Genomic DNA, 770,400 nt, shown 5'->3' with positions numbered 1-770,400 from the left:
ACGAAATCAGGGAGTCGTTTGCGAAATGGGCCGGCATTTTAACAGGCTCAGCGAATTGTGCTGCTCTCTCCGACTTGTGACGCAGCACGCTATCTATATTTGCCGGTTTTGATACTTTCACGCAGGATACGCGATGAGTTTGCGTCTAATGTCGTCATTCAAGATCCAAAGCAACGGTTGATAACCGATGTCATTTGGTCATTGGTTACCGGCGCTGCATAATGCCCGTCGCCTACATCTTTGCAGAGTCTAGGGAGCTAGCTTGTCTACGCCTGTCGAACCCTTGCGTTTGCTGCTACTGGCGGAAGAGCCAGCGTGGGCAGCGTTGTTGCGCGAGTGCCTGGCTCCGATGGGGAACTCGGCCGTGCTGATCAGCGCGCCGAGCTGGGAGTCGGTCAGCAGTCTATTCGATGACAACCGCAGCGCGGTGTTATTGACGATCCCGGCTCTCCAGCCTTTGCCCGGCCGTTGCAGCCTGCCGACGGTGTTGCTGCTCGAGCATGAGCCGCTGTCGCCGCCCGATGGTGTCAGTGACTGGCTGGTGCGCGATCTGCTCGATCCCGGCATGTTGCGCCGTTGCCTGCGCCATGTGCGAGAGCGCGGCATGCTGGAAAACACACTGCAGCGCCTGGCCGAGCAAGACCCGCTGACCGGCATCGCCAACCGCCAGGGTTTCCAGACCTTGCTGGCGGCACGCCTGGCGGAAAACGACGGCCGCGGTCTGGCCCTAGGGCACCTTGACCTCGACAACTTTCGACACGCCAACGACGCCCTCGGCCATCAGGCCGGCGATCGGTTGATCCTGCAAGTGGTCGCGCGGCTGAAAAGCCAGCTTGAGGCCGGCGATCAACTGGCGCGGCTGGGCAGCGATGAATTTGCCCTGCTGATCGACACCCGCCGCGCGCCTCAGCGTGCCGAATGGATGGCCGAACGCATTACCGAAGCGCTGGCCGAGCCTTACTGGGTTGACGGCGAAAGCCTGTTGATCGGCTCCAGCCTCGGTATTGCCCACGCCCGGGCCCAGGCCGGCGCCGACCCGCTGATGTGGCACGCGCACATCGCCATGCAACAAGCCAAAAGCACTCAGGGCTGTACCTTTCACACCTTCAACGAACGCATCAATCGCAATGCCCGCAGCATGGCCGACCTCGAAAGCGAGCTGCGCCGGGCGTTGCGTCGGGATGAATTGGAACTGCATTACCAGCCACGCCTGAACCTTGAGGACGGGCAGATCGTCGGCCTCGAAGCTTTGGTGCGCTGGCGTCATGGCGAGCGAGGCTTGCTGCCACCCAGCGAATTCGTGCCGCTGGCCGAGCAGAGCGGCTTGATCGTGCCACTCGGTTACTGGGTGATTTCCCGCGCGTTGCGCGACATGCAGGCGTTGCGCGAACGGGGTTTGCCGGCATTGCACATGGCGATCAACCTGTCGTTCCGGCAGTTTCAGGACAGCCAGTTACTGTCGACGCTGAGCCGGTTGATTGCCGAGCGCGGCGTCGAGGCGCAATGGCTGGAGTTCGAACTGACTGAAACCGCGGTGATGCGCCGCAGCGATCTGGTGAAACAGACCATGGATGCCTTGGGGCGTCTGGGTGTGCGCTTCTCCCTGGACGACTTCGGTACCGGTTTCTCTTCGTTTGTGCACCTCAACAGCTTGCCAATTACCTTGCTGAAAATCGACAAGAGCTTTGTCGGCGGCATGGAACAGCGCGAAGAGAATCGCAAACTGGTCCACGCGATGATCAATCTGGCGCACAACCTCAACCTTGAAGTGGTCGCCGAAGGCGTAGAAACGCCGGAGCAACTGGAACTTTTGCGCGGGTTTGGCTGCGATCAGGTGCAGGGATATCTGATCAGCAAGCCATTGCCGCTGGCGGATCTGGTTGAGTATTTGACGTTTGGCAGCAGTCAGCAGCCCGCACTGGAAGTCGTGAGCTAACCACAGACCCTGTAGGAGCGAGGCTTGCCCGCGATATAGGTAGTCTGACATTCAACACATGTGGTATCAGATATGGCCTCTTCGCGGGCAAGCCTCGCTCCTACAAGGGATCTTAGTCAGGCTGGGCGATTTGGAAGCTTGCCCCTGACGACGGCTCCCGCCGAATCATCCGCTTCATCTTCCACTCAAACGCCAACGTCAGGCTCACCGCCGCGCACGCCAACCCCAGTGCCAATCCCCACCAGACACCCGTTGGCCCCCAATCCAAATGGAAGGCCATCCACCAGGCGGCTGGCGCGCCAATCAGCCAATAGCAGCCCAAACCCACCAGAAACGTGGTCTTGGCATCCTTGAGCCCGCGAATGCAGCCCATGGCGATGGTTTGCGTGCCGTCGAACAGCTCGAACCACGCCGCTACCGCCAGCAGGCTCACGGCCAGGTCGATGACTGGGCGAAAGGCCGGGTCGTTATGGTCAAGGAACAACCCGATCAACTGATTCGGCAGCAGCCAGAAGACCATGGCGAAGCCCAGCATCGCCGCCGCGCCAAAGGCAATACCAACCCGTCCGGCCAGCCGTGAGTCAAGCAACTGCCCGGCGCCGTAGTGCTGACCGATACGCATGGTGATCGCATAGGAAAGCCCCGCCGGAACCATGAACGCCACCGAGACGATTTGCAGGGCGATCTGGTGTGCGCCCAGTTGCGTACTGCCCATAGTGCCCATGCACAGCGCGGCGAACGCAAACAACCCGACTTCCACCGCGTAGGTGCCACCAATCGGCAGACCCAGGCGCCACAGTTCTTTCAGGTACTGACGGTTCGGCCGCGACAGGCCCTGACGCAAGGGGTAAGCGTCGTAGGCCGGATGCCGACGGATGTGCAGCGCGAGTGCCACGGCCATCAGGTTGGCGACGATCGCGGTGACCAGGCCAATCCCCACCAGGCCCATTTTTGGCAAGCCGAACATCCCGGTGATGAACGCATAGTTGAGGACGAAGTTGGCCACGGTGCCACCCAGGCTGATCACCATCACCGGCGTCGCCCGGCCGATGGCACTGGTGAAGCCGCGCAGGGCCATGAAGCTCAGGTAGCCGGGCAGGGCGAACGGCAGGATCAGCAGGAACTGTCCTGCCGCATGGACGTTGGTTTCGGTCTGGCCAAACATCAGCAATACCGGTTTCAGGTTCCACAGCAGCAGCCCGGCCACCAGCGCCATCAACCACGCCAGCCATAGCCCGGCTTGAGTCAGCCGCGCAGCGCCCACGATATCGCCCGCACCCTGACGGATTGCCACGAGGGTGCCGACCGCAGCGATCACGCCAATGCAGAAGATCGACACGAATGAGTACGTCGCCGCGCCCAGGCCACCCCCGGCCAGCGCTTCGGGACTCAGGCGCGCCATCATCAAGGTGTCGGTGAGGACCATCAGCATGTGCGCCAACTGCGAGGCAATCAACGGCCCCGCCAGCCGCAGGATGGCCCAGAGTTCGGTACGTGCTGGATGCTGCATGGTCATCACGCTCCGCGCTTAAAGAGAAAAGGAAGGCTAAAGAGGACAGGAAAGCGTCGATTCTCGGCGCTCTGCGGGGTTTGCACAAAGGGATAAAAAGGATGGGTTGCATGATTAAAACTCATGCTGGAGAGTTTCTGCTAGGGTGACCGAATCCCGCTATAGGAGCTTTCCGAATGTCTCGTCGTCTTCCTCCCTTGTATGCCCTGCGCGCATTCGAAGCGGCGGCGCGGCACAGCTCGTTTACCCGCGCGGCCGAAGAATTATCGATCACTCAAAGTGCGGTCAGCCGGCATATTCGTACGCTCGAAGACCATTTTGCCTGTCGGCTGTTTCACCGCAGCGGGCGCAATCTGCAATTGACCGAATCGGCGCGGCTGATCCTGCCTGGCATTCGTGAAGGCTTCACCGCGCTGGAGCGGGCCTGCAATACCTTGCGCGCCGAGGATGACATTCTGCGCATGAAAGCGCCGTCGACCCTGACCATGCGTTGGCTGCTGGCAAGGCTCAGCCGCTTTCGGCACCTGCAGCCAGGCAATGAGGTGCAATTGACCAGCGCATGGATGGACGTCGACTCGGTGGACTTCAACCATGAACCGTTCGACTGCGCCGTGATCCTCAGCAACGGGCATTTTCAGCCGGACTGGGAGGCGAGTTTCCTGTTTCCGGAAGAGCTGATTCCAGTCGGCGCGCCGAATCTTCTGCAGGATCAACCGTGGGATGTCGCGCGGCTGGCCAATGCCGAACTGCTGCACCCAACGCCGGATCGTCGCGACTGGCGCAGTTGGCTGGAACGCATGGGGCTGGCGGACCAGGTGTCACTCAAGGGCGGGCAGGTGTTCGACACGCTGGAGCTGGGCATGATCGCCGCCGCCCGAGGCTATGGCGTGTCCATGGGCGATCTGCTGATGGTCGCGGAGGATGTGGCTCAGGGACGTCTGAGTTTGCCGTGGCCGACTGCCGTTGCCAGTGGTGAGAATTATTACCTGGTCTGGCCGAAAACACGCCCCGGAGGTGAGCGTTTGCGCAGGCTCAGCGATTTCCTCCAGGGCGAAGTTCGCGCGATGGAGTTACCGGACGTCGAGCACTTGAGCTGAATCGATAGAGCCGCCGCAATGGCGGCCTTGAGCCATATCCCGGTTAATTACTCAAGTATTCAGGTTTGCCGCCGAAAGTCTGCAGATGGAACCTTCGTGCAGGTTCGACGTATTCCCATTAGAAATTTTGCTGAGTGTGCGTCGTGATCAGGATGATCCGGTCACTCGGCCAGGAGCTGTCATGTCTCAACCTCGTGCCCGGATCGCCTCACAGCTTGGTCTTGCGCTTGCCGTGATACTGGCGATTGTCATCACTGGCAGTACCGTGTTCGCCCTGCGTTCGCTGGACACCGCCAACCTCGCCACCCGCGAAGAGCACCTGGCCAGTGAAGCCCGGTTGCTGGCCGATCAGTTGAGCACCTTTCACGGCACGTTGCGTGAAAGCACCCAGCGCCTGGCTGGCTTGTTCGAGAAGCGCTTCAGCGCGGGGCTGAGCGTGCATCCGGACGAACCGGTGACCGTGGCGGGCACCCAGACCCCGGGTCTGCACCTGAGCAGCGAAGTATTGAACAACAACTTCAAGGAAGTGGACGAGTTCAAGCAAATGACGGCGGGCGTTGCGACGGTGTTCGTGCGCAGCGGCGAAGACTTTATTCGGATTAGCACCTCACTTAGCAAACAGGACGGCAACCGGGCCATCGGCACGCTGCTTGATCACGCTAACCCGGCCTATGCACGGCTGATGGCCGGACAGAGTTATGTCGGTCGTGCCTTGCTGTTCGAACGCTCCTACATGACTCAGTACACCCCCGTTCGTGACAGCGGCGGTAAGGTGATTGCCGTACTGTTCGTAGGATTCGACTACACCGACGCGCAGAACGCGCAGTTCGCCAACCTCAAGCGCTTCCGTATCGGCCAGACCGGTTCCCTGGCGCTGCTGGATGAACAGAGCAAATGGCTGGTGCCGATTGCGGGTGTGCAAGCGCTGGCTCAGGCGACTCCGAGCATCGTTCGCTTGGCGAAGACACCGGGCAAGGGCGAATTCTGGAGCGACAAGTCCGAAGATTTCTACAGCATTGCCGTACCCTTTGAAGGCGGCCCATGGTCGGTCGTGGCGAGCATGCCGAAAACCGAAATCCGTGCGGTGACCTGGAGTGTCGGTATTCAATTGGCGATTGGCAGTCTGCTGGCAATGTTGATCGCTGTGGGCTCGGCAGTCTGGCTGTTGCGCAGCAAGCTCGCGCCGCTGGGTGATTTGGTGCGTCAGGCTGAAGCCTTGGGTGCCGGTGATTTGAGCGTGCGGCTGAACGTGTCGAGCAACGACGAGATCGGTCAGCTGGCCCGCGCTTTCAACCAGATGAGCCAAGCTTTGTCGACCATGGTCGAGCACATCCGCAAGGCTTCGCAAGAGGTCAACAGCCGTGCCCAGGCCTTGTCCGGTCTGTCCGGCGGTGCCTATGAAGGGATGGAGCAGCAGTCGGGCGAAATCACCAGCATGGCTGGCGCCGTGGAAGAATTCAGCGCTACGTCCCTGAACATTGCCGACAACATGGGCAGCACCCAACGTCTGGCTCAGGAAAACGCACAGCAAACCCAGATCGGTCGTACGTCGATGGACGAAGCGTCCTCGTCTCTGGAGCAAATCGCCGGCGCGCTTCAGAGCACGGCGACGGTGATCAATACCTTGGGTCAGCGCTCTCAGGAAATCGGTGGCATTGTCGGTGTGATTACCTCGATTGCCGATCAAACCAACCTGCTGGCGCTCAACGCCGCCATCGAAGCCGCCCGAGCTGGTGAGCAGGGTCGGGGTTTTGCAGTGGTGGCCGACGAGGTGCGCAACCTTGCTTCGCGCACTCGCCAGGCGACTGACGAAATCTCCGGCATGATCCAAAGCATTCAGCAGGAAACCGGCAACGCCATCAGCACCATGGAACAGGGCAACGTGTTGATGCAAGAAGGCCTGTCGCGCAACGCCAACGTCGCTTCGGCGCTGGCGCGGATTGATGAGCAGAGCCGTTCGGCGGGTGAGCAATTCGCGGCCATCACCACCGCGACCCAAGAGCAGAGCAGTACCGCAACCTTGTTGAGCAGCAACCTGCAAAGCATTGCCCTGGCGAACAGTGAGCAGCGTGAGGTGGTGTCCAATCTGGCTATCACCGCCAAAGAGCTGGAGAAGCTGGCAGCGGATTTGCGGCATGAGGTTGACCGGTTCCGCTAAGGGGCTGCCACATTCTTTCTCTGCCATGAGCTCTAGTTAAGGGTTGGCCGGTATTGCAGTGCTTCGGCCAGATGCTCGCGGGTGATGCCATCGACCTGCTCAAGGTCCGCCAGGGTGCGCGCCACTTTGAGCAGTCGATGGGCTGACCTCAGCGACAAGGTCAGTCGTTCACAGGCAGTTTCCAGCCACGTTTCGTCAGCTGTGGATAAGTTGCAGTGGCGGCGCAGGCCTGGCAGATCGAGAATGGCGTTGGCGCAGCCCTGGCGTTTGTGTTGCCGTTCTCGTGCATCGGCGACCAGAACGGCGGCAGTGGCCGTGTCGTCACCGGCCTTCAACGCTGGATTTAAAGCCGTAGCCTCCCTTGCAACAGTCAGGTGCAAATCGATGCGATCCAGCAGTGGGCCCGACAGTTTGTTGCGGTAGCGCTGGACCATGTCCGGCGTACACGAGCAGCGGCCGCTCGGCTCGCCAAGATATCCACAGGGGCAGGGATTCATCGCGGCAACCAATTGGAATCGCGCCGGAAATCGTACGCGGTCACGGGCACGGGCGATCACGATGTGCCCGGACTCCATTGGCTCCCTTAAAACCTCCAATACTTTGCGGTCAAACTCCGGCAGCTCATCCAGGAATAGAACGCCATGGTGGGCGAGGGTGATTTCGCCGGGTTGCGGTTTCGAACCGCCGCCTACCAGCGCCGCACCTGAGGCGGAGTGATGGGGCTGGCGAAACGGTCGCTGCGGCCAATGGCTCAGCGGCACGCAGCTAGCGACCGATTGAATCGCCGCAACTTCCAGCGCTTCGCTTTCCGCCAGTGGCGGTAAAAGCCCAGGTAAACGGCTCGCCAGCAGGGTTTTTCCTGTTCCCGGTGGACCGCTGAACAACAGGTTATGAGCCCCTGCCGCCGCAATCAGCAACGCACGCTTGGCCGCGAGTTGGCCCTGCACTTCATTCAAGTCGGGATAGGGCTTGCTGGCGTAGAGCAGCCCATTGGAAACATAGGGCTCAACCGGCGTGTGACCATTGAAATGCGCAACCGCTTCCAGCAGATGATCCACCGCAATCACCTTCAACCCCGATGCCAGGCACGCTTCCTCGGCATTCGCCCGGGGCACCATCAACGAGCGTCCGGCCTTGCGTGCTGCCAGCGCTGCCGGCAACACCCCCCGAACAGCCCGCACCGCGCCTGAGAGCGCCAGCTCTCCCAGACACTCCACGTCATCCAGCGTCAACGTCGGCACCTGCACGCTGGCCGCCAGAATCCCAAGGGCAATCGCCAGATCGAAGCGTCCGCCGTCTTTTGGTAAGTCGGCGGGCGCGAGATTCAAGGTGATGCGACGTGCTGGAAATTGCAGGCCTGAGTTGATGATCGCACTGCGTACTCGATCCTTGCTTTCCTTCACTGCCGCTTCAGGTAAACCGACCATGGTCAGCGATGGCAAACCGTTGGCCAGATGGACTTCGACGGTGACGGCAGGCGCCTCCACTCCAATCTGGGCGCGACTGTGAACGATGGCCAGAGACATGATCATTCCTTGAGCTGACGAGACCGCTTCCTGCGGTTTTTTGAAGGGTAGTCGGGAGGTGGTGATTTAGCGTGGCGGAGGAGGCGCCAAACCTTCGCAGGATGTTGCGAGCGTTGGTGAGCTAATTCGGATGCGAAAAAAAACCGCAGTCAGGCGGTCTCATTGGAGCTTGGTCAGGCACGTGCCTGCAAGCCAGCCACTCGGCTCGAGTTCTTTGCCGTGAGCAGCAGCGACATCCAAAAAGCGGCGTTGATTGGCCGATACGCTCCCGGCTAGCCGGAGTGCCTCAGCATGATATTTAGCGACGAGTAACGGTTTGGCTTTTTGTTTTTTAGATTTCATAGCGACCTCTTTTGGATTTGTAGATTGGTTTTTTTGGTCGGTCAGCTTAAGAATTGGACACGGTTTTGATGCAATGGGAATTGGCGCTTGTTTCTGTAGGACTCGGCTGGATTTCGAAAGCCTTCTGAAGGGCGCAGGTAGTCCTTTTCCTAAAGTTTTGAAAGGAAGGCCAAGAATCGCTACACCGCGTTTGCATTGGTGAATTCAGGTTATACACTCAAGGTTAATGCATAACGTTAAGCTTTAAATTATGATCGTTAGCTTTAATTGTCCTGAGACCGAGTACTTGTTTCGCAACGGTAGAACCCGTGTGTGGTCAGCCATTGTGAGTGTCGTGGAACGAAAGCTGACGATGCTTGATGCAGCAGCTGTGTTGATAGATCTTCGATCACCGCCGGGCAATCGTTTGGAGGGGTTGGGAGGGAATCGCAAAGGACAACACAGCATCCGTATCAATGCTCAATGGCGAATTTGCTTTATCTGGGGCCCTAACGGACCAGAAAATGTCGAAATTGTCGATTATCACTGAGGTGAGTATGACTAAGAATGGTATGCGCCCGGTTCATCCCGGCGAGATCCTCAAAGAGGAATACCTGGAGCCTCTGAGCCTAACGGCTGCGGCTTTGGCCAGAGCATTGAGTGTCTCGACACCGACGGTGAATGACATCGTCCTCCAGCGTCGGGGTGTTAGTGCAGACATGGCTCTCAGGCTTTCTATCTGCCTGGATACGACCCCTGAGTTTTGGCTGAACCTGCAATCGACATACGATTTGCGTAAAGCCGAAATTGAACGGGGTGCCGCGATTCGCGATCAGGTCGAGCGTCTTCCACACTGCGCCTGATCTTTCGTATTAATCGAACCCCACGTTAACGACGTGGGGTTCTTTTTTGGGAATCAGAATGTTTGGAGCATTTTCGATGCTCGCTTCCACCAAGGCGTATTGACCGCACCTCGCGGGCGCTCGCCACTCGGCAACATATGCGGAACATCCTGCAATCGAATCCACGGCTGGTTATTCCAGTGCAGCAAACTCAACGACATTTCCGGCCAGTTCAGCAGGCTCAGAATCGGGCGTTCGCTTGAGGGCGGTTGCTGGGCGTCTCTGAGGGCTGGGACCACGTCGTGGGTCAGCCATTCACGCAGGCTTCGGTATTCGGGGCAGTAGTGGTAGACCAGTAACGCGTAGACGCCGGATTCGCTGATCAGCAGGGTGTTTTCGATGACGCCGTGGATGAGCGTCCGTGAGGTTTGATGTTGATCGGGGTCGAGTTTGCGGACGGCGCGTTCGTCGAGGAAGAGGCGCAGGAGGCGGCCGAGGTCGCGGGCGCTGAACCAAGGTTGGTTTTCCAGAAGGAGGGCGTGGAGGTGGAGTTTGTGGCCGGTGAAGACGTTGGGGGTTAGATAAGCGTCGTCGCAATTCATTGTTACAGCTCCTCTTGCTTAAAGGGCTGCCTGCGTTCGTCGCCAAACGAATGGGTGGCAGTTGTACGCGGGTTGGCGAACCGGAGCAAAAGGAACCCGGCAGACCCGAAGGTCTCCCACGCACAACCGCCATAACTTGGGTCAATGGTCGTCGTGCGCCTTAAGCTTTCCGGGTCGCCAAACCCATAGCTGAACATTCAGCATTGGGTGAGCTTAGGAACCGGGGCTTCGCGGCGCAATCGGACGGCGGATGTGATCTTTGTAGGACTCAGCCTGTAATTAGCGCGGAATCTGGAATGGCAGGAAGGTCGTTCCGACCTTATCGCGAGCAAGCTCGCTCCCACAGGGATTGTGGTGTTATTCGGTCGGCGGATTGAGCTTCGCTTCCAACTCCGCCACCTTCGCCTCAAGACTCTCCAATCGTGCCCGCGTCCGTGCCAGCACGACCATCTGGCTATCGAATTCTTCCCGGCTCACCAGATCCAGCTTGCTGAAGCCGCTCTGCAACAGTGCCTTGAACTGGCTTTCGATTTCGCTTTTCGGCAGTGGGGTGTCGCCGCTGAAGAGGCGGGAGGCGGTGCCGCTCAGGGCATCGAGGAAATCTTTGGGTGCGAGCATGGGAAATGTCCTGTCAACAATGGCGGGCAGTGTATCACGCAGTGTCTATAGTCAATCTCTCAGTCAGGGCTGCACGCTTTTCGCGCATGCGGACGGACGGCAATGCACTGTTGTTGTGCGTATCAGTCGGGCCATTGCAGCGGAGCAGCTTGCGGCAGCGGCCAAGGGCCTGAAATCAGTAGGTTTTGGCGAGATGGCAAGCTTTCTGCTTAGTCAGTAGTGACCCATGCACTGATGCAGTCGCTGTGACGAATGCAGTGCGCCAAGCGGAACGGGGGAAAGTGTTTCGTGCGGAGTGGTTAGCAGGCGTCGGACGGGCAGGTAAGGCCGACGATGCGTTACAAAGCCAGGCACTGCGCTTAGACTTGAGTCGGGTTTGTTTTCCTGGGGCAAGTCCACCAAATTCGGGAGAGAGTTTTCATGAAGCTAGTCACTGCCATCATCAAGCCGTTCAAACTGGACGACGTACGCGAGTCGCTGTCCGAGATCGGCGTGCAGGGCATTACCGTTACTGAAGTCAAAGGCTTCGGTCGGCAGAAGGGTCACACCGAGCTGTATCGTGGCGCGGAATACGTGGTCGATTTCCTGCCAAAGGTGAAGATTGATGTCGCCATTGACGACAAGGATCTTGACCGGGTTATCGAGGCGATAACCAAGGCTGCCAACACCGGCAAGATCGGTGACGGCAAGATCTTCGTGGTCAATCTGGAACAGGCGATTCGCATCCGTACCGGCGAAACCGATACCGACGCAATCTAAGCCGCCACACCCCCAACGCCCCAGGAGAAAACAATATGACTCTGCGTAAATTCGCAGGGCTAGGAGCCCTGTTGTCCCTCGTAATGCCCAGCCTGGCTATGGCGGCAGACGAAGTGGCGGCCCCAGTCCTCAACTCCGGCGACACCGCCTGGATGTTGACCTCGACAGCCCTCGTGCTGTTCATGACCATTCCCGGCCTCGCGCTGTTCTACGGCGGCATGGTTCGCTCCAAAAACATTCTTTCCGTGATGATGCAGTGCTTCGCCATTACCGGTCTGATCAGCATTCTGTGGGTCATTTATGGCTACAGCATCGCGTTCGACACCACCGGCATGGAACAGGGCGTCGTCAACTTCAACTCATTCTTCGGCGGCATGGGCAAGGCGTTCCTCGCCGGTGTCACGCCATCGAGCCTGACCGGTCCCGCGGCGCTGTTCCCTGAGGCGGTGTTCATCACCTTCCAGATGACCTTCGCCATCATCACCCCTGCGCTGATCGTCGGTGCCTTCGCCGAGCGGATGAAGTTCTCCGCGATGCTGATCTTCATGGGCGTCTGGTTCACCCTGGTTTATGCACCGATTGCGCACATGGTCTGGTCCGGTAACGGCGGCCTGATGTGGGACTGGGGCGTGCTGGACTTCGCCGGCGGCACCGTGGTGCACATCAACGCCGGTGTGGCCGGTCTGATTGCCTGCCTGGTACTGGGCAAGCGCAAAGGCTTCCCGACCACTCCGATGGCGCCGCACAACCTTGGTTACACCCTGATGGGCGCCGCCATGCTGTGGGTCGGCTGGTTCGGCTTCAACGCCGGTTCCGCTGCTGCGGCCAACGGCACTGCCGGTATGGCGATGCTGGTGACCCAGATCGCAACCGCCGCCGCTGCATTGGGTTGGATGTTCGCCGAGTGGGTCACTCACGGCAAACCAAGTGCTCTGGGTATCGCTTCGGGTGTTGTGGCCGGTCTGGTTGCAATCACACCAGCCGCTGGCACCGTAGGCCCGATGGGTGCTCTGGTCATCGGCCTGGCAGCCGGCGTGGTGTGCTTCTTCTGCGCCACCACCCTGAAACGCAAACTCGGTTATGACGACTCCCTGGACGCCTTCGGTGTGCACGGTATCGGCGGTATCCTCGGTGCGATCCTGACCGGTGTCTTCGCTGCACCGGCCCTGGGTGGCTTCGGCACTGTCACCGACATCGGTGCACAAGTCTGGATTCAGTTGAAAGGCGTGGGCTTCACGGTGATTTACACCGCGATCGTCACCTACATCATTCTCAAGGTCCTGGACGCCGTCATGGGTCTGCGCATCACTGAGGAAGAAGAGGCGGTCGGCATCGATTTGGCGCTTCACAACGAACGCGGCTACAACTTGTAAGTACGCGCACAAAAAACTTGCCCGGCTTGCCGGGCATTTTTTTGTCTGGAGTTTGTCAGTGAAGGAACTGCTGAAAGGTTTTTTCGTACACGTTTAGTGGCGTTTACGACGAGCGTTTTTCTGCGGCCAATGGCTTACATGATTGAAGGAATATTAGGGCCTTTGTTTTTTCCCAGAGCGCGCTAGAATGCGCCCCGAACGTGCGGAGAACTGTATGTGGCAACAGACTCTGATTACCCTGCGGGCGAGGCCCCGGGGCTTTCATCTGGTAACGGACGAGTTACTCGCCGGCCTGCCTGAAATCAAGGCATGTCGGGTCGGTCTGTTGCATTTGTGGCTGCAGCATACCTCGGCGTCGTTGACCATCAACGAGAACGCCGATCCGGCGGTACGTCGCGACTTCGAACGATTTTTCAATCGTCTGATCCCACAAGGAACAGACGGCTATGAGCATAACGACGAAGGCCTGGACGACCTCCCGGCGCACTTCAAGGCCAGCGTACTTGGCTGTCAGCTCAGTTTGCCGATTTCGGCAGGCCGACTGGCGCTGGGAACCTGGCAAGGCGTTTATCTGGGCGAGCACCGTGATAATGGCGGTGCCCGTAAAGTCCTCGCCACCGTCTACGGTGAAGGGGCATAAACCGTGGTTACCAGCGGTTGTAGAATTTTTTCCGGCGGCCTTCGACAGATGGCGAAGCTGGGCTATAACTAATCTGCTTTTCGCAAGTCATGAGGTAGAACATGAGCGACGATGATCTGGAAAACGACGACCTCGAAATAGGCGACGACGAAGCCGAAGAAGGTCTGGAAACTGCAGCGGAAGACGTTGCTGACGACGATGGCGGTGAAGCGCCCGTTCCGACCGCCAAAGGCAAGGCCAAGGCAGCGGTATCGGTCGATGAGCTGCCGAGCGTTGAAGCCAAGAACAAAGAGCGTGACGCTCTGGCACGCGCCATGGAGGAGTTTCTCTCCAAAGGCGGAAAGGTGCAGGAAGTGGAGGCCAATGTGGTCGCCGATCCTCCCAAGAAGCCTGACAACAAGTATGGCAGTCGGCCTATCTAAGCGCCTGCAGCTTGCTTGCTGAAAAAGCCCGCCGTCGCTGCGGGCTTTTTCATGGGTGGAACAAAACTCTGAATTCCCACAGGGGGTTGTGTGTGTTCTCAGGTCAGTGTTGAGCGTTCCACAGGGCCAACAACGCTGGCAACTCGGTCAGACTACGAATCTCGGCATCCGGCGCCTTCTGCGCTTCCCACACCTTGCCCGCCGGGTTAAACCAGATCGCCCGCAACCCCGCCTGCTGGGCGCCGGCAATATCGTCACCCGGATGATCGCCGATATGCACGGCCGTTTCAGCCGTCGCACCACCCCGTTGCAACGCCTCATGAAACAGTCGCGCATCCGGCTTGCCGATGCCGATGTCTTCGGCGCACAAGGCAAACTTGAAGTAATCCGCCAGCCCTAATCTGCGCACATCGGCATTGCCGTTGGTGACCACGCCGAGGGCGTAGTGATTGGCCAGAGTTTCCAGGGTCGGTTGCACGTCCGGGAAAATTTCCAGTTGATGCCGGGCATGCAGAAATACCTCAAAACTCTGATCGGCCAGGTCTGCAGCCTGACCCTGGTCGTAACCGGCCTCTTCCAGTGCGTGGAACAAGACTCGGCGACGCAGGGCGCTGATGCGGTGCTTGAGGCTTGGTTCGTTGCTGAGGATCCGCTCGCGAATCGCCCACAAATGCTCCACCGGCACGGCGCCCAGATTCGGTGCATGCTCGGTCAGCCATTCACGCAATACGGCTTCGGCGCTGACGATCACCGGGGCGGTGTCCCACAGGGTGTCGTCAAGGTCGAAGGTGATCAATTGGATTCTCATGACTCATCGCCTTTGATGCGTTTGGCCCTTGGATGGGCACTGTCGTAAACCGTCGCCAGGTGCTGGAAGTCCAGGTGGGTGTAGATCTGGGTGGTTTTGATGTCCGAGTGACCGAGCAATTCCTGAACCGCCCGCAAGTCCTGGGAGGACTCCAGCAAATGGCTGGCGAAGGAGTGCCGCAGCATGTGCGGATGCAGGTTTTGTCCTAATTCGCGCTCGCCAGCGGCTTTAACCCGCACCTGAATCGCCCGTGGGCCGAGGCGCCGGCCTTGCTGGCTGACAAACACCGCGTCGTCCGCCGGGTTGGTCATGGCCCGTAGCGGCAGCCACAACTCCAGCGCTTCGCGTGCTTTCTTGCCGACCGGCAGCAGTCGGGTCTTGCTGCCCTTGCCGAGCACTTGAACCATGCCATCGGCCAGGTCCAGCTGATCCAGGTTGAGTCCGGTCAGTTCCGAAAGGCGCAAACCTGAGGAATAGAACAGCTCCAGAATCGCCTGATCCCGACGCGCCAGGAAATCATCTTCCACCGCGCCCTCAAGCAGTTGCAGCGCGCGGTCGGTGTCGAGGGTTTTTGGCAGCCGACGTTCGCCCTTCGGCGGCGCCAGGCCATTGGCCGGGTCGTGATCGCAAAGGCCTTCGCGGTTGAGGTAGTGATAGAGCCCACGCACTGCCGACAGTAAACGCGCCAAGCTGCGGGACGATTGACCCTGTGAATGCAGGCGTGCGACCAGGCTGCGCAGGCGCTGGATGTCCAGGGCGGCCCAACTGCTGATGTTCTGTTTGACGCACCAGCCCAGCACTTTGTCGAGGTCGCGGCGGTAGGCGTACAGCGTGTGGGGCGACACCTGTCGCTCACTGCGCAAGTGTTCGCAGTAAGCGTCCAGTTGCCGTTCCATGGTCAGCGTACCGAGCGCAGGGAACTGTTGACCCGCGGTAGCACGCGGCCCATCACTTCGGCGATGTAGCTGAGGAACAGCGTGCCCACCGAGCTCTTGTAGTGCTGCGGGTCGCGGCTGGCGATGGCCAGGACGCCGTGGATGCCCTGGTAGCTGATGGCGACGACGGCGGTGGAGCCAATCTGCTTGCGCTGTTCTTCGCCAAACAGGAAGTCCAGTTCATGTTCACGCAGACTGCCGCTGACGCTTTTGTCTTCCGAGAGCAAGCCGCCGATGGCCGTTTGCGCGTCGGCATGGGTCACCCAGCGGCCCACCGGCATGGGGTTGTCACCCAGCAGAATCAGGCTGACAAAGGGCACCTGGAAGTCCTGGCGCAGACTGTCTTCGACGCTGATCACCACATCTTCCAGACTGGTGGCGTCCATCAGCGCGAGAATCAGGCGGCGGGTCTTGTCGAAGAGGCGGTCGTTGTCCCGCGCCACGTCCATCAAGTGCGAGAGGCGATGACGCAACTCGATATTGCGGTCGCGCAGGATAGTCATCTGGCGTTCGACCAGCGAAATGGTGTCGCCGCGCTGGTGCGGAATGCGCAAGGTTGCGAGCAGTTCTTCATGCTCGACGAAGAAATCCGGATGAGCCTCCAGGTACGCGGCAATCGCCGCCGCCTCAAGGCTTTCGGAAGAGGATTCGTCGGGCTGTAGGGCGGGAACCTGGGGCTTATCTTTCATGGATTTAGCTCACTCAAAGACGCACTTGTCCTTCATATACGCGGACTGCCGGGCCGGTCATCATCACCGGTTGGCCAGGGCCTGCCCATTCAATGGACAAACGCCCGCCGGGCAGGTCGATCAATAGCGGCGAATCCATCCACCCCTGGCTGATCGCGGCCACTGCGGCAGCGCAAGCGCCGGTTCCGCACGCCTGGGTTTCCCCGGCCCCGCGTTCCCAAACGCGCAGCTGCGCACGGTTCCGGTCGATGACCTGGAGAAAACCGACATTGACCCGCGCCGGGAAGCGCGGATGATTTTCGATTTTCGGCCCCAGTTCATGCACCGGTGCGTTGTTGATATCGCTGACCCGCAGCACGGCATGGGGGTTGCCCATGGACACGGCGGCCAGTTCGACCGCAGTGCCGTCGACGTCAACCTGATAACTCAGGGCCTGTTCCGGCGCGTCGAACGGAATGTCGGCCGGTACCAGACGCGGTGCGCCCATGTTGACACCGATCTGCCCGTCGCTGCGGATATCCAGTTCGATGATGCCACTTTTGGTTTCGACGCGGATCAGCCGTTTCGCGGTCAGGCGCTTGTCGAGCACGAAACGCGCGAAGCAGCGCGCACCGTTGCCGCACTGTTCCACTTCGGATCCGTCGGCGTTGAAGATCCGATAGCGGAAATCCACGTCCGGGTTGCTGGGTGCTTCGACGATCAGCAACTGGTCGAAACCGATACCCGTATGCCGATCGCCCCATTGCTTGGCATGTTTGGGCAGGATGTGCGCATGCTGGCTGACCAGGTCAAGGACCATGAAGTCATTGCCCAGGCCGTGCATCTTGGTAAAACGCAGCAGCATGGTTTTACTCCGGCAGCAGGCTTTCGCCAGCAAACAACTCGGCTACCGTCTCACGGCGACGCACTTCAAATGCCTGATCACCGTCCACCAACACTTCAGCGGCACGACCGCGGGTGTTGTAGTTGGAACTCATGACAAACCCGTAGGCACCGGCCGAATGCACGGCCAGCAGATCGCCTTCTTCCAGGGCCAGCTGACGGTCCTTGGCCAGGAAGTCGCCGGTCTCGCAGATCGGCCCGACGATGTCGTAGGCGCGGGCAGCGGTATTGCGCGGGCGCACGGCGGTGACGTCCATCCAGGCCTGGTACAGCGCCGGGCGGATCAGGTCGTTCATGGCCGCGTCGACGATGGCGAAGTCTTTGTGTTCGGTGTGCTTGAGGTACTCGACCTGGGTCAGCAACACGCCGGCGTTGGCGACGATAAAGCGGCCCGGCTCGAACACCAGCGCCAGGTCACGACCGTCGAGACGCTCGCGCACGGCTTTGATGTAGTCGGCAGCCAAGGGCGGCTCTTCATCGCGATAACGCACGCCCAGGCCACCACCGAGATCGATATGGCGCAGGTAAATGCCGCAATCGCCGAGGCGGTCGACCAGGCCCAGCAGGCGGTCAAGGGCATCGATGAATGGCGCCAGGGTGGTCAGTTGCGAACCGATGTGGCAATCGACGCCAACCACTTCCAGGTTAGGCAGCTGGGCGGCACGGATGTACACGTCTTCGGCGTCGGCGATGGCGATGCCGAACTTGTTCTCTTTAAGTCCGGTGGAAATATACGGGTGGGTACCGGCGTCGACATCCGGGTTTACGCGCAGCGAGATCGGCGCGCGAACGCCCAGCTCGGCGGCGACGACTTGCAGACGTTCCAGCTCATCGGTGGATTCGACGTTGAAGCAATGCACGCCGACTTCCAGGGCACGACGCATGTCGTCACGGGTCTTGCCGACACCGGAGAACACGATCTTATCGGCGCTGCCGCCAGCGGCCAGTACACGTTCCAGCTCACCACGGGAGACGATGTCGAAACCGGCGCCAAGACGCGCCAGGACATTCAGTACACCCAGGTTGGAGTTGGCCTTGACCGCAAAGCAGACCAGGTGCGGCATGCCGGCCAGTGCATCGGCAAAAGCCAGGTACTGGGCTTCGATGTGGGCGCGGGAGTAGACGTAGGTCGGTGTGCCAAAGCGTTGAGCGATGGCGGACAGGGCAACACCTTCCGCGAACAGCTCCCCGCCACGGTAGTTAAAAGCGTCCATGGCGTTCCCTTAGTAGACGTCGTGCTTGTGCGATTTGGATGCAGGCTGTTTTTGCGACGACTTGGCCTGCTCTGCAGGGTCCTGGCTGTCATCGGGCAGGTACAGTGGGCCTTTTTGACCACAGGCCGATAATAAGCAAGTAAAAGCGACGAGCGAAGCGAGCGCAGCAAGGGAAGAGATCAGGCGCTTCATGGCGAAATCCTTGAAAATGCATTAATTGCGCCGGAGTATACCGGCCACCCGGCAGCTTGCCTATGCGACGGGGCTCCCGTCCGGCGGGGCTTGGACCGTAGCGCGGTAACTTGTCCTGCACCGTACACGGATATTTCGTAACGCTGTCGGGCCCTTGGTCGTTATCCTTTGCAATCGCCGGGGCTCGCCCGTATCTTGCGGCGCTTGAGCGTGAGTAGACACTTTTTGAGGTTCCCGCAATGAGTTTGACTGAAGCCCGTTTCCACGATCTGGTCGATGCCACCCAGCAGACGCTGGAGGATGTTTTTGACGAAAGTGACCTGGATATTGATCTGGAGAACTCGGCCGGTGTGCTCACCGTCAAGTTCGAAAATGGCAGCCAGTTGATCTTCAGCCGTCAGGAGCCACTGCGGCAGTTGTGGCTGGCGGCCGTGTCCGGTGGGTTCCACTTCGATTACGACGAAGAGAGCGAGCGCTGGATGTGCGACAAGAGCGAAGAGCAATTGGGCGAGATGCTTGAGCGCATCGTTAAGCAGCAAGCTGGCGTCGAACTCGATTTCGAAGGTCTGTGAGATCGTGACGCAGCCTGCGCCCGTTCGTCCGCCCAAGCCGCTCTACAGCAATGTCAGCCCGGCGGTCCCTTCGCCGTGCAGCGGTGTGTGTCGGCTGGATGAGCGAAAGCTCTGCCTAGGGTGTTTTCGCCATGTCGAAGACATCCGCGAATGGCGCTCGGCCGATGATGAGCGGCGGCGTGTCATCTGCGCGCAGGCCCTTCAACGTAAATCAGCTATCTGATCCCTGTATTAGCCACAGTGGTTCTCTATAAAGTCTTAAGGGCGGTGTCCGCCCCCGGCTTGTATATTTTTTGAGCTGTGATAGTGTCCGGGTACGCCTCAACCCATCGAGGCTCGTGAAAACCCCGCCTTTTTCTGGCGGGGTTTTGCTTTTTCTGTGCAGAAGAAAGGAGTCTGCCCAAATCATGACCGCACCTTCAATCACCCTTACCCGTCTGGACGTTCAACGTCTGGAACGCCTGATCGACAGCCTGGATGACACGCTGCCGGGCGTTATCGCGCTGCAAACCGAACTGGATCGCGCCGATACCCTGGTCGGTCACGAAGAGGTGCCAGCCGATGTCGTGACCATGAACTCTCGTGTGCATTGCCGTGAAGAAATCAGCGGCAAGGACTATCACCTGACGCTGGTTTACCCGAAGGATGCCAATGCCGACGAAGGCAAGATTTCCATTCTGGCGCCAGTGGGCAGTGCCTTGCTCGGCCTTAAGGTTGGCCAGCACATCGACTGGCCGGCTCCGGGCGGCAAGACCCTCAAACTGACCCTGCTGGAAGTCGAATCGCAGCCTGCCAATGGCGGCGTCTTCCCGGAATGACGTCCCCTCAGACCTGCTCGAGCGCCGCGTTCAGTGCGCGTTCGAGGTCGGCTTTGTAGCGCAAATACAGATTGCTTGAGTTCTGCCCATCACCGAGCAGGCCCGACAGGTCCAGGTCGGTGATGTAGCAGCGATAGCGTTCGGTTTCACGGCGTTGCTCGACGATTTCCCGGGCGACCACGCTGAACAGTTGGTCGCCATGCTCCAACTCTGAAAACTCCCGCTGATTGCAATACAACGTGACCTGCACCTGTCCCGGTGCGGCTTTGCCGACAATCGCCTGCACGTCGTAGAACGGTTTGTTGACCGGAGTTTGCGGCGCAGGCCGAGCTTCGACCCGACGTGCCCGTACAGGGCCGGATGGCAGCAGTTGGTAATACAAGGTGTCCAGGCTCAGCGGCTGGGCAACATCCATCGGCAGCAATGCGTCGCGCCGGTATTGGAGCGATTGCAGGAAGCGTTGCAATGGCACCAGCAGGCTTTGCTCGTCGTGATAGGGCAAACGCTGCTGCCACAGGGCATTGAATTCATCCAGTACGTACAGGTCGGCGTGGTATTCATTGATCCGGTAGAACACCTGAATGCAATCGGGCTGACCCATCGGCAGGACCAGCGCCAGGTCGTGATCTTCCAGTGCCATCGGGTCCAGGTGCAGCGGGCTGTAGCTTGCCAGCTCTTCGCCCAGATAATCGACCAGCGCCGGCAGCGTGGCGAGGGCGACATGATTGACCTGGCCGGGCACCAGTTCCAGCACGTGGTAGTGCTGCTGGACCTGAATCAGGTAGCGATGATTGAGTTTACTCAACAGCAGGTTCTGCGCCGTGTCGAGGATTTCTTCGACACGCTGGGCGATGAACTGGGCGCGGTTGTGGCAGAAGCAACGCACGCGCAACGTGGGTTGTTGTAGTCCGCTGGGCAGGTTGTTGAGGTAATCGCGCACGCAGTCGAGCAGCGCGTGAGGACCGTTGAAACGGCTGACCAGCACTTCGTTCCAACTATTGAGCGTGACCTGATCCAGCGTCAGCACCAGATTCTCCCGAACGCCGGCGTAGCTCAGCGAATCGGTGCGCTCGGTGGTCATCAGGATGTTCAGGTCGCGGTGGTGCTTGAGTGGATCGACACCGACGTTCACCAGAATCAGCACTTCGCTCGGCACACTGGCGCGCAGTAACGGTTCTTCAGCGACGGTTGTCAGCGGCAGGACGATGCTCTGTTGCAGGCTGCCGAGCAGGTTGAACAGTTCGAACTCGCTCAGGTCGCTGGTGCCGGGATGCAAGGCCAGGCGAGTGCTGCTGTCGATCACGCCATTGCGGTGACACCAGGTCAGCAGCTCCAGCAATTGGCGGCCGCGCTTGATTGGTGCGAAATGCTCCCACTCGAGGGCCGTCAGGCTGCCGTTGTACAAACCCCACTGAGATTGCCCCGGTTCTTTTTTGTTCGGCGCTTGCACCAGTGTGAGGGTGTCTTCGGCCAGATCCGGGGCGATACCAGGGTTGATGAACTCGACCTTGTCGGCCTTGCGCTCGAACGCCGCGTACAGCCGCCGACCCAGCACGTTAAGGTCGCGTTTGTTGATCAGGCTGACGGTCTGTTCGGTGCGGACGAACTGGGTCAGGAAGCGGTAGCTGTAATTGAGCTCGTTGACTAAGGCCCTGCGCTCAGAGCTGACCTGGCGGACTTTCCACTGGCTGCGGCTATCGAGCAGGGCCAGTTGACGATGATCCCAGTGCCATTCGTGGGCCAGGCGTTTGAGCAACGAACGTTGCCAGCTCTGGGTGCGACTGCTGCTGCCGGTGAGTTTGCGATTGACCTTCAGGTACAACGCCCGGCGTACCAGCTCCAGCCGTTCCGGCTCGCCACGGGCGGTGAGGTATTCCTCAATACGCCGGTAGACCACGACATACGGGTCCAGCTCATCAAGGTCGAGCCGATTGGCAAACACCGCTTGCTTGAAGCGCAGGCTCAGGCAATGGACCTTGGGGTGCTCGCTGGCATAGACCTCGGTCAGCAGCAGTTTGAGCACCGATTTGTACGGCGATTCGATGCCCTTGAACAACTGCCAGAGCCCGGCGCCGATGAACTCGCCGGGTGGGATATAGGCCAGATGCCCCAGGTCCAGTGTTTCGTCGGCACGGATGAAGCGCTTGGACATCAGCGTGTGGGTGTACCGGTCGTAGCTTGCCTCTTCGTAGACTGGCACCAGCCACCAGATGGGTGTGCGGCCGGCCAGCCAGATCGCGGTGCGATAAAACTCGTCCAACAGCAGATAGTGCTGGGTGGTGCCGCAGTCTTCCGAGCTCAGTTGCGTATCACGTTCGCCGCGTACGAAACGGGTCGGGTCGATCAGGAAGAAATGCGCCTCGGCGCCCTGGCTGGCAGCCCAGATTTCGAGGAGCTGGCATTTTTTGCGCAGCTCAGTGAGCTCGTTTTCGCTCAAGTCCGGCCCGTGACAGACCCACACGTCCATGTCGCTCTGATCGGCCTGGGCCAGGGTGCCGAGACTGCCCATCAGGAACAGGCCGTGAATCGGTCGCGGCGGATTGCTGCCGTGGCGGGGCTTATAGGAAAACGAGCGAGTCAGGCGTTGGGCTTCGGCGAGGGCGCTGGCGTCGGGTTCGTAATTCGACAGCCCGGCTGGCGTACCGCCCGAAACGTATCCCGGCAACAGCGGATGATTGACGTGGAAAAACAGCGGCAACAGGATTAGCACTGCTTGCTGACGGGTTGACAACCCTTCCATGGCGCGAGCCATGCGGCCTTCGTTGAGCTTCAGAAAACGTGCGCGCAGTTGGCTGAGAACCTTGCGGTCGATTCCCTCGTCCAGATCGGGGCGGATTTCATGGGTGCGGGTCATGTCAGCTCAAACCGGCTTGCGGGGCTCGGACGTGGGGGGTCTCAGGATGAGGGGCAGTTTAGCGCTTCGGCCCTGGGACTTTTAAGCTGATTTTGTTTTTCTGGCGTCAGATTTTTATTGCGGGGCGACGGTAGGTACCGGAGTGAGCCCGCGGAAATCCCGTAGCAGGGGTTTCCGTGGGCGATGCGGTAATACTCAGGCTGTTTCTTCTACGGTCAAAATGGTCAGAACGGTTTGCACATTTTGCGCGGCGTCACGACCCAGACTGGTCAGATAACCACCATCTGGCTGGGTGATCAGTTCTTTGTCGAACAGTCTTTGGGCGGCGGCAATGGCTTTCGGGGCAGCGGTCTGATGAATTTTCAAACCTTCCTGGGAACTGTCCAGGTTGAAGAGTGCGAGGATTTCCAGTTCGGCAACCAACTCAGGGGTAAGCGACATAAGGACTCCAGACTTTCTAGGAATTGGACGACAGCGCCCCTAAGGTGATCTCACTCGGGCGGCATGTCCAGTGCTCGCGACAGGGTTTTTTCGCCTTGGGATGCATTCCCCGGCGGGTGGTGCGGCAGCGGGGTGGTTACCAGTGTAGACAGGGTCTGAGAAACGGTTGTCTGAAATGAAAAAGATCGCAACCTTCGACAGGTGCGATCTTTGATTTTATTTCTTTTCCGGCGGCAACTCTGGCAATGCACGCAACGCAGCTTCGTACCATTCGGTGTTGAACGCGCGGTCTTCTTCGAGGATTGCGTCGATTTCCACCGCCAGAACGTGGGCCATCAGATTGAGGATTTCTTCACGCTCGTAACCCACCAACGTCAGCTTGTTGAAGGTCGCCTTGGCGGCCGGTGGGTTGTCGCTTTCGATCTGGTTTTCGATGGCTTCGATCAGGGTGTTTTCGGCGAACTCTTCTTCGTCGAGTTCGATATCGGTTGGCTCGCTCATGGCAGGCTCCTCAAGGAAAGGCGGCCAGTTTACCTGCATTCAGCGCTGTGATGCTGCTGGCAAGAAACGCCTGGGCGTTCTATAAACAGACACTGCCAACCCCCGCACGGCCTGGAGGCTAAGTGATGCTCAAGCTTTATGGATTTTCCGTCAGCAACTACTACAACATGGTCAAGCTGGCGCTGCTGGAGAAGGGATTACCCTTTGAAGAAGTATTGTTTTACCCAGGACCGAGCGCCGAAGCGTTAGCCATCAGCCCGCGCGGGAAGGTGCCGGTGCTGGGCGTCGAACAGGGTTTCGTCAACGAAACCAGCGTGATTCTCGAATACCTCGAACAAAGCCAGAAAGGCACGCCGCTGTTGCCGAGCGATCCCTTTGAGCGGTCCCAGGTATTGGCACTTGCCAAGGAAATCGAGCTGTACATTGAACTGCCGGGGCGCGCCTGCTATGGCGAAGCATTTTTCGGCATGACCGTGCCGGAGGCGATCAAAGACAAGACCAAAGCCGAGTTGTTGCTGGGGTTTGCCTCATTGAGCAGGCACGGCAAATTTGCCCCTTACGTGGCAGGTGACAGCCTGAGCATTGCCGATTTGTATTTCCTTTACAGCGTGCCGCTGGCCTGTGCGGTAGCGCAGAAGCTGTTTGACCTGGATTTGCTGGCTGAGATGCCGGCGGCCAAAGCGTTGCTGGAGCGTCTGGAACAGAACCCGCATGTGCAGCGGATTGCAAAGGACAAGGAAGCGGCGATGCCAGCGTTTATGGCGATGGTCGCTTCCAAGAAGTAGGTTTTTTAGCGTCTTCAAGACCGCATTCGCGGGCAAGCCTCGCTCCTACAGGATTTGTGTGATCTGTAGGAGCGAGGCTTGCCCGCGAAGCTTTTAGCGGCTAGCCAGCAATGCCTGACCGCGCACTACAGCCTTCTTGACCTGCGCCGGCGCGGTCCCGCCGATATGGTCACGGGCATTCACCGAGCCTTCCAGCGTCAACACGGCGAACACATCCTGGTCGATCTGGTCGCTGAACTTGCGCAGCTCTTCCAGGCTCATTTCCGCGAGGTCTTTGCCGCTTTCCACGCCGTACTTCACGGCATGGCCAACGATTTCGTGGCAGTCACGGAACGGCAGGCCACGACGTACCAGGTAGTCGGCCAGGTCGGTGGCGGTGGAGAAACCGCGCAGTGCCGCTTCGCGCATCATCGCGTGCTTGGGTTTGATCGCCGGGATCATGTCAGCAAAGGCCCGCAGCGAGTCACGCAACGTGTCGGCGGCGTCGAACAGCGGCTCCTTGTCTTCCTGGTTGTCCTTGTTGTAGGCCAGTGGCTGGCCTTTCATCAGGGTCAGCAGGCCCATCAGTGCACCGAAAACGCGGCCGGTCTTGCCACGCACCAGCTCCGGCACGTCCGGATTTTTCTTTTGCGGCATGATCGAGCTGCCGGTGCAGAAGCGGTCTGGCAGATCGATGAACTGGAACTGGGCGCTGGTCCACAGCACCAGCTCTTCGGAGAAGCGCGACAAGTGCATCATCGCGATGCTCGCGGCCGAGCAGAATTCGATGGCGAAATCGCGATCGGAAACGTTGTCCAGCGAGTTACCGCCAACAGCGTCGAAGCCCAACAGTTGGGCGGTGAATTCGCGGTCGATCGGGTAGGTGGTGCCTGCCAGTGCGGCGCTGCCCAGCGGCATGCGATTGGTACGTTTGCGGCAATCGACCAGGCGCTCGTAATCGCGGCTGAGCATTTCGAACCACGCCAGCATGTGGTGCCCGAAGGTCACCGGCTGCGCGGTTTGCAGGTGAGTGAAGCCCGGCATGATGCTGCCGGCTTCGCGCTCGGCCTGCTCCAGCAAGCCTTTTTGCAGACGGGTGATTTCGCTCAGGATCAGGTCGATCTCGTCACGCAGCCACAGGCGGATGTCGGTGGCGACCTGGTCGTTGCGGCTGCGGCCGGTGTGCAGCTTCTTGCCGGTCACGCCGATGCGGTCGGTCAAACGCGCCTCGATGTTCATGTGCACGTCTTCGAGGTCGATGCGCCAGTCGAACTGGCCGGCCTCGATTTCACCCTGGATGGTCTTCAGCCCATCGGTGATGCTGTCGCGCTCGGCATCGGTCAGCACGCCGACTTTGGCCAGCATCGTGGCGTGGGCGATCGAGCCCATGATGTCGTGGCGATACAGGCGCTGGTCGAAAGTGACGGAGGCGGTGAAGCGGGCGACGAAGGCGTCGACGGGTTCACTGAAGCGGCCGCCCCAGGACTGATTGGTCTTGTCAGTGCTCATGAATTCGCTCGTATCGGCTGAAGAAAGATGGCGTTGAAAGCTGTCGCGGATAATAACAGGGTTGCCAATACTGTCGCTGACACTGGTCGACACGTTTTTCCCCATGCTGCGGACCCTACTCGAGTCAACGCCGCGGGGAATTGCGCAACGATATTTTTCAAATGAGCAATATCGTGCCGGCAACCGTCTACAGTTGGACAGTAGGACAGGTGGATCAGCGCACTTTCAGGCGCTGCAACTGGCTATAAGAAGAGGGGGTGTTCATATTGTGTATCAACAAACCCTACAGCGATGCTTCGCCAACGCGGGACTGTGCCGCCAATCGCCAGGCAGATGAAAATTTAGCCGTCGGTCGCGCGGCACTTTTTGGCCTTCGCGCTAGTCTTAGCGTGGATCGCGGTGACGGACGTCACTTCACCTGTCTACGCTATCCTTGTGCGAGACTCACGCAGGAATCCAGCGCAATATGAATGTCCTGATCGTTGATGACGAACCCCTGGCCCGCGAGCGCCTGAGCCGAATGGTTGGCGAACTCGAGGGATACAGTGTCCTGGAGCCTAGCGCCACGAACGGCGAAGAGGCGTTGGCACTGATCGACAGCCACAAACCGGATATCGTGCTGCTCGATATCCGCATGCCGGGCCTCGATGGCCTGCAAGTGGCTGCACGATTGTGCGAACGCGAAACCCCACCCGCCGTGGTGTTCTGCGCAGGGCCCGATGAATTTGCCGTGGAAGCCTTGCAGGCTAGCGCCGTAGGCTATCTGGTGAAACCCGTGCGTACAGAACAATTGCATGAAGCGTTAAAGCAAGCCGAGCGGCCCAATCGCGTCCAGCTGGCGGCCCTGACCCGTCCCGCCGCCGAAAGTGGCAGCGGCCCACGCAGTCACATCAGCGCCCGTACCCGTAAAGGTATCGAACTGATTCCGTTGGGTCAGGTGGTCTACTTCATTGCGGATCACAAATACGTGACCTTGCGCCATGAAGGCGGCGAAGTGCTGCTGGATGAGCCGCTCAAGGCACTTGAAGATGAATTTGGCGACCGCTTCGTGCGCATCCACCGCAACGCGCTGGTCGCCCGCGAACGCATCGAACGCCTGCAACGCACGCCTCTTGGGCATTTTCAGCTGTTCCTCAAAGGCTTGAACGGCGATGCCCTGATCGTCAGCCGACGCCATGTGGCCGGCGTGCGCAAGATGATGCAGCAGCTTTAATCCGCCATTTACGGGCGGGTTTCATCCCGATTGCTGGGTGTCTGAGGCCAGGGAGGCCACGCGGTTTCTGATACAAGTCAAAGTGGATTTGGCTGAGCTGTTATTATCCGCCGTATCTATTCAGTACGGATTGATCCATGTCCTCTCGCGAAATCCGCATCGCCACCCGTAAAAGTGCTCTCGCCCTGTGGCAGGCCGAATACGTCAAAGCTCGTCTGGAAGAGGCCCATCCGGGTCTGCTCGTGACGTTGGTGCCCATGGTCAGTCGCGGTGACAAGTTGCTCGACTCGCCACTGTCGAAAATCGGCGGCAAGGGCCTCTTCGTCAAAGAGCTTGAAACCGCGCTGCTGGAAAACGAAGCCGACATCGCTGTGCACTCCATGAAAGACGTGCCGATGGACTTCCCTGAAGGTCTCGGTCTGTTCTGCATCTGCGAACGCGAAGACCCGCGCGATGCGTTCGTCTCCAACACCTACGCCAGCCTGGATGAGTTGCCGCAAGGCAGCATCGTCGGCACCTCCAGTCTGCGCCGCCAGGCCCAGTTGCTGACCCGGCGTCCGGACCTGGAGATCCGCTTCCTGCGCGGTAACGTCAACACGCGCCTGGCCAAGCTTGATGCCGGCGAATACAACGCCATTATCCTTGCTGCTGCCGGCCTGATTCGTCTCGGCTTTGAAGATCGCATCACCTCGGCCATCAGCGTCGACGACAGTCTGCCGGCCGGTGGCCAAGGCGCGGTGGGTATCGAATGCCGTAGCGTCGACAGTGAAATTCACGCGCTGTTGGCGCCGCTGCACCATCAGGACACCGCCATCCGCGTGACCGCCGAACGTGCTCTCAACAAACATTTGAATGGCGGCTGCCAAGTGCCAATCGCCTGCTACGCCGTGCTTGAAGGTGAGCAGATCTGGTTGCGTGGCCTTGTCGGTGATCCGAGCGGTGGTCTGCTGCTCAGTGCCGAGGCTCGTGCACCACGCAGCGACGCCGAAGCCCTGGGCGTGCAAGTGGCTGAAGACCTGCTGAGTCAAGGCGCCAACGACATTCTGGAAGCAGTCTACGGCGAGGCAGGTCACGAGTGACGGGCTGGCGCCTGCTGCTGACGCGTCCCGCGGATGAGTCGGCGGCGCTGAGCAGTCTTTTGGCCGAAAAGGGGATTTTCAGCAGCAGTTTGCCGCTTTTGGAGATCGAGTCGATTCCTGTCTCTGACACAATGCGCGAGGTGATTCAGGGTCTGGATCGCTTTTGCGCGGTGATCGTAGTCAGCAAGCCGGCCGCCAGAATTGCAGTGGATCTGCTCGACCGGTATCGGCCGCGACCACCTCGTCTGAAGTGGTTCAGTGTGGGCGCAGCCACCGCGCAGATCCTCGAGGATCGCGGGCTGGACATCAGCTTCCCGGTGGATGGCGATGACAGCGAAGCGCTGCTTGAACTTCCCTCGTTGCGCGAGGCGATCGCACGGCCCGGTCCACGCGTGTTGATCATGCGCGGGAAGGGCGGACGCGAGTTGCTGGCTGAGCGTTTGCGCGAGCTAGGTGCTAGTGTCGAGTATCTGGAGTTGTACAGTCGCGGCCTGCCGAAGTACCCGTCAGCGGCCCTGCCTGAGCGGATCCGCGCGGAACGCTTGAACGGGCTGGTGGTCAGCAGTGGACAGGGTTTTGAGCACCTGCATCAATTGGCCGGCGATGCCTGGCCGCAATTGGCGCAGTTGCCGTTGTTTGTTCCAAGCCTCAGGGTCGCCGAGCTGGCACGTGCCGCCGGGGCCCAAACAGTTGTGGATTGTCGCGGCGCCAGTGCCGCGGCTTTGCTGACGGCGTTACGGGAGCATCCCGGACCCGTTCTCTAATGCAAAGGATGGATACGTGAGCGAAGCAGCCTTGCCTAAAGATGACGTCCAGCCAGTGCTCGATGCACCGGTTGAAGCACCGGTTGAAACCGGACCACCTGCGGCAGTGCAGCGCCGAGGCAATGGGCTGGCAATCGTCGCGCTGTTGTTGGGCGCTGCCGGTGTCGCCGTGGGCGGTTGGGGAGTCTGGCAGGTGCGTCACCTGCAAGCCAATAATCAACAGCAGTTGAGTCAGGTTCAGGCATTGAACGATCAGGCGCAGGACCTGAAGCTCAATGAACAACGCCTGACGGCTCGCCTGGAACAAATGCCTGCCGCCGACGAGCTCGACGCGCGCAGTCGTTTGGTCACTCAACTTCAAGGCGATCAGCAACGCTTGAATCAACGTCTGGAAACGGTTCTCGGCGCCAGCCGCAAGGACTGGCGTCTGGCCGAGGCCGAGCACCTGCTGCGTCTGGCCAGCCTGCGTCTGTCCGCATTGCAGGACATCAGCAGTGCCCAGGCCCTGGTGCAGGGCGCCGATGAAATTCTGCGCGAACAGAACGACCCGGGTTCCTTTGCCGCTCGCGAGCAAGTGGCCAAAACGCTGGTGGCATTGCGTAGCACCGAGCAGCCGGATCGCACCGGGCTGTTCCTGCGATTGGGGGCGCTGCGCGATCAGGTGATCAGCCTCACCGAGCTGGCACCCGAGTACAAGGATCGCGGTGAATCCCTGTTGGGTCTCACCGCCGATGGCGACGGCGCGAGTCGCTGGGCGCAATGGTGGGATCAGGTCTCGCGCTACATCCGCATCGACTTCAACGCCGACAAGAATGTGCGTCCATTGCTGGCTGGGCAGAGCCTGAGCCAGGTTCGTCTGGCCCTGAGCCTGGCACTGGAGCAGGCGCAATGGGCCGCGCTCAATGGCCAGGCAGCCGTTTACACCCAGGCGCTGGCGGAGGCGCGGGACGTGCTCAAAGGCAACTTCAATCCGGACAACCCTCAGAGCAAAGTGATGCTTGAGCAGGTTGGCGAGTTGAGCAAGCAGCCGGTCACCGTCGTCACGCCAGATCTGACCGGTACGCTGAGCGCGGTTCAGGGGTATCTGGAGCGGCGTAACGTCAACGCCGAGGACTCGATCAAGCCGCTGGCCAAACCTGCCGCGGACACCGCGCAGGAGGCGACGCCATGAAACGCTTCTATGTGATCGTGTTCCTGGTGATCGCCGCTGCCGCTGCGCTGGGGTTGGCGATTGCCGAGCATTCGGGTTACGTGCTGATCGCCTACAAAAGCTTCCGCTACGAATCGAGCCTGTGGGCAACCCTGGCGTTGGTCGCCGTGCTGTGGCTGGTGTTCTGGGGCATCAAAGCGCTAATCGATCTGGTGACAACCTCCAGCGGTGTGGTCAATCCCTGGTCGCGGCGCAACCGTAGTCGCCGGGTGCAGGTGGCGATTGAACACGGTCAGCTGGATCTGGCCGAAGGTCGCTGGGCCAGTGCACAGCGTCATCTTCATCGGGCCGCGGAAGCCGAGCGCCAGCCGTTGCTTTACTACCTCGGCGCTGCCCGGGCCGCGAACGAACAAGGTCATTACGAGGAAAGCGACAACTTGCTGGAGCGCGCTCTTGAGCGACAGCCTCAGGCGGAGTTGGCGATTGCCCTCAGCCACGCCCAAATGCAGACCGACCGCGGCGATACCGAAGGCGCCCTGGTGACTCTGCAAGCCATGCACGAGCGTCATCCTCGTAACGTCCAGACCTTGCGTCAGTTGCAGCGCTTGCATCAACAGCGAGGCGACTGGTCAGCCGTGATTCGCTTGCTGCCCGAACTACGCAAGGACAAGGTTCTGCCACCGGCCGAGCTGGTCGAACTGGAGCGCCGGGCCTGGGGTGAGAACCTGTCACTGGCGGCGCATCAGGAAGAAGACGGGACGGTCGGCTTGCAGTCGCTCAATCGCGCCTGGCAGCAGTTGACTTCAGCTCAGCGTCAGGAGCCGCAACTGGTGCTCGCTTATGCCGAGCAGCTTCGGCAGCTGGGTGCTCAGGTCGAGGCCGAAGAGATTCTGCGAGCGGCGCTCAAGCGCACCTACGACAGTCATCTTGCACGCCTCTATGGCCTCGTTCGCGGCAGTGATCCGGCACGTCAACTGCACACCGCCGAGGGCTGGCTCAAAGACCATGCGGCCGACCCGAGCCTGCTGCTGACACTGGGGCGCTTGTGTCTGCAAAGCAGCCTTTGGGGCAAGGCACGAGACTATCTGGAAAGCAGTTTGCGCATGCAGCGCAATCCGGAAGCCTGCGCGGAACTGGCGCGGCTGCTGGCGCAGCTGGGTGACACCGAGCGCAGCAATCAGTTGTTCCAGGAGGGCTTGGGCTTGTTGGATAAGCGCTTGCTGGCGGCACCGTTGCCAGTTCCTGTTCACGCTTGATGAGTGAATGACGGGTCGCTCGAACGGGCGATCCAGTCGGCTGCAATCTGCCGGGATTTTACCTTTGTAGTCCGTCATCGGCAGAGTCCTACAGAGGACTACACCTAATCCTCTCGCTTCTGTCGGGAATTCCCTACACTTCTGTTGAAGTGTCCCTGCTGGCCTGCCTTGAAAGGCTGGCGTGCTTTCCTCTACCGTAACCGTCTGTCTCTACTGTTACGGAAATGCCATGTCTTTGGCCTGCTCACGCTCCTTGTTTTTCATGGCTTTCATTGCAGGTGCCCTGGCCCTGGGCGTGTCCTATTACCTGGAATATGCAGTCGGCCTCAAGCCTTGCGGGTTGTGCCTGTTACAGCGGTTTTCCCTCGCGTTACTCACGGGTACCTGCCTGATGGCTTCGGTGCATGGGCCGGGCCGCTTCGGGTCTTTTCTGTATTGGATGCTCGGTCTGTTTTGCAGTCTGGCGGGTACGGTCATGGCGTGGCGGCAGGTATTGCTGCAGAGCGATCCAATGCATCAGCTGTTGACGTGCTCACCCAGTCTGGCTGTTCAGTACGAGGACCTGCCCTGGTTGTGTCAGGTCACGCAGATGTTTAAAGGGGAGGCAGAGTGCGCGGAGATTTTCTGGACACTGTTCGATCTGAGCATTCCTGAGTGGAGTCTGCTGCTCTTCATGGCGATGACGGTTTTAGGTATTTATCAGGTGTTGCGTCTTGTCTGGAAAGCCTGTCAGCGACCGCTCAGCGGCGAGTTGTCACACCGCTCGCTGGCGGTTGATTAAACACTTGTATGAACTTTATCTCCTGCGTACCTTGAAGCCATTGTCGCGCGGGCATAATCTGGCCCGCACGTGTCATTGGAATTATGTTGCTCGAATGACGCTCTGCCTGGCCGATACTTGACCTTCAAGTGTGCGACGGGTGTAGGGCAGCATGACCCACAAGGGAAGAGAGATCACCATGCTCGAAAGTTGTCAGAATGCTCAAGAACGCTGGGGTGGAGTGCATCTGCTGATCGATCGCTGGTTGCAGGAGCGTCACGAACTGGTTCGGGCCTATGATGCGCTCGGCGCCAAGCCTGAGACTCTGAGCGAGAACCGCAAGCCGTTGCAGGAGTTCTGCGGCGTGCTGGTCGATTACGTGTCTGCGGGGCACTTCGAGATCTACGAGCAGTTGACGGGGGAGGCCAAGGCCTTCAACGACAAGCGTGGTCTGGAGTTGGCCGAGACGATTTACCCTCGCATCGACGTCATCACCGAGAAGCTGCTCGCGTTCAACGACCTGTGTGATGCAGGTCAATGCGTGGCAGAGAAATTCAAAGAGCTGGGTGGCCTGTTGCACGAACGCTTCGAACTGGAAGACTGCCTGATCGAAGTGCTGCACACCGCTCACAAGGAAGAGGACCCGGTTCAGGCCTGAACCCCTTCCTGCAAGACCTCAAAAAACGGTGCGCTATGCGCGCCGTTTTTCGTTCCCGGTATTCAGCTTGTGGCACCGCGCAATTCGACTTCGAATACCAGCGGTGTAAACGGCGCAATCAGGTCGCCGGCACCCTCGGCGCCATAGGCTTCGGCCGATGGAATCACCAGACGCCATTTCGCGCCGACCGGCATTTGCTGCAACGCGCTGTGCCATCCGCTGATCACGCTGTCGAGACTGAACCACTGCGGCTGACTGTTCTGATCGAACACTGTGCCATCGGGAAGGCGACCGATATACAGCACTTGGACTTTGCCGTTGGGGCCGGCTTTGGCACCAGTGCCCGGCGCCAACTCCGTTAGCAATACTCCATCTGCCAGCTCACGAACGCCCGGTTTGGCTTTTTCCTCGTCGAGAAACGCCCGCTCTTTTTGGAGCGCGATTTCGCTTTGCGGCAGGGTTGGTTGCAAGGCGACCTGGGCTTCGTGCTCGGCAAGGATCTGTTCGATCTGCTCATCTTTCAACGCCAGGGGTTTGCCTTGATAGGCTTGTTGCAAACCTTCGATCAGCGCCTGAAGTTGCAGATCGGGAACCTCCTGGCGCAGGCGTTCGCCGAGGCTCGCGCCCAGGCTGTAAGAGAGATCGTGAGTGTCATTTCCTTTGGTTTTTTCGGCGGCCTGGGCCACGGAAAAAAACACGCACAGTGATAAAAAAAGGTAGCGCGACATGGGCACTCTCCGACCTGAGATGCGCAGGATTATGCCAGTGTGAATGCGCTCAACGGTGAACTGGTTTTGTGCAGGCGAAGAAGAATTTCAATCCGTTGCAACGCAGCGCTTTGGATACTGTCAACATGCCCTAGCGGCGGTAGCAGCAGAGGTCTAGTATGAGCCGCACCCACGTCAGCCAGGAGGTAAACCATGTCGGCCACCAAGAAGCCAGTAAATACTCCGTTGCACTTACTCCAACAACTCTCGGGCAGCTTGCTCGAGCATCTGGAAAACGCTTGTTCCCAAGCCATGGCTGATGCTGAAAAACTGCTCGCCAAACTGGAAAAGCAGCGCGGAAAAGCGCAGGAAAAATTGCACAAGTCCCGTACCAAATTGCAGGACGCTGCGGCGGCCGGCAAGGCCAAGGCACAAACCAAAGCCAAGGGCGCGGTGAAGGAGCTTGAGGACCTGCTCGATGCCCTCAAGGATCGTCAATCGGAAACTCGCAGCTACATTCTGCAACTCAAGCGCGATGCTCAAGAAAGCCTGAAATTGGCCCAGGGCGTCGGTCGTGTTCAAGAGGCTGTCGGCAAGGCGTTGTCCCTGCGTTCGGCCAAGCCTGCTGCGGCTCCTGCCAAGAAAGCCGCTGCCAAACCGGCTGCTGCAAAAGCACCGGTGAAAGCGGCAGCAAAACCAGCAGCAAGAAAAGCAGTCGCTGCCAGCGCTGCGAAACCAGCTGCTAAAACGACGGCTGCCAAGCCTGCCGCAACCAAATCTGGTGCTGCAAGAACGGCCGCTGCCAAACCCGCCGTGGCGAAAACTGCCGCTGCTAAACCAGCTGCAAAAACGGCTGCTAAACCCGCAGCAAGACCAGCAGCCAAAACTGCAGCGGCGAAACCTGCTGCCAAGCCAGCCGCCAAATCTGTCGCGGCTAAAACCGCTGCAAAACCTGCTGCGAGAACCGCGGCCAAACCCGCTGTAAAAGCAGCGGCCAAGCCGGCCGCTAAACCCGCTGCCAAACCGGCCACCGCCAAACCCGCTGCCAAGCCAGCGGCGGCGAAGCCAGCTGCAAAACCAGCAGTGAAAAAAGCGGTTGCGGCCAAGCCGGCCACCGCGCCAGTTGCCAAGCCAGCCACCCCGGCTCCGGCTGCAACGCCTGCTTCAGCAGCAACCACCTCGACAGCCACACCAGCGTCAACGCCGGCAACCGCTTCGAGTGCAGCAACCACCCCAACCAGCGCTTCCTAAGTGCCGGATACCGCGACGCGCAGCTGATGCAGCGCGTCACGGTCCAGGTGGACGGCGCCTGCCGTCACACCTTCCAGCCAGGCCGATAGATCGGTCGCCTCACCTTGCGGCCAACTCTGTGCCAATCGCTCCAGCCGCAACAACAGATGTCGTTCGGCCTCGAGCTCCAATGTCTTCATTTGTTCGCGCAACGTAGTCAGCTCGGCATCCTCAGACGCGGCGGCTTTCCATTGCATGCGCAATGCTCGCAGCGGTTGAACGACATCGGTATCCCAGGGCTCGGCCACATTGCGAAGTAGCTGCAATCGCTGCTCGTTACAGGCAACACCCCGCTGTGCCAGCCACAATCCACCGAGCAGCAGGCACACATTCACGCCCGCCGACTGTAATTGCAGGCAGGCGTGTTCAACGCCGGGACGGGCGTAAGTGCCAAGGGAAAAGCTCCACAGGTCAGAGGACATAGTGCTACTCGCGCCAGTTGCGAGCGAAGCTGGTAGACTCCGCCGCCATTATGATTCGACTTCAGAACCTGACTTTACAACGTGGCCCGCAACGTCTGCTAGAAGACGCCGAGCTGACCCTGCACGCCGGCCACAAAGCTGGCCTCATCGGTGCCAACGGCGCCGGCAAATCGAGCTTGTTCGCCTTGCTTCTGGGTGACCTGCACCCGGACTCGGGTGATTGCTTCTTGCCGGCGGACTGGCGCATCGCCCACATGCGCCAGGAGATCGACACCCTCGATCGCGTGGCGGTCGACTATGTGCTCGATGGCGACCTGCGACTGCGCGAGGTGCAACGCGACCTCGCCGCAGCCGAAGCGGCCCATGACGGTGCCGCTCAGGCCCGCCTGCACTCCGAGCTCGACAGCGCCGACGGTTACACCGCCGACGCCCGAGCGCGCAAGTTGCTGGCGGGGCTTGGGTTCACCAACGAGCAAATGGATCGCCAGGTAGGAGATTTCTCTGGTGGTTGGCGGATGCGTCTGAACTTGGCGCAGGCTTTGATGTGCCCCTCGGACCTTCTGCTACTCGACGAACCGACCAACCACTTGGACCTCGACGCCATCATCTGGCTCGAAGAATGGCTCAAAAGCTATCCCGGCACCTTGATGCTGATTTCCCACGACCGGGACTTCCTCGATGCCGTGGTCGATCACGTGGCTCACGTCGATCAGCGCAAGATCACCCTGTATCGCGGTGGTTACAGCGCCTTCGAACGCGCCCGTGCCGAACGTCTGGCCCAGCAACAGCAGGCCTACGAGAAGCAACAGGTGCAACGTGCGCACATGGAAAGCTACATTGCCCGCTTCAAGGCCCAGGCCACCAAGGCCCGTCAGGCCCAGAGCCGGATCAAGGCCCTGGAGCGGATGGAAGAACTGTCCGCCGCCCACGTCGATTCGCCGTTCGATTTCGTTTTCCGCGAATCGGTGAAGATCTCCAGCCCGCTGATTGACCTGTCTGATGCTCGGCTGGGTTATGGCGATAAAGCTGTGCTGGAAAAGGTCAAGCTGCAACTGACCCCCGGTGCACGGATCGGTTTGCTCGGCCCGAACGGCGCCGGTAAATCGACCCTGATCAAAAACCTCGCCGGTGAACTCGAGCCGTTGTCCGGTCGATTGACCCGTGGCGAGAACACCGTCGTCGGTTACTTCGCCCAGCATCAGCTGGATTCGCTCGACTCCAAGGCCAGCCCGCTGCTGCATATGCAGCGCCTGGCGCCGACCGAGCGCGAGCAGACCCTGCGCGATTTTCTCGGCGGGTTCGACTTCCGTGGCGCGCGGATCGATGAGCCGGTGCTGAATTTCTCCGGTGGCGAGAAGGCTCGTCTGGCGCTGGCGTTAATCGCCTGGGGCCGGCCGAACTTGCTGCTGCTCGACGAACCGACCAACCACCTGGACCTGGAAATGCGCCTGGCGCTGACCATGGCGCTTCAGGAATTCAGCGGCGCGGTGCTGGTGGTCTCCCACGATCGCCATTTGCTAAAAAGCACCACCGACAATTTCTACCTGGTAGCGGACGGCAAGGTCGAAGAATTCGACGGCGATCTGGAAGACTACACCCGTTGGCTGGTGGACTACCGTCAGCGCAATGCGCCCGTCAGCACCACCCCGGTAAACCCGGACAAGACCGATAAGAAGGCCCAGCGCCAGGCCGCCGCTGCGTTGCGTCAGCAACTGGCGCCGCACAAGCGTGAAGCCGACAAGCTCGAAGCCGAGCTGGGCAAGCTGCACGAGAAACTGGCGAAGATCGATACCAGCCTCGGCGACAGCGACATTTACGAACCGGCGCGCAAAAACGAATTGCGTGATCTGTTGGCCGAACAGGCCAAGCTGAAGGTACGTGAAGCCGAACTGGAAGAAGCCTGGATGGAAGCGCTGGAATTGCTCGAAAGCATGCAGGCGGAGCTGGAGGCGCTGTCCTGATGGAAGCCTTCAAGCTGCCATTGCCTGCCGTGTGGATTGAGCCGATCTGGCTCTTTGTGCAAATCCTGCTGATTCTGTTGGCGGGATATGTCGCCCAGCGCTGCGTCGCCAAGTGCCTGACTCGCCTGGGTGAGCGGTATCCGTTTCCACCGCAATTGCTGATGCCGCTGCGCGGTGGTCTGCGCTGGCTGATCATGGGCAGTGCGCTGATCTTCGTACTGGAACGCCTGGGGGTGTCGGCGACGGTGCTCTGGACCGCGTTGTCCGGGTTTGTCGCGGTAGCGGCGGTGGCGTTCTTCGCGATATGGAGCGTGCTCTCCAATCTGCTGTGCGCGATCCTGATCTTCACCGTCGGCCCATTCCGCCTCGGCGACGTGGTCGAGTTGGTGGACACCACCGACAAGCCTGGCGTCAAAGGCCGGGTAGTGGCGATCAATCTGCTCTACACCACGCTGATCGAAGCCGAAGAACTCGGCACCGGCAGCGCGATGGTGCAAGTGCCCAACAGCCTGTTCTTCCAGCGCTCGGTTCGACGCTGGCGCGGCAACGATGTATTCCCTTCCAGCAGTTTCGAAAAGTAGCCGAAATGCCGACCACGCTGGTCGGCAGCTGTACTGTCCTGCAAAAAATCGGTAGTCATCGGCCCAAAGCCGCATTAGCTTAGACGTCTGTCACGAGTCTGGGTCGAGGTGTGCAATGGTGCTTCAAACATGGCTGGCGTTTTTTGCCGCCTGCTGGGTGATCAGTCTGTCTCCCGGTGCCGGCGCCATTGCGTCGATGTCCAGCGGTCTGCGATACGGTTTCTGGCGCGGTTATTGGAACGCCCTGGGCCTGCAACTGGGTCTGGCGTTACAGATTGCGATTGTCGCCGCCGGTGTCGGTGCAATCCTCGCGGCGTCGGCCAGCGCTTTCTACGCGATCAAATGGTTTGGCGTGGCCTATCTGGTTTACCTGGCGGTCAAGCAATGGCGCGCGCTGCCCAATGACATGAGCGACGACGCGGCAGTCCGGCAAATCGGCAAGCCGATGGCGCTGGTGTTCCGGGGTTTTCTGGTGAACATCAGCAACCCCAAGGCGTTGGTGTTCATGCTCGCGGTGCTGCCGCAATTCATTGATCCGCACGCACCGCTGGTGGCGCAGTACCTGATCCTCGGTGTGACCATGATCTGCGTCGACCTGATCGTCATGGCCGGTTACACCGGGCTGGCTTCCAGGGTGTTGCGCCTGTTGCGCACGCCCAAGCAGCAAAAACGCATGAACCGCACCTTTGCCGGGCTGTTCATTGGTGCGGCGGCGTTCATGGCGACCCTTCGCAAAGCGGCGGTGTAAAACCGTCAGACACAAAAAAGGCGACCCAAGGGTCGCCTTTTTAGTTTCAGAGATCAGCGCAGAATGACCGGCGCTGTGTCCGCTGGCAGGTGATTGCGCAGCGGAGCTTGCCCCGGCTGTTCGTAACCGCCGCCACCGAGCTGTTGGCTCAGTTGCCCCGCCACGTCTTCCCCTAAGGACTTGGACACGTCACGCACCACCCGCGGGCGGTTCAGCGAAACACGGATGTCCCGATGGTTCATCAGTTTGGTGTCCTGACCTTCGCCCATCGCCGTGAAGGCCGAGGTGATTTCGAAGGTCTTGGTGTTGATCAGGCTGAAATCCGCCACCAGGGTCAACGCCAGCACCGCCGAGTAGCTGTCGGTGTTAGCGAGTTCGTTGATGTCGTTGTTGAAGTCGATGTCCGACACGGTGCCGAACAACACGTAGTCGGCACCTTTAAAATTGCCGGCCTTGATCCGCTTGATCACGTCATAAACGTCACCCTTGGACGCCGATGTATAAGGCGTGCCCTGGACCAGCTGGAACATGCCGGTACGAAGAATCTCGCCCTTGATGTCGCCGGTGAATTTGCGCAATTCACCTTGTTCGATGTAGCTAGTGGTGGCTTCGATTTCGTTGTAACTCGAAGACCCGCTGGCGCCGTAGTAACTCTGGCTGTGGTTGCTCTGCGCCGAAACAATGTGGATGTACTGCTCCACGCGCTCCTGGTACGCCAGGTCCGTCACCGCGACTTTCGGGGCTGCTTGCACGCTAAACGCGCAAGCCAGGGCCATCATGCCAATCCATGGGCGCATTGATTAACGCTCCGTGGTCTTGCGGATTTCTTTCTCGTCCATCCACTCGGCCAGACCGCTTTCAACGTCAATCAGTTGCAGGCTGAATTTGTAGAAGACGTCCTTGTAGTCGCTGCTGCGCTTGACGATCGAGCTGATCGAACCTTCGATACGGTATTTGGCGGCGATCATGTTGCCGGTCTTGGCCACCGTGTTCTTCTTGTACAGACCGCTCTGGTTTTGCAGCTTGAGCTGGTCGACCTGGCTCTGCATGGCGGTGTTGTCGCTGGCGAAACGGGCGGTGCCGGTCTTCATTAGCTGAGTCTTGATGCTGGTGGTGATTTCACGCGTGTCGATGTACTCGCTGGTCTTGTTCTTCACGTCGTAGACCTGAACCACCGGGCGGCCTTGCAGAATGCCGGACTGGGCCAGGGAGCGGGTCATGGATTCAGCGATCATCTGCAGGTCGGTGGAGCCGAACTCGTTGGTCACGGTTTCCACAGCCTTGGTGTCGCCGTAGCTGATGCTTTTGCTGCCCAGCGTTGGCGAAGTGTTGGCGCAACCGCTGGCCAGAAGGGCGATAACGGCAATGAACGAAAAGCGTGCAAACATGGGAGTGCTCTCTAGAACTGAACGAATAGGGTGTCGGGCTTAAGGCGTTTTAATTTCCAGACGGAAATCCACGGCTTTGGCGGTTGGCGCGATCGCCTGAATGAAGCTGGTCTGCTCGCCGTACATCATCTGGCTTTTCCAGGTTTCTTCTTCGGCGACGGGGAAGCCTTCAGGGCCGAGCCAGGCAAAGCGGTAGTAGAAGGTCTTGTTGTTGAAGCTGGTGTTGCTCAGCTGCGCATTGACCGTCATGAAACCGTTTTCCCGGGCGACGCGCATGGCGCCGACCACGATGTTTTTGAGTTTGCCCATGGCCACGACCTTGCTGGCGGCGCTGCCAGGTTCCGGCGGTGGCGGGGTGGCGCACCCGGCCAACAAGGCCAGGGCGACGACAGTGATGAGTATGAAACGCATGCAAAGACTCCGTTCTTAAGGTTTGAGGCTGGCCACGGCGGTCGGGTTGGCGCTCGGGATCACGTGCGCGGCCAAGCCGCTGGCGAACACCTGATTGCCCACGGCGCGCAGGCTAATGACCTGGTAACGCTGATCGACGGTGACCTTGACCACCGAACCGCCCACGGCGCTCGGCAGGGTGACTTGGTGCTCACCTTTCTTCAAGCGCAGACGCACCACTTGGGTGTTGTCCGGCAGGGTGCGCCACGTACGGGTATCGGCACCTTCGAGCACGGCTGAAGTGATGCCGACTGCCAGGCCCGCCAGCGGGTTGGTTTCGTTGATCTGCTTCTGCGCTACGCCTTTGGTCACCGCACGCACGGTGGTGCGCAGAATGATGCCCGGCATATCGTCACGCAGTGCGCGACGGGACATGGCAGTGGTGCTGTTGAGTTGCGTCAAGTTCAGTTGCTGGCCGTCCACGCCAATCTGGGTGAGCGTGGCGGTGGAGGTGTCCGCCTTGATGATCGGGAACGACAGTGGCGTGATCACCAGCTGGTTGCTGATCGGCAAGGGCAATGGAATGCGGATGGAATCGCGCGACGGCGCCAGACCGCTTTGCACGACGATCAGGATGTCGCTTTCCTCGTTCTTGCTACTGGGCTTGTCGAGATTTACCAGAGCCTGTTCCAGCAGTGGCGTGTTCGGGCGCAGTTCGGCGGCTTTGCGATAGCCCGGTGCGGCCAAGTCTTTTTCACCCAGGGCTTCGTAGACGAAGCCGGCCAGGTAGTGGCTGAACGCGCTCTGGTAGCTGTTTTTCAAGCTGACCACTTCCGGTGCGTCGAGGCTGGCGACCGGGTAACCCTGCAAATCCTTGTACTGGGTTTTGACGCCTTCTTTCTCGGCTTGCTCTTCGCTCTTGAGGTATTCCTTGTCGCGCAGATCGGCGATCACGGCCTCCCGTTCGTGGGTCTTCTTGATCGACAGGCGCGCGCCGTCGAAGTCGTTGACCGCCAACAGGTTGAGGGCCATCTGCGTGGTCAGCATGACTTTTTCGTAATCGTAGCCTTCGTAGCGACGAACCTTGTCGTTCACCACGAAACTGCCGAACTGGGCGAGGTATTTGCCGGTATCAAGCTTGACCGAGTCTTCCCATTTGCCAACCACTTGATCGGCGCTGGTCCAGGCGTTCTGGCTGCCGGACAAATCGCCCTTGGCGCGCAGCAGTTCACCCTTCTCGAAGAAATAGAGCAGGTCTTTGTCCGGGCTGGTGTTGTTCTTTTCCAGCAGGGTCAACGCGGCATCGACATTGCCGGCCGCCAGTTGCTGGTTGGTTTGGGCCAGTTCGGAGTCGTAGTTTCGAAACGCCGAGCAACCGGAGAGCAAGGTGACTGCGCTGAGCGCGATCGAGGTAAGGGCGCGGGATGCCATTGGGGTACTTCTTCCCTGAATGTAAGCAGCCGCAAATGCTGGTCGGGCTGATGGGACCTACTGGCGGGGATGTTGGCCTCCTGCCAATTCCTCATAACACAAGAGGAGCTTAAATGCCGTTCGCGATAACGAGGGCGCGGCATTATAAGCAGTGACGCTGGCTATGTAATGGCTTTTTAATTTCGAATTTTCACGAAGTGCCACTATGCTTCGGAAGCGCGAACCTAAGCAGCTGATCACAAGCCGTGCCGATCACCGCACAACAAAGCTTGAGTGAAAGTCATTGGAAGTGAACAATGTGTTACTTCGTATTTCCAATCGAGATTCATTCATGACTGCCCCGTCCCGTTGCCTGGCCTGGCTGGTGTTGCCGCTGTTTGCCTTGTGCAGTTTCAATCTGTTGGCTGACACCATGGAAGGCGCACCACAAGCGCTGCATTTGCTCGATTACATCGGCGCGGATTACCCGGAAACGGTGCACGCGGGCAAGGTCATTGATGAGTCCGAATACCAAGAGCAGCTCGAATTTATCAAGGTACTGCAAGGCTTGATCGCCGCGATGCCGGCCAAACCGGAAAAAGCCGGGTTGGAGCAGGGTGTCAGCACGCTGCGCAGCGCGATCGCTGCGCGTCAGGACGGCGCGGACGTCGGTCGCCAGGCACGGCAACTCGGCGCCAGGCTGGCCGTGGCCTATGAGGTCAGCCAGACACCGATCATTACGCCGGATCCTTCCCGTGGTGCGCCGTTGTACGCTCAGCATTGTTCGGTTTGCCACGGTGACGCGGGTGCCGGGGATGGTCCGGCGGGTGTCGGTCTGACGCCGCCGCCGTCCAATCTGCGTGATGCGACGCGGCTGGATCACCTGAGCCTCTACGGGATCTACAGCACCTTGGGCCTCGGAGTCGAAGGCACCGATATGCCGGCCTTCGCCGATCAGCTGGACGATCGTCAGCGTTGGGATCTGGCGACCTACATCGCCAGCTTCAGCGCCGATCCGGCTGCTGCAAAATCCGAAAAGACCTACAACATCGCCGACCTGGCCCGTCAGACTCCCGCAGAAGTGCAGGTCGCCGAGGGGCCGCAAGCGGCGGCGACCTTCCGTGCGCAGCGGGCGCAACCGCCGCAGGTCAAGCGTGGCCCGGCGCAATTGCTCGACTACACCGCCGCGACCCTGGACAAAAGCATGGCGGCCTACCGTGCCGGCGATCACGATCAGGCCTATGACCTGTCGGTGGCGGCTTATCTGGAGGGTTTCGAACTGGTCGAAAGCTCGCTGGATAACGTCGACGCCAACGTGCGCAAAGACACTGAAAAATCGCTGATGGCATACCGTCAGTCGTTGCAGGATGGTTTGCCGGTGGCCCAGGCCCAGCAGCGTCTGGACGCGGCCAAGGCCAAGTTGAAGGAATCCGCCGGCCTGCTGGGCAGCGATGGCTTAAGTGGGTCCCTGAGCTACATTTCCGGTTTGCTGATTCTGCTGCGCGAAGGCCTGGAAGCGATTCTGGTGCTGGCAGCGATCCTCGCGTTCCTGCGCAATACCGGCCAGCAATCGGCGGTACGCAGCGTTAACGTCGGTTGGGGGCTGGCGCTGCTGGCGGGTCTGGCGACCTGGGCGCTGGCCGCGTACGTGATCGATGTCAGCGGTTCGCAGCGCGAATTGCTGGAAGGTGCAACGGCGTTGTTTGCCGCCGTCATGGTGCTCTGGCTCGGCGTGTGGATGCACGATCGTCGTCACGCAGCGGCCTGGCAGGATTACATCAAGAGCAGCCTGGTGGGTGGCGGTGGGCGTTTCGGGTTTGCGACGCTGGCGTTCTTCTCGGTGTATCGCGAGCTGTTTGAAGTGATTCTGTTCTACGAGACCCTGTGGCTGCAGGCCGGTCCGGCGGGTCATAACGCGGTGTTGGCGGGTGGTGCGACGGCGTTGGTGTTGCTGGTCGGTCTGGCGTGGGTGATTCTGCGTGGCTCGGCGAAGCTGCCGCTGTCGCTGTTTTTCAGCATCAACGCCGGCTTGCTGTGCGCGCTGTCGGTGGTGTTTGCCGGGCACGGCGTGAAGGCGTTGCAGGAAGCCGGGATTTTCGGCACCCGACCGGTGCCGTTCTTTGACTTCGACTGGCTGGGCATCCACGCTGATGCATATTCGCTGGGTGCTCAGGTCGTGGCGATCATGGCGATCATCGTGCTGTACAGTCGCGGCCGGATGGCCGAGAAGCGGCGGTGCCGGCTTCCTGACCAAGTGATCCGTTAAAAGGAAAAACACAATGCGTGTCTGGATCGATGCCGACGCCTGCCCTCGGGCGGCCAAGGATCTGGTAGTGAAGTTCGCTCTCAAGCGCCAGTTCGAAGTGGTGCTGGTGGCTGGACAGCCGCAGATCAAGCCGGGTTTGGCCCTGGTGAAATTGATCGTGGTGCCGAGTGGCCCGGATGCCGCCGACGACTACCTGGTGGAATACGCGGTACCCGGCGAATTGGTGATCTGCAGCGATGTGCCGCTGGCCGACCGTCTGGTTAAAAAGGGCGTTGCAGCGCTGGATCCACGGGGCAAAGAGTTCGATGCGCAGAACATGGGCGATCGGTTGGCGGTGCGTAACCTGTTCACCGATCTACGTGAACAGGGGCAGATGAGCGGCGGGCCAGCGCCGTTTGGCGAGCGTGAAAAGCAAGCGTTTGCCAATGCACTGGACCGGATCCTCACGCGGTTATCCCGTTCACAATGATCGTTCCCACGCTCTGCGTGGGAATGCCTCACTGGACGCTGTGCGTCCGCTTTGGGACGCGGAGCGTCCCGGGCTGCATTCCCACGCGGAGCGTGGGAACGATCAGGTCTCAGGCGTCGTTTTCGTGGGTCAATTCCAGAACACGGTCGACCAGTTTGTTGATACCCGAAGCCGCTTCACTGATGCTCTGCGCCAGCATGTACGCCGGGGTGCTGACCAGTTTGCGTGCTTTGTCTTCAACGATGTCAGTGACCGCGCAGTCTGTGTGTGTAGCGCCCATTTTGTTCATGGCGGCGGCGGTATCGGCGTCGTTGCCGATGGTGCAGGTCACGCCCGGTCCATAGATTTTCGCCGCCAGTGCAGGCGAAATGCAGATCAAACCGACCGGTTTGCCCGCTTCGGCGAACGCTTCGGTCAACGCCAGGACGTCCGGTTGAACCGTGCAGCCGGCGCCTTCGATGGCAAAGTTCGACAGGTTTTTGGCCGCCCCGAAACCACCGGGCACGATCAGCGCGTCGAAGTCTTCGACGTCGGCCTCACGAATGTCTTTGATGTTGCCCCGGGCGATCCGCGCCGACTCCACCAGCACATTGCGCGACTCGGGCATTTCTTCGCCGGTCAGATGGTTGATCACATTTAACTGCGCGATGTTCGGTGCGAAACACTGCACCAGAGCACCCCGCTGGTCCAGACGCAGCAGGGTGATCACGCTTTCATGGATCTCGGCGCCGTCGTACACGCCACAGCCGGATAGGATCACTGCAATTTTTTTGCTCATGGGCTTTTCTCCAGATTCATGGCGTTAAATGTCCACTAATTTGTCACTCGTTGCCATAGGGTTAATTCGCGGCTACACCTAGCATCTGTCCTCAAGATTCCGATCGGGGCGCGTCATGGACTTCATACTGTATGCGGTGCCGTTTTTCTTTGTGCTGATTGCCGTCGAACTGCTGGCCGACCGTTGGCGCGGGGTGAGCAATTATCGCGTGGCCGACGCGATCAACAGCATCAGCACCGGTGTGTTGTCGACCACCACTGGCCTGTTGACCAAAGGTGTCGGGCTAGTGACCTATGGCTTTGCCCTTGAGCATCTGGCGCTTTTAGAACTCTCGGCCGACAGCGTTTGGGTCTGGGTGTTTGCCTTCGTCCTCTACGACTTCTGCTACTACTGGCTGCATCGCATGGGCCACGAACGCAACATCCTTTGGGCGGCGCATTCGGTGCATCACCAGAGCGAGGACTACAACCTTTCCACGGCGCTGCGCCAGACCAGTACTGGCTTCCTGTTGAGCTGGATCTTCTACCTGCCGATGGCCGTGCTCGGCGTGCCGTTGCTGGTGTTCGTCAGCGTCGCCGCGCTGAACTTGCTGTACCAATTCTGGGTGCATACCAAACACATTCCCAAGCTCGGCTGGTTCGAGTGGTTCTTCGTCACGCCGTCCAATCATCGGGCTCACCATGCACAGAACGCTCTCTACATGGATCGCAACTACGGCGGGGTGTTCATTATTTGGGACCGTCTATTTGGCTCGTTCCAGGAAGAGGACGACAACGAACCGGTGATTTTCGGCGTGACCACGCCGCTTGCGAGCTGGAATCCGTTGTGGGCGAACGTGCAGTTCTACGCGCAGCTGTGGGATGACGCGCGGCGTGCGCATAGCAAATGGGACACGCTGCGCATCTGGTTCATGCGCACCGGTTGGCGTCCGGCGGATGTGGCGGCCAAGTACCCGATGAACAAGCCAGACCTGAGTCAGTTCCGTAAATTCGAGGTGCCGCTGGACGGACGTCAGCAGCTTTACGTCGTGTTTCAGTTCTGCGCCTACATCGCGCTTGGCAGCTATTTGATGAACCTGGAGCTGAGTTTGCCAACCGCCGCGCTGGTGCTCGGCTGGAGTGCTGTTGCGCTGGGTTTGTTTACGTTGGGCGTGGCCCTGGAGAATCGCCCGTGGGCGCTGAAGCTGGAGCTGCTGCGCCTGGCGTCGAATGTGCCGCTGGTGTGGCTGGCGCCGGTCGTTGGGCTGTGGCCGGCCAGCGCGGTGGGCTGGGTCGGCTTGCTCAGTTACAGCCTGCTCAGCGGGATCGGTCTCTACTGTTGCAGAAACCGTTTCACTCGGTTGGCGTCTTAGTCTCGTTAGACTTGGCCAACTCGGCCTGCTCGTCGGCGTAGATCTTCTTCGCCAGACGGGCATTCTTGAAGCGCCGGCGCAGCCATAGGCACAGGCCCAGTACCAGCAGGGCACCGAGCACCCACAACTCGTACTTCTTGACGCTGCCGAGCATGCCTTCGAGCACCGCGCCGAAGTGATAAGCGGCAGCAGCCAGTGCGGCGGCCCAGATCGCGGCACCAATCCCGTTGAGCAGCAGATAACGTCCCGGCGGATAGCCCGACAGGCCGATCGCCACCGGCATCACCGTGCGCAGGCCATAGACAAAGCGGAAGCTCAGCACCCAGATGTCCGGGTGCCTGCGGATATGTTCCAGCGCCCGGTCGCCCATCAATTGCCAGCGCGGTTTGCGCGCCAGCAACTTGCGGCCGTGCTTGCGCCCCAGGAAATACCACAGCTGATCACCGGCATAACTGCCGAGGAACGCCACGATCATGACCAATTTGAGGTCCATGTATCCGCGGAACGCGAGGAAGCCTGCGAGCACCAGAATGGTTTCGCCTTCGAAAAACGTGCCGAGAAAGAGGGCGAAGTAGCCGAATTCCTGAAGAAATTGTTGGAGCATTGTCTGGATGCTGGCGAAATGAACGCGCAGCCTAACCCTTCGGGCACATTCATGAAAGTGTCCAAATGTGTCTCGACGTGAACATATCCTACAAGGACAATGGAATGCGCCTACCTGTTACAGGGGTGCACATAACTGTCATCTGTTCGTCATAATGGCCGCTTATAACTGTCACGCTCGCCCGCCAGCGCGGGCTCAGGAGTCTGCCGTGAGCTTCACCCCCGCCAACCGTTTGTTTCCAGCAACTCGCCTGCGTCGCAACCGTCGTGATGATTTTTCGCGTCGACTGGTTCGTGAAAATGTTCTGAGTGTCGACGACCTCATCCTGCCGGTGTTCGTGCTGGACGGTGAAAACCGTCGCGAAGCGGTGGCGTCGATGCCAGGCGTCGAGCGCCTGACCATCGATCTGTTGCTTGAAGAAGCGGCCAAATGGGTCGAGCTGGGGATTCCTGCCTTGGCGTTGTTCCCGGTGACGCCGCCGGAGCTCAAATCCCTGGACGCCGCCGAAGCCTGGAACCCCAACGGGATTGCCCAGCGCGCGACCCGTGCGTTGCGTGCGCAGTTCCCGGAACTGGGTGTGATCACCGACGTCGCCCTGGACCCGTTCACCACCCACGGTCAGGACGGTATCCTCGACGAAGAAGGCTACGTGCAGAACGACATCACCGTCGATGCACTGGTCAAGCAGGCGCTGTCCCACGCCGCAGCCGGCGCTCAGGTGGTGGCCCCGTCGGACATGATGGACGGTCGCATCCAGGCGATCCGCGAAGCGCTTGAACTGGCCGATCACGTCAACGTGCGGATCATGGCCTACTCGGCGAAGTACGCCAGCGCCTATTACGGCCCGTTCCGCGATGCGGTCGGTTCGGCGCTGAACCTGGGCAAGGCCAACAAGGCCTCCTATCAGATGGACCCGGCCAACAGCAACGAAGCCCTGCATGAAGTGGCGGCGGACTTGTCAGAAGGCGCGGACATGGTCATGGTCAAGCCAGGCATGCCGTATCTGGACATCCTCTACCGGGTCAAAGAAGAATTTAAAGTGCCGACCTTTGTTTATCAGGTCAGCGGTGAATACGCCATGCACATGGCGGCAATCCAGAATGGCTGGTTGAGCGAAGGGGTTATCCTCGAATCCCTGACCGCTTTTAAACGTGCAGGCGCCGATGGCATCCTGACTTACTTTGCCGTCCGTGCTGCTCAATTGTTACGAGAGCAAAAATAGCCCTCCCAGGAACATTGATGAATACCGAAGTCCTCACTGAAGTTGCCGTAAAAGACGCTCAACCTGTGGTGGAGCAAATCGCCGAAACCCCGCCGGAACTGGAGCCTGCTCCACCCGCGGTGGTGGTCGAACCCGCACATGCGGCGCCGGCGATTGCCATTCCCGGCCTGGATGACAGCAGCCTGTACATCCATCGCGAGCTCTCGCAACTGCAGTTCAACATCCGCGTGCTGGAACAGGCGCTGGACGAGTCCTACCCGTTGCTGGAGCGGCTGAAGTTTCTGCTGATCTTCTCCAGCAACCTGGACGAGTTCTTCGAAATTCGTGTGGCCGGTCTGAAGAAGCAGATCACCTTCGCCCGTGAACAGGCTGGCGCCGATGGCCTGCAACCGCATCAGGCCCTGGCCCGCATCAGTGAGCTGGTACACGGTCACGTTGACCGCCAGTACGCGATCCTCAACGACATTCTGTTGCCGGAACTGGAAAAGCATCAGGTGCGCTTCATCCGCCGGCGTCACTGGACCACCAAGATCAAAACCTGGGTGCGCCGCTATTTCCGAGACGAGATTGCGCCGATCATTACCCCGATTGGCCTTGACCCAACGCACCCATTCCCGTTGCTGGTCAACAAGAGCCTGAACTTCATCGTCGAGCTTGAAGGTATCGACGCCTTCGGCCGCGATTCCGGTCTGGCGATCATCCCGGCGCCACGTCTGCTGCCGCGCGTCATCAAGTTGCCGGAAGAGGTGGGCGGCTCTGGCGACAACTACGTGTTCCTGTCGTCGATGATTCACGCTCACGCCGATGACCTGTTTCAGGGCATGAAGGTGAAGGGCTGCTACCAGTTCCGTCTGACCCGTAACGCCGACCTTTCCGTCGACACCGAAGATGTAGAAGACCTGGCCCGCGCCCTGCGCGGCGAGTTGTTCTCCCGTCGCTACGGCGACGCGGTGCGTCTTGAAGTTGCCGACACCTGCCCGAAACAGTTGTCCGACTATTTGCTCAAGCAGTTCAACCTGCACGAAACCGAGCTGTACCAGGTCAACGGTCCGGTCAACCTGACCCGCCTGTTCAGCATCACCGGTCTGGACAGTCAGCGTGAGCTGCAATACATGCCGTTCACCCCGCAGATCCCGAAACTGCTGCAGAACAGCGAGAACATTTTCAGTGTGATCAGCAAGCAGGACATCCTGCTGCTGCACCCGTTCGAGTCGTTCACGCCGGTGGTCGACCTGCTGCGCCAGGCGGCCAAGGACCCGCATGTATTGGCGGTCCGTCAGACCCTGTACCGCTCCGGCGCCAACTCGGAAATCGTCGATGCGCTGGTCGATGCGGCGCGTAACGGCAAGGAAGTCACCGCGGTGATCGAATTGCGGGCACGGTTCGACGAAGAGTCCAACCTGCAACTGGCCAGCCGTCTGCAAGCGGCCGGTGCGGTGGTGATCTACGGCGTGGTGGGCTTCAAGACCCACGCCAAGATGATGCTGATTTTGCGTCGCGAAGCCGGTGAGATTGTCCGTTACGCCCACTTGGGTACCGGCAACTACCACGCGGCGAACGCCCGTCTGTACACCGACTACAGCCTGCTGACGTCCGACGACGCCTTGTGCGAAGACGTCGGCAAACTGTTCAGCCAGTTGATCGGCATGGGTAAAACCCTGCGCATGAAGAAGCTGCTGCACGCGCCGTTCACGCTGAAGAAGGGCATGCTCGACATGATTGCCCGCGAGACCCAGTTCGCTCTCGACGGCAAACCGGCGCACATCATCGCCAAGTTCAACTCGCTGACCGATCCGAAGATTATCCGCGCGCTGTACAAGGCCAGTCAGTCCGGGGTGCGTATCGATCTGGTGGTGCGTGGCATGTGCTGTCTGCGTCCGGGCATCGCCGGGGTTTCGCATAACATCCACGTACGCTCGATCATCGGGCGCTTCCTGGAGCACACCCGGGTCTTCTACTTCCTCAATGGCGGCGAAGAGCAGATGTTCCTGTCCAGTGCCGACTGGATGGAGCGCAACCTCGACAAGCGCGTCGAGACTTGCTTCCCGGTCGAGGGCAAGAAGCTGATCATGCGGGTCAAGAAAGAGCTGGAGCTTTATCTCACCGATAACACTCACAGCTGGAGCTTGCAGGCGGACGGCCGTTACATCCGCAACACGCCGACCGGCAACCAGAACCCGCGCAGCGCCCAGGCAACACTGCTGGAGCGTTTGGGTAGCCCGATTCTGACCGTTCGTTAACGCGGATTATTTTGGGCGAAAAAAAGGGCGATCCAAGTGGATCGCCCTTTTTTGCTTTCAGAAGCTTTCAGCGAACGTTGAGCATGAAGCCGACGCGGGTCAGCCATTCTGCTTCCAGACCGAAGTCAGCCTGGGTCAGCTGGTTTTCGTCCAGCCAGTTGTCCGGGAACAGCACATCCAGGCTGTCGCCATTGGCGTGCAGCACGACCTGAGGCATTTCCTGGGTGCCGCGGATGTGATGGAACAGGATCGCAAAGCGCAGCAGCACGCACAGGCGAATCAGCTTGATGCCTTCATCGCCGAACTCGGCAAACTTGTCCCGGGGAATATTGCGTCGGTGGCCACGCACCAATAGCGCGAGCATTTGCTGGTCTTCGCGGGAGAACCCGGCCAGGTCCGAGTGCTCGATCAGGTAGGCGCCGTGCTTGTGGTAGTGATAGTGAGCGATGTCCAGGCCCACTTCATGAACCTTGGCCGCCCAGCCGAGCAATTCGCGCCAGACGCCGTCATCCAGATCCCAATCCTCAGCCACTTGATCGAAGGCATGCAACGCCTTGTGCTCAACGCGCACCGCTTGTTCCAGATCGACGTGATAACGCTCCATCAACGAGCTGAGCGTGCGCTCACGGACGTCTTCGTGATGATGACGGCCCAGCAGGTCATAGAGCACACCTTCGCGCAGGGCGCCTTCACAGTGGTCCATGCGTTGCAGTTCGAGCGCGTCGAAGATCGCTTCGAGAATTGCCAGGCCCGCCGGGAAGATCGCCCGACGGTCGGGCTTGATGCCTTCGAAGTCGATCTTCTCGGCGTCGCCGAGTTTGAACAGCTTGCGCTTGAGCCAGGCCAGGCCTTCGGCATTGACCTCGCCAGTGCCATGCCCCCCGGCCTTCAACGCCAGACCGATGGCGCGAATGGTGCCCGAGGAGCCGATGGCTTCGTCCCAGGTCAGGCGGTGCAGAGCGTGTTCGATGCTCATGATTTCCAGCCGCGCTGCCGTGTACGCCTGGGCGTAGCGGGCCGGGGTGATCTTGCCGTCCTTGAAATAGCGCTGGGTGAAACTCACGCAGCCCATTTGCAGGCTTTCGCGCAGCAGCGGTTCGAAGCGCTGGCCGATGATGAATTCGGTGCTGCCGCCGCCGATGTCAGCCACCAGGCGCTTGCCCGGGGTGTCGGCGAGGGTGTGGGAAACGCCGAGGTAGATCAGCCGCGCTTCTTCACGGCCGGAGATGACTTCCACCGGGTGGCCAAGAATTTCTTCGGCGCGGCGGATGAATTCGCCACGGTTACGGGCTTCACGCAGGGCGTTGGTGCCGACGATCCGCACGGCACCGGGCGGCATACCGTTGATCAGTTGGGCGAAACGCTTCAGGCAATCGAGCCCGCGTTGCATGGATTCTTCGCTGAGCTGGCGCTCATCGTCGATGCCGGCGGCCAGCTGAACCTTCTCCCCGAGACGTTCGAGAATACGGATTTCGCCATTTTGGGCCTTGGCCACGACCATGTGAAAGCTGTTGGAGCCCAGGTCAATTGCGGCGATCAGGGACAGATTCTTGGCTTGAGATTGCGGCATGGTCAGGGGGGTCTCGGTCGTTAACCTCGACATCGTGCCACGATCAAACGCTGCCGCCAACGCGTACGGTTTATTGCCGATCGTTCCCAGGCGCAGCAAAGGAATGCAGCCCGGGACGCTCCGCGTCCCAAAAGCGGACGCAGAGCGTCCGTTGAGACATTCCCGCGCAGAGTGGTCTGCACCCCAAAAGTTGGACACACTGATGGGGTGTTTCATGGGTAAGTACACTGTTCAAGCAAAGTTATCAGCGGTACAGGATTACTGTTCCGGCAAAGCGGGGTTTAGAGAGGTCGCGCATCGTCACGGGGTGGATTTTTCCTCGTTGCGCCAATGGGTAGCGGCCTTCCAAGTGCACGGTGCGGCGTGCCCTGGAACAGCTCGATGGAGGTGCGGGCGAAGCAGCGGGGCAGGGAGTTTTGGCACGGGAGCAGTCAATGACCTTCTCGCGCTCGGGGTTCTTGCCGAGGCTGGAGATCAAAGCTACCGTTCATCCGGCCCGAGCGCGCCATGGCACCTGGCAGGAACACCGAAAAATCCTCCGCGCGCTGGCCCGGCGGGCGTCTGGCGCGGCGCAGTAGGCCATGCACGAACATGGTGCGCAACGCCGCCTTGCGCACCACAATTGCCTTCGTCGCTCCCGCCACCACCTGACTTGAGCTATACCCAAACTCATGCGGCACCATAGCGAGACTCAATCATCTGCACCTTCCTGAACGAGGGAAGGGCGGCTATGATGGGCCACGTTTTTTTGCTTACAACCTGGAGACTTCCATGAGCAGCGATCTTATTAAACACGTCACCGACGCTAGCTTCGACGTCGACGTCCTCAAGGCCGAAGGCGCTGTACTGGTCGACTACTGGGCTGAATGGTGCGGCCCTTGCAAAATGATCGCTCCTGTTCTGGACGAAATTGCTGAAACCTACAAAGGCAAGCTGACCGTTGCCAAACTGAACATCGACGAAAACCAGGAAACTCCGGCCAAGCATGGCGTGCGTGGTATCCCGACGCTGATGTTGTTCAAGAACGGCAACGTCGAAGCGACCAAGGTCGGCGCACTGTCGAAGTCGCAGCTGGCTGCTTTCCTCGACGCCAACATCTAAGCGTCGTTTAAAGCGTCATCAAAAAGGCCCCGCATATTGCGGGGCCTTTTCGTTATTGAGGGCTAGACGCTCCGAAACTCAGGTGGTACATTCGGCCCCGCACTGGTTTCTCCACTGCCCCCTACTAGCCGTCGCCGACGCACTCCTTTTCGAATAAGTACGCGATCCTGTCGCCTTCTCTGCGGCGCGGCCTCATTAAGCCAAAAGCTTAATTTCCCCCCCTCCATAAATGATTACGTCATTCCTATATGAATCTGACTGAACTCAAGCAAAAGCCGATTACCGAACTGCTCGAATTGGCCGAACAGATGGGCATAGAAAATATGGCCCGTTCGCGCAAGCAGGACGTGATTTTCTCCCTGCTCAAAAAGCACGCTAAAAGCGGCGAGGAAATCTCCGGTGATGGCGTGCTGGAGATTCTCCAGGACGGCTTCGGCTTCCTTCGCTCCGCTGACGCTTCCTATCTTGCAGGCCCAGACGATATTTACGTCTCGCCGAGCCAGATCCGTCGCTTCAACTTGCGCACCGGTGACACCATCGTTGGCAAGATCCGCCCTCCAAAGGAAGGCGAGCGTTATTTCGCGCTGCTCAAGGTCGACACGATCAACTACGACCGTCCCGAGAACGCGAAAAACAAGATTCTCTTCGAGAACCTGACCCCGCTGTTCCCGACCGTGCGCATGAAGATGGAAGCCGGCAACGGTTCCACCGAAGACTTGACCGGTCGTGTCATCGACCTGTGCGCCCCGATCGGCAAAGGCCAGCGCGGTTTGATCGTTGCACCGCCGAAAGCCGGTAAAACCATCATGCTGCAGAACATCGCAGCGAACATCGCTCGTAACAATCCTGAAGTTCATCTGATCGTATTGTTGATCGACGAACGTCCGGAAGAAGTCACCGAAATGCAGCGCACCGTGCGCGGCGAAGTGGTTGCCTCGACGTTCGACGAGCCGCCAACCCGCCACGTGCAGGTTGCCGAAATGGTGATCGAGAAGGCCAAGCGCCTGGTCGAACACAAGAAGGACGTGGTGATTCTGCTCGACTCCATCACCCGTCTGGCTCGCGCCTACAACACCGTGATCCCGAGCTCCGGCAAAGTACTCACCGGTGGTGTCGATGCCCACGCCCTGGAGAAACCGAAACGTTTCTTCGGCGCCGCGCGGAACATCGAAGAAGGCGGTTCGCTGACCATCATCGCTACCGCGCTGGTTGAAACCGGCTCGAAGATGGATGAAGTGATCTACGAAGAATTCAAAGGCACGGGCAACATGGAACTGCCTCTGGATCGCCGCATCGCCGAAAAACGCGTCTTCCCGGCCATCAACATCAACCGTTCCGGCACCCGCCGCGAAGAGTTGCTGACGGCCGACGACGAGTTGCAACGCATGTGGATCCTTCGCAAGCTGCTGCACCCGATGGACGAAATCGCTGCCATTGAGTTCTTGGTCGACAAGCTGAAAACGACCAAGACCAACGATGAGTTCTTCCTGTCGATGAAACGCAAGTAAATCGATCAGGTCAGCAAAAGCCGGGGAAACCCGGCTTTTTGCTATCTGATTTTTGATGAACCGGCAGTTCGTGGTTCTGAATAGAGGGGTTCGGCGCTAAACTGCCTCCCCCCGAACGCCACGGCCAACACGAGGCTCACGCATGCAGTATCGCGACTTGCGCGACTTTATCAGCGGCCTGGAAAAGCGCGGCGAACTCAAGCGCATCCAGGTTCCGGTGTCCCCAGTACTCGAAATGACCGAGGTCTGCGACCGCACCTTGCGTGCCAAAGGTCCGGCCCTGCTTTTCGAAAAGCCCACGGGTTATGACATCCCAGTGCTCGGCAATTTGTTCGGCACCCCTGAGCGCGTAGCGCTGGGCATGGGTGCAGAGGCGGTCAGCGAATTGCGCGAGATCGGCAAGCTGCTGGCGTTCCTCAAGGAACCCGAGCCGCCGAAAGGCCTGAAAGATGCCTGGTCCAAGCTGCCGATCTTCCGCAAGATCATCGCCATGGCACCGAAGGTGGTCAAAGACGCAGTCTGTCAGGAAGTGGTCATCGAAGGGGACGATGTCGACCTCGCGATGCTGCCGGTGCAGACCTGCTGGCCGGGCGATGTCGGCCCGTTGATCACCTGGGGCCTGACCGTCACCAAAGGTCCGAACAAGGATCGCCAGAACCTCGGCATCTACCGTCAGCAAGTGATCGGCCGCAACAAGGTCATCATGCGCTGGCTGAGCCACCGTGGCGGCGCGCTGGATTACCGCGAGTGGTGCGAGAAGCATCCTGGCCAACCGTTCCCGGTGTCCGTGGCGCTGGGCGCCGACCCTGCGACCATTCTTGGCGCTGTAACGCCGGTACCGGACAGTCTTTCCGAATATGCTTTCGCTGGCTTGTTGCGCGGCAACCGCACCGAACTGGTGAAATGCCGCGGTAACGACCTACAAGTCCCGGCGACTGCCGAGATCATCCTTGAAGGCGTGATCCATCCGGGCGAAATGGCCGATGAAGGCCCGTACGGCGACCACACCGGCTACTACAACGAAGTCGACAGCTTTCCGGTGTTCACCGTCGAACGCATCACCCATCGGATCAAACCGATTTATCACAGCACCTACACCGGCCGTCCGCCGGATGAGCCGGCGATTCTCGGCGTGGCGCTGAACGAAGTGTTCGTGCCGATCCTGCAGAAGCAGTTCCCGGAGATCACCGACTTCTACCTGCCGCCCGAAGGCTGCTCGTACCGCATGGCCATCGTGACCATGAAGAAGTCGTATCCCGGCCATGCCAAGCGGGTAATGCTCGGTGTCTGGTCGTTTTTGCGACAGTTCATGTACACCAAGTTCGTTATCGTCACTGACGACGATATCAACGCACGCGACTGGAACGACGTGATCTGGGCCATCACCACGCGCATGGACCCCAAGCGCGACACGGTGATGATCGACAACACGCCTATCGACTACCTGGACTTCGCCTCGCCGGTCTCCGGCCTGGGTTCGAAGATGGGGCTCGATGCCACGCATAAATGGCCGGGCGAAACCACTCGCGAGTGGGGCCGGGTGATCGTCAAGGATGAAGCTGTGACCCAACGGATCGATGCCATATGGAATCAGTTAGGAATAGATTGATGCGTGTAACCTTGCAGCCCTCCGGAGCAGTGCTACAGATTCTGCCCGGCGAGCGGATTCTCGATGGCGCGCGGCGTCTGGGCTATGAATGCCCGCAAAGCTGCCGGAACGGTAATTGTCACGTGTGCGCCGCGTTGCTGGTGGAAGGGCGGGTCGAACAGGAAGGCGGTGTGCGCGACCATGGCGAGTTCTACACTTGCATAGCAGAGCCGCTGGAAGACTGCATCGTGCTGTGGGATGGCGTGCTCGCGCGGGGAGAATTGCCGGTGCGCAGCTTGTCGTGTCAGGTCATTGAATGCAGGGACGTCGGCGGCGATACCTGGCGTGTGCGTCTGCGAGCGCCGGCCGGCAAGTCGCCGCGCTATCACGCCGGTCAGTACCTGATGATCGAGCGCGAGAACGGCGAGAAATCCGCGTTCTCCCTGGCCTCGGCGCCACATGGCGGGCGCGATCTGGAGATCCATGTGCTGGCGCGCGAAAGCAGTGCGCTGAGCCTGATCGAGCAGCTGCAACGCAACGCCATGGTGCGCATCGAAATGCCGTTCGGCGACACCCATCTGGCGGAGTTGCCGGACGGTCCGCTGGTGCTGATTGCCGCTGGCACCGGCATGGGCCAGATCCATAGCCTGATCGAACATTGCCGTGCCGCGGGCTTCAAACATCCGGTGCATTTGTATTGGGGCGTGCGTCGTCCTGAAGATTTTTATGAGATCGAACATTGGGATGAATGGCTAAAGCTGCCCAATCTGTTCCTGCATAAAGTCGTCAGCGATCAATGTGGCTGGGAAGGTCGTTGCGGCATGCTGCACGAGGCGGTGTGTGAGGATTTTGCCGATCTAAAGGCGCTGCATGTCTACGCCAGCGGCTCTCCCGCGATGGTCTACGGCACCCTTGATGCGTTGGTTGAAGCGGGGATGGATGCTCATCAGATGCGTGCCGACGTATTTGCATACGCCCCTCGATCTTGATCCTCGATCTTGATCCAAGGTCCTATCGTTATAACTCCCTATATAGCCGATCGGTATTTACAGATTTATTTAAATGCCGGTTGGTTATATGTCATGTAGGCAATAAGTTAAGAACTGTGCCATGGCACTTAAATTGCCTTAAAACATATGTGCCTTATTGTTACAGCGGTGCGTTCTATTAAGTAATTCTTTACCCGCGGGGAGCTGATCGCTATTCGCCATGAACGCCATTGAATCTGCTTTTTTGAATCTGGCTTACCCTCCGCGACTCGATCTTGGGCCGCAGCATACGCATGAACAATTGCTCAGCTCGATGCAGTCGACCATGGCGCGCCACAAGGGCGGGCCGGTGTGGCTGTTTGCTTACGGCTCGCTGATCTGGCGGCCTGAATGCCCGGCGGTGGAACGTGTGCGGGGTCGGGTGCATGGCTACCATCGCGGTTTGTACCTGTGGTCCCACGAACATCGCGGCACGCCGGAAGTGCCTGGCCTGGTGTTTGGTCTGGATCGCGGCGGCTCTTGCAGCGGTTTCGCTTACCGCTTACCCGAAGAACAACTCGACGCTTCGCTCTACGCCTTGTGGCAGCGCGAAATGCCATTCCCGTCATATCGTCCACACTGGCTCAACTGCCGCCTCGAAGACGGAAGCCAGGTTCAGGCATTGGGATTTGTATTGGAGCGACACCTGCCCAGCTATGCCGGCAACTTGCCGGATCACGTGCTGAGCCATGTGTTCGAAAACGCTTGCGGGCGTTACGGCACCACTCGCGATTATGTCGAGCAGACCGCCAACGCCCTGCGTAGCCACGCCATGCCAGACCGGAATCTGGAGGCGCGGCTCAAGCGCTGCAAATCAAACGCCGATCAGGCGATTGCTTCGCGGCTCTGACTGGCGACTTGCTTGTGCCTCAGCGTCGGCGCGAGGAAGGCCATCGCTAGCAGGCATGCACCGATCAGCAGTACAAAGCCGCCGTCCCAGCCAAAATGGTCCACGGTGTAGCCCATCGCTGCACTGGCCGCGACCGAGCCACCCAGATACCCGAACAGACCCGTGAAGCCCGCTGCCGTACCGGCGGCTTTCTTCGGCGCCAGTTCCAGCGCTTGCAGGCCGATCAGCATCACCGGGCCGTAAATCAGGAAGCCGATCGAGACGAGCGCGATCATGTCCACGGTCGGGTTACCGGCCGGGTTGAGCCAGTACACCAGGGTCGCCACAGTCACCAACGCCATGAACACCATGCCGGTCAGGCCACGGTTGCCACGGAAGATCTTGTCCGACATCCAGCCGCACAGCAGCGTGCCCGGAATACCTGCCCACTCGTAGAGGAAGTACGCCCACGACGTCTTATCCACGGTGAAGCCTTTGGCTTCCTTCAGGTAAGTCGGAGCCCAGTCCAATACGCCGTAGCGCAGCAGGTAGACGAAGACGTTGGCCATGGCGATGTACCAGAGCATTTTGTTGTGCAGCACGTATTTGACGAAGATTTCCTTGGCGCTGAATTCGTCTTCGTGGCTGGCGTCGTAGCCTTCCGGATAATCGTTTTTGTACTTCTCGATCGGCGGCAGGCCAACCGATTGCGGGGTGTCGCGCATGGTCATGAAGGCGAACACTGCCACCGCCAGAGCCACCGCCGCCGGTACGTAGAATGCCGCGCGCCAATCATTGAACAAGCCCATGCCGAGCAGGAACAGCGGGCCGATCAGGCCACCGCCGACGTTGTGCGCCACGTTCCACACGGACACCACGCCACCGCGTTCCTTCTGCGACCACCAGTGCACCATGGTCCGGCCACTCGGCGGCCAACCCATGCCCTGGGCCCAGCCGTTGATGAAGAGCAGGATGAACATCATGGTGACGCTGGACGTAGCCCACGGTGCGAAACCGAAAATGAACATCACCCCGGCCGATACCAGCAGGCCGAAGGGCAGGAAGTAACGCGGGTTGGAGCGATCGGACACCAGGCCCATGAGGAACTTCGACAGGCCGTAGGCAATCGCGATCGCCGACATCGCCAACCCCAACTGACCACGGGTGTAACCCTCGTCGATCAGGTATGGCATGGCCAGGGAGAAGTTCTTGCGCAGCAAGTAATAACCCGCATAGCCAAAGAAAATCCCGGCGAAGATCTGCCAGCGAAGGCGTCGGTAGGTGCTGTCTATTTTTTCTTCAGGCAATGGAGCCTGATGTGCGGCAGGACGAAAGAAAGCAAACATTCAAGAGCTCCAGATTTCTTGTTTTGACTGCGGATGCGAATGTTACAGTTTCGTTACCGAAAATAGCACCGGTTCGCATCGACCAAATAGCGGAAATGCTGGAGATTTGTTGTTCCTTTATGAACATGTCGCTCAGGTATAAATGAAGGACGCTGTGGGAAACGTTACTTGCAGGTCTTCATGCCGCATTTCGGTCCAGGGTAGGACGAGGCTTTGGGAAATGTCCTTCGTTTGAATGGGAAGTAAGCAGTCTGAACACTTTCATTTGAAGTCCAGACCGCTTCATTGGGCTCAGCGAACCTGCACCACCACTTTCCCGACTGCCTTACGCTGGCCCAGATCATTAATCGCCTGCGCCGCGTTGCTCAGCGGATACACCTGCGACACCAGTGGCTTCAACTTGCCCTCGGCAAACCAGCCAAACAATTGCTGGAAGTTCGCTGCGTTGTCTTGAGGCTGGCGCTGGGCGAAAGAGCCCCAGAACACGCCGATCACCGCTGCACCTTTGAGCAGCGCCAGATTGACCGGCAATTCCGGAATGCGACCGCTGGCAAAGCCCACCACCAGCAAGCGTCCATTCCAGGCAATGGCGCGGATGGCCTGGTCGAACAGGTCGCCACCCACCGGGTCGTAGATCACGTCGGCGCCCTGGCCATCGGTCAGGCGTTTGATTTCGTCCTTGAGGCTGGTTTCGCTGTAGTTGATCAGTTCATCGGCGCCGGCAGCCTTGGCCACCGCGAGTTTTTCGGCGCTGCTGGCGGCGGCGATCACGCGGGCGCCCATGGCTTTGCCGATTTCCACCGCAGCCAGGCCGACGCCACCGGAAGCGCCGAGCACCAGCAGGGTTTCACCGGGTTGCAGATTGCCTCGTTGCTTGAGCGCGTGCATCGAAGTGCCGTAGGTCATGCTAAAAGCGGCGGCGGTGTTGAAGTCCATTGATGGCGGGATTGGCAGCACGTTGTAGCCTGGCACCGCGACCTGTTCGGCGAAACTGCCCCAACCGGTCAGGGCCATGACCCGGTCACCGACCTTGAGGTGACTGACCTTTTCACCCACCGCGCTGACCACGCCGGCGGCTTCGCCACCCGGGGAAAACGGGAAGGGCGGTTTGAACTGGTATTTGCCCTCGATGATCAACGTGTCCGGGAAATTCACCCCGGCGGCGTGCACGTCCAGCAGGATTTCATTCTTCTTCGCAACAGGACTGGCGACGTCTTCCAGCACCAGCGATTCGGCAGGGCCGAAGGCTTTGCACAGCACGGCTTTCATCAGGGCTATTCCTTTGGGAGTGATGGCCGATAAGTGTAGGTGTGTGAGTCGACGGGTCAACGAGCATGCCCGGCCCTGATAGTCAGCCATAAGCTTGTGCTTGTGCGACGGGTCGTTATGCTAGGCCGCAAACCGGATAAGGAGCGAATTGTGAAAGCGTGGATCATGTTGTTGCTGGCCCTGTCTCTGCCCGTGGCAGCGACGGCCGAAGAAGCCAAAGAAGGTGAAGCCCCGAAAGTCAGCTACCTAACCCTGAGCCCGCCGTTCGTGGGTAACTATGGCCTGGATGGCACGCCGAAGTTGAAGGTCTTCAAGGCTGACGTGGCGTTGCGGGTGACCGGTGAAGAATCGACCAAACTGGTCAAGGCCAATGAACCGTTGATTCGCAATCAACTGGTCGCGTTGTTCACCCAGCAGACCACCGAGGCGATGAACAGCATCGAAGGCAAGGAAAAGCTGCGTCAGGAAGCCCTGAAACAGACCCAGCAAATTATGAACGACGAAACCGGTAAGCCGGTGGTTGAGGATCTGTTGTTCAACAACCTGATTATTCAGTAAGTCTCTCGCTGTCCGGGCCGGCCTCTTCGCGAGCAAGCCCGCTCCCACAGGGACTGCGCGTATCCTGTGGGAGCGAGCTTGCTCGCGATGGCACTCTTTCAGGCAATAAATCAGTCAAGGCCTTAAAGCAATCACCGCCGCCCACTGCTCCGCAGTCACCGGCATCACCGACAGTCGCGAGCCTTTCTGCACCAGCGGCATCTCGGCCAGCGCCGTCTGCTGTTTTAGATAATCCAGCTTAAGCACCTTGGGAAACGTCTCGACGTGAGCGACATCTATCGCGCTCCAGGCGTTTTTCTCGGGTGAAGATTTCGGATCGAAGTAAACGCTCTCTGGCTCCAGCGCCGTCGGGTCCGGATACGCGGCTTCGACAATCTTTCCGATCCCGGCAATTCCCGGTTCGGGGCAGCTGGAGTGATAGAAGAAAAACTCGTCGCCGACGGCCATGGCCCGCAGAAAATTACGCGCCTGATAGTTGCGAACCCCGTCCCAGCGCGCTTTGCCAAGCGTTTCCAGGCCCTTGATCGAGAGCTCGTCGGGCTCGGATTTCATCAGCCAATAGGCCATGGTTTTTGCTCCTTGCGAGGTGAGTGGGCAAGTTGTCGGCAATTTTATGACAAACCGACGGTCGGTTGACGCCAGCGTTTGCGTGTCGGTTCACGTTGTCGCAGAATGCCGGCCTTCTAAGCTTGACGCTGCTGCACGGCCTACACCTACAACGGAAACCGCTGCTGTCATCGTGTTGATGTGCCTTTGGGGGGCAATCGATGAAACGCAAACCGGATTTACTATGGATTTTGGTTATTTTGTTCGGCCTCGGCGTCGTGACCACTGGCTATGCCCAGAGCCTGTGGAACAACAAGACCGACGCTCCGATCGAAATCGCGCAGCAACAGCAACAGCAGCCGTCGGCGTTCAAACGCTGAACCTGTCTTGGGACGCCGCTGATTCCTGCGGCGTCTAGCCTGCGAAATACCACGCTTTGTCTGTCACCGTTCCCTGTAACGGCACATCCCAGCTTGCTTGAGCCAATCGTTCGACCTTCTGACATTCATGGGCCAGTCCCAATAACGTCGGCTTGCGCCAGTTTTTACGTCGTGCCAGGTACGCCAGGCTTCGATCATAGAAACCACCGCCCATGCCCAGGCGTCCGCCGACATCGTCAAATCCCACCAAAGGCAACAGCACCAGATCGAGCGCCCAGACTTTGCGTTGCCGGGCAAGGTTGTGCCGGGGTTCGAGAATACGGAAACGGTTGGATTTCAGTTTTTCACCGGGGCGAATTCGCTGGAACACCATTTTAGTTCGTGGCCAAGCACTGAGCACCGGCAGATAAGTTGCCTTGCCCCGACGTTGAGCGGCACGCAGCACAACACGCGGATCGATTTCACCGTCAGTGGGCAGATACAGAGAGATATGTTTTGCGCGGCGGAACAGCGGCTGCTGGGCCAATTGCTTGTACAGTCCGCGTGCAGCCTGGCGTTGCTGACTGGGCGTCAGTGCGCGGCGGGCCTTGCGCAGCATGCGTCGAAGTTGCGGGCGGGGCAGCAGCGCAGGTTCGGTCATGGATTTCGGGCTTCAGAAGGGCGAGTACATAAAGCGTACCCGTAAAAAAGCCGATGCCGGTATTTAAACCGGCATCGGACTGGAATCAGGCTCCCCGGATGTACCGCTGTCGACTTAGCCCTTGAACCCGAAAGTTCAAGGTGGAAGATGCAGTAGGCTTTAAGGCTTTCCGTCTAGCGGACATGCACACCAGCCCAACGTGCAACCTCCAGGGTATAGCAAATCGGCTCAGGGACATCGCCAACTGGCAAGCACCCCAGGGAGTGTTGCGAGTATACCCCAAGCGGTTTCGCGTTTCAGCCCTTGGTGACGTCCGGATCGGTTGCGAGCACCAGATCGACGCGGTCCAGCAGGTCGCGAACCTGCTCACGGGTCGAGCCGCTGGCCTGTGCATCCGGGCGTTCTTCCTTGTGCAGAAGATCATGGGTGATGTTCAGCGCGGCCATCACGGCGATGCGATCGGCGCCAATGACTTTGCCGCTGCTGCGGATTTCGCGCATCTTGCCGTCCAGGTAACGGGCGGCGCTCACCAGGTTGCTGCGCTCTTCCTGGGGGCAGATGATCGAATACTCTTTATCGAGGATCTGCACGGTAACGCTATTGCTTGAACTCATGAGTCTTGCTCCAGGGCCTTGAGGCGCGAAATCATTGATTCGACCTTACGCCGAGCGATTTCGTTCTTTTCAATGAGGTGAGCGCGTTCCTCGCGCCAGGTCTTTTCCTGAGCTAATAAGAGTCCGTTTTGACTCTTTAGTTGCTCGACGCGGGTAATTAGCAGTTCGAGTCTGGCCATTAGCGCTTGCAGGTCGGTGTCTTCCATTGGGTCCACTGAAATGTCAGATGGGTGATAGCTGGCGGACAGCCTTTAATAGTCTTGGCGAGTCTGTCGATGTAGGATACAAGGCCTTCATTCTAGACATAGCGCCGTCTGGCGCCTAGCTGCCCATGCCCATTCAGAATTCCCCGTACCAAGCCTTCGCCACGCTGCTGACTTCCAGCGGTCATAACGTCTCGCCTGCCGAACTGCATGGCTTGCTGCTCGGTCGCAGTTGCGCCGGTGCCGGCTTCGATGCCGAAGGTTGGCTGGTTGATGCCGCCGAACTGCTCGAAGGCGAGCCGCAAGACAACGTCCGCAACGCCTTGATCGGCTTGCAAGAGATGGTCAAGGGCGAGCTCACCGGCGACGACGTGACCGTCGTTCTGCTGCTTCCGACCGATGACGAGCCACTGGCTGACCGCGCTGCCGCACTGGGCCAATGGTGCCAGGGCTTCCTCAGCGGTTTCGGCCTGAACTGCCGTGACAGCAGCATGCTGAGCACCGAGGCCACTGAAGTTCTGCAGGATGTGGCGGCTATTTCGCAGGTGCAAGACGCTCTGGAAGAGTCCGACGACGGCGAAAGCGATTACATGGAAGTGATGGAGTACCTGCGCGTTGCGCCGCTGCTGCTGTTCACCGAAACCAAGAAGCCGGACGCGCCGGCTGCTGCCAAACCGTCGTTGCATTAATCGCGAGCCAGGGAAAGCCATCTGCCCATGATTCATATCCCGAAATCGGAATACAGCCGTCGCCGCAAGGCCCTGATGGCGCAGATGGTACCCAACAGCATCGCCATTCTGCCCGCCGCCGCCATTGCCATCCGCAACCGCGACGTCGAGCACATCTACCGTCAGGACAGCGATTTCCAGTACCTCAGCGGTTTTCCCGAGCCTTCGGCGGTCATCGTTTTGATGCCTGGGCGTTTACATGGCGAATACATACTGTTCTGCCGTGAACGCAACGCCGAGCGAGAGTTGTGGGACGGCCTGCGCGCCGGGCAGGAAGGCGCGATTCGCGACTTCGGCGCCGACGACGCCTTCCCCATCACCGACATCGACGACATCCTGCCGGGCCTGATCGAAGGCCGCGACCGGGTGTATTCGGCCATGGGCAGCAACCCGGAATTCGACCGGCACCTGATGGACTGGATCAACGTGATCCGCTCTAAAGCGCACCTTGGCGCCCAGCCGCCGAACGAATTCGTTGCCCTGGATCATCTGCTTCACGACATGCGCCTGTATAAATCGGCGGCAGAAGTGAAGGTGATGCGCGAAGCCGCACGGATTTCCGCCCAGGCGCATATCCGCGCGATGCAGGCCAGCCGGGCCGGGCTGCATGAATTCAGCCTCGAAGCCGAGCTCGATTACGAGTTCCGCAAGGGCGGTGCGAAAATGCCGGCCTACGGTTCGATCGTCGCCGCTGGGCGCAACAGCTGCATCCTGCATTACCAGCAGAATGACGCTGTGCTCAAGGACGGCGATCTGGTGTTGATCGATGCCGGTTGCGAGATCGATTGCTACGCCAGTGACATCACCCGCACCTGGCCGGTCAACGGCAAGTATTCAGCGGAACAGAAGGCGATCTACGAGTTGGTGCTGGCGTCGCAAGAAGCCGCGTTTGCCGAAATCGCCCCGAACAAACATTGGAATCAGGCCCACGAAGCCACCGTCCGGGTCATTACCACCGGGCTGGTGAAGTTGGGCTTGTTGCAAGGCGACGTCGACGAGTTGATTGCCTGCGAAGCCTATAAAGCGTTTTACATGCACCGCGCCGGCCACTGGCTGGGCATGGATGTGCATGACGTTGGCGAATACAAAGTCGGCGGCGAATGGCGCGTGCTGGAAGTCGGCATGGCGCTGACCGTGGAACCGGGTATCTACATTTCCCCGGACAACCAGAATGTGGCGAAGAAATGGCGCGGCATTGGCGTGCGCATCGAGGACGACGTAGTGGTCACCAAAACCGGCTGTGAAATCCTGACCGTAGGCGTGCCGAAAACGGTCGCCGAGATCGAGGGCTTGATGGCCGCCGCGCGGGCACAAGCGGCATGAGTCGAGTCAATCTGGCAATCATCGGTGGTGGTCTGGTCGGCGCTAGCCTGGCGTTGGCGTTGCAAGCAGGGGCCAAGGCGCGTGGCTGGAAGATCGTGTTGATCGAACCCTTTGCCCCCGGCCACACCTATCAACCGAGCTACGACGCCCGTTCTTCGGCGTTGTCCTACGGCGCCAAGCAGATTTATCAACGGTTGGGCGTGTGGCAGGAAATCTCCCGCCGCGCCGAGCCGATCAAACAGATTCATGTCTCCGACCGTGGACGCTTCTCCACCGCGCGATTGTCGGCGATGGAAGAGGGCGTTCCGGCGCTGGGTTACGTGGTGGAAAACGCCTGGCTCGGCCAATGCCTCTGGCAAGGTCTGGATAAGGACGTGATCACATGGCGTTGCCCGGCGGAAGTCACGCGCATGGAGCCAATGACCGGCGGCTATCGCCTGACCCTCAACGATGAAACTACCCTGGAATGCGACCTTGCGGTGCTCGCGGATGGCGGCCGTTCCGGCCTGCGCGAACAACTGGGGATCGGCATCAAAAAGCGCCCGTACAACCAGAGCGCGCTGATTGCCAACATCACCCCGAGCGAAGCGCACAACGGCATGGCCTTCGAGCGTTTCACCGATGACGGCCCGATGGCGTTGTTGCCGCTGCCGGAAAACCGCTGCGCACTGGTGTGGACTCGATTGGGCATGGACGCGCAACGGCTGGCCGCGCTTGATGAACGCAGCTTCCTCAGCGAGTTGCAGGGCGTGTTCGGTTATCGCCTCGGCACCTTGAAGCAGGTGGGGGCGCGGCATCTTTACCCGCTGACGCTGATCGAAGCCGAAGAGCAGGTGCGTCCGCATCTGGCAATTCTCGGCAACGCCGCTCACAGCCTGCACCCGATTGCCGGCCAGGGTTTCAACCTGTCCCTGCGTGATGCTCAAGCGCTGGCTGATGCGCTGCTGGCGAGCGAAACATCTCCCGGCGATTTTGCGACCTTGCAGGCTTACCGCGAACGTCAGCGTCTGGATCAGAACCTGACCGTGGGTTTCTCCGATCAGGTCACCCGTTTGTTCGGCAGCACCCAACCGCTGGTTTCCCTGGGCCGCAACATCGGCCTGCTCGGTCTCGATCTGCTGCCGCCGGCCAAACGCTGGTTCGCCCGGCAAGCGATGGGCTTGGGTACTCGACCCGATGCTTAAGTGGCTGACTGCAAGACTCGACTCGATGGTCGATCCGTTTTTCATGCTGATGCTGCTGGAGAACCTCGGTCACCGGTACCTTTACGTGCGGCTCAAGCCGCAAGCGAGACAGGCTTAAAGCATGGAAATGCGCGCAGATCTGCTGATTGTCGGGGCCGGAATGGTCGGTAGCACCCTGGCGCTGGCGTTGCAGGACAGCGGACTGGAAGTCCTGCTGCTGGACGGCAGCCCGATGAGCGTCAAACCCTTCGACGAACAATCGCCGTTCGAGCCGCGAGTGAGCGCCCTGTCGACGGCCAGCCATAGGATTCTCGAACGCCTCGGTGTCTGGGATGGTATCGCCAACCGGCGCAGCAGCCCGTATACCGACATGCACGTCTGGGACGGCAGCGGCACCGGGCAAATCCATTTTTCGGCGACCAGTGTGCATGCTGAAGTGCTGGGGCATATCGTCGAGAACCGCGTGGTTCAGGATGCCTTGCTCGACCGTTTGCATGACTGTGATCTGGGAATGCTGGCCAACGCGCGCCTGGAGCAAATGCGTCGCTCCGGCGACGATTGGCTGCTGACCCTGGCCGATGGGCGCACGCTGCGCGCACCGCTGGTGATTGCGGCGGATGGCGCTAACTCCGCGGTGCGGCGACTGACCGGTGTGGCGACTCGCGAGTGGGATTATCTGCACCATGCGATCGTCACCAGCGTGCGCAGCTCCAAACCTCATCAACTGACCGCCTGGCAGCGTTTCACCGACAACGGTCCATTGGCGTTTCTGCCGCTGGAGCGTGATGGTCAGCAGGATTGGTGTTCGATCGTCTGGTCGACCACCCCGAGCGAAGCCGAACGCCTGATGGCGCTGGACGACGAAGGTTTCTGCAAAGCGCTGGAGCGAGCCTTCGAAGGCCGACTTGGCACGGTGCTCAGCGCCGACCCGCGTCTGTGCGTGCCCCTGCGTCAGCGCCACGCCAAGCGTTACGTGGCTGAAGGCCTGGCGTTAATTGGCGACGCGGCCCACACCATTCACCCATTGGCCGGGCAGGGCGTGAACCTCGGGTTCCTCGATGCCGCCGTGCTGGCCGAAGTGCTGATGCAAGCGGCCGCGCGTGGCGAGCGTTTGGCGGATGTGAAGGTGCTCAGCCGTTACGAGCGTCGGCGCATGCCCCACAACCTGGCATTGATGGCGGCGATGGAGGGTTTCGAGCGCCTGTTTCAGGCTGACCCGTTGCCAATTCGCTGGTTGCGCAATGCCGGGTTAAAGATGGTCGACCAGATGCCTGAAGCCAAGGCACTGTTCGTGCGCGAAGCGCTGGGGTTGATCGGGGATCTGCCGGCGCTGGCCAAGGCCTGACTCAACCTTGTAGGGCTGCGTGCAACATCTGGTAACGCCTCCGCGAACTGTTCGATTGAGAAGGTAAATGTGAGTCCATATCATTTGGCTTCACTTTTTCAACCGAGAGATTGCTCCCATGTTGATACCGAAGCGTCTACTGACCGCACTCGCCCTGACCCTGATTAGCAGCACCGCTGCCCAGGCCGCCGATGAAGTGGTGGTTTACTCCTCGCGGATCGACGAGCTGATCAAACCGGTCTTCGACGCTTACACCGCGAAAACCGGTGTGCAGGTGAAGTTCATCACCGACAAGGAAGCGCCGCTGATGCAGCGGATCAAGGCCGAGGGCGAGAACGCCACCGCCGACCTGCTGCTCACTGTCGATGCCGGCAACCTCTGGCAGGCCGAGCAAATGGGCATCCTGCAACCGTTCACCTCCAAGGTGATCGACGCCAATATCCCGCTGCAATATCGCTCTACCGCCCATGCCTGGACTGGCCTGAGCCTGCGGGCGCGGACCATCGCCTACTCCACTGAGCGGGTGAAGCCGGGCGAGTTGACCACTTACGAAGGTCTGGCCGACAAAAATTGGGAAGGCCGCCTGTGCCTGCGCACGGCGAAGAAGGTCTACAACCAGTCCCTGACCGCCACCATGATCGAAGTCCACGGCGCCGACAAAACCGAGAAGATTCTCAAGGGCTGGGTGAGTAACCTGTCCACCGATGTGTTCTCGGATGACATCGCGGTGCTGGAGGCCATCAACGCGGGTCAATGCGACGTTGGCATCGTCAACACTTATTATTACGGCCGCCTGCACAAGCAGAAGCCTGATCTGGCGGTGAAGCTGTTTTGGCCGAACCAGGGTGATCGTGGCGTACACGTCAACCTGTCGGGCATCGGCTTGACCAAACACGCCCCGCACCCGGAAGCGGCCAAGGCCTTGGTTGAATGGATGACTACGCCTGAAGCGCAGAAGATCTTTGCTGACGTGAACCAGGAATTCCCGGCCAACCCTTCGGTTCAGCCCTCCGCAGAAGTGGCGAGTTGGGGCAAGTTTGTGGCTGATACCTTGCCTGTGGAAATTGCCGGCAAGCGTCAGGCTGAAGCGATTCGGATGATGGATCGCGCTGGCTGGAACTGAGTCTCTATCTTTAAAGATCAAAAGATCGCAGCCTCGTTTCACTCGACAGCTCCTACATTGGGATGGCGTACCCATGTAGGAGCTGTCGAGTGAAACGAGGCTGCGATCTTTTTGCGTTTTCCCTAAACTTCACGATTTATCCGCGAGAGACCTTTCTTGGCCCACCCCGCCCAACGCCGCTGGTACCCCCTGGTCTTCGCCATCGCTGCGCTGGTCCTGCTGCCACTTAGCGTTTTGCTGTTGTCATGGCAAACCATCGATCATCAAATCTGGTCCCACCTCTGGGACACCCAGATGCCGCGCCTGCTGGGCAACACATTGACGTTGGTGCTCGGCGTCGGTATCGGCGTGACGGTCCTGGGCGTGAGCCTCGCCTGGCTGACCAGTCTCTGTGAATTCCCCGGTCGGCGTTGGCTGGACTGGGCGCTCATGCTGCCATTCGCCATTCCCGCCTACGTGCTGGCATTCGTCTTCGTCGGCCTCCTGGATTTCGCCGGCCCCGTGCAAACCCTGTTGCGCGAATGGTTCGGCACGGGCTTGAGGTTGCCGCGGGTGCGATCCACCGGCGGCGTGATTCTGGTCCTGGTGCTGGTCTTCTATCCCTACGTTTACCTGTTGGCGCGAACCGCGTTCCTGGCTCAAGGCAAAGGCTTGATGGAAGCGGCGCGAGTCTTGGGGCAATCCCCGTGGCAGGCGTTCTGGCGAGTCGCGTTGCCCATGGCGCGCCCGGCCATCGGTGCTGGCGTGGCGCTTGCGCTGATGGAAACCCTGGCGGATTTCGGCGCGGTGTCGGTGTTCAACTTCGACACGTTCACGACCGCCATCTACAAGACCTGGTACGGATTCTTCAGCCTCTCCACTGCCGCGCAACTGGCCAGCCTTTTGCTGCTGGTGGTGATGGTCGTGCTGTACGGCGAGCGCCGTGCTCGCGGGGCCAATCGGGCGAGCAACGAACGACCGCGGGTCAAGGCGCTGTATCACCTGCGCGGTTTCAAAGCGCTGGCGGCCATGAGTTGGTGCGCTCTGGTGTTCGCGTGTGCCTTCGTCATTCCGATGCTGCAACTGATGGTGTGGTTCTGGCAGCGCGGGCGCTTCGATTTGGATGAGCGCTACGCGGGCCTGATCGTTCATACCTTGTACCTGGGCGGCATGGCCGCGCTGATCACCGTCAGTGTTGCTTTGGTGCTGGCGTTTGCCCGACGCCTGGCGCCGACCCGAGCAATCCGCTCCGGCGTCAGCCTGGCCAATCTCGGCTACGCCTTGCCGGGTTCGGTGCTCGCGGTATCGATCATGCTGGCGTTCAGTTACCTGGACCGCGAACTGGTGATTCCGTTATCGGTTTGGCTGGGGGGCGCCGGCAAGCCATTGCTGCTGGGCAGTCTGTCGGCGTTATTGCTGGCCTATCTGGTGCGTTTCATCGCGGTGGCGTATGGGCCGCTGGAAAGCAGTCTGGCGCGAATACGGCCATCTTTGCCCGAAGCAGCACGTAGCCTTGGCGTCAGTGGGCCACGACTGTTTTTCAAAGTGTATCTGCCGTTGTTGCTGCCAGGAACGTTGAGCGCTGGGTTGCTGGTGTTCGTCGATGTGCTCAAGGAAATGCCCGCGACCCTGCTGATGCGCCCGTTTGGCTGGGATACGCTGGCGGTGCGGATCTTCGAAATGACCAGCGAAGGCGAGTGGGCGAGGGCCTCGTTGCCGGCCCTGACCCTGGTTTTGGTCGGGCTGTTACCGGTCATCGGATTGATTCGACGTTCGGCGCATCGAAACACCTAGGTGCCAGTCCTACACCTTGAGGCTACAATGCGCGGCATTCGGTGCGGTCTGTCCTACAGATCAGGTAGCTGAAATCGGCTGAAAGCCATATATTTCAAGGCTTTCACCCCGTGCAGCACCTGCCCGCACCTTCGCCACGCCCGGAAGGAGAAACCCATGGGACAGCGTACGCCTCTGTATGACCTTCATCTCGCCCTCGGCGCGAAGATGGTCGATTTTGGCGGTTGGGATATGCCTTTGCATTACGGCTCGCAGGTCGAGGAACACCATCAGGTGCGTCGCGATTGCGGGGTTTTCGATGTATCCCACATGACCGTGATCGATGTCAGCGGCCCTCAGGCCAAGGCCTGGCTCCAGCATTTGCTGGCCAATGACGTCGAACGTCTGCACAGCCCTGGCCGTGCCTTGTACAGCACCATGCTCAACGAGCGCGGCGGCATCGTCGACGACATGATCGTCTACCGTCTCGAGGACGGTTATCGGCTGGTGGTCAACGCCTCCACCCGTAATCAGGACCTCGCCTGGATGCAGGCTCACCTCAATGGTTTCAAGGTGCGGCTCAACGAGCGCTCCGAGCTGGCGATGCTGGCCATTCAAGGGCCTCAGGCCCGGCACAAAATATCCGAACTGGTGACCCAGTCCCGGGGCAACCTGATTCAGATGCTCAAGCCCTTCGAAGGCCAGCCCGATGGTGACTGGTTCATCGCGCGCACGGGTTACACCGGCGAAGATGGCCTGGAAATCGTTCTGCCGGCCAATCAAGCGCCGGGATTCTTCAACGATTTGGTGGGCGCGGGCATCTCGCCGATCGGCCTCGGGGCGCGCGATACTTTGCGGGTCGAAGCCGGTATGAACCTCTACGGTCAGGACATTCATCAAGACGTTTCACCACTGGCCTCCAACATGGCCTGGAGCATTGCGTGGGAACCGGCCACTCGCCAGTTCATCGGTCGCAGCGCTCTTGAAGCCGAACGGGCGGGTGGCGTGCAGCACAAACTGGTCGGGCTGGTCCTTGAGGAGCGTGGGGTTTTGCGCGCTCATCAAGTGGTCCGCATCGCCAATGTTGGCGAAGGGGAGATCACCAGTGGTAGTTTCTCTCCTACGCTCAGCAAGTCGATAGCACTGGCGCGCGTGCCAATGGCGACAGCCGACCGCGCAGAAGTGGAAATCCGTGGCAAGTGGTACCCGGTCCGAGTGGTCAAACCGACCTTCGTACGCCATGGCAAAACCTTGATCTAATCTTTTCTGGCGGGCAACGACCGCTGACAATTCTCTTGAGGACACAGAACATGAGCGATATTCCTGCCGACCTGCGTTTTGCCAAAAGTCACGAATGGGCCCGTCTCGAAGCCGATGGCACCGTCACCGTGGGCATCAGCGATCACGCTCAGGAAGCCTTGGGCGATGTGGTGTTCGTTGAGTTGACCGAAGTCGGCAAAGTGTTTGCTGCCGAAGATCAAGCTGGCGTGGTGGAGTCGGTTAAAGCGGCTTCGGACATCTACTCCCCGGTTGCCGGTGAAGTGATTGCCATCAACGAAGAACTGAGCGCTAACCCGGAACTGCTCAACTCCGACCCGTACGGTGCCTGGATCTTCAAGCTCAAACCAGGCAACACAGCCGATCTGGACAAGCTGCTCGATGCAGCTGGCTACAAAGCCGCCATCGGCGAGTAATGCTCGCCCCGTAGGAGCTGCCGAAGGCTGCGATCTTTTGATTCTTACAAGCAAGATCAAAAGATCGCAGCCTTCGGCAGCTCCTACATCGTTCGTGTATGACGCCTTCTTCAAGGGCTCTGTGGCATCGACTGCTATGCTGGTTTGACCGTGTTGCATCGACGTTGAGCGCCAGTCAAGAGAGAGCCCGTCATGTCCCAGTTGCCGTCCTTGAGCCAGTTACGCGACCCCAATGCCTTCCTTCGCCGCCACCTCGGGCCCGATGCCGCCGAGCAACAGGCGATGCTCGACAGCCTCGGCCTCGGCAGCCGTGTCGAGTTGATCGAGCAGACGGTGCCGCCGGGAATCCGCCTGAACAGGCCGCTCGACCTGCCACCCGCCCTCGACGAAGAAGCCGCGCTGGCCAAACTGCGTGGGTACGCCGAGCAAAACCAGGCCTGGACCAGCCTGATCGGCATGGGCTACCACGGCACCCTCACGCCGACCGTCATTGTGCGCAACGTGCTGGAAAATCCCGGTTGGTACACCGCGTACACGCCGTATCAACCAGAGATCGCCCAGGGCCGGCTCGAAGCGCTGCTGAATTTTCAGCAATTGACCATCGACCTCACCGGCCTGGAGCTGGCCAACGCCTCGCTGCTGGATGAAGCCACGGCGGCGGCGGAGGCCATGGCACTGGCCAAGCGTGTCGCCAAGTCCAGAAGCAATCTGTTCTTCGTCGACGAAAACTGTCATCCGCAGACCATTTCCGTGGTGCAGACCCGAGCAGAAGGGTTCGGCTTCGAGCTGATCATCGACGCTGTGGATAACTTGAAACAGCACCAGGTGTTCGGTGCGCTCCTGCAATATCCCGATACCCACGGCGAGATCCGCGATCTTCGTCCGTTGATCGACCATCTGCATGCTCAGCAAGCCTTGGCGTGCGTCGCAACCGACCTGCTGAGTTTGCTGTTACTGACGCCACCGGGGGAGTTGGGCGCCGACGTGGTGTTCGGTTCATCGCAGCGTTTCGGCGTGCCCATGGGGTACGGCGGGCCTCACGCAGCGTTTTTTGCCAGTCGCGATGAGTACAAACGGGCGATTCCCGGGCGGATCATCGGCGTGTCGAAAGATGCTCGCGGCAATGTTGCCTTGCGCATGGCCTTGCAAACCCGCGAGCAACATATCCGCCGGGAGAAGGCTAACTCGAACATTTGCACCGCTCAGGTGCTGCTGGCCAACATCGCCAGTTTCTATGCGGTCTACCACGGTCCGGAAGGGCTCAAACGCATTGCCCAGCGCGTCCATCGGCTGACCAGCATCCTCGCCGCCGGCCTTGAGCGCCACGGCATCACCCGCCTCAACAAACACTTTTTCGACACGCTGACGCTTGAGGTCGGTGGTACTCAAACGGCAATTATCGAAAGCGCTCAGGCCGCACAGATCAACTTGCGCATTCTTGGGCGTGGGCAGTTGGGTCTGAGCCTCGACGAAACCTCTGACGAATCCACCGTCGCGAAGTTGTTTGATGTGTTCCTCGGTTCCGATCATGGGCTTAACGTCGAGGAACTGGACGCTGAAGTACTCGATTCCGGCATTCCCGCAGGTCTGCTGCGTACCTCGCCTTATCTGCGTCACCCGGTGTTCAGCGCACATCACAGCGAAACCGAGATGCTGCGCTACCTCAAGCAACTGGAGAACAAGGACCTGGCGCTCAATCAATCGATGATCCCGCTGGGCTCCTGCACCATGAAGCTCAACGCCACCAGCGAGATGATTCCCATCACCTGGCCGCAGTTCGCCAACCTGCACCCGTTTGCGCCGAAAGAGCAGGCGGTCGGTTATTCACTGATGATCGAAGAACTGGAGCGCTGGCTCTGCGCGATTACCGGTTTCGACGCGATCTGTATGCAACCCAACTCCGGCGCCCAAGGCGAGTACGCCGGGTTGCTGGCGATCCGCAAGTATCACGAGAGCCGTCATGAGGGCGCGCGGGATATTTGCCTGATTCCGTCTTCGGCCCACGGCACTAACCCGGCGTCGGCGCAGATGGCCGGGATGCGCGTGGTGATCGTTGAGTGCGACGAGGCGGGCAACGTCGATCTGGATGACCTCAAAGGCAAAGCCGCCGAGGCGGGAGACAAACTTGCCTGCCTGATGGCGACGTATCCTTCTACCCACGGGGTATACGAGGAAGGTATCAGCGAAATCTGCGAAGTTATCCACAGTCACGGCGGCCAGGTGTACATGGATGGCGCCAACCTCAACGCTCAGGTCGGGTTGGCGCGCCCGGCGGACATTGGCGCCGACGTGTCCCACATGAACTTGCACAAGACCTTCTGCATTCCACATGGCGGGGGCGGGCCTGGCATGGGGCCGATTGGGGTGCGGGCGCATCTGGCGCCGTTCGTGGCCAATCACCCTGTGGTGCCGATCGACGGGCCACTGGCGCAAAACGGCGCAGTCAGTGCGGCGCCCTGGGGCAGCGCGAGCATTTTGCCGATCAGCTGGATGTACATCGCGATGATGGGGCCGCAATTGGCGGATGCCAGCGAGGTGGCGATTCTTGCCGCGAATTACCTGGCGCAGCATCTGTCCGGTGCGTTTCCGGTGCTCTATACCGGGCGCAACGCGCGTGTGGCCCACGAATGCATTCTTGATCTGCGACCGCTCAAGGCGCTGACCGGGATCAGCGAGGAAGACGTCGCCAAGCGGTTGATGGACTATGGCTTTCATGCGCCGACCATGTCATTTCCGGTGCCGGGGACGTTGATGGTTGAACCGACCGAAAGTGAGTCGAAGGCAGAGCTGGACCGGTTTATCGGCGCGATGCTGAGTATCCGCGCGGAAATCACCGAGGTGCAGAACGGCAACTGGCCGGCCGATGACAACCCGCTGAAACGTTCGCCGCATACCCTGGCGGACATCACCGGGGTTTGGGAGCGGCCCTACACCATTGAGCAGGCGGTAACGCCGGATGCTCATACCAAGGCGCATAAATATTGGCCGGTGGTGAACCGTGTCGATAACGTTTACGGCGACCGCAATCTGTTTTGCGCTTGCGTACCAGTGGATGATTATCGCTGACCTCACGGGCAAAAAAATGCCGCTCATGGGTTATTGGCAGCACTAAAAAGCGTACTAAAACTAGAAAAAACCCTCTGATTGAGGGTTTTTTTTGATCTCTTTATTTGAGTATTGACCGCTCCAAATGTACTTAACATCCTAAAAGGGCTAACGGAGTACGTCTAATGGCTGTGGTGGATACCTACGCTAAGGTGGCTGTCGATGATTCTGGCATTCACAGCGAAGTTTTAGTACTGCTGACTGAGCGGGGGTGGTCAGACCATTGTTGGATTATTTGCTGAATCGATATTCAGAAGCGCAACGAAGCTGCTGATCGAGTACATGGGCATGCAGGACATTCACCAGCCAATTAGCATCATCGAAACCAGTTCGGAAATGCCGCAATTTGCACAAATCTGTGAAGATGCGGAAATCTACCCCGATCTACTCGACGATTTGCGCAAGACCCCAGTCATAGAGAAACGCTCACGAGCGCTCAATCGTCTTTTGGATGAATAAAGGTTACAGCCCAGTGTTCTTGGAAATGGATGAGCGGATGCAGTTGATCGCGGGCAACGCAATGTGCGTGCGATGGCTGCTCAAGCGTCTCCCTATGATCAGATTGAGGGATTTAGACACGTCGCGGGGGTGATTGAGGCTGGCCAGCATTTGCACTTGTTGGCGTTGGGGATTGACGCCCTGGAAAAGACCTATCAAGGCCCAATCGTCAAATTGTCTGAGGTAATAGGTACTTCATCAATCCGCACGCAGGAGTTGCATCATGGTTGATGCGCAGCTGATCTTCGAAGACCTGAAGGCGCAGGCGAGTACTCGACAGGCCAAGTCGCTGACTATCCTCAACGAAGTACTGAAAGCGCAATGCGAAGCTGGTGGACGAAACTTCTCCATAGCAGAAGTTGGCAAAAACAGTTGTCGATAACGAGTATTGTTATCATTTTAATGGGTGTATTAGAGGTGTTTGCTATTGAAGCGGTGGATGAGCGGGAGGGCGCCTTTGGGCGTGGCAAAAACGCTCGTATTTCATTTTGAAAAGGCGGGCCAAGTTTACAGCTATCTACGGTTCCCCCACCCTCACAGGACAGCCAAAGAAAAATCTCGTTAATCCAGGGCTTTGTCTTGAATGTTAAGCGAAATTTCTCACGCCAAAATTCTTTAAGAAAAATGGCTTAATATGTCGAGAGAAGTGCTAAGAGTCAAATACTTAGTATATATAACGTTATTTATTGGTGGAATTCACATGATCTTCAGAATGTCTAATTTCGCAACACCTGAGAGGATGGAAAAATGCGCAACATCCCACTGAAGATACTCAATAGTATTCTTGCAATATTTTTTCTGTTTACGCTGTCAGCGTCTGGCTGGGCCGTGCCCTATCTAGATAAACCTAGGGTGGCACAAGATAAATGGAATACCATCGCCTACGCAAAAGTGGTATGGCCTTACGAAGATAGTGAGCAGAGAATTGGCTGCGACACACTTTTCAATGTACCCTGCTTAGTAAAGATGTGCATACGTGAAATTAATGGAACTAACTGTGCGAGAGATATGGATAGTTCTAGCGTGTCATATCCTAAAAACTCTACGATGAAAGAAATACAAAAACTGTGGGTTAACCAATATGGAACTGTAAGTAGAGAGTTTAGATTCAAAAATGCTACCACCTCGAAGTGCATAATCATGACCGGAGACTTGTACGATCCATTGCCGGGTATGGTTTGTACGCCTCTGATTGCACCAGCGGTTTCCTGCGACATCTCCGACAGTTTAAATTTCGAGTACGGCACACTGTCTTCTGACCAAGTTGATAAGGCCGAAGCTTATGCCACCTTAACCATTACATGCAACAGCAAGGCTACAGTCGAATTGAATCTGGCGGGGGCAAGAAGAATTGATTTGGGGCGAAGTGGCGCATTAAGCGCGAGTTTGCATGCAACCTCTCGCGACTTGGCCGACGGTTATTCTTTTGAAGGCAATGGAACGACAACCAAACTTAAAATTACATCTATTTTACACTCTAGCGTACAAGAGGCTGAAGCCGGCACCTTTAAAGGTCAAGGTATCATTGTAATGAATATTTATTAGCAAGATCACAAGCTAACTAATTCAGCCAGAGTGCATGGTTTAAATCGCTGTGCGAGCTTAGGGGAACTCTGAAAAAGACTTCCCGATCTGGTGAAATACCACCTCGCACAAACTGAACGGTTGAGTCCCATGGAGTTAGCCTGATAAAACTATTTGCCGTACTGATAGCCGCTGCCCTTTCGATAACGTCCGTGGCGGCTTTCGCGCATAGCGGTGGCACTGATGCAAAAGGTTGCCATCGCAACCATAAAACGAATGACTACCACTGCCACTGATGAAGAAAGCCCTGCTCTAGTCTGGGCTTGAACATCTCCTGTTCAAGATCCGGCACACCGGCACTTACTGGTATCTCCACGAATGCGACGTGGCCATAGAAAAGGTCCCAGCCAGCCTTCGCCAGCTGAGAGTGGTACATGAAATAGTACACAACCTAAAAAGTGAGATGCCCAAAAGCCCCGTCACTTCGAGCCTTACTAAGTTCTAGTACTTTTCTTGCCATCAATAACAACTGAGCGGCATTTTTGTTCAGCCAAAAAGCTTATTCCGAAGCGACGGCATTCTTCGCCAGGATCGCGTTCGCCAATTCCATGTCCGTGGCCTGCAGGCCAGGGTTGTCGGCGCGGACTTTCTGCATCGCGGCTTCCAGGTATGGCCCACGAATGCCGCCATCACTGGCAACAAAGCTGCCGGCGTCGTCCTGGGCGGCAACGATCAGCTTGTGATCCTTGAAGGTCAGGTAGGTCGAGCCGGTGGTCGCACCGGACGAGATGACGTTACGCCAAAAGCTATCGGCCATCGCCGAACCGACGGGAAGGGACAACAGGGCGATGGTAGCGACAGCAAGTTTGAGACGCATGAGGGGTGACTCCACTGGGTTATCTACGGCCTTGGATTGCCAATCACCCAGTCGAGTTCCGTAACGGCTCATTCAGCTGGTTCAACCAGCAAAATAGCCCCTTGCTGCCCGATCACCCGAACGCGGCAGCCCGCTGCGGCGTCAGGCCCTCGGGCCATCCACACGCCGTCGGCGACCTTGATCTTGCCGCGACCGTCGACAATCGCTTCATGTACCACAAAGGTTTTGCCGATCAATTCCTGACCGCGCAGATTGAGGTTCGGCTGATCACTCATCCGCACCGCGTTACGCTGGCGTCTCCACCAGTACAAGGCTGTGGCGATCGAGAGCAGGCCGAACAGCAGAAACTGCAATTCCCAGGTGATCTCCGGCGCTGCATAAGTCAGTACGCCAACGGCGGCGGCTGCCATGCCGATCCACAGCAAGTAGCCACCGGCGCCAAACACTTCGAGAATCAGCAGCACGGTGCCTAATGCCAGCCAGTCCCAGAACGATAAATGCTGCAGGAATGCCCACATATCGTGCCTCAGGCTTTCTTGTTATCGAACGTGGCCTTGACGATTTCGCCGATGCCGCCGACTGCGCCGATCATCGAACTGGCCTCGAGCGGCATCAGAATCACTTTGCTGTTGTTGGCGGAGGCCAGTTTGCCCAGCGCATCGATGTACTTCTGCGCGACGAAGTAATTAACTGCCTGCACGTTGCCGCCAGCGATGGCTTCGGACACCACTTTGGTGGCCTGGGCTTCGGCTTCGGCCTGGCGTTCACGGGCTTCGGCCTCAAGGAACGCTGCCTGACGGCCACCTTCGGCCTCCAGGATTTGTGCCTGCTTCTTGCCTTCGGCAGTCAGAATCGCCGCGGCACGCAGGCCTTCGGCTTCAAGAATTTGCGCGCGCTTGATCCGCTCGGCTTTCATCTGCCCCGACATTGCAGCCATCAAGTCCGCCGGCGGGCTGATGTCCTTGATCTCGATCCGGGTGATCTTGATGCCCCACGGCGCCGTGGCTTCATCGACGGTGCGCAGCAGTTTTTCGTTGATCCCGTCACGCTGGCTGAGCATCGCGTCCAGCTCCATGGAACCGAGCACGGTACGGATGTTGGTTTGCAGCAGGTTGCGGATCGCGTGTTCGAGGTTGTTGACCTCGTAGGCGGCCTGGGCAGTGTTGACCACCTGGAAGAAGCACACGGCATCGATCTGCACCGTGGCGTTGTCGGCAGTGATGACTTCCTGAGGCGGAATATCCAGCACGCTTTCCATGACGTTGATCTTGCGACCGATGCGGTCCATCACCGGAATGATGATGTTCAGGCCGGGCTTGAGCGTGTTGGTGTAACGGCCGAAACGTTCGACCGTCCATTGGTACCCCTGAGGCACGACCTTGAAACCCATGAACAGAATGGCGACCACCAGGCCGACAAAAAGTAAAAGCACGCTACCGATCTGCATAACGATTCCCTGTTGATCAATGAAGTTGCGATCGCAGGAGTGTAGCGGCGCCGGTTGGGGATAAGAACCGTTAGTCGGCCCTCGCATCATCAGGAGACATAAAAGGCTTCATTTCTGCTCACTCTGCGGCGTCACCCGCAAGACTTCCTCAATCGTCGTTAAACCCGCCGCCACTTTTTGCGCCCCCGACAACCGCAAACTGCGCATGCCTTCCTTGAACGCCTGACGCCGCACCGCCAGCAAATCGGTGTCGGGGTTGATCAGCGCTTTGACGCCGTCCGTCAGCTGCATGATTTCGTAGACCCCGGCGCGGCCGCGGTAACCGGTATCGCGACATTCCAGGCAACCAATGGCGCGATGTGCGTTGTTTGGCAACGGTGCCTGCCAAGGCCGGGTCAAGGATTGCCAGTCTTCTTCACCCAGCGTCAGCGGCGCCTTGCAATGCGGGCACAAGGTGCGCACCAGGCGCTGGGCCATGACGCCGAGCACTGTGGCTTTGATCAAGTAATGCGGCACGCCCAGTTCCAGCAAGCGGCTGATCGCGCTCGGTGCATCGTTGGTGTGCAGCGTCGACAGCACCAAGTGACCAGTGAGCGCGGCCTGGATCGCCATTTCTGCGGTTTCGAGGTCACGGATCTCACCGATCATGATGATGTCCGGATCCTGTCGCATCAGCGCGCGCACACCGGCGGCGAAAGTCAGGTCGATGTTGTGTTGGACCTGCATCTGATTGAACGCCGGCTCGACCATTTCGATCGGGTCTTCGATGGTGCAGAGGTTGACCTCTGACGTCGCCAGTTTCTTTAGCGTGGTGTAAAGCGTGGTGGTTTTACCGGAGCCGGTCGGCCCGGTGACCAAAATAATGCCGTTGGGCTGGCTAGTCATGTCCTTCCAACGGTGCAAGTCATCGGCGGAGAAGCCCAGTTGGTCAAAGTCCTTGAGCAGTACCTCAGGGTCGAAGATCCGCATGACCATTTTTTCGCCGAATGCTGTTGGCAATGTCGATAGCCGCAGCTCGACTTCGCCACCGACCGGGGTTTTGGTCTTGACCCGTCCGTCCTGGGGTTTGCGTTTTTCCGCGACGTTCATCCGCCCGAGGCTTTTCAGGCGGCTGACAATGGCCATGGTCACTTGTGGCGGAAATTGATAGACGTTGTGCAGCACGCCGTCGATGCGAAAACGCACCGTGCCTTGCTCGCGCCGGGGTTCGATGTGGATGTCGCTGGCGCGTTGCTGGAACGCGTACTGGAATAACCAATCGACGATGTTGACGATATGGGCGTCGTTGGCGTCTGGTTCCTGGTCGCTGGCACCGAGGTTCAGTAGCTGCTCGAAGTTGCCCAGGGTGTTCATCTGCTGATCGGCGTTGGTCGCGCCGCTGACGGATTTGGCCAGGCGGAAGAACTCCACGCTGAAGCGCTGGATGTCGACCGGGTTGGCCACCACACGCTTGATCGGCAGTTTCAGCACGTGGGTCAGGTCGGCCTCCCAGCCGGTAACGTAGGGCTGGGCGCTGGCCACGGTCACCGCGTCGCGGTCGATGGAGACCGCAAGAATCTTGTGGCGCTGGGCGAAGGCGTAGGACATCAGCGGCGTAATCGCCGCAACGTTGATTTTCAGCGGATCGATCCGCAGATAAGGCTGGCCGGCCTGCTGCGACAGCCAAAGCGTCAGGCTTTCCAGATCGAGTTGTTTACCGGGACGGCTGAGGTCGTCCAGGTGTTGGCTGGCGATGAATTCCAGTGGGTGCATCTGGCCATTGGCGGCGTGGCGGCGTCGGGCATTGAGCGCGTGTTCGGCCGAGTCCTGGCTGATAAAGCCTTGGGCGACCAGTTCACGCAGCAAATCATTGAGATCCAGCCAGCGGTCCTGAATGGCAAGGTGAACGGACATGCGGGCTCCTCATGAACAACAGTTCGCAAAGGATAGTCGCGGACCCGCAGACCGTTGGGCCACTACCCGACGAAGCCGTGTCGAGTTTTTTCAGCCTGCCGCTTGAACCGGTTCATCCCAAGCGCAATCAGCCGCTTGCAGGTCAACCGAACAGACGCTGATCAGGTTACGTAATTTTTTCCGCGATCACTTGGGCGCGGTGCCAGCTCAGACCGTCCATCGACGATGTCGATCGACAGCAGGTCGTCCATACGCTGCATATTGACCTGCACAGGTGTCAGGCACTGCAAGGCGAACAGGTTGAGTACCCGGCACAGCAGATACGGTTCGGCCTCGGCCCATTCGCGGGCAGGTAACGTTGCTTGATCGCAAGAAGATCGGGCTTAACACGCAGATCTTCGCTGAAATAAAACTCAACGCTCACGGGCGTTCGAACTTCACCGAGTTCACCGAGGCGATTCGCGGCTTTCCCGAAGTACTGGAGTGTTATGTGCTGATGGGGTCGGTGGATTTCTTGCTGCGCATCGTCACGGCGGACATCGAAGCGTATGCGCGCTTCTTCTTCGAGAAGCTGTCGATGGTGCCGGGGATTCAGGAGGTTAACTCGATCGTGGCTTTATCCGAGATAAAGTCCACGACGAGTTTGCCGGTGTTGCGCTTATTCGGATTCGCGGCTGATCGTTCCCACGCGGGAGCGTGGAAACGATCATCACAGGATTACATGCGCAACAGCATCTTCCAGGCACGATTCTGATACACCGCAATCGCCTGCTGCTTGCGCGCATCCAGCGATTCATCGGTGATCGGCCCGTTAGCGAGCAGAGCAAGCTGTTTCAGCTCACCATACAGGCGATCCATTTCCGGGATGTCCAGCACGCTGCGGGCGTGGTGCAGCCAGGCCTGGATGCGCTCGATGCGCGGCAGTTGTTCGGCCAGGTCTTCCGGCTGTTGCTGATAACGCTGCAACTGCAGCGAAGTCGCTTCTTCACCCAGCAGGCGCGGCAGCCAGCTGCCCAGTTGCGCAGCGCCTTGGCGATTGCCGCGGACGTTGCGAGCGGCCGCCCAGGTGCGGGCCAGCAACCAGCGCGACGTGTTCAGCGAGAACAGACCCCAACGCGGGTCTTCGAGTTCTTCGAGGAACTGCTCCGGCGCGGCTTTGCGCACGTCTTCGTCATCGACACCGGCTTGAACCAGCGGACGCCAGTCTTCGAGCAAGGCATCCAGCGCGACGCGCATATCGTGCGTCGACTGACGCGGTGCGGCTTGACCCAGGCTGCTGAGCAGCGCGCGCAATTCAGCCAGGTTTTCGACCCAGTCCTGCAGCAGGCGCCAGTGGCCGTTGAAGCGATACTGCTCGGCCAGACGCTGGCTGCTGCTCAGCAAGTGCCAGCTCAGCGCTGCGAAAGCGTCGTCCAGCGGCGTTTCGGCGGTGATCTGCGGCGCCGGCAGGCTCAATGAATAGCTGTTGGCGTCGTACAAGCGATAACCGCGTTCGGCCTTGCTGATGTCACATGGCATCAGGGCCAGGGTCGCGGCCAGTTCGGCGGCCAGTTCCAGCAAAGCGGCCGGCTCGCCTTCGCGCAGTTCCAGCTCCAGTTCGCAGATTTCTTCTTTCTGCTTGCCGACCACCACGTGGCCGAGGTCCAGCGCGGCTTCGATGACCACTTTGGTCTTGCCACGGCCCCAAGCGATTTCAGCGCGTTCGCGGACGAAATCGGTGGTGAAGATCGCCTTCAGGGTTTTCTTGTCCAGCTCGGCGAGTTCTTCGGGCCAGCATTCGCCGTCGAGTTTCTTCACGTCGAGCTTGGCTTTGGGCAGGTTCCAGTCGTATTCGTTACGCACCGACAGACCGGCGACGCTCTGGCCACGGGTCTTGAGGGTTTGAATCACTTCTTCGCCATCGCGGCGCAGGCGCAGGGCAACCTTGGCGCGGGCCAGGTCGCGCTCAGGCGTGTCGAAGTACTGGTTCATCAACTCACGGCGTTCCCAGCCACTTTTGTTGCGTTTTTTCAGGAGCGGGTGCTCGCGCAGGGCCGCGAGGGTTTCGCGGCTGACGCGGAGTTTGATTTCGGTTTCTTTCTGCATGGCCGGAAAATCCAGGATCGGGAGCGCAGCCGGGGGGAATGTGTGGCTGCCAAGGTCGTGCAGTGTACAGGACTCATCAGTCCTACGTGCCGCGGCGGTTTATTCCTGTCACTGGATGGCTCTATGATGGACTTCACATCGGGAGTTGGGAGTCAGCGATGCCTTTGCCGTCCATGAAAGATCAGTTCGCTGCGCTGATCGCTACGCCGTCCGTCAGTTGCACCCAACCCAGCCTCGATCAATCCAACCGTCCAGTGATTGATCTGCTGGCGACGTGGCTCGGCGATCTGGGTTTTACCTGCGACATCCAGCAGGTCAGCCCCGGCAAATTCAACCTGCTGGCCAGTTTCGGTTCTGGCCCCGGGGGCCTGGTGCTGGCCGGTCACAGTGACACTGTGCCGTTCGATGGCGCGCTGTGGCAGACCGATCCACTGAAGCTGACCGAAGTCGATGGCCGCTGGATCGGGCTGGGCAGTTGCGACATGAAGGGTTTTTTCGCCCTGGCCATCGAAGCCGTCATTCCTCTGCTCGACCAACCGTTCAAACAACCGCTGCTGATCCTCGCTACCTGTGATGAAGAAAGCTCGATGTCCGGCGCTCGCGCACTGGCCGAAGCCGGGAGGCCACTGGGTCGTGCCGCTGTCATCGGCGAGCCGACCGGGCTAAAGCCGATTCGCATGCACAAAGGCATCATGATGGAGCGCATCGACATCCTCGGTCAGAGCGGCCATTCCTCGGATCCGCGCCTTGGCCACAGCGCACTCGAAGCCATGCACGATGCCATCGGTGAACTGCGCGGTTTGCGCCTGCTGTGGCAGCGCGAATTTCGCAATCCGCAGTTCGGTGTGCCGACGCCGACCCTGAATTTCGGCTGCATCCATGGTGGCGATAACCCCAACCGCATTTGCGGCCAGTGTTCGCTGGAGTTTGATCTGCGCCCGTTGCCAGGCATGGACCCCAATGTTCTGCGCGCGCAGATTCTGCAGAAGCTCAAACCCATTGCCGAGTGGCATCAGGTGAAGATCGATTACGCGCCGCTGTTCCCCGCAGTGCCGCCGTTCGAGCAAGCCGAGGACGCCGAATTGGTCCGGGTCGCGGAAAAGCTCACTGGTCATCGCGCCGAAGCAGTGGCGTTCGGCACCGAAGCGCCTTATCTTCAGCGTCTTGGCTGCGAAACACTGGTGCTGGGGCCTGGTGATATCGCCTGCGCGCACCAACCGGGGGAATACCTCGAAATGTCACGTTTGCAGCCTACCGTGCATCTATTACGACAACTGATTGAACATTACTGCCTCACACCGGCCCAAGCCGTATAAATTGCCAGCATCCCAACCCGTATTCATGAGGAGAGCGCGCGTGTCGCCAAGCCTGTTCCGACGATAACCATCAGCCCGCTGTGCGTTTTCAGTTTCGCCCATTTTTTGGCTGCTATTTATTACAGGCCCAGGTTCATGCCCGAATACGTTAATTGGCTTCGTCATGCTTCGCCTTACATCAACGCCCACCGTGATTGCACCTTCGTCGTCATGCTGCCCGGCGACGGCGTGGAGCACCCGAACTTCGGCAATATCGTCCATGACCTGGTGCTGTTGCACAGCCTGGGCGTGCGACTGGTGCTGGTTCACGGTTCCCGTCCGCAAATTGAAACCCGCCTCACTGCGCGCGGCCTGACCCCGCATTACCACCATGGGATGCGCATCACCGATGCCGCGACCCTTGAGTGCGTGATCGATGCGGTCGGCCAGCTGCGTATCGCCATCGAAGCGCGACTGTCCATGGACATGGCTTCATCGCCGATGCAGGGCTCGCGTCTGCGGGTGGCCGGCGGCAATCTGGTGACGGCGCGGCCGATCGGCGTGCTCGAAGGCGTCGACTATCACCACACCGGCGAAGTGCGTCGGGTCGACCGCAAGGGCATCAATCGTCTGCTGGATGAACGCTCCATCGTGCTGTTGTCGCCACTGGGTTACTCGCCGACCGGTGAGATTTTCAACCTCGCCTGCGAAGACGTCGCCACTCGCGCGGCCATCGATCTGGGGGCGGACAAGTTGCTGTTGTTCGGCGCGGACCTGGGGCTGATCGATGAAAACGGTCGGCTGGTTCGTGAGTTGCGTCCGCAACAAGTGCCGGCGCATCTGCAGCGCCTGGGCAGCAACTATCAGGCTGAGCTTTTGGATGCGGCCGCTGAGGCCTGCCGCGGTGGTGTGGCGCGCAGTCATATCGTCAGCTACGCCGAAGACGGCGCGCTGCTGACTGAACTGTTCACCCGTGACGGTGGCGGTACGCTGGTGGCCCAGGAGCAATTCGAGATTGTGCGCGAAGCGGCCATCGAAGACGTCGGCGGCTTGCTGGATTTGATCAGCCCGCTGGAAGAGCAAGGCATTCTGGTGCGGCGTTCCCGTGAGGTGCTGGAGCGTGAGATCGAACAGTTCAGTGTGGTCGAACGCGAAGGCATGATCATCGCCTGTGCAGCGCTGTATCAAATTGCTGATTCGGATGCGGGGGAGTTGGCATGTCTGGCGGTGAACCCGGAATACCGCCATGGCGGTCGTGGTGATGAGCTGCTGGAACGCATCGAAACCCGCGCCCGGGCGCAAGGGTTGAAAACCTTGTTCGTACTGACTACCCGGACTGCTCACTGGTTTCGCGAGCGTGGTTTCGTGCCCAGCAGCGTCGAACGCCTGCCGTCGGCGCGGGCATCGTTATACAACTTTCAGCGTAATTCGAAGATCTTCGAAAAGACCTTGTAACTCTGTGGCGATGCGGCGGTCCGACAAGCCCCCTCGCCACAGATGTTCAGCCTGTTATTCAGTGACGGACCTCACGCTGACATACGGCGAATAATCCGGCAGCACCGTCCGACCTCCCCTTGTTCCTTCAAGAACTTCGTCGTTTCACCAATGGCCTTGGCCGTGCCGCCGTCCAGCAGCGCGGTGGTCTGTTGAGCCTTGGCATCCGGGAAGGGCTGAGCCGCGGTTGCCGATCTGCACATCGCCGGAAGCAATGGCTAACCACTTCCGGGCCGCCATTGAAACGACGCTAGTCAATTTTCTGGCCGATGGTTTTCTCGTAGAGTCCATCTGCCTGGGGGACTTTGCTGGGGTCGATATCGGTTTGAGAACCGACGGTGAGGTTCGCTGCATGGGCGGTAAAAGAAAATGCGAGCGATACACAAACTGTAACAAATTGACTAGATAGTGCGCGTTTGGCCATCATCGTGTCGCTTTTTCGATAGGGATTGAGGTTTAGGGGCTGCGTCAAAGCTAATCGATCTAAAAAAAGGCTAGCAAATACCATTTAGGAATTAGCTTATGTGCCGATACGTTGTGTCCGGCTCAGAAGCTTAGCGCGGGGCTATATTCCATAATGGTATTAAAAAGAATAAAATAGTTCTTTTTTGCTTTATGAAGAAGCCATTACCCTTGCAGGGACCAAATAACTGCGGTTAGACCTTGGTCGTAGACACACATAGTTACGTTGACTTGTCAGTCACGGTCTGGCGCTAATCGCGCATCTTAGGATCCGGGGCACTCGACCCAGGACCAGGAACACAAGAATTAGAAACGATAGGAGCGAAACAAATGAACAAGTCCACTTTGGCCCTGGCTGTGGCCGTAGGGGTTTTGGCGCAGCAGGCAGGCGCCGCCGGTTTCATCGAAGACAGCAAGGCTACTTTGGGGCTGCGTAACTTCTACATCAACACCGATAACCGTAATGGCCATCCATCGGCAACGTCTAACACCAGGAGCAAGAACGCGGAATGGGGTCAAGGCTTCGATCTGCGCTTTATCTCGGGTTACACCCAAGGTACTGTCCAATTCGGTGTTGACGCCATTGGCCTGTATGGCGTGCGACTGGATTCCAGCCGCGAAGACCATGGCAACTATACCGGTACGGCTTCAGGCGGTACTGTGTTCCCAAGTGACGGCAACAAGGCTGTCCATGATTACGCCAGTTTGGGTGTGACCGGTAAGGTTAAGGTCTCTCAGACAGAGTTGAAGTTGGGTACTCTGCAACCAAAATTGCCGGTTATCGTGACTAACGACGGTCGTTTGCTGCCGCAAACTTTCCAGGGCGGTCAAATCACTACCAACGACATTAAAGACCTGACGTTGGTTGCCGGTCAGATTGAGAAGGCCAAGGGCCGTAACTCCACCGATAACGAAAGCCTGTCGCTGGCTGGTGCGAACACCCGCGGTGTGAACTTTCGCGACAGCAACAAGTTCTACTATGCCGGTGGTGACTACAAGATCACCAAAGACCTGACTGCCCAGTACTACTACGGCAACCTGGAAGATTTCTACAAACAACACTTCCTCGGTCTGACCCATAACTGGTCGATCGGTCCGGGCGTTTTGAAGTCTGACCTGCGTTACTTCAACAGCTCCGATGACGGTGCCAACGGTCACGATACCGCTTACTACACATCGGGTAATTACGACGGTTTCCGCGCCGGTCGTGGCAAGGTCGACAACAACCTGTATAGCGGCTTGTTCCTGTACTCGGTTGCCGGTCACACCTTCGGAGGCGGCTATCAGGTCAGCAACGGCAGCAGCGACTTCCCTTGGCTGAATCAGGGTGACGGTTCGTCGGCTTATCTGACTACCGACATGCAGATCCAGAAATTCGCCCGTGCCGGCGAGCGTACCTGGCAAGCTCGTTACGCTTACGACTTCGCCAAGATGGGCGTTCCTGGTTTGACCGCCGGTGTTGTCTACCTGAAGGGTAGCGACATCGATACCGTGGCCAACACTGCTGCTCGCGCCAAGACTACCGGGCAATCCGAGTGGGAACGTGACATCTCTGTTGCTTACGTCATTCAGGAAGGCCCGCTGAAAAACCTTGGCATTGCTTGGAGAAACGCTATGTGGCGCACCGACATGGTGGGCGTGCGTGATCAGGACGAAAACCGTCTGATCGTCAGCTACTCGATCCCGCTGTTGTAATAGCACTCGCGTAACTGAAGTAAAAAAAGCCCCGCCCGGCATCACGCCGGGCGGGGCTTTTGCGTTTTCAAGTCAGGCTCACCCCCGTAAACCCTCCTCGAAATTTCCCTCTTTGTGCAGCAACTCAAGGCCTTCTCGAACCTTGTGGGCGATAGTCGTCCTGATCGTCGCCAAGGTCCAATGAACACATTTTTAATATTCATTTACGATCTAAACAAATCGATATTTATTCTTTTTAATGAATAAGAAATGCAGGCACAGTTGACCTCAACAAGCACTCACCAGGAGCAGCACCATGAGCCTCAGACTGGGCGATATCGCCCCCGACTTCGAACAGGATTCCAGCGCCGGTACCCTCCGTTTCCACGAATGGCTGGGCGATAGCTGGGGCGTGCTGTTTTCCCACCCGGCGGACTTTACCCCGGTGTGCACCACCGAGTTGGGCTTCACTGCCAAGCTCAAGGACGAATTTGCCCAGCGCGGTGTGAAAGCCATTGCTCTTTCCGTGGACCCGGTGGACTCGCACCACCAGTGGATCGAGGACATCAACGAAACCCAGAACACCTTCGTCAATTTCCCGATCCTCGCCGACGCCGACCGCAAGGTGTCGGACCTTTACGACCTGATCCACCCGAACGCCAGCGACACCCTGACTGTGCGCTCGCTGTTCGTGATCGACCCGAACAAAAAGGTTCGGCTGACCATCACCTACCCGGCGAGCACCGGCCGTAACTTCCATGAAATTCTGCGGGTGATCGACTCGCTGCAACTCACCGACAACTACAAGGTGGCCACGCCGGCCAACTGGCAGGACGGTGATGAAGTGGTGATCGTGCCGTCGCTCAAGGATGAAGACGAAATCCAGAAACGTTTTCCCAAGGGCTATCGCGCGGTGAAGCCGTACCTGCGTCTGACGCCACAGCCGAATCGTTGAACGAATTCCACAAAGCAGGGGATTTCAGGCCGTTTTTACGGCCTTTTTTTTGTCCTTGGAAATGATGTTTTGCATAGACCTACAAAGAATAACCAAATGAATAAATATGATTTATGGATATAACAATCACCTGTTAAGGTCACTCCATCACAGCGAGATCGCAAGCCGCGAATCGCCAACACCGTTCAAGGAATCGCCTGAATGCTGGTCGTCTCACTCGGTGGCAGTCCCAGCCTACGCTCCCGTTCCGGGGTGCTGCTGGAGCGCTCCCAACGTTGGTTGCAAGCGCAAGGTGTGGAAGTGGTGAGTTACCAGGTACGGGACTTCCCGGCTGAAGACTTGCTGCATGCACGCTTCGACAGCCCGAAGGTCATCGACCTGCTGCAGCAAATTGAAAACGCCGATGGCCTGCTGATCGCTACACCTGTGTACAAGGCGTCGTTCTCCGGTGCATTGAAAACCGTGCTGGACCTGCTGCCCGAGCGCGCCTTGGCCCACAAGGTGGTTTTGCCAATGGCCACCGGTGGCAGCATCGCCCACATGCTGGCGGTCGATTACGCGCTCAAGCCGGTGCTGTCGGCGTTGAAAGCCCAGGAAATGCTCCACGGGATTTTCGCCGTGGACAGCCAGATCGCTTACGGCGAAGGCAGCGCCCAGGCGCAGTTGGTACCCGAGCTGGAACAGCGACTGAATGAATCGCTGGAGCTGTTTTTCAGCGCCATGGCCCGACGGCCCAAGCCGATCGATCCGAACCTGTTGAATGAACGTTTGTTGAGTGCTCGCTGGAGCATTTAAGCCAGCACTTAAGCCTCACCCGAAATTGATGTACTGGCCTTACTCGCCCGCTAACGGGCAAGCAGGTGCAGCCAAAACCTAACTGCAAAAAGGAGAGCGCCATGCGCACTGTCATTTTGCGTCGTGGTCTGGTCGCTCTGTTTGCTGCGGCTGTAACCTTCGGCGCCATTACTCAAGCTCAAGCGCTTTCTACCCATGAAGGCGTGCTAAGAATCGGTTATCAAAAGTACGGCACTTTGGTGCTGCTCAAAGCCAAAGGCACTCTGGAAAAACGCCTCGCCACCCAAGGCGTGGACGTGCAATGGACTGAATTCCCCGGCGGCCCGCAGCTGCTCGAAGGCCTGAACGTCGGCTCCATCGACTTCGGCGTTACGGGTGAAACGCCACCCGTATTCGCTCAAGCCGCCGGCGCCGATCTGCTCTACGTCGCGTACGAACCGCCTGCTCCTCACAGCGAAGCGATCCTGGTGCCGAAGGACTCACCGATCAAATCGGTGCAGGACCTCAAGGGCAAGAAAGTCGTCCTGAACAAAGGTTCCAACGTTCACTACTTGCTGGTCCGCGCACTGGAAGACGCCGGCCTCAAATACACCGACATCCAGACCGTATTCCTCCCGCCGGCCGATGCCCGCGCCGCGTTCGAGCGTGGCAGCGTCGATGCCTGGGTGATCTGGGACCCGTACCAGGCTGCCGCCGAACAGCAACTGCAAGCACGCACCTTGCGTGATGGCCAAGGCATCGTCGACAACCATCAGTTCTACCTCGCGACCAAGCCTTATGCGCAGAAAAATCCAGAGGTGATCAAGACCTTGGTGGAAGAAGTGCGTGCGGTCGGCGAATGGTCCAGGGCCAATCCCATCGAGGTGACTAAACAAGTCTCACCGCTGCTCGGCCTGCCAGCGGACATCACCCTGACTTCGGTGAAACGCCAAGGCTACGGCGCGCTGTTCCTCACGCCTGAAGTGGTCGCCGCGCAACAGAAAATCGCCGACAGCTTCTACCAGCTCAAGCTGATTCCAAAGCCGCTGAGCATCAAAGACGTGATCTGGACGCCACCGGCGGCCGTTGCCAAAGCTCAGTAATTCGATTCCCTAAGGAGACCACTCCATGAGCCTCAATATCTTCTGGTTCCTGCCTACTCACGGCGACGGCCATTACCTTGGCACCTCCGAAGGTGCTCGCGCCGTCGACCACGGTTATCTGCAACAAGTTGCGCAAGCGGCGGATCGCCTGGGCTTCGGTGGGGTGCTTATTCCTACCGGTCGCTCGTGCGAAGACTCGTGGCTGGTAGCGGCGTCACTGATTCCGGTGACCCAGCGTTTGAAATTCCTCGTCGCCCTGCGCCCCGGGATCATTTCCCCGACGGTGGCAGCGCGTCAAGCCGCGACGCTGGATCGCCTGTCCGGCGGTCGTGCGTTGTTCAATTTGGTCACCGGTGGTGATCCGGAAGAATTGGCCGGCGACGGTTTGTTCCTGACTCACGAAGAACGCTATCAAGCCTCGGTGGAATTCACCCGTATCTGGCGCCGCGTGCTGGAAGGCGAAACCGTCGATTACGACGGTCAGCACATCAGCGTGAAGGGAGCGAAGTTGCTCTATCCGCCAATACAGCAACCGCGTCCACCGCTGTACTTCGGTGGATCTTCGGAAGCGGCGCAAGACCTCGCGGCAGAGCAGGTCGAAATGGTCCTGACCTGGGGCGAACCTCCGGCAGCCGTTGCCGAGAAGATCGAACAAGTACGCGCTAAAGCCGCGAAGCTCGGGCGCACCGTGCGCTTCGGCATTCGTCTGCATGTGATCGTTCGTGAAACCAATGCCGAAGCCTGGCAAGCGGCGGATCGGCTGATCTCTCATCTGGATGACGAAACCATCGCGCGTGCCCAGGCCTCTCTGGCGCGATTCGACTCGGTCGGTCAGCAACGCATGGCCGCATTGCACGGTGGCAGCCGCGACAATCTGGAAGTCAGCCCCAACCTGTGGGCCGGTGTCGGCCTGGTGCGCGGCGGTGCTGGCACGGCGCTGGTGGGCGACGGTCCAACCGTGGCCGCCCGCGTGAAGGAATACGCGGACTTGGGCATCGACACGTTCATCTTCTCCGGTTATCCACACCTGGAAGAGTCTTACCGCGTTGCTGAGTTGCTGTTCCCGCACCTGGACATCGAGCGTCCCGAGGCGCCAAAAGGCGCCGGTTACGTCAGCCCGTTTGGTGAGATGGTTGCCAACGACATCCTCCCCAAAGCCGCGTCGCAGAGCTGAGGCGCGCCATGAAGAAACTTATCCACAGCCTTGCGCCTTGGGCGTTACCTGTTTTGCTGCTGGCGGTGTGGCAGTTGTCGGTGTCGGCGGGCTGGTTATCGACACGGATCTTGCCGGCGCCAATCGCCGTCATCGAAGCCGGCGTGGGTCTGGTGCACAGCGGTGAAATCTGGACTCACCTGGCGATCAGCGGCTGGCGCGCAGCGTCGGGCTTCGCCATCGGCGGCAGCATCGGTCTGACGCTGGGTTTCATCACCGGCCTGTCGAAATGGGGCGAACGGCTGCTCGACAGTTCGGTGCAGATGATCCGTAACGTGCCGCACCTGGCGCTGATTCCGCTGGTGATCCTGTGGTTCGGCATTGATGAGTCGGCGAAGATTTTTCTGGTGGCATTGGGCACGTTGTTCCCGATCTATCTCAACACCTATCACGGCATCCGCAACGTCGATCCGGCGCTGGTGGAAATGTCCCGCAGTTATGGCTTGTCCGGTTTCAGCCTGTTCCGTCAGGTGATTCTGCCGGGCGCGCTGCCTTCGATTCTGGTCGGTGTGCGCTTCGCCCTCGGTTTCATGTGGTTGACCCTGATCGTGGCGGAAACCATTTCTGCGAGCTCCGGCATTGGCTACCTGGCGATGAATGCCCGAGAGTTCTTGCAGACCGACGTGGTGGTACTGGCGATTCTCTTGTACGCCGTGCTCGGCAAACTCGCCGACCTCGCGGCCCGTGGACTTGAACGCGTGTGGTTGCGCTGGCACCCGGCCTATCAGGTTACCAAGGGAGGTGCGGCATGACGGCTCAACAACCTCCACGCCTGCTGCGCGGCATTCCCCTGGTAGTGCGCAAACTGCAAAAAACTTTTGGATCGCGGCAGGTGCTGCGTGAGATCGATCTGCACATCCCGGCCGGCCAGTTTGTCGCCGTGGTCGGTCGTAGCGGTTGCGGCAAAAGTACCTTGCTGCGCTTGCTCGCCGGTCTCGACAAACCCACGGGCGGTGAATTGCTCGCTGGTTCCGCGCCGTTGAGTGAGGCGCGGGAAGACACCCGACTGATGTTCCAGGAAGCGCGTTTGCTGCCATGGAAAAAGGTCATCGACAACGTCGGCCTCGGGCTCAAGGGCAACTGGCGGCCACAAGCGCTGGAAGCCTTGGAGTCGGTAGGTCTGGCAGACCGCGCCAATGAATGGCCGGCCGCCTTGTCCGGCGGGCAAAAGCAACGTGTGGCCTTGGCCCGCGCGCTGATCCATCAACCGCGTTTGCTGTTGCTGGACGAACCGCTGGGCGCGCTGGATGCGCTGACCCGAATTGAAATGCAGCAGCTGATCGAGCGGCTCTGGCAGAAACACGGTTTCACCGTGTTGCTGGTCACCCACGACGTCAGTGAAGCGGTGGCGATTGCCGATCGGGTGATCCTGATCGAGGAGGGCGAAGTCGGCCTCGACCTGCACGTCGAGTTGCCGCGCCCTCGGGTTCGCGGCTCCCATCGGCTGGCGGCGCTGGAAACCGAAGTCCTCAATCGCGTGCTGGCATTGCCCGGCGAGCCGCCAGCACCGGAACCTGTTTCACCATTGCCCACGCAATTGCGTTGGGCTCAATAACCAGCCTTATCCAACGACAGGAATCAACCTCATGACGATCAAAACCATCAACGTTCGCAACCAGTTCAAAGGCGCAATCAAGGAAATCGTACTCGGTGACGTGTTGTCGGAAATCGACGTACAGACCGCTTCCGGCATCGTCACCTCGGTGATCACCACTCGCTCGGTGAAAGAGCTGGAACTGGTGGTCGGCAGCGAAGTGATCGCGTTCGTGAAATCCACCGAGGTGTCGATCGCCAAGTTGTAAGCGTGTGCGAGCTCTGATCGTTCCCACCAAAGCGTGGGAACGATCAGAGCGCGGGGCGCTTCGGCAGGTAGGGCGGCAAATACAGGCCCAGATAGGCGTCGAATACCCGCATGCCTTCTTCGGCCATGCGCGGGGTGATCTGCCCGTGTTGTTGCACCGAGCGCGCGTAGACGCGGTCGCCGAGCTCCATGGCCAGGGCAAACACATCGATGTCGGCCGGTAGCGTCGGCAGCTCGAAGTGATGGTCAAAGAGTTTGTGCATCAGGTCGCCGAGTTCGATGTCGTGCTGACGGTCGGCCTGGGTGACCTCGGTCAACCCGTGTTGGGCAAGAATGAGCTGGCGGGCGGCGGCGTCCTCGCTGTAGATCGCGAGCATGCGTTGCTCCACCAGTCGCGACAGATCGCGCCAGCCGTTCAGGGCGGTGTGGTCGATGGGCGCTTGCAGGCAGGCACGGAACGCCGCGTGGACGTCAGCCGTCAGGGCTTCGAGCAGCGCCGGGACGCTGGCAAAGAAGTGGTAGACGGAGGAGGGCGGGATCTCCGCGCGTTCGGCGACGCTGTAGATCGACAGGCTGGCCACGCCCTCGGCAGCCAGCAGCGTGCGGGCGGCATCGAGTATCGAATCGATCCGGGCCTGGCTGCGTGCGCGGGGTTTGCGTGGGGTGGCGAGTCGGGTCATTGGTGTCTCCTGCAGGGCAGCGGGCATTGTACGCAGAGCTTGGGGATGATCCATAAAGGTTGGGTGATTGACCATAAAAAAACGCCGCAAGCTGTGAGGCCTGCGGCGTTTTTTTTACTGCAACCGCTTACACGGTATGCAGGTACCAGTTGTACTCGAGGTCGGAGATGGAGTGTTCGAACTCCTCCAGCTCGCTCTCTTTACACGCGACGAAGATATCGATGTATTTCGGATCGATGTACTTGGCCATGACTTCGCTGTCGTCCAACTCACGCAATGCATCGCGCAGGTTGTTCGGCAGGCTTTGCTCGTTCTGCTCGTAGGAGTTGCCTTCCACGGGTGCGCCTGGCTCGATCTTGTTGGTCAGGCCGTGGTGCACGCCTGCCAGGACCGAAGCCATCAGCAGGTACGGGTTGGCATCGGCGCCGGCAACGCGGTGTTCCAGACGGACCGCGTCGGCGGAACCGGTCGGCACGCGCACCGCAACAGTACGGTTGTCCAAACCCCAGCACGGTGCATTCGGCACGTAGAACTGTGCGCCGAAACGACGGTAGGAGTTGACGTTCGGGCAGAGGAAAGCCATCTGCGCCGGTAGGGTCTCGAGCACACCGCCGATCGCGTGACGCAGTGCGGCGTTCTGCTCGGGATCCTCGCTGGCAAAAATGTTTTTGCCATCTTTATCAAGAATCGAAATGTGTACGTGCAGACCGTTGCCCGCCTGGCCGGGGTAAGGCTTGGCCATGAAGGTGGTGTCCATTTCATGGTCGTAGGCGATGTTTTTGATCAGACGCTTGAGCAGAACCGCGTAGTCGCAGGCCTTGATCGGGTCGGCCACGTGGTGCAGGTTCACTTCGAACTGCGCCGGGGCACTTTCCTTGACGATCGCGTCGGCCGGGATGCCTTGCTCTTTCGCCCCTTCCAGAATGTCCTGGAGGCAGTCGACGTATTCGTCGAGGTCGTCGATCAGGTAGACCTGTGTCGAGTGCGGGCGTTTGCCAGACACTGGCGAGCGTGGCGGTTGCGGACGACCGTTCACGTTCTCCTGGTCGATCAGGTAGAACTCCAGTTCGAAGGCGGCGCAAATGGTCAGGCCCATCTCGTCGAACTTGCGCACGACATTGGCCAGCACTTCTCGCGGGTCGGCAAAGAACGGCTGGCCTTCCAGTTCGTGCATGGTCATCAACAGTTGCGCGGTAGGGCGCTTCTGCCAAGGCTCATTACACAGGGTGTCAGGGATTGGATAGCAGATTCGGTCAGCATCGCCGATGTCCAGACCCAGACCGGTGCTTTCCACCGTCGAGCCATTGATATCCAGAGCAAATAGAGAGGCCGGCAGGTTGATGCCTTTCTCGTAAACCTTGTGGAGACTGGTGCGTTCAATGCGCTTGCCGCGCACCACACCATTCATATCCGCAATCAGAAGGTCAACGTACAGAACCTCAGGATGTTCCTTAAGGAACGCGTTCGCTTCATTAAGCTGAACGGCACGCGGGGGTACCGACATGATGCAACACCTTTGTTGTTAAAAATATCAATCATTGATCTCTTCGGGTTTCAGTCAACCTGAACGGCATGCCGAAGTCAAGCGAGGCCTTTTTTGCCCTAAAAAAGCGCTCGTAGGGCTTTTTTGAGGCGGTTTGGGGCGTTTTTATGCCTTTGAGCGCTTTGGCGCCCGCAGGCTTGAGCGGACCGTGTTGTATTTTTTACGGGGGTGTTGTGTAAAAAAATGAACAAGGCTAAGCTCGATTCAAACCCATAACAGCAATAATACCGGGGTGCTTCATGTCTCGCCTGCCGTTAATCGGCATCACCATCTGCTCTAAGCAGATCGGTCTGCATGCTTATCACATCAGTGGCGATCGTTACGCTTACGCCAAGGCCCGTGTTGCCAAAGGCGTGCCGTCGACTCTTCCTTCCCTGGCGAACCCGCTGGCTCCGTCCGATATTCTGGACGGACTACGCGACATTCTCTTTACCGGTTGTCCTTCCAATATAGAACCGTTTTACCGGGCCGGCCCGACCAACGTGTCGAGCATTGCTCATGATTCTGCACGGCCTGATCTTATCTCGCTCACCCGCGCCATTAGCCGTGCGGGTGTTGGTGCGCGGCAATTGCAGTGGCAATCTGTATCACGCGACGCCGATGCGTCAAACAACGCCTGACTTATAAGAGTCAGGAAACCAAGCCTAAGAGGCATTTATGAGTAACAACCTCGACCAGCTCACCGATTGGTTGAAAGACCACAAGATCACAGAAGTCGAATGCATGATCGCCGACTTGACCGGGATCACCCGGGGCAAGATTTCGCCGACCAACAAGTTCATTGCCGAAAAAGGCATGCGCCTGCCCGAGAGCGTTCTGTTGCAGACCGTGACCGGCGACTATGTCGAAGACGACATCTATTACGAACTGCTCGACCCGGCCGACATCGACATGATCTGCCGTCCCGACCAGAACGCGGTGTTCCTGGTGCCTTGGGCTATCGAGCCCACTGCCCAGGTGATCCACGACACCTACGACAAACAAGGCAACCCGATCGAGCTGTCGCCGCGCAACGTGCTGAAAAAGGTTCTGAAACTCTATTCCGACAGGGGCTGGCAGCCGATCGTGGCGCCAGAAATGGAGTTCTACCTGACCAAGCGTTGCGAGGACCCGGACTTCCCGCTGCAACCACCGGTTGGCCGCTCAGGTCGCCCGGAAACGGGTCGCCAGTCCTTCTCGATTGAAGCGGCGAACGAATTCGATCCGTTGTTCGAAGACGTCTACGACTGGTGCGAATTGCAGGAGCTGGACCTCGACACGCTGATCCACGAGGACGGCACGGCGCAGATGGAAATCAACTTCCGTCACGGCGATGCCCTGTCTCTGGCCGACCAGATCCTGGTGTTCAAGCGCACCATGCGCGAAGCCGCGCTCAAGCACAACGTGGCAGCCACCTTCATGGCCAAGCCCATGACCGGCGAGCCGGGCAGTGCGATGCACTTGCACCAGAGCATCATCGATATCGAGACCGGCAAGAACGTCTTCTCCAATGAAGACGGGAGCATGAGCCAGTTGTTCCTGAACCACATCGGTGGTTTGCAGAAACTGATCCCCGAGCTGTTGCCGCTGTTCGCGCCTAACGTCAACTCGTTCCGCCGCTTCCTGCCGGACACCTCTGCACCGGTGAACGTGGAGTGGGGCGAAGAGAACCGTACCGTGGGCCTGCGGGTTCCGGATGCCGGGCCGCAAAACCGTCGGGTGGAAAACCGCCTGCCGGGCGCCGACGCCAACCCGTACCTGGCGATTGCCGCGAGCCTGCTCTGCGGTTACATCGGCATGGTCGAAGGCTTGAACCCGAGTGCTCCGGTGGTGGGGCGTGGCTATGAACGCCGCAACCTGCGTTTGCCACTGACCATCGAAGACGCGCTGGAACGCATGGAACACAGCGCGACTATCGAGAAGTACCTGGGCAAGAAATTCATCACTGGCTACGTCGCGGTCAAGCGGGCCGAGCATGAAAACTTCAAGCGCGTGATCAGTTCGTGGGAGCGGGAATTCCTGCTTTTCGCCGTCTGATGCGCCGGGCGCCGCTGATATTGGCGGCGCTTTCACTGAAATCTTAGGAGAATTCGCATGACCAGCAACAACCCGCAAACCCGTGAATGGCAAACCCTGAGCAACGATCACCACCTGGCCCCGTTCAGCGACTTCAAGCAGCTGAAAGAGAAAGGCCCGCGGATCATCACCAGCGCCAAGGGCGTTTACCTCTGGGACAGCGAAGGCAACAAGATTCTCGACGGCATGGCCGGCCTGTGGTGCGTAGCAATCGGCTACGGTCGCGATGAACTGGCCGATGCCGCCAGCAAACAAATGCGCGAACTGCCTTACTACAACCTGTTCTTCCAGACGGCTCACCCGCCAGTGCTGGAATTGGCCAAGGCCATCGCCGACATCGCACCGCAAGGCATGAACCACGTGTTCTTCACCGGTTCCGGCTCTGAAGGCAACGACACCATGCTGCGGATGGTTCGTCACTACTGGGCGATCAAGGGCCAGCCGAAGAAGAAAGTCATCATCAGCCGTAAGAACGGTTATCACGGTTCCACCGTGGCCGGCGCGAGCCTGGGTGGCATGACGTACATGCACGAACAAGGCGATTTGCCGATCCCGGGCATCGTCCACATCGCGCAGCCGTACTGGTTCGCTGAAGGCGGCGACATGACGCCGGAAGAGTTCGGTATCTGGGCGGCCAATCAGCTGGAAGAGAAGATTTTGGAAGTCGGCGTGGACAACGTCGGTGCCTTTATCGCCGAGCCGATCCAGGGCGCCGGCGGCGTGATCATTCCGCCAGACACCTACTGGCCGCGCATCAAAGAAATCCTCGCCAAGTACGACATCCTGTTCGTGGCTGACGAAGTGATCTGTGGTTTCGGCCGTACCGGTGAGTGGTTCGGTAGCGATTTCTTCGACCTCAGACCCGATATGATGACCATCGCCAAGGGCTTGACGTCCGGCTACATCCCTATGGGTGGCCTGATCGTGCGTGACGAAGTGGTTGCGGTGCTCAACGAAGGTGGCGATTTCAACCACGGTTTCACCTATTCCGGGCACCCGGTGGCCGCCGCGGTGGCACTGGAAAACATCCGTATCCTGCGCGAAGAAAAAATTATCGAGCGCGTTCGTGCAGAAACGGCACCCTATTTGCAAAAGCGTCTACGGGAACTGAGCGATCACCCATTGGTGGGGGAAGTCCGCGGGGTGGGGCTGCTGGGGGCGATCGAACTGGTGCAGGACAAGGGCACGCGCAAGCGTTACGAAGGCAAGGGCGCCGGCATGATTTGCCGCACGTTCTGTTTCGAAAATGGCCTGATCATGCGCGCCGTCGGCGACACCATGATCATTGCTCCACCACTGGTGATTACACCGGCAGAAATCGATGAGTTGATGACCAAGGCACGCAAGTGTCTGGACCTGACCCTGAGTGCATTGCAGGGCTAAGTGCTAGGCTCTGAGCGGGGTGCGAAGTTCGCATTTCGCTCAGCGCAAACAAAGGATGGGTCTTTCCTTGAAAGCCTGCCTCGGATCTTGCCAGACTACCGGTTGTTTTAGTTGCCCAGGAATAGGCCGCTGGCTCTTGGTTAACAAGAACGTGGTTAAAAAGAAAAATTGGAGCATTACCCATGAAGGCATTAGGTAAGAAGATAGCTGGCAAGACCCTCCTCGCCATGTCCCTGATGGGCGTGATGGCGGGCGCAGTTCAGGCGGACGACAAGGTTCTTCACGTGTACAACTGGTCCGATTACATCGCACCGGACACCGTCGAGAAGTTCGAAGCCGAGTCGGGGATCAAGGTTGTTTACGACGTATTCGACAGTAACGAAACCCTGGAAGCCAAGTTGCTGGCAGGCAAGTCCGGCTACGACATCGTCGTACCGTCGAACAACTTCCTGGCCAAGCAGATCAAGGCCGGTGTTTACCAGAAGCTGGACAAGTCCAAGCTGCCTAACTGGAAGAATCTGAACACTGACCTGCTTAAAGCAGTGTCCGTGAGCGACCCGGGCAACGAACACGCGTTCCCGTACATGTGGGGTTCGATCGGTATCGGCTTCAACGCCGAGAAGGTCAAGGCTGCACTGGGTGCCGATGCGCCAACCAATTCCTGGGACCTGATCTTCAAACCTGAAAACGCCGCGAAGTTGAAGTCGTGCGGTATCAGTTTCCTTGATTCGCCAACCGAGATGATTCCGGTGGCGTTGCACTACCTGGGCTATCCAACCGACAGCCAGGACAAAAAACAACTGGCCGAAGCCGAAGCACTGTTCCTGAAGATTCGTCCTTCGGTGGGCTACTTCCACTCGTCCAAGTACATCTCTGACCTGGCCAACGGCAACATCTGTGTCGCTGTGGGTTATTCGGGTGACATCTACCAGGCCAAGTCCCGCGCGGCTGAGGCTGGTGACAAGGTGAAAGTCAGCTACAACATTCCGAAAGAAGGTGCGGGCAGTTTCTACGACATGGTCGCCATCCCTAAAGATGCCGAAAACGTCGAAGGCGCCTACAAGTTCATGACCTTCCTGCAGAAGCCGGAAATCATGGCCGAAATCACCAACGCCGTACGCTTCCCGAACGGTAACGCGGCCGCCACCGCATTGGTCGATAAAGACATCACCGGCGACCCAGGCATCTACCCACCAGCGGACGTGCTGGCCAAGCTGTATGCGATTGCCGACTTGCCGGCCGCGACCCAGCGGATCATGACTCGCAGTTGGACCAAGATTAAATCCGGTAAATAAGCCGGTTTGAGGCAACAAACTGTTGTCGTCGCCTACGCGGTGACGGCGACAGGTGTAATTAAATGACAGAAAGTTTTGCTGGAACGGTTTTTCGAGGGTAAGTTGCGCGCCGGTTTTGTTGCCAGGCAGCCATGGCTGTCATGTAACGCGGGGCAACTTGGGCCCAACTCATTTTAGAGGACCTCCACGTGCCTATTTTTTCTTTGTTGCGCAGTGCACTGCTGGTCGGCGCCGGGCTGACGCTTGCCGTTAGTGTCCAGGCGGCTGGCACTGTGCATATTTATAACTGGTCTGACTACATCGGTCAGACCACCCTGGCTGACTTCCAGAAAGAGGCCGGCATCAAGCCGGTGTATGACGTTTTCGATTCCAACGAAACCCTGGAAGGCAAGTTGCTGGCCGGGCGTACCGGTTATGACGTGGTCGTGCCGTCCAACCACTTCCTTGGCAAGCAGATCAAGGCGGGCGCTTTCCAGAAGCTCGACAAGTCCAAGTTGACCCACTATTCCAACCTCGACCCGGTGCTGCTCAAGCGTCTGGAGCAAAACGATCCGGGTAACCTGTACGCCGTGCCGTATTTGTGGGGCACCAACGGCATCGGATACAACGTCGACAAAGTGAAGGCAGTACTTGGCCTCGACAAGATCGATTCCTGGGATGTGGTGTTCGAGCCGCAGAACATCAAGAAGCTGCACAGCTGCGGCGTGGCGTTCCTCGACTCCGCCGATGAAATGATGCCCACGGTCCTCAACTACATGGGCCTGAACGCCAACAGCACCAACCCCGAAGACTACAAAAAGGCCGAAGCCAAGTTGCTGGCAGTGCGGCCTTACGTGACCTACTTCCACTCTTCCAAATACATCGCGGACCTGGCCAACGGCGATATCTGCGTGGCGATCGGTTTTTCCGGCGACATGTTCCAGGCCAAGGCCCGCGCGGCTGAGGCCGGCAAAGGCATGAACATCGCCTACTCGATTCCGAAAGAGGGCGGCGCGCTCTGGTTCGACATGCTGGCGATCCCCAAGGATGCGGCCAACGTCAAGGAAGCCCATGCCTTCATCAACTATTTGCTAAAGCCTGAGGTGATCGCTCAGGTCAGTGATTACGTGGGTTACGCCAACCCTAACCCAGGGTCGGACAAATTGATGGAGCAGTCCATTCGCACCGACGAATCGGTTTATCCACCGCAAGCAGTCCTCGACAAGACTTACGTGTCTATCGAGTTACCACCAAACATTCAACGTTTGATGACCCGCAGCTGGACCAAGGTCAAGTCGGGTAAATAGCTGCAAGGCTCAAACTATCCAAGGTTCGCTCGCCTCGGGCGAACTGAAAATTTTGTTGGGAGTTTCGTAAATGGCAGTTGCCTCCGGCGCCTATAAGAAAGCCCTCGAGGGCGACCAATCACCTAAACAGGTGTTGGTCAAAATCGACCGGGTCACGAAGAAGTTCGACGAGACGATTGCCGTGGACGATGTGTCCCTGGAAATCAGGAAAGGTGAGATTTTCGCCCTGCTCGGCGGCTCGGGATCGGGCAAGTCCACGTTGCTGCGCATGCTCGCAGGCTTCGAACGGCCCACGGAGGGGCGCATTTTCCTCGATGGCGTAGACATCACCGACATGCCGCCGTACGAGCGGCCGATCAACATGATGTTCCAGTCCTACGCCTTGTTCCCGCACATGACCGTGGCGCAGAACATCGCCTTTGGGCTCAAGCAGGACAAAATCCCCGCCGCTGAAGTCGATGCCCGTGTCGCGGACATGCTCAAGCTGGTTCAGATGACGCAGTACGCCAAGCGCAAGCCGCATCAGTTGTCCGGTGGTCAGCGTCAGCGTGTGGCGTTGGCGCGTTCCTTGGCCAAGCGGCCGAAGCTGTTGCTGCTCGACGAACCGATGGGTGCGCTCGACAAGAAGCTGCGTTCGCAAATGCAGCTGGAGCTGGTCGAGATCATCGAGCGGGTCGGCGTAACCTGCGTCATGGTGACCCACGACCAGGAAGAAGCCATGACCATGGCCGAGCGCATCGCGATCATGCACCTGGGCTGGATCGCCCAGATCGGCAGCCCGATCGACATCTACGAAACCCCGACCAGCCGTCTGGTCTGCGAGTTCATCGGCAACGTCAACATCTTCGACGGTGAAGTGATCGACGACGCCGAAGGCCACGCGACCATCACCTGCAAGGACCTGGACCGTCAGATTTATGTGGGCCACGGCATCAGCACCTCGGTGCAGGACAAATCCGTGACCTACGCGATTCGTCCGGAAAAATTGCTGGTGACGCCAGACATGCCGACCTGCGAATACAACTGGTCCAGCGGCAAGGTGCATGACATCGCCTACCTCGGCGGGCACTCGGTATTCTACGTCGAGCTGCCAAGCGGCAAGATCGTCCAGTCCTTCGTTGCCAACGCCGAGCGCCGTGGCGCGCGTCCGACCTGGGGTGACCAGGTTTACGTGTATTGGGAAGACGACAGCGGCGTGGTACTTCGCTCATGAACATGCGCAAATTCAAACGCCGTCTTAACCGAATAATTCCCGGTGGCCGCCAACTGGTCATCGGGGTTCCGTTCATCTGGCTGTTCCTGTTCTTCATGCTGCCGTTCTTCATTGTCCTGAAGATCAGCTTCGCCGAAGCCGACGTGGCCATTCCGCCGTACACCGAGATCTATACCTTCGCCGAACAGAAACTGCAGTTGCTGCTTAACCTCGGCAACTACGCGATGCTGGCCGGCGACGAACTGTACATTGCCGCTTACCTCGGCTCGTTGAAGATGGCGCTGATCAGCACCATCCTTTGTCTCGCAATCGGCTACCCGATGGCCTACGCCATCGCCAGTGCCCGCAAAGAGATGCAAACGGTGCTGGTGCTGCTGATCATGATGCCGACCTGGACCGCGATCCTGATCCGCGTTTATGCGTGGATGGGCATCCTCAGCAACAACGGTCTGCTCAACGGTTTCTTGATGACCATGGGCTGGATCGATGAACCGCTGCAGATCCTCAACACCAACCTCGCGGTCTATATTGGCGTGGTTTACTCATACCTGCCGTTCATGATCCTGCCGCTCTACGCCAACCTGGTGAAGCACGACAACAGTCTGCTGGAAGCGGCGTCCGACCTCGGCTCAAGCACCTTCAACAGCTTCTGGAAGATCACCATTCCGCTGTCCAAGAACGGCATCATCGCCGGCTGCATGCTGGTGTTCATCCCGGTCGTGGGCGAGTTCGTGATCCCGGAACTGCTAGGCGGTCCGGAAACCCTGATGATCGGTAAAGTGCTCTGGCAAGAGTTCTTCAACAACCGCGACTGGCCGGTGGCATCTGCCCTGGCAGTGGTTATGTTGCTGATCCTGATTGTGCCAATCATCCTGTTCAACCGTAGTCAGGCCAAAGAAATGGAGGGCAAGGAATGAAGCGCTTCCGTTTCTCAAGTTTCATGCTGGTAGCGGGTTTGCTGTTCATCTACGCGCCGATGCTGATCCTGGTGATCTACTCGTTCAACGCCTCCAAACTGGTGACGGTGTGGGGTGGCTGGTCGATCAAGTGGTACGTCGGTTTGATGGACAACACGCAATTGATGGGCTCGGTGGTGCGCTCGCTGGAAATTGCCTGCTACACGGCGGTGGCGGCGGTAGCGCTGGGTACATTGGCCGCGTTCGTCCTGACCCGTATCACCCATTTCAAGGGACGCACGCTGTTCGGTGGCTTGGTTACCGCGCCGCTGGTGATGCCCGAGGTGATCACCGGTCTGTCGCTGTTGCTGCTGTTCGTGGCCATGGCGCAGATGATCGGTTGGCCACAGGAGCGGGGGATCCTCACCATCTGGATCGCCCACACCACGTTCTGTGCGGCGTATGTGGCGGTGGTGGTGTCGGCGCGTTTGCGTGAGCTGGACCTGTCCATCGAAGAAGCGGCCATGGACCTCGGTGCGCGGCCATGGAAGGTGTTCTTCCTGATCACCATCCCGATGATCGCGCCATCCTTGGGGGCCGGCGGCATGATGTCCTTCGCCCTGTCCCTGGATGACCTGGTGTTGGCGAGCTTCGTGTCCGGCCCAGGTTCCACGACCCTGCCGATGGAAGTGTTCTCGGCGGTGCGTCTGGGCGTGAAACCCGAGATCAATGCCGTGGCCAGCCTGATTCTGCTGGCGGTATCGCTGATGACGTTCCTGGTCTGGTTCTTCAGCCGCCGTGCCGAAGAAGCGCGCAAACGGGCAATTCAGCAGGCGATCGAGGAAGGTGCTGCTGACTCCTGGAAACAACCGGACGCTCGTCGCGCCCCGGCGCCGGAAGCGGCTTAAAATCGGTCGTATAAAAAACCTCACTCCCTGAAAAGGCAGTGAGGTTTTTTTATGTGTGCTTCAGGACATCCAAGGCGACTTGCGGATGATCTCGACGAAGTTCATCGGCTTGAAGCCTGGCTTGATGCCCAAGCAGGCACATCGCGCCAAACTCGCTTGTTGCGCGAGGATTGGCTAGGGTTGAACTGGATAACCTGCACGCACGCCCTGTAGCAGCTGCCGAGCCTGCGAGGCTGCTGCTACAGGTCGCGCGATGACTCATATTCAGTCCAGTGCCATAGAAGGCGATTCATGCCATGAGTAAAACCGTTGCCATTGTGGTGTTCGCAGGCGTTCAGTCCCTGGACGTCACCGGTCCCATGGATGTGTTTTCAGAAGCCAATCGTTTCCTCGAGCCGCAAGATCACTATCGACTGGAGGTGATCGGCGTTGAGCGCGGGGTGATGCCGTGTTCCAACGGTTTGTCACTCAATGCCCATCGGCATTTCAGCGAAGCGCTGGCGGCCTATGACTTGCTGTTGGTGGCCGGTGGGCCGCAGTTGCCGTTCATGGATTTCGGTGCGGCATTCGATGCCTGGCTTCGCGATGCCTGCGCGCTGGCGCGACGCTTTGGCTCGATCTGCAACGGCGCGTTCATGCTCGCCCGGGCCGGATTGTTGGAAGGGCGAACGGTGACCACCCATTGGGGCGACGCCGCGGCGCTGGCGCAGTTGTGCCCGTTGACTCAGGTCGAAGCTGATCGCCTTTACGTGGAGGACGGCGACCTCTACACCTCGGCGGGTGTCACGGCGGGGATTGACCTGTCGCTGTACTTGCTGGCCAGGGATCACGGGCCGGAAGTTGCATTGAGTGTGGCAAAACGATTGGTGGTGTTCACTCAGCGCTCCGGCGGGCAGTCACAGTTCAGCCCATTCCTCACGCCACACGCCGAACCCACTTCTGCCGTGGCACTGGTGCAGCTCTACGTGTTGGCCAACCTGACGGGCGATTTGACGATTGCCGACCTGGCCAACGCCGCCAACATGAGTGCCCGCAACTTTTCCAGGGTGTTTACCAAAGAGGCGAAAATCACCCCGGCCGAATTCGTCGAACGGGCCAGGGTGGATGCGGCGCGGGTGCTGCTTGAAAGCACAAATTCGCCGCTTAAAACCGTGGCTTATCAGTGCGGGTTTCGCGATGCCCAGCACATGCGCAGTGTGTTCAACCGCAGGCTGGGGGTGACGCCGCAGCAGTTCAGGCTGAACTTTGCGGCGATGGTTTGATTTTTAGGGTGCAGCCCGCGCCGGCAACAGCTTCAACGTGCTCCGCGTATTGGCCGCAACCTCTTCATCATTGAGATGCGCCTGGTAGTAGACCCCTTCGATAAACGCCTCAGCCTGGTCGTCATAGTGGCTGTTGAACGGCACGCCGCTCTGGCCGACCGGGTTGATGGTCAGGCTGTGGGCGGGGTCGGCGAAGTCGATCAGGCGGCGGGTCGACGGACCATACGTCACTGGCCATGGCGCCGGACCGATTTTCGCCGAAAGGTTGTTCGGCACTTCGTGAGTGCCTGGCGCCGCGAACGGGCCGACATTGAAGAGACGGTCCAGCGGCTTTTGCTGCCCCAGCGGATGGCCATGCGTCAGCGTGTGCGCCTTGCCCCACTGCCATTGTGCGAAATCGGCGCCGAGGGTGGTCTTGAGGTGAGCGATGCTCGCTTGCCACGCAACCTTGACCGTATCGGCGCGGGTTTCCTTGCCGAGGGTGTTGCGGTTGTCCCACCACGGCGAATCGGGGGTCGCGGCCAGTCGCGGTAATGCCGCATCAATCACCCGGGTCGACAGCAATGTTTCGAAGAAGTCATTGCCCAGCTCATCGTGCATGGTCGCGTCAGCCAGGTTGAACAGCAACTGGTTGAACAGCGTGGCGCTGGTGGAATCGAGCGGGTAGTCGCCTTTCCACTGGGCCAGTTGCTCAACCAGTTTGAGCTCGGCGGGATCGCTCACCCCTTCACGCAATACCGGCAGCAGTGGCGCCAGCAAGCGCGGGCCGTAGGCAGTGGTGGTGCCCAGTTGCAGTTTCTGGCTGGCGTCCAGATCCCACTTGATGGTTTTGTCGCTGAGCTGGCGGTTAAGCTGCTGACCTCGATCGGCCAGGTTGTAGTAACCGGGAATCTCCATGCCGGTTGGCGACACCGGCTGGAAGTTGGCCGAAACGATGTAACCGCGTGCCGGGTTCTCTTCCTGTGGGTTGGCGCTGAACGGGTAGAAACCTTCCTTGTCCGCTTCGGCGGTGCTGCCGTCGAGGATGAACCCCGGGCGCACACCCGCCGGACGTTTTGGCAATTGCGCTGCTGCCCACCAGCCGATGTCGCCCTTGGCGTTGGCCCAGACGATGTTCAGACCCGGCGCTTGAACCTTCGCCGCGGCACTGCGCGCCTTGGCCAGGGTGTCGGCGCGGTTGAGCTGGTAGAAGCCTTCAAGGATCGGATTCTGACTTTCTAGAAACCCCCACCACATGGCGATTGGTGTTTTGCCGACGCTGCTGCCCAGCACATCGTTGACGATCGGACCGTGGGGCGACTGGCGCAGCACCAGTGTCACCGGCGCCTGGCCCTTGACCGCGATCTGCTGTTCGCTGGTCACCATGTCCACCCACTTGCCGCGATACCAGACCTGATTGGGGTTGTCCGGGTTGACCTTCTCGGCGATCAGATCGAGGTCGTCGTTCTGGAACATGGTGATGCTCCAGCCGAAATCGCGGTTCAGCCCGAGGGAGGCGAACGGCATCAACGCCTGATAGTGACCGTAGAGCTCAAAGCTCGGCGCCGAGAGGTGCGCTTCATACCACACCGACGGCGCGGAAAAGCGGATATGCGGGTCGCCGGCCAACAGCGGTTTGCCGCTTTTGGTTTGGCCTCCAGAGACGACCCAGGCGTTGCTGCCCTCGAACTGCGGCAAGCCGTTGTCGGCGAGTGCCTGTTCGCTAAGGCGGGCGAGGGTGTTGAGATCTTTCCAGTCGATACTGGCGAGGGGCGGCGTGCTGCCGTTGAGTACACCTTTGGGCTGCCAGTCGAGATCGAAGATGTTCAGGTAGTTGGCGCCCAACTGATCGCGCACGAAGGTCAGCAACGGTTCGGTGCGAAACGCCGCGGCAAAACTGTAGGCCATGTAGCCGGCGATGCTGATGGTGTCCTGAGCAGTGAACGGGCGTTTGGGGATGCCCAGAACGTCAAACTCTGCGGGTTTTGGATGGCTGTCCTGATACTGGTTAATGCCGTCCAGATAGGCTTGCATGGCGATAAAGGTCGGCGACTGTTTGTCCATATTCGCCAGGTAGGTTTCGGCGCGTTCGCGAATGCGCAGGCTGCGCATCAGCTTGTCAGTGTCGAGCAGTTTCGGGCCCAGCACCTCGGCCAGCTCTCCGCGGGCGAGGCGGCGCAGGACTTCCATCTGAAATAGCCGGTCCTGGGCGTGCACGTACCCGAGGGCGCGGTACAGGTCGGTTTCGTTCTCAGCGCGGATGTGCGGGATGCCGCGCTCGTCGTAGCGCACGGTGACCGAACCTTGCAGGTGTTGCAGCTCCACCATGCCCTGGCGTGTCGGCTGCTTGCTGTAGACGTACCAACCTGCACCTGCGGCGAGCGCGACAATCAGCAGGGCGAGAACGGTCAAGCTACGTTTCATGTTGATTCCTTGTTGTTATGAGTGGCAGCAGATCCCTGGCGGCACTGTTTTAACACGGCTTGGCGATAAGGCCATCGCACTTAGGAGGTATTCGCGTCTCCTGTCAGCCTCACTTCGTTGTATCGACCGGCCACGGGCAGTAACAACCCACCGCCAGCGTGTGCGTGGCATTCACCGCGCGCCCTTCGTTCAACGCTTGCAAAATCGGCTCGATAAAGCTGTTGTTCGAATTGCAGGTCAGGCCTTCGCTGTATGGGCCGAAATACGCCAGTTTGCCGCTGCGATCCCAGATCGCCACGGCCGGGCTGGCGGGGATCTGTTCGGAACCTGGGAGGACGGCGATGCTTTTCAGGCTGCTTAAAGTGCTCGGCAACTGACCGTGGCTGCCAGGCTTTTGTACCGCATAAAACTCCACGCCTTGCGGTACGTAGTGCTCTACCAGTTCGCTCAGGTGCTGTTGGTTACCGACATTGCACGGGCAGGCCGGGTCCCAGAAGTGCACGAGGCGGATGGCACCGGGGCCGGCGAGATGATCGGGCAGGCGCAGCGGGTCACCGGAGAACACCGCAGTATGCTCGCTGAACGCTCGCAGGTAGCGGGCCTGAAACCAGTCGTAAGCAACCCACAGCACGCCGGCGCACACGAGGGCGAGCAGGCTGGCAAGCAGTGTGGCGCGGTAGGGCGAACGCATGGGTTTCAATCCTCGAAGGTCGGCTAGCTTGCCATGCTTGCCGCGACAGATGAATATCGCAGGCCCATAAAGTCCGTTTCACGTTCTGGAATTGCTCATGTCTGCCACTTTCGATCCCGATCATCTGCGTGCCAGCCTGCGGCCACTGGCCGACAGGCAGCCGCTGTCGGTGGAAGCGCTGGCTTACCAGCGGTTCTACGGGCTGGATTTTGCGGGGCGTAATGTGCGCAGTAGCCTTGGGCGGTTCGAGGTCGATGGTTATGAAGTGGTCAGCCAGGTCTGGTGGCCCGAGCGGGCGAAGGCGACGCTGTTTTTGTTCCACGGCTTTTACGATCACACCGGACTTTACCGGCATGTGATCGAGTGGGCGCTGGATCAGGATTTTGCGGTGATTGCCTGCGACCTGCCGGGGCACGGACTGTCCAGTGGTGAACGGGCGAGTATCAAGGATTTCGCCGAGTATCAGGGCACGCTGCAAGGATTGTTCGCCGAGGCGTTGTCCCTTGATCTGCCGCAGCCGTGGCACCTGTGCGGGCAAAGCACTGGCGGCGCGATCGTGATCGATCATGTGCTCAATCAGGGCGCCAGCAGTCCGGCCCAGGGACAGGTAATCCTGTTGTCACCGCTGGTGAGGCCGCGGGCCTGGGGTTGGTCGCTGCTCAGCTATTACCTGCTCAAGCCTTTCGTCAAAGCCATCGCCCGGCGCTTCAGCGAAAACTCCAACGACCCGGGATTTTTGCCCTTCCTGCAAGCCGATCCATTGCAGCCGCTACGTTTGCCGACCGCCTGGGTCGGTGCGTTGGCGTGCTGGATCAAACGCATCGAAGCCGCACCGAGCAGTCCCCGGCGACCGTTGATTGTTCAGGGGCAGGCGGACATGACCGTGGATTGGGAGCATAACCTTGAAGTGTTGCGGGGCAAGTTCGATCGGCCGCAGGTACTGATGTTGCCGCAGGCTCGACATCATTTGGCGAATGAGACGTTGGCGATGCGGCGGGAGTATTTCGGGTTTTTGAGCAAGCGGATCAAGGGGCGAAATCTTTAGCGGCAGTGATGGCCTCTTCGCGGGCAAGCCTCGCTCCTACAATTGGAATGCATTTCCCTGTAGGAGCGAGCGGTGCGGCGGTCCGACTTGCCCGCGAAGGCAATCTCAAACGCGCTGCAGATTATTGGGTGAGGCTCGGCGTACTCTGCCCCACCGCCAGCCCCGCGCGAATCGCCGCCAATGCTGCCTGGTAATAAGCTTTGCCTTCGTCAGACTCGGCAAACGTGGCGAACTCTTCCAGTTCGTTATCCGACAGGTCGCGATAGACATACAACAGCGTGTTGTTCAGATCGCTGCCTATCTGGTCCATCAAGCGCTGACGCTGACCGTTCAACATGCCTTGAGCCTGACCACCGCCGAGCAGGCCGGGGATCATCGAACTGAGGCTGTCGGCCGCGACACCGGCAATCGCCAGGCTGACTTCAGCGCCAGCCTCGCGAGCGGGCAGGGCCTGAGCCAGATGGCCGATGATCAACAGGCGGCTGTCGCTGGCCTGGATCTTGGGTAAACCCTTGGCGTTTTTTGCCAGTTGATCGCGACGGGTCGCGAGCAGTTCGGCGGCGACGATTTTCTTGCCCAAGGGCGATTGAAAGAACGCCAGCGCGGGTTTCGGATCGGCAAGGGTCTTGCGCAATTGCGCTTCGGCGCGCTGGTCCACGGCCTGGGGGGCAAAGCGCTGATTGCTGTTATTCACCAACGCCTGGAAAACGGCCGGTGGCAGGCTGTTCTGATACCGCTGCTGAGCGGCCGAGAGAGCGTCGTTGAAATGCGCGCGTTGTTCTGGCCAGCCGGCGACCTTGTACAACTGGTCGTGGCCGTCTGCCCAAGCGGGCATAACGCAGAACATCAGCATTGAGAAAAGCAAACGGCGCATAGGGACTCCTGTCAGCAGGTGACTATTCTCCGTGCGGCATACGGACTTGTCGAGAATTCGTATCAAGCCGCTGCGCGGCTCTGTCGGATTTTCGGGCACAGGAATACTATGCGCGCCATGCCAATACCCTCTGATCACCCGCTGCTGTTACGTATCGTCGACGACTTGGCTGAACACGGCTGGTCGCAGCAGAATATTTTCCTGCCCAAGGCTCTGACCCTGGAACTGGCGGCTGAGTGCCGTAAACGTGCTGCCGAGGGCGAATTGACCCCGGCCGCCGTGGGGCGCGGGCCGACATCCGAGATTCGCGAGGGGATTCGCGGCGACCATATCCAGTGGATCGAGCCCGGCCAGGCCGATGCTTGCGACAGCTATCTGGAATTGATGGACAGCCTGCGCGAGGCGATGAATCGCGGTTTGTTTCTGGGCCTGGAAGATTTCGAAAGCCATTTCGCCCTGTACCCGCCCGGCGCTTTCTACCTCAAGCATGTCGACCGTTTTCGTGATGACGACCGGCGCATGGTGTCGGCGGTGGTTTACCTCAATGACGCCTGGCTACCCGAGCACGGCGGCCAGTTGCGCATGTACCTCGATGAAAGTGTCGAATACGATGTAGTCCCTGCCGGCGGATGCCTGGTGGTGTTCCTGTCGGGCGAGGTGCCCCACGAAGTCCTACCCGCGACCCGAGATCGCCTGTCGTTGACCGGCTGGTTCCGGCGTCGTGGCAACGAGCCGTTCTGATCATGCAGAAAATTCTGGTTAGCCGCTGCCTGCTGGGCCACCGCGTACGTTACGACGGCGGGGCCAGCGGTCCTTTCGATCAACTTCAGCAGTGGCTTGATGAAGGTCGGGTGGTGCCGTTGTGTCCGGAGGTTGCCGGTGGCTTGCCGACGCCGAGGGCAGCGGCGGAGATTCCGGGCGGGCAGGGTGGTGAAGTGCTTGATGGCCACGCCTCAGTGATCACCACCGAGGGCGAGGACGTCAGCGCCGAGTTTCTCTCGGGGGCTTATCAGGCGTTGGAACTGGTGCAAAAGCACGGCATCAGGATCGCCGTGCTCAAGGCCAACAGCCCGTCTTGCGGGAATTTGTTGACCTATGACGGGACGTTTAGTGGTGTGAAGGTGAGTGGTGAAGGTGTTACTGCGGCGTTGCTCAAGCGTCACGGTGTCCAGGTTTTCAGCGAGCTGGAGTTGCCGCAAGCTGCACAGGCCCTGACCAACCTGATGTAACGTCTTACACAAAACCCCTGTGGGATCTTCAGTGTCTTACGGTTTGGGCGGCACACTCGTATCCGACCCAAACCACTTCTGCGACAACGCTTCCAGTCGCCCATCCGCCTTGATCCGCTGCAACGCGTTCTCCAGGCTGGCATGAAACGCCGGGTTACCCTTTTGAAACGGAATCGCCAGGCTCACGGTCGGGCCGACTTTCGGCTTCTCTTCCGTCAAGGCTTGCACCAGCAGCATCGAGCGCGGTTGCTCTTCCTTCTGCGCGATCAATTGTGCATTGGTGTAGCTGTAAGGTTCGCTGAAGTCGAAACGATCCTTGAGGTCCGGGGTCACTGCTATGTGATTGATGGCGACGTCGTACTTACCGGTTTCAACACCTTGCAGCAGATCGCTGGAATCGGTAATGACGAAGTCGGCCCGTACATCCAGTTCGTTGGCCAGCAGTTGGCCCAATTCGACCTCGAAACCCGTTAGATTGCCATCGTCCTTGAAATTGAACGGCGGTGTATTAGCCTCAAGAGCGATGCGCAATTCGCCACGGTCGTTTACATCGTCAATCAGTTCGGCATGAGCCAAAGGGCTCAAGAGGGGTAGCAGGCAGATCAGGCCAGGCAAAAAACGCATGGTCACTCCTTTGAATTCATTATCGCGATGCTCTGATTCAGGCTCGCTTTGCTATGGTTGTCGAGAGCTTTCGACAACGAATGGCCGTGAAGTTGTCATGGCCACGCGGATTTTACGAAAAAACTGGAGAAGAGAATGAAAACCTTTATGTCACGAGCAGCATTGGCTGGCCTGTTGCTGGGTGCTTCGATGCTGGCAACGGCTGCCACTCCGGCTCCCAAGGGAGCAGAAGCGTTCATCGTTTCCCCGGAAGACGGTGCCACGGTGCCACAGGAATTCAAGGTCAAGTTCGGCGTCAAGGACATCTCTCTGGCCCCGGCGGGCGATGTCACCAAGCACACCGGTCACCACCACCTGCTGATCGACGTCAAAGAGCTCCCCGCCGCTGGCCAGCCGATTCCGACCGACGCCAACCACATGCATTTCGGCAAGGCGCAGACCGAAGCCACCATCAAGCTGCCGCCAGGCAAGCACACCTTGCAGCTTGAGCTGGGCGACAGTGGTCACATTCCGTTCGATCCGCCAATCGTGTCGAAGAAAATCACCGTGACTGTGAAGTAAGTTTCCCCAGGCATGAAAAAGGGAGGCCCGAGGGTCTCCCTTTTTTGTCGCTCAAGTCGCTATCAGAACAACACGCGGCAACGAATGGTGCCGTTGATGTGCTGCAGCTTCTCTTGCGCCATCTCCGAGTATTCGGCGTCGACGTCGATCACGACGTAGCCGACTTTCTCGTTGGTCTGCAGGAACTGACCGGAAATGTTGATGCCGTTTTCGGCGAAGACCTTGTTGATCTCGCTCATCACACCCGGAATGTTCTCGTGGATGTGCAGCAGACGGTGCTTGCCAGGGTGAGCCGGCAGCGCTACTTCCGGGAAGTTCACCGACGATACCGACGTACCGTTGTCGCTGTACTTGACCAGCTTCTCTGCCACTTCCAGACCGATATTGGCTTGCGCTTCAGCGGTGGAACCGCCGATGTGCGGGGTCAGGATCACGTTGTCCAGGCCACGCAGCGGGCTTTCGAACTCTTCGTCGTTGGAGCGTGGCTCCACCGGGAATACGTCGATGGCCGCGCCGATCAGGTGCTTGTCCTTGATCGCGTCCGCCAGGGCGTCCAGCTCGACCACGGTGCCGCGAGCCGCGTTGATCAGGATGCCGCCCTTCTTGATTGCGCGGATTTCTTTCTCGCCGATCATCCACTGGGTCGCAGCGGTTTCCGGAACGTGCAGGGTGACGATGTCGGACATGCCCAGCAGCTCGGTCAGGCTGGCAACTTGTGTTGCGTTACCCAATGGCAGCTTGGTCACGGTGTCGTAGAAGTACACCTGCATGCCCAGGCCTTCAGCCAGGACCGACAACTGAGTGCCGATCGAGCCGTAACCGACGATACCCAACTTCTTGCCGCGGATTTCGAAGGAATTGGCCGCGCTCTTGATCCAGCCGCCACGGTGGCAGGAAGCGTTCTTCTCAGGAATGCCGCGCAACAACAGGATCGCTTCGGCTAGCACCAGCTCCGCTACGGAACGAGTGTTGGAGTACGGTGCGTTAAACACCGCGATGCCGCGTTCGCGAGCCGCGTTGAGGTCGACCTGGTTGGTGCCGATGCAGAAACAGCCGACAGCGACCAGTTTCTTCGCCTGATCGAAGATCTCTTCGGTCAGTTGAGTGCGCGAGCGAATGCCGATGAAGTGCGCATCAGCGATCTTTTCCTTCAGCTGGGCTTCCGGCAGAGAACCTGTGAGGTACTCGATGCTGGTGTAGCCCGCCGACTTGAGGACGTCGACAGCCGATTGGTGGACGCCTTCGAGAAGAAGGAACTTGATCTTGCTCTTATCGAGAGAAGTCTTGCTCATCTGCGTAAACCTGTATCCCGGAGAAAAATGGCAGGAAATAGCCAGCAGACGCTGACCCGGACGACAAGAATGCCGTCGCCGCAGAACAGCCGTTGGGCACTATGCTGCGGGGTCGGTATGCTAGCATATGCACCCCGCTAAACACTCATTCCTGCGACGTGAAGCGTTCTCAGGATGACCATGAATTGTTCGAGAGTTCTGTCGATGACCAATCCTGCCCTGATTGAAGAGCTGAAGACCCTGGTTGAGCCTGGCAAGGTGCTGACCGATGCCGACTCCCTGAATGCTTACGGTAAGGATTGGACCAAGCATTTCGCCCCGGCCCCAACCGCCATCGTGTTCCCCAAGACCACCGAGCAGGTTCAGGCCATTGTTCGTTGGGCCAATGAGCACAACGTTGCATTGGTGCCGTCCGGCGGTCGCACCGGTCTGTCCGCTGCTGCCGTGGCCGCCAATGGCGAAGTCGTCGTGTCCTTTGACTACATGAACCAGATCCTCGACGTGAACCTGACCGACCGCACAGCGGTCTGCCAGCCAGGCGTGGTCACCGAACACCTGCAGAACGTCGCTGAAGAAAAAGGCCTGTACTACCCGGTGGACTTCGCTTCGGCAGGTTCCAGCCAGATTGGCGGCAATATCGGCACCAATGCCGGCGGGATCAAGGTCATTCGCTACGGCATGACCCGCAACTGGGTCGCGGGCATGAAAGTCGTCACCGGCAAAGGCGATCTGCTGGAACTGAACAAAGACCTGATCAAGAACGCCACGGGTTACGACCTGCGTCAGTTGTTCATCGGCGCAGAAGGCACCCTCGGTTTTGTGGTCGAAGCCACCATGCGTCTGGACCGCGCGCCGAAGAACCTTACCGCGATGGTCCTCGGCACTGCCGATTTCGACTCGATCATGCCGGTGCTGCACGCGTTCCAGAGCAAACTCGACCTGACTGCTTTCGAATTTTTCTCCGACAAAGCCCTGGCCAAGGTGATGGCTCGCGGCGACGTGCCGGCGCCTTTCGAAACCGATTGCCCGTTCTACGCGCTGCTGGAATTCGAAGCGACCACCGAAGAAGTGGCTAACCACGCCCTGGAAACCTTCGAGCACTGTGTCGAGCAGGGCTGGGTACTGGACGGCGTGATGAGCCAGAGCGAAACCCAGCTGCAGAACCTCTGGAAGCTGCGCGAATACATCTCCGAGACCATCTCGCACTGGACGCCGTACAAGAACGACATTTCGGTCACTGTGTCGAAAGTCCCGGCGTTCCTGAAGGAAATCGACGCGATCGTCGGCGAACACTACCCGGATTTCGAAATTGTCTGGTTCGGCCACATCGGCGACGGCAACTTGCACTTGAACATCCTCAAGCCGGAGAACCTGAGCAAGGACGAGTTCTTTGCCAAGTGCGCGACCGTCAACAAGTGGGTGTTCGAAACCGTCGAGAAGTACAACGGCTCGATTTCCGCCGAACATGGCGTGGGCATGACCAAGCGTGACTACTTGACCTATAGCCGATCAAAGGTTGAGATCGAGTACATGAAAGCCGTCAAAGCGGTGTTCGACCCGAACGGCATCATGAACCCGGGCAAGATTTTCGCTGTTTGACTTTTGAATTTGAGAGCTACGAAACAGGAGTCGGTAATGAGCTATCAGCACCAGTATGTCGACGGTACGCGTATTCATTTTCCGCTCGGGAAGGTGGTGTGCATCGGCCGCAACTACGCCGAACACGCCAAGGAACTGGACAACCCGGTGCCTACAGAACCGCTGCTGTTCATTAAGCCGGGCAGTTGCGTAGTACCGCTGGAAGGCGGTTTCAGCATTCCGACCGAACGGGGCTCGGTGCATTACGAAGCGGAAATCGCGGTGTTGATCGGCAAGCCATTGTCGACCAAGCCAAACCGTGAAGAAGTACTCGATGCTATCTCCGGCTTCGCTCCGGCCTTGGACCTGACGCTGCGCGACAAGCAGGCCGAGCTGAAATCCAAGGGCCTGCCGTGGGAAATCGCCAAGTCCTTCGACGGTGCGGCGGTGATTGCGCCCTTCGTGTCCGGCAGCACGTTCGCTGACCTGACCGACATCGGCATCCGCCTGACCATCAATGGTGAAGTCCGCCAGGACGGCAACAGCAGCGCGATGCTTAACCCGATCGTGCCGATGATCCAGCACATGGCCGGCTGCTTCTCGCTGCAGGCCGGTGACGTGATCCTGACGGGTACGCCGGTTGGCGTCGGTCCGCTGAATGTCGGTGATGAACTGGTGCTGGAATTGCCAGGCGCCAGCAGCTTCACCATCAGCGTCCGCTAAAAAAGCAAAAGATCGCAGCCTTCGGCAGCTCCTACACCGACCTCTGTAGGAGCTGCCGAAGGCTGCGATCTTTTGAACTTGGCTGCCCGCACAGGGCTTTCCCGCCATTTCCCGTTTTTTTCACATCTCGTCCGGATAATTCCGGGACTTGCGGCGTCTGAGCCGATCCCAATTATGCTATTACCCTTAGCCTGAATTTCTGGAACGCATCCCTCGATGGTCACCCAACCGCTGCCCACGCTTAAAACTGCCCGCCGCTCGCGCTTTGTCATGCGTTGGTATTCCTGGCTTTTGCTGGGGGCCGCCGCCGTGTATGGCCTCGCGTTTGCGATGCATTGGGATGACCGTGGTGTGCTCTGGGTGCTGGAGCGTTTCGAAAGCACCGCCGAACGTCAGGAGAGCATCTGGCTGCCGGATTACCGGGCCGTGATCGACGCCAAAATGCTGCCGGGCATGGAGAAGGACGAAGCGTCGGACCTGGCCTACGATCCGCAGTCCAAAACCCTGTTTTCGGTCATGGGAAAAAATCCGTTTCTGGTCGAACTGACTTTGCAGGGTGACGTGCTGCGCAAGATGCCGCTGGTGGGCTGGAGCAACCCGGAAGGCGTGACCGTGATGGGTAACGGTCTGCTGGCCATCGTCGATGAACGCCAACACATGCTTTCCATCGTCAAAGTTGACGCTGACACCCGCGAGCTGAATATCGCCCACTTCCCGAAATACGACCTCGGCCCTTCGAAAGACCAAAACAAGGCCTTCGAAGCCATTGTCTGGGACTCGCGCAATCAGCAAATGTTGCTGGGTGAAGAGCGTCCACCGGCGTTGTTCACCTGGAAAAGCAACGATGGCCAGACACTCACCGGCGACAAGCAGCAATTTGCCAATGATGACCTGGACATCCGCAACCTCTCGGCCCTGGCCATCGACCCGCGCACCGGTCATACCCTGGTGTTGTCCGCCGACTCCCACTTGCTGCTGGAGCTGGACGAGAAGGGCGAGCAGGTCAGCTTCATGACCTTGCTGGGCGGCTTCAATGGTCTGAAGAAAACCATCCCTCGCGCCGAAGGCGTAACCATGGACGATGTGGGTACGCTGTACATCGTGAGCGAACCGAACCTGTTCTACCGTTTCGAAAAACAACGGTAGGAGCTGCCGAAGGCTGCGATTTTTTGGCGTAGGCAAAATTGTTAAAGATCAAAAGATCGCAGCCTTCGGCAGCTCCTACGCCATTAAGCTTCAATTCAGGCTGGCGTGGTATTTCATCCGCCTGTTCTGTTCTCGAGCTTGCCCGAATGCGCCGACTTGCCCGCCCCAAACCCCTGATGTTAATCCTGTCAGTGATTGCCTTGATCGCGCTGATTGCGGTCGGCCAGTACCTGCGCCTGTTTGAGCGCGGCTGGTTCAATCTGCACACGCTCTGGCAGCCGACGAACGATCAGTCCATCGCTCTGGACCACTATCAGGTGACGGTCGAGGCGCGAGTCATTGAAGGGCTGGATGACGATGTTTCGGCGTTGACCTTCGATCCGGTGCGCAAAAGCCTGTTCACCGTCACCAACAAAAACTCTGAGCTGATCGAGCTGTCTCTGGACGGCCAGATTCTTCGACGCATTGCGCTGGTCGGGTTTGGCGATCCGGAAGCCGTAGAGTTCATCAGCGCCGACACGTACGTGATCACTGACGAGCGTGAGCAGCGGCTGATCAAGATCCATCTGGAGAAGGACACAGCGTTCCTCGACGCAGCGGATGCCGAGCAGATGACCCTTGGCGTGCACATGAGCAGCAATAAGGGCTTCGAAGGTCTGGCGTACGACTCGGTGGGCAAGCGGTTGTTTGTCGCCAAGGAACGCGACCCGATGCTGATCTATGAAGTGCAGGGCTTTCCGCATTACAACCCGGAAAAATCCTACGCGGTGCACGTCGTTAACAACCCCAAGCGCGATGCCGGGATGTTCGTGACGGACCTGTCGAGCCTGCAATACGACGAGCGCAGCGGCCATCTGCTGGCGTTGTCGGATGAGTCGCGACTGATTCTGGAACTGGATGTGAACGGGCGACCGCTGAGCACCCTGTCACTGAGCAAGGGCCGCCAGGGGTTGCAGAAGACGGTGCCGCAAGCGGAAGGGATCGCCATGGATGACGACGGTACGATGTACCTGGTGAGCGAGCCGAACCTGTTCTACGTCTTCAAAAAACCACCACAACCCTGAGGGTTGTGGTGGTTTACGTGTTTAAGCGCGCAGGGTTTTAACGCCTTCGCTGGTGCCCAGCAGCAACAGATCCGCAGGACGTGCCGCGAACAAACCGTTAGTGACCACGCCGACGATGGCGTTGATCTGCGTCTCCAGCTCCACCGGGTTGGTGATCTGCATGTTGAAAACGTCGAGGATGATGTTGCCGTTGTCGGTCAGCACGCCTTCACGGTAGACCGGGTCGCCGCCGAGCTTCACCAGCTCGCGGGCCACGTGGCTGCGGGCCATCGGGATGACTTCGACCGGCAGCGGGAACGCACCGAGCACCGGCACCAGTTTGCTGGCGTCGGCGATGCAGATGAAGGTCTTGGCCACGGCCGCCACAATCTTCTCGCGGGTCAGGGCTGCGCCGCCGCCCTTGATCAGGTTCAGGTGCTCGTCGCTTTCATCGGCGCCGTCGACGTAAAACTCCAGGTCGCTGACGGTGTTCAGCTCATACACCGGGATGCCGTGGCCCTTGAGGCGGGCGGCGGTGGCTTCGGAACTGGCTACCGCGCCGTCGAATGCGCCCTTGTGCCGGGCCAGTGCGTCGATGAAGCAGTTGGCGGTGGAGCCGGTGCCGACCCCGACAATGCTCTTGTCGTCGAGTTTCGGAAGGATGAAGTCGACGGCGGCCTGAGCCACTGCCTGTTTGAGTTGATCCTGGGTCATGCGGGCTCCGAAGCGGGCAAGGGGAGAACGGAAAGGCCGGCATTATAGCTCCATGCCGGGCTAAAACCTCTTGATTCGTGTGGTCGCTTAGGCAAAAGCCGGGTTAGACTCGTTGGCCCTGCCCAACCCGCTCAGTGATGCTTTCCGATGCTCGAACAGTACGTCAAAAAGATCCTCACCTCGCGCGTTTATGACGTTGCCGTAGAAACCCCATTGCAGACTGCCCGCCAGCTCTCCGAGCGGCTGGGCAATAATATTTTGCTCAAGCGCGAAGACTTGCAGCCCGTGTTCTCGTTCAAGATTCGCGGCGCCTACAACAAGCTGACCCAGCTGAGCGATGAAGAGCGCGCTCGCGGTGTCGTGACCGCGTCGGCGGGCAACCACGCGCAAGGCCTGGCCCTGGCGGCGAAGGTGTTGGGCGTGAAAGCGACCATCGTCATGCCCAAGACCACCCCGGAAATCAAAGTCGAAGGCGTGCGCTCGCGCGGCGGCAAAGTGGTGCTGCACGGGGATTCGTTCCCGGAAGCCCTGGCCTACTCGCTGAAACTGGTCGACGAAAAAGGCTACGTCTACATCCATCCGTACGACGATCCCCACACCATTGCGGGGCAGGGCACGGTGGCGATGGAGATTCTGCGTCAGCACCCTGGGCGTCTGGATGCGATTTTCGTTCCGGTAGGCGGCGGCGGGCTGATCGCCGGGATCACGGCGTACGTGAAGTACTTGCGGCCTGAAATCAAAATCATCGGCGTCGAGCCGGATGATTCCAACTGTCTGCAAGCCGCCATGGCCGCTGGCGAGCGCGTGATCCTGTCGACCGTGGGCCTCTTCGCCGACGGCGTCGCGGTGGCGCAGATTGGTCAGCACACCTTTGATATCTGCAAAGACTATGTCGATGAAGTGATCACCGTCAGTACCGATGAAATCTGTGCGGCGATCAAGGACATCTACGACGATACCCGCTCGATCACCGAACCTGCCGGCGCCTTGGGTGTAGCCGGGATCAAGAAATATGTCGAGCGACGCGGCGTCACCGGGCACACCTTTGTGGCCATCGACTCCGGTGCCAACGTCAACTTCGACCGCCTGCGCCACGTCGCTGAACGCGCCGAGCTGGGCGAAGGTCGCGAGGCCATCATCGCCGTGACCATCCCCGAGCAACCGGGCAGCTTCAAGGCGTTCTGTGAAGCCATCGGCAAGCGCCAGATCACCGAATTCAACTACCGCTACAACACCGGCAGCGAGGCGCACATCTTTGTTGGCGTGCAGACGCACCCGGAAAACGATCCGCGCAGCGCGCTGATTGCCAGCCTGACCGAGCAGGGTTTTCCGGTGCTCGATCTGACCGACAACGAACTTGCCAAGTTGCACATCCGCCACATGGTCGGCGGGCGTGCGGCTCATGTGGTCGATGAAGTGGTGCTGCGCTTTGAGTTCCCGGAGCGTCCGGGCGCGCTGTTCAACTTCCTCAACAAGCTCGGCGGGCGCTGGAACATCTCGATGTTCCACTACCGCAACCATGGCGCGGCGGATGGCCGTGTGGTCGCGGGCCTGCAAGTGCCTCACGATGAACGCCATCTGGTGCCCGCTGCGCTGGAAGAAATCGGCTACCCATACTGGGACGAAAGCGACAACCCGGCCTATCAGTTGTTTCTCGGCTGAGCGGCTACGCTGATGGGCAAACCATAAGGAAATCGAACAATGGAAACGTTAATCGCCCTTAAAGTGGCTCACATCGTGGCGACAGTGCTGCTGTTGATCAGCGCGTTGGGTCTGGCGATCTGGGTCTGGCGTACGCGTCGTAACGGTGATGCGACGGCTCACACGCGCACGTTGCAGCGACCGCGCGTGTTTATCTGGCTGGTGATGGGGCTGGCACTGCTGAGCATGCCGTTTACCGGCTGGTGGATGGTGCATCTGGTGGGCTGGCCGCTGGGGCAGACCTGGTTGCTGGCGTCCAGTGTGCTTTACACCGTCGCGGCGTTGGGCTGGTTCTGGTTGCTGGTGCGGCTGAATAAGCTGCGCAAGACGCCTGGTGGAAACGGCAAATTCACTTTTGCCCTCGCACTGTTCAGCTTCGTCTGTTTCATCGCGATTGCGGGGTTGATGGGCGCGAAGCCGGTTTAAGGCGTTGGACCTCGTTGGCCCCATCGCGAGCGAGCTTGCTCGCGATGGCGGTATCAGCCGCGCAGAGTGATTACCGGCCAGCCACGCTTCTCGGCTTCGGCGCGCAAATTCGGATCAGGATCAACCACAACCGGATTCGCCACCTGCTCAAGAAGCGGCAAATCATTCATCGAGTCGCTATAGAAGTAGCTGTCCTCCAACGAATACCCAGTCTCTTCCAGCCAACGATTCAACCGCGTCACCTTGCCTTCACGAAAGCACGGCACGTCGGTACTGCGCCCGGTGTAGCGGCCATCAACCATTTCACATTCGGTGGCGATCAGGGTTTCGACAGCCAAGCGCTCGGCAATCGGTCCGGTGACGAAGCGGTTGGTGGCGGTGATGATCACCAGTTTGTCGCCGGCCTCACGGTGCTTGGCCAGCAGTTCGATAGCCTTGGGCAACACAATCGGTTCGATGCAGTCGCGCATGTAGTCGCGGTGCCATTGATCCAGCGTGGCCATTTCGGTACGGCCGAGGACTTCCAGGCAGAAGTTCAGGTAGGCATCGTTATCCAGCTTGCCGGCCAGGTAGTCCTGATAGAACTCGTCGTTGCGCGCCTTGTAGGCGACGGCGTCGAGGAAGCCGCGTTCGCACAGGTAATCGCCCCAAGCGTGGTCACTGTCACCGCCCAAGAGCGTGTTGTCCAAGTCGAATAAAGCCAGCCGCATTGCAGTTACTCGCTGAAAAGTCTGTAGAAAGGCGTCCAGAATACGGACTTTTCACAAGAGTGCACATAAGGTAAGCCGGCTCGTTGCTGCTATCACAACCTTTGTGGAACAATGCGCCGACATGCGTTTGCGAGGTTGTTGCCGTGATCGACCCCGATGGTTTCCGCCCCAATGTCGGGATCATTCTCACGAATGATGCCGGACAGGTGCTATGGGCTCGCCGTATCAATCAAGATGCCTGGCAGTTTCCACAGGGCGGGATCAACCCCCAGGAGACGCCGGAAGACGCCTTGTACCGCGAGTTGAACGAAGAAGTGGGTCTTGAGCGCGAAGATGTTGAAATTCTCGCCTGCACCCGGGGCTGGTTGCGCTATCGTTTGCCGCAACGTCTGGTCAGGACACACAGCCAACCGCTGTGCATTGGCCAGAAACAGAAATGGTTTCTCCTGCGCCTGGTCTCCAACGAGCAGCGGGTGCGGATGGATTTGACCGGTAAACCGGAATTCGATGGCTGGCGCTGGGTCAGCTATTGGTATCCGTTGGGTCAGGTGGTGACATTCAAGCGCGAGGTGTATCGACGCGCTCTCAAAGAGCTTGCCCCGCGCCTTTTAACGCGCGACTGACGACGGAGTTCGACCCCGAGCCATGCTCAATACGCTGCGCAAGATCGTCCAGGAAGTTAACTCCGCCAAGGATCTCAAGGCGGCGTTGGGGATTATTGTGTTGCGCGTCAAAGAGGCCATGGGCAGCCAGGTCTGCTCGGTCTACCTGCTTGACCCTGAGACCAACCGCTTCGTGCTGATGGCCACCGAGGGCTTGAACAAGCGCTCGATCGGCAAAGTCAGCATGGCACCCAACGAAGGTCTGGTCGGCCTGGTCGGCACGCGTGAAGAACCCCTGAACCTCGAAAACGCCGCGGATCACCCGCGCTACCGCTACTTCGCCGAGACCGGTGAAGAACGCTACGCCTCGTTCCTCGGGGCGCCGATCATTCACCACCGCCGCGTCGTCGGCGTGTTGGTCATTCAGCAAAAAGAACGTCGCCAGTTCGATGAAGGTGAAGAAGCCTTCCTCGTGACCATGAGCGCACAGCTCGCCGGCGTTATCGCTCACGCCGAAGCCACCGGTTCGATCCGGGGGCTGGGCCGTCAGGGCAAGGGCATCCAGGAAGCCAAGTTCGTTGGCGTACCGGGTTCGCCGGGTGCGGCAGTCGGTACCGCGGTGGTCATGTTGCCGCCGGCCGATCTGGATGTGGTGCCCGACAAAACCATCACCGACATCACCGCAGAACTCGGGCTGTTCAAGACCGCGATCGAAGGCGTGCGCGCCGACATGCGCGCCTTGTCCGCCAAGCTGGCGAACCAGTTGCGTCCCGAAGAGCGCGCGCTGTTCGACGTCTATCTGATGATGCTCGACGATGCCTCGCTCGGCAGCGAGATCACCACCGTGATCAAGACCGGCCAGTGGGCCCAGGGCGCATTGCGTCAGGTGGTCACCGAACACGTCAACCGTTTCGAATTGATGGACGACGCCTACCTGCGTGAGCGCGCGTCCGACGTCAAGGACCTCGGTCGGCGCTTGCTGGCTTACTTGCAGGAAGAGCGCCAGCAGACCCTGGTCTACCCCGACAATACCATTCTGATCAGCGAAGAACTGACGCCGGCGATGCTCGGCGAGGTGCCGGAAGGCAAGCTGGTGGGTCTGGTGTCGGTACTCGGTTCCGGCAACTCCCACGTCGCGATCCTGGCCCGCGCCATGGGTATCCCGACGGTCATGGGCCTGGTCGACCTGCCGTATTCCAAGGTCGACGGCATTCAGATGATCGTCGACGGCTACCACGGCGAGGTCTACACCAACCCCAGCGAAGTGCTGCGCAAGCAGTTCGCCGAGGTCGTCGAGGAAGAGAAACAACTGTCCCTCGGACTGGATAAGCTGCGGGACTTGCCGTGCGTGACCCTCGATGGTCACCGCATGCCGCTGTGGGTCAACACCGGTCTGCTGGCGGATGTGGCACGGGCGCAGAAGCGTGGCGCTGAAGGCGTCGGTCTGTACCGCACCGAAGTGCCGTTCATGATCAACCAGCGCTTCCCGAGCGAAAAAGAGCAGCTGGCGATCTATCGCGAACAACTCGCCGCGTTCCACCCGCAACCCGTGACCATGCGCAGCCTGGACATCGGCGGTGACAAGTCGCTATCGTATTTCCCGATCAAGGAAGACAACCCGTTCCTCGGCTGGCGCGGTATTCGCGTCACGCTCGACCACCCGGAAATCTTTCTGGTCCAGACTCGCGCCATGCTCAAGGCTAGCGAAGGCCTGAATAACCTGCGGATTCTGCTGCCGATGATCTCCGGCACCCACGAACTGGAAGAAGCCCTGCACCTGATTCACCGGGCCTGGGGTGAAGTCCGCGACGAAGGCTGCGACGTGCCTATGCCGCCGATCGGCGTGATGATCGAAATTCCGGCGGCGGTTTATCAGACCAAGGAACTGGCGCGGCAAGTGGACTTCCTGTCGGTCGGCTCCAACGACCTGACCCAGTACCTGTTGGCGGTGGACCGAAACAACCCGCGTGTAGCCGACCTCTACGACTGCCTGCACCCAGCGGTGCTGCAAGCCCTTCAGAGCGTGGTGCGTGACGCTCATGCCGAAGGCAAGCCAGTGAGTATCTGCGGTGAGATGGCCGGCGATCCGGCGGCGGCGGTGCTGTTGATGGCGATGGGTTTCGACAGCCTGTCGATGAACGCCACCAACTTGCCGAAAGTGAAGTGGATGCTGCGTCAGATCAACCTGAGCAAGGCCAAGGAATTGCTGGCCGAGCTGATGACCATCGACAACCCGCAAGTTATCCACAGCTCGCTGCAATTGGCGCTGAAGAACCTTGGGTTGGCGCGGATGATTAATCCGGCTTCGGCTAAAACTCTCTAAGCCTGCATTGGCCTCTTCGCGGGCAAGCCTCGCTCCTACAGGGATTAGGTGATCCTTGTAGGAGCGAGGCTTGCCCGCGAAGGCGTCCTCGAATACGCCACAAATCTAAACCCTGACCTCAACTTCCCCCAAATGCCCCCCATACGGCCCGAAACTCCGTTCAACCATCCACCGCGTCCCATCTGCCTGAACAATCAACGCCGTACTCGCCCGAGTCCCATAACTCGGGCTGGCAATAAACACACTCGACAGCAACGTCTCGGTGGCCAACCCGACCCCGGTATCCGGCAGTTCGGCAAACGTCGCCGTCTGCGGATCATTCAGCAACGCCAGTAGCGCCTGGGGCTGCGGATCTTCCAGCACTTCCTCCAGCGCTGCCCGTGCCTTGAGCAGTTTCGGCCACGGCGTATCCAGCCCCGCGTTCGACAACCCATAAACCCCCGGTGGCAGCATCACCGCCTCAGTCTTCCGGGCATTGAAGTGCCACAGTTCGTTGGCATTACCGATCAGCAGATTAAATCCGGCATATTCCAGCGAACGTGCGACAACGTCGCTCAAATAGTCATCAATCGGCAAATCCCCGCTAAGAAATTGCGCCACCAGCTCTCCTCGCGACTTGCGCGCAGGTGGCTGATGCGGATCGCGGATATTGGTCAGTGCGGCAAAGCGTCCATTGGCGCCAACACCGAGCCAGGTGCCCCCAGCCTCCAGATCGCGACCGGCATGAACGTGCGGCGCTTCGGGCCATTGCGCCAGAGGCAGGCTGGGCCGGGCGTAGAACTCGTCGCGGTTGGCCGCCACGATCAGCGGCTGGTCGTGACCCGGTCGCCAAGCGAAAACAATCAGGCACATAAGGTGGTCCTTTTGTGTTTTCTGCCCACTCTACTCAGTCATCGTGCGGGTATCCATCGCCATCCAGTGGAGCTTGAGGCCATGCATCCGTTACCATGCCGCTCTCATTTGGGGATGCGCATGGAATTTCTTCTCTATCTGGCGCTCGGCGCCTGTGCAGGTGTGCTGGCCGGGCTGTTCGGGGTCGGCGGCGGGATCATTATCGTTCCGGTGCTGGTATACAGTTTCACCTTGCAGGGTTTCGATGCGTCGATCCTCACGCACCTGGCGGTCGGCACGTCCCTGGCGACAATCATATTTACCTCGATCAATGCGATCCGCGAACATCACCGTCGCGGTGCCGTGCGTTGGCCGGTTTTTGCCTGGATGACCCTTGGTATTCTCATCGGTGCCGGTTTCGGCGCGTTGACGGCGGAGGCGATCTCCGGGCCAAACTTGCAGAAAATCATCGGCATATTTGCACTGATCATCGCCGTTCAGCTCGCCTTGGACTTCAAACCAAAGGCCAGCCGAACGGTGCCCGGTAAAGTCGGTCTGACCGTGGCCGGCAGTGTGATTGGCTGGGCCTCGGCGATTTTCGGGATTGGCGGCGGTTCGCTGACGGTGCCGTTCCTGACCTGGCGCAGCGTGCCGATGCAGCAAGCGGTGGCGACTTCATCCGCCTGCGGTCTGCCGATCGCCTTGTCCAGTGCATTATTTTTCATGATTCTGGGTTGGCACGATCCATTGCTGCCGGCCCATAGTCTCGGTTTTATTTATTTACCGGCGCTGCTGGGGATCGCCCTGACCAGCATGGTCTTCGCCCGCCTCGGCGCGCGACTGGCCCACAGCCTGTCGCCGAAGTTGCTGAAAAGACTGTTTGCCGCTTTGCTGTTCTGCGTGGGCGTGAGCTTTTTGCTCTGACGCGTACCGCAATCCTGGCTTAATCCTGGCGTGGCAGCGTCGCCCGGGAATTTTGGTTTCAACTCTAACAAGGAGTCGCAATGCTGCCTTACCCGCAGATCGACCCGGTGGCATTGGCCATCGGTCCGCTGAAAATCCACTGGTACGGCTTGATGTACCTGATCGGCATCGGCGGCGCCTGGCTGCTGGCGTCCCGCCGGTTGAATCGCTTCGACCCGACCTGGACCAAGGAGAAACTCTCCGACATGGTCTTCTGGATGTCGATGGGCGTTATCGTCGGCGGGCGTCTGGGCTACGTGCTGTTCTACGATCTGAATGCTTATCTGGCCAACCCGACGTTGATTTTCGAGGTCTGGAAGGGCGGCATGTCGTTCCACGGCGGCTTTATTGGCGTGATGCTGGCAGCATTGTGGTTCGGTAAAAAGAACGGCAAGTCGTTCTTCCAACTGATGGATTTCGTCGCACCGATGGTGCCGATCGGCCTGGGTGCCGGGCGCATCGGCAACTTCATCAACGCCGAGTTGTGGGGCAAGGCGACCGACGTGCCGTGGGCGATGATCTTCCCGACCGATCCGGCGCAACTGGCGCGTCACCCGTCGCAGCTGTATCAGTTCGCGCTCGAAGGCGTGGCGCTCTTCGCCATTCTCTGGTTGTTCTCGCGCAAGCCGCGGCCGACCATGGCGGTGTCCGGGATGTTCGCGCTGTTCTATGGCATTTTCCGTTTCATCGTTGAATTCGTCCGGGTGCCGGACGCGCAACTGGGCTATCTGGCCTGGAACTGGCTGACCATGGGCCAGGTACTGTGCGTACCGATGGTCGTTGGCGGGCTGTTCCTGATCTGGCTTGCATACCACCGCGCTCCGGCTACCCCGGCGAACGCTGCGCTTTAAATTCGAACACCGGGGCGACGGCCCCGGGTTCAAGGACACAGGTAACTCATGAAGCAATATCTCGAACTGGTCGCCCACGTCATCAAAAACGGCACCAAGCAGGCCAACCGCACCGGCGTGAACACCATCAGTTTCCCTGGCGCGATGCTGCGTTATGACCTGAAGGAAGGTTTTCCGGCGATCACCACGCGCAAAATGGCCTTCAAATCGGCCATCGGCGAGATGTGTGGTTTTCTGCGCGGGGTGAACAACGCAGCCGAATTCCGTGCGCTGGGCTGCAAGGTCTGGGATCAGAACGCTAACGAAAACGCTCAGTGGCTGGCCAACCCGTTCCGTCAGGGCGAAGACGACCTCGGCGAGATCTACGGCGTGCAATGGCGCAAATGGCCGGCGTACAAGCAGATCCCGGTCAGCAACAAGGCCGCCATCGAGCAGACCCTGAGCCAGGGTTATCGTCAGATTGCCGAAGGCGAAGAGGACGGTCAGGCTTACGTGGTGCTGTATAAGGCGATCGACCAGATCCGCCAGTGCGTCGACACCATCATCAAAGACCCGGGCAGCCGCCGCATCCTGTTCCACGGCTGGAACGTCGCCCAGCTCGATGAAATGGCCCTGCCGCCGTGCCACTTGCTGTATCAGTTCCACCCGAATGTCGAGACCAAAGAGATTTCTTTGACCCTTTACATCCGCTCCAACGATCTGGGCCTGGGCACGCCGTTCAACCTCACCGAAGGCGCCGCGCTGCTGAGCCTGATCGGTCGCCTGACCGGCTACACGCCGCGCTGGTTCACCTATTTCATCGGTGACGCCCACGTTTACGAAAACCACCTGGACATGCTCAACGAACAGCTCAAGCGCGAGCCGTTCCCGATGCCGAAACTGGTGATTTCCGAGCGTGTGCCGGAGTTTGCCAAAACCGGTGTGTACCAGCCGGAGTGGCTGGAGCTGATCGAGCCGGGCGATTTCTCGCTTGAGGGCTACGAGCACCACGCCCCAATGACCGCGCCGATGGCGGTCTAAAGCCCCACAGCGATCCCAATGTAGGAGCTGCCGAAGGCTGCGATCTTTTAATCTTGATCTTTGGCTGCTTTGGGATCGCCAAGATCAAAAGATCGCAGCCTTCGGCAGCTCCTACAGGGGTAAGCGGTGTTCTTAGTGGCCGTGGCTTCGGCCCACATGAGTATGCTCAACCTCCGTCGCCACAACCCCGCCGCTCACTTCAAGCCGCTGCAAAATCCCGCACTGATCAATTTCCCGCCCCTCGCCACAGCGTTGGCGCAGGTCGAGCAGTTGTACCTGTAACGCCAGCAACCCATCAATCCGCGCCTTCACGTGATAAATGTGTTCGTCGATCAGCGCGTTGACGCTTTCACACTGATCCTGCGGACTGTCGCGCAGGGCCAGCAGGCTGCGGATCTCCTCCAAGGTCATGTCGAGGGTGCGGCAGTTGCGGATGAAAGTCAGGCGTTCGGCTTGGGCCTGGGTGTAGACGCGGTAGTTGCCGTCGCTGCGGGCCGGTTCCGGCAGCAGGTTTTCGCGCTCGTAGTAGCGGATAGTTTCCACGGCGCAGTCGGTGAGTTTGGCCAGTTCTCCGATCTTCATGACGGCAATCTCCAAAAGGGTGCTTGACCCTATAGTGGCTATAGGGTCTTTACTTGGCAACAGGCACCTTTCTGGACGCGACCCAATGAGCGATTCCCTTCACACGCACAAACCCGAGGCTGAGCACGATCACAGCCACACGCTGCAGCCTGTGCCCCAGCATGACCATGGCGGTCACGGGGATTCCTGCTGTTCCTCGAAAGCAGCGGCACCGTTGCTGATCAAGTTGAGTGAATCGCCGACCGCCGGCACGCGGTTGAGCAGTTTCCGCATCGACGCCATGGATTGCCCGACCGAACAAACGCTGATCCAGAACAAACTTGGCAAACTCGTGGGCGTGCAGCAACTGGAATTCAACCTGATCAATCGCGTATTGGGCGTCACCCATGACCTGCCGAGCACTGCGCCGATCATCGACGCGATCAAATCCCTGGGCATGCAGGCTGAGCCGCTGGAGCAGGGCGTTGAAGCGCCAGCCCCAGCCCCCGAGAAAAAGTCTTGGTGGCCCTTGGCGCTGGCCGGTGTTGGCGCACTGGCCGCCGAAGTTATCCACTTCACTAACGCCGCACCGAATTGGGTGGTGGCGATCATCGCGCTGATTTCGATCCTCAGTGGCGGCCTCACCACTTATAAGAAAGGCTGGATCGCGCTCAAGAACCTCAACCTGAACATCAACGCGTTGATGAGCATCGCGGTGACGGGTGCAATCCTGATCGGCCAGTGGCCGGAAGCGGCGATGGTGATGTTCCTGTTCACCGTGGCCGAGTTGATCGAAGCCAAGTCCCTGGACCGTGCGCGCAACGCCATCGGCGGGTTGATGCAGATGACCCCGGAGCGGGCCACGGTGCAGCAAGCCGATGGAAGTTGGATCGAGCGGGACGTCAAAACCATCGTACTGGGCGCGCGAGTGCGGGTGCGTCCCGGTGAGCGGATTGGTCTGGACGGTGAAGTGGTTTCGGGCAGTTCGACCATCGATCAGGCACCGATCACCGGTGAAAGCCTGCCGGTTGAGAAAACAGTCGGCGACAAGGTCTTCGCCGGCACCATCAACCAGGCCGGCTCCTTGGAATATGCCGTGACCGCGGCGGCCAATAATTCGACTCTGGCGCGAATCATCCACGCCGTGGAACAGGCTCAGGGCGCGCGGGCGCCGACCCAGCGTTTCGTTGACAGCTTCTCGAAAATCTACACACCGGCGGTGTTCATCCTGGCCCTCGCCGTTGCAGTGATTCCGCCACTGTTCATGGGCGCTGTATGGTTCGACTGGATCTACCGGGCGTTGGTGTTACTGGTGGTCGCCTGCCCATGCGCTTTAGTGATTTCCACCCCGGTGACCATCGTCAGCGGCCTTGCGGCGGCGGCGCGCAAAGGCATTCTGGTGAAGGGCGGCGTTTATCTGGAGGGTGGTTACAAACTCGATTACCTGGCGTTGGACAAGACCGGCACCCTCACTCACGGCAAACCGGTGCAGACCGATTACTTGTCCCTCGATCCGACCGTCGAAGAAATGGCTCCCGCGATTGCGGCGGCGTTGGCTGGTCGCTCGGATCACCCAGTGTCATTGGCCATCGCCAATGCGGCTGTGGATAAACAATTCCCGCCGCTCGTTGTGGATAACTTCGAGGCGCTGGCCGGTCGCGGTGTGCGCGGTGACATCAACGGTCAGACATACCACTTGGGTAATCACCGTTTGGTGGAAGAACTGAACCTGTGCTCGCCAGCGCTGGAAGAGAAGCTGTTTGCCCTGGAGAAACAGGGCAAGTCCGTGGTGCTGCTGCTCGACAAATCCGGCCCGCTGGCACTGTTCGCCGTGGCCGATACGGTCAAAGAGTCCAGCCGCGAGGCGATCCAGCAACTGCACGATCTGGGCATCAAAACCCTGATGCTCACCGGCGACAACGTCCACACCGCTCAGGCGATTGCCGCGCAAGTTGGCATCGACGAGGCCAAGGGCGATCTGTTGCCGACCGACAAGCTGCAAGCCATCGAAGCCCTTTATGCACAGGGCCATAACGTTGGCATGGTCGGCGATGGCATCAACGACGCACCGGCGCTGGCGCGGGCCGAAATCGGTTTTGCCATGGCGGCTGCGGGTACGGATACCGCCATCGAGACCGCCGATGTCGCCCTGATGGACGACGATCTGCGCAAAATCCCGACCTTTATCCGGCTGTCACGGCAGACTTCCCGCATCCTCAAACAAAACATTGCCTTGGCATTGGTCATCAAAGCGATCTTTCTTGGGGTAACCTTCGCTGGGATCGCCACCATGTGGATGGCGGTGTTCGCCGACATGGGCGTGAGCCTGTTGGTGGTGTTTAACGGTTTGCGCCTGTTGCGCAAATAGACGATGAGGGACGGGTGTGCTGAGTGCCGAGCTGAAGGCGTTTTACATGGTGGCCCGCTTGGGCAGTATTACCCTGGCGGCGAAAAAACTCGGCCTGAGCCAACCCACGGTGACGACCCAGATTCGGCATCTGGAGAGTCAGTACTCGGTTGAGTTGTTCTACCGTGGCGGCCGTCGCCTCAGCGTCAGCGATGAAGGCGCGCGGTTGCTGCCGATGGTCAAGGCGCTGTTGCAGCAGGAAGCCGACATCGAGTTTTTCCTGCGTAACAGCGGTCAGGTCCAGGGCACGTTGCGCATTGCGGCCACGGCGCCTTATTACATCCTCGATCTGGTGAAGACTTTTCGCGAGCGCTTGCCGCACGTAGAGGTGTCGGTAGAAATCGGCAACTCACAGCAAGTGCTGGAGGCGCTTGAAGAGTACCGTGTGGACATCGCGGCGTCGTCGCAGTTGCTCGACGATGCGCGGCTGATCCGCCGCGTGCTCGGCAGTGATCCGCTGGTGCTGGCGGTGCATCGCAATCATCCGTTGGCGGTCCACGACCCTGTACCGCTCAGTGCGTTGGCCGGGCATACCTTGCTGATGCGTGAGTCGGGCTCGACCACTCGGCGTTTGACCGAAGAATTGTTGGCCAGCGCCGGGGTAAGTTTCGGGCCGCTGCTGGAGATTGGCAGCCGTGAGTCGATCCGTGAGGCGGTGCTGCGCAACATCGGCATCAGCATCATTGCCCGGCAGGAAGTGCCGCACGATCCGCAATTGCGCGTGCTGACCATCGAGAATGCGCCGCAGATTCCGGAGTATTTGTACTGCCTCAAGGAACGAAAAGGCGCGCGGCTGCCGGCGGCGTTTCTGGGGTTGGCGCAGGAAATGGCCCCGGCATAGATCCCTGTGGCGAGGGAGCTTGCTCCCGTTGGACTGCGCAGCAGTCCTTTTTTTTGGGGCCGCTTCGCAACCCAGCGGGAGCAAGCTCCCTCGCCACGGGTTATTCATTGCTCGTTCTATCCAACCAAAATCCTTGAATACCACTATCAGCCGTTTTTGCCTCACTGCCACATGACGGACGCATTACAAATCTAGGATGGCCTTCATCTGCTTGATGAGGCCTGTCCATGAACCACTCGATCGCAACTGCCCTGACCAACCCCGGCGCCCCGATGAAAGTGCGCGGCGTGCAGAAACGCTTCGGCGCGTTCACCGCGCTGGATAACGTTTCCCTCGACGTGGCGGCCGGTGAACTGGTGTGTTTGCTCGGACCGTCGGGCTGCGGCAAAACCACCTTATTGCGCTGCATCGCCGGTCTGGAGAAGCAAGACAGCGGCGAGTTGTACCTCGGTGATCGCGACGTTTCCCACCTGGCGCCCCAGGCTCGGGACTACGGCATTCTGTTTCAGTCCTACGCGCTGTTCCCCAATCTCACTGTCGAAGCGAACATCGCCTACGGCCTCGCTGGCAGTGGTCGCGAAGAAGTGCGCCAGCGCGTCGGTCAGATGCTGGAACTGGTCGGCCTGATCGGCAGTGAGAAAAAATACCCTGGCCAATTGTCTGGCGGCCAACAGCAGCGTGTCGCGCTGGCTCGGGCATTGGCGCCGGCACCTTCGTTGCTGCTGCTCGACGAGCCGATGTCGGCCCTCGACGCCCGGGTCCGCGAGCATCTGTGCACCGAACTGCGCCAACTGCAGCGCAACCTTGGCGTCACCACCCTGATGGTCACGCACAATCAGGACGAAGCCATGCTGATGGCCGACCGCATCGCCGTGATGAACAATGGCAAGGTTGAGCAGTACGCCACGCCGCAGGAAATCTACGACCGTCCGGCGACACCGTTTGTGGCGGAGTTCGTCGGCCAAGGCAATTGGCTGCCGTTCCGCCGCAGCAGCGACAGCCACGCTCAGGTCGGCGGGATGAGCATGCGACTGGCGGATGGCAGCGCTAAAACGACGTCGGGCCGCCTGTTCTGTCGCCCCGAAGCGATCAACGTCAACCCGCCCGTGCACGAAGAAAATCTGTTCCCGGCCAAGGTTCGCGAGATCACCTTCCTCGGCAACCGCTGCCGCATGAGCTTCGAACTCGATCAACTGCCAGGCCATGCATTGCTGGCGGAACTCGCGCCGGAAGCCATGCCGCGTCTCGGCGCGCAGCAGATCATGGTCGCCTTGCCACCGCGCAGCCTGCAGGTGTTTGCCTGATGAGCGCGAACATCGCGCTGCCGATACCGCACAAGCAGGTTCGGCAGACCTCCCGTGCCGAGATCGGCGACCGGGTGTTCGTGGTCGGTGGCAAAGTCCTGTTGCTGGTGCTGCTCGGCGTCGCGGTGTTGATGCCGTTGCTGGCGATCTTCTGGCGGGGTTTCAGTTCCGAAGCCGGGCAGGGTGGTGGCCTGGTCGCTGCACGAGAACTGATCACCAGTGCGAACTTCCACTGGCTGCTCGGCAATAGCCTGAAAGTTTCCCTCAGCGTTGCGGCCATTGTCGTTCCGCTGGCTTACCTGTTTGCCTACGCGCTGCAACGCACCTTGATTCCGGGCAAAGGCATCTGGCGTGGGATGTCACTGTTGCCACTGATGGCGCCGTCGATGTTGCCGGGTATAGCGCTGGTTTATCTGTTCGGCAATCAGGGCATGTTGCGCGGTTTGCTCTCGGACAATATCTACGGCTTCTGGGGCATTGTTCTGGGCGAGGTCATCTACACCTTCCCACACGCTTTGATGATTCTGCTGTCGGCGTTGTCCCTGGCGGATGCGCGACTCTTCGATGCGGCCTCCAGCATGGGCGCCAGTCCGGCGAAAGCTTTCCGTAGCATCACCTGGCCGGCGACGCGTCAGGCGGTGTTCGCGGCGTTCTGTCTGGTATTCACCCTGACCATCACCGACTTCGGCGTACCCGTGGTGGTCGGTGGCGATTATCAGGTACTGGCGCTGGAAGCCTACAAAGCCGTGGTCGGCCAACAACAATTCGGTCGCGGCGCGTTGATCGGAATGGTCCTGCTGCTGCCGGCGCTGTTCAGCTTCGGGGTCGACGCCTGGTTGCGTCGGCGTCATGGCGATTCCATGAGCGGCCGGGCGCAGGTGTTTCAACCTGCGCCGTCAAAACTGCGGGACGGTTGCTACCTGGCCATCGTGTTGCTGATCTGCGCGGTGTTGCTGCTGGTGTTCGGCATGGCGGTGTACTCGTCGCTGGTGAAATTCTGGCCGTACAACCTGTCGCTGTCGCTCAACCATTATCAGTTCAATGACACGGCGGGCGGTGGCTGGCTGGCCTACGGCAACAGCGTGAAGATGGCCCTGTGCACGGCGTTGATCGGCAGCGTGCTGATCTTCACCGGCGCCTACCTGATGGAAAAAACCAAGGGTCAGCGCGGGCTGAATCTGACACTGCGCATGCTCAGTTTCGTACCGATGGCGGTGCCGGGTCTGGTGCTGGGCCTGGGTTACGTCTTCTTCTTCAACCTCACCGGCAACCCGCTGCATGTGCTCTACGGCACCATGACCCTGCTGGTGGTCTGCACCATTGCGCACTATTTGACCACCGCGCAAATGACCGCCACCACCGCGCTGCGCCAACTCGATGCCGAGTTCGAAGCCGCCGCGCTATCGCTCAAGGCACCGCTGTATCGGCACTACCTGCGCGTCACCGTACCGATCTGCCTGCCGGCATTGCTGGACATCGTGCGCTACCTGTTCGTCTCGGCCATGACCACCGTCTCGGCGGCGATCTTCCTCTACAGCCCCGACACCATCCTCGCGGCAGTGGCGGTGCTGAACATGGACGACGCCGGCAACGTTGGCGGCGCGGCGGCGATGTCGACCTTGATTCTGTTCACCTCGGCGGGTGTGTCCATGCTGCTGGCCTGGGCCTCGCGCGGATTGTTGCGCCGCTCCCAGGCCTGGCGGCAGACCGCGCCTGGCAATTGATTCGCTGCTCCTAAAACCGAAAGCCCCTCAACTCAAAACAGGAAAAGATCATGTTCAAGCCCCTGGCCCTGGCCGCTGCTGTCCTCACCGCTTTCAGCCTGAACGCCTTCGCGGCGAAAACCGAGTTGACGGTGTACACCGCCCTCGAAGCCGAACAACTGAAGACCTACAAAGAAGCCTTCGAAAAGGCCAACCCGGACGTCGAGATCAAGTGGGTGCGCGATTCCACCGGCATCATCACCGCCAAGCTGCTGGCCGAAAAAGCCCGCCCGCAGGCTGACGCAGTCTGGGGCCTGGCGGCGTCGAGCCTGGCGATTCTCGATCAGCAAGGCATGCTGCAAAGCTATGCGCCGAAGGACCTGGGCAAGATCGGCGGCAACTACCGCGACGCCGCTAACCCGCCAGCCTGGGTCGGCATGGACGTCTGGGCCGCGACCATTTGCTTCAACACGGTTGAGGCCGAGAAACAGGGTTTGAGCAAACCCGTGAGCTGGCAGGACCTGACCAAGCCTGAGTACAAAGGCAAGATCGTGATGCCCAACCCGGCCTCGTCCGGCACCGGTTTCCTCGACGTCAGCGCCTGGCTGCAAACCTTCGGCGAGAAGCAGGGCTGGCAGTACATGGACGACCTGCACCAGAACATTGGCCAGTACGTTCACTCCGGTTCCAAGCCGTGCAAGCTGGCGGCGGCGGGTGAGTTTCCGATCGGCATTTCCTTTGAGTACCCGGCCGTTCAGCTGAAACGCCAAGGCGCGCCGCTGGACATCATCCTGCCGAAAGAAGGCCTGGGTTGGGAGATCGAAGCCACCGCCGTGATCAAAGGCACACCGCACGAAGAGGCGGCGAAGAAACTGGCTGACTTCTCCGCCAGCCCGGCGGCGATGGAGCTTTATAAGGAGAACTTCGCCGTGCTCGCTCAGCCAGGTATTGCCAAGCCGCAGACCGAATTGCCGGCGGATTATGAGCAGCGTTTGATCAAGAACGACTTCGCCTGGGCGTCGAAGAACCGCGATGAAATCCTCACCGAATGGCGCAAGCGCTATGACGGCAAGTCCGAGAAAGTGGCTGCCAAGTAAGATTTTCATCGGCTGACAGGGCCCCTTCGCGGGCAAGCCTCGCTCCTACAGGGATACCATTCCCCTGTAGGAGCGAGGCTTGCCCGCGAAGGCGGTTTCGAATTCAGGACATCACTTAATGACACAACACAACGACATGCTGATCGTAGGCGCTGGCATTTTAGGCCTGTCCCACGCCTACGCCGCCGCCAAACGCGGTCTCAAAGTCACGGTTTTCGAGCGCAGCGAAACGCCTTTGGGCGCCTCGGTACGCAACTTCGGCCAGGCACTGGTCACTGGCCAGCCACCGGGTCCGATGCTCGAACTGGCCAAGGCCAGCCGCGAGATCTGGGGCCAATGGGCGCAGCTCGCCGGTCTGCAACTCAAGCGCAACGGCTCGTACCTGTTTGCCCGCACCGAAGCGGAAGAACACCTGCTGGAAGCCTTCTGCGCCGGTCGCGCCGTGGAACACGGTTACCGCGTCGACCTGCTGCGCAGTGCTGCGTTACGCGACGTCTACGGCGGTCAGTTCAGCCATCATCGCGCGGCGTTGCACGGCATGGACGATCAGCAGTTGTATTCGCGCGAAGCGATTCCGGCGCTGATCGACTACCTGCGCCGCGAGCTTGGCGTCGCGTTTCACTTCTCCACGCTGGTGCGCGATATCGAGCCGGGCCGCCTGCACAGCACCGCCGGAACCTTCAGCGCCGAACAGATCATTGTCTGTTCCGGTCACGATTATCAGACGCTGCTGGCCGAGCCGATCGCCGAACTCAACCCGCAAATCTGTCGCCTGCAAATGCTTCGCGCCCGACCGCAAATCAACCTGAACCTGCAACACGCTTTGCTCACCGGTTTGAGCTGTGTGCACTACGGCGCCTTCGCCGATCTGCCGGAAGCGGCGGCGGTGCACGCGCAAATCCTGCGAGAGGAACCGCATCTGCATGAAAACGGCATTCACCTGCTGATCAGCCCGACGCCTCACGGTGAATTGATCATCGGCGACTCCCACCATTACGGCAGCGACCCGTCGCCGTTCAATGCCGAGCAGGTGGACCATTGGATGATTGAACTCGCGGAACACACCCTGGGTTGCAAGGTGCAAGTGGTGGAACGCTGGCAGGGTGTCTATGGTTCTCGGGGGCCGGGGCCGTTCTCGTTCCTGCGTCCCATGCCGGGTGTGAGCGTGGCACTGATGCACACGGGTGTCGGCATGAGCGTCGGGCCGGCGATGGCTGAATGTAACGTCGCGACGGTGTTGGGAGAGCGTTGATGGACCGCAATGAGCAAGTGATCGCCGAGGTGTTCGCGCTGTACGAGCGCTTTGGCGAGAGCGATTACATCGGCGAGCCGGTGTCGCAGATCGAGCATATGTCCCAGACGGCCGAACTGGCCATGGCTGAGGGCTTTGATGATGAAGTGGTGCTGGCGGCGTTCTTCCATGACATCGGGCATATCTGTGCAGAGAGTGCCGAGAACATGGGCGGCTTTGGCGTGGTCAGTCACGAGCGGTTGGGCGCTGATTATTTGCGCCGCGCAGGTTTCAGCGAGCGCATGGCGCGGCTGGTGGAATACCACGTTCAGGCCAAGCGTTACCTGACGCTCAAAGAGACTGGGTATTACGAGAGATTGAGCGAAGCCAGTCGCCGGACCCTGGAATATCAGGGTGGGGAGATGACCGAACCCGAGGCTGAAGCCTTCGAGCAGGATCCGTTGTGTGCGATCAGTTTGCGGATGAGGCAGTGGGATGAGTTGGCGAAGGAGATGGGGGTGCCGGTGATGGATCTTGAGGTGTTGAAGCGCAAGGCGTTTGGGCTTTTGTCCGGTGAGGTGCGGGGTGGTTCTAAAGCTCAATCACTTTCTCAGCCAACACCTCAACCTGCTCCTGCCTTTGCGCCTGATTCAACTTAGGATGAGGATTAAGCGACGACCACTGCGGATACGCCCGCGCCTTGTTCAGTGGCTCGGGCAGTTTGCCTTCGCGCCAGGTTTTGTCCTGGGGCGTGGCCACCTGAATGCTGTCCATCGCCGCATGCCCACGCGCATTGAGCGCTTGCAGCAGTTGCCGCTGACGCAATGCCAATAGCCGCAGCACGCTGTCATCGACGGTCAGCTCCCGCTGGCCTTTGATCTTGCCCAGCAAGCGGCTGCCATAACTGCGGGCGGTTTGCAGGGCACCGCCAGCGATCGCCCCGGCCAGTGCCGCTGCGCCAAGGGTCAGCCCGCCCACCAACAGGTCGACGCCGGCCCCGGCTACCGCGCCGGCAGCGATACCGCCACCGACTCGCACGCCCAGCAGTTTCAGGGTTTGCGGGTTGAACAGGTCGTCACCCCAGCGGCCATCAAGCAGCGGCAGATCACTGGCCGCCGCGTCCTGTGGGCGGAAGGCGTAGAGCTTGAGCAGCGCTTCGACGCAGCGTTGTTCCCGTTGTCGAACGGCTTTGCGCAGTTCGTTGATGGCCTGCTGTTCTTGCTCGGCTTCACTGACCACGCTGCGTCGGTAGGCGGCACAGTCGATCAATAATTCGGCAATCAGCCGCGCCGCACTCTGTTGCCGGGCCTGGCGTTGGGCTTGCTGATCGGCGATCAGGCGTTCCAGTTGTGGGCGGGCGTTTTCCAATAGCAGCGCGAGGCTTTCATAGAGCCGACGCTCGCCGTCCTCCGGCGGTGCGACACTGTCGAAACGCACCAGCGCATGCAAACCGAGGCGTGCCAACGCTTCGCGCCAATCCGGTTCGCGGTGGTTGGTGCTGCTGACGAAATTCAGTACCGGCAGCAGCGGTTTGCCGCAGCTGGCCAACACTTCCAGTTCGTCGCGGTACTTGGCCAGCACCGGTTCCCGGGCGTCGATCACGTAAAGACCAGCGTCGCAGGTCAGCAGTTGTCGCAGCACCTTGGCTTCCTGTTCGAAACGCTGCCGGGCTTCGCTGCCCTCAAGAAATCGCGCCAGACGCGCCGGGCCGTCGAGGCGTTCACCCGGCCGCTCCAGACGCTCGAGGTAATCGAGCAAAGCGATGGCGTCTTCCAGACCGGGGGTGTCGTAGAGGTCGAGCAAGGGCTCGCCGTCCACCGACAACCGCGCGCCTTCGACGTGTCGTGTGGTGCTGGGGCGATGAGACACCTCCCCGAAACCGACATCGCGGGTCAGGGTGCGCAGCAACGAGGTTTTGCCGACGTTGGTGTGGCCAACCACGGCGAGTTTCAAGGGCGGCTTCCACGGATTAGTCATGACCGGTCTCCAGCCAGTTCAACGGCGCGCAATCGGCAAACGGCAGGCCCAGCTGCTGCAGCGCCACGTGCCAGTCACCCAGCCTTTCGGCATCCAGCGCTTCGCCCGGCGGTGCTTGCAGCAACCAGACGCGGGTGGCGCTGGCGCTGCGAGCCAGTTCGGCGATCAATGCCAGACTGCCGCGGTCCGGCGAACGTCGCGGATCACAGGCGATGGCCAGACGGGCAGCAGGGAAGCGGCTCAACTGTTCGAGGAGTTTGTGCCGCGATTCGCGACTGTCGAGAATGCCGGCGTTACTCACGGTTTTCGGCAGTGGCGGCGGCCAGGAGCGTTGATCGTCCAGCTCGATGGCCACCAGCAACGCGCCATCGCTTGGCAGGTCGCTGACACCGTTTTCAACACGATGCAGTTGCTCTGGCGCAGCGTCGCTGATGCCCAGGCGTTCACTGGTAGGCATCAGCCGTTCGCGCAACTGGGCGTAACCGGGCAGGTTCAAATCCAGGTGCAATGCCGCTTGGCCGGTTTTCCAGCGCCACAGGCAAAACAGCGCCAGCAACAGCCGTGGCAAAACACCGTAGACCACCAATACGCCGACCAGCCAGGTGGCCCAGGCTTGCCGGGCGCTTTCAATGTTCAATGCGGCGTCGCCACTGGTGCGGATCATTTCCACGGTCGGAACATTGAAACCCAGCAAGGCCGGCAGGGCACCGAGGGCTTGGGTCATGATGACGAAGGTGTCGCCGCTGAGGAGGGTGGTTTCCCAGACGAAGCCGTAACGCCGGGTCGCCATCAGCATCAACAGGATCACCAGGGCGCTGAGCATCGCCAGCAGCCACAAACCGTTGACCAGTACACCGATCGCCCAGCGATTGAGTTTTTTTCGTTGCAGCAATAGCAGCAGGGCTGGGGCGAGTTGCGCGGCTTTGGCATCGCGAGCGAGTTTGTCGCTGAGCCATAACCACAAGCGTCCGAGGGTGGCGCCGTGTTCACCAGCGAAGACCAGGCCCAATGCCCAGCTCAGCAATAGAATCAGGTTCAGTCCGAGCAAACTGCCCAAGGCCCAGAACACATTGACCGGGGTTTGTCCGTCGCCCAGCGCGGCAAACGCCAGGCCGGCGCCGCTGGCGACGGCGAGAACGGCCAGCACCAACAGTGCCAGCCGCGCACCTTGCAGCCAATGTTTGAGGGCGCTGGTCAGCCCATCGCGCTCGGACAGCCACAGGGCGCGGCGTTGAATGCGTGTCGGCAGATCGCCGCCCGCGCTGCGGGCCAGTCGGTTGGCTTCCAGATCATCCAGAGGGCCGGCGTGTTCTTCACGCAGGCGCACCGTCTCGGTCAGCCAGAGGTTTTGCAGTGGAGTCAGTTCCGTCACGCGGCATCCCGTCGCTCAATTGAACGGTGAGCATAACCGCTGTGACGCTTATCGGGGTACGGGAGGCTCTGGTATCCTCGCCGGCATGACTAAATCACTCCCCCTCAGCCTGATTGCAGCCCTCGGTGAAAACCGTGTGATCGGCGTCGACAACAGCATGCCCTGGCACCTGCCGGGGGACTTCAAATACTTCAAGGCCACCACCCTCGGCAAGCCGATCATCATGGGTCGCAAGACCTGGGATTCCCTTGGTCGCCCGTTGCCGGGCCGATTGAACATCGTGGTCAGCCGTCAGGCGGATCTGCAACTGGACGGCGCGCAGGTTTATCCGTCGCTTGAAGCTGCGGTGGTTCGGGCGCAGGAATGGGCGAACGAGCAGGGCGTCGATGAGGTGATGCTGATTGGCGGGGCGCAGTTGTATGCGCAGGGGTTGGCTCAAGCTGATCGGTTGTATTTGACGCGCGTGGCGTTGAGTCCGGACGGGGATGCGTGGTTTCCGGAATTTGATTTGAAGGCGTGGAAGTTGGTGTCCAATGTTCCGAATGCGGCGGAAGGCGACAAGCCAGCGTACAACTTTGAGGTTTGGGAAAAGGCCTAAAAGCTTCGCGGGCAAGCCTCGCTCCTACAGGATTTGTGTTGATCGCAAATATTGCGTACGACACAACCCCTGTAGGAGCGAGGCTTGCCCGCGAAGAGGCCCGCTCAGACGATGACAGTCTTAGGCCTGCACCAACGCCCCATGCTCATCCGCATCCAGCAGTTCTTTATCCGTCTGCTGCATGATCTGGCTGGCGATTGCACCGGCGGTAATCGAACCACTCACGTTCAGCGCCGTACGGCCCATGTCGATCAGCGGCTCAACCGAAATCAGCAACGCCACCAGTGACACCGGCAACCCCATCGCCGGCAGCACGATCAACGCGGCAAACGTCGCGCCACCACCGACGCCGGCCACACCAGCCGAACTCAGCGTCACAATCGCCACCAACGTCGCGATCCACAGCGGGTCTAGCGGATTGATGCCCACCGTCGGCGCAACCATCACCGCCAACATCGCCGGGTACAGACCGGCACAGCCATTTTGGCCAATGGTCGCGCCGAACGACGCGGCGAAACTGGCGATGGACTGTGGAATACCCAAACGGCTGGTCTGGGCTTCGATGCTCAGCGGAATCGTCGCGGCGCTGGAGCGGCTGGTGAAGGCAAACGTCAGCACCGGCCAGATCTTGCGGAAGAAGCGCAGCGGGTTGATCCCGGCGGCCGACACCAGCAGCCCATGGACCACAAACATCAGGCCCAGCCCGATGTAGGACACCACCACGAAACTGCCGAGTTTGATGATGTCCTGCAGGTTGGAGCCGGCGACCACTTTGGTCATCAGCGCCAATACACCGTACGGGGTCAGCTTCATCACCAGACGCACCAGACGCATCACCCAGGCTTGCAGGGTGTCGATAGCGTTGATCACTTTCTGACCTTTTTCGACATCATCCTTCAGCAGTTGCAGCGCCGCGACCCCCAGGAACGCAGCAAAAATCACTACGCTGATGATCGAGGTCGGCTTGGCCCGAGCGAGGTCGGCGAAAGGGTTTTGCGGAATGAACGACAGCAGCAACTGCGGCACATTCAGGTCAGCGACCTTGCCCGCGTAGTCAGTCTGGATGGTTTGCAGGCGGGCCATTTCCTGAGTGCCTGCGACCAGACCTTCAGCGGTCAGACCAAACAGGTTGGTCAAGCCGATACCGATCAGCGCCGCAATGGCCGTGGTAAACAGCAGCGTGCCGATGGTCAGGAAGCTGATCTTGCCCAACGACGAGGCGTTGTGCAGACGGGCCACGGCACTGAGGATCGAGGCGAATACCAGCGGGATCACGATCATTTGCAGCAACTGCACGTAACCGTTGCCCACCAGATCGAACCAGCCGATCGAGGTTTTCAGTACCGGGTTGCCGGCACCGTAAACGGTGTGCAGAGCAACACCGAACACCACGCCCAGCACCAACGCGAGCAGGACTTTTTTGGCCAGGCTCCACGTGGTGTGACGGGTTTGCGCCAGGCCAAAGAGCAGGGCGAGGAACACCAGCAGATTGAGGATCAGCGGTAGATTCATTGGAACTCCGATAATGACTTGTGCCAGCAACCTTCCGGGGCAGCCGCGAACCGGCGAGCGTAACAGTTTGATATCTAATGAATTAATATCAAAAACATCTGATTACTGTCGTTTTTGGAATAAGTAGCTGTCGCTGTCAGGGATGCAGCTGACGCAATAGGGACGTGAGCGGTCGCAGGCAGACGGGCACCGTCACATTAATTTGTTAGCGTCGATATCTTTGAACCAGGGTCTTTTAATAAGGAAAGCATGCCGATGAAGCTCGTACCGAAATTTCTGGTTGCTGCACTGGGATTGAGTTTGGGCCTGAGCCTCGCCGGCCAGGTATTCGCTACGGATTTGAAACACTGGCCAGCCGATCAGGCCAAGGCGCTGGACGCGATGATTGCGGCCAACGCCAACAAAGGTAACTACGCGGTGTTCGACATGGACAACACCAGTTACCGCTACGACCTCGAAGAGTCGTTGCTGCCGTTCATGGAAAACAAGGGTCTGATCACCCGCGAGAAGCTCGACCCCTCCCTGAAACTGATGCCGTTCAAAGACACTGCCGACCACAAGGAAAGCCTGTTCAGCTACTACTATCGCCTCTGCGAACTCGACGACATGGTTTGCTACCCATGGGTCGCCCAAGTGTTTTCCGGCTTCACCCTCCAGGCACTCAAAGGCTACGTCGATGAGTTGATGGCGTCCGGTAAACCGGTGCCGGCGACTTACTACGAGGGCGACGTGGTCAAGAACCTCGACGTCAACCCGCCGAAAATTTTCACCGGCCAGAAAGAGCTCTACAACAAGTTGATGGAGAACGGCATCGAGGTCTACGTGATGACCGCCGCCTCCGAAGAATTGGTGCGGATGGTCGCCGCCGATCCGAAGTACGGCTACAACGTGAAACCGCAGAACGTGATCGGCGTGAGCTTGCTGCTCAAGGATCCCAAGTCTGGCGAACTGACCACGGCGCGCAAGCAAATCACCGCTGGCAAGTATGACGAGAAGGCTAACCTGGGCCTCGAACTGACGCCGTACCTGTGGACTCCGGCGACCTGGATGGCCGGCAAGCATGCGGCGATCCTGACCTATATCGATGAGTGGAAAAAACCGGTTCTGGTCGGCGGCGATACACCGACCAGCGATGGTTTCATGCTGTTCCACGGCGTCGACGTGGCCAAGGGTGGCATCCACTTGTGGGTCAACCGCAAAGACAAATACATGACCCAGATTAACGGAATGATGGCCAAACACGCTGCGGCCCAGGCCAAGGAAGGGTTGCCGGTGACGGCGGACAAGAACTGGGTGATCGTCAAGCCTGAAGAGATTCAGTAACCCCTTCGATGATCGTTCCCACGCTCTGCGTGGGAATGCAGCCCGTGACGCTCCGCGTCACTGGACGCGGAGCGTCCCTTGAGGCATTCCCACGCAGGAGCGTGGGAACGATCAGCCCCGCACTTGGCGGGGCATTTTTGTTACTGCGACTGACGCTTACAGCCCGTCGAGCATTGCCTTGTTACGCACAGCACCCTTGTCGGCGCTGGTCGCCAGCAGGGCGTAGGCTTTCAGTGCAGTGGTCACTTTACGTGGACGTTTTTCCACCGGCTTCCAGCCTTTCTGATCTTGCTCGGCACGGCGCCCAGCCATTTCTTCATCGCTGATCAACAGGTTGATCGAGCGGTTTGGAATGTCGATCAGCACTTTGTCGCCATCCTGCACCAGACCAATTGCGCCGCCCGCCGCCGCTTCTGGCGAAGCGTGGCCGATGGACAGGCCCGAAGTGCCGCCGGAGAAACGGCCGTCGGTGAGCAGGGCGCAATCTTTGCCCAGGCCTTTGGATTTCAGGTACGACGTCGGGTACAGCATTTCCTGCATGCCCGGGCCGCCTTTCGGGCCTTCGTAACGGATGATCACGATGTCGCCGGCCTTCACTTCGTCAGCGAGGATGCCGCGTACGGCGCTGTCCTGGCTTTCGAAGATCTTTGCGTTGCCTTCGAAGACATGGATCGACTCGTCGACGCCGGCGGTTTTCACCACGCAGCCGTCTAGCGCGATGTTGCCGTACAGAACGGCCAGGCCGCCTTCTTTCGAGTAGGCGTGTTCGACACTGCGGATGCAGCCGTTTTCACGGTCGTCGTCCAGGGTCTCCCATCGGGTCGACTGGCTGAACGCGGTTTGCGTCGGGATGCCCCCAGGGCCGGCCTTGAAGAAGTGATGCACCGCTTCGTCGCTGGTCTGGGTGATGTCCCACTTGGCGATGCCTTCGGCCAGGGTTTTGCTGTGCACGGTCGGCAGGTCAGTGTGCAGGAGGCCGCCACGGGCCAGCGAGCCAAGGATGCTGAAGATCCCGCCGGCACGGTGCACGTCTTCCATGTGGTACTTCTGGATGTTCGGCGCAACTTTGCACAGTTGCGGCACGAGACGGGAGAGACGGTCGATGTCGCGCAGGTCGAACTCGATCTCGGCTTCCTGGGCCGCGGCCAGCAAGTGCAGGATGGTGTTAGTGGAACCGCCCATGGCGATGTCCAGGGTCATAGCGTTTTCGAACGCCTTGAAGTTGGCGATGTTGCGCGGCAACACCGACTCGTCGTTCTCGCCGTAGTAGCGCTTGCACAGCTCGACGATGGTGCGGCCGGCCTGCAGGAACAGTTGTTCGCGGTCGCTGTGGGTGGCCAGGGTCGAACCGTTGCCCGGCAATGCCAGACCGAGGGCTTCGACCAGGCAGTTCATCGAGTTGGCGGTGAACATGCCGGAGCAAGAACCGCAGGTCGGGCAGGCGTTGCGCTCGTAGTCAGCGACTTTCTCGTCAGAAGCGCTGGAGTCGGCGGCGATCACCATGGCGTCGACGAGGTCGAGGCCGTGGCTGGCCAGTTTGGTCTTGCCGGCTTCCATCGGGCCACCGGAGACAAAGATCACCGGGATGTTCAGGCGCAGGGACGCCATCAACATGCCAGGGGTGATCTTGTCGCAGTTGGAGATGCAGACGATCGCATCGGCGCAATGGGCGTTGACCATGTATTCGACGGAGTCGGCGATTATCTCGCGGCTCGGCAGCGAATAGAGCATGCCGTCGTGACCCATGGCGATGCCGTCATCCACGGCAATGGTGTTGAATTCTTTCGCTACACCGCCGGCGCGCTCGATTTCGCGGGCGACCAGTTGGCCCAGGTCCTTGAGGTGGACGTGGCCCGGTACGAACTGGGTGAAGGAGTTGGCAATGGCGATGATCGGCTTTTTGAAGTCGTCATCTTTCATCCCCGTGGCACGCCACAGTGCGCGGGCGCCGGCCATGTTGCGGCCATGGGTGGATGTTTTCGAGCGGTAATCAGGCATGAAGCACTCCGGGCGGCTAATCAGGTATCAAAAGGGAAGTGAGCTTCTATTGACGTCTGGAACACTCAGAAATGGCCGTGTGTCCGGAAGTTGCCGATAACTTTGCGGGATCGCCGCGCGCTTCAGCTTGAGCTCATAAACCCGCCGGGGGATGACTGGCGATGAATGTCGCGATTCTACACGGCTGGCGTCAGGAGGGAATGCCGGGAAGTGTTGATCCAGTACTGACATAAGGTACGGGATGACGATCGGCAGCTATCAGCCCACCTTCAGCGCCAGATGCCGCCGTGTGATCAGTACATTCAAGCCAAGACCCGCGGCACTCAAGGTCAGGAAACACAAGGCAAGCGCCGTGGTCAGGTCGTCGTACGCAAGATTGATCACCACGCTGATCACGCCACCGAACATGAAAATCAGCACGCCGCCCACCGAGGTAGACGTTCCGGCGTTCTGTGGGTAGAGACTCATGGCTTTGGAATTGGCGATAGGTCTGGCAATGGTGGTGCCTGCTGTACAAATCAGCATGGGTATCAGTATCGCGGCAGCAGAGAGGCCGAACTGATCCGCCAACCACAGCATGATCAACCCTGACAACGCGATCAGAATCAGACCGATAGCTATCTGCGTGTTGGCTTGCAGGTGCCGATGCAGGGCGCTGGCGACAATCCCGCCGAACACATAGGCCACGCCATACAGCAATAACGCCCAGGAAAATTCGTACGATGAAAGCGCCAGACGTTCCATGAAAATGATCGGTGAAATGACGATGAACGAAAAATGGCAGGCAAAGGCCAGCGCTGAAATTAGCCAGTAACCCATGAAGCGTAGATCCGAGCACACCCGCCAATAGGCACTGAAAAATCGTCCGTGCGACGCCGTATGACGGTGCGGGTTTTCCTTGAGCAGAAAGCAGGCGTTGAGCCAGACAATGACGGCCAGCGTGATAAACACATAAAAGCTGCCCTGCCAGCCTAGCTGCGATTGCAACCAGGCCCCCAGCAGGGGGGAAATCGATATGAACACCCCGCCGCCCGTCACCATCCAGATTCTGATTCGCTCCTGTTCCTTGCCGACGAACAAATCCTGAACCAGTGCCTGTGACAGCACGAACGATCCGCAACCAACCGCTTGGATCACGCGAAAGAACAGAAACCAGCTGTACTCGCTGGAAGCCAGGCAACCCGTCGCACCGACCACCGCGATTGCGATACCTGCCAGCAGCAGCTTCTTGCGCCCCCACAAATCTGACAACGGTCCGACCAGCACCACGGACAACGCCAGACCCATGGCGAACACGCTGACGGACAGGGCAATCTCGGATGAAGAGGTCTGAAAGTAGTCAGAAAGACCGGGAAAGGACGGGAGCACCACATCAAGGGGGAAGACGCCGAGCAGCGTCATGGTCATCAACAGAATGACCGTGGCTCGGCGGTTTTTGTCACTGACTGCGGATTTTCCTTCATCCATCGACAAGTCCTGCCTTTACGAAGAGCTGCTGGTTACAAGGCAAGTCGAAGAACCCTGCCTTTTCCATTGCCTGAAACGTCGCGCCTGCACCCGATCGGGAGCGCTGAAGGCAGGCTTGCGGGCCGGTCAGGGCACTGAGGATTTCTGCGACGCAATTATCGCCGAGGCCCACGCTGTTCAGGCTTTCCTTCAGCCATCGCTCATCGACCTCAAAGAACATCGGGATGACGTCTACCAGCAACTTCGCGGCGAAAGTGCGTTGGCTGCTGTTCAGGGTCAGCCACAGATAATGAAACACTTCGGAAAAGTAGCGACTGTGTCGGGCCTCGTCGGTGAGGTGGTCCCTGAGCATTTCCTGGACGCTGGACACCAGCCCGTTGCGGCAAACCTCAAGCAGTTCACTGGCGATGATTGTCTCGGATACGAAGCCGACGAGAAACCAGGCGAGCGCCTTATGCCTGTCGGGGGTGTGGTCGATGAGGGCGTTCAGTCGGGTAATGCGGTGCGGCATCACTGGGCGTTGGGTCATGCCGTAGAGGTCGGCTATCTGTTCGGCGAGGCTATTGGAAAACAGGGCGTGATAACCCTCATCGGTATAGAGCTGGAGGGCGGCCGTTTTCATTCGTCGGGGGATGGACGCACCGAGCTCATCGTGGACGATGGTTTCCACGGAGCGGTTGACGATACGATGTTCGAGTCGGGTGGTGTAGTCGAGGAAATACACCAGATGATTGGCCGATAATCGATGGACGATCGCGCTGCCTGCTGCTTCGATTGCCGGGTGGCTCAGGTAGGGCAGGAAGGCCGGCGGGAACCAGTGTCGTGTTTCCAGTTGCCGTTCCAGGTCTGATGGCAATTGATAGCAGTGCTCGCTGGTTCGTACCGAGGCTCGAGTGTTCCAGTCGCCGAGGGTGAAGCGCTGGGCCCAGGCGTCGGGAAGGGAAAGGTCGTCTGTGCGGGGCTCGGTCATTGGTGTGAGCCTCGGCTGCTCAGCAGCGCTTTCAATTCCTTGCACATTGCTTGTCCGTCACTCTGGCCGCAGCCTACAAAAAACAACGGTTGTTCGGCGCTGTCCTCGATCCCCAGCAACGTTTCGACCTGATCGTCGGCCAACGCACCGGTCAGCCAGGTGCTTAATCCAAGTGCGGTGGCCACCAGTTGAAAGGTCTGGGAAATATGACCTGCTTCCACGTAGGCCATTCGGTACGCCCGCGAGTGTTCATATTTCCACCACAGTTTGTCGAAGCGAGCGGTGATGAACAGGCCGACTGGCAGATTGTTGATGAAATGCTGGCCACACAACAACTGCCCCAAGGGCGAGTCAGGCACCGGATTGACGAAGCTCAATGCATGCTCTGTGGGGTGGTAGGCGTAGAGTCCGGGATTCAAGCCGCTGACGTTCTGAACATGAACAAAACCTTCACAGGCATTCAGCCCGCCACCGGATGGACTGCTACGCCGGGCGCCATGACCTTCTGCGATGGTTTCGTCGATATCGTTTTCGCGCTCACGCAGATAGCCAAGGGACAAATACAGAAGAGTGCTCAAATCATCGAGGGAAACCCTTTCACCCGTGAAGGTGCGACAGGTCTTTCGCTCGATCAACGTCTTTACAAGAGCGTTTACCGGGAAGCAGGAAGGTTGAGGCAGGGAAATCCGCTCGCTTGTCGGTCGCTTATTCAGGCTGCTCTCTGGAGCAGGGGTGGCCAAAACTTCGGCGCAATGGTCCAGATAGTGTCTTGACCATTCATTAATATCTTGGGGGACATATTCACAAGGGATGTTCTTGGTGCCGATATGAAATATCTTCGATAGTTCATCCCAGCCCCATTCAATAGGGTCTTGTATTGAAGGTGTTAGTATTTCTGCACTTGCAAATTGATTGTCTATTGTATTGTTTTGGTCAAACCTTCCGGGATTGTCGATAAGGTGTGCGAGACGGGTTGAGTATTCCAGGTTTAATTCGAATTGTTTGTGGTTCTTGTAATCCCAGACTATTTGGCCGGGCGAACGAGGCAGTATGAATATGTAAGGGTTAATCTGCATGTTTGGCAACTCACTCTGGTCCGTACTATAGAAAACGCTGGGTAGCCGGCACTCCCCAGCGTCTCATTTACTTAGCGGGCTTTTGGAGCAACCAGAAAAGACAGGTTGGCGATTTTGTTTGCTTCCAGAGTAATTGCTTTCATGTTTTGAACTCCTTGTAAGTGATAGTGAGTGTCACTCCTTTGTGACAACTTAATCATAGTTTGTAATGAGTTCTTATCAAGGGGATATTTGGTAGGAATGTTCCAGTAATTTTGTCGGATCAATCGTGGGGCTGGATGAATCTTGTAAGTTTTGTCCGCCAAGATAAAAGACAGCGCGAAACGTCCTGCAAGTCAGTAAGGCTGCGGGAGTAGGAAGTTGGAGAAATCAATAACAGATAATAGAACGGGGAGCCGGTTGGCCCCCCGTCAAACCGGCGTAATCAGCTGTTTGGCAGCAGACGGCAGGTGATGCTCTTGATGTAGCGGGTTTCGGCGATGGCTGGGTGAACCGGGTGATCCGGGCCCTGACCGCCGCGCTCCAGGATCTGGATGTTGCGGTCCAAGTGACGGGCGCTGGTCAGCAGGATGTTTTGCAGATCGTCTTCGGGCAGGTGCATCGAGCACGAAGCGCTGACCAGGATGCCGTCCTTGCTGAGCAGGCGCATGGCTTGCTCGTTCAGGCGGCGGTAGGCGCCTTCACCGTTCTTCATGTCTTTCTTGCGTTTGATGAATGCCGGCGGGTCGGCAACGATCACGTCAAAGCGTTCTTCGCTGGCTTTCAGCTCTTTCAGGGCTTCGAACACGTCGCCTTCGATGCAGGTCATTTTGTCGGCAAAACCGTTCAGCGCGGCGTTGCGCTCCACGCCGTCGAGGGCGAAGGCCGACGCGTCGACGCAGAACACTTCACTGGCGCCGAAAGCAGCCGCTTGCACGCCCCAGCCACCGATGTAGCTGTACAGGTCCAGCACGCGTTTGCCTTTGGCATAAGGTGCCAGACGCGCGCGATTCATGCGGTGGTCGTAGAACCAGCCGGTTTTCTGTCCCTGGATGACTGGCGCTTCGAATTTCACGCCGTTTTCTTCCAGCGCGACCCACTCCGGCACCAGGCCGAACACGGTCTCGACGTAGCGATTGAGGCCTTCGGCATCACGTGCAGCAGAGTCGTTCTTGAACAGGATGCCGCTTGGCTTGATCACTTGGGTCAGCGCTGCGATCACGTCTTCTTTATGGGCTTCCATGGTTGCCGAGGCGATCTGTACCACCAGAATGTCGCCAAAACGGTCAACCACCAGGCCTGGCAACAGGTCGGAGTCACCGTAGACCAGGCGATAGAACGGCTTGTCGAACAGACGATCGCGCAGGGACAGGGCAACGTTCAGGCGATGCACCAGCAGCGACTTGTCCAGCGGCAACTTGACGTCGCGCGACAGCAGACGGGCGCAAATCAGGTTGTTCGGGCTCATGGCAACGATGCCCAGCGGCTTGCCGCCGGCAGCTTCGAGGATCGCCTGGTCGCCGGCCTTGAAACCGTGCAAAGGAGTAGCGGCTACATCGATTTCGTTGCTATAGACCCACAAATGGCCATTTCGCAGGCGACGGTCGGCGTTGGCTTTGAGGCGCAGGCTAGGCAGGGACATGACGTCGCTCCGGAAAAAAGAGCGGGAGTATAGCGTGTTGCGCAAGGCCACGGTTTGGCGGATGGACATGCGGTGAGGAACGCCCGGACTTTGATGAAACTTCAGGCGATGTACCGGCCAAGGTGTCGGATCCAACTTTATAAGGGTTAGAATCGCTGCCTGTCCCAGAGTGTGTACTTATGTCCCAAGAGTTGACTTCCGAACAGATTCAACAGTCCCTGCAAGGCATCAGCGTGCCGGCCCAGCCGCAGATCATGGTGGATTTGCAGATGGAGCAGTACATGCCCGATCCGGATCTGGAGGTGATCGCGAAGCTGATCTCCCAGGACCCGGGCCTCTCTGGCGCCTTGTTGAAAATCGTCAATTCGCCGTATTACGGCTTGAGCAACAAGATCGCCTCGATTCAGCGTGCGGTGAATCTGCTGGGCAGCCGTTCGATCATCAACCTGATCAACGCGCAGTCGATCAAGGGCGAGATGAACGACGACACCATCGTCACCTTGAATCGTTTCTGGGACACCGCTCAGGACGTGGCGATGACCTGCCTGACCCTGGCCAAGCGCATCGGCGCCCAGGCCGGCGATGAAGCGTACGCTCTGGGTCTGTTCCATGACTGCGGCGTGCCGCTGATGCTCCAGCGTTTTCCCAACTACATGACCGTTCTCGAAGAGGCCTATGCCAGCGCCAGCGCTGAATGCCGGGTGGTGGACACGGAGAATCGGGTGTTCAATACCAATCACGCGGTGGTGGGTTATTACACCGCCAAATCCTGGCGCCTGCCGGAGCATGTAACCGCCGCCATCGCCAATCACCACAATGCGTTGGCGATCTTCAGCGATGAGTCATTGCGCAACAGCCAGCTGAAAAATCTGCTGGCGATCCTGAAGATGGCCGAGCACATTTGTGCGTCCTACCGGGTGCTGGGCAACCAGACCGAGGACCACGAGTGGAACAGCATCGCGCCTTTGGTTCTCGATTATGTCGGCCTCTCGGACTACGACTTCGAGACCCTCAAACAAACGATTCGCGACCTTGGCACGCACCGCTGAGCGTTGCACAGCCTGATTCGAGAGCACCATGCCGGAACTGCCTGAAGTCGAAACCACTCGCCGCGGAATTGCGCCGCACCTTGAAGGCCAGCGCGTCAGCCGGGTGATCGTGCGTGACCGCCGCTTGCGCTGGCCGATTCCCGAAGACCTCGATGTGCGGCTGTCTGGCCAGCGCATCGTGCTGGTGGAAAGACGCGCGAAGTATCTGCTGATCAATGCCGAAGTCGGCACGCTGATCAGCCATTTAGGCATGTCGGGAAATCTGCGTCTGGTGGAAGTCGGCACGCCAGTGGCCAAGCATGAGCATGTGGACATCGAGCTGGAATCCGGCCTGGCCTTGCGTTACACCGACCCGCGACGGTTTGGTGCGATGCTCTGGAGCCTCGACCCGCTGAACCACGAATTGTTGATTCGCCTGGGGCCGGAGCCGTTGACCGACCTGTTCGACGGTGAGCGCTTGTTCCAGCAGTCCCGCGGTCGATCCATGGCGGTTAAACCGTTCATCATGGACAATGCGGTGGTGGTCGGCGTGGGTAATATCTACGCAACCGAAGCGTTGTTCGCGGCAGGTATCGACCCGCGTCGTGAGGCGAAGAGCATCTCTCGGGCGCGTTATCTGAAATTGGCGATCGAGATCAAACGCATCCTGTCTGCCGCTATTGAACGCGGCGGCACCACGCTGCGCGACTTTATCGGCGGTGATGGTCAGCCGGGTTATTTCCAGCAGGAGCTGTTCGTGTATGGCCGCGGCAGTGAGCCGTGCAAGGTCTGCGGGACGGAGCTGCGGGACGTGAAGCTTGGGCAGCGCGCCAGCGTCTTTTGCCCGCGCTGTCAGAGCTGATACCTTATACGGTCTATAGTCAGTGCTCGCTGCCTAGCCTAAGACGCCCTCACGGGCGCCAAATGAATCAAGCCTTACCGGTAATCACCAGATACTTCGCCATCAACTGCTCTTCAGTCTCTGGATGCGCCTCGTCCAGCGGGATGCAATCCACCGGGCAAACTTGTTGGCACTGAGGTTCGTCGTAGTGACCCACACACTGAGTGCACAGGTTCGGGTCGATCACGTAGATCTCTTCGCCTTGAGAAATGGCGGCGTTCGGGCACTCGGGTTCGCAGACGTCGCAGTTGATGCAATCGTCGGTGATGATCAGGGACATGCTAACTCCAGCCAAGGCGGAAGGCCCGGGCGCAATAAACCAATGCGCACAATTGTGCCGCATTGGCGCCCGCAGTGCACGCGGGCGCGATCAAGGGAAAAGATCGCAGCCTGCGGCAGCTCCTACTTTTTAAAGCGTTCGTTCAGGGCATCCGCCACCGCAGGGTGGACGAACTTGGTGATATCGCCGCCCAGGGCTGCGATTTCACGAACCAGCGTCGAGGAAATGTACGAATAACGCTCGGACGGGGTAAGAAACAGACTTTCCACATCCGGCGCCAGCTGACGGTTCATGTTGGCCAGCTGGAATTCGTATTCGAAGTCCGACACCGCACGCAAACCACGCAGGAACACGTTGGCGTTCTTCTCTTTGGCGAAGTGCGCCAGCAACGTGGAAAAGCCGACGACTTCAACGTTGGGCAGATGTTTAGTGACCTCGCGGGCCAGCGCCACACGCTGTTCCAGGGGAAACAACGGGTTTTTCTTCGGGCTGGCGGCGACAGCGATGATCACATGATCGAACAGGCGCGCGGCGCGTTCGACCAGATCGCCATGGCCCTTGGTAATAGGGTCGAAGGTACCTGGGTACAACACTCGGTTCATCGCGTCGTCCTGGCGGGAGTCCGTTGGGGAGTCGGATGGTATCGCAGCCTTCCCGGTCGGCCAAGTCGCCTTTTGGGTAAGAAAGCACTATAGACGATTGGAATATTCTCCATTTTCATGGGTTTTTCAAACGTTCGGCCAAAGAAGTCGCCAGCTGCGCCGTCAGCCCGTAGACCGACAATTGCGGATTGGCGCCAATGCTGGTGGGGAACAGCGAGCCGTCATGAATCGACAAGTTGCTTATCTGATGATGGCGGCCGAGGCTGTCGGTCACGGCGTTTTTCGGATCTTCACCCATGGCACAACCGCCCATCACATGGGCACTGCCAAGGCGTGTGCGATACAGCTCAAGGCTCAGACCGTCGATCAGCGTGCGCGCTTCGGCCAGGTTTTTTACGTAACGAGCGTCGGCGTGCATGGGCATCACCGCCTTGGCACCACCAGCGAACTGGATCTCGGCCATGCTGTGGAACGCCCGGCGCAACCCGTCCCAGGCATAGGGAGAAACCTGATAGTCGAGCACCGGCGTGCCGTCACCGCGCAACTCGACGCTACCGCCCGGGCTGTCCGGGTGGAAACCGTCCCGCAGCAACGCCAACATAGCGTGGGTATGGGGCAGGTTTTCCATGTGCCGGGCGTTTTCCTTACCGAAGCCACCGAGCAGCGTGGTCGCCAGCGCCGGGTGCAGCGGCGGCACTTCCAGTTTGTAAGACATTTTTCCGGTGGTGCCGTCCTGCCATTGGAAATGGTCGGAATAGATCGACTGTGGCGCGCCATAGAACGGGTTGATCACCTCGTCGAACAGCCCGGCCGACATGTTCACCAGGTGTAGAAAAGTCCTTTTCCCCAGCCGTTTGTGCGGATCGGGCGCCTCGGAGCGCATGAGCAGCGCCGGGCTGTTGATCCCGCCGCCAGCCAGCACGTAATGCCGGGCCTTGACCGTGATTGTCTTGCCCATGGGAGCGACGCAACGGTCATCCATCGCTACGCATTGCAGGCCCATGACCTTGTCGCCGCTGATCAAGAGCTTTTCGGCGCGAGCCAGATAAAGCAGCTCACCGCCTTTTTCCAGGGTCGCCGGGATAGTCGTCACCAGCATCGATTGCTTGGCGTTGGTCGGGCAACCCATGCCGCAGTAGCCGAGGTTCCAGCAGCCACGCACGTTGCGCGGGATCACATGCCAGGCGTAACCAAGTTTTTCGCAGCCTTTGCGGATCACGTCGTTGTTGGCGTTGGGTGGGATCATCCAGGGAGCGACGCCCAGGCGTTGTTCCATCTTCTCGAACCACGGCGCCATCTCGGCCGGCGTGTGGCCTTTGACGTCGTGTTCTTTGGCCCAGTGGTCGAGGGTCGGGTCCGGCGTGCGAAAGCTTGAGGTCCAGTTGATCAGCGTGGTGCCGCCCACCGCCCGACCCTGGAGGATGGTGATCGCGCCGTCCTTGCTCATGCGGCCGATGCCTTCCTGGTAGAGGCTGGTGTAGGCCAGGTCTTCGAGCAGCTTGAAGTCGCTGCTGGTCTTGAGTGGCCCTTCCTCGATTAGCAACACCTTGTAGCCCGCGGCGCTAAGAATTTCGGCGGTGGTCCCGCCGCCAGCGCCGCTGCCGATAATCACCACGTCCGCTTCGAGGGTCAGGTCCTGGGTCAGTTGCGAACCGTTATAGGTTTTCCAGCCACGGGCCAGGCCTTCGCGGAACGGATCGGGTACGGGCATGTTCAGGTTCTCTTCTTATTTTTGATTCTGTGGGAGCCGAGCTTGCTCGCGATAGGGTCAACTCGGTCTTATACCGTAGGCGGTCCGGGATACCCGCAATGCGCCCACGACTCCGCCCGGCTGTACCACGCCATCATCACCAGCTGCTGCAGCGAGCTGTGGCCCATGCGCAGCAAACTTAACGCGCTGTTTTCCCAGCGATCCAGAAAGTGCCGAATCTCGTCAGCACTGGCGTTTTCCCAGCTGCCCCAGATCCCAGTCAGTGGTCCTCGAGTCACGGCCATTCCCAGTACATCGAATAACTGCTGGGTCAGCTTGAGCATTTCCGGCGACAGGTGATTCAGACTGTAATCCAGACAGTGCAGGGTGCCATCGACGGCCGTCGGCATTTTCTCGACGGCCACGGCGCCGTCGAGCATCACCGGAATCAGTGCCCGCAGAAACAGCAAGTCACCGCTGCGCAGAATCGCGAAACCACTGGCCGGAATGCTCGACGAGCAGCCGCTGAGGCTCGCTCCCAAACCGGCGGTGGCGAGAAAGGCGCTGGCACCCAGGCTGAATTTAAGCAAGCCGCGCCGTGACAGCGCGGGTGTATCGGACAGACTTGGGCTCATTATTGTTATTACCCGGTGGTGGCGATCGTTAGCGGATAAATAGCTTCTGAATCAGCTTCTGAATGGATTTGCCGTACGGCGGGTAGATCAATTTCGCCGCATTGAACCGCTGTTTGATCAGCACACCTTTGGCTTTGCTGAAGGTCAGGAAACCTTCGTGGCCGTGGTAGTGGCCCATGCCCGAGGCGCCGATACCGCCGAATGGCATGTCGTCCTGAGCGACGTGCAGCAGGGTGTCGTTCAGGCACACGCCGCCGGAATGGGTTTCGTGAAGTACGCGGTTTTGCTCACGCTTGTCGTAGCCGAAGTAATACAGGGCCAGCGGACGAGGTCGTTGGTTGATGTAGGCAAAGGCTTGATCCAGGTCCTTGTACGGAACGATCGGCAACAGCGGGCCGAATATTTCGTCCTGCATCACCATCATGTCGTTGCTGACATTGAGCAGCAGGCTGTGGCTCATGCGGCGCCCCTGTCCCTGGTCGAACAGAGGAATCAGCAGCGCCCCCTTGCTGGTGGCGTCGCTGATGTAGCCGTTGAGGCGCGCCAATTGTCGGTCATTGATGATCGCTGTGTAGTCCGGGTTGTCGGTCAGGGTCGGATAAAAACCGCGAACCGCCTGACGATAGGCCTCGATGAACGCACCGACGCGATCTTCCGGCACCAGGACATAGTCCGGGGCCACGCAGGTCTGCCCGGCGTTGAGCGTCTTGCCGAAGGCGATGCGTTCGGCAGCGTCCTTGAGCGGCACGTCGCGAGACACGATGGCCGGGGATTTGCCGCCGAGTTCGAGGGTCACAGGAGTCAGGTTCTCGGCCGCCGCACGCATTACGTGTTTGCCAACGCTGGTGGCGCCGGTGAACAGCAGGTGATCGAAGCGCAGTTTTGAGAACGCTACACCGATATCGGCTTCGCCCAGCACCACGCAGACCAGGTCTTGCGGGAAGATTCGGCCCAGCAATTCTTTGAGCAACAAACCGAAGACCGGGGTCGACTCACTGAGTTTGAGCATCACCCGATTGCCTGCCGACAACGCGCCTACCAATGGCCCAATGGCCAGATACAGTGGATAGTTCCACGGCACGATCACCCCGACCACACCCAAAGGTTGATAAACGACTTTGGCTGCCGCGGGTTGAAAAGCAATCCCGACCTTGCGCTTCGACGCCTTCATCCAGCCTTTGAGGTGCTGGTTGGCGTAGTGAATGCCATGCAGGCTGGGCATCAGTTCGGCGAGCAGGGTTTCATCGGCGCTGCGATGACTGAAATCCTGGCTGATGGCATCGATCAGTACCTGACGCTCATTGCTCAACAGATCTCGCAGGGCTTTTAGCCATTGCTGGCGCTGGGCAGCGGGCGGCATCGGGTTGGCTGCATACGCCGTGCGTTGGGCGTCGAACAGGGTCTGGAGCTCTTCCAGAGGCTGCTGGAGGTTCTGCAGGTAGGCGATGTCAGCAGTCATGGTCGGCTCCGGTTTTATTGTAATAAGGGACTTTTTAGAGTCCATGCTCTAGAAAGTCAAATGACATCCTGGTGCAGCGTTGTTTTATCCACTCCCCGTTAGGTCGTAAGATGCCCGTCAACGCACTCTGAATTAAAGCCCAAGCTATGGCACCTCGGATCAAAACCAGCGAGCGCATCGTGCAGAACAGCCTGGAGCTGTTCAATCAGCAGGGTGAGCGAAGCATCAGCACCAACCACATTGCTGCCCACATGGAAATTTCCCCGGGGAACCTGTACTACCACTTCCCCAACAAGCAGGCGATCATCGCCGTGCTGTTCAGTGAGTACGAAAGCCTGGTGGACAGCTTCCTGCGCCCGCCCCAGGGTCGCGCCGCCACGGTTGACGACAAGCGCGTCTACCTTCAGGAGTTGCTGGCCGCCATGTGGCGCTACCGGTTTTTGCACCGCGATCTGGAGCATCTGCTCGACAGCGATCCGGAGCTGGCTGCCCGATATCGGCGTTTTTCCCAACGCTGTCTGATCCATGGCACGCACATCTACGCGGGCTTCGTCGAGGCCGGCATCCTGCAAATGGACAAGGTTCAGATTGAATCCCTGACGCTCAATGCCTGGATCATCCTGACGTCCTGGGTGCGTTTTCTGTGCACCACGCGTGAAAACTCCAATCACCTGAGCGAACAGGCGATTAAACGAGGCGTGTATCAGGTGCTGGTGCTTGAGGCGGGGTTTGTCACGGATCAGTCTCGCGCCGCGGTGAATGCGCTGTTCGATGAGTTTTACGTGCCGCTGGCCCAAGCGTTGGAAGAAGTGAAGTAGGATCAAACATCGCCAAAATCACAGGAGTCCGTTATGCCCATTGCGCAACTGATCAGCCCACAAGCGTTGGACCTGAAAAAGGATCAGCCGGGGTTGGTGATTCTGGATTGTCGTTTTGCCCTCGAAGACCCGGATTACGGTCAGCGCAGTTATGCCGAAGGGCATATCGCCGGGTCGCGCTTTACCGATCTTGAGCGTGATTTGAGCGGGACCGTGGTCAAGGGTGTGACCGGGCGCCATCCGTTGCCAGAACCTGAAGACGTGATCGAACGTCTGCAAGCCTGGGGCATCAACGCCGACAGCGATGTGATTTTGTACGACGACGGTCCCGGTGCCTACGCGGCGCGGGCCTGGTGGTTGCTGGCCTGGCTGGGTAAACGTGACGGCGTGTTCATTCTCGATGGCGGGCTCAAGGCCTGGCACGCGGCCGGTTTGCCCCTGAGTCTTGATGCGCCGGAGATTGAACGTGGCACCTTCACTGGAACGCCGGACAATGCGCTGATCTTGAGCGCCGAACAGCTCCAGCAACGTCTCGGCCAGCCCGCGCTGACCTTGCTCGATGCTCGCGCCTTGCCGCGCTTCAAAGGCGAAGTCGAGCCGATCGATCCGATTGCCGGGCACATCCCCGGCGCGCAATGTGCGGCGTTCACTGACAACCTGGGCAGCGACGGGCGTTTTCTGCCGGCGGATCAGCTCAAGCAGCGTTTTGCAGCGAAACTCGGTCATCGTTCGCCGACCGATCTGGTCGCGTACTGCGGTTCTGGCGTGACGGCGTGTCACAACCTGTTTGCGTTGTGTCTGGCCGGGTATCCGTTGGGATCTTTGTATGCCGGTTCATGGAGCGAGTGGATCAATGATCCCGCGCATGGCATCGCCATCGGCGAGTAATCCCCCATCTAAATGTGGAAGCGGGCTTGCTCGCAACCCATTACTCGCGACCTGCGGCGGTCAGCCACTGCGGGATGCGTCGTTCCAGGTAGTAACCCGGTTGCCTGAACGAGCCATCGACGAAGCCGACATGCCCACCCTTGGGCTGTAGTTCGAATTGAGTGCAGGCGGACAATTCCTCGGCTTGCGGCAGGCTATGAGGAAAGACAAACGGGTCATCGGCCGCTTGAATGATCAGGGTTGGCGTACGAATCTCGCCTAGGAAATAACGACTCGAGGCGCGGCGATAGTAATCCTCGGCATCGGCAAAACCATTCAGCGGCGCCGTGACCCGGCCATCGAAATCCCAGAACGTGCGCATGTTCTCTAGCGAGCCCAGCGCAGCCAATGTCGCCAGTCCATCCTCGCGCCCGTCATGCTGGAACTGTCGCTGCTTGTTCTTGATGTAGGCCAGCATCTCGCGCATGAAATGCGCCTGATAGACCTTGGAGAAACCCTGGCCGATCCGGTCGGCGCATTGATCGAGACGAAACGGCACCGACACCGCCACCGCACCGACCACGCCGCTGTCACTGCCGGATTCGCCCAAGTGCTTGAGCAAGACATTGCCGCCCAGGGAATAGCCGATCGCATACAGTGGCGCCAGAGGGCGTTTGGCCCGCAGGTGTTTGATGGTTTCGGCCAGGTCTTCGCTGGCGCCGGAGTGGTAGCTGCGCGGCAACAGATTCGGCTCGCCTGAGCAGCCGCGCCAGTTCAGCGCGACGCTGGCCCAGCCTTGGGCACCCAATGCTTTCTGCACCCCGGCCACGTAAGGCGAATTTGAAGAGCCGGTCAGGCCGTGCAACACCAGCACCAGTGGCGCATCGGCGCTGTGCGGGCCGTGCCAGTCGAGATCGAGAAAGTCACCGTCCTCAAGCCACAGGCGTTCGCGTTGGCGCTCGATATGCGTGGTTTTGCGCCACAGCGGTCCCCACAAGGTTTGCAAGTGCGGATTGCCGAGGCCGAAGGCGGGGGTGAAGCGTTCTGGAGGATGGGACACGTTTATTCTCGATGCAGCGGTGCGAGCCTCGCTCGAGGCGCGCACCTTTTTCAGGCCGGTCGATTAACCGGCGATCTCTGCCATACGTTGCCACAACGCGTAGTAAACCCGCCCGGATTTCTGCTCCCGGTGCAGGCGCCAGTTGCCTGGCAGGCCGAGTATCGAGGGTGCGTTCTCGCTTTCAGTGTAGATCCAGGCCTCGTTGGCCAGCCATTGACGCTCTTCAAGCAGCGTGCAGACGGTCGGCAACAGGTTCTGGTTGAACGGCGGGTCGAGGAACACTACGTCGTACGCGGTCGCTGTCTGGGTTTCCAGGTAGCGCAAAGCATCGGCGGTCTGAATCTGGCCGGTGGTGCAGCGCAGCGTGCCCAGATGCTCCTTGATGCTGGCGACTGCGATGTTGCTAGCGTCCAGCGCCTGACCCATGGCCGCGCCACGGGACAACGCCTCGAGGAACAACGCGCCGCTGCCGGCGAACGGATCAAACACTTTGGCCCCGGCAACGTACGGCGCGAGCCAGTTGAACAGGGTTTCACGCACCCGGTCCGGGGTCGGGCGCAAGCCTGGTGCATCAGGGAAGCTCAGCTTTCGGCTGCCCCATTCACCGCCGATGATGCGCAGTTGGTTCACACCGTTGTGCACGTTGTGAACGGGTTTTTTAGGACGAGTGGCCATTAATGCTCCGGAACCCCGAGCGGTTGCTCGGCAGGTTTATCAGTTGGGGCCGGTAACGGCTTTTGCGGCACGGTCGGGCCAGCGCTGACGATGACCATTTTGTCCGTGCTCAAGTGTTTGTTCAGTGCGGTTTTGACCTGTTCGACCGTCAGGCTCTGGGACTCACGCATAAAGTCATCCAGATAATTCAGCGGCAGATTGTAGAAACCCATGGCGCCGAGCTGACCAACGATATCGGCGTTGCTGGCAGTGGACAGCGGGAAGCTGCCGGCCAATTCACGCTTGGCGTCATCGAGCTCTTTCACGGTCGGGCCGGTTTTCAGGTAGTCGGCGAGCACGTCTTGCACCAGTTTCAGCGTGCCTTCGCTCATCTCGGCGCGAGTTTGCAGGTTGATCATGAACGGGCCGCGCGCCTGCATCGGGCTGAAACCCGAATACACGCCGTAAGCCAGGCCACGCTTCTCGCGCACTTCGCTCATCAGCCGGGTGCCAAAGCCACCGCCGCCGAGTATCTGGTTGCCCATGGACAGTGCCGCGTAGTCCGGGTCGTCACGATCGATACCCAGTTGCGCGAGCATCAGGTTGGTCTGCTTGGATGGGAACTCGATGTGGCCGATGCTGGCTTTCGGTTCCTCCGGTTGCGCGATTTTCGCCAGCTCAGGACCTTTTGGCAGCGTGCTGGAGACTTGTGCAGCAATCGCTTCGGCCTCGGCGCGAGACAGGTCGCCCACCAGCGCAATCACCACGTTGCCCGCCGCATAGGCCTTCTCATGAAACGCGCGCAGTTGCGCCACGGTTATTGCCGGAACGGTTTTCGCCGTGCCATCGCTGGAATGCGCGTACGGGTGATCGCCGTACAGACGGTTCATCAGCTCCAGGCTCGCCAGTTTGCCCGGGTTCTGCTTCTGGTATTCGAAACCGGCGAGCATCTGGTTCTTGATGCGCGCAAAGGAATCGGCAGGGAAGGTCGGTTTGCCGACGACTTCAGAGAACAACTTCAGGGCCGGTTCGCGTTTGTCCGCGGCGCTGAGGCTGCGCAGGGAAGCCAGTGCCATGTCTTTAAACGCGCCGTTGCCAAAGTCTGCGCCCAGGCCTTCGAAGCCCTGAGCGATGGCACCAACATCTTTGCCGGCTACACCTTCGTTGAGCATGGCATTGGTCAGCACGGAGAGACCGGGTGCGTTGCCGTCCTGGCTGCTGCCGGCGGCGAAGATCAGGCGCATGTCGAACATCGGCAGCTCCCGGGCTTCAACGAACAGCACCTTGGCGCCTTCGGCGGTTTTCCAGGTCTGCACGTCCAGGGTGCGGTGGCTTGGTGCCTTGCCGTCGAGTTCTGCCAGCGATTGCAGCTTCTGGCTGGCCTTGGCCTTGTCGAGGGCTTCGCTGGCCTTGGATTCGTCGGTCTTCGAGAAGTAAAAAGCTGCAGACCCGATCACTGCGACAGCGATCAGGCCAATCAGGGCCAAGCGCGGTTTTTTACGCTCACTCATGAGTCGTCTCCTCTGGCAATACATGGGCGACGCTGAGACGTTCGCGGGTGAAATACAGCTTGGCGGCGTTCTGGATGTCTTGCGGGGTCACGCTTTCCAGGTCGGAGAGTTCGGTGTCCATCAGCTTCCACGACAGGCCAACCGTTTCCAATTGGCCAATGGCGGTGGCCTGGCTGGTGATCGAGTCACGCTCGTAGACCAGGCCTGCGATGACCTGTGCGCGGACGCGTTCCAGCTCTTCAGCGGACGGCGCGGTGGTTTTCAGCTGTTCAAGCAGCGTCCACAAACCCGCTTCGGCCTGGGCCATGGTTTTCTTTTTCTGGGTATTGGGCGTTGCCGACAAGGTAAACAGGCTGTCGCCACGGGTATAGGCGTCGTAGCTCGACGAACCGCCGGACACCAGCTCTTCGCCGCGCTCCAGTTGCGTTGGGATGCGTCCGCTGTAGCCACCGTCGAGCAGGGCCGAGATCAGGCGCAAGGCGTTGACCGAGCGTTTGTCTTCGGCGGTGGCGATGCTTGGCACGTTGAATCCCAGCATCAGGCTTGGCAGTTGGGTCTTCACGTGCAGGGTGATCTGCCGCTCGCCGGGTTCGGCCAGTTCCAGCGGGATTTTCGCCGGTGGCACATCACGTTTGGCGATCGGGCCGAAGTAGCGCTGGGCCAGGGTTTTGACCTCGTCCGGAGTCACGTCGCCGACCACCACCAGCGTGGCGTTGTTCGGCACGTACCAGGATTGGTACCAGTGGCGCAGCTCCTCGACTTTCATGCGATCGAGGTCAGCCATCCAGCCGATGGTCGGCGTGTGGTAACCGCTGGCCGGGTAGGCCATAGCCTTGAAGCGTTCGTAGGCCTTGGACATTGGCTTGTCGTCGGTGCGCAGGCGACGTTCTTCTTTAATGACTTCGATCTCGCGGGCAAACTCGTCGGCCGGCAGACGCAGGCTGGCCATGCGGTCGGCTTCCAGCTCGAAGGCCACGCCCAGACGGTCACGGGCCAGCACCTGGTAATAAGCGGTGAAGTCGTCGCTGGTGAACGCGTTCTCTTCGGCGCCGAGGTCGCGCAGGATCAGCGAGGCTTCGCCGGGGCCGACTTTCTCGCTGCCCTTGAACATCATGTGTTCCAGGGCGTGGGACAAACCGGTCTGCCCCGGGGTCTCGTAGCTTGAGCCGACCTTATACCAGACTTGGGAAACCACCACCGGTGCTCGGTGGTCTTCGCGCACAACGACCTTCAGGCCGTTATCGAGGGTGAATTCGTGAGTGGGTTGTGGATCGGCAGCCAGGGCCGAGAGGGGCAGACAAACTGTGCTGAGCAGAAGGCCTGCAGCGCGGCGGGCTAAAGCATTCATTCGTTTTTTAACCTGTTGAGCTACCCGCTTGGTCTTAGCGTCGGCGGGCGAGAGGGTGCTAGGATACTGGTCCGTTTTACTGGCGGCCACGCCTATCAGGCCTTTGATCGGTCAGCAGGTTGTTTGGGTTTACGGCTAAAGATTTGAGTTTGTCAGCTAAACTCTGCGTTTTCGCCGACGATGCCGTTCCAGTCCTTCGTATTAGTCAACCTTTGAGGTGCTGTTTGCACCTCGACAAAATGTTGCGCGTGAACAAGCTGGGTCAATCGCAGTCTGTTCTGCATCGAATATTTATTTGCCGAGGCGCCCTTTGGCGCGTCGCTACCGTGAGATAGCCGTCCTCCATGTTTGGTTCCAACGACGACAAGAAAGCCCCAGCTGAGGCTGGTGAGAAGAAAAGCCTGTTCGGATGGCTGCGCAAAAAGCCGCAGGAACCCGTCGTCGAACAGCCACAGCCACTTCCTGAGCCAACGCCTGCGCCGGTCATAGAAGAAGAGCCCGCGCCGGTTGTCTTGCCGATCGCTGAGCCGGTGCTGCAACCGATAGTCGAGGCTGAGCCTGAAACTGAACTGGTGGTTGAGCTGCCGCTGGCGCCAACCGCAGAGCCGTGGCTGACCTTGCCTGTGGCGGAAGAGCCGGTGGCATTGGTCGAAGATGAGCTGGTGCCGCACGTTGCGCCGCCGATTCCAGCGCCGAGCGCATTTGCTCCGGAGCCCGTTCAGGCGCCAGTGGTTGAGCCGGTTGTCGCGCCAGTTGTCATGGCCGAGCCTGCGTTCGTGGTCCCGGAGCCTGTCGTTCCTGCATTTGTTGCTCCGGTTGCTCCAGCACCCGCACCGGTTGTCGCTCCCGTTGCCGCCGCACCTGTCGCTCTCGTCGAAGCGCCTGCCGAGCCTGCGCGTACCGAAGAAACCAAAGCCGGTTTCTTCGCCCGCCTGAAACAAGGCTTGTCCAAGACCAGCGCCAGCATCGGCGAAGGCATGGCCAGCCTGTTTCTGGGCAGGAAGATCATCGATGACGAGTTGCTCGAAGACATCGAAACCCGCCTGCTGACCGCCGACGTTGGCGTCGAGGCGACGTCGGTGATCATTCAGCATCTGACCCAGAAAGTTGCCCGTAAAGAACTGGCCGATGCCGATGCGCTGTACAAATCCCTGCAAGCGGAACTGGCGGCGATGCTCAAGCCGGTCGAGCAACCGCTGAAAATCACTTCGCAGAGCAAGCCGTTCGTGATTCTGGTCGTCGGCGTCAACGGCGCCGGCAAGACCACCACCATCGGCAAACTGGCGAAAAAGCTCCAACTTGAAGGCAAGAAAGTCATGCTCGCGGCCGGCGATACCTTCCGCGCCGCCGCCGTCGAGCAATTGCAGGTCTGGGGCGAACGCAACAAGATCCCGGTCATCGCCCAGCACACCGGCGCTGACTCGGCTTCGGTTATCTTCGACGCCGTGCAAGCGGCCAAGGCCCGTGGCATCGACGTGCTGATCGCCGACACCGCCGGTCGTCTGCACACCAAAGACAATTTGATGGAAGAGCTGAAGAAGGTTCGCCGGGTGATCAGCAAGCTTGACGCCGACGCGCCTCACGAGGTGCTGTTGGTGCTCGATGCCGGTACGGGGCAGAACGCGATCAGTCAGGCCAAGCAATTCAACCAGACCGTCGAACTGACCGGCCTGGCGCTGACCAAGCTCGACGGCACCGCAAAAGGTGGGGTGATTTTCGCCCTCGCCAAGCAGTTTGGCTTGCCTATTCGATACATCGGCGTCGGTGAAGGCATCGATGATTTGCGTACTTTTGAAGCAGAACCCTTTGTCCAGGCACTGTTTGCCGAGCGGGAGCGTTCATGATTCGTTTCGAGCAGGTCGGTAAGCGCTACCCGAACGGTCACGTCGGCTTGCATGAGTTGAGCTTTCGAGTCCGTCGGGGCGAGTTTTTGTTTGTGACCGGCCACTCCGGCGCCGGTAAAAGCACCTTGTTGCGCCTGCTGCTGGCGATGGAGCGTCCAACCACCGGCAAATTGCTGTTGGCCGGTCAAGACCTGAGCACCATCAGCAATGCGCAGATTCCTTACCTGCGGCGGCAGATCGGCGTGGTGTTCCAGAACCACCAGTTACTGTTCGATCGCACGGTGTTCAACAATATCGCGCTGCCCTTGCAGATCCTTGGACTGTCCAAGGCCGAAATCGCCAAGCGCGTGGATTCGGCCCTGGAGCGCGTAGCGCTCTCGGACAAGACCGATCTTTACCCCGGCGACCTGTCCACCGGTCAGCAACAGCGCGTCGGCATCGCCCGCGCCATCGTGCACCGCCCGGCCTTGCTGCTGGCAGATGAGCCGACTGGTAACCTCGATCCGCGGCTGGCGGCAGAAATCATGGGCGTGTTCGAAGACATCAACCGTCTGGGTACCAGCGTGCTGATTGCCAGTCACGACCTGGCGCTGATCGCCCGTATGCGTCACCGCATGCTGACCCTGCAGCGGGGCCGATTGATTGGCGACGGGGAGGCTGGCGTATGAGTGCGACACGCAGCCCCAAGGTTTCCGAGCGCGTGGCCCCAAAGGCCGCCGACCCGCAGCCGCAGAAGAAAAAACGCGACGATGATGACGGTCCGGACTTCGCCACGCTGTTTCGTGCCTGGGTTGAGAGTCATCGGGCCAGCCTGATCGATAGCTTGCGTCGTTTGGGCAAGCAGCCAATCGGTAGCTTCTTTACCTGCATGGTGATGGCGGTGGCTCTGAGCTTGCCTATGGGCCTGTCACTTTTGCTAAGTAACGTCGAGCGCCTCGGCGGTTCCTGGCAGCGTGCGGCGCAGATTTCCCTGTACCTGCAAATCGAGGCCAGCCCCGCTGAGGGTGAGTCGCTGCGCGAGCAGATCAAGGGGATGCCCGGCGTCGCCGATGCTGAATATGTCGGCCGCGATCAAGCGCTGGAAGAGTTTCAGCAGCAGTCCGGTCTGGGCGAGGCGCTTAAGGAACTGCCGGAGAACCCGCTGCCGGGCGTGGTTCTGGTGACGCCGAATGAAGTCGACAAACCCGCCCTTGAAGCATTACGACAAAAACTTTCCGAGTTGCCCAAGGTACAACAGGCACAACTTGATCTAGTCTGGGTCGAGCGTCTGGCAGCGATCCTCAAGCTGGGCGACCGTTTTGTCTTCGGTCTGACCGTGCTTTTGGTTTCTGCATTACTTTTGGTGATAGGCAATACCATTCGTCTTCATATTGAAAACCGCCGCACAGAGATAGAAGTGATTAAACTCGTCGGCGGCACTGACAGCTATGTGCGTAGGCCCTTTCTATATATGGGTGCGCTTTATGGCTTCGGTGCGGGGGTTTTTTCCTGGGGCGTATTGGCGTTTGGCCTTGATTGGCTGAACGATGCGGTAGTGGGGCTGGCCGGCTTGTACGGCAGTGATTTCGCGCTGGCCGGAGTGCCAGTTGCCGATGGTCTGTCGCTCTTGCTTGGCGCGGTGCTGTTGGGGTATATCGGTGCATGGATTGCAGTCGCACGCCACCTGAGGGAGCTTGCGCCTAAGTAGTATCATTTTGCTCGTATTGACCCTTTCAGCGTTTATGGGAACTTGTCTTTCGGTTTCCGGTCAATTTTCGCAGTGCTGAACTGCACGAGTTATGTAAGTCGGAGGTTTTTTCGTATGACCAATTCTTTGCAACCTGCATATGCTCTGGTCCCGGGTGCGAACCTGGAGGCCTATGTGCACACGGTGAACAGCATTCCATTGCTGACGCCGGAGCAGGAGCGTGAACTGGCCGAGAGTCTCTATTATGAGCAGGATTTGGGGGCGGCTCGGCAGATGGTGCTCGCCCACCTGCGTTTTGTTGTACATATCGCCCGTAGCTATTCCGGTTACGGTCTGGCTCAGGCCGACCTGATCCAGGAAGGCAACGTCGGCCTGATGAAGGCCGTGAAGCGCTTCAACCCGGAAATGGGTGTACGCCTGGTGTCCTTTGCCGTGCACTGGATCAAGGCGGAAATCCACGAGTTCATTCTGCGCAACTGGCGCATTGTGAAAGTCGCGACCACCAAGGCTCAACGCAAGTTGTTTTTCAACCTGCGCAGCCAGAAGAAACGTCTGGCGTGGCTGAACAACGAGGAAGTCCACCGTGTGGCGGAAAGCCTCGGTGTAGAGCCTCGGGAAGTGCGCGAGATGGAAAGTCGCCTGACCGGCCATGACATGGCCTTCGACCCGGCCGCGGAAGCGGACGATGACAGCGCTTTCCAATCGCCGGCCAACTATCTGGAAGACCACCGGTACGACCCGGCCCGTCAACTGGAAGATGCTGACTGGAGCGACAACTCGAACCACAACCTGCACGTAGCGCTTGAAGTGCTGGACGACCGTAGCCGTGACATCCTCTACCAGCGCTGGCTGGCAGAAGAAAAAGCCACGCTGCACGACCTGGCGCAGAAGTACAACGTGTCGGCCGAGCGTATTCGTCAGCTCGAGAAGAGCGCGATGAACAAGCTCAAGTTGTCGATCGCCGCTTAACCTGCGCGCCCGGCAACAAAAAACGCCCCGATCATTGATCGGGGCGTTGTTGTTTGTGCATCAAAAAGTCACTGTGCCCAAGGTGCGCGGCGCGATTCATTAAGCCCAGCAAGGTAGCTGTCACCACCGAGCTGACTCATCTGCCGCCGAATCCATCCCGCTCGCCGTGCGACATAGTTGGTTGGATGACCGGCACTCCAAACGCGCGGGTTAGGCAGCACCGCAGCCAGCGAACTGGCCTGCTGCCGGGACAGCGAGCGAGCGCCGACGCCAAAGTGATGCCTGGCCGCTGCTTCGGCGCCAAACACACCGTCATCCCATTCAACGCTGTTGAGGTACACCTCGAGAATTCGCTGTTTGGGCCAAAGCACTTCGATCAGCCCGGTAAACCAGGCTTCCAGGCCTTTGCGTAACCAGCTGCGGCCGGACCACAGAAACAGATTCTTCGAGACCTGCTGACTCAGGGTGCTGGCGCCGCGAATCGATCCGCCGAGTTCGTTGTGGGCCAGAGCGGCCTGGATCGCGCCAAAGTCAAAACCCCAATGCTCCGGGAATTTCTGATCCTCGCCGGCAATCACCGCGACTTTCAGGTCGTCGGAGATTTCATCCCAGGGTTTCCAGGTGCGTTGCAGGTCGATGGGTTCGCCGTCGAACCAGGATTCGACCTTGCGCTCGACCATCAAGGCCGTTCCAGGTGGTGGTACCACGCGAAAAATCAGAACCAGCAATACGCTGCCCCCCGCGAACCAGAGCAGGGCCTTCGTGAATCGTCGCAAAAATAAACGCAGCATAGAGATGGCTTGGCCGAACCCGTTGAGCGGGCCATTATACAGACCCTGTTGATCGAGTCTGACTGGAGTTCTTCATGCTGCGTGGCTTTCTGATGCTGGCCGCTTTTTTCGGCTTCACCGGCGTTGCCCTTGGCGCGTTCGCCGCCCACGGCCTGAAAAACCGTCTGACGCCCGAATACCTGGCGATCTTCCACACTGGCGTTACCTATCAACTGGTGCACACGTTGGCATTGTTGGGCGTAGCGTTGCTGGCGACGCAGATTCCGGGACGACTGGTGACCTGGGCCGGGACGTCCTTTGCCATCGGCATCCTGTTGTTCTCCGGTAGCCTCTACGTGCTCACGCTGACCGGCGTCAGCAAGCTCGGGATCGTCACGCCGTTCGGTGGACTCGCGTTCCTTGCGGGCTGGATTTGCCTGGGGCTTGCCGCCTGGCGCTTGAGATGACGGCGCGCAGTCGTGATCATGAAGCCGAGTGAGTTTCTGGCTGCATCAGCCCGCGTTTTTCAGGGCGTTCAGCAGTGCCTGTGTGAAAGTCGGTTCAAGGACGCGGTTGCCATATCCGCTGAGGTGATCGGCGTCGCGGAAAAGTGGTTTATCGTCGTCAAAGGCTGAACAGGTTCGGCCTGGGCACAAAAGCGGCAGCGGATCCCAGACCTGAAGCATCGGATACTGGCGGGTTAACCGCTCGATCAGCGCCATTTGCGGGGCACGTAGCTGCTCAAGCTGGTCGCGCTCCATGGTGAACCCGGGTGCGCAGATCGGGTTCATCCGGTTGAACCAGTCCGAGCAGCGATAGGGTGGGGCCTTGAATAGAGGCTTGGGAGCATCAATCAGCACCTGCACCCTGGCGGTCATCAAGCGCGTCAGGACCGTTTCAGCGGAGGCTTGGGCACCTTCAATCTGCTCGGGTGTGAATTCAGAAAGCACGTCGTTGAGCACTTCTTCTTCTCCACGTGCCCACTCGCGCCCTGCCATCTCTGGCATTCGCAACGAGGCGAGGAAGACGATATCTCCCGGGTTTGCCCGCGCTTCAATGTTCCGTAGGGCTCTTTCCCGGGCTTGAGTGCACGCACCTTGCGGGTCTGGTGCGATGAGACTGACCACCGCGCAGCCGCCGCGCTCATATTCCACGACCTTGATACCCAGTTGCTGCGATGCGAGGCTCAACATCGTGCGATAGGCCGCTGCATGCGAATCGCCGATAACAAACAGCTGACGGCCCTGCCATTGCAAGTCCTTGATCGGTTCGCTGGCCGAGCGTTGCGGCAACCGTCTGGAGAACCAAGTGTAGGTATCGCTGGTCTTGCTCAGCGACAGCGCCTCGGGATTCTCGGACACCCACCGCGCACCTGACCAAGACAGGCCGATCGCCGCAAGGCACGAGGCGATCGTGATCCAGGCCTGGCGTTGAAGAAGCGAATTGCCGGTGCGCAAGGGTGTCTCAACCGCGTGATAGGAGACCGCAGCGAGTGCCGTGACGATGACCGGGTAGGCCAATTGCACGGCGAGCTGCTCCAGGCCGGTGGTCCAGCGCAGGAACACCAGGACTGGCCAATGCCAAAGATACAACGAGTAGGACAGCCGGCCAATATAGGTCGCGGGTGACGATTGCAGCAGGCGCAGGGGTAGGGATGGGGTGTCAGTTTTCTGTACCAGGGCGGTAATGACCAGCAAGGTGCCGGAAACGGTGACGAGTGCCCAAGGGAAAGGGAATTGGTTTTCGTCGGCAAGGAACAGTCCGCCGATGACCAGTGCGAGTCCGCCGAGAAGCATGGTTCGGGTTGCGGCAGCCGAATACAGTGTGAAGCGGCCTGTTCCGATCCACTGGTAAAGGATCGCCCCTGCGGCCAGCTCCCAGAATCGGCTGGGCAGCAGGTAGAACGCTTCGAGCGGATTGTCCCGTGTCTGAATGGCGCTAAGCGCCAGTGATATCAGCGCCAGCAGGGGCAGGAGCGCCCAGACGAACCTGTTCCGTTGCTTGTAGCGCAACCAGGCGAAGTAGATCAGCGGGAATATCAGGTAGAACTGCTCTTCTACGGCCAGGGTCCAGGTGTGGGTATAGGGGTTGAGCAGGGCGGAAGGCGAGAAATAGGTGTCGGTGTTCCAGGCCAGCACGAAGTTGCTCATACCAAAGAAAGCGGCCAGGCCGGTACGGTCATTCTGCATGCTGAGCCAGGCTTGCGGCACGAACATCGCTGAGAACAGGCCGCTTGCCAGTAGAACCACCAGCAGTGCGGGCACGATGCGCAGAAATCGCCGGCGATAGAAGTCTGCCAGATAGGCTGCAAAGCCCATGTCGGAGCGAGCGGATAGCGACTGGCTGATGACGTAGCCCGAGATCACGAAGAAGATGTCGACGCCGGTAAAACCGCCGGGCAGAACGTTCAGGAAATCGGCGTGAAAGATGATCACGCTTAGGACAGCGACAGCGCGCAGGCCGTCGATAGCGGGGATATTCGGTGTCGATTGGACGCTGGACACAGGTCCTCCTTGCGTGTGTGATCACTTTTGGTGCGGCTTCGACGCGAGACGAGGAATATAAAAGGTTCGGGCACAGCTTGAACTATAAAGGTGTTGCAGGGTTAGTCCGTGCCCTTGGAGTGCGCCCCTGGTCCGTGCTGCGAGCGCCGCCTGGCGGTTGAGTTGACTGGCCGGTCCATTTCATGACGAATGGCTTGGGTCACCAAGACTGATCGGGCTAGAATGCCAGCCCCTAAAAATGATGGCGGCATTCGGTATGCGCATTCAGTTGAACGGCGAATCCCTTGAACTGCCCGACGGCGAAACCGTTGCGGCCCTGCTGACCCGTCTGGATCTGACCGGACGCCGGGTGGCGGTCGAACTCAATCTGGATATCGTCCCGCGCAGCCAGCATGCCGACACCACGCTGAACGACGGCGACAATGTCGAAGTGGTACACGCCATCGGCGGCGGCTAGTCGCCCGGCCCGCAAGGGCACAGAATTCTGCAAGAACCTCACCCCTACAGAGGATTTCCCATGAGCATCGTTCGTAGCGACAAGCCCTTCGTCCTGGCCGGTCGTACTTACCAGTCGCGTTTGCTGGTAGGTACCGGCAAGTACCGCGACATGGAAGAAACCCGCCTGGCCATCGAAGCCTCGGGTGCCGAGATCGTCACATTCGCCGTGCGCCGCACCAACCTCGGCCAGAACCCGGGCGAACCGAACCTGCTCGAAGTCCTGTCGCCGGATCGCTACACCTTCCTGCCTAACACCGCCGGTTGCTTCGACGCTACCGAGGCTGTGCGCACCTGTCGCTTGGCCCGTGAGCTGCTCGGCGGCCACAATCTGGTGAAGCTGGAAGTGCTGGCGGACCAGAAAACCCTGTTCCCTAACGTGATCGAGACCCTCAAAGCCGCCGAAGTGCTGGTCAAGGAAGGTTTCGACGTTATGGTTTACACCAGCGATGACCCAATCATCGCCCGTCAACTGGCGGAAATCGGCTGCATCGCGGTGATGCCGCTGGCCGGTCTGATCGGTACAGGCCTTGGGATCTGCAACCCGTACAACCTGCAGATCATCCTCGAAGAAGCCAAGATTCCGGTGCTGGTGGATGCCGGTGTCGGTACCGCTTCCGACGCCACCATCGCCATGGAACTGGGTTGCGAAGCGGTGCTGATGAACTCGGCCATCGCCCATGCCCAGCAGCCGATCATGATGGCTGAAGCCATGAAACACGCCATCGTCGCGGGCCGCCTGGCCTACCTCGCCGGCCGCATGCCGAAAAAACTTTATGCCAGCGCCTCCTCGCCGCTGGATGGTCTGATCAAGTAAGAGCCATTGATGACTGAATCAAACGACACGCCAATCCAGACGGAAGAAGGCGAAGAGCGCCAACACCGCCGCATCAAGAGTTTCGTGATGCGCGCCGGACGCATGACCGAAGGCCAGCAAAAAGGCCTGGAGCAGGGCACGCCGCTGTTCGTCCTGCCGTTGGCAGATGCGCCGGTAGACTTCGACCAGGTGTTCGGCCGTTCGGCGCCGCGCTTCCTGGAAATCGGCTTCGGCATGGGTCATTCGCTGCTGGAAATGGCCGCGGCCTCGCCGGAACAGGATTTTATCGGCGTGGAAGTGCACCGTCCGGGTGTTGGTGCGTTGCTCAATGGCGTGCTGACTCAAGGCCTGACCAACCTGCGGGTCTACGATTGCGATGCGATCGAAGTGCTCAACCGCTGCGTGGCCGACAACAGCCTCGATCGCCTGATGCTGTTTTTCCCGGACCCGTGGCACAAGAGCCGTCACCACAAGCGCCGTATCGTTCAGGCGTCGTTCGCTGAACTGGTGCGCAGCAAGTTGAAGGTCGGCGGTGTGCTGCACATGGCCACCGACTGGGAACCGTACGCCGAGTACATGCTGGAAGTGATGAACGTTGCGCCGGGTTACCGCAACCTGGCCGAAGACGGCAAATGCGTCCCGCGCCCGACCGAGCGCCCGATCACCAAGTTCGAACGCCGCGGCGAACGACTTGGGCATGGCGTGTGGGATCTGAAGTTCGAAAAACAGTCCTGAGCCCTAACGCAATAAAAACTGTGGGAGCGAGCTTGCTCCCACAGTTGTTTGTGGTGTGTCCGAGAGTCAGCGGCGGTCTGCTACGACGCCAATCAACACCAGCACCACCAACAACACCGGCGCCAGGCTGTAGTTGTTGAACTGGCTCAGGCCTTTGATGATCCACGGCGTGGCGTAGATCAGCGCCATGCCGCTGCCGACCATGCACAGCAGGGCCATTAGCGGGACGCGCAAGGCGCCGGCGATGCTGCCCAGGCGTTGTTCGACCCAGCCTTTGATATCGGCGCCAAACAACACCAGCAGGCAGCCCACCAGTGCCAGAGCGATTTCCGACAGGTTGCTACGGCTCCAGCGGGACGCGGTGGCGAGCAGGTCGAGTATCAAATCCATTCGTTTTCCCTTAAGGCTGAAATCAGCTCAGAAATGTCTGCAGCAAGTCATTGAGAAAGAGTTGTCCGCGCTCGGTGGCCGCCAGACGTGACGGTTCGACCTGCAACAAGCCACTTTGTTCGGCGACGCGGCGGCCTTCGGCGAGGCTTTCCAATGCAAGCCCGGTGCGCTCCGGATACAGCCGCGATTCAACACCTGCCGTCAGGCGCAAGGCGTTCATCAGGAACTCGAACGGCAGCTCTTCGTTGGTCAGGGCTTTCTCCCCGGCCTTGAAGCTTTTGGCCGGGTTGAGGTAGTCCTTCGGCAGACGGGTTTTCCAGGTGCGGACAATGCGCCCGTCCGGATGGCTGAGCTTGCCGTGAGCCCCGGCACCGATGCCAATGAAGTCGCCGAAACTCCAGTAATTGAGGTTATGCCGCGCCGGGCGACCTGGCTGGGCATAAGCCGAGACTTCGTATTGCGCGTAACCGTGCTCGGCTAACAGTGCCTGGCCTGCTTCCTGAATGTCCCACAGGGTGTCGTCTTCCGGCAGCGTCGGCGGCTGGTTCCAGAACACCGTGTTCGGTTCCAGGGTCAGCTGATACCAGGACAAGTGGGTCGGCTTCAGGGCGATGGCCTGGCGCAGGTCGCTCAGGGCGTCGTCCAGGGACTGATCGGGTAAACCGTGCATCAGGTCCAGATTGAAGTTGTCGAACCCGGCCTGACGAGCCATGCCAGCGGCACGTACCGCTTCGTCACCGTTGTGGATCCGCCCCAGGGCCTTGAGTTTCTCTTCCTGAAAGCTCTGGATGCCGATCGACAGGCGATTGATGCCCAACGCCCGGTAGGCGACGAACTTCTCTTGCTCGAACGTTCCCGGATTGGCTTCCAGAGTGATCTCGATGTCGCGGGCAAACGGAATGCGTTGCTCGACGCCATTGAGCAAGCGGCCCAAGGCTTCGGCGCTGAACAGGCTCGGCGTGCCGCCTCCAAAGAAGATCGAACTCAGCTCACGGCCATAGACCGCAGGCAGGTCCTGATCGAGGTCGGCGAGCAGCGCGTCCACATAGTCTTCTTCCGGCAGTACCGGGCTGGCGGTGTGGGAATTGAAGTCGCAATAAGGGCATTTGCGCACACACCACGGGATGTGGATGTACAGCGCCAAGGGCGGCAGCGTTGGCAACGCGGCCCGTGGCGATTGTGCGTCGCCGCCGAAGATCAGCGGCGATGCGGATGAGTCGTGGATCATTTCAGGCCCAGACGCTGGCGCAGCAGATCCATTGCACGGGCGCGGTGGCTGATGAGGTTCTTGTCGCTGGGGCTCAGCTCGGCACTCGAGCAATCGCGCTCCGGCACCCAGAACAGCGGATCGTAACCAAAACCGTGTTCGCCGCTCGCCGCTGGCAGGATTCGTCCGTGCCACAGGCCTTCGCAGAGGATCGGTAACGGATCGTCGGCATGCCGCACCAGCGCCAGCACACAGACGAACTGAGCACCGCGTTCGTCTTGCGGCACGTCTTTCAACACATCGAGCAGTTTGGCGTTGTTCGCCGCATCGCCCTGGCCGTCGGCGTAACGGGCCGAGTAGATACCCGGCGCACCGCCGAGGAAATCCACGGCCAGCCCGGAATCGTCGGCCAGCGCCGGCAGGCCGGAGATGCGCGCGGCATTGCGGGCCTTGAGGATGGCGTTCTCGACGAACGACAAGCCGGTTTCTTCAGGCTCGACGCTGCTGAACTCGCCGATCGAGCGCAGTTGCACCGATTCGCCGAGCATGGCCTGAAGTTCCTTGAGTTTGCCGGCGTTATGGCTGGCCAGTACGAGTTGCGTGAAATTGATCATTGGCCGGGGAAAAGCTCTTGGTTGAAATTGATGGTGTTGGTTTTATCGCCGGTTTTAACATCGATCTTGAAGGTGCGGGTTTCCTGCTGATCCACCGGGAATTGCGCGATGTAGTAGATCGCGCCTTGTTCGGTGATCTGTTTGAATTTCAGCGGGACGGTTTGGCTGGTCAGGTCTTTCACTGACCCGCTGACTTGAGCGGTCAGCGGCTTGCCGTCCTTGATCACCGAAACGTTGATCACACCCTGGTTCTTGCTGCGCACCAGCTCCGTCGATTTGGCGATGTCCGGCGTCAGGAAGGTGGAGTTGAAGGTGTTGTAGTGCACCGTCACGTCGCCAAAGGTTTCCTGGCGCTCACCCTTGATGATGTCGGCGGCCATGGCGGTGATGCTCAGGCAGGCAGTAAGTACAAACAGCGCTAGACGACCCATTATCGTTCTCCTCGAAGTGTCGTGACTCAGACCGCGACCTTGTGGTCTTGCAGCCCGGGGCTGCTGACGCGGTAAATTCCGATTTCACCTAATAGATTAGGCCATAGCTTACTGGCCCACCCGTGGCGGTGCTGTTGATCCACGGCAAGCCGATCAATGACCTTCGCTTCACGTTCGCGACACAACGCTTCAAAGTCTTCGAAGGTGCAAAAGTGGATGTTCGGCGTGTTGTACCAGGTGTACGGGAGAAAATCGGACACCGGCATCCGGCCCTTGCTCGCCAGGTACCAGCGGCAGCGCCAGTGACCGAAGTTGGGAAAGGTGATGATGCACTGGCGACCGACGCGCAGCATTTCGTCGAGGATCTTGTCCGGGTAGTGCACGGCTTGCAGTGCCTGGGTCATGACCACGACGTCGAAGCTGTTGCTGGCAAAGTTGCCCAGGCCCTTGTCCAGGTCCTGCTCGATGACGTTGATGCCCTTGGCCACGCACTCGGCGATGTTGTCCGGGTCGTTTTCCAGGCCATAGCCGGTGACTTGCTTGTTATCACGCAGCCAGGTCAGCAATTCGCCGTCGCCGCAACCGAGGTCGAGCACGCGGCTGCCGGCGGGGATCCATTCCTGGATGATTTCCAGATCGGCTCTCATGTCTTCCTCAAAGCAAAATACGGTTCATGTAGTTGCTGAACGCCTGCAGGTAGCGCGGGATCGGAATCAGAAAGGCGTCGTGGCCTTGCGGAGCATCGATCTCCAGGTAGCAGACGTCTTTCCTGGCCGCCATCAGCGCGTCCACCAGTTCCCGCGAGCGGGCAGGGGAGAAACGCCAATCGGTGGTAAAGGACATCACGCAGAACTTGGCCTGGACGTTGGCGAAGGTTTTCGCCAGGTCATCGTCGAAGTTCGCCGCCGGGTCGAAGTAATCCAGCGCCTTGGTCATCAGCAGGTACGTGTTGGCGTCGAAACGCCCGGAGAACTCTTCGCCCTGATAACGCAGGTAGCTTTCGACTTGGAACTCGACGCTGTGGAAGTCGTAGTTGAGCTTTTCGCTCTTCAGGCCCCGGCCGAATTTCTCGCCCATGGAGTCGTCGGACAGGTACGTGATGTGTCCGACCATCCGCGCCAGCATCAAACCGCGCTTGGGGATCACGCCCGCTTCCTGGAACGAACCGCCGTGGAATTCGGGGTCGGTGAGGATCGCCTGGCGCGCCACTTCGTTGAAGGCAATGTTCTGCGCCGACAGCTTGGGTGCCGAGGCGATGGCCAGGCAGTGTCGAATGCGATCAGGGTAAGTGATGCTCCACTGCATGGCCTGCATACCACCAAGACTGCCGCCGATCACGGCAGCCCATTGACTGATTCCGATCCGGTCGGCGAGGCGCGCCTGACTGTGAACCCAGTCTTCTACGGTCAGTACCGGGAAGTCGGCGCCAAACGGCTTGCCGGTGTCCGGATTGACGCTGCTCGGGCCGGTGGAGCCATTGCAACCACCGAGGTTGTTCAGGCTGACCACGAAGAACTTGTGGGTGTCGATCGGCTTGCCGGGGCCGATGCAGCTGTCCCACCAACCGGGCTTGCGGTCGTCGGGGCTGTGGAAACCGGCAGCGTGATGGTGACCGGACAAGGCGTGGCAGATCAGCACGGCATTGCTCGCCGTGGCGTTCAGCGTGCCGTAGGTTTCATAGATCAGGTCATAAGCTGGGAGCGAACGGCCGCAGGCCAAGGCCAGGGGTTCGCTGAAGTGCGCCACTTGCGGCGTCACCAGACCAACAGAATCGGGGGGAAAGGCAGTTGGCATCGACCCTGCTCTCGTTGAAATGAGGCGTAAGTCTAAAGACCGCTGCCTTTAGCAGCAAGCTAACGCCGGGCCTGATTTCATTCAGTTAGACCGAGGTGCGGCCATCGCGGGCAAGCCACGCTCCCACATTGGAAATGAATACCCTGTGGGAGCGTGGCTTGCCCGCGAAGAACGATGAAGCGGTGAGCCTGCCGGTCAGATCAGCAAACGGAGGATTTCCGGCATCATCGTCATGGCGGCGAGGTTGTTGATCACCAGCATGTCGATCAGCTTGAGCACCATGAACGCCAGGATTGGCGAGATATCCAGGCCGCCAAGGTTCGGCACGATCTTGCGGAACGGCGCCAGGGCCGGTTCGCAGATCTGGTTCACCAGCTCGGCGCCAGGGTTATGGCTGCCCGGTGCGACCCACGACAGGATCACGCTGATGATCAGAGCAAAGAAGAAAATCTTCAGGAACAGCGCGGTCACGCCGATCAACGACCAGATCAGCAATTGCAGCGGGTTGCCGATAGTGCCGTAAGTCAGCAGCAGAGTCAGGGCCATCAGCGCCAGTTGCACGAGGATTGCCAGCACCAGCGAGGACATGTCCAGGCCGAACATGCTCGGGATAATCCGGCGCAGTGGCTTGAGCAGCGGTTGAGTGGCTTTTACAGCGAACTGGCAGAGCGGGTTGTAGAAGTTCGCGCGTACCAGTTGCAGCACGAAGCGCAGCAGCACGATCAGCAGGTACAGGCTGCCGAGGGTTTGCAGCACGTAGACCGCTGCAGTATTCAATCCAATCATGTAAGGCTCCTTATTGACCCAATTGTTCGGCCATCTCGGCCGAGCGGTGCGCAGCGGCGCCGAGTGCTTTTTCTACCAGGGCTTCGAAGCCTCCGGCCTGGAACGACTTGATCGCCGCTTCCGTCGTGCCCGCAGGCGACGTCACGCGGCGACGCAGTTCAGCAGCGTCGACGTCACTGGCTACCGCCATGTGAGCAGCGCCCAAAGCGGTTTGCAGGGTCAGTTGTGCAGCGGTTTCCGGCGGCAGGCCAAGTTTCACGCCCGCGGCGGTCATGGCTTCGATCAGCAGGAAGAAGTACGCCGGGCCCGAGCCGGAAACGGCGGTGACTGCGTCCAGTTGTTGCTCTTCGTTCAGCCACAGAGCAATGCCGACGGCCGACAGCAGCTCTTCGGCTTGCTGGCGTTGTTCGGCGTTCACTTCGGCGGTGGCGAACAAACCGCTCACGCCCTGACGCACCAGCGCCGGGGTATTGGGCATGCAGCGCACGATCGGCTGGGCGCCGAGCCAGTTGTTCATGCTGGCGCAGGTGATGCCGGCAGCAATCGAGACCACCAGTTGATTCGGCTTGAGGCTTGGGCGAATCGCTTCGCAGACGGCTTTCATCGCTTGGGGTTTTACCGCCAGTACGATGACTTCGGCGCCCTGGATGGCTTCGGCGTTGTCGGCGAATACTTCAACGCCGTGTTCAGCGTTCACTTTGGCGCGGGTTTCAGCGCCCGGATCACTGGCGCGGATCTGCGCGGCGTCCAGACCTTTGGCGCGCAGGCCACCGATCAGGCTGGCGGCCATGTTGCCGGCACCGATAAAGGCAATACGAGTCTTGCTCATGTCAGGTCCTTATAAAGAGAGGAGTCAGCCACGTTATGGCTGGCCATGCATTTGTTGAGAGCCGCGAGCACCAAACAGGGCCGTGCCGATGCGGACCCAAGTGGCGCCCATGGCGATGGCCGACTCGAGGTCGTGGCTCATGCCCATGGAAAGTGTGTCGAGCGGCAGGTTCAGGCTGGCTTGCAGGCGCTGCACGGCAGCAAAAGCGGCATCCTGGGCGGCGCGATCGTCAGTCGGCTCGGGGATTGCCATCAAACCGCGCAGCTTGATGCGTGGCAGTTCGCTGATGGCATTGGCCAAGGCTGGCAGGTCGGCCGGGGTGCAGCCGGACTTGCTGGCTTCACCGCTGACGTTGACCTGGATACAGATGTTCAGTGGTGGCAAATCGCCAGGACGTTGTTCGGACAGGCGTTGTGCGATTTTCAAACGATCCACGGAATGCACCCAGGCGAAATGCTCGGCGATAGCGCGAGTCTTATTCGATTGAATGGGGCCGATGAAGTGCCAGATCAAGGGCAGGTCGGCCAATTCGAGCTGTTTGCTCAGGGCTTCCTGCAGGTAGTTCTCGCCAAAGTCACGGATCCCGGCGGCATGCGCTTCACGCACGGCCTCGGCTGGCTTGGTCTTGCTCACAGCCAGCAACTGGATGCTGTCTTCGTCGCGCTTTGCGGCGACGCCAGCGGCGTGGATGCGTGTACTAACCTGAAGAATGTTGTCTGCTATCGTGGACATCAAGAGGCGCCAGCGGTCTGAAGGTTGGCGGCATTCTACTGGAATTGAGGAGCGCTATGGATATCACTGAGCTGCTGGCCTTCAGCGCTAAACAAGGAGCGTCCGACCTGCACCTGTCCGCCGGCCTGCCGCCGATGATCCGTGTCGATGGCGATGTGCGGCGCATCAATTTGCCGGCTCTGGACCACAAGCAGGTTCAGGCGCTGATCTACGACATCATGAACGACACTCAGCGGGTGGACTTCGAAAAGCACCTGGAAACCGACTTCTCCTTTGAGGTGCCCGGCGTGGCACGCTTTCGGGTTAACGCGTTCAACCAGAATCGTGGTGCCGGCGCAGTGTTCCGGACCATTCCGTCCAAGGTCCTGAGCATGGACGATCTCGGAATGGGAGAAGTGTTTCGCAAGATTACCGAAGCACCGCGGGGGCTGGTGCTGGTGACCGGCCCGACCGGTTCCGGCAAGTCCACTACCCTGGCGGCGATGATCGATCACCTCAACACCCACCGTCATCAGCACATCCTCACTATCGAAGACCCGATCGAGTTCGTCCATGAGTCGCGCAAATGCTTGATCAACCAGCGTGAAGTCCATCGTGATACTCGCAGTTTCGCCACGGCTCTACGCTCGGCCCTGCGGGAGGACCCGGACGTGATTCTGGTCGGTGAGATGCGCGATCTCGAGACCATTCGACTGGCGTTGACCGCCGCCGAAACCGGTCACCTGGTGTTTGGCACGCTGCACACGACATCGGCGGCAAAAACCATCGACCGGGTGGTGGACGTGTTTCCGGGGGGCGAGAAGTCGATGGTCCGTTCGATGCTTTCCGAGTCGTTACTGGCGGTGGTGTCGCAGACGCTGATCAAGAAGATCGGCGGCGGGCGGATTGCAGCCCACGAAATCATGCTCGGTACGTCAGCGATCCGTAACCTGATCCGCGAAGACAAGGTGGCGCAGATGTACTCATCAATTCAGACCGGGGGAAACCTGGGAATGCAGACGCTGGATATGTGCTTGAAGGAGCTGGTGACCAAGGGGTTGATCAGCCGCGAGCAAGCGCGGGAGAAGGCGCGTTCGCCGGATAATTTCTGAGGGGGAGTAGATCGTTCCCACGCAGACGGTTCGACGCCTCGACGTGGGAACGATTAGGTTAGCGCTGAACAACCTGAATGGCGTTCTTCTCTTTCGGCATAACCCGCTTGGCAACCACGTAGTGTTTTTGCCAGTACGGTTTTTTCAGGGTGTCGATGCTCACCGACTTGCCACGACGCGGTGCGTGGATGAAGCGGTCGTTGCCCAGGTAGATGGCAACGTGATTGACCCGACGACTCTTGATATTGAAGAAAATCAGGTCGCCCGGTTTCAGGTCGTTGCGATCGACTTTCTCCCCATGGCCGCTGGCCATGGCGTTGGAGGTGCGCGGCAGGTCAAACGTAGCGTCGTTGAACGCGTATTTCACCAGGCCACTGCAATCAAACCCTTTGCTTGGGCTGCTGCCACCCCAACGGTACGGAGTACCGAGGACGTTAACTGCGCGGCTCAGCACGTTGCTGCTTTCCTTGGTCGCCATCGGCGGAACCAGGCTGCTTTTGCTGCTCAGTTGGGGAGAGCGTTTTACGGTCTGTTTGTTTTTGCTCGAAGGAGCAGAAACATGTGATTTTTGGGTATAACCATTAACGTTAGGAAGACGTTGCTCACGATTGGTGGCGTGGGCGGCCAGTGGCATCAAAAGGCAAATGGTTAGCCATGTCTTGAAAAATGGACGCATTAGGCAAGGCTCATATAAGTTAGCGCGCAACTTTATAACAGCTTTTTTGCCCCTTCCGAGGCCGTTGGTCGATTCAACCTGAGGGCAACGGAACCAAATAAGCTGTAAATGGACGCAATTGTCGGACACAAGTGAGGTCTCACAAGGCTTCGACGGGAGACAAGGTAACAGCTGCCATACGTCGGCCACCTGTAAAAAAGTCACAAAGAATTTAAGAATATTTATCTATCGTGTGAATCGAGGTCCTTCATGAACACCTATCAACAGCCCGTTCCGCAGCAAGACACACACAGCAAAGTGATTGGTTATCTGCTGTGGATTTTGGGTTTTACCGGCGCTCACCGCTTCTATTACGGCAAGCCGGTGACCGGGACGATCTGGTTCTTCACCTTCGGTTTGTTGGGTATCGGTTGGCTGATTGATTTGTTTCTGATCCCGGCCATGGATCGCGAAGCAGACCTGCGTTTTACCGCCGGACCTATTGAGTACAACGTGGCGTGGATTCTGCTGACGTTTCTTGGGATATTTGGGGTACACCGGATGTATCAGGGGAAGTGGATCAGCGGACTGCTGTACCTGGTCACGGGCGGGTTGTTCTTTCTGGGGGTGCTGTATGACTTCTGGACGCTGAATGACCAGGTGTCGATTCGTAATGCGCAGCGTCGATAACAGCAAAGATCAAAAGATCGCAGGCTTCGCCAGCTCCTACAGGGAAATGCATATTCCCGTGTAGGAGCTGCCGCAGGCTGCGATCTTTTCGTTTTACGCCTGGTGGCTAATCCGCCCATCCACCAGGGTGTAACGCACCACACCCGGCAGGCTATGGCCAATGAACGGGCAGTTTTCGCCCTTGGACAGCCAGGTTTCACCGGCCACGGTCGAAGCCGCCGGATCGAACAGCACGATGTCCGCCGGTCCACCCACCGCCAGTTTGCCCGCGGGCAGGCGCAACGCCTCGGCAGGTCCGGTGCTCAAGCGCGTCAACAGCGTTGGCAGGTCCAGCAAACCGTCTTCCACCAGCGTCATCGCCAACGGCAGCAGCAGTTCAACGCTGCTGATGCCCGGCTCGGTGGCACCGAACGGCGCCAGTTTGGCGTCCCGCTCGTGGGGTTGGTGATGACTGGAGATCGCCGACACCACACCTGATTTCACAGCTTCACGCAGGCCGTCGCGGTCGGCGCGGGTGCGCAGCGGCGGCTGGACGTGATAGAGGCTGCTGAAATCGATCAGCGCTTCGTCAGTCAGAATCAGCTGATACAAGGCCACATCGGCGGTCACCGGCAGCCCGCGAGCCTGGGCCTGAGCGATCAGGGCCACGCCACGAGCGCTGGTGAGCTGACTGAAGTGCGCGCGCACGCCACTTTGCTCGACCAGCAGCAGATCCCGGGCCAGAGCCACGGTTTCAGCGGTTTCCGGAATGCCCGGCAAACCGAGGAAGCTGGCGGTCGGGCCTTCGTGGGCCAGGCCACCTTCGGCCAGGTCATGGTCCTGAGAGTTGAAAATCACCGTCAGGTCGAATGTGGCGGCGTATTCCAGCGCCCGGCACAGCGTGCGGGTGTTGCGAAAGCTCTCCAGGCCGTTGCCGAAGGCCACGCAGCCGGCATCGCGCAAGGCAACGAGCTCTGCAAGCTGTTCGCCGTCCAGGCCTTTGCTCAGGGCGCCAATCGGGAAGACTTTGGTGTTGCCGGCCTCTCGGGCGCGGTCGAGGATCAGTTCGGCCACGGCCGAGGTGTCCAGCACCGGTTTAGTTTTCGGCGGGCAGCATAGGCTAGTGACACCACCGGCCGCAGCGGCGCGGGTTTCGCTGGCAATCGAGCCTTTGCGGCTGTAACCCGGCTCGCGCAGGGCGACGTTCAGGTCAACCAAGCCAGGCGCGGCCACCAGACCTTTGGCGTCGATGGTCTCGACTGGGACAAAACCGGTCGGTGCCGCGCCAAGGGCGACGATCTTGCAGGCTTCAACATGAATATCGGTAACTTGATCCAGGCCACTGCTTGGATCGATGACGCGGGCGCCGAGAATGCTGAGCTTCACTGGGCGTTCTCCTGCTCGAATTGGCGCTGGGCAGTCTGCCCGCTCATGGCCATGGACAACACGGCCATACGAATCGCGATGCCGTAGGTGACCTGGTTGAGAATCACCGAGTGCGGGCCGTCGGCCACCGCCGACTCAATCTCCACACCGCGGTTGATCGGCCCCGGGTGCATGACGATGCAATCCGGCTTGGCCCCGGCCAGGCGCGCGGTGGTCAGGCCGAACAGGCGGTAGAACTCGCCTTCGCTCGGCAGCAGGCCGCCGGTCATGCGTTCGCGCTGCAGGCGCAGCATGATCACCACGTCGACGTCTTTCAGGCCTTCGGTCATGTCGGTGTAGACCTTCACACCGTATTGCTCGACGCCAATCGGCAGCAAAGTTTTCGGCGCGATCACGCGGATGTCCGGGCAACCGAGGGTTTTCAAGGCCAGCATGTTCGAGCGCGCGACCCGCGAATGCAGGATGTCGCCGACGATGGCCACCGAGAGATTTTCGAAGCCGCCCTTGTGCCGACGGATGGTGAGCATGTCGAGCATGCCCTGGGTTGGGTGAGCGTGACGGCCGTCGCCGCCGTTGATGATCGCCACTTGCGGGCAGACATGTTCGGCAATGAAGTGCGCCGCGCCGGAATCACCGTGACGAACGACGAACATGTCAGCGGCCATGGCTTCAAGGTTGCGCAGGGTGTCGAGCAGGGTTTCACCCTTGCTTGCCGACGAGGTGGACACGTTTAGCGTGATCACGTCTGCCGACAACCGCTGGGCCGCCAGTTCAAAAGTAGTACGAGTGCGGGTGGAGTTCTCGAAGAACACGTTGCACACGGTCTTGCCGCGCAGCAACGGGACCTTCTTCACCGCCCGGGCGCCGACTTCGAGGAACGAGTCGGCGGTGTCGAGGATTTCCGTCAGCAGCTCGCGGCGCAAACCGTCGAGCGAGAGGAAGTGGCGCAGCTGGCCCTGATCATTGAGCTGCAGCGGGCGCTTGGTATCTAGAGGCGTCATCGCGAGGGGGACTCTCAATAGGGCGAATTAAAGGGCGAGGTCTTGCAGTTCGAGCTTCAGTTCCGGGCCGGACAGTTTCACCCGCTCGTGGGCCGACAGCGACAAGGTCGCGCCGACCACATTCGGGCGGATCGGCAGCTCGCCGGCGTCCAGGTCCAGCAGGCACACCAGCGTCACGCTGGCCGGGCGACCGTAGTCGAACAGTTCATTCATCGCGGCCCGGATGGTCCGGCCGCTCATCAGCACGTCATCGATCAGCACCAGGTGCTGGCCCTCGATCTCGAACGGCAGCGCGGACGGGCGCACTTGCGGGTGCAGGCCGTTCTGGCTGAAGTCGTCGCGGTAGAAGGAAACGTCGAGGGTACCAAGGGGCGAGTCGCTGCCCAGTTCATCGAGCAACGCCTGGGCGACCCAGACGCCGCCGGTACGAATACCGATGTAACGCGGTTCGCTGATGCCACGGTGTTCCAAGTGTGCCTTGAGACGGATCGCCATCTGGCTGATCAGTTCGGCGGGATTGGGCAGGCTCATGGTTGCTCCTTCTTGGGCCCGAGCCGGGGTCTGCTTTAGTAGTGGCTCAGGTTGTAGCTATAGAGAGTCGCTTGCGCGGCTCTTCAGGATTCGAACAGTGAACTGTTTTCGTCGAGCCAGCCTTGCAGCAGCAGGGCGGCGGCGATGGCGTCCACCGGGTTGTCGCGGTAACTGCCCTTTTGTCCGCCACGATCACGCCGTTCACCCTTGGCTTCGAACGTGGTCAGACGCTCATCGTGGGTATAGAAGGGCAGGTTGTAGCGGCCGTTCAGGCGGCGGGCGAATTTCTCGGCGCGCAAGCACATGTCGCTCGGTGTGCCGTCCATGTTCAGCGGCAGGCCGACGACCACAGCGTCGGGCTTCCACTCTGTAATCAGGGCTTCGACCTGATTCCAGTCGGGAATACCATTTTGTGCCTTCAACGTGCACAACTCGCGGGCCTGGCCGGTAATCACCTGGCCCACCGCAACGCCGATCTGTTTAGTGCCGTAGTCGAAACCCAAAATCAGGCGCAGGGCCATCAGGCGTGCCCCGCCTGGCTGGTCAGCAGGCTGAGATTGACGCCCAGGTGCTTGGCCGCTGCTTCCAGGCGCAGTTCGCTGCTGGTGTTGAACAAAATATCGGCTTCGAACGGGCAGGTCAGCCAGGCGTTCTGGGCCAGTTCGGCTTCAAGCTGCCCGGCTTCCCAGCCCGCATAGCCAAGGGTGATTACACTTTTGGCCGGGCCGACGCCGTCGGCGATGGCGAACAGCACATCCTGGGAGGTGGACAAGGACAGGTCGCCTTCCAGATCAACGGTCGCCTGAAACTTCTTGCCGGACGGGTGGAGGACAAAACCGCGATCGGTCTGCACCGGGCCGCCGATGAAGATCGGCACATGCTGGCAGAGCATCGGCGGTTCGATGTCGGGGCGCAGTTGCTCGAGGATATCGGCCAGATTGAGGTCTTGCGGACGATTGACCACCAGCCCCATGGCACCATTGGCCGTGTGCTCGACGATGTAGGTCAAGGTGTGCGCAAAGTTCGGGTCGACCATGTGAGGCATGGCGATCAGGAAATGATGCTTGAGGTAGCTGGGGCTGACGTTCTTCATGAGCGCTAGTGTGGCGTTGGAGGGGCGAACTGACAAGCTGGGGATGCGTTGGAAATGCCGCAAATCCCGGCAACGACATAGATTAAATGTGGGAGATTCTATGTTGCAGGGGAACCCTGCGGTGTTCAATTGCTGGAGAGCTTGTCCCCGCGAGCAAATTTCCACGTCCGAATAATTTCCAGACGATCGATATCCGACAAATCCCCGGTAAACGGCGAAAACGGTGCGGCCAGCCGCACGATGCGCTGGGCGGCCTGATCCAGCAGCGGTTGCCCGGAAGACTCCAGCACCAGTACCTCAAAGAGCGAGCCGTCGCGGTTGATCGAAACCAACAGGCGCAGATTGCCGTAAATCTGTTTGCGTCGGGCTTCATCGGGGTAATTCAGGTTACCGATGCGCTCGACCTTCTTGCGCCACTCGTCCTTATACCAGGCGCCCTTGTCGCGCATGGTCGATGCGGCGCTCAGGCGGTGAATGCGCGGGCGCTTGGCGTACAGCTGCTGTTCATTGGCCAGTTCCGCTTCGAGGCTGGCGATGTCGGTAGACAGCTGTTCACTGTCGAACGTCGGCGCGGCCACTGCGGGTTTGGTGACGGGCTTGGGTTCTTCGGTTTTGGCTGCGGCTTTTTTCGGCTTCGGCGCGACGGTCGTCACAGCTGCCTTGGGCGCCGCTTCCCGCACTTCGGGCTTGGCCGCCGGCGGTGGGGTGACTTTCTGCACCTTATTGTCCTGGAACGGCGCGACCTCGGTGGTCTTGGGGATCGCCTTTTTATCCAGGGTGCCGCTGCCTTGCTGATTCTCCTGGGCGAGGAAATCGGCTTTTTCCGGCTTCTTTTCGCTCTTGAAGGTGGCGAGGGTGATTTCCAGGGTTTTGCTGATTTGCTTGGGTTCGACCATGGTGAACCCGACGCCCAACAGCAAGGCCAGGTGAATCAGCGCCGCGAGAAACAGGGTAAAACCGAGGCGATCGGCCGGGCGCACGCCACGGTGGGCGAGTTCAGCGGGCAGATCGGACGGGAGTGTCATGACAAAAAAACCAACATCGCGTTTTTCACAGGCCGCGGATGATAACGCAATGTTGGTCGTTTCTTGGCTGTTCTATATCAACGGGCCTTGAGCTTCTGATCGATGGCATCCATCAACAGGCCACCGATGTCGGTGCCAAATGCATTATCAATCTCGCGAATGCAGGTCGGGCTGGTGACGTTGATTTCCGTCAGATGCTCGCCAATCACGTCAAGGCCGACGAACAGCAGACCCTTTTCACGCAGGGTCGGGCCGACTTGTGCGGCGATCCAGCGATCTTTCTCGGTCAGCGGTCGGGCTTCGCCACGGCCGCCGGCGGCGAGGTTGCCACGGGTTTCACCGGCGGCAGGAATTCGCGCCAGGCAGTAATCCACCGGTTCGCCGTCGATCATCAGGATGCGCTTGTCGCCATCAACGATCGCCGGCAGGTAACCCTGAATCATGATCTGCTGTTTGCCATGCAGGGTCAGGGTTTCGAGGATCACCGACAGGTTCGGATGGCCAGCGGTGTGACGGAAAATCGATGAGCCACCCATGCCGTCCAGCGGCTTGAGGATCACGTCGCCGTGGTGATCGGCGAATTCACGCAGCACGTCCGGGCGACGGCTGACGATGGTTGGCGGTGTGCACTGCGGGAACAGCGTGGCGAACAGTTTTTCGTTGCAGTCACGCAAACTTTGCGGCTTGTTGACCACCAGCACGCCATCGCGTTCGGCTTGCTCCAGCAGGTACGTGGAGTAAACGAACTCCATGTCGAACGGCGGATCCTTGCGCATCAGGATCACGTCCAGGTCGCTCAACAGCGCGTCGGTCTCGGCGTCGAGTTCGAACCATTTTTGCGGGTTGGCGAAGACTTTCAGCGGACGCATTCGCCCACGCGCTTCACCTTCGGCCTGGTACAAATCACTCTGTTCCATATAGAACAGTTCCCAGCCGCGCTTCTGTGCGGCCAGCAGCATGGCCAGCGAGCTATCCTTTTTATAGGAAATGCTGGCAATAGGATCCATGACAATCCCGACACGAACGCTCATGGGTTATTCCTCGAAATTTGGCTGCCCGAATGGACATGAAAAAGTGGCGTCAGAGTGGCGCTGAGTGTGTTCCCGGTCAAGGAAAAACCACCGCGCCAGTCGCCCGATAGATTGGATTTGGAGACTGTGCTAAAAAGGCTGCCATATCGTGCTGGCCCTTGAACATCAAGGGTTTCGAGCCTCCGGTTATCGGAAATGGACAATTTGATTCGCAAAGGCGACGGCAGAGCAACTATGGAACAGCATTCCAGCGCCTTGAAGGTCATGGTGATCGACGATTCGAAGACGATTCGCCGCACCGCCGAAACGTTGTTGAAGAACGTGGGGTGTGAAGTGATCACGGCCATCGATGGTTTCGATGCCCTGGCCAAGATTGCCGACAATCACCCCGGCATCATCTTTGTCGACATCATGATGCCGCGTCTGGACGGCTATCAGACCTGCGCTTTAATCAAGAACAACAGTGCGTTCAAGTCCACGCCAGTGATTATGCTGTCGTCCAAGGACGGGCTGTTCGACAAGGCCAAGGGGCGCATCGTCGGCTCCGACCAGTTTTTGACCAAGCCTTTCAGCAAGGAAGAACTGCTGAACGCGATCCAGGCCCATGTACCGGGCTTCGCCGCCGTTTTGCCGCACTAGGACACGCACAGTGACGCTCGGCCAGCGGGCCCGGCGTCGACAAGAATGGGGAAGACCATGGCACGTATTCTGATCGTCGATGATTCGCCGACTGAAATGTACAAACTGACCGGCATGCTGGAAAAGCACGGTCATGAAGTGTTGAAAGCCGAAAACGGTGCCGACGGTGTGGCGCTGGCCCGTCTGGAAAAACCCGACGCGGTGCTGATGGACATCGTCATGCCCGGCCTCAATGGTTTCCAGGCGACCCGCCAGTTGACCAAAGACCCGGAAACCGGGCACATCCCGGTGATCATCATCACCACCAAGGATCAGGAAACCGACAAAGTCTGGGGCACGCGCCAGGGCGCGAAGGATTACCTGACCAAACCGGTCGACGAAGACACCCTGATCAAGACCCTGAACAACGTGCTGGCCGGTTGACCGTCCGGCCATGACCGAGTCGCTGACTGCCTTCGAACTGCTGCTGCAGATCGACCAGCGTTGCCGTGTGCTGGCGGCGAACTTGCCGTCCCAGCCGACCCGGCAAGACAGTTGGAGCGGCATCGGCTTTCGGCTGGGCGAGCACTGGTACGTCGCGCCCATGGGCGAAGTCAGCGAAGTCTTGCATGAGCCGCGGTTCACCCAGCTGCCAGGGGTCAGAACCTGGGTCAAGGGCGTGGCCAACTTGCGCGGGCGTCTGTTACCGATCATCGATCTGTGTGGCTTCTTTTCTGGTAATGAGCTTGGCCATGAACTGTCGGCGGTGCGTAGGCAGCGGCGGGTGTTGGTGGTGGAGCACAACGACGTGTTTGCCGGGTTGATGGTCGATGAGGTTTTCGGCTTGCAGCACTTTGCCCAGGACAGTCTGGAACCGGTAGATACCTTGAGCGGCCCGATTGCACCGTTCATCAAAGGCCGGTTTCAGCGCGAGCAGAACTGGCAGGTGTTCAGCCCGTTTGCATTGGCACAGTCACAAAGCTTTATGCACGTAGCGCTGTAACCACGGTGGCGCCGCAATCCTGTAGGAGCGAGCGGTGCGGCGTCCGACTTGCCCGCGAAGAACGATAATGCGGTGTCCCTGTAAGACCGCAGCGCTTGCTTCGCGGGCAAGTCGGATCGCCGCACCGCTCGCTCCTACAGGGGCGTGGGTTGAATTGGGCAGTACAGGTGAGGACCGATGATAAAAGCAAAAACAGGCAAGCCAGAAGGGTCGCGCAGTCGCTCACAGATCATCGCGCTGTTCATCGCGCTGATCGTCTTCATCATGCTGCTGTTCGCCAACTTCGCTTATCTCAACACCCAGGCCACGTACGATAAACAGTACATCGGCCACGCCGGTGAGCTGCGCGTGCTGTCCCAGCGCATTGCCAAGAACGCCACCGAAGCCGCTGCCGGCAAGGCAGCGGCGTTCAAACTGCTGAGCGATGCGCGCAATGACTTTGCCCAACGCTGGGGCTATTTGAAGAAAGGCGATCCCTCCACCGGCCTGCCACCGGCACCTTCCACCGTGCGCCCGGAAATGCGCGCCGTGCAACTGGACTGGGAACGCCTGCTGAAAAACACTGACGCGATCCTCTCCAGCGAACAGACCGTGCTGTCGCTGCATCAAGTCGCCGCGACCCTGGCCGAAACTGTGCCGCAGTTGCAGGTCGAGTACGAAAAGGTCGTTGAAATTCTCCTCCAGCGCGGTGCCCCGGCCGCACAGGTCGCCGTGGCCCAACGACAATCGCTTTTGGCTGAGCGGATTCTCGGTGCGGTGAACACCGTGTTGTCCGGCGATGAAAATTCGCAGCAGGCCGCTGACGCCTTCGGTCGCGATGCTGCGCGATTCGGCCTGGTGCTCAACGGCATGCTCCAGGGCAATCCGTCTCTAAAGGTCAGCCAAGTCGAAGACCGTGACGCACGCGCGCGGTTGATCGAGATTTCCGAGCTGTTTGAATTCGTTTCGGGCTCGGTGGATGAAATCCTCGAAACCTCGCCGGAGCTGTTCAAAGTCCGCGAATCGGCGACCAATATTTTCACCCTGTCGCAGACCCTGCTCGACGAAGCCTCGCACCTGGCCAGCGGTTTCGAAAACCTGGCCGGCGGGCGCGACACCGACACCATTGGCGGGTATGTGCTGGGCCTGCTGGCACTGATGTCGATCATCCTCATTGGCCTGGTGATGGTTCGCGAAACCAATCGTCAGTTGCGCGAAACCGCCGAGAAAAATGAACGCAACCAGAACGCGATCATGCGCCTGCTCGACGAGATCGAAGACCTGGCGGACGGCGACCTGACCGTGACCGCTTCGGTGACTGAAGACTTCACCGGGACCATCGCCGACTCGATCAACTATTCCGTGGACCAATTGCGCGATCTGGTGGCAACCATCAACCTCACCGCTGGCCAGGTCGCTGCCGCGGTGCAGGAAACCCAGGCCACCGCCATGCACCTGGCGCAGGCTTCGGAGCATCAGGCGCAGCAGATTGCCGAAGCTTCCACCGCGATCAACGACATGGCCCAGTCTATCGACCAGGTCTCGGCGAACGCCGCCGAGTCCTCAGCGGTGGCCGAGCGTTCGGTGGAAATCGCCAACAAGGGCAATGAGGTGGTGCACAACACCATCCACGGCATGGACAATATTCGCGAGCAGATTCAGGACACCGCCAAGCGCATCAAGCGTCTCGGCGAGTCCTCTCAGGAAATCGGCGATATTGTCAGCTTGATCGATGACATTGCCGACCAGACCAACATCCTCGCGCTCAACGCGGCGATCCAGGCCTCCATGGCCGGTGATGCCGGGCGTGGTTTTGCGGTGGTCGCCGATGAAGTCCAGCGGCTGGCCGAGCGCTCGTCTGCTGCCACCCGGCAGATCGAAACCCTGGTGCGAGCGATTCAGACAGACACTAACGAAGCCGTGATTTCCATGGAACAGACCACCACCGAAGTGGTGCGCGGCGCGCGTCTGGCGCAGGATGCCGGAGTGGCCCTGGAAGAAATCGAAGGCGTGTCGAAGACCCTTGCCGCGTTGATCCAGAGTATTTCGAACGCAGCGCAGCAACAGACGTCTTCGGCCGGTCAGATTTCCCTGACGATGAACGTGATCCAGCAGATCACCACGCAGACGTCGTCCGGCTCCACCGCCACCGCCGAGAGCATTGGTAACCTGGCGAAAATGGCCAGCCAGCTGCGGCGTTCGGTGTCCGGTTTCACCTTGCCGGCCGCCAAGGCGCAGGCCGCGGATAAAGTGTGAAACGCCCGCGGGCGTTTGCTTTTTTTGAGTAGAGCAGTGAGCGGAGTGGTTATGGGTGATCGGCACGACTATGTGGCCCTCGAGTGGGTCAAAGGCGAAATTGCCGAAACGCTGAAAGTGGCTCATCAGGCCATCGAAACCCTGCTTGATGACCCGCAGGCGACGTACGCCCTCAGTGAATGCCTGGCCTGCGTCCATCAGGTTCACGGCAGTTTGCAAATGGTCGAGTTCTACGGCGCGGCGCTGCTCGCCGAAGAGATGGAACAGCTGACCATCGCCTTGCAGCAGAACCGCGTCAGTCATCGCGATGAGTCGATCCATCTGTTGCTGCAGGCGCTTGGGCGGCTGCCGATTTACCTCGACCGGGTGCAAAGCGCCCGTCGCGATCTGCCGTTGGTGGTGCTGCCGCTGATCAACGATCTGCGCAGCGCCCGTGGCGAAAGTTTGTTGTCGGAAACCAGCCTGTTCAGCCCGCAATTGCCGGACCTGCCGCCACTGGACGAAGCGTCGCTGGCGCTGCTCGAGCCGGCAGATTTACCGAATGTGCTGCGCAAGTTGCGTCAGATGTTGCAGATGGCCCTGGTCGGATTGCTGCGTGAGCAGGATGGCGAAACCAACTTCGATTGCCTGACCAAGGTCTTTGCGCGCCTCGAAGGACTGTGCGGCAACGCACCCCTGAGCCCGTTGTGGCAAGTCGCCTCGGCGCTGGTCGAAGGCCTGCGCAGCGGCTCGATCGCCAACAGTCCGGCGTTGCGCAGTCTGTTCAAAGACGCCGACAAAGAGCTCAAGCGCCTGCTCGAGCAGGGCATGCCCGGAATCAATCAACCGGCGCCGTTGGAGTTGTTCAAGAGTTTGCTGTTCTACATTGCCAAGGCCGAACATCCCACCGGGCAGATGCTGACCATGAAAGATCGCTACGGACTGGACGACGCGCTGCCTGACAGCGCAATGGTCGACGAAGAACGGGCTCGGCTGGCCGGTCCCGACCGCGATGCCATGCGCTCGGTGCTGGCCGCGTTGTGCGAAGAGCTGGTGCGGGTCAAGGAGCGCCTGGACCTGTTCGTGCGCAGTGACCGCCAACATACCTCGGACCTCGAAAGCCTGCTGGCGCCACTGCGGCAAATCGCCGACACCCTGGCAGTGCTCGGTTTCGGCCAGCCACGCAAGGTCATCATTGATCAACTGGCGGTGGTGCTGAGCCTCGTCCAGGGCCAGCGTGAGCCCAATGACGCGATCCTCATGGACGTCGCCGGTGCTTTGCTCTACGTCGAGGCGAACCTCGCCGGCATGGTCGGCACCGTCGAACCGGAAAGCCAGGAAGAAAGCCGCCTGCCGACCATCGACCTGACTCAGATCCATCAGATCGTGATCAAGGAAACGCGCATCTGCCTGCAACAGGCCAAGGACATGATCGTCGACTACATCGACGCCGACTGGGACCGCCAACACTTGCAGCCACTGCCGGCCTTGCTGACCCAGGTGCGCGGTGCGCTGGCGATGATTCCGTTGAGCCGAGCGGCGAGCCTGATCGAAACGTGCAACCACTTCATCCGCGAGCATTTGCTGCTGGATCCGGATCACCCCGGCTGGCAGGAACTGGACAACCTGGCCGACGTCGTCACCAGCATCGAGTATTACCTGGAGCGCCTCAGCGACGACCCCGAAGCGCCCGGTGAACAGTTGCTCGATGTCGCGGAAAAAAGCCTGGCATCACTCGGTTTTTTCCCCAGCGAGCAGCAGGTGCCGGTGCTTGAAGATGTGCTCAGCCCGAGTGAAGCGCAGGTCATGCAAGATCTGCAGGAACTGGACGACCCTGACACCGTCCAGACACTGGCCGATGTCTTGGCCAGCCCCGTGTCTTGCGTCAACCCACCCGCCCTGACCATCCCCGCGAGCCTGTTGCCGCCACCCGCCGGTGAAGAGCCGGTGGACGATGAGTTGCGGGAAGTCTTCCTCGAAGAAACCGATGAAGTCCTGGAAATTCTCCGGGAATACCTGCCGCGCTGGTCGGCCAATCCCGACAGTCAATCGGCCTTGACCGAACTGCGCCGGGCCTTCCATACGTTGAAAGGCAGTGGCCGGATGGTCCGCGCTTTGGTGCTGGGCGAACTGGCTTGGGCGATGGAAAACCTGCTCAACCGCGTACTGGAACACAGCGTTCCACCGGGGGCGGCGGTGCAGCAACTGCTGGGCGACGCGCTGAATCTGCTACCGGAACTGGTGGCCGAGTTTGCGGCCAATGCCCAGCGCCAGCGCAACGATGTCGACCAATTGGCCGCACGCGCCCATGCCTTGGCCAAGGGTGATGAATCGATAGTCGATGAAGACGCTCAGGACGTCGCAGCCCTCGATCCGCTGCTGCTTGAGATCTTCCGCAATGAAGCCGAAACCCACTTGGGCAGCCTCAACCGCTTCCTCGATCAAGCCGCCGAGCACGTGCCGTTGCAGGCCAGCGACGAGTTGCAGCGGGCACTGCATACCCTCAAGGGCAGCGCCTCGATGGCCGGTGTATTGCCGATTGCCGAACTGGCGACGCCGCTGGATCATCTGGCCCGGGAGTACAAGGCGCACCTGATCGCTCTGGACCTGGATGAAGTCGAACTGTTGCTCGAAGCCGAAGGACTGTTCCGTCTCGGGCTACGCCAGCTCAAGACTGATCCACTGGCGGAGATTCCCGGCGCCCGCTCGTTGATCGAGCGAACCCAGGCATTGCTGGCCGAGCGTCTGGAATCCCTTCTGAGTGCACCGAATACCGGGTTGCGCATCAAGCGTGATCCGCAACTGATCAATAACTTCCTCGCGCAAGGCATGGACATCCTGCTCGACGCCGAAAGCCTGTTGCAGCGCTGGCAGCAACATCCCGGCGAGCGTCAGGAACTCAGCGCGCTGCTGGATGAATTGACCACCCTGGGCGAGGGCGCCCACCTGGCTGACCTGCATCCGGTGGATGAGCTTTGCGAAGCGTTGCTCGATCTCTACGGTGCCGTGGAAGAAAGCAGCCTGGCGGTCAGCGAGGCGTTTTTCCACGAGGCGCAAAGTGCCCACGAAGCGCTGATCAACATGCTCGACGAACTGGCCGCGGGCCAGGAAGTCAGCCCGCAACCGGAGCGGGTCCGGGCCTTGCGTGGTTTATTGGATGCGAGCCTCGATCCGTCGGCGATGGGGCTGATTCGCAGTGACGGCAGCCGTACCCTGAGCATTCGAGAACTGGGCAGCGCCACGGCCGAATTGGAACAGACCGCGACCCAGGTCGAGCTGGACGATGAGATCGTTTCGATCTTCCTCGAAGAGGCGGTGGATATCCTCGAAGGTGCTGGCCAGGCTTTGCAGCGCTGGCTGAGCGACCCGGACAACGCCGCACCATTGTTGTCGTTACAGCGTGATCTACACACCCTCAAGGGTGGCGCGCGGATGGCCGAGGTCGAGCCGGTCGGTGATCTGGCGGATGAACTGGAAAGCCTTTACGAAGGTCTGGTGGACCGCCGCTACGCCTACAGCGAAGCGTTGGCGCAACTGCTGCAACAAAGCCATGAACGGCTCGCACAGCTGCTCGATCAGTTGCAGAACCAGCAGCCATTGGGCGATCCAGACAAGCTGATCGTGGCCATTCGCGCGTTTCGCCAGGGCAATGTCAGCGCGGTTGAAACGGTCGAACCTGCCCCGGCCGAGGATTCACCGGGCCATGATCCGGAGCTTCTGGATATCTTCCTCGAGGAAGGTTTCGACATCATCGAAAACTCCGGCGCGGCGCTGGTGCGCTGGCAGGCCGAGCCTTCGAATCGTCAGGAGGTGGAAACCCTGCTGCGTGACCTGCACACCCTCAAGGGTGGTGCGCGGATGGTGGAGATCGCACCGATTGGCGACCTCGCCCATGAGCTGGAATTCCTTTACGAAGGCCTCTCGGCTGGCGTACTGCAACCCACCGCCGCGTTGTTCGACTTGTTGCAAAGCAGCCACGATCGACTGGCGCAGATGCTCGATGCGGCCCGTGCCGGTCATCCTTTGCCGCCGGCCGATCGACTGATCGACGCGATCAAGAATTTCAGTCATCCGGCAGTGCCCGAAACACCGGCAGCGGTCGTGGTATCTGCAACGCCGAAAGTCGAGACGCCCGCACCGCAACCCGATGCCGGCGCGGACATGGTCAAGGTATCGGCAGAGCTGCTCGACGATCTGGTGAACCTCGCCGGCGAAACGTCGATCTTCCGTGGCCGGATCGAACAACAGGTCAATGATGCGCGCGTGACCCTGAGCGAGATGGAAACCACCATCGAGCGCATGCGCGACCAGTTGCGTCGTCTCGACACTGAAACCCAGGGGCGGATTCTCAGCCGCCAGCAAGTCGACGCCGAACGCCTGGGCTACGAAGAATTCGATCCGCTGGAAATGGACCGCCACTCACAGTTGCAGCAACTGTCGCGCGCGCTGTTCGAATCGGCCTCCGACTTGCTCGACCTCAAGGAAACCCTTGACCGACGCAATCAGGACGCGGAAAACCTGCTGCAACAGCAGGGCCGCATCAACACCGAATTGCAAGAAGGGCTGATGCGTACGCGCATGGTGCCGTTCGAGCGGATGCTGCCGCGTTTGAAGCGCATCGTCCGTCAGGTCTCCAGCGAACTGGGCAAGGACGTGGAGTTCATCGTCGGCAATGCCGAAGGCGAGATGGACCGCAACGTCCTGGAACGCATGGCCGCGCCATTGGAACACATGCTGCGCAACGCGGTGGATCATGGGCTGGAATCGGCCGAGGTGCGTATCGCCGCGGGTAAACCGACTCAGGGTCGAATCACCCTGGACCTGTCGCGAGAGGGCGGTGACATCATTTTCGACATCCGCGATGACGGTGCCGGCGTGCCGCTGGACGCGGTGCGGCGCAAGGCGATCAAACGCGGGTTATTGGCCCCGGACAGCGACATCAGCGACCGCGATGTGCTGCAATTCATCCTGCAACCGGGGTTCTCCACCGCCGAGAAAATCACCCAGATTTCCGGGCGCGGCGTCGGCATGGACGTGGTTCACGAAGAGGTCCGGCAACTCGGCGGCAGCATGAGCATCGACTCTGTGCCGGGGCAGGGTGTGCACTTCCGGATTCGCCTGCCGTTCACCGTGTCGGTCAACCGGGCGCTGATGGTGCAATGCTTTGATGATCAGTACGCGATCCCGCTGAACACCATCGACGGCATCGTTCGCGTGCTGCCCAACGAACTTGAAGGGCATTACCGGCTCGATCCGCCGACCTACAAATACGGCGGGCAACACTATGAACTGTGCTACCTCGGCGAACTGCTGAAAACCAGCCATCGCCCGAAACTGTTGGGCCAGAGCCTGCCGCTGCCGGTATTGCTGGTGCAGTGCAACGAGCGGCACATCGCTGTGCAAGTCGACTCCATGGCCGGCACTCGCGAGATCGTGGTCAAAAGCCTCGGCCCGCAATTTGCGGCGGTGCAGGGTTTGGCCGGAGCAACGATTCTCGGTGATGGGCGGGTGGTGCTGATTCTCGATTTGCTGGCGCCGATCCGCGCCATGCAGGCCCGGGTGCCGCAACAGTCAGTGACTCAGGAGGCGGAGGTCGAGCCGCATAAACCGCTGCTGGTGCTGGTGGTCGACGATTCGGTGACCGTGCGCAAGGTCACCAGCCGTCTGCTGGAACGCCACGGCATGAACGTGCTGACCGCCAAGGACGGTGTCGACGCCATGCTGCTGCTTGAAGAACACAGGCCTGATCTGATGTTGCTGGACATCGAAATGCCGCGCATGGACGGCTTCGAGGTGGCGACCCAGGTACGCGCCGACGAACGTCTGCAACACCTGCCGATCATCATGATCACCTCCCGCACCGGGCAGAAACACCGCGACCGTGCCATGGCCATCGGCGTCAACGACTACCTCGGCAAGCCGTACCAGGAATCGGTGCTGCTCGAAAGCATCGCCCTGTGGAGCAAAACCCATGCGTGAGCACCGCACCAGCAACCTCACTGGCCTGCTGCTGCCTTTGGCCGACCGCAACCTGATCTTGCCCAACGTTGCTGTTGCGGAGCTCATTGATTACCAACCCAGCGCCTTCGACCTCGACACCCCGCCGTGGTACCTCGGGCGGGTAACGTGGCGGAACCGGCAGATTCCGTTGCTGAGTTTTGAGTCGGCGTGTGGGCAGAAAATCGTCATCGGTGAGCGGGCGCGGATTGTCATCCTCAACGCGCTTGGTGGGCGGTCTGAACTGAAGTTTATTGCGTTGTTGGTTCAGGGGATTCCGCGGTCGTACAAGCTTGATAGCCAGTTGAGCTATGTGGATGTTCCGTTGTGTTCGCTGGAACAGGCGGCGGTGCAGGTGGGGGAGCAAGTGGCCAAAGTCCCTGACTTGCTGGCGTTGGAGGAGTTGCTGGTGAATGCCGGGCTAGTCTGACGGGCCCCTTCACGCCCTGAGCTTTTCCGTCAACACGGTTTTGCTGTGTCCGGCTCGCTGATCAAAGGCGAGCCGTGCCGAAGCAAGGTCTGTAAATAAACGTTTTCGTCGTACACGGTGCTGGTCTTCCAGCACCGATAAACGATCCGGATCCACTTGAACGCCAGAGCCCTGAGGGCTGCTTGGTAAGAGCTGCCTTTGGCCCTTTGCTGGCGATAATACGCCTCTGCCCACACCGATTGATTGATGCTGTGGGCAGCCCACTCAACAAAGGTCTGGCGCAAAAAAGTTGCGCATTGATAGCGCCAGTGGACGACTTTTTTCTTGCCACTGCGTTCGGTGACCGGGGCAATCCCGGCATATCGCTGCACCGCACTGGCATCCTTGAAGCGATCACGCTGCTCACCAAAGGCGACCATCAACCGTGGTGCAAGCTGCTGTCCCGCGCCGGGCAAGGCCTTGAAGAGTCGGTAGTCGGCCAGGGTGTTGGCAGTTTTTTCGATCTCCCGATCAAAGTCTTTGATCGCCGTGATGATCCCTTTCAGTTGCGAGACCAGGGCCAGCACATACAGCGCTGAAGGACTGACCACGCCTGGATCTTCAGTCAACGGCATGGCTTTGGCGATCAACGCCAAACGCTGCTGATTGAGCTCGGCATGGCGAACATTATGCGCGTGAAGGAACTTCAAAACGCTGGCCGGCCGAGCGCGCTTAAGCGTTTCAAAGGTCGACCAGCGCGCCAGAAATTCACAAAAAACCAGCGTGTCATGGTCATGAAACAGCTCCAGGGCCAACGGGTAGTACTGTTTGAGCATGCACACCAGACGGTTGCTGATCTTGACCCGGTCATCGACCAATCCGCGGCGATGTTCGGTCAGGCTGGCGAGCGAACGCATGGCGGAGCTTTGCTGGACCAGTTGAGGAAACCGTTCGGGGTGATTCAGCAACAGCTCAAGCGCCCATTGAGCATCCGTTGGATCATCCTTGGCGCCACTGGGGACGAAGGTTTTACGGTGCCGGGCCAAGGTGCTCGGATTGATCGGAAAGATACAAAAAAACTCATATTTTTGCAGAGCCGCTATCAGTGGGCCTTTGTTCAACTCCACGGCGATCGCGATCGGGCCACCGTAACGTTGATGCAGCGACCTGGCCCAGCGATCAATCGACTCCGGGTTATGGTCAATGACTTCGAAACTGCGCTGAGCCTCTCCAGCTATCTGCAAACAGGTGTCGTGCTTGGCGTCTGCCCAATCAATTCCGATATAAGCAGTGAAACTCTGAGACAGGAGCGTTTGCATGGAACACCTCAACAGGCGCTAAAGTACATGCAGGGACATGCATGCTTGCGTCCAGCGAAGGCGATATAGAGAGCCGTGTCGGGCTTTCCCTGAGAATTCGTTAGAGGGCGCAAGCGCACCTGTGGACTCGAAGGTGAAGGCGTAATCATCGAGTGCTGCGCGAGCATATTCGTAGCCCGCAGGTGCATGTTCCTTCCTCGCCGACAACTGACTTCCAGCGAATATCAGTATGGAAGAGAAAGGAACGGACTACCTATATCGCGAGCAAGCTCTGCTCCTACAGGGCTCGCATTACTCGCTGATGCCATCATCCTTGAACTGGTCTTTGACGTAGAAGATCTCGGTCCGGCCGTGCGGTGCAGGCAAGCCGTCTTCACCCAGATTGACGAAGACAATCTTCTCCACCGTCAGGATGCTTTTGCGGGTGATCTTGTTACGCACTTCACACTTGAGGGTGATTGAGGTGCGACCGAACTCGGTGGCGGTGATGCCCAGTTCGATGATGTCGCCCTGGCGCGAGGCGCTGACGAAGTTGATCTCTGAAATGTACTTGGTCACCACACGCTGATTGCCCAACTGGACGATGGCATAGATCGCCGCTTCTTCGTCGAGCCAACGCAGGAGGCTGCCGCCGAACAGCGTACCGTTGGGGTTGAGGTCTTCGGGTTTTACCCATTTGCGGGTGTGGAAATTCATATTCACTCCTGACCGTCTTGCCAATTGATGCCGGCCATCATGGCAGAGCCCGACGTAGAGCTCTATCAAGCATCGACTATGGCCTCGATTACCGTTCAGACATTGACCAACAGAAACGCTTTGGAACTATCGCTCACACGGCTATAATCGCCACCGTTTCAAAACGGTAACGTTCCATTGCTACCGTTTTCCCGCCACCTGTCCGAGGGGCGCTGCAGCAGGTTCGACCTGTCAGGCTCGGATGGGGCGTTGCTTGACCGTTATCGGTCAGACACTAAACGCACAACGGCGCCCATTCGCATACATTACGAATGGAGGCTCATCATGAGCGCTGTTATCACGCCTGCAGATTTTACCGATTACAAAGTGGCCGACATGTCCCTGGCTGCCTGGGGTCGTCGCGAAACCATCATCGCCGAATCCGAAATGCCGGCCCTGATGGGTCTGCGCCGCAAGTACGCCGGTGAGCTGCCGCTCAAAGGCGCCAAGATTCTCGGCTGCATCCACATGACCATTCAGACTGCCGTGCTGATCGAAACCTTGGTTGCCCTGGGTGCCGAAGTGCGTTGGTCGTCCTGCAACATTTTCTCGACTCAAGACCAGGCCGCTGCTGCTATCGCTGCTGCCGGCATCGCGGTTTACGCCTGGAAAGGCGAAACCGAACAAGAGTACGAGTGGTGCCTTGAGCAAACCATCCTGAAAGATGGTGCGCCATGGGATGCCAACATGATCCTCGACGACGGCGGCGACCTGACCGAGCTGCTGCACAAGAAATACCCGGCGATCCTGGACCGCGTCCACGGCGTCACCGAAGAAACCACCACGGGCGTTCACCGCCTACTGGACATGCTGGCCAAGGGCGAGCTGAAAATCCCGGCCATCAACGTCAACGACTCGGTGACCAAGAGCAAGAACGACAACAAATACGGCTGCCGTCACAGCCTGAACGATGCGATCAAGCGCGGTACCGACCACCTGCTGTCCGGCAAGCAAGCGCTGGTCATCGGTTACGGTGACGTGGGCAAGGGTTCGGCCCAGTCCCTGCGTCAGGAAGGCATGATTGTTAAAGTCTCCGAAGTCGACCCGATCTGCGCCATGCAAGCCTGCATGGACGGTTACGAGCTGGTTTCGCCGTTCATCGACGGTATCAACAACGGTACTGAAGCAAGCATCGACAAAGCGCTGCTGGGCAAGATCGACCTGATCGTAACCACCACCGGCAACGTCAATGTTTGCGACGCGAACATGCTCAAAGCTTTGAAGAAGCGCGCTGTTGTCTGCAACATCGGCCACTTCGACAACGAAATCGACACCGCTTTCATGCGCAAAAACTGGGCATGGGAAGAAGTGAAGCCACAGGTTCACAAGATTCACCGTACCGGTCCTGGCGCATTTGACGCTCAGAACGACGACTACCTGATCCTGCTGGCCGAAGGCCGTCTGGTTAACTTGGGCAACGCCACCGGCCACCCAAGCCGCATCATGGACGGTTCGTTCGCCAACCAGGTTCTGGCGCAAATCTTCCTGTTCGGCCAGAAGTACGCCGACCTGTCGCCAGCCCAGAAAGCCGAGCGTCTGACCGTTGAAGTACTGCCGAAGAAACTCGACGAAGAAGTGGCCCTGGAAATGGTCCGCGGTTTCGGCGGTGTAGTGACTCAACTGACCAAGACTCAGGCCGACTACATCGGCGTGACCGTCGAAGGTCCGTTCAAGCCACACGCTTACCGCTACTGATTGGACCCGGCGGGCTTTGCGCCCGCCGATCCTGACCAGGCGGACCGACCATCACCGGTTCGCCTTTTGCGATTGCAAAGGGTATTCCCATGTCCCAAGACCGTCGCTACAGCTTTGAGTTCTTCCCTACGAAGACCGACGCTGGGCATGAAAAACTGCTCGCCACTGCCCGTCAGCTGGCCACGTACAACCCCGATTTCTTCTCCTGCACTTATGGCGCTGGCGGTTCGACTCGTGATCGCACCCTCAACACCGTGTTGCAGCTCGAAAGCGAAGTAAAAGTCGCTGCTGCACCGCATTTGTCCTGCGTTGGCGACAGCAAGGACGATTTGCGCGGCCTGCTGACCCAATACAAGGCAGCCGGCATCACGCGTATCGTTGCCCTGCGCGGTGACCTGCCTTCAGGCATGGGCATGGCCAGTGGAGAAATGCGCCATGCCAATGACCTGGTTGAATTCATTCGTGAAGAAACCGGCGATCATTTCCACATCGAAGTCGCCGCTTACCCGGAAATGCACCCGCAAGCGCGCAATTTCGAAGATGATCTGCTCAACTTCGTGCGCAAGGCAAACGCTGGCGCCGACAGTGCGATCACCCAGTACTTCTTCAACGCCGACAGCTACTTCTACTTCGTCGAGCGTGTACGGGCGATGGGCGTGAACATTCCGATCGTTCCGGGGATCATGCCGATCACTAACTACAGCAAGCTGGCGCGCTTCTCCGATGCGTGCGGTGCGGAAATCCCGCGCTGGATCCGCAAGCAGCTGGAAGCCTACGGCGACGACACCCAGAGCATTCAAGGCTTTGGTGAGCAAGTCATCACCCAGATGTGCGAACGCTTGCTGCAAGGTGGCGCTCCAGGCCTGCACTTCTACACGCTGAACCAGGCCGAACCGAGCCTGGCGGTGTGGAACAATCTGAAGTTGCCGCGTTAAGAAACAAGCAAAAGCAAAGGCAAGATCAAAAGATCGCAGCCTTCGGCAGCTCCTACGCGCCCGTGGGCGCTGCCGAAGCCTGCGATTTTTTGCTTTTTACACCCGAACCAGAGCTTCTGGATCCCGTTTCTGGCTCTTTCCGGTTTCTCGTCGTAATCTCAAGCCATGCCTTTGATCACGCAGTTACTGACCCTGTTTCTTTTTACTTGCCTGAGCTTCGCCGCTCGGGGCGAGAAGCTGCGCATTGTCACCGAGCCGTGGGCGCCTTACGTGTATGAGGAAAACGGCAAATCCCTGGGACTGGACTACGAAACTACGGCAATTGTCTTCAAGCGCCTGGAGATCGAAGTCGAATGGCAGTTCCTGCCGTGGAAGCGCTGCCTGTCGATGCTCGAAACGGGCCAGGCCGATGGCGCGCTGGATATTTTTCACAGCGCCGAACGCGACGCTACCCTGCTCTACCCGAGCGAACCGCTCTCTGAAGTCGAATTCGTGATGTTTTACGCCAATGAGCGCCCGCATCCGTTTCAGACTCTGGACGATCTGAAAGGCCTGACCATCGGCACCTCCCCGGGCTATCTGTACAGCCCGGATTTTCGCGAATCGACTCTGTTCACCCGTGAACCGGCGCCGACCCATGAAGCCAACTTCGGCAAACTGGTGCGCGGGCGGATCGATCTGCTGATCACCGACCGCCGGGTGGGTCAGCACTTGCTCGACGAATTGGGCATCCGCGACAAGATTACCGAGAACCCGGCCGTCATCAGCCACCAGAGCCAGTTCCTGGCGGTGCGCCGCAACGCGGGCATGGACTTGTTGGTGCAGCGCTTTGGCGCCGAGCTCAAACGCTTCAAGCGCGAGCCTGCGTACGCAGAATTGAGCGCCCGTTATGGTGCCAATCGGGCAGCCGAGGTAAAAACCACCCGAGCCACCGCCGCCAGCGGAAAAACCGTTGAGCAGCAGGAAAGCGGCGCGCAGTGATTGCTCTGTTATACTCCGGCCTTCCCGCCAGGCTCACGCCCGGACGCTCGGACTTGTTCAAGGCATCTCGACACCGCTACAGCGCAGCTTTTCAGCCCGCGCGAGCACTCCAGACGAGCTTTCAAGGCCCAGCAGGACCGGACGGGATTGCGTTCTTCTTAAACGCCATTCGCGCCAGGCAAGACTCCCATTGGGCCAAGCCCTAACTAAAACAGGATTACTCATGTCCTTTGCTTCCCTCGGTCTCTCCGAGGCTTTAGTCCGCGCCATCGAGGCAGCGGGCTATACCGAGCCTACTCCGGTGCAACAGCGGGCCATTCCCGCCGTGTTGCAAGGTCGCGACCTGATGGTCGCGGCTCAGACAGGTACTGGTAAAACCGGCGGCTTCGCCCTTCCGATTCTGGAGCGGTTGTTCCCCAACGGTCACCCGGACAAATCCCAGCGTCACGGCCCGCGCCAACCGCGCGTACTGGTCCTGACCCCTACTCGCGAACTCGCGGCTCAAGTACACGAGAGCTTCAAGGTTTATGCCCGTGACCTGAAGTTTGTCAGCGCCTGCATCTTCGGCGGCGTCGGCATGAATCCACAGGTTCAGGCCATGTCCCGTGGTGTTGACGTGCTGGTGGCCTGCCCTGGTCGCCTGCTTGACCTCGCCGGCCAAGGCAGCGTCGATTTGTCCCACGTGGAAATCCTCGTGCTGGACGAAGCCGACCGCATGCTCGACATGGGCTTCGTCCATGACGTGAAAAAGGTCCTCGCCCGTCTGCCGAGCAAACGCCAGAACCTGCTGTTCTCGGCGACTTTCTCCAAAGACATCACCGACCTCGCCGGCAAGCTGCTGCATAACCCGGAACGCATCGAAGTCACGCCGCCGAACACCACGGTCGAGCGTATCGAACAGCGCGTATTCCGCCTGGCCGCCAGCCACAAGCGTTCGTTGCTGGCGCACTTGATCACCGCTGGCGCCTGGGAACAGGTTCTGGTGTTCACCCGCACCAAGCACGGCGCCAACCGTCTGGCCGAGTACCTGGACAAACACGGCCTGAGCGCCGTCGCGATCCACGGTAACAAGAGCCAGAACGCTCGCACCAAAGCCCTGGCCGACTTCAAGGCCGGTGAAGTACGCATCTTGGTTGCGACCGACATCGCCGCTCGCGGCCTGGACATCGATCAGTTGCCACACGTGGTTAACTTCGAACTGCCAAACGTCGACGAAGATTACGTTCACCGTATCGGCCGTACTGGCCGTGCCGGTCGTTCGGGTGAAGCAATCTCGCTGGTGGCTCCGGACGAAGAGAAGCTGCTGAAAAGCATCGAGCGCATGACCAAGCAGAAAATTGCCGACGGCAATCTGATGGGCTTCGATTCCAGCGCTGTAGAAGCCGAGAAACCAGAAGTTCGCGAGCGTCCGGATGTGCGTAACCCGCGCAACCCACGTGGCCCGCGAGGCGACGGTCCGAACGGCACTGGTGGTGGTGGCGGTCGTAAAGACAAAGGCAAGGACAAGGGCGGCAAGGAAAAACCTGCAGCCACTGGCCGTGGTGATCGCCCGGCGCGTGAACACAAGCCACGCGAAGGCACCCCGGCTCGCGAGCAACAGCGCCCGGCACCTCGCGCCGCCGCTGATCGTGCACCGGACGAGTTCCTCGACGACGATGTCGATAACTTCGGTAACCGCGCCGACTACGTGCCGCAGGCCAAGCCTGCTCAAGGCCGTGGTCGCCGTCCGAGTGCCCCGGCACAAGGCTCGGCCGCAGGCGCAGGCGCAGGTGTCCCGCGCACCGGTGGCAAGCCTCAGGGTCGCCAAAGCGGCCCGCGCAGTAGCGATGGCGCCACCACTGGCACGCCGCCGGCCAAGCGCAGCGGTCCACGCAACGGCGCTCCACGTGACGGCCAGGCCCGTCGCGAAGAGTCCCGCGACCGCCGACCGGCTCGCACCGACGATCAGCCACGTTCGGAACCGGCCGTGCAAAACCCGCGCGGTCCGACACCGAAGATCATCCATAAAGAGTCGAAAACCGATCGGTTCCCGACTCCTGAGCAACTGGATCAACTGCCAGGCCGTCCTCGCGGTGAGAAACCAGCATTGCTGACCCGCAATCGCTGATTTAACGCCGCCATAAAAAATGCCCCTGATCGCGAGATCAGGGGCATTTTTGTTTTAGCGGCGAAAATTACTTCGCTTTGACACCTTCAAACGAAACATACAACTCTACCGCGTCTGACTGTGGGCCCAGGTCTTTCTGCTTGCCGAAATCAGAGCGCTTGATGCTGGTAGTGCCTTCGAAGCCGGCACGGTAGCCGCCCCATGGATCCTTGCCTTCACCCAGGAAAGTGGCTTTGACCACGATTGGCTTGGTCACGCCCAACAGGGTCAGGTCGCCGGTTACGTCGGCAGTGTCTTTGCCAGCGGCGTTTTTGCCGGTGGATTTGACGCTGGTGGAGACGAACTTGGCGTCCGCGAATTTGCCCACGTTCAGGAAGTCACCGCTGGCGATGTGCTTGTCACGTTCAGCGTGGTTGGTGAACACGCTGGCGGTTTTGACATTGAACTCGAGCTTGCTGTCTTCTGGCTTGGCAGCGTCGAAGCTGAACTTGCCGTCGATGTCCTTGAAGGTACCGGTGATGAAGCTGTAGCCCAGGTGGCTGATCTTGAAGTCAACGAAGGCATGTTGGCCTTCTTTGTCGACGACGTAGTCGGCCGCCATTACGTTGGCGGACAGCAGGGCCGAACCGATGGCCAGAGCAGCGAGGGTCTTTTTCAACATGCTTTCTATTCCTATGGAGTCGAGGTTGAACTTCATGCTTTGCGGCCCAGCATTCGCGCCAAGGTCGCATCACGATCGATAAAGTGGTGTTTCAGTGCTGCCAACGCATGGAGGCCGGAAAAAATTACCAGCACCCACGCCAGATACAGATGAATCACACCAGCGGTGTCTGCCTGGTCCGGTACTCCGGAAACCAATGCAGGGACTTCAAACAGGCCAAACACCGGAACCCCGACACCTTCTGCGGTGGAAATCAGGTAACCGGCAATCATCACAGCGAACAGACTGAGATACAGGAACGAGTGGCCGAACTTGGCGCCAAGGCGCGTCATGTGGCTATAGCTTTGCAGTGCCGGTGGCGGTGGGCTGATAAAGCGCCACAAACCCCGTAGAACCATGACAGCTAACAGCACCAGACCAATACTTTTGTGCAAGTCCGGCGCGTCTTTGCGCCAGACGCTGTAGTAGTCGAGACCGACCATCCACAAGCCCAACGCAAACAGACCGAAGACCGCCAGTGCCACACCCCAGTGCATGAAAATGCTAACCCAACCGTAGTGCGAAGAAGAATTACGTAGCTGCATTGCCCAAATCCTGTGAGAGCTGCGATCAAGACTATCGAGTTATCTATCGAATTAAAGCGGAAAATTTTGCTTTGAAATATCGAGAAATACGATAAAGAGTCTGAAATGGGTGAGTTAAGGAAAGATTAAAGACCCCTGTATAAAAAAAAGAAATCCAACTAAAGAACACCTCCGCCATAAGATTTACTCGATTCTTAGTATTGGTTTTCTTCGGGCATAAAAAAACGCGACATTTCTGCCGCGTTTGTTTTAATCCCAAAGCTTACTGCGCTTTGGTATCAGTAGCCGTAGTCGCAGTCGCAGTCGCAGCGGGTTTGGCCGCAGGCTTCTTAGCCGGCTCAGCTTTTTTCGTCGGCGCTTTTGCCGGAGCCTTTTTGGCCTCGGTTTTGGCAGCAGGCTTTTTCGCCGGGGCTTTTTTTGCCGGCTCTGCTTTCACCGGTACCGCTGGCTTCGGCGCTTCGACCGGCGCTGGGGTCGGGGCTGGCGTTGGAGCCGGTGCAGGAGCAACCGGGGCCACTGGCGCTGGCGCCTTGACCGGTTCCGGTTTGTCGTCAGAACCACCAAACAGGCTGGTGAAGAAGTTACCTTTCTTTGCCGCCGCTGCGCCGGCCACCGCAGCGGTCGCCGCCGGTACAACCTTCACAGGTTCAAACGACTTGCCGGCCGCCAGGTCTTCTACCTGACTGGCTGCACGCTGACCGGTGCGAAGTGCGCCTTCCAGAGTGCCTGGGTACAACGTGTCAGTGTGTTCGCCGGCAAAGGCCACACGCTGAATCGGACGCTCCCACAGGCGCCAGTACTTGCTGATCTGGCCAGGGCCGAACGCCAGGTAAGCGCCGCCCATTGATGGGTCGGTGCTGTAGCGGCGGATTTCATAACCGGTGAACGAACCGCGTGCCTGTGGATAAAAGGCGTGCAGACGGATCAGCACCTGATCGACCATCTGCTTGTCGCCGAAGGCCTGCATCACGCGCGCGTTGTCGCCGGACAGGTTGATCACCACGTTGGCGCCGCCCTTCAAAGCCGGCTCAACCCACAACATGCCCAGACCGGTGTTGCTGTAAATCTCACCGGTCATGCGCGCCTTGCTTTCCCATACCGGAGTCTTGAACTTCAGCATGATCTGGTCGCGCCAACCGTAGTTGGTGCCCTTGATCGCGCCCATGTGCTGGGTATCCAGCGACGGGGTCATCTGGATCTTGTTCAGTGCGCGCAATGGCACGGCCACGACGACGTAGTCAGCCTGATAGCCAACGCTGCCGACTTTGACGGTGACGCCGTCCTTGTCCTGCGTAATAGCCGAGACCGGAGAGCTGGTCTTGATGGTTTTCAGCTGTTTGACGAAAGCCTGGGCCAACACCGGGCTACCGCCGAGCAGACGCGAAGCGCGCAGGTCACGGTCGGCAACGCCACGATAAACGCGACTCTGCTGTGCGAAGTACAGCAGCGACAGGCGCGATGGTTCGTCATAACGGGTACGAATCTGCTGATTCACCAGCTGACGTGCCGTGGCCGGCAGATTCAAACGGTCGAGCCAGTTGGCCACGTTGATCTGGTCCAGGGCGAACAGTGTGCTGTTGGCCGCCGGGTTCTGCGGGTCTTCGATCGAGCGCGCCAGATCGTCCAGGGTCTTTTCGTAGCGCTTGAGCGCCTCGCTGGTGGCCGGTTGCTTGGTTGCCAGATCGGCGGCAGTGAAATACTCACCGTCAATCAGATAGCCGGGGGTCCGCACGAACTCAGGGGCCGGCGTGGTGCTCAGCTTGAAGGTCGAAACGTACTTGTTTAGAACCGGTTGGGTCTTATCGTTGCCGATCCACTCACTGGTGGCCATGCCGGAGCGACCGCCCATACTCGGTTTGGCTTCGAGCAGGGTCACCTGCCAGCCTTTGTTTTGCAGTTCGTAAGCAGCGGTGAGGCCAGACAGCCCTCCCCCGATCACGATCGCCGTTTTATCCTTGGCCAGCGCAGACACGCTGAACAGCCCTAACATCACCAGCGCACAGGCGCGCAGCCAACCAGCAGACATTCAGCGAACTCCGGAAATACACGTAGGGAAAAGCGGTTTTGCGAGTCAGACGACTCAAAGAACCGCGAAGAATACGTCAGCCATCAAAAGGCCGCCAGCGACGTCTACCGACCTATACAAAGTAGCTCAATCCACGCAATGGGTTGTCCCCACGCCGCGCATTGCATAGGCTTGCGCGATTGTTTGCCCGCGCACCAAGCGAGCCACCTCGAGGAGACTGAAAATGGGCCTGAATAATCAGTGGATGCAACGCGATCTCGCGGTGTTGTGGCATCCCTGCACCCAGATGAAAGACCACGAACAGCTGCCGCTGATCCCGATCAAACGCGGTGAAGGCGTCTGGCTGGAAGACTTCGAAGGCAAACGCTACCTCGACGCCGTCAGTTCCTGGTGGGTCAATGTGTTCGGCCACGCCAACCCGCGGATCAACCAGCGCATCAAGGACCAGGTCGATCAACTGGAACACGTGATTCTTGCCGGTTTCAGCCATCAGCCAGTAATCGAGTTGTCCGAGCGCCTGGTGAAAATGACGCCGGAAGGCCTGACCCGGTGCTTCTACGCCGATAACGGCTCGTCCTGCATCGAAGTCGCACTGAAAATGAGCTTTCACTACTGGCTCAACCGCGGCCAGCCGAACAAGAAACGCTTTGTCACCCTGACCAACAGCTACCACGGCGAGACCATGGCAGCGATGTCGGTGGGCGACGTGCCGCTGTTCACCGAAACCTACAAGGCCCTGCTGCTGGACACCATCAAGGTGCCGAGCCCCGATTGCTATCTGCGCCCGCAAGGCATGAGCTGGGAAGAACACTCGCGCAACCTGTTTGCCGCCATGGAACAGACCCTGGCCGAGCACCACGACACCGTGGCCGCGGTGATCGTCGAGCCATTGATCCAGGGCGCCGGCGGCATGCGCATGTACCACCCGGTGTATCTCAAACTGTTGCGCGAAGCCTGCGACCGTTATGGCGTGCACCTGATCCACGACGAAATCGCCGTCGGCTTCGGCCGCACCGGGACGATGTTCGCCTGCGAACAGGCCGGCATCCGCCCGGACTTCCTCTGCCTGTCCAAGGCCCTGACCGGCGGTTACTTGCCGCTGGCGGCCTGCGTGACGACCGAAGATGTCTACAGCGCGTTCTACGACGACTACCCGACCCTGCGCGCCTTCCTGCATTCCCACAGCTACACCGGCAATCCTCTGGCGTGCGCGGCAGCCCTGGCGACGTTGGATATCTTCGAAGAAGACAACGTCATCGAGAACAACAAGGCCCTGGCCCAGCGCATGGCCAGCGCCACCGCACACCTGGCCGATCACCCGAACGTTTCGGAAGTGCGTCAGACCGGCATGGTGCTCGCCATCGAGATGGTCAAGGACAAGGCCAGCAAAGAAGCTTATCCGTGGCAGGAACGTCGCGGCTTGAAAGTGTTCCAGCATGCGTTGGAGCGTGGTGCTTTACTTCGACCGCTGGGCAGCGTGGTGTACTTCCTGCCGCCGTACGTGATCACGCCTGAGCAGATCGACTTTCTGGCCGAAGTGGCCAGCGAAGGCATCGACATCGCGACCCGTGACAGCGTCAGCGTGTCGGTGCCAAAAGACTTTCATCCGGGCTTCCGCGATCCGGGCTAAAGCTTGTGGTGAGGGGGATTTACCCCTCACCACACATAGTCAGCAGCCACAAAAGCAACTCCGATCAGATTTTTTTAGAGACCCAGCATGAGACTGTCCCGCTTCTTTATCGACGCCCCCTTGAGCACTGGCGAACACGAGTTGCCCGAGGCCCAGGCCCATTACATCAGCCGCGTGCTGCGCATGGCCGAGGGCGATGCGCTGCAACTCTTCGACGGTTCGGGCCATGAGTTTCGCGCCACGCTGGTGGAGGTCGGCAAGAAACGCGTGGTCGTGCAGATCGATGAAAGCTTCGCCGGGCAGGTCGAGTCGCCCTTGCAGATCCATCTCGGCCAAGGCTTGTCCCGTGGCGAGCGGATGGATTGGGCGATTCAGAAAGCCACCGAACTGGGCGTCACAGAAATCACCCCGATCTTCAGCGACCGCTGCGAAGTCCGGCTGAAGGACGAGCGCGCCGACAAACGCCTGATGCACTGGCGCCAAGTGGCGATCAGCGCTTGCGAGCAATGCGGGCGTTCACGGGTGCCGGTGATTCATCCACCGCTGCTGCTGGCGGACTGGTTGAAGCAGACTCAAGCAGAATTGAAGTTGGTGCTGCACCCGGTGGCCGAGCCACTGGTGAGCCATGCGAAACCGGCGACGCTGGCGTTTTTGATCGGCCCGGAAGGCGGGTTGTCCGACGCTGAAGTCGAGCAGGCCAAGGCTGGCGGTTTTCACGCTGCCCGGCTCGGTCCTCGCGTGCTGCGCACCGAAACCGCGCCGGTGGTTGCATTAGCGGTTGCCCAACAGCTGTGGGGTGACTTCTAGGGCCCTATCGCGAGCAAGCTCGCTCGCGATGGCCGCGCCTCGGTCTACAGCACATAAAACAGAATCGCCACAAAGTGCAGCAAACTCCCCGCAATCACGAACAGGTGCCAGATCCCGTGGGCATGGCGCAAACGACTATCCAGCGCAAAAAAGACAATCCCCACGGTGTACAACACGCCGCCCGACGCCAGCCAGGCGAAACCTGTACTGCCCAACGCCGCCAGTAACGGTTTGACCGCCACCAGCACGATCCAGCCCATCACTGCGTAGATCACGATCGACAAAATCCGCGCTTCCGAACGCGGTTTGATCTCTTGCAGGATGCCGACCAGCGCCAATCCCCAGACAATCCCGAACAACGTCCAGCCCCACGGCCCGCGGAGCGTCACGAGACAGAATGGCGTGTAGCTGCCGGCAATCAGCAGGTAAATCGAAAAGTGATCGACCTTCTGCATGATCGATTTTTTGCGGCCACGCACGCTGTGGTAAACGGTCGAGGCGCTGTAAAGCACCAGCAAGGTAAACCCGTAAATCGCCACGCTGACGATCTTCCACGGGCTGCCGTCCATGCTGGCAATCACCAGCATCCACACCACCCCGACAACCGCTGCCACCGCTCCGACCAAATGCGTCCAGGCGTTCAATCTTTCCCCGTGATACATGTGTTGCTCACCTCGAAATCCAAAACAACAATGCGCAAGGCTCAGGCTTGAAGGTTAAAAGTGCAATGCTCCCTAGGCAATCACCGGGCAAAAAGGTTGCTTAGCGGTTCAACAGCCACGTTGGGGGAAATGGATGAGCCCGGTATAACTCGCACATCTTGTGCCGGTCGCGGTTGAACCACTCATTCACCCACTGCTGGTATTGCTGCTGGATGCTGAGTTCATGCCAAGGCGTACTCCGCGCTTGAATCACCGCATGCGCGGCCATCATTCCTGACATCAACGCCTTCAACACGCCCTGTGACGCCGCCGGGTCCAGCACAAAAGCCGCATCCCCCGCGATAAAGAAGCCATCGCCGGCCGCCTGCTGACCTACACGCCAGGTCACATCGGCCCCGCGTACCGGGCCGGATGCCGCCAGGTGTTTGAACGTGGCAGGTGGAATGTCCTGCGCTTGGTTTTCAGGGGAAAAGCTCAGACGGGTCCAGTGGTAACGGCGTTCGCCGATCTTCGCAGTCCAATACCAGCCAAGCGGGTCAGCCTCAATCCCGCAAAAAACATTATCTTCAAGGCACACCCCGGCGGCATAACCATAGTGAGCGATCAGACGCGGCGAAAATTTTCGCCAGCGAAGTTGCAGCTGACGTGACAACCAGCTGCAGGCGCCACTGGCGTCGATCAAATGAGGGGCCGTGAAATCACCTTGTCGGGTTTGTACTCCGCATACCCGCTGCCGGTCCCTGATCACCCTAAGTACACGACAAGGTTGCAACACCTGCACACCCGACTCGGCGGCCCGACACAGCAGCAAGTTATCCAGCACATCGCGAGGAATTTGAAAGCCCCGGCCCGGCCCCGTCGCACCCTGACCGAAGGCACTGAATTGGCGTGCGCCCCCCCATTGCACCCAATGGCCTGTATGACGTAAAAAACCTGCCGTTTGCACCGCGTCGGCCACGCCCAGTTGTTGCAGCAAAAGCTCAACAGCAGGCTGCAGAGTCTCACCAGGACGCTCGCGCGGGAAAACCGCCTGCTCCAACAGCGCCACCCGCAATCCCCGTTGAGCACACAAAATGGCCGCTGCGGTGCCCGCAGGCCCGGCTCCGATGATGACCACATCGTGGTCAGTCACGAGGGCAGGCCTGCCAGCCCATCTTGTCTCTGTTGATCAAAAGGTGTTTAACCCCGATAAAAAGCTCGACCATTTCGAGTATTTCAACGTGACGCCGAGTGAAATCAGCGGGTGTCGATAGGGCGCCGTATCGGTAAATCCTGAAGAAGTGCACATCGCCCTCCAGCTGCACCTTTGCCTCAGACTCTGCTTGATCCAAGACCAGATCAGGACGTAAGACATCAACAAATGACAGCACTGACCACTCCCCTTGCAGCGAGCGAGTGGTCGCACCTACGGCGATGTAAGCCGAATGCATGGCGAGAATCCGTTGCTGATATTCCTCGCGTGAAGTCTGCCCGGTGACCGACAGCGACAACTGCCCGGCCAGTGCTCTATTCGTGTAATCGCTGTACGTATAAGCGGTGCATTCGACCACTTGGCGCCCATCTGCCATAACCAGACGTGGCCCGGTTTCGCCATCCCAGGATGCCCCGCCGGTCTGACCATTTTCAGAATCCGTCAGCGGTATAACTGTCGGTTTTGTAGGCCATGGCTCAAATGTCCTCGCACTGTCAGGTGTCACGGCGGGCCAATAGCCGCCCGCGGCCGAACAGATTCTCACGTCTTCTGTAAACGGGCTGCCCAAGTTGTAGCCGCAGAGAAATGTCGGCCTAAATCCCCCATTTGTGGAAATTTCCCATCCCGGGCTAAAGGTGCCCGCAGCCTGATCGGGCAGCCAGGACGGACGCTTGGTACTTGCAGAAGGCCCCGCCGTTGCGGCGCCCATACCCGGCAATCGCTGCGAGACCAGCGCGGTGATACCTTTGTCCTGTTCTACGAAATGCCCCCCTGCCAATTCCGGGTTACCTGCCAGCCTCTGTGCAGACAAAGCATTCAAAGTGACGTACCAGATGGGCTCGGGAAACGCCTGTTGTTCTGCCCACTCAATCAACTCCGCTTGTCCACAGCCCGGGTAAAAATCAGGTGCGGATAGAATTGAGTAGGCGGCTACATTCAAGGGAATGTGTGCACTCAGCGCCGGACAATTGGCCTTGACCCAGCCTTCAGCAGTGAAGTCTATAAAGTGCAATGCCCGGTAGTTCCCGGCGCTGACAATCGCGTCCATGTCTCGATCTTTGTTCAAGTCACAGATCAAGCCACTGTCCAGTAGCTTGTGACGTTTATTGATGATGTAACCATCAAAATTTGCGCCGGGCGGGACCCTGAAAGAGACTAATTGATTGTTAAACAAGGCAGGCTCAACCAGCCTCGCCCTGGTTACCGGTACATTCAAACCGGCCCCGAATACCGGACTGGCACCCCATTCGGCAAGGCCATCAGTAAGCACGAATGGCGCTTTTGAAATGTCGGGTTCAGTCCAGTCCGCATCAGCCCCTCTCCTGATGTGGAACTGCCGCAACTTGTCATTGACGTGATATGCCTCGAGATCCAGCTCCACATCAAGCCCGGCAATGCATTCGGGGCCATTGAACACCTTGTGCAGCGGAAACCAGAAATCCAATTCTTCATCACCTGCTGCCCCCGTATCGCTTACCCCGCCTTTTTGCTGCACGGCTATGTATGCACTGAAGCGAGCCGGCACGACCCGCATGGCATGAGGATTATTCTGCACAAAAGGGCTGAAGCCACGCAGGCGAGCGTCGTACAGCACGGAATCGGTGCCGACCCGTGCGATACCGGTGCGGGAGAAACAAAGGTCGGCATGCTTGCGATGCGTCGTGCCTGGTCCAAGCCGGTATTCAAGCGCAAACACCACCAGCCCCAAGGTCGCATCTGCACCCGCCAGTGCCTGAAGTTGCGCCAGTGTCGGAGGGGAAACGCCGTACACGTAGTTGAGCAGTGTCTCTAACTCTGCCCCAGTCGCGAAATCAGCGAGCGGGGTTGCCCCTGCGCCTTCTGTCACACTGGGCGATGCCAAGGCGTGGTACAGCAGACTGCGCGCCGGATGGCCGGCCTCAACCCCGCGTGTGCCTTGCAACGAAAAGTCTTCAAAGCCCTTGATTGTGCGGTCAATCGACAGCGCTTTATTCAACTCGTCGGCCAGCGGCCTGGCCTGGATATCCAGCCCATGAAGCATCAGCAGGTCACGCCAGCCAGCGGACGCCAATCGCTCGCAGACGCTTTGAACCTCATCAATCAGGGGCATACAGACTCCTGGAACAGAACCCAAAGTGTCAGTCAGAATGCAACAGTTACGAGGCAGCCGCACCTGACAGAACTACCAGTTTTCTGTCTCGAGACTAACGCTGGCTGTGGGGAGGGGTGATCGCAGATTATTTCTGGTGCTGACTTCCGTCAGGCGTGATCTTTGAGAATTGGCGCCTGACCCGCGAAGCCGCCGGTTTCTCCGCCGAGCGCTTCAAGCTGGGCTCGCTGTATTCGCTGGCGGTGAAGACAATGAAGACGGTGCCGCAGCTGATCATGGGCCTGAAGATCCGCCGCAGCGAGCTCAATATCGGAACCACCCCTCACCCCAGCCCTCTCCCCATAGGGGAGAGGGGGAGAGGGAGCCGATCTTTATGGTTTCAAGACCTGAGTTCGACACAGGATTTTCAGGTCGATGCAGCTCCAAGAACACCTCGGTCAGTCCCCTCGCCCCTTTGGGGAGAGGGTGAGGGGTGGTTTTTGAGACCTAACCGACAATCCCACGAACAATGAAGTACAACAACGAAGGCCCAAGCAAGCACCCAAGCCCGGTATGAAACGTCGCCGTTAACGCGCTATAAGGCACCAACTGCCGATCCGTCGCCGCCAACCCCGCCGTCACACCGCTGACAGTCTCAGCCAACCCGCCAAACACCATCGCCGAGCGCGGGTTACCCAGCCCCATCCAGCGCGCCGCCATCGGTGTGCCGACCATCACCAGAATCGCCTTGATCAACCCGGTGGCAATCGACAACGCGACCACATCCGAACTGGCGTCGCCAATCGCCGCACCCGTCACCGGGACCGACTATGTACGTCAAAGCCTGAGTTTTCGAGAAGCTTCTAGCCAGGTACGACTCGTAAAACGGTTTCCATCTGGGTGAGCGACACGCTGCCATCGCAGAGTTGTGAGCCAGTTGGCCTAAATTCGCCCCCCTTTTGGGAGTCTTCAACATTTGGACAGCTTCGCCAGTCCGTTGAGGTTTTGTGTTTAAAAACTTGTCCGAAGAAGTGGTGAGAGGCTACGCAGTCTGGCGTCGCGGCCTACAGCAATGCCAGAACCCGCTGACTGGTGCGGTTTTGCGTTGATCTTTATCGTTTCCGGGTCGCTGCCAATTCAGCGATCGGGTCTGGAAAACCCGAAGAACAGGATCAATGCACATGACATAATGCGGCGGTTTTTTTGCTCCGTAGTTCTAAGTTATGGCGGCTGTGCGTGGGAGACCTTCGGGTCTGCCGGGTTGGATCCTTTCTCGGTTTTTCCAGTCCGCGTACAGCTGCCACCCTTTTCGTCTGGAAAACGAAAAACGGCAGCTCCATCACTACAAGGATCTTTGCCATGTTCAAACCAACTCCCAACCCGCCGGAAACCGACACCGGTTCCGAAGCATCCCTCGAAGCCGAAAAACTCAAGGAAGCCGCCGACCGCGCCTTCCCCCATTACTTCCCGCCACTCCACGAAAAACCGGGCAAGCGCCGCAAACATCACCTCTTCAGCGTCTCCCCCGATATCGACACCGAAGCCCTTCTTGCCAACGCCTCCGAAGACCTGCTGTCCATCAGCGCCATCGCGGCCGATCTGGCGGACGATGTGGAAGGCTCGCGCCGCTCGGTAGCCCTGGCGCTCAGCCGAATGGCCGATGGTGTGCAGTTGTTGGTGGAACGGGCGCTGGATCATCACGAGTCGGCGCAGATGAAGGCTCAGCCCAGGATTTAGCAGTGAGGTCTTCGGTAAATTGAAGACCGCCTATCGCGGGCAAGCCTCGCTCCTACAAGGACTGCACAAAACCTGTAGGAGCGAGGCTTGCCCGCGATATAGGTAGTCCGTTCCTTTCTCTTCCATACTGATATTCGCTGGAAGTCGGTTGTCGGCGAGGAAGGAACATGCACCTGTGGGCTACGAATATGCCCGCGCAGCACTCGATGATTACGCCATCACCTTCGAGTCCACAGGTGCGCTTGCGCCCTCTAACGAATTCTCAGGGAAAGCCCGACACGGCTCTCTATATCGCCTTCGCTGGACGCAAGCATGCATGTCCCTGCATGTACTTTAGCGCCTGTTGAGGTGTTCCATGCAAACGCTCCTGTCTCAGAGTTTCACTGCTTATATCGGAATTGATTGGGCAGACACCAAGCACGACACCTGTTTGCAGATAGCTGGAGAGGCTCAGCGCAGTTTCGAGGTCATTGACCATAAGCCCGAGTCGATTGATCGCTGGGCCAGGTCGCTGCATCAACGTTACGGTGGCCCGATCGCGATCGCCGTGGAGTTGAACAAAGGCCCACTGATAGCGGCTCTGCAAAAATATGAGTTTTTTTGTATCTTTCCGATCAATCCGAGCACCTTGGCCCGGCACCGTAAAACCTTCGTCCCCAGTGGCGCCAAGGATGATCCAACGGATGCTCAATGGGCGCTTGAGCTGTTGCTGAATCACCCCGAACGGTTTCCTCAACTGGTCCAGCAAAGCTCCGCCATGCGTTCGCTCGCCAGCCTGACCGAACATCGCCGCGGATTGGTCGATGACCGGGTCAAGATCAGCAACCGTCTGGTGTGCATGCTCAAACAGTACTACCCGTTGGCCCTGGAGCTGTTTCATGACCATGACACGCTGGTTTTTTGTGAATTTCTGGCGCGCTGGTCGACCTTTGAAACGCTTAAGCGCGCTCGGCCGGCCAGCGTTTTGAAGTTCCTTCACGCGCATAATGTTCGCCATGCCGAGCTCAATCAGCAGCGTTTGGCGTTGATCGCCAAAGCCATGCCGTTGACTGAAGATCCAGGCGTGGTCAGTCCTTCAGCGCTGTATGTGCTGGCCCTGGTCTCGCAACTGAAAGGGATCATCACGGCGATCAAAGACTTTGATCGGGAGATCGAAAAAACTGCCAACACCCTGGCCGACTACCGACTCTTCAAGGCCTTGCCCGGCGCGGGACAGCAGCTTGCACCACGGTTGATGGTCGCCTTTGGTGAGCAGCGTGATCGCTTCAAGGATGCCAGTGCGGTGCAGCGATATGCCGGGATTGCCCCGGTCACCGAACGCAGTGGCAAGAAAAAAGTCGTCCACTGGCGCTATCAATGCGCAACTTTTTTGCGCCAGACCTTTGTTGAGTGGGCTGCCCACAGCATCAATCAATCGGTGTGGGCAGAGGCGTATTATCGCCAGCAAAGGGCCAAAGGCAGCTCTTACCAAGCAGCCCTCAGGGCTCTGGCGTTCAAGTGGATCCGGATCGTTTATCGGTGCTGGAAGACCAGCACCGTGTACGACGAAAACGTTTATTTACAGACCTTGCTACGGCACGGCTCGCCTTTGATCAGCGAGCCGGACACAGCAACATCGTGTTGACGGAAAGGCTCAGGGCGTGAAGGCGTCATTTGCGTCACCGCCAAAACCGAGGCGAACCCTTCGCGGGCAAGTCGGAACGCCGCACCGCTCGCTCCTACAGAACCGGTTTCGTTTCGGTGGTCAGTGAACAGCTTCGAACCGCGCGTGTCGTACCTACATGACACGCCACAGGTTCCGGAGCTATATGGACACGCAAAAAGACGGCAAAACCCCGAACCTCTCGGCGCAAGAGAAGCACGACGTCGATAAGAGCCAGCCCCCGCGCGCTGCTGTTCTGCATGAAATCATCCGCACTCAGGGCGATCAGGAGCTTGAACGCAGCGTCGCCGCGCTATGGTGGTCGGCGCTCGCTGCCGGCCTGACTATGGGCCTGTCGCTGATGGCCATGGGACTGCTCAATTCCCGTCTACCAGACGGCGAAGGCTTCAAGGTGATCGCCAGTTTCGGTTACTGCGCAGGCTTTCTTGCGGTCATTCTCGCCCGTCAGCAATTGTTCACCGAAAACACGTTGACGGCTGTGCTGCCGGTCATGACCAAGCCCACGCTGAACAATTTCGGACGGTTGCTGCGCCTGTGGTCGGTGGTGCTGGTGGGCAACCTCTGCGGCACTTTGCTGGTGGCGTATGTGATGCTGCATCTGCCGATTTTCGACAGCAAGACCGACCTGGCCTTCCTCGATATCGGGCGCAAGATCATGGAGAACAGTGCCAGCCAGATGTTCGCCAAAGGCATTGTGTCGGGCTGGATGATCGCCACCATGGTCTGGATGATTCCGTCCATGGAGAGCGCCAAGATGTGGATCATCATCCTCATCACGTACCTCATGGCACTGGGGGATTTCACCCACATCGTGGTTGGCTCCGCCGAGGTCTCGTATCTGGTGTTCGCCGGCGAGTTGCCGTGGAGGGATTTCTGGCTGGTGTTCGCCGGGCCGACGCTGGCGGGGAACATCATCGGCGGCAGCTTCATCTTCGCCCTGATCAGCCATGCACAGATTCGTAGCGAGAGCGGGCCGCCGAAGCAGACCAGGGATCAGGAGTCCGTTAATCCACAGGTCAAAAAATAATCGGCGGTGCTTAACCTGTGCAGCCGGCGCAGGTTGTTTCAGCCAAGATGCAAACTAGCCTGGCAGCTGCGGATTAATGACTCATCGCATTAACGGTTGCCAGCATCAACTAAACAACGGGAACTCTAGACCGTTCGCGTACCGGCAAGCGGAGCAAACCGTTAGCAATCGATATGCCCATAATTATTATGGCACCACCCAAACAGGTGGAAAATCCTGGCAGTTCACGTAGAAAGACAAGTGCCATAAGCGCTGCGAAAATGGGTTCACTCAGCTCGATAATCTGGACTTTTGATGGCGTAAGGTACTGAATGGCTTTGGTCGTGCAATAAAACCCCAGGATCGTCGGAAGAACCGCAAGCCCCAATAAACAGCCGATCACGGTGTAGCTCAAATCAAAAGAAGCAGGTTGTTCGATGGCAACGGGAATAAACAAAAATACACTGCCATAGATCAGCATTTGCCGAGTAAGAATCAGTCCTCCCTCCAGTCCGGTTTTTTTCATGATAATTGAGAAGAGGCCGTATCCCGCACCTGCGCCTATCGCCAGAAGCGTACCGGTAGCGTTGAATCCCAAACTAAACTTGGTACCTAAAATAACTGACAGTCCCGAGATGGCGAGCAGTGCGCCGATAACGGTAGCAACACGAATTTCTTCGCCCAAGAAAATTCTGCCCAAGACGATGGTGGTAATGCAGGCTGACGCCATCAGCGCCACGACCACGTTAGCGGCGGAGTCGAATCCATACGCTTTGGTTTCAAACATATACATGACGAATATTCCGAAGAAGGCACAGACTGCAACCTGATACCACTTAGAGCTTGTTGATTTCGTCTTAAGTAATGGCATGAGTACGATCAGAATCAAAGCCCCGATCAGTGTTTTGCAAAATGCAATCGTGCTCGGCGATAGCCCGTGATACATAAGTACTTTACTAAAAGTGCCTATCGTAGCGTTTAGTGCAGCAGCACTTAAGGCAAAGAGTGCGCCATACAAAGGGGTTCTGAGCTTGGGGTTCATGTTGCATTCTCTATAAATTCGTAATTTGGTTTTCTCAGCAGTGTCGACGACATCGAGTACGCCGGGGCTTTTAGCCCCGCCGCGAGAATGGTCTGCTTCATCACCACTTTATCGCGAAATTTGGCTACTTGATCCGGGAAGTTAACTTGGATATTAATGTGTTCCCGTAATTGGGCAGCACTGATCAGATCAAACTCTGCAACGCAATGAGTCGATCAACGTTGCCCAAGGTGCTGATGGATTCCTTGACTGCTTCGATCAGACCCGCAAAATCGGTAATGTCATCAGCTAGGACGATTCTTTTTGCTGACGAAGTTTCAAGATGCATCAGGTTGTTACGAGTGCTGATATAGACAATGTTATGAACAGAGTGATCAATATAGTTGCTGTAGCAAGAAAACTGGTCGTTCCATCTGTTGATAATTACTATGCTCATGAATTCGCTCTGGAGCGTGTAGGCTAGGCACGACTATTGGCTGGTGATAAATGGATAGCTTGGGCTATCAGGCTTAGCGCTTCACTCATGTTCGCATTTAGCTCTTATCGAGTTGGCGCGCTCAGCAATATATGACCCAGTCTACCCCGGAAGTCAGTCAGTGGCGGCAATAGCTCACCAGGCTGAAAATAGATTTAAACTAATCGCAGTTAGAGGTGCATCCAGGTCCGTGCTCGGTAAGTCGGTCTAGTCCAGTGCCGGTGCTTCCATCCTTTGCTCTTACTGAAGCAGAGCGAACAATACTCGCGTCCCTTGTGATAATTCGATCAAGTAATTCTTATCAAAGTATTAGCAATATTTATGAGGCGAATCGGGGCGCGCATCACGCGTTCGGCGGGCGGCCCAGCGGGCTCGTGATTCGTGTATGCTCGCGGGCAGGAGCAATGCAATCCAGGGGCGGAAGTATGAAGCTTGATGTGAGTAATGATCTTCTTCGTACGTTCGTGACGATTCTAGAAGCGGGCAATTTCAGTAAAGCGGCGATCACCCTCCACAGGACCCAGGCTGCTTTGAGTCTGCAGCTCAAACGGCTTGAAGACGATATGGGTGTAAAGCTGCTGGAGCGATCACCCAAAGGCATCGTAACCACTGCGGCGGGTAGTGCGCTTCTGCCTTATGCCATCAAAATGCTGAGCCTTAGCGAAGAAGTTAAGCGTTTGATGGAGTCCATGAGCCAAGTGGAAACCATCCGGATCGGGATGTTGGAGGACATAGCGGTAGGGGCGTTACCCAAGGTCCTGGAGCGCTTCACCAAGTCTCATCCAAGCGTTCGACTGGAAATCATCGTCTACGACAGCAAAACGTTATCCAAACTGCTCAATGAGTCAAAACTGGAAATCGTCATTGCCGACCCCACCTCTATTGATGCCCTCCCGAAGATTGTATGGGATGAGGATCTGGTTTGGGTCGCGGCCAATGGATTTGAACTGCCCAGAGGGCAGGAAATACCGATTATCGCTTTTGGAAGTAGTTGTCCCTGGCAAGATCAGGCTCTCAAAAAACTCGATGATCATGGCATCCCTTGGCGAGTGGTATTGAGCAGCGTTAACCTGAATGCAATTAGTTCTGCGGTTTCAGCGGGTATCGGAATATCGTTCATGCTGAAGTACAGCGTTAATATGACGTCGGTTCGTATCTTGGGTGCGCAAGAGGGCTTGCCGTCTACTGATCCTGTCAAAATCGGTATCTATCTACGCGGTGGTTGCTCCCACTCCGAACAATTAACCGCTTTATTCAAAATCATTTCCTCGGAGCTCGCGGCAGATCGAGGTTCTCAATATCTCGTTGACCGCATCCGGTCATCGTCGCATCTGGACTGGCCAGAAATGCCAATCCTCCCAATCCTGCAATAGATTTTATGACCGATGCTACGCAGACCAGAGAGGCGTGTGCTTGATGTTGAGGGCTGAACATCTTGCGGTTGACAGTGAGGCAGCAATTTAGCTGGAAACATTGACCGTCGCTGTAGTTCGGCGTTGCAGGTAGATGTAAAAAATCGCCGTCAGTACGGTCAAACCACTGACCAGCGCGCCAGTCCACGCAAGTCCGCGAAGTCGGCGCCACTGGCGACTACCAGCCCGCCAATCCACGCCCCGGCGGCCAGCGCCATGCCGACCAGTGAAGGCAACAACGGCTGTCCGCCAGTCGACCACCGAGCATGCTGCCCGCGGTCAACCCCACACCCAATAACAACAACATGATGGTCACGCCATGCGGGCTGACGCCGGTGATGTCTTGCAGGATGGGGGCAATGTAAGTGAAGACGCTGAACAGGCTGGTTGACGCCAGCACGCTCATGCCCAACGCCGACCGCGAGGATCGGCGCACCGAACACCACGCCCAGTGCGTAGCCGGTGATCAGCAGGCCAGCGTGGGGAATGCTCACGGCGAGGTCGCGGGCGACATCGGGCAGCAAACCCATGATGACGAATTCAGTGGTGTCGATGCCGAACGCGGCAACAGCGAGGGCAAGCAAGGCGACGCCCGTTCTCGACGAGAGTGGGCGGGGGCAGAAATTATTGGAATTAGTCTGTGCGCAACTGAGTGCGGCGTGGTCGCTTGCAGTATAAACAGCTGCTGACATATGGCGAATCAATTATCTGGGCGCTTCCCGTAGGGAACAAAAATATATAAAGGAGTGTGACGTGCTTGCCACAGCACTGGTGTTAGTAGCGGCGCTGTTGCACGCGGCGTGGAATACCCTGATCAAATTCAGTGCGGAACGATTGTTGGTGGTGGCCTGCATGGACAGCGTGGCGATGTTGTTTGTCGCGGTGATGCTGCCGTTCGTGAACGTGCCGCCCATGGAGATCTGGCCGTGGATTTTGGCGTCGGCGGCGTTCGAGTTGCTCTATCGCTATCTGCTGATTCAGGCGTACCGGGTCGGCGACCTCGGGTTGGTCTACCCGTTGATGCGTGGCTTGTCGCCACTGGTGGTGCTGGCGCTGACGCTAATTTTTGCCGGGGAAGTGCTGACGAGCCAGCAGATCTTCGGGATTCTGCTGATCCCGTTCGGCATGCTGTGCCTGCTCTGGCAGGGCGGCGGCGGTGCGCGTTTACCGTGGTCGATGCTGCCGGTGGTGGCGTTGATCGGTTTGTGCATCGGCTGCTACACCTTCATCGACGGCCAGGCGTTGCGACGCTGGTCGCATCCGCTGGATTACCTGGTGTGGGTCACGTTGCTCAGCGCCTGGCCGTTCCCGTTGCTGGCTCTGGTGCGCAAGCGACCGGCTTTCATGTTGTTCTGGCGCGAGCAGTGGCGACTGGGGTTGGCGGTCGGGTTTTGCGTGTTGTTCAGCTACGCTCTGGTGCTGTGGGCCATGCAGCTGGGCTCGATTGCTGAAGCGGCGGCATTGCGCGAGATCAGCGTGATTCTGGTGGTGCTGTTCGGCATGCGTTACTTGAAAGAACCTTTCGGCAGGCCGCGGCTCTTAGCCTGTGGGCTGGTGCTGATCGGCATGCTGGTGATGAAGTTTTGACTGGAGCTCGACTCTTGAAACTTGAAGAAGGGATTGCGTTATGACGGTTGCTCTGTGGTGCATTTTGATCGCGATTTTCCTGCCCTATATTTGCACGGGCATCGCCAGGGTCAGTGGCGGGTTCAGGCCGAAAGACAACCATGACCCCCGTGACTTTCTCGAGTCACTGAATGGTTTTGGCCGACGCGCGTATGCGGCGCATCTGAACAGTCTTGAAGTGATTCCCGCGTTCGCGGCGGCGGTGATCGTTGCGCACCTGGCCGGCAATGCCGAACTGGTGACGATCAATGTGCTGTCGGTGTTGTTTATCACCAGCCGGCTGCTGTACATCATTTGCTACTTGGCGGACTGGGCGATTTTGCGGTCGCTGGTGTGGTTGGTGGGGATGGGGTTGATCGTCAGTTTCTTTGTGGTTTCTGTTTAAGAGCAAGCTCAAAAGATCGCTGGCGAAGCCAGCGATCTTTTGACTTTAAAGCTTGTCGGTCACCTGAGGCACTTGAGGCAGGGCTGCGCCTTTAGGCCAGAGCATCCAGATCTGCCCCTGCTGTTTCATGTCGCCGGCCAATTGCCCGGCCGCATCGCCCGTGCCCCAGAACAGGTCCGCACGGACTTCGCCGGCAATCGCGCCGCCAGTGTCTTGAGCGGCTACCGGGCGTACCAGTGCGGTACCGTCCGGTTTAGTAGTCGATAACCATAACAAGCTGCCCAGCGGAATCACTTTGCGATCCACCGCCGCGCTATAGCCTGCGGTCAGCGGTACGTTCAGCGAGCCACGAGGCCCTTCGTTGCTGTCCGGGTTACGGGTGAAGAACACGTAGCTGGGGTTGCTGCCCAACAGTTCCGGAATGCGCGTCGGATTGGCCTTGGCCCAATGGCTGATTGCGCCCATGGTCACTTCTTCTTTTTTCAGCTCGCCCTGCTCGACCAACCAGCGGCCGATGGGTCGATAGGGGTGACCGTTCTGGTCGGCATACGCAATGCGCAATTGACGGCCGTCGTCGAGTCGAATGCGGCCCGAGCCCTGAATTTGCAGAAATTGAAGATTCATCGGGTCGGTCAGCCAGGCAATAACCGGTGCCTTGACCCCTTTGGTTTCAATCGTTGCCGCATCGTCGTAAGGCTTGAGCACGCGACCTTCGAGTCGTCCACGCAGGCGTTTGCCTTTGAGTTCCGGGTAAATGCTGTCCAGGGAGACGATGATCATGTCTTCGGGTACGCCGTACACCGGGATGTTCGCCACTTCAGTCTGGGTCAGGCTGCCGGGGTAGACCGGCTCGTAATAACCGGTGATCAAGCCGTTGGGATTGTCATTGGCGGCGCGCAGGCCGTAGACGTCGAGGTTCTGCTTGAGGAAGCCACGAATGTCGTTGGCGGTTTGCGGCACGTTGGCGGCAGCCGCACACGTCGAGCCCCAGACCGGGTCGGCTTTGAGTCGGGTGCAAGCGCTGCGCCACGAGCCGAAGCCGGCCACCAGGTCGTTGTCGGACACTGTCGGAAGGGCTTCCCACGTGGCGCTGGAGTAGGTGGCCAGTGCGTGGGTTTTTGGTTTGTTGTTGTCGCCACCGGTGCAGCCCGCGAGCACGGCCACCATCGGAAGGGTCCAGGCGAGGTTGTGACGCCATGCCTTGAAACGGCTGTTCATGGAGTAATTCCTTTGCTGGTTGCCTGAGTGCTCCATGCGCTCAAACAACCCGTATTGATAATAGGGCTATTGGTCTTTGCCGATGACGCGAGGATACTGGCCGCCGTTTCCCGTGACCTGAAGCCACCATGACTCTCAAAAGACTTTCTGTTGTATTGCTGGCCTGCCTGACGCTGTCCGCCTGCGGTGGTGTCGACCCCAACTCGCCGCTGGGTCAGCGCAAGGCAATCTTCAAGCAAATGCTCAAGACCGGCGAAGACCTGGGTGGCATGTTGCGTGGTCGCATTCCATTTGACGGTCCGAAATTCGCTGATGGCGCCGTTAAACTCGACGCGTTGTCCCATGAACCCTGGAAACATTTTCCGCAGGTGCGCGAAGAAGATCACACCAGCGCCAAGGACAATGTGTGGCAGCAGCAGGCACGCTTTCAGGAAATGGTCCGCACCCTTGAAGCCGCCACCGGTGAATTGGTGATTGCCAGCAAGGTTCAGCCTTACAAGGCCAGTAACCTGGGCCCGGCAGTGCAGAAAGTCGAAGATGCCTGTAGTGCGTGCCATAAAGAGTTTCGGGATCATTGATCTCAGCTCAGAGGTGGACGCGGAGCGTCCATGGCTGCATTCCCACGCAGAGCGTGAGAACGATCACTTATCCAACTCGTCGAGTGCGTCCTGCAATTCCTTGCGGGACTCGGCGAGTTTGTCTTTGCGCTTGTTGATCTTCTCGGCGTCGCCTTTCTTCATTGCCTTGTCGAGATCAGCCTGACGCGAGCTGACTTCGTGCTTGGCGTCCAGCACTTTGTTCTCCCGTTCTTTCTTCAGGGAAGCGTCGGTGCAATGAGCAGTGACTTCGCTCAGGGCTCTTTCAAGTCCTGCCTGCTGATCAGCATTACCGTGAGACTTGGCCAGTTCAATCTGGTTGATGATGCCCTGCTTCTTCGCGGCGCAGCCGGTCAGCCCTGGAGCTTCTTCGGCGGCCATCAGTGGAGTGGCCATCACGCTGCAAAGGGTCAACAGGGCGAACGGTGAAAGAAGTTTCATAAAGGCTCCATGTGAAAAGACAATCGGGTCGATGTGGCGATGGGGTGTTTGAGCCCGGTGGCGCCATTGGGTTCCGGGTTGGTGGGCATCACCCGTTGTTAAAAACCGTCAATCCCGGCAACACGTAATGTTTCACTCAAGGCCAGGACCTGCGGGTCGCGGAAAAATGCGCTCAACTGCGCTGCGCGTCCCGGGCCGATGCCAGGTTCTGCCTGCCATTTTTCGGTGCTTCGTTGCGCCAGCTCCTGCCATGAGTTGGCGAGGCGTGCTTGGCCCGTCGGTGGCAAACCCAAGGCCTTGAGCCAGCGAGCGAATGGGCGTTGCCGGGCACTGTTGAAGCTGTTCAAAAGACGAGCACTGCTGCGTTCGCCGAAGCCGTTGATGTTAGCAAGCTCTTGAGCATCGAGGGTCAACCAATCCAGCAGGCCATTCAGGTGGCCTGTTTCGAAAAGTTTCTCCCAGGTGCCAGGGCCAACATGTGGCAAAGCCAGTCCCTGCTTGCCGCTGAGCCAGGTCAGTCGGGCGAGGAATTGGCTTTCGCACCCCGGTGTCGGCTGCCAGCAACTCAAATGATGAAAGTCCTCAGCCAGCGGCACGCTCAATTCAGCGCGTTCGGTACTGCGCAGCATGACACCGTCGAGCCTTGGAATGGTCAGGCCTGCCAGGCTGATGGCGACCTGGTCTCCAGGCCGGATATCCAGCATTTCCCAGCGTTGCAGTGAGCTCACACTGACTCGCTTGATCTGCCGGTCATCAAGCATTACCGGCGTCAGTTCCAGGACCGGCGTGATCCGTCCGGTCCGTCCAATGTTGAAGTGGACCTTGCGCACCTCGGCCAGCGCCTGAGCAAAAGGGTATTTCCAGGCGACGCTCCAATAAGGTGGTTTGGCCTGCCAGCGCTCGGCGAGTGGACGCTGACCCTGGCGCAGGACAATCCCATCACTGGCGAAGGGCAGGGGCGAGCGATACCAGTGATCTCGCCAGCGTTCGGCATCGGCGAATACCTTGATCGAGTGACTGTAAGGTGCGGAGCTCGGGAAACCCAACTCATCCAGGGTCGCGACGCGGGCGGGCAAACTGGCCGGGCCTTGCGGCCAGTCCCAAACAAACAGGCCGATCCCGGCGGCTTGCTCAGTGCTCAATTTCTTACGGGCCATCAAGCCGGCCATTGTAGCGCGTGCATTGAGGCTGCCGGCCTGGGCCTGTATGTGGTCGGTCAGGCGCAAATAGAGTTCACCTTGCAGCAGTAGGTCCAGCGGTTGTGGCAATTGTTGGGGGATGGCGGCGATCTGGCGCGCCGAAGCCGTCCAGTCCTGGCCATTTATCCCGTCACCCCGACTGATTGCCTGAGTCAGTAGGCCCTTGCGGTAGATCAGCGTCACCGCTACGCCGTCGATTTTTGGCTGAATCCAGACATCACTCCGACCTGTTAGCCAGTCTTCGACGGCGCGACCATCGTGGAGTTTTTCCAGGCCGGTGTGGGCGATGGGGTGAGCAATCGTGCCGCCCGCGGTGCGTAACGGTTCCGCGGATTGGCCCAGGTCGAAACAGCTGCGCCATTCGGTCAGTCGCACACGGGACTGATCGTAGAGTTCGTCGGCGACCAATGAGCGGCCTTCCCGGTGATAGCTGTCGTCCCAAAGGTCGATTTGTTTTTGCAGTGACGAGACTTCGTCCAGGGCGCGTGAGGGTGGCCAGTCGGGGCACTCGGCAGCGTGGGTGGTCAGGCAGAAAGCTATCAGTAGAAAACCGAAAAACACGCGCAGGTTGAGCAGCATCGTGAGCGTCCTTGCTCAAGTGGAATGCTTGAAGGCTAGGACGGATTTTTCGGATGAGCAGGCCGGCTGTTTTTCAGCGTGTGTCGGCACTCGGACTGCGGGCAATAAAAAGCCCCGCACGGCGAACCGTGCGGGGCTTTTGGTACCGCTGGGGAAGTCTTACAGGCCGGCAGCAGCGCGCAAGGAATCGGCGCGGTCGGTCTTTTCCCAGGTGAAGGTGGTGAACGTGTCTTCGCCCACAGTCTTGGTGGCCGGGGTACGACCGAAGTGGCCGTACGCAGCGGTTTCCTGGTACATCGGGTGCAGCAGGTCGAGCATGGTGGTGATTGCGTATGGACGCAGGTCGAACACTTCGCGAACCAGTTTGACGATTTTGTCGTCGCTGATTTTGCCGGTGCCGAAGGTGTTCAACGAGATCGACGTCGGCTGAGCAACACCGATCGCGTAGGAAACCTGGATTTCGCAACGCTCGGCCAGGCCGGCTGCCACGATGTTCTTGGCCACGTAACGACCGGCGTAGGCGGCCGAACGGTCAACCTTCGATGGATCTTTGCCGGAGAACGCGCCGCCGCCGTGACGGGCCATGCCGCCGTAGCTGTCGACGATGATCTTGCGACCGGTCAGGCCGCAGTCGCCCACCGGGCCGCCGATGATGAACTGGCCGGTCGGGTTGATGTGGAATTGGGTGTCTTTGCTCAGCAGTTCGGCAGGCAGTACGTGCTTGACGATCAGTTCCATCACGCCTTCGCGCAGGTCTTTGTAGGACACGTCAGGGTTGTGCTGGGTTGACAGTACAACGGCGTCGATACCGACAACCTTGCCGCCTTCGTAACGGCAAGTCACTTGCGACTTGGCGTCCGGGCGCAGCCAAGGCAGCAGGCCGGATTTACGGGCTTCGGCCTGACGCTGAACCAACTGGTGCGAGAAAGTGATCGGTGCTGGCATCAGCACGTCGGTTTCGTTGCTGGCGTAGCCGAACATCAGGCCCTGGTCGCCGGCGCCTTGATCTTCAGGCTTGGCACGGTCGACACCTTGGTTGATGTCTGGGGACTGCTTGCCGATGATGTTCATCACCCCGCAAGTGGCGCCGTCGAAGCCGACATCGGAGCTGTCGTAGCCGATGTCCAGAATGACGTTACGCACGATCTCTTCCAGATCGACCCAGGCCGACGTGGTGACTTCACCCGCGATGATTGCCACGCCGGTTTTAACCAGCGTCTCGACCGCTACACGGGCGAATTTGTCTTCAGCAATGATGGCGTCCAGCACCGCATCGGAAATCTGGTCGGCGATTTTGTCCGGATGCCCTTCAGACACGGACTCGGAGGTGAAGAGGGAGTATTCGCTCATCTCGATTTTTTCCTGAATTTACCGATGGTGAGTGTCGCCAGTCGGTCGCTGAAAGTGGCGAACCTGGATCTGGAAACCATTACGTAAGCCTACATAGAGGCTTTCCCCGGGAGCGAGTCCCGCAGCGGTGGCCCAACGGGCCAAATCGTCCTGTTCAAACCCCAACCAGAGATCACCGCAGGCCTCCCTGGCCCAACTCTGGTTGTGGCTACATAACTCTGTCACGAGCAGGCTACCGCCTGGTTGCAGCAAGTCGGCCATGCGCTTGAGCGCTTCGGCCGGCGCGGCAAAATGGTGCAGCACCATGTTCAGTACAACGCAATCGGCTTGAAGGCTCACACCGTTCAATGCATCGGCCAATTGCAGGCTGACGTTAGCCAGCGTTTCACGTTCGCAGACCTGGCGCGCCAGTTCGAGCATCGCCGGGCTGTTGTCCAGCGCCGTGACCTGGGTGAAGCGGCGCGCCAATTCCGGAAGAAATGCACCGTCTCCGGGGCCGACTTCGATGGCCGTGGCGCCTTCGCTGAAGCTCAGCTTGTCGAGCAGCGCCAGCACGCTTTCGCGGTATTGCGGCAGGCCGGCGATCAAGTCTTGCTGGGCGCGAAACTTCTCCGCGACCCGTGAGAAAAAGTCCTGGCTGGCCGCCGCTCGTTGCCCATGGACCTGACCGATTCGCGACTGCACCTCGGCAGGCAGGGTCAGGTTGTCCACTTCTTCCAGTAGCGCAGCGTGCAGCTTGCCGCCCAGCAGGTCGGTGTGGGGCAGGGCGCGGCGGTAGAAAATCGCGTTGCCTTCACGGCGAGTCGCCACCAGATCGGCCTGGGACAATACCTTTAGGTGGTGACTCATGCCGGACTGACCGATACCGAAGATCTGCGCCAGTTCCAGCACGCCGAACGAATCGTTGGCCAGCGCGCGCAATACATTCAGACGAAGAGGATCGCCGCCGGCCTTGCACAGGGCCGCCAGCTCATCGCAATCGTCATGTCGAATGGAAGGTGCGTTTAAATTCATAGGCCAGCAGTCTAGTGACGGTCAGAAATCACCGCAAGAGCAATATCAAAAAGTTTTGATATTGCTCGATAGATGGCACTTCTCGGGGAAAGGGTCCTCTACAAATCGTCAGCGGAAAGGTTTCATCAGGCGAATGCGACTTTATCCACCGGAAAAACGCCTTCAGATGACTATCTGTCATTGCCCCGAGGCGGCCCGGTGAGGGAAAATGCTCGCCTTTTTTCCGTTTCGTTTTATTCACTCTCGATTCAGAACCCGCAGGAGAACAGCGATGCCCAGCCGTCGTGAGCGTGCCAACGCCATTCGTGCCCTCAGCATGGATGCCGTGCAAAAAGCCAACAGCGGCCATCCCGGTGCCCCTATGGGTATGGCGGATATCGCCGAAGTACTTTGGCGTGACTACCTGAAGCACAACCCGAGCAATCCATCGTTCGCCGACCGTGACCGCTTCGTGCTGTCCAACGGTCACGGCTCGATGTTGATCTACTCGCTGCTGCACCTGACCGGCTACGACCTGTCGATCGATGACCTGAAGAACTTCCGCCAGCTGCACAGCCGCACCCCGGGCCACCCGGAACTCGGCTACACCCCGGGCGTTGAAACTACCACCGGTCCACTGGGCCAAGGCCTGGCCAACGCCGTTGGTTTTGCCCTGGCAGAAAAAGTCCTGGCGGCGCAGTTCAACCGTCCGGGCCACAACGTCGTCGACCACCACACCTACGTGTTCCTGGGTGATGGCTGCATGATGGAAGGCATTTCCCACGAAGTCGGCTCCCTGGCCGGTACGTTGGGCCTGGGCAAACTGATCGCCTTCTACGATGACAACGGCATCTCCATCGACGGCGAAGTCGAAGGCTGGTTCACCGACGACACGCCTAAGCGTTTCGAAGCCTACAACTGGCAGGTCATCCGCAACGTCGACGGTCACGATCCTGAAGAGATCAAGATCGCGATCGAAACCGCGCGTAAAAGCGAGCAACCGACGCTGATCTGCTGCAAGACCACCATCGGTTTCGGTTCGCCGAACAAGCAAGGCAAAGAAGACTGCCACGGCGCCCCACTGGGTGACGCGGAAATCGCTCTGACCCGCGCTGCGCTGAAATGGAATCACGGCCCGTTCGAAATACCGGCCGACATCTACGCCGAGTGGGACGCCAAGGAAACCGGTCGCGCGGCCGAAGCCGAGTGGGATCAGCGTTTCGCGGCCTACTCTGCAGCTTTCCCTGAGTTGGCCGACGAATTGGTCCGTCGCTTGAGCGGCGACCTGCCGGAAGACTTCGCTGAAAAAGCCTCTGCTTATATTGCTGAAGTCGCCGCCAAGGGCGAAACCATCGCCAGCCGTAAAGCCAGCCAGAATGCACTGAATGCCTACGGCCCGCTGTTGCCTGAACTGCTGGGCGGCTCCGCTGACCTGGCCGGTTCCAACCTGACCCTGTGGAAAGGTTGCAAAGGTGTTTCAGCTGAAGACGCCAGCGGCAACTACATGTACTACGGCGTTCGCGAGTTCGGCATGAGCGCGATCATGAACGGCGTGGCTCTGCACGGCGGTCTGGTGCCTTACGGCGCGACCTTCCTGATGTTCATGGAATACGCCCGCAACGCAGTGCGCATGGCCTCGCTGATGAAGAAGCGTGTTGTGTTTGTCTACACCCACGACTCCATCGGTCTGGGCGAAGACGGCCCGACTCACCAGCCGATCGAGCAACTGACCAGCTTGCGCAGCACGCCGAACCTCGACACCTGGCGCCCAGCCGATGCCGTTGAATCGGCTGTGTGCTGGAAACTGGCTCTGGAACGCAAAGACGGCCCTTCGGCGCTGATCTTCTCGCGTCAGAACCTGCAGCACCAAACCCGCAATGCGATTCAGATCGCCGACATCGCCCGTGGCGGTTATGTGTTGAAGGACTGCGAAGGCGAGCCTGAGTTGATCCTGATCTCCACCGGTTCCGAGGTGGGTCTGGCGGTTCAGGCCTACGACAAGCTGACCGAACAAGGTCGCAAGGTGCGCGTGGTTTCGATGCCTTGCACCAGCGTGTTCGATGCTCAGGATGCCGGCTACAAGCAAGCGGTTCTGCCGTTGCAGGTCAGCGCCCGTATCGCCATCGAAGCCGCCCACGCGGACTACTGGTACAAGTACGTGGGCCTGGAAGGCCGCGTCATCGGCATGACCACCTACGGCGAATCGGCGCCTGCGCCAGCCTTGTTCGAAGAGTTCGGCTTCACCTTGGAAAACATCCTGGGTCAGGCTGAAGAGCTGCTGGAAGACTGATCCAGACGTTGCGTTATCGGGGCTGACGTCTTCGCGGGCAAGCCTCGCTCCTACAAGGGGTTGCGTTGTTTTGCGGGATTGGGATAACCCCAATTCCCAAATCAGCCGAAGACCTGTAGGAGCGAGGCTCGCCCGCGAAGGCGGCAGACCTGGCGACCACATTCCCAAGCTTCATCGAGAACCCCATGCCTCAACCGCGTCCTTACAAAGTTGCACTCAACGGCTACGGCCGGATTGGTCGTTGCGTCTTGCGTGCGTTGTTCGAGCGAGGGGCGGCGGCCGGGTTTGAAATTGTTGCGATCAACGATCTGGCTGACATGGCCAGCATCGAATACCTGACACGCTTCGACTCCACTCACGGGCGCTTTCCCGGCGAAGTGAAGGTCGACGGCGATTGTCTGCATATTAATGGCGACTGCGTGAAGGTCCTGCGCAGTCCCACCCCCGAAGGCATCGATTGGGCGTCGCTGGGTGTCGATCTGGTGCTGGAGTGCTCCGGCGCCTACCACACTCGGGTCGACGGCCAGCGTTTTTTGGATGCCGGCGCACCGCGAGTGCTGTTTTCTCAGCCGATGGCCAGCGAGGCGGATGTCGACGCCACCATCGTCTACGGCGTGAATCAGGATTGCCTGACGGGTGATGAGTTGCTGGTGTCCAACGCGTCCTGTACCACAAACTGCGGCGTGCCGCTGTTGCGCCTGCTGAATCAGGCCATTGGCCTGGAATACGTGTCGATCACTACCATTCACTCGGCGATGAACGATCAGCCGGTGATCGACGCCTATCACCACGAAGACTTGCGCCGCACCCGTTCGGCGTTTCAGTCGGTGATTCCGGTGTCCACTGGTCTGGCGCGTGGCATCGAACGGCTGTTGCCGGAACTTGCCGGGAGAATTCAGGCCAAAGCCGTGCGGGTGCCAACGGTAAACGTGTCTTGCCTCGACATTACGATGCAGACCGTGAGCGATACCGACGCCACCGAGGTCAACCGGATTTTGCGCGAGGCCGCCACCACTGGCCCGCTCAAAGGCCTTCTGGCCTACACCGAGTTGCCTCACGCCAGTTGTGATTTCAACCATGACCCACATTCGGCCATCGTCGATGCCAGTCAGACCCGAGTTTCCGGCCCACGGCTGGTGAACATCCTGGCCTGGTTCGACAACGAATGGGGTTTTGCCAACCGAATGCTGGATGTTGCGGAACACTATCTGCAAGCAGCTGGCTCTCCAAAACACTGCTCTCCAAAACAGTAGGAAATGCGACCCATGACCGTGTTGAAGATGACCGACCTCGATCTGCAAGGTAAGCGCGTACTAATCCGCGAAGACCTCAACGTCCCAGTCAAGGACGGTGTTGTCACGAGCGATGCGCGAATCCTGGCCTCGCTGCCGACCATCAAGCTGGCCCTGGAAAAAGGCGCGGCCGTGATGGTCTGCTCGCACCTTGGCCGTCCGACCGAAGGCGAGTTCTCGGCCGAGAATAGCCTCAAGCCAGTCGCTGATTACTTGAGCAAGGCCCTTGGCCGCGAAGTGCCGCTGGTGGCCGATTACCTCGGCGGCGTCGACGTGAAGGCCGGCGACATCGTGCTGTTCGAAAACGTGCGCTTCAACAAGGGCGAGAAAAAGAACGCTGACGAACTGGCACAGCAATACGCCGCCCTGTGCGACGTGTTCGTGATGGACGCCTTCGGCACCGCTCACCGCGCCGAGGGTTCGACCCATGGCGTGGCCAAGTTCGCCAAAGTCGCGGCGGCTGGTCCGTTGCTGGCCGCCGAACTGGACGCACTGGGCAAAGCCCTCGGCGCCCCGGCTCAACCCATGGCGGCCATCGTTGCCGGCTCCAAGGTCTCGACCAAACTTGATGTACTCAACAGCCTGAGCCAGATCTGCAACCAGCTGATCGTCGGCGGCGGCATTGCCAACACCTTCCTGGCCGCTGCCGGTCACCCGGTCGGCAAGTCCCTGTACGAGCCGGATCTGCTGGACACCGCTCGCGCCATCGCCGCCAAGGTCAGCGTACCGCTGCCGGTCGACGTCGTCGTGGCCAAGGAATTCGCTGAAAGCGCCACCGCTACCGTCAAGCTGATCGCTGATGTGGCCGCAGACGACATGATTCTGGACATCGGCCCACAGACCGCGGCGAATTTCGCGGAGCTGCTGAAGTCGTCCAAGACCATCCTGTGGAACGGCCCGGTGGGCGTGTTCGAATTCGACCAGTTCGGTAACGGCACCAAAGTCCTGGCCCAGGCCATCGCACAAAGCTCGGCGTTCTCCATCGCTGGCGGCGGCGACACCCTGGCAGCGATCGATAAATATGGCGTTGCTGATCAGATCTCCTACATTTCTACCGGCGGTGGCGCGTTCCTCGAATTCGTCGAAGGCAAGGTTCTGCCGGCCGTTGAAGTCCTGGAAAGCCGGGCCAAGGCCTGAGGCCGCCCATTTGACCAGGCAAAGGAGTGTTCAGATGGTCAAGACGTTAGCACTGTTGATTATCGCGGGTTCGCTGGCGGCTTGCGGGAGTAACCCGAAAGCCCCGAAGGTACCCGAGACGCCTGAACAGGACAAAGGCTGCTACCAGGCCGACTGGCAGGCGGAAACCAACCCGGTGATCAACAAGCGTTCCGGGCCTGATGGCCTGGACAAATACGAGACGCAGACCCCGGCCAAGGAACATGGTTGCCCTTGACGGGTCTGACACTTTACTCAGGGCTGGCGGCGTGCGTCGTCAGTCGAGGAACATGGATGAAAGGTTTTATCGCCGTTACGGCGCTGGCTCTGCTGGCAGGTTGCGCCAATTTGAACCTGTTCAAGCCTGCCGAATCGACGGACAGCTGGACCACCTGGACCTGCGACAGTCAGGCCAATGTGCTCTGGCGCTACACCGACGAAAGCCGCAAGGAAGTCGACGTTCGCTTGGGCGGTGCCGATCAGGTTTACCGCTTGAAGCATGAGCCGGGCGCCGAAGGTTCGCTGTACAGCAACGACATGCTGGCGTTTCACATAAAAGGTGAGGAAGGCCTGGTGTACTGGGTCGCCACCAATGATTTGATCGGCCGCGGTTGTAAAGCGCAGTAACGCCGCAAGACTTAGGCAACACCGAATTGGCAGGTCGGACTAACCCCCGATCTGCAATAACTTGAATAGCCGCCGCCGCTACGGCAGGCTGGCACGATTAACGACCCTCAACCGGGAGATACACACACAATGGCACTTATCAGCATGCGCCAGATGCTGGACCACGCAGCCGAGTTCGGCTACGGCGTTCCAGCCTTCAACGTCAACAACCTTGAGCAGATGCGCGCCATCATGGAAGCCGCTGACAAGACTGACTCCCCGGTGATCGTCCAGGCTTCGGCCGGTGCTCGCAAATACGCCGGCGCACCGTTCCTGCGTCACCTGATCCTGGCGGCGATCGAAGAATTCCCGCACATCCCGGTGTGCATGCACCAGGACCACGGCACCAGCCCTGACGTCTGCCAGCGCTCCATTCAACTGGGCTTCAGCTCGGTGATGATGGACGGTTCCCTGGGCGAAGACGGCAAGACCCCGACCGACTACGACTACAACATCCGCGTTACCCAACAAACTGTTGCCCTGGCTCACGCCTGCGGCGTATCGGTAGAAGGCGAGCTGGGCTGCCTGGGTTCGCTGGAAACCGGCATGGCCGGTGAAGAAGACGGCATCGGCGCCGAAGGTGTTCTGGATCACAGCCAAATGCTGACCGACCCGGAAGAAGCCGCTGACTTCGTCAAACGCACCCAAGTCGACGCCCTGGCCATCGCCATTGGTACCAGCCACGGCGCGTACAAGTTCACCAAGCCGCCTACCGGCGACGTGCTGGCCATCGACCGCATCAAAGAGATCCACAAACGCATCCCGAACACCCACTTGGTGATGCACGGTTCGTCTTCGGTTCCGCAAGACTGGCTGGCGATCATCAACCAGTACGGCGGCGACATCAAAGAAACCTACGGCGTGCCGGTTGAAGAAATCGTCGAAGGCATCAAGCACGGCGTGCGCAAGGTCAACATCGACACCGACCTGCGCCTGGCCTCCACCGGTGCGATGCGTCGCCTGATGGCAACCAACCCGAGTGAGTTTGATCCGCGTAAGTTCTTTGGCGCGACTGTGACGGCGATGCGTGATGTGTGTATCGCTCGCTACGAAGCTTTCGGCACTGCCGGTAATGCTTCGAAGATCAAGCCGATCTCGTTGGAAGCGATGTATCAGCGTTATTTGAAGGGTGAGTTGAACGCTAAGGTTAACTGAGCCTTAAGCGTTTGAGTCGCATAAAAACCCGCCGCGAGGCGGGTTTTTTGTGGTCGGAGATTTTTACGCGGTGCAGCTAACGCTCGGCGAATCAAATGTCACCTATAGCGGACATTTTTAAGGCTTGAGGGCAGAAAAGTCGGATATAGGTAACATTTTATCGGTTCGATTTCTCGTCAAACCCACGCTGCTCAATCCCCCGAAACTCATCGCTTACATCCTGGACCAGGATCCGCGCACAGATCTAGGGACAGATCTATTTAATCGTCACCTTGTTCTCACAGATCTTCGAGGTAGCGCTTGTAGTCACCCGGCTCGGCGAACACAACCTTCCTGTTGGGGCCGCGTTGCACGACATGATGCGGATAGTTGGATAACACAACACGTCCCATTCTGGGCATATATAGCCCTTACGTCCTTGTAGTATGGGGGAGCGTAGCAGCAAATAGTTGTGCTCCTACCGATCAAGTCATTTCCAGTACTTCTTCTTTTTAAGTTATATCGTTTATCGCAAAAAGGTATTAAAACCTGTCATTTATTACAGGTGACTTAATGCTGGTCGATGCCTATTGTTTAATGCGTAACCGAGAAAAAATAATGAGGTGGATTAAATATATCTGTTAAATTTATTTGAAAGAAGCAGAGGTCTAGTATGCAAATTTCTATAAAAACACTCACAGGTAAGACAATTAAGCTCGAAGTTGAGCCAAGTGATTCAATTGAAAATGTGAAGGCGAAAATTCAAGATAAAGAGGGGGTTCCGCCTGACCAGCAGCGACTGATATATGCTAATAAACAACTTGAAGATAGTTCTACATTGTCTGGTTGTAAAATTGAAAGTGGCAGTGCTGTACATTTGGTTTTACGTTTGCGGGGTGGTTAATATAACTAAAGGTTGAACAGATCTAGTTAATTATCCCCTAGGCTCCTATTCGAGTTGTTTCGCAGGCCTGTCGCGCGCTCAATGCGATATTCGCAATCCGGTGATCTGCTCATCTCGTCTGTAAATCGAGGATTGCCCGTCAGTTGGCCGCGCTGGAGGGCGTCTCTGATTAATTGCAATTCTGAGGAAGGACTAAAAGGGGACCGATTTATTTAATCGTCCCCTTTTCCTTAAAAAGCCAAATATTTAGCTATTAACTGGCTGATCAAACCCTCGCTGCTCAATCACCCTGAGCACGTCAGCAATATCCTGAACCATAATCCGAGCGATGTTGGTGACGGTGTTGATATCGTTCTCGGCATAGTCCGGCAGGCTGGTGCAGGCCATCAGATGCAAGTATTTGAGGACGGCGTTGAGGCGTTCGCTGACGCAGTTGTGGCGTTCGCGTAGCGGGGCGTCGCTGTCGATGAGCAGGACGGGGTAGTCGGTGGCGAATTGGGACATGGGGGTGAAGCGGCGGGGCGGTAGCTGATTTGACATGAAAAATCCTTAACTCAAGAAAAGAATTAGCCACCGCTTGCTGCGAAACAAATTGGGTGGCAACTGTGCGCGGGTTCGCAGACCGAGGAGTTAAGACCCGGCAGACCCGAAGGTCTCCCACGCACAGCCGCCATAAAAAACGAGTACGGGCAAGCGCTGCCCGTGTCGTATTTTGACGGTTGTGGTTCTAACTCGGTAGGGCTGCGAAACCCTATCGCCGACTGTTGCCGGCGACGGGGCGAACTATAAGCCGCGACTTTGGCGGCTGCAACCGGGGTGTAGGACCGCGCACTGTTGGCGAAGGGGCTTGTCGGAACGCCGCATCGCCCCGTTCGGCGGCGCAGCCGTCGTAAAACCGGGCACTGCGGTGTGTCTGAGGAAATAGGGTGGCAGGGTTTGGGGCTGCTTCGCCGCCCAGCGGGAGCAAGCTCCCTCGCCACAGTGGGAGCAGTCCTACGAGTTTTGCGGACGCCAGGATTTTGTAGCAGCTGTCGAGCCTGCGAGGCTGCGTTCGATCGCGAAGCGGTCGCAATCTGGAAAACACTGGATTCCTGAAAAAACGCAGTCGCCGGTTTTACGACTGCTTCGCAGCCGGACGCAGCCTCGCGGGCTCGGCAGCTGCTACAGGGATTGAGTCGCGCTTAAGGGCTTACTTATCGTGATCAATATCCAGCTTGGTGAACGTCACTTTCCCGCCTTCACTGGTGTACCCCGTGTAATCCTGCACATAAACCCCGGCCTTGAAGTACAGCGGCTTGTCGCGCCAGGACGCGCTGATGTCGGTGTCCCACTGGTAGCCTGCCGCACTGATACCCAGCGCGCCGCCCGGGCTCAGGTGGATGAGGTAGTTGAATTCCTTATCCAGTTTCACCCCGGTAGCAAGGGTGATCACCCGCCCTTCACCGTCATCAGGGCGCATACGAACCTTGGCGACGATGTTGCCCGACTGCGTGCTGGTCTTGTACTGATACTCGAGCTTCACCATGGGGTTCTGGCTTTTATAGGCATGGATCTGGCCGATGACGATCTTGCCCGAACTCGGAACCTGGTTCACCGCCAGGGTGGCACGCAGGGAGTTGTCGGCGTCAGGGTAGAGCCAGTTACGCAGGGTGCCGTTGCTGTAGGTTTCGCGAAGTTCGGTGCGGGGATACTTTGCATTTTCAGTTTTAGAGCCGGTGACCGGGGACCAGAAAAACAACGTGCCGGAGTCGGAATGGAAGTATTGACCCTTGAAGCCGTCCACCAGTTTGCTTGTTTCAACGGTGTACGGCGGATTGCCGACAGGAACGCTGAGGTTCCATGTTGCGAGATCGATCATAGACAAAGCTTCCACAGATTTTAAAGCACGGACGTACCAGAAGCTCTGGCACGCGCCTCGGGGCCAATCTTTATAATCGCAGAAGTTCAATTTGTTAATGCGTAAATGACAAGCGGTTGACGTCAAACTCCTGTCAAAAGGCCATCTTTCCCGGTTTTAGGGGCCTGTAGCGCCGACCGTTAGTCGATAATGAACGCTTTAGTTAAATGATGGCGCACTGACACCTTCTGCTTTCGCGGATCCCGGTCTAGAGTGAAGACTTAGTATTTGTCCGGTTTTCACGAGAAACCGGCCTGACGTCCCGCAAAAGAGAAGCAGCATGGAATGCGCGCAACCCCCGCCAGCTGAAGGCAGCTCAATCCTTTTAATCGTCGATGATTACCCTGAAAATCTGATCAGCATGCGAGCGCTGTTGCAGCGCCAGGATTGGCAGGTCATGACCGCCGCCTCTGGCTTCGAGGCACTCAGTCTGTTACTCGAACACGATGTCGACCTGGTGCTGCTGGATGTGCAGATGCCGGGCATGGACGGTTTTGAAGTGGCGCGCCTGATGCGCGGCAGTCAGCGAACCTGTCTTACGCCAATCATTTTCCTCACCGCCAACGAACAGTCCCAGGACGCCGTGATCAAGGGCTATGCCAGCGGGGCGGTGGATTACCTGTTTAAACCGTTCGACCCACAAATTCTCAAGCCCAAAGTCCAGGCGCTGCTCGAGCATCAGCGCAATCGCCGTGCACTACAACGCCTGAGCCACGATCTGGAGGTCGCACGCGCGTTCAATGCCTCGGTGCTGGACAACGCCGCCGAAGGCATCCTGGTGGTCGGTGAGGACGGTCTGATCCGCTTTGCCAATCCGGCGATGTCGCGGCTGCTCAATGCCACGGTGCAAGACCTGCAAGGCAAAGAGTTTCTGGATTTCCTGCAAAATCCGCACATCCCGATCTGGGCCGACTCTGAGCTGTTCGCCGGTTACAAACGCGGCGAAACCTTGCGCCTGCATGATGCATTGCTGCGTACGGCGCCCGGCCAGCAGGTGCCGGTGGCGCTGTCCTGCGCGCCATTGCCCAGCGAACAACAGGCGATGGTGGTGACGGTGCTGGACATGTCGGTGGTGCGCCATCTGCATCAGCAACTGGAGTTCCAAGCGGTCACTGACCCATTGACCGGGCTGCTCAATCGTCGCGGCTTTTACCAGACGGCGGAAAACCTGCTGCTGCGTGGCGAACGTTCCGACAGCGCCTGGGTGCTGCTGTATCTGGACCTCGACGGCTTCAAGCGGGTCAATGATTCCCTCGGTCACGATGCCGGCGACCGTGTGCTGCGTTGGGTGTCCGAGCAGTTGAAGGCCTGTCTGCGGCCCTTCGACATTCTGGCGCGCATGGGCGGTGATGAGTTCACTGCTTTGCTGGATCTGGAATTCCCCGAGCAAGCGGCAAAGATTGCCGAGAAACTCATTGAGCGGATGTCGATCTGTCAGCAGATTGATGGCCTGGATATCGCGTTGGGCGCCAGCATCGGCATTGCGACGTACCCAGATTGCGGTGCCAACCTCGACGGCCTGCTGCGCGCATCGGACATCGCCATGTACGAAGCCAAGCGCGCCGGCCGTCAGCAATATCGTTTCTACGATCACGAGATGAACGGCCGCGCACGCTCGCGGCTGATGCTCGAAGAAAGTGTACGCGCGGCGATCGAGAACCGTGATTTCAATTTGGTGTATCAACCTCAGGTGGCCATTGTCAGTGGGCAGATTCGCGGGTTCGAAGCGCTGCTGCGCTGGCAACACCCGAGCGTCGGCGATGTACCACCGGGGCTGTTTTTACCGTTACTGGAAGAGGCGCGGTTAATCAGTCACCTGGGCAGCTGGATCTATCAACAAGTGGCGAGCCAGCGAAAAGCCTGGGAAACCTCGTTTGCTGAGGATCTGGTGCTGGGCGTCAGTTTGAGCGGTACGCAGTTTGGCATGCCCAATCTCGTCACCGAGTTGCGCCAGGTACTGGAGTGCCATGGTTTGCAGGCGCGCCATCTTGAAGTCGAGGTCACTGAAGAGGGCTTGATGCAAAACCCTGAGGACACTCGTAAACAGCTGCGCCTGCTGCGTAACCTGGGCGTGCGAGTGGCTTTGGATGACTTCGGTTCCGGGCCGTGTTCATTGTCTCAACTGCGTGATTTGGAGTTGGATACGCTCAAGCTCGACCGGGATTTGATTGCCCGGCTACCGGAGTCCTCACGCGATGCGGCGCTGGTGCGCAATGTGATCGACCTGTGCAAGCAGTACGGGATGCTGGTGGTCGCAGAAGGGGTGGAAACCGTTGCGCAATATCAGTGGCTGCAAGCCAATGGTTGCGAGTACGTACAAGGGTTTCTGGTCGCGCAGCCGATGATGGCCGAGGACGTCGGCGAGTTTGTGCAGCCATTCGACTGGAACACGCTGACCGGCTGAATTCGCTACACTGGCGACCTTTTCGTGATGTGTGTTGCCGCCCCAATGACCGCGTTGAAATACCTCCAGGCCTATCCCGCAGCGTTGCAGGACCAGGTGCGCCAACTGATCGCCGACGGTCGGCTAGGCGACTACCTGAGCCAGCGTTACCCGGAAAAACACCGGGTACAGAGCGACAAGGCGTTGTACACCTATACGCTGGACCTCAAGCAGGAATACCTGCGCAACGCCCCAGCCATCGACAAAGTGTTGTTCGATAACCGCCTGGATCTGACCCACCGCGCCCTCGGCCTGCACACCGCGATATCCCGGGTGCAGGGCGGCAAGCTCAAGGCCAAGAAAGAAATTCGTGTCGCTTCGTTGTTCAAGGAGGCGCCTGCCGAGTTTCTGAAAATGATCGTGGTGCATGAACTGGCGCACTTCAAGGAGTCGGATCACAACAAGGCGTTCTACAAACTGTGCGAACACATGTTGCCGGGGTATCACCAGGTGGAGTTCGATGTGCGGGTGTACCTGACGTGGCGGGATATGCAATAGAGATCAAAATATCGCAGCCGGGAGTGTTGAGATGGATGTGAGCAAAACCAAGAGCAGCTTCTATCGCCGGTTGTACGTGGCGTACCTGATTGACAGCGGGCTGGCCAGCAGCGTTCCGGCGCTGACCGAGGTGACCGGCATGCCCCGGCGCACAGCCCAGGACACCCTCTTGGCGTTGGCGGATCTGGATATTGTTTGCGAGTTCGAGCAGGAAGAAGGCGCGCGAAATCATGCCGGGCGCTATCGGATTCGCGAATGGGGGGCGATTGATCGGGGGTGGATCGAGCGTAATTTGCGGCAGATTAAAGCGGTGCTTGAGTACCCCTGAATTACCGACCCCGATCGTTCCCACGCAGAGTGGGAACGATCATTGCGGACGCCGCATTCCGATATGAGGAATGCCATCCTCGAGATATTCCTCACCCGCCACTACAAATCCGTATTTAGCGTAATACCCCTGCAAATGCGCCTGGGCCGAGAGATAAATCGGCATTTCAGGCCAGTATTTCTTAGCTTGCTTCAACGCCTGCTCCATCAGCTCATGCCCAAGCCCGGTGCCGCGCGCTTGAGGGGCAATGATCACCCGCCCGATCACCACGTCACCGCCTTGTAACTCCGGGTCGAGCAACCGCAGGTACGCCACCAGCCGATCCCCGTCCCAGGCCATTAAATGGCAGGTGTCACCTTCCAGGTCCTGGCCGTCGACGTCTTGATAAACGCATTTCTGCTCAACGACAAACACTTCTGCACGCAGCTGCAAAATGGCGTACAGCTGCTCTTTGCCAAGATCGCTGTGGTGTTTGCAGACCCAATTGATTGTCATCTTCACATTCCTTGAATAATGTCGTTCCGATACTAAGCGCCCAGACGAAAGATGTCTTTATGGCAGAGGAATCTGTGACAAAGGCCAAAAAGCCATCATTCATTTCGCGTGGCGTTGTCTTCTTTGTGTAATCTGAGATGAAGCGCTGTGCGGTGGCTTCGATGAGTTAATGTTAGTTCTTGGGTTTGGCAGTACAGGGAGCCTTGGAGTTTTGGCTGAAAACATGTCGGGCGTCCCGCCCTCTAAGGATTTTCTAGCATGCCGCGATTGCATCGAGCCTTTGCTTTGATTGGGTTGCTGTTGCTGACTCAAGGCGCGGCAGCGGAAAAGCTGCGATTGGTGGCTGATGCCTGGCCGCCCTTTACCGACACCACGCTGGTCAACGGTGGGTTGGCCACGGACATCGTCAGCACCGCGCTGGCCCGGGCCGGCTATGCCAGTGAGTTCGAACAAGTGCCTTGGGCGCGGGCGTTACTGGGGGTGGGCGAGGGTCGATACGACGTGTTGGTCAACGCCTGGTACACCGACGAGCGCACGAAAATTGGCCAGTTTTCCGGCGAATACCTGCTCAACCGTGTGCGGTTTCTCAAGCGCAAAGACACACCGATCGAATACAACAACCTGCAACAACTGCATACCTACCCGATAGCGGTGGTGCGCGGTTATGCCTATTCGCCGGAGTTTGATGGCGACGTGTCGCTGCAGAAGGTCCCGGTGCACAGCTTCTCCATGGCTGTGCGCATGGTCGCCGCGGACCGGGTCAAATTGACGCTGGAAGACGAATACGTCGCACGTTACTACCTGGCCCAGGAATCTTCCAAGGTGCGCAATGCCGTGGAGTTTTTGCCCAAGCCGCTGAGCGAGAACAGCCTGCACATCCTGGTCAGCCTGAAGAACCCCAGGCATGCACAGATCGTCGCCGGTTTCGACCGCGAGATCGCGGCGATGAAAGTGGATGGGAGTTACGAGAGGTTGATGAAACGCCATGGAATGTGATGATCGTTCCCACCACTCTGCGTGGGAACGATCTCAGGTTTCGCGGGTGTCTTTAATGAGATGCGTTGCCAACGTGCGCAATGGCCCAAGCTGTCGGCAGATCAATGCCAACTGCGTCTGCACCAATCGTTGCCCTTCATCGATTTCGTCCGGCATCTGCTCAAGCGTATTGGCCAGTGCCTCTTCCTCATCGCTTTGAATCGCAATCGGCAGTTTGCTCGCCAGGCCTTGGGCAATTTCATCGAGGCTGGCGGCCAGTTTCACGCCGGCACCGTCGATCAAATGCTCGTGTACGTCCGGCGGTAGCTGGGTGTCTCGGTGTGCGCCCAGTCCGGATAAATAACTGAGCAAGGTGTGCGACAGCACCAGGAAGCGAAAACCGACATCCGCTTCCTTACGGAAATGCCCCGGTTCCATCAGCATGTTGGCGAGCGTCGTCGATAGCGCCGCATCAGCGTTGTGCGCGTTGCGGCGGGCCAGGCGATAAGCCAGGTCGTCGCTTTTGCCGGCGGCGTATTGCTGCATGATCTGATGCAGGTAAATGCTGTTGCAGGTCAGCGTGTTGGCCAGCACTTTATTCAGGCGTCGGCCCTGCCAGTCCGGCAGGAACAGGAATACCGCCAGCCCGGCGATCAGGCTGCCGAGCAAGGTATCGAACAGCCGCGGCAGGAGCAACCCGTAACCATCCCCGACCTGGTTGAAGCAGAACAGCACCATCAAGGTGATCGCGGCTGTGGCCAAGGTGTAGCGGGTGGTGCGGTTGATAAAGAACACCACCCCGGCGGCGATCGCAAAGCACGACTGGACCAACGGATTCGGAAACAGATCGAACAGCGCCCAGGCCACCGTCAGGCCGATGGCGGTGCCGATGATCCGCTGGCCGAGTTTGCGGCGGGTGGCGCCGTAGTTTGGCTGGCAGACAAACAGCGTGGTGAGGATGATCCAGTAACCCTGGGACGGGTGGATCAAATGCACCATCGCGTAGCCGATGCTCAAGGCCAGGGGCAAACGCAGGGCGTGACGGAACAGTAACGAGGTCGGTGTCAGCTGGGTGCGCAAGCGTATCCAGACATCTTTGAGGCTGCGTGGCGAACGGTCGAGTAGGCTGCTGTCGGTGGCGTCGGCCAGGGCATCGGGGTTGCTGGCGTCGCTGAGCAAACGGTCGAGCGTGCCGAGGTTGGCCGCCAGTGCCCGCAACGAGCGCAACAACCCGCGCCAGGCCGGGTTGCTCTGAATGCGCAGGTGTTCGAGGGAGGCGTGCAGATCGCTCAGGGCTTCGGCGAAGCTGGCGTCATAGATGAACGGCTGGCGCATCTGGATCGACTCGGCCAGCGCCCGGCAGGCCTGGCCTTGCTGGCGCAGCAGGCGCTGACAACGGAACATCACGTCGCTGTGAAAGAAGGCATCGGCCAGGGCGTTGTAAGGGTAGTGCGAGGAGCTGGCGCGCTCGTGGATGTCCTGGGCGAGGAAGTACAACTTCAGGTATCGGCTGAGTTTCGAGCCCGGTCGACCGTTGCCCACCCGATGCAAGATGATCTCTTTGGCGGCGTTCAGTGCTGCCACGACACGACCGTTTTGCTGCGCCAGCTCCAGTCGACGCGCTTCCACGTCCAACTGGCGGATCGGCTCGAACAGCGACGATTTCAGCTTCAGGTAAAAACCCAGTTCACGGAACAATCGCGCCAGGCTTTGCTGCACCGGCTGATTGGAAAACAGCGCCTGCCACAGCACCGAGAGCAAACCGTACCAGGCCGCACCGGCCACCAGTAGCACCGGCTCGTGCCAGAAATCGGTGACGGCGCCGCCGCGCTGGTCCACGCCGATCATGGTGTAGACCGACAGAATCAACGTCGCCGAAGCAATCGCGCCATAGCGTTCGCCGAGGGCACCGAGCATGGTCAGGCCGAAACTGGCCAGCGCCAGGGCGATGATAAAAATGATGGGGTAGGGGAAGAGCAGTTCGACGGAGAAGGCGGCGACGCTGAAACACACCAGCGTCACGGCCAGTGCGTTGAGGCGGCCCTGCCAACTGTCGTCGGTCTCGGCCAGGGCGCTGGCGATGATCCCGAGGAACAGCGGGATCAGCAGCCCCATTTCATCCATATACCAACACAGCGCCATGCTGCCGGTCAGGGCGATGAACACCCGCACGCTGTAGCTGAATTTATCCAACGCCCAGAGGCGACGCAGAGACTGATTAAACGGGGTCGATGGCATGAAGTGCGGAGGCCTTCCGAGGCAATGACGCTAAATTGAGCCAGTAATGACGTCGACGCAATGGCGCCGATCACATCTGACAGCAAAATCTGTTCCTTGATATCAACCACAGTTGTTTTGTGTGGGTCAGACGAATTGCGCGGCGGCGTAACCCGAGGCCCAGGCCCACTGGAAGTTGAAGCCGCCCAGGTGACCGGTGACGTCGAGTACTTCACCAATGAAATACAGGCCGGGGCTTTTCAGCGATTCCATGGTCTTGGACGAGACTTCTCGCGTATCGACGCCGCCCAGGGTCACTTCGGCGGTGCGGTAGCCTTCGGTGCCGGCCGGCACGACTTTCCAGCTCGCCAGTTTTTCCGCGATGTCGGCAATTTCCGCGTGGGTGTACTGCTTCATCGGTTTGGACACGAACCAGTTGTCCGCCAGCAGGTTGGCCATCTTCTTGGTGAAGATTTCACCGAGCAGGGTTTTAAGCTCGCTGTTCGGACGCTCGGCCTGCTGCTGTTGCAACCAGGTCGGTACGTCGTAATCCGGCAGCAGGTTGATCTCCACCGTATCGCCGGACTCCCAGAACGACGAGATCTGCAAAATCGCCGGACCACTGAGGCCGCGGTGAGTGAACAGGATGTTCTCGCGGAAACTCTGGTCATTGCAGCTCACCAGGCAATCCACCGATGTACCGGACAGCTCGGTGCAAAGCTCCTTGAGCTGATCGGTGATGGTGAACGGCACCAAACCTGCGCGGGTCGGCAGCAAGTCGTGGCCGAACTGCTTGGCCACTTGATAACCGAAACCGGTCGCACCCAGCGTCGGGATCGACAAGCCGCCCGTGGCGATCACTAACGATTCGCAGGTGATCTGGTCGAGAGTGGTTTGCAGCAGGTAGCCGCTTTCCATTTTCTCGATGTGCTGGATAGAGGTGTCCAGGTGCAGGCTGACGCCGACCTGATCGCACTCGTTGAGCAGCATCTCGAGGATGTCGCTGGATTTGTTATCGCAGAACAATTGGCCGAGTTTTTTCTCGTGGTAGGGCACGCCGTGTTTGGCGACCATCCCGATGAAATCCCACTGGGTGTAGCGGGCCAGGGCCGATTTGCAGAAGTGTTCGTTCTGCGAGAGGAAATTGTTCGGTTCGGTGTACATGTTGGTGAAATTGCAGCGGCCACCGCCCGACATCAGGATTTTCTTGCCGGCCTTGTTCGCATGGTCGAGCAACATCACCTTGCGCCCGCGCCCGGCGGCGGTCAGCGCACACATCAAACCTGCGGCGCCAGCGCCAATGATCACGACTTCGGTAGAGCGCAAAACGGTGTCCTCTTAATGTGTCACCACAAAACAAACTGTGGGATGTGCGCTGTTCTTACAGGATGCGCACGCGCAGCGAACGGCCTTTGATCTTGCCGTCGTTCAGACGCTGCAGGGCTTGCTTGGCGATCCCGCGTTCAACAGCCACATACGCCTGGAAGTCGAAGATCGCGATCTTGCCTACCTGAGCGCCTGGAATACCGGCATCGCCCGTCAGTGCACCGAGAATGTCGCCCGGACGAACCTTGTCTTTACGGCCAGCGCCGATGACCAGCGTGCTCATTACCGGCAGCAGCGGTGCGCCGCCTTGGGACTTGAGGTTGTCCAGTTGATCCCAGCTCAACGGCGACTTCTGAAGTTGCTCGATGGCCTGGGCGCGGTGCGCTTCGGACGGCGCGACCAGGCTGATCGCGATGCCTTTCTCACCCGCACGACCGGTACGGCCCACACGGTGGATGTGGATTTCCGAATCACGGGCCAGCTCGACGTTGATCACCATATCCAGCGCATCGATGTCCAGACCGCGAGCGGCGACGTCGGTGGCGACCAGCACCGAAGTACTGCGGTTGGCAAACATCGCCAGCACCTGGTCGCGGTCACGCTGTTCCAGATCACCCTGCAGACCGACGGCGGAAATGCCTTTGGAGGTCAGGTGATCAACGGTTTCCTGAACCTGCTGCTTGGTGAAGCAGAACGCTACGCAGGAAGCTGGACGGAAATGCGCGAGGACTTTGACCACCGCGTCCATGCGCTCTTCCGGAGAGATCTCGTAGAAGCGCTGCTCGATCTGCGTATCGTCGTGGAACGCCTCGGCCTTCACGATCTGAGGGGTGCGCATGAATTTCGACGCCAGTTGCTTGATGCCCACCGGATACGTGGCGGAGAACAGCAGGGTCTGGCGGCGCTCCGGGGTCTGCGCAATGATTTCTTCGATGGAGTCGTAGAAACCCATGTCGAGCATGCGGTCGGCTTCATCGAGGATCAGCGTGTTCAGGCCGTGGAGCACCAGCGAACCCTTGCGCAGGTGCTGTTGAATGCGCCCGGGAGTGCCGACGATGATGTGCGCGCCGTGCTCCAGTGAACCGATCTGCGGGCCGAACGACACGCCGCCGCACAGGGTCAGGACCTTGATGTTGTCTTCGGCGCGGGCCAGACGACGGATTTCCTTGGCGACCTGGTCAGCCAACTCGCGAGTCGGGCAAATGACCAGCGCCTGGCAACCGAAGAAGCGCGGATTGATCGGGTTCAACAGGCCGATACCGAAGGCGGCGGTCTTGCCGCTGCCGGTCTTGGCCTGGGCGATCAGGTCCATCCCCTTGAGGATCACCGGCAAGCTTTGCGCCTGGATCGGCGTCATCTGGGCATAACCGAGGGAGTCGAGGTTAGCCAGCATGGCGGCGGACAGCGGCAAAGTATTAAAAGCGGTGGCGATGGTGGTCACGGGACTGGCCTGCAAAACAAAATGTCGCGCAGTGTACCAGCCCGGTGGCCATTCGCCCTAAGGCTCTATGTGCTCTTCCGGACGCTTGACGCGCCGTCCGTCTTCCTTTGAGAGCTGTGAGAAGATCGTCGCGGCCAGCATCGCCATGATTCCGACCGTCACAAACGTCAATTGGAACGCGCCCAAAACCGTGTCCACGCCATCGTTTCTGACTTCGGCAGTGAAACCACCGAGTAGCGCACCGGCACAGGCAACGCCGAGGCTCAGGGACAATTGCGCGACCACCGACAGCAGGCTGTTGCCGCTGCTGGCGCTGGCGTCGTCGAGGTCGATCAAGGTTACGGTGTTCATCGCGGTGAACTGCAAGGAGTTGATCGCGCCGAGGATCGACAGCATCACCAACAGCAACCAGTACGGTGTTTGCTCGCTGACCAGACCCATGCTTGCCAGCATCAGCCCCAGCGCCAACGTGTTGCCGGTGAGCACCATGCGATAGCCCAAACGTTCGATCAGCGGCCGGGCCACCGACTTGGCGACCATCGCCGCCGCCGCCAGCGGTAGCATGCTCATCCCGGCCTGAGACGGCGAATAACCTAGCGCCACTTGCAGCAGCAACGGCACGAGGAACGGCAGGGCGCCGCTGCCCAGTCGGGCGAACAGGTTGCCGAGGATGCCGACGGCAAACGTCCGGGTCTTGAACAGCGACGGCGCGAACAGTGGATTTTCAATGTGCCCGGCCCGTAACCAGTAGGCCGCCAGACAGGCCATGCCGCCGAACAGCAGCAACATCACGCGCAAGTGCGGCAGGTGCAATTCGCCGAGACCTTCCATGGCGATGGTGATCAGCACCATCGCTGCGCCAAACAGCAAAAAGCCCAGGCTGTCGAAACGCGTACGTTCGCTGCCACGCAGATCGGGGATGAATTTCCACACCGCGTAACACCCGACGGCGCCCACGGGCAGGTTGATCAGGAAGATCCAATGCCAGGTCAGGTATTCCACCATCCAGCCGCCCATGGTCGGGCCGATCAGCGGGCCGAGCAGGCCGGGAATGGTGATGAAACCCATGATCCGCACCAGCTCCGAGCGCGGGTAGGCGCGCAGCACCACCAATCGTCCGACCGGCAGCATCAGCGCACCGCCCAGGCCCTGGATCACCCGCGCGCCAATCAGCATGCTCAGGGTGCTCGATAACGCGCAGAGCAACGAGCCGAGGCTGAACAGCAGAATCGCGCCGAAGAAGATTTTCTTGGTGCCGAAACGGTCGGCGATCCAGCCTGAGGCGGGGATCAGTAAGGCGACGGTGAGCATGTAGGCGATGATCACGCCCTGCATGCGCAGCGGGTCTTCGGCCAAGTCCCGGGCCATGGCGGGCAGGGCGGTGTTGAGGATGGTGCCGTCGAGGGATTGCATGAAGAAAGCGATCGCGACAACCCACGGAACCCAGCGGGCGGTGACAGCGTCGAGAGGCGGGCGGTTGGGCATGGGACCTCTTGTTGTCGGAGATGATCGTTCCCAGGCTCCGCGTGGGAATGCCTCAATGGACGCTCCGCGTCCGCTTCGGCAGGGACGCGGAGCGTCCCAGGCTGCATTCCCACGCGGAGCGTGGGAACGATCTGTGTCAGAGGGTCAAGGTCAGTTTGCTGATCAGCGCACCTGGCAACAACGCCGAGGCCGTGGCCCGCTGGCTATAGGTACTGGCCGACAACATCAGCTCGCGCTCTTCGGTCAATGCTTCCAGCTGCGATCCCAGCAAACTGTAGGCACTGTCATCAAACCGCATCGTACTCACCGGCGCCTGAATCTCGCCGTTCTCGACCCAGAAGGTCGCAAACCGCGTCATGCCGGTCAGGCGTGCCGCCGGCTGGTCCGAGTAGTTCAAGTACCACAGGTTGCTGATGTACAAGCCAGTGCCCAATTGCTTGAGAATCTCTGCGTCAGGCAACGTACCGGCCGCCATGTTCACTGCGCTCGGCATCTCACCACCGCTGGCACCGTTGGCGGTCAGACCGTACTCGGCCGCACTGCGTGAACTGACCATCTGCGCGCCGGCCTTGCCGTTGACGATCAACCCAAGATCGCTGCGCGGATAACCTTCGCCGGAGAATGCCGGGCTCATCGAACCGCTGACCTTTTCATCGACGGACACCAACGGGCTGAACGCACTGTCGCCCGCGTAAAGCTTCTGCAGCGGACTGTTTTTGCTGGCAATCGACTGCGCCGAGAAACCACCCCAGCCCAGCATGTCCATGATTTCCCCTAGGGCTGCCGGCGCCAGATAGGCGCGGTACTGACCCGGCGCCAAGGTGTGTTGCGGTCTGCCGAGAAACGCCAACTGCTCGCGTGCCTGTGCAAAGCGCTTGGCAAACCCTTCGCTGTTCCAGTCGTTCCCGGCGTAACTGGCTTTCACCGCCTGGCCGTTGTCATGGAACAGGCTGAAGTCGAAGTTGAAGCTGTTGGCCTGGTGCCAACCGAACGCACCCGAAGAACTGGCGAAACCGCGGCTGATCGGGCCGGCAGCATAGAAGCCCACCAGGTCCAGCCCTTCGGCGGCCTGGGTGATTTCAGCGACCACTTGCTCGGTGTCAGGCAGTTGATGCTCCTGCACGTTCTTGCTCTGCCAGCCATTGTGGTTGAGCAGCAGGTACGGATCCTGCGGCAACAACGGCAATGTTTCGCGCAACTGTTGCAGACCTTCGGCGAGGCGCTGAACATCGACTTCGGCATCACCGGAAAGGGTGATGTTGAGGTCGGCATGCCGGCCATCGTTGATCAGTTTGAAACCGACACTCGCCTGCTGCACCTGACCGGCCTGACGAACCTTGGCGTGGTTGAAGCGCACGAAGGCCGACGATTCGGCGGCGTAGCTGAGGGTGAATTGTTCCGGCTCGCGAATCGCATCGCGCAGCCAGTTGACCAAAGCCTTGAACGACTCGGCCTGATTTTTTGAAGTGCTCATCAGGCATCTCCCCCAAATACATCTACGTTGCTGAACACACAGGCCGGCGACGCATGCCCGACGCGAATGACCTGATTCGGTTCGCCCTTGCCGCAGTTCGGCGTGCCCAGGACCTTGACGGTGTTCGCATCGCCGACGGCGCTGAGGCTTTTCCAGAACTGTGCGGAAATCGCCCGGTAGTTGGGGTTCTTCACCACGCCTTTGAGTTCGCCGTTTTCGATCAACTGAGCCCATTCGCAGCCGAACTGGAATTTGTTGCGCGCATCGTCGATGGACCACGAACGATTGGTCGACATCATGATGCCGTGTTCGATGTTGCCGATCAGTTGCTCCAGCGGTTGATCGCCGGGCTCGATGTTCAGGTTGGCCATGCGGTCGATTGGCGGGCGGTTCCAGCCGCAGGCGCGGCTGTTGGCGACGCCGTCCATGCCGGCACGGAATTGCGACAGCGCACCACCTAATGGGCGCAGCAGCAAACCTTCGCGGATCAGAAACTGTTTGCTCGCGGCAGTGCCGTCGTCGTCATGGCCGTAGCTGGCAAGCTGTTCAGGGATATCCGGGTCGAAGGTCACGTTGAGCAGTTTGGAGCCGTATTGCAGATGGCCGAAGTCTTCTGCCTTGACGAAACTGGTGCCGGCGTAATTGCGTTCATCGCCCAGGATTCGGTCCAGCTCTAGCGGGTGGCCGATGGATTCGTGGATCTGCAGCATCATTTGGTCCGGCATCAACAGCAGGTCGCGCGGGCCTTGCGGGGTGTTCGGTGCCAGCAGCAATTGCAGCGCTTGATCAGCGACTAGCGGGCCGGCGCCGACCAGACCGCAACGGCTGATGACATCGAAGCCACCCTGTTGGCCGAAGTTCTCGCGGCCCAGGGTGCGGGTCTGGCTGTCGCTGCCGTCGTAGGCGGTGACTTCGAGGCTCGGGTAGACGAAACGCTGGGCCTGGCGCAACTCAGCGCCGGCGCTGTTGAGGTAGATCTGCTCGACGTGGGTGATGCCGATGCTCACCTGCCAGTTCACCAGTCGCTCGTCCTTGGGCACGGCGGCGGATTCGGCGCCGAGCAGTTGGTAGCAATCGCTCAGGGACGGGAAGGGCTGGTCCAGGTTCGGTGAAAAGTAGTCGGCGCGGTCGCTGGAGACGGCTTGCTCGCGCAGGTCGAGCAAGGCGTGGGGCTTGAGTCGACGGGCTTGTTGCTCGGCACGCTCCAGGGCGGCTTGCAGGCCTGATTGGGACAGGTCGTTGGTCGCGGCGTAGGCTTCGACGCCGTTGACTCGAACGGTCAGCATCGCGCCTTCGTCACGGCTCAGGCTCGGAGGTTCGGCGACATTCTTGCGCACCGACAGGTATTGACCGGACTCGCGCACATAACGCAGCGAAAAGAATTCAGCGCCCGTGCGCAAGGCAGCGAAGCGCTGCTTGAGCTGGGGGTGGAAATCGAACATTCGGGAACCTCCTTGGTATGGAGTGGCGGTGTATCGATGTTGCGAGGGGGTGAAACGTTTGCGTGGCGCTAGATTAGGCCTGCGTGGGGGTAGGATCAAGGGCGGAGCGGTGTGGGAAGGGATTACCAGGGTGTGTCAGATGGAGATGTGTCGTTTGGTCGGGCCTCTTCGCGGGCAAGCCTCGCTCCTACACGGAAACACGATCCCATGTAGGAGCGAGCGGTGCGACGATTCGACTTGCCCGCGAAGGCCGCACCTCGGTGTAACGGTCTTACTGCGCGGTAAGGCTCACATCCCGCATCGGCTTGCCACGCACCGGTGCATCACCGGCCACGAAGTAGTTGGCGGTGCTGCGCGGCAATGACTGGCGACCACGGATCTTGTCGGCGATTTTCTCGGCGATCATGATCGTTGGTGCGTTCAGGTTGCCAGTGGTGATGATCGGCATGATCGAGGCGTCGACCACGCGCAGGGCTTGCATGCCATGCACACGACCTTCGGCATCAACCACCGCCATTTCGTCGGTGCCCATCTTGCACGAGCAGGACGGGTGGAACGCGGTTTCGGCGTGTTCGCGGATGAACTTGTCCAGCTGCTCATCGGTTTGCACGTCGATGCCGGGGCTGATTTCGCGGCCACGGAAAGCGTCCAGCGCAGGCTGTTGCATGATTTCACGGGTCAGGCGGATGCCGTCACGGAATTCCTGCCAGTCCTGCTCGGTGGCCATGTAGTTGAACAGGATGCTCGGGTACTCGCGCGGATCCTTGGACTTGGCCTGAATGCGACCACGGCTCGGCGAACGCATGGAACCCATGTGCGCCTGGAAACCGTGCTCTTTCACACCGTTGCTGCCGTTGTAGTTAATCGCGACCGGCAGGAAGTGGTACTGAATGTTCGGCCAATCGAATTCTTCGCGTGTACGGATGAAACCGCCGGCTTCGAACTGGTTGCTGGCGCCGATGCCGGTGCCGTTGAACAGCCACTCGGCACCGATGGCTGGCTGGTTGTACCAGAGCAGCGACGGGTACAGCGAAACCGGTTGGGTGCACGCGTATTGCAGGTACAACTCGAGGTGATCCTGCAGGTTTTCGCCGACGCCTGGCAGGTCGTGAACCACCGGGATGTCGAGCGTGTTCAGCAGTTCGGCCGGGCCGACGCCGGAACGTTGCAGAATCTGCGGCGACGCGATGGCGCCGGAGCACAGCAGCACTTCTTTGCGGGCGCGGGCTTCAACGCGCTCTTCTGCGGCGCCGATCAAATAACGCACGCCGACTGCACGCTTGCCTTCGAACAGAATCTTGTCGGTCAGGGCGTGGGTGACGATGGTCAGGGTCGAGCGCTTCTTGGCGATGTCCAGGTAACCGCGAGCGGTGCTGGCGCGACGACCGTTCGGCGTCACGGTGCGGTCCATCGGGCCGAAACCTTCTTGCTGATAACCGTTGAGGTCTTCGGTACGCGGATAACCGGCTTGCACGCCGGCTTCAACCATCGCGTGGAACAGCGGGTTGTTGCCGGCTTTCGGCGTGGTCACGCTGACCGGGCCGTCGCTACCGTGGTAGTCGTTCGCGCCGATGTCCCGAGTTTCAGCCTTGCGGAAGTACGGCAGGCAGTTCAGGTAGTCCCAGTCTTCCAGACCTGGCAGTTTCGACCAGTTGTCGTAATCCATCGCGTTGCCGCGGATGTAGCACATGCCGTTGATCAGCGAAGAACCACCCAGGCCCTTGCCGCGACCGCATTCCATCCGGCGACCGTCCATGTGTGGCTCTGGATCGGTTTCGTAGCCCCAGTTGTAGCGACGACCTTGCAAAGGGAACGCCAGGGCGGCCGGCATTTGCGTGCGGAAGTCCAAGCGGTAGTCCGGGCCGCCTGCTTCGAGCAGCAGGACGGTGACGCCTTCGTCTTCAGTCAGACGGGTCGCCAAGGTGTTACCGGCCGAGCCGGCACCGATGATGATGTAATCGAATTCTTGGGACATTAAATGCACCCTCTTTGAAGTTGGTCAGGTCATGGCCATGGCGAGTGCTGCGCACTCGTTCGCGGGCAAGCCTCGCTCCTACAGGTTTTGCGTCGTGCACAAAACCGCGGCAAACCCCGATCCTGTAGGAGCGAGGCTTGCCCGCGAAGGCGGCCTCGCAGGCGAAGCAGATGCCTGCTTAGAAAACCGAGGCGTAATCGCCCAGTTCGACCTGTACCGATTTGATGCGTGTGAAGTTGTTCAGCGAGCTGATGCCGTTCTCACGGCCCACGCCCGACTGCTTGTAGCCGCCGACCGGCATCTTGGCGTCGGACTCGCCCCAGGCGTTGATCCAGCAGATACCGGCTTCCAGTTGGTGAATCACGCGGTGAGCGCGGTTCAGGTCTTTGGTGACGATGCCCGCCGCCAGGCCGAAGTCGGTGTCGTTGGCACGACGGATCACTTCTTCTTCGGTGTCGTAGGTCAGGATGGCCATGACCGGGCCGAAGATTTCTTCGCGAACGATGGTCATCTCGTCGGTGCAGTCGGTGAACACGGTCGGTGCCACGAATGCGCCTTTGGCGAAGTCGCCGTCGGTCAGGCGAGTACCGCCGCACAAGACGCGAGCGCCTTCTTCCTTACCTTTGGCGATGTAGCCCAGCACGCTTTCCATGTGGGCGAAGCTGACCAGCGGACCGAAGTTGGTGTTTTCGTCTTCCGGGTTGCCGATACGGATGCGCGCAACGCGCTCAGCGATCTTGGCTTCGAAAGCCGCTTTCAGGTGAGTCGGTACGAACACGCGAGTGCCGTTGGTGCAGACCTGACCGGAGCTGTAGAAGTTGGCCATCATTGCGGTGTCGGCGGCGCGATCGAGGTCGGCGTCGTCGAAAATGATCAGCGGAGATTTGCCACCCAGTTCCATGGTCACGTCTTTCAGCGAAGACGCGGAAGCGCTGGCCATGACCTTCTTGCCGGTGTCAGTGCCGCCGGTGAAGGAGATTTTTTCGATGCGTGGGTGCTCGGTCAACCAGGTGCCGACTTCACGGCCGCTGCCGGTCAGCACGTTGAACACGCCAGCCGGAACGCCGGCTTCGGTGTAGATCTCGGCCAGTTTCAAGGTGGTCAGGGAGGTGACTTCGCTTGGCTTGAAGATCATCGCGTTACCGGCTGCCAGGGCAGGGGCGGATTTCCACAGGGCGATCTGGATCGGGTAGTTCCACGCGCCGATACCGGCCACGACGCCCAGCGGCTCGCGACGGGTGTAAACGAAAGACGTAGTGCGCAACGGAATCTGCTCGCCTTCGATGGCCGGCACCAGACCTGCGTAGTACTCCAGCACGTCAGCGCCGGTAACGATGTCGACGTAACGGGTTTCGGAGTACGACTTACCGGTGTCCAGGGTTTCCAGGGCGGCCAGTTCATCGTTGCGCTCGCGCAGGATGTCCACGGCACGGCGCAGGATGCGCGAACGCTCCATGGCGGTCATCGCGGCCCAGATTTTCTGGCCCTTTTCAGCGCTGACGACAGCGCGCTCAACGTCTTCCTTGGTCGCACGCTGTACTGTTGCGAGGACTTCACCGTTAGCCGGGTTGATGGCTTCGAAGGTGGCGTCGCTGCTGGCGTCGGAGTAACCGCCATCGATGTAGAGTTTTTGCAATTCGAAACGGGCCATAGTGTCCTCGCAAGTGCATAAGTGGTTGGCGTAGGCCGCTGGAGTGATGCCATAAGGTTGTGGCAACACCGATCAGCAGCAGTTCAGGGGCTGAGCGTTTTATGTGTGCTCTAACTCACCTGCTTGGCCAATTGGAAATCCATGTATTCGTAAGCGATCTGGTGCGCCTGCCCGGTGTCGAAAGCATCTCCCGACAGCGCGCCGCGCAACCACAAGCCGTCAATGAGGGCTGCCAGGCCGCGGGCGGCGATGCGCGCTTGATCAAGCGGCAACACACGGCGGAACTGGCAGCACAGGTTGGAATACAGGCGGTGATCGTTGATCCGCTGCAACCTGTGCAATGACGGGTGGTGCATGCTGGTAGCCCAGAAGGCCAGCCAGGTTTTCATTGCCGGGCCATTGACCTGGCTGGCGTCGAAGTTGCCTTCGATGATCACCTGCAGATGTGCCCGTGGGCTGTCATCTGCCAGCGCCTGACGGCGCGCGGTGACGTTCTCGCTGAGGACACTCATCAGATACTGCGCCGTGGCAGCGATCAGGCCGTTCTTGTCCTGAAAATAGTGACTGATGATGCCATTCGAGACACCGGCCAAACGGGCGATCAGCGCAATGCTGGCGTCCCCCATTCCGACCTGATCAACCGCCTGCAATGTGGCTTCGATCAACTGCTGGCGGCGGATGGGTTGCATACCGACCTTGGGCATCTTGCACATCTCCTTAGGCCTTCCGGTGGACGTAAAACGTCTATCGGATTAAGGGCCAGTCTATTTTGTTTTGATTGAACGTTCAATCAACAAAGAATAAGATCTGCGACAATTCGTCGCTGCCTACAGGTTTTTCCTACGCGTAGCCGGCGGAAAAACGACATCTGAAAACGCTCGAACCCCCCAGCGCACTGGCGCTTCAAGGCTTCGGGCTTTTTTCGGGGTGTCTTTATATCACCCGCCGGTCTGCTGCCAACTAGCCGATTAGTCGGGTACTGCGTTGCCTTGTGTTCTTCTCTCGCACTGCCTGGAGCATCTGTGCCATGAGTTCTGCCTCTCTTATAAAGACCCCACCCGAGAAGGTGACGGTCAACGGTTGGGTGTTTTACACCTCTACCGCGTTGATCCTGCTGTTGACCGCCATTCTGATCATCGCCCCGCAAGAGGCCGGCAGATTGCTTGGTATTGCCCAGGCCTGGTTGTCCCGCAGCTTCGGCTGGTACTACATGGTGGTGATCGCCGCTTACCTGGTCTTCGTGCTCGGCCTGGCGTTTTCGTCCTACGGCAAACTCAAGCTGGGCAGTAAGGACGACACCCCGGACTTCAGCTATGGCGCCTGGGCGGGGATGCTGTTCTCGTCGGGTATTGGCATCTCGCTGTTGTACTTCGGTGCTTCCGAGCCGCTGGACCACTACTTCAATCCGCCGGAAGGCGTGGCCGGCAGCAACCTCGCGGCACGTCAGGCGGTTCAGCTGACGTTCCTGCACTGGGGCCTGCATGGCTGGGCGATCTACGCATTGGTCGGCTTGGCCGTGGCGTACTTTGCATACCGTCATAACCAGCCGCTGGCGTTGCGTTCGGCACTGTATCCGCTGGTCGGCGAGCGTTGGGTCAAAGGCGCGGCCGGTCATGCGGTGGACGGCTTCGGCATGTTCGTGACCCTGCTGGGTCTGGTGACGAACTTGGGGATTGGTTCGCTGCAAGTGTCGTCGGGCCTTGAAAACCTGTTCGGCATGGAGCACAACAACACCAACCTGCTGATCGTGATCATCGTGATGAGCACCGTGGCGACCATCGCTGCCGTGTCTGGCGTGGAAAACGGTATCCGTCGTCTGTCCAACCTGAACATTGTGCTGTTCAGCGGTCTGCTGATTTTCGTGCTGCTGTTCGGCCCGACCCTGCACCTGCTCAACGGCTTCGTGCAAAACGTCGGCGACTACCTGAACAGCGTTGTGCTGAAGACCTTCGACCTCTATGTGTACGAAGGCGACAGTGATAAATCCGACCGCTGGTTGGGCCTGTGGACCCTGTTCTACTGGGCCTGGTGGATTTCCTGGGCGCCATTTGTAGGCATGTTCATTGCGCGTATTTCCCGTGGTCGCACGGTGCGTGAACTGGTGGCCGGTGTGCTGCTGATCCCGCTGGGTTTCACCTTGGCGTGGCTGTCGATCTTCGGTAACTCGGCCCTGGACCTGGTGATGAACCACGGGGCGGTGGAACTCGGGAAGACGGCGCTGGAACAACCGTCCATGGCGATTTACCAATTGCTGGAGCATTACCCTGCGTCGAAAATCGTCATCGGCGTGTCGATCTTCGTCGGTTTCGTGTTGTTCCTGACCCCGGCGGATTCCGGCGCGGTAATGATGGCCAACCTTTCGTGCAAGGGTGGCAACGTTGACGAAGATGCGCCGCACTGGCTGCGGATCTTCTGGTCGGTGATGATCACGCTGGTGACGATCGGCCTGTTGTTCGCCGGTAACTTCGAAGCCATGCAAACCATGGTGGTGCTGGCCGGTCTGCCGTTCTCGGTGGTGCTGGTGTTCTTCATGTTCGGCTTGCACAAGGCGATGCGCCAGGACGTTCAGATCGAACAGGAGCAAGCGGAACTCGCAGCGCGCGGTCGTCGTGGTTTCAGCGAGCGTTTGACTCAGCTGGACTTGCAGCCGAATCAGTCGATCGTTCAACGTTTCATGGACAAGCAAGTCAGCCCGGCGCTGGAAGAGGCTGCGGTGCAACTGCGTACTCAAGGCCTGGACGTGCAAACGTTGCTGGGCAAGGCCAAGCGTTGCATGGGCCTGCGGATCGAGATGGAAGAGGGCAACCCTTTTGTCTACGAAGTGAGCCTGGACGGCTATTTGGCAGCGGCGAGCGACACGGTTTCGGCTGAGAGTGCTGATGAACCGCGCGCACGTTACTACCGCGCCGAGGTGTATTTGCACAATGGCAGCCAGGATTACGACTTGATGGGCTTCACTCAGGATCAGATCACCCGTGACGTGCTCGATCAGTTTGAAAGCCATCGGCAGCTCCTTGGCCGGGTTTATAGCTAATGTTGAAGGGCGCGGTGCATCAGATGCACCGCGTCGCATCCTTCGCGGGCGAGCCTCGCTCCTACAGGATTTCCGTGAACTTGTAGGAGCGATGCTTGCTCGCGATGAGGCCATCAGCCGCAAAGGTGCTTTACCCGATATCCCGTAAACAAAAACGCCGCGATCCTCTCGCGGCGTTTTTGTGTCTGCTGCCTTACCCCAGATTCTTGCCAAGCAGCGCGTGATACAGCTCGCTGTCACCCAGAATCCCGACCACCTTGTTGTTGTCGTGCAGCACCAGCTTATTACCCGTCTGATATCGAATCTGCAGCGCGTCGCGCATGCCGATGTTCGAATCCACCAGCGTTGGTCGACGACCCAAGCCTTCAACCGCTTGCCCGGGAATCCAGTTCTGCAGGTCCAGGCTCGCGCCGTTCTGGCGTGCGCCTTTGATGGTGTTGCCTTCGGCCAGGTCCAGCCAGGAGTCGCCACCCGGATCGAGGCATACCGAACCGTTGATGCGTTTGCAGTTGTCCAGGGTGCGCATCAGGCTGCGACCGCACAACACGTTCAGCGGGTTGGTATGGGCGACGAAGGTCCGCACATAGTCGTCCGCAGGGTTCAATACGATCTCTTCCGGCTTGCTGTACTGGACGATGCGACCGTCTTTCATGATCGCGATACGGCTGCCCAGCTTCAGTGCTTCATCGAGGTCATGGCTCACGAACACGATGGTTTTGTTCAGCTTGCTTTGCAGCTCCAGCAGTTCGTCTTGCAGGCCCTGGCGGATCAGCGGGTCGAGGGCCGAGAACGGTTCGTCCATCAGCAGAATGTCGGCATCCATCGCGAGCGCGCGGGCCAGGCCCACACGTTGCTGCATACCACCGGAGAGCTCGTCCGGCTTCTTGTTACGCCACTGGGTCAGGCCCACCAGCTCAAGTTTTTCATCGACCAGTTTTTTCCGTTCCTTCTCAGGTCGTCCCTGCATTTCCAGACCGAAGCTGATGTTCTCGCGAACGGTCAGCCAAGGCATCAGGGCGAACTTCTGGAACACCATCGCAATGCGCTGGGTGCGCATCATTTTCAGTTCCGCCGGGGTGCAGGAAGCGATGTCGATCTGCTTGCCTTCGTGCTCGACGAACAATTTGCCGCGACTGACGGTGTTGAGGCCGTTGATGCAGCGCAGCAAGCTGGACTTGCCGGAGCCGGACAGGCCCATCAGTACGCAGATTTCACCCTTTTCGACGTCCAGGCTGGCCTTTTCGACGCCGACAATCTGCCCGGTCTTTTTCAGGATCTGGTCGCGGGTCATGCCTTGATCGAGGAGTTTCAAGGCCTCGCGCGGGTCTTTGGAGAAGATTACGTCGACGTCTTCGAAGCGAATAATGCTCATGCGTCACCCCCTACTTTGGCTTCGGGTTGTTTGCAGATACGGTCGAGCATGATCGCCAGCAGTACGATCGCCAGGCCCGCTTCGAAGCCCAGGGCGATATCAGCAGTGTTCAGTGCGTTGACCACGGGTTTGCCCAGGCCGTCGGCGCCCACCAGTGCCGCGATCACCACCATCGACAACGACAGCATGATGCACTGGGTGATACCGGCCGCGATGCTTGGCATGGCGTGGGGCAGTTCAATCCGTGAAAGCAGTTGACGGCGCGAGCAGCCGAAGGCTTTGCCGGCGTCCATCAGTTCCTGCGGAACATCGCGAATACCCAGGTAAGTCAGGCGGATAGGTGCGGCAATCGCGAACACCACCGTAGAAATCAGGCCCGGGACCACACCCAGACCGAAGAGGGTCAGGGTAGGAATGAGGTACACGAAGGTCGGCACGGTCTGCATCAGATCGAGCACCGGACGCATCAGTGTGTAGAACATCGGTTTGTGCGCGGCGACGATGCCCAACGGCACGCCGATGACCACGCAGACCAGGGTGGCGAACAACACCTGGGCAAGGGTTTCCATGGTTTCCTGCCAGTACCCCAGATTGAGGATCAGCAGGAAGGAGGCGATGACAAAAACGGTCAGTCCCCACTTTCGTTGAATGAAGTGTGCCAGTAGCGCGATGAGGCCAATCAATGCCAGCGGGTTGAACCAGGTCAGCGCAAAAGTCACGCCGTGGATCATCGTTTCCAGTGACACGGCGATTGCGTCGAAGGTGTTGGCGCCGTGTTGCGTCAACCATTCAACGAAGCCCGCGATGTACTGGCCTAAAGGTATTTTCTGATCAATCAGCATGGTAGTGAACGTCCGCATGCAAGGAAATTAACAGCCCGGGCGACCTGGATCGCCCGGCGTAAGCGATTACTGCGCGAGCTTGGCTTTCACGGCCTCCAGGCCTGGTTTACCGTCAATGGTGGTCACGCCAGCGAGCCAGGTATCGAGGACCTGTGGATTCTTTTTCAGCCAGGCCTTGGCGGCCGCGTCAGGCTTCATTTTGTCGTCCAGGACGTTGCCCATCAGGGTGCTTTCCATGTCGAGGGTGAACGCCAGGTTTTTCAGCAACTGGCCCACGTTGCTGCATTCCTGCGCATAGCCCTTGCGGGTGTTGGTGTAGATGGTTGCCTGGCCGAAGTTGGGGCCGAAATACTCGTCGCCGCCGGTCAGGTACTTCATCTTGAAACGCGTGTTCATCGGGTGTGGTTCCCAGCCCAGGAACACCACGGCGGTGTTGCGGCGCTGGGCGCGATCGACTTGCGAGAGCATGCCTGCCTCGCTGGACTCGACCACCTTGAAGCCGGCGGCTTTCAAGCCGAAGGCGTCCTTGTCGATCATGCTCTGGATCAGACGGTTGCCGTCGTTACCCGGTTCGATGCCGTAGATCTTGCCGTCGAGTTCTTTCTTGAACTTGGCGATGTCGGCGAAATCTTTAAGACCTTTGTTATACAACTCTTCCGGGACGGCGAGTGTGTATTTTGCGTTTTCCAGGTTGGCACGCAGGGTGTCCACGGTGCCGGCATCGCGGTAGGCCTTGATGTCGTTTTCCATGGTCGGCATCCAGTTACCCAGGAACACGTCCATGTTCTTGCCGTCGGCCAGGGACTTGTAGGTCACCGGTACGGAAATCATCGTGGTTTTGGTCTTGTAGCCGAGGGCATCGAGGACGACGCTGGTGGTGGCGGTGGTGACGGTAATGTCAGTCCAGCCGACATCGGAGAAGTTTACGGTGCTGCATTGAGCCGGTTCGGCGGCTTGAGCCAGAAACGGCAGACTCAGCATGGCGGCCAACAACAACGACGGGGAACCTTTCATGGATGGACTCCTTGGTGTTTTTTTTTGGCGGTGTTCCGACTGGACCACCGCACTTATAGGTTGCGGTTGGATGGCGTTTTGGAGACAGCTCTACCACGGCGCCTTGCAATCGAGTCGATACGATCATGTACCAGTGAAAATCTGACGCCTACAGGGGGCGTCGTAACCAGTACAGGGATGGTCGCATCCAGTGTCGGTGAAGTCGTTTACAGCTATTTTCAGCCCTTTCTGCTCGTTTGAACCGTAAAGAAACCGTGAAAACGTAGCGCTGATGGCCTGCGACGTTGGTGGGCATGAGTGGGTCGGTGTCAGACGTCGAACGACATGGTAAAAGCCCGATGATGCGGCCATCCCGACGGATTGCAGCTTGAGCGTAGCAGCTCCGTCACTGGGCGCTTTTGCGTCCGGAGTTGGCACACCCAGGAGTTCGGCAGTCATGGCAATCAGCGTTTTCGACCTGTTCAAAATCGGCATTGGACCTTCCAGTTCGCACACCGTGGGACCTATGCGGGCCGCCGCGTTGTTCGTGCAAGGTTTGCGTGAGCAGGGTCTTTTGGAACGAGTGCGTCGCGTCGACGTTCAGCTTTATGGTTCGTTGTCGGCCACCGGCATCGGTCACGGCAGCGACAACGCGGTGATCATGGGCCTGATGGGCGAGTGGCCGGATGCGATCGATCCGTCGCAAATCGGCATCCGCATCGAAACCCTGCGCGAAACTCACACGCTGTTGCTCGACGGTCGCTTGTCGGTCCCGTTCATTTGGGACCGGGACATGCGCCTGATTGACGAAAACCTGCCATTCCATCCCAACGCCATGACCCTGATTGTCGAAGGCGATCACGGCGAACTGCATCGCGACACCTACTATTCCATCGGCGGCGGTTTTGTCGTCGATGAGGCGCAGGCCTCCAGCGGCGTGGTCGATCTGGATCGTACGGTGCTGCCGTACGATTTCTCCAGCGCCGACGAACTGCTGAGCCTGTGCCAGAAGCACAACTTGCGCGTTGCCGAATTGATGATGGCCAACGAGAAGGTCTGGCGCAGCGAAGAGGAAATTCGCGCCGGCCTGATGAAGCTCTGGCGCGCCATGCAGGATTGCGTGGAACAAGGCCTCAAGCACGAAGGCATCCTGCCCGGTGGCCTGAATGTGCGCCGTCGCGCAGCCAAGTTGCATCGCAGCCTGCAAGAATTGGGTAAACCCAATGTCATCGGTTCAACATTAAGTGCCATGGAGTGGGTCAACCTGTTCGCCCTGGCGGTCAACGAAGAAAACGCCGCTGGCGGGCGCATGGTCACGGCGCCGACCAATGGCGCGGCGGGAATCATTCCGGCGGTGTTGCACTACTTTATGAAGTTCAGTGAGGTGGTGACCGACGCCAACGTGGTCGACTATTTCCTCAGTGCGGCGGCGGTAGGGATTCTGTGCAAGAAGAACGCTTCGATTTCCGGTGCCGAAGTCGGTTGTCAGGGTGAAGTCGGTTCGGCCTGCGCCATGGCGGCGGCCGGGTTGGCGGAGATCCTCGGCGCCACACCGGAGCAGCTGTGCAACGCGGCGGAAATCGGTCTGGAACACAACCTCGGTCTTACCTGCGACCCGGTGGGTGGGCTGGTGCAGGTGCCGTGTATCGAGCGCAATGCGATTGCGGCGGTAAAAGCCATCAACGCGGCGCAGATGGCGCTGCGTGGCGATGGTCAGCACTTTATCTCGCTGGATCGGGTGATCCGCACGATGCGTGATACTGGCGCCGATATGCATGACAAATATAAAGAGACATCGCGCGGTGGGTTAGCGGTTAGCGCGGTTGAGTGCTGAGACCGCGATGGCGTCTGACCAGTCAAAACTGCGCTCAAAGTGAACACCCGAATCGAAACGCGCCACGTGTTGGCGCGTCGCTTACAGATAAGCGACTTCACCCAGGTCAGGGATCCAAGTTGGCCACTACCGCCTGTCACCTGTGCTTGCGGTGACACTCTCCATCCGGTCGCCGTAGCCCTGTTCCCACAAGTGCTACCGATTTGCTCACGCCCAATGGGACAGAGCGTCTCCCGCCGATAATGGCACTTATAACCCCCACTCGCCGCGCGGCTTATATAGACACGCTGCGACGTCGTTTTCAGGAGTTATTGAATGACCATTCAACTTTAGGCATGGCAATTGCTCTGTCATTACAAAGCCCGTCTCCCACGCGAGAACGATGGCAATAACAAGAGCCTCCGCCTGAGGCCATCACCCGCTTTGTGTGAGGAGATACCGCGATGACGACGTTCAACTCCGGGGCCCAACCCCAGAACCGTGCGCCTCAATCCATCGGCTTTCTGCTGCTGGACAATTTCACGCTTATTTCTCTGGCCTCCGCAGTAGAACCCCTGCGTATGGCCAACCAATTGTCCGGCCGCGAGCTGTATCGCTGGACCACACTCACCGTGGACGGCGGTCAGGTCTGGGCCAGTGACGGTCTGCAGATCACACCCGACTGCTCCATGCACAAAGCGCCCGCCCTGGACACTATCATTGTCTGCGGCGGTATTGGCATTCAGCGCACGGTTACCCGTGAACACGTTTCGTGGTTGCAAAGTCAGGCGCGTCAGTCCCGCCGTCTGGGTGCGGTCTGCACCGGCAGCTGGGCCCTGGCGTGCGCCGGCCTGCTGGATGGTTTCGATTGCAGCGTGCACTGGGAATGTCTGGCCTCAATGCAGGAAGCTTTCCCGCGTGTGGCCATGAGTACGCGTCTGTTCACCCTCGACCGTAACCGTTTCACCAGTTCTGGCGGCACCGCGCCGCTGGACATGATGCTGCACCTGATCAGCCGCGATCACGGTCGTGAACTGTCGGCCGCGATCTCGGAAATGTTCGTCTACGAGCGCATCCGCAACGAGCAGGATCACCAGCGTGTGCCGCTCAAGCACATGCTCGGCACCAACCAGCCGAAGTTGCAGGAAATCGTCGCGCTGATGGAGGCCAACCTGGAAGAGCCGATCGACCTCGACGAGCTGGCGGTGTATGTCGCTGTTTCGCGTCGTCAGCTGGAGCGGCTGTTCCAGAAATACCTGCACTGCTCACCGTCGCGTTACTACCTGAAACTGCGCTTGATCCGTGCTCGGCAACTGCTCAAGCAAACGCCGATGTCGATCATCGAAGTGGCGTCGGTGTGTGGCTTCGTTTCCACACCACACTTCTCCAAGTGCTACCGCGAATACTTCGGCATTCCACCGCGTGACGAGCGCGTAGGTTCCAACACCACGCAACAAGTGGCGATGATGCCGCTGCCACAAGCGTTGGTGCTGTCGCCGTTGTCCGGGCCGTTGTCGGCGCTGAGTCAGGCGCGCAACGAGTCGACGTTCGCCAGCGTAAGGCTCTAAACCGGGTTGGCTTCATCGCGAGCAAGCTCGCTCCCACATTGACCGAGTTCTCTCAGGGGAATGCGGTCAACTGTGGGAGCGAGCTTGCTCGCGATTGGATCTATCAGGCGCTACGACTTTGCTGATACTGCGCCAATGCCGGCAGCAATTGCTTATCAATGGCCTGGCGCACAGCCGGCAGGATGGTCGCGCTACTGGTGTACATCTGCTTGACCATGGTCCGCAGCGTCATCGCCCGTTCATCGTTCAAACCTCGCACTGCACACTCACAAGCCTGCTCGGCTGTTGAGCCATTCGGTACTTGAAAACCCAATGACTTTAGCTGGCCCAACAGGTCTTCCTGGTCTATCAAATCGGCGTGCATCATGACGCAATCCTTCTTCAGGGAACGGTGTCGTGGCTCGATTCTCGTAGGGGTCGTGGGCGTCGGCAAGGACGATTTGTCGCAATGGCCGCAATACCTATGAACAGGTCGTTTTCGGCTAACTAGCTGCGGGTGGGAGTGGGCACACTGGCGTCAGCTGGCTTCACGAAGGTTTGGTCACCCTCGCGCAACGGCTCCTCAACAGTACCCACCTCTGCCCCGATCCTGTCACGGCTTGATCGGGGCTTTTTTTGGCTGGGGTTTAACGCTGCAGGACGAGGATGCGCGACAGCAATTCATCACGGTCGACATAGCAACCCTGGAAATGCCGGACGCCGGTGGCGGGGTCGAAGGCGTTGCGGGCGTGGAGGGTGCGGCGGTTGTCGAAACACCACATTTCACCGGGGTTGAGCCGCGTCATCACCCGGAATCGAGTTTCGCGGGTCATCGCAATAAAGCGTCGATAAGCGCGGTATAGCTTGGGGATGTCCTCGATCGATGCATCAAACGGCCCACGCAGAAAGTTCGCCATGCGGATCTCCGATACCTGCCCCAACGCATCCAGGGCGATGATCGGCGCCAGGCAGCGGTAGTCGCTATGACGGTCCTTGTTGCGAAACTCCACGGGGATTTCACACAGGGCTTTGAACGACTCGGAATCCTCTTCGCGCAACGCTTGGGCAATGGCAAAACCGTCGACGAAAATACTCTCGCCACCGTCCGCGTCATTGACCAGGCAAAGCAGAAACTGCAGTCCCGGTTGCAACTCCCGGGTCGGCAAATCGCTATGCAGCGGCAGGTTGAAAGCGGTGTAGGCATTGCTGTCGGCATCGGCCTTGGATTGCACGTTGAACAGCACGCCAAAATTGCTCTCGCGGATGAAGGAAATCCGCTGGGCGATCAGCTTCAACGAGCCTGGCTCGGTGGGCACGCCGCGGACCTGAGTCAGGCCGATATCGCGCACAGCCAGCAGCCATTGCAGCAAGACATCGTTGTCGTTCATCAACGCCTGGTATTCGAACACCGGCAGCTTCAGGTTGCTGTTCCAGAGCTGGCTTTTGGGCTTGGCACCCCGGCGTTCGGCGCGGGACTCATCATCGTAGGCGTGGGCTCGTAACCAGCCAGGATCGTAGCGGCTGAGATGGCCGTCCTGCCAATCGACACGCAGGCAGCCTTCGGCATCAATGCTGGCGTGCGAGGGCTTCAGGGTTTCGGCGACGTCGACGATTTCCAGCACTTGCTCGCGGGTCACGGTGTAGACGCACAGCGGGCACGGACAGTTGTCCCGCAACCACTGATGATGAAACGGGCTGACACGGTCATCGGCCCACTTCACTTGAACTCGGTCCGCCAGGGTTTGTACGGCGGTCAATGCGCTGATCAACGGGTAGGTACGGAAGTCGGCAAAAGCTGCGGCGGTGTTCATGGCGATCTCCTTGTCATTTTTTCGGCGGTAACGCGATCACTCGGCCGATGTAGGCGGGGGCGGGCAGGGCGGCTTGCTCGGCGACGATGGCTTGCAGCTTGCTCAGGGTTTCTTCGCTGAAGGGTGCGGATCGCGGGCCGTCGAGGTCGACGTGCAGCAGCATTTGCTCGTTGCCCGCCAGCGCCTTGTCGTCGCCCACCAGATGCAGGCTGTGATAGAGGTGCAGGCGTTTGCTGTCGTGGCCGATGATTTGGGTGTGCACTTCGACGTCGGCGTCGAGCTTCACTTCGAGCAGGTAATTGAGGTGCAGTTCGAGGGTGAACAGCGAGTTACCGCTGACTTCGCGGTTGTTGCTGTCCATTCCCAGGCGATCCATCAGCGCGTCGGTGGCGTAGCTGAAAATCAGCAGGTAGAAGGCGTCGCGCAGGTGGCCGTTGTAGTCGACCCAGTCGGGGATGATTTTGGTTTGATAGGTGGTGAGGGTGGGCATGTCGTCGCATCCGAAAATGGTTGAAATCTGTAGGAGCGAGGCTTGCCCGCGAAGAGGCCGGTACATCCGACGGGTCTCTACGGCAGGACTACCTATATCGCGGGCAAGTCGGATCGCCGCACCGCTCGCTCCTACAGGGGTTAGCGGCGTTTAGTCGGCAAACGCCATCCCATGCTTTTCCTTGGTAGTCTTCACCGCCTCCAGCACCGCCAGCAAGCAATCATCACGATAGCGCTCCAGCGCCGAAATGCTGTGCGTGCCCAACTGATCACGGGTGCCGTCCACCACATCATCGATCAACTTGTCGGTCAATTCCGGCGCCGGCAGATACGTCCACGGCAACTGCAACGCTGGCCCGAATTGCGCCATGAAGTGCCGCATTCCCGCATCGCCACCCGCCAGGGTGTACGTCAAAAACGTGCCCATGAACGACCAGCGCAGGCCCGCACCAAAACGAATGGCATCGTCGATCTCACCGGTGGTCGCCACACCGTCGTTAACCAGGTGCAGCGCCTCACGCCAGAGCGCTTCGAGCAAGCGGTCGGCGATAAAACCAGGTACTTCCTTGCGCACATGCAGCGGACGCATGCCCAGGGATTCATACACTTTCATTGCCGCTTGAACGGCTTCGGGCGCGGTGTTTTTGCCACCCACCACTTCCACCAGCGGCAGCAGATAAACCGGGTTGAACGGGTGGCCGACAACGCAGCGTTCCGGATGCGTCGAACTCTCGTAGAACTCGCTCGGTAACAGGCCGGAAGTACTGGAGCCAATCAGTGCATTCGGCTTGGCCGCCGCGCTGATTTTGCTGTGCAGTTCCAGTTTCAGATCCAGGCGTTCCGGAGCGCTTTCCTGAATGAAATCCGCGTCGCCAACACACTCTTCAATGGTGGCGACAAAGCGCAGCCGGTCCTGCGATGCGCCCGGCGCCAGGCCTTGTTTCTCCAGCGCTCCCCAGGCATTGGCGACGCGTTTGCGCAGGGCTGCTTCGGCACCGGGTGCCGGGTCCCAGGCCACCACGTCGAGGCCGTGGGCGAGGGCGCGGGACACCCAGCCGCTGCCGATGACACCGCTGCCCAGGGCGGCGAAGGTTTTGATTTCGGTGATAAAAGTCATGGCAATTCCTGAAGTTGAAAAGGTCAATTAACCGCGCTTGGTCAGGCCCATTTTTGCCCGACCTTCAGCCGGCGTCAGAACGCGGGCGCCGAGGCGGCTGAGGATCTCCGAGGCGCGTTCGACCAGTTGGCCGTTGGTCGCCAGTACGCCCTTGTCCAACCAGATGTTGTCTTCCAGACCGACCCGCACATTGCCGCCGAGCAGCACGGCTTGTGCCGCCATAGGCATTTGCATGCGACCGATGCCGAAGCCGGCCCAGACCGCATTGGCAGGCAGGTTGTCGACCATGGCTTTCATGGTGGTGGTGTCGGCCGGCGCGCCCCACGGGATGCCCAGGCACAGTTGGAACAGCGGGTCGTCGAGCAACCCTTCCTTGATCATCTGCTTGGCGAACCACAGGTGACCGGTGTCGAAAATTTCCAGCTCGGCCTTCACGCCCAGCTCTTGAATGCGTTTGGCGCCAGCGCGTAGCTGGGCCGGGGTGGACACGTAAATGGTGTCGCCGTCGCCGAAGTTCAGGGTGCCGCAATCGAGGGTGCAGATTTCCGGCAGCAGTTCTTCAACGTGGGCCAGACGGGTCAGCGGGCCGACCAGGTCGGTGTTCGGGCCGAACTCCATCGGGTTCTCGCCCGCGCCGATTTCCAGGTCGCCGCCCATGCCGGCGGTGAGGTTGACGATGATGTCGACGTCGGCTTCGCGGATGCGCTCCATCACTTCGCGGTACAGCGCCACGTCACGGCTGAATTTGCCGGTTTCGGGGTTGCGCACGTGGCAGTGGACCACGGTGGCGCCAGCCTTGGCGGCTTCCACGGCGGCCGTGGCGATTTGTTTCGGGGTGACCGGCACGTGTGGGCTTCTGGCGGTCGTGTCGCCAGCACCGGTGAGTGCGCAGGTGATGATGACGTCGTGGTTCATGAGGCGGGTTCCTTGCAGGCGTGATGATTCCGATCACAGCCCGGTCGGGCTGCGAGTCGGTGGTTCAATCGGGATTATTTGGTCGTCAGTTGAAGGTTTTCAGCCGCCGGTTTGCCATCGAAGGTGGTCACGCCTTCGAGCCAGCGTTGCTTGTCTTGCGGGTGATCTTTCAGCCATTGCTTGGCCGATTCGAAAGCGTCTTTGTGATCCAGCAGCGGCTGCATCATCCGGCTCTCGTCTTCAGCGGTGTACGTCAGGTTGCTCAGCAAACGACCGATGTTCGGGCATTGTTCGGCGTATTTCGGTGCGGTGACGGTCCAGACCGTGGCCATGCCTTCGTTCGGCCCCAGGGCGTCTTCGCTACCGGTGAGGTAAGTCATCTTCACGATGACGTTCATCGGGTGCGGCGCCCAGCCGAAGAACACCACGGCCTCTTTGCGCCGCACGGCGCGATCCACCGCCGCGAGCATGCCGGCCTCGCTGGACTCGACCAACTGGAACTTGCCGAGGCCGAACTGGTTCTTGGCGATCATTGCCTTGATCTGGGTGTTGGCGCCTGAACCTGGCTCGATGCCGTAAATCTTGCCGCCCAATTCCTTTTCAAACTTGGCGATGTCGGCGAAGGTTTTCAGACCCTTGTCGGCGAGATACGTCGGTACGGCGAGGGTGGCGCGGGCGTCTTTAAGGCTCGGTGTTTCAAGCACTTTGACCTGCTTTCCATCGACGAACGGGGTAATGGTCTGGGTCATCAGCGGGTTCCAGTAGCCCAGGAACAGATCCAGGCGCTGGTCGCGGATCCCGGCGAAGATGATTTGCTGGGAAGCGCTGGTTTGTTTGGTGTTGTAGCCGAGGCCGTCGAGCAGGACCTGGGTCATGGCGCTGGTGGCGATCACATCGGTCCAGTTCACGACGCCCATGCGCACGTTCTGGCATGAAGCAGGTTCGGCCGCCATGACGCTGGCGCTCAAGAAAGCGGTACCGCTGAGTGCAAGAACACAGCTGCTGATCAGTCGTTTCATGTCGGGTTCCTCGGCAGGTCGTTATTGTGGGTCCGGGCGTCTTCGTGCGCCGGTGATGCCAAGTTACGCAGCTTAAGCCCCGTCAAAGCGCACTACGGCGACCAGCTCTTGCACTGCAGCGACCTGTCCTCTTGAATGCCATCGACAACTGGCGTATCAACGTCCACACGCTACCCGTCAACCGAGTGCGCTCCATGTCCCAGGATTTCTACTTTTTGTTGATGCCGGGTTTTTCGGCCATCGGTTTCATCTCGGCGATCGAGCCGCTGCGGGTCGCCAATCGCTTTCGCGGCGAGCTGTACCGCTGGCATGTGCTGAGCGCTGACGGCGGGGCGGTGCTGGCCAGCAATGGCATGTCGGTCAACGCCGATGCGGCGCTGGAACCGTTGAAGAAAGGCGCGACCCTTTTGGTGGTCGCCGGTTTCGAACCCCTCAAGTTCGCCACTCCGGCGCTGGAGCATTGGCTGCGCCGACTCGACAACGAAGGCGTGACCCTCGGCGCCATCGACACCGGCAGCTTCGTCCTCGCCGAAGCCGGCTTGCTCGATGGCCATCGCCTGACCCTGCACTGGGAAGCCATCGACGCCTTCAAGGAATCTTATCCACAGCTCAGCGTTACTCAGGAGCTGTTCGAGATCGACCGCCGGCGCATTACCTCCGCCGGCGGCACCGCGTCCATCGACCTGATGCTCGACCTCATCAGCCAGGCCCACGGCCCGGAACTGGCGATCCAGGTCAGCGAACAATTCGTACTCGGCCGCATCCGCCCCCGCAAAGACCACCAGCGAATGGAAGTCGCCAGCCGCTACGGCATCAGCAACAAGAAACTGGTGCAAGTGATCGGGGAGATGGAACAACACAGCGAACCGCCGCTGAGCACATTGACGTTAGCCGAATCGATCAAGGTAACGCGGCGGCAGCTCGAACGCCTGTTTCGCCTGCACCTGAACGACACACCGAGCAATTTCTACCTGCGCTTACGGCTGGAGAAGGCCCGACAGCTGTTGCGGCAGACGGACATGAGCGTGCTGGAGGTGAGTATTGCCTGCGGGTTTGAATCACCGTCGTATTTCACCCGTAGTTATCGGGCGCGTTTTGCGCGCTGCCCGCGGGAAGATCGCCGCACCGCCCAAGCATGAACGAGTTATTTTTTCATCAACGCCGAGCACGCTGCTTTGTAAGCCTCATGCTGATACTTGTTCAGCGTGCCCGGCAGTTCAAAGTCGAACTTCTTGTTCTGCGCGTTGATGGTCTGCGGCGACAGTAGCGTCACCTCGCAATTTTCCAGCAACTGGAAAACACCCTCGATCTTGAACGTGGTCGGCCCACCGGCGAACTCACCTTTCTTGCTGCGCTTCTTGATCGCGATCCGGTCGATGGAGTTCTCGCGCACAAACGACGCCACCTGAGCGGCAAAGACTTTGACGTTCGACGCTTCGTCGTCATCGTCGAGGGCGATTTTCTTGGTGGCTAGAGCGACGTGGCTCAGCGCCTGACCGTCGAGGGAGGCCACGGCAATGATTGCTTCGCTGCCTTTGATTTCAATGCCGCAGATTTTCATTTGAGTTCCTTTCCCGGATGGTGGCGTGCAGCTTACAGCTCAAGTTGATCGGCGTTGATGCCAAAAGCCGCGGCAATTTTTTCACGGGTCGCCTTGCGTGGCTTGGAGACCGTCTCCTGTTGGGCGAAGGCCGGTTGAGAGATGCCCATGCGTTTGGCAACTTCATCCTGGGTAAGGTTCAGGTGTTCGCGCCAGGCCCGAATAGGTGTCGCGCCATCAACGAGAAGGCTGACTACTTCGTGTGGGATCAAATGATTTCTCCAAGCTTATGTTTTTTACTCCTGCCCAATCGACTCCAAAAACTCCGACCGCTCATCACTCATTCGCGCCACGCAATCATTCTGCGCAATGGTGAACGCCTTACTGCCGGCCGTCGTCGGAAACGCGTCAACCGCGCAATCCGCATCCCGAGTCTTCAACCACTGCTGCTGAGCGGCCTTGAGCTTGGCGGTGATGTCGGTCAGTTGCGCCGGGTTCTTGCCGTAGGCCGTTTGCATGCGTTCGGTCAGGCTTTGAAAGTTGTCTTTGAGCAGGTCTTCGGCGGTGGTTCGGCTGTAGACCGAGCATTCCAGGGTCTGGACTTCGTTTTCGACGGCATCGCAGGGGTTGTCGTCGGACTCTTCAGCCGCGTGTACGCCGGTCACTATCAGTGCTAACGCCAGGAAGATCGATTTCATTGCGTCGCCGCCCCTTATCAGTGAAGCATCCAGTAATGCCGCGAATTCTGGCCCATGCGAAGGCCCTTGAACAGGTGGCTCATGACGCTCGACCATGACCCTTTGTCGCAGATTGACGCTTTCGGCAAACCCCCTGTCGTTTTTGCACCCGGCTACCCCGTCCCTCAGGCATATGCTGGCCCCAAAGCGCCGGCACACGATTCGGCGCACGAATCGCTAATAGGGGACAGCCTGATGAGCCCAGCCGAATTGCACGCCGACAGCATCGTTATCGACGGGCTGATTATTGCCAAGTGGAACCGTGAGCTGTTCGAAGACATGCGCAAGGGCGGTCTGACCGCGGCCAACTGCACCGTGTCGGTGTGGGAGGGTTTCCAGGCCACCGTCAACAATATCGCCGCCAGCCAGAAGCTGATCCGCGAAAACAGCGACCTGGTGATTCCAGTGCGCACCACCGCCGATATTCGCAAGGCCAAGGAGCAGGGCAAAACCGGGATCCTGTTCGGCTTCCAGAATGCTCACGCCTTCGAAGACCAGATCGGCTACGTCGAGGTGTTCAAGCAGCTCGGCGTCGGTATCGTGCAGATGTGCTACAACACCCAAAACCTGGTCGGTACCGGCTGCTACGAGCGCGATGGCGGCCTGTCGGGTTTCGGTCGTGAAATCGTCGCAGAGATGAACCGCGTCGGCGTCATGTGCGACCTGTCCCACGTGGGTTCGAAAACCTCCGAAGAAGTCATCCTTGAGTCCAAGAAACCGGTCTGCTACTCCCACTGCCTGCCGTCGGGTCTGAAAATTCACCCGCGCAACAAATCCGATGAAGAACTGAAGTTCATCGCCGATCACGGCGGTTTCGTCGGTGTGACCATGTTCGCGCCGTTCCTGGCCAAGGGCATCGATTCGACCATCGACGATTACGCCGAAGCCATCGAATACACCATGAACATCGTCGGCGAAGACGCCATCGGCATCGGCACGGACTTCACCCAGGGCCATGGCCAGGACTTCTTCGAATACCTGACCCATGACAAGGGCTACGCCCGCCGTCTGACCAGTTTCGGCAAGGTCATCAACCCGCTGGGCATCCGCACCGTCGGCGAGTTCCCGAACCTGACCGAAACCCTGCTCAAGCGCGGCCATTCCGAGCGCGTGGTCCGCAAGATCATGGGCGAGAACTGGGTCAACGTCTTGAAGGACGTCTGGGGCGAGTAAGCCACTGCATCTGAAGAATCCTTTCCCCCGGCCGTCCGCGCCGGGGGCAACACCCAAAATTTTCTGGAGTTAAGTTTCCATGGCCAAGATCGCCCCGCAATTGCCAATTGAAGTCGACAGCGAAACCGGTATCTGGACCTCCGACGCCCTGCCGATGCTGTACGTACCGCGTCACTTCTTCGTCAACAACCACATGGGCATCGAGGAAGTGCTGGGCGCCGACGCCTACGCCGAAATCCTCTACAAGGCCGGCTACAAATCCGCCTGGCACTGGTGTGAAAAAGAAGCTGAATGCCACGGCCTGGAAGGCGTTGCGGTGTTCGAGCACTACATGAAGCGCCTGTCGCAGCGTGGCTGGGGTCTGTTCAAGATCCAGGACATCGACCTCGACAAAGGCACTGCCAGCGTCAAGCTCGAACACTCGGCGTTTGTCTACGTGTACGGCAAGGTCGGGCGCAAGGTCGACTACATGTTCACCGGTTGGTTTGCCGGTGCCATGGACCAGATTCTGCAAGCCCGCGGCAGCAACATTCGCACGGTTGCCGAACAAGTCTACGGTGGCTCCGAAGAAGGCCACGACGACGGTTTGTTCACCGTCAAGCCGTTGTAAGTCGAGGACCCCGCCATGGCTTTCGAAGCAATGTTCCAGCCGATCCAGATCGGCAAACTGACCATCCGTAACCGCGTGCTCAGCACCGCGCACGCCGAGGTCTATGCCACCGACGGCGGCATGACCACCGACCGGTACGTCAAGTATTACGAAGAGAAAGCCAAGGGCGGGATCGGCCTGGCGATCTGCGGGGGTTCCTCCAGCGTGGCCATCGACAGCCCGCAAGGCTGGTGGAAGTCGGTCAACCTGGCTGACGACCGGATCATTCCGCACTTCCAGAACCTCGCCGATGCCATGCACAAGCATGGCGCCAAGATCATGATCCAGATTACCCACATGGGCCGTCGTTCCCGTTGGGACGGCGAGCATTGGCCAACCCTGCTGTCGCCGTCGGGCATCCGTGAGCCGGTGCACCGTGCGACCTGCAAAACCATCGAGCCGGAAGAAATCTGGCGGGTAATCGGCAACTACGCCACCGCGGCTGGCCGCGCCAAGGCCGGTGGCCTGGACGGCGTCGAATTGTCCGCCGTGCACCAACACATGATCGACCAGTTCTGGAGTCCGCGGGTCAACAAACGCACCGACGAGTGGGGCGGCAGCTTCGAGAACCGCATGCGTTTCGGCCTGGAAGTGATCAAGGCTGTGCGGGCTGAAGTCGGCCCGGATTTCTGTGTCGGCATCCGTCTGTGCGGTGACGAATTCCACCCGGACGGCTTGTCCCACGAGGACATGAAGCAGATCGCCAAGTACTACGATGACACCGGCATGATCGACTTCATCGGCGTGGTGGGTTCGGGTTGCGACACCCATAACACCCTGGCCAACGTTATCCCGAACATGAGTTATCCACCGGAGCCGTTCCTGCACCTGGCTGCCGGTATCAAAGAAGTGGTCAAGGCCCCTGTTTTGCACGCGCAGAACATCAAGGACCCGAACCAGGCGACCCGTATTCTGGAAGGCGGCTACGTGGACATGGTCGGCATGACCCGCGCCCACATCGCCGACCCGCACCTGATCGCCAAGATCAAAATGGGTCAGGTCGACCAGATCAGACAATGCGTCGGCGCCAACTACTGCATCGACCGTCAGTACCAGGGCCTGGACGTCCTGTGCATCCAGAACGCCGCGACCTCCCGTGAATACATGGGGGTGCCGCACATCATCGAGAAGTCGACCGGTGTGAAGCGCAAGGTTGTGGTGGTCGGTGCCGGTCCTGCCGGGATGGAAGCCGCTCGCGTGTCGGCCGAACGCGGCCACGACGTGACCCTGTTCGAGAAAAAAGAATTCATCGGCGGGCAGATCACCACTGCCTCGAAAGCGCCACAGCGTGACCAGATTGCCGGCATCACTCGCTGGTTCCAGCTTGAGCTGGCCCGTTTGAAAGTCGACCTGCGCCTGGGCGTGGCGGCCGATGCAGCAACTATTCTGGACTTGCGTCCGGACGTGGTGGTGCTCGCCGTCGGCGGTCATCCATTCCTGGAGCAGAACGAACATTGGGGCGCGGCTGAAGGCCTGGTGGTCAGTAGCTGGGACATCCTCGATGGCAAGGTTGCACCGGGCAAAAATGTGCTGGTCTACGACACCATTTGCGAATTCACCGGGATGTCGACCGCCGACTTCCTCGCTGACAAGGGCAGCCAGGTCGAGATCGTCACCGACGACATCAAACCGGGCGTGGCGATTGGCGGCACATCGTTCCCGACGTACTACCGCAGCATGTACCCGAAAGAAGTGATCATGACCGGGGACATGATGCTGGAGAAGGTCTACCGCGAAGGCGACAAGCTGGTGGCGGTGCTGGAGAACGAATACACCGGCGCCAAAGAGGAGCGGGTGGTGGACCAGGTCGTCGTCGAAAACGGCGTGCGCCCGGACGAAGAAATCTACTACGCCCTGAAGGAAGGCTCGCGCAACAAAGGCCAGATGGACATCGAAGCCCTGTTCGCGATCAAGCCGCAACCTTCGCTGAGCCAGGCGGGTGACGGTTACTTGCTGTTCCGCATCGGCGACTGCGTGGCGCAGCGCAACACCCACGCGGCGATCTACGACGCGCTGCGGTTGTGCAAGGATTTCTAAGCCACGAACTGATCGTTCCCACGCTCTGCGTGGGAATGCCTCAATGGACGCTCCGCGTCCGCTTTTGATGTGACGCGGAGCGTCACGGGCTGCATTCCCACGCGGAGCGTGGGAACGATCATAGACCCCGAGGTCTTTGGGAGCTCCACCATGTTGAACACCCTTCTTCCAATCCTGTTGTTCGCAGCCACCGGACTTGCTGTCCTGGGCGCGTTGCGGCGGGTGGCTATGTGGCGCCGAGGTCGAGCTTCGAAAGTCGACCTGATCGGCGGCCTGTTCGCCATGCCCAAGCGCTACATGGTCGACTTGCACCATGTCGTCGCGCGGGACAAATACATCGCCAACACTCACGTCGCTACGGCGGGTGGTGCGGTGGCGTCGATGGTGCTGGCGATACTGGTCCACGGTTTCGGCCTGCACAGTCGCACTCTCGGTGTTGCCCTGCTGATTGCTTCGGCGGTGATGTTCGTCGGTGCGATTTTCATGTTTCTGCGTCGTCGCAACCCACCGGCTCGCCTGTCCAAAGGGCCATGGATGCGCCTGCCGAAAAGCCTGTTGGCGTTCTCTGCGAGCTTCTTCCTGTTGACCCTGCCGGTGGCAGGCATCCTTCCGGAAAACTTCGGTGGCTGGGTGCTGGCTGCGATCCTCGGCGTCGGTGTGCTGTGGGGCGTTAGCGAACTGTTCTTCGGCATGACCTGGGGCGGGCCGATGAAGCACGCCTTCGCCGGTGCCCTGCACCTGGCCTGGCACCGTCGCGCCGAGCGTTTTGGCGGCGGTCGTTCCACCGGTTTGAAACCGCTGGACCTGAACGATCCGACCGCGCCACTGGGCGTGGAGAAACCCAAGGATTTCACCTGGAACCAACTGCTCGGCTTCGACGCCTGCGTGCAGTGCGGTAAATGCGAAGCCGCGTGCCCGGCGTTCGCCGCCGGCCAGCCGCTGAACCCGAAAAAACTGATTCAGGACATGGTGGTCGGCCTCGCCGGAGGCACTGATGCCAAGTTCGCTGGCAGCCCCTATCCTGGGAAGCCAATCGGCGAGCACGCCGGCAACCCGCATCAACCGATCGTCAACGGTCTGGTGGATGCTGAAACCTTGTGGTCCTGCACCACCTGTCGCGCCTGCGTCGAGGAGTGCCCGATGATGATCGAGCACGTCGATGCCATCGTCGACATGCGCCGTCACCTGACCCTGGAAAAAGGCGCCACCCCGAACAAAGGCGCCGAAGTCCTCGAAAACCTGATTGCCACCGACAACCCTGGCGGTTTCGCCCCGGGCGGGCGGATGAACTGGGCGGCGGATTTGAACCTGAACCTGCTCAGCGAGAAGAAATCTGTCGACGTGCTGTTCTGGGTCGGCGACGGCGCCTTCGACATGCGCAACCAGCGCACCTTGCGTGCCTTCGTCAAAGTGCTGAAAGCGGCCAAGGTCGACTTCGCCGTGCTGGGCCTCGAAGAACGCGACAGCGGTGACGTGGCCCGACGCCTGGGCGATGAAGCGACGTTCCAGTTGTTGGCCAAACGCAACATCCAGACCCTGGCCAAGTACAGCTTCAACCGTATCGTCACCTGCGACCCGCACAGCTTCCACGTGTTGAAAAACGAGTACGGCGACTTCGACGGCAACTACCTCGTGCAGCACCACAGCACCTACATGGCCGAAATCATCGGCGCTGGCGCCCTGAATCTCGGCCAGCACAAAGGCAGCAGCGTGACCTATCACGACCCGTGCTACCTCGGCCGTTACAACGGCGAATACGAGGCACCGCGTGAGGTACTGCGCGCTCTCGGGATCGAGATCAAGGAAATGCAACGCTCCGGTTTCCGCTCGCGCTGCTGCGGCGGTGGCGGCGGTGCGCCGATTACCGACATTCCGGGCAAGCAACGGATCCCCGACATGCGCATGGAAGACATCCGCGAAACCGGCGTCGAACTGGTGGCCGTGGGTTGTCCACAATGCACTGCGATGCTCGAAGGCGTGGTCGAACCGCGACCGCTGATCAAGGACATCGCCGAACTGGTGGCGGACGCGTTGCTTGAAGACGCTGCGCCTAAGCCGACCACACCGGCCCAACGTGAACCTGCGGAGGCCCACTGATGAGCGACATTATCCGCCGCGACCCACGCGCCGAATGGATCGCCCGCAACCGTCTGCACCCGCTGCACGCGGCCATGCAACCGGCGCAGCACAGCTGGATGGGGCCTAATGGCGTCATCCGCAAGAATCCCCATGGCATCGGTTTTATCGGCCCCAACGGCATCAAACGGATCGACCGCAGCGGCGCTCAACAGGGCGGTGCGAGCAAACGTTCGGCCGCGGTTGAAGTGCAATTGCCGCTGCATCAAGTGCCTGCACCTGCGTTTTACATCAGCGTGGTGCCGGACATGGTCGGCGGCCGCTTGAGCAGTCACGACCGCGACTTGCTCGGTCTGGCTCATCAGTTGGCCGGCAAGGACGGCGCGGTGTTGGCCGTGGTCTTCGGCGAACACAAAGAGAATGCCTTCGCCACCGCGGGCGTCGATCGCTTGCTGGTGCTGGATGGCGATGAATTCAGCGGTTATGCACCGGAACAAAGAGTCCAGGGCCTGCGGGCTGTGGATAACCAGTTCAGCCCACGTCACTGGTTGCTGCCGGACAGCCGCAGTGGCGGTGGCGAACTCGGTCGACGCTTTGCCGCTGCACTGGGCGAACGCCCGGCCACGCGGGTCTGGCAGGTCAAGGATCAGGAATGCATCGGCCGCGCCGGCGCTGGGTTGCAGGACCTTGCACGCCCGGTTGCCCGCTTGATTCTGGCCGCCGTCGAATGCGCCGAACCGGTCAGCGAAACCCGTCACGAAGCCTTGCCGGTGGAGTTATCCACAACGGTGGCGCGCAGTCTCTCGCGCATCGAGGATTTGGGCGCAGTGGCAGTGGACCCGGCGGCGATTCCGATGGCCGAAGCCGAATTCATCTTCTCCGGCGGCAACGGTGTCAAGGACTGGGGACTTTTCCACAGGACCGCCGAAGCATTGGGCGCTACCGAAGGCGCGTCCCGGGTGGCAGTGGACGACGGCTTCATGGCGCGCGACCGTCAGGTCGGTGCGTCCGGCACCTGGGTTACCGCAAGGGTCTACGTGGCGGTGGGGATTTCCGGGGCGATCCAGCACCTGCAAGGCATCGGTGCCTGCGACAAGGTGGTGGCGATCAACCTCGATCCTGGCTGCGACATGATCAAACGGGCCGACCTGTCGGTGATCGGCGAGAGCGCCGAGATTCTTCAAGCCTTGATCGATGCGGTAGAGGCTTACCGCAATGAAGCCAAGCGCGATGCGGCTTAAGGAAAGGAAAGGGTCATGAGCACAAAAATCATCAGCCTGGTGTCCATCGGCGCCCACCCGACTTCCGGCCGGCCACGTCGCGCTGAGCAGGATGCGCGAGCCGTGGAGCTGGGCCTGCAGCTGGTTGGGGATAACTTGCAAGTGCTGCATGCCGGCGACGTCGCAGAACCTGCATTGCGCGCGTATCTGGGCATGGGCCTGGAACAGTTGCATGTGCTTGAACAACCTTCAGGCGCCGATGCACTGCCGGCATTGTCCGCGTATTTACGCGATGCCGGGGCTCAGGTCGTGCTGACCGGCAGCCAGGCGGAAACCGGCGAAGGCTCGGGCATGTTGCCGTTTTTACTGGCGGAAAATCTGGGCTGGCCGCTGGTCGTAGGGCTGGCTCAAGTTGAATCCATCGATGGCGGTTCGGCGCTGGTGCTGCAAGCCTTGCCACGTGGTCAACGCCGTCGTCTGAAAGTGCGGCTACCGTTTCTCGCCACTGTGGATAACGCTGCGCCGAAACCTCGGCAGAGTGCTTACGGCCCGGCCCGACGCGGGGTGTTGCAGGCGGATGAAGTCGAAGTGATCGACGATGAACTGCTGGCGGTCGCCACCCTGCAACCGGCCAAGCCACGACCTAAACGCTTGAAGGTGATCAAGGCCAAGAGTGGCGCGGACCGGATGAAAGCCGCGACGGCCAAGGCCAGCGGCGGGGGTGGGCAGGTGCTGAAAGGGTTGAGTGCGGAGGCTGGGGCTGAAGCGATTCTCAAGTTGTTGATTGAGGAAGGCGTAGTTCGCTAACGGTCCTGTGGAGTCAGCTAAATGGCAGTTGAATTTCGTTCGGCCCTGCGCGCGGATGCGCGGGAGATTGCTCGTTTGTTTCAGATTTCATCAGAAGGCGCTGCGGATTACATCTGGAGCCAGCTAGCGCAGCCCGGCCAGGACTTGCTGGATGTGGGCGCCAGTCGGTACGCCCGTGAAGACGTGGATTTTTCCTGGCAGAACTGCCTCATTGCCGAGGCAGGGGGAAATGTCATTGGCATGATGCACTGCTACGTGATGCGTCACGATCCGCTGGCGGCCCCCGTGACCGATCCGGTCCTGGCGCCGTATGCCAGGATGGAAATTCCCGACACCCTCTATATCTCCAGTCTGGCGCTTCATGAAGGCTGGCGAAATCAGGGCCTGGGCAAGCAGTTCCTCGCCTACGCCTATGACCGAGCCAGCCAGCTTGGGCTCAATGGCTTGAGCTTGATCGACTACGCCGTGAACACCGGCGCCCGCCGGTTCTACGAGCGACATGGCTTCCGTGTCGTCGATACCTGCCAGATCACACCGCACCCGATGATTCGGGTCACGGGTGAGGCCTATCTGATGTATCGGCCTTAAGGCACGAACCCAATCCCTGTGGGAGCTTCTGTGGATAACATGCTCGCCCTTCGCTAGACCCCATACAAATCAAGCCCTGCAATCCTTCGTACAAAAAACAACCAGCCTAACCTGCGGTTTTTTCACGCTTTTTCCAGAGGATAACTTTTCACGCGAGCCAATACTTGCCCCCATTCTCTGTTAGCGTATCTGTGGATAAGATGTTCGCTGTCCGCTACAGGCCATATAAAACGGGCTTATCAGGCGAGTGATCAGAAAACGATCAAATCATCGTTTTAGATCGATAAACCGCGCGAAAACCCCGGTTTATCGCGGCCTTCAACGGTTTTCCACAGATCCATCGAAGTTGCCCCCAAAGTCTGTTGGCGCTTCTGTGGATAAGGTGTTCGCCATCCTCTGCAGGCCACGTAATTCGTGCCTTACAGGCTTTCGATCAAAAAACAACCAATCGCAGTTCAAAACCCTGCTTCTGGATAAGTCACGGATTTTCTTCGGTTTCTGTGTAGAAATTTTTCGCTGTAAACCGAGTTGTCCCCATTTGCTGTGGGTGAAGGTGTGGATAACTTGTTCGCGAACCGCTACAGCCCCACACCCGTGGCAGCTCTAAAGCAATTGATCGAAATTTGAACAATAAAAAACCGCGAAACATGTTCGCGGTTTTTGTCTCAGCGGGATCGGTCAGCCTTGAACCGGCACGCCTTTGAGGTAAGGCGCAGGTTCAGCCCCAAGGTTGTTCAGCAAACGCTCGCTGTACCAATCCACAAAGTTCACCACGCCAAACTCATAGGTCTTGGAATAAGGCCCTGGCTGGTAAGCGGTGGAGTTGATGCCGCGCTGGTTCTCTTCAGCCAGGCGACGGTCCTGGTCGTTGGTCGCATCCCACACCTTGCGCATGTGTTCCACGTCGTAATCCACACCTTCGACCGCATCCTTGTGCACGATCCACTTGGTGGTGACCATGGTTTCCTGCGCGCTGATCGGCCACACGGTGAAGACGATGATGTGATCGCCCATGCAGTGGTTCCAGGAGTGCGGCAGGTGCAGGATGCGCATTGAGCCCAAGTCCGGGTTCTTGATCCGGCCCATCAGTTTGGCGCAGCCCTGTTTGCCGTCCAGGGTCATCGACACGGTGCCTTTGAGCAGCGGCATGCGCACGATGCGGTTACGCAGGCCGAAACTGGCGTGGGCGTAAGGAATCTTCTCGGCTTCCCAGGCAGCGGCGGAGGCGGCGACGTGGTCCTTGAAGGCTTGGTCAGCGCGCGGGTCGGTAACGTCGTCCCATTCCAGCAAGGTTTTCAGCAGTTCCGGGTGCGATGCGTTGCAGTGGTAGCACTCGCGGTTGTTTTCCAGCACCAGTTTCCAGTTGGCTTTTTCGAACAAGGTGGTCTGGATCGCCACCTTGGTGTTCTCCATGTCGTACGGTTCCATGTAATGGTTCAGCGTCGACAGGAAGTCATCAATGGCCGGCGGATTCTCCGACAGGCTGATGAAGATGTAACCGCCGGCAGTCTTCACGTTCACCGGTTTGAGGCCGTACTGCTTCATGTCGAAGTCGGCGCCCATCTCGGTGCCGGCGAACAGCAGGCGACCGTCCAGTTCGTAGGTCCACTGGTGGTAGTGGCAAACCAGTTTGGCGACCTTGCCTTTTTCGCTGGTGCACAACCGCGAACCGCGGTGACGGCAGACGTTGTGGAACGCATGCACGACACCTTCGGCGCCGCGAATCACGATGATCGGGTTCTTGCCGACTTGCAGGGTCAGGTAATTGCCCTTGGTCGGGATCTCGCAGGTCATGCCGGCGATCAACCACTCTTTCGAGAAGATTTCCTGCATGTCGATTTCGAACAGCCGCTCGTCAGAGTAAAACGGCTGCGGCAGCGAGAAAGTGCGTTCGCGCTCTTGCAGCATTTGTGCGGTGGCCTTGCGTGCGGGTTCCAGCGGATCGCCCAGACTGATTTTTGCGGTGACGTCCATCGATTTGATCCTCAAGGCCATTCTGTGTGGCCGGCGAAATAGTGGCTGATACGGTTTGCTACGCAAGGGTGTAAAGAAAACGTCTTTGTGTGGGGCCGAGTGTGGGGCCGGCGCACGCCAGAACCTTATCCATGGGCGACATGGCCCAATCTGTTCCCGACGCGCAACCCCCGGTAGTTATGGGCTGGTCGCGATAAGTATGTGAATGTCGCAGATAGGTAAATGGGTGGTTCGCGCGTTACGCAGAATTGCCAACATAAGGCCGAGCATCGGCGGTGGAGAACAGCATGTCCAACAGCTTCCTGAATCCGGTAACCACCCAGACCTGGGCCAATGGTCGGCACATCGTCCGTTGCGTCAAAGTCATCCAGGAAACCTGGGATGTGCGCACCTTCTGCTTTATGGCTGACCAGCCGATTTTGTTCTTCTTTAAACCGGGGCAGTTTGTCACCCTGGAGCTGGAGATCGAAGGCGTGCCGATCATGCGCTCCTACACCATTTCCAGCTCGCCGTCGGTGCCGTACAGCTTTTCGGTGACGATCAAGCGCGTACCGGGCGGCAAGGTTTCGAACTGGCTGCACGATACCCTGCATGAAGGCCAGGAGCTGGCCGTGCACGGGCCGGTCGGGCTGTTCAACGCCATGGACTTCACTGCGCCGAAGGTGCTGTACCTCAGCGGGGGCGTCGGTATCACGCCCGTCATGTCGATGGCTCGCTGGTTCTATGACACCAACGGCAACGTCGACATGGTGTTTATCCACAGCGCCCGTTCGCCGAAAGACATCATTTACCACCGCGAACTGGAACACATGGCGTCGCGGATCGATAACTTCAGCCTGCACCTGATCTGCGAGAAGCATGGTCTGGGCGAGCCGTGGGCCGGGTATCGCGGTTACCTGAACCACAAGATGCTCGAATTGATGGCGCCGGACTTCCTTGAGCGCGAAGTTTTCTGCTGCGGCCCGACGCCGTACATGACCGCGGTCAAGCGCATGCTGGAATCGGTCGGCTTCGACATGTCGCGTTATCACGAGGAATCCTTCGGTGCTACACCACCGGAAGCCCGTGCCGATGCGGTGGAGCAAGCAGAAATAGCAGCAGACGCACCGGACATCGACGTGGCGGACCTGCATCAAGTGGAATTCACCGCGTCCGGCAAGAGCATTCGCGTTGCACCGGGTGAAACCGTGCATGCGGCGGCGGCCAAGCTGGGTCTGTTGATTCCGAAGGCCTGTGGGATGGGGATCTGCGGGACGTGCAAGGTGATGAAGCTGGGTGGGGATGTCGAAATGGATCACAACGGCGGGATCACCGAGGAAGATGAAGCTGAAGGGTTCATTCTTTCGTGCTGCAGCGTGCCGAAGGGTGATGTGCGGATCGAGTTTTAAGCCTTTGTTGTCCCATCCCGATATCGGGATGGGATCGCTTTCGTTTAGTCGACAAACAGATCCGGCATCAGTGTGTCGGTTGTATCCGGTGCAAATCGATACTGTTCAAAATCCGTCACTCCGTGTTCACCCAGAATTTCCTCATCGATCATTAAGCGACCGGTAATGCTGCGAGCGCTGCTGTCCAGAATGAGATGAGCTGCATCCGCCATGATCGCAGGCGTGCGCGCATGCTTGAAGGACTCGCGTGACCCGAGTTGAAACTCGATGGCGGCGGTCGCAATCATCGTCTGCGGCCACAATGAATTGACGCTGATGCCGTAGTTCTTGAATTCCTCGCTCATGCCCAAGGTCAGCATGCTCATGCCGTACTTGGTCACGGTGTACGGGCTGTACTGGGCGAACCACTTGGTGGCCAGGTTCAGCGGCGGAGACAGGTTAAGGATGTGGCCGCTGGTTTTTTTCAAGTAGGGCAGGGCGGCCTGACTGCACAGCAGCACGGCGCGGGTGTTGATTTGGTGCATCAGGTCGAAGCGCTTGAGTTCGATGTGCTGGACTCCGGTCAACTTGATTGCCCCGGCGTTGTTGATCAGTGCATCAATGGCGCCGAAATGTTCATGGGCCTGGGCCAGGGCCTCACGCACCGCGACTTCATCACGCACATCCACCTGCAAGGCCAGCGCTTGGCCGCCGGCCGCTTCAACTTCCTTCGCCACGCTGAAAATCGTACCCGGCAGTTTGGGATGAGGCTCGGCGCTTTTGGCAGCAATCACAATGTTGGCCCCATCCCGCGCGGCCCGCAGTGCGATCTCGCGACCAATTCCGCGACTGGCGCCGGTAATGAACAGGGTTTTACCTTTCAATGACATGCGTGCGCTCCTGATTATTGTTATCTGAGCGGATCGAAGCAGCTCGCAGTCAATGTAGACTAACTCCCCGAAACTGATCGTTCCCACGCTCTGCGTGGGAATGCCTCTCGGGACGCTCCGCGTTCCTGCTTCACCGCCTGCGTGGAGCCGAGCACCGTTGTGACGCAGAGCGTCACGGGCTGCATTCCCACGCGGAGCGTGGGAACGATCAGTTGGGAGAGGCGCCTCAATACCAGCGCTGAATCTCGATCAGTCCTTCCATGCCCGCGTAATTTCGGGCGCTTGAATACCTCCAGTGCTCCGGCAAATCCACATAACCGCGTTTTACGGGGTTGTAGTGGATGTAATCCAGCTTCTGGCGCATCACCGCTTCGCTGTACACCATTTCCGCATGCGAACCTTCCTGCCATAGCTGATACACCCGGTCCTGCTTGTGCGCGCGTTTGCTGAAACGCAGACGCTGCAACGCGCGTTCGGCGCCTTTGCTTTGCAGGTCGTCGAGGATTTGTCGGGCGGTGAAGGATTTGAATTGGCTGAGGCATTTGCTTAGGTCTGGAGCCTCGGCAACGAAGTGGAGATGGTTCTCCAGGACCACATAGCCATACAGCTTTAGATCTCGATGGGATTGCTGATAGCGCCAGCAATTGAGCAGGTGGTCGACGATGTAGGGGCGGATGAATAGCGGAAGCCATTCCATGAGGGTGCAGGTCAGGAAGTGGGGTTTGTCGGGTTCGGTGATGGTGTAGCGGCTTCGGCCCATGGGTGCATTCCTTTGCGCGGGAATGACTAGGGTGGGCGCCGTAGTGTGATGGGGCTAGCAGACAGCGACGCGGAGCGAGTGGGAAATTGCGACACGCCCGTAATGATCGTTCCCACGCTCTGCGTGGGAATGCAGCCCGTGACGCTCTGCGTCACAACAGTGTCCGACTCTACATCGGCGGTGAAGCAGGAACGCGGAGCGTCCCGAGAGGCATTCCCACGCGGAGCGTGGGAACGATCATGTGGGAGATTAGCGGGACATGACTTCGCGAATATCCGCCGCCAATTCCCGTACGCGTTCTTCTTCGGTGTCCCACGAGCACATGAAGCGTGCGCCGCCGTTGCCGATGAAGGTGTAGAAGCGCCAGCCCTTGGCCGTCAGTGCGGCGATCGCCGGTTCCGACAGTTGCAGGAACACGCCGTTGGCCTGCACCGGGAACATCAGTTCCACGCCTGGAATATCGCTCACCAGTTCCGCCAGCAACTGCGCGCAGTGGTTGGCGTGTTTGGCGTATTTGAGCCAGGCGTCGTTTTCCAGAATCCCGACCCAAGGCGCGGAGAGGAAACGCATCTTCGAGGCCAGTTGCCCGGCCTGTTTGCAGCGGTAGTCGAAGTCTTCGGCGAGTGTGTGGTTGAAGAACAGAATCGCTTCCCCGACGGCCATGCCGTTTTTCGTGCCGCCGAAGCACAACACGTCGACGCCGGCCTTCCACGTCAGATCTGCCGGTGAGCAGCCGAGGAATGCACAGGCATTGGAGAACCGCGCGCCGTCCATGTGCAGGTTCAGGCCCAGCTCTTTGCACGTGGCGCTGATGGCGCGGATTTCTTCCGGGGTGTAGACGCTGCCGACTTCGGTGGCCTGGGTCAGGGTGACTACGCGCGGTTTCGGGTAGTGGATGTCCTGGCGCTTGAGCGCGATTTCGCGGATCGATTCCGGGGTCAGCTTGCCGTTTTCAGTGCGGGCGACGAGCAGCTTGGAACCGTTGGAAAAGAATTCCGGTGCGCCGCATTCGTCGGTTTCGACGTGGGCGGTTTCCGAGCAGATCACGCTGTGGTAACTCTGGCACAGCGACGACAGGGCCAAGGAGTTGGCGGCGGTGCCGTTGAAGGCGAAGAATACTTCGCAGTCGGTTTCGAACAGTTTGCGGAAATCGTCGGACGCGCGTGCGGTCCACTCGTCGTCGCCATAGGCGCGTTGGTGGCCGTGGTTGGCCTGTTCCATGGCAGCCCAGGCTTCAGGGCAGATACCGGAATAGTTGTCGCTGGCGAATTGTTGGCTCTTATCGGTCATGGCCGGCTTCCGTGGTCGAAACTCTTATGGTGAAGAGCATTCGTGGTCAATGATGGTGCGCACTTTACCCAAGATCGTCAGGAGAGCACACGCGATGATGCTGTCAGAAAAATACAAAGACGCCGGGCAATTATGCACATGACGCAAAGGGATGGGGCACTGGACCTGCTCAAGTGGCTGGCGCTGTTGAGTATGGTGCTTGATCACCTGCGATATGTCGGTTATTCCGTCGATATTCTGTATGTTCCGGGCAGGCTGGCCTTTCCGTGGTTCTGTCTGGCGATGGCCGCAAACCTGGCGCGGCCCCGCGCGGTGACGACCGACGGCCAGTGGCGTTATCTGGGCTGGTTGCTGCTGTTTAGCGCTATCAGCGAAATTCCCTACCGGATGTACATTCCTAATCCCGACACCTTGAACGTGCTGCCCACGTTGGCGCTGGGTTTGTTGGTGGCGCGTGGCTGGCAGTACAAGACGCTGCAGTCGCGACTGCTCGCGGTCGGCGCTCTGACGCTGGCGGCGCTGTTCCCGGAGCGACTGATGTTCGGTTTCTTCGGCGTCCTGCTGCCGCTTGCATTGTTGCTGGTGATGAAACGGCCTTGGTACTTTAGCCTGCTGCCGGGGCTGGTCTGCCTGGCGGCCAATCAATGGGAAGTGCAGTTTTACTCCGCCAGATTCGGCAACAGTGCAGCCATCCTCGGCATCGCCACTTGTCTGATCGCGCCACTGGCCGGCTTGTTTTTGTTGCGCCATGCCGGTCGGCTCAACCCTCCGCCGCCGATGCGTCGCTGGGCGTACGCGCTCTATCCCGTGCATTTCCTGCTGTTGCTGGCCCTGCGCGAAGGGTTGGCGCGGTTGTCTGGTTGAGCTCATTTACCCCTGTGCACCAGCCCATGTCGTAAACGCACCTTTGCGTGGCGTCCATAGGCATTTGACCTGTCTGCGCCGGTCATACCATCGCATCCAAAGGGCACTGCCGAAAGGTACGTGCCTCACCGAGACGAATGGCGCACCGCCGCCGCTGGGAGAGACGCGATGTTCAGCAAGCAAGACCAGATCCAGGGTTACGACGATGCACTGCTGGCGGCGATGAATGCCGAGGAGCAACGCCAGGAAGATCACATCGAGCTGATCGCGTCCGAAAACTACACCAGCAAACGCGTCATGGAAGCGCAAGGCAGCGGCCTGACCAACAAATACGCCGAAGGCTATCCGGGCAAGCGCTACTACGGCGGCTGCGAGCACGTCGACAAGGTTGAAGCGCTGGCCATCGAACGCGCCAAGCAGCTGTTCGGCGCCGATTACGCCAACGTGCAGCCGCACTCCGGCAGCCAGGCCAACGCCGCGGTATTCCTTGCGCTGCTGCAGGCGGGCGACACCGTGTTGGGCATGAGCCTGGCCCACGGCGGTCACTTGACCCACGGCGCCAAGGTCAGCTTCTCCGGCAAGCTCTATAACGCTGTGCAGTACGGCATCGACACCGCCACCGGCCTGATCGATTACGACGAAGTCGAGCGCATGGCGGTCGAGCACAAGCCGAAAATGATCATCGCCGGGTTCTCCGCTTACTCCAAGACCCTGGACTTCCCGCGCTTTCGTCAGATCGCTGACAAAGTGGGTGCTTACCTGTTTGTCGACATGGCTCACGTTGCCGGTCTGGTCGCTGCCGGGCTGTACCCGAACCCGCTGCCGTACGCTGATGTGGTCACCACCACTACTCACAAAACCCTTCGCGGTCCTCGTGGCGGTCTGATCCTGGCCAAGGCCAACGAAGAGCTGGAAAAGAAATTCAACGCTGCCGTGTTCCCCGGTGGTCAGGGCGGCCCGCTGATGCACGTGATCGCCGGTAAGGCGGTGTGCTTCAAGGAAGCGTTGGAGCCTGGTTTCAAGGCCTATCAGCAACAAGTGATCGACAACGCCCAGGCCATGGCCAGCATCTTTATAAAACGCGGCTACGATGTAGTGTCCGGCGGGACTGACAACCACCTGTTCCTGGTCAGCCTGATCCGTCAGGGCCTCACCGGTAAAGAGGCGGATGCAGCACTGGGTCGCGCCCACATCACCGTGAACAAGAACGCTGTGCCGAACGATCCACAGTCGCCGTTCGTGACCTCCGGCCTGCGCATCGGCACCCCGGCAGTGACCACTCGCGGCTTCAAGGTGACCCAGTGCGTCACGCTGGCCGGCTGGATCTGCGACATCCTCGACAACCTCGGCGACGCCGATGTTGAAGCGAACGTCGCCCAGCAAGTGTCGGCCCTGTGCGCGGACTTCCCGGTTTATCGCTGAGCGCGGTTTTGGAGTAAATGACTATGCAACGCTACTCGGGCTTCGGCCTCTTCAAACACTCCCTCAGCCATCACGAAAACTGGCAGAAAATGTGGCGCACGCCGACCCCTAAAAAGGTCTATGACGTGGTCATCGTCGGCGGTGGCGGGCATGGTCTGGCGACCGCCTATTACCTGGCCAAGGAACACGGCATCACCAACGTGGCCGTGGTCGAGAAAGGCTGGCTGGGCGGCGGTAACACCGCGCGCAACACCACCATCGTTCGCTCCAACTACCTGTGGGATGAGTCGGCGCACCTGTACGAACACGCGATGAAATTGTGGGAAGGCCTGTCCCAGGACCTGAACTACAACGTGATGTTCTCCCAGCGCGGCGTTTACAACCTGTGCCACACCCTGCAGGACATTCGTGATTCCGAGCGTCGGGTCAGCGCCAACCGCCTCAACGGCGTGGACGGTGAACTGCTCGATGCCAAACAAGTGGCCGATGAGATTCCGTACCTCGACTGCTCGAAGAACACGCGCTACCCGGTGATGGGCGCCACCGTCCAGCGTCGCGGCGGCGTGGCCCGTCACGATGCCGTGGCGTGGGGCTTTGCCCGTGCTGCCGACGCACTGGGCGTGGATTTGATTCAACAGACCGAAGTGATCGGTTTCCGCAAGGAAAACGGCGTGTGCATCGGCGTTGAAACCAACAAAGGCTTCATCGGCGCCAAGCGCGTCGGTGTAGTGACGGCCGGTAACTCTGGGCACATGGCCAAACTTGCCGGTTTCCGTCTGCCGATCGAATCCCATCCGCTGCAAGCGCTGGTGTCCGAGCCGATCAAACCGATTATCGACAGCGTGATCATGTCCAACGCCGTACACGGTTACATCAGCCAGTCCGACAAGGGCGACCTGGTGATCGGCGCCGGCATCGACGGCTACAACGGCTACGGCCAGCGTGGTTCGTACCCGGTGATCGAGCACACTGTTCAGGCCATCGTCGAGATGTTCCCGGTCTTGTCCCGCGTACGCATGAACCGTCAGTGGGGCGGCATCGTCGATACCACGCCGGATGCGTGCCCGATCATTTCGAAAACACCTGTACCGAACATGTTCTTCAACTGCGGTTGGGGCACCGGTGGCTTCAAGGCAACACCTGGCTCGGGCAACGTCTTTGCCGCGAGCCTTGCCAAGGGTGAAATGCACCCATTGGCCGCACCTTTCTCCATCGACCGTTTCCACAACGGTGCGTTGATCGATGAACACGGCGCTGCTGCGGTTGCCCACTAACAGGAGAAATCCCCATGTTGCATATCTTCTGTCCTCACTGCGGCGAACTGCGCTCCGAAGAGGAATTCCATGCATCCGGCCAGGCGCACATCCCGCGCCCACTGGACCCAACTACCTGCACCGACGAGGAGTGGGGCGACTACATGTTCTTCCGCGATAACCCTCGCGGTCTGCACCACGAACTGTGGGATCACGTCGCCGGTTGCCGTCAGTACTTCAACGCCACCCGTGACACCGTGACCTACGAGATTCTCGAGACCTACAAGATCGGCGCCAAGCCGCAGTTCACCGACAAAACCGATAGCCCGAAAGCGGCCACGACGGCTCTGGGAGAGAAGGTATGAGCCAGATCAATCGCCTGTCCAACGGCGGACGGATCGACCGCAACAAAGTGCTGAGCTTCACCTTCAACGGCCAGACCTACAAAGGCTTTGAAGGTGATTCCCTGGCCGCTGCACTGCTGGCCAACGGCGTCGACATCATCGGCCGCAGCTTCAAGTATTCGCGTCCGCGCGGCATCTTTGCCGCCGGTGCTGAAGAGCCGAACGCCGTGCTGCAGATCGGCGCGACCGAAGCCACGCAGATCCCTAACGTACGCGCCACACAACAAGCGCTCTATCAAGGTCTGGTCGCCACCAGCACCAACGGCTGGCCGAGCGTGAACAACGACATGATGGGGATTCTCGGCAAGGTCGGCGGCAAGCTGATGCCGCCGGGCTTCTACTACAAAACCTTCATGTACCCGCAATCGTTCTGGATGACTTACGAGAAGTACATTCGTAAGGCAGCCGGTCTTGGCCGTTCGCCGACCGAGAACGATCCGGACACCTACGACTACATGAACCAGCACTGCGACGTGCTGATCGTCGGCGGTGGCCCCGCAGGCCTGGCCGCCGCACTGGCAGCAGCGCGCAGCGGTGCCCGCGTAATCCTCGCGGATGAACAGGAAGAGTTCGGCGGCAGCCTGCTCGATTCCCGCGAAAGCCTCGACGGCAAACCGGCTACCGAGTGGGTCGCCAGCGTCATCGCCGAACTCAAAGACACCCCGGACGTGCTGCTGTTGCCGCGCGCCACGGTCAACGGCTACCACGACCATAACTTCCTGACCATTCACGAGCGCCTCACCGATCACCTCGGCGACCGCGCACCGATTGGCCAGGTGCGTCAGCGCATCCACCGTGTTCGCGCCAAGCGTGTGGTGCTGGCGACCGGCGCTCACGAGCGTCCACTGGTTTACGGCAACAACGACGTGCCGGGCAACATGCTCGCTGGCGCTGTCTCGACTTACGTGCGTCGTTATGGCGTGGCACCGGGCAAGAAGCTTGTCCTGAGCACCAACAACGATCACGCCTACCGCGTTGCTCTGGACTGGCTCGACGCCAGTCTGCAAGTCGTGGCCATCGCCGATGCCCGCAGCAATCCGCGCGGTGCGCTGGTGGAAGAAGCACGCGCCAAAGGCATCCGCATCCTGACCGGCAGCGCCGTGATCGAGGCGCGTGGCAGCAAGCACGTGACCGCCGCTCGCGTTGCCGCGATTGACGTAAAAGCGCACGCCGTGACCAGTCCTGGTGAGTGGCTCGAATGCGACCTGGTTGCCAGTTCCGGCGGTTACAGCCCGGTGGTTCACTTGGCTTCGCACCTGGGCGGCAAGCCGATCTGGCGTGAAGACATCCTCGGTTTCGTACCGGGCGAAGCACCGCAGAAACGCGTGTGCGTGGGTGGCATCAACGGCGTCTACGGCCTCGGTGATTCCCTGGCCGATGGCTTTGAAGGCGGCGCTCGCGCAGCCAGCGAAGCCGGTTTCAGCGTGGTCGAAGGCACCTTGCCGAAAGCCCTGAGCCGTCTGGAAGAACCGACTCTGGCGTTGTTCCAGGTGCCGCACGAAAAAGGCACGACACGCGGACCGAAGCAATTCGTCGATCTGCAGAACGACGTCACTGCGGCCGGCATCGAATTGGCGACCCGCGAAGGCTTCGAGTCGGTCGAACACGTCAAACGCTACACCGCACTGGGCTTTGGTACTGACCAGGGCAAGCTCGGCAACGTCAACGGTCTGGCCATCGCCGCCCGTTCGCTGAACGTGACCATCCCGCAGATGGGCACCACCATGTTCCGTCCGAACTACACGCCGGTGACCTTCGGCGCCGTGGCCGGCCGTCACTGTGGGCACATCTTCGAGCCGGTTCGTTTCACCGCGCTGCATCATTGGCACGTGAAGAACGGCGCCGAGTTCGAAGACGTCGGTCAGTGGAAACGTCCTTGGTACTTCCCGAAAAACGGTGAAGACCTGCATACCGCCGTGAAACGCGAATGCAAAGCCGTGCGCGACAGCGTCGGCCTGCTGGACGCTTCGACCCTGGGTAAGATCGACATTCAGGGCCCGGATGCGCGTGAGTTCCTCAACCGCATCTACACCAACGCCTGGACCAAGCTCGACGTGGGCAAGGCGCGTTATGGCCTGATGTGCAAAGAAGATGGCATGGTCTTCGACGACGGCGTCACCGCTTGCCTCGCCGACAACCATTTCGTCATGACCACCACCACAGGCGGCGCGGCACGCGTGCTGCAATGGCTGGAAATCTACTCCCAGACCGAATGGCCAGACCTGAAGGTGTACTTCACTTCCGTGACTGACCACTGGGCAACCATGACCTTGTCCGGGCCGAACAGCCGCAAGCTGCTCAGCGCAGTCACCGACATCGATCTGACCAACGAAGCGTTCCCGTTCATGACCTGGAAAGAAGGTCTGGTTGGCGGTGTGCCGGCGCGGGTGTTCCGTATTTCGTTTACCGGTGAGTTGTCGTACGAAGTCAACGTGCAAGCCGACTATGCGATGGGCGTGCTGGAAAAAATTGTTGATGCTGGCAAGCAGTACAACCTGACGCCATATGGCACTGAAACCATGCACGTTCTGCGGGCCGAGAAGGGCTTCATCATCGTCGGTCAGGACACTGACAGCTCGATGACTCCAGACGACCTGAACATGGGCTGGTGCGTCGGTCGCACTAAACCTTTCTCATGGATCGGCCAGCGTGGCATGAACCGTGAAGACTGCGTGCGTGATCAGCGCAAACAGTTGGTCGGCCTGAAGCCGATCGATCCGACCAAATGGCTGCCGGAAGGCGCGCAACTGGTGTTCAACACCAAGCAAGCGATTCCGATGACGATGGTCGGCCACGTGACGTCCAGCTACCTGCACAACTCCCTCGGCTATTCGTTTGCCATGGGTGTGGTGAAGGGCGGCTTGAAGCGGATCGGTGAGCGCGTGTTCGCACCGCTGGCGGATGGCAGCGTGATCGAGGCGGAAATCGTTTCTTCGGTGTTCTTCGATCCGAAAGGCGATCGCCAGAACATTTAAGTCGATCGCTCCCGCGCCTGGCGCGGGAGCGACACAGAATTCAGGACAGGTGCTTTATGACCACAGCCAATGTTTACCAACAACGCCCAACCACTGGGGCCAAGGCCGAGTCGTCGCTGCATCATGCCGACCTCGCCAGCCTGGTGGGCAAGGGCCGAAAAAGCGCCGGCGTGATCGTGCGTGAGAAAAAACTCCTCGGCCACCTGACCATTCGTGGCGATGGCCACGATGCCGCCTTCGCTGCTGGCGTGCACAAGGCCCTCGGTATCGAATTACCGGGTGCGCTGACCGTCGTCGTCAAAGGTGAAACCAGCCTGCAATGGATGGGGCCGGATGAGTGGCTGCTGATCGTGCCGACCGGCGAAGAATTCGTCGCCGAGCAAAAGCTGCGCGAAGCGCTGGGCGATCTGCATATCGCGATCACCAACGTCAGCGGCGGCCAGCAGCTCCTCGAACTGAGCGGCCCGAACGTGCGCCAGGTGCTGATGAAGTCCACCAGCTACGACGTGCACCCCAACAGCTTCCCGGTGGGCAAGGCTGTGGGCACTGTGTTTGCCAAGTCGCAACTGATGATCCGCCATACCGCCGAAGACACCTGGGAACTGCTGATTCGTCGCAGCTTCTCGGATTACTGGTGGTTGTGGTTGCAGGATGCGGCTGCCGAATACGGCCTAAGCGTTCAGGCCTGACATGATCGTTTCGCTACAGGAGTCACCGCACTATGAGCCGCGCCCCAGACACATGGATTCTGACCGCCGACTGCCCAAGCGTTCTCGGCACCGTGGACGCGGTGACCCGCTTTTTGTTCGAGCAGGGCTGCTACGTCACCGAGCACCATTCCTTCGACGACCGGCTCTCCGGCCGTTTCTTCATTCGTGTGGAATTCCGTCAGCCTGATGGCTTTGACGAACAAGCCTTCCGCGCAGGCCTGGGAGAGCGTGGCCAAGCCTTCGGCATGATCTTCGAACTGACCCCGCCGAATTACCGGCCAAAAGTGGTGATCATGGTTTCCAAGGCCGATCACTGCCTCAACGATTTGCTCTACCGCCAGCGCATTGGCCAGTTGTCCATGGATGTGGCCGCCGTGGTTTCCAACCACCCGGACCTCAAGCCGTTGGCGGATTGGCACCAGATCCCGTACTACCACTTCCCGCTGGACCCGAACGACAAACCGTCGCAGGAGCGTCAGGTCTGGCAGGTGATTGAAGAGTCCGGCGCCGAACTGGTGATCCTTGCCCGTTACATGCAAGTCCTGTCGCCAGAGCTGTGCCGCAAACTCGACGGCAAGGCGATCAACATCCATCACTCCCTGCTGCCCGGTTTCAAGGGCGCCAAGCCTTATCACCAAGCCTACAACAAAGGCGTGAAGCTGGTCGGCGCGACAGCGCATTACATCAACAACGACCTGGACGAAGGCCCGATCATCGCCCAAGGCGTAGAGGCCGTGGATCACAGTCATTACCCCGAAGACCTGATCGCCAAGGGGCGGGACATCGAAGGGCTGACCTTGGCCCGGGCTGTTGGTTATCACATCGAAAGACGAGTGTTCCTCAACGCCAATCGCACCGTCGTTCTGTAGGAGCGAGGCTTGCCCGCGAAGAGGCCCTCACAAACAACACAAGACACAGGCAATAACCCGAGCAATCAACGCGCCGCCGATCCATGGCGACGCGACCGCTACATAAAAACAACAGCGAGGTGAAAGCATGTCTGGTAATCGTGGTGTCGTGTATCTCGGCAATGGCCAGGTCGAAGTACAGAAAATCGACTATCCCAAAATGCAGGACCCGCGCGGCAGGAAGATCGAACACGCTGTCATCCTGCGCGTAGTGTCTACCAACATCTGTGGTTCGGATCAGCACATGGTGCGCGGTCGTACCACCGCTCAAACCGGCCTGGTACTGGGCCATGAGATCACCGGCGAAGTGATCGAGAAGGGTCGCGACGTCGAAAACCTACAGATCGGCGACCTGGTTTCAGTACCGTTCAACGTGGCTTGCGGGCGCTGCCGTTCCTGCAAGGAAATGCACACCGGTGTTTGCCTGAGTGTTAACCCGGCGCGTCCGGGCGGTGCTTACGGTTATGTCGACATGGGTGACTGGACCGGTGGCCAGGCTGAATACGCCTTGGTGCCATATGCCGACTTCAACCTGTTGAAACTCCCAGACCGTGATAAGGCCATGGAAAAAATCCGTGACCTGACCTGCCTCTCCGACATCCTGCCGACCGGTTACCACGGCGCAGTGACGGCCGGCGTTGGTCCAGGCAGCACCGTGTACATCGCCGGTGCCGGCCCGGTCGGTCTGGCGGCTGCCGCTTCCGCTCGCCTGCTGGGCGCTGCGGTGGTGATCATCGGTGACGTCAACCCGATCCGCCTGGCTCACGCCAAGGCTCAGGGTTTCGAAATCGCCGACCTGTCGACAGACACCCCTCTGCACGAACAAATCGCTGCGCTGTTGGGCGAGCCAGAAGTGGATTGCGCCGTCGATGCGGTGGGTTTCGAAGCCCGCGGTCACGGCCATGACGGTGTGAAACACGAAGCTCCGGCAACCGTACTCAACTCGCTGATGGGCGTGGTTCGCGTGGCCGGCAAAATCGGCATTCCTGGCCTGTACGTGACCGAAGATCCAGGTGCAGTCGATGCCGCCGCAAAAATGGGCAGCCTGAGCATCCGCTTCGGTCTGGGCTGGGCCAAATCCCACAGCTTCCACACCGGCCAGACGCCAGTGATGAAATACAACCGCCAGCTGATGCAGGCGATCATGTGGGACCGCATTCACATTGCCGACATCGTCGGTGTGGAAGTCATCAGCCTGGATGATGCGCCACGTGGTTATGGCGAGTTTGATGCGGGTGTCCCGAAGAAGTTTGTGATTGATCCGCACAAGTTGTTTAGTGCTGCGTAAATAAAAACGGGCGACTCTTGAGTCGCCCGTTTTTCAATTGAATCAAACCACTTCTCGTCAGCTTGCCTTGAGCTTCAAGTAAGGCACTGCCGTCTCGCCGTTCTCTACTACCTTCGTGCCGCCGTAGCTGCAGATGGAGCCATCATAGCTTTCGGCTTTCAGGTTGTATTTCTTGTCTAGATAGTCGTCGTTGGTAGCCATTGTGACGCCTGTCCATGTTTTGCCATTGGCGGTCGCCGTGTACTTGTAACCCTCATTGAAAGGGGCGGGAATATTCTTGTCGTCGCTTGTAAAAGCCGATGATTTGATTTCGCTTACTTTCGGACAACCCTCCGTGCCAGCAGCATAAGCATTGCCTGTTAAGGCACCCATAATCAAAAAAGCCATCCCGATAGCGTTGCGCATGAATCACACTCCATTGCGTTGTTTGAGCGCTCAGAATGAGGATTTTCAAAGGAATCGCCTACTGTCAAATCTGACAGGTATTCAAATCGTTTTGACATAGATTTGGAGTTTTTAATGCCTGTTATCTTACGGGCGATGGCGCATGTATAAGTTTATTCCCTTGAGTGAACCTCGTTATAGCGCCGCCAACGCCCCTTGATACAACACCGGCCCAGTCGGTTGCCCAGTCGGCGACCCCCCCTTCGGCTCAAGACTCACCGCCAACGCAATCGGCTTACCGATCAGCTCCTTCTGCACATCACTCAGCTCTACGCGACCCTTACCGCCCGCCGGAATCACCCCAAGTGAAATCGGCTTGCCATCCGCCGGAATCGCCCACAACTCCAGACTGCGCCCCGGATCGACCGCTGCCAGCGTCAACGGCTCGACTTTCAAGTAATCCTCATGCGCTTCAACCTTCAGCGCAGGCTGCGCGTCGGCAGTCAGCAGCGTGGCGCTGTAACGCGCACTGTCGCGGTTGTAGAGCATGCCCAAGGTTATGGCGATCACCATCGAGCAAACCGCCGCCGTCACCCGCATCCAGCTCCAGAACGGACGTTTTTCTGGCATATGCAGCACTTGCGGCTCAATCCGCGCCGTAATTCCCTGCCACACCCGATCCGGCACCGGCTGCTCCGGCAGGGCTTCGGTCAGGCTCGCGAGGCTTTCCTGCCACTGCGCCAGTTCCGCGCGAAGCGCTGCGTCTTCCAGCAGCAACTGTTCAAAACGCCGACGAGCGGCAGACGGCATCAGGCCAATGGCGTAATCGGCGGCGAGGGCGCGGCGCAGGGTCGGGGTTTGATAGTTCATGATTCAAGGCACCTGCGCAGGCGCTCCATACCGCGGCGGATCCAGGATTTCACCGAGCCCAGTGGCGCGGCCAAATGTTCGGCCAGTTCGGAACACGACAACCCCTGAAAGTAAGCCACGGTGATCGATTGACGCTGCATGCCTTCAAGGCTTTTCAGGCACAGGTTCAAGGCGCTGGCCTCACGGGCACTGCTGAGCTGTTCGTGGGCCGAAGGACTTTCATCCTCCAGCGCCTGTTCTTCAAGGTCGGTCAACGGACGGTCGCGGTGTTTGCGCAACTGATCGATGGCCTGATAACGGGTGATGTTGATCATCCAGGTCAGCGGCGCCGACAGATGTGCCTCATAGCGCGAAGCATTGTTCCAGATGCGCACGAAGCTTTCCTGCAGCACTTCTTCAGCCAGGTCCGGCCGCCCCATGAACCGCAGCGCTACGCCATGCAGCCGAGGGCCGACGCTGCGGTAAAGCGTCTCGAAAGCGCGGCGGTCGCCCAGAGAACACTGGGCCAGAAGCTGCCTGAGCTGATCGGCATCGACGGTGGGAATAGCAGTTCTCCAGGCAATCGAGGTGGGCAGCAGGTGCCGGTTGCAAGCAGAGGTTAGTTCACGGTGCGCGGTTGTTCCATTCACGGGTGGCCACCTCGCAAAACCGCCGACCCCGATGGACAGGGTCGGCGGCAGCCCTCAGCTTTTCGGCATCAGCACTTTGTCGATGACCTGAATCACGCCGTTGGACTGGTACACGTCATAGGTCGTGATGTCGGCGACGTCACCTTTTTCATCCTTGATCGTGATGTTGTGCGGACCGTTCATCATCACCCACAGCTTGCCGCCCGCGACGGTGGTCAGTTCGGCCTTGCCGCCACCGGCCTTGATCTTCTCGGCCAGGGTCAGCATGTCGAGTTTCCCGGCGACGACGTGGTAGGTGAGGATGTGAGTCAGGGTCGCCTTGTTGGCGGGTTTGAGCAGGTTGTCGACGGTGCCGGCGGGCAGGGCGGCGAAGGCCGAATTGACCGGGGCGAATACGGTGAACGGTCCTTTGCCCTTGAGGGTATCCACCAGGCCTGCGGCTTTCACAGCGGCGACCAGGGTGGTGTGGTCGGCGGAGTTCACCGCGTTATCGATGATGTCTTTGCTCGGCATCATGCTCTGGCCGCCGACGATGACAGCCTGATTCGTGTCTGCCGCTTGCACGGTGTTCAGGGCGAACCCGCCGCCCAAGGCCAGGGTCAGCAGGCTGGCAATCAATGGCGCTTTGATCGAAGTGCGTTTCATGGTGATGATCCTCGTGCGGGGAATCGGCCAGGAATGTCTGTCCGTGCTTGATATACGCGGTCGGGACCCGACTGGATGCAGCGCCGGGATAATCTTTTTTCGACGATTGTGATCCCACAGGGCCTGGGAACAATCCCCTGAGATGCCAGTCCAACGGACAGTTTTTCGCCGCCCATTGCCGGGCGATTTTCATGGCTCAAGAGGATGTCTGGATGAAGATTTCACGCGGTTTTGCACTGGCTTCGCTGATGAGTCTGGCGGCCAGCCCGGTCTTTGCTCAGTTCAGCCTGAACGATGCGGCCAATGCCATCTCCGGCATGCAGGGCGATAACGCCGCCGCAGACGCCGCGCCGACCTCGCAGACGGCCGGCCTGCTGAGTGCGCTCAGCCAATTGAACGTGACGCCACAACAAGCCGTTGGCGGCACCGGGGCGATGCTCGGGCTGGCGAAGAACCAATTGAGTTCGACCGACTACTCAGCGTTGGCCAAAAGCGTACCGGGGATCGACAAATTGTCCGGCGGTGGTGAGCTTGGCGCCCTCAGCAGCTTGCTCGGCTCGTCCGGTCAAGCGGCAGGTCTGGACAACGCCTTGGGCAACGTGAAGAACACCAACGACCTGAACAATGCTTTCAGCGCATTGGGCATGGACAGCGGCATGATCGGCCAGTTTGCCCCGGTGCTTCTGCAATACCTCGGTCAACAGGGCGTCGGCGGTTCGTTGCTGGAAAACCTGGGCGGGATCTGGGGCGCAGGCACCGGTAGTTGATTCAGCGGTGACGACGAATGTTTCACCTTGGGATCGTTAGCCTTGTGGGAACGATCAACTCAACAACGGTCTAAAATCCCGCTGTCCACTTCTTAAGGAAGCCCAATAAGTGAAATCCCTACTTGCACTGCTTTCCCTCGTGGCCCTGCCGGTCCTGGCCGCTGAGCCGACCCTGTACGGGCGCTACGAATACATCGCGCTGCCGGAAATCGGCGGCGAAGTGCTCAAGGCCAAAATGGACACCGGTGCCCTGACGGCGTCGCTGTCGGCCAAAGACATCGAAACTTTCACCCGCGATGGCGACGAGTGGGTGCGCTTCCGTCTCGGCACCAAAGACGCGAGCAACAAGGTCTACGAACACAAGGTCGCGCGGATCAGCAAGATCAAGACCCGCTCCGAAGAAGACGAGGATGAGAAGGACGACAGCGCACCCACCAAACGTCCGGTAGTCGATCTGGAGTTGTGCCTGGGCAACGTTAAACGCACGGTAGAGGTCAACCTCACCGACCGCAGCAGCTTTAACTACCCTTTGTTGATCGGTGCCAAAGCCTTGCGTGAGTTCGGCGCGGCAGTGAACCCGGCACGGCGCTTTACAGCGGACAAACCCGACTGCTGATTGACGGCGAATCAGCCTTGGGGCACCGTTCGCCCACTTAACTGCCGGGCTCGGACGCCATGCCTCATATCCTGATTGTCGAAGACGAAGTGGCGATTGCCGACACCCTGACGTTCGCGTTGCAGGGCGAGGGCTTCACCACCACCTGGTTGAGCCTTGGCGCGGCGGCGCTGGAGCATCAGCGCCAGACTCCGGCCGACCTGATCATTCTCGATATCGGCCTGCCGGACATCAGCGGCTTCGAGACCTGCAAGCAATTGCGGCGTTTCAGCGAAGTGCCGGTGATCTTCCTCAGCGCCCGTGATGCTGAAATTGATCGCGTTGTGGGCCTGGAAATCGGTGCCGACGATTATGTGGTCAAGCCGTTCAGCCCGCGGGAAGTGGCGGCGCGGGTCCGGGCGATTCTCAAACGCATGGCGCCGCGAGCGGCGGCCGAGGTGTCATCGGCACTGTTTCGCATCGACAGCGAACGGGTGCAGATCAGCTATCGCGGTCAGCCTCTAACCCTGACGCGCCATGAATTCCGCCTGCTGCACTGCCTGCTGGACCAACCCGAACGCGTCTTCAGCCGCGAGCAATTGCTCGATGCGCTGGGCGTCGCCGCTGATGCCGGTTACGAACGCAGTATCGACAGCCACATCAAGAGCGTGCGCGCCAAACTGCGCCGGGTGAAGGCCGGCGCAGAACCCATCCAGACCCATCGCGGCCTCGGTTACAGCTACAGCCCGGGGCGTAGCTGATGCCTCTAGGGATCCGGATTTTTCTGGTCTACGTACTGTTTATCGGCCTGACCGGCTACTTTGTGCTGAACACTGTGATGGAAGAAATCCGTCCCGGCGTGCGCCAGTCCACCGAAGAAACGCTGGTCGACACTGCCAACTTGATGGCCGAAATCCTGCGCGACGACTTCAAGGCCGGCACGCTGAATCAGAACCGCTGGCCCGAACTGCTCAAGGCTTATGGCGAACGGCAACCGAAGGCGAGCATCTGGGGGTTGCCGAAGAACCAGGTCAACCACCGCATCTACGTCACCGATGCCAAGGGTGTCGTGGTGCTGGACTCCAGCGGCGTTGCAGTGGGTCAGGATTACTCGCGCTGGAACGACGTTTACCTGACCCTGCGTGGCGAATATGGCGCTCGTTCCAGCCGCAGCGATCCGAACGATCCGAACTCCTCGGTGATGCACGTCGGCGCCCCGATTCGCGACAACGCCCAGATCATCGGCGTGGTCACCGTCGCCAAACCCAACAGCTCGTTACAGCCTTACGTTGATCGTACCGAACGGCGCTTGCTTGCCTGGGGTGCGGGCCTGATCGGCCTCGGTCTGCTGTTCGGCGCGTTGTTGTCCTGGTGGTTGAGCGCTGCATTACGGCGGTTGACGGTGTACGCCCAAGCGGTGAGTGAGGGCCGCAGGGTCGAGGTTCCGCACTATCGTGGTGGAGAACTGGAACAACTGGCGACGGCGGTTGAGCAGATGCGTACGCAACTCGAAGGCAAAGCCTACGTCGAGCGTTACGTACATACATTGACCCACGAACTGAAAAGCCCGCTGGCGGCGATTCGCGGCGCGGCGGAGTTGCTGCAAGGCGAGATGCCGCTGGCCCAACGGCAGCGTTTTGTCGGCAATATCGACAGCGAAAGTGTGCGGATGCAGCATTTGATCGAGCGTTTGTTGAATCTGGCTCAAGTTGAACAGCGCCAAGGATTGGAGGAGCGGGTGGCGGTGCCGCTGGCGAAGTTGGTAGAGGAATTGCTGAGCGCTCAGGCGGCGCGCATTGAAGGCAAAAAGTTGCGCGTGGAACAACGAATTGCGGCGGATTTGAACCTGCTAGGCGAACCGTTTCTGTTGCGTCAGGCTCTGGGAAATCTGCTGGAGAATGCTTTGGATTTCACTCCGGCTCAGGGCTTGCTGCAATTCAGCGCCAAGCGCAGTGGGGAACAGATCGAGTTCAGGCTGTTCAACCAGGCCGAGGCGATTCCCGACTATGCGCTGCCGAGGCTGAGCGAGCGGTTTTACTCGCTGCCGCGACCGGACAGCGGGCGCAAGAGCACGGGGTTGGGGCTTAACTTTGTTGAGGAAGTGGTGAAGCTGCATGGTGGCGTGATGAGCATCGGTAACATCGATGGTGGTGTAGAGGTCATGTTGCACCTGCCTTAGCGCCAGTCTCCACACACTCTCCACAGTTCTCCCATAAATTCCCCACACACCCATCCCAGACTTTCCCCATCCAAACAGGGAGAGTCCCATGAACCGCAGCCTGACCCTAAAACTCGGGGCAATCGCCCTTCTGATTCTGTTGTTGCTGATCCCGCTCCTGATGATCAACGGCATCATCCAGGACCGTCAGCAACTGCGCGACGGTGTCCTCGAAGACATCGCCCGCAGCTCCAGCTACAGCCAGCAACTGAGCGGGCCGTTGATGGTGGTGCCGTATCGCAAAGTGGTGCGCACCTGGAAGCTCAACGAGAAAACCAACCAGCGTTACCAGGAAGTGGGTGAAGAACGCGGTCGTTTGTATTTCCTCCCGGAGCGCTTCGAACTCGACGGCCAGGTCCAGACCGAACTGCGTGCTAGGGGCATTTATGAGGCGCGTCTGTTTCATGCGGACAACCGCATCAGCGGGCATTTTTCGGTCCCGGCTCAACTGGGAATCAAGGAAGATTTCGTCGATTACCAGTTCGACCAGCCGTTTTTGGCGGTCGGGATCAGCGACATTCGCGGCATCGAAAATGCCCTGAAACTCGAGCTCAATGGCCAGAAACTCGACTTCGTCCCCGGTAGCCAGGTGGGCTGGTTGGGGGAGGGCGTGCATGTCACCCTGCCGGCGCTCAACGCGAAACAAACCACGGAACTGGCCTTCGGTTTCGACCTGCGTCTGCAAGGCACTGGTCAGTTACAGATCCTGCCGGTGGGCAAGACCAGCAAGGTTTCGCTGGCCGCCAATTGGCCGCATCCGAGCTTCATTGGCAATTACCTGCCGGCCCAACGTGAAGTCAGCGATCAGGGCTTCACTGCCCATTGGCAGACCTCGTTTTTCTCGACCAACCTGCAAGAGGCCTTGAGCAGTTGCGTGTCCGGCGGCGGTTGCGAAGCCTACACCGGCCGTAGTTTCGGGGTGAGCTTCATCGACCCGGTGGATCAGTACCTGAAAAGCGATCGGGCCATCAAATATGCGCTGCTGTTTATCGTCCTGACCTTCGCTGGTTTCTTCCTCTTCGAAGTGCTGAAAAGCCTGGCGGTACACCCGGTGCAATACGCTCTGGTGGGCGTGGCCCTGGCGTTTTTCTATCTGCTGTTGCTGTCGCTGTCCGAGCACATCGGCTTTGCCCTGGCGTACCTATTGTCGGCAAGCGGCTGTGTGTTGTTGATCGGTTTTTATGTCTGCCATGTGTTGCGCAGCGTGCGTCACGGCTTGAGTTTTTCGGCGGGATTGGCAGCGTTGTACGGCTTGCTCTACGGCTTACTGAGTGCAGAGGATTACGCGTTGTTGATGGGTTCGCTGCTGTTGTTCGGTTTGCTGGGCGTGTTCATGGTGCTGACCCGCAAGCTGGACTGGTATGGGATTGGGCAGAAGTCGGGCAAACCGCTGGCGTTTGATATTGGAGCGGTGGAATGAGCCGGTCGTTGGGGTTGCGCGAGGATCAGCGGGAGGGCGAATTACTGGCGATGCGGATAGCTAATTTGTTTTCTCCGGATTGGAGCGATCCCTTCGCGGGCAAGCCTCGCTCCTACAGATCACCTAGACCTGTAGGAGCGAGGCTTGCCCGCGATATAGGTAGTCCGTCACCGCAAAAAATTAAACCTTCGGCATCGTCGCCAGCATCGAAGCCCGCTGGCTCACCTCGAAAAACCACTCGGCCAGCTTCGGATTCGCCGTGCGCCATTCCAGGTCTGGATGGCGCAAATCCAAATAGCCCAAAGCACACGCCACACTGATTGCCGCCACATCGAAGTGGCTGGTCAGCTCGGCAATCGCGTCGGCTTCCAGCACTGCCAGGCCGCGACGAATCTTGTCGCGTTGGCCATCAAGCCACTCGTCCCAGTGTTTTTCCGGGGCACGCAGGGCGACTTCATAACGAATCAGCACCGCAGCGTCCATGATCCCGTCGGCCAGGGAGGCCAGGGTCAGGCGCCGCCAGCGGGCCGAGCCGTCGCGCGGTATCAGCGGATTGCCGACGTGCTGGTGGTCGAGGTAATCGAGGATCACCCGGCTGTCATGGATGACGTTGCCATCGGCCAGGCGCAGGGCCGGGATCTTGCCCAGCGGGTTGTCTTCGTTGAGGCTAAGGTCCGGGGTAACCGGCGTCAGCACGCAGTCTTGCAGCGCCACGCGGTCCTGTTGACCGGTTTCGTGCAACAGCACCATGACTTTGCGAACGAAGGGCGACAAAGGGTTGTGGAACAGGGTCATGCTGGGGGCGGACATGGCAGCGTCTCGATCAGTGGCAGTGTCGGCAGCATAGCGCGTTGATCCGCTGCTCAGTCAGCGGCGTTGCAGCAGGCCGCGCAGGGCGAGGATTGCGGGAACACCCAGGCCAAGCCAGCTCAAGGCGTCCCACACGCCATCGCCCAGCAAGGCGGCGAACAGCCCCGCGGTGCTGAGCAGGGCGATAACCGTGGGGGTGGAGAAGACCTTCCAGAAACTCGACTGGCGTGGCCTCATGCTGGACGCTCCGCGTTCTCGAGCACAGGTTTCGCAGCCTTGCGCCGCACCACCCACAAGTAAACCCCGCTACCGAGCACGATGATGGTCAGCCCATCCAGGCTCGCCCAGAGGATTTTCATCGGCATGCCGCCGTAATCGCCGAAGTGCAGCGGTTGTGACATGCCCATGGCGTCCATGTACCACGGTCGTTCGGCCACGGCGGTGACTTGCAGGGTGCTGGCGTCGATCAGCACCGGTGTCAGCAGGTGCGAGGTCAGGTGGGTGCTGCCTTTCATGAACACCGCGTAATGGTGTTCGCTGGAGAATCGTGTGCCGGGGAAGGCGATAAAGTCCGGCTGCATGCCCGGTGCGACTTCCTTGGCGATGTCGAGCAAACGGGTCGCGGGCGCCAGTTGTGTCAGGGGCGGTGCGTCGCGGTACGGCGCGATCATCGCGCTCAGACTGTCGTTGCGCCACGCCGCAATCAACAGGTCGGCGCAGGCACTGATGACACCGGTGACGCCGACCACCAAGGCCCAGCTCAAGGTCACCACGCCGATCAAGTTGTGCAGGTCGAGCCAGCGCAGGCGAGTGGATTTGTTCTGGCGCACGGTGGCGAATTTCAAACGGCGCATGAACGGCAGGTACAGCACCGTCCCGGACACAATCGCCACCACGAACAGAATGCCCATGAACGCCAGCAGCAATTTGCCCGGCAGGCCCGCGAACATGTCCACGTGCAGGCGTAGCATGAACATCATGAAACCGCCGTTGGCCGACGGCATCTCCAGCGCCTCACCGGTGCGGGCGTCGAGCATGAAGGTGTGAGACGAGTTTGGTTCAGTGCCGGCGGTGGCCGCCATGATCGTGATCGTGGCGTTGGGCTCATCTTCGTTAAAGCCGAAATACTGCATGACCTCGCCGGGCCGGTGTTCTTCAGCCGCCTGCACCAACTGCTGCAAATTCAGCTGCGGGGTGTTCGCCGGCATTGCCGTCAATTCAGCGGCATCGCCCAGCAGATGGTCGATTTCGTGGTGAAAGATCAACGGCAAGCCGGTCAGCGCCAGCAACAGCAGAAAGACCGTGCAGATCAGGCTGGTCCAGGTGTGGACGAAGGACCAGCGGCGAATTGTTTTACTTTTCATTTCTTGGCCTTCAGAAAGACCAAAGCCGTCCTCAAAGGACGGCTTGGTCATTGGCGTGTCAGGTCAGGCAATTACCACGTGTAAGTTGCACTGGCGACGACGCTGCGTTGGTCACCGTAGTAGCAATAGAAGCTGTCACAGGTAGAGATGTAATCCTTGTCGAACAGGTTGGTGGCGTTCAGTGCCAGGGAGGCGCCTTTCAGGCTGTTGTCCAGACGGCCCAGGTCGTAATGAACAGCGGCGTCGAACACGGTGTAGGCGTCAGCCTTGCCGAGCGAGGTGTTGCCCTGGTCGCCGTAGGTGTTGCCGGTGTAACGAGCGCCGGCGCCGATGCCGAAACCATCCAGCACGCCGTTGTGCCAGGTGTAATCGGCCCACAGCGAAGCCTGTTGGTTGGGCATCAGTTGCAGGCGATTGCCTTTGAAGTCGCCTTTCTGCACTTCGGATTTGGCCAGGGTGTAAGCGGCGATGACCTTGAGGTTCTCGGTCACGTCGGAGACGGCTTCCAGCTCCAGACCTTTGACTTTCACTTCACCGGTCTGGCTGGTGATCGAAACGTTGTTCGAGTTGGTCGTGGTGACGGAGACGTTTTTCTGGGTCAGGTCGTAGACCGCAGCGGTCAGCAGGGTGCTGCTGCCAGGCGGTTGGTACTTGATGCCCAGTTCCCATTGCTTGCCTTCAGTCGGCTTGAACGAATCGGTCGGTGATGCCGTGGCTTTGCTGGTCGGCTGGAACGACTCGGCGTAGGACAAGTAGGGCACGAAGCCTGAGTCGAACACATAGCTGATCGCCGCGTTGCCGCTGAAGTGCTTGTCCCGTTCGGTGTTGGTGGCGTCGCCCTTGTTGAAGAACTGGGTGCTGGTGTGAACCCAGTCTTCACGACCCCCCAACGTCAGGCGCCATTGGTCGAGGGCCATCTGGTCCTGCACGTACAGACCGGTCTGGTAGGTCTTCTGGTCGTAATCGTAGAACGCCGCCGAGCGTGGCGGACGAGCGATTGGCTGGCCATAGATCGGGTTGTTGACGTTGGTGGTCAGACCGTCGCCGAAGATCGAGGTGTAGTGGGTGTTGGTGCGCTGGTGATCGAGGCCGATCAACAGGGTGTGACGGAGGTCGCCGGTCGCGAAGTCGCCCTGGAAGTTGTTGTCCACGGCGAATTGGCTGATGTCCTCGTCAACGCTGGTGCTCGAACGACCCACGTTGCCCTCGGCATCGACTTGGGTGAACGGATAAGCGCCGGGGGTGAGGACCTGGAAGGACAGGTCCGTTTTTGTGTAACGCAGGTTCTGCTTGAACTGCCAGACATCGTTCAAGCGATGTTCAAAGGCGTAGCCCAGTGCGTAGTAGGTGCGGTCGTAGAATTCCCAGTCCGGGTCGCCCAGATTCTTGTGATGGGAGATCTTGCCGAGGGGCGAATGGATCTTGGTGCCCTGCACCGGCAAGAACTGGCTGGTGATGCCGGTATCGTCGCGGGTGAACTGGGTGAGCAGGGTGAACCGGGTGTCTTCGTCGATGTTCCAGGTCAGGCTTGGCGCAATGTTGTAGCGCTTGTTGTCGACGTGGTCGATCTGCGTGCCGCTGTCGCGCACCACACCGCTCAGACCGTAGAGGAACTGGCCTTCATCGTCGATCTTGCCGGTGCTGGCAAAGTTGATCTGGCGATGGTTGTCACTGCCGTATTGCACTTGGATTTCATTGTTCGACTCGGCGCTGGGGCGACGGCTGACCATGTCGAGCAAGCCGCCTGGCGGGGTCTGGCCGTAAACCGACGAGGCCGGGCCGCGCAGCAGGGCGAGGCGGTCCAGGTTCCAGGTTTCCTGTTTCGGGTTGGCGTACACGCCTTTTGGTAGCGGCAGGCCATCGAGGAATTGAGTCGGTTCGAAACCGCGCACGCGCAACCAGTCGGAGCGGGTGTCGCTGCCGTAGCTACTGGCGACGATGCCGGGCATATAGCGCACCGCGTCATCGAGGCTATGCACGCTGCGGTCGTCCATTTGCTCGCGGGTGGCGACCGAAATCGAGCGCGGCGCTTCGACCAGCGCGGTATCGGTCTTGGTACCGGCGGCGGTGCGGGTCGCCAGGTAACCTTCCGCCGGGCCCCAGGCACTTTCAGTGTTTTCAACGCCAATGACGGCGGTTTCCGGCAGGGCCATCACGCCTTCGGGCACGGCCACCAGGCTGTAGGTGCCAGCGCTGCTCTGTTCCAGTTGCAGACCGGTACCGCGCAAGGCTTCGCGCAGGGCGCCGGCTGCGTCGAACTGGCCTTTGACCGGTGCCGAGGTCTTGCCCGCCGCCAGTGAAGGACTCAACGACAGCGCCAGGCCCGCCTGGCTGGCGACCTGGTTCAGGGTGCTGGCCAATGGCGCGGCCGGCAGGTTGTAGGCGCGAACGCTGGACGCCTGTTCAGCGGCGATCAGCGGACTGCTGGCCAGAGGGGCGCAAAGGGCAATGGCGATTGCCAGCAAACTGGGGCGCAACAAGGTGTCTAGCGAACGGGACATACGGCGGCTCCTGAATGAAAATATTTCTCAATTGCCTAGGTGCCGAACGAGAATTCAAAAGTGATAGGGCTGATTGAAAATAATTTCGATTCAGTAAGTGAATCGTTTCCACGCAGAGTGGGAACGATCATTTAGTCTCAGTCTTCGCCACGACCGTCACCCACCACGGCGTGTGCTGTTCGATCTGCACCGGCAGAGTCGGCAACAGCGCGCTCAGCGCCTTGTCGGTGTCATGCAGCGGGAAGCTGCCGGTGATTCGCAAGTCAGCAATCTCGGGTGCAACACCCAAATGCCCGCGGCGATAGCGACCGAGTTCATGGACCAGGTCTTCCAGCCGCGTGTTGTCCACCACCAGCATGCCGCGGGTCCAGGCATCGGCGCCGAGGTTGAGCGCGACGATCGGCTCAAGGCCATTGCTGCGCATCAGGACTTGTTGGCCTTCACGCAGAATCTGTTCTTCAGGACTCGACTCGGGATGGGCCGCCACCGCCGATTTCAGCACGCTCAGGCGCGTACCTTGTTCTTCGCGCTTGACCAGGAACCTTGTCCCCAGTGCGCGCAGGCTGCCTTCGCGGGTTTCGACGATAAACGGCCGGGCATCGCCGTGGCCGGTTTCGACGAGGATTTCCCCTTCCTGGAGGATGATCAGTCGCTGCGTTTCATCGAAACGCACATCAACGGCACTGTGGGTATTGAGGTTGATCAGCGTGCCGTCGGTCAGGCGCAGGGTGCGTTGCTCACCGGTGGCGGTGCGCTGGTCGGCCAGCCAGTAGTCGATCTGCAGATAACGATCACCGGCGAACAGCGCCAACCCGATCACCGCGACGATGCTGGCCACGCCGCTGCCGAGTTTGCGCACTCGACGGCGGATACTCTCCCGCGATTGCAGTAACGCGGTGCGTGCCGGGCCGCTGGCAACGCTGAAGCGCTGGTCGAGCATGCCCAGTTGGCGCCAGGCCCGCGCATGTTCTTCGTGGGCGGCGTGCCATTTGGCGAACTCTTCGCGCTCCACCGGGTTGCCGGCGTCCAGGGACAATTGCCAGGCAATCGCGGCATCCAGCACCTGCGCCGAGACGGGTTTGGAGCTGGCCGGACTCATACCGGCTCACCGTACAAAGCGATGTAGCACTGACGAATGCCCTGGGCCAGGTACTGACGAACTCGCGGCACTGACACACCCAGACGCTCGGCGATTTCTGAGTGACCGAGGCCGTCGAGACGGTTATAGAGAAACGCCGCCCGGGCCTTGCTTGAGAGCTTGCCGAGCAGACGGTCGATGGCTTTGAGGTCTTCGAGGATCAGCTGCTGTTCCTCCACCGACGGTTGTTCACCTTCAGGGATCAGCATCAGTTCCGTGAGGTAGGCCTGCTCCAGCGCGGCGCGGCGGAAATAGTCGAACAGCAGACCCTTGGCAATCGCCACCAGAAACGCGCGTGGCTCGCGCGGCGCCTTCAGCTCTTCACGCCCCAGCAAGCGCACAAAAGTATCCTGACTCAGGTCTTCGGCTCGTTGCGGACAGGCCACGTTGCGTCGCAGCCAAGCCAATAGCCAACCGCGATGGTCGCGATACAACGCACCAACGAGCTCACTTTGAGGGCTTTGGACTGACGACACGCAGCATCACCGATTGGGAAGTGTTAAGTAACGAGAATTGTTCGCGATTGTGGCAGAGGCGGGGGAGGTAAGCAATTGGCGCTGGTCGGGTGACCGCTAACGTCGGTGTATTGGCGCAAAACCCCTGTAGGAGCTGCCGAAGGCTGCGATCTTTTGACTTTGACTTTGGATTTTAAGATCAAAAGATCGCAGCCTTCGGCAGCTCCTACAAAGAATTGCGGTGTCTTTTAGAAAGAAGGTGCTCGCTGTCGCCGCTTCCACTGATTCATCCGCTGCTGCAGATTCAACGGGCTATGGATCTGCAACTGCCGCGCCCGGCTGAACAAAATCAACGCCAGCTCAGCGGTGGCCAACGCATCGGCACTGGCATTGTGGCGCTCGAACACTTCCAGTTTGAACCAGTTGATCCACTCATCCAGCCCGGCATCGCGAATGTGCGCCTGAGGGCAAAGCAGCGGCGCGATGTCCGCTACATCCAGAAACGGATGCTGCAACTTGTAGCCCAGATGGTCTTTTAGCGCGCGGCCGAGCATGTGCTGATCGAACGGCGCATGAAACGCCAGCACCGGGCTGTTGCCGACGAACTCCATGAATTCGACCAGGGCTTGAGCCGGATCGCTGCCAGCAGCAATCGCACTCGGCCCCAGGCCATGGATCAACACGCTGGGTGCCAGCTTCATGTCGGCGCATTGCAACGTGCGTTCGAACTGCTGGCTGAAATCGATCGCGCCGTCCTCGATCACCACCGCGCCGATGGACAACACCCGATCCTTGTTCAGGTTCAGCCCGGTGGTTTCCAGGTCGAGTACTACCCAGCGCTGTTCGCGCAGGCTGCAGTCGCCGAGCTCTGCCGCCAAGGGCAAGCGTTGCAGACGTTGTTGAAGTTCGCCGGGAAGGCTCGGACCTACCGGGCGCAGCCATGAAAACAGGCTCATAGCTGATACCGCAGGGCCAGGCTGCTTTGCAGGCGTTGTGCCTGGCGCAGGGATTCACGCAGGATCCGTCGATCCAGATGATTGAGGCTATCCGGATCGACCCGGTTGGAGTAGGGCAAGTTCTCCCGAGTCTGTAGCTGATGTTGCTGCATGCGGGCTTGCTGGATGAAGTGATAAGCCTCTTCGTAAGCCGCACCGTCCAGCCGTTCGATGACTTCTTTTTCCACCAGTTGGCGAAAGCGCTCCAGCGTATTGTTTGCCTCGATCCCATGGGCCAACGCGAGCAGTCGGGCACCGTCGACAAAAGGCGTCAACCCTTGGACTTTCAAGTCCAGGGTGGCTTTCTCGCCATTCTTGCGAGCCAGTACGAACTCACGGAAACGTCCTACGGGCGGGCGATTGCGCAGGGCGTTCTCGGCCATCATCCGTTGGAACAGCCGATTGTCATTCACCTGATCGAGAATTCCCTGACGCAGCTGCTCGCAGCCTTGCTCGTCCCCCCAGACCACGCGCAAATCGAAATAAATGCTCGAACCCAGCAGGTTCTCCGGCGTTGCCTCGCGGATAAACGCCGCAAAACGCCGCGCCCATTCGGCCCGAGACAAACACAGTTCGGGGTTGCCGGCCATGATGTTGCCCTTGCACAGGGTGAAACCGCAGAGCGCCAGGCTCTGGTTGATCTGCTGGGCAATGGGCAGCAGTTTTCCGCGAATTTCGGCGGCATGGGCCGCGTCCCGGGCTTCGAACAGAATGCCGTTGTCCTGATCGGTGTGCAGTGTCTGTTCGCGGCGACCTTCGCTACCGAAGCACAGCCAACTGAACGGAATGCCGGGGTCACCTTTTTCGGCGAGTGTCAGCTCGATCACCCGGCACACGGTGTGGTCGTTGAGCAGGGTGATGATGTGGGTGATCTGGGTCGACGACGCGCCATGGGCCAGCATGCGCTCCACCAGTTGGCCGATTTCGCCGCGCATCGCCACCAGGTTTTCTACGCGCTGGGCGCTGCGGATGGTCCGCGCCAGATGCACCAGATCGACCCGTTGCAGGGAAAACAAATCACGTTCCGAGACCACGCCGCACAGGCGATGATCCTTCACCAGGCACACGTGGGCGATGTGCCGCTCGGTCATGGCAATCGCCGCATCGAAGGCGCTGTGGTCCGGCGACAGGAAAAACGGCGCCTGGGTCATGTGCCGTTCGATGGTTTCGTTGAAGTCGTTAGTGCCGTCGGCCACCACATGGCGCAGGTCGCGCAGGGTGAAAATCCCCAGCGGCGCTTTCTGCTCGTCCACGACCACGATGCTGCCGACCTGCTGCTCGTGCATCAGGGTCACGGCTTCACGCAGCGGCGTGGCCGGGCTGCAGGTCACCGGGTGACGCATGGCTAATTCGCCCAGTCGGGTATTGAGCGAGTACTGGGTGCCGAGGGTTTCCACGGCTTTTTGCTGGACTTGCTGGTTAACCTGATCCAGCAGGCTGCTCACGCCGCGTAGGGAAAAGTCGCGAAACGTGTTGGAAAGTGCGAACAATTTGATGAACGCCAGCTTGTTCAGCTGTAGGCAAAAGGTGTCATCGGCCGCGAGGTGTTCGGTGCGGGTTGCACGCTCCCCCAGCAGCGCGGCGAGGGGGAAACACTCGCCGGTGGTGATTTCGAAGGTGGTTTCGGTCCCGCCCTTGGCCGTGTGGGGACGTTCACCCACGACCCGGCCTTGTTTGACGATGTAGAAATGTTCAACCGGGCCGTCGGCGGGCTTGATGATGCTCTCGCCAGGGGCATAAAAACGCAGCTGACATTGCTCGACCAGGTACGCCAGGTGGGCGTGTTCCATTTGATTGAAGGGCGGGAAGCGCTGAAGGAATTGCAAAGTGCCCTGGATGTTCTGCAACACCGCGGTTTTCCCTGCCTGTGTGAAGGCGTCCGCTTTACTCATAACTAACACCGCAGTCTTTTTTGAATTGTTGTTGTCGGATGACTACTCATGGTCGCCCCCTGCGTGCAGGGTGCCCATTGGACGTAAGTCTAGGTAGGTAGGTAGGCAGGGAGGCTGTCGGTATTTGGGAAATGTCTGACGCAACTGTGGGAAAAACCTCCTGCATTGGCTATAGGAAAAATTTCCGACGAAGTGCACCCTGAAGGTCTGCTGGGTGATGTCACACGGAAGTGATAGGCAATTGAATTGAAAACGCAGAGAAAGCCATGTCCGACCACGATATTTTGAGTGACGCCGAGCGCGAGGCGCTGATTGCGGTCATGCAGGAACCTGACCTGCCGCCGCAGCGGGTGCTGATCGTCGATGACGATAAAGACTCGCGTGAGCTGCTGTCGGAGATTCTTGCGTTGGACGGTATTCGTTGCATGACCGCCGCCAGTGGTGAAACTGCACTCAAGATGTTGGACGAGAAGCCATCGATTGGCTTGGTGATTACCGATCTGCGGATGGGAACTGTCGATGGTCTGGAGCTGATCCGCCAGGTGCGTGAGTCGGTTCGGGCGGCAATGCCGATCATCATTGTTTCCGGTGACGCCGACGTGAAAGATGCGATCGCTGCGATGCATTTGAGCGTGGTCGACTTCCTGCTCAAGCCTGTCGATACCGGCAAGCTGTTGGCGCTGGTCAAGCATGAGTTGGGAATGGATGTGCAGTAATCGAATTGAAACAAAAAAGCCCTGATCTCTCGATCAGGGCTTTTTTTTATCCGGCGTCAGCGCTCAGTTACAGGCCATTGGCAGCCTTGAACTCGCGACGACGACGGTGCAGAACCGGCTCGGTGTAGCCGTTCGGCTGCTTCGTTCCTTCGACCACCAGTTCGACCGCCGCCTGAAAGGCGATGTTGCTGTCGAAGTTGGGAGCCAGTGGACGGTACAGCGCGTCGTTGGCGTTCTGACGGTCAACCACCGGCGCCATGCGCTTGAGGCTTTCCATGACCTGATCTTCGGTGACGATGCCGTGGCGCAGCCAGTTGGCGATGTGCTGGCTGGAAATCCGCAGCGTCGCACGGTCTTCCATCAGGCCGATGTCATTGATGTCCGGCACTTTCGAGCAACCGACGCCTTGGTCGATCCAGCGCACCACGTAACCGAGAATGCCCTGGGCGTTATTGTCCAGTTCGTTCTTGATCTGCTCGGCAGTCCAGTCTGGATTGACGGCCAACGGAATGGTCAGGATGTCATCCACCGAAGCGCGCGCACGTTTGGCCAGTTCGGCCTGACGGGTGAACACGTCGACCTTGTGGTAGTGCAGCGCGTGCAGCGCAGCAGCGGTCGGCGACGGAACCCAAGCGGTGTTGGCGCCGGCCGTCGGGTGAGCGATTTTCTGTTCGAGCATCGCTGCCATCAGGTCCGGCATGGCCCACATGCCTTTACCGATCTGGGCACGACCTTGCAGGCCGGTACTCAAACCGATATCGACGTTCCAGTTCTCGTAGGCGCCGATCCATTTCTCAGCCTTCATGTCGGCCTTGCGTACCATCGGGCCGGCTTCCATGGAGGTGTGGATTTCATCGCCGGTACGGTCGAGGAAACCGGTGTTGATGAACACTACACGCTCGCTGGCGGCCTTGATGCAGGCCTTGAGGTTGATCGTGGTACGACGCTCCTCGTCCATGATCCCGACTTTGAGGGTGTTGCGCGCCAGGCCCAACACGTCTTCGATGCGACCGAACAGCTCGTTGGTGAACGCCGCTTCTTCCGGTCCGTGCATCTTTGGCTTCACGATATAGACCGAGCCAGTACGGCTGTTCTTACGCGAGTTGTTGCCGTTGAGGCTGTGGATCGCCGCAAGGCTGGTGACCAGACCGTCGAGGATGCCTTCCGGCACTTCATTGCCATCCTTGTCGAGGATTGCGTCGATGGTCATCAGGTGACCGACGTTGCGCACGAACAACAGCGAACGACCGTGCAGGCTCAGTTCTTTACCATCGACACCGGTGTAAGTGCGGTCGGCGTTCATGGTGCGGGTAAAGGTCTGACCGCCCTTGGAGACTTCTTCCGACAGATCGCCCTTCATCAGGCCAAGCCAGTTGCGGTAGATCACCACTTTGTCATCGGCATCGACGGCGGCGACGGAGTCTTCGCAGTCCATGATGGTGGTCAGCGCGGCTTCCATCAGGATGTCTTTGACACCGGCAGCGTCGGTCTGGCCGACCGGGGTGCTGGCGTCGACCTGGATTTCGAAGTGCAGGCCGTTGTTCTTCAGCAGGATCGCGGTCGGTGCAGCTGCATCGCCGTGGAAACCGATCAGTTGGGCATCATCGCGCAAGCCGGTGTTGCTGCCGCCTTTAAGGGCGACCACCAGTTTGCCGTCAACGATCTTGTAGGCGGTGGAATCGACGTGAGTGCCGGCAGCCAACGGCGCCGCTTCATCGAGGAAGGCGCGGGCGAAGGCGATGACCTTGTCACCGCGAACCTTGTTGTAGCCTTTGCCTTTTTCCGCGCCGTCAGCCTCGCTGATGGCGTCGGTGCCGTAGAGCGCGTCATACAGCGAACCCCAGCGGGCGTTCGAGGCATTGAGCGCGAAGCGGGCGTTCATCACCGGAACCACAAGCTGCGGACCGGCCATGCGGGCGATTTCGTCATCGACGTTTTGCGTCGTTGCCTGGAAATCAGCCGCTTCTGGCAGCAGATAACCGATGTCTTGCAAGAAGGCTTTATAGGCCACGGCGTCGTGTGGTTGACCGGCACGGGATTGGTGCCAGCCATCGATACGAGCCTGGATATCATCGCGTTTGGCGAGTAGGGCTTTGTTCTTCGGCGCCAGGTCATGAATGACCTTGTCGGCACCGGCCCAGAACTTATCGGCGGTGAGGCCGGTACCGGGAATGGCTTCGTTGTTCACGAAGTCGAACAGGACTTTGGCGACCTGCAGGCCCCCGACTTGAACGTGTTCAGTCATTGCTTGCCTCACTCTGCTCAGCTATTTTGCTTTTCAGCTCTTCAATTTTGACAATGAAGCCTCTGGCCATTTAAACCACAAACCCGTCTGCCAGTACATGCCCGTTCGGGCGGCTGGGTTCGGTCCAATCAACGGCTTGGATGCCTTGCTGACGGGGCTTTCAGGGTTGCGACTGTGCCTGTGGCAGACATCGATTCAACGTTATGTAGTGCGCGCTGCGGCATACTACATGATGAAATGCGGTTGTGAAAATTAGACCAATTACGTCGTACTGCGACCCCATGACGCATTGCGGTCACGTCGGGGAGCGGGATGTTCTCAAAAAACCATTAGATTGTTCCAGTTAAATATAAAAACTTGTACACATAATCTTCGGTTCACTGCTATGGCGCTTTGGTTTTCCGAGGCTCCGAGCCGATTCCCGCCCCTTGCCTATACTTGGTCTTCTATAACAAAAGTCATGACAAGAGGGCTGCGCCATGGACCACCTCGTACTCACTGTATTCGCTCCAGACAAGCCAGGGCAGGTCGAGCGCATCGCCCAGTGCATCGCCGAGCACGGCGGTAACTGGCTGGAAAGTCGGATGTCACGCATGGCCGGGCAGTTCGCCGGGATTCTTCGCGTGGGCGTCCCGGCCGAGGCCTACGATGAACTGGTGGATGCCCTACAGGCGTTGTCCGCTCATGGCATTCGCGTGCTGATTGCCGAAAGCGGCATCGAGCAATCGTGCACCTGGAAACCGATTGCCATGGAATTGGTGGGCAATGACCGCCCTGGGATCGTACGCGACATCACGCGTCTGCTGAGTGAGCAGGGGGTGAACCTGGAGCGTCTGGTGACCGAAGTACGTCCGGCGCCGATGAGCAGCGAGCCTTTGTTTCACGCTGAAGCGATTCTCGCCGTGCCGCTGACGCTGTCTCTGGACGTGCTGCAATCGCGACTGGAAACCCTGGCGGACGATTTGATGGTCGAATTGGTACTGCGCAGTGAACCCTGAAGAGGTTATCCAAGTTATACGTGCACCTGCCTGTGGATAACCTGTAGAGACAGCCCGCCAGGCCCCGTCGGCCGGGGCTCTTCAGATTCTGATCAAAAAACCAGCAGTTTCAACAAGTTGCGCACAAACGCCGGGGATCAGGCTGTGGATAACCTTGGGAAGGATCGATACAGGCCACATAGAACGTGGCCCGTGGAGATTTGTACGTTTTTTGATCAGCGGCGGCGACGCATACTTATCACCGCATCGACGCTGTAAACCGCCAGACCAGCCCAGATAAAGATGAACGCCACGAGGGTGCTGGATGACAAGTGTTCATCAAACAGCAGAACGGCTTGCAGCAATACCAACGTCGGCGCTAAGTACTGGAGAAATCCCAGCGTCGTGTAAGGCAAATGCCGTGCAGCGGCGTTGAAACACACCAGCGGCACCAACGTCACCGGACCGGCGGCCACCAGCCACCAGGCTTCGGACGTGGTCCAGAATTCGGCTTGAGCGCTGCTCGCGGTGGGGTTGAACAGCAACCACGCGACGGCAATCGGCACCAGCATCCAGGTTTCCACCACTAGCCCCGGCAACGCTTTGACCGGTGCCTGCTTGCGGATCAGTCCGTAAAAACCGAAGGTCAGCGCCAGCACCAGGGACACCCACGGCAGGCTGCCGACTTGCCAGACCTGTTGCGCAACGCCGATCGCCGCGAGTCCAACCGCCAGCCATTGCATGCGCCGCAGTCGTTCGCCGAGGATCAACATGCCCAAGAGCACGTTCACCAGCGGGTTGATGTAGTAACCAAGACTGGCTTCAAGCATGCGCCCGTTGTTCACCGACCAGACGTAGGTCAGCCAGTTGGCCGCAATCAGCGTGCCGCTCAGGGCCAGGATCGCCAGGCGTTTCGGGTTGTCACGCAACTCGCGCCACCAGCCCGGATGTTTCCACACCATCAGCAGCAAGGCGCCGAACAGCGCGGACCAGAGCACGCGGTGGATGATGATCTCCACGGCGGGCACGTTGGCGATGGCTTTGAAGTAGAGCGGGAAAAGTCCCCAGATGATGTAGGCACTCAGGCCCAGGATGTACCCGCGACGCGGGTTGGCGGCTTGCATGCAGAATCCTTGCTTAGGCAGCTAACAAAGAGGGAATTGTAAGGCGGTTGTATAGACGTGTCGCTTCTGAATGCAAAAGATCGCAGCCTTCGGCAGCTCCTACAGAGTGATTGCGTACACCGTGTAGGAGCTGCCGAAGGCTGCGATCTTTTGATCTTGACATTAAAAAAGCTTCAATGGCTCTTCGTTGAGCGCAGCCAATTGCTCGCGCAACGCCAACACTTGATCACCCCAATATCGCTCCGTGCCGAACCACGGAAAACTGTGCGGGAATGCCGGGTCGTCCCAGCGGCGGGCGAGCCAGGCGCTGTAGTGCATCAGGCGCAAGGCGCGCAGCGGTTCGATCAACGCCAGTTCCCGCGGATCGAAGTCGTGGAACTCACTGTAGCCGTCCATCAATTCCGACAACTGACCGAGACATTCCTGACGATCACCCGCCAGCATCATCCAGATGTCCTGCACCGCCGGGCCCATGCGACAGTCGTCCAGGTCGACGATGTGGAACATCTCGTCGCGGCACATCATGTTGCCGGGGTGGCAGTCGCCGTGCATGCGGATGTTCTTGTGCGGCGTAACGTTGTAGACCTCTTCCACACGCTTGAGCAGGTCGCGGGCCACTGACTCGTAGGCTGGCAGCAAACTGCGCGGTATGAAATTGCCTTCGAGCAATGTCGTCAGCGAGTTATGACCGAAGTTCTTCACGCCCAGCGCTTCGCGGTGTTCGAACGGCTTTGTAGCGCCGACGGCGTGCAGGCGACCGAGCAGTTGCCCCAGGCGATACAGCTGATCGAGATTGCCAGGCTCTGGCGCACGGCCACCACGGCGGGGGAACAGGGTGAATCGGAAACCGGCGTGTTCATGCAGGCTGGCACCGTTGTGAATCATCGGCGCGACCACCGGCACGTCGCACTCGGCGAGTTCGAAGGTGAATTGGTGCTCTTCGAGAATCGCTTCGTTGGTCCAGCGCTGCGGACGGTAGAACTTGGCGATCAGCGGCTCGGAGTCTTCGATGCCGACCTGATAGACACGGTTCTCATAGCTGTTGAGCGCCAGAATGCGCGCGTCGCTGAGAAAGCCGATGCTTTCGACGGCATCGAGCACGAGGTCTGGGGTGAGGGTTGCAAACGGGTGGGCCATGCTGACTCCTGCGCGCGGCAGGCTGCCGCGTCCGGCCAAGCATGGTAGCGCAGACGGGGCTTCTTTAGTGGGATCGTTCCCACAGAGCGTGGGAACGATCATCAAGAGGTCCGATCAGGCGCCGACGATCCCGCCATCTTCCCGGGAAATCGCCATCACCGAAGACCGCGGCTTGCCATTCGGCAGATGCTCAGGGAACGTCGACCCGCCGTTCTCCCCCGGATGCTGAATCCCGACAAACAAGGTCTTCTGGTCGGGCGAGAAACTGATCCCCGTCACCTCACAGCCCACCGGCCCGACCATGAAGCGCCGAATCTCCCCGGTTACCGGGTCAGCGCAGAGCATCTGATTGTTGCCCATGCCCGCGAAATCACCGGCATTGCTCGAGTCGCCATCGGTTTGAATCCACAACCGTCCGGCATCATCGAAAGCCAACCCATCCGGGCTGTTGAACATGTTCTGTGGCGTGATGTTCGATGAACCGCCCTTCGGCGTGCCGGCGTGGATGCCCGGGTTACCGGCGACCACGAACAGATCCCAGGCAAAGCTTTTGGCACCGTGATCGTCACGGTCGGTGCGCCAGCGCAGAATCTGCCCATAGACGTTTTTCTCGCGCGGGTTGGGTCCGCCCACCGGCTGGCCATCCTCGCCACGCTTGGCGTTGTTGGTCAGCGTGCAATACACCTGGCCATCCTTGGGGCTGACGACGATCCACTCCGGACGGTCCATGCGCGTGGCTTTCACCACCGTGGCCGCGAGGCGCGCGTGAATAAGCACTTCGGCCTGACTGGCAAAGCCGCTGCCGGCGTCGAGGCCGTTTTTGCCGTGGGTCAGCTCGATCCACTCGCCTTGGCCTTTCGGGTGATCGGCATTGCCGTCACCCGCGTCGAAACGCGCCACGTACAAGGTACCGTGGTCCAGCAGGTCGCGGTTGGCCTTGGGGTTTTTGTGGTTGATCTTGTCGCGGCTGACGAATTTGTAGATGAACTCGCCGCGCTCGTCGTCGCCCATGTACACCACGGCGTGACCGTCATTGGTTTCGGCAAGGGCGGCGTTTTCATGTTTGAAACGACCCAGCGCGGTGCGTTTGACCGGCGTCGATTGCGGGTCGAACGGATCGATTTCCACCACCCAGCCGTGCCGGTTGAGTTCGTTGGGGTTTTTCGCCAGGTCGAAGCGCTCGTCGTGCGGGTGCCAGTTGATCTCTTTGCTGGCCGCCACCGTGCCGTAGCGTTTCTGCGCGGCGTCGAACTTTTGCTCGGCATTGCTGCTGCCGAAGCAGTCGGTGAAGTTTTCTTCGCAGGTCAGATATGTGCCCCACGGCGTCTTGCCGTTGGCGCAGTTCTGGAAGGTGCCAAGGACGTTCTTGCCGTGTGGGTCGGCACTGGTTTTCAACAGCTCGTGGCCGGCGGCCGGGCCGCTCAGGCTGATCGGCGCGTTGCCGTGAATGCGCCGGTTGTAGCGCGAGCCCTCGACGAAATGCCACTGGCCGTTCTTGCGCTGCACTTCGATCACTGACACGCCTTCACAGGCCAACGCCTTGCGCACGTCTGCAGCCGACTGCGGCATGCCGCCGTGAGCGTAGAGGTAGCGATAGTTGGTGTATTCGTTGTTGATCGCCATCAGCGCCCGGTTGTTGTCATCGGGGAATTCGAACAGGCTCATGCCGTCGTTGTTATCGCCGAACTGGATTTCCTGATGCTCGGCCGTGCCGTTGCCACTTGGGTCGAACGCCGGGCCGTTCTTCTGCAGAGGCTGCCCCCAGCTGATCAACACCGAAGATTTGTAGCCTGGCGGCAGGCTGATGGCGTCGCTGGTGGCGGCGGAAATACTGTCAAAACCCAACAGTTTGCTGGAGCCGGCGCTGACGCTGGCGGCCAGCACGCTGCGGCTCAGCAGGTTGCCACCCAGGAACATCGCTGCACCGCAAAGGGCACCGGCGCTGATGAAGCCTCGACGGCTGAGGCCGACCATTTTCTCGAGGTCGGTGGATTGGTTGTCTTCTAATAGGCTCACATCAGGCTCCCTGCGGGTTTTTGCAGTCACCTTAAAGCGCGTTAATGACGCTAATGTTTCAGAGCGGTGTACCGAGCAAGATGTTGGAAGGCGCGAACTGCACCCGCACCGGTTTATCGGCGGTGAGGCCGAGGGTTTTCAAGTGCAGCGGTTCGGCCAGCGCGCAGAGTGTCTGGCCATTGGGCAGGCCGATGCGTACTTCGCTGGGGCCGTCCTCGGCGTCGAGAATTTCTTCGATGATGCCCACCAGGCAATTGTGTCCCGGCGTTGCGTCGTCCTCGATACCCAGCAGGTCGAGCCAGCCAGCCTTGATCAGGGCGACCACTTCGGTGCCGGTTTCCAATTCCAGCCGCAGAGTGCTGTCGTGGGTAATCTGCGCATCGATGGTCAAGCCTTCAGGCAGTTCAAGTCGAATGCAGTCGTTGCGTCCCTGGGCTTCGATCGCCACAACCTTGCCGTGCAATTGATTGCGCGCGCTGGTTCTGAGCATCAGCCGACCGAGCAGGTCCAGATCGCTGGCATCTTCTGCGGCTTCCAGCACCTGAGCCTGCAAGGCTTGCAGCTTTTGATACAGGCGCAATACGCGCTCGCCTTCGCAGGAGAGTTTGGCGCCGCCACCGCCCTTACCGCCGACACTGCGCTCCACCAACGGCTTTTGCGCGAGGTTGTTCAACTCATCGATGGCGTCCCAGGCCGCTTTGTAACTCAGTCCCGCGCTTTTGGCGGCGCGGGTGATCGAGCCCTGTTCGGCGATGTGCTGCAGTAACGCGATGCGCTGTGGACGACGGGCGATGTGCTGGGATAACAACGTAGGCAAGGACATGGCAAGACGCTTTGGGCTGTGGCGATGGGAAGGACGTTGGCGGCTTGGGGCCCGGGAGTCAAGTCAGGGCGCATCGCCGGGTTTGGGTGTGCGGGCCAGGCAATAGACGTCCACCCGCGCGGCGCCGGCGTCCATCAACAGCCGAGCGAGGGCCTGGGCTGTGGCGCCGGTGGTGAGCACGTCGTCGACCACTGCCAAATGTCGACCCTTGATGGACGTACCGGGCGCCAAAGTGAAGGCATTGCGCAGGTTTTTTTTGCGGGCGTCGGCATTCAGGTCCTGTTGCGCGCGGGTGTCCTGAATCCTCAACAGCAGCGTTTCATCACAAGGAATGTCGAGGCTGGCGCTAAGCCAGCGGGCCAGCATCGCGGCCTGATTGAAACCCCGTTGACGCAGGCGCCTGGCGGCCAGCGGCACCGGGACCAGAGCGTCGGGCCGTTCTAGATCCTCATCGAAGCGATTTTGCAGGAATTGCGCGAGAAGTTCGGCGAGCAGGCGGCCAAACGGCCACTTCGCAGAATGTTTGAAGCGCATGATCAACGTGTCCACCGGAAAGCTGTACGTCCATGGCGCGGCCACTCGCTCGAAGGCGGGCGGTTGTTTCAGGCATTGGCCGCAGGTCAGGCCAGCGGCGGGCAACGGCAGAGCGCAGGTTTGGCAATGATCGCCAAGCCAGGGCAACTCCATTTCACAGGCCATGCAGATCGGCGTGCTTTCATCGGCCGCTTCTGCGCAGAGCAGGCAAGATTGTTTGTTTTTTAACCAGATGTAAACCGGTCCATCGTATCGTGGTTGACAGCGCATCGCTCTTCCTTAAATATGCCGAACATCCGTGTCGCGTCTGTGGGTATTCCATTCCCCAGCCGCAAGCCATGCATAAAACAAGGAAACGCCCATGAGCGCCAGCACCACTGCAACCCTGCGTCATGACTGGTCTTTGGCCGAAGTCAAAGCACTCTTCGTTCAGCCATTCAACGACCTGTTGTTTCAGGCGCAGACGGTGCACCGCGCACATTTCGACGCGAACCGGGTCCAGGTGTCGACACTGTTGTCGATCAAAACCGGCGCCTGCCCGGAAGATTGCAAATATTGCCCGCAGTCCGGTCACTACAACACCGGCCTGGAAAAAGAAAAACTGATGGAAGTGCAGAAGGTCCTCGAAGAGGCCGCTCGCGCCAAGGCCATCGGATCTACCCGTTTCTGCATGGGCGCGGCGTGGAAACATCCGTCGGCCAAAGACATGCCGTACGTACTGGAAATGGTCAAAGGCGTAAAAGCCATGGGCCTGGAAACCTGCATGACCCTCGGTCGTCTCGACCAGGACCAGACCGTCGCCCTGGCTCAGGCGGGTCTCGACTACTACAACCACAACCTCGATACCTCGCCTGAGTTCTACGGCAGCATCATCACCACCCGTACTTACAGCGAGCGCCTGCAAACCCTGGCCTATGTGCGTGATTCGGGAATGAAGATCTGCTCCGGTGGCATTCTCGGCATGGGCGAGTCGCTTGATGACCGCGCCAATCTGCTGATCCAACTCGCCAACCTGCCAGAGCATCCTGAGTCGGTGCCAATCAACATGCTGGTGAAAGTCGCCGGTACGCCGCTGGAAAACGCCGACGATATCGACCCGTTCGACTTCATCCGCATGCTTGCTGTCGCCCGCATCCTGATGCCGCAATCCCACGTGCGCCTGTCCGCCGGCCGCGAAGCGATGAACGAGCAGATGCAGGCCCTGGCGTTCTTCGCCGGTGCCAACTCGATTTTCTACGGCGATAAATTGCTGACCACCGCCAACCCGCAGGCCGACAAGGACATGCAACTGTTCTCGCGACTGGGCATCCTGCCGGAAGCGCGCGAAGAGCACGCTGACGAAGTCCATCAGGCCGCGATCGAACAAGCGCTGGTTGAGCAGAAGAGCAGCGAGCAGTTTTATAACGCTGCTGTTTGATCCCACATTGGATTGTGCCCAACCTTGGATTATGTAATCTGACTGCCCGAGCCGAGGCCTGCATGTCTTTCGATCTCGCCGCACGCCTTGCTGCCCGTCGTGCCGAAAATCTTTATCGACATCGCCCATTGCTCCAAAGCCCTCAAGGGCCGGAAGTGGTGGTTGATGGTCAGCCGTTGCTGGCGTTTTGTAACAACGACTATCTGGGCCTGGCCAATCACCCGCAAGTGATCGAAGCCTGGCGCGCCGGGGCAACCCGTTGGGGCGTCGGCGGCGGGGCGTCGCATTTGGTCATCGGCCACAGCAGTCCGCATCACGCGCTGGAAGAAGCCTTGGCTGATCTGACCGGCCGTCCGCGTGCGTTGCTTTTCACCACGGGTTACATGGCCAACCTCGGCGCAGTCACTGCGTTGGTGGGGCAGGGTGACACGGTGCTGGAAGACCGGCTCAATCACGCGTCGTTGCTGGATGCGGGGCTGTTGTCCGGTGCGCGCTTCAATCGATACCTGCACAACGACGCAACGAGTCTGGCCAAGCGTCTCGAAAAGGCGACCGGCAACACCCTGGTCGTCACCGACGGCGTGTTCAGCATGGACGGCGACATCGCTGACTTGCCGGCGCTGGCTCGGGAGGCAAAAGCCAAAGGTGCATGGTTGATGGTCGATGACGCTCACGGGTTTGGTCCACTGGGTGCCCATGGCGGCGGGATCGTCGAGCATTTCGGCCTGAGTCAGGAAGACGTGCCGGTATTGGTCGGCACCCTGGGCAAGGCGTTCGGTACGGCCGGGGCGTTTGTGGCGGGCAGCGAGGAACTGATCGAGAGCCTGATCCAGTTCGCCCGTCCCTACATTTACACCACCAGTCAGCCGCCGGCGCTGGCCTGCGCAACGCTGAAAAGCCTTGAGCTGCTGCGTAGCGAACACTGGCGACGTGAACATCTGAAAACGCTGATTCGCCAATTCCGCCACGGTGCCGAGCAGATCGGCCTGGAGTTGATGGACAGCTTCACGCCGATCCAACCGATCATGATCGGCGATGCCGGGCGTGCGGTTCGACTGTCGCAGATGTTGCGCGAGCGCGGTCTGATGGTGACGGCGATCCGTCCACCGACCGTGCCTGCGGGCAGCGCCCGACTGCGTGTGACCCTGACCGCTGCGCACAGCGAGGCGCAGGTGCAGCTATTGTTAAATGGACTGGCCGATTGTTTTCAACAACTGGGACCGGAGCCAAGCCATGCGTAATCGTTTGATTCTGCTGCCCGGCTGGGGCCTCGGTATTTCGCCGCTGGAACCTTTGGCCGCCGCATTACAGGGGCTGGATGAACACCTGCAGGTCGAGATCGAACCGTTGCCAGAGTTGGTGTCGAGCACGCTTGAAGAATGGCTCGATGAACTCGATTCGACGGTGCCACAGGATGCCTGGCTCGGCGGCTGGTCCCTGGGCGGCATGCTCGCTTCCGAGTTGGCGGCGCGACGTGGTGATCGTTGCTGCGGCTTGCTGACCCTGGCGAGCAATCCTTCGTTTGTCGCCCATGAGCAATGGCCGAGCGCGATGCCCGGTGAGACCTTCGATGCGTTTCTGGCGGGTTGTCACACCGATCCGCGCGTGACGTTGAAACGCTTTTCGCTGCTCTGTGCCCAAGGCGCTGAAGACCCACGCGGGTTGTCGCGGCTGTTGCTCGGTGGCGCGCCACACACGTCGCCTGATGTGCTGATGAGCGGCCTGGAGTTGCTCGCACAACTGGATACCCGCGAGGCATTACAAGCATTCCGCGGCCCGCAACTGCATTTGTTCGCCGGCCTCGACGGACTGGTTCCGGCCGAAGCGGCAGGGGACCTGCTGGCGTTGTTGCCGGATGTCGAAATCGGTCTGATTGAGCAGGCCAGTCACGCGTTTCTTCTGGAAGACCCCCACGGTGTGGCGGGGGCGATTCAGGCCTTTTTGCATGAGTTCGGTGATGACTGATTTATCCCTTCCTAACCTGCCTGGCGGTTTGCCCGACAAACGCCAGGTGGCGGCGTCCTTTTCCCGCGCGGCGGCGAGCTACGACAGCGTGGCCGAATTGCAGCGTGATGTTGGCAGTGAATTGTCGAGTCGTTTGCCAGCGGACTTTGTGCCGGGTGTCTGGCTGGATCTGGGCTGCGGCACCGGGCATTTCAGTCGTGCATTGGGTGAGCTATTTCCTGGCAGTAACGGACTGGCATTGGATATCGCCGAAGGCATGGTTAATCACGCCCGGCCTTTGGGTGGTGCGACGCATTTCATCGCAGGCGATGCCGAGCGGTTGCCGTTGCAGGATTCAACCTGCGATTTGATCTTCTCCAGCCTGGCGGTGCAGTGGTGTGCAGACTTCGCCTCGGTGCTCAGTGAGGCGCATCGGGTGCTGAAACCGGGCGGAATTTTCGCGTTTGCTAGTCTGTGCGTGGGCACGTTGTTTGAGCTGCGTGACAGCTGGCGTCAGGTGGACGGCATGGTGCACGTCAACCGCTTCCGCGAGTTCGGGGTTTATCAACAGCTGTGCGCGGCCAGCGGTTTGAGCGTCGCGAGCCTGGAAACCCGGCCGCACGTGTTGCATTACCCGGATGTGCGCAGCCTGACCCATGAACTCAAGGCACTGGGCGCGCACAACCTGAACCCCGGTCGACCGGGTGGTTTGACCGGCAGGGCGCGGATCCTCGGCTTGGTCGAGGCTTATGAGCAATTTCGTCAGGCCGAAGGTCTGCCGGCGACTTATCAAGTGGTGTACGCCGTTTTGGAGAAACCCTAATGAGCGCAGCGTATTTCATCACCGGCACGGACACTGATGTCGGCAAGACCACCATTGCCGCAGGCTTGCTGCATGCCGCGCGGTCGGCGGGATTGAGTACGGCGGCGGGCAAGCCGGTCGCCTCCGGTTGCGATGTGACGCCCAAGGGCTTGCGCAACGCCGATGCATTGGCGTTGCTGGCGGAGTGCTCGGTGCCTTTGACTTATGCACAGGTCAACCCTGTGGCGCTCGAACCCGCCATCGCTCCGCATCTGGCGGCACGGGAGGCCGGTGTGGCATTGACGGTGCAATCATTGTTGGCGCCAATGCGGGAGATCCTCGATATGCAGGCGGATTTCACCTTGATCGAAGGTGCTGGAGGCTGGCGGGTGCCTTTGGCAGATCAGGACAATCTGTCGGACTTGGCGATGGCGCTGGATCTGCCGGTGATTCTGGTGGTGGGTGTGCGTCTGGGTTGCATCAACCATGCGCTGCTGACGGCCGAGGCAATTGCTTTGGACGGTTTGCAGTTGGCGGGGTGGGTGGCCAATATCATCGATCCGAAGACTGCGCGTCTGGAGGAAAACCTTGCGACCCTCGCTGAGCGGATCCCGGCACCGTGCCTGGGGCGGGTGCCGAAACTCAAGTTGGTGACCGCCGAGGCGGTGGCCGAGCATCTTCAACTGGATTTGCTGGACTGAAGTTTTTTGGCTGGGGTTTTAACTATGACAAGGCATTGTGCCATTAGTGTTTTTGTCGGGCCTTTTGCCGGTGGGTCTGGTTCAATGGCCGCTGTTGATCCTTTGCAAGGACGAGCTCTCCCATGGAAATCTCAGGAAACACCGCTTTTTATGCCGGTCTGAGCACTATTCAGACAGGGCAAAACCGTGTCGATCAAGCCTCTGGCCAGATCGCCAACACTACGATCGAGCGCTCTGTGACCAGCCAGTCTTCCGAGGCTCAGGTTGATCGTCTGCGTTCAGTCGATCGCAGTCAGCAGTCGGACTTGGCCAGTAACATGGTCGAGATGTCCCAAGGCAAATTTCAGGTTGAGCTGGGTGTCATAGTCGCCAAAGCATCCGACGAAGTGCTCGGTACGTTGATCGATACGTTCGCCTGATCCCTCGCTCAATTCGCTTCTTTGACGCCGCGACTTTTCGCGGCGTTTTTCCGCGTAAGTCTTTCTCGCTCAACTAATCTTTCCTGCACAGCGTGTTGCTCAGTCGACGGTGTTGCCCTGCGCTGTGCCCGGTATTCCCATGGCGTGATGACGAATGGCAAAAGATCGGCGCTTGACAAGCTTTAGGCGCAAACGTATGTTTCAAACAACTGTTTGACCGCCACAATAAATCAACGCGGTCGTTCATTCCCGGTTACATCAGCAGAGGTTTATCGCTATGCCTGACTACAAGGCCCCCTTGCGTGATATTCGCTTCGTTCGTGACGAGCTGCTCGGCTACGAAGCGCACTATCAGAGCCTTCCGGCTTGCCAGGACGCAACTCCAGACATGGTTGACGCCATTCTCGAAGAAGGCGCCAAGTTTTGTGAGCAGGTGCTGGCTCCGCTGAACCGCGTGGGTGACACCGAAGGTTGCACCTGGAGCGAGTCCGGCGTTAAAACCCCGACCGGCTTCAAAGAAGCCTACAAGCAATTCGTCGAAGGCGGCTGGCCTAGCCTGGCCCACGACGTAGAGCACGGCGGCCAGGGCTTGCCGGAGTCTCTGGGTCTGGCGGTCAGTGAAATGGTTGGCGAAGCCAACTGGTCGTGGGGCATGTACCCAGGCCTGTCCCATGGCGCGATGAACACCATTTCCGAGCACGGCACGCCTGAGCAGCAAGAGGCTTACCTGACCAAACTGGTTTCCGGCGAGTGGACCGGCACCATGTGCCTGACCGAACCGCACTGCGGCACCGACCTGGGCATGCTGCGCACCAAGGCCGAACCTCAGGCCGACGGTTCCTACAAAGTATCCGGCACCAAGATCTTCATCTCGGCCGGCGAACACGACATGGCCGACAACATCGTTCATATCGTGCTGGCACGCCTGCCGGATGCACCGGCTGGCACCAAAGGCATTTCGCTGTTCATCGTTCCAAAGTTCATGCCGAACGAAGACGGTTCGATCGGCGCTCGCAACGCCGTGACCTGCGGTTCCCTGGAACACAAGATGGGCATCCACGGTAACGCCACCTGCGTGATGAACTTCGACGCGGCCACCGGTTTCCTGATCGGCCCGGCGAACAAAGGCCTGAACTGCATGTTCACCTTCATGAACACCGCACGTCTGGGTACGGCGCTACAAGGTCTGGCTCACGCCGAGATCGGCTTCCAGGGCGGCCTGAAATACGCTCGCGATCGTCTGCAAATGCGCTCCCTGACCGGCCCGAAAGCGCCAGAAAAAGCCGCCGACCCGATCATCGTTCACCCTGATGTACGTCGCATGCTGTTGACCATGAAGGCCTTCGCCGAAGGTAACCGTGCGATGGTTTACTTCACCGCCAAGCAAGTCGACATCGTTAAATACGGCGTAGACGAAGAAGAGAAGAAGAAAGCCGACGCATTACTGGCGTTCATGACGCCAATTGCCAAAGCCTTCATGACTGAAGTCGGCTTCGAGTCCGCCAACCACGGCGTACAAATCTATGGCGGCCACGGCTTCATCGCCGAGTGGGGCATGGAGCAGAACGTTCGCGACAGCCGCATTTCGATGCTGTACGAAGGCACCACCGGTATCCAGGCACTCGACCTGCTGGGCCGTAAAGTGCTGATGACTCAAGGCGAGGCTCTGAAAGGCTTTACCAAGATCGTTCACAAGTTCTGCCAGACCAACGAAGGCAACGAAGCGGTCAAAGAGTTCGTCGAGCCATTGGCTGCGCTGAACAAAGAGTGGGGCGAGCTGACCATGAAGGTCGGTATGGCGGCCATGAAAGACCGCGAAGAAGTCGGCGCGGCGTCGGTGGACTACCTGATGTACTCCGGTTACGCCTGCCTGGCTTATTTCTGGGCTGACATGGCGCGTCTGGCTGCCGAGAAACTGGCTGCCGGTACCACCGAAGAGGCGTTCTACACCGCCAAGCTGCAGACTGCGCGCTTCTACTTCCAGCGCATCCTGCCGCGTACTCGCACTCATGTTGTCACCATGCTGTCGGGCGCCAACAACCTGATGGACATGAAAGAAGAGAACTTCGCGCTGGGCTACTAAGCCTTAACGCAGTTCTTAAAAAAGCCGCTGCTTCCTCGGGAGCAGCGGCTTTTTTGTGCGCGATATCAACGCGTAAATATTCCTGACTAAAACGCTAAGAAGAACGCCTTCGCTGCCGTTAAAGAGGATGGCGATGTGACATGCTGCTCAAGGAGCAGGCACAATGCCATCTTTGTTTGCCGGGTCGGAGCTTTACCCTTGCCGCGTTCTTCCGCTGTACGTTTCAGCCATTTCCTACCGTCATTAGTGCTTTTGCTTGCGGGGCTTGCGGCTGCGTACGTGAAGGATCTGAACGTCTTTTTCACCTCGCTGTTCAACGTACTGCCAACGCTGGTGTTGTTGCTCGGCGGTGCTTACTGCGCGGTTTACCGACGTCAGCGTGAGCTGTTTCTGATGGTCACGGTGTACATTGCCTACTTCCTGCTCGACACCCAAACTGATTACTACCGCGACAATGGCAAAGTCCGTGAAGACGCCGCGGTGGTCTTCCATCTGTGCTGCCTGTTGCTGCCGCTGCTCTTTGGCTTGTTCGCCGCCTGGCAGGAGCGCACCCACTTGTTCCAGGACATGGTGGCGCGCTTCGCGGTGTTGCTGGCCTTCGGTAGCGTGGCGTTGGGGCTGGAACAAAGTTACCCACAGGCGCTGTTGATGTGGCTGTCGGAGATCCGTTGGCCAGCCTTGCATGGCGCCTGGATGAGCTTGATCCAGTTGTCTTATCCAGTGTTCATCGCCTCGTTTGCGTTACTGGCCTGGCAATACTGGCGCAACCCGAGACCCTTGCATGCTGCCCAATTGGTGGGCTTGCTCGGGTTGTTCTGGATGTTGCCGAAAACGTTCATCCTGCCGTTCACTCTGAACATCATGTGCAGTCAGGTGATGTTGATGATTGCCGCAGCGGTCGCCCATGAGGCCTATCAAATGGCCTTCCGTGACGAGCTTACCGGTCTGCCGGGCCGCCGCGCCTTGAACGAGCGGATGCAGCGGTTGGGGCGCAATTACGTGCTGGCAATGAGCGACGTCGACCACTTCAAGAAATTCAACGACACCCACGGCCACGATGTCGGCGACCAGGTGCTGCGACTTGTCGCCAGCAAACTGTCGAAAATCGGCGGAGGCGGTAGGGCATATCGCTACGGCGGTGAGGAATTCGCCCTGGTGTTCGCGGGCAAGACCCTTGAAGAGTGCATGCCGCACCTGGAAGTCATCCGCGAGTCCATCGCCACCTACAACATTCAGCTGCGCAATCCGGACAGCCGCCCCCAGGACGACCAGCAAGGTCGACAGCGCCGGGCGGGTTCGGGCGCCTCAAGTGTGTCGGTCACCGTCAGTATTGGTGTCGCCGAACGACTGGACCAGCGTACCCCCGAAAAAGTGCTCAAGTCCGCTGACGAGGCGCTCTACAGCGCCAAGGGTGCGGGGCGAAACTGCGTGGTGGCGTTCGGTCAGAACCGCCGTGGCGCGGTGCGCATGGACGCCGCTGATGATTGAGTGATGATGACGCATTCAGCGTCTGGACTGTGATTGTGAGGGCGGGTGTGCGGCAGTAGGTTTGGGGAATCTGCTGCCGGAGAAATGACCATGCCTGAGTACAAAGCTCCCCTGCGCGACATGCGCTTTTTGATCGACCACGTCTTCGATTTTCACAGCAACTACGCCGCGCTGGGCGCCACCGATGCCAGCCCGGACATGGTTAATGCGATCCTCGAAGAAGGTGCCAAATTCTGTGAGAACATTCTCGCACCGCTGAACCGCAGCGGCGACGAAGAAGGCTGCCATTTCGACAATGGCGTGGTCACGACGCCTACAGGCTTCAAGCAGGCATTCGCACAATACGTTGAAGGCGGCTGGCATGGCCTGGCGGCTGATCCGGTTTACGGTGGCCAGGGTTTGCCGAGTTCATTGGGGCTGGTCATCAGCGAAATGGTCGGCTCCAGCAACACCTCCTGGGGCATGTACCCCGGCCTGACCCACGGTGCGATGTCGGCAATCCACGCCCATGGCACTGAAGAACAAAAACAGACGTACTTGAGCAAACTCACCGCCGGCCAATGGACCGGCACCATGTGCCTGACCGAAGCCCATTGCGGCACCGACCTAGGCATCATCAAAACCCGCGCGGTGCCTGCGGCCGATGGCAGTTACGCGATCTCCGGCAGCAAGATTTTCATCTCCGCCGGCGAGCACGACTTGAGCGACAACATTATTCACCTGGTGCTGGCGAAACTGCTGGATGCTCCGGCCGGTACCAAGGGCATTTCGCTGTTTATCGTTCCTAAATTCCTACCCAATGACGAGGGGGAGGCGGGAGAGCGCAACGGCGTTTCTTGCGGCTCGATCGAACACAAAATGGGCATCAAGGCTTCAGCCACCTGCGTACTGAACTTCGACGACGCCAAGGGCTTCTTGATCGGTGAGCCGAACAAGGGTCTGAACTGCATGTTCACCATGATGAACCATGCTCGGCTGGGCACCGGCATGCAGGGTTTGTGTCTGGGGGAGGCAAGCTTTCAGGGCGCGATCAAGTACGCCAACGACCGCCTGCAGATGCGCTCGCTGACCGGCCCGAAAGCGCCGGAAAAAGCCGCCGATCCAATCATTGTTCATCCTGACGTGCGCAGGATGTTGCTGACCATGAAGGCCTTCAACGAAGGCAACCGGGCGCTGACTTATTTCACCGCGCAGTTGCTGGACGTGGCGCATCTGAGCCCGGATGAAACGGCGCGTCAGGAAGCCGAAGACCTGCTGGCGTTCCTCACGCCGATCTGCAAAGCCTTCATGACCGATACCGGGCTGGAAGTGACCAACCACGGCATGCAGGTGTTTGGTGGTCACGGATTCATCCGCGAGTGGGGCATGGAGCAACTGGTTCGTGACTGCCGGATCGCACCCATCTATGAAGGCACCAACGGCATTCAGGCGCTGGACTTGCTTGGAAGAAAAGTCCTCGGCAGCCAAGGGAAATTGCTGCGCGGCTTCACTAAAATCGTCCACAAGTTCTGTGCGGAAAACGCCGGACATCCACAACTCGCCAGCTACGTTGCGCAGCTCAACGACCTGAATCAGCAGTGGGGAGAGGTGACCACCAAGGTCGGTATGGCCGCGATGAAAAATCCGGATGAAGTGGGCGCGGCTTCGGTGGATTACCTGATGTACAGCGGTTACATCATCCTCGGCTATCTGTGGCTGCGCATGGCGTTGGTCGCTCAGGCACAGCTCGATTCGGGCAGTGGCGATGCCGATTACTGCCAGGCAAAACTGGCGACCAGCGAGTTTTACTTCAAACGTTTGCTGCCACGCACGGCTGCTCATCGCGCGGCCATCGAGGCGGGCAGCGATTGCCTGATGAAGTTGCCTGCGAAATTGTTCGCGCTATAGTTTTTCAAACCGTCGGAAAAGAGCCCGCCTAGCTGCGGGCTTCTTTAATGGCCAGATTTTCAGTGACTAAAAATAACAAAATGGTCATGTGCTGACCCTATGTGTCGTAAAAGTTGTTGGGTTACACTCGAACCCAACGAAAGCATCACTCCTACGAATCACCTGTTTAGATCTTGCGAGGTTTGCCATGGCTGACTACAAAGCGCCCCTGCGCGATATGCGCTTCGTCCTCAATGAGGTTTTCGAGGTCGCCAAACTCTGGGCCGAACTGCCTGCGCTGGCCGAGACTGTCGATGCAGAAACCGTTGAAGCCATTCTTGAAGAAGCCGGCAAGGTCACCAGCAAAAGCATCGCGCCCCTGAGCCGTGCGGCTGACGAAGAAGGTTGCCATTGGGCGGACGGTGCCGTCACCACGCCGGCCGGTTTCCCACAGGCTTATCAGACTTACGCTGAAGGCGGTTGGGTCGGTGTCGGTGGCGATCCGACCTACGGCGGCATGGGCATGCCCAAGGCTGTTTCGGCTCAGGTCGAAGAAATGGTCAACTCCGCCAGCCTGTCGTTCGGCCTGTATCCGATGCTGACCGCGGGTGCGTGCCTGTCGATCAATGCCCACGCCAGCGAAGCGCTGAAAGCCGCGTACCTGCCGAACATGTACGCCGGTGTCTGGGCCGGTTCGATGTGCCTGACCGAATCGCACGCCGGTACTGATCTGGGCATCATCCGCACCAAGGCCGAACCTCAGGCCGACGGTTCCTACAAAGTCAGTGGCACCAAGATCTTCATCACCGGTGGTGAGCACGATCTGACCGAAAACATCATCCATCTGGTGCTGGCCAAACTGCCGGATGCGCCGGCGGGTCCGAAAGGCATTTCGCTGTTCCTGGTGCCGAAGTTCATGGTCAACGCCGATGGCACTCTCGGTGCGCGTAACCCTGCCAACTGCGGTTCGATCGAACACAAGATGGGCATTCAGGCGTCCGCGACCTGCGTGATGAATTTCGACGAGGCCGTGGGTTACCTGGTCGGCGAGCCGAACAAAGGCCTGGCGGCGATGTTCACCATGATGAACTACGAACGTCTGGGCGTTGGTATCCAGGGCCTGGCCACCGGCGAGCGCTCCTACCAGAACGCCGTCGAATACGCTCGCGACCGTCTGCAAAGCCGTTCGCCGACCGGCGCGCAGAACAAGGACAAGGTCGCTGACCCGATCATCGTCCACCCAGACGTGCGTCGTATGCTGCTGACCATGAAAGCCTCGAACGAAGGCGGTCGTGCCTTCTCGACCTACGTGGCCATGCAACTGGACACCGCCAAATTCAGTGAAGACGCCACGACCCGCAAACGCGCGGAAGACCTGGTGGCCTTGCTGACCCCGGTGGCCAAGGCATTCCTGACCGACCTCGGTCTGGAAACCACGGTTCATGGCCAGCAGATTTTCGGCGGCCACGGTTACATCCGTGAGTGGGGCCAAGAGCAACTGGTTCGCGACGTGCGCATCACTCAGATCTACGAAGGCACCAACGGCATTCAGGCGCTGGACCTGGTAGGACGCAAGATCGTCGGCACCGGCGGGGCGTTTTACAACCTGTTTGCTGACGAGATCCGTCATTTCACCGCGACCGCCAGCGCTGACCTGGTGGAGTTCACCAAACCGCTGAACGATGCGGTGACCACCCTCGACGAACTGACCGCCTGGTTGCTCGACCGGGCGAAAAACAACCCGAACGAAATCGGTGCGGCCTCGGTCGAGTACCTGCAAGCCTTCGGTTATGTGGCGTACGCCTACATGTGGGCACTGATGGCCAAGGCTGCCTTGGGCAAAGAAGCGCAGGACGATTTCTACGCAAGCAAGCTGGGCACGGCGCGGTTCTATTTCGCACGCCTGCTGCCGCGTATTCACTCATTGAGCGCGTCGGTGAAGGCCGGCAGCGAGTCGTTGTTCCTGCTGGACGCAGGACAGTTCTGACAATGTAACGTCGTGTAAGCATTTTCTTACATGACGTGCTGCTCTTCTCCCATAGATGAAGATTGGATCCACGGCTAATCTACTTCACATGGACGTCGCGCAGGAAGCGCAAAGCAACAACACGGACACGTAGGATTCTGCCAGGACGGTGGAGTGAAATGGATGTCAGGGAAACAGTCTGCAAAGCCCCGCTTCGGCGGGGTTTTCTTTTACCTGCAGAAAAGTGTTCAGCCCATATCATCCAGTGTTGCCGAGCTGCTCAAACGCCCCTCCGAACTCTTCATCACTTCTTCCAGCAACGTACGCCATAAGGCCAGCGAGGCTTGTTGTCGCTGCACATCTCGACACACCAATCCGACTTTCAGCGGTCCCGCGGCTCGGCAGTGCCGCAAAGGGATTGCCGTCTGATCAGACCCGCCCTACACGAATTCCCGAACCGTCTCGCGGTACAACGCATCGCCCCATGCCTATTCTTTTGGCGTGGGGCGTTTTTTTGTCTCTGCGTTTTGCCAAACGCATTTCAGTGCTTGAGCGGTAGCGGGATCAATGGTTTTTTAAAAGGACCGGCAAGGAATGCCGGTGCCGGTGAAACAACATTGTTGTGGAACTGGCTTTGAGTTCTATACCACTGAGTGGTATGTTTCTGGAAGGGATGCCGATGCCACCAAGGTTATTCAAGACAAAGCGTTTTGCGATGCAGGCCGGAAAGGCCTGGGTCGGTGATGATGAGCTTCGGGAGGCATTCACCGAAATGCTCAATGGCCAGGCGGACAATCTCGGCGGCGGGGTTTGGAAGAAGTGCTTGAATGCCAATCGCCATCGATCGATTGTTCTGGCAAGGGGTGGGCATTACTGGATTTATCAGTTGCTGTTTGCAAAGAAGGATCGGAGCAATATCAATTTTGCGGAGCCTACAGAATTGCGCGGTTTAGCCAAGGTCTATGGCGCATTGACCGAGATGCAAGTCCAGCACTTGCTGGACGCTAAGGAGTTTGTGGAGATATCCCATGAGTAAAAAATTCAAAAGTGAAGTATTTGAATCGATACACGAATCGGCCAGTGCCTTGTTTGCCATCGGTGCAATCAGCAAGGCAACCATGCGTGAATTCGATGATTCGTGCCTTGCAACGGTTCCAGACGCGATCCCCGCTGAGCAGATCAAAGCGCTACGTGAGCGCAACAATGTCAGCCAACCGGTGTTCGCGCGTTATCTGAACACCAGCGCCTCGACGATTAAACAATGGGAAGCGGGAGACAAGCACCCCAGTGGCATGGCGCTGAAGTTGCTGAGCATCGTTCAGAAACACGGTCTTGAGATACTGGCCTGAAGAGCCGCACTGAACCCTGACGAACGGTACAGGTCGATTAGCTGTAGGCTCACACGAGCCAACTTTAAATCAGGAGCTACCCCATGGACTTTATTCGCATCATCATCGCCATTCTATTGCCGCCACTGGGTGTGTTTCTGCAAGTCGGTTTCGCCGGTGCGTTCTGGCTGAATATTCTGCTGACGTTGTGCGGTTACATCCCCGGGATCGTGCATGCGGTGTACATCATCGCCAAGCGCTGAGTTCGCGGCGTCAGATAGATTCCATTCGCGAGCAAGGCTTGCCCGCGAATGGAACGCTGCGATCTCAGTCCACCAGCGCCATCACTCTTCGATAAAACAACCACTCCTGCTCCAGCGCATGGGCCTGATTGCCGGCCTTGCGAAAGCCATGGCGTTCGTCAGCGTAATAATGCGCTTCAACCAGAATGCCGTTGTCCTGCAACGCCGTGACCATGTCGCGGGTCTGTTGAGGAACCACCACGGCGTCCAGCTCACCCTGAAAGAAAATCACCGGCACACTGATATTGCCCGCATGCAATAGCGGTGTTCGTGCAGCGTAGCGTTCGGCATCCTGCACCGGGTCGCCGATCAGCCAATCCAGATAATCGCCTTCGAACTTGTGGGTCGTCCGGCCCAGTGCCACCGGATCACTAACGCCATACAGGCTCGTGCCGGCGCGGAAGACTGTGTGAAAGGCCAGCGCACACAGTGTGGTGTAGCCGCCGGCACTGCCACCGCGAATAAACGCCTTGTTGCCGTCGATCAGTCCGCGTTCCGCAAGATGAGCGACGACTGCGCAGGCATCCTCCACATCCACTTCGCCCCAACTCAAGTGCAGCGCTTGTCGATAAGCCCGGCCGTAGCCACTGCTGCCGCGGTAGTTGAGGTCGGCCACGGCGAAGCCGCGTTGAGCCCAATACTGGATGCGCGGATCGAGCATGGGGTAGCAGGCTGAAGTCGGGCCACCGTGGATAAACACCACCAGAGGCGGTTTTGCTTCACCGGTTATCGCTGGATAGAAAAAACCGTGTGCCTCGCCCGAACCGCTCGGGTAGCGCAGGGTTTGCGGGACGCTGATCTGTTCGGCGGGCAACGGTGCAATACCGCCAGCCAATGTTTTGACCTGCTGGGTTTGGCGGTCGATGGCAATGACTGCCGACGAACTGACTGGCGAAGCGGCGATGCAGTAAATGAACCGCTCATCCAGCGCGAGATGGCGGAACCGGCTGTAATCGCCAGTGAAATCTTCACGGGAGTCACCACAAAGACCCAGTCTGCCAAACCCGTTTTCGGTCCAGCTTGCCAGATAGCTGCTTTCGCTCAGCGGCAACCAGGTGCTGCCACCCAGCTGCCATGGCGCTGGCGCATGATCGGCAGCGGCACTCGGCAGCGGTCTCAGACCGTCTGTCGATTCCACCCAAGGCTGCCAGTAGCCGCCGCGATCAGTCAGGCAAAACAAATGGCTACTTGCGTCAAACCTCGGTTGTTGCAGCGATTCCTCAGCGTCTTCGCCAGCCACGCAACGCGGCAGAGCAAAGCTGCCATCGTTCTGGCGTTCGGCAACCATCAGGCGAGTCGCGGTCCATGGTTGATCCGGACGACTCCACTCGATCCACGCCAGTCGTTGCGCGTCGGGGCTCAACGTCGGTGCGGCATAGAAGTCGGCGCCTTCGGCCAGCAGATGGCGTACGCCGTCGGCCACATCGATAGCCACCAGACGATGCCGATCGCGGTTTTCTTCAACCGCCAATACCTGCCCATTGGCGAACTGCAGATCGCCGTATCGGCATTCGCTTAAGCTCAGCAACTCCGGTGTTTCGCCTGCCAGCGACTGCCGATACAGCTGTTGGTCCGCCTCGTTGACGAACACGATCCCGTCATCGGTCAGACAAAACGCTCCACCGCCATATTCGTACACCCGACTGCGTGCACTGAAGCCCGCAGGCGTCAGGCAATGCGCCTGGCCATCACGCCAATGCCAGATCCGGCAGGCGGCATCCTCGGGTCGGTACTCGTTCCAGAACAAGCCATTTTGGCCGACCTGCAACTCGGCGAAGTCGATGCCGGCCGCGACGGCCCTGGCAGCACTGAAGGGTTCAGCTTTTAGCGATGAGTCGTGAATTTCGTTCATTGCGAAACGCCAGTTGTTCGATGGTCTGGGTCGCGTGCTCGGCTTCTTCGCGTGCCTTGAGGATCACGCCGTGATGTTCCGACTTGCTGCACACCGGGTCGGCATTGCTCGCGTCCCCCGTGAGCATGAATGCCTGGCAGCGACAGCCGCCGAAGTCTTTTTCTTTCTCGTCGCAGGAACGGCACGGCTCGGGCATCCAGTCGTAACCGCGGAAGCGGTTGAAGCCGAACGAGTCGTACCAGATGTGCTGCATGCTGTGGTCGCGCACGTTGGGAAACTGCACCGGCATCTGTCGGGCGCCGTGACAGGGCAGGGCGGTTCCGTCCGGTGTGACGGTAAGAAAGATGCTGCCCCAACCGTTCATGCAGGCTTTCGGGCGTTCTTCGTAATAGTCCGGGGTGACGAAAATCAGCTTGCACGGATGCCCTTCGGCTTCCAGTTTGGCGCGGTATTCGTTGGTGATGCGTTCGGCGCGGACCAGCTGTTCCTTGGTCGGCAACAGACCGACCCGATTGAGCTGCGCCCAACCGTAAAACTGGCAAGTGGCGAGTTCCACAAAGTCCGCCTCAAGGGCGATGCACAACTCGATTATCCGGTCGATCTTGTCGATGTTGTGCCGATGGGTCACGAAGTTCAGCACCATCGGATAGCCGTGGGCTTTCACCGCGCGAGCCATTTCCAGCTTCTGCGCGAAGGCCTTTTTCGAGCCGGCCAGCAAGTTGTTCACGTGCTCGTCGCTGGCCTGAAAGCTGATCTGAATATGGTCCAGGCCGGCCTTCTTGAAGTCGCTGATTTTCTGCTCGGTCAGGCCGATGCCCGAGGTGATCAGGTTGGTGTAGAAACCCAGTTTGCGCGCCTCGGCAATCAGCTCGGCGAGGTCCTGGCGCACCAGCGGTTCGCCGCCGGAAAAGCCCAACTGCGCCGCGCCCATCTCCCGCGCTTCGCGAAATACCTTGATCCACTGCTCGGTGCTCAGTTCTTTACCTTGCTCGGCGAAGTCCAGCGGATTGGAACAGTACGGGCATTGCAGTGGGCAGCGATACGTCAGCTCGGCGAGCAGCCACAAGGGCAGACCGATTTCGGGCTTGGGCGGTAACTTGTCTGACGCGGAATCAGGCAAGTTCGATCCAGTGCTGAGCACGGGCAACCTCCATGAATTGCTCGATGTCTTCACCGAGCTCAGGCACGCCGGGGAACTGCGCGTCCAGTTCGGCGATGATCGCCGCGACATCACGCTCGCCATCGATCAAGCCTCCGATCATTGCGGCGCTTTCATTGAGTTTGATCATGCCTTCCGGGTAGAGCAGCACATGACCTTTCTGCGCCGGTTCGTACTGGTAGCGGTAGCCCTGACGCCAGGTTGGGGTCTTGCTGCGATCGAAACTCATAAGGTGATTCCTTTGTGCCAAACCCGTTGTTCGGTCACGCTGTGGTACGGCGGGCGATTCAATTCGTAGGCCATGCTCATGGCATCGAGCATGCTCCAAAGAATGTCCAGTTTGAACTGGAGAATTTCCAGCATGCGCTCTTGGCCGACCCGCGTCGTGTAGTGCTGCAAAGTGATCGCCAAACCGTGTTCCACGTCGCGGCGCGCCTGACCCAGGCGGGTGCGGAAATACTCGTAACCGGCCGGATCGATCCACGGGTAATGCTGCGGCCAGCTGTCCAGGCGCGACTGGTGGATCTGCGGCGCGAACAGTTCGGTGAGTGAGCTGCTGGCGGCTTCTTGCCAACTGGCCCGGCGGGCGAAGTTGACGTAGGCGTCCACGGCAAATCGCACGCCGGGCAGTACCAATTCCTGAGAGCGCAGCTGATCCGGGTCGAGGCCTACGGCCTGGCCCAGACGCAGCCAGGCTTCGATGCCGCCGTCTTCGCCGGGGGCACCGTCATGGTCGAGCAAGCGCTGAATCCACTCGCGACGGATTTCTCGATCAGGGCAGTTCGCTAGAATCGCGGCGTCTTTCAGGGGAATGTTCACCTGATAATAGAAACGGTTGGCGACCCAGCCCTGGATCTGTTCGCGCGTCGCCCGGCCTTCATACATCGCCACGTGATACGGGTGATGGATATGGTAGTAGGCGCCCTTGGCGCGCAGGGCGGCTTCGAATTCGGCGGGGGACATTGCTGTGTCAGTCATTTCGGTTCTCCGGGAACTGTGGGAACAAATCCCTACAGCACAATACTCATGCCGTCGTAGGCCACTTCAACATTGCGCCGAGTCAGTTCTGCACGCTCAGGCGAATCCTCATCGAGAATCGGGTTGGTGTTGTTGATGTGGATAAGTACTTTGCGCTGCTTGGGCAGTTGTTCCAGCACTTCCAGCATGCCGCCGGGGCCGTTCTGCGCCAGGTGGCCCATTTCCCGACCGGTACGAGTGCCGACGCCACGGCGCTGCATTTCGTCGTCGTCCCACATCGTGCCGTCCACCAGCAGGCAATCGCTGCCGGCCATGATCTCCAGCAGCGGTGCGTCGACCTTGCCCAGGCCCGGTGCGTAGAACAGTTTGCCACCGGTGTTGAGGTCTTCGACGATCAGGCCGATGTTGTCGCCCGGGTGTGGGTCGAAGCGGTGCGGCGAGTACGGCGGCGCGGCGCTGCGTAGCGGCAAGGGGGTGAAGCGCAGGCTCGGGCAGGCCGGGATGGTGAAGCTTTGGTCAAGTTCGATGCGGTTCCAGGTCAGCCCGCCGTTCCAGTGGGTCAGCATGCTAAACAGGGGGAAACCGGTGCTCAGGTCTTCGTGAACCATGTCAGTGCACCAGACCTGGTGCGGGCAACCTTCGCGCAGGCTGAGCAGGCCGGTGGTGTGGTCGATCTGGCTGTCCATCAGGATGATCGCGTCGATACCGGTATCGCGCAGGGCGCGGCCCGGTTGCATCGGGGCGTAGCTCTGGAGCTGGGCGCGGATGTCCGGCGATGCGTTACACAGCACCCAGTTCGCGCCGTTATCGGAAATCGCAATGGACGACTGGGTTCGCGCCTTGGCGTTCAGGCTGCCGTCGCGAAAGCCTGCGCAGTTCACGCAATTGCAATTCCACTGCGGGAAACCACCGCCGGCGGCGGAACCTAGAATCTGGACGAACATGGGTGCTCCATCATTTCAACGCTGAAAACAAAAACGCCTCGGCGAACCGAGGCGCTGAACCAAGCGCTCTACCTAAACGGCAGAACTTAGCGGCTTGCGAAGTACATGGTGACTTCAAAGCCGATACGCAGGTCGGTGTAAGCAGGTTTGGACCAGGACATAGGAGCGCTCCTTCAGGTGATGGGACAGTTGAGATCTATACATATAGTCCACCTCCAGCCGGAGATGTTCAGATAGTTAGGTGGCTATGTTACTCAAAATTACAGGGCGATTGGCCGGGAATCTTTGAGAAAGCTAATTGCAGCACCGGTAATGATCATTTTGCCGCTTGCCAAGGCGAGCTCGGGCACGGTCCGTTGGCCAGACAGCGCCAACCATCTTCTGCCTGATTCAGTCGATGTGCTGCGGCCAGTAACATTTCACGGTCGATCCTCAGAATCGTCTGAGGCAGAAGCTCCAGATAATCCGACGAGTGGCCAGCCAGTTTGCTTTGCCAGAGCAGTTCGGCGGCCTGCGCATCGGGTAGCGCCGCGGGATCGAATTGCTCGGCCAGTGCCTGGCGCTGGTCGATGAAGGCCACGTCATCGATGTCGCCGATCATCCCGGCCAAATCGCTCAGGAAATGTTCAATGTGTTCCAGCAGATCCAGAGGCGCGACACTTGGAGATTGCACGCCGAACAGTAGCCCGGCCTGTCCATGGATCTGCCGCAGGGCGCTGAACACCGCATAACCGAGCTGCAGCTCCACCCGCAGGCGTTGGTAAAACGGCGTCTGGCAGAGGTGAGCCAGCAAGCGCCAGGCGGCTTCGTCAGCGATGTCCCGGGTTGCGGTCGGACAGAAGAGCAACAGCGCGTGTTCGCTGGACCCGGTATCGACAGCGCTCCAGAGACGCTGCGTGCTGATCGGGGAGGGCGGCGTCAGTTGATTGTCCGCAGCGCCTGGCACACGACTCAAGGCAAGGCCTATCGCCGCTTGTGTCTGGGCGGACAGGCCGGTCGCCAGACCATCCCAGCGTGCGCTTGACCAAAGCTGCATCAAGTCGTCCGAGTCAGCGGTGCGCTCAAGGCAGTGATCAGGCAGCGCTTTAAGCAACTGTCGAATCGGCATCAACGCAACGCTCGGCAGCTCTTCTTGCGAGAAACTGGCATCAGGTGTCGTCAGTTCTTTCAGCGCATGTTCGAGGACGGTCGGCATCGGCTCCTGTAGCCCGGTCATTTTCAGCAGCCATTCATTGCCTGATGCGCTGAAGGAAAAATCGACACCTGCCTGACGAGCGTCTTCACGCAACGGCTGAAGGCGGTTTTCCAGGCTTGCCTGAAGGTTGCTGCGAGGTGCCAAGTCCAGACGCCAGCGCAGGTAAACGGCACCTTCGACAGTGTTATCCGGCAACGCCTGACTGAATTGCATGGGCGAACGTTCGCGACGGCCTCGCGAACGATCCTGGGCAAAGGTCCGCAGGCCTCGGTGTTTGCTGGTCTGGCCGCGGATCAGTCCGGCACTTGAGGCCGGAGTCTCGGCGCGCAAAAACGGATTGGGTGTTGGCAGTTGCCATTGGCCGGTGAAGTTATCCACAGCGCCGATTTGTTTCAGTATCTCCTTGAGCGCTGTAACGCCCAATTCAGATAACCCGGCTTCGCGCTGTTCGCTGTCCAGCCCGGCCAGTTGCAGGGCGCCGCTGACTTGCTGCTGGCGTTGCAGCAGGGCGGCGTATTCTTCGCGCAATCCGGTCCAGGGTTGCTGCGAGGCAAAGAATCCAAGCCAATCCAGTAGCCGCTCGCGGATTCCGGTGGGAGTCGCTTTGGTAGGCAGCGTGAATTCGATGTGCAACAAGGCCTGGCTGGCGAACTGATACAACGGCGCAGCTTTCAGGCTGTCAGCCAGCCCGCGCTCGCGCAGTTGTGCCAGCAGACCACCGGGTTTCGCGGCGTTCAGCCAATGACACAGAAACGCCAGCGCTTCGGACGATGAATCCGGCAACGCTTCGAAGGCAAACAGCTGATCCAGTCGGCGCGCTCCAGCTTGTTGATAACTTTTGTCCGAAAAATCCATCAGCGATGGAGGTGCTTGTTGCGGGACCTTTTCCCCTATGGGAATAGCAGCGCTAAAGCTCTCAGCCATCGCCCTCAACTCATCGAAACTCTGCGGCCCGGCCAGGCTCAAGGTCATCTGCCCGGTCTGATAAAACCGCTGATAGACATCCTGCAAGGCTTGCTGGAACTCAGGTTGCGGGACCGGCAGGCTGTAGCGGTTTCCGGCATGAAACGCCCGCAGTGGGTGTGCCGCTGAAAGACCGTCGAACAGCGAGAATTGCTGCTGAGCTGCCGTATCCCGAGACCATGCGACAAATTCTGCGTGCAGCACTTCCCGTTCCCGCAATTGATCGTCCGAAGTCATACGCGCATGAGCGAGCATATCCGACAGACGCTCCAGTCCGCCGGAAAACGCCTGAGGCGGCAATTCGAAAAAGTAGTCCGTGGTGCGTTCGCTGGTCTTGGCATTCACCTGACCGCCATGACCCTGGACGTAGGCCATCAGCCCAAGGCCAGCGGGAAAGCGCTCTGTACCGAGAAACAGCAGGTGTTCGAGAAAGTGCGCCAGCCCGGGCCAGGCCAGCGACACATCATGGCTGCCAGCAGCGACTCGCAACGCAGCAGCACTACGCTTCAAATCGGGCACATGATGCAGCGTCACCCGCAGACCGTTGGCCAGGGTTTCAGTGAGAAGGTGGGGGTGATTCAGCGCAGGCATGAGCACTTCCAGAGCAGAGAAGCGCTAATGCTAGCGGATAACTCAGCGCTTGTTCAGCTCGCTGTAAAGCTCGGGACGACGATCAAGCAGATAGCGATTGGCAGCGCGCGAATTAACCATCAACTGCCGATCCAGCTCGCCCACAATCAACGCTTCATCCAGCCCGGCCTGGGCGATACGGCTACCATCCGGCGCGGCGATGCTGCTTTGGCCGCAGTAATGGATGTCGCCTTCGTGGCCGCAGTAGTTGGCGTAAGCCACATAACATTGGTTTTCGAAGGCCCGGGCACGGACGGTGACATCGGCAACAAAATCGAAGGGAATCATGTTCGCCGTCGGCACCAAAATCAGCTCGGCACCGGCCAGGGCCAGGCGCCGAGCGTTTTCCGGGAACTCCATGTCGTAACAGATCAGGAAGCCGAGCTTCCAGCCATTGAGCTCGACCAGCGGGAAATCATCCCCTCCGGCGCTGAACATCGAGTGATCGAGGTCGCCGAACAGGTGAGTCTTGCGGTAGTTGCACAACCGCTCGCCATGAGCGTCGATCAACTGTACGGCGTTGTAGATCTGGCCGTCCTCCGTACGCTCGGGGTAGCCATAAAGAATGGCAATCCCGGCAGTCTTGGCAATGCGCGCGATCTGTTGCGCCGATTCACCGTTATGCACCTCCGCGAGGATGCTGACCGCATCGACGCCGATGTTGTAGCCAGTCAGGAACATCTCCGGCAGGACCAGCAAGTCTGCACCCTTGGCTTCCAGCGCCAATTGATGCAGGCGTTGCAGGTTGCCTGCGACATCCAGGGGCAGCGGTGGACATTGGTAAAGGGCTACGCGCATTTCGGATTCCTCTTACTCGGGCAAGGCGATCGGACCGATTTCGTTGAACACATCTCCTGGGCCCGGATTCTCGGCGTGAGTTTCACCGCCGAAGTGTTTCATGATGCCCCACACCGCATTGAGCGAGGTCTGCACCGCGCCTTCGACCCAGGCCGGCGTCCACGAAACGTCGTCGCCGGCGATGAAGATGCCGCGCTGCTCGGCCGGCATGTCGGCCTGCATGAAGTGCGCGTACATGCGTTGGTTGTAGCGGTAATGGCCGGGCAGGGCGCCTTTGAAAGCACCGAGAAAATGCGGGTCGGCTTCCCAGGACACGGTGATCGGATCGCCGATGATCCGCGCGGCGATGTCGACTTTCGGGTAGATCTTTTTCAACGCATCCAGTGCCAGCTTCACGCGCTTTTCCACCGGGTGCGGGAGCATTTTCAGCGCGTCGCTCATCCACGAGTACGACAGGCAAATCACCCCAGGCTTGTCGTCGCCGTTGTCGAAGAGGTAGGTGCCGCGGGTCAGGCGATCGGTGAGGGTCATGCTCATCAGGTCGCGGCCGGTTTCCGGATCCTTGTCCTTCCAGAACGGCCGGTCGACCATCACGAAGGTTTTCGACGATTGCATGTAGCGGGTGCGGTCGAGGGCCATCCACATCTTTTGCGAGAACAGGGTTTCGTCGCATTCGATCTGGGTGGTCAGCAGCCAGCTCTGGCAGGTGGTCAGTACCGCCGCGTATTCGCGTGTGTCGCCGTAGTTGTCAGTGACCGTGAAACGGCCGTTCGGTGCGTGGGCGATTTTTTTCACACCGGAACGCGGTGCGCCGCTGTGCAGCGAGCTGAGACTGGTGCCTTCAGGCCAATGCACGCAACGCTCCGGCACATGACGCCAGATGCCCAGCGGCACTTGTTCCACGCCACCGACCACCAAGTGCTGGTGATCGTCACAGTTGGTCATGACCACACGGAAGATTTCCAGCATCGAGTTCGGGAAGTCCGAGTCCCAGCCGCCGGTACCGAAACCGACCTGGCCGAACACTTCGCGATGATGGAAAGAGAGCTTGGCGAAGGCTTTGGAAGTGGCAACGAAGTCATAGAACGTGCGGTCGTCCCACAGCGGAACGAGGGTGTTCCACAGCTCTTTGAGGCGCGGTACATCGCGGTCGCGGATTGCTTGCTGGATGTCAGAGAACTGCGAACCGGCTTCCAGTGCATCGGCCCAGGCATCGGCGACTTCCTGGAACAGTGCAGGAAGATCCGCCAGCTTCTGTGCGTAATGGGTCTGGCCTTCGAGGTCGATCACCGTGCTGCCCGAGGCAGGTGTCAGTGGGTTCGGGAAAGGTTTTGTTTGCAGGCCCAGCTTGTCGACGTAGTGATAAAACGCGGTGGACGACACCGGGAAGCGCATGCCGCCGAGCTCGGCGACGATGCCTTCAGCGCCGTTGAATGCCTGGGAGCGCAGACGGCCGCCCATTTTCGAGGCTTCGTAGACGACGGGTTTGAGGCCCAGTTTCATCAATTCGTACGCCGCCACCAGGCCGGCGATGCCGGCACCAACAATCGCTACCTCGGCGCCGTGATTGTGTGCAGGAATGCTGCCCAGGCCGGCCGGGTGTTCGATCCAGTCGTCGAAGGCGAAAGGAAAGTCCGGGCCGAAAATGGTGACTGGTTTTTTACCGTCTGCAGGATGGCGATTGTTCTTGTTCATGGCTGACCTTGCTGGCGACCCGAAGCGGAATGCGCGTCTGAGTATAGGAAAAGATGGCAGCCATTCTAGAGAGCATAGAACACGTTAATAAGACGCAATGTGTCGTCGTTTTGCTTGTAAATACTGCAATTTGACGAGCGCAACGAGCAAATTGGATTAAACCGGCTGGCCGCGATCAATCTTGCTGCTGAGAATGATTGAGGTCGTGGTCTTTTCCACGCCATCCACGCTGCCAATTTGATCGAGCAACTGATCCAGCTGCTCAGGTGAATCGGTGCGCAACCACGCCACATAATCAAATTCGCCACTCACCGCACACAACTGCTGCACCTGAGCCATCGCACTGAGACGTCGCAGCACTTCCTTGCCCGAGCGCGGTTGCACCGTGATCCCGACGTACGCCTGCAAGCCGCCATCCACGACACGTTGACCCAAACGCACGCCGTAACCGGTGATTACTTTGGCCTTTTCCAGCCGAGCCAATCGCGAAGTGACGGTGGTGCGAGCGATGCCCAATTGTCGCGCGAGCATGGCCACGCTCTCACGGGCATTGATTTGCAGGGCTGCGATCAACTGGCGGTCGATTTCGTCAAGAACGGGTGGGCGAGTGTCAGGCAAAGGTTGTCTCCAGCGGTACAGATCAATGGGTTGGCATGTTACAGGCACATCTCGCACAGCGCTCGTAGGGTCGAAGAGCTCCCGGTGCCTCAGGGCAACGTGCCCGGCGAACGCTAATCGCCGAACCTGCCGTCAATCGGTAATAAGACACTGACCGAGTCCGACATGCGATAGCTAAGCGCTACGCCGTCAACAGGACGATAGGATGGACAGCAACAGTTACTCGTAGTCGAATGCGAAATCGAGGGATGCGAGGTGATTGAAATGACGAACAAGATGCCTCCCGCTATACGGGACTATGCATTGCAGATTGCCCATCACGAAATGGGGCACTACGTCATGGCCCGAGCCCTGGAGTTTGCAACGGGCGGCGTGACCCTGACAGTGACCATGGATTTAAGGCATCAAGGAGGCGCTTCGATCACCTTGGTGCGATCCATTTCGTCGATAGATGCGATGAAGGAGCATTTGGAAGCCCGGATGATGGTCCTCCTTGCTGGCGCTATGGGCCAGACATTACCTTCAAAACATTCGGCCCAAAAACGCATCGATAAGTCGAAAGCGATAGCCATCCTCAAAGGAGAGCTTGGGGCGGAACAGGATTACGCAAAAATAAGGGAGTTGCGGCACTTGCTGCGCAATATCGCCTACCCCGATACGGCCCCCGCGTCGTCTGACCGCATAACGGCCGAGCTGAAAGAGATAACTGATCGCGTGTGGCGCCGGACTCAAACGATCGTAGAGGCATTGGCCGTCACGATTACCGGATTGGCAGGAGCGCTGGTGGACGGCATGGTCATCGTGGAGCAGTGGGGTAGGGCGGCGGATACGTATGAGGTAGTTCTGACGGGGGAAATGCTTGAACGGATGCGGCTCGTGCAGGCTATTCCTTCGTTAAGTGTTGCTTCTTAAGCTGCCGAAATCATCGTTAACAATTGTCACAGGAATCAGGGTAGTCGGACGGCCACTGGAGCTCATACATTTATTCCTTTGAGGTTATATTCCTTTGGTGGCATATTTGTATGAAGTGGGACGTTGAATATACCGATGAATTTGAGGACTGGTGGGATCGCCTCAATGATGCTGAGCAGGACTCGGTCCAGGCCACGGTGATGTTGCTAGGCGATGACGGACCGCATTTGGGTTTTCCGCACACCAGCGATATCAAGGGGGCGCGGCATGGCAACGTCCGTGAGTTGCGAGTGCAACACGCTGGCAGGCCTTACCGTGTGCTGTATGCCTTTGATCCACGACGCTGCGCGATCCTGCTGATCGGCGGTGACAAAACCGGTCAGGGTCGTTGGTATCTGGAGTATGTACCGCTGGCCGAATGTCTGTACGACGAGCACTTGGAAACGTTGAAGAAGGAGGGCAATGACAATGGCTAAAAAATTTGCTGATTTGGTAGCGCGGCGCTCTCCTGCGTCTCAAGCGCGTGTCGACGCCCTGCATCGGAAACTGCGAGCGGAAATGCCGTTACACGAGTTGCGCCAGGCTCAGGCATTGAGCCAAGACACCCTGGCGAAGGCACTACATGTCAATCAGGCGGCAATTTCCAAGATGGAGCGACGTACCGACATGTACATCAGCACGTTGCGCAACTATATCCGCGCCATGGGGGGCGAGCTGGAAATCATCGCAACCTTTCCCGAGGGGCAGGTTAAAATCGAGAACTTTGCCAACTGAGCGATGGAACAAGTATCTGCAAAACCAATCGCCATACACGAAAAAAGCCGCGCATTGCGCGGCTTTCTTGTTTGGTGGGCCCAGTAGGACTCGAACCTACGACCAAGGGATTATGAGTCCCCTGCTCTAACCAACTGAGCTATAGGCCCTCAGTAGGCCGCGGATTATAGCGACGGTTTCTCCGCTGTGCTATCCGAAAAGTCTGAAATGGCTATACGAAGAAACGTCGCGGCAAATTCGTCCGGTGGCAACGGCAGGCTGACGATGTAGCCCTGGATCTGTTCACAGCCTTCGGCAGCGAGAAATTGCTGCTGCGCGAGGGTTTCGACGCCCTCGGCAATGATGGTGAATTGCATGCTGCGGCCCAGGGCTATGATGGCGCGAACGATGGCTGCGTCGTGGGGATCATCCGGCAGGCCGCGGACGAAAGACTGGTCGATCTTGAGAATGTCCAACGGCAGACGTTTGAGGTAACTCAAGGACGAGTACCCGGTGCCAAAGTCGTCGATCGCCAGTTGCACGCCCAGGTGTTTGAGTTGGTGCAGCACTGCCAGCGCCTCTTCAGCCTGGCTCATGATGAAGTTTTCGGTAATTTCCAGTTGCAGGAAACCGGGCTTGAGGCGGTTGTCCTTGAGCAATTGTTCGATTCGGCCGAGCAGATTCGGCTGACGCAACTGAGCTCCCGCGAGGTTGACCGACAGCGGTCCGACGGGTTCGTACACCTGATTCCATTCGAACATCTGCCGGCAGGCGGTTTCGAGAACCCAATCGCCGATTTGCAGGATCATGCCGTTTTCTTCGGCCAGCGGGATGAAGTGTTCCGGCGGCACATCACCGAAGGTCGGGTGGCGCCAGCGAATGAGCGCTTCTGCGCCGACCAGGCGATGGTCGACCAGGCTGATCTTCGGTTGATAGTGGAGGTGCAGCTCATTGCGCTCGATAGCGCGTCGCAGTTCATGTTCCAGTGCCACTCGCTCGCTCGCTTGAGCGGTGAGGTCGCGGGTGTAGCTTTCGACCCGGTTGCGACCCTTCGCCTTGGAGCGATACATCGCCGCATCGGCGTTCTTGACCAGCGTGGCGACGTCGCAGCCATCTTTGGGATACAAGCTGGTGCCGATACTGGCGCTAATAAAAAACTCATGTTCGCCGGCCTGGAACGGTGCGCCGAAGCAATTGAGCAACTTGGTCGCGATGTTGTCGGCGTCACTGGCTTGCTGCAGACCGGGCAGCAGGATGATGAATTCGTCGCCGCCCAGGCGCGCTACGGTGTCGATGTCGCGCAACTGTTCCTTGAGGCGCACGGCAATGCCCTTGAGCAGCAGGTCGCCGACCGGGTGACCCAAGCTGTCGTTGATGTGTTTGAAACGGTCCAGGTCCAGAAACAGCACCGCGCCCTGGCCGCCGTTTTCCTGTTGGTTGTTGAGCGCAGTCAGCAATCGGCTCTCGAACAGCGTGCGATTTGGCAGGCCGGTCAGCGGGTCGTGGTGTGCCTGATAATCGAGTTTGGCCTGGGCGTGTTTGAGGCTGGAAATGTCCGCGAACACCGCGACAAAGTGGGTGACAAATTTGTCCCGGTTGCGCACCGCACTGATGGTCAGCCAGCTCGGGTAGAGCTCGCCATTCTTGCGCCGGTTGGAAATCTCGCCCTGCCAATGACCTTCGGCAGTCAGTTGATGCCACATGGCGGCATAGAACGCGCTGTCGTGCAGGCCCGAGGCGAGCAGGCGAGGGGTGTGACCCAATGCTTCGCTCTCGCTGTAACCGGTGATTTCAGTAAACGCACGATTGACCGCGCTGATGTGCTGTTGAGTGTCGGTGATCAATACACCCTCGGCGGTGCTCTCGAAGACCGTGGCGGCCTGCTGCAGTTTCTCCTGCATCAGGTGTCGCTCGGTGATGTCCCGGGCGATGGTCAACATGCAGTCTTCATCGCCGATCGGCAGCGGACGGCTGGACACCTCGCAGAGGCGGATCTGCCCGTCGCTGCGGCGTATATGGCAACTGAAGTCGCGGACGAAACCGTCCCGGTGCAGCAGATCGAGCATCTGTTTGCGTTCGTTGAGATTGACCCAGATCCCCAGCTCGAGGACGGAGCGATCCACGGACATCGCGCTATTGAAACCGGTAATGCGACTGAAACCCTCATTGACCTCAAGCAGTAAACCGTCGCTCTGCCGGGACAATAGCAAGCCGTCGGGGGAGGCATGGAAGGCCTTGGCGAATTTCTCTTCGGAGGTCTGCAGCTGTTGCTGGGTTTCCTTGAGCTGGCTGATATCCCGCACCACCACCACCAGCGCCGGGGTGGTATCGAGGTCGAATGGTTCTGCGGAGATCAGGCCGGTAAACACTTGCCCATTGTTGCGGCGAAAGGGCATCTCCAGGTTACGGATGCTGCCGGCCTGCAACCGCTGCAACAAACCCGGCCCGACGCCGGGTATGCCCCAGATGTTCAGGTCGGTGGAGGTCTGGCCGATGACGTCTTCGGCCATGAGGCCGATCTGTTCTTCGAACGCTTCGTTGACCTCCAGCAGACAGCCGTCGGAGAGTCGCGCGATGACCAGAATGTCCGGGCATTGCTGGAACACCGAGGCGAACTTCTGCTCCGACAGGCGCAACGCCTCTTCAGTGCGCTTGGCTTCGCTGATGTCGATCATCAATCCGCGCATCACCGGTTCATGACCGTGCTCAATCAGGCTGACGATATCGCGCACCCAAATGCAGCGGCCGTCGGCGGTGATCACTCGGTAATCGAGACTGTGATCGCGCCCGGCCAGTACTTCGTGATTGCAGAAGGTCTGGGCGCGGGTCAGGTCGGCCGGGTGAATAATGTTGCGCCAGAAGCCCGGAATCAGCCAATGAGACAGGGGGTAGCCGAGTAGATCCTCGGCATGGGGCGACACATAGCTGTAAGTGAAATCGCTGATCCGCGCTTCCCAGGCGATGGCCGAAAGGCTCTCCACCAGCCCGCGGTAGTGGTATTCGCTGCTGCGCAGTTCTTGTTCCAGATCGACCCGACGGGCAATTTCTGAACTCAGTCGGCGGTTGATCCGGAGAACTACCGCCAGCACGATGATCAACACCAGCAACCCCGGTAGACCGTAAACCAGCAGATCGGTCCAGAAGGTTCGATGATCGAGAACGTTGCCGACCCAATGCTCCTGAATGGCATTGATTTCGTCCGGGGTCATGTCGGCCAGGACTTTATCCAGAATGCCGACCAGCATTTTGTTGTCCCGAGGCACGCCCATAGCCAGTTGATAGCGATAGGGGGTTTCGCCGCTGACGTAGAGCCCGTCGAGCTTGAGCTGACGCAGGCTCCAGACGCTGGAGGCGAGATCGCCTACCACTGCGTCCACCTCATCGGTTGCCAGCGCTTGCAGCGCTGAGCTGACATTGGGCATCGCCACCAGATTCAGGTCGGGATTGTGGGTGCGCAACAGCTCGTGGGGGGCGTAGTTTTCCACCACGGCGACTTTCAGCCCATACAGGTCTTCGAGTTTGCGTGGTTGGGGGCCTCCGACATGGGCAAGGATGACAATCGGAAAGTCCAGGTAGGGGCGGGTGAAAGACAGGTAAGTCTGGCGCTCCGGAGTCGACATGATGCCCGGCAACAAGTCCAGCTTGGCTTTTTTGGCCTGTTCCAGGACAACTGTCCAGCTAACGGGCTCGATGGGCGTCAGCTTGATGGCCAGGCGTTGGCGAATCAGGTCGATATAGTCTGCCGCAAGGCCCTGATAGCGGCCCTGATCGTCGCGAAACTCGAAGGGAGGCCATGAGGCATCGACACCCAGGCGTAAATCCGGGTGTGCCGCCAGCCAGCTACGTTCTTCGTCGGTCAGAGTCAGCGCGCCAGCCGTTGCGGTCCAGGTCAATAGCGACAGCAAAAAAAGCACGGTCGGCAGTCTGGGCATAACGGTCTCGTTATGGCTCGGGGGAATGTTTCGAGTGTAGACGGGCAATTCGGCGGGAGCGAAGTGCGGGGGATTTTATCTGCATAAAGCAAAACCCCCGGCCTGGGCCGGGGGTTTAGTTGTTACTCGTCGAGGAAGGAGCGCAAATGCTCGCTTCTCGTCGGGTGGCGCAGCTTGCGCAACGCCTTGGCTTCGATCTGACGAATCCGTTCACGGGTCACGTCGAACTGCTTACCAACCTCCTCGAGGGTGTGGTCGGTATTCATGTCGATACCGAAGCGCATGCGCAGAACCTTGGCTTCACGGGCAGTGAGGCCGGACAGAACTTCGCGAGTCGCTTCTTTAAGGCTCTCAACGGTAGCGACATCGATTGGCGACTGCATGGTCGAGTCTTCGATGAAGTCACCCAGGTGGGAGTCTTCGTCATCACCGATCGGGGTTTCCATGGAGATCGGCTCTTTAGCGATCTTCAATACCTTGCGGATTTTGTCCTCAGGCATTTCCATGCGTTCGCCCAACTCTTCCGGGGTCGGTTCGCGACCCATTTCCTGCAGCATCTGGCGGGAAATGCGGTTGAGCTTGTTGATCGTCTCGATCATGTGCACCGGAATACGGATGGTGCGGGCCTGGTCGGCGATCGAGCGAGTGATCGCCTGACGGATCCACCAAGTGGCATAAGTCGAGAATTTGTAGCCGCGGCGGTATTCGAACTTGTCTACCGCTTTCATCAAGCCGATGTTGCCTTCCTGGATCAGATCGAGGAATTGCAGACCACGGTTGGTGTACTTCTTGGCGATGGAGATCACCAGACGCAAGTTCGCTTCTACCATCTCTTTCTTCGCGCGGCGGGCCTTGGCCTCACCGATCGACATGCGACGGTTGATGTCCTTGATCTCGGCGATCGTCAAACCGGTTTCGGTTTGCAGCGCGGTCAGCTTCTGCTGGCAACGAATGATGTCCGGTTGCAGGCGACCAATGGCTTCAGCGTATTTGCTTTTGCCTTTGGCCAGTGCGTCGGTCCAGCTTTCGTCTACTTCATGGCCCGGGAACTGGCGCAGGAAGTCGGCACGCGGCATACGAGCATCACGAACGCACAGTTGCATGATCGCGCGCTCTTGCTGACGCAGACGATCCAGGGCACTGCGAACACGCTCGACCAGGCCTTCGAATTGCTTCGGAACCAGTTTGATCGGCATGAACAGCTCAGCCAGGAGCACCAGCTCGGCAATTGCCAGCTTGTTGCCACGACCGTGCTTTTTCAGCGCCTTGCGGGTGACTTCCATCTGATCGGAGACAGCACCAAAGCGCTGTGCAGCGATGACCGGATCTGGACCGCTTTCGACTTCTTCTTCGTCATCAGTCGTCGCTTCGGCGTCATCGTCTTCGGTGTCGTCGTCCGCTTTCACGGCTTTCGGATCGACAGGCGGTGGCACCTCCGCTGCAGGCGGCGCAATACCGTCGTCCGGGTCGATATAACCGCTCAGGACGTCGGACAGGCGGCCACCTTCGGTGGTGACGCGAGTGTACTCGGAGAGAATATGGTCAACCGTGCCAGGGAAGTGCGCGATTGCGCCCATCACTTCACGGATGCCCTCTTCAATACGTTTGGCGATTTCGATTTCGCCTTCACGTGTGAGGAGCTCTACCGTACCCATTTCACGCATGTACATGCGCACTGGGTCGGTGGTGCGACCAATGTCGGTCTCGACCGCTGCCAACGCTGCTGCTGCCTCTTCGGCCGCGGCTTCGTCGGTATCGGCGTCGGCCAGCATAAGGGAATCCTTATCTGGCGCAACCTCGAATACGTTGATCCCCATGTCATTGATCATGCGGATGATGTCTTCCACCTGTTCCGGATCTGAAATATCCTCCGGCAGGTGGTCGTTGACCTCCGCGTAAGTCAGGTAGCCCTGCTCACGACCAAGTGTGATCAACTCTTTGATACGAGACTGCTGTTGCGCTTTTCCGGACATAACACCCTATCCACTGAAGGTCTTGGCGGGCAAAAAACAAGCCGAGGATTATACCTGAGCTATGACCTCACGCGCCAGTTGAGGTCGGGTCTGATACAGCCAAATTGCGTTTTAATAGGTCGCGCATCTGATTTGCGATCTGAATTGCTTCCTCCGCGGTCAATCCTGGCTGCCTTGCTTTCCTGATAAGTACTTCCAGACTATCCGTGTGTTGACTTGCCGATAACCTAGTAATGGTGTCTAAAAACTGTTGTTCAAGGTTGTCGCCGTCAATCAGCCACTCCTTTTCCGCTAAAGCCTTAAGCAGGCGCCCCTGTTCAGTGCCATGCCAGCGCGCCATTAGCTGGATAGAGTTTAGCTTAGGATTTTTCTGCACGGCCCCGATGAGGGCTACCAGCAGTTGCGCGTACGTGTTGCTCTCATTCGCGAAGTGATCGGCGGTTTCTACCTTGCCCGCCAGCTCTGGATGATGAATAAGGGTGCGCAGCGCTATCAGCGTCGGTGCTTCGACTGCAATCGGTGTGCGTGGGGCGCTATGTTGGCCGCGATCACCGCCGCGTTTACCGTTCTTGTCCCACGGTTTCTTGTCCCACTTCTTGCCGCCCGCACCGGGTTTCTTCGGCGTCCATTCCTGCTGCGGCACGTACATCTCTTGTGCCTGCGGCTGATGGTAGTCGCTGTAATCCGGCATGGCGTCGTAATCGATGCCCGGATCGTAAGCCGGTGGTGCTTCCTGAGGCGCGCTGTGCACCAGCTGGCTCACGGCTTCGCCGCTAAGGCCGGTAATTTCGGTCAGTCGCTGACGCATCAGAATCCGCAGGTTTGCGCCCGGGACTTTGTCGATCAGTGGCGCGGCAAGAGTGGCCATGTGGGCCTTGCCTTCGAGCGAGCGTGGGTCCGATTCCTCGGTCAGCTGCTGAAAAAAATAATCCGCTAATGGTTGGGCGTGCTGGTTGATCCGTGCGCGGAAGGCGTCAGTGCCTTCGGAGCGGACCAGCGTGTCCGGGTCTTCGCCTTCGGGCAGGAACAGAAAGCGTGCGCGTCGCCCGTCCTGCAGGCTCGGCAGCGCCGCTTCCAATGCCCGCCAGGCGGCATTTCGACCTGCCTGATCTCCGTCGAAACAGAACAGTACGTTGGGCACGACGCGAAACAGCCGCTTCAAGTGCTCTTCGCTGGTGGCGGTGCCCAAGGTTGCGACAGCATTGCGCAGGCCTTGCTGTGCGAGGGCGATAACATCCATGTAGCCTTCGACGACGATGATTTCGTCGAGGTTGCGGTTGTTCTTGCGTGCTTCATAAAGGCCGTAGAGTTCCTGGCCCTTATGGAATACCGGCGTTTCCGGTGAGTTCAGGTATTTGGGCTTGTCGTCGCCCAAAACCCGGCCGCCGAAAGCGATGATGCGTCCGCGGCTGTCGCGAATCGGGAACATCACGCGATCGCGGAAGCGGTCGTAGCGTTTGCCGGTTTCGGCGTTCTCGATCAGCAGGCCAGCATCGATCATGGCTTTTTGTTGCAGGGTATCGCTGCTCAAGTGCTTGAACAGGTTGTCCCAGCCGGGCGGGGCAAAGCCGAGGCCGAAGTCCCGGGCGATCTCGCCGGTCAGCCCGCGACCTTTCAAGTAATCCACAGCCGCTTTGCGCGACGGATGGCTTTTCAGGGCCTGGCGGTAAAAGTCGGCGGCGGCGGTGAGCAGCGGGTAGAGCGGCGAATCGGTCGGCTGCCGCGGTTTGTGCGGCCGTCCGCTTTCTTCGCGGGGGATTTCCATGCCGGCGGCTTTGGCCAGTTCTTCGACAGCCTGGACGAAATCCAGGTTGTCGTGGTCCATCATGAAGCCGAGGGCATTACCGCCAGCGCCGCAGCCAAAGCAATAATAGAACTGCTTGTCGGGGCTGACGCTGAAGGAGGGGGTTTTCTCTTTGTGAAACGGGCAGCAGGCGGTGTAATTCTTGCCAGCCTTTTTCATCTGCAGGCGCGAGCTGACCACATCGACGATGTCGGTGCGGTTCAGAAGGTCGTCAATGAAGCTCTGGGGAATTAGCCCGGCCATGGCGTTCTCGTCATCTGCGCTGAAATGGACCCAAAACGATGAGCGGCCGAACGCGGGTCGTTGTTTGAGGCGCGCAAAATGTGCGGCTCGACCGGTGTCGTCTGCATAATCGCTGTCGGGAAGTGTATCTGCCGAAAATCCACTGACGTTAGTACCAATCAGTATTCGACTATTTGAAAGTGTTGCGCTGAATCCGGCTGCGGCCTGTCGATGGCCTCGGATAGCTCATAAGCTGGCACGCAAGAAGGTGCCTTGGGCTGATCGTCGTGAGAGGAATCAGTGGGTGTGCTCGTCAGTAGCCTTGGAAGGCTCGTCAGAAAAGACGTGCACTGCTGGCAAAAGAGCCAGGTCTGACGCTGTGAAGCAGATGTGTCGCGGTCGCGTGTGCGGCGTTGACGGTGAAGCATCAAGCGTTATCCGCAAATGCCATTAGCCCGGCTGAGGGCCGGGCTTGGCAGAAGCTTGCTACGAACGTCTGTGTATTAGTACAGACGAACGGCGCGGCGCTGTTCGCGCTGAACTTTCTTGGCGTGACGCTTAACAGCGGCTGCTGCTTTGCGCTTACGCTCAGAAGTAGGCTTCTCGTAGAATTCGCGGCTACGAACTTCAGCCAGTACACCGGCTTTTTCGCAGGAGCGCTTGAAACGACGCAGAGCTACGTCGAAGGGTTCGTTCTCTTTTACTTTGACGGCTGGCATCCAGAGCTACCTTCATTCATTACCGGGGTCAACATCCTCGTGGCAAAAGAGCACTTGAAGACGTCGGTTTTTAAGGGTTGCGGATGTTAACCCCTCATCGCTCGGAATGCAAAGCCTCTGATCGAAAACCGCTAGTCGGGGCATCCCATGGCGACTATTATGCGCGCCTTCGAATTCAGCCTAAACAAGGCGCAAACCCATGCTAGTACTGGGATTAGAAACTTCCTGCGACGAAACCGGTGTCGCATTATATGACAGTGAACGGGGCCTGCTGGCCGACGCGCTGTTCAGCCAGATCGACCTGCACCGCGCCTATGGCGGGGTAGTGCCGGAGCTGGCCTCGCGTGACCACGTCAAACGTATGCTGCCCTTGATTCGTCAGGTGTTGGCCGAAGCTGACTGTGTGCCGACCGAGATCGACGCCATCGCTTATACCGCGGGTCCTGGCCTAGTCGGTGCCTTGCTGGTGGGCGCATCCTGCGCTCAGGCACTGGCCTTCGCCTGGGGCATTCCGGCGCTGGGTGTGCACCACATGGAAGGTCACTTGCTGGCGCCCATGCTGGAGTCGCAACCACCGCAATTCCCGTTCGTCGCTTTGTTGGTGTCGGGCGGTCATACGCAGCTGGTTCAGGTCGACGGGATCGGTCAATACACGCTCTTGGGCGAGACCCTCGACGATGCCGCCGGTGAAGCTTTTGACAAGACCGCGAAGATGATGGGCCTCAATTATCCGGGTGGGCCGGAAATCGCGCGCCTGGCGGAACAAGGGGTTGCAGGGCGTTTCACTTTCCCGCGTCCGATGTGCGACCGTCCGGGCCTGGCCTTCAGCTTCAGCGGCTTGAAAACCTTCGCCCTGAACACTTGGCAGAAGAGCGTCAGTGCCGGGGACGACAGCGAGCAAGCCCGTTGCGACATCTCGCTGGCGTTCCAGCAGGCCGTGGTGGAGACTTTGACCATCAAGTGCAAGCGAGCCCTCAAACAGGCGGGCATGAAGCGTCTGGTGATCGCTGGCGGCGTCAGTGCCAACAAGGCACTGCGCACTTCACTGGAAAAAATGCTCGGCGACATGAAGGGCGATGTGTTTTATGCCCGTCCAGAGTTCTGCACCGACAACGGCGCGATGATCGCGTTTGCCGGCTGCCAGCGCTTGCAGGCAGGCCAGCACGAAAGCCTGGCGATCAGCGTGCAGGCGCGTTGGCCAATGGAGCAATTGTCGGCGCTGTGAGGGCGTGCGGGATGAGCGGCGCTCATGCCCGGTATTTAAAAATGCCGTTCGCGCCCGGCAAACAGGTCGCGTAGATTGCCGCGATGGCGCCAGACGATCAGTCCCGTGAGTGCGCTCATGGGCAGCAGTGCCGCCGGTTCTTGCCAGGCAAGCAGCGGCAGGGTCAGCGGTGTGGCGATCAATGCGGCCAGTGAGCTGGTGCGGGTCAGGTAGAACGTCAGCAGCCAGGCGCAGACTGCCAGCAGTGCAGCAGGCGGGTAGAGGCCCAGCAGCATTCCGGCAGCGGTTGAGACACCTTTGCCACCGTGAAAGCGAAAGTACAGCGGGAAGAGGTGGCCGATGACGGCGCAGACGCCGATCCAGGCCTGTTCTTGCAGCGAAAGGCCCGCAAGCCCTGCGATCAGCACCGGCAGCAGGCCTTTGCAGAGGTCGCCGAGCAAAGTCAGGACGGCTAGTTTCTTGCCGGCCAGGCGCAACATGTTGGTGGCGCCGGCATTGCCCGAGCCACTCATTCGCGGATCGGGGTTACCGGTCAGGCGGCTGAGCAAAATGGCGAAGGACAGAGAGCCAAGCAGGTAGGCGAGGATCGCCAATAACCAAAACATGCTAACTATTCCGGGCGAGGACGCCCTGATTCTAACGGCGCATTGCGCCCTTGTCGTGCAGCGGAGAAAAGTGCTTGGACAGAGTGTTTATCGAGGGCCTGGAAGTCGACACCGTAATTGGTGCCTATGACTGGGAGCGAGGCATCCGACAGTGCTTGCGTCTTGATCTGAGTTTCGCTTGGGACAATCGCCCAGCCGCAGCCGGTGATGACCTGACGCTGGCGCTCGATTACGCGAGCGTTTCGTCGCGCATCCAGGCTTTTGCCGAGCAGGCGCAGTTCCAGCTGGTCGAGACCTTCGCCGAGCGTCTGGCTGAAGTGCTGATGAGCGAATTCAACATCACCTGGATGCGCCTCAAGCTAACCAAGCCAGGTGCCATCCCGGCTGCCACGGGTGGTGTGGGCGTGGAGATCGAGCGCGGATGTCGCTGACTCAGGTGTATCTCGGGTTCGGTAGCAATATCGAGCGTGAATCCCATTTGCAGGCTGGCCTGGAAGCCTTGGCAGGTTTCATGGTGGATATACGCTGCTCGGCGGTGTTCGAAAGCCAGCCGGTGGGGATCAAGAGCGGGCCGTTCTTCAATTTTGTGGTGTCGGCGTTTACCGATTTACCGCTGATGGAACTGGATCGCCGGTTGAAATTCATCGAGGCGGACAACGGCCGTTATGCACCGGACCGCAAGGGTTTACCGCTGGATATCGACGTGCTGCTTTTCGGCGATCTGGTGGGCAACTTTGATGGCTTGATTTTGCCGCGGGCAGAAATTCTGAAAAATGCCTTCGTGCTGTGGCCGTTGTCGCTGATTGCACCGGATCGCGTGCATCCTGGGGTAGGTAAAAGCTTCGCTATGTTGTGGCGCGAGGCGCAGATTGATCAGGTGTTGGCGCCGGTGGCTTTTGAGTGGCGCGGTGAGCGGCTTACACCTTCGAGCTTGTTGTGAAGCAGATGACGATGCTTTTCAGGCAGACGCCGCGTCTTTGTACGTCTTCAACGCCTTGAGCCGTTCACGCTTGATCGCCTCACCCAGCTCCGGCCCTTTGAATCCTTTCTCCAGCAACGGCTGAACCGCCACGGTCCGAGCGGCATTCGCCGCCCCGCGCAAGTAATCCGCCTGTGGATAACTTCGCTGTTCCAGCCCTTTGCGTCCACGCGCGTCCATCTCGCACGCCGCGATAAAATCCTCGAACCGCTGCGGTCGACGGTAAACGTCAAAACGTTGCAGCAACTCCAGCAAGGTCGACGGCTTCAGCTCCAGGGCGCGATGGCCGTGGGTGTGATATTCGCAGACCAGCAAAGCCAGCTCCTGACAGTCCCTCGGCGCCTTGAAGCGTTCGTTGACCGTCTTGATCAGCTTCAGGCCTTTGTGCTCGTGGGCTATGTGCCGGGGCCATTCCTCCTCGGGTGTCAGTCCCTTGCCCAAGTCATGCAGCAGGCAGGCCCAGCGCACGGTGAGTGGTTGTTTGTGCAGCGCCGCTTGCTCCAGCACGCTCAGGGTGTGCACGCCCGTGTCGATTTCCGGGTGATGGGCTTCCGGTTGCGGTACGCCGAACAGCGCGTCGAGTTCCGGCATCAGCACCTTAAGCGCACCACACTCGCGAAGCACCTCAACGAACACCTGGGGTTGGTCTTCCAACAGGGCGCGAGAGATTTCTTTCCAGCTTCGTTCCGCGGTCAAGGCTTCCAGTTCACCTGACTCGCTGAGTTGACGCATAAGTTCCAATGTCTCAGGTGCGACGGTGAAACCCAGCCCCGCATAACGAGCGGCGAAGCGGGCAACGCGCAGAACTCTGAGAGGATCTTCGGCGAATGCGGGGGAAACGTGGCGCAGGAGGCGATCCTTGAGATCCCCTTGGCCATGGTAAGGATCGGTCAGGTTCTGCTGATCGTCTTCTGCCATGGCATTGATTGTCAGGTCACGACGGATCAGGTCTTCTTCGAGGGTGACTTCGGGGCTGGCGTGAAAGGTAAAGCCGCCGTAACCGCGTCCGCTTTTGCGTTCGGTCCGGGCGAGGGCGTATTCCTCACCGCTTTTGGGATGAAGAAAAACCGGGAAGTCCGCACCCACCGGGCGAAAGCCCTTGGCGAGCATTTCTTCAGTGGTGGCACCAACCACGACCCAATCGATGTCGGTGACAGGCTTGCCCAGCAGGCGATCGCGTACCGCACCGCCGACTTTATAAATCTGCATAAAAACCCTCCGTTAGCTCGACAGAATAACCTTTGCGTCGAACTTCCGGAGGTAGAATCAGGATCAAAGATGGATGACAGCCAGGTCCAGCCGGCCGTAATCCCCCTCGCTGTGTTCACCTCTGGGCGGAACATGCTGGGTTTTCATTACCTGATCCCCTTGCAGGGTTTCCAGGTGAATGTCGAAGCCCCAGAGGCGGTGCAGGTGTTTGAGCACTTCCTCGGTGGACTCGCCCAGCGGTTTGCGGTCATGTTGCTGGTGACGCAGGGTTAGAGAGCGGTCGCCGCGCCGGTCGATGCTGTAGATCTGCACGTTGGGTTCACGATTACCCAGGTTGTACTGCGCCGCGAGGGTTTCACGGATAAACCGGTAGCCGGGTTCATCGTGAATGGCGGGAACCAGCAAATCGTCCTTCTGGTCGTCATCGAGAATGCTGAACAATTTCAGGTCGCGGATCACCTGGGGTGACAAATACTGCAGGATGAAGCTTTCATCCTTGAAGCTGCTCATGGCGAACTTGATGCTCGACAGCCAGTCGGTGCCGGCAATCTCAGGGAACCAGCGGTAGTCCTCTTCGGTAGGCTTTTCACACATGCGCCGGATGTCCCGGTACATGGCAAAACCCAGGGTGTAGGGGTTGATGCCGTTGTAGTAGGGGCTGTCGAAGCCGGGTTGATAGACCACGCTGGTGTGGGACGTCAAAAACTCCATCATGAAGCCGTCGGTTACCAGGCCTTCGTCGTACAAATCGTTCATCAGGGTGTAGTGCCAGAACGTGGCCCACCCTTCGTTCATCACTTGGGTCTGACGCTGTGGATAAAAATACTGGGCGATCTTGCGCACGATCCGCACAATTTCCCGCTGCCATGGCTCTAGCAGCGGTGCGTGTTTTTCGATGAAATAAAGGATATTTTCCTGAGGTTCGGCGGGGAAGCGCGCATTGTCCTTGTCGCTGTACTTGTCGGCACCTTTTGGAATGGTCCGCCACAGATCGTTGATCTGTTTCTGCAAATGCTCTTCCCGATCCTTTTGCCGACGGCGTTCTTCTTCGGCGGAAATCGGATACGGGCGTTTGTAGCGATCAACCCCGTAGTTCATCAGGGCGTGGCAGGAATCCAGCAGGTCCTCGACCGCGTCGATGCCGTGGCGCTCTTCGCACTGCATGATGTACTGCTTGGCGAAGACCAGGTAATCGATGATCGAACTGGCGTCAGTCCAGGTGCGGAACAGGTAGTTGCCTTTGAAAAAGCTGTTATGCCCGTAGCAGGCATGGGCAACGACCAATGCCTGCATGCAGATGGTGTTTTCTTCCATCAGATAGGCAATGCACGGGTCCGAGTTGATCACGATCTCGTAGGCCAGCCCCATCTGCCCACGGCTGTAGGATTTCTCGGTGCTGAGGAAGTGTTTGCCGTAGGACCAATGGTGATAGCCCAGCGGCATGCCGACGGAGGCATAAGCGTCCATCATCTGCTCGGCAGTGATAACTTCGATCTGGTTGGGGTAGGTATCCAGGGCATAACGAGCCGCCAGGCGACTGATTTCTTTGTCGTACGCCTGAATCAGCTCGAACGTCCATTCGGAGCCGGTGGAAATGGGTTGGCGCTTCTGCTCTTTGGCGGTCATGTCACTAACCTGCGCTGGAAGAGTTCACGGAAGACCGGATAGATATCCCCGGCCGAGACCAGTTGTTGCTGGGCGAAATTGTCAGAGAAGGCTTCGGCGATGCGTTCGTACTCGAACCACAGGGCCTGGTGCTCGCGCGGGGTGATCTCAACGTAAGTGTAGTACTGCACGAAAGGCATGATCTGGTTGATCAGAATGTCGCGGCAGATCGGCGAGTCGTCGTTCCAGTTATCGCCATCGGAGGCCTGGGCGGCATAGATGTTCCACTCGTTTGTCGGATAGCGTTCGGCCATGATCTCCTGCATCAGTTTCAAGGCGCTGGAAACGATGGTGCCGCCGGTTTCGCGCGAGTAGAAAAACTCCTCCTCATCCACTTCCCGGGCACTGGTGTGGTGGCGGATGAATACGACGTCGATCTTGTCGTAGTTACGCTTGAGAAACAGGTACAACAGGATAAAGAAGCGCTTGGCGATATCCTTGGTCGCCTGAGTCATGGAACCGGACACGTCCATCAGGCAGAACATGACTGCCTTGGAACTGGGGTTGGGTTGCTTGATGAGCAGGTTGTACTTGAGGTCGAAGGTATCGAGGAATGGTACGCGATGAATGCGCGCACTGAGTTTTTCGATTTCTGCTTCGATTTCCTGAATATCGCCGAAGTTGTCAGGCTCATCCCGCTTGAGTCGCAGCAGTTCGTCTTTGGCTTCACGTAATTTTGCCCGGCTGCTGCCAGACAGGGCGATTCGCCGTGCATGGGCCGAGCGCAAGGTGCGGATGATGTTGATCCGTGACGGATTGCCCTCGTTACTGATCCCGGCACGAACGGTCTTGAAGGTGTCGGTGCCGGTCAGGTTGCGCTTGACCAGATTCGGCAGCTCAAGGTCCTCGAACATGAATTCGAGGAATTCCTCTTGGGTGATCTGGAAGACGAATTCGTCCATCCCTTCGCCCGAGTTGCCGGCCTTGCCGGGGCCTCTGCCACCGCCACCTCCAGGCGGGCGGGCAATGTGCTCGCCGCTGGTGAATTCCTTGTTGCCCGGATGCACGACGGTTTGCTTGCCACCCCGACCGTGATGAAGCACCGGCTCGTCAATGTCGCGGCCGGGGATGCTGATCTGTTCGCCGTGTTCCATATCGGTAATGGAGCGCCGGCTGACCGCCTCTTCGACAGCCTTTTTGATGTGATCACGGTAACGCCGCAGAAACCGCTGACGGTTCACCGTGCTCTTGTTCTTGCCATTGAGACGTCGGTCGATCACATAGCTCATGACTGCTCCTTAGAAGCTGTCCTGAAAGGGGCGAGCGGTTATGCAGCATCGACCGTGCCAAGGGATGTTCACGCTCCCCCAAGCGCTTTTGGACGCTGACTGAACCTCGCTACCGACTTTCGAACACCTTCCAGAGGTCTGTGTAACAGAAAATGCGCACACAGGCCTCTGACTGACGACAACCGGTCTGACCGGCAGCGGGTTATTGTGATTTTCTGACCCGCAGGTACCACTCGGACAGCAGTCGTACCTGTTTGTCGGTGTAGCCCCGCTCGACCATCCGTGTGACGAAGTCGTTGTGCTTCTGCTGGTCCTCTTTGCTGGCCTTGGCATTGAAGCTGATGACTGGCAGGAGGTCCTCGGTGTTGGAGAACATTTTCTTCTCGATGACCACCCGCAGTTTTTCGTAACTGAGCCAGGTCGGGTTCTTGCCGTTGTTATTGGCCCGGGCGCGCAGTACGAAGTTGACAATTTCGTTGCGGAAATCCTTCGGATTGCTGATGCCGGCCGGTTTTTCGATTTTCTCCAGTTCTTCGTTCAGCGCTACGCGGTTGAGGATTTCGCCGGTTTCCGGGTCGCGGTATTCCTGGTCCTGGATCCAGAAGTCGGCGTACAGCACATAGCGATCGAAGATGTTCTGGCCATACTCGCTGTAAGACTCGAGATAGGCAGTCTGGATCTCCTTGCCGATGAATTCGATATAACGCGGTGCCAGGTACTCTTTGAGGAAGCGCAGATAGCGTTCGCGGGTTTCGGCCTGGAATTGTTCCTGCTCGATCTGTTGTTCCAGCACGTAGAGCAAATGCACCGGGTTGGCGGCGATTTCGTGCGGATCGAAGTTGAACACTTTCGACAGAATCTTGAACGCGAAGCGGGTCGACAGGCCGTTCATGCCTTCGTCGACACCGGCGTTGTCGCGATATTCCTGGATCGACTTGGCCTTCGGATCGGTGTCCTTGAGGTTTTCGCCGTCATACACACGCATCTTGGAGTAGATGTTAGAGTTTTCCGGCTCTTTGAGGCGCGAGAGTACGGTGAACTGGGCGAGCATTTTCAGGGTGTCAGGCGCGCAGTGAGCCTTGGCCAGGGAGCTGTTGAACAGGAGCTTGTCGTAGATCTTCACTTCGTCGCTGACCCGCAGGCAGTACGGCACTTTGACGATGTAGATCCGGTCGATGAAGGCTTCGTTGTTCTTGTTGTTGCGGAAGGTGTGCCATTCCGATTCGTTGGAGTGGGCCAGCAGGATCCCGGTAAACGGAATCGCCCCCAGACCTTCGGTACTGTTGTAGTTGCCTTCCTGGGTGGCGGTCAGCAGTGGGTGCAGCACCTTGATCGGTGCCTTGAACATTTCGACGAACTCCATCAGGCCCTGGTTGGCCCGGCACAGTGCACCCGAGTAGCTGTAGGCATCGGCGTCGTTCTGCGGAAATTCTTCGAGTTTGCGGATATCGACCTTGCCCACCAGTGCCGAGATGTCCTGGTTGTTTTCATCTCCAGGCTCGGTTTTGGCCACGGCGATCTGGTTGAGGATCGACGGATAGAGTTTCACCACGCGGAACTGGCTGATGTCGCCGCCGAATTCGGCCAGGCGCTTGGTAGCCCAAGGCGACATGATGGTATTGAGGTACCGCCGTGGAATGCCGAAGTCTTCCTCGAGGATCGCGCCATCTTCAGTGGCGTTGAACAGACCCAGAGGCGATTCGAATACCGGCGAGCCTTTGATCGCGTAGAAAGGCACCTTCTCGATAAGCTGTTTCAGCTTTTCGGCCAGGGACGATTTACCGCCACCCACAGGGCCGAGCAAATAGAGAATCTGTTTCTTCTCTTCCAGGCCCTGAGCAGCATGGCGAAAATACGACACGATCTGGTCAATGCATTCTTCCATCCCGTGGAAGTCTTCAAAGGCCGGATAGCGGCGGATTACCTTGTTGGAAAAGATTCGCGACAGTCTCGAGTTGGCCGAGGTGTCGAGAAGCTCCGGTTCACCGATGGCCAGCAACAGACGCTCGGCGGCGGAGGCGTAGGCGCTGCGGTCGCTTTTGCACAGCTCAAGATACTCTTGCAGCGAGAGTTCTTCCTGGCGTGTGGACTCGAAGCGTTGTTGGAAGTGGCTAAAGATACTCATGACGTCACCTCGCTCGATACGTGGAGCCGACGCCGGATCATTCAGTCGATGCTGGCAGCGTCCGAATATGCAGTCGCTGTTTACCCCCCAGAACTCTTCCGGAGCTGACTACCCCGAAAGCTACTCCCGATGACCCGCGCGCCGGTGTACCGGCTCTCCCCTGTTTTGGATGGCCTGCGCTTAAGGATAGTTGGGAATTCGGCAGGTAAAGGCGAGATACGTAATTAGTTGTGGCAGACCGTTCGTCTGCCACCGCGCGAGCCCGCAGGGGCCGGGGCTTGCGCGTTACAAAAAAATTATTCGGAAGTGCCTTGCGCCGTTTCCGAAGGATAAGTCGTACGCCACAGCTCAAAACCGCCATCCATGCTGTAGACGTCGGAGAAGCCCTGGCTGATCAGGTACGCAGCGGCGCTCTGGCTGGAATTGCCGTGGTAGCAGACGACCACGGTTGGCGCGTCGAGGTCGGCGGCACGGATGAAATCCGAGAAGGAAACATTGTCCAGGTGCTTGGAGCCGGCGATGTGCAGCGCGGCAAAGGTCGCAGGATCGCGGACATCGACCACCACTGCGCCTTGTTCGCGCAGGGCTTGGGCCTGTTCCGGGGGGATACGTTTGAATTCGCTCATGGCGGGCTCCTGTGGCTCGGCTGAAAGCGCAGTCTAGCGCGGGGCGCTGGCTGGCGATGGTTCGGGGATAAGTGCGGCGACTGGCGGCAGGGCAAGGCCATGCTCGTCGCATTTACAGGACAGGCGCTCACCGCTGTCGACATTCATCAGGGTCAGGGCGCCACCCCAGACACAGCCGGTATCGAGGGCCGAGATGCCCGGTTCGTTGCACTGGCCTTCTAGCGCGGCCCAGTGGCCGAAGATGATCTTCAGGCCCTTGGTCTTGCGTTCCTTGTGCTGGAACCAGGGTTTGTAACCCAGTGGCGCATTGTCGAGACCTTCCTTGCTTTTGAGGTCAAGCTTGCCCTCGGCGGTACAAAACCGCATGCGGGTGAAATAGTTGGTGATCACCCGCAGGCGTGTCACGCCTTTGAGGTCGTTGTCCCATTTCGCCGGATCGTTGCCGTACATGCCATCGAGGTAGGGCGGCAACAGGTTGTCATCGCGCAATGCCGTCTCGACTTCGGCGGCATACTTTAAGGCCTTGCGCAGTGACCACTGGGGCGGAATGCCAGCATGTACCAGGGCGACATCGCGCTGTTCGTCGTAATGCATGAGCTTTTGCTGACGCAGCCACTCCAGCAGTTCCGCGGAATCGGGCGCTGCGAGAATCTCGAGCAGGGTGTCGGACTTCTTCAAGCGTTCGATGTTTTTCCCGGCAGCCAGCAAGTGCAGGTCATGGTTGCCGAGCACGCACACCAGCGATTCGCGGATGCTATAGAGGAAGCGCAAGGTGTCCAGGGACTGCGGGCCACGGTTGACCAGATCGCCTACCAGCCACAGACGATCCTGTGTCGGGTCGAAGGCGACTTGCTTGAGCAGGCATTGCAGTGCTTGAAGGCAGCCTTGCAGATCGCCGACGGCGTACGTTGCCATCAGTGCAGTGCTCCGGGCACCGCCAGACGGAATGGGGCGATGATGGCGTCGAAGTGTTTGCCGTCGTCGGCAACCATCTCATAAGTGCCCTGCATCGTGCCGACCTTGGAGGTCATGACGGTGCCGCTGCTGTAGGTGTGGCTTTCGCCCGCGTCGATCAACGGCTGCTGGCCAACAACGCCCGCACCGCGAACTTCTTCGACATGCCCGTCACCGTCGGTGATCACCCAGTGCCGCGACAACAGTTTGGCCGGTAGCTCGCCATTGTTGTGCACGGTGATGGTGTAGGCGAAGGCAAAACGGTTTTGCTCGGGTTGCGATTGTTCTGCCAGATAGCGAGTGACGACGCTGACGTCGACCTGATAACGAGGATCGGACATGCAAGAGGCCTTAAAATCGAAGCGGAACGCGGGGCGTAGCTGATGGAACTCAGTCTAGGCCAAGTATCGGGTAGTAAACCAGACATGAGGGCCGGTGTCCTACCCGATAACGCTTCAGGCCTGTCAGATATCAGAAGGCTTTTGTAGGACTTGTTCGCTGAGCTTGTCAGCCAGACGCACGAAAGCGGCCAGATCAAGTTGCTCGGGGCGCAGGCTGCCATCGACGCCGGCGGCTTCGATCTCATCGTTGCTCAACAGCAATTTAAGGGTGTTGCGCAGGGTCTTGCGGCGCTGGTTGAAGGCTTCGCGCACGACGCGCTCCAGCAACTTGTGATCCTTGGCCGGGTGCGGCAGTACCGCGTGGGGTACCAGGCGCACGATGGCCGAGTCGACTTTCGGCGGCGGATTGAACGCGCCCGGGCCGACGTTGAACAGATGTTCAACTCGGCAGTGATACTGAACCATGATCGACAAGCGACCCCAGTCACCACCACCGGGGCCTGCCGCCAGACGCTCGACCACTTCCTTTTGCAGCATGAAGTGCATGTCGCGAATGATGCCGGCGTTGTTCAGCAGGTGGAAAATCAGTGGCGTGGAGATGTTGTACGGCAGGTTGCCGACCACACGCAGGCTGTTCGGCGCGGCATTCAGGCTGTTGAAGTCGAACTTCAGCGCGTCGCCCTGGTGCAGGTTGAAGTTGTCCTTGCCGGCGAACTGCTGGTTGAGGATCGGGATCAGGTCCTTGTCCAGCTCCACCACGTCCAACTGCGCGCCGCTGTTGAGCAGGCCTTGAGTCAGCGCGCCCTGGCCCGGGCCGATTTCCAGCAGGCGGTCTTCGGGTTTGGCGCGGATGGCGCGCAGGATGCGGTCGATAACGCCGGCATCGTGCAGGAAGTTCTGGCCAAAGCGTTTGCGCGCCTTGTGTTGGTAATGCTCGGTCATAAACGGGTCTCGGCCATCTGGTAAGCGGTTTCCAGGGCGACTTGCAGGCTGCCGGTGTCGATTTTGCCGCTGCCGGCCAGGTCCAGGGCAGTGCCGTGGTCCACCGATGTGCGGATGATCGGCAAGCCGAGGGTCACGTTGACTGCCGCGCCGAAGCCTTTGTACTTCAGCACCGGCAGGCCCTGGTCGTGGTACATCGCCAGCACCGCGTCGCAGTGCTCCAGATATTTGGGGGTAAACAGAGTGTCGGCGGGCAGGGGGCCGCGAAGGTCCATTCCTTCGCCGCGCAGGCGCTCTAATGTAGGTTCGATAATGTCGATTTCTTCATGGCCCAGGTGTCCGCCTTCGCCGGCATGGGGGTTGAGCCCACACACCAGGATGCGCGGCTGGGCGATGCCGAATTTTTCTTGTAGATCGGTGTGCAGAATTCGCGTGACCCGTTCCAGTCGCTCCGGCGTGATCGCATCGGCAATCTCGCGAAGAGGCAGGTGAGTGGTGACCAACGCCACGCGCAATCCGCGAGTGGCGAGCATCATCACCACTTGTGCGGTATGGGTCAGGTCGGCAAGAAATTCCGTGTGCCCGGAAAAGGCGATCCCAGAGTCATTGATCACGCCCTTGTGAACGGGGGCGGTGATCATGCCGGCAAAATGCCCGTCCAGGCAGCCTTGGCCAGCTCGGGTCAGGGTTTCCAGTACGAAAGCCGCGTTGGCCTTGTCCAGTTGCCCGGCGGTGACCTTGGCGTTGAGCGGTGTATCCCAGACATACAGACTGTTGGCCGGCGCAGGTACATCCGGCCAGCTGTCCGGGGTTACCGGCAGCAAATCGACAACTACGCCCAGTTGCGCGGCCCTCTCTAGGAGCAGGTCGCGGCTGGTAATGGCAATCAGGGGGTGTGGCTGGGCTTGCGAGGCGAGCAGCAGGCACAGGTCAGGACCTATGCCGGCCGGCTCGCCGGGTGTCAGCGCGAAACGTTTGGGTTTCACTGCGTTGCCTGGTCTGCACCAGGGAGCTTGATCTCTACGTACGCTTCGTCACGGATCTGACGCAGCCAGGTTTGCAACTCTTCGTCGTATTTGCGGTTACGCAATACGGTCATCGCTTGCTGCTCACGGGCCTGGGTGGTGCTGTCAGTGGCGCGACGGCCAAGGACTTCCAGAACGTGCCAGCCGTATTGGGTCTGGAACGGCTTGGACAGCTGACCTTGCGGGGTCTTGGCCATCACTTCGCGGAATTCAGGCACCAATGCATTCGGGTCGATCCAGTTCAGGTCGCCACCGTTGAGGGCGGAACCCGGATCTTCCGAGAAGCTTTTCGCCAGTTCGCCGAAATCTTCACCCGCCTCGATTCGGGTATAGAGCGACTCAGACAACGCCTTGGTTTTAGCCTCGTCGCGGATCGGGCTAGGTTTGACCAGGATATGACGCACGCGCACTTCGTCACGCACCTGGGTCTCGCCGCCACGCTTGTCGAGGATCTTCAGGATGATGAAGCCGCCCGGCGTACGCATCGGTTGAGTGATGTCGCCGACAGTCATGGTGCTCAGCATGCGATCGAACGGAGGTGGCAGCTGACCGGCTTTACGCCAGCCCATGTCGCCACCTTCCAGTGCGGTTTCGCTGGCGGATTTGGCGATTGCCAACTGACCGAAGTCAGCGCCTTGCTTGAGCTGCTGGTAAACCGCGTCGGCTTGTTTGGCGGCATTCTGAATGGCGTCGGAGTTAGCGCTTTCCGGCGTAGGAATCAGGATGTTGGCCAGACGAAACTCTTCGGACAGCTGCATTTTTCCAAGGTCGGAAGCGAGGAAGTTCTTCACTTCCTGTTCGGACACCTGGATACGCTCGGCCACACGGCGCTGACGCACACGGCTGATGACCATCTCGCGGCGAATCTGGTCGCGGGCGTCTTCATAAGACAGACCATCGCGAGTCAGAGCGGCGCGGAATTGATCCACGGACATGTTGTTTCGTTGAGCAATGGTGCCAACAGCCTGGTTCAGTTCTTCATCGGTAATGCGGATGCCGGAACGTTCGCCGATCTGCAGCTGCAGGTTTTCGACGATCAGGCGCTCAAGCACCTGCTGGTCCAGCACGCCGGCCGGCGGCACGGCTGAACCGCGCTTGGCGATGGTTTGCTGAACTTCATGGACGCGTTGGTCCAGTTGGCTCTGCATGACCACGTCGTTGTCGACAATGGCCACCACTTTATCGATGGACTGCACCGCGGCGTTCGCCGCGGTACCCAGGAACAGCGCGCCCAGCATCAGCGGGCGCAGACAATCAGAAAGCTTGGTCTTCACGTTCACGATAACCTTGGATGCCTTTGTCGAGGAAGCTCTCTACTTTGGCGCCGGTGAGGCCGCCGAGTCCCTTCAGAACAATTTGTAGGAAGATGCCGTGGTCGCCTTTTTCGTTTTCCGGGGCGTTCTGACTGAACTCGTCATACGAAACCCAGTAACGGTTGATCAGGCGCAGTTTCCAGCAGCAGTTGTCGTACTCGAAACCACCGAAAGCTTCCAGGGTACGGTTACGGTTGTAGTCATACTGCCAGCGGCTGATGGCGTTCCATTGCGGCACGATTGGCCAGATCACCGAGAAATCGTGCTGCTGAATCTTGTAGTAGTCCTTCACGTAGCCAGGTTGGCCTGGGGTGCCGTAGTCACCACCGCCCACTTGCCACTTACCAGTGTTCTGGTCGTAACGGACCTGGTCATTGCGATAGCGATAGCCAGCGTTGATGACCTTGTTCGGGTTGTCTTCAGGCTGGTAGTGGAACATCGCGCTGCCCGAGCGCGGGCTGCGGCTGTCCGGATCCCAGTTGTAATCGGCCGTGGTGCGCCAATCGCGGTTCCAGCGATATTCGTATTCCAGCGCATAGGGCGAGACATTAGCCTGCGCATCCTGGCGGGTTTTTGCATCAATACCCGGCAACTGAACTTCACGATCCTTGAAGTACACGGCCTGGCCGACGCTGATGCGTTGGCGTTCGAAGCCATTGTCTTCGATCCAGCGGTTGGTGACGCCCAGCGACAGTTTGTTCTCGTCGCCGACGCGGTCGGAGCCGGAGAAACGGTTGTCACGGAACAGCGACGCGTAGTTGAAGGTGTATTCGCTGGTGTCGAATACCGGAATGTCTTTCTGGTCTTCCTCAGGTACATAGAGGTAGAACAGGCGCGGTTCCAAGGTCTGGCGATAGTTTTTGCCGAACCACGTGGTGTTACGGTCGAAATACAGGCCGCTGTCGATGCTTGCGATTGGAACGCCACGGTTCTGGTTGCTGCTGAAGGTGCCGTTGAGCTTTTGCTGTTCCGCAGTCTGCGCGGCAATCTGACTTTTGCCGGTACCGTCCAGATCCAGTTGGTACTGGGTGTATTGGTACTTGAGCGATGGCTTCAGGTAGCCATAAGTCCAGTCCAGCGGCAGGCTGACACCCGGTTTGAGATTCAAACGGTCGCCGTTGGCCCGTGCCAGTCCCGTCACGTTGTTATCAAGACGCGGCTCGACGGTGTCGTCTTCGTTTACGAAGTTACCGTTCTTCAAATCACGATCAAACCGTACGACTTCTGTCTCGTAGTCGAAGTCCAGGCCACCAGGGTGAGTCGGCAACTGACCATTGAAAGTGATCTGCGGCAAGCGGTCATACGGCGTAATGTTCGAAATGGTTGCGAGCTGATAAGCCTGGGCGTTCACGCGAGCGGTGTAGCTGTCGCCACGATAGGTGACAGAACCCTGCTGGTTCACATAATCAGAGCTTTTAACCCCGATCTGGTCGGTTTGCAGATCCTGGAAGTAATACGGATCGCTGATCTTGGTGTAATCGACTTGAGTCAGAACGCGCGAGTCGAGACCACCCTTGTGCTGCCAGTTGTACATGTAGCGATTTTTTTGGTAATCGGTCTGACCACTGCGATCGGTGTCTTCGTCGTTGAGGTACGCGGCGCCGAGCTGACCTTCGCTGGACGGGGTCAGGTAACGGAATTCGCCTTCCATCAACAAGCCGTGCTTGCTCATGTAGCGCGGGTACAACGTGGCGTCGTAGTTCGGTGCCAGGTTGAAGTAATACGGTGTGACCAGCAGGAAGCCGGTATCGGTTCCGGTGCCGATGGTCGGCGGCAGGAAGCCGGACTGGCGACGGTCATCGATCGGGAAATAGATGTACGGCGTGTACAGAACCGGAATGTCCTTGACCCGCAGCGTCACGTTGGTCGCGGTGCCGAAACCGGTGGCCGGGTTCAAGGTGATGTTGTTGCCCTTGAGCTGCCAGGCGTTGCTGTTCGGTTCGCACGTGGTGTACGTACCATCCTTGAGACGGATGATCGCGTTCTCGGCACGCTTGGCGTACAGCGCGCTGCCGCGGATACGGGATTTGTGCAGGACGTATTCGGCGTTGTCGACCTTGGCTTCACCGGTGTCGAGCTGCACGTCGGCGTGGTCGCCCACGATCAGTGCGCCGTTGTCGCGAACACGGACGTTGCCGCTCAGTTCGCCACGGCTCTCGGCCTGGTAGAGATTCGCTTCGTCGGCTTCGACCTGCATGCTGCCCTGACGCATGACCACGTCACCGGCCAGGGTCGCGACCTGCTCATCCTGCTTATAGCGAGAGGCTTTGGCGCCGAGAAAGGTCGGAGCGTCACTTTTATTCGTCTTGTCATTCATGCCAGGACGAATCGGTTCGATATAGGAACCAGAGCAGTAAGGACCGGTTTCGGCCAATTGCGCTGCAGTGAGCTTCTCGCGCGGAACCCAGTCGAGGTGGCTGTAGTCTTCGCTACGCGACTTCAAGCCGCGGCCCTTGGATTCGGTCACCAGCACGGGCTTGACGCCGGTGTCTTGACTGGAACCGCTGTCGGCCGGAGTCTCGCCGCTGGTGCTTACCGCCGCACTGCCGTCATGGACGGGACGCGGAGGCAGCGCAGCTGCTGGAGATTTTGGCGCACAGTTCCAGGCACCCGAAGCAGAGACTGAGCAGTCATACTGTTCCGCGGCGACCACGAACGAAGTGGCTAGAGGTTGCAGGACCAGCAGACTGCCGGTAACCAACAACGGAAATTTTTTACGAAACGCGGGGGATTTCAATGCCATCTTATTAGTCCGGGCTTCCTGCGTGCCATCTGCCCGCGGTGTGGGCCGCACGCCTCTCGATGGTCTGAAAAAGATGCTGGATAATAAAGCATGCCCCGCTTGACGGCTAGCGCCGTCGGAGACCCTTGCAATGCCTGACCAAGATGTACGTTTGCAACACCTGAAAGTTTGGCTCGATGAACAATTGGCTGCCCTCTTTGCAGAGCAGGGTTGGGGCGTCGTACCCCCGGCCACGTTGACCGCAGCCAGTAGCGATGCGAGTTTTCGACGTTATTTCCGCTGGGAAGGCGAGGGCAGAAGCTTCGTCGTGATGGACGCGCCACCCCCCCAGGAAAACTGCAAACCCTTCGTGGATATCGCTTTTTTGCTGGCGAAATCCGGAATAAATGTTCCGAAAATTTATGCCGAAGACCTCGAACGTGGTTTTCTTTTGCTCAATGACCTGGGCAATAAGACTTACCTGGACGTAATCGACAGCGGAAACGCCGACAATTTGTTCAAGGATGCCCTGCAAGCACTGCTGGCTTTTCAGCAATTGCCGATGGTTGCACCGCTGCCAAGTTATGACGTAGCGCTGCTGCGCCGCGAACTGGAATTGTTCCCTGAGTGGTACGTGAAGCGTGAGTTGGGTATCGAGTTCGACTCGGCTCAGCAAATGCTCTGGCAGAACGTGACTGATCTATTGATCGACAGCGCCCTGGCCCAGCCTAAAGTGCTGGTGCACCGCGACTACATGCCGCGCAATCTGATGCTCAGCGAACCGAATCCCGGTGTGCTGGATTTCCAGGATGCAGTCTATGGCCCTGTGACCTACGACGTGACCTGCCTGTTCAAGGATGCGTTCCTCAGTTGGCCCGAAGAGCGCGTGTGCGCTTGGCTGCAAGATTACTGGCAACAAGCAGGCGCCTTGGGCATTCCGGTTCAGTCTGACTTCGAAGATTTCCTGCGTGCCAGCGACCTGATGGGCGTGCAGCGTCACCTGAAAGTGATCGGCATCTTCGCCCGCATCTGCCACCGTGATGGCAAGCCGCGCTATCTCGGCGATGTGCCGCGCTTCTTTGCTTATATAGACGCAGTGATCGCCCGTCGTCCTGAGTTGGCTGAACTGGATGTGTTGCTGGCCAGTTTGCGCGCTGGAGCGAATGCATGAAGGCGATGATTCTGGCGGCAGGCAAGGGCGAGCGCATGCGCCCGCTGACTCTGACCACCCCGAAACCGCTGGTACGCGCTGGCGGTATACCGTTGATCGAGTATCACTTGAAGGCCTTGGCGGTGGCGGGGTTTACCGAAGTGGTGATCAACCACGCCTGGCTTGGTCAGCAGATCGAAAGCTACCTCGGTGATGGCTCTCAATACGGCGTACGTATTCAGTACTCGCCGGAAGGTGAGCCACTGGAAACCGGAGGCGGGATTTTTCGCGCGTTGCCGTTGTTGGGTGATGAGGCCTTTTTGGTGGTCAACGGTGACATCTGGACCGATTACGACTTCAGCGTATTGCATCAGCCCATTGGCGGGCTGGCGCATTTGGTGCTGGCGGACAACCCGGCCCATCACCTGGCCGGGGATTTCAGTCTGATCGATGGGCAAGTACGCGACGGTCAGCCTGACACCGCAAATCTGACCTACAGCGGCATCGCGGTGCTGCACCCGCAGCTGTTCGACGGTTGCTCAGCCGGCGCGTTCAAGCTTGCACCGCTGTTGCGCAAGGCCATGGCCGATGGACAGGTAACCGGCGAACACTTGAAAGGGCATTGGGTGGATGTCGGCACTCACGAGCGTCTGGCTGAAGTCGAAACTTTGATAGAAGCGAGACGCTGACATGCTGTGGCCAGCGACTCTGATTGGAGCCGGAGTGGGCTTTGTCATCGCCAGCATTCCGGGGGCCATGCTTGGCGCTTTATTGGGGCAGGCGCTGGATCGGCGCTTGAACTTGCAGAGCTGGGCGCACTTGCGAGAAAAGCTCGGTGGTCGCTCGGTGCTGCGCAACGACGAACTGCTGTTTGTGTTGTTGGGACGGCTGGCCAAATGCGATGGACGGGTGGTGGAGGGCCACATCCAGCAGGCCCGTCAGGAAATGCGTTCGCTGGAAATGAACGAGTCGGCCCAGCGCCGGGCAATTGCCGCGTTCAATCGCGGCAAGGCGGGAGATGACCGGTTGCGCGCTTACCTGCGCCGCTTGAGTGCTCAACCCCACGCGGCCGAAGGCGTCTTGCGCGCCTGTTGGCGGATGATCTGGGCTGATGGCCGCGCCGGTAGTGCTGAGCGAGCGCTGATTACGCAGTGGGGCAAATGGCTGGGCTGGACACGGCATCAAGTGCAGGCGCTGGCGGCCGATTATGAACAGCACAAGCTTGCGCCGGTCAGCAACGCTGTCACCTACCAAGATGCGTTGCGGCTTTTGGGCGTGTCGGCGACCAGCGAGCCGGCGCAGATCAAACGCGCTTATCGACGCCTGCTGAGTCGCCATCACCCGGACAAGATTGCCGGCAGCGGTGCGACGGCGTCGCAGGTTCGCGAAGCCACTGACAAGACTCGCGAACTGCATAGCGCCTACACATTGATCCGTGAGCGGCGGGATTTTCGGTAGTAGGGCATGGGTGTAATACCGGCAAGGCGGCAAGGCGGCAAGGCGGCAAGGGTCAATCGGCTAGCGGATTCAACCAGCCGCGCACCCGTCGGAATAGCTGCTCTTGCTCAGCCTTGGTATTACCGGGCAAAGCCTTGAGCGACACCTGGCTGAATGCCGAAGCTTTCAAACGTTTGCTGGCTTGCATACGTTCCAGCGCCGCGTTGCGATCCAGCGGCTTATCCATATAGAAGATGTCTGCGGTGGGCAGCTTCAGGGTCGGTGTAAGCTCGGCCAGCTCTGGTTTGGCTTTCAGCGGCATCTTAGCGGCGACCATCACAAACTTCTCCACTTGCGAGGGCTGCTTCTCGCTCAGATAACGTGCCGCCCAGTAAGCGCCGGTACCATGACCCAATATGACAATGCGGCGAGCGCTTTGCTGTTCGGCATAGGCAATGGCGGCGTCGATGCGGGCGAAGATTCGTTCGGCGTCGGCGTTGGCCTGTTCCTCGGCGGTTTCGGCGATCGCCTTGTCCGCCACCTCTGCTTCACCGCCCGCGGCTTGTTCGATGGGCGCTGCGGTGGTCGAGTCTTTGCTGCCAGTGTCGGGGGCTTTTGGCGTGGGTGCCACTTCTACGATACGGGGTGCAATGGCATCGCTTTGCACGTCCGGCAAGGTGATACTCAGGCTGCTCCACTCGGCGTCTGGCAATTTACGTCGCAATGGACCTATTGCTTGCGGCCAGTCAACGCTTTCGCCGGCACCCGGGATGATAATCACCGCGCCTTTGGGTTCGCCGGTATTGGCCGGTTTCCACAAGGCCAGAAACGTGTCGCTGCCCGCTTGCAGTTGCTGCTGTTCCTGAGCAGGGATTTGTCGCTCAAGTGCGTTCGCTTCTTCCTGACTACGCTCAAGCAGCGGCTGGCGCTCGACCGGTTTTGTTTCGGCGGGTGTTTGCGTCGCGGCAGGTGCCGTGTCGGCGGCCTCGACGGAAAAGGCACAAGGCAGGATCAGCGACAGGCACAATGCTGGCAGTGCCAGGCGGGAAACAGGGGGCATCGGATATTCCAGGCCAGAAGTTATTCCGGCAGCCTAATGGGTTGGTCAGTATTTGTCAGTGTGTGAGATTTCGATGATGCGTTTTCGCTGCCTGTGGGTTATCGGCTGTTTGTGGTTTCCCTTAATGGGCTGGGCGGCTCCCGCGCCACCGGTGCACGTCGCGCCATTGTCCGCGGACCAGCAGCAATGGCTGGCGCAGCATGGCGAGTTGCGTGTCGGGCTGGTGTTGCAAGTGCCCTACGCCCAATACGATCGCCGCTTGCAGCGCCTGTCCGGGGTTAACGTCGAGCTGATGAAATGGCTCGCCAAGTCACTCAAGGTCGAGCTGAGCTGGCGTAACTTTCCCGACTTGGCGCAACTGGAAACTGCCGCGCGCGAAGGTGAAATCGACGTCGCTCCGGGGTTGAGCCAAACCCCCGCTGGCCTGCGGCTCTGGCAGTTCTCCGACCCATATATGCGGGTGCCGCAACTGGTGGTCAGCGACCAGAAAAGCACTGGCGTGGTCGAGCTGGAAAACCTCGACAGCCAGACACGCATCGCCGTGCGCATGCCCGGTGCTACCGCTGACTATCTTCGCAGTAATTACCCGCACTTGAACCTTCAAGGCGTACCGATCGAACGTCAGGCACTGCAACTGTTATTGAGTCAGCAGGCCAGTTACGCCGTGGTCGACGAAGCGCAGCTGGGACGTCTGTCCGCCGAACCGGAGTTCGCCGGGCTGGTGGTGGTGGGTGACATCGGCCTGCCGCAACTGTTGCGGGTGGCCACGCGCCGGGACTGGCCGGAACTGGCTGGCATCGTCGAAAGCGCGTTGCGGGCGATCCCGGCCAAGGACCTGGAGCAACTGCACAACCAATGGCTGCAACCCAAGTACCCGCGGCTGACCGAGTCCCCGGGTTTCTGGCAAAACCTCTGTCTGTTGTTGGCGGTGTTGATGTTGAGCAGCATGGCCATCGTGTTCTGGCAGCGGCGGCAGCAGCACAGTCTTGAGCATCGTTTGCTGGCAGCGCGCGAAGACATTGCCCTGCGTGCCGCCAGTGAAGAAGCCTTGCGTCTCACCCAGTTTTCCATTGACCAGAGCACCGTCGGTATCCTTTGGGTCAATTGGGATAGCCATGTGCGCTACGCCAATCGCGCGGCCGACACCATGCTGGGTTATCCGGCGGGAGGGATCATTGATCGGCCGCTGATCGACTTCGAGCCCGGCTTGCATATGGATCGCTGGCTGAACCTGTGGAAGCGCGCCCGGGCCAGCGAGGAAGGCCCGCAGAGTTTCGAAACCAACTGCGTGCGGGCGGATGGCAGCAATCTGCCGGTGGATGTTTCGCTGAGTTTTTTGCGGTTTCGCGACGGCGAATACCTGGTGGTCTACCTCAACGACGTCACCGAGCGCCGTCGCGCCCTGGCCGCGTTGCAGGAGAGCGAGGCCCGGTTGCAAGGGATCGCCGCCAACGTTCCAGGACTGGTCTTTCGTCTGGAGCGGGCCCCGGTGACGGGGCAGATCGATTTTGCCTACATCAGTGAAGGCAGCGAGAGCCTGGTGGGTTACTCACCGGCCACCCTGGCCCATCGCGACAAAGGTCTGCGCAGCCTGGTGCACCCGGACGACAAGGCCAGTTATCACCAAACCCAGGACCATGCGCTGGATACCGACAGTGACTGGTCGTGGCAGGGGCGGATTCTCACCCGTTCCGGCGAGCAGCGCTGGGCCGAGATCAAGGCCATCACCCGTCGACTCAAAGACGGCGCCTATGTCTGGGACGGGATCGTCTGGGACATCAGCGAAAGCAAACGTATCGAACTGGAACTGGCCTCTTCTCGCGAGCAATTGCGCGAGTTGTCCGCGCACCTGGAGAGCGTGCGGGAAGAGGAAAAGGCCCGCATCGCCCGGGAAGTTCACGACGAACTGGGTCAGATGCTCACCGTGCTGAAGCTGGAAACATCCATGTGCGAACTGGCCTACGCCCAGCTCGACCCCGGTCTGAACGAACGTTTGAACAGCATGAAGCGCTTGATCGCTCAGTTGTTTCAACTGGTACGGGATGTGGCGACGGCGCTGCGGCCACCGATTCTCGACGCCGGGATCGCCTCGGCCATCGAGTGGCAGGCCCGCCGATTCGAGGCGCGCACGCAGATTCCGTGTCTGGTGCAGGTGCCGGAGAATCTGCCGGTGCTCAGTGATGCCAAGGCGATTGGCCTGTTCCGGATCCTTCAGGAAGCGCTGACCAATGTCATGCGCCATGCCCAGGCGCATACTGTCGAACTGACATTGGCGCTGGAAGGCGACGAGTTGTGTCTGACCATCAGTGATGATGGCGTAGGATTTGTCCCTGCCACCGGTAGGTCAACATCCTTCGGGGTGGTCGGCATGCGCGAACGAGTGTTGATCATGGGCGGGCAGTTGTCGCTTGAGAGTGAACCGGGTGAAGGCACGACCTTGAGTGTGCGAGTGCCATTGGATGAGGAGAAGTAAGTGATCCGTGTACTGGTAGCTGAAGACCACACCATCGTCCGTGAAGGCATCAAGCAATTGATCGGCCTGGCCAAGGATTTGCTGGTGGTAGGGGAGGCGAGCAATGGCGAGCAGTTGCTCGAGACCTTGCGCCATGTTCCCTGCGAAGTGGTCTTGCTGGACATCTCGATGCCCGGGGTCAACGGCCTGGAGGCGATTCCGCGGATTCGCGCGCTGAACAATCCGCCGGCGATTCTGGTGTTGTCGATGCACGACGAAGCGCAAATGGCCGCCCGTGCGTTGAAGATCGGCGCCGCCGGCTACGCGACCAAGGACAGTGATCCGGCGCTGCTACTGACGGCGATCCGCAAGGTCGCAGCGGGCGGGCGCTACATCGACCCGGACCTGGCCGACCGCATGGTCTTCGAAGTCGGCCTGACCGATTCGCGTCCGCTGCACTCGTTGCTGTCTGAGCGCGAGTTTTCGGTGTTCGAACGCCTGGCCCAGGGCGCCAACGTCAACGACATCGCCCAGCAACTGGCCTTGAGCAGCAAAACCATCAGCACCCACAAGGCGCGGCTGATGCAGAAACTCAACATCACCTCCCTGGCGGAACTGGTGAAGTACGCCATGGAGCACAAACTCCTCTAAGGACACCGCTCCCCCTGTAGGAGCACAGCTTGCTGGCGATGGCGTCCGTGAGATCGCCATCGCCAGCAAGCTGTGCTCCTGCAGGGATGAAGCGTCGCCATATCCATTTGCGACATGCCTTCGACCCCGCTTTTGCCCGTTCTTGCGGCTTGCAGCTTCAAGATTGCCGCTGCCCCTATCCATCCCCGCCATCCTTGTAGGGCAATCCCTACCCCCAACCTTCCATCCGGCTGAGGCCATTCTCTCCTGCGCCCCGATTTGCGTGGTCGGCAGTGTCCACTAGGCTTAGTCCACAGCAGTCATCACAACAAAGGTGTGGGTATGAGCCAGGTCGATTCAAACGCAGGGGCCAGCGATATTCTGGTCAGCTTTCGTGGAGTGCAAAAAAGCTACGACGGCGAGAACCTGATCGTCAAAGACCTCAACCTGGACATTCGCAAAGGCGAATTCCTCACCTTGCTCGGGCCATCCGGCTCCGGCAAGACCACCAGTCTGATGATGCTTGCCGGTTTCGAAACACCGACCGCAGGCGAAATCCTGCTGGCCGGGCGGTCAATCAACAACGTGCCGCCGCACAAGCGCGACATTGGCATGGTGTTCCAGAATTACGCGCTGTTCCCGCACATGACCGTTGCCGAGAACCTCGCGTTCCCGTTGACCGTGCGCGGCTTGAACAAGAGCGACGTCAGTGACCGGGTCAAGCGCGTCCTGAGCATGGTTCAGCTCGACACCTTCGCCCAGCGCTATCCGGCGCAACTGTCCGGTGGTCAGCAACAGCGTGTGGCCCTGGCCCGCGCATTGGTATTCGAACCGCAACTGGTGCTGATGGACGAACCCCTCGGCGCACTGGACAAACAACTGCGCGAACACATGCAGATGGAGATCAAGCATCTGCATCAGCGCCTCGGCGTGACCGTGGTCTACGTGACCCACGACCAGGGTGAAGCCTTGACCATGTCCGACCGCGTGGCGGTGTTCCACCAAGGCGAGATCCAGCAGATCGCTCCACCGCGCAGCCTCTACGAAGAACCGAAAAATACCTTCGTCGCCAACTTCATCGGCGAGAACAATCGTCTCAACGGCCGCTTGCACAGCCACACCGGCGACCGCTGCGTGGTCGAGCTCGGTCGCGGTGAAAAGGTTGAAGCCCTGGCCGTGAACGTCGGCAAGACCGGCGAACCGGTCACGCTGTCGATTCGTCCGGAACGCGTGAGCCTCAATGGTTCGAGCGAGTCCTGCGTCAATCGCTTCTCGGGGAGGGTGGCGGAATTCATCTATCTGGGCGATCACGTCCGGGTTCGCCTGGAAGTCTGCGGCAAGACCGATTTCTTTGTGAAACAACCGATTGCCGAGCTCGATCCCGCGCTGGCCGTCGGCGACGTGGTACCGATTGGCTGGCAGGTCGAACACGTTCGCGCGCTCGACCCACTTCTAGAGGCGCATTGATCGCCCCCTGCTTCAACAACACCAACCCTGCACGTGGAGAGAACAATAAATGTTGAGATCCCTGAAATTCACCGCTTTGGTCATGGGCATGATCGGCGCGGCACACGCAATGGCGGCGGGCCCGGACCTGACCGTGGTGTCCTTTGGCGGGGCGAATAAGGCAGCGCAGGTCAAAGCCTTCTACGCACCGTGGGAAGCGGCAGGCAACGGCAAGATCGTGGCAGGCGAGTACAACGGCGAAATGGCCAAGGTCAAAGCCATGGTCGATACCAAGAGCGTGTCCTGGGACCTGGTGGAAGTTGAATCGCCAGAACTGTCCCGTGGTTGCGACGAAGACATGTTCGAGCAACTCGACCCGGCGTTGTTCGGCAAATCCGAAGACTACGTCAAAGGCGCTATCCAGCCGTGCGGCGTGGGCTTCTTCGTGTGGTCGACCGTGTTGGCCTACAACGCCGACAAGCTGGCATCCGCACCGACCAGCTGGGTGGATTTCTGGGACACCAAGAAATTCCCGGGCAAACGTGGCCTGCGTAAAGGCGCCAAGTACACCCTCGAATTTGCGCTGATGGCCGATGGCGTTGCGCCGAAAGACGTCTACAAGGTGCTGGCCGGCAAGGATGGTCAGGATCGCGCGTTCAAAAAACTCGATGAACTCAAGCCAAGCATCCAGTGGTGGGAAGCCGGCGCGCAACCGCCGCAGTACCTCGCTTCCGGTGACGTGGTCATGAGCTCGGCCTATAACGGCCGGATCGCTGCCGTGCAGAAAGAAAGCAACCTGAAAGTCGTGTGGAACGGCGGCATCTACGACTTCGACGCATGGGCCATTCCAAAAGGTCTGGACAAGGCACGGGCTGAAGCGGCGAAGAAATTCATCGCGTTCTCGGTGCAGCCACAACAGCAGAAGACTTACTCGGAAAACATCGCCTACGGCCCGGCCAACATCCAAGCCGTACCGTTGCTGGCCAAGGATGTCCTGAAAGACATGCCGACCACCCCGGAAAACATCGCTAACCAGGTGCAGATCGACGTCAGCTTCTGGGCTGACAACGGCGAGCAACTGGAACAGCGCTTCAATTCCTGGGCTGCAAAATAAGACCACCCCGTGGGCTTATCCACTCCTGTAGGAGCGAGGCTTGCCCGCGAAAGCGTCGGTACATTCAACATTGATGTTGACTGACACACCGTCTTCGCGGGCAAGCCTCGCTCCTACAGGGGTGATGTGTAGCTATCAAGAACAGAGGTGGCCTCCCGGATAGGGAGTGCCTTCCTCTGTAACGATCAAAGATTTCCGGAGTACGCCATGGCCACCGCCATTCCCCTGAACGCGGGCACTGACCCCACCTTGAAGCAGCGGCTCAAGCACGCCGAGCGGATCAACCGCTGGAAAGCACAAGCCTTGATCGCGCCATTGGTGTTGTTTCTGTTGCTGGTGTTTCTGGTGCCCATCGTGGCGCTGCTCTACAAAAGCGTCGGTAACCCGGAAGTAGTCGGCGGCATGCCGCGCACCGTGGCGGCCATCGCCAGTTGGGATGGCCGAGGCCTGCCCGCTGAACCGGTTTACAAGGCGGCCAGCGAAGACCTCGCTGAGGCCCGCAAGAATCAGACCTTGGGCGACCTGTCCAAGCGCTTGAACATGGAGTTGGCCGGCTACCGCAGCCTGCTGACCAAAACCGCCCGCGCCTTGCCGTTCGCCACCGAACCGGCCTCCTATAAAGAAGCGCTGGAAGGTCTCGACGAGCGCTGGGGCGACCCGGCCTACTGGCAAGCCGTGCGCCGCAACACCAGTAACATTACGCCGTATTACTTGCTGGCGGCGGTCGATCACCGGATCGACGACCTCGGCGAAATCGCCCCGGCCACGCCTGATCAGGCGATCTACCTCGACATCTTCGCCCGGACCTTCTGGATGGGGCTGATCATCACCGTGATCTGCCTGGTGCTGGCGTATCCGTTGGCCTACCTGCTGGCGAACCTGCCATCGCGGCAAAGCAACTTGTTGATGATTCTGGTGCTGCTGCCGTTCTGGACCTCGATCCTGGTGCGGGTCGCGGCGTGGATCGTGCTGCTGCAATCGGGCGGACTGATCAACAGCGGTCTGATGGCCATGGGCATCATCGATAAACCGCTGGAACTGGTGTTCAACCGCACCGGGGTTTACATCTCCATGGTGCACATCCTGCTGCCGTTCATGATTTTGCCGATCTACAGCGTGATGAAAGGCATTTCGCCAACCTACATGCGCGCCGCGATTTCCCTCGGCTGCCACCCGTTCGCCAGTTTCTGGCGGGTGTACTTCCCGCAGACCTATGCCGGTGTCGGCGCCGGTTGCCTGTTGGTGTTCATCCTCGCCATCGGCTACTACATCACCCCGGCCTTGCTGGGCAGCCCGAACGATCAGATGGTCAGTTACTTCGTTGCCTTCTACACCAACACCAGCATCAACTGGGGCATGGCGACCGCACTCGGTGGGCTGCTGCTGTTGGCGACCGTGGTGCTTTATCTGATTTACAGCTGGCTGGTGGGCGCCAGTCGCCTGCGCCTGAGCTAAGGGGAGAACGAAATGCTGAATCCTTATATGTCGCCCATCGAGCGGGTGTGGTTCTACAGCTTGCGGATTCTCTGCGGCTTGATTTTGTTGTTCCTGATTCTGCCGGTGCTGGTAATCATCCCGCTGTCGTTCAACTCGGGCAGTTTCCTGGTGTACCCGCTGCAGGGCTTCTCGTTGCAGTGGTACCACGACTTTTTCGCCTCGGCGGAATGGATGCGCGCGCTGAGGAACAGCGTCATCGTCGCCCCGGCGGCGACCGTGCTGGCGATGATCTTCGGCACGCTGGCGGCGATTGGCCTGACCCGTGGCGACTTCCCGGGCAAGGCGCTGGTGATGGCGCTGGTGATTTCGCCGATGGTGGTGCCAGTGGTGATCATTGGTGTGGCGAGTTATCTGTTCTTCGCCCCGCTGGGATTGGGCAACAGTTTCTTCTCGCTGATCGTGGTGCATGCGGTGTTGGGTGTGCCGTTTGTGATCATCACGGTGTCGGCGACGTTGCAGGGGTTTAACCAAAACCTGGTGCGGGCCGCAGCAAGTCTGGGTGCTTCGCCGCTGACGGCGTTCCGTCGGGTGACGTTGCCGCTGATTGCGCCCGGTGTGATTTCCGGTGCGTTGTTCGCGTTCGCCACTTCGTTCGATGAAGTGGTGGTGACACTGTTCCTCGCCGGTCCTGAACAAGCGACCTTGCCACGGCAGATGTTCAGCGGCATCCGCGAAAACCTCAGCCCGACCATTGCAGCTGCCGCAACGCTGCTGATCGCCTTCTCGGTGATCCTGCTGCTGACCCTGGAATGGCTGCGTGGGCGCAGCGAGAAACTGCGTACCGCTCAGGTCTGACCTGTACGCAATGATCGTTCCCACGCTCTGCGTGGGAATGCAGCCCGGGACGCTCCGCGTCCCATTTAAAAGCCGAACGCAGAGCGTCCGTTGAGGCATTCCCACGCAGAGCGTGGGAACGATCCGAGTGCAGGCTCAGCCATTCACCACCCGAATAGCAGACAATCCCAAATCCCCAGCTACTCTTGTGCCCAGCTCCCCTATCTATAAGAGGCTGCGCACATGAGTCTTTCTTCTTTCAAAATCGCTCACAAACTGATCACCGGCGCCGGTGCCATCGAGCAACTGGCGGCTGAACTGACACGCCTGGACATCGACAACCCGCTGATCGTCACCGATGCCGCACTGGTCAAGTCCGGCACGGTTGAGCTGGCGCTGGCGCAGCTGGGCGACCGACCTTACGAAATTTTCGACCGGGTGCTGCCAGACCCGGAAATCGCCATCGTCGAAGACTGCATGCGGGTCTACCGCGAGGGCGGGCACGACGGATTGATTGGCCTGGGTGGCGGCAGTGCCATCGACATCGCCAAAAGTGTCGCGGCCTACGCCGGTTATCACGGGGCGCTGGAGGATCTGTTCGGCATCGATCAGGTGCCGCGCAAAGGCCCGCCGCTGATCGCCATCCCGACCACCGCGGGCACCGGCTCGGAAGTCACCAACGTGGCGATCCTCTCCGACAAGGTTGCGCAGCTGAAGAAAGGCATCGTCAGCGACTATCTATTACCGGACGTGGCGCTGGTCAGTCCACAAATGACCCTGACCTGCCCGCGCAGTGTCACTGCCGCCAGTGGCGTCGATGCACTGGTGCACGCCATCGAATCCTATCTGTCGCTGAACGCTTCACCGATTACCGACGCGCTGGCCATCGGCGCCATCAAGCTCATCGCCAAGGCGCTGCCCAAGGCCTACGCCAATTCGTCCAACCTCCAGGCCCGCGAAGACATGGCCACCGCCAGCCTGATGGCCGGTATGGCGTTCGGTAATGCCGGGGTCGGCGCGGTGCATGCGCTGGCGTATCCGCTGGGCGGGCGGTTCAACATCGCCCATGGGGTCAGCAATGCCTTGCTGCTGCCGTATGTCATGACCTGGAACAAAATGGCCTGCGTGGAGCGCATGCAGGATATTGCCGAGGCCATGGGGGTGAAGACCGCTCATCTGAGCGTCAACGACGCGGCCGACAAAGCCGTGGAGGCGATGACCGAGCTGTGCGCCGCGGTGGAAATCCCGGCGGGCCTGCACAGCTTCGGCGTTCCCGAAGACGCGATCCCGGCCATGGCGGTGGAGGCAGCGGGAATTGAGCGTTTGATGCGCAACAATCCGCGCAAATTGAGTGCCGTCGATATCGAGAAGATCTACCGCGCGGCCTACTGATTATCGCGTCACGGTGCGCGCGCCAGAGCATGCGGTATACAATGCGCGCCATCGTGATTCTGCTCAAAAAAGGTGCGTCATGCAGCCCTTCGTCATTGCTCCGTCGATTCTCTCCGCCGACTTCGCCCGCCTGGGTGAAGAAGTGGACAACGTCCTGGCCGCCGGTGCCGACTTCGTGCACTTCGATGTCATGGACAACCACTACGTGCCGAACCTGACCATCGGCCCGATGGTCTGTGCCGCACTGCGCAAATACGGCGTGACCGCGCCGATCGACGCGCACCTGATGGTCAGCCCGGTGGACCGCATCGTCGGTGACTTCATCGAGGCCGGCGCGACGTATATCACCTTCCACCCGGAAGCCACGCAGCACGTGGACCGTTCCCTGCAACTGATCCGCGAAGGTGGTTGCAAGTCGGGCCTGGTGTTCAACCCGGCGACCCCGCTGGACGTGCTCAAGTACGTGATGGACAAGGTCGACATGATCTTGCTGATGAGCGTCAACCCGGGCTTCGGCGGGCAGAAGTTCATCCCCGGCACCCTCGACAAGCTGCGTGAAGCGCGGGCGCTGATCGACGCTTCCGGCCGTGACATTCGCCTGGAAATCGACGGCGGCGTGAACGTCAACAACATTCGTGAAATCGCCGCTGCTGGCGCCGACACCTTCGTCGCCGGCTCGGCGATCTTCAATGCACCGAACTACCAAGACGTGATTGAAAAGATGCGTTCCGAACTGGCGCTGGCTCGCCCATGAGTGGCTTTGAGCAGCTGTTCCCGGGGTCTCTGCCGCGGTTGGTGATGTTCGATCTGGATGGCACGCTGGTCGATTCGGTCCCCGACCTCGCAGCGGCTGTGGATAACATGCTGCTCAAACTCGGGCGTCAACCTGCAGGCATCGAATCGGTGCGTGAGTGGGTGGGCAACGGCGTGCACGTGCTGGTGCGCCGGGCCTTGGCCAACCACATCGACGCCGAGGGTGTCGATGAGGTCGAAGCCGAGCATGCCCTGGCGTTGTTCAACGGCTTTTATGAGGACGGTCACGCGCTGACGGTGGTTTACCCCGGCGTGCGCGACACCCTGAAATGGCTGCACAAGCAGGGTGTAGAGATGGCGCTGATCACCAACAAGCCGGAGCGTTTTGTCGCGCCGCTGCTGGATCAGATGAAAATCGGTCGTTACTTCAAATGGATCATCGGCGGCGACACACTGCCGCAGAAGAAGCCCGACCCTGCGGCGCTGTTTTTTGTGATGAAAATGGCCAACATTCCCGCGTCTCAATCGTTATTTGTCGGCGATTCGCGCAGCGATGTGCTGGCGGCGAAAGCGGCGGGGGTCAAATGCGTGGCGCTCAGTTACGGCTATAACCACGGCCGACCAATTGCCGAAGAGTCGCCGGCGCTGGTGATCGACGATCTGCGCAAGTTAATTCGCGGTTGCCTGGATCCGGCCGCTGAGATAACGTTGCCCGACGCTGTTCAACCCCCTTCTGGAAACGCCATCGTGGTGGTCACTCGCAAACTCTGGATGAAAGTCATCAAGGCCCTGGCCCGCTGGCGTTGGCGCGCCTGACTTGTTCCTGGCCGGCCTACCGGCGCGTTTGCATACCTGACTGTTAGACCCTCAAGCCACGAGGCTACCCCATGATCCGCGAAGAATTCCTGCGTTTGGCCGCTGCCGGCTACAACCGCATCCCGCTTGCCTGCGAAACCCTGGCCGACTTCGACACGCCGCTGTCGATCTACCTGAAACTGGCCGACGAGCCTAACTCCTACCTGCTGGAATCGGTGCAGGGCGGGGAGAAGTGGGGCCGTTACTCGATCATCGGCCTGCCGTGCCGCACCGTGCTGCGGGTTCACGACCATCACGTCAGCGTGACCCACGATGGCGTCGAGATCGAAAGTCACGAGGCTGAAGATCCGCTGGCCTTCGTCGAAGAATTCAAAGCTCGCTACAACGTGCCGACCATCCCTGGCCTGCCGCGCTTCAATGGCGGTCTGGTGGGTTACTTCGGTTACGACTGCGTGCGGTATGTAGAAAAGCGTCTAGGCAAATGCCCGAACCCGGATCCATTGGGCGTGCCGGACATTCTGCTGATGGTTTCCGACGCGGTGGTGGTGTTCGACAACCTCGCCGGCAAGATGCACGCGATTGTTCTGGCCGATCCGTCGCAAGCAGATGCCTTCGAGCAAGGTCAGGCACGGCTGGAAGAGCTGCTGGAAAAACTCCGTCAACCGATCACCCCGCGCCGAGGCCTGGATTTCAGCAAGCAACAGTCTGCTGATCCGGTTTTTCGTTCGAGCTTCACCCAGGACGATTACGAAAAAGCCGTCGATACCATCAAGGAATACATCCTGGCCGGTGACTGCATGCAAGTCGTGCCGTCCCAGCGCATGTCGATTGACTTCAAGGCCGCGCCGATCGATCTGTACCGGGCGCTGCGTTGCTTCAACCCGACGCCTTATATGTACTTCTTCAACTTCGGCGACTTCCACGTCGTCGGCAGTTCGCCTGAAGTGCTGGTGCGGGTCGAAGACAACCTGATCACCGTGCGCCCGATTGCCGGCACCCGCCCACGCGGGGCCAACGAAGAGGCTGACCTGGCGCTGGAAAAAGACCTGCTGTCCGACGACAAGGAAATTGCCGAGCACTTGATGCTGATCGACCTGGGCCGTAACGACACGGGTCGGGTCTCGGAAATCGGTTCGGTGAAACTCACCGAGAAGATGGTCATCGAGCGTTATTCCAACGTGATGCACATCGTTTCCAACGTCACCGGTCAACTGAAGGCCGGGCTGACGGCGATGGACGCACTGCGGGCGATTCTGCCGGCGGGCACCTTGTCCGGCGCGCCGAAAATCCGCGCGATGGAAATCATCGACGAACTGGAGCCGGTCAAGCGTGGCGTCTATGGCGGCGCGGTCGGTTACTTCGCCTGGAACGGCAACATGGACACTGCGATCGCGATCCGCACCGCTGTGATCAAGAACGGCGAACTGCACGTGCAGGCCGGTGGCGGCATCGTTGCCGACTCGGTGCCGGCGCTGGAATGGGAAGAAACCCTGAACAAGCGCCGCGCGATGTTCCGTGCCGTGGCTCTCGCCGAGCAAACCCCGGTAAGCTGAGTTCCCACAAAGACCTCACCACCATAAAAAACGCGGCACCTGTGAGGGCGCCGCGTTTTTTGTGCCTGCTGTTTACCGGATCAGAAGTCCAGCGCAACCCCAACGGTAAGCCCTTGCTGGGTAAAGTCATCATCCTTGCGGAACGTGTATCCGCCACGCAGCGCCAGATCGGCCGTCAACTTGTGGCTGACCCCCAGGCTCACGCGATTCAGGTGGCTTTGCGGTGTATAGCCGTCCAGTTTGAAGTCCAGGGATGGCAGGCTGTTGAGCGCGATGTTTACTTTCTGAGTGTCATCCTCGTATTCACGCTCATACGCGTATTCGCCGAACACTTGAGTCTGCGTGGTGATCTGATGCTTACCCTGCAGACCGGCGCCCAGACGTTTTGAATCGCGAGTCTGATCATCAAAGGTCAGCGCTGTGGAACGAGTGCTGTTTTCCGAGTAGCCATCGACTTCCACTTTTGCGTAATCGGCGCTGATGAACGGCGACAGGTGCCACTCGCTGCCCGGTTGCGCAATGTCGTAGCCAAGGCGAGTGCTGAAGGCCCAGAGATCGCCATCGGTATCGCCTTTCTCCGCACCTTCGCTGGCACCCAGGTCGAATTTGCGTTTGAGGTTGTCGTAATCCAGCTTGCCGCCGGTCAACGCGGCATCGGCCCACCAGCGGTTCTGTTGGAACTGGGCGAAGGCGGTGGCCAGGTAGCTGTTGAGTTTGTAGTCTGAATCGTTATTGCCTGCTTCCAGGTTCTGACGATAGAAACCCGCCGCCACACCGACGCGCCAGGCGTCATTTAGACGATAGCTGCCGCCGATGTTCAGGTTGTAACCGTCGCCGTCGGCGCTGGCGCCGCTGCTTTGGCTATCGACATCCAGATGCTGACCGCCACCGGCGACAATGGCGCGCCATTGGCCGACCGCCTGCCAGTTCTCCCAGTCCGATTGCCATTGGCTGCGCAATTCGTCCTGGTGAGCACGTAAGGTTGCGTGGGCCATTTCCGGCAACAGCGTCAGTTCCCAAGGCGCTGCCAGTAAGGAATAGGCGTAGTCGGAAATCAGTTTTTGCCCGGCTTCGGTCGGATGAACCCCATCGTTATAAATCAGCTTGCTGGGGTCCGGCGTGGCACTGTTGATGCCATACGTAGGGTTTTCGGTGCAGCTGTTACCGCTGAAACAGGTCGCCGTCAGGTTCTGGCCTGTAGCAAAACCGAATCGAGCCGGATCGGCGAAGGTTTCCTGCAACAGCAACGGAATGTTCAGCGGGATGATTTCGGCATCGATCCCCGCCAGTCGAGTGACCAGTTGCCGGTTGAAGGCAGAGCTCAGTAGTGAGGTGGGTGTCTGCTGGGCTGTGCCATTGATGGCGGGCGTCAAACCCAGGTCGGGCAGCAGCCATACCACGATGTACCGGGCGCCGGCGGTCTGCAAAACCTGGACGCTGTTGGCCAGTCGATCCGCAGCGGCATTCGCCTGAGCGCCACTTTGTACACGTCCCTGAAGAAAATCGTTACCACCCCCGGAAATGTAATACAGCGCATTCGGATCGGCGCTGAAGTTGTTTGCCGGCAGATAGCCCAAACGGGCGCGTTCACCGGTGGCGGAGGCAGTGGTGATCGAGTTGAGGATCTGGTCGGTGCGGTAGCCGCCAACCGCCCAGTTATTGCCGTCCGGCAGTCCCTGATTGGCGCGCGCTGCCGAGGTCGAAGCGGCCGTCTGGTCTGGAGAAAACCCAAGCCTTGCGCCCAGCAGTTGTGTCGAGTTGGCGGAATAAACTTCGCCACTGCCATCCCGATAGATCGGCCCGGTCCGGTTAGTGAAGCGCAGGGTGGCACCGGCGGGGCCGCCCGTGTCGGTAAACTGCCCGGCATCGTTGAGGCTGTCGCCGAAGACGATGAAATTCGAATAAGGGTTGGGCGCCGCGATCGCCTGGGTGCAGGCCATAGCGAGCAAGCAGCCGGCAAGCGGTACAGCCAACGTCTGTCTGATCATGAGCAAGTCCGTTTGTTATTGTTGTAGTGAGCAAAACGATAGTGCCAAAAAACTATAGAGCCTGTTGCCGTTCGGCGCGAACCCGTCGATTGTTTTACGCGCTTCGATCGCCCCATATTGCACGCTCTGCCCAGCTAAGTTACTGTGCCGAGACGTATAAATGAGACCTTCCCCGTGTTGATCGTCAGCAAACTTCTGGATCAAGTCATCAAGGCACACGCCCGTTGGCGTTGGCGCGCCTGAATCCTTCTGCCGGCCCGGCCGGATCTTTACCGCTTTGCCTTCTTTACCCGTAAGACAAACCGCTTTGCTGCGCGATTCCAGCGACTGACAAAGCGCAGGACGCTGCGGGTAACTCATTCGAAGGCTGTATTAAAGTCAGTGAATTCAAGAGGTTCATAACGCCATGTTGCTGATGATCGATAACTACGACTCTTTTACCTACAACGTTGTGCAGTACCTTGGTGAGCTCGGCTCCCAGGTCAAAGTCGTGCGCAACGATGAGCTCACCATCGCCGAAATCGAAGCCCTCAACCCTGAGCGGATCGTCGTCTCGCCCGGTCCGTGCACTCCGACTGAAGCCGGCATCTCGATTGAAGCGATCAAACATTTCGCCGGCAAACTGCCGATTCTGGGCGTCTGCCTGGGCCATCAGTCCATCGGCCAGGCGTTTGGCGGCGATGTGGTTCGCGCCCGCCAAGTGATGCACGGCAAGACCAGCCCGGTGTTTCACGAGGACAAGGGCGTTTTCGAAGGCCTGAATCATCCACTCACGGTTACTCGCTATCACTCATTGATCGTCAAGCGCGAAACTCTGCCTGAATGTCTGGAGCTGACCGCGTGGACCCAGCTCGAAGACGGCTCGGTTGACGAGATCATGGGCCTGCGCCACAAGACACTGAACATCGAAGGCGTGCAGTTTCACCCAGAGTCGATCCTCACCGAACAGGGCCACGAGCTGTTCGCTAACTTCCTCAAACAAACCGGCGGCACGCGCTAAGGACTTTTCATGAATATCAAGACAGCCCTGAGCCGTATCGTCGAACAGCTCGACCTCAGCACCGATGAGATGCGCGATGTGATGCGCGAAATCATGACCGGTCAATGCACGGATGCGCAGATCGGCGCGTTCATGATGGCCATGCGTATGAAGAGCGAAAGCATCGACGAGATCGTCGGCGCCGTGTCGGTCATGCGCGAGCTGGCCGACAAGGTCGAACTCAAGACCCTCGACGGCGTCGTCGATGTGGTCGGTACCGGAGGTGACGGAGCCAATATCTTCAACGTCTCGACCGCTTCCTCGTTCGTGGTCGCCGCGGCGGGTTGCACCGTGGCCAAACACGGTAACCGTGCGGTCTCGGGCAAAAGCGGCAGCGCCGACCTGCTGGAGGCGGCCGGTATCTACTTGAACCTGACGTCGGTTCAGGTAGCACGCTGCATCGAAAACGTCGGCATCGGTTTCATGTTCGCCCAGACCCACCACAGTGCCATGAAGCACGCCGCCGGCCCGCGCCGGGAGCTGGGCCTGCGTACCATGTTCAACATGCTCGGCCCGCTTACGAATCCGGCCGGCGTGAAGCATCAGGTGGTGGGCGTGTTCAATCAGGCGTTGTGCCGGCCGTTGGCCGAAGTCTTGCAGCGTCTGGGCAGCAAACACGTGTTGGTGGTGCACTCGAAGGATGGCCTGGACGAATTCAGTCTGGCGGCGCCAACCTTTGTAGCGGAATTGAAGGATGACCAGATCACCGAGTATTGGGTCGAGCCAGAAGACTTGGGCATGAAGAGCCAGAGCCTGCACGGTCTGGCAGTGGATAGCCCAGCGGCCTCCCTGGAGCTGATTCGCGATGCCCTGGGCAAGCGCAAGACCGAGAACGGTCAGAAAGCCGCGGAAATGATTATGCTCAATGCCGGTGCCGCGCTGTACGCCGCCGACCATGCCAGCAGTTTGAAAGAAGGCGTTGCCTTGGCGCACGATGCGCTGCACACGGGCCTCGCTCGGGAAAAACTGGAGGAGTTGGGTGCATTTACCGCGGTATTCAGAGTGGAGAATGAGGGATGAGTGTACCGACGGTTCTGGAAAACATTCTGGCCCGCAAAGTCCAGGAGGTCGCCGAGCGTAGCGCTCGCGTAAGCCTGGCGGAGCTGGAAAGTCTGGCCAAGGCGGCCGATGCACCCCGTGGTTTTGCCAAGGCACTGATCGCTCAGGCCAAGCTCAAGCAGCCGGCGGTGATTGCAGAAATCAAGAAAGCTTCACCCAGCAAAGGCGTAATCCGCGAGAACTTCGTTCCCGCCGACATTGCCAAGAGTTACGAGAAGGGCGGTGCGACCTGTCTGTCGGTGCTCACCGATATCGATTACTTCCAAGGCGCCGATGCGTATCTGCAACAGGCTCGTGCGGCGTGCAGTTTGCCGGTGATCCGCAAGGATTTCATGATCGATCCGTACCAGATCATTGAAGCCCGAGCGTTGGGCGCCGACTGCGTGCTGCTGATCGTCTCCGCACTGGACGACGTGAAAATGGCTGAGCTGGCGGCCGTGGCCAAAAGCGTCGGCCTCGATGTGTTGGTAGAAGTCCACGACGGCGACGAGCTGGAGCGGGCCTTGAAAACCCTCGACACTCCGCTGGTGGGCGTCAACAACCGCAACCTGCATACCTTCGACGTCAGTCTGGAAACCACACTCGACCTGTTGCCACGTATCCCGCGTGATCGCTTGGTGATCACCGAAAGTGGCATTCTCAACCGGGCCGATGTTGAGCTGATGGAAATCAGTGATGTGTACGCGTTCCTGGTTGGCGAAGCGTTCATGCGCGCCGAAAGCCCGGGCACCGAACTGCAGCGTCTGTTCTTTCCAGAGCGTGGCGGTCCGGTCAGCGGCTCGACCCTCGACTGAAAACATCTTCGCAGGCAACCCGATCCCCTGTGGGAGCGGGCTTGCCCGCGAAGAGGCCATCAAGTGCCCCAAAGACTTCATGTCTTACGGAGTTATCCATGCCTCAGCCAATCTCTCTGACCGTCGAAGCCGGCTTGCTCGCCGAACAGGATCTGTTGGCCCATGTGTGCACCGCCGATTCGGAGTTTGGTCTTCTGTTCTGGCAACCCAGTGATCGGGCGCTGGTCATGCCGCGACGGTTGAATCGCCTGCCTGGGTTCGAGGCCGCGTGCGAGGTATCGGCTGCGGCGGGTTGGCCGGTGTTATTGCGTGAAACCGGCGGTGAACCAGTGCCGCAATCGGCCTCAACCATCAATATCGCGCTGGTCTACGCGCCACCGCGTAACGAGGGTGACCAGAACCGGATCGAAACCGCTTATCGCCGACTCTGCGACCCGATTTGTCAGCTGCTTGATGAGATGGGCGGCGTTTCGTCCTTGGGCGAAGTTGATGGCGCGTTTTGCGATGGCCGATTCAACGTCAATCTCGATGGGCGCAAGATGGTTGGCACCGCGCAGCGCTGGCGTCAGAGCAAGGGCGGTACGCGTCCGGTAGGGTTGGTGCACGGTGCTTTGTTGCTCGAAAACGAGCGCGAATCGATGGTCGCGGCGGTCAACCGTTTCAATGAAGCCTGTGGCCTGGAGCAGCGAGTTCGCGCCGAGAGCCACATCGCCCTGCATGAAAAATATGCAGCGCCTGATGCGTTGGAGCGACTCGACACGTTGTACCGCCAGTTGCTGGCAGACATGTTCAGGATTTAGCGCGTACCGAAGACCACCATGGTCTTGCCTTTGACGTCCACCAGGTTGCGCTCTTCCAGATCCTTGAGTACGCGACCGACCATCTCACGCGAACAACCGACAATCCGCCCGATCTCCTGACGGGTCACCTTGATCTGCATGCCGTCCGGGTGGGTCATCGCATCCGGCTGTTTGCAGAGTTCCAGCAGGCAGCGCGCAACGCGACCGGTGACGTCGAAGAACGCCAGGTCACCGACTTTGCGCGTGGTGTTGCGCAGACGCTGTGCGATTTGTCCGCTGAGCACGTAAAGAATGTCTGGATCCTGCTGGGACAACTCGCGAAATTTCGCGTAGCTGATCTCCGCGACTTCGCATTCGATCTTGGCACGCACCCAGGCGCTGCGTTCCTGTTCCAGGCCGGCCTGTTCGAACAGGCCCAACTCGCCGAAAAAGTCCCCGGAGTTCAGGTAAGCGATGATCATTTCGCGGCCGTCGTCATCCTCGATCAGGATGGTGACCGACCCGTTGATGATGAAGAACAGCGTGTCCGAGCGGTCGCCGGCACAAATGATGTTGCTTTTGGCCGCATAACGACGGCGCTGGCAATGCATCAACAGCTTGTCGAGGTTCTTCATTTTGGGTGTTGGGGTAATAGCAACCATGGTTGTATCCCGAAAAGACTGCGCGGTATGTTTGGTTTTTTTATGAATAGCTGAGGTTGCTACAAAGCTGGCTATGCGCCAGCGAATTGGCGCCAGCTTAACAGACACTTCCTGCAATATTCGAGCATTTACCTACGACGCAGATGGTTATGTCCCAGGAAGGCGAACGCTGTCAATCAAGGGCCCTGTGCTAAGCTGGCGACCCTTTTTTATACAGTGGAGTCTTGGCGATGAAGGCACGCATCCAATGGGCTGGCGAAGCCATGTTCCTCGGTGAATCCGGCAGCGGTCATGTCGTGGTCATGGACGGTCCGCCTGATGCCGGCGGTCGCAACCTGGGTGTCCGGCCGATGGAAATGCTCCTGCTGGGCGTTGGCGGTTGCAGCAATTTCGATGTGGTCAGCATCCTCAAGAAGTCCCGTCAGGCCGTTGAAAGCTGCGAAGCCTTCCTCGAAGCCGAGCGCGCCACCGAGGATCCTAAGGTTTTTACCAAGATCCACATGCACTTCGTGGTCAAGGGCCGCGGGCTGAAAGAAGCCCAAGTCAAACGCGCCATCGAGCTGTCTGCCGAGAAGTATTGCTCGGCGTCGATCATGCTCGGCACGGCAGGTGTGGCGATTACCCACGACTACGAGATCATCGAACTCGGTTGAATTGACATTCAACAGTCAAACGTCCTACGAAATGCTGGAAATCTTCTACGCGCGCAACATGCCGAGCTGATTCCTGAGAGCAAAAAGAAAGGGCGCTGAAAAGCGCCCTTTTTTTGTGCCCGGGTTTTGGGGATCAGATCCGGTAAGTACTCTTGGTCATGACCTTGGCCATCAGGCTCATGCCGAACTTCACCGGTGCCGGGAAGCGGAAACCCCCTGCCTCCAGCGCGCTTTCGGCGTGGTGTTCTTCATCAATGCGCATCTGCTCGAGGATCGCCCGGGATTTTTCGTCCTCGGCCGGCAGTTGCTCAAGGTGTTCGTTCAGGTGTTTGCAGACCTGATGCTCGGTGGCAGCAACGAAACCCAGGCTGACTTTATCGCTGATCAACCCTGCTACCGCGCCGATCCCGAACGACATGCCATAGAACAGCGGATTGAGAATGCTGGTGTGGCTGCCTAACTGTTTTATGCGTTGTTCACACCAGACCAGGTGGTCGATTTCTTCTTCGGCGGCATGTTCCATGGCGGCACGCACTTTCGGCAGCTTGGCGGTCAGGGCCTGACCCTGATACAGCGCCTGGGCACAGACTTCGCCGGTATGGTTGATGCGCATCAGGCCGGCGACGTGTCGGGTGTCTTCGTCGCTCATTTGCGCATCCGGCTGCACGATAGCGGGCGAAGGACGGTACGGCTGGCCACTGAAGGGCAGCAATGTACGCATCGCGGCATCGGCTTGCAGCAGAAGACGGTCAATCGGCGAGTAGTGACGTTGGGTAGTCATGCTGACCTCCGGGAAGAATCTCGGCGGCCAGTTTAACCCAATCGGCCGGCGAAGGTTTGCGTTGGGTCATTTGCGGGAGCGAGCAAGTCGAATCGTCGCACCGCCACTCCCACAGGTTTTACTGCAATCAGCCCGGCGGCCAGTGCATCTGGCGCTGACCCAGTACATGCATATGGATGTGATAGACAGTCTGCCCACCCAGTGGATTGCAGTTCATGACCACGCGGAAACCCTCTTCACAGCCCAGTTCCAGGGCCAGACGCTGGGCGGTGAACAGAATGTGCCCAGCCAGTGCCTTGTCGTCCTCGGTCAGGTCGTTAAGCGTGCGCAGCGCTTTTTTCGGGATCACCAAAAAATGCACCGGTGCCTGTGGGGCGATGTCGTGGAAGGCCAGTACCTGGTCGTCCTCGTAGATGATCTTCGCCGGGATTTCCCGGTTGATGATCTTGCTGAACAGAGTATCCACTGCTGTTTCTCCGTTGTTTGGGCTGGCCTGAGTGTAACCATGGGTTATGTCAGAGCCCAGTCTTTTACCTTGAGGGGCGATCAGCGCGGGCAGTAAGCCTTGTTGACCATGCCTGCGATTGTCCGGGTCAGCCAGCGTGAGCCGAGCCGCGGCAGGAAGGCGCGCCAGCGGTTGCGTCGACCCGGAATAATGATGGCGCGATTTTTCTCCAGAGCCCGCACGGTATAGAGCGCGACTTCCTCGGGGCTCATCAGCATTTTGCTGTCGACCAGTTTGGCGGTGTCCAATTGCGCGGTGCGAAAAAACGCCGTGCGGGTAGGGCCGGGGCAGAGCACCGACACCTTGACCGCACATTTTTTCAGTTCGACGCGTAACCCTTCGGAAAAGTGCAGCACATAAGCCTTGCTGGCGTAGTAAGTACTCATCCATGGGCCGGGATGGAACGCCGCAACCGAGGCGACATTCAAAATCTGCCCGCCGCCCTGCAGCGCCATACTGTTGCCGATCGCGTGACACAGGCGAGTGAGCGCGAGGATGTTCACTTCGATCAGGTCCTGCTCGGTCATCCAGTCCTGAGCCAGGAAAGGGCCGCAAGTACCGATGCCGGCGCAGTTGACCAGCAAATCGATCTGTCGGTCACCTTCCTCCAGCTCCAGCAGAAATCCGGACAGCCGCAGCGGCTCACCGAGGTCACAGGCTCGGAACAACACTTCCACGCCAAAACGTTGAGTCAGTTCAATCGCAATACTTTCCAGCTGATCACGCTGACGGGCCACCAGAATCAGGCTGCGGCCGCGCCGGGCCAGCGCTTCGGCCATCGCCAGGCCGATGCCGCTGGAAGCGCCAGTGATCAGAGCGTAACGGGTCATGCATTTCTCCATCGCAACAGCTCCGCGCCGGCGACGCAGGTGTCACGGGCGGGGAGCGCTGTTCATTCTTTCGCAGAGTCTACAGGGGGCTGGGCTGCTTCGGCTGCATCGTCGGCTGAATTTGGCGCCGGCTCTGCTTCCACAGCGGTCTGATCTTCGATCTCTTCGGTGATCACCGAGTCACTTTCATAGCTGCTCTGGGTGGCGCTTTCATATTCATTTTGAATGGTAGAGAGGCCACCGGTCAGTCCGCCGATGAACAGAATCGCGATAAACACCAGCCACAGTGAAGACAGGACCTTGACCGCGGCGCTGTTGGGCGGTGGTGGCGCACCGTATTGATTGGCGGTGTTATTACCCGGCGCAATCATCATCACGAACGGAAAGATGCTGCCCACGAACGGCACGAGAGTCAGCAGCCAAAGCCAGCCAGACCAGCCGATATCATGCAGCCGCTGGACACTGAACTGAATGCTGACGAACGCAAGCGCCACGAAGAGAACAAAGGCCAGCAAGCCACCGAGAATCAGGCCGGCGGTCGAGTCCGTGCTGATGAGGGCCAGGCCGAAAACAGCAAGCACAGCGCCAACGGCAAGGGTTACGAGTGTCAGGGCCATTGTCCATGCCAGGTAACGCAAGCGGCCGATGCGGCCCTCGAAACTGAACGCCTTGAGTGGGGCGAATTCAGGCAAGGCTTCGCCGACGGTCGCCCGGGGTGGTGCATAAGGGGATTCGGGATCTGCTGCAACGGCAGGGGGGTGTTCATGAACGTCAGACAGGTTCAGCTCGATCGAAGGTTCGGATTCGATCCGGGCATCGATACCGGTTTTGGTCAGCGCCTGGAGATAAGTCTGAGCATCGGTCTGTGACAGGTCGCGTTTGAGTGCAACAGGCTTGCCACTGAACAGCCGCTCAATGGCAGTCACATCGCTTTTGAACAGATCGGCGAGATTGAGCTTGGCAGTGGTGACGTCAACACCTGGCAGCAGAGCGCCGTCGAATACGATCTTGAAACGGTTTTCGCTCATTGCGAGGCATCCTTGTCGCGAATGGTTTAGGGAGAATTGCGCGTGGAGTGTAAGGCCAGCCGGAATGGACTGGCCAAGTTTTCCTGTCAGCGTGGCCAGCGTTTGGGCAGCGCTGCCGCCAGCTCCAGTGCTTTGCGGTACTCGGCATCAAGGCGAGCGATCAATTGATCAACACTTGGCAGGTCATCGATTTCGCCGACCCCCTGGCCTGCGGACCAAACGGTTTTCCAGGCTTTGGCTTCATCGCTTATAGGCTTGAGTTTGGAGCCGAAGTTCACCTCACCCTTGCCTTGCAGCGCTGCCATGTCGAAACCCGCAGCCTCAAGGCTTTGACGCATAAAGCTCGCCGGTACTCCCGACACCGCTGGAGTATGGACGATGTCCGCCGCTCTGGACGTCAGCAGCATCTCTTTATAGGCGTCAGACGCATGACTTTCGGTGGTGCCGATAAATCGCGTACCGAAGTAGGCCAAATCCGCACCGAGTAATTGTGCAGCGAGAATCTCGTGGCCGTGGTTCAGGCAACCGGCCAGCAGCAGGGTCTTGTCGAAGAATTGGCGTATCTCGGCAATCAGCGAGAACGGGCTCCAGGTCCCGGCGTGTCCACCGGCGCCTGCTGCCACGGCGATCAAACCGTCGACCCCGGCCTCGGCGGCTTTCTCTGCATGGCGACGAGTCGTCACGTCATGAAACACCAGACCGCCATAGCTGTGCACGGCATCGACCAGTTCTTTCACGGCGCCGAGGCTGGTGATCACGATCGGCACTTTGTGCTCGATACAGATCTCCAGATCCGCTTGCAGTCGCGGGTTGCTGTTGTGGACGATCAGGTTCACCGCATAAGGCGCCGGATTCTCCAGTGTTGCCAACCCTGCTTCGATCTCTTCCAGCCAGGCCTTGAAGCCACTGCTTTCGCGTTGGTTCAGCGCGGGGAAGCTGCCCACCACGCCATTACGGCAGCAGGCCAGCACCAGTTGAGGGTTGGAGATCAGGAACATCGGCGCTGCCACCACAGGCAGGCGCAAACGTTGTTCGAGCAGAGCGGGCAGCGACATTGGAAGTACCCCGTTGAGTTGTGCTTATTGGAGTTAGAACGGCCGAACGATGACCAGAATTACAATAGCCAGCAATATCAGAACCGGCACTTCATTGAACCAGCGATAAAAGACATGGCTGCGGGTGTTCTCGCCACGGGCAAAACGTTTCACTTGGGCGCCGCACATGTGGTGGTAGCCGATCAGGATCACCACCAGGGTCAACTTGGCGTGCATCCACGCACCCTGACTAAATATGCTGGGGTTCAAGGCGATCAGTGCAATGCCGAAAATCAGAGTGGCGATCATCGCCGGCCCCATGATGCCGCGGTACAGCTTGCGCTCCATGATGCTGAAGCGTTCTTTGCTGACGGTGTCTTCGCTTTGGGCGTGATAGACGAACAGGCGCGGCAGGTAGAACAGGCCGGCAAACCAGCAGACCATGCTGACGATGTGAAGCGCTTTGAGCCACAGATAAAGCATTTTTAGTTATTCCCAGGTTTACGGTAGCGAAGATAGTAGAGGGTAGAGCGCCCGCACGTCACCTTGACGGTTGTCGCAGAGCCGTGCGGCCCCTATTATCGACGGCTTTCCAGTGGGTTCGTTGAGGACAGGTTTATGGTCAAGGTCGGTATCGTCGGCGGCACGGGTTACACCGGTGTCGAACTGCTGCGTCTGTTGGCGCAGCACCCGCAAGCTGAAGTGGCAGTCATCACTTCCCGATCCGAGGCCGGTCTGGCCGTGGCTGATATGTATCCGAACCTGCGCGGTCATTACGATGGCCTGGCGTTCAGCGTTCCGGACATCAAGACGCTGGGCGCTTGTGACGTTGTGTTCTTCGCTACGCCTCACGGTGTTGCCCATGCCCTGGCCGGTGAGCTGTTGGCAGCGGGAACCAAGGTCATCGACCTGTCGGCGGACTTCCGTCTGCAAGACGCCGAAGAGTGGGCCAAGTGGTACGGTCAGCCTCACGGCGCACCGGAACTGCTGGAAGAGGCGGTCTATGGTTTGCCGGAAGTCAATCGCGAGCAAATCAAGCAGGCTCGCCTGATCGCCGTCCCGGGTTGTTACCCGACTGCTACGCAATTGGGTTTCCTGCCACTGCTTGAAGCAGGTCTGGCCGATACCACCCGCTTGATCGCTGACTGCAAATCCGGCGTCAGCGGCGCCGGTCGTGGGGCTTCCGTAGGTTCGCTGTACGCCGAGACGTCGGAAAGCATGAAGGCCTACGCCGTCAAAGGGCACCGTCACTTGCCGGAAATTCGCCAGGGGCTGCGTCGCGCAGCGGGCAAGGACGTCGGTCTGACCTTCGTTCCGCACCTGACGCCCATGATTCGAGGTATCCACTCGACGCTCTACGCGACGGTTGTGGATCGCTCGGTGGATCTGCAGGCGTTGTTTGAAAAGCGCTATGCCAACGAACCGTTCGTCGATGTCATGCCGGCCGGCAGTCATCCGGAAACCCGCAGCGTGCGCGGTGCCAACGTTTGCCGTATTGCCGTGCATCGTCCACAGGATGGTGATCTGGTGGTGGTGCTGTCGGTGATCGACAACCTGGTCAAAGGCGCGTCGGGTCAGGCGGTACAGAACCTGAATATTCTGTTCGGTCTGGATGAGCGCTTGGGTCTGTCCCACGCAGGTATGCTGCCGTAAGGTTTATCCCGCTCAGCAAAAAGGCCCGTCTAACGGGCTTTTTTGCATTTCGGGCGGGCAAATGTGTTGATTGATATACCGTAACAATAGTTGACCGATTTTCTAGGAGAAGCGGATAATGCGCGTCATCACGCATTATGGCGGCGTAACGCCGGGAGATAGTTAGCATGAGCGTCGAATCCTTCACCCCCACGGCTTTGCAATTCACCCACGGTGCCGCGCACAAGGTGAAGAGCCTGGTCGATGAAGAGGGGAATGATCGCTTGAAGCTGCGCGTATTCGTTACGGGCGGCGGTTGTTCAGGTTTTCAGTACGGCTTCACCTTCGATGAAGAAGTGGCCGATGACGACACCATCGTCGAACGCGAAGGTGTGAGTCTGGTGGTCGACCCGATGAGTTTCCAATACCTGGCAGGTGCCGAGGTGGATTATCAGGAAGGTCTGGAAGGTTCGCGCTTCGTGATCAAGAACCCGAACGCCAGCACCACGTGTGGCTGCGGCTCTTCGTTCTCGATCTGATCGCAATTCATCGCATCACCAAGCGCCGCATGGCCTCAGGCTCTGCGGCGTTTTGCTGTCCGGGATTCGGTATGGATAGTCAGGCAGGGTAGATGGCGCCAAGTACGCGCAGGCCACGGGCGCCGGTGACGCTCGGGCGATTGGCGGCGATGCCTTCAAGGCAGCAATGGGCCAGCCAGGCGAAGGCCATGGCTTCGACCCAGTCCGGGTCTACACCGTAAGCCGCGGTGCTGCTGACCTTGGCGTTCGGCAGCAAGCTGGCCAAGCGGTTCATCAGCGTGGTGTTGTGCGCGCCGCCGCCGCAGACAAGCAGTCCCAGGGTGTCTGATTGGGCGCTTTGCAGTGATTCGACGATGGTCAGGGCGGTCAGTTCGAGCAGGGTTGCCTGCACGTCTTCGGTGGCGAAGGTCGGCAGCTGTGCCAGATGCTGTGTCAGCCATGACAGGTTGAATACTTCGCGACCGGTACTTTTCGGGCCTTTGGTCACGAAGAACGGATCACTGAGCAATTCTTTCAAAAGAATCGGTTCGACCTTACCGGTGGCAGCCCATTGGCCGTCGCGATCAAAGTTGTCGCCGCGTTGCTGGTGAATCCACGCATCCTGCAGAACATTGCCCGGGCCACAGTCGAAACCCGCAACAGTCTTGCCAGGTTCAATCAGGCTTAGGTTGCTGAAACCGCCGACGTTCAATACCGCACGATTGCCAGGCTGTTCTTCGAACAACGCTTCGTGGAAGGCTGGAACCAGTGGCGCGCCTTGCCCTCCGGCGGCCACATCACGGCTGCGGAAGTCGCTGACCACGGTGATTTCGGTCAACTCCGTCAGTAGGGCAGGGTTGCCTATTTGCACCGTGAAGCCGCGCGCGGGTTCGTGGCGAATGGTCTGACCGTGGCTGCCGATTGCACGAATGTCTTCGGGCTTCAGGTTTTGTTGATCAAGGAGGGTGTGAATGCCCTGTGCTGCCAGCTTCACCCAGTTCTGCTGGGCAATGGCGGAGCGGGCAATCTCGTCCGGGCCACTACTGCACAAGCCAAGCAGCTCGGTGCGTAGGGAATCAGGCATGGGAATGTAGTGCGTGGCGACCAGCTTGATCGCCGGGGTTAGCTCAACCAGCGCAATATCCAGGCCGTCGAGGCTGGTCCCGGACATCACACCTATATAGAGCGTCATGGCTTATCGCTTGCTCGAAGCCAGCTGAGTGGACTTCTCTTGATCCATGCGCGCCATCAGCGGTTGGCTCTGCGTGAGGAAACGTGCACGTTCAGCTTTGGAGATCGGATCGGCCATCGCCACCTTCTGGCCTAATGGATCGACGTGTACGCCATTGACCTGGAACTCGTAGTGCAAGTGCGGGCCGGTGGAGAGTCCGGTGGTGCCGATGTAGCCAATCACCTGGCCTTGCTTGACGCTGCCGCCAGTCTTGATGCCTTGGGCGAAGCCTTGCATGTGGCCGTATAGCGTGCGGTAGGTATTGCCGTGCTGGATGATTACGGTGTTGCCGTAGCCACCGCGGCGTCCGGCCAGCAACACTTTGCCGTCACCGGCTGCCTTGATTGGGGTGCCACGCGGCGCTGCATAGTCGACGCCTTTGTGGGCGCGGATCTTGTTCAGGATTGGGTGCTTGCGGCCCATGGAGAATTTCGAACTGATGCGGGCGAAGTCCACCGGCGTACGGATAAACGCCTTGCGCATGCTGTTGCCGTCAGCGGTGTAGTAGCTGCTGTTGCCTTGTTTATTGATGTAACGCACGGCGGTGTAGGTCTTACCGCGGTTGGTGAAGCGCGCGGAAAGGATCGGACCATTGCCGACGGCCTTGCCGTTGACGACTTTCTGTTCGTAGATGACATCGAACTCGTCACCCTGGCGAATATCCTGGGCGAAGTCGACGTCATAGCCAAACACGCTGGCCATGTCCATGGTCAGGCTGTGGGACAGGCCTGCACGTGCAGCGGATTGCGACAGCGAACTGTTGATCACGCCATGAACGTAGGCGGAGCGCACGGTAGGCTTGGCGGTAATGCGGTTGAATGCATAACCTTTGTCATTCTTGGTCAGGGTGATGCTTTCGATGTCGCTGACCTTGCTGTGCAAGTTGGTCAGCTGGCCATCGGGGCTCAGTTCGAATTCAAGTTTCTGGCCATGTTTGAGTTGGCTGAACTGCTTGGCCTGTTTGTCGCTGGCCAGCACTTCATGCACCGAGGTTGCTGGAAGGCCGACTTTCTCGAACAGTGTGGAGAGCGTATCGCCTTTAGAAACGATCACTTCCCTATGGTTTGGAGATTTTTTTTCTTCGATCACAGGGGCGGGCGTGGATGCCGGCACCGGTGCGGCCTGAGCGGTTTCCTGGGGTTCTTCCGTGCTGTTTTCGATCTGTGCGAAAGGGGAAGCTGCTGGCTCATTTGTGGCCTGGACGGCCTCGGCGGCGTCTTGATCTTGTGTCAGTTGTTCAGCAGGGCTTTCCAGTTCAAGACTCAGGGTCGTCTTTTTGGCTTCAACATCACTGGAAGGGAATACCAGAAGCGCCAGGCTCAGAAGGGCGGCGATGCCACTTGCTGCGAGCAGGTGGGTCTTCGGGTAAAGCGGCGGCGCTTTAGACGATTCTTTGGTCATAGGTAATTTTTGACTTTGTAAAAGATGAATTGGAAAAGATGAATGACATGATGAAGATGAAATAACTGTATAAAATATAACCAAATCATCTCTTAAGCAAGTCCGCGAACGCTCTGTTCGTGGATTGGCGTCCGTGCGCCGGGCAGAACTTGTATTTGACGCGCGATCTTGTATGGTTGGTTCCCTTTGAATTCGAGCCTTGCGGGTCTGTTATGAAGTCGGTTGAAGAGCAGCTAGCGCTGATCAAACGTGGTGCGGAAGAACTGTTGGTCGAGTCCGAGCTGATCGAAAAGCTTAAGCGTGGCCAGCCGCTACGTATTAAGGCTGGCTTCGATCCGACCGCGCCGGATTTGCACCTGGGTCATACCGTGCTTATTAATAAGCTGCGTCAGTTCCAGGAGCTGGGTCACCAAGTCATCTTCCTTATAGGTGACTTCACCGGGATGATCGGTGATCCGAGCGGCAAGAGTGCAACACGTCCTCCACTTACCCGTGAGCAGGTTCTCGAGAATGCCGAGACCTACAAGACCCAGGTCTTCAAGATTCTTGATCCGGCGAAAACTGAAGTTGCGTTCAACTCCACCTGGATGGATCAGATGGGGCCAGCTGACTTCATTCGTCTGACCTCTCAGTACACTGTGGCTCGCATGCTCGAGCGCGACGACTTCGACAAGCGCTACACCACCAATCAGCCAATTGCCATTCACGAGTTTCTCTATCCGCTGGTTCAGGGTTATGACTCGGTCGCTTTGCGTGCGGATGTCGAGCTGGGTGGTACCGATCAGAAGTTCAACCTGTTGATGGGGCGCGAACTGCAGCGTGGATATGGTCAAGAGGCTCAGTGCATTCTGACCATGCCACTGCTCGAAGGTCTGGATGGCGTGAAGAAGATGTCCAAGTCCTTGGGCAACTACGTGGGTATTCAGGAAGCGCCCGGTGTGATGTACAGCAAACTGGTTTCCATTCCGGATGCGCTGATGTGGCGCTACTTCGAATTGCTCAGCTTCCGCTCCATGGAAGAGATCAATGCGTTCCGTGCGGATGTTGAGGCGGGTGCAAATCCGCGCGACATCAAGATCAAGTTGGCTGAAGAGATCGTCGCGCGTTTCCATGGTGATGAGGCTGCGGCCAATGCTCACCGTGCGGCGGGTAACCGTATGAAGGAAGGTGAGCTGCCGGATGATCTGCCCGAGATCGAATTGACTGCCGCCGAAGATATGCCGATCGCAGCCGTCCTTAATAAAGCTGGTCTGGTGAAGAACTCGGCGGTTGCGCGTGATCTTCTGGGTTCGGGTGGCGTGCGTGTAGATGGTGAGGTTGTCGATCGCACCTTTATATACGCGTTGGGCGCGACCCATGTTTGCCAGGCTGGGAAGAAGGCATTTGCACGTATTACGCTCAAATCTGAATAAAGCTGAAATCAGGGGTTGACGGCAGATTCTGGAAGTCTATAATTCGCCCCACTTCCGGCGCAGTCGAAACGGAAAACTCCTTGGTAAACAATGAGTTACGTAGTTTTCGACAGCGAGTTGCTTCAGGTCATCGAAGCGCGAAAGGGGGTTGAAAAAGAGGTGTTGACAGCAGCGAGTAACGCTGTAGAATTCGCCTCCCGCTGACGAGAGATCGAAAGCGCAAGTGGTTGAAGTTACAAAGGAAACTTTGAAAACTTCTGAAAATAACCGCTTGACAGCAACAGAGGCTGCTGTAGAATGCGCGCCTCGGTTGAGACGAAAGATCTTAACCAACCGCTCTTTAACAACTGAATCAAGCAATTCGTGTGGGTGCTTGTGGAGTCAGACTGATAGTCAACAAGATTATCAGCATCACAAGTTACTCCGCGAGAAATCAAAGATGTAACCAACGATTGCTGAGCCAAGTTTAGGGTTTCTTAAAAACCCAAAGATGTTTGAACTGAAGAGTTTGATCATGGCTCAGATTGAACGCTGGCGGCAGGCCTAACACATGCAAGTCGAGCGGCAGCACGGGTACTTGTACCTGGTGGCGAGCGGCGGACGGGTGAGTAATGCCTAGGAATCTGCCTGGTAGTGGGGGATAACGCTCGGAAACGGACGCTAATACCGCATACGTCCTACGGGAGAAAGCAGGGGACCTTCGGGCCTTGCGCTATCAGATGAGCCTAGGTCGGATTAGCTAGTTGGTGAGGTAATGGCTCACCAAGGCGACGATCCGTAACTGGTCTGAGAGGATGATCAGTCACACTGGAACTGAGACACGGTCCAGACTCCTACGGGAGGCAGCAGTGGGGAATATTGGACAATGGGCGAAAGCCTGATCCAGCCATGCCGCGTGTGTGAAGAAGGTCTTCGGATTGTAAAGCACTTTAAGTTGGGAGGAAGGGCATTTACCTAATACGTAAGTGTTTTGACGTTACCGACAGAATAAGCACCGGCTAACTCTGTGCCAGCAGCCGCGGTAATACAGAGGGTGCAAGCGTTAATCGGAATTACTGGGCGTAAAGCGCGCGTAGGTGGTTCGTTAAGTTGGATGTGAAATCCCCGGGCTCAACCTGGGAACTGCATTCAAAACTGTCGAGCTAGAGTATGGTAGAGGGTGGTGGAATTTCCTGTGTAGCGGTGAAATGCGTAGATATAGGAAGGAACACCAGTGGCGAAGGCGACCACCTGGACTGATACTGACACTGAGGTGCGAAAGCGTGGGGAGCAAACAGGATTAGATACCCTGGTAGTCCACGCCGTAAACGATGTCAACTAGCCGTTGGGAGCCTTGAGCTCTTAGTGGCGCAGCTAACGCATTAAGTTGACCGCCTGGGGAGTACGGCCGCAAGGTTAAAACTCAAATGAATTGACGGGGGCCCGCACAAGCGGTGGAGCATGTGGTTTAATTCGAAGCAACGCGAAGAACCTTACCAGGCCTTGACATCCAATGAATCTGCTAGAGATAGCGGAGTGCCTTCGGGAACATTGAGACAGGTGCTGCATGGCTGTCGTCAGCTCGTGTCGTGAGATGTTGGGTTAAGTCCCGTAACGAGCGCAACCCTTGTCCTTAGTTACCAGCACGTCATGGTGGGCACTCTAAGGAGACTGCCGGTGACAAACCGGAGGAAGGTGGGGATGACGTCAAGTCATCATGGCCCTTACGGCCTGGGCTACACACGTGCTACAATGGTCGGTACAGAGGGTTGCCAAGCCGCGAGGTGGAGCTAATCCCAGAAAACCGATCGTAGTCCGGATCGCAGTCTGCAACTCGACTGCGTGAAGTCGGAATCGCTAGTAATCGCGAATCAGAATGTCGCGGTGAATACGTTCCCGGGCCTTGTACACACCGCCCGTCACACCATGGGAGTGGGTTGCACCAGAAGTAGCTAGTCTAACCTTCGGGAGGACGGTTACCACGGTGTGATTCATGACTGGGGTGAAGTCGTAACAAGGTAGCCGTAGGGGAACCTGCGGCTGGATCACCTCCTTAATCGACGACATCAGCTGCTCCATAAGCTCCCACACGAATTGCTTGATTCATTGAAGAAGACGATAAGAAGCAGCCCGAAATTGGGTCTGTAGCTCAGTTGGTTAGAGCGCACCCCTGATAAGGGTGAGGTCGGCAGTTCGAATCTGCCCAGACCCACCAATTTTGTGTGGGAAACGCCTGTAGAAATACGGGGCCATAGCTCAGCTGGGAGAGCGCCTGCCTTGCACGCAGGAGGTCAACGGTTCGATCCCGTTTGGCTCCACCACTAACTGCTTCTGTTTGTTGAAAGCTTAGAAATGAGCATTCCACCAAGACGGTGATGAATGTTGATTTCTAGTCTTTGATTAGATCGTTCTTTAAAAATTTGGGTATGTGATAGAAAGATAGACTGGGCGTTACTTTCACTGGTAACGGATCAGGCTAAGGTAAAATTTGTGAGTTGCTCTTTATGAGCAAGAATCGAATTTTCGGCGAATGTCGTCTTCACAGTATAACCAGATTGCTTGGGGTTATATGGTCAAGTGAAGAAGCGCATACGGTGGATGCCTTGGCAGTCAGAGGCGATGAAAGACGTGGTAGCCTGCGAAAAGCTTCGGGGAGTCGGCAAACAGACTTTGATCCGGAGATGTCTGAATGGGGGAACCCAGCCATCATAAGATGGTTATCTTAAGCTGAATACATAGGCTTAAGAGGCGAACCAGGGGAACTGAAACATCTAAGTACCCTGAGGAAAAGAAATCAACCGAGATTCCCTTAGTAGTGGCGAGCGAACGGGGACTAGCCCTTAAGTGGCTTTGAGATTAGCGGAACGTTCTGGAAAGTACGGCCATAGTGGGTGATAGCCCTGTACGCGAAAATCTCTTAGTCATGAAATCGAGTAGGACGGAGCACGAGAAACTTTGTCTGAATATGGGGGGACCATCCTCCAAGGCTAAATACTACTGACTGACCGATAGTGAACTAGTACCGTGAGGGAAAGGCGAAAAGAACCCCGGAGAGGGGAGTGAAATAGATCCTGAAACCGTATGCGTACAAGCAGTGGGAGCCCACTTTGTTGGGTGACTGCGTACCTTTTGTATAATGGGTCAGCGACTTATTTTCAGTGGCGAGCTTAACCGAATAGGGGAGGCGTAGCGAAAGCGAGTCTTAATAGGGCGTCTAGTCGCTGGGAATAGACCCGAAACCGGGCGATCTATCCATGGGCAGGTTGAAGGTTGGGTAACACTAACTGGAGGACCGAACCGACTACCGTTGAAAAGTTAGCGGATGACCTGTGGATCGGAGTGAAAGGCTAATCAAGCTCGGAGATAGCTGGTTCTCCTCGAAAGCTATTTAGGTAGCGCCTCATGTATCACTGTAGGGGGTAGAGCACTGTTTCGGCTAGGGGGTCATCCCGACTTACCAAACCGATGCAAACTCCGAATACCTACAAGTGCCGAGCATGGGAGACACACGGCGGGTGCTAACGTCCGTCGTGAAAAGGGAAACAACCCAGACCGTCAGCTAAGGTCCCAAAGTTATGGTTAAGTGGGAAACGATGTGGGAAGGCTTAGACAGCTAGGAGGTTGGCTTAGAAGCAGCCACCCTTTAAAGAAAGCGTAATAGCTCACTAGTCGAGTCGGCCTGCGCGGAAGATGTAACGGGGCTCAAACCATACACCGAAGCTACGGGTATCACTTAGGTGATGCGGTAGAGGAGCGTTCTGTAAGCCTGTGAAGGTGAGTTGAGAAGCTTGCTGGAGGTATCAGAAGTGCGAATGCTGACATGAGTAACGACAATGGGTGTGAAAAACACCCACGCCGAAAGACCAAGGTTTCCTGCGCAACGTTAATCGACGCAGGGTTAGTCGGTCCCTAAGGCGAGGCTGAAAAGCGTAGTCGATGGAAAACAGGTTAATATTCCTGTACTTCTGGTTATTGCGATGGAGGGACGGAGAAGGCTAGGCCAGCTTGGCGTTGGTTGTCCAAGTTTAAGGTGGTAGGCTGGACTCTTAGGTAAATCCGGGAGTCTAAGGCCGAGAGCTGATGACGAGTTACCCTTTGGGTGACGAAGTGGTTGATGCCATGCTTCCAAGAAAAGCTTCTAAGCTTCAGGTAACCAGGAACCGTACCCCAAACCGACACAGGTGGTTGGGTAGAGAATACCAAGGCGCTTGAGAGAACTCGGGTGAAGGAACTAGGCAAAATGGCACCGTAACTTCGGGAGAAGGTGCGCCGGTGAGGGTGAAGCATTTACTGCGTAAGCCCATGCCGGTCGAAGATACCAGGCCGCTGCGACTGTTTATTAAAAACACAGCACTCTGCAAACACGAAAGTGGACGTATAGGGTGTGACGCCTGCCCGGTGCCGGAAGGTTAATTGATGGGGTTAGCTAACGCGAAGCTCTTGATCGAAGCCCCGGTAAACGGCGGCCGTAACTATAACGGTCCTAAGGTAGCGAAATTCCTTGTCGGGTAAGTTCCGACCTGCACGAATGGCGTAACGATGGCGGCGCTGTCTCCACCCGAGACTCAGTGAAATTGAAATCGCTGTGAAGATGCAGTGTATCCGCGGCTAGACGGAAAGACCCCGTGAACCTTTACTATAGCTTTGCACTGGACTTTGAATTTGCTTGTGTAGGATAGGTGGGAGGCTTTGAAGCGTGGACGCCAGTTCGCGTGGAGCCAACCTTGAAATACCACCCTGGCAACTTTGAGGTTCTAACTCAGGTCCGTTATCCGGATCGAGGACAGTGTATGGTGGGTAGTTTGACTGGGGCGGTCTCCTCCTAAAGAGTAACGGAGGAGTACGAAGGTGCGCTCAGACCGGTCGGAAATCGGTCGTAGAGTATAAAGGCAAAAGCGCGCTTGACTGCGAGACAGACACGTCGAGCAGGTACGAAAGTAGGTCTTAGTGATCCGGTGGTTCTGTATGGAAGGGCCATCGCTCAACGGATAAAAGGTACTCCGGGGATAACAGGCTGATACCGCCCAAGAGTTCATATCGACGGCGGTGTTTGGCACCTCGATGTCGGCTCATCACATCCTGGGGCTGAAGCCGGTCCCAAGGGTATGGCTGTTCGCCATTTAAAGTGGTACGCGAGCTGGGTTTAGAACGTCGTGAGACAGTTCGGTCCCTATCTGCCGTGGACGTTTGAGATTTGAGAGGGGCTGCTCCTAGTACGAGAGGACCGGAGTGGACGAACCTCTGGTGTTCCGGTTGTCACGCCAGTGGCATTGCCGGGTAGCTATGTTCGGAATAGATAACCGCTGAAAGCATCTAAGCGGGAAACTAGCCTCAAGATGAGATCTCACTGGGACCTTGAGTCCCCTGAAGGGCCGTCGAAGACTACGACGTTGATAGGTTGGGTGTGTAAGCGCTGTGAGGCGTTGAGCTAACCAATACTAATTGCCCGTGAGGCTTGACCATATAACACCCAAGCAATTTGCGTCGAAAGGCCAGATTGCGGTGTGTGAAGACGAAACGAACCGAAAGTTCGAGATACTCACAAAACACCAAACTATCGCATACCCATTCGCTGGAGCGTGAACCTGCAAAGGCCCACGACCTGGCTACCGAATTTCTTGACGACCATAGAGCATTGGAACCACCTGATCCCATCCCGAACTCAGCAGTGAAACGATGCATCGCCGATGGTAGTGTGGGGTTTCCCCATGTGAGAGTAGGTCATCGTCAAGATTAAATTCCGAAACCCCTATCTGCGTATGCAGGTAGGGGTTTTGTTTTGTCCGCAGGAAAACCGGCCTGTTGAGTTTCTATGCAATGGCGCGGGGCATGGCTATCATGCTGGCCTCATTGTGAGGCGAGACTTGCATGCTGACGTTGTTAAAGCTTCTTAAAGATGGCCGATTCCATTCGGGTCAGACTCTGGGCGTTGCCTTGGGTGTCAGTCGTAGTGCCGTTTGGAAGCAGCTTCAGCATTTAGAGGCTGATCTGGGACTATCTATCCATAAGGTGCGGGGTCGCGGCTATCAGCTGGCTGCGCCGTTGACGCTGCTTGATCCTGTCGAGATAAGAGGGCAAGCACCTTCTTGTGATTGGCCCATCCTGGTTTTCGATTCAATCGACTCCACTAATGCCGAGGCTCTGCGTGCCATAGAGCGAGGTCAGGCTGCACCATTTCTGGTGCTTGCTGAGCGGCAAACAGCAGGTCGCGGGCGGCGTGGGCGAAAGTGGGCGAGCCCATTTGCGGAAAACATCTATTACAGCCTTGTGCTGCGTATTGAAGGTGGAATGCGTCAACTGGAAGGCTTGAGTCTTGTTGTTGGGCTCGCCGTGATGCAGGCATTGCGAAAACTCGGTGTTTCGGGGGCTGGATTGAAGTGGCCCAACGATGTTCTGGTCGGTCAGAAAAAGATTGCCGGGATACTGCTTGAGCTGGTGGGGGATCCTGCCGATGTGTGTCACGTTGTGCTGGGTGTGGGAATTAATGTGAACATGCAGATTACCGATGAGGTAGATCAGCAGTGGACGTCCATGCGGCTCGAGTCGGGTAAGGTGTTTGACCGAAATCACTTGGTGGGCGAGTTAGGCGCGATGCTCCAGGAGTATCTGTGTCGTCATCAAGTCGACGGATTTTCAGCTATCCAGGCAGAGTGGGAGCAAAATCATCTCTGGCAGGGGCGGGCCGTGTCGTTGATTGCCGGTGTTAACCAAATAGATGGCGAAGTGCTGGGTATTGATAGTCAGGGTGCTCTGCGCTTGAAGGTGGGTGGTGTGGAAAAAGTCTTTAGTGGTGGTGAGCTCAGTCTGAGGTTGCGTGATGATTCTTGAGCTCGACTGCGGAAACAGTTTCATCAAGTGGCGTGTGCTCGATGCGGATGTTCGGCGGGTGGTTGGCGAGGGCGTCGTTGATTCAGATCTCGCTTTGCTGGAGAGCTTGAACGCGCTCAAGGGGCTCGCTCTCAAGTTTTGTCGGCTGGTCAGTGTCAGGACCGCCGAAGAAACCAATGCACTGATTTCGCTACTGACAGAAGCTTTTGGAGTGTCTGTGGTATGTGCTGCACCGTCCCGCGAAATGTCGGGGGTGCGTAATGGCTATGACGAGTTCGAGAGGCTAGGGCTCGACCGTTGGCTGGCGATGCTTGGGGGATTTCATCTGGCCTCGGGCTCGTGCCTTGTGCTTGATTTTGGTACGGCTGTTACTGCGGACTTCATCGCGAGAGATGGCGAGCATCTCGGAGGATTTATATGTCCGGGTATGCCGCTGATGCGAAACCAGTTGCGTACCCATACCCGTAGAATTCGTTATGGGGATCTAGCCGCCGAGCGCGCTCTGGAAAGTCTTATTCCTGGTCGTACAACTGTCGAGGCAGTCGAGCGGGGATGCTCGTTGATGCTGAGAGGTTTTGTCCTGACACAGCTAGAGTTGGCGCGTAGCTATTGGGGGGATGATTTTGCTGTATTCCTTACTGGAGGAGATGCAGACCTGGTTTCCGAAATCGTGCCTGAGGCCAGGATGGTCCCCGATCTGGTGTTTGTAGGCTTGGCTATGGCATGCCCCTTGTCCTGAGGTTTCTATGCGTTGGTTGTTTTTGTTGCTGCTTGTTCTCAATGTGTTCTATTACATCTGGCACCAACAAGAGGCTCCTCTGCGTGCAAAGGATGTAACCCCTTTAAGTTTGTATCGGGGTTCGCAGCAGGATATTCGCTTGTTAAGTGAGACGACTGACGCGGCTCGTGATAAAGGAAAGCCTGCTCAGGCAGATGATGGTTGCCTCTATCTGGGTGGTTTTGCTCGTCAGGAAGCGGCTCAGGCGGTCGAGCGGCGATTGAGCGGTATGGAAATCAAGTTCGAGTCCTTGCTGAAGGCTCCCGCCGAGTCTGGTTACTGGGTGCGGGTGGCACCAGAAAGCCGACGTTGGTTGGATGACTCGCAGCTGAAAAACCTTTCTAGAGAATTCAATGAGTTAAAACATAAAATAATGCCGTGCGAGGGGGTTGCACCCGCCGATTAGTTTGCATAGAATGGCGCCCGCTTCGCAGTGAAGACCTTTAAGGGTTAACGGTGCGAAGCGATGTCAACGCAGCTAACCTCAGGTTTTTAATGAGAAAATGCTTGACAGAAGGCTGGCATGATATAGAATGCCGGCTCGCTTAGGAGGGGTTCCCGAGCGGCCAAAGGGATCAGACTGTAAATCTGACGTCTACGACTTCGAAGGTTCGAATCCTTCCCCCTCCACCATTTTTAGCGAGAGCTGCAAGCTCCGCGGGTATAGTTTAGTGGTAGAACCTCAGCCTTCCAAGCTGATGATGCGGGTTCGATTCCCGCTACCCGCTCCAAGTTTGCAGATCCTGCAAAGTGTTACGCTCTTGTAGCTCAGTTGGTAGAGCACACCCTTGGTAAGGGTGAGGTCAGCGGTTCAAATCCGCTCAAGAGCTCCATATGACAAGGCAGATATGAAAATATCTGCCTTTGTTTTAATGGCTTGTTTGGCCTGCTTAGTTCTTCTGCTAGGGGTGATTTCGATGGCTAAAGAAAAGTTCGAGCGTAATAAGCCGCATGTCAACGTTGGTACCATTGGTCACGTCGATCACGGTAAAACCACTTTGACTGCTGCTTTGACCCGTGTCTGCTCCGAGGTTTTCGGATCGGCAAAGGTCGACTTCGACAAGATCGATAGCGCCCCTGAAGAAAAAGCTCGTGGCATTACCATCAACACCGCTCACGTTGAGTACGATTCGGCCGTGCGTCACTACGCACACGTTGACTGTCCTGGCCACGCCGACTACGTAAAAAACATGATTACCGGTGCAGCGCAGATGGATGGTGCGATTCTGGTTTGCTCGGCCGCTGATGGTCCGATGCCGCAAACCCGTGAGCATATCCTGCTGTCCCGTCAGGTTGGCGTTCCGTACATTGTTGTCTTTCTGAATAAGGCTGACATGGTTGACGACGCTGAGTTGCTGGAACTGGTTGAGATGGAAGTGCGCGACCTGCTGAGCGCATACGATTTCCCAGGTGATGACACTCCGATCATCATTGGTTCGGCGCTGATGGCGCTGAACGGTCAAGACGATAACCAGATGGGCACCACTGCCGTCAAGAAGTTAGTCGAGACTCTGGATAGCTACATTCCGCAGCCTGAGCGCGCTATTGATAAGCCGTTCCTGATGCCGATCGAGGACGTGTTCTCGATCTCCGGTCGCGGTACTGTTGTGACTGGTCGTGTTGAGCGTGGCATTGTCCGCATTCAGGAAGAAGTTGAGATTGTGGGTCTTCGTGACACTGTCAAAACTACTTGCACTGGTGTTGAGATGTTCCGCAAGCTGCTAGACGAAGGTCGTGCCGGTGAGAACTGCGGCGTTTTGCTGCGCGGTACCAAGCGTGACGATGTTGAGCGTGGCCAAGTTTTGGTCAAGCCAGGCACCGTCAAGCCTCATACCAAGTTCACTGCTGAGGTTTACGTTCTGAGCAAGGAAGAGGGTGGTCGTCATACACCATTCTTCAAGGGCTACCGTCCACAGTTCTACTTCCGTACTACTGATGTGACTGGTAACTGCGAGCTGCCAGAAGGTGTTGAAATGGTGATGCCAGGTGACAACGTCCAAATGACCGTCACTCTGATCAAAACCATCGCAATGGAAGATGGTCTGCGTTTCGCTATCCGTGAAGGCGGTCGTACCGTCGGCGCTGGTGTCGTGGCTAAGGTTATCGAGTAAGTTGTTGTAATGTCTTTTTCGGGCCGGCATAATGGTCGGCCTGATTTTGTTTTAGGTCAGTAGCTCAATTGGCAGAGCGACGGTCTCCAAAACCGTAGGTTGGGGGTTCGATTCCCTCCTGACCTGCCAGATTCACTTGGTGTGTCTGGCTTTCTTTTCACAGGATCTTCATAGATGACTCCTAAAGTTGAAGCTCAAGGCTTTCGCTTCGATATGCTCAAGTGGCTAGTAGTAGTCGCTTTGGTGGTTGTTGGCGTTGTTGGCAATCAGTATTACTCTGCTTCGCCGATCCTGTACCGTGTACTTGCTTTGCTTGTCATCGCTGCTGTAGCTGCCTTTGTAGGCCTGCAGACAGTCAAGGGCAAGTCTTTCTTTGTACTGGTTAAGGAAGCTCGCACCGAGATTCGTAAAGTCGTATGGCCAACTCGCCAAGAAACCACGCAGACCACGTTGATTGTTGTGGCTGTTGTTCTGGTTATGGCGTTGCTGTTGTGGGGGCTTGATTCCCTGCTCGGCTGGCTTGTTTCCTTGATTGTCGGCTAAGGGTGTCCCGTGGCTAAGCGTTGGTACGTTGTGCATGCTTACTCCGGTTACGAGAAGCATGTCATGCGCTCGTTGGTAGAGCGCGTAAAGCTGGCTGGCATGGAAGATGGCTTTGGCGAAATTCTGGTTCCCACTGAAGAAGTGGTTGAAATGCGTAATGGCCAGAAACGCAAAAGCGAGCGCAAGTTCTTCCCAGGTTATGTGCTGGTTCAGATGGACATGAATGAGGGTACTTGGCACTTGGTCAAGGATACTCCTCGGGTGATGGGTTTTATCGGCGGTACCGCTGATAAGCCTGCGGCAATCACAGATAAAGAGGCGGAAGCGATTCTGCGTCGCGTTGCTGATGGTAGCGACAAACCGAAGCCGAAGACGTTGTTCGAGCCAGGTGAGTCGGTGCGTGTCAATGACGGGCCGTTTGCCGATTTTACTGGCACGGTCGAAGAGGTTAACTACGAAAAGAGCCGGATCCAAGTGGCGGTGCTCATTTTCGGTCGCTCTACTCCGGTAGAGTTAGAGTTCAGCCAGGTCGAAAAGGTCTAGCTGAGCAAGCATCCCAACCCCGCAGCCCTAGGCTGTGGGGTTTTGTCGTCACTGGGATAAACGCGCAAGTAACCGGGGAGCCTTTCGAGGCGTTTGAACCCGTAATTGGAGTGCCTCATGGCCAAGAAGATTACCGCTTACATCAAGCTGCAAGTGAAAGCCGCTCAGGCTAACCCAAGCCCACCTGTTGGTCCTGCACTGGGTCAGCACGGCGTGAATATCATGGAATTCTGCAAGGCTTTCAACGCCCGTACTCAGGGTATTGAGCCAGGTCTGCCGACTCCGGTGATCATCACTGTCTATAGCGACCGTAGCTTCACTTTCGAAACCAAGTCTACCCCTGCTTCGGTTCTGCTGAAGAAGGCTGCTGGTCTGGCTAGCGGTTCCGCTCGTCCGAACACCGTTAAGGTTGGCACTGTGACCCGTGCTCAGCTGGAAGAAATCGCGAAAACCAAAAACGCGGATCTGACTGCAGCTGATATGGACGCAGCCGTGCGTACTATCGCCGGTTCTGCTCGTAGCATGGGCCTTAACGTGGAGGGTGTGTAATGGCTAAGTTGACCAAGCGTCAAAAGGCTATCGCCGGCAAAATCGAAGCAGGCAAGTCTTACAACTTTGTAGACGCTGCTGCTCTGCTGGCTGAGCTGTCGACGGTCAAGTTCAGCGAGTCGTTCGACGTTGCTGTAAACCTGGGTGTTGACCCGCGTAAATCCGACCAGGTCGTTCGTAGCGCTACTGTGCTGCCACACGGCACTGGCAAGACTGTTCGCGTTGCTGTGTTCACCCAGGGTCCAGCTGCCGAGGCCGCTCTGGCTGCCGGCGCTGACCGTGTAGGTATGGACGACCTGGCTGCCGAAATGAAAGCCGGCAACCTGAACTTCGACGTAGTTATCGCATCCCCGGATGCAATGCGCGTTGTGGGTCAGTTGGGTCAGATCCTCGGCCCGCGCGGCCTGATGCCTAACCCTAAAGTCGGCACCGTAACCCCAGACGTAGCTACCGCGGTTAAAAACGCCAAGGCTGGTCAGGTTCGTTATCGCACCGACAAAAACGGCATCATCCACACCTCCGTTGGCAAGGTCGGCTTTGATGCCGTCAAGCTGAAGGAAAACGTTGAAGCCCTGATCTCTGATCTGAAGCGTATCAAGCCGGCTTCCTCGAAAGGCATTTATGTCAAGCGCATCACCCTGAGCACCACCATGGGCCCGGGCCTGGTCATCGACCAAGGTTCGCTGGAAGCGTAAGACAAAAATTGGTGCAAGCGATTGCGCCAATTGAAAGATTGGGGTCCCTGCCTGGCGGGGGCTATCCAAGACCGTAGGCGACGCAAGTCTTAAACCTCAAGCCTACGCAGATGGTGCTCCCGGTTCCTTACCGAATCAGACACCAAAACGACATCTGACCTCGGTTGGATGAAACGGTAACAAGCAGGAGTTTTTCCCGTGGCAATTAAACTTGAAGACAAGAAGGCCATCGTCGCTGAAGTCAACAAGGCTGCCCAAGTTGCTCTGTCCGCTGTCGTGGCTGATGCCCGTGGCGTAACAGTAGGCGCTATGACCGGACTCCGTAAAGAGGCTCGTGAAGCTGGCGTATACGTACGTGTTGTACGTAACACCCTGCTCAAGCGCGCCGTTGCTGGCACTCAATATGACGTGCTCAACGACGTGTTCACCGGCCCGACCTTGATTGCATTCTCCAAAGAACATCCGGGCGCTGCTGCCCGTATCTTCAAAGAGTTCGCAAAAGGTCAGGATAAGTTCGAGATCAAGGCAGCTGCGTTCGAGGGCAAGTTCCTCGCAGCTAATCAGATCGACGTACTGGCAAGCCTGCCGACCCGTGACGAAGCAATTTCCCAGCTGATGAGCGTGATTCAAGGCGCAACCAGCAAATTGGCTCGTACTCTGGCGGCTCTTCGCGACCAGAAAGAAGCTGCCGCAGCCTAAGGCTGAGCGACTCCTTTCAGCGTTTATTGTTTATTTCGATGGCCGCGTAGGCTGTCACCCCAATACAGGAATTTATAGTCATGTCTCTGACTAACGACCAAATCATCGAAGCAATCGGCGAAAAATCCGTTCTGGAAATCGTTGAGCTGATCAAGGCCATGGAAGAGAAGTTCGGCGTTTCCGCTGCCGCTGCTTCCGCTGGTCCAGCTGCTGTTGCTGCTGTTGCTGAAGAGCAAACTGAATTCAACGTCAATCTGGTTGAGACTGGCGAGAAGAAAGTTAACGTGATCAAGGCTGTACGTGAGCTGACCGGTCTGGGCTTGAAAGAAGCCAAGGCTGTAGTTGACGGCTGCCCAGGCATGGTTCTGGAAGCTGTTTCTAAAGACGCAGCTGACAAAGCCAAGGCTGTCTTGGAAGAAGCAGGCGCTAAAGTCGAGCTGAAGTAAGCATCGACTTTGCGTCTCCAGCCCAAGCGTTAAGCAAAAGGCTGATGGCTGGTGGCTCTTGCCACCGGCCTTTTTCCGTTATTGGCAGCCGACTGGGTTGGTGCTGATAACGAGCTGTAACCACCCGATGTGGTGGCGCAAACCATGGGGTTTGCACGATTTTCTGGCTGCTCCCGTCGGGAGGGGCCAAACAAGCAGGTGACCAAGCTGGGGAACGCTGATGGCTTACTCATATACTGAGAAAAAACGTATCCGCAAGGACTTTAGCAAGTTGCCGGACGTCATGGATGTGCCGTACCTCCTGGCCATCCAGCTGGATTCGTATCGTGAATTCTTGCAAGCGGGAGCGACTAAAGATCAGTTCCGCGACGTGGGCCTGCATGCGGCCTTCAAATCCGTTTTCCCGATCATCAGCTACTCCGGCAATGCTGCGCTGGAGTACGTCGGTTATCGCCTGGGCGAACCGGCATTTGATGTCAAAGAATGCGTATTGCGCGGTGTAACTTACGCCGTACCTTTGCGGGTAAAAGTGCGCCTGATCATTTTCGACAAAGAATCGTCGAACAAAGCGATCAAGGACATCAAAGAACAAGAAGTCTACATGGGTGAGATCCCCCTGATGACTGAGAACGGTACCTTCGTAATCAACGGTACCGAGCGTGTAATCGTTTCCCAGCTGCACCGTTCCCCGGGCGTGTTCTTCGACCACGACCGTGGCAAGACGCACAGCTCCGGCAAACTGCTGTACTCCGCGCGCATCATTCCTTATCGCGGTTCGTGGCTGGACTTCGAGTTCGACCCGAAAGACTGCGTATTCGTGCGTATCGACCGTCGTCGCAAGCTGCCTGCATCGGTACTGCTGCGCGCGCTCGGCTATACCACTGAAGAAGTGCTCGACGCGTTCTACACCACCAACGTCTTCCATGTGCAGGGTGAAAACCTCAACCTGGAACTGGTGCCTCAGCGCCTGCGTGGTGAAATCGCTGCCATCGATATCCTCGATGACAAAGGCAAGGTTATTGTCGAGCAGGGTCGTCGTATCACTGCTCGCCATATCAACCAACTGGAAAAAGCCGGGATCAAAGAGCTGCAAGTGCCTCTGGACTACGTCCTGGGTCGCACTACCGCCAAGGTCATTGTGCATCCGGCAACCGGCGAAATCCTGGCAGAGTGCAACACCGAGCTGAACACCGAGATCCTGGCGAAAATCGCCAAGTCCCAGGTTGTTCGCATCGAAACTCTGTACACCAACGATATCGACTGCGGTCCGTTCGTCTCCGACACTCTGAAGATCGACTCCACCAGCAACCAATTGGAAGCGCTGGTCGAGATCTATCGCATGATGCGTCCGGGCGAGCCACCAACCAAAGACGCTGCCGAGACTCTGTTCAACAACCTGTTCTTCAGCCCTGAGCGCTATGATCTGTCTGCGGTCGGCCGGATGAAGTTCAACCGTCGTATCGGTCGTACCGAGATCGAAGGTTCGGGCGTGTTGTGCAAAGAAGACATCGTCGCGGTTTTGAAGACTCTGGTCGACATCCGTAACGGTAAAGGCATCGTCGATGACATCGACCACCTGGGTAACCGTCGTGTTCGCTGCGTAGGCGAAATGGCCGAGAACCAGTTCCGCGTTGGCCTGGTACGTGTTGAGCGTGCGGTCAAAGAGCGTCTGTCGATGGCTGAAAGCGAAGGCCTGATGCCGCAAGACTTGATCAACGCCAAGCCAGTGGCTGCGGCGGTGAAAGAGTTCTTCGGTTCCAGCCAGCTTTCCCAGTTCATGGACCAGAACAACCCGCTGTCCGAGATCACCCACAAGCGTCGTGTATCTGCACTCGGCCCTGGCGGTTTGACTCGTGAGCGTGCCGGCTTTGAAGTTCGTGACGTACACCCGACTCACTACGGTCGTGTATGCCCGATTGAAACGCCGGAAGGTCCGAACATTGGCCTGATCAACTCCTTGGCCGCCTATGCGCGCACCAACCAGTACGGCTTCCTCGAAAGCCCGTACCGAGTGGTGAAAGACGCTCTGGTCACCGACGAGATCGTGTTCCTGTCCGCCATCGAAGAAGCTGATCACGTGATCGCTCAGGCTTCGGCCACGATGAACGACAAGAAAATGCTGATCGACGAGCTGGTAGCTGTTCGTCACTTGAACGAGTTCACCGTCAAGGCGCCGGAAGACGTCACCCTGATGGACGTTTCTCCGAAGCAGGTAGTTTCGGTTGCAGCGTCGCTGATCCCGTTCCTCGAGCACGATGACGCCAACCGTGCGTTGATGGGTTCGAACATGCAGCGTCAAGCTGTACCAACCTTGCGCGCTGACAAGCCGCTGGTCGGTACCGGCATGGAGCGTAACGTAGCTCGTGACTCCGGCGTTTGCGTCGTGGCTCGTCGTGGCGGCGTGATCGACTCCGTTGATGCCAGCCGTATCGTGGTTCGTGTTGCTGATGACGAAGTTGAAACCGGCGAAGCTGGTGTCGACATCTACAACCTGACCAAATACACCCGCTCCAACCAGAACACTTGCATCAACCAGCGTCCGCTGGTGCGTAAAGGTGATCGGGTTCAGCGTAGCGACATCATGGCTGACGGCCCGTCCACCGACATGGGTGAACTGGCACTGGGTCAGAACATGCGCATCGCGTTCATGGCCTGGAACGGTTACAACTTCGAAGACTCCATCTGCCTGTCGGAACGAGTTGTTCAAGAAGATCGCTTTACCACGATCCACATTCAGGAACTGACCTGTGTGGCGCGTGACACCAAGCTTGGGCCAGAGGAAATCACTGCAGACATCCCGAACGTGGGTGAAGCTGCGCTGAACAAACTGGACGAAGCCGGTATCGTTTATGTAGGTGCCGAAGTTGGCGCAGGCGACATTCTGGTAGGTAAAGTCACTCCGAAAGGCGAGACCCAGCTGACTCCGGAAGAGAAGCTGTTGCGTGCCATCTTCGGTGAAAAAGCCAGCGACGTTAAAGACACCTCCCTGCGCGTGCCTACCGGCACCAAGGGCACTGTCATCGACGTACAGGTCTTCACCCGTGACGGCGTCGAGCGTGATGCTCGTGCTCTGTCCATCGAGAAGACTCAACTCGACGAGATCCGCAAGGATCTGAACGAAGAGTTCCGTATCGTTGAAGGCGCCACTTTCGAACGTCTCCGCTCCGCTCTGGTCGGCCGCAAAGCCGAAGGTGGCGCCGGTCTGAAGAAAGGTCAGGAAATCACCGACGAAGTTCTCGACGGTCTTGAGCATGGTCAGTGGTTCAAACTGCGCATGGCTGAAGATGCTCTGAATGAGCAGCTCGAGAAGGCTCAGGCCTACATCGTTGATCGCCGCCGTCTGCTGGACGACAAGTTCGAAGACAAGAAGCGCAAACTGCAGCAGGGCGATGACCTGGCTCCAGGCGTGCTGAAAATCGTCAAGGTTTACCTGGCAATCCGTCGCCGCATCCAGCCGGGCGACAAGATGGCCGGTCGTCACGGTAACAAAGGTGTGGTCTCTGTGATCATGCCGGTTGAAGACATGCCGCACGATGCCAATGGCACCCCGGTCGACGTCGTCCTCAACCCGTTGGGCGTACCTTCGCGTATGAACGTTGGTCAGATCCTTGAAACCCACCTGGGCCTCGCGGCTAAAGGCTTGGGCGAGAAGATCAACCGGATGATCGAAGAGCAGCGCAAAGTCGCTGAGCTTCGTAAATTCCTCGACGAGATCTACAACCAGATCGGCGGTCGTAACGAAGATCTGGATAGCTTCTCCGACCAGGAAATCCTGGATCTGGCGAAGAACCTGCGTGGCGGCGTTCCAATGGCCACTCCAGTGTTCGACGGCGCCAAGGAAAGCGAAATCAAGGCCATGCTGAAACTGGCAGATCTGCCAGAAAGCGGCCAGATGCAGCTGACTGACGGCCGTACCGGCAACAAGTTCGAGCGCCCGGTTACTGTTGGCTACATGTACATGCTGAAGCTGAACCACTTGGTAGACGACAAGATGCACGCTCGTTCTACCGGTTCGTACAGCCTGGTTACCCAGCAGCCGCTGGGTGGTAAGGCACAGTTCGGTGGTCAGCGTTTCGGGGAGATGGAGGTCTGGGCACTGGAAGCATACGGTGCTGCTTACACTCTGCAAGAAATGCTCACAGTGAAGTCGGACGATGTGAACGGCCGTACCAAGATGTACAAAAACATCGTGGATGGCGATCACCGTATGGAGCCGGGCATGCCCGAGTCCTTCAACGTGTTGATCAAGGAAATTCGTTCCCTCGGCATCGATATCGATCTGGAAACCGAATAACACGTGACGCGAATCGAGAGCGGGGCAGGATTGCCCGCTCTCTGCTCCGCCAGGAGGAAAGGCCTTGAAAGACCTACTGAATTTGCTGAAAAACCAGGGTCAAGTCGAAGAGTTCGACGCCATCCGTATTGGATTGGCATCGCCTGAGATGATCCGTTCGTGGTCGTTCGGTGAAGTTAAAAAACCGGAAACCATCAACTACCGTACGTTCAAACCTGAGCGTGACGGCCTGTTCTGCGCCAAGATCTTTGGCCCGGTAAAGGATTACGAGTGCCTGTGCGGTAAGTACAAGCGCTTGAAGCACCGTGGTGTGATCTGCGAGAAGTGCGGCGTTGAAGTCGCGCTGGCCAAAGTTCGTCGTGAGCGCATGGCGCACATCGAACTGGCCTCGCCAGTTGCCCACATCTGGTTCCTGAAATCGCTGCCGTCGCGTATCGGCTTGCTGATGGACATGACCTTGCGTGATATCGAACGCGTTCTCTACTTCGAGAGCTATGTCGTTATCGATCCAGGCATGACCACCCTTGAAAAAGGTCAGCTGCTCAACGACGAGCAGTACTTCGAAGCGCTGGAAGAGTTCGGCGACGATTTCGATGCCCGCATGGGTGCCGAAGCTGTCCGCGAACTGCTGCACGCTATCGATCTGGAACACGAGATTGGCCGCCTGCGCGAAGAAATTCCGCAAACCAACTCCGAAACCAAAATCAAGAAGCTGTCCAAGCGTCTGAAGTTGATGGAAGCCTTCCAGGGTTCCGGCAACCTTCCAGAATGGATGGTGCTGACCGTTCTGCCGGTGCTGCCGCCAGATCTGCGTCCACTGGTCCCGCTGGATGGCGGTCGCTTCGCGACTTCCGACCTCAACGATCTGTATCGTCGAGTGATCAACCGTAACAACCGCTTGAAGCGCCTGCTTGATCTGTCCGCTCCGGACATCATCGTGCGTAACGAAAAGCGTATGTTGCAGGAAGCCGTCGACGCACTGCTCGACAACGGTCGTCGTGGCCGCGCTATCACCGGTTCCAACAAGCGTCCTCTGAAATCCTTGGCTGACATGATCAAGGGTAAGCAAGGTCGTTTCCGTCAGAACTTGCTCGGTAAGCGTGTTGACTACTCCGGCCGTTCGGTAATTACCGTAGGTCCGACCCTGCGTCTGCACCAGTGCGGTCTGCCGAAGAAAATGGCTCTCGAGCTGTTCAAACCGTTCATTTTCGGCAAGCTGGAAATGCGTGGTCTCGCTACCACCATCAAAGCTGCCAAAAAGATGGTCGAGCGCGAGCTGCCAGAAGTTTGGGACGTTCTCGCTGAAGTCATCCGCGAACACCCGGTTCTCCTTAACCGTGCACCGACCCTTCACCGTCTGGGTATCCAGGCGTTTGAACCGGTACTGATCGAAGGTAAGGCTATCCAGCTGCACCCTCTGGTCTGTGCTGCGTACAACGCCGACTTCGACGGCGACCAAATGGCCGTGCACGTACCGCTGACACTGGAAGCCCAGTTGGAAGCGCGTGCGTTGATGATGTCGACCAACAACATTCTGTCGCCAGCCAACGGTGAGCCAATCATCGTTCCGTCGCAGGACGTTGTATTGGGTCTGTACTACATGACTCGTGAAGCGATCAACGCCAAGGGCGAAGGTCGTGTGTTCGCGGATCTGCAGGAAGTTGACCGTGTGTTCCGTGCTGGCGAAGCCGCACTGCACGCCAAGGTCAAAGTGCGGATCAACGAAACCGTTAACGATCGTGATGGTGGCAGCGTCAAGAACACCCGTATCGTCGACACCACTGTCGGCCGTGCGCTGTTGTTCCAGGTTGTTCCACCTGGCCTGTCGTACGACGTCGTCAACCAGCCGATGAAGAAAAAGGCGATCTCCAAGCTGATCAACCAGTGCTACCGCGTGGTTGGTTTGAAAGAGACCGTGATCTTCGCTGACCAGTTGATGTACACCGGTTTTGCCTATTCGACCATTTCCGGCGTTTCCATCGGTGTTAACGACTTCGTTATTCCTGATGAAAAAGCCCGCATCATCAGTGCTGCCACTGATGAAGTGAAAGAGATCGAAAGTCAGTACGCCTCCGGCCTGGTAACACAGGGCGAGAAGTACAACAAAGTGATCGACCTTTGGTCCAAGGCGAACGACGAAGTTTCCAAGGCGATGATGGCCAACCTCTCGAAAGAGAAAGTCATCGATCGTCATGGCGTCGAAGTCGACCAAGAGTCCTTCAACTCGATGTACATGATGGCCGACTCGGGCGCACGGGGTTCTGCTGCGCAGATCCGTCAGCTCGCCGGTATGCGTGGCCTGATGGCCAAGCCGGACGGTTCCATCATTGAAACGCCGATTACTGCGAACTTCCGTGAAGGTTTGAGCGTACTTCAGTACTTCATCTCCACTCACGGTGCTCGTAAAGGTTTGGCGGATACCGCGTTGAAAACTGCGAACTCCGGTTACCTGACTCGTCGTCTGGTGGACGTGGCGCAGGATCTGGTTGTGACCGAGATCGATTGCGGCACCGAACATGGCCTGGTAATGACTCCGCACATTGAAGGCGGTGACGTTGTTGAGCCGTTGGGTGAGCGCGTATTGGGTCGTGTTATTGCCCGTGACGTGTACAAGCCAGGGACCGAAGAAATCATCGTTCCTGCCGGCACGCTGGTAGACGAGAAGTGGGTTGAGTTCATCGAGCTGAACAGCATCGATGAAGTGATCGTGCGTTCGCCGATCAGCTGTGAAACGCGCTACGGTATTTGCGCCAAGTGCTACGGCCGCGACTTGGCTCGTGGTCACCAGGTGAACATCGGTGAAGCGGTCGGCGTTATCGCTGCCCAGTCCATCGGTGAGCCGGGTACCCAGCTGACCATGCGTACGTTCCACATCGGTGGTGCGGCAAGCCGGACCTCTGCTGCAGACAGCGTTCAGGTGAAGAATGGCGGTACCGTCCGTCTGCATAACCTGAAGCACGTTGAGCGAGTGGATGGTTGCCTGGTTGCTGTGTCCCGTTCCGGTGAGCTGGCAATCGCTGATGACTTCGGTCGTGAGCGTGAGCGTTACAAGCTGCCGTACGGTGCTGTGATTTCGGTTAAAGAAGGTGACAAGGTCGACGCTGGCGCAATCGTGGCCAAGTGGGATCCGCACACTCACCCAATCGTTACCGAAATGAAAGGTACCGTGACCTACGTGGGCATGGAAGAAGGCATCACGATCAAGCGTCAGACTGACGAATTGACCGGTATGACCAACATTGAAGTACTCGACGCCAAAGACCGTCCAGCTGCCGGTAAAGATATCCGTCCTGCTGTGAAGATGGTTGATGACAACGGCAAGGATCTCTTGCTGCCGGGTACCGACGTAATTGCTCAGTATTTCCTGCCTGCCAACGCCTTGGTCGGCGTGGCAGACGGTGCGAAAATCGCGATCGGTGATGTTATCGCTCGTATTCCGCAAGAAACTTCGAAAACTCGCGACATCACCGGTGGTCTGCCGCGTGTTGCCGACTTGTTCGAAGCCCGTCGTCCGAAAGAAGCCTCGATTCTGGCTGAAGTCAGCGGCACCATCGCGTTCGGCAAAGAGACCAAAGGCAAGCGCCGTCTGGTCATTACCCCGAACGACGGTAGCGATCCGTACGAAGAACTGATTCCGAAGTGGCGTCACCTGAACGTCTTCGAAGGCGAACAGGTAAACCGCGGCGAAGTTATCTCCGACGGCCCGAGCGATCCACACGACATCCTGCGTCTGCTGGGTGTGAGTGCGCTGGCCAAGTACATCGTGAACGAGATCCAGGACGTTTATCGTCTGCAAGGCGTGAAGATCAACGACAAGCACATCGAGACCATCCTGCGTCAGATGCTGCGTAAAGTTGAAATCGCTGAATCCGGCGATTCCACTTTCATCAAGGGCGACCAGATGGAATTGACTCACGTTCTGGTAGAGAACGAGCGTCTGGCGGGCGACGAGAAATTCGTTTCCAAGTTCACTCGCGTGCTGTTGGGTATCACCAAGGCGTCGTTGTCCACCGAATCGTTCATCTCGGCGGCTTCCTTCCAGGAAACCACTCGCGTACTGACCGAAGCGGCGGTAACCGGCAAGCGCGATTACCTGCGCGGCCTGAAAGAAAACGTGGTCGTGGGTCGTCTGATCCCGGCCGGTACCGGTCTGGCTTATCACAGCGAGCGCAAGCGTCGCCGTGAAGCGGACAAACCGTTGCGCGTGAGCGCCAGTGAAGTGGAAGCTGCACTGACCGAAGCACTGAACTCGAGCGGTAACTGAGTTCTGCAGTAAATAAGCGTAAGGCCCCGGCCTCTCCGTTAATCGAATCGAGACAATTTGTCGGGATTGGATAAGCGCGGAGGTTGGGGCCTTGCCTTGACTGGGGGCAAGATCCTCTTTAGACTCTTGTACCCCTAAATTTGGCGGGAATTCGTTCCTGCCATTTTGCTTTTCTTGCAAGACAATAGCGTCGCAAGACAACAGTGGAGCTAGTAGATGGCAACTATCAACCAGCTGGTACGTCAGCCGCGTAAGCGTATCGTCGAGAAATCCGACGTGCCTGCGCTGCAGAACTGCCCGCAACGTCGTGGCGTATGCACCCGTGTGTATACCACCACGCCGAAAAAACCTAACTCGGCACTGCGTAAAGTATGCCGTGTGCGTCTGACCAACGGTTTCGAGGTTTCCTCGTACATCGGCGGTGAAGGCCACAACCTGCAAGAGCACAGCGTGGTACTGATCCGCGGCGGTCGTGTAAAAGACTTGCCAGGTGTTCGTTACCACACCGTGCGCGGTTCTTTGGATACTTCCGGCGTTAAAGGTCGTAACCAGGGTCGTTCGAAGTACGGTACCAAGAAGCCTAAGTAGTAGTGGCTTTTTGTAAAAACTGATTTTCTATTTTTCTGAGTCGATAAGAGTAAGGTCGGAGGCGTCCCGAAAGGGGGCCGATTCCGAGCGAACCTGAAGACCGTTTGAGGGCTTATCCATGCCAAGAAGACGCGTAGCAGCCAAGCGCGAAGTGCTTGACGATCCAAAATACGGAAGCCAAATCCTGGCCAAGTTCATGAACCACGTTATGGAAAGCGGCAAGAAAGCCGTTGCCGAGCGTATCGTTTATGGCGCGCTGGACAAGGTTAAAGAACGCAAGAACAGCGATCCCCTGGAAATCTTCGAGAAAGCTCTCGACGCCATCGCTCCGCTGGTCGAAGTAAAGTCGCGCCGTGTAGGCGGTGCTACTTACCAGGTTCCGGTCGAAGTTCGTCCGTCCCGTCGTAACGCTCTGGCAATGCGCTGGTTGGTAGACTTCGCCCGTAAGCGCGGCGAGAAGTCTATGGCCCTGCGTTTGGCTGGCGAATTGTTGGACGCTGCTGAAGGTAAAGGTGCTGCAGTTAAGAAGCGTGAAGACGTGCACCGTATGGCTGAAGCTAACAAAGCTTTCTCGCACTACCGCTTCTAATTTTAGCGTCACTAATTTTGCGAGGGCTTTATGGCTCGTACAACACCGATTAATCGCTACCGTAACATTGGTATCGTTGCTCACGTGGATGCTGGTAAAACCACCACCACCGAGCGCGTCCTTTTTTACACTGGCAAAAGTCACAAGATGGGCGAGGTGCATGACGGCGCCGCGACCACAGACTGGATGGTTCAGGAGCAGGAGCGTGGTATTACCATTACTTCTGCTGCTATTACCGCCTTCTGGCAGGGTTCCGAGAAGCAGCACAAAGACCAATACCGCTTCAACGTCATTGACACCCCGGGCCACGTTGACTTCACCATTGAAGTTGAGCGTTCCCTGCGTGTTCTCGACGGCGCGGTTGTTGTGTTTTGTGGTACCTCGGGCGTTGAGCCTCAGTCGGAAACCGTATGGCGTCAGGCCAACAAGTACGGCGTTCCGCGTCTTGTTTACGTAAACAAGATGGACCGTGCTGGTGCGAACTTCCTGCGCGTGATCGGTCAGATCAAGCAGCGTCTGGGTCATACCCCGGTGCCAATCCAGTTGGCTATCGGTTCCGAAGACAACTTCCAGGGTCAGATCGATCTGATGGCCATGGAAGCTGTTTACTGGAATGACGCTGACAAAGGCATGGTTCCCGTTCGCAAGCCTATCCCTGCTGAACTGCAGGAATTGGCTGACGAGTGGCGTGGCAACATGGTTGAAGCTGCGGCCGAAGCCAGCGAAGAGCTGATGAACAAGTACCTCGAAGGTGAAGAGCTCACCAACGAGGAAATCAAGGCCGCTCTGCGTCAGCGTACTATCGCTGGTGAGATCGTTCTGGCTGTTTGCGGTTCTTCCTTCAAGAACAAGGGTGTTCCCCTGGTTCTCGACGCCGTTATCGATTACCTGCCTGCACCTGTTGATATTCCTGCCATCAAGGGTACTGACCCGGATGACGAGACTATCGAGCTGGAGCGTCATGCAGATGACAGCGAACCGTTCTCCGCTCTGGCATTCAAAATTGCCACCGACCCATTCGTGGGTACCTTGACCTTCGTCCGTGTTTACTCGGGCGTGTTGAACTCCGGTGACGGCGTGATCAACTCGGTCAAAGGCAAGAAAGAGCGCGTGGGTCGTATGGTGCAAATGCACGCAAACGCCCGTGAAGAAATCAAGGAAGTACGCGCTGGTGACATCGCGGCCTTGATCGGCATGAAGGACGTCACCACTGGTGAAACTTTGTGCAACGGTGACAAGCCAATCATCCTGGTTCGTATGGACTTCCCGGAGCCGGTTATTTCGGTTGCCGTAGAGCCTAAGACCAAGGACGACCAGGAAAAAATGGGTGTCGCTCTGGGCAAACTCGCTCAGGAAGATCCATCTTTCCGCGTCAAGACTGATGAAGAGACTGGTCAAACGATCATCTCCGGCATGGGCGAGTTGCACCTGGACATCCTGGTTGATCGGATGCGCCGTGAGTTCAACGTCGAAGCCAACATCGGTAAGCCTCAGGTTTCCTATCGTGAGCGCATCACGAAGAACTGTGAAATCGAAGGTAAGTTCGTTCGTCAATCCGGCGGTCGTGGCCAGTTTGGTCACTGCTGGATTCGTTTTGCGCCTGCTGACGAAGGTCAGGAAGGTCTGCAATTCGTGAACGAAGTAGTGGGTGGTGTGGTTCCTAAGGAATACATCCCGGCTATCCAGAAGGGTATCGAAGAGCAGATGAAGAACGGCGTTGTCGCCGGGTATCCGCTGATCGGCCTGAAGGCTACCGTGTTTGACGGTTCTTACCACGACGTCGACTCCAACGAGATGGCGTTTAAGGTGGCCGCTTCCATGGCGACCAAGCAACTGGCCCAGAAGGGCGGTGGTGAGTTGCTTGAGCCGATCATGGCGGTAGAGGTTGTTACGCCTGAAGACTATATGGGTGACGTGATGGGCGACCTTAACCGTCGTCGCGGCATGATCCTGGGTATGGAAGACACGGTTTCCGGCAAAGTGATTCGTGCCGAGGTTCCGTTGGGTGAGATGTTTGGTTACGCAACCGACGTTCGCTCCATGTCCCAAGGTCGTGCAAGCTACTCTATGGAATTCAAAAAATACAATACAGCTCCGTCGCATATCGTCGAAACTGTTACCAAAAAACAAGGCTGATTCAGCCCCTTTAGGCTAGGAGTTAATTGTCGTGGCTAAAGAAAAATTTGTACGTGACCTCCCGCACGTTAACGTTGGCACCATCGGTCACGTTGACCACGGTAAAACCACGCTGACTGCTGCTCTGACTCGTGTCTGCTCCGAAGTTTTCGGTTCGGCCGCTGTTGCTTTCGACAAAATCGACAGCGCTCCGGAAGAAAAGGCTCGTGGTATCACCATCAACACTTCGCACGTTGAATACAACTCGTTGATCCGTCACTACGCTCACGTTGACTGCCCAGGTCACGCTGACTATGTGAAGAACATGATCACCGGTGCTGCTCAGATGGACGGCGCTATTCTGGTTTGCTCGGCCGCTGATGGTCCGATGCCACAAACCCGTGAGCACATCCTGTTGTCCCGTCAGGTTGGCGTTCCGTACATCGTTGTCTTCCTGAACAAGGCTGACATGGTTGACGACGCTGAGCTGCTGGAACTGGTAGAGATGGAAGTGCGCGATCTGCTGAGCACTTACGACTTCCCGGGCGACGACACTCCGATCATCATCGGTTCGGCTCTGATGGCTCTGAACGGCCAAGACGACAACGAAATGGGCACCACTGCCGTTCGTAAACTGGTTGAGACTCTGGACAGCTACATTCCAGATCCGGTTCGGGTTATCGACAAGCCGTTCCTGATGCCAATCGAAGACGTATTCTCGATCTCTGGTCGCGGTACTGTTGTAACTGGCCGTATCGAGCGCGGTATCGTCAAGATTCAGGACTCGCTGGAAATCGTTGGTCTGCGTGACACTGTTGTCACCACCTGCACTGGCGTTGAAATGTTCCGTAAGCTGCTCGACGAAGGTCGTGCTGGCGAGAACTGCGGCGTGCTGCTGCGCGGTACCAAGCGTGACGACGTTGAGCGTGGCCAGGTTCTGGTCAAGCCAGGTTCGGTCAAGCCGCACACTACCTTCGAAGCTGAAGTGTACGTGTTGAGCAAAGAAGAAGGCGGTCGCCACACTCCGTTCTTCAAAGGCTACCGTCCACAGTTCTACTTCCGGACCACTGACGTGACCGGTAACTGCGAGCTGCCGGAAGGCGTTGAAATGGTAATGCCGGGCGACAACATCAAAATGGTTGTCACCCTGATCAAAACCATCGCAATGGAAGATGGTCTGCGTTTCGCTATTCGTGAAGGCGGTCGTACCGTCGGCGCTGGCGTCGTAGCCAAAATCATCGCCTAAGCGTTGATTGATGAAAAAGCCCCCGCTTGCGGGGGCTTTTTTATTGGGTTGACACTCGGTTGGCCCGTCTATAGAATTGCGCCTCCTTTTAACGGGCGTATTGCGCTCGGTGGGAATAGCAGCCGGAGTCTGAAATCCAATGCAAAATCAGCAAATCCGTATCAGGTTGAAGGCTTTTGACCATCGCCTGATCGACCAATCCACCCAGGAAATCGTGGAAACCGCGAAACGTACTGGTGCTCAAGTGCGTGGTCCAATTCCACTGCCTACCCGTAAAGAGCGGTTCACCGTTCTGGTCTCCCCGCACGTCAACAAAGACGCGCGTGACCAGTACGAGATCCGTACTCATAAGCGCGTTCTGGACATCGTCCAGCCAACGGATAAAACCGTTGATGCGCTTATGAAGCTTGATCTTGCGGCCGGTGTGGAAGTGCAGATCAGCCTCGGCTAAGACTCGGTCTTAGTCGTGTAACGCTCTGAAATGGGCGGCCATAGCGGGTGAAAGCCCCGTACACTCATGAGGTTTACAACATGACTATTGGTGTAGTCGGTCGTAAATGCGGTATGACCCGTATTTTCACCGAAGAAGGTGTCTCCATTCCGGTCACGGTCATTGAGATCGAGCCGAATCGCGTCACCCAGTTTAAAACTGAAGAGACCGATGGCTATCGTGCAGTGCAAGTCACTGTAGGCGAGCGTCGTGCTTCGCGTGTTACAGCTGCTCAAGCTGGCCACTTCGCTAAAGCGAACGTTGCCGCTGGTCGTACCGTAATGGAATTCCGTCTTGAAGAAGGCGAGTACCAGGCCGGCGATCTGATCAACGCTGAAATCTTCGCCGCTGGTCAACTGGTTGATGTAACCGGTCAGTCCAAAGGTAAAGGCTTCCAGGGTACGATCAAGCGTTGGAACTTCCGCGGGCAAGATAATACCCACGGTAACTCCGTGTCCCACCGCGTTCCAGGCTCTATCGGCCAGTGCCAGACTCCTGGTCGTGTATTCAAGGGCAAAAAAATGTCCGGTCATATGGGCGCTGAGCGCGTGACCGTGCAGTCCCTCGAAGTAGTGCGCGTGGACGCTGAACGCAATCTGTTGTTGGTCAAGGGCGCTGTTCCTGGCGCTACTGGCGGCAACTTGGTTGTACGTCCAGCAGCCAAGGCTCGCGGTTAAGGGGAAGCTGACATGCAATTAAATGTAAATGACGCTCAAGCGATCGAAGTTTCCGAACTGACATTTGGCGGCGAATTCAACGAGACGCTGGTTCACCAAGCAGTCGTGGCCTACATGGCCGGCGGCCGTCAGGGTAGCAAGCAGCAAAAGACCCGTTCCGACGTTCGTGGTGGCGGTAAGCGCCCGTGGCGTCAGAAAGGTACTGGCCGTGCTCGTGCCGGTACTATCCGTAGCCCAATCTGGCGTGGCGGCGGTACCACTTTCGCAGCTCGTCCTCAGGATCACACCCAGAAGCTGAACAAGAAGATGTATCGCGCAGCAATGCGTTCCATCCTTGCTGAGCTGGTGCGTACTGATCGTCTGGTTGTGGTTCAGGACTTCGCTGTTGATGCACCGAAGACCAAAGATCTGCTGAACAAACTGACCGGCATGGGCCTGACTGACGTCTTGATCGTGTCTGAAGTGGTTGATCAGAACCTGTACCTGGCTGCTCGCAACCTGCCACACGTTGATGTACGTGACGTGCAAGGTTCCGATCCAGTTAGTCTGATCGCATACGACAAGGTGTTGATCACCGTGTCGGCCGTGAAGAAATTCGAGGAGCTGCTGGGATGAACCAGGAACGCGTATTTAAAGTTCTGCTTGGCCCGCACGTTTCCGAGAAGGCTACGGTTCTGGCTGACAAGAAAGGCCAGTTCGTTTTCAAGGTTGCAACTGACGCAACCAAGCTGGAAATCAAGAAGGCCGTCGAAAGCCTGTTCAGCGTGAAAGTAGAGCGTGTTACTACCCTGAATGTTCTGGGTAAGAGCAAGCGCACTGCTCGCGGTCTGGGCAAGCGTAATGACTGGAAGAAGGCAGTTATCTCCCTTCAACCAGGCCAAGATCTCGATTTCAGCAGCAGTGCTGAGTAAGGAAGGGGTGCATCATGGCAATCGTTAAATGCAAACCGACTTCCCCTGGCCGCCGTTTTGTGGTCAAGGTGGTCAACCAGGAGCTCCATAAAGGCGCTCCTCACGCACCGCTGCTCGAGAAAAAATCGAAGACTGGTGGTCGTAACAACAATGGTCGCATTACCACTCGTCACATTGGTGGTGGCCATAAGCAGCATTATCGTCTGGTCGATTTCCGTCGCAACGACAAAGATGGCATCTCTGCCACTGTCGAGCGTATTGAATACGATCCAAACCGTACTGCTCACATCGCTCTGCTGCTGTACGCAGATGGCGAGCGTCGCTACATCATCGCCCCTAAAGGCGTGAGTGCTGGCGACCAGCTGATCGCAGGTGCTCTGGCACCGATCAAGCCGGGCAACGCTCTGCAACTGCGTAACATTCCAGTTGGTAGCACCGTACACGGCATCGAATTGAAGCCAGGTAAAGGCGCGCAAATCGCTCGTTCCGCTGGTGCTTCGGCTCAGCTGATCGCTCGTGAAGGTGTCTACGTGACCCTGCGTCTGCGTTCTGGTGAGATGCGTAAAGTGCTGGCTGAATGCCGCGCGACCCTGGGTGAAGTCTCGAACTCCGAGCACAGCCTGCGTTCGCTGGGTAAAGCTGGTGCCAAACGCTGGCGTGGCGTTCGCCCAACCGTTCGTGGTGTTGCCATGAACCCGGTTGACCACCCACATGGTGGTGGTGAAGGTCGTACCTCTGGTGGTCGTCATCCGGTATCGCCATGGGGCTTCCCGACTAAGGGCGCGAAGACTCGTGGTAATAAGCGTACCGACAAAATGATCGTCCGTCGTCGCAAGTAAATAGAGGGATACGACAGTGCCACGTTCTCTGAAAAAAGGTCCTTTTATTGATCTTCACCTACTGAAGAAGATCGAAGTGGCGGCGGAAAAGAACGATCGCAAACCAGTTAAAACCTGGTCGCGCCGTTCCATGATCCTGCCACAAATGGTCGGTCTGACCATTGCAGTGCATAACGGTCGTCAACATGTTCCAGTTCTCGTGAACGAAGACATGGTCGGCCACAAACTAGGCGAGTTTGCCGGTACCCGCACATATCGTGGGCACGTGGCAGACAAGAAAGCCAAGCGTTAAGGGGTAAGGAACGATGGAAGTAGCCGCTAAGTTGTCGGGCGCTCGAATCTCCGCCCAGAAAGCCCGCTTGGTCGCCGACCAGATCCGCGGGAAGAAGGTGGGCGAAGCGCTCAACCTGTTGGCTTTCAGCAGTAAGAAAGCCGCCGAGATCATTAAGAAAGTGCTGGAGTCGGCCGTAGCCAACGCCGAGCATAACGAAGGCGCAGACGTTGATGACCTTAAAGTCAGCACCGTTTTCGTCAACGAAGGGCGTTCGCTGAAGCGAATCATGCCACGTGCCAAAGGCCGTGCTGATCGCATCGTCAAGCGGTCTTGCCATATCACTGTCAAGGTTGCTGACAAGTAACGGAGTCGAAGAGATGGGTCAGAAAGTACATCCCATTGGCATTCGCCTGGGAATCGTCAAGGAGCACACCTCCGTCTGGTACGCAGACGGTCGGACTTATGCGGACTATTTGTTCGCTGATCTGAAGGTGCGCGAGTATCTCCAAGACAAACTAAAAAGCGCGTCCGTAAGCCGTATCGATATCCATCGTCCGGCTCAGACTGCACGTATCACCATCCACACCGCTCGTCCAGGTATCGTTATCGGGAAGAAAGGTGAAGATGTTGAGAAACTGCGTCAGGACCTGACCAAGCAAATGGGTGTGCCTGTGCACATCAATATCGAAGAGATCCGTAAGCCGGAGCTCGACGGTATGCTGGTTGCGCAGAGCGTAGCTCAGCAGCTGGAGCGTCGCGTAATGTTCCGTCGCGCTATGAAGCGCGCTGTTCAGAACGCCATGCGCATTGGTGCCAAAGGCATCAAAATCCAAGTGAGCGGTCGTCTCGGCGGTGCTGAAATCGCACGTACTGAATGGTATCGCGAAGGTCGTGTGCCACTGCACACCCTGCGTGCCGACATCGACTATGCCAACTACGAAGCTCACACCACTTATGGTGTGATCGGTGTAAAGGTTTGGATCTTCAAAGGCGAAGTAATTGGTGGTCGCCAAGAAGAACTGAAACCACAAGCACCAGCGCCTCGTAAAAAAGCTGCTAAGTAAGGGGTACGCCAAATGTTGCAACCAAAGCGTACGAAGTTCCGCAAGCAGATGACTGGCCACAACCGTGGCTTGGCTCAGCGCGGTAGCAAAGTCAGCTTCGGCGAATATGCGCTGAAGTCTGTAGCTCGTGGTCGTCTCACCGCTCGTCAGATCGAGTCAGCGCGTCGTGCACTGACCCGTCACGTTAAACGTGGCGGCAAGATCTGGATCCGTGTATTCCCGGACAAGCCTGTAACCAAAAAGCCACTCGAAGTTCGGATGGGTAAAGGTAAGGGTAACGTCGAATACTGGGTTGCCCAGATTCAGCCAGGCAAAGTCCTGTATGAAATCGAGGGTGTTACTGAAGAGCTGGCGCGTGAGGCTTTTGCCCTGGCTGCTGCAAAGCTGCCGCTCGCCACCGCCTTTGTTAAACGGACGGTGATGTGATGAAAGCGAATGAACTTCGTGAAAAATCCGCACAGCAGCTGAACGAGCAACTGCTCGGCCTGCTGCGCGACCAGTTCAATCTGCGTATGCAGAAAGCAACTGGCCAGTTGGGGCAGTCTCATCTGCTCTCGCAAGTTAAACGTGACATCGCTCGCGTGAAGACTGTGCTTAACCAGCAGGCAGGTAAGTAATCATGGCTGAAGCCGAAAAAACTGTCCGTACGCTGACTGGCCGTGTTGTCAGCGACAAGATGGACAAAACCATCACCGTTCTGATCGAGCGTCGCGTTAAGCACCCGATCTACGGTAAATACGTTAAGCGTTCGACTAAGCTGCACGCGCACGACGAAACCAATCAGTGCCACATCGGCGACAAAGTCACTATTCGTGAAACTCGTCCTTTGGCCAAGACCAAGTCTTGGGCGCTGGTTGATGTTCTCGAACGCGCTGTGGAAGTCTAAGGACTAGGGGTCGGAGAAATTATATGATTCAGACTCAATCCATGCTCGATGTGGCCGATAACAGCGGCGCTCGCCGTGTTATGTGCATCAAGGTGCTGGGTGGCTCCCATCGTCGTTACGCTGGTATCGGTGACATCATCAAAGTTACCGTGAAGGAAGCAATTCCTCGCGGTAAAGTGAAAAAAGGCCAAGTGATGACTGCTGTTGTAGTCCGCACTCGCCACGGCGTTCGCCGTGCTGATGGCTCCATTATCCGCTTTGATGGCAACGCTGCTGTTCTTCTGAACAACAAGCAAGAGCCGATCGGCACCCGTATCTTTGGGCCAGTGACCCGTGAACTTCGTACTGAGAAGTTCATGAAGATCGTCTCGCTCGCCCCAGAAGTGCTGTAAGGAGATCCGACATGCAAAAGATTCGTCGTGACGACGAGATCATCGTGATCGCCGGCAAAGACAAAGGTAAGCGCGGTAAGGTGCTTAAGGTTCTCGCTGACGACCGTCTGGTCGTTGGTGGTCTGAACCTGGTTAAGCGTCATACCAAGCCAAACCCTGCGTCGGGCGTACAAGGCGGTATCGTCGAAAAAGAAGCGCCACTGCACGCTTCCAACGTTGCCATTTTCAACGGCGAAACCAACAAGGCTGATCGCGTTGGTTTCAAAGTAGAAGACGGTAAGAAAATTCGTGTCTTCAAGTCGACCCAAAAAGCGGTTGATGCTTGAACACTGCTAGGTAGAAGACCATGGCACGACTAAAAGAGATTTACTGGAAGGAAATCGCACCGAAACTTAAGGAAGAACTTAAGCTTTCGAACGTGATGGAAGTTCCACGCGTTACCAAAATCACCCTGAACATGGGTCTGGGCGAAGCGGTCGGCGACAAAAAAGTCATCGAGCACGCTGTTGCTGACCTGGAAAAGATCACCGGCCAGAAAGTCGTTGTGACCTACGCTCGGAAATCCATCGCTGGCTTTAAAGTCCGTGAAGGTTGGCCGATCGGCGTCAAAGTGACCCTGCGCCGTGAGCGTATGTACGAATTCCTGGATCGTCTGCTGTCGATCTCCCTGCCTCGGGTCCGCGACTTTCGCGGCCTGAATGCCAAGTCCTTCGATGGTCGTGGTAACTACAGCATGGGCGTTAAAGAGCAGATCATCTTCCCGGAAATCGACTACGACAAGATCGATGCTCTCCGCGGTCTGGACATTACCCTGACCACCACTGCCAAGAACGATGATGAAGGTCGCGCGCTGCTGCGTGCTTTCAAATTCCCGTTCCGCAACTGATTGGAGTAGGAAAATGGCCAAGATGAGCATGAAAAACCGCGAGCTGAAGCGTCAGCTCACGGTTGCCAAGTACGCCAAAAAGCGTGCAGCACTGAAAGCTATCATCGTTGATCTGAACGCAAGTCCAGAAGCGCGTTGGGAAGCTACAGTAGCTCTGCAGAAGCAGCCACGTGACGCAAGCGCTTCGCGCATGCGTAACCGCTGCCGCCTGACCGGTCGTCCACACGGCGTTTACCGCAAGTTCGGCCTCGGCCGTAACAAACTGCGTGAAGCTGCAATGCGTGGTGACGTACCTGGTCTGGTTAAAGCCAGCTGGTAAGCACTATCAAAGTCTCGGTGGTCCGAATCGCAAGATCCTGACCACCGGTGACCTTGAACTTGAATCAAGCCCCTATTGGGGCTTGATTCATTTGTGGGGTGTGTCTAGAATACCCGGCTCGCCTGAGCCCGTGCTTTTTTCGCACGGATGCACTCGGCGACAAGTAGTAGCCGCAAGGCTAATTTTTTTGTATTAGGAGCGTCTAGCCCATGAGTATGCAGGACCCGTTAGCGGACATGCTAACTCGAATCCGTAATGCCCAGATGGCTGAAAAGTCCGTCGTAAGCATGCCATCTTCTACGTTGAAGGTAGCTGTTGCCAAAGTCCTGAAGGACGAAGGTTACATTGCGGGTTATCAGATCAGCAGCGAAATCAAACCACTGCTGTCCATCGAGCTGAAGTACTTCGAAGGTCGTCCGGTCATCGAAGAAGTGAAGCGCGTTAGCCGTCCAGGCCTGCGTCAGTACAAGTCCGTCGATGATCTGCCAAAAGTTCGTGGCGGTCTCGGTGTGTCTATCGTCTCCACCAACAAAGGTGTGATGACGGATCGTGCTGCGCGCGCTGCCGGTGTCGGCGGCGAAGTTCTTTGCACTGTGTTCTAAGGGGGGATAAGCATGTCACGCGTCGCTAAGAACCCCGTTAAGCTGCCAGCCGGTGTCGAAGTAAAATTCGCAGGCCAACAGCTTTCGGTGAAGGGTGCCAAGGGCACTCTCGAACTGAACATCCATTCGTCCGTTGAGATTGTTGAAGAAGCTGGTGAGCTGCGTTTCGCTGCTCGCAATGGCGATCAACAAACTCGCGCAATGGCTGGTACCACTCGTGCGTTGGTAAACAACATGGTCCAAGGCGTAAGCCAAGGCTTCGAGCGCAAGCTCCAGCTGGTCGGTGTTGGTTACAAAGCGCAAGCAAAAGGCACAGTGCTGAACCTGGCTCTTGGCTTCTCGCACCCAGTGGATTATGAACTGCCGGAAGGCATCACCGCTGAGACTCCTAGCCAGACCGATATCCTGATCAAGGGCATCGATAAGCAGCTGGTAGGTCAAGTGGCCGCCGAGATCCGCGACTTCCGTCCACCAGAGCCGTACAAAGGCAAAGGTGTGCGCTACGCGGACGAAGTCGTCCGTCGTAAAGAAGCCAAGAAGAAGTAGGGCATAGCAAATGACCGACAAAAAAGTTACTCGACTGCGTCGCGCTCGCAAAGCACGCCTGAAAATGCACGAACTCGAAGTCGTGCGTCTCTGCGTGTTCCGCTCGTCGCAGCACATCTACGCCCAGGTCATTTCGGCCGACGGCAACAAAGTCCTGGCAAGTGCCTCGACTTTGGATAAAGAACTGCGTGATGGCGCCACTGGCAACATCGACGCGGCCACTAAGGTTGGCCAGCTGGTCGCTACGCGTGCAAAAGCCGCTGGCGTCTCGCAGGTGGCTTTCGACCGCTCTGGCTTCAAGTACCACGGTCGCGTCAAGGCGCTGGCTGATGCTGCTCGTGAAGCTGGGCTGGAGTTCTAAGTTATGTCAAATAACGACCAAAAGCGCGACGAAGGCTACATTGAGAAGCTGGTTCAAGTTAACCGCGTAGCCAAAACCGTTAAAGGCGGCCGTATCTTCACTTTCACTGCGTTGACCGTGGTTGGTGATGGTAAAGGGCGTGTTGGCTTCGGCCGTGGCAAGTCGCGTGAAGTGCCTGCTGCGATCCAGAAGGCAATGGAAGCTGCTCGCCGCAACATGATCCAAGTTGACCTGAACGGCACCACTCTGCAGTACGCAATGAAGTCCGCCCATGGCGCTTCGAAGGTGTACATGCAGCCTGCTTCTGAAGGTACCGGTATCATCGCTGGCGGCGCTATGCGTGCTGTCCTCGAAGTTGCTGGTGTTCAGAACGTTCTGGCCAAGTGCTACGGCTCGACTAACCCGGTAAACGTGGTTCACGCCACTTTCAAAGGTTTGAAAGCTATGCAGTCTCCTGAATCCATTGCCGCCAAGCGTGGCAAAAGCGTCAAGGAGATCTTCTGATCATGGCTACCGTTAAAGTTACGCTGATCAAAAGCATGACCGGCCGCATCCCTAACCACAAACTGTGCGTTAAGGGTCTGGGTCTGCGTCGCATCGGTCACACTGTAGAAGTACTTGATACTCCCGAGAATCGCGGGATGATCAACAAGGCTTACTACATGCTGCGTGTCGAGGGTTAATCGATGAAACTCAATGATCTGAGTCCAGCGCCGGGTTCCCGTCGCGAAAAGCATCGTCCGGGCCGTGGTATCGGTAGTGGTTTGGGCAAGACCGGTGGCCGTGGCCACAAAGGTCAGTCCTCCCGCTCCGGTGGCACCATTGCTCCAGGCTTTGAAGGCGGTCAACAGCCGCTGCATCGTCGCCTGCCGAAGTTCGGTTTCGTTTCCTTGAAGGCCATGGACCGCGCAGAAGTGCGTCTGTCCGAGCTGGCTAAAGTGGAAGGCGACATCGTCACCGTGCAGTCCCTGAAAGATGCCAACGTGATCAACGTCAACGTACAGCGTGTGAAAATCATGCTGTCCGGCGAAGTTACTCGCGCTGTTACCATCGGAAAGGGAATCGGCGCCACCAAAGGTGCGCGTGCGGCTATCGAAGCAGCTGGCGGCAAGTTCGAGGAATAAATGGCTAAGCAAGGTGCTCTCTCTGCGCTCGGCAAAGGCGGTATGTCTGAACTCTGGGCTCGTCTGCGTTTTCTGTTCCTGGCGATTATCGTCTACCGAATAGGCGCACACATCCCGGTTCCAGGTATCAACCCGGACCGACTCGCGGACCTGTTTCGACAGAATGAGGGGACCATTCTTAGCTTGTTCAACATGTTTTCCGGCGGCGCGCTGGAGCGGATGAGCATCTTTGCACTGGGGATCATGCCGTACATTTCGGCATCGATCATCATGCAGCTGATGACCGCCGTGAGCCCGCAGCTGGAGCAGTTGAAGAAGGAAGGTGAGGCTGGGCGTCGCAAGATTGCCCAGTACACCCGCTACGGCACTGTCGTTCTCGCTCTCGTTCAGGCAATTGGCATGTCCATTGGTCTGGCAGGGCAGGGCGTTTCGTTCACTGGTGACTTTGGCTTCCATTTCGTCGCGGTATCCACTTTTGTGGCTGGTGCGATGTTCATGATGTGGCTGGGTGAGCAGATTACTGAGCGTGGTGTTGGCAACGGTATCTCGATGTTGATTTTCGCAGGTATCGTCGCCGGTCTTCCGAGGGCAATTGGGCAGTCTTTCGAGTCTGCGCGTCAGGGTGATATCAATATTTTCGCCTTGGTTGCCATCGGTTTGTTGGCAGTAGCGATTATCGGTTTCGTGGTGTTCATTGAGCGTGGTCAGCGTCGTATTGCTGTTCATTACGCCAAGCGCCAGCAGGGCCGCAAGGTCTTCGCTGCGCAGACCAGCCACTTGCCGTTGAAAGTGAACATGGCTGGTGTTATTCCAGCCATTTTCGCGAGCAGCATTTTGCTGTTCCCGGCTTCGTTGGGGACCTGGTTTGGTCAGTCTGAAGGTATGGGCTGGCTGCAGGACATCTCGCAGTCGATCGCTCCTGGTCAGCCGTTGAATATTCTGCTGTTTAGTGCAGGGATTATTTTCTTCTGCTTCTTCTATACGGCGTTGATGTTCAATCCGAAAGACGTAGCGGAAAACCTGAAGAAGTCCGGTGCCTTTATTCCGGGTATCCGTCCAGGTGAGCAGTCTGCGCGCTATATTGATGGCGTGCTGACTCGTTTGACCTTGTTCGGTGCTCTATATATGACGGCCGTGTGCCTGTTGCCCCAGTTCTTGGTGGTTGCAGCAAACGTTCCGTTCTACCTTGGCGGGACCTCGTTGCTGATCGTCGTCGTGGTTGTGATGGACTTCATGTCCCAAGTACAATCGCACCTCGTTTCGCACCAGTACGAATCCCTGATGAAGAAAGCCAACCTGAAGGGTTACGGCAGCGGCATGTTGCGCTGAGTACCCATAAGGTTCGAGGAGTTGGTGATGAAAGTTCGTGCATCGGTGAAAAAGCTGTGCCGTAACTGCAAGATTATTCGCCGCGAAGGTGTTGTTCGAGTAATTTGCAGCGCGGAACCGCGTCACAAACAGCGCCAAGGCTGAGTGTGATTGTGCTTCAAGCCCGGCAGCTAGTGCGCTGCCGGGTTGATTATTTGTTATTACAGCGATATTATCTCGCGCCCTATTTCTTGGCTTCCGGGGCGTAGGTAGCTGTCAATTGGAGTCCCACTGAATGGCCCGTATTGCAGGCGTTAACATTCCAGATAACAAGCATACTGTTATCTCGCTGACCTACATCTATGGTGTTGGTCGCACTACTGCGCAGAAGATTTGTGCAGTGACTGGGGTAAACCCAGCCGCAAAGATCAAAGATCTGAGCGACGAGCAGATTGAACAGCTGCGTGGCGAAGTGGCGAAGTTCACCACTGAAGGTGACCTGCGTCGCGAAATCAACATGAAAATCAAGCGTTTGATGGACCTCGGTTGCTATCGCGGTCTGCGTCATCGTCGTGGTCTTCCAGTGCGCGGTCAGCGTACCAAGACCAACGCGCGTACCCGTAAAGGTCCGCGTAAGCCGATCCGCAAGTAATCGCCCCAGCGAATCGACAGGAAATTAATCATGGCTAAACCTGCTGCTCGTCCTCGTAAAAAAGTTAAAAAGACAGTGGTTGATGGCATTGCCCACATCCATGCTTCTTTTAACAACACAATCGTGACCATCACCGACCGTCAAGGCAACGCTCTTTCCTGGGCTACCTCCGGTGGTTCGGGTTTCCGCGGTTCCCGCAAGTCCACCCCGTTCGCTGCTCAAGTAGCTGCTGAACGTGCTGGTCAAGCTGCGCTGGAATACGGTCTGAAAAACCTCGACGTCAACGTCAAAGGTCCAGGCCCAGGTCGTGAATCTGCAGTCCGCGCTTTGAACGGCTGTGGCTACAAGATCGCCAGCATCACCGACGTGACGCCAATCCCGCACAACGGGTGCCGTCCGCCGAAGAAGCGCCGCGTGTAATCCAGGAGATTGTAAAGAATGGCTCGTTACATTGGTCCAAAATGCAAACTCGCTCGTCGCGAAGGCACCGATCTCTTTCTGAAGAGCGGCGTGCGCGCGATCGAATCGAAGTGCAACATTGAAGCAGCACCTGGTATCCACGGCCAACGCCGCGGTCGCCAGTCCGATTACGGCACCCAACTGCGTGAAAAGCAGAAGGTCCGTCGTATCTACGGCGTTCTCGAGCGTCAATTCAGCGGCTACTACAAAGAAGCAGCTGGCAAGAAAGGTGCAACCGGTGAAAACCTGCTGCAACTGCTCGAATGCCGTCTGGACAACGTTGTATACCGTATGGGTTTTGGCTCTACTCGTGCCGAATCCCGTCAGCTGGTATCGCACAAATCCGTAAGCGTTAACGGTCAAACCGTAAACGTGCCGTCGTACCAGGTTCGTGCTGGTGACGTGGTCGCGATTCGCGAGAAAGCAAAGAACCAACTTCGCATTGTCCAAGCTCTCGATCTGTGTGCCCAACGTGGCCGCGTAGAATGGGTAGAAGTAGACACTGAGAAGAAGTCGGGCGTTTTCAAGAACGTTCCAGCTCGCAGTGATCTGTCCGCCGACATCAACGAAAGCCTGATTGTCGAGCTCTACTCCAAGTAAGGGCTAGAAAATAGGTGCATCCATGCAGATTTCGGTAAATGAGTTCCTGACACCCCGCCATATTGATGTGCAGGTTGTCAGTCCAACCCGCGCCAAGATCACTCTCGAGCCTCTCGAGCGTGGTTTCGGCCACACCCTGGGCAACGCGCTGCGCCGCATCCTGTTGTCCTCAATGCCCGGCTGTGCAGTAGTCGAGGCCGAGATTGACGGTGTACTCCATGAGTACAGCGCCATCGAAGGCGTACAGGAAGACGTAATTGAAATCCTGTTGAACCTTAAAGGTCTGGCTATCAAGCTGCACGGTCGTGACGAAGTTACGCTGACCTTGTCGAAGAAGGGTTCGGGGGTGGTTACCGCTGCCGATATTCAGCTGGATCATGATGTCGAGATCGTTAACCCCGATCACGTAATCGCTAACCTGGCGTCTAACGGCGCCCTGAACATGAAGCTCACCGTAGCTCGTGGTCGTGGTTATGAACCGGCAGACTCGCGTCAGAGCGATGAAGACGAAAGCCGCAGCATCGGTCGCTTGCAGCTTGACTCTTCGTTCAGCCCGGTTCGCCGTATCGCATACGTGGTGGAAAACGCCCGTGTCGAGCAGCGTACTAACCTGGACAAGCTGGTTATTGATCTGGAAACCAACGGTACCCTGGATCCTGAAGAGGCTATTCGCCGTGCTGCAACCATTCTGCAACAGCAGTTGGCTGCGTTCGTCGACCTCAAAGGTGACAGTGAGCCAGTGGTTGTCGAACAGGAAGACGAGATCGATCCGATCCTGCTTCGCCCGGTTGACGATCTGGAACTGACTGTACGTTCGGCTAACTGCCTTAAGGCGGAAAACATCTACTACATCGGTGACCTGATTCAGCGTACCGAAGTAGAGCTGTTGAAGACTCCGAACCTTGGCAAGAAATCCTTGACTGAAATCAAGGACGTTCTGGCCTCCCGCGGTCTGTCCCTCGGCATGCGCCTCGACAACTGGCCGCCTGCAAGTCTTAAGAAGGACGACAAGGCGACTGCCTGATCGTCGTAATCACCGAACGTCGTGTTTGGTAAGGAATGAACCATGCGTCATCGTAAAAGTGGTCGTCACCTGAGCCGCACTAGCTCGCACCGCAAGGCCATGTTTCAAAACATGGCAGTGTCGCTGTTCGAGCACGAGCTGATCAAAACTACACTGCCGAAAGCTAAAGAACTGCGTCGCGTTGCTGAGCCGCTGATCACTTTGGCCAAGACAGACAGCCTGGCTAACCGCCGTCTGGCTTTCGACCGTACTCGTTCGAAAGCTATCGTTGGTAAGCTCTTCAACGACCTGGGCAAGCGTTACGCTACCCGTGAGGGTGGCTACCTGCGCATCCTCAAGTGCGGCTTCCGCACTGGCGACAACGCGCCTATGGCGTACGTCGAGTTGGTTGATCGTCCTGCCGGTGGTGAAGCTGTATCCGCTGAGTAAGACGTCAGTCTGAAACGAAGAACCGGGCCTAGTGCCCGGTTTTTTGTGCGCGCTCGAAAAGCATCGTTGCCTGCGCAAATGATCGTCATTAGTATTTTTCTATCGGTTCGTAAAGGTTAATGAATTTGTAGGTGTAACGTTCGTGATCAATACTCCCTCTCAGCCGATTAGCCGGCAGTTAAGACTGACAGAGGAAGAGATCGCATGAGCCAAAATAAAACGCTTACCACCGCCAGTGGCGCTCCCGTCCCCGACAACCAGAATTCGCGCTCCGCCGGCCCTCGTGGCCCACTGCTGCTTGACGACTTCCACCTGATCGAGAAGCTTGCCCACTTCAACCGTGAAAACATCCCTGAGCGTCGTGTACACGCCAAAGGCTCAGGTGCTTACGGTACGTTCACCGTGACTCGTGACATCACCGAGTACACCAGCGCCAAACTGTTTGAATCCGTCGCTAAGCAAACGCCAACGTTCCTGCGGTTTTCCACCGTCGGCGGCGAACGCGGTTCGGCTGACACCGAGCGCGATCCACGTGGCTTTGCCCTGAAGTTCTACACCGAAGAAGGTAATTGGGACATCGTCGGCAACAACACGCCAGTATTCTTCATCCGCGATCCTTTGAAATTCCCGGACTTTATTCACACTCAAAAACGTCTGCCGCAAAGCAATCTGAAAAGCGCACAAATGATGTGGGACTTCTGGTCGCATTCGCCTGAGGCGTTGCACCAGGTCACCATTCTGTTCTCGGATCGCGGCATTCCTGATGGCTACCGCCACATGCACGGCTTCGGCAGCCATACGTACAGCCTGATCAACGCCAATGGCGAGCGTCACTGGGTGAAGTGGCACTACAAGACCAAGCAAGGGATCAAAAACCTGGCACCGGCAGAAGCGGCACGCCTGGCCGGGACCGACCCGGATTATGCGCAGCGTGATCTGTTCGGCGCGATCGAGCGCGGTGATTTCCCGAAATGGCGCGTGTGCATCCAGATCATGACCGAGGATCAGGCCGCGGCGCACTACGAGAACCCGTTTGACGTGACCAAGACCTGGTCGCAGAAAGAGTTTCCACTGATCGAAGTGGGCGAGTTGGAGCTTAATCGCAACCCCCAGAATTACTTTGCTGAAGTCGAGCAAGCGGCGTTCGGTCCGAGCAACATGGTCCCGGGTGTCGGTTTGTCGCCTGACCGCATGCTGCAGGGTCGAGTGTTCGCTTACGCCGATGCTCACCGCTACCGTATTGGCACCAACCACCAGCAATTGCCGGTGAACGCACCTCGCAGCTCGGTAAACAGCTATCAGCGCGATGGTTCGATGGCGTTTGGCAGCAATGGTGGTGCGACACCAAACTATGAGCCGAACAGCTACGTTGAGTCGCCGAAACAAGCGCCTCGTTATGCAGAGCCAGCGCTGGCCCTTAGCGGCGCGGCGGATCGTTACGATCATCGCGAAGATACCGATTATTACAGCCACGCCGGTGCGCTGTTCCGTCTGATGAGTGACGAGCAGAAAGCTCTGCTGGTCAGCAACATTGTCGGCGCCATGGGCGGCGTTTCCGGCGACGTGATTGATCGTCAATTACAGCATTTCTTCAGGGCCGACCCGGCGTATGGAGAAGCAATCGCAACGGCGTTGGGCGTACAGCTTAACGAAGTCTAAACGAGAAGTAGAACCGCCCTCATTTGGGCGGTTTTTACGTTATTTAAACCACTTTTCTCAGAATATCTTCGCTTTTATCCCGCAGGCAGAGTGACCAAACAGTCTGCTTGGTTCAAACTACAGACTTTCAAGCAGGGAGATGTAGGGCGATGCAAGGCCACCCAGACGTAATCGATTACCTCAACACGTTGCTGACCGGCGAGCTGGCGGCGCGTGATCAATATTTCATCCATTCGCGGATGTACGAGGACTGGGGTTTCACCGAGCTCTACGAACGTATCAACCACGAGATGGAAGAAGAGGCGCAGCACGCTGACGCCCTGATGCGCCGAATTCTCATGCTCGAAGGCACTCCGCGCATGCGGCCGGACGACCTGGATGTCGGCACCACAGTGCCTGATATGCTCGCTGCCGACCTGCGACTGGAATACAAAGTCCGCGCCGCACTCTGCAAGGGCATCGAGCTCTGCGAGCTTCACAAAGACTATGTCAGCCGCGAGATGCTGCGTATTCAGCTGAACGACACTGAAGAAGATCACACCTACTGGCTCGAGAAGCAGCTGGGTCTGATCAAGTTGATCGGGCTGGAGAATTACCTGCAATCGCAGTTCTGATTCCGCCGTCTACAAAAAAGCCCCTGTCACCGATGAAGTGACAGGGGCTTTTTCGTGGGCCTGATTCAGGCTTTGTCGCGAGCCAGCAGCGGCTTGAGGTAGAAGCCGGTGTGAGACTGCTTCATCTCCGACACTTCTTCCGGCGTACCGACAGCAATGATCTGGCCGCCCTTGGAACCGCCCTCCGGTCCAAGATCCACCAACCAGTCGGCAGTCTTGATAACGTCCAGGTTGTGCTCGATCACCACCACGGTATTGCCGTGATCCCGCAGGCGGTGCAGCACGTCGAGCAATTGCTGGATATCTGCGAAGTGCAGGCCGGTTGTCGGCTCGTCGAGGATATACAGCGTCTTGCCGGTATCGCGTTTGGACAGTTCGCGGGACAGCTTCACCCGCTGGGCTTCACCACCCGACAGCGTGGTCGCTGACTGCCCGAGCTTGATGTACGAAAGGCCGACATCCATCAACGTCTGAAGCTTGCGCGCCAGGGCCGGAACCGCATCGAAGAACACTCGCGCCTCCTCGATCGTCATCTCGAGGGTTTCGTGGATGTTCTTGCCCTTGTACTTGATCTCCAGAGTCTCGCGGTTGTAGCGCTTGCTCTTGCAGACGTCGCACGGGACATAGATGTCCGGCAGGAAGTGCATTTCCACCTTGATCAGGCCATCGCCCTGACAAGCTTCGCAACGCCCGCCCTTCACGTTGAAGGAGAAGCGTCCAGGACCATAACCGCGTGAGCGGGACTCCGGAACACCGGCAAACAGTTCGCGAATCGGTGTGAACAGCCCGGTGTACGTCGCCGGGTTTGAGCGTGGCGTGCGTCCGATCGGACTTTGATCGATGTCGACAACCTTATCCAGATGCTCCAGACCTTTAATGCTGTCGTGAGCAGCCGCTTCAAGCGTCGTTGCACCGTTGAGTGCCGTGGCGCTCAAAGGAAACAGCGTGTTGTTAATCAGCGTCGATTTGCCCGAGCCGGATACGCCGGTGACGCAAGTCAGCAGACCAATTGGAATGTCCAGATCGACATTGCGCAAGTTGTTGCCGCGAGCGCCCTTGAGGGAAAGCGACAACTTCTTGTTACGGGGCGTTCGTTTGGCCGGAACGGCAATCTTCACCCGCCCCGACAGATATTTGCCGGTCAGCGAATCGGGATGAGCCATAACCTCGGCCGGCGTACCTTCGGCGACGATATGTCCGCCGTGTACACCTGCGCCGGGCCCGATATCCACCACGTAGTCGGCCAGACGAATTGCATCTTCGTCGTGCTCGACCACGATCACCGTGTTGCCGATGTCACGCAGGTGCTTGAGCGTGCCGAGCAGGCGATCGTTGTCCCGTTGGTGCAGGCCAATCGATGGTTCGTCGAGGATGTACAGAACGCCAACCAGGCCCGCGCCAATCTGACTGGCCAGACGAATACGCTGAGCCTCACCGCCGGACAAGGTGTCGGCACTGCGATCCAGCGACAGATAATCGAGGCCTACGTTGACGAGGAACTGCAGACGCTCACGGATTTCCTTGAGAATCTTGTCGGCAATTTCGCCGCGACGGCCAGTCAGCTTCAGCACGCCAAAATATTCGCAGGCGTCGCCAATCGGCAGATTGGTCACTGCCGGCAGCGTCTTCTCGCCTACCCAAACGTGCCGCGCCTCTCGACGCAGGCGCGTGCCACGACAATCCGGGCAATGCTGTGTGCTGAGGAACTTGGCCAGCTCTTCGCGCACCGAGGCTGACTCGGTTTCGCGGTAGCGACGTTCCAGGTTCGGCACGATGCCTTCGAACGGGTGCGAGCGTTTGACGATGTCGCCACGGTCGTTCAGGTACTTGAAGTCGACGTTCTGCGAACCGCTGCCGTGCAGGATGTACTTCTGCTGATCGGCCGGCAGATCGTTGAACGGTACTTCAAGACTGAATTTGTAGTGTGAGGCCAGCGACCCGAGCATCTGGAAGTAATAGACGTTGCGCCGGTCCCAGCCGCGAATCGCGCCTTCCGCCAGCGTCAGTTCGCCATTCACCAATCGCTTGATGTCGAAGAATTGCTTAACGCCCAGGCCATCGCAGGTCGGGCAAGCGCCGGCCGGGTTGTTGAAAGAGAACAGCTTGGGTTCCAGCTCGCTGATGGCGTGGCCGCAAATCGGGCAGGCGAAGCGCGCGGAGAAGATGATCTCTTCGCCGGGCTCGTCGTCCATTGGCGCTACCAAAGCGATGCCGTCCGCCAGCTTCAAGGCGGTCTCGAACGACTCGGCCAGGCGCTGTTGCAGGTCGGCGCGGACCTTGAAGCGGTCGACCACCACATCGATCGAATGTTTCTTTTGTTTATCCAGCTTCGGCAACTCGTCCAGCTCGCAAAGCCTGCCGTTGACCCGGGCCCGCACAAAACCCTGTGCACGCAATTCTTCAAAAACCGACAGGTGCTCGCCTTTACGCTCGCGGATCACCGGGGCCAGCAGCATCAGTTTGCTACCCTCCGGTTGAGCCAGGACCAGGTCGACCATCTGGCTGACGGTCTGGGCTTCCAGCGGAATATCGTGATCCGGGCAGCGCGGAATACCCACGCGAGCGTAAAGCAGGCGCAGATAATCGTAGATTTCGGTGATGGTGCCGACCGTCGAACGCGGGTTGTGTGAGGTCGACTTCTGTTCGATGGAAATGGCTGGCGACAAACCTTCGATGGTGTCGACGTCAGGTTTTTCCATCATCGACAGGAACTGCCGGGCGTAGGCCGACAGCGATTCGACGTAACGGCGCTGGCCTTCGGCATACAGCGTGTCGAATGCCAGGGACGATTTGCCGGATCCGGACAGGCCGGTGATGACGATCAGTTTGTCCCGTGGCAGGGTCAGGTCGATGTTCTTCAGGTTGTGGGTTCGGGCCCCACGAATCAGGATCTTGTCCAAAGTGGCCTCGCTCGGCGGGCGTCGAAAACGTAGGAGTATACGGCCAAATACTGGATGGATGCACACTATCAAATGAGCGGGTTGCAGTCTTACGTGAAGACTCTGTCAGCAGAGCGCGTCAAAGCGTCGCGATATACCCCGTCAATCGATGGGACTGGTAGAATCGCCGCCGGTTCACATGAGGTTTTTCCATGCACGATCCCCACAGCGAACGCATGAGTGGCAGCGAGACCCGCGCAGCAAGCGGTCTGGCCCTGGTGTTCGCCTTCCGTATGCTTGGCATGTTCATGGTGTTGCCGGTACTGGCGACCTATGGGATGGATCTGGCAGGAGCGACCCCGGCCCTCATCGGGCTGGCGATTGGCGCTTACGGCCTGACCCAGGCGATCTTTCAGATTCCTTTCGGCTTTATTTCCGACCGCATCGGCCGTCGTCCGGTGATTTACCTGGGGTTGATCATCTTCGCTCTCGGTAGCGTGCTGGCGGCCAATGCCGACTCGATCTGGGGCGTGATCGCCGGACGGATCCTGCAAGGTGCCGGGGCGATTTCCGCGGCGGTGATGGCGTTGCTGTCAGACCTGACCCGCGAACAGCATCGGACCAAAGCCATGGCCATGATCGGCATGACGATTGGTCTGTCATTCGCTGTCGCCATGGTTGTAGGCCCGTTGCTGACCCGCGCTTTCGGCCTGTCCGGGTTGTTCCTCGCCACGGGCGGCATGGCGCTGTTCGGCATCGTGATCGTGATGTTCATGGTGCCGCGAGCCAACGGCCCGTTGCAGCATCGCGAATCCGGCGTCGCGCGCCAGGCGCTGATACCGACACTCAAGCATCCGGACCTGCTGCGTCTGGACTTGGGCATTTTTGTGTTGCACGCGATGTTGATGTCGAGCTTCGTTGCGTTGCCATTGGCGCTGGTCGAAAAAGCCGGGCTGCCCAAAGAGCAGCACTGGTGGGTGTACCTGACCGCGCTGCTGATTTCCTTCTTCGCCATGATCCCGTTCATTATCTATGGCGAGAAGAAACGCAAAATGAAACGAGTTTTACTCGGCGCCGTCGTGACGCTGATGCTCACTGAGCTATTCTTCTGGCAGTTCGGCGATAGCTTGCGGGCTCTGGTGATGGGTACGGTGGTGTTTTTCACCGCGTTCAATCTGCTGGAAGCTTCGTTGCCATCGCTGATCAGCAAGGTTTCACCGGCAGGCGGCAAGGGCACGGCGATGGGGGTTTATTCCACCAGCCAGTTCCTCGGTTCGGCACTGGGCGGCATCCTCGGCGGCTGGTTGTTCCAGCATGGCGGTTTGTCGGTTGTGTTCCTGGGATGCGCCGGTCTGGCTGCCCTCTGGCTGGCCTTTGCTGTTACCATGCGCGAACCTCCCTACGTGACGAGCCTGCGCTTGCCGTTGTCGCCCGAGGCGATCCGCGAAGCGGGTCTGGTCGAGCGCCTGAAGGCCGTCGTAGGGGTAACAGATGCAGTGATCGTCGAAGATGAAGCGGCGATTTACATCAAATTGGACACCGAACTATTGGATCGCACCACCCTTGAACGCCTGGTGAACAACCCGGCCGGGGCAGCGTGCGTAGCCTAGGAGAACGTTATGGCCCGTGGGGTTAACAAAGTCATATTGGTCGGCACTTGCGGCCAGGATCCCGAAGTTCGCTACTTGCCTAACGGTAACGCCGTGACCAACCTGAGTCTGGCGACCAGCGAACAGTGGACCGACAAGCAAACCGGTCAGAAGGTCGAGAAGACCGAATGGCACCGTGTGTCGATGTTCGGCAAGGTTGCCGAAATCGCCGGCGAGTACCTGCGTAAAGGTTCGCAGGTCTACATCGAAGGCAAGCTGCAGACCCGCGAGTGGGAAAAAGACGGTATCAAGCGTTACACCACCGAAATCGTGGTCGACATGCAAGGCACCATGCAACTGCTGGGCGGCCGTCCACAGCAGGGCGACCAACAAGGCGGGGGCAATAACTACCAGCAGTCCGCCCCGGCTCCACGCCAACAGGCTCCGCGTCCGCAGCAGTCGGCACCGCAGCAGTCGCGCCAGGCTCCAGCTCCACAGCAGGCAGCTCCGCAACCGGCTCCGGATTTCGACAGCTTTGATGACGATATTCCGTTCTAGGGTACGACCGATCTAAACAAAAAGGCCCGTCGCTAACAGCGCCGGGCCTTTTTTGTGGGCGAAGGATTTGTCAGTCGAGGATCAGATGCGGCAGAAACCGGCTCGAATCCTTGGTGATCAAACTGTTGTCTTCCCGCACGCCAATGCCGGCCGCTTGGTCGCCAATCACCCACGAGCCAACCAGCGTGAAGCTGTCGCCAAACTGCGGCAACGGGGCGAATTCCTGAAGGATAAACGGCGCGTCGGTGTAGGGGCCGTCCTCTTTTACGATCAGGCCCTCAGCGGTTTGCAACTCGATGTTGGCGCCTTCCCGCGAGAAGAACGGTTTGCGCACCCAGCCCTTGGGCACCGCTGTGTTCGGATTGGTATCCAGGTGGGCGGCGAGCAGGTTCGGGTGTCCTTTGTTGGACTCCCATAGCAGCGGCAGGATGCCTTTGTTGGAAATGATGGATTTCCACGCGGGCTCGAAAAACTGCGTATCACTCTGGGCAATCGCTGCGCCGAACGGTTCGTGGAAGATGAACTCCCACGCATGCAGTTTGAACAGGTGAGGAATCCAGCGATCTTCCAGATCGACGAAGCGTCCGTCACTGGTGAGGCCAATGTCTTCAAGATCGATGTGGCGTGATTCTATTCCGACTTTTTCGGCGATCAGGCGCAGGTAATCGGTGGTGCCCTTGTCCTCGACCGACTCCTTCATCGAGGCGAAATAGAAAGGCTGTTTAAGCTGTAGCTGGGCGAAGGCCTGATGCAGTTTGGTGTCAATGCTGTTGAACTGGTCGGCATGCTTGGGCAACAAGCCGCGTCCGATGCACTGCTCCAGCCAGCCCCACTGAAACGCTGCCGCTTCATAGAGGCTGGTCGGCGTGTCGTAGTTGAGTTCCAGCAATTTTGCCGGTCCGGTGCCGTTATACGAGAAGTCCATGCGCCCATAGAGGTGCGGGTGGCCTTCGAGCCATGAAGTCCGAATCATGTCGAAGAACGGCGCAGGAATGCTCAGGCGCTCCAGCAACTCTTCGCTCTGAACCACCCGGGCTACCAGGTCCATGCACATCTCATGAATTTCGGTGGTCGGGTCTTCGAGATCGTTTTCGATCTGCTTAAGCGTGAACTGGTAATACGCGCTCTCGTCCCAATAGGGTTCATCGTCGATGGTGTGGAACAGAAATCCGAGACTGTCGGCGGTCTGTTTCCAGTCATGACGTTCTGCGCAGAGAATCTTTTTCATGGCCCGGTTTCCTTAACTGCTCGAACCGCCGCCGCCCCAGCCACTGCGTGCGCTGGCCTTGCTGCCGAAACCGCCACGGGAGGTGGACGAGGCAACCGACACCGGCTTGCTGGCGGAACGAATCGAATCGGCGTAGTTGCTGCTGCCGTACCTCGCCTGATTGGACTTGGTAAAGGTCGAGCCCTTGGCAATCCGCTGGCTGAGCGTGGAAGACGAGTAACCGCCGCGGTCATCGCGGTAGCGATACACCGGTTGCGAGTAAAAGCTGTTGCGGTTGTTGCTCAGCATGTTGCCGATCAGCAAACCGGTCAGCAGGCTGGTGCCGGAGAATCCGGAGCCACCACTGTTCGCTTCCGAGGCGGGCAGTTGGGCCTTGGCCGCGTCCACTTGGGACTGCGTCACTTCGCCATCAGCGGTCAGTTCGAAACCGCCCAGTTTCGGGATGAACTTGCCGGTGGAATCTTGCTGGCACCAGTCTGCGACAAAGTCCGCGTCGCAATCGGCCTGATTGTCGTAGACCGGCGCAATGCGCCGATGCTCCGTCATGGCAGCCATGTAGGCGTCAGAGCAGACGTCTACCGGGAGTTTTTCATCGGCACATTGCTGGACGGACTGGAAGTTGTACTTCTTCTGCACCGGGTAGGTTTTTTCCGTCGGCCCGCAGCCGGATATTGCCATGGCGACCGAGGCGGCCAGCGACAGTTGAACGTACTTGCTTCGTTTCATCGGGAGCTCCCTGCGCGATCAGTTCGGGGTAGGGGTCATGCAGGCGGCGTTCAACATGCCGACGCTGATGGCCACGGCTGCGACATAGACACCCGCCGCGATTTCACCTTTCTTGATGCGTTCCGACGTGCCTTTCAAGACCAGGCTAGTCACCAGGAACGCCAGCAGTTGCACGACGGCGGCGATCAGCGACCAGACGACAAAGTCGAGCAGGCTGATCGAGTAGGCAATCACATTGCTGGCCGGTATCGCGAAACCGATGAGCGCACCGCCCAAAGCGATTGCGGCCGCGACGTTGCCCGAACGGATCAGTTCAAACTCCTTGTGCGGAGTGATTCGGGTGTAGATGAACTGGAACAGCGCGAACAGCACGGCGGCGCCGAGGATGTACGCAACAAACCCGAACACGGCGGCTTTGTTCAGGGAGATGGAGAGCGCTTCTAGCATGGACTTCTTCCTTATTTAAAAAGTGTTCAGGTCGGTGGTGTACAGCGAAATGCCCAGCGACGTGCTCAGGCTGATGGCGCCTTCGGCATCTTCTTCGACGGAAAACAGCAGGAATTCACGGCGATCGGTCAGGCCGGTTTCGCGCGCGTACAGCATCGAACGGTGTTCAATGCTGTAGGACTCATCCGGGTTTTTCAGGTATTCGCTCAACGCTACCAGTTCTGTCTGGCCATCCTCGGTGCCCCACTCGCGGGTGTATTCGACGCCGTTGTGGGTGTAGGTCGGCAGACCGATAAGGCTTTGCGAGCCGGCCAACCGACTCAACTCCGCCTCGCTGCTGATGGTCACGTAACTGAGGTAGTTGAACAGGATCACCGACTCGACCTGCCCGGCGATGGCGCCGGTGGTGTGCACTTGCAGCCAGTAATCTTCGTCATTCATGTAATAACGCGACAGCCAGGTTGATTGCCCGAGGTCAACGGTGCCGTTGCTCCAGATCTGCTGGGAGCCGGGAATGATCACGCTGGTTTTTTCGTCGAGCAGCAATTTCAGGGTGGTGTCGAACATCACCTCTTTGCCCAATGCCAGGCCCAACGGACCGATGGCGGGCGGGGTTTCGTTGGCAGTCCATTTTGAGTCCGGATCCGCATTCGGGGCCTCAAGCCCCATCAACTGTTTAAACCATCCCATTGGAGATTTCCTTGAGGCGTGTGGAGGCGATGTAGAAGAGCTCACCGCCCTCAACGCGAGTGGCGCCGGGCGGGTTGATCGAAGGGTGTCGGGCGCCTTTGGCGCGGTAGCCGATAAGGGTCGCGTTGTGATGCTCTTTCATCTGTGCATACAGATCGCCGAATGTTGCTTCAAAAGCCTCGGGCAGTTTCATCAGGTACTGGGTGGCGCCTTGACCCACGCACAGCAATTCACTGATGACTACTGACGAGCCCGGATCCTGAGAGGCGCGCACCAACATCTCGATGGCCATGCTTGAGGTGCATTCCAGGCTCGGTGCGTAGGAGCTGGCCAGCGCGGCGATTTCACTTTCATTGAAGTGGGCGACCACATGCCCGACCGGTTTGAGCTGATTGACCGCCAGCACGGTGGCCAGGGTCAGGTCGTCGGAGTGGGTTCGCACTAGCACGCGCTCGGCACCGGGAACGCCGGCGCGTACCAGCAGCGCGCCGGAGGACAGGCTTTCACCTTTGATAAAGGCCGCTTTGCCCTGCATCGGGTTTTCTTCAAGGTCGCAATCGCAAATGACGATCAGGTTGTCATTGGAGGTTTCATCCTGAAGCAACAACTCGATGACCCGCTCGCTGGACGATCCCGCCCAGCCGATGAGCACCGTGTGGCCGGTCTTGCCGGTGAAATCACCTTTGCCCTTCATGCCTTTTCTCCATACATCAATGACGCTGCTGGTGGTTTTGCCGATGGCTGCCGTGAGCAGCGCAATGCCCCCGAGCATGACCCAGGTGGCCACGAAAACCCGTCCCGCCGAGGTTTGGGGCGCAAGATCGCCGTAACCGACCGTCAGCGTGGTGGTGAGGTAGAAATAGGTAAATGTGGCGGGGGCGGTGAGGTGTTGTTCGCCCAGAAACACCAGGCCGAGCCAGGCCGTGCTCAGGTGGATGCCCAAGGCAATCGCCAGTCCCGCCCAGCCGAAACGGTGGAAGAAGGACGAGGCATACACGCGTAATAAAAGAAAAATAGACATGACGTCCCTGACTCCGTGGGATGACTCGTTCCTGGCAATGCGCAGGCCCGAACCCCTGAACGTTCTATTGCCTTTACCGGGCGGCATTAAACCTGTTGCCGGGCGTCGAGAGAAGTACCTTGGCTGCAATAAATCCGGCGAATGCCCCGGCAATATGGCCTTCGAAGGAAACCCCCTGGCGTGGAAGGAAGCCAAACACCAGGCCGCCATACAGCAGAGCGACGACCGTGGCCGTGATCAGGTTACCCCAACTGTGCTGGAACCAGGCGCGCGACAGAATGTACGCCCACAGCCCGAACACCCATCCGCTGGCACCGATGTGCATCCCGGAAAACCCGAACAGCCAGACCAGCAAGCCGCCCAGGCCAATGATGATCGCGCTCACGGCGATGAAGCGATTGAGCCCATCGACAATGACCAACGTGCCGAGGATCAAAAAGGGAATCAGGTTGGCGCTCAGGTGCGCAAAGGACGCGTGCAGAAAAGGCGAGGTAATGATGCCGAGCAGACCGTGCAATGTCCTCGGGACCAGGCCAAATGCAACAAGGCTGTAGCCGGTCGCGGTGTTGAGTACTTGCAGCGCGACCATGAGGATTGCCAGGCCGGCAATTGTCTTGAAACCCTTCAGGGCATCCATCCTTGACCTCTACTCGACAAAAAAAGGAAGGGCAATGAATGCCCTTCCTGTTCAGCTTGCGCCCGGCCCGGTTACTCGGCTGATTTTTTCTTCAGGCGATCCAGGATTGCGTTGGCGCTGCCCGAATCCGGGGTAATGCCGGCTTCGCGCAGCTTGCGCTCCAGATCGGTGCCAGTCGATGCATCGGCCAGTTGATCCTGGGCTTCCAGTTCAGCGGCGCGTTGCTGCTGCTTGGCCTGCAGGCGGTTCAGTGTACCGACGGCGGTTTCCAGCTTGCCGTTGGCGCCGCCACTGGCGATCGAAGCGCTGACCTGGGCTTTCTGTACGCTATCGCGGGCCTTGGCCATGTCCACTTGCTGGCGCAGGCTTTTGATGCGGCTTTCGGCCTTGGTGATGTCTTTGCGCATGTTGTCCGCGTAACCGCCGAATTCGGTGGCCTGCTTTTGCTCGACATCAAGCTCATTGGTCAGGGTCGAAATGGCTTCGGCCACTTCCAGGGCCAGGTCTTCGCGGTTGGCTTGGATCGCGGCCATGGCCTTGGATTCGAGGTCCTTGATCTTGGCGTTGTGCTCGGCCACACGATCAGCCGACAGCTTGTGCTTGGCCATGATGGTGACCAACTCACGCTTGGCATTGGCCAGGGCGCTGTCAGCATCGCGGATTTCCTGGTCGAGGATGCGCAGGGCCTGTTGGTCAACGATGGACTCGCCGACTTCGTTGGCACCGCCGCGCAGCGCGGTGAACAATTTGCTCCAGATAGACTGAGTCATTGGATATTTCCTGTTCCCGAATAATTAATTGAAGAAACGTTCGAAGGCTTCGCTGGCGCGCTGGACGTTGTCGACGAGGGTTTTCACCTCGGTCACGATGTTCGTCAGGCTGGAATCGGAGCTCAGTGCGCCGAACATGTTGTAGACAACCTGTCCGTTGGGCATCGACTCGATACCGATCGAGGACAGCGGGAACAACTCACGGCTGCGCAGGACGGCATCGTTGAACGCCGGTACGTCCTTGATCGACTCGACGTCCACCAGCACGGTGTCGACGATGATCTGCTCGCCCACGACTGCGATGTAAATCGGCAGGCCACCGAAGTCGTTCATTTCCAGCTTGATGCTCGACTCGGAACCCTGGACGAGGGAGAGAGTGATGTCGTTCGAAACCACTTCATCAAGGGCCTGAAGGGCGCTGAAGAGGCGATCGATGTTCCAGTTAGTACCTGCGCTCATGTAATTCTCCGACATGAATGAGCCAGCCAGGATCGGTTGGCGTAGCTGTTTCTCCATCTGCTTGAGCAGGCTTCGGTTTTCGGGAAGCACCCAAGTCTCGTGTTTCACATAACCGGCGGCACCCAGGCCCGCGCGCATCTGCTTCATGTAGAAACTCGACGGTTTTTTCGCGGACGGTCTCGAGCGCTCTCCCTTGCTGCTCGCTGTATCGGTATCAGGCTCGGCAGGCGGACCTGATGGAGAGCGGCTTTTCATGCTGGTGACTCCGTTGTGATATCTCACGCGTGAGAAACACTACAGTGATTTTTTGCGCCTCTCAATAGCTCACGCGTGAGATTTTTTAGCGACCGGAAACGCAAAGGCCCGCAATGCGAAAGCGCGGCGGGCCTTTTGTTTATCGAGTTGTTTCAGGGTGAGGTTAGCGGCTGGCCGCGAGGAATTCGTCGGCGGACACCACACTGGCATAGGCAAAACCCAGGGCCGACATGAACGCCGCGTGGACATGGGCCGCTGGAACTGTGACACCGTTGAATTCCAGGTCGCGAGTGGCACAGGCGTCATGGATCACCGTGACGGTGTAGCCAAGATCGGCGGCGGCGCGGGTGATGCCGTCGACACACATGTGGCTCATGCTGCCGATGACCACCAGGTTTTCGATGCCTTGCTCATCGAGGATGGCTTCCAGTTCGGTTTCGCGGAACGAGTTCACAAAATGCTTGAGCACGACCGGTTCATCAGCGCGGTTGAGGACTTTGGGGTGCAGCCTCGCGCCCTCGGAGCCTGGAGTGAAGAAGGGCGCTTCGTCGGAGGAAAATTCGTGGCGGATGTGCACCACCGAATCACCCGCATCGCGGAAGGCTTTGATCAACCGTACGGCGTTGTCCGCGGCGGCGTCGGCACCGACCAGCGGCCACTTGCCTTGGGGGAAGTAGTCGTTTTGGATATCGACTACGATGAGTGCTTGCTTGGCCATGACTATTTCCTCGAAGTGCTTGTTGGGTGTGGAATGAAGTATTGGGTTTAGCAGGCCGTCCGAGGATTGGCCGCACTGACAATAGAAGGGGGAAAACTGACAATGGACGCAGAAAGGGCAATCGCCGAGCTGGGCGTTTTGATCTATCCCGGCGCGCAGATGGCGGCGGTGCATGGGTTGACGGACTTGTTCGGGGTGGCGAACCGGATTGCCAGCGAGCATCAGGCCGCGCAGTTGCCATTGCTGCGGGTCAGCCATTGGCAGGCCGATGGCGATCAGATGCCCGAGCGGGTCTACGACAGTCATCCCGCTCCTGACGGCGCGTTGGTGGCGGTGTTGATCCCGCCATCGATTGCCGGTTTTTCCGAAGGCCAGGCACCGCCGGGGTTGATCCGTTGGATGCGTCAGCAGCACGCGAATGGCGCGACACTCGGCGGGGTGTGCGTGGGGTCGATTTTGTTGGCCGAAAGCGGTCTGCTCGACGGTCGTAGCGCCACCACCCACTGGACCTCGGCCAACGCTTTCGCCGAGCGTTATCCTGCGATCAAGCTCAAAGCCGATACCCCCATTGTTGACGACGGCGACCTGATCACCACCGCCGGGCTGATGGCCTGGTCCGAACTGGGCTTGCGTCTGGTTAACCGTCTATTGGGGCCGAGCATCGCCACCAGCACCGCGCGGTTTCTGGTGGTGGAACACAGCGACAGCGCGAGCGAGTGCGGCAGCAACTTTTCACCGATACTCAGTCATGGCGATGCCTCGATTCTCAAGGTCCAGCATTGGCTGCAAAGCACTGGAGCGACCGATGTGTCGCTGACGTTGATGGCCGAGCGGGCAGGGCTGGAAGAGCGCACGTTTCTGCGTCGATTTCGCGCGGCAACCGGGCTCAAACCCACCGAGTATTGTCAGCACCTGCGGGTCGGCAAGGCTCGGGAAATGCTCGAGTTTACCAACGGCACCATCGATCACATTGCCTGGACGGTGGGTTATCAGGATCCGAGTGCCTTTCGGGCGACGTTCAAGAAAATTACCGGGTTGGCGCCGAGTGATTACCGGACACGGTTCGGGGTGGGAGCGAGTCAGGGGTGAGCGCAAGTCGTGCAAAATGCCGGAGTTGAAACCCTTGTCGTGCAGAATAGAACAGGCACGATGCCATCATGTTTTTCGCAACTGGCTGATTTGAAAACCGTTTGTCTTCGTCCCTCCTTGGCCTGATCTCTGCACCCCTTCAACTACATTCATCAAGCGCAGATTGAAGGGGGACGCATGACCCCAGCAAATCGCAAGAAACTAGTGGTCGCTCACTCCGTGCGCCCCGAGGCTCCGTTGCACGAAGTGGAAACCAATCGAGCGTTGGCGCGTTGGCTGGCGCAGATTCTCGGGCTTAAATACGGCGGCAGTTACGACCCCGAACTTCACAAAGGTCGAGACCTTTATCTGTTGCCGACCCAGACGGTTGTTGGCGTAGCTGCCGCCCGGCAATTGGGGGTCAAAGGGCCGGAGGATTTGTGGGGCGGTTACGTCGACCATGACTTCATCTGCACCAAAGCCATCAGTCACGGGTTATGCAACAAAAATGCTCACGCTCCGGAAGGCTGGTCGCCGTTGTTTTCCGAACGTGTGCGCAACGTTGTACTCGACGGCCTCAGCGTGTTTTCCCTGGAGGATGCGCGTCCTGCGGCAGAGCATCTGCTCTACAGCGGCCCGATCCGCATCAAGCCTATTCATGCCTGCGCCGGACGCGGTCAGGAAGTGATCAAAAGCCTCGACCAGTTCGATGCCATCCTCGCCAGATCCGATGCCGAAACGCTGTTCACCGAAGGCGTGGTGCTGGAACAGGACCTGGACCGAGTGATCACCCACAGCGTCGGTCAGACCTTCATCGGCGACAAGGTGCTGAGTTATTGCGGTGATCAGTACTTGACCAAAGACGGTCAGGGCGAGCAGGTTTATGGAGGCTCCAACCTGCTGGTGGTGCAGGGGTATTACGACGATTTGCTCGAACTGGACCTGCCGGACGATGTGCGGCTGGCGATCCGGCAGGCACAAGTGTTCGACAGCGCCGCGGATGAGGCTTATCCCGGTTTCTATGCCTCGCGGCGCAACTACGACATCGCCCAAGGTGTGGACAGTAACGGCAAACAGCGCAGTGGCGTGCTCGAGCAGTCCTGGCGGATGGGCGGTGCCAGCAGTGCCGAAGTCGCCGCCTTGCAGAGCTTCGTCAACGACCCCGGGATGCGCGCGATTCGCGTGTCTTCGGTCGAGACCTACATCGACCAGCCGCTGCCGACGGACGCCATCGAGGTATATCGCGGACCGGCGCAAAACAGTGACTTTCTTCTCAAGTACGTAACGGTTAAATCCTATGACGGCTAGAAGCGAAACCATTCAAATCGACATCGACGATGAACAGATGATCGGGACTTTTCTCAGCCCCAAATCAAAAGTCCCCGGCGTGCTCTTTGTGCACGGTTGGGGCGGTAGTCAGGAACGGGACCTGCTACGGGCCAAAGGCATCGCGGGTTTGGGTTGCGTGTGCCTGACGTTCGACTTGCGCGGGCACACCGGCGGGACGGGAATTGCGCTGAGTCGAGTGACGCGCGAAGACAACCTGCGCGACCTGCTGGCGGCGTATGACCGCTTGCTCGCGCACCCAGCGCTCGATACATCGGCGATTGCCGTTGTCGGCACCAGCTATGGCGGTTATCTGGCCTCGATCCTGACGTCATTGCGTCCGGTGCGCTGGCTGGCGCTGCGGGTGCCGGCGCTGTATCGCGATGATCAATGGCACACGCCCAAGCGTGACCTGGATAAGCTCGATTTACGTGATTACCGCCGCACGTTAGTCCGCGCCGACAGCAATCGTGCGCTGCATGCCTGTTCGCAGTTCACCGGGGATGTGCTGCTGGTCGAATCAGAGACTGACGACTACGTGCCCCACGCCACCATCATGAGTTACCGCGCGGCCTGCCAGCAGACTCACTCTTTGACCCACCGGATTATCGACGGAGCCGACCACGCCTTGAGCGAACCTGTTTCGCAACAGGCGTACACCTCGATCCTGGTGGGTTGGATCACCGAGATGGTGGTGGGTGAGCGGTTGAGCATCATCCAGTCATTGTAAAATTTCGGCTGTTAATGCCTCGGTTTCTTCTCGATCCGCAACGACTTGGCCTTGGCCTCCACGATCAAATACATCACCAACGTAATCAGTAGCGGCAAGATGAAATAGATCGCCCGATAAGCCAGCAATCCGCCCACCAGGCTCCCTCGGGACGCTTCATGTTGCAGCAGCGCCACGAACACCGCTTCCAATACGCCGAGCCCGGCGGGAATGTGCGTGATGACCCCGGCAATCGCGCTGATCAACAACACCCCAAGCACCAGCGGATAATCCAGCTTGCTCGGCAACAAGGTGAAAATCACCGCCGCCATCAGCGACCAATTCAGCGCCCCGAGGGCCAGTTGCAGCACCGCCATGCGCAGGGACGGCAGATTGATTTCCACCCCGCGTATCGCCCATTCCCGACGCTTGGAAAACTGACACGCCACCAGATACCCTGCGCTCACCAGCAGCAACAACACGCCCACCGCTTGCAATGCGCCGCTGCTCAGCTTCCAGCCTGGCGGCATTCGCACCAGACCACTGCTGAACACCGCGCCGGCAATCACCATGTAACCGAACCAGTTGGTCGCCAGGCTCAACCCGAGAATTTTCGCGATGTTGCCCTTGCTCACCCCAAGCCGCGAATACAGTCGATAACGCATGGCAATGCCGCCGACCCAGGCGCTCAGGTTGAGGTTGAAGGCATAGCTGATAATCCCCACTGGCAGGATCTGCTTCCACGTCAGGTCCTGGCGAATGTAAGTACGACCAATCAGATCGAAACAGGCGTAGACCAGAAAACTCACCAAGGTCAGGCCGAATGCGATGATCAGCGTGCGCACCTTGAAATCAGCCAGAGTGTCGAACACTTCGTTCCATTCGATGCGCTGGGCGAGCATCGTAATCAGCACGATCAGCGCCAGGAAAAACAGCATTGTCAGCGGCCGTTTCCAGCGGCTCCAGCGAGATTTGCTCGGGCTGTCGGCGTGCGCCGTCGGGTGTGCGTCAGCGCGGTTCATGGTGGTCGCTCCCGGCCGGATGGATGAACCGCTTCAGGCGCGGTTTATGCGCCGGTAGCCAACCGGCCCAGGCTGGGAAGTGCCGCAAAAAGTGAAACACCAGAAAGCCGACGGTCATGTGCCAGATCCGTCCGCGCGGGGTTTTGTCGGCGGACATGGCCTTGCAATGGTTGTTACTCAGGTCTTCGAGGCGTTTGAACAGGTCGCGGTTGAAGGCGCGATCGCGGATCAACACATTGGCTTCCAGGTTCATCGACAGACTCAATGGGTCGAGGTTGCTCGAACCGACCGTGCTCCAATCCTCATCCACCAGTGCGACTTTGCCGTGCAAGGGACGGTCGCAATATTCGTAAATCTGCACGCCGGATTTGAGCAGGTAGTCATAAGTCATGCGCGCGGCGAGTCTGGCCACCAGCATATCGGGCTGACCTTGCAGGATCAGCCGCACATCAACGCCACGGCGCGCCGCGTCGCGGATCTCGCGCAGCAGGCGATAGCCCGGAAAGAAGTAGGCGTTGGCGATCACGACTCGGCGCTGGGCACTGCGCAGCACCTGGCGGTAAACCTCTTCGATGTCGGTCGGATGCTCGCCGTTGTCGCGGTACACCAGGCGAACCTGGCCGTCATGATCGCTGAACGCCAGTTCCGAGCGCCGTTGCCTGCGCCGTTGCCACCAGTATTTGGCGCGAGCCGGGCGACCGCTTTGCAGCAGGGCGAAGTGATGAATGTCGGCCACCGCCGGACCTTGCACTTCAACGGAATAATCCTGCTTGGCCTCAGGGCCGAAGTCAGCCAAATGGTCGGCGGAAAAGTTGATGCCGCCGATGAATGCAATCGTGCCGTCGACCACCACTATCTTGCGGTGCAGGCGGCGGAACCAGTTGGTGCGGATGCCCAGATGTTTCGGTGCCGGGTCGAAAATCTGGATGCGTGCGCCGGCCTCGCTCAGGGCGGCGAGGAACCCGGTGCTCAGCTCGCCACAGCCAAAGCCGTCGAGGCTGACGGAAATCCGCACGCCGCGTCGAGCCGCCTCGATCAGGATTTGCTGCAGTTCATTGCCCACCTTGTCTTCAAACAGGATGAAGGTTTCCAGCAGGATTTCAGTTTTCGCCTGACGCAAGGCCTCGAATACCCGGGGGAAGTACGCTTCGCCGTTTTCCAGCAGCTCTACGCGGTTGTTGCCTTGCCAGCCATATTCGACGTCGACCACGCCCGGTTCACGGATCGGTGGAGTTGTGGATAAGTGCTCCACGTTGGTTTTATCCATCGATGGGCTGCTCATAGCTCGATCTCCACCGATAGCGGTGCATGGTCGGAAAGGTGTGACCAGGGCCGCGCGGCCAGCACTTGTGGATGACTGGCCTTGAGGTTGCGCACGTAGATGCGGTCAAGACGCAGCGCTGGCAATCGCGCTGGAAAACTGCGCGCCGGTTTGCCGTGGAGTTCGGCGAAAACTTCCCGTAAACCGCAGGGTGTGAGCAGTGCGTCGGCACGCTGGCGCCAGTCGTTGAAGTCACCGGCAACAATCACCGGGGCATCGCGCGGCAGTTCTTCGAGGCGCTGGGCCAGCAACTGGAGTTGTTCGGTCCGGTGGGTTTCGCGAAGACCCAGATGCACACAAATGGCATGCACTTCCTGGCCATCACCGGGCAGGCGCAGCACACAATGCAGGATGCCGCGGTTCTCGTGACCGCTGATGGAAACGTCGAGGTTGTCGTGGCGAATGATCTGGAATTTCGACAGCAGCGCATTGCCGTGATCGCCGGCCGGGTAGACCGCGTTGCGTCCATAGGCGAACTGCGGCCACAGGGTGTCGGCGAGGAATTCGTATTGCGGTATCGGCGGCCAATTGTTGTAGCGCTGAGGATGATGCTCGTGGGTGCCGTGGACTTCCTGCAAAAACACCACGTCGGCGGACACGCTGCGCACCGCTTCGCGCAATTCGGGGAGGATGAAGCGCCGGTTGAGGGCGGTGAAACCCTTGTGCGTGTTGACCGTCAGCACGGTGAAGCGGCGCACGGCGGTGATGATAGATTGCTGTTCGTCGGTGGTGCCGACCGGTTCGGGAATGCTCATGACAGCACTCCTTCGGCGGCCAGTTCACCGGGACGGGTGGCGAGGTCTTTATCCAGATGAAAGCGCTCCAACAAGCGGCGGGCATCGAAGGGCGCACGGACTTTGATGTCGTTGTCGAAATAGCAGAACACCTCACGGGACTTGCGCGCCTTGGGCTTCTGCCGGGGCGCGATCAGCTGCGGGTCGCTCGGTTGCTGGCCGCGATGCCAGGCCTCGATCCGGTCTCCCCAGCGTTTCAGCGCCTCGGGGGTGTAACCGCTGGCATAGAGTTCTTCGGCACCGTGCAGGCGCAGGTAGACGAAGTCGCTGGTGAGGTCTTCGCGGTACGGCCATTTTCCGGCGGTGTCGGCGATGACGAGCGCAGCGTTGTAGCGTTTGAGCAGGCGGATGAATGCCGGATCGACGAAGCTCTCGTTTCTGATTTCTACGGCATGGCGCAAAGGCTTTTTCCCGTAGGCCTTCATGCTGGCGCGACCGTTCAGGCGCGATTCGTGTTGATGGGCGAGGGTGGCGGCCTCTTCGGTGTTGTGGGGCAACTGCTCGAGAAAGGTTTCGAACAGCTCGGCATCGAATTTGAAATTGGGCGGAAATTGCCAGAGGATCGGGCCGAGTTTGTCCTTGAGTTCCAGCACGCCGGAGGCGAAGAAATTCGCCAAAGGTTTGTGGATGTCACGCAGGCGTCTGATATGGGTGATAAAACGCGGGGCTTTGACGCTGAAGACGAAACCCGCCGGGGTTTCTGTGTACCACTGGGCGTAGCGTTCAGGCCGTTGCAGGGCGTAAAACGATCCATTGATTTCAATGCTGTTGACCGCCCGTGAGGCGAATTGCAATTCGCGCTTGTGAGTCAGCCCCTTCGGGTAGAAATCCCCCCGCCAGGGCGTGTAGCGCCAGCCTGAAATACCGATGTGAATCGCCGCCATATCGCCTCCCGTCTAATGGTCCTCGGACTGCCCCTGTCTTTTGATGACTGCGGGGCGTGCGAGAAAGTTTCGACGGGAGTACGGATGGTTAAAGTCTCTGTTAGTGTCCGGCGATCACTCGGGCCGTGCCTAACGTGGGAACGATCGGAACTTGCCTACAATCTCCCGATCAGTTCCTTACAGACCCTTTTGCAGGAGCGCCGCGTTTGTTCAAGTTCAAGACCGCGATACTACTGGGGGCGTTGTCGATTCTGGGCAGCAACGAGCTGGAGGCTGCCGCACTACCGGGTGTGCCGGCGGCCACCGCTGCGACACCACTGGCACACCCCGAACCGCTGGTACAGGGTGGTTTGCTGGGTGCCATCAGTTCGAGCATTGATGAAGTCCAGGGAAAGCTCGATCTCAACGAGGACCTGCTCGACGCCTGGCGCCTGCGTGCAGACCGGGCGGCGGTTGAGGTGGATCAACTGGTCAATCATCCATCGGCCCGTTCAAGCTGGAGCGTGGCGGGGGATTTCCTGCTGTTGTCCTGTGTGTGGATTGGCGTCTTTGCGCTGCTCTGGCTGCTGGGAGGGCTGCTCGCCAAACGTCTGTGCCAGAATCGCCTGCTGCTCAGTCGCGAGCGCGGTCAGGCTTTACTCGGTTATGTGTTGCCCTACACGGTTCCGGCGCTGGTCAGCCTGCCGCTGACACTCTATGTCAGCCACTTCTTGCAAGTGTCCGCCGGCCGGGCGCTGGCATTGTGTTTCGCTTATGCCACCAGCAGCGGCATTTTCGCCGCGTCGTTGCTGTTGTCGCTGGTGGTGCTGTTCAACGCCGGCCACAAACGCCGGGCGGTGCAGTTTATTCGTCAGCTCAGCCCACGACCGCTCTTTTTGATTGGCTTCCTTGTGGCCCTGAGCGACGCCTTGACCAGTCCGCAGATCGCCCGCCTGCTCGGCCGCAATCTCACCAGCAGTGTTGCGGTGTTCACCGGGCTGGCAGCCTCGATAGCCTTCGGCCTTCTGGTGTTCAAGATGCGCCGTCCGGTGGCCCATCTGATCCGCATTTTGCCGTTGGCCCAGCGCCTCAAGCAGCCGGCCTTGCGTGAAATGCTGCGGATCTTTTCCGGGCTCTGGTACTGGCCGATTCTGTTGATGGTGCTGGTGTCAGTGATCAACCTGATCGGCATTGGCGACGACAACCAGAAAGTGCTGCGCTGTGCGCTGTTTACTACTGTGTTGCTGATTGCGACGGTGTTTCTCAGCACGTCGCTGCATCACCTGTTCAAGTCGCGCAGTGAAGTGGCCGCGCGCCGCAGCAGTGCCTACAAAGAGCGCTTTCTGAGCCTTTCGCACGCGTTGCTGCGGATCGCCCTGGCGATTGTGTTCATTGATGTCCTGGGGCGCATCTGGGGCGTGTCGCTGTTCGAGTTTGCGGTGAGCAACTCGGTCGGTCGGGCGATCAGCGATTCCCTGAGTCGTATCGGTTTGATTTTCCTGGTGACCTGGATGGGCTGGGTGGTGTTGGACACGGCGATTCAGGAAGCCCTGAAACCACCGGTTAACAAACGATCGACGCGCCAACCCAGTACCCGAACCAAAACCATCCTGCCGCTGCTGCGCAACGCGATCAAAATCATCCTGGTGGTGATCTGCGCCATCACCACCATGGCTAACCTGGGAATCAACGTTGCACCCTTTTTGGCCGGTGCCGGTGTCGTGGGGCTGGCCATCGGTTTCGGTTCCCAGCAACTGGTGCAGGACGTGATCACCGGGTTGTTCATCATCATCGAAGACACGTTGTCGATTGGCGATTGGGTGGTGCTCGATTCTGGCCACGCCGGCACCGTCGAAGGCCTGACCATTCGCACCTTGCGACTGCGCGACGGCAAGGGGTTTGTGCACTCGGTGCCATTCGGTCAGATCAAGGCTGTGACCAATCAGTCGCGGCAATTCGCCTATGCGTTTTTCTCGGTGCAGTTCACCTACGACACTGATGTCGACAAGGCTATCGAGTTGATCCGCGAGGCCGGGGATTCCATCCGCGACGATGCGTTCCTCAAGTACAACCTGCAAGGGCCGCTGGATGTATTTGGTGTCGACAAGATGGACCTTAACGGCGTGGTGCTGACGGCACAGTTCCGCACGGTGTCGGGCGGGCAATACGCAGTGAGTCGGGCGTTCAACCAACGTTTGAAAAAACTTGTGGATAACAGCCCGTGGGTGCATTTCGCGCAGACTTATCCACAGCAGGTTTTGATGTCCAGGCAGGCTGTTGATCTGCCGCAAAGCGATGGGCTTGCGTCGGAGCATTCATCGGTGTTGCTGCCGGATCAGCCGAGAACCCAATAACTCCGCGGATCCCTGTGGTGTTTGGTTATCGGTGTTGGATCAGTTTGTTGCGAACTTCAGCACTGGCCTGCTGATCCAACTCCAACCAAAAAAGCTGCTTGCCGGCAATCTCGGCAGCGGCGGGCAATCCATCGCGATACACCAATCGATTACTCGCCAATGCCGGCACTTTTGTTCCCGGCAGAAGCGTCCCGGCGAGGTTCAGCGGATCAACCCCGCACACGGCAATCAAACTCCCGTCATGCGGCCGTCGCCGCACCTCGCGCAGTAAAGGAATGGCCTCGGGCAACGCAAATTGTTCACCGGCCAAGCCACTGACAAACCGCCCGCCGCGAATCTCGCCTCGAGCTTCCAGCCGATGGAAAGTGCGTAGCAATTCCCGCCAGCTCGGCAACCAATCCGCTTCACGTTCCAGCAAACGCCAGAACACCACCCCGTAGCGCCGGAGCAAGGTCATGGCGATATGTTCAAGGGTGTCGGTCGGCGTGGGCGCCGGGCGCTGGTTATCCACAACCGGCGCAGGCGCTCCGCGCCGCAACAGCGCCCAGCGCCCGGCATCGTCCATCCCGCCGACAAACGCTCCGCGCCCGCGTCGGCTGCTGCGATTCTGTCGCTTGCTGGCCGGGGTGATCAGCGCTCGCAGGCCGGCGAAGCTGTCAGCATTCACCAACCCGGCGCCGACCAATTCCTGCAAGGCGATTTCCAGTTCCGAGCGCAGCAGATGAGCCTCGTGAATCAGCTCATCGAAAAACAGCGCGCCGTGTTGGCTGAGTGCTTCATACACTTTCTGTGTCTTGGGCGACAGCTCGCTGGCCGGCGTCTGCTCGGTCAACCCGCTCCACAACCCGACCTGACTACGGGGCAACAGCAGAATCGGCGTGCTGCGCAACGCCGTGCTGGTGCTCTTGTTGCGTGCGGTCAGGCGCGTCCACACCCATTTGCCGCTACGGCACAGGTCATCCAGCCAACTCGCCGAATAGCCTTTGATCCGCGCTGGCAGGAGGTCGCTGTCCCAGGCTGAAGCGGCGGCGGGATAGCCTTCGAACTGACCGACTATCGCGGGCAACACTGTGCTGCCCTGGCCTTGGGTCGCGGAGGACAGATGCTGCCAGTCGAACAGGAAACGCATGAAGTCTTGCAACGCCACGGGCTCGATTTCCCGCCGCAGACGCTTGACGGTGTAGCGGTGAATCCGCGCCAGCAGATGCCGTTCGCACCATTCTTCCTCACCCGTGCCGGGCGTGAATTGGCCGCGCAGCACATAGCCTTCGCGTTCCAGTTGCGCCAATGCCTGGGTGACTTGAGTCGCCGGTAATCCGAGCGGCTCGGCAATTGCCTTCAGCGGTAACGGGCCAAAGGCACTGAGCCGCGCACGGATCACTTCGAGCACCGCTTCGTCCGGCGTCCAGACTTCATCGAACCCGGGCAACGCCTCCAACGGTGGCTGCAAAATCGCCTGAGGATAAATCGCCCGCAGGCAGGTCAGCCGCTCCAGTGCCAACCATAGCGCTTGCCCGGCATTGATTGGCAGGCGGCTGGCGCGCCCGCTGTCAGCCAGGGCGTTCAGCCAATCGAGCCAGTCTGGATTGGCCTGGGCCTCGACGTCGCTGATGCACGCGAGGCTCATCAACGCCTCATGCATTTCATCGACGCCGGTCGGCGTTGGCCAGGCTTCCTCGCGCACCGCTTCAATGCCTTGCGCATCCAGCGCACCGAGGTCGTCGGTGGACTGCGGATCGCTCCAGCGGCGGTTGAGTACCGCTTGAGTGCGGCGCTCTTCCAGCGGCGCATCGTCGAGAAAGGTGTAGGGCCGGGCGCTGAGGATTTCCGCTGCCAGCGGCGAGGGGGCTGGTAAATCGCGGCTGATCAGGCGGATGTCGCCACGTTCCATGCGCCGCAACAACGCCAGCCAGCCTTCGCTGTCCATGGCCTCGTGCAGGCAATCGTCGAGGGTTTGTTCCACCAGTGGATGGTCGGGAATTTCCCGTTCGCCCGCGAGGTTTTCCACGCAAGCAATCTGGTCGGGAAATACGCTGGCGATCAGGTCTTCGCTTTTCATCCGCTGGATCTGCGGCGCGACTTTGCGCCCGCCGGTGTAACGCGGCAGCGCCAACGCCACCCCGGCATTCCAGCGCCAGCGCACACCGAACAGCGGCGCATCGAGCACGGCTTGAATCAGGGTGCGCTCGGCGCTGTTGCTGTGCAGGTAGCGCCAGACATCATCGAGCTCAAAACTGTGGCTGGTCGACAGCGAAAAAACGATAGCGTCTTCGCTGGCTGCAGCCTGCAATTCGAAGTTGAAGGTGCGGCAGAAACGCTTGCGCAGGGCCAACCCCCAGGCGCGGTTGATACGGCTGCCGAACGGCGTGTGGATGATCAGTTGCGTGCCGCCGGACTCGTCGAAAAACCGCTCCATCAGCAGCGTGTCTTGTGATGGCAGGGCGCCGAGGGTCAGGCGCGCACGGGCCAGGTAATCGACCAATTGTTCGGCACTGGCCAGGTTCAGACCGAGGGTGTCGGTCAGCCAGTCGATCGCGGGCTGCAAGTGACCGGGTGTAGCGCCGAGCAGCTCATCGAGTTGCGCTTGCAGGCGTGCCACGGCGAACGATAGTTCAGCACTGCGGCCCGGTGCTTCACCGAGCCAGAATGGAATGGTCGGCGGTTGTCCCTGAGCGTCTTCGACCCGGACCTTGCCGGTTTCGACCCGCAGGATTCGGTAGGAGGTGTTGCCCAATTGGAAGACATCGCTGGCGATGCTTTCCACCGCAAAGTCCTCGTTGACGCTGCCGATGTTCAGCCCTTGGGGTTCCAGCACCACGCTGTAGTCGGCGTTGTCCGGGATCGTCCCGCCGCTGGTCACCGCGGTCAGTTTGGCCCCCCGGCGACCGCGCAGGGTGCGGGTCACGGCGTCGCGGTGCAGGTAAGCGCTGCGGATGCCCAGGCGACCGTTGTAACCCTCGGCGAGCATCTGCAGCAGTGCCTGATAATGTTTTTCGTCAAGTTGGGCATACGGCGAGGCCTTGCGAAACATCTCCAGCAACGCTTGTTCTTGCCATTCCTGGCAGCTCACCTCGGCGATGATTTGCTGGGCGAGTACGTCCAGTGGCGCCTTCGGAATCTGCAAGGTGTCGAGTTCGCCGCGACGCACGCAGTCGAGCAGGGCGGCGCATTCGATCAGGTCGTCGCGGGTGGTGGCGAACAAGCGGCCCTTGGGCGTGCCGCCAACCTGGTGCCCGGAGCGGCCGACGCGTTGCAGGAACCCGGCAATCGAGCGCGGCGAGGCAATCTGGCAGACCAGGTCGACCTCGCCGATATCGATCCCCAGTTCCAGGGACGCCGTGGCGATCAGCACTTGCAGTTCGCCACGCTTGAGCCGTTGCTCGGCGTCGAGACGAAATTCCTTGGCCAGACTGCCGTGGTGGGCGGCCACCGCGTCCTTGCCGAGACGCTCGCTCAAGTGTCGACTCAGGCGTTCGGCCAGGCGTCGGGTGTTGACGAAAATCAGGGTGGTGCGGTGTTCGCGGGCGAGGGCGACGAGGCGGTCGTAGACCAGTTCCCAGACGTCGTTGGCCATGACTGCCGACAACGGCACGGGCGGCACTTCGATGCCCAGATCGCGTGGGCGGGCATGGCCGATATCGATGATTTCGCAGGGGCGGTCGCGGCCAACCAGAAAATGCGACACGGCTTCGATGGGTTTTTGCGTGGCAGACAGGCCAATCCGCATCAGCGGTTGCGCGCACAACGCTTGCAGTCGCTCGAGGCTCAGGGCCAGGTGGCTGCCGCGCTTGCTGGCGGCGATCGCGTGAATTTCGTCGACGATCACCGTGCGGGCGGTACTGAGCATTTGTCGGCCGGAGTCGGAACCGAGCAGCACGTAAAGGGATTCCGGGGTGGTCACCAGAATGTGCGGGGCGTTCTTGCGCATCGCCGTGCGGTCTTTTTGCGGCGTATCGCCGGTGCGCACGGCGGTGTTGATCTGCAATTGCGGCAAGCCCATCGCGCGTAACTGCTCGGTGATGCCGGCCAGCGGGTTTTGCAGGTTGATCTGGATGTCGTTGGACAGGGCCTTGAGCGGTGAAACGTAAACCACCAGGGTTTCGTCTGGCAGATGGCCGCCGTTGGCCAATCCGCGGTGGACCAGGTCGTCGATGACCGCGAGGAACGCGGTGAGGGTTTTGCCAGAGCCCGTGGGTGCGGCGATCAGGGTCGAACGGTGCTGGCGGATCAATGGCCACGCCCGGGCCTGGGCGGCGGTGACCGTCGGGAAGGTGCTGCTGAACCAGGCGCTGACGGCGGGGTGGAAGCCTGCCAGGGCGCTGTCCGTCGGTATTGGCAGATTCATGGAGCAATTTATGCGGGCGGGGGGCTGAAGATGCAAGTACCGCTCAAGACCTTCGCTGTTGCTGAGGGCCTCTTCGCGGGCAAGCCTCGCTCCTACAGGTGATCGCATTCCCTTGTAGGAGCGAGGCTTGCCCGCGAAGGGGTCATTAGCCGCACCGCAAAATCCGGCGATCTACACTTTACGGATGACGGTTGCGCAGTAAACCCGCAAAATGCAACGATTCCGGCAACTATCGACGGCATTGCCCGCGAGCGGTGTCGATAAAGCCATTGTTTCAATCAGACTGGGCCTGCTGACTCTATGCGAATGCGCCTTATGTTACTGGGCGGCGGAAATGCCCTTGGGCAGGCGCTGATTCGCCTCGGTGCGGAGGAAGACATCGGCTTCCTCGCCCCCCGCCCACCGCAAGACGGCTGGGATGCCGCGACCCTGACGCAACTGCTCGACGACACCCGTCCGGACGCGTTGATCAACCTCGCCTATTACTTCGACTGGTTTCAGGCGGAGACGGTCAGCGAGCAACGTCTGGCCGGGCAGGAGCGGGCGATCGAGCGTCTGGCCGAACTGTGCCAGCATCACAACATCGTTCTGCTGCAACCGTCGAGTTATCGAGTATTCGACGGCTCCCGGGCGACGGCCTACAGCGAAAAAGACGAACCGGTGCCCCTGGGCCTGCGCGGTCAGGCCTTGTGGCGAATCGAACAAAGCGTACGCGCCACTTGCCCGCAACACGTGCTGCTGCGATTCGGCTGGCTACTGGATGACAGCCCCGATGGCACCCTTGGGCGTTTCCTCGGCCGCGCCGAACTACCTGAAGAACTGTTGATGGCCGACGACCGTCGGGGCAATCCGACGCCGGTGGATGACGCCGCCCGGGTGATCATCTCGGTGCTCAAGCAACTTGATTGCTCGGCGCCGTTGTGGGGCACCTACCATTACGCCGGGCATGAGGCGACCACGCCGCTGGCCCTGGGTCAGGCGATCCTCACCGAAGCACGCGCCTTGCATCCGCTGGCCATCGAAGCGCCAACCGCCCAGGCTCACGCCGCGCGACCGGACGCCGCCGAAGAGCCGCAACACGCGGTGCTGGCCTGCAAGAAAATTCTGCACACTTTCGGGATCAAGCCCCGCGCCTGGCGTGCGGCACTCCCGGGCTTACTGGATAGGTTTTATCGCCATGGCTGACGGCCCTGTTTTAATCACCGGCGGTGCCGGTTTCATCGGCTCGCACCTCACCGATGCCTTGCTCGCCAAGGGCCATTCGGTGCGCATTCTTGATGACCTCTCGACTGGCAAACGCAGCAACTTGCCGCTGGACAATCCCGGCGTCGAACTGATCGTCGGCGATGTCGCCGATGCCGCGTTGGTCGCGCGGGCGATGGTCGGTTGCAGCGCTGTGGCGCACCTGGCTGCGGTGGCGTCGGTGCAGGCGTCGGTGGATGATCCGGTGAAGACTCACCAGAGCAACTTCATTGGCTCGTTGAATGTCTGCGAAGCCATGCGCCAGACCGGCGTCAAACGGGTGCTGTTCGCGTCCAGCGCAGCGGTCTACGGCAACAATGGCGAAGGCGAGTCGATTGACGAAGACACGCCCAAGGCACCGTTGACGCCTTACGCTTCGGACAAGCTGGCGAGTGAGCATTACTTCGATTTTTACCGTCGCCAGCATGGTCTGGAACCAGTGGTGTTCCGCTTTTTCAACATCTTCGGCCCGCGCCAGGATCCGTCCTCGCCGTACTCCGGGGTGATCAGCATTTTCAGCGAGCGCGCGCAGAAGGGCCTGCCGATCACTGTGTTCGGTGACGGTGAGCAGACTCGCGATTTCGTCTACGTCGAAGACCTGGTCGACTTGCTGGTGCAAGCCATTGAGAAACCGCAGGTCGAAGTCGGCGCGGTCAACGTCGGCTGGAACCAGGCCACGACCCTCAAGCAAATGCTTGAAGCCCTTGAAACGGTGGTCGGTCAATTGCCGCCGGTGAGCTATGGCCTGGCGCGCGCCGGTGACATCCGTCACTCGCGAGCGAACAATCAGCGTTTGCTGGAGCGCTTTACCTACCCAGAGCAGACACCGATGCGTGTCGGCCTGGCGCGGTTGCTGGGGCGCTGATGATTGTTGGGACGCGGAGCGTCCCGGGCTGCATTCCCACGCGGAGCGTGGGAACGATCAAAAAAGGCGCCGTTCGAGGCGCCTTTTTTGTGCGGTATTTTTAGAACTTGTAACCCAGGCCAACCATGTAGATGAATGGGTCTACGTCCACATCGACCTTGGCGCGAGTGCCCTGTGCCACTGCGTTGTTTTCCACCGTCGCGGTGGTGTCGATGTCGATGTAGCGCACCTGGGCGTTGATCATGATGTTGTCGGTAATCATGTAGTCGGCGCCGACCTGGAACGCCATGCCCCAGGAGTTATCCGCCTTGAAGTTACTGAAGCCGTTGGCGCTGGCTTCGCTGCCAACGTGCTCGTCGTAGATCCAGGTGTAGTTGATACCGGCGCCGACATAAGGCTGGAATGCGGACTTCGCGTCCAGTGGGTAGTACACAACGCTCAGCGTCGGTGGCAAGTGTTTCAGGCTGCCGAGTTTGCCGTTGGCCGCGCCCAGGGCGGTGCCTTTGATCTTCACGTCATGCTCGAACGGCGAGGCCGCCAGCAGCTCGATCCCCCAGTTGTTGGTGACCATGTAAGCGAAGTTCAAACCCAGTTGCGTGTCGCTGCTCATGGTGGCCTTGCCACCCAGATCGGCACCCTTCAACGGGCCTTGATCAACCTTGACGCTGGAACTGTCGGCTTTCGGGTTGACGGTGATCGCACCGGCGCGAACGAGGATGTCGCCAGCTTCGTGGGCGTAGGCTAGCGGTGCTGCGAGCGCGAGGGCAAACAGCGAAGCGCAGAGCTTGGACTTGTGCATTGAGGGCTCCAAAGGACGTTAAAAATATTTGATGTCCAATGGTACGGAGCCGTCTGGTACGGTCTTTTGATTCAGCTCAATGAATCAGTGATAGGGGCGTCATTTACTCTGGCAGCTCATACACATAAATCTTGTCCGCCTCCATCTGATACCCCGCGTCGGCCAATTCACTGCTGGATGCCTTGACCTGCAGCGCACCCTCGATCCAGTACGGCTGATACAACTCATCGAGCTTCACACCCACCTCGCTTTTGACGTGCACGATCTGGTTCGATGGCGGTGGCGGCACGTGGATGCAGGCGCCGAAATACGGCACCAGCAGAAACTCCGTGGTGCGACCTTCTTCACTCACTTCCAGCGGCACGATGTAGCCCGGCAATCGAATGTTCTGGCCGTTGAGACTGTTCACCACCGGTGCATTCGGCATGTCTTGCTTGGCCGCAGGTGCCGACTCGGCGGCCAACGCGTTGCCCATCTGCGACAGGTCGTGCAGCGGCGTCATGTTCGGTACTTCCGGCGCGGCGTCCGGCGGGATCATTTCCGACCAGGTCAGGTCTTTCGGCTCGGCCGCCCACAGAGGCAGGGCAACCAGCATCAACAGCGCAAGCACAGCGCGGGGCATGTTCAACGTCCTCATAAACGGATCGACAGGCCATCGGCCAAGGATTGGCGATACGCGCGCCAGGCCGGCACGCTGCCCATCAGCAACGCGGCGATCAGGATGCCACCGAGCAGCGTCCATTCATATTCGCTCGGCCAGGCCAGCGGCAAGTACAAGCCGTAATTCGCCTGTACGTAGCCCTGAGCCGCACCAATGCATACGTAAAGCAGCGCCACACCGGCGATCACCCCGGACAGCGCCAAGGCAAACGCCTCCAGCACCAGCAAAGTCGCAATATGCCACGGCCGGGCGCCCACCGAGCGCAGAATCGCCATCTCCCGACGTCGTTCGTTGAGGCTGGTGAGGATCGCCGTGAGCATGCCGATCAACCCGGTCAACACCACAAACAGCGAGACCACGAACAAGGCTTTTTCCGCGGTGCTCATCAAGCTCCACAGTTCTTGCAGCGCCACGCCCGGCAGGATCGCCAGCATCGGCTCTCCAAGGAATTCATTGATCTCACGCTGTAGCGCGAAGGTCGAAATCTTGCTGTTGAGGCCGAGCATAAACGCGGTGATCGCCTGCGGCGTCAGGTCCATGTTACGCGCCTGATCGGCACTGATCCGACCGTTGCCGCGCGCTGGCACACCGTTGTGCCAATCGACGTGGATCGCTTCCATGCCGCCGAGGCTGATGTGCAACGTGCGGTCCACCGGGGTACCGGTGCGTTTGAGAATACCGACCACGGTGAACGGCTTGTCGTCGTGCTTGACCAGGCTGATCACCGCCACGCCGTGGGCCAGTACCAGTTTGTCACCGAGTTTGTAGTGCAGCGCATCGGCCACTTCGGCACCGAGCACCACTTCAAACGGGTCGGTGGCGAAGGCCCGGCCGTCGGCCAGTTCCAAGTGCTTTTGATGGCCGTATTGATAATGCTCGAAGTACGTCTCGGTGGTTCCCATCACGCGAAAACCGCGATGGGAGTCGCCGAGGGACATCGGGATTGCCCACTTCACTTTCGGGTTGTTGGCAAAGTGTTCGAAGCTGTCCCAGCGAATGTTGTTGGTGGCATTGCCGATGCGAAACACCGAGTACAGCAGCAGGTTCACCGAGCCGGAGCGGGCGCCGACGATCAGGTCGGTGCCGCTGATGGTGCTGGCGAAACTGGCCTTGGCTTCGGTGCGCACGCGTTCCACGGCCAACAGCAGACAAACCGACAGGGCGATGGCAAACGCGGTGAGGATCGCGGTGAAGCGACGGTTAGCCAGACTGGCCATGGCTAGACGAAACAAATACATCTCAAACCTCCAGCGGCGTGGCGGCGCGATTGAGATCGGCCAGCGACAGGTGGCGATCGAACAGCGGTGCCAGGCTCTGATCATGGCTGACGAACAGCAGGCTCGACCCGGCTTCGCGGCATTCGGCGAACAGCAAGCGAATGAAATTCTCGCGAGCGTCGTAATCCAGGGCCGACGTCGGTTCGTCGGCGATGACCAATTCCGGCTGACCGATCAACGCACGCGCAGCGGCCACCCGTTGCTGCTGGCCGATGGAAAGCGAATCGGCGCGGCGGCCGAGCAGGTTTTGATCCTTCAAACCCAAGTGGGCGAGGAGGGTGGCGGCCGCCTGATCGACGCTGCCGTGGCGCTGGATTGCCCGTTCAGCGCGCAGTTTGGAAAAGTGGCAGGGCAACTCAACGTTCTCGCGTACTGAGAGAAACGGCAGCAAGTTGAACTGCTGAAAGATGTAGCCGGTGTGATCGACGCGGAAACGGTCGCGAGCGCCGGCCGAGAGTTCGGTCAGTTCCTGGCCGAGCAGCCGAATGCTGCCGCGATCGGGCTTCTGCACGCCACCGAGCAGACCGAGAAGGGTGGTCTTGCCACTGCCGCTGGGGCCCTTGAGGAACAGGGTTTCGCCGGGCATAAGGCGAAACGCCGGGATATCCAGCAGCGGCGGATGACCGGGCCAGCTGAAGCTCAGGTCGGACAGTTCGATGAGTGCTTGGGTCATGTGAAACCGGTCAGGTGATAGGTGAACCCTGTGGGATGAATTTAGAATTTCAGGGCGGCAGCCTTGGCCGTCACTTCTACGCCTTGCTGGCCGCTCGGGCTGATCAGTTGTAGCTGAATCTTCTGGGTCGCCGGGAAGGTGTTGAAGATGTTCGCCAGGTCCAGCGTCTTCAGCGCGCCGGGTGCCGAGCAGCTGAATTGATAATGGGCGTGGATTTCGCTGTGGTCCTGGTGGTGACCGTCCTTGGCGTCTTCGTCGTGATCATCATCGGCATCCGGCTTGTCGCCGAACAATGGGCTTTCCAGTTCTTGAGTCGCAACCACGCAACCGGCGGCTTTCGGCAGGTTGAACAGCACCAGCGGTTTCTCCAGCTGCGCACGAACGGCGGCAACCTTAGCTTTGTCAGCGTCGGTGGTGGCGGCGTGTTCGAAACCCACCAGGTTCATTGCCGGGCTTTCCAGTTCCAGCTCCAGGGTCTGACCGTCCAGCGCTGCGTTCAGGCGACCGACGCCATGTTCGTGGGCGGCGAGGCTGCCGTGCTCATGATCATGTTCATCAGCGGCGTGGGCGACGGCCAGCGGCAACAGGGCAAACGGCAGAGCGAGAAGCAGACGGCGCATGGCGGGTCTCCGAAAAGTAGAATGAATAGTTTGTTATGTAATCTTATAACGTAAGTGCCGAGAGTTTGACCGTCTGCTTGGCGTTGCACAAGTCCCATGGGAGCATGCACGTCGGAAATGTGCAGGAGCAGACTTATGTTGCGAATTCGCGGAAGCATCGGCGACTGGCCGGTGGATTTGACGCTGGAGATGGATGACGGCGACTGGGCACGGCTCGGCGCGCAGTTGCAGGTGGTCAAGCCCGAGGCCAGTGCAGCGCCGGCGAAACCTATCAATCAGGATGATGCGCTGTGGCAGATCGCGAAGGATTTGCTGCGCAAGGCGGGGCAATTGAGCGGACCGGATTTGCTCGATCAGTTGGAAGGACTGACCGGCAGCGCGGCGTCGGGCAAACGCTTGCTGGTGCGTTTGCGCCACTGCTCTGATGTGAAGGTGACGAGCGGCGGGGATACGCCGCTCTACAGCTGGATCGATGCTGGTTAGCTCTTGTTAAAAGTCAGTACAGCGCAGCAAACAACTTGCGACGATAAGTGGTCACCAGCGGGTGATCGTTGCCCAGCAGTTCGAACACTTGCAGCAAGGTCTTGTGCGGCAAGCCTTCGCTGTAGCTGCGATTGCGCACGAACAGCTTGAGCAACGCATCCAGCGCCGCATCGTACTGCTGACGCGCCAATTGCTGGATCGCCAATTGATAAACCGCCTCATCGTCCAGCGGATTTTTCGCCAAGCGCGCTTTCAGGTCTGCCGCATCCGGCAAATCCTTGGCCTGGCCGAGAAACTGGATCTGCGCCTTGGCGCCGGCGAGGGCGGCTTTGTGCTCATCACTCTTGACCGCGTCGAGCACGGTTTGCGCTTCGCCCAGCTCGCCGCGTTCGGTGAGGCAGCGGGCGTAGAGAATCAGTGCTTTTGCGTTGGTATTGTCTTCGCCCAGCAGTACTTTCAGTGTGGCTTCGGCGTCGGCAAAACGGTTGTCATCGAACAACGCCTGAGCTTGCTCAAACGGGTCGGCAGCGGCCGGCGGCGGCATTTGCACGTGAGGCTCAAGCATTGCGCGCACTGCGGATTCTGGCTGTGCACCGGCGAAACCATCCACCGGCTGACCATCCTTGAACAGTACCACGGTCGGCAGGCTGCGAATGCCGAAGCGCGAAACGATGTCCGGCTCGACGTCGCAGTTGACCTTGGCCAGCAGCAACTCGCCCTGATAGCTCTCGGCGATGGTTTGCAGCATCGGCATCAACGCCTTGCACGGCGCACACCATTCGGCCCAGAAATCCACCAGCACCGGTTTGTGGAAAGAGTTCTCGATCACCGACTGCTCGAAATCGGCAGTCGTGGCGTCGAAGATGTACGGCGTTTCCTGACTCATGGGGCATCTCGTAAAAGCGTGAATGGGGCAACTATAAGGCTAGCCACGTCGCGCGTGGTAGAGGCTCACATGCCGAAACTCTTCGGGTTCGGCCAGATTGGGCAAGGTCATCGCTTCGAGCATTTCAATGCGCTGATACAGCGGATGGCGAAAATCCCTCACGCGCGAATCGGCCACCAGCGCTTCCTGGCCGCGACTCAAGAATTCATCGAGCAACGGTAGATTCGCCCGGTCATACAGCGTCTAGCGGTGCAATCATGGCGCTTTGACGAATTGCAGCTGACCCAGCACTTGCGTCGTTGGCTGGCTGATGACTTGCGACGGCAGATGCAAAATCAGTTGGCCGGACTGGCTGGCGCGGCCACGCAGTTCAACGCGGGCACCAACCGGAAAGGATTCCGGGTTGAAACGCAGGTGAAACGGCAGAATCTGGTTGGTGCCGATCAAGCTGGAACTGGCGAGCAATTGCTGCGGGCGGTCCTTGTCGTCGATCACCAGCAGCGCCAGTTCGACTTCGGCCCCGGCCGGCACGCCTTGCAGGGTGCCGCTCAATTCACGCTGATAAGCGGGCAGCGGGCCGAGGTTGGCTGACTCCTTGGCTTTCTTCTGCGCCTGTTGCGGCGCGGGGCCTGGCGTCGGTGGCTGGGGCTTGGGCGCATCGCTGCTGCAGGCCACCAGCAGGCTGAAAAGACTGAGCAAAACCAGCGGTCTTAGGGACATTTGCGGCTCCAGCAAAGTGAAATCCATGGATCTAGCTTTATAACCCGTCTGTATACCGCAAACCCTATGGCTTGTCTTGCCACCGGGATGCGCTACCATGGCCCTCCCTTTTTTTGTTGCCTGCCACCATGCACTGTCCCTTCTGCGGTGCCAACGACACCAAGGTCATCGACTCGCGTCTGGTCGCCGAGGGCGAACAGGTACGCCGCCGGCGTGAATGCCTGGCCTGCGGCGAGCGTTTCACGACGTTCGAGACTGCCGAATTGGTGTTGCCGCGCCTGATCAAAACCGACGGCAGCCGTCAGCCGTTCGACGAAGAAAAACTCCGCGCCGGCATGCAGCGTGCGCTGGAGAAGCGCCCGGTGAGTGTCGAGCGCCTGGAATTGTCGTTGGTGCACATCAAACACAAACTGCGCGCCACCGGTGAGCGAGAGGTTAAATCCCTTGTCGTCGGTGAACTGGTGATGGCCGAGCTGCAAAAGCTCGACGAAGTCGCCTACATTCGCTTTGCTTCGGTGTATCGCCGCTTTCAGGACCTCAATGAGTTCCGCGAAGAGATCGATCGCCTGGCCCGTGAGCCGGTGAAAGAATGACCACCTCCGTAGAACAAGCCATCCTCGACGCCCATTACATGGCTCGCGCCCTGGAACTGGCGCGCAAAGGTCACTACACGACGCACCCTAACCCTCGGGTAGGCTGCGTGATCGTGCGGGACGGGCAGATTGTCGGCGAAGGCTGGCACGTGCGCACCGGCGAACCCCACGCCGAAGTCCACGCCCTGCGCGCCGCCGGCGATAAGGCGCGAGGCGCCACCGCTTACGTGACCCTCGAACCTTGCAGCCACCACGGGCGTACACCGCCCTGCGCCGATGCGCTGGTACATGCGGGTGTGGCTCGGGTAGTCGCGGCGATGCAAGACCCGAACCCGTCGGTTGCCGGTCGTGGCATGCAGCGTCTGGCCCAGGCCGGCATCGCTACCGAAAGCGGTGTGCTGGAAGGCGAAGCGCGCAAGCTCAATGAAGGCTTCCTGAAACGCATGGAACACGGCTTGCCGTTCGTGCGGGTCAAATTGGCCATGAGCCTCGACGGTCGCACGGCGATGGAAAGCGGCGAGAGCCAATGGATCACCGGTCCGGCGGCGCGTTCAGCGGTACAACGCCTGCGTGCTCAGGCCAGCGTAGTGCTGACCGGCGCCGACACGGTGCTGGCGGACAACGCCCGTCTCACCGTGCGTGCCGATGAGCTAGGCCTGGACCCTGAACAAACGGCCCTGGCCATGAGCCGCCTGCCGCTGCGTGTGCTGATCGACGGCCGACTGCGAGTGCCGCTGGACGCGCCGTTCTTCAAGGCCGGCCCGGCGCTGGTCGCCACGTGCATGGCGATCGAAGAGCAATACGCCAATGGCCCGGAGTGCTTGATCGTGGCGGGCGAGGATGGTTTGGTCGACCTGCGCAAACTGCTGGTCGAACTTGCCAATCGTGGGGTCAACGAAGTGTTGGTCGAGGCTGGCCCGCGTCTGGCTGGGGCTTTTGCTCAGCAAGGGCTGGTGGACGAGTTCCAGATTTTCATCGCCGGCAAGTTTCTCGGGTCCTCGGCACGGCCGCTGCTGGACTGGCCGCTGGCGCAAATGAAAGACGCGCCCGAGCTCAAAATCACTGAAATCCGCGCGGTTGGCGATGACTGGCGAGTCATCGCCATTCCTTCGCCAGCGGCGAGCGTATAATTCTGGGCCTGCGCCACGCGACAGCCCTGTTCTCGAGGAGGACTCCATGTTTACCGGCATCATCGAATCCATCGGCAGTATTCGTGCATTGACCCCAAAAGGCGGAGATGTGCGGGTACACGTAGAAACCGGCAAGCTCGACCTGAGCGACGTCAAGCTGGGCGATAGCATCGCGGTGAACGGCGTGTGCCTGACCGCGGTTGAGCTGCCAGGCAACGGCTTTGCGGCGGACGTCAGTCGCGAAACCCTCGACTGCACCGCCATGAATGACCTGAAAAGTGGCAGCCCGGTCAACCTGGAAAAAGCCCTGACCCCGACCACTCGCCTCGGCGGGCATCTGGTCAGCGGGCACGTCGATGGCGTGGGCGAAGTGGTTGCCCGTACTGAAAATGCGCGTGCCGTGGAATTCCGCATCCGTGCACCGAAGGACCTGGCCAAGTACATCGCCCATAAAGGCTCGATCACCGTCGACGGCACCAGCCTGACCGTGAACGCGGTCGATGGCGCCGAGTTCTTGCTGACGATCATTCCGCACACCCTGAGCGAAACCATCATGGCGTCGTACCAGCCAGGTCGCCGGGTGAACCTCGAAGTTGACTTGCTGGCACGTTATCTGGAGCGCCTGTTGTTGGGCGATAAGGCCGCAGAGCCAGCTTCCAGTAACATCACCGAAAGCTTTCTGGCCGCCAACGGCTACCTCAAATCCTGACCCAAGGGGGTGCCTTGTGGCGCTCAATAGCATCGAAGAACTGGTTGAAGACATCCGCCAAGGCAAGATGGTCATCCTCATGGATGACGAAGACCGCGAGAACGAAGGCGACCTGATCATGGCCGCCGAGTGCTGCCAGCCAGAACACATCAATTTCATGGCCAAGCACGCCCGTGGCCTGATCTGCATGCCGATGAGTCGCGAGCGCTGCGAACTGCTGAAGCTGCCATTGATGGCACCGCGCAACGGTTCCGGTTTCGGCACCAAGTTCACCGTGTCCATCGAAGCGGCCACCGGCGTGACCACCGGCATTTCCGCTGCCGACCGTGCGCGCACCGTGCAAGCCGCTGCCGCGAAAGACGCCAAGGCTGAAGACATCGCTAGCCCCGGCCACATCTTCCCGCTGATGGCCCAGGCTGGCGGTACGCTGGCTCGCGCCGGCCACACCGAAGCGGCGTGCGACCTCGCGCGCATGGCCGGTTTCGAGCCAAGCGGCGTGATCTGCGAAGTGATGAACGATGACGGCACCATGTCCCGCCGCACGGAACTGGAAGCTTTCGCGGCCGAACACAACATCAAGATTGGCACCATCGCCGACCTTATTCACTACCGGATGATCCACGAACGTACCGTTCAGCGGATTGCCGAGCAGCCGCTGGACAGCGAACTGGGCCAATTCAACCTGGTGACCTATCGTGATTCCGTGGAAGGCGACGTGCACATGGCCCTGACCCTGGGCACCGTGTGCGCCGACGAGCCGACCCTGGTTCGGGTGCATAACATGGACCCGCTGCGCGACCTGTTGATGGTCAAGCAGCCTGGCCGCTGGAGCCTGCGCGCCGCGATGGCTGCGGTGGCCGAGGCTGGCAGCGGCGTCGTGCTGTTGCTCGGTCACCCGCTCGATGGCGACGTATTGCTGGCACACATCCGTGAAACCGCGGAGCACGTACCGGCGAAAAAACCGACCACCTACAGCATCGTCGGTGCCGGTTCGCAGATCCTCCGGGACCTGGGCGTGCGCAAAATGCGCCTGATGAGTGCGCCAATGAAATTTAATGCGATATCCGGTTTCGATCTGGAAGTTGTAGAATACGTGCCCTCCGAATAATGACCGGTTGTTTCCAGTCCTTGATTCGCGGTTAACACATCACTGAGGGACGCGTAGAAAACGCGTCCCGGCTCTTTAAGAGATCTAACGAATGACCCTGAAGACCATCGAAGGTACCTTCATCGCCCCTAAAGGCCGCTACGCTTTGGTAGTAGGCCGTTTCAACAGCTTCGTCGTTGAAAGCCTGGTCAGCGGTGCAGTTGATGCCCTGGTTCGCCACGGCGTGAGCGAAAGCGACATCACCATCATCCGCGCGCCTGGCGCCTTCGAAATCCCGCTGGTTGCGCAGAAAGTCGCTCAGAAGGGCGAATACGCAGCAATCATCGCCTTGGGCGCGGTCATTCGTGGCGGTACTCCGCACTTCGAATACGTGGCTGGCGAATGCACCAAGGGCCTGTCCCAGGTGTCCATGGAGTTCGGCGTACCGGTCGCTTTCGGCGTGCTGACCGTTGATTCCATCGAGCAAGCCATCGAACGTTCCGGCACCAAGGCCGGCAACAAAGGTGCTGAAGCTGCCCTGTCCGCTCTGGAAATGGTCAGCCTGCTGGCGCAGTTGGAGGCCAAGTGATTAGCGACGAAAGTGATCGTTTCAACCCGCGCGATCCAAAGCCTGCGGATGCCGGCAAGCCATCGAAAAGCGTCAAGCGTCGCGAAGCCCGTCAGCTCGCGACTCAGGCGCTGTATCAATGGCACATGGCCAAAACTTCGCTGAACGAAATCGAAGCGCAGTTCCGGGTCGATAACGATTTCAGCGATGTCGATGCCGCCTACTTCCACGATATCCTGCACGGCGTGCCGGCGCACAAGACCGAGATTGATTCTGCCCTCGGCCCGTGCCTGGATATCACCATCGACGAGCTCGATCCGGTTGAACTGGCGGTTTTGCGCCTGTCCACCTGGGAACTGCTCAAGCGCGTCGACGTTCCATACCGCGTGGTGATCAACGAAGGTATTGAACTGGCCAAGGTCTACGGCTCCACCGACGGCCACAAGTTCGTCAACGGTGTGCTCGACAAGCTGGCCCCGCGTCTGCGTGAAGCTGAAGTGAAGGCGTTCAAGCGCTGAAACGCGCTTGATACCCAATGGGCGAGTTTGAGCTGATCCGCAACTTCTTTGCCGCCGCGCCTTGTGCGCAGGGCGGCGAGGGCGTTGCCCTCGGGATCGGCGATGACTGCGCCTTGCTGGCTGTTCCTCCCGGGGAGCAGTTGGCGATTTCCACCGACACACTCGTGGCCGGTGTGCATTTTGCAGATCCTTGCGACCCGTTTCTGCTCGGTCAGCGCTCGCTGGCTGTGGCCGTCAGCGATCTGGCGGCCATGGGCGCCACCCCCGTTGCTTTTACCCTTGCCCTGACGTTGCCGACGGTGACTGCCGATTGGCTGGATGCTTACGCGCGTGGTTTGAACGTCATGGCACAGAGCTGCGGTGTGGCGCTGGTGGGCGGTGATACCAGCCGTGGGCCGTTGAGCCTGACCATGACCGTGTTCGGTCGTGTGCCGGCGGGCCAGGCGTTGATCCGCAGCGGCGCGCAGCCAGGCGACTTGCTGTGCGTTGGCGGTGACCTGGGCAACGCCGCTGGCGCCTTGCCGTTGGTGCTCGGCCAGCGAACGGCTGAAGCTGCCATCGCCGATCCGCTGCTGGCGCATTACTGGTCGCCGCAGCCGCAGCTTGGGCTGGGAATGGCGCTTCGCGGTAAAGCCACCTCGGCGCTGGACATCTCCGACGGCCTGCTCGCTGACTGCGGGCATATTGCCCTCGCGTCGAAGGTCGGCATTCAGATTGAACGGGACACGCTGCCATTGTCGAAAGCTTTAGTCGCTTTTCTCGGTCAATCGGTTGCAGAAGTAGCGGCCCTGAGCGGCGGTGATGATTACGTACTGGCCTTTACCTTGCCTCCCGTCGAGTTAGCGCAATTGTTGAGCGACGGCTGGCCGATCCATGTGGTCGGGCGTGTTGTGACGGGGCAGGGCGTGGTGCTGCTGGACGCCGTTGGGCAAGACATCACCCCGCAAGCCCGGGGCTATCAACATTTTCGGGAGACACCGTGACAGATCATCCCAAACAGGTCCCGGCGGAATTCGTACCGCCGTCGGTCTGGCGCAATCCGTGGCATTTCCTGGCGTTCGGCTTCGGCTCGGGCACCCTGCCAAAAGCACCGGGCACCTGGGGTTCGTTAGTTGCGCTACCCTTTATCCCGTTGTGGCAGATGTTGCCCGACTGGGGTTACTGGCTGATGCTGGGTATCACCATGCTGTTCGGCTTCTGGCTGTGCGGCAAAGTGGCCGACGATTTGCGAGTGCACGACCACGAAGGCATCGTCTGGGACGAAATGGTCGGGATGTGGATCACCCTGTGGCTGGTGCCGGAAGGTTGGTATTGGTTGCTGGCTGGGTTTTTGATGTTCCGCTTCTTCGACATACTCAAGCCGTGGCCGATCCGCTGGATCGACCGGCATGTGCATGGCGGCGTCGGGATCATGCTCGATGACGTATTGGCCGGGGTGTTTGCGTGGCTGGCGATGCAGGGGCTGGTATGGATTTTCGCCTGAAGGGCGAAACAGGGGACTAAGGATGGCTCGACGCTGGTTGGCTGTGATGGTTTTCACGATGATTTGCTCGCTCGCCCAGGCGGGTGACGGGGCGACGACGCCGTCGGTGATTCATCTGGCCAGCGAAGACTGGGAAGACTACACCGCCGCCGATGGCCGCGGTCTGGGTTGGGACGTGTTGCGGGAAGTCTTCGAGCCAGCGGGGGTCAAACTGGATATCCGCAGCGAACCCTACATCCGCTCCATGGGCCTGGCCCAGCGCGGCGAAGTCGACGCCTGTGTCGGCTCCTATCATGATGAGTCCAGCGATCTGCTCTATCCGCGCTGGAATTTCGATACCGATCACATCTATGCCCTAGGGCTGGCCAGCAAACCCGCACCGACCCCGCAAACCCTGGGCAACTATCGACTGGCCTGGGTCCGCGGCTATGACTATCAGGATTACCTGCCCAACATCCGCCGCTATAACGAAATCATGCGGCGTACCGGGATTTTGTCGATGCTGACCCACAATCGCGCCGACTTTTACATCGACGCGTTGACCGAGGTCGACTATGTCATCAAGCGGGCCAAGGATCCGTCGCAGTTCCGTCGCACCCACATCGCGGAATTGCCGCTGTATCTGTGCTTTGCCAAGACGCCCAAGGCCCGAACATTGATGGCGTTGTTCGACCAGCGCATGGAGCACCTGGTGAAAAACGGCCAGCTGAAACCGATCTTCGAGCGCTGGAAACAACCCTATCCGTTCGACGACAGCGGTGAGCCCGCAGGCCAGTGATCTAACTTTTTGATTGTTATGCCCCATAATTCAGCCTAAGCGTCTGTAGGAACGTGCTGTTACAATGCCGCGTCTGCGAATCTCCAGTACTTATTGATCAGGAGCACACCGGTGCCTGTCGTTTTTGTCGCCGCTTCCAAGCTGCCAACGCCTTTTGCGCAATTCACCATGCACGGCTTTCTCGATGAAGAAAACGGGCGCGAGCACGTTGTGCTGAGCCTGGGTGAGTTCGACGACGGTGCCCCGGTACTCGGCCGGTTGCACTCCGAATGCCTGACCGGCGATGCCTTGTTCAGCCAGCGCTGCGACTGCGGTTCGCAACTCGAGGCCGCGTTGCAGGCCATCGCCCGTGAGGGCCGTGGCGTGTTGCTCTACTTGCGTCAGGAAGGCCGGGGCATTGGTTTGCTGAACAAGATCCGCGCCTATGAATTGCAGGATGGCGGTGCCGATACCGTTGAAGCCAACGAGCGTCTGGGCTTTGCCGCCGACCAGCGCGACTACGCCATGTGCCTGCCGATGCTGGAGCACTTGGGCGTGAAGTCCCTGCGTTTGATGACCAACAACCCACGCAAGGTCAAAGCGTTGACCGACATGGGCATCGTGGTCGCCGAGCGCGTGCCGCTGCACACCGGCCACAACCCGCACAACAAACTCTACCTGGCCACCAAGGCCAGCAAGCTCGACCACATGATGGGCAACGAGCATCAGGGTGAGGCTGACCGCGCGTGACCCGAGGTCAGGTGCGGCGGCGACTGTCCGTCAACTGGTGGCAATACCTGGCGTTGGCCTTATTGCCGCTGTTCGTGATCAACGGCGTGTTTGGCCAGAGCGAGGCGATCCTGCCGGTGCTGGCAATGCCGTTGTTCATCGCGGGTGTGGCTTCGATGTTTGTCAGCCTGAAATTCTTTGGCGGCTACAAGCACGCGTTGATCGCCACTCAAAAAGCCCTCGACACCCCTGAAGAACCTGCTACCTGGATCGCCCTGGCGGCCAAGCGTCGCACAGCGTTCCTGGCTGCCGGCCTGCCGGCCTGGATCGGCGCGCTGGCGGTATTCGTCGGCCTCGAAGCGGTGCCGTTGATGTTGTTGGCGCTGTCGACCCTGGTGCTGTTCTACCTTTACCGTATTCCGCGTCAACTCGGCTGATGCGACCGATCTGGCTAGCGGTTTTGCTGCTGGCCATCAGTGGCCCGGCGGCTGCAGTCGAGCGCGTTGTCAGCCTCGCGCCGTCCCTCTCTGAAATCGTCGTTGAACTGGATTCAGCCGACCTGTTGGTGGGTGTGCTGGATGCGGGAGAGCGTCCTGCCGAACTCAAAGACCTTCCTTCCGTTGGCCGGTACGGCCAACTGGACATGGAACAGCTGCTCAGTCTCAAACCCGATCTGTTGTTGCTCTGGCCCGGCAGCGTTGGCCCGGCCCAGCGTGAGCAGCTCAAGCGGTTGAACATCCCGACCTACGTTGCCGAACCCCACAACCTCGAACAACTCACGTCGCAGATTGAGGTAATTGCCTCACAGCTCGGCCGTCCGGAGCGTGGCGTTTCATTGGCTGAAAAGTTGCGTCAACGACTGGATTCGCTGCGCCAGCGTTATCGTCGGGATGAGCCATTGCGGGTGTTTTATCAGGTCTGGGATCGACCGCTGTACACCGTTGGCGGCAGGCAGATCATCAGCGATGCGCTTGAAGTGTGCGGGGCGCGCAATGTGTTTGCCGACCTGACACTGCCGGCGCCGCAGGTCAGTATTGAGGCGGTATTGCAGCGTAATCCAGAAGTGATTCTGGCCAGCGATCAGGCGCAACTCGATGCGTGGAAAACTTGGCCGCAAGTGGCGGCAGTGGCGCAGGGGCAATTGCTGTTGGTGACGGATAAAGGCCTGGAGCGGCCGAGTGGGCAGATGATCGAAGCGACGGCCAAGTTGTGCCAGCTGATCGCACCCGATCGCTGAGACCGCGATGGGGCCAGCCCAAACGCCGCTAATCTCAGGTCAGAGCTTCGGCGTCCAGGTCACCCCAAACATCCACGCCCGACCTTCCTCACGATACCCATACTGACTGCCATCATGGCTGTACAGCGCTCGGCTATAACCCTTGTCCAGCACGTTATCGACCTTAAGCTCAAGCTTGATCTCACGATTCAACGCCCAGCTGCTGCGCAACCCCAGCAGCGCATGCCCGCCCAACGGCTGCTGATTGTTTTCATCGTCATAACTGCTGCTCACGGCCTGCCAACTGGCGCCAAGTCCCAGGCGATCGAACTGCCGATCCAGATCCAGGCTCAAGGTCCGCCGTGCACGGCGAGCCAGGGTGTGACCGCTGTCGCGATCCCGCGGGTCGATGACCGCCACGCCGAGGTTGCTCTGCCAGCCGAACAGTTCCTGTTTCAAAGCCGCTTCGAACCCGTTGATCCGTGCCGAAGCCACGTTCTGCGGCCGTGAGTTGCTGCCGAAAATAATCGCGTCTTCCAGGTCCGTACGGTAAAGCGAAGCTTCCAGGCGAGCGGTGTCGGTCAGCTGACTGCGCCATTGCAGCTCGTAGCTTTTCGAGGTCTCGGGTTTCAGATCCGGATTACTGAAATCGGGGTAATACAGATCATTGAACGTCGGCGCGCGGAAACCTTCGCTGTAGGTCAGCAGCACATCGTTGTCCGGATTCAGCGGCAGGGTGAAGGTGCCGCTCCAGCTGTTCTGGCCGCCGAACTGCTGGTTCTGATCGCGCCGCAGACCCAGTTCGGTGGAGAAGCTATCCGACTGGTAGTGATGCTGAATGAACGCCGCACGGTTCCAGCGGCTGTCTTCGTCGAATGGCGTGCTGCTGTTGATTCGGTCCTCATACCAGTCGCCGCCGAGGATCAGGCTGTTGCGCTCGTCGAGGGTCAGGTCGTTCTGCCAGTTCACCGAGTCGCGGTACGTGTTGAACACGCTGCGTTCGTCACTGAGCTTGTCTGAAGTTTTCTCGCGGTTTTCGCTGTGGCCGAACTCGACGCGGGTTTTCCACAGGTCGTTGATACGCGCATCGACGTAACTGCTGATGCTGCTGACCGCGAAGTCGCTGTAGGGCTGCTGCTGGACTGACTCGAACGTGTCCATGTCGAAGCGGCCGAACGGATTGTCGAACTCACTTTTGCCACGGTTATCCAGCAGGTTGGCGCCGATTTCGATGTCATCGGTGAGGGCGTGACTCAGGCTCAAGCTCACCGATTTGTTGCGGTAGTCGTCATGATCGCCGTCGCTGGGATACGACTCGCGAGTGCGATTGATTCCGGCGGTTTCATCGAGGCTGGCGCCTAGATTGAATCGGGTCTGATCGTCACCGCCGGACAACCCGAGGCTGCGTTCCCAGGTCTGATTGCTGCCGAAACCTGCGTGCATTCGCGGTTGCAAACCGGGTTCGCCGCCACGGCGGGTGAAGATCTGAATCACCCCACCTATCGCGTCGCTGCCATAAATCACCGAGCGTGAGCCGCGCAGCACTTCCACGCGCTCAACCTGTTCGATGTTGATGTGCTGCAGGTTGCTGTCACCGGAGGTGGAATTGCCGATGCGCTGGCCGTCGACCAGCACCAGGCTCTGGGCCGACTTGGTACCGCGAATGTAAATCCCCGGCAGACTGCCGCGCCCGCCGGTTTGCCCGACTTGCACCCCCGGCACACGACGCAGCAAGTCAGTGACGCTGCTCGGTTGCAGGCGGTCGATGTCTTCGCGGGTGAACACGGTGTTGGCGGCGCTGCTCTCATTGCGCGCTTCGACCTGGCGGTTGGCGCTGATCAACACGTCGGGAAGCTTCAGGGCCTGATCGCGTTCGAAGGTGTCGGCCAGGAGCGGGCCAGACGGCAGAAGGGTCAGCGTCAGGGCTAGGGGGGAGAGTTTCATCGGTAATCCGTGGCGGGGTGATGCACGGCGCACGGGCGTGCGCCGTTTTCTTCAGGTATTGAGCAGTTGCAGGCGCTGACGAATCGAAGCTTCGATCCCAGCCTCATCCAGCCCACACTCAGCCAGCATTTGCGCAGGCTTGGCGTGCTCGACATAACTGTCCGGCAAGCCCAGGTGCAGCATCGACTTGAGGATGTTTTCGCGGGCGAGAAACTCGCTGACGGCGCCACCGGCACCGCCCATGATCGCGTTCTCTTCGATCGTCACCAGCAGCTCATGGCTACCGGCGATTTCGCGAACCAGTGCTTCATCGAGCGGTTTGACGAAACGCATGTCGATCACGGTTGCATCCAGCGTCTCGGCGACTTTCAGCGCCTCGGCCAGTTGCACGCCAAACACCAGCAGGGCGACTTTGCTGCCCTGGCGACGAACCACGCCTTTGCCGATTTCGATCGGTTCGAGGTTTTTTTCGATGGTCGCATTCGGACCATTGCCGCGCGGATAGCGCACGGCCGCCGGGCCGTTGAACAGGTGGCCGGTGGTGAGCATTTTGCGCAATTCGTTTTCGTCACTCGGGGTCATCACCAGCATGCCGGGGATGCAGCGCAGGAACGACAGGTCGAAGCTGCCCGCGTGCGTCGGGCCGTCTTCGCCCACCAGACCTGCGCGGTCGATGGCGAACAGCACGTCGAGGTTTTGCACCGCCACATCATGCACAAGCTGGTCGTAGCCACGTTGCAGGAACGTCGAGTAGATCGCCACCACCGGTTTCGCGCCTTCGCACGCCATGCCGGCGGCGAAGGTCACGGCGTGTTGCTCGGCAATCGCCACGTCGAAGTAGCGCAGCGGGAAGCGCTCGCTGAAAGCCACCAGATCGGAGCCTTCTTTCATCGCTGGAGTGATCCCGACAAGACGCGGATCGGACGCGGCCATGTCACACAGCCATTCGCCGAACACGCCGGAATACTTTGGCCCGCCGGCCTTTTTCGGCGCAGCGGCCGGCGCGTCCAGGGGTTCGAGCTTGGTGATGGCGTGGTAACCGATCGGGTCGAGTTCCGCCGGAGCGAAGCCTTTGCCTTTCTTGGTGACAACGTGCAGGAACTGCGGGCCTTTCAAATCGCGCATGTTTCGCAGCGTGGCGATCAAGGTCGGCAGGTCGTGGCCATCGATCGGGCCGATGTAGTTCCAGCCCAGCTCTTCGAACAGCGTGCCAGGAACCAGCATGCCTTTTGCATATTCTTCGGTGCGACGGGCGATTTCCCAGGCGCCGGGCAGGCGCGACAGGACCTTTTTGCTGCCTTCACGCATGCTCGCGTAAGTGCGGCTGGAAAGGATTTTCGCCAGATAATTCGACAGCCCGCCAACGTTGCGCGAGATCGACATGTCGTTGTCGTTGAGGATCACCAGCATGTTGGCGTTCACTTCCGGCGCATGGTTCAGCGCCTCGAAGGCCATGCCGGCGGTCAAAGCACCGTCACCGATCACGGCGATCGCCTTGCGATCACTGTTCTGCAGGCGCGCGGCAATGGCCATGCCCAGCGCTGCGCTGATCGAGGTGCTGGAGTGGCCGACACCAAAGGTGTCGTACTCGCTCTCGGAACGACGCGGGAACGCCGCGACACCGTCCTTCTGGCGCAGGGTGCCCATGCGCTCGCGACGGCCGGTGAGGATTTTGTGCGGATAGGCCTGATGACCCACGTCCCACACCAGCCGGTCGTCCGGGGTGTCGAAGACGTAATGCAACGCGATGGTCAGCTCGATGACGCCCAGGCCGGCACCGAAATGCCCGCCGGTCTGACCGACCGTGTAGAGCAATTCCAGGCGCAACTCATCGGCCAGGGTTTCCAGCTCGGCTTCGCCTAACCGGCGCAGGCCGTCCGGCGTGTTGGCACGGTCGAGCAGGGGCGTGGTCGGGCGCTTGCGGGGAATCTCATGAAACGTCGTGGGCATCAGGCGAATCGTTATAGGTATAAAAGATGCGGCAGTTTACCTGATGCATCGCCCCCTGCCCACGCGTTGGTTTTAACTTGGCGTATACGCCGTCAGCTGCGCCGGTCGACGATATAACGGGCCAGATGGCGCAAAGGCTCGGCTGCCGCGTCAAACGGTCGCAGCGCGTGCAGGGCCTGATCGCGCAGTTCCAGGGCGTAAGCCTTGGCGGCGTCGAGGCCGAGCAGGGCCGGGTAGGTCGGCTTGTCGCGTGCGATGTCGGCGCCCTGGCGTTTGCCGAGGGTTGCGGTATCGCTTTCGACGTCGAGAATGTCGTCCTGGACCTGGAATGCCAGACCGATGGCCTGAGCATAAGTCTGCAAAGACTTCAGTTCGTCTTTCTCGGCACGGCCACTGGCCAGAGCGCCAAGCTTGACGCTGACCTCGATGAGCGCGCCGGTCTTGTGCCGATGCATGTATTCGAGGGCTTTTTGATCGAGTTTCAGACCGACTGAACCGAGGTCAATGGCTTGACCGCCAACCATACCGGCCGGGCCTGCCGCTAACGCCAGCGCGCTGACCATCTGCAAGCGAGTTTGCGCGTCCGAGGTGCTCAGGCACGGATCGAGCAGGGCGCTGAAGGCCAGGCTCTGCAAACCGTCACCGGCCAAAATCGCGCAAGCTTCATCGAATTTCTTGTGGGTGGTCGGCTGGCCGCGACGCAGATCGTCGTCGTCCATGGCCGGCAAATCGTCATGCACCAGGGAATAAGCGTGAATCAGCTCTACCGCGCAAGCAGCCCCGTTGGCTTGCTCAGCCTTACCGCCCAGCGCTTCGCAGGCGGCGTAGGCCAGCAGCGGGCGGACACGTTTGCCGCCATTCATCACGCTGTAGCGCATGGCTTCGTACAGACGTGCCAGCTCAGGGCTCGGCGCGTTGAACAAGGTTTCCAGTGCAGCGTTGACGCGGGCCTGGCTGGTCGCCGAATACGCTGCAATCATTCTGGCTGATCCGCGTCGAAGGGTTCCTCGGCCAGCTCACCGTCACGCTCGAGCAGCACTTGAACCTTTTGCTCGGCCTGGGCCAGCGCTGCCTGGCAATCGCGTGTCAGACCGATGCCTTGCTCGAAAGCCGTCAGCGAATCTTCCAGCGATAATTCGCCGTTCTCCAGACGCTCTACCAGCGTTTGCAGGTCAGCGAGCGATTGTTCGAAATCCAGTGCAGCTTTTTTGCGGGCCATGGCGGCTATTTCCGGTTGACGTTAAACCGGCGCGACACTAGCAGACATGGGGGTTATGGGCAAATGAGCGGGGCGTTTTGGCCAGTGGGTTTCGGGAGCCCCCGTCCCTTATGTTGATGTGTCGGGATAACTGACCTGGTATCGAGTATTGCGCCCACCCCCGGGCAATCGCCTCAGATAGCCCTTTTCCAACAGTTCAGCCAGATGACGAGTCGCAGTCGCTTTGGACACTTTGGCCACTGCCTGATACTGCGCCGCACTGATGCCCCCTTCGAAACCGCGTTCCCCGCCATCGAGCAAGCGATTCAGCACTTTGGTCTGTTCCGCTGTTAACGAGGACTCCCGTTGCGCCTGCCAGAAACGCGCTTTGCCCAGAACCGCTTCGATCCGCGCCATGGCCTGCTGCAAGCTGCGTAACAGGGTTTTCAGGAACCACTCCAGCCACTCGGTAATATCCGCCGTCGCCTTCTGGCTGGATTCCAGCACCCGATAGTAGCCGGCGCGGTCCTCGAGAATGCTCGCTGACATCGCGTAGAAACGAATGGCTTGGGCCTCACCCTGTGCCAGTGCCAGATCGGTGAGGGTGCGCGTCAGGCGACCGTTGCCGTCGTCGAAGGGGTGCAGGGTGACGAACCAGAAATGCGCAATACCGGCCCGCAGCAATGGATCGAGCCCTGCCTGGCGATGGCTGGTTTCAAACCAGGCGAGGAACGTATCGAGTTGTCGCTCAAGGCCAAGACGGGGTGGTGCTTCAAAATGAACGGTTGGCCTGTCGAGCCGCCCTGAAACCACCTGCATCGGTTCATCGCGGCGCAATGCGCCGACATGGATCAAGCGGGCGGCAAAGTCCGGGTCCTGGCCCGGAAACAGCCATTTATGCCATTCCAGCAATCGCTCTAGCGTCAGTGGTTGGGCAAAGTACTGAGTGGCGTCGAGCATCAATTGCGCCAGCCCTTCGCTACGTTGGCTGACGTGATCGCCATCGACCGCTTCCAACCCCAAACGCCGCGCCAGCGATGAGCGAACCGAACCGACGTTCAGCTGTTCACCTTCAATAGCCGAAGACGTCACGATGTTCTGCAATAACGCATCCAGTTCGTTTTGCGCGCTGAGTGAGTTACTCACTGAACTGGCCATGCCCATCAACTGACCTTGCGCCTGCACACACTCGCGCAATAGCGGGGTCAAACGCTCGGCCTGCCAGTTGAAATTCGGCCAGTCAGGCTGTTGCCAGATCCAGTGAGGTTCCATGAATTCGGGTGCTCTAGGGTCAATGAGCCGAATAATAGTCCTATTCGGCTCATTCTGTGAGCCGAATAACCGCTTTATTCGGCTCACGCCCAATAACCACCTTGATTCCCGCCGCAAATATAGAGGTATCCGATTGTTAAAAAACCGCCGAATGGCTAATCTTCGCGCCTTCTACGACCCGATAGTCATGGGTCTTCCTGACGAAACGCAGTGTTTGGATCTATAACGCGCCGAGGATCGGGCGCCAGGTTTCGTTATGCATGGCAGGAGGCGTTACATGCGTTGTGTTCTTACGTTGCTGATCACGCTCGTCTGCGCGACCGCTGCCTGTGCCGAGCCTTCGGCCGAGCTGTCGGAGCCGGTGGGCGGCTGGCGTTATTCCGGCCTGCTGGACCGCAGTGAAAGTCCTCAAGTCGCCTATCCCACGCCACCCATTGATCGAGGTGTACAGCGCAATCGCACAATGATCCAGGGCCAGCTCAAGGCCATCGGCACTCAGCGTGGCCCGCACAGCCTGGCGGTTAACGGCAATCCTCTTAATCTGTACACCGACGACCAAGGGCGTTTCGCCCGGCCGTATGCGTTCGGCGCCGGTTCCAACAGCGTCGAAGTTCGCAGCGCTGAGGGCAAATCGCTCAAGCGCGTCCAATTTTATGAAGCCAACAACCTGCGCACCCCGGCGCGGATTCGCGTGGTGTTGGGTTGGGACGACCCGAAAGCCGAACTCGATCTGCACATCATCACGCCCGACGGCCAGCATGCATTCTGGGCTCGCCCGGCGATGAACAACGGCGGCGGCCTGGACCCGGACGGTGTCGATGGCCCCGGCCCGGAAATGTTCGCCATGACCGCGCCGATGCATGGCACGTATCTGGTTTATGTGAACTATTGGGGCAACTTCGGCAGTGGCGGCTATAACTTCGATGAGACCAGCAACCAGAACGAGGTGATCACCTCGCAGATCAACCTGGTGCTCAACGAAAACACCGTCGACGAAAAACGCGAGACCTTCATCGTGCCCCTGCGCGCGATCGGTGACCTGCTGCTGGTCAAGACTTTCAACTATTGAACATCCCTGCACCACGGATGAATTGCTGAGCTTTGGGAACATGAGCGTGAACATGAGCGATAACACTGTATCCCCCGCCGCTGACGCACCTGCAGCTAAACCTTCTCGCCGTTGGCCGGCGCTGCTGATCGGGCTGTGCCTGGTGGCTGGCGTGGCCGGTGGGTTGGGCTGGTTCATGCACAAACCCAAGGCGCCGCCGGCGCAGTTGGCCAGCGACAAACTGGGCATGAGCCGGCCGGACGGTCTGCTCGAAACCCACTCCTTGAGCCAGTTGCCCAAGGACTTGTTGGCGGTGCCGTTCCTCAAGGAAACCCTGACCGAAGATTTCGTCTTCTATTACGAAACGCATGCGGATCGTCTCGGTTTGATCGGCAGTCTCCGGCGGATCATTTACGAGCATGATCTGAAACTGCAGGACAGCCTGATCGAGCAACTTTTCGACCAGCCGGCCGATGTTGCACTGTGGCGTGGGGCGGATGGTCGTTTGAAAGACTTTTTGTTGGTGATGGATCGCGGTGGTCTGGCCAAGGTGCTGGAGCCGCTGGCCAAAGTGGCGCTGGATGATTCGCAGCTGAGCAAAATCGGTGATGTGAAAGTCGGCGCCGACGACGTTGCACTCTATCAACTGAGCTACAACGCCAGCAAAGCGCTGCTGTTCGCTTCCCATGGCGACAAACTGGTGGTGCTGTCCAACCCGACCAAACTCTACGATCCGCAAAGCGGCTCACCGGAAGAACCGGGCAGCGTCTCGACCAAGGCCATCGCGGCGTTGCTCAATGGCGACAAACTGTTCCCTGAAGCCTTCGGCCTGCAACCCCGCGCGCCCGAAGTGAAACAACGCCTCTCGGTCAATTCCAGCGTCCTGGCCATGGGTTATCAGCGCTTTATCCCGAACTTCGCCGGCCTGCGCTTCGACATGGACGACAAGGGCTGGCACAGCTTCCTCGCCATGGATGAACTGGACAACCAGCCGGACTTCGATTTCAAGCCGATCTGGCAAGCCATGCCGATGGGCGCCAGCGCCTGTGTAGCCTTGCCGCTCGCCGCAGAACAACAGAAACCGCTGCTGGTGAAACTTGGTGCCGAAGAGTCGGTGGCCCAGGCTCTGACCGAACACATGGCCGGTGCCGCCGGCCTGTGCTGGTACGCCGATTCGCGGTTGTACACGCCGTTGCTGGTGGCCAGCCTGAACGATGATGACAGCGCAAAACTCGACGGTGATCTGGGCAATTTGTTCGGCTCGATGGTCGGCGCCTTCGAAGGCAACGTCGAAGAGCACGCGTTCCCGGTCATCGAGAAACAGGAAGGCTCAACCCACCAATGGCAGCGTCAGGTCAGCTCCAACTTTGGTCCTTACAAAGCCAAGGATGCCGAGCAACCGGACGCGATCACCGGCAAAGCCTTCATGCGCGTGAGCCTGGCGCGCCACGGCTCGACGCTGCTGTTCTCCCTCGACGACAAGCTGGTGGACAAAGCCCTCGGGACCCTCGACAAACGCTTCCCGCCGATGGCTGATGTGCTGCCAAAAGACCTGTTGATGCCGGTCTACTTCGGGCCTGATTCCATGGCGCAACTGATGCAACAGGAAACCCTCGACAGCCTGCCGCAGGACATGGAGCCGGTGTTCTACAACGCGGCGCAAACCTACCTGATCCCCAAACTGCGCAAGCTCGGCGGTTACGGCAAGTACGCACTGACGCTTCCGGAAGGCAGCGAGCCCGACGGCCACTGGCAATGGCTGCCGCTGGAATGGAAGGCCCTGTGACAGCACTTATCCGAGGCCTTGGTCTGCTGGCGATGTTGCTGGGCACCCGGGCATTTGCCGCTGAGGCGCCGCCACTGGACGTGCAGCAATCCCAGGTGTTCCGTGCCTGGTTCGTGCGCATCGCTCAGGAACAACTGACCCAAGGCCCGAGCCCGCGCTGGTATCAGCAGGACTGCGCCGGCCTGGTCCGTTTTGCCGCCAACGAAGCGCTGAAAGTCCATGACGATAAATGGCTGCGCAGCAATGGCTTGTCCAATCGCTACTTGCCGCCGGAGCTGCAATTGAGCGAGGCCCAACGCGCCCTCGCTCAGCAATGGCAGCAGGGCGGCGGCAAGGTCGGGCCGTACGTCAACGCAATCAAACTGATTCAGTTCAACAGCCATTTGGTCGGCCGCGATTTAGCGCAAGCCCGGCCCGGCGACCTGATGTTTTTCGATCAGGGCGACGACCAGCACCTGATGATCTGGATGGGCCGCTACATCGCCTATCACACCGGCACCACCACCCCGACTGACAACGGCATGCGCTCCGCAAGCCTGCAGCAACTCATGACATGGAAGGACACCCGATGGATACCCGACGCAGCCAACCCCAACTTCATCGGCGTCTATCGACTGAACTTTCTCTCCCAATGATCGGTGCCCGCATGCTGCGTTTTCTGCCTCTGCTGTTGGTATTAGTGCTGCCTTTTTCGGCGGTCAACGCCGAAGACACCGTCGAGCCGAGCGGCTACACGCCGGTGGCCGGCGAAAGCTTTTTCCTGCTGGCGGATAGCAGCTTCGCTGCCGACGAACAGGCGATGGTTCGCCTCGAAGCGCCGGGTCGCGACTACCGCCGGTTCCGCATGGAGCCTTACGGCGGCGCCGACATTCGCGTATACCGCATCGACAAGCCGCTGGATTTTCTCAAGCGCCAGAAGAACCTGCACCGGGTCGTCAGCGACGGCCAGTTCAAAGGCGAAGGCCTGTCGAACACCCTCGCGTACCTGTGGGACAACTGGTACCGAAAATCCCGTCGCGTGATGCAACGGGCGTTCTCCTACGAATCGCGCAAACAAGTCACCGAGGAAGTGCCGGAACTGAAGATGGGCACCGCCATCGCCGCGCCAACGCCCTACGACGCCCAGCCGCAATTCGCGCTGATTCCAGGCTTGCCGGTAGTTAGTCAATTCCGTTATCCGCTGTGGCAAGCCAAACCGATCCAGCCGCCTGAGGGCGTTAACCTGGCCGGTTCTTCCAGCGAGTTCGTCAGCGTTGCACCGGGCAACGTGTATATCCCGTTGGGCAATCTGAAGCCGGGTCTGTATCTGGTGGAAGCGCTGATTGGTAAATACCGTGCGACCACCATGGTCTTCGTTTCCAACACCGTGGCCGTGAGCAAGATTGCCGGTGATGAAATGCTGGTGTGGGCGGCGCATAAACACGAAGGCAGTTCGGTGCCGAAGGTCAATGTTCTATGGACCGATGGGCTGGGCGTGATGAGCAGTGGTGCCACCGATGCCGATGGTTTACTGCGTCTGAAGCACGTCAGCCCGGAGCGTTCGTTCGTGATTGGCGAGGACGAAGAGGGCGGAGTGTTTGTCTCCGAGAACTTCTATTACGACAGCGAAATCTACGACACCAAACTCTATGCCTTCACCGACCGGCCGCTGTATCGGCCGGGGGATTGGGTGTCGCTGAAGATCGTCGGTCGCGAGTTCAAGAATGCCCGCGACTCGGTGCTGCCGACGGCAGCTGACGTCAACGTCACCGTGCTCGATGCCACCGGCACTGCGCTGCAATCGCTGGCGCTGAAACTCGATTCCAAGGCTGGCACTCAAGGCCGGTTCCAGTTGCCGGACAACGCTGTGGCGGGCGGTTATGAGCTGCGTTTCAGCTACAAGGATCAGGCCTACAGCAGCGCCTTCCGTGTCGCCGAATACATCAAGCCGCACTTCGAAATTTCCCTGAACCTGGCCAAGCAGGATTACCGCACCGGCGAGCCGGTGAAAGGCAACCTGGTGCTGCTGTACCCGGACGGCAAACCGGTGGCCAACGCCAAGTTGAGCTTGAGCTTGCGCGCCCAACAACTGTCGATGGTCGACAACGAACTGCAATACCTCGGGCAATTCCCGGTTGAGTTGACCAGCACCGAACTGACCACCGATTCCAAGGGCTACGCGACGCTCGATCTGCCGGCTGCCGAGAAACCGAGTCGCTACATGCTCACTGTGTTCGCCAGCGATGGTGCGGCGTATCGGGTCAAGACCACGAAGGAAATCCTCATCGACCGTGGCGCCGCGAGTTTCAGCCTGCGCGCGGCGCAGCGTTTTAGTGCGGTGGGCGACAAGGTTGCGTTCAGTTATTTGAATGAAGGCGGCAGCGAGCAAAGCAAAGCGGTCACTCCGAGCAGCTACAGCTGGGTAAGACTGGAAGATCAGTCTGCTGGCGAGGGCAAACTCGCCGCGAGCGATAAAGGCTTCACCGTGGCCTTCGACCGTCCGGGCACCTACAACCTGACGTTGAAGGATGACCATGGCCGCGTGGTGGGTGCCACCGGTCATTCGGTCACTGGTGATGGCGTCAAAGCCGTGCCCGGCACTGTGGAAATCGTCCTCGACAAACCCGAGTACAAGGCCGGTGACGAAGCCCTCGCATTGATCACCTTCCCTGAGCCGATCAGCGATGCATTGCTGTCGCTCGAACGCGACAAGGTCGAGGCCACAGCGCTGCTGTCCAAGGGCGGCGACTGGCTGAAGATGGAAAAACTCAGCGAGACCCAATACCGCGCGCGGATCCCGGTGAAAGATAATTTCGCGCCGAACCTGACCTTCTCGGTGCTTTACACCAAGGGTGGTCAATACAGCTTCCAGAACGCCGGCATCAAGGTGATCGCGCCGCAGATCGACGTGGCCATCGCCACCGATAAAGAGTCGTATCAGCCGGGCGATACCGTGTCGGTTGACTTGACCACCGAGTTCGCTGGCAAGCCGATCCCGGCACACCTGACGGTCAGCGTGGTGGACGAAATGGTCTACGCGCTGCAACCGGAAGTCGCACCGACCATCGACCAGTTCTTTTATCACCCGCGCCGCAACAACGTGCGCACCAGCGTCAGTCTGTCGTTCATCAGCTACGACGTGGCATTGCCGGGCAGCCCGGGTGCGCCGGGCAAAGCCAACCGCAGCGAGCGGGGCGTGAAAGTACTGGAGCGGCCGCGTCGTGAAGACGTCGATACCGCTGCGTGGCAGCCGGAACTGGTGACCGACGCCAACGGCAAAACCCGTTTCACCTTCAAGATGCCGGACTCGCTGACCCGCTGGCGCATCACCGCCCGGGCCATTGCCGATGACGGTCAGGTCGGGCAGAAGAAGCAGTTCGTACGCTCGGAAAAACCGCTGTACCTGAAGTGGAGCGGGCCAACCAAATTCCGCAACGGCGACAAACCCGATCTCGGCGTGTTCGCTTTCAGTCAGGCCGAAAAACCGGTCAAGGCTGAGCTGGTGATTCATTACGCTGGCGCCGAACAGCGTGTGCCGGTGACGTTGAACAACGGCATCAACTACATCGCGCTGCCGGCGTTCGCGTTGGCCAGTGGCGAATGGACGGCTGAGCTGGTGCAAGACGGCCAAACCGCCGATGCGCTGGCCGTGCGCCTGACCGCCACCGGTGAAGGCTGGCAGGTCACGCAAAGCCAAAGCCTGGACGTGGTCAGTGGTGACACGCCGCTGACCCTGCCGACGGACGCCAGCGATATTCGTCTGCGTCTGGATGACAGTCCGCAAGCGCTGTTCCGTTCCGCCCTCGATGATTTGCTGAGTTATCCGTACGGCGGTGTTGAACAAACCGCTAGCCGCTTGCTGCCGTTAAGCATCGCTTATCCGACCTTGGCGTCGAATCCGCAGATTCGCGACCGCTTGCGCCTGATCATGCAAAACAGCCGTCTGCGCCTGGTGCAAATGGCCGGGCCTTCGGCGAGTTTCACTTGGTGGGGCATGGAAGGTGAGCCGGATGCATTCCTCACTGCTTACGCTTACTTCGCCGACTGGCACGCCAGCAAAGCGTTGGAGTTGAGTCTGCCGCCGGGGCATTGGCAACGGGTGCTGGAGGTTTATTCGAAACAGGCCAATAACACGCCGCTGCTGCAGAGAGCGCTGATTCTATCGTTCGCCAAACAGATGCAATTGCCGGTGAACACCTTGCTCAGCGGGTTGATGGATGACCTGTCGAAAGCGGGTGAGGGTAATGCGGCGAACCTGATGGACGATGGCGAAGACAGCATCGTCATGAGCGATCCGGATTCGGCGTTGGGTCTGGCGGCGGCGCGTGTGTTGACGGCCTCTTTGGCGAAGCAATCGAAGGTGATTCTGCCGGACGCATTCAATCGTCAACTGGCGGATGCGCAACAACGTTTGGCCGTCAGCTCTCAGCCGTTTGCCGAAGCGTTAAACCTGTCGTTGCAAGCCTTCGATCAGGCACACGCGCAAGCGTTGTTGCAACGTCTGCTGCCACAGCAATCGACCCTGGAACGTGCGTTGGCGCTGACCTGGTTGCAACGCAGTATCGAGCAGGCTTCGCCCACCATCGCATTGACACCGGGTGAAGGCTGGAAAAAAGAACACGGTGATACTGGCGAGATGTATTGGACTTGGCAGGGTTCTTCGGCCGTGCCAGCAGTGCTGTCGCTGACCGGTGCGCAAGAGCGTCCGTTGCGAGCGGCATTGAGCTTCCATACCCGGCAATCACCGGTAGATCCGATGGCCGTGACCATCACCCGTCGCCTGTCGCGTCTGGTACCGGGTGACGAAGCCTTCAACTTCAAGCTGGAAGCGGTCGGCAACAAACCGTTGTCCAGCGACAGCCTGTATCTGGATGAAGTGATCATCACCAGCAAAGCCGCGAAACCGCTGCGCTACGGCATGCTTGAAGTGCCGCTGCCCCCGGGTGCCGATGTCGAGCGCACCACGTGGGGCATCAAGCTGATGGGCAAGGCTGGCACTGAGCCGTCCGCGTTGGAGAAAGCGCGTTTCGAGCCGGGGCAAATGGCTTACGCGATTCCGGTGGATGCCTTGAGCGGCGAATTGCGTCTGCGTCATCTGGTGCGCTTCTCGCAGAAGGGCCAGTTCAACTTGCCGCCCGTGCGTTTCACTCAGGTCTACGCGTCACAGCATCAGGCTCAGGAACAGAAAGCGGCCCTCGGCCAGATCACGGTCAACTGACATGACCCGACCTCTGGTCTGGTGGCTGCTGTGTTTGATCCCTGCGCTGGCAACCGCCCAGGACGAGCCGCTGCGGCTGGCCTTTAAAGGTGAGTTGCTTTCTTTGAGTCGAACTCAGGTGATCGCGCGCGAGCGGTTGCCTGCTGATTTGCAGACGCCTTTGGGCAGTGTGTGGAAGTTGTTTGTGTACGGCTGGCTGGTGGATACCGACGCTCATGAATCGCCTTACGAATGTCGCGGTCAGTCGAAAGACGAAGTTTATTGCTGCACCGCAGGCGGCAAGATTGGTCGCGATCAGGCGTTGGTGAAGTCGTGCGGTTTGTACTTTGAGCCTGCGCGATTGGGTATTTCCAATGCTGGATGGCGGGAGTATTGGCAGGCGCGACAGGCACCGGAGTGGTTGCTGGATTTGCCGTCGTTGCAGCCTGCTACCCGGGTTTCGGTGACTGAGTTGCTGCGAATGTTGGCCGTGATGCCGGCGCAGGATCAGGCGCGGCGGGTGTTGCTGGATGTGGTGTTGAATGCGGCTGACGGCAATGTTGTGGGCGAGCTCGGTGGCCGGTTGCGGGTGAAAACCTGGAGTTGGTTGGGGGATCAGGATCCGTTATCGCGTCAGGGAGGTTTTGCTGGTTGGTTGGCGGATAGCACGCCGGTTTGGGCCAGTGGGCGTGGGACCAGTCAAATGGTTCTGCGCAACTACAGTGAGGCGTTGTCTTCTGTGCTGCCTGTTGAATGGCCAGCAGACGTGGGACGTTGCGTCGAAGTCGGTCTGTTTTCCCGTTATCCGATCTGGCGTGTTCTGGCAGGGGACCGTGTTGTTGAGTCGGGGCCGTTGCAGGGCGACTACCGCGTCGAATTCACCAACGGCAATCAACTCGATATCCACAGCGACGGCGAACTCTTTCTGCTCAAAGACAAGCTCGTCGCCCGCCTGGACCGCGAAGAATACGTCGCTCGGGTCCTCCAGCGCGAAGCCAAACCCGAACCCGCCGAAGCCGCAAAAGCCCTGGCCGTCGCCATCCGCACTTACCTGCTGCAAAACGCAACGCGCCATGGTGATTGCCTGAGTATCGACGACAGCAGCAACCGCCAGCGCGTCGCCCCACGCCCGGCCACGGCCGAATCGCGCAATATCGCCGCTTGGACCAGCGACCTGGTCCTCGCCGGAAGCACCGTCACCTACCACTCCGACCAACCCGGCCCGGACAAACTCTCCTGGCAGCAAGCCGTCGAACAAGCCAACGCCGGCCAACGCTACGACGCCATCCTGCTCCACGCCTATCCCCGCGCCAGCCTCAGCCGTTGGGACAACCCCGTCGCCTCCTGCGAAGCACTCCCCGCCGCGCAAGACTGGCTACTGAACCAACGCCGCGGCTGGCGTCCGCGATTGGAAAGTGAGGTTGGCTACAACGAAGTCAGCACGTTCGCTGTCTGCCGCCTCGCCTTCGGTCGCCCCTATGTCGACCGCGAGCGCAAACGCATCTACGTGCGCGGCGTGTTGACGCTGCAAGACCGCCTCGACCTGACCCACGAATACCTGCACCTGGCCTTCGAAGCACACCCCAACGGCCAGGATGAAACCTACATCGAAGGGCTCGCCCGCCACCTCTTGCTGGAATAGGCCATGAAACTCCGTTATCCACAGGTCTTCCTGTTCCTTTGTTCTTTTTGCGTACTGCCGACAGTTCTTGCGGCTGAGAGCGCCGTCAAACTCGACACCCCCGTTGGCGGCTGGCGCACCGGCGCACCTGAGGGTGACGGCGAAAGCTTCCGTCAAACCGTTAACTACCCGGCCTCCTCGGTGAACACACCGGTGGGCCAAGCCAATACCGCTCGCATCACTGGGCAGATCAAAGCCACGCCCAAGTCCGGTGAGCCGGGCCGGTTGATCGTCAACGGCGTCAGCATGCCGCTGAAGATCGATCCTGCCGGCCGCTTTGATCGGCCATTCTCGTTTCCCAATGGCAGCAACAGCGTTGAAGTCCGTAGCCCCGATGGTCAACAACGGCATCGCACGCAGTTCCTTAACGCCAGCGGCGGCGCGACACCCGCCAAATTGCGAGTGCTACTGGCCTGGGACAGCGACGGTACGGACCTGGATCTGCACCTCATCACCCCCGACGGCGCCCACATCTGGTACGGCGATCGTGTTGCGCCCAATGGTGCGGCGCTCGATGTCGACGTGACGACGGGATACGGCCCGGAAATCTTCGCCATGCCGGCGCCGATCAAAGGCCAATACCTCGTCTATGTGAACTACTTTGGGGGCGGGTATCGCAGTGATGATGAGGGGCAGGAGGAGGCGGTTCAGCCGCTGACCACAGCGCAGGTGACGGTGATTACGGAGGAAGGGACGCCGAACGAGAAGATGGAGACTTTTCTGGTGCCGATGCGGGCGGTGGGGGAGTTGACGTTGGTTAAGGGGTTTAGTTATCCATGAGGCAGTAATGGTGACAGCGGTGCTGTCACTATTCGGATTTGTCGCAGCAGTGCTGCGACAAATCAAATTAGTCAGCAGGCTGCTGACTAATTCGATCCTGTGCATCTTGGTAAGCGGCTTCGCGCTCGCGCTTTCCGATGGCAACCACAAAAACCACCACTTCCTGATCGAGGACCTGATAGATCAGTCGATAGCCGGCGCTGCGCAATTTGAGGTTGTAGCAGTCAGGTAGTTGGCGAAGCCGATTGGCTTCAATACGAGGATTATCGAGTACTTAAGCAAGTTTTTTCTTGAACTGTTGGCGCAACGTGTCACCCAGTTTGTTCCACTCTTTCAACGCGCGACGATCAAATTCGAGGCTATAGGTCATCCAGGCTTACCTTGACTCGCTGAGGGGCGGCAAGACGCTCGGTAACGACGGCGATGAGTGCTTCATCCTCCTCGCTGAGTAATGCAGCTTTGAAAGGCAACTTGCCTCGCTCAGCGACGTATTGAAGGGTTTGACGCAGAAGCTCGGAGGGCGTTACCCCGAGTTTTTCCAACTCTGCAAATGAACGCTGCTTCAAGTCATCGTCAATGCGGATGTTGATGGATGCCATGGTGAGATTCCTGTAATGACGTTTGTCGTTACGTTAGCAACTGCATCCCTCGCCCGGCAACCCCTCATTCAGGTTTTCAGATGATAGGTACGCTTTCTTCCAGACATTAAAAAGCCGGCTTGTGGCCGGCATTTCTTTAGTCCGCAGCTTTTCGCGGATTTCCTCAAAGCCTAGATTTTACAAGGCTTTAAGCCTACTAACAGTTCATAAGTGTCCGCCGTTGATCGCTGGAAACCGCGATTAGGGTGTGGGTCAAAGTGTGGGTCGGACTGAGGAGGCTTTATGGGCAAGCTGACGATCAAGGCAATCGAATCACTTGCCCGGTCTGGAGACGCAGGCAAAACCAACGACGGTGATGGTCTGTATTTCCAGATAAGCAAAGCTGGGGTGTCCAGTTGGATTTTTCGCTACAAGATTGAGGGCAAGGGCCGTGAAATGGGCCTGGGTCCTTATCCAACCATCACTCTTGCGAAGGCCCGCGAACTGGCCGCAGATCAGCGCAAGGTCTTGGCTGCTGGCAGTGACCCTCTGGCCGCCCGTGATCTCGAGCGAGAAGTGAAGCGCGAAGCCGAGCGACAAGCGCAATCGCGTCGTGTGACTTTTGAGTCGCTTGCGACCGAATACCGAAATGCTCACGGCTCTGCTTGGTCGGAAAAATGGCGTAAAGGCTGGCTACGAAAGCTGGAGCTGTACGCCTTTCCCATCATTGGCAAGCTGCCTGCTGCTGAGGTTCAGACCGAGCAGGTCCTGAAGGTACTTCGCCCAATCTGGGTAACCAAGACCCGCACCGCCGACGAGGTGCGTGGACAAATCGAGCAGATCCTAGATGCCGCCAAAGCGCACAAGCTGCGCGATGGCGACAACCCGGCACGCTGGCGCGGGCATCTGGACAGCCTGCTGAGCAAAGTGGAAAAGAAGAAAGCCCGCCAGCGCCAGCATTTCCCCGCGATGAAGTGGAAGGATGTGCCGACGCTTATGGTCAAGCTGGCGATGGATGAATCTCGCGCCTCTGTGGCGGCCCGCCTGCTGATCCTCACAGGCGCGCGCGCGCTCATGGTTCGCTTTGCTAAATGGTCGGAGTTCGACTTGAAGGCCGGTATCTGGTCGCTGCCTGCCGAGCGAATGAAAATGCGCCAGGCCTTCAATATTCCCCTGGCTCCCGAGGTTGTCGAGCTGCTGGAAGACCTGCCGCGCGACGAGGACAGCTCGCACCTATTCCCTGGTCAAGGCAAGACTGGCGTTATGCATGCCAACGCCATCCGCAACCTGTTGCACGGCCTCGGGCATGATGACGTGACCCGTCATGGTTTTCGGTCGAGCTTCCGTGACTGGGCAAGCGAGCGCACTCAATATCCGCGTGAAGTCTGCGAGTTGGCGTTGGCCCACGACGAGCGCGACCAGACTGAAGCCGCCTACTCCCGATCCGACTTCATCGAGAAGCGCCGCGCCTTGATGGCCGATTGGGCGAAATTCATAACCACGCCGCCAACGGCAAATGTCATTCAAGGCGACTTCCAACGCGCTTGAAAACTGAGGATCAGAAAATGAAGAAGCACGGTCGCAAGGTGACGATGGACGTCACTCTCGCTGATTCGAAGATGAAGTGGCCGGACTGCACACGCGAAGATTTAGACGCGGCACTGGCTTCAATCAAGAATCGCCATGACCCGGAAGCGGCTCGAAATATCATCGAGTACTACCACGAGCGTATGAGCAAAGGTTTTTCCTACGATGAAGGCTTCTTGCATACGCTGATGGCGTACGTTTTTGCAGGAATCGTGGAAGGCAATAAAAACGCAGACCAAGCTTTTGGTTTGAGTTTAGAAAGGGGCAAGTACGATCGTGAGGATACGACAGACCGTGATGTGATAGCGACAGCTTGCATCCTTCTGCTGATGCGAAAAGGCGCTGATTGGCTGGAGGCAAAAGGTCATACAGCAAATCTTTTGTTTCCTGAAGGCACAGGAGACAGGGCGGTCGACGCTGCTTACTCGCAGTATCGAGATGAGCTTCGGCACTGCTCTGACGACTCCCTTTTAGAAATACTTGGGCCGTTTGCCGGCACTGCAGTCATAAAGCGCTTTATGACCGCTTAGAGCCTGCGTCACCTCCAGATGAAATGCCATCGTCCGCCCTGAGTCGGACCAATCCTTAGAGGAAGTGTCGATGGCAGCAACCAACCAAGAATACGCCCAACAGAAAGCCACCCAGCGTCAGCAGCGCCGCATCTTGCGGCTCCCCGCTGTGAAGTCTGCAACGGGTTTGGGGCGTACCAAAATCTATGACTTGATGAAAGAGGGCCGGTTTCCGAAAGCCCGCCGCATCGGTGGCGCGCATGTTGTTGGCTGGGACTCGCTGGAGATCGAAGCCTGGGTTTCCGAGCAGTTGGAGTGCCTGTAATGAAAAACGCCCACTCCCTGTTGTTTCTTGATGAACTGCAATCCGCTTATGGCTCGCTTGATTTTCTCCCGGTGCCAGACGGCAATATCAATCGCTTCCACGTCCCCGGTGACAAGCCTGGCAGTCTGAACGGCTGGTATCTGCTGTTTGCCGACCCCGTCGCTGAGGGCTGCTTCGGTAGCCTGAAGGCTGGTGGTGTGTACATTGGCGAGGTGCTCTAAATGAAAAAGAGCCGCCCCCCATACCAGCAGAGCAGCCCGTCGCGTGGTCAGCTTATCACCCTCATCGGCGTCTTGTCGGTCCTTGAATACGCCCTCCGCCTGCCTGTGCTGCTGACGTTTGTAGCACTTCTGTATCGGCTGATCATGGAGGCAGCATGAACAAAATCGCCATTCGCAACCACGGTGAACCACTCAGCGCGCTGATTTCGCGTTTGAAAGGTATCAAGCAACACGGTGACCGCGTCATGGCCGTATGCCCCGCTCATCAAGACAAGTCCCCATCCTTGAGTCTGTCGCAGGCCGAGGATGGCCGCGCACTAGTTTACTGCTTTGCCGGTTGCAAGACCCGTGACGTACTGGGCGCTGTAGGCATGGAAATGCGAGACCTGTTCCCGGAGAGTTTGAGCCAAGAGCAGCGCAGGCAATTTCGGCGCATCAAGCTGCGAGCAGTGCGCGGTTCGGAGTTTTTGATTATCGAGGCGGCAAAAGCGGAGGCTAAGGGCGGCGCCTTGAGTGAAGAGAGCACCGCAAGGCTGGCACTGGCACAGGAACGAGTCGACCATTTGAATCGCCAGTTGGAAGAGCTGGGGAGCGCCGAAACTCCGCCGTACCGCGCATTGCGGGAGGTGAAGTTGGACGACGTTATGAACGCCAGTTTGGAAATCGTTCGTTATGCCGTGAATCCATTGATGCCTCGTCGGCACGTGACCCTGCTCGGGGGGCATGGTGGTATCGGTAAGTCGAGCCTTGCCTTGGCCATCAGCGCGCATGTTGTATGCGGTCTTCCCTTCGCCGGTTTGGCAGTCGAGCAATCCGTCGTTCTGTTCGTGAGCTTGGAAGATGAAGCCAGCATCGTGCGTCTGCGCCTGCGCAATATCATTGAAGCATACGGACTGCCCGCGGAACGTGTGCTTGCCTCCCTTCGCCTGTTGGACGGTACGCAGACCATCGCCGCTCTGATGACGGAGGGCGACGGCTTCAGCGCACAACCTGTTTTCACCCAGGCATACCGGGAACTGGAGGATGCTGCTCACGGTGCTGGGTTGATCGTGATCGATAACGCTTCTGATGCGTTCGACGCGAACGAAAACAGCCGCCGCATGGTACGTGCTTTTGTGCGTGGTCTGGCCGACATTGCCCGCAAACACAATGCTGCCGTGGTCCTGCTGGCGCATATCGATAAGAGCGCTGCCAGGGATGGTGCACGCGGTAACAACTACAGCGGTTCGACTGCCTGGCACAACAGCGCTCGCTCGCGTTTGGCGCTGATGGAGCAGGATGGGCGCATTCTGCTCGTACAGGAGAAGTCCAACCTTAGTGCGCGGGCTGAACCTTTGGCCTTCATGTTCGTGGATGGGGTCCCAGTGCCCGAGGCTGGTACTCAAGGCGAAGGCCTGACCACTGAGAACTTCGACCACACAGAAATTATTTGCGCGTTTAAGGCAGCCCATGACGCGGGTATCAACGTGCCGGCCAGTTTGGCCCCTAGCGCGTATTCGGCCATGAAGGCGCTGGAGTCTCTCCCAGAATATAGCCAGACCTTCCGGGGCAAGGCGGGTGGTCAGCGCGCCGCACGCGCCATTACTGCGCTGATCCGCGCCGGTCACATTCGGCGCATTCAGTACAGGACGCCCCAGCGTAAAATCCGAGAGTTCCTGGAGTTGGTCGAGCTGCCAAAGAGTTCCGCTGGTGCGCCCGAGAATGTGCCAATTCCGCGTGTTTAAGATGCGCCGCGCCACCCCCTATAACCCCCAGCGCATCGGCGCAGCGCATGAAGATGCTTGCGCCAGTGCGCCAAACATGACCGGCGCAGCGCCGAACACCATCGGCGCAATCGGCGCAAAGAAGAGCCAACCCCAAGATATCGCCCAATTTTCGGTTTATGCGGCTGTGGGGCGATATGAAAAGTTAGGGCAGGGGAGTAAGCGATGAGCAAGAACCGTCTGCTCAGGAATCAGTCCGAAACCCGCCTGATTGTGTACGTAACCCGTCACGCACTGAAGGGTCGTTACTGTGCGACAGGGCCAGCGCTGCGCCAGCGTTATGACAACACCCCGATGGAGTCGACCTCATGAGCGAATCACTCAGTATTCCTACGCACGACGACGAAACACAGTCTCAATTTCAGGCCCGCATAGCGCTCACTCCGGAGTGCCTGAGCGCCGCCGTGCTGGTCACGTGCAAGCACTTTGATGAGCCGGTTACAGAGGTCGTGGAGGAGCTCAAGCGCCAAACCGCCGCAATGAACAGCGGCGACATGACCCGTGCGGAGAACATGCTTTTGGCTCAGGCACATACCCTGGATGGGCTGTTTGCCAATCTGGCGGGTAAAGCAATGGTGGCAAATGATTTGGACCGAATGGATAAGCTTTTGCGGCTGGCGCTCAAGGCACAGAGCCAAAGCCGCGCCACCTTGCAGACTCTGGCCGAACTGAAGGCGCCAAAACAGATTGCCTTTGTGAAGCAGGCCAATATCGGCAATCAGGTTCAGGTGAACAACGGCACTCAAGCGTCTACTACGCGCACGCGGAAAACCAAAAAAGTACAGAACGAACTATTGGAGGTTGAGCATGGCGAACGGCTGGACACCCGAGCGACGAGCACGGCAGGCGGAGTTGATCCGGCAATGGCGACCTTGGGAGCAAAGCACCGGACCACGCAGCACCGAGGGTAAGGCGGCTTCATCGCACAATGCTTGGACGGGCGGGATGAGGCAGCTGCTGCGAGAACTGTCCGAAGAGCTGCGAGAACAGGACATGATTCGTCGCGAGATTCTGGACTGAGGGAAACACCACTTCCGAGTGCCTGAGCGCCGCCGTAGTACGCACGTGAACCATTGATGAAACTCCAGTTGAGGAAAAACTGGGGCATGACGTGGTTTGAATTAAGAACCGTTGAACTGTTTTCAGCAGTAGTCACAAAGAGATTGATGATTCCTGGAGCCCTACAGGGCGAGAAAACTTTCTTAAACAATACGCGCGTGGATCATCACCAGACTGCCCGTCTACGGCATAGCCAATGGGGGGCCTATTACCAAATATTCGGATAGGTGCTGACCACTGTTTGCACGCGGGTTGATCAATGCATGCCGAAGAGGTGACAGGAAGAGATCGGCCAGAACCGGACGCTCCCGAGTATCTACTTAATCAGGGGCGATTCAATCGGGTTACCAGGGCGTTTGTTGCAACTCCAGCCCTTCCAAGGGTAAGCCTACCTTCTCACCGCCTACGAGTTCGCCGGCGACCAAGTCAAAGGGTAATACCCATAATCGCAAATCTTTAGTGAAGGCGAAGGGCTCCAAGGCCCTGGCAAAGCGATCGTGCTTCGGGTAAATCAGCACCATGTCACCTTTGCCCTCCAAGTAGCGTTGGCCGTAGGCGAACATCTGGTAGAAGTCGCTTTGTTTCAGGCCATACTTATCGTCTGGGTCTGCACCGTCGAGCAGCTTCCACTTTGCATCCAGAATCCAAGTGCTGGCTGCATGCCTGATCAAGAAATCCGGTCTGAGTTGAAACAAAGGTTTCCCTTGGTGTGAGCATAGTGAATGTCTGGATGGTTGAGCCGATAACGTGGCCGCTGAGGGTAAATCTCGGCGCATCATCACCTCGACGTAGCGTTCGAATAGCTTCTCCATGGGGAACAGCAGACTGATACCGTGCCAGTCTCCACTCACAGCCAGTGGCGACTGTTCACCTAGGATCAGTTCGCACCAAGGTTTTATCGGCTGGTAGTGCGCCATCAGCCGGTCGGTGCGCCATCGTTTGAGGTCCTGGCTGATACTGCGGCTGGGAGTCACTTCATACAGTAGGTGACGCAACTCATGGGCCAGCCGCCAATTGTCAGGATCTCGTGTGAATTCGCACACCTGTTCCAGAGCTTTACGCAACAGGCGGTTCTCCGGGCCGTCAGGTTGGAATACGTCGTAGCGAATTTGGAACAGGTGCTCGCGCCCCGGCGGTTGGCGCATCTGCGCCACCACATTGAGTTGCCCACGCAGGAACTGCTGCTGCTCTTTGATGTTGCGATAGTCGAAGCGCATGCCGCGTTTGACAAGATGGTCCAGCGCCTGAAGGAAATGACGCATTAACCATTCAGGTAGAGGTGTGTCGAATAGTTCAAGACTCGCCGTGCTTGCCTGGCGTATAGGCAAGTCCAACGCAACCTGAATCATTTTCTGCAAAAGCGCCCGGCTTTCTTTCACGCAATCGCTGTGGTGCCTGTGTTTGGGAAGGATTTCCAGTCTTGTGCCGCAAGGCGTTTCAACAATGCCGACGTAATTGTCCAGCTTCAGCGACCGCTGGCCGTTGCGTTGGACCAGTGGCGCACCACTTTTCTTAAAGGAGGCGCTCAGTTCGCATAGCCAGCCGAATGCACTGACGGATACCTGCGCGCGGTCCAGTGTAGCCTTTACAGGTTCGGTGGTAAGTAGCGCGTGCTCACGGACCGTTACGCTGCTCACAGGGTTACCGCATCCGGCTCGGACGCCGGTATGGTCGGTTGGTGCCCAGCAGCGATCAGGCTCCGATACGCAGACGCTCGAGTGAACGCCTGCTGATTGATTCGCCAAGGCATGTTATGGGTGGAAGCGGGTACTTTGTCGCCGAACAATACACTGAGATCTGCCTTTGACTGGTAAACGAACTGGTCTGCAGGGTCCACTTTACGGTGATCATTGAGGACCCATTGAATACGCTGCCAATCCTCAAAGAAATACTCCTGCAACAGGGGCAGAACCTGATTGCGGAAAATCGAGGCCAGACGCTCCATGGTCGGTTCTTGTTTCAAGGGGATGAAGTAGGCGTGACCCAGGCAGTGGTCACGATCGAGAAGCACCTCAATGCGCTCATTCATCACAGAAAGCAGGTCTGCGATATTGATACCGCTTACCGTTAAGCTGCGCAGTAGATCAGGTTGGGGAGGCATCTCTTTAAAACTGAACCGTCGCCGCAGTGCGATATCCAGCCCGGCCAACGAACGGTCGGCGGTGTTCATGGTGCCGATCAGGTACACATTGGATGGCACGCTGAATTGAGCCTTGGAGTAGGGTAGCTGCACATGCAGAGCCTCCTCGGCGCCGGCACGCTTCGAGGGTTCCAGCAGGGTGATCAGTTCACCAAAGATCCGGGAAATATTGCCACGGTTGATTTCATCGATGATCAGCACGTGAGGTTGTTGTGCCGTCGCCGCCGTTGCTGTCAAAGGCGCTTCTTCCAGGGCAATACCAGCTTCCTGTAGTGCCTGTTGCAACGCAGGCCATTTGATACGAGCCAAGGGATAGACCGTTTTTTGGGTCAGGCTGGTATCACCATTGAGGGCGAGAATATCGAAGTTGATATGCTTGGCCAGCCAGCGCACCGGTAATACGTGGACGAAGTCCTCGCGCAGATGAGGTTCCTGGTGTTCATCGAGGCGGTACTCACCGGATACCACACCCACGCCGCAGATGGACGTCTTGCTCTTGAGGCACAGCAGAATGTCGCCCGGCAGGATTTCATTGCCGAACATATTCAAGGAACTTTGATCGTTGGTGCCGAGTTTGTGAGCGGGGTCGGCCAGGTTGGCGTTACGGATATCGCCGACCTTATTCCAGCCGATTCGTGCTTCACCGTGTTTGAAGCAGTGATTTCGCGTCTCGCTTGGTCCCGCGTCATCAATGGATATTTTCCACACCCGTGCATGTTCGCGGACACCCACCTTGTGTTCATAGGCTTTGTCGCGGACGGCATCCTCACACAGCTTGCGGAAAATGCCGGGCTCAACGTCATAGCGAATGCCACCGGCCGTTTGATCGTCACCTTCGGCTGGCAACGCGCGTATACCCTCCACAAAGTCTTCGTAGCTGAAGCTTTGGTGAAAGGTCACAAAGCGAACTCTCTCTTCATTGGCGAACTCATCGAAGCGCGCCTTCAGTTGAGCTCGATCACCTACTGCACCACGAAGGAAGTCCGGGTCGAGAATTTCCAGGGTTGCTTCGATAGTGGCGTAGGTTTTGCCAGTACCTGGTGGGCCGAACAAGATCTGGTTCAGAGGTGCGGACATGGTTACATTGAGCTCTTTTGTGAAGGGGAGCCGGGGTTCTGTAGCAGCGTCGTCCAATTCATAGGCTTCGCAGAACGCGTCAAGGTCGCGAAGATTCTTGAGCGTAACCAAAAGTGCTTCAGATCCTTGCACAAGGTGTGGTGCGCAGGTGGCCAAGCCGGAGTGACGGGTACGTTCGCTGGGATAAGGTTCTGTAGAAAAGGGCGTAACTACTTGCTGCCAACGCCCTGGAGAGACGAAGGCGGAAAGTTCTTTCTTCTCCCGCACCAACGCTAACTGCCTGCCATTCACCAAGGTAAAGCCCGCCATTTTTTGAGTCGTGTTTATCGCTTCAAACCGATCAGGCTGGCTGTTGAAAAAGCCCAACGCTTGTTCAGGCAGGCTTTGCTCATATAGCCAGCGCTGCGCCTTATCCCAGAGGCGATCGGAATAGGCAAACAGGCTCTCATCGTTACGATTGGCTATCAGCTGCTGGTGTAGAGCTGCAAGATTTTCCTTGTAGCTGGCCTTCTCACCAAGAGCGGCACGCAGGTCTCTTGCGGCGAAGATGCCAAGGATCTGGGGGCGTTCTCGGTCTTGGTAGAGGAAGGCGATTTTCCATTTGAACACCGGTCCGAGATCGACCGTCTCGATTACATCCAGATCGCCCTCGCGGGCGGCATTTGCGATGGTGACAATCAACCCGCGCACGAGAGCAAAAGCTTCGTCCGCACTGTCACCGTATTTGTTCAGCCAAGCATGGTCTGTGGTAAAGCTATGGTGCGGGCTGCGCTTTTCCTCTTTGTCCAAGCGTGAGAACACACCAAACTTGAAAGATGAACCACCCCAGATCGAGCCCAAAGGTTCGGTGTGCTTTTCCAGCCAGCGGCAGAAATAGTCATCTGTGCCCGCCTGGCTGTATTGCTTCAGCGTCATGGTTGGCAAGGATTCGAGCGGCCAGCGCTCAAGGAATGCGGTCCAGAGCTTTTCGCGCTCTGTAATGGGTTCATGCATTCAACCATTTCCTTTTGGTGAGAGAGTATTCATTAGAACTGAGATTTTTGGCGGAAGGTTAGCTGCCACTGTGCCGCGTTGCGCCGGACTTGGGGATTCAAGACATAACTTGAACCCGCTGAAAAAACAACAACTTCGTTGGCCGTTCTCATCGTCCAGCAATTTGAAGTGGTTAATAGTCGCTTCCGTGGTAATAGGGAGGTGCCGCTTGGGGGGTAGCTACCCTTCGTGAAAAGCAGTTATCAGCCAAAAGTAGACGGTTAGCCTTGGTGGCAGGTGTCGAAAATGGAGTTACGATTTACCTACGAAACGAGGGGCGATTCAGAGCCTCTACTTTTTGGGATAAATTGGCTTCAATACACGAATGGCGGGAGCTGGAGCGATTATGAAGGACTCGTATAAACAGATCGTAGCCCTGAGTAAAGGCACTGTCCGAACACTTCTCGACGAAAAGAAGGTTCTCATGTCCTACCTGTATAGCCAGGCGCTTACGTACTGTATAGAGCATTCGGAGAAGCATGGTGATTACTCCCTTCTTGGTGCGTTAGTGAACGTATTTGACGGTCGTGACTTCAAGTTGTTCGTTTCAGCATGGATCTGCGAACGTCTTGGGCTGACAAGCAAAATGGGGCCAGTGGGTGCCGTCTTCGCAAGGAGCGGGAAACCTCCCAATACGCATATGAGCTTTAAGGTAAGTGTGGAAGAGTTCGCCGGAGCGAAATTTAAGGCAAAAGCGCCGGTGAAGGCTGCTGCAGCTAAGGAGAAGAAGGCTCCAAAGCGTGTTGATATGCTCGACTCATGGGCACGTCTGCCGGGTAGCTTCGGGCATGGGAAGCGGTGACCTAGTAAATCATTGAACTACGTCGCAAGTGGTTAAGACGACTTCATACATTCGTTTTGCTCGATCACGCCATCCATCATGCTTTATTTTTCGAATTTGGTTTGTAGGAACGCATAAATGAACCCTATTGCCACTTTGCAGATTGCTGCAACAGACAGCAATCGGCTGAGGCTGAGTAAAAACGTTTTAGCGCAGGGGTGAGGTATAGAACCAGAACGAAAATTGCGTTCCTACGCAAATTTCAGGTCTGCGGATTACCGAAGGACTGGTAGGTTTTATGTAGCAACGCAGACGTTGAAACGGTGTCTGCGTTTTTACACGGTCTGGGCTATAAGCTGTCGGTCGAGCGTATGGTAAATAAATCTGTCCCCTTTGCCTGCCCCCTACTTAGATAGCGGGTGGTCGCCTGCAGGTGCGGGGGTTATTTCTACGTTGAAGGCCGACTCATTACCGCTGCTACCTCACTGGGCAATCCAGCTCAAAGCCACCCTGAATGATGAAGGTACGTAGCAAGTCAGCCGCCTTGATATTCACTTTAAAGGCTGGAATGCTTTGTCCTTCGAGTGCTTCGAAATAGACCTTTGCTTTTTGTTTGTCTATGGTTGCTTTCAGCTCATCAAAGCGACCATATTCATTCAGGTTGGCCTCGGTAATCCTGGTATTCATGAGAGCGATGAGCTTGCCCGCTTCAATTCCTAGATATTTGACGATGGCTTCAGTCTCCGCATGCTTTGTCTGTGCCTGATAATCATTCAGATAGTCGCGGAAGCTACGGGCAGGATCGATAACTACATCACCACGCTGAATATCGCGCAGGAAAATTTCGGCGATTTTCTGTTCGTCCTGCGAGAGAGAAGCAAACGAGCGCTGCAGCTCGCTCAATGTGGCTTCACAAGCCTGCGCATCGCCACTTTGCAAAACCTTCAGGTATTTCGCAAAACGCGAGTTCATGTAATCCGCGTCAATCCTGCCGGTATCGATTTCCGAAATGTGGCTTTCGATCTCAAACGGAATCGCCTCGCTATTGCCGCCGCCACTGTTGCTGCCAAGCTCTTTGTAACGCTGCAGCAGCGTGAAATACTGCTGCTGAGAGACATCCAGCGTCACAACCGACGTTCCGGCTTCGGACTTGTACTCAGTTTGCTCCCAGGTGAAGCCCTGGATTCTGGCCGCCTCAAGAATGCCGCTGAAGGTTTGAAAATGTTTAGCAAACGCGGCGCGTTCGGTTAAATCGTTCGGCAGATTTTTTAAGTCTGCGATTCCCGCAGAGGTAAAAATGGTGCTGATCTCGGTAAAGCTGGCATTCAGCCGCGCAACGTTGGTGGCCAGCTTATCGGCAAACAGGCCAATCGGTTTATCACCGGAGTACAATTTTACCGCATTGGCCACATTCCGCTGCATGGTGTGCGGCTTGCGGTAGTAGCGAATGGTGCCAAACGGTTTATCTGGCCCAAACAGACGGTTGGTGCGGGAGAAAGCCTGAATAATGTTTTCGTACTGCAACACTTTATCCAGGTACAGCGTGTTCACCCATTTGGAGTCATAACCTGTGAGCATCTGGTCCACTACAATCAGCAGGTCCAGCTGTTTATCGGGGGTTGTCTCGATGCGGGTATAAGGTTTTTTGTGTGCCAGTCTGGCGGCGATGTCTTTCTTGAATCGCGCATGGCTGGCAAGGTCAAAGCTTTGCCCATAGGCTGCGTTGTAATCCTTCAAAATCTCCACCAATCCGTCGGACTTAAAGGCTTGATCATTCGCACCGTCATCATCGTTATCGATATTCGGGTCAAACAGCGCTGTGATTTTCAGCTGTGGGTATTGTGCTTTGCACAGCCGGTAATAGGTGATCGCCTCGCGGATACTGTGGGTGGAAAAGATGGCGTGGAATTTTCCGCTCTGGCTCAGGGTAAGCCAGTTGTCCGCAATATCCTGCACCACCGCGTGCAGGTGTTCACTGCGGTTGTACTGGCTATTGGGCAAATAATCTTCAATCCCTTTTTGGTAAATCCCTGCACTATCCCGAAAGCCGGCCATAGGCACATCATGTATATAACGGGTGAAAACGGCTTTTTTTCTTAGGTTGGCCAAGGCCTCGGCTACAGTGGTAGCTTTGGCTTTTTCTAGCGCCACAGCTTGGCGTAGATCGCGATCGCGGTAAGTTTTGACCTGATAAGGGTCAAAACCCAGCACGTTCTTATCGCGTATACCATCGGCGATGCTGTAGCGGTGCAATTCGTCGCCAAACACATCGGCGGTGGTATTGTCCTTACGAGTGTTTTCTTTGTGGATGGGTGTGCCGCTAAAGCCAAACAGCACTGCGCCTTTAAAGCTGCGTTTGATGTCGATCAGCATGTCGCCAAAGGTCGAGCGGTGGCATTCGTCAATGATGAAAACAGTACGCTTGGCACGTATTTTTTCCAGATCGTGCGTCTTCAGGCCATCTTCTTCATCTGTCAGGCGGCTCATTTTTTGGATAGAGGTCACAATCAGCGTATCGGCCGGGTCGCTGCTTTTCAGCTTTGCAACCAGCACGCCGGTATCTTCAGTGGCCTGCACCGCAGTCCCATCGCCGGCAAAATCTCGATACGCCAACAAAGTCTGGGTGCCCAGCTCAACACGGTCCAGCAAAAACACCACCTTGTCCGCATCTTTCGCATTTGCAATCAGCTGGGCGGTTTTGAAGCTGGTCATGGTTTTGCCTGCGCCGGTGGTATGCCAGATAAAGCCGCCTAGGCGGTTGGGGTTTTTCCAGTCGGTTTTGGCTACCTTGTCGGAAACGGCATGGGCGGCGTAGTACTGGTAGCTGCGCATCACTTTCAGCACGCCGTCAGACTCGTCGGCCACGGTGTAAAAGCCGATCAGCTGGTGCGCCATGGGAATGGACAGCAAGGCCGAGGTGAACGCCTTCCAGTTGTTGATGGGCTCGTTGTTAAAGTCCGCCCAGTGAAAAGCGTAGTCTTTGTTGAAGGTGCCATCCGGCCCCGGGTTGGCAAAGTACAGCGCCTCTTCCGGCTCCATGGCCACAAACACCTGCACGAGCGATAACAGCCCGGTAAACAGGCCTTCGCGGGCATATTTCTGGATCTGGCCATAGGCCTGGCTCACCGGAACGCCACTGCGCTTCAGTTCCACATGAATCACTGGCATGCCGTTAATCAGCAGCAGGACATCGCCCCGCCGATCGTTCAGCAGTGGCGAGCTGCGCGAAAAAGGGGGCTGCTGCACAATCTGGTATCGGCTTTGCCCAGCGGCAATTTCGTGGCGGTCGTAAATCTTTAGGCTGACTTCCTTGCCAAAGTGCAGCTCATCGTCTGGATTGTCGCGCACGATGGCCACGGTTTTGCCGTTGATCAAGCCGTTCAATTTTAGCGGAGTGCGTAGCGCTGTGATCTGCTCCATGATCTGCTGCATTTCGCCTTCAGTCAGGGGCACACTGTTCAGCCGGTCAATGCCGCGATTGTTTTCGAACAAAATCCGCGCCCAGTTGGCGAGCAAATCCTGCTCGCTCGGGTTCTTGATCACCTCTTGCTCCCAGCCGCGCTGGGTTAACTCGTGGATCACGGCCTTTTCAAAGTCGGCTTCTTTGGCAAAGGTGTTCATGCGGATGGTCCTTGTGTTGTTTTTCTGATCGTGGGCTTACTGGCACTTAAATAAACATCTTCTGAAGGCAGGCGCCTTTGACCTGCTTGAGTTTTTCCAGCTGGGTGGCGTGGCGGGAGATCAGCTCATCAAGCTGGCGGAAGTAGGTGCCGATTTTTTGTTGCTCAGCTTGAAGCGGAATTGCAATAGGGGTCTTTTTCGCTTGCTCGATAGTGTAGTGCCCAATGGTGCCGATATGCGAAATGCTCCCCAAGTATTCCCTAAAACGGGTGGAGGAGAAAAAAGTATATAAATAGATACTGTCGATACCTTCGGGCACTTTAAGCCAAAGTAAGTCTGCGTCTTTAAAATAAAGCGGATCATCAGATTTTGCCAGGAACGGAATTCCGATCGAACCACCACCGGTGATCAAAATATCTCCACGTTTGATCCGTCCGATTTTGTCGGATAGTTTTTCGTATAAGTCTAAAGAGATGAAGGCCTTCGCATTTTCTTCTCCTTTGTAAAGCGATACGACATCGCTCGTCCGGAAGAAAGGAACTCCCGAACGTGTCCATTCGTGTTTATGAACCCGTGCGGCGGAGGTAATTGGCATTAGTTCCCCCAGTTTCTTCTCCACCCACTCCCCCTTGAACTCCTTAAAACGGATTTCCGGCATAGTGGTGCCGGGTTGCGGGAACATCTTTTGTAACATCGCCTGCTTCAGTGTCACCAGCTTGTCGTGCTTGTGCTGATGCTGCTGAATCAGCTGATCCAGTTCTTGGAAATACGAGCCGATTTGGGTTTGTTCTTTTGGTGATGGTATGGAAAATTCCTTGACCTCCATCCCGCCCTTTGTGATATGAATCATCGTAGATCCATTACTATTATTAAGGATCTTCTCTTTATCTTTCTCTAGAAGCTGGAGAGCAAACTCCTTAACAAGCGTTTCGGAGAGATCAATTTTCCAAATATGGTAATGAAAAATTACCTTTTCGCCTTCCCAAATGTGCGGGCCAAAGCTCGCTGACCATGTATAAAGAAGATCCCCGTTATTTGCATAATATTTTTCAGCCAATTGCATGTCTGAAAAATACCAAGAAGAGTTGGTGTAAAAATTACCAACACGGAGCACTTTGTAAAAACCACTTTTAAGCAGCTCGTCTTGGCTGTATGCGCGTCCATTTATTAGATTGGCAACTTCGCCTAGCTTGACCTCTTTCCATTGATCTTCAAATCCGAAAAACCGAATTTGCGGCACCATACTGGCTTCAGACTGGCTCATGGTCATTACCCACCAACAAGGTCTTCAGTTCGGCCAAACCTTTGAGGTCAAATTCGTTGCCCCCCAGCTTATCCAGCATGCCCGCCAGCTCGCGCTCGCTTTGCCGAATGGCATGCGCGTTGTCGGCATAGGTGACGCGGTACTTTTCTACCAAGGCTTGCAGCTTGTTGCTTAGGGCATCCATCTGCTGGGCGGGTAAACGCAGCAGCGCTTCTTGCAGTGGGGTAATCCATTTGCATTCCAGCAGGTGGTGCACTTGCGCATCGCTCAAGCTTTCGATGGCGGTTTTGCTCAGCAGGTGCAATTCTTCTCCTTGTTTTTTTGCTGTGGCCTTGAGCGCTTTTTCTTGCGCTAGCAAATCAGCCGCCTGGATGATTTTGGCTTCGTAGCTATCTGCGGCGAAAGCGCCGTTTTGCTTTTGGTCGGCCTTGAGCTCCTTGGCTTCTCTAGCAACGACGGCGGGCACGAATTTGTCTCCAGATTCGTTAACGGCTTCGCCGTTTTTTTCTTCTTCGCTGAGGCCGTCGAGAATCTCGTCAATCGCACTGCCAATTTCGGCTAGACGTTTTTCCTCTTGGCGCAGGTCGGCCAGTTGTGAGGTGAGGTATGAGGCTTGCACCAGCTCGAAGGGCATGATCCGGCCTTTCCAGCCGTCTTGAACTTCCACTTCTTTGCCGTTTTTTTTCTTGATGACAAAGTTAGGGTCTACCACGCGGGTAGAGGCAAAGCCTTCGGTCTGGATGATTTCCAGATCCACCGCAATCTGCTGCCATTGCTCGGCCAGCAGTTGGTAGGCTTGGTATTTGTCTATCAGAGGTAGTGTGGCCAGGCGTTTGAAAATCTCTTCGCCCATTTGCGTTTTCTGTTGGGGCACCAACAGGGTGTCAATTTGGTCGATCAGGCGCTGTTTAAGATGGGCAGGAAAATCGGCAAAGGCGCTGATAAAGCGGTCGGAAAATTGTTGCACCTCGGTATGAGTGCGGATGGCTTGGGCTAGATCGGCTACTTTGGGCGCGGCGTAGGGCGTGCCATCGTCGACAAATAGCGCAGCACGCAGGTTAGGCAGTGCTTGCCAGTAGCTGGCGAGTGCATCAAGTTCGCGATTTGGCACACCGCCCAACATGGCTGCATACAGATCCCAGCTTTCGGTGGGATTTGAAGAATCGACATAGCGCGGGACATTGAGATTGTAGTCGTTTTTGCGGATTTCCTGCTTGCTGACCACGTGGCTGAAGCCCGGCACTGTAAGTCGGCCGATCACGGTATCGCAGATTTTCTTGATGTCGCAGGCACGCAGCTTGTTGTTTTTGCCTTCTTTTGCGAAGCCTTTGGAGGCATCCACGATCAGCACATCGCTCTTAGTGCGCTTTTGCTTGAGCACAAGGATGCTGGTGGGGATGCCGGTGCCAAAAAAGATGTTGGCAGGTAGGCCTATGATGGTGTCGAGGTGGTCGTTTTCGATGAGATTCTTGCGTATGACGCCTTCTTCGCCACCGCGGAAGAGCACGCCGTGCGGCAGAACAATCGCCATGATGCCGTCGGGCTTTAGGTGATAGAGGTCGTGCAGCAAAAAGGCGTAATCGGCTTTGGATTTTGGGGCCAAGCCAAAGCGGGCGTAGCGGGGGTCGCTGTCTTTGTGCTGCGGGTCCCATTTTTGCGAGTATGGTGGATTGGAAACCACGGCATCCAGATACAGCGGATTGTAGGAGTTGATCGGGTCGTTGTCGTCAAAAAAAGGCCAGTCGTCTTCCAACGTATCGCCATTGCGGGTAACGATGTTAGACGGGAGTATGCCGCGCATGATGAGGTTCATACGGGTGAGGTTATAGGTGTTTTCTTTCAGCTCTTGGGCGAAGTATTTGATATTGGTCTTGTTGCCCATGTGTTTGGCAATCGACTTGCCAATGTTGAGCAGCAAGGAGCCGGAGCCACTGGTCGAGTCGTAAATGTCGATTTTATCCTTGCCCTTCCCCCCGGTGTCAGGATAGTTGTCGCCTCTCCGAATTTTCCTGAAAAAGCATATCGGGGGCGGAAAGAGACTGGTCGTGCCGTACTATTCACCTGAACGCAAAGCCGCATTACTCAAGATGCTGCTTCCCCCGCTGAACCTGACAATGGCCGAGGTTTCCCGGCGTGAAGGGGTTAGCGAAATGTCTTTGTCCAACTGGCGCAAGAAGGTCAGTTCTGAAGGAAGCGCCGTGCCTGAAGACAAGCCACTCCCCGAGAACTGGTCTGCTGAAGCCCGGTTCGCTGTCGTCCTTGAAACCGCCGGTCTGTCGCAGCTCGAACTGGGTGAGTACTGCCGACGAAAAGGTCTGTACCCCGAACACGTCAGCGCCTGGCGCCAAGCCTGTATCACGGGGCAGCAGAGTGTTCAGAACCAACAAAAGGTCGACCGCGAACAATCTCGCAAGGACAAGAAACGTATTCAGCAACTAGAGCGCGAACTGCTGCGTAAAGACAAGGCGCTGGCCGAGACCGCCGCGTTGTTGGTGCTGCGAAAAAAGCTCAACGATTACTGGGGGATCGACAACGAGGACACCTGACCTCTTTGCCGGAACGGCAGTTGTTGGTGGCTTGGTTGATCGAAGCCATCGTGGCCGGTGCTCGAAAAATCAGAGCGTGCCAGGAGGTGGGGCTGTCGCTCAGAACCTTGCAGCGATGGACTCAGAGTGAGGATGTTCAAGCCGATGCCCGCACAACCACCGTGCGGCCCACGCCGCGTAATGCGTTGAGCGAGATCGAACGACAAGCGATCGTGACCCTGTGTAACAGCCCTGCGTATGCCCATTTGCCGCCGAGTCAGATCGTGCCGAGGCTGGCTGACGAGGGGCGTTATCTGGCGTCGGAAGCGACGTTTTATCGCATCCTGCGTGCAGCCGGTCAGCAACATCATCGGGGCCGTAGCCAGCGACCCAGACGGCATGCGGCACCGACGACGCATGTCGCCAAAGCGCCCAATCAGGTGTGGTCGTGGGACATCACGTATTTGCCGTCGCCGATACGCGGCAAGTACTACTACCTGTATTTGATCGAAGATATTTACAGCCGCAAGGCCGTGGGCTGGGAAGTTTACGAAGAAGAAAGCGGCGAAAAAGCCGCTGCGCTGCTGCAACGCAGCGTGATCGGCGAGCAGTGTTTACGCGAGCCGCTGGTGCTGCACTCGGACAATGGTGCGCCGATGAAATCGCTGACGCTGTTGAGCAAGATGTACGACCTGGGCATCACGCCGTCCCGTGGCCGACCGCGAGTGAGCAACGACAATCCGTACTCGGAGTCGCTGTTTAGAACGCTGAAATATTGCCCGCAATGGCCGCAGGAGGGTTTTGCCAGCTTGGACGCCGCACGCGCTTGGGTGAGGGATTTTATGCGTTGGTACAACAACGAGCACCGGCATAGCCGGATCCGCTTCGTGACACCGACGGAGCGGCATCGAGGGCTGGACCACCAGATCCTGGCGCGGCGACATGAGTTGTACGAACGAGCCAAAGAGAAAAAGCCGGAACGGTGGTCGGGTCGAACACGTAACTGGGAGCCGGTCGGTACCGTGCTGTTGAACCCGGATCGAGAGCAACAGGTTGAGAAAAGAGCGGCATAGTTAGACGGTTGACGCGACAACTACCTTGAAAAACGCCGCTTCACATGGTCGGCAATAATCTCGGATATCAAGACCGACACTTCATGCGGGGTGTAAAACTCGCCTGCTTTCTTACCTGCGTTGGCGGCAAACATGCTGATCAGGTATTCATAGATGAAGCCGAGTACGTCGTAACTCTGGCGGCCATCCATCGGGATGTCCTTGATCAGCTGAATCAGCTCGCTGATGGCTTTGGTCTGCTTCGCGGCCGTGTCGCCCAGTTTGCTCAGGCCAGTTTCTAGTGTTTTGAAAATGCCGTCGAAAAGTCGCTTGTGATCAGTATGGATTAGGCGGCTAAAGGCGGATAGCGCATCGCGCACGTTCGAAACCTGAAAATCGCCACCTAATTCCAGCCAGGTGGAGAATAAATGCTCGTGTGCAATGAAATAGCCAAGATTACCCTTGAAAAATTCGACCGTTTGCTCGTCTTCCTCAGAAAGGTTTTGGATATCACCTTTACTGAAGTCCTGGCTAATGGCAAAGCGTTCAAGCTTATCCGAAAGGTATTTGTAGAAAATAAAGCCAAGGATGTAGTCCTTGTATTCATTGGCTTCGATTTTCGAACGCATCTGGTTGGCGGATTCCCAGATTTTTGCTGCGAGTTTTTGCTTATTCACTGTGAGTCCAATTCAGGGAAAGTTGAGTTTTCGATTGTAAGTTTGCTGAGCGGGGAATCGTCTACACCTGCCGCCTCGAGTCAAGCTGCAGGTCAGATTGTTGGCCTTCCGGCTTGGCCATCCACGGGTGGTAACCATTGGGACGCACTTGGAGGGACTGGCAGAAACGCGTGCCGGGTCACGCTACTACTCCGACGGCGACAGAGGACTCGATTCTAACGGACTCGACAGCTTTCAGTGCAATGCATCACAAATTAGCGCAGCTTAGCGATGTGAGAGAGGCCTGCGGACAGATTCAGCTTTGATCCATTGCGTGCAGCCTTCGCAGGACCTCTTCGCGGCTGTGGTCGTGATCAAATCTAGTCCTTCCCTAAAAGGGAACTAATGATGCAACTCTCTATGGCTGTTTCTGGCTGTTATCTACCTATGGCCTTCGGCAACGGCTGGTCGAGCGCAGACAGTCAATGCCAAAGAAATCGAGTCAGCAATGGCTAACTCATCGTTTGGGTGTGGGTCAAAGTGTGGGTCAAAGATCGGGTCTTATTTCAAACCCTTATGCTGCGCGGCTTTCAGACATTAAAAAGCCGGCTTGTGGCCGGCTTCTCGGGGACTGGCTTGGTTCATTTTTGGTAAACCGCGCCAGCCTTCAAAACGTACACCCGGATCTTGCGTCCGGCTGTGGGACTTGGCGAGAAAGTCATCTGCCTTGTCGGTGCGATTCTCCGCCGCGGGGCGGGTCGATGCGCAAATGTGGGGCGCAGCATACTGATTTTTTTGGGGAATTCCCAGCGTGGTGTGCGGGGTAGAGCTATCCCGAGCCGAACGCAGGCTTCGTCAGTTGCTACAAGGTTATGGTTTACAGAAAAGGTACGGGTGGCCTGCGTTTATTCAGGGTCGACCACCAGAACACCCATCCCAGGACCCTTATGTTTTGTTCTTCGATTTGCGGAGGTCTGAAGACTTCATCCGGGTATTCGGAGCTGTTGTGGCTGCGCATGCGTATTGCGTTGCCTGGTACCCGGCTCAGGTATTTGATGCGCAACATGCCGTCGTGCTCGATTGCGTAAATCTCTCCGTCGACAATTTGCGTGAGCCCGCGGTCGATGGCGACGATGGAGCCGTCTTCAATTTTTTCGGCCATGCTATTGCCAACCATGCGGGCACAGATGGCATCGGCGTGGTTGATTTCCAGGGAGTCAAGATCGCGGCGCGGCAGGCGGATCGATTCGCTGGGGTCTTTGATGACATGGGTTTTGTCGGAGCCGGGGGCAGTGGCCGCTTCTTTGTAAAAGGGTAGTTCGATATCGACTGGCTCGATGACCCGATAGGCGCCCCGGATTGACTGGGCGTCGAAGGTGTTGCCGGATGCGTCGATCAGATGCAATTCCCTGGCGTCTTGCGGTCCTTCGCCGGATTTCAGCCATTCAGTGTTCACGGACAGTCTTCTGGCGACGTCCTCCATACGGTAGTCAGGAACTCCGCGGGTATACCAGTTATGGACAGTTTGAGGGTCGGAAATGCCCAGGAATTCGGCAAATCTCGTTGTCGTGATTTGGAGCTCTTTCAGGAGCATTCTGAATCGTGGACCGCAGGTTTTGTTCTTTTTCATAAACACGAGTCTAGCCGTGCGGCATAAGGCTTTGATTCAACAAAACGTTCAAATCTAGCGTCAAATTTAAGTCCTGATGTAAGACGTCTTTTGTAAAAATTAAACAAGAAAAAACCGGTTTGCCCGCCAGTTAAATGTGCTGTTGAATATGATATTCAAACGCCCACAAAAAACCCCGGATCAACCGGGGTTCTTCGTAGAAGCTGATCGTCAGCCGCGGCAATCAGCCTTTATAGGCAGCAACCGACTTCATGATCTCGGTACGAGCGGCTTCTGCGTCGCCCCAACCTTCGATCTTCACCCATTTGCCCTTTTCGAGGTCTTTGTAGTTCTCGAAGAAGTGCTTGATCTGTTCCAGCAGCAGAGGTGGCAGATCGGTGTATTCCTTCACGTCGACGTACAGCTGGGACAGCTTGTCGTGCGGGACTGCGATGACTTTGGCATCGCCGCCGCCGTCGTCGGTCATGTGCAGGATGCCGACCGGACGGGCGCGGATGACCGAACCTGGAGTAACCGGGTAAGGGGTCACGACCAGCACGTCGAGGGGGTCACCATCGTCAGCCAGGGTGTTCGGGATGAAACCGTAGTTGGCCGGGTAGAACATCGGGGTGGCCATGAAACGGTCAACGAACAGGCAATCGCTGTCTTTGTCGATTTCGTATTTGATCGGCGCGTGGTTGGCCGGAATCTCGATCGCGACGTAGATGTCGTTCGGCAGGTCTTTGCCAGCCGGAATCTTGCTGTAGCTCATTGGGCGGTGCCCCCGTTAGTTGACCAAAAACACTTGGCCGGATTGACCAAAAAGTGGCGGCGATTATAGGCATATTCCGCCGCCGATGCCACGATCCAAGGGTCGTAGAGACCCGGGTGTCCTGTCTCACCGACACTGTCGCTTTTTGACGGCGTCCGTTGCGACCATGCTGCGTTGCCGCTCCTCGCCATAGCCAGCTATGACTCGTCGCGGCGCCTTGCCTGGCCACAACGGCCACTCGCCAAAAGAGCAACGTATCGGTGAGACAGGACACTAGTCGCGTGCCTGATAGACAGGGTCTTCGGCCAGAAGTTGCCGCAGCCGGGCCAGTGGGTCCTGACGGTAAAACAGTTTCAGCTGCTCATAGACCCGAGGATACGCCTCGTGCAGCAAATCCGGGGCGCTGAAGAAGTATTCGCTGGTGACCGCGAAGAACTCGGCGGGGTTTTCCGCCGCGTACGGGTCGATGGCGGTTTCGGCGTCTGGATTGCGATCCAGTTGCCGATCGAGGTCGTCGTAGGCCGCTTGCATGATCTTGGCCCAGTCGCTGACCCGCATGTCGGTGTGCAGCGGTGGCAGGCCGTTGGCGTCGCCGTTGAGCATGTCGAGTTTGTGCGCGAGTTCGTGGATCACCAGGTTGTAGCCTTCCCAGCCACCGCTGGCCATCACGCCAGGCCACGCGAGGATGATCGGGCCTTGCTGCCAGGCTTCGCCGCTGTGTTCGCCGTCCCATTCGTGTTCGACACCACTGGCATCGCGATGGCGCTGGGGGCTGAGGAAGTCGTCGGGATAGAGGACTATTTCGTGGAAACCCTGATACCAGTTCAGATCGCCCAGATGGAGCAATGGCAATTGCGCCTGGGCGGCCAGCAGCAGGCGTTGCTCTTGGTGGAGTTCGACGCCGGGCAAGGCGCTCAGGTGCTTGTCTTCGAGGAACAGCACGCTGGCTTCGCGCAACCACTGGTCTTCGGCGGCGCTGATGCCATCGAGAAAACTCAAGTGATGGCGCACCCGCTGCCACATGTCGTCGGCAATTGGATGCTTGGCCAGAATGCGCCGGCGACGCCAGGCGCTAAGGGACCACATGGGGAATCAGCGCGATTGGGGTTTGGACGCGGTGTTGCCAAAGCGGCTGCGGACGATGCCGATGATCATCGGAACCAGCGACAGCAAGATGATGCCCACGACCAGCAGCGACAGGTTTTGCTTGATGAACGGTACGTTGCCGAAGAAATAACCGAGGGTCACCAGGCCACCGACCCACAGGAGGGTGCCCAGGACGCTGAAAGCGAAGAAACGCAGGTAAGGCATTTTGGCCACGCCGGCGACGAACGGTGCAAAGGTGCGAATGATTGGCAGGAAGCGCGCCAGGGTCACGGTTTTGCCGCCGTGCTTGTCGTAGAAATCGTGGGTTTGCTGCAGATAGTCGCGGCGGAAGATTTTTGAGTTTGGATTGCTGAAAAGCTTTTCGCCGGCCGTACGTCCGATGACGTAGTTGGTGCTGTCGCCGAGAATCGCCGCCAGCATCAGCAGGCCGCCCAGTAACACCGGGTCCATGCCACCACCAGCCGCTACTGCGCCAGCGATGAACAACAGGGAATCGCCCGGCAGGAACGGCATCACCACCAGACCGGTTTCGCAGAAGATCACCAGGAACAGAATGGCGTAAATCCATGGCCCGTAGTTGTTTACCAGCAAATCGAGGTAAACATCGAGATGCAGGATAAGGTCGAGCGGGTTGAAATCCATGGAGAGCACCTGTGGTGACGGCCCGACTCGGCAGGCTTGTGCGGATGACTTCGCGAAAGGCTACAGACGGGTGTAGTTTTTCTTACAAGCCGGAAAGGTCCGCATTATACGGGCTGAGAGGTGAAAAGCGCGTTGAGTTTGTAGCGGGGGATTTCGGAGCGCAGTGAGGAGAAAATCGCAGCCTCAGGCCATACCCATGAGGGCTGCGATCTTTTCGGCTTACAGCTCGTCGCTGATTGGCAACACGTAGTTCTTGAACTCGGTGTCTTCCTTGAACCCGATGGATTCGTAGGTTTTCTGCGCGACTTCGTTATTGCTGCTGGTGGAAACACGCATGCGCACGGCATTGGTTTCCTTGGCCATTTTCTTCGCGGTGCGGATGAGGTTATCTGCCACCAACTGGCGGCGGGCCTCTTCGGCGACGTAGATGTCGTTGAGGATCCAAACGCGCTTAAGCGAAAGAGACGAAAAGCTTGGATACAACTGACAGAAACCCATCAGTTTGTTGCTGTCGTCATCGGCCAGCGCCAGATAGATCACCGACTCCTTGCGACGCAGGCGTTTCTCGAGGAACGCCCGGGACGAGTCCGGATAAGCCAGGGAGCCATAAAACTCGCGATATTTAACGAACAACGGGGTCAGCAGGTCCAGGTGTTCGAGGGTCGCTTGAATAATCCGCATGGTAGGTCTCGTCTTCAAGTGGCTGTCTTCACGTACTCTGACGGCGAACGGTTCTCACTCGGGCAGCCGTGCGTCGATCCTGCCTGAAACTTGATCAGAAACGCAATGCGGAAACGGTTCAGGCTTAGGGCGGACTCAGTAGGAAATTACCTTTCGTGTCCGCTCCTGCGTCTGACTCCAGTGTCTGAATCTGGGCTTCGTCCTTAAGATTGACCCCTGACAACTGCCGCCGGCAGGCCTCGCGCATCAAATACAGCAACCGGTGTGCCGCCATGCCATAACTCAGACCTTCGAGCCGGACATTGGAGATGCAGTTGCGATAAGCATCCGTCAGCCCGATCCTGGGATTGTAAGTGAAATACAACCCCAGGCTGTCCGGGGAACTGAGGCCAGGGCGTTCGCCGATCAGGATCACCACCATTTTTGCACCCAGCAATTCGCCGATCTCGTCGGCCACCGCGACCCGGCCCTGTTCCACCAGAATCACCGGAGACACAGACCAACCCTCGGCTGAAACCTGTTCTTCCATCCGCGCCAGAAACGGCAGGGTATGGCGATGAACGGCCAGTGCCGACAAGCCGTCGGCTACGACGATCGCCAGATCCACCCCGTCAGGATGGGCCAACGCATAATCGCGCAGAGTTTGCGCCGACTCATCACTCAACTTGCGCCCCAAATCAGGGCGCTGCAAGTAACTGTTTCGATCCGCGGCCGCGCTATGCAGCAGCAAACTCTCGCGCCCGCACTCGGCCAGTTGCGAGCTCAGCGCCGCATGGTCGAACGGTAAGTGCACTGCATCCCGCGCTTGAGCGTGGGCGTACTGGAAATCCAGCTGTGCGCTGGTCGGCATGCTGGTGCCGGATCTTCCCAAGGCGATCCGCGCCGGGGTCAGGCGACGCAGTTCCAGCAAGGGGTTCTGTGGATCAACGGTTGGTTTATCCATTTCAACACTCATACCAGTTGCGCCATCGCTTGGCGGAAAGCCGGCGGCAGGCTGTCGCCGAAGTGAATCTTGCCATTCGCCTGGGTGAAGATGCCCATTTTTGCCAGCCATTGTTCGAATTCCGGCGCCGGTTTCAGGCCCAGTGTCTGGCGGGCGTAGAGGGCGTCGTGGAACGATGTGGTCTGGTAGTTGAGCATGATGTCATCGGAGCCGGGGATGCCCATGATGAAATTGATCCCGGCTACGCCCAGCAGGGTCAGCAGGGTGTCCATGTCGTCCTGGTCGGCTTCGGCGTGGTTGGTGTAACAGATATCGCAACCCATCGGTACGCCCAGGAGCTTGCCGCAGAAGTGGTCTTCGAGGCCTGCACGGATGATCTGTTTACCGTTGTAGAGGTATTCCGGGCCGATGAATCCTACGACGGTGTTCACCAGGAACGGTTTGAAATGTCGTGCCACGGCGTAGGCGCGGGTTTCGCAGGTCTGTTGATCGATGCCGTGGTGGGCGTTGGCTGACAGGGCGCTGCCCTGACCCGTCTCGAAATACATCAGATTCTGGCCCAGCGTGCCGCGATTCAGGCTCAAACCGGCGTCGTAGCCTTCCTGCAGCACGTTCAGGTTGATACCGAAACTGGCGTTGGCCGCTTCGGTGCCGGCGATCGATTGAAACACCAGGTCCAGCGGGACACCGCGATTCACCGCTTCAATAGACGTGGTGACGTGGGTCAAAACGCAGGCCTGTGTAGGAATTTCGTAGCGCTGAATGATTGCGTCGAGCATTTCCAGCATGGCGCAGATCGAAGCGATGCTGTCGGTGGCCGGGTTGATGCCGATCATCGCGTCGCCATTGCCATACAGCAGGCCGTCCAAAACGCTCGCGGCGATGCCGGCCGGTTCGTCAGTGGGGTGGTTGGGTTGCAGGCGTGTGGATAACCGGCCGCGCAAACCCATCGTGCCGCGAAACTGTGTGACCACGCGAATTTTCTGCGCCACCAGCACCAGATCCTGCACGCGCATGATTTTTGACACGGCGGCGGCCATTTCCGGGGTCAGGCCGGGGGCGAGGGTGCGCAGGCTCTGTTCATCGGCGGCGTCGCTGAGCAGCCAGTCGCGGAACCCACCGACGGTGAGGTGGCTGACCGTAGCGAAGGCGTGTTTGTCGTGAGTGTCGATGATCAGCCGGGTGACTTCATCGGCCTCATAAGGAATCAGCACTTCCTGTAGGAAATGAGTGAGCGGGATGTCAGCCAAGGCCATCTGCGCGGCAACGCGCTCGCCATCGTTAAGTGCCGCGACGCCAGCCAGGAAATCCCCTGAGCGTGCCGGACTGGCCTTGGCCATCACCTCCTTGAGGCTTTCGAAGCGATAAGTCCGGCCACCGACAGTGTGAGCAAAACTAGCCATACAGATTCTCCGTGACGGCGCAGATGGGGTCTGCGCCGTAATTTTCGGCCCTTAGTGCAGGGCTTCTTCAGCTTTCTGAATAGCCGCGAATTCTTCTTCGGGCGTGCCTGCTACGAGGTGATGCCGACTGTAGAAGGCAAAGTAAGCAATTAACACTCCATAGATGATCGCAGCGCCAATCACTACACGCGGGTCCACCAGAAAACCCGCCACCACGGCGATGCAAGCCAGCACCAGCGCGACACCCGAAGTGAAGATACCGCCCGGTGTGCGATATGGCCGGTCCATTTTGGGGCGCCGAATACGCAGTGTGATGTGCGCCGCCATCATCAAGACGTAGGAAATGGTCGCGCCGAACACTGCCACCAGAATCAGCAAGTCACCCTGACCGGTCAGCGACAAGCCGAATCCGATGATGCCGGGAATAATCAGTGCCAATACGGGAGCCTTGTTTTTGTTGGTTTCTGACAGTTTGCGCGGCAGGTAGCCGGCGCGGGACAGCGCAAAGATCTGCCGCGAGTAGGCGTAGATGATCGAGAAGAAACTGGCGATCAGACCCGCGAGGCCCACCAGATTGACGAAGTGGCCCATCCAGGTCGAGCCGCCATAGGCTTTGCTTAGCGCTTCGACCAACGGGTTACCCGAGGTCATCAACGCATTGGCGCCCGCACCGCCAGGGCCGATTACCAGAATCAGCAGGGCAAAGGTCACCAGCACCAGCATTGCGCCAATCAACCCGCGTGGCAGGTCGCGTTTCGGGTTTTTGGTTTCCTCTGCCGCCAGTGGCACACCTTCGACAGCCAGGAAAAACCAGATCGCGTAGGGAATGGCCGCCCACACGCCGACGTAGCCGAACGGCAGGAAGCTGCTGGCGCCCTTGGCCTCGGTCACCGGGATGTCGAGCAGGTTGGCGACGCTGAAGTGCGGCACCATCGCCACCAAAAATACACCCAGTGCCAGGGCGGCGACGGCGGTGATGACGAACATCAGTTTCAGGGCTTCGCCGACCCCGAAAATGTGAATGGCGATAAAAATGATGTAGAACGCCAGGTAAATGATCCAGCCACCGATGCCGAACAGTGACTCGCAATAGGCGCCGATAAATACCGCGATCGCTGCTGGTGCGATGGCATATTCGATCAGGATTGCGGTTCCGGTCAGGAACCCGCCCCACGGCCCGAATGCGCTACGGGCAAAACCGTAGCCGCCACCGGCGGTAGGAATCATGGACGACAGTTCCGCTAAGGAAAAGCACATACACAGGTACATGGTCGCCATCAGCAACGTGGCGATAAACATGCCGCCCCAGCCACCCTGGGCCAGTCCGAAGTTCCATCCTGCGTAATCGCCCGAGATGACGTAGGCCACGCCCAGGCCCACTAGCAGGACCCAGCCTGCCGCACCTTTTTTCAGTTCCCGTTGCTGGAAATAGTCGGAGTCGACTTTTTCGAAGTCGACCGAGGAGGTAGCCGGCTGCACGCTGGCTTGATCGCTACGCATAGGAGTTCACCTGTTCTTATTGTTTTTGGCCGGCGTGGTGCCGGGTTGGCACGAAGGCCCGAGGTGCAAGCAAGCTCACTCCCACAAGGAGAGTGGCTTGCTTGCGGCAGACGCTTTTAGAAGAAGCCCAGTGGATTGATGTCGTAGCTCACCAACAGGTTTTTGGTCTGCTGATAGTGGTCGAGCATCATTTTGTGGGTTTCACGACCGACGCCGGATTTTTTGTAACCGCCGAACGCGGCGTGCGCCGGGTACAGGTGGTAGCAGTTGGTCCACACACGACCGGCCTTGATGGCGCGGCCCATGCGATAGGCGCGGTTGATGTCGCGGGTCCAGAGACCGGCACCTAGACCGAACTCGGTGTCGTTGGCGATGGCCAGGGCTTCGGCTTCGTCCTTGAAGGTGGTGATGCTCACCACAGGGCCAAAGATTTCTTCCTGGAACACACGCATTTTGTTGGTGCCCTTGAGCAGGGTCGGCTGGATGTAGTACCCGGTCGCCAGATTGCCCTCAAGTTTTTCCACCTTGCCGCCGGTCAGCAGCTCGGCGCCTTCGCCCTTGGCGATTTCCAGGTACGAAAGGATTTTGTCGAATTGCTGCTCGGACGCCTGGGCGCCGACCATGGTGTCGGTGTCCAGCGGGTCACCACGTTTGATCGACAGCACTTTCTTCATCACGACTTTCATGAAGTCGTCGTAGATCGACTCTTGCACCAATGCACGGGATGGGCAGGTGCAGACTTCGCCTTGGTTGAAGAACGCCAGCACCAAGCCTTCGGCGGCTTTTTCGATGAAGGTTTCTTCGGCTTGCATGATGTCGGCGAAGAAGATGTTCGGCGACTTGCCTCCCAGCTCCACGGTGGACGGAATGATGTTTTCGGCGGCGCATTTCATGATGTGCGAGCCCACCGGGGTCGAGCCGGTGAAGGCGATCTTGGCAATGCGTTTGCTGGTGGCCAGCGCTTCGCCGGCTTCTTTGCCGAAGCCTTGCACCACGTTCAGCACGCCCGGCGGCAGCAGGTCGCCGATCAGCTCCATCAGCACGGTAATGCCCAGTGGCGTTTGTTCGGCAGGCTTGAGCACCACGCAGTTACCGGCCGCCAGCGCCGGGGCGAGTTTCCAGGCGGCCATCAGGATCGGGAAGTTCCACGGGATGATCTGCCCGACCACGCCCAATGGTTCATGGATGTGATAGGCCACAGTGTTGCCATCGATCTCGGCGGCGCTGCCTTCCTGGGCGCGGATGCAACCGGCGTAGTAGCGGAAGTGGTCGGCTGCCAGCGGGATGTCGGCGTTGAGGGTTTCACGCACCGCTTTGCCGTTGTCCCAAGACTCGGTGATTGCCAGGACTTCCAGGTTCTGTTCGATGCGGTCGGCGATTTTCAGCAGCACCAGCGAGCGAGCCTGGACGGACGTGGCGCCCCAGGCATCGGCGGCTGCGTGGGCAGCGTCCAGGGCTTTGTCGATGTCTTCGGCCGTGGAGCGCGGGAATTCGGCAATCGGTTGGCCATTCACTGGCGAGGTATTGGTGAAGTACTGACCTTTAACAGGCGCGACGAACTCGCCGCCGATGTAGTTACCGTATTTGCTCTTGAACGAAACGATAGCGCCTTCAGTACCGGGGTGAGCGTAACGCATGGTGAATTCTCCTTGGCTTTTGTGCTTATAAGGGAGAGCGCATGTGCGCTTGCTATAAGCGTAGAGCAAAGGTCGGGCCACTGCCTTGCAGGTCAGGCAAATCAAGGCCTTACACAGTTTTTGTCGGACCGGTGGACGTTGCCTGTGACGCTTTCGGTACAGCCTTGATGACACTTTGTACCGCTTCTGGCACAACGTGTGACGGGGCGGTCTCGCCAGCATTGCAATGCTCCGTTGGCTGGAGGATGCTGGGCGTCACCTCACGCACGGGTCGCCGAGCCCCGGGGAGAACAATAAGAAATGCACGACAATCATTTGAGTCGCCATGCCCAGCAGGTGCTGACCGTCACGCAGGGGAAAACCCACCTGCACGGTCCCGGCAGCGATCCGTCGATTGCCCGTTCCTGGCTGCGTTGTCTTGAGGATTATCACCTCGACCCGGCCCTGACCATGGCACCCACGGTGCTGGAACATGGCCGCGTACTGGAAAGCCGCGAGCGCTTGCAGCAAGTGCTGCACATCGCCGGCAGCGAAATGACCAGCCTTCATCAGCAACTCTCCGGTGCCGGCCATGCGGTCTTGCTGACCGACGCCCGCGGCGTGATCCTCAATTGCGTCACCGCACCTGCCGAACGGAAGATTTTCGAACGCGCCGGCCTCTGGCTCGGCGCTGACTGGAGCGAAGCGTGCGAAGGCACGAACGGCATCGGCACCTGTCTGGTGGAGCGTCAGTCCCTGACCATCCATCAGGACGAGCACTTTCGCGGCCGTCACACCGGGCTGACCTGCTCGGCGAGCCCGGTGTTCGACCCTCACGGCGAACTGCTGGCCGTGCTCGACGTGTCCTCGGCGCGCCACGAGGTCTCTCGTCAAAGTCAGTTCCACACCATGGCCCTGGTCAATCTTTCGGCGAAGATGATCGAGAGCTGTTATTTCCTGCGTTATTTCGACAATCAATGGCTGCTGCGTTTTCACCTTCAGGCCGAATCCGTCGGGTTGTTCAGCGAAGGGTTGCTGGCGTTTGACGGGGAAGGGCGGATCAGCGCGGTCAACCAAAGTGCGTTGAACCTGTTGGGGCATATTCGCGGTGGGTTGCTGGGCAAACCGGTGGAGGCGTTTTTCGACTGCTCGCTGGATGAATTGCTCGGCCGCGCCAGCGTCAATGCCAGCGCCAGTTGGCCGTTGCGCACGCGCGACGGGCGGAGTCTGTTTGCCGTGTTGCGTGGGCAGCCGCGCAGCATTCCTGTGCCAGTGGTGCAAAGCCCCGTGATCGTCGAACCTTCGCGCTTGGCGGGCATTTGTCTGGGCGACACCGGGTTGCAGGAAGACTTCCGCAAATCCTTGCGTGTGTTCGAACGGGACGTACCGCTACTGATCAACGGCGAAACCGGATCCGGCAAAGAAGCGTTTGCCAAAGCCGTCCACCAGGCCAGCCGGCGGGCAGATAAAGCCTTCGTCGCACTCAACTGCGCCGCCATCCCCGAAAGCCTGATCGAGAGCGAACTGTTTGGCTATCGCGGCGGCAGCTTTACTGGCGCGCGCAAGGAAGGCATGCGCGGCAAGTTGCAGCAGGCCGATGGCGGGACCTTGTTCCTCGATGAAATCGGCGACATGCCCCTGGCTTTGCAGACCCGGCTGTTAAGGGTGCTGGAAGATCGTCAGGTGGTGCCGATCGGTGGCGAGCCGGAATCGGTCAACGTACGAATTATCAGCGCCACTCACCGTAATTTGCTGGAGCGGGTGCAGGACGGCAGCTTCCGCGAAGATTTGTATTACCGGCTCAATGGGCTGGAGGTTGCTTTACCGGCGTTGCGTGATCGCAGTGATAAGTCCCAGTTGCTCGACTTTTTGCTGGCCGAAGAGGCGGGCGGGGAAACCGTACTGATCGACAGTCCGGCACGCCAGGCGTTGCTGGCCTTCTCCTGGCCGGGGAACGTGCGGCAATTGCGCAATGTGCTGCGCACGTTGGCGGCGCTGTGTGACGGCGGGCGGATCGGGCTGGAGGATTTGCCGGCGATGATTCGCCTGGCTCGGCCGGTGGTTGCAGCGGCGGTTGAGGAAGCGTCCGAGCATCCGCTAGACGATGCCGAGCGCTTGGCGTTGCTGAATGCGCTGGAACAGACGCGTTGGCATATGACTCACACGGCTGAACAACTTGGAGTCAGCCGTAACACCCTCTATCGAAAACTGCGTAAACACGGTATCGCCCGGTAAACCGCGTCGCGGCTAATCGCGGGCACGCCCGCTCCCACAGGGTCTGCGCTGTCCTTGTGGGAGCGGCCTTGCCCGTGATGGCCTCCGTGAGACCGAAACACAAGGTGCGATTTTCCCCACCCTACGCTAACCTGCGGCCATGTTTTACGAGGTCGACTAATGCACATTCATATTCTTGGTATCTGCGGCACTTTCATGGGTTCGATGGCGGTTCTGGCCAAAGAGCTGGGCCATCACGTGACGGGCTCCGATGCCAACGTCTATCCGCCGATGAGCACTCAGCTTGAGGCTCAGGGCATTGAGTTGACCCAAGGCTACGACCCGGCGCAGCTCGATCCGGCACCGGATCTGGTGGTGATTGGCAATGCCATGTCCCGCGGCAACCCGGCTGTCGAATACGTGCTGAACAAAGGCCTGCCGTACGTCTCCGGCCCGCAATGGCTGTCAGATCACGTGCTGCAAGGTCGCTGGGTGCTGGCCGTCGCCGGTACTCATGGCAAAACCACCACCAGCAGCATGCTCGCCTGGGTGCTGGAGCACGCGGGCATGAGCCCGGGTTTCCTGATCGGCGGCGTGCCGCAAAACTTTTCGGTGTCCGCTCGCTTGGGTGGCACACCGTTCTTCGTGATCGAAGCCGACGAGTACGACAGCGCGTTCTTCGATAAGCGCTCCAAGTTCGTTCACTACCGCCCGCGCACGGCGATCCTGAACAACCTGGAATACGATCACGCCGACATCTTCCCCGATCTGCCAGCCATTGAGCGCCAATTCCACCATTTGGTGCGGACCATCCCGAGCGAAGGGCTGGTGATCCATCCGACCACCGAGCCTGCATTGCAGCGAGTGATCGAGATGGGCTGCTGGACCCCGGTGCAAACCACCGGTGCCGGCGGTCAATGGCAGGTCAAACTGCACAGCGAAGACGGTTCGAAGTTCGAAGTGATGTTCGAAGGTGTTGCCCAAGGTGTGGTCGAGTGGGACATGACCGGTCAGCACAACGTCGCCAACGCCTTGGCCACATTGGCTGCCGCCCGCCATGTCGGCGTGGTGCCGTCCATGGGCATCGCTGCTCTGAGCGCATTCAAAAGCGTTAAGCGCCGGATGGAGAAAGTCGCGGAGGTCCGAGGCATTACCATTTACGACGACTTCGCTCACCACCCGACCGCCATCGCCACCACCCTCGACGGTCTGCGCAAGCGCATCGGCGATGCTCCGTTGATTGCGATCATCGAGCCTCGCTCCAACTCCATGAAACTCGGTGCTCACCGCGACGGCTTGCCGGAAAGCGTTATCGATGCCGATCAGGTGATCTGGTACGCGCCGGCCAACCTCGGTTGGGATCTGGGGGCTACCGCCGCGTTGTGCACGGTACCGTCGATCGTCAGCGATTCGCTGGAAGGCATCATCGAGCGCGTGAAGAGCCAGGCCCAGCCCGGCACTCACGTGGTGATCATGAGCAATGGCGGCTTTGGCGGCCTGCACGGCAAACTGGCTGAGGCGCTGCAATGAACAACGGCCCGGAACGCATCACGCTGGCGATGACCGGCGCTTCGGGCGCCCAGTACGGTTTGCGCCTGCTTGACTGTCTGGTACGCGAAGACCGCGAGGTGCATTTCCTGATCTCCAAGGCTGCGCAACTGGTGATGGCCACCGAGACGGATGTTTCGTTGCCGCCAAAAACCCAGATGATGCAGGCCTTCCTCATCGAGTACACCGGCGCTGCCGCCGGGCAGATTCGCGTGTACGGCAAGGAAGACTGGATGTCACCGGTAGCCTCGGGCTCCGGCTCGCCGGCGGCGATGGTGGTGGTGCCGTGTTCCACGGGGACCTTGTCGGCCATCGCGACGGGAGCCTGCAACAACCTGATCGAGCGTGCCGCCGACGTCACCTTGAAGGAACGCCGTCAGCTGATTTTGGTGCCGCGGGAGGCGCCGTATTCGAGCATCCATCTGGAGAACATGCTCAAGTTGTCGAACATGGGCGTGACGATTTTGCCGGCGTCGCCAGGCTTTTATCATCAGCCGCAAACCATCGACGACCTGATCGATTTCGTCGTGGCGCGAATTCTCAATCTGCTGAACATTCCCCAGGACATGCTGCCGCGTTGGGGCGAACACCATCTGACCAGCGATGAATAAGCTGCTGACGATTGTGCTGGCGTTGCAATTGGCTGGCTGCGCCACGGCGCGCACGCTGGATGCCGCCAAACCGGGGGCGCCAGTGGTGTATTCGGGGACGCGTCTGGATTTGTATGCCATGAACGGCGGCTGCTGTGCCATGGACCGCTTCGGTGCCGAAGCCCCGAGCTATCCGGGAATCGACCTGCCGGCCAGTGCGTTGCTCGACACGCTGGTATTGCCGCTGTCGGTACTGACGGTGATCGGGGTGAGTTTTCAAGCAACGGGCGGGTTGTAGCATTCGGTTTTGAATCGGTGTCGCGCCCTTCGCGGGCAAGCCTCGCTCCTACACAGGCAACGGTGAACCTGTAGGAGCGAGGCTTGCCCGCGAAGGCGTCTTCGCAGACACCACAAAGTTATTTACCGAGCTTGCGCAACTCATCCGACTCGACAATCCGCACCCCATCCTGCTCTTCCAGTGCCAGTCGCCACATCGCCCGCGCCAGTTGGCAGGCTTCTATGCCACGGTATTTTCCGGGAATCAAGCGGGATAACGGCCCGGCGAATTGCTCGGCCATACGCGGTTCCATACGCTCGCCCAGTAGCAACGAAGGTCGGCAAATGGTCAGTTGCGGCCAGTCCTGTGCGCGCAATGCATATTCCATCTCGCCTTTGACCCGGTTGTAGAAAATCGAGGACCTCCGATCGGCCCCCAAGGCACTGATCACGATCAGGTGCCGTGCACCCATTTCCCGCGCACGTTTGGCGAACGCCACCACCATGTCCAGGTCTACCGCGCGAAACGCCTGTTCCGAACCGGCCTGCTTGAAGGTGGTGCCGAGGCAGCAGTAGGCGATGTCGACGCGGCCGTTCAATTGCGGCAGGAACACCGCCGGATCGCCGACAGGGTTCTCAAGATGGGGGTGTTCGGCCAATGGCCGGCGTGAGGGGGCCAATACCCTTGAAATCGTTGGCTCATTGAGCAGACGATCAAGCAAATGTTCACCGGTTAACCCGGTAGCACCGGCAAGCAATACGTGCTGTGGCGTCAAGTACATAGTGTTTCCCCCCTGATACTGTTCAGCTTAGTTGCTCTTCGCATCCTTGCTGCTGATAGAGACACTTTGTAGTGCTTTTCGTGCCTGCTGTTTGCGTAACAGCTGCCAGTGGGAGAGGACGGTTTTCGGTGCCCAGATCTGCGGCTCGGAGGCTTCGAAGCTGTCTGCCAGTTCGCGCTCGGCGACGGTGGCCCTGGCCAGTTTGAAGGCTTGCTCCAAATCGTCGGTCTGGTTCAGTGCCTGGGCGAACAGCGCGTCACCGAAGTAGGTGAAGTTGGCTTCTTCCGAGCAGCCGAAGGACACGCGGTCAGCGCGCGAGGCGGTCATGATCAGCGTGCGTTCATCCTTGAGAGCGGGGATGAAGCCACCGGAGTAGCAGGACGAAATAACGATGATCTTGTCGCGGTTTTTCAGCGGAGCGAGCACCGTGGCGAGTTCGTCGGCCGGCAGGTCGGACAGTTCCATGCGCGGCTGGTCGAGCACCAGTTCGTGTTCGCTGGTGCCGTGGCTGGTCATGTAGATGAAGATCAAGTCTTCCGGGCCGCTGCGTTCGGCCAGGGTGGCGGCGGCGCGGCGCAAGCTTTCCCGGGTGGCCATCGGCCGGTCGACGAGGTGGTCGCGATGGTTCACCAGACGGAGCTGGCCAAACGCACCAAAGCGGCTGCTGAGCATGTTGCTGACATAATCGGATTCGCGCAGGAACACGCTTTGCTTGCCGTCACCGCCGACGGTCAGGGTGTACAACTCGACTGCCTGGGTCGAAGCCGGCACGTTGAACAGTGCATCGTCGAGCAAACGGCCCTGGGCCAGCAAACCGAGTTCCAGGCTATCGGGCAGCAGCTTGCCATCGGCATCGCGAACACGCTGACCATTGATCCACGAACCGCTTTGCACCGTGCCGTCAGTCAGCACCAGGGTGCCGCGCCCCGAGTAGCTGTCACCGTCGAATTGGCCGATGTAGAAGCTGCCGTCGGACAGGTTCAATCGACCTTGGCCGGTAAAGCGCCAGTCACTGAACTGGCCGATGTAATGGCTGCCATCGGCGCCGATCAACTCGCCCTTGCCGTTCAGCGATCCTTCCTTGAACTGACCGAGCCAGACATCGCCGTCGGCGTTCTCGTAGCGGCCCTTGCCGTGCAGTTGGTTGTTCTTGAAACCGCCGACATAAACATCGCCATCGGCGCTGTTGAACGTCCCATTGCCTTCGAGCTGACCGTCGACGAAATGCCCGGTGAACTGATTGCCGCTGGCGTCGCCGCGCTGGCCTTCGCCATTGGGTTTGCCGTGGGCGAACTGGCCCTGATATGAGCTGCCGTCTTCGAGTTCGAGACGACCGAGCCCTGAATATTGATCGGCCTTGAATTCACCGCGGTAGGTCATACCGTTTTCTTTGAGGGTGCCTTCGCCGTCCCGTCGACCGGCTTTGAAACCGCCGGTAAAGCTGCTGCCGCTGGTGGTCAGTGCGCCCTTGCCGTCGAACAGCCCTTGATTGAATTCCCCGCGATAGACTTCGCCGTTGCTGCCGTGCCACTCACCCTGGCCATGCCATTGGCCCTTGTCGAAGTTGCCGGCGTACCAGCTGCCGTTTGGGTAATCGATACGGCCCTGGCCTTGCAGCCACCCGTTGACCAGTTCACCGCGATAGCGTCCGCCGTCCGGCAATCGGGCGTCGGGGGGCAATAGCGATTCGCCGTCGCCGCAAGCGGTGAGCGATAGGGTCAGAGCGAGGAGTGCAAGTGAGCGCATAGCGGGATCCGGGCAATTAAGCGAGCGAGTATGCCGCAGCTCTATAACCTTATATAGCCGGGAAAACAGGAGAGGGCGCGAAACAGCGAGAGCTGCTTCGCATCCGGGATGGTTTACACGAAGCAGAGGGACAGTGGCTCGGCGATGTAGGCCGGTTTGTCCGAGCCTTCGATCTCAAGCGTGGCGGTGGCCTTGAGTAGCCATTGGCCGGGTTTCTTCTCGATGACTTCGTTCATGTCGACCTTGAGTCGCACCCTGGAGTTGACCTTCACTGGCTGGATGAAACGTACGCTGTCCAAGCCATAGTTGACCACCATCTTCGCCCCTTCAGGGAGGATGAGGATGTCTTCCATCAGTTTGGGGATCAGCGACAGCGACAGGAAACCGTGTGCAATGGTGCTGCCAAATGGCGTTTGCGCGGCTTTGACCGGGTCGACGTGGATGAACTGATAATCCCCTGTGGCTTCGGCGAACAGGTTGATGCGCTCCTGATCGATGGTGAGCCATTCGGAACGTCCGAGTTCCTTACCGACATAATCTTTGAGCTCTGCAACGGGAACATAGGGCATTGAGCATCTCCTTGGGTTCATCGGTTTTATAGTTTTGAGGTGGGGGGATTTGACCTCCCGGATTACTACTTTAGATCAACATGGCAAATGGCTCCGGTCAACTGTCCATGCTTTTTGCGAATGCCGGTCTATAGCGTTGGCGTGCTTATAATGGTCGGCCCGCTTGGGCGGGATGATATTGGCGGGAGATAACGGATGTTGTTACGTGGCCTGACCTGGCTGGTGCTGTTCCAATTGCTGGGCACAGCCATCAATCATTTGTTTTTACCGGTGCTGCCGGGGCCGATTGTCGGCCTGCTGTTACTGCTGGTGTTCCTGATCAGCCGTGGCGAGGTCGGCGAACCGCTGAACCTCGCGGCCAGCAGCCTGCTGCGTTACCTGCCATTGCTGCTGGTGCCGCCCGCCGTGGGTGTGATGGTTTACGCCAAAGATATTGCCGCGGATTTCTGGGCCATCGTCGGCGCGCTGGTGTTGTCACTGTTGCTGTCCCTGGCCTTCGCCGGCGTGCTGATGCAGCGCATGGTCAAGCGTCACGCTCATCGTGAGGACGGCAAATGATCTTCGACTGGCACGGCGCCTGGGCGTCGGTGATTCATCATCCGTTGTTCGGCATCGGCATTACGCTGGGTGCTTATCAGCTGGTGCTGGCGGCGTTCGAGAAAACCCGCTGGATCTTTCTGCAACCGGTGCTGGTCTCGATGCTGCTGGTGATCGGCGTACTGGTGGGCTGCGGCCTGACCTATGTCGAGTACCGCAAGAGCACCGAGATCCTCAGCATCTTGCTCGGGCCTGCGACAGTGGCGCTGGCAGTGCCGCTGTACCTCAATCTGCGACGCATTCGGCAGTTGTTCTGGCCGATATTTACTACGCTGGTGATAGGTGGCGTCGTCGCCACCGGCATGGGCGTATTGCTGGGCTGGTCGTTTGGTGCCGAACACATGATCTTGATGACCATGGCGCCGAAGTCGGTGACGTCGCCGATTGCCATGCTGGTGGCAGAGCAGATCGGTGGCGTCGCGGCGCTGGCGGCTGTATTCGTATTGATCACCGGGGTGATCGGGGCGATCTTCGGGCCGAGTCTTTTGACACGGCTTGGTGTTCACAGCCCCGAGGCACGCGGTATGGCGCTGGGCATGACCGCCCACGCGGTCGGCACGGCGGTGGCGATGCAGGAAAGTGAAGAATGCGGCGCCTTCGCGGCGCTGGCGATGAGTCTGATGGGCGTGGCCACGGCAGTTTTCCTGCCGTTGGCGGTGTCGATGGTGGTGTAAGGAAATGTCTATGAGCTTGCCGCTTTTTCCGCTGAATACGGTGCTGTTTCCGGGCTGCATCCTCGATTTGCAGATTTTCGAGGCGCGCTACCTCGACATGATCAGTCGCTGCATGAAACAGGGCGGCGGCTTCGGCGTGGTGTGCATCCTCGACGGCGAAGAAGTCGGCATTGCTCCGGCGGGCTATGCGCTGGTCGGGTGCGAGGCGCTGATCACTGATTTCAAACAGCAGGACAATGGTTTGCTGGGCATCCGGGTGGAGGGCGGGCGGCGTTTCCATGTGTTGCGCACCGAGACTCAGCGCAATCATCTGACCGTCGCCGAGGTCGAGTGGCTCGAAGACGAACCTGAGCAGCCGCTGCAGGATGAGGACGCTGACCTGGTTGCGCTGCTTAAAGCCTTGGCCGAACACCCGATGGTCGAAGCGTTGAACATGGGCACCGAAGCGACCGGGCAACAGTCACTGGCCAATCAGTTGGCGTATCTGTTGCCGTTTGCCGAAGTGGACAAGATCGACCTGCTGCAACTCGATGATCCGCAGCAACGACTGGATGCGATTCAGGCGTTGCTGGATGAGTTGCAGGGTGAGTTGTTTGCCTGATCAGTAGGCATACCGCAGCATCGCAAGCGGTAAATGCCGCAAAGCAAAGAATCCGAACAACGCCACCAGCGCCGGCAACACCAGCCACCAGACCTTCGGTGGCATGGCATTGAGCGGTGCCTGACGCTGGTTTAGCCACAAGCTCGCCGCACATACGCACGCCGCCAGCATGGCGCCGGCCACCACATCCGTAGGCCAGTGCGCGCCCAGGTACACCCGCGACAGGGCAATCGCCAGCGCCGGCAAGCAACCCAGCAGCAGCCAGGTCAGACGCATCCGCGGTGGTTGTCCGCGGCCGGCCAGCACGGCTAGCGTCAGAAACAGCGCAAAGGAGCCTGAGGCGTGGCCGCTGGGCATGCTGTAGGTGGTCAAAGGATCACTCAGCACTTCCGGGCGCACGCGGGCGAAAAAATGTTTGGTGACAGTGTTGCCCAGCGCGGTGCAAAGCAGGGTGCTACCGGCGAAGACGGCTTGTCGCCATTGTCGGGTGAGCAACAATAAGGCGGTCAACAGGGCGCTGAAGATCAGCATGTTGCGGAACTCGCCGATCAGCGTGAACGTCACCGCCACCTCATCGAGCAACGGGCTGCGGTGTTCCTGCACCAGGGTCATCACGCCCTGATCGAGAGCGGTCAGGTGCGGATAGCCGATAAACAGTCCCGCCAGAATCAGAAAGCTCATTCCTGCGATAAACATCGTGGCCTTACGATGCCGGCGCAGACTGCTCGTTGCACTCAGCCCCACCATCAGCGCAATGCTGCCCGCGACGATCCCGGCCTCAGGCCAGAAACCCTCTGGCAACGGCAAGCGAATCGCCGCCCCCGTGGCCCAGCCGGGCAGCAGATACGCGACGCTCCAACCCGCGGCAGCCAGCAGGCTGACGCCAGCGAAGCGCGGGAAGGGCATGTCGAACATTCCGGCGACCATCGGCAACATCGGCCGCAGCGGGCCGATGAAACGCCCGACCAACAGGCTGGCGATGCCGTAACGCTGGAAATAGGTTTCGGCCCCGGCGATCCATTCCGGATGATGGCGCAACCCTGGCAGGCGCCGGATGTTTTGATGGAAATGTCGCCCGAGGAAGTACGAAATGATGTCGCCCAGCACGCCACCGAGGAAGCCCAGTAATAGCGTTTCGCCCAGCGAAAGCGCACCGCTGCCGGCCAGTACCGCCACGGCAAACAGCAGAATCGTACCGGGCACGATCAGCCCGGCAATCGCCAGGCATTCCACGCAGGCCACTATGAACACCGCCACGGCCAGCCATTGCGGGTTGACCGTCAACCAACCGGTCACGCTATCGAGCCATGGGCCCATAAAAACAACTCCATCTGATGTTCATTAGTCCCATGGGACGAGCGCAATCTGTAAAACACAACAGAACCCTGGTGGGAGCGAACAGGCTCGCTCCCACCAGGGGGATTTTCATTGCTCAGGTCAGCAAAAAATAATCGCGACCTTCGACCTGCCCCCGTCGCAGCGGGTTCCGCGTGCAATACGGCGCGTAAGCCGAATCGACGAAACGGTACATCAAATGCTCATCGCGTCCGTGGGGAATGCCCAGGCGCGTGGTTTGTATGATGTGACCAGGCGCCGGGCCGACATCTTCCACCAGCAGCACTTCATGGTCGAAGCGCCTGGCGTCCCAGACCGGTACCTTCAGGCCCAGCGCCTTGCAGAGCAAAGTCTGTCCCGCGCAAAGTTTTTGCGATGGGCGAGGGCGGCCCTGAGCATCGGGATTGTTCATCAGCATCTGCGCCAGGCTCGCCGGCCCGCTCAGCTCATCAACCCATGGATAGCCGGATTTGATCAGCACCGCATTGCCGGGGCCTTTGGCGCTGAAGTTCAGGGAGTCGCCGCCCCGGGCGTAGTACATATAGATATGGCCGCCATCCAGAAACAAAGCCTTACGTTTTTCTGTATAGCCGAGAGAGGCGTGGCTGCCTTTTTCTTCGAAGTAATAGGCCTCAGTCTCGATAATCCGTGCGCTGAGCCACAGATCATCGACCCGGTGACGGATGACTTTGCCGAGTAAATCACGGGCCAGCGTTTGGGCATCTCTGTCGAAAAAAGCATCCGCGAGCCCCTTGGGCAGGCTCGTAGCGGACGTGCTAACAGTCAGGTTGGACATGATGAACGGCGTTAATCAGGGCTGATCGAGTCGTGATGATAACAATTTGCAGCTTAATCACGGCTGAACGTCGGCAAATTGCCCTCCATTTCGACCATCCGCCCGTCACCGCTGTTAGTCGGGGGACGCGCCAGCTATAATCTGCCGCTTTACTCTTTACTCTTTACCAAGACCTTAGCAAAGACCACCACAGACAATGACTGAGTCCGTTCTTGACTACATGACCCGTTTGGGTCGCGCTGCCCGCGAAGCTTCTCGCGTCATCGGCCGTGCCAGCACCGCGCAGAAAAACCGCGCCTTGCAGGCTGCTGCCAATGCGTTGGACGCTGCACGCGCCGAGCTGACGGCTGCCAATGAGCTGGATTTGGCTGCTGGCCGTGCCAATGGCCTTGAACCCGTATTGCTTGAGCGCCTGGCGCTGACCCCGGAACGCATCGACGGCATGATCGTGGGTCTGCGTCAGGTGGCGGCTCTGCCGGACCCGGTCGGTGCGATCCGCGACATGAGCTATCGGCCTTCGGGCATTCAGGTCGGCAAGATGCGCGTGCCGTTGGGCGTGATCGGAATCATCTACGAATCTCGGCCGAACGTGACCATCGATGCCGCCAGTCTGTGCCTGAAGTCCGGCAACGCGACCATCCTGCGTGGCGGCTCCGAGGCGATTCATTCCAATCGTGCCATCGCTGCCTGCATCCAGCGCGGTCTGGCCGAGGCCGATTTGCCCGCCGCCGTGGTGCAAGTGGTCGAAACGACCGATCGTGCCGCCGTTGGTGCGCTGATCACCATGCCTGAATACATCGACGTCATCGTGCCCCGTGGCGGCCGTGGCCTGATCGAACGGGTCAGTCGCGATGCACGCGTACCGGTGATCAAACACCTGGACGGCATCTGTCACGTATACGTGAGTGCCCACGCCGACCTGCCGAAAGCCCAGCGCATCGCGTTCAATGCCAAGACCTACCGCTATGGTATTTGCGGCGCCATGGAAACCCTGCTGGTGGACCAGGCGGTCGCCAAGGATCTCCTGCCGTCGATGGCTGCACAGTTCCGCGAAAAAGGCGTCGAACTGCGCGGTTGCGAGCGCACGCGGGCGATCATCGATGCTGTTACGGCCACAGAAGAAGACTGGAACACCGAATACTTGGCACCGATTCTGTCGATCCGCGTGGTCGACGGGCTGGACCAAGCCATCGAGCACATTAATACGTACGGCTCCCACCACACCGATTCGATCGTCAGCGAAAACCTTGCAGACACCCGGCGTTTTGTCGCGGAAGTCGATTCCTCGTCAGTGATGATCAACACCCCGACGTGCTTCGCCGATGGTTTCGAATACGGATTGGGTGCCGAGATTGGCATTTCTACTGATAAGCTGCACGCCCGCGGCCCGGTGGGCCTCGAAGGGCTGACCTGCGAGAAGTACATCGTGGTCGGAGATGGCCAGTTGCGCGGCCAGGCGTCGGTCTGACTTGGGCGACCTCAAAGCGTCAGCCCCGGAAACCGCCAGCGAGCCTGCGCCTCGACGCATTGGCGTGTTGGGCGGGACCTTCGACCCAGTGCACATCGGCCATTTGCGCGGTGCGCTGGAAGTCGCCGAAACGCTGGCGCTCGACGAGTTGCGTCTGACACCCAGTGCCAGACCACCGCATCGCGGTACGCCGCAGGTGTCGGCAAAAGATCGTCTGGCGATGGTCGAGTGCGCGGTGGCCGGCGTGGCACCGTTGGTGGTGGACGCCCGCGAATTGCAGCGGGACAAACCGTCCTACACTATCGACACCCTGGAGCTGATGCGCGCTGAATTGGCCGCTGAAGACCAGGTGTTTCTACTTTTGGGCTGGGACGCATTTTGCGGCCTGCCCACTTGGCACCGCTGGGAAGAGTTGCTCCAGCATTGCCACATCCTGGTGCTGCAACGCCCGGATGCCGACAGCGAACCGCCGGATGCCTTGCGCAATCTGCTGGCAGCGCGCTCGGTAAGCGACCCGCTGGCCCTCAAGGGGCCGAGCGGACAGATTGCATTCGTCTGGCAGACACCGCTCGCGGTATCCGCCACCCAGATCCGTCAACTGCTGGCCAGCGGTAAGTCGGTACGTTTCCTGGTGCCCGACGCGGTCCTGGCCTACATCGATGCGCACGGACTTTACCGTGCGTCGAACTGAAAAGGGCGCGCTTCAAGGCACGTGATCACGTGTAACGAAGCGCCCGAACATACGAGCAAAACGAGTTTTATATGACGAACAAAGACGTAACTAAAGTAAAGCGCAAAGGCACGTTCAAGAGCGCCCCGCTGCCTGAGCCGGTTCTCAGCACCGAGCCCCTGAAGGGTGATGAGCTGGTCAAGGTTGCCGTAGCAGCCCTGGAAGACGTGAAAGGCCAGGACATCCAGGTCATCGACGTTCGTGAAAAGCAGAGCATCACTGACTTCATGATCATCGCCACCGGTACCTCCAACCGCCAGATCGGCGCGATGCTGGATAAGGTCCGCGAAGCGGTCAAAGCCCTGGGCGTCAAGCCGCTGGGTGAAGAAGGCAAGGGCGACAGCGACTGGGTGCTGCTGGATATGGATGACGTCATCGTGCACATGATGACCGCCTCGGCTCGTCAGTTTTACGACCTGGAGCGTCTGTGGTCCGGTGCAGAACAGAGCCGTGCTCTGAACGCGGCTCACCACAGCCCGGAAAACACCCATGAGCACTTCGTCAAGCTCAACAAAGACCAGCAATAAGGGACCGCTGTGCGACTGCGACTGATCGCCGTCGGTTCACGCATGCCCAAGTGGGTGGAAGAAGGCTGGCATGAATATGCCAAGCGTCTTCCGTCCGAGCTGGCGCTGGAACTGGTGGAAATACCGCTCAACACCCGTGGCAAGAACGCCGACGTGGCACGCTTCATCCGTCAGGAAGGCGAAGCCATGCTGGCCAAGGTCGGGCCGAACGAGCGCGTTGTGACCCTCGAAGTCCACGGCAAGCCCTGGAGCACCGAGCAACTGGCGGTCGAGCTCGATCGCTGGCGGCTGGACTCGCGCACGGTGAACTTCATGGTCGGCGGCCCCGAAGGGCTGGCGCCGGAAGTCTGTGCCCGGGCCGATCAGCGCTGGTCGCTCTCGCCATTGACGTTGCCGCACCCGCTGGTGCGAATTCTGATCGGCGAACAGCTGTATCGTGCCTGGACAGTCCTGTCCGGCCACCCTTACCACAAGTAGTTCTGCCCTCATGCCCCAGCCGATCCGCATCAAGGACCACGAAAAAGACGCCCGTCTGGTGCGTGGCCGCGTCGTGTTCGGGGCAATTGCGGTGGTGTCGCTGATCTGTGTGCTGATCGCGCGGCTGTATTTCCTCCAGGTGATTCAGTACGAGTACCACTCGACCCTGTCGGAAAACAACCGTGTCCATGTGCAGCCGATTCCGCCCACTCGCGGGTTGATCTTCGATCGCAATGGTGTGGTGGTGGCCGATAACCGGCCCAGCTTCAGCCTGAGCATGACCCGCGAGCGCTCGGGCGACTGGCAGCAAGTGCTCGACGTGATCGTCGAAGTGCTGGAGCTGACGCCCGAGGATCGGGTGATCTTCGAGAAGCGCATGCGCCAGGGGCGCCGGCCGTTCGAGCCGGTGCCGATCCTGTTCGAGCTGACCGAAGAGCAGATCGCCCGCATCGCGGTGAATCAGTTCCGTCTGCCGGGTGTGGAAGTGGTCGCGCAGCTGGTGCGTCACTATCCGCAGGGCGCGCATTTTGCGCACTCGGTGGGTTACATGGGGCGGATCAACGAAAAAGAGTTGAAGTCGCTCGATCCGGTCAATTACAGCGGCACCCACCACATCGGCAAGACCGGTATCGAGCGCTTTTATGAGCCCGAGCTGCACGGTCAGGTGGGTTACGAAGAAGTCGAGACCAACGCTCGGGGCCGCGTATTACGTGTGCTCAAGCGTACCGATCCGATTCCCGGCAAGGACATCGTCTTGAGCCTGGACATCAAATTGCAGGAAGCGGCCGAAGCTGCACTCGGCGGTCGTCGTGGCGCGGTGGTGGCGCTGGACCCGAAAACCGGCGAAGTCCTGGCGATGGTCAGTCAGCCGAGTTTCGACCCGAACCTGTTCGTCACCGGCATCGGCTTCAAAGCCTATGCTGAGCTGCGCGATTCCATCGACCGGCCACTGTTCAACCGCGTGCTGCGCGGCCTCTACCCGCCGGGCTCGACCATCAAGCCGGCGGTGGCGATTGCCGGGCTGGATGCTGGTGTCGTGACTGCGTCGAGTCGGGTCTACGATCCCGGCTATTACCAGTTGCCCAATTACGACCACAAATACCGTAACTGGAACCGTACCGGCGACGGCTACGTCGATCTGGACACGGCGATCATGCGTTCCAACGACACCTACTTCTACGACCTGGCCCACAAGCTGGGGATCGATCGGTTGTCGGCTTACATGGGCAAGTTCGGCATCGGCCAGAAGGTCTCGCTGGACATGTTCGAAGAGTCACCGGGGCTGATGCCGACACGGGAATGGAAGCGTGCAACCCGACGTCAGGCCTGGTACCCGGGAGAAACACTGATTCTTGGGATTGGGCAGGGCTACATGCAGTCCACGCCGTTGCAGCTGGCCCAGGCCACCGCGCTGGTCGCCAACAAAGGTGTCTGGATCCGTCCGCACCTGGCCAAGACCGTCGAAGGCGAGAAGCCGAAGGACGAAAATCCGATGCCGAACATCGTCCTGCGTGACCCCTCCGACTGGACCAAGGTCAATCACGGGATGCAGCAGGTCATGCACGGTGCGCGTGGTACGGCACGCAAAGCAGCGATCGGTTCGCAATACCGCATCGCGGGTAAAAGTGGTACGGCCCAGGTGGTCGCGATCAAGCAGGGCGAGAAGTACGACCGCTCCAAGGTTCAGGAACGCCATCGCGACCACGCCTTGTTCGTCGGCTTCGCGCCGGCCGATAGCCCGCAAATCGTGGTGTCGGTGATGGTCGAGAACGGTGAGTCCGGCTCCGGCGTCGCCGCGCCGGTGGTGCGTCAGATCATGGACGCCTGGCTTCTGGACCAGGACGGTCGGTTGAAGGCCGAATACGCCAGCCCTATCAGTGCGGAGGCTACGGCCCGTGAAGAGTAATTTCGATCGCATCCTCTCCAGCGAGGATGTGATGCGTCGCCGTGCGACGCTGTTGCAACGCATGCACATCGACGGCCCGTTGTTGATCCTTCTGCTGACCCTCGCTGCCGGCAGCCTGTTCGTGCTGTATTCGGCCAGCGGCAAGAGCTGGGATCTGCTCGCCAAGCAAGCCACTTCGTTCGGTATCGGCCTGGTGTCGATGATCGTCATTGCTCAGTTCGAGCCACGCTTCATGGCCCGTTGGGTGCCCGTCGGTTATGTGCTTGGTGTGCTGTTGCTGGTGGTGGTGGACGTCATGGGCCATAACGCCATGGGTGCCACACGCTGGATCAACATTCCCGGGGTGATCCGCTTCCAGCCCTCGGAATTCATGAAGATCCTGATGCCCGCGACCATCGCCTGGTACTTGTCCAAGCGCACCTTGCCGCCGCAGCTCAAGCATGTGGGCGTCAGTCTATTTCTGATCGGGTTGCCGTTCATCCTGATCGTGCGCCAGCCCGACCTCGGCACTTCGTTGCTGATCCTCGCCGGTGGCGCATTCGTGTTGTTCATGGGCGGCCTGCGCTGGCGCTGGATCCTCAGCGTGCTCGCCGCGGCTGTGCCGGTGGCAGTGGCCATGTGGTACTTCGTCATGCACGAGTACCAGAAGCAGCGAGTCCTGACCTTCCTCGACCCGGAGAGCGATCCGCTGGGCACCGGCTGGAACATCATTCAATCGAAAGCCGCCATCGGTTCCGGCGGCGTGTTCGGCAAGGGCTGGCTGCTCGGTACTCAGTCGCACCTGGACTTCCTGCCGGAAAGCCACACCGACTTCATTATTGCGGTCTTGGGCGAAGAATTCGGCTTGGTGGGTATCTGCGCGTTGCTACTGATTTACCTGTTGTTGATCGGTCGGGGACTGGTGATTACTGCCCAGGCCCAGACATTGTTCGGCAAATTGCTCGCGGGCAGCCTGACCATGACGTTTTTTGTTTACGTTTTCGTCAACATCGGTATGGTCAGTGGCCTGTTGCCGGTTGTGGGGGTGCCGTTGCCGTTCATTAGCTACGGAGGAACTTCGCTGGTGACGCTGCTGTCAGCGTTTGGGGTTTTGATGTCGATCCATACCCATCGTAAGTGGATCGCTCAGGTTTGAATAAGGTGAAGATTTCAATGCAAGTAATGCGTGGCTGGGCGACTCGATATGCGCCATGGGTCGGCCTGGTAAGCATCCTTGGCACGGCGCAGGATGCGTTGGCCGGCGATTACGAAGGCTCACCCCAGGTGGCCGAATTCGTCGGTGAAATGACCCGCGACTACGGTTTTGCCGGTGAACAACTGATGGGCGTGTTCCGCGAAGCAGAGCGCAAGCAGTCGATTCTGGACGCTATCTCGAAACCTGCCGAGCGGGTCAAGCAGTGGAACGAATATCGCCCGATGTTCATCACCGACGCGCGCATCGCCCGTGGTGTCGACTTCTGGCGTCAGCACGAGGCGGTATTGGCTCGTGCCGAGCAGGAATACGGCGTGCCGGCGCAGGTTATTGTTTCGATCATTGGTGTTGAGACCTTTTTCGGCCGAAATACCGGTAATTTCCGGGTGGTCGATGCCTTGTCGACCCTGGGTTTCGACTATCCTCCCCGTGCCGAATTCTTCCGCAAGGAATTGCGTGAGTTCCTGTTGCTGGCCCGGGAAGAGCAGGTCGATCCGCTGACCCTTAAAGGCTCTTACGCCGGCGCAATGGGCTTGCCGCAGTTCATGCCGAGCAGTTTTCGCGCCTATGCGGTGGACTTCGACGGTGATGGCCACATCAATATCTGGACCAACCCGGACGATGCCATTGGCAGCGTCGCCAGTTATTTCAAGCGTCACGGCTGGGTCGCTGGCGAACCGGTGGTCAGCCGCGCCGATGTTCGAGGCGATCAGGTGGACAAAGGTTTGACCACCGGCATCGAACCCACTAAAACCGTCGGGGAGTTGCGGGCGCTAGGGTGGTCAAGTCATGATGCGCTGCGCGATGATATGCCGGTCACGGCTTTCCGCCTGGAAGGTGACAATGGCCCCGAATACTGGATGGGCCTGACGAATTTTTACGCAATAACGCGTTATAACCGCAGCGTGATGTACGCCATGGCCGTGCATCAACTGTCTGAACAGCTGGTCCAAGCACGGGGCGTCAAGTAATGCGGGCATTGCCTATGAATAAACCCCTGAAGCTGATGGCATTCGCCGCGTTGGCGGTGTTGGTAGCCAGTTGCTCGACCAGCCGTGCGCCGACCCAAAAGTCTTCTCCCACCGCCGTGCGCGCAACGCCAGGCCTGGACATCAACCGCGCCCACAAGGATGGCGCGCCATGGTGGGATGTCGACGTCTCGCGCATCCCGGATGCCACGCCGACCCTGCACAGCGGTCCTTATAAAGCCAATCCGTACACCGTGCTGGGCAAGACTTACTTCCCGCAGCAGGAATCCAAGTCCTACGTCGCCTCCGGCACGGCTTCCTGGTATGGCACCAAGTTCCACGGTCAGAACACCGCCAATGGCGAGGTGTACGACCTGTACGGCATGAGTGCCGCTCACAAGACCTTGCCGCTGCCAAGTTACGTTCGGGTGACCAACCTGGACAACAACAAGAGCGTGATCTTGCGTGTCAACGACCGCGGGCCGTTCTACTCGGACCGAATCATTGACTTGTCCTACGCGGCCGCCAAGAAGCTCGGTTATGCCGAAACCGGTACCGCGCGAGTCAAGGTCGAAGGCATTGACCCGCAGCAATGGTGGGCAGCCAAAGGCCGTCCGGCGCCTTTGATGCTTAACGAGCCGCAAATCTCGCAAAATAGCGCCCCGACGATTACGGCTTCGGCCGGCACCGTCGAACAATGGACACCACCGCCGCAGCAGCACGCCGCGGCCGTTGTGCCCGTGCCGATCGATGCAAAAAAAAACGCTTCTGTACCAGCCTCTGGCCAGTATCTGCAGGTGGGCGCGTTCGCCAACCCGGACGCTGCAGAACTCCTGAGATCGAAGCTCAGTGGGATGGTGAGCGCTCCGGTGTTCATCAGCTCGATCGTGCGCAATCAACAGACGCTGCATCGGGTGCGCCTGGGGCCAATCGGTTCGCCGGGTGAAATCCAGCAAGTGCAGAACAGCGTACGAATGGCCAATCTCGGTTCGCCGAGCCTGGTCACTGCCGAGTAATACGTAGTACTTGATTGACGGTTCGCTTGCGGTCTGGGGGGCGAACCGGGTTGTTGGCTCGTTGAAAAACAAAAGCCCGGCAAGGGTTAAAGAGTGAGCAACTGAACACGCGATGACTCGTTAGAAGGTCATCTGATTAGTTTTGCCTTTAGGCAGTTTCCATTAGCGATTTCGAGAGACGGATGAACATCACCACCTTTGCCAAACGCCTGTGCCTGCTAGTCCCGCTGCTCCTCTCGCCTGCCGCTTTCGCGGTCGAGATGATGCCGTCGCCACCGCAACTGGCCGCCAAAGCCTACGTACTCATGGATGCCAGCAGCGGCAACGTGCTGGTAGAGAACAACGGTGACCAGCGTCTGCCGCCGGCCAGCCTGACCAAGCTGATGACCGCGTACATCGCGACCCTGGAAATCCGTCGTGGCCAGATCGGGGAAAACGATCCGGTGACCGTCAGCGAAAACGCCTGGCGTACCGGCGGTTCGCGGATGTTCATTAAAGTCGGCTCGCAGGTGACTGTCAGCGACCTGCTGCACGGCATCATCATTCAGTCGGGTAACGACGCCAGTGTTGCGCTCTCCGAGCACATCGCCGGCAGCGAAGACGCCTTCGCTGACATGATGAACAAAACCGTGGCCGACCTGGGCATGACCAATAGCCACTTCATGAACCCGACCGGCCTGCCGAACCCTGAGCACTACTCGTCGGCTCACGACATGGCCGTGCTGGCTCGCGCGATCATCCACGAAGACCCGGCTCACTATGCGATCTACTCGCAGAAAGAGTTCTTCTGGAACGGCATCAAGCAGCCTAACCGTAACCTGCTGCTGTGGCGCGACAAGACTGTCGACGGTCTGAAAACCGGTCACACCGACGAAGCCGGCTACTGCATGGTGTCTTCGGCCGTGCGTGACGGCATGCGCCTGATCGCCGTGGTGTTCGGCACCAACAGCGAAGTGGCTCGTGCGTCTGAAACCCAGAAGCTGCTGACTTACGGTTTCCGTTTCTTCGAAACCCAGACCTTCTATCAGAAAGGCGCCGAGCTGGCTCAGGCTCCTGTCTGGAAAGGCACCACCAATCAAGTCAAGGCAGGCCTGGCCCAAGACCTGACCATGACCCTGCCGAAAGGCCAGCTGAAAAAGCTCGCCGCCAGCATGACCATGAACCCGCAACTGATTGCGCCAATCGCCAAGGGCGACGTGATCGGTAAAGTCGAAGTGAAACTGGACGACAAGGTCGTGCACAGCGCTGATCTGATCGCTCTGGACGCGGTTGACGAGGGTGGTATCTTCCGCCGCATGTGGGATAGCATCCGTCTATTCTTCTACGGCTTGTTCAACTGAATTAGTGTGGACTTGCATGGCCCTGTTCCAATCCGGAACGGGGCCATGTCCGTTGCCACGGCTTACGAGGCCGTTACGCCATGACAGACACCGAAGTAAAGGCGCCAAAGATCGAATTCCCTGCCAATGATTACCCGATCAAAGTGATCGGCGACACCATTGTCGACATCAAGCAAAAGGTCATCGATATCGTCAAGAAACACGCGACGATCAACGATGAGAAAGTGGACGAACGCCAAAGCAGTAACGGCAAGTACACCACCATCCAGTTGCACATCATCGCCACCGGTCAAGATCAGCTGTACGACATCAACAGTGAGTTGCGGGCCACCGGTTTCGTGCACATGGTGCTGTGATGTCTGGCACGCTGGGCTTTCGTGAGCTCGGCCAGCTGGCTTACGAGCCGGTCTGGCATGCCATGCAACGCTTCACCAACGAACGCGGCAGCGATGCCGCCGACGAGATCTGGCTGGTCGAGCACCCACCGGTGTTCACTCAGGGGCAGGCCGGTAAGGCCGAGCACGTGTTGCTGCCGGGGGATATTCCGGTGGTGAAGGTGGATCGCGGTGGTCAGGTGACTTATCACGGTCCCGGTCAATTGGTGGTCTACCTGTTGCTCGACGTTCGCAAGCTGGGTTTTGGCGTGCGTGACCTGGTCAACCGCATGGAACAATGCCTGATTGAGTTGCTGGCCAGCTACGGCGTCACTGCCGTGGCCAAGCCGGATGCTCCGGGTGTCTACGTCAATGGGGCGAAAATCGCTTCTCTCGGTCTGCGGATCCGCCATGGTTGCTCCTTTCATGGCCTGGCCCTGAACGTGGACATGGACCTGGAACCGTTTCGACGGATTAATCCCTGCGGCTACGCCGGGCTGGCGATGACCCAGTTGCGCGATCACGCAGGATCGATTGAATTTGCCGAGGTAAGTGCCCGGCTGCGCGCGCAGCTCGTCAAACACCTCGACTATGCTGAGCAGACGACCCTAACGGGCGGAATCGACTGATATGACTACTGATGCAGTGCAAACCATGATCCCGACGCTCGATGTCACCGAACGTCCGGCCCCGCGTGCCAAGGTTGAAGCCGGCGTCAAGCTGCGCGGCGCCGAGAAGGTTGCACGTATCCCGGTTAAGATCATTCCGACCACCGAACTGCCGAAGAAACCTGACTGGATCCGCGTGCGCATCCCGGTTTCCCCGGAAGTCGACCGCATCAAGGCCCTGCTGCGCAAACACAAGCTGCACAGTGTGTGCGAAGAGGCGTCCTGCCCTAACCTGGGCGAATGCTTCTCCGGTGGCACCGCGACCTTCATGATCATGGGTGACATCTGCACCCGTCGCTGCCCGTTCTGCGATGTGGGTCACGGTCGTCCGAAGCCACTGGACGTTAACGAGCCGGAAAGCCTGGCCATTGCCATTGCTGACCTGAAACTCAAGTACGTGGTGATCACCTCGGTAGACCGCGACGACCTGCGTGACGGCGGTGCCCAGCACTTTGCCGACTGCATCCGCGAGATCCGCAAACTGTCGCCGAACGTACAGCTCGAAACCCTGGTCCCGGACTACCGCGGCCGTATGGACGTAGCGCTGGAAATCACCGCTGCCGAGCCGCCGGATGTGTTCAACCACAACCTGGAAACCGTGCCACGCCTGTACAAGGCTGCGCGTCCGGGTTCGGATTACCAGTGGTCGCTGACCCTGCTGCAGCGCTTTAAGCAGATGATGCCGCACATTCCGACCAAGTCCGGCCTGATGCTGGGCTTGGGCGAGACCGACGAAGAAGTCATCGAAGTCATGAAGCGCATGCGCGAACACGACATCGACATGTTGACTCTGGGCCAGTACCTGCAACCGTCCCGTAGCCACTTGCCGGTGCAGCGTTTTGTGCATCCGGACATCTTCGCTTGGTTCGCCGAGGAAGGTTACAAGATGGGCTTCAAGAACGTCGCTTCCGGCCCGCTGGTACGTTCCTCGTACCACGCCGACGAGCAGGCGAAGCTGGTTAAAGCTGAATTGATGTCGTCCTTATAACAAAGCGCCCGCAAGGCTTTTCAGCCTTGCGGGCGTTTTTGTTGGCCGTGCCTACGGCCGCTACAGTCTTTTCCTGCAACCTGCGGGGCGACTGACCCTCTTCTGTTTGTCCCCGTTCCTGACTACTGTGTGCTTGATGCTTTCACGCAGGGAGATTCATGGATGACCGTTCGACCGACCCACACGCTTTGCCCTCACACACCCGTTCCGGCCTTGCCGTCGCAAGGGCTGATTGGCGTCATCGCGCCTGCCGGTCCCGCACCGCTGGACACCGATAAAGCGATCGACTGGATGCGCGCTCACGGATATTCGCTGCGGGTTTTCCCCGGCGTGTACGAGAAAGATGACTATCTGGCCGGCAGTGATGATGTACGGCTCAATGATCTGCACGGGGCGTTCGCTGACAGTGAGGTCGACGCAATCATCTGTCTGCGCGGTGGTTACGGTACGCCGCGATTGCTTGACCGTATTGATTTCGAATTGCTGCGCAACAATGCCAAGCCGTTCATCGGCTACAGTGACGTCACCGCGCTGCACTTGGCGATCAGCCGTTATGCGGGTTTCGTGACCTTTCATGGCCCGATGCTCAACGCCGACCTGCTGGGTGACAAGCAAAAACCTACCGAGTCTTCGTTCTTCAATATGCTGAGAGGACAGGTGAAGGCCGGCAGCGTGCTGACGCACCCGGTAGCCTACCCGCTGACCACGATTGGGCCTGGCATCGCTCACGGGCGTTTGCTTGGGGGTAATTTGTCGATGATCGCTGCGACCATAGGTACGCCTTACGAAATGGATGCCGAGGGCGTCATTCTGTTCATCGAGGACATCAACGAGCCGTTGTATCGAATCGACCGGCTGCTGACCCATCTGCGCCTGGCGGGCACGTTAAACAAACTGCGCGGGGTTCTGGTGGGGGATGTGGCGGGGGTTGATACGGTTGCGTTGGAGCGCTTGCTCAAGCAGACCTTTGCGCCTTTGCGGATACCGGTATTGGCAGGGTGGCGCAGCGGGCATTGCGATCCGAACCTGACGTTGCCGATGGGCGCGCTGGTGAGGCTGGATGCGGGAAACAAGGAATTGGTGTTGGAGCAGGATGTGGTGGTTAAACGTTAGATATTGGTCTTCTGACATTCAGTCTTCGCGGGCAAGCCTTGCTCCTACAGGTTCAGTGGTGTTCACAAAATGGGTGAACGACGCCAAACTTGTAGGAGCGAGGCTTGCCCGCGAAGCTTTTTAGCGGTTACGCAAGCCTTCCAGCAACTTTTGCGTCGGATACCCATCCGCCGGCCACCCAAAGGACTGCTGGGCGCTGCGGATCGCCTTGCGGGTGTTGGCGCCGATAATGCCATCGGCGTTGCCCACGTCATAATTCTGCGCGCCCAGCAAGCTTTGCAGTTCAATCCGCTCGGTACGGCTCAGCGGCAAATCATCTTTCGGCCATGTGCCGTTGATCAGACCCGCACCATTGAAACGCTCGGACAACAGACTCACGGCCAATGCGTAGGACGACGAGTTGTTGTACTTGAGGATCGCGCGGAAGTTGTCGAGGACCAGGAACGCCGGGCCACGGTAACCGGCCGGCAGCAGCAGGGCGGCTGACAGGTGCTCGGAACCTGCTGGAACCTGACCGCCATTGGGCAGGGTGACGCCCAGTTGCAGCCATTCAGCGACGCTCTTGCGAGTCGTGCCATCGGCCAGGACGTAGTTGAAGCCACTCGCCAGTTGCACTTCGAAGCCCCACGGCTGGCCTTTCTGCCAGCCGGAGCTTTGCAGGTAGTGCGCAGTCGAGGCCAACGCGTCGGCGGGGCTGCCCCAGATGTCGCGGCGACCATCGCCATCGAAGTCCACGGCGTGGGTGTTGTAGGTGGTCGGGATGAATTGGGTCTGGCCCATGGCGCCAGCCCACGAACCGAGCATTTTCTCAGGATCGATATCGCCTTGTTGCAGGATCTGCAGGGCGGCGATCAGTTGTGCGTGGGCAAATCCGGGACGCCGGCCTTCATAGGCCAGGGTCGCCAGGGAATTGATCACCGACTTGTTGCCCTGGAACTGCCCGAAGTTACTTTCCATGCCCCACACCGAGACCAGTGCCTGACGGTCGACGCCGTAGCGCTGTTCGATGCTTTGCAGGATGTCGGCGTACTGGCCGACCAGCGCCTGACCATTGCGTACCCGCAGCGGCGAAAGGGCGCCGTCGAGGTATTCCCAGACCGGGCGGGAGAATTCGGGCTGGCTGCGGTCGGCACGGATCACGCTGGTGTCCAGGCTGACATTGGCGAAGGCGCGATCGAACAGGTCGGCGCGGATGCCGGCGGCCAGCGCATCCTTGCGGAAACCCGCCTGCCATTCGGCGAAGGTCTGGGTTGGCTGGATGTCGAGGTTTTCACCGGTCGGAACCACGGGCGGAATGACCGCAGGGGCTGTCGCGACGGGAAGGGTCTGAAGCGGCTTGGCGTCGGCTGCGGTGGGTTTTTCCGCGCAGGCAACAAGCAAAATGAGGCTGGAGGCAGCTATCAGTTGGCGCAGGGGCCAACGACGGGAAATACAAAAGGGCATGCACGGGTCCAGGGAGTACGAATCAGGTGCAGACCTTAACATGTTGAGCGAACCCTTGCCTTTCAGGCCGCCAGAAAGTAAGAAGCCTCCCAGCTATTAGACTGGAAGGCTTCGCGGTGGTAGCTGCCTTTGCCCTTACCGGCGGGTTCCTGACGGCTGCGGAACAAAGGCTGGGCGATGATGGATTTGGCCTTGTTGGGGCCATGCTTCGATGGCTTTTTGCTCATGATGATTTCTCGCAAGTGAGTGAGTTTTGCGGTGCAAATCATCGGACAGAGTGGGGCTTGTGTCTATAGGGAAAATGCAGGTGTGTTGTGTAGGACGGACGATCTTATTCGGCAGGCAACGTCAGCCGTTGGCCGGCCATCAACAACGACAACCGACTCAAACTCATCCACGGTGAGCCGGCGGCCTGGCCTTTGATCTGTGCGTCGATGCGCTGCGCTTCCAGCAATAACTGCGCCCAGCGTTGCGCCGAGTAGCGTTGCAGGGCTTTGCTCATCAGCGGTTTGCGTTTGTCCCAGACCGGCGGTCGGGCAGAGCTGAAGGCTTTATCCAGCGGCACACCCTGGCTGTATTGCAGCGACAAGTTGGCCAGAAGACGCAGCTCACGGGCCAGCGCCCAGAGAATCACGGGTGGTTCGACGCCTTCACCGCGCAACCCTTCGAGCATGCGCAGGGCATGGGCCGCTTCACCGTTGAGGATAGCGTCGGTCAGGCCGAAGACATCGAAGCGCGCACTGTCGGCCACTGCCGCTTGCACGGTTTCAACGGTGATCTGACCGCCTTCGGCCATCAGTTTGAGCTTTTCTATTTCCTGGGCGGCAGCCAGCAAATTGCCCTCGACCCGTGCGGCGATTAATTCGACGGCGTCCTGGCTGGCGGAAAGCCCGGCCTGGGACAGCCGTTGACGGATCCAGCTCGGCAACTGGTTGGCCTCTACCGGCCAGATTTGCACGAACTGGGTCTGCTGACCTTCGATCAGCGCCTTGCCCCACTTGGTTTTCTGCGCACTGCCATCAAGCTTGGGCAGGCTGATCAGCAACACCGTGTCTTCGGCCGGTCGCGAGCAGTATTCGATGAACGCGGCGGCACCTTTGTCACCAGGTTTGCCGGACGGCAGACGCAGTTCCAGCAGACGCTTTTCGGCGAACAGCGACATGCTCGCGCCGGCCTGCAGCAGCGTACCCCAATCGAAACTGGCGTCGGCGGCGAAGACCTGGCGCTCGTCGAACCCCTGTTGGCGGGCGGCGGCACGAATGGCGTCGGCGGCTTCCTGACACAACAGTGGGTCATCGCCACTGATGATGTAGACCGGCGCGAGGGCACCTTGCAGGTGTTTGGCGAGTTGGGCGGGGGCGAGTTTCATAGGAGAGGGCGAACGGGGCGCCTGAGCGCCCCGTAAGTCTTACTGCTGCGGCAGTTCGATAGGCGACTGGCGCGGGGTTGCCGCTTCAGCCTTCTGCGCCGCTTCCAGTGCATCGGCTTCAGCCTTGGCTTTGGCGTTAGCGGTCTGTTGCAGCTGATCCAACTGAACCGGGGTGAACTGTTGCAGACGCAGCATCATCCGTTGAACCAGTTCACGACGGGTTTCCTTACGGGCGTCGTTGGCTTCCTGGTCGGAACCCACCAAGTTGCTGCCATCGTGGATAAAGATTTTTTGCACTTCGAGCTTATCGCTCAGCAGCGTCAGATTGCTCTCACCACGGATGTCGTAGTTCAGCACTGTGCTCACCTGATACTCGCCAGTACGACCGGCACCGGCATAGCTCAAGATGCGCTGGCTTTCCTGCTCATCGGTCAGCACCAGCTTGTAAGGTGCGCCGCTGTAGACCTTGACGCCGCTGCTTTGCAGTACCTGACGCAGTTGCGTCACGATTTCGCCGTAGGCATTGCGGGCACTCAGGTCGAGTTCCTTGATCGCCAGTTCAGTGGTGCCGGTGCCGCGTAGCTGGAAACCGCAGGCGCTCAACAGGACCGCAAGGCCCATCACCAGCAAATTGCGTTTGATCATCTTGTTGCTCCCCTTGAAACCAGGTGGGCCGATCATGCGGCCCGAAAGGTTTTACGCGGCGCCAGGCTCACCTGGCGCCTGATCCAATTAGCTGGCGACGATATTGACCAGTTTCCCGGGCACTACGATCACTTTACGAATAGTCAGGCCGTCGACAAAGCGCAGTACGTTCTCGTTGGCCCGTGCAGCGGCTTCGACTTCTTCGCGACTGGCACTGGCTGGCATTTCAATGTGGCCGCGCAGTTTGCCATTCACTTGAATGACAAGCTGCAGACTGTCTTGCACCAGAGCGCTCTCGTCCAGTACCGGCCAACCTGCATCGATCACTGGTTCGACGTGACCCAGCTGATGCCACAGTTCATGGCTGATGTGCGGAGTGATCGGTGCCAGCAGCAGTGCTACGGTTTCCAGACCTTCGTGAATCAATGCGCGATCCTGCGCGGTGCCTTGCGGGGCTTTTTCCAGCACGTTCATCAGCGTCATCACCTGGGCAATGGCGGTGTTGAATTTGTGATGCTGGCCGACGTCCTGGCTGGCTTGCCTGATGGCCAGATGGATCGAGCGACGAATGGTTTTCTGTTCGTCGTTCAGCGAGGCGATGTCCAGTTTGCCCGGCAAGCCTTGGCCGACGTGGGCTTGCGCCAGACGCCAGACGCGCTTGAGGAAGCGGTGCGACCCTTCGACGCCGGAGTCGGACCATTCCAGGCTCATGTCAGGCGGCGAGGCGAACATCATGAACAGGCGGCAGGTGTCTGCACCGTACTGGTCGATCATCGACTGCGGGTCAACGCCGTTGTTCTTGGACTTGGCCATTTTCTCGATGCCACCGATTTCCACCGGCAGGCCGTCGGAAATCAGTTTGGCGCCAATGATCTTGGCCTTGCTGTCGCGCTCGAGTTCGACGTCCGCCGGGTTGAACCAGGTGTAACTGCCGTTGGCTTCGCGACGGTAGTAAGTCTCGGCGATCACCATGCCTTGGGTCAGCAGGTTCTTGAATGGCTCGTTGGAACTCACCAGGCCTTCGTCGCGCATCAGCTTGTGGAAGAAGCGCGCGTAGAGCAGGTGGAGAATGGCGTGTTCGATACCGCCGATGTACTGATCCACCGGCAACCAGTGGTCGGCCGCGGCTTTTTCCACCAGGCCGCCTTCATAGTGCGGCGAGGCGTAACGGGCGTAGTACCACGAGGACTCGACGAAGGTGTCCATGGTGTCGGTTTCACGCTTGGCAGGCTGACCGCATTTCGGGCAGGTGCACTCGTAGAACTCAGGCATGCGCGCCAGCGGCGAACCGGCGCCGTCCGGTACGACGTCTTCGGGCAGTATGACGGGCAGTTGATCTTCCGGGACCGGCACATCACCGCAGGTGTCGCAGTGGATGATCGGGATCGGGCAGCCCCAGTAGCGCTGGCGGCTGATGCCCCAGTCGCGCAGGCGGAACTGAGTGCGCGAGGCGCCGAGGTTCTTCTTGATCAGCGCGACTTCGATGGCGTCGAAGGCACCTTCGAAGTCGAGGCCGTCGAACTCGCTGGAATTGATCAGCGTGCCGTGCTCGCCGTAGGCGTCCTGCCATGGCGACGGGTTAGTGCCGCCGGAGCTGGTACGCACCACCGATTTGATCGGCAGGTTGTACTGGGTGGCGAACTCGAAATCACGTTCGTCGTGCGCCGGGACGGCCATTACCGCGCCATCGCCGTAGTGCATCAGCACATAGTTGGCGACCCACACCGGGAGTTTCTCACCGGTCAGCGGGTGCTCGACGAACAGCGAGGTCGGCAGGCCTTTTTTCTCTTGAGTGGCGACGTCGGCTTCGGCGACGCTGCCGCCCTTGCATTCAGCGATGAACGCTTGCAGCTCAGGGTTGTTCTGCGCGGCCAGGGTCGCCAAATGGTGCTCGGCGGCTACTGCGACGTAGGTCGCGCCCATCAGGGTGTCCGGGCGGGTCGTGAAGACTTTCAGTACGCCGGCTTCGCCGATGGAATCGACGTTGTACGGGAACTGCACTTCCATGCCACGGGACTTGCCGATCCAGTTGCGCTGCATGGTCTTGACCTGTTCAGGCCAGCCCGTCAGTTCGTCGAGGCTCGACAGCAACTCATCCGCGTAGGCGGTGATCTTGAAGTAGTACATCGGAATTTCGCGTTTTTCGATCAGCGCGCCGGAACGCCAGCCGCGCCCGTCGATCACCTGTTCGTTGGCCAGAACGGTCTGATCGACCGGGTCCCAGTTCACGGTGCCGTTTTTACGGTAGATCACACCTTTTTCGAACAGGCGAGTGAACAGCCATTGTTCCCAGCGGTAGTAATCAGGCTTGCAGGTGGTGACTTCGCGGGACCAGTCCACCGCCAGGCCCAGGCTGCGCAACTGGGTTTTCATGTAGGCGATGTTTTCGTAGGTCCACTTGGCGGGCGCTACGTTGTTCTTCATCGCGGCGTTTTCCGCCGGCATACCGAAGGCGTCCCAACCCATGGGCTGCAGGACGTTCTTGCCTTGCATGCGCTGGTAGCGGGAGATCACGTCGCCGATGGTGTAGTTGCGCACGTGCCCCATGTGTAGCTTGCCGCTGGGGTAAGGGAACATCGACAGGCAGTAGAAAGTCTCCTTGCCTGGCTGTTCACTGACTTCAAAGGACTTTTGCTCGTCCCAGAACGATTGGGCGGCGGCTTCGATTTCACGGGGCTGATATTGTTCGTGCATGGCTACTTTTGAACTGAATAAGGGTGGCCTAATCCTCTTCAATGCAACGCCGGACGGTGATCACGCCAAATCGGCGTTTCGGTGTCCAGGCGAGCTGGAAGTGGAGTTACAGGAAGCGCCGTAGCATACATGACCGCGCTCTACCGAGGGAAACCCTGATTACTGCTGCAAGCCTCCCAAAACCCGCTGCGAGGGCCGTTGGTCGCAGCGCTCAGCCGGTTTGATCATGGAAGCTAAGCTCTAATTGGGGAGTGAGTCTTATCTTCAATGAGGTGAAGGATGGTTGAGTCACGGCAAAAAGTTACAAAACCGGAGCTGTACGAAAGATTGATCGATCGTCTGGGAATGGCCCTGGACGCGGCAAAAACCGCTGACCGGTTACGCGATGAGCGTCCGCTGGAGCTGGAATTGCGAGGCTTGAGCCCCGCAGAGTTTGCACTGGTCAAGGCGTATCTCGATCGCAGTGAACGTGAGACACACGGATGCCTGTCTGAAGCAGTGAAGCAACTCGACGCACCACGTTCGGCCAAGATCATCTGGCTCAAGGACAAAACACCCGGCAGGGACGCGGTAAAGGTCAGGTCTCTGCAATCAAGTAAGGGCACTTGAAGCCATGACGTATGGTTTTTTGAAGCATAGTCCTTCCGCATTAGTTGTCGCATTGCGTCAACCCACTTAGGCTTCGGGCATCTTTTGGAGATGCTCGATGCCTTTTCGATATTTCGTTAAACAACTTCTGTTGCCTCCCGGCATTCTTTTGCTGCTGTTGGTGCTTGCCTGGTGGTTCCGCCGCTCAAGACCGCGCCTTGCCGGATTGTGCTTTGCGCTGGGCGTGGGCGGCTTCTGGCTGATGAGCCTGCCGGTGGTGGTGCAGTGGGGCGCTAAGGCGCTGGAGCGTGAAGCGCCGTTGGCTCGCGACGAATGGGCAACATTGGCGCAGCATGCCGACGCGATTGTGGTGCTGGGTGCGGGGCGTGAACGTGGCGATCTGGCCTGGGGTGACGACCAGCCGACGGGTGTGGCGCTGCAGCGCGAGCGTTATACGGCGCGGCTGGCCAAGGCATCGGGCCTGCCGGTCTTGACCAGTGGCGGCCTGCATTACGGCACGCCGCCAACTGAAGCCAGGTTGATGGCCGACTCGTTGCAAGATGATTTCGGCGTGACCGTGCGTTGGCAGGAAGGGCGCAGCCGCACCACTTGGGAGAACGCGCAGTTCAGCGCCGAGGTGCTGTTGCCGGAAGGCATCAAGCGCGTGGTCGTCGTGACTCATGCCTCGCACATGCCGAGAGCGGTCTGGAGCTTCAAAAAGGCAGGATTTGAAGTGGTGCCTGCGCCGATGGGGTTTTTAGGCGTGGACAACGCTCGGCCACTGGGCGGCTGGATGCCGGAATTCAAGGCGATCTGGCAGAGCGGGCAGTTGATGAATGAGGCGGTGGGGCAGATCGGGTATTCACTTTTCTATCGCTGATTCACTGTGGCGAGGGGCAAGCCCCTTCGCCACAAAAGCCCGCCAGTCTCAGACAGTCTTGGCCATCCGGCTCGCGATCAGCGCCCAGCCAAACAACAGCACGCAAGCAATGATCAGCGGCCACGAACGCCATTCCAGATAAGGCGTCAGGTTGTGCATGGGCACCACTTCACCGTACAGAATGCCGCGTTCGAATTGCGGGATCTGCACGGTGATCTGGCCGAACGGGTTGATCAAACCAGTTACGCCGTTGTTGGTGGCGCGGATCATCCAACGACCGGCCTCAAGCGCGCGCATCTGCGCCATCTGCAAGTGTTGCAGCGGGCCGATGGAGGTGCCGAACCAGGTGTCATTGCTGATGGTCAGCAGCAAATCGCTACGCGCCGCGAGGCTGGCGGCGAATTCCGGGTAAACCACTTCGTAGCAGATGAACGGCGCAATCTGATAGCCCTTGGCTTGCAGCATCGGCTGATCGGCAGGGCCGCGGGCAAAGTCCGACATCGGCAGGTCGAAGAAAGCGATCAGCCCCCGTAACACTTCCTGCAACGGAACGTATTCGCCAAACGGCACCAGTTTCTGCTTGAGGTAAGTGCCATCGCCTTCACCCGCCACGGTAATACCGTTGAAGAAGCGCTTCTCGTGATGGAGTTCCTGGCGGATCGGTACGCCGGTGATCAGCGCGGACTTACGCTCTGTGGCGAAGTTTCCCATCATGTTCAGGTAGCCCTCGGCGGACTCCTTGAGCACCGGGATGGCCGTTTCCGGCCAGATCAGCAGGTCGACCGGTTTCGAGCTGAAGCTCATGTCGCGGTACAACGCCAGCTGTGCGTTGAGCTGCGCCGGGTCCCACTTCATGCTCTGTTCGATGTTGCCCTGAATCGCCGCGACACTCAGCGGTGCGCCCGCCGGGCTGGTCCAGGCATGCTCCTTGAGCGCCACGCCGGCCACCCAAGGGCCGACCAGCAGCAAAACGCCTGCGGCGATGAAACCTTTGCGGCCCGTGCGGACCAGGCGCAAGGCGTTATAGATCAGCGCGGCCGTCAGGGCCAGGGTGAAGGAAATCAGCCACATTCCGCCGACTGGCGCGAGCCCGGCCAGCGGGCCATCGAGCTGGCTGTAACCGGAATAGAGCCAAGGGAACCCGGTCAGGAACCAGCCGCGAAAGGCTTCCTGACCGACCCATAACGCCGCGAACGCCAAGGCATCGGCCAACGGTGCTTCGTTACGGCGCAGCCAGCGCGTCCAGATCCACGCGGGCAGGGCGAAGAACCAGGCAATCGCCGCCGTGAAGATCATCATCAGGAAACCGGCCAGCAGCACTGAGGCGCCGCCGAAGTGGTGAATGCTGTAGTAGATCCAGCTGGTACCGGCGCCAAACAGACCGAAACCGAAGCACCAACCCCGGCCCAGAGCCTGGCGAGGGTTCAGTTCACGTAAGCCGGCATAGAAGAAGCCGACCGCCAGCAACGCCAACGGCCAGATATCGAACGGCGCCAGGGCCAGGGTGGTGATTGCACCGGCCGCCACGGCCAGCAGATTACCGGGCCAGCCGGGTCGGGTTACGCGGAGCAAGGGGTGTGTCATCAGCTATTTCCTGTATCGCGCCGGGCCTGCTGTTACGCAGGGCAAGGCGCGAGGAGCGTGGTTTGGTTTTTCAAATGAGCGACGAGTAACGCAGCCCTGCGTAACAGCAGACCCGGCCCTCCGGGTTGCGCCTGAAAGCGGGCCATGCTGCGTTGCAGTCCTTGGAAAGGGAATGCCATTCCCTGCGGACTGCGCCTTGCCTGGCCCGCTTTCAGGCGCAACGCGATGCAGGAAATAGCTGATGACACACCCCTAATCCTTAACGGGCAATTGGAGTCAGGCGCAGCAAATGGATTCGACGGCTATCCGCATTGAGGATACGGAAGCGATAAGGGCCGACTTCAGTGATTTCGTTGCGTTTTGGCAGGTGTCCGAACGCGCTCATCACCAGACCGCCGACGGTGTCGAATTCGTCGTCGGAGAATTGGCTGTCGAAGAACTCGTTGAAGTTCTCGATCGGCGTCAGGGCCTTGATCAGGAAGTCACCGCTGGGCAGCGGCTTGATGTAGCTGTCTTCTTCGACGTCATGCTCGTCTTCGATATCGCCGACGATTTGTTCCAGCACGTCTTCGATGGTCACCAGGCCTGCCACGCCGCCGTATTCGTCAATGACGATGGCCATGTGGTTGTGGTTGGCGCGGAACTCGCGCAGCAGCACATTCAGACGCTTGGATTCGGGCACGAAAGTGGCCGGGCGCAGCAGGTCCTTGATGTTGAAGCTGTCACCGTTCTCCTTGAGGATCAACGGCAGCAAGTCCTTGGCCAGCAACACGCCCATCACGTCATCGTGGCTTTCGCCGATCACCGGGTAGCGGGAGTGGGCCGAGTCGACCACGGCGGGCAAAAACTCGCGGGGTGTCTGGGTCGCCTTGATGCTGATCATCTGCGAGCGCGGGACCATGATGTCCCGTACTTGCAGGTCAGCGACCTGGATGGCGCCTTCGACGATGGCCAGCGCTTCGCTGTCCAGCAACTTGTTTTGGTGTGCGTCGCGCAGCAGCTCCAGCAGCTCCTGGCGGTTCTTCGGCTCGTGGGCAAAAGCTTGGGTGAGCTTACCCAACCATGACTTTTGCCCGTTGCTCGATCGATCTTCGCTCATAGCGATTACTCTGAATCCTTTGTTGTAACGATGGGGGATGCGTCTGTTTCGTCGTCCGCATAAGGGTCGGGATGGCCCAACTCAGCAAGCAACGTTCGTTCCAGTGCTTCCATTTCTTCGGCTTCGTCGTCATCTATGTGGTCGTAACCCAGCAGATGCAAGCAGCCGTGAATCACCAGATGCGCCCAATGGGCCTTGAGTTCCTTGCCTTGTTCGGCGGCTTCACGCTCGACCACCGCCACGCAGATCACCAGATCGCCCAGCAGCGGGATATCCAGAAATTCGTCCGGGACGTCGGCGGGGAACGAAAGAACGTTAGTGGCGTAATCCTTTTGCCGCCATGCGTCATTCAGCTGACGACCTTCTTCTTCGTCGACCAGGCGAATGGTCATTTCGGAGTCGGCTGTGCGCTGGCGCAGGGCCAACTCACACCATTGGCGGAACTCGGCTTCGCTTGGGGCAGACGCTTCGGTAGCCAGTTGCAGATCAAGCTCAAGCATCGCGGCGGCTATCCTTCGGGGCTTCATCGGCCGCGCGATTTTCGAAGCGCTCATAGGCTTCGACGATGCGTTGCACCAGTGGATGGCGCACAACGTCCTTGGGCTTGAAATGGGTGAAGCTGATGCCCGGCACGTCTTTAAGTACCTCGATTACATGGTGCAGCCCGGATTTGGTGCCTTTCGGCAGGTCGACCTGGGTGATGTCACCGGTGATGACCGCCGTGGAGCCGAAACCGATCCGGGTCAGGAACATCTTCATTTGCTCGACGGTGGTGTTCTGGCTTTCGTCGAGGATGATGAAACTGTTGTTCAAGGTGCGACCGCGCATGTAGGCCAGCGGCGCAACTTCGATCACTTGACGCTCGATCAACTTGGCGACGTGTTCGAAGCCGAGCATTTCGTAGAGGGCGTCGTAGAGCGGGCGCAGGTATGGGTCGATCTTCTGCGACAGGTCGCCGGGCAGGAAGCCGAGCTTTTCGCCCGCTTCAACCGCCGGACGCACCAGCAGGATGCGGCGAATCTGCTCGCGTTCCAGCGCGTCTACCGCGCAGGCAACGGCCAGATAGGTCTTGCCGGTACCGGCCGGGCCGATGCCGAAGTTGATGTCGTTGCCGAGGATTTCCTTCACGTAGCGCAACTGATTCAAGCCGCGAGGGCGAATCATGCCTTTTTTGGTGCGCAGGGCCACGGAGGGTTCGCTGGGGGAGACGTTGTCCATCTCTTCGACGGCCGATTCCTGCAGGAACAGGTGAACGATGTCCGGCGACAGCTCAGTCCCCTTGGTTTCCCGGTACAGGCGGCGCAGGAGGTTTTCCGCGGAGGTGGTGTGTTTGGGTTCACCGATCAGTTCGAACTGGTTTCCGCGGTTGCGGATCTCGATGGTCAGGCGCTGTTCGATCAAGCGCAGATGCTCGTCGAATTGCCCGCACAGATTGGCGAAGCGGCGAGCCTCAAAGGGCTCGAGGATAAAACGATGTGGTTCTATGGGTGCGTTCAAGGTCGTATTTAGCCGCCCTGGGGCAATTAAGATGAAATCAAGGATAACGCCAGTGGCCTGGGTGCGAAAGCTCTTAAATATCGCAAGGCCAAACACCGTCCTTGTAGGAGCGAAGCTTGCTCGCGAAGAACGATAACGCGATCCGTCAGACAGATAGCGGCGTGGCCTTCGCGAGCAAGCATCGCTCCTACAGCAGCGAGCCCCGCAGCGAGTGCGGCTGGGCGGCGTCGATGTGCACGTCGGCAAACTGGCCAATCAGCGTGGGATTGTCGCAGCGGAAGTTGACGATACGGTTATTCTCGGTCCGGCCTTGCAGTTCGCCGGGGTCTTTTTTCGAATAATCGGTCACCAGGATCCGCTGGATCGAACCGACCATTTGTCGGCTGATCTCGAAACCTTGCTGGTTCAGGCGATGTTGCAGCGCATTCAGACGCTCTTTCTTCAACGCTTCCGGCGTTTCGTCGACCAGATCGGCAGCCGGAGTGCCCGGGCGCTGGCTGTAGACGAACGAGTAGGAGAAGTCGAAACCGACGTCTTCGATCAGCTTCATGGTCTGTTCGAAGTCTTTTTCGGTCTCGCCCGGGAAGCCGACGATGAAGTCCGAACTGATGCAGATCCCCGGCACGGCGGCACGCAGCTTGCGCAGTTTGGATTTGTATTCCAGCGCGGTGTGGTTGCGCTTCATCGCCGCCAGGATTCGGTCCGAGCCCGACTGCACCGGCAAGTGCAGATGCTTGACCAGTTCCGGCACGTCGGCGTGGGCCTGGATCAGGCTATCGGAGAATTCCAATGGGTGTGAGGTGGTGTAGCGGATGCGGTCAATGCCATCGACGGCGGCCACCACGCGGATCAGCTCGGCCAGGTCCGCCAGACGACCATCGTGAGTGGTCCCGCGATAGCCATTGACGTTCTGCCCCAGCAGGGTCACTTCGCGCACGCCGTTTTCGGCCAGGTGGATGACCTCGGCGATCACGTCATCGAACGGTCGGCTGACTTCTTCACCACGTGTGTAAGGCACCACGCAGAAAGTACAGTACTTGCTGCAGCCTTCCATGACCGATACGTAGGCGCTTGGACCATCGATGCGCGGCTCGGGCAAGTGATCGAATTTTTCGATTTCCGGGAACGAGACATCGACTTGCGGCAGTTTGGTCGCGCGCGCGGCGTCGATCATTTCCGGCAGGCGGTGCAGGGTTTGCGGGCCGAAAACGACGTCGACATACGGAGCACGGTCGCGGATGGCCGCGCCTTCCTGACTGGCCACGCAACCGCCAACGGCGATGACCATGTCCGGGTTTGCCAGTTTCAATTCGCGCCAGCGGCCGAGTTGGGAGTACACACGGTCCTGGGCGCGTTCGCGGATCGAACAGGTATTGAGCAGGATCACGTCGGCATCTTCAGCGCGAGCGGTGACTTCCAGGGCCTGATGTTCACCCAGCAGATCGACCATGCGCGAGCTGTCGTACTCGTTCATCTGGCAACCGTGGGTTTCGATGTAAAGCTTCTTGGCCATGGAAAGAGTCGTCACGTGATTCAAAGAACCGCGCATTATAGGGAACATGTCCCAAGGTTCCTACCGCTGTGCGTCCGGTGGCTATGCTATAGTTCGCGCCCTCATTTTTATCCCCGATGTGTTGCTCGCCTGCCATGACCAAACGTGAAGCTCCAATCTACAAGGTGATTTTCCTCAACCAGGGCCAGGTGTACGAAATGTATGCCAAGCAGATCTATCAAAGTGATCTGTGGGGCTTCCTGGAAGTGGAAGAGTTCGTCTTTGGCGAGCGCACGCAAGTGGTCGTCGATCCGAGCGAAGAGAAGCTCAAGGCTCAGTTCGAAGGTGTTGTGCGCAGTTTTGTGCCAATGCATTCGATCGTGCGGATCGACGAGGTCGAGCGCCTCGGCACGCCGAAAATCAGCGAAGCCCGCGGTGCGGTCGGCAATGTCATGCCGTTTCCGATGCCGATGCCTGAGAAGTAAGCCTCAGGACCGAGTCGCCCCTTCGCGGGCAAGCCTCGCTCCTACAGGACTGGCGCTGCCCTTGTAGGAGCGAGGCTTGCCCGCGAAGGGGCCAGAAAGTTCGACGCAGAAATTAGGGAAGGGGCGAGAACGGCGTACGCCCATCGGCGCTTTGCAGTTCCATCAGGTACTTGCGGAAGATTTGCCCGAGCACCTGGGTAGCCACCTCAAGTTCTTCGCGGGGCATTTTCTCGGCGACTTCGTCGGCGGTGTCCAACGCATCTTCAGCGCCATTGACCGCAGCCATTTTCAGCACGATATAAGCCTGGATGTTATTGGCTGGAACGCCTTCGCCGTGGAAAAACATGGTGCCGAGTTTGAACTGCGCCTGAGCGTGGCCTTGCAGCGAGGCCTTTTCGAAGTAGCCCAAGGCTTTTTTGAGGTCGCGCGGCGCGTTTTTGCCGTCGTAGTAGAACTCACCCAACTCGTATTGCGCTTGCGCATCCCCTTCATCCGACGCTTTCTGGCAGGCGGCGAGAGCCTGCGCCAGGTCTTGCGGCTGAGTATTGAGGGTGCAACGACCCATCGCTGGGATTAACAACGAGTTGCCGCCTGCTTGTGCGAGCGCGAGCAGGGGCTGAAGGAGCAACAGGCAGCCCAATGCAAGGGCGCGGCCGGTGCGGTTCATGGGAATCGACTTACCTCTGAAGGGCGCGCGGACCCATCGAGGGATCCAATAAGCGCGCATTATGAAATAAGCAGGGCCAACCTTACAAAGTCTTTACTCGTTTTTCTGCTGCGCGGGGAATATATCGCTCACTTTGCTGGGGGATATTGAGCAGAAACGTAGGAATAAGGTCGTAAAGTTAGGTGAAAGCTGACGCTGGCAATCGCCAGCGTCAGCGGCACAGCGTTATTTCAATCCGGCAAATGCACGCTCGGCGGCATCGAGCGTCAGTTTCAGCTCGGTTTCGCCATGGGCGATCGAGGTGAAGCCGGCTTCGAAGGCGCTCGGCGCCAGGTACACGCCGCCCTCGAGCATCAGGTGGAAGAAGCGCCCAAACAGGGCCGCGTCGCTGGCCATCACGTCATCAAAAGTGACGATGTCGTCGGCGCCGCTGAAGTACAGACCGAACATGCCACCGGCCTGTGTGGTCACGAATGGAATGCCCGCCGCATCGGCGCGCTGTTGCAGGCCTTCGAGCAGGCGGCTGGTGTAGTCGCTCAACTCGGCGTGGAAACCTGGACGGCTGATCAAACGCAATGTTGTCAGACCGGCAGCCATGGCCAGCGGGTTACCCGACAAGGTGCCCGCCTGATAGACCGGGCCCAATGGCGCGATGTGCGACATGATTTCGCGCTTGCCACCGAAGCAGCCAACCGGCATGCCGCCACCAATGATCTTGCCGAAGGTGGTCAGGTCAGGCGTCACGCCGTAGTGGGCTTGGGCGCCGCCGAGGGCGACACGGAAACCAGTCATCACTTCGTCGAAAATCAGCACCACGCCATGCTTGTCGCACAGGGTCCGCAGTCCCTCGAGGAAACCTGGTGTCGGCGGTACGCAGTTCATGTTGCCGGCTACTGGCTCGACGATGATGCACGCCACTTCCTGGCCGACTTCGGCGAGCAGGGTGTCTACGGCATCGATATCGTTGAACGGCAGGGTCAGGGTGTGTTTGGCGAAGGCCGCCGGCACACCGGCAGAGCTCGGCACGCCTTGGGTCAGGGCGCCGGAACCGGCCTTGACCAGCAGGCTGTCGGAGTGACCGTGGTAGCAGCCTTCGAACTTGATGATGCTGTCGCGGCCGGTGAAACCACGGGCCAGGCGGATCGCGCTCATGGTCGCTTCGGTGCCGGAGCTGACCATGCGCACCATTTCCATCGACGGCACGATCGAGCAGACCAGATCAGCCATCTGGGTTTCCATTTCGGTCGGTGCACCGTAGGACAATCCGTGCTCAAGCTGTTTGCGCACGGCGTCCAGCACGTCCGGATGACTGTGACCGAGAATCATCGGCCCCCAGGAACCGACGTAATCCACATAACGCTTGTCGTCTTCGTCAGTGACGTAGGCGCCTTCAGCGTGTTTGAAGAATAACGGAGTGCCGCCGACGCTTTTGAACGCGCGAACAGGCGAGTTCACGCCACCGGGAATGTGTTTCTGGGCATTGGCAAACAGCGTTTCGGAACGAGACATGATCGGGCTCTCAAAAATCAGGATTTGAACAATTCGTTAAAGGCGCGGGCACGGCGCGTTACTTCAGCCGTGCTCTCAGCGCCAAACAGGCCATGGACTACCGCCAGCAGATCGACCCCATGGGCCACCAGCGGGGCGGCGTTGTCGAGGGTGATACCGCCGATCGCGCAGATCGGCAGGTGCAGTTTGCTGCGGGCCTGGTCCAGCAGTTCGAGACTGCAAGTCGGTGCGCCGGGTTTGGTGTTGGAGTTGAAGAAGCGGCCGAACGCGACATAGCTGGCGCCTTCTTTCGCCGCTTGCTCGGCGAGTTCGAGCTGTGCGTGGCAGGTCGAGCCGATGATCGCTTGGCGACCGAGCAACGCGCGGGCCGGGGTCAACGGGCCATCAGTCTGGCCAAGGTGCACGCCGACGTTCAGGCGCGCGGCCAGTTCGGCATCGTCGTTAATGATCAGCTGGGTCTTGTAGCGATCGCACAGATCGCGCAGCGTTTCGGCCTCGCGCAGGCGGCGAGCTTCGTCGCTGCTCTTGTCGCGGTACTGCAGCAGGGTGACGCCGCCTTCCAGCGCCGCCTCCACGTACGAAAGAAATTTACCGGCCAGCAGCTGGCTGTCGGTAATGGCGTACAGGCCACGTAGTTTCATCGGACAAGCCTCACCGCATTGCTAATAGAAAGTTACGAACAGAAATCCAGCGGCAGACGGCGCGGCACGAACTGGCCTTTGCCTAGCTGCTCCGCGTCACGCAGGGTGCGCCAAGTGTAGTCAAGCGCGGTCTGCACGGCGCTGGCGAGGTTTTCACCCAGGGCCAGACGCCCCGCCAGGGCGCTGGCCAACGTGCAACCGGAACCGTGATAACTGCCGGGCAGACGTTGGCAGGTGAAGGTTTCGCGGTGACCGTCGCGGCTGTACAGGCGATTGTGGATTTCGTGTTCATCGCCGTGGCCGCCAGTGATCAGCAGGTGTTTGACGAACGGCAGGAGTTTTTCAGCGCACTCGTCCGCTGTGCCTTCGGGCAGTTCGGCGAGGATGCGGGCTTCGGGGAGATTAGGGGTGGCGATGATCGATAGGGGCAGCAGGCGTTCGCGCATGGCGTAGCCGACTTCGTCCTTGCCCAGGCGTCCGCCGCCGCCAGCGCGCAGCACCGGGTCGCAGACCACCGGCAAATGCGGGTGCGCCGACAGCAGTTCGACCACGGTGTCGACCATTTCCAGGGAACCGAGCATGCCCAGTTTGACCGCTGCTACCGTCGAGTCGTTGAGCACGGCATTGGCCTGGGCCAACACCCACTCACGGTCGAGGACGCGGAAGTCAGTGACGTTGACCGTGTCTTGCACGGTCAGGGCGGTGACGGCCGGGGCCGCATGACAACCCTGAGCGAGCAGGGCTTCGATATCTGCCTGCAAGCCGGCGCCACCACTTGGGTCGTGGCCGGAGAGACAGAGGACAACGGGGCGAGAGCTGTAGATATTCATGGTGCGCGAGCTTACCACCAAACATCTTTTTTCGGGTGTCGACCAATAAGCCGTGGAACGAGAAAAGGCGTGCGCCCTCAGGCGATTGTCACGCGCTGACCGGTCAAACAGCTCTATCTCAACGCATGGAGCTGGAACGCCCGTGTTAGAGCCTTTGCGGGAAAAATTTTAATAGTGCTCAATGGCCACCAATGGCTATGCTAGAGTGGATCCAAACCAATACAGGTAATACCGGTTTTACGTCTACTCAAAAGGAATGAGGGGCTTCCTGAGATAACCGGACAGGCCACGCTGGGGCTTAAATGCGCTATTTGCTGATGTTGCTGTTGTGCTTGCCCCTCATGGCGAGTGCCGTCGAGTTCGATGAATTCACTCAAAGCCTTCCTTTGGGCCAAACCCTCCAGGTGTTCGAAGACGCGGGCGGTCAGGCGACCATCGCCGACGTCCGTGCGCAAGCCGCGGCCGGAAACTTCAAACCCCACGACAAAGCCACCCTCAACGCCGGTTACTCGCGTTCAGCGTTCTGGTTGAAAATCGACCTGCATTACCGGCCGACCACTCCCGCGGTGCAACGCACCTGGCTGCTGGAACTGGCCTATCCGCCCCTTGATCACCTTGATCTGTACTTGCCCGATGCTTCCGGTGGCTATCAGTTGGCCCGACAGACCGGTGATGCCTTGCCGTTCGCCACTCGCGAGATCCGCCAGAACAACTACCTGTTCAATTTGAACTTCACCGCTGATCAAGCGCAAACCGTGTACCTGCGCCTGCAGAGTGAAGGGTCGATCCAGGCGCCGGTCACGTTGTGGTCAAGCACTGCTTTGCTCGAAGAACAACCGGTCCGCCTCTATGTGTTGGGCCTGATCTACGGCGTGTTGTTGGGCATGCTGGTCTACAACCTGTTCATCTACCTCAGCGTGCGCGATACCAGTTACCTCTATTACATCTTCTACATTGCCTCGTTCGGCCTGTATCAGCTGTCGGTAAACGGCGCAGCCGTGGAATATTTCTGGCCAGACAGCCCGTGGTGGGCCAACGCCGCCACGCCGTTTTTCATCGGTTGCTCGGGGCTCTTCGGCAGCCAGTTCGCCCGTAGTTTCTTGCAGATCACAACCTACAGCCGTTGGCTCGACCGCTTGCTGTTGGCATTGATTGCGTTCAGCGCGGTGGTGGTCGGGTTGTCATTGATGGCCAGTTACGCCTTGGCCTTGCGTCTGGCGACAGCGCTGGCACTGACCTTCACCCTAGTGATTTTTGCCGCAGGGATTTTCGCCTGGCTGCGTGGCCTGCGAGTGGCGCGGTATTTCATCATCGCCTGGTCGGCCTTCCTGCTCGGCGGCATCGTCAACACGCTGATGGTGCTGGGTTACCTGCCGAACGTGTTCCTAACCATGTATTCCAGCCAGATCGGCTCCGCGATTGAAGTGGCGCTGCTGTCCCTGGCACTGGCCGATCGCATCAATGCCATGCGCGAGCAACAGGCGCAGACCCTGTTCGATGCCGGTCAAAAGCTCGAAGTGCTGAACCAGCAATTGGCTCACAGTAACAAGCTCAAGGACGAATTCCTCGCCACCCTGACCCACGAACTGCGCACGCCTATGAATGGCGTGATTGGTTCGCTGGAGCTGATGCAGACCGTCGAGATGGGCCCGGAGTTGGAGCAATACCAGCAAACGGCTGCAGGTTCGGCGCGAGACATGATGCGCATGGTCAACGGCATCCTGACCCTGACCGAGTTGCAGGCCGGCAAACTCAAGGCGTATCCGGCCACCTTCAGTTTGCGCGGCGTGGTTGAGGCTTTGCGCCTGCAGTTCGAGGGCAACGCTCTGAGCAAGTCGCTGGACTTCAAAGTCGACGTGACGGTGGGGCTGCCGGATCGCTTGCACGGCGACAGCGCCAAGTTGGCGCAGTGCCTGGAATGCCTGCTGGATAACGCGATCAAGTTCACTCGGACTGGCGGGTTAGCGCTGCGGGTGACGGGTAAACCGGTGGAGCCCAACCGACTGGCACTGTCCTTTGCGGTGATCGACACCGGCATTGGCTTCACCGATTTGGGGGAGGCGACCCTTTATCAGCGGTTCTTCCAGCTCGACGGCTCAATGACCCGAGAATACGGCGGTCTGGGCGTCGGCCTAGCGATCTGTCGGCAACTGGTCGAATTGCTCGGCGGGCGCCTTACTCACCGCTCCGAGCCTGGCCGGGGCAGCCGCTTTCAGCTCGACGTCGAGTTCGAACTGCCCATGGTGGAACGGCCGTCAGTGCCCTTGATGACGCGGGAATTTCCTCGCCTGCGACTGCCTCAGGACTGCACGGTGCTGCTGGTCGATGACAACAGTATCAATCAGTTGGTGATGCGCGGGATGTTGCTCAAGCTGGGGTTCCGGGTGCGCACCGCCGACAATGGGGCTACCGCGCTCGATCACTTGCAGCGTGAAACCTTTGATGCGGTATTGCTCGATTGTCAATTGCCACCCATGGACGGCGCGTCCCTCTGTTGCCAGATCCACGCGTTGCCGGGCTGCAGCGAATTGCCGGTATTCGTAATTGCCTTGAGCATTGATCGGGAACGCTACCCGACCGGTGCCTTGATCGATTACCTGAACAAGCCGGTGAAGTTCGAAGACCTGCAGGCAGCGCTCTATCGTCGCGTGCTGTGTCCGAAACAAGGCGAAAGCGCCGACAGTTAGGCAGATATGACACTTTGTTCAGCTATGAGGCGGTGCTTAACTGAAGTCCCTTGGCTGACCAAAGGAGCCCCGTCATGAACCTGCATCAGTTCGCCGAAACCCACGAAGTCACCAACCAGCCACCGTCGCTGGACGGCACCAACCTGTATCGCATCGACCTGCCGTTGCAGGAGTGGTCGCGGCGTTTCGGGGCCGGGTGGGCCGAGTCGCGGATCGACGCTTACGGTGCCCTGGCCGGCGGCCCGCTGATGGAAGCGGGATTCCTGGCCAATCAGAACAAGCCGGTTTTCAGCAGTCATGACCGTTACGGCCATCGCATCGACCTGGTGGAATTTCACCCGGCCTATCACGAACTGATGCGCACGGCGGTCGAGCACGGTTTGACCTCGTTGCCCTGGGCGCATCCGCAATCCGGCGCCCACGTCGCCCGCGCCGCCATGACCTACCTGCACAGCCAGGCCGAAGCCGGTAGTGGTTGCCCGCTGACCATGACCTTCGCCAGCGTCCCGGCGATGCGTTTGCAAGCGGATCTGGCCAAGCAATGGCTGCCGAAAATCCTCTCCACCGAATACGACCCGCGCAACGTCGGCATGGCCCACAAGGCCGGGGTCACGATCGGTATGGCGATGACCGAGAAACAGGGCGGCACCGACGTGCGGGCCAACACCACCAAGGCTTATCCGGTGGGCGCCAGTGGTCCGGGCCAGCCGTATGAGCTGGTGGGCCATAAGTGGTTCTGTTCGGCGCCGATGTGCGATGCCTTCCTGACCCTGGCCCAGACTGACAAGGGGCTGACTTGTTTCTTGTTGCCGCGCCATCGCCCAGACGACACACGCAATCAGTTCTACATACAGCGTCTGAAGAACAAACTTGGCAATTGCTCCAACGCGTCCAGTGAAGTGGAGTTCCGTGGTGCGCTGGCATGGATGGTCGGCGAGGAGGGGCGGGGTGTTCCGACCATCATCGAAATGGTCGCCATGACCCGCTTCGATTGCATGGTCGGTTCCAGCTCATTGATGCGTCAGGCCCTGACCCAGGCCAGCCATCACTGCGCTCACCGTAGGGTTGGTGGCAAGTTGCTCAGCGAACAACCCTTGATGCAGAACGTACTGGCCGACCTGGCCCTGGAAAGCGAAGCCGCCCTGGCGTTGAGCCTGCGCATGGGCCAGGCGCTGGATCATCTGGATGACGACCATGCAGCCAAATTCGCTCGGCTGGTCACGGCGGTAGGCAAGTACTGGATCTGCAAACGCGCACCCGGAATGATCAATGAAGCCGCCGAATGCATGGGCGGTGCCGGTTATGTCGAAGACAGCATCTTGCCGCGGTTGTACCGTGAGGCACCGGTCAATTCGACGTGGGAAGGTTCCGGCAACGTGCAATGCCTCGACGTTTTGCGAGCGTTGTCGAAGGAGCCGGGTGTGCTCGATGTACTGTTCAGCGAGTTGGGCGATGGTCATGGCGACAAACGTCTGGCCTCACACATCAGTCAATTACAGGCCGCCTTCAAGGACACCAGCGACATTCAATACCGCGCCCGCCAGCTCACCGAAGACATCGCCTTGGGCCTTCAAGCCAAGCTGTTGCTGGAGGCTGGCAACTGCGCCGTCAGTGATGCGTTCATTGCGAGCCGCTTGGGTTCCGCCGGTCGGGTGTATGGCGCGTTGCCACGTGGGCTGGATGTGGAAGCGATTGTTGCCCGCTCGACACCACAGGGCTTCTGATCGCGCTGACTTGCAGGCAAGATGAAGCTCTGCAAGTCAGAACACAGGATGCTGATCGTGACCGAAGCTTTTATTGTCGTTCAAACCGCCGAGCAAGCCGTGGATCGGCTTGCGCTCTTGCACAATCGTGCAACCACCGCGCTGAACCAGGCGCTCAAGCGTTACCTCAAGGATCGTGTCGAACCGGACGCCGAACAGCGTGCGATGTTTCGTTATCCCGAACTGCGCCTGACCTACCTCTGCCAGGGCGAAGTCCCACAGACCACGCGCGCCTATGCCAAGGTTCAATTGCCGGGCACCTACAGCGTCACCGTCACCCATCCAGCGGCGTTCCGTAAGTACCTGCTGGAACAGCTGGTGCCGTTGATGCACGACTTCACCGTGACGGTGGAAGTCGGTATCAGCCAGCAAAACATTCCTTATCCGTACGTGGTTGAGCAGGGCGATGAACTGGCCGGCTCCGGCGTCACCGCAGCGACGCTGGCGCGGGTGTTCCCGAGTACCGACCTGTCCGCCGCCACCGACGGCATCGCCGATGGTTTGTACGATTGGGAAAACACCGATCCGCTGCCGTTGGCCTTGTTCGACGCCGCGCGGGTGGATTTTTCCCTGCGCCGCCTGGTGCATTACACCGGCAGCGACTGGCGCCATGTGCAACCGTGGATTCTGCTGACCAACTACCACCGCTACGTCGACCAGTTCATCGTTCATGGTCTGGAACAGTTGCGCAGCGATCCGCGTTTCGTGCGCATGGTTTTGCCGGGCAACGTGATCATCGAAAAGAGCATGGACCACGGCGAAGCCTCGGCGATTGCCGCGGGTGTGGTTTGGCACCGTTATCAGATGCCGGCCTATCACCTGATCGCCACCGACGGCCATGGCGTGACCTTGGTCAACATCGGCGTCGGCCCGTCCAACGCCAAGAACATCACTGACCACCTGGCGGTGCTGCGTCCGCATTGCTGGCTGATGATCGGTCACTGTGGCGGCTTGCGTCAGTCGCAGACCATTGGCGATTACGTGCTGGCGCACGCGTATATGCGTCGCGACGGGATTCTCGATCGGGTCGTGCCGCCGAATATTCCGATTCCGGCCCTGGCCGAAGTGCAGATGGCGTTGCAACAAGCGGCGGCCAACATCACCGGTGAGAAGGGCGACGAGCTGAAAAAACGCCTGCGCACCGGCACCGTACTGACCTACGACGACCGTAACTGGGAATTGCGCTGGGCTCAGGAACGTCCGCTGATCAACCTATCTCGCGCCGTGGCGGTGGACATGGAAAGCGGCACTATCGCCGCGCAAGGTTATCGCTTGCGGGTCCCGTACGGCACGTTGCTCTGTGTCTCGGACAAACCGTTGCACAGCGAAATCAAGCTACCGGGCTCGGCCAACGCCTTCTATGAGCGCGCGGTCAGCCAGCACTTGAAGATCGGGATCGAGGCGGTGGACCTGTTGCGCACCGAACTCAACTCGCTGCACTCACGCAAACTGCGCAGCTTCGACGAGCCGCCGTTCCGCTAACGGTTTGTCGTGGTCATTTGGCGGTCGGGGCACTAGCATTAGCAGCCCTGACCGTTAGATGTTGTTTTTGCCATGTCCCGTCCCCCGCGTCCCCCTTCCCGCCATCCAGGTGCGAAGCCAGCTCCTTCAGCCCCGCGTCGTGTCGCCAAAGCGCCGCCGGCCGAGCCGAAGCTGATTTTGTTCAACAAACCGTTCGATGTGCTGACGCAATTCAGCGACGGCGAAGGGCGGGCGACGCTCAAGGATTTCATCGAGATTCCCGGGATTTACCCGGCAGGACGGCTTGACCGTGACAGCGAAGGTTTGCTGTTGCTGACCAACGACGGCCAGCTTCAGGCGCGGATCGCCGACCCGAAACACAAACTGGCCAAGACCTATTGGGTGCAAGTGGAAGGCGAGCCGAACGCCGAGCAATTGCAGCGCTTGCGCGATGGCGTCGAGCTGAATGACGGCATGACCTTGCCCGCCGAGGCGCGACCGTTGGAAGAGCCCGAGCTGTGGCCACGCAATCCGCCGGTGCGGTTTCGCAAAAACGTGCCGACCAGCTGGCTGGAGCTGGTGATTCGCGAAGGTCGTAACCGTCAGGTGCGGCGCATGACCGCGGCGGTGGGGTTGCCGACGTTGCGTCTGGTGCGGGTCAGAATCGGCGACTGGTCGATCGAAGGACTTGATCAGGGCCAGTGGAAGGAAGTGCCAGCGCGTTTATAACGAGCCGGATTCGATCAGGCCGATCACCACGCTTTTGATCACGAACGCGGCCACGCCCAGGCCGAGTACGGAAAACAGAATGAACGAGCCAAAGCGCCCGGCCTTGGACTTCTTCGCCAGGTCCCAAACGATGAAACCCATGAAAATGATCAGGATGCTGACCAGGCTGGTCATCATCCACTCTTCGAATACTGCAGGATCCATCGAACATCTCCAGCGCTGGCGGGGCTAAAAGGCGCTGGAGTATACGTCATGGGGGATTGGCCGGGCATTGACCTGCGGCAGTGTGTCGCAGCTATTCGTCGCCCTGATAGCGATCGTTCAGCCGCGCAGATGAGTCAACGGCAACTCGGTACTATTGAGCACCTGGTTCAACACAAAACTCGACCGCACACTCGTCACCCCTTCAATCCGTGTGAGATGCCCCAGCAGCAGTTTCTGATAATGGTCCATGTCCGGCACCACCACCTTGAGCTGATAGTCGGCATCCATCCCGGTCACCAAACTGCACTCCAGCACCTGCGGCAACGTACGAATGGCCGCTTCGAAGTTTTCGAAACGCTCCGGTGTGTGTCGGTCCATGCCGATCAACACGTAAGCCGTCAGGCTCAGGCCGAGCATCTTGCGGTCCAGCAGGGCCACCTGACGGGAGATGTAACCGTCGTCTTCCAGCTGCTTGACCCGTCGTGAGCATGGCGAAGGAGAAAGGCCGATGCGTTCGGCCAGTTCCTGGTTGGAGATGCGCGCGTCACGCTGCAATTCCGCCAAAATGCTCAGGTCGTATCGGTCGAGTTTGCTCATCAATCAGGCCTTTGTCATAACTATTGCGGCGGATTATCTATCCAGGGTTAAAAATTGCGCAAGTGATGTTTATTTGAGCAATCTTCGCAATCCTCTGCTGGCGCCGCGAGCCTATTCTTATCACCAGAATCACTGCTCGGACAAACAGTCCACAGCGGCTCGCCCAATCAGGCCAGCTGCGGTCGCCACCCCCACAGGGGTTGAGTCGGCCCCCGAGCTACACACTGTCCAGAAGACGGCGTGAGGTGAGCCGACGTCAAAAGCGTTGAGCACGGACGAAGTTCTCAAAGGGAGGCCGACGGGTCTCCCTTTTCTTTTGCCCGGAATTTGGTGACGACGATCAATAAATAAGTTGCGCGACTGATAACCTGTTGCAGAACCGGCCGGTGCTTTCCCAGTCTTACGTACAGGCCCTAACCCGCAGTGAGGAAAAGCATGAAGTCGCGCATCTGGCGTTTGGCCGGTGTTGGTTTGCTGTGTGTCAGTGTCACTGCGCAATCGCTGGCCGATGAGCCGCAAAACCGGGGTCCCGATGGTGGACAACGTGGCTCGGACGGCCATCAGGGCAACAATCAGGGCCATGGCGGCGATAATCAGCAGCGTCCGCAAAATAATCAGCAGCAGAATCAACCGCGTCCGCAGAACAACGACATCATTCGTGGCGACAACAGCCGCCAGTTCGAGCACAACGGCCAGAATCAGCAGAACCGTCAGCCGCACGACTACAACAGTCCGGTTCGACCACCACCTCCACCGCCGCAGCTACCGGCCAATGACCTGCCGATCCAGGGTCGGCCCGACACCGTACGCCAGACCCAGCAACCGCGGCGTGGTTACTACCAGGACGTGCCGCGGCGCATCGATAACAATCAGCATTGGCAGAACAGCGGTCCGCGTCCCGATGACCATCGCTGGTCGGGTCGTCCGGATGGGCACGGTAATGGCTGGGGCTCCGGCCCGCAGTATCGCCCCGGTCATGTGATCGATCGCTTCCCGGACCGGGATTACCGCGTGCCGTATCGTGGTCAGGATTACTTCTACTCCGGCGGCTACTGGTATCGCCCGCTCGGCCCGCGTTATGTAGTGGTGCAGCCTCCACGCGGGATTCGCACCAGCTACTTGCCCGATTACGCGCGTGAAGTGTGGATCGGCGGTGCGCTGTTGTTCCTGGCGGCCGGCTCGTATTACGCCTATCAGGAAAGCACTCAGGATTACGTCGTGGTCGAGCCGCCCGTGCAACCGCAGCCGCAACCGGTCCGCAATAGTTATGACGTGGTGGCGTATCCGGCTAACGGTCAGTCGCCGGAGCAGGTCAACCAGGACGGTTACGAGTGCTATCAATACGCGGTGCAGCAGAGTGGCTTCGATCCGCGAACGGCCACTTACCAGCCGGACCCGACAGTGGTGCAAGCCTACCGTCAGGCACAGGGCAACTGCCTGAGCAGTCGCGGCTATCAGGTGAGTTACTGAGCCCTGCTGGCCTGCACCACTTCCTGCGGGTCGGCGTGCACCAGCACTTCGGCTCGCGGGTAGGCGGCGTGAATGGCATCGGCGGCTTGATCGCTGATGCCGTGAGCGACTGACAGGGTCAAGTCCCCCGGCAATTCCAGGTGCAACTGCACGAACCACTGGCTGCCGGAAATCCGTGTACGCAAGTCGTGCGCCCCCAATACTCCCGGTACGCTGCAGGCCAGTTCGAGCATGTGCTGGCTGACGTCCGACGGCAGTTCCTCATCCATCAGCACGGTAAAACTTTCGCGGGCGATTTGAATCGCGCTCCAGAGAATGTAGACGGCGATCGCCAATCCAAACCAAGGGTCGACCTGATGCCAGCCAAACCCGGCGAGCACCAGCGCCAGCAGAATGCTGCCGTTGAGCAACATGTCTGAGCGGTAATGCAGAGAGTCGGCGCGCACTGCGTTGGAGCCGGTTGCCTTGACGACCCGATGTTGCAACATCAGCAGGGCCAGCGTCAGCACCAGGGAAAACACGATCACGCCGATACTGATCCATGGCGCCCCCACCGGTTCCGGGTGTTTGAGTCGATCGATCGCCTGCCAGGCAATCAGCACCGCACTGCCACCAATGAACAATGCCTGAGCCATGCCCGCCAGCGACTCGGCCTTGCCGTGCCCGTACCGATGATCATCGTCGGCCGGGCGCAAGGCGTAATGCACCGCGAGCAGGTTGAGCAGCGACGTGACGCCGTCGAGGGCTGAGTCGGTCAGCCCGGCGAGCATGCTCACCGAACCGCTCAACCACCAGGCGATGGCTTTGGCGACGATCAGCGTACACGCCACCGCCACCGAGGCACGGGTCGCCAGCCGCAACAGGCGGGCGTGTTCGGAGCTTGCAATCATAGAGGCGGCGCTTCCTTTGAGTGATCCTTCACAGGCACGGACTATGCGGCAGGTTACAGGCCAAGCATAGCCAGTTGCTGGGTGCTGCCCTTGTGCTGAATCAGACGCGGGTCGTCCAGCGGGAAGCTGCGTCCCAGTTCGGTTTCGAGAATAGTCTGCAACTTGTGGTTATCGACCTTGCCGTCGGCGCCGATGGCTTCCTTGAGTTTTTCCGGGGCCACTTGGGTGGTCTTGCCGGGCTCGAAGTAAATCGCGCCAGTGGCGAAGTCCACGGCAAACGCGATCAGGCCGGGAATGATGTAGAACAGCAGGCCCACGGCATCGAGCGCGGCGATGGCCGGGTCGATCTTACCGTCGATCTGACCACGACGGTCAGGGTAGAAAATCGATCCGCAAGCAGTCACTTGCGTCAGCAACGTCGCGACCAATACACCGCCAATCAAGCGAAAGGGAACACGCATATGAAATCTCCTGAGTCATCTGGAAAACGAAGCGTCGTCGATATGAATTAGGACAGCAACGAGCGACAAGCAGTTCGCCGTTATACTCGCCGCGGCAGGGCGTGCCCACAGTAAATTGCGGCCGCGTCTCACCCCCACTGGAATAGTTGAGGATTGATGTTGTTTTTTCCAGATCGACAACGAGTAACGGCTGATGGACGATGTTAGAGGTTTGTAACACGATTATTGCACAGTAACATTGCTCCTGTTACTGTGCGGAAATTGTGTTATTGGACGCCGAAGTGAAAACCAGCAGGCAAGAAATCAAAGATTACTTCGAATCGATTTTTGGGATTAAGCCCGAGATCAGGCGCTGGGCGAAGACTAAAGGATTGCCCTTCTACCTCTTGGACGAATACGCCTTCGACGTCGTGACGCTCTTTGATCGCCAATGCCTCGTACTGCTTGCTCACGAACCCTTCGAAAACGCCGCGAAGGTCCGTAAACACATCGACGCTCTGAAAAAAATGCTGGATCAGCCGATCCTCTATGCAACCGGCGCACTCAAATCATACGAGCGCAAACGCCTCATCGAGTCCGGGGTTCAGTTTGTTGTGCCTGGCAATCAACTCTTCGCCCCACAGCTTGGAATGGATCTGCGTGAGTTTTATCGCAGCAGGCAAGCCGATAAAGAAGCCATGAGCCCAGCAAGCCAGGCATTGCTGATCGCAGCCATCATCCGGGGATGGGATGAGGATTATATCTTTCGAGGTGCAGACCTGGTTGATGGAGACCCGTACTCCAAAATGACGACGTCCAGGGCGATGAAAGAATTTCAGTCGTTCGGACTAATAGAGCCGGCCTCTAATGAAAAGTCACCTCGCTGGCACTTTATCGCAGCGCCTAAAACCATCTGGGAAAAAGCCCTGCCGGTGATGCAGAACCCGGTGAAGCGTGTGGTTTATTCTGATTGGCACCCTCAGCTACAGCGAGCTGCTGGTCTGTCTGCGCTCAGTAAAGTTTCCATGCTTGGGGAGCCGTCGATACCCGTTATCGCGTTCACCAAAGAAGGGTGGGACGCGGAGGTCCAGCGCTCGGGCCGCACAGAAGTCGGCCAATTCAATGACCCGGTCTTTGAAGTCGAAATCTGGAGTTACTCTCCTGATCACATTATTGGCAAAACCTGTGTTCCAGTGTCGAGAGAAAGTGTGGACCCCCTGTCTCTCTATCTCAGCTTAAGAGACGACGTTGACGACAGAGTCCAGATTAGCCTTGATGAAATGATGGAGAAGATCGAATGGTAAAAGGATTGGATACCTTTCGTGGAGCCTTTGCCGGCCATGCGGATCGATATGTGCTGATCGGCGGCGTTGCAGCCAGCCTGGCCCTTGAAGAAGCAGGCATCGAATTCCGGGCGACCCGTGATCTGGATATCGTTCTCATCATCGAAGCTTTGGATGACGTGTTCGGTGCCGAATTCTGGGAGTTCGTAAGGCGTGGAGGTTACACGGAACGTCAGGCACTTGATGGGCCGACACGGCGCTACAGATTCGGCAATCCCACCGATGACAGCTACCCCGTACTTTTGGAGTTATTCTCAAGGGCACCTGAAGGCTTATCACTGCCAGAAGGTGCTCATCTGACTCCTGTGCCTGTAGACGGAGAAATCTCCGATCTGTCTGCAATTCTGCTCGACGAGGCTTACTACGCGTTCATCGTAACGGGTCGCAACGACACTGAGGATCTTTCCTATATTGGTGTAGACCGACTGATCCCGCTTAAAGCACAGGCTTGGACTAACCTCAGCCGCCCGGAGTGCGAAGAACCGAACGCTGGCCGCAAGAGCAATAAGCACCTGAAGGACATTGTTGTTCTGTCTCGCCTTCTTTCAGTTGATCCCGAATTTGATCTGCCCGAAAGCATCGCTCAGGATCTGCGGCAATTTCTGGACGTCATGCCCGCGCTGGAAGTCGACATGAGAGCCATCGGGCTACGTGGAGTTACTATGAGTGAAGTGGCGGGGCGCATACGGAGCGCATTCAAAATCTAGTTTCTGAATACCTGGCTGCATTGGGCCGGGTGCTTCGCCGTTATACTTCCCGGCTTGTCTGGGAGCCAGCATGATTTCTTTGCCGATTGATGAAGTTTTACCCGCCCTGCGTGAAGCCTTGGCTACACGCCACGAAGCCGTGCTCGAAGCACCGCCCGGCGCCGGTAAAACCACCCGCGTGCCGTTGGCCTTGCTCAACGAACCCTGGCTGGCCGGGCAGACCATTCTGATGCTCGAACCGCGCCGGTTGGCGGCGCGGGCGGCGGCGGAGCGCTTGGCCAGTGAGCTGGGCGAGAAGGTCGGCGAAACCGTTGGTTATCGCATTCGGCTCGACAGCAAAGTCGGCCCCAACACCCGTATCGAAGTGGTCACCGAAGGAATCCTCACCCGGCGTTTGCAGGACGATCCGGCGCTCGAAGGCGTTGGCCTGCTGATCTTCGATGAATTCCATGAGCGCAGCCTCGACGCCGACCTGGCGTTGGCCTTGAGCCTGAATGGCCGTGAGCTGTTTCGTGACGATCAACCGCTGAAAATCCTCCTGATGTCGGCAACCCTTGAAGGCGAACGCCTGGCCGGGTTGCTGGATGACGCGCCGATCCTGCGCAGCGAAGGCCGCATGTACCCGGTGGCGATGCGCTGGGGCCGACCGTTCCAGCCCGGTGAATTCATCGAGCCACGTCTGGTACAGACCATCCTTGAAGCCTTGAATGATGAAACTGGCAGCGTGCTGGTGTTTCTGCCGGGGCAGGCGGAAATCCGTCGGGTGCATCAGCAACTCGCCGATGCGCTGGGCGCGAGCACGCAGGTGTTGCTCTGCCCATTGCACGGTGAACTGGACCTGGCCGCGCAACGCGCCGCGATCGACCCGGCGCCGGCAGGCTTTCGCAAAGTGGTGCTGGCCACCAACATCGCCGAGACCAGTCTGACCATCGACGGCGTGCGCGTGGTGATCGATGCCGGGTTGGCGCGAGTGCCGCGGTTCGATCCCGGTAGCGGCATGACCCGCCTCGACACCCAACGTATTTCTCGCGCCAGCGCCACTCAGCGTGCGGGTCGGGCAGGGCGCTTGGAGCCGGGCGTGTGTTATCGGTTGTGGTCGCAGGATCAGCACGAACAATTGGCGGCCTACGCCAGCGCGGAAATCCTTTCGGCTGACCTCGCCGGCCTGGCATTGCAGCTCGGTCGCTGGGGCGTTACGCCGGGACAGTTGGTTTGGCTCGACGTACCGCCCGCGGCGGCTTATGCACAGGCTCAAGATCTGCTGGAGCGCTTGGGTGCATTGGACGGTGAAGCATTGACCCGGCACGGTCAGGCCATGGCCGAACTGCCGGCTCATCCGCGCATCGCGCATTTGTTGTTGCGCGGTCAGGCGCTCGGCTTGGCAGAGATGGCGTGCGATGTTGCAGCATTGCTCGGTGAACGGGATATTTTGCGTGGCGCCGGAGCGGATCTGCACAGCCGATTGGTGTTGTTGTCCGGCGAAGAGCGGGCCGCACGCGGCGCTCAGGGTGGCGTGCAAAGGGCTCGGCAATTGGCGCGGCAGTACCGCGGTTACCTGCGGGGTAAAGCGTCGGAGCCGGTCAGCGATCCGGATCATCCGCGTTGGCTCGGTGCGTTGTTGGCACTGGCCTATCCGGATCGCGTCGCTCAACAGCGAAGGGCCGGTGGTGCGGAATATCGCTTGGCCAACGGTCGTGCAGCGCTGTTCGCCGAAGCCGACAGTTTGATGAAGCAGCCGTGGCTGGTGATCGCCGACCTCGGCAGTCGTCAGGGCCAGCGTGAAGAACGCATTTATCTGGCGGCGGATTTCGATCCGGCGTTGTTCGATTCGGTGCTGGCCGAACAGGTGCGCTGCGTCGATCAACTGGATTGGGATGAGCGCGAAGGCGTGTTGCGGGCCGAGCGTCAGCGCAAGGTTGGTGAATTGATCCTCAGCCGCGAACCGCTGACCGGCCTCGATGAAACGGCCCGCAGTCAGGCGCTGGTCAATCTGGTGCGACGCAAAGGTCTGGAGCTGTTGCCGTGGACGCCAGAACTGCGTCAATGGCAGGCGCGGGTGGCGTTGTTGCGGCAGCTGGACCTCGGCAGTAAGGAGCAGAGTGAATGGCCGGATGTCAGCGATGCTGCGTTGCTCAAAAGCCTCGAACAGTGGCTGATGCCGTATCTGGGGAGAGTTTCGCGGCTCAGCCATTTCGCCAATCTGGACCTGTCGAGCATTGTTCATAACCTGTTGCCATGGCCGCTGCCGCAACGGCTCGATAAGCTGGCGCCGCATCATTTGAGCGTGCCGTCGGGATCGTCGATTCGTCTGGATTACAGCGAGCAGCCGCCGATTCTGGCGGTGCGGTTGCAGGAGCTGTTCGGTCTGGCCGAGACCCCGCGGATTGCCGGTGGCCGGCAGGTGGTCAAACTGCATTTGCTGTCCCCGGCGCGACGGCCGGTGCAGGTGACCCAGGACCTGGCAAACTTCTGGCGCAGCACGTATGCCGAGGTGAAGAAGGATTTGAAGGGTCGGTATCCGAAGCATTACTGGCCGGATGATCCGCTGGTGGCCGAGGCAACCGCGCGGATCAAACCCCGCAAAAGCTGAAGACCAAAAGATCGCAGCCTCGTTTCACTCGACAGCTCCTACAAGGGATATGCGGTACATGTAGGAGCTGTCGAGTGAAACGAGGCTGCGATCTTCTGACGTTGATGTTCAAGAGGCGGCCTTGGCGGTCAGTTGCTCCCGGCAATAATCCGCAAACAACTGCGCCGGTTTGGTCAGTTGCCCGCGCTTGAGCCACGCCGCCACCAGCCCTGAGCCGGTGACGTCTTCGACGATGTCCACGCACACCACTTTCTGGCCGTCATAGGTGCATTCCGAATGCGGCCGGGTGACCAGGATCGAGAAACCGAACCCTTGCCCGACCATCCCCCGCACCATCTCGATCGACGGTGAGCTGAAGGCAATGTTCGGCGTCAGACCCAACTCTTCGAACAAGCTGACGAAGTAGGTCCGGCTCGGTTGCACGTCCAGCAGAATCATCGGCTCCAGGCACAGATCGCGCAGCGACACTTGCTTGAGCTGAGCAAAGCGATGATCCGCCGGCAACAACGCATAAGGGCGCTGCGCCGGCATCAGCGGTTCGGTCTGGATGGTGGCGTCGAGGTCGTGTTCGTACAGGATCGCCAGGTCGAAGGTGCCCGACGTCAGGCCTTGCACCAGCTCTTGCTGCTCGCCGTCGCGGATGCGGATTTTCACCCCCGGGTACAGCGCCGAGAACCCGGCAATCAACTGCGGCAGGTACAGCGGAGCGACCGTTTCGAAGCAACCAATATCGATTTGCCCGGCCACCACGTCGTTGTCGGCGAGGGCGTTCTGTTCGAACTCCTTGGCCATGCGCAACAGGTCTTGGGCCTTGCGATAAAAGCGCGCGCCGCTGGGGGTCAAGGACACGCCTTGGGCGTGATGACGGATCAGCAGTTGCACGCCGAAGCTGTCCTCCAGGCCTTTGATCGCCGTGGAGATCGCCGGCTGGGCGATGTACAGCTTGCGCGAAGCCTCGGCGACACTGCCGCAATCAACGGTGGTGATGAAGTATTTCAATTGACGCAGGTTGTAGGCAGCCACGGCGAACCTCGGGGTGGATGGACTCGACATCCAGGCAATTTTTGCGCCGACTGCATCCGTTCTGACGACGGTGTTGTTATGCCTGAACAATAACCACATACCGCGCCACCGGGGAGATAGGCTGCCCAGTTTTTTCATGGTCTTCGAAGATATTTTTACTATTTTTACTGGACACGGGCCTGGGCCACCATCCAGACACAAGAAAAGTCCATGGAGCATCTGAACGTGTTCGAGCTTGCATATTGGCAAAACAAAGCTGCCGCGCTGCGGTTACCCGACCAGGCCGTCATCGACGGCAAACCCCGCTCGGCACAGTCGGGCCAGACTTTCGCAGCGATCAATCCGGCCACCGGCCAGTGTCTGGCAAATGTGACTGCGTGCGGCGATGAAGAGGTGAACGCCGCGGTAAGCAATGCGCGGCAAGTGTTCGAGGCCGGTACCTGGTCGGCGCGATCACCGGGCGAGCGCAAGCAAGTGCTGCTGCGCCTCGCCGACCTGATCATGGCCCACCGCGAAGAACTGGCGCTGCTCGACTCGCTGAACATGGGCAAACCGGTGATGGACGCCTACAACATCGACGTCCCGGGCGCCGCTGGGGTGTTTCGCTGGTACGCCGAAAGCCTCGACAAACTCTACGACCAGATCGCCCCCAGTGCGCAAAACGTGCTGGCAACCATCACCCGAGAAGCGCTGGGCGTGGTCGCTGCAGTGGTGCCGTGGAATTTCCCGTTGGACATGGCCGCCTGGAAACTCGCACCCGCGCTGGCGGCGGGCAATTCGGTGATCCTCAAACCCGCCGAGCAATCACCGTTTTCCGCGTTGCGTCTGGCCGAGCTGGCGCTGGAAGCCGGCCTGCCAGCTGGCGTGCTGAACGTGCTGCCGGGGCTCGGCGAGCAGACCGGCAAAGCCCTCGGTTTGCACCCGGATGTCGATTGCCTGGTGTTCACCGGCTCCACCGAAGTGGGCAAGTATTTCATGCAGTACTCCGCGCAATCGAACCTGAAACAGGTGTGGCTGGAGTGCGGCGGCAAGAGCGCCAATCTGGTGTTCGCCGATTGCCAGGACCTCGATCTGGCGGCGCAGAAAGCCGCGTTCGGGATCTTCTTCAATCAGGGGGAAGTGTGCTCGGCCAACTCGCGGTTGCTGGTGGAGCGTTCGATCCATGATGAGTTCGTCGAGCGCCTCAAGGCGCAGGCCGAATGCTGGCAGCCGGGTGATCCGCTGGACCCGTCGAGCCGCGCCGGGGCGATTGTCGACAGCCGTCAGACCGCGCGCATCATGAAGTTCATTCAGCAGGCCGAACGCCAGGGCGCGACGAAAGTGTGCGGTGGTCTGCAGTCGATTTCCAACGGTTCCGACAACTTCATTCAGCCGACCATTTTCACCAACGTGAGCCCGGACATGCCGCTGTTTCGCGATGAAGTGTTCGGCCCGGTGCTGGCTGTCACGGCGTTCGATGACGAGGCTCACGCCTTGCAACTGGCCAACGACAGCGTCTACGGATTGGCGGCCTCGCTGTGGACCGATGATCTCAATCGCGCCCACCGCGTGGCGCGGCAGTTGCGAGCAGGCACGGTGTCGGTCAACAGCGTCGATGCGCTGGACGTGACCGTGCCTTTTGGCGGCGGTAAACAATCCGGTTTCGGCCGCGACCTGTCGCTGCATTCATTCGATAAATACACGCAGTTGAAAACCACCTGGTTTCAGCTGCGCTCATAACAGCCGCTAATTACAAAACGGAGAACTGGCGATGACCACACCACGTGAAACCCGCGACTACCAGGCCGCCGACGCTGCGCACCACATCCACGCGTTCGTCGATCAAAAGGCACTCAACGACGAAGGGCCCCGGGTGATGGTCCGTGGTGAGCGCCTGCACCTGTGGGACAACGATGGTCGGCGTTACCTCGACGGCATGTCCGGGCTGTGGTGCACCAACCTCGGTTACGGCCGCAAGGACCTGGCGGCTGCAGCGACCCGACAGCTTGAGCAATTGCCGTACTACAACATGTTTTTCCACACCACCCACCCGCAGGTGATCGAGCTCTCAGAGCTGCTGTTCAGCCTGTTGCCGGGGCACTACAGCCACGCGATCTACACCAACTCCGGCTCCGAAGCCAACGAGGTGCTGATCCGCACCGTGCGCCGTTACTGGACGATCCTCGGCAAGCCCGAGAAGAAAATCATGATCGGTCGCTGGAACGGATACCACGGCTCGACCCTGGCGGCGACGGCGCTCGGTGGCATGAAGTTCATGCACGAAATGGGCGGCATGCTCCCCGACATCGAACACATCGATGAACCGTACTTCTTCGCCCACGAGGGCAACCTGACCCCGGCTGAATTTGGCCTGCGGGCGGCGCAGCAGCTGGAAGCGAAGATTCTCGAACTGGGTGCGGACAAGGTCGCCGGGTTTATCGCCGAACCGTTCCAGGGCGCTGGCGGGATGATCTTTCCGCCAGAGAGTTACTGGCCGGAGATTCAACGAATCTGCCGTAAGTACGACGTGCTGTTGTGCGCCGATGAAGTGATCGGTGGCTTTGGTCGTACCGGTGAATGGTTCGCCCACGAGCACTTCGGTTTCGAGCCGGACACCTTGTCCATCGCCAAGGGTTTGACCTCGGGTTACATCCCCATGGGCGGATTGATTCTGTCCAAGAAAATGGCTCAGGTATTGGTGGAGCAGGGCGGGGTGTTTGCTCACGGCTTGACCTATTCCGGGCACCCGGTGGCAGCGGCGGTGGCCATCGCCAACCTCAAGGCCTTGCGTGATGAAGGGGTGGTGGCGCGGGTCAAGGATGACATCGGTCCCTACCTGCAACAGTGCTTGCGCGAGGTGTTCGGCAATCACCCGTTGGTGGGCGATATTCAGGGTGTCGGCATGGTTGCGGCGCTGCAGTTGGCGGAGGGCAAAACCAGTCGCAAGCGTTTTGCCAATGAGAACGACATTGCCTGGCGTTGCCGCACGATCGGCTTCGAAGAAGGGGTGATTATTCGCTCGACGCTGGGGCGGATGATCATGGCGCCGGCGTTGATTGCCAGTCGCGAAGAGGTTGATGAGTTGGTCGGCAAGACCCTCAAGGCAGTCGATCGCACGGCGCAGGAATACGGCCGACTCTGACACCATCTGATCGTTCCCACGCTCTGCGTGGGAATGCCTCAATGGACGCTCTGCGTCCGCTTTGGGACGCGGAGCGTCCCGGGCTGCATTCCCACACGGAGCGTGGGAACGATCATCGTCGCACCTTTTGCACCCACCCCGGGCATCCCTGCCCACGGCGCCCTTTCGCAGTGCACGCTACCCAGTTTTTTCATCACTCCCATCGACATATTTCCTAATTTTCCTAATCCCCGTCTTGGGCCAACATCGACCTCGCCAGTCAGCCAAACGCTGACCACCGAAAGGTCCATCAGAGACCTCAGGTTGCTTCTGCTCCAAGGCCACTGGCCGTACTGCCCATGACAAAACTAAATCAACAGCTTTGGGAGTGCTCCATGATCAAGTCCTTGCTTACCCGCTTCGCTCATCCACTGGCGGTCACCGCCATCGCCGCCACGGTCGCCACCAGCGCCCAGGCCGGCACTCTGTCCATCGGCCACACCACGTGGGTCGGATATGGCACGCTCTACCTGGCCCGGGATCTGGGCTACTTCAAGGAAAACGGTTTGACCGTCGAATTGCCCGTCGTCGAAGAGGCTTCGATGTACATGGCTGCGCAAGCCTCGGGAGAGTTGTCGGGCTCGGCGTCGACCATCGACGAAGTGCTCAAGTACCGCCCGCAATTCTGTTTCAAGGCGGTGGCCGCCCTCGACGACAGCCACGGTGGCGACGGCGTGCTGGTGGGCAAGGAGGTCAAAAGCCTGCAAGAACTGAAGGGCAAAGCCGTGGCGGTGAACGAAGGTTCGACCTCGCAGTTCTGGCTGTCGTACTTGCTGAAAAAACACGGCATGAAAATGAGCGACATCACCGTGCAGAACATGACCGCCGACGATGCCGCCACCGCGTTCATCGCCGGTCGCGTGCCGGCCGCCGTGACCTGGGAGCCGCATCTGTCGATGGTCCGCAACAAGCAACAAGGCAAGGTGCTGATCGACAGCAGCAGCACGCCGGGAGTGATTGTCGATGTGGTCGCGCTCAATTGCACCGTCATCGAGAAACAACCGGAGGACGTCAAGGCATTGGTGGCCGGTCTGTACAAAGCGGTCCAGTACACCAAGGACCATCCAGAAGAAGCCTACAAAATCATGGCCAAAGGTGTCGGCGGTTACCTGGCCGATCCGAAGGAACTGGCCGCTGCCGCGCAAGGCGTGCGCTTCTACGATCAGGCCATGAGCGAAAAACTCTTTGGTTCGCCGGGCAAACCGGGTGACAGCGAGCCGCTGATCAAACTGGCCAACGAGACCGCCAGTGAATTGCAGGGCAAACCCTACAACGTCAGCAATGACGACTTGATCGACAACCGCTTCGTCAGCCCGCTCTAGGAGGTTTGCATGTTCAAGCGCAATTCATGGCTGAGCCGCTGCATCACGCCAAAGACCGGTCTGCCGGTTTCGGTGATTTGGAGCGCGAGCGGTCTGGCCTGGGTGTTGTTGATCGGCCTGTGGGCCGGATTGTCTTACGGCGGCGTGGTGCCGGGCATGTTCTTACCGACACCGGGCGCGGTGGTCGAGGCCGCCGTGCGCCTGAGCCGCGACGGCACCCTCGGCCTGCATGTATGGGCCAGCCTCGAAGTGGTGATGGTCGGTTTCATCGTCTCGTCGCTGGTGGCGGTGCCGCTGGGGTTGCTGATGGGCAGCTTTCGCATCGTCCAGGCGTTCCTTGAGCCAATGGTGAATTTCATTCGCTACCTGCCGGTAACTTCGTTCGTGCCGTTGTTCATTCTGTGGATCGGCATCGGTCTGGAGCAGCGGGTCTCGGTGATCATCTTCGGCGTGTTTTTCCAGCAACTGGTGATGATCGCGGACGTGTCCAAAGGTATCTCCAAGGACCTGATCAACGCGTCTTACACCTTGGGTTCGAACCGCCGCGATGCGGTGCTGCATGTGATCGCCCCGGCGTCGTTGCCGGGTGTGCTCGACACCTTGCGCGTGACGATGGGCTGGGCCTGGACTTACCTGGTGGTCGCCGAGTTGGTCGCGGCGTCCAGCGGCCTGGGTTACCTGAGCCTTAAAGCCATGCGCGGCTTTCAAGTGGATGTGATCTTTCTGGCCATCGCGATCATCGGCCTGTTGGGCCTGGTCACCGATCAACTGTTCCGTTTCCTACGTCTGAGGATCACCGCATGGGCTCAGTAAGCGCCGTCAACCCGCGTTTCATCACGCCACAGGCGGCCCCGGTGCACGCCGCGCCACGGCTGCAAGTGGACAAGGTCAGCCTGCGTTATCAGAAACCTGACGGCGGCATGTTCACAGCGCTGGAGCAGGTGTCATTCGAAGTGCCGGATCAACAATTCGCCGTGCTGGTCGGGCCTTCGGGCTGCGGCAAGTCGAGTTTGCTGTATCTCACGGCTGGTCTGAATGAGCCCACGGAAGGCGAAATCTACGTCGGCGGCCAGCAAGTGCTGGGCCCGGGCGCGGATCGCGGCATGGTGTTCCAGAGCTATACGCTGTTCCCCTGGCTGACCGTGCGCCAGAACGTCGAGTTCGGCCTCAAGCGTCGCGGCATGGCAGCCGCCCAGCGCAAGGACATCGTCGACTACTACGTCAACGAAGTGGGTCTGACCGGGTTCGCCGATAACTACGCCAAGCAGCTTTCCGGCGGCATGATGCAGCGCGTCGCCATTGCCCGGGCGCTGGCCAACGATCCACAAATCCTGCTGATGGACGAGCCCTTCGGCGCACTCGACAGCCAGACGCGCCTGCAAATGCAGCAGCTGTTGTTGCGGGTCTGGGGCAACAGCAAGAAGACTGTGTTGTTCGTGACCCACGATATCGACGAGGCGATTCTGCTGGGTGACCGGGTCTACATGATGGGGGCCAGGCCTGGGCGCATCAAGCAGATTCTGGACGTGCCGATCGAGCGCCCACGCACCCTGGACATGGTCATGGAGCGTTCGTTCATCGACATGAAGCGCAAGATCTTCGGGTTGTTGCACGATGAGCTGGAGGAGGAGCATTGATTCAGCCCTAGGGCGCCGCAGGCAAGAGGAACCTTGCGATCACTGGCAAGTGATCGGAAATGCGCAAGGTGTCGTCCTGCCTCACCATCGCCTCGACCCGTTTGATCCGCGGACTGTAGAACAGGTAGTCGACCGTCCGGTCCGGGCCGTTCAAGCCCGGATCGTTCGGGTAGTGGGTCAGCCACCGCGCCCGATCGATGCCGCTGGCTTCGTTGTTGGTCGGGATCATCGGGTATTTGTCCCACAGCACATGCAGCGCGCTGTCGGCGGAGTAGGGCGTGCGTTGCTCATTGGGCAGGCGTTGATATTGCCCCAGCGGCAACAGGTTGAAGTCCCCGCCGATCAACCACGGCGTGCCGCGGCTTTCGAACTTGTCGAGGACTTTGGCCACGGCCGTCACCTGGGCTTGCAGCGTTTCGTCGGGCTGGGTAACGCGGTCCAGATGGGTGTTGAGCACCGCTACCTGACCGCCGTCACTCAGCGGCAGATAGGTGACCAACAAGGCGTTTTTCGGTTTGAACTGGCGGGTGACGAAGTTGGCCGGCGCGACCGGTAATTGAAGGCGTTCGGCGTGCTTGATCTGATAGCGGCTGAGGGTGGCCAGTTGCCGGCCGACGCTGCCGAAAATGTGCGACTCAGGCACGAAATCGGCTTTCCAGTCGAAGGCGTGAGCGCCGCACGGATAAAGGTCCGCGACCCGCTCCTGAAGCAGCTTGAACTGGCTTTGATAATCACTGGCCTTGGCGCCGTCATCCAGCTCCTGCAACAGCACGACATCCGGTTGCTCGTCACGGATCACCCGCGCCACTTCATCGAGGCTGAAGGCCATGTCATCGGGCGTAGGTTTTTCGTCATTGCCGGCCGCCAGGTCATTCCAGAATACGTAGCGTTTTCCCGCCAGGTACTGGACGTTCCAGGTCATCACCTTCAGCGCCTGACCGGGCACCAGCGTCGGTGCCTGGGCGTTGCAACTGACCGGTAATGCTTCCTTGGCTTCGGGACGCCAGGTCAGGTTGTAGATCAGCAAGGCCATCAGGCCGGTCATAATCAACAGGCCCAGCAGGGTGTAGCGCAGTAGACGGGTCATGGCTCGGCTTATAGCGTTACAAAAGTTGACCCCGAGCATAACCGACAGTCGGGGTTAAGCCCACGGGTCGAGCGGTCAGAGCGGCCCGTCAATTTTCTCGGGCACATCGCTGATCAGCATGAACAAGCGGAACAGCACCACGCTGGTGAACAGTTGCAGGAAGCTGTGAGCACTGTCGATCAGCAGGGAAAACACCGGGTTCTGCGGCTCCGGGTAAACCGCCAAGGTTGCGCCCTTGAGTAGCCACAACGGGGCCATTACGCACAAAATGCACACCAGAATGCGCAGGAAGTGGCCGCGGGTCAGGCGCAGGCTTTCCTTCATCGCCGCCAGCGGGGCCAGGCCGCGCAGCACCAGCAGGTACTCGCCGAACGCCAGGGTCACCATCAGCCAGATGCCCGGCAGGAAATACAGCGACAGGCCGATCAGGATCAGCAGGGTATTGAGGGCGGTGAGCAGGGCGAAGCGTGGCCACAGGGTCGCGGACATTGCCAGCAGGTCGCGATTGCGCGGCGATTCGCCACGGCTGCGGGCATCGAGAAACAGGATCAGCGCGCCGGTGTACAGCGGATAAACCAGCAAGCCGACCATCACGCTGATACCAGGAAAACTGTCCGGCTCGGTGGAGTGGTCGACCACCAGTTGCAACAGCGCCTCGAAGATCACCAGCGGCAGGCACAGCCGAACGATCTGGCCCAGATTGCGTTTGAAGAAATACAGAGAGTCACGCAGTACATCGAACGAATTCATCAGTCGGTATCGCAGGTTGGAAGCAGTGGCACACTTTAACCGATGAAGCGCTTTGGGGCGCAAACGTAAACGTTCGGTAAAGACCATTGAAACATCCTGCATCAACCTCCATTAGAGGGGTGTCCCTTATTTACAGTGGATAGGGCAGATATTCCCGGCAATCTACGAGGTCGCCATGAACAGCGAAGAACAAACCCTGATCGATGGACTGTTTTCCCGGCTGCAACAGGCCGAAACGGACTCAGCCCCGCGCGACGCCCAGGCCGAGGCGCGGATCAAGGAACACCTGACTCGCCAGCCAGCGGCAGGCTATTTCATGACCCAGGCGATTCTGGTGCAAGAGGCTGCCATCAAGAGCCTCGACGAACAGAACAAGCAGCTCGCCCAGCAAGTCCAGCAATTGCAGGCCGAACTGCAGCAGGCCAAAGTTCAGCCGGCTGCTCCGGCAACCAGCGGCGGCGGTTTTCTATCGAGCATATTCGGTGGCGGCTCCCGTGATTCGCAGCCTGCGCCAACCCAAAACCCACCCGCATCGAGCGGTGGCGGTTGGCGTGAACCGGCGCGACCGTCGTTCAACTCGCAGCCGCCACAACAGAACTTCGGCTCAGCGCCTCCTCAGCAGAATTATGGCCAGCAACAGCCTGCCGGCAGCAGTTTCCTCGGTGGTGCGCTGAAAACCGCAGCCGGTGTGGCCGGTGGCGTGATGCTGGCGCAAGGCATCAGCAGCCTGTTCCATCACAATCAGCAGCCGGAAGTGGCTGAAGTCACGAAGGAAGAACCGGCTCAGGTCAACGATCAGAGCGACAGCGGCAATGGCGGAGGCGATGATCAGCGCGTGGCTGACAACAACGCCAACGATCAGGGCGGCTTTACCGACGCCGACTATAGCGATGACAGCTCATCGTTCTTCGGCGGCGACGACGATTCCTTCATCTGACACGCCATTCGTCCGGAGCGCTACGGCGCTTCGGGCCGATTATTCGCGGAACAATCCTTCGGGCTGGCATACTGGACGACTTTTCGGGCCTGGTGCCTGATCCTGCCTGCCCGCCAAGAGAGGATGCACGGTGAAAAAAATCGCAGTGTTCGCCGATGTCCAGAACCTCTACTACACCGTGCGTCAGGCTTATGGTTGCCACTTCAACTATGCCGCCCTGTGGGCTGACATCAGCAAACAGGGGCAGATCGTCGAGGCCTATGCCTACGCGATCGATCGCGGCGACAGCAAACAGCAGCAATTCCAGCAGATCCTGCGCAACCTCGGTTTCATTGTGAAGCTCAAACCTTACATCCAGCGCAGCGATGGCTCGGCCAAAGGCGACTGGGACGTGGGCATCACCCTCGATATCATGGACGCCGCCGATCATGTCGACGAAGTGGTGCTGGCCTCCGGTGACGGTGATTTCGACATGCTGCTGGAGCGCATCATCACTAAACACGGGGTGCAAGCTGTGGCCTACGGCGTGCCGGGCCTGACGGCCAACTCGCTGATCCGCGCCGCCAGCCGCTACGTGCCGATCGAAGGCGCGTTGCTGCTCAAGAATTGATTTTTACGGAGTTGAAACAGGTTTGGAACGCATAGCAGTCATCGACTTTGAAACCACCGGGATCTCCCCGAGCAGCAGCTGCCGGGCCACGGAAATTGCCGTGGTGATCCTTGAACAGGGGCGCATCGTCGAGCGTTACCAGAGCCTGATGAATGCCGGCGTGCGCGTCCCGGCCTTTATCGAACAACTCACCGGCATCAGCAACGCCATGCTGCGCACCGCGCCGTCGGCCGAGCAGGTGATGAACGAAGTCAACGAGTTCGTCGGCATCACACCGCTGCTGGCGCACAACGCCGCGTTCGACCAGAAGTTCTGGGACTTTGAGCTCGGCCGCATCAAGCGCACACGCTTGCAGAACTTTGCCTGCTCGCTGCTACTCGCCCGCCGTTTGATGCCCGCCGCGCCGAACCACAAACTTGGCACCCTCACCACGTACGCCAGCCTGCCCAACACAGGTAAAGCTCACCGGGCCATGGCCGATGCCGAGATGGCGGCCAACCTGACGGCGCACCTCGCGCAGGAACTGCGGCACAAGCATGGGTTGCGCGAGTTGTCGCATGATCTGCTGGTCAGCTTGCAGAAAGTGCCGGCGGCGAAGATCAATGAGCATCTCAAGCGGCATCGCGGGTTCTGACTGAAACACCGCAAATCCCCTGACCCCCTGTAGGAGCTGTCGAGTGAAACGAGGCTGCGATCTTTTGATCTTGATCCTTAAAGTCAGAGTCAAAAGATCGCAGCCTCGTTTCACTCGACAGCTCCTACAGGAGAGTTATTTGCCATTCCCTTCCAGTTGCCCCAACGGCACGCGCTTCTCGATGGCGCTCGACAACACGATCGACGTCTTGCTGAACCCGAACTTGGCAATCTGGTTGATCAATTCTTCCAGCTCCGGCATCGATCCCACCGCAGCCTGCATGATCACGCACGGATCACCCGTCACCCGGTGGCATTCGGTCAGTTGTGGGATTTTGACCAGATCATCGTAGGCCTTCTGGTTGCCATGCTGGTTCAGGCGCAGTTCGATGACGCACTGGATCGGCAATCCAAGCTTGGCCATGTCGACTTTCGCCTGGTACCCGGTAATGACCCCACAGGCTTCGAGTTTGGCCACGCGCTCGGCCACGGCCGGGGCGGACAGGTTCACTTTGCGCGCCAGGTCGGCGTAGGACGCACGACCGTTTTCCAGCAGGGCGCTGAGGAGCATGCGGTCGTATTTATCCATTGTGGTATTCCTGAAAAATGACTGACTTTCGAAAGCACGGTTTATAACGGCAATCTCCGTGTTTTGAAAAGTGTACCGGCGCTATAAACAGGTTTTGTAACTTATTTTACGCCGCTGGCCTTTCTAGAATAGCTGTTCACTTGTCTTGCCTACGAGCTGCCTCATGCCTGGCCTACGCCGTTTTCCCTTGCCGTTGATCGCTGCTTTTTTCGCGTTGTACGTGATTTGGGGCTCGACCTACCTGGTGATTCGCATCGGTGTGGAGTACTGGCCGCCGTTGCTGCTCGCCGGTACTCGTTTCGTGATCGCCGGGACGTTGATGTACGCCTTTCTGCGTTGGCGCGGGGCGCCGGCACCGACCTGGGCGCAGTGGAAAGCCGCCGGGATTATCGGGATCTTGCTGCTGACGTGCGGCAACGGTGCGGTCAGTGTCGCCGAGCACACGGGTGTCGCTTCCGGCGTTGCCGCGCTGGCGGTGGCGACAGTGCCGCTGTTTACCTTGCTCTGCGGATATTTCTGGGGCGCGCGTAATACCCGTCTCGAATGGGCCGGGATTATGCTCGGGCTGATCGGCATTGCCATGCTCAACCTCGGCTCCAACTTGCAATCGAGCCCGCTGGGCGCCGCCTTGCTGATATTCGCGGCAGCGTCCTGGGCCTTCGGTTCAGTCTGGAGCAAACATTTGCCGCTGCCACAAGGCGCGATGGCCAGTGCCGTGCAAATGCTGGTGGGCGGCGTGGCGTTGTTGATCGGCAGTGCGCTGAGCGGTGAACATCTGGAAAGCATGCCGCCGATTGAAGGCTGGGCAGCCTTGGCCTACCTGACGGTCTTCGGTTCGATCATCGCTTTCAACGCCTACATGTACCTGTTGAAAAACGTGCGTCCGGCGGCGGCCACCAGTTATGCCTACGTCAACCCGGCGGTGGCGGTGTTGCTGGGGATCGTGTTTGTTGGCGAGACCATTGGTATTGAAGAAGGGCTGGCGATGCTGGTGATCATCAGTGCCGTAGTGTTGATCGGGTTGCCGCAGTGGCGTCGAGCTCCTCTTCAACCTGCCGTAGCAGTGCCGACAGAATCCCGTGTGAATTAGGGTAAACTGCGCGCCATTGCATCTCGTTTTGCACACTTGTTTTGAAAAACCCGCGCTGAATTTTCCTACGGTAATCCCATGACTTTCGCCTCCCTTGGCCTGATCGAACCCTTGCTGCGCTCTCTCGAGACGCTCGGCTACCAGACTCCTACGCCGGTTCAGGCGCAAGCCATTCCGGCGGTGCTGGCTGGTCGCGACCTGATGGCCGCCGCGCAGACCGGCACCGGCAAGACCGCCGGTTTCGCGCTGCCGCTGCTGCAGTTGCTGGCCATGGAAGGGCCGAAAGTTGCCTCCAACTCGGTGCGCGCGCTGATCCTGGTGCCGACCCGCGAACTGGCAGAACAGGTTCACGAAGCCGTGCGTCAGTACGCCGAGAATCTGCCGTTGAGCACTTACGCGGTGTACGGCGGCGTCAGCATCAACCCGCAAATGATGAAGCTGCGCAAAGGTGTCGACGTGCTGGTGGCGACCCCGGGTCGTTTGCTCGACCTGTATCGCCAGAAGGCCCTCAAGTTCAATCAGCTGCAAACCCTGATTCTTGACGAAGCCGACCGCATGCTCGATCTGGGTTTTTCCGAGGAGCTGGGGAACATTTACCGTGTGCTGCCGAAGCAACGTCAGACGCTGTTGTTTTCCGCGACCTTCTCCGACGCGATCCGTTTGCTGGCCGGACAAATGCTCAACGATCCGTTGAGTATCGAAGTCAGCCCGCGCAACGTCGCTGCCAACACCGTCAAACAATGGGTTGTGGTGGTGGACAAGAAGCGCAAGCCGGAGCTGTTCATCCATTTGCTGCGCAAGGGCAAGTGGAAGCAGGTGCTGGTGTTCGCCAAGACCCGCAATGGCGTGGACGCGCTGGTGGAAAAACTCCAGGGCCTGGGTATCAACGCCGACGGCATCCACGGCGACAAACCGCAGGCCACCCGTCAGCGTGCGCTGGACCGGTTCAAGGCCAGTGAAGTGCAGATTCTTGTGGCCACCGACGTCGCGGCCCGTGGTCTGGATATCGAAGATTTGCCATTGGTGGTCAACTTCGACCTGCCGATCGTGGCTGAGGACTACATCCATCGGATCGGCCGTACCGGTCGCGCGGGTGCAACCGGGCAGGCTATATCGCTGGTTTGCGCCGATGAAGTGAATCTGCTGTCGGCCATCGAGACGTTGACCCGTCAGACATTGCCTCGCCAGATGGAGCATGACTTCGAGCCTGAGCACCGGGTGCCGGATACCGATGCCAGCGGTCAGGTGGTCAAGAAGCCGAAAAAACCGAAGAAGCCAAAGACGTCCGGTGGCGGCAAACGCAATCTGGGCAAGTGGGTTGAGAGTGGTGATGCTTCGGCGCCGGAACCTTCGATCAAGCCTGTGCGCAAGGTGCCAGTGTTTAATACTGGGCCGCGTAAGAAGAAGCCTTGATTCTCTGCGGCGTCTGTTAAGCCCTCATCGTCGGAATGCCGCCCGGAGCTTGCTCGCGATGGGCGCGCCTCGGTCTTCAGTCCTTGTGCTTCAACCACTCCACCATCCCCAACCCCGCCGCTCTACCACTGGCGAAACACGCCGTCAGCAAATACCCCCCCGTCGGCGCTTCCCAGTCCAGCATTTCCCCCGCGCAGAACACGCCAGGCAGTTGCTTGAGCATCAATCGTTCATCCATCGATTCGAACATCACGCCACCGGCGCTGCTGATGGCTTCGTCCAGCGGACGGGCTTTCACCAACGTCAGTGGCAACGCCTTGATCGCTTTGGCCAGCAGCGCCGGATCAGCGAAGCATTCGGCCGGAGTGAGTTCGCGCAGCAACGCCGCTTTCACACCCTCGATCCCGAGCTGGCTGTGCAAATGTTTCGACATGGAACGAGACCCACGCGGTTTGCTCAGCGCAACCTGCACTTTATCCACAGGCCTGCCCGGTAACAGGTCGAGGTGAAGGGTCGCCGAGCTGTGCTGATTGATGGCTTCGCGGATCGGCGCCGACAAGGCGTAGATCAAACTGCCTTCAATCCCGGTCGCCGTGATCACACATTCGCCGAGCCGTGGGACGTCGTCATTGAGGCCAATGGCGATGTTTTTCAGTGGTGCGCCGGCGAATTTGCTGACCATCAACTCGCTCCAGGCCTGCACCTCGAAGCCGCAATTACTCGGTTGCAGCGGCGCAAGTCCTACGCCGCGTTGTTCCAGTGGCAGCATCCAGGCGCCGTCCGAACCGAGGCGCGACCAGCTGCCGCCGCCGAGGGCCAGCAAGGTTGCGTCGGGTCGAACGGTTTTTTCGCCCTCGGGGCTGTCGATGCGCAATTCTCCGCTGTCATTCCAACCAAGCCAGCGGTGGCGGGTGTGGATAACTACGCCGCTGTCACGCAGACGTTTGAGCCATGCACGCAACAGGGGAGCGGCTTTCATGTCTGTAGGAAAAACTCGGCCGGAGCTGCCGACAAAGGTTTCAATGCCCAGGTCATGAATCCATTGGCATAGCGCATCGGCGCCGAAGGACCTTAGCAGCGGCGCAATCTGCGGCGCGCGTTCGGCGTAGCGCGAGAGAAACGCCGGATAAGCTTCGGAATGGGTGATGTTCATGCCGCCGACACCGGCCAGCAGGAATTTTCGCCCAACTGAAGGCATGCCGTCGTACAGGTCGACCTTGATCCCGGCCTGGCTCAGCACTTCAGCCGCCATCAAACCGGCGGGGCCGCCGCCGATGATTGCGACGTGAGAAGTGGAGGAAGGCGAGGGCTGGGTCATGGCTAGAGCTGCGGCGTGGCGGAATAAGCCGCGCATTCTACCAGCACGAATCATTGTGGGAGTTGTTGAAGAAGCTGATCAAAAAACAATCACCCCTTTGCAGGCTATAGGCAGCATGGCCTGTAGGACCTTTCACTCAGGTTATCCACAGGCAGTTCCACAGGCATTGTGGGTAAACACCCACACCTCAATGACAACCTGATGACTGCCAGACCCGCTGCGCACTGTGATGGAGGATTCCATGACGGCGCGCCAACGCCTTGCGGTCCTTGCTGTAGCCGCCGCCGATCACGCCGACCACCGGAATATCGCGGCCCAGACAATGACGCATCACACTTTCATCGCGAGCGGCGACGCCTTCGTCTGTCAGCTTCAGGTAGCCGAGCGCGTCATCTTTATGCACATCGACGCCGGCGTCATACAGCACCAGGTCAGGTTGGTAGAGCGGCAGCAAATAATTGAGCGCATCGTCCACCACCTTCAGGTAGTCGGCATCGCCCATCCCCATGGGCAGTGGAATGTCCCAGTCACTTTCGGCCTTGCGTGCAGGAAAATTCTTTTCGCAGTGCAGGGAAACGGTCACCGCGTCCGGGGTGTTGTGCAGAATCCGTGCAGTCCCGTCGCCCTGATGCACATCGCAGTCGAAGATCAACACCCGATTCACACGGCCGCTTTCCAGCAAGAAATGGCTGATCACTGCCAGGTCATTGAAGATGCAAAACCCGGCAGGATGGTCGTAGTGAGCGTGATGGGTGCCACCCGCCAAGTGACAGGCCAAGCCATGTTCCAGCGCCTGCTCGGCGGCCAGAAGCGAGCCGCCAACTGCCCGCACCGTGCGCCGGGCCAAGGCTTCGCTCCACGGCAGACCGAGGCGCCGCTGGTCTTCGCGGGACAATTCGCCGCTCATATAGCGTTCGATATACGCAGAGTCATGAGCGAGGGCGAGAATCTCTGGCGGGCAGAGGTCGGGGCGCAGCAGGTCGGCGTCCCGGGTCAGGCCACTGTCCACCAGGTGATCGCGCAGCAGGCGAAACTTGTCCATGGGGAAGCGGTGATCCGCCGGGAACTCGGGACTGTAGTCTTCGTGGTAGATCAGGGGCAGTGGCATGACGAATTCAGTTCGGAATGAAGGAAGGATCCTACCAGCGATGTAGACTTGCGGCATGGATACGGGGGGCACGATGGAGCCGATACTGGAACTCGAGAGCGCGCGACTGCTGTTACGGCAGTGGCGCGATGAGGATTTGCCGGAGTTTGCGGCGATGTGCGCCGATCCACAGGTGATGCGATATTTTCCGGTGCCCTTGAGTCGACTGGAAAGTGCTTCGCTGATCGGACGGATTCGTGGCCATTTTGCCGAGCATGGCTTCGGACTCTGGGCGCTGGAGCGCAAGGATACCGGGGCATTTATCGGGTTTACCGGGCTCGGAGTGGTCGCTTTCGACGCGCCTTTCACCCCGGCCACCGAAATCGGCTGGCGTCTGGCCCGCGAGCACTGGGGCCTTGGCTACGCCAGTGAAGCGGCGTGGACCGCTCTGCGCTGCGGGTTTGACCGGTTGCCGCTGAAAGAAGTCGTGTCCTTCACCAGCGAAACCAACCTGCCGTCGCAGAAAGTCATGCAGGCGATCGGCATGCACCATGATTCAGCCGATGACTTCGAACATCCGAAGCTCGCGGTCGATCATCCCCTGCGTCACCATGTGCTGTACCGCATCACTCGTGAACAATGGCTGCAAACCTTGCATGGATAAGCCGGCACGGACGTTTACAATGGCTCCCATGGGCCCTGGCCAGAAATTGAATCGACCGTCGCAGCCAAGACTGCGCGGCATGCGTTGTGTGAGGAGAGTCTGAATGAGCCAAGTGTTGGATGATCTGGTTGACCTGTTGACGCTGGAACCGATCGAAGAAAACCTGTTCCGTGGCCGCAGCCAGGACCTGGGTTTTCGTCAGCTGTTCGGCGGTCAGGTAATCGGTCAGTCCCTGTCGGCGGCCAGTCAGACGGTCGAAGAAGCGCGCCATGTGCATTCGATGCACGGTTATTTCCTGCGTCCGGGCGATTCCGCGTTGCCAGTGGTTTATCAGGTTGATCGGGTACGCGACGGCGGCAGCTTCAGCACGCGTAGGGTGACGGCGATTCAGAAAGGCAACCCAATCTTCACCTGCAGCGCCTCCTTTCAGTACGACGAAGAAGGCTTCGAGCATCAGGCCGAGATGCCGATTGTGGTCGGCCCGGAAAACCTGCCGTCGGAACTGGAACTCACCCAGCAGCGTGCGCACCTGATTCCCGAGCACATGCGCGAAAAATTTCTGTGCCCCAAACCGATCGAGTTCCGACCGATCACCGAGAAAGATCCCTACAACCCGCAGCCGTCCGACCCGGTCAAATACGTCTGGTTTCGCGCCGACGGTACGTTGGCTGACTCTCCGGCGCTGCACAAATACTTGCTGGCGTACGCCTCGGACTTCGGTTTGCTGACCACCTCAATGCAGCCCCATGGCAAGTCGGTCTGGCAGAAAGACATGCAGGTCGCCAGCCTCGATCACGCGCTGTGGTTCCACGCGGACCTGCGTGCCGATGACTGGTTGCTGTATGCGATGGACAGTCCGTGGGCCGGCAATTCCCGTGGCTTCTCCCGCGGCAGCGTGTTCAACCGCGCTGGGCAACTGGTGGCCTCGGTCACGCAGGAAGGCCTGATTCGCCACCGCAAGGATTGGGCATGAGCCTGGCCGAGGTGCGGCACTGGGTGTTCGACATGGACGGCACCCTGACGGTGGCTGTGCATGATTTCGCGGCAATTCGCGTGGCGCTGGCGATCCCGGCCGAAGACGACATCCTGACCCACCTCGCCGCGCTCCCGGCCGATGAAGCTGCGGCCAAACATGCGTGGTTGCTGGAACACGAACGAGACCTGGCGTTGGGTTCGACAGCGGCACCGGGCGCGGTGGAACTGGTGCGTGAGTTGGCCGGACGCGGTTATCGCCTGGGCATTCTCACCCGCAATGCTCGCGAACTGGCGCATGTGACGCTGGAGGCAATCGGTCTGGCCGACTGCTTCGCGGTGGAAGATGTGCTGGGTCGTGATGAAGCGCCGCCGAAACCACATCCAGGTGGTTTGTTAAAGTTGGCACAGGCCTGGAATGTACCGGCCAGTGAGATGGTGATGGTCGGTGATTACCGCTTTGATCTGGATTGCGGTCGGGCGGCGGGGACGCGGACGGTGTTGGTGAACCTGTCCGATAATCCGTGGCCTGAGTTAACGGATTGGCATGCCGCCGATTGCGTGGCGTTGCGGCAGATGTTGTCGGTTTGAGGCGTCATCACTGACCGAACAACGCCTTCTGCCCCTCAGGCGAGTTGAACATTCCATCACCATCATGCCCGACCCCAGGCACTTCGATCAGTTGCTGACTCAGTCCTTGAGGATGCAGCCGTTTCAGATAAGCAAAATAATTGCGCCCGCGAATCAATCGATTGGCTCCCTGAGCTTGGGCCTCACAGCTTTTATCCAGCGCCGGTTGCTTCGGGTCGCTGTCCTGCTGCCCGAGTAGATATACGACATCGCGTTTGACGTAGTTTTCCTTCAGCTGCGCGGGTGTTTGCCCATCAGCGTAGGCAGGGAGATCCGCCAGCCCGTACTTCCAGCGATTGAAATTCGGGCAGCCGGCATGGCTGAACGCCACCGGCCGTCGTTCATCGAAGTACGCATAAGAAGACGGGTTGGCAATGACGTAACGCACCTGTATGTCGGCCGCCTTGAGCGCTGGCTGATCGTGACCCAGCAATGCATATCGCTGCACCACCTGAGCGCCACCGGAGTGACCGGCGATGACGATTTGCTTCACGTCCGGAAACTGTCGGCGATCGCCGATTCGGGCGATGATTTCGTCGAGCGCAGCGTAGGAACTCAGGGAAAACGGAGCGGTGGATAAACCGCCAACCATCCAGTCATTGCCCTGCCAGCGCAATACGCTGTCAGCCACGGGATGAAGCGCGACGTCGGTTTCATTGAGAAATTGCGGGGCGATCACCAAGGTGGTCGCGCTTTGCCCGGCCTGCTCGGCCGCGTGCTCGGCGCTCTGGCGATAGGTTTGGGCATTGCGCAATCGACCATGGATGATGATCAGCACGCGTTCGATTTTCGTCGGCGCCGGGCCGATGCCCACCGCAATTTCACCTGAAGTCAACAGCAGGCGTCCGGGGCTGACCTCCTTGACCGCGTGCTCGGCAGCCTGGGCGCTTGCGCAGGTGATCAGTAGAGCTAACAGCCACTTATTCATTTATAGGTTTTTCGCTGCAAAGGTATCGCACTGGCCGACCTGGCCTTGCGCAAATCCGGTTTTGAACCAGCGCACCCTTTGCGCCGACGTACCATGAGTAAACGAGTCCGGGACCACGCGCCCTTGACCTTGCTCCTGCAAACGGTCATCGCCGATGGCGTTGGCGGCGTTCAAGGCTTCTTCGATGTCACCGGGTTCCAGCCAGTTCAGACGCTTCTGCGCATTGTTGGCCCAGACCCCGGCCAGGCAATCGGCTTGAAGTTCCTGGCGCACCAGCAAACCGCCGTCGCCTTCCATCTGCTGGCCCTGTTGGCGGGCCGTCTGAATCTTCGCCGAAACACCGAGCAAGGTCTGCACATGGTGTCCGATTTCGTGAGCGATCACGTAGGCCTGAGCGAAGTCGCCAGCAGCTGAAAAGCGTTGGGACATTTCCTGGAAGAAACTCATGTCCAGGTAGACCTTCTGATCCGCCGGGCAATAGAACGGGCCGGTCGCCGATGTTGCCAGGCCACAAGCCGAATTGACGCGGCTACTGAACAGCACCAGGGTCGGTTCCTTATATTGACGACCCGCCTGCTGGAAAATCTGATTCCAGGTGTCTTCAGTATCGCCGAGGATCGAGCGCACGAACTCGGCCCCTTGATCATTGGCCGGCGGGGCCTTTTGGGTTTGCGAGGTGGTCGGCGCCGATTGCTCGCTCATCTGCCCGGTCAGTTGCCCGAGGATTTGCATCGGGTCCTGGCCGGTGATCCAGCCGATCCCGACGATCAAAATAATCGCCGTCAGGCTCAGGCCCTTGCCGCCACCGAAGCGCATCCCGCCACCACCTCCACGGGCATCGACCACGTTGTCGCTGCGTCGGCCTTTTTTCCATAGCATGTGGGAATCCTCTGATTGTCCGTGGGGATGAGTGTTGCTGCTGAGTGGGAGCGGCGCCAGTCCGGTCGTCCATCTTTTGTTGCGCGCAGGAGCCCTCCCGGCAACCTGTGGTGGATTGCCGGGAATACTCCAGACTCGTATTGAACACGGACAACCCATCTAATTCCTTCAGGCGATGAGTTTTTATCGGGCAGGCGACCGCCTGCGTCGGCGAGATTACTGGTCGAACGCATCCTTGAACGACACCAGGGTCTGATCGTGCGCGACAGGTCCCAGTCGGTGGTCGGCTTCGAGGAGAGCCTCGATCATGGCCGGCTCACCGAGCCGTTTGAAGGGCGGTTTTTCTTTGAAATTATCCAGCGCAAGAACGGCTATGCGGGATACGGTGCGGCCAACGTGGCGGTGCGACTGGCGGCCATGGCCAAATCCCGCAGTGGTGCCGTACGTCAGGCAAAGTTGTAGGGAAATCGTAAACACGGGTACAAACCGCCGCCGCGCGGCTTCCTTCACTGTGCGGCGCGGCCCATAATCGCCAGCCGTGCAGTGATGGCCGTGAGCCCGCAATGACAATAATTTCAGAACTCTTCCCAGCGCCCGACGAACCCATGGCCGAGCCCCGCAAGAGTCGCAAGAACAACCCGGAAAAGACCCGCGAGAACATCCTTCAAGAAGCCATTGTCGAGTTCGTGCAGCAGGGGCTTTCCGGCGCTCGCGTCGATGCGATCGCCGAACGTATTCACACCTCCAAACGCATGATCTATTACTACTTCGGCAGTAAGGAACAGCTCTACGTCGAGGCGCTGGAGAAGCTCTACGGCGATATCCGCAGCACCGAAAACCGCCTGCACCTGACCGAACTGGCGCCGGTGGAAGCGATTCGTCGGCTGGTTGAATTCACCTTCGACCACCATGATCGCAACGTCGACTTTGTGCGGATTGTCAGCATCGAAAACATTCACAACGCTGAATACGTGAAACGTTCCGATGCGATTAAGGCGATGAACAACACCATTCTCGATTCACTGGGCGAGATTTTGCGTCGGGGTGCTGAGAAAGGCGTGTTTCGCGCGGGACTTGAGCCGCTGGATGTGCACCTGCTGATCAGCTCGTTCTGCTTCTATCGCGTGTCGAACCGCCATACATTCGGTGAGATTTTTCAGATTGACTTGCCGGACGAAAGCATCAAGCAGCGTCATCGCGAGATGATCTGCGAGTCGGTTTTGCGGTATCTGCGGGCCTGATGTGCACGGAAAGGTGATGTTCAGGCCGGTGAAGTTCATGCGTTCGGCGGCTATCAACAGGTCGGGCAGGGCGCCGCTGTCGAGTTTCAACTGATCCAGATCGATCAGGCGATAGAGGTAACGCAAACCCTGTGGATCGCCTTCATGCTCGTGCAGCGCAGGGGTGCGGGAAGCCTGGATGCCGGCGCCGATCAGTCCGGCCAATACCGCGTTGTACTAAGCTTCGGGTTTTTAGCGAGGCAGATGTTCAACCAGAAAATCGATAAACGCCCTCAACCGCAGCGGCATATGGCGACTTTGCGGGTAGAGCAGGGTGAACGGCCGCGAGCGCCCGCCATAAGGCTTGAGTACCTCCACCAGCGAGCCATCGGCCAGGTCTTTTTCGACAATGAAGCGATAAGTCTGAAACAACCCTGCTCCATGTTTTGCCAGGGTCACGCCCCCCAGCACATCGTCGGAACAACTGAGGTTGCCCTCGGCCAGAATCTCTCGCGGCGCGCCATTATCGTTGAACAACCAGGCAATGCGTCGGCCGCTGCTGGGCAGTTCGTACTGAATGCATTCGTGCTGCTGAAGGTCATCCAGGGAGTGTGGGACGCCGGCATGTTTCAGATAATCGGGACTGGCAATCATCACCAATGCCGCATCCTCCAAGTGCCGGGCGATCAGGCCGGAATCCGGAATCGCCCGCACGCGGATCGCCATGTCATAGCCTTCGCCGACAAAATCAATATTGCGATTGCTGATGTGCGACTCGACCTTCACCGCGGGAAAGCGTGCCCGAAAAGCCGGCAGCAATGGCAGGATTCGGTGATGGGCATAGGTAGTGGGAATGCTGATGCGCAAAGTGCCGGAAGGCTGTTGCTGCTGGCCCATGACCTCGCGCTGAGCCTCGACCAGTTGCGCCAGCGCCTGGCGGCATTCCTCGTGATACCGCCGACCACTGTCGGTCAGTTTGACGCTGCGGGTGGTGCGGGCGAACAACCGCACGCCCAGGCGCTCTTCCATGCGCGATACCGAGCGGCTCACGGCTGCCGGCGTCACGCCAGCCACCAGCGCGGCGGCAGTAAAGCTGCCCGCCTCGGCGGCCAGACAAAACAGTTCGATGCTGCCCAACTGAAGATCGTCGAATTGTCGCTGCATGATTGATGACACCGGGGATCAAATGAAGTGCTTGATTTCGCCACTGTAGATGAAATCACCGAAGCGGTGCTTTACTTGACCAGCGCCGACTTCACCGCCGGCAAGTGGTCGGTCTTTTTTAATCACCGGACAGGAGAAACGTCATGCCTTTCGTCAGCGTACGTATTACCCGTGATGGCGTGACCCGGGAGCAGAAAGCCCAGGTCATCGCCGAAATCACCGACACCTTGAAGCGCGTCCTCGGCAAGCCTCCGGAGCTGACCCACATCGTGATCGAGGAGGTCGACACGGATAACTGGGGTTATGCCGGAATGACCACGACCGAGTATCGAAAAAATCAGCCTGGGTGATTGTGTGGCCAGCCAGGAAAGCCGTCTTCGTGACGGCTTTTTTGTGTATGCGGTGAAAGAATTGCTTACTTTTTTTCGCAGTAATCGGCAGGTTCGGCGCGACCTCGAAGGCTAGGCTTAGAAATCGAGCGATCTGCGCCAGTAGTCGGATTCTTCAAGGAAGGTCGAGTCTCAGTGCTCATTAACCTAACGGATGGGTTAGCATGAAAAGTATGCAGCTACAAAGGGTTTTGGATGGTGGTCATGTTGCGCGGCGAGCATTGTCCGCCTCACGTCCATGTAGACGCAGGTACATGGAGTGCGCGCTTCAAGTTCAGTTTCTGGCACAGCGGCGTTGAGCTCTGGGATGTCGTCCCGCTCTCGCGTCGACCACCTCTGGCGGTGCTGGAAGGTTTGCGTCAGACACTCAGGCAATCTACGTATTTGCGACGAGCCCGTGGCATTTGGTGGTGCAAATTGAAAACGGCCTGCCTCGATAATCAGTTATGGGACTGGCAGGCCAACGAAGTGGTGGTTTTGAAGAGGATGGCCAGCACGACTTACGTCATCGGCTCGGCTTACTACGAGCCAGAAGGGAACAAGACCCTGCTGACCCTGATGGGGGCACCGGAGGGCGTGGAGATCGAACTATGAAATCGATTAAGGCAAAAGTACAAGTGGATTGGCCAGTGACCGAAGAAGCACTGGACGAAGCGATCGAGCAGGGTGAACAGCGCCGCAACAGTGGTCTCAATGCGACGGCAGTGAGCTTTTTGGAACCGTGTCTGGCGGTCAGCTTCGAGGATGGCAGCGGTGTATTGCTGCCAGTGAAAAACTATCCGGAATTCGATGGTTTTGAGACCAAGGATTTCACCAACCTGATAGTCGGTTATGCGGGGACCGCCCTCTGTCATGACGATAAGGATTTGCACATCTCAATCGCCGGAATGATTTCGGCGAGTAAGCCGCTGATGGACATGGCTGCCTCAGTGATCGCCTCGCGCAATGGTCGCCAGAGCAGCGCTGCGAAATCTGCGGCCGCGCGGGCCAACGGCCGGAAGGGCGGGCGTCCGCGTAAAGCCGATATCGCCCTTTGAATACCCACAAAAAAGCCGTCGTTATGACGGCTGATTTGTTTCTGGCACCGGCAATCAACGCCGAGTCAACAACACCCCGGATTCCATGTGATGGGTCCATGGGAACTGGTCGAACATTGCGCATCGGGTGATGCGGTGAGTGTCGTGCAGTTGGGCGATGTTGGCCGCCAGGGTTTCCGGGTTGCAGGAAATATAGAGGATGTTGTCGAAGCGGCGGGTCAACTCGCAGGTGTCCGGGTCCATACCGGCGCGAGGCGGATCGACGAAGACACTACCGAACTCGTAGCTCTTCAGATCGATGCCGTGCAGACGACGGAACGGACGAACTTCGTTCAGGGCTTCTGTCAGTTCCTCGGCGGACAAACGCACCAACGTGACGTTATCCACAGCGTTTTCGCTCAGATTGCTCAACGCTGCGTTAACCGAGGCCTTGCTGATTTCGGTGGCCAGTACTTTGCGCACGCGCGTCGCAAGGGGCAGGGTGAAGTTGCCGTTGCCGCAATACAGCTCCAGCAAATCGTCGGAGCGATCACCGAGTGAGTCGTAAGCCCAGTTGAGCATGTTCTGGTTCACGGTGCCGTTGGGCTGGGTGAACGCGCCTTCCGGCTGGCGGTAGCTGAAGGTGCGACCGCCGACGTCCATCTGTTCGACCACGTAATCGTGACCGATCACTTCGCGTTTGCCCTTGGAACGGCCGATGATGCTGACGTTCAGATCGGCGGCCAGTTTCGAGGCCGCCGCGTGCCAGTGCTCGTCCAGAGGGCGGTGATAGCACAGCGTGATCATCGCATCGCCGGCCAACGTGGTCAGGAACTCCACCTGAAACAGCTTGTGGCTCAAGGCCGCGCTCGCTTGCCACGCCGCCTTCAGCTGCGGCATCAACTGATTGATACGCAGGCTTGCGATCGGGAACGCTTCGATCAGGATCGGTGTGCGTTTATCTTCCTGGGAAAACATCGCGTAGTGACGCTCGCCGGCTTCGCGCCACAAGCGGAATTCGGCGCGCAGGCGGAAATTTTGCAGCGGTGAGTCAAACACTGCAGGTTCTGGCGCACCGAACGGGGCCAGCAGGTCACGCAGGCGCGTGACCTTATCTTCGAGCTGAACAGCGTAAGCCTGGGAATCAAAAGTCATGCGTTGAACCAACCCAGCTTGATCACGAACAGAATCGACAGAATCACCAGCGCCGAGTTGAGCTCACGGGCGCGGCCGGACAGCAATTTGATCGCGGTCCAGGAGATGAAACCGAAGGCGATGCCGTTGGCGATGGAATAAGTGAACGGCATGGCCAGGGTGGTGACCACGACCGGTGCGGCGACGGTGATGTCGTCCCAGTCTATTTCGGCCAGACCGGATGTCATCAATACTGCGACGAACAGCAGTGCAGGCGCGGTAGCAAAGGCTGGAACGCTGGCCGCCAATGGCGAGAAAAACAGCGCCAACAGGAACAGAATCGCCACGACAACGGCGGTCAGGCCGGTGCGGCCACCGGCACTCACGCCGGCGGCGGATTCGATGTAACTGGTGGTGGTCGAGGTGCCCAGCAGCGAACCGGCCATGGCCGCTGTACTATCTGCGATCAGGGCGCGACCCATTTTCGGCATATGACCGTCCTTGCCCATCAGGCCGGCGCGCTTGGCGACGCCGATCAGGGTGCCGGAGTTGTCGAACAGATCGACGAACAGGAAGGCGAAAATCACGCTGACCAGCCCGATGTCCAAGGCACCTTTGATGTCCAGTTGCAGGAACGTCGGGGCCAACGACGGCGGCATCGACATTACGCCGCCGAACGGGGTGAAGCCCATCACGATCGAGGCGATGGTCACCGCCAGAATGCCGATCAGTACCGCGCCGCGCACTTTAAGCGCTTCAAGTGCCACGATCAGGGCAAAGCCGAGGGTCGCGAGGATCGGGGCCGGTTGTTTCAGATCGCCGAGGCCGACCATGGTTGCCGGGTTGCTCACCACGATGCCCGCGTTATGCAGGGCGATCAGCGCCAGGAACAGGCCGATCCCGGCGGCAATCGCCGAACGCAGCGGCAACGGGATGCTGTTGATGATCCATTCGCGGATGCGGAAGATCGACAGCAGGAAAAACAGCACCGCCGAGATGAACACCGCCCCAAGCGCCACTTGCCAGGTATGGCCCATGTGCAGGACCACGGTGTAGGTAAAGAAGGCGTTCAGGCCCATGCCCGGCGCGAGGGCGATCGGGTAGTTGGCGATCAGGCCCATCACCGTGGAGCCGATGGCGGCGGCCAGACACGTGGCGACGAACACCGCGCCCTTGTCCATGCCGGTCTCGCCGAGAATGCTCGGGTTGACGAACAGAATGTAGGCCATGGCCAAAAAGGTCGTGACGCCCGCCAGAATCTCGGTTCGCACGTTGGTGTTGTGTGCCTTGAGTTGAAACAGCCTTTCCAGCATGTCTGCTCCCCGTGGCGCGCCCGGCGCCGTGAATGTATCGACCTCAACAGCAAAGCACAGACCGCTGCAGGCGCCTGGTCATTTTCTGTGAGTCGGAAAAAGCCGCGCATCATACCAGCAGCGTGGGGCTATGGCTGCTTATGGCTGCGATCGTCGTCGATGTTTTGCGCTAAAGCGAAGTGAGCCATACTGCGCGCTGGTTTTGGGGGTACTTATGTATTGCATGAATAGACGTCTGATTGCCGTATTCGCAGTGTCGATCGCCTTGTTCCTGGGGGCACACACCGCCTCGGCTGCATCGGCGGCGCCGTTGAGTCAGGTGAAGGTACTCAAGGTCGAGTCGCCGGTCTGCGGTTTTGAAGACATCGCGCCGGGGCAGGAGAAAACACGCTGCGATCACAGTGGACCGAACATCAGAATCTACGTGCTGGAAGTCGGCTACGGCCGCGGGGCACATGTCGGGCTGGATGGTTTTGAGGTGAACGGCACCCGAACCCCGGTCTGTGCTTTTGATAATGGCAACCTGACTGAGTGCACCGTCGGGAGAAAAACCGTCGGCTATTTGTATGTCTTCGATCTGGCCGGTAAGCAAGAAGGTACTTTTACCTTCAGCAACACGTCGATCAACGCGCCAGGCAACACGATGTCCACGCAGCTTTACATCAAGTAAATGGCAGGCTTGAACCACGGGCTGGAAAGCTGACTACGCTTTAAAGATCATCCTGTGGATTGCGCCCATGACCTTTAGAGCTCTGATTACCCTCGCCGAGGGCATCGATGACCTGCAATCAGTGACCCTGATTGATGTGTTGCGCCGCGCCAAGGTTGAACTGGTGGTGGCCAGCATCGAGCGACGGCGCATGCTCACCTGCGCACGCGGCACCCGAGTGACGTCCGATGCGATGCTGGTGGACGTGCTGGCCCAGACGTTCGACCTGATTGTCCTGCCCGGCGGTGCCGTGGGGGCACAACATCTGGCGGCCCATCAACCCCTGCAACAATTGCTCAAGGATCAGGCCGCGGCCGGGCGTCTGTTCGCCGGCATCGCCGAGGCCCCGGCGCTGGCGCTGCAAGCCTTTGGCGTACTGCGTCAGCGGCGCATGACCTGCCTGCCATCGGCCAGCCATCAATTGTTGGGCTGCAACTTCGTCGATCAACCGGTGGTGGTCGATGGCAACTGCATCACCGCGCAGGGTTCAGGGGCAGTGTTGCAATTTGCCCTGACGCTGGTGGAACAACTCTGCGGTAAGGCCACGCGAGCGGCGGTGGCGGGGGAGTTGGTGGTGTAGCGCCGCGCCACAAATCAATTCCCTTGAACGCTCACTACACCCCGAAGTCGTACCCTTATGACGGCGGTTTGCCAAAACGCCGCGAACGTACGATCAACCGTGAGGTGTTTATGAGCGCTACGACTCCCGATGCTGCGCAGCCGTCATTCGTCCGCCATCCGCTAGGCCTGAACCTCAACGGTCAGGCGTGTCAGCTTGAGGTTTTGCCCTGGACCACGTTGCTGGACTTGCTGCGTGAGCAACTGGACCTGATCGGTACGAAAAAAGGTTGCGATCACGGCCAGTGTGGCGCCTGCACGGTATTGCTCAACGGCAAACGAGTGAATGCCTGCCTGACGCTGGCGGTGATGTGCGACGGTGCTCAATTGACCACGATCGAAGGCTTGGCCAATGGTGACGAGCTGCACCCGATGCAGCAGGCCTTTATCAAGCACGATGCCTTTCAATGCGGGTACTGCACGCCCGGTCAGATCTGCTCGGCGGTCGGGCTTGTCAACGAAGGACGGGCGCAAACCACCGAGCAGATTCAGGAGTTGATGAGCGGCAATCTTTGCCGCTGCGGTGCCTACAGCAATATCCGCGATGCCATCGAAGAGGCCCTGCCTGCCTGCCGTCAACGTACCGGGCAAGGAGGTGGCCAATGAACCCTTTTCATTACAGCAAGCCCGATTCGGTGCAGGATGCGGTTCATCTCGCCGGCCCGGCGTCGCGGTTCATTGCCGGCGGTACGAATCTGCTGGATTTGATGAAGGAAAATGTCACCCGCCCCGAGCATTTGATCGACATCACTGGCCTGCCGTTGCGTGAGGTCACTGAAACAACCAAGGGTGGGCTGATGATCGGCGCTCTGGTCAGCAACGCGGACCTGGCCTGGCACCCGCTGATCGAACAGCGCTATCCGCTGTTGTCCCAGGCAATCCTGGCCGGCGCCTCGCCGCAACTGCGCAATATGGCCAGCACTGGCGGCAACTTGCTGCAACGCACTCGTTGCTACTACTTCTATGACGCCAATGTGCCGTGCAACAAACGCGAACCTGGGAGCGGTTGTCCGGCGCGGGACGGCCTGAACCGAATCCACGCCATCTTCGGCGCCAGTGCGCAGTGCGTCGCCACGCACCCCTCCGACATGTGTGTGGCCTTGGCTGCTCTGGAGGCCCTGGTCCATGTGCAAAGTCGCGGTGGAGCGCGGGTTATCGAGTTCGCCGATTTCCACCGTTTGCCTGGCGATGCTCCAGAGCGCGACAACCAACTGGCCGACGATGAACTGATCACCGCCATCGAGTTGCCCGCCACGGGTTTCGCCGCGCACAGCCATTACCTGAAGATCCGTGATCGCGCGTCTTATGCTTTTGCATTGGTCTCGGTGGCTGCGGCGCTCGACATGACCGGGCCGATCATTCGCGAGGCGCGGCTGGTCCTCGGCGGCGTGGCACACAAACCCTGGCGCGACAAGGCGGTGGAGAGCTGGCTGGCCGGTAAGGCGGTCAGCCACGAAACCTTCAGCGCCGCCGCCGATGCCCTGCTGCAAAACGCCGAACCTCTCGAACACAACGCTTTTAAAGTCAAACTGGCGCGCCGGGCCATCATCCGCGCGCTGAGCGATGCCGCGCTGGGAGGGCAAGCGTCATGAATACTGACACTAAGCCAATGGGGCAGCCGCTGGATCGCGTCGACGGTCAGCTCAAAGTGACCGGTCGGGCTCGTTATGCCGCAGAGTTTCCCGAGGAAGGGCTGCTTCACGGTAGCGTGGTTTCCAGTCGTATCGCCTGCGGTCGGGTGATTCGCATAGATGCCTCCCAGGCCTTGGCGCTGCCTGGCGTGGTCGCGGTGATCGATCACACGAGCCGGCCGAAAGTCGCCAGTTATGACAAAGACTATGAAGACGCCGACTCGGCCGAAGGCTCGCCGTTTCGCCCGTTGTACAACGACCGGGTCCTGTTCAACGGTCAGCCATTGGCCTTGATCGTTGCCGACAATCTTGAGTTGGCGCGGTATGCCGGCTCGCTGGTCGTGATCGAATATGAAGCCGAATCTCATCAGACCGATTTGCTGGCCCTGCAAGGCGAAGCCCATCCGGCACCCGCCGAACTCCCCAAACCCCGTGGGAATTTTCAAGCTGAATTTGTCGGCGCGGCCATCAGCCTGGATCTGAACTACAGCACGCCGATCGAACACCACAACCCGATGGAACCTCACGCCAGTACGGTGCTGTATCAGGCCGATGGCTGTTTGCATATCCACGACAAGACTCAAGGCACGCAGAACTGTCAGTCGTACGTGCAAAAGGTCTTCGGTCTGGATAAAGAGCGCGTGCGGATTTTTGCCGCTTATGTCGGCGGCGCATTCGGCTCTGGCCTGCGCCCGCAGTATCAATTGCCCCTGGCGGTGATGGCGGCACTGGCGCTCAAGCGCTCGGTGCGCGTGACCCTGACACGTCAGCAGATGTTCACGTTCGGCTATCGGCCACGCACCTTGCAGCGTCTGCAATTGGGCGCGGCCGCCGGCGGCCGCTTGCTGGCGGTCGCTCATACCGCCATCGGCCAGACCTCGCGTTTCGAAGATTTCACCGAGCATGTCGTCGAGTGGAGCGGCATGCTCTATCACTGCGACAACGTACAGCTGAACTACAAATTATTACCCTTGGACGTTTTCACGCCATTGGACATGCGTGCCCCCGGCGCAGCGCTGGGGTTGATCGGCCTCGAATGTGCGATGGACGAACTGGCCTGCGCGTTGGCGATCGACCCGGTGCAACTGCGCTTGATCAACTATGCCGAGCTCAATCAGAACGAAGACAAACCGTATTCCAGCAAGGCGCTGCGCGAGTGTTATGCCCAAGGCGCGAAACGCTTCGGCTGGGAAAAACGCACTGCCGAGCCCCGCAGCATGCGCCAGGGCCGGCAGTTGGTCGGTTGGGGCATGGCCGGCGGTGTCTGGGAGGCGATGCAACAGAAGGCCAGCGCCAAGGCCAGTCTCGATCACAACGGCAAACTGACAGTCAGCAGCGCGACGACAGACATCGGCACTGGAACCTACACGGTGATGACGCAAATCGCCGCCCAGGCGTCGGGCGTTTCGATGAAGGATGTCACCTTTGTTCTCGGCGATTCTTCATTACCGACCGCGCCGTTGCAGGGCGGTTCGTTCACTGTTTCGTCGGTAGGCACCGCAGTCCAGCAGGCCTGCGAGGCATTAAAGGAAAAGTTGCTCGCCGTAGCGCGGCAGACGCAACCGGCATTCAGTGGCGTGACCTCGGAGCAGGCGGTTTTCGAAAACGGCCAACTGTCCTGCGGCGAAGCGCGGGTATCGCTGGCTGACCTGGCCCGGGACAGCAACGAAGAAACGCTCGATGTTCAGGTGGACGCCGAGCCCGACAAAAAACGCGAAGCCTACGCCACTGCGACTCATTCGGCGGTGTTCGTCGAGGTATTAGTGGACGAGGATTTGGGGACGGTGAAGGTCCGTCGGGTGGTCAGCGCTATCGCCGCGGGGCGAGTGGTCAACCCGAAAATGGCTCGTAGCCAGATCCTTGGCGGTGTGGTCTGGGGCATCGGCATGGCGTTACACGAAGAAACACAAACTGACCATGCGCTGGGTCGTCATATGAACCACAGCCTGGCCGAGTATCACATTCCGGTCAACGCCGACATTGGCGACATTGATGTGCTGTTTGTCGAAGAACACGATGAGATCGTCAACGCCCTGGGTTCCAAGGGCGTGGGTGAAATCGGTATCGTCGGGGTCGCGGCGGCGGTGGCCAATGCCATTTATCACGCCACCGGAAAGCGGGTGCGGGACTTCCCCATCACCCTGGACAAACTCCTTTAGACCCTGGCTTCTTCCACTGGCACATGCATTCGATCGCGGTTGGCCAGGGTCGGGAACAGTTTGATCCAGGCCTCAGTCATCACCAATATGCCGATACCGCACACCGGCAGCAACGCCGTGGCGCCACCGAGCAGGACGGCAAACAGGTCCAGCGAAATCGCCCCAAGAATGTCCGGGCGACTGCGAATGAAACGAATGCCCGCCAGCAACGAGTCCAAGGTGGCCTTGCCCTTGTTCAACGGTGTCTGCCGTGCAGGCAGGTTGAAAAGTTGTAGGGTCGGGAAATTTCGTTAGCTAGACACCGATATGCCTGGCCCAGTGAGGCAACCTGTCACGCGGCAAAAGACCACACCGTCCATCGTCAAAAATGGGACTACTCTTTTAACGTTGCTTGATCCAGATCAAGACCGTTCGTGGAAATGATCCGCAGGCCAGTTGGCCAGACTCCCTACGTTGTGATGTTTGTAAAAAAAGAACGAATTCAAATTCGCCACACTCCATATCCGTGGGGGCAGTGGGTGTAGGCCACAAGCCTTCAGCCGGTATTACCTGACAGAGGAAGACTTATGTTCGGTTTGGAGGCACTTGATCTTGCCCGGATTCAGTTCGCGTTCACCATTTCGTTTCACATTCTATTTCCCGCCATCACCATTGGCCTGGCGAGTTACCTGGCGGTGCTCGAAGGCCTGTGGCTGAAAACCCATAACGACACGTACCGCGATCTGTACCACTTCTGGTCGAAGATCTTTGCCGTCAACTTCGGCATGGGCGTGGTCTCCGGGCTCGTCATGGCCTATCAGTTCGGCACCAACTGGAGCCGCTTCTCGGACTTCGCCGGCTCCGTGACCGGGCCGTTGCTGACGTACGAAGTACTCACGGCGTTCTTCCTCGAAGCCGGTTTCCTCGGCGTCATGCTGTTCGGTTGGAACAAGGTCGGGCGCAATCTGCACTTCTTCGCCACGGTCATGGTGGCCATCGGCACGCTGATCTCGACCTTCTGGATTCTCGCCTCCAACAGCTGGATGCAGACCCCTCAGGGCTACGAAATCGTCAATGGCCAGGTCATTCCGGTGGACTGGCTGGCGGTGATCTTCAACCCGTCGTTTCCTTACCGTCTGTTGCACATGTCGACGGCGGCGTTCGTCGCGACCGCCTTCTTCGTCGGTTCCTCGGCGGCTTGGCATTTGCTGCGCGGCAAGGACAACCCGGCGATCCGCACCATGCTCTCGATGGCCATGTGGATGGCGTTGATCGTGGCGCCAATTCAGGCCGTCATCGGTGACTTCCACGGGCTGAATACGCTTGAGCATCAGCCAGCGAAAATCGCCGCGATTGAAGGCCACTGGGAAAACGTCGGTGATGAACCGACTCCGCTGATTCTGTTCGGCTGGCCGGACATGAAAGCCGAGAAGACTAGATTCGCCGTCGAAATTCCGTACCTGGGCAGCCTGATCCTCACGCACTCGCTGGACAAACAGGTGCCGGCGCTCAAGGACTTCCCGCCTGAAGACCGGCCGAATTCGACCATCGTGTTCTGGTCGTTCCGGATCATGGTCGGCCTGGGTTTGCTGATGATTTTCACCGGTTTGTGGAGCCTGTGGCTGCGCAAGAGCGACAAGCTCTATACCTCGCGGCCGTTCCTGTACCTGGCGTTGTGGATGGGCCCTTCCGGCCTGATCGCGATACTTGCCGGTTGGTTCACCACTGAAATCGGCCGTCAGCCCTGGGTAGTTTACGGTCTGATGCGTACGGCGGATGCGTCGTCCAATCACAGCTTCATGCAGATGAGCATCACGCTGATTCTGTTCGTGGTGGTGTATTTCGCGCTGTTCGGTGCCGGTCTGGGCTACATGATGCGCCTGGTGCGCAAAGGGCCGAAGATCGACGAAGGCAAGGAAACGCCCGAGGGCGGTCCAGGCAAGAAACGCACACCGGCCCGGCCGCTGTCCGCCGCCGATGACAACGGTGACGGCGACCACAGCCCCAGCCTGAACAAGGAGATTTGAATCATGGGTATTGATCTTCCGCTGATCTGGGCCGTGATCATCATCTTCGGCATCATGATGTACGTGGTCATGGACGGTTTCGATCTGGGGATCGGGATTCTCTTCCCGTTCATTCCGGGAAAAACCGATCGTGACGTCATGATGAACACCGTCGCGCCGGTCTGGGACGGTAACGAAACCTGGCTGGTACTGGGCGGTGCAGCGTTGTTCGGTGCCTTCCCGCTGGCGTATTCGGTGGTGCTCTCGGCGTTGTACCTGCCGCTGATCTTTATGCTGATCGGGCTGATCTTCCGCGGCGTGGCCTTCGAGTTCCGCTTCAAGGCCAAGGACGACAAGCGCCATCTCTGGGACAAGGCGTTTATCGGTGGCTCAATCGCCGCCACCTTCTTCCAGGGTGTGGCATTGGGTGCGTTCATTGATGGGTTGCCGGTGGTTAACCGTCAATTTGCCGGTGGCTCACTGGATTGGCTGACGCCGTTCACGATGTTCTGCGGCGCGGCGCTGGTGGTGGCTTATGCGCTGCTCGGATGTACCTGGCTGATCATGAAAACCGAAGGCAAGTTGCAGGAGCAGATGCATGACCTGGCTCGGCCACTGGCTTTCGTGGTGCTGGCCGTGATCGGTATCGTCAGCATCTGGACCCCGCTGACCCACGCCGAGATTGCCGCTCGCTGGTTCACCCTGCCGAACCTGTACTGGTTCCTGCCGGTACCGATTCTGGTGCTGGTGACCATGTACGGTCTGATCCGCGCGGTGGCTCGCAATGCGCACTACACGCCATTCCTGCTGACCCTGGTGCTGATCTTCCTCGGCTACAGTGGTCTGGGTATCAGCCTGTGGCCAAACATCGTGCCGCCGTCGATCTCGATCTGGGACGCTGCCGCACCGCCGCAAAGTCAGGGTTTCATGCTGGTGGGCACGTTGTTCATCATCCCGTTCATCCTGGGTTACACCTTCTGGAGTTACTACGTGTTCCGCGGCAAGGTCACCCACGAAGATGGTTACCACTAAACACGCGACAGCGGCGCAGTGCTGATGCCTGCGCCCTTTCAGAGGAGATTGCGATGATGGCGGGTAAACATTCCTTGCAGGAAATCGAAGCAGCAGAGAAAAAGCCGCTCTGGCAGCGACTTGGCTGGCTGGCGATGATCTGGACCGGCAGCGTTGTGGCGCTGTTCATCGTAGCCAGCCTGATGCGCATGTTCATGAATGCCGCGGGCCTGACGACCCATTGATTTTTTGACACGTGGTCCCATCCCGTTGCCTTGCGGCACGGATTTACAACCCTCCCGATGGAGGGTTTTTTTTAACCGTCATTTGCGGGCTTTAAGGATCACGAACTTGGGTGTGGCCGCCACTTGCTCGACGCCGCGGAACAACCGCGCGAGCTTGCTGTGATAACCCAGATGACGGTTGCCGACGATGTACAGCGCGCCGCCTACCACCAGAGCATCTCGGGCTTGCTGGAACATGCGCCAGGCAAGGAAGTCGCCGACGACTTGTTGTTGGTGAAACGGTGGATTGCACAGCACCACGTCCAGGGACTGAGGCTCCTGACCCGCCAATCCATCGTCGGCACGTACAACCACTTCCCGGTCACCCAGCGCCGCGCGCCAGTTTTCGGCGGCCGATTGCACGGCCATGAACGACTCGTCCACCATCGTGTAATGGGCCTCAGGGTTTTGCAAAGCGCTGGCGATGGCCAAAACCCCGTTACCGCAACCGAGGTCGGCGACCCGCGCCGAGCCGAGGTTCTTTGGCAGGTGCGGTAAAAACGCTCGCGTGCCGATATCCAGCCCTTCGCGGCAGAACACATTGGCGTGATTGAGCAGTTCGATCTCAGGCGAGTCGAGTCGATAACGAGTCGGGTAGGGGGACACGACGGGCGCTTTGGCCTCAGCGGTCGCGATCAATAGCCGAGCCTTCTTCACCGCCAACGAGGCTTGCACCGGGCCTATGTAGCGTTCCAGCAGATCGCCCGCGGCTCGGGGTAAATGCTTGATCATCGCGGCAGCAATCACCTGAGCACCCGGCGCGAGTTGGCCCTGTAGGCGAATCAATTGCTCTTCCAGCAAGGCGAGGGTTTTCGGGACCCGGATCAGTACCCGGTCAAAGGGGCCTGAAATGGCTTCGCTGGCCGGTACGCTCGGCACCGCATCAAACGCCTGGCCGTTACGGACCAGATTCTTTTCCAGCCCCTGAAAGGCCAGGAAGGAGTCGCCGCTGCTGGTCACTTGAACCTTGCCCACCAGGCTGGCGGCCAATGCGCCAAAACTGTCGTTGAGTACCAGAATCCGAGTGTCGGCCGAGGGCTGTTGGTCAGCCAGATGGTTGAGCAGGTATTCGTCTGCGGCATCAAACGCCTGCAGCGGTTCGTTCTGCTGGTCGGGCTGGCGGATCAGGTCAAGTCGGGCGAAGGGTGTTTCGAGCAAGGGCATGAGGCGGGCTCTGGGTAATCAACAGGGGGCATCAACGGGTGTCCCGCGCCCTGGGGGCGTTGTAGCGGGCGAGACCGACCGAGTGTACTGCGTCGTGAAGGTTCACACGTCATCACTCAAGAAGGACCGCAAATGGTACGTTTTTTTCTTTTGGATTACTTGCAGGTTTTTTGGGTCAACGTATCGCGCTGGTGTTGAGGAAACCTTCCTTGGTGGCGGCGAGCACTGCCGAAATCTTGTTAAAGACCCCCAATTTCAGAATCGCGCTTTGCACATGAAAATTGACCGTGCGTGCACTGAGGTTGAGGATTATCGCACTCTCATACGCAGTCTTACCCACAGCCGCCAGTTTCAATACATCGATTTCGCGGGGGGTCAAATGCGTTGCACAGGGCTTCGCAGCTTTCTTGGGCAGTGTCTGCGCGATCAACGCATGAAGATGGCGCCCGATGAACACTGAAAAACCGAGATTTTCGTACAGCTCAAACGCAGTGATCGGGCAATGGCTTCTGGCCAGGCTCAGAATGCTGCAATGATCGCTTTCCTCGTCATGGATGGATTGTGACCAGCCGTGCTGCAATCCTTGTGTTTCGAGCGCGTCCCATAACCACGGGGTTTTGGAAAACAGTTCTTCACTCCAAAGAACAGGCAATCTGGAGTGATTGCAGTGAGCCACTACTGGATCTATCGCGCTGAATTTTTTTTGTTCATATTCAATGTTCCAGTCTGTAGGGTAGTTATTGAGCTGAACAGTATTAAACTGGTCAGCTTTTGTTTGGTATGTTGTTGAAAAGGCGAAAAATTTAAAACCTATATTTTTCGCGAATCCAAGTGAAATCCGGTAGGCAGCATCAATCTCCGTTGCACGCGCTAATTGGTTGAGCTGTGACTCCTTCCACCTCTCCATCTGGTCTCTCCGTTTGTGAAATTGCCTGGGGGCTGTTGGATCCAATCCGGCACGAGGCGAGTGTAGGATGATTCCTACATAAGTGTTGAGAATTTTTCGCGTTGCTTGCGTTTGTTAAACAAGTTTCTGGTTCTAACGTTTAGCGGCACGGCATGGATAGCAGGATGTCGGTGCTTAATTTCATTGGCTTTGTAATTGTGAGTTAACTGAAGGGTTAGTATTAAATCGTTTATATGAAGTTATTAAGAATATGGGTGCTTGGTTAAAGCCACTACAAATCATCGGTGTTTAAGCCCGCCGCTTTGCGGGACACTGTGGCTATCTGTTGAATGGAGCGCCCCATGACCGCCAGTGCAGAAAAGTTCACTCGTCAGACGTTGCTCGACGTCCAGCCGCTGACCCCCAGCCTGTTCACCCTGCGCACCACCCGGGATCCGGGTTTTCGTTTTCGTGCCGGGCAATTCGCCCGGTTGGGCGTTACCAAGGCTGACGGCAGCACCGTATGGCGCGCCTATTCCATGGTGTCGTCGCCCTATGACGAATTCCTCGAGTTTTTTTCCATTGTGGTGCCGGGGGGGGAGTTCACCAGCGAGCTAAGTCGGCTGGGAGTCGGCGATACGCTGCTGGTCGAACGTCAGGCCTTTGGTTACCTGACGCTCGATCGCTTTGTCGACGGCCGTGACCTTTGGTTGTTATCCACAGGTACCGGCCTGGCGCCGTTTCTATCAATCCTGCAGGACTTCGAGGTTTGGGAGAAATTCGAACGAATTATCCTAGTCTACAGTGTGCGTGAACCCCGGGAGCTGGCGTATCAGGAGCTCATCAGCGGGTTGGCGCAGCGCGACTATTTAGCGAAGTTTGCCCACAAGCTGCGGTTCATCACTACCGTCACTCGCGAGCAGCATCCTGGGGCCATGAGTGACCGGATCACGACGCTGATCGAAAGTGGCGAGCTGGAACGGGCGGCAGGCTTGGCGCTGACGGCCGAGCATTCGAGGGTCATGCTCTGCGGCAATCCGCAGATGATCGATGACACGCGTAAATTGCTCAAACAGCGCGACATGCACTTGAGCCTCAGCCGACGCCCCGGGCAAGTGGCGGTGGAAAACTATTGGTAAATAAAACGGCGCCTCGAGGGCGCCGATTCTTGTTTCACGAAAGCGTTCAGGGCCGAGTGTTCTGGGCCTTGAGCAGATCGCGGATCTCTTCCAACAGCACCTCTTCTTTGGTCGGAACCGGCGGCAGCGTTGGCGCAACGGCCTCTTCGCGTTTCAGACGGTTGATGGCTTTTACACCCATGAAGATCGCGAAGGCGACGATGATGAAGTCAATCATGCTCTGGATGAATTTACCGTACGCCACCATTACCGCCGGGATATCGCCGTTGGCTGCCTTGAGCGTGATGGCCAGGTCGCTGAAATCCACCCCTCCGATCAGCAGGCCGATGGGTGGCATCACCACATCGCCGACAAACGATGAAACGATCTTGCCGAAGGCGGCGCCGATGATGATACCGACGGCCATGTCGACCACGTTACCTTTGACCGCGAAGGCCTTGAACTCAGTTATCACGCCCATAGGTTATTTCCTTGTTACAGATGAGGTTGGTGAGCGCAGTGTAAATCAGCAAGATGCATCCTGCTCGAAACGACTGCCTACAGAGCTTGCCTGAACCGACCGTCTCAACGGTAAAAAGTTTTAAAATGCCATCACACTTGCTCGGGATAGCCGCTTTGGACGGGGGGCTCCAGCGCGCCCGAAGAACATTTATCCGTCGATCACTCGCCTCTGCTGAGTAGAGTCACGCGCAGGATAAAACCATAGGAAGTAGGCGCGGTAGCATCACTGGGTTGATGCAAGGGCAATATGCGGTATATGACGTTTTATGTGAATGGTTTGCAGGGTGTAAAGACTCGCACCTCATACAAATTCCCTGTTTTTTATATTAAAAACGCCATTATGTTGCCATTAACTTGGCTGTTCTTATTATAAAGTTGGCTTAATAGTTGAATTGTACGTTCAGGTTTTAAATGGCAAGGATTTGTACAGGTTTTGAATGTTGTTTCATAGAGCGAGACTAGTATTCTATTGAATATGTTAGGACGGGAGGTTGTACAGGGTTTATGGTTAGTCATACGGTGAATGTATTCCAAGGGCTGAACAAGTGACTACCGAGATCCGCTGGGTAACTTCGCCGCACTGATCCACTCCAGCTGAGCTATCATCGCGTTTTTTTGTCGGGAGTTCAGATGGCCAAGGCCAAGCGCATGTACGGCTGCACCGAGTGCGGCTCAACCTTCCCCAAGTGGGCTGGCCAGTGCGGCGAGTGCGGGGCCTGGAACACGCTGACCGAAACCATGGTGGAGAGTGGTGGCGCCGCAGCACCCAGCGGTCGCACCGGCTGGACCGGACAACAGGCACAGATCAGGACGCTGGCCGAAGTCAGCGTCGAAGAAATCCCGCGTTTTTCCACCGCCTCCAGCGAGCTTGATCGGGTACTGGGCGGTGGTCTGGTAGACGGTTCGGTGGTGCTGATCGGCGGTGATCCGGGCATCGGCAAATCGACCATTCTGCTGCAAACCTTGTGCAATCTCGCCAAAGTCATGCCGGCGCTGTACGTCACCGGCGAAGAGTCCCAACAGCAAGTGGCCATGCGCGCCCGCCGTCTCGGCTTGCCTCAGGATCAACTGCGGGTGATGACCGAAACCTGCATCGAAACCATCATCGCCACGGCCAGACAGGAAAAACCCAAGGTGATGGTGATCGACTCGATTCAGACGATCTTCACCGAGCAGCTGCAATCGGCACCGGGCGGCGTGTCGCAGGTTCGGGAAAGTGCGGCGTTACTGGTGCGCTATGCCAAGCAGAGCGGCACAGCGATTTTCCTGGTCGGCCACGTGACCAAAGAAGGCGCATTGGCGGGGCCGCGAGTGCTGGAGCACATGGTTGATACCGTGCTGTATTTCGAAGGCGAGTCCGATGGGCGTTTGCGTCTGCTGCGGGCGGTGAAAAACCGTTTCGGCGCGGTGAACGAGCTGGGCGTGTTCGGCATGACGGACAAGGGGCTGAAAGAAGTCTCCAACCCTTCGGCGATTTTTCTCACCCGTGCGCAGGAAGAAGTGCCGGGCAGTGTGGTCATGGCGACGTGGGAAGGCACGCGGCCGATGTTGGTCGAGGTGCAGGCATTGGTCGATGACAGTCATCTGGCCAACCCGCGTCGGGTCACCCTGGGGCTGGATCAGAACCGCTTGGCCATGTTGCTGGCGGTATTGCACCGTCACGGCGGCATTCCGACCCACGATCAGGACGTGTTTCTCAATGTGGTTGGCGGGGTGAAGGTGCTGGAAACAGCATCCGACCTGGCGCTGATGGCGGCGGTCATGTCCAGTTTGCGCAACCGGCCACTGCCCCATGATTTGCTGGTGTTCGGCGAAGTAGGGTTGTCCGGTGAAGTGCGTCCAGTGCCGAGCGGTCAGGAACGCTTGAAAGAAGCGGCCAAGCACGGCTTCAAGCGCGCCATCGTGCCCAAGGGCAACGCACCGAAAGAAGCGCCGCCGGGGTTGCAGATTATTGCCGTGACACGTTTGGAACAGGCGTTGGACGCGTTGTTCGAATAAGCCCGGTGGGAGATTCTATGTTGCAGGGTTGTCCTGCACCATAGAATCTCCCACATTTGGCATGGCGCCGGTCTTCAGATTTCGATCAGGGCGCCCAGTTCGCGTTCCAGTTCCTCGGGATCCCCCAGGTTGAGCTCAATCAACCGCCGCAGGCGTTCGATGGATTCCAGGCTGATGTGTTTGCAGACAAATCCGAGCTGGCCATGGTCATCGTGGGTCAACATCACATCCATCTTGATCTCGACGTCTTCGTTGAGATGAATATCGACCAGGAAATGCCACTCCCGATTACCCAGCCAAGGCTCGGGCTTCTCGATCAACAGTCCCTTCAGGGATAGATCAATCAGCTTCACCGGCCAGATGAACTCCCCCTGGCTCAGCTCGGTTCGGGCATCGAACGCAATACGTTTGAAGCGGCGGCGATCGGCGGGGTGCTCGCTCATGGCGTAATCCTCGAAAAGGTTCGCTGACTATAGACCCGCATTGTCAAAACCTGCCAGCCAAGACAAGTGTCTGGATCAATGTCGTGGGTATGGCCTTTGCTGTCAGGCGAGCTAAACTCGGGATGGCTTTCTTTCTTGTCCACCCTGGCTGGAATCATAAAATGAAAAACAATAATCGCCTGCTACGCCACTTACCCTGGCTGCTGCTGGCAATCGTTGGGGCGAGCGCCCTTGGTGTCGTGGCATTGCGCCGAGGTGAGGCGATCAACGCCTTGTGGATTGTGGTCGCTGCCGTGGCCATTTATCTGGTTGCCTATCGTTACTACAGTCTGTTCATCGCTAACAATGTGATGCAACTCGACCCGCGACGGGCCACCCCCGCCGTGCTCAACAATGATGGTCTGGACTACGTCCCCACCAACAAACACGTCCTCTTCGGTCACCACTTCGCGGCCATCGCTGGCGCGGGGCCGCTGGTCGGTCCGGTCCTGGCGGCGCAGATGGGCTATTTGCCCGGTACGCTGTGGCTGATTGCCGGCGTGGTGCTGGCCGGTGCCGTTCAGGACTTCATGGTCTTGTTCATGTCCACCCGCCGCAACGGTCGTTCCCTCGGCGACATGGTTCGTGAAGAAATGGGCCGCATCCCCGGCACCATCGCGCTGTTTGGCTGCTTCCTGATCATGATCATCATCCTCGCGGTGCTGGCGCTGATCGTGGTCAAGGCCCTGGCCGAAAGCCCGTGGGGTATTTTCACGGTGATGGCGACCATCCCGATCGCGATGTTCATGGGCATCTACATGCGCTACATCCGCCCGGGCCGCATCGGCGAAATCTCCGTGGTCGGCGTGTTGCTGCTGCTCGGTTCGATCTGGCTGGGCGGACAAATTGCCGCCGATCCAGTGTGGGCCAAGGCATTCACATTCACCGGCATCCAGATCACCTGGATGCTGGTCGGTTACGGTTTCGTGGCCGCCTCGTTACCGGTCTGGCTGATTCTGGCGCCGCGCGATTACCTGTCGACGTTCCTGAAAATCGGCACCATCGTGGCCTTGGCGATCGGCATCCTGATCACCATGCCCGACCTGAAAATGCCAGCACTGACCCAGTTCATCGATGGCACCGGACCGGTGTGGAAGGGCGGGCTGTTCCCGTTCCTGTTTATTACCATTGCCTGTGGCGCGGTCTCCGGTTTTCACTCGCTGATTGCTTCGGGCACCACGCCGAAACTGTTGGCTAACGAAGGTGATGCCCGTTACATCGGTTACGGCGGCATGCTGATGGAATCCTTCGTCGCCATCATGGCCATGGTTGCCGCGTCGGTAATCGAGCCAGGCGTGTATTTCGCCATGAACAGTCCGGCGGCGATCGTCGGCGGTGACGTGGTGACTGTGGCGCAAACCGTCAGCAGCTGGGGTTTTGCAATTACCCCGGAAGCGCTGCAAGCGGTGGCCAAGGACATCGGGGAAACCACGATCCTGGCCCGTGCCGGCGGTGCGCCGACCCTGGCGGTCGGCATCGCGCAGATCCTGCACAGTGTCCTGCCGGGTGAAAACACCATGGCGTTCTGGTACCACTTCGCGATCCTGTTCGAAGCGCTGTTCATCCTCACCGCCGTCGACGCGGGGACCCGTGCCGGGCGGTTCATGCTCCAGGACTTGCTTGGTTCCTTCGTGCCGGCGCTAAAACGCACCGAATCCTGGACCGCCAACCTGATCGCAACCGCCGGCTGCGTGGCGATGTGGGGCTGGTTGCTGTACCAAGGCGTGATCGATCCGCTGGGTGGCATCAACACCTTGTGGCCGCTGTTCGGTATCTCCAACCAGATGCTGGCGGGTATCGCGCTGATGTTGGCAACCGTCGTGCTGATCAAAATGAAGCGCCAGCGTTACGTCTGGGTCACCATGCTGCCAGCGGTGTGGTTGCTGATCTGCACCACCACCGCCGGTTTCATCAAGCTGTTCGATGCCAATCCGGCGATCGGTTTCCTGGCCTTGGCCAAGAAATACAGCGATGCCCTGGCCAACGGTCAGATCCTCGCGCCAGCCAAGGACATCACCCAGATGCAGCACGTGATCTTCAACGCCTACACCAACGCAACGCTGACGGCGCTGTTCCTGTTCGTGGTATTCAGTATCCTGTTCTTTGCACTGAAGGTCGGTATCGCCGCCTGGGGCAGCAAAGAACGTACGGATAAAGAAGCGCCATTCCAGGCGCTGCCGGATGCGTAATCGAGGATTGCAGCATGTTCAATGACCTGAGTCGCCTCGGTAAATACCTCGGTCAGGCCGCGCGCCTGATGGTCGGGATGCCCGACTACGACAATTACGTCGAGCATATGCAAACCAAACACCCGGACAAACCGGTGATGAGCTACGAGATGTTCTTCCGGGAACGCCAAGAGGCTCGTTACGGTGGCAAGGGTGGGCCGAAGTGCTGTTGATCCGCTAACGGATCGCAGTTTGAACACAACGCGTCACGCCAGTCGTGGCGCGTTTTCTTTTTTACGATCAGCTACGTCCGGGAGCCTTATGACCGAGTTGCAACCCATTCCCGTCACGATCCTCAGTGGCTTCCTTGGCGCGGGAAAAACCACGCTGCTGCGCCACCTGCTCAAAGCCGAACACGGCCTGAAAATCGCCGTGATCGAGAACGAATTCAGCGACGCCGGAATCGATACCCAACTGCTGGGCGACGATCCGGTTCAAGTGATGACGCTGTCCAACGGTTGCGTCTGCTGCACGATCCACACTGACCTGACCAAGGCTCTGTACTTGCTGCTCGAGCGCCTGGACAGCGGCGAAATCGCCTTCGACCGTCTGGTGATCGAATGCACCGGCCTGGCCGACCCGGCACCGGTGGCGCAGACGTTCTTCATCGATGAAGAGCTGCGCGAGCGTTACATCCTCGACGGCATCATCACCTTGGTGGACGCCGCTCATGCCGACACTCACCTGACCCAAACCATCGCCCAGGCGCAGATCGGTTTCGCCGACCGCTTACTGGTGAGCAAGCGCGATCTGGTGGACGAGGCGACGTTCAACGCCCTCAGCGAGCGGCTGACCCGGATCAACCGTCGCGCACCGATTCGCGTGGTTGAGCACGGCAAGATTGACCTGGCCGAATTGCTCGACGTGCGCGGTTTCAATCTCAATGCCGACCTTGGTGGCGGCGTCAGCCTGCGCCCGGTGAGCAAAGCGCCGTCCATCGACCGTATTTCCAGCCTGGTGCTGCGCACCGACAAGCCACTGGATATCGACAAACTCAGCGAGTTCATGAACGAGCTGCTGGAAGACCATGGCAAGCAACTGCTGCGCTATAAAGGCGTTTTGAACATCCTTGGTGAGCCGCGGCGCATGGTGTTTCAGGGCGTGTTGAAGTTATACGGATTCGATTGGGACACCGAATGGGCGGACGATGAACCGCGCGAAAGCGTGATCGTGTTCATCGCCGATGATTTGCCGGAAGAGAAAATCCGTGAGGGGTTTGCGCGGGTAGCGGCTGGCTAAAACACCGTTGGCGTCAGGGATGACGCCATCGCGGGCAAGCCCGCTCCCACAGGGTCCGTGGTGGACACAGGAGCCGGTAACTCCAAAGATCACTGTGTGAAAATCGATAAATTGGCATGACCGGCCTGGCGATCGCACCAATCAGGAATTCAATGCCACACCTTTTTTTAGAATACTCAAAGCAAAAGTTACCTTTGATTGTTCTTCGGTTTCGGCGAGGTATATATAGCGCGAACCTCTTATTCTGGATCCTCCGACATATTTTTTTTCCCCTGACTTGATTGAGATTGGTAGATGGGGCGCGGAAATGTCGTCAAGCGTAATGACGTTGTTGCGATGGTCGGTGAGCGTAAAAGTTGTCGGGTCGGTCGTGTCGGGCTTTTTCGCGTCAAGAAGATCCAATGCCCCTGTGCATATTATCTTGTTGTGATAGTTGCCTTTATTTTTGATGGAAATAATATAGCCGTCATCCGTATGCCCAAAATGCAGCGTTAAGGATTCGATGGTTTTGCCTTGGCCTTTCGGGCGCATGCCGAGCAGGCTAGAGTGATCGCTGGGCTGGGGTGCCCCGGTGAAAAATCCTCCGCTGAACAGAGTCAATGTAACCATGATGGGTTCGCCGTACAGCACTTCAAGAAGGTTTACATCGTGGTCAATCATTCTGAGTTTGGCGGTAAACGATTTTTCAATGTTGATGTTCATAAACAATCCCTTGTTTTTTTGGGGCTAATTAAATATCGCGGGATTGAGGTTAGGTGTTTTTTAGTTGCCTTGTAGTGCTGCATTTGTTGCAAGGTTTGAAAGAAGAAAGTGTGATTGGAGCGCAGGGGAAGTTTTAGCTGTTATTGTGTTGTGGCAAAAATCAGCGCAAAAAAATGCCCACATCGTTTGATGTAGGCATTTTTTATCGCAGTCTTTAGCGGGGCTGATTAAGCGCCGTACACTGGCATTTTCTTGCAGATGGCTTTGACTTTCTCGCGAACGGCGTCGATCACCGCTTCGTTGGAAAGGTCAGCCAGGATGTCGCAGATCCAGCCGGCCAGTTCTTTGCACTCTGCTTCCTTGAAGCCACGAGTGGTCACGGCCGGAGTACCGAAGCGCAGACCGGAGGTGACGAACGGGGAGCGTGGATCGTTCGGTACCGAGTTCTTGTTCACGGTGATGAAAGCCTTGCCCAGAGCGGCGTCGGCGTCTTTACCGGAGATTTCCTGCTTGATCAGCGACAGCAGGAACAGGTGGTTTTCAGTACCGCCCGATACCACGTCGAAACCGCGCTCGATGAACACGCCGGCCATGGCCTTGGCGTTCTTCACCACTTGTTGCTGGTAGGTCTTGAACTCAGGCTGCAGCGCTTCCTTGAAGCAGATCGCTTTGGCGGCGATCACGTGCTCCAGCGGGCCACCCTGGGCGCCCGGGAATACCGCGGAGTTCAGCTTCTTCTCGATGTCGGCGTTGGCGCGAGCCAGGATCAAACCGCCACGTGGACCGCGCAGGGTCTTGTGCGTGGTGGTGGTCACGACGTCAGCGAAAGGCACCGGGTTCGGGTAGACGCCAGCGGCGACCAGACCGGCCACGTGGGCCATGTCGACGAACAGGTAGGCACCCACCTTGTCGGCAATTTCGCGGAAACGTGGGAAGTCCAGGATCTGCGAGTAAGCAGAGAAACCGGCCACGATCATTTTCGGCTTGTGCTCAACGGCCAAACGCTCGACTTCGTCGTAGTCGATCAGGCCATTGGCATCGATGCCGTACTGAACGGCGTTGTACAGCTTGCCGGAAGAGGAAACGCTGGCACCGTGGGTCAGGTGACCACCGTGAGCCAGGCTCATGCCCAGGAGGGTGTCGCCCGCTTGCAGCAGAGCCAGGTAAACGGCGCTGTTGGCTTGCGAACCTGCGTGCGGCTGAACGTTGGCGTAATCGGCGCCAAACAGTTCTTTTGCACGATCGATGGCCAGTTGCTCGACCACGTCGACGAACTCGCAACCACCGTAGTAGCGCTTGCCTGGGTAGCCTTCGGCGTACTTGTTGGTCAGTACCGAGCCTTGAGCTTCCATCACCGCAGGGCTGGTGTAGTTTTCCGAAGCGATCAGCTCAATGTGCTCTTCCTGGCGCTGAGCTTCTTGCTCCATGGCGGCAAAGAGATCGGCGTCGTACTTGGCAATAGTCAAATCACGGCTGAACATGGCGGTCCTCAAGGATCGGGGCAGAAAAGGGGGGCATTCTAACCCAATGGGTTTTAGATGGCATATGAAAGGACATCATGTCGCAGACAAGTGGGCTTCATGACGGGATCAAAGGTCTCAGTCAAACATGAAGAGCGCTTCATTGCTGAACTGCGCTTCAAACCGGCTCGCCGGCATCGGCCGCCCGAACAGATACCCCTGAACCTCATCGCAACCATGCTCACGCAGGAAGTCGAGCTGCTCGTGGGTTTCCACGCCCTCGGCGATCACCGCCAGATTGAGGCTGTGGGCCATGGCGATGATCGCGCGGGCAATCTGCGCATCCTGCTCACCCGACGGCAGGCCATCAACGAAGGTGCGGTCGATTTTCAGCACATCGATCGGGAACTGCTTGAGGTAGTTGAGCGATGAGTAACCGGTGCCGAAGTCGTCGACCGCAATGCTCAGGCCGAGATTTTTCAGCCCGGCGAGTATCTGCATCGCTTCGCTGACTTCGCGCATCAGGATACTTTCGGTCAGTTCCAGCTCCAGGCACGCCGGGGGCAGGCCGATTTCCATGAGGATGGTGGCGATCCGAGTCCCGAGTTGGCCGTCTGAGAATTGCCGGGCCGAAATGTTCACCGACACCTTGGGCACCCGGACCTTTGCCTGATGCCAGGTCTTGAGCTGACGGCAGGCCTCGCTGATCACCCAGTCGCCGACATCCACCACCAGGCCGAGCTCTTCGAGCACCGGGATGAAGTCTCCCGGCGGCACCAGACCGCGTCGCGGATGGCGCCAGCGCAGCAAGGCTTCGGCGCCGGTCAGGCGTTTGCCATCGCCGCTGAACTGCGGTTGGTAGTAGAGGACGAATTCGTTCTGCTCCAGGGCGTGACGCAAGTCGCTTTCCAGCTCCAGACGCTCCAGGGCGCTGGCGTTCATGTCGGCCTGATAGAACTGGAAGTTGTTCTTGCCACGCTCCTTGGCGTGATACATCGCGGTGTCGGCGTTTTTCATCAGTTGGCTGAGTTCGTTGCCGTCCTGAGGGCTCAGGGCGATCCCGATACTGGCGGTGACGAAGAACTCGCGGCCTTCAAGCACGAACGGTTTCACCAGGCTGGCGAGAATCTGTTCGGCCACATGAATCGCCCGGTTCAAGGCGAGTTCCCGGGTGGGCCGCGGTTGCAGTAGCAAGGTGAATTCATCGCCGCCCATGCGCGCCACGGTGTCGTCATCGTCGACACAACCGAGCAGGCGCGTGGCCATTTCCTTGAGCATGCGATCGCCGGCGGCGTGGCCCAGGGAGTCGTTGATCGGTTTGAAACGATCCAGGTCGAGGAACATCAGCACCACCCAGGACTTCTGCCGTTCGGCTGATTGCAGCGCCGTGTGCAGGCGATCCTGGAACAGCGTGCGGTTCGGAAGGTGGGTGAGGGCGTCGTAATAGGCCAGGCGGTGAATCCGCTGCTCACTGGCCTTGCGCTCACTGATGTCGCTGAAGAAGCACACGTAGCTGGCCAGATCGCCTTCGTCATCCAGCACCGCCGTAATCCCGACCCAGGCCGGGTAATGTTCGCCATTGCGCCGTTTGAGCCAGACTTCACCTTCCCACGTGCTGTGCTGATGCAGCTGCTTGAGCACGTAATGCAGATGGGCCTCCTGCTGCTCATCGACCGTCAGCATGTTTGGCAACTGGTCGAGCACCTGCTCCACCGCATAACCGCTGACACGGCTGAAGGCTTCGTTGGCCTGAACAATGTAGCCGGCCGGGTCGGTGATCAGGATCGCCGAGGTCGAGTGTTCAAACACTGTCGCGGCCATGCGCAGGTCTTTTTCGGCCCGGCGCTGCTGACTGATGTCGCGACCGACGCCCAGCACGCCTTCGAATGCACCGTGTTCGTCCCAGACCAGTACCAGCCGCAGCTCGATGGGAATCTTGCGCCCGTCGGCCCGCAGGCAGTCGAACAAAAACAGTTGCGTTTGCACCTGACTGCGCAGCAGCGCCAGTTGGTCGGGTTTATTCAGCGCTTTGCTGACCCGGTCCATCAGGGTGTAAATGCCGGTCAGTTGTTGCGGGTTGGCGATGGTCGATTGCCAGCCGTTCTGGAAAATCCAGTCGGCGTCGTAGCCCAGCACGGCTTGCACCGACGGGCTGACGTAGTTGAGCGCCATCTTGCTGTCGGTTGAGAAAATCACGTCGCTGATGCTTTCGGCGAGCATCCGGTAACGCTGCTCGCTGTCGCGCAGGGACTCACTGGCTTCGATCTGTTCGGTGATGTCCTTGGCCACGCCGATGATCCGCGTGACCTGATCGTGCTTGTCCCGCGCCAGCGCCTGTTCGCGGATATCGAAACGCCGCCATTTACCGTCTCGGTGGCGGAAGCGCAGTTGGCACTGCAGCAATTGTCTGTAGCCGGCCTGCCGCTGGGTTTGGCGCGAGCGGTGGTAGAAGTCGGCATCTTCGGGATGCAGGAGGATTTCCCAAAAATACTCGCCCATCTGGTGCAGTTCGGTACGGTTGTATCCGAGCGTCTGCCCCAAGTGGTGGTTGCTAAAAATCATTCGCTGGCTGATCACGTCTTGCACGTACAGATGATCCGGCACGGTGCGCACCACGTCGGACCAGAATCCTTCACGCTCCAGCAGCGACAGTTCGACGAGCTTGCGGCTGGTGATGTCCGTGATGCTCAGGATCACCGCTTTATAGTCGTCCAGGTCTTCCGGCAACCGCAGAACCAGCCACAAGTGCTGGTCGCGGCCATTGGCGTCCTGCAATTTGATTTCCAGTTCAAGCTGTTTCTGCTGGTTGAGCACCGCTTCGAGCACTTGATTGCCGATGGCGGTGCCGTCCTGCGGATTGCCGTCGATCAGCAGTTTCCAGGCTTGATCGCAAGCGTTGACGTTGAGCAGTTGCAGGGCGACCAGGTTGACCTCGGTGATGCGCAGTTCCTGCAGCAGGTGCTGGCGTTGTTGCGGCGTTTCGAGCCAGGCCTTCAGTTGTTCGCTGCTGTGCAGCTGAGCCTTGTCGAAGATGCTTTTAAGCCCGGACACGTCGAGCACACACAGGGCGACGCCGGTGCCTTCGAAAATATCCTGGTAGCGTCGACGGCCTTCGTGCACCTGGCGCTGGCGGCGGCGCATGTTCAGCAGGGCGATGAACGGCAGCAGAGAAAAGGCCAGGCCCAGAAGGCATTTGCCGATGAACGCCGGCAACAGGTGTTCGATCATCCGTTGCCGGTCGAACAGCCCGCGCAGTTGCCAGTCGCTGCTGCTCAGGGGCACTGTCAGCACGCTGTTGGCCAACTCATCCGGTGTCATCACCGCCGGTGTGGCCGAGGGTTGCGCATCGTCGCGGCTGATGATCTGGTGATTGACGCGGTTTTCCACTAGCCACAGCGGGCGAATACCGGCTTCGTTTGGTTTGGTCAGCGACGAGAAAAATGTCGGCCTCAGGCGCAGGGCCCAGTAGCCGCGGGTGCTACCGCTGGCTTGATGCAGCAGCAAATGCACCACCGAACCGTCATTGGCGTTGCTGAAATAATGGGCCTGGGCGTGACTGCGCCGGACCAGTTCGCTCAGGTAGTCGGCGTCGTTGCTGTCGTCGGCACTGTCGCCGAGAACTTTCCCGGAAGGGCTGAGCAACGCAAGGCTGCGCAGGTCGGGCAATGTTTTTTGCAGCTTGCGCAGCAGCATCTGCAGTTCGTCGGCGCTTTTTGGTTGTTCGACGATCGGTAGCAGATTGAGGGCGATCTGGGCGTTAAGCGCCATGTTCAGACTGACTTGCGAGGCCAGGTCGGCGGTGTAGTCGATGGTGTACTGACGCTGGTTTTTCTGGGTTTCGCGAAGCTGATCCAGCAACTGCCAAAACAGCAGCGCGAGCAGCAACAGGACGAGCGTCGCCAGCGCGCCCATCAGGGATCCGCGCAGGGGTGAGCCGGTCGCAGGATTGAGTGCGCTCACGGAAGACGGGGGAGGGACATTAGACAAACTGTAATCCTGCGGTTTGGCTGGACTGGCGCGACGTGCACTATAAGCCGGACGCCCGGAGGGCGGCTAGCATGCCTTGAGTTGTGGCAAAGTGCCAGTCCCGCTCGGCTGGACTGCCTCTCGTCATTAAGGTAGCTTTGCCGGTTACGCGGGAGCGTTCCAGCTCCTAGGGCTTTTTTAGCGCGCACGCATTGATACCCCATCAATCGGCCGACGCGCACAGCCTGGCCAGGCATCGCCTGCGCTCCACTCATTCATCAGTCACTGACCCTAGGTTCTCCATGGCTCAATACGTATTCACCATGCATCGGCTGGGTAAAGTTGTTCCGCCGAAGCGGGAAATCCTCAAAAACATTTCGCTGTCGTTCTTCCCGGGCGCCAAGATTGGCGTACTCGGCCTTAACGGTTCGGGTAAATCCACGCTGTTGAAAATCATGGCGGGCGTCGACACCGAGTTCGACGGCGAAGCTCGTCCGATGCCGGACCTGAACATCGGCTACCTGCCGCAAGAACCGATCCTGGACCCGACCAAGACTGTGCGTGAAGTGGTCGAGGAAGCGGTCAGCGTGATCAAGAACGCCCAGGCGCGCCTGGACGAGGTCTACGCGGCTTACGCTGACGAGGATGCCGACTTCGACAAACTGGCCGCTGAACAAGCCAAACTCGAAGCCATCCTGCAGGCCAGCGACGGTCACAACCTGGATCGCCAACTGGAAGTCGCCGCCGATGCGCTGCGTCTGCCAGCGTGGGATGCCAAGGTCGAATTCCTGTCCGGTGGTGAAAAGCGTCGTGTGGCCCTGTGCCGTCTGCTGCTGTCCGCCCCTGACATGCTGCTGCTCGACGAACCGACCAACCACCTGGACGCCGATTCCGTCGCCTGGCTGGAGCATTTCCTCCACGATTTCCCGGGTACCGTGGTAGCGATCACGCACGACCGTTACTTCCTGGACAACGTCGCCGGCTGGATCCTCGAGCTCGACCGCGGCGCCGGTATCCCGTACGAGGGCAACTATTCGGGCTGGCTTGAAGCCAAGTCCAATCGTCTGGCTGCCGAATCCAAGCAGCAGTCGGCCCATGAAAAAGCCATGAAGGAAGAACTGGAGTGGGTGCGCCAAGGCGCCAAGGCCCGCCAGTCCAAATCCAAGGCTCGTCTGCAACGCTTCGAAGAAATGCAATCGCAGGAATTCCAGAAGCGCAGCGAAACCAACGAGATCTACATCCCGGCCGGTCCGCGCCTGGGCGACAAGGTCATCGAGTTCAAGAACGTCTCCAAGGGCTATGGCGATCGCGTGTTGATCGACAACCTGTCGTTCTCCATGCCTAAAGGCGCCATCGTTGGCGTGATCGGCGGTAACGGTGCCGGTAAATCGACCCTGTTCCGCATGCTGATGGGCAAGGAAACTCCGGATTCTGGCAGCATCGAAGTCGGCGAAACCGTGCAACTGGCATGCGTCGATCAGAGCCGCGACGACCTGGACGGCAGCAAGACTGTCTTCCAGCAAATCTCCGACGGTTCCGACCAGATCCGCATTGGCAGCTACGAGATCCCGTCGCGCACCTACGTCGGCCGCTTCAACTTCAAGGGCGGCGATCAACAGAAGTTCGTCAAGGACCTGTCCGGTGGTGAGCGCGGTCGCTTGCACCTGGCCCTGACCCTGAAAGAGGGCGGCAACGTCCTGCTGCTTGACGAACCGTCCAACGACCTCGACGTTGAAACCCTGCGTTCCCTGGAAGAAGCCCTGCTGGACTTCCCGGGCGCTGCCATTGTGATCTCTCACGATCGGTGGTTCCTTGACCGCGTCGCGACTCACATCCTGGCGTACGAAGACGACTCGCAAGCGGTGTTCTTCGAAGGCAACTACACCGAGTACGAAGCCGATCGCCGCAAACGTCTGGGCGAAGCCGCTGCCCAGCCGCATCGTGTACGGCACAAGAAACTGGCCTGATTTCAGGTTGGTGCATGAAAAAACGGAGCCTCGGGCTCCGTTTTTTTTTGGGTGTTTTTCAGGTAGACCGCGTCGCGAAGGCGGCCTAAAGGTCACCCGATTTCTATGCCCAACACCTCAATCGACAAATCCCCCGCCGGCCGCTTCCACAGCACTTCATCCCCGACCTGCGCGCCCAGCAACGCCCGCCCCAGCGGCGAGCCCCAGTTGATCAACCCGCTCGCGGCATCTGCCTGATCCACGCCCACCAACTGCACGCGTTGTTCGTTGCCCTGTTCATCGGCAAAGGTCACCCAGGCGCCCATCTGCACTTTGTTGGTCGAGGAAGCCGGTACGACTAACTGAGCGCTTTGCAGGCGTTGATTGAAATACCGCCAGTCACGCTCAAGGTCGGCCTGGCGCTGTTTGTCCGCCAGTTCACCCCTCGAACTCTGTTCATTGAGCAGGTTTTGCACCTCGGCGACTTTCGCCTGAAGCTGCGTAAGCCCCGTGGGCGTGACGTAATTGGGCTGCGCGCTGACCTGCCGTTCGACTGGCTGATCGGCTTGCGCGGCGGCGTTATCTTCATTGACGAAAGCGCGACTCATGGTTTTCTCCCGTTATAGGGTTTGGGCCATGGTCGCAGGCTTTTAGTTTCGACGGATGTCTGTCAGCGACTCATTGCGAGCGATAGGCACGGGCGGCGTCTTGATCCTTCTGCTGCTGCCAGGCTTTGTCCCGGTCGTCCCAATGGTGGCTGCGATAATCGTCGCGATCCTCGCTTTCGCGCATGGCTTGGCACTGGCGGAAGCCATCGCTCCAGCCCTCGGCGTACTGCTTGTCCTTGAGATAACGCGGGACGTTTTTTCGAAACTCACCAGTGATTGCACCAGCGGCTTGCCGGCCACTGCTGCAACCGTCATCGAAGCCATCGGCGAACGCCGGTGGATAGCCCTTGGCGATCAGATCCTCGTGGGTCGTCTGGCAACCCGCGATCAACATCAGCAAACCCACCACACCCACGCAACGCCACATCTCAGACTCCCGGGCCGTCAACGGCCTATAGGAGAAGTCTAGGAGTGGATTCGTGAGCGGGATGTGAAAGAAAGATCAAAAGATCAGTAGTGATACCACTTCACCTCAAGCATCACTTCGTTCTCGGGCGAAGCCAGGTGGCTGAATTCGCGCTGAGCACTCAGGCGCACACCCAGGTTGCGCGACAATTCCCACTGCTGATTCAGACTCATGCTACGGCGCACTTCGCCATTGGTGAAGTAATCACCTTTGGCCTCCAGGCTGAAGTTGCCCAGCGGGTTTTTCCACAGCAGGCCCGTATTGAAACCCGCCGCCGGAGCGATAAAAGCGGCGAAGTCGTTGTTGTGCTCCACGCGCACGGTGCCCAGGGCAAAGCCGAGCATGTCGTCGCCCAGTTGCCAAGTACCGCCGCCACCGCCATTGACGTGGCTGACCAGGGTTTCGTCATCACGTTTACCGGGCACTCGCTCCAGGCCGCCGGTGACCTGCCACGAGAGCGGTTGCAGCAACTCATTGCGCGGGGTCAGGGAACGGATGGTCGCCAGGTCCAATTGCTGCAACTGCCAGTGATTGCCTTCGTACTGGCGAAGTTTCATTTGCAGGATTTCGATCTGTGCACCGAGGGGGAAGCTCTCGGCGTTGTCGTTGAGATCGTGATACGCCATGCGCAGGCCATACTCGCCAAAGGCCTTGTCGCCCCGGGTGCCGACGCCGGCCTGCCAGGTTCGCGATTCATGGCCATCCTCGGGCAGGCCGGGTTGCGGGATGTCCAGTTCCGGTGCCGGGTTCTGGTTGATCGCCCGCAGCAGTTCGAAACTGCGCTGCGCCCGTTGCGGGTCACGTTCCTGACCGTTGGCGCGGTAGCGCTCCAGGCGATAGGCCGCGTCGATGATCAGCGCCTGACGCTCGCGCGGTTGAGCCTTGAACGCCGGCGCCTGCAACTGCTTCTGGTCGGCGCTGACATTCAGCACCCAATCCTGTTCTTCATCGGTCAACGGCTCGGCGCGGCTCAGCAGTTCACGTTCGCGAGACGGTCGATACTGAATGGATTCCACCAGCCCGGCTTCTTTCACCGCTTTCACGGTGTCCGTAGGAATCGCGGTCAGCGGGAATTGTTCGGTCAAGCGCAGGCTCGGGCGGGCCACTTGCAGCAGTTCCAGCAGGCGATAGGAGCAGTTTTCGTCGAAGAAGAAATAGTCGAACTGGATCTGTTTCAGTTCCCAGACGTGCTCCACCATGCGCTCGGTTTCTGCCGGGGTCAGGTTCAGGCGATATTCCCACAGATCGCGGTTCTCGAGACTGCGGTATTCCGAGAGTTTTTCCTGATAAGGCACCAGCGCAAACAAACCAGGATAGCCGCCCATCAAGCCTTTCCAGGCATACAGGATGCTGTTGTCGGAACCTTCAATGTACGCGCCGAAGTTGATCGCATAACTGAGCAGGGCGGTTTGATCGCTCTGCACATTGGCCTGGTCGATGCGCAGCAGCGTGTGGCCGAACATCGAAGACGGGCTGTTCAGATACGCCGCCGGGAAAATCATCACCGCACTGTGGGGCGAAACATCCTTGAACCATTGCTTGAATTCAGTGCAGGGAAGCTTCGGCAGATCGCTCAGGTTGAGCTGTGCCTTCAGCCAGCGGGTGCGCGCGGGGTAGACGCATTGCGCATGTTGTTCGCCGGCAGTGGCCGGGGCGTACAGCGCTTGCACGGTCGCCGCCAACTCACGGTCAGGGTGTTCATTGCCGTCGGCGGCGAGGAAGAATTTCTTGTCGCTGACATAGCTGCGCCAGCCGCCGAGTTTGGCGGTTTCGTAGTGGCCTAGGGAAATCCAGAAGGGGTCGTTGGCCAGTTGCTGCAAACGTTGATTGTCTATGTGAGGCGCGGCGGACAGCGGGGCGCAGACACAGAGCGCCAGCCAGGCAAGGCGTTTGAGCATAGTGGGCTACTTAAACTCGAAGAATACAAAGACCAAAAAGGGTCAGGTCCAAAAAATAAAACCCGTTCCCCGAAAGGAACGGGCGGGTCGAGCTTAAGCTTGAGTAACGTACTTAGCCAGACGAGGATCGTTCTTCAGAACGGCCAGGGTGTTGGTATGCACGTCGTCAGCGGTCACGTCAGCCTTGCTGAAGATCTGCTGGAAGTGCTCATGAGTGACGGCGGCGAAGTGCGCACGGTCTTCCGGCGCCACGCCCATTACCACGGCGTAAGTGGTCAGCGCTTCGCCCTGACCCTTAGCCATGTCTTCGGACAGCTCGTTCATCATGCCATTCATGGCAATCCAGGATTTGCCGCCATAGGTCAGCGACGCATTTGTCGAGCAACCGTTGGTACCAGAGGTCATACCAAATGTTGCGTTGCCGGAAGTGCCGTTGGTGGTGGATGCCAGGAAGTGAGCCGGGGTGCCACGCTGACCTTCGAACAGCATGTTGCCCCAACCGCAATCCGGGCCGCCTGGCGCCTGAGCCATGGCATTGAGGGATACAGCGGTGAAGAGAGTACCGAGAAGAATCCGTTTCATAGCTTTGTTCTCTTTATGTGCATACCAATGGACAAGGGGTCTGGCCCGATCTGGCGCCAGTGGGCCGGTTATTGTTCCAGCCGCGCAGTTTGGAGTTTAGGCACGTTCCTGAGGTTCCGTTATTTTTTGCATAACATTCGTTGAAAACATTGATTTAGACCCGGCCCGCTTAGCGATGCCGCTTTGTCTATGCTTTGGCTAGAGGCGCGCCTTGCAAGTGAGGTATGGGCAGCGCCAGAATGCCGCTATCTGCCCCGCCTGATGTAAGGAAGCCCGATGCCTGATCCTGTAGCTGCCAGCTTGCGTTTAGCGCCCGACGCGCTGACCCGTCCGTTTTCCGCTGAACAGTTCAGCTTCTCTACCACCAATGATTTGGAGCCCTTCCGCGGTGTGCTTGGCCAGGAACGTGCGGTCGAAGCCTTGCAGTTCGGTGTGGCCATGCCACGCCCCGGTTACAACGTCTTCGTCATGGGTGAGCCCGGCACTGGCCGGTTCTCGTTCGTCAAACGCTACCTGAAAGCCGAAGGCAAACGCCTGCAGACTCCGGCGGACTGGGTCTATGTCAACAATTTCGATGATCCTCGCGAACCGCGCACCCTGGAATTGCCCTCGGGCACTGCCGGTGCCTTTATCGATGACATCAACGGCTTGATCGACAACCTGCTGGCGACTTTTCCGGCAGTGTTCGAGCACCCGTCCTACCAGCAGAAGAAAAGCGCCATCGACCGCGCCTTCAATCAACGCTATGACCGCGCGCTGGATGTGATCGAGCGTCTGGCGCTGGAAAAGGAAGTTGCGCTGTACCGCGACAGCACCAATATCGCCTTCACCCCGATGAGCGAAGGCAAGGCCGTGGACGAAGCCGAATTTGCCCAGTTGCCGGAAGCCGATCGCGAGCGTTTTCACGACGACATTGCGTGGCTGGAAGAGCGGCTGAACGAAGAGCTCGCCAGCCTGCCGCAGTGGAAGCGTGAGTCGAGCAATCAACTGCGCCAGCTCAACGAAGAAACCATCACCCTGGCCTTGCAGCCATTGCTAGCACCGCTGTCGGAAAAGTACGCGGAAAACGCCGGTGTCTGCGGTTACCTGCAAGCGATGCAGGTGTACCTGCTCAAGACGGTGGTCGAGCAACTGGTGGACGACAGCAAAACAGACGCCATCGCCCGCAAGCTGCTGGAAGAGCAATACGCGCCGAGCCTGGTGGTCGGTCATCCGTTCAGCGGTGGTGCGCCAGTGGTCTTCGAGCCACACCCGACTTACGAAAACCTGTTCGGTCGTATCGAGTACACCACCGATCAGGGTGCGCTCTACACCACGTATCGCCAGTTGCGTCCGGGAGCGCTGCACCGCGCCAATGGCGGTTTCCTGATCCTCGAAGCAGAGAAAATGCTCAGCGAACCGTTCGTATGGGATGCGCTCAAGCGCGCCTTGCAATCGCGCAAGCTGAAAATGGAATCGCCGCTGGGCGAGATGGGCCGTTTCGCCACCGTGACCCTGGCTCCGCAACATATCCCGTTGCAGGTCAAAGTCGTCATCATCGGTGCCCGCCAGATCTATTACACGCTGCAAGACCTCGATCCGGACTTCCAGGAGATGTTCCGCGTCCTGGTGGACTTCGACGAAGACATCCCGATGGTTGACGAAAGCCTGGAGCAGTTCGCCCAGTTGCTCAAAACCCGCACCTCCGAAGAAGGCATGGCGCCGCTGACCGCTGATGCGGTGGCGCGTCTGGCGACTTACAGTGCTCGCCTGGCTGAGCACCAGGGGCGCTTGTCGGCGCGAATCGGTGATCTGTTCCAACTGGTCAGCGAGGCGGATTTCATTCGCCAACTGGCCGGTGATGAAATGACCGACGCCGGGCACATCGAACGTGCGCTCAAGGCCAAGGCCACGCGCACCGGGCGCGTCTCGGCGCGGATTCTTGATGACATGCTGGCGGGAATCATCCTGATCGACACGGATGGCGCGGCGGTGGGCAAATGTAACGGGCTGACAGTGCTGGAGGTCGGCGACTCGGCATTTGGTGTGCCGGCGCGGATTTCCGCCACGGTGTATCCGGGCGGTAGCGGCATCGTCGACATCGAACGCGAGGTCAACCTCGGCCAGCCCATTCACTCCAAAGGCGTGATGATCCTCACCGGGTATCTGGGCAGCCGTTACGCCCAGGAATTCCCGCTGGCGATTTCCGCGAGTATCGCCCTGGAGCAGTCCTACGGTTACGTCGATGGCGACAGTGCGTCGCTGGGCGAGGCTTGCACCTTGATTTCGGCCTTGTCGAAAACCCCGCTCAAGCAGTGTTTTGCGATCACCGGCTCGATCAACCAGTTCGGTGAAGTGCAGGCGGTGGGTGGGGTCAACGAGAAGATCGAAGGCTTCTTCCGACTCTGCGAAGCGCGCGGGTTGACCGGCGAGCAAGGGGCGATCATTCCTCAGGCCAACGTTGCCACGCTGATGCTCGACGAAAAAGTGCTGGCGGCGGTGCGCGCGGGGCAGTTCCACGTCTACGCCGTGCGCCAGGCCGATGAGGCGCTTAGCCTGTTGGTTGGCGAGCCGGCCGGTGCGCCAGACGCCGATGGCCAGTTCCCTGAAGGCAGCGTTAACGCGCGAGTGGTAGAACGCCTGCGGGTCATCGCAGAAATGATCAGCGAAGAAGACCTCAAGGAAGCCGAAAAAGAAGCTGCGCAGGAAGCGTTAGTGGAAGCCAAACCCGCCTGACATAGAGCCCCCTGTAGGAGCGAGGCTTGCCCGCGAAGAGCGATAACGCGGTTATTCCGGTAAAACCGCGTCACGGCTTTCGCGGGCAAGCCTCGCTCCTACAAGTGCCGTCGGTCTGGCGTCAATATTCACACAATGACCATTCGGCGCCTTTCGGTCTCACCTGACGTACAAGTCAAACTTTTCTTCTATTCTCAGCTCAAGGATATCGACAGTAATCACTGGATCGAGACAGCCCTCCCGTGGGGGCTGAATACCGGATCTACCGAGGGTCGCCGCCATGTCGCGCAACCTCTGCCTCACCCGTCAATGCCTGGGCCTTGTGACCCGTATCGAGTGTGCCATCCGCCCATTGGCGGGAGATACGGGCATGTGGACCTTACTCTTTGCCGCCGGAATGGCCGGCGAACAACCTTCTGCCATCAAAGCCCAGGGCCCGTTTCATGGCCCCTTTGTGGCTGAGTCGATCCTCGACACCATCGTTGAAAGTCTCACCCTGCACGGCTATGAGCTGGCCGATGATCCGCAAATCTGGTGCCTGCACCTGCAAGCTCAGCTGCGGGAAATCAATGGTGGTCGTTGCCGCAATCCTGGAGGTTTCGAGTTTCACCCCGAACACTGAACAGGCTATTGGGCAAGGTGGGACGTGTCCGCCTTGTCGAGTTTGACCTCGAAACCATACTGCACGGTGGCGAGGTCGGTTCGTTGATAGGTTTCCAGTCGGGCAGGCTGCCCGTAGAAGTAATGCACACCCAATAATGCCGGGCCTTCTGCGCTCGCATCGTGGATGACCGAAAGAATCTCCTTCAGATAATTGCCGCTGTCGTCCTTGGCGAAGAAACGCCAGTCCTGGGCGGGAAACAGCTTCAGATCAACCACCAGCGCATTGCCTTTGAGCACCAGGCCTTGGGGCAACTGGTGGGCGTCGATGGTTTTCTTTTCGACGGTGGCGAGGAACAGCGGCATGGAGCCCACCGCGTAAGCCGGGGTTTGCGGGAACAAGTTCAAGTCGTAGGTAATGGTGCCGCGCAGGGGATCAACCTGGTAAGCCTCTGGCGGCAATTCAATCGGTTCATCGCGTTTGCCGTTACCGTCCTCGGTGAAGAAGCTGACCGGACTCTCACCAGGGTTGAAGGAGGTGCCGAGCAACTCGTCATTGAAGCTTTTGGAGTGATAGAACTCGATACGCGCGGCGCTGGGGTCTTCGACCGACTGACTGATACTGACATTCTTTTTCAGTTGTTCCTCGCCAAGCGTTGCGCCCTTGAGCCAGATCGGGGCCTGGTCGTCGTACACCACCACCGGCAAAGTCAGTGGCTGGATGGTCTTTTCCGTGGTGTGTGAGTCGAAGCGGCGGACTGACAGGTCCAGGTCCTTGCGGGTCACTGTGGCGGTTGAAAAGTCCAGTACGCTGACCTCGAGGGCCTCGATCGGCCCGTTGAAGTACACCTTGGAATAATGGTGGCTCTGTTGCTTCTCAAACGCGCGCTGCTCTTCATCGATCTGTTTTTCGAAGCTCTCACTCCAGGCCTTTTGCTGCTGCATTTTCGCCAGTTGCTGTTGATAGAAAGCAATTAGTGCGGCGGTTTCGTTGATCGAACCTGAGCGCGAGAGAAATTGCCCGGTGCTGTCCTTGGCCTGAACGATCAGCGGATTCAACGGTGTTTCGCTGACCTCGGGGGCCAGTGGTGCGCTGTTGTTGAATTCGATTTCGGCGTAGTTGTTGGCAAGGTTCAGCAGGGTGACGCTGAGGTTGTCGTTGGTGCGAGTCTGGCCAACGTCTTTTTTCGTCAGGTCGAAGCTGTAGAGCCGGCGCGGTGCGATCACTTCCACCTTGCCTTGCAGGCTCACCGGTTGTGGCTGGTTCTTATTGTCGACGTCCAGGCCATCGATGAAGGGGTAGGTCACCGTCAGGTCGTCGGGGTTGGTCAGGTTTGAGCTCGATGGGCTCAACTGTATACCGGGATCGGTTTCCGACCATTCCGGCTGAAACGGGATGACGCGTTTGTTGCTCAGGGTCACCGATTGCCATTCCAGGCCATGGGGAAAGAGAAACGCAGCCGGCATGTTGAAGTTAAGAGGGAACACCGGTTGCAGATCGGTCAGGTAGTCGGAACTGGAGTCTTTGTGCAGCACGAACAGGCCGTTGATGTACGTGTCGACCAAGGCTTGTGGCGTGGGGTAGTGCTTGAGCACGGCGAGGGCGTCTTCGCCGTATTCTGTTTCCACCGGTTTGCTGTCGAGCTTGAGTTGCGCGCGCTCGAACAACAACAGTGAGCCGCCGAGTTCAGCCACGGCATCCTTGAGTTTCGGATCCTGTATCGCATCCAGAGATTTCTCGAACTGCGCAGTCTTTTCCTCGAGGCTGACCTGGCGTTTCTCATCGCTGGGAGAACAGGCGCTCATCAGCAAAGCCAGGCAAATTCCGGCGCTCGTTAGAGGCAATCGCACATCCATTTCCCGTCTTCCTGTCCGATGTCGCTGAGCTGTCAATGCTTTGGACACTAGCAGAAAAACCTTGTCACACACGCGCAGGTTGCGGATTTCCCGACGGTTTCTGGGTGTAACGGGTGGCTGATATACTCGCGGCCATTTCCAGCCCACATGTGAGATTTAATGGAACGCTTTATCGAAAATGCAATGTACGCCTCCCGCTGGCTGCTGGCGCCGATCTACTTCGGTCTGTCCCTCGGGCTGCTGGCGCTGGCGCTGAAATTCTTCCAGGAAGTGTTTCACGTCATCCCCAACGTGTTCTCGATGGCTGAGTCGGATCTGATTTTGGTGCTGCTGTCGCTGATCGACATGGCGCTGGTGGGCGGCCTGCTGGTGATGGTGATGATCTCCGGGTACGAGAACTTCGTTTCCCAACTGGATATCGACGAAGGCAAGGAGAAGCTCAACTGGTTGGGCACCATGGACTCCTCTTCATTGAAGATGAAGGTGGCCGCTTCCATCGTGGCGATTTCGTCCATCCACCTGCTGCGGGTTTTCATGGACGCCAAGAACATCGATCCCGAGCATTTGAAGTGGTACGTGATCATCCACATGACCTTCGTGATTTCGGCGTTTGCCATGGGTTATCTGGATAAGCTGACCAAGCACTGATTGGCTAGACAGAGTCGCGAAACAGACGGGCGGTGTTGTTTGTGGCTTGTGCTTTGATGCGCCGAGGCTTATGCCTGTAAGGATCTTGGCTCGCCACTGTGTGAGGTGTGTTCATGGACCTGCAAGAGTTGAATGCCTATGCCATCGCCGGGAAGATCGATGAGCTCAACCTGATCTCGATGGAAGGTGGGATCTACCTGTTGGAAGCGCGGATGCACGGCGCGGCGTATCCATTGAGTGATGCCCGCGGCCAGATGTTTCATCTGCGCTCGGTCGAGCATGCGCGTGAAGTGCTTCACGCCTTTCCCAGCTTGCCATTCAACCTTGTACATGTTTCGGTTCATGACGAGATGTGTGGACTCGGCATCGAGGAAAGCCTGAAGGTACCGATCGCGTGGCAGCACTGACACCCCTCATCAACGCGATGGCATCTGTGCTAGTCTGCTGGCCCTTTTGGTTCCGGGCGCTTCGGAATGCGCTGTGCACGCACGGCAAGTTCCAGAGCCGTCCGCACAGCGGAGCAGTGTCATGTCCGAAGTAAATCTGTCCACCGACGAAACCCGCGTCAGCTACGGTATTGGCCGTCAGCTGGGCGACCAACTGCGCGACAACCCGCCACCGGGCGTTAACCTGGACGCGATCCTGGCGGGTCTGACCGACGCATTCGCCGGCAAGGAAAGCCGTGTGGGTCAGGAAGAAATGTCCGCAAGCTTCAAGGTGATCCGCGAAATCATGCAAGCTGAAGCAGCCGCCAAAGCTGAAGCAGCTGCTGGCGAAGGCCTGGCATTCCTGGCTGAAAACGCCAAGCGTGACGGCATCACCACCCTGGCTTCCGGCCTGCAATTCGAAGTGCTGACCGCCGGTGAAGGCGCCAAGCCAACCCGTGAAGATCAAGTGCGTACTCACTACCACGGCACCCTGATCGACGGCACTGTGTTCGACAGTTCCTACGATCGTGGTCAGCCTGCAGAATTCCCGGTCGGCGGCGTGATCGCTGGCTGGACCGAAGCCCTGCAACTGATGAACGCCGGTAGCAAATGGCGTCTGTACGTGCCGAGCGAACTGGCTTACGGCGCTCAAGGCGTTGGCAGCATTCCACCGCACAGCGTACTGGTATTCGACGTCGAGCTGCTCGACGTTCTGTAAGACCTTGATCTTGTAGGAGCGAAGCTTGCTCGCGAAGGCGGTGTGTCAGTCAACGATGATGTTGAATGTTATGGCCTCTTCGCGGGCAAGTCGGAACGCCGCACCGCTCGCTCCTACAGGGTTTTGCGCCATCTTCATAGTTCGATCTTGTGGTGCAGTTCGTTTGTCGGGCGCAATGCCCGGGCATAGCAGAACAGAAACAGATTGCGCACCAGTTCCTTGAGCACCACCGGCTCGCTGGAACTCAAGCCGTTGACGTCCAGATCACCCTGATCCTGCAGCTCGTTCAAGGCTTCTTCTTCAAGTACCGCACAGACTTCCCCGGTTTCCCGATGGAGGATCCTGAGGTAAGGGTGTGGCCGGTCCAGCCAGGCATCGATCAAATAAGTCATGGGTATCATCTCCATTGATGGGTTTCAATGAGAATAATTCTTATTCATTAAATAGCAAGGACCTATTGGCGGTTTGTGTTTTTTTCCGGGTAAAGATTGCGTAAGGCCAAAACGGCTGGCGTTTGGCTATTGCGAAGGACTGTTGGGTCAAGCGGGGAGGGTGAAACACCATCCCACGCAGGGCGCAGGATGGAATACAACAGGCTCAGACTTTTCTGACGAACTCGGATTTGAGCTTCATCGGGCCGATGCCGTCGATCTTGCAATCGATGTCGTGATCGCCATCGCACAGGCGGATGTTCTTGACCTTGGTGCCGACCTTGACCACCAGCGACGTGCCTTTGACCTTGAGGTCTTTGATCACGGTGATGGTGTCGCCGTCCTGCAGGACATTGCCCACCGAATCCTTTTTCACGGTGTCATCGGACACTGCTTCGGCTTCGCCGATGGCGGACCACTCGTGGGCGCACTCAGGGCAGATCAGCTGGGCGCCGTCTTCGTAGGTGTATTCGGAATTGCATTTTGGGCAGGGTGGCAACGTGCTCACTAAAGCTCCTTGGAGTCAGGGTCGCTAAAAGTCGCACATTGTATAGGGTTTTTAGGCGGAGGAGGGTGAGGGAGCAAACCTGTGGGAGAGGGCCCCCACAGGTTGAGGTCTGTCAGTGCGTGCGCGCGACCGCAAACTCGCTCAACTCGACCAGCGCATCGCGATACTCGCTGGCTGGCAGCACATCGAGGCATTTGATCGCGCGGGCCACGTAGTCGCGAGCCAGTTGGGCGGTGTAATCCAGCGAGCCTGACGCTTCCACGGCTTCGCGGATGCTTTCCAGGTCTTCGATACCGCCTTTCTGGATCGCCTTGCGAACCAGTGCAGCCTGCTCCGGCGTACCTTCACGCATAGTATAGATCAGCGGCAGGGTCGGCTTGCCTTCAGCCAGGTCGTCACCGACGTTCTTGCCTAGGGTTTGCGCGTCGCCACGGTAGTCCAGCAGGTCGTCGACCAGTTGGAAGGCTACGCCCAGGTGATCGCCGAAGGTACGCAGCGCTTCGCTCTGTTCCGGTGTGGCTTCGCACAAAGCTGCGGCGCTGTGGGTCGACGCTTCGAAGAGCATCGCGGTCTTGCCGCGGATGACTTCCATATAGGTTTCTTCAGTGGTGCTGGCGTCGCGAACCTTGGACAGCTGCAACACTTCGCCTTCGGCGATGATGCGCGTGGCTTGCGAAAGGATCTTCATTACCGGCATGGAGCCCAGTTCGACCATCATTTCGAAGGACCGCGAATACAGGAAGTCGCCCACCAGCACGCTCGGAGCGTTGCCCCACATGGCGTTGGCAGTCGAGCGGCCACGGCGCATGCCGGACATGTCGACCACGTCGTCATGCAGCAGGGTCGCGGTGTGCAGGAACTCGATGGTCGCGGCCAGCAGGCGCAGGTCATCGCCTTCGCGGCCCAGGGCCTTGCCACACAGCAACACTAATAATGGACGCAGGCGTTTACCGCCAGCCGAGGTAATGTAGTCGCCGATTTTCGATACCAGCGGCACTCGGGAAGTCAGCTGCTTCTTGATGATGCCGTCGACGGCGCTAAAATCGTCCGCCACCGTGCGGTAGAAAGCTTGGGGTTGCATCAGCGACAGTTGCTCCAGAAGGGTTGCGCGGCATGCTAGGACCCACGTCGGCGGGTGTCAAGGTACGATGGACGGCCTCTTGCAACGTCCCGGCAGCTTGCGTACAATCGCGCACCCTGAACTTCCTGGGCAGCACCTGCCTTACGCAATTGCAAACAGGCCTTCCAGCCTTATGCAGCCATGCCAGCCAATACCTCTTCTTATAAAGAGCTGGGTGAGCAGGATTATCGGAGAAATACCATGTCTTATGCAGTAATCGTTACTGGTGGCAAGCAGTACAAAGTTGCTCCAGGTGAATACCTGAAGATCGAAAAACTGGAAATCGCTACCGGCGAATCCGTTACTTTTGATCGCGTTCTGTTGGTTGCCAATGGCGACGACGTGAATATCGGCGCTCCAGTTGTTCCTGGCGCTACCGTTGTGGCTGAAGTGATCTCCCAAGGTCGTCACGATAAAGTCCGCATCATCAAGTTCCGTCGTCGTAAGCACCACATGAAGCGTATGGGCCACCGCCAGTGGTACACCGAGATCAAAATCACCGGTATTCAGGCTTAATTTCAGCCTAATTCCTCACTAGGAGAATTGACTCATGGCACACAAAAAAGCTGGTGGTAGTACCCGTAACGGTCGCGACTCAGAAGCCAAACGCCTTGGCGTGAAGATGTATGGCGGCCAGGTTATCATTCCGGGCAACATCATCGTGCGTCAGCGCGGCACCCAATTCCACGCTGGCTACGGCGTTGGCATGGGCAAAGATCACACTCTGTTCGCTAAAATCGACGGCGTGATCAAGTTCGAAGTAAAAGGCGCTTTCAATCGCCGTTACGTAAGCATTGTCCCGAAGACTGAAGTCGTCGCGGCATAATTACGTAGATGCTGGAAAAGCCCTGTCTTGCGACGGGGCTTTTTCGTTTGTGGGGTGAGTCTCTTGCAAAGCTGTTTGTGATGGGCTCCAGCGCTGGATTTGCGGTCGTTGATTGAGGTCGCTGCGCTCATTTTTGCAAGAGTCTTATGTCTAGGTTTTTTCGGCTCGTCCGTATGGCGAGAGGCGTTGTGTTATGAAGTTTGTTGATGAAGTATCGATTCGAGTAAAGGCCGGTGACGGCGGCAACGGTTGCATGAGCTTCCGTCGCGAGAAATTCATTGAAAACGGCGGCCCGAACGGCGGTGACGGTGGTGATGGCGGCTCGGTCTATATGATCGCCGACGAAAACCTCAACACCCTGGTGGACTACCGTTACACCCGGCACTTCGATGCCGAGCGCGGTTCCAACGGCGGCAGCACTGACTGCACCGGCAAGAAAGGTGAAGAGCTGGTGCTGCGTGTTCCGGTGGGCACCACGGTCATCGACTCTGCCACCCAGGAAATAATCGGCGACTTGACCAAGGCCGGTCAAAAGCTTTTGGTCGCGCACGGCGGCTGGCACGGTCTGGGTAACACCCGATTCAAGTCCAGTACCAACCGTGCTCCGCGTCAGACCACTCCGGGCAAACCGGGTGAGGCGCGTGATCTGAAGCTGGAAATGAAGGTGTTGGCTGACGTCGGTCTGCTGGGCTTGCCGAATGCTGGCAAGAGTACCTTCATTCGTTCGGTGTCGGCCGCCAAGCCGAAAGTCGCCGACTACCCGTTCACCACGTTGGTGCCGAACCTGGGCGTGGTCAGTGTCGATCGCTGGAAAAGCTTCGTGGTCGCGGACATTCCGGGTCTGATCGAAGGCGCTTCCGACGGCGCGGGCCTGGGGATTCGTTTCCTCAAGCACTTGTCGCGTACGCGTCTGCTGCTGCACCTCGTGGACATGGCACCGCTCGATGATGCCAGCGCGCCGGATGCTGCTGAAGTGATTGTCAGCGAACTGACCAAGTTCAGCCCGTCCCTGGCTGAGCGTGATCGTTGGCTGGTGCTGAACAAGTGCGACCAGATCCTTGAAGAAGAGCACGATGAGCGCGTCAAGGAGATCGTTGATCGCCTGGAATGGACCGGTCCGGTCTACGTGATCTCGGCCATCTCCAAGCTGGGTACTGAGCGTCTTTGCCACGACATCATGCGTTACATGGAAGATCGTGCCGATCGCCTGGCTAACGACCCGGTCTACAAAGAAGAGTTGGCCGAGCTCGATCAGCACATCGAAGACGAAGCCCGTGCTCAGCTGCAGGCGCTGGATGACCAGCGTGCCCTGCGCCGTAGCGGCGTGAAGTCGGTCCACGACATCGGCGACGATGATTGGGATGAAGAAGATGTGGATGACGAAGACGGTCCGGAAATCATTTACGTGCGTGACTGATTCGTTGCAGTAAACTTAAACGCCGCTCAATCGAGCGGCGTTTTAGTATCTGGAAATCGGTAGTCACGAATAACGTCACGGGCAGCGCTGGGTCGCGCTGTCCTCAAGCTAAGGTTGAAGATGATGCGGAGCAAGGTGACAGGTGCGCAGCGTTGGGTCGTGAAGATCGGCAGCGCTTTGCTGACAGCGGACGGCAAGGGCCTGGATCGCGCGGCAATGGGTGTTTGGGTCGAGCAGATGGTGGCTTTGCATGAGGCTGGCGTCGAGCTGGTGCTGGTGTCCTCCGGGGCGGTGGCGGCCGGCATGAGCCGCTTGGGCTGGACCGTACGACCCAGTGCGATGCACGAGTTGCAGGCCGCTGCCGCCATCGGTCAGATGGGCCTGGTGCAGGCCTGGGAGTCGAGCTTTGCCGAATATGGCCGGCATACCGCGCAGATTCTCCTGACTCACGACGACTTGTCCGACCGCAAGCGCTACCTGAACGCCCGCAGCACCTTGCGAGCGTTGGTTGAGTTGAAAGTTATTCCGGTGATCAACGAAAACGACACTGTGGTCACCGACGAAATTCGTTTCGGTGACAACGACACCCTGGCGGCGCTGGTAGCCAACCTGGTCGAAGCTGACTTGCTGGTGATTCTCACCGATCGCGATGGCATGTTCGACGCCGATCCGCGCAACAACCCTAACGCCAATCTGATTTACGAAGCGCGCGCCGATGATCCGGCGCTGGATGCGGTGGCGGGCGGCACAGGTGGTGCGCTGGGGCGGGGCGGCATGCAGACCAAATTGCGTGCTGCGCGGCTGGCGGCTCGTTCCGGTGCGCATACCATCATCGTCGGCGGGCGTATTGAGCGCGTGCTGGATCGCCTCAAGGCGGGCGAGCGCATCGGCACCTTGCTTTCACCTGAGCGCGGCATGCTGGCGGCGCGCAAGCAATGGCTGGCTGGGCACCTGCAAACCCGCGGCACGCTCGTGCTGGATGCTGGTGCTGTGACGGCGCTGTCCCAAGGCAATAAAAGTTTGCTTCCCGTAGGTGTCAAGCTGGTCCAGGGTAGCTTCCGTCGTGGCGAGATGGTGGTTTGCGTGGCGCCGGACGGTCGTGAAATCGCCCGAGGACTGGCCAACTACAGCGCGTTGGAAGCACAAAAAATCATCGGTCAGTCGTCTGAGGCGATTGTCGGTCTGTTGGGTTACATGGCGGAGCCGGAACTGGTTCACCGCGATAACCTGATCCTGGTCTGAAGGAATACTCGAATGCGCGTTGCAAAAGGATTGTTGGGCCTGCTGTTGGCGATGCCGCTGCTGGCCTCGGCCGAGGAGATTGGACAGGTGTCGACGGTGTTCAAGTTCGTCGGCCCGAACGACCGTATCGTCGTTGAAGCGTTTGATGATCCAAAGGTCGAGGGCGTGACCTGCTACCTGTCACGAGCCAAGACGGGCGGCGTGAAGGGCAGTTTGGGGTTGGCTGAAGATCGCGCTGAAGCCTCTATCGCTTGCCGTCAGGTCGGGCCGATCAGCTTCAAAGGCGAGTTGAAGGATGGCGATGAGGTGTTCAAGGAGCGCACGTCGCTAGTGTTCAAGACCATGCAGGTGGTGCGATTCCTGGACAAGAAGCGCAATACGCTGGTGTACCTGGTCTACAGCGATCGAGTGATCGAAGGCAGTCCGCAGAATGCGGTGACGGCGATTCCAATTTTGCCGTGGGCGAACGCTCGGTAATTTGAGGAAGATCAAAATGGGAGGGGCCTGGCCCTTCCCATTTTTTTGCGCTGCGTTTACTCAAATCGCAGGCAATAAAAAACCGACCTCAGGGTCGGTTTTTTAACAAGCTTATCGCTTATGCGGCAACAGCAAGGTTCAGAGCCTTGACGTGACCGTTCAGGCGGCTCTTATGACGAGCAGCCTTGTTCTTGTGGATGATGCCTTTATCGGCCATACGGTCGATAACTGGCACGGCCAGAACATAAGCAGCTTGAGCTTTTTCAGCGTCTTTTGCGTCAATGGCTTTAACTACATTCTTGATGTAGGTACGAACCATGGAACGCAGGCTGGCGTTGTGGCTGCGACGCTTCTCAGCCTGTTTTGCACGTTTTTTGGCGGAAGGTGTGTTGGCCACCGTCGAGCTCCTCGAAAGACTTTTTAGGAAATAGCAAACAAAATAGGCCGCGAATCATGCCGATGAGTTGATGTCTTGTCAAGGGCGGTTGAGACGTTCCGCTAAGTGGTAGGTATAAAGAGGCGGGATATTTATTTCCGGCGCTTGACCTGTAAACTCGCGAGCTTTGGCTCTGTGCTGCTGCGGCGCGGAGTATCGCATAAGTAGGCGCTTTGTTCGCCTGCTGTTTATCGACAGGCACAAACTCTTTCAATGAATCTGCTCAAATCGTTGGCCGCCGTCAGCTCTATCACGATGCTTTCCCGGGTTCTGGGGTTCGTACGTGACACCCTTATCGCGCGTACATTTGGCGCGGGGATGGCGACCGACGCCTTCTTTATCGCCTTCAAACTGCCCAATCTGCTGCGGCGGATCTTCGCCGAGGGGGCCTTTTCCCAGGCGTTCGTGCCGATTCTTGCTGAATACAAAAGCCAGAAGGGCGAGGAGGCGACGCGAACCTTCATTGCTTACATATCGGGCCTGCTGACGCTGGTGCTGGCGCTGGTCACCGCTTTGGGCATGATCGCCGCGCCGTGGGTCATCTGGGCGACCGCGCCGGGTTTCACCGATACGCCGGAAAAATTCGAGCTGACGTCCGATCTGCTGCGGGTGACCTTTCCTTATATATTGCTGATCTCCCTGTCTTCATTGGCCGGGGCGATCCTCAATACGTATAACCGCTTCTCGGTGCCGGCCTTCGTGCCGACCCTGCTCAACGTCAGCATGATCATCTTTTCGTTGTTTCTGACGCCGTATTTCGATCCGCCGGTCATGGCGTTGGGCTGGGCAGTACTGGTGGGCGGCCTGGCGCAATTGCTCTATCAGTTGCCGCACCTGAAGAAGATTGGCCTGCTGGTGTTGCCACGTCTGAACCTGCGTGACAGCGGCGTCTGGCGGGTCATGAAACAAATGCTTCCGGCGATTCTCGGCGTGTCCGTGAGCCAGATTTCGCTGATCATCAACACCATTTTCGCCTCGTTCCTGGTCGCCGGTTCCGTGTCCTGGATGTACTACGCCGACCGTTTGATGGAGTTGCCTTCCGGCGTTCTGGGTGTGGCGCTGGGTACGATTCTCCTGCCGACCCTGGCCAAGACCTACGCCAGCAAGGATCGCCAGGAATATTCGCGGATCCTCGATTGGGGTCTGCGTTTGTGTTTCGTGTTGGTGTTGCCGTGCTCACTGGCGCTGGGGATTCTCGCCGAGCCGTTGACCGTTTCGCTGTTTCAGTACGGCCAGTTCAGCGCGTTTGACGCCTCCATGACTCAGCGGGCGCTGATCGCTTATTCGGTCGGTTTGCTCGGGATTATCGTGATCAAAGTGCTGGCGCCGGGCTTTTATGCGCAACAAAACATCCGCACGCCGGTAAAAATCGCGATTTTCACCCTGATCGTTACCCAATTGTTCAACCTGGTATTGATCGGCCCGCTGGCCCATGCCGGTCTGGCTTTGGCCATCAGCATCGGTGCGTGCATTAACGCCAGCCTGCTGTTCTATCAACTCCGCAAGCAGCAGATGTATCAGCCGCAACCGGGTTGGGCAAAGTTCGCTGCCAAACTAGTGATCGCGGTGCTGGTGATGTCTGTTGTGCTACTGGTCGGGATGCACTTCATGCCGACGTGGGATCAGGGCCATATGCTTGAACGGTTCCTGCGTCTGGGCGCACTGGTTGTTGCTGGTGTGGTCGCTTATTTCGGCATGTTGCTGTTGATGGGCTTCCGTTTGCGCGACTTCAATCGCAAGGCCTTGAGCTAAGGTCCTTGCTTTAATAAACACGGGCGAATCGACGGTTTTGTCGGTTCGATTACTTTGGGTTACGGTGTTGCCTGTCGTCGGCCGCCGGGTGTGGTTATAATCGACCACTTTATGAGCAAGAAGCGCGTTATGCAGCTGGTTCGAGGCCTCCACAATCTGCGCCCCCAGCATCGGGGCTGTGTCGCCACTATTGGCAACTTTGACGGTGTTCACCGTGGCCACCAGGCGATCCTGGCGAGGCTACGTGAGCGAGCGCTCGAGTTGGGCGTGCCCAGCTGCGTGGTGATTTTCGAGCCGCAGCCGCGAGAATTCTTCGCCCCTGACACGGCTCCGGCCCGTCTGGCCCGGCTACGGGACAAGCTGCAGCTGCTGGCTGAAGAAGGTGTCGACCGGGTCCTGTGCCTGGCCTTCAATCAGCGCTTGAGCAAGCTCAGCGCCAGCGAATTCGTCGACACCATTCTGGTGGACGGTCTCGGGGTCCAGCATCTGGAGGTCGGTGACGACTTTCGTTTCGGCTGCGACCGGGTTGGGGATTTCGATTTCCTGCAACAGGCCGGCGTGATACAGGGCTTCACCGTCGAAGCGGCGCAAACCGTCGAACTGGACGGCATTCGCGTCAGCAGCACTCAGGTGCGAAATGCCTTGGCCGCCGCCGATTTCGCCTTGGCCGAACGGCTGCTCGGTCGTCCTTTCCAGATCACCGGGCGGGTCCTGCATGGCCAGAAGCTGGCACGGCAACTGGGCACGCCGACCGCCAACATACAACTTAAGCGTCGTCGCGTGCCGCTGACCGGGGTTTACCTGGTCAACGTCGATATCGACGGCAAGACCTGGCCAGGCGTCGCCAACATTGGCGTGCGGCCCACGGTACAAGGGGATGGCAAAGCCCACCTCGAAGTGCACCTTTTAGATTTTGCCGGCGATCTGTATGACCGGCGTTTGACGGTGGTTTTCCACCACAAGCTGCGTGAAGAGCAGCGTTTCGCCTCTCTGGAGGCGCTTAAGACGGCGATCAATGCGGATGTTGCCGCCGCCCGTGCCCTGTCGCACCTAGCGCCAATCGCTAATGAAGAGCCTTAAATGACCGACTATAAAGCCACGCTAAACCTTCCGGACACCGCCTTCCCAATGAAGGCCGGCCTGCCTCAGCGCGAACCGCAGATTCTGCAGCGCTGGGACAGCATTGGCCTGTACGGTAAGTTGCGCGAGATTGGCAAGGATCGTCCGAAGTTCGTACTTCACGACGGTCCTCCGTACGCCAACGGCACGATTCACATCGGTCATGCGCTGAACAAGATTCTCAAGGACATGATTCTCCGCTCGAAAACCCTGTCGGGTTTCGATGCGCCTTATGTTCCTGGCTGGGACTGCCACGGTCTGCCGATCGAGCACAAAGTCGAAGTGACCCACGGCAAGAACCTGGGCGCGGACAAGACCCGCGAACTGTGCCGTGCGTATGCCACCGAGCAGATCGAAGGTCAGAAATCCGAATTCATCCGTCTGGGCGTGTTGGGCGACTTTGCCAACCCGTACAAGACCATGGACTTCAAAAACGAGGCCGGTGAAATCCGTGCCCTGGCTGAAATCGTCAAGGGCGGTTTTGTGTTCAAGGGCCTGAAGCCTGTGAACTGGTGCTTCGACTGCGGTTCGGCCCTGGCTGAAGCGGAAGTCGAGTACGAGAACAAAAAGTCCTCGACCATCGACGTGGCCTTCCCGATTGCCGACGAAGCCAAGCTGGCTGCCGCTTTCGGTCTGCCGTCGCTGGGCAAACCTGCTTCGATCGTGATCTGGACCACCACCCCGTGGACCATTCCGGCCAACCAGGCGCTGAACGTTCACCCGGAATTCAACTACGCCCTGGTCGACGTCGGCGACAAACTGCTGGTGCTGGCTGAAGAGCTGGTCGAGTCGTGCCTGGCCCGTTACAGCCTGGAAGGCTCGGTCATCGCGACCACCACCGGTTCGGAACTGGAACTGATCAACTTCCGTCACCCGTTCTACGACCGTCTGTCGCCGGTTTACTTGGCCGAGTATGTCGAACTGGGCGCCGGCACCGGCGTGGTTCACTCCGCACCGGCTTACGGCGTGGACGACTTCGTGACTTGCAAGAAGTACGGCATGGTCAACGACGACATCCTCAATCCGGTACAGAGCAACGGCGTCTACGCGACGTCGCTGGAGTTCTTCGGCGGCCAGTTCATCTGGAAGGCCAACCCGGCCATCGTCGACAAGCTGACCGAAGTCGGCGCGCTGCTGCACACCACCATCATCGAACACAGTTACATGCACTGCTGGCGTCACAAGACTCCACTGATCTACCGCGCCACCGCGCAGTGGTTCATCGGCATGGACAAAGAGCCTGTCAGCGGCGACACCCTGCGCAAGCGCGCGATCAAAGCCATCGAAGAGACCAAGTTCGTTCCGGCCTGGGGCCAGGCGCGCCTGCACTCGATGATCGCCAACCGTCCGGACTGGTGCATCTCCCGTCAGCGTAACTGGGGCGTGCCGATCCCGTTCTTCCTGAACAAGGAAAGCGGCGAGCTGCACCCACGAACCGCCGAGCTGATGGAAGAAGTCGCCAAGCGCGTCGAAGTCGAAGGCATCGAAGCCTGGTTCAAGATGGACGCCGCCGAGTTGCTCGGTGACGAAGCGCCGCAGTACGACAAGATCAGCGACACCCTGGACGTCTGGTTCGATTCGGGCACCACGCACTGGCATGTCCTGCGCGGTTCGCACCCGATGGGCCACGAGACCGGCCCGCGTGCCGACTTGTACCTGGAAGGCTCGGACCAACACCGTGGCTGGTTCCACTCGTCGCTGCTGACCGGTTGCGCCATCGACAATCACGCGCCGTACCGCGAGCTGCTGACTCACGGCTTCACCGTCGACGAGTCCGGTCGCAAGATGTCCAAGTCCTTGGGCAACGTGATCGCGCCACAAAAGGTCAACGACACCCTGGGCGCCGATATCATGCGTCTGTGGGTCGCTTCCACCGATTACTCGGGTGAAATGGCGGTTTCCGAACAGATCCTGCAACGCAGTGCGGACGCCTACCGGCGTATCCGTAACACCGCGCGCTTCCTGCTCTCCAACCTGACCGGTTTCAACCCGGCAACCGACATCCTCCCAGCCGAAGAAATGCTGGCGCTGGACCGTTGGGCCGTTGACCGCACCCTGCTGCTGCAACGCGAGTTGCAAGAGCACTACGGCGAATACCGTTTCTGGAACGTCTACTCCAAGATCCACAATTTCTGCGTGCAGGAGTTGGGCGGTTTTTACCTGGACATCATCAAGGACCGTCAGTACACCACTGGCGCCAACAGCAAGGCCCGCCGTTCGGCGCAAACCGCGCTGTACCACATCTCCGAAGCGCTGGTGCGCTGGATCGCGCCGATCCTCGCGTTCACCGCGGACGAACTGTGGGAATACCTGCCGGGCGAGCGTAATGAGTCGGTGATGCTCAACACTTGGTACGAAGGCCTGACCGAACTGCCGGAAAACGTCGAGCTGGGCCGCGCCTACTGGGAGCGGATCATGGCGGTGAAGGTCGCGGTCAACAAGGAAATGGAAATCCAGCGCGCGGCCAAGGCTGTCGGCGGCAATCTGCAAGCCGAAGTGACGCTGTTCGCCGAAGAGGCGCTGAGCGCCGATCTGGCCAAGCTGAGCAACGAACTGCGTTTCGTTCTGATCACCTCGACCGCCAGCGTTGCGCCTTTTGTTCAGTCACCAGAGGACGCGGTAGTCACCGAAGTCAGCGGCCTGAAGTTGAAAATCGTCAAGTCGGCCTTCGCCAAGTGCGCCCGTTGCTGGCACTGCCGTGAAGACGTCGGCGTAAACCCGGAGCATCCGGAAATCTGTGGCCGTTGCGTCGACAACATCAGCGGCGCTGGCGAGGTTCGTCACTATGCCTAATGCTGCTGGCCGTTTCGGACGGCTGAGCTGGCTCTGGTTGAGTTTGCTTGTCCTGGTCATCGACCAGGCCAGCAAGTTCTACTTCGAAGGCAAGCTCGAGATGTACCAGCAAATCGTGGTGATCCCCGATCTGTTCAGCTGGACACTGGCCTACAACACAGGCGCGGCGTTCAGTTTCCTGGCCGACAGCTCTGGCTGGCAGCGCTGGTTGTTTGCGCTGATCGCTGTGGTGGTCAGTGCCGTGCTGGTGGTCTGGCTCAAGCGTCTGGGGCGCAACGAAACCTGGCTGGCCGTCGCTTTGGCGCTGGTGCTGGGTGGCGCGCTGGGCAATTTGTATGACCGCATTGCCTATGGCCATGTGATCGATTTCATCCTAGTGCATTGGCAAAATCGCTGGTACTTCCCGGCGTTCAACTTTGCCGACAGTGCAATTACTGTCGGTGCCGTGATGCTTGCGCTGGATATGTTCAAAAGTAAAAAGACTGGAGAAGCCGTTCATGACTGAACAGGTATTGGCTGAGCAACGCATCCGCCAGAACACGGAAGTCACCTTGCACTTTGCACTGCGCCTGGAGAACGGCGACACCGTCGACAGCACCTTCGACAAAGCCCCGGCGACCTTCAAGGTCGGTGACGGTAACCTGTTGCCAGGTTTCGAAGCAGCGCTGTTCGGCTTCAAGGCTGGCGACAAGCGTACGCTGACAATTGCGCCGGAAAACGCTTTTGGCCAACCCAACCCGCAGAACGTGCAGATCATCCCGCGCTCGCAGTTCAAGGACATGGACCTGTCGCCTGGCTTGCTGGTGATCTTTAACGATGCGGCCAATACTGAGTTGCCCGGCGTAGTGAAGGAATTCGATGACGAGCAAGTGACCATCGACTTCAACCACCCGTTGGCCGGCAAGACATTGACCTTTGACGTCGAGATCATCAACGTCAAGTCGCTGTAACTGACCGAACACGGTCACCTGTAGGAGCAGAGCTTGCTCCGGGCGGCGTTCCGACGAAGGCGTCATCACATTCAGCATCAATGTTGACTGACACACCGCTTTCGCGAGCAAGCTCTGCTCCTACAATGTTCTAACTTCTTGCGCGCAAGACACGAGGCACAGCATGCAAATCAAACTCGCCAACCCCCGTGGCTTCTGCGCCGGAGTGGACCGTGCGATCGAAATCGTCAACCGAGCCCTGGAAGTCTTTGGGCCGCCGATCTACGTGCGCCACGAAGTGGTCCACAACAAATTCGTCGTCGAAGACCTGCGTGCTCGTGGAGCGATCTTCGTCGAAGAGCTGGATCAGGTGCCGGACGACGTCATCGTGATCTTCAGTGCCCACGGTGTTTCCCAGGCTGTACGTACCGAAGCTGCCGGCCGTGGTCTTAAGGTGTTCGACGCTACCTGTCCGCTGGTGACCAAGGTGCACATCGAAGTGGCGCGCTACAGCCGCGACGGTCGTGAGTGCATCCTCATCGGCCACGCCGGTCACCCGGAAGTCGAAGGCACCATGGGCCAGTACGATGGCAGCAACGGTGGCGCGATCTATCTGGTTGAAGACGAGAAAGACGTCGCCGCATTGCAGGTGAACAACCCTGAAAAACTGGCGTTCGTGACCCAGACCACCCTGTCCATGGACGATACCAGTCGCGTCATCGACGCACTGCGTACGCGCTTCCCGGCGATCGGTGGCCCGCGCAAGGACGACATCTGCTACGCCACGCAAAACCGTCAGGACGCGGTCAAGCAACTGGCCGACGAATGCGACGTGGTGTTGGTGGTCGGCAGCCCGAACAGCTCCAACTCCAACCGCTTGCGTGAACTGGCCGAACGCATGGCCACTCCGGCCTACCTGATCGACGGTGCCGAAGACCTGCAAAAGAGCTGGTTCGAGGGTGTCGAGCGAATCGGCATCACCGCTGGCGCCTCCGCACCAGAAGTCCTGGTGCGTGGTGTGATCCAGCAGTTACAGGCGTGGGGCGCTACCGGCGCCGACGAACTGGCCGGTCGCGAGGAGAACATCACCTTCTCCATGCCTAAAGAGTTGCGCGTCCGTTCGCTGCTTTAACGCTTTTGCCCCCCGGGCACAGCGCCTGCTCAGTCTTATGGCTGCGTAGGCTGACGCGGCCGGTCGCGGCCAGCACCACCTGGAGCTGAGTGACCGGTTCGCGGGCTGCGCAAATGTGCAATGTCCCCGCTTGAAAGGCCCGTCCAGGCATCTGTGGCTCGCCAATACTGTTGAAACGTATGTATCGCCTGACCGGCCAATTGCCGACAATCGGCACCCGAGTGCCACTCGCGCGCTCAACCAGCAGCGGATTGCTGTTGTCCTCCGCCCCTTTGCCACTGATATCCAGAATGATCCGCCAGCCCTGACTCCAGTCGCCGTTGATGGCGTGAATCACGACACTCTGGTTGCGTGTGATGGCAACGGTTCTGGCGTTGCGTATACCGCTGATAAGCGACTCTGCCACCTGCTCGCGATGATTCGATTCAGTCAGCGCTGCAAACGCCGGACTGACCAATAGTAGAACAATCCCGACAATTGTCAGTCCCATGAGCAGTTCGATCAGGCTGAAACCTCGCTGATGCATGTCATCTCCCTCCCTGGAGTGCTGCGGCCCGCGCGATCCCTGCGCGAGTAATGGCAAAACAACCGAACCCCTGCCGGTCGAATGTTCTAGCGTGTAGAAGCAGGTATAGCCGACGGCAACCGAGGGCACCGATGGATCATCGTACAAAAGGTTTCACGCTGATCGAGTTGCTGGTCGCGCTCGCGGTATTTCTGGTCCTGATCACTCTGGCCGTGCCAGCGTTTACCCGTTCGGTGCAAATCACCAAGGCCGACACCGAAATCGGCGATCTGCAACGTGGTCTGAATTTCGCCCGACTTGAGGCGATCGATCGGGGTGTCACCACCCGGGTTCGCCCAACGGCGGAAGGCGGTGCCTGGACCGGGGATCTGTCGGTCTATGACGGTACTGGCAAATTGGCCAAAGTATTGCGGGTTGTTCCAGCGATGAGCAGCGGGGCGACTCTGACGCTAACCTCAGGAGTGACCCCCATCGATTTCAACAATCTGGGCGGGTTGTCGGCACCGTCCACGGCGGTAGTGATCAGCTATGTACTGGGGGCGCAAAGCAGGACGCTGAATGTGTGTTTGAACGGACGAATTCTATTGGGTGGAAGCTGCGGATGAGGGGATGGAGCAAGCGTGCACAGGAGGGCATGACGCTGATCGAAGTCTTGGTTGCGTTGTTGATTCTGAGCGTGGGGCTGTTAGGGGCTGCGGCGATTCAGCTCAATGCGCTGAAGTACACAGACAGTTCGCGGATGACCAGCCAGGCCAGTTTTATCGCCTACGACATGATGGACCGCATTCGCGCCAACTCCGGCGCCGACTACACTGTCACGCCACCGACCTCGGGCAATCTGAGCGTCGCCCGGGACCAGGACCTCTACGACTTCACCACCAACATTGTCGATTTCGGCGGCGCCACTACCACCGGAAGCGTTACGCTCAATCAGCGGGTGTACACCATCACCATCACCTGGGATGACTCGCGGGCTGCGAACATCGCCAATTCGCGGCGCAGTTTCGTCCTGACCAGTCGTGCCACCGTCGACCCGGTGCCGACGCCATGAACCGGTCCAATAGAGGTTTCGGCCTGATCGAGTTACTGATCGCCCTGGCATTGAGTTTGGTCGTGGTCCTGGGCGTGGCGCAGATTTTCATCGCGGCCAAGAACACCTATGTCAGCCAGAACGCCGCTGCCGCCATGCAGGAAGATGCGCGGTTCGTGCTGAGCAAGATGATTCAGGAAATCCGCATGGTCGGCATGTTCGGATGTCTGGGGGCGGTCACCGATTCAAGCTCGGCGGGTGACTTCAATGCCAGCCAGACAACGCCCATCAGTTGGGACAACGCCAACCTCAAGCTGACCCTGGTGACTGCGGATGTCGGCGGCAGTGGCGGGGTACCGACCTGGACGGTGGTTTCCGATTGTCGGAACAGTGCAACGGCCTACACGGGTGCCCGAGTTCCGGCGTCGGGCGAGCTGGTGTTTCCGATCCGGCGCTTGATCTACAGCTTCAGCAACAATCAACTGCTGATGGGTGTCGGTACCGGCACGCCGACTCAGGCGGTGCTGGTGAACAACGTCAGCGAATTCAACGTGAGCTTCGGCCTCGCCAGTTCGGCCACTGACGTTGCCGCCTCCAGTTACAGCCGCAACCCCTCCGATCCGGCGCGCATTCGTAGTGTTCGCCTGACGTTGACTCTCACGGACCCGAACAACCGGGTACGCAATCAAACCTTCAACGTGGTTGCCGCTCTGCGCAACCGCTTGCCATGAGGGGAGGGCCGATGAGTATTTCTCCCGAGACCCCTCACTCCCAGCGCGGCATGGCGCTGCTGGTTAGCCTGGTGTTTCTTCTGTTGCTGACACTGATCGGTCTTTCATCGATGCAAAACGCCACCCTGCAGGAAAAAATGGCGGCCAGCGTGACTTTGCGCAATCAGTCGTTCCAGGGCGCCGAGTCGGCGTTGCGCGTGGGTGAAAGTGCGGTGCAACTGGATACCTTTTCGTTGCCGGTCTGTAGCGGCACCACCCAATGCGCGCCACCAGCCGAGTCGTCGACAATCACCGGCGCCGGCTTCAATTCCACCTCGGGGGTGACCTGGATCGCCTCCGGCAGCGGTTTGTACGGGGTGCAGAACATCGGCACCACCCTGACCGCCGTGAATGTGCCGAGCAACACCTCGACAACGCTGTACCGCGTGACCGCAGTCGGCATCGCGGGCAACTCGCGCAGTGTGGTGGAGAGTATCTATGCGAAGTACTAAACGGCTGTGGCGCCTGGTTTGCGGCGTGCTATTGGGGTTTTATCTCTCAGCGCCAGCGTATGCCTTCACGCCGTCGGATTCTCCGCTGTTGAGCGCCGCTGCTGTCGCGCCTAACCTGATGTTGTTGATCGACGATTCGGGGAGCATGAACAACATCATCTGGGCGGCGGGGTTCGATCCGGCCGTGAACCGAACCCCGGCCCGGCAATGCAATGCATTGCTGGGGCTGTGTTTGGGTTTCTCCAACATCACCGGTGACACGATCTTCCTCTCCAGCTTGCCGACGTCCGGTTGTCCCAACGGTTACTACGCGTTTTACAACAACAGTCTCGCGCCCCAGTGCCTCAAGCTGCCTGACCCGGTAGGCAGTGAAAATACCCGATATTCCGCTGATTACATTTCGTACCTTGTGGGGTTGGCCAACGGCGACTCCCGGGATTTCACCACTGGATCAATCCCCACCGATTACCGAATGAACGTTGCGCGCAAGGTGTCCACTGATCTGGTGACCAATAACCGCGGGGTGCGTATAGGCCTGGCGACGTTCAACCCGGCCACCAGCAACAATGCCGGAAATGGTGGCTACATCGCCCGCTCCATTAGCGATCTGTCGGTGGAGAGCAACTTTAACGATCTGATCACGTCGATCAAAGGCTTGGGCGCTGTCGCCAATACCCCACTGGCGGAAACCTATTACGAGGTCACCCGCTACATGCGCGGCATGGCGCCGTTCTACAACTCGACGCCCACCACCTACACCAGCCCGATCCAGTACCGCTGCCAGAAGAACTATGGTGTGGTGATTACCGACGGCTTGCCCACCTATGACCGGACTTTCCCGACCACCGATCCCTTGGGCGGTACCCGACTACCCAATTGGGACGGTGTAAACAACGACGGCCCCGGTGGCGACAATGAGGGCGATACCCTTTATCTGGATGACATCGCCAAGTTCGCCTTCGACATCGACATGCGCACGACCGGCACCGATTCTGCGAGCAAAAGCTGGGACGCTGCGGATTTTCCAAAGCAGAACATGAATACCTACACCGTGGGTTTCGCCACTGCGAACCAGATGTTGTCGGACGCGGCGAGTTACGGGCAGGGCAAGTATTACCAGGCGACCGACAATGCGGGGCTCGGCAGTGCACTTTCGTCCGCGCTGAGCGATATCACCTCCAAGGCCGGTTCCGGCGGCAGTGGCGTCGCCAGCGGGACCACTCTGGCCAGCGGTTCGAGTTTCTTCCAGACCAGTTACGACCCCAAGGACTGGCGCGGCACGATCAAGTCCTACGGATTTACCTCCGGTGGCGCGGTCGACACCGCCTCGGTGTTATGGACCACCGATACCGCCATCGTGCCCGGTGCCACGGCGCCGACCTATCAATCCTGGAACACCCTGACTAATGCGGCTGTGACGTTGACCTACGCCAACTTTTCCCCTGCCCAGCAAACATCCCTCAGCCAGAGTTTGCCCACCGGCATCACCGGCAGAGATCTGGTGGAGTGGAGCAAGGGCACCAACAAGGCCGGCCTGAAAGTGCGCAGTGTGCTGCTTGGCGACATCATCAATTCGCCGTTGGCCTTGGCGTCACCCACGGATAAAACCGCGTCCGATCTGTCAGGCGACACCACTTACAGCACGTATCTGGCAACCAAAGCGGCAAGCATGAACGCCAGCCTCGTGGTGAACGCCAACGACGGCTTTGTAAACGTCATCAACACGTCCAATGGCGCACGGCGTTACGCTTTTATGCCGTCCAGTGTGTTGCCGTCACTGCGCTATATCGCCGACCCGACTTATATAAACGGGGTGAGCCACAAGTTTTTGGTGGACGGCCAAGTGGGGGTGTTCGATGCCCAACTCAACAGCGCCTGGAAAACCCTGGCATTGGGTGGAACAGGGGCGGGGGGCAGGACCTTCTACGCGTTGCAGCTGTTCGACGCCTCGGCCGGTAACGTGACCAAGGCGTTGTGGGAAATCAGCGCACCGGCCACAGCAAACTCGGCGAACGTTTTCAATGATCTGGGTTATGCCTATGCACGACCGGAAGTGGCACGCTTGGCCGACGGTCGATGGGCCGCATTCATCTCCAACGGTTATGGCAGCAACTCCGGGGTGGCAGCGTTGTACGTGGTGGACATTCGCGACGGCACGCTGATCAAGAAAATAGTGGTCGACGGCGCCGAGACTACCAACGGCCTGTCGTCGGTAAAACTTCGGGTCAACTCGCAAAATGTGGTGCAGGCCGCTTATGGCGGCGACTTGAAGGGGCGGCTGTGGAAGTTTGATTTGAGCGCCACCGCCCCGGAATCGTGGGATCTGGCGTTTTCCCGCAAACCGCTGTTTACCACCGCGGGTGGCGTCACCCAGCCGATTACCGCGCAACCATTGCTGGCGGATAACTCGTTGGGAGGGAAGGAAGTATTTTTCGGCACCGGTAAGTTCAACGAGACGGCCGACAAGACCAACAAAGACCTCCAGGCGTTCTATGCAGTGTGGGATGCGGAAGGTGGCTCCGGGCAAATCACAACGTCCACTTTGCAGGCCCAGGCGGTGACCGGTGTGTTCTCCGGTAGCAGTGGGCAATTCATCACCACCAGCCAGAACGACGTGACCTATCCGGCGAAAAAAGGCTGGTACCTGCCGTTGGTGTACAACAACGTGCTGACTGGTGAGCGGGTGATCAATCAGGCCAGTCTGGTGGCCGGCCGGATCGTGTTCACCACGGCCAGCGTGGACACCACCGACCCTTGCGCCAGTTTCGGTACCGGCAAACTGGTCGAACTCGATGCATTCAGCGGTAAGATGCTCAACTACGCGGTGCTCGACACCAATGGCGACGGTCTGGTCGACATCAAGGATTCGATTTCCAGCGGGGTGATTTTCACCGGTGGTATTCCGACGCTGAACGCGATCGTCAACAATGCGTCCCGCAAGATTGTGAACGACTCCAGCGGTGGCATCAGCTCCCTGGTGGAAAAGCCCGGCGGTGGTGTCAACCGTCGCATCATGTGGCGACAAATACAGTAAGTGAGAGTTGAGGCATGCGCAGATCCAATCGAGGTTTTACCCTGATCGAAATCATGATCGTGATTGCGATCATCGGGATCGTCATCACCATTGGCTACCCGAGCCTCACCGAGTACGTGAAAAAGGGCCGCCGCACTGAAGTCGCCGGCTTGCTCTCGGAACAAGCGCAGGTCCTTGAACGCTACTATTCGAAGAATAATGTCTACACCAATGCCACCGGCCTGAGCGCCGGTAACGACTTTTACACCATCACCCCAACCCTGACCGATCAGACCTTCCTGCTGACGGCAGTTCGCAAGGCTGGCAAAGCCATGGCGACGGACAAGTGTGGGGATTTCACCATCACCAACACTGGCGTCAGAAGCATGGTCAATGGGACGGCCGCGACCAAGGATTGCTGGGGTCGCTGAGTTCCTTTTTCGGGCGCCTTTTGCGTCCTCTGTCTATTTAACGGTTGGATCAGAACATGACCAGGCAACAGCAAGTGGTGATTGTCGGAGGCGGAGTGATTGGCCTGCTGACAGCGTTCAACCTCGCGTCCGAAGTGCAAAGCGTTGTGCTGCTGGATCGCTCGAACGTTGGTCAGGAATCGTCCTGGGCCGGCGGCGGTATTGTTTCGCCGCTCTACCCGTGGCGCTACAGCCCGGCGGTCACCGCGTTGGCGCATTGGTCCCAGGATTTTTATCCACAGCTGGGCGAGCGTTTGTTTGCAGCCACCGGTGTCGATCCTGAAGTGCATACCACCGGGTTGTACTGGCTGGATCTGGATGATGAGGCCGAGGCGCTGGCCTGGGCCGAGCGGGAAAATCGTCCGTTGCGGGCTGTGGATATCTCGGCAGCACACGACGCGGTGCCGGTGCTGGGGAGCGGTTTTTCCCGGGCGATCTACATGGCTGATGTGGCCAATGTGCGTAATCCACGGCTGGTGAAGTCCCTCAAGGCGGCGTTGCTTGCACTGCCGAACGTGACGATTCATGAGCAGTGTGAGGTCAGCGGGTTTATCCATGAAGGCGCTTCGGTGGTTGGCGTGCAGACCACAGCGGGTGCTATTCATGGCGATCAGGTGGTTCTGACCGCGGGTGCCTGGAGCGGTGATTTACTTAAAAGCCTGGGCCTGGACTTGCCGGTCGAGCCGGTGAAAGGGCAGATGATTCTCTACAAATGCGCCGCGGATTTCCTGCCGAGCATGGTTCTGGCCAAGGGGCGTTATGCAATTCCTCGGCGCGATGGGCACATTCTGATTGGCAGTACGCTGGAGCATGAAGGCTTCGACAAGACACCGACCGAAGCTGCCCTAGAGAGCCTGAAGGCATCGGCGGAGGAGTTGATTCCTGCACTGGCGGATGCCGAGGTCGTGGGGCACTGGGCCGGGTTGCGACCTGGCTCGCCGGAAGGCATTCCCTACATCGGTCGGGTGCCAGGGTTCGAAGGGCTCTGGCTCAATTGCGGGCATTACCGTAACGGCTTGGTGCTGGCGCCGGCGTCGTGTCAGTTGTTTGCGGATGTGATGCTGGGGCGTGAGCCGATCATTGATCCGGCACCGTATGCGCCGGTAGGACGAATCTGAGACTCAATCGAGTCCCAGTTTTTTGAGCCTGTAGCGCATCGACCTGAATGAAAGACTCAACCGCTGAGCCGCCGCCGTGCGGTTCCAGCGGGTTTCTTCCAGGGCCTGGAGGATCAGTTTGCGTTCGACGTTTTCCAGGTAGTCTTCCAGGTTGTCGATCTGCGTCAGGTCCGGCACACCGCCTTCCGGGTTGCAGTTGCCTTCGGCCAGTCGCAGGTCGCTGGCTTCGATCTGCTTGTTTTCGCACAAGGTGTGAGCCCGTTCGAGCACGTTCTCCAGTTCCCGCACGTTGCCGGGGAAGCGATAACTTTTCAGCGCGTCGAGGGCATCCGGGTGGAGTTTCACGGCGGGTTGGCCGGTGCTGATGGCCAAACGGTTGAGCACGTGGCTGGCGAGCAATTCGATGTCGTCACGGCGTTCGCGCAAGGGCGGCACCCGTAGTTCGATCACGTTCAACCGGTAGTACAAATCCTGGCGAAAGCGTTCGGCGGCGACTTCGGCGTCGAGGTCTTTGTGGGTGGCGCAAAGGATACGAACATCGACCACGGTTTCCTGCTGCTCGCCGACACCGCGAACGGCTTTTTCCTGTATTGCCCGTAGCAGCTTGACCTGCATCGCCAGCGGCAAATCAGCCACTTCGTCGAGGAACAAAGTGCCACCATGGGCGGCCTGAAACAGTCCGGGTTTGTCTTCGATGGCACCGCTGAAGCTGCCTTTGCGATGGCCGAAAAATTCGCTCTCCATTAATTCCGACGGAATAGCCCCGCAGTTGATCGGAATAAACGGCTGGCTGGCGCGCGATCCTTGCTCGTGGATCAGTCGCGCGACCAATTCCTTGCCGCTGCCGGATTCGCCGCTGATGTACACCGGCGCTTGGCTGCGGGCCAGTTTGTCGATGTGTTTGCGCAGGGCACGCATGGGCAGTGAGTCACCCAGCAGCCGGCGATCGATGGCCGTGCCAGTGCCGCCCGACGCAGGCAAACGCAGCGCGCTGCTGACCAGCTCCCGAAGGCGGGTGAGGTCCACCGGTTTGGTCAGGAAGTCAAAGGCGCCGGCCTTGAGGGCGTTGATCGCGGTTTCCAGGCTGCCATAAGCAGTAATCATTGCCACCGGTACTTGTGGGTGGCGTTGCTGGATGTATTGCACCAGCTCAAGGCCGGTGCCATCTGGCAGGCGCATGTCGGTCAGGCACAGGTCAAACGTCTCCCGCGTCAGCAGGGCCTGGGCTTCGCCCAGGTTGCGGGCACTGAAGGTGTCGAGTTTCATCCGTCCCAGGGTGATTTCCAGGAGTTCGCGGATATCCGGTTCGTCGTCGACGATCAGGACTTTTTGCTGGGGGCTCATGTTCAACCTTGTTTCCGTCCGTGAGCAAAGGTGATGCGAAAGCAGCCGCCGCCTTGGCGTGGTTTGAAGTCTAGGCGGGCCTGGTTGCTTTCGCACAGCTCACGGGACAGATAAAGCCCCAGGCCAGTGCCATGGGTACTCGTGGTGAAGAACGGTTCGAACAAGTGCACTTGATGCTCCGGTGTCACGCCGGGGCCATTGTCCAGGACCTCGAGGATCGGCAGCTGACTATCCGGGTCGACAAACAACTCGAGCCAGGCCTGTGCCGGGTCGTGATTCAAGGCGCTATGGCGCCAGGCGTTGCGCAACAAATTGTCGAGAATCTGGGTCAGCTGGTTTGGGTCCATCAGGGTTTTGAAGTCTCCTGAGCCGATGCGCAGATGAATCTGCTGATGCTCGGTCGCCCCCTCGCAGGTGTCGTTGACGAACTGTTCCAGCCACGGCTTCAGATCGAGCCGTTGCGCCACGGTTTGCTGGCGGCGGGACAGTTGCAGGACGTTTTCGATTACCCGATTCATTCGCTGAGAGTGGTCTTGAATAATCTGTGTCAGACGTCGATCCGCGCTGTTCAGTTCCTCTGATTCTTGCAATAGCTGCGCGGCATGACTGATGGCACCCAGTGGATTGCGGATCTCATGGGCAATACCGGCGGTCAGGTGACCGAGGGCGGCCAGCTTCAGTTGTTGGGCCTGTTGGGCAATTTGCGCAAGGTCTTCGAGAAAGACCAAGGTCTGGTGGTGTGGGCTTTGGTCCAGGGCAATGAAACTCGGTTGCAACTCCAGGCCACTGCTGGCGACTTTCAGACTCTGGGGGCGCAGCGTCGGGTTGTTGAGCCACAGTTGCAAGCGTTCAACCAGGGTGGGTAAGTAGTCGTCGATCAGCTGGCTTTCAAGACTTTCCCTGCCTAACAGGTTCAAGGCGCTGTGGTTGGCCAGTTGAACCCGCCGCTGGTCGTCGAGTACCAGGATGCCGGTACGCATGCGTTGCAGGATCAGTGCGTTGAGGGCTTCGAGACCGACGACTTCGCTGGCCCGTTGTTCGGCCAGGATTTCGCTGACTTCCAAGCGTCGGATCAGCCCCTGCACCAGCAATGCCGCAGCAAAACACAGGGCGCCGAGCGTGCCGGCTTGCAAGTAATCATTGGGGGTGGCGGGATGGCTGAAACTCAGGAGGAAGCTCAGCCCCACGATGCCGAGCGCGCCGACGGCGGCAATCAACAGGCCTATGCGCCCTCGCAACAAGGTGTTGCTGATGGCTACCGATACGATCAGCAGGTTGCCGATGGCACTGGCCACACCACCGGCGGCGTAGAACAGACCGCACAGCAGCAGGACGTCGGTCAGCGCCAGGCTGAACAGTTGCGCCGGGCGTCGGGTGTTCTCGAGGAACACCACCAGCAGGATATTCAGCACCAGGTATACCCAGCTGCCACTGCGCAGCAGGTCGTCATTGGTGAACGTCAGCAGCTGGTTGTCCATGTCGCTGGAGATCAACAGCACCAAGGTGATGCCGACGCTCAAACGGTAAAGATGATAGAGGCGCAGCAGTCGCTGGGCCTGTTTGTTGCCGGGACTGGACGTCTCAGCGATCACTTGAACCCGGGCCTTGCTCAAGATGAGCCTGGCTGCAATACCACTGTTGTTGAAGGCTCAGCGCGCGGTCGCGTGGCAGGTGTACGCCGCAATGGGCGCAGCGGACCATCGGGGCCGCTTCCAGCTCGGCAGGGGACTTGGGATTTGTAGACGATCCCTTGAACTTGCGCCAGAACCATACTGCAGCGGCAATCAGGGCGATCCAGAACAGTAAACGAAGCATGATGAGCTGCTATTTGACGAGTGATGAGCCAGTTTAGCCAAGGACATGACCAGCGCACAGCGTAATAATCGAGCTCATAAAAAAGGAGCCTCGAAAGGCTCCTTCTTGGACCACCCGACGTATCAGTCGAATACGCCGAAGGTCATGTAGCTGAACCACGAGCGGTCGCTGTTGTTGCCTTCCGCTTCGTGTTCCTCTTCCTCGATCACATCGCCATCTGCATCTTTAGGCTTGAGATCGCTTGGAATCGCGTCCTTGGCGTCCTGGAACTGCTTCTGCACGTCCTGGTTGGCGCGTGTTTCGCCCGGCGGCAGCGGTGGACGGGATTCGATCAGGCCTAGCGTCGCTTTGCTCAACCACGAGCGGTTGTCCGCTTCGTCTACCGAAGGCTTGAACTGACCGTCGACCAATGTTGGATGGTTCGGGTAGTTGAGCTTCAGGGTTTCGAGGCTTGTGTTGGCCAGATCGTCCAGATGCAGACGCTGGTAAGCCTCTGTCATCACCGCCAGGCCGTCACCGACCGAAGGGGTTTCCTGGAAGTTTTCCACCACGTAACGACCACGGTTCGCGGCGGCGACATAGGCCTGACGGGTCAGGTAGTAGTCGGCAACGTGAATCTCGTAGGCCGCCAGCAGGTTGCGCAAATAAATCATGCGCTGCTTGGCGTCCGGCGAGTAGCGGCTATTAGGGAAGCGGCTGGTCAGCTGGGCGAACTCGTTGTAGGAGTCGCGAGCAGCACCCGGGTCACGCTTGGTCATGTCCAACGGCAGGAAGCGCGACAGCAGGCCGACGTCCTGGTCGAAAGAAGTCAGGCCCTTGAGGTAATACGCGTAATCCACGTTCGGGTGCTGCGGGTGCAGGCGAATGAAGCGCTCGGCGGCGGACTTTGCAGCTTCAGGCTCGGCGTTCTTGTAGTTGGCGTAAATGAGCTCGAGTTGAGCCTGATCGGCGTAGCGCCCGAACGGATAACGCGACTCCAGGGCCTTCAGCTTGGCTGTGGCGCTGGTGTAGCTGTTGTTGTCCAGGTCGGTCTGAGCCTGCTGGTACAGCTCGACTTCGCTCAGGTTTTCGTCTACGACTTCCTTCGATGAGCAAGCAGCGGTCAATGCGAGGATGGCGATCAGCAGCAGGTGTTTCACTTGCATGGCGGCTTGCGTCCCTATGACGGCCGCTGTCTTGGGCGGGGCCGTCCTGTTATGATGAGCGCCCCGTTGAATAGCCTCGGGGCAAAAGACGCCGTATTTAACCACAAGCGCGCAGCCGAAACCAAAGGCTGTGCCGACGCCTAGTCCGAGCATGTCCGATAAAATTGAACTTCGCGCAGAGGTGCCGTCCGAATTGGGCGGCCAACGCCTCGATCAAGTCGCCGCACAATTATTCGCTGAGCACTCGCGCTCGCGCCTTTCCGCCTGGATCAAAGACGGCCGCCTGACTGTGGATGGGACGGTTATCCGCCCGCGAGACATCGTTCATGGTGGCGCCATTCTTGAGCTCACTGCCGAGCAGGAAGCTCAGGGCGAATGGATCGCTCAAGACATCGAACTGGACATCGTCTATGAAGACGACGACATCCTGGTGATCAACAAACCCGCGGGTCTGGTGGTGCATCCTGCCGCCGGTCACGCCGATGGCACCTTGCTCAATGCCTTGCTGCACCACGTGCCGGACATCATCAATGTGCCCCGCGCCGGTATCGTGCACCGCCTGGACAAGGACACCACCGGTCTGATGGTGGTGGCCAAGACCATTCAGGCGCAGACACAGCTTGTCACGCAATTGCAGAGCCGTAGCGTAAGCCGGATCTACGAGTGCATCGTGATCGGTGTGGTGACGGCCGGCGGCAAGATCAACGCGCCGATCGGTCGTCACGGTCAGCAACGCCAGCGCATGGCCGTGATGGAAGGTGGCAAGCAAGCCGTCAGCCATTACCGCGTGCTCGAGCGTTTCCGCTCCCACACTCACGTGCGGGTGAAGCTGGAAACCGGTCGAACGCACCAGATTCGTGTGCATATGGCTCACATCAACTTCCCGTTGGTCGGAGATCCTGCCTATGGCGGTCGTTTCCGCATTCCGCCGGCAGCCAGTGTGACCATGATCGAATCGTTGAAGGCGTTCCCGCGTCAGGCGCTGCATGCGCGGTTCCTGGAGCTGGATCACCCGACGACCGGTAAGCGGATGAGCTGGGAATCGCCGCTTCCGGACGATTTCGTCTGGTTGCTGACGCTGCTCAAGCAAGACCGCGAGGCGTTCATCGGATGAGTGACTGGCTGATTCCTGACTGGCCAGCGCCGGCCAGGGTGAAAGCCTGCGTGACCACCCGTGCGGGCGGCGTCAGCCTGACGCCGTTCGACAGCCTCAACCTCGGCGATCATGTCGACGACTGCCCCAAAGCCGTTGTCGAAAACCGCCGTCGCCTCACCGATCTTTTCTCTATTCAACCGGCCTGGTTAAAGCAGGTTCACGGCATTGTCGTGGCCCACGCAGACCCAAGCCAGGTGGCCACTGCTGATGCCAGTTGGACGGCAACGCCCGGTATCGCCTGCACGGCGATGACCGCTGATTGCCTGCCGGCGCTGTTTTGTGACCGTGCAGGCACTCGCGTAGCGGCGGCCCATGCCGGTTGGCGCGGGTTGGCGGCGGGTGTGCTGGAAGCGACTCTGGACACGCTGGCCGTGCCGCCTGCCGAGGTGCTGGTCTGGCTTGGTCCGGCCATTGGCCCGCAAGCCTTTGAAGTCGGCCCGGAAGTGCGCGAAGTCTTCATCCAGCAACTGCCTGAAGCCGCTAAAGCCTTCGTCCCTAGCCAAAATGCCGGCAAGTTCATGGCCGACATCTATGAGCTGGCGCGTTTGCGTCTGGCTGCTCGCGGTGTCACCGCTGTTTATGGTGGCGGCTTCTGCACCGTGACCGATCCACGCTTCTTTTCTTACCGCCGCAGTCCTCAAACGGGTCGGTTCGCCTCCCTTATCTGGCTCGAACGCTAGACTTGCCTGACCTGCATCAACGTCATGACGCTTGAAACTCCCAGAATCGGCCACATCTAGTGAGGTATCTGGCAGGTTTCTTCATTCAGGATGTTTTATCGGTCCGGCCTGCTCAAAAGGAAGGTGACCCATGCGTATAGATCGTTTAACCAGCAAATTGCAGTTAGCTCTATCCGACGCCCAATCGCTGGCCGTCGGCCTTGACCATCCTGGTATTGAGCCGGCGCACTTGATGCAGGCCATGCTTGAACAACAGGGTGGTTCGATCAAACCCCTGCTGATGCAGGTAGGTTTTGACGTCAACAGCTTGCGTAAAGAGCTGACCAAAGAGCTCGACCAGCTACCAAAAATCCAGAACCCGACCGGCGACGTCAACATGTCGCAGGATTTGGCGCGCCTACTCAACCAGGCCGATCGCCTGGCCCAGCAGAAGGGCGACCAGTTTATCTCCAGCGAACTGGTGCTGCTCGCCGCGATGGACGAGAACAGTAAGCTCGGCAAATTGTTGCTCGGCCAGGGCGTCAGCAAAAAAGCCCTGGAAAATGCAATCAATAACCTGCGCGGTGGTGAGGCCGTCAATGACGCCAACCACGAAGAGTCGCGCCAGGCACTGGATAAATACACCGTCGACCTGACCAAGCGTGCCGAAGAAGGCAAGCTCGATCCGGTGATCGGCCGTGACGACGAAATTCGCCGGACAATCCAGGTCCTGCAACGCCGGACCAAGAACAACCCGGTGCTGATCGGGGAGCCTGGCGTGGGCAAAACCGCCATCGCCGAAGGCCTGGCTCAGCGCATCATCAACGGTGAAGTGCCGGATGGACTGAAAGGCAAACGCCTGTTGTCCCTGGACATGGGATCGCTGATTGCCGGTGCCAAATACCGTGGAGAGTTCGAAGAGCGCCTCAAATCCCTGCTCAACGAACTGTCGAAGCAGGAAGGGCAGATCATTCTGTTCATCGACGAACTGCACACCATGGTCGGCGCCGGTAAGGGCGAAGGCTCAATGGATGCTGGCAACATGCTCAAACCGGCGTTGGCTCGCGGTGAGCTGCACTGCGTTGGTGCAACCACGCTCAACGAGTACCGCCAATATATTGAGAAGGACGCCGCCCTCGAACGGCGCTTCCAGAAAGTCTTGGTGGACGAGCCAAGCGAAGAAGACACCATCGCTATCCTGCGTGGCCTGAAAGAGCGTTACGAGGTTCACCACAAGGTGGCGATCACCGACGGCGCGATCATCGCCGCGGCCAAGCTCAGTCACCGCTACATTACCGATCGTCAGTTGCCGGACAAGGCCATCGACCTGATCGACGAAGCGGCCAGCCGTATCCGCATGGAGATTGACTCCAAACCGGAAGTTTTGGATCGTCTTGAGCGCCGTCTGATTCAGTTGAAAGTCGAATCCCAGGCGCTGAAAAAAGAAAGCGACGAAGCGGCCATAAAACGCCTGGAAAAACTCCAGGAAGAAATCGTCCGTCTCGAGCGTGAGTATTCGGACTTGGAAGAAATCTGGAACGCGGAAAAAGCCGAAGTTCAGGGTTCTGCGCAGATCCAGCAGAAAATCGAACAGTCCCGTCAGGAACTGGAAGCGGCCCGCCGCAAAGGCGATTTGAACCGCATGGCCGAGCTGCAGTACGGGATCATCCCGGACCTGGAGCGCAGCCTGCAAATGGTCGACCAGCACGGCAAAACTGAAAACCAGTTACTGCGCAGCAAGGTGACCGAAGAAGAGATCGCCGAAGTGGTGTCCAAGTGGACCGGCATTCCGGTGTCGAAAATGCTCGAAGGCGAGCGCGACAAACTGATGAAGATGGAAAGCTTGTTGCACCAGCGTGTGATCGGCCAGGACGAAGCGGTCATTGCCGTTTCCAACGCAGTGCGGCGCTCTCGTGCCGGGTTGTCCGATCCGAATCGCCCGAGCGGTTCGTTCATGTTCCTCGGCCCTACCGGTGTCGGTAAAACCGAGCTGTGCAAGGCACTGGCCGAGTTCCTCTTTGATACTGAAGAGGCGATGGTACGGATCGACATGTCCGAGTTCATGGAGAAACATTCCGTGGCTCGACTGATCGGTGCGCCACCAGGCTACGTGGGCTATGAAGAGGGCGGTTACCTGACCGAGGCGGTGCGTCGCAAGCCTTATTCGGTCATCCTCCTGGACGAGGTCGAGAAGGCCCACCCGGACGTCTTCAATATCTTGCTGCAAGTGCTGGAAGATGGCCGACTGACCGACAGTCATGGCCGCACGGTGGATTTTAAAAATACCGTGATCGTCATGACCTCCAACCTGGGCTCGGTACAGATCCAGGAACTGGTCGGTGACCGTGAGGCTCAGCGTGCGGCGGTGATGGATGCGATTTCCATGCACTTCCGGCCGGAGTTCATCAATCGGGTCGACGAAGTGGTGATCTTCGAACCGTTGGCTCGGGATCAGATCGCGGGCATTACCGAGATCCAGTTGGGTCGACTGCGCAGTCGCCTGACCGAGCGCGAGCTGAAGCTTGATCTCAGCCCTGAGGCGATGGATAAGCTGATCGCGGTGGGTTACGACCCGGTTTACGGCGCACGGCCGCTCAAACGAGCGATCCAGCGCTGGATCGAGAACCCGCTGGCGCAGCTGATTCTGTCGGGCCGTTTCATGCCCGGCGACACCGCAAAAGGTGTCGTGGAAAACGACGAAATCGTATTCGTTTGATCCAGGGCGGCAGCAGAACTGACGAGGCCTCGCATTGCGAGGCCTTTTTTTCGTTAGGCTGTTGAACTGAAAGGAAAAGGCTTGTAAAGTGCGCCCCGCAGTAAGTCGCCCTGAAGGGTTTCTGCTCCCCAAGCAGGAATCTGAAATAAGTTGCAAATCATTAACTTGAAAGCAATTTAAGGGGTTGACAGAGGTGCTTAAGATTGTAGAATAGCGCGCCTCAGACACACGAACGCAGCGATGCGAACGGGTCGAAGAGGTGAAGCAAGCTTCACAGTTGTAATTGAAATATGTAGTTCCGTGATAGCTCAGTCGGTAGAGCAAATGACTGTTAATCATTGGGTCCCAGGTTCGAGTCCTGGTCACGGAGCCAATTTCAAACCGGGGTATAGCGCAGTCCGGTAGCGCGCCTGCTTTGGGAGCAGGATGTCAGGAGTTCGAATCCCCTTACCCCGACCATTTTTGGGTCGTTAGCTCAGTTGGTAGAGCAGTTGGCTTTTAACCAATTGGTCGTAGGTTCGAATCCCACACGACCCACCATTTTTGAAACCAGTTAACGCTGGAATCAGATCTTAAGATCAGAGGCCAAAAGCACTGATCGAAGAAGGCGACTTGTAAAGGTCGCCTTTTTTTTACCGGGGTATAGCGCAGTCCGGTAGCGCGCCTGCTTTGGGAGCAGGATGTCAGGAGTTCGAATCCCCTTACCCCGACCATATTAAAAATCCTCGTGTCGAAAGATACGGGGATTTTTTTTGTCTGCCGAAAACGTGATTTTCTTCAAGTCATTAGATTTTCCAGACGCAAAAAAGCCGCGCTTTCTGAATGGAGAAGCGCGGCAAGTTCTCGGGTGCTTAGGCGCCGTCTTGGTCTTTCAAGTGCTCGAACAGGCCTTTTGGCATTTTTTTGCCATTGGCTTCGAAGTTGGCTTTCACGTTATCGAAAGCCTCTTGTTCGTCGATGAAGCCGTCATGGTTGGTGTCGATCTTGTCGAAATTGGACTTCGGCGCGACTTTCAGGAATTCGGCACGGGATACCTTGCCGTCGCCATCAGAGTCGGTTTTTGCCATCGACGCATCGCCACACTTGCCTTCGCCACATTTGCCTTCAGGGGTCTTCACCACCTGTTCGGCCGAGGCCAGCAGGTAGCCCTGAGTCAGAGGCTGTGAGGCGAACACGGAGCCGGACAACATCATGCCACCGGCCAAAACAGCGCCGAGCAGACCGATAGTGTTTTTGGTATTACGGGACATTTCAAATCTCCTGGGTTGCACGACACAACCGTTCGATAAAGGACGCCACGTAAGTGCGGCGACAAACCTGTGCAGGCTGGGTGCCTTGCTCGGGTGTGGCCATTTAGCGGGCGTGGTGTATCGCAACTGTGTCGCGCAAAGGGGAGTTTGTAAGCGAAGGGGCGCAATCGCGGAGGTAGATACAGTGAGACACAGATCGGAGGTGCGATGAGCAGAAGTGGGAGCAGGCAAGCCCACTCCCACCCTCAATGTCTATCAGTGCAGCTTCAGCCGCGGCTCAGTTCCTCGCCCGATCTTGCTGCCTAGCATCAGCATTGCCGTGCGGAAGGCGCCATACAGCGCCATCTGGTGCATGCGATACAGCGACACGTAAAACATCCGTGCCAGCCAGCCTTCGAGCATCACGCTGCCGGTCAGGTTGCCCATCAAGTTACCCACAGCCGAAAAACGCGACAGCGAGATCAGCGAGCCATAGTCGGTGTATTTGTACACAGGCAGAGGCTTGCCTTCGATCCGCAGCTTCAGCGATTTGGCCAACAGCGAAGCTTGCTGATGCGCAGCCTGGGCGCGCGGCGGTACATTGCGATCAGTGCCCGGCTGCGGGCAGGCCGCGCAGTCACCGAAGGCGAAGATGTTCTCGTCGCGGGTGGTTTGCAGGGTAGGCAGCACTTGCAGCTGATTGATCCGGTTGGTCTCCAGACCATCGATGTCCTTGAGGAACCCCGGTGCACGAATCCCGGCCGCCCAGACTTTCAGGCTGGCGTTGATGACTTTGCCATCGGCGGTAATCAGGCTGTCGGCCGTCACTTCACTCACGGCGGCATTGGTCATGACGTTAACCCCAAGCTTCTCCAGGGTTTTATGCACAGGGCCGCCGATACGTTCCGGCAGCGCTGGCAGCACCCGTGGCCCGGCTTCGATCAAGGTAATGTGCATGTTTTCCGGTTTGATTCGGTCCAGGCCGTAAGCCGCCAGTTCATGGGCAGCGTTGTGCAGTTCGGCGGCCAGTTCGACCCCGGTGGCACCGGCACCCACGATGGCCACGCTGATCTGCTCGACCTTGTCGGTCTGCCCGGCGTGCGCGCGCAGGTAGTGGTTGAGCAATTGCTGATGGAAGCGCTCGGCCTGTTTGCGAGTGTCGAGGAACAGGCAGTGTTGCGCCGCGCCCTGAGTGCCGAAATCGTTGGTGGTACTGCCGACCGCGATCACCAGCGAGTCGTAACCCAGCTCACGGGCCGGAACCAGCTCCACGCCGGCTTCGTCGTAGGTGGCAGCCAACTGGATTTTCTTCTGTGCGCGATCAAGCCCGCTCATGCGCCCCAGCTGGAACTCGAAGTGGTTCCATTTCGCTTGGGCAACATAGTTGAGTTCGTCTTCGGAAGAGTTCAGAGACCCGGCCGCCACTTCATGCAACAGCGGTTTCCAGATGTGGGTCAGGTTCGCGTCGACCAGCATCACACTGGCCGTGCCGCGCTTGCCCAGAGTCTTACCCAGACGGGTAGCCAACTCCAGACCGCCGGCGCCGCCGCCAACGATGACAATACGATGAGTCATGGGGATATCTCGCAAGGCTAAAAGAAATCGGTGCAGTCAACCGAGCGAGCGCGAGGCAGCTCATAGCGTCAGGTAACTGATAAGTCGGCTCAACAGGCCTAAACCAATGGTCACTGCCAACACCACCACCAGGAGCATCCACGGCCGGAAAGGCCGGCGCTCGACTCGGTGCTGGGACAGGTGCAGGTACTCTTCGACATGCTTTTGGTCGTCGGGGTTCAGGCGGCTGGTCATATTGTGCCTCGTCAGGTGTAGACGTTGCTAAATGTGTAGAAGCTACAAGCGAGGTTATCCCGCATTGAACGGAGCATAGCCGCTGGCCGGAATGGGCTCGACGCTCACTGTATCGTCCAGGCGAATGATTCCACTTTGTAACACCCGGGCCGTGATTCCGCCATGTCCGCGAACGGCCTGAAAGGTCCCGGGGCCGAGGTTGTTTTGCAGACGCGCGCAAGGCTGACACCAACCCGTGGTTTCGAAAATTGCCTGTCCAATCCTGAAACATCGGCCTTTGAGGCTGAACAAATTAATTCCGCTGACAACGATATTGCGCCGCAACTCCTCAGGTAACACGGGCTGGTCATCCGAGCGTCCCATCAGCGAACTGATTACAGCGAGATGTTCCCATTGAATCAGCGTTACCTGGCGCGCATTGCGTACGCCAGGGCGGGCGCGATCACCGGTCAAGCCAGCCTCAAGGCGCGCTTCCACGGCTTCGAGTTCGATCATCGGCGTGTGTCGCTCCGGGCGTACGCCGATCCAGCGGACGCGTCCTGTTTGCGGCACTACGGCAATCAACTCCTGCAATGGACTCACAGGCTGATCCCGACGTCGAAAACAATGCTGCGGCCCAGGTTGCTGCGCAGGAAATCCGGTGCATCCGGGTGCGCGAACAGCACACGGGCGAAGGTCGGACCGACCAGCGACAATGAGCGCCAGCCCTGGCGCAAATATTCGGTCGGCGGTGGGAAATGGCTGTTGAGGTCCAGCACTTCGCGCTTGAGGCTGGCGAAGGCGATGATGTCCAGTTCCCCCAGGTCCATGCCGCGCTCTTTGTAGTTGTGGGCTTTTTTGCGCAAGGTCGGCGCGAGTCTCAACAAAAATTCATTGGCCGGAATGCGTCGGGGCTTCGCCTCGCGGCGCACCAGCGAACTCAGGGAAAACGCGCTGCGCCGACGTTGCAGCTCATCGCGCCATTCATCGTTGAGGCGCCGACCTTCATCGAGTACGAAAAACACTTCGAAACTGGCGTCACGAAATAGCACGTCCGGTGGCTCCCCGGCCGGGGCGAATTCGTCGGCGCGATAGGGAATGTTCAGGCCTTGCAGCAGGCGCTGACAGACCCAACGCTCACGCTCCCATTTGCGGGCATTGGACAGGAACGCGTTGGCTTGCTCGGCCGCGATGGTCAGCAGGCGTAAATAATCTGAGTCATCCATAGGCCCAAGCTTAGCGTTCAAATGTGATCCTTAATAATAAAGTCGGTCGCAAAATAAAAAAGTCTGGCGCGATTTCGAGTCGTACTGCGAGACGTGGGTAAGGTAGGAGCTGGCTGAATGCTTCCTTCCTTGGCAGCAGTTTATTGGTGGCGGGTGCTCGTTCGCCTGGATGAGATCATTTTCACACCATCCCCTTTCTGCGGGGGGGAGGCTGGATGTGTATGGAGGTTGAGAGTCTTCGACCACGCCATCTTCAGATGGCCGCGTGGAGGTTGATGTAAAAATGGCGATGGTAATTGGAGTTAACTCGACGTTAGATAGACTTTGGGTATTTGTTATTGTATTTTTTTGTGCCTTGGTTTTGATGTGAGGCAATGCTGTGGTTGATGCCGTTAAATTTCTATTGTCTTCGTTTTCTGATGAAAGCTTAGCGTCTCTTCTCTCTCGTTATCACGTTGTTTCGGGTGGGTATTCAGTCACTGAAACAATTTTGGACTTGTTTGGGAAGAAAGCATTTAACCTGTCGTCATTAAGTGTTGATGATGTTAGGGGTGTGTTGAGTCGATTTGGCGATAAAAGTATAGAAGTTGCTCAAGGCTTGATATACAAAAATAGCATGCTCCCATTATATGCAGCCTTTGTTGCTCGTAATGTCAGATTTTTGGACGGTTTAGTGGGCGGTGAAGAGTTGTACTCGTCGAAGTCTATCTCAGGTGAGGAAAATAAAGTTTGGGTTTGTCCTGAATGTTTGGAGGAGGATCGTAATAAATATGGAGTTTATTTGCATCGTTCTCACCAAATCCCCGGTGTGTATTCATGTTGGAGGCACGGTATAAGAGTTTTTAGTGCGTGCCCCGACTGCTCTAGTGGTTTTTTGAAAAGAGCTGAGGTGTTAAGTGTACATATCGCCGGATGCGATTGTGGATGGCGTGGCTCAACTTTAGTCGAAGAGCGAGATATCACTGGCCAGTTATTCTCAGTTTTTTCAAGAGAATTCATGTTTGCTAATCTAGCGCCTATACCTAATGAGGTTCTAGTTAGAGCTTTTAACAAAGCTATAGGAGAGCGAGTTTCAGGGCGTGGGTGTGGATTGGATGATATAAATGATTATATTTATTCGAATTTTGATGGCGGCTTTTTGAGTAAGGTTCTTGGTGGATGGCGAAATCCTTCAGCAAGAATAATTTTCCCTAAAAATAATGTAGCAGCAGCTCCGCTATCCAGAAAGCTTTTAACTGGATTCTGTTTATTTGATACCTTCGAAACATTCTTGGCGGCCATTCAATTTGAATATGAACGCTTAAGTGCTCATGAGTCGAATCACGGGTTGAGAGTTGGCGGGCGTCAAAGACTCTATGAAGAACTGGGTTTGTGAGATGAGAGGTATAAATAGGCAGAAGATGGTTACAGTGTTAAAGGTTTGCTAATGATGTTATTAGCAGTTAAAGCCTCGTGGGTTTTTGGTAGCTTTGCCAGATTTCTAATGTATTTTTTAAGTCTGGGTACTCGATTGAATACATTCGATAGGGATAGAGATTTGTTCTCTTGCAGCGATTGTATAGCAGGAAGCAGCAGGGCCAATAGCGCGTCGTCCCTGGTTTTCCAGAGTGAAACCCTGTTATTGGTTGTGTGTTTTGTTCTCGTTTTGTTGATATTTTTAAGCCATTTTTGATCATGCCTATAGAGCCATGTGTAAGTCTGGCTGTCGAGCTTTCGGAGCCCCCTGATGGTTTCGTTTTTGTGCAGCCGAATGTTAAGGGTCCAACGCTGACGATATGACTCAATAAGGGCTTTATATTTTTCTCTCCTATGTGTCAGATAAATTTGAGGGTTAGCCCTTAGCAAAGTTTTTAAGGTCTTTATGGATACTTGATATAGATCTGAGATTTTTTGTAGATCGATGCATTTGCCTAATTCATTTAGGATGGAGGCACGTATCAGAGGCGTAAGTTTCTTCGGTCTTTTGGGGTACGGTACTCCGCAACGCTCTGCATGGATGATGAGTGTTTCAATGTTAACCCCTAATATTTTTGCTGCTTCTTTGCTACTGCATTTTACGGTGTTTTTTAATACTAATATTTTTTCACTTAGGTCCGATGTGGGCTTAGAGGTGAAAACTGCTCCTGCTGAAGCGCGGAGCGCAAAAGTGGGATGATTGTTTATAATGTTTCTGTTGTAGGCTTTCCAAAAGGTTTCCCATGAACCATATAAAAAAAAGACAAAACAAAGATGACGAAGTGGGTGTGTGTTTGAGGCTCTTTTTTTGAATAATGTTGCTAGTTGTGATTTTGCTTCTTGTGCTGTCAAGGGCAGCACGGAAAGCTCTGGTATATTGATTAGGTCGCGTATTGCAAGGTAGTAGCTATGCGAGAGTTCTGTTAGCAGCAGCTTTGAGTTGGCTCTGAGTGTTAAGGATTCCAGCGCTTCATAATGTGTTTTTAACACTGTTTCTTGGTTGAGTGATATTTCTAGAGGGAGCCTACCGTAGGCTTCGCATATTGAACTCAGTCTTGAGATGCCGGTGAGTGCTTCGGTGTTTATTAAGGTATGTCCTTCCGTGTTTAGAGGTGGCAGGGTGTTAAGGGATGGTAACTGCCACATTTTTATTCGAAATAGTTCAGGGTCGATTGGGTGTTCTTGTAATAGTAGCTTGTGCACCTTGCAGTACCAGACTCCCGGATATTGATGCGATAGATGCCAATAAGGGGTTGAGTATTTCTCTAAGTCTACCTTTATACAAGCTGAGCACGCTTTAAGAGGCAGTCTTGAGGGAAAGCTACTGCTCATTAAGCCTAATCTATATTTCGTAGATACTACGGCTTTTGTACTTGAAACTAATGCCGCATGTAGTATCTGTGATTTGAATTGCTCTGATTGCTGTCAACACCGGTTGAAAACTGACCCACCCTACCGAAGTAAAACTGACCCACCCCGGCGGTGTTTGAGGTCTGTTTATTTCTGTGGCGAGGCCGTTTCTCTCGGCACCACCTGACCTGATTTCAGCTTGTCCTTGAGTCGATAACTCTGTCCGCTGACCTGGACGATATGCGCATGGTGCAGAAGCCGATCCAGCAGCGCAGCGGTCAGTGTCGAGTCGTCCGCGAAGGTCGTTGCCCACTGGCTGAACGGCAAGTTGCTGGTCAGCACCAAGCTGCCATGTTCGTACCGTTTGGCGATCACGTTGAAGAACAAGTTGGCTTCGTCACGGCCGAACGGCAAATAGCCGATCTCATCAATCACCAGCAGTTTCGAGCGTTGAACAACGCGACTGAAATACTGAGCCAGGCGCCCTTGATGGTGCGCGGCGACGAGTTGCAAAGTCAGGTCGGCGGCGGAGATGAATCGGGTCGAAATGCCTGCCATGATCGCCCGATAAGCCAGAGCGCTGGCCAAGTGTGTTTTGCCAACGCCCGAAGGCCCCAGCAGCACGACGTTTTCCTTACGCTCGATGAAGGCCAGCCCGGCCAGTTCCAGGATCTGGCTTTGCGGCGCGCCGCTGGCGAATTTGAAGTCGTATTGTTCAACCGTTTTTACCGCCGGCAGCCCGGACTGTTGCAGCAGCGCTTGCCGCCGCCGCTCGTTTCGAGCGCGATCCTCGCTCAGCAGAAGCTGTTCCAGGAAGTCGGCATAGCTCGTTTCTTTTTCGGCCGCTTGCTGGGCCAGTGCCGGCCAGTCCGTCGCAAAAGTGTCCAGCTTGAACTGTTGGCAAAGAGACTCGATGCGCAGATGTTGAAGGTTCATGGACGTACCTCAAGCAGTGCCTGATAGACCGAAAGCGGATGCTGCAAGCTTTCCACCGGCATGGGTTGGACGACCGAAATCATGCTGCTCGCAACCCCTTGGATCTCTGGCAGGGGCAACAAGTGGTGCACTTCGGTATCCAGTCGGTGTTGCGGTATTTCGCCCGTCGTCGCATGTGTTCGGGCGTTGGCGACCTCCATCAACCAAGGGCCGATCTTGCTGTTCGCGACCTCAACGTCCAACAGCAAGTTGACCTGGTTAAGTGACGCGGCCAGTGGCACTACGAAGCTGTTTTTCAGGTAGTGGTTGAAGCGCTCGACCTTGCCCTTGGTCTGCGCCCGATAAGGCCGGCAGACTTTCGGTGTGAAGCCGTAGCGCTCTGCCAAATTCAATAGCGCAGGATTCCAGCGGTGCTGGCCGGGGCCATAAACATCGCGTTCCTGGATGATGGTTTTGGCGTTGTCGAAGAGTAGCTTTCGCGGCGTACCGCCGAAGAAACGCAGCGCCTTTTCGATACCGGAACACCAGGCTGCGGAGTCTTCGCGACGGGAGAAAACGACGTAGGTCGCACGGCTCCAGCCCAACGTTGCAACGAATGCCAACAACGGATCGCGGCCACGCCGAATGACGGTGAAGTCCACCTGCATCTGCTCACCGGGCTCGGTTTCAAAGCGAACGACGGCTTCGTTTGCCTTGGATTTCAAGGTCAACAGAAAGCTGGTGAGGATTGAGTACCCGCCTTCGTAACCCTGTTCGCGGATCTCCCTCAACAGCACGATGGCGGGAATCCAATGGGGTCGAGCGGCTTCTACGCGCTGGCGCAGATAGGCCTCGAAAGGCACAAGCTTGCCCACGCGCTGCGCGCGCGGGCCATAGACGACGGGCTGGCGCTGGGCCTGTAATTTGAGGTGGCGTCGAATGGTATTGCGAGAGCAGCCCATCTGCCGGGCGATGGCCCGAATAGACAAACCCTGACGAATAAGAACACTGATTTCCACGTGTTGCTCCTGGGACAGCATGGGCAGCTCGCAAAAGCTGCATTTTGCCCAAGTGGGTCAGTTTTCAACCGGTAGGGTGGGTCAGTTTTGCATCGGTACTGACACCTAGGGAGCGAAAGCGTCCCTTTCTACGTACCTGGCCCCGGCTTGCGGCCGAGGCTTGGGATACAGCTGAGCGACTTTTCCTTTAACGCGGAGCAACCCCAGCGCCTGCCAAAAAGCGCTGCAACTTCGCCAGTGCGTCAGTCATCAGATAAGCCTCATCATCGCTAACCGCATTGGCACGGCAGTCGTTGAAGCCGAGGCGCTTTACAAGCTGAGCCAGGGCCCAAATTTCAGCGCGCTCAAATTCGGCAAAAACAGTCTCTTCGGTGCGCGGATTTTCTGTAGTCAGTATCAGGTGAGGACTGTCGCTCATTTCGCTCATTCCCTTGGTTGTGAGCGCGAAAGCCGCGCCTTGTTACCGCGAAAGCCCCGATCAAGGGGCGTTGGTGAATCGGGAATTTCCGTCAACAGTTCAGCTTGCTCACATGTAGATCGCTTGCATCAGTCCAGCTTGCCGTGCTTCCGGTGCCATTCCCTAAGCGCCTCATCCAACCCCGTATCCAACGGGTCAAAAAGCGCATGCTCGATCAGATTGCTGTAACGCAGTGCCGAGATATATCCCTTAGCGTGCGCAGCCGCCTTTTCAGCCTCCAACTCGGTTTTGGCCTCGCTAATCTCAGCGATGGTTCCCTCTACTTGGTGCTGTACTTCTTCAGGTGTATTGAGATTCGTCATCGTTGATTCCCTATCTATTGCGGACGCGAAATGGGCGTCCTCTACTGGCTCGGCCCCTGTTTTTTAGGCCGGGGCTTGGGGGTACCTGGTGCGATTTTCCGGGATCAGTTCGTTACCTGAGCAGCTTCACGTATTGCAGTGCTGGCTGACCCGATTCTTTGTCCTTCGTTTGTTTAGGCTTGTCACTGAGAGTCCGTGCAGCGACTGCCTGCGAAGCTAAGTTGTCAGCGCCAATGATCGCCTCGACGTAGAAGCCTGGGGATCGTAGTTTTGATGCCATATTCTTTTGCAAGTCGGCCATACTCACCCGAACGACCTCTGTCGCAAGACCTTGGCCCCGATACTCGACATCAGTCGCGTAGCCGACCCCAAAGCAGGGTTTTCCTTTGAGCGGCTCAGCCAAAACGTAAACGGCGTAGGCTTTCGCCAATGCTTCGGTTACAAGCGCATAAGTCAGTCGTTGAACGCCCGGTTCTGGCGTGTCATGAAACATATAAAGGTCGGGATGACTGGCGCATTTTGCGAGTTGGATTGTTCCGTCGCGTACCGCTTCCTGGAAGCTTACGAAGCCAATATGAGGATCGACTATAACTGGCATTACGTGACTCTCCCTGTTCCATTTTTTGATTTCGTGAACGCACGAAATGAGCGTCCCTCTACGTCCTCGGCCCAGCGTTTGAAGGCTGGACTTGGGTGTCCTGGTGCGATTTTCCTTCTTACTTCCCCGTGTAGGGATAATGCTTTTTCCCCTGCTCTCTCGCAGCCTTGATCAAATCAGCCGTTGCCGTCTTCTGAGCTTCAATATTGTTTTCTTTCGCAAAAATTGCCGAGTAATGCAACGTGTAGGTTGGCATTCTTGCCTTCTCAATCTCACCCCGCTTGTATTGAGCCAGTAGCTTTGCGGCAAGGTCAGTTCCCTCGTTGTCTGCGCATTGCTGGATTTTCGCCAGAGAGGCAGCGTCATAATGTCCAGATGCCGTGGCGGTAATGTTCAATTTGCCCATGCACCCCAAAGCAATCAGCTCCTGCGATGCAATCAGGTCTTCATGAATGCCCTGATTGTCGTGAAGGTTCGTCACCAGCTTGGGTTCGGGCTGTGCCACTTCGGCCGCAAGCGCGCTGTGTGCAATAGCTGATAATGCCAACGCTATTGTAAAAATCCGGTTCATCGCAAATTCCTAGATCAGTTCGTATCTTCGGTCGGGCTTTCAGCAGCCGCTGGGCGTGATGCTTTGTAGCGCGCCTGTTCTGCGTGTTGGTCTGCTCGCTCGCGGTTGAACTGACGTACTTCGCCTTCGTCTACAGCTTCCCAAAATTCGTCTGTAGCAACGGGTTGGCCAGCTTTGAACAGCATCGACGTTTTGACGTTTGCCGCGTCAACGGTGGGCTTTGGCGCTTGCTCCAGGTCGGCTGTATCGGTGGTGACGATCACTTATTCGGATGTCATCGTGATTCCTTGTCTTCTGCGCGGACGCGAAAACCGCATCCTTCTACTGCCTCGGCCCAGCATGGCTGGGCTGGGCTTGGGCGTTCCTGGGAATTCCCTATCTGTTTTCTCAGGCGCGAAAATCGGCGGCCTTCAACGTCCTCAGCCCCGCGATATAGGTAGTCCGTTCCTTTCTCTTCCATACTGATATCGCTGGAAGTCAGTTGTCGGCGAGGAAGGAACATGCACCTGTGGGCTACGAATATGCCCGCGCAGCACTCGATGATTACGCCATCACCTTCGAGTCCACAGGTGCGCTTGCGCCCTCTAACGAATTCTCAGGGAAAGCCCGACACGGCTCTCTATATCGCCTTCGCTGGACGCAAGCATGCATGTCCCTGCATGTACTTTAGCGCCTGTTGAGGTGTTCCATGCAAACGCTCCTGTCTCAGAGTTTCACTGCTTATATCGGAATTGATTGGGCAGACACCAAGCACGACACCTGTTTGCAGATAGCTGGAGAGGCTCAGCGCAGTTTCGAGGTCATTGACCATAAGCCCGAGTCGATTGATCGCTGGGCCAGGTCGCTGCATCAACGTTACGGTGGCCCGATCGCGATCGCCGTGGAGTTGAACAAAGGCCCACTGATAGCGGCTCTGCAAAAATATGAGTTTTTTTGTATCTTTCCGATCAATCCGAGCACCTTGGCCCGGCACCGTAAAACCTTCGTCCCCAGTGGCGCCAAGGATGATCCAACGGATGCTCAATGGGCGCTTGAGCTGTTGCTGAATCACCCCGAACGGTTTCCTCAACTGGTCCAGCAAAGCTCCGCCATGCGTTCGCTCGCCAGCCTGACCGAACATCGCCGCGGATTGGTCGATGACCGGGTCAAGATCAGCAACCGTCTGGTGTGCATGCTCAAACAGTACTACCCGTTGGCCCTGGAGCTGTTTCATGACCATGACACGCTGGTTTTTTGTGAATTTCTGGCGCGCTGGTCGACCTTTGAAACGCTTAAGCGCGCTCGGCCGGCCAGCGTTTTGAAGTTCCTTCACGCGCATAATGTTCGCCATGCCGAGCTCAATCAGCAGCGTTTGGCGTTGATCGCCAAAGCCATGCCGTTGACTGAAGATCCAGGCGTGGTCAGTCCTTCAGCGCTGTATGTGCTGGCCCTGGTCTCGCAACTGAAAGGGATCATCACGGCGATCAAAGACTTTGATCGGGAGATCGAAAAAACTGCCAACACCCTGGCCGACTACCGACTCTTCAAGGCCTTGCCCGGCGCGGGACAGCAGCTTGCACCACGGTTGATGGTCGCCTTTGGTGAGCAGCGTGATCGCTTCAAGGATGCCAGTGCGGTGCAGCGATATGCCGGGATTGCCCCGGTCACCGAACGCAGTGGCAAGAAAAAAGTCGTCCACTGGCGCTATCAATGCGCAACTTTTTTGCGCCAGACCTTTGTTGAGTGGGCTGCCCACAGCATCAATCAATCGGTGTGGGCAGAGGCGTATTATCGCCAGCAAAGGGCCAAAGGCAGCTCTTACCAAGCAGCCCTCAGGGCTCTGGCGTTCAAGTGGATCCGGATCGTTTATCGGTGCTGGAAGACCAGCACCGTGTACGACGAAAACGTTTATTTACAGACCTTGCTACGGCACGGCTCGCCTTTGATCAGCGAGCCGGACACAGCAACATCGTGTTGACGGAAAGGCTCAGGGCGTGATGGTGGGGCTTGGCTGAAATATGCGGATGGGGTCTGGTGAAAGAAAGCTATGCTGACGAAGGGCCGCAGGCACCCCTATTGAGAGGTGAAGACCATGTCCGACGATAAAGGCAAAACGTATACAGAAGATGAGATTCGGCAAATGAACAAAGACGCGCAAAAAACAACGGGTCCAGACTTGCGGAAGGTTCATCCGCCAGCCGAGCCCAAGACTGTCAAAGAAACGCCTACTCCTACTCCAGCTGGTTCGACTAAATCTTAGAGTAAAGTGTGAACTCAAGCCTTCTACTGACTTATGGCCCATTCAGTAGCAAGGCTTGTCAGTCCCCCGGCGTTTTTCCCCGTTACTCAAAGAGTGCTTGGACACGGGCCAGCACATCGTCAATCACAACCTCGGGAACCGACTCAATACGCTTTGCGCCACGGGCCTCAAGGTCAACGGTGCGAACCTGGTTACACAGAACAACACCTTGAGTCTCAGTACCTGAACCACTTAACGGCACCGCAAAACCGGCGTATCGGGCAAAGTCGCCGCCCTGCGTGATCGGTGCAATGATTGCGAGGCCAGATGCGTTATAAGCCGCAGGTGTGAGAATTAATGCCGGACGGAAATCGCCCTGCTGCTCACGGCCAGCGGTTGGATTCAGGTTCAGGCGCACAATGTCAGCCCGGTTAAATTTGGCTCGCTTCAAACTTCACGTCCTACTGGCTGCATGTCGTTCCACTCAGCCAGTTCCGCAGGCTCAGGCGCATTCAAATCACACTTGGCCATCAGATCAGCCAGCCGATAGTGCAGCTTGGCTTTTGCCGGTTTGAGCGTCATCACTTCTGCGGACGCATCGAGCATCAGCACATCGCCGCTGACCAGGCTCATTTGCTTGAGCACGGTCGCGGGCAGGCGAATCGCCGCGCTATTGCCCCACTGCTGAATTTTCACTTCCATAAAACACCTCATAAAGTAGAAACATTGTAGATACTATTCGCAAACAGGGCAAGCCATTTGTATAAACATAGTATCTACAATACTAGCTCAGAACAGGATATGAAGTTAACGTCTCGGCCAAGGCCGATCAGGCTCAAGATGTCGTTTTCCGTGGTCGGTATCCGGCCTAGGTTGATCCTGAGGCCGTGGACGAGGCGGGTCCTGCGGAGGTTGTCTTGGTGGTTGTCTATCGTTACTCATTAAAAAGCGCTCCGGGAACGTAAAATTGATGATTCGGAAGCTCGGATAAAACTTGCTGTTCGCATAATTTTTTTAATCCGGCCACCTCTACTCTCTCAGGGGATTTGTCGACAAAATTTCGAAGTCTTTCTTTGATGGACTTGAAGCGGTTTTGATGCACCTTTTCGTAGCCACGCGCCTGACTGATATCGAGACGTAAATCCCTCAAGTCATATGCAATCAACCTGTAAGCTATGAGGAGTTCTTCATAGCTCTTGATCTTTTTCGCGTAGCTCAGAAACGGTTTCGCGATTGCTACTAGCGCCGCAACTGCAAGAAAACCCTGCCAATACGGCTGACCAGCAGTCGTCTTCCAAAAAGCAAATCCAGCAATCGCAGATGTCGAGGAAGTACAAGCGATTGTAATTTCAGCCCAGAAATTTCGGCGCTCGAACGTCAGAAGGCGACGTCCGTAATACAGTTGATTCAATCGAGCCGTGCGCAAAAGGTCATAAACATCCCAAACCGGGTGATCCTGATTCGACATCAAATAATTCTCCGCACAATGTCACCCAACCGCGCAGGATCGCCAGCGCAGAGCTTCTTTACTGCTTCAAGGCTCTCGATGCCCAGAATCTCGCTTATGTGCCGCAGATCGATGCCACGGCGCTTGAGCTTGACCGCGAGCGTTCGCCGCCCTGACTGCGCACTGGCTCCCTCGATCCCGGCAAGGCCAAACAGGCGCGTGTACAACCGGCTGAGCTGGTTCGCGCTGTAATAGGTCTTGCCGTCCCGGCGTTGAGCACTAATCTTTAACCCTTCGCCTGTTCGACCGGAGACGAACAAGGGCGAGTCGGGATCAAGGCCACGGAAAGCCATCACCCTGGTTGAAACGCCGTGACCGCGCACAAGTCGTTCTGCAAGGTGCGCATCTATCGCATTGGTCAGTTTCTTACTGGTCCAGCACAACGGCCTTGAACGATGGTTATAGGCAATCTCTGCACGTACCTGGGAGTCGATCAGCACAGCGCCGGATTCAGTCAGATAATCGCTCACACGTAGGCGGCAAATCTCCGTCACGGTCATGCCAGTGCCAAAGCAGGTCAACAACAACGCCGCATCACGGCCCCCATTCTCGGGGCTGCTCATTTTGGCGACTTTCACCGCATGCTCAAGCTGTTCATCTTCGATAACGATAGCCTTTGGCATGGATCACTCTAAATGCTTAATTACCATCAATCCTGACATAGTACGTCAACAAAAAGGCCGGAGATAGCCCCCAATGCTGTTCACTTAAGCGGAGCAGCTTTGCGGTTAACCGGATACCGGGTTTTTGACATCTTCACCGCCCTGGGCCTCGCCGGTCTGGGGCGTTTTGTTATGAAAAGCACACCGACGCTACCGCGAAGCTCCTCCAGGCGTCTGGGTGTGTGTGACGGCGACACTGCTCCAGCCATGACGACGAGATGGCTGGCGATGTGCCGACAGGCAAACTTGAAACTCACTTCGCTCGGCGCTCGCTTGTGAGCAACCGCCGCCTGACTGGCTTCCCGACGTACCACGTTGTAAGCCAGTAAGAGTCCCCACAACTCTTGATACACCAGATCCACGGTCTTGCTGCGCAGGGTCAAGGCATTGTCTTGCATCGAGCTTTTGATATCCCTGAAGCCCAGCTCTATTTCCCATCGCTCGTGATAAAGGCTGGCGATCTGTTCGGCGCTGAAGTGTGAGGCCGGCAGCGAGGTGAAGACGGTTTTTTCTTTCCCTTCGACTTCATAGGTGACGGCCCGTACTTGCCAGTACTCAGGCAAAAGTGGGTTCTTCTTGCGTGCCTGCGGCGAGACTTTCATCTGTACCAGGTAATCACCATCGCCGTAGTGTTCAATCTCTGTACGAACCGTACCTTTGCGCTCCGGGATCATCCAATGCCGGTTTCTCTCAGTACTTTGGATGCTCAACAACAAGTCTGCACTGAAAAAACCTTTGTCCAGCAGTGTCACCGAATGATTGGGTATGGTCTCGACGAAGTCCTTGGCCAGCGGGATTTCGCCCTTGCGGTAAGGGCTGATAGCCGCATTGGCGATGATGTGAGAGCGGGCGTTCATCAGCGCAACAAGGCGCAGCACCGGATAGGGAGTTTGACGCTCGGAGGAGGTATTGCCGGAGCCAAAATGTTCGCGCAATGATGACGTTTCCGGGGTTCGAAACAAGGCACCGTCGACGGCAAAAACCTGAAGGCCGTGCCAGTCGTCTTGCGGGTAGCGCTCGTATCCCCAGGTATTGGCGCACTGCTGAAACAGCCAGGCCACGGGCTGGTTACCCAGGCGCTGGCGCGCCTGAGACAGGCCGCTTTTGGCCAAAAGCACTTCATTGGCAAGGCCGTCGGCACAGATATTGAGTCGGCGAGCGACCTCAACTATTGGCTCTCCTCTGAAAAGCGCCATCCCCACTACCAGCCAAAGGACCATGTCCGAAGGCAGGCGTCGACGTCGGATAGTCGCTTTGTCCGCCAGAGCGGCCGCAGCGGTGATCCAATCCTGAGGAATGTGATCGGTGAACACCTCAAGGCGTGAGAGTGGCTGTTCAGCGAAGTCCAGAACAGCGCTTAAATCCTGAGCAACAGACATAAAAAATCCGGAATCTTTATCAGATTCCGGATTTTCCTGCTGTCTGAGAATTAGTCAACAATCCTTAAGTGAACAGCATTGCGGAGATAGCCCCAGCCTGTTGGTGTTACTCACGTTCACGGAAAGTGAGAGAGGGGGCATATGGGGATATACGGTATTGGCAATAAGCCAGAATTGCTTTTAGGTATGCAGTCGCATGCTGCAAGCATTCACTATCGGGCGAAACCAGAACCGAGTCGACTGTCTGCTTCTGCCTGAGGAAATGTGGTGGGCTGGACGTCGCTTCTGGCCGTTTTCTGCCTCATGCGATGGGCCGCTTTGGGTCGTTGTCTGCCCGTCGCGAGAGGCATAAAACGACCCTAAGCATTCATTCGGTTAATGGCCTTTTGAACAAAATGCACCAAAGTTGATCCAGCCCGCCACAACTACTCCCACTGTCTCTTTCACCGTTTCCCAATTCTCTGGATTTCCCCCATCGGCGCAGGCTCTTCATCGCTGTGCTGCTGGCAAAGGAATTCACGTATCGCTTCGGCAGTGCGCCTGGCACTCGTCACCACGAAAAAATGCCCTTCGCCCTTTAGGACGTGCACTTCGGAACGGCGGATGGTGCGGCGCAGGATATGCGCGTTGTACATCTGCACCAGGGTGTCGCGGTCACCGGTGAGGATCAGCGTGCGTTGGCGCAGACGGAACAGCCGCAGCAGGCTTGTCCAGCCGACCAAGGCAGCGAGCTGGTGGTAATAGGTTCGCGGGTTGACGGTGAGCATGCCGTTTCTCACACCGAAGTGAAGCAGCGTCTGTGTATCGAATTCCGGGGGCCTTCTTGCTTGCGCAGTGTGGCGCTTTTGCTCCTGCCAAAAAAATCCACGATGTCGGCGGGCTTCACCAGCACCACCGGGCCTGCCGAAGTCGCCGCGAGGATCAGCCGGCGCACCATGCTCGGGTAACGCAGGGCAAATTCTTGCGCCAGTGCACCGCCCCAACTCACGCCGAACACATCGACTTTGTCGATTCCCAATTGCTTGAGCATCTCGGCAATCAAGTCGGCATGGCGCGGCAGACGCATCGGCCAGCGGGGCATTTGCGATTTGCCGACACCGGGCACGTCAAACGTTATGGTCGTGTAGTCCACCAATTCTTTGCGCAGGGGATCGAACGCACGGATCAAACCACCCAAGCCGTTGAGCAAGAGAAGCGGTGAGCCTTGACCGCAGATTGAAATATTCAATTCCAACTCTTTGATGGTTAGTCGGTGCGTTGTCATGGGATTTCCCCTTGGCCTAACTGCTGTTAAGACAGCGTCTTGCGTTTGCTTCGCAAAAAAGGGTGCGATTTTTATTTGGCATGCCTCTGCGGGCTCTGGCAAACACCTTGATGTGCGGCGACCAATGATGATACTCATCGAAACTGCCGAGAGGCCAGAATGGAGTCTCGCCCTGAGGACACACGGACATGAGTGCGCGAAAAATTTTGATCACAGGTGCTGCTGGCAAGATCGGCAGCGCTTTTTGGACTGCGTATGGCGATAAACTGAGTTTGCGTTTAGCCGATATCGACGTAAATAGTTTTCCGGACTCAGTAGAACGCTTCGCTCTCGACATCCGGGATCAGGCCAGCTGCCTTGCGGCCTGCGAAGGAATTGACACCGTTATTCATTTAGCGGCTGATCCTAATCCAGATGCTGACTTCATGACCTCTGTCCTGCCGGTGAATATTGTTGGCACCTACAACATGCTGTTCACCGCGAACGCGCAAGGCTGCAAGCGCTTCATCTTTGCCAGTAGCGCCCAAGCCATCGAAGGTTATCCAAAGGATGTGCAAGTCCACGAATGCATGGCGCCCAGACCCGGCAATTTTTACGGGGTCGGCAAAGCGTTCGGGGAAGCACTGGCGTCGTTGTATGCAAACGAAGGTGAGATGACGACCATCGCCGTGCGCATTGCCAACGTCGCCCAATTTCAACCGGGGGAAATTCACAGTCCCAGGGACGTCGCTGCGTTTATTAGTGTGAGGGACGTCGTCGCGTTACTGCGAAATTGCGTTGAAGCCGAGCTGAACGGATTCCACGTTATCCATGGTGTCTCAGACAACAGATACAAACGCCTTGCTATTGATAAGACTAGAGAGGTCGTTGGGTACGCGCCCCTAGACGATGCATTTAAAATTCTAGAAGGGCACGCTCAGCCTGATTGAGTATGAAAGTTTTCCAGCTCACTTCGCGCTCTTCAAAAAGACAGCGAATCAGTCTTCCCGGGCAATGATGGATATCTTGCCGTTGCGCTCAATAATAACGAATTTGATTTACTCCCGCTTTCCGTGCTTGATGAGGGTAAGCGTCCGGCGAAGTCACCTACCCGATCCCCGCAATAAGGGCAATGTTCTCCACTTAAAAATACGTGGACACCATCGCCCTTACCGTCAGGATTGCCATGCGCCAACGAACCTCTTATCCCAAACCTTTTAAAGCCCAGATCGTCCAGGAATGCCTGCAACCCGGCGTGTCGATGGCCAGCGTAGCCCTGCGCCATGGCATCAACGCCAAAGCGGCCGTCTGGGGCGTCAGCGGTCTGTCATAAGCGACCGCTATTGGCCGGTTTCTGCCCCTCACGGAGGGTCGCTATGGGTCGTTCTCTGCCGGTAATGGTCACGAAGCGTGATGGTCAAATCCGATGCAAATGACTGGTCAGGTCGAATGCAAATGGGAGGGCAAGTCAGTGCTATTACCCACTCAGAAAGGGATACCCAACGTATCTACTGAAACTGGCGACCTTCACTTCCTTGTAAACCCAATTTTTGCACTGTTAATCACGGTAGTTAACAAGGCATAAAAGTGATTTACACGAAGCAATTGCTTCGTTTCCCATTAGAGCCTGGCTCAGGCTTTCATTCCCGACATGTCTCAGACCATTTCATGCGTCAATCCAGCGACGGCCTGCAAGAGCAGGCCGTCGTAGTCCCTTTCTAAGGCTTTCGTGCTGTCAGTCAGTTGAGCAAATGCAACGGCTCGTTGATTAAAACGCCGCTACACCAACCCACCTGCGTACTTAGCCGACCGCGTGACAGACTTTATTCGCAGAGGAACACAGAAAATATTGCCGTTTAGCAGCGGCGACAGACTTTCCGAAGAGATTCTTGGTTTGGAGATCTCAGGAATATCAATGCCTCCAGCGGGTTGGTCGCGACAGACTTTATTCTTCAATATCAAATGTGATCTTAATAAAGGCAGTGAGCGAAAACGACCTGACAGTCATAGTTTTACCGCGCCGCCGCTGTTTTCAATTCCCACGGTTTAAAACTCAGCCACAGCAACACCCCCGGTACTTGCAATGCAATCATCACTCCCAGCGACCACTGATAAGCCTCCACCGGGTGCCCTTGCCCAGTTGCCGGCCACAGGTTCAGTATTTCCCCCATTAGCCATTGCAAGACGAACGCCAGCACGAACACCACCAGGTTGAACGACGAGCTGACCCGCCCGGCCAGTTCAGGCGATACCGACTGAGCTACGATCGCGTAGTTCATGGTGGTGGAGGTACCGAAGAAGCTGAAACCCATAGCAATCAGCACCGGCGATACAGGCAGTCCGCTGATCATCAGCGATTGAAATACGATGAAGATCGAAACCCCTGCGCCGCACACCATGATCGGTTGCACGCCAAAGCGCCGCAGGTAGTCGGTGATCGAGCCGAAAGCCAACGAGCCTGCAACCATCGCCACGGTACCCCAGAGCAGGGTATTGGCCATGCTGGACTCGCTCAACTGGGCGACATCGCGTAGCCACGGTCCCATCCACAGCGACAGCACCGACATATAGATCGCATGGGCAAATACCGAGTACAACGCCAGTCGCCAGAATACCCACGAGGAGTAAAGCGTCCCCACGGCCTTGGACATTTCGGCGAGAGTGGTGTGTTTGGGTTTGTAGGTGCGCGGCACGCTGAGATGGATGACCACGCAGACGAACAAAGTCAGTAGCGCCAGAATCAAGAATGCTTCACGCCATGAGATCCACTTGAGCAGTTCGTGCAACGGCGTGGTGGACGCCATGGCGCCTAGGCCGCCTACCGATAACAGGCAAGCCGTACTCAGCGGCAGGCGTTCGACCGGCAGCCAGATGGCGCACGCCTTGATCGCACTCATCAGGGAACCAGCAACACCCAGCCCGATCAGACCGCGACCAATGATCAGACCCAGTTCGGTATGGGAGAAGCTGAAAATCAGCGAGCCCAATACAGCGAACAGCAGCATGGGCGCCTGCACGCTGCGCGGACCGTAGCGGTCGAGCATGACGCCGAGCGGAATCTGCGCCGCGGCGAAGGTCAGAAAGTACACGCCGGTCAGGAGGCCCAGGCTGCTGGCGGGCATGTGCAGTTCCCGTTCCAGGTCCACATAGATCAAGGCATTGACCGTGCGAAACAGATACGACACGAAATGCCCGAGGCCAAAGGGGATGAATATGGTCAAAAACAGGTACAAAAACGTGTGTTTGACTTCCTGCTCGGCCTTGATGCAAGAGCCTGTATTTTCGTTGCTCATGTCGCAAGAGCCTCGCCAGTGGAAAAAAAGGTCGTGCGTATTTCACAGCAGAAGCAACCCCGCTTTTCTTCGAGCCAAAGCTCATCGGGGCACGGTCGCATTTCCGAGAATTTTACGTGACCGGCGTTCTTCAACGAGTTGGTGATGCCGTCGAAGGACAAGGGGTTATCGAAGTCGAGGAACAACGGTTTGGGTTCGGTATCGATCTTGACGAAGTCATAACGGGGGCAAGCGTCGGGGTCATTGCCTCTGACAGTCCAGCCCCGTTTGGCGAAAAGAATCATCAAGCCGCCGGCGGAACAACCGACATCAAGCAATTTGCCTTGGGCGGGCACATCGTGCAAGTACCGACACAGGTATGCCGGCCCGAAGCCGAAGCGAATTCAAAGGGCGGTGTAGACTGAGGGCCTGTTCTCTTTCGGCAAGACAAAGGAGTGCGCCTCACCATGATCGGTGCCGAATTACTGTCACCTGAATCCCTCACGGCGGGGTGGTTGATCTATGTTCCGGTGCTGATCTGGGCCGTTGCGCGAGCACCGTGGGTCGAACTGTTCAGCGACAGCCGCCGCCAGCATCTGTTGTTCGGCACGGTGTTCGCGCTGTTCATGCTCTGGCTGGTGCGACAAGACTTCGACACCGGCGTGTCCTACCACTTTATCGGCATGACCGCCGTGACCCTGTTGCTCGACTGGCCGCTGGCAATTGTCGGCGGATTGGTCGCGCAAGCGGGATTAGTGCTGCTCGGGCGACAAGATCTGGCGGCGATGGGGGTCAACGGCGCGCTGCTGATTCTGCTGCCGGTGCTGGTCACCGAGTGCTGCGCGATCCTGGTGGAGCGTGCACAACCGCGTAATCCCTTTGTATATATCTTCGTGTCCGGTTTTTTTTCGGCGGCGCTGTCGGCGTTGCTGTGCCTGCTGTTGGCGCTGTGGTTGCTGTGGTTCAACGAACGTTTCGCCATGCCGTACTGGCTGGAAGATTTTGTCGGTTATCTGTGGCTGCTGATTTTCCCGGAAGCATTTATCAACGGCATGGTGGTCAGCGCGCTGGTGGTGTTTTGCCCCGAGTGGTTGGAAACGTTCAATCGCACGCGCTACCTTTCGGCGCCCTGGAAAGACGACGATCCCAAATCTTGATCCACATCAAATGCAAAAACCGCTCACGAATCCATGCTGGGGGAAACCTTCAGGAGCATCGAAATGAGTGTCTACGAATGGGCAAGGCAGGAGTTGCGCCAGAGTTTGGATGGGGCGCAGGAAGTGGGGTTTGATCCGGGTTTGAGCCTGCGCGCCTTGCTCAGCGCAGTGGTGCAACAGAGCAAGGCAGTGCGCAGCGCCGAAGACCTGGCCGATGAGTTGCGTTTTCTTGCGGAAAACCTCGATGACAACCAGGACTACGGTTTTATGCGGCCTTGAAGATCAGTGACGCGGGTCGAAGTCTTCGCTGAACAGTTCGTCTTCGGCATCCGGGCTGACTGGAATCTTGTGTTCTTCCGACGCCCAAGCGCCCAGGTCAATCAGCTTGCAACGGTCCGAACAGAAAGGCCGGAATTTGCTCTCGGGGCTCCATTCGACAGGGGCGCCGCAGGTTGGGCAATCGACGGTTGGGGTTTGGCTCATGACTGGCCTCCAGGCAAAGTAAGGTAAAAGTGATGCAGGCGGTCCACCTCGCTGTGCAGCCAGGCGAGGTCGCGGTCGTTGACCACAACATCGTCGGCATGGCTCACGCGGTCCTGGCGGCTGGACTGAGCCTTGAGGATCGCCTGGACCTGTTGCTCGCTGGTCTGGTCACGCTGCAGGGTGCGCTCGATCTGTAGCTGTTCCGGGGCATCGATCACCAGGACCCTTTGGGTCATGGCGTATTGCCCGGACTCGATCAGCAGCGGCGAAACCAGAATCGCGTAAGGTGATTGTGCCTTGGCCAGATGATCGGCGATTTCCTTGGCGATCAGCGGATGAAGCAGCGCTTCGAGCCAGCGGCGTTCGTCTGGCACTTCGAAGATCAGTTTGCGCAGCGCAGCGCGATCCAGTTGCCCGTCGGCTTGCAAGACGCCGGGGCCGAAGTGTTCGGCGATCGTTGCCAGCGCCTGGCGCCCCGGTTCCACCACCCAGCGCGCCGCATGATCAGCGTCCACTACGTGCACGCCCAGGTCGATGAAGTGTTGGGCCGCCGCGCTTTTGCCGCTGCCGATGCCGCCCGTCAGGCCGAGAATCCAGGGTTTTTCCACAGGGGTATTCATTTCAAACCGACAAACTGCCAATAGAAGTCGGTTATTTGACCACCCCAGAGCAAGGCAATCCAGCCGGAAATGGCCAGAAAGGGTCCGAAGGGGATCGGTGTCGACGTTTTCTCGTTGCGCAGGCGCAGTAAAATCACCCCGATGATCGCCCCCCCGAGCGATGACAGCAGGATAGTCATGGGCAAAATCTGCCAGCCACCCCAGGCCCCGAGCATTGCCAATAACTTGAAATCGCCGTGGCCGATGCCGTCCTTGCCGGTGATCAACTTGAACAGCCAGAACACTGACCACAACGCCATGTAACCGGCCACCGCGCCCCACAATGCGTCATGCAGGGACACGAAGAGCTCGAAGCTGTTGACGATCAGTCCCAGCCACATCAGTGGCAGCACCAGCACATCCGGCAGCAGTTGGTGCTCGGCATCGATCAGGCTCATCGTCAGCAACCCCCAGCTCAGGACCAGCGCCATGCAGGCCTGCCAGCCGAAACCGAAATGCCACGCGATGAGCGCCGAGAGCAAACCGCACGCCAGTTCGGTCAGCGGATAGCGTTTGCTGATCGCTGCCGCGCAGTTCGAGCACCGCCCCCGTAAAAACAGGTAACTGAGCAACGGAATGTTTTCCCAGGCACGGATGCGATGGCCGCAATGAGGGCACTTGGAATGGGGCAGCATCAGGTTGAAGGTCGGCAGCGGTGTCTCGCTTGGCAAGCCCAATACGTCACGAGCCTCCTGGCGCCATTCGCGTTCAAGCATTTTTGGCAGGCGCCAGACCACTACGTTGAGAAAGCTGCCAATCAGCAGGCCAACCAACATGGCTGCGATCACGAAGACCAGCGGGTAGAGGGTCAGAATGTCGTTCAAGGGCATGTCAGATCGCTGAGCCAAGTTGGAAGATGGGCAGGTACATCGCAACCACCAGGCCGCCGACGATAACACCCAGTACCACCATGATGAACGGCTCCATCAGGCTGGTGAGGTTATCAACCATGTTGTCCACTTCGTCCTCGTAGAAGCTCGCGACTTTGTCGAGCATGTCGTCCAGCGCGCCGGACTCTTCGCCAATGGCGGTCATCTGAATCGCCATGTTGGGAAAGATGCCGGAGGTGCGCATGGAAAAATTCAGCTGCATACCGGTGGATACGTCCTGCTTGATACGCAGCACCGCACGCTTGAATACGATGTTGCCCGTCGCGCCGGCCACCGAATCCAGGGCTTCCACCAGCGGCACTCCGGCGGCGAAGGTGGTCGACAGTGTGCGGGCGTAACGGGCCACGGCAGACTTGTACATCAGCGTGCCAATCAACGGCAGTTTCAGTAACCAGGTGTCCATCCGGTCCCGAAAGCCCTGCGAGGTTTTAAAGGCGTGGCGCACGCCGAAGATCACCGCGATCAGCACGCCAAGCATCATCCACCACCACGCCTGCATGAACTCCGACAAGCCAATGACCATCACCGTGAAAGCCGGCAATTCGGCGCCAAACCCTTTGAATACCGATTCGAACTGCGGCACCACTTTGACTAGCAAAATCCCGGTCACAATGATCGCAACGAACACCACCGCCAGCGGGTAGGTCATGGCCTTTTTGATCTTGGCCTTGAGGCTTTCGCTCTTTTCCTTATAGGTCGCCACTCTCTCCAACAGGGTATCGAGAGCACCCGCCTGCTCGCCGGCATCGACCAGGTTGCAGTAGAGCTCATCGAAGTATTGGGGCTTTTTGCGCAGGGAAGCGGCGAAGCTGTTACCCGCCGCGACTTCCTGTTTTACCTCATCTACCAGTGTGCGCATGGCCGGGTTATCAAAGCCTTCACCGATGATGTCGAAGGACTGCAACAGCGGTACACCGGCTTTCATCATGGTCGCCATCTGCCGGGTGAACAGGGCAATGTCCTGGGCCTTGATGCGCTTGCCCATGTTGAAAATCGAGGCCGACTTCTTGCGTACCTTGCCGGGATTGATGCCCTGCTTGCGCAACTGGGCCTTGATCAACGCCGGGTTCTGACCGCTCAACTCGCCCGTCATTTTGGTGCCTTTGCGGTCTGTACCTTCCCAGGTGTAGACGCCGATTTTTGCTGCTTTGACCGCCATATTCAGTCCTTGGTGACCCGGTTGATTTCTTCAAGGCTGGTAATGCCTTGCATGGCTTTGAGCAGGCCCGACGTACGCAGGTCGTTGAAGCCGTCCTTACGCATCTGGATGTCGATTTCCAGTGAATTGCCTTCGGCCATGATCAGCCGTTGCAGGTCAGGGGTGTTCTTCACCACTTCATAAATCCCGACTCGGCCTTTGTAACCGTTGTTGCAGTGATCGCAACCGACTGGCTCATAGATCGTGAATGAGCCGATGCGTTCCTCGGGGAAGCCTTCCTTGAGCAGCGCCTCCCGGGGGATTTCGATGGGTTTCTTGCAATGGCTGCACAATTTGCGCGCCAGGCGCTGGGCAATGATCAGGCTGATCGAGGTGGCAATGTTGAAACCCGGGATGCCCATGTTGTGCAGGCGGGTCAGGGTTTCGGCGGCGCTGTTGGTGTGCAGGGTCGACAGCACCAGGTGTCCGGTCTGGGCCGCCTTGATGGCGATTTCCGCGGTTTCGAGGTCGCGGATCTCGCCGACCATAATCACGTCCGGGTCCTGGCGCAGGAACGAGCGCAGCGCCTGGGCAAAGCCCAGTCCCTGCTTGGGATTGACGTTGACCTGGTTGATGCCTTCCATGTTGATCTCCACCGGGTCTTCGGCGGTGGAGATGTTGATGTCCACGGTATTGAGAATGTTCAGCCCGGTGTAGAGCGACACGGTTTTGCCCGAACCGGTGGGCCCGGTCACCAGAATCATCCCCTGTGGCTGCTTGAGGGCGGCCATGTACAGGTCTTTCTGATCGGGCTCATAGCCGAGGGCGTCGATGCCCATTTGAGTGCTGGACGGGTCGAGGATCCGAATCACCACTTTCTCGCCCCACAGGGTCGGCAAGGTGTTGACCCGAAAGTCGATGGACTTACTCTTGGACAGGCGCATCTTGATCCGCCCGTCCTGGGGTTTGCGTCGTTCCGAGATGTCGAGGCTGGCCATGACTTTCAGCCGCGCGGCGATGCGATTGGCCAGTTGAATCGGTGGTTTGGCGACTTCACGCAAAATACCGTCGGTACGCATCCGCACGCGGTAGGTTTTTTCATAAGGTTCGAAATGCAGGTCGGAAGAGCCGCTTTTGATCGCGTCCAGCAACATTTTGTGGACGAAGCGCACCACGGGCGCGTCGTCGGCATCCTGGCCGGCGATGGCGTCCTGTCTGTTGTCATCGATCGACTCGATATCCACGCCATCAAGGTCGACATCGGCCATGTCTTCCAGACCGGTACTTGGGCTGTCGAAGAATTTTTCGATGGCATCAGTGAGTTTGTCGTCCTCCACCAGGATGGCTTCGGTATTCAAGCCGGTGCTGAACTGGATGTCATTGATGGCTTGCTGATTGGTCGGGTCGGAAACGCCCACGAACAACTTGTTGCCGCGCCGCCAGAGGGGCAGGGTGTGGTGCTGGCGGATCAGTTTCTCGCTGACCAGACCCTTGGGTTGGGTTTCCTTGTCCAGACAGTTGAGGTCGAGCAAGGTCATGCCGAAGTGTTCCGACGCGATCTCGGCGACCTGGCGGCTTTTCACCAGCTTGTTCTGCACCAAGTAACTGACCAGGGAGATGTGATTGCGTTGGGCTTGCTGATACGCCTGTTGCGCGCTTTTGTCAGTGAGCAGCTCGGCCAGGACCAATTGCTTGGCCAGACCGCTAAGGGCGATGTCATTCATTGGGATACCGGACGCAGACAGTTCATGACTTATAGCCTAGTCAAGCGGGGGAACCAAACCAGCGACGTTCAGGTGACAAAAAGTGTCAGATAGTGCGGATTCTGGGGGTATGAAAGGGGTTTGTATCGATCGCACGCCCCGCCAACACGGGGCGAAGGGGTTGGCATGGGCTGTGCTGCGGCTAGTTCAGATCATGAGATGTCGACTCATGCATGGAGCTTGTCTATGAATACTCAAAAAGGTTTTACCCTGATCGAGCTGTTGATCGTGGTGGCGATCATCGGGATTCTCGCGACGTTTGCGTTGCCGCAATATTCCAAGTACCAGGCGCGGGCCAAAGTCACGGCCGGTCTGGCGGAGATTTCCGCATTGAAGGTGCCATTTGAAGACCTTATGAATCAAGGTACCAATCCGGATCTGACCAAGGTCGGTGGTACGGCAACCACTTCCAATTGCACCACTACTGCTGCTGGAGTTGCCGCGGATGGAACGGGCACGATCGGTTGCACCATTCTTAATGCCCCAGGGCCGGTACTGAGTAAAACAATTACCCTCACACGCGCGCTGACTGGCTGGACATGCGCCACCACGGTAGCGCCTGATTACGCGCCGAAAGGTTGTAACGCCACCGGGACATAGTTTCTTCATGCTAATGAATGCCCTGTCTGTAGAGACGGGGCATTTTTTTGCTTGCTCGTTACGAAAATGACTTAAGGACAGAAAACCCCCGACAATTCATGGCCTTAGGCCTACTCTAAAACCCGCAACTTGCATGTCGATAATTTAGAAGTCATGCAATTTGCATGATTCCAAAAATCAGGTGATTTTCTATCTTGTTGTTTTATAACGATTTGTTGCCTGTCTCAAAGTTGGCACAGCGTTCGCAATATCCTAAGTAACCCTGCTGACAAGATACGCAGCAGACTTTATGGAAAAACAGGAGTTACTCGTATGAAGAAGTTCGCTATCGCTGCCGCTACTGCTACCGCGCTGACCCTGACAATGGCCAACACTGCATTTGCTCAGACCCAGGCTACCCAGGCACCCATGGTTCTGGCCGCCGGTGAAGTGACCGAAGCTAAAGAAGCTACTTCCGATACCTGGATCACTACCAAAGTCAAAGCAGACCTGGTGACTGAAAAAGGCATTCCTGGTACTGACATCAAGGTTGAAACTAACAAAGGTGTTGTTTCCCTGTCTTCGACCACTGCAGTGACTGATTCTCAGAAAGACGTCGCAGTGGCCATCGCCAAGAAAATCAAAGGCGTCAAAGCGGTGTCCGCTGACGGCCTGAAAGCCGAGTAAGGCAAGACTTCTCGCCTGGGCTGGGAGAAGGCGCGACAGGCGGGCCGAGCAATACGTCTGCCGCCTCTGGAGAGTTCATGCGAAAGGCCACAAGGATGTGGCCATTACAGGCCTCGGCATTCGTGTCGGGGCCTGTTCTATTGTGGATGGGTAAAAATCTCTACAAGAGCATGCTGGAAGGTGATGGTTAATTCTCAGTTACCGCGCTTGCTGGTGATCTGCTTCAAACGATTACCTTCAAAACGCAGATATTGGTACATCCCGCCGCTGGGCCCGTAGGTCCATTCCTCGACTTGAAACTCTTCCCGCCGATTAGCGCTGCGCTTGTAGCCCAACAGATCACGGCTGACCGGTTCACCGCATTTGTGCAGCACTTCACTGGACCGGTCCCCGACACTGACCAATTGACTGCCGCAGCGCAGGGTATCGGCTGCCGAGGCCTGACTGGCGGCTATTGCCAGTGCCAGGCTCATCAGCCATTTCGCGCCCATCACTCGGCATCCAGATGCAACGGCGTAACCACCCGGCCGTCACTTTCCGCTACGCCAAGGTTAGCGTCGATGAAGTACACGCGGTCATCGGCCAACTGACCCTTCTCGACCAGATAGTCCTTGATGCTGCTGGCACGTTCCTGACCCAGCTGGCGTAAGAGAACGTCGCTGGAACTCCAGAACTTGATCACGCCTTCGCGCATTTTCGCGGCGCGTTCTTCCTTGCCCAGGTCCTTCCATTCGGCTGGAGGCTGAGTTTTCAGACGCGTGCGGTAGATGCCTTCCAGCAGCGGACCTTTCTCGCTGTCCGGCACTTGCAGCAGCGAGGCCTGAGCCGGCACTTTGTCACCGCGGCGCTGGAGCATTTTGTAGTAGTTGTACTGGTATTCCCGTTCCAGACGTTGCTCGGCGATCAGCGGGCCATCGCTGCTCGCGGCAGCCGTGCCTTCGATTTCCAGGCGCAAGGCCGGACGCTCCTTGAGGGCCTGGGACAGTTTGACCAATGAACTCTCGGTCTCCTGGCTCAGGTCGCTTGACCCTGGCGCAAACGAGACAGTGCCCAAATCTTGCGAACCACCGCCACTGACCAGCCCGCCAATCATTTTGAACGGCGCCGCGGCGGCTTTGACAATCAGATTGCGCAGGGTCTGCCAGACAATCGGCATGATGCTGAACTGCGGGTTGTTCAGGTCGCCGGTCACCGGTAGCTCAATGGAGATTTTGCCGTCGACGTCCTTGAGCAACGCGATCGCCAGTTTCAGCGGCAGGCTCAAGGCGTCTGGACTGTCGACTTTCTCACCCAGTTGCAATTGCTCGACCACCACTTTGTTTTCGGCCTTGAGCTGGCCCTTGGTGATCAGGTAATGCAGGTCGAGATTGAGCCGGCCCTTGCGGATGCGGTAGCCGGCGAACTTGCCGGAGTAGGGCGTCAGCGTGGTCAGTTCCACCCGTTTGAAGCTGGTGGTGATGTCGAGGCTGGCCATCGGGTCGAACGGATTGACCGAGCCCTTGATGGTCACCGGCGCATAGCGGTCGACCTTGCCTTTGATGTCCACGGTCGCAGGTTTCGCCTGACGGTTGTCGATGGTGCCGATCTGCCCGTTGAGCTGTTGAACAGCAGTGGCGAAGTTCGGGGTCAGGCTGAAGTCGGCGAAGTTGGCCGAGCCGTCATTGATGGCAATACCGCCAATGTGGATGCCCAGTGGTTTTTCCTTGCTGGCAGGTTTGGCTGTCGCGGTCTTGGCACCGGAGTCGGCCGGTTGCGGGATCAGCAAGTCATCGACGTTAGTGGTGCGGTCATCATTGATCATGAAGCGCGCATAAGGCTGGAACAGGGTGACCTTGTTGATCGACAGGCTGTCGCCGTGTTGATAATTCAGGCCTTCGAGCACCAACTGCTGCCACTTGAGGAAGTCGCGGGTTTTGAGGGTGTCGAGGGTATGCAGTTGATCGACCTGGGCGCGGCCTGTGACGCTGAACGCCAGTGGCTCGGTGCTTTTCAGATCGACCGCCAGATCACTGCCGAGCATGCCGCTGCGCAGTTCCAGGCGAATGAACGGGTTGATGTAGGACTGGGCGACGCGCAGGTCGATGTCCTTGGTCTGCACGTTTAACCTGGCGCTGACGGGGGCGAGATTGACGACGCCGTCTGCCATGATCTTGCCTTGCTTGCCCAGGCCCGTATCAAGCTTGAGGTTAAAAGGCGAGCCATTGAGGCTGTCGAAATTCTGCAGGTCCAGGTTCAGCGGGCCGACGTCCAGCGCCACGGCGGGTTGCGCCTTGCGGTCGGCCAGATGCACCTGGTAATCACGCAGTTGCACGTCTTTGAGCAGTACCTGCCAAGGTTTGCTTGGCGGCGCCGGCTCAGGCTTTGGTGAGTCGGCGGCTGCCGGGGTGCTGGCCGGTTCGGCGTTGGCTTTGGCGGCCGGTTTGGACGGTTGGCTGGCGAACAGTTTCTGCCAATCAAGTTGCCCGTCGGCTTCGAGGGCGGCCCAGGTTTCCAGTTTTTGGCTGCGGATCTTGCCGACGACCACTTGCTGCTTGGCCAGGTCTACGGTCGTTTCACTGATGTCCAGCCGCTTAAGCTTCGCCAGCGGCCGACCATCTGGAGCCTTGATGTTGAAAGGGGCGATGCTGACGGCGACATTGCTCAGCAGCAGTTCGGTTTTTTTGGACAGGTTCAGCTTGTAATCGGTGCTCAGGTTCAGGGTGCCGTTTTCCAGATCCAGCGGAACCGAGTCGCGCACGTAAGGCCACCAGACTTTCATGTTGGCATCGGTGACTTTCAATTTACCTTCGGAGGCGATCGGGATCAGGCTGAAATTACCGGTCCAGTCGATCTGCCCACCGGAAGGGCCGACGGCCACCAGGGTCATGTCGGCGTTATCTTCGGGCAGTGTACTGAGGTTCTTCAGCTCGAAATCGAGCTTGTCGTAGAGGAACTCGATGGGCTCGCGAGGACGCGCATCCTGGAAGTGCACATAGCCGTCGGCCAGTTTGATGCGCTCCACGCGTAGTGGGAACGGTTTGGCGTTCGGGTCGACCGGGGTCGGCTCGCTGGCAGGTATTTTGAACAGGCCGAGCAGATTGAGTTTGCCGTCCTTGCCGAAGAGGATTTCGGTCTTGGGTTTGTCTATTTCGATATCGGACAGGTGCAGCGCCTTGGTCCAGAGGCTGTCGATCTGGAGATTGGCATACAGCCGCTCGAAGCCGACCTGCTCCTTGCCCGGATCGCCGATGATCAAGCCCCACAGGGTCACTTCTAGGCTGAACGGGTTGAGTTCGATCCGCGAAATCGTGGCGGGCGTCGTCGCGTAACTGGCCAATTGTTGGTTGGCTACCCGCAACGCGATGCCCGGTAAAATCAGAAACCCCAGCAGGCTGTAGAGGACTAGAGCGGTCAACAGAGCGCCAATAGCGCGAATCAATCCTTTGGGCATGTGCGGCTTCATCTGTCTGAATCGGAGAGCATTGGAGTATGGCACGCGTTTCCGGTTCAGAAGTGATCATGCTTTACAGGATTTATCTGATTTTGCGGACGAATCTCAGAGCTGCAGAATCAGCGTTTTCAGCGGCGGTTGTTGGTCCATCGACGGAAAATCACCGCCCGGTTTCATTACGGTCCATTCACGCACCGGCCGCCCGGCTTTCTCGGCACAGCGCAAAACTTGCTCGCGCCAGTCGTCCATGCTGACCTTTGCCAGGTTGTTGCAGCAGATCAGCACGCCATTGTCGGCGGTGGTCAGCAGCGCCGGCTTCAACAGGCTCTGATAGTCGCGCAGCAAGTCAACGGTGCCGAAAGCGCTCTTGGCCCAGGCTGGCGGATCCAGCAGCACCAGGTCGTACTGACGCTGTTCCAGCCGTTGATAGCTTGGCAGTTTCTGCCCGCGGCGCAGGCTGATCGGCAGGCCGGCCAATTGGCGGATGGCCGGGAAATAGTCGGACTGGATGAAGTCCATGGTCGGCAACTGGGGATTGAGCAGACCGTTCTCGCAGCCGACGGCCAGGTTGCCCTCAGCGAAATCAAGGTTGCAGACTTCGCTCGCGCCACCGGCCGCCGCACTGAGGCCGACGCCACAGGTGTAGGCGAACAGGTTCAGCACACTTTTGTTTTTGCTGTGCTGCTTGACCCAGCCGCGCGTATTGCGCAGGTCGAGGAACAACAGCGGATCCTGGCCGGCATGGCGACCGCGAACCCGGTAATTGAGCCCCCATTCGTGGCCGATCAGGTCTTGCAGGGCGGCCTCGTCGGCGCGGTAGACGGTGTCTTCGCGGTCGATGCGCGAGTTGCCACGGGAGCGATCGTTGTAGACCAGTAGCGTTTCGAGGCCTAGGTGCTGATTGATGGTTTCGTGCAAATGCAGCAACGCATCACGTTCCAGCGACTGGTGAAAGCTTTGCACCAGCAATTGCGGGCCGTAGCGGTCGATCGTCAGGCCGCCGGCGTCTTCCTGGCTGCCATGGAACAGGCGATAGCAATCGGTGCCTTGCTGATGCAGTTCGGCCAGCAGGTCCTGGCGACGATCGAGGGCGGCGCGCAGCGCCTGATTCAAGGAAGACATGCTGGGCGCCTGGCAGGAGGGAATTTGGCGCGGGAGTTTAACAGCTTGGGACAATAAGAACCTGTAGGAGCGAGCGGTGCGGCGATCCGACTTGCCCGCGAAGAACGATAACGCGGTATATCAGCTAGACCGCGTTATCGTTCTTCGCGGGCAAGCCTCGCTCCTACAACAACCCCATCCGACGCCTGGCCCGGTGCACCGAGCCGTTACGCACCGCCCAACGCAGCATCGGCGTGCTGCGGTTGACGCCGGCGCGGATCAGCTTGCGTTGCAGTGGGCTCTGTTGGACACCCAGCATGTCACTGGCCCAGTCCGGCAGCAGCTCGATCCCGGCCTGCATCATCAAACCGCCGAAAGGCCTGGCCAAACGACTGGGGGAGGGGGCGTTCAGCAACAGCCGCAACACTTCGCGACTGCGCTCGTCGCACAGCAGTTGTGGGCGCATTCGTTCAAGGTAATCGGCCATTTCCTGCCGTGAACGCGGCACGTCACGGGCGCCCAGCCGTTCGGCGACCAACGCGATTTCCGCGTAGTAACGGTCCTGGTCGGCCAGGGACAGGTTCGGATTGCGGTAACGCAGGTGCGCGGCGAGGAAGTTGCTCACCTCGGCCACGTGCACCCAGGTCAGTAGATCAGGATCGCTGGCGGCATATGGCCGGCCATCCGGTGCAGTGCCGGTCACTTGCAGGTGGATGGTGCGGACTTTCTCGATCAGCCAGTCGGCGTCCTTTCGCGAACCGAACGTGGTGCCGGAAATGAACTGCCCGGTGCGGCGCAGTCGGCCAAGCATGTCCTCGCGAAAATTCGAATGGTCCCAGACCCCGGCCAGGGCCAGTGGATGCAGGGCTTGCAGCATCAGGGCGCTGATGCCGCCGATCAGCATGCTGCTGAAGTCGCCGTGAACTTGCCAGCTCACCGAATCCGGCCCGAACAGGCCGGGATCGCCCTTGGGGTTTTCCAGGTCGAGCTTGCCCAGAGACAGACCGGTCAGGCTCATGATCTGGGTTTCGATGCGGGTTCGAATGAATTCCATGGCGACTCAGTGGCGAAAAAAAGGCGCGGCTGTTATGGGCCGCGCGGGGAAGTTTAAAGCATGAACTTATTGGTTCAGGCGTTTATCGACCAACTCCTGGACCACGCTCGGATCGGCCAGTGTCGACGTATCGCCCAGGCTGTCCAGTTCGTTGCAGGCGATCTTGCGCAGAATGCGCCGCATGATCTTGCCCGAACGGGTTTTCGGCAAGGCCGGCGCCCACTGGATCAGGTCCGGTTTGGCGAAACTGCCGATTTCCTCGCTGACGTGAGCCAGCAGTTCTTTCTTCAATTCGTCATTGGGCTCGGTGCCGTTCATGGGGGTGACGAAAGCGTAGATGCCCTGGCCCTTGACGTCGTGGGGGTAACCGACCACGGCGGCTTCGGCAATGCTGTCGTGCAGCACCAAGGCACTTTCCACTTCGGCGGTGCCGATGCGGTGCCCGGAAACGTTGATCACGTCGTCGATACGTCCGGTGATCCAGTAGTCGCCGTCCTCGTCGCGCCTGGCGCCGTCGCCGGTGAAGTAATAACCGGGGTAGGGCTTGAAGTAGGTGTCGACCATTCGTTGCGGGTCGCCGTAGACGCTGCGGATCTGCGCCGGCCAGCTGGATTTGATCGCCAGTACGCCGCTGCCGGCGCCTTTTATCTCCTTGCCCGTTTCATCCAGCAACACCGGTTGCACGCCGAACATCGGTTGCGTGGCGCAACCGGGTTTGATCCGTTGAGCGCTAACCAGCGGGCTGAGCATGATGCCGCCGGTTTCGGTCTGCCACCAGGTATCGACGATCGGGCAACGCTGCTCACCGACGACGTTGAAGTACCAATCCCACGCTTCCGGGTTGATCGGCTCACCGACGCTGCCAAGTAGTCTGAGGCTCTCACGAGAAGTTTCCTTCAACGGTTCGGGGCCTTCACGCATCAGCGAACGCAAGGCGGTCGGGGCGGTATAGAAAATGTTCACATGGTGCTTGTCGATCACCTGCCAGAAGCGCGAACTGCTCGGGTAGCTCGGTACGCCTTCGAAGATCAGCGTGGTCGCGCCGTTGGCCAACGGACCGTAGACGATGTAGCTGTGGCCGGTGACCCAGCCGACATCGGCGGTGCACCAGAAGACTTCGCCATCGCGGTAGTCGAGCACGTACTTGAAGGTCATCGCCGCTTGCAGCAGGTAGCCGCCGGTGGTGTGCAGCACGCCTTTGGGTTTGCCGGTGCTGCCGGAGGTGTAGAGGATAAACAGCGGGTCTTCGGCGTCCATCGGCTCAGGCGGGCAATCGTCGCTGACGTCGCGCAGCGCCTGGTGATACCAGATGTCCCGGCCCTCGACCCAGTCCACTTCGCCCTGAGTGCGCTCGACCACAATGACAGTGCTGACGTTCGGACAACTTTGCAGCGCCTTGTCGACTTTCTGCTTGAGCGGCACGAATTTACCGCCGCGCACGCCTTCATCGGCGGTGATCACAGTGCGGCAGTCGGCATCGAGAATCCGGTCACGCACGGAGTCCGGAGAGAAACCACCGAACACCACCGAATGCACCGCACCAATGCGCGTGCAGGCGAGCATGGCGTAGGCGGCTTCGGGGATCATCGGCATGTAGATGCACACGCGATCGCCTTTCTTCACGCCACGGCTTTTGAGCACGTTGGCCAGGCGACAGACGTTGTGATGAAGTTTTTTGTAGGTGATCTGCGCGGATTCGGCAGGGTCGTCGCCTTCCCAGATGATCGCTATTTGATCGCCGCGCTTTTCCAGGTGACGGTCGATGCAGTTGTAACTGACATTCAACTTTCCGCCGGCGAACCAGCTCGCCTCACCGGTTTTCAGGTTATAGCGCTGGACGGTATCCCACGGCGTACTCCAATCGAGAAAGCGTGTGGCCTGTTCAGCCCAGAAAGTACTGGGGTGGTCGATGGATTGGCGGTACAGGCGCTTGTAGTCGTCTTGACTTAATTGTGCAGCCCGGCGGACGGCATCGGCTTGGGGGAACGTGCTGATATCGAACATGACGGTTCCTTATTCTTGTTTTGCGACAAGATCTAAAGATGCGCCGAGTGGGGAGAGGGTTCAAGACTTGAAAACAAACACCCCCTCAGAGCGAGGGGGTGTTTTCAGTGCTGGATCACCCGCGGTGACGACCGCGGAAGTAGTTGATCAGGCCTTGGGTTGAAGCATCGTCAGCCGGGGTTTCTTCGCTGCCGACCAGGCGGTTGTAAACGCCTTTGCCCAGCTCTTTGCCCAACTCCACGCCCCACTGGTCGAAGGCATTGATGCCCCAGACCACGCTTTGCACGAAGACTTTGTGTTCGTACATCGCCACCAATGCGCCGAGACGGCGCGGGCTGATGCGTTCGACCACCAACGTATTGCTCGGACGGTTGCCCGGGATCACCTTGTGTGACGCGAGTTTCTGCACGTCTTCTTCGCTCATGCCTTTATCGCGTAACTCGGCTTCGGCCTCGGCAAGGGTCTTGCCCAGCATTAGCGCTTGGCTTTGCGACAGGCAGTTGGCGTACAGCCACTGATGGTGGTCGGACACCGGGTTGAAGCTGACGATCGGCACGATAAAGTCGGCCGGGATCAATTGGGTGCCCTGATGCAGCAACTGGTGATACGCATGCTGACCGTTGCAGCCAACGCCACCCCAGATCACAGGACCCGTGTCGGTGGACACCGGAGTGCCGTCCTGGCGCACGCTTTTGCCGTTGGATTCCATGTCCAGCTGTTGCAAATGCTTGGTGATATTGCGCAGGTAATGGTCGTACGGCAGGATCGCGTGGCTCTGCGCGCCCCAGAAGTTGCCATACCAGATGCCCAGCAAGGCCAGCAGCACCGGCATGTTCTGATCGAAAGGCGTGCTTTGGAAGTGCTGGTCCATGGTGTAGGCACCGGACAGCAGTTCCTTGAAGTTCGACATGCCGATGGCCAGGGCAATCGGCAAACCGATGGCCGACCACAGCGAGTAACGGCCGCCAACCCAGTCCCACATCGGGAAGATGTTTTCTTCGCGGATCCCGAATGCCACAGCTGCCGCGTTGTTGCTGGAGACGGCGATGAAGTGACGATACAGCTCGGCTTCCGACCCCCCCTGAGCCAGGTACCAGGCGCGTGCGGCTTGGGCATTCTTCAGGGTTTCGAGGGTGTTGAAGGATTTCGACGAAACGATGAACAGCGTGGTTTCGGCACGCAGTTTCAGGGTCAGTTCGTGGAACTCACTGCCGTCGATGTTCGCCAGGTAATGGCAGCGCACGCCCTTCTGGGCGTAGGACAACAGTGCTTCAGAGACCAGCTCCGGGCCGAGGAACGAGCCACCGATGCCGATGTTCACCACGTCAGTGATCGGTTTCTCGGTGTAACCGCGCCACAGACCGTCGTGGATACGGCCCACGAGGTCAGTGATCTGGTTCAGGACCTTGTGCACTTCCGGCATCACGTTGACGCCATTGACCGACAGCTTGTCGCCAACCGGACGGCGTAGCGCGGTATGCAAGGCGGGGCGGCCTTCGGAGGCGTTGACGATTTCACCTTCAAACAGCGCTTTGATCGCGCCCTGGAGATCGACTTCGTTGGCCAGGCCCACCAGCAGATCGCGTGTCTCGGCGTTGATCAGGTTTTTCGAATAATCGAGAAACAGGCCGCAGCTGCTGAGGGTGAATTGGGTAAAGCGCTGCGGATCGGCATTAAAGGCTTCGCGCATGCTGAAATCTTGCATGGCTTGGCGGTGATCATTCAACGCTTGCCAGGCGGGCAGAGCGGTAACGTCGTGAGGGGTGCGGTAATACGCCATCGCTGCGGGTTTCCTTTTTACTTGAACGGCCTTTTGAACACAAAAAATCCCGGAGCGCTGTGGATGGTGCGTCCGGTCAACTGCGTCGACACGATTTCATGACACAGGGCGAATACAGTAAACCTCGCGCTGCGATCTGTCTTGACTTTGTCTGACCCGTTCCCGGTACTTTTTTATACATCGGCAGGGAACGGTCCGACAAACGGAAGGGGAATGGACTAAGACGGGATCAGGCGACCTGAACCGGAATGGCATTGCTGGTGTGGCTCAGTTCATTACCCGGCGCCATGTAGAGCATGCGTGGCTTAAAGTTGAGCAGTTCGGCTTCGCTGTAGTGGGCGTAGGCGCAGATGATCACGCGGTCGCCAACCTTGGCCTTGTGTGCGGCTGCACCGTTGACCGAGATCATGCGCGAACCTTCTTCGCCCCGGATCGCGTAGGTGGTGAAGCGTTCGCCATTGTCGACGTTGTAGATCTGGATCTGCTCGTATTCACGGATGCCGGACAGGTCCAGCCATTCGCCGTCGATGGCGCAAGAACCCTCGTAATCGAGAACAGCGTGGGTGACTTCGGCGCGATGCAGCTTGGCCTTGAGCATGATGGCGTGCATGAGTGTTTTCCCAGGTCGGAATCGAACGGTGGGCATTGAGCCCAAAGCCAATGTGGGCAGCAATACAGAGTGCGAGGCAACGCAACTCCCTGTAGGAGCGAAGCTTGCTCGCGAAGGCGTCATGTCGGTCGATGCAGATGTCGAATGACGCGACGCCTTCGCGAGCAAGCTTCGCTCCTACAGGGGATTTGTGGTGTTTAGGCGGGGGCGTCGAGGTTCAGATGGAGGTTATCGATCAACCGCGTAGTACCCAGGAACGCCGCCACCAGAATCACCAGGTCCCGATCCTCCGGGGTGGCCGGACGCAACGTCAGGGCATGACGAATTTCCAGATAGTCAGGACGCAAACCAGCCGCTTCAAGCTGCTTGATCTGCGCGCCGATCAAGGCCGGGAAATCTCGCTCGCCCTGTTTGATCGCGTCAGCAATCTGGTTTAAACCGCGATACAGAACCGGCGCAACGGCCCGCTGTTCTTCGCTGAGGAAGCCATTGCGCGACGACAGCGCCAGGCCATCGGCTGCACGTACTGTCGGTTCGCCGATGATCTGGATCGGCATGTTCAGGTCATGCACCAGGGCGCGGATCACCGCCAGTTGCTGGAAGTCTTTCTGGCCAAAGATTGCCAGGTCCGGCTGGACCATGTTGAACAGCTTCGTGACCACCGTCGCCACACCTTCGAAATGCCCGGGACGGCTGGCGCCGCAGAGGCCCTCGGAGAGTTGTGGAACACTGACGCGGGTCTGCCCGGCGATGCCGTCGGGGTACATTTCTTCAGCAGTTGGCGCGAACAGCAAGTGGCAACCGGCCTGGAGCAGTTTCTCCTGATCGGCCGCGAGGGTACGCGGGTACTTGTCGAGGTCTTCGCCGGCGCCGAACTGCAGCGGATTGACGAAAATGCTCGCGACCACGAAATCCACCCGTTGGGTGGCTTTGGTAACAAGTGCAACATGACCGCTGTGCAGGTTGCCCATGGTCGGCACGAAGCCGATTCGCTTGCCTTCGCCACGGGCACGGGCCACGGCGGCCCGCAATTCGCGTACGGTTTTTACGGTGTTCATGCAGAGAATCCGTGTTCGATACCTGGGAAAGTCGCCGCTTTGACTTCAGTGACGTAAGCGCCAATCGCCGCTTGAATGTTTTGTTGCCCGGCCATGAAGTTCTTCACGAACTTCGGCACACGGCCAGTGATCGACAGGCCGAGCATGTCGTGCAGAACCAATACCTGGCCGTCGGTGCCGCTGCCGGCGCCGATGCCGATTACCGGAATGCCCACAGCCTGGGTGATTTCCTGAGCCAGTTCGCTCGGTACGCACTCGAGCAGCAACATGGATGCACCGGCCTGCTCCAGTGCGATGGCGTCGGCACGCATTTGCCGCGCCTGGTTCTCGCTGCGACCCTGGACTTTGTAACCGCCCAGAATGTTCACCGATTGCGGTGTCAGCCCCATGTGCGCGCACACCGGGATACCGCGTTCGGCCAGCAGACGGATCGAGTCCGCCAGCCACAGTGCACCTTCAACTTTGACCATGTGCGCACCGGCCTGCATCAACAGGGAGCTGTTGGTCATGGCTTGTTCGGTGGTGGCGTAGGCCATGAAGGGCAGGTCGGCGAGGATCAAAGCGTCGGTGTTACCGCGTTTGACGGCCGCCACGTGGTAAGCCATTTCCGCGGTGGTGACCGGCAGGGTGCTGTCGTGACCTTGCAAAACCATGCCAAGGGAGTCGCCCACCAGCAACACTTCGACGCCTGCTTCATTGCAGGCGTGGGCGAAGGTCGCGTCATAGCAGGTCAGCATGGTGATTTTTTCACCTTTTAGCTTGAGACCTTGCAGAGTGGTCAGGGTGATGGCTGGCATGAAAAGTTCCTCATTCAGGCGCTGTGGAAACTACTGCGAGTAACGCGCGTGATTCTTCGTTAAATACAGGCGCACGGTCTGTTGTCGTGCTTTTAAGGCCTGGATTGCGCCCTTCAACGCCGTGTTGGCGGCAGCGGGACGCCTATAGTCGTGAGGAGAACTCGGGAAGTCAATTGCGTGTGTTACCGCGTTGTTACGCCAGGGGTGTTACCGGGGAACCTGATGCGATTCAGCAGGATTTGTGACGGCGCCCACTCAGCAGGCCGGAAGGCGCTCCAACCCGACGAACGGGCAGGCGGCGAGCAAATCCCTCAGGCTGCGACCATCGGCCAGACGCAAACCCGCAGGCGCCAGCTCGGCCAGTGGATAGAGGACGAAAGCTCGTTCCTGCATATGGTAGTGAGGCACTTTGAGGCGAGGTTCGTCGATCAGCCGATTACCGAACAGCACGATGTCGAGATCCAGCGTACGCGGCCCCCAGCGTTCAACACGCTCGCGGCCCTGTTCGTTCTCGATTACTTGCAGCGCATCAAGCAGGTCCAATGGCGCAAGCGTGCTGTCAAGGGCGGCAACCGCGTTGGTGTAACGCGGTTGGCCGGGCAGCAGCGAGTCGCTCTGATAAAACCCGGAAACCCCGATCAGTTCGGTCTGCGGCAACTGCGCCAGCGCCTCGACGGCGCAGCGCAATTGTTCGGCGGGGTGAGCCAGATTGCTGCCCATGCCGATGTAGATGCGTTCCATGGATTACTCGTCCGTGGTGCTCGGTGCGCCTGCGGTGCGTTTGCGCTTTGCGCCACCGCTGCGGCGACGTTTGCGTGGAGCGCCGGTGCCGTCATCCTTGCCGCTGAGGTCGCGGATCATGTCGCGACGTTCGCTGTCGTTGGCATCCTGATAGTCCGTCCACCATTCGCCCAGGCCATCGGTCTGCTCACCGGCGCTTTCACGCAGCAGCAGGAAGTCGTAACCGGCACGGAACCGCGGGTTGTCCAGCAACAGGTCGGCGCGCTTGCCGCTGCGGCGTGGCAGACGCTCTTGCATGTCCCAGATCTCGCGGATCGGCATGGTGAAGCGTTTCGGAATCGCGATGCGCTGGCACTGTTCGGCGATCAGCTCATGAGCGGCTTCCTGCATGGCCGGAATCGGCGGCATGCCACGTTCTTGCAGGCGCAGTACGCGGGCCGGCAGGGCAGGCCAGAGCAGGGCAGCAAACAGGAACGCCGGGGTCACCGGTTTGTTCTGTTTGATCCGCAGGTCGGTGTTGATCAACGCTTCGCTGATCAGCGTGTGGGTGTACGTCGGGTTGTATTCCAGCGCCTCGGCACTGGCCGGGAACAGCGGATCGAACAGCTGCAGGTCGACCAGCATCTCAAAGGTGTCCGCGGCATGGCCGGAGAGGAACAGCTTGAGCACTTCTTCGAACAGGCGGGCCGACGGAATCTCGCGCAGCATCGACGCCAGCTCGCGGATTGGCGCGGCGCTGTGCTTTTCGATGCCGAAATTCAGCTTGGCGGCGAAGCGCACGGCTCGCAGCATCCGTACCGGGTCTTCCTGGTAGCGTTGCTTTGGATCGCCGATCAGGCGGATCAGGTGATTGCGGATGTCGTGTACGCCGTTGGCGTAGTCGAGGATGCGCTCGCTGACCGGATCGTAATACAAAGCGTTGATGGTGAAGTCGCGGCGTTGCGCGTCTTCTTCCAGCGTGCCGTAGACGTTATCGCGCAGGATGCGCCCGCTCTCGTTGCGCGAGGACTGGTTGCTGTCTTCCTCTTCATCGTTTTGCGGGTGATTGGCGCGGAAGGTCGCGACTTCAATGATTTCGCGACCAAAGTGGATGTGCACCAGCTTGAAGCGTCGACCGATGATCCGCGCGTTGCGGAATTCGGCCCGAACCTGTTCAGGCGTGGCACTGGTGGCGACGTCGAAATCTTTTGGCGTGATGCCGAGCAGCATGTCACGCACGCAGCCGCCGACCAGGTATGCCTGGTAACCGGCGTTCTGCAGGCGTTCGACGATGTTCACCGCGTAGCGACTGAATTGGGCCTTTTGCAGCGAATGTTGGCCGCTGTTGAGCACTTCAGGCGTACTGCGAATGTGTTGCGTATGACGCTTGGGAGAACGGAATGACTGGAACAGCTTCTTCAGCATGGGATGCACTGTTTGAAGGAATGTTCGGCCAAAACGAAGAATGACCGCATGATGGGCGGGGATTCTAGCATTTAGTCGGGGGATGGTGTAGGAAGCTGCGCAAGCGCTTTAAGGGGATGCCGATTGGCGTGTCTAAACGCCAGAAACTACAAGGGGAGCCGAAGCTCCCCAAGAAAGTAGTTGCATGCTCTATTTTTATTTTTGATTCGGGCTTCTTGTTTTTGTTGAGTGCCCTCGCCATGAAGTTTTTCCTTCATGGCCCTCCCAATCGGGAGCCAAGAGCAAACGGATTGCTTTGGTCGCTGTGTTGCAGTGATCTTGCGATCCAACCAGTGCAGGCTCTGTCTTGTGACAGTTTTTATTGTTCTCGGCCTGGTCGTGGGGCAAGCCCCAAATACAACGCCTCTCCAAAAGAATCAGTTAGCTGCGCCTCTCGCCGTCTTGTTTTTATTGTGCGTGAGTCGATTCGTCTTATTTTTATTGTCTTGTGCATTGCTTGTTATTGTTCTTGTACCAAACATATAGCAGGGTGCGTGCCAACTTTTGTTAGGCCCAGCAAAACAAAGGGTTAGACCGGCTGATGAGGTTTTCAGAGGCCAAAAAAAACCGGGGCTTCGTTACCGTAAGCCCCGGCTTCTGTTACGTGAAAAAGCTGAGGTAACAGTTTTTTCACAATTTCACGTGTTACCCACGCATCAGACAGGCGAGGTTCAGCTCTCGCTGGCCACCCCGGTCTTGCGTCGTGGAATGCCCAGGCGCTGACGGCGTTCCCACAGGCATTTGCGACTGACACCGAGTTTGCGTGCCAACTCGGTTTCGGTCATGTGGTCCTGATGCTCGAGAACGAAGTGCTGGAAGTAGTCTTCCAGTGACAGGTCTTCGGTCGGCTCGTGGCTGGAGCTGCTGGAGTTGTTGCCCTGTTGGGGCGCCAGGCCGATGAAATCATCGTCTTCCAGATCGCTCAGCTCAATGTCGATACCCAGCAGCTCGGCGGAGATTTCCGGGCTCTCGCACAGGATGACCGCACGTTCTACTGCGTTTTCCAGCTCTCGAACGTTACCCGGCCAGGCGTAATGACGAATTGCCTGCTCGGCATCCGGGGCGAACTTCAGGTCGGTGCGGTTGACCCGCGCGCTCTGGCGCGCCAGGAACGCGGTGGCAATTTCGTTGACGTCCGCGCCGCGCTCGCGCAGGGCCGGCAGCTTCAGGGCGATCACGTGAAGGCGGTAATACAAGTCTTCACGGAACTGGCCGATCTTCGCCAGGCTCTTGAGGTCGCGGTGAGTCGCGGCGATCAGGCGCACATCGACTTTCTGGGACTGCACCGAACCCACACGACGAATTTCACCTTCCTGCAGCACGCGCAGCAGGCGGGCCTGGGCTTCCAGTGGCAGTTCGCCGATTTCGTCGAGGAACAAGGTGCCGCCGTCGGCCGCTTCCACCAGACCGGCACGCCCGGCGCTGGCGCCAGTGAACGCGCCTTTTTCGTGGCCGAACAGTTCGGACTCGATCAGGCTCTCCGGGATGGCTGCACAGTTCACCGAAATCATCGGCGCCTTGGCACGTTTGGATAAGTTGTGCAGGGCGCGCGCGACCAGTTCTTTACCGGTGCCGGATTCGCCCTGGATCAGGACATTGGAGTCGGTTGGCGCGACTTTGCGGATCTTGCTGTACAGATCCTGCATAGGTGGGCAGGAGCCGATGATGCCGATTTCGCCGTTGCTGTTATTGGCACCCTGTTTCGCGGCGCCATTGCCGGCTTTGCCGGCGACCGGTTCACCGCTGGCTTGCACTGACTGCCGGTCGCGCAGGATTCGCGCGACGGCCTGGAGCATCTCGTCGTGATCAAAAGGCTTGGCGATGTAATCGACCGCGCCCATCTTCATCGAGTCGACGGCCGAACGCAGGCTGGCGTAGCTGGTCATGATCAGCACCGGAGTGCCCTGGCCGAGTTTGATCAACTCGGTGCCAGGCGCGCCAGGCAGGCGCAGGTCGCTGACGATCAGGTCGAACGTGGGAATGGTGAAGCGTTCTTGTGCTTCCTGCACTGAACCGGCTTCGCTGACCTGGTACTGGTTACGTTCCAGCAGGCGGCGCAAGGCGGAGCGGATAATTGTTTCGTCTTCGACGATCAAAATGTGCGGCATTGATTCGATACTCTCGACGGTCTCAGTTCACAGCGGACGTCGCTTCGACATGACGCGGCAAGGTCACCCGGATACGGGTGCCGCGTTGGCTTTGAACATCAGCCGGGCTGTCGATGGTGATTTGTCCATAATGCTCTTCAACGATGGAATAGACCAGTGCAAGGCCCAGACCGGTGCCTTCGCCAGGATCCTTGGTGGTGAAGAAAGGTTCGAACAATCTATCCATGATGTTCTTCGGAATACCGCTGCCTTCGTCTTCCACGATCAAGTCGACCGTGTGCTCGCCGGCTTCGCTTTTGACGCGCACCGCACTGCCGGGAGGCGAGGCATCGCGGGCGTTTGAGAGCAGGTTGATCAGTACTTGCGCGAGGCGCTGCGGGTCGCCTTCGACCCAGTGATCGGGGTCGCACAGGTTGTAGAACTGCACCTCGAAATTACGTCGATTCAGAGCCAGTAGGCCTATCGCATCCTGGGCCACTTCCGCCAGACAGACGGGCTCGTCGCTGTGCTGATGACTGCCGGCGTGAGCGAAACTCATCAGCGACTGAACGATGCGCGACACGCGTTTGGTCTGCTCCAGGATCTGCCCGCTGATTTCCTTCAGTTCGCTGTCTTCTTCGCGCTCTTCGCGCAGGTTTTGCGCCAGACAGGCGATACCGGTAATCGGGTTGCCGATTTCATGGGCCACGCCGGCGGCCAGTCGACCGATGCTGGCCAAACGCTCGGAGTGCACCAGTTTGTCTTCGAGCATCTGGGTTTCGGTCAGGTCTTCTACCAGCAACACCAAGCCGCTGTTACCCGGTGCGAGCGGTTCATCGATCGCCGCTTTGTGCAGGTTCAACCAGCGGGTCTGGCCGTCGAGGGCCAGGTGCTGTTTGTGCAAATGTTCGTCCGGCAGATTGATGAAGCCTTGCAGCAGCTCTTTCCACGGATCGGCGATGGTGCTCAGGCGCGAACCGACCACACGCTGCGCGGCAATCCCGGTCAGCTCCTCCATGGCTTTGTTCCACATGAGGATCTCCTGGTCCTTGGCCAGCGAGCAAACGCCCATCGGCAATTCCTGCAAGGTCTGGCGGTGATAGCGGCGCAGGGCATCGAGTTCGGCGGCAAGCCCGGTCAGGCGCGAGTGGTAGTCCTCGAGGCGACTTTCGATGAAGTGGATGTCTTCGGTGACGTAGTTTTCGCCACCGGCCTTATAAGGCAGGAAGGTCTCGACCATGTCCTGAGCCACGCTCGGCCCCATCAGGCCGGATAGGTTGGCTTCGATGCGGTCGCGCAATCGGCGCAAGGCGTAAGGTCGGCGCTCATCGAACGGCAGATAGAGGTCGCGCAGTGCCTGTTCGACTTCTTTCTGTGCAGCCTTGGCGCCCAATGGTTTTGCAAGCTGCGTAGCGAACTCCTGGGGTGAGGCGGCGTGCAGTTCGCGGCGTTGCGGCCGGCGCACGTTGTCCACGGCGCAGGCTTCCGCCGCGCTGGCCTCTTCGCTGCTGGCGTTGGTGAACAGCGAAATCAGGGTGAACATCAGCACGTTGGCCGCCAGCGACGCGATCGCCGCCATGTGCCAACTGGTGTCGTCCAGCACATAGATCATGTTCAGCAGCGGAATGTAGAAACCCTGCAGGTTGCCCACCAGCGGCAGCAACATGGTCACCAGCCATACCAGAATCCCCGCGAGCAAACCGGCGATAAAGCCACGGCGGTTGGCGGTCGGCCAATACAGAACCGAGAGTACGCCCGGCAGGAATTGCAGGGTGGCGACGAAGGCGACAATGCCCAGATTTGCCAGATCCTGTTCCGCACCCAGCAATAGATAAAAACCGTAACCGGCCATGATGATCGCAACGATCAGCGCCCGACGGGTCCACTTCAACCAGCGATAGATGTTGCCTTCGGCCGGCGGCTGATAGAGCGGCAACACCAGATGGTTCAGCGCCATCCCAGACAGCGCCAGGGTGGTGACGATGATCAGCCCGCTGGCCGCCGACAATCCGCCGATATAGGCCAATAGCGCCAGGGCCTTGCTGTTGGCCGCGATGCCGATGCCCAGCGTGAAGTATTCAGGGTTGGTGGTGGCGCCAAGTTTCAGCCCGGCCCAGAGAATCAGCGGTACCGCCAGGCTCATCAACAGCAGAAACAGCGGCAAGCCCCAGCTCGCACTGACCAGCGCGCGCGGGTTGAGGTTTTCGGTAAACGTCATGTGGTACATGTGCGGCATCACGATCGCCGAGGCGAAGAACACCAGCAGCAACGTACGCCACGGACCTTCCTGCAACGGTGTGTGCAGGGCGGCGAGGGCGGTCTGGTTTTGCAGCAGCCACAGTTCCAGCTGTTGCGGGCCGTCGAACACGCCATAAAGGGCATACAGGCCGACGCCGCCAATGGCGATCAATTTGATCACCGACTCGAAAGCAATCGCGAACACCAGGCCTTCGTGTTTCTCGCGGGTGGCAATGTGGCGCGAGCCGAAGAAAATCGTGAACAGCGTAATCAGTGCGCAGAAGCTCAGCGCCACGCGATGCTGCACCGGCTCACGGGTGAGGATGCCGATGGAGTCGGCGACCGCCTGAATTTGCAAGGCGAGCAGCGGCAGCACGCCGATTAGCATGAAGATCGTGGTCAGCGCACCGGCCCAGGTGCTGCGAAAGCGGAAGGCGAACAGATCGGCCAGCGACGACAGCTGATACGTGCGGGTGATTTTCAGGATCGGATACAAAAGCACCGGCGCCAGCAGGAACGCGCCGGACACCCCGAGGTAACTGGACAGAAAACCGTAGCCGTATTGATAGGCCAGTCCCACCGTACCGTAAAACGCCCAGGCACTGGCGTAAACGCCCAGCGATAGGGTGTACGTCAGCGGGTGGCGAATGATCGCCCGGGGGATCATGCCCCGTTCGCTGACCCAGGCTACGCCGAACAGCACCGCCAGGTACGCGGCGCTGATCAGGATCATCTGGGTCAGGCTAAAGCTCATCGGCATCTTTTTGGCTCTGCAGGATGAAGGTCACGACGATCAGAATCAGCCAGAGCAGATAAGGGCGATACCAGGCGCCAGTGGCGTCGATCCACCAATCCATGATGGCCGGGGAGAACAGATAAATCCCCACTACCAGGAGCAGGACCAAGCGATAGATGTACATCCCGGCCTCTCTTTTTTATGCGCGTGCCCGAAAACGTGCGGGGATGGTAACGGATGGGCGCGCCACTGCAAGTGTGATCACTGTAATTGCGCTTCGGGCAGGTTGAGCGTGCGCGGAATCAATAATGCATCCCAGTGGGCAATACCCCAGTTCAGCACTTCCCGTGGTGTGGCGTAAGCCAGCTCGGCACTGGGGTTCTGCCCCAATGCACGCAATGCACGCAGCAACAAGGGGGTCGCCTGATCTTCGGTCAACGGCGGCGAACGGTAGGACTTGCCGAGTTTGTTGCCATCGGGCTGGGTAATCAGCGGGATATGCAGGTAGCGCGGTTGCGGCAGGCCGAGCAGTTCCTGCAAGTAGAGCTGGCGCGGCGTGGAGTCGAGCAGGTCTGCGCCACGAACAATGTCGGTGATACCTTGCCAGGCATCGTCCAGCACCACGGCCAGCTGATAGGCGTAGAGCCCGTCGCGGCGGCGGATCACGAAATCGCCGACGTCCCGGCCCAGGTGTTGGCGGTATTCTCCTTGCACCCGGTCGATGAAGTGGTATTCCAGCTCGGGGACGCGCAGGCGAATCGCGGCATCTTCAATGCCGTGGCCGGCATTGCGGCACAGTCCCGGATAAATCCCGTGATAGGGCGCAAGTGTTTTGCGCGAACAGGTGCACGCGTAGGCCAGACCGTGATTGAACAGGCGATTGAGGACTTCGGCGTAGGCAGCGTGCCGGTCGCTCTGTCGGACCATTTCGCCATCCCACTCGAAACCGTAGCTTTCCAGGGCTTTAAGGATCGCTGCTTGAGCGCCGGGTTCTTCCCGTGGTGGATCGAGGTCTTCCATGCGCATCAGCCAGCGGCCCCCCACCGAGCGCGCGTCGAGGTACGAGGCCAGCGCTGCGACCAGCGAGCCGAAATGCAGATGTCCACTGGGCGTGGGGGCGAAGCGCCCGATGTAGGAGGGGGGAGCGATGGCGGTCATGGCGGCTATTTAAAGTCAAAAGCTTAAAGTCAAAAAACATCAGAAACAAAAACGGAGCGTTCGCACGCTCCGTTTTTCGTTCAAGTCGACATTACTTACCGACTTGCTTTTCCTTGATTTCCGCCAGGGTCTTGCAGTCAACGCACATGTCGGCGGTAGGGCGGGCTTCCAGTCGCTTGACGCCAATTTCGACGCCGCAGGACTCGCACCAGCCATATTCTTCGTCTTCGATCAGTTGCAGCGTCTTGTCGATCTTCTTGATCAACTTGCGCTCGCGATCGCGGGCACGCAGCTCGAGGCTGAATTCTTCTTCCTGGCTGGCACGGTCTGCCGGGTCCGGGAAGTTGGCCGCTTCGTCTTTCATGTGATCAACCGTACGGTCGACTTCCTGCATCAAGTCCTGTTTCCACTTATTCAGGATCTTGGTGAAGTGAGCGCGCATGGGTTTGCCCATGTACTCCTCGCCCTTTACAGCCTGGTAGGGTTCGAAGCCGCTGATCGACTGGTTTTGCTGCTTTGCTTGGGTGGGCATGAAATGGACCGCCTCTACTCTTGTAATCCATTGCGCAGGATTGCTCCATCACCGACACCTGCCGGCCCTGCGGCTGCAAGCGGGCGAACTTACCAGATCAAATCGGACCGCGCTACTCCCGGATGTCGAGGTAGTGGCCCACTGTGCTTGCAAATGATTGCAAAGCCTTGTCTGGTGGTGCTGAAGACCTGATCAAATATTGATTTTAGTCAAACCTGGGGCACACGCTCGAGTCGTTTGTGGCCAGGGTTATAACGCGTCTGACCGCTTTAGGTTCTCGCTCGTTCCTGCGCTTGGGTAGAATCAATTTTTTCCCCCGTTGAAGGAAGGCTAATGGCTCAGCCCTACAGTGCCCGCAGTCGCGCGATCGAACCTTTCCATGTCATGGCGCTGCTGGCGCGGGCCAATGAACTGCAAGCGGCTGGCCACGACGTGATCCACCTGGAAATCGGCGAGCCGGACTTCACCACCGCCGAGCCGATCATTCAGGCCGGCCAGGCCGCATTGACGGCGGGGAAGACCCGTTACACTGCCGCGCGGGGTATCCCTGAGTTGCGTCAGGCCATTTCGGGCTTTTATCAGCAGCGTTATGGTTTGAACATCGATCCGCAGCGAATCCTTATCACCCCTGGCGGTTCTGGCGCGTTGCTGCTGGCCAGCGCCTTGCTGGTGGATCCGGGCAAACACTGGCTGCTGGCGGACCCTGGCTATCCCTGCAACCGGCATTTCCTGCGATTGGTGGAAGGCGCGGCACAGCTTGTCCCTGTAGGCCCGGACGTGCGTTATCAGTTGACGCCGGATCTGGTGGCACGCCATTGGGATCACGACAGCGTCGGTGCGTTGGTGGCATCGCCGGCGAACCCGACCGGGACGATCCTGACCCGCGATGAATTGGCAGGCCTGTCTGCCGCGATCAAGGCACGCCACGGTCATCTGGTGGTGGACGAGATCTATCACGGTCTGACTTATGGCACTGATGCGGCCAGCGTGCTGGAAGTCGATGACAGTGCCTTTGTGCTGAATAGTTTTTCAAAGTATTTCGGCATGACCGGCTGGCGCCTTGGCTGGCTGGTGGCGCCGGAAGCGGCGGTCGGTGAGCTGGAAAAACTCGCCCAGAACCTCTACATCAGCGCCCCGAGCATGGCCCAGCACGCCGCGTTGGCGTGCTTCGAACCCGCGACCATTGCCATACTCGAAGAGCGTCGCGCCGAATTTGGTCGTCGTCGTGATTTCCTCCTGCCAGCTCTACGGGCGATGGGCTTCGGTATCGCCGTGGAACCCGAAGGGGCGTTCTATTTGTACGCCGATATCAGCAAGTTCGGCGGCGATGCCTTCGCGTTCTGTCGACATTTCCTCGAAACCGAACATGTGGCGATCACCCCCGGCCTGGACTTCGGGCGCTATCAAGCCGGGCATCACGTGCGGTTTGCCTACACCCAAAGTCTTCCGCGCCTACAGGAGGCGGTCGAGAGGATTGCTCGCGGCTTGAAGAGCTGGCAAGGCTGATGCGTTTCCATCCTCCCCTCGAAGAAGGCCGTTTGATTCGTCGCTACAAGCGTTTTCTCGCCGATATCGAAACCGTTAGCGGCGAGTTGCTGACCATTCACTGCCCGAACACCGGCTCGATGCTCAATTGCCAGGTGGAAGGCGGGCAGGTCTGGTTCAGCCGTTCCAACGACCCCAAGCGCAAGTTGCCTGGCACCTGGGAAATCGGCGAAACGCCGCAGGGACGCTTGTTTTGCGTGAACACCGGGCGGGCCAACGGTTTAATCGAAGAAGCGCTGCGAGCTGGCGTCATCACCGAACTGAACGGCTTTACCGAGCTGAAGCGCGAAGTAGCCTACGGGCAGGAAAGCAGCCGCATCGATTTTCGTCTCGATTACCCGACTGGGCCGGCTTATGTGGAAGTCAAAAGCGTCACTCTGGGCTTTGATGGTTCATCAGTGGCGGCGTTTCCCGATGCTGTGACCCAGCGTGGGGCCAAGCATTTGCGCGAATTGGCGCATTTGGCTCGAGACGGAATTCGTGCGGTGCAGTTGTATTGCGTCAATCTCAGCGGCATCGACGCGGTGCGTCCTGCAGAAGAAATCGATTCGGCCTATGCCGCAGCCTTGCGTGAGGCGGTGTCGTGTGGGGTCGAGGTGCTGGCCTATGGCGTGCACTTGACCCACGAAGAGATGGTGGTCGATCGGCGTCTGGAGGTGTTGCTGAACGGCTAAAGACTGACCCAGATCCCTTGTTCGTCTTCGCGGCAAGCGACGGTGGTCAGGGACTGCCCGGCGCAAGGGCCGGCGACGCATTCTCCGTCTTCGATCAGAAACAGTGCGCCGTGGGTCGCGCACTGGATCAGGCTGTTGCTGGGGTCGAGAAACTGGTCGGGTTTCCATTCCAGTCCGACGCCACGGTGTGGGCAGCGATTGATGTAGACGTACGCCTGACCGCCACGGCGCACGGCAAAGAGTTTCTGGCCGTCGATGTCGAAACCGCGACTGCTGGCATCGGCCAGTTCAACGCCTGTACAAAGAAACTTCATGTCTATCCTCAAGTCCGGCGGCTCGTGACTGGATATGTCCGAGCTTGACGTTCAAATGCAAACAATTATCAAATGGCCGCCTTGCCTGTCGGGTTCAGGTGCCAGAGGCCGAGGATACTTGGCCTGTCATCTCGATGCCCGGGAAAACCCTTAAAGGAAGCTGTTTATGCGCCTGAGTACCCGCGTTGCTGCGCTCTGTGTCGGACTCCTCGTCGGTCACCATGTTGTAGCGGCCGAGTTGCCACAACGCTGGGTCAGTGCCGGTGGTGCTTTGTCGGAGTGGATCAGCGCATTGGGCGGTGAATCGAAACTGGTCGGTGTCGATACCACCAGTCAGCACCCGGAATCGCTCAAGGCATTGCCGAGCATTGGGTATCAGCGGCAGTTGTCGGCGGAAGGCATCTTGAGCTTACGCCCGCAGATTCTGGTCGGCACCGAGGAAATGGGGCCGCCACCGGTGCTTTCGCAGATTCGCAGTGCGGGTGTGCAGATCGAACTGTTCTCGGCGCAGCCGGATCTGCCGACCTTGCAGGGCAATTTGCAGCACCTGGGCACGTTGCTCGGCGCTGAAGATCAGGCCTCACAGTTGTTTCAGACGTATCAACAGCAACTTGATCAGCAACAGGTCCGGGTCACGCGGGCACAGTTGAAGCAGAAGTCGCCGGGTGTGCTGTTGTTGCTTGGCAACGCGGGTGGCAAACCGCTCATCGCCGGCAAGGACACCGCCGCGGATTGGTTGCTGCAACAGGCCGGTGGGCACAATCTGGCCACGCATACCGGCTACAAACCTTTTTCTGTCGAATCCCTGGTCAGTCTGGATCCCGAGATGCTGGTGTTTGCCGACCGTGCACTGACCGGCGATGCGGCACTGTTCAAGGAGAACCCGATGCTGTCCTCGACCCGCGCAGCCAAGGACGGGCGAGTCATGGAGCTTGATCCGACGTTGTTGGTCGGGGGCTTGGGGCCGCGGCTACCCGATGCGCTGAAAAAACTGTCTGACGCTTTTTACCCCGGTACTGCCGGCCAATGACCATTCTGGTTAAACCCCGCGCTTTATTCATTGGTCTGATCCTGCTGTGTGTGTTGGCCATCTGGCTGTCGTTGGCGCTTGGGCCAGTGAGCTTGCCGTTACTCGACACCATGCGTGCAGCCCTGCGGCTGGTGGGTGTACCGATCGCGCCCGACGGACTGGAACAGGCTGAGCTGATCCTCGGGCAGATTCGCTTGCCGCGAACCTTGTTGGGCTTGGCCGTGGGGGGTGTGTTGGCACTGTCCGGCGTGGCGATGCAGGGGCTGTTTCGTAATCCTCTGGCCGATCCGGGGCTGGTCGGCGTCTCCAGCGGTGCGGCATTGGGCGCGGCCATTGCGATCGTCGGTGGTTCTGTGTTCGGCGGTCTGCCTGAAGCCTTCGGGCCTTACCTGTTATCGCTGTGCGCGTTTCTCGGCGGGCTCGGCGTGACGGCGCTGGTCTATCGACTGGGCCGGCGCAACGGGCAGACCAACGTCGCGACCATGTTGCTGGCCGGTATTGCGTTGACTGCGCTGGCCGGCTCCGCCGTGGGGCTGTTCACCTATCTGGCGGATGACGCGACGTTGCGCACCCTGACGTTCTGGAACCTGGGCAGCCTCAATGGCGCCAGCTATTCGCGGCTCTGGCCGTTGCTGCTGATCAGTGCCGGCGTGGCGTTGTGGCTGCCGCGCCGGGCCAAAGCCTTGAATGCGTTGTTGCTGGGTGAGTCGGAGGCCGGTCACTTGGGCATCGACGTCGAAAGGCTCAAGCGTGAACTGGTGTTCTGTACGGCGCTGGGTGTGGGTGCAGCGGTGGCAGCCGCGGGGATGATCGGGTTTGTGGGGCTGGTGGTGCCGCATCTGGTGCGACTATTGGCCGGTCCCGATCATCGGGTGTTGTTGCCAGCGTCAGTCTTGGCGGGTGCCAGTCTGCTGTTGTTTGCCGATCTGGTGGCGCGACTGGCCCTGGCACCGGCCGAATTGCCGATCGGGATCGTCACGGCTTTTATCGGTGCGCCGTTCTTTCTGTATTTGTTGCTCAGAGGACGTGCCTGATGTTGCGAACGCAAAATCTGCAAATCCGTCGGGGTCGAAAGATTGTCCTGACGGACATCACGCTTGAGCTCAAACCGGGCGAAGTCCTCGGTGTGCTGGGACCTAACGGTGCCGGTAAAAGCACCTTGCTTGGCGCCTTGTGCGGTGAATTGAAGGCTGATCACGGCAGCGTCTGGCTGGACGAGCGCGAGTTGAGCGATTGGACCGGGACGGCGCGAGCGCAGCGTTTGGCGGTATTGCCGCAGGTGTCGACCCTGGATTTCGCCTTTCGTGTCGAAGAAGTGGTCGGCATGGGCCGCTTGCCCCATCAAAGCGGCCGGGTCCGCGATGACGAGATCGTCGCCGCCGCATTGCAGGCTGCCGATGCCGGGCATTTGAGTGGCCGTAGCTATCTGGCCTTGTCCGGTGGCGAACGACAGCGGGTGCATCTGGCTCGGGTTCTGGCGCAGCTCTGGCCGGGCGAAGCAGGGCAAACGTTGTTACTCGATGAGCCCACATCGATGCTCGATCCGCTTCATCAGCACACCACTTTGCAAGCCGTACGCGAGTTCGCCAATCGCGGCGCGGCGGTGCTGGTGATCCTGCATGATCTGAACCTGGCGGCGCGCTATTGTGATCGCCTGTTACTGCTCGAAAGTGGACGCCCGGTGGCGCTCGATGTCCCGGAGCAGGTGTTGCGCCCGGAACCACTCAAGGCCGTGTTCGGGATGGAAGTGCTGGTGCAGCAGCACCCGGAGCGTGGGCATCCGCTGATCATCGCCCGCTGAGCGTTTTATGGGGGTGAACACATGCGTGGATTTTTGATGCTGGCTTTGCTGATGCTGAGTGCCTGCCAGCATGTTTCGACTCCGCCGCCGGTTGTCGGCGAGATTCGGGATTTGCGCAGCGGCCAGGCCTTGACGGCTCAGGAGCTGGTTGCGCGGTTGAAGAAGCCATCACGGCTGATCGTGGGTGAGCAGCATGACAATCGCGATCACCATCAACTGCAATTGTGGTTATTGCAGTCGCTGGGTGAGCGGCGAGCTCAAGGCAGTCTGTTGCTGGAAATGCTCACGCCGGATCAACAGCTGCGCGTCGACGACGTTCGCCACGCCTCGCCGCCACCGGCGGATCTGCCCGGTGCATTGGCCTGGCAGCCTGGCTGGGACTGGAGTGTGTACGGGCCGGTCGTTCGTTTCGCGCTGGCCCAGTCATACCCGCTGCTGGCAGCCAATCTGGACACGCTTGAAGTCCGTACCTTTTATGCCAATCCCCCGACATTGAGCGGAACGCGCTCCAACGCTGCTTCAGTCAAGGGCGAGTTGCTGGAGCAAATCAGCGACTCCCACTGTGGCCTGCTGCCTGAATCGCAAATGCCGGCGATGCTGGCGGTCCAACAGCAACGTGATCGACGGATGGCCGAGCGCCTACTGGCGGCGCCTACGCCTTCACTGTTGTTTGCCGGCGCTTACCATGCGCGCAAGGATGTCGGCGTGCCGATTCATGTGCTTGATCTGGGAGAACCCCAGGCGCCTGCAGTGTTGATCCTGGCGCAGCAGGGGCGCAAGGTCACCCCGGCCATGGCTGATTACGTCTGGTACACGCCTGCCACACCGCCCCAGGATTACTGCGCGCAAATGCGTAAGCAATTTGGCAAGTGATCGAACGACTTTTCTCCAGGCAAAAAAAGACCCGGCAAGAGCCGGGTCAAATAACCGTGATTAGCCTGATGAGGAGATATCTGAGAGTCCGAACCAAGGGCTGTTCAAATATCGACCAGTCTCGCGACCAGTTGTGGTAATCATAGCGATTCTCATTACCAAGTCAACCGCTGATTTCTCATTCATTTGAATTACGCTGTCCACTGGCGGGGAACGCCCGTAATCATTGGGTTTCAGCCTGTTCGGTTGAGTGAACTCAGCTGAGTGATCTGCTTGTTCAGCAGGTCGATGCGTCGGGCCATGCTCTCGATCAGGCTGTGGGCGATCTTCGGGTTGCTTTGAGTCAGACTGAGAAACTGGTCCTTGGGGATCAGCATGATGGTGCTGGGTTCGCTGGTGATCACGCTGGCATTACGCTTCTCGCCGGTGAACACCGCCATGGCGCCGAAAATCTCGTCCTTGGGTACATCGCCGACTTTATGCCCGTCAACAAAGGCTTCGGCGTGACCATCAATGATGACGAATACCTGATCCGCTTCATCGCCCTGACGGATCAACACTTCGCCACTGGCCACACGCTGAAAGCCATTGGTGCTTCGAAACTCGGGTTGTTTCAGGCGGGCGACGGCGTCGGACAGCAGGGCAGACTGACCGGCCATGTATTGAAGGAACAGCTCCGAACGCTCCGGGTCAGCATAGATATGCTGAAAAACCTCGGATCGCAGGTAAGGCGTCAATGCCAGTGGGCTGTCGCTGCGAAAGTGGCAGCGCGGCAGTTCCGAGCCCCGGCGCAAGCCGATCAGATCTCCCTCTTGTAAGTAAAACAGGGCCCGCTCGTCGATGCATCCATGCAGCAGGCCGTTATCCAGCACAAACAGTTGATCGCCGGGTAATAGGGCCGCCAGATCGTCGACGGCTGAAAACGCCAGGGGCGGTCCGCAAGGCATCAAACCTTCCAGCACCCGGACGGGAATATGTTGCAGTCGATTAATCAACGCGTCGGTGTAAGCCGGTTGTTCCCCAAGTAGGTACATGGTTGCTGCGCCCGTTCAGTTCTTGTGACGTGACGAGATAGCCTCAAGCTGTTTGTTCAAGGCATCCTTGCGCTCGGCGGGAATGTCGTTCCAGTGCACATCCATCAGGGCACCTTCGATGGCATACAACAACACCTTGGACGCCCGAAACCCGCGCGTGCGCACGGCCCGATAAGCATCCACCGCCCCCAGGCGACGCAAGTCCGAGGCGCTGTGGATGCCCACGGCATGCAGCCACTGCGCCGACGTCTTGCCAAGATTCTTCAGGTGCTGCAGTTCATCATTCATCAAGCCTCCTTGCGACGGCCGAGCGGAGCGTGGGCGAGCTTCTGAGGAGTGTAGCCATCAGTAGGAAAAGCGTGATTGTTTGGTCGGTTTCGACGCAAAAGCGTCTAAGCGGCGAAGTCCCCAAGCGGCGTGAACGTCCGCGAGCGCGGTAAGAAGAGAGGGCGGTGGAATCAGGTCTCCAGGCAAAATATGCCCAGCGTTCAGCGCAAAGCGGGGGCGCCGAACGTGGTAGTTAAAGGTCGCTTTTAGCGGGTGCGATAACGCAGGCGTGTACCGAAATTCATCGACATCAGGATCTCGTCAGCACTCAGCTCTGGCGGGAAGTAGGCGCCGGAGATCTGTGCGTGAGCAAGGCTCGCGCCTTCCAGGGAGGCGTTGCGAAAGTCGATGCCGCGCAAGTCGGCGGAGCGGAAATAGGCATCGGTAAAGTCGACACCGTCGGCGTTGAGCTCACGCAGGTCCAAACCCCGGAAATCGCCACCGACCATGTCGATAGGTCCGTCTTTGGGGCGCTCGTTGTTGAAACCTGTGATGTCGTCTTTGTGCAACAAAGCAAAAAGCGGGGTGTCGAGTAGTTTCGGCTGGCTCATGTCACATCACCTGATGGTTTTATGACGCCAGTATAGTGCCACTATTTGGCAGCCGTGAAGCCGGCAAAGGCTTCACGGCTGAAATAGTTTCTTACAGGCCCGGCAGGCGCTGGCGAATCTGTGCAACGACTGTGTCGAGGGTTCCGCTTTCATTGGTCTGAACGCGTTTGCTGCAGAGAATCTCTGCTGGCGTCAGGGCCTCTCGAGTGGCTTGCTGGGCTTCGATAACGGTCAGGTTGGCGTCGGACGGGTCCTTTTTGTCTGCCTGGCGCAGGGCCAGCCAGCTCTCGATAACCGCTTGCGGCGCATTGCAATCGAGGATCAGGAATGGCGCGCCGGTGGCTTCGGCGATTTTCGCTGCGCCGTCACGCTGGTCGCGCTTGAGGTAAGTCGCATCGATCACCACCGGGAAACCAGCATGCAGGATCACCGCGGCAATTTCATGCAGACGGGTGTAAGTGGCGGCGCTGGCGTCGGCACTATAGATGCCGGCCAGGGGGTCATTGGGTAAGGTTTGCTCGCCGAACAGACGTTTGCGCTCTACATCGGAACGTAAGCGAATAGCGCCCAACGCTTCCACCAGACGCATGGCCACGTGGCTTTTACCGACGGCAGAAACACCGTGGGTGATGGCCATGAAACGCGAAGGAATGGTGCTGTAGCTTTCCGCCAGGTTGGCGTAATTACGGTATTGGCGCAGGGTGGTGGCTCGCTGCACCGGGTCGGCCTCGGCCGGCATACTGAACAGGCTGACCTTGGCGCGAACCAGTGCGCGGTAGGCTTTATAGAAGTTCAGCAACTCAAGGCCCTGGTAATCACCGGTCAGTTCCAGGTACTGGCTAATGAAGCGACGCGCCAGACTCTTCAGTCCACGGTCTTCCAGGTCCATCGCCAGGAAACCGGTGTCGGCGTAAACGTCGGTGAAGCGGAACGGTTCGTTGAACTCGATGCAGTCGAAGATCACGACCTTACCGTCGATCACGGTGGTGTTGCCCAAGTGGATGTCACCGTGGCATTCGCGGATAAAACCTTCGGCCTTGCGCTGGGCGAACAGTGGCTTGAGGCGTTCGAAGCTGCTTTCGGCCCAGGCTTGCAGGGCGTCGAGTTGCAGCAGATCAGCTTTGTCGCTGAGGAACGGACGGATCTGTTCGAAGTTCTGGCGTACCGGCGCCATCACGCTGTCCGGGGTGCCGGCTTCGTGTTCGGCAGGCACCTTCGGTGCGGTGAGGTGGAACTGGGCGATCTGCGCGGCCATCTCGTCGATGTGCGCAGTGGTCAATTCGCCGTTGGCTTGCAGCGTGCTGAGCAGCTGGCTCTGCGGGAATTGACGCATTTTCAGTGCGTAATCGACGGTCGGACCTTCACCGCCGAGTTGTGGCGCTTCGGCGCTGCCGGTGATTGGCAACACTTCGAGATACAAATCGTTGGTCAGGCGCTGGTTAAGACGCAGCTCTTCCCCGCAAAAATGCTTGCGAGCATCGAGACTGGTGAAATCCAGGAAGCCGAAATTCACTGGCTTCTTCAATTTATAAGCAAAGGGGCCGGTGAGGATTACCCAGGAGATATGGGTTTCGATGACCTGGAACCCGTCTACGGGATGCGGGTAGAGGGCCGGGTTTTGCAGGGCAGCGATCAGGGACTGGCTCACAAGCGATCCTTCAGAGTCTGGGGGAAATTCACGGCCGCCATTATGGCCGTAAGTCCGTCTGACGCAAACCTCGGAGGGCTCCTGTTGAGTATGAATAAAGTGCGTATAATCCGCCGCCATGACTCGTACTCGATCCTCCCGCACCCCAAAAAAACCACCTTCCAAGGGCTTGCGCCCCTGGCTGGGCTGGGCCCTTAAACTCAGTCTGGTCGGCCTTGTGGTGCTCGCCGGGTTCGCGGTTTACCTCGACGCCATCGTCCAGGAGAAGTTCTCCGGCAAGCGCTGGACCATCCCGGCGAAGGTGTATGCGCGCCCGCTCGAGCTGTTCGTCGGACAAAAGCTCAGTAAGGACGACTTTCTAACCGAGCTCGATGCCTTGGGCTATCGACGCGAAAGCGCGGCCAACGGCCCCGGCGCCGCCTCGGTCAACGGCAATACCGTCGATCTGAATACCCGTGGCTTTCAGTTCTATGAAGGCATGGAGCAAGCGCAGCCGGTACGGGTGCGTTTCTCTGGCGACTACGTGGCTGAACTTTCGGCGACCAACGGTTCGAAGCTTTCGGTCGTTCGCCTTGAGCCACTGCTGATCGGTGGCCTGTACCCGAAAAACCTTGAAGACCGGATCCTGATCAAGATCGATCAAGTGCCGCCGTACTTGCTCGAGACTCTGGTGGCTGTTGAAGACCGCGACTTCTATCACCACTTTGGCGTTTCACCGAAGTCGATCGCTCGGGCGATCTGGGTCAACGGTTCGTCCGGCCGGATGCGCCAGGGCGGTAGTACCCTGACTCAACAGTTGGTCAAAAACTTCTACCTGACCAATGAACGCAGCCTGAGCCGCAAACTCACCGAAGCGATGATGGCCCTGCTGCTTGAGCTGCATTACGACAAACCCGAAATCCTTGAGGCTTACCTCAATGAAGTGTTTGTCGGTCAGGACGGTCAGCGCGCGGTGCACGGTTTTGGTCTGGCCAGTCAGTTCTTCTTCAGCCAGCCGTTGGCCGAACTGAAGCTGCATCAAGTGGCGTTGCTGGTGGGCATGGTCAAAGGGCCGTCTTCCTACAACCCACGTCGTTATCCGGAACGTGCCCTTGAGCGGCGCAATCTGGTACTCGACGTGTTGCAGGAGCAAGGCGTCGCCACTGCCGAACAAGTCGAAGCCGCGAAGAAGATGCCGTTGGGCGTGACCAAACGCGGCAGCCTGGCGGACAGCTCGTTCCCGGGATTCCTCGACCTGGTTAAACGTCAGCTGCGCGAAGACTATCGCGACGAAGACTTGACCGAAGAAGGCCTGCGGATCTTTACCAGTTTCGACCCGATCCTGCAGATGAAAGCCGAAGCGTCGGTCAACGACACCTTCAAACGTCTGTCCGGGCGCAAGGGCTCCGATGAGGTTGAAGCGGCCATGGTCGTGACCAACCCGGAAACCGGTGAAGTCCAGGCCATGATTGGCAGTCGTCAGGCAGGTTTTGCCGGCTTCAACCGTGCGCTGGATGCTGTACGACCGATCGGCTCCTTGATCAAACCGGCGGTTTATCTGACAGCCCTGGAGAAACCGAGCCAGTACACCTTGACCAGTTGGCTGTCGGACGACTCCTTCTCTGTCAAAGGCGCGGACGGTCAAGTCTGGAAGCCGCAGAATTACGATCGCCGATCCCATGGCACCGTATTTCTGTATCAGGGCCTGGCGCATTCCTACAACCTGTCGACCGCGCGTCTCGGCTTGGCGGTGGGCGTACCGAATGTCTTGAAGACCCTGGCGCGTCTCGGTGTGAGTCGCGAATTCCCGGCGTTCCCGTCGATGTTGCTGGGCGCTGGCGGTCTGACCCCGATCGAAGTGGCGGCCATGTACCAGACATTGGCCAACGGTGGTTTCAATACGCCGATGCGCGGGATCCGTAGCGTATTGACCGCTGAAGGTGAACCGCTCAAGCGTTATCCGTTCCAGATTCAGCAGCGCTTCGATCCGGCCTCCATTTACTTGATCCAGAGCGCCATGCAGCGGGTCATGCGTGAAGGCACCGGCAGTTCGGTTTACAACGTGTTACCAAAAACCCTGACGCTGGCCGGCAAGACCGGCACCAGTAACGATTCGCGGGACAGCTGGTTCGCCGGTTTCAGTCAGGACCTGCTGGCAGTGGTCTGGCTGGGTCGCGATGACAACGGCAAGACACCGTTCACCGGTGCTACCGGTGCATTGCAAGTCTGGACCAGTTTCATGCGCAAGGCCGATCCGTTGCCGCTGGACATGCCGCAGCCAGATAACATTGTTCAGGCCTGGGTTGATTCGCGCACAGGACAAGGCTCTGATGCCAACTGCCCAGGTGCCGTGCAGATGCCGTATATTCGCGGCAGCGAACCGCCTCCCGGTGCCGCTTGCGGTGGCGAAAGCCCTGTTTCCGGCGAAACGGTGATGGATTGGGTCAAAGGCTGGATGAATTAAGCAAAGAGGGTTTCAAGTGAACAAGTGGTTGATTCCAGCGGTTACCGCCGTGGCTTTGCTCAGCGGTTGCTCATCCGTACAACGCGGTTCGATTCCAGTTGTGGATTCCGGCAGCGCTGTCTCCAACAGTGAGCGAGTGTCCGCGAATGGCGGTTTCCGTCAGACGACGACAAAACGTCCTGCGCAAGCCCAGACTCAGGCAATTCCACAAGGTGATACCGGCGTCGTCGTGATGGTGCCAGGTGGCGGCGCAGTGGCGTCCGCACCGATCAGCTCTTCGCCGATCACGCCAGGCCCAATTACCCCGGGGCCGATCAATACCGCGCCGGTCCAGTCGGCACCGGTCAATCAGGGCAGCTACAGCATGCCGTCGACGCCGAGCGGGATTCCTTCGGCGAACTCCGGTGGCTTGTCTGCCGACGAGCAATTGGACGGCCCGGTTCTGGCCTTGCTGACTACCGCTCAGCAGCAACAGGCGAGCGGTGATCTCAACGGTGCGTCCTCCAGTCTTGAGCGCGCCCAGCGTGTCGCACCGCGTGAGCCACAAGTGCTTTATCGTCTGGCTCAGGTGCGCATGGCTCAAGGCGATGCGCCACAAGCCGAACAGTTTGCTCGGCGTGGCCTGACCTTCGCCAATGGTCGTCCGGCGCTTCAGGCCAGCCTGTGGGAGTTGATCGCTCAGGCGCGTGAGAAACAGGGTGATTCCGCTGGCGCAGCATTGGCCCGTCAGAAGGCCAAGGTTTCGCTGTGATGGATGCACGCTTTCCGAAAATTGCCGAGCAGTTGCTGTTGATCGAGCGTGAGCTGCGGGTTCAGGGTTGGTGGGACGAAGTCTCGCCATCCGCTGAAGCGCTTTCCAGCGTCGAGCCATTCTCGGTCGACACGCTGGATTTCGAGCAGTGGCTGCAATGGATCTTCCTTCCGCGGATGAAGGTGATCCTCGAGCAGGATCTGCCCTTGCCAAACGCTTCGGGAATTCAGGAGATGGCCGAAATGGTCTTCGCCGCCCGTAATGTCCAGGGCAAGGATCGTCAGCTGCAGGTGCTGCTCAAAGAGTTTGATCTACTGATTACCGCCGCCCGTTGAGCCGGAAGCTGCCAGTGTCTACTGGCAGTTACCCGCAATCTGTTTCTGTGCTTCGGTGATGCGCTCCTGACGTTGCTGGTCGGTCAGGCGGCGCATCTCACCTTCGACATCTTCCCGTATTCGCGGATTGTTCTGCAGTTGAGCCAGGTTCGTTCGCGCCTGTTCGCAGAATACCTTCAGCTGGGCTTGCTGCTCGGTGACCTGCTTTTTCACTTTTTTGTCGATGGCCTGTTGATCGCCAATGGCACCGCTGCGTGGCGGTGGGGCCTGGTTGCTGGCAGGCGCGGAGGGCGTGACCACAGTGGTGGCTTCCCGGCCTTGGGGCGGCTGGGCGTCGAAGTGGGTAACGCCCTGGGCGTCGACCCATTTGTAGATCTGGCCTGCCATGCATAAAGGGCTGATCAGCAGTGTGACCATGAAGAAGATCGTTCGCATGCCTTTTCCTTGTCATGGGTTGCGCAATTGAAGCTAACACAGTCGCTGTTTAGCGGTTTTTTCTTGCTTTCTCATGTGCTTAGTTCAATAAAGCACATAGACGACTTGACTTGGAGAGGACGAAACAGAAGAATCCAAAGTCCGCTGTAGAGGGACTGCCAGAAGCAGGCCCGCTCAGCAGATCATGAGGCGCACATCCGCGCCGACCTGTTACACCCGCAACGCGTTACCTCGCGCTGGGTGGGAAAGGCCCGCAACACTTGGGACGATCCCAATACTTGCTCAGTCAGTGCTGACGTAGTCGGCGACCACCGTCGCTCATGCTCTGCTGAGAAGTAAACCTATTAAGACCCGTCCTTTTTTATGTGGGCGGTATTCTGGCGTTTTAGAGGTGAACAACGTGGAGCTTTTATCTGGCGGTGAGATGCTCGTCCGCTTTTTGCGTGACGAAGGCGTCAAATATATCTACGGGTACCCGGGTGGTGCTCTACTTCATGTTTACGATGCCCTGTTCAAAGAACCGGAAGTGACCCACATCCTGGTTCGTCACGAACAGGCTGCGACCCACATGGCTGACGGTTATGCCCGTGCCACCGGTAAAGCCGGTGTGGTACTGGTCACTTCCGGCCCGGGCGCAACCAATGCCATCACCGGTATTGCCACGGCCTACATGGACTCCATTCCGATGGTGATCATTTCCGGCCAGGTGCCTAGCAACATGGTAGGCACTGACGCGTTTCAGGAAACCGACATGATCGGTATCTCCCGGCCGATCGTGAAGCACAGCTTCATGATCAAGCACGCCTCGGAAATCCCGGAAGTCATGAAGAAAGCGTTCTACCTGGCGCAATCCGGTCGTCCTGGTCCGGTCGTGGTCGATATCCCGAAAGACATGACCAACCCGGCCGAGAAGTTCGAATACATCTTCCCGAAAAAAGCCAAGCTGCGTTCCTACAGCCCGGCCGTTCGCGGTCACTCCGGGCAAATCCGCAAGGCGGCAGAAATGCTTCTGGCGGCCAAGCGTCCTGTGATGTACGCAGGCGGCGGTGTGATCCTCGGTGGTGGCTCCGCGCCGCTGACCGAATTGGCGAAGATGCTCAACCTGCCAGTGACCAATACCCTGATGGGCCTGGGTGCCTACCCTGGCACCGACCGTCAGTTCATCGGCATGCTCGGCATGCACGGCAGCTACACCGCCAACCTGGCGATGCACCATGCTGACGTGATCCTCGCAGTCGGTGCGCGTTTCGATGACCGCGTGATCAACGGCCCGGCGAAGTTCTGCCCGAACGCCAAGATCATTCACATCGACATCGACCCGGCTTCGATCTCCAAGACCATCAAGGCCGACGTTCCTATTGTCGGCCCGGTGGAAAGTGTCCTGACCGAAATGGTCGCGATCCTCAAGGAAATTGGCGAGACCCCGAACAAGGAGTCCGTTGCCAGTTGGTGGAAGCAGGTTGATGAGTGGCGCGGTGATCGCGGCCTGTTCCCTTACGACAAGGGCGACGGCAGCGTCATCAAGCCGCAGACCGTGATCGAAACCCTGTGCGAAGTGACCAAGGGTGATGCCTTTGTCGCCTCCGACGTGGGTCAGCATCAAATGTTCGCGGCGCAGTACTACAAATTCAACAAGCCTAATCGCTGGATCAACTCCGGTGGCCTGGGCACCATGGGCTTCGGTTTCCCGGCAGCCATGGGCATCAAGTTGAGCTTTCCGGATGCCGACGTCGCCTGCGTCACGGGCGAGGGCAGCATCCAGATGAACATTCAGGAACTGTCGACCTGTCTGCAATACGGTTTGCCGGTAAAAATCGTGATCCTGAACAACGGCGTGCTGGGTATGGTTCGTCAGTGGCAAGACATGAGTTACGGCAGCCGTCACTCGCACTCCTACATGGAATCGTTGCCTGACTTCGTCAAACTGGCAGAGGCCTATGGCCACGTTGGCATGCGCATCACCGACTCGAAAGACTTGAAGTCGAAGATGGAAGAAGCGTTCGCCATGAAAGATCGTCTGGTGATCATCGATGTTTCGGTTGATACCAGCGAGCACGTCTACCCGATGCAGATCAAAGACGGCTCCATGCGCGATATGTGGCTGAGCAAGACGGAGCGTACTTAATCATGCGGCACATTATTTCCTTGCTTCTGGAAAACGAACCGGGCGCTCTGTCTCGTGTAGTCGGCCTGTTCTCGCAGCGCAACTACAACATCGAAAGCCTGACCGTGGCACCTACCGAGGACCCGACCCTGTCGCGTCTGACGTTGACCACGGTCGGTCATGATGAAGTGATTGAGCAGATCACCAAGAACCTTAACAAGCTGATCGAAGTGGTCAAACTGGTCGACCTGTCGGAGAGTGCTCACATCGAGCGTGAACTGATGCTGGTCAAGGTCAAGGCCACCGGTGCCCAGCGCGCCGAGATCAAGCGCACCACCGATATTTACCGTGGGCAGATCGTTGATGTCAGCGCTAGCGTGTATACCGTTCAATTGACCGGTACCAGCGACAAGCTCGACAGCTTCATTCAGTCCATCGGCACCGCCTCGATTCTGGAAACCGTCCGTAGCGGCGTAACCGGTATTGCCCGCGGCGACAAAGTACTCAGCATCTAAACCAAATTAGCGAATGGCCTGAACGGCCTGGATATATAGGGGAATTTCATGAAAGTTTATTACGAAAAAGACTGCGACCTGTCGATCATCCAGGGCAAGAAAGTTGCCATCATCGGTTACGGCTCCCAAGGCCACGCTCAAGCGTGCAACCTGAAAGACTCCGGCGTTGACGTTACTGTTGGCCTGCGTAAAGGCTCGGCGACTGTTGCCAAAGCCGAAGCTCACGGCCTGAAAGTGACTGACGTTGCTTCCGCTGTTGCGGCTGCCGACCTGGTCATGATCCTGACCCCGGACGAGTTCCAGTCCGCTCTGTACAAAAACGAAATCGAGCCGAACATCAAGAAAGGCGCCACCCTGGCCTTCTCCCACGGTTTCGCGATCCACTACAACCAGGTTGTGCCGCGCGCTGACCTCGACGTGATCATGATCGCGCCGAAAGCTCCGGGACACACCGTGCGTTCCGAATTCGTGAAGGGCGGCGGTATTCCTGATCTGATCGCTATCTATCAGGACGCCTCGGGCAACGCCAAGAACGTTGCACTGTCCTACGCCGCTGGCGTTGGTGGCGGTCGTACCGGCATCATCGAAACCACCTTCAAGGACGAGACCGAAACCGACTTGTTCGGCGAACAAGCCGTTCTGTGCGGCGGTACCGTTGAACTGGTCAAAGCTGGTTTTGAAACCCTGGTTGAAGCTGGCTACGCGCCAGAAATGGCCTACTTCGAGTGCCTGCACGAACTGAAGCTGATCGTTGACCTCATGTACGAAGGCGGTATCGCCAACATGAACTACTCGATCTCCAACAACGCTGAATACGGCGAGTACGTGACCGGCCCGGAAGTGATCAACGCCGAATCCCGTCAGGCCATGCGCAACGCCCTGAAACGTATTCAGGACGGCGAATACGCCAAGATGTTCATCAGCGAAGGCGCTACCGGCTATCCTTCGATGACCGCCAAGCGTCGTAACAACGCCGCTCACGGTATTGAAATCATCGGTGAGCAATTGCGCTCCATGATGCCGTGGATCGGTGCCAACAAGATCGTCGACAAAGCTAAAAACTAAGTCGCGCACTTGTACGGAAAACGCGGCTTAGGCCGCGTTTTTTCGTTTGGGTGACCGGTTCTGGTATAAAGCAGCATCGTTTGCGGCCGAACCGTCGTCCCAGACACCTGTCCAAACTTTCCACCCGTTGCAAGGTAATGTCCATGAGCGAACGTCCCGAAGAGCCAAACCAGGCTTCTGACGCCGAAAGTCTGCTGCCCATCGATGAACACATCGAGGAAGGGCATGACGCTGAAGGTCGTAAAGTCCGGCATCGTGGTATCTATCTTCTGCCGAATCTGTTCACCACTGCGAATCTGTTCGCAGGGTTTTATTCCATCATCAACTCGATGAGTGCCCAGAGCGCCCTGAGTGCCGGTGATTCGATTGGTGCGAGCAAGTATTTTGCTTTTGCAGCGATTGCGATTTTTGTTGCGATGGTGCTCGACGGCCTCGATGGTCGCGTTGCCCGTATGACCAATACCCAGAGCGCCTTCGGTGCCGAGTACGACTCGCTGTCGGACATGGTTGCCTTTGGTGTTGCGCCAGCATTGTTGGCGTTCGGTTGGGCATTGGGCGACATGGGTAAGGTCGGCTGGATGGTCGCCTTCATTTATGTCGCCGGCGCGGCGTTGCGCCTGGCGCGTTTCAATACCCAGGTCGGCACCGCGGACAAACGCTACTTCATCGGCCTGGCCAGTCCGGCTGCTGCTGGTGTGGTCGCAGGCATTGTCTGGGCATTCAGTGATTACGGCATCCAGGGTTCCAAGATGTCCTTCCTGGTTGCGCTGATGGTCGCAGCTGCCGGCATGCTGATGGTCAGCAACATCAAGTACAACAGCTTCAAAGAGCTGGATTTGAAAGGGCGCGTACCTTTCGTGGCGATTCTCGCCGTGGTGTTGGTGTTTGCCGTGGTTTTCAGTGATCCGCCGCGCATTCTGCTGCTGGTTTTCCTTGCCTATGCGGCTTCTGGTCCGGTGCAGTACCTGTTGCGTCTTCGTCGGCGCAAAAGCGCCGAGTGATGTAATTTCCCTCATACTCCGCAGTCTATTGGTACATCTGTCCTCCAATGCTGCGGAGTTGCCATGCTAATCAAAGTCTCCAAAGCGTCTGACTGCCATGAGTCGGACGTCACGCCTGAGTCCTTCTATCTATCTCGTCGTAATGTTCTTGGCGGCGTCGTTGCCGGTCTGGCCGTGAGCAGCCTGCCGCGTTGGGCCTCTGCTGGTGATGCTGCGCGTTATGCGGATGTTGAGCCTGGCAAGGCACCGTCCTGGTTTGCCGAAAAACTTCCTTCTACCAAGTGGGGCGCGGTCAACGTCAAGGATGAGGCGATCACGCCATTCAAGGACGCTACCCATTACAACAACTTCTATGAGTTCGGCACCGATAAAGGTGATCCCGCTGCCAACGCTGGCGCGCTGAAAACCGAGCCTTGGAGCGTGGTGGTGGACGGGGAGGTAGGCAAGCCGGGACGGTACGCACTGGAAGACTTCATGAAGCCTTATCAGTTGGAGGAGCGCATCTACCGTCTTCGCTGTGTAGAGGCTTGGTCGATGGTCATTCCATGGATCGGTTTTCCCATCTCGGCGTTACTCAAGGAAGTCGAGCCGACGTCCAAAGCCAAATTCATTCGCTTCGAAACCCTGGAGGATCCCAAGAGCATGCCCGGGCAGCGTTCCGGTTTTGCCTTGATTGACTGGCCTTATGTAGAAGGGCTGCGTCTGGATGAGGCGATGAATCCGTTGGCTATTCTTGCTGTGGGTATGTATGGGCGGGAGTTGCCTAATCAGAACGGCGCGCCTCTGCGTTTGGTGGTGCCTTGGAAATATGGTTTCAAGAGCGTCAAATCCATCGTGCGGATCAGTCTGGTGAGTGAGCAGCCGAAAACCACTTGGCAGAGCATTGCCTCGGATGAGTATGGTTTTTATGCGAACGTGAATCCTACGGTTGACCATCCTCGTTGGACTCAGGCGCGTGAGCGGCGGTTGCCGAGCGGGCTGTTCAAGCCCAATGTTCGGGACACGCAGATGTTCAATGGCTACTCGGATGAAGTCGCCTCTCTATACACAGGGCTCGATTTGCGGAAGAACTATTGATGCGATTTCCGTTTTGGCGAATTAGCGTCTTTATAGCGGCAGGGGTGTGGCCACTGCTTTGGCTGTACCAGGCCTGGGAGGATGTGCTTGGGCCTGACCCGGGCAAGGTGCTGGTTGACCGGCTGGGGCTGGGGACGCTTGTCCTGCTGCTCATTACTTTAAGCATTACACCTCTGCAGAAGCTTACCGGTTGGGCGGGGTGGATTGCTGTCCGGCGGCAACTGGGGTTGTGGTGCTTCGCTTATGTGGTTTTGCATTTGAGTGGGTATACGGCATTCATCCTTGGCTTTGATTGGTCGCAGTTGGGCGTCGAGTTACGTAAGCGGCCGTACATTATTGTCGGGACGCTGGGGTTTCTCTGTTTATTGGCATTGGCGGTGACCTCAAATCGTTACAGTCAGCGGCGCTTGGGTTCTCGCTGGAAGAAATTGCATCGGCTTTCCTACGTGGTTCTCGGGCTTGGTTTGCTGCACATGTTGTGGATTGTTCGCGCCGATCTGAAGGAGTGGGTGGTTTATGCCTCTATAGGTGCATTGCTATTAGTGTTGCGGTTACCGCCTGTAACCCGCCGAATCCCCCGTTTAATTGCTAAAAAGGCACCTTCTGCGAGAAAAGCGTAATTAGGTGTTGACGGCAGATTCTGGAAGTCTATAATTCGCCCCACTTCCGGCGCAGTCGAAACGGAAAACTCCTTGGTAAACAATGAGTTACGTAGTTTTCGACAGCGAGTTGCTTCAGGTCATCGAAGCGCGAAAGGGGGTTGAAAAAGAGGTGTTGACAGCAGCGAGTAACGCTGTAGAATTCGCCTCCCGCTGACGAGAGATCGAAAGCGCAAGTGGTTGAAGTTACAAAGGAAACTTTGAAAACTTCTGAAAATAACCGCTTGACAGCAACAGAGGCTGCTGTAGAATGCGCGCCTCGGTTGAGACGAAAGATCTTAACCAACCGCTCTTTAACAACTGAATCAAGCAATTCGTGTGGGTGCTTGTGGAGTCAGACTGATAGTCAACAAGATTATCAGCATCACAAGTTACTCCGCGAGAAATCAAAGATGTAACCAACGATTGCTGAGCCAAGTTTAGGGTTTCTTAAAAACCCAAAGATGTTTGAACTGAAGAGTTTGATCATGGCTCAGATTGAACGCTGGCGGCAGGCCTAACACATGCAAGTCGAGCGGCAGCACGGGTACTTGTACCTGGTGGCGAGCGGCGGACGGGTGAGTAATGCCTAGGAATCTGCCTGGTAGTGGGGGATAACGCTCGGAAACGGACGCTAATACCGCATACGTCCTACGGGAGAAAGCAGGGGACCTTCGGGCCTTGCGCTATCAGATGAGCCTAGGTCGGATTAGCTAGTTGGTGAGGTAATGGCTCACCAAGGCGACGATCCGTAACTGGTCTGAGAGGATGATCAGTCACACTGGAACTGAGACACGGTCCAGACTCCTACGGGAGGCAGCAGTGGGGAATATTGGACAATGGGCGAAAGCCTGATCCAGCCATGCCGCGTGTGTGAAGAAGGTCTTCGGATTGTAAAGCACTTTAAGTTGGGAGGAAGGGCATTTACCTAATACGTAAGTGTTTTGACGTTACCGACAGAATAAGCACCGGCTAACTCTGTGCCAGCAGCCGCGGTAATACAGAGGGTGCAAGCGTTAATCGGAATTACTGGGCGTAAAGCGCGCGTAGGTGGTTCGTTAAGTTGGATGTGAAATCCCCGGGCTCAACCTGGGAACTGCATTCAAAACTGTCGAG

The 770,400-nt window shown here is 58.7% G+C and carries 724 protein-coding genes, 11 tRNA genes, 4 rRNA genes, 1 other RNA gene, 18 pseudogenes and 1 riboswitch (1 of these 759 running past the window's edge); of the genes and pseudogenes, 418 read left to right on the top strand and 340 right to left on the bottom strand.

Annotated features, from left to right (window positions below; genetic code table 11):
* Nucleotides 1-262: 262 nt before the first annotated feature.
* Nucleotides 263-1,936 (top strand): putative bifunctional diguanylate cyclase/phosphodiesterase, encoded by a 1,674-nt coding sequence (locus ACYZTU_RS28235; protein WP_461967131.1) that lies wholly within the window; start codon nucleotides 263-265, stop codon nucleotides 1,934-1,936.
* A gap of 112 nt (nucleotides 1,937-2,048) precedes the next feature.
* On the opposite strand, the gene ACYZTU_RS28230 is transcribed toward ACYZTU_RS28235, so the two are convergent.
* Nucleotides 2,049-3,446, bottom strand: coding sequence for a NorM family multidrug efflux MATE transporter (locus tag ACYZTU_RS28230; RefSeq protein ID WP_461967129.1), 1,398 nt, complete (start codon nucleotides 3,444-3,446; stop codon nucleotides 2,049-2,051).
* A gap of 176 nt (nucleotides 3,447-3,622) precedes the next feature.
* Here ACYZTU_RS28230 and ACYZTU_RS28225 point away from each other — a divergent pair, with 176 nt between their 5' ends.
* Nucleotides 3,623-4,543: a LysR substrate-binding domain-containing protein gene (locus tag ACYZTU_RS28225; protein WP_461967127.1), complete on the top strand. Its 921-nt coding sequence runs from the start codon at nucleotides 3,623-3,625 to the stop codon at nucleotides 4,541-4,543.
* A 181-nt stretch (nucleotides 4,544-4,724) separates the two neighbouring features.
* The gene (locus tag ACYZTU_RS28220; RefSeq protein WP_461967125.1) at nucleotides 4,725-6,701 is read left to right on the top strand and encodes a methyl-accepting chemotaxis protein; all 1,977 of its coding nucleotides are present in this window, start codon (nucleotides 4,725-4,727) and stop codon (nucleotides 6,699-6,701) included.
* Between the two features lie 32 nt (nucleotides 6,702-6,733).
* Here ACYZTU_RS28220 and ACYZTU_RS28215 read toward each other — a convergent pair whose 3' ends face one another.
* Both ACYZTU_RS28215 and ACYZTU_RS28210 read right to left on the bottom strand, forming a co-directional pair.
* On the bottom strand, nucleotides 6,734-8,227 hold the full coding sequence (locus ACYZTU_RS28215; RefSeq protein WP_461967123.1) for a YifB family Mg chelatase-like AAA ATPase: 1,494 nt from the start codon (nucleotides 8,225-8,227) through the stop codon (nucleotides 6,734-6,736).
* Between the two features lie 159 nt (nucleotides 8,228-8,386).
* Entirely contained in the window at nucleotides 8,387-8,569 is a 183-nt protein-coding gene (locus ACYZTU_RS28210) for a hypothetical protein (RefSeq protein ID WP_461967121.1), read from the bottom strand.
* Between the two features lie 250 nt (nucleotides 8,570-8,819).
* Between ACYZTU_RS28210 and ACYZTU_RS28205 the strand changes: the two genes are divergently transcribed.
* A complete protein-coding gene (locus ACYZTU_RS28205) occupies nucleotides 8,820-9,098 on the top strand; it encodes a type II toxin-antitoxin system RelE/ParE family toxin (protein ID WP_461967119.1) in 279 nt (92 codons plus the stop codon).
* A gap of 7 nt (nucleotides 9,099-9,105) precedes the next feature.
* A complete protein-coding gene (locus ACYZTU_RS28200) occupies nucleotides 9,106-9,411 on the top strand; it encodes a HigA family addiction module antitoxin (protein WP_030129123.1) in 306 nt (101 codons plus the stop codon).
* 53 nt (nucleotides 9,412-9,464) lie between these two features.
* Here ACYZTU_RS28200 and ACYZTU_RS28195 read toward each other — a convergent pair whose 3' ends face one another.
* Nucleotides 9,465-9,992 carry a BRO-N domain-containing protein gene (locus ACYZTU_RS28195; RefSeq protein WP_461967117.1) on the bottom strand — a complete coding sequence of 176 codons (528 nt, stop codon included), beginning with the start codon at nucleotides 9,990-9,992 and terminating at the stop codon, nucleotides 9,465-9,467.
* A 357-nt stretch (nucleotides 9,993-10,349) separates the two neighbouring features.
* On the bottom strand, nucleotides 10,350-10,610 hold the full coding sequence (locus ACYZTU_RS28190) for an accessory factor UbiK family protein (RefSeq protein WP_008007559.1): 261 nt from the start codon (nucleotides 10,608-10,610) through the stop codon (nucleotides 10,350-10,352).
* Nucleotides 10,611-11,030: 420 nt separating this feature from the next.
* On the opposite strand from ACYZTU_RS28190, the gene glnK reads away from it, so the two are divergent.
* The 4 genes from glnK (at nucleotide 11,031) to sutA (ending at nucleotide 13,804) form a co-directional block, all read left to right on the top strand.
* A complete protein-coding gene (glnK, locus tag ACYZTU_RS28185) occupies nucleotides 11,031-11,369 on the top strand; it encodes a P-II family nitrogen regulator (RefSeq protein WP_002555808.1) in 339 nt (112 codons plus the stop codon).
* A 35-nt stretch (nucleotides 11,370-11,404) separates the two neighbouring features.
* Nucleotides 11,405-12,742 carry an ammonium transporter gene (locus ACYZTU_RS28180; protein ID WP_449645371.1) on the top strand — a complete coding sequence of 446 codons (1,338 nt, stop codon included), beginning with the start codon at nucleotides 11,405-11,407 and terminating at the stop codon, nucleotides 12,740-12,742.
* A 214-nt stretch (nucleotides 12,743-12,956) separates the two neighbouring features.
* Complete coding sequence (locus tag ACYZTU_RS28175) at nucleotides 12,957-13,382, top strand: secondary thiamine-phosphate synthase enzyme YjbQ (RefSeq protein WP_461967115.1); 426 nt, start codon at nucleotides 12,957-12,959, stop codon at nucleotides 13,380-13,382.
* Nucleotides 13,383-13,483: 101 nt separating this feature from the next.
* The gene (gene sutA, locus ACYZTU_RS28170) at nucleotides 13,484-13,804 is read left to right on the top strand and encodes a transcriptional regulator SutA (protein WP_461967113.1); all 321 of its coding nucleotides are present in this window, start codon (nucleotides 13,484-13,486) and stop codon (nucleotides 13,802-13,804) included.
* A gap of 103 nt (nucleotides 13,805-13,907) precedes the next feature.
* On the opposite strand, the gene ACYZTU_RS28165 is transcribed toward sutA, so the two are convergent.
* The 6 genes from ACYZTU_RS28165 to lptM are packed head-to-tail and all read right to left on the bottom strand — an operon-like array spanning nucleotide 13,908 to nucleotide 18,524.
* Complete coding sequence (locus ACYZTU_RS28165; RefSeq protein WP_461967111.1) at nucleotides 13,908-14,612, bottom strand: HAD family hydrolase; 705 nt, start codon at nucleotides 14,610-14,612, stop codon at nucleotides 13,908-13,910.
* Nucleotides 14,609-15,508, bottom strand: a complete 900-nt coding sequence (gene xerC, locus ACYZTU_RS28160; protein ID WP_461967109.1) for a tyrosine recombinase XerC — start codon at nucleotides 15,506-15,508, stop codon at nucleotides 14,609-14,611. Before xerC ends, ACYZTU_RS28165 begins: the two co-directional genes overlap by 4 nt.
* Nucleotides 15,509-15,510: 2 nt before the next feature.
* A complete protein-coding gene (locus tag ACYZTU_RS28155; protein WP_461967107.1) occupies nucleotides 15,511-16,236 on the bottom strand; it encodes a DUF484 family protein in 726 nt (241 codons plus the stop codon).
* Nucleotides 16,237-16,249: 13 nt separating this feature from the next.
* The gene (dapF, locus tag ACYZTU_RS28150; protein ID WP_102614570.1) at nucleotides 16,250-17,080 is read right to left on the bottom strand and encodes a diaminopimelate epimerase; all 831 of its coding nucleotides are present in this window, start codon (nucleotides 17,078-17,080) and stop codon (nucleotides 16,250-16,252) included.
* Nucleotides 17,081-17,084: 4 nt separating this feature from the next.
* Nucleotides 17,085-18,332, bottom strand: a complete 1,248-nt coding sequence (gene lysA / locus ACYZTU_RS28145; RefSeq protein ID WP_449645365.1) for a diaminopimelate decarboxylase — start codon at nucleotides 18,330-18,332, stop codon at nucleotides 17,085-17,087.
* 9 nt (nucleotides 18,333-18,341) lie between these two features.
* On the bottom strand, nucleotides 18,342-18,524 hold the full coding sequence (gene lptM / locus ACYZTU_RS28140) for an LPS translocon maturation chaperone LptM (RefSeq protein ID WP_449645364.1): 183 nt from the start codon (nucleotides 18,522-18,524) through the stop codon (nucleotides 18,342-18,344).
* 239 nt (nucleotides 18,525-18,763) lie between these two features.
* Between lptM and cyaY the strand changes: the two genes are divergently transcribed.
* The 3 genes from cyaY to rnk all read left to right on the top strand — a co-directional run bounded on the left by cyaY (nucleotide 18,764) and on the right by rnk (nucleotide 19,914).
* Nucleotides 18,764-19,096 carry an iron donor protein CyaY gene (cyaY, locus tag ACYZTU_RS28135; RefSeq protein WP_461967105.1) on the top strand — a complete coding sequence of 111 codons (333 nt, stop codon included), beginning with the start codon at nucleotides 18,764-18,766 and terminating at the stop codon, nucleotides 19,094-19,096.
* A 4-nt stretch (nucleotides 19,097-19,100) separates the two neighbouring features.
* The gene (locus tag ACYZTU_RS28130; RefSeq protein ID WP_461967103.1) at nucleotides 19,101-19,319 is read left to right on the top strand and encodes a DUF1289 domain-containing protein; all 219 of its coding nucleotides are present in this window, start codon (nucleotides 19,101-19,103) and stop codon (nucleotides 19,317-19,319) included.
* A gap of 184 nt (nucleotides 19,320-19,503) precedes the next feature.
* The gene (rnk, locus tag ACYZTU_RS28125) at nucleotides 19,504-19,914 is read left to right on the top strand and encodes a nucleoside diphosphate kinase regulator (protein ID WP_461967101.1); all 411 of its coding nucleotides are present in this window, start codon (nucleotides 19,504-19,506) and stop codon (nucleotides 19,912-19,914) included.
* Between the two features lie 7 nt (nucleotides 19,915-19,921).
* On the opposite strand, the gene ACYZTU_RS28120 is transcribed toward rnk, so the two are convergent.
* The 3 genes from ACYZTU_RS28120 to ACYZTU_RS28110 all read right to left on the bottom strand — a co-directional run bounded on the left by ACYZTU_RS28120 (nucleotide 19,922) and on the right by ACYZTU_RS28110 (nucleotide 23,710).
* Complete coding sequence (locus ACYZTU_RS28120) at nucleotides 19,922-22,768, bottom strand: class I adenylate cyclase (RefSeq protein WP_461967099.1); 2,847 nt, start codon at nucleotides 22,766-22,768, stop codon at nucleotides 19,922-19,924.
* A gap of 195 nt (nucleotides 22,769-22,963) precedes the next feature.
* A complete protein-coding gene (locus ACYZTU_RS28115) occupies nucleotides 22,964-23,209 on the bottom strand; it encodes a TIGR02647 family protein (protein ID WP_149631213.1) in 246 nt (81 codons plus the stop codon).
* Nucleotides 23,210-23,425: 216 nt separating this feature from the next.
* Nucleotides 23,426-23,710 carry a hypothetical protein gene (locus tag ACYZTU_RS28110; RefSeq protein WP_461967098.1) on the bottom strand — a complete coding sequence of 95 codons (285 nt, stop codon included), beginning with the start codon at nucleotides 23,708-23,710 and terminating at the stop codon, nucleotides 23,426-23,428.
* A 125-nt stretch (nucleotides 23,711-23,835) separates the two neighbouring features.
* On the opposite strand from ACYZTU_RS28110, the gene ACYZTU_RS28105 reads away from it, so the two are divergent.
* Entirely contained in the window at nucleotides 23,836-24,495 is a 660-nt protein-coding gene (locus tag ACYZTU_RS28105; protein WP_461967096.1) for a glutathione S-transferase family protein, read from the top strand.
* A 93-nt stretch (nucleotides 24,496-24,588) separates the two neighbouring features.
* Here the strand turns inward: ACYZTU_RS28105 and argH are convergent, their stop codons facing one another.
* Nucleotides 24,589-25,983, bottom strand: coding sequence for an argininosuccinate lyase (gene argH / locus ACYZTU_RS28100; RefSeq protein ID WP_282479539.1), 1,395 nt, complete (start codon nucleotides 25,981-25,983; stop codon nucleotides 24,589-24,591).
* 356 nt (nucleotides 25,984-26,339) lie between these two features.
* Here argH and ACYZTU_RS28095 point away from each other — a divergent pair.
* The 8 genes and pseudogenes from ACYZTU_RS28095 to rsd all read left to right on the top strand — a co-directional run.
* Nucleotides 26,340-26,453, top strand: a pseudogene (locus ACYZTU_RS28095) (sensor histidine kinase); the annotation flags it as partial.
* Nucleotides 26,450-27,196, top strand: coding sequence for a LytR/AlgR family response regulator transcription factor (locus ACYZTU_RS28090; RefSeq protein WP_461967094.1), 747 nt, complete (start codon nucleotides 26,450-26,452; stop codon nucleotides 27,194-27,196). The pseudogene ACYZTU_RS28095 and the gene ACYZTU_RS28090, both read left to right, overlap by 4 nt.
* Nucleotides 27,197-27,333: 137 nt before the next feature.
* On the top strand, nucleotides 27,334-28,275 hold the full coding sequence (gene hemC / locus ACYZTU_RS28085; protein WP_461967091.1) for a hydroxymethylbilane synthase: 942 nt from the start codon (nucleotides 27,334-27,336) through the stop codon (nucleotides 28,273-28,275).
* Nucleotides 28,272-29,039: a uroporphyrinogen-III synthase gene (locus ACYZTU_RS28080; RefSeq protein ID WP_461967090.1), complete on the top strand. Its 768-nt coding sequence runs from the start codon at nucleotides 28,272-28,274 to the stop codon at nucleotides 29,037-29,039. Before hemC ends, ACYZTU_RS28080 begins: the two co-directional genes overlap by 4 nt.
* 16 nt (nucleotides 29,040-29,055) lie before the next feature.
* On the top strand, nucleotides 29,056-30,210 hold the full coding sequence (locus tag ACYZTU_RS28075) for a uroporphyrinogen-III C-methyltransferase (RefSeq protein WP_461967088.1): 1,155 nt from the start codon (nucleotides 29,056-29,058) through the stop codon (nucleotides 30,208-30,210).
* Nucleotides 30,207-31,445, top strand: coding sequence for a heme biosynthesis HemY N-terminal domain-containing protein (locus ACYZTU_RS28070; protein ID WP_461967086.1), 1,239 nt, complete (start codon nucleotides 30,207-30,209; stop codon nucleotides 31,443-31,445). The genes ACYZTU_RS28075 and ACYZTU_RS28070 overlap by 4 nt, the downstream gene beginning before the upstream one ends.
* Before the next feature lie 229 nt (nucleotides 31,446-31,674).
* Nucleotides 31,675-32,226 carry a disulfide bond formation protein B gene (locus ACYZTU_RS28065; RefSeq protein WP_461967085.1) on the top strand — a complete coding sequence of 184 codons (552 nt, stop codon included), beginning with the start codon at nucleotides 31,675-31,677 and terminating at the stop codon, nucleotides 32,224-32,226.
* 178 nt (nucleotides 32,227-32,404) lie between these two features.
* Nucleotides 32,405-32,863 (top strand): sigma D regulator, encoded by a 459-nt coding sequence (rsd, locus tag ACYZTU_RS28060; RefSeq protein ID WP_449645393.1) that lies wholly within the window; start codon nucleotides 32,405-32,407, stop codon nucleotides 32,861-32,863.
* Nucleotides 32,864-32,925: 62 nt separating this feature from the next.
* On the opposite strand, the gene ACYZTU_RS28055 is transcribed toward rsd, so the two are convergent.
* Complete coding sequence (locus tag ACYZTU_RS28055; RefSeq protein ID WP_461967084.1) at nucleotides 32,926-33,591, bottom strand: FKBP-type peptidyl-prolyl cis-trans isomerase; 666 nt, start codon at nucleotides 33,589-33,591, stop codon at nucleotides 32,926-32,928.
* Nucleotides 33,592-33,783: 192 nt separating this feature from the next.
* Here ACYZTU_RS28055 and ACYZTU_RS28050 point away from each other — a divergent pair, with 192 nt between their 5' ends.
* On the top strand, nucleotides 33,784-34,821 hold the full coding sequence (locus tag ACYZTU_RS28050; RefSeq protein ID WP_461967083.1) for an AlgP family protein: 1,038 nt from the start codon (nucleotides 33,784-33,786) through the stop codon (nucleotides 34,819-34,821).
* Here the strand turns inward: ACYZTU_RS28050 and ACYZTU_RS28045 are convergent.
* A complete protein-coding gene (locus ACYZTU_RS28045) occupies nucleotides 34,818-35,282 on the bottom strand; it encodes a TIGR02444 family protein (RefSeq protein WP_461967082.1) in 465 nt (154 codons plus the stop codon). The two genes, ACYZTU_RS28050 and ACYZTU_RS28045, sit on opposite strands and share 4 nt — an antisense overlap.
* 50 nt (nucleotides 35,283-35,332) lie before the next feature.
* Here ACYZTU_RS28045 and ACYZTU_RS28040 point away from each other — a divergent pair, with 50 nt between their 5' ends.
* From ACYZTU_RS28040 to ACYZTU_RS28030, 3 genes are all read left to right on the top strand, one after another.
* Complete coding sequence (locus ACYZTU_RS28040; RefSeq protein ID WP_461967080.1) at nucleotides 35,333-37,243, top strand: ATP-binding cassette domain-containing protein; 1,911 nt, start codon at nucleotides 35,333-35,335, stop codon at nucleotides 37,241-37,243.
* Nucleotides 37,243-37,824, top strand: a complete 582-nt coding sequence (locus ACYZTU_RS28035; protein ID WP_461967078.1) for a mechanosensitive ion channel domain-containing protein — start codon at nucleotides 37,243-37,245, stop codon at nucleotides 37,822-37,824. Before ACYZTU_RS28040 ends, ACYZTU_RS28035 begins: the two co-directional genes overlap by 1 nt.
* A gap of 115 nt (nucleotides 37,825-37,939) precedes the next feature.
* Nucleotides 37,940-38,572 (top strand): LysE family transporter, encoded by a 633-nt coding sequence (locus tag ACYZTU_RS28030; RefSeq protein ID WP_461967076.1) that lies wholly within the window; start codon nucleotides 37,940-37,942, stop codon nucleotides 38,570-38,572.
* 53 nt (nucleotides 38,573-38,625) lie between these two features.
* Here the strand turns inward: ACYZTU_RS28030 and ACYZTU_RS28025 are convergent, their stop codons facing one another.
* The 4 genes from ACYZTU_RS28025 to ACYZTU_RS28010 are packed head-to-tail and all read right to left on the bottom strand — an operon-like array spanning nucleotide 38,626 to nucleotide 41,781.
* Nucleotides 38,626-39,369 (bottom strand): penicillin-binding protein activator LpoB, encoded by a 744-nt coding sequence (locus ACYZTU_RS28025; protein WP_461967074.1) that lies wholly within the window; start codon nucleotides 39,367-39,369, stop codon nucleotides 38,626-38,628.
* Between the two features lie 3 nt (nucleotides 39,370-39,372).
* On the bottom strand, nucleotides 39,373-39,960 hold the full coding sequence (lpoB, locus tag ACYZTU_RS28020) for a penicillin-binding protein activator LpoB (protein WP_282376149.1): 588 nt from the start codon (nucleotides 39,958-39,960) through the stop codon (nucleotides 39,373-39,375).
* Between the two features lie 39 nt (nucleotides 39,961-39,999).
* Entirely contained in the window at nucleotides 40,000-40,371 is a 372-nt protein-coding gene (locus ACYZTU_RS28015; RefSeq protein WP_461967072.1) for a YcfL family protein, read from the bottom strand.
* Between the two features lie 15 nt (nucleotides 40,372-40,386).
* Nucleotides 40,387-41,781: a COG3014 family protein gene (locus ACYZTU_RS28010; protein WP_461967070.1), complete on the bottom strand. Its 1,395-nt coding sequence runs from the start codon at nucleotides 41,779-41,781 to the stop codon at nucleotides 40,387-40,389.
* Between the two features lie 331 nt (nucleotides 41,782-42,112).
* Here ACYZTU_RS28010 and ACYZTU_RS28005 point away from each other — a divergent pair, with 331 nt between their 5' ends.
* Nucleotides 42,113-44,026: an FTR1 family protein gene (locus ACYZTU_RS28005; RefSeq protein WP_461967068.1), complete on the top strand. Its 1,914-nt coding sequence runs from the start codon at nucleotides 42,113-42,115 to the stop codon at nucleotides 44,024-44,026.
* Between the two features lie 13 nt (nucleotides 44,027-44,039).
* Nucleotides 44,040-44,495: a YaiI/YqxD family protein gene (locus ACYZTU_RS28000; RefSeq protein ID WP_282376144.1), complete on the top strand. Its 456-nt coding sequence runs from the start codon at nucleotides 44,040-44,042 to the stop codon at nucleotides 44,493-44,495.
* A gap of 109 nt (nucleotides 44,496-44,604) precedes the next feature.
* On the opposite strand, the gene elbB is transcribed toward ACYZTU_RS28000, so the two are convergent.
* Nucleotides 44,605-45,273 carry an isoprenoid biosynthesis glyoxalase ElbB gene (gene elbB / locus ACYZTU_RS27995; RefSeq protein ID WP_461967066.1) on the bottom strand — a complete coding sequence of 223 codons (669 nt, stop codon included), beginning with the start codon at nucleotides 45,271-45,273 and terminating at the stop codon, nucleotides 44,605-44,607.
* Nucleotides 45,274-45,388: 115 nt separating this feature from the next.
* Between elbB and ACYZTU_RS27990 the strand changes: the two genes are divergently transcribed.
* Nucleotides 45,389-46,624, top strand: a complete 1,236-nt coding sequence (locus ACYZTU_RS27990) for a sterol desaturase family protein (protein ID WP_461967064.1) — start codon at nucleotides 45,389-45,391, stop codon at nucleotides 46,622-46,624.
* On the opposite strand, the gene ACYZTU_RS27985 is transcribed toward ACYZTU_RS27990, so the two are convergent.
* Nucleotides 46,605-47,228: a DedA family protein gene (locus tag ACYZTU_RS27985; protein ID WP_461967062.1), complete on the bottom strand. Its 624-nt coding sequence runs from the start codon at nucleotides 47,226-47,228 to the stop codon at nucleotides 46,605-46,607. The genes ACYZTU_RS27990 and ACYZTU_RS27985 overlap by 20 nt on opposite strands.
* 208 nt (nucleotides 47,229-47,436) lie before the next feature.
* On the opposite strand from ACYZTU_RS27985, the gene hemB reads away from it, so the two are divergent.
* Together hemB and ppk1 are read left to right on the top strand one after the other, a co-directional pair.
* Nucleotides 47,437-48,450, top strand: a complete 1,014-nt coding sequence (gene hemB, locus ACYZTU_RS27980; protein ID WP_449645340.1) for a porphobilinogen synthase — start codon at nucleotides 47,437-47,439, stop codon at nucleotides 48,448-48,450.
* A gap of 17 nt (nucleotides 48,451-48,467) precedes the next feature.
* The gene (ppk1, locus tag ACYZTU_RS27975) at nucleotides 48,468-50,690 is read left to right on the top strand and encodes a polyphosphate kinase 1 (protein ID WP_461967060.1); all 2,223 of its coding nucleotides are present in this window, start codon (nucleotides 48,468-48,470) and stop codon (nucleotides 50,688-50,690) included.
* Nucleotides 50,691-50,757: 67 nt separating this feature from the next.
* On the opposite strand, the gene ppx is transcribed toward ppk1, so the two are convergent.
* Complete coding sequence (ppx, locus tag ACYZTU_RS27970; RefSeq protein ID WP_461971186.1) at nucleotides 50,758-52,260, bottom strand: exopolyphosphatase; 1,503 nt, start codon at nucleotides 52,258-52,260, stop codon at nucleotides 50,758-50,760.
* A 214-nt stretch (nucleotides 52,261-52,474) separates the two neighbouring features.
* Here ppx and ACYZTU_RS27965 point away from each other — a divergent pair.
* From ACYZTU_RS27965 to ACYZTU_RS27935, 7 genes and pseudogenes are all read left to right on the top strand, one after another.
* Nucleotides 52,475-52,624 (top strand): annotated as a pseudogene (locus ACYZTU_RS27965) (transposase); the annotation flags it as partial.
* 113 nt (nucleotides 52,625-52,737) lie between these two features.
* Nucleotides 52,738-52,911 (top strand): annotated as a pseudogene (locus tag ACYZTU_RS27960) (FCD domain-containing protein); the annotation flags it as partial.
* Between the two features lie 120 nt (nucleotides 52,912-53,031).
* Nucleotides 53,032-53,361 carry a thioredoxin TrxA gene (trxA, locus tag ACYZTU_RS27955; protein WP_008150340.1) on the top strand — a complete coding sequence of 110 codons (330 nt, stop codon included), beginning with the start codon at nucleotides 53,032-53,034 and terminating at the stop codon, nucleotides 53,359-53,361.
* 248 nt (nucleotides 53,362-53,609) lie between these two features.
* The gene (gene rho / locus ACYZTU_RS27950) at nucleotides 53,610-54,869 is read left to right on the top strand and encodes a transcription termination factor Rho (protein ID WP_007942421.1); all 1,260 of its coding nucleotides are present in this window, start codon (nucleotides 53,610-53,612) and stop codon (nucleotides 54,867-54,869) included.
* Between the two features lie 142 nt (nucleotides 54,870-55,011).
* Nucleotides 55,012-56,478 (top strand): 4-hydroxy-3-polyprenylbenzoate decarboxylase, encoded by a 1,467-nt coding sequence (gene ubiD, locus ACYZTU_RS27945; protein WP_056738783.1) that lies wholly within the window; start codon nucleotides 55,012-55,014, stop codon nucleotides 56,476-56,478.
* The gene (locus tag ACYZTU_RS27940; protein WP_461967058.1) at nucleotides 56,478-57,446 is read left to right on the top strand and encodes a CDP-6-deoxy-delta-3,4-glucoseen reductase; all 969 of its coding nucleotides are present in this window, start codon (nucleotides 56,478-56,480) and stop codon (nucleotides 57,444-57,446) included. The genes ubiD and ACYZTU_RS27940 overlap by 1 nt, the downstream gene beginning before the upstream one ends.
* 220 nt (nucleotides 57,447-57,666) lie before the next feature.
* Nucleotides 57,667-58,335 (top strand): gamma-glutamylcyclotransferase, encoded by a 669-nt coding sequence (locus ACYZTU_RS27935; protein ID WP_461967056.1) that lies wholly within the window; start codon nucleotides 57,667-57,669, stop codon nucleotides 58,333-58,335.
* Here the strand turns inward: ACYZTU_RS27935 and glpT are convergent.
* Together glpT and ACYZTU_RS27925 are read right to left on the bottom strand one after the other, a co-directional pair.
* Entirely contained in the window at nucleotides 58,311-59,660 is a 1,350-nt protein-coding gene (glpT, locus tag ACYZTU_RS27930) for a glycerol-3-phosphate transporter (protein WP_461967055.1), read from the bottom strand. The two genes, ACYZTU_RS27935 and glpT, sit on opposite strands and share 25 nt — an antisense overlap.
* Before the next feature lie 291 nt (nucleotides 59,661-59,951).
* Nucleotides 59,952-60,929, bottom strand: a complete 978-nt coding sequence (locus ACYZTU_RS27925; protein ID WP_205890492.1) for an NADPH:quinone oxidoreductase family protein — start codon at nucleotides 60,927-60,929, stop codon at nucleotides 59,952-59,954.
* A gap of 150 nt (nucleotides 60,930-61,079) precedes the next feature.
* Between ACYZTU_RS27925 and ACYZTU_RS27920 the strand changes: the two genes are divergently transcribed.
* A complete protein-coding gene (locus ACYZTU_RS27920) occupies nucleotides 61,080-61,487 on the top strand; it encodes a flagellar basal body-associated protein FliL (RefSeq protein WP_461967053.1) in 408 nt (135 codons plus the stop codon).
* Between the two features lie 114 nt (nucleotides 61,488-61,601).
* On the opposite strand, the gene ACYZTU_RS27915 is transcribed toward ACYZTU_RS27920, so the two are convergent.
* Complete coding sequence (locus ACYZTU_RS27915; RefSeq protein ID WP_461967051.1) at nucleotides 61,602-62,054, bottom strand: EVE domain-containing protein; 453 nt, start codon at nucleotides 62,052-62,054, stop codon at nucleotides 61,602-61,604.
* A 200-nt stretch (nucleotides 62,055-62,254) separates the two neighbouring features.
* On the opposite strand from ACYZTU_RS27915, the gene ACYZTU_RS27910 reads away from it, so the two are divergent.
* Nucleotides 62,255-62,413: a hypothetical protein gene (locus ACYZTU_RS27910; RefSeq protein ID WP_449645331.1), complete on the top strand. Its 159-nt coding sequence runs from the start codon at nucleotides 62,255-62,257 to the stop codon at nucleotides 62,411-62,413.
* 34 nt (nucleotides 62,414-62,447) lie between these two features.
* Here the strand turns inward: ACYZTU_RS27910 and ACYZTU_RS27905 are convergent, their stop codons facing one another.
* The 4 genes from ACYZTU_RS27905 to ACYZTU_RS27890 all read right to left on the bottom strand — a co-directional run bounded on the left by ACYZTU_RS27905 (nucleotide 62,448) and on the right by ACYZTU_RS27890 (nucleotide 63,873).
* Nucleotides 62,448-63,053 (bottom strand): 5-formyltetrahydrofolate cyclo-ligase, encoded by a 606-nt coding sequence (locus ACYZTU_RS27905; RefSeq protein ID WP_461967050.1) that lies wholly within the window; start codon nucleotides 63,051-63,053, stop codon nucleotides 62,448-62,450.
* An 87-nt stretch (nucleotides 63,054-63,140) separates the two neighbouring features.
* Nucleotides 63,141-63,319: non-coding RNA, 6S RNA (gene ssrS / locus ACYZTU_RS27900), on the bottom strand.
* Between the two features lie 30 nt (nucleotides 63,320-63,349).
* Entirely contained in the window at nucleotides 63,350-63,667 is a 318-nt protein-coding gene (locus ACYZTU_RS27895; protein WP_053163708.1) for a cell division protein ZapA, read from the bottom strand.
* Nucleotides 63,664-63,873: a TIGR02449 family protein gene (locus tag ACYZTU_RS27890; protein WP_007982902.1), complete on the bottom strand. Its 210-nt coding sequence runs from the start codon at nucleotides 63,871-63,873 to the stop codon at nucleotides 63,664-63,666. The genes ACYZTU_RS27895 and ACYZTU_RS27890 overlap by 4 nt, the downstream gene beginning before the upstream one ends.
* A 125-nt stretch (nucleotides 63,874-63,998) precedes the next feature.
* Between ACYZTU_RS27890 and ACYZTU_RS27885 the strand changes: the two genes are divergently transcribed.
* The 13 genes from ACYZTU_RS27885 to ACYZTU_RS27825 all read left to right on the top strand — a co-directional run bounded on the left by ACYZTU_RS27885 (nucleotide 63,999) and on the right by ACYZTU_RS27825 (nucleotide 78,442).
* The gene (locus tag ACYZTU_RS27885; RefSeq protein ID WP_461967048.1) at nucleotides 63,999-64,559 is read left to right on the top strand and encodes a YecA/YgfB family protein; all 561 of its coding nucleotides are present in this window, start codon (nucleotides 63,999-64,001) and stop codon (nucleotides 64,557-64,559) included.
* Nucleotides 64,560-64,586: 27 nt separating this feature from the next.
* The gene (gene pepP, locus ACYZTU_RS27880) at nucleotides 64,587-65,921 is read left to right on the top strand and encodes a Xaa-Pro aminopeptidase (RefSeq protein ID WP_461967046.1); all 1,335 of its coding nucleotides are present in this window, start codon (nucleotides 64,587-64,589) and stop codon (nucleotides 65,919-65,921) included.
* Entirely contained in the window at nucleotides 65,918-67,105 is a 1,188-nt protein-coding gene (gene ubiH, locus ACYZTU_RS27875) for a 2-octaprenyl-6-methoxyphenyl hydroxylase (RefSeq protein ID WP_449645327.1), read from the top strand. Before pepP ends, ubiH begins: the two co-directional genes overlap by 4 nt.
* A gap of 127 nt (nucleotides 67,106-67,232) precedes the next feature.
* The gene (locus ACYZTU_RS27870) at nucleotides 67,233-68,450 is read left to right on the top strand and encodes a 2-octaprenyl-3-methyl-6-methoxy-1,4-benzoquinol hydroxylase (RefSeq protein ID WP_461971184.1); all 1,218 of its coding nucleotides are present in this window, start codon (nucleotides 67,233-67,235) and stop codon (nucleotides 68,448-68,450) included.
* A 118-nt stretch (nucleotides 68,451-68,568) separates the two neighbouring features.
* The gene (locus ACYZTU_RS27865; protein WP_461967045.1) at nucleotides 68,569-69,573 is read left to right on the top strand and encodes an extracellular solute-binding protein; all 1,005 of its coding nucleotides are present in this window, start codon (nucleotides 68,569-68,571) and stop codon (nucleotides 69,571-69,573) included.
* Between the two features lie 156 nt (nucleotides 69,574-69,729).
* On the top strand, nucleotides 69,730-71,346 hold the full coding sequence (locus ACYZTU_RS27860) for an ABC transporter permease (protein ID WP_461967043.1): 1,617 nt from the start codon (nucleotides 69,730-69,732) through the stop codon (nucleotides 71,344-71,346).
* A 156-nt stretch (nucleotides 71,347-71,502) separates the two neighbouring features.
* Nucleotides 71,503-72,585: a glycine cleavage system aminomethyltransferase GcvT gene (gcvT, locus tag ACYZTU_RS27855; RefSeq protein ID WP_461967041.1), complete on the top strand. Its 1,083-nt coding sequence runs from the start codon at nucleotides 71,503-71,505 to the stop codon at nucleotides 72,583-72,585.
* A gap of 50 nt (nucleotides 72,586-72,635) precedes the next feature.
* Nucleotides 72,636-73,019 (top strand): glycine cleavage system protein GcvH, encoded by a 384-nt coding sequence (gcvH, locus tag ACYZTU_RS27850; protein WP_461967039.1) that lies wholly within the window; start codon nucleotides 72,636-72,638, stop codon nucleotides 73,017-73,019.
* A 192-nt stretch (nucleotides 73,020-73,211) separates the two neighbouring features.
* Nucleotides 73,212-76,085: an aminomethyl-transferring glycine dehydrogenase gene (gene gcvP, locus ACYZTU_RS27845; protein ID WP_461967037.1), complete on the top strand. Its 2,874-nt coding sequence runs from the start codon at nucleotides 73,212-73,214 to the stop codon at nucleotides 76,083-76,085.
* Between the two features lie 327 nt (nucleotides 76,086-76,412).
* Nucleotides 76,413-76,583: a hypothetical protein gene (locus ACYZTU_RS27840; RefSeq protein ID WP_461967035.1), complete on the top strand. Its 171-nt coding sequence runs from the start codon at nucleotides 76,413-76,415 to the stop codon at nucleotides 76,581-76,583.
* A gap of 262 nt (nucleotides 76,584-76,845) precedes the next feature.
* Nucleotides 76,846-77,004, top strand: coding sequence for a hypothetical protein (locus ACYZTU_RS27835; RefSeq protein ID WP_461967033.1), 159 nt, complete (start codon nucleotides 76,846-76,848; stop codon nucleotides 77,002-77,004).
* A 365-nt stretch (nucleotides 77,005-77,369) separates the two neighbouring features.
* Complete coding sequence (locus ACYZTU_RS27830) at nucleotides 77,370-78,167, top strand: MrpH family fimbial adhesin (protein ID WP_461967031.1); 798 nt, start codon at nucleotides 77,370-77,372, stop codon at nucleotides 78,165-78,167.
* Nucleotides 78,168-78,358: 191 nt separating this feature from the next.
* The gene (locus tag ACYZTU_RS27825; protein WP_461971182.1) at nucleotides 78,359-78,442 is read left to right on the top strand and encodes a YHYH domain-containing protein; all 84 of its coding nucleotides are present in this window, start codon (nucleotides 78,359-78,361) and stop codon (nucleotides 78,440-78,442) included.
* 263 nt (nucleotides 78,443-78,705) lie between these two features.
* Here the strand turns inward: ACYZTU_RS27825 and ACYZTU_RS27820 are convergent, their stop codons facing one another.
* The 5 genes and pseudogenes from ACYZTU_RS27820 to ACYZTU_RS27800 all read right to left on the bottom strand — a co-directional run.
* Nucleotides 78,706-79,023 (bottom strand): DUF2388 domain-containing protein, encoded by a 318-nt coding sequence (locus tag ACYZTU_RS27820; RefSeq protein WP_010466645.1) that lies wholly within the window; start codon nucleotides 79,021-79,023, stop codon nucleotides 78,706-78,708.
* Nucleotides 79,024-79,091: 68 nt separating this feature from the next.
* Nucleotides 79,092-79,541, bottom strand: coding sequence for an NfeD family protein (locus ACYZTU_RS27815; RefSeq protein WP_461967029.1), 450 nt, complete (start codon nucleotides 79,539-79,541; stop codon nucleotides 79,092-79,094).
* A gap of 8 nt (nucleotides 79,542-79,549) precedes the next feature.
* The gene (locus ACYZTU_RS27810; protein WP_008150402.1) at nucleotides 79,550-80,470 is read right to left on the bottom strand and encodes an SPFH domain-containing protein; all 921 of its coding nucleotides are present in this window, start codon (nucleotides 80,468-80,470) and stop codon (nucleotides 79,550-79,552) included.
* Between the two features lie 108 nt (nucleotides 80,471-80,578).
* Nucleotides 80,579-82,363 carry a GspE/PulE family protein gene (locus ACYZTU_RS27805; RefSeq protein WP_461967027.1) on the bottom strand — a complete coding sequence of 595 codons (1,785 nt, stop codon included), beginning with the start codon at nucleotides 82,361-82,363 and terminating at the stop codon, nucleotides 80,579-80,581.
* A gap of 90 nt (nucleotides 82,364-82,453) precedes the next feature.
* Nucleotides 82,454-82,701: pseudogene (locus ACYZTU_RS27800) on the bottom strand (hypothetical protein); the annotation flags it as partial.
* A 2-nt stretch (nucleotides 82,702-82,703) separates the two neighbouring features.
* On the opposite strand from ACYZTU_RS27800, the pseudogene ACYZTU_RS27795 reads away from it, so the two are divergent.
* Nucleotides 82,704-83,018: pseudogene (locus ACYZTU_RS27795) on the top strand (Lrp/AsnC family transcriptional regulator); the annotation flags it as partial.
* Between the two features lie 62 nt (nucleotides 83,019-83,080).
* Here ACYZTU_RS27795 and ACYZTU_RS27790 read toward each other — a convergent pair.
* On the bottom strand, nucleotides 83,081-84,448 hold the full coding sequence (locus tag ACYZTU_RS27790; protein WP_461967025.1) for a CYTH domain-containing protein: 1,368 nt from the start codon (nucleotides 84,446-84,448) through the stop codon (nucleotides 83,081-83,083).
* Nucleotides 84,449-84,606: 158 nt separating this feature from the next.
* Here ACYZTU_RS27790 and argE point away from each other — a divergent pair, with 158 nt between their 5' ends.
* Entirely contained in the window at nucleotides 84,607-85,764 is a 1,158-nt protein-coding gene (gene argE, locus ACYZTU_RS27785) for an acetylornithine deacetylase (RefSeq protein WP_461967023.1), read from the top strand.
* A 135-nt stretch (nucleotides 85,765-85,899) separates the two neighbouring features.
* Nucleotides 85,900-87,198, top strand: a complete 1,299-nt coding sequence (gene argA / locus ACYZTU_RS27780; protein ID WP_461967021.1) for an amino-acid N-acetyltransferase — start codon at nucleotides 85,900-85,902, stop codon at nucleotides 87,196-87,198.
* Nucleotides 87,199-87,269: 71 nt separating this feature from the next.
* Here argA and ACYZTU_RS27775 read toward each other — a convergent pair whose 3' ends face one another.
* Together ACYZTU_RS27775 and tauA are read right to left on the bottom strand one after the other, a co-directional pair.
* Entirely contained in the window at nucleotides 87,270-87,440 is a 171-nt protein-coding gene (locus ACYZTU_RS27775) for a hypothetical protein (protein ID WP_461971209.1), read from the bottom strand.
* Nucleotides 87,412-87,664: pseudogene (gene tauA, locus ACYZTU_RS27770) on the bottom strand (taurine ABC transporter substrate-binding protein); the annotation flags it as partial. The pseudogene tauA and the gene ACYZTU_RS27775, both read right to left, overlap by 29 nt.
* A 365-nt stretch (nucleotides 87,665-88,029) precedes the next feature.
* Between tauA and ACYZTU_RS27765 the strand changes: the two are divergent.
* From ACYZTU_RS27765 to ACYZTU_RS27730, 8 genes are all read left to right on the top strand, one after another.
* Nucleotides 88,030-89,394 carry an OprD family porin gene (locus tag ACYZTU_RS27765; RefSeq protein WP_461967019.1) on the top strand — a complete coding sequence of 455 codons (1,365 nt, stop codon included), beginning with the start codon at nucleotides 88,030-88,032 and terminating at the stop codon, nucleotides 89,392-89,394.
* 295 nt (nucleotides 89,395-89,689) lie between these two features.
* Nucleotides 89,690-90,328: a peroxiredoxin gene (locus ACYZTU_RS27760; RefSeq protein WP_461967017.1), complete on the top strand. Its 639-nt coding sequence runs from the start codon at nucleotides 89,690-89,692 to the stop codon at nucleotides 90,326-90,328.
* A gap of 201 nt (nucleotides 90,329-90,529) precedes the next feature.
* Nucleotides 90,530-91,123, top strand: coding sequence for an NADPH-dependent FMN reductase (ssuE, locus tag ACYZTU_RS27755; protein ID WP_461967015.1), 594 nt, complete (start codon nucleotides 90,530-90,532; stop codon nucleotides 91,121-91,123).
* 101 nt (nucleotides 91,124-91,224) lie between these two features.
* Nucleotides 91,225-92,205 carry a sulfonate ABC transporter substrate-binding protein gene (locus tag ACYZTU_RS27750; RefSeq protein ID WP_461967013.1) on the top strand — a complete coding sequence of 327 codons (981 nt, stop codon included), beginning with the start codon at nucleotides 91,225-91,227 and terminating at the stop codon, nucleotides 92,203-92,205.
* Between the two features lie 25 nt (nucleotides 92,206-92,230).
* Nucleotides 92,231-93,379 (top strand): FMNH2-dependent alkanesulfonate monooxygenase, encoded by a 1,149-nt coding sequence (gene ssuD / locus ACYZTU_RS27745; protein WP_461967011.1) that lies wholly within the window; start codon nucleotides 92,231-92,233, stop codon nucleotides 93,377-93,379.
* 8 nt (nucleotides 93,380-93,387) lie between these two features.
* Entirely contained in the window at nucleotides 93,388-94,170 is a 783-nt protein-coding gene (gene ssuC / locus ACYZTU_RS27740; RefSeq protein WP_461967009.1) for an aliphatic sulfonate ABC transporter permease SsuC, read from the top strand.
* Nucleotides 94,167-94,973 (top strand): aliphatic sulfonates ABC transporter ATP-binding protein, encoded by an 807-nt coding sequence (ssuB, locus tag ACYZTU_RS27735; RefSeq protein WP_129440195.1) that lies wholly within the window; start codon nucleotides 94,167-94,169, stop codon nucleotides 94,971-94,973. The genes ssuC and ssuB overlap by 4 nt, the downstream gene beginning before the upstream one ends.
* A 31-nt stretch (nucleotides 94,974-95,004) precedes the next feature.
* On the top strand, nucleotides 95,005-95,220 hold the full coding sequence (locus ACYZTU_RS27730; protein ID WP_461967007.1) for a TOBE domain-containing protein: 216 nt from the start codon (nucleotides 95,005-95,007) through the stop codon (nucleotides 95,218-95,220).
* Nucleotides 95,221-95,263: 43 nt separating this feature from the next.
* On the opposite strand, the gene ACYZTU_RS27725 is transcribed toward ACYZTU_RS27730, so the two are convergent.
* Together ACYZTU_RS27725 and ACYZTU_RS27720 are read right to left on the bottom strand one after the other, a co-directional pair.
* Entirely contained in the window at nucleotides 95,264-95,899 is a 636-nt protein-coding gene (locus ACYZTU_RS27725) for a TetR/AcrR family transcriptional regulator (protein ID WP_461971181.1), read from the bottom strand.
* Between the two features lie 127 nt (nucleotides 95,900-96,026).
* The gene (locus ACYZTU_RS27720; protein WP_282376101.1) at nucleotides 96,027-97,403 is read right to left on the bottom strand and encodes a glutamine synthetase family protein; all 1,377 of its coding nucleotides are present in this window, start codon (nucleotides 97,401-97,403) and stop codon (nucleotides 96,027-96,029) included.
* A gap of 278 nt (nucleotides 97,404-97,681) precedes the next feature.
* Between ACYZTU_RS27720 and ACYZTU_RS27715 the strand changes: the two are divergent.
* The 9 genes and pseudogenes from ACYZTU_RS27715 to ACYZTU_RS27675 form a co-directional block, all read left to right on the top strand.
* Nucleotides 97,682-97,999, top strand: a pseudogene (locus tag ACYZTU_RS27715) (gamma-glutamyl-gamma-aminobutyrate hydrolase family protein); the annotation flags it as partial.
* Nucleotides 98,000-98,099: 100 nt separating this feature from the next.
* Nucleotides 98,100-99,458 (top strand): glutamine synthetase family protein, encoded by a 1,359-nt coding sequence (locus tag ACYZTU_RS27710; RefSeq protein ID WP_347802449.1) that lies wholly within the window; start codon nucleotides 98,100-98,102, stop codon nucleotides 99,456-99,458.
* Between the two features lie 57 nt (nucleotides 99,459-99,515).
* Entirely contained in the window at nucleotides 99,516-100,880 is a 1,365-nt protein-coding gene (locus ACYZTU_RS27705; protein WP_461967003.1) for an aspartate aminotransferase family protein, read from the top strand.
* 182 nt (nucleotides 100,881-101,062) lie between these two features.
* Entirely contained in the window at nucleotides 101,063-102,175 is a 1,113-nt protein-coding gene (locus tag ACYZTU_RS27700) for a polyamine ABC transporter substrate-binding protein (protein WP_461967001.1), read from the top strand.
* A gap of 188 nt (nucleotides 102,176-102,363) precedes the next feature.
* Nucleotides 102,364-103,461: a polyamine ABC transporter substrate-binding protein gene (locus ACYZTU_RS27695; RefSeq protein WP_461967000.1), complete on the top strand. Its 1,098-nt coding sequence runs from the start codon at nucleotides 102,364-102,366 to the stop codon at nucleotides 103,459-103,461.
* Nucleotides 103,462-103,531: 70 nt separating this feature from the next.
* Complete coding sequence (locus ACYZTU_RS27690) at nucleotides 103,532-104,674, top strand: ABC transporter ATP-binding protein (RefSeq protein WP_461966998.1); 1,143 nt, start codon at nucleotides 103,532-103,534, stop codon at nucleotides 104,672-104,674.
* Nucleotides 104,675-104,709: 35 nt separating this feature from the next.
* Nucleotides 104,710-105,591 (top strand): ABC transporter permease subunit, encoded by an 882-nt coding sequence (locus ACYZTU_RS27685; protein WP_461971029.1) that lies wholly within the window; start codon nucleotides 104,710-104,712, stop codon nucleotides 105,589-105,591.
* Nucleotides 105,588-106,478: an ABC transporter permease subunit gene (locus ACYZTU_RS27680; protein WP_461966996.1), complete on the top strand. Its 891-nt coding sequence runs from the start codon at nucleotides 105,588-105,590 to the stop codon at nucleotides 106,476-106,478. The genes ACYZTU_RS27685 and ACYZTU_RS27680 overlap by 4 nt, the downstream gene beginning before the upstream one ends.
* Before the next feature lie 296 nt (nucleotides 106,479-106,774).
* Nucleotides 106,775-107,740 carry a GlxA family transcriptional regulator gene (locus ACYZTU_RS27675; protein ID WP_461966994.1) on the top strand — a complete coding sequence of 322 codons (966 nt, stop codon included), beginning with the start codon at nucleotides 106,775-106,777 and terminating at the stop codon, nucleotides 107,738-107,740.
* A gap of 3 nt (nucleotides 107,741-107,743) precedes the next feature.
* Here ACYZTU_RS27675 and ACYZTU_RS27670 read toward each other — a convergent pair whose 3' ends face one another.
* Both ACYZTU_RS27670 and ACYZTU_RS27665 read right to left on the bottom strand, forming a co-directional pair.
* Complete coding sequence (locus ACYZTU_RS27670) at nucleotides 107,744-110,143, bottom strand: penicillin acylase family protein (RefSeq protein ID WP_461966993.1); 2,400 nt, start codon at nucleotides 110,141-110,143, stop codon at nucleotides 107,744-107,746.
* A 109-nt stretch (nucleotides 110,144-110,252) separates the two neighbouring features.
* Nucleotides 110,253-110,834, bottom strand: a complete 582-nt coding sequence (locus ACYZTU_RS27665) for a DUF6436 domain-containing protein (RefSeq protein ID WP_461966991.1) — start codon at nucleotides 110,832-110,834, stop codon at nucleotides 110,253-110,255.
* A gap of 97 nt (nucleotides 110,835-110,931) precedes the next feature.
* On the opposite strand from ACYZTU_RS27665, the gene bipL reads away from it, so the two are divergent.
* Nucleotides 110,932-111,879, top strand: a complete 948-nt coding sequence (bipL, locus tag ACYZTU_RS27660; RefSeq protein WP_461966989.1) for a phospholipase BipL — start codon at nucleotides 110,932-110,934, stop codon at nucleotides 111,877-111,879.
* A gap of 121 nt (nucleotides 111,880-112,000) precedes the next feature.
* On the opposite strand, the gene ACYZTU_RS27655 is transcribed toward bipL, so the two are convergent.
* Nucleotides 112,001-112,753: a DUF2059 domain-containing protein gene (locus ACYZTU_RS27655; RefSeq protein ID WP_449646073.1), complete on the bottom strand. Its 753-nt coding sequence runs from the start codon at nucleotides 112,751-112,753 to the stop codon at nucleotides 112,001-112,003.
* Between the two features lie 108 nt (nucleotides 112,754-112,861).
* Between ACYZTU_RS27655 and ACYZTU_RS27650 the strand changes: the two genes are divergently transcribed.
* Entirely contained in the window at nucleotides 112,862-113,494 is a 633-nt protein-coding gene (locus ACYZTU_RS27650) for a 2OG-Fe(II) oxygenase (protein ID WP_461966987.1), read from the top strand.
* Between the two features lie 2 nt (nucleotides 113,495-113,496).
* Nucleotides 113,497-113,982 carry a 2-thiouracil desulfurase family protein gene (locus ACYZTU_RS27645; protein ID WP_461966985.1) on the top strand — a complete coding sequence of 162 codons (486 nt, stop codon included), beginning with the start codon at nucleotides 113,497-113,499 and terminating at the stop codon, nucleotides 113,980-113,982.
* Nucleotides 113,983-114,018: 36 nt separating this feature from the next.
* On the opposite strand, the gene ACYZTU_RS27640 is transcribed toward ACYZTU_RS27645, so the two are convergent.
* Nucleotides 114,019-114,606 carry a transporter substrate-binding domain-containing protein gene (locus ACYZTU_RS27640; protein WP_461966983.1) on the bottom strand — a complete coding sequence of 196 codons (588 nt, stop codon included), beginning with the start codon at nucleotides 114,604-114,606 and terminating at the stop codon, nucleotides 114,019-114,021.
* A gap of 135 nt (nucleotides 114,607-114,741) precedes the next feature.
* Here ACYZTU_RS27640 and ACYZTU_RS27635 point away from each other — a divergent pair, with 135 nt between their 5' ends.
* Nucleotides 114,742-115,167 (top strand): DUF4399 domain-containing protein, encoded by a 426-nt coding sequence (locus ACYZTU_RS27635; protein WP_461966982.1) that lies wholly within the window; start codon nucleotides 114,742-114,744, stop codon nucleotides 115,165-115,167.
* 62 nt (nucleotides 115,168-115,229) lie between these two features.
* Here the strand turns inward: ACYZTU_RS27635 and serA are convergent, their stop codons facing one another.
* Nucleotides 115,230-116,459, bottom strand: coding sequence for a phosphoglycerate dehydrogenase (gene serA / locus ACYZTU_RS27630; protein ID WP_449646078.1), 1,230 nt, complete (start codon nucleotides 116,457-116,459; stop codon nucleotides 115,230-115,232).
* Nucleotides 116,460-116,663: 204 nt separating this feature from the next.
* Between serA and ACYZTU_RS27625 the strand changes: the two genes are divergently transcribed.
* The 4 genes from ACYZTU_RS27625 to ACYZTU_RS27610 all read left to right on the top strand — a co-directional run bounded on the left by ACYZTU_RS27625 (nucleotide 116,664) and on the right by ACYZTU_RS27610 (nucleotide 120,970).
* The gene (locus tag ACYZTU_RS27625) at nucleotides 116,664-118,058 is read left to right on the top strand and encodes an FAD-binding oxidoreductase (protein ID WP_461966980.1); all 1,395 of its coding nucleotides are present in this window, start codon (nucleotides 116,664-116,666) and stop codon (nucleotides 118,056-118,058) included.
* A gap of 36 nt (nucleotides 118,059-118,094) precedes the next feature.
* On the top strand, nucleotides 118,095-118,760 hold the full coding sequence (locus ACYZTU_RS27620) for a fumarylacetoacetate hydrolase family protein (protein WP_461966978.1): 666 nt from the start codon (nucleotides 118,095-118,097) through the stop codon (nucleotides 118,758-118,760).
* 216 nt (nucleotides 118,761-118,976) lie between these two features.
* Nucleotides 118,977-119,906, top strand: coding sequence for an SdiA-regulated domain-containing protein (locus ACYZTU_RS27615; RefSeq protein ID WP_461966976.1), 930 nt, complete (start codon nucleotides 118,977-118,979; stop codon nucleotides 119,904-119,906).
* Nucleotides 119,907-120,052: 146 nt separating this feature from the next.
* The gene (locus ACYZTU_RS27610; protein ID WP_461966974.1) at nucleotides 120,053-120,970 is read left to right on the top strand and encodes an SdiA-regulated domain-containing protein; all 918 of its coding nucleotides are present in this window, start codon (nucleotides 120,053-120,055) and stop codon (nucleotides 120,968-120,970) included.
* A 21-nt stretch (nucleotides 120,971-120,991) separates the two neighbouring features.
* On the opposite strand, the gene rpiA is transcribed toward ACYZTU_RS27610, so the two are convergent.
* Complete coding sequence (gene rpiA / locus ACYZTU_RS27605; protein ID WP_461966972.1) at nucleotides 120,992-121,663, bottom strand: ribose-5-phosphate isomerase RpiA; 672 nt, start codon at nucleotides 121,661-121,663, stop codon at nucleotides 120,992-120,994.
* Between the two features lie 147 nt (nucleotides 121,664-121,810).
* Between rpiA and ilvA the strand changes: the two genes are divergently transcribed.
* Together ilvA and ACYZTU_RS27595 are read left to right on the top strand one after the other, a co-directional pair.
* Nucleotides 121,811-123,325, top strand: coding sequence for a threonine ammonia-lyase, biosynthetic (gene ilvA / locus ACYZTU_RS27600; protein ID WP_461966970.1), 1,515 nt, complete (start codon nucleotides 121,811-121,813; stop codon nucleotides 123,323-123,325).
* 39 nt (nucleotides 123,326-123,364) lie between these two features.
* The gene (locus tag ACYZTU_RS27595) at nucleotides 123,365-123,790 is read left to right on the top strand and encodes a DUF2269 domain-containing protein (RefSeq protein ID WP_461966968.1); all 426 of its coding nucleotides are present in this window, start codon (nucleotides 123,365-123,367) and stop codon (nucleotides 123,788-123,790) included.
* 53 nt (nucleotides 123,791-123,843) lie between these two features.
* Here the strand turns inward: ACYZTU_RS27595 and ACYZTU_RS27590 are convergent, their stop codons facing one another.
* Nucleotides 123,844-124,500 (bottom strand): histidinol-phosphatase, encoded by a 657-nt coding sequence (locus tag ACYZTU_RS27590; protein WP_461966966.1) that lies wholly within the window; start codon nucleotides 124,498-124,500, stop codon nucleotides 123,844-123,846.
* A gap of 143 nt (nucleotides 124,501-124,643) precedes the next feature.
* On the opposite strand from ACYZTU_RS27590, the gene ACYZTU_RS27585 reads away from it, so the two are divergent.
* A complete protein-coding gene (locus ACYZTU_RS27585) occupies nucleotides 124,644-125,123 on the top strand; it encodes an RNA pyrophosphohydrolase (RefSeq protein WP_095083604.1) in 480 nt (159 codons plus the stop codon).
* Between the two features lie 22 nt (nucleotides 125,124-125,145).
* A complete protein-coding gene (gene ptsP / locus ACYZTU_RS27580) occupies nucleotides 125,146-127,425 on the top strand; it encodes a phosphoenolpyruvate--protein phosphotransferase (RefSeq protein WP_461966964.1) in 2,280 nt (759 codons plus the stop codon).
* A gap of 105 nt (nucleotides 127,426-127,530) precedes the next feature.
* Here ptsP and ACYZTU_RS27575 read toward each other — a convergent pair whose 3' ends face one another.
* Nucleotides 127,531-128,277, bottom strand: a complete 747-nt coding sequence (locus ACYZTU_RS27575; RefSeq protein WP_461966962.1) for an NRDE family protein — start codon at nucleotides 128,275-128,277, stop codon at nucleotides 127,531-127,533.
* A 120-nt stretch (nucleotides 128,278-128,397) separates the two neighbouring features.
* Here ACYZTU_RS27575 and ACYZTU_RS27570 point away from each other — a divergent pair, with 120 nt between their 5' ends.
* From ACYZTU_RS27570 to ACYZTU_RS27560, 3 genes are all read left to right on the top strand, one after another.
* Nucleotides 128,398-129,180, top strand: coding sequence for a sulfite exporter TauE/SafE family protein (locus tag ACYZTU_RS27570; protein WP_461966960.1), 783 nt, complete (start codon nucleotides 128,398-128,400; stop codon nucleotides 129,178-129,180).
* Between the two features lie 80 nt (nucleotides 129,181-129,260).
* Nucleotides 129,261-130,070, top strand: a complete 810-nt coding sequence (lgt, locus tag ACYZTU_RS27565) for a prolipoprotein diacylglyceryl transferase (protein WP_461966958.1) — start codon at nucleotides 129,261-129,263, stop codon at nucleotides 130,068-130,070.
* A gap of 48 nt (nucleotides 130,071-130,118) precedes the next feature.
* Nucleotides 130,119-131,090 carry a thymidylate synthase gene (locus ACYZTU_RS27560; RefSeq protein WP_282381610.1) on the top strand — a complete coding sequence of 324 codons (972 nt, stop codon included), beginning with the start codon at nucleotides 130,119-130,121 and terminating at the stop codon, nucleotides 131,088-131,090.
* A 132-nt stretch (nucleotides 131,091-131,222) separates the two neighbouring features.
* Here the strand turns inward: ACYZTU_RS27560 and cadR are convergent, their stop codons facing one another.
* A complete protein-coding gene (cadR, locus tag ACYZTU_RS27555) occupies nucleotides 131,223-131,672 on the bottom strand; it encodes a Cd(II)/Pb(II)-responsive transcriptional regulator (protein ID WP_461966956.1) in 450 nt (149 codons plus the stop codon).
* A gap of 85 nt (nucleotides 131,673-131,757) precedes the next feature.
* On the opposite strand from cadR, the gene ACYZTU_RS27550 reads away from it, so the two are divergent.
* The 7 genes from ACYZTU_RS27550 (at nucleotide 131,758) to ACYZTU_RS27520 (ending at nucleotide 140,893) form a co-directional block, all read left to right on the top strand.
* A complete protein-coding gene (locus ACYZTU_RS27550; RefSeq protein WP_461966954.1) occupies nucleotides 131,758-134,019 on the top strand; it encodes a heavy metal translocating P-type ATPase in 2,262 nt (753 codons plus the stop codon).
* A 16-nt stretch (nucleotides 134,020-134,035) separates the two neighbouring features.
* Entirely contained in the window at nucleotides 134,036-134,899 is an 864-nt protein-coding gene (locus tag ACYZTU_RS27545) for a LysR family transcriptional regulator (RefSeq protein WP_461966952.1), read from the top strand.
* A 227-nt stretch (nucleotides 134,900-135,126) separates the two neighbouring features.
* Nucleotides 135,127-136,203: a putative 2-aminoethylphosphonate ABC transporter ATP-binding protein gene (locus tag ACYZTU_RS27540; protein ID WP_131061080.1), complete on the top strand. Its 1,077-nt coding sequence runs from the start codon at nucleotides 135,127-135,129 to the stop codon at nucleotides 136,201-136,203.
* Nucleotides 136,203-137,927: a putative 2-aminoethylphosphonate ABC transporter permease subunit gene (locus tag ACYZTU_RS27535; protein ID WP_461966950.1), complete on the top strand. Its 1,725-nt coding sequence runs from the start codon at nucleotides 136,203-136,205 to the stop codon at nucleotides 137,925-137,927. Before ACYZTU_RS27540 ends, ACYZTU_RS27535 begins: the two co-directional genes overlap by 1 nt.
* A 50-nt stretch (nucleotides 137,928-137,977) precedes the next feature.
* Nucleotides 137,978-139,003, top strand: a complete 1,026-nt coding sequence (locus tag ACYZTU_RS27530; RefSeq protein ID WP_150659029.1) for a putative 2-aminoethylphosphonate ABC transporter substrate-binding protein — start codon at nucleotides 137,978-137,980, stop codon at nucleotides 139,001-139,003.
* A 118-nt stretch (nucleotides 139,004-139,121) separates the two neighbouring features.
* Nucleotides 139,122-140,255 carry a TIGR03364 family FAD-dependent oxidoreductase gene (locus ACYZTU_RS27525; protein WP_461966948.1) on the top strand — a complete coding sequence of 378 codons (1,134 nt, stop codon included), beginning with the start codon at nucleotides 139,122-139,124 and terminating at the stop codon, nucleotides 140,253-140,255.
* Nucleotides 140,255-140,893: a phosphonate degradation HD-domain oxygenase gene (locus ACYZTU_RS27520; RefSeq protein ID WP_461966947.1), complete on the top strand. Its 639-nt coding sequence runs from the start codon at nucleotides 140,255-140,257 to the stop codon at nucleotides 140,891-140,893. The genes ACYZTU_RS27525 and ACYZTU_RS27520 overlap by 1 nt, the downstream gene beginning before the upstream one ends.
* Here ACYZTU_RS27520 and ACYZTU_RS27515 read toward each other — a convergent pair.
* Both ACYZTU_RS27515 and ACYZTU_RS27510 read right to left on the bottom strand, forming a co-directional pair.
* Nucleotides 140,826-142,211, bottom strand: a complete 1,386-nt coding sequence (locus ACYZTU_RS27515) for a GTPase/DUF3482 domain-containing protein (protein ID WP_461966945.1) — start codon at nucleotides 142,209-142,211, stop codon at nucleotides 140,826-140,828. The two genes, ACYZTU_RS27520 and ACYZTU_RS27515, sit on opposite strands and share 68 nt — an antisense overlap.
* Nucleotides 142,204-143,583 carry a DUF2868 domain-containing protein gene (locus ACYZTU_RS27510; RefSeq protein ID WP_461966943.1) on the bottom strand — a complete coding sequence of 460 codons (1,380 nt, stop codon included), beginning with the start codon at nucleotides 143,581-143,583 and terminating at the stop codon, nucleotides 142,204-142,206. The genes ACYZTU_RS27515 and ACYZTU_RS27510 overlap by 8 nt, the downstream gene beginning before the upstream one ends.
* 85 nt (nucleotides 143,584-143,668) lie before the next feature.
* Here ACYZTU_RS27510 and ACYZTU_RS27505 point away from each other — a divergent pair, with 85 nt between their 5' ends.
* On the top strand, nucleotides 143,669-144,181 hold the full coding sequence (locus tag ACYZTU_RS27505) for a dihydrofolate reductase (protein WP_461966941.1): 513 nt from the start codon (nucleotides 143,669-143,671) through the stop codon (nucleotides 144,179-144,181).
* A gap of 120 nt (nucleotides 144,182-144,301) precedes the next feature.
* On the opposite strand, the gene ACYZTU_RS27500 is transcribed toward ACYZTU_RS27505, so the two are convergent.
* Entirely contained in the window at nucleotides 144,302-145,693 is a 1,392-nt protein-coding gene (locus ACYZTU_RS27500; RefSeq protein WP_461966939.1) for an L-cystine transporter, read from the bottom strand.
* 255 nt (nucleotides 145,694-145,948) lie between these two features.
* Between ACYZTU_RS27500 and ACYZTU_RS27495 the strand changes: the two genes are divergently transcribed.
* Nucleotides 145,949-147,016, top strand: a complete 1,068-nt coding sequence (locus tag ACYZTU_RS27495; RefSeq protein ID WP_461966937.1) for an HAD family hydrolase — start codon at nucleotides 145,949-145,951, stop codon at nucleotides 147,014-147,016.
* 156 nt (nucleotides 147,017-147,172) lie between these two features.
* On the opposite strand, the gene ilvD is transcribed toward ACYZTU_RS27495, so the two are convergent.
* The 5 genes from ilvD to ACYZTU_RS27470 all read right to left on the bottom strand — a co-directional run bounded on the left by ilvD (nucleotide 147,173) and on the right by ACYZTU_RS27470 (nucleotide 154,148).
* Nucleotides 147,173-149,014: a dihydroxy-acid dehydratase gene (ilvD, locus tag ACYZTU_RS27490; RefSeq protein WP_282381584.1), complete on the bottom strand. Its 1,842-nt coding sequence runs from the start codon at nucleotides 149,012-149,014 to the stop codon at nucleotides 147,173-147,175.
* A gap of 258 nt (nucleotides 149,015-149,272) precedes the next feature.
* Nucleotides 149,273-150,481, bottom strand: coding sequence for an MFS transporter (locus tag ACYZTU_RS27485; protein ID WP_461966935.1), 1,209 nt, complete (start codon nucleotides 150,479-150,481; stop codon nucleotides 149,273-149,275).
* Nucleotides 150,474-151,451, bottom strand: coding sequence for a diiron oxygenase (locus ACYZTU_RS27480; protein ID WP_461966933.1), 978 nt, complete (start codon nucleotides 151,449-151,451; stop codon nucleotides 150,474-150,476). The genes ACYZTU_RS27485 and ACYZTU_RS27480 overlap by 8 nt, the downstream gene beginning before the upstream one ends.
* Nucleotides 151,448-152,527 (bottom strand): SagB family peptide dehydrogenase, encoded by a 1,080-nt coding sequence (locus ACYZTU_RS27475; RefSeq protein WP_461966932.1) that lies wholly within the window; start codon nucleotides 152,525-152,527, stop codon nucleotides 151,448-151,450. Before ACYZTU_RS27475 ends, ACYZTU_RS27480 begins: the two co-directional genes overlap by 4 nt.
* A gap of 424 nt (nucleotides 152,528-152,951) precedes the next feature.
* Nucleotides 152,952-154,148, bottom strand: coding sequence for a class I SAM-dependent rRNA methyltransferase (locus ACYZTU_RS27470; protein ID WP_461966931.1), 1,197 nt, complete (start codon nucleotides 154,146-154,148; stop codon nucleotides 152,952-152,954).
* A gap of 233 nt (nucleotides 154,149-154,381) precedes the next feature.
* Here ACYZTU_RS27470 and ACYZTU_RS27465 point away from each other — a divergent pair, with 233 nt between their 5' ends.
* Nucleotides 154,382-155,197, top strand: a complete 816-nt coding sequence (locus tag ACYZTU_RS27465; RefSeq protein ID WP_449645803.1) for an HDOD domain-containing protein — start codon at nucleotides 154,382-154,384, stop codon at nucleotides 155,195-155,197.
* 28 nt (nucleotides 155,198-155,225) lie between these two features.
* Complete coding sequence (gene mutM, locus ACYZTU_RS27460; RefSeq protein WP_461966929.1) at nucleotides 155,226-156,038, top strand: bifunctional DNA-formamidopyrimidine glycosylase/DNA-(apurinic or apyrimidinic site) lyase; 813 nt, start codon at nucleotides 155,226-155,228, stop codon at nucleotides 156,036-156,038.
* A gap of 67 nt (nucleotides 156,039-156,105) precedes the next feature.
* On the opposite strand, the gene ACYZTU_RS27455 is transcribed toward mutM, so the two are convergent.
* The 5 genes from ACYZTU_RS27455 to ACYZTU_RS27435 all read right to left on the bottom strand — a co-directional run bounded on the left by ACYZTU_RS27455 (nucleotide 156,106) and on the right by ACYZTU_RS27435 (nucleotide 160,743).
* Nucleotides 156,106-156,357, bottom strand: coding sequence for a YfhL family 4Fe-4S dicluster ferredoxin (locus ACYZTU_RS27455; protein WP_449645762.1), 252 nt, complete (start codon nucleotides 156,355-156,357; stop codon nucleotides 156,106-156,108).
* Between the two features lie 122 nt (nucleotides 156,358-156,479).
* Entirely contained in the window at nucleotides 156,480-156,959 is a 480-nt protein-coding gene (gene coaD, locus ACYZTU_RS27450) for a pantetheine-phosphate adenylyltransferase (RefSeq protein ID WP_008150570.1), read from the bottom strand.
* Between the two features lie 115 nt (nucleotides 156,960-157,074).
* Nucleotides 157,075-158,670 (bottom strand): GMC family oxidoreductase, encoded by a 1,596-nt coding sequence (locus tag ACYZTU_RS27445; protein WP_461966927.1) that lies wholly within the window; start codon nucleotides 158,668-158,670, stop codon nucleotides 157,075-157,077.
* Nucleotides 158,671-158,738: 68 nt separating this feature from the next.
* A complete protein-coding gene (locus ACYZTU_RS27440) occupies nucleotides 158,739-159,284 on the bottom strand; it encodes a twin-arginine translocation pathway signal protein (RefSeq protein ID WP_461966925.1) in 546 nt (181 codons plus the stop codon).
* A gap of 28 nt (nucleotides 159,285-159,312) precedes the next feature.
* Nucleotides 159,313-160,743, bottom strand: coding sequence for a coniferyl aldehyde dehydrogenase (locus ACYZTU_RS27435; RefSeq protein WP_461966923.1), 1,431 nt, complete (start codon nucleotides 160,741-160,743; stop codon nucleotides 159,313-159,315).
* A gap of 146 nt (nucleotides 160,744-160,889) precedes the next feature.
* On the opposite strand from ACYZTU_RS27435, the gene ACYZTU_RS27430 reads away from it, so the two are divergent.
* Both ACYZTU_RS27430 and ACYZTU_RS27425 read left to right on the top strand, forming a co-directional pair.
* Nucleotides 160,890-161,561, top strand: coding sequence for a TetR/AcrR family transcriptional regulator (locus tag ACYZTU_RS27430; protein ID WP_283189338.1), 672 nt, complete (start codon nucleotides 160,890-160,892; stop codon nucleotides 161,559-161,561).
* A 33-nt stretch (nucleotides 161,562-161,594) separates the two neighbouring features.
* Complete coding sequence (locus ACYZTU_RS27425) at nucleotides 161,595-162,449, top strand: sulfurtransferase (protein ID WP_461966921.1); 855 nt, start codon at nucleotides 161,595-161,597, stop codon at nucleotides 162,447-162,449.
* Nucleotides 162,450-162,489: 40 nt separating this feature from the next.
* Here the strand turns inward: ACYZTU_RS27425 and ACYZTU_RS27420 are convergent, their stop codons facing one another.
* The 4 genes from ACYZTU_RS27420 to ACYZTU_RS27405 all read right to left on the bottom strand — a co-directional run bounded on the left by ACYZTU_RS27420 (nucleotide 162,490) and on the right by ACYZTU_RS27405 (nucleotide 167,001).
* Nucleotides 162,490-163,488 carry a hydrolase gene (locus ACYZTU_RS27420; protein ID WP_461966919.1) on the bottom strand — a complete coding sequence of 333 codons (999 nt, stop codon included), beginning with the start codon at nucleotides 163,486-163,488 and terminating at the stop codon, nucleotides 162,490-162,492.
* A 63-nt stretch (nucleotides 163,489-163,551) separates the two neighbouring features.
* Nucleotides 163,552-164,163: a 16S rRNA (guanine(966)-N(2))-methyltransferase RsmD gene (rsmD, locus tag ACYZTU_RS27415; protein ID WP_282383173.1), complete on the bottom strand. Its 612-nt coding sequence runs from the start codon at nucleotides 164,161-164,163 to the stop codon at nucleotides 163,552-163,554.
* Nucleotides 164,163-165,653 carry a M16 family metallopeptidase gene (locus ACYZTU_RS27410; RefSeq protein ID WP_461966917.1) on the bottom strand — a complete coding sequence of 497 codons (1,491 nt, stop codon included), beginning with the start codon at nucleotides 165,651-165,653 and terminating at the stop codon, nucleotides 164,163-164,165. Before ACYZTU_RS27410 ends, rsmD begins: the two co-directional genes overlap by 1 nt.
* Nucleotides 165,646-167,001: a M16 family metallopeptidase gene (locus ACYZTU_RS27405; protein WP_461966915.1), complete on the bottom strand. Its 1,356-nt coding sequence runs from the start codon at nucleotides 166,999-167,001 to the stop codon at nucleotides 165,646-165,648. The genes ACYZTU_RS27410 and ACYZTU_RS27405 overlap by 8 nt, the downstream gene beginning before the upstream one ends.
* Before the next feature lie 344 nt (nucleotides 167,002-167,345).
* Here ACYZTU_RS27405 and ftsY point away from each other — a divergent pair, with 344 nt between their 5' ends.
* The 4 genes from ftsY to rpoH all read left to right on the top strand — a co-directional run bounded on the left by ftsY (nucleotide 167,346) and on the right by rpoH (nucleotide 171,501).
* Complete coding sequence (gene ftsY / locus ACYZTU_RS27400; RefSeq protein WP_461966914.1) at nucleotides 167,346-168,845, top strand: signal recognition particle-docking protein FtsY; 1,500 nt, start codon at nucleotides 167,346-167,348, stop codon at nucleotides 168,843-168,845.
* Entirely contained in the window at nucleotides 168,842-169,513 is a 672-nt protein-coding gene (gene ftsE / locus ACYZTU_RS27395; RefSeq protein WP_008152655.1) for a cell division ATP-binding protein FtsE, read from the top strand. The genes ftsY and ftsE overlap by 4 nt, the downstream gene beginning before the upstream one ends.
* Nucleotides 169,510-170,532, top strand: a complete 1,023-nt coding sequence (ftsX, locus tag ACYZTU_RS27390) for a permease-like cell division protein FtsX (protein ID WP_461966912.1) — start codon at nucleotides 169,510-169,512, stop codon at nucleotides 170,530-170,532. Before ftsE ends, ftsX begins: the two co-directional genes overlap by 4 nt.
* Before the next feature lie 114 nt (nucleotides 170,533-170,646).
* On the top strand, nucleotides 170,647-171,501 hold the full coding sequence (gene rpoH / locus ACYZTU_RS27385) for an RNA polymerase sigma factor RpoH (protein ID WP_461966910.1): 855 nt from the start codon (nucleotides 170,647-170,649) through the stop codon (nucleotides 171,499-171,501).
* Between the two features lie 68 nt (nucleotides 171,502-171,569).
* Here rpoH and mtgA read toward each other — a convergent pair whose 3' ends face one another.
* The gene (mtgA, locus tag ACYZTU_RS27380) at nucleotides 171,570-172,292 is read right to left on the bottom strand and encodes a monofunctional biosynthetic peptidoglycan transglycosylase (RefSeq protein WP_282383187.1); all 723 of its coding nucleotides are present in this window, start codon (nucleotides 172,290-172,292) and stop codon (nucleotides 171,570-171,572) included.
* Nucleotides 172,293-172,366: 74 nt separating this feature from the next.
* Here mtgA and ACYZTU_RS27375 point away from each other — a divergent pair, with 74 nt between their 5' ends.
* On the top strand, nucleotides 172,367-172,738 hold the full coding sequence (locus ACYZTU_RS27375; RefSeq protein ID WP_461966908.1) for a DUF423 domain-containing protein: 372 nt from the start codon (nucleotides 172,367-172,369) through the stop codon (nucleotides 172,736-172,738).
* A 45-nt stretch (nucleotides 172,739-172,783) separates the two neighbouring features.
* Here the strand turns inward: ACYZTU_RS27375 and ACYZTU_RS27370 are convergent, their stop codons facing one another.
* On the bottom strand, nucleotides 172,784-174,775 hold the full coding sequence (locus ACYZTU_RS27370; RefSeq protein ID WP_461966906.1) for an acyltransferase family protein: 1,992 nt from the start codon (nucleotides 174,773-174,775) through the stop codon (nucleotides 172,784-172,786).
* A 256-nt stretch (nucleotides 174,776-175,031) separates the two neighbouring features.
* Here ACYZTU_RS27370 and thiS point away from each other — a divergent pair, with 256 nt between their 5' ends.
* Genes thiS through trmB form a run of 3 tightly spaced genes read left to right on the top strand, consistent with a single transcriptional unit; the run spans nucleotide 175,032 to nucleotide 176,822 of the window.
* Complete coding sequence (thiS, locus tag ACYZTU_RS27365) at nucleotides 175,032-175,232, top strand: sulfur carrier protein ThiS (RefSeq protein WP_167394879.1); 201 nt, start codon at nucleotides 175,032-175,034, stop codon at nucleotides 175,230-175,232.
* 60 nt (nucleotides 175,233-175,292) lie between these two features.
* Entirely contained in the window at nucleotides 175,293-176,087 is a 795-nt protein-coding gene (locus ACYZTU_RS27360; RefSeq protein WP_007897902.1) for a thiazole synthase, read from the top strand.
* Between the two features lie 9 nt (nucleotides 176,088-176,096).
* Entirely contained in the window at nucleotides 176,097-176,822 is a 726-nt protein-coding gene (gene trmB / locus ACYZTU_RS27355; RefSeq protein WP_461966904.1) for a tRNA (guanosine(46)-N7)-methyltransferase TrmB, read from the top strand.
* Between the two features lie 66 nt (nucleotides 176,823-176,888).
* On the opposite strand, the gene ACYZTU_RS27350 is transcribed toward trmB, so the two are convergent.
* The 9 genes from ACYZTU_RS27350 to ACYZTU_RS27310 form a co-directional block, all read right to left on the bottom strand.
* The gene (locus ACYZTU_RS27350; RefSeq protein WP_461966902.1) at nucleotides 176,889-177,212 is read right to left on the bottom strand and encodes a DUF3392 domain-containing protein; all 324 of its coding nucleotides are present in this window, start codon (nucleotides 177,210-177,212) and stop codon (nucleotides 176,889-176,891) included.
* Between the two features lie 22 nt (nucleotides 177,213-177,234).
* Nucleotides 177,235-178,440 carry a radical SAM family heme chaperone HemW gene (hemW, locus tag ACYZTU_RS27345; RefSeq protein ID WP_461966900.1) on the bottom strand — a complete coding sequence of 402 codons (1,206 nt, stop codon included), beginning with the start codon at nucleotides 178,438-178,440 and terminating at the stop codon, nucleotides 177,235-177,237.
* Nucleotides 178,437-179,033 (bottom strand): RdgB/HAM1 family non-canonical purine NTP pyrophosphatase, encoded by a 597-nt coding sequence (rdgB, locus tag ACYZTU_RS27340; RefSeq protein WP_461966898.1) that lies wholly within the window; start codon nucleotides 179,031-179,033, stop codon nucleotides 178,437-178,439. The genes hemW and rdgB overlap by 4 nt, the downstream gene beginning before the upstream one ends.
* The gene (locus ACYZTU_RS27335) at nucleotides 179,030-179,464 is read right to left on the bottom strand and encodes a DUF4426 domain-containing protein (RefSeq protein ID WP_461966896.1); all 435 of its coding nucleotides are present in this window, start codon (nucleotides 179,462-179,464) and stop codon (nucleotides 179,030-179,032) included. Before ACYZTU_RS27335 ends, rdgB begins: the two co-directional genes overlap by 4 nt.
* A gap of 26 nt (nucleotides 179,465-179,490) precedes the next feature.
* Entirely contained in the window at nucleotides 179,491-180,111 is a 621-nt protein-coding gene (metW, locus tag ACYZTU_RS27330) for a methionine biosynthesis protein MetW (protein ID WP_149628312.1), read from the bottom strand.
* A 7-nt stretch (nucleotides 180,112-180,118) separates the two neighbouring features.
* Complete coding sequence (metX, locus tag ACYZTU_RS27325) at nucleotides 180,119-181,258, bottom strand: homoserine O-succinyltransferase MetX (protein ID WP_461966894.1); 1,140 nt, start codon at nucleotides 181,256-181,258, stop codon at nucleotides 180,119-180,121.
* Between the two features lie 195 nt (nucleotides 181,259-181,453).
* The gene (locus ACYZTU_RS27320) at nucleotides 181,454-182,044 is read right to left on the bottom strand and encodes a YggT family protein (protein ID WP_461966892.1); all 591 of its coding nucleotides are present in this window, start codon (nucleotides 182,042-182,044) and stop codon (nucleotides 181,454-181,456) included.
* A 10-nt stretch (nucleotides 182,045-182,054) separates the two neighbouring features.
* A complete protein-coding gene (proC, locus tag ACYZTU_RS27315) occupies nucleotides 182,055-182,873 on the bottom strand; it encodes a pyrroline-5-carboxylate reductase (RefSeq protein WP_461966890.1) in 819 nt (272 codons plus the stop codon).
* 33 nt (nucleotides 182,874-182,906) lie between these two features.
* Complete coding sequence (locus ACYZTU_RS27310) at nucleotides 182,907-183,605, bottom strand: YggS family pyridoxal phosphate-dependent enzyme (protein ID WP_461966888.1); 699 nt, start codon at nucleotides 183,603-183,605, stop codon at nucleotides 182,907-182,909.
* A 56-nt stretch (nucleotides 183,606-183,661) separates the two neighbouring features.
* On the opposite strand from ACYZTU_RS27310, the gene ACYZTU_RS27305 reads away from it, so the two are divergent.
* Nucleotides 183,662-184,696 (top strand): type IV pilus twitching motility protein PilT, encoded by a 1,035-nt coding sequence (locus ACYZTU_RS27305; RefSeq protein ID WP_461966886.1) that lies wholly within the window; start codon nucleotides 183,662-183,664, stop codon nucleotides 184,694-184,696.
* Between the two features lie 58 nt (nucleotides 184,697-184,754).
* Here ACYZTU_RS27305 and ACYZTU_RS27300 read toward each other — a convergent pair whose 3' ends face one another.
* Nucleotides 184,755-185,372: a C40 family peptidase gene (locus ACYZTU_RS27300; RefSeq protein ID WP_461966884.1), complete on the bottom strand. Its 618-nt coding sequence runs from the start codon at nucleotides 185,370-185,372 to the stop codon at nucleotides 184,755-184,757.
* Nucleotides 185,373-185,621: 249 nt separating this feature from the next.
* On the opposite strand from ACYZTU_RS27300, the gene ACYZTU_RS27295 reads away from it, so the two are divergent.
* Nucleotides 185,622-186,041 (top strand): NINE protein, encoded by a 420-nt coding sequence (locus ACYZTU_RS27295; RefSeq protein WP_461966882.1) that lies wholly within the window; start codon nucleotides 185,622-185,624, stop codon nucleotides 186,039-186,041.
* Between the two features lie 93 nt (nucleotides 186,042-186,134).
* On the opposite strand, the gene ACYZTU_RS27290 is transcribed toward ACYZTU_RS27295, so the two are convergent.
* The 7 genes from ACYZTU_RS27290 to gshB all read right to left on the bottom strand — a co-directional run bounded on the left by ACYZTU_RS27290 (nucleotide 186,135) and on the right by gshB (nucleotide 192,087).
* A complete protein-coding gene (locus ACYZTU_RS27290) occupies nucleotides 186,135-187,406 on the bottom strand; it encodes a dihydroorotase (RefSeq protein ID WP_461966880.1) in 1,272 nt (423 codons plus the stop codon).
* Nucleotides 187,403-188,407 (bottom strand): aspartate carbamoyltransferase catalytic subunit, encoded by a 1,005-nt coding sequence (locus ACYZTU_RS27285; RefSeq protein WP_150711287.1) that lies wholly within the window; start codon nucleotides 188,405-188,407, stop codon nucleotides 187,403-187,405. The genes ACYZTU_RS27290 and ACYZTU_RS27285 overlap by 4 nt, the downstream gene beginning before the upstream one ends.
* Before the next feature lie 27 nt (nucleotides 188,408-188,434).
* A complete protein-coding gene (pyrR, locus tag ACYZTU_RS27280) occupies nucleotides 188,435-188,938 on the bottom strand; it encodes a bifunctional pyr operon transcriptional regulator/uracil phosphoribosyltransferase PyrR (RefSeq protein WP_461966878.1) in 504 nt (167 codons plus the stop codon).
* Nucleotides 188,939-189,021: 83 nt separating this feature from the next.
* Complete coding sequence (gene ruvX, locus ACYZTU_RS27275; protein ID WP_461966876.1) at nucleotides 189,022-189,459, bottom strand: Holliday junction resolvase RuvX; 438 nt, start codon at nucleotides 189,457-189,459, stop codon at nucleotides 189,022-189,024.
* The gene (locus tag ACYZTU_RS27270) at nucleotides 189,459-190,031 is read right to left on the bottom strand and encodes a YqgE/AlgH family protein (protein WP_461966874.1); all 573 of its coding nucleotides are present in this window, start codon (nucleotides 190,029-190,031) and stop codon (nucleotides 189,459-189,461) included. The genes ruvX and ACYZTU_RS27270 overlap by 1 nt, the downstream gene beginning before the upstream one ends.
* Nucleotides 190,032-190,156: 125 nt before the next feature.
* Nucleotides 190,157-191,056, bottom strand: coding sequence for an energy transducer TonB (locus ACYZTU_RS27265; protein ID WP_461966872.1), 900 nt, complete (start codon nucleotides 191,054-191,056; stop codon nucleotides 190,157-190,159).
* Nucleotides 191,057-191,133: 77 nt separating this feature from the next.
* Nucleotides 191,134-192,087, bottom strand: coding sequence for a glutathione synthase (gshB, locus tag ACYZTU_RS27260; protein WP_461966870.1), 954 nt, complete (start codon nucleotides 192,085-192,087; stop codon nucleotides 191,134-191,136).
* 234 nt (nucleotides 192,088-192,321) lie between these two features.
* On the opposite strand from gshB, the gene pilG reads away from it, so the two are divergent.
* From pilG to ACYZTU_RS27230, 6 genes are all read left to right on the top strand, one after another.
* Nucleotides 192,322-192,726 (top strand): twitching motility response regulator PilG, encoded by a 405-nt coding sequence (pilG, locus tag ACYZTU_RS27255; protein ID WP_282382370.1) that lies wholly within the window; start codon nucleotides 192,322-192,324, stop codon nucleotides 192,724-192,726.
* Nucleotides 192,727-192,783: 57 nt separating this feature from the next.
* Nucleotides 192,784-193,149, top strand: a complete 366-nt coding sequence (pilH, locus tag ACYZTU_RS27250) for a twitching motility response regulator PilH (protein WP_150632782.1) — start codon at nucleotides 192,784-192,786, stop codon at nucleotides 193,147-193,149.
* A gap of 10 nt (nucleotides 193,150-193,159) precedes the next feature.
* Nucleotides 193,160-193,708, top strand: coding sequence for a chemotaxis protein CheW (locus tag ACYZTU_RS27245; RefSeq protein ID WP_461966868.1), 549 nt, complete (start codon nucleotides 193,160-193,162; stop codon nucleotides 193,706-193,708).
* A gap of 177 nt (nucleotides 193,709-193,885) precedes the next feature.
* Nucleotides 193,886-195,943, top strand: coding sequence for a methyl-accepting chemotaxis protein (locus ACYZTU_RS27240; protein ID WP_461966866.1), 2,058 nt, complete (start codon nucleotides 193,886-193,888; stop codon nucleotides 195,941-195,943).
* A gap of 51 nt (nucleotides 195,944-195,994) precedes the next feature.
* Nucleotides 195,995-201,901: an Hpt domain-containing protein gene (locus ACYZTU_RS27235; protein ID WP_461966864.1), complete on the top strand. Its 5,907-nt coding sequence runs from the start codon at nucleotides 195,995-195,997 to the stop codon at nucleotides 201,899-201,901.
* Complete coding sequence (locus ACYZTU_RS27230) at nucleotides 201,894-202,349, top strand: chemotaxis protein CheW (protein ID WP_461966862.1); 456 nt, start codon at nucleotides 201,894-201,896, stop codon at nucleotides 202,347-202,349. The genes ACYZTU_RS27235 and ACYZTU_RS27230 overlap by 8 nt, the downstream gene beginning before the upstream one ends.
* Before the next feature lie 29 nt (nucleotides 202,350-202,378).
* Here ACYZTU_RS27230 and ACYZTU_RS27225 read toward each other — a convergent pair whose 3' ends face one another.
* Together ACYZTU_RS27225 and ACYZTU_RS27220 are read right to left on the bottom strand one after the other, a co-directional pair.
* On the bottom strand, nucleotides 202,379-203,647 hold the full coding sequence (locus ACYZTU_RS27225) for an IS110 family RNA-guided transposase (RefSeq protein ID WP_461966860.1): 1,269 nt from the start codon (nucleotides 203,645-203,647) through the stop codon (nucleotides 202,379-202,381).
* Nucleotides 203,648-203,938: 291 nt separating this feature from the next.
* Complete coding sequence (locus ACYZTU_RS27220; protein WP_461966858.1) at nucleotides 203,939-204,343, bottom strand: acyl-CoA thioesterase; 405 nt, start codon at nucleotides 204,341-204,343, stop codon at nucleotides 203,939-203,941.
* A 198-nt stretch (nucleotides 204,344-204,541) separates the two neighbouring features.
* A riboswitch (S-adenosyl-L-homocysteine riboswitch) is annotated at nucleotides 204,542-204,644 on the top strand.
* Between the two features lie 23 nt (nucleotides 204,645-204,667).
* Here ACYZTU_RS27220 and ACYZTU_RS27215 point away from each other — a divergent pair.
* From ACYZTU_RS27215 to ACYZTU_RS27200, 4 genes are all read left to right on the top strand, one after another.
* Entirely contained in the window at nucleotides 204,668-206,077 is a 1,410-nt protein-coding gene (locus ACYZTU_RS27215; RefSeq protein WP_461966856.1) for an adenosylhomocysteinase, read from the top strand.
* A gap of 89 nt (nucleotides 206,078-206,166) precedes the next feature.
* Complete coding sequence (gene metF, locus ACYZTU_RS27210) at nucleotides 206,167-207,012, top strand: methylenetetrahydrofolate reductase [NAD(P)H] (RefSeq protein ID WP_461966854.1); 846 nt, start codon at nucleotides 206,167-206,169, stop codon at nucleotides 207,010-207,012.
* A 165-nt stretch (nucleotides 207,013-207,177) separates the two neighbouring features.
* Nucleotides 207,178-207,993, top strand: coding sequence for a substrate-binding periplasmic protein (locus tag ACYZTU_RS27205; RefSeq protein ID WP_461966852.1), 816 nt, complete (start codon nucleotides 207,178-207,180; stop codon nucleotides 207,991-207,993).
* Between the two features lie 223 nt (nucleotides 207,994-208,216).
* Entirely contained in the window at nucleotides 208,217-210,100 is a 1,884-nt protein-coding gene (locus ACYZTU_RS27200; protein WP_461966850.1) for a DEAD/DEAH box helicase, read from the top strand.
* Between the two features lie 67 nt (nucleotides 210,101-210,167).
* Here the strand turns inward: ACYZTU_RS27200 and ACYZTU_RS27195 are convergent, their stop codons facing one another.
* The 3 genes from ACYZTU_RS27195 to ACYZTU_RS27185 all read right to left on the bottom strand — a co-directional run bounded on the left by ACYZTU_RS27195 (nucleotide 210,168) and on the right by ACYZTU_RS27185 (nucleotide 213,371).
* Nucleotides 210,168-210,761: a YceI family protein gene (locus ACYZTU_RS27195; RefSeq protein WP_449645600.1), complete on the bottom strand. Its 594-nt coding sequence runs from the start codon at nucleotides 210,759-210,761 to the stop codon at nucleotides 210,168-210,170.
* 32 nt (nucleotides 210,762-210,793) lie between these two features.
* A complete protein-coding gene (locus ACYZTU_RS27190) occupies nucleotides 210,794-211,345 on the bottom strand; it encodes a cytochrome b (protein WP_461966848.1) in 552 nt (183 codons plus the stop codon).
* A gap of 262 nt (nucleotides 211,346-211,607) precedes the next feature.
* The gene (locus ACYZTU_RS27185) at nucleotides 211,608-213,371 is read right to left on the bottom strand and encodes a flavin monoamine oxidase family protein (protein ID WP_461966846.1); all 1,764 of its coding nucleotides are present in this window, start codon (nucleotides 213,369-213,371) and stop codon (nucleotides 211,608-211,610) included.
* Nucleotides 213,372-213,594: 223 nt separating this feature from the next.
* Between ACYZTU_RS27185 and ACYZTU_RS27180 the strand changes: the two genes are divergently transcribed.
* Complete coding sequence (locus ACYZTU_RS27180) at nucleotides 213,595-215,001, top strand: adenosylmethionine--8-amino-7-oxononanoate transaminase (protein WP_282382349.1); 1,407 nt, start codon at nucleotides 213,595-213,597, stop codon at nucleotides 214,999-215,001.
* 87 nt (nucleotides 215,002-215,088) lie between these two features.
* Complete coding sequence (locus ACYZTU_RS27175) at nucleotides 215,089-215,808, top strand: 16S rRNA (uracil(1498)-N(3))-methyltransferase (protein ID WP_123369139.1); 720 nt, start codon at nucleotides 215,089-215,091, stop codon at nucleotides 215,806-215,808.
* A gap of 44 nt (nucleotides 215,809-215,852) precedes the next feature.
* Here ACYZTU_RS27175 and trhA read toward each other — a convergent pair whose 3' ends face one another.
* The 3 genes from trhA to ACYZTU_RS27160 all read right to left on the bottom strand — a co-directional run bounded on the left by trhA (nucleotide 215,853) and on the right by ACYZTU_RS27160 (nucleotide 219,751).
* A complete protein-coding gene (gene trhA, locus ACYZTU_RS27170; protein WP_461966844.1) occupies nucleotides 215,853-216,470 on the bottom strand; it encodes a PAQR family membrane homeostasis protein TrhA in 618 nt (205 codons plus the stop codon).
* A gap of 100 nt (nucleotides 216,471-216,570) precedes the next feature.
* On the bottom strand, nucleotides 216,571-217,587 hold the full coding sequence (locus tag ACYZTU_RS27165) for an NAD(P)/FAD-dependent oxidoreductase (RefSeq protein ID WP_461971179.1): 1,017 nt from the start codon (nucleotides 217,585-217,587) through the stop codon (nucleotides 216,571-216,573).
* A 7-nt stretch (nucleotides 217,588-217,594) separates the two neighbouring features.
* Nucleotides 217,595-219,751, bottom strand: a complete 2,157-nt coding sequence (locus tag ACYZTU_RS27160) for a hypothetical protein (RefSeq protein ID WP_461966842.1) — start codon at nucleotides 219,749-219,751, stop codon at nucleotides 217,595-217,597.
* Between the two features lie 170 nt (nucleotides 219,752-219,921).
* Here ACYZTU_RS27160 and ACYZTU_RS27155 point away from each other — a divergent pair.
* Nucleotides 219,922-220,062, top strand: a pseudogene (locus tag ACYZTU_RS27155) (LysR family transcriptional regulator); the annotation flags it as partial.
* Between the two features lie 175 nt (nucleotides 220,063-220,237).
* Here the strand turns inward: ACYZTU_RS27155 and ACYZTU_RS27150 are convergent.
* Both ACYZTU_RS27150 and ACYZTU_RS27145 read right to left on the bottom strand, forming a co-directional pair.
* A pseudogene (locus ACYZTU_RS27150) lies at nucleotides 220,238-220,574 on the bottom strand (malonate transporter subunit MadM); the annotation flags it as partial.
* Nucleotides 220,560-220,670, bottom strand: a pseudogene (locus ACYZTU_RS27145) (IS110 family transposase); the annotation flags it as partial. The pseudogenes ACYZTU_RS27150 and ACYZTU_RS27145, both read right to left, overlap by 15 nt.
* 419 nt (nucleotides 220,671-221,089) lie before the next feature.
* Here ACYZTU_RS27145 and ACYZTU_RS27140 point away from each other — a divergent pair.
* The 3 genes from ACYZTU_RS27140 to ACYZTU_RS27130 all read left to right on the top strand — a co-directional run bounded on the left by ACYZTU_RS27140 (nucleotide 221,090) and on the right by ACYZTU_RS27130 (nucleotide 224,157).
* Nucleotides 221,090-221,467, top strand: a complete 378-nt coding sequence (locus ACYZTU_RS27140) for a DUF6124 family protein (protein ID WP_461966840.1) — start codon at nucleotides 221,090-221,092, stop codon at nucleotides 221,465-221,467.
* Between the two features lie 355 nt (nucleotides 221,468-221,822).
* Nucleotides 221,823-223,091: an IS110 family RNA-guided transposase gene (locus tag ACYZTU_RS27135; protein ID WP_461966247.1), complete on the top strand. Its 1,269-nt coding sequence runs from the start codon at nucleotides 221,823-221,825 to the stop codon at nucleotides 223,089-223,091.
* Between the two features lie 184 nt (nucleotides 223,092-223,275).
* Nucleotides 223,276-224,157, top strand: a complete 882-nt coding sequence (locus tag ACYZTU_RS27130) for a formate/nitrite transporter family protein (protein ID WP_461966838.1) — start codon at nucleotides 223,276-223,278, stop codon at nucleotides 224,155-224,157.
* Between the two features lie 109 nt (nucleotides 224,158-224,266).
* Here the strand turns inward: ACYZTU_RS27130 and ACYZTU_RS27125 are convergent, their stop codons facing one another.
* The gene (locus ACYZTU_RS27125; RefSeq protein ID WP_461966836.1) at nucleotides 224,267-225,178 is read right to left on the bottom strand and encodes a DMT family transporter; all 912 of its coding nucleotides are present in this window, start codon (nucleotides 225,176-225,178) and stop codon (nucleotides 224,267-224,269) included.
* Between the two features lie 184 nt (nucleotides 225,179-225,362).
* Complete coding sequence (locus tag ACYZTU_RS27120) at nucleotides 225,363-225,614, bottom strand: hypothetical protein (protein ID WP_461966834.1); 252 nt, start codon at nucleotides 225,612-225,614, stop codon at nucleotides 225,363-225,365.
* Nucleotides 225,615-226,078: 464 nt separating this feature from the next.
* Between ACYZTU_RS27120 and ACYZTU_RS27115 the strand changes: the two genes are divergently transcribed.
* Nucleotides 226,079-227,026 carry a LysR family transcriptional regulator gene (locus ACYZTU_RS27115; protein ID WP_461966832.1) on the top strand — a complete coding sequence of 316 codons (948 nt, stop codon included), beginning with the start codon at nucleotides 226,079-226,081 and terminating at the stop codon, nucleotides 227,024-227,026.
* An 87-nt stretch (nucleotides 227,027-227,113) separates the two neighbouring features.
* On the opposite strand, the pseudogene ACYZTU_RS27110 reads toward ACYZTU_RS27115, so the two are convergent.
* Nucleotides 227,114-227,480: pseudogene (locus ACYZTU_RS27110) on the bottom strand (MFS transporter); the annotation flags it as partial.
* A gap of 338 nt (nucleotides 227,481-227,818) precedes the next feature.
* On the opposite strand from ACYZTU_RS27110, the gene ACYZTU_RS27105 reads away from it, so the two are divergent.
* Nucleotides 227,819-228,652: an EamA family transporter gene (locus ACYZTU_RS27105; protein ID WP_449645607.1), complete on the top strand. Its 834-nt coding sequence runs from the start codon at nucleotides 227,819-227,821 to the stop codon at nucleotides 228,650-228,652.
* A gap of 40 nt (nucleotides 228,653-228,692) precedes the next feature.
* A complete protein-coding gene (locus ACYZTU_RS27100) occupies nucleotides 228,693-229,076 on the top strand; it encodes an MAPEG family protein (protein ID WP_449645608.1) in 384 nt (127 codons plus the stop codon).
* Between the two features lie 45 nt (nucleotides 229,077-229,121).
* Here the strand turns inward: ACYZTU_RS27100 and mltA are convergent, their stop codons facing one another.
* Nucleotides 229,122-230,294 carry a murein transglycosylase A gene (gene mltA, locus ACYZTU_RS27095; RefSeq protein WP_461966830.1) on the bottom strand — a complete coding sequence of 391 codons (1,173 nt, stop codon included), beginning with the start codon at nucleotides 230,292-230,294 and terminating at the stop codon, nucleotides 229,122-229,124.
* A 128-nt stretch (nucleotides 230,295-230,422) separates the two neighbouring features.
* Here mltA and ACYZTU_RS27090 point away from each other — a divergent pair, with 128 nt between their 5' ends.
* Nucleotides 230,423-230,872, top strand: a complete 450-nt coding sequence (locus ACYZTU_RS27090; protein WP_282380646.1) for a c-type cytochrome — start codon at nucleotides 230,423-230,425, stop codon at nucleotides 230,870-230,872.
* A 63-nt stretch (nucleotides 230,873-230,935) separates the two neighbouring features.
* On the opposite strand, the gene ACYZTU_RS27085 is transcribed toward ACYZTU_RS27090, so the two are convergent.
* The 4 genes from ACYZTU_RS27085 to ACYZTU_RS27070 all read right to left on the bottom strand — a co-directional run bounded on the left by ACYZTU_RS27085 (nucleotide 230,936) and on the right by ACYZTU_RS27070 (nucleotide 235,473).
* Entirely contained in the window at nucleotides 230,936-231,331 is a 396-nt protein-coding gene (locus tag ACYZTU_RS27085; RefSeq protein ID WP_461966828.1) for a DUF1090 domain-containing protein, read from the bottom strand.
* Between the two features lie 98 nt (nucleotides 231,332-231,429).
* The gene (gene ligB / locus ACYZTU_RS27080) at nucleotides 231,430-233,109 is read right to left on the bottom strand and encodes an NAD-dependent DNA ligase LigB (RefSeq protein WP_461966827.1); all 1,680 of its coding nucleotides are present in this window, start codon (nucleotides 233,107-233,109) and stop codon (nucleotides 231,430-231,432) included.
* A gap of 159 nt (nucleotides 233,110-233,268) precedes the next feature.
* Entirely contained in the window at nucleotides 233,269-234,459 is a 1,191-nt protein-coding gene (gene metK, locus ACYZTU_RS27075; protein ID WP_461966826.1) for a methionine adenosyltransferase, read from the bottom strand.
* Between the two features lie 18 nt (nucleotides 234,460-234,477).
* Nucleotides 234,478-235,473 carry an ArsR/SmtB family transcription factor gene (locus ACYZTU_RS27070; protein WP_461966825.1) on the bottom strand — a complete coding sequence of 332 codons (996 nt, stop codon included), beginning with the start codon at nucleotides 235,471-235,473 and terminating at the stop codon, nucleotides 234,478-234,480.
* A 271-nt stretch (nucleotides 235,474-235,744) separates the two neighbouring features.
* Here ACYZTU_RS27070 and tkt point away from each other — a divergent pair, with 271 nt between their 5' ends.
* The 7 genes from tkt to ACYZTU_RS27035 all read left to right on the top strand — a co-directional run bounded on the left by tkt (nucleotide 235,745) and on the right by ACYZTU_RS27035 (nucleotide 242,893).
* The gene (gene tkt / locus ACYZTU_RS27065) at nucleotides 235,745-237,742 is read left to right on the top strand and encodes a transketolase (protein WP_461966824.1); all 1,998 of its coding nucleotides are present in this window, start codon (nucleotides 235,745-235,747) and stop codon (nucleotides 237,740-237,742) included.
* Nucleotides 237,743-237,927: 185 nt separating this feature from the next.
* Nucleotides 237,928-238,995 carry an erythrose-4-phosphate dehydrogenase gene (gene epd, locus ACYZTU_RS27060; protein ID WP_461966823.1) on the top strand — a complete coding sequence of 356 codons (1,068 nt, stop codon included), beginning with the start codon at nucleotides 237,928-237,930 and terminating at the stop codon, nucleotides 238,993-238,995.
* A gap of 12 nt (nucleotides 238,996-239,007) precedes the next feature.
* On the top strand, nucleotides 239,008-240,171 hold the full coding sequence (locus tag ACYZTU_RS27055) for a phosphoglycerate kinase (RefSeq protein WP_282380632.1): 1,164 nt from the start codon (nucleotides 239,008-239,010) through the stop codon (nucleotides 240,169-240,171).
* A gap of 34 nt (nucleotides 240,172-240,205) precedes the next feature.
* On the top strand, nucleotides 240,206-240,427 hold the full coding sequence (locus ACYZTU_RS27050; RefSeq protein ID WP_046045274.1) for a hypothetical protein: 222 nt from the start codon (nucleotides 240,206-240,208) through the stop codon (nucleotides 240,425-240,427).
* A 56-nt stretch (nucleotides 240,428-240,483) separates the two neighbouring features.
* A complete protein-coding gene (locus ACYZTU_RS27045) occupies nucleotides 240,484-240,816 on the top strand; it encodes an MliC family protein (protein WP_461966822.1) in 333 nt (110 codons plus the stop codon).
* A gap of 129 nt (nucleotides 240,817-240,945) precedes the next feature.
* Nucleotides 240,946-242,010 carry a class II fructose-bisphosphate aldolase gene (gene fba, locus ACYZTU_RS27040; RefSeq protein ID WP_046045276.1) on the top strand — a complete coding sequence of 355 codons (1,065 nt, stop codon included), beginning with the start codon at nucleotides 240,946-240,948 and terminating at the stop codon, nucleotides 242,008-242,010.
* A 652-nt stretch (nucleotides 242,011-242,662) separates the two neighbouring features.
* Nucleotides 242,663-242,893, top strand: a complete 231-nt coding sequence (locus tag ACYZTU_RS27035) for a ubiquitin-like protein (protein ID WP_461966821.1) — start codon at nucleotides 242,663-242,665, stop codon at nucleotides 242,891-242,893.
* Between the two features lie 246 nt (nucleotides 242,894-243,139).
* Here the strand turns inward: ACYZTU_RS27035 and ACYZTU_RS27030 are convergent, their stop codons facing one another.
* Together ACYZTU_RS27030 and ACYZTU_RS27025 are read right to left on the bottom strand one after the other, a co-directional pair.
* A complete protein-coding gene (locus tag ACYZTU_RS27030) occupies nucleotides 243,140-243,433 on the bottom strand; it encodes a fructose-bisphosphate aldolase (protein WP_461966820.1) in 294 nt (97 codons plus the stop codon).
* A gap of 649 nt (nucleotides 243,434-244,082) precedes the next feature.
* Nucleotides 244,083-244,751, bottom strand: coding sequence for a polysaccharide lyase family 7 protein (locus tag ACYZTU_RS27025; protein ID WP_461966819.1), 669 nt, complete (start codon nucleotides 244,749-244,751; stop codon nucleotides 244,083-244,085).
* 319 nt (nucleotides 244,752-245,070) lie between these two features.
* On the opposite strand from ACYZTU_RS27025, the gene ACYZTU_RS27020 reads away from it, so the two are divergent.
* The 3 genes from ACYZTU_RS27020 to ACYZTU_RS27010 are packed head-to-tail and all read left to right on the top strand — an operon-like array spanning nucleotide 245,071 to nucleotide 248,059.
* Nucleotides 245,071-247,194, top strand: coding sequence for a putative bifunctional diguanylate cyclase/phosphodiesterase (locus ACYZTU_RS27020; protein WP_461966818.1), 2,124 nt, complete (start codon nucleotides 245,071-245,073; stop codon nucleotides 247,192-247,194).
* Between the two features lie 45 nt (nucleotides 247,195-247,239).
* Entirely contained in the window at nucleotides 247,240-247,731 is a 492-nt protein-coding gene (locus ACYZTU_RS27015) for a M48 metallopeptidase family protein (RefSeq protein ID WP_033060381.1), read from the top strand.
* A gap of 31 nt (nucleotides 247,732-247,762) precedes the next feature.
* Nucleotides 247,763-248,059, top strand: a complete 297-nt coding sequence (locus tag ACYZTU_RS27010) for a winged helix-turn-helix domain-containing protein (RefSeq protein WP_461966817.1) — start codon at nucleotides 247,763-247,765, stop codon at nucleotides 248,057-248,059.
* Between the two features lie 39 nt (nucleotides 248,060-248,098).
* Here the strand turns inward: ACYZTU_RS27010 and ACYZTU_RS27005 are convergent, their stop codons facing one another.
* On the bottom strand, nucleotides 248,099-248,554 hold the full coding sequence (locus ACYZTU_RS27005; RefSeq protein WP_461966816.1) for a GNAT family N-acetyltransferase: 456 nt from the start codon (nucleotides 248,552-248,554) through the stop codon (nucleotides 248,099-248,101).
* Between the two features lie 258 nt (nucleotides 248,555-248,812).
* Here ACYZTU_RS27005 and ACYZTU_RS27000 point away from each other — a divergent pair, with 258 nt between their 5' ends.
* Nucleotides 248,813-249,550 (top strand): substrate-binding periplasmic protein, encoded by a 738-nt coding sequence (locus tag ACYZTU_RS27000; protein ID WP_461966815.1) that lies wholly within the window; start codon nucleotides 248,813-248,815, stop codon nucleotides 249,548-249,550.
* A gap of 33 nt (nucleotides 249,551-249,583) precedes the next feature.
* On the opposite strand, the gene yccS is transcribed toward ACYZTU_RS27000, so the two are convergent.
* From yccS to betI, 9 genes are all read right to left on the bottom strand, one after another.
* Complete coding sequence (yccS, locus tag ACYZTU_RS26995) at nucleotides 249,584-251,767, bottom strand: YccS family putative transporter (protein WP_461966814.1); 2,184 nt, start codon at nucleotides 251,765-251,767, stop codon at nucleotides 249,584-249,586.
* Between the two features lie 126 nt (nucleotides 251,768-251,893).
* Entirely contained in the window at nucleotides 251,894-253,072 is a 1,179-nt protein-coding gene (locus ACYZTU_RS26990; RefSeq protein ID WP_449645628.1) for a BaiN/RdsA family NAD(P)/FAD-dependent oxidoreductase, read from the bottom strand.
* 55 nt (nucleotides 253,073-253,127) lie between these two features.
* Nucleotides 253,128-254,465 (bottom strand): ATP-dependent RNA helicase DbpA, encoded by a 1,338-nt coding sequence (gene dbpA / locus ACYZTU_RS26985; protein ID WP_461971177.1) that lies wholly within the window; start codon nucleotides 254,463-254,465, stop codon nucleotides 253,128-253,130.
* Nucleotides 254,466-254,570: 105 nt separating this feature from the next.
* Entirely contained in the window at nucleotides 254,571-255,998 is a 1,428-nt protein-coding gene (gene mdtD / locus ACYZTU_RS26980) for a multidrug transporter subunit MdtD (protein WP_449645629.1), read from the bottom strand.
* Between the two features lie 136 nt (nucleotides 255,999-256,134).
* Complete coding sequence (locus tag ACYZTU_RS26975) at nucleotides 256,135-257,472, bottom strand: TldD/PmbA family protein (RefSeq protein WP_461966813.1); 1,338 nt, start codon at nucleotides 257,470-257,472, stop codon at nucleotides 256,135-256,137.
* Entirely contained in the window at nucleotides 257,472-258,914 is a 1,443-nt protein-coding gene (locus ACYZTU_RS26970; RefSeq protein WP_461966812.1) for a TldD/PmbA family protein, read from the bottom strand. The genes ACYZTU_RS26975 and ACYZTU_RS26970 overlap by 1 nt, the downstream gene beginning before the upstream one ends.
* Before the next feature lie 271 nt (nucleotides 258,915-259,185).
* On the bottom strand, nucleotides 259,186-260,889 hold the full coding sequence (gene betA, locus ACYZTU_RS26965) for a choline dehydrogenase (protein WP_461966811.1): 1,704 nt from the start codon (nucleotides 260,887-260,889) through the stop codon (nucleotides 259,186-259,188).
* A 178-nt stretch (nucleotides 260,890-261,067) separates the two neighbouring features.
* Complete coding sequence (gene betB, locus ACYZTU_RS26960; protein ID WP_461966809.1) at nucleotides 261,068-262,540, bottom strand: betaine-aldehyde dehydrogenase; 1,473 nt, start codon at nucleotides 262,538-262,540, stop codon at nucleotides 261,068-261,070.
* A gap of 110 nt (nucleotides 262,541-262,650) precedes the next feature.
* Nucleotides 262,651-263,244 carry a transcriptional regulator BetI gene (gene betI / locus ACYZTU_RS26955; RefSeq protein WP_449645634.1) on the bottom strand — a complete coding sequence of 198 codons (594 nt, stop codon included), beginning with the start codon at nucleotides 263,242-263,244 and terminating at the stop codon, nucleotides 262,651-262,653.
* A gap of 380 nt (nucleotides 263,245-263,624) precedes the next feature.
* On the opposite strand from betI, the gene ACYZTU_RS26950 reads away from it, so the two are divergent.
* The gene (locus ACYZTU_RS26950) at nucleotides 263,625-265,574 is read left to right on the top strand and encodes a BCCT family transporter (protein ID WP_461971175.1); all 1,950 of its coding nucleotides are present in this window, start codon (nucleotides 263,625-263,627) and stop codon (nucleotides 265,572-265,574) included.
* Nucleotides 265,575-265,767: 193 nt separating this feature from the next.
* Here the strand turns inward: ACYZTU_RS26950 and choV are convergent, their stop codons facing one another.
* From choV to ACYZTU_RS26935, 3 genes are all read right to left on the bottom strand, one after another.
* The gene (gene choV, locus ACYZTU_RS26945) at nucleotides 265,768-266,946 is read right to left on the bottom strand and encodes a choline ABC transporter ATP-binding protein (protein WP_309677858.1); all 1,179 of its coding nucleotides are present in this window, start codon (nucleotides 266,944-266,946) and stop codon (nucleotides 265,768-265,770) included.
* The gene (gene choW, locus ACYZTU_RS26940) at nucleotides 266,943-267,788 is read right to left on the bottom strand and encodes a choline ABC transporter permease subunit (protein ID WP_449645635.1); all 846 of its coding nucleotides are present in this window, start codon (nucleotides 267,786-267,788) and stop codon (nucleotides 266,943-266,945) included. The genes choV and choW overlap by 4 nt, the downstream gene beginning before the upstream one ends.
* Nucleotides 267,789-267,854: 66 nt before the next feature.
* Entirely contained in the window at nucleotides 267,855-268,802 is a 948-nt protein-coding gene (locus ACYZTU_RS26935; RefSeq protein ID WP_461966807.1) for a choline ABC transporter substrate-binding protein, read from the bottom strand.
* A 436-nt stretch (nucleotides 268,803-269,238) separates the two neighbouring features.
* Here ACYZTU_RS26935 and ACYZTU_RS26930 point away from each other — a divergent pair, with 436 nt between their 5' ends.
* Complete coding sequence (locus ACYZTU_RS26930) at nucleotides 269,239-270,615, top strand: L-serine ammonia-lyase (RefSeq protein WP_461966805.1); 1,377 nt, start codon at nucleotides 269,239-269,241, stop codon at nucleotides 270,613-270,615.
* A gap of 443 nt (nucleotides 270,616-271,058) precedes the next feature.
* On the top strand, nucleotides 271,059-272,162 hold the full coding sequence (gene gbdR / locus ACYZTU_RS26925) for a choline metabolism transcriptional regulator GbdR (protein ID WP_201198415.1): 1,104 nt from the start codon (nucleotides 271,059-271,061) through the stop codon (nucleotides 272,160-272,162).
* 103 nt (nucleotides 272,163-272,265) lie between these two features.
* Here the strand turns inward: gbdR and ACYZTU_RS26920 are convergent, their stop codons facing one another.
* From ACYZTU_RS26920 to choX, 6 genes are all read right to left on the bottom strand, one after another.
* Nucleotides 272,266-272,529: a hypothetical protein gene (locus tag ACYZTU_RS26920; protein WP_095052586.1), complete on the bottom strand. Its 264-nt coding sequence runs from the start codon at nucleotides 272,527-272,529 to the stop codon at nucleotides 272,266-272,268.
* 259 nt (nucleotides 272,530-272,788) lie between these two features.
* Nucleotides 272,789-273,952 (bottom strand): gamma-butyrobetaine dioxygenase, encoded by a 1,164-nt coding sequence (locus ACYZTU_RS26915; protein WP_461966804.1) that lies wholly within the window; start codon nucleotides 273,950-273,952, stop codon nucleotides 272,789-272,791.
* Between the two features lie 13 nt (nucleotides 273,953-273,965).
* Complete coding sequence (locus tag ACYZTU_RS26910) at nucleotides 273,966-274,442, bottom strand: thioesterase family protein (protein WP_461966802.1); 477 nt, start codon at nucleotides 274,440-274,442, stop codon at nucleotides 273,966-273,968.
* Between the two features lie 150 nt (nucleotides 274,443-274,592).
* A complete protein-coding gene (locus ACYZTU_RS26905; protein WP_461966801.1) occupies nucleotides 274,593-275,558 on the bottom strand; it encodes an L-carnitine dehydrogenase in 966 nt (321 codons plus the stop codon).
* 27 nt (nucleotides 275,559-275,585) lie between these two features.
* Nucleotides 275,586-276,473 (bottom strand): beta-keto acid cleavage family enzyme, encoded by an 888-nt coding sequence (locus ACYZTU_RS26900; protein ID WP_461966800.1) that lies wholly within the window; start codon nucleotides 276,471-276,473, stop codon nucleotides 275,586-275,588.
* Between the two features lie 74 nt (nucleotides 276,474-276,547).
* Nucleotides 276,548-277,492: a choline ABC transporter substrate-binding protein gene (choX, locus tag ACYZTU_RS26895; RefSeq protein ID WP_461966799.1), complete on the bottom strand. Its 945-nt coding sequence runs from the start codon at nucleotides 277,490-277,492 to the stop codon at nucleotides 276,548-276,550.
* Between the two features lie 194 nt (nucleotides 277,493-277,686).
* Between choX and ACYZTU_RS26890 the strand changes: the two genes are divergently transcribed.
* A complete protein-coding gene (locus ACYZTU_RS26890) occupies nucleotides 277,687-278,631 on the top strand; it encodes a GlxA family transcriptional regulator (RefSeq protein WP_461971173.1) in 945 nt (314 codons plus the stop codon).
* 5 nt (nucleotides 278,632-278,636) lie between these two features.
* On the opposite strand, the gene ACYZTU_RS26885 is transcribed toward ACYZTU_RS26890, so the two are convergent.
* From ACYZTU_RS26885 to ACYZTU_RS26875, 3 genes and pseudogenes are all read right to left on the bottom strand, one after another.
* A complete protein-coding gene (locus ACYZTU_RS26885; protein WP_461966797.1) occupies nucleotides 278,637-279,053 on the bottom strand; it encodes a DUF3010 family protein in 417 nt (138 codons plus the stop codon).
* A 32-nt stretch (nucleotides 279,054-279,085) separates the two neighbouring features.
* Nucleotides 279,086-279,304, bottom strand: a pseudogene (locus ACYZTU_RS26880) (helix-turn-helix domain-containing protein); the annotation flags it as partial.
* Between the two features lie 24 nt (nucleotides 279,305-279,328).
* Nucleotides 279,329-279,730 carry a lysozyme inhibitor LprI family protein gene (locus tag ACYZTU_RS26875; RefSeq protein WP_461966795.1) on the bottom strand — a complete coding sequence of 134 codons (402 nt, stop codon included), beginning with the start codon at nucleotides 279,728-279,730 and terminating at the stop codon, nucleotides 279,329-279,331.
* Nucleotides 279,731-279,964: 234 nt separating this feature from the next.
* Between ACYZTU_RS26875 and ACYZTU_RS26870 the strand changes: the two genes are divergently transcribed.
* The 7 genes from ACYZTU_RS26870 (at nucleotide 279,965) to ACYZTU_RS26840 (ending at nucleotide 288,319) form a co-directional block, all read left to right on the top strand.
* Nucleotides 279,965-280,942 (top strand): dipeptidase, encoded by a 978-nt coding sequence (locus ACYZTU_RS26870; protein WP_461966794.1) that lies wholly within the window; start codon nucleotides 279,965-279,967, stop codon nucleotides 280,940-280,942.
* 79 nt (nucleotides 280,943-281,021) lie between these two features.
* Complete coding sequence (locus ACYZTU_RS26865) at nucleotides 281,022-281,552, top strand: DUF5943 domain-containing protein (RefSeq protein WP_461966792.1); 531 nt, start codon at nucleotides 281,022-281,024, stop codon at nucleotides 281,550-281,552.
* A 15-nt stretch (nucleotides 281,553-281,567) separates the two neighbouring features.
* On the top strand, nucleotides 281,568-283,628 hold the full coding sequence (gene dgcA, locus ACYZTU_RS26860) for a dimethylglycine demethylation protein DgcA (RefSeq protein ID WP_461966791.1): 2,061 nt from the start codon (nucleotides 281,568-281,570) through the stop codon (nucleotides 283,626-283,628).
* Between the two features lie 150 nt (nucleotides 283,629-283,778).
* Complete coding sequence (dgcB, locus tag ACYZTU_RS26855) at nucleotides 283,779-285,725, top strand: dimethylglycine demethylation protein DgcB (protein WP_461966789.1); 1,947 nt, start codon at nucleotides 283,779-283,781, stop codon at nucleotides 285,723-285,725.
* The gene (gene etfA, locus ACYZTU_RS26850) at nucleotides 285,725-286,945 is read left to right on the top strand and encodes an electron transfer flavoprotein subunit alpha (RefSeq protein WP_461966787.1); all 1,221 of its coding nucleotides are present in this window, start codon (nucleotides 285,725-285,727) and stop codon (nucleotides 286,943-286,945) included. The genes dgcB and etfA overlap by 1 nt, the downstream gene beginning before the upstream one ends.
* Nucleotides 286,946-286,960: 15 nt before the next feature.
* Nucleotides 286,961-287,731, top strand: coding sequence for an electron transfer flavoprotein subunit beta (gene etfB, locus ACYZTU_RS26845; protein WP_461966785.1), 771 nt, complete (start codon nucleotides 286,961-286,963; stop codon nucleotides 287,729-287,731).
* Nucleotides 287,732-287,752: 21 nt separating this feature from the next.
* Nucleotides 287,753-288,319 (top strand): GNAT family N-acetyltransferase, encoded by a 567-nt coding sequence (locus ACYZTU_RS26840; protein WP_461966783.1) that lies wholly within the window; start codon nucleotides 287,753-287,755, stop codon nucleotides 288,317-288,319.
* Nucleotides 288,320-288,997: 678 nt separating this feature from the next.
* On the opposite strand, the gene gbcA is transcribed toward ACYZTU_RS26840, so the two are convergent.
* Nucleotides 288,998-290,293, bottom strand: coding sequence for a glycine-betaine demethylase subunit GbcA (gbcA, locus tag ACYZTU_RS26835; protein ID WP_461966781.1), 1,296 nt, complete (start codon nucleotides 290,291-290,293; stop codon nucleotides 288,998-289,000).
* Between the two features lie 287 nt (nucleotides 290,294-290,580).
* Between gbcA and gbcB the strand changes: the two genes are divergently transcribed.
* Nucleotides 290,581-291,681: a glycine-betaine demethylase subunit GbcB gene (gbcB, locus tag ACYZTU_RS26830; protein ID WP_461966779.1), complete on the top strand. Its 1,101-nt coding sequence runs from the start codon at nucleotides 290,581-290,583 to the stop codon at nucleotides 291,679-291,681.
* A 44-nt stretch (nucleotides 291,682-291,725) separates the two neighbouring features.
* Here gbcB and ACYZTU_RS26825 read toward each other — a convergent pair whose 3' ends face one another.
* The 3 genes from ACYZTU_RS26825 to ACYZTU_RS26815 form a co-directional block, all read right to left on the bottom strand.
* The gene (locus ACYZTU_RS26825; protein WP_461966777.1) at nucleotides 291,726-292,550 is read right to left on the bottom strand and encodes an SDR family oxidoreductase; all 825 of its coding nucleotides are present in this window, start codon (nucleotides 292,548-292,550) and stop codon (nucleotides 291,726-291,728) included.
* Nucleotides 292,551-292,776: 226 nt separating this feature from the next.
* Complete coding sequence (locus tag ACYZTU_RS26820; RefSeq protein WP_449646446.1) at nucleotides 292,777-293,310, bottom strand: REP-associated tyrosine transposase; 534 nt, start codon at nucleotides 293,308-293,310, stop codon at nucleotides 292,777-292,779.
* A gap of 249 nt (nucleotides 293,311-293,559) precedes the next feature.
* Nucleotides 293,560-294,600 (bottom strand): threonine aldolase family protein, encoded by a 1,041-nt coding sequence (locus ACYZTU_RS26815; RefSeq protein WP_461966776.1) that lies wholly within the window; start codon nucleotides 294,598-294,600, stop codon nucleotides 293,560-293,562.
* Between the two features lie 132 nt (nucleotides 294,601-294,732).
* Here ACYZTU_RS26815 and ACYZTU_RS26810 point away from each other — a divergent pair, with 132 nt between their 5' ends.
* The 8 genes from ACYZTU_RS26810 to fdhA all read left to right on the top strand — a co-directional run bounded on the left by ACYZTU_RS26810 (nucleotide 294,733) and on the right by fdhA (nucleotide 304,424).
* Complete coding sequence (locus ACYZTU_RS26810; RefSeq protein WP_461966774.1) at nucleotides 294,733-295,464, top strand: TraX family protein; 732 nt, start codon at nucleotides 294,733-294,735, stop codon at nucleotides 295,462-295,464.
* A gap of 168 nt (nucleotides 295,465-295,632) precedes the next feature.
* Nucleotides 295,633-296,886: a serine hydroxymethyltransferase gene (gene glyA, locus ACYZTU_RS26805; RefSeq protein ID WP_461966772.1), complete on the top strand. Its 1,254-nt coding sequence runs from the start codon at nucleotides 295,633-295,635 to the stop codon at nucleotides 296,884-296,886.
* Nucleotides 296,887-296,909: 23 nt separating this feature from the next.
* Complete coding sequence (locus tag ACYZTU_RS26800; RefSeq protein WP_038981138.1) at nucleotides 296,910-298,160, top strand: sarcosine oxidase subunit beta; 1,251 nt, start codon at nucleotides 296,910-296,912, stop codon at nucleotides 298,158-298,160.
* A 14-nt stretch (nucleotides 298,161-298,174) separates the two neighbouring features.
* On the top strand, nucleotides 298,175-298,504 hold the full coding sequence (locus ACYZTU_RS26795; protein ID WP_131060659.1) for a sarcosine oxidase subunit delta: 330 nt from the start codon (nucleotides 298,175-298,177) through the stop codon (nucleotides 298,502-298,504).
* Nucleotides 298,501-301,518: a sarcosine oxidase subunit alpha gene (locus ACYZTU_RS26790; protein ID WP_461966770.1), complete on the top strand. Its 3,018-nt coding sequence runs from the start codon at nucleotides 298,501-298,503 to the stop codon at nucleotides 301,516-301,518. The genes ACYZTU_RS26795 and ACYZTU_RS26790 overlap by 4 nt, the downstream gene beginning before the upstream one ends.
* Nucleotides 301,519-301,574: 56 nt before the next feature.
* Nucleotides 301,575-302,207, top strand: coding sequence for a sarcosine oxidase subunit gamma (locus ACYZTU_RS26785; RefSeq protein ID WP_461966769.1), 633 nt, complete (start codon nucleotides 301,575-301,577; stop codon nucleotides 302,205-302,207).
* A gap of 32 nt (nucleotides 302,208-302,239) precedes the next feature.
* Nucleotides 302,240-303,097: a formyltetrahydrofolate deformylase gene (gene purU / locus ACYZTU_RS26780; protein ID WP_449645317.1), complete on the top strand. Its 858-nt coding sequence runs from the start codon at nucleotides 302,240-302,242 to the stop codon at nucleotides 303,095-303,097.
* 127 nt (nucleotides 303,098-303,224) lie between these two features.
* A complete protein-coding gene (gene fdhA, locus ACYZTU_RS26775; protein WP_461966767.1) occupies nucleotides 303,225-304,424 on the top strand; it encodes a formaldehyde dehydrogenase, glutathione-independent in 1,200 nt (399 codons plus the stop codon).
* A 57-nt stretch (nucleotides 304,425-304,481) separates the two neighbouring features.
* Here fdhA and ACYZTU_RS26770 read toward each other — a convergent pair whose 3' ends face one another.
* The 4 genes from ACYZTU_RS26770 to ACYZTU_RS26755 all read right to left on the bottom strand — a co-directional run bounded on the left by ACYZTU_RS26770 (nucleotide 304,482) and on the right by ACYZTU_RS26755 (nucleotide 306,952).
* Nucleotides 304,482-304,829 carry a hypothetical protein gene (locus ACYZTU_RS26770; RefSeq protein ID WP_461966765.1) on the bottom strand — a complete coding sequence of 116 codons (348 nt, stop codon included), beginning with the start codon at nucleotides 304,827-304,829 and terminating at the stop codon, nucleotides 304,482-304,484.
* A 174-nt stretch (nucleotides 304,830-305,003) separates the two neighbouring features.
* Complete coding sequence (locus ACYZTU_RS26765; RefSeq protein ID WP_461966763.1) at nucleotides 305,004-305,678, bottom strand: anti-sigma factor; 675 nt, start codon at nucleotides 305,676-305,678, stop codon at nucleotides 305,004-305,006.
* Nucleotides 305,675-306,307: a sigma-70 family RNA polymerase sigma factor gene (locus tag ACYZTU_RS26760; RefSeq protein WP_461966761.1), complete on the bottom strand. Its 633-nt coding sequence runs from the start codon at nucleotides 306,305-306,307 to the stop codon at nucleotides 305,675-305,677. Before ACYZTU_RS26760 ends, ACYZTU_RS26765 begins: the two co-directional genes overlap by 4 nt.
* Before the next feature lie 54 nt (nucleotides 306,308-306,361).
* Nucleotides 306,362-306,952: a fasciclin domain-containing protein gene (locus tag ACYZTU_RS26755; protein WP_461966759.1), complete on the bottom strand. Its 591-nt coding sequence runs from the start codon at nucleotides 306,950-306,952 to the stop codon at nucleotides 306,362-306,364.
* Nucleotides 306,953-307,164: 212 nt separating this feature from the next.
* Here ACYZTU_RS26755 and ACYZTU_RS26750 point away from each other — a divergent pair, with 212 nt between their 5' ends.
* The 5 genes from ACYZTU_RS26750 to creD all read left to right on the top strand — a co-directional run bounded on the left by ACYZTU_RS26750 (nucleotide 307,165) and on the right by creD (nucleotide 311,952).
* Nucleotides 307,165-307,719, top strand: a complete 555-nt coding sequence (locus ACYZTU_RS26750) for a DUF2780 domain-containing protein (RefSeq protein WP_461966757.1) — start codon at nucleotides 307,165-307,167, stop codon at nucleotides 307,717-307,719.
* A gap of 109 nt (nucleotides 307,720-307,828) precedes the next feature.
* Nucleotides 307,829-308,335 (top strand): retropepsin-like aspartic peptidase RloA2, encoded by a 507-nt coding sequence (gene rloA2, locus ACYZTU_RS26745; protein ID WP_282380515.1) that lies wholly within the window; start codon nucleotides 307,829-307,831, stop codon nucleotides 308,333-308,335.
* A gap of 59 nt (nucleotides 308,336-308,394) precedes the next feature.
* Entirely contained in the window at nucleotides 308,395-309,075 is a 681-nt protein-coding gene (creB, locus tag ACYZTU_RS26740) for a two-component system response regulator CreB (protein ID WP_461966756.1), read from the top strand.
* On the top strand, nucleotides 309,075-310,493 hold the full coding sequence (creC, locus tag ACYZTU_RS26735; protein ID WP_461966754.1) for a two-component system sensor histidine kinase CreC: 1,419 nt from the start codon (nucleotides 309,075-309,077) through the stop codon (nucleotides 310,491-310,493). The genes creB and creC overlap by 1 nt, the downstream gene beginning before the upstream one ends.
* A gap of 88 nt (nucleotides 310,494-310,581) precedes the next feature.
* On the top strand, nucleotides 310,582-311,952 hold the full coding sequence (gene creD / locus ACYZTU_RS26730) for a cell envelope integrity protein CreD (protein ID WP_461966752.1): 1,371 nt from the start codon (nucleotides 310,582-310,584) through the stop codon (nucleotides 311,950-311,952).
* A gap of 180 nt (nucleotides 311,953-312,132) precedes the next feature.
* Here the strand turns inward: creD and ACYZTU_RS26725 are convergent, their stop codons facing one another.
* The 8 genes from ACYZTU_RS26725 to ACYZTU_RS26690 form a co-directional block, all read right to left on the bottom strand.
* Complete coding sequence (locus tag ACYZTU_RS26725) at nucleotides 312,133-312,762, bottom strand: glutathione S-transferase (RefSeq protein ID WP_461966750.1); 630 nt, start codon at nucleotides 312,760-312,762, stop codon at nucleotides 312,133-312,135.
* A gap of 57 nt (nucleotides 312,763-312,819) precedes the next feature.
* Entirely contained in the window at nucleotides 312,820-312,999 is a 180-nt protein-coding gene (locus ACYZTU_RS26720; protein ID WP_461966749.1) for a hypothetical protein, read from the bottom strand.
* Nucleotides 312,996-314,126 (bottom strand): PepSY-associated TM helix domain-containing protein, encoded by a 1,131-nt coding sequence (locus tag ACYZTU_RS26715; protein ID WP_461966747.1) that lies wholly within the window; start codon nucleotides 314,124-314,126, stop codon nucleotides 312,996-312,998. The genes ACYZTU_RS26720 and ACYZTU_RS26715 overlap by 4 nt, the downstream gene beginning before the upstream one ends.
* A 71-nt stretch (nucleotides 314,127-314,197) precedes the next feature.
* Nucleotides 314,198-316,627 (bottom strand): TonB-dependent siderophore receptor, encoded by a 2,430-nt coding sequence (locus ACYZTU_RS26710; protein WP_461966745.1) that lies wholly within the window; start codon nucleotides 316,625-316,627, stop codon nucleotides 314,198-314,200.
* A 127-nt stretch (nucleotides 316,628-316,754) separates the two neighbouring features.
* Entirely contained in the window at nucleotides 316,755-317,726 is a 972-nt protein-coding gene (locus ACYZTU_RS26705; RefSeq protein WP_461966744.1) for a FecR domain-containing protein, read from the bottom strand.
* On the bottom strand, nucleotides 317,723-318,241 hold the full coding sequence (locus ACYZTU_RS26700) for an RNA polymerase sigma factor (RefSeq protein WP_461966742.1): 519 nt from the start codon (nucleotides 318,239-318,241) through the stop codon (nucleotides 317,723-317,725). Before ACYZTU_RS26700 ends, ACYZTU_RS26705 begins: the two co-directional genes overlap by 4 nt.
* Nucleotides 318,242-318,468: 227 nt before the next feature.
* The gene (locus ACYZTU_RS26695; protein WP_461966740.1) at nucleotides 318,469-319,176 is read right to left on the bottom strand and encodes a 3'-5' exonuclease; all 708 of its coding nucleotides are present in this window, start codon (nucleotides 319,174-319,176) and stop codon (nucleotides 318,469-318,471) included.
* Nucleotides 319,173-321,107 carry a putative nucleotidyltransferase substrate binding domain-containing protein gene (locus ACYZTU_RS26690; protein WP_461966738.1) on the bottom strand — a complete coding sequence of 645 codons (1,935 nt, stop codon included), beginning with the start codon at nucleotides 321,105-321,107 and terminating at the stop codon, nucleotides 319,173-319,175. Before ACYZTU_RS26690 ends, ACYZTU_RS26695 begins: the two co-directional genes overlap by 4 nt.
* A gap of 266 nt (nucleotides 321,108-321,373) precedes the next feature.
* Between ACYZTU_RS26690 and ACYZTU_RS26685 the strand changes: the two genes are divergently transcribed.
* Nucleotides 321,374-321,823, top strand: coding sequence for a response regulator (locus ACYZTU_RS26685; RefSeq protein ID WP_461966736.1), 450 nt, complete (start codon nucleotides 321,374-321,376; stop codon nucleotides 321,821-321,823).
* 67 nt (nucleotides 321,824-321,890) lie between these two features.
* Here ACYZTU_RS26685 and ACYZTU_RS26680 read toward each other — a convergent pair whose 3' ends face one another.
* Nucleotides 321,891-324,068 (bottom strand): malate synthase G, encoded by a 2,178-nt coding sequence (locus tag ACYZTU_RS26680; protein ID WP_461966734.1) that lies wholly within the window; start codon nucleotides 324,066-324,068, stop codon nucleotides 321,891-321,893.
* Between the two features lie 479 nt (nucleotides 324,069-324,547).
* On the opposite strand from ACYZTU_RS26680, the gene ACYZTU_RS26675 reads away from it, so the two are divergent.
* On the top strand, nucleotides 324,548-325,066 hold the full coding sequence (locus tag ACYZTU_RS26675; RefSeq protein ID WP_007947710.1) for a glycine cleavage system transcriptional repressor: 519 nt from the start codon (nucleotides 324,548-324,550) through the stop codon (nucleotides 325,064-325,066).
* A 215-nt stretch (nucleotides 325,067-325,281) separates the two neighbouring features.
* Here the strand turns inward: ACYZTU_RS26675 and rarD are convergent, their stop codons facing one another.
* The 5 genes from rarD to ACYZTU_RS26650 all read right to left on the bottom strand — a co-directional run bounded on the left by rarD (nucleotide 325,282) and on the right by ACYZTU_RS26650 (nucleotide 330,949).
* Nucleotides 325,282-326,169, bottom strand: a complete 888-nt coding sequence (gene rarD, locus ACYZTU_RS26670; RefSeq protein WP_461966732.1) for an EamA family transporter RarD — start codon at nucleotides 326,167-326,169, stop codon at nucleotides 325,282-325,284.
* Nucleotides 326,170-326,331: 162 nt separating this feature from the next.
* Complete coding sequence (locus tag ACYZTU_RS26665; RefSeq protein WP_461966730.1) at nucleotides 326,332-327,306, bottom strand: serine/threonine protein kinase; 975 nt, start codon at nucleotides 327,304-327,306, stop codon at nucleotides 326,332-326,334.
* A 114-nt stretch (nucleotides 327,307-327,420) separates the two neighbouring features.
* A complete protein-coding gene (locus ACYZTU_RS26660; protein WP_461966728.1) occupies nucleotides 327,421-329,322 on the bottom strand; it encodes a PhoX family protein in 1,902 nt (633 codons plus the stop codon).
* A 58-nt stretch (nucleotides 329,323-329,380) separates the two neighbouring features.
* The gene (locus ACYZTU_RS26655) at nucleotides 329,381-330,145 is read right to left on the bottom strand and encodes a TOBE domain-containing protein (RefSeq protein ID WP_461966726.1); all 765 of its coding nucleotides are present in this window, start codon (nucleotides 330,143-330,145) and stop codon (nucleotides 329,381-329,383) included.
* A gap of 63 nt (nucleotides 330,146-330,208) precedes the next feature.
* Complete coding sequence (locus ACYZTU_RS26650; protein WP_461966724.1) at nucleotides 330,209-330,949, bottom strand: ComF family protein; 741 nt, start codon at nucleotides 330,947-330,949, stop codon at nucleotides 330,209-330,211.
* Nucleotides 330,950-331,040: 91 nt separating this feature from the next.
* Between ACYZTU_RS26650 and bioB the strand changes: the two genes are divergently transcribed.
* The 10 genes from bioB (at nucleotide 331,041) to ACYZTU_RS26600 (ending at nucleotide 343,386) form a co-directional block, all read left to right on the top strand.
* A complete protein-coding gene (gene bioB, locus ACYZTU_RS26645) occupies nucleotides 331,041-332,096 on the top strand; it encodes a biotin synthase BioB (RefSeq protein WP_461966722.1) in 1,056 nt (351 codons plus the stop codon).
* Between the two features lie 62 nt (nucleotides 332,097-332,158).
* Complete coding sequence (gene bioF / locus ACYZTU_RS26640) at nucleotides 332,159-333,337, top strand: 8-amino-7-oxononanoate synthase (protein ID WP_461966720.1); 1,179 nt, start codon at nucleotides 332,159-332,161, stop codon at nucleotides 333,335-333,337.
* Nucleotides 333,330-334,061, top strand: coding sequence for an alpha/beta fold hydrolase (locus ACYZTU_RS26635; protein ID WP_461966718.1), 732 nt, complete (start codon nucleotides 333,330-333,332; stop codon nucleotides 334,059-334,061). The genes bioF and ACYZTU_RS26635 overlap by 8 nt, the downstream gene beginning before the upstream one ends.
* Nucleotides 334,054-334,863, top strand: coding sequence for a malonyl-ACP O-methyltransferase BioC (bioC, locus tag ACYZTU_RS26630; protein WP_461966716.1), 810 nt, complete (start codon nucleotides 334,054-334,056; stop codon nucleotides 334,861-334,863). The genes ACYZTU_RS26635 and bioC overlap by 8 nt, the downstream gene beginning before the upstream one ends.
* Nucleotides 334,863-335,543 carry a dethiobiotin synthase gene (gene bioD, locus ACYZTU_RS26625; protein WP_461966714.1) on the top strand — a complete coding sequence of 227 codons (681 nt, stop codon included), beginning with the start codon at nucleotides 334,863-334,865 and terminating at the stop codon, nucleotides 335,541-335,543. The genes bioC and bioD overlap by 1 nt, the downstream gene beginning before the upstream one ends.
* A gap of 122 nt (nucleotides 335,544-335,665) precedes the next feature.
* On the top strand, nucleotides 335,666-335,962 hold the full coding sequence (locus tag ACYZTU_RS26620) for a pyrroloquinoline quinone biosynthesis protein PqqE (RefSeq protein ID WP_449645292.1): 297 nt from the start codon (nucleotides 335,666-335,668) through the stop codon (nucleotides 335,960-335,962).
* A gap of 277 nt (nucleotides 335,963-336,239) precedes the next feature.
* Nucleotides 336,240-338,045 carry a phenylacyl-CoA dehydrogenase gene (locus ACYZTU_RS26615; protein ID WP_282381406.1) on the top strand — a complete coding sequence of 602 codons (1,806 nt, stop codon included), beginning with the start codon at nucleotides 336,240-336,242 and terminating at the stop codon, nucleotides 338,043-338,045.
* Nucleotides 338,046-338,243: 198 nt separating this feature from the next.
* A complete protein-coding gene (locus ACYZTU_RS26610; RefSeq protein WP_461966712.1) occupies nucleotides 338,244-339,533 on the top strand; it encodes a GGDEF domain-containing protein in 1,290 nt (429 codons plus the stop codon).
* Nucleotides 339,534-339,623: 90 nt separating this feature from the next.
* Nucleotides 339,624-341,420 (top strand): acyl-CoA dehydrogenase C-terminal domain-containing protein, encoded by a 1,797-nt coding sequence (locus ACYZTU_RS26605; protein WP_461966710.1) that lies wholly within the window; start codon nucleotides 339,624-339,626, stop codon nucleotides 341,418-341,420.
* 187 nt (nucleotides 341,421-341,607) lie between these two features.
* Nucleotides 341,608-343,386 (top strand): acyl-CoA dehydrogenase C-terminal domain-containing protein, encoded by a 1,779-nt coding sequence (locus tag ACYZTU_RS26600; protein ID WP_461966708.1) that lies wholly within the window; start codon nucleotides 341,608-341,610, stop codon nucleotides 343,384-343,386.
* A gap of 227 nt (nucleotides 343,387-343,613) precedes the next feature.
* Here ACYZTU_RS26600 and ACYZTU_RS26595 read toward each other — a convergent pair.
* A pseudogene (locus ACYZTU_RS26595) lies at nucleotides 343,614-343,754 on the bottom strand (LysR family transcriptional regulator); the annotation flags it as partial.
* A gap of 290 nt (nucleotides 343,755-344,044) precedes the next feature.
* On the opposite strand from ACYZTU_RS26595, the gene ACYZTU_RS26590 reads away from it, so the two are divergent.
* The 3 genes from ACYZTU_RS26590 to ACYZTU_RS26580 all read left to right on the top strand — a co-directional run bounded on the left by ACYZTU_RS26590 (nucleotide 344,045) and on the right by ACYZTU_RS26580 (nucleotide 344,956).
* The gene (locus ACYZTU_RS26590) at nucleotides 344,045-344,401 is read left to right on the top strand and encodes a type II toxin-antitoxin system RelE/ParE family toxin (RefSeq protein WP_461971171.1); all 357 of its coding nucleotides are present in this window, start codon (nucleotides 344,045-344,047) and stop codon (nucleotides 344,399-344,401) included.
* The gene (locus ACYZTU_RS26585; RefSeq protein ID WP_461966706.1) at nucleotides 344,394-344,714 is read left to right on the top strand and encodes a helix-turn-helix domain-containing protein; all 321 of its coding nucleotides are present in this window, start codon (nucleotides 344,394-344,396) and stop codon (nucleotides 344,712-344,714) included. The genes ACYZTU_RS26590 and ACYZTU_RS26585 overlap by 8 nt, the downstream gene beginning before the upstream one ends.
* 83 nt (nucleotides 344,715-344,797) lie before the next feature.
* Nucleotides 344,798-344,956: a YqaE/Pmp3 family membrane protein gene (locus ACYZTU_RS26580; protein WP_007904205.1), complete on the top strand. Its 159-nt coding sequence runs from the start codon at nucleotides 344,798-344,800 to the stop codon at nucleotides 344,954-344,956.
* 64 nt (nucleotides 344,957-345,020) lie between these two features.
* Here the strand turns inward: ACYZTU_RS26580 and ACYZTU_RS26575 are convergent, their stop codons facing one another.
* The 10 genes from ACYZTU_RS26575 to ACYZTU_RS26530 form a co-directional block, all read right to left on the bottom strand.
* On the bottom strand, nucleotides 345,021-346,847 hold the full coding sequence (locus tag ACYZTU_RS26575; RefSeq protein WP_461966705.1) for a S9 family peptidase: 1,827 nt from the start codon (nucleotides 346,845-346,847) through the stop codon (nucleotides 345,021-345,023).
* On the bottom strand, nucleotides 346,813-347,967 hold the full coding sequence (gene pqqE, locus ACYZTU_RS26570; protein ID WP_461966703.1) for a pyrroloquinoline quinone biosynthesis protein PqqE: 1,155 nt from the start codon (nucleotides 347,965-347,967) through the stop codon (nucleotides 346,813-346,815). The genes ACYZTU_RS26575 and pqqE overlap by 35 nt, the downstream gene beginning before the upstream one ends.
* The gene (gene pqqD, locus ACYZTU_RS26565; protein WP_461966701.1) at nucleotides 347,960-348,235 is read right to left on the bottom strand and encodes a pyrroloquinoline quinone biosynthesis peptide chaperone PqqD; all 276 of its coding nucleotides are present in this window, start codon (nucleotides 348,233-348,235) and stop codon (nucleotides 347,960-347,962) included. The genes pqqE and pqqD overlap by 8 nt, the downstream gene beginning before the upstream one ends.
* Nucleotides 348,232-348,984 carry a pyrroloquinoline-quinone synthase PqqC gene (gene pqqC, locus ACYZTU_RS26560; RefSeq protein ID WP_449645284.1) on the bottom strand — a complete coding sequence of 251 codons (753 nt, stop codon included), beginning with the start codon at nucleotides 348,982-348,984 and terminating at the stop codon, nucleotides 348,232-348,234. Before pqqC ends, pqqD begins: the two co-directional genes overlap by 4 nt.
* Nucleotides 348,985-349,016: 32 nt before the next feature.
* Nucleotides 349,017-349,928, bottom strand: a complete 912-nt coding sequence (pqqB, locus tag ACYZTU_RS26555; RefSeq protein ID WP_461966699.1) for a pyrroloquinoline quinone biosynthesis protein PqqB — start codon at nucleotides 349,926-349,928, stop codon at nucleotides 349,017-349,019.
* Between the two features lie 86 nt (nucleotides 349,929-350,014).
* Nucleotides 350,015-350,089: a pyrroloquinoline quinone precursor peptide PqqA gene (gene pqqA, locus ACYZTU_RS26550; RefSeq protein WP_009045898.1), complete on the bottom strand. Its 75-nt coding sequence runs from the start codon at nucleotides 350,087-350,089 to the stop codon at nucleotides 350,015-350,017.
* Nucleotides 350,090-350,244: 155 nt separating this feature from the next.
* Complete coding sequence (gene pqqF, locus ACYZTU_RS26545) at nucleotides 350,245-352,677, bottom strand: pyrroloquinoline quinone biosynthesis protein PqqF (protein ID WP_461966697.1); 2,433 nt, start codon at nucleotides 352,675-352,677, stop codon at nucleotides 350,245-350,247.
* Nucleotides 352,678-352,719: 42 nt separating this feature from the next.
* Complete coding sequence (locus ACYZTU_RS26540) at nucleotides 352,720-353,514, bottom strand: carbon-nitrogen hydrolase family protein (RefSeq protein ID WP_461966695.1); 795 nt, start codon at nucleotides 353,512-353,514, stop codon at nucleotides 352,720-352,722.
* A gap of 12 nt (nucleotides 353,515-353,526) precedes the next feature.
* Entirely contained in the window at nucleotides 353,527-355,209 is a 1,683-nt protein-coding gene (locus ACYZTU_RS26535) for a flavin monoamine oxidase family protein (protein WP_461966693.1), read from the bottom strand.
* 156 nt (nucleotides 355,210-355,365) lie between these two features.
* Nucleotides 355,366-355,827, bottom strand: a complete 462-nt coding sequence (locus ACYZTU_RS26530; RefSeq protein ID WP_007980298.1) for an Lrp/AsnC family transcriptional regulator — start codon at nucleotides 355,825-355,827, stop codon at nucleotides 355,366-355,368.
* Nucleotides 355,828-356,091: 264 nt separating this feature from the next.
* On the opposite strand from ACYZTU_RS26530, the gene ACYZTU_RS26525 reads away from it, so the two are divergent.
* The 3 genes from ACYZTU_RS26525 to ACYZTU_RS26515 all read left to right on the top strand — a co-directional run bounded on the left by ACYZTU_RS26525 (nucleotide 356,092) and on the right by ACYZTU_RS26515 (nucleotide 357,513).
* The gene (locus ACYZTU_RS26525; RefSeq protein WP_461966692.1) at nucleotides 356,092-356,739 is read left to right on the top strand and encodes a peptidase M41; all 648 of its coding nucleotides are present in this window, start codon (nucleotides 356,092-356,094) and stop codon (nucleotides 356,737-356,739) included.
* 110 nt (nucleotides 356,740-356,849) lie between these two features.
* A complete protein-coding gene (locus ACYZTU_RS26520) occupies nucleotides 356,850-357,215 on the top strand; it encodes a type II toxin-antitoxin system RelE/ParE family toxin (protein ID WP_461966690.1) in 366 nt (121 codons plus the stop codon).
* Nucleotides 357,208-357,513, top strand: a complete 306-nt coding sequence (locus ACYZTU_RS26515) for an XRE family transcriptional regulator (protein ID WP_461966688.1) — start codon at nucleotides 357,208-357,210, stop codon at nucleotides 357,511-357,513. The genes ACYZTU_RS26520 and ACYZTU_RS26515 overlap by 8 nt, the downstream gene beginning before the upstream one ends.
* Before the next feature lie 72 nt (nucleotides 357,514-357,585).
* Here the strand turns inward: ACYZTU_RS26515 and ACYZTU_RS26510 are convergent.
* The 5 genes from ACYZTU_RS26510 to rpsU all read right to left on the bottom strand — a co-directional run bounded on the left by ACYZTU_RS26510 (nucleotide 357,586) and on the right by rpsU (nucleotide 366,142).
* A tRNA-Ile gene (locus tag ACYZTU_RS26510) sits at nucleotides 357,586-357,662 on the bottom strand.
* Between the two features lie 15 nt (nucleotides 357,663-357,677).
* Nucleotides 357,678-361,424, bottom strand: a complete 3,747-nt coding sequence (locus tag ACYZTU_RS26505; protein WP_461966686.1) for an EAL domain-containing protein — start codon at nucleotides 361,422-361,424, stop codon at nucleotides 357,678-357,680.
* A 122-nt stretch (nucleotides 361,425-361,546) separates the two neighbouring features.
* Nucleotides 361,547-363,397, bottom strand: coding sequence for an RNA polymerase sigma factor RpoD (gene rpoD, locus ACYZTU_RS26500; protein WP_461966684.1), 1,851 nt, complete (start codon nucleotides 363,395-363,397; stop codon nucleotides 361,547-361,549).
* 67 nt (nucleotides 363,398-363,464) lie between these two features.
* Complete coding sequence (dnaG, locus tag ACYZTU_RS26495) at nucleotides 363,465-365,444, bottom strand: DNA primase (protein WP_461966682.1); 1,980 nt, start codon at nucleotides 365,442-365,444, stop codon at nucleotides 363,465-363,467.
* Nucleotides 365,445-365,926: 482 nt separating this feature from the next.
* Nucleotides 365,927-366,142 carry a 30S ribosomal protein S21 gene (gene rpsU / locus ACYZTU_RS26490; protein WP_002551877.1) on the bottom strand — a complete coding sequence of 72 codons (216 nt, stop codon included), beginning with the start codon at nucleotides 366,140-366,142 and terminating at the stop codon, nucleotides 365,927-365,929.
* Between the two features lie 199 nt (nucleotides 366,143-366,341).
* Here rpsU and tsaD point away from each other — a divergent pair, with 199 nt between their 5' ends.
* Nucleotides 366,342-367,367, top strand: a complete 1,026-nt coding sequence (tsaD, locus tag ACYZTU_RS26485) for a tRNA (adenosine(37)-N6)-threonylcarbamoyltransferase complex transferase subunit TsaD (RefSeq protein WP_449645261.1) — start codon at nucleotides 366,342-366,344, stop codon at nucleotides 367,365-367,367.
* 35 nt (nucleotides 367,368-367,402) lie between these two features.
* Here tsaD and plsY read toward each other — a convergent pair whose 3' ends face one another.
* Complete coding sequence (gene plsY, locus ACYZTU_RS26480) at nucleotides 367,403-367,972, bottom strand: glycerol-3-phosphate 1-O-acyltransferase PlsY (protein ID WP_461966680.1); 570 nt, start codon at nucleotides 367,970-367,972, stop codon at nucleotides 367,403-367,405.
* Nucleotides 367,973-368,046: 74 nt separating this feature from the next.
* Between plsY and folB the strand changes: the two genes are divergently transcribed.
* Both folB and folK (ACYZTU_RS26470) read left to right on the top strand, forming a co-directional pair.
* Nucleotides 368,047-368,403 (top strand): dihydroneopterin aldolase, encoded by a 357-nt coding sequence (folB, locus tag ACYZTU_RS26475; protein ID WP_008008297.1) that lies wholly within the window; start codon nucleotides 368,047-368,049, stop codon nucleotides 368,401-368,403.
* The gene (folK, locus tag ACYZTU_RS26470; RefSeq protein ID WP_461966678.1) at nucleotides 368,394-368,912 is read left to right on the top strand and encodes a 2-amino-4-hydroxy-6-hydroxymethyldihydropteridine diphosphokinase; all 519 of its coding nucleotides are present in this window, start codon (nucleotides 368,394-368,396) and stop codon (nucleotides 368,910-368,912) included. Before folB ends, folK (ACYZTU_RS26470) begins: the two co-directional genes overlap by 10 nt.
* 18 nt (nucleotides 368,913-368,930) lie before the next feature.
* Here the strand turns inward: folK (ACYZTU_RS26470) and ACYZTU_RS26465 are convergent, their stop codons facing one another.
* The 11 genes from ACYZTU_RS26465 to ACYZTU_RS26415 all read right to left on the bottom strand — a co-directional run bounded on the left by ACYZTU_RS26465 (nucleotide 368,931) and on the right by ACYZTU_RS26415 (nucleotide 383,123).
* Nucleotides 368,931-370,160 carry a multifunctional CCA addition/repair protein gene (locus ACYZTU_RS26465; protein ID WP_461966676.1) on the bottom strand — a complete coding sequence of 410 codons (1,230 nt, stop codon included), beginning with the start codon at nucleotides 370,158-370,160 and terminating at the stop codon, nucleotides 368,931-368,933.
* A 63-nt stretch (nucleotides 370,161-370,223) separates the two neighbouring features.
* Nucleotides 370,224-371,786 carry a SpoVR family protein gene (locus ACYZTU_RS26460; protein WP_449645257.1) on the bottom strand — a complete coding sequence of 521 codons (1,563 nt, stop codon included), beginning with the start codon at nucleotides 371,784-371,786 and terminating at the stop codon, nucleotides 370,224-370,226.
* Nucleotides 371,783-373,054, bottom strand: a complete 1,272-nt coding sequence (locus ACYZTU_RS26455; RefSeq protein WP_461966674.1) for a YeaH/YhbH family protein — start codon at nucleotides 373,052-373,054, stop codon at nucleotides 371,783-371,785. Before ACYZTU_RS26455 ends, ACYZTU_RS26460 begins: the two co-directional genes overlap by 4 nt.
* Nucleotides 373,055-373,256: 202 nt before the next feature.
* Nucleotides 373,257-375,179, bottom strand: a complete 1,923-nt coding sequence (locus tag ACYZTU_RS26450; RefSeq protein WP_033056218.1) for a PrkA family serine protein kinase — start codon at nucleotides 375,177-375,179, stop codon at nucleotides 373,257-373,259.
* A 296-nt stretch (nucleotides 375,180-375,475) separates the two neighbouring features.
* Entirely contained in the window at nucleotides 375,476-375,805 is a 330-nt protein-coding gene (gene glpE, locus ACYZTU_RS26445) for a thiosulfate sulfurtransferase GlpE (protein WP_461966672.1), read from the bottom strand.
* 33 nt (nucleotides 375,806-375,838) lie between these two features.
* Nucleotides 375,839-376,720: a symmetrical bis(5'-nucleosyl)-tetraphosphatase gene (locus tag ACYZTU_RS26440; RefSeq protein ID WP_461966670.1), complete on the bottom strand. Its 882-nt coding sequence runs from the start codon at nucleotides 376,718-376,720 to the stop codon at nucleotides 375,839-375,841.
* Nucleotides 376,720-377,100: a Co2+/Mg2+ efflux protein ApaG gene (apaG, locus tag ACYZTU_RS26435; RefSeq protein ID WP_123368659.1), complete on the bottom strand. Its 381-nt coding sequence runs from the start codon at nucleotides 377,098-377,100 to the stop codon at nucleotides 376,720-376,722. The genes ACYZTU_RS26440 and apaG overlap by 1 nt, the downstream gene beginning before the upstream one ends.
* A 123-nt stretch (nucleotides 377,101-377,223) precedes the next feature.
* The gene (gene rsmA / locus ACYZTU_RS26430; RefSeq protein WP_461966668.1) at nucleotides 377,224-378,042 is read right to left on the bottom strand and encodes a 16S rRNA (adenine(1518)-N(6)/adenine(1519)-N(6))-dimethyltransferase RsmA; all 819 of its coding nucleotides are present in this window, start codon (nucleotides 378,040-378,042) and stop codon (nucleotides 377,224-377,226) included.
* A complete protein-coding gene (pdxA, locus tag ACYZTU_RS26425; protein ID WP_461966667.1) occupies nucleotides 378,039-379,028 on the bottom strand; it encodes a 4-hydroxythreonine-4-phosphate dehydrogenase PdxA in 990 nt (329 codons plus the stop codon). The genes rsmA and pdxA overlap by 4 nt, the downstream gene beginning before the upstream one ends.
* Nucleotides 379,025-380,347, bottom strand: coding sequence for a peptidylprolyl isomerase SurA (gene surA / locus ACYZTU_RS26420; RefSeq protein WP_461966665.1), 1,323 nt, complete (start codon nucleotides 380,345-380,347; stop codon nucleotides 379,025-379,027). The genes pdxA and surA overlap by 4 nt, the downstream gene beginning before the upstream one ends.
* Complete coding sequence (locus tag ACYZTU_RS26415) at nucleotides 380,322-383,123, bottom strand: LPS-assembly protein LptD (RefSeq protein WP_461966663.1); 2,802 nt, start codon at nucleotides 383,121-383,123, stop codon at nucleotides 380,322-380,324. The genes surA and ACYZTU_RS26415 overlap by 26 nt, the downstream gene beginning before the upstream one ends.
* Before the next feature lie 130 nt (nucleotides 383,124-383,253).
* Between ACYZTU_RS26415 and ACYZTU_RS26410 the strand changes: the two genes are divergently transcribed.
* The 3 genes from ACYZTU_RS26410 to ACYZTU_RS26400 are packed head-to-tail and all read left to right on the top strand — an operon-like array spanning nucleotide 383,254 to nucleotide 385,710.
* Complete coding sequence (locus ACYZTU_RS26410; protein WP_461966661.1) at nucleotides 383,254-384,273, top strand: aminoglycoside phosphotransferase family protein; 1,020 nt, start codon at nucleotides 383,254-383,256, stop codon at nucleotides 384,271-384,273.
* Nucleotides 384,270-384,941, top strand: coding sequence for an N-acetylmuramate alpha-1-phosphate uridylyltransferase MurU (gene murU, locus ACYZTU_RS26405; RefSeq protein WP_461966659.1), 672 nt, complete (start codon nucleotides 384,270-384,272; stop codon nucleotides 384,939-384,941). Before ACYZTU_RS26410 ends, murU begins: the two co-directional genes overlap by 4 nt.
* A gap of 1 nt (nucleotide 384,942) precedes the next feature.
* On the top strand, nucleotides 384,943-385,710 hold the full coding sequence (locus ACYZTU_RS26400; RefSeq protein ID WP_461966657.1) for a TerB family tellurite resistance protein: 768 nt from the start codon (nucleotides 384,943-384,945) through the stop codon (nucleotides 385,708-385,710).
* Nucleotides 385,711-385,762: 52 nt separating this feature from the next.
* Here the strand turns inward: ACYZTU_RS26400 and ACYZTU_RS26395 are convergent, their stop codons facing one another.
* Nucleotides 385,763-386,749, bottom strand: a complete 987-nt coding sequence (locus tag ACYZTU_RS26395) for an alpha/beta hydrolase family protein (protein ID WP_461966655.1) — start codon at nucleotides 386,747-386,749, stop codon at nucleotides 385,763-385,765.
* Nucleotides 386,750-386,822: 73 nt separating this feature from the next.
* Here ACYZTU_RS26395 and ACYZTU_RS26390 point away from each other — a divergent pair, with 73 nt between their 5' ends.
* The 10 genes from ACYZTU_RS26390 to trpE all read left to right on the top strand — a co-directional run bounded on the left by ACYZTU_RS26390 (nucleotide 386,823) and on the right by trpE (nucleotide 399,176).
* Entirely contained in the window at nucleotides 386,823-389,222 is a 2,400-nt protein-coding gene (locus tag ACYZTU_RS26390; protein WP_461966653.1) for a PAS domain-containing sensor histidine kinase, read from the top strand.
* Nucleotides 389,223-389,852, top strand: a complete 630-nt coding sequence (locus ACYZTU_RS26385) for a response regulator (RefSeq protein WP_008147212.1) — start codon at nucleotides 389,223-389,225, stop codon at nucleotides 389,850-389,852.
* Nucleotides 389,853-390,173: 321 nt separating this feature from the next.
* Entirely contained in the window at nucleotides 390,174-391,298 is a 1,125-nt protein-coding gene (locus ACYZTU_RS26380; RefSeq protein ID WP_461966651.1) for an ABC transporter ATP-binding protein, read from the top strand.
* A 49-nt stretch (nucleotides 391,299-391,347) separates the two neighbouring features.
* Entirely contained in the window at nucleotides 391,348-392,391 is a 1,044-nt protein-coding gene (locus ACYZTU_RS26375) for an ABC transporter substrate-binding protein (RefSeq protein ID WP_461966649.1), read from the top strand.
* Between the two features lie 207 nt (nucleotides 392,392-392,598).
* Nucleotides 392,599-393,846: an ABC transporter permease gene (locus ACYZTU_RS26370; protein WP_131061006.1), complete on the top strand. Its 1,248-nt coding sequence runs from the start codon at nucleotides 392,599-392,601 to the stop codon at nucleotides 393,844-393,846.
* A gap of 12 nt (nucleotides 393,847-393,858) precedes the next feature.
* A complete protein-coding gene (locus tag ACYZTU_RS26365) occupies nucleotides 393,859-394,683 on the top strand; it encodes an ABC transporter permease (RefSeq protein WP_449646331.1) in 825 nt (274 codons plus the stop codon).
* 222 nt (nucleotides 394,684-394,905) lie between these two features.
* Nucleotides 394,906-396,054: an iron-containing alcohol dehydrogenase gene (locus ACYZTU_RS26360; protein WP_461966647.1), complete on the top strand. Its 1,149-nt coding sequence runs from the start codon at nucleotides 394,906-394,908 to the stop codon at nucleotides 396,052-396,054.
* A gap of 79 nt (nucleotides 396,055-396,133) precedes the next feature.
* A complete protein-coding gene (rpe, locus tag ACYZTU_RS26355; protein WP_461966645.1) occupies nucleotides 396,134-396,808 on the top strand; it encodes a ribulose-phosphate 3-epimerase in 675 nt (224 codons plus the stop codon).
* Nucleotides 396,805-397,623 (top strand): phosphoglycolate phosphatase, encoded by an 819-nt coding sequence (locus tag ACYZTU_RS26350; protein WP_461966643.1) that lies wholly within the window; start codon nucleotides 396,805-396,807, stop codon nucleotides 397,621-397,623. Before rpe ends, ACYZTU_RS26350 begins: the two co-directional genes overlap by 4 nt.
* 71 nt (nucleotides 397,624-397,694) lie before the next feature.
* Entirely contained in the window at nucleotides 397,695-399,176 is a 1,482-nt protein-coding gene (gene trpE, locus ACYZTU_RS26345; RefSeq protein WP_461966641.1) for an anthranilate synthase component I, read from the top strand.
* Between the two features lie 80 nt (nucleotides 399,177-399,256).
* Here the strand turns inward: trpE and estP are convergent, their stop codons facing one another.
* The gene (gene estP / locus ACYZTU_RS26340) at nucleotides 399,257-401,164 is read right to left on the bottom strand and encodes an esterase EstP (protein WP_461966639.1); all 1,908 of its coding nucleotides are present in this window, start codon (nucleotides 401,162-401,164) and stop codon (nucleotides 399,257-399,259) included.
* 15 nt (nucleotides 401,165-401,179) lie between these two features.
* Complete coding sequence (locus ACYZTU_RS26335) at nucleotides 401,180-401,524, bottom strand: hypothetical protein (protein ID WP_449646325.1); 345 nt, start codon at nucleotides 401,522-401,524, stop codon at nucleotides 401,180-401,182.
* Between the two features lie 46 nt (nucleotides 401,525-401,570).
* On the opposite strand from ACYZTU_RS26335, the gene ACYZTU_RS26330 reads away from it, so the two are divergent.
* The 4 genes from ACYZTU_RS26330 to ACYZTU_RS26315 all read left to right on the top strand — a co-directional run bounded on the left by ACYZTU_RS26330 (nucleotide 401,571) and on the right by ACYZTU_RS26315 (nucleotide 404,856).
* A complete protein-coding gene (locus ACYZTU_RS26330) occupies nucleotides 401,571-402,164 on the top strand; it encodes an aminodeoxychorismate/anthranilate synthase component II (RefSeq protein WP_461966637.1) in 594 nt (197 codons plus the stop codon).
* A 9-nt stretch (nucleotides 402,165-402,173) separates the two neighbouring features.
* Nucleotides 402,174-403,223, top strand: a complete 1,050-nt coding sequence (gene trpD, locus ACYZTU_RS26325; protein WP_461966635.1) for an anthranilate phosphoribosyltransferase — start codon at nucleotides 402,174-402,176, stop codon at nucleotides 403,221-403,223.
* The gene (gene trpC, locus ACYZTU_RS26320; RefSeq protein WP_461966634.1) at nucleotides 403,220-404,056 is read left to right on the top strand and encodes an indole-3-glycerol phosphate synthase TrpC; all 837 of its coding nucleotides are present in this window, start codon (nucleotides 403,220-403,222) and stop codon (nucleotides 404,054-404,056) included. Before trpD ends, trpC begins: the two co-directional genes overlap by 4 nt.
* A 98-nt stretch (nucleotides 404,057-404,154) precedes the next feature.
* Nucleotides 404,155-404,856, top strand: a complete 702-nt coding sequence (locus ACYZTU_RS26315; protein WP_461966632.1) for a lipoate--protein ligase family protein — start codon at nucleotides 404,155-404,157, stop codon at nucleotides 404,854-404,856.
* Here the strand turns inward: ACYZTU_RS26315 and crp are convergent.
* Nucleotides 404,853-405,497: a cAMP-activated global transcriptional regulator CRP gene (gene crp, locus ACYZTU_RS26310; protein WP_461966630.1), complete on the bottom strand. Its 645-nt coding sequence runs from the start codon at nucleotides 405,495-405,497 to the stop codon at nucleotides 404,853-404,855. The genes ACYZTU_RS26315 and crp overlap by 4 nt on opposite strands.
* Nucleotides 405,498-405,727: 230 nt before the next feature.
* Between crp and ACYZTU_RS26305 the strand changes: the two genes are divergently transcribed.
* On the top strand, nucleotides 405,728-406,150 hold the full coding sequence (locus ACYZTU_RS26305; RefSeq protein ID WP_461966628.1) for an OsmC family protein: 423 nt from the start codon (nucleotides 405,728-405,730) through the stop codon (nucleotides 406,148-406,150).
* Nucleotides 406,151-406,283: 133 nt separating this feature from the next.
* On the opposite strand, the gene coq7 is transcribed toward ACYZTU_RS26305, so the two are convergent.
* From coq7 to hemJ, 6 genes are all read right to left on the bottom strand, one after another.
* Nucleotides 406,284-406,931 (bottom strand): 2-polyprenyl-3-methyl-6-methoxy-1,4-benzoquinone monooxygenase, encoded by a 648-nt coding sequence (gene coq7, locus ACYZTU_RS26300; protein WP_282381973.1) that lies wholly within the window; start codon nucleotides 406,929-406,931, stop codon nucleotides 406,284-406,286.
* A 127-nt stretch (nucleotides 406,932-407,058) separates the two neighbouring features.
* Nucleotides 407,059-407,397, bottom strand: coding sequence for a histidine triad nucleotide-binding protein (locus ACYZTU_RS26295; RefSeq protein ID WP_461966626.1), 339 nt, complete (start codon nucleotides 407,395-407,397; stop codon nucleotides 407,059-407,061).
* An 80-nt stretch (nucleotides 407,398-407,477) separates the two neighbouring features.
* Entirely contained in the window at nucleotides 407,478-408,266 is a 789-nt protein-coding gene (locus ACYZTU_RS26290; protein WP_282381977.1) for an SDR family NAD(P)-dependent oxidoreductase, read from the bottom strand.
* Between the two features lie 62 nt (nucleotides 408,267-408,328).
* Nucleotides 408,329-409,294, bottom strand: a complete 966-nt coding sequence (locus ACYZTU_RS26285) for a DUF805 domain-containing protein (RefSeq protein WP_461966624.1) — start codon at nucleotides 409,292-409,294, stop codon at nucleotides 408,329-408,331.
* Nucleotides 409,295-409,380: 86 nt separating this feature from the next.
* A complete protein-coding gene (locus tag ACYZTU_RS26280; protein WP_461966622.1) occupies nucleotides 409,381-410,349 on the bottom strand; it encodes an NAD(P)H-dependent flavin oxidoreductase in 969 nt (322 codons plus the stop codon).
* A gap of 33 nt (nucleotides 410,350-410,382) precedes the next feature.
* The gene (gene hemJ, locus ACYZTU_RS26275; protein ID WP_461966620.1) at nucleotides 410,383-410,811 is read right to left on the bottom strand and encodes a protoporphyrinogen oxidase HemJ; all 429 of its coding nucleotides are present in this window, start codon (nucleotides 410,809-410,811) and stop codon (nucleotides 410,383-410,385) included.
* A 135-nt stretch (nucleotides 410,812-410,946) separates the two neighbouring features.
* Here hemJ and argC point away from each other — a divergent pair, with 135 nt between their 5' ends.
* Both argC and erpA read left to right on the top strand, forming a co-directional pair.
* Nucleotides 410,947-411,981: an N-acetyl-gamma-glutamyl-phosphate reductase gene (gene argC, locus ACYZTU_RS26270; protein ID WP_461966618.1), complete on the top strand. Its 1,035-nt coding sequence runs from the start codon at nucleotides 410,947-410,949 to the stop codon at nucleotides 411,979-411,981.
* A gap of 167 nt (nucleotides 411,982-412,148) precedes the next feature.
* The gene (erpA, locus tag ACYZTU_RS26265; RefSeq protein WP_007947969.1) at nucleotides 412,149-412,499 is read left to right on the top strand and encodes an iron-sulfur cluster insertion protein ErpA; all 351 of its coding nucleotides are present in this window, start codon (nucleotides 412,149-412,151) and stop codon (nucleotides 412,497-412,499) included.
* A 79-nt stretch (nucleotides 412,500-412,578) separates the two neighbouring features.
* Here erpA and ACYZTU_RS26260 read toward each other — a convergent pair whose 3' ends face one another.
* Nucleotides 412,579-413,670 carry an anhydro-N-acetylmuramic acid kinase gene (locus ACYZTU_RS26260; RefSeq protein WP_461966616.1) on the bottom strand — a complete coding sequence of 364 codons (1,092 nt, stop codon included), beginning with the start codon at nucleotides 413,668-413,670 and terminating at the stop codon, nucleotides 412,579-412,581.
* A gap of 3 nt (nucleotides 413,671-413,673) precedes the next feature.
* Nucleotides 413,674-415,110: a peptidoglycan DD-metalloendopeptidase family protein gene (locus tag ACYZTU_RS26255; RefSeq protein ID WP_461966614.1), complete on the bottom strand. Its 1,437-nt coding sequence runs from the start codon at nucleotides 415,108-415,110 to the stop codon at nucleotides 413,674-413,676.
* A gap of 212 nt (nucleotides 415,111-415,322) precedes the next feature.
* On the opposite strand from ACYZTU_RS26255, the gene tyrS reads away from it, so the two are divergent.
* The 56 genes from tyrS to bfr all read left to right on the top strand — a co-directional run bounded on the left by tyrS (nucleotide 415,323) and on the right by bfr (nucleotide 458,905).
* A complete protein-coding gene (gene tyrS / locus ACYZTU_RS26250; protein WP_461971169.1) occupies nucleotides 415,323-416,522 on the top strand; it encodes a tyrosine--tRNA ligase in 1,200 nt (399 codons plus the stop codon).
* A gap of 496 nt (nucleotides 416,523-417,018) precedes the next feature.
* A 16S ribosomal RNA gene (locus ACYZTU_RS26245) occupies nucleotides 417,019-418,557 on the top strand.
* Nucleotides 418,558-418,639: 82 nt separating this feature from the next.
* A tRNA-Ile gene (locus tag ACYZTU_RS26240) sits at nucleotides 418,640-418,716 on the top strand.
* Between the two features lie 30 nt (nucleotides 418,717-418,746).
* Nucleotides 418,747-418,822: transfer RNA gene (locus tag ACYZTU_RS26235), tRNA-Ala, on the top strand.
* Between the two features lie 250 nt (nucleotides 418,823-419,072).
* A 23S ribosomal RNA gene (locus ACYZTU_RS26230) occupies nucleotides 419,073-421,964 on the top strand.
* A 154-nt stretch (nucleotides 421,965-422,118) separates the two neighbouring features.
* A 5S ribosomal RNA gene (gene rrf / locus ACYZTU_RS26225) occupies nucleotides 422,119-422,234 on the top strand.
* Together the 16S, 23S and 5S rRNA genes with 2 tRNA genes alongside form the textbook arrangement of a ribosomal RNA operon.
* A 135-nt stretch (nucleotides 422,235-422,369) precedes the next feature.
* A complete protein-coding gene (gene birA / locus ACYZTU_RS26220; protein ID WP_461966612.1) occupies nucleotides 422,370-423,329 on the top strand; it encodes a bifunctional biotin--[acetyl-CoA-carboxylase] ligase/biotin operon repressor BirA in 960 nt (319 codons plus the stop codon).
* On the top strand, nucleotides 423,319-424,068 hold the full coding sequence (locus tag ACYZTU_RS26215; RefSeq protein ID WP_461966610.1) for a pantothenate kinase: 750 nt from the start codon (nucleotides 423,319-423,321) through the stop codon (nucleotides 424,066-424,068). The genes birA and ACYZTU_RS26215 overlap by 11 nt, the downstream gene beginning before the upstream one ends.
* Before the next feature lie 7 nt (nucleotides 424,069-424,075).
* Nucleotides 424,076-424,513, top strand: coding sequence for a hypothetical protein (locus ACYZTU_RS26210; protein ID WP_461966608.1), 438 nt, complete (start codon nucleotides 424,076-424,078; stop codon nucleotides 424,511-424,513).
* Between the two features lie 142 nt (nucleotides 424,514-424,655).
* Nucleotides 424,656-424,740, top strand: a tRNA-Tyr gene (locus tag ACYZTU_RS26205).
* A 24-nt stretch (nucleotides 424,741-424,764) separates the two neighbouring features.
* Nucleotides 424,765-424,838 (top strand) — tRNA-Gly (locus ACYZTU_RS26200).
* A 26-nt stretch (nucleotides 424,839-424,864) separates the two neighbouring features.
* Nucleotides 424,865-424,940 (top strand) — tRNA-Thr (locus ACYZTU_RS26195).
* Nucleotides 424,941-425,024: 84 nt separating this feature from the next.
* Nucleotides 425,025-426,218, top strand: a complete 1,194-nt coding sequence (gene tuf, locus ACYZTU_RS26190; RefSeq protein WP_461966606.1) for an elongation factor Tu — start codon at nucleotides 425,025-425,027, stop codon at nucleotides 426,216-426,218.
* A gap of 53 nt (nucleotides 426,219-426,271) precedes the next feature.
* A tRNA-Trp gene (locus tag ACYZTU_RS26185) sits at nucleotides 426,272-426,347 on the top strand.
* A gap of 45 nt (nucleotides 426,348-426,392) precedes the next feature.
* Complete coding sequence (gene secE / locus ACYZTU_RS26180; protein WP_461966604.1) at nucleotides 426,393-426,761, top strand: preprotein translocase subunit SecE; 369 nt, start codon at nucleotides 426,393-426,395, stop codon at nucleotides 426,759-426,761.
* Between the two features lie 9 nt (nucleotides 426,762-426,770).
* Nucleotides 426,771-427,304, top strand: a complete 534-nt coding sequence (gene nusG / locus ACYZTU_RS26175; RefSeq protein ID WP_282379324.1) for a transcription termination/antitermination protein NusG — start codon at nucleotides 426,771-426,773, stop codon at nucleotides 427,302-427,304.
* 117 nt (nucleotides 427,305-427,421) lie between these two features.
* Nucleotides 427,422-427,853: a 50S ribosomal protein L11 gene (gene rplK, locus ACYZTU_RS26170; protein WP_282379322.1), complete on the top strand. Its 432-nt coding sequence runs from the start codon at nucleotides 427,422-427,424 to the stop codon at nucleotides 427,851-427,853.
* Nucleotides 427,853-428,548 carry a 50S ribosomal protein L1 gene (gene rplA, locus ACYZTU_RS26165; RefSeq protein WP_201190738.1) on the top strand — a complete coding sequence of 232 codons (696 nt, stop codon included), beginning with the start codon at nucleotides 427,853-427,855 and terminating at the stop codon, nucleotides 428,546-428,548. The genes rplK and rplA overlap by 1 nt, the downstream gene beginning before the upstream one ends.
* A gap of 198 nt (nucleotides 428,549-428,746) precedes the next feature.
* A complete protein-coding gene (rplJ, locus tag ACYZTU_RS26160) occupies nucleotides 428,747-429,247 on the top strand; it encodes a 50S ribosomal protein L10 (RefSeq protein ID WP_010467255.1) in 501 nt (166 codons plus the stop codon).
* 80 nt (nucleotides 429,248-429,327) lie between these two features.
* Nucleotides 429,328-429,693 carry a 50S ribosomal protein L7/L12 gene (gene rplL / locus ACYZTU_RS26155; protein ID WP_461966602.1) on the top strand — a complete coding sequence of 122 codons (366 nt, stop codon included), beginning with the start codon at nucleotides 429,328-429,330 and terminating at the stop codon, nucleotides 429,691-429,693.
* A 220-nt stretch (nucleotides 429,694-429,913) separates the two neighbouring features.
* Complete coding sequence (gene rpoB, locus ACYZTU_RS26150; protein ID WP_461966600.1) at nucleotides 429,914-433,987, top strand: DNA-directed RNA polymerase subunit beta; 4,074 nt, start codon at nucleotides 429,914-429,916, stop codon at nucleotides 433,985-433,987.
* Nucleotides 433,988-434,051: 64 nt separating this feature from the next.
* Complete coding sequence (rpoC, locus tag ACYZTU_RS26145) at nucleotides 434,052-438,251, top strand: DNA-directed RNA polymerase subunit beta' (RefSeq protein ID WP_282379310.1); 4,200 nt, start codon at nucleotides 434,052-434,054, stop codon at nucleotides 438,249-438,251.
* A 216-nt stretch (nucleotides 438,252-438,467) separates the two neighbouring features.
* Nucleotides 438,468-438,839 (top strand): 30S ribosomal protein S12, encoded by a 372-nt coding sequence (gene rpsL, locus ACYZTU_RS26140; RefSeq protein ID WP_002555494.1) that lies wholly within the window; start codon nucleotides 438,468-438,470, stop codon nucleotides 438,837-438,839.
* A gap of 118 nt (nucleotides 438,840-438,957) precedes the next feature.
* Nucleotides 438,958-439,428, top strand: a complete 471-nt coding sequence (gene rpsG / locus ACYZTU_RS26135) for a 30S ribosomal protein S7 (RefSeq protein ID WP_010490886.1) — start codon at nucleotides 438,958-438,960, stop codon at nucleotides 439,426-439,428.
* 30 nt (nucleotides 439,429-439,458) lie between these two features.
* Nucleotides 439,459-441,564 (top strand): elongation factor G, encoded by a 2,106-nt coding sequence (fusA, locus tag ACYZTU_RS26130; RefSeq protein ID WP_461966598.1) that lies wholly within the window; start codon nucleotides 439,459-439,461, stop codon nucleotides 441,562-441,564.
* Between the two features lie 31 nt (nucleotides 441,565-441,595).
* Nucleotides 441,596-442,789: an elongation factor Tu gene (gene tuf / locus ACYZTU_RS26125; RefSeq protein ID WP_461966596.1), complete on the top strand. Its 1,194-nt coding sequence runs from the start codon at nucleotides 441,596-441,598 to the stop codon at nucleotides 442,787-442,789.
* Nucleotides 442,790-442,928: 139 nt separating this feature from the next.
* Nucleotides 442,929-443,240, top strand: a complete 312-nt coding sequence (gene rpsJ / locus ACYZTU_RS26120; protein ID WP_003186070.1) for a 30S ribosomal protein S10 — start codon at nucleotides 442,929-442,931, stop codon at nucleotides 443,238-443,240.
* Between the two features lie 80 nt (nucleotides 443,241-443,320).
* Entirely contained in the window at nucleotides 443,321-443,956 is a 636-nt protein-coding gene (gene rplC, locus ACYZTU_RS26115) for a 50S ribosomal protein L3 (RefSeq protein WP_003186059.1), read from the top strand.
* Nucleotides 443,957-443,968: 12 nt separating this feature from the next.
* Nucleotides 443,969-444,571, top strand: a complete 603-nt coding sequence (gene rplD / locus ACYZTU_RS26110) for a 50S ribosomal protein L4 (protein ID WP_007896707.1) — start codon at nucleotides 443,969-443,971, stop codon at nucleotides 444,569-444,571.
* Entirely contained in the window at nucleotides 444,568-444,867 is a 300-nt protein-coding gene (gene rplW, locus ACYZTU_RS26105; protein ID WP_002555488.1) for a 50S ribosomal protein L23, read from the top strand. The genes rplD and rplW overlap by 4 nt, the downstream gene beginning before the upstream one ends.
* A 14-nt stretch (nucleotides 444,868-444,881) precedes the next feature.
* Nucleotides 444,882-445,706, top strand: coding sequence for a 50S ribosomal protein L2 (gene rplB / locus ACYZTU_RS26100; protein WP_003176423.1), 825 nt, complete (start codon nucleotides 444,882-444,884; stop codon nucleotides 445,704-445,706).
* Nucleotides 445,707-445,722: 16 nt separating this feature from the next.
* The gene (gene rpsS / locus ACYZTU_RS26095; RefSeq protein WP_002555486.1) at nucleotides 445,723-445,998 is read left to right on the top strand and encodes a 30S ribosomal protein S19; all 276 of its coding nucleotides are present in this window, start codon (nucleotides 445,723-445,725) and stop codon (nucleotides 445,996-445,998) included.
* A gap of 13 nt (nucleotides 445,999-446,011) precedes the next feature.
* Nucleotides 446,012-446,344 (top strand): 50S ribosomal protein L22, encoded by a 333-nt coding sequence (gene rplV, locus ACYZTU_RS26090; protein ID WP_003210077.1) that lies wholly within the window; start codon nucleotides 446,012-446,014, stop codon nucleotides 446,342-446,344.
* Between the two features lie 13 nt (nucleotides 446,345-446,357).
* Nucleotides 446,358-447,044, top strand: a complete 687-nt coding sequence (gene rpsC, locus ACYZTU_RS26085; protein ID WP_003176422.1) for a 30S ribosomal protein S3 — start codon at nucleotides 446,358-446,360, stop codon at nucleotides 447,042-447,044.
* 12 nt (nucleotides 447,045-447,056) lie between these two features.
* Nucleotides 447,057-447,470 (top strand): 50S ribosomal protein L16, encoded by a 414-nt coding sequence (rplP, locus tag ACYZTU_RS26080; protein ID WP_461966594.1) that lies wholly within the window; start codon nucleotides 447,057-447,059, stop codon nucleotides 447,468-447,470.
* A complete protein-coding gene (rpmC, locus tag ACYZTU_RS26075; RefSeq protein WP_002555481.1) occupies nucleotides 447,470-447,661 on the top strand; it encodes a 50S ribosomal protein L29 in 192 nt (63 codons plus the stop codon). The genes rplP and rpmC overlap by 1 nt, the downstream gene beginning before the upstream one ends.
* A 2-nt stretch (nucleotides 447,662-447,663) precedes the next feature.
* Nucleotides 447,664-447,930: a 30S ribosomal protein S17 gene (rpsQ, locus tag ACYZTU_RS26070; protein WP_003176419.1), complete on the top strand. Its 267-nt coding sequence runs from the start codon at nucleotides 447,664-447,666 to the stop codon at nucleotides 447,928-447,930.
* A gap of 23 nt (nucleotides 447,931-447,953) precedes the next feature.
* Nucleotides 447,954-448,322, top strand: a complete 369-nt coding sequence (rplN, locus tag ACYZTU_RS26065) for a 50S ribosomal protein L14 (protein WP_002555479.1) — start codon at nucleotides 447,954-447,956, stop codon at nucleotides 448,320-448,322.
* A gap of 11 nt (nucleotides 448,323-448,333) precedes the next feature.
* Nucleotides 448,334-448,648 (top strand): 50S ribosomal protein L24, encoded by a 315-nt coding sequence (rplX, locus tag ACYZTU_RS26060; protein WP_033059465.1) that lies wholly within the window; start codon nucleotides 448,334-448,336, stop codon nucleotides 448,646-448,648.
* A gap of 20 nt (nucleotides 448,649-448,668) precedes the next feature.
* Nucleotides 448,669-449,208, top strand: a complete 540-nt coding sequence (rplE, locus tag ACYZTU_RS26055) for a 50S ribosomal protein L5 (protein ID WP_003176415.1) — start codon at nucleotides 448,669-448,671, stop codon at nucleotides 449,206-449,208.
* A gap of 13 nt (nucleotides 449,209-449,221) precedes the next feature.
* A complete protein-coding gene (gene rpsN, locus ACYZTU_RS26050) occupies nucleotides 449,222-449,527 on the top strand; it encodes a 30S ribosomal protein S14 (protein WP_003176414.1) in 306 nt (101 codons plus the stop codon).
* Nucleotides 449,528-449,736: 209 nt separating this feature from the next.
* Entirely contained in the window at nucleotides 449,737-450,129 is a 393-nt protein-coding gene (gene rpsH / locus ACYZTU_RS26045; RefSeq protein WP_003186040.1) for a 30S ribosomal protein S8, read from the top strand.
* 12 nt (nucleotides 450,130-450,141) lie between these two features.
* Complete coding sequence (gene rplF / locus ACYZTU_RS26040; protein WP_003176412.1) at nucleotides 450,142-450,675, top strand: 50S ribosomal protein L6; 534 nt, start codon at nucleotides 450,142-450,144, stop codon at nucleotides 450,673-450,675.
* Between the two features lie 10 nt (nucleotides 450,676-450,685).
* Entirely contained in the window at nucleotides 450,686-451,036 is a 351-nt protein-coding gene (gene rplR / locus ACYZTU_RS26035) for a 50S ribosomal protein L18 (protein WP_003186037.1), read from the top strand.
* A 3-nt stretch (nucleotides 451,037-451,039) separates the two neighbouring features.
* Nucleotides 451,040-451,540 (top strand): 30S ribosomal protein S5, encoded by a 501-nt coding sequence (gene rpsE, locus ACYZTU_RS26030; RefSeq protein ID WP_003186035.1) that lies wholly within the window; start codon nucleotides 451,040-451,042, stop codon nucleotides 451,538-451,540.
* Between the two features lie 2 nt (nucleotides 451,541-451,542).
* Entirely contained in the window at nucleotides 451,543-451,719 is a 177-nt protein-coding gene (gene rpmD, locus ACYZTU_RS26025) for a 50S ribosomal protein L30 (protein WP_003186033.1), read from the top strand.
* Between the two features lie 3 nt (nucleotides 451,720-451,722).
* Nucleotides 451,723-452,160, top strand: coding sequence for a 50S ribosomal protein L15 (gene rplO / locus ACYZTU_RS26020; protein WP_007896782.1), 438 nt, complete (start codon nucleotides 451,723-451,725; stop codon nucleotides 452,158-452,160).
* Entirely contained in the window at nucleotides 452,161-453,489 is a 1,329-nt protein-coding gene (gene secY, locus ACYZTU_RS26015; protein WP_008073883.1) for a preprotein translocase subunit SecY, read from the top strand. It abuts the gene before it with no gap.
* A gap of 27 nt (nucleotides 453,490-453,516) precedes the next feature.
* On the top strand, nucleotides 453,517-453,633 hold the full coding sequence (gene rpmJ / locus ACYZTU_RS26010) for a 50S ribosomal protein L36 (protein ID WP_002555468.1): 117 nt from the start codon (nucleotides 453,517-453,519) through the stop codon (nucleotides 453,631-453,633).
* Nucleotides 453,634-453,763: 130 nt separating this feature from the next.
* The gene (gene rpsM / locus ACYZTU_RS26005) at nucleotides 453,764-454,120 is read left to right on the top strand and encodes a 30S ribosomal protein S13 (protein ID WP_003186020.1); all 357 of its coding nucleotides are present in this window, start codon (nucleotides 453,764-453,766) and stop codon (nucleotides 454,118-454,120) included.
* Nucleotides 454,121-454,150: 30 nt separating this feature from the next.
* Nucleotides 454,151-454,540, top strand: coding sequence for a 30S ribosomal protein S11 (rpsK, locus tag ACYZTU_RS26000; RefSeq protein WP_002555466.1), 390 nt, complete (start codon nucleotides 454,151-454,153; stop codon nucleotides 454,538-454,540).
* 18 nt (nucleotides 454,541-454,558) lie between these two features.
* A complete protein-coding gene (rpsD, locus tag ACYZTU_RS25995; protein WP_003210056.1) occupies nucleotides 454,559-455,179 on the top strand; it encodes a 30S ribosomal protein S4 in 621 nt (206 codons plus the stop codon).
* 22 nt (nucleotides 455,180-455,201) lie between these two features.
* A complete protein-coding gene (locus tag ACYZTU_RS25990) occupies nucleotides 455,202-456,203 on the top strand; it encodes a DNA-directed RNA polymerase subunit alpha (RefSeq protein ID WP_003186012.1) in 1,002 nt (333 codons plus the stop codon).
* A 42-nt stretch (nucleotides 456,204-456,245) separates the two neighbouring features.
* Nucleotides 456,246-456,632 carry a 50S ribosomal protein L17 gene (rplQ, locus tag ACYZTU_RS25985; RefSeq protein WP_008145500.1) on the top strand — a complete coding sequence of 129 codons (387 nt, stop codon included), beginning with the start codon at nucleotides 456,246-456,248 and terminating at the stop codon, nucleotides 456,630-456,632.
* 204 nt (nucleotides 456,633-456,836) lie between these two features.
* The gene (locus ACYZTU_RS25980; RefSeq protein ID WP_461966592.1) at nucleotides 456,837-458,291 is read left to right on the top strand and encodes a catalase; all 1,455 of its coding nucleotides are present in this window, start codon (nucleotides 456,837-456,839) and stop codon (nucleotides 458,289-458,291) included.
* Nucleotides 458,292-458,440: 149 nt separating this feature from the next.
* Nucleotides 458,441-458,905: a bacterioferritin gene (bfr, locus tag ACYZTU_RS25975; protein ID WP_123365585.1), complete on the top strand. Its 465-nt coding sequence runs from the start codon at nucleotides 458,441-458,443 to the stop codon at nucleotides 458,903-458,905.
* A 65-nt stretch (nucleotides 458,906-458,970) separates the two neighbouring features.
* On the opposite strand, the gene uvrA is transcribed toward bfr, so the two are convergent.
* Entirely contained in the window at nucleotides 458,971-461,805 is a 2,835-nt protein-coding gene (uvrA, locus tag ACYZTU_RS25970) for an excinuclease ABC subunit UvrA (RefSeq protein WP_461966590.1), read from the bottom strand.
* 191 nt (nucleotides 461,806-461,996) lie between these two features.
* Between uvrA and ACYZTU_RS25965 the strand changes: the two genes are divergently transcribed.
* On the top strand, nucleotides 461,997-463,394 hold the full coding sequence (locus tag ACYZTU_RS25965; RefSeq protein ID WP_461966588.1) for an MFS transporter: 1,398 nt from the start codon (nucleotides 461,997-461,999) through the stop codon (nucleotides 463,392-463,394).
* A 9-nt stretch (nucleotides 463,395-463,403) separates the two neighbouring features.
* Entirely contained in the window at nucleotides 463,404-463,931 is a 528-nt protein-coding gene (locus ACYZTU_RS25960; RefSeq protein WP_016969466.1) for a single-stranded DNA-binding protein, read from the top strand.
* 70 nt (nucleotides 463,932-464,001) lie between these two features.
* Here the strand turns inward: ACYZTU_RS25960 and ACYZTU_RS25955 are convergent, their stop codons facing one another.
* The 9 genes from ACYZTU_RS25955 to ACYZTU_RS25915 all read right to left on the bottom strand — a co-directional run bounded on the left by ACYZTU_RS25955 (nucleotide 464,002) and on the right by ACYZTU_RS25915 (nucleotide 470,882).
* Nucleotides 464,002-465,159, bottom strand: a complete 1,158-nt coding sequence (locus ACYZTU_RS25955; RefSeq protein ID WP_461966586.1) for a glutathionylspermidine synthase family protein — start codon at nucleotides 465,157-465,159, stop codon at nucleotides 464,002-464,004.
* A 12-nt stretch (nucleotides 465,160-465,171) separates the two neighbouring features.
* Nucleotides 465,172-465,885 (bottom strand): DUF1190 domain-containing protein, encoded by a 714-nt coding sequence (locus ACYZTU_RS25950; protein ID WP_309676303.1) that lies wholly within the window; start codon nucleotides 465,883-465,885, stop codon nucleotides 465,172-465,174.
* 18 nt (nucleotides 465,886-465,903) lie between these two features.
* A complete protein-coding gene (locus ACYZTU_RS25945) occupies nucleotides 465,904-466,332 on the bottom strand; it encodes a DUF350 domain-containing protein (RefSeq protein ID WP_131062034.1) in 429 nt (142 codons plus the stop codon).
* A 15-nt stretch (nucleotides 466,333-466,347) separates the two neighbouring features.
* Nucleotides 466,348-467,022, bottom strand: coding sequence for a DUF2491 family protein (locus ACYZTU_RS25940; protein ID WP_461966584.1), 675 nt, complete (start codon nucleotides 467,020-467,022; stop codon nucleotides 466,348-466,350).
* Entirely contained in the window at nucleotides 467,009-468,043 is a 1,035-nt protein-coding gene (locus tag ACYZTU_RS25935) for an ion channel (protein WP_461966582.1), read from the bottom strand. The genes ACYZTU_RS25940 and ACYZTU_RS25935 overlap by 14 nt, the downstream gene beginning before the upstream one ends.
* A 73-nt stretch (nucleotides 468,044-468,116) precedes the next feature.
* Nucleotides 468,117-468,680 (bottom strand): rhomboid family intramembrane serine protease, encoded by a 564-nt coding sequence (locus ACYZTU_RS25930; RefSeq protein WP_461966580.1) that lies wholly within the window; start codon nucleotides 468,678-468,680, stop codon nucleotides 468,117-468,119.
* Between the two features lie 71 nt (nucleotides 468,681-468,751).
* Nucleotides 468,752-469,450 (bottom strand): PspA/IM30 family protein, encoded by a 699-nt coding sequence (locus ACYZTU_RS25925; RefSeq protein ID WP_282379256.1) that lies wholly within the window; start codon nucleotides 469,448-469,450, stop codon nucleotides 468,752-468,754.
* A gap of 24 nt (nucleotides 469,451-469,474) precedes the next feature.
* On the bottom strand, nucleotides 469,475-470,056 hold the full coding sequence (locus ACYZTU_RS25920; RefSeq protein WP_282379254.1) for a YjfI family protein: 582 nt from the start codon (nucleotides 470,054-470,056) through the stop codon (nucleotides 469,475-469,477).
* A gap of 271 nt (nucleotides 470,057-470,327) precedes the next feature.
* Nucleotides 470,328-470,882 (bottom strand): cysteine hydrolase family protein, encoded by a 555-nt coding sequence (locus ACYZTU_RS25915; RefSeq protein ID WP_461966578.1) that lies wholly within the window; start codon nucleotides 470,880-470,882, stop codon nucleotides 470,328-470,330.
* A 102-nt stretch (nucleotides 470,883-470,984) separates the two neighbouring features.
* On the opposite strand from ACYZTU_RS25915, the gene ACYZTU_RS25910 reads away from it, so the two are divergent.
* From ACYZTU_RS25910 to ACYZTU_RS25900, 3 genes are all read left to right on the top strand, one after another.
* Nucleotides 470,985-471,971, top strand: a complete 987-nt coding sequence (locus ACYZTU_RS25910; protein ID WP_461966576.1) for a GlxA family transcriptional regulator — start codon at nucleotides 470,985-470,987, stop codon at nucleotides 471,969-471,971.
* A gap of 177 nt (nucleotides 471,972-472,148) precedes the next feature.
* Complete coding sequence (locus ACYZTU_RS25905; protein ID WP_461966574.1) at nucleotides 472,149-473,258, top strand: DUF3182 family protein; 1,110 nt, start codon at nucleotides 472,149-472,151, stop codon at nucleotides 473,256-473,258.
* Entirely contained in the window at nucleotides 473,248-474,006 is a 759-nt protein-coding gene (locus ACYZTU_RS25900; protein ID WP_461966572.1) for an alpha/beta hydrolase family protein, read from the top strand. Before ACYZTU_RS25905 ends, ACYZTU_RS25900 begins: the two co-directional genes overlap by 11 nt.
* Nucleotides 474,007-474,017: 11 nt before the next feature.
* Here the strand turns inward: ACYZTU_RS25900 and ACYZTU_RS25895 are convergent, their stop codons facing one another.
* Genes ACYZTU_RS25895 through ACYZTU_RS25880 form a run of 4 tightly spaced genes read right to left on the bottom strand, consistent with a single transcriptional unit; the run spans nucleotide 474,018 to nucleotide 478,006 of the window.
* Entirely contained in the window at nucleotides 474,018-475,007 is a 990-nt protein-coding gene (locus ACYZTU_RS25895; RefSeq protein ID WP_461966570.1) for a lysylphosphatidylglycerol synthase domain-containing protein, read from the bottom strand.
* Nucleotides 474,994-476,289 (bottom strand): cardiolipin synthase ClsB, encoded by a 1,296-nt coding sequence (clsB, locus tag ACYZTU_RS25890; RefSeq protein WP_461966568.1) that lies wholly within the window; start codon nucleotides 476,287-476,289, stop codon nucleotides 474,994-474,996. The genes ACYZTU_RS25895 and clsB overlap by 14 nt, the downstream gene beginning before the upstream one ends.
* The gene (locus ACYZTU_RS25885) at nucleotides 476,286-477,083 is read right to left on the bottom strand and encodes an endonuclease/exonuclease/phosphatase family protein (RefSeq protein WP_461966566.1); all 798 of its coding nucleotides are present in this window, start codon (nucleotides 477,081-477,083) and stop codon (nucleotides 476,286-476,288) included. The genes clsB and ACYZTU_RS25885 overlap by 4 nt, the downstream gene beginning before the upstream one ends.
* Nucleotides 477,080-478,006, bottom strand: coding sequence for a DUF72 domain-containing protein (locus ACYZTU_RS25880; protein WP_461966564.1), 927 nt, complete (start codon nucleotides 478,004-478,006; stop codon nucleotides 477,080-477,082). Before ACYZTU_RS25880 ends, ACYZTU_RS25885 begins: the two co-directional genes overlap by 4 nt.
* A gap of 206 nt (nucleotides 478,007-478,212) precedes the next feature.
* On the opposite strand from ACYZTU_RS25880, the gene ACYZTU_RS25875 reads away from it, so the two are divergent.
* Nucleotides 478,213-480,339 (top strand): mechanosensitive ion channel family protein, encoded by a 2,127-nt coding sequence (locus tag ACYZTU_RS25875; RefSeq protein ID WP_461966562.1) that lies wholly within the window; start codon nucleotides 478,213-478,215, stop codon nucleotides 480,337-480,339.
* A gap of 25 nt (nucleotides 480,340-480,364) precedes the next feature.
* Here the strand turns inward: ACYZTU_RS25875 and ACYZTU_RS25870 are convergent, their stop codons facing one another.
* On the bottom strand, nucleotides 480,365-484,684 hold the full coding sequence (locus tag ACYZTU_RS25870) for an Lhr family helicase (RefSeq protein ID WP_461966560.1): 4,320 nt from the start codon (nucleotides 484,682-484,684) through the stop codon (nucleotides 480,365-480,367).
* A 300-nt stretch (nucleotides 484,685-484,984) separates the two neighbouring features.
* Between ACYZTU_RS25870 and ACYZTU_RS25865 the strand changes: the two genes are divergently transcribed.
* Nucleotides 484,985-485,869: a sugar nucleotide-binding protein gene (locus ACYZTU_RS25865; RefSeq protein ID WP_046053235.1), complete on the top strand. Its 885-nt coding sequence runs from the start codon at nucleotides 484,985-484,987 to the stop codon at nucleotides 485,867-485,869.
* The gene (locus tag ACYZTU_RS25860) at nucleotides 485,862-486,791 is read left to right on the top strand and encodes an NAD-dependent epimerase/dehydratase family protein (RefSeq protein ID WP_461966558.1); all 930 of its coding nucleotides are present in this window, start codon (nucleotides 485,862-485,864) and stop codon (nucleotides 486,789-486,791) included. The genes ACYZTU_RS25865 and ACYZTU_RS25860 overlap by 8 nt, the downstream gene beginning before the upstream one ends.
* A gap of 100 nt (nucleotides 486,792-486,891) precedes the next feature.
* Here the strand turns inward: ACYZTU_RS25860 and ACYZTU_RS25855 are convergent, their stop codons facing one another.
* The 5 genes from ACYZTU_RS25855 to ACYZTU_RS25835 all read right to left on the bottom strand — a co-directional run bounded on the left by ACYZTU_RS25855 (nucleotide 486,892) and on the right by ACYZTU_RS25835 (nucleotide 490,821).
* Entirely contained in the window at nucleotides 486,892-487,590 is a 699-nt protein-coding gene (locus ACYZTU_RS25855) for an OmpW/AlkL family protein (protein WP_461966556.1), read from the bottom strand.
* A gap of 103 nt (nucleotides 487,591-487,693) precedes the next feature.
* A complete protein-coding gene (locus ACYZTU_RS25850; RefSeq protein WP_461966554.1) occupies nucleotides 487,694-488,212 on the bottom strand; it encodes a DUF3299 domain-containing protein in 519 nt (172 codons plus the stop codon).
* Between the two features lie 11 nt (nucleotides 488,213-488,223).
* Nucleotides 488,224-489,489 (bottom strand): ABC transporter permease, encoded by a 1,266-nt coding sequence (locus tag ACYZTU_RS25845; RefSeq protein ID WP_461966552.1) that lies wholly within the window; start codon nucleotides 489,487-489,489, stop codon nucleotides 488,224-488,226.
* Between the two features lies 1 nt (nucleotide 489,490).
* Nucleotides 489,491-490,201 (bottom strand): ABC transporter ATP-binding protein, encoded by a 711-nt coding sequence (locus tag ACYZTU_RS25840; protein WP_461966550.1) that lies wholly within the window; start codon nucleotides 490,199-490,201, stop codon nucleotides 489,491-489,493.
* A 41-nt stretch (nucleotides 490,202-490,242) separates the two neighbouring features.
* Nucleotides 490,243-490,821 (bottom strand): DUF2796 domain-containing protein, encoded by a 579-nt coding sequence (locus ACYZTU_RS25835; protein WP_461966548.1) that lies wholly within the window; start codon nucleotides 490,819-490,821, stop codon nucleotides 490,243-490,245.
* Nucleotides 490,822-490,956: 135 nt separating this feature from the next.
* Here ACYZTU_RS25835 and ACYZTU_RS25830 point away from each other — a divergent pair, with 135 nt between their 5' ends.
* The gene (locus ACYZTU_RS25830) at nucleotides 490,957-491,304 is read left to right on the top strand and encodes a hypothetical protein (protein WP_461966546.1); all 348 of its coding nucleotides are present in this window, start codon (nucleotides 490,957-490,959) and stop codon (nucleotides 491,302-491,304) included.
* Nucleotides 491,305-491,317: 13 nt separating this feature from the next.
* Here ACYZTU_RS25830 and trxA (ACYZTU_RS25825) read toward each other — a convergent pair whose 3' ends face one another.
* The 3 genes and pseudogenes from trxA (ACYZTU_RS25825) to ACYZTU_RS25815 form a co-directional block, all read right to left on the bottom strand.
* On the bottom strand, nucleotides 491,318-492,190 hold the full coding sequence (gene trxA / locus ACYZTU_RS25825; protein ID WP_461966544.1) for a thioredoxin: 873 nt from the start codon (nucleotides 492,188-492,190) through the stop codon (nucleotides 491,318-491,320).
* A 39-nt stretch (nucleotides 492,191-492,229) separates the two neighbouring features.
* A pseudogene (locus ACYZTU_RS25820) lies at nucleotides 492,230-492,430 on the bottom strand (protein methyltransferase); the annotation flags it as partial.
* Nucleotides 492,431-492,445: 15 nt separating this feature from the next.
* Nucleotides 492,446-492,910, bottom strand: coding sequence for a YbaY family lipoprotein (locus ACYZTU_RS25815; protein WP_309676402.1), 465 nt, complete (start codon nucleotides 492,908-492,910; stop codon nucleotides 492,446-492,448).
* 128 nt (nucleotides 492,911-493,038) lie between these two features.
* Here ACYZTU_RS25815 and nrdR point away from each other — a divergent pair, with 128 nt between their 5' ends.
* The 12 genes from nrdR (at nucleotide 493,039) to ACYZTU_RS25755 (ending at nucleotide 501,721) form a co-directional block, all read left to right on the top strand.
* The gene (gene nrdR, locus ACYZTU_RS25810; protein ID WP_461966542.1) at nucleotides 493,039-493,503 is read left to right on the top strand and encodes a transcriptional regulator NrdR; all 465 of its coding nucleotides are present in this window, start codon (nucleotides 493,039-493,041) and stop codon (nucleotides 493,501-493,503) included.
* The gene (gene ribD / locus ACYZTU_RS25805) at nucleotides 493,500-494,633 is read left to right on the top strand and encodes a bifunctional diaminohydroxyphosphoribosylaminopyrimidine deaminase/5-amino-6-(5-phosphoribosylamino)uracil reductase RibD (protein ID WP_449645130.1); all 1,134 of its coding nucleotides are present in this window, start codon (nucleotides 493,500-493,502) and stop codon (nucleotides 494,631-494,633) included. Before nrdR ends, ribD begins: the two co-directional genes overlap by 4 nt.
* 46 nt (nucleotides 494,634-494,679) lie before the next feature.
* A complete protein-coding gene (locus ACYZTU_RS25800) occupies nucleotides 494,680-495,342 on the top strand; it encodes a riboflavin synthase (RefSeq protein ID WP_461966540.1) in 663 nt (220 codons plus the stop codon).
* 16 nt (nucleotides 495,343-495,358) lie between these two features.
* Complete coding sequence (gene ribBA, locus ACYZTU_RS25795) at nucleotides 495,359-496,450, top strand: bifunctional 3,4-dihydroxy-2-butanone-4-phosphate synthase/GTP cyclohydrolase II (RefSeq protein WP_461966538.1); 1,092 nt, start codon at nucleotides 495,359-495,361, stop codon at nucleotides 496,448-496,450.
* A 91-nt stretch (nucleotides 496,451-496,541) separates the two neighbouring features.
* Nucleotides 496,542-497,018 carry a 6,7-dimethyl-8-ribityllumazine synthase gene (gene ribH / locus ACYZTU_RS25790; RefSeq protein WP_074871273.1) on the top strand — a complete coding sequence of 159 codons (477 nt, stop codon included), beginning with the start codon at nucleotides 496,542-496,544 and terminating at the stop codon, nucleotides 497,016-497,018.
* Nucleotides 497,015-497,515 carry a transcription antitermination factor NusB gene (nusB, locus tag ACYZTU_RS25785; protein ID WP_131062003.1) on the top strand — a complete coding sequence of 167 codons (501 nt, stop codon included), beginning with the start codon at nucleotides 497,015-497,017 and terminating at the stop codon, nucleotides 497,513-497,515. Before ribH ends, nusB begins: the two co-directional genes overlap by 4 nt.
* Nucleotides 497,516-497,532: 17 nt before the next feature.
* The gene (thiL, locus tag ACYZTU_RS25780; RefSeq protein ID WP_461966536.1) at nucleotides 497,533-498,498 is read left to right on the top strand and encodes a thiamine-phosphate kinase; all 966 of its coding nucleotides are present in this window, start codon (nucleotides 497,533-497,535) and stop codon (nucleotides 498,496-498,498) included.
* On the top strand, nucleotides 498,495-498,998 hold the full coding sequence (locus ACYZTU_RS25775) for a phosphatidylglycerophosphatase A family protein (RefSeq protein WP_003228639.1): 504 nt from the start codon (nucleotides 498,495-498,497) through the stop codon (nucleotides 498,996-498,998). Before thiL ends, ACYZTU_RS25775 begins: the two co-directional genes overlap by 4 nt.
* Nucleotides 498,999-499,020: 22 nt before the next feature.
* Nucleotides 499,021-499,776 (top strand): substrate-binding periplasmic protein, encoded by a 756-nt coding sequence (locus ACYZTU_RS25770; protein ID WP_461966534.1) that lies wholly within the window; start codon nucleotides 499,021-499,023, stop codon nucleotides 499,774-499,776.
* A 111-nt stretch (nucleotides 499,777-499,887) separates the two neighbouring features.
* Complete coding sequence (ribA, locus tag ACYZTU_RS25765) at nucleotides 499,888-500,505, top strand: GTP cyclohydrolase II (protein ID WP_045057501.1); 618 nt, start codon at nucleotides 499,888-499,890, stop codon at nucleotides 500,503-500,505.
* Nucleotides 500,502-500,921, top strand: a complete 420-nt coding sequence (locus tag ACYZTU_RS25760; RefSeq protein WP_461966533.1) for an MFS transporter — start codon at nucleotides 500,502-500,504, stop codon at nucleotides 500,919-500,921. The genes ribA and ACYZTU_RS25760 overlap by 4 nt, the downstream gene beginning before the upstream one ends.
* Entirely contained in the window at nucleotides 500,921-501,721 is an 801-nt protein-coding gene (locus tag ACYZTU_RS25755; protein ID WP_461966531.1) for a cobalamin-binding protein, read from the top strand. The genes ACYZTU_RS25760 and ACYZTU_RS25755 overlap by 1 nt, the downstream gene beginning before the upstream one ends.
* 39 nt (nucleotides 501,722-501,760) lie before the next feature.
* Here the strand turns inward: ACYZTU_RS25755 and ACYZTU_RS25750 are convergent, their stop codons facing one another.
* From ACYZTU_RS25750 to ACYZTU_RS25730, 5 genes are all read right to left on the bottom strand, one after another.
* Nucleotides 501,761-503,644 (bottom strand): TonB-dependent receptor domain-containing protein, encoded by a 1,884-nt coding sequence (locus ACYZTU_RS25750; protein WP_461966529.1) that lies wholly within the window; start codon nucleotides 503,642-503,644, stop codon nucleotides 501,761-501,763.
* Between the two features lie 51 nt (nucleotides 503,645-503,695).
* Nucleotides 503,696-505,594 carry a 1-deoxy-D-xylulose-5-phosphate synthase gene (gene dxs, locus ACYZTU_RS25745; protein ID WP_461966527.1) on the bottom strand — a complete coding sequence of 633 codons (1,899 nt, stop codon included), beginning with the start codon at nucleotides 505,592-505,594 and terminating at the stop codon, nucleotides 503,696-503,698.
* 92 nt (nucleotides 505,595-505,686) lie between these two features.
* Nucleotides 505,687-506,574, bottom strand: a complete 888-nt coding sequence (gene ispA / locus ACYZTU_RS25740; protein WP_461966525.1) for a (2E,6E)-farnesyl diphosphate synthase — start codon at nucleotides 506,572-506,574, stop codon at nucleotides 505,687-505,689.
* Nucleotides 506,571-506,813, bottom strand: a complete 243-nt coding sequence (locus ACYZTU_RS25735) for an exodeoxyribonuclease VII small subunit (protein WP_007894317.1) — start codon at nucleotides 506,811-506,813, stop codon at nucleotides 506,571-506,573. Before ACYZTU_RS25735 ends, ispA begins: the two co-directional genes overlap by 4 nt.
* Nucleotides 506,814-506,921: 108 nt before the next feature.
* Entirely contained in the window at nucleotides 506,922-508,064 is a 1,143-nt protein-coding gene (locus ACYZTU_RS25730) for a Fic family protein (protein WP_461966523.1), read from the bottom strand.
* Between the two features lie 277 nt (nucleotides 508,065-508,341).
* Between ACYZTU_RS25730 and ACYZTU_RS25725 the strand changes: the two genes are divergently transcribed.
* From ACYZTU_RS25725 to ACYZTU_RS25700, 6 genes are read left to right on the top strand one after another with little or no spacing between them, the layout of a single operon-like run.
* Nucleotides 508,342-509,133: a YfaP family protein gene (locus ACYZTU_RS25725; RefSeq protein WP_461966521.1), complete on the top strand. Its 792-nt coding sequence runs from the start codon at nucleotides 508,342-508,344 to the stop codon at nucleotides 509,131-509,133.
* Nucleotides 509,134-509,185: 52 nt separating this feature from the next.
* A complete protein-coding gene (locus ACYZTU_RS25720) occupies nucleotides 509,186-510,898 on the top strand; it encodes a DUF2138 domain-containing protein (protein WP_461966519.1) in 1,713 nt (570 codons plus the stop codon).
* A gap of 32 nt (nucleotides 510,899-510,930) precedes the next feature.
* Nucleotides 510,931-511,533, top strand: coding sequence for a DUF1175 domain-containing protein (locus ACYZTU_RS25715; RefSeq protein ID WP_461971167.1), 603 nt, complete (start codon nucleotides 510,931-510,933; stop codon nucleotides 511,531-511,533).
* On the top strand, nucleotides 511,530-516,095 hold the full coding sequence (locus ACYZTU_RS25710) for an alpha-2-macroglobulin family protein (RefSeq protein ID WP_461971165.1): 4,566 nt from the start codon (nucleotides 511,530-511,532) through the stop codon (nucleotides 516,093-516,095). The genes ACYZTU_RS25715 and ACYZTU_RS25710 overlap by 4 nt, the downstream gene beginning before the upstream one ends.
* Before the next feature lies 1 nt (nucleotide 516,096).
* Nucleotides 516,097-517,716, top strand: coding sequence for a DUF2300 domain-containing protein (locus tag ACYZTU_RS25705; RefSeq protein ID WP_461966517.1), 1,620 nt, complete (start codon nucleotides 516,097-516,099; stop codon nucleotides 517,714-517,716).
* A 3-nt stretch (nucleotides 517,717-517,719) separates the two neighbouring features.
* On the top strand, nucleotides 517,720-518,535 hold the full coding sequence (locus tag ACYZTU_RS25700; protein WP_461966515.1) for a YfaP family protein: 816 nt from the start codon (nucleotides 517,720-517,722) through the stop codon (nucleotides 518,533-518,535).
* 67 nt (nucleotides 518,536-518,602) lie between these two features.
* On the opposite strand, the pseudogene ACYZTU_RS25695 reads toward ACYZTU_RS25700, so the two are convergent.
* Together ACYZTU_RS25695 and ACYZTU_RS25690 are read right to left on the bottom strand one after the other, a co-directional pair.
* Nucleotides 518,603-518,905: pseudogene (locus tag ACYZTU_RS25695) on the bottom strand (type II toxin-antitoxin system RelE family toxin).
* Nucleotides 518,895-519,134 carry a type II toxin-antitoxin system RelB/DinJ family antitoxin gene (locus ACYZTU_RS25690; RefSeq protein WP_054616768.1) on the bottom strand — a complete coding sequence of 80 codons (240 nt, stop codon included), beginning with the start codon at nucleotides 519,132-519,134 and terminating at the stop codon, nucleotides 518,895-518,897. The pseudogene ACYZTU_RS25695 and the gene ACYZTU_RS25690 overlap by 11 nt, the downstream one beginning before the upstream one ends.
* A gap of 282 nt (nucleotides 519,135-519,416) precedes the next feature.
* Between ACYZTU_RS25690 and ACYZTU_RS25685 the strand changes: the two genes are divergently transcribed.
* The 8 genes from ACYZTU_RS25685 (at nucleotide 519,417) to ACYZTU_RS25650 (ending at nucleotide 524,429) form a co-directional block, all read left to right on the top strand.
* Nucleotides 519,417-520,661: a tyrosine-type recombinase/integrase gene (locus ACYZTU_RS25685; RefSeq protein ID WP_461966513.1), complete on the top strand. Its 1,245-nt coding sequence runs from the start codon at nucleotides 519,417-519,419 to the stop codon at nucleotides 520,659-520,661.
* Between the two features lie 17 nt (nucleotides 520,662-520,678).
* A complete protein-coding gene (locus tag ACYZTU_RS25680; protein WP_461966511.1) occupies nucleotides 520,679-521,230 on the top strand; it encodes a hypothetical protein in 552 nt (183 codons plus the stop codon).
* Nucleotides 521,231-521,300: 70 nt separating this feature from the next.
* Nucleotides 521,301-521,534 (top strand): AlpA family phage regulatory protein, encoded by a 234-nt coding sequence (locus tag ACYZTU_RS25675; RefSeq protein WP_461966509.1) that lies wholly within the window; start codon nucleotides 521,301-521,303, stop codon nucleotides 521,532-521,534.
* Nucleotides 521,534-521,755 (top strand): hypothetical protein, encoded by a 222-nt coding sequence (locus ACYZTU_RS25670; RefSeq protein ID WP_461966507.1) that lies wholly within the window; start codon nucleotides 521,534-521,536, stop codon nucleotides 521,753-521,755. The genes ACYZTU_RS25675 and ACYZTU_RS25670 overlap by 1 nt, the downstream gene beginning before the upstream one ends.
* The gene (locus ACYZTU_RS25665) at nucleotides 521,756-521,914 is read left to right on the top strand and encodes a hypothetical protein (RefSeq protein WP_223542031.1); all 159 of its coding nucleotides are present in this window, start codon (nucleotides 521,756-521,758) and stop codon (nucleotides 521,912-521,914) included.
* A complete protein-coding gene (locus tag ACYZTU_RS25660; RefSeq protein ID WP_461966505.1) occupies nucleotides 521,911-523,479 on the top strand; it encodes an AAA family ATPase in 1,569 nt (522 codons plus the stop codon). Before ACYZTU_RS25665 ends, ACYZTU_RS25660 begins: the two co-directional genes overlap by 4 nt.
* A gap of 204 nt (nucleotides 523,480-523,683) precedes the next feature.
* Nucleotides 523,684-523,830: a hypothetical protein gene (locus ACYZTU_RS25655; RefSeq protein ID WP_461966503.1), complete on the top strand. Its 147-nt coding sequence runs from the start codon at nucleotides 523,684-523,686 to the stop codon at nucleotides 523,828-523,830.
* The gene (locus ACYZTU_RS25650; protein ID WP_461966501.1) at nucleotides 523,827-524,429 is read left to right on the top strand and encodes a hypothetical protein; all 603 of its coding nucleotides are present in this window, start codon (nucleotides 523,827-523,829) and stop codon (nucleotides 524,427-524,429) included. The genes ACYZTU_RS25655 and ACYZTU_RS25650 overlap by 4 nt, the downstream gene beginning before the upstream one ends.
* Before the next feature lie 492 nt (nucleotides 524,430-524,921).
* Here ACYZTU_RS25650 and ACYZTU_RS25645 read toward each other — a convergent pair whose 3' ends face one another.
* Together ACYZTU_RS25645 and ACYZTU_RS25640 are read right to left on the bottom strand one after the other, a co-directional pair.
* Complete coding sequence (locus ACYZTU_RS25645; protein ID WP_461966499.1) at nucleotides 524,922-526,214, bottom strand: McrC family protein; 1,293 nt, start codon at nucleotides 526,212-526,214, stop codon at nucleotides 524,922-524,924.
* The gene (locus tag ACYZTU_RS25640) at nucleotides 526,211-528,787 is read right to left on the bottom strand and encodes an AAA family ATPase (RefSeq protein ID WP_461966497.1); all 2,577 of its coding nucleotides are present in this window, start codon (nucleotides 528,785-528,787) and stop codon (nucleotides 526,211-526,213) included. The genes ACYZTU_RS25645 and ACYZTU_RS25640 overlap by 4 nt, the downstream gene beginning before the upstream one ends.
* A 385-nt stretch (nucleotides 528,788-529,172) precedes the next feature.
* Between ACYZTU_RS25640 and ACYZTU_RS25635 the strand changes: the two genes are divergently transcribed.
* Nucleotides 529,173-529,628: a hypothetical protein gene (locus tag ACYZTU_RS25635; RefSeq protein WP_461966495.1), complete on the top strand. Its 456-nt coding sequence runs from the start codon at nucleotides 529,173-529,175 to the stop codon at nucleotides 529,626-529,628.
* 456 nt (nucleotides 529,629-530,084) lie between these two features.
* Here ACYZTU_RS25635 and ACYZTU_RS25630 read toward each other — a convergent pair whose 3' ends face one another.
* Genes ACYZTU_RS25630 through ACYZTU_RS25620 form a run of 3 tightly spaced genes read right to left on the bottom strand, consistent with a single transcriptional unit; the run spans nucleotide 530,085 to nucleotide 536,446 of the window.
* A complete protein-coding gene (locus tag ACYZTU_RS25630) occupies nucleotides 530,085-533,228 on the bottom strand; it encodes a type I restriction endonuclease subunit R (protein ID WP_461966493.1) in 3,144 nt (1,047 codons plus the stop codon).
* A gap of 46 nt (nucleotides 533,229-533,274) precedes the next feature.
* Nucleotides 533,275-534,492 carry a restriction endonuclease subunit S gene (locus tag ACYZTU_RS25625; protein ID WP_461966491.1) on the bottom strand — a complete coding sequence of 406 codons (1,218 nt, stop codon included), beginning with the start codon at nucleotides 534,490-534,492 and terminating at the stop codon, nucleotides 533,275-533,277.
* Nucleotides 534,479-536,446 carry an N-6 DNA methylase gene (locus ACYZTU_RS25620; RefSeq protein ID WP_461971163.1) on the bottom strand — a complete coding sequence of 656 codons (1,968 nt, stop codon included), beginning with the start codon at nucleotides 536,444-536,446 and terminating at the stop codon, nucleotides 534,479-534,481. Before ACYZTU_RS25620 ends, ACYZTU_RS25625 begins: the two co-directional genes overlap by 14 nt.
* Nucleotides 536,447-536,537: 91 nt before the next feature.
* On the opposite strand from ACYZTU_RS25620, the gene ACYZTU_RS25615 reads away from it, so the two are divergent.
* A protein-coding gene (locus ACYZTU_RS25615) for an IS3 family transposase (protein ID WP_461964900.1) occupies nucleotides 536,538-538,090 on the top strand; the annotation gives its coding sequence in 2 pieces (ribosomal slippage) (nucleotides 536,538-537,000 and nucleotides 537,000-538,090; 1,554 coding nt in all).
* 20 nt (nucleotides 538,091-538,110) lie between these two features.
* Here the strand turns inward: ACYZTU_RS25615 and ACYZTU_RS25610 are convergent.
* The 10 genes from ACYZTU_RS25610 to exaC all read right to left on the bottom strand — a co-directional run bounded on the left by ACYZTU_RS25610 (nucleotide 538,111) and on the right by exaC (nucleotide 549,019).
* Nucleotides 538,111-538,746, bottom strand: coding sequence for a type I restriction-modification system subunit M N-terminal domain-containing protein (locus tag ACYZTU_RS25610; protein WP_461966489.1), 636 nt, complete (start codon nucleotides 538,744-538,746; stop codon nucleotides 538,111-538,113).
* Nucleotides 538,747-539,602: 856 nt separating this feature from the next.
* Nucleotides 539,603-540,355, bottom strand: a complete 753-nt coding sequence (locus ACYZTU_RS25605) for a S24 family peptidase (protein WP_449645160.1) — start codon at nucleotides 540,353-540,355, stop codon at nucleotides 539,603-539,605.
* 223 nt (nucleotides 540,356-540,578) lie between these two features.
* Nucleotides 540,579-541,106 carry an inorganic diphosphatase gene (gene ppa / locus ACYZTU_RS25600; RefSeq protein ID WP_282379152.1) on the bottom strand — a complete coding sequence of 176 codons (528 nt, stop codon included), beginning with the start codon at nucleotides 541,104-541,106 and terminating at the stop codon, nucleotides 540,579-540,581.
* A gap of 273 nt (nucleotides 541,107-541,379) precedes the next feature.
* Complete coding sequence (locus ACYZTU_RS25595; RefSeq protein ID WP_461966487.1) at nucleotides 541,380-542,192, bottom strand: M90 family metallopeptidase; 813 nt, start codon at nucleotides 542,190-542,192, stop codon at nucleotides 541,380-541,382.
* Between the two features lie 6 nt (nucleotides 542,193-542,198).
* On the bottom strand, nucleotides 542,199-542,855 hold the full coding sequence (locus tag ACYZTU_RS25590) for a DedA family protein (RefSeq protein ID WP_461966485.1): 657 nt from the start codon (nucleotides 542,853-542,855) through the stop codon (nucleotides 542,199-542,201).
* A gap of 219 nt (nucleotides 542,856-543,074) precedes the next feature.
* Nucleotides 543,075-543,536 (bottom strand): GNAT family N-acetyltransferase, encoded by a 462-nt coding sequence (locus ACYZTU_RS25585; RefSeq protein ID WP_095130795.1) that lies wholly within the window; start codon nucleotides 543,534-543,536, stop codon nucleotides 543,075-543,077.
* 124 nt (nucleotides 543,537-543,660) lie between these two features.
* The gene (gene eutC, locus ACYZTU_RS25580) at nucleotides 543,661-544,479 is read right to left on the bottom strand and encodes an ethanolamine ammonia-lyase subunit EutC (protein WP_461966483.1); all 819 of its coding nucleotides are present in this window, start codon (nucleotides 544,477-544,479) and stop codon (nucleotides 543,661-543,663) included.
* 8 nt (nucleotides 544,480-544,487) lie between these two features.
* A complete protein-coding gene (locus ACYZTU_RS25575; protein WP_461966481.1) occupies nucleotides 544,488-545,882 on the bottom strand; it encodes an ethanolamine ammonia-lyase subunit EutB in 1,395 nt (464 codons plus the stop codon).
* Between the two features lie 51 nt (nucleotides 545,883-545,933).
* Nucleotides 545,934-547,382: an ethanolamine permease gene (eat, locus tag ACYZTU_RS25570; protein WP_461966479.1), complete on the bottom strand. Its 1,449-nt coding sequence runs from the start codon at nucleotides 547,380-547,382 to the stop codon at nucleotides 545,934-545,936.
* Nucleotides 547,383-547,498: 116 nt separating this feature from the next.
* Nucleotides 547,499-549,019: an acetaldehyde dehydrogenase ExaC gene (exaC, locus tag ACYZTU_RS25565; protein WP_282379132.1), complete on the bottom strand. Its 1,521-nt coding sequence runs from the start codon at nucleotides 549,017-549,019 to the stop codon at nucleotides 547,499-547,501.
* Nucleotides 549,020-549,319: 300 nt separating this feature from the next.
* On the opposite strand from exaC, the gene ACYZTU_RS25560 reads away from it, so the two are divergent.
* The 4 genes from ACYZTU_RS25560 (at nucleotide 549,320) to ACYZTU_RS25545 (ending at nucleotide 553,648) form a co-directional block, all read left to right on the top strand.
* Nucleotides 549,320-551,233 carry a sigma-54-dependent Fis family transcriptional regulator gene (locus ACYZTU_RS25560; RefSeq protein WP_461966477.1) on the top strand — a complete coding sequence of 638 codons (1,914 nt, stop codon included), beginning with the start codon at nucleotides 549,320-549,322 and terminating at the stop codon, nucleotides 551,231-551,233.
* A 159-nt stretch (nucleotides 551,234-551,392) separates the two neighbouring features.
* A complete protein-coding gene (gene mpl / locus ACYZTU_RS25555; RefSeq protein ID WP_461966475.1) occupies nucleotides 551,393-552,742 on the top strand; it encodes a UDP-N-acetylmuramate:L-alanyl-gamma-D-glutamyl-meso-diaminopimelate ligase in 1,350 nt (449 codons plus the stop codon).
* The gene (ubiX, locus tag ACYZTU_RS25550) at nucleotides 552,739-553,371 is read left to right on the top strand and encodes a flavin prenyltransferase UbiX (RefSeq protein ID WP_461966473.1); all 633 of its coding nucleotides are present in this window, start codon (nucleotides 552,739-552,741) and stop codon (nucleotides 553,369-553,371) included. Before mpl ends, ubiX begins: the two co-directional genes overlap by 4 nt.
* Nucleotides 553,364-553,648, top strand: a complete 285-nt coding sequence (locus tag ACYZTU_RS25545) for a YceK/YidQ family lipoprotein (protein WP_461966471.1) — start codon at nucleotides 553,364-553,366, stop codon at nucleotides 553,646-553,648. Before ubiX ends, ACYZTU_RS25545 begins: the two co-directional genes overlap by 8 nt.
* Before the next feature lie 118 nt (nucleotides 553,649-553,766).
* Here ACYZTU_RS25545 and ACYZTU_RS25540 read toward each other — a convergent pair whose 3' ends face one another.
* The 3 genes from ACYZTU_RS25540 to ACYZTU_RS25530 all read right to left on the bottom strand — a co-directional run bounded on the left by ACYZTU_RS25540 (nucleotide 553,767) and on the right by ACYZTU_RS25530 (nucleotide 556,723).
* The gene (locus tag ACYZTU_RS25540) at nucleotides 553,767-554,408 is read right to left on the bottom strand and encodes an oxidoreductase (protein ID WP_449645709.1); all 642 of its coding nucleotides are present in this window, start codon (nucleotides 554,406-554,408) and stop codon (nucleotides 553,767-553,769) included.
* A gap of 27 nt (nucleotides 554,409-554,435) precedes the next feature.
* On the bottom strand, nucleotides 554,436-556,154 hold the full coding sequence (locus ACYZTU_RS25535; RefSeq protein WP_461966469.1) for a C13 family peptidase: 1,719 nt from the start codon (nucleotides 556,152-556,154) through the stop codon (nucleotides 554,436-554,438).
* A 113-nt stretch (nucleotides 556,155-556,267) separates the two neighbouring features.
* On the bottom strand, nucleotides 556,268-556,723 hold the full coding sequence (locus ACYZTU_RS25530) for a MaoC family dehydratase (protein WP_008009033.1): 456 nt from the start codon (nucleotides 556,721-556,723) through the stop codon (nucleotides 556,268-556,270).
* A gap of 195 nt (nucleotides 556,724-556,918) precedes the next feature.
* On the opposite strand from ACYZTU_RS25530, the gene ACYZTU_RS25525 reads away from it, so the two are divergent.
* Genes ACYZTU_RS25525 through ACYZTU_RS25515 form a run of 3 tightly spaced genes read left to right on the top strand, consistent with a single transcriptional unit; the run spans nucleotide 556,919 to nucleotide 558,595 of the window.
* Nucleotides 556,919-557,281 carry a CidA/LrgA family protein gene (locus tag ACYZTU_RS25525; RefSeq protein ID WP_461966467.1) on the top strand — a complete coding sequence of 121 codons (363 nt, stop codon included), beginning with the start codon at nucleotides 556,919-556,921 and terminating at the stop codon, nucleotides 557,279-557,281.
* Complete coding sequence (locus tag ACYZTU_RS25520) at nucleotides 557,278-557,994, top strand: LrgB family protein (protein WP_461966465.1); 717 nt, start codon at nucleotides 557,278-557,280, stop codon at nucleotides 557,992-557,994. Before ACYZTU_RS25525 ends, ACYZTU_RS25520 begins: the two co-directional genes overlap by 4 nt.
* 10 nt (nucleotides 557,995-558,004) lie before the next feature.
* On the top strand, nucleotides 558,005-558,595 hold the full coding sequence (locus tag ACYZTU_RS25515; protein ID WP_461966463.1) for an LON peptidase substrate-binding domain-containing protein: 591 nt from the start codon (nucleotides 558,005-558,007) through the stop codon (nucleotides 558,593-558,595).
* Here the strand turns inward: ACYZTU_RS25515 and ACYZTU_RS25510 are convergent, their stop codons facing one another.
* Both ACYZTU_RS25510 and ACYZTU_RS25505 read right to left on the bottom strand, forming a co-directional pair.
* A complete protein-coding gene (locus ACYZTU_RS25510; protein WP_461966461.1) occupies nucleotides 558,596-559,912 on the bottom strand; it encodes a bifunctional DedA family/phosphatase PAP2 family protein in 1,317 nt (438 codons plus the stop codon).
* Between the two features lie 115 nt (nucleotides 559,913-560,027).
* Complete coding sequence (locus tag ACYZTU_RS25505) at nucleotides 560,028-560,726, bottom strand: DNA-3-methyladenine glycosylase (RefSeq protein ID WP_461966459.1); 699 nt, start codon at nucleotides 560,724-560,726, stop codon at nucleotides 560,028-560,030.
* 196 nt (nucleotides 560,727-560,922) lie between these two features.
* Here ACYZTU_RS25505 and ACYZTU_RS25500 point away from each other — a divergent pair, with 196 nt between their 5' ends.
* From ACYZTU_RS25500 to ACYZTU_RS25440, 13 genes are all read left to right on the top strand, one after another.
* A complete protein-coding gene (locus ACYZTU_RS25500; RefSeq protein ID WP_461966458.1) occupies nucleotides 560,923-562,194 on the top strand; it encodes a glutamate-5-semialdehyde dehydrogenase in 1,272 nt (423 codons plus the stop codon).
* A gap of 1 nt (nucleotide 562,195) precedes the next feature.
* Complete coding sequence (gene nadD, locus ACYZTU_RS25495) at nucleotides 562,196-562,885, top strand: nicotinate-nucleotide adenylyltransferase (protein ID WP_449645716.1); 690 nt, start codon at nucleotides 562,196-562,198, stop codon at nucleotides 562,883-562,885.
* Between the two features lie 71 nt (nucleotides 562,886-562,956).
* Nucleotides 562,957-563,451 carry a ribosome silencing factor gene (rsfS, locus tag ACYZTU_RS25490; RefSeq protein WP_461966456.1) on the top strand — a complete coding sequence of 165 codons (495 nt, stop codon included), beginning with the start codon at nucleotides 562,957-562,959 and terminating at the stop codon, nucleotides 563,449-563,451.
* Nucleotides 563,452-563,460: 9 nt separating this feature from the next.
* On the top strand, nucleotides 563,461-563,928 hold the full coding sequence (gene rlmH, locus ACYZTU_RS25485; RefSeq protein WP_007937439.1) for a 23S rRNA (pseudouridine(1915)-N(3))-methyltransferase RlmH: 468 nt from the start codon (nucleotides 563,461-563,463) through the stop codon (nucleotides 563,926-563,928).
* A gap of 10 nt (nucleotides 563,929-563,938) precedes the next feature.
* Entirely contained in the window at nucleotides 563,939-565,834 is a 1,896-nt protein-coding gene (gene mrdA / locus ACYZTU_RS25480; protein WP_461966454.1) for a penicillin-binding protein 2, read from the top strand.
* A gap of 31 nt (nucleotides 565,835-565,865) precedes the next feature.
* Nucleotides 565,866-566,969, top strand: coding sequence for a rod shape-determining protein RodA (gene rodA / locus ACYZTU_RS25475; protein WP_461971161.1), 1,104 nt, complete (start codon nucleotides 565,866-565,868; stop codon nucleotides 566,967-566,969).
* Nucleotides 566,970-566,986: 17 nt separating this feature from the next.
* Nucleotides 566,987-567,997, top strand: coding sequence for a lytic murein transglycosylase B (gene mltB / locus ACYZTU_RS25470; RefSeq protein WP_449645720.1), 1,011 nt, complete (start codon nucleotides 566,987-566,989; stop codon nucleotides 567,995-567,997).
* Nucleotides 567,997-569,010, top strand: a complete 1,014-nt coding sequence (locus ACYZTU_RS25465; protein ID WP_461966452.1) for a septal ring lytic transglycosylase RlpA family protein — start codon at nucleotides 567,997-567,999, stop codon at nucleotides 569,008-569,010. The genes mltB and ACYZTU_RS25465 overlap by 1 nt, the downstream gene beginning before the upstream one ends.
* Before the next feature lie 182 nt (nucleotides 569,011-569,192).
* Complete coding sequence (locus tag ACYZTU_RS25460) at nucleotides 569,193-570,350, top strand: D-alanyl-D-alanine carboxypeptidase family protein (protein ID WP_283181799.1); 1,158 nt, start codon at nucleotides 569,193-569,195, stop codon at nucleotides 570,348-570,350.
* Nucleotides 570,351-570,430: 80 nt separating this feature from the next.
* Nucleotides 570,431-570,706, top strand: a complete 276-nt coding sequence (locus ACYZTU_RS25455) for a DUF493 domain-containing protein (RefSeq protein ID WP_461966450.1) — start codon at nucleotides 570,431-570,433, stop codon at nucleotides 570,704-570,706.
* Nucleotides 570,706-571,353, top strand: coding sequence for a lipoyl(octanoyl) transferase LipB (gene lipB / locus ACYZTU_RS25450; RefSeq protein WP_461966448.1), 648 nt, complete (start codon nucleotides 570,706-570,708; stop codon nucleotides 571,351-571,353). Before ACYZTU_RS25455 ends, lipB begins: the two co-directional genes overlap by 1 nt.
* Before the next feature lies 1 nt (nucleotide 571,354).
* Complete coding sequence (gene lipA / locus ACYZTU_RS25445) at nucleotides 571,355-572,380, top strand: lipoyl synthase (RefSeq protein ID WP_449645723.1); 1,026 nt, start codon at nucleotides 571,355-571,357, stop codon at nucleotides 572,378-572,380.
* Between the two features lie 162 nt (nucleotides 572,381-572,542).
* Nucleotides 572,543-573,493 carry a S66 peptidase family protein gene (locus ACYZTU_RS25440; protein ID WP_461966446.1) on the top strand — a complete coding sequence of 317 codons (951 nt, stop codon included), beginning with the start codon at nucleotides 572,543-572,545 and terminating at the stop codon, nucleotides 573,491-573,493.
* Nucleotides 573,494-573,613: 120 nt separating this feature from the next.
* On the opposite strand, the gene ACYZTU_RS25435 is transcribed toward ACYZTU_RS25440, so the two are convergent.
* The 5 genes from ACYZTU_RS25435 to leuS form a co-directional block, all read right to left on the bottom strand.
* Nucleotides 573,614-574,936 carry a lytic murein transglycosylase gene (locus tag ACYZTU_RS25435; RefSeq protein ID WP_461966444.1) on the bottom strand — a complete coding sequence of 441 codons (1,323 nt, stop codon included), beginning with the start codon at nucleotides 574,934-574,936 and terminating at the stop codon, nucleotides 573,614-573,616.
* A gap of 62 nt (nucleotides 574,937-574,998) precedes the next feature.
* Nucleotides 574,999-575,163, bottom strand: coding sequence for an alternative ribosome rescue factor ArfA (gene arfA, locus ACYZTU_RS25430; protein ID WP_461966442.1), 165 nt, complete (start codon nucleotides 575,161-575,163; stop codon nucleotides 574,999-575,001).
* 104 nt (nucleotides 575,164-575,267) lie between these two features.
* Nucleotides 575,268-576,305 carry a DNA polymerase III subunit delta gene (gene holA / locus ACYZTU_RS25425; protein ID WP_461966440.1) on the bottom strand — a complete coding sequence of 346 codons (1,038 nt, stop codon included), beginning with the start codon at nucleotides 576,303-576,305 and terminating at the stop codon, nucleotides 575,268-575,270.
* 39 nt (nucleotides 576,306-576,344) lie between these two features.
* On the bottom strand, nucleotides 576,345-576,950 hold the full coding sequence (locus ACYZTU_RS25420; protein WP_461966438.1) for an LPS-assembly lipoprotein LptE: 606 nt from the start codon (nucleotides 576,948-576,950) through the stop codon (nucleotides 576,345-576,347).
* Between the two features lie 87 nt (nucleotides 576,951-577,037).
* The gene (leuS, locus tag ACYZTU_RS25415; RefSeq protein ID WP_461966436.1) at nucleotides 577,038-579,644 is read right to left on the bottom strand and encodes a leucine--tRNA ligase; all 2,607 of its coding nucleotides are present in this window, start codon (nucleotides 579,642-579,644) and stop codon (nucleotides 577,038-577,040) included.
* Nucleotides 579,645-579,923: 279 nt separating this feature from the next.
* Here leuS and ACYZTU_RS25410 point away from each other — a divergent pair, with 279 nt between their 5' ends.
* Complete coding sequence (locus ACYZTU_RS25410) at nucleotides 579,924-580,253, top strand: hypothetical protein (RefSeq protein ID WP_461966434.1); 330 nt, start codon at nucleotides 579,924-579,926, stop codon at nucleotides 580,251-580,253.
* A 97-nt stretch (nucleotides 580,254-580,350) separates the two neighbouring features.
* On the top strand, nucleotides 580,351-581,112 hold the full coding sequence (locus tag ACYZTU_RS25405; protein WP_461966433.1) for a YdcF family protein: 762 nt from the start codon (nucleotides 580,351-580,353) through the stop codon (nucleotides 581,110-581,112).
* A 48-nt stretch (nucleotides 581,113-581,160) separates the two neighbouring features.
* Here ACYZTU_RS25405 and lnt read toward each other — a convergent pair whose 3' ends face one another.
* The 5 genes from lnt to miaB form a co-directional block, all read right to left on the bottom strand.
* Nucleotides 581,161-582,696: an apolipoprotein N-acyltransferase gene (gene lnt / locus ACYZTU_RS25400; protein WP_461966431.1), complete on the bottom strand. Its 1,536-nt coding sequence runs from the start codon at nucleotides 582,694-582,696 to the stop codon at nucleotides 581,161-581,163.
* Between the two features lie 259 nt (nucleotides 582,697-582,955).
* Nucleotides 582,956-583,795 (bottom strand): HlyC/CorC family transporter, encoded by an 840-nt coding sequence (locus ACYZTU_RS25395; protein ID WP_461966429.1) that lies wholly within the window; start codon nucleotides 583,793-583,795, stop codon nucleotides 582,956-582,958.
* 5 nt (nucleotides 583,796-583,800) lie between these two features.
* Nucleotides 583,801-584,295 (bottom strand): rRNA maturation RNase YbeY, encoded by a 495-nt coding sequence (gene ybeY, locus ACYZTU_RS25390; protein WP_461966427.1) that lies wholly within the window; start codon nucleotides 584,293-584,295, stop codon nucleotides 583,801-583,803.
* A complete protein-coding gene (locus ACYZTU_RS25385; RefSeq protein ID WP_461966426.1) occupies nucleotides 584,288-585,292 on the bottom strand; it encodes a PhoH family protein in 1,005 nt (334 codons plus the stop codon). The genes ybeY and ACYZTU_RS25385 overlap by 8 nt, the downstream gene beginning before the upstream one ends.
* 187 nt (nucleotides 585,293-585,479) lie before the next feature.
* A complete protein-coding gene (gene miaB, locus ACYZTU_RS25380; protein WP_461966425.1) occupies nucleotides 585,480-586,805 on the bottom strand; it encodes a tRNA (N6-isopentenyl adenosine(37)-C2)-methylthiotransferase MiaB in 1,326 nt (441 codons plus the stop codon).
* A 134-nt stretch (nucleotides 586,806-586,939) separates the two neighbouring features.
* On the opposite strand from miaB, the gene ACYZTU_RS25375 reads away from it, so the two are divergent.
* The gene (locus ACYZTU_RS25375; protein WP_007894425.1) at nucleotides 586,940-587,269 is read left to right on the top strand and encodes a DUF1820 family protein; all 330 of its coding nucleotides are present in this window, start codon (nucleotides 586,940-586,942) and stop codon (nucleotides 587,267-587,269) included.
* A 112-nt stretch (nucleotides 587,270-587,381) separates the two neighbouring features.
* On the opposite strand, the gene ACYZTU_RS25370 is transcribed toward ACYZTU_RS25375, so the two are convergent.
* From ACYZTU_RS25370 to ACYZTU_RS25355, 4 genes are all read right to left on the bottom strand, one after another.
* On the bottom strand, nucleotides 587,382-587,936 hold the full coding sequence (locus ACYZTU_RS25370; protein ID WP_461966423.1) for a tetratricopeptide repeat protein: 555 nt from the start codon (nucleotides 587,934-587,936) through the stop codon (nucleotides 587,382-587,384).
* 225 nt (nucleotides 587,937-588,161) lie between these two features.
* Complete coding sequence (gene hemL, locus ACYZTU_RS25365; RefSeq protein ID WP_461966421.1) at nucleotides 588,162-589,445, bottom strand: glutamate-1-semialdehyde 2,1-aminomutase; 1,284 nt, start codon at nucleotides 589,443-589,445, stop codon at nucleotides 588,162-588,164.
* A gap of 17 nt (nucleotides 589,446-589,462) precedes the next feature.
* Nucleotides 589,463-590,086, bottom strand: coding sequence for a thiamine phosphate synthase (thiE, locus tag ACYZTU_RS25360; RefSeq protein ID WP_461966419.1), 624 nt, complete (start codon nucleotides 590,084-590,086; stop codon nucleotides 589,463-589,465).
* Nucleotides 590,087-590,118: 32 nt separating this feature from the next.
* A complete protein-coding gene (locus tag ACYZTU_RS25355; RefSeq protein ID WP_461966417.1) occupies nucleotides 590,119-590,916 on the bottom strand; it encodes a hydroxymethylpyrimidine/phosphomethylpyrimidine kinase in 798 nt (265 codons plus the stop codon).
* A 302-nt stretch (nucleotides 590,917-591,218) separates the two neighbouring features.
* On the opposite strand from ACYZTU_RS25355, the gene ACYZTU_RS25350 reads away from it, so the two are divergent.
* The 4 genes from ACYZTU_RS25350 to ACYZTU_RS25335 all read left to right on the top strand — a co-directional run bounded on the left by ACYZTU_RS25350 (nucleotide 591,219) and on the right by ACYZTU_RS25335 (nucleotide 597,556).
* Complete coding sequence (locus tag ACYZTU_RS25350) at nucleotides 591,219-593,603, top strand: 7TM diverse intracellular signaling domain-containing protein (protein WP_461966415.1); 2,385 nt, start codon at nucleotides 591,219-591,221, stop codon at nucleotides 593,601-593,603.
* Between the two features lie 74 nt (nucleotides 593,604-593,677).
* Nucleotides 593,678-595,327 (top strand): acyl-CoA dehydrogenase family protein, encoded by a 1,650-nt coding sequence (locus ACYZTU_RS25345; protein ID WP_461966413.1) that lies wholly within the window; start codon nucleotides 593,678-593,680, stop codon nucleotides 595,325-595,327.
* A 21-nt stretch (nucleotides 595,328-595,348) separates the two neighbouring features.
* Nucleotides 595,349-596,848: an AMP nucleosidase gene (gene amn / locus ACYZTU_RS25340; RefSeq protein ID WP_178083855.1), complete on the top strand. Its 1,500-nt coding sequence runs from the start codon at nucleotides 595,349-595,351 to the stop codon at nucleotides 596,846-596,848.
* 72 nt (nucleotides 596,849-596,920) lie between these two features.
* On the top strand, nucleotides 596,921-597,556 hold the full coding sequence (locus tag ACYZTU_RS25335; RefSeq protein ID WP_461966411.1) for a pseudouridine synthase: 636 nt from the start codon (nucleotides 596,921-596,923) through the stop codon (nucleotides 597,554-597,556).
* On the opposite strand, the gene ACYZTU_RS25330 is transcribed toward ACYZTU_RS25335, so the two are convergent.
* Nucleotides 597,551-597,760 carry a DUF2788 domain-containing protein gene (locus ACYZTU_RS25330; protein ID WP_282381329.1) on the bottom strand — a complete coding sequence of 70 codons (210 nt, stop codon included), beginning with the start codon at nucleotides 597,758-597,760 and terminating at the stop codon, nucleotides 597,551-597,553. The genes ACYZTU_RS25335 and ACYZTU_RS25330 overlap by 6 nt on opposite strands.
* A gap of 117 nt (nucleotides 597,761-597,877) precedes the next feature.
* The gene (locus tag ACYZTU_RS25325) at nucleotides 597,878-598,357 is read right to left on the bottom strand and encodes an Lrp/AsnC family transcriptional regulator (RefSeq protein WP_054052470.1); all 480 of its coding nucleotides are present in this window, start codon (nucleotides 598,355-598,357) and stop codon (nucleotides 597,878-597,880) included.
* 435 nt (nucleotides 598,358-598,792) lie between these two features.
* On the opposite strand from ACYZTU_RS25325, the gene ACYZTU_RS25320 reads away from it, so the two are divergent.
* The gene (locus tag ACYZTU_RS25320; RefSeq protein ID WP_461966409.1) at nucleotides 598,793-599,827 is read left to right on the top strand and encodes a DUF6515 family protein; all 1,035 of its coding nucleotides are present in this window, start codon (nucleotides 598,793-598,795) and stop codon (nucleotides 599,825-599,827) included.
* On the opposite strand, the gene ACYZTU_RS25315 is transcribed toward ACYZTU_RS25320, so the two are convergent.
* Both ACYZTU_RS25315 and ACYZTU_RS25310 read right to left on the bottom strand, forming a co-directional pair.
* The gene (locus tag ACYZTU_RS25315; RefSeq protein WP_461966407.1) at nucleotides 599,821-600,717 is read right to left on the bottom strand and encodes a cation diffusion facilitator family transporter; all 897 of its coding nucleotides are present in this window, start codon (nucleotides 600,715-600,717) and stop codon (nucleotides 599,821-599,823) included. The two genes, ACYZTU_RS25320 and ACYZTU_RS25315, sit on opposite strands and share 7 nt — an antisense overlap.
* Before the next feature lie 53 nt (nucleotides 600,718-600,770).
* Nucleotides 600,771-601,178, bottom strand: coding sequence for a polyribonucleotide nucleotidyltransferase (locus ACYZTU_RS25310; protein ID WP_461966405.1), 408 nt, complete (start codon nucleotides 601,176-601,178; stop codon nucleotides 600,771-600,773).
* A gap of 269 nt (nucleotides 601,179-601,447) precedes the next feature.
* Here ACYZTU_RS25310 and ACYZTU_RS25305 point away from each other — a divergent pair, with 269 nt between their 5' ends.
* The 3 genes from ACYZTU_RS25305 to hrpB all read left to right on the top strand — a co-directional run bounded on the left by ACYZTU_RS25305 (nucleotide 601,448) and on the right by hrpB (nucleotide 605,797).
* Nucleotides 601,448-602,461, top strand: coding sequence for a hypothetical protein (locus ACYZTU_RS25305; RefSeq protein ID WP_461966403.1), 1,014 nt, complete (start codon nucleotides 601,448-601,450; stop codon nucleotides 602,459-602,461).
* On the top strand, nucleotides 602,455-603,207 hold the full coding sequence (locus ACYZTU_RS25300; protein WP_461966401.1) for a nucleotidyl transferase AbiEii/AbiGii toxin family protein: 753 nt from the start codon (nucleotides 602,455-602,457) through the stop codon (nucleotides 603,205-603,207). The genes ACYZTU_RS25305 and ACYZTU_RS25300 overlap by 7 nt, the downstream gene beginning before the upstream one ends.
* 70 nt (nucleotides 603,208-603,277) lie before the next feature.
* Nucleotides 603,278-605,797: an ATP-dependent helicase HrpB gene (gene hrpB / locus ACYZTU_RS25295; RefSeq protein ID WP_461966399.1), complete on the top strand. Its 2,520-nt coding sequence runs from the start codon at nucleotides 603,278-603,280 to the stop codon at nucleotides 605,795-605,797.
* Nucleotides 605,798-605,905: 108 nt separating this feature from the next.
* Here the strand turns inward: hrpB and ACYZTU_RS25290 are convergent, their stop codons facing one another.
* The gene (locus ACYZTU_RS25290; protein ID WP_461966397.1) at nucleotides 605,906-606,820 is read right to left on the bottom strand and encodes a LysR substrate-binding domain-containing protein; all 915 of its coding nucleotides are present in this window, start codon (nucleotides 606,818-606,820) and stop codon (nucleotides 605,906-605,908) included.
* Between the two features lie 225 nt (nucleotides 606,821-607,045).
* Between ACYZTU_RS25290 and ACYZTU_RS25285 the strand changes: the two genes are divergently transcribed.
* From ACYZTU_RS25285 to ACYZTU_RS25265, 5 genes are all read left to right on the top strand, one after another.
* Nucleotides 607,046-608,539 carry an aldehyde dehydrogenase gene (locus ACYZTU_RS25285; RefSeq protein WP_461966395.1) on the top strand — a complete coding sequence of 498 codons (1,494 nt, stop codon included), beginning with the start codon at nucleotides 607,046-607,048 and terminating at the stop codon, nucleotides 608,537-608,539.
* Nucleotides 608,540-608,570: 31 nt separating this feature from the next.
* Nucleotides 608,571-609,941: an aspartate aminotransferase family protein gene (locus tag ACYZTU_RS25280; protein WP_461966393.1), complete on the top strand. Its 1,371-nt coding sequence runs from the start codon at nucleotides 608,571-608,573 to the stop codon at nucleotides 609,939-609,941.
* A gap of 374 nt (nucleotides 609,942-610,315) precedes the next feature.
* Entirely contained in the window at nucleotides 610,316-611,302 is a 987-nt protein-coding gene (locus ACYZTU_RS25275) for an ABC transporter substrate-binding protein (protein WP_461966391.1), read from the top strand.
* A 9-nt stretch (nucleotides 611,303-611,311) separates the two neighbouring features.
* Entirely contained in the window at nucleotides 611,312-612,115 is an 804-nt protein-coding gene (locus ACYZTU_RS25270) for an ABC transporter permease (protein ID WP_461966389.1), read from the top strand.
* On the top strand, nucleotides 612,103-612,939 hold the full coding sequence (locus ACYZTU_RS25265) for an ABC transporter ATP-binding protein (protein ID WP_461966387.1): 837 nt from the start codon (nucleotides 612,103-612,105) through the stop codon (nucleotides 612,937-612,939). The genes ACYZTU_RS25270 and ACYZTU_RS25265 overlap by 13 nt, the downstream gene beginning before the upstream one ends.
* A 7-nt stretch (nucleotides 612,940-612,946) precedes the next feature.
* On the opposite strand, the gene ACYZTU_RS25260 is transcribed toward ACYZTU_RS25265, so the two are convergent.
* Nucleotides 612,947-614,026 (bottom strand): endonuclease/exonuclease/phosphatase family protein, encoded by a 1,080-nt coding sequence (locus ACYZTU_RS25260; protein WP_461966385.1) that lies wholly within the window; start codon nucleotides 614,024-614,026, stop codon nucleotides 612,947-612,949.
* Between the two features lie 75 nt (nucleotides 614,027-614,101).
* On the bottom strand, nucleotides 614,102-614,776 hold the full coding sequence (locus ACYZTU_RS25255) for a YciC family protein (RefSeq protein ID WP_449645750.1): 675 nt from the start codon (nucleotides 614,774-614,776) through the stop codon (nucleotides 614,102-614,104).
* Between the two features lie 175 nt (nucleotides 614,777-614,951).
* On the opposite strand from ACYZTU_RS25255, the gene ACYZTU_RS25250 reads away from it, so the two are divergent.
* The 3 genes from ACYZTU_RS25250 to ACYZTU_RS25240 all read left to right on the top strand — a co-directional run bounded on the left by ACYZTU_RS25250 (nucleotide 614,952) and on the right by ACYZTU_RS25240 (nucleotide 616,957).
* The gene (locus tag ACYZTU_RS25250; RefSeq protein WP_461966383.1) at nucleotides 614,952-615,713 is read left to right on the top strand and encodes a DUF2076 domain-containing protein; all 762 of its coding nucleotides are present in this window, start codon (nucleotides 614,952-614,954) and stop codon (nucleotides 615,711-615,713) included.
* A 130-nt stretch (nucleotides 615,714-615,843) separates the two neighbouring features.
* Nucleotides 615,844-616,323 carry a LabA-like NYN domain-containing protein gene (locus tag ACYZTU_RS25245; protein ID WP_461966381.1) on the top strand — a complete coding sequence of 160 codons (480 nt, stop codon included), beginning with the start codon at nucleotides 615,844-615,846 and terminating at the stop codon, nucleotides 616,321-616,323.
* A 22-nt stretch (nucleotides 616,324-616,345) separates the two neighbouring features.
* On the top strand, nucleotides 616,346-616,957 hold the full coding sequence (locus ACYZTU_RS25240; protein ID WP_461966379.1) for a 3'-5' exonuclease: 612 nt from the start codon (nucleotides 616,346-616,348) through the stop codon (nucleotides 616,955-616,957).
* A gap of 135 nt (nucleotides 616,958-617,092) precedes the next feature.
* On the opposite strand, the gene ACYZTU_RS25235 is transcribed toward ACYZTU_RS25240, so the two are convergent.
* Nucleotides 617,093-617,545: an Lrp/AsnC family transcriptional regulator gene (locus ACYZTU_RS25235; protein WP_461966377.1), complete on the bottom strand. Its 453-nt coding sequence runs from the start codon at nucleotides 617,543-617,545 to the stop codon at nucleotides 617,093-617,095.
* 163 nt (nucleotides 617,546-617,708) lie between these two features.
* Between ACYZTU_RS25235 and yedA the strand changes: the two genes are divergently transcribed.
* Both yedA and ACYZTU_RS25225 read left to right on the top strand, forming a co-directional pair.
* Nucleotides 617,709-618,635, top strand: a complete 927-nt coding sequence (gene yedA, locus ACYZTU_RS25230; RefSeq protein WP_461966375.1) for a drug/metabolite exporter YedA — start codon at nucleotides 617,709-617,711, stop codon at nucleotides 618,633-618,635.
* A gap of 78 nt (nucleotides 618,636-618,713) precedes the next feature.
* Entirely contained in the window at nucleotides 618,714-620,048 is a 1,335-nt protein-coding gene (locus tag ACYZTU_RS25225; protein WP_461966373.1) for a DEAD/DEAH box helicase, read from the top strand.
* 76 nt (nucleotides 620,049-620,124) lie between these two features.
* Here the strand turns inward: ACYZTU_RS25225 and ACYZTU_RS25220 are convergent, their stop codons facing one another.
* Both ACYZTU_RS25220 and ACYZTU_RS25215 read right to left on the bottom strand, forming a co-directional pair.
* Nucleotides 620,125-621,366 (bottom strand): TIGR03862 family flavoprotein, encoded by a 1,242-nt coding sequence (locus tag ACYZTU_RS25220; protein WP_461966371.1) that lies wholly within the window; start codon nucleotides 621,364-621,366, stop codon nucleotides 620,125-620,127.
* Nucleotides 621,367-621,553: 187 nt separating this feature from the next.
* Nucleotides 621,554-622,474 (bottom strand): histone deacetylase family protein, encoded by a 921-nt coding sequence (locus tag ACYZTU_RS25215; protein ID WP_461966369.1) that lies wholly within the window; start codon nucleotides 622,472-622,474, stop codon nucleotides 621,554-621,556.
* Nucleotides 622,475-622,547: 73 nt separating this feature from the next.
* On the opposite strand from ACYZTU_RS25215, the gene ACYZTU_RS25210 reads away from it, so the two are divergent.
* The 3 genes from ACYZTU_RS25210 (at nucleotide 622,548) to ACYZTU_RS25200 (ending at nucleotide 624,680) form a co-directional block, all read left to right on the top strand.
* Nucleotides 622,548-623,117, top strand: coding sequence for a GNAT family N-acetyltransferase (locus ACYZTU_RS25210; RefSeq protein WP_461966367.1), 570 nt, complete (start codon nucleotides 622,548-622,550; stop codon nucleotides 623,115-623,117).
* A 103-nt stretch (nucleotides 623,118-623,220) separates the two neighbouring features.
* Nucleotides 623,221-624,090: an acyl-CoA thioesterase II gene (gene tesB, locus ACYZTU_RS25205; RefSeq protein WP_461966365.1), complete on the top strand. Its 870-nt coding sequence runs from the start codon at nucleotides 623,221-623,223 to the stop codon at nucleotides 624,088-624,090.
* Nucleotides 624,087-624,680 (top strand): HAD family hydrolase, encoded by a 594-nt coding sequence (locus ACYZTU_RS25200; protein ID WP_461966363.1) that lies wholly within the window; start codon nucleotides 624,087-624,089, stop codon nucleotides 624,678-624,680. The genes tesB and ACYZTU_RS25200 overlap by 4 nt, the downstream gene beginning before the upstream one ends.
* Before the next feature lie 7 nt (nucleotides 624,681-624,687).
* On the opposite strand, the gene ACYZTU_RS25195 is transcribed toward ACYZTU_RS25200, so the two are convergent.
* Both ACYZTU_RS25195 and ypfJ read right to left on the bottom strand, forming a co-directional pair.
* Nucleotides 624,688-625,647 (bottom strand): alpha/beta hydrolase, encoded by a 960-nt coding sequence (locus ACYZTU_RS25195; protein WP_461966361.1) that lies wholly within the window; start codon nucleotides 625,645-625,647, stop codon nucleotides 624,688-624,690.
* The gene (ypfJ, locus tag ACYZTU_RS25190) at nucleotides 625,648-626,526 is read right to left on the bottom strand and encodes a KPN_02809 family neutral zinc metallopeptidase (protein WP_461966359.1); all 879 of its coding nucleotides are present in this window, start codon (nucleotides 626,524-626,526) and stop codon (nucleotides 625,648-625,650) included. It lies immediately after the preceding gene.
* A 318-nt stretch (nucleotides 626,527-626,844) separates the two neighbouring features.
* Between ypfJ and ACYZTU_RS25185 the strand changes: the two are divergent.
* Together ACYZTU_RS25185 and ACYZTU_RS25180 are read left to right on the top strand one after the other, a co-directional pair.
* Nucleotides 626,845-626,988: pseudogene (locus ACYZTU_RS25185) on the top strand (hypothetical protein); the annotation flags it as partial.
* Between the two features lie 101 nt (nucleotides 626,989-627,089).
* Entirely contained in the window at nucleotides 627,090-627,767 is a 678-nt protein-coding gene (locus tag ACYZTU_RS25180) for a TetR/AcrR family transcriptional regulator (protein WP_461966357.1), read from the top strand.
* A 3-nt stretch (nucleotides 627,768-627,770) separates the two neighbouring features.
* Here ACYZTU_RS25180 and ACYZTU_RS25175 read toward each other — a convergent pair.
* Nucleotides 627,771-627,971 (bottom strand): annotated as a pseudogene (locus ACYZTU_RS25175) (shikimate dehydrogenase); the annotation flags it as partial.
* A gap of 27 nt (nucleotides 627,972-627,998) precedes the next feature.
* A complete protein-coding gene (locus ACYZTU_RS25170) occupies nucleotides 627,999-628,910 on the bottom strand; it encodes a LysR family transcriptional regulator (RefSeq protein ID WP_461966355.1) in 912 nt (303 codons plus the stop codon).
* A gap of 143 nt (nucleotides 628,911-629,053) precedes the next feature.
* On the opposite strand from ACYZTU_RS25170, the gene ACYZTU_RS25165 reads away from it, so the two are divergent.
* From ACYZTU_RS25165 to ACYZTU_RS25155, 3 genes are all read left to right on the top strand, one after another.
* Nucleotides 629,054-629,260 (top strand): tautomerase family protein, encoded by a 207-nt coding sequence (locus tag ACYZTU_RS25165; protein ID WP_461966353.1) that lies wholly within the window; start codon nucleotides 629,054-629,056, stop codon nucleotides 629,258-629,260.
* A 243-nt stretch (nucleotides 629,261-629,503) separates the two neighbouring features.
* A complete protein-coding gene (locus ACYZTU_RS25160; protein WP_461966351.1) occupies nucleotides 629,504-629,893 on the top strand; it encodes a DUF4160 domain-containing protein in 390 nt (129 codons plus the stop codon).
* Nucleotides 629,890-630,336, top strand: a complete 447-nt coding sequence (locus tag ACYZTU_RS25155; protein WP_461966349.1) for a DUF2442 domain-containing protein — start codon at nucleotides 629,890-629,892, stop codon at nucleotides 630,334-630,336. Before ACYZTU_RS25160 ends, ACYZTU_RS25155 begins: the two co-directional genes overlap by 4 nt.
* A 54-nt stretch (nucleotides 630,337-630,390) precedes the next feature.
* Here the strand turns inward: ACYZTU_RS25155 and trmA are convergent, their stop codons facing one another.
* Together trmA and ACYZTU_RS25145 are read right to left on the bottom strand one after the other, a co-directional pair.
* Complete coding sequence (trmA, locus tag ACYZTU_RS25150) at nucleotides 630,391-631,470, bottom strand: tRNA (uridine(54)-C5)-methyltransferase TrmA (RefSeq protein ID WP_461966347.1); 1,080 nt, start codon at nucleotides 631,468-631,470, stop codon at nucleotides 630,391-630,393.
* Complete coding sequence (locus tag ACYZTU_RS25145) at nucleotides 631,467-632,762, bottom strand: NCS2 family permease (RefSeq protein WP_461966345.1); 1,296 nt, start codon at nucleotides 632,760-632,762, stop codon at nucleotides 631,467-631,469. The genes trmA and ACYZTU_RS25145 overlap by 4 nt, the downstream gene beginning before the upstream one ends.
* A gap of 214 nt (nucleotides 632,763-632,976) precedes the next feature.
* Here ACYZTU_RS25145 and ACYZTU_RS25140 point away from each other — a divergent pair, with 214 nt between their 5' ends.
* The 5 genes from ACYZTU_RS25140 (at nucleotide 632,977) to ACYZTU_RS25120 (ending at nucleotide 637,879) form a co-directional block, all read left to right on the top strand.
* Nucleotides 632,977-633,432 (top strand): DUF4879 domain-containing protein, encoded by a 456-nt coding sequence (locus ACYZTU_RS25140; protein WP_461966343.1) that lies wholly within the window; start codon nucleotides 632,977-632,979, stop codon nucleotides 633,430-633,432.
* Nucleotides 633,433-633,499: 67 nt separating this feature from the next.
* Complete coding sequence (locus tag ACYZTU_RS25135; RefSeq protein ID WP_449645980.1) at nucleotides 633,500-634,051, top strand: DJ-1 family glyoxalase III; 552 nt, start codon at nucleotides 633,500-633,502, stop codon at nucleotides 634,049-634,051.
* A gap of 110 nt (nucleotides 634,052-634,161) precedes the next feature.
* Nucleotides 634,162-634,695 carry a (2Fe-2S)-binding protein gene (locus tag ACYZTU_RS25130; protein WP_461966341.1) on the top strand — a complete coding sequence of 178 codons (534 nt, stop codon included), beginning with the start codon at nucleotides 634,162-634,164 and terminating at the stop codon, nucleotides 634,693-634,695.
* Entirely contained in the window at nucleotides 634,692-635,681 is a 990-nt protein-coding gene (locus tag ACYZTU_RS25125; protein ID WP_461966339.1) for an FAD binding domain-containing protein, read from the top strand. The genes ACYZTU_RS25130 and ACYZTU_RS25125 overlap by 4 nt, the downstream gene beginning before the upstream one ends.
* Nucleotides 635,678-637,879 carry a xanthine dehydrogenase family protein molybdopterin-binding subunit gene (locus ACYZTU_RS25120; protein ID WP_461966337.1) on the top strand — a complete coding sequence of 734 codons (2,202 nt, stop codon included), beginning with the start codon at nucleotides 635,678-635,680 and terminating at the stop codon, nucleotides 637,877-637,879. Before ACYZTU_RS25125 ends, ACYZTU_RS25120 begins: the two co-directional genes overlap by 4 nt.
* A gap of 65 nt (nucleotides 637,880-637,944) precedes the next feature.
* On the opposite strand, the pseudogene ACYZTU_RS25115 reads toward ACYZTU_RS25120, so the two are convergent.
* A pseudogene (locus ACYZTU_RS25115) lies at nucleotides 637,945-638,142 on the bottom strand (MFS transporter); the annotation flags it as partial.
* 303 nt (nucleotides 638,143-638,445) lie between these two features.
* On the opposite strand from ACYZTU_RS25115, the gene ACYZTU_RS25110 reads away from it, so the two are divergent.
* Genes ACYZTU_RS25110 through ACYZTU_RS25100 form a run of 3 tightly spaced genes read left to right on the top strand, consistent with a single transcriptional unit; the run spans nucleotide 638,446 to nucleotide 641,120 of the window.
* Nucleotides 638,446-639,885 (top strand): cytochrome ubiquinol oxidase subunit I, encoded by a 1,440-nt coding sequence (locus ACYZTU_RS25110; RefSeq protein WP_461966335.1) that lies wholly within the window; start codon nucleotides 638,446-638,448, stop codon nucleotides 639,883-639,885.
* A 3-nt stretch (nucleotides 639,886-639,888) separates the two neighbouring features.
* Entirely contained in the window at nucleotides 639,889-640,896 is a 1,008-nt protein-coding gene (gene cydB / locus ACYZTU_RS25105) for a cytochrome d ubiquinol oxidase subunit II (protein ID WP_461966333.1), read from the top strand.
* 56 nt (nucleotides 640,897-640,952) lie between these two features.
* Nucleotides 640,953-641,120 (top strand): DUF2474 domain-containing protein, encoded by a 168-nt coding sequence (locus ACYZTU_RS25100; protein ID WP_074880353.1) that lies wholly within the window; start codon nucleotides 640,953-640,955, stop codon nucleotides 641,118-641,120.
* 78 nt (nucleotides 641,121-641,198) lie between these two features.
* Here ACYZTU_RS25100 and ACYZTU_RS25095 read toward each other — a convergent pair whose 3' ends face one another.
* Both ACYZTU_RS25095 and ACYZTU_RS25090 read right to left on the bottom strand, forming a co-directional pair.
* Complete coding sequence (locus tag ACYZTU_RS25095; RefSeq protein WP_461966331.1) at nucleotides 641,199-642,323, bottom strand: methyltransferase; 1,125 nt, start codon at nucleotides 642,321-642,323, stop codon at nucleotides 641,199-641,201.
* A gap of 175 nt (nucleotides 642,324-642,498) precedes the next feature.
* Nucleotides 642,499-643,230, bottom strand: coding sequence for a helix-turn-helix transcriptional regulator (locus ACYZTU_RS25090; RefSeq protein ID WP_461966329.1), 732 nt, complete (start codon nucleotides 643,228-643,230; stop codon nucleotides 642,499-642,501).
* Nucleotides 643,231-643,571: 341 nt separating this feature from the next.
* On the opposite strand from ACYZTU_RS25090, the gene ACYZTU_RS25085 reads away from it, so the two are divergent.
* Nucleotides 643,572-644,348: a ferredoxin--NADP reductase gene (locus ACYZTU_RS25085; RefSeq protein WP_461966327.1), complete on the top strand. Its 777-nt coding sequence runs from the start codon at nucleotides 643,572-643,574 to the stop codon at nucleotides 644,346-644,348.
* 46 nt (nucleotides 644,349-644,394) lie between these two features.
* Here the strand turns inward: ACYZTU_RS25085 and mscL are convergent, their stop codons facing one another.
* Entirely contained in the window at nucleotides 644,395-644,808 is a 414-nt protein-coding gene (gene mscL / locus ACYZTU_RS25080; protein ID WP_461966325.1) for a large-conductance mechanosensitive channel protein MscL, read from the bottom strand.
* A 671-nt stretch (nucleotides 644,809-645,479) separates the two neighbouring features.
* On the opposite strand from mscL, the gene radA reads away from it, so the two are divergent.
* A complete protein-coding gene (gene radA / locus ACYZTU_RS25075) occupies nucleotides 645,480-646,847 on the top strand; it encodes a DNA repair protein RadA (protein WP_033054257.1) in 1,368 nt (455 codons plus the stop codon).
* A gap of 74 nt (nucleotides 646,848-646,921) precedes the next feature.
* Here the strand turns inward: radA and ACYZTU_RS25070 are convergent, their stop codons facing one another.
* The gene (locus ACYZTU_RS25070) at nucleotides 646,922-647,290 is read right to left on the bottom strand and encodes a PilZ domain-containing protein (protein WP_461966323.1); all 369 of its coding nucleotides are present in this window, start codon (nucleotides 647,288-647,290) and stop codon (nucleotides 646,922-646,924) included.
* 161 nt (nucleotides 647,291-647,451) lie between these two features.
* Between ACYZTU_RS25070 and ACYZTU_RS25065 the strand changes: the two genes are divergently transcribed.
* The 3 genes from ACYZTU_RS25065 (at nucleotide 647,452) to yjiA (ending at nucleotide 650,796) form a co-directional block, all read left to right on the top strand.
* Entirely contained in the window at nucleotides 647,452-649,518 is a 2,067-nt protein-coding gene (locus ACYZTU_RS25065; RefSeq protein WP_461966321.1) for a carbon starvation CstA family protein, read from the top strand.
* A 14-nt stretch (nucleotides 649,519-649,532) separates the two neighbouring features.
* A complete protein-coding gene (locus tag ACYZTU_RS25060) occupies nucleotides 649,533-649,730 on the top strand; it encodes a YbdD/YjiX family protein (RefSeq protein WP_007895266.1) in 198 nt (65 codons plus the stop codon).
* An 88-nt stretch (nucleotides 649,731-649,818) separates the two neighbouring features.
* Entirely contained in the window at nucleotides 649,819-650,796 is a 978-nt protein-coding gene (yjiA, locus tag ACYZTU_RS25055) for a GTPase (protein WP_461966319.1), read from the top strand.
* A gap of 141 nt (nucleotides 650,797-650,937) precedes the next feature.
* Here the strand turns inward: yjiA and ACYZTU_RS25050 are convergent, their stop codons facing one another.
* The 3 genes from ACYZTU_RS25050 to ACYZTU_RS25040 all read right to left on the bottom strand — a co-directional run bounded on the left by ACYZTU_RS25050 (nucleotide 650,938) and on the right by ACYZTU_RS25040 (nucleotide 656,945).
* Entirely contained in the window at nucleotides 650,938-651,498 is a 561-nt protein-coding gene (locus ACYZTU_RS25050; RefSeq protein ID WP_461966317.1) for a hypothetical protein, read from the bottom strand.
* A 227-nt stretch (nucleotides 651,499-651,725) separates the two neighbouring features.
* Entirely contained in the window at nucleotides 651,726-652,979 is a 1,254-nt protein-coding gene (gene glyA / locus ACYZTU_RS25045) for a serine hydroxymethyltransferase (RefSeq protein WP_461966315.1), read from the bottom strand.
* 117 nt (nucleotides 652,980-653,096) lie between these two features.
* On the bottom strand, nucleotides 653,097-656,945 hold the full coding sequence (locus ACYZTU_RS25040; RefSeq protein ID WP_461966313.1) for a sensor domain-containing protein: 3,849 nt from the start codon (nucleotides 656,943-656,945) through the stop codon (nucleotides 653,097-653,099).
* A 281-nt stretch (nucleotides 656,946-657,226) separates the two neighbouring features.
* Between ACYZTU_RS25040 and ettA the strand changes: the two genes are divergently transcribed.
* A complete protein-coding gene (gene ettA, locus ACYZTU_RS25035) occupies nucleotides 657,227-658,891 on the top strand; it encodes an energy-dependent translational throttle protein EttA (RefSeq protein WP_461966311.1) in 1,665 nt (554 codons plus the stop codon).
* Between the two features lie 92 nt (nucleotides 658,892-658,983).
* Here the strand turns inward: ettA and ACYZTU_RS25030 are convergent, their stop codons facing one another.
* From ACYZTU_RS25030 to ACYZTU_RS25015, 4 genes are all read right to left on the bottom strand, one after another.
* Nucleotides 658,984-659,478 carry a GreA/GreB family elongation factor gene (locus ACYZTU_RS25030; RefSeq protein ID WP_461966309.1) on the bottom strand — a complete coding sequence of 165 codons (495 nt, stop codon included), beginning with the start codon at nucleotides 659,476-659,478 and terminating at the stop codon, nucleotides 658,984-658,986.
* A gap of 70 nt (nucleotides 659,479-659,548) precedes the next feature.
* The gene (locus tag ACYZTU_RS25025) at nucleotides 659,549-659,905 is read right to left on the bottom strand and encodes a hypothetical protein (RefSeq protein ID WP_449645962.1); all 357 of its coding nucleotides are present in this window, start codon (nucleotides 659,903-659,905) and stop codon (nucleotides 659,549-659,551) included.
* 83 nt (nucleotides 659,906-659,988) lie between these two features.
* Nucleotides 659,989-661,842 (bottom strand): Lnb N-terminal periplasmic domain-containing protein, encoded by a 1,854-nt coding sequence (locus ACYZTU_RS25020; RefSeq protein WP_461966307.1) that lies wholly within the window; start codon nucleotides 661,840-661,842, stop codon nucleotides 659,989-659,991.
* A gap of 93 nt (nucleotides 661,843-661,935) precedes the next feature.
* A complete protein-coding gene (locus tag ACYZTU_RS25015) occupies nucleotides 661,936-662,424 on the bottom strand; it encodes a DUF3015 domain-containing protein (protein ID WP_449645960.1) in 489 nt (162 codons plus the stop codon).
* A 276-nt stretch (nucleotides 662,425-662,700) separates the two neighbouring features.
* Here ACYZTU_RS25015 and ACYZTU_RS25010 point away from each other — a divergent pair, with 276 nt between their 5' ends.
* Nucleotides 662,701-665,139 carry a Lon protease family protein gene (locus tag ACYZTU_RS25010; protein WP_461966305.1) on the top strand — a complete coding sequence of 813 codons (2,439 nt, stop codon included), beginning with the start codon at nucleotides 662,701-662,703 and terminating at the stop codon, nucleotides 665,137-665,139.
* 280 nt (nucleotides 665,140-665,419) lie between these two features.
* Nucleotides 665,420-665,761: a PA4575 family protein gene (locus ACYZTU_RS25005; RefSeq protein WP_449645958.1), complete on the top strand. Its 342-nt coding sequence runs from the start codon at nucleotides 665,420-665,422 to the stop codon at nucleotides 665,759-665,761.
* A gap of 5 nt (nucleotides 665,762-665,766) precedes the next feature.
* Here ACYZTU_RS25005 and ACYZTU_RS25000 read toward each other — a convergent pair whose 3' ends face one another.
* Entirely contained in the window at nucleotides 665,767-667,596 is a 1,830-nt protein-coding gene (locus ACYZTU_RS25000; protein ID WP_461966303.1) for a hypothetical protein, read from the bottom strand.
* A gap of 159 nt (nucleotides 667,597-667,755) precedes the next feature.
* Between ACYZTU_RS25000 and ACYZTU_RS24995 the strand changes: the two genes are divergently transcribed.
* The 3 genes from ACYZTU_RS24995 to ACYZTU_RS24985 all read left to right on the top strand — a co-directional run bounded on the left by ACYZTU_RS24995 (nucleotide 667,756) and on the right by ACYZTU_RS24985 (nucleotide 669,390).
* Nucleotides 667,756-668,244, top strand: coding sequence for a TIGR00645 family protein (locus tag ACYZTU_RS24995; RefSeq protein WP_282381060.1), 489 nt, complete (start codon nucleotides 667,756-667,758; stop codon nucleotides 668,242-668,244).
* A 113-nt stretch (nucleotides 668,245-668,357) separates the two neighbouring features.
* Complete coding sequence (locus ACYZTU_RS24990; RefSeq protein WP_282381062.1) at nucleotides 668,358-668,651, top strand: DUF6482 family protein; 294 nt, start codon at nucleotides 668,358-668,360, stop codon at nucleotides 668,649-668,651.
* A gap of 121 nt (nucleotides 668,652-668,772) precedes the next feature.
* Complete coding sequence (locus ACYZTU_RS24985; protein WP_282381064.1) at nucleotides 668,773-669,390, top strand: FKBP-type peptidyl-prolyl cis-trans isomerase; 618 nt, start codon at nucleotides 668,773-668,775, stop codon at nucleotides 669,388-669,390.
* A gap of 134 nt (nucleotides 669,391-669,524) precedes the next feature.
* On the opposite strand, the gene ACYZTU_RS24980 is transcribed toward ACYZTU_RS24985, so the two are convergent.
* From ACYZTU_RS24980 to ACYZTU_RS24970, 3 genes are all read right to left on the bottom strand, one after another.
* Nucleotides 669,525-669,782: a PA4570 family protein gene (locus ACYZTU_RS24980; RefSeq protein ID WP_030129462.1), complete on the bottom strand. Its 258-nt coding sequence runs from the start codon at nucleotides 669,780-669,782 to the stop codon at nucleotides 669,525-669,527.
* 205 nt (nucleotides 669,783-669,987) lie between these two features.
* Nucleotides 669,988-670,329, bottom strand: a complete 342-nt coding sequence (locus ACYZTU_RS24975) for a zinc ribbon domain-containing protein YjdM (protein ID WP_461966301.1) — start codon at nucleotides 670,327-670,329, stop codon at nucleotides 669,988-669,990.
* A gap of 112 nt (nucleotides 670,330-670,441) precedes the next feature.
* Nucleotides 670,442-671,410: a polyprenyl synthetase family protein gene (locus ACYZTU_RS24970; RefSeq protein ID WP_461966299.1), complete on the bottom strand. Its 969-nt coding sequence runs from the start codon at nucleotides 671,408-671,410 to the stop codon at nucleotides 670,442-670,444.
* Between the two features lie 240 nt (nucleotides 671,411-671,650).
* Here ACYZTU_RS24970 and rplU point away from each other — a divergent pair, with 240 nt between their 5' ends.
* From rplU to ACYZTU_RS24945, 5 genes are all read left to right on the top strand, one after another.
* On the top strand, nucleotides 671,651-671,965 hold the full coding sequence (gene rplU, locus ACYZTU_RS24965; RefSeq protein ID WP_007901869.1) for a 50S ribosomal protein L21: 315 nt from the start codon (nucleotides 671,651-671,653) through the stop codon (nucleotides 671,963-671,965).
* A gap of 34 nt (nucleotides 671,966-671,999) precedes the next feature.
* Complete coding sequence (gene rpmA, locus ACYZTU_RS24960) at nucleotides 672,000-672,275, top strand: 50S ribosomal protein L27 (RefSeq protein ID WP_003215862.1); 276 nt, start codon at nucleotides 672,000-672,002, stop codon at nucleotides 672,273-672,275.
* Between the two features lie 193 nt (nucleotides 672,276-672,468).
* Entirely contained in the window at nucleotides 672,469-673,692 is a 1,224-nt protein-coding gene (gene cgtA, locus ACYZTU_RS24955) for an Obg family GTPase CgtA (protein ID WP_461966297.1), read from the top strand.
* 123 nt (nucleotides 673,693-673,815) lie between these two features.
* Nucleotides 673,816-674,934, top strand: coding sequence for a glutamate 5-kinase (gene proB, locus ACYZTU_RS24950; protein WP_461971159.1), 1,119 nt, complete (start codon nucleotides 673,816-673,818; stop codon nucleotides 674,932-674,934).
* Between the two features lie 12 nt (nucleotides 674,935-674,946).
* Nucleotides 674,947-675,411 carry a CreA family protein gene (locus tag ACYZTU_RS24945; protein ID WP_461966295.1) on the top strand — a complete coding sequence of 155 codons (465 nt, stop codon included), beginning with the start codon at nucleotides 674,947-674,949 and terminating at the stop codon, nucleotides 675,409-675,411.
* A gap of 118 nt (nucleotides 675,412-675,529) precedes the next feature.
* Here ACYZTU_RS24945 and rpsT read toward each other — a convergent pair whose 3' ends face one another.
* A complete protein-coding gene (rpsT, locus tag ACYZTU_RS24940) occupies nucleotides 675,530-675,808 on the bottom strand; it encodes a 30S ribosomal protein S20 (RefSeq protein WP_008154937.1) in 279 nt (92 codons plus the stop codon).
* Between the two features lie 252 nt (nucleotides 675,809-676,060).
* On the opposite strand from rpsT, the gene murJ reads away from it, so the two are divergent.
* The 6 genes from murJ to ispH all read left to right on the top strand — a co-directional run bounded on the left by murJ (nucleotide 676,061) and on the right by ispH (nucleotide 683,572).
* A complete protein-coding gene (gene murJ / locus ACYZTU_RS24935) occupies nucleotides 676,061-677,599 on the top strand; it encodes a murein biosynthesis integral membrane protein MurJ (protein ID WP_282381079.1) in 1,539 nt (512 codons plus the stop codon).
* A 129-nt stretch (nucleotides 677,600-677,728) separates the two neighbouring features.
* A complete protein-coding gene (gene ribF / locus ACYZTU_RS24930) occupies nucleotides 677,729-678,679 on the top strand; it encodes a bifunctional riboflavin kinase/FAD synthetase (protein WP_461966293.1) in 951 nt (316 codons plus the stop codon).
* Nucleotides 678,680-681,511 (top strand): isoleucine--tRNA ligase, encoded by a 2,832-nt coding sequence (gene ileS / locus ACYZTU_RS24925; RefSeq protein WP_461966292.1) that lies wholly within the window; start codon nucleotides 678,680-678,682, stop codon nucleotides 681,509-681,511.
* A complete protein-coding gene (gene lspA / locus ACYZTU_RS24920) occupies nucleotides 681,504-682,016 on the top strand; it encodes a signal peptidase II (RefSeq protein WP_282381086.1) in 513 nt (170 codons plus the stop codon). The genes ileS and lspA overlap by 8 nt, the downstream gene beginning before the upstream one ends.
* A gap of 7 nt (nucleotides 682,017-682,023) precedes the next feature.
* Nucleotides 682,024-682,461 carry an FKBP-type peptidyl-prolyl cis-trans isomerase gene (gene fkpB / locus ACYZTU_RS24915; RefSeq protein ID WP_461971157.1) on the top strand — a complete coding sequence of 146 codons (438 nt, stop codon included), beginning with the start codon at nucleotides 682,024-682,026 and terminating at the stop codon, nucleotides 682,459-682,461.
* Nucleotides 682,462-682,624: 163 nt separating this feature from the next.
* A complete protein-coding gene (gene ispH / locus ACYZTU_RS24910) occupies nucleotides 682,625-683,572 on the top strand; it encodes a 4-hydroxy-3-methylbut-2-enyl diphosphate reductase (protein ID WP_348124531.1) in 948 nt (315 codons plus the stop codon).
* On the opposite strand, the gene ACYZTU_RS24905 is transcribed toward ispH, so the two are convergent.
* Nucleotides 683,541-684,098, bottom strand: coding sequence for a GspH/FimT family pseudopilin (locus tag ACYZTU_RS24905; RefSeq protein WP_461966290.1), 558 nt, complete (start codon nucleotides 684,096-684,098; stop codon nucleotides 683,541-683,543). The genes ispH and ACYZTU_RS24905 overlap by 32 nt on opposite strands.
* Before the next feature lie 131 nt (nucleotides 684,099-684,229).
* Between ACYZTU_RS24905 and ACYZTU_RS24900 the strand changes: the two genes are divergently transcribed.
* From ACYZTU_RS24900 to thiO, 7 genes are read left to right on the top strand one after another with little or no spacing between them, the layout of a single operon-like run.
* Nucleotides 684,230-684,703, top strand: a complete 474-nt coding sequence (locus ACYZTU_RS24900; RefSeq protein WP_461966288.1) for a GspH/FimT family pseudopilin — start codon at nucleotides 684,230-684,232, stop codon at nucleotides 684,701-684,703.
* A complete protein-coding gene (pilV, locus tag ACYZTU_RS24895) occupies nucleotides 684,700-685,149 on the top strand; it encodes a type IV pilus modification protein PilV (protein WP_461966286.1) in 450 nt (149 codons plus the stop codon). The genes ACYZTU_RS24900 and pilV overlap by 4 nt, the downstream gene beginning before the upstream one ends.
* On the top strand, nucleotides 685,146-685,859 hold the full coding sequence (locus ACYZTU_RS24890; protein ID WP_461966284.1) for a PilW family protein: 714 nt from the start codon (nucleotides 685,146-685,148) through the stop codon (nucleotides 685,857-685,859). The genes pilV and ACYZTU_RS24890 overlap by 4 nt, the downstream gene beginning before the upstream one ends.
* Before the next feature lie 11 nt (nucleotides 685,860-685,870).
* A complete protein-coding gene (locus ACYZTU_RS24885; protein WP_461966282.1) occupies nucleotides 685,871-686,350 on the top strand; it encodes a pilus assembly PilX family protein in 480 nt (159 codons plus the stop codon).
* Nucleotides 686,337-689,384, top strand: coding sequence for a pilus assembly protein (locus ACYZTU_RS24880; protein ID WP_461966280.1), 3,048 nt, complete (start codon nucleotides 686,337-686,339; stop codon nucleotides 689,382-689,384). The genes ACYZTU_RS24885 and ACYZTU_RS24880 overlap by 14 nt, the downstream gene beginning before the upstream one ends.
* A gap of 14 nt (nucleotides 689,385-689,398) precedes the next feature.
* Nucleotides 689,399-689,794, top strand: coding sequence for a type IV pilin protein (locus ACYZTU_RS24875; protein ID WP_461966278.1), 396 nt, complete (start codon nucleotides 689,399-689,401; stop codon nucleotides 689,792-689,794).
* 56 nt (nucleotides 689,795-689,850) lie between these two features.
* The gene (gene thiO, locus ACYZTU_RS24870; RefSeq protein WP_461966276.1) at nucleotides 689,851-690,951 is read left to right on the top strand and encodes a glycine oxidase ThiO; all 1,101 of its coding nucleotides are present in this window, start codon (nucleotides 689,851-689,853) and stop codon (nucleotides 690,949-690,951) included.
* Nucleotides 690,952-690,954: 3 nt separating this feature from the next.
* Here the strand turns inward: thiO and ACYZTU_RS24865 are convergent, their stop codons facing one another.
* From ACYZTU_RS24865 to ACYZTU_RS24850, 4 genes are all read right to left on the bottom strand, one after another.
* Nucleotides 690,955-692,295, bottom strand: a complete 1,341-nt coding sequence (locus ACYZTU_RS24865; protein ID WP_461966274.1) for a sigma-54-dependent transcriptional regulator — start codon at nucleotides 692,293-692,295, stop codon at nucleotides 690,955-690,957.
* A 2-nt stretch (nucleotides 692,296-692,297) separates the two neighbouring features.
* Entirely contained in the window at nucleotides 692,298-693,887 is a 1,590-nt protein-coding gene (locus ACYZTU_RS24860) for a sensor histidine kinase (RefSeq protein WP_461966272.1), read from the bottom strand.
* Complete coding sequence (locus ACYZTU_RS24855) at nucleotides 693,877-694,110, bottom strand: PP0621 family protein (RefSeq protein WP_449646394.1); 234 nt, start codon at nucleotides 694,108-694,110, stop codon at nucleotides 693,877-693,879. The genes ACYZTU_RS24860 and ACYZTU_RS24855 overlap by 11 nt, the downstream gene beginning before the upstream one ends.
* 122 nt (nucleotides 694,111-694,232) lie before the next feature.
* Nucleotides 694,233-695,255, bottom strand: a complete 1,023-nt coding sequence (locus ACYZTU_RS24850; RefSeq protein WP_449646457.1) for an outer membrane protein assembly factor BamD — start codon at nucleotides 695,253-695,255, stop codon at nucleotides 694,233-694,235.
* 151 nt (nucleotides 695,256-695,406) lie between these two features.
* Between ACYZTU_RS24850 and rluD the strand changes: the two genes are divergently transcribed.
* The 7 genes from rluD to ACYZTU_RS24815 all read left to right on the top strand — a co-directional run bounded on the left by rluD (nucleotide 695,407) and on the right by ACYZTU_RS24815 (nucleotide 700,499).
* Nucleotides 695,407-696,369: a 23S rRNA pseudouridine(1911/1915/1917) synthase RluD gene (gene rluD, locus ACYZTU_RS24845; RefSeq protein ID WP_449646456.1), complete on the top strand. Its 963-nt coding sequence runs from the start codon at nucleotides 695,407-695,409 to the stop codon at nucleotides 696,367-696,369.
* A complete protein-coding gene (gene pgeF, locus ACYZTU_RS24840; protein ID WP_461966270.1) occupies nucleotides 696,366-697,091 on the top strand; it encodes a peptidoglycan editing factor PgeF in 726 nt (241 codons plus the stop codon). Before rluD ends, pgeF begins: the two co-directional genes overlap by 4 nt.
* A 130-nt stretch (nucleotides 697,092-697,221) precedes the next feature.
* Complete coding sequence (gene clpB, locus ACYZTU_RS24835; protein WP_461966268.1) at nucleotides 697,222-699,786, top strand: ATP-dependent chaperone ClpB; 2,565 nt, start codon at nucleotides 697,222-697,224, stop codon at nucleotides 699,784-699,786.
* Nucleotides 699,787-700,083: 297 nt separating this feature from the next.
* A tRNA-Asn gene (locus ACYZTU_RS24830) sits at nucleotides 700,084-700,159 on the top strand.
* A 9-nt stretch (nucleotides 700,160-700,168) separates the two neighbouring features.
* A tRNA-Pro gene (locus ACYZTU_RS24825) sits at nucleotides 700,169-700,245 on the top strand.
* 5 nt (nucleotides 700,246-700,250) lie between these two features.
* Nucleotides 700,251-700,326, top strand: a tRNA-Lys gene (locus tag ACYZTU_RS24820).
* Between the two features lie 96 nt (nucleotides 700,327-700,422).
* Nucleotides 700,423-700,499: transfer RNA gene (locus ACYZTU_RS24815), tRNA-Pro, on the top strand.
* Nucleotides 700,500-700,637: 138 nt separating this feature from the next.
* Here ACYZTU_RS24815 and ACYZTU_RS24810 read toward each other — a convergent pair.
* The 5 genes from ACYZTU_RS24810 to ACYZTU_RS24790 all read right to left on the bottom strand — a co-directional run bounded on the left by ACYZTU_RS24810 (nucleotide 700,638) and on the right by ACYZTU_RS24790 (nucleotide 704,029).
* Entirely contained in the window at nucleotides 700,638-701,036 is a 399-nt protein-coding gene (locus tag ACYZTU_RS24810) for an HvfA family oxazolone/thioamide-modified RiPP metallophore (RefSeq protein ID WP_461966266.1), read from the bottom strand.
* A gap of 255 nt (nucleotides 701,037-701,291) precedes the next feature.
* A complete protein-coding gene (locus tag ACYZTU_RS24805; protein ID WP_461966264.1) occupies nucleotides 701,292-702,590 on the bottom strand; it encodes an NAD(P)/FAD-dependent oxidoreductase in 1,299 nt (432 codons plus the stop codon).
* A 60-nt stretch (nucleotides 702,591-702,650) separates the two neighbouring features.
* Nucleotides 702,651-702,824 carry a DUF3094 domain-containing protein gene (locus ACYZTU_RS24800; protein ID WP_032830895.1) on the bottom strand — a complete coding sequence of 58 codons (174 nt, stop codon included), beginning with the start codon at nucleotides 702,822-702,824 and terminating at the stop codon, nucleotides 702,651-702,653.
* Between the two features lie 54 nt (nucleotides 702,825-702,878).
* Nucleotides 702,879-703,406, bottom strand: coding sequence for an MOSC domain-containing protein (locus ACYZTU_RS24795; RefSeq protein WP_461966262.1), 528 nt, complete (start codon nucleotides 703,404-703,406; stop codon nucleotides 702,879-702,881).
* Entirely contained in the window at nucleotides 703,403-704,029 is a 627-nt protein-coding gene (locus ACYZTU_RS24790; RefSeq protein WP_008154887.1) for a DUF1780 domain-containing protein, read from the bottom strand. The genes ACYZTU_RS24795 and ACYZTU_RS24790 overlap by 4 nt, the downstream gene beginning before the upstream one ends.
* Before the next feature lie 379 nt (nucleotides 704,030-704,408).
* Here ACYZTU_RS24790 and ACYZTU_RS24785 point away from each other — a divergent pair, with 379 nt between their 5' ends.
* Nucleotides 704,409-705,404 carry a TniQ family protein gene (locus ACYZTU_RS24785; protein ID WP_461966260.1) on the top strand — a complete coding sequence of 332 codons (996 nt, stop codon included), beginning with the start codon at nucleotides 704,409-704,411 and terminating at the stop codon, nucleotides 705,402-705,404.
* A 29-nt stretch (nucleotides 705,405-705,433) separates the two neighbouring features.
* Here ACYZTU_RS24785 and ACYZTU_RS24780 read toward each other — a convergent pair whose 3' ends face one another.
* From ACYZTU_RS24780 to ACYZTU_RS24745, 8 genes are all read right to left on the bottom strand, one after another.
* A complete protein-coding gene (locus tag ACYZTU_RS24780) occupies nucleotides 705,434-706,687 on the bottom strand; it encodes a TnsD family Tn7-like transposition protein (RefSeq protein WP_461966258.1) in 1,254 nt (417 codons plus the stop codon).
* Between the two features lie 294 nt (nucleotides 706,688-706,981).
* Entirely contained in the window at nucleotides 706,982-707,770 is a 789-nt protein-coding gene (istB, locus tag ACYZTU_RS24775) for an IS21-like element helper ATPase IstB (protein ID WP_131061594.1), read from the bottom strand.
* Nucleotides 707,767-708,789, bottom strand: a complete 1,023-nt coding sequence (gene istA, locus ACYZTU_RS24770) for an IS21 family transposase (RefSeq protein ID WP_461963748.1) — start codon at nucleotides 708,787-708,789, stop codon at nucleotides 707,767-707,769. The genes istB and istA overlap by 4 nt, the downstream gene beginning before the upstream one ends.
* A gap of 166 nt (nucleotides 708,790-708,955) precedes the next feature.
* Nucleotides 708,956-709,186 carry a DUF7706 family protein gene (locus ACYZTU_RS24765; protein WP_461966256.1) on the bottom strand — a complete coding sequence of 77 codons (231 nt, stop codon included), beginning with the start codon at nucleotides 709,184-709,186 and terminating at the stop codon, nucleotides 708,956-708,958.
* 128 nt (nucleotides 709,187-709,314) lie between these two features.
* Entirely contained in the window at nucleotides 709,315-709,548 is a 234-nt protein-coding gene (locus tag ACYZTU_RS24760; protein WP_461966254.1) for a hypothetical protein, read from the bottom strand.
* A 112-nt stretch (nucleotides 709,549-709,660) separates the two neighbouring features.
* Nucleotides 709,661-710,146: a GNAT family N-acetyltransferase gene (locus ACYZTU_RS24755; RefSeq protein ID WP_461966252.1), complete on the bottom strand. Its 486-nt coding sequence runs from the start codon at nucleotides 710,144-710,146 to the stop codon at nucleotides 709,661-709,663.
* 118 nt (nucleotides 710,147-710,264) lie between these two features.
* On the bottom strand, nucleotides 710,265-710,717 hold the full coding sequence (locus ACYZTU_RS24750) for a hypothetical protein (RefSeq protein WP_461966250.1): 453 nt from the start codon (nucleotides 710,715-710,717) through the stop codon (nucleotides 710,265-710,267).
* Nucleotides 710,718-710,731: 14 nt separating this feature from the next.
* Entirely contained in the window at nucleotides 710,732-710,980 is a 249-nt protein-coding gene (locus ACYZTU_RS24745) for a hypothetical protein (protein ID WP_461966249.1), read from the bottom strand.
* A 425-nt stretch (nucleotides 710,981-711,405) separates the two neighbouring features.
* Here ACYZTU_RS24745 and ACYZTU_RS24740 point away from each other — a divergent pair, with 425 nt between their 5' ends.
* On the top strand, nucleotides 711,406-712,674 hold the full coding sequence (locus ACYZTU_RS24740) for an IS110 family RNA-guided transposase (protein ID WP_461966247.1): 1,269 nt from the start codon (nucleotides 711,406-711,408) through the stop codon (nucleotides 712,672-712,674).
* Nucleotides 712,675-713,038: 364 nt separating this feature from the next.
* Here ACYZTU_RS24740 and ACYZTU_RS24735 read toward each other — a convergent pair whose 3' ends face one another.
* From ACYZTU_RS24735 to ACYZTU_RS24705, 7 genes are all read right to left on the bottom strand, one after another.
* Nucleotides 713,039-713,386, bottom strand: coding sequence for a type II toxin-antitoxin system ChpB family toxin (locus ACYZTU_RS24735; protein WP_083374992.1), 348 nt, complete (start codon nucleotides 713,384-713,386; stop codon nucleotides 713,039-713,041).
* Nucleotides 713,383-713,637, bottom strand: coding sequence for an AbrB/MazE/SpoVT family DNA-binding domain-containing protein (locus tag ACYZTU_RS24730; RefSeq protein WP_461966245.1), 255 nt, complete (start codon nucleotides 713,635-713,637; stop codon nucleotides 713,383-713,385). Before ACYZTU_RS24730 ends, ACYZTU_RS24735 begins: the two co-directional genes overlap by 4 nt.
* 232 nt (nucleotides 713,638-713,869) lie before the next feature.
* Nucleotides 713,870-714,403 (bottom strand): hypothetical protein, encoded by a 534-nt coding sequence (locus tag ACYZTU_RS24725; protein WP_461966243.1) that lies wholly within the window; start codon nucleotides 714,401-714,403, stop codon nucleotides 713,870-713,872.
* Nucleotides 714,403-715,065, bottom strand: coding sequence for a tyrosine-type recombinase/integrase (locus tag ACYZTU_RS24720; protein WP_461966241.1), 663 nt, complete (start codon nucleotides 715,063-715,065; stop codon nucleotides 714,403-714,405). The genes ACYZTU_RS24725 and ACYZTU_RS24720 overlap by 1 nt, the downstream gene beginning before the upstream one ends.
* A gap of 80 nt (nucleotides 715,066-715,145) precedes the next feature.
* Nucleotides 715,146-716,483, bottom strand: a complete 1,338-nt coding sequence (locus ACYZTU_RS24715) for an IS4 family transposase (protein ID WP_461963881.1) — start codon at nucleotides 716,481-716,483, stop codon at nucleotides 715,146-715,148.
* Between the two features lie 443 nt (nucleotides 716,484-716,926).
* Nucleotides 716,927-717,250, bottom strand: coding sequence for an alpha/beta fold hydrolase (locus ACYZTU_RS24710; RefSeq protein ID WP_461966239.1), 324 nt, complete (start codon nucleotides 717,248-717,250; stop codon nucleotides 716,927-716,929).
* Between the two features lie 8 nt (nucleotides 717,251-717,258).
* The gene (locus ACYZTU_RS24705) at nucleotides 717,259-717,711 is read right to left on the bottom strand and encodes an alpha/beta fold hydrolase (protein WP_461966237.1); all 453 of its coding nucleotides are present in this window, start codon (nucleotides 717,709-717,711) and stop codon (nucleotides 717,259-717,261) included.
* A gap of 224 nt (nucleotides 717,712-717,935) precedes the next feature.
* Here ACYZTU_RS24705 and ACYZTU_RS24700 point away from each other — a divergent pair, with 224 nt between their 5' ends.
* A complete protein-coding gene (locus ACYZTU_RS24700) occupies nucleotides 717,936-718,676 on the top strand; it encodes an NAD-dependent epimerase/dehydratase family protein (protein WP_461966235.1) in 741 nt (246 codons plus the stop codon).
* Between the two features lie 236 nt (nucleotides 718,677-718,912).
* Nucleotides 718,913-719,059 carry a transposase gene (locus ACYZTU_RS24695; protein ID WP_461966233.1) on the top strand — a complete coding sequence of 49 codons (147 nt, stop codon included), beginning with the start codon at nucleotides 718,913-718,915 and terminating at the stop codon, nucleotides 719,057-719,059.
* 679 nt (nucleotides 719,060-719,738) lie between these two features.
* Here the strand turns inward: ACYZTU_RS24695 and ACYZTU_RS24690 are convergent.
* Complete coding sequence (locus ACYZTU_RS24690; protein WP_461966231.1) at nucleotides 719,739-721,019, bottom strand: MFS transporter; 1,281 nt, start codon at nucleotides 721,017-721,019, stop codon at nucleotides 719,739-719,741.
* 116 nt (nucleotides 721,020-721,135) lie between these two features.
* Between ACYZTU_RS24690 and ACYZTU_RS24685 the strand changes: the two genes are divergently transcribed.
* The 3 genes from ACYZTU_RS24685 to ACYZTU_RS24675 all read left to right on the top strand — a co-directional run bounded on the left by ACYZTU_RS24685 (nucleotide 721,136) and on the right by ACYZTU_RS24675 (nucleotide 722,434).
* Complete coding sequence (locus ACYZTU_RS24685) at nucleotides 721,136-721,423, top strand: hypothetical protein (protein WP_461966229.1); 288 nt, start codon at nucleotides 721,136-721,138, stop codon at nucleotides 721,421-721,423.
* Nucleotides 721,424-721,465: 42 nt separating this feature from the next.
* A complete protein-coding gene (locus ACYZTU_RS24680) occupies nucleotides 721,466-722,155 on the top strand; it encodes an energy-coupling factor ABC transporter permease (RefSeq protein WP_461966227.1) in 690 nt (229 codons plus the stop codon).
* Between the two features lie 63 nt (nucleotides 722,156-722,218).
* Nucleotides 722,219-722,434, top strand: a complete 216-nt coding sequence (locus ACYZTU_RS24675) for a hypothetical protein (RefSeq protein WP_449645896.1) — start codon at nucleotides 722,219-722,221, stop codon at nucleotides 722,432-722,434.
* 3 nt (nucleotides 722,435-722,437) lie between these two features.
* Here ACYZTU_RS24675 and yacG read toward each other — a convergent pair whose 3' ends face one another.
* The 5 genes from yacG to pilB are packed head-to-tail and all read right to left on the bottom strand — an operon-like array spanning nucleotide 722,438 to nucleotide 727,049.
* Nucleotides 722,438-722,638 carry a DNA gyrase inhibitor YacG gene (gene yacG, locus ACYZTU_RS24670; RefSeq protein ID WP_253418608.1) on the bottom strand — a complete coding sequence of 67 codons (201 nt, stop codon included), beginning with the start codon at nucleotides 722,636-722,638 and terminating at the stop codon, nucleotides 722,438-722,440.
* On the bottom strand, nucleotides 722,635-723,258 hold the full coding sequence (gene coaE, locus ACYZTU_RS24665; RefSeq protein ID WP_461966225.1) for a dephospho-CoA kinase: 624 nt from the start codon (nucleotides 723,256-723,258) through the stop codon (nucleotides 722,635-722,637). The genes yacG and coaE overlap by 4 nt, the downstream gene beginning before the upstream one ends.
* The gene (locus tag ACYZTU_RS24660; RefSeq protein ID WP_461966223.1) at nucleotides 723,255-724,127 is read right to left on the bottom strand and encodes a prepilin peptidase; all 873 of its coding nucleotides are present in this window, start codon (nucleotides 724,125-724,127) and stop codon (nucleotides 723,255-723,257) included. The genes coaE and ACYZTU_RS24660 overlap by 4 nt, the downstream gene beginning before the upstream one ends.
* A 1-nt stretch (nucleotide 724,128) precedes the next feature.
* Nucleotides 724,129-725,346 (bottom strand): type II secretion system F family protein, encoded by a 1,218-nt coding sequence (locus ACYZTU_RS24655; protein ID WP_461966221.1) that lies wholly within the window; start codon nucleotides 725,344-725,346, stop codon nucleotides 724,129-724,131.
* Between the two features lie 2 nt (nucleotides 725,347-725,348).
* Nucleotides 725,349-727,049: a type IV-A pilus assembly ATPase PilB gene (gene pilB, locus ACYZTU_RS24650; protein WP_461966219.1), complete on the bottom strand. Its 1,701-nt coding sequence runs from the start codon at nucleotides 727,047-727,049 to the stop codon at nucleotides 725,349-725,351.
* A gap of 225 nt (nucleotides 727,050-727,274) precedes the next feature.
* Between pilB and ACYZTU_RS24645 the strand changes: the two genes are divergently transcribed.
* Nucleotides 727,275-727,688: a pilin gene (locus tag ACYZTU_RS24645; RefSeq protein WP_461966217.1), complete on the top strand. Its 414-nt coding sequence runs from the start codon at nucleotides 727,275-727,277 to the stop codon at nucleotides 727,686-727,688.
* A 312-nt stretch (nucleotides 727,689-728,000) separates the two neighbouring features.
* Nucleotides 728,001-728,354: a BON domain-containing protein gene (locus tag ACYZTU_RS24640; RefSeq protein WP_461966216.1), complete on the top strand. Its 354-nt coding sequence runs from the start codon at nucleotides 728,001-728,003 to the stop codon at nucleotides 728,352-728,354.
* A 194-nt stretch (nucleotides 728,355-728,548) separates the two neighbouring features.
* On the opposite strand, the gene ACYZTU_RS24635 is transcribed toward ACYZTU_RS24640, so the two are convergent.
* The 16 genes from ACYZTU_RS24635 to dksA form a co-directional block, all read right to left on the bottom strand.
* Nucleotides 728,549-728,845 (bottom strand): DUF2845 domain-containing protein, encoded by a 297-nt coding sequence (locus ACYZTU_RS24635; protein ID WP_461966214.1) that lies wholly within the window; start codon nucleotides 728,843-728,845, stop codon nucleotides 728,549-728,551.
* A complete protein-coding gene (locus tag ACYZTU_RS24630) occupies nucleotides 728,845-731,796 on the bottom strand; it encodes a DUF748 domain-containing protein (protein ID WP_461966213.1) in 2,952 nt (983 codons plus the stop codon). The genes ACYZTU_RS24635 and ACYZTU_RS24630 overlap by 1 nt, the downstream gene beginning before the upstream one ends.
* A 93-nt stretch (nucleotides 731,797-731,889) precedes the next feature.
* Entirely contained in the window at nucleotides 731,890-732,906 is a 1,017-nt protein-coding gene (locus ACYZTU_RS24625) for a class I SAM-dependent rRNA methyltransferase (RefSeq protein WP_461966211.1), read from the bottom strand.
* 163 nt (nucleotides 732,907-733,069) lie between these two features.
* Entirely contained in the window at nucleotides 733,070-733,939 is an 870-nt protein-coding gene (locus ACYZTU_RS24620; protein ID WP_461966209.1) for an oxygenase MpaB family protein, read from the bottom strand.
* A gap of 66 nt (nucleotides 733,940-734,005) precedes the next feature.
* Nucleotides 734,006-735,943, bottom strand: a complete 1,938-nt coding sequence (gene acs / locus ACYZTU_RS24615) for an acetate--CoA ligase (protein WP_461966207.1) — start codon at nucleotides 735,941-735,943, stop codon at nucleotides 734,006-734,008.
* Between the two features lie 115 nt (nucleotides 735,944-736,058).
* The gene (gene pgi, locus ACYZTU_RS24610; RefSeq protein WP_461966205.1) at nucleotides 736,059-737,723 is read right to left on the bottom strand and encodes a glucose-6-phosphate isomerase; all 1,665 of its coding nucleotides are present in this window, start codon (nucleotides 737,721-737,723) and stop codon (nucleotides 736,059-736,061) included.
* A 229-nt stretch (nucleotides 737,724-737,952) separates the two neighbouring features.
* Nucleotides 737,953-738,333, bottom strand: a complete 381-nt coding sequence (gene panD, locus ACYZTU_RS24605) for an aspartate 1-decarboxylase (protein WP_003228271.1) — start codon at nucleotides 738,331-738,333, stop codon at nucleotides 737,953-737,955.
* Nucleotides 738,334-738,530: 197 nt separating this feature from the next.
* The gene (panC, locus tag ACYZTU_RS24600; protein ID WP_461966203.1) at nucleotides 738,531-739,391 is read right to left on the bottom strand and encodes a pantoate--beta-alanine ligase; all 861 of its coding nucleotides are present in this window, start codon (nucleotides 739,389-739,391) and stop codon (nucleotides 738,531-738,533) included.
* Nucleotides 739,388-740,188: a 3-methyl-2-oxobutanoate hydroxymethyltransferase gene (gene panB / locus ACYZTU_RS24595; RefSeq protein WP_461966202.1), complete on the bottom strand. Its 801-nt coding sequence runs from the start codon at nucleotides 740,186-740,188 to the stop codon at nucleotides 739,388-739,390. The genes panC and panB overlap by 4 nt, the downstream gene beginning before the upstream one ends.
* Nucleotides 740,189-740,443: 255 nt before the next feature.
* On the bottom strand, nucleotides 740,444-740,929 hold the full coding sequence (folK, locus tag ACYZTU_RS24590; protein WP_461966201.1) for a 2-amino-4-hydroxy-6-hydroxymethyldihydropteridine diphosphokinase: 486 nt from the start codon (nucleotides 740,927-740,929) through the stop codon (nucleotides 740,444-740,446).
* Nucleotides 740,930-740,932: 3 nt separating this feature from the next.
* Nucleotides 740,933-742,333 (bottom strand): polynucleotide adenylyltransferase PcnB, encoded by a 1,401-nt coding sequence (locus ACYZTU_RS24585; RefSeq protein WP_461966199.1) that lies wholly within the window; start codon nucleotides 742,331-742,333, stop codon nucleotides 740,933-740,935.
* Between the two features lie 710 nt (nucleotides 742,334-743,043).
* A complete protein-coding gene (locus tag ACYZTU_RS24580) occupies nucleotides 743,044-744,480 on the bottom strand; it encodes a sigma-54-dependent transcriptional regulator (protein ID WP_461966197.1) in 1,437 nt (478 codons plus the stop codon).
* A gap of 22 nt (nucleotides 744,481-744,502) precedes the next feature.
* The gene (locus tag ACYZTU_RS24575) at nucleotides 744,503-747,457 is read right to left on the bottom strand and encodes a sensor histidine kinase (RefSeq protein ID WP_461966195.1); all 2,955 of its coding nucleotides are present in this window, start codon (nucleotides 747,455-747,457) and stop codon (nucleotides 744,503-744,505) included.
* Nucleotides 747,441-747,617, bottom strand: coding sequence for a hypothetical protein (locus tag ACYZTU_RS24570; RefSeq protein WP_003176118.1), 177 nt, complete (start codon nucleotides 747,615-747,617; stop codon nucleotides 747,441-747,443). Before ACYZTU_RS24570 ends, ACYZTU_RS24575 begins: the two co-directional genes overlap by 17 nt.
* Nucleotides 747,618-747,694: 77 nt before the next feature.
* Nucleotides 747,695-748,591: a tRNA glutamyl-Q(34) synthetase GluQRS gene (gene gluQRS, locus ACYZTU_RS24565; RefSeq protein WP_461966193.1), complete on the bottom strand. Its 897-nt coding sequence runs from the start codon at nucleotides 748,589-748,591 to the stop codon at nucleotides 747,695-747,697.
* A gap of 91 nt (nucleotides 748,592-748,682) precedes the next feature.
* On the bottom strand, nucleotides 748,683-749,123 hold the full coding sequence (gene dksA / locus ACYZTU_RS24560; protein ID WP_045059401.1) for an RNA polymerase-binding protein DksA: 441 nt from the start codon (nucleotides 749,121-749,123) through the stop codon (nucleotides 748,683-748,685).
* 333 nt (nucleotides 749,124-749,456) lie between these two features.
* Between dksA and ACYZTU_RS24555 the strand changes: the two genes are divergently transcribed.
* The gene (locus ACYZTU_RS24555; RefSeq protein WP_461966191.1) at nucleotides 749,457-750,629 is read left to right on the top strand and encodes a pyridoxal phosphate-dependent aminotransferase; all 1,173 of its coding nucleotides are present in this window, start codon (nucleotides 749,457-749,459) and stop codon (nucleotides 750,627-750,629) included.
* On the top strand, nucleotides 750,629-751,342 hold the full coding sequence (gene sfsA / locus ACYZTU_RS24550) for a DNA/RNA nuclease SfsA (RefSeq protein WP_461966189.1): 714 nt from the start codon (nucleotides 750,629-750,631) through the stop codon (nucleotides 751,340-751,342). Before ACYZTU_RS24555 ends, sfsA begins: the two co-directional genes overlap by 1 nt.
* On the opposite strand, the gene ACYZTU_RS24545 is transcribed toward sfsA, so the two are convergent.
* A complete protein-coding gene (locus ACYZTU_RS24545) occupies nucleotides 751,339-751,656 on the bottom strand; it encodes a Rieske (2Fe-2S) protein (RefSeq protein WP_461966187.1) in 318 nt (105 codons plus the stop codon). The genes sfsA and ACYZTU_RS24545 overlap by 4 nt on opposite strands.
* Nucleotides 751,657-751,822: 166 nt before the next feature.
* Between ACYZTU_RS24545 and ACYZTU_RS24540 the strand changes: the two genes are divergently transcribed.
* The 4 genes from ACYZTU_RS24540 to ACYZTU_RS24525 are packed head-to-tail and all read left to right on the top strand — an operon-like array spanning nucleotide 751,823 to nucleotide 755,360.
* On the top strand, nucleotides 751,823-752,686 hold the full coding sequence (locus ACYZTU_RS24540; protein ID WP_461966185.1) for a heme/hemin ABC transporter substrate-binding protein: 864 nt from the start codon (nucleotides 751,823-751,825) through the stop codon (nucleotides 752,684-752,686).
* 50 nt (nucleotides 752,687-752,736) lie between these two features.
* A complete protein-coding gene (locus ACYZTU_RS24535; protein ID WP_461971156.1) occupies nucleotides 752,737-753,720 on the top strand; it encodes a FecCD family ABC transporter permease in 984 nt (327 codons plus the stop codon).
* On the top strand, nucleotides 753,720-754,487 hold the full coding sequence (locus ACYZTU_RS24530) for a heme ABC transporter ATP-binding protein (protein WP_461966183.1): 768 nt from the start codon (nucleotides 753,720-753,722) through the stop codon (nucleotides 754,485-754,487). Before ACYZTU_RS24535 ends, ACYZTU_RS24530 begins: the two co-directional genes overlap by 1 nt.
* Before the next feature lie 21 nt (nucleotides 754,488-754,508).
* Entirely contained in the window at nucleotides 754,509-755,360 is an 852-nt protein-coding gene (locus ACYZTU_RS24525; RefSeq protein WP_461966182.1) for a ChaN family lipoprotein, read from the top strand.
* A 233-nt stretch (nucleotides 755,361-755,593) separates the two neighbouring features.
* Here ACYZTU_RS24525 and ACYZTU_RS24520 read toward each other — a convergent pair whose 3' ends face one another.
* From ACYZTU_RS24520 to ACYZTU_RS24505, 4 genes are all read right to left on the bottom strand, one after another.
* Nucleotides 755,594-756,394 carry a Crp/Fnr family transcriptional regulator gene (locus tag ACYZTU_RS24520; RefSeq protein ID WP_461966180.1) on the bottom strand — a complete coding sequence of 267 codons (801 nt, stop codon included), beginning with the start codon at nucleotides 756,392-756,394 and terminating at the stop codon, nucleotides 755,594-755,596.
* 15 nt (nucleotides 756,395-756,409) lie between these two features.
* Nucleotides 756,410-756,682: a TfoX/Sxy family protein gene (locus tag ACYZTU_RS24515; RefSeq protein WP_003228231.1), complete on the bottom strand. Its 273-nt coding sequence runs from the start codon at nucleotides 756,680-756,682 to the stop codon at nucleotides 756,410-756,412.
* Nucleotides 756,683-756,927: 245 nt separating this feature from the next.
* Nucleotides 756,928-757,272 carry a pentapeptide repeat-containing protein gene (locus tag ACYZTU_RS24510; protein ID WP_309675140.1) on the bottom strand — a complete coding sequence of 115 codons (345 nt, stop codon included), beginning with the start codon at nucleotides 757,270-757,272 and terminating at the stop codon, nucleotides 756,928-756,930.
* Nucleotides 757,273-757,363: 91 nt separating this feature from the next.
* Nucleotides 757,364-758,920, bottom strand: coding sequence for a bifunctional aminoglycoside phosphotransferase/ATP-binding protein (locus tag ACYZTU_RS24505; RefSeq protein ID WP_461966178.1), 1,557 nt, complete (start codon nucleotides 758,918-758,920; stop codon nucleotides 757,364-757,366).
* Nucleotides 758,921-759,038: 118 nt separating this feature from the next.
* Between ACYZTU_RS24505 and mrcB the strand changes: the two genes are divergently transcribed.
* Genes mrcB through ACYZTU_RS24490 form a run of 3 tightly spaced genes read left to right on the top strand, consistent with a single transcriptional unit; the run spans nucleotide 759,039 to nucleotide 762,449 of the window.
* Nucleotides 759,039-761,363, top strand: coding sequence for a penicillin-binding protein 1B (mrcB, locus tag ACYZTU_RS24500; RefSeq protein WP_461966176.1), 2,325 nt, complete (start codon nucleotides 759,039-759,041; stop codon nucleotides 761,361-761,363).
* Between the two features lie 16 nt (nucleotides 761,364-761,379).
* Nucleotides 761,380-762,114 (top strand): tetratricopeptide repeat protein, encoded by a 735-nt coding sequence (locus ACYZTU_RS24495; protein ID WP_461966174.1) that lies wholly within the window; start codon nucleotides 761,380-761,382, stop codon nucleotides 762,112-762,114.
* Entirely contained in the window at nucleotides 762,114-762,449 is a 336-nt protein-coding gene (locus ACYZTU_RS24490) for a YqcC family protein (RefSeq protein ID WP_449645865.1), read from the top strand. Before ACYZTU_RS24495 ends, ACYZTU_RS24490 begins: the two co-directional genes overlap by 1 nt.
* 18 nt (nucleotides 762,450-762,467) lie before the next feature.
* Here the strand turns inward: ACYZTU_RS24490 and ACYZTU_RS24485 are convergent, their stop codons facing one another.
* A complete protein-coding gene (locus ACYZTU_RS24485) occupies nucleotides 762,468-762,884 on the bottom strand; it encodes a DUF4124 domain-containing protein (RefSeq protein ID WP_461966172.1) in 417 nt (138 codons plus the stop codon).
* Nucleotides 762,885-763,284: 400 nt separating this feature from the next.
* Here ACYZTU_RS24485 and ACYZTU_RS24480 point away from each other — a divergent pair, with 400 nt between their 5' ends.
* From ACYZTU_RS24480 to ACYZTU_RS24450, 7 genes are all read left to right on the top strand, one after another.
* Nucleotides 763,285-765,009, top strand: a complete 1,725-nt coding sequence (locus ACYZTU_RS24480; protein ID WP_461966170.1) for an acetolactate synthase 3 large subunit — start codon at nucleotides 763,285-763,287, stop codon at nucleotides 765,007-765,009.
* Nucleotides 765,010-765,011: 2 nt separating this feature from the next.
* Nucleotides 765,012-765,503, top strand: coding sequence for an acetolactate synthase small subunit (gene ilvN, locus ACYZTU_RS24475; protein ID WP_003176102.1), 492 nt, complete (start codon nucleotides 765,012-765,014; stop codon nucleotides 765,501-765,503).
* A 48-nt stretch (nucleotides 765,504-765,551) separates the two neighbouring features.
* Entirely contained in the window at nucleotides 765,552-766,568 is a 1,017-nt protein-coding gene (gene ilvC / locus ACYZTU_RS24470) for a ketol-acid reductoisomerase (RefSeq protein ID WP_007948647.1), read from the top strand.
* 143 nt (nucleotides 766,569-766,711) lie between these two features.
* A complete protein-coding gene (gene pssA, locus ACYZTU_RS24465) occupies nucleotides 766,712-767,569 on the top strand; it encodes a CDP-diacylglycerol--serine O-phosphatidyltransferase (protein ID WP_461966169.1) in 858 nt (285 codons plus the stop codon).
* A 63-nt stretch (nucleotides 767,570-767,632) separates the two neighbouring features.
* Nucleotides 767,633-768,646: a protein-methionine-sulfoxide reductase catalytic subunit MsrP gene (gene msrP / locus ACYZTU_RS24460; RefSeq protein ID WP_461966167.1), complete on the top strand. Its 1,014-nt coding sequence runs from the start codon at nucleotides 767,633-767,635 to the stop codon at nucleotides 768,644-768,646.
* Nucleotides 768,646-769,266, top strand: a complete 621-nt coding sequence (msrQ, locus tag ACYZTU_RS24455; protein WP_461966165.1) for a protein-methionine-sulfoxide reductase heme-binding subunit MsrQ — start codon at nucleotides 768,646-768,648, stop codon at nucleotides 769,264-769,266. Before msrP ends, msrQ begins: the two co-directional genes overlap by 1 nt.
* A gap of 488 nt (nucleotides 769,267-769,754) precedes the next feature.
* A 16S ribosomal RNA gene (locus ACYZTU_RS24450) occupies nucleotides 769,755-770,400 on the top strand; it runs 893 nt beyond the window's last position.

The organism is Pseudomonas sp. HLT2-19-2, from assembly GCF_054898005.1.
The sequence above is the reverse complement of the archived record's forward strand: the minus strand, read 5'-3'. Positions and strand labels throughout refer to the sequence as shown.

Bases quoted from the DNA above. Each gene is read 5' to 3' on its own strand.
- tesB (WP_461966365.1), top strand. From the start codon at position 623,221: ATGAGCCAAGTGTTGGATGATCTGGTTGACCTGTTGACGCTGGAACCG.
- msrQ (WP_461966165.1), top strand. From the start codon at position 768,646: ATGCGATTTCCGTTTTGGCGAATTAGCGTCTTTATAGCGGCAGGGGTG.
- ACYZTU_RS27410 (WP_461966917.1), bottom strand. From the start codon at position 165,653: ATGAGTGAGCGTAAAAAACCGCGCTTGGCCCTGATTGGCCTGATCGCT.
- ACYZTU_RS27305 (WP_461966886.1), top strand. From the start codon at position 183,662: ATGGATATCACTGAGCTGCTGGCCTTCAGCGCTAAACAAGGAGCGTCC.
- ACYZTU_RS24710 (WP_461966239.1), bottom strand. From the start codon at position 717,250: ATGCTCACCGTCAACCCGCGAACCTATTACCACCAGCTCGCTGCCTTG.
- rsmD (WP_282383173.1), bottom strand. From the start codon at position 164,163: ATGGCCACTCGTCCTAAAAAACCCGTTCACAACGTGCACAACGGTGTG.
- ACYZTU_RS26450 (WP_033056218.1), bottom strand. From the start codon at position 375,179: ATGAGTATCTTTAGCCACTTCCAACAACGCTTCGAGTCCACACGCCAG.
- ACYZTU_RS27190 (WP_461966848.1), bottom strand. From the start codon at position 211,345: ATGCAGCTACGTAATTCTTCTTCGCACTACGGTTGGGTTAGCATTTTC.
- ACYZTU_RS24760 (WP_461966254.1), bottom strand. From the start codon at position 709,548: ATGACGAATCTCAATACACCTGAAGAAGTACAGCACCAAGTAGAGGGA.
- ACYZTU_RS27610 (WP_461966974.1), top strand. From the start codon at position 120,053: ATGCGCCGACTTGCCCGCCCCAAACCCCTGATGTTAATCCTGTCAGTG.
- ribD (WP_449645130.1), top strand. From the start codon at position 493,500: ATGACCACCTCCGTAGAACAAGCCATCCTCGACGCCCATTACATGGCT.
- ettA (WP_461966311.1), top strand. From the start codon at position 657,227: ATGGCTCAATACGTATTCACCATGCATCGGCTGGGTAAAGTTGTTCCG.
- ACYZTU_RS27720 (WP_282376101.1), bottom strand. From the start codon at position 97,403: ATGTCGGTACCCCCGCGTGCCGTTCAGCTTAATGAAGCGAACGCGTTC.
- yacG (WP_253418608.1), bottom strand. From the start codon at position 722,638: ATGAGCCAAACCCCAACCGTCGATTGCCCAACCTGCGGCGCCCCTGTC.
- ACYZTU_RS25260 (WP_461966385.1), bottom strand. From the start codon at position 614,026: ATGACCCGTCTACTGCGCTACACCCTGCTGGGCCTGTTGATTATGACC.
- rpsN (WP_003176414.1), top strand. From the start codon at position 449,222: ATGGCCAAGATGAGCATGAAAAACCGCGAGCTGAAGCGTCAGCTCACG.
- ACYZTU_RS25320 (WP_461966409.1), top strand. From the start codon at position 598,793: ATGAAGTCGCGCATCTGGCGTTTGGCCGGTGTTGGTTTGCTGTGTGTC.
- gcvT (WP_461967041.1), top strand. From the start codon at position 71,503: ATGGGACAGCGTACGCCTCTGTATGACCTTCATCTCGCCCTCGGCGCG.
- ACYZTU_RS27570 (WP_461966960.1), top strand. From the start codon at position 128,398: ATGGAATTTCTTCTCTATCTGGCGCTCGGCGCCTGTGCAGGTGTGCTG.
- ACYZTU_RS24540 (WP_461966185.1), top strand. From the start codon at position 751,823: ATGCGCCTGAGTACCCGCGTTGCTGCGCTCTGTGTCGGACTCCTCGTC.
- dgcB (WP_461966789.1), top strand. From the start codon at position 283,779: ATGTTGAACACCCTTCTTCCAATCCTGTTGTTCGCAGCCACCGGACTT.
- ACYZTU_RS28025 (WP_461967074.1), bottom strand. From the start codon at position 39,369: ATGCGCCCATGGATTGGCATGATGGCCCTGGCTTGCGCGTTTAGCGTG.
- ACYZTU_RS26360 (WP_461966647.1), top strand. From the start codon at position 394,906: ATGAGTCTTTCTTCTTTCAAAATCGCTCACAAACTGATCACCGGCGCC.
- ACYZTU_RS24730 (WP_461966245.1), bottom strand. From the start codon at position 713,637: ATGGAAGTGAAAATTCAGCAGTGGGGCAATAGCGCGGCGATTCGCCTG.
- ftsE (WP_008152655.1), top strand. From the start codon at position 168,842: ATGATTCGTTTCGAGCAGGTCGGTAAGCGCTACCCGAACGGTCACGTC.
- rplL (WP_461966602.1), top strand. From the start codon at position 429,328: ATGTCTCTGACTAACGACCAAATCATCGAAGCAATCGGCGAAAAATCC.
- rplU (WP_007901869.1), top strand. From the start codon at position 671,651: ATGTCTTATGCAGTAATCGTTACTGGTGGCAAGCAGTACAAAGTTGCT.
- ACYZTU_RS26290 (WP_282381977.1), bottom strand. From the start codon at position 408,266: ATGACCCGTTACGCTCTGATCACTGGCGCTTCCAGCGGCATCGGCCTG.
- ACYZTU_RS25250 (WP_461966383.1), top strand. From the start codon at position 614,952: ATGAACAGCGAAGAACAAACCCTGATCGATGGACTGTTTTCCCGGCTG.
- ACYZTU_RS25700 (WP_461966515.1), top strand. From the start codon at position 517,720: ATGAAACTCCGTTATCCACAGGTCTTCCTGTTCCTTTGTTCTTTTTGC.
- rpsU (WP_002551877.1), bottom strand. From the start codon at position 366,142: ATGCCAGCCGTCAAAGTAAAAGAGAACGAACCCTTCGACGTAGCTCTG.
- ACYZTU_RS25575 (WP_461966481.1), bottom strand. From the start codon at position 545,882: ATGGCTAGTTTTGCTCACACTGTCGGTGGCCGGACTTATCGCTTCGAA.
- ACYZTU_RS24580 (WP_461966197.1), bottom strand. From the start codon at position 744,480: ATGCCGCACATTTTGATCGTCGAAGACGAAACAATTATCCGCTCCGCC.
- yccS (WP_461966814.1), bottom strand. From the start codon at position 251,767: ATGCCATCGACCCCGTTTAATCAGTCTCTGCGTCGCCTCTGGGCGTTG.
- ACYZTU_RS27905 (WP_461967050.1), bottom strand. From the start codon at position 63,053: ATGACCGAACCTGCGCTGCTGCCCCGCCCGCAACTTCGACGCATGCTG.
- ACYZTU_RS25165 (WP_461966353.1), top strand. From the start codon at position 629,054: ATGCCTTTCGTCAGCGTACGTATTACCCGTGATGGCGTGACCCGGGAG.
- cgtA (WP_461966297.1), top strand. From the start codon at position 672,469: ATGAAGTTTGTTGATGAAGTATCGATTCGAGTAAAGGCCGGTGACGGC.
- ACYZTU_RS25435 (WP_461966444.1), bottom strand. From the start codon at position 574,936: ATGCCCTTTTGTATTTCCCGTCGTTGGCCCCTGCGCCAACTGATAGCT.
- ACYZTU_RS25685 (WP_461966513.1), top strand. From the start codon at position 519,417: ATGGGCAAGCTGACGATCAAGGCAATCGAATCACTTGCCCGGTCTGGA.
- ACYZTU_RS25540 (WP_449645709.1), bottom strand. From the start codon at position 554,408: ATGTACTTGACGCCACAGCACGTATTGCTTGCCGGTGCTACCGGGTTA.
- serA (WP_449646078.1), bottom strand. From the start codon at position 116,459: ATGAGCAAGACTTCTCTCGATAAGAGCAAGATCAAGTTCCTTCTTCTC.
- ACYZTU_RS27430 (WP_283189338.1), top strand. From the start codon at position 160,890: ATGGCACCTCGGATCAAAACCAGCGAGCGCATCGTGCAGAACAGCCTG.
- clpB (WP_461966268.1), top strand. From the start codon at position 697,222: ATGCGTATAGATCGTTTAACCAGCAAATTGCAGTTAGCTCTATCCGAC.
- ACYZTU_RS27175 (WP_123369139.1), top strand. From the start codon at position 215,089: ATGAGACTGTCCCGCTTCTTTATCGACGCCCCCTTGAGCACTGGCGAA.
- ACYZTU_RS25510 (WP_461966461.1), bottom strand. From the start codon at position 559,912: ATGGGCCCATGGCTCGATAGCGTGACCGGTTGGTTGACGGTCAACCCG.
- ACYZTU_RS26655 (WP_461966726.1), bottom strand. From the start codon at position 330,145: ATGTCCTTGCCTACGTTGTTATCCCAGCACATCGCCCGTCGTCCACAG.
- ACYZTU_RS26900 (WP_461966800.1), bottom strand. From the start codon at position 276,473: ATGAACCACGACGTCATCATCACCTGCGCACTCACCGGTGCTGGCGAC.
- rarD (WP_461966732.1), bottom strand. From the start codon at position 326,169: ATGCAAGCCGCCAACCCGCGTCGCGGGTACATCCTGGGCCTGAGTGCC.
- ACYZTU_RS27635 (WP_461966982.1), top strand. From the start codon at position 114,742: ATGAAAACCTTTATGTCACGAGCAGCATTGGCTGGCCTGTTGCTGGGT.
- betA (WP_461966811.1), bottom strand. From the start codon at position 260,889: ATGTCCCAAGAATTCGATTACATCATCATCGGTGCCGGCTCGGCCGGT.
- rpsM (WP_003186020.1), top strand. From the start codon at position 453,764: ATGGCCCGTATTGCAGGCGTTAACATTCCAGATAACAAGCATACTGTT.
- ACYZTU_RS26515 (WP_461966688.1), top strand. From the start codon at position 357,208: ATGGCTAAAAAATTTGCTGATTTGGTAGCGCGGCGCTCTCCTGCGTCT.
- mpl (WP_461966475.1), top strand. From the start codon at position 551,393: ATGCACATTCATATTCTTGGTATCTGCGGCACTTTCATGGGTTCGATG.
- ACYZTU_RS27185 (WP_461966846.1), bottom strand. From the start codon at position 213,371: ATGTCTGCTGGTTGGCTGCGCGCCTGTGCGCTGGTGATGTTAGGGCTG.
- ACYZTU_RS26395 (WP_461966655.1), bottom strand. From the start codon at position 386,749: ATGCCCCCTGTTTCCCGCCTGGCACTGCCAGCATTGTGCCTGTCGCTG.
- ACYZTU_RS24555 (WP_461966191.1), top strand. From the start codon at position 749,457: ATGGCTCAGCCCTACAGTGCCCGCAGTCGCGCGATCGAACCTTTCCAT.
- ACYZTU_RS25990 (WP_003186012.1), top strand. From the start codon at position 455,202: ATGCAGATTTCGGTAAATGAGTTCCTGACACCCCGCCATATTGATGTG.
- ACYZTU_RS27515 (WP_461966945.1), bottom strand. From the start codon at position 142,211: ATGACTAATCCGTGGAAGCCGCCCTTGAAACTCGCCGTGGTTGGCCAC.
- rsfS (WP_461966456.1), top strand. From the start codon at position 562,957: ATGACGAACAAAGACGTAACTAAAGTAAAGCGCAAAGGCACGTTCAAG.
- ACYZTU_RS27835 (WP_461967033.1), top strand. From the start codon at position 76,846: ATGGTTGATGCGCAGCTGATCTTCGAAGACCTGAAGGCGCAGGCGAGT.
- ACYZTU_RS24695 (WP_461966233.1), top strand. From the start codon at position 718,913: ATGCGCCAACGAACCTCTTATCCCAAACCTTTTAAAGCCCAGATCGTC.
- ACYZTU_RS25325 (WP_054052470.1), bottom strand. From the start codon at position 598,357: ATGAGCAAACTCGACCGATACGACCTGAGCATTTTGGCGGAATTGCAG.
- ppk1 (WP_461967060.1), top strand. From the start codon at position 48,468: ATGAATACCGAAGTCCTCACTGAAGTTGCCGTAAAAGACGCTCAACCT.
- ACYZTU_RS25015 (WP_449645960.1), bottom strand. From the start codon at position 662,424: ATGAAACGGATTCTTCTCGGTACTCTCTTCACCGCTGTATCCCTCAAT.
- ACYZTU_RS27910 (WP_449645331.1), top strand. From the start codon at position 62,255: ATGAAACGCAAACCGGATTTACTATGGATTTTGGTTATTTTGTTCGGC.
- ACYZTU_RS25735 (WP_007894317.1), bottom strand. From the start codon at position 506,813: ATGGCCCGCAAAAAAGCTGCACTGGATTTCGAACAATCGCTCGCTGAC.
- ACYZTU_RS26710 (WP_461966745.1), bottom strand. From the start codon at position 316,627: ATGTCCCGTTCGCTAGACACCTTGTTGCGCCCCAGTTTGCTGGCAATC.
- rpsJ (WP_003186070.1), top strand. From the start codon at position 442,929: ATGCAAAATCAGCAAATCCGTATCAGGTTGAAGGCTTTTGACCATCGC.
- proC (WP_461966890.1), bottom strand. From the start codon at position 182,873: ATGAGCAAGACTCGTATTGCCTTTATCGGTGCCGGCAACATGGCCGCC.
- ACYZTU_RS27500 (WP_461966939.1), bottom strand. From the start codon at position 145,693: ATGAATCTACCGCTGATCCTCAATCTGCTGGTGTTCCTCGCCCTGCTC.
- ACYZTU_RS24995 (WP_282381060.1), top strand. From the start codon at position 667,756: ATGGAACGCTTTATCGAAAATGCAATGTACGCCTCCCGCTGGCTGCTG.
- ACYZTU_RS24700 (WP_461966235.1), top strand. From the start codon at position 717,936: ATGAGTGCGCGAAAAATTTTGATCACAGGTGCTGCTGGCAAGATCGGC.
- fusA (WP_461966598.1), top strand. From the start codon at position 439,459: ATGGCTCGTACAACACCGATTAATCGCTACCGTAACATTGGTATCGTT.
- ACYZTU_RS25650 (WP_461966501.1), top strand. From the start codon at position 523,827: ATGAGCGAATCACTCAGTATTCCTACGCACGACGACGAAACACAGTCT.
- ppa (WP_282379152.1), bottom strand. From the start codon at position 541,106: ATGAGCTACAGCAAGATTCCGGCTGGCAAAGACCTGCCGAACGACATC.
- rplF (WP_003176412.1), top strand. From the start codon at position 450,142: ATGTCACGCGTCGCTAAGAACCCCGTTAAGCTGCCAGCCGGTGTCGAA.
- ACYZTU_RS25095 (WP_461966331.1), bottom strand. From the start codon at position 642,323: ATGCCCTTGCTCGAAACACCCTTCGCCCGACTTGACCTGATCCGCCAG.
- lipA (WP_449645723.1), top strand. From the start codon at position 571,355: ATGACTACTGATGCAGTGCAAACCATGATCCCGACGCTCGATGTCACC.
- ACYZTU_RS25085 (WP_461966327.1), top strand. From the start codon at position 643,572: ATGACCGCCAGTGCAGAAAAGTTCACTCGTCAGACGTTGCTCGACGTC.
- sutA (WP_461967113.1), top strand. From the start codon at position 13,484: ATGAGCGACGATGATCTGGAAAACGACGACCTCGAAATAGGCGACGAC.
- ACYZTU_RS27270 (WP_461966874.1), bottom strand. From the start codon at position 190,031: ATGAAGAACGTCAGCCCCAGCTACCTCAAGCATCATTTCCTGATCGCC.
- ACYZTU_RS27505 (WP_461966941.1), top strand. From the start codon at position 143,669: ATGACTAAATCACTCCCCCTCAGCCTGATTGCAGCCCTCGGTGAAAAC.
- rpmJ (WP_002555468.1), top strand. From the start codon at position 453,517: ATGAAAGTTCGTGCATCGGTGAAAAAGCTGTGCCGTAACTGCAAGATT.
- ACYZTU_RS27625 (WP_461966980.1), top strand. From the start codon at position 116,664: ATGACCAATCCTGCCCTGATTGAAGAGCTGAAGACCCTGGTTGAGCCT.
- ssuB (WP_129440195.1), top strand. From the start codon at position 94,167: ATGACGGCTCAACAACCTCCACGCCTGCTGCGCGGCATTCCCCTGGTA.
- apaG (WP_123368659.1), bottom strand. From the start codon at position 377,100: ATGTCCGATCCTCGTTATCAGGTCGACGTCAGCGTCGTCACTCGCTAT.
- ACYZTU_RS24890 (WP_461966284.1), top strand. From the start codon at position 685,146: ATGAACCGGTCCAATAGAGGTTTCGGCCTGATCGAGTTACTGATCGCC.
- bipL (WP_461966989.1), top strand. From the start codon at position 110,932: ATGTCTGCCACTTTCGATCCCGATCATCTGCGTGCCAGCCTGCGGCCA.
- ACYZTU_RS25525 (WP_461966467.1), top strand. From the start codon at position 556,919: ATGTTGTTACGTGGCCTGACCTGGCTGGTGCTGTTCCAATTGCTGGGC.
- rplR (WP_003186037.1), top strand. From the start codon at position 450,686: ATGACCGACAAAAAAGTTACTCGACTGCGTCGCGCTCGCAAAGCACGC.
- ACYZTU_RS25675 (WP_461966509.1), top strand. From the start codon at position 521,301: ATGGCAGCAACCAACCAAGAATACGCCCAACAGAAAGCCACCCAGCGT.
- ACYZTU_RS25940 (WP_461966584.1), bottom strand. From the start codon at position 467,022: ATGGGATGGTTTAAACAGTTGATGGGGCTTGAGGCCCCGAATGCGGAT.
- ACYZTU_RS25060 (WP_007895266.1), top strand. From the start codon at position 649,533: ATGTTCAATGACCTGAGTCGCCTCGGTAAATACCTCGGTCAGGCCGCG.
- ACYZTU_RS27135 (WP_461966247.1), top strand. From the start codon at position 221,823: ATGCAAACGCTCCTGTCTCAGAGTTTCACTGCTTATATCGGAATTGAT.
- gcvH (WP_461967039.1), top strand. From the start codon at position 72,636: ATGAGCGATATTCCTGCCGACCTGCGTTTTGCCAAAAGTCACGAATGG.
- ACYZTU_RS27645 (WP_461966985.1), top strand. From the start codon at position 113,497: ATGCAGAAAATTCTGGTTAGCCGCTGCCTGCTGGGCCACCGCGTACGT.
- ACYZTU_RS27870 (WP_461971184.1), top strand. From the start codon at position 67,233: ATGCGCGCAGATCTGCTGATTGTCGGGGCCGGAATGGTCGGTAGCACC.
- ACYZTU_RS26580 (WP_007904205.1), top strand. From the start codon at position 344,798: ATGGACTTTATTCGCATCATCATCGCCATTCTATTGCCGCCACTGGGT.
- ACYZTU_RS28115 (WP_149631213.1), bottom strand. From the start codon at position 23,209: ATGTCGCTTACCCCTGAGTTGGTTGCCGAACTGGAAATCCTCGCACTC.
- ACYZTU_RS26605 (WP_461966710.1), top strand. From the start codon at position 339,624: ATGCCTGAGTACAAAGCTCCCCTGCGCGACATGCGCTTTTTGATCGAC.
- ACYZTU_RS27035 (WP_461966821.1), top strand. From the start codon at position 242,663: ATGCAAATTTCTATAAAAACACTCACAGGTAAGACAATTAAGCTCGAA.
- rplV (WP_003210077.1), top strand. From the start codon at position 446,012: ATGGAAGTAGCCGCTAAGTTGTCGGGCGCTCGAATCTCCGCCCAGAAA.
- ACYZTU_RS27750 (WP_461967013.1), top strand. From the start codon at position 91,225: ATGCGCACTGTCATTTTGCGTCGTGGTCTGGTCGCTCTGTTTGCTGCG.
- ACYZTU_RS27235 (WP_461966864.1), top strand. From the start codon at position 195,995: ATGGGTGATCGGCACGACTATGTGGCCCTCGAGTGGGTCAAAGGCGAA.
- pgeF (WP_461966270.1), top strand. From the start codon at position 696,366: ATGAGTGACTGGCTGATTCCTGACTGGCCAGCGCCGGCCAGGGTGAAA.
- ACYZTU_RS28165 (WP_461967111.1), bottom strand. From the start codon at position 14,612: ATGAGAATCCAATTGATCACCTTCGACCTTGACGACACCCTGTGGGAC.
- ACYZTU_RS25690 (WP_054616768.1), bottom strand. From the start codon at position 519,134: ATGGCATCCATCAACATCCGCATTGACGATGACTTGAAGCAGCGTTCA.
- ACYZTU_RS27180 (WP_282382349.1), top strand. From the start codon at position 213,595: ATGGGCCTGAATAATCAGTGGATGCAACGCGATCTCGCGGTGTTGTGG.
- mltA (WP_461966830.1), bottom strand. From the start codon at position 230,294: ATGAACAGCCGTTTCAAGGCATGGCGTCACAACCTCGCCTGGACCCTT.
- rpmC (WP_002555481.1), top strand. From the start codon at position 447,470: ATGAAAGCGAATGAACTTCGTGAAAAATCCGCACAGCAGCTGAACGAG.
- ACYZTU_RS26350 (WP_461966643.1), top strand. From the start codon at position 396,805: ATGAGTGGCTTTGAGCAGCTGTTCCCGGGGTCTCTGCCGCGGTTGGTG.
- ACYZTU_RS27480 (WP_461966933.1), bottom strand. From the start codon at position 151,451: ATGACCGAGCCCCGCACAGACGACCTTTCCCTTCCCGACGCCTGGGCC.
- ACYZTU_RS24740 (WP_461966247.1), top strand. From the start codon at position 711,406: ATGCAAACGCTCCTGTCTCAGAGTTTCACTGCTTATATCGGAATTGAT.
- rpiA (WP_461966972.1), bottom strand. From the start codon at position 121,663: ATGACCCAGGATCAACTCAAACAGGCAGTGGCTCAGGCCGCCGTCGAC.
- ACYZTU_RS25455 (WP_461966450.1), top strand. From the start codon at position 570,431: ATGACAGACACCGAAGTAAAGGCGCCAAAGATCGAATTCCCTGCCAAT.
- tkt (WP_461966824.1), top strand. From the start codon at position 235,745: ATGCCCAGCCGTCGTGAGCGTGCCAACGCCATTCGTGCCCTCAGCATG.
- ACYZTU_RS26335 (WP_449646325.1), bottom strand. From the start codon at position 401,524: ATGAGTTACCCGCAGCGTCCTGCGCTTTGTCAGTCGCTGGAATCGCGC.
- ACYZTU_RS24880 (WP_461966280.1), top strand. From the start codon at position 686,337: ATGCGAAGTACTAAACGGCTGTGGCGCCTGGTTTGCGGCGTGCTATTG.
- metF (WP_461966854.1), top strand. From the start codon at position 206,167: ATGTCCCAAGACCGTCGCTACAGCTTTGAGTTCTTCCCTACGAAGACC.
- ACYZTU_RS27640 (WP_461966983.1), bottom strand. From the start codon at position 114,606: ATGCGTTTTTTGCCTGGCCTGATCTGCCTGCTACCCCTCTTGAGCCCT.
- ACYZTU_RS25595 (WP_461966487.1), bottom strand. From the start codon at position 542,192: ATGTGGTCCCTTAGCGCCTGGCGTCGCCGGCGCATTCTGGCCAAGCAT.
- ACYZTU_RS25195 (WP_461966361.1), bottom strand. From the start codon at position 625,647: ATGAATAAGTGGCTGTTAGCTCTACTGATCACCTGCGCAAGCGCCCAG.
- ACYZTU_RS27350 (WP_461966902.1), bottom strand. From the start codon at position 177,212: ATGGATTTGATACTCGACCTGCTCGCCACCGCGTCCCGCTGGAGCCGT.
- ACYZTU_RS26970 (WP_461966812.1), bottom strand. From the start codon at position 258,914: ATGTTCGATTTCCACCCCCAGCTCAAGCAGCGCTTCGCTGCCTTGCGC.
- ACYZTU_RS26905 (WP_461966801.1), bottom strand. From the start codon at position 275,558: ATGACTTTTATCACCGAAATCAAAACCTTCGCCGCCCTGGGCAGCGGT.
- ACYZTU_RS27535 (WP_461966950.1), top strand. From the start codon at position 136,203: ATGAGCGCGAACATCGCGCTGCCGATACCGCACAAGCAGGTTCGGCAG.
- ACYZTU_RS26820 (WP_449646446.1), bottom strand. From the start codon at position 293,310: ATGGGCCGAAGCCGCTACACCATCACCGAACCCGACAAACCCCACTTC.
- secE (WP_461966604.1), top strand. From the start codon at position 426,393: ATGACTCCTAAAGTTGAAGCTCAAGGCTTTCGCTTCGATATGCTCAAG.
- ACYZTU_RS27195 (WP_449645600.1), bottom strand. From the start codon at position 210,761: ATGTTGAAAAAGACCCTCGCTGCTCTGGCCATCGGTTCGGCCCTGCTG.
- ACYZTU_RS25625 (WP_461966491.1), bottom strand. From the start codon at position 534,492: ATGAGCCAGTCTGAAGCCAGTATGGTGCCGCAAATTCGGTTTTTCGGA.
- ACYZTU_RS24485 (WP_461966172.1), bottom strand. From the start codon at position 762,884: ATGCGAACGATCTTCTTCATGGTCACACTGCTGATCAGCCCTTTATGC.
- ACYZTU_RS27025 (WP_461966819.1), bottom strand. From the start codon at position 244,751: ATGATCGATCTCGCAACATGGAACCTCAGCGTTCCTGTCGGCAATCCG.
- ACYZTU_RS27435 (WP_461966923.1), bottom strand. From the start codon at position 160,743: ATGACTGCTGACATCGCCTACCTGCAGAACCTCCAGCAGCCTCTGGAA.
- ACYZTU_RS25135 (WP_449645980.1), top strand. From the start codon at position 633,500: ATGACCTTTAGAGCTCTGATTACCCTCGCCGAGGGCATCGATGACCTG.
- ACYZTU_RS25870 (WP_461966560.1), bottom strand. From the start codon at position 484,684: ATGAATCTGCCAATACCGACGGACAGCGCCCTGGCAGGCTTCCACCCC.
- ACYZTU_RS27575 (WP_461966962.1), bottom strand. From the start codon at position 128,277: ATGTGCCTGATTGTTTTCGCTTGGCGACCGGGTCACGACCAGCCGCTG.
- ACYZTU_RS25655 (WP_461966503.1), top strand. From the start codon at position 523,684: ATGAGCAAGAACCGTCTGCTCAGGAATCAGTCCGAAACCCGCCTGATT.
- ACYZTU_RS26865 (WP_461966792.1), top strand. From the start codon at position 281,022: ATGGCCAAGATCGCCCCGCAATTGCCAATTGAAGTCGACAGCGAAACC.
- ubiH (WP_449645327.1), top strand. From the start codon at position 65,918: ATGAGTCGAGTCAATCTGGCAATCATCGGTGGTGGTCTGGTCGGCGCT.
- nrdR (WP_461966542.1), top strand. From the start codon at position 493,039: ATGCACTGTCCCTTCTGCGGTGCCAACGACACCAAGGTCATCGACTCG.
- ACYZTU_RS26620 (WP_449645292.1), top strand. From the start codon at position 335,666: ATGGAAATCTCAGGAAACACCGCTTTTTATGCCGGTCTGAGCACTATT.
- rpsH (WP_003186040.1), top strand. From the start codon at position 449,737: ATGAGTATGCAGGACCCGTTAGCGGACATGCTAACTCGAATCCGTAAT.
- ACYZTU_RS27295 (WP_461966882.1), top strand. From the start codon at position 185,622: ATGAACACCTATCAACAGCCCGTTCCGCAGCAAGACACACACAGCAAA.
- trmB (WP_461966904.1), top strand. From the start codon at position 176,097: ATGACTGAATCAAACGACACGCCAATCCAGACGGAAGAAGGCGAAGAG.
- ACYZTU_RS26390 (WP_461966653.1), top strand. From the start codon at position 386,823: ATGATGCGTTTTCGCTGCCTGTGGGTTATCGGCTGTTTGTGGTTTCCC.
- ACYZTU_RS26330 (WP_461966637.1), top strand. From the start codon at position 401,571: ATGTTGCTGATGATCGATAACTACGACTCTTTTACCTACAACGTTGTG.
- ACYZTU_RS26520 (WP_461966690.1), top strand. From the start codon at position 356,850: ATGAAGTGGGACGTTGAATATACCGATGAATTTGAGGACTGGTGGGAT.
- ACYZTU_RS24725 (WP_461966243.1), bottom strand. From the start codon at position 714,403: ATGTCGAATCAGGATCACCCGGTTTGGGATGTTTATGACCTTTTGCGC.
- ACYZTU_RS26635 (WP_461966718.1), top strand. From the start codon at position 333,330: ATGCGTAATCGTTTGATTCTGCTGCCCGGCTGGGGCCTCGGTATTTCG.
- ACYZTU_RS26260 (WP_461966616.1), bottom strand. From the start codon at position 413,670: ATGACGCTCTATATAGGTGTGATGTCCGGGACCAGCCTCGACGGCCTG.
- ACYZTU_RS24515 (WP_003228231.1), bottom strand. From the start codon at position 756,682: ATGAATGATGAACTGCAGCACCTGAAGAATCTTGGCAAGACGTCGGCG.
- ACYZTU_RS24855 (WP_449646394.1), bottom strand. From the start codon at position 694,110: ATGCTTCGTTTACTGTTCTGGATCGCCCTGATTGCCGCTGCAGTATGG.
- mtgA (WP_282383187.1), bottom strand. From the start codon at position 172,292: ATGCTGCGTTTATTTTTGCGACGATTCACGAAGGCCCTGCTCTGGTTC.
- ACYZTU_RS25375 (WP_007894425.1), top strand. From the start codon at position 586,940: ATGACCAAACGTGAAGCTCCAATCTACAAGGTGATTTTCCTCAACCAG.
- estP (WP_461966639.1), bottom strand. From the start codon at position 401,164: ATGATCAGACAGACGTTGGCTGTACCGCTTGCCGGCTGCTTGCTCGCT.
- ACYZTU_RS25460 (WP_283181799.1), top strand. From the start codon at position 569,193: ATGAACATCACCACCTTTGCCAAACGCCTGTGCCTGCTAGTCCCGCTG.
- lpoB (WP_282376149.1), bottom strand. From the start codon at position 39,960: ATGTTTGCACGCTTTTCGTTCATTGCCGTTATCGCCCTTCTGGCCAGC.
- epd (WP_461966823.1), top strand. From the start codon at position 237,928: ATGCCTCAACCGCGTCCTTACAAAGTTGCACTCAACGGCTACGGCCGG.
- ACYZTU_RS26600 (WP_461966708.1), top strand. From the start codon at position 341,608: ATGGCTGACTACAAAGCGCCCCTGCGCGATATGCGCTTCGTCCTCAAT.
- ACYZTU_RS28195 (WP_461967117.1), bottom strand. From the start codon at position 9,992: ATGAATTGCGACGACGCTTATCTAACCCCCAACGTCTTCACCGGCCAC.
- ACYZTU_RS27475 (WP_461966932.1), bottom strand. From the start codon at position 152,527: ATGCAGATTAACCCTTACATATTCATACTGCCTCGTTCGCCCGGCCAA.
- ACYZTU_RS25960 (WP_016969466.1), top strand. From the start codon at position 463,404: ATGGCCCGTGGGGTTAACAAAGTCATATTGGTCGGCACTTGCGGCCAG.
- ACYZTU_RS24990 (WP_282381062.1), top strand. From the start codon at position 668,358: ATGGACCTGCAAGAGTTGAATGCCTATGCCATCGCCGGGAAGATCGAT.
- gshB (WP_461966870.1), bottom strand. From the start codon at position 192,087: ATGAGCGTTCGTGTCGGGATTGTCATGGATCCTATTGCCAGCATTTCC.
- ACYZTU_RS24625 (WP_461966211.1), bottom strand. From the start codon at position 732,906: ATGTCTTCCTTGAATCAGGCGCTGCGCGCCGCCCTCGATCGTCGCCAG.
- ACYZTU_RS28045 (WP_461967082.1), bottom strand. From the start codon at position 35,282: ATGTCCTCTGACCTGTGGAGCTTTTCCCTTGGCACTTACGCCCGTCCC.
- ACYZTU_RS27595 (WP_461966968.1), top strand. From the start codon at position 123,365: ATGGAAACGTTAATCGCCCTTAAAGTGGCTCACATCGTGGCGACAGTG.
- ACYZTU_RS26685 (WP_461966736.1), top strand. From the start codon at position 321,374: ATGTCCGACCACGATATTTTGAGTGACGCCGAGCGCGAGGCGCTGATT.
- ACYZTU_RS26885 (WP_461966797.1), bottom strand. From the start codon at position 279,053: ATGAAAATCTGCGGCATTGAAATCAAAGGCAGCGAAGCAATCATTGCC.
- ACYZTU_RS28050 (WP_461967083.1), top strand. From the start codon at position 33,784: ATGTCGGCCACCAAGAAGCCAGTAAATACTCCGTTGCACTTACTCCAA.
- ACYZTU_RS27335 (WP_461966896.1), bottom strand. From the start codon at position 179,464: ATGGGTCGTCTAGCGCTGTTTGTACTTACTGCCTGCCTGAGCATCACC.
- ACYZTU_RS25220 (WP_461966371.1), bottom strand. From the start codon at position 621,366: ATGACCCAGCCCTCGCCTTCCTCCACTTCTCACGTCGCAATCATCGGC.
- tuf (WP_461966606.1), top strand. From the start codon at position 425,025: ATGGCTAAAGAAAAGTTCGAGCGTAATAAGCCGCATGTCAACGTTGGT.
- rplO (WP_007896782.1), top strand. From the start codon at position 451,723: ATGAAACTCAATGATCTGAGTCCAGCGCCGGGTTCCCGTCGCGAAAAG.
- ACYZTU_RS25125 (WP_461966339.1), top strand. From the start codon at position 634,692: ATGAACCCTTTTCATTACAGCAAGCCCGATTCGGTGCAGGATGCGGTT.
- thiE (WP_461966419.1), bottom strand. From the start codon at position 590,086: ATGAAACTACGTGGCCTGTACGCCATTACCGACAGCCAGCTGCTGGCC.
- ACYZTU_RS27680 (WP_461966996.1), top strand. From the start codon at position 105,588: ATGAAGCGCTTCCGTTTCTCAAGTTTCATGCTGGTAGCGGGTTTGCTG.
- ACYZTU_RS25730 (WP_461966523.1), bottom strand. From the start codon at position 508,064: ATGGAACCTCACTGGATCTGGCAACAGCCTGACTGGCCGAATTTCAAC.
- cadR (WP_461966956.1), bottom strand. From the start codon at position 131,672: ATGAAGATCGGAGAACTGGCCAAACTCACCGACTGCGCCGTGGAAACT.
- rplB (WP_003176423.1), top strand. From the start codon at position 444,882: ATGGCAATCGTTAAATGCAAACCGACTTCCCCTGGCCGCCGTTTTGTG.
- ACYZTU_RS24645 (WP_461966217.1), top strand. From the start codon at position 727,275: ATGAATACTCAAAAAGGTTTTACCCTGATCGAGCTGTTGATCGTGGTG.
- ACYZTU_RS25605 (WP_449645160.1), bottom strand. From the start codon at position 540,355: ATGAAAAAGAACAAAACCTGCGGTCCACGATTCAGAATGCTCCTGAAA.
- coaD (WP_008150570.1), bottom strand. From the start codon at position 156,959: ATGAACCGAGTGTTGTACCCAGGTACCTTCGACCCTATTACCAAGGGC.
- ACYZTU_RS27895 (WP_053163708.1), bottom strand. From the start codon at position 63,667: ATGAGTTCAAGCAATAGCGTTACCGTGCAGATCCTCGATAAAGAGTAT.
- panD (WP_003228271.1), bottom strand. From the start codon at position 738,333: ATGCACGCCATCATGCTCAAGGCCAAGCTGCATCGCGCCGAAGTCACC.
- ACYZTU_RS25910 (WP_461966576.1), top strand. From the start codon at position 470,985: ATGGACGCAGAAAGGGCAATCGCCGAGCTGGGCGTTTTGATCTATCCC.
- pgi (WP_461966205.1), bottom strand. From the start codon at position 737,723: ATGGCGTATTACCGCACCCCTCACGACGTTACCGCTCTGCCCGCCTGG.
- fba (WP_046045276.1), top strand. From the start codon at position 240,946: ATGGCACTTATCAGCATGCGCCAGATGCTGGACCACGCAGCCGAGTTC.
- istA (WP_461963748.1), bottom strand. From the start codon at position 708,789: ATGCTGTCCCAGGAGCAACACGTGGAAATCAGTGTTCTTATTCGTCAG.
- ACYZTU_RS27815 (WP_461967029.1), bottom strand. From the start codon at position 79,541: ATGTGGGCATTCCTGCAGCATTTATCGTTCTGGGACTGGCTGGCATTA.
- ACYZTU_RS27810 (WP_008150402.1), bottom strand. From the start codon at position 80,470: ATGCAGATCGGTAGCGTGCTTTTACTTTTTGTCGGCCTGGTGGTCGCC.
- ssuD (WP_461967011.1), top strand. From the start codon at position 92,231: ATGAGCCTCAATATCTTCTGGTTCCTGCCTACTCACGGCGACGGCCAT.
- ACYZTU_RS27520 (WP_461966947.1), top strand. From the start codon at position 140,255: ATGGACCGCAATGAGCAAGTGATCGCCGAGGTGTTCGCGCTGTACGAG.
- pilV (WP_461966286.1), top strand. From the start codon at position 684,700: ATGAGGGGATGGAGCAAGCGTGCACAGGAGGGCATGACGCTGATCGAA.
- rpsC (WP_003176422.1), top strand. From the start codon at position 446,358: ATGGGTCAGAAAGTACATCCCATTGGCATTCGCCTGGGAATCGTCAAG.
- ACYZTU_RS26315 (WP_461966632.1), top strand. From the start codon at position 404,155: ATGCCTCAGCCAATCTCTCTGACCGTCGAAGCCGGCTTGCTCGCCGAA.
- ACYZTU_RS25640 (WP_461966497.1), bottom strand. From the start codon at position 528,787: ATGCATGAACCCATTACAGAGCGCGAAAAGCTCTGGACCGCATTCCTT.
- bfr (WP_123365585.1), top strand. From the start codon at position 458,441: ATGCAAGGCCACCCAGACGTAATCGATTACCTCAACACGTTGCTGACC.
- glnK (WP_002555808.1), top strand. From the start codon at position 11,031: ATGAAGCTAGTCACTGCCATCATCAAGCCGTTCAAACTGGACGACGTA.
- ACYZTU_RS26305 (WP_461966628.1), top strand. From the start codon at position 405,728: ATGAAGGCACGCATCCAATGGGCTGGCGAAGCCATGTTCCTCGGTGAA.
- ACYZTU_RS26255 (WP_461966614.1), bottom strand. From the start codon at position 415,110: ATGACCAAAGAATCGTCTAAAGCGCCGCCGCTTTACCCGAAGACCCAC.
- ACYZTU_RS27470 (WP_461966931.1), bottom strand. From the start codon at position 154,148: ATGTCCCTGCCTAGCCTGCGCCTCAAAGCCAACGCCGACCGTCGCCTG.
- ilvD (WP_282381584.1), bottom strand. From the start codon at position 149,014: ATGCCTGATTACCGCTCGAAAACATCCACCCATGGCCGCAACATGGCC.
- pyrR (WP_461966878.1), bottom strand. From the start codon at position 188,938: ATGAGCCTGCCCAATCCCGCCGAACTGATCAGCCAGATGGCGATCCGT.
- glyA (WP_461966772.1), top strand. From the start codon at position 295,633: ATGTTCAGCAAGCAAGACCAGATCCAGGGTTACGACGATGCACTGCTG.
- ACYZTU_RS27205 (WP_461966852.1), top strand. From the start codon at position 207,178: ATGCCTTTGATCACGCAGTTACTGACCCTGTTTCTTTTTACTTGCCTG.
- ACYZTU_RS28200 (WP_030129123.1), top strand. From the start codon at position 9,106: ATGACTAAGAATGGTATGCGCCCGGTTCATCCCGGCGAGATCCTCAAA.
- mdtD (WP_449645629.1), bottom strand. From the start codon at position 255,998: ATGCCCAACCGCCCGCCTCTCGACGCTGTCACCGCCCGCTGGGTTCCG.
- ACYZTU_RS25750 (WP_461966529.1), bottom strand. From the start codon at position 503,644: ATGAAACTCTCCCCCCTAGCCCTGACGCTGACCCTTCTGCCGTCTGGC.
- ACYZTU_RS24885 (WP_461966282.1), top strand. From the start codon at position 685,871: ATGAGTATTTCTCCCGAGACCCCTCACTCCCAGCGCGGCATGGCGCTG.
- ACYZTU_RS26840 (WP_461966783.1), top strand. From the start codon at position 287,753: ATGGCAGTTGAATTTCGTTCGGCCCTGCGCGCGGATGCGCGGGAGATT.
- ACYZTU_RS27215 (WP_461966856.1), top strand. From the start codon at position 204,668: ATGAGCGCTGTTATCACGCCTGCAGATTTTACCGATTACAAAGTGGCC.
- ACYZTU_RS25515 (WP_461966463.1), top strand. From the start codon at position 558,005: ATGAGCTTGCCGCTTTTTCCGCTGAATACGGTGCTGTTTCCGGGCTGC.
- ileS (WP_461966292.1), top strand. From the start codon at position 678,680: ATGACCGACTATAAAGCCACGCTAAACCTTCCGGACACCGCCTTCCCA.
- ACYZTU_RS25465 (WP_461966452.1), top strand. From the start codon at position 567,997: ATGCGGGCATTGCCTATGAATAAACCCCTGAAGCTGATGGCATTCGCC.
- metW (WP_149628312.1), bottom strand. From the start codon at position 180,111: ATGAGAGCCGATCTGGAAATCATCCAGGAATGGATCCCCGCCGGCAGC.
- erpA (WP_007947969.1), top strand. From the start codon at position 412,149: ATGAGCGTCGAATCCTTCACCCCCACGGCTTTGCAATTCACCCACGGT.
- ACYZTU_RS25880 (WP_461966564.1), bottom strand. From the start codon at position 478,006: ATGGCGGCGATTCACATCGGTATTTCAGGCTGGCGCTACACGCCCTGG.
- ACYZTU_RS27725 (WP_461971181.1), bottom strand. From the start codon at position 95,899: ATGACCCGACTCGCCACCCCACGCAAACCCCGCGCACGCAGCCAGGCC.
- ACYZTU_RS27285 (WP_150711287.1), bottom strand. From the start codon at position 188,407: ATGACGCCTCTAGATACCAAGCGCCCGCTGCAGCTCAATGATCAGGGC.
- ACYZTU_RS26440 (WP_461966670.1), bottom strand. From the start codon at position 376,720: ATGGCAACGTACGCCGTCGGCGATCTGCAAGGCTGCCTTCAAGCACTG.
- ACYZTU_RS25275 (WP_461966391.1), top strand. From the start codon at position 610,316: ATGATCAAGTCCTTGCTTACCCGCTTCGCTCATCCACTGGCGGTCACC.
- folK (WP_461966201.1), bottom strand. From the start codon at position 740,929: ATGGAACGCATCTACATCGGCATGGGCAGCAATCTGGCTCACCCCGCC.
- ACYZTU_RS27990 (WP_461967064.1), top strand. From the start codon at position 45,389: ATGGACTTCATACTGTATGCGGTGCCGTTTTTCTTTGTGCTGATTGCC.
- rodA (WP_461971161.1), top strand. From the start codon at position 565,866: ATGCGTCGCCGTGCGACGCTGTTGCAACGCATGCACATCGACGGCCCG.
- ACYZTU_RS26525 (WP_461966692.1), top strand. From the start codon at position 356,092: ATGACGAACAAGATGCCTCCCGCTATACGGGACTATGCATTGCAGATT.
- ACYZTU_RS25680 (WP_461966511.1), top strand. From the start codon at position 520,679: ATGAAGAAGCACGGTCGCAAGGTGACGATGGACGTCACTCTCGCTGAT.
- ACYZTU_RS27375 (WP_461966908.1), top strand. From the start codon at position 172,367: ATGCTGCGTGGCTTTCTGATGCTGGCCGCTTTTTTCGGCTTCACCGGC.
- ACYZTU_RS27015 (WP_033060381.1), top strand. From the start codon at position 247,240: ATGACCGCGTTGAAATACCTCCAGGCCTATCCCGCAGCGTTGCAGGAC.
- acs (WP_461966207.1), bottom strand. From the start codon at position 735,943: ATGTTCGATATCAGCACGTTCCCCCAAGCCGATGCCGTCCGCCGGGCT.
- ACYZTU_RS28070 (WP_461967086.1), top strand. From the start codon at position 30,207: ATGAAACGCTTCTATGTGATCGTGTTCCTGGTGATCGCCGCTGCCGCT.
- ACYZTU_RS27230 (WP_461966862.1), top strand. From the start codon at position 201,894: ATGCGTGAGCACCGCACCAGCAACCTCACTGGCCTGCTGCTGCCTTTG.
- ACYZTU_RS24970 (WP_461966299.1), bottom strand. From the start codon at position 671,410: ATGCAACCCCAAGCTTTCTACCGCACGGTGGCGGACGATTTTAGCGCC.
- ACYZTU_RS27925 (WP_205890492.1), bottom strand. From the start codon at position 60,929: ATGAAAGCCGTGCTGTGCAAAGCCTTCGGCCCTGCCGAATCGCTGGTG.
- ACYZTU_RS27690 (WP_461966998.1), top strand. From the start codon at position 103,532: ATGGCAGTTGCCTCCGGCGCCTATAAGAAAGCCCTCGAGGGCGACCAA.
- rpsL (WP_002555494.1), top strand. From the start codon at position 438,468: ATGGCAACTATCAACCAGCTGGTACGTCAGCCGCGTAAGCGTATCGTC.
- ACYZTU_RS27985 (WP_461967062.1), bottom strand. From the start codon at position 47,228: ATGCTCCAACAATTTCTTCAGGAATTCGGCTACTTCGCCCTCTTTCTC.
- ACYZTU_RS25560 (WP_461966477.1), top strand. From the start codon at position 549,320: ATGCACGACAATCATTTGAGTCGCCATGCCCAGCAGGTGCTGACCGTC.
- ACYZTU_RS25835 (WP_461966548.1), bottom strand. From the start codon at position 490,821: ATGCGCCGTCTGCTTCTCGCTCTGCCGTTTGCCCTGTTGCCGCTGGCC.
- ACYZTU_RS24660 (WP_461966223.1), bottom strand. From the start codon at position 724,127: ATGCCCTTGAACGACATTCTGACCCTCTACCCGCTGGTCTTCGTGATC.
- thiS (WP_167394879.1), top strand. From the start codon at position 175,032: ATGCGCATTCAGTTGAACGGCGAATCCCTTGAACTGCCCGACGGCGAA.
- cydB (WP_461966333.1), top strand. From the start codon at position 639,889: ATGGGTATTGATCTTCCGCTGATCTGGGCCGTGATCATCATCTTCGGC.
- glpT (WP_461967055.1), bottom strand. From the start codon at position 59,660: ATGTTTGCTTTCTTTCGTCCTGCCGCACATCAGGCTCCATTGCCTGAA.
- hemL (WP_461966421.1), bottom strand. From the start codon at position 589,445: ATGTCTCGTTCCGAAACGCTGTTTGCCAATGCCCAGAAACACATTCCC.
- ACYZTU_RS25235 (WP_461966377.1), bottom strand. From the start codon at position 617,545: ATGGATAAATACGACCGCATGCTCCTCAGCGCCCTGCTGGAAAACGGT.
- ACYZTU_RS27140 (WP_461966840.1), top strand. From the start codon at position 221,090: ATGTTCAAACCAACTCCCAACCCGCCGGAAACCGACACCGGTTCCGAA.
- ACYZTU_RS24545 (WP_461966187.1), bottom strand. From the start codon at position 751,656: ATGAAGTTTCTTTGTACAGGCGTTGAACTGGCCGATGCCAGCAGTCGC.
- argE (WP_461967023.1), top strand. From the start codon at position 84,607: ATGCCTTTGCCGTCCATGAAAGATCAGTTCGCTGCGCTGATCGCTACG.
- ACYZTU_RS27935 (WP_461967056.1), top strand. From the start codon at position 57,667: ATGAACGCCATTGAATCTGCTTTTTTGAATCTGGCTTACCCTCCGCGA.
- ACYZTU_RS27655 (WP_449646073.1), bottom strand. From the start codon at position 112,753: ATGCGCCGTTTGCTTTTCTCAATGCTGATGTTCTGCGTTATGCCCGCT.
- ACYZTU_RS25965 (WP_461966588.1), top strand. From the start codon at position 461,997: ATGCACGATCCCCACAGCGAACGCATGAGTGGCAGCGAGACCCGCGCA.
- ACYZTU_RS25255 (WP_449645750.1), bottom strand. From the start codon at position 614,776: ATGAATTCGTTCGATGTACTGCGTGACTCTCTGTATTTCTTCAAACGC.
- leuS (WP_461966436.1), bottom strand. From the start codon at position 579,644: ATGCACGAACAATATCAGCCCCGTGAAATCGAAGCCGCCGCCCAATCG.
- ACYZTU_RS28205 (WP_461967119.1), top strand. From the start codon at position 8,820: ATGATCGTTAGCTTTAATTGTCCTGAGACCGAGTACTTGTTTCGCAAC.
- ACYZTU_RS24810 (WP_461966266.1), bottom strand. From the start codon at position 701,036: ATGTCCCGTAATACCAAAAACACTATCGGTCTGCTCGGCGCTGTTTTG.
- ACYZTU_RS27590 (WP_461966966.1), bottom strand. From the start codon at position 124,500: ATGCGGCTGGCTTTATTCGACTTGGACAACACGCTCTTGGGCGGTGAC.
- ACYZTU_RS28225 (WP_461967127.1), top strand. From the start codon at position 3,623: ATGTCTCGTCGTCTTCCTCCCTTGTATGCCCTGCGCGCATTCGAAGCG.
- ACYZTU_RS28210 (WP_461967121.1), bottom strand. From the start codon at position 8,569: ATGAAATCTAAAAAACAAAAAGCCAAACCGTTACTCGTCGCTAAATAT.
- ACYZTU_RS27495 (WP_461966937.1), top strand. From the start codon at position 145,949: ATGAAGCTCGTACCGAAATTTCTGGTTGCTGCACTGGGATTGAGTTTG.
- ACYZTU_RS25265 (WP_461966387.1), top strand. From the start codon at position 612,103: ATGGGCTCAGTAAGCGCCGTCAACCCGCGTTTCATCACGCCACAGGCG.
- trpC (WP_461966634.1), top strand. From the start codon at position 403,220: ATGAGTGTACCGACGGTTCTGGAAAACATTCTGGCCCGCAAAGTCCAG.
- ACYZTU_RS26790 (WP_461966770.1), top strand. From the start codon at position 298,501: ATGAGCCAGATCAATCGCCTGTCCAACGGCGGACGGATCGACCGCAAC.
- ACYZTU_RS24570 (WP_003176118.1), bottom strand. From the start codon at position 747,617: ATGTACATCTATCGCTTGGTCCTGCTCCTGGTAGTGGGGATTTATCTG.
- rpsD (WP_003210056.1), top strand. From the start codon at position 454,559: ATGGCTCGTTACATTGGTCCAAAATGCAAACTCGCTCGTCGCGAAGGC.
- ACYZTU_RS26720 (WP_461966749.1), bottom strand. From the start codon at position 312,999: ATGAGGCCACGCCAGTCGAGTTTCTGGAAGGTCTTCTCCACCCCCACG.
- ACYZTU_RS27675 (WP_461966994.1), top strand. From the start codon at position 106,775: ATGAGTAAAACCGTTGCCATTGTGGTGTTCGCAGGCGTTCAGTCCCTG.
- ACYZTU_RS25865 (WP_046053235.1), top strand. From the start codon at position 484,985: ATGCGAATGCGCCTTATGTTACTGGGCGGCGGAAATGCCCTTGGGCAG.
- ACYZTU_RS25100 (WP_074880353.1), top strand. From the start codon at position 640,953: ATGGCGGGTAAACATTCCTTGCAGGAAATCGAAGCAGCAGAGAAAAAG.
- ubiD (WP_056738783.1), top strand. From the start codon at position 55,012: ATGCAGTATCGCGACTTGCGCGACTTTATCAGCGGCCTGGAAAAGCGC.
- ACYZTU_RS26825 (WP_461966777.1), bottom strand. From the start codon at position 292,550: ATGTCATTGAAAGGTAAAACCCTGTTCATTACCGGCGCCAGTCGCGGA.
- ACYZTU_RS24585 (WP_461966199.1), bottom strand. From the start codon at position 742,333: ATGCTGAAGAAGCTGTTCCAGTCATTCCGTTCTCCCAAGCGTCATACG.
- ACYZTU_RS24675 (WP_449645896.1), top strand. From the start codon at position 722,219: ATGAGTGTCTACGAATGGGCAAGGCAGGAGTTGCGCCAGAGTTTGGAT.
- ACYZTU_RS26535 (WP_461966693.1), bottom strand. From the start codon at position 355,209: ATGAACAAGAACAATCGCCATCCTGCAGACGGTAAAAAACCAGTCACC.
- ACYZTU_RS27620 (WP_461966978.1), top strand. From the start codon at position 118,095: ATGAGCTATCAGCACCAGTATGTCGACGGTACGCGTATTCATTTTCCG.
- ACYZTU_RS28030 (WP_461967076.1), top strand. From the start codon at position 37,940: ATGGTGCTTCAAACATGGCTGGCGTTTTTTGCCGCCTGCTGGGTGATC.
- hemC (WP_461967091.1), top strand. From the start codon at position 27,334: ATGTCCTCTCGCGAAATCCGCATCGCCACCCGTAAAAGTGCTCTCGCC.
- cyaY (WP_461967105.1), top strand. From the start codon at position 18,764: ATGAGTTTGACTGAAGCCCGTTTCCACGATCTGGTCGATGCCACCCAG.
- ACYZTU_RS27805 (WP_461967027.1), bottom strand. From the start codon at position 82,363: ATGTCCGTTCACCTTGCCATTCAGGACCGCTGGCTGGATCTCAATGAT.
- holA (WP_461966440.1), bottom strand. From the start codon at position 576,305: ATGAAACTCGCCCCCGCCCAACTCGCCAAACACCTGCAAGGTGCCCTC.
- ACYZTU_RS27120 (WP_461966834.1), bottom strand. From the start codon at position 225,614: ATGAGCATAGTAATTATCAACAGATGGAACGACCAGTTTTCTTGCTAC.
- betB (WP_461966809.1), bottom strand. From the start codon at position 262,540: ATGGCCCGTTTCGAATTGCAAAAACTCTACATCGATGGCGGTTACTCC.
- gluQRS (WP_461966193.1), bottom strand. From the start codon at position 748,591: ATGACCGCCATCGCTCCCCCCTCCTACATCGGGCGCTTCGCCCCCACG.
- bioD (WP_461966714.1), top strand. From the start codon at position 334,863: ATGAGCGCAGCGTATTTCATCACCGGCACGGACACTGATGTCGGCAAG.
- thiO (WP_461966276.1), top strand. From the start codon at position 689,851: ATGACCAGGCAACAGCAAGTGGTGATTGTCGGAGGCGGAGTGATTGGC.
- ACYZTU_RS28120 (WP_461967099.1), bottom strand. From the start codon at position 22,768: ATGACCCGCACCCATGAAATCCGCCCCGATCTGGACGAGGGAATCGAC.
- ACYZTU_RS27220 (WP_461966858.1), bottom strand. From the start codon at position 204,343: ATGAATTTCCACACCCGCAAATGGGTAAAACCCGAAGACCTCAACCCC.
- ACYZTU_RS26870 (WP_461966794.1), top strand. From the start codon at position 279,965: ATGAGCCCAGCCGAATTGCACGCCGACAGCATCGTTATCGACGGGCTG.
- ACYZTU_RS25915 (WP_461966578.1), bottom strand. From the start codon at position 470,882: ATGGCCAAGCAAGCACTCATCGTAGTCGATATCCAAAACGACTACTTC.
- ACYZTU_RS24765 (WP_461966256.1), bottom strand. From the start codon at position 709,186: ATGAGCGACAGTCCTCACCTGATACTGACTACAGAAAATCCGCGCACC.
- etfA (WP_461966787.1), top strand. From the start codon at position 285,725: ATGAGCGACATTATCCGCCGCGACCCACGCGCCGAATGGATCGCCCGC.
- ACYZTU_RS27005 (WP_461966816.1), bottom strand. From the start codon at position 248,554: ATGACAATCAATTGGGTCTGCAAACACCACAGCGATCTTGGCAAAGAG.
- ACYZTU_RS27765 (WP_461967019.1), top strand. From the start codon at position 88,030: ATGAACAAGTCCACTTTGGCCCTGGCTGTGGCCGTAGGGGTTTTGGCG.
- ACYZTU_RS27125 (WP_461966836.1), bottom strand. From the start codon at position 225,178: ATGAACCCCAAGCTCAGAACCCCTTTGTATGGCGCACTCTTTGCCTTA.
- ACYZTU_RS26755 (WP_461966759.1), bottom strand. From the start codon at position 306,952: ATGAAACGCACTTCGATCAAAGCGCCATTGATTGCCAGCCTGCTGACC.
- ACYZTU_RS25855 (WP_461966556.1), bottom strand. From the start codon at position 487,590: ATGCACAAGTCCAAGCTCTGCGCTTCGCTGTTTGCCCTCGCGCTCGCA.
- ACYZTU_RS24945 (WP_461966295.1), top strand. From the start codon at position 674,947: ATGCGCGTTGCAAAAGGATTGTTGGGCCTGCTGTTGGCGATGCCGCTG.
- arfA (WP_461966442.1), bottom strand. From the start codon at position 575,163: ATGAGCAAAAAGCCATCGAAGCATGGCCCCAACAAGGCCAAATCCATC.
- pqqB (WP_461966699.1), bottom strand. From the start codon at position 349,928: ATGTTCGTCCAGATTCTAGGTTCCGCCGCCGGCGGTGGTTTCCCGCAG.
- trxA (WP_461966544.1), bottom strand. From the start codon at position 492,190: ATGAGTCAGGAAACGCCGTACATCTTCGACGCCACGACTGCCGATTTC.
- panC (WP_461966203.1), bottom strand. From the start codon at position 739,391: ATGAACACCGTAAAAACCGTACGCGAATTGCGGGCCGCCGTGGCCCGT.
- ribF (WP_461966293.1), top strand. From the start codon at position 677,729: ATGCAGCTGGTTCGAGGCCTCCACAATCTGCGCCCCCAGCATCGGGGC.
- ACYZTU_RS24850 (WP_449646457.1), bottom strand. From the start codon at position 695,255: ATGCAAGTGAAACACCTGCTGCTGATCGCCATCCTCGCATTGACCGCT.
- ptsP (WP_461966964.1), top strand. From the start codon at position 125,146: ATGCTCAATACGCTGCGCAAGATCGTCCAGGAAGTTAACTCCGCCAAG.
- ACYZTU_RS27550 (WP_461966954.1), top strand. From the start codon at position 131,758: ATGAGCGATTCCCTTCACACGCACAAACCCGAGGCTGAGCACGATCAC.
- ACYZTU_RS26285 (WP_461966624.1), bottom strand. From the start codon at position 409,294: ATGAGCGAAAACCGTTTCAAGATCGTATTCGACGGCGCTCTGCTGCCA.
- ACYZTU_RS26650 (WP_461966724.1), bottom strand. From the start codon at position 330,949: ATGCGCTGTCAACCACGATACGATGGACCGGTTTACATCTGGTTAAAA.
- ACYZTU_RS24905 (WP_461966290.1), bottom strand. From the start codon at position 684,098: ATGCATCAGCGAGGTTTCAGCCTGATCGAACTGCTCATGGGACTGACA.
- ACYZTU_RS27310 (WP_461966888.1), bottom strand. From the start codon at position 183,605: ATGTCCACGATAGCAGACAACATTCTTCAGGTTAGTACACGCATCCAC.
- ACYZTU_RS25330 (WP_282381329.1), bottom strand. From the start codon at position 597,760: ATGGATCCTGCAGTATTCGAAGAGTGGATGATGACCAGCCTGGTCAGC.
- ACYZTU_RS26675 (WP_007947710.1), top strand. From the start codon at position 324,548: ATGGACCACCTCGTACTCACTGTATTCGCTCCAGACAAGCCAGGGCAG.
- ACYZTU_RS26810 (WP_461966774.1), top strand. From the start codon at position 294,733: ATGCACATGACGCAAAGGGATGGGGCACTGGACCTGCTCAAGTGGCTG.
- ACYZTU_RS24865 (WP_461966274.1), bottom strand. From the start codon at position 692,295: ATGAGCCCCCAGCAAAAAGTCCTGATCGTCGACGACGAACCGGATATC.
- rplE (WP_003176415.1), top strand. From the start codon at position 448,669: ATGGCACGACTAAAAGAGATTTACTGGAAGGAAATCGCACCGAAACTT.
- rdgB (WP_461966898.1), bottom strand. From the start codon at position 179,033: ATGATCAATTTCACGCAACTCGTACTGGCCAGCCATAACGCCGGCAAA.
- trxA (WP_008150340.1), top strand. From the start codon at position 53,032: ATGAGCAGCGATCTTATTAAACACGTCACCGACGCTAGCTTCGACGTC.
- ACYZTU_RS24875 (WP_461966278.1), top strand. From the start codon at position 689,399: ATGCGCAGATCCAATCGAGGTTTTACCCTGATCGAAATCATGATCGTG.
- ilvA (WP_461966970.1), top strand. From the start codon at position 121,811: ATGCTCGAACAGTACGTCAAAAAGATCCTCACCTCGCGCGTTTATGAC.
- ACYZTU_RS25215 (WP_461966369.1), bottom strand. From the start codon at position 622,474: ATGCCACTGCCCCTGATCTACCACGAAGACTACAGTCCCGAGTTCCCG.
- bioC (WP_461966716.1), top strand. From the start codon at position 334,054: ATGACTGATTTATCCCTTCCTAACCTGCCTGGCGGTTTGCCCGACAAA.
- ACYZTU_RS25270 (WP_461966389.1), top strand. From the start codon at position 611,312: ATGTTCAAGCGCAATTCATGGCTGAGCCGCTGCATCACGCCAAAGACC.
- exaC (WP_282379132.1), bottom strand. From the start codon at position 549,019: ATGCGTTACGCTCACCCCGGTACTGAAGGCGCTATCGTTTCGTTCAAG.
- ACYZTU_RS25840 (WP_461966550.1), bottom strand. From the start codon at position 490,201: ATGACCCAAGCACTCATCGAACTGTCCGACCTGAGCTTCAGCTGGCCC.
- ACYZTU_RS26585 (WP_461966706.1), top strand. From the start codon at position 344,394: ATGAGTAAAAAATTCAAAAGTGAAGTATTTGAATCGATACACGAATCG.
- sfsA (WP_461966189.1), top strand. From the start codon at position 750,629: ATGCGTTTCCATCCTCCCCTCGAAGAAGGCCGTTTGATTCGTCGCTAC.
- ACYZTU_RS25860 (WP_461966558.1), top strand. From the start codon at position 485,862: ATGGCTGACGGCCCTGTTTTAATCACCGGCGGTGCCGGTTTCATCGGC.
- ACYZTU_RS28175 (WP_461967115.1), top strand. From the start codon at position 12,957: ATGTGGCAACAGACTCTGATTACCCTGCGGGCGAGGCCCCGGGGCTTT.
- ACYZTU_RS24620 (WP_461966209.1), bottom strand. From the start codon at position 733,939: ATGGAATTCATTCGAACCCGCATCGAAACCCAGATCATGAGCCTGACC.
- ACYZTU_RS25025 (WP_449645962.1), bottom strand. From the start codon at position 659,905: ATGTGGCGTTGCGTGGGTGTGGTGGGTTTGCTGATGTTGATCGCGGGT.
- ACYZTU_RS26375 (WP_461966649.1), top strand. From the start codon at position 391,348: ATGTTGAGATCCCTGAAATTCACCGCTTTGGTCATGGGCATGATCGGC.
- ACYZTU_RS27320 (WP_461966892.1), bottom strand. From the start codon at position 182,044: ATGATTGGATTGAATACTGCAGCGGTCTACGTGCTGCAAACCCTCGGC.
- ACYZTU_RS26765 (WP_461966763.1), bottom strand. From the start codon at position 305,678: ATGAACTATCAAACCCCGACCCTGCGCCGCGCCCTCGCCGCCGATTAC.
- lspA (WP_282381086.1), top strand. From the start codon at position 681,504: ATGCCTAATGCTGCTGGCCGTTTCGGACGGCTGAGCTGGCTCTGGTTG.
- ubiX (WP_461966473.1), top strand. From the start codon at position 552,739: ATGAACAACGGCCCGGAACGCATCACGCTGGCGATGACCGGCGCTTCG.
- rplN (WP_002555479.1), top strand. From the start codon at position 447,954: ATGATTCAGACTCAATCCATGCTCGATGTGGCCGATAACAGCGGCGCT.
- ACYZTU_RS26680 (WP_461966734.1), bottom strand. From the start codon at position 324,068: ATGACTGAACACGTTCAAGTCGGGGGCCTGCAGGTCGCCAAAGTCCTG.
- hrpB (WP_461966399.1), top strand. From the start codon at position 603,278: ATGATTTCTTTGCCGATTGATGAAGTTTTACCCGCCCTGCGTGAAGCC.
- rplC (WP_003186059.1), top strand. From the start codon at position 443,321: ATGACTATTGGTGTAGTCGGTCGTAAATGCGGTATGACCCGTATTTTC.
- ACYZTU_RS25090 (WP_461966329.1), bottom strand. From the start codon at position 643,230: ATGGAGAGGTGGAAGGAGTCACAGCTCAACCAATTAGCGCGTGCAACG.
- creC (WP_461966754.1), top strand. From the start codon at position 309,075: ATGCCTCTAGGGATCCGGATTTTTCTGGTCTACGTACTGTTTATCGGC.
- rpoB (WP_461966600.1), top strand. From the start codon at position 429,914: ATGGCTTACTCATATACTGAGAAAAAACGTATCCGCAAGGACTTTAGC.
- miaB (WP_461966425.1), bottom strand. From the start codon at position 586,805: ATGGCCAAGAAGCTTTACATCGAAACCCACGGTTGCCAGATGAACGAG.
- ACYZTU_RS28180 (WP_449645371.1), top strand. From the start codon at position 11,405: ATGACTCTGCGTAAATTCGCAGGGCTAGGAGCCCTGTTGTCCCTCGTA.
- ACYZTU_RS27560 (WP_282381610.1), top strand. From the start codon at position 130,119: ATGAAGCAATATCTCGAACTGGTCGCCCACGTCATCAAAAACGGCACC.
- ACYZTU_RS27820 (WP_010466645.1), bottom strand. From the start codon at position 79,023: ATGCGTCTCAAACTTGCTGTCGCTACCATCGCCCTGTTGTCCCTTCCC.
- ACYZTU_RS27245 (WP_461966868.1), top strand. From the start codon at position 193,160: ATGACCGAGTCGCTGACTGCCTTCGAACTGCTGCTGCAGATCGACCAG.
- gcvP (WP_461967037.1), top strand. From the start codon at position 73,212: ATGTCCCAGTTGCCGTCCTTGAGCCAGTTACGCGACCCCAATGCCTTC.
- eutC (WP_461966483.1), bottom strand. From the start codon at position 544,479: ATGGATAAACCAACCGTTGATCCACAGAACCCCTTGCTGGAACTGCGT.
- ACYZTU_RS27700 (WP_461967001.1), top strand. From the start codon at position 101,063: ATGAAGGCATTAGGTAAGAAGATAGCTGGCAAGACCCTCCTCGCCATG.
- ssuC (WP_461967009.1), top strand. From the start codon at position 93,388: ATGAAGAAACTTATCCACAGCCTTGCGCCTTGGGCGTTACCTGTTTTG.
- ACYZTU_RS28010 (WP_461967070.1), bottom strand. From the start codon at position 41,781: ATGGCATCCCGCGCCCTTACCTCGATCGCGCTCAGCGCAGTCACCTTG.
- ACYZTU_RS28040 (WP_461967080.1), top strand. From the start codon at position 35,333: ATGATTCGACTTCAGAACCTGACTTTACAACGTGGCCCGCAACGTCTG.
- ACYZTU_RS25300 (WP_461966401.1), top strand. From the start codon at position 602,455: ATGGTAAAAGGATTGGATACCTTTCGTGGAGCCTTTGCCGGCCATGCG.
- ACYZTU_RS25405 (WP_461966433.1), top strand. From the start codon at position 580,351: ATGCCTTTTCGATATTTCGTTAAACAACTTCTGTTGCCTCCCGGCATT.
- ACYZTU_RS26695 (WP_461966740.1), bottom strand. From the start codon at position 319,176: ATGAGCCTGTTTTCATGGCTGCGCCCGGTAGGTCCGAGCCTTCCCGGC.
- ruvX (WP_461966876.1), bottom strand. From the start codon at position 189,459: ATGGCCCTGCGCCTGATTTTGGGTTTCGACTACGGCACTAAACAGATC.
- bioB (WP_461966722.1), top strand. From the start codon at position 331,041: ATGAGCGCCAGCACCACTGCAACCCTGCGTCATGACTGGTCTTTGGCC.
- ACYZTU_RS27915 (WP_461967051.1), bottom strand. From the start codon at position 62,054: ATGGCCTATTGGCTGATGAAATCCGAGCCCGACGAGCTCTCGATCAAG.
- thiL (WP_461966536.1), top strand. From the start codon at position 497,533: ATGGGCGAGTTTGAGCTGATCCGCAACTTCTTTGCCGCCGCGCCTTGT.
- rpsE (WP_003186035.1), top strand. From the start codon at position 451,040: ATGTCAAATAACGACCAAAAGCGCGACGAAGGCTACATTGAGAAGCTG.
- ACYZTU_RS25020 (WP_461966307.1), bottom strand. From the start codon at position 661,842: ATGCTCAAACGCCTTGCCTGGCTGGCGCTCTGTGTCTGCGCCCCGCTG.
- ACYZTU_RS24985 (WP_282381064.1), top strand. From the start codon at position 668,773: ATGTCCGAAGTAAATCTGTCCACCGACGAAACCCGCGTCAGCTACGGT.
- ftsY (WP_461966914.1), top strand. From the start codon at position 167,346: ATGTTTGGTTCCAACGACGACAAGAAAGCCCCAGCTGAGGCTGGTGAG.
- lgt (WP_461966958.1), top strand. From the start codon at position 129,261: ATGCTGCCTTACCCGCAGATCGACCCGGTGGCATTGGCCATCGGTCCG.
- ACYZTU_RS26400 (WP_461966657.1), top strand. From the start codon at position 384,943: ATGCTGTGGCCAGCGACTCTGATTGGAGCCGGAGTGGGCTTTGTCATC.
- rpsG (WP_010490886.1), top strand. From the start codon at position 438,958: ATGCCAAGAAGACGCGTAGCAGCCAAGCGCGAAGTGCTTGACGATCCA.
- ACYZTU_RS27760 (WP_461967017.1), top strand. From the start codon at position 89,690: ATGAGCCTCAGACTGGGCGATATCGCCCCCGACTTCGAACAGGATTCC.
- ACYZTU_RS25535 (WP_461966469.1), bottom strand. From the start codon at position 556,154: ATGCGCTCACTTGCACTCCTCGCTCTGACCCTATCGCTCACCGCTTGC.
- ACYZTU_RS26935 (WP_461966807.1), bottom strand. From the start codon at position 268,802: ATGAAAGGTTCCCCGTCGTTGTTGTTGGCCGCCATGCTGAGTCTGCCG.
- ACYZTU_RS25225 (WP_461966373.1), top strand. From the start codon at position 618,714: ATGACTTTCGCCTCCCTTGGCCTGATCGAACCCTTGCTGCGCTCTCTC.
- trpD (WP_461966635.1), top strand. From the start codon at position 402,174: ATGAATATCAAGACAGCCCTGAGCCGTATCGTCGAACAGCTCGACCTC.
- ACYZTU_RS24680 (WP_461966227.1), top strand. From the start codon at position 721,466: ATGATCGGTGCCGAATTACTGTCACCTGAATCCCTCACGGCGGGGTGG.
- ACYZTU_RS25120 (WP_461966337.1), top strand. From the start codon at position 635,678: ATGAATACTGACACTAAGCCAATGGGGCAGCCGCTGGATCGCGTCGAC.
- ACYZTU_RS25895 (WP_461966570.1), bottom strand. From the start codon at position 475,007: ATGAACCGCGCTGACGCACACCCGACGGCGCACGCCGACAGCCCGAGC.
- pepP (WP_461967046.1), top strand. From the start codon at position 64,587: ATGATTCATATCCCGAAATCGGAATACAGCCGTCGCCGCAAGGCCCTG.
- argH (WP_282479539.1), bottom strand. From the start codon at position 25,983: ATGAGCACTGACAAGACCAATCAGTCCTGGGGCGGCCGCTTCAGTGAA.
- ACYZTU_RS27445 (WP_461966927.1), bottom strand. From the start codon at position 158,670: ATGCCCGTACCCGATCCGTTCCGCGAAGGCCTGGCCCGTGGCTGGAAA.
- elbB (WP_461967066.1), bottom strand. From the start codon at position 45,273: ATGAGCAAAAAAATTGCAGTGATCCTATCCGGCTGTGGCGTGTACGAC.
- ACYZTU_RS25110 (WP_461966335.1), top strand. From the start codon at position 638,446: ATGTTCGGTTTGGAGGCACTTGATCTTGCCCGGATTCAGTTCGCGTTC.
- ACYZTU_RS26750 (WP_461966757.1), top strand. From the start codon at position 307,165: ATGAAGATTTCACGCGGTTTTGCACTGGCTTCGCTGATGAGTCTGGCG.
- ACYZTU_RS26615 (WP_282381406.1), top strand. From the start codon at position 336,240: ATGCCTGACTACAAGGCCCCCTTGCGTGATATTCGCTTCGTTCGTGAC.
- ACYZTU_RS25160 (WP_461966351.1), top strand. From the start codon at position 629,504: ATGTTGCGCGGCGAGCATTGTCCGCCTCACGTCCATGTAGACGCAGGT.
- rplQ (WP_008145500.1), top strand. From the start codon at position 456,246: ATGCGTCATCGTAAAAGTGGTCGTCACCTGAGCCGCACTAGCTCGCAC.
- ACYZTU_RS27530 (WP_150659029.1), top strand. From the start codon at position 137,978: ATGTTCAAGCCCCTGGCCCTGGCCGCTGCTGTCCTCACCGCTTTCAGC.
- ACYZTU_RS27100 (WP_449645608.1), top strand. From the start codon at position 228,693: ATGACGGTTGCTCTGTGGTGCATTTTGATCGCGATTTTCCTGCCCTAT.
- ACYZTU_RS24980 (WP_030129462.1), bottom strand. From the start codon at position 669,782: ATGACTTATTTGATCGATGCCTGGCTGGACCGGCCACACCCTTACCTC.
- ACYZTU_RS25930 (WP_461966580.1), bottom strand. From the start codon at position 468,680: ATGGATGCCCTGAAGGGTTTCAAGACAATTGCCGGCCTGGCAATCCTC.
- rsd (WP_449645393.1), top strand. From the start codon at position 32,405: ATGCTCGAAAGTTGTCAGAATGCTCAAGAACGCTGGGGTGGAGTGCAT.
- ACYZTU_RS26540 (WP_461966695.1), bottom strand. From the start codon at position 353,514: ATGCGCGTAGCCCTTTACCAATGTCCACCGCTGCCCCTGGATGTCGCA.
- ACYZTU_RS27840 (WP_461967035.1), top strand. From the start codon at position 76,413: ATGCAGGACATTCACCAGCCAATTAGCATCATCGAAACCAGTTCGGAA.
- ACYZTU_RS25530 (WP_008009033.1), bottom strand. From the start codon at position 556,723: ATGCCCTATGTTCCCGTTGCAGAGCTCAAAGATTATGTCGGTAAGGAA.
- ACYZTU_RS25420 (WP_461966438.1), bottom strand. From the start codon at position 576,950: ATGATCAAACGCAATTTGCTGGTGATGGGCCTTGCGGTCCTGTTGAGC.
- ACYZTU_RS25200 (WP_461966363.1), top strand. From the start codon at position 624,087: ATGAGCCTGGCCGAGGTGCGGCACTGGGTGTTCGACATGGACGGCACC.
- ACYZTU_RS27730 (WP_461967007.1), top strand. From the start codon at position 95,005: ATGACGATCAAAACCATCAACGTTCGCAACCAGTTCAAAGGCGCAATC.
- ACYZTU_RS25170 (WP_461966355.1), bottom strand. From the start codon at position 628,910: ATGCAGCGACAATTCGACGATCTTCAGTTGGGCAGCATCGAACTGTTT.
- ACYZTU_RS26215 (WP_461966610.1), top strand. From the start codon at position 423,319: ATGATTCTTGAGCTCGACTGCGGAAACAGTTTCATCAAGTGGCGTGTG.
- amn (WP_178083855.1), top strand. From the start codon at position 595,349: ATGAAGCTCTGCAAGTCAGAACACAGGATGCTGATCGTGACCGAAGCT.
- ACYZTU_RS26910 (WP_461966802.1), bottom strand. From the start codon at position 274,442: ATGCCCACCCTCACCACCTATCAAACCAAAATCATCCCCGACTGGGTC.
- secY (WP_008073883.1), top strand. From the start codon at position 452,161: ATGGCTAAGCAAGGTGCTCTCTCTGCGCTCGGCAAAGGCGGTATGTCT.
- ACYZTU_RS27940 (WP_461967058.1), top strand. From the start codon at position 56,478: ATGCGTGTAACCTTGCAGCCCTCCGGAGCAGTGCTACAGATTCTGCCC.
- ACYZTU_RS26725 (WP_461966750.1), bottom strand. From the start codon at position 312,762: ATGTCCGCCCCCAGCATGACCCTGTTCCACAACCCTTTGTCGCCCTTC.
- dxs (WP_461966527.1), bottom strand. From the start codon at position 505,594: ATGCCCACGACGTTTCATGAGATTCCCCGCAAGCGCCCGACCACGCCC.
- ACYZTU_RS25830 (WP_461966546.1), top strand. From the start codon at position 490,957: ATGTTGCGAATTCGCGGAAGCATCGGCGACTGGCCGGTGGATTTGACG.
- pilB (WP_461966219.1), bottom strand. From the start codon at position 727,049: ATGAATGACATCGCCCTTAGCGGTCTGGCCAAGCAATTGGTCCTGGCC.
- ACYZTU_RS26795 (WP_131060659.1), top strand. From the start codon at position 298,175: ATGTTGCATATCTTCTGTCCTCACTGCGGCGAACTGCGCTCCGAAGAG.
- pqqF (WP_461966697.1), bottom strand. From the start codon at position 352,677: ATGCCTGCGCTGAATCACCCCCACCTTCTCACTGAAACCCTGGCCAAC.
- ACYZTU_RS27160 (WP_461966842.1), bottom strand. From the start codon at position 219,751: ATGCCCCTGATTGATGAGGTTCAAAGCGTCTGCGAGCGATTGGCGTCC.
- ACYZTU_RS24630 (WP_461966213.1), bottom strand. From the start codon at position 731,796: ATGAAGCCGCACATGCCCAAAGGATTGATTCGCGCTATTGGCGCTCTG.
- folK (WP_461966678.1), top strand. From the start codon at position 368,394: ATGTCGCTGACTCAGGTGTATCTCGGGTTCGGTAGCAATATCGAGCGT.
- ACYZTU_RS25815 (WP_309676402.1), bottom strand. From the start codon at position 492,910: ATGTCCCTAAGACCGCTGGTTTTGCTCAGTCTTTTCAGCCTGCTGGTG.
- ACYZTU_RS26785 (WP_461966769.1), top strand. From the start codon at position 301,575: ATGACCACAGCCAATGTTTACCAACAACGCCCAACCACTGGGGCCAAG.
- ACYZTU_RS24640 (WP_461966216.1), top strand. From the start codon at position 728,001: ATGAAGAAGTTCGCTATCGCTGCCGCTACTGCTACCGCGCTGACCCTG.
- ACYZTU_RS25955 (WP_461966586.1), bottom strand. From the start codon at position 465,159: ATGAAAAAGATTCTCTGCGCAGAACGTCATGACTGGAAACAGACCGCC.
- ACYZTU_RS24635 (WP_461966214.1), bottom strand. From the start codon at position 728,845: ATGGGCGCGAAATGGCTGATGAGCCTGGCACTGGCAATAGCCGCCAGT.
- ACYZTU_RS26915 (WP_461966804.1), bottom strand. From the start codon at position 273,952: ATGAACACCGCCGCAGCTTTTGCCGACTTCCGTACCTACCCGTTGATC.
- rpoH (WP_461966910.1), top strand. From the start codon at position 170,647: ATGACCAATTCTTTGCAACCTGCATATGCTCTGGTCCCGGGTGCGAAC.
- ACYZTU_RS27265 (WP_461966872.1), bottom strand. From the start codon at position 191,056: ATGACACTCCCGTCCGATCTGCCCGCTGAACTCGCCCACCGTGGCGTG.
- ispA (WP_461966525.1), bottom strand. From the start codon at position 506,574: ATGATTGCAGCGTATTCGGCGACCAGCCAGGCCCGCGTCAACGCTGCA.
- xerC (WP_461967109.1), bottom strand. From the start codon at position 15,508: ATGGAACGGCAACTGGACGCTTACTGCGAACACTTGCGCAGTGAGCGA.
- ilvC (WP_007948647.1), top strand. From the start codon at position 765,552: ATGAAAGTTTATTACGAAAAAGACTGCGACCTGTCGATCATCCAGGGC.
- rho (WP_007942421.1), top strand. From the start codon at position 53,610: ATGAATCTGACTGAACTCAAGCAAAAGCCGATTACCGAACTGCTCGAA.
- mrcB (WP_461966176.1), top strand. From the start codon at position 759,039: ATGACTCGTACTCGATCCTCCCGCACCCCAAAAAAACCACCTTCCAAG.
- ACYZTU_RS25005 (WP_449645958.1), top strand. From the start codon at position 665,420: ATGTCGCGCAACCTCTGCCTCACCCGTCAATGCCTGGGCCTTGTGACC.
- rpmA (WP_003215862.1), top strand. From the start codon at position 672,000: ATGGCACACAAAAAAGCTGGTGGTAGTACCCGTAACGGTCGCGACTCA.
- ppx (WP_461971186.1), bottom strand. From the start codon at position 52,260: ATGCCGCAATCTCAAGCCAAGAATCTGTCCCTGATCGCCGCAATTGAC.
- tyrS (WP_461971169.1), top strand. From the start codon at position 415,323: ATGAAGTCGGTTGAAGAGCAGCTAGCGCTGATCAAACGTGGTGCGGAA.
- ACYZTU_RS28090 (WP_461967094.1), top strand. From the start codon at position 26,450: ATGAATGTCCTGATCGTTGATGACGAACCCCTGGCCCGCGAGCGCCTG.
- rpsK (WP_002555466.1), top strand. From the start codon at position 454,151: ATGGCTAAACCTGCTGCTCGTCCTCGTAAAAAAGTTAAAAAGACAGTG.
- ACYZTU_RS27665 (WP_461966991.1), bottom strand. From the start codon at position 110,834: ATGCGTTCGCCCTACCGCGCCACACTGCTTGCCAGCCTGCTCGCCCTC.
- ligB (WP_461966827.1), bottom strand. From the start codon at position 233,109: ATGCTGCTCAACCTGCGCGTGTTTTTCGGTTTTCTACTGATAGCTTTC.
- ACYZTU_RS25410 (WP_461966434.1), top strand. From the start codon at position 579,924: ATGGTTGAGTCACGGCAAAAAGTTACAAAACCGGAGCTGTACGAAAGA.
- ypfJ (WP_461966359.1), bottom strand. From the start codon at position 626,526: ATGCTATGGAAAAAAGGCCGACGCAGCGACAACGTGGTCGATGCCCGT.
- ACYZTU_RS27300 (WP_461966884.1), bottom strand. From the start codon at position 185,372: ATGCGTCCATTTTTCAAGACATGGCTAACCATTTGCCTTTTGATGCCA.
- glyA (WP_461966315.1), bottom strand. From the start codon at position 652,979: ATGTTCAGCCGTGATTTGACTATTGCCAAGTACGACGCCGATCTCTTT.
- ACYZTU_RS25950 (WP_309676303.1), bottom strand. From the start codon at position 465,885: ATGAAACGAAGCAAGTACGTTCAACTGTCGCTGGCCGCCTCGGTCGCC.
- lysA (WP_449645365.1), bottom strand. From the start codon at position 18,332: ATGGACGCTTTTAACTACCGTGGCGGGGAGCTGTTCGCGGAAGGTGTT.
- ACYZTU_RS24690 (WP_461966231.1), bottom strand. From the start codon at position 721,019: ATGAGCAACGAAAATACAGGCTCTTGCATCAAGGCCGAGCAGGAAGTC.
- ACYZTU_RS25660 (WP_461966505.1), top strand. From the start codon at position 521,911: ATGAACAAAATCGCCATTCGCAACCACGGTGAACCACTCAGCGCGCTG.
- ACYZTU_RS26690 (WP_461966738.1), bottom strand. From the start codon at position 321,107: ATGAGTAAAGCGGACGCCTTCACACAGGCAGGGAAAACCGCGGTGTTG.
- ACYZTU_RS25800 (WP_461966540.1), top strand. From the start codon at position 494,680: ATGTTTACCGGCATCATCGAATCCATCGGCAGTATTCGTGCATTGACC.
- ACYZTU_RS26770 (WP_461966765.1), bottom strand. From the start codon at position 304,829: ATGCGCAACGCTATCGGGATGGCTTTTTTGATTATGGGTGCCTTAACA.
- ACYZTU_RS27830 (WP_461967031.1), top strand. From the start codon at position 77,370: ATGCGCAACATCCCACTGAAGATACTCAATAGTATTCTTGCAATATTT.
- dbpA (WP_461971177.1), bottom strand. From the start codon at position 254,465: ATGCTGGCTAACCTCGACTCCCTCGGTTATGCCCAGATGACGCCGATC.
- ACYZTU_RS25630 (WP_461966493.1), bottom strand. From the start codon at position 533,228: ATGAACACCTTTGCCAAAGAAGCCGACTTTGAAAAGGCCGTGATCCAC.
- bioF (WP_461966720.1), top strand. From the start codon at position 332,159: ATGTCTTTCGATCTCGCCGCACGCCTTGCTGCCCGTCGTGCCGAAAAT.
- istB (WP_131061594.1), bottom strand. From the start codon at position 707,770: ATGAACCTTCAACATCTGCGCATCGAGTCTCTTTGCCAACAGTTCAAG.
- eat (WP_461966479.1), bottom strand. From the start codon at position 547,382: ATGCGTAGCGATCAAGCCAGCGTGCAGCCGGCTACCTCCTCGGTCGAC.
- glpE (WP_461966672.1), bottom strand. From the start codon at position 375,805: ATGAGCGAATTCAAACGTATCCCCCCGGAACAGGCCCAAGCCCTGCGC.
- ACYZTU_RS27485 (WP_461966935.1), bottom strand. From the start codon at position 150,481: ATGGATGAAGGAAAATCCGCAGTCAGTGACAAAAACCGCCGAGCCACG.
- ACYZTU_RS25925 (WP_282379256.1), bottom strand. From the start codon at position 469,450: ATGACTCAGTCTATCTGGAGCAAATTGTTCACCGCGCTGCGCGGCGGT.
- ACYZTU_RS27775 (WP_461971209.1), bottom strand. From the start codon at position 87,440: ATGTGCAGATCGGCAACCGCGGCTCAGCCCTTCCCGGATGCCAAGGCT.
- ACYZTU_RS25500 (WP_461966458.1), top strand. From the start codon at position 560,923: ATGACTGAGTCCGTTCTTGACTACATGACCCGTTTGGGTCGCGCTGCC.
- ACYZTU_RS25145 (WP_461966345.1), bottom strand. From the start codon at position 632,762: ATGCTGGAAAGGCTGTTTCAACTCAAGGCACACAACACCAACGTGCGA.
- rplK (WP_282379322.1), top strand. From the start codon at position 427,422: ATGGCCAAGAAGATTACCGCTTACATCAAGCTGCAAGTGAAAGCCGCT.
- murJ (WP_282381079.1), top strand. From the start codon at position 676,061: ATGAATCTGCTCAAATCGTTGGCCGCCGTCAGCTCTATCACGATGCTT.
- ACYZTU_RS25030 (WP_461966309.1), bottom strand. From the start codon at position 659,478: ATGAGTCGCGCTTTCGTCAATGAAGATAACGCCGCCGCGCAAGCCGAT.
- ACYZTU_RS25130 (WP_461966341.1), top strand. From the start codon at position 634,162: ATGAGCGCTACGACTCCCGATGCTGCGCAGCCGTCATTCGTCCGCCAT.
- ACYZTU_RS26665 (WP_461966730.1), bottom strand. From the start codon at position 327,306: ATGGCCCACCCGTTTGCAACCCTCACCCCAGACCTCGTGCTCGATGCC.
- ACYZTU_RS27790 (WP_461967025.1), bottom strand. From the start codon at position 84,448: ATGCAGAAAGAAACCGAAATCAAACTCCGCGTCAGCCGCGAAACCCTC.
- ACYZTU_RS25280 (WP_461966393.1), top strand. From the start codon at position 608,571: ATGACCACACCACGTGAAACCCGCGACTACCAGGCCGCCGACGCTGCG.
- ACYZTU_RS26930 (WP_461966805.1), top strand. From the start codon at position 269,239: ATGGCAATCAGCGTTTTCGACCTGTTCAAAATCGGCATTGGACCTTCC.
- ACYZTU_RS25345 (WP_461966413.1), top strand. From the start codon at position 593,678: ATGAACCTGCATCAGTTCGCCGAAACCCACGAAGTCACCAACCAGCCA.
- rpoD (WP_461966684.1), bottom strand. From the start codon at position 363,397: ATGTCCGGAAAAGCGCAACAGCAGTCTCGTATCAAAGAGTTGATCACA.
- ACYZTU_RS25180 (WP_461966357.1), top strand. From the start codon at position 627,090: ATGACAATAATTTCAGAACTCTTCCCAGCGCCCGACGAACCCATGGCC.
- ACYZTU_RS25755 (WP_461966531.1), top strand. From the start codon at position 500,921: ATGCGACCGATCTGGCTAGCGGTTTTGCTGCTGGCCATCAGTGGCCCG.
- rluD (WP_449646456.1), top strand. From the start codon at position 695,407: ATGTCCGATAAAATTGAACTTCGCGCAGAGGTGCCGTCCGAATTGGGC.
- ACYZTU_RS28015 (WP_461967072.1), bottom strand. From the start codon at position 40,371: ATGCGTTTCATACTCATCACTGTCGTCGCCCTGGCCTTGTTGGCCGGG.
- ACYZTU_RS25065 (WP_461966321.1), top strand. From the start codon at position 647,452: ATGAAAAACAATAATCGCCTGCTACGCCACTTACCCTGGCTGCTGCTG.
- ACYZTU_RS25945 (WP_131062034.1), bottom strand. From the start codon at position 466,332: ATGCTAGAAGCGCTCTCCATCTCCCTGAACAAAGCCGCCGTGTTCGGG.
- ACYZTU_RS24755 (WP_461966252.1), bottom strand. From the start codon at position 710,146: ATGCCAGTTATAGTCGATCCTCATATTGGCTTCGTAAGCTTCCAGGAA.
- ACYZTU_RS28055 (WP_461967084.1), bottom strand. From the start codon at position 33,591: ATGTCGCGCTACCTTTTTTTATCACTGTGCGTGTTTTTTTCCGTGGCC.
- ACYZTU_RS27090 (WP_282380646.1), top strand. From the start codon at position 230,423: ATGACTCTCAAAAGACTTTCTGTTGTATTGCTGGCCTGCCTGACGCTG.
- ACYZTU_RS26800 (WP_038981138.1), top strand. From the start codon at position 296,910: ATGCAACGCTACTCGGGCTTCGGCCTCTTCAAACACTCCCTCAGCCAT.
- ACYZTU_RS25210 (WP_461966367.1), top strand. From the start codon at position 622,548: ATGGAGCCGATACTGGAACTCGAGAGCGCGCGACTGCTGTTACGGCAG.
- ACYZTU_RS25665 (WP_223542031.1), top strand. From the start codon at position 521,756: ATGAAAAAGAGCCGCCCCCCATACCAGCAGAGCAGCCCGTCGCGTGGT.
- ACYZTU_RS27070 (WP_461966825.1), bottom strand. From the start codon at position 235,473: ATGAATTTAAACGCACCTTCCATTCGACATGACGATTGCGATGAGCTG.
- ACYZTU_RS27200 (WP_461966850.1), top strand. From the start codon at position 208,217: ATGTCCTTTGCTTCCCTCGGTCTCTCCGAGGCTTTAGTCCGCGCCATC.
- ACYZTU_RS26460 (WP_449645257.1), bottom strand. From the start codon at position 371,786: ATGACCGCCAAAGAGCAGAAGCGCCAACCCATTTCCACCGGCTCCGAA.
- ACYZTU_RS24530 (WP_461966183.1), top strand. From the start codon at position 753,720: ATGTTGCGAACGCAAAATCTGCAAATCCGTCGGGGTCGAAAGATTGTC.
- ACYZTU_RS28065 (WP_461967085.1), top strand. From the start codon at position 31,675: ATGTCTTTGGCCTGCTCACGCTCCTTGTTTTTCATGGCTTTCATTGCA.
- rsmA (WP_461966668.1), bottom strand. From the start codon at position 378,042: ATGACCGAGCATTACCAACACAAGGCGCGCAAACGCTTTGGCCAGAAC.
- ACYZTU_RS26815 (WP_461966776.1), bottom strand. From the start codon at position 294,600: ATGACCGATAAGAGCCAACAATTCGCCAGCGACAACTATTCCGGTATC.
- ACYZTU_RS27885 (WP_461967048.1), top strand. From the start codon at position 63,999: ATGCCCATTCAGAATTCCCCGTACCAAGCCTTCGCCACGCTGCTGACT.
- hemJ (WP_461966620.1), bottom strand. From the start codon at position 410,811: ATGCTTTATCTGTGGCTCAAAGCGCTTCACATCGTCAGCATGGTCTGC.
- pilG (WP_282382370.1), top strand. From the start codon at position 192,322: ATGGAACAGCATTCCAGCGCCTTGAAGGTCATGGTGATCGACGATTCG.
- ACYZTU_RS26410 (WP_461966661.1), top strand. From the start codon at position 383,254: ATGCCTGACCAAGATGTACGTTTGCAACACCTGAAAGTTTGGCTCGAT.
- ACYZTU_RS27050 (WP_046045274.1), top strand. From the start codon at position 240,206: ATGGTCAAGACGTTAGCACTGTTGATTATCGCGGGTTCGCTGGCGGCT.
- pqqC (WP_449645284.1), bottom strand. From the start codon at position 348,984: ATGACTGACACAGCAATGTCCCCCGCCGAATTCGAAGCCGCCCTGCGC.
- dgcA (WP_461966791.1), top strand. From the start codon at position 281,568: ATGGCTTTCGAAGCAATGTTCCAGCCGATCCAGATCGGCAAACTGACC.
- ACYZTU_RS27710 (WP_347802449.1), top strand. From the start codon at position 98,100: ATGAGTAACAACCTCGACCAGCTCACCGATTGGTTGAAAGACCACAAG.
- ACYZTU_RS25335 (WP_461966411.1), top strand. From the start codon at position 596,921: ATGTCCCGTCCCCCGCGTCCCCCTTCCCGCCATCCAGGTGCGAAGCCA.
- ACYZTU_RS25590 (WP_461966485.1), bottom strand. From the start codon at position 542,855: ATGGATTTCAACCCGCTCGACCTTATCCTGCATCTCGATGTTTACCTC.
- ybeY (WP_461966427.1), bottom strand. From the start codon at position 584,295: ATGCTTGAGCTTGATCTGCAACTGGCTACCGAAGCGTCTGCCCCAAGC.
- ACYZTU_RS25920 (WP_282379254.1), bottom strand. From the start codon at position 470,056: ATGAAGCAGATGCGCGCGGGCCTGGGTGCCGCCGGTTATGTGAAACAC.
- ACYZTU_RS24490 (WP_449645865.1), top strand. From the start codon at position 762,114: ATGGATGCACGCTTTCCGAAAATTGCCGAGCAGTTGCTGTTGATCGAG.
- ACYZTU_RS25980 (WP_461966592.1), top strand. From the start codon at position 456,837: ATGAGCCAAAATAAAACGCTTACCACCGCCAGTGGCGCTCCCGTCCCC.
- yedA (WP_461966375.1), top strand. From the start codon at position 617,709: ATGCCTGGCCTACGCCGTTTTCCCTTGCCGTTGATCGCTGCTTTTTTC.
- ACYZTU_RS26575 (WP_461966705.1), bottom strand. From the start codon at position 346,847: ATGAACGAAATTCACGACTCATCGCTAAAAGCTGAACCCTTCAGTGCT.
- ACYZTU_RS24510 (WP_309675140.1), bottom strand. From the start codon at position 757,272: ATGAGCCAGCCGAAACTACTCGACACCCCGCTTTTTGCTTTGTTGCAC.
- ACYZTU_RS26890 (WP_461971173.1), top strand. From the start codon at position 277,687: ATGTCCCAGGATTTCTACTTTTTGTTGATGCCGGGTTTTTCGGCCATC.
- lipB (WP_461966448.1), top strand. From the start codon at position 570,706: ATGTCTGGCACGCTGGGCTTTCGTGAGCTCGGCCAGCTGGCTTACGAG.
- fdhA (WP_461966767.1), top strand. From the start codon at position 303,225: ATGTCTGGTAATCGTGGTGTCGTGTATCTCGGCAATGGCCAGGTCGAA.
- ACYZTU_RS25770 (WP_461966534.1), top strand. From the start codon at position 499,021: ATGGCTCGACGCTGGTTGGCTGTGATGGTTTTCACGATGATTTGCTCG.
- mscL (WP_461966325.1), bottom strand. From the start codon at position 644,808: ATGGGCGTGATAACTGAGTTCAAGGCCTTCGCGGTCAAAGGTAACGTG.
- rplX (WP_033059465.1), top strand. From the start codon at position 448,334: ATGCAAAAGATTCGTCGTGACGACGAGATCATCGTGATCGCCGGCAAA.
- ACYZTU_RS24800 (WP_032830895.1), bottom strand. From the start codon at position 702,824: ATGACCAGCCGCCTGAACCCCGACGACCAAAAGCATGTCGAAGAGTAC.
- ssuE (WP_461967015.1), top strand. From the start codon at position 90,530: ATGCTGGTCGTCTCACTCGGTGGCAGTCCCAGCCTACGCTCCCGTTCC.
- ACYZTU_RS27030 (WP_461966820.1), bottom strand. From the start codon at position 243,433: ATGTCAAATCAGCTACCGCCCCGCCGCTTCACCCCCATGTCCCAATTC.
- metX (WP_461966894.1), bottom strand. From the start codon at position 181,258: ATGCCAACTGCCTTTCCCCCCGATTCTGTTGGTCTGGTGACGCCGCAA.
- ACYZTU_RS26370 (WP_131061006.1), top strand. From the start codon at position 392,599: ATGGCCACCGCCATTCCCCTGAACGCGGGCACTGACCCCACCTTGAAG.
- ACYZTU_RS25705 (WP_461966517.1), top strand. From the start codon at position 516,097: ATGACCCGACCTCTGGTCTGGTGGCTGCTGTGTTTGATCCCTGCGCTG.
- ACYZTU_RS27010 (WP_461966817.1), top strand. From the start codon at position 247,763: ATGGATGTGAGCAAAACCAAGAGCAGCTTCTATCGCCGGTTGTACGTG.
- ACYZTU_RS25370 (WP_461966423.1), bottom strand. From the start codon at position 587,936: ATGAACCGCACCGGCCGCGCCCTTGCATTGGGCTGCCTGTTGCTCCTT.
- betI (WP_449645634.1), bottom strand. From the start codon at position 263,244: ATGCCCAAGGTCGGTATGCAACCCATCCGCCGCCAGCAGTTGATCGAA.
- murU (WP_461966659.1), top strand. From the start codon at position 384,270: ATGAAGGCGATGATTCTGGCGGCAGGCAAGGGCGAGCGCATGCGCCCG.
- ACYZTU_RS26465 (WP_461966676.1), bottom strand. From the start codon at position 370,160: ATGCAGATTTATAAAGTCGGCGGTGCGGTACGCGATCGCCTGCTGGGC.
- ACYZTU_RS26505 (WP_461966686.1), bottom strand. From the start codon at position 361,424: ATGCCCAGACTGCCGACCGTGCTTTTTTTGCTGTCGCTATTGACCTGG.
- ACYZTU_RS25710 (WP_461971165.1), top strand. From the start codon at position 511,530: ATGATCGGTGCCCGCATGCTGCGTTTTCTGCCTCTGCTGTTGGTATTA.
- argA (WP_461967021.1), top strand. From the start codon at position 85,900: ATGCCCGAATACGTTAATTGGCTTCGTCATGCTTCGCCTTACATCAAC.
- dksA (WP_045059401.1), bottom strand. From the start codon at position 749,123: ATGCCCACCCAAGCAAAGCAGCAAAACCAGTCGATCAGCGGCTTCGAA.
- ACYZTU_RS26380 (WP_461966651.1), top strand. From the start codon at position 390,174: ATGAGCCAGGTCGATTCAAACGCAGGGGCCAGCGATATTCTGGTCAGC.
- ACYZTU_RS27865 (WP_461967045.1), top strand. From the start codon at position 68,569: ATGTTGATACCGAAGCGTCTACTGACCGCACTCGCCCTGACCCTGATT.
- birA (WP_461966612.1), top strand. From the start codon at position 422,370: ATGCTGACGTTGTTAAAGCTTCTTAAAGATGGCCGATTCCATTCGGGT.
- tsaD (WP_449645261.1), top strand. From the start codon at position 366,342: ATGCTAGTACTGGGATTAGAAACTTCCTGCGACGAAACCGGTGTCGCA.
- ACYZTU_RS26210 (WP_461966608.1), top strand. From the start codon at position 424,076: ATGCGTTGGTTGTTTTTGTTGCTGCTTGTTCTCAATGTGTTCTATTAC.
- ACYZTU_RS24575 (WP_461966195.1), bottom strand. From the start codon at position 747,457: ATGCCGATGAGCTTTAGCCTGACCCAGATGATCCTGATCAGCGCCGCG.
- ACYZTU_RS25885 (WP_461966566.1), bottom strand. From the start codon at position 477,083: ATGAGCATTCCCGAACCGGTCGGCACCACCGACGAACAGCAATCTATC.
- ACYZTU_RS28230 (WP_461967129.1), bottom strand. From the start codon at position 3,446: ATGCAGCATCCAGCACGTACCGAACTCTGGGCCATCCTGCGGCTGGCG.
- ACYZTU_RS26455 (WP_461966674.1), bottom strand. From the start codon at position 373,054: ATGAGCTATGTGATCGACCGACGTCTCAATGGCAAGAACAAGAGCACG.
- plsY (WP_461966680.1), bottom strand. From the start codon at position 367,972: ATGTTTTGGTTATTGGCGATCCTCGCCTACCTGCTTGGCTCTCTGTCC.
- choW (WP_449645635.1), bottom strand. From the start codon at position 267,788: ATGCTGATTGATCAGAAAATACCTTTAGGCCAGTACATCGCGGGCTTC.
- ACYZTU_RS28110 (WP_461967098.1), bottom strand. From the start codon at position 23,710: ATGAGCGAGCCAACCGATATCGAACTCGACGAAGAAGAGTTCGCCGAA.
- pssA (WP_461966169.1), top strand. From the start codon at position 766,712: ATGAGCGAACGTCCCGAAGAGCCAAACCAGGCTTCTGACGCCGAAAGT.
- gbcB (WP_461966779.1), top strand. From the start codon at position 290,581: ATGTCCAACAGCTTCCTGAATCCGGTAACCACCCAGACCTGGGCCAAT.
- ACYZTU_RS26415 (WP_461966663.1), bottom strand. From the start codon at position 383,123: ATGGCATTGAAATCCCCCGCGTTTCGTAAAAAATTTCCGTTGTTGGTT.
- ACYZTU_RS27240 (WP_461966866.1), top strand. From the start codon at position 193,886: ATGATAAAAGCAAAAACAGGCAAGCCAGAAGGGTCGCGCAGTCGCTCA.
- lptM (WP_449645364.1), bottom strand. From the start codon at position 18,524: ATGAAGCGCCTGATCTCTTCCCTTGCTGCGCTCGCTTCGCTCGTCGCT.
- ACYZTU_RS27020 (WP_461966818.1), top strand. From the start codon at position 245,071: ATGGAATGCGCGCAACCCCCGCCAGCTGAAGGCAGCTCAATCCTTTTA.
- ACYZTU_RS27055 (WP_282380632.1), top strand. From the start codon at position 239,008: ATGACCGTGTTGAAGATGACCGACCTCGATCTGCAAGGTAAGCGCGTA.
- ACYZTU_RS25440 (WP_461966446.1), top strand. From the start codon at position 572,543: ATGACCGTTCGACCGACCCACACGCTTTGCCCTCACACACCCGTTCCG.
- lnt (WP_461966431.1), bottom strand. From the start codon at position 582,696: ATGACACACCCCTTGCTCCGCGTAACCCGACCCGGCTGGCCCGGTAAT.
- ACYZTU_RS25905 (WP_461966574.1), top strand. From the start codon at position 472,149: ATGACCCCAGCAAATCGCAAGAAACTAGTGGTCGCTCACTCCGTGCGC.
- trpE (WP_461966641.1), top strand. From the start codon at position 397,695: ATGATCCGCGAAGAATTCCTGCGTTTGGCCGCTGCCGGCTACAACCGC.
- gbdR (WP_201198415.1), top strand. From the start codon at position 271,059: ATGACGACGTTCAACTCCGGGGCCCAACCCCAGAACCGTGCGCCTCAA.
- rpsQ (WP_003176419.1), top strand. From the start codon at position 447,664: ATGGCTGAAGCCGAAAAAACTGTCCGTACGCTGACTGGCCGTGTTGTC.
- proB (WP_461971159.1), top strand. From the start codon at position 673,816: ATGCGGAGCAAGGTGACAGGTGCGCAGCGTTGGGTCGTGAAGATCGGC.
- mutM (WP_461966929.1), top strand. From the start codon at position 155,226: ATGCCGGAACTGCCTGAAGTCGAAACCACTCGCCGCGGAATTGCGCCG.
- ACYZTU_RS27360 (WP_007897902.1), top strand. From the start codon at position 175,293: ATGAGCATCGTTCGTAGCGACAAGCCCTTCGTCCTGGCCGGTCGTACT.
- rpe (WP_461966645.1), top strand. From the start codon at position 396,134: ATGCAGCCCTTCGTCATTGCTCCGTCGATTCTCTCCGCCGACTTCGCC.
- ACYZTU_RS25315 (WP_461966407.1), bottom strand. From the start codon at position 600,717: ATGATTGCAAGCTCCGAACACGCCCGCCTGTTGCGGCTGGCGACCCGT.
- ACYZTU_RS25585 (WP_095130795.1), bottom strand. From the start codon at position 543,536: ATGCGGATTATTCAAGCGACCCTCGAACACCTGGACCTGCTGACCCCG.
- ACYZTU_RS28155 (WP_461967107.1), bottom strand. From the start codon at position 16,236: ATGAAAGATAAGCCCCAGGTTCCCGCCCTACAGCCCGACGAATCCTCT.
- ACYZTU_RS25845 (WP_461966552.1), bottom strand. From the start codon at position 489,489: ATGTATTTGTTTCGTCTAGCCATGGCCAGTCTGGCTAACCGTCGCTTC.
- ACYZTU_RS25000 (WP_461966303.1), bottom strand. From the start codon at position 667,596: ATGGATGTGCGATTGCCTCTAACGAGCGCCGGAATTTGCCTGGCTTTG.
- ACYZTU_RS25070 (WP_461966323.1), bottom strand. From the start codon at position 647,290: ATGAGCGAGCACCCCGCCGATCGCCGCCGCTTCAAACGTATTGCGTTC.
- yjiA (WP_461966319.1), top strand. From the start codon at position 649,819: ATGACCGAGTTGCAACCCATTCCCGTCACGATCCTCAGTGGCTTCCTT.
- ACYZTU_RS27890 (WP_007982902.1), bottom strand. From the start codon at position 63,873: ATGGAAGACACCGACCTGCAAGCGCTAATGGCCAGACTCGAACTGCTA.
- panB (WP_461966202.1), bottom strand. From the start codon at position 740,188: ATGCCAGCCATCACCCTGACCACTCTGCAAGGTCTCAAGCTAAAAGGT.
- ilvN (WP_003176102.1), top strand. From the start codon at position 765,012: ATGCGGCACATTATTTCCTTGCTTCTGGAAAACGAACCGGGCGCTCTG.
- coaE (WP_461966225.1), bottom strand. From the start codon at position 723,258: ATGAATACCCCTGTGGAAAAACCCTGGATTCTCGGCCTGACGGGCGGC.
- creB (WP_461966756.1), top strand. From the start codon at position 308,395: ATGCCTCATATCCTGATTGTCGAAGACGAAGTGGCGATTGCCGACACC.
- ACYZTU_RS27115 (WP_461966832.1), top strand. From the start codon at position 226,079: ATGAAGCTTGATGTGAGTAATGATCTTCTTCGTACGTTCGTGACGATT.
- clsB (WP_461966568.1), bottom strand. From the start codon at position 476,289: ATGAGCAGCCCATCGATGGATAAAACCAACGTGGAGCACTTATCCACA.
- ACYZTU_RS26875 (WP_461966795.1), bottom strand. From the start codon at position 279,730: ATGAAATCGATCTTCCTGGCGTTAGCACTGATAGTGACCGGCGTACAC.
- mltB (WP_449645720.1), top strand. From the start codon at position 566,987: ATGCAAGTAATGCGTGGCTGGGCGACTCGATATGCGCCATGGGTCGGC.
- ACYZTU_RS27130 (WP_461966838.1), top strand. From the start codon at position 223,276: ATGGACACGCAAAAAGACGGCAAAACCCCGAACCTCTCGGCGCAAGAG.
- ACYZTU_RS27085 (WP_461966828.1), bottom strand. From the start codon at position 231,331: ATGAAACTTCTTTCACCGTTCGCCCTGTTGACCCTTTGCAGCGTGATG.
- ACYZTU_RS25850 (WP_461966554.1), bottom strand. From the start codon at position 488,212: ATGCCCCGCGCTGTGCTTGCGCTGTTGATGCTGGTTGCCCTGCCTCTG.
- ACYZTU_RS27440 (WP_461966925.1), bottom strand. From the start codon at position 159,284: ATGAGCCCAAGTCTGTCCGATACACCCGCGCTGTCACGGCGCGGCTTG.
- crp (WP_461966630.1), bottom strand. From the start codon at position 405,497: ATGGTTGCTATTACCCCAACACCCAAAATGAAGAACCTCGACAAGCTG.
- ACYZTU_RS24715 (WP_461963881.1), bottom strand. From the start codon at position 716,483: ATGTCTGTTGCTCAGGATTTAAGCGCTGTTCTGGACTTCGCTGAACAG.
- ACYZTU_RS28035 (WP_461967078.1), top strand. From the start codon at position 37,243: ATGGAAGCCTTCAAGCTGCCATTGCCTGCCGTGTGGATTGAGCCGATC.
- pilH (WP_150632782.1), top strand. From the start codon at position 192,784: ATGGCACGTATTCTGATCGTCGATGATTCGCCGACTGAAATGTACAAA.
- ACYZTU_RS28215 (WP_461967123.1), bottom strand. From the start codon at position 8,227: ATGTCTCTGGCCATCGTTCACAGTCGCGCCCAGATTGGAGTGGAGGCG.
- coq7 (WP_282381973.1), bottom strand. From the start codon at position 406,931: ATGACTACCCAACGTCACTACTCGCCGATTGACCGTCTTCTGCTGCAA.
- ACYZTU_RS27425 (WP_461966921.1), top strand. From the start codon at position 161,595: ATGCCCATTGCGCAACTGATCAGCCCACAAGCGTTGGACCTGAAAAAG.
- ACYZTU_RS27525 (WP_461966948.1), top strand. From the start codon at position 139,122: ATGACACAACACAACGACATGCTGATCGTAGGCGCTGGCATTTTAGGC.
- rplP (WP_461966594.1), top strand. From the start codon at position 447,057: ATGTTGCAACCAAAGCGTACGAAGTTCCGCAAGCAGATGACTGGCCAC.
- ACYZTU_RS25355 (WP_461966417.1), bottom strand. From the start codon at position 590,916: ATGAATATCTACAGCTCTCGCCCCGTTGTCCTCTGTCTCTCCGGCCAC.
- ACYZTU_RS25155 (WP_461966349.1), top strand. From the start codon at position 629,890: ATGAAATCGATTAAGGCAAAAGTACAAGTGGATTGGCCAGTGACCGAA.
- choV (WP_309677858.1), bottom strand. From the start codon at position 266,946: ATGAGCATTATTCGCTTCGAAGACGTCGACGTAATCTTCTCCAAAGAC.
- gbcA (WP_461966781.1), bottom strand. From the start codon at position 290,293: ATGGACGTCACCGCAAAAATCAGTCTGGGCGATCCGCTGGAACCCGCA.
- ACYZTU_RS25520 (WP_461966465.1), top strand. From the start codon at position 557,278: ATGATCTTCGACTGGCACGGCGCCTGGGCGTCGGTGATTCATCATCCG.
- dnaG (WP_461966682.1), bottom strand. From the start codon at position 365,444: ATGGCCGGGCTAATTCCCCAGAGCTTCATTGACGACCTTCTGAACCGC.
- argC (WP_461966618.1), top strand. From the start codon at position 410,947: ATGGTCAAGGTCGGTATCGTCGGCGGCACGGGTTACACCGGTGTCGAA.
- choX (WP_461966799.1), bottom strand. From the start codon at position 277,492: ATGAAACGACTGATCAGCAGCTGTGTTCTTGCACTCAGCGGTACCGCT.
- ACYZTU_RS24655 (WP_461966221.1), bottom strand. From the start codon at position 725,346: ATGGCGGTCAAAGCAGCAAAAATCGGCGTCTACACCTGGGAAGGTACA.
- ACYZTU_RS25050 (WP_461966317.1), bottom strand. From the start codon at position 651,498: ATGAACATCAACATTGAAAAATCGTTTACCGCCAAACTCAGAATGATT.
- ACYZTU_RS24805 (WP_461966264.1), bottom strand. From the start codon at position 702,590: ATGACTCATCGTATTGTCATCGTTGGCGGCGGCGCCGGCGGTCTGGAG.
- ACYZTU_RS27540 (WP_131061080.1), top strand. From the start codon at position 135,127: ATGAACCACTCGATCGCAACTGCCCTGACCAACCCCGGCGCCCCGATG.
- ACYZTU_RS27225 (WP_461966860.1), bottom strand. From the start codon at position 203,647: ATGCAAACGCTCCTGTCTCAGAGTTTCACTGCTTATATCGGAATTGAT.
- rplW (WP_002555488.1), top strand. From the start codon at position 444,568: ATGAACCAGGAACGCGTATTTAAAGTTCTGCTTGGCCCGCACGTTTCC.
- ACYZTU_RS25900 (WP_461966572.1), top strand. From the start codon at position 473,248: ATGACGGCTAGAAGCGAAACCATTCAAATCGACATCGACGATGAACAG.
- ACYZTU_RS28220 (WP_461967125.1), top strand. From the start codon at position 4,725: ATGTCTCAACCTCGTGCCCGGATCGCCTCACAGCTTGGTCTTGCGCTT.
- ACYZTU_RS27405 (WP_461966915.1), bottom strand. From the start codon at position 167,001: ATGAATGCTTTAGCCCGCCGCGCTGCAGGCCTTCTGCTCAGCACAGTT.
- ACYZTU_RS25635 (WP_461966495.1), top strand. From the start codon at position 529,173: ATGAAGGACTCGTATAAACAGATCGTAGCCCTGAGTAAAGGCACTGTC.
- ACYZTU_RS25350 (WP_461966415.1), top strand. From the start codon at position 591,219: ATGCGCTATTTGCTGATGTTGCTGTTGTGCTTGCCCCTCATGGCGAGT.
- ACYZTU_RS25310 (WP_461966405.1), bottom strand. From the start codon at position 601,178: ATGCGTGTTCCCTTTCGCTTGATTGGCGGTGTATTGGTCGCGACGTTG.
- hemW (WP_461966900.1), bottom strand. From the start codon at position 178,440: ATGATCCACGACTCATCCGCATCGCCGCTGATCTTCGGCGGCGACGCA.
- ACYZTU_RS25720 (WP_461966519.1), top strand. From the start codon at position 509,186: ATGAGCGATAACACTGTATCCCCCGCCGCTGACGCACCTGCAGCTAAA.
- ACYZTU_RS25395 (WP_461966429.1), bottom strand. From the start codon at position 583,795: ATGAGCGAAGATCGATCGAGCAACGGGCAAAAGTCATGGTTGGGTAAG.
- rplA (WP_201190738.1), top strand. From the start codon at position 427,853: ATGGCTAAGTTGACCAAGCGTCAAAAGGCTATCGCCGGCAAAATCGAA.
- ACYZTU_RS28005 (WP_461967068.1), top strand. From the start codon at position 42,113: ATGACTGCCCCGTCCCGTTGCCTGGCCTGGCTGGTGTTGCCGCTGTTT.
- creD (WP_461966752.1), top strand. From the start codon at position 310,582: ATGAACCGCAGCCTGACCCTAAAACTCGGGGCAATCGCCCTTCTGATT.
- ACYZTU_RS26590 (WP_461971171.1), top strand. From the start codon at position 344,045: ATGCCACCAAGGTTATTCAAGACAAAGCGTTTTGCGATGCAGGCCGGA.
- ACYZTU_RS28000 (WP_282376144.1), top strand. From the start codon at position 44,040: ATGCGTGTCTGGATCGATGCCGACGCCTGCCCTCGGGCGGCCAAGGAT.
- ACYZTU_RS24520 (WP_461966180.1), bottom strand. From the start codon at position 756,394: ATGTACCTACTTGGGGAACAACCGGCTTACACCGACGCGTTGATTAAT.
- ACYZTU_RS26280 (WP_461966622.1), bottom strand. From the start codon at position 410,349: ATGTCGCTGCCCGCTCTGCTCGAACAACGTTTGCGCCTGCCTGTGGTG.
- ACYZTU_RS24790 (WP_008154887.1), bottom strand. From the start codon at position 704,029: ATGGATGACTCAGATTATTTACGCCTGCTGACCATCGCGGCCGAGCAA.
- ACYZTU_RS26920 (WP_095052586.1), bottom strand. From the start codon at position 272,529: ATGATGCACGCCGATTTGATAGACCAGGAAGACCTGTTGGGCCAGCTA.
- rplD (WP_007896707.1), top strand. From the start codon at position 443,969: ATGCAATTAAATGTAAATGACGCTCAAGCGATCGAAGTTTCCGAACTG.
- ACYZTU_RS27650 (WP_461966987.1), top strand. From the start codon at position 112,862: ATGCGCGCCATGCCAATACCCTCTGATCACCCGCTGCTGTTACGTATC.
- ACYZTU_RS25725 (WP_461966521.1), top strand. From the start codon at position 508,342: ATGCGTTGTGTTCTTACGTTGCTGATCACGCTCGTCTGCGCGACCGCT.
- ACYZTU_RS25140 (WP_461966343.1), top strand. From the start codon at position 632,977: ATGTATTGCATGAATAGACGTCTGATTGCCGTATTCGCAGTGTCGATC.
- ACYZTU_RS26705 (WP_461966744.1), bottom strand. From the start codon at position 317,726: ATGAGTCCGGCCAGCTCCAAACCCGTCTCGGCGCAGGTGCTGGATGCC.
- rpmD (WP_003186033.1), top strand. From the start codon at position 451,543: ATGGCTACCGTTAAAGTTACGCTGATCAAAAGCATGACCGGCCGCATC.
- purU (WP_449645317.1), top strand. From the start codon at position 302,240: ATGAGCCGCGCCCCAGACACATGGATTCTGACCGCCGACTGCCCAAGC.
- ACYZTU_RS27705 (WP_461967003.1), top strand. From the start codon at position 99,516: ATGACCAGCAACAACCCGCAAACCCGTGAATGGCAAACCCTGAGCAAC.
- ACYZTU_RS25935 (WP_461966582.1), bottom strand. From the start codon at position 468,043: ATGTCTATTTTTCTTTTATTACGCGTGTATGCCTCGTCCTTCTTCCAC.
- ribH (WP_074871273.1), top strand. From the start codon at position 496,542: ATGACCCTGAAGACCATCGAAGGTACCTTCATCGCCCCTAAAGGCCGC.
- dapF (WP_102614570.1), bottom strand. From the start codon at position 17,080: ATGCTGCTGCGTTTTACCAAGATGCACGGCCTGGGCAATGACTTCATG.
- ACYZTU_RS24750 (WP_461966250.1), bottom strand. From the start codon at position 710,717: ATGAACCGGATTTTTACAATAGCGTTGGCATTATCAGCTATTGCACAC.
- metK (WP_461966826.1), bottom strand. From the start codon at position 234,459: ATGAGCGAATACTCCCTCTTCACCTCCGAGTCCGTGTCTGAAGGGCAT.
- ACYZTU_RS27045 (WP_461966822.1), top strand. From the start codon at position 240,484: ATGAAAGGTTTTATCGCCGTTACGGCGCTGGCTCTGCTGGCAGGTTGC.
- ACYZTU_RS24720 (WP_461966241.1), bottom strand. From the start codon at position 715,065: ATGCCAAAGGCTATCGTTATCGAAGATGAACAGCTTGAGCATGCGGTG.
- ACYZTU_RS27615 (WP_461966976.1), top strand. From the start codon at position 118,977: ATGGTCACCCAACCGCTGCCCACGCTTAAAACTGCCCGCCGCTCGCGC.
- ACYZTU_RS24525 (WP_461966182.1), top strand. From the start codon at position 754,509: ATGCGTGGATTTTTGATGCTGGCTTTGCTGATGCTGAGTGCCTGCCAG.
- ACYZTU_RS26975 (WP_461966813.1), bottom strand. From the start codon at position 257,472: ATGAGCACTTCAAAAAATCAGGCCGAGTCGTTCAAGGCTTTGGTCAAC.
- ispH (WP_348124531.1), top strand. From the start codon at position 682,625: ATGCAAATCAAACTCGCCAACCCCCGTGGCTTCTGCGCCGGAGTGGAC.
- rnk (WP_461967101.1), top strand. From the start codon at position 19,504: ATGACCGCACCTTCAATCACCCTTACCCGTCTGGACGTTCAACGTCTG.
- trhA (WP_461966844.1), bottom strand. From the start codon at position 216,470: ATGTATCACGGGGAAAGATTGAACGCCTGGACGCATTTGGTCGGAGCG.
- trmA (WP_461966347.1), bottom strand. From the start codon at position 631,470: ATGACTTTTGATTCCCAGGCTTACGCTGTTCAGCTCGAAGATAAGGTC.
- etfB (WP_461966785.1), top strand. From the start codon at position 286,961: ATGAGCACAAAAATCATCAGCCTGGTGTCCATCGGCGCCCACCCGACT.
- ACYZTU_RS27455 (WP_449645762.1), bottom strand. From the start codon at position 156,357: ATGTCCCTGATCATCACCGACGATTGCATCAACTGCGACGTCTGCGAA.
- ACYZTU_RS28190 (WP_008007559.1), bottom strand. From the start codon at position 10,610: ATGCTCGCACCCAAAGATTTCCTCGATGCCCTGAGCGGCACCGCCTCC.
- ACYZTU_RS27670 (WP_461966993.1), bottom strand. From the start codon at position 110,143: ATGAAACGTAGCTTGACCGTTCTCGCCCTGCTGATTGTCGCGCTCGCC.
- ACYZTU_RS25545 (WP_461966471.1), top strand. From the start codon at position 553,364: ATGAATAAGCTGCTGACGATTGTGCTGGCGTTGCAATTGGCTGGCTGC.
- ACYZTU_RS25715 (WP_461971167.1), top strand. From the start codon at position 510,931: ATGTTGCTGGGCACCCGGGCATTTGCCGCTGAGGCGCCGCCACTGGAC.
- ACYZTU_RS26715 (WP_461966747.1), bottom strand. From the start codon at position 314,126: ATGAAAAGTAAAACAATTCGCCGCTGGTCCTTCGTCCACACCTGGACC.
- msrP (WP_461966167.1), top strand. From the start codon at position 767,633: ATGCTAATCAAAGTCTCCAAAGCGTCTGACTGCCATGAGTCGGACGTC.
- ACYZTU_RS25505 (WP_461966459.1), bottom strand. From the start codon at position 560,726: ATGTCCAACCTGACTGTTAGCACGTCCGCTACGAGCCTGCCCAAGGGG.
- ACYZTU_RS25010 (WP_461966305.1), top strand. From the start codon at position 662,701: ATGCCTGATCCTGTAGCTGCCAGCTTGCGTTTAGCGCCCGACGCGCTG.
- radA (WP_033054257.1), top strand. From the start codon at position 645,480: ATGGCCAAGGCCAAGCGCATGTACGGCTGCACCGAGTGCGGCTCAACC.
- ACYZTU_RS24900 (WP_461966288.1), top strand. From the start codon at position 684,230: ATGGATCATCGTACAAAAGGTTTCACGCTGATCGAGTTGCTGGTCGCG.
- ACYZTU_RS25670 (WP_461966507.1), top strand. From the start codon at position 521,534: ATGAAAAACGCCCACTCCCTGTTGTTTCTTGATGAACTGCAATCCGCT.
- mrdA (WP_461966454.1), top strand. From the start codon at position 563,939: ATGCCCCAGCCGATCCGCATCAAGGACCACGAAAAAGACGCCCGTCTG.
- pqqD (WP_461966701.1), bottom strand. From the start codon at position 348,235: ATGAGTTTCGATCGCAGCAAGACCCCAACCTGGCGTCAGGGCTACCGC.
- ACYZTU_RS26365 (WP_449646331.1), top strand. From the start codon at position 393,859: ATGCTGAATCCTTATATGTCGCCCATCGAGCGGGTGTGGTTCTACAGC.
- ftsX (WP_461966912.1), top strand. From the start codon at position 169,510: ATGAGTGCGACACGCAGCCCCAAGGTTTCCGAGCGCGTGGCCCCAAAG.
- ACYZTU_RS27000 (WP_461966815.1), top strand. From the start codon at position 248,813: ATGCCGCGATTGCATCGAGCCTTTGCTTTGATTGGGTTGCTGTTGCTG.
- ACYZTU_RS28105 (WP_461967096.1), top strand. From the start codon at position 23,836: ATGCTCAAGCTTTATGGATTTTCCGTCAGCAACTACTACAACATGGTC.